This is a genomic window from Granulibacter bethesdensis, from assembly GCF_001889545.1.
Taxonomy (GTDB): domain Bacteria; phylum Pseudomonadota; class Alphaproteobacteria; order Acetobacterales; family Acetobacteraceae; genus Granulibacter; species Granulibacter bethesdensis_B.
This window is the reverse complement of record NZ_CP018194.1, coordinates 842,501-1,765,246: the sequence shown is the minus strand read 5'-3', so window position 1 is coordinate 1,765,246 and position 922,746 is coordinate 842,501. Positions and strand designations below refer to the sequence as shown.

The window sequence follows — 922,746 nt, the reverse complement described above, 5'->3', positions numbered from 1 at the left end:
CAGCACGTGCCGGACAGCGAGTCGGCGGGCATGAGACGCTCTGCTGAGGCTGCGCTGGAAGCAAAACTGGGTCGTGGAATCAGCATTTCTGATGCCCATGCAGCCCGAGTCGGGGAAGGGAAGGGGGGCGAATCGCAATGGTATATATGCGGTTCCGTGACCCGATCGGGGGATGGAGCGGTCGAATCGGCAGGGCACGACTCGGGCCGATTCGTGGCGGCTTCATCGGGTGCATTGCTGCTGGAAAGCGATCGACACGCCGATTTTGGGTGGACCTGGGCGCATGTCTGCTCCCCGGAAAACGCACCTCATAACCCTCCTTCTGCTGTTTCGCCTCCTGCTCTGCCCCCGGTTTCTGCTGGTGGAAAGAGAGCCGGGCAATGAGCAGGCGGAGGGCTTTTAACGTAAAATATGAAAGGATTTAGCATGGGCTACGATATCCTCCTGTCGAATGCGACTCGGGACGTTGTTTTGACCAATGGAGACCTGATTCTCTCCGATGGGTTGGCCAGAGTACGTCAGGAGATCGGAATCACCCTCCGGGCATGGCGTGGAGAGTGGTTTTTGGACCTCGATTTCGGAATACCTTACCTGCAAAATGTGCTGGTCAAGGAGCCTCAGCGGGTCGTTTTGCAGTCCATTTTTGCGGCGGCGATCACCTCCGTTCCGGATGTGGAGGCGATCGAAAGCCTGACCGCGACTCTGGATCGTCCGAGCCGAACCCTGTCCATCGTGTTCTCTGCCCGCACCCGGTTCGGGATGGTGTCGGACATCATCCCGCTCGGCATCGGGGGGGCATGAGAAGGGGGAGTGGGGGGGGAGAGTAAAGCTATTCCCCCCCCCTCTCTCTCCCAGGGATGCGTCGGGAGACAGGACGCGTTCATGGGGCTCGATCCGGGATTTCAGTGAAGAGGTTATGACGATGAAACATCAAAATCTTGCCGGTCTGGCGGTGATGCTATGCGTGGGCCTGACTTGTTTTCCTGCTTTGGCCGAAAAAATTTGTGTCGAGAGAAGCAGCCGCGTCATCGACATGGATAAAGATACACCCGGTGATATTCACAGATTTTGTGAAGTATACGGGGAATGTTTTTATCAAAACCAATACACCGATGTCACCAAGCGTTGTACTGAGATCCCTGAAACAAAATCAGAAAGAGAGCGAAGGCTGATCCAGAATGAAATCAATTATAGGCAATATCTGCGTGATGAAAAATATTTGGAAACGATTGAAAAAAATCGGACACCAGAAGAGCTTGAAGAGTTAAGAAAACAATGCGTCGTTCCACCTGGCCCCTATTATGAATACAGAGGGAAAGAAAAAGAAAAACTATTCAAAAAATTCGAGGATAAATTGGCTATCAGCTTTGAAGGTAATGATCTTATGAAGCCATCTGGTCACATCAGTATCAATGACAATGGGCAATGGTTTGTCTGTTATTCTGCCTGGCTCAACCTGAAGAATGGCTACCAACAGCGGCACGATTGGATTATGTCAAGCGAAGGATGGATGATTGATAATTTTCAGGTTGGAAGAAGCTTTTTCAACGAGATAGAGAAAAAGGCCTGTTATTCAAATGGCGAAATTGCTGAATAGTCAGTGTTAACTATCAAAAATCGTTGTGAGGAGTTTTGATTATGACTGTAGATATCAAACAAATTTTTAAAAACATGATTGCATTGCATTGCGATCGGATCAACACGACAATGCCTGGGACGATTGTTTCCTATAATCCGGCAACGCGACGGGCGGTGGTGCAGCTTTCCCTGTCCAAAACCTCGCCGGAGGGGATCGTTCTGAAAGCACCGCGCGTGGTGTCTGTGCCGGTGGTGTTTCCGACTGGGGGCGGCGTTGCGATCACCTGGCCGCTGCATCCGGGGGATGGAGTCATGCTGCATTTCTGTCAGCGATCTTTGGAAAACTGGCTGGATCGCGGTGATGATGTCGTTGATGATTTCCGGCAAAGCAACATCTCTGACGCTATTGCGGTGCCGGGTTTGAATCACGGGGCTGCGACAGATCCGGCGCATGCAGAGAATATGGTGATTGCGTTCGGCTCTGCCTCCATGGAAATTACGCCCTCCGGCGGCATTGTGCTGAATGCACCCGGTGGATTGAGCATCAAGGGAAAGGTGACGGGTGATCAGGATGCGGTGTTTAACAGCATTTCGACCAGCACCCATACCCATACCGGTGTTCAGCCTGGCTCCGGACGATCCGGGCCACCTTCTGCATAGTTTTTATCTGATTCTGTCAGGGCTTTTGTAAGCTGCCTCCGTCACCGGATGCGGCTTTTTTTGTGTCTTCGTTCGTCTCGATCCCGGAGCATAATCCTGCCATAAGAGGGTGCATAATCGGTATCGTAGGTCAAAAGATCAAAAGGAGTTTCAATGATGGTAAATGCTAAACATCTATGCACTGCGTTGCTAGTATTTTCTACATCGTGTGTCTCAATACCCGCGTTAGCGGATGTCGCGGATCAGAAAGATTTAGAAAGATATGAACGTGATTTTTTTATCCAAAAAGAAAAAGAAAGGCTTCATAATCAGGAAATAGAAAATAAGCAGACACCGGAAATGATTGAAAGGATGAAAAGGGAATATAGTGTCCCTGCAGGTCCATATCATAATTTTAGGGGAAAAATTGCAGAAAAAATAAATAATGATTTTTGGGAGGAGATCCAGAGAAAATATCCAGACTTCCATACAGTTCTATTTTATGCAACCATTAATGATAGTGGGGACTGGTTTTCTTGCATTAATATTGAAAAGATTCTAAAAAGCGGAGCAAAATATTGGATAAATGCAATAAAATCTAGTAATGGATGGATTTTATATTCAAATGAGGTTGGAGATAAAATTTATATGCCAATTATGCTGCAAGCTTGCCGTGCTGATGGGGAGATTATAGAATGAAATACTTACAAAAAATGAATTTATCAGAAAGAAAAATAATAGTAAAATTTTATTCTACAAATAATGATGTATTAATTATTGAAAAACTAAGAGTATTTTTTAATATAAAGAGAAAATATAGTAATAGTGGAAATAATATAGAATTAAATATTTGTAACATTGATAATTTGAGTTTAAATTTTATTTTAAAATCAAATAAGATGGAATTATATATAGGTTACGAAGAGAGAATTTTTCTTGCCTTTTTAGGGAGAGTTGATTCTCTAAAGACTTATCATATTAATGCTGATTATATAACTTCTATTGTAGCATTTGATGGAAATGATATTTTATCTCACTCACTATCTAGTTATACAGGGGAAAATGGGGTTTATGTGAGGGATATTATTGAGGCTGCTGCACGAGATGCACGTTTAAATCTGAAAATGGCCCCAGATATTGGACGGCGTGCTTGGAAACATGGATATAGTTTCTATGGTTCATCCAAAGATATGCTTGATGATGCCTGTAAGGCGGAAGGACTTCAATACTCTGTTCAGAATGGGGTTATTCAGATCAGTAAAAAAAACAACAGTTCTTCTACTGTGGATACGTTGTTAACAATGGAAAATGGTTTAATCCGCTATATTGACATGATTTATAAAACACCCAGAGCTTCTGTTTTTACGAGGGGAATTAATCCAACAAATAATCCTTATATAAAAAATATTGTTTCGGCCGATGCTCCGGAGCAAGGCTTAAAAATTTACTCATTAATGCGACCGGATCTAATGCCAGGCGATATGGTCAGGATCCAGAATCCCAACACCGGAACTAAACGATACCGTATTGATACGATTGAACATAATGGTGACAGCATGCCGGTAAAAGAAACAGAACTTGGAACATGGACATCAACGATCACTCTAGTTGAATAGCTCTCCTCCCCACCATCCACCGTCTTTCTTCGCAGCTGCCTCCGTCACCGGATGCGGCTTTTTTTGTGTCTGTTTTCCTGAAAGGAAAAAGTTTCATGACCAGCTATGGCATCACCCCGTCCGGTTTCATCAAGCGCCGCATGAGCGATATCGGGGCGGAGATCATCACCACCCTGCAAAATGCATTCGGGGCGGAGATCGCAACCCAGCCTGATACCGTCCTCGGTCAGATCGTCGCCACCTTTGCGGAGAGAGAGGCTGCGCTGTGGGAAATGGCCGAGGGCGTCTATAACGCCATGTATCCAGCCACCGCCAGCGGCAGCAATCTGGACAAGGCCGTTTCCTTCACCGGTGTCACCCGGCTTCAGGCCACGCGCTCGCAGGTATACTGCGTGTTGTACGGCGATGCAGGTACATTGGTGCCCGCCGGAACAGCAGCCCCTCAGCAGGCCGGGCTGACGCGTTTTCTGCTCGCCGCTGATACGGAAATCAGCCCTGATACTCTGGCCGATGTCTCCATCGGCGTCAGCAGCGCTGTGGCGGGGCAAAGCTACTCTATTGTGCTGAACTCTGTCAGTTTCAGCATCACCGCAGCCTCGGCCAATGCCCCGGCCATTCTGGCGCAGCTCGTGGCTGCTGTCTCTGCTGCCGGATACAATGCCAGTGTGCAGGGAAGTGGCGGCAGCGCAGTTCTGCGTATGGTTACCGATGGACGCAGGACAATCAGCGTTGCCACATCCTCCCTGTTGATCATGACGGAGATGGGAACCCCCGGTCTGTTTATTGCGCGTGATTACGGGCCTTATACCGCGCCTGCAAACTCCATCACCACGATCAGCAACACGATCTCCGGCCTCAAACGTCTTCTTAATCTTCAGGATGCCACGCCGGGCCGGCTTTATGAGACCGATTCAGCCTTGCGGGCACGTTATGCGCGCGGCGTCTATCGGTTGGGGGCAGGGACGTTGCCCTCTATCCGGGCCAGCCTGCTTCAGAATGTGCAAGGTGTCACCACGGCGATGGTGATCGAAAACGATACAGCCTCCGTCGATGCCGACGGACGCCCCCCGCACAGCGTTGAATGCATTGTCGAGGGCGGAGAAGACGCCGCCGTCGCTGCGCAGATTCAGGCCGTGAAGCCAGCCGGTATCACCGCATACGGCCTCAACAGCCAGATCGTGCAGATCAGCACCGGCGTACGCAACGGCGCGGAATGGTGCAACATAGGCTTCACCAGGCCGGTGCGGCGCTATATCTGGATCACCTGCAAGGTGACGACATTGAGCGAGGAAACATTTCCCGCTGATGGTCTGCTGCGTATCCAGCAATCCCTGAATGATACCGGGGCTACGCTCGATATTGCCGAGGATGTGATAGTGCAGCGTTTCCTTGGCCCGATTTACGAAACAGTCAGCGGCATTGCATCCCTCACGCTCAGCCTTGCCGTCAGCAACGACCCTGCAACAATGCCAGCCAGCGGAGCCTATACGCAGGCCAATATCTCCATCGGCGCCCGTGAGCGTGCAATCTTCGATACCACACGTATCTATGTTTCGTGATTCGAAATAGCAGAGATCGGAGGATCATAATTGTGCCACAGGATGATGCATACTCTGCATCATCCGTGGAACGATCAACAGGCGGAAGGGAGTGGAGGTGAGGCGTTCATATCTGTGCTGCACATTGTTGATCATGTGTGGAGCACTGGCCTCGACGCTTGATGATAGCAAAGGAGATGAGAGCAATAAAATGGAGTATATCAGACAATGAAATATAAAAATCTTGTTTTTGCTGCGGTTCTTTTAGGTAGCAGCTTATCGTGTGGCATCGCTGTTGCGGATGTGTGGGACCCGGCGCTACTGCACAGATTACAGAAGGGGCTGGCGGAGGAGATAGAGCGTCGGGAAAAAAAGAACGAGGCTATAGAAAGCAAGCTGACCCCGGAAATACTGGAAAAACTGCGCCAAAAATATTATGTGCCGCCCGGTCCATATCATCTTTATCGTGGAGAAAAAGAAAATCTTTTTACACAGTCTTTTTGGGATGAACTTAAGAGAAGAAATCCAAAGATTTATTGGTCAGAGTCGCATGTCACTATTAACGAACAAGGAGATTGGTTTGTATGCATGACAACGGAAGAAATATTAAATAATGATATACCAAGAAGAGCACTTTCTATCAAATCAAGTCAGGGATGGACTTTGTATGATGAAGAGTTTGGAGGTAAATTTTTGATGCAAATATTTGATAAAGCATGTGATTTGGACGGGGAGGTGGTAGAATGAATTCTTTACAAGATCGAAAATATGAATTTATTTTTGCGTCTGACGAAAGAGTGGTAAAATATAAAAATATAAAAGCAAAAATAAATATCAAAAGAATGTATAATAATTCAGGCAATAGTATCAAAATAGATTTATATAATATATCAGAAAAATCATTAGGTATAATAGAAAAATCTAAAGATATGGAAGTCTATTGTGGTTATGAATCCGGACCGTTTAGTCTGGCTTTCTCTGGTTCCCCATACACAATAAAAAGCTCCCACAGAAACGCCGACTATATTGTTACCGTTATAGGCTTCGATGGCTCTGACCTTTTATCCAGATCGCTGATAAGCTTTACAGGGGAAAAAGGAATTGCGGTCAGGGACATCATTGAAGCAGCGGCCAGAAACGCCAAAATGACATTGAACATGGCAGATGGCATTGGCGACAGACGTCTGAAAAGCGGCTTCAGCTTTTACGGATCGGCAAAAGATATGCTCGAAGGCATCTGCCACCATGTCGGCTTGCAATATTCCGTTCAGAACAAAACGATTGACACGATTATCATATAGAAAGCGCATTACACCGGATGGTGTGGTGCGCTTTCTGTATGATAGCAAAGGAGATGAGAGCAATAAAATGGAGTGTATCAGACAATGAAATACAAAAACCTTGTTTTTGCCGCGGTTCTTTTAGGTAGCAGCTTATCCTGTGGCATCGCTGTTGCGGATGTGTGGGACCCGAAGCTACTGAACAGATTACAGAAGGGCCTGCAGGAGGAAATAGAGCGTCGGGAAAAAAAGAACGAGGCTATAGAAAGCAAGCTGACCCCGGAAATACTGGGAAAACTGCGCCAAAAATATGACGTGCCGCCCGGTCCATATCATCTTTATCGTGGAGAAAAAGAAAATCTTTTTACACAGTCTTTTTGGGATGAACTTAAGAAAAGAAATCCAAAGATTTATTGGTCAGAGTCGCATGTCACTATTAACGAACAAGGAGATTGGTTTGTATGCATGACAACGGAAGAAATATTAAATAATGATATACCAAGAAGAGAATTTGCTATCAAATCAAGTCGAGGATGGACATTGTATGGCGAAGAGGTTGCAGGTACATTTTTGAAGGAAATATTTCATAAAACATGTCATTCAGATGGGGAAGTGGTAGAATGATTTCTCTAAACAATAGAAAATACGAAATTATTTTTACGTCTAAACAAGGAGTTGTGAAATACACAAACATAAAATCTAAAATAAATATCAAAAGAATGTATAATAATTCAGGAAATAGTATCAAAATAGATTTGTATAATTTATCACAACAATCATTGCGTATTATAGAAAATTCTCAAGATATGGAAGTATATTGTGGTTATGAATCCGGACCGTTTAGTCTGGCTTTCTCTGGTTCCCCATACACAATAAAAAGCTCCCACAGAAACGCCGACTATATTGTTACCGTTATAGGCTTCGATGGCTCTGACCTTTTATCCAGATCGCTGATAAGCTTTACAGGGGAAAAAGGAATTGCGGTCAGGGACATCATTGAAGCAGCGGCCAGAAACGCCAAAATGACATTGAACATGGCAGATGGCATTGGCGACAGACGTCTGAAAAGCGGCTTCAGCTTTTACGGATCGGCAAAAGATATGCTCGAGGGCATCTGCCATTCTGTCGGCTTGCAATATTCTGTTCAGAACAAAACGATTCAGGTGACCAGAAATGGGGAGACGACCACTCGTCCTCCTGTCCTTCTGAGCATGGAAACAGGGCTGATCCGTTATATAGAAAAAACCGTCCAGGGGCCACGGAGTTCTGCTATCATAAGAGATTTGAATCCCGCGGATAACCCGTACCTCAAGGAACTGGTCTCCGGTGTTGGGCCTGTGGAAGGTGTGCAGGTGTATTCGCTGATGCGGCCTGATCTCAACCCGGGTGATCGAGTATTGCTTCAGCAGGCTAAGGCTTACAAGGAATTCCGTGTCGATACTATCGAGCATAATGGCGATACAATGCCGGATCAGAATGCTGAGGTGGGAACATGGACATCGACGATCAACCTTGTCTCCCTCGAATTCTTTTCTGCAGCGGTGGGCAAGGAAGCGCAGGATGGCTTGTCTTCCCTGAAAAATGCCATTCAGGCCGAGAAAAAGCGTCAGGAAGAGATAAACAAGTTTGGCTACAAATATTACTGATATCGATGAAGGATTCTCACCATGTCTGATAACATCAAACAGATTCTGAAAAACCTGATTGCCTCACATTGTGATCGTATCAATACGACGATGCCGGGCACCATTGTGTCGTATGACACCACCACACGCCGCGCTGTGGTGCAGCTTTCCCTGTCCAAAACCTCGCCCGATGCGGAGATTATAAAAGCCCCGCGTATTGTCGATGTGCCTGTCGTGTTTCCCTCTGTCGGCACTGTCGGCATCACCTGGCCATTGCATCCCGGTGATGGTGTCATGCTGCATTTCTGCCAGCGTTCGCTGGAAAACTGGAAAGATGCCGGCAGTGATATTGTCGATAATTTCCGCCAGACCAACATCACGGACGCCATTGCCGTGCCGGGCCTCGCGCACAGTAAAGCCACAGCTCCGGCCCACGCCGAAAATATGGTGATTGCGTTCGGCTCTGCCTCTCTGGAACTCACCCCTTCCGGTGGCATCGTGCTGAATGCGCCGGGTGGCTTTACAATCAAAGGCGCGGTATCCGGTGATCAGGATGCGGTCTTTGGCGGTATTTCGGTCAAGACACATGCCCATACCGGTGTGCAGCCCGGTTCCGGACGCTCCGGCCCGCCTTCAGCCGGATAAGTACGACAGGCTGAATAAAACGGTAGACAAGGGGAAGATAATTTCTTATTGTCTGCCACACTGGATATATAAAAGCATTCCTCCTCAAACGATTCTGCGGGGATGCGTGCTTCAGGCTTTTTGAGAAAGCTGAAGCGTCTGCTACCATTTTCTCCTGATCTGCGGATGTTGTGATCCGGTATGTGTCATGCATGCCGGCTTTTGCGCGTCCGCAGCTTCGGACTGCTCCGGGCATTGTCATATGATCGCTGCAAATGAGTTGAATACCGCGTTCGGTACCAAGCGGGAAACCGCTGCCAGTTATATCACGGCCGATGGCAAACTTGTTATTGTCGGGCCGAATGTTCTGAGACCATCCTATGCCGATGATGGCAGCTATCTGGGGGCGTTGACCGAGGGAGCCTCCACCAACTATCTGCCTGATTCAATGCTGACACCGGATGGAAAAAGCTGGTCTGGCAACTTTCCTGCCATCACCATCAGTGGCCTGATGAAAGATGGCTTTTCCTGCCTCCAATCTGATTTTCCTGCGCTCAACACGTCTGCCTCCGCTCAGATGAGTTTAGGTGATCCGGTTTCGGCACAGGCGGGGGAGACATGGTGGCTCAGTGCATGGGGGCTGATGCTTGGCTCCTCGGCGACTGCACCGCTTGTCTCTCTGTGCCTTGCATCAGGTTCTGCAAAAGTGATGCAGGCATTTCCTTCCGGCACTGCTTCAGGCAGGCTGGTGAGGATCAGGATCAGTCTGCAGGTTCCGGCCGGACAGAATGCTGTTTCTGCCTCTCTGGTTGCGAACGGAGCAACTGGAAGCAGTGCTGTTTCGATGCTGTTCTCCGCCCCTCAACTGGAAAAAAAGCGTGTTACCAGCTTTATTCCAACCAGCACCGGTCCTGCCTCCCGCGTGTCTGATCGCGTTTTCTATATTCCCGATGCTGACCCCGGTAACGGGCAGGTGCCTGATGCCACCAATATGGTCTTCGGGCGTGATCACGGGGTCGTGGCGTGGGAGCATATGCTGGCCCAGTTTGCGGCCAGTTCTGATCTGCAGTCTCTGGTGCAGGCGCTTTATCCGGCCTGCACCACGCTGGATACGGCTTTGCAGGCGATGATGAATAATCGCGTGCTGGATCAGGCAACCGGGGATCAACTGGATGGCATTGGTGATATTCTCGGCCAGTCACGGATGGTTGGTCCGGCAAATGCGACAAAGCTGGAGGACGATCAGTATCGGCGGTTGTTGAAGCTGAAAATCCTGCTGAACAATGCGCATGGCACAACCGAGGATCTGAGAGCCGCTTTCTGTGCTTTGTTCAATGCAGACAGCACACTGATCCAGGATAACGGTGATGCCAGCCTGACCGCAGTGGTGGGGCGGTTTATCAGTGCCGATGATCTTGCTTTCGCACGTTCCATAAAGGGTTTTCCAAAACCCGCTGGTGTTGGTCTGATCCAGATGCAGTACGATCCGGCAAAACCATTCGGATTTCAGCAGCAGAGCTACATGGGGTTCGGATCGGGCTGCATGGCGCGCGCGCTCGATAACATCATTGCCTGACTTTTCTTTCCTCTGATCAAGAGGGTTTGCTTAACTGAACACTGACAGGAAAAAACATGTCGTTTTTTAACCGTTTCAGCAGTCTGTGGGCCTCAAAAGGAACGGTATCCCCGCCGAGCGATACACAGTCAGATCAGGGTTTTTCCTATCTGGGACAAATTCCACCCAGTGTGGAGCTCTTCAACGGGATGTTTCAGGAAAGAGACTGGAAAATAAAGTGGCTGTACCAGCAGATTTCCTCTGTCATAGGCCTCGATGGCAGCCAGCCGAGTGAGACAGAAACAGGCAAAGCTGGAGGGGTGCTGAAAAACTGGTTTCTGCCCATTCGCAATCCAACGATTCTTGGCACAACCACTATGCTGGGTTCTCTGGAGTTGGGATCCCAGTCAGTTTCATCCGTTGCATATATTGATTTTCATACCGATGGAACAAACACAGATTATAATGCCCGAATTATTGCTTTAGGTGGGTCGCCCGGACAGATCGGAAGTGCTGGTATCAGCTTTTATTGCTCTGATGTTTTCGTCCCGACGATTCAGTCAAACGTGGATAATGGTAACCGAGCTGCCACAACAGCTTTTGTACAATCGCGTGTATCTTCAGCTATATCTTCGGCTGTATCATCAGCAAATACATATACTGACGGCAAGCAGCCGGGTGGCCTTACTCGCGAATTGGTCCTGGGTGCCACAACGACCTGGTCCGTTCCTTCAGGTGTGACGCGGATCAAGGCCCGTGTATGGGGCGGCGGTGGAGGCAGCGGTGGTACTGGCCAAACCAATGATGCAGCACGCGGCGGCGGTGGCGGTGGCTATGTCGAATGCTATTTCTCGGTAGTGCCGGGCGACAGCCTTTCCATTGTTGTAGGTGGGGGCGGTAGCGGTGGAGCACCTGGCAATTACGGTGTTACCGGAGGTGACAGCGCAATCTCAAAAAATGGCACTACTTTCATCTATGTCCACGGTGGTGGAGGGGGACAGGGCGGGTCAGGGTCAGGAATTATGGTCGGTGGAGGTGCTGGCGGTGATGTGCCGGTAGCGCCCTCTGGCAGCCTGAGCAGAACCGGAGATTCCAGCGGGATTGCTATTCTCATGGGGCAGAGTGGATCGACCTACCTGCTGGTGTGCTCTGCTGGTGGTGGCGTTTTCTGGGGTGGATGGACACAGCGGATAGCATACGCAGGCACGCAATCTGTGGCGGGTCCGAGTGGCGTTTACCCAGGTGGTGGTGCTGGTGGCTCTGCTCACTCCCAACAATATGGCTCGCCCGGCGCAGCGGGTCTCGTCATTTTGGAGTATTAAACAATGGCTGATCAAACAGCAGTTTTCCTTGTTTTATGTGGTCCCGATGGATGCGCGGCACTGGATGGGTCGCATCATCCTTCTGATACAGTCATTAACAGGATTGTGTGTGATGTTGATCATGACGGTAATCCAGAGTTTCAATTTCTGGATGTGATCCTGAATGAAAACGGGGAACCGGAGCGCGATGAAAACGGCCACGTAAAAACGAAGCCGTCGACTCAATACATTCTGGTCCCCGATGACGGGCGGCCTCTGTATAGCGAAGCGCACGAATAGAACAGGGTAGGACAACATGAAACGTTTTTGTGTGGCGCTTCTGGCGCCTTTTTTTATGTCTCACGCACAGGCGCAGGCGTTGCGTCCTTCTTATTGTGCTGATGCTTCCTGCGCTGCGAGTATTGGAGCACAGGTCGTGGGTATGATTGATGCTGTGACCGGGCGTCCTGTTGCGCTGTCCTCTGCATCGCCTTTGCCTGTGGCTGGGGTGCCTGTCTCTGCAACAGGCTCTGCCGCCGCATCGTCATCAATCGCGGCGGGGTCTTATCAGACCGTGTTTGCCGCAGGCTCGATTACGCGCGGATGCAGTGTGCAGAACCCCGCCAGCAATACTGTGTCGCTTTGGGTAGACTTCACCGGAGCCACTGGCTCCTCCCGTGTGTCTACCTCGGTGGAGGTCACGCCGGGCGCATCGGTGCGCTGCGATTTCGTGCCGACCGGGGCCGTGACAGTGTTCTCCGCCAGCCCACTCAGCTTCAACGCGCTGAGGTGGTGAGATGATGCATCGTATTTTTTTGCTCGCGGCCTGTCTGCTGCCGGGTATCGCTTCGGCCCAGACAGTTACGCTTCCACCGATGCGCTCCAGCGTCTGTACCGTCATGACGGCAGGTGGCACATACACAGTGCCACCATGGGCCGTAACGTTGGATATTGATGCATGGGGCGGTGGCTCCTCTGGCGGTAATGGTACCGTCGCAGCCTCCGGCACGGCCACCAGTGGTGGGGCCGGCGGGTCGCCAGGGTATCATGCTCGTATGTCTGGTGTGCGTGTGGCCGGGCTAGGTGCTTCATCTTTCGCTGTCGTGGTGGGATCGGGTGGCGGTCAGCCATCCGGGGCCGGAGCTGTCGGTATCGGTGGTGGTGAGACCGATATCGTTGGTGGCGCGCTCAATGTTCGTGCCGGTGGTGGTGGTGCTTCGGCAGGTGGATCAACGGCTGCCTCTGCCAGCGGTGGCAGCGGTAGCTTTCTGATTAATGGCGGTCCCGCCTCAGGGGCTACACCGGGCAATGGGTACCCGTTTGGCATTGGCGGTATGACCAATGGTCAGTCAGGTCTGAATTTGACGATGCCTGGTTTCGGAGCATCCGGCGGCAGTGGTGCGCCGGGTGCGGCTGGTGGGGGGGCTGGTGTTACTGTGGCATCTACAGCCGGGGCCGGGGCTGGTGGCGGCGTGGACAGCAACGGGGCCGGGAAAGCCGGTGGCGCGTCAGGCATCACTGCTGACAGCTACCCGATGGGCAGTATTGTCGGTGGGACCGCTCCCGGCGGCAGTGGTGGCGTCATCACTGCCCGCACCCAGCCCGGGCAGGAATCGATCGGTGGCGCAGGTGGTGCGGGCGGTAATGCGAGCACTGATGGCGGCAATGGCAGTCCCGGCGCTGGTTTCGGTGCGGGCGGCGGCGGAGGCGGTTCCACGATCACGGGGCGGCAATATGGGCTGGGGGCGTCCGGTCAGGCAGGAGGTGTGGTGATATGCGCAAGGCCATAATGACAGCAGCCTCTCTCTTGCTCGGGGCAGCCGCTCCCGCTTCCTATGTGCAGATCTGCACCGCGCCATGTGTGGCGCAGGATGGGACCACACAGCCAGCCGGGACTGTGCTCAACCGTGCCGTCTGGATCAAGCCTCCCGCCCGAGACGCCACCACCGAATGGCAGCCGGATCAGGGGCAGGCCCTCTATCATCCGGTAAGGCCAACGCAGGAAGGTGCCTCATGATCCATCAACCGGAGATGCTGGCGGAACTGCTGCGCGATCTGCGGCAGGATGTCCAGCGCGGGCAGGAGCGGAGCGAGGAACGCTTCGATCAGTTGCGGGAGGAGTTGCACGTTCTGCGTGCCGGTTCCTCCCGCATTGTCGACCGGGTTTACGGCGTGGAGCGGCGGGTGGAGGCGCTGGAAGGTCCGGTGGCTGAGTTCCGCCATCTGCGCAGCCGTATTGGCGGGCTGGTGATCAGCGGCAGTCTTGCCGTAAGCGCTATCGGCACGGTCTGGACGCTATGCGGTGATTACGTCCGCGATCATCTGAGCTGGCGCTGATCACAGCTCGCGCAAAACGCAGGAAAAATCTCATGAGTTTGGAACAGGCCCTGGCTCTGGTCATGAGCCGGGGCGTGGAGGGCGGCTATACCAGCCTCGCCTCCGATGCGGGCAACTGGACGGGCGGCAGGGTCAACGCGGGTCGTCTGGTCGGGACGCAGTTCGGTATCAGCGCCCCGGTCCTTGGTGCGTGGCTGGGCAGAGAGGCCACCAGAGCCGACATGATCGGACTGAACCGCGATCAGGCAGCCGCGATTTATGAGCAGCGTTACTGGCGGCCTTTATGCTGTGACCATATGTCCGGCCCCGTCGGCGGACTGGTTTTCGATGCGGCAGTCAATCAGGGGCCAGCCATGACTGCCCTGATGGTGCAGCAGGCTGCGCAGGTCCGTCAGGATGGCGAGATCGGACCGGTGACGCTGGCGGCTCTGAACGATGCCGATCAGGCCGATCTGCATGCTGATATCGCAAGACTGCGTGCTGAACGTTACCGCGCCTCATCAGACTGGTCGCGCTTCGGCAAGGGCTGGATGCGGCGCCTGATGCGCGTGGTCGCGGCAACGGCCGCTTTTACCTGACACATCCCCCTTATCATAAATGGAGACAGATCCATGAACTGGTCCCCTTTGATTGATGCTGTGGCACAAGCCGGTGCCTATATCGCCACGACTGTTCTGGTGCCGGGTGTGTTGGCCTGGGCGGCTCGGCGCTGGAACATCAATGCCGAATGGAGTGGCACGATCCAGCAGGCTGCCGGAGCTGCCTATGCTGCGGCGGTTGCCAGTGGTCGACCTGTGACGGACCCTTCTGCCCGTGCGGCGGCCCTGTCGGCGGGGGTGGAGTATTTGCGCCAGCGTGCCAGACCGACGATGCTACATGCACAGGGCATCACAACGGAAGCCGCGGCCATGGCGGCGGTGGAGGCCGGTCTCGGTACTCTGCTGGCGCGTGATCCAACTGTTGGGGCAGTCAATGGCGGAGCCGCGCAACTCCATTGAATGGCATTGGCATCTGTTAAGAACAAAAAGGAATGGAGGACAGATTGCGCTGTCCTCCATCCCATCCATCTGTATTCAAGCCGGCAGAACGCTTCTGTCGGATCAGAAGCGTGTAATCACGGTTCCGTCTTGCCCATCCGAGAAAAAGGCGAAGGCCCGGCCCTTCAGAGAACCGGGGTCAAAATCCAGTGTTGCCTTTGCACCGTTTTGCGCGGTCAGCTGCAACAGGCCGGTGCTTGCGGAGTAATCAGATTTCAGATTCCATGCTGACAGCCCGTGAATATCAATGAATTCCATCCTGCCGAAATCTTGCAGCAGCGGGCCTGTATAGGATGCCGTACCGACATTGTTTCCGAAGGTTGATGCATTGTCGATCACGAGCTGTGAGGCGAAACCTTTGAAGTCTATTTTGGGTTGACCACTGACTGTCGATGAAAATTCAACTGTGGAAAGCATATTCAGCCTGAACGTGCCGGTGCTGGAGGCATCAACAGGCTGGGAGATCACCTTCGTGGCGAAGGTACCTATATTGATGGTGCCGTTGAATGGTGTACTGGGCGCTGTTTCGGTCGCAACCACGCTTGTGGTGGCCGAGGTGCTGGCACCCCCGGAATCCGTGACGGTCAGCGTCAATCCCGTGGTTTCCTGTGTATCAGTCGCTGCATGATGCGGGGTGGGGTTAAACACCAGCCCTTTCAGGGCCTGCGAGACCTGATTTGCTGTTCCAGCCACCTGATAGATGCCCTTCGTGGCATCATAGGTACCGCCAGACAGGTTGGAGAGAGAGCCATTGCTGGCGTTTGACAGTTTGACGACAGCGGTTTCGGTCTGCCCGACATCCGGCTCCGAGATGACAGTGCTGGCGAAGGGAGAAACATGGCCAACATCCAGTATTTTCAGGCTGGAGCTGGAAAGTCCTGTAATGATCGGCGCATTGTTGATAGCGGTGGTAATGACCGAGGTGGTGCTGTCGCTGGCGCTCACACCATCCTGATCGGTGACATTGATCCTGAAGCCGGTGGTGACAGTGCTGCCGGGTGTCACCTGATGCGCATTGGGTACAAACACCAGATTACGCAGCGCCGCATTCACACTGTCGACAGAGCCAGTCACTGTATAAATGCCTCTTGCGGCATTATAGCTGCCACTGCCCAGAGATGTCAGGTGTCCGTTCAGCGCGGATTGGGTGATTGTGACTGTTTCCGTCTCATTGATACCCGTATCTGCGATCTGCACGTTCGCAAACGGGTTCAGCGAGGCATTGTCATTGACTGCCTGATTGCCCACCGTACCAGAGATGGAGACGATATTCGTGATGGCTGCGGGAACGTAATGGCCGACATCAATCTCGACGATGCCCGCATTGGCGAGCTGGGACAATGGGATCGGGGCCGGATTGTTGAAGCCCCATGGATTGGCCAGATGCACGTAAGCCTCACCATTCACATAGGAAAGGCCGGTCAGCATATAGGCGTGGCTCCCCACAAGCCCGTAGCTGAGCGATGACGTGCCGGTATCCATCACGATCAGGCTTTTTGCCGCCATGAAGCCTGAAAGCGTGGCTGCATCCATATACGGATAGTAAGCCTGTGCCGTCTGCCCGGTCAGCATCATCAGCGTGGTGGTTGGATTGCCGCCATAAGCGATCGAGGAATATCCCCCACCCAGAGTGGCGATCGCTTTTTCCAGAACCTGCGGCCAGATTTCCTTGGTCCCATCGACGACATTCTGGTTGGAACCATTATTGACACCGGAGCTGAGAAAGGTATTGGTGACCGTGACTGTGGTCGCCACAAAGCTGGTTTCCCCATAAGCGGGAATGGTTCCACTGGCCGACATATAGAGTGTGACGGACTCGCTGCCATCGGCATTCCTGGTGATCATTCGTTCAATAGCGCCGGGATACCACATCGCCAGTTCGCCGATGGAGGAAAGGGCGTAGCAGTCACCGATCTGGCCCTGATGGATATCGGTATAGCTGATGGCTGTACTGTCTCCCGGCTCGGTCAGATACAGGGCCTGTTTGGAATAGGTGTAGGTTACCTGGCTCGATAGCGGATCGCTGTCACCGTACCGATAGCTGTATGTGAAAGGCTTCCAGCCCTGCCCTAAAGGACCTTGTGCGCCGGTATCTTTTTTGAGGCTCATGCGAGGGAAATCCCTTGGGATGGGGCTGATAAAAAGGCAGGAATAAAAAAGATGATACGGGTCTCGAACAGTTTTCGAGCGTTTCACGGAATGAACTAAAACGCAATAAAATTAAGAATTTAACAACTTTAAATTTATAAGGCAGCCGTCAGCCCAATGCATTTTCTCTGATGGAGGGGGATGCCCTGTCTTGAACAAGCGGATCAAGAAAGTTATGTTATAACATAACATTTATGCGCCTGTTTTTCCAAGGACCACCAGAATGGCTCAAACCGCTCCCCCCGCCCAGGACCGCCGCCTGCCTGTAACCGTTCTCTCCGGCTTTCTGGGGGCCGGTAAAACGACGCTGATGAACCATGTCCTGCATAACCGGGATGGACTGCGTGTCGCGGTGATCGTCAATGACATGAGCGAGGTGAATATTGATGCCGATCTGATCCGGGCCGATACCGCAAGTGACGGAACGGGCAGCGCTGTGGCCCGCACGCAGGAAACGCTGGTGGAGATGAGCAATGGCTGCATCTGCTGCACCTTGCGGGATGATCTGCTGATCGAGGTCCGCAGGCTGGCCGAAGTCGGGCGGTTCGACTACTTGCTGATTGAATCCACTGGCATTTCCGAGCCTCTGCCTGTGGCGGCAACGTTCGATTTTCGCGATGAAAACGGTGTCAGCCTGGGTGACATTGCCCGGCTGGATACGATGGTCACGGTTGTGGATGCCGCCAATCTGCTCAATGACTATTCCTCTGCCGATTTCCTGCGTGATCGTGGAGAATCCCTTGGGGAGGAGGATGAGCGCACGCTGGTCGACCTTCTGGTCCAGCAGATCGAGTTCGCCGATGTGGTGATCCTCAACAAAATCGACGCCGCGACGCCGCAGCAATTATCGGCGGCGCGCACTATCATCCGCTCCCTGAATCCGGAGGCTGATCTGGTCGAGGCCAGCATGAGCCGTGTCGATCTTCACCGTGTGCTGAAGACCGGGCGTTTCGATTACGAGAAGGCCCAGACTCATCCGCTGTGGTACAAGGAGCTGTACGGCTATACAGAGCACAAGCCGGAGACCGAGGAATATGGTATCCGCAGCTTCACCTACCGCGCGCGCCGCCCGTTTCATCCGGCGAAGTTCCATGCATTCCTGAACACGTCCTGGCCGGGCGTGGTGCGGGCGAAGGGGCATTTCTGGCTGGCGACCCGGCCTGACTGGGTGGGTGAAATGAGTCAGGCCGGGGCGCTGATGCGGCATCAGGCGATGGGATTATGGTGGGCCGCCATTCCCGAGGCACGCTGGCCGGATCATGCCGAATGGCGGCGCATGCTGAATGCGAACTGGAACGATGTTTTCGGTGACCGGCGGCAGGAACTGGTGTTCATCGGCGCGGAGATGGACGAGGCTGCGATCCGTGCCGCGCTCGATGCCTGCCTGGTGGGCGAAAGCGAGGCCGGGCCGTTCACGCCCTCCCTCTGGACGCGTCTTCCGGATCCGTTCCCGGCCTGGCGGCGGGAAGCGGCGTGATTCATGGCCTGTTTGCCAATAGTCAGGCGTGGGCAGGAAAAGCCTGTAACGCCGTTTGTACAATCTGGAGCAGGGCGGCATGGTCCACACCAGATGCCGCCTGCACTGACATTCCCTGTGCTACGGCCATCACGAAACGGGCCAGTGTGGCCGGGCAGGCGGAAGGCGGCAGATCGCCTTCCGCCTGTGCCCGTTCCAGTCGCTCACACAGGCGGTCTTCATCCATTTTGCGACGGCGGATCAGCTCCCGCCGGATAGGCTCAGCGGCTTCCGAGCAGACCAGAGCGCAATTGGTGTCCATGCAGCCGGGTGGATGGTCCAGCGGGGCCTGAAGATCGGCGAATCCTGTCAGCACCTGCGATACGACATCGCGTGCAGACCCTGCTTCCAGCGCACGGGTGAAAAACGAGAGATACAGCGCCTCGTACTTATCCAGCGCTTTGTGAAACAGCGCTTCCTTGTTACCGTATGTGGCATACAGGCTCGGCCGGGTGATCCCCATGGCCTCGGTGAGGTCAGACAGGGACGCGCCTTCGAACCCGTTGCGCCAGAAAACATGCAGCGCGGCGAGCAGGGCAGAGTCGGCATCAAAAGCGCGATGACGTCCCATATTGTGTTTACAATCCTTACCTCTGGTTGAAAACCGGTTTCCCGGATACCATACCTACCGATATAGTATCGTTCGGTATGATATTCTACGATCATTTGGGGATGATCTGCCGAATTTGGGGGGACGGAAGACGTGATGCAGCGGACAGGTGAGGCTCAGGGGATCAGCAGGCCGGCTTCAGGCGGCACGGGGCGGCGGGAAGCACGGACATGGCGCAATCTGGCGGTTCTGATCCTGCTGCTGGCCGGGGGAGGCTATGCCTGGAAGCAGGGGGCTCTGACGCCTCTTCTGGCGCGGTTTTCATCGGACAAAGCGTCCCATCCTGCTGCAATGCCCGCCCCGGAGGTCATCGTCAGCACGCCGCTGAAGCGGAATGTAGCGGGATATGCAGGGTTTCTCGGCCAGTTTTCCGCCCGGGACAAGGTGGAGTTACGGGCGCAGGTTGGCGGCCAGCTTCAGGAGATTCATTTCACCGATGGCCAGATCGTCCATAAGGGTGATCTGCTGTTCGTGATTGATCCACGTCCTTACGAGATCAAACTGGCGCAGGCCAACGCACAGTATCAAAGCGCCGAGGCCCGTGTGACGCTGGCAAAAGTCCAGCTCTGGCGTGCCCAGCAATTGCGGCACACTGATTTTGGTACTGCACAGACGGTGGATCAGCGCACCGCCGATGTGAATGCCGCCCTCGCGGATCTGGATCAGGCGAAAGCAGCTATCCGTGATGCGAAACTCGATCTGGAGTTCACCCATGTTGTCGCCCCCTTCACCGGGCGGATCGGCGCGCATCTGGTCTCTGTGGGCAGTCTGGTCAGCGGCAGCCGGGGCGGAGGGGCATCCTCCACCCTGATGGCCACGCTGGTGTCGCTCGATCCGGTCTATCTGGATTTCGATATGAGCGAGTCCGACTACCTCGCCTATGCGCGTGCCAGACAGCACCGGAGCAATGGCGCTGCTTCGACCGGAGAAGCGTCCTCGCTCGATCAGGTGGAGATCATGCTGGGTGATGAGGGGGCTGTCTCCCGACATGGCAGGCTCGATTTCATCGACAATGCAATGGATCGCGGCAGCGGCACCATGCATGCCCGTGCCACCGTACCAAATGCGGATCTGTTTCTGGTACCGGGCGCATTTGCGCGGCTGCGTTTGACAGTGACACCGCCTGCGCCCGTGCTGCTGGTGCCGGCTGCCTCAGTGATGCAGGACCAGACCCATCATATCGTCATGACCGTGACGGCGGATGGCACGGTGCGTCCCAAGCCTGTGGAGATCGGCCCGCTGGAGCAGGGGCTGCGTGTGATCCGCTCCGGTCTTTCTCCGCAGGATCGCGTGGTGATTGATGGGATCATGCGGGCGCAGCCGGGTGTGAAAGTCTCGGCGAAGCCGGGTGAGATACGCCTGGTTTCCAGCGTCCCGGCCAGCACGCACTGATCGGGGAAGCAGGGACATCATGCGCTTCTCCCATACTTTTATTGACCGGCCGATCCTTGCCTCGGTGGTCAGCATTTTTATCACGTTGATCGGCCTTGGTGCCCTGTTCGCGCTGCCGGTCGAGCAATATCCCGACATCGTGCCGCCCACGGTACAGATCTCCACCTCCTATCCCGGCGCCTCGGCGGAGGTGGTGGACCAGTCCGTCGCGACGCCGTTGCAGCAGCAGATCAACGGTGTGGAGAACATGCTGTATATGAGCAGCCAGTCCACCGGGGACGGCAAGCTCAGCCTGACGGTGACGTTCCGTCTTGGTACTGATCTGAACATGGCGCAGGTGCTGACGCAGAACCGTGTGACGCAGGCTCTGCCGCGTCTGCCGGATCAGGTGCAGCGTCTGGGCGTGACCGTGCAGAAAGTGACACCGAGCATCCTGCTGGTGGTGCATCTGGTCTCGCCGGATGAGTCACGGGATCAGCTTTATCTGTCCAACTATGCCACCTTGCATGTGAAGGATGTGCTGGCGCGTCTGCCGGGGGTGGGGAATGTACAGCTTTTCGGTGGCCGGGATTATGCGATGCGCATCTGGCTCGATCCCGACAAGGCGGCGGCGCATGATGTGACGGCAGAGGAAATCGTTTCTGCCTTGCGGGCGCAGAATATTCAGGTCTCGGCCGGTGTGCTGAACCAGCAGCCAACCCCCTCCGCGGCAGCGTATGAGCTGAACGTGCAGACGCTGGGGCGGCTGCATACCGCTGAGGAATTCGCCGACATCATCGTGAAGAATGACCGGCAGGGTCATATCGTCCGTATCCGCGATATTGGCCGGGCTGAAGTCGGCTCGCAGGATTACAGCTCGGCCGCTTATCTCGATCTCGGTGAAGCCATTCCGCTGGCAATCTACGCCCAGCCGGGCGCGAATTCACTGACCGTGGATGAGGAGGTGAAGGAGGCGATGAAAATCCTGTCGAAGGATTTTCCGCCCGGTATTGCCTACACCATCCAGTATGACCCCACCGAGTTCATCTCCAAATCCGTGCATGAGGTGGAGGATACGATCCTGATCGCCATTCTTCTGGTGGTCGGGGTGGTGATCCTGTTCCTTCAGACATGGCGCGCCTCGCTGGTGCCGGTGATTGCCATTCCGGTCTCTCTGATCGGTACGTTCACTGTGCTGGCATTGTTTGGCATCACGCTGAACAATCTGTCCCTGTTCGGCCTGGTGCTGGCGGTAGGCATTGTGGTCGATGACGCCATCGTGGTGGTGGAGAATGTGGAGCGGAACCTCCGGGCCGGCATGTCTCCCTCTGAAGCTGCGCATCGCACGATGGATGAGGTCGGCGGCGCATTGATCGCCATTGCGCTGACCTTATGCGCGGTGTTCGTACCGTCGGCATTCCTGTCCGGCATCACCGGAGCCTTCTTCCGTCAGTTCGCGGTGACCATTGCGGCTTCCACGGTGATTTCGGCGATTGTCTCGCTGACGCTCAGCCCGGCTTTATGCGCGGTGCTGTTCCGCCCTCATGATCATCACACGCCGCGGGGGACCATCTTCTCCCGGCTGGTGGGGCGGGGCTTCGCACTGTTCAACCGGGGCTTCGACTGGTTGTCGGATCGTTATGGCCGGCTGACGCGGGTGCTGTTGCGCGGGGTGGGGCTGGTCATGCTGGTCTATGCCGGGCTGATCGCGCTGACCGGCTTTCAGTTCTCCCGCGCGCCCACCGGCTTCATCCCGGATCAGGATAAAAGCTATCTGGTCACTTTGATCCAGCTTCCTCCCGGAGCTTCGCTGGATCGCACCAAGCAGGCGGTGAGGGAGGTCACCAAAATTATCCTGGAGACACCCGGTGTCTCTCATGCGGTGCCGTTCGCCGGGCTTGATATTGCCAGCAGCACCAATGCCTCCAACGCGGCGACGGTGTTTTCCACCCTGAGGGATTTCGACGAGCGCGAGAAAAAAGGTCTTTCGGCTCCGGTGATCCTGAAAGATATGCAGCGGCGGCTTTCCGTGGTGAAGGATGCCTTTGTGCTGACCGTTGCGCCGCCGCCGGTGGAAGGCATTGGCGAGGCGGGTGGTTTCAAGCTGATGGTGCAGGACCGCACCGGCGTCAGTGCGAAGGAGCTGGAGCAGGCGGCGCAGCAACTGGTTGCCGCAGCCCGGAAAGACCCCGCTCTGGCCGGGATTTTCATGCTGTTCAACACGGGTACACCCTCGGTTTACGCTGATATCGACCGTCAGAAGGCGGAAAAGGTCGGGATGACGCCGGGCGATGTGTTCGGAGCAATGCAGCTTTATCTTGGCTCGACCTATATCAATGACTTCAACTATCTGGGCCGCACCTATCAGGTTGTGGCGCAGGCGGATGGGCCGTTCCGCCGTACTTCCGACGATATCGGACGGCTGAAGGCGCGTAATGCCAGCGGTCATATGGTTCCCATCGGCACGGTGGCGCGTTTTGCCGATACCACGTCGCCTTATCGGATGCCGCGCTATAACCTGTATCCCTCGGCCGAGATCATGGGGGGTGCTGCCCCCGGCGTGTCTTCCGGCACCGCGCTGGCGCATATGGAGCGGCTGGCGGAGCAGGTTCTGCCGCATGGGTTTGGCGTGGAATGGACCGAGCTTGCCTATCAGCAGCAGATGAAGGGAACCCCGACCCTGCTGGTGTTCGGTGCGGCGGCGCTGTTCGTGTTTCTGGTGCTGGCGGCGCAGTATGAAAGCTGGAAACTGCCGCTGGCGGTGGTGCTGATCGTGCCGATGTGTCTGCTGGCGGCGGTGACCGGCCTGTTATGGCGTGGCATGGCCATCGATATTCTGGCGCAGATCGGCTTTGTGGTGCTGGTCGGTCTGGCTGCGAAGAACGCTATCCTGATCGTGGAGTTCGCCCGTCAGGCCGAGGATGAGGGGGCGAATCCTGCCGCCGCTGCCGAGCATGCCGCCCGTACCCGTCTGCGTCCCATTCTCATGACCTCTCTGGCCTTTATTCTGGGCGTGCTGCCACTGGTTGTCGCGACCGGGGCGGGGGCGGAGATGCGGCAGTCTCTTGGCACCACCGTGTTCGCGGGCATGCTGGGTGTTACCGGTTTCGGCCTGTTGCTGACCCCGTCTTTCTATACGCTGGTTGCCCGGATTGGCCGCCAGCGTGGCCGGCCGTCATGATCCGTGTAAAGTCTCACGGATCATGATGAAGCGGGGCTGACCAATGAGCTATCTGATCGTCTTTTTCGGTGCCGGGATTGGCGGTATGGCGCGGCATATGCTCAATCTGACCGCGATGCGCTGGGGGCTGACGGAATTTCCGTTCGGCACGCTGTTCATCAATATGCTTGGCTCGTTCCTGATCGGTGCGGTGGCGGAGACATTTGCCCTCAAGGCCGGGTTGCCGCAGCACTGGCGGCTGTTTCTGACCACCGGTATTCTCGGCGGGTTCACCACATTCTCAGCTTTTTCGCTGGAAACGGCGCTGCTTTATGAGCGCGGCAAGGTGTTTCTCGCCGCTTCCTATGTGGTGGCGTCAGTCACTTTGTCAGTGGGCGCACTGTTTCTCGCATTGCATCTGGTGAGAACATTCATACGGGGATAAGACCATCATAAAACTTCTGATTGATAAGAGAGCCTATAATAAACGCGCCGGTATTGATCGGCGCGTTTTTGTATTCAATGCTCACCATAAAAATACTCATTTTATCAAAACAACCATTTTCTTTGCCTGCGGCGATGCTGTATTTTTGAGATGAAAAAGTTAAGATTGAAAAATGGTGCGGTCAAACCAGTCAGGATAAAAAGAGTGTTTTTCGGCGACATGGTTGAAAAGATCAGTTGTTGTGACGGCTGAACACTGTTCATGCAACCGCAGGTTTATTTGATAGCTGATCTTTTATTCCGGAAAGAACCAGGCTGTTTTCTGTGATCTATGCAGGAACATCCATGATTTTGGGCATACAACACCGATGCTTCATGAGCTTCTTCATGGCAAGATTGACCAGGACTCTTCTGCTGCATTGCCATGTGTGCCGTGGAAAAAAACAGTTCCATCCTGGCTGTTTTTCGATGCTGACTGGTACACAGTCAAATATGGCAAGCAGGATGGCTGGCATCATTATCGGGATGAAGGCCATCAGTCAGGTTTTTGCCCCAATGCACTGTTTGACGAACAATGGTATGTGAATGCCAACCCTGATGTGCGGACTGCAATAGAGCAGGGTGTATTCACCTGTGGCTACGATCATTATTTCCTGGTCGGCCATAAAATCCGTTCTCCCAACTGGTTGTTCGATGAGGCGTGGTATCAGCGGACCTATCCCGATCTGTTCCGCTTTGACGGGCCGGTCGGCAGAGGGGATTTTGTCAACGGGTTTGATCACTATCTGCGCGAAGGGGCTGCGGAAGGGCGGCAGCCGAGTCTGTTTCTGGATCCTGATCTGTGGAACATGTTCAGGCCTGCCCATGTGCCGCCAAGAAAGGAAGACCGCAGCCTGATCGAGGATGTATTCGATCTGGCCGGGCAGGGGCTTTATCCGCGCTCGTCCTGGTATTTCGATGCCGAATGGTATCTGCAAAACTATCCGGCGGTGGCGGAAGAGGTGGCTGCCGGGCGATGGGCCAGTCCTCTGGCGCACTACCTTGGCAATGAAACGCCGCATTCTTTCAATCCCAATCCGTTTTTCGCGGAGGAGGAGTATCTGTCCGGTAATCCGGATCTGGCCGGCTTTCTGAAGGAAGGCCGCTTCCGCAACGGCTATATGCATTTTCTGGAATTCGGCATCAAAGAGAGGCGCCATCCGCGTCACGACTGGCAGCCTCCGTCAACAGATGCGCAGTCGACCCTGAATACGACCAGCAACATCATCCGTGATTCTTTTGCGCTGCACATTGCCCGTCAGATCGAGGGCTTTGTACAGGAAGAGGAGCCAACCCCGACTGAAAACCAGACGCGCGCCCTGTTTGCTCAGCAGGCACGCAATATACTGGCCTGTCTGATGCCGCACGGGCTTGATTTCTCCCGTGACAGCAGCGTGCCTCCGACGGTTTCCGTCATTATCGTGATGCATAACCAGTTTCATCTGACCATGCAGACACTGGCTTCGCTTGCGGCGCAGAAAGTCGATCTGGAGGTGATTCTGGTTGATTCAGGATCGCTGGATGAAACCACGGCCATTGAACGCTATGTGCATGGTGCGAAGGTTATCCATTTTCCTACCAACCGCGGCTATATCGCCGGTTGTAATGTCGGGCTGGAGCATGCCTGCGGCGTCTATACGCTGTATCTGAACAATGATGTGGTGCTGGGGCCGCTTGCGCTGGAGCGGGCGATCCAGCGTCTGGCGGCCAATCCGCAGGCAGGGGCTGTCGGTGGAAAGATCATCCGCACCAACGGCCTCTTGCAGGAAGCAGGCTGCATCGTGTGGCGGGACGGGCGCACCAATGGGTATGCCCGCGATTATCCGGTTGATGCGCCGGAAGCCAATTTCGTGCGGGAGGTGGATTTCTGCTCGGCTGCCTTTCTGTTGACCCGCACGGAGCAGGTCAAGGCGCTGGGTGGCTTTGATCCGGTCTATCGCCCGGCCTATTATGAGGATACCGATCTCTGCCTGCGTCTGAAAAAGCACGGCTATGTCACGTTGTACGATCCATCGGTGGTGATCCACCATTATGAATACGGATCATCCAGCGCAGGATGGGCGGCGCGCTCCATTGGGCGGGCGCGGGATATTTTCTGCCGTCAGCACCGGGATGTGCTGAGATTTCATCATGGTTTCAGCGAAACCAGCTTCCACCGTGCCCGCAGCGCCAGACGGCGTCAATTGCGTATCCTGGTGGTCGAGGATCGAATGCCGATGCGGTATCTGGGGTCCGGTTATGTCCGGTCCAATGATATTATCCGGGCCATGGATGCGCTTGGCCATGCCGTCACGGTGTTTCCGCTGCATCCTGACGCCACGCTGGCCCTCGATTGGCGGATGGATTTTCCTGACAGTGTCGAAGTGATGCATGATCATCGTTTCGACCGGTTTGCGGATTTTCTGGGCAGCAGACCGGGGATGTACGATATTCTCTGGATTGCCCGGACGCATAATCTGCGTCTGTTGGCACCTGTTCTGGACTCTGTTGCCTCCAGCGTTTCAGGCAGCACGATCGTGCTGGATACCGAGGCTGTGGTGGCGCCCCGTGAAATCGCCCATCGCCAGTTGACCGGGCGGAGTATCAAGGACGTTCCGACGGTGGAGATGGAGCTGGATTGCGCACGTTTCGCCCAGCGGATCATCGCCGTGAACGATATTGATGCCGAAATTATCCGCAATGCCGGATACTCGACCATTGATACGCTCGGGCATTATGTGCCACAGCGCGGTGAAACGCCGGGTTACGAGGATCGCAGGGATATCCTGTTCGTTGGCGCGCTGCATGGGACCATGTCACCGAATTATGACAGCCTGCTCTGGTTCCTGCATGCGATCATGCCGATTGTTCAGGACACGATGGGGCGGCATCTTAAAATCACCCTTGTCGGCCATGTGGCGCCTGGCACGGATACAGGGCCCATTGCCAGCCTGCCCAGCGTCAATTTTGTAGGGCCGGTCGACGATCTGGCGCCGCTTTATAACCGTCATCGTGTCTTCGTGGCCCCGACACGATTTGCTGCCGGTATACCCTACAAGGTTCATGAGGCTGCGTCTTACGGGATTCCGGTTGTGGCCAGCTCTCTGCTGTGTCGCCAGCTCGGCTGGTCAGACGGGGTGGAAATCGCGGATGGCGGAGATGATGACCGGCAGCGTTTCGCGGATCGTATCCTGGCCCTGTACCGGGATGAGACCTTGTGGAACAGCATCCGCAACGGAGCTTATGCACGTATTTTGCAGGATCATTCGCGCGAGGTCTATCAGCAGCGGCTGCAATCCATTCTGGAAGAAACCGTAAGTTGATTTGATCCTGAATGATTTAATCAAATCAATAAACAATAAGTTGAAAATAAATTGTCAAATAAACCGAAATTATTAATAATAAACAAAAAGTATTTATTGAAAAACTATATCATATTCATTACTAATATGTACGAAATTGCTCCTCGGCTAGATTATCAGGCTGCCCCATTCCCCCCGTTCATGCGTAGGTAAGTCCCATGACAGACTATACAACGAGTTCAGGCGTTGTTTATTCAGTTACCCCAGTTTATTTTCTTGGAGTGCTGACTTCCTACAAGGTTGTCATCAAGGATCCTGACGGGACGACGACAAATCTGAATAATGTGTCTCCCTCGAATCTTTTTACTACAAATGGATTTTCTTCCACCCTGGCATCTTTTCTGGCCGGTTCAAACTATGTGGTAGTGCCGGGCGCCTCTGGCACGCTCACGATTGCCGCCAGCGTGGCAACGCTGACCAATAACGCTTTCTATATTGGTGGTACAGTCAACCTTAACGTTCTTGCTTCAGCTCTGAGTGGGCTGACGCTGAATGTCAATGGCGGAACGGCAAGTCTGACGAATGGCAATGTGATCGGTCTTCTCAGTGGATCAACAATCAATATCTCGAATGGCGGCTTATTTTCCAATGGCAGTGCCCTGGCGTCTGCGTTGAACGGCAGTACGATCAATTTTGGAAATGGCGGTGGTACCCTGATTGTGAATGCTGGTGGAGCAGCAATCAATCTGTCCAGCACCTCCATCAACAATTATAACCCGTCAAAAGATACGATCGAATTCCAGAATATTACTACGCATGTCAGTTTCTATACGATTACCGCATCCGGGTCCGCCCGTACTGTTACTTTGTACGGTGATAATGGGGAGCAGATCGGTCATTATACGGCCAATATTGCCAGTGGCGTTACGCTCAATGCCGGAACGTATTCGACAAGCAGTGGCAGCAATCCGCTTGCCATTACCTATTCTGGCGGCAATATCTATGTTGGTGTTTGCTTCCTTGCTGGCTCCATGATTCGCACACCGGATGGGGAGCGCCCTGTGGAGGAGATCAGGCCTGGCGATCGCATCCTTGCTTTCACCAGCCATGATCCGCATGAGGTCAAGGTTTCCTGGGCCGGTCACACACACGCCACTGTGAGTGTTGGTCTGCCGGATGACATGGCCGGCTATCCGGTGCGGGTGCTGAAAGATGCGCTGGCAGATGGGGTACCGTATCGTGATCTGCTGATCACTCCGGAGCATTGCCTGTTTCTGGATGGGAAATTCATCCCCGTCCGCATGCTGGTGAATGGCACCTCCATTATCTATGACCGGTCGATCACGGATTACGAATATTATCACATCGAAACTGGCGATCACTCCGTCATTATGGCGGACGGTGCTCTGACGGAAAGTTATCTCGATACTGGTAACCGCATCCGTTTCGGAACGGTTGAAGGCAATGTCGTCTCCATTGGGCACCGCAATTTACGTAGCTGGCAGCATGATGCTGCCGCCCCGCTGGCTGTGAGCCGGGAGGTAGTCGAGCCTGTTTTCCGCGCTCTTACTGCACGGGCCGAGGCCATCATGCCGGGCAGCCATAATGTGGGACCAGAGCTGACCACGGATGCTGATCTTCATCTGATGAGCGAAGCAGGCCAGATCCTGCGTCAGGTGCGGGAAACCAACGGCAGGGTTGTGTTCATGATCCCGGCCGGAGTCGAAACCGTGCGGATCATGTCGCGCGCCAGCCGCCCCTGTGATGTGTTCGGCCCGTTTGTCGATGATCGTCGCACTCTGGGGGTTCTGGTTGGCGAGGTGGTGCTGTTTGATGCCGGTTTGGCACAGGAAATCAGCCTCAATCTGGCCAATGAGGGCTGGAATGCACGTGATGAGGCCGAAGCGGGCCGCTGGACTGCAGGCAATGCCGTGTTGAAGCTCGATCGCCGGTCGCAGGAGGGTATCGGTATGCTGGCGATCCAGATTCTCTCCGCTGGACCGTATGTCAGCTCCTCTGTCACGGTGGAGCCTGAGGCACAGTCCGCCTGATCAGCCTGAACCACTCACGGATAATGAAACAGGCGCCCCGGATATAAACCCCGGAGCGCCTGTTTTTGCGCCTCCTGCCAGGAGGAAGAGGAAGCCGGTCTTTTTCAGAACGGCGCGTCTATATCGACGACATCGATCAGCTTGTGGTTCACGAATTCCTTGATGCCCAGACCGATCAGCTCGCGGCCATAGCCGGAGTTCTTGACGCCGCCAAAGGGAAGGTCAGCCTTCACCATGGTCGGGTGATTGATGAATACCATCCCGGTCTCAATCCGGCGGGCAACGCGCTTGCCGCGCTCCTCATCAGCGGTAAAAACCGATCCGCCCAGACCATATGGGGTATCATTGGCGATGCGGACGGCATCGTCCTCATCTTTCGCCCGAAAGATCATGGAGACAGGACCGAAGAATTCCCAATGGCGTGCCGGATTGTCGCCATTAATGTCGGTCAGGATCGTCGGCTGCACGAAAGCACCCTGATTGGGAACCGGAGCCCCCACTTCGGTGGCTTTGGCCCCTTGCGCGACGGCATCACGAATCTGCTGCTTCAAACCATCCGCAGCGGCCTGGGAGGAGAGCGGGGCGAGCGTGGTTTCGGGATCAAACGGATTGCCTGCACGCAGCGCCGCGACTCCCTTCACATAGCCTTCCATGAACTGGTCATAAACCTTGTCCACGACGATCATGCGCTTGGAGGATACGCAGACCTGGCCGGCATTCCAGTGGCGGCCAAACACGGCCCAGTCGACGGTCTTTTTCAGATCGGCGTCTTCCAGCACAACGAAGGCATCCGCACCGCCCAGCTCCATCATGGATTTTTTCAGCGCTGCTCCGGCGGTGGCAGCCACGGCGGAGCCTGCGCGTTCCGACCCGGTCAGGGCCACGCCACAGACACGGGGATCATGCAGGATGGTGGTGATCTGATCGCGGGAGGCAAACAGGTTGAGGAAGGCCCCATACGGCAGGCCGGCCTTCAGCATCAGCGCTTCGAAGGCCTCGGCGCATTGCGGCACGTTCTGAGCATGTTTCAGCAGCACGGTGTTCCCGGCGGAAAGCTGCGGCGCGATGATGCGGGCAATCTGGTAGTAGGGGAAATTCCACGGTTCGATCGCCATAATGACGCCCAGCGGCTCATGCACGATCATCGCCTTGCCCTCGGCGGGATCGGCGACTGGCAGGATCTCAGGCTCCAGCAGGTGTTCGGCATTGTCAGCGTAGTATTCGAAAATTTTTGCCGACAACTCGACTTCCAGCTTGGCCTCGGTGAACAGCTTCCCCATTTCCAGGGTCAGCAGGCGGGCGTAGCCGTCCAGATCGCTCCGCAGGATTGCGGCGGCGCTGCGCATAACCTTGGCCCGCTCGGCAAAGGGTTCGTAACGCCAGGACTGAAACGCTGCATGCGCATCGGTGATCGCCCGGGCAATATCCGCATCCGTGGCTTCAGGGAATTGTTTGAGGACTTCCCCATTATAGGGATTGATCGTCGCGTAGCGCATGGACGTTTCGGCTCCTTGGATCGGGCTGCTGTTTTTGTCGGGTGAGGCAGGGGGGATGGAAAGAGCGCCTCGCTCGAAGCGGGAAAGTGCTGCCCCGCATGGTGCGCCACAATGGACAATGCGGTATATGAGTTGTAACTTAAATGAATAGATAGAAATTTGTTATCATTTTTGGGCCCTGCTGGCGGGGCCTGCTGGCGGGGAGCGTCTCAGCCGGCATCACACCGCTTACACCGTGACGGGCAAGGTGATAGAGTAACCCAACCCGTGGCTGCATGACGCTTGCGGGTCTCGAATTGGCCTGCATGAAGGTATATGTGCTTTGGATCATCGCGATTTTCTGACCCGTTTTCTGGATGCTTCCTGCAAGGCCATGGACGCCTTTGCGGCAGATGAAGCGGCTCGCGAGACCCTCATCCGCATGGGTGAGGATGTCTGCACCTCCATCCGCAATGGCGGAAAGCTGCTGATTGCGGGCAATGGCGGCAGTGCTGCGGATGCACAGCATATTGCCGCCGAGTTCGTTTCCCGCCTGATGTATGACCGTGCGCCGCTGCCTGCCCTGGCCTTGACGACGGATAGTTCAGCCCTGACCGCTATCGGCAACGATTACGGCTATGAGCATGTGTTTGAGCGTCAGGTGACCGGGCTGGGACAAAAGGGCGACGTGTTTCTGGGGATCAGCACTTCTGGTCGCTCACCGAACGTCATCCGGGCGTTGCAGGCTGCTCGGGAGAAGGGGATCATCACCTTTGGCTTCACAGGCGTCGCGGGTAACGCCATGACCGAGCTGTGTGACCGCCTGCTGCTGGCGCCATCACCCCAGACGGCCATTATCCAGCAGATTCATATCACCGCCGCACATATGCTCTGTGCGGTGGTGGAGCGGACGTTGTTTCCGGTCGAGGGGCGGTAAAGCAGTGTCAATAGCAACCTGCTTCCGACCGGAGTTCGGAAGCAGGTAATAGCCTGCTCGGGTAAGTGTTTTAGTGACGCCGGAACAGACGCCGGACCGCATATCTCAGGGGGGCGGTAACCTTCCAGGATGTCGAAGAACGAAGGCTGGATATCTCGTTTGTCAGCTGGCGTTGTGTTTCCAGGAAAGCCTCCCGCTCTTTTCTCCATTGCTCTTCGGCATTGGTCAGAGTGTGTTCAGTCTCCTGTCTCAATTGCCTTTCTGTATCGGCAATGGCTTGAAGATTGGCTGCTGTCTCGCTGTGATTGAGAGCTGTATGCTCCGCAGCAAGACGCCCCTCACGCTCGATCCGTGCTGACTGTTGCAGGATCGGGATTTCTCTTTCAAGTTCCTGTACCCTGAGTGATGCCTCCTTGTAATGCTCTGCCTCTGTTATGACGGCCTTGCGGAGGATGGAGACATCTCTCTCCAGTTCCTGAATTCTCAGTGAGGCTGCGGCTGCTTCTGCCTCACTTTTGTTGCGTTGATCCTCTTCTGCGCTGATGGCGTCCCGCAGCAGGGAGGCATCTCTCTCCAACTCCTGATTTTTGAGACGCAGCGCTGCCGCATCAGCCACGATGACCTGCTTTTCATCGCGTTCTGTCTGCAGAGACTGAGAAAGGAAAGCGACATCCCGCTCCAGCGCTTCCACATGCAAGGGGAGGGCGCTGTAATAGTCAAGCCATGCTGTGCCGCCAGTATGGGCGGCTGCGCAGGGCCGGAGAATCTCAACCGGATATTGTGGTTTATGCAGCATGGCCAGTGCGAGATCATCAGCGGTTTCAATCCGCAGGATCAGCTCTTTCTCATGCAGGACATAGGATTGAAGCGTACCGAGCAGGTCATCAGGGATGCCAATCAGAGCGACTTCACATGATCCGGAGAAGATATCATTGGGCGCACCAAAGAAATTCTCAGGATTAAAAGCCGGCACCACATGGGCAAATGTCTGATATCCATGTTTTTTCAGGAGATGAAGAGTTTTCAGCCCGCTGTCAGTGGCGTTGCACTCCGCATAAATGACGGGCTGCAGACGTGACAGAAGATCGGTGGCACCCTTCAGTACAATGTGCTCCATCCCTTCTGCGTCGATCTTGACCAGTCGGCATGTTGCCAAATGAAGGGAATCAAGCGTGATTTCCCGAACTTCTATCATGTTGGGCGCAGTATTGCCCGCAGATGAAAAATCTTCCAGCAGGGATGTGCTGCCAAAGCTGGCATCGTGCGAAATATCTATATCGTGGATAAGGCGAACCTGATTCTCTTCCCCGGCAATAGCATTTTCCAAGCGGACATTGGCGGCGTTATTATCAAGAACATTGTTGCAGAGCAGTTTGAAAGACTGTTCCTGCGCTTCAATGCCGATAACATGTCCATGGGTGCCTGCGGCGTGTGAAAATGCCAGCACATGCGTACCAATGAAGGCACCCACATCGATAACAGTATCGCCTTCTCTGATGAAGCTGTTCAGAAAGCGGATCTCATTTTCTGCCCATTCACCATATGTCTCAAGCGATGTTTTTAATGCCCCGGTGTCATGGGCAAAAAAGTGCATTCGCCCATAACGCGCCTGAACAGAGTCAGTCAGTGTATGATCCGGTTGCTCGTTCATGCGTAAATATCGCTCTTGAAAGCCGTCAAAGTTCAGAAACAATGAAGGTAAAATTTTTTAAACTTTGTTCATCAGTCATATTCAGCGCGTCAGCAGACGCCGCATCCAGCGTATGGGAGCGGTTATACGCCAGGAGGTCGATGTTACTACAGTATGGAGCTGAGTGGTTACATTTTCAATCTGGGAGGATAGGGTTGAATTTATTCTCTCAATTTCTGATTGAAGATAAGATGATTGCTCCTGAGACAGAGCCAGTTCCTGCGAAAGTAGGGTGGTTTGTTCATTCAGTTTCTGCACAAGATCAGGAGGGGCAGCACGATGATGCTGCAGCGCCTGCTGAAGATTGTGGGCATGATCACGCAGCCGGAGAATCTCATTATAAAGATAATGCGTATACATACGGCTGGCTTGAAGAACGCGAAATGCGCCTTCATCCTTGATGTGGCCGATATGCTGCAATTTGGTCAATGCGTTGATAGCTTCGCCCTCGTAGCCAAGTGAGAGAATATCTCGTACATCCTGAACGGCTGCACGTGTTTCGTTCAGGTAATGACGCCCGTAACGCCCATCCGGTTCCACATAGGTTCCTTCGCACCATTCATTCCATGAATGCAGGAAAACAATGCGCTCTTCTGGAACGTGGCGGCGATGCGTATCCAGCATGGCTTGTGTCAGCCAGGTCCGATAGGCATTGTTGCTGGTATTCACATGGACCATGGCGCGGGAGCCATAGCGCGGGGTATTGTCCCATGGCAGCATGACGGTACGATGCCGCCTATATTCCGGCATGGGGCGGCCCATGTGATAGCTGGCAAATTTATGATAATCGACAATTCGTCCCTCGAAATCATCGCCCAGATCAAGCCCGTCTGTTTCATCGCTCAGAACATTGCGTGGCACGACATTGGAGGGAATTTCATAGCTTGCATCAAACCCGCGCAGGCGCGGCTGGACTTCCTCATCGGTCCAGTCATCAACCATGACCAGGTAAAGGCCGGGGAAGCCGTGTTTGAGCGCTTCTTCCCGCCAGATTTCGGTAGTCTGGAAGATGTCAGGGAAAAGATGCGCCTTATATACCATCAGGATCGGCTTGCCGCTGATCTTGACGTAACGCTGATCCTGAAAAAGCGGCAGCAGTTCACGAATGAAGATCAGATCATCTTCTGAGGAATGATCCTGCGCGATAATGATTTCCTTGTCGCCTCCATCCCACCTCTTGCTCCAGTTCTCGTTGGCCCAGAGAAAGAAGAACGGAGCTGAGATATCGGAATTGATATAGTTTTCAATCGGCTTGTAGAGAAGCTTTTTACCGGCAAAATAATAGTAATAAAAACAGAATCCGGAAATGCCGTGTTGCAAGGCAAGATCGACCTGTTTCCGCATGACATCAACGGAACGAAGATCATAGTAGCCAAGTTCGCCTGGCTGGCGTGGCTGATAGTGGCCACGGAAAAGCGGTTCGGCTTTGATGACATTGGTCCACTCCGTAAAGCCCGGAGCGTGAGCAAAATTGTTTTCAGCAATTGGATGAAATTGTGGCAGATAGAATGCAAACAGGCGTGGAATATCAACCACTTCTTCAGATGATGATGTCTGTGGCAGAGAATTGGAGAAGAGGCGCAAAGCATCTTCTTCTGCTCTACGATCGGTATTGTCCCATGTTTTCAGCTCAGGCAGCACATCAGCAGATATGGCGCGCCCTTCTGCCTGACCGCAGTGCAGATAATGCAAAAGAGGATTAATCTGTTGTGCACCAATATCGGGATAGGTTGTCAGATAATGTTCGCAGTCAAAAGCCGGGCTTGGTTTGTAACCTTTATGACCACCAATGGCGATGAAATGATCAAGCGGATCATGAGCCTCTGATGGTATGTAATGCAGCTTGTACCAGGCAGCATCAAACAGGCCGGACTTGAGAATCAGGGCACGTTCAGTGGGATCAGCCGGAGCAATGCCAATGCTGGATAGGCTGGTATCAGAAGACGCTTCAAGTGGTGTGATGCGATGGACGGACGCGATATAGGCAATCGCCTCGGTGACTTCAGAGACTTCAATCTCCTGCACGGGGCCATTGAGATTTCGCACAAGCTTGATATCGCGCGCCTGTGTTCCATAGCGGCCGGAGAAGGGATTATAGTGTTTGAATATCCCCAGATGACCCAGCAAAACGACACCGGGTGTACCGCAGGCATTTGCCATATGAGACGGCCCGCTATCGATACCCACGAAGAAACGGGCGCGCCGGATGATTTCGGCTGTTTCCAGCAGGGATGTACGGTTAGTCAGATCAATGACGCTGGCCGGTGGCGCAGAGGGTCTGCTGCCCTTATAAGCACCCACTTCAACCACCGTCATGCCAAGGACGGATTGTATCCAGGTCATGACCTCGGCCCATTTCTCAGCGGACCAGTCTTTGACCGGCAGATTGGAATCCCGATGAATCACACAGTATTCATCGGGTAGAGCCAGTGCATCGACAGCTTCTCGGGCATCCTGATCAATATAGACCACAGGAGCAGCTGATAATTTTGGCAACCCGGCACCTATGGAAAAAGCTTCCAGAATGCTGCCGTAATCAAACCATTCATAGGTATTAACGAAGCCGTTTCCATGTTCCTTGATCAGGGGAACCCGGCAATGCTCGCATACTCTGTGATTGATATGCAGATCGATAATGCGATCGAAACGCTGATGTTTTGTTAATTTTATCCAGTCAGTCAGGCATTCAAGGATGATAGTTTCATCAATATACGGGTTTTGATCAATCAGTGAGCGATAAGGTTTGATGACAGCCCATGAAATATGGGCCTCAGGATACATAAACCGGACATAGCGGCTGACAGGCTCACAGGCAATAATATCACCAATGTGTTCAATCAGCCCGATAATGATCTTCATTGCTTGTGGGGCCTCAGCGGTCATAGATCTGATATCTTCAAGGTTGACGCAATAAAAACGCTCTTGGATCGTCTGAAATTAGCGGTATTGATCCTGCGGGATCAGATAAGTCTGCACATAATCCCGCACGCCTTCTTCCAGAGTGTAAAAATCCTGTGTGTAACCAGCCGCTCGAAGCTTGTGCATGGAGGCTTCTGTGAAATACTGATACTGATCGCGGATGGACGCTGGCATATCGACGAACTCGATGGATGTCGTTTTTCCCGCAGCCTGTCCGACGGCCAGCATCAGATCCCGGAAGGAGCGGGCTTTCCCGGTTCCAAGGTTGAACAATCCGCTGACATGGCGGTTCTGAAGCAGCCAGGTGACGACGGAGGCGCAGTCCTTGACATAGATGAAGTCGCGTAGCTGTTCTCCGTCCGCGAATTCGGGCCTGTGGGACTTGAACAGGCGGATCGTCTGACCATCCAGGATGAGCGGTGTATTTTTGGCCACCAGACTCATCATGTCTTTCTTGTGATATTCGTTGGGGCCGTAGACATTGAAAAATTTCAGGCCGACCCATTGCGGGGGGGCGTCATGGCGACGTGCCCTTTCCAAAGCCCATTTGTCGAAAGCATGTTTGGACCAGCCGTAGAGATTGAGCGGATGCAGGGCGTCGAGACCCGCATCGCTGTCGTCATCGACAAAGCCCATACGGCCATCGCCGTAGGTCGCGGCGGATGAAGCGTAGATGAAGGGCGTTCCGGTGGCAGCACACCAGTTCCACAGGCGACATGACAGGCGGAAATTGGAGCGGATGATCTCATCACCATCCGTGGCAGTGGTTGATGAATTGGCCCCCATATGCACAACGGCATCAGCGCCCTTCAAACCGTCCAGAAAGGTGTTGACTTCTTCCGGAAAGACAAAATCAGCGAAACGCCGCTTGGCAATATTATGCCATTTCCGTTCAGTGCCGAGCCAGTCAATGATAACGATATCGGTATGGCCTGCTCCATTCAGCTCGGCTGCGATGTTTGAACCGATAAAGCCTGCTCCGCCGGTCAGAATAATCAAGGCCGTCATTTCCTGGCATGATGATGGAAAAATAACAGGGAGGAGCGGGCTGGTCCGCCTGCATCGCTATGCCACCCTGTCGATGCGGGTCGTGTATCGCCCGCACGCTGGGGATGCGTATATTTCATCAAGCGTGTCCTGACATGATGCAGCCTTTCCGCTCTCCGGGCGTTAGTGGGGTTTCTTTAGCATTAATAGAATGTTTGCCACTATCCCTGCCTCCCTATAAGCCATCTTTAGTTGGGTGATGGTGAAGCTTCAGACGACATACTGTGATCACTTGACGAACAAATAGGGAACATTTAGCGTATTTACCATGGCCCGGATTACTTTGCAGGACAAGCTCGCCATTTTGTCGGATGCCGCGAAATATGATGCCTCCTGCGCATCCAGTGGCCGTGGCAGGCGCAACGGGGGCAGCGATGGGGCTGATCCTACGATCGGTCGCGGTATCTGTCATGCCTACACGCCGGATGGGCGCTGTATCTCCCTGCTCAAGATATTGCTGACCAATTTTTGTATTTTTGACTGCTCCTACTGCATCAACCGGGTCAGCTCGAATGTGGAGCGGGCGCGATTCTCGGTGGAAGAAGTGGTGACGCTGACGCTGGAATTCTTCCGCCGCAACTACATTGAGGGGTTGTTCCTGTCCTCCGGCATCATCCAGTCCCCGGACCATACGATGGCGGAGATGGTCCGGATTGCCCGTACCCTGCGGCTGGATCACGGATTTCGGGGGTATATCCATCTGAAAACCATCCCGGATGCCAATCCCGACCTGATCAGGGAGGCGGGATTATGGGCGGATCGGCTTTCGATCAATATCGAGCTTCCACAGGATGAAAGTGTTCGGGTCTTAGCGCCGGAAAAGCGGCCTGAGACCATTCGCAGCGCCATGGCGCTGGTGCGGCTGGAAGGAGAGGCCGCACAGGATAAAACCCTTTCCGGGCGGAAGGCGGCGCGTTTTGCGCCGGCCGGGCAGAGCACCCAGATGATCGTGGGTGCGGATGGGGCCGATGATACGGCCATTCTTGCCACCTCTTCGCGTCTTTACACGGGGTATCAGTTGCGCCGGGTCTATTATTCCGCCTTTTCTCCTATTCCCGATGCGTCTCCAGCTCTGCCTCTGGTGCGGCCGCCACTCTTGAGGGAACATCGTCTGTATCAGGCGGACTGGTTGTTACGCTTTTACGGGTTCAGCGTAGAGGAAATCGCTACCGGCACTCAGGGCGGCTATCTCGATCTGCAGTTGGACCCGAAACTGGCCTGGGCGCTGCGGAACCGCGCGGATTTTCCCCTCGATGTGAATCGTGCCAGCCGGGAGATGCTATTGCGCGTACCGGGATTCGGTGCGCGCACGGTGGACCGGATTCTGGCCGCGCGCAGCCTGCACCGGCTGCGTTTCGAGGATGTCGCCCGGCTGGGGGCGGTGATGAAAAAAGCGCAGCCCTTCATTGTGCTGCCTGGCTGGAACCCGCGTGGCCTGACTGACAGTGCTCTGCTGCGTGCCCGCTTCACGCCTGCTCCGAAGCAGCCGAAACTGCTGTGACCTACACGGTGCGCCTGCCTGATACGGCGTGTTTCGCTGCCTGGAGGCAGGCGGCGCAGCTTGCGATCAGCCATGATATACCGCCAGAGGATATCGACTGGTCCGGGGCGGAAACCCTGTTCGGTACCACCCCCTTGCCGGAGGAGAAGGGACCGCGCCGTATCGCCGTCCCGGCCGCCTTCCTCAGCCTCGCGGAAACGGTCATCTGGCACCGGGGAAAGGATCGTGGAGGGCTGCTGTATCAGGCTTTATGGAGGCTCAGCCGGGGTGATCTCGCGGCCTTGTCCCCAGGCGACGGGCTGGGGCGCACGCTGACGCTGATGGCATCGGCGGTAAGGCGTGACATTCACAAAATGCACGCTTTCGTGCGCTTCCGTGAGATAGCAGGAGAGAATACGCGACGCCGCTTCGTGGCGTGGTTCGAGCCGGAACACCATACCCTTGAGCCTGCCAGCCCGTTTTTTGCCCAGCGTTTTGCGGATATGGACTGGATGATCGCCACCCCTGATCTCTCGGCGCATTTCACGGAGGGGGTGTTGCAGTTTGGCTCTGGCATGCCTCGCCCGGATCTGCCGGAGGACGCATCGGCGGCCTTGTGGGACACATATTTCGCCAACATTTTTAATCCAGCGCGCATCAAGCTGTCTGCGATGAGGTCGGAGATGCCAAAGAAATACTGGCGCAACCTGCCGGAGACGAGGCTGATCCCGGATATGCTGGCCGATGCGGAGGCGCGGGTGCAGCGCATGCATGAGGCAGGCACGACGGCGCCACGCCCTGGTGCCGCCGCGATTTCGGCCCGTTACCGAGCCTCCATGCCGGTCGCCACGGAGGCGCCGCCGGAGACTCTGGATGAGGCGATGCAGGCGGCCCGGCAATGCCGTCGTTGCTCCCTGTGCGAGGCAGCGACCCAGACCGTCTGGGGCGAGGGGCAGGCGGATGCTTCATTGATGATCGTGGGGGAGCAGCCGGGGGACCGGGAGGATCTGGAGGGACGGCCTTTCGTCGGTCCGGCCGGGCAGATGTTGCGTGACCTGATGGACAAGGTCGGCATGGCGGAGGAGGAAGTCTGGCTGACCAATGCAGTCAAGCATTTCAAATTCCTATCCCGCGGTAAGCACCGTCTGCATCAGAGCCCGGACCGAAAAGAGATAGAGGCATGCCGCTGGTGGCTTGATCTGGAGCTATCGCTGGTTCGTCCCCGTTTGACGCTGGCCCTGGGTGCCTCGGCGGCTTTCGCATTGACCGGCAACCGGGCAGCCATGACAAGGCGGCGAGGCATGGTGGAGCGGGGGCTTCACGGCGGCCCCGTCCTGATCTCCTGGCATCCATCCTTCATTTTGCGCTTGCCCAACCCACGGGAGAGCGAAAAGGCCAGGCTGGAACTGGAGCAGGATCTCCGTACCGCATGGCAGATGAGGGAGGGTGAGGGGATCGCCCCTTCAGCCGGGCAGCTCTTGTGATGTGGTGTCCGCCCGACTGAAGTCAGATCAATCAGAGCGCACTTTTCAAGGCCGGCAGATCCAGCGGGCGAATAGCCGATGCGGTGCAACGGCATGGAAATCAACCGTCAGAAGATGCGGCGCCTCTATCTGGAGGAGGGTTTGACAGTAAGCCGTCGGCGGGCCACTCCGCGCGGCAGCCATTGGCGGCCAAGCGACTTGTCTGAAACGTGCACAATGGGCTTGGGAGCTTGGTGCCCACTTTTTGCGTACGTACGCCATCCTGCAACGCGTAGTGCATGTGGAGCGGTAAAAGCATATATTGAAATCATGGATAGGGCTTTATCATGCCCATGGAGAGCCGCATGTATAATCCGGTGAAAGCTGCGCAAGTGATTGCGTATCTTGCCTGCAAAGCGCAGAGCAAAACGCTGGATGTGCTCAAGGCGATTAAGCTGGTGTATCTGGCTGATCGGGAGAGTATTATGCGATTTGGTGCGCCGATCCTGGACGAGCGGCGTGTGTGGATGCCGCATGGTCCCGTTAATTCGCAAACCTATTCGCATATCAACGGCGAGCATGATCTCGATGCATGCGGGTGGTCTGATTATCTTGAGGACAGGGCAAATCATCAAATAGCCGTCAAAGAGGGCGTGAGCGATGATGATTTGGACGAATTGAGCGAAGCCGACATTCAATGCCTCGATGCAGTGTGGGACAAATTTGGCCACATGGGGAAATGGACACTTCGCGATTGGACGCATGAAAAGGTCAATGTGCCCGAGTGGGAGGATCCTCAGGGAAGCTCGACGCCCATTCCGCTGGAGCGCATTATGACCATGGTCGGAATTGAAAACGCTGCCGCTCAGGCCGCTCTCGTTGAGGAACATAATCAAATTTCACATCTTCTGCAGAAGCTCGCATAGTCTGGTGCAAGAGATGCAGAAGAAAGGGACGGTCCTGATTCTGTCTGGGCCTTACCTATGATCCCGGTAGAATGCACCTTCACATCGTCTGCACTGATCCCGATGATGGGTACCAACTGATTGTGTCGATCTGTACCAGGATCAACAATTTATGCGATCCGTCATGTATCTTGCAGCCGCATGAACATCCGTTCCTTACTAAGGAATCGTATGTTCTCTATCGAGAGGCGAAGCTTGTTCAGCACTCTGCATTGACGAAGGGTGTGGCTGAAAACCGCTTCATCCTCAAAGAAGATATGAACGGCCAAACCTTCCTCCGTATTACGAAGGGCATTTGCACGTCGATTCAAACGTCTCGACACATCAAAAAATATTTTGGATGCCAGAACCCTGTATCCACTGCGGCGGCGTAGTGTAAGGGCTATCGGAGAGCGGCTACTGGAACCGGGGCTCCAAGTTAAAAACATCAATAAAATCAAGATGTAACTGGCGGAGAGAGTGGGATTCGAACCCACGGTACGCTTTCACGCACACACGCTTTCCAAGCGTGCGCCTTAAGCCGCTCGGCCATCTCTCCGGATGCCAGGGTGGGGTGCTATTACCTACCCTGACGGGGGAATGCAAGGGGGGTCAGTTGTCCATTTTCAGGGCAGCGAGGAAGGCCGATTGCGGAATCTCCACCTTGCCGAACTGACGCATGCGTTTTTTGCCCTCTTTCTGCTTTTCCAGCAGCTTCCGCTTGCGGCTGATATCGCCGCCATAGCATTTGGCGGTCACGTCCTTGCTCAGCGCGCCCAGCGTCTCGCGGGCGATGATGCGGCTGCCGATGGCGGCCTGAATGGCGATCTTGAACAGCTGCCGGGGAATCAACTCCTTCAGCTTGGCGCAGATCTGCCGCCCCCGGTTTTCCGCCGCACTCCGATGCGCGATGAAGCTCAGCGCATCCACCGCTTCGGCATTCACCAGAATCGAGATGCGGACCAGATCGCTCTCCTCATACCCGTCCATCTGGTAATCGAAGCTGGCATAGCCGCGGCTGACTGATTTCAGGCGGTCGTAGAAATCGAACACCACCTCGTTCAAAGGCAGCCGATACACGGCCATCGCCCGGTTGCCGACATAAGTCAGGTCAACCTGCTGACCACGACGCTCGCTGCACAGGGTCAGGATCGCGCCCAGATAATCGTCCGGCACCATGATCGTGGCCTTGATCCATGGTTCCTCGATTTTCTCGATCACGCTGCCATCGGGCATGTCGGCCGGGTTGTGCAGCTCCAGATGCTCGCCATTGGTCTTGTGGAGCTTGTACACCACCGACGGAGCCGTTGCGATCAGGTCGAGGTCGAACTCGCGGCTCAACCGTTCCTGAATGATCTCCAGATGCAGCAGGCCGAGGAAGCCGCAGCGGAACCCGAAGCCCAGAGCGGCAGAGGTCTCGGCCTCGAAATGGAAGCTCGCATCGTTCAGGCGCAGCTTGCCGAGGCTGTCCCGCAGCTTTTCGAAATCATCAGCGTCGATCGGATACAGGCCGCACCACACCACCGGAATGGAGGGCTTGAAGCCCGGCAGAGGCTCGGTCGCCGGCACGCGGTCATCGGTGATGGTATCACCGACATTGGTATCGGCCACGGTCTTGATGGCGGCGTTGATATAGCCCATCTCGCCCGGATTAAGCGTCTCCACCGGCGTCATGCGGGGGCTGAACACGCCCACCTGATCCACCGTGTAGGTCGCGCCGGTGGACATCATGCGGATTTTCTGGCCGCGCCGCAGCACGCCATCCTTCACCCGCACCAGAATGATGACGCCCAGATAGGCGTCGTACCAGCTATCGACCAGCAGGGCCTTCAGTTCGCTATTGGCATTGCCTTTCGGCGCGGGCAGGCGGGTGACCAGCGCCTCCAGCACCGTATCCACGCCAAGGCCGGTCTTGGCCGAGATCATCAGCGCGTCGGAGGCATCGAGGCCGATTACATCCTCGATCTGTTTCTTCACCCGGTCCGGCTCGGCGGCAGGAAGATCGACCTTGTTCAGCACCGGCACGATTTCGTGGTTGGCATCGATCGCCTGATACACATTGGCGAGTGTCTGGGCTTCCACCCCCTGACTGGCATCCACCACCAGCAGGGAGCCTTCACAGGCTGCCAGAGACCGGCTGACCTCATAGGCGAAGTCGACATGGCCCGGCGTGTCCATCAGGTTCAGCGCATAGACCAGCCCGTCCTTGGCGCGGTAGGTCAGGCGCACGGTCTGCGCCTTGATGGTGATGCCGCGCTCCCGCTCCAGCTCCATGTTATCCAGGACCTGGTTGGTCATTTCGCGGTCCGACAACGCGCCGGTCAACTGGATCAGACGGTCGGCAAGGGTCGATTTCCCGTGGTCGATATGGGCGATGATCGAGAAATTGCGGATACGGTCGATGGGAATGTCGGTCATGGACGCCTGATACGCAAAAAAAACCGTCCCGCGAAGCCCTGATATGGCCTTTCCGCCCGGTGATTTTTGAGGGGGAGCATGCGTTGAGAACAAAAAAGCCTCGCCGGATCATCCGGCGAGGCTTTCTGGGAAACAAAGCTTGTCCCACCCATGCGGGCGGCTGGTTTTTAACGCAGCGTGGCGCCGGTTGCTTTTCCGGCGGCGGCGACGATTTTGGCGCTGATTGCCTCGATCTCCGCATCGGTCAGGGAGCGTTCCTGCGGTTGCAGGGTCACTTCCACCCCCAGCGAGATCATCCCCTCCGGCAGCTTGTCGCCGTCATAGACATCGAACAGCGACACTCGGGTGATCAGGCTGCGATCCGCCCCACGAATAGCCCGCAGCAGGGCATCGGCCGATGTGCCGCGCTGGGCCAGAAACGCGAAATCGCGCGTCAGAGGCTGGAAAGGCGGCAGGGTCGGTGCGGCCCGGCGGCGGCGTTTCGGTTCAGGCACCGCATCCAGAAACAGTTCGAAGGCGATGGTGGGGGAGGGCAGATCCATCGCCTCGATCAGCGCCGGATGCAATTCCCCGAACGTGCCGAGCACGGTTTTCGGCCCCTGCCGCACCACCCCGGAGCGGCCCGGATGGTACCAGCAAGGCGCTTCGGCGGTGACGGAAAGGCTGTCCATCGGCACGCCCAGCGCTGCCAGCAGGCTGAACAGATCGCCTTTCGCATCCATCGCATCCAGTGAGCGTGCCGGTTCCAGCCAGTGGCGAGGCGTCATACCGCCGCGGATGGCGGCCGCAACCTGACTTTGCCCGTTGGCGGAGAAGGCAGGCCCTACCTCGAACAGGGCTGCTTCCGGCAAGCCGCGTGCTGCGTTGCGAGCCAGCGCCAGCGCCAGCGTTGCCACCGGGGTCGGACGCAGTTGATCGAGATCGGAGGCGATAGGATTGAGCAGGCGCAGGCTCTCCTCCGTGCCACCGAAGCGGGCGGCGACCTCATGGGCCACGAAGCTGAACGTGACGCATTCCATCAGGCCGGATGCGGCCAGTTCGCGCCGGGCCAGCGCCGCGCGTGTCTGGCGCGGCGACAGCGAGGCTCCCGGTACGGCATGATCCACCGGCAGCGAGCAGGCCGGAATTGCATCCATACCGCGCAGGCGCAGCACTTCCTCGATCAGCTCGGCTTCCGGTTCGGCTTCGGCGGCGGCCTCTGCCAGCGTGGCAGCGCGTGCGGCATCAAGCGTCGCGGGCAGGTCGAGCGGTGAGCGGGCCGCCATATCATTGCGCCAGGACGGGACCGAGACCGTCACATGCTCCGCATTGCGGGACAGGATGCCGAAACCAAGACGTTCCAGAGCCGAGACGGCTTCATCCGGAGGCACCGCCAGACCGCCGAGCTCCTCCAGTCGCGCAAAACGCAGCGTGGCCTCGCGCTGCCAGGAGGGTTCCGCTCCGGCGCTGGTGATGGCGCTGGCCTCACCACCGCACAGGCTCAGGATCATGGCGGTGGCGGCTTCCAGAGCGGCTGGCAGCAGCGCCTGGTCGACACCACGCTCGAAACGCTGCCGCGCATCGGTACTGATCTGGTGGTGACGTCCGCTGCGGGCGATCCGCACCGGATCGAACAGGGCGCATTCGATAAAGACATCGGTAGTGGCCTCGGTGCAGCCGGTGCGCTCGCCCCCGGTGATGCCTGCCAGAGAATCGACGCCTGAAGCATCGGCGATCACGCAATCTTCCGCCGTGACGGTGATGTCCTTGCCATTCAGGGTGCGGAAGGTTTCGCCCGCCCCGCGTCGAACGGTGAGCATATCCCCCTGCACCTGTGCGACATCGAACACATGCAGCGGGCGACCCAGATCGAAGCTGAAGTAATTGGTGATGTCGACAAGCGTGTTGATAGGACGCAGCCCGATGGCTTTCAGCCGTGCTGCCAGCCAGTCCGGACTCGGCCCGTTGCGGACACCGCGTATCGTGCGGCCAAGGATGAACGGGCAGCCTTCACGATCCTCAATCGCCCAGTGAATGGCAGAGGGGGCAGAGGCTGTGACCGCAACCGGCTGAAACGGTTTCAGCGTGCCGAGGCCGGCAGCGGCCAGATCGCGGGCAATGCCGCGCACGCCCAGCGCATCGCCCCGGTTGGGTGTGACGCTGATCTCGATCACCGGATCATCCAGCCCGGCCAGCGCGGCATAGGGGGTGCCGAGCGGCAGATCGGGCGACAATTCGATGATGCCGTCATGATCCTCGCCGAGGCCAAGCTCCCGCGCCGAGCACATCATGCCCATGCTGGCCACGCTACGGATTTCACCTTCCTTGATGACCATGCCGTTGGTGGGGACCACCGCACCGGGGGTTGCCAGCACCACGCCGATACCGGCGCGGGCATTGGGCGCGCCGCAGACGACCTGAATCGTGCCACGCTCCGTGCCGGTCTCTACCTGACAGACGCGCAGCCGATCGGCATTGGGATGCTGCTCCGCGCTCACGATGCGGGCGACGTTGAACCCGGTCAGCGCGGCGGCACGATCCTCAATGCCTTCCAGTTCCAGCCCGATCGCCGTCAGAGTCTCGGCAATGCGCGACAGGGAGGCATCGGTATCCAGATGGTCCTTGAGCCAGGACAGGGTGAATTTCATGGCTCACACCCCTTCATGCAGGCTGACGGAGGCCAGCGGATTGAAACCGTAATGACGCAGCCAGCGGAGATCGCTGTCATAGAACGGGCGCAGATCGGCGATGCCATGCTTCAGCATTGTCACGCGCTCTACCCCCATGCCGAAGGCAAAGCCCTGCCACTCGCGCGGGTCGATCCCGCAATTCGCCAGCACTTTCGGCTGCACCATGCCGCTGCCGAGAATTTCCAGCCAGTCGCCGCCACCACCCAACTCGCCGGTCTTGCGGTTCCAGCCGATATCCACCTCCATGGAGGGCTCGGTGAAGGGGAAATAGCTGGCGCGGAACCGCACTGGCAGGTCAGGCACGCCGAAGAAAGCACGCAGGAAGTCGATCAGCGTGCCTTTCAGATGCCCCAGCGTGATGCCGCGACCAATGACCAGCCCCTCACACTGATGAAACATTGGGCTGTGCGTGGCATCATGATCGGCGCGATAGGTACGGCCCGGCGCGATGATGCGGATTGGCGGCTCGGCATTCAGCATGGTGCGGATCTGGACCGGGGAGGTATGGGTGCGCAGCACGCGGGGGGCGGCACCTTCTGTCTCCGGCGGCAGATAAAATGTGTCGTGATCGGCGCGGGCAGGATGATGCGCGGGAATGTTCAGAGCGCCGAAATTATGCCAGTCGCCTTCCACATCCGGGCCTTCGGCGACACTGAACCCCATCGCACCGAAAATCGCGGTCATTTCCTCGATGGTGCGGCTGATCGGATGGATCGCGCCGGTCATACGCGGACGGGGTGGGCGGGTGATGTCGATACGCTCTGCCGTCAGCCGGGCTTCCAGGGCGGCGGATTCCAGCTCCACCCGACGGGCTTCGATGGCTTCGCTCAGGGCTTCCTTCAGCCGGTTCAGCGCGGCACCCCGCTCTTTTCTTTCTTCCGGGGTCGCCTGCCCAAGCGTTTTGAGCAGCGCGGTGAGCTTCCCGCTTTTGCCCAGCACACCGACACGGATGGCATCCCAGGCGCGCAGATCGGCGGCGTCCCGCAAGGCGGCATCAGTTTCTTCTCGCAGGGCGGTCAGATCGTCCGACATGGCAACTCCACATACAAAAAATCCGGAGCCAGGGCCCCGGATTTCAGCGGGGCCGAAACCCCGTCGCTTTTTGGTATCAAAGCAGACCGGATGAGGATCATCCAGCCTGTTTCGATGACTTTATCAGGGCGATCAAGCGGCCAGGGCGCCCTGCACCTTCTTCACGATTTCCGCGAAAGCAGCGGCATCGTCGAAGGCAATGGCGGCCAGAACCTTACGGTCCATGTCGATCTCGGCCTTCTTCAGACCGTTGATGAACACACTGTAGGTCATGCCATGCTCACGCACGGCAGCGTTGATACGCTGGATCCAGAGAGCGCGGAAATCACGCTTCTTCACCCGGCGGTCGCGATACGCATATTGCAGCGACTTTTCCAGACGCTCCAGCGCAATGCGGTAGTTGGTGGAGGAACGGCCGAAGAACCCCTTGGAGGCCTTCAGAACCTTCTTGTGACGGGCGTGCGTGGTAACGCCGCGTTTGACACGTGCCATGGATGCGCTCTCCTCAGTTCAGGCCGTAGGGGGCCCACTGCTTGACGGTCAGACCGTCAGCATGGGTCAGCACCTGGCTGCCACGGTTCTGGCGCTTTGCCTTCTGGGATCGCGCGGAAAGATTGTGACGCTTTTTACCCGGGCCAGCCAGCACCTTGCCGGTGGCCGTGATCTTGAAGCGCTTCTTTACAGAAGACTTCGTCTTCAGCTTGGGCATTTGATTCTCCTTTACGTTATCCAGCCCGTTGGCCATCCTTAGGAATTCAGGATGAGCCACGGGTTGCTGCGGCCGGGCATGCCCATACAGGCCCAGGCGCGCAAACAGGGCGGGGACTTAGCGCGACAGAGTGGCGATGGCAAGGGGGTATGATAAAAGATTTTACAAACAGGTAGCGATCTTTGCGTGAGATAATAATCAATAATAAAATAAAAAAGCATATTTTTTTTATTTTTAATATAGTTGACAATGACACATAAAGAGCACTTATGATATAAATCAGAAGTAAAATCTAAAAATCATTTTGGAATATAATATGTCAAAATTAATTATTTATAATATTTATGAATATAAGAAAAGTATTATAAAATGAGTAAAAGAAAAATACAAATTGTTAAATGTATTATGATGCAAAAAGATGAGGATATAGTCCTTTGGCCTTGGATAGTTTATCATGGATACATGTTTGGATTTAACAATATCATTATCTTGGACAATGGTTCCGTCAAAACAAAAGTTAAAAACTCTTTGGAGCAACTAGAAAAACTTGGCGGAAAAGTTTATAGGCAGTTTGATACAAAAGTGGATTTTGAATTAAAGGGAGAAATTATTAGTAATGTTATTAAAATATTAAAAAGAACCGAAAAATTTGATTTTGTATTTGTATTAGATTGTGATGAATTTATTGGTTTATGGAAAAATGATAAAATTTCCGTTGATCGGTCTGAGATAAATAAATACTTATGTTCTCTTGATAAAAAAGAAGAGTGGTATCGTATCAATACATGTATGTATAATGATCCTTCAAGAAAAGGTTGGTATTGGCCACAAGAGGCAAAGAAAGGATTTGTCTCATCTTGTTTCGATGGATCAATAGACAGAGGATTTCATGAGTTTAAAACTCAAAAAGGGGGAAGAGAAAGCAATTTAACGCATTTCCATTACCATTTTAAGCCGTTTTTAAGATTTATTGAGCATTGCAAAGAGAAATTATCTCATAGGCTAAATATAGAAAATGATGAAGAGGTAAAAAATTATCAAGGTCCAGGAGTTCATCTTATTAGAAATATGCTTTATAATGAAGAAAATTATATTAAACAGTTTAATGTTTTTATTACTGTCTTTCTGCCTGATTTTTGTAATCTAATGTCTGTTTTGGGATGTGAATCAACTATTATAGGATTTGTTTCAGAATACAATGAGCCTAACCATATAAGGGTTCGCAAGCCAAGTGAAGTAATGGAATGTCCTGGGATAGAAATTATATTTGATAGTAATCAATATCTGGAGGATAATTTTGATGTGAATGCATCTGGTACGAAATCAATTGTACATTATCTTTATTGTGGGTATAATGAAAAAAATAGAAAAGTTAAAAATATTGATATTAGTTTTGTTGAATAAAATTTAACTCAAATTAAATTTTTAAAACTATCAAAAATTTCTTGAGTCTTTGCCAGGTATCTAAAAGCAATTAGATCTTCAATTTGATTTTGATCATAGATACTAAATTCCTCTATTTTGCGAGAATTGGCTGCGGAATTATATCCTCTTTTTACCTTCTTTTTCCAGTGTTCAAAAGATTTAGTGAAATAGTGATTTATGCGGGCACCTTTATAATCAGGCTCACTGGCACTGACACCTTTAAGCATGACGCCATGCTCATTTTTAAACCACTCGAGTGGTGCTCCTGATGCAGTGAAATAAGGAGCATCTAAGTTAAAAAAATGGGGATTCCCAGCAGAAACGATGCTTTCGGGGCGGACAAGTGATTTAATATGCCGATTCGGAAAAAAACTGCTCTCAGAGCGGCGAGTGAAATTTTTTATTATAAAACCATCTGGTGATTGTTGATGATTATTGGAACCATATAATGCCCAATTAACGGCAATTCCACCAGCATTTGGAAATGCCTGCAAGTATTTTTCGAGGGAAACAGGTAATTCAGGAATAAAAAATTCATCAGAATCAATAAAAGCCATCCATTCAAATTCTTTTCTGAATATCGAAGCGGCCGTTAAATAAGCATTTTCCTGATAAAGTGCACCTCTGTTTTGCCAAGGAATGACCCTTACATCCACAATTTTTGATATTGCCTGAAGCAGCCTAGGAGTCTCGTCAGTCGAACAATTGTCAAATATGATTTGAGTGTCAAAACCGACAGCGGAATGGAAAGCTACCCACTCCAGTATATCCTGGGCTTCATCCCGTACAACTAAACAGACTGCACTTTTAAACATATAATTTAAAAAACTTTTAATAGAATTATACCTGCTTTTTGTTATTTTAATGTCTGAGAAGAAAGATGCAAGAGGTATATGGCTTTTATGGGGTGCCTTCGTCTGATTAAACGTGTCATACGAGGGCGCTGAATTGGAATCCGGTAGGGCCATAGGAATTTTTGCCCCTTTCACGGCAGAAGGGGGCTTGGACGAGGATGGGTGGATAGCAAGAATCTTTAACCATCATTGAGCGTTGAAAATCGGTGAAAAATTCATGTATTTGGTATTGAAAGTACATTGTTTTGCTAATAATTAACCTAACGTAAATATTTTTGCTTGAAGAAATTTTTGTCTATCACTTCATGATGGTTGGGAGAGGATGATGACAAATTTTGTAAACACGTATTGATTGGTTGTTATAAAAAATATTAACGTAGCTTATATTTAAAAATAAACTGTAACAATATTTGGTTTGTGTGCGGAGCTTTAATGTCTTTTGTTAAATGTCCTTCTGTTGATGGGAGGGCGATTTTTGTAAAAAAAACGCCTGATATCAGGATTTATCATAACGTGGTGCTTGATGGATGGGCCTTATATGATTCTCAGCAAAGAGTTATTCCTGATAGCTCTTTTTTGAGGGGGGGGAATTTACAAAGCGTCCCTCAGCCTGCCTTTTTTACAAAGCTCAACCCCTTTTCAAGCCGCTCTAACGTGCCAAACGCAGACATGCTGTGGATTGGTCCAATTCATCTCCATTTTGGTCATTTTATTGTTAGCGTATTGGCTCGACTATGGCCTCTGCTGTCATCAATTCCCCCTACGTGGCAGTTGGCCTATGCAGGGGGGGACAAACATGATCTGTTTAAAATTGAGCATATTCGTGAGTGCTTTAATGCGCTTGGAATTTCTCCAGAAAGGCTTGTAAGAGTCGCTGAGCAAGGTACGCACATTCCTAGAATAGCTGTTGCGGAGCCGTCTTTTATAGAAAATCATTCAGTACATGAAGAATATTTTCTAACGCTCAAAATGATTGCCAATATGATTCAAGGTAACGTGCCAGATTATGAAATATCTGAGCAGCCGGTTTATTTTTCCAAAGAAAACCTGAAGTCTGGCGTTCGTAAAGTCATCAACGAGCATGATTTAACATCATATTTGAGCAATCATGGTATCAAAATAGTTTTCACTGAGTCGATGCCTTTTGCTGAGCAGATACGCTTGGTAACACAACACCGTAATATTATCGGATTTTCTGGTTCTGCAATGCACTTGACAGGATTTTCCGATAATAGAAGAATTTGTACATTATCGCATAGTATTAAAGCAAGTAGCAATCAGGCTTTGATTGATATGGTTACTGGAAATAGAAATTTGCATTTATTTCCCAAAGATGATTTGAGAAATTTAGGTAGAACAGAAAATTTTCACGAAATTTTGGAGATAAAAAACCCTTTGGAAATGGGCCAAAACTTGTTGAATATTTTGAATGGCTTTGTCCAAGGTTCACATCCAAAGGCTCAGTATTTTCCTGATCAACCAAGGTCTGTATCGCCTCTCGCTTTGAACGATGAGCCTTTCGGGGAAAACGTGGCCATCAAGGGAGTAGCAACCCAAAGCTCAATTTACACTGATAACGCGCATCACAACAACACGCCTGAAGGTGCTATAAGCGGCAAGCTGACAGGCATATATCAGTGCCAGACCACTCGACAGGACAAACCTTGGTGGCAGCTTGATCTGCAGAACACGCACCTCATTAATGAAATCAGAATTTACAATCGATGCGACGTAGCGAAGGAGAGACTAACGGATATGAGTTTGCTGCTGTCGATCGATGGACAGCAATGGGATGAAGTTGTGTCTCGTAAATTGGGGGATGCTGAAATAGGTGGTTTTGATGGAGAGCCGTTCAGATATCAGCCCACAGAGCAGATAGTAGCCCGCTTTATAAAAATTATGATCCCCAGGGAGGAATGGTTAGCTCTGGATCAGGTTGAAGTATTTGGAGAATCATTGCTGGAGAATGTGAATACTGAAGAGATGCCAGACGTGGAAGGGCAGTTGAAAGTGAAATATTTTTCTATGCTTTCGATTCCTATGTGGAATTTGGCCAATCATTGATTGGGTATGCTGAGGCTAAAATTGTTCTATTAACCGACGCCTACGCTTTATATAAGGGCGGCATGTTGACCGATTTCATCAAGATGCACGGGCTTGGGAACGATTTCGTTGTCTTTGACGCACGGAAAGGGCGCAAGCTCGCTCTTTCCGGCTCTCAGGCCGCAGCGATCGCTGATCGCCGTACCGGGGTGGGCTGTGACCAGTTGATCGTGCTGGAGCCATCCTCGGTGGCGGATGCCTTTATGCGCATCTACAATCCCGATGGTAGCGAGTCCGGTGCTTGCGGTAATGCTACGCGCTGTATAGCGGATCTGCTGCATCGGGATGGTATCGCCGCGCCCAGCATGGAAACCGTTGCCGGTCTCCTGCGGGCAGAAATCACCGGTGATGGCATCTGCATCGACATGGGGCAGCCAGGGCTGGGCTGGCGCGATGTGCCATTGGCGCGGGAGATGGATACGCTGTTCCTCCCGTTGGAAGCGCCTGGTTTGAAGATGCCGGCTGCCTGTTCCATGGGAAATCCCCATGCGACCTTCTTTGTAGCCGATCTGGCAGCGTTGGATATTCCGGCGACCGGACCAATGCTGGAGCATGATCCGTTGTTTCCGGAGCGGGCGAATATCGGCCATGCACAAATGCTATCCCGCTCTCATATCCGGTTACGGGTATGGGAACGCGGTGCCGGGCTTACTCTGGCATGCGGTACCGGAGCCTGCGCCACGTTGGTGAACGCAGTCCGGCGCGGTCTGGCGGAGCGGGAGGCTGTGGTGGAGCTGGATGGTGGCCAATTGCGGATCCACTGGCGGGAACAGGATGGGCACGTGCTGATGACTGGCCCGGCCGCGACAGTGTTTCATGGCCGCATTGCGCTGGAAAGCATCGCCGGATGAGCCATGATGCTGACGAAGTGGTGCAGGATATTTCCACGACTCCCGTGTCGGCCTCTGAGGCGGCAGGCGTCAATATCCTGACCTTCGGCTGTCGCCTCAACAGCTATGAGAGCGAGGTTATGCGGGGGCATGCGATTGCCCTCAGCGACACGATCATCGTCAATACCTGTGCCGTGACCGGTGAGGCAGAGCGTCAGGCGCGGCAGGCCATTCGCCGGGCGCATCGTGAACGTCCCGAGGCGCAGATTGTGGTAACCGGCTGTGCTGCGCAGCTCGATCCGGCACGCTGGGCTGCTCTGCCCGGTGTTACGAGAGTGCTGGGGAATGAGGACAAGCTGAAGCCGGAAAGCTGGGCACCGGATGCGCCTTCTGCCGTCTCCGACATCATGCAGGCCAAGGAAACAGCCGCGCATCTGGTGACGGAATTTGCAGGCCGTGCCCGTGCTTTCGTGCAGGTCCAGCAAGGGTGCGACCATCGTTGTACCTTTTGTATTATCCCGTTTGGTCGTGGCCCGAGCCGTTCCGTGCCGATCGGCGCCATTGTTGATCAGGTGCGCCTGTTGGTACAGCGCGGGTATCAGGAAGTCGTGCTGACCGGCGTGGACATCACCAGCTACGGCCCTGATCTTCCGGGGGCGCCGGGGCTGGGGCAGATGATGCGCCGCCTGTTGGCGCTGGTGCCGGAGCTGCCGAGGCTGCGGCTGTCCTCGCTGGATCCGGAGGAGATCGACGAGGATTTGTGGCAGCTGATTGCCGAGGAGCCACGCCTGATGCCGCATCTGCATCTCAGCCTTCAGGCCGGTTCCGACATGATCCTGAAGCGTATGAAGCGACGTCATTCCCGCGCTGGAGCGCTGGAGACCGTGGCCCGGGCGCGCCGTCTCCGGCCCGGCATTGCCATCGGTGCCGATGTCATCGCCGGGTTTCCGACTGAAACCGATGAATTGTTTGAGGAAACGCTGGCTTTTGTGAGGGAGGCGCAACTGCCTTTCCTGCATGTTTTCCCCTACAGCGAGCGCCCCGGCACGCCTGCAGCCCGCATGCCCGCGATCCCGGTGGCGGAGCGGCGTGCGCGTGCGGCCAGATTGCGGGAGGAAGCGGCGCGGCAGGCAGAGCCGTTTTTCAGTGTCCAGATTGGCCAGACCATCAGCCTGCTGACGGAGACTGAGCAGGCAGGGCATAGTGAGCATTTCATCCCGACCCGCCTGTCCCGTCCGACTGAGCCGGGGCGTCTGATGAAAGCCATTGTGGTTGGGGCCGACCAGCGTGGTCTGGTGGCCGATGAAGTGGGGACAGCCTGAATGGCGCTCGGTTTTTTCAGCAAGCTCAAGGAAGGGCTTGCACGCAGCACGCAGAAGCTGACCACCAATCTGACCTCGGTGATCAGCCGACGCCGTCTGGATGATGCGGCGCTGGAGGAACTGGAGGAGGCACTGATTGCTGCTGATCTCGGTACCTCGGTGGCGGCTCGTGTGATTGAGGCCTTCCGTCGCGCCCGCTTTGGCCGGGAAGTGACGGAGGAAGAGATCAAGACCGCTCTGGCCGAGGAGATCGCGCAGATCCTGCGTCCGGTGGCCATTCCGCTGGAGCCTGATCTGACGCGCAAGCCGCATGTGATTCTGATGGTGGGTGTAAACGGCACCGGCAAAACCACGACGATCGGCAAGCTGGCCCAGAGCTGGAAAGATCAGGGGCTACGCTCCATTCTGGTGGCGGGTGACACATTCCGTGCGGCCGCGGTGGAGCAGTTGCAGGTCTGGGGAGAGCGTGTCGGTGCCCCGGTGATCTCCGGCCCTCCCGGTGCGGATGCGGCTGGTCTGGCCTTTGATGCGCTGGCAAAGGCGCAGGCGGAGCAGGCCGATATTCTGCTGATCGACACGGCTGGCCGCCTGCACAATAAAGGCGCGCTGATGGAGGAACTGAGCAAGATCATCCGCGTGATGCGCAAGCATGATGAAACGGTGCCCCATTCGATCCTGCTGGTGCTGGATGCCACCACCGGCCAGAACGCGGTGGAGCAGGTGCGGGTGTTCAAGGACATGGTGAACATCACCGGTCTGATCGTCACCAAGCTGGATGGCAGCGCCCGGGGTGGTATTGTTGTGGCACTGGCCGAGGATTTCGGCCTGCCGGTCCATGCGGTGGGGGTTGGTGAGAAGGCGGGTGATCTGCGGCCGTTCGATGCAATGGAATTCGCACGTGGGCTGGTCGGAGCCGTATAGCCTTCAGGCGGATATTGTTTGCTTGGGGGTGGTTTTGCGGGGCATCACGTCCCTGACGTGATGCAGGGGGAGACGAACAGGGTGCCTCGCCATGCTCCGATGATGGTTCTGGCGCTGACCAGCAGCCACATCGCGGTGAGAATGGCAGCAAGGAAGGTGCCGATCAGGCTGAAGAACCCGGCTTCCAGCATGACTCCAAGCCTGAATGTCGCCACCGTGTAGACACCAAGCGGGAAGGTATACCCCCACCAGCCGAGATTGAACGGCACCCCGGCGCGCCAGTAACGGATGGTGATGAGGGTCGCCAGCATCATCCACCACAGCCCAAACCCCCAGAGCAGCAGGCCCGCCAGAACACCCAGCCCCTGTACCGTCACACCAATGGCAGCCATATGATGCTGTGCCAGAATGGCGGGCGCATCCGCTCCGATCAGCAGCATCCCGAGAGCGCCAGTGCCGATCGGCCCCAAAGCCAGCCAGGAGGAGGCCGCCATACTGTCATGCGGCAGCTTGTGCAGCGCCATTCTCAGTACCAGCAGGGTCAGGATACTGAACGCGATCGGCACTGAGCAGGCCCAGAGCACACAGGATGTCACCAGCATGGTGAACTGATCCCCGCTGTCCACCAGATGGGGGGCGAGCAGACCACCGCTGGCACCGGCGACTTCCGCGGCCACAACAGGCAGCAGCCAGACTGCTGTCATGCCATCCAGACTATGCTCATGGCGGGTGAACATCAGATACGGGATCGCCACACCACAGGCGAGCGACATGGCGACGTCGATCCACCACATCATCTCGGCCACGGATATGATGCCGGGGCCGAAGCGGTTGATACCGAACGCCACACAGCCATTGATGATGGTGGCCAGTCCCATCGGGATGGTGCCGATGAACATCGAGACGGTGTTATGGCCGAAAATACGGCGTGCTTCATATCCGAACAGACTCCAGCGTGCGGCGTAGAGCAGGGTGAACAGCATGAACAACGTGATGTTCAGGAACCACAATGCTTCACCAAAAGGTTGCAGCGCCGGACCGATGCCAGGCACCTGCGGCAGGGTAAGTGCCAGAATGCCGGTGCCCATGGTTGCGGCAAACCAGTTCGGGGTGAACTGACGAACGATTTCCCTTGGGTGATCGAGACGCTTGAAAGGTCTGAGACCTGAAATGACAGCCTGTAAGATGCTCATGATTTCAGTTCCCTGATCAGATCGGTGAAGGCATCGGCGGCGCGGCTGCGATAGCGTTCCTTGTGGCGCAGCGCGTGAAACGAGCGGTCGGGCAGAACAAGAGGCAGTTCGATGAGATCACCCTCCGTTAAGGCGCGCTCCACCACCAGCCGGGACAGCATGGCCACGCCGGCCCCGGCTTCAACCGCGCCGCGCACGGCCTCGTTGGAGGGTAGTGTCATGGCAATGGTGAGGCTGGTCGGATCAATCCCGTGTGCGTGTATGATCCCGTCGCAGGTGGATCGCGTCCCAGATCCCTTTTCCCGCATGATCCAGCGTGCGGTGCGCAGCCACTGCGTATCGACAGGACCGGTGCTTTCACGGCTGACCAGTACCATTGGATCGGTTGCCATCACCCAGCGGGCCAGTGAAGCTTCGTCGACCATGCCCTCGATAAAACCGAGATCGGCAGAACCGTTTAGAATCCGGGCGGCAACGCCTTCGGTATTGTCGATACCCAGTTCAAGCGTGATTTGCGGATAGCGCGTGCGGAAAGCGGCAAGGCGGGGTGGCAGCCAGTAACTGGCGATGGTCTGGCTGGCAACGATGCTCAGCGTGCCACGTGCCATGTCGGTGAACTCGGCCAGCATTTTTTCCGCATGAGCGGCCTGCCTTATGACGAGACGCGCTTCATCCAGAAAGGCGCGACCGGCTTCGGTCAGGGTGATCCCGCGTCCGACACGATGAAACAGTGCCACGCCATAGCGCGCCTCCAGCGCGGCAATGGCGCTGGAGGCTGCGGATTGTGTGATATTCAGCGCTTCGGCTGCCCGTGTGACATGCTCACGTTCTGCAACCCCGATGAATATACGTAATTGTTCCAGCGTCATGATCAGATCTCCTGCTGAAAAGATACGGAGATCTGATCAATCTTACTAACAGTTTAATTCGTTTATTTTAATCTGAAAATCAGAATGATTGAAGAGCGGTTTTAAGTGCCGGAGGCATGCAGCCTCCTGCTGCTCCGGCCCTTGTCCGATCAGGAGAGGTCAGAAATTGAAGGTAATATTGCCAAACACGGTACGCGGAGAGCCGGGCATGATGCGCAAGGCCCCGAGACTATTGGCGTAGTAGGTGGCATCCGTCAGGTTGGTGGCATTCACCGCCAGCCGCACATGTTGCGTCAGCGGATAGTAAGCCAGCGCATCCAGCGTGACATAGGAAGGCAGAATCACGCCGCCGTCATTGCTGGTGGCTGCCCTGTTACTGCGATAGATCACACCGGCCCCGACGCCGAGACCTTTCAGCGGGCCGGTCTGGACTTCATAGACATTCAGCAGGGACAGGGTGTGGCGTGGCACATTGATCAGCGGTGTGCCGTAGGCCAGTTGTACATCCTTGGTCACCATCGCATCGGTAAAGGCATAGCCGCCAATCACCTGCCAGCCCGGCAGGGGCGATCCGGCGACGGCAACGTCAAAACCGCGGCTGCGCGCTGCACCAGTGGCGATATTGAAATTGGCGTTGTTGGGATCGACTGTCAGCACATTGCTTTTGTCGATGGTAAACAGGGCTGCCTGAATGCTCAGCCGGTTGTCGATCAGATCGAGCTTGGTGCCGACTTCATAAGCCGTTCCCTGTTCCGGCGCGAAGGCCGTGCCGGAAGCACTGACGCCGCTATTCGGCTTGAAGGATTGCGCAACACTCGCATAGACCGATGCAGCATTGGACAGTTCGTAAATCAGCCCGGCACGCGGCGTCGGCACCAGATCTGACTGGCTGGTAGTGGTGTTCCTGTTCTGCAACACGATCTGCTGATTGAAATAATTCAGCCGCAGCCCGAGCAGGAATTTGAGCCGCCGGGTGAGATCCATCTGATCCTGCGCCACCAGCGCGCCACTATAGCTCAGTTCCTGCGTATCGTTCGTGATGCCCAGCGGCGGTGTCAGGCCAGTATAAACCGGATTGAGCACGTTAATGAGATCCGGAAATTGCTTGGCGTTGGAGCTCATGAACAATTCGCGCTCGGTATAGCGTTCGAATTCGGCCCCCAGCAGCAGCGTATGCCGTACCCGGCCGGTGGAGAGATGGCCGGTGGCGTAGCTCTGGGCGATCAGATCGTTCCAATGATAGTCACGATACCGGCGGGAGCGGGACATCAGAACAGAGTTGGCGGGCAGGCTTGCCCCCTCGGTCGCAAAGCCGGTGAGGGCACCGTCCATGACCTGAACCCCGCCACGCAGGCTCCAGTCCTGATTGAATTTATGATCCACCCTTAACTGGACGACAGCGCTTTTGTTGCGGATCAGCTTGTCATCCGGTTCACCGAGGAAAGTGGAGATTGGTACCGGGCCAAGCTGGTTATTGATGGGCACGACGCCGCGATCAAACGTCGCATCTGCCTGCATCAGCTGGGTTTCCAGCGTGACGGTGGTGTTGGGTGAGGCGCGCCAGCTGAGCACAGGGGAGACAACCTGACGATTGCTGTGAACTGTGTTGCGAAAGCTGCCGCTGCGTTCACCAGCCATATTCAGGCGATACAGCAGCGTGTGATCGGCGTTCAGCGCTCCGGTCGCATCGACGCTGCCGCGTGCGAGGGCGTAGCCACCGAATATGCTGTTCACGCTGACGGCGGATTGATCCAGTGGCTGCTTGGTTTCGATATTGAACGTGCCGCCCGGATCGCCACGCCCGAATACCAGTGCTGCCGGTCCGCGCAGCAGATCGACATTCTGGATGGTGGATGCATCTGGCATCGGCTGATAACCGCGCGCCCCGGCGGCAAAGCCGTTGCGGTAATATTCGGAGGTCGCAAAACCGCGCACCACGTAATTATCGAGCGACAATCCGCCAAATGTATTGCCGACATCAAAGCCGCCACCATAGCGCAGCGCGGTATCGACCCGGGTTGCGGCAAGGTCTTTCAGTACCTGATCCGGTACCACGGTCACGGACTGAGGCACATCGCGCACGGGCGTATCGGTTCTGGTGGCGCTGCGTGTCACCGGGATCAGAAAGTCCTGCGAAGGCGAGGTATGGACCTGTTTCCCCCCCTGACCGGATACGGACAGGGTCGGAAGTTCAGGACTCTCTGCTTCCAATTGCTGGGCGACGGCCAGGCCTGGCATGGCGACAATCCAGAGCAAGGACAGGCATGGAAGCCCGATTTGCCATGCAAGAGGCTGACGATCGTGAGGAAGGGAACGTAATAGGGATGGCATCGTGGTTTTCGCTCGAAAGGCTGCATCAGCATGGTGGCGCTCTGGCCAGTCACGCGGTGCATGCCGCAGGAAGCCGGGACAAAAAGCGGATCAGGTGATTGCCTGTATCCGCCGGATGAAAGGAGAATCACGATGTGGAAAAGGGAGGTCCCCGTGCGCGGGCTACGAACAGAACACGGGTTGACAGCGCATCATCTGATGCAGGCCATACGAGGCGGACGGAAGCCGTGTGGCTGAATGCGGCCAGCCCCGTTTCCGATGCAGGAAAAAGGACAGGCATGACGGCAAGGCGGCAGATCGGACAGCCGTCATGGCCATGACAATCCCCGGCAGGTCTGTCGGGGAAGGAATCCGGATCAGCAGGCGTATGGCCGGCAGGGATTTCTTCCCTGTCCGAACGTATTTCTGAGACGCCATGCGTGGTGTCTGCGCTTTGATGCGTGCAGGGTGGGCTCTGTGGCGTGAAGGTGTCACTTCTGGCCGCATGGAGTGCCCAAGTGTAGGGATGGGTGGAAGGCCAGGCTGCCCAGACAGGTAAGACAAGCTGGATTAGAATGACCAGGGCCGCAAGACCGGAAAAACGGTTTTCCGCCCGTAGGCGTCTTGCCCCGCACAGCATCAATGTGCTCGCCACCAGACGAAGCACCAGCCGGGCATGGCCTGCCACTGCATCAGCCTGTGGAAATGCGTGTGGTGCAGCCCAGGAAAGGGCCCCTTGTTTTTCATAGGGCGGGTTTAATCATTCGTCATCTTTTCGCCAATGAGAATTATTCAAATCAAGTCAATTATTTCAGTCTCGTACAGACAAAAGCCACTCTTTAAAATACGATTTAAAAATGTCATTTGTGACTTTTTCGCAACTATTTAGATCGTATTTTGATGTGAATATGGAATGAGATTGACATAATTTGAATAAAAAATATGACATCTCGCCGTCAGGTTTCGTTCACTCATATGGTTGAGCAAGGCAGTTGTTGAAATTTTATATCGCAATAATCTGTTGCGTTATAGAAACAATCTATGTGTGAGACCTGATGGTCTGGATCGGGCTTTATTGAAGTTTCCCTAGGCAGTGGCACTGATCGATCACTGCCGCTGGGCGGTAAAACAGGAATTACTTTGTCATGTCGAAGGTCTTCAGGACGCGCGGCGTCAGTCGTCTGCCCAGGATATCTGTGTCCGGATTGTTGTCGGTGGCTGGGCTCAGCGTGGCATCGTCATTATGCCCGGTGCAGGGATGGGCGGCTGATCAGCAGACAACAGGAAGCCGCGTCTCCTCAACCCTCGGCAGTGCGCCGGACATATCGACTGATCCTGAACTGGTGAAGCTGAAGAAGAACAAGCCGGGCCAGATCCCTACCGTGCATCAGGGGCCATGGGGCGTGTTCAATGCCGAGGCCGGGGTGGCTGCCGGTTTTGGTCCGGTGGCACGGTATGGTCAGGTTCGCTGGGCGGAGGACTGGAGCTATCTGCGTGATCCCTCCCTGCGCAAGGATTTCTTCGATCCGCTGAAATTCGTGAAACTGAACGATAGCGGCTCCATTTACGTGACGTTCAACGGCAGCGAACGTTTACGTAATTTCTTCGATCAGGCACCCTTTTATGGTTACCAGTCGAAGAAAAGCTCTGATCGTCTGCTGCTGCGCAGCCAGTATGGCGCCGATGTTCATCTGGGCGATCATTTGCGCATTTATACCGATGTCATCAGCGGCCAGGCATGGGGGCATAATTATTTTGGCTATAATGGCACCCAGCGCACCAATATGGACTTTCTGAACCTGTTTGCGGAAGTAAAGGGTAAGGTTCTGGGCGGTCAGGGTGGCATCATTGTTGGTCGGCAGCAGTTTCTGGATGTGCCGAACTATATGATTTTCGATCGCAGCAATCCGAATATCCCGCAGAGTTGGGAAGGCGTGCGTGCCTATAATGTGTGGTCACGCTTCCGCGTTGATGTGTTCGACTTTGTATCTGTCGATGAAAGCCGCTCCGGAGCGTTCAAATTCCGTGAATCCTGGGGAAACCGGCTGTGGGGTGCATATGGCAGCTACGCCCTGCCTAGTTTCAAATTCCTTGGCAAATCCAGTCAGATCTTCGCCGATCTGTTTTACATGGGCTATCTGGTTGGCGGCTCCAATGCTTCGATCGCGAACGCCAAGGTGGGCGGCACCACCCCCGGTACCACCCATCGTGACAATGTCGGCGTGCGGTTCTGGGGTAAGGCTGGTCCGATAGAATTCAGCCTTGGTGGTATCTATCAGGGTGGTGAGTTCCGACCCAAAGGAGGAGGAGCCGCCCGTCCTGTCGAGGCGTTTGCCCTGAATAACGTTATCGCATGGCGGTTCAGCAAAGTGTATGGTACGCCTTCCCTCGGGATACAGGCGGACTATTACTCCGGCGGTAATTACAACGACAAAACCGGGACAATCGGCACGTATATCACGCCTTTCTCCCCATCGACGAGCTATCTGGATTCTTCCACCTATCTGGCGCCGGGTAATCTGATTTCAGTAGGACCGAACCTGCTTTGGGTGCCGCTGAACGCAGTTGCCATTCGTGCCCGTCTGCCGCTCAATTGGCGTGCCAACACGGATGATGCGGTCCACGGCACCAACCGCATCTATCCGCCGCGTGGTAATTTGCAGGGTGGTTTCATAGGCTTCAATCCCCAGCTTTCCGTGGCGCTGCGGATCAACCAGCATCTGACATTCACCAACGATTTCGCCCACATGTTCCTGTCGGACGGTATGCACAAGGCCGGTGCCAAAGATGGATTCTTCTGGCTGAGCACGCTCGAATACCGTTTCTGAGCCAAAAATCATGGATATCAGGGCTCCGGTATCTATGCCGGAGCCTTTTTCATGTCGGGCATAAAGCCATAAGTTCCCTGTTCACTAACTGTTCATCATGATGCGATAGCCAGAACTAAGTGAAGCCTGTATACATTTAAAAAACGGCTTGGCGGCTACCTTCAAGAACGGTTATCCCCAGATGCCTCTGCGACAAGAGACGCTTCCCCTGACCGAATGTGATCGTGAACCGATCCACACGCCCGGTGCCATACAGCCCTATGGCTTCCTGATCGCAGTCTCACGTCTGTGGAACGTGACGCATGTATCCGAGAACATTGCCGACTATCTTCCGGCCTCGGCTTCTACGGTGTTGGGTTGCTCCCTGATCACGTTGTTGCCGCCGGAAACGGTTCATGCACTGCGGGGCGCCGTGCAGATTCTGGGCAGTGCCGCAATGACGGAGCGTCTGTTTGGTTTGAAGCTGCGCCATGATGAAGAGGCCGTGCTCTATGATTTTTCCATCCATATCATAGCCGATACCTATGTGATCGAGGTCGAGCCATCGGTATGCGGCAATGGCGGCCGGAATGATGTTTCCAGCACCGTCAGGATGATGTTCGGACGGTTGCAGCAGAGCCGGGGCATAGCACCGCTCTTTCAGGAGGCCACGCGACAGATTCGCGCCCTGACCGGTTATGACCGTGTCATGATCTATCGTTTCGCCGAGGATGGATCGGGGGAGGTTGTGGCGGAAAGTCTTCGTTCCGGCACGGAATCCTGTCTCGGCCTGCATTATCCGGCCACCGACATTCCACGCCAGGCGAGGACGCTCTACGAACGCAGTTGGCTCCGTCTGATTGGCGATACAGAGGACAAAACCTGCCCTCTTTTGTCTCTGTCGGAGCAGACAGCACCGCTGGATATGTCACTTTCCACTTTGCGGGCGGTCTCACCGGTACATGTGCAATATCTGCGCAATATGGGTGTGGTGGCTTCTGCCTCGATTTCGATCCTGCTCAGCGGGCAGTTATGGGGGCTGATTGCCTGTCATGCCATGCGTCCGCTGTGGCTTGCCGCAGACCGCCGGGCGGTCATGGAGATGTTTGGCCAGATGTTCTCCCTGCTGCTGGACAGCCGGAAGGGGGAAATCCAGCAGGAGCGTGATGACCGTCTTCGAGACTTGCTGGAAGATCTGTTGCCTGCGTTGCGGGAGCAGGGTGGAGGCGGATTGCGGCACTATCTGGCCGCGATCGCCGATATGGTCCCGTGTGACGGCGTGGCAGTCGTGCTGAGCGGCACCGTGTCAGCGTATCAACTGGTCCCTTCAGAGGCTGCGATCATGACGCTGGTCGGTTTGCTGGATCATGCACGGCGTGGCGAGCTTTATGCCTCTGCGCGGATAAGGGCAGTGTTTCCCGCCCTTGCGCAATATCCACATTTTCCGCCCGGTGTGCTGGCCGTCCCGCTTTCTCCTGAAGGGTCTGATTATCTGTTGTTTTTCCGGCAGGAAACCATCAGCACCGTTACATGGGCCGGTAATCCTCATGGCAGCAAATTGCAGGGTGAGGACGGCATCCTGTCTCCGCGCAGCAGCTTTGCCGCATGGACGGAGACAGTGGAAGATCAAAGCCTCGCCTGGACCACAACGGATGTCAGGATCGCTGCAAATCTGCGTGCCGGACTGATGGATATTCTGTTGCGGCGCCCCGCCAATGGTCAGCAGCGAGGTGAACAGGGCCTGTAAAAACTCTTCCTTCCGTGCCCGCTTTATTGAACAACGATTTTAGGGCCACTCTGTCGTTTCGAGGGGATTTTTGCCCAAATTCTCCGGGCCAGCTCGGAGAAAGCCTGCGCCGCCTGACTGGCGGGCGCTGCGGCAACCACAGGCGTTCCGGAATCCGCCGCTGCACGGATATCGAGCAGCAGGGGAATTTCACCGAGAAAATCGGTTCCCAGCCGTTCCGCTTCTTCCTTCACCCCGCCATGAGAGAAAACGTCGCTGCGATGGCCGCAATTGGGGCAGCAGAAATAGCTCATGTTTTCCACGATCCCCAGCACCGGCACATGAGTTTTGCCGAACATGGCAACCCCCCGCCGCGCATCTGCCAGCGCCAGATCCTGCGGGGTGGAGACGATAACCGCCCCCGCCAGTGCCACACGCTGCGCCATGGTGAGCTGTGCATCGCCGGTACCGGGGGGCATGTCGACAATCAGCACATCCAGATCACCCCATGCGACCTGTCCCATCATCTGTTCCAGGGCACCCATCACCATCGGGCCACGCCAGATCATTGCCTCGTTCTGATCGACCAGGAAACCGATCGACATCGCTTTCAGCCCCCATGTCTCGATCGGGATCAGCCTGCCATCCCGGGCTTCCGGCTTGCGGGTTTCTCCAAGCAGCAGGGGCAGGCTTGGCCCGTGAATATCGGCATCCAGCAGCCCCGCCTTCAGCCCCATCTGTGCCAGAGCCACGGCGAGATTAACCGCTACAGTGGATTTGCCGACCCCGCCTTTGCCGGAAGCCACCGCGATGACGGCTCCAACATCTGTCAGCAGTCGGGGGCGGGGTTGGGCACCTTGCCCATGGCCGGGCCCATGGCCGGGCGCTGCCTGTGCGGTGGTGGTAGGGGCGTCGTGATGCGCGGTCAGTACCACGGTGGCATTGCGAATACCGGGCTGGCGTGACAGCACGGTTTCAGCAGCCTTGCGAACGGTTTCCATCTCTGCCGCCCGCTCCCGCGTGGCGCGAAGGGCCACCTGTACCAACCCATCACGGCTTTGGATACTGTCGATCAACCCGGCACTGACGATATCTTTCCCGGTCGCGGGATCGGTGACTGCACGCAGAACCTCCCTCAATTGCGCGTCCGGCGGCGTTCCGTGGGAGGAGGGGGTGTCGTTCATGATTGACGTTCCTTTGCGCTCGGGCCTTTGCGCTCGGGCCTTTGTGCTTGGGCTGGCTCACTCAGGCTGTTTCCGGGGCGTTGCCGCGGGATAGGCGTGGCAGCCGCCCTTCGCAAGAGCAAGACTGCACAAGAGGGTGGCACGGGAGGCATGAACCATTTTTCTGTCTTGCTCCCTTTGTTTCCTGCAAGGCCTGTTTCTGCAACCCGCAGCAGGGAGTGCTACTTAATGAGCGGGAAGGTCAGGGAACAGTTTCATGTTTCCGTGACCCTTGCCCGTCTTTGGCGCCACGCGCAGAATTGGCATCAACAGGTCTTTGAATGACGGCGTAGCTGACGCCTGAACAGTCTACCGGAGGAATATCTGGTCCATGGCTTATCCTACCACCCTACAGACCGAATCGCACCCAGCCGACAAGGCATTGCAGCGTCGGAGCCGTCGCCTGCGGGCAGGGCTGGCTCTGGCGGCGATGATCCCGTTGGCAACAGGGCTGGTTCCGGGCGGTTTGCCGCTTTATCCGGCCATGGATGCACAGGCGCGCGAAGCACCGGCCAGCTTTGCCGATCTGGCTGAAAAACTGCTTCCGGGGGTGGTCAATATTTCCTCCACCACGACCATCGCCCGTGGGCCTGAAGGCCCGGGACCGGGACCGGATATGCCGCAATTCCCGCCGGGATCTCCGTTCGAGAAATTCTTCCGTGATTTCATGAATCGCCATCCCCTTCCGGGCCAGCCACATGGCGGAGAGGAAGGAGCCCCCCGTCGGGCACAAAGCCTCGGTTCCGGATTTATCGTCGATGCGAAGGAGGGAATCGTCGTCACGAATAATCATGTGATTGACGGGGCGGACGAAATCACCGTCATCCTGCAGGACAACACTCCGCTCAAGGCGAAGGTGCTGGGCCGGGATGAACGGCTTGATATTGCTGTCTTGCAGGTGACACCTCCCAAGGACAAGCCGCTGACCGCCGTACAGTTTGGTGATAGCGACAAGGAGCGCGTGGGGGACTGGGTGCTGGCAATCGGTAATCCGTTTGGTCTGGGGGGGTCCGTCACGGCTGGTATCGTCTCGGCGCGCGGGCGTGATATCCATCAAGGGCCGTATGATGATTTCCTCCAGACGGACGCCGCCATCAATCGCGGCAATTCCGGTGGACCGCTGTTCAATATGGATGGACAGGTGATCGGCATCAACACTGCCATTTATTCTCCCTCCGGCGGTTCCATTGGCATCGGTTTCGCCATTCCTTCCAGGCTGGCGCAGAACGTGGTGGATCAGATCCGTAAATTCGGTCGTGCCCGACGTGGTTGGCTGGGCGTGCGGATTCAGCAGGTCACGCCTGAAATCGCTGAAAGCCTCGGGTTGAAGGAAACCAACGGCGCCATGATCGCGGGCGTGAATGAGGGCGGTCCAGCGGACAAAGCCCATCTTCAGAATGGCGACATCATCCTGAAATTCAACAATCAGGATGTGAAGGATATGCATTCCCTGCCACGTGTGGTGGCGGAAACCCCGATCGACGAGACCGTACCGGTGGTGGTATGGCGCGGCGGCAAGCGGGTCACACTGGATGCCCGCGTCGGTGAAATGCCGGATGATGTCAAACAGGCCGCTTCGGAAAAGACCAAGCCCGGCAGCAATAACAGCGCCCAGCTTGTTATCAGGGAGCTCGGCCTGACGGTTGCAGCCCTATCGCCAGAGGTGCGGGAGCATTTCAATCTGCAGGGTGATCAGAAGGGCGTGGTGATCGCTAACATCGCTTCCGGTTCAGCAGCGGAGCAACGGGGCCTTAAACCGGGCGATGTCATTGTTGAGGTGCAGCAGGAACCGGTGGCTGCGCCGAAGGATATCACGCAGCGTCTGGAAGCCGTGCGTAAACAGGGCCGTAAATCCGTTCTTCTGTTGATTCAGGGACAGGACGGGCTTCGCTGGGTACCGCTGCCGCTCAGCTGAGGGCGGGATTGCCGTTGCCCTGTGTGGGATAGAGTGGGATAGGGCAGAGGAAGGCTATGGAGCCGGCTGGTCATCGCCAGCCGGTTTTTTTTGCACATAAAATACTATTTTTATTCGTTATATAATATTTTTACGAAAATTTTATAAATCCATATTGACGTAAATTCTTCGTGCATATAGCAGATTAAATATAACTAACATCAATGGTTGATTGATCAATGAACTACTTATGTAGGATGTAATTTTTACGCTTTGGCGTGTGATCAGCCATCCGACCCTTTCTTTCTGAAAAAGTGTGTATCCCCATGTCATTCCAACGGGTACGTGATCGCGTACGCGCCAGCTCCCGCCTTGCCGTAACGCTGCCACCGGTTGCTCTTGGGTGTGTGCTGATGGCGGGATCTGCCATGGCGCAGACCTCAGGGACCACCAGATTGCCCGGTTCCACCATCTCTGATGCGCCGAACCCGCGTGTGGTGGCGGGTCTGATCAAGCCGATCCAGACCAAGGAAATCAGGGATGACGAAGGTCCGCTGGGACCGCTGGCCCGCAATCTGCTGAAGCGTGGTATTTCGTTCCACGTCTCCCTGTTCGATTTCTTCAGCTCCAACCCGAGTGTTGGTCAGGATACCGGCAATACGGTCAATTCTACTTACCTGCTGACAGGTGCGGATTTCGATCTCGACAAAATTCTGGGCATCCATCATGCCAGGCTGCATTTCGAGGAAACATTTTTTGGCCTCCGTGCTAACAATATAGAAGCCACCAAGCAGTTTTCAGACAGCAGCGCAGGCTATCAGACCACCTATAATCTGCGTTCTGAACAGTTATCGACGCTGACTTATGAGCAGACGTTTTTCAATGACCGTCTGAACATTGAACTGGGGCGCACGCATCCGAACCGTTTCTTTGCCCTGCCGACCTGCCAGACACTGAACAGCTGCTATAACAATATTCTCTATCACAATGCCGGGTATATTTCGCCGCTTTATTCAATGTGGGGTGGTCGCGTCAGTTACGCACTGACACCCACCACCTATATCGAGGCTGGATCATTTGCGGCGCATCCGGATGCCAATGCCCATAGCGGATGGGATTGGGGGCAGGAGCCTAATCCGGGTGCGCTGACATTGGTCGAGATCGGCCACAAGACCGGATATGATACGCAATTATATCCCGGCCGATATTCTCTGACCGGTTTTTATAATTCCAGTTCCCATCCGGATAATGACACGACTGCCTATGGACGGTCTCGGGGTCTCAATCCGGGCGATCCGGTGCGTAACCGTCATGGCACGCAGGGAATTGTCATCAACACCGAACAGGTTGTGTGGCGTGCGGATGGTGGACATCCGGATGCTGGCAGTCTGCGTCCTTCAAAATCCAATCCCACGGCCATTTCGCTTTATAGTGGATTTGGATATTCCTTTGATTCAACAGTACCTTTTCAGTCTGATCTGTTTGTTGGCGCCAATCTGCACGCTCCTTTCGCATCACGTCCCTATGACCGTTTTGGCGTCAAGTTCCGTTGGGTGCGGATGAACGGAAGTTTTGCCCGCTATCTGGCGGAAGCAAATGCGGAGGCTGGCGGATCAGGAGCCGGCTTCTCCCGCGATAAGGCGATTTTCGAAATCAACGCTCATGTACAAGTGTTTTCGGCCATCGCGCTGGAGCCGGTGGTGCAATATGTGCTCAATCCTGACAGCTACTATAATCCTTATTCGGCCAGACGCCCGCGGGACGGGTGGTATGTCGGTGCTGCCCTGATCGTTCCGGTTGGTGCCATGCTTGGGTTGAAGCCACTATGAGCGCCGGAGAGCAAAATCATCCCATTCTTTCGCTGGAGGGGATTGGTCTCAGCTTTGGCCGGGCGGTGGTGTTGTCCGATCTGTCCTTCACAGTCGGGCAACAGGAAATCCGCGCCATTATCGGACCGAATGGTGCGGGCAAAAGCTCACTGATCAACATCATCAGCGGGTTGTATCAGCCTGATCATGGCACGATCCGCTATGATGGCGTGCCATACCGGCGCATGCGGCCGGAGCGTCTGGCGGCGCACGGTGTGGCGCGCACATTCCAGAATCTGGCCCTGTTCGGTGCGCTGAGTGTGCGGGAAAACGTGTTGCTCGGGCTGCGTGGGGTGACGCGGCCGGATGTGAAACCTGCCTCTGTTCTGGCGGAGTTTTTCAATCTCCCCCGTGCCCGGCGTATCCGCGACCGTGCCCTGGAGGAAACCGATGTCACGCTGCGCCAGCTCGGTCTGGGGGAGATCGCGGATCGCCCTGCGGCCTCTCTGCCTTACGGACTGCGCAAGCGGGTGGAGCTGGCGCGCGCTCTGGTGGCCCGTCCGCGTCTGCTGCTGCTCGATGAGCCGTTTGCAGGGATGGAAGCACAGGACCGGCATGACCTCGCTGCCCTGATCCGCAGCGCGCATCAGGAACGTGGCGGTGCCATCCTGTTGATCGAACACGATATCGGGTTGGTGCTGAGCCTCGCGGATCGGGCGGTGGTGCTGGATTACGGGCGGCTGATCGCTGATGGCACGCCTGCCGAGATCCGCGCTGATCCGGCTGTTCTGGCGGCCTATCTGGGACGACGCAGCAATGAGGCGGCCCAACAGGGGAGGGCGGCATGAGCTTTTTTCTGGCGGTTCTCACGGGGGGCCTGCTTTCCGGCGTGATGTATGCGCTGGTCGCTCTGGGCTTCGTGCTGATCTACAAGGCTTCGGGTGTGCTGAACTTCGCGCAGGGCAGCATGCTGCTGTTCGCGGCACTCACCTATGTCAGCCTGGTCGAGCGTGGTCTGCCGGTCTGGCTGGCCGTGCTGGTAACGCTGCTGGCCCTGATCCTGCTGGGCAGCGCCATTGAACGCTTCGTGCTGAGGCCGCTGATCGGGCGTCCTTCCATCGTGCTGTTCATGGCGACTCTGGGTGTCAGCTATTTCATCGAGGGGGCCTCCCAGCTTGTCTGGGGTTCGGATGTACACGCGCTGTCACTGGGAATTTCCGATAGCCCGGTTTCCCTTGGTGGTGTGCTGGTCAGCAGGCTCGATCTTGTGGCGGCGGCCGTGGCCGGTGTGCTGGTCACGGTGCTGGCCCTGTTTTTCCAGTACACGCCAGCCGGTCTGGCATTCCGCGCCGTAGCGGATGATCAGCGTGCGGCACTGGCAATCGGCCTGCGCCTGACACGCATCTGGGCATTGGTCTGGGCGGTGGCTGGTGGTGTCGCACTGGTGGCCGGTTTGCTGTGGGGCGCGCGTCTCGGCGTTCAGTTCTCGTTGTCGCTGGTGGTGCTGAGGGCGCTGCCGGTGCTGGTACTGGGCGGGTTCGGCTCCATTCCGGGGGCCATTGCCGGTGGCCTGCTGATCGGTGCCGCGGAGAAATTGGCGCAGGTCTATCTCGGCGATGTGCTGGGGAACGGTATCGAAAGCTGGTTCGCCTATGTGCTGGCGCTGGTGGTCCTGCTGATCCGCCCGAACGGGTTGTTCGGCGGTGGCGCGACGCAGCGCGTGTAAGACAGGGAAAAGCAGACAATGCTCTCATACATCTGTGATGCGGTGATCCTGCCGTTCCTGTCGCTCTCCGTTGCCGCGCTGGGGCTGACAGTGGTGACGGGGCGAGCCGGGCAGTTATCGCTGGGAACCGGTGCATTTATGGCCATCGGTGCGTTCTCAGCCTATGATCTGGATGCCTATGTGCCGGGTACACCGCAACTGGTCAGTCTGCTGTTCGGTGGTCTGGTGGCGGCTGCAGCCGGTCTGGTCGTTGGACTTCCCAGTCTGCGTCTGCGTGGTTTCTATCTGGCTGTCACCACGCTGGCCGCGCAGTTTCTGGTGCCATGGCTGCTGACCAATATTGGCTGGTTCTCGCTGGATGATCCGTCCGGCGTGCTGAGTGCACCGGTTCTGAGGATCGGGTCGTTTGTGTTCGATACGCCGGTGGCACGGGCAGGCTTTGCGGCTGCGGTGGTCGCTGTGTTGACGGCGGTGCTGCTGCGTCTGTCCCGCACAAAGGCCGGGCGTGACTGGATCGCCGTGCGCGACATGGAAACCGCGGCCACTGTGGTCGGGGTTCCCGTTCTCCGGACCAAGCTGACGGCATTTGCAATCAGCTCCTTCTTCTGCGGTGTGGCTGGTGTGCTGTGGGCTTTTGCCTATCTGCGCACTGTCGAGCCGGCCGGATTCGACCTCAACCTGTCTTTCCGCATTCTGTTCATCGTCATTATTGGCGGCGCAGGTTCTTTTGCCGGCGCGTTTCTCGGCACGGCTTTCATGGTGACGATGCCGCTGCTGCTCTCGCGCCTTGCGGATTACCTCGGTGGTGGGGCCATTGATTCCGGGCAACTCGCCAATATCGAAAAAATGCTGATTGGCGGCCTGATTGTTCTGATTCTGATCCGTGAGCCGGATGGCTTATCAGCCCTGCTGCGCCCACGTCAGGCTACGCGCAAGGTCAGCCTTTCAAAATCTCTCTCTCAGGAAACAGTGTAATGAAGAAAAGTTCTTTTGTGCGCTCTGCTGTTGCCATACTGGCGCTGGGGACTGGTTTGGCTTCATCCTTTCCCGCATGGGCGGACGAGCAGTATTTCCCGCTGCAAACCTATCGCGTCGGGCCTTATGCCGCGGGTGGCACTGGCGGGGCTGGTGGTTACATTGATTATCTGACGCTGATCAATGAGCGCGACGGTGGTGTGAACGGTGTCAAACTGACCTGGAGCGAATGCGAAACCGGATACATCGTGGAAAAAGGCATTGAGTGCTACGAACGCCTGAAAAATCATCAGCCCCCGCCGACGGCCTGGAATCCGATGAGTGTTGGTATCGCCTATGCGATGCTGGAGCGGGTGGCGAAGGACAAGGTGCCGATGCTGACCATCAATCATGGTCGTACCGACACGACTGATGGCGCGGTGTTTCCTTATGTATTTCCGTTGCAGCTCAATCCGTGGAGCGAGACTTCCGCGATCATCAACTATATTGGCCAGCGTCTGGGCGGTGCTGACAAATTGAAGGGCGCGAAGATTGCGGTGCTGTATCACGGTTCACCCTACGGCAAGGAGACAATCCCGATTTTTGCTCTGCTGGCCAAGAAATTCGGATTCAGCGTGACAGAGATCGAGGTTCCTGATCCGGGCAGCGAGCAGCAATCCCAGTGGTTGCAGATTCAGCGGCTGAAGCCCGATTTCGTGGTGCTTCGCGGTTGGGGTGTGATGAATCCGGTGGCCCTGCGCACCGCGGTGCAGACCGGATACCCTGTTGATCACGTCATCGGCAATGTATGGAGCAATTCCGAGGAAGATGTCCGCCCGGCAGGCGATGCCGCAAAAGGCTATATCGCGGTGACGACACATCCGGCAGGGGACCAGTTCCCTGTTCTGAAAGAAATCAGGGACATTGTTTACAAGAACGGAAAGGGCAATCTCCAGGATCAATCCCGTATCGGCAGCGTGTATCACAATCTTGGCATCATCAATGGCATTCTGACGGTTGAAGCCATTCGTACGGGCCAGGCCAAATTTGGCCACCGCAGCCTGACAGGTGAGGAAATGCAGTGGGCGCTGGAGCATCTCAAGCTTGACGATGCCCGCATTGCGCAACTGGGTGCAACAGGGCTGATCCAGCCGATTACCCTGTCCTGCGCTGATCATGAAGGGGGTGGCGCCGTGCGCTTCCAGCAATGGGACGGCACGAAATGGACGCCGATTACGGACTGGATTCATGCGGATCGCGCCCTGCTGCGGCCTCTGATCGAGAAATCAGCCAATCGTTACGCCCGTGCCCATAACATTACACCGCGTGACTGCAAGGCGCTGGATCAGCCTTCCTGAAGGAGGAACCGGGATCATGAGCCGGACACAGTTGTTACAGGCAGAGCATCTGCGTGTCGTCTATAACGATGCGATCCTCGCGCTGAAGGATGTTTCCTTCAGCGTCGAGGCGGGGCATGTCGTGCTGCTGCTGGGTGCCAATGGTGCGGGCAAAAGCACGGCGTTGAAGGCGGTGGGCGGCCTGCTTACCGCCGAGCGTGGCAAGCTCGAACGGGGTCGCATCCTGCTGGACGCTCAGGACATAGCCGGGCGTACGCCGTTTCAACTGGTGCGCTCCGGCCTGGCCCAGGTGCTGGAGGGGCGGCATTGTTTCCCTTCCCTGACGGTCGAGGAAAATCTGCGCACCGGCGCTTATGCGGCAGGAACGGGGTGGAGAGAACGGAAACGCAGACTGGAACTGGTCTACACGATCTTTCCCCGCCTGCGGGACAAGCGGCAGGTTGCTGCCGGACTGACATCCGGCGGGGAGCAGCAGATGACCGCAATCGGCCGGGCCCTGATGGCCTCGCCGCGCCTGCTGCTGCTGGACGAGCCGTCGATGGGGCTTGCTCCCTCGGTCAGCGATGAGGTGTTCAGCCGTTTGCAGGAGCTGAACCGGGAAGGGGTCACCATCCTGCTCGCTGAACAGGGGGCGGAGGCGGCGCTGGAGATCGCCCATGATGTCTACGTGCTGGAACACGGCCTCGTGGCGCTGCATGCCCCGCCGGAGGATGTCCGCCGCAGCGGTGCGCTTGCAGCGCTCTATCTGGGGGAGGAACTGGAACGGGCGGCATAAGTCACAACGCGTAACCTTGCGCGAACAGGGCAGCGCGCAGATTGCCATGGGTGATGCGGTTCGGAATGGCTTGTGCTACCGCTGGCCGGGCGTGAAAGGCGATGCCAAGGCCAGCCGCCCGCAGCATGGGCAGATCGTTTGCGCCATCGCCGATCGCAAGGCAATCGGCGGCGGTCAGGCCCAAAGCAGTGGCATGATCCAGCATGATCTGTTTTTTGCTGGCGGGATCAAGCACCGGCTCACGCAGCAGCCCGGTGAGGCAGCCATTTTCAATCAGCGCCTTATTGCCATGATGTGCGTCGAACCCGGCGATTGACGCTGCCTGTGATGTGCAGAGAGTCAGGCCGCCGGAGATCAAAACCGTGTATGCTCCATGCGCCTGCATGGTGCGGACCAACAGCGCAGCCCCTTCATTCAGAGTGATCGTGCGAAGAATGTCGCCGATTGTATCCACCGCCATACCCCGCAGAAGAAGAATGCGGCGGCGGAGGGAGGATGCGAAATTAATCTGCCCCTCTACGCTGGCCTCGCTCAGCGCGGTGACTTCGGTGCCACAGCCGTGCAGGGCGGCGATCCGGTCGAGCGTTTCTCCCTCTACGATCGTGCTGTCCATATCGGCCGCCAGCAGGCGTTTACGGCGCGGCAGGGCGGCGGATTGCGCCAGATGATCGATCCTCGCCTCCTCCAGCGCAGGGAGCGGCAATAACGGGCGCAGTGTTTCCGGTGACAGGGGAGAGGACCATTCGACGGCTTCCCCGGCCGCCAGGACACGCACAGCGCCTCCGTCAGTGGCGCGCTGTGCGGATTTTACCAGATCATCCGGCAGGCTCCCCGGTTGTGCCGCAATCAGCGTCACGATGCTTCCAGAGTTCGTCTCAGCTTCACCTTGCATGGCCGGGCGATCCTGACAGAAAAGCGGGTATGAAGGAAAAACGCGCTCTGTTTGTGGCTGGTCCGACCTGCAGCGGCAAATCCGCCCTTGCTCTGGCAGTGGCGGAGAGGCTTGGCGGCACGGTCATCAATGCCGATTCCATGCAAATCTACCGTGAATTGCGGATTCTGACTGCTCGTCCGGGCAGAGAAGAAGAGGCGAGGGTGCCACATCGTCTGTATGGTGTGCTCCCCGCGTCGCAGTCTGGCAGTGCGGCATGGTGGCGGGATCAGGCCGCGGCTGAGATGGAGGAAAGCTGGCAGCAGGGCCGTCTGCCGATTCTGTGCGGCGGGACGGGGTTGTATTTCCATGCTCTGATGTATGGTTTCGCAGACATCCCCGATCCGGGAGAGGAGGCAAGGAAGGAGGCACGCAGCCTGCTGGCAGAGCTTGGGCCGGAGTCACTGCATGCGCGTCTGCACGGGGTTGATCCAGCCACGGCCGTACGGCTGAAACCGCAGGACAGCCAGCGTATCGCCAGGGCATGGGAGGTCTGGCGCGGCACGGGGCTAGCTTTGTCGGCATGGCAGAATCAGCCCCCTCAACCTTTACCAGGCTGGCAATTCTCCGCCATTCGGATCGACCCGCCAAGGGAGGAATTGCGGCAGGCTATCACCGAGCGGTTGCACGTGATGCTGGACAGCGGTGCGCTGGCCGAGGTAGAGGCCCTCCGCGCTCAGGAACTGGATCCTTCCTTGCCAGCGATGCGGGCGCATGGGGTGCCTGAATTTCTGGCTTTCCTGCGCGGAGATATCTCCCTGCCGGAGGCCATGTTGCGGGCGGCTCAGGCGACGATCCGCTATACGAAGCGGCAGGCGACATGGTTCCGCAATCGTCCGTTCGTGAAACCCCCCTTTCTTTATACGATTGATGCGCGAATTGCGTCATTTCAGCAACTTTCAGAAAGAAGTATGGCTGATATGCTGAATTTTATTCGCGACATCCATTGACCCGGACACCCTGAAACGACTACCTCTCAGCCTTCGCGCGATTATACCGGGTATCTGTGCGCCGGTCCGCCGAGGGGTTAGTCGAACATGTCCGAAAGCATACCGGCGGCAACGCCGTCCGATCCTTCCCAGACCGAGGCTCTGCCCGGTGCGGAGCTTCTGCTCCGTGCACTGAAGGATCAGGGCGTAGAGGTTATCTTCGGCTATCCGGGCGGCGCGGTCCTGCCGATTTATGACGCGCTGTTCAAGCAGAACGACATCCGCCACATCCTTGTGCGGCATGAGCAGGCGGCGGTGCATGCCGCGGAAGGTTATGCCCGCAGCACGGGCAAGGTGGGCGTCGTTCTCGTCACCTCCGGTCCCGGTGCCACCAATGCGGTGACCGGGCTGGTCGATGCGCTGATGGACAGCATACCTCTGGTGTGCCTGACCGGTCAGGTGCCGACCCATCTGATCGGCAATGATGCGTTCCAGGAAGCCGATACCACCGGTATCACGCGCCCCGCGACGAAGCATAATTATCTGGTGCGCTCCTCCGCCGATCTGCCGCGCATCGTGCATGAAGCCTTCTATGTTGCCCGCTCCGGCCGTCCGGGCCCGGTGGTGATCGACCTGCCGAAGGATATCGTGATCGGCAAGGCAACCTACACCGAGAAATCCGAGGAACCGCACCGTTCCTACCGTCCGGTGACGGAGCCTGATCCGGCCCGCATCGCCGAGGCCGTGGCCATGATGAAGCGCGCCAAACGCCCTGTGTTCTATGTCGGCGGCGGCGTGATCAATGCCGGTCCGCAGGCGTCGAAGACATTGGGTGATCTGGTGCGCCGCACCGGCTTCCCCTGCACCACCACACTGATGGGGCTGGGGGCTTTTCCGGCCAATGATCCGCTCTCGATCGGTATGCTGGGCATGCATGGCGTGTACGAAGCCAATATGGCGGTGCATGGCTGTGATCTGCTGATCAATATCGGTGCGCGTTTCGATGACCGTGTGACCGGGCGTCTGGATGCGTTCAGCCCCTTTGCCCGCAAGATTCACGCCGATATCGATCCGTCGAGCATCAACAAGAACGTGCGGGTTGATCTGCCCATCGTCGGTGATGCAGGCCGCATCGTCGAGGCGCTGCTGGCGGGCTGGATGAAAGACGGCACCGAGCCTGAAAAGGAAGGTCTGGCGCAGTGGTGGCGGCAGATCGACGAATGGCGGGCGGTGGATAGCCTGAAATACACTCAGTCCGGCACCCGTGGCGCGATCATCAAGCCGCAGCACGCCATCCGTCGCCTGTATGAGATCACGCGTGAAACCGGGCGTGAGACGTTCATCTCCACCGAAGTCGGCCAGCATCAGATGTGGGCGGCCCAGCATTTCCGCTTCGATGCGCCGAATCGCTGGCTGACCTCAGGCGGTCTCGGGACCATGGGATATGGACTGCCTGCCGCGATGGGCGCACAGATCGGCAATCCCGACGCGCTGGTGATCGATGTGGCCGGTGAGGCCAGCATCCTGATGAATATCCAGGAAATGGGCACGCTGGCGCAATATCGCCTGCCGGTGAAGATTTTCATCCTCAATAACGAATATATGGGGATGGTGCGCCAGTGGCAGGATCTGTTACATGGCGGGCGCTATTCCGAAAGCTACAGCGCTGCCCTGCCGGACTTCGTGAAGCTGGCGGAAAGCTTCCATGCTGTCGGCCTGCGTGCCAAGACTATTGACGACCTCGACCGTGTCATTCACGAAATGCTCGCCACGGACAGGCCGGTGATTGCCGATATTCTCGTCGATCAGAAAGAAAACGTGTTCCCCATGATCCCCTCCGGCGCAGCCCATAACGAAATGCTGCTGGGCCCTGAGCATAACGACCGTGCCCGTAATGAGCAGAGCGGCGGGATCACCGATGAAGGCATGATGTTGGTCTGATCGAAATGTCCAGGAACATGCCCCTCCTTATGAAGGATCAGCTGCGCAACCAGTCTCAGGAAGGTAGCGCAGCACAGAAGCAGCACGATGCCGGTGCCTATCGCACCGCGCTGATCTCCGTGCTCGTCGACAATGAAAGTGGCGTGCTGGCACGGGTGATCGGCCTGTTCTCCGGCCGTGGCTATAACATTGACAGCCTGACTGTGGCCTCCGTCGAAAGTGATGACGGTGTTTATGCAGGTCGCAGCCGTATCAATATCCTGACCTCCGGCACCGAAATGGTGATCGAGCAGATCAAGGCGCAGCTCGACCGTCTGGTTCCGGTCCATCGCGTGATGGATCTGACCATGCAGGGGCCGTATCTGGCCCGCGAACTGGCCCTGATCAAGGTCGTGGCGCACGGGGAAAACAGGGTGGAGGCGCTCCGTCTGGCCGATGCCTTCCGTGCCAAGGTTATCGACGCCACGCTGGAAAGCTTTGTGTTCGAGATGACCGGTGATCCGGATAAGCTGGATGCGTTCCTGGAGCTGATGCGTCCGCTTGGTCTCGCGGAAGTATCCCGCACCGGCGTTGCGGCTATTCTCCGCGGCGCGGGAACGATCTAAAGAACCACCCGCCGCATCCCGCCGGTCGGGAGCGGCCCAAGTGAATTGCTGGCTGGCTTTCCGGGGGAAAGTCTGGCCCGCCCGCAACAAGTGGCCTTTCTGACAACCATGGCCGCCGAGAGAATGGAGTGAACCGATGCGCGTCTATTACGATCGTGACGCCGATCTGAACCTGATCAAGGGCAAGAAGGTTGCGGTCATTGGCTATGGCAGCCAGGGCCATGCTCATGTTCTGAACATGCGCGACAGCGGCGTGAAGGAACTGGTGGTTGGCCTGCGCAAGGGCTCTTCCGCCGTTGCCAAGGCCGAGGGTGAGGGCCTGAAGGTCATGGAACCCGCCGAAGCTGCCGCATGGGCCGATGTGGTGATGATCCTGACCCCGGATGAGAGCCAGGCCGATCTGTATCGCGAGCATCTGCATGCCAATCTTCGCCCGGGCGCAGCGCTGGCTTTCGCGCATGGCCTGAACATCCACTTCAACCTGATCGAGCCGCGTTCAGACATCGACGTGTTCATGATCGCGCCGAAAGGCCCTGGCCATACCGTGCGCGGCGAATATCAGAAGGGCGGAGGCGTGCCATGTCTGGTCGCGGTGGCGCAGGACGCTTCTGGTAACGCTCTGGAAATCGCGCTGTCCTACGCCTCTGCCGTTGGCGGCGGCCGTGCGGGCATTATCGAGACGACCTTCAAGGAAGAATGCGAAACCGACCTGTTCGGTGAGCAGGCCGTGCTGTGCGGCGGTCTGGTTGAGCTGATCCGCGCCGGGTTTGAAACACTGGTCGAGGCTGGCTATGCTCCGGAAATGGCATATTTCGAGTGCCTGCACGAAGTGAAGCTGATCGTTGATCTGATCTATGAAGGCGGTATCGCCAACATGAACTACTCGATCAGCAATACGGCGGAATATGGCGAATACGTGACCGGCCCGCGCATCGTGACGCCGGAAACCAAGGCCGAGATGAAGCGCGTGCTGGAAGATATCCAGAGCGGCCGTTTCGTGCGTGACTTCATGCTGGAAATGAAGGTCAACGGCGCCAGCTTCAAGTCCATCCGTCGCCGCAATAACGAGCATCAGATCGAGCAGGTCGGTGAGCGTCTGCGCGCCATGATGCCCTGGATTGCGAAGGGCAAGCTGGTCGACAAGGCCCGTAACTGATCTTTTCTTTTTATCGGACTGAACGAAAACACCCCCGTCCTGTGACGGGGGTGTTTTTTATTTGACTGCCTGAACTGCTCCGGAACGAGGAGAAACGGAACAGGGCAGTATCAAATGCTTTCTATAAGCATACCAGGCTCAATGGGCTGGTGTAGCAGGGTAATAGCCCGGCGGCGGCGGCACATAGGGAGTGACTGGTGGTGCGTAGTTGGGCGTGCCCGGCGGCGCGTAAGTGCCGGTTGCGGCAGGAGGATACGCGCCTGTGGCAGAGGGAATTGACGGGCTACCCACGGGGGCAGTACCGAGCGCCGGGCCATTGGTCGCGCGAATGCTCTGCAATTGCTGCGCATTCAACGCTTCGATTGCTTCATCGCCCGTGTCATTACCCTGATCGACATGACGATCGATATTATGGTGGGGATGGCGGGCATTGGCCGCGTTTGCATGACCTATGCCACCGAACAGCATTCCAGCAAGAGCCGCAGCACCAAACAGGCTGCGAAGGGAATGAACAGTTTTCATAAATGGGCCTCCTTCGTGGCGCATTATCATTCGATCACCTGTCAGCACGTCAGGATGATCGGCATGGAATGTGAACGCACCAACCGGCGTGGGTTTCCATGGCGTTTTCAGGGAGTGGAAGGGTATCTCACTTTTTTTACCGCGTTGCGTTGGTATTTCTGGTGAGGAGAATGCCGCCCTTATGTTCAGGGCAGCAATGGAGGGAGATGTAGCATGGCTTATGTCGAAACACGCGATGGAACACGGCTTTTTTATCATGACTGGGGGCAGGGGCACCCGGTTATCCTGATCCATGGTTGGCCCCTAAATGCCGATATGTGGGAATATCAGCAGGTCTTTCTCGCTGAGCAGGGGTTCCGGACCATTGCTTATGACAGGCGTGGCTTTGGGCGTTCGGATAAGCCCTGGACTGGCTATGATTATGATACGTTTGCCGATGATCTTGCGGACTTGATCAATGCGCTGGATCTGCACAATGCGACTCTGGTTGGATTTTCAATGGGGGGCGGCGAAGTGGCGCGTTATCTGTCACGCCATGGTTCCGCTCGCATCAGCAAGGCTGCGCTGATTGCAGCCGTGACACCGTTCCTGTTGCGGACAGATGATCATCCGGAAGGTATTGATGGGGCTGCTTTTGATCAAATGATCAATTCAATTCGCTCTGACCGCGCCAGTTTCATGGCTGGTTTCGGGCGTATCTTCTTTGGTGCTGGTCTTTTAAACTTCCAGGTGACTTCAGATGTTCTGCAATGGAGTTGGGGTTTGGCCATGCAGGCTTCTCCCAAAGCAACACTGGACTGTGTACGAGCCTTCAGTGCAACCGATTTCCGGGCAGATATGCACCATTTTACTATGCCCACTCTCATTGTACATGGCGACGCCGATGCAACGGTTCCGCCTGATATCACAGCCCATTCCGCCGCGAGCATAATTCCGAATGCCATGCTGAAGGAATATGAGGGAGAGCCACATGGCCTGTATTTCACTGCCCGAGACCGACTGAACAGTGATCTTTTGGCGTTTTTATCGGCTTAAGATTTGTACAGCGTATGGGTTCAAAATAAGACTGCTGAGTAGATCTCAGCAGTCTGTTAAAATTGTTATGCTATTAGCTGGAGTGCCTTATATATTTTATTTCTTAAATAAGTCATTCCATTTTATGGGAAATTAAACCAGATTAAAGCCAATAATATTAATTAAATAAATTAATTATGTTTTTTTCTCACAAATGATATAAATAGAAATTATAAATCAAATATTATCATAAATAATATGATTTTTATCTCTATTTTTATAAAAATATTATCAAAAAATATAAAATGAATATAAAAATAAAAAATAAACCATTTTTATAGAAATATTATCAATATTTTATTTTGAATTTATAAAAATAAAAATAATAAAAGAATTCATCTTTACTTATACAATATTTAAAAATTACAAAAATAAATGTATATATTCTTGCTTTGTTTGTGCTATAACTTGAATGTTGATTAAATTTTTTGCATTCATAATGGCGGTTGAATTATGACCACTCTTACCTCCACCAGCTCGGGTGTTACTCTTACAACCGCTTTTTCCAATCCGATTTTGATTTTGGCTGGAACGACGGTCGCAAATACATCAGGCATTGGGATTCAGAGTAGTCTGAGCACAGCCTGGTCGATTACAAACAGCGGTGCCATTACAGGCACTACGATGGGCGTCAGCCTTGCCGGTTCCAGCACGATTAACAATGCTGGTCTGATCTCCGGCGGGACGTATGGCATTGTCTTTGCCAATACAGGCACCCTTACCAATCTTTCCGGTGGAACAATCAGTGCTGGTACCATTGGAGTTCTGGCTACTGACGCGGCCTTTATTTCCAATGGCAGCGGCGGAACTATCATTGGCAGCGGCTATGCCGCCGTTTCCCTGAATAACGGAGGCACTGTCTACAACGCTGGTCTGATGAGGGGCCGCTATGCGGTCGAGGTCAGGAATGCGGCTGGCACCATTGTTAATACCGGTACGATCTCCGGTGATACCAATCCGACTTATAATGATGGAGTCTATCTCTATCAGGGTGGCTACGTTACCAACAATGGTACTGCATCCCTGATAAGAGGAGACAGATACGGCGTTTTTGCCAGTGGCAGCAGCTCGGGCACGGTCGTCAATCAGGGGACGATCGTCAGCGGTCAGTATGGTATCAATATCGGTGGCAATGCATCGATCACCAACTCAGGCACCATCAGCGCGACTTCTGCTTCTGGTAACGCCATCCTTCTGAACAGCACCGGGACTGTTACCAACCTTGCGAGTGGTGTGATCAGCGGAGTGACGGCTGGTATCGCTGCGGGCGGCTTGGTCACTGTTGATAATGCCGGGACCATTCAGGTTACGGGTTCAGGTGGTCAGGCAATTTTAGGAACTGCTGGTGGTATCGTCACCAACCGTTCTGGCGGGACGATCTCCGGCAGCTTCAATGCTGTCAGCGTTTATGCTGGTTCTATTGGCACGGTCATCAATGCGGGTCTGATTACGGATAATGGTGGGACGCTGGCGGCGGCCCATGGCGTTTATCTGGGCAATACCTCGTCTGATTATGTCAATAACAGCGGGACTATTCTGGAAACCGGCACGGGTGCCGGTGCTGGTGATCTGGCTGCCGTTCGTCTTGGTAATGGTGGCACTGTCGTCAACAGCGGTTCGATTGGTGTCAGCAATAGTCTGGCAACCGGGGTTCGCGTTGATGTTGGGGGGACTATTACCAACTACGGCACGATCTCTGCAGCCGGAACTGCCAATGTCAGTAATGGCGCCGGCGCCGCTGTCTATATGTCGGGCACAGGGGTCAATCTGCTGCGGATTGGTGTGACCTCGACGATCACCGGGACGGCGGTTGCGAACTCTGCCGGGGCCAATACGCTGGAGCTGCTGTCCGGTGCGACGGCAGGCACGGTGAACGGGTCCAACTTCGTCAACTTCCAGACAGGGACGGTTGATGCCGGTGCTGCCTGGACCCTCAGCGGCGTGAGCAGCTTTGCGAACCTTCGTGACAGCGGCACGCTGACGAATACCGGCACGATCAACGGTGCGAATGTCACACTGCTGAATGGCGGCCTGCTGACCAATGCGGCCGGCGCCACCATCATTGGCTCTGGTAACACCCTGATCGCTTCTGACACCGTCAATGCGACTGTGGTGAATGCGGGCAGCATCATTTCCAATGGGCCTAACCCCTATGCCATTCTGATCTCCGGCAATGTTACCAATTTGGCTGGTGGTTTGATCCAGGCACTGCCGAGTAACGGTTATGGTGCTCAGGTCACGAATGGAACCGTCAGCAATGCGGGCGTCATTACCGGTGGTACAGCAACCGGTGGTGCCGCTGTGGTTCTGGCCGGGACTTCCGGTGTCGTCAGCAATACCGGCACGCTCAGTTCCAGCGGTGGTTGGGGTATCTATGCCACGACCAGCACTGTTGCCACCATTACCAATAGTGGCCTGATCTCTGGCGGGACTTATGGCATTTCCCTTGGGAATACCGGGACCATAAGCAATCAGGCTGGGGGCACTATCAGTGCTGCCAACAACTATGCGATTTTTGTTGCCGGCACCGGTGCGGTTATCAGCAATGCGGGTTCCATCAATAATGGGACGGCTAGTGGTATCAACGCTGGCACGAACGGCACGTTCACGAATTCGGGTCGCCTGACCTCGGTAAATGACGCCGTCAACGGCACCAATGCTATCCTGATCAATACCGGAACCATTATCTCAAGTTCCACCAGTCTTAGTGGTGCCTATCTGGCCGCGACTGGGACGACAGGTTCTCTTGTCAGCACGATCACGAATAGTGGTCTGATACAGGGCGGTTTTGCCGGGGCTGCTGTTGCGAGTGGCACGATTACGAATACGGGGACACTGAGTGGTGCCGGGACAAATGGTAGAGGTGCGTGGATTGCTGGCACGGGTCTGGTCAGCAACAGCAGCATTATCAGCGGCAGCACCTACGGTGTCTTCATGGGTGCTGGCACCGTCAATAACACCGGGACGGGCGCCTCGATTGTTGGAAGTGCGATTGGCGGTATTGCTTTCTCCAATACTGCCTCCAGTGGGAACGTCAACAACAGTGGTCTGATCTCGGGTAGGTCATACGGTGTTTCTTTCACCAGCACTGGTACTGTTACGAACCTCGCGAGTGGTGTGATCAGCGGAGTGACGGCTGGTATCACTGCTTCTGGCTTGGTCACTGTTGATAATGCCGGGACCATTCAGGTTACGGGTTCAGGTGGTCAGGCAGTTTGGGGAACTGCTGGCGGTATTGTTACCAACCGTTCTGGCGGGACGATCTCCGGCAGCTTCAATGCTGTCAGCGTTTATGGCAACACGGCAGCAGCAGGCACCGTCATCAATGCGGGTCTGATTACGGATAATGGTGGGACGCTGGCGGCGGCCCATGGCGTTTATCTGGGCAATACCTCGTCTGATTATGTCAATAACAGCGGGACTATTCTGGAAACCGGCACGGGTGCCGGTGCTGGTGATCTGACTGCCGTTCGTCTTGGTAATGGTGGCACTGTCGTCAACAGCGGTTCGATTGGTGTCAGCAATAGTCTGGCAACTGGTGTCCGCGTTGATGTTGGGGGGACTATTACCAACTACGGCACGATCTCTGCAGCCGGAACTGCCAATGTCAGTAATGGCGGCGGCGCCGCTGTCTATATGTCGGGCACAGGGGTCAATCTGCTGCGGATTGGCGTAACCTCGACGATCACCGGGACAGCGGTTGCGAACTCTGCCGGGGCCAATACGCTGGAGCTGCTGTCCGGTGCGACGGCAGGCACGGTGAACGGGTCCAACTTCGTCAACTTCCAGACAGGGACGGTTGATGCCGGTGCTGCCTGGACCCTCAGCGGCGTGAGCAGCTTTGCGAACCTTCGTGACAGCGGCACGCTGACGAATACTGGCACGATCAACGGTGCGAATGTCACACTGCTGAATGGCGGCCTGCTGACCAATGCGGCCGGCGCCACCATCATTGGCTCCGGTAACACCCTGATCGCTTCTGACACCGTCAATGCGACTGTGGTGAATGCGGGCAGCATCATTTCCAATGGGCCTAACCCCTATGCCATTCTGATCTCTGGCAATGTTACCAATTTGGCTGGTGGTTTGATCCAGGCACTGCCGAGTAACGGTTATGGTGCTCAGGTCACGAATGGAACCGTCAGCAATGCGGGCGTCATTACCGGTGGTACAGCAACCGGTGGTGCCGCTGTGGTTCTGGCCGGGACTTCCGGTGTCGTCAGCAATACCGGCACGCTCAGTTCCAGCGGTGGTTGGGGTGTCTATGCCACGACCAACACTGTTGCCACCATTACCAATAGTGGCCTGATCTCTGGCGGGATTTATGGCATTTCCCTTGGGAATAGCGGGACTATTACCAACAATGCCAGCGGTATCATCAGCGGCGGCAGCTTTGCGATCTCCGTTACCGGAACTGGTGCGGTTATCAGCAATGCCGGGACGATCACCAGCAGCACCTATCGTGGTATTGCTGCTGGAGTGAGCGCGTCTGTTAACAACTCCGGTCAGATCCGCTCGGTTTCTGATGGTGTAGGGGGCGCCAGCAGTACTCTGGTGAACACCGGCACCATTGTGTCCACTGCGACAAACCAAAGCGGTGTGTTCCTGTTTGGTAGTGGAAACGTCATCACCAACAGTGCTGGTGGTCTGATCCAGGGTGGTGCTTATGGTGTCGGTGCCCAAAGCGGGTCGATCGTCAACGCAGGCACTATTATCGGTGCTGCACAGGGTGGTAATGCCGTTGGAATTAATAACGGTATAGGTACTGTCGTTAACAGTGGCACTATTCTTGCCAATGCAGCCAGTGTTCAGGGCGTGTTGCTGGTGTTGGGTGGCCAGGTTACCAACCAGGCCGGTGGCACTATTTCCGGCAGCTTCAATGCTGTCAGCGTTTACGGCAACACGACCGTAGCAGGCACTGTTATCAATGCGGGTCTGATTACGGATAATGGTGGGACGCTGGCGGCGGCCCATGGCGTCTATCTGGGCAATACCTCGTCTGATTATGTCAATAACAGCGGGACTATTCTGGAAACCGGCACGGGTGCCGGTGCTGGTGATCTGGCTGCCGTTCGTCTTGGTAATGGTGGCACTGTCGTCAACAGCGGTTCGATTGGTGTCAGCAATAGTCTGGCAACCGGGGTTCGCGTTGATGTTGGGGGGACTATTACCAACTACGGCACGATCTCTGCAGCCGGAACTGCCAATGTCAGTAATGGCGCCGGCGCCGCTGTCTATATGTCGGGCACAGGGGTCAATCTGCTGCGGATTGGTGTGACCTCGACGATCACCGGGACGGCGGTTGCGAACTCTGCCGGGGCCAATACGCTGGAGCTGCTGTCCGGTGCGACGGCAGGCACGGTGAACGGGTCCAACTTCGTCAACTTCCAGACAGGGACGGTTGATGCCGGTGCTGCCTGGACCCTCAGCGGCGTGAGCAGCTTTGCGAACCTTCGTGACAGCGGCACGCTGACGAATACCGGCACGATCAACGGTGCGAATGTCACACTGCTGAATGGCGGCCTGCTGACCAATGCGGCCGGCGCCACCATCATTGGCTCTGGTAACACCCTGATCGCTTCTGACACCGTCAATGCGACTGTGGTGAATGCGGGCAGCATCATTTCCAATGGGCCTAACCCCTATGCCATTCTGATCTCCGGCAATGTTACCAATTTGGCTGGTGGTTTGATCCAGGCACTGCCGAGTAACGGTTATGGTGCTCAGGTCACGAATGGAACCGTCAGCAATGCGGGCGTCATTACCGGTGGTACAGCAACCGGTGGTGCCGCTGTGGTTCTGGCCGGGACTTCCGGTGTCGTCAGCAATACCGGCACGCTCAGTTCCAGCGGTGGTTGGGGTATCTATGCCACGACCAGCACTGTTGCCACCATTACCAATAGTGGCCTGATCTCTGGCGGGACTTATGGCATTTCCCTTGGGAATACCGGGACCATAAGCAATCAGGCTGGGGGCACTATCAGTGCTGCCAACAACTATGCGATTTTTGTTGCCGGCACCGGTGCGGTTATCAGCAATGCGGGTTCCATCAATAATGGGACGGCTAGTGGTATCAACGCTGGCACGAACGGCACGTTCACGAATTCGGGTCGCCTGACCTCGGTAAATGACGCCGTCAACGGCACCAATGCTATCCTGATCAATACCGGAACCATTATCTCAAGTTCCACCAGTCTTAGTGGTGCCTATCTGGCCGCGACTGGGACGACAGGTTCTCTTGTCAGCACGATCACGAATAGTGGTCTGATACAGGGCGGTTTTGCCGGGGCTGCTGTTGCGAGTGGCACGATTACGAATACGGGGACACTGAGTGGTGCCGGGACAAATGGTAGAGGTGCGTGGATTGCTGGCACGGGTCTGGTCAGCAACAGCAGCATTATCAGCGGCAGCACCTACGGTGTCTTCATGGGTGCTGGCACCGTCAATAACACCGGGACGGCTGCCTCGATTGTTGGAAGTGCGATTGGCGGTATTGCTTTCTCCGGCACTGCTGCCGGTGGGATCGTTAACAATAGTGGTCTGATCTCGGGTAGGTCATACGGTGTTTCTTTCACCAGCACTGGTACTGTTACGAACCTCGCGAGTGGTGTGATCAGCGGAGTGACGGCTGGTATCACTGCTTCTGGCTTGGTCACTGTTGATAATGCCGGGACCATTCAGGTTACGGGTTCAGGTGGTCAGGCAGTTTGGGGAACTGCTGGCGGTATTGTTACCAACCGTTCTGGCGGGACGATCTCCGGCAGCTTCAATGCTGTCAGCGTTTATGGCAACACGGCAGCAGCAGGCACGGTCATCAATGCGGGTCTGATTACGGATAATGGTGGGACGCTGGCGGCGGCCCATGGCGTCTATCTGGGCAATACCTCGTCTGATTATGTCAATAACAGCGGGACTATTCTGGAAACCGGCACGGGTGCCGGTGCTGGTGATCTGACTGCCGTTCGTCTTGGTAATGGTGGCACTGTCGTCAACAGCGGTTCGATTGGTGTCAGCAATAGTCTGGCAACCGGGGTTCGTGTTGATGTTGGGGGGACTATTACCAACTACGGCACGATTTCTGCGCCCGGAACTGCCAATGCCAGTAATGGCGGCGGCGCCGCTGTCTATATGTCGGGCACAGGGGTCAATCTGCTTCAGCTTGGCGTGACCTCGACGATCACCGGGACGGCGGTTGCGAATTCTGCCGGGACCAACACACTGGAGCTGCTGTCCGGTGCGACGGCAGGAACGATCAGCGGACTTGGCGTCAATTATATCGGCTTCAAAAACGCCGTGATTGATACCGGTGCTACATGGGTGGCCACTGGAAATAATACTGTTGCTGTCGGTTCCTCACTCATCAACCAGGGAACGCTGACTGGAAGCGGCACGCTTACAATTGGCGGTGTTATGACCAATGCTGCCAATGCAGCTTTGAATGGAAATGTTGGTCTCTCAGTTGGCGGCACTATTACCAATACCGGTGCAATCTCGGGTATGGTCAATGGTGGTGGTACGAATGCACTGTTGAACAACCTTCGCACCATCACCGGGACCGGCGCGGTTGCAGTCAGCCTTGGCAATTCGGGGACCGTTAGCAATTTTGGCACCATCTCCAATGCAGGCAGCACCGCTGTTTATTTTGGTGGTGTCGGAACCAGCGTCCTGAATCTGAATGCAGGGCAGGTTATCATTGGCTCGATCATTGGTGCAGGAAGTGTAAACCGCATCAATCTGTTTGGTGGAGGTGCAACAAATACACCGACCCTGTCCGGTCTCGGATCTACTATTGTTGGCTTCAACCAGATTACAGCTGCCTCCGGCTCTAACTGGCAGATGACTGGCAACAATTCGATTGCCAACAGCCAGACATTCGTTGCAACCGGCGCCAGCCTGACTAACACCGGAAACTTCACCGGTAGGATGACCCTGAGCGCAGCCAGTACGCTCAACAACGTCGGTAGCTTGATAGCGAATTCTGACGGAACCGTTCTCTCCATGAGTGCGGACGCCAACCGGCTTATTCTGGTGCCCACGGCCGTTGTTAACGGAACGGTCTCTGGCGCCGGAACCCTCAATGTGCTTGAGTTGGCATCCGGGGCTACGCGTGGCACGATTAGCGGGATCGGCACGCAATATGTCGGCCTCAATGTTCAGATCGACCAAAATGCCTACTGGACAGTGAGTGGCAGCAACTCGCTTGCTAGCGGCTACACCTTGAGTGTTGCCGGCACACTTGAAAACCGGGGTGTGCTAAATAATAGCGGCACAATCCTGGATACTGGTCTGATTGACAACTATTCCACTATCAACGGTATGGTCAGCCTTGTTGCAGGTGGGCAATTCGTAAATAACAACGGTGCTGTCTTTAATGCTGGTGGTGCGGCTATTGCCGGTCAGCAGGTCACGATTACAAATGTTGGTACGCTTTCGGGTAGTGGCACAACTGGATATGGGGCTTCCATCACCTCTGGTGGTACGATCACCAATATCGGCCTGATCCAGGGTGGGTTCCGGGGCATTCAATTCGGTAGCAGCCCTGCCACCATTTATAATTCTGGTGTTATTACAGGCACTCTGGCGGATGGTATCCGCCTTCTCAATGGTGGCTATGTCAGTAATATCAGTGGTGCCATTATTCAGGGTGGCACAGTCGGTATCTATGCAACGGGCAGCAGCCCGGCCATCATCACCAATGATAATGGCGGTTTGATTCAGGCTACTTCTGCCTCGGGTATCGGTATTAGCCTAGACACTGCTGGTACGATCACCAATGGCGGCACGATTAACGGCCAGAGTGGCACCGCTGTTGTGATGGGTGGTGCTGGCCAAAATCTGCTGCAATTGCTTGCTGGTGTTCAGTTTGGTGGCTTGGTGACTGCCAATGCCGCAGGAACAAATACCCTCTCTCTTCTGTCTTCTTCGTCTATTGGAACGATTAGTGGTCTTGGCACCAGCTATGTCGGTTTCCAGACTGTCAACGTTGCCAGTAATGCAAACTGGAGCCTTATCGGCAGTAACAGCCTTGCCAGCGGATATGTACTGACCAATCGCGGCACACTTGGTAACACTGGTACATTGTCTGTCAGTGGCAGTGTGACCAATGTGACAGGCGCTACTTTGTCAGGGGATGTTACACTGACAAGTAATGCCAACCTGTCCAATAGCGGTCAGGAGAAAGGGAGCATTGTTGGCGTCGGTGTCGGGAACAGTATTGTTAACTATGGCACTATTGCTGGTACGGCAGCATCTGGAAACAACATTTCTTTTGCCGGAGCTGGTACTGTCACCAATTATGGTCAGATTGGCACCAATGGTGGCACTGCTATTGTATTTGGTGGCACAGGGTCCAATCTGCTGCGGATTGGCGTAACCTCGACGATCACCGGGACGGCGGTTGCGAACTCTGCCGGGGCCAATACGCTGGAGCTGCTGTCCGGTGCGACGGCAGGCACGGTGAACGGGTCCAACTTCGTCAACTTCCAGACAGGGACGGTTGATGCCGGTGCTGCCTGGACCCTCAGCGGTGTGAGCAGCTTTGCGAACCTTCGTGACAGCGGCACGCTGACGAATACTGGCACGATCAACGGTGCGAATGTCACACTGCTGAATGGCGGCCTGCTGACCAATGCGGCCGGCGCCACCATCATTGGCTCCGGTAACACCCTGATCGCTTCTGACACCGTCAATGCGACTGTGGTGAATGCGGGCAGCATCCTTTCCACTGGTACCAATCCCTGGGCCATTCTGATCTCCGGCAATGTTACCAATTTGGCTGGTGGTTTGATCCAGGCACTGCCGAGTAACGGTTATGGTGCTCAGGTCACGAATGGAACCGTCAGCAATGCGGGCGTCATTACCGGTGGTACAGCAACCGGTGGTGCCGCTGTGGTTCTGGCCGGGACTTCCGGTGTCGTCAGCAATACCGGCACGCTCAGTTCCAGCGGTGGTTGGGGTATCTATGCCACGACCAACACTGTTGCCACCATTACCAATAGTGGCCTGATCTCGGGTGGAAAGTATGGTATTTCCCTCGCGAATACCGGGACTATTACCAACAATGCCAGCGGCATCATCAGCGGAGTGACGGCTGGTATCACTGCTTCTGGCTTGGTCACTGTTGATAATGCCGGGACCATTCAGGTTACGGGTTCAGGTGGTCAGGCAGTTTGGGGGACTGCTGGCGGTATTGTTACCAACCGTTCTGGCGGGACGATCTCCGGCAGCTTCAATGCTGTCAGCGTTTATGGCAACACGGCAGCAGCAGGCACGGTCATCAATGCGGGTCTGATTACGGATAATGGTGGGACGCTGGCGGCGGCCCATGGCGTTTATCTGGGCAATACCTCGTCTGATTATGTCAATAACAGCGGGACTATTCTGGAAACCGGCACGGGTGCCGGTGCTGGTGATCTGGCTGCCGTTCGTCTTGGTAATGGTGGCACTGTCGTCAACAGCGGTTCGATTGGTGTCAGCAATAGTCTGGCAACCGGGGTTCGCGTTGATGTTGGGGGGACTATTACCAACTACGGCACGATCTCTGCAGCCGGAACTGCCAATGTCAGTAATGGCGCCGGCGCCGCTGTCTATATGTCGGGCACAGGGGTCAATCTGCTGCGGATTGGCGTAACCTCGACGATCACCGGGACGGCGGTTGCGAACTCTGCCGGGGCCAATACGCTGGAGCTGCTGTCCGGTGCGACGGCAGGCACGGTGAACGGGTCCAACTTCGTCAACTTCCAGACAGGGACGGTTGATGCCGGTGCTGCCTGGACCCTCAGCGGTGTGAGCAGCTTTGCGAACCTTCGTGACAGCGGCACGCTGACGAATACCGGCACGATCAACGGTGCAAATGTCACACTGCTGAATGGCGGCCTGCTGACCAATGCGGCCGGCGCCACCATCATTGGCTCCGGTAACACCCTGATCGCTTCTGACACCGTCAATGCGACTGTGGTGAATGCGGGCAGCATCATTTCCACTGGTAACAATCCCTGGGCCATTCTGATCTCTGGCAATGTTACCAATTTGGCTGGTGGTTTGATCCAGGCACTGCCGAGTAACGGTTATGGTGCTCAGGTCACGAATGGAACCGTCAGCAATGCGGGCGTCATTACCGGTGGCACAGCAACCGGTGGTGCCGCTGTGGTTCTGGCCGGGACTTCCGGTGTCGTCAGCAATACCGGCACGCTCAGTTCCAGCGGTGGTTGGGGTGTCTATGCCACGACCAGCACTGTTGCCACCATTACCAATAGTGGCCTGATCTCTGGCGGGACTTATGGCATTTCCCTTGCGAATAGCGGGACTATTACCAACAATGCCAGCGGTATCATCAGCGGCGGCAGCTTTGCGATCTCCGTTACCGGAACTGGTGCGGTTATCAGCAATGCCGGGACGATCACCAGCAGCACCTATCGTGGTATTGCTGCTGGAGTGAGCGCGTCTGTTAACAACTCCGGTCAGATCCGCTCGGTTTCTGATGGTGTAGGGGGCGCCAGCAGCACTCTGGTGAACACCGGCACCATTGTGTCCACTTCAACGACCCAAAGCGGTGTGTTCCTGTTTGGTAGTGGAAACGTCATCACCAACAGTGCTGGTGGTCTGATCCAGGGTGGTGCTTATGGTGTCGGTGCCCAAAGCGGGTCGATCGTCAACGCAGGCACCATTATCGGTGCTGCACAGGGTGGTGCTGCGGTCGGAATTAATAACGGTATAGGTACTGTCGTTAACAGTGGTACTATTCTTTCCAATGCCCCTACTGTTCAGGGCGTGTCGATGTCGGCTGGTGGCCAGGTTACCAACCAGGCCGGTGGTACTATTACCGGCAGCTTCAATGCTGTCAGCGTTTATAGTGGTTCGGTTGCAGGCACCGTCATCAATGCGGGTCTGATTACGGATAATGCTGGCACACTGGCGGGGGGGACCGGTGTTTATCTGGCTAATACCTCGTCTGATTATGTCAATAACAGCGGGACTATTCTGGAAACCGGCACGGGTGCGGGGGCTGGTTATCTGGCTGCCGTTCGTCTTGCCAATGGTGGCACTGTCGTCAACAGCGGTTCGATTGGTGTCAGCAATAGTCTGGCAACCGGGGTTCGTGTTGATGTTGGGGGAACTATTACCAACTACGGCACGATTTCTGCGCCCGGAACTGCCAATGCCAGTAATGGCGCCGGCGCCGCTGTCTATATGTCGGGCACAGGGGTCAATCTGCTTCAGCTTGGCGTGACCTCGACGATCACCGGGACGGCGGTTGCGAATTCTGCCGGGACCAACACACTGGAGATGCTGTCCGGTGCGACGGCAGGAACGATCAGCGGACTTGGTGTCAATTATATCGGCTTCAAAAATGCCGTGATTGATACCGGTGCTACATGGGTGGCCACTGGAAATAATACCATCACAACTGGTTCCTCACTGCTTAATAAAGGTACACTGACGAATACGGGCTCCTTCAATGGGGCTGTCACAATGGCTGCCAACGCTGCATTGTCTAATGCGGCGACCGCGGTTCTCTCCAATGGAAACCTGTCTTCGGTCATTTTTAGCAATGGCACCGGGGTAGCTATTACGAATGCCGGTACTATTCAGGGAAGTCAGGCCTCAACGGCACTCATTTCTCTGGCCAATGCAGCTACGCTTGTAAACAGTGGACTGATCAGGGATACAGGATCTGTCTCCACGGGTATTACCATGGGTGCGGCCGGCACTCTCTCCAATACCGGAACGATCTCGGTTGCTGGAGCGACTAATATCGCCCTTGCAATGGTATCTGGCACGCTTAACAATACCGGTCTGATCAGTGCTGATCAGGCCCAGTCTACGGGCATCAGTGTCAGCGGCAGCGCTATTATCACCAACTCGGGGACCATCAGTTCAACAGGTGCCTTGGGACAGGGTATTACCCTTGCTGGTGGTGGCACAGTTGTTAATACTGGAACGATCCAAGCCCAAAGTTCATTCAGAAGCGCGATTGCTTTCGGTGCTGGCAATAGCCGTCTGGCCATCAGCGGCAGCAGCGTCATTGTCGGTCAAGTCTCGGCTGCTGGATCTGGCAACGTGCTTGAACTGGATGGGACTGGTACCACTCTGAGCGGGTTTGGAACCAAATATACCGGCTTCCAGACGATCAACGTGAAGGGCGATGGCTGGGTTTTGGCCGATACGCTGACCAACACCAATATCCTGATGCAGACGACGGGCACGTTGACGGTCTCGCAGACGCTGGATGCATCGAACACGATTACGTTGGGCGGTACGAGTTCTGCGGGTGTTGGGTCTGGTAATATTATTATCAGCAATCCAGGTACTGCGCTGGCTGCTACTATCTCGGACTTCGGCAATGGTGAATCCATTACTTTGAATGGAGTAAACTGGGTTGCTTCTGATGAGGCACAGGTAGTGAGCAGCGGAGGAAATGTTTCTCTGGTGCTGTATCATGTGGCCAGTGACGGTACCAAAACGCAGTATTACTCGATCAAGCTTGATCCCAACGCGCATGATCAGAATTACAAATTACGTCAGGCACCAGGCACCCAAAACGTGCAGGTCTATGATGACGGCACACCCTGCTATGTGCATGGCACGCTGATTCTGACGGATCGTGGCGAAGTTCCGGTTGAAGATCTGCAGATCGGTGACAATGTAATCACGGCGGGGGGCGCGATTCGTCCGATCCGCTGGCTTGGACGCCGGAGCTACAATGGTCGCTTCATTCAGGGTCGTCGGGATGTGCTGCCGGTTCGTATCCGGCAGGGGGCTTTGGACGGGGTTCTGCCGAAGCGTGACCTGCTGGTGTCGCCGCTGCATGCGATGTTCATTGAGGGTGTTCTGGTTCCGGCGGGTCGTCTGGTGAACGGTGTCTCCATCATTCAGGAACAGCATGTGGAGACATTGAGCTACGTGCATATCGAGCTGGATACGCATGATGTGGTGTTGGCCGAGGGTGCTGCCTCCGAAACCTATGTGGAGGACAACAACCGGAACATGTTCCACAATGCTCATACTTACAGAAATATAAAGGTATCACTGAAGCTACAGGCAGGTGTTCGTAAACGGAACGGGATTGCTGCTGCTGGCTACTGTGCATCCCGTATTGTGGATGGGATAGTTTTAGAAAATATCCGGCAAAAAATTGAAGCGCGAATTTTGAAAATGAAAGCCTCATAACCAAAAATGGTATAATTAAATATAAAAAAACAAAAATAAAATTCAAAATTGAGAAAAATAAAACGAAATTATAATAATAATAATAATTTTTCGTTTTATTTTTCTACCTCTTGACTGCAGTAAATTTTTCTGTTTTACATAATTTTAAATTAATGATGGAAAATTTATTGAGATAATAAAATAAAAAATAAAAATTGTGCCTTAGTATAAGGATTTATTTTTATAATAAAATTTCAAATAAAATATAATGAGGTGGTGTAGTAATCTTTGAACTTTGGTAGCACATATGGAAAATATGTATTCAGATATTCATGCAACGAAAGACATTCTGTATCGGGATGATGATATGAATGCTGGAAGTAATTTTCTGCAGGTGCGAGAAAGATCCGATCGATTACGACAGATCATGAAAGAGCTTGGCGGTAATAATATACTGTCAAAGAAATCGGGTGTACCAGTTGGTAACCTTAATCGCTATATCGCTGGACAGGAGATGAAAGTCAGCGCCCTCGTGGCTTTGGCTCAAGCATGTGGTGTCAGTGTTGAATGGCTTGCGACAGGGAAAGGTAAAAAAAATACCTCTCCGGATGAAAGTCCGACTGCTGATCTTGCTTTAGGTGATGTTATTAGTCTTCCTTATTTTGATAAGGAAGTTGCAAGTAAATATGAATATTTAAACGATAATCAGAGAATTGCTCCTAAAAGCTATCTTTTTGAGCGGCAGTTTGTGGAGAGTTGTTTCAGGGGAACCAATGGGCTGGTCATATTTAATGTCCTGGCTGACAATATGACTCCCACAATTTATAAGGACGATAATCTGGTTATTGATACGAATGAGTCAGTGGTTTATGACGGTGTTTATGCTGTCGTTATTAATGAAATTATAAATATAAAGCGTATTAAATCAAAGCATAATAATAATTTTATACTGAGTAATGATAATATTTTATATAATTCTTCTGATATAGAGGTTAAAAATATAGGATATAATAGGAAAGAAAACTGCTTCATATTTGGAAGGGTTGTTTCTATTATTAGGGCATTCTAGATAAAGATTGAAAATCAGAATTTTATATGTGCTTCCGCCACATCGAATGATTGTGGCGGTTTTGCATTATTTGTAGTATTATCAGTGTATTCGAGTTTCCATACTACAGAATAGTACAAAATTCCAAATTCTGTTATAATAAAATGCTCTGGACATATAGTAATGTCTGCATTTAAAAATCTGATAATCTGTGCAAAAAGAACTTCAAAACTGATAGAAGTTATTCTTCTGGTGCTGATGAATATTATGCTACTGGTCCATATTGCATAGATTGAAAACAAATATTGAATAAAATAGTGACAGACAAATACATTTATTCGAACCAGTTCTGATTAAAATCAAAACCACAGAAAGTGTTCATTCCACCGCCACTGATGGAAGGCATTAGATGTTCGAAAAGCTGTTTTCAGAAGTTAATAAATTGTGATATTTCTGGATTTTATACGGTTCTGTATACGGGGATGGTGACACGCAGCCCTATCATCTGTCCTAAAACTTGCACTTGCAAAAGGATGCCTGACCGCTTTATGGATTCACAATGAACGATGGAGCAGCCATAGCGCCCGGCTACCGGTGCCTGATGAGCAGCAGGGGAGATAAGGCCTGCTGGGCTTCATCTATGTCTGCCTTCCGGCTTATCCTTCGACTTACGTTCCCCTGGGCATAAAGCCGGGCCTACGGTCGGCTGTGCTCAGGGGAAGCCTCTCCCTGCTGATGTTCCTTTTCACGGTGCGTTCTGCTGGGAGTGGTCAAGCGCAGATCCGCCATGCGGAAGCTGCCCGGTCCCAGGCGTAGTCTGGGTCGTCTAAAAGGGAATCAGCGATGACTGATCGCCAGGGACACAACGCATTATGACCATCAGCCACCCCAGTTTCGGTGATATTGACGATAGCCGGATCATTATTTTTGACACGACACTCCGCGACGGGGAGCAATCCCCCGGTTTCTCCATGAATCTGGATGAGAAACTGCGTATGGCCGACATGCTGGCGGAGCTGGGAGTGGACGTGATTGAAGCCGGTTTCCCGGTTGCTTCCCCCGGCGACTGGGAAAGCGTGAATGCCATTGCGGCAAAATTTGCCAAGGATGGTCCCGTTGTTGCCGGTCTGGCCCGCACAGGCGGCCGCGATGATATCGTACGGGCGGGAGAGGCGATTCGGCCTGCGGCCCGGCGTCGCATCCATAACTTTATCAGCACTTCACCCCTGCATATGAAATACAAGCTGCGGATGGAGCCAGAAACGGTTCTGGAGCTGATCGTTCAGGGTAATGAGCAGGCGCGTCGTTTTACAGACGATGTGGAATGGTCTGCCGAAGATGGCAGCCGGACAGAGCCCGAGTTCCTGTGCCGCTGTGTGGAGGCCGCCATCAAGGCTGGCGCCACCACCATCAATATTCCTGATACTGTCGGGTATGCCACGCCGGAGGATATGGAACGCATTTTCCGTATGCTGAAGGAGCGGGTTCCGGGGGCGGAGAAGGTGATTTTTTCGGCTCACAACCATGATGATCTGGGGTTGGCTGTGGCCAACACGATCGCTTCGATCAGGGGTGGGGCGCGTCAGGTGGAGTGCACCATCAACGGCATTGGCGAGCGTGCGGGCAATGCTGCGCTGGAAGAAATCGCCATGACCCTGCGTACCCGTCATGACGTGTTACCCTATTCCAGTGGCCTGGTGACGGAAAACATTCTGCGTACCTCTAAACTGCTGGCCACCATTACCGGTTTTGATGTGCAGCCGAACAAGGCGATTGTTGGTCGAAACGCTTTCGCGCATGAAAGCGGCATCCATCAGGATGGTGTGCTCAAAAATGCCGCGACCTATGAGATCATGACGCCGGAGAGCGTGGGCTGGACCAAATCCTCGCTGGTCATGGGCAAGCATTCTGGCCGTGCGGCCTTCCGCGACAAGCTGAAGGCGCTGGGCTATGGGGAGCTGGGTGAAAATGCCCTGAACGACGCTTTCCGACGCTTCAAGGAAGTCGCCGACCGTAAGAAAGTCATCTATGACGATGACATCGTTGCCCTGGTGGACGATGAGGTGAATCGCAGCCATGAGCGCATCGGTTTTGTCTCTGTCGAGGTGCGGGCAGGTTCCCGCGGTCCGGCTACAGCGGTGGTTGAGCTGGATGTGGATGGAGAAATAAAGCAGGCCGATGCGCAGGGTGATGGCCCTGTCGATGCGATTTTCAACGCAATCGGCATGATCTTTACGCATGATGTGGAGGTCAAGCTCTACTCCGTCGGTGCCGTGACTGACGGTGCCGATGCGCAGGCCCGCGTGACTGTGCGGCTGGAGGAAAATGGGAAGATGGTGGACGGGCAGGGGGCTGATACCGATACGATGGTAGCTTCCACACGTGCCTATGTTCATGCACTCAACAAGCTCCTGGTCAAGCGTGACCGGCGGGAGCCTGAGGCTTTGACGGCATGACCAAAGGGCGGCAGGCTCTGGAGCCTGCCGCCTTTCCTATCTGAGAGGTAGGTCTCCGAGGTTGGTTTCAGTAGCGGCGGCCCTGCGGCGTAGTGGCCGCGCCGACAGCAGCACCGCCTAACCCACCGATCAGCGCACCAACACCGGCATTGCCCCCAGTGGCCGCACCCATCAGGGCTCCCCCACCAGCACCAATGGCACCGCCGCTCAATGCGCGGGTCCCCATATCGCGGCCACATGCGGCTAATCCGCTTGCCAGCGCCATGAGAAGGGCAACGGTTGCAATCATACGCATCAGCTTATTCCTCTCCAGCGGGATATCGTTCTTATCTGGCTCCGCGCGGGGCATTTCCGACCGTGACAGTTTGAAGTTTCATCGGTGACCGAACTCCTTGCGTGCCGATAGCGCTGGATGAACGTTTGGAAGGGGGCTGGGATGCGTTCCAATGATGCGACGAGCGTAATTCTGGGATAATTTGTATTATGAAGGCATTATGAACCCTTGGGATCATATTCCGATAGTGGATCGATTGTTGCTGCCTCTTGCCCTGTGTGCTCAGCCCCGCTAAGCCCAGCCGGCCCCTTTCCATTCCGTTGCAGAGGCCTCCTCGGATGTTTTCTCGCCTCCTTGGCGTCATGTCAGCAGACATGGCCATTGATCTTGGGACTGCCAACACGCTGGTTTACGTCAAGGGCAGGGGCATTGTGCTTGCCGAGCCGAGTGTGGTCGCCATTGCCGAGGCCCGCGGGCGCAAGCAGGTGCTGGCAGTTGGTGAGGAGGCCAAGAACATGCTGGGCCGCACCCCCGGCAATATTCAGGCGATCCGTCCCCTGCGTGATGGCGTGATCGCCGATTTCGAGGTGGCGGAGGAAATGATCAAGCATTTCATTCGCAAGGTGCATAGCCGCAGCCGCTTTGCCTCTCCTCTGATCATTGTTTGCGTGCCATCGGGCTCCACCGCGGTGGAGCGTCGGGCTATTCAGGAAAGTGCCGAGAGCGCCGGGGCGCGTCGTGTGCTGCTGATCGAGGAGCCCATGGCGGCAGCCATCGGTGCCGGTCTACCGGTGACCGAGCCTTCCGGTAGCATGATCGTTGATATCGGTGGTGGCACGACCGAGGTTGCAGTGATCTCGTTGGGCGGGATCGTCTATGCGCGCTCGGTCCGGGTCGGTGGCGACAAGATGGATGAGGCGATCATCAATTACATCCGCCGGAATCATAACCTTCTGATTGGTGAAAGCTCGGCCGAGCGGATCAAGATGGATATCGGCGCCGCCAGTGTGCCATGGGACGATGATGACGGACCGTGGCGGCAGGTAAAGGGCCGCGATCTGATGAATGGTGTGCCGCGTGAAGTGGTGGTCAGCCAGCGCCAGATTGCTGAAAGCCTGATCGAGCCGGTGACGGCGATTGTGGAGGCAGTCAAGGTGGCGCTGGAAAACACGCCGCCGGAACTTGCGGCCGATATTGTCGATAAGGGTATTATGCTGACAGGCGGCGGCGCGCTGCTGAACCGCCTGGATCAGGTATTGAGAGATGCGACCGGGCTGCCAGTGGCGGTTGCTGAGGATCCTCTGCAATGTGTGGCGCTGGGAACAGGCCGGGCGCTGGAGGAGATGAAGCGGCTTCGCAATGTGCTGACAACGATGTATTAACTTTGAGGAGGGAGCAGAATGATGCTGATGGCTCCCTTTCTGTATCAGCCGAGGCACGGCTTATACCCGCGCGATTGTGAGGAGCGAGCGTAGGCTTGATCCGTTTATCCGTTCCCGTCCGGCAGGCTCTGGCGCGGCTGACTTTGCCGGTGTTGATGGCTGCCGCTTTTGCCCTGATGCTGCTTGGCAAGGTTGATGTCAGGCTGGCAGAGCAGGCCCGTACGACAGCGGCGGATCTTCTGGCTCCGATCTATGCCGCGCTTGATGCGCCGATCAGTGCTATCCGTACAGTTTTTGACAATGTGCGGCATGTGACCACCCTGTCCCAGGACAATGCCGTGCTGCGTGAGGAAAATCAGCGCTTGCGCCGGTGGCAGGCGGTAGCATTGGCGCTGGATGACGAAAACGCCATGCTCAAGGCACAGCTTCACTGGCTGCCGGATCCACCCGCCCCCTATGTGACGGCAAGGGTTGTCGCTGATGCCGGCGGTATTTACGCACGCTCCGTGCTTCTATCAACCGGACCGCATGCGTCTGGTGGCGGAGGATTCGTACGGAAAGGTGAAATTGCTCTGGATGATCGCGGTCTTGTCGGACGCGTGAATGAGGTTGGTAACAGAAGTGCGCGTATTCTGCTGATCACCGATATGAACAGCCGGATACCGGTTTCTCTGGATAAAAGTCAGGCCCGCGCTATTCTGGTTGGCACCAATGGTACAAGGCCACGTCTGCTCTATTATCCTGACAATGCACAGCCGATGGAGGGGGAGCGGGTGGTGACGAGCGCCGAAGCCAATGCTTTTCCGGCCAATCTGCCTGTCGGGATCGTTCACTACAATGCCAATCATGTGCCCGAAGTACAGCCCTTTGCCGACCTGTCGAGGCTGGAGGCGGTGCGTATTTTCGATTACGGCCTGCATGGTATCCTGCCACCGGATGCGAAGGTGACGCGGGTGGAGCCGCGCCAGAAATCCTCCGCCCGGGTGCATTAACCGGCTTGGGGCCATCATGCCCGTAGAAACGCCACTGGATCGTGTGGCCCGGCGGCTCAATCCCATTACGCCCAGGCAGACCATGTTCCGGCGTCTTGACCATGCGGCGCGAAGCAGTCTGCCGGTGGCTACAACGATCCTTCTGCTGGTGACGCTGAATGGGCCGCTCGGACTTCCCGCGCAGGCGGAACTGCCTCCTGCTACGATGCTGGCCTGTGTATTTTTCTGGTCCCTGTTCCGTCCCCGGGCTATGCCGCCTCTGGCCGTGTTTCTGATCGGGGTTCTGGCCGATCTGCTGGGACAGTTTTCGATCGGTGTTTCTGAACTCGCTCTGCTGGCGGCACAGGCAATGGCCCTGCGTCTGCGACGGGGACTGAGCCAGCAGGGCTTTATGATCGTCTGGCTGGCTTATGCTCTGGTCGCCAGCCTCTGCACTGCGGTAATCTGGTTTATGCAGTCACTTCTGACCCTCACCATGATGCCGCCCGGGCCCGCCCTGTTGCTCGCAACGCTTAGCATCGGGTTTTATCCCGCTCTGGCGGTTCTCTTTACCCGCGCCCATCGCGGTATCACGGACCCGGATCCGGTATGAAGCGGGAAATCAAACGCAGCGGCGTCTTTACGCGACGGGCTTTGGCCCTGGCCGGGCTGCAGGTCGGTGTGATCGGCACGCTTGCGGCCAAGCTGTATCAGGTGCAGGTCGTACAGGGGCAACGCTATGCGCTGCTGGCCAAAACCAACCACATCAGCGAGCGCCTGATCGCGCCTCCGCGTGGTCATATGCTGGATCGTTTCGGCAGGCCGGTTGCCACCAACAGGCTGCATTGGCTGGCGACGCTGGTGACGGAGGAAACCGAAGATCCGGATGCCACACTGGATAATTTCCACCGGCTGATCCCACTGGATGATCATGACCGCGCCCGCATAGCCCGCGATATACGTCGTCATCGCCGCTTTATCCCTGTTGTTATCAAGGACTACCTCAGCTGGGAAGAAATGGCGCTGATTGAGGTGAATGCGCCTGATCTGCCCGGGATTGCGATTGATGTCGGCACGACCCGCGTTTACCCCTACGGTGAGACGCTGGCGCATGTCGTCGGATATGTTGCCCCACCCAGCGAGCACGATATGGGTGATGATCCGATCCTCGCTTTGCCGGGGGTGCGGATTGGCCGGGCCGGGCTAGAGAAATTTCACGATCAGTCGCTTCGTGGTCGTGCCGGGGCGATGCAGTTGGAAGTCAGTGCCGTCGGACGTGTGATCCGGGAACTGGACCGGCAGGAAGGCATGCCCGGCAGCGAGATCGGCCTTACGATTGACGCTGAATTACAACGCTCTGTCATAGCGCGCCTGGGGGATGAAAGTGCCAGTGCCGTGGTGCTGGATGCGAAAAACGGGGAGGTGCTGGCCATGGCCACCAATCCTTCCTTTGATCCATCCCTCTTCGATCATGGCGTTTCTCAGGACCAATGGAAGGAATGGACCCGCAACCGCCGTGCGCCGTTGATCAACAAGGCGGTGGCCGGGATCTACTCGCCCGGATCGACCTTCAAGATGTGTGTGGCGATGGCGGGTATGGAGTCCCAGCTTATCGGGGCTGGAGACCGGGTATTCTGCCCCGGCTATATTGATGTCGGGACGGCACGCTTCCATTGCTGGTCCAAATATGGCCATGGCTCGGTCGATATGCATCAGGCACTGAAGTTTTCGTGTGATGTCTATTTTTATGAGGTCGCGCGTCGGGTCGGGATGGACCGTATTGCCAATGTGGCAAATCGGATGGGTTTGGGAGTTGAGCTGGGGATCGAGCTGCCAAATGCCAAGCGAGGACTGATTCCCACCCGTGCATGGCGGGCAGGAAAAGGACATCCCTGGAATGTCGGTGATACCATCGTGGCCGGGATCGGGCAGGGCTATATTCAGGTAACGCCTCTGCAACTGGCGACTTATACGGCTCGTCTCGCCACCGGTCGGGCTGTGCAGCCTCATCTGACCAGAAGTGTCGGTGGTACGATAGGAAGCGGCACCAGACCCGAGGATTGGCCGGCGCTCGATATTTCTCAGGCTGCCCTGAAAGCGGTGCGGGGGGGAATGTTCGCGGTCGTGAATGAGCAGCATGGTACCGCGCCACTGGCACGCCTTCCTCTGCCGGTGCAGATGGCTGGTAAAACTGGCTCTACGCAGGTCCGTCGCGTTTCCCGTGAATTGCGTGAGCGCGGGAATTTTAAATCAGAGAATCTGCCATGGGAATTCAGGCCGCATGCGCTGTTCGTCGCATATGCGCCTTATGATGATCCTCAGTATGCATTGGCGGTCGTGGTGGAGCATGGCAATGCAGGTGCCCAGGCTGCTGCTCCGGTGGCGAGGGATATCATGATGGATGTGCTTTCACGCGATCCGGCCAATAAAAAACCTGACCAGACAATCGCGGAGAAAGGATAATGGGGGTTTATGAGCGCCGCCTGCTGAATGACCGTTCAGCAGCGTTCGTCAATAAACTCTGGCGGATCAACTGGTTTTTTGTGTTGTTGCTCTGCCTGTTGGCCGGGGCGGGATATATCGCCCTTTATGCTGCGGGGGGCGGGGCTGGGCCTTATGCCGACAAGCATTTGATCCGTTTTGCAATAGGTATGGTGATGATGCTGGCCATTGCGATGACGGATATCCGTATTATCTGCCGTTTCGCGTGGCCTGCCTATTTTTTTGCTTTGGGATTGCTGGTACTGGTGGCCCGTATGGGGCATATCGGCAAAGGTGCCCAAAGATGGATCGAGTTGGGGCCATTGCAGCTTCAGCCCAGTGAGCTGATGAAGTTGTTTCTGGTCCTCGCCCTTGCTTCCTGGTTCCGCAAGGCGTCATGGGAGCAGGTGGGGCGGCCCATGTTTCTGATCGTCCCTACCCTTGCGGTGCTTGCTCCGGCAGCCCTCATCCTGAAGGAGCCGAATCTCGGGACCGCTGTGATCACGGCTATCGTGGGTGGCTCTGTTTTTATGACGGCAGGGGTGAGGCTGTGGAAATTTGCCCTGATTCTTGGGGCGGCGGCTGGTATCGCACCTTTTGCGTATCATCACCTGCATGAGTATCAGCGCCAGCGCATCATCACCTTCCTGAACCCCGAAAGCGATCCGTTGGGGGCTGGCTATAACATTATCCAGTCAAAAATCGGTCTTGGTTCAGGTGGTATGTGGGGACAAGGCATTCTGGATGGCACCAGGGGCAATCTTGCTCTGCTGCCGGAAAAGCAGACTGACTTTATCTTTACAGTATTTTCGGAACAGTTCGGCTTTATGGGTGGTGCCGCTCTGCTTGGTCTCCTGTGTCTGATCGTGTTGAGTGGCATGGCAACTGCTATCCGCTGCCGTCACCAGTTCGGGCGGTTGCTGGCTTTGGGATTATCGGTCAATTTTTTCATGTATATCGTGGTCAATGTCGCAATGGTCATGGGCGCGATCCCGGTCGGAGGGGTGCCGTTGCCACTGGTATCGCATGGCGGTTCCGCGATGCTGTGCGCGATGCTTGGGTTCGGACTGCTGATATCAGTCCATGTCCATCGTGATGTTGAGTTTGAAGATAACAGGGATGAATTTCTGCCTACTCCACGGTTTATGTAGCAGCATGACAGTAAGAAAAAGGCACTGCCCAAATTAATAGGCAGTGCCATTATAAAATGTAGAAAAGAACAGAATTAGAATTAAATTCAGGAATTGAAAACCTGACCTGAATTCAAATGGTTTACACCAACCAATGTGATAGTTGTATTGTCATTCAGTGTAAGGCGGGTGCTGGCAAGGCCACCAACATCTATTGAAGCCTGATTGGTGACAGCCGCGTTTTCAGCATCAACCCCCCAGCCATTCAATGACAGCAAGGAAGAGGAATTGAATTCCCAGATCGTGGCACCCTGCATACCCTTGGAGAGAACGAAAACGTCCTTTCCGCCACCGCCAAACATGGTGGACGCACCACCAGCGCCCGAGATGAAGGTGTCGTTGCCGGAACCGCTGAACAGCTGGTCATTTCCGCTACCGGCCTGCAGGATATTGTTACTGCTTGAGAATGCGGTTGAAAGCGTATTGTTGCCGCCAAGAGCGATCAACTGGTTGCCACCTGTATTGTTACCAATCAGGTTAATGAATGCATTATTGCTGAAATATGCATTTTGGGCTTCACCACCAAAAATAACTTGATTTCCTCCGGTTGCCATAAACTGTGTCTGGCCACTGCCGAGAACAAAAGTGTTGTTACCGGTCCCTGCAAACAACGTTGCCGTGCCAGACCCGCCGAACATTGTATTGCTTCCCGAGCCGCTGACAAAAGCCATTGACCCAGATTGGAATATATACGAGCCGTTGACGTTATTGGCATAAACAGTGCTGTTGCCAGCTGCACCAACATAGGTTGCATCGCCGCTGCCAGCACGCGAGTTGTTAGAGAATACGGTTTTTGTTCCTGCCTTACCACCAAAGAAAAGTGAACCGCCTGAAAATGCTGCCAAGGTGGCACTGCCCGTGCCACCAATATAGGTATCAGCACCAAGAGCATTCAGGACGACGTTGCTTGTCTGACCTTTGATATAGCTTCCGCCGATGGATGGGGTGCTGCCATCTGTCTGAATAGTCCAGTTACCACCCGTGCCCATAATGGTATTGGCGCCGAGAGAACCCAGAATAGTTCCCTGACCTGTGCCCGTCTCAAGATAGCCACCCGCAGTGCCGAAAATCACGGCCTGATTGGAAACTGTATTAGTATTATTAACAACAATATTACTGGTGACGCCGGGCTGGGAAGTTGCGCCAATAATCATACTGGAAAATCCAGTCGGCACAGACGACATACTCGAGGTAATAAGAGCAATAGCGTTGCTTGATTCGACTGTTGGTGATGCAGTCGGATTGTCTACTGCTTGAAGGGTATTATTTGCCTCAGCTGCATAGATAGAACTCAACAATTGCGTCGCAACAGGCGCAAGATTGCGGTTGTAATCCAGGCTCACTGTCGACAGAGGGGTATTGCCCCCGGGAACAGTTACATTTGAAGCCATTTTTAAAATTCCTGACTCTCTATCAATACATAACTATCTAAAAAAAAATCAAAAATCTAGCATTATTTGACTATATCATTTTTAATTATATAATTATTCATTAATACTATTAATTTACATTAATAATTAATTTTATTAATGTAACTGATCGCTTTTTAACCTGCCTCTCTTCCGACTGACCTTGCCTTGCTGTATGCCCTGGGTATGGTTGAACCTGCTCCCTTACTCTCAAACTCCTGTTCCGATCCAGTCAGACGAGATGGCGTTGAACTGACAGTCATCGTTCCCTGCTATAACGAGCTGGCAAACGTCGCACCCATGGTCGCAAAGCTGGATCAGGCCCTGAAGGATTGCCGGTGGGAGGTTTTGTTCGTCGATGATAACAGCCCTGATGGCACGGCAGATGCGGCCCGTGATCTGGCAAGGCATGACCAGCGTGTGCGCTGTATCAAACGGGTAGGTCGCCGGGGGCTGTCCTCAGCGGTTATTGAGGGCGTATTGGCGTGCTCTTCCCCGTTTGTGGCTGTGATGGATGGTGATCTGCAACATGATGAAACGGCCCTTCGTCCGATGCTGGGCCTGCTGAGGAGTGGTGCCTGCGATATAGCGGTCGGTAGCCGCCATGTTGAAGGGGGCGATGCATCCGGATTGGCGGGAGAATGGCGGCATCGTCTGTCACAGGGTGGAACAAGGCTGGCGCAGGCGATGCTGCCGGTCCCGCTCTCTGATCCAATGAGCGGTTTTTTTATGATGCGGCAAGACCGGTTTGAGGCTCTGGCCCCGCGTCTGACCGGGCAGGGTTTCAAGATTTTGCTCGATCTGCTGCTGGCCTCGCCGCAACCTCTGCGGGTAAGGGAGGTGCCATGCCGTTTTCGGGATCGTGTAGCAGGAGAGAGCAAGCTGAATGCGCTGGTTCTGATCCAGTTCATGGCCTTGCTGGTCGACAAGGCCCTGCACGGGGTGGTGCCGCTGCGTTTTCTTTCCTTTGCGGGGGTGGGAGCCATTGGGCTTGTGGTGCATCTGGCGGTACTGCTGACCGTCAGGCCGCTCATGCATTTTCATCTGGCCCAGCTTCTGGCCACGATTGTCGCCATGGCAGTGAATTTCGAGCTTAATAATCGCATCACCTATGCGGATCAACGCTTGAGGGGCAGGCGTCTGTGGGCTGGCCGCTTTATGTTTTTCCTGGTGTGCGGGTTGGGGGCAGCCGCCAATATCGGCATTGCCCAGATGATCTATGAAATGGATCGTGCCTGGAGCTTTGCCGGTGCGACAGGTGCCATGATCGGGCTGGTGTGGAATTATACCGTCTCTGCCACCCTGATCTGGCGTGCGCGCTGATGGAGCAGGCGAGGTGGCCGGCAGGAGTGCCATGGATCGCCGCTCTGACGGTCTTGACCCTGGTGAGGCTGGTGGTAGCGGCATGGATGCCGTTATCGCCGGATGAGGCCTATTACTGGATATGGTCGCGTGCCCTGGATCTGTCCTATCTGGACCATCCACCCATGGTGGCGTGGTGGATAAGGATTGGCACTACTCTGCTGCCTGATGGGGCGGCATGGCTTCCGTTGGGTGTACGACTGCTGGGGCCGGTATCGGCGGCGCTCGGGTCCATATTACTGGTCAAGGCCGGGACAGACCTGTTTGCCTCCCGCACGGCCGGGCTGAAAGCAGCGCTGCTGCTGAACGCCACGCTGTTTCTGGGGGCAGGTTCGGTGATCATGACACCGGATACCCCTCTGCTGTTTTTTTGTGTGTTGCTGCTGTTTGCTCTCGGGCGCATCGTGGCCTCCTCGCGAGAGGGGACGGGGCGGGGAGGATGGTGGCTGCTGGCAGGGCTGGCTGCAGGGTGCGGGTTGCTGAGCAAATATACGGCAGCCCTGCCGATCGCAGGGATGGGGCTATGGCTGCTGGATCAGAAAGCGTCGCTCCGTTGGATCAGACATTGGCAGCCATGGGCCGGGTTGATGGTGGCGGTGGTGCTGTTCTCCCCGGTGATCCTGTGGAATGCGCATCATGGCTGGGCCAGTTTCATCAAGCAGGGCGGCCGTAATGGAGCCTTTCACTGGACTTTCCGCTATCTGGGGGAACTGCTCGGGGGACAGGCCGGGCTGGCAACGCCGGGTGTTTTTCTGCTCTGCGCCGCTGGGGTCGGTCTGGCTTTTCGCATCTGGTTACGGCAGCGGAGACAGGTGGAGCCTGCTGAACTGGCGACGGCGGCGCTGCTGGCGGCGCTGACTCTGCCGGGAGCCATTTTTCTGGAACATGCGCTGGGTGACAGGGTGCAGGCCAACTGGCCAGCTCTGCTTTATCCTGCTGCCTGTCTGGCGGCGGCTGGATTGCTGCCGGGCTGGCGATGGTTTCGTGTTGCTGGCGTACTGGGGCTGGGGATCACCGCACTTATCTATATGCAGGCGACCCTGATGCTTCTGCCATTGCCGCCGAAACTGGACCCGGCAGCCTCTCGCATGGGCGGGTGGCAAGCCATGGCGCAGAAAGCGGCGGAACTGGCCAGAGCAAACGGCATAAAAGCAGTGGTCGCTGATAATTACGATCTTGCCTCTGAATTGGCTGTATATTTACCAATTGATGTGCAGGCATGGGGTATGGAACCTCGCTGGCGCCTGTTTCGTCTACCCCACGTCAAAGCGGATGGCGCATCGGTCCTGCTGATTGAGACAGCAAGGCGGAAGGAGCCTCCCGATCCGGGGGACTGGGCTGATCTTCAGAGTCTGGGGGATGTGGTGAGGCAGCACGATGGGCGGGTGATCGAGACTTATCATCTCTACCGTGCCCGACCGCTGGGGGCAGCGACCCTGTTGCCACGCCAGCCCTGAGCATCGCAGCGAGAGGGTATGATCCGCATGCTGTCAGCATTTTGTCTCAATCACATACCATCTCGGTTGGTGCAGGGCGCTCTCATGGCCGCATTCATTCTGCTGCCTCCATGTCGGGGATGGAGCGCGGAGCCTGATCCGTTACTGGGTACATGGCTTACACAGGATCGGGAAGCGGTGATCGAACTGGTGCAGTGCAAGCCCCATAACGACAGGTCGGGTCAAGCTGGGCTATGCGGTCGTATCGCGGGCATCACCCTTGATCATCCGGATGATCCGATGCCGGTGGATGTCTGGGGGCGCCCGCAATGTGGCGAGATCATCATCGAAACGGGTCCCCGCGATGCAGACGGGCGCTGGCCGGGCAAGATTCTCGATCCCCGCAAGGGAAGCTGGTACAGCGTATCCCTGTGGATCGGGCCGGATGGAAATTTGCGGGTGCGCGGCTATATCGGCATATCGCTGTTCGGAGAGACACAGAGCTGGACCCGCTATCATGGCAGTTTGCGCGCGGATTGCCTGATGCAACGCACGGCCAAAGCGGAGTAGATCTGCGAGGACTGGCAGAGGAAAGGTATCGTGACCCTCTCGTCAAAACTCATCACGATACCGATATCAGAACCCGGTGAAGGGTTGAGGGAGCAGACTGCGTGGCTGATCCATATGAGACGCTGGGTGTCAAGAAAGACGCATCCGCGAAGGACATTCGGGATGCATATCGTCGGCTTGCCAAGAAATACCATCCGGATGTGAATCCGGGTGATACGGTGGCAGAGGCGAAGTTCAAGGATATCTCTGCAGCCCATGCCCTGCTGTCGGATGCGGACAAGCGCGCCCGCTATGATCGTGGCGAGATTGATGCCACCGGACAGGAGCGTGGCCCTGCATATGGATACTCCCGTTCTGCTCAGGGCCAGCAGGGCAATCCGTTCGAGGGGCAGGATTTTGCCGATCTCTTCGGCGATCTGTTCAATGGTGGCCGTCCGCGTGGCCCTGCAAAGGGACAGTCGGCCCATTATCAGATGACGATCAGCTTTCTGGAAGCGGTCAATGGCGTGCCTAAAAAGCGCATCACGATGCCGGATGGTAAGGTGATTGACCTTCAGATTCCCCCCGGTGCGGAAAGCGGTCAGGTGCTGCGTCTGCGTGGACAGGGGGCACCCGGCCGTGCAGGCGGTCCGGCGGGAGATGTGCTGATTGAATTATCTGTCGCACCGCACCCCGTTTATCGGCGGGAGGAGCAGACCATCCATCTGGATGTACCGATTACCTATGCGGAGGCTGTGTTGGGCGCAAAAATCGAGGTGCCGACGCCGCGTGGGCCTGTAACAGTCACGGTTCCGCCGCATAGCGATAGCGGCACCAAGCTCCGCCTGCGGGGACGCGGTGTTCCGGCCCATGGCGGCAAGGCGGCCGGGGATGCGATCGTCACGCTGCGTCTGGTTCTCGGTACGGTTGATCCGGCGCTGGAGGCATTCCTGCGCGATCATCAGCCGGAAAAATCGGAGGCCAATCCGCGGCAGGCCCTGTTGCGTGATGCGGCCTGAGGCTTTGTCTGCACCATCAACGAGGCTGCGTTGCATCGCTGTCGCGACAAGAAGGCTTTTGTCCCTGCTGTCACGTGCCTAGTTTCATAAGCAGGCTTATGAAACTGGAGCAGCCAATGACTTCTCCTCGTGTGACTATTGCTGCTGCCCCAGGAAATGCCCGGCGGAACGCCCGAGGGAAGCCCGGAGGGCAGGCCATGATGACGGCATTGGCCGGTATGCTGGGTTTCATCCTGATCATGGGGTTTGGCCGGTTCGCTTATACCGCGATCCTGCCCCTGATGATCCGGGAGGGGAGCGTTACGGTCCATGGCGGCTCATTGCTGGCGACGGTCAACCTCGCCGGTTATCTGGTTGGTGCGCTCAGCGGTATGGCAGCGGGGGAACGTAGCCGTCCCATGCTGTTATGGGGGATGACGCTGACCGCGCTGGGTCTGATCGGCATGGGGATGACCGGATATCATCCGGCGTGGCAGGGGTTGCGTTTTCTGTCCGGTGTAGCCAGCGCATGGGGGCTGGTCGGTATCACGCATTGGAGTATGCGGCGTCTCGTAGCCTCCGGTCATGGTCACTGGCGTGGCATTGTTTTCAGCGGTCCCGGCTTTGGCATCATGGTCACCGGCCTGTTGGTGCCCATGATGGCCGGACAGGGAATGAGGGTCGCGGGGATCTGGTTCTGGCTGGGAATACTGGCTGCTTTTGGTGGTGCGCTGGTGCTGGCGGCGTCATGGCGGGAGAGTATGGCCGCTCATCCCCCTATTGCCACGCCGCTCCATGTTTTCACCCCCGTGAGTGGTCCGCAATTCCGGCTTCCGAAGGCGATGCTGGCGGTTGCCTATGGAATTTCAGGGGCCTGCTATATCGTGCCAGCGACCTTTCTGCCGCTGATCGCGCGGGAGGTTCTGCCGGGCGGCGGGCTGGATCAGTTGCTCTGGCCTGTCATGGGGTTGATGGCCGGGTTGTCCACCATCCTGTGCGGATTTGTGCCGCCCAGGCATCATGCGCGTACTCTGGTGGTGGTCTATCTGTGTGAGGCGGTCGGGATTGTGATTCCGGTTTTCCTGCCTTCTCTGGCCGGGCTGGCATTGAGCAGCGTGATGGTCGGATCAACCATGATGCTGGGCGTGATGCTGAGCATGGATGCAGCCAAAAACCGCTATCATGATCCGTCTCTGGTGGCGATGCTCACGGCTGGATATGCGGTGGGGCAGGTGGTTGGCCCTTATATGGCAGGGACGCTTTACCAGTACACGCATTCGTTTCTGCCCTCTCTGGCCGTGGCGGGGGCGTGGCTTGCGCTGTCGGCGCTGCTTTCGATGCTGGAGCCGATGATCTGGGAAAAGCGGCGTCTGGCGATGGATCAGGACAGCAGGGATGCTGCACAGAGCAACGCGGCCAGCAAGGAAGCCATACCAGCGGCCTGACGGGTTGCCACAGGACGATACGCCAGAATCAATGCCAGCGTGATGGCGGCCAATGTCAGTACGCCAAACCATGCAACCGGCCCCGCGGCCCAGCCAAACCCGGTGGCGCAGAGTATCAAGGCCACCACCAGTCCGATCCATCCGGCGAGTCTGCCAATCTGGTCACGCCAGTCCGGCCTCTCCTTTTTTTTCAAAGGGATCGAGGGTGCCATTTGCCGCTTATGCCGCTCCATGCTCCATGCGATGGCGGTAAAAGCAGCGAAAGTGATCAGAAAAGCGGCCAGCAGAGCAAGGGAAGGCATCATGGGTTCTTCAGGCTCCTGCCGTGACCGCCGAACGACCGGAACGAGTGACTTTTGGACGATGCACCGTGATTTTCCAGACGGCCCAGCTTGCGGCCAGCCCGAGCACGAAACCGGTCAGATCAACGCCTGCCCGTGCCCAATCCCGTCCCGCACCGTGATCAAGCAGGCTGTGTGTCAGGCCGGTTTGTGTCGTGGCCATGTTCAGAAAGGGCAGCAGCAGCAGCAGCGCCGCCAGCAGAGAAAGCTGCTCCAGCCAGGCCCGGCGAGGCGAACGGAACAGCGGATGCAACAGAGTCAGCAGCCAACTGCCGAAGAAGATTTTGATTTCCGCCTGATCATGTCCCGGTAGATCGGGTGGCAGCAGCCGGTTGGCCCATAAATAGGCCACGCAGGCGATGCTGATCCCGGCAACGAAGGTGACGTTCAATTTTTCAGCGGCCAGAAAAAGCGCATGGGCCACAGGATCAGTCTCATGTCGCTGCCGCCGCTTGATCGTGAACAGCACCAGCCCGCTGGCGATCATCCCGCAACTGGCCAGCCCGCTGAGGAAATACAGCCAGTGAACCGGCCGACCTCCGAACTGGGCATAATGCAGCCCCCAGAGAGTATGCGCCGTAGTGGAGACCCCACCCTGCATGATCACCTCATGCAGCATGTCTCCGGTGGTGCCGTCATAGGCGATGTGATCACGGCTCCATGCCACGCGGTCACCGTCATAGCGATAGATCTCGACCGTCTGCGCCCGGTCTCCCGGATTGAGGATCGCGATATAACCGGCGCTGCCCGACCCCATACGGGCTTCCGCCTTGCGAACGAAAACATCCAGCGGCAGCAGCGGGGCGGCCACGCCGGTTGCTGGTCGGACATAGGGAGCAATCCCTGCTTCCTCGGCAAAACGCGCCATCTGACCGGGATAGCGGGCGATGATTCCGCTGGGCATCAACTGGGTGAACAGGATGAACAGCCCGGTATAGGCGAACATGGTGTGGAAAGGCAGTGCCAGCACGGCCCCGGCGGCATGGGCATCCAGCCATGAACGCTGTGGGGAGGAAGCAGGGCGGAAGGTGAAAATATCCTTCAGCAACCGCTTGAAGTGGATGATCACGCCGCTGACAATGGCGGCGAGCATGGCCATGGCGGCAGCCCCCACGAACCATTCGCCGGTCCGGTCGGCGAACAGGGTGAAGTGGAAAAGGAAGAAGAACGCTCCTCCCTGACTTTGCCTGACATGAAGGGGCGCGCCGGTGACCTGATCAATCAGCGTGCCCTCGCGGCGAGGACCGGATGCTGCCACACGCAGTTCCGGCACGCGACGGGTGGGAAGAGTGATCAGCCAGCGGCGAACTCCATGCCGGTTGGTTCCGGTGCGTGGCTTTGCCGTATTGGCGGTGGTTGTCGGCGCGTGGCCAGTGACCTCCCGCATGGCCTGATCAAGCAGCCCCTGTGTCTGTAGATAGAGGGAGCTGGCTTTGGCTGCCGTTTCCGTATCCATGGCGATAGGGGGAAGCTCCGGCCGCATCCACTGGCTGATTTCCTTGTCGAAAATCGTCAGTGTGCCGCACAGAAACACCGCGAACAGCAGCCAGCCAAATACCAGCCCGCTCCAGCTATGCAGCCAGGTCATGGACTGCACGAACCCCTTTTTCATGGGTGTTGCCCTTTCGTGCCGCCGTCAGAATGCAGGGTGGAAGGAGGCGCGGGATGTGTTGCGGACCAGTAACCAAGTGCGGCGCAGGGCAGTGTTACCAGCACCAGGCCCGCCCAGGCGCGGCTGGCGCTGCGCGTCGCGAAAACCCAGATGATCACACCGGCAAAAACCGGAAAGGACAGCATGGCCGCAATAATGACGGCTTCGGCACGAGGCACGGGCAGCAGCACGGCCAGGGCGGCATTGATGGCGAGTGTCGCACAATATCCACCGATCATGGCCGCCATGATGCGGGAGAAAACCCCCCATCTGCGTCCCTGCATATCATCAACCTTCCCTGTCTGGCCGCATGATGGCGGCCGAGGTCAGTCGCTTAGTAAAGTTGCGAATATTTCGCAACATCTAAAGGTTATGAGGGCCTATCAGGCAGGGGCATAGCGATTGAGGAACATGCGAACCGTTTCCCTGACGACATAGTCCCGGAATGCCGGGTCAACATCATGGTCCAGACACAGACGCCGCCGCAGCCCGGTGCGGGTTTGAACAAGGGCAAGGAACTGCTCGGCGGCAAATTGCGGATCTTCCACCATCAGGCGGCCATCAGCGGCAGCCCCTGTCAGCCATAGTGTCAGGCGCTTGATCGCCTCGGCAGGGCCTGCCTGATAGAAGGTCTGCGCGACATTTGGAAATTTTGCCGCTTCCGCCATGACCACCCGGTAGATCACTATGCAGGCCGGGTCTGTCATCATGGTGAGCATGCGATCCGCGACCGAAAGAAGAACCTCCTCCGGCGCGCCATCTTCCTTCACGTTGGAAAAAACATGGCTGAGATAGGTGGAGCAGGCATTCTGCACATAGACGGAAAAAAGATCCGCCTTGTTCTGGAAATGGTTATAAAGCGTGCCCTTGGAGACGGAGGCTTCATGCGCGATGCGGGACATGCTGGCCCCCTCATAGCCTTCCTCGGCAAAGACCTTTGCCGCTCCGGCCAGGATCTGGCTGCGTTTCTCCGTCGACAGACACTCCAGAACACTCATGATAACAAGTCGTACCCCCACACAGGATCGTGCCGGGCAGCAGGGACGCTGACCATGCAATTGACGATTTGCCTGTCCTGATTAATTTGTCAAAAGAAAATGACCGAACCGGTCGGTCAACCTGGTGGTGTTGTCGCTATCCAGAATGATGTTTCGGCTTCCGGTGGCCTGCCTGATAAGGATTTTTCATGCCGTTCTGGTTGCAGAAGACAGCACGCCGGATTTCTTTCTCCGGTTCCACGCTCATTGTTCTGGCTCTGGCCGGCTGCAAGATGGGGCCAACCTTTGTACCGCCCCGGCAGGATGAAGCGGCAAAGCCATGGGTATCGCGTGCCGGGCATGTTGAGGCAAAGCCCATTGCTAGCCATGTCGTCCCTGAACCGACGGAAGCCAGTTGGTGGGCCAGTTTCAACGATCCCGTGCTGACCTCGCTGGAGCAGCGGGTCGCAGCCAATAATCTGGATGTGCAGACCGCAACCGTTCGTCTGGCTGAAAGCCGGGCGCAATTGGGTGGCACCCGTGCCGCCCTGTTTCCATCCTTCAACGGGGCTGCTTCCTATCAACGGCTCAAGCCGATCAGTGATCGTGCTGTGCAGGTAGGGTTGGGAAAGGCGGGACTGAACGGGCTGCTTGCGGAATCCGGACAGAAGATTGAAGTGCCTCCGATCGACTATTTCCGCTACGGTATTGATGCCAGTTGGGAAATTGATCTCTGGGGCCGTGTGCGGCGGCATGTCGAGGCCGGGGAAGCACAGCTTCAGCAGAATCAGGAAGCACGGCGTGCCACTTTGGTCAGCGCCATGGCGGAGGTCGCGCTGGATTATATGCGCTTGCGCAATGTGCAGGCGGATATCGACATTGTGCGCCGTAATGCCGATGTTGCGCGGCAGAACCTGCATCTGGCCCAGCAGCGCCAGGTTGGTGGGCTGGGATCTGATCTGGATGTGCAGAATGCCCGCGCCCAGCTGGCTCTGACGGAATCGGCCTTGCCGGCGCTGGAAACGCAGCAGACCGCCCTGATCAATGCGCTGAGCCTGTTGCTCGGGCAGGCTCCTCAGGCTTTGTCGGGGGAGCTGATCGTGCCGCGTCCGGTGCCACCCGTGCCACCACGCGTCCCGGTCGGGCTGCCATCTGATCTGGTCCGCCGCCGTCCCGATGTCCGGCAGGCCGAGGCAACCCTGCACGAGGCCACCGCCAATATCGGTGTGGCAGAGGCCAGTTTCCTGCCGCGTGTGATCATCAACGCCAATCTGATGATGAGCGCGCTCACCTTTGCCGATATGGGCAACTGGGGATCGAACACATATGGCATCGGCCCGATGATCACGTTGCCCATTTTTGAGGGTGGGCGTCTCAAGGCCAATCTGGATATGGCGACCCAGCAGCAGAAAGAGGCTGCCATTGCCTATCGCAAGACGGTGTTGCAGGCTTTCCACGATGTCAGCAATGCCATGGCCGCCTATGAGGACGAGCAGCGCCGCAACGAAGCCCTGCGCCAGAGTGTGGATGCCGATCGCCGTGCCGTAGGACTGGCACAGAATGCATATCGCAACGGGCTGGTCATGTTTCTGGATGTGCTGAATGCCGAGCGTCAGTTGCTGGCGGCGGAGCGTGATCTGGCCGATAGCGATGCCGCGATTTCCACCAATCTTGTGCAGCTTTACAAGGCGCTTGGCGGCGGATGGGAGAATGATGCGCCTGTCCCGGCACCGGCACCGGTTGTCAAAACATATTGGCCTGCAAAGGCGGAATAAACGGGCTTCCTGCTTACGTGGCGGGTCGGACAATCCGGTCAGCCAGTTGCAGCAGCATGCTGCGCATCAGCCGGGCAACATCATCATTGGTTTTGACTGGTCCTGAGCCGGTGATGACCGTCCTGTCCCGTTCCGGTGGACGCTTGCTGCCGATACGGGTGGTGGTCCAGCTTGCTTCCAGCAGGGCCTGACCATCCTCGCCGACATCGAAGCGTGTCACGGCGATCTGGATGCGGATATCCGGTGGCTGGCTTTGTGGTCCCTGCACGATCTGGGCATCCGGCCAGTTTGCTGCCAGACGGTCGCCGATGGCGGCGGTGATACCCAGCGACAATCTGGTCGCCCAGCGGCCATTGCTGCTGCGATGGAGTTCCTGGCCATGTCTCAGGATAATGTCCTGCGTGTCGAGATAATCGGGCACCTGTACCCGCGACAGTTCGATGATCTGCGTGGCAGGGACGGATGCAGCCGCCGGAGCACGGGATTCCTGCGCACTCAGCGTATAGATGCGCAGGGCTGGGGCCGCGCAGCCTGCGAACAGCAGCAGGGCGGAGAGAGCGAGAACTGAAGGATGTCTCATTGTTTCCGTCCGGTCAGCAGGAGTTGCGGATTGCGCTCCACATCGCTGGCAAAGCCACGCAGGGCGGCGGCGGCGGCGGCAATGTCACGGAGTGCATCATCCAGATTGAGGCGGCTTTCCGATCCTGCCGCGGTCATGGAGCGAAGATTATCGAGCGTGGAGGTGGCCCGCTGGGCAGTGCGGGCAATATTCAGCAAGGCGATATGCGCATCGGCGCTGCGGGCATCGAGCTGCCTGTTGCCGTTCACCAGAAGCGTATTCAGATTGGTGATCGTGGAGGACAGGTTTTTCTGAAGCTCCTTCATGGTCTCTGTAGCCACATCCAATGTTTTCTGTGAATGTTCGGAGGATATACGGATGCTGGCCAGCAACGGTGGCAGATCATCATCCAGACGTTGCGACAGGATGCGGATATTTTCCATCACAGCCCTGGCGCTTCCCGCAATTTCCTTGAGCGGCAGATCAGCCAGCATATCCTTCATTTTCTGAATAGCAGAGGGTTTGACAGGAATTTCCGTGAGGTGGGTAAGACGCGGATGCAGCAGTGCGGGAGAAGACGGGTTGAAATCCAGATTGACGTTGGACTGACCGGTCACAAAACTCTGTATGTTCAACTGCGCGCGCAGACCATGGGCGATCAGTCGTTTCAGATCGAGCTGGCTGTTTTTCTCATGCTGGCTTTCCACCACCGTCACCTGATCGGGATCAAGATCGATCACCACAGGAATGTAGGCGGCCTGATCTTCCTGGTCGAAGGTGATGGCAATGCTTTCCACGGCACCCACCCGCACACCGCGAAACGTCACCGGCGCACCGACGGCAAGACCGCTGATTGATCCCTGAAACACCACGGCGGCGCGGATATTCTGTGAGAAGAAACGGAAATGCCCGAATGTCATCAGCGCGGCGGCACCAAGAATAATTCCGCCTATGACGAAAGCACCAACGGCGGTTTGACGATTGACCATGCGGTCAGCTCTCCGTGTTCAGGGCATCGCGGTTCATGAAGGCACGCACGCGCGGATCGTCGCAATGATCCCGCAGGTCGCGTGGCGCACCATGGGCGATCGTGGTCCTGGTATGCGCATCCAGAAACACGCCGTCATCGGCGATGGCGAAAAGGCTCGGCAGTTCATGGCTGACGATGACGATCGTGGCCCCCAGACCATCCCGCAGCGTCATGATCAGATCATCCAGCCGGGCCGAAGTGATCGGATCCAGCCCGGCGGAGGGCTCATCGAAGAACAGGATATCGGGATCAAGCGCCAGAGCACGGGCCAGCCCTGCGCGCTTGCGCATGCCGCCGCTCAGTTCAGACGGCATCAGATCGATCGCGTGGGACATTCCGACCAGACCAAGCTTCAATTCCACCAGCGAACGGATTTGGCGGGGCGTCAGTTTCGTAAACATCTCCAGCGGCAGGGCGACATTTTCGCCGACGGTCATGGAACTCCATAACGCCGCGCTCTGGAACAGTACACCGAAACGGCGGCCGGTTGCGGTGCGGTCGGCGTCGGTGCCACCCCAGTAGTCATGCCCTTCCACATAGACCTGGCCTGCTTTGGGGCGCAGCAATCCGACCATGCTTTTCAGCACGGTGCTCTTGCCGCAGCCAGAGCCACCCATCACGGCGAAGATCGATCCTTTACGCACATCGAAAGACAGGTTGCGCTGAATGATCTTCGGGCCGAATCCCAGCGTGACGTCTCGCATGCCGAGCAGGGCGTTGTCAGAAGGATCCGCTGGTTCCAAAAATTTAAATCCCGATGATGGTGGCCAGCACGGCAAACATGGAATCCAGCGCGATGACGCCGACGATTCCGCTGACCACGGCGCGGGTTGCGGCCACACCCACATCGGCGGCGCTGCGTCCGGCCTTAAGACCGATCCGGCAACTGACCAGTCCGATCAGCATGGCAAAGGCGATGGTTTTGACAAAGCCGAATATGAACTGGTCGATATGGACTGAGCCGAACAAATGATTCCAGAAACCGACCATGGTCACATCCAGCATCCCCTGTGAGACGATGTAGCCTCCGACAAGGCTGATCAGGCAGGCATACAGATAGAGAATGGGCATGGTCAGTACCAGCGCCGCGATGGAGGGCAGCAGCAGATAGCGTGAGACCGGGATTCCGAACACGCGCAGCGCGTCGATTTCTTCATTTCCGGTCATGGTGGCAATGCGCGCGGCATAGGCTCCGCCGGTACGTCCCGCCATGATGATGGCTGTCATCACCGCCGACATTTCGCGGACCGAGGCGAGCCCTACCAGATTGGCGACGTAAATATCCGCGGCGAATTTGCGCAATTGCACCGCGCCGACAAAAGCGAGGATGGACCCCATCAGAAAATTCACGATGCCCACGATCAGCAAAGCGGAAGGTCCGGCATCGCTGACATCGCGCAGGAGATCGCGCCAACGCATGCCATGTCCGCCAAACAGGGTGGCCCCTGCATCGCACAGGGTTTCCACGCCCAGCTCTGTCACGGTGCCGCATTCTGTCAGCATGGAGAGGGTGGAGGCGCCGATGGCCTGAACCGGCGCAAAATGCCTCGCCGGTGCGGGGGCTGGTGGCTGTGGATGCTCCGGCAGCAAGGCGAGCAGGCCGCGGGCAGAATGCGGCAGCGTGCTGTTATCCAGCGCGATTCCGCTGGCGCTGCATCGCTGCTCCAGCGACCAAAGAAAGGAGATCAGCGCGGAATCCCAGCGCTGCAACGCGGAAACGTCGATCAGCAATCGTTCCGTGCCGCCTGGCACTGCCTCGACCGGCCGGGCGTTCAGTCCACCTGATGCGACAGTCCATTCACCCGACAGGCTCAGTGTTGCCACCATGCCTTTACTGGCCATGGTCCATGCAGGCGGCAGGATGGAGGAACTGGTCTGGTCGATTCCCATAAGGGCTAGGGGAAATGATCCACGGCCATGATGCAAGAGCGCCGCCAGTGAGACGTTTCACTGACGGCGCAAAAAATGACTCAACGATAAGAATAAAGCGCTTTTATTCCTGAAGCGTCCATCCGCTGCGCATCATGCAGGCCCGGATGACCGCTGTACGACCATCTTCATTGGCATCACGGGTTCCCCAGATCGGCGGATTGTAAACCTGCTTCTGCCTGCAATCATTGCCACCGCTGCTGGTTTTTTTGCAGTCAATGCCTGCACTTGAATAATACCCATTGGTAACCTGATACGGCACAGCATTGGCTGGCATATACGTGTAGCCCTCGGCCTTACACTGGGCCATTGTGTATTGGTATTCCTGCTGGCTTGCACCGGGCTTGATCCAGTGATCGGCACAGCCAGCCAGTGCACCGCCCATCAAAAGGCTTCCAGCAATAAGGCGGAGGCGGCCAGAAGATTGGCTCATGATGATCACATCCATCGTTGAAAATGCAACGGACTTCTCATCGCATAAAATAGTAAGCAAACGAAATGAATTAGCAGCAACACCTGTGTTATCTGACCGTATGACATGGGGGTGGCGTGCTGTCGGACTCTCAGACTTCCCGACTGTCCTGCGACAGTCTTATCCGGTTGCGCAGCCACATCACGCCCAGCGTATCCCTGATCCCGACCACCAGACGTCCGAAATTGGTATATTTGGACTGTCCGGCCAGCCTGGCACGATCATTGATGGTTTGCAGCACAACGGCATGGCCATAACTGCGGAACAGGGCAGGCATGAAGCGGTGCATACCCTCGAAAGCGGGCATGCGGAGGAAATCCTCCCGGCGGAACGCTTTCACGCCGCACCCTGTGTCGGGACAGTCATCCCGCAACAGACGGGCGCGGATGCCGTTCGCAAGCCGGGAGGCATGACGGCGGGATTGTGTATCGATGCGATTGCGGCGAATCCCTGCCACCAGAGGCGCTTTTCCTGTCCGGGAGCGATTGCCCTCACTGCGCAGTGCGGCGATCATTGCCGGCACGTCGCGAGGATCGTTCTGCCCGTCCCCGTCCATGGTGACGATCCATGATCCCTTGGCCGCTTCCACCCCGGTAAACAGGGCGGCGGTTTTGCCGCAACGTTGCGGATGCCGGATCACACGCAGGGCCGAATGTCGTGTGCGCAGCATGGACAGGCGTATAGGCGTCTGATCGGTGCTGCCATCATCCACCACTACCACCTCGAACGGGATGAACCCGTCAAGCGTGTCGATCAATTCGTCACAGACCTTGTCGATGGTGGCTTCCTCATTCAGCGCGGCAATAACGATCGAGACCAGCGGCGGCGACACACTCATGGCCTGGTTTCCGGAGCAGAATGGGTATCGCCAGCCAGAATGGCCTGGCAGGCGGCAGGGGGAGCCAGTGGAGGCCGGGGCGGTGCTGCCGGTGGAGCAGGATGAGGCTGGAACCACCATGCCAGCGTGGCATCACACCCATCCCCCGCAGGCGGCGGCGGGGCCTGCACACACAGCGTCTGACCTGCCGGACATTTGAAGCGAACATGCATATGGGCTTTGTGCCCCCACCACGGACGGATCAGTCGCAGCCAGCTTCGGTCGCCGCTGACCTGTTCGCATAGTGCGCGCTTGATCACCGGATTGACCAGCACCCGATCCACATCCGGCAGGGTTGCGGCCATATGAAGCAGCGTCACCGTATCCTGCGTCCAGGCCGGGCTGAGATTGTTGCCATCGGCTGAGACCATGGAGGGCGGTTCCAGAACGTTACGTTCGTCCGGACTCAGCGCAGGGCGAGGGGCGAGATCGAGATACAGATCGACATCCAGCCCGTTCTGATGGCTGCCATGGCCGCCTGGCAGCCTGCCGCCATGTGGCGCGGACATATCACCGACATACAGATCCGGCAGCCCCTGCGCATGCAGGCGCGCGGCCAGCGTCTCGACCCCGTTGATCGTCACCGGAGCGGACCAGAAGGAACTGCGGTCCCGGCGGATGGTCTGCCAGCCCGGCCCCTCATCGGGCAGCCGCTGAGCCCCTGCGATGCAGCCATTGCTGGCAGGCCCGATAATCTGCACCCGCTGGGCCAGAACCGGCCCTGACACGGCAATGCCGGAGCATGAAAGAAGCGCCAGGATGCCTGCCAGCAGCTTGCTTCCCGGCATCAGCGGAACACCACGCGACGGGAGAGTTCGTAATTCACGCCCAGTCCCATGATTGCTCCGGCGGCCAGCGGAACCACCGGATGCGCGGCACAAAACGGCACAATGGTGATCAGCAGCATATAGGTGCCCCGATTAAGCACCGCCCCCACCAGATTGGCGGCCAGAAATTTGACCCATTGCTTTCCGGCATGGGCATGCTTGCCATCAGTCGCGGCATGGTTTCGAAAAGTCCATATCCGGTTGACCAGCCAGTTGGCGCTGGCCGCCACGCAATAAGCGAGGATTCCAGCCCAATACAGTCCAAGCCAATGACGGGAGGCATAGACGGTCGCAGTATCGACCATAAACCCCATCACGCCCACCATGCCAAAACGCAGGAACTGCATTCTGGCCGGGGTCAGCAATGCTGCAATCGGGCCGGGCAAGGGGAGCCGCATGGGGGGTGGCGTGGAACCGGACAAAGCCCGTCAGCCTCTGGCCGTTTTTTGAGCGCCCGGGGGAGCAACGGTATCACGACGCAGGCGGTGCTCACCCAGCAGCAGCAGGATCGGTGCCGCGATGAAGATCGAGGAAGAGGTGCCAACCACGATCCCGAACAGCATCGTCCATGCAAAGCCGGACAGGGATTCTCCGCCGAACAGCGCCAGCGGCAGGCTGGCCAGAAACACCGTCATGGAGGTGCCGAGGGTGCGGTTCAGCGTCTCGTTGATGGAGAGGTCGATCAGCTCCCGTAAGGGCATGGTGCGGTATTTGCGGAGGTTTTCGCGCACGCGGTCATACACCACCACCTTGTCGTTGGTGGAGTAGCCGATAATGGTCAGGATCGCGGCGATGATGACGAAGTTGAACTCGATCCGGGTCAGCGCCAGAAACCCGACCGCCTTGGTCACGTCCAGCACCAGCGTGACCACCGCGCCGACTGCGAACTCCCATTCGAAGCGGACCCAGATATAGGCGAGGATCATCAGCAGGCTGACGCCCAGCGCCAGCATACCGTCACGGAACAGCTCCCGCGAGACACTGGCCCCCACGACATCCACCCGCATTACCTTGGTGCCGGGCAGTGCCTTGGCGAGGCTTTCGCGTACTGTGTTGGCGGCCTGCTGGGTGGCTGCCTCGTTCGGCTGGGAGTCCAGGCGGATCAGCACATCATCCTCGGCCCCGAAACGCTGCACCCCGGCGGCTTCCAGATGGGCGGCGGTGAGGGCCACGCGGATTTTGTCGAAGTCGGCTGGTCCCTGGGTGCGGGCCTCGATCACGATGCCACCGCGGAAGTCGATGCCCTCGTTCAGCCCGGGATGAAAGAACAGAACAATGGAGAGCAGGGACAGCACGGCAGAGGTCGCCAGACCAGCAAACCGGCCCTTCATGAAGCGGATGCGGGTGCCATCCGGCACCATGCGCAGCATCGGACGTATGAACATCTCTCTGTTTCCTTTCCGATCCGGCGCGTCAGACGGGCAGTTCAGCGGGACGGTTGCGGGCGAACCACTTCACCATCAACAGCCGTGCCAGCATGAAATTGGTGAACAGCGTGGTGGCAATGCCGACGGTGATCGTCACCGCAAAGCCACGCACCGGGCCGGTGCCGAATACGAACAGCATGACATGGGCCAGCAGCGCGGTCATGTTGCTGTCCAGCACGGTGGCCCAGGCCCGCTTGAACCCGGCTTCCATCGCTGCAACGGGTGGACGGCCTGCTTTGGTTTCCTCGCGGATACGCTCATTGATCAGGATATTGGCATCCACCGCCATACCCAGCGTCAGCAGGATACCCGCCATGCCGGGCAGGGTCAGGGTCGCCTCCAGCAGTGAGAGTGCCCCCAGCAGCATGATCAGGTTCATGAGCAGCGCGAGGTTCGCCATCCAGCCGAACAGGCCATAGAACATACCCATGAACAGGATCACCAGTACGAAGCCAGCCGCGAGGGAATAGGCTCCAGCGCGGATACTGTCGGCCCCCAGCTCCGGCCCGACACTGCGCTCCTCCACCACGGAAAGCGGGGCGGGCAGCGCGCCGGCGCGTAGCAGCACCGCCAGATCCTGCGCGGTTTTGGCCGTGAAATTGCCGGTGATCTCGCCGCGTCCATCCGGAATCACGGACTGAATGACCGGTGCGCTGATGATGCGGTTATCCAGCACGATGGCGAAACGCTCGCCCTGATGGGCTGCGGTGATGTCCGCTACCTTCCGTGCGCCTACACCATTGAAGGTGAAGCTGACCGACCATGCACCGGCACGCTGCTGGTTCGGCACAGGGCGGGCATCGGTCAGATCGGCACCATCCACATCCGCCCGCCGTTTGACGACCAGCTTCTGTGCGGTGCCTTCCTCCGGCAGTGCGATGTCATCCGGCGGTACCGCAGCAGGGGTGGCGGACGCATCGACCATATGGAAAGTCATTTTCGCGGTGGTGCCGAGCAGATCCTTGATCCGCTGCGGATCATCCACACCGGGAAGCTGCACGACGATCCGGTCCTCACCCTGACGGGCGATGTTGGGATCAACGACACCGGTCTGGTCGATACGGCGGCGGACGATTTCAATCGACTGCTGCACCGCAGCCGTCGCACGGTCATGCAGCGCGGCCTCGGGCAGGATCAGCGCGATCTGACCGGCTTGCGCGCCCTCCAGAGCCTTGACCTCGACCTCTCTGACCCCGCTGGCGGAGACCTCATTCTCGACCGCCTTGGCGAGAGCCGCGACGGCGGCGTTCAACTGGGCAGGATCACGGGGACTCAGGACGATGCGGTTGGCATCCGGTTCCGCCTTCAGACCGGTATAGAAAATATGGGCATTGCGCATCGCCTGCCGCGCCGTGTCGGACAGCGACTCCAGCCGCTCCCTGACCACGGCTTTCATGTCGATCTGCATCAGCAGATAGCTGCCTCCGCGCAGATCGAGGCCGAGATGGACAGTCCGCCAGGGCAGCCATGCAGCCGGGCGTGCCATCAGATTCGGCAGGCAGAGCAGCATGCCAAGCAGGCAGACAATATAGATCGTCGTGGTTTTCAGACGGCTGAAATACAGCACGGCAGAACGTTCCTCCGGCGGTGGGGCCGCGGTTTTATGCGGTTAGGAAACCATTTGGGGCGGCAGATGACACGGGCGAGGCTCCCATGGCAAGGCGGCATCTCTCTCCATCAGCGCAAGAGAGGCAGGAGAGAGGATGGCAAAGCGCGCAACCCCTGCTAAACCGGCATGCCATGAGCCAGACACACGACACGCTGCCTTCAGGATCGACCCTTCGCATCGGCCTTGCCGGTGCCGGTCATTTCGGGCGGTTTCATGCCCTGAAAATCGCCTCCAGCCGCCGGGCGGTGCTGGTCGGTATCTTTGATCCCGATGAGGCGCGGGCGCGCGTGCTGGCGAAGGAGACGAAAACTGTGGCGCTGGGCTTTGAGGCCCTGCTGGAGCAGAGTGATGCGATCGTGATTGCAGCCCCCGCCGAGGCGCATTTCTCGCTGGCCGAGCTTGCTCTGGAAGCCGGGCTGCATGTGCTGATCGAAAAGCCCATCGCCGCGACTCTGGAACAGGCAGACCGGTTGGCGGCTCTGGCCGAGGCAAAAAGGCGTGTGCTTCAGGTGGGACATCTGGTGCGCTATTCCGCAGAATACGCGGCAGTTGCGAACCGTATGGAGCGCCCGCTTTATATCGAGGCGACACGCATTGCGCCTTTCAAGCCACGGGGCACTGATGTTTCGGTGATTCTGGATCTGATGATCCATGATCTCGATCTGGTACTGGCGCTGGTGGACAGCCCGATCCTGTCTGTCGATGCGGTGGGTGCCCCCGTCGCCGGACCGCATGAGGATATCGCCAATGCAAGGCTGCGTTTCGAAAACGGCGCGGTGGCGACCATCACAGCAAGCCGGATTTCGCTCAAGACCGAGCGCAAAATGCGCCTGTTCGCGCAAAATGGGTACATGTCCGTGAATTTCATGGATCGCAAGCTGATGATGATCGGGCGTGATCGCGGCCTGCCCATTCCTGGCGGGCAGGGGGCCAGAATCGAGGAAACCGGGTGGAAGGACCATGATGCTCTGGCGGCGGAGCATGAGGCATTTGCGGCTTCGATCCTCGATGGTGCTCCGGTGCTGGTGAACGCTCATGCAGGCAGACGCGCTCTGGCCGCGGCTTTGGCGGTGGCGGAAAGCATGAATGACACGCGGGCCCGTCTGGAAGTCTCCGGGCTGATCCGTCACGAGGGATAACAGCAATTCAGGAAGAGGGGACTACCTTTTGCCCCTCTTCTTTTGGCCTGCTTTTACCTTTTACGCCATGAAGCTGTCGCTGTTCAGGGAGGTGATCCCTGCCAGAGTGATATGCGTATTGTCACTCAGTGTCATCGACAGGCCGGCTTCGCTTTGTGTCGCGTTGGCGAGAACAGTCTGCACCACGTTGTCGCCATATCCCTGCAACTGGATGAAATCTTTCCCGACCTGGAAATTGCTGATGGTGACGTTACCTCCGGCTTGTCCATTGGCGAACAGGAACAGATCGGTGGAGGAACTGGCCCATGCGGTGCTGGTACCGCTGCCAAATCCAACGGCGTAGGAACCTGTCTCGCCGATGATATTGGCATTGGCGCTGTTGGTGAAAATGGCGGCATTCTGCCCACCGAACAGGGTCGTGGCGCCCTGATCCATGACCACCAGATCATGGGTGCCATTGCTGAGGATTGTGCTGCCACCCGTGCCGCCAAAGACGGTGTTATTTGTTCCGGCTGTCACCAGCGTCGATGCGCCTGTATTGCTGCCATAAAGAACGCTGGAGCCGCTTTCACCAAACAGTGTCGAGCCGGAACCATTGGCAGCAAGCTGGTTGTTACCGCTGTTGCCGCCCAGAATGGTATCATTGCCGCCACTGCTGCCGAAGACAGTGACCTGTGCGCTGCCGCCACTGACCGACAATATGCCCGTTCCACCAACGATGGTGCTGGCCCCTCCCGTACCCACGAAATTCAGTTGGGCCGCATTGGAGAAGATTGTGGCATGACCGGAGGCGTTAACCGTAGCACTTCCCTGAAGTGCAGTGATGGTATCGTTACCGATAGACTGAACGATTCCTGTGCTGCCCCCCAGTAGGACACTGTTATTCCCACGCCCGGGAGCCAGAAGCTGTCCGGTGCCTCCAACCAGTGTATCGTTTCCATCGCCGCTGAAAAATGCGTCAATTGATGGCGTGAACCCGGGAGAAGGAACCGCATGGGTGGTTGAGACATATGTCTCAACCCCGTTGATGCTGATTTTGTTGTTTGGCAGATCGGCTGAAACGGAGCCAGTCACGGCCGAGGCATTCATGATAACGTCTGTATCGGCGCCAGGCACGATTGCATAGGCCCGATGAGGATCAGCCGTCACCTGATTTGCGTAGCTGTCAGTGTAGAGAAAGGATTTATAGCTGTATTGGCTGCCGCTGAGTCCAAGATTAGCGGAGTTAAATGAAATTGGTGTGCTGCCCTGATTGGTAATGGTGACATACCAGCGGCCCGTAATCTGGCCGGAACTGGACAGAATAGTCGAATCTTCACCCATGAAAGCAAAACTGCCAAGGCTGAAAGTTCCCGGCCATGCAACGTTGGCTGATTCCTTGGAGACATTCGGGGTTTGGTCAACAAGATTGACAGATGTTCCGTCAGGCGATTTGAGGGTAACTGTCAGCGCACTCGTATCCGGAGCATTGAGAGACAACAGGAGATCAATATGCTCCACACTTATCAAGCTTGTATAGCCAAGATAGAATGTATAGTTCTGCCCGGCTGCGATGGTGGCTGGACTGGAGGGAGCAAAATTGACATTTTGCTGGGTAACGTTGAGTTCGGATTTGCTGAAACCGTTCATGCCATAATCGGTCAGGACGCCATAACTTTCTGCGACCCGCACCGCGGCATGTGCATCGACCAGCCCAAATCCATAATCGCGACTGAAATGGAGACCTCCGCCATTGCTGCTTTGGGCTCCATTGTCCAGCCATGATGTGTCGGAGGCATCATTCTGCCGCGCTGTATAGGCCATGATCTGCTGAACATCACGATAGCCGAGTGAGGGGTTAGCCTGCAGCATGAGGGCAGCCACGCCACTGATAAAAGGCGCGGCGGCTGATGTGCCGTTAAATCCGTATGTATAATTACCCGCATTACCCGGCGTTTTGTTGTAACCGTCTGAACCTGTCCGGTCAGACGTTACGATCCCGCCTGCGGGCGTGGTTGTGCTTCCTCCCTCACTTCCGGGTGCAGAAATCAGAAGATTTGCGCCCGCAGAACTGTATGTCGAATAGTGTCCGTTTCCATCAATGGCAGCGACAGCAATGGCAAATCTTGAATTGGTGTTATTGTTCAGATTGGCGTCGTCATCATATTTACGGGCATTTCCGTTTGAAAAAACGATGACAGTGCCTTTTCCCTGTCGGCCATAAGTCGCGAGTGCGGAAATGGCGATGCCTTCCTGATTCTGGCCGCCAGACCAGTTATCACTGAAAACAGTTTTGGCATTTGGGCCCACTCTTGGATTGGTCGGTCCCCAGCTGTTATTGATGACATCGACATTTGCCAGAAGAGCTTTGGAAAATCCGATGGTTGTTGCCCGTTCCGTTGCGTCACTATCCCGGCTTTCATCCGTCTGATTGCCCAGAACACGCAATGATAGCAGTGTTACCCTTGGGGCGACGCCTGTCCCGCCGATAGCGTCGTTGATACCGGCACCGATAATGCCGGCGACCGCTGTACCATGATTGTCATTGGCAGTAACAGGGCTTCCGCCTGGTGTATCGCTGACGGCATTCCAGCTTTCTGCTGTATCAACACGCCCGGCAAAGTCGGGGTGGTCAAGCTGAAATCCGGTATCTGCGACGGCTACTTTTACCCCAGCGCCGGTATATTCTGACCATAGTGGAAGAACATTGATATCAATTCCGGCAATGTAACCGTTAAACTGACCTGTGTTCTGCAAACCCCACTGGTATTTGAAAAGAGGATCATTGGGCAGAGTGGTCATAATGCGGACTTTCCATGATCAAGATAATCCTGATTTAACAACAAAATTTTTAGGAAAGAAATGATTTTTCTATATCAGAACATTTCTCATTGTTCTGTAGCGGATTGTATCTTGTTCTGTCTTGTATTACGCATTGACCTGCATATTATGCTTGGTCATAGATTTGTTTGGAAGTGTCATTTCCGTGAAGCCCATACCAGCAAAGACTTTTAAATAAACAGGTCGTGGGCGGTCTGGATAAATACAGGGGATGAGATAGCACATCCCGGTACGGTCAATCAGGCTCCCTTGATGTGTGCAGGGTGAGATATCTGCAAAAAGGGGAAGCAGAAAGGGGATGCCCTCCCTTGTTTAACCCTTATGCGACTTCATAACGATATTCTTCCAGAATACGCCTGACAGTTACTGGGCGTGTATCGGAGCGACGTACAAAAATGGATAAATCGAGCTGGCGAGCAATAGGGCGCGCAACCGTTTCAACAATGTGGTAATGTTGACGCGTGGTGTAATCGTGCAGGGCGATGCATGCATCCGCGGGAGCATGCAGTAAAATCTGCATGAAACATGCAACACGGAACCGCCCATCCACCAGGTAGAAGTCGCCTTCCGAGTAGGCGGGATCACCCCAGCATTCCTCATGATAATTGGGCCAGATAGGGCGTTTACTTAAATCAGTTGGTACGCCCCATGCAGCAATCGGGCCTATATCAACAAATCGCGTGACAGGAAAAACGGGTGTGTTGGCGGAACGGCAGGTGTTTTCGACGTGCTGCAGCCAGTCAATGGAAGAATCAGTCGTATGAATGCTTTTGCTGACATGTTGGGCGGCAAGACATGTGCTGCCTCCGGCTCCGAATTCGACATAATTCTGTGTCGACTCAAGAAAAATAGTCAGTAACTCGATTTCTTTTTCATGCATGGCGAGCGGCATTAGCAGGGTCACAATCACTCAACCTTATGCAATCAGGAGTTAATAATACGCGCATGAATAACAGCCCTGGAGGCTGTTGTCGATTTGCTGACCGCAATCAGCCGGATGATGATTGGCCCAGCACATCCATGATGGAGGCCGCAGCGGCAGCCGAGGGCAGTCCATCCGGTGCGTGCTGATTGGGCGCATGCAGGGAAGCAACCACTGCCTTCAATGCCTGTTTCTGACGGTCGGCGGTACCCACGCCACTGGTATCAGGGTGGTTGTTCATCAGACTGGTTAAAACCGCAGCTATTTTTGTGGGGGTGCAGTTTTCCTGAAGAAGCTCCGGAACGATTTCACGGCCTGCCAGCAGATTAACCATGGCAACATACGGCACACGGATCAGCCTGCGTGCCATCATGGCGGTAATACGGTTGACACGATAGGTTACCGCCATTGGAACACCGCCCATGGCAAGTTCCAGCGTCGATGTGCCGGATTTGGTCAGTGCGGCCTCGGCGGCGGCAAAGGCGTCGTGTTTGTCGGCAATGTCGGTGATGAAAATCGGCCGCACAGGCCAGGAGGAGACAGCCCCCCGCACCGTATGTGCCGTGCTGGTGGCAAGCGGGATAACTGGTGTGATGGTTGGTATATCCCGCATCAGCAGACGCAGCGTCTCGCCATAGACGGGCAGCAACCTGCCTGCTTCATTGGCCCGGCTGCCGGGCATCAGCACGATCACGCGGGCATCTTCGGCCAGACCATGCCGGGCGCGGAAGCGGGCGGCATCCCCCTGATCAGCCCCGGATTCCAGCACCGGGTGACCCACAAACTGTCCCGGCACATTGCGCTCGGCAAACCATTTTTCCTCGAAGGGCAGCAGACAGAGCAGCCGCTCCCACAGACCCGGAAACCGTTTGACGCGATGTTCCCGCCATGCCCATACCTGCGGTGCGACGTAATGCACCCTTTTGATCCCGAAGGGCTGTATGGCGCGCAACAGGCGCAGGCAGAAGCCGGGACTGTCGATGGTCAGCACCAGATCAGGACGGCGGGTTTCAATATCCTGAACTGTCTGCTGCAACCGTCGTCGCAGCTTCAGCACCCGTGGCAGGATTTCCACCAGCCCCATGACGGCCAGTTCATGCATGGGGAACAGGCTTTGAAACCCGCATTCTTCCATGCGCGGCCCGCCAATCCCCGCAAAGCGGATCGACGGGTTGAGGGCTCGCAATGCATGGATCAGCCTGGCGCCGAGTACATCGCCACTATGCTCACCGGCGACGATGTAGATCAGCGGAGCTGTCACGGGTTGTCTCCGCTCACGCTGTTTCCAGTGCTCCACGTGGCAGGATGGCGCATGCGCCGACCGGTGCCGGCCAGTCACGGTGATTCAGCACGCCGCCATTGACCCGTACATCCTCAATTTTCGCCGGATCAAGCGTGGCGTAAATCCAGCCCGGCTCATCCAGCGCACCGCGAGCGATCATACCATCCTCGGGGAACCCGCGATCCACCGGGCCATACACGGCTGCGTAGCCGCGATTGGTGTCCAGAGCCCCTGACCATGCAGCATCGCCCACCGTCGGAGCCACAGCGACATAGCACTGGTTTTCCAGCGCCCGTGCCCGTGCAGAGAAGCCAACACGGTTATAGCCACGCAGCGTATCGGTGCAGCAGGGGGCCAGAATCAGCCAGGCTCCGGCCTCTACCTGCGCGCGGGCAAGGGCGGGGAATTCGGTATCATAACAGATGGTCAGTCCGATTTTGCCCCACGGGGTTTCAAAAATCCCCGGTGGCGCGCCCGGCGAGACAAACCAGTGTTCGTTCTCGAACCGTGTCATCACCCGCTTGTCCTGAAAGGCGACGCTGCCATCAGGGGCAAAGAGCGGAGCGCGGTTGATCGTAACGCCATCCGGCCCGCGCACCGGCACGGATCCGGGTGCCAGCCAGACGCCATATTTCATGGCAACATCCCGCTGGGCCGCCAGAATTCCGGCGGCACGTGCGCAGACCGCATTCAGTTCCGCATCGACATCGGGGCTGGAAACATAGCCACCGGCAACCTCGACACAGGCATATTCAGGCATCAGCAGCAATTCGGCTCCAGCGGCGGCGGCTTCAGCCACCAGCCGGTCGAGCTTTGCCGCATAGCCTTCCAGCGTAACACCTTCGATGGGATAGGCCAGTACACCGATCTTCAGGGTTTTGGCAGTGCTGTTCATACTGGGCTCTCTTCCGGCAGAGGGGCGCCGGACAGGGATTTGATCCAGAATGTCAGTTCCTTTTCGGTCTCCTCAGGCTCGCCGACATCCTTCCATGACATGCGGCAGGTCAGGGAGGGAAATGGCGTAAAGCCGCGACGGGTCCAGAATTCATGCAGTGGTACCCAGTCTGCCGGGCGGGACGGATGGTTCTCCGGCCGCTTCACCGAGCAGAACGTGGCGTAGTCACAGTTGGAGACGCGTTTCGCGTGGGCTTCACGCTCCCGGAAGAAGGCAACACCAACGCCGCCGCCGCGATATTCAGGCAGCAGAACGCTTTCGCCGAAATAGAAAAACCGGGCCGGATCCCATCCACGCTTCCTGAATGGCTCGGAGACGTTTTCTTCTTCCTCGACCATGGGCAGGCAGGTGGAGGCTCCGACTGCACGCTCTCCATCCCATGCCAGCACCACCCCCGCACCGGGGCTGCGCACATAGGTCTGGAGGTAGCGCTGTTCATAGGCCTGATCACCATCGTACAGATAGGGCCATGTGCGGAATACGCTCAGCCGCAGGCGGGCAAGCGCGGGCAGCACTGGAACGAGCGCTTCTCCCGACAGGGTTTCAATGCGCAAAGAAGGGGAGGAGGAAGATGTCTGGCTCATGATGCGTGCATATTGGGGTGATCTGCCGAAGGCAAGATGCCGTACCTGTTCCAAAGTGCAGCAGGAATATCACGGAAAGGCAGAAGTAAGAACGCAAATGCCAAGTCGCATCAGATGCTTGTAGCATTTTCATGATGTCATCTCTAGGATGCCGCGGCATCTTTCGGAAATCCGTGAAGGCGGATATGCAGGGTTTGGGGAACGAAATGCCCGAAAACGGGTCGCTCGGCCTTTTTGCGAGGCGCTTTGGCATGGTGGCGAGTCTCGGTGCCCTGTGCGCTTTGGCGGCCTGTGGGGGGCATTCCGGGCGGTCAGCCTCTTCCTATGGTGGCGTTCCCTATGACGGCAGTGGCGGAGAGGAATACGGATCAAGCGGTGAATATACACCCCCTGGTCCGCCCTCCGATCCGTGGGGTCCGTATATCAAGGAAGCATCACAACGCTTTTCTGTGCCCGAAAGCTGGATTCGTGCTGTGATGCGGCAGGAAAGTGCCGGACGCTCCACCGCCGTTTCTTCGGCCGGGGCTATGGGATTGTTGCAGTTGATGCCCGGTACATATTCCCTGATGCGGGACCGTTATCACCTCGGGGATGATCCGTATGACCCGCATAACAATGTGCTGGCGGGAACGGCTTATATCCGGGAAATGTATGATCAGTACGGCTCTCCCGGCTTTCTGGCGGCCTATAATGCAGGGCCGGGGCGGTTGGCTTCCTATCTGAACGGAACCGGTGGCTTGCCGGGTGAGACCGTCAACTATGTCTCGATCATTGCGCCTCGTCTGGGGGGCGGTTTCTCTCCCGCAACATCTGCGCCCGTGATGGTGGCACAGGCTGCCCCTCAGCGACGTTTTGCCACAACAGGCAGCAGCTCTGCCTGTGATCCTGATACGGCCTATGATCCGTCGCGTCCCTGCCAGCCGGGGGAGGGCAGTGGCATGACAGGAGGCGTTACACTTGCTTCTTACGGAGGTGCCGCACAACCGTTTGTGTCGCATGGACCGACCGCGGAGAATTGTGACAAGGATTCGGCATTCGACCCCTCCCGACCCTGCCGGGATATGGGGGCGCAGGTTGCAACAGCCCCAGAGGCAACAACCCAAGGGCCCATAACACAGGCGAGTGTGTCTGCATCAGCCTTGCCTCCACCTGTTCCACCCTATGGCAGCAGTGCCTATCCTTCCGGGCGGCAGAACAGCTATGGGGCGGCTTCATCTTATCCCACCGCAAGGGTCATGACACCGCCAACGGTTGTGTCACGTTACCGGCCGACAGCTCCGGTGGTGATACCGGCTACTGCCGCAACCGGAGGCAGCTGGTCCGTTCAGGTCGGTGCTTTCGCCAGCCGTTCGCTGGCACAGACCGTGGCCAGCGGAGCACGGAACGCGGCCCCCGCCGTGTTGCACAATGCACAGGTGGTGATACCGACAACAGCACCGTTTGGCGGAAACGTGCTTTATCGTGCACGGCTGACTCAACTGACCGCCGCACAGGCCAGTCAGGCCTGTAATGAACTCAGTCGCAGGCAGCTTTCCTGCATGGTGGTTCCGCCCGGCTCCTGATGGAGAAAAGCGCTTTAATCCTTGGCTGCTTCGGCCAGGATGTTGAGAACGTCGAGTGTCTCGGCCTCATCCTGTTCGGCGCCGTAATCACTCAGTTTGACGACGACGCTGCGTGAGACAGGATCGATATAGATATACTGGCCATACACCCCAATGGCGGAGATATCGTTGATGTCCGATTCCGTGTGCCACCATTGGGCGGAATATTCCAGCCCGTCGACCCGTGCAGGAGCGGGATGGTAAAGGCGCTCGATCCAGAATTCGGGGATGATCTGCCTGTTTCCGACACGACCGCGATCCATTACGAGTTGCCCGATTTTGGCAAAATCCCGTGCAGCCGCATTGATGCAGCAGAATGCCTTTTCGCGTCCACCCGGATGATCCAGATTCCAGTACGCGGCACGCTTGGCTCCGATCGGATCCCAGATGCCTTTCGACAGGATTTCGGAGAGTGTCAGATGCTCTACCCGCGACAGGATCAGGCCGAGGATCTCAGTATCCACACTGCGATAGACGCCCTTGCTGCCCGGCGTAAAGGCCAGAGAGTGATGGGCGCGGATATAGGCCCCCAGATCATGCGTCAGATACATCCCGGCAGTTCCCCGGAAAGGATGCCAGGGATTGTAGTTCTCGGGGATGGCCAGACCGCTGGTCATATCCAGCAGATTGCGCACAGTGATGCGGGGATCAATGCCTGCTTTCTGAAGGTTGGGCAGCAGGGCTTCCGGCCTGTCATCCTCATGCAGCAATCCCCGACCGATTGCCTGACCGACCATGAGTGAGACAATCGATTTGGCCAGAGACCACGATGGAAACAGTGTATTCGGCCCCATGCCATCCCGGTACCATTCCTGTTTAATGACCCCTTCATTGACCACGACAATTGCATTGGTTCTGGTCGCATCAAGGAATTGCTGAACAGAGACCTGCTGGCCTTTCCATGGAACGGTCTTGATCCAGGGGCGGAAATTTTCCTTGAATGGCAGAGGATGGGAAGAAGGCGGAATTTCCCGGCTCGCAAAAAGTGCTCCCCGCTGGGATGGCTCGACAAAAGCCAGCCGTGCCAGTGTCACCGGATCCGGCATGTTTTTGTAAGCCGTCAATCCCCATGCCAATCCACCAATTGCAATGGCACTTCCCGCTGCTCCCAGAAACGCCCAGTACCATAGTCGGGATAACGTATTTAGTCGGGGGGGTAATTGATCTGGGGTCATGGGAAATAAAATCTGCATCCTGAAATCGCGTGGCTAGCTTATACCATCGCTGAAATCGAGGCGGTGCGTAAGGGACGGAAAATGATAATTCATCGTCATGTGACCGTCATGCTGGGTAAACATTTGGGCCGGACAAAGCGTTGGTTGCCCTGGCATCACGCGCTGGGTGCTGGGATCGCGTGGCATGATTGATTGATATTTCGATCAAAAAACGAAATCTCCCTGCACGGTTCACCTTGTTTCCGTGATTCTCAATGGAAGGCTGAGTGTGGCTGATCATTCTTCAACGAATGATGAAACAGACCCCTTGCCATAAAATGTTCGTTGTACGTTCGCAATGTCTTGGAAGCTTCATTTTTATCGAACTGTGTCTGGTCGTAATGAGCCGGCCACCGAAACGATTATAGCGGGGAGCTCATGCGCAAGGCGCATTCAGCATTCAAGTGCAGCTTACTGGCAGCGACTGCAGTTGCAGCGGCCAGTTTCCAAACCGCCCATGCGGACAGCATGGACGACAAGGTCGTGGCAATAGAAAAGCAGATTCAGGCCTTGAAGGGCGAACTGCATCATGTGCGCTCCGAGCTTGCTCGTCGTGACAAGGATATTGTCGCGGCTCATCAGGAAGCGAAGCAGGCTCAGGAAACGGCTATCCGCAGTGAAGCTGCAGCGCGTCAGGTGACGCATGCGCTTGATATGCAGCCTGCCGGTAACCTGGGCAGCATCATCGGCATCACGCGCAGCAGCCCGGCCTATGACAGCGCAACCTCTGCACAGCTGGCGGATGGCGGCAAGACCCAGGGCGCGTTGCGCCTCGGCCCGGTGACGATCACGGTCGGTGGCTTCATCGAAGCTGCTAGCGTGTTCCGTACAGCCAGTGAAGGGGCTGATATTGCCTCCAGCTGGAACGGTATCCCGTTCCGCAATAACGTGGCTGGCAATCTCTCGGAATTCCGCGAGACAGCGCGTCAGAGCCGCGTGTCGCTGCTGGCGCAGTCTGATGTGGGCAAATATACCCATCTGGCCGCCTATCTGGAATCCGACTTCCTCGGCGCTGCCCCGACTGCGAACTCTACGGAGAGCAACAGTTATAACCCGCGTCTGCGTCATGGTTATCTGACGATCGACCGAACCGATATGGGTCTCCATCTGTTGGCTGGCCAGACCTGGTCGCTTCTGACGCAGTCCACTTCAGAGATCACGCCGCGTAAGGAACTGACACCATTTACCATCGATGCCCAGTACCTGCCGGGCTTCGTCTGGACCCGCCAGCCGCAGGTCCGTCTGTGGAAGACGCTGGATAACCACCGCGTCAACATCGCCATGGGCCTCGAAAACCCGCAGACCAGCATGTATGTCGGTCCTAATCAGGTCACGACGGCTGGTCAGTCGGCGACCGATGTAGCTCTGGGTGGTGCGACCGTTACCTATGCTCAGGCTGGTGGCTCCGGTTATGCCGGCACCAACAACTATTCACTTGATCCGGCGCCCGATATCACCGCGAAAGTGGCTTTCGATCCGGGCTATGGTCATTATGAACTGTTCGGTGTGGCGCGTTTCCTGCGCACGCATGTGACGTATAACGGCAGCGGCAGCAGCCAGATCGTTCCGGCAGGTGGTGGTGGCGCATCCTTCGTCATCCCGATGTTCAACAAGAAGGTTACTCTGCAGGGTAACTTCCTCGCCGGTGTTGGTATTGGTCGTTACGGCAGCTCCCAGCTTCCGGATGCGACACTGGGCCGCAATGGTGATCCGGTTCCGTTGCCGGAAGTCATGGCTATGGTGGGCGTGGTTGGCCATCCCCGGCCTTCACTCGACCTCTATGCCTATGTGGGCACGGAGCAGGAAGGTTCCCGTTCCTACAGCGTGAATGGTAAGGGGTACGGCTACGGCAGCCCGCTTTACAGCAATGTCGGATGCTCGATCGAAGGCGCTGCAGCTGGCACCTGTGTCGGTAATACGTCTGGTATCGTGCAGGGAACCGCCGGTTTCTGGTGGCGAGCTCTGAAGGGGCCCTACGGCACCGTTCAGACCGGCCTGCAGTATTCCTATACCGAGCGGACTGCGTTCAAAGGGCTGGGAGGTTCTCCGGTTGCCCATGCACATATTGCAATGTTCAGCATCCGTTACTATCCGTTCCAGTAATAATGAAGCAGGCCGGGGAAGATACCCCGGCCTGTGCTTATTCTGAATCCGAACACACTATACCGCGCCCCATGGAGATGAGGCGCGGTATATTCGTTTCAGGCTGTTGTCTTGCGCCGACGACGAGGCGCCGCGGGGACTTCAATCTCATCGGACTCATCGCGTGTTTTGCGGCCCAGACCATTCTGCTTCGCAAGACTGGAGCGTCGCTCTGCATAGTTTGGGGCGACCATGGGATAATCAGGCGGAAGGCTCCAGCGCTGACGATATTGCTCGGGAGTCATGGAATAGGCGGATTGAAGATGCCGCTTCAGCATTTTCAGTTTTTTGCCGTCTTCCAGACACACGATGTAATCCGGAAAGACCGAACGCTTGACGGGAACGGCCGGGGTCAATCGTTCCGGCTCGACAACAGGCGTCCCGATCGTGCTGAGTGTATGATGTATCTGCTGAATAAATGCAGGTACTGCTTCAGCTTGCACAGAATTATGGCTGATATGGGCGGCAACTATCTGGGCAGTTAATTCAAGAAGACGGGAAGGGGGGGTATCGTCCGACAAGTTGCCTCTCCTGATAAAAATAGGCTGACTATTATTAAGCAAATAAAATCTTCATGGCAATTTTTTAGTAAAAAATTTATTTCCCCTCCATATTGCGCATTGGACATAACGGGCTTTAAAAAATAACAATGAATTTCAATCTCTTAATAGGAGATTATATTATAAAATACAATTTAATCGTAACGGATTAGGGATACGGCTAAATAACTTCTCTTCTCCAAGAGACAGTAGAATTCATTTCGTGGTAAAAAAAATCTATATAAAATAAGCACGCAAAAGGCATTTATTGTTCAAATTCACTTTATCAGTAAACATTCCGTAAGCCTGTCACGGTCAAACGGTATATAATCAAAACTGCCTGACAGAGGGTTTTCCTCCATCAGGCAGTTCCCTCAGATCATATAATAGAAAAATGGTCCCGTAGATCAGCTCTTTTCGATACGGATCAGGGCTGGACGTTCCTGTACTGCATCGAGTTCCGAGATCATGGTCAGCGCATCCTGCATGGATGCTTCCGTTGTTTCATGCGTGACCAGAACGATCGGCACGGTTTCGCCCGGATTGCGTCCGTTCTGCAGCATGCTTTCGAGAGAAATACCGTGATCGCGCAGAATTGCGGTGACATCGGCCAGTACGCCGGGACGATCGACCACCATCAGACGCAGATAATAGGCTCCGTGATGTGCGTTGATCGGCACGGCCTGCGCCTGAGTCAGTGCGGAGGACTCAACCCCCCAGGCCGGTCCGGCACGTCCACGGGCGATATCCAGCAGATCGGCGATTACGGCACTGGCGGTTGGCCCGCTGCCGGCTCCGGGGCCTTCCATCTGGATTCGGCCTACGAAGTCGCCCTCTGCCAGCACGGCATTGAACACGCCGTCTACATGCGCAATGGAGGTGCCTTCCGGAACCATGCAGGGATGAACGCGTGCGGATACACCTTCTGCATTGTGCTGGGCGATACCCAGCAGCTTGATGCGGTAGCCGAGCGTCTGTGCAAATCCGATATCAAGTGCCGTGATGCCGCGAATACCTTCGATATGGACATCCTGGAACGAAACCGGGCGGCGGAAAGAGAGAGCAGCCAGAATGGCCAGCTTATGGGCTGCATCCACACCATCAATATCGAAGCTGGGATCGGCTTCGGCATAGCCGAGTGCCTGTGCTTCAGCGAGAACATCACCGAAGTCCCGGCCCTGCTCCCGCATCACGGTCAGGATGTAGTTGCAGGTGCCGTTCAGGATACCGGCGACACGGCGGATGCGATTGGCACTCAGGCCTTCGCGGATGGTTTTCAGGATCGGAATGCCACCCGCCACCGCTGCTTCGAAGGTAAGCGGCACACCATGCTTTTCAGCCAGTGCGGCGAGTCGTGCGCCATGCACGGCGATCAGCGCCTTATTGGCGGTAATGACCGGCTTGCCAGCCTCAAGCGCTGCCTCGACCAGAGTGGCGGCCGGACCGGAGGAGCCGCCAATCACCTCCACCACGACATCAACATCAGGATCAGAGGCCAGGGCAGTCGGGTCTTCATACCAGCGCACGCCTCCCAGATCGACGCCGCGATTGCGGGAGCGGTCACGCGCCGAAACTGCAACCAGATCCAGCCGCCGACCGGCCTGCGCCGCGAGCAGGGGAGCATTTTCCGTCAGGATGCGTACCACGCCGGCACCTACGGTGCCCAGTCCGGCAATACCGATACGTAGCGGAGAAGCAGAGGAAGAGAGGCGTGTATCAGGCATGTTCGGAAGCTTTCTCGTTGGTATCGGCACCGGGATCGCTATCCGGCTCGGCAACATTGGAATGGCCTTGCAGGAAGGCGCGGATATTGCGGGTCGCCTGACGCAGGCGCTGGGTATTTTCGACCAGCGCGATGCGGACATGGGAGTCGCCATACTCGCCGAAGCCAATACCTGGGGCCACGGCAACCTTGGCACGGGACAGGAGCAGTTTGGAGAATTCCACGCTGCCCAGATGCGCGTACTGTTCCGGAATCGGCGCCCAGGCAAACATGCTGGCTTCCGGGGAAGGCACATTCCACCCTGCGGCATGCAGGCCGCGGATCAGCACGTCACGGCGTTCCTTGTAGAGCTTGCGCATATCGGCGACGCAATCCTGCGGCCCGTTCAGGGCAGCGACGGCGGCGATCTGAATGGGGGTGAAGGCGCCATAATCCAGATAGGATTTGATGCGTGTCAGCGCATTGATCAGCCGCGGATTGCCTGCTGCAAAGCCCATGCGCCAGCCTGGCATGGAGTAGGTTTTGGAGAGAGAGGTAAATTCCACCGCAATATCCTTGGCCCCCTCGATCTGAAGGATGGAGGGCGGGACGCGATCCCCGAAGTAAATCTCGGCATAGGCGAGGTCGGAGAGGATGTAGATCTCGTGCTTGCGCGCAAACGCCACCAGCTCGCGATAGAAATCGAGATCAGCCACCCAGGCGGTGGGGTTGGAGGGGAAGTTGACGATCAGTGCGGTCGGCTTCGGCACGGAGTGCCGGACCGCGACATCCAGCGCCCGCAACATGGTCTCATCCGGTGTGGCCGGAATGCTGCGTACGGCGGCTCCGGCGATGATGAAGCCGAACTGGTGGATCGGATAGGACGGGTTGGGAACCAGAATCGTATCGCCCGGACTGGTGATGGCGGCCGCCAGATTGGCCAGCCCTTCCTTGGAGCCGAGCGTGGCGATGACTTCGTTTTCCGGATTCAGGGTGACGCCAAAGCGGCGCTCGTAATAATTCGCCAGCGCCTTGCGCAGCCCGGTAATGCCCTTGCTGACGGAATAACGATGGGTGCGGGGATCCTGCACGGCCTCGACCAGTTTGGCGACGATATGCGGCGGTGTTGGTCCATCGGGATTGCCCATGCCGAGGTCGATAATATCCTCTCCCGCTGCACGGGCACGGGCCTTGGCACCATTCACTTCCGCGAAGACATAGGGCGGCAGGCGGCGGATACGGTGAAACTCTTCGGGCATGGATGCAATCCGGTCAGAGACGCTGAAAGGTGAAGGGGAACTTCTATACAGAACTCCCTACAGAGAGGGAATTCACGCCTGATTCGCTTCAGGCGTGCATGGAAGGAGGATCAGTTGGTCAGGCGTATGGCCCCGCCTGTACCCAAAGGTTCGGCTTCCATCCGCACATGGCTGGCAGGAATACCGGCGCGTTCCAGTGCCAGGGTGATCGAGCGTGCCCGTTCAAGCGCCAGTTTCATGGCATCATTCTGTGCGGTGAGGCTGGTATTGACAGCTTCCCCGAAGCCGATTGCCACGATGTTCTGGCCCGCATGTTTCAGTGCATATGCATTGATCACCAGCGTCGCATCCCTGTTGATGACTGCGGACCCGGCAGAAAAAGCAACAGGGGTCAGTTGGAGGGCAGCCCCTTTCAGCAACACGGGCGGTCCGGGCGGAGGAACCGGAGGCGTGGGATGGGGTGTCGGGCCACGCAGTGGAATGGTGACGCCGGATAAAGTCGGGGGAGGGGGAGGCGCGTTCGGAATAGAAGGCGCAGGCCCGGTGCTGGTCAGTTTCGATTGATAGGGCTGGTCGGGCAGGCGCGTGATACCTGCATCAGCGGAAAAAAGAGGCTTGTCCGCGTCTTTCACGGCCTGCGCCAGCGAAACATTAGCCGGAGGGGGTGCTGCCGGCGTTGCGGGTGGCTTGGCCGTTGCCCCTTCCATATTGGCGGAAATGCCGCTGTCTTCTGCGGCGGGATCGGTCGCAGGCGGGCCCGCAGCAGCAGAAGGAGCAGGATTTGCCGTAGCCGTACCATGATCCGGTTTCCCGGTCGGAGCATCCGCTGATGCCGGAGCATTCGGGGGCGACGCTGAAGATGGTTGTTTGCCCTGATCGGAAGGCGCAGCACTGTCCTTGCCTGCGGGTGTCTTTTTATCTCCACCTTGGGGCGCTGGCTCCTTCGGAGAGGGCAGTGGATCAGTTTTCGCCTGATATTCGGCATTTCTCCTGGCGGCGGCCAGCAGGTTGGCGATTTTATCCCGCTCCGCCTGGGTCGGCATCACGGGACGAGGCGGCACAGAGGCGAAATTGCCGTATGGTTGATCCACGCCCGGCGGTGGCGGGCGCTGCCCGGCAATGGCCCCCCCTTTCAGATCATGCCACCATCCGATCGGATTGAAGCCACCACTATCCCGGCCGCATCCGCTCAGTGACAGGCCGCCCAGCAGGCTCCCCAGAATAGCCAGAGCCGGTTTCAGCCGTCCCTGACGGGGCGCACCTTGACGGGGCATGGCTCCGGAAAAGAAATGGTTTCGTTGCATCGTATGTTCCGCTTCAGCACCCACATCATCGGACGGAGGCGGCTTTTCCTCAAGACCCGCCATGCTTTATGACCGCGGAGCGGCGGTCATCATGCAAGGGCCGCTGCCCACAACGCCGTAGAGCGTTCTGAAACGGTCCTTGAATTTCGCCCGGGGGGCAAGGGCTGGCCTCTGAACCGGTGCGATGGGAAAGAAACGTCACATGCAGACAGGTCGGCACGGCCCTGATGCCAATGCGGGGCAGCAGCTCGGGGGGGAACGGTCTCATGAGGATATCAGGTCGGTACTGGCTTCGATAGCGGAGCGCTCCCGTCGCCTTGTCCTCGACTGGCTGGCACGGGTGGAGCAGGAAGGACCGGTTGAATCCCTGTTGGCCGGTCATGCTACCGATGGCCTGCCGCTGGCGGAGATGGCGCCGTATGTGATGAGGATCGGCGGTGCCTTTCTGGAAATGACAGCGCGTCTGGCCTATGATCCGGCCCGTCTGGCACAGGCCCAGCTTGGTTTCTGGCGGGATTGTCTGGTGCTGTGGCAGCAGGGCGCCCGTCGGATGATGGGCCTGCCCCTGCAGGAGGATCTGCCGGATGTGACTCCGGTCGGCTCCGCTGAGGAGGCCCGTAAACGGGATCGCCGGTTCCGTGATCCCCTCTGGCGGGAGAACGAGGTTTTCGATTTTATACGGCAATCGTATCTGCTGTGCGCGCGCTTCATTCAGGATCAGATCAGGCAGGTCGGCGGCATGTCGCCCGATGCCGCGCGCAAGGTGGATTTTTACACGCGCCAGTTCATTGACGCGATGAGTCCGGCCAATTTTCTGCTGACGAACCCGCAGGTGCTGAAGCGGACGATGGACACGCGCGGCGAAAATCTGCTGCGCGGGCTGAACAATCTGCTGGCCGATCTGGAACGCGGGAGAGGTCGTCTGCGCATCCGCATGACCGATATTGAGGCCTTCCGCACGGGGGAAACAATTGCCACCGCACCCGGCGTTGTCGTCTGTCGCAATACCATGATGGAGCTGATCCAGTATGAACCGCAGACTGACCAGGTTCTGCGTCGTCCGCTGCTGATTGTTCCGCCCTGGATCAACAAATTCTATATTCTCGATCTTCAGCCGCATAACAGCTTTATCCGCTGGGCTACGGCGCAGGGTCACACGGTGTTTGTCATCAGCTGGATCAATCCTGATGAAACACTCGCCGGGAAAAGTTTCGACGATTACATGACTGAGGGCGTCTTCACCGCGCTGGACGAGATCGCCCGTCTTACTGGAGAGCGGCAGGTCAACGGGATCGGTTATTGTCTGGGTGGGACGCTGCTTGGGTGCGCGGCGGGGGTGCTGGCGGCGCGGGGGGATAACCGTCTCGCCTCTACCTCATTTCTGGCCACCATGCTCGATTTCTGTGATCCCGGGGAAATTTCGGTGTTTATTGACGAGGAACAATTGCGGGATATGGAGGCCCGCATGAACCGGCGCGGTTATCTGGACGGTACGGAAATGTCGGAGACATTTAATCTGCTCCGGGCCAATGATCTGATCTGGTCTTTCGTGGTCAATCATTACCTGATGGGCGAGACGCCAGTGCCGTTCGATTTGCTGCACTGGAACAGCGACGGTACCCGTATGCCCGCCCGGATGCATATTTTTTATCTGCGCACGATGTATCGGGATAATCTGCTGGTCGTACCGGATGCGGTTGTGCTGGATGGTACGTCGATCGATCTGTCCCGCGTGACTGCACCTGCTTATTTTCTGGCGACACGCGAAGATCACATCGCACCATGGCGGACGATATACCGGGGGATGCAGGCTCTGGGTGGGGAGCGGCGCTTCGTGCTGTCAGGGGCAGGGCATGTCGCCGGCATCGTCAATCCGCCGGGCATCGGCAAATACGGGTACTGGATCAATGATTCCCTGGCGGATGAGCCGGAAGAATGGCTGGCCAATACGACCGAGATTGCAGGCAGTTGGTGGACGGACTGGAATCATTGGGTGACGGCTCTGGCGCCGGAAAAATGCGATGCCAGAAATGTCCATGACCATGGGCTGGGATATGCGCCCGGAACCTATGTCAATGACGGCTATATTGGGCAGGGGAGAGCCTGAAGCGGTCGCGCTGTCCAGTCTCATTTAGGCCGCAGGAATAAACTTGACGGTCGGGAAATATTCCATGATAGATGGTAAAATGATACATTATACGGTCAAAGATCGTTCAATGGACCATTCATCGTGGCCTGTATTGCACAGCAAGGTAACCGTACGCCGACGTGTGCGGCGCACGCTGGCAGGGGCGGGGCTGCTCATGGTTGCGACTGCTCTGGCGCATTGGGGTGGTATACCGATGTAGCGACGCGGTCCCGCCTGCTATGCTGATATAGCCTGAATGATTACTGCAAATCCTTGCTGCGTGGCTTTTCGACCGTAAAACCGTTTTGCGCCAGAAAATCATATAAACCGACAGCAAAATTCTGTGCAGTTGCCAGCGGCATCACCACGCGACCGACAACGGCGCGGTTGATGGTGGCACTTTCTTCGCCATGATCAACGCGAGGGGTCGCAAAAGTGATATGTACATTCCCCATATGAATGAAGAAACCATGGGCTTCGGCGACGAACATTTCCGGTGCCAGAGGGTTTTCCAGTGTCCGAATACTGGGGGAAGGAAGTGGATTGTTCGTGCCTTGCTCTCTGTGCGAATCAGGGGTCTGCATTGTATTGCCACGCTCCTGTTGCCGCATCTGTAGAGTGGAAACTGGTTTGGCCATGTCAGCGAAGTCCTGAAGATGATTGCAATGATGAATTCATCAGGAGGAGTGTAAGAGAAATTTCCGAATTTGGCTTGTTTATTTTTTAAAAATTGAAATATCAACCTGGGGTTTATTTTTGATATCTTCAATAAAACAATTATGGAGCGTGTGATGAAACGGATATCTGTGGAAGTAATGGTAGGGCTTCTTCCAATGATTTTTATTATGCTGCTGTCAGCGTGTTCGGCACCGATGATGCGAAGGGACGAGATCGTTGCCCGGTGCCGAAATCAGGCCATGAAGGATACGTCATCTGTTCCCGGACCTGCCCCCAATCTGGTGCGTGACCGTCTTTTTCAGGCCTGCATCAAGAAAAATAACCTTTGACCAAAACCTGACAGCCTGTTCCGTGTTGCTTTGTTCTGCTGACGAAAACGGTTTGAACAGAGGGAGAAGCACCGGTGATGATGGCAGATTGGGCAAAGCGTTGTACATATGCGGCCATGGTGATGATGCTCCTCAGCGCTTCCGGCAATGCGCGGGCGGCAGGGGAGACTGATAAGCAGGGTCGGCAACAGCAGCGCATGACAGTCTGTAACGCCGATGCCAAAAATCAGGGGCTGGGAGGAGATGAACAGCGTGCTTTCATGAGCGGCTGCCTCACCCAGTCAGGCATGAGCCCGCAGGAGCGTATGAAATTCTGTAACGCCAAGGCCAGTGAAAAAAAGCTCGATTCAAAGCTGCGTACAGTCTTCATGAGCGGATGTCTGCGGAAAAAATAGTCCGATTTTACGTCTGATGGGGGGCGCCCCCGGCTGCTATCCTTTTCTGTACTGACTGGTCTGTGATAGGGGTCACTTTCCGTGTCCCTCCTCTCCACAGGCTGACAGTGTTTTGATTGAGCTTGCTGCGACGTCCAGTATCGCTTTTTCTGCTTTCGGCGATATTACGATCGGGTGTGATCCAGGAACCGGCGCCCATATTTACTGGCAGCGCGGCGCCTGCCAGAGCGAAGCGGATGCACAGGGCGTAAGCTACGCGCCTTATGCGCATGCCTTGTTCGGATTTTTGATGCAGACAGATGCAGGTCTGACTGAGCCGGTGCTGATGATCGGCTGCGGTGGTGGTTCATTGGCGACGATGCTGCACCGGGCCGGACGGGCGGTCGAGATCGTTGATATTGATCCCGTCTCTTTCGAACTGGCACGCTCGCATTTTGGCTTGCCTTCCGGTATTCCCTGCCATGTTGCCGATGGCGTCTCGTTTTTACAGGCCATCAATCCGCAGCAACGCTATGGCGCGATCATGATCGATGCGTTTCATGGATCGGAAGTGCCACCCCATTTCCTGGATGTGTCATTTTTCCAGCTCTGTGCCGGACGGCTTCAAGGCGGTTTCACGGTGATGAACGTGTTGGAAACCACCGCGAACAGAGTGGCGCTGTCATGCCTGTTCCGGGCAGTCGATGCGTGGCTGCAACAGCAGGGACACAGCCTGCGTTTGTTCGAGGAAGGTATGTGCGGCGAGCAGAATCTTCTTCTGCTCGCTGGTGATGTCGGTGGTCTCAGCAAGCCGGAACTACTGATGCCGCCCCATGGCGCGGCAGAAGAAATACGCGAGGATCTGGCTCGCATGCGCTTCCGCCCTGATCTGGAGCTTCCTTCATGGGGTGTGGTTCCCTGACGGATCAGGGGCGGGCCTGTTCCAGAACCGACAGGAATGAATTGGATACGCCGTTCTTTTGCAATATGTCCGTGGTCAGGGGAACACTGACGGCACAGGCCGCCACCACATGAGGCAGACCGGAAGGCTGGATCATCAGTGCGTGCTGTTTCGCATCAGGCCATAGCATGAAGGGCACCTCATCAGTCAGCACGGAGGCCAGACATTCCTTCACGGCATCGGCATCAAGGTCGGCATTGCCTTTAAGGGGATAGGCGGCCCGGTAGAGCTTCATCAGCGCCGCAGACTGCACGACACCAAGCTGCGTTCCATCCTCCGCACTGTCCAGACTGGCCTTGCCGATCAGGGATGCGGGCAAGGTGCGGCCCCAGTTGACCGGAGAGCCGGTTTCCAGATTGTAGACAAGCGGGAAAAAACCATAATCCGGATGCGCGCCCCCACAGGATGCAAAATCCGAGACGAAATAGCTGAGATAGGTTGGCCCGTTCATGGTGACGCTGATTTTGCGCGACCAGCCATCAGCTTTGGTCAGGCTATCTTCGGATGCATTCCCTTTGCACCCCTTTGCCGCGCTCAGCACGCGCGCATCGGCTTTGTCGAGCGCCTTATTGATGCGCTGAAGGGCAGGTGTATTTCCCTCCGGGCGGGGAAAAGCAGCAATATCCGGGGCAATGGCTGTCTGCTGATGCAGAGTAACCCCTTCTGCATATGTGACAGCGGGAAAACAAGTTGCTGCCACCATCAACAGGGCAGCCGGAACAGAGGACCGGCATGACAGGGGAAAAATATTCATCGCTATGGCCACCCTCCATTGATGAAAAATATCTCTTCCTCATTATAGACGTGCCTCCGTATCACAGCCAGCCATGTACGGGCTCGCAATGGAGACAAGACTCCGTATGCCTCTATAAGCGATCCCCGCCTGGGCAGAAACGCAGGAAAGCAGAAGGAACAGCGTATGGCCTATGATTACGATCTGTTTGTCATCGGCGGCGGCTCTGGCGGTGTGCGTTGTGCCCGTATCGCGGCGGGTCATGGGGCCCGGGTGGGTGTGGCGGAGGATCGTTTCTGGGGTGGCACCTGCGTCAATGTCGGTTGCGTGCCCAAGAAAATCATGGTGCAGGCAGCGGAATATGGCGGGTTTGTGGAGGACAGCCACGGTTTCGGCTGGAACACGCAGCGAGGCGGGCATGACTGGGCCGCGCTGATTGCCGCCAAAGACCGGGAAATCGAGCGTCTGAACGGAGCCTACCGCCGGATTCTGAATAATGCCGGCGCCGAGGTCATTGATGCCCGCGCCACGCTGCTCGCTCCGCATCGTTTGCGCCTGACCAGCGGTGACGGCACGGCACGGGAAGTGACGGCGGAGCGCATTGTCATTGCGACGGGCGGCCACCCGCTGCGTCCTGATGTTCCGGGCGCGGAGTTTGGAATTGTCTCGGATGATGCATTTCATCTGCCCTCCCTGCCGCGTCGGATCGCTATTCTGGGGGGCGGATATATCGCGGTGGAATTTGCCGGATTGTTTCGCGGGCTGGGGGCGGAGGTTGATCTGATCTATCGCCAGTCTCTGCCGTTGCGGGGGTTTGATGGCGAAATGAGGACGGCTCTGGCTGATGCCTACGCGGCGGATGGTATTCGCCTTCATCCTGAAAGCACCATCACCGAGATTGAGAAACGTGACGGGCAGAGGGTTGTGACGCTCGATCATGCAAGCGAAACCCTGACGGTTGATCTAGTGTTTTTTGCAACCGGGCGCGCACCGGCAACGCAGGGGCTTGGCCTGGAGGAAGCCGGTATCAAGACCGGAAAGGATGGAGCCATTCCGGTTGATGATCGATGGGAAACCAATGTGGCTGGTCATTATGCGATCGGCGATGTCACCAACCGAATGAACCTGACCCCGGTGGCACTGGCAGAAGGGCACATACTGGCGAACCGACTGTTTTCTTCTGAGCATGCCAGTCAGGTATGGAATTTCAATCAGGTTCCGACGGCGGTTTTCTCGACCCCGCCCATCGCGACTGTCGGCATGACGGAGGAAGAAGCAGAGAAAAACGGCCCGACAGAGGTGTTCACCACCGGTTTTACGCCGATGCGGCACCAGATCAGTGGTCGCAAGCGCCGCAGTTTCATGAAGCTGCTGGTGGATCAGGCGAGCCAGAAAGTGATCGGTGCGCATATGTTTGGCGAAGACGCGCCGGAGATCATGCAGGGGTTGGCCGTAGCGATCACGACCGGAGCCACCAAGCAGGATTTCGACCGTACCATCGGCATCCATCCCACTGCGGCCGAGGAATTTGTCACCATGCGCAGTCGCACCAGAATAGTCGGGTGATCAGAGTTTTCAGGACAGGAAGTGCAGCGGTTTTGTAAACCGAAGGTCGTAAGCCAGTTGGTCACGGCTGGTTTTTGATCTGCTTCTGTGCAGGCTGAGCGGCTTCAGCACTTTGAGCGGCACGGGTGTGGAAAGCATTGGCCAAAGCGTTATCCCCTGCACGGATGGCTGCATCCTCCGCGAGCGTGAGCGCAGTGCGCATGCCGCGATAATCCAGCAATGCGCGCCGCTGATCAGCCAGGTCAGAGGCGGTTGTAATCGCTTCCTTCCAGGCACCGCGCTGCATGGCAAGGCGCGTGTCCAGCTCCTTTGCGTCGGCGGCTGCCACCGGAGACAGGGCAGGATCAATCTGCTGTCGGGATGATGACAGGGCGGAGATGTCTCTCTGCCGGTCGGCAATCAGCCCGGAGACGAAGGCGGCACGCTCATGCAGGGCCGGATCGGTGGTGTGCAGGGCGCGGGAAGCAGCCTGCCATGCCTCGGCATCACGATGGGCGCGATACAGGGCGCTTGCTTCCACCAGATCAAGCAAAGGCTTTCCGGCATGATCATTGCGCAGGATCAGTCCGTTGCGGGTGCGGGCAAGGGTGTCGAGGCTCTGTTGCAGCTTGCCATGCGCCAGCTGGGCAGTGGCCAGATCATATCCGGCATCGTGCAGAGCCGATGCATCATCCCTCAGCAGCGCCTGTTGATAGGCAGTCTCGAAATTCTGTTCCGCCTGATCGGTGGCGAGGAAGCGCATCGCCTGAAGGCCTGTATCGAAAGCATTGGACAGTTTCTGATCCTGAGGCAGTGGTGGCGTGCCATGTCCTCCGCAGCTACATAGCAGCAACGTGCTCATGAACAGGGCTGGTAAGGCGTTGGACCGGATCATGGCTGCACGGCCGAGGGAGGAAGTCGTCTCATATCGGCTGGTGGCGTGCCGCTGCCGCCCAGAATCCACAGGCCGCGCACCTGCTCGATCAGTTTCTGAAGATCGCGTGCCGTAGCGTGGGCCTGTAATACCAGCGGCGAAATATCCTTTGTGATACCGGATATGTTCTGCATGACGCCGGGAAAATCCTTCGATGCTATTGAAAGATTGCCGGTCGCAGACCGCATGTTGTTGAGAACGATATTGGTCGAGGCAAGCAGCCTGTCCGCGTGTTCGACAATTGGATCAAGTCGCGCCATGGCCTGTTGAAGGGAGGCAAGGCTGTTTTCCGCCTCTTTCACCAGCGTATCATCGGCCAGAAGCCTGCCCGCATTACCTTTTCCTTCGCGGATATTTTTCAGAATGGCATTGAGGTTTTCTGTAATCATCTGCGCATTATGCAGGATCGGAAGCGCCTGTTTACGGATGTCAGTGATGGTACTGGATAGCATATCCATCGGGTTCTGGTCGGTCGTGGCAGACAGCACAGCGTAATTCCAGTCCAGCGGTTGGCCGGTGCCGCGTGTCAGCGATACGAAAGCAGCACCCGCCACTGCGTAGCGCAGTTTGATGCTGGCCTTGCTGTCCCGGCGGATGAAGGGTTCCGCCTGCGGGTCTATTTCGGCCAGCGCGTACATCTCGCCATCGGCATTCAGTTTCATGCGGCGGATCATGCCGGCGTGAATCCCCATGACCTCCACATCCGCACCGGGGGAGAGGCCGCCAACGCCTGTCTGTGGCAGCAGGATGTGGAGTTCTCCGGGAGGTTTCAGCCAGTCGCGCAGAAACCCGGCCTCGATCACGGCACCGACAAACACGGCGATGCAGGCCAGCACCAGAAACCCGACCCATTCATCGGTATATCGCCGTCCATAGAGTGGACGGATGGTTGTGCCGGGAGGGCTGGAAGGATCGGAGTGCTGCATCATGATACCCGTAGCGGGATGAGGCCGTTATCGTTCAATAAAAACCGGTGTGAAAATGCATTCGCGAAGGTACGCCATTTATTGCGGCCCGTGTTGAAGCAGATGGCGGCAGCCCCCCGATCCAGAGCACGTGTCAGGGCGGACAGCAGCGGGGGCATGATCTCTGGAGCCGGGGGAGGATCCAGCAGCAGCAGGGCAGGCTGCCCCATGAAGGCCCGGACATAACCTGCACGAGCCAGATCAGTCTCTGACAGATGGGCGGGGGGCACGGTTGGCAGGCCGGGAAGGCCAAATTCAAGACAGAGTCTGACCGCCTCATCAATCAGATCGGGCAGCTTCTGTCTGGTGTGATGCAGGCGGGGCAGCAGGATATTGTGGTCTGTTCCGCTCAATGTATTCCACGCGCCGCGTTGATAGGTACGGCCGATCCTGCCGCGCAGGGCATATTGTTCCAGTGTGTTGATCTGCGTCCAGTCGAGCCCCTGAAACAGCACTGCTCCCGAGGAGGGATGCTGTATACCGCAGCACAGGCTGGCGAAGGCAGTGGCGGTGATCTGGGCGTGGGTGGTCAGCAGGGTGCATTCGCCCTGTTGCAGCCGCATGTCCATACGGCGTTGCGGCAGGCCGGTCAGGGCAAAATCCGGCTGGGCCTGACGAAGTTCCAGAATGGTGAGACCACGGGACATGGGGCTATACCGTGATGGTGAACAGGATGTTCACGATCATGACTGTCAGGATACCCCGCGCAAAGCCGCGGGACAGCAGAGCCTGCAGATCATGATCGGTCTGGGCTGACAGGCCGGTCAGGCAACTCGACAGTCCGACCAGAAAGCCGACTACCATCAGTTTCAGAGGGATGATGATATAATCCAGTTCGCTCATTGATCCGGTAATGTTGGTCAGGAATCCCCACAGGGACTGGGTGATCAGTCCTTCCTCGGTGGCGACGGCGAAACCGACGCACAGGGCCGCCACAGCGAACACCATCCCCAATGTAAAGGCGCTGACGGTAAAGGCGATGGTGCGTGGCACGATGATCAGAGTGAACGGATCGATCCCCTGAGCCTCCAGCGTTCTGATATGCCCGTTGGCGCTGAGCATGCCGAGTTCGGAGATCATCGGCATGCCGCTGCGACCCAGCAGGATGATCCCGACCAGAATCGGAGACAGTTCCCGCAGCAGGATGGTTGCCAGAATTGTGCCGGTACTCTCCACCATGCCGGCAAAACCAAGCCAGTAAATGGCCTGTGAAATCATGGCGATCCCGACCAGTGTCGCCGTGAACAGGGTGCTGATCACCCCGCCGCCTGCGGCCTGATGCAGGGTCTGACCGAAAGCGGCCCGTGTGGTTCGCCGCCAGCAGGAAGGTCGCCCGACCTCAAGAACAACGCCCGCGCTGGCAGCAACCATGATCAGCAGGAAGCGCAGAATGTTGCGTGTGCCACGTCCGATGACGCGCAGAAACAGCCGCACCCGTTCGAGACTCTGTGACGGCATCGTGGCCATCTGCATCATTGCCGCCCCGCCATGCTGTAGGCGCGGCTGATGCCGGTTTGCGGGGTGTAGAACGCACCACGGTTGCGGAACAGAAAATGGCTGCGCAACAGCTTGTATGCTGCTTCAGTGACCTGAATGGAGCCGGGCAGGGAATTGCCCTGCGTCATGGCCTCGGCCCCCTGCAAAGCCGGGCCCCATATGTTGAAGACGGCCGGGTCTTTCCCCAGCCATGCCCCCATGGCCGGGCCGACATCGATGCCGATGTGGAAATCGGGATCGATCTCTTCTCCGGCCAGCCGCGTGATGCAGGCATCACGGATCGCCAGCGCGGCATCCCCCATCTGAAGTGCTGCCTGAGGATCAGGCGTGCTGCTGCATCCGCTGACGGCGAACAGTCGGTGCCCGGCCAGTTTGAGGGAAAAAATATTATGTGTGCGGGCGATCTCCTGAAAATCGGAGGCCATGTCTCCGACAAGACGGATGATCGCTGCCTGGTCGGCCTGATTACTGATGGCGGCCGGTTGTACATCGAACGTGATGACCATCGCCACGATGGAAGGAAATACGCCGTTTTGCAGAAGATCCTGCCCAGATGGATTATATGATGGGTCATGCGACGCATCATGCGGGGAAAGCAGGCAGGACTCTGTTGCCACCGGTTGTGGCGGGGCAGACTGCGTGGCAATGGGCTGCGGCACGGAAAGGTCCGGCATGATTGCTGCGTCGGTCTGGCTGCGCAGACGGATACCGGCGATCCCGCTGAGAATGCTGACGATATGGCGGGATTCCACCAGCCGCCCGGCATCTTCCAGCATGATGGCACCGACAAAACCCTCCTGATCCGGGATGGGTTGTACCGAGAGAGAGCGTGTCTGGTTGTTTCTCATATGCAGCCTGTACAGCCGCTCGGTACGAGGATCGGCAGCAGCATCCTGAATCGTGAATGCTTCGCCGCTTTCAATGGCCTCCAGCAATGGGCCAGCTTCCGTCATGCCGAGGGAGAACCCGCCCATATGGCTGTCTCTGCGGCGGTCATAGACATCTTCACAATGGAGTGTTCGTTTGTTCCTGCCGATATGCCAGATGCTGGCACGCTGCGCCTGGCTGACCGAGGCGAGATGTTCGGTCAGGATCGGCGCTTCCTCGCTGCCGTCGAAAATGTCGGGATGACTCATCAGTTGTTGCAGGGATCGGCGCTCGTCCTCGGCCCGCTGGTTCTGATCGGTCAGAACATCCATGACGCGCTCGACCCGTCTGCCCTGACGGATCAGCAGAACGGCCAGCACCATGGCCAGCGCAACGGTCATGCCGGAGTAGAGCAGCATGCTGCGGCTGTCCTGCGTGCCGAAGGCCGCAAAATCCTTTGTCGGCAATACGATCAGCAGGACCCAGTCAGGTGCTCCGGCAGGAAGTCTGGCGGCGATGAAAACGTAATCCTCGCTGCGCTGCTGCCCGTGCGTAAGGGTAAAGCTGCCCGGTCCATATCCGCTGACATGGAAGATATTGAAAGCACGGGAGAGGGGGGTATCCTGCCCGGTTTTAGGATCAGCGGCGATGTGCGCCTTGACGGGATCAAGCGCGGCCTGTCCCAGCACATCACGGGATGCGACGATCTGCCCGTTTTTCTGCGCAATCACCGCATAGCCGTGCTCCCCGATCTTCAGCGAACCGAGAAAGGACGATAGCTGATCCAGCGAGATATTGACGGCAATGACGTGATCGCGGGTATCCGTATTATGATAGGCGGTGGACGTCGTGATGACCGGACGTCCGGTGGGTTTGAAAATATAGGGCGGGGACCAGTATGGCTGCTTGGTCCTGATGGGCTGTTGATAATAGTTACTGGTGCGTGGATCGTAGGGATCGGGGCTGGGCGTCTCTCTGGAGACCAGTTCACCATTGGCGTTATTACGGATAATGGAACGGAGCCTGACCCCGTCGGGGCCGGTGGACACCAGTACGATCTCTGTTCCGCCATTGCCGTCCCGCTGCACCAGTGCAAAATCACCATCCGAGTTGGCGAGATAGAAAGCCTGAATCTGTGGCACCTGCCGCAGCATGCCGCCCGCGTAGAAGTTGAACAGCTTGCCGTCATTGTCCAGCGCACCATGCTGAAGCAGGTCCTGCACCAGGCGGGAGCCCAGCTGGGCAGGTGAAAGATAGGTCGTGACTTCCTGAGCAATATAATTCTGTGTCGCGTTGAGCAGTTCGCTGGACAGTTTGAGCGTATTGTTCCGCACCAGAACATAGGAATGATACCCTATGGCAAACATCGACCCGAGAACCAGGGTAATACCAATGGTGGGCAACAGCACCCGGCGCAGCTTGCGGCGGGTACGTTCCTGTTGTTGCCCGGTTGGGTCGATGACTTCAGCGGGCTGCTCGGCGGGCTGCAAAAACGCGATCTCCTGACTGGCTCCATTCGGTCTCATTACCGGAGCGGTATAAACCCGTCTGTTTTCGGCTGGTTCCGGCATAGCAGCGGGATCAGGTGGCGGCGAGAGAGGGAGCCGATCATATTCTGGAGCGGTCCCCCGGCAGAGGCGGGGCCGGATCGCGCACCAGCCAGTAAACGATCCCCAGACACAGGATAGCGGCAGAGAGGGAGAGCATCTCCACCATGCCGGTATCCTTGATATCCATGATGATGAACTTGCGCACCGTGGTGAGCATACCGATCAGAATGACGGAGCGGATGCGGATGGCGGGCCGGTCCCGCCCGTCTCCGATCCGCAACAGGGAGTGCTTGAACTCCAGCGCGATCAGCACGGTAAAAATCATGCCGAAAATCCGTTGCAGCACCTGCGGGTCGGAGGGGTTCAGCCCATGCTCCGCCAGCATCACCACCAGCGATGCCACCAGCCGCCATAGCGACAGCGCAGCCAGCAGAACGATGACGATGGTCAGGATCAGCATCACCCCGTCCTCGAAAAGGTCAAACAGCCTTGTCACCCAACGGGAGGAAGAGAAGCGGGTCGATGGCAGGCGGGAACTGGTAGGCTGACCACTCATGAAGAAGGCTGTCCTTATGGAGTGCGATTCGGGAATCGCGATGCTGTGACGTTAGGGATAGCACCCCATATTGTGAATCCAGAGAGCCGCCTGTGGTGCAGCGTTGCCGGAGGCACACCCCTGACGTGAATCGGCGACGATTGGACGGGGCGCGGTGTGCAGGGTAGCTTGGAAGGATTGTCTGGCCGGCGCGATGGAGAGATGCTGTCTCCGGTTGTGACAGAACGGAATTTGCCGGAACGAGATACGCAATGGATACGATCATGACCGCCGGACCCTCTGCCCCGGGCACAGCCAAGGCCTGGACACCGCAAAGCTGGCGTGAACGCCCGATTTTGCAGGTGCCGGTCTATCCGGATCCGGTTGCGCTGGGTGAGGTCGAGCAGCGTCTGCATCGCTATCCGCCACTGGTTTTTGCGGGAGAGGCACGCCGTCTGAAGGCTCAGCTCGCCGAAGTGGCGCAGGGCCGGGCTTTTGTATTACAGGGCGGCGACTGCGCAGAGAGTTTCGGCGATTTCACCGCCAATATCATCCGTGACACGTTCCGTGTGCTGTTGCAGATGGCGGTGGTGCTGACATTCGGCGCTGGGGTGCCGGTGGTGAAGGTCGGGCGGATGGCCGGTCAGTTCGCCAAGCCGCGCTCCAGCGATACTGAAACGGTGAATGGAGAGACTCTGCCCAGCTATCGTGGCGATATCATCAATGGCCCGGCCTTCACGGCGGAGGATCGCGTGCCGGACCCGGCACGGATGGAGACCGCCTATTTTCAGTCCACAGGACGGATGAACCTGCTGCGGGCCTTTGCTTCCGGCGGCTATGCCGATTTGCATGAGGTTCATCGCTGGAATCTTGGTTTTGTGGAGCGGTCCCCGCTGGCCAGCCAGTACCGGGATATGGCGACCCGCATTGATGAAACGCTGCGCTTCATGGCCGCCTGTGGATTGAAAGACACCGCGCAGGTGCGGGAAACCGAATTCTACACCGGGCATGAGGCGCTGTTGCTGCCTTACGAAGAAGCCTTCACCCGGGTCGATTCCACCACGGGTGAGTATTATGGCTGCTCCGCGCATTTCATCTGGATCGGCGAGCGGACCCGTCAGCCGGACGGTGCGCATGTGGAATTCATGCGCGGCATCCATAATCCCATTGGCATCAAGCTCGGCCCGAATGCCGATCCTGATGAGGTGGTACGCCTGTGTGAATTGCTGAACCCGCGCGCCGAGCCGGGCCGCATCACCCTGATCAGCCGCATGGGCGCGGATAAGGTGCGGGATCGCCTGCCGCCTTTGCTACGGGCGGTCAAGCGCTCGGGCCTGCCGGTGGTGTGGGTGTGCGACCCGATGCATGGCAACACGATCTCGACCAACAGCAAGGTCAAGACCCGTAACTTCGACAGTATCCTTGGCGAGGTGCGTGGCTTCTTCGACGCGCATGCGCAGGAAGGAACCTGGGCGGGCGGTATCCATGTGGAGATGACAGGCCGCGATGTGACCGAATGCATCGGTGGCGCCCATCGCCTGACCGAGACCGATCTTGGCCGCGCCTATGAAACCTTCTGCGATCCGCGCCTGAATGCGGAACAGTCGCTGGAATTGGCGTTCCTGCTGGCGAGTGAGTTGAAGCAGCGCCTGCACCACGTCAGCAAATCCATCCCGTAACGACGCAGAGATCGACAGATGGATGGCTCTCATGAGGCACGCGATAGCGATGAGGATATAGCGAGCCGTACCGATGCGTATTTCAACCGTACGCGGGCCATCGTTTCCCGGTTTGGAGACGTATCGGTCACCTATGCTGTGTTTCTGCGGCGTCCGGTCCTGTCAGCCACCAGACTGGCGACAGAGTGGCTGCATGACGTGATGCGGCGGCGTGGCGAGCAGGTCCTGATCGAGGCGCTCCACAAGGAGGGAGAGTGGGTCGGGGCCGGGGAACCACTGTTGTATATATCCGGCAGTTTCCGGGCATTGGTCGATCTGGAGACGATCCTGCTCCAGAAACTCGGCCCGGCCTGTGTCGCGGCGCTGAATGCCAGCCAGATGTGCCTTGCCCTGCCGGAATCTGCGTTTCTGGCTATGGAAGCCCGCCATTGTGCGGGGGCGGAAATGGAAGACATCATGGCCTATGCCGCTTCTGTTGGCAGTACGGCAGCCCGGCGGGAGGGGGCAAAAGGCTTTATCGGCAATGCCAATGATGCCACCGCCCACTGGTTCGGGGCTGCCTCCGGTTTCGGTACCATGCCGCATGCATTGATTGGTTACGCAGGCTCGACCCTCCGTGCCTGCGAGATGTTCGCCGAAACATTTCCCGAGGAGAAAATGACGGTTCTGGCTGATTATTTCGGTCAGGAACTGACAGACACGCTGACTGTCTGCCGTCGTTTTCCGGAAAGGGCTGCTTCCGGCAATCTTGCCGTGCGGCTGGATACCCATGGCGGACGTTTCATGGAGGGTTTAAGCCCCTCCGCGAGTTACGCCGTCCTTGAAAAACACGCGCCGGAGGCAATCCGTCGCTACCGGTCGGAGGACGAACTGCGTTATCTGGTCGGCACCGGTGTTTCGGCGGCATCCATCTGGCATATGCGCGATACGCTGGACGAGGCGGGTTTCCCCAAAGTGGGAATCGTGGCGTCCTCCGGCTTCAGTGCTGAAAAATGCCGGGTCATGGCGGATGCGCATGCACCGATTGATGTGGTCGGCACGGGCAGCTTTATCCCCGAACGCTGGAGCGAAACCTATGCGACAGCGGACATCATTGCCTATGATGGGCAGCCCCGCGTGAAGGTGGGGCGAGAGTTTCTGTTCCGCAAGGATCGTTGATCCGATCTTCAGGGGTGTGGCGTGGAAACCCTGATGCTGGCTGGCGTTAAGGCCTGCAAATGCCGGACTGGATCATGCCATGAAGCTCTTCACCTGCGACCATTGCGGAAACCTGCTGTATTTCGAAAACCGGGAATGCGGCAAATGCGGGCACAGGCTGGGATATATTCCCCAGACGGCCTCGCTCAGCGCGTTGGAACCGATAGAAGCTGATGAGGACGGAACACCCGTGTTCCGCGCCATGGCGGATGGAGGCACCTACCGCTTCTGCGACAATGTGGTGAATGATGGTTGCAACTGGCTGGTCCCGACTGGGAGTGCCGACCGGTTCTGTCTGGCCTGCCGCCATAACCGGACCATTCCCGATCTGTCTATTCCCGGCAATCTGGAGAAATGGCAGAAGCTGGAGCTGGCCAAACATCGCCTGTTTTATACGCTGATCCAGCTCGGTCTGCCTCTGCCGACGGTGCAGGAGCATCCGGAGGGGCTGGTATTCGATTTCAAGGATGACACTCCGGAGGAGCCGGTGCTGACCGGTCACGATAACGGCGTTATCACCATCGCGCTGAAAGAGGCTGATGATGCCGAGCGTGCCAAGATGCAGCAGGAGATGGGCGAGCAATATCGCACCTTGATCGGCCATTTCCGTCATGAAGTCGGCCATTTCTTCTGGGATCGTCTGGTGCGGGATGGCGACCGTCTGGAAGAATGCCGTGCGGTGTTCGGCGATGAGCGGCTGGATTACCAGCAGGCCTTGCAGAACCGGTATGAGAACGGCCCCCCTGTGGGTTGGGAGGAGAATTTCATCAGCGCCTATGCCAGCGTGCATCCTTGGGAGGATTTCGCGGAAACATGGGCGCATTACCTGCATATCGTCGACACTCTGGAGACTGCCAACGCCTTTGGGCTTCAGGTGCGGGCAAAGGCCGATGCCAGTGGTGAAATGGCGACCAAAATCGATTTTGGCCCGCATGAGGTTGATCGTATCGAAGATCTGATCACCGCCTGGGTTCCGCTGACAGTGGCCGTGAACAGTCTCAACCGGAGCATGGGGGAGGCTGATCTTTATCCCTTTGTATTGAACAGCGCTGTGGAGGCGAAGCTGGGCTTTATCCATACGCTGATTCATGATCACCGCCATGCTGTGGTCCAGGCGGAGCCGCAGGCGGCATAAACAGGGTGTCTGCCTTTCCGTCGCCTTGCTTCTATCGGCGGAGCAACTGCACTATATGATAGGCTTTCAACCCGCCCGCCACCGAGCCGGGCGGGTTTCCTGTTTTGGTGCGCCGGGCGGTCAGAACGCCCAGATGAAAGGCAGACTGGTTTGAGTGATCTGTTTTCTCCCGATGGTGGATGGCGCGTGCGCATCCTCGATCTGTCGGCCCCCGAGGATGCGGCGCTGGAAGATCGCGTGGTGGAGGAAGTGTCAGGTTTTCTGACGCTGATGCACGCCAATGCCTTTGCCCGCCGCTATGTGCGCGACAGCCTCGAACGGTGCCGCGAGACCGGTATGGCTCCGGCTGACGTGCTGGCCGCATGGTCTGCTTTCGGGGAGGATGCTGAAGTGGTGGATGGTGGCGAGCATGGCTGGTCCAGCGCCGCGGAAGTCGGCGTCTTCGCCCGTGAACCTGCCAGGGGAGAAGACCGGGACTGGCGCCTGATCGATCCACGCCGGGATACGGATGATGATGCGGAGGAGGACGCGCCCTCCGGGACTGCATCGGCGGGGGCGGCTGATGATGATGACGGGCGGGAGGATTGATCCATGGTGCATGTTCGCTTCGCGCCCAGCCCGACGGGTTATCTGCATGTCGGTAATGCCCGGATTGCGGTGGCCAATGCGCTGTTTGCCCTGCGCTATTCCGGCAAGTTCACCCTGCGTCTGGACGATACCGATCTGGAACGCTCCCGCGATGAATATGCGGAGGCCATTGCGCAGGATCTCCGCTGGATGGGGATTGAATGGGCCGATACATTCCGCCAGCGCGACAACATGGATCGCTACACAGCGGCTGCGGACGCTTTGAAGGCATCGGGCCGTCTGTACCCATGCTTCGAGAGCGAGGAGGAACTCCGCTACAAACGGGAATTGCGTCTGAAGCAGGGACGTGCCCCGGTTTATGACCGTGCCATGCTGAAAATGACACCGGAGCAGCGTGCGCAGGCCGAAGCCAATGGCAAGCGGCCCTACTGGCGCTTTCTTCTGTCTGACCGCACCGTTGGCTGGCGCGATGGCGTGCTGGGGCCGCGCCAGGTGAAGTTGCAGGCGATCTCCGATCCGGTGGTGATCCGCGCCGATGGCACACCGCTTTATACGTTCACTTCGGTGGTGGATGATATTGCAACCGGTGTCACCCACATCATCCGTGGTGAGGATCATATCAGCAATAGCGGTGTGCAGACCGATCTGTTCGAGGCACTCGGCAAGGCGGCTCCCGCGCTTGCGCATCTGCCGCTGCTGACGGATGCGGATGGCGGCAAGCTCTCCAAGCGGATCGACAGCCTGACCCTGCGCAGTCTGGCACGGGATGGGATCGAACCGGTGGCGCTGGTCTCCTATCTGGCTCGGCTCGGCTCCTCCCGCGATCCGCAGCCATTGACGCTGGCGGAGCTGGCACAGGGGTTTGATCTTGATGCATTTTCTGCTTCCTCGGCCCGGTTCGATGGCAGTCAGCTTGCTGCGTTGAACCGTCGCACCTTGCAGAGCATGCCGTTCAGCGCGGTGCAGGACCGTCTGCCGCAAGGGGCCACCGAAGCGTTCTGGGAGGCGGTGCGCGGCAATCTGGATATGCTGGCGGAAGCTCGTCTGTGGTGGGATGTCGTTGCAGGCAGCATTGTGCCGCCGGTTCTGACGGATGAGGATACTGCTCTGCTGAAGCAGGCTCTGCCTTTGCTGCCGCAGGAGCCGTGGGATACCACCACATGGTCCGTCTGGACGCGCGCGGTGAAGGAGGCATCGGGTCGCTCGGGCCGCGCCTTGTTCCGCCCGCTCCGTCTGGCGCTGACCGGGGAGGAGCATGGGCCGGAACTGGCTGCGCTGTTGCCCCTGATGGGGGCTGAACGTGTGCGGACCCGCCTCATTCTGGCATCGGGAGCCATGGCGGAATGAGTCGTGCTTTTGTCTCCGAGGATGCGATGGCGGCTCAGGCTGCCGAAGTGCCGGAACGCCCGATCAGTGGTCGCCCCAATCTCGTGACTGCCAGCGGCCTGTCAGCGATTGAGGCGGAGATTGCCCGGCTGCAGACGGCTCTGGCGGAAGAAAAACAGTCCAATCCCGAGGAGAGCGAACGTCGCGCGGTGCTGGCCCGTGATCTGCGGTACTGGCTGGCGCGCCGGGCCTCGGCCCAACTGGTGCCACCTGCACCGGATGATCTGGAGGAGGTCGCGTTCGGGGATACCGTCCAGCTCAGTCTGGGTAATCGCACCGTGATCTACCGCATCGTCGGGGAAGATGAGGCCGATCCGAAACAGGGCCTGATCAGCTATGCTTCTCCCCTCGCAGAGGCCCTGCTTGGGGCAGGGCTGGAGGAGGAGGTCACATTCGGCGCAGGCCGCCCGCCAGCAACGGTTCTGAAAATCATCCGCTGACAGGGCTTCTGTCAGCGGATGGATCGGTGGAGAAAATCTGCCAAGTCGCGGGCAGGGAAATCACTCGCGCAGTCAGGGTGCTTCTTTGTGCGTTGGTCACGCCGGATAGCGTGATGACGGTGTGATCAGAAAGCGAAATCTGTAACGAGCCATTGGTGACGTTCTGGCTGATCTCGAAGGGTTGGTAGTCAAACAGTTCAATTTTTATTCTTGCTGGTGTCGAAATCATAAATCGTTGTCGTACCGCCACCCGCACCGGCGGTAACGGCGAAAACATCGCTGCCTGAGCCTGCGATGACCGTGGCGGTGGCACTCCCCAGCTCCACCTGTAAAGGTGCTTTTTCCCGAGCCTGCGATAAAGGTCAGGGCACCTCTGCCGGCGGAAAGGTTGCGAGACTGATCCACCACCTGAATGGTATCCGCACCCTGACCAAGTTGCAGCTTTCCGGCATTCAGGGCGTATCCGCTCCCCCAGTCTCAGTCTGGAATCGCCATTATTGAACGCCGCAATCGTCTAGCTGGAAGTGCCTGTGCCGGACAGCGTCAGTACCGAGGCAGCACCAAGTGAGACGGTGATACTGTCCAGCCTCCCGTCGATAACCCAGCCTGCTCCATCGGCGGGTGAAAGAGCACTGAAATTTACGAACTCTGTGCTGATGCCGATAAGTTTTCCGTTGGGGGGCGGCAGATGTCGCTGCCATCAATATCAGAGCGCTGGATGCCACTATGCTGCTGGTGGGGACGCCGCTATCAACGATTCCCTCAAACACGGCATCGGTACCGATCTGTACCTGATTTTTAAAGGATCCATGGAAACTGATGCGGCCAACTGAATGGAGATGCCATTCTGGCCGATGATTGTACCATCCGTAATGATGGTGCCACCCGTTGTTACCAAGGTGATGGAACTGTTTACCACCATGGCTACTTCGGCTTAGTAACCGGTGATGACTGCACCATGATTATTGGTCACCGTGTCACCGGATGCCACATCGACTCCGATATTATTGATACCGGTGATGGTTTTATAAAAGTGGTGATACCGTAAGAAACGGGATAGGTGTTGGCGGCCGGCACAACAAGCTTGATGCCAGTATCATCGCCTGAAATCACACCTTCTGTTTTGTTCATAAGGGCGGTGTTCGCAATACCATAAATGGCAACGCCATTTGTAATGCCATCTCCGGCACCGCCGAGAATGGTTCCCTGGTTGGTAATACTGGGGGGCAGGGATAAAGATGCTGCTTCAATATCCGGCCCATAATCCATACCCTGAATTACGGCCGCCTGATTATTGTCAATGTTGGTGGTGCTATCTACCACGATCCCGGTGTCATTCAATGAAACAACTGTTGTGGCGCTGGAGGCTTATAGAGAACAAGTCTAGTCTAAGTAAGGCCTGAAGTTTAAACATTATTATCCACGTGTATATTTTATATAAATATATAATATTTGTAATCAGGTAAAAATTATTTAGAAATACCATAATATTTTGTAAAAATTTCAAAACAGATCATATTTTATTAATTTTAAAAGTAAAATATCTGCAATTTCTAAAAATATCACTAAAAATCAATATTTAATCTTGATTAATTTTGTTTGTAGCAAATTTATTTTAAATTAATTAAAAAATTAAATTAAATTCTATAAGACTGTATTAATTTTCAGAAAAAAAATTGGTAATGATATTATTCTCTTTTATGTGATTCACTTTTGAGCTACTGTTTCGCAAAGTTGATATTCGATATGTAAAAAAAGAAGATTTTTGGGTTCAGTTTAGGCGGATTTATAATGAGCACTCTCAGTTCAACCACTTCAGGTGTTATTCTTACTAACGCTTATGCGAACCCTATTGATATCAATCCGGGTGTTACCGTCTCCAATACCAGCGGTGTGGGGATAGGAAGTTCTCTAACAACGCCCTGGACCATTAATAACAGCGGTGCTGTCTCAGGCACCACGACAGGCATTAGCCTGGCATCTGGTGGAACCATTACCAATCTGAGTGGGGCATCCATTGCTGGTGGTAACGGTAGCACTCTTTATTGGGGTATCCAGATAGGGAGTCAGGGAACCGTCAATAATAGTGGCTCCATTTCGGGGGCAGGTGGTATATATGCTGGCAATAGCTCCAGCATTACCAACAATGCTGGTGGTGTTATTCGTGGTTTAGACGTTAATTTTGGCATCACCGTAAACGGCAATGGTAATGTTGTTAATGCTGGTGGTATTACCGCAGCAACAGACGCTGTTAATTTTGGTGGGGACAATAATTTCCTCAATAATTCTGGCTCATTAGTTTCAAATAATACTGGAAACAGTGGCGCCTATCTGAATGGTGTTGGAAACTATGCAACCAACACTGGCTTTATTAAGGGCGGTAATTTTGGTCTTGGCATGTACTCAGGTACAATTGTCAATGCTGGTTCGATTAATGCTACTAATTCATCCGGCGCTCGTGGCGCAACTATTTTTAGCACCGATAGCAGAAATTCTCTGAACAACACTGGAAATATTACTAGCGCTGATACCGCTGTTTATATGGGTGGTGGCACTATTACTAACTCTGGCACCGATGCTCATATTAGTGGCGCCTCAATTGGTGTTCTTTTTACTGTTAGTGATACCGGGGCTGTTTTTGGTAACGGCACCATTACTAATAGTGGGACTGTGGTGGGGGGCAGTGTTGGTATCAGCTCGGCCGGGAGTCTGATTGTTACGAATCTGGCCGGTGGATATATATCTGGTTCTCTTCGTGCTATTGGTGGATCTGGTGGTGCTAGCATCGATAACAGTGGCACTATAGTAGGCGCTAATGGGATCAGTATTAGTGGTGCTTCTGTTAATATTACAAATCGGGCAGGGGGAACGATCCAGGCAACAGGCACCCGTTATGGTATTAATGTTTTTGGTACCGTAAGTAATATCATTAGTAATGATGGCAATATAACCGCGATTTATGATGGTCTTCATACTAATGGTATTGGTAGTGTAACTAATACTGGTATAATTATTTCGACAGGCAGTAATTTTGCTGGTGTCTATCTGAGTGGGAATACTGCCAATTATGCCTCCAATAGCTCTACAGGTCGGATCACAGGTGCTTGGGCTGGCCTTGGCATCGATACTGGCACAGTCGTCAACGATGGAACGATTATCGGGAACTCTACTGCTGCCGATGGTAGAGGCGTTATTTTCCAGAGCGCCAGTTCTGGCAATGTACTGACCAACACCGGGCAGATTACCAGCACCGCCACTGGCGTTTTGATGGCGGCGGGGACTATCAATAATACCGGGACTGCTGCGACCATTGTCGGTAATACATTTGGTGTTGTATTCAGCAGCGGTTCACTAGCGCAGAGTATCGTTAACAGTAGTAAAATCCAAGGCGGCGTTTTCGGTATCAGCGCGGCCGGAAATGCTAATGTTAGCAACCAGGTGGGTGGATATATCTCTGGTGGCAGCACCGGTATCGTCTCCGTTTTGGCCGGCACAGTTGCCAATTATGGCACTATCATAGGTTCTTCTGGCCCTGCCATTGCCCTGCAGGGTACCGGTTCCAACCTGCTGCAGTTGGGTGTCAGCTCCCAGATCACAGGAAGCGTCACTGCCAATAGCGCCGGGACTAACACACTCGAATTGCTTTCTGGAGCCTCTGCCGGCACCATTAGTGGTATCGGCACGCAATATGTTGGCTTCCAGACCGCTACTGTCGATAGCGGAGCCACATGGACAATCAATGGCGGTGGTAGCTTTACTTCATTTACTAATAGCGGCAATCTAACAAACACAGGCACATTATCTGTTACGAATGGTGTTGTCATTGCAGGAGCCGGTGTTCTTACTAACTCTACCGGAGCTTCTATCGCCAGCACAGGCACCCAATACGTGGTCTGGTCAACTGGGACCGGTGCTACCTTTATTAATGTCGGAACTGTTAGTGCGACTAACGCTGTTTCTTTGTCCGGTAATGCTGTTATTACCAATAATGCAGGTGGTCTGATCCAGGCAACTGGTACTAATTTCGGTATCACTTCTAATGGTTCTGGAAACATTGTTTCAAATAGTGGCAATATTAGAGCTATAAATGATGCAGTCAATCTGGGTGGGAGTAATAACTTCCTGTACAACAGTGGTAGTATTGTATCGTCTCAGTCTACCAACAGCGGTGTTTACCTGAATGGCACTCAAGCATATGCAACTAATAGTGCTGCTGGTTTTATTCAGGGTGGTGTTTTTGGTTTTGGTGCGTTTTCGGGTACCATTAATAATTCCGGATCAATTAATGCTACGAATACCCAATTTGGCATGGGTATCGGTATTTATACGGTAGATAATTTTAATGCACTAAATAATACCGGTCGTATCACAAGCGGTTCTACCGGTGTTAACATGGGCGGCGGTATTGTTAACAATACTGCTGCAACTGCTTATATTGGTGGATCTTATGCTGGTATCATATTTGGTGGAAACACTAATAGCACCACTGGTCAGGTTACTCTTGTTGGCAATGGTAGTGTAAATAATACCGGTACAATTTTCGGCGGTAATATAGGTATCACTTCTGTTGGTAGTATTTCCGTTACTAATAGTGGTAAGATTTCTGGTGCCAGTCAGGGCATTATGGCCGCTGGAGCAATTTTTGTTACAAACCAAGCTGGCGCAAGTATTGTAAGTAATAATAATGCCATCCGTGGTTCTACGGGTACAATTTCTAATTTTGGTACTATTCAAGGTAATGGTGTCACTCTGTTTAGTGGTGGCGCTGGCTTTGTTACCAACAGCTCCGGTGCTTTGATTGAGTCTAATAATGGTTGGGCTGTGCAAATAGACTACGGCAGCAACACGGTTAATAATGCGGGCAAAATAACAGGTGCTAATGATGGTGTGCATCTGGGTGCGAACAACGCTACAGCAGCTGCTAATAATACACTTATCAATACAGGATCTATTATAAGCACTGGCGTGGCAAATGCCGCTGCTTATCTTGAGGGTTCTGGAAACACTGCTTCGAACAGCGGTTACATCCAAGGTGGCGCTTACGGCATTGGTATGGATGGCGGTGGGATTAATAATGCTGGTACCATTACTGTGAGTAATGGTTTGGGCGTATTAATTCGAAGCGTGACTGCAACCAACAGCCTGGTTAACACGGGAACGATTTTAAGTGTTGGGACAGGTGCTCAGTTAGGCGCAGGCAGTGTTCAGAACAATGGTACAGCAGCAACGATCAGCGGTGCAGCTTACGGGATTCTCTTCACTGGCTCATCGATAGTAACAAGTGGTGTTACGAATATTGTAACTGGCACCGTCACTAATAGTGGTAGCATTCTCAGTGGTAACTACGGTATCAGTGCAGCTGGAGCTGTGCTTGTTACCAACCTCAGCACTGGTCTTATCTCGTCTGCTGGAAGTTATGGCATCCAGTCTGCGCTTTCCGCGACTGTTGTGAACAGCGGCACAATTCAAGCTAATAATTATGGTATCAGCGCTGTAGGTAGCCTGATTGTTACTAATCAGTCTGGCGGCACCATATCTGGCTCTTCACGCGCTATTTTCGGAAGTGCAGGGGCTAGTATTTATAATGCGGGCCTTATTGATGGTGGCGGCATCAGTCTCACCAGTGGGAATGGTACTTTTACTAACGCTGCCAGTGCTACTGTACAGGCAACCATTGCCGGTTCTGATCATGCTGTGAAATTTGATGGTGCTGGTAACACTGTCAGGAACGATGGCACTATCGTGGGCATTAGTGATGCCGTGAATTTGGCTTCTACCCTCGGTGCTTCTGCTATTGGCAATAATACACTTATTAACACAGGCTTGCTGAAAACTACGGGAACTTATACTAGCGGTGCCTTCCTGCACGGCACTGGTAATTACATTTCGAATGCAGCAGGTGGTATTGTGATCGGGGGTGGCTGGGGTCTGGGTATGGACTCTGGCACGATCGATAATGCGGGCCAAATTTCTGTAAGCCTTTCCTCTACAGGTAAAGGTCTTGCTGTTTTTGGTACAGCGGGAGTGATAAATAATACAGGGACTGTCAGCAGTAACAGCACAGCTGTTGTGATGGGTGGTGGTACTTTAAACAATACAGCGGCTACAGCGGTTATCAGTGGTAATTCCTACGGTATTCAATTTATTTCCTCCTCTGCATCAGGTGTTGTTCTTAACAGAGGCAATATTCAGGGTGGAGTTTTCGGCATCAGTGTGGCCGGAAACGCTATCATTACAAACCAGGCAGGGGGATATATTTCGGGTGGTAGCACAGGCATCGTCTCCTCGCTGCCCGGGACAATTGTAAATAATGGTACTATTATTGGTTCTTCTGGAACGGCTATTGCATTGCAAGGTTCTGGTGCTAACCTCGTTCAGTTGGGTGTCAGCTCCCAGATTACCGGCAGTGTCACTGCCAACAGTGCTGGCGTTAACATACTTGAACTGCTTTCTGGGGCTTCTACCGGAGTAGTCAGTGGTATTGGAAGCCAATATATTGGCTTCCAGACTGTTACTATTGATAGCGGTGCAAGTTGGGCAATTAATGGGAGTAATTCGATTGCCCAGTCTACTTCTCTGATAAACAGTGGCACTATCAGCATTGCAAGTAATTTGACAATTGCTGGAACTATGAGAAACACATCCACGGCCCAGTTGGCTGGTAATGTTTCGTTGGTTTCAAATGGCACCATCACAAATGCTGGCACCATTAATGGGCAGATCAACGGGGGTGGAACAAGTGCCGTTCTGCTCAATACTGGATCCGTGCTCCAGACTGGTGCAATTGCGGTCAATCTTGGTTCAGGAGGTACTGTTACAAATAGCGGTTTAATTTCCAATGCTGGTGGGACAGCCGTCTATTTAGGCGGGACTGGTACCAATATATTGAATGTTAATAACAGCCTGGGGATTGTTGGTTCCATTATTGCTACAGGCAATATCAATAGCCTGAATATAAGCGGTGGTCAGGGTGGTACTCTGTCTACCCTGTCTGGACTTGGAACAACAATTGTTGGATTTAACCAGATTAATGTCGCAACTGGGGCAAACTGGAATCTGACAGGATCTAATTCAATCAGCAGTAACGCAACATTTACTGCAAATTCGGCGACATTGACTAACACTGGTACATTGGCTGGTAAAGTTAATTTGGGATTTGCAAGCACGTTGACTAATACTGGGATTTTAAATCCTGATGGTGCTGGCAATGTCATATCAATGGATGCCAGCAATAATCGCCTGATTTTAGTCCCAACCGCTGTCTTGAATGGGACTGTGACTGCTCAAGGTATTCTCAATTATCTGGAACTTGCTTCTGGATCTACAACTGGCACGATCAGTAGCATAGGTACCCAATACGTTGGGCTTAACGCTCAAATTAACCAGAACGCTAACTGGGTAATGAGTGGTTCTAATACTTTTGCTTCAGGGTTGACCCTGAATGTTATGGGAACACTTATTAACCGCAGTACTCTCCAAAGCCTAGGTACCATTATTGACAGCGGTCTGATAATAAATTCTGCCGCTATTTATGGGGGCATTTCCTTTGTTGGTAATGGCGCTATTACCAATGCTATATCCAGTGCTATTATTAATTCGAACGGTGCTGCAATTAGTGGTCAGGCAAGTTCTGTTTCCAATGCAGGTACTTTGATTGGTCATCGTTCTGGAACCACTGCTGGATATGGTATCTCATTCCAGGCTGGCGGAACGATTATCAATACTGGCGGTGTCACTGGTGATGATGCCGGCATCATTATCGGTGGTGCTGCTGGTACAGTCACAAATGTTGGTGCTATTAACGGCGTATCTAGCTATGGTATCGCGCTGCTGAATGGCGGCTATATCTCTAACGTCAGCGGTGCGGTCCTTTCCGGTGGTCAGATTGGCATTTATGCAACTGGGGCTGCTGCAACCATTGTTAATGATGGTGCTGCCTCTATTTTGGGTAATTCTACATCTGGGGTCGCCGTCAATTTGCAGTCTGGTGGCACTATTACCAATGCAGGCAGCATAGGGGGAGCAGGGGGCACAGCTGCTATTTGGGGTGGAAGTGGGCAGAATTTACTCCAATTGTATGCAGGTGCTCAGTTCACAGGATTGGTGATAGGTGGTGCTACAGCGACTAATACCTTGTCCCTTCTGTCCTCTTCTACCAGCGGTGTGATCAGCGGTATTGGAACAAGCTTTATCAACTTCCAGAATATTACTGTTGCATCGGGGGCAAGCTGGTCCCTGTCAGGTAGCAATAGCATAGCTGCAAGCTATAATCTTATAAACAGTGGTCTGCTCATAAACGCAGGTACATTTAATAACAGTGGAACCATTAGTAATACTGCTATCGGTACTTTGTCAGGTGGGGTTACACTTTCCAATAATGGTCTTTTGATTAATTCTGGTTTGGTAAGTGGTACTGTTGTTGGGGCTGGCAGCAATAATACAATTACTAATTATGGGAATATTACTCCTGCTGGTTCTACTGCTATTGCGATGGGTGGAACAGGCATCAATCTCCTGCAGTTGGGAGTCAGCTCCCAGATTAATGGCATAGCTACCGCTAACAATGCTGGAACCAATACTCTTGAACTGTTTTCAGGAGCATCTGCAGGAACCATTAATGGATCTAACTTTATTGGATTCCAGACGGGTTCTGTTGATGCGGGTGCAGTCTGGACGATTTCCGGCAATGGCAATTTCACTTCACTTGTGAACAATGGTACGCTTATCAACCAAGGCACCCTGTCTGCAGCGCAGGGCATTATTTTAAATGTCAGCACGGCGTCTCTAACAAATGCTAATAGTGCTACAATAAGTAATATTGGGACTGCGCAATATGTTATTAGTGCTAGTAATAGCGGAGGTATTATTAATAATAGTGGCACCATTTCGGCCACAGGGAGTGGAGGGACTGTAGGTGCTATTACCCTGCTTTCCTATGGGACTATTACCAATAATGCTAGTGCTCAGATAGTTTCAAGTGGTAGTGCTTATACTGTTTTTATTAATGGCACAAATAACTATGTGCAGAATGCGGGCTTGATCAAGGGTGGATCTGATGCGGTCAATCTTGGTGCCAACAGTACGCTAATCAATACAGGTACATTGCAGACGACTGGAAGTTTTACCAGTGGTGCTTATCTGCATGGTAACGGAAATAGTATTTCGAATACTGGGCTTGTTTTAGGTGGAGGATTTGGCCTGGGCATGGATGCCGGCACCATCAATAATGCCGGAACAATTAGTGCAGGCAATTCAAGCGTTGGTAGGGGAGCAGTCTTCTCTTTTGCCAGTGCAGGTAATCTCCTGATCAATACAGGTGCTATCAGCAGCAATAGCACGGCTGTTCTAATGGGTGCAGGAACTGTTCAGAATACAGTTGTTTCAGCACTTATCAGCGGTGCAGCCTATGGTATCCTATTTACCTCATCTGCTGCTGCAGGCAGTGTTCTAAACACTGGGACTATTTTAGGTGGGACATATGGTATTAGCGCGGCTGGTTCCCTTAGCGTTACAAACCAACTGAGCGCGTATATCTCTGGTAGCATTGGTATCCTTGCCCAGCAGGCGGCAACTATTAACAGTAACGGGACTATTATAGGTTCGTCTGGCACAGCCATTGCCATGAACGGCAATGGTGCCAATCTGTTGCAGTTGGGGGTTGCTGCTCAGATATCTGGTGTTGCGACAGCTAATACAGCAGGAAGCAATACTCTTGAATTGCTGTCGGGATCCTCGGCGGGTACAATCAGCGGCTCTCAAATTGCAGGTTTTCAGACAGGTCTTGTGGATGCTAATGCAACATGGACAATGTCGGGCAATAATAGCACCTTCACTTCATTCACTAATAATGGCAACCTGAATAATAAGGGAACGCTTGCAGCTGCAAATGGAATTATTATCGCAGGCACAGGCGTTATTCAAAATGCCATAAGCTCGGTTATTACTAATACTGGCTCTCAATATGCTGCCATCCAATCAACTGGAACAGGCGCTACTGTTATTAACAGTGGAAATATTAATGCATATAAAGCTATCTCTCTTTCTGGCAATGCCCGCATCACCAACAATGCGGGTGGTGTAATCCAATCCAGTGTTAGCGCTGGTGGCACTTTTGGTATTACTGCTGCTGGAGGCGGGAATGTTCTCGTTAATTCCGGCAATATCATAGCTGTCACTGACGGTGCTAATCTAGGCGACTCTACTGGCGGCAATACACTGCAAAACTCTGGTAGCATCACTTCTACTGGTAGTACTTTTAGTGGTGTTTACCTTAATGGGACCGGTAATCAGGCTACTAATAACGCCGGAGGCTTTATTCAGGCCGGCAATTTCGGTATTGGAATGTATTCCGGTACCGTCGTGAATGCTGGTTCGATTAACGCCATTAGCACTGTATCTGGTATGGGCGTAAACATTGCTTCTACCGATAATTCTAATCTTCTTATCAATACTGGCCGTATTACTAGTGGTAATAGTGCCGTTTGGATGGGCGGTGGCAACGTTACGAATAACACCAGTGGTGCTGTTATCAGTGGTTCCAACGTTGGTATTGCGTTTGTTTCCGCAACTGGAACGGGTGCGGTTAGCAACAGCGGTACCATTCAGGGTGGTAATATAGGTATCAGCGCGGCCGGCAGTCTCATTGTTACGAACTTGGCCAGTGCAACAATCTCTGGTTCTATTCAGGCTATTACCGCCGCGGCTGGCGCCAATATTAATAATAGTGGCCTTATTGATGGTTTGGGCGTCTTTATTGATAATGGTGGTGTTAACATTGTCAATAATTCAGGGGGGATAATTCAGGCTGGTGGAACAAATTGGGCTATTATACTTAAAGGTACTACAAACGTTGTAACTAATGCCGGAAAATTGAGTGGTTATAGCGATGCCCTTCATACGTATAATCTTGGAACCATATACAATTCTGGTAATATTATTTCGACAAGTACTTCAAATGCTGGTGCCTTCCTTGATACTTCAGGGGCTGCCAACTATGTCTCGAACAGTGCAGGTGGTCTGATCCAGGGTGGCTGGGCTGGCCTTGGTATGAATACAGGCACTATCATCAATGTCGGCACACTTATCGCCACTAATGGTTCTGATGGTAAAGGCGCAACCTTCCAGGATGTTAATGCTTCCAATCTGTTGACTAACTCCGGGCGGATTAGTAGTGCCAGCACCGGCGTTGTGATGGGGGCAGGGTCTATCCAGAATAACGGGGCTTCTGCGAACATTATCGGTAGTACATTTGGTATTCAGTTCACTGGCACAACCCTTGTGCAGAGCGTTCTGAACAGCGGCGGCACCATCCAGGGTGGAGTTTTCGGTATCACTGCGGCCGGAAACGCTAATGTTACCAATCTGGCGGGTGGCTATATCTCTGGTGGCAGCATCGGTATCGTCTCTGCTTTGGCTGGTACTGTTTCTAATAATGGTACTATCATTGGTGCTGCCGGTACTGTTGCTGGCACCGCTATTGCTCTGCAGGGTAGTGGTGCCAACCTGCTGAAGCTCGGGGTCAGCTCCCAGATTACCGGCAGTGTTACTGCCAATAGTGCGGGGACCAACACACTCGAATTGCTGTCCGGCGCTTCTACCGGCACGATCAGTGGTATAAGCACGCAATATGTCGGTTTCCAGACCGCTATTGTCGATAGCGGAGCTACGTGGGCGTTTACAGGCAGCAATTCGATTGCCTCATCTGCTGTGCTTACTAACAGTGGTACTATTAATAACAAAGGAACATTGGCCGGTATTATTACGATGACTTCCGGCGCTGCTCTGACAAATGCTGCTGGCGCTAATATTGGTAATGGAACGTTATCGCCTGCTATTGTTTCTGCGGGGACTTCTGTAAATATTGTCAATAATGGAACAATATCGGGCGGTCAGTCGCAGAATGCGCTGATAGCATTGGGTGCTTCTTCTGCCCTCACCAATAATGGTCTGATTCAGGGTAGTGGGGTAAGTGCTAATGTTATTAATGCAGGATTAAATGCTTCTATAACAAATAATGGATCAATTATAGAAACTCAAACAAGTAATACAGCAATTCAGATTGCCTCTGGCACATTAAATAATACTGGATTGGTAAGGTCTGACTTTGCTTTTTCAAATGGTATTTCAGCAAGTGGTGTTGCCACTGTTCTGAATACTGGAACCATCAGCGCTGCAGGCGCGTTCGGTCAGGCTATTGTCCTTGCCGCCGGCGGAACGGTTATGAATTCGGGTTCGATTGCTGCTCAGGTTGTAGCAGGGGTGACCCGTACGGCGATTAACTTTGGTGCTGGTAACAGCCGGTTGGGGATCACGAGTGGGAGTTCCATTACTGGAAATGTTGTCGCCAATGGTTCAGGAAACGTCCTTGAGCTTGATGGTGCCGGTACCACATTGAGTGGGTTTGGGACGCAATATACCGGGTTCCAGACGATTAACGTGAAGGGTAATGGCTGGGTTCTAAGTGATACGCTGACCAACACCAATATCCTGATGCAGACGACCGGCACGTTGACGGTTTCGCAGACGCTGGATGCATCCAACACGATTACGTTGGGCGGCACGAGTTCTGCGGGTGTTGGGTCTGGTAATATTATTATCAGCAATCCGGGTACTGCGCTGGCTGCTGCTGTCTCCGACTTCGGCAATGGCGAATCCATTACTCTGACTGGCTTGGCCTATCAGGCCTCCGATGTGGTGGATGTGGTGAGCAGTGGCGGGAATGCCTCCCTGATACTCTCTCATGTAGCCAGTGACGGGACGAAGACCCAGTATTACTCGATCAAGCTTGACCCCAACGCGCATGATCAGAACTACAAGATGCGTCAGGCTTCAGGCGGGAACGGTGTGACGGTCTATGATGACGGCACACCCTGCTATGTGCATGGCACGCTGATCCTGACGGATCGTGGTGAAGTTCCTGTTGAGGATCTGGAGATCGGTGATCATGTGATCACTGCCAGTGGTGAGGCACGTCCAATCCGTTGGCTGGGCCGTCGCAGCTATAATGGTCGGTTCATCCAAGGCCGTAAGGATGTGCTGCCGGTTCGTATCCGGCAGGGGGCTTTGGACGGGGTTCTGCCGAAGCGTGACCTGCTGGTGTCCCCGCTGCATGCGATGTTCATCTACGGCCTTCTGGTTCCGGCCGGTCGTTTGGTAAACGGCGTTTCCATTATTCAGGAACAAAACGTCGATACGTTGAATTATGTGCATATCGAGCTTGATACGCATGATATTGTGATTGCCGAGGGTGCTGCATCCGAAACCTATGTAGAGGACAACAATCGGAACATGTTCCACAATGCTCATACTTATGTTGCTAAGCCAGCAGCGAAGGTAAAAGCACGTAGTCGCAAGCGGGATGGTGTTGAGGGTGCCCTGTACTGCGCACCGCGTGTGGTTGATGGTATGGCGTTGGAAACTATCCGCATGTGGCTGATGGAAAATGAGGCATATCAGGACATGCAGCCAATTATTTTGAGTGCTTGATGCTTCCTCTGATATAAGGCTACACAAAAGGACTAGTTTGATAATCTGTCCATCATTTTTGGTAAACCCGCCGATTTTTCGGCGGGTTTTCTTTTTGAATCAGTGTTTTATTATTTTCGTTAAGCTTAATTTAATAATTTTGTGTTTTCAGTAAGTGCGGCCGGAGTGTTTATGCGTTGTCAGATTGCTGGAAAGTCTAGTTGAATAAATTTTGTTTCCGTCTTTCACTCGATGGTTTGTTGATTGATGAAAACCTGTATGCCCCTGCCAAACTCTGCAGCGGAGATGAGCCGTCGGCGCCTCATTGTTGGGCTGACTACTTTTCGGTATCGATCTCATATGACGTGGGCTGTTTCTGGTTGGAAGAGCAGCGAAAATTTTGAACGGTTGTCGCTATGGCCTGATCAGCCGCCGGGGGGGCGCGGCCCTGCTGGTCCGATTAGGATTGATGATGCAGGGGCGGTCAGTCACATTGCCGTTCCATATGTTGAAGTTTATAGGCCAATCAATCCCGATGGGCGTGCTGTGCTGATTGCTGCAGGCGGCGGTTACAGACGTATCATGATACAAAAAGAAGCACGCCCAGCCGCACGCTGGTTAGTAGCGCAGGGTATGACGGCATTTGTATTGTATTATCGGCTTCCTGATGAAGGGTGGGATCAGGGGCCATTGGCTCCGTTTCAGGATGCACAGCGGGCTTTGCGGGTAATCCGTGCCCATGCTGCGCAATATATGATTGATCAGCGGCGGGTTAGCGTGCTGGGCTTTTCGGCGGGCGGCCATTTAATGGGGCTAACAGCATGCCGCTCGGCTTTTCTATCTTATCAACCTGTTGATGATTGGGATGCGCTTTCTGCTCGCCCTATGGGGGCGGCATTGGTTTATCCGATTGTCACGCTTATGCCGCCTTATGATCATACTTCTACGCGCATTGCTCTTGTGGGTGACCATCCTTCAATGGCTCAAAGGAAGATGTGGTCAATAGAGACTTATATTCGGGCGCGCTGTCCACCGTTTTTTTTGGTCCAGGCGCAGGATGATGCCATTTCAGATCCTGACAATACTACGATTCTGGAACAGGCTTGTTTGCATGGCGATGTTCCAGTTGAGCGTCATGTTCTGTCAGAAGGGGGGCATGGGTTTGGTATAGGAAAAGCAGGATCACAGACTGCAAAATGGCCTGGCTGGTATAAAAACTGGATGTTGAAGAATATTTGAGCCTTTTTAATTTCTTTAATTTATATTAATATTTAATATAAATGAATAATCTGAAAATATTTTCTATTTTTAATCTTTTGCTTTGTGCCATCACAGTAGAATAGCCAAGATAAGCCGGTTGGTAGATTTTATTAATTTTATGGGGCTTTCACGCTTTAAAACCTGAATAATACGGCCCATTCTGTTACGAAGTCAGCCCGAACGGGTTGAGCCATGACCTTGGAGTCTATGGTCAAAAAATATCTGGAGGACGTTGAATGTTAAAGCGTATTATTCTGCCGGCCGCTATCGCCTCCCTGATTGCAACCCCGGCTTTGGCCGTGGATGTTACCAAGTCGATCCATATTGCTGCTTCGCCCGCAAAAGTATGGAGCACGATTGGCAAATTCTGTGGCATCGCCACATGGCATCCGGCCGTGACCAAATGCGAACTGGTCGATGTGGCTGGTGCTGAGCAGCGCACCTTGTCGCTGAAAGGTGGTGGAACCATCGTGGAGCAGCAGGTTGATCGCAATGATGCGAAAAAATCCTACACTTACACGATCCAGGAAAGCCCTTTGCCGGTGGCCAATTACAAATCCACCATCAGCGTGACACCTGCCAGGGGTGGCTCGGAAGTGACATGGGTCGGGCATTTTGATGCCAAGGGTGCATCGGATGCGGAAGCAGCCAAGGTGATTGCCGGTATTTATGAAGGTGGTCTGGCCGGTATCGCCAAAAAGGCGAAATAACGCAGGCAGGGCGGTCCTGTCAGGGCCGCCCGCTTTCTTGGATGGAAAATGCTCAGGAAGGTTGGGGCTTTTTCTTTCGCAGGGAGCGGATGAAGCGGCGGAATCCGGCCATCTGCTGCTGGACATAGGTGCCTGTATGCAGTGCTTCTTCGCCTGATGGATCACCAGTGCGCACATAGACCCGGCTGAAATCCGCTGTGCCGAACAGCATGTCCCAGTAGGGAAAAACCGCGCCGTAATTGCAGCTTCTTTGCCCTGCGGCGAGAATCCCGTGATGAGCACGATGAAAGCGTGGTGAGATCAGCAGCCTGTCCCCGATGCGACCAAAGCTGACCCGTGCATTGGCATGCGCCAGACTCTCGATCAGGCGAAGCAGCAGCACCAGCAGCGGAAACTGAAGTGGTGGCACGCCGATCATCAGTGCGATGGCTCCGAACCAGAGTGCGGAAATGAAATCATCCAGCAGGTGATTACGGTCATCGGACCAGAAGGTCATCTGTCGCTGGGCGTGATGCAAAGAATGAAGCGCCCACCACCAGCGGAACTGATGGCTGAGCCGATGACGCCAGTAATCTGCGCAATCCAGAATCAGCGCATAGATCGCAAAGGTCACATAGGGGTGGCCGGTCAGGGATGGGATGAACCGCTCCAGCGTAGGTGGCACGTAACCATGATCGGTCAGCCAGCCATTGAGCAGCACCTGCACCTGATAAAACCCGACAAAGCTGACCAGTGGCAGCACACCGACGCGCGAGATGACAGTGTAGAGCACATCGGTCAGGACGGCGCGATTATTTTCCCACCGTTCGACCGGCCGCCATTTCTCCAGCGGGACGCAGATAGCATACATCAGGATGACCTGTGCCACCCCATACATGGCGATCAGCGCCCATCCATAGGAGACATCCTCCCACTCGATCAGATCGAGCTGCCAGAGCAGGGGGATCAGCAGATGTTCCTGCAGCCAGCCTGCAGCGCTGTCAAAGGGGTCGAACATCGGTAAACCTGTGATCGCCTTTTATGGTGCGCGGGTGGAGGCGGCTCGAACGGGAGCGGCCAGATGTGTGTTGAGCCATATCCCGTGCGGAGAGCGACCGGTCGGGATCGTGGTGAAGCTGCCGTCTTTCGGGTTGATGATTGCCACCGTATGTGCCCAGCGCCGTGTTGCCCAGATGGATCCATCGGGTGCGAAATCCAGATCATCCGGCCCCCCGGGGATGGAGAATTCCTTTTTCACTGTCAGGGTCGTGGGGTCGAGCAGGCTGATGGTGCCGCCCACGCGGTTGCAGACATACAGAACTTTGCCATCAGGGGAGAGGAACAGGTTATGAGCGCCCTTGCCTGTGCGGATCTTGCGCTCCAGCTTTCCGGTGACCGGGTCCATGACGGCAATAGTGTCCTCGCCCATATCACCGACCAGCAGCTTGCCGTTCAGATATAGCACACCGGCGGGGGTGCGTCCTGATTTCTGCTCCCACAGGATTTTACCCGTCTCAGGGTTGAAAGCCACGACCTTGCTGGTTTTCTGGAGGGAGACGAAGGCGACCTTGCTGTCCGGCGTGAAATTGATGTGGCTTGGCATGGAGGGCGCCTGAATACGGTGCAGCAGCTTGAAGCTGTGCCCGTCATAGATGTCGATCTGGTCACGGGCGAGCGCCGCAGACACCAGCCAACGCCCATCCGGGCTGAACTGGATCTGGTATGGATCGCTGAAGACGATACGCTTCTGCTCTGCCCCTGTCAGGGGATCGAGGAAGAACATCGTATTACCGGCCGTATCCCCGACCAGCAGCGATTTTTCATCCGGTGTGAGCGCCATATGATGCGGCTCCCGCAGCACGGGGATGCGCTTCACTTCCTGACGGCTGGTGATGTCGATCAGGCTGATGGTTGCGTCATTGCTGTTGATGACAAAAGCCAGTCCTTCGGCCTGTGCGGTTGAGGTATGACTGACCGCACCCGGCAGGGTCAGCCCGATGAGAAGAAAGAAGCGAGCCAACCGTGAGATCATAAACCCGTCCAGAAGTGCTTAAGTCACTGACAAGCGCCAGTAGATACAACGGCTTGCAGAAGAAAGTGTATCAGGTTTTTGAAGTTCTGCCCCGCATGCCCGCCATACCCGCAAGCGCCCGCGGCCTATATGGTTTTATGGCCTTGTGAGCATTGATGCAGGACAATCGATACACGCAACAGGAAATGTATGTCCGATCAGTAAGTCGCTTTTGATGGGCTGAGAGCGTAGCATGTCTTCATGCAGGCAAAGAGGAAAGACGCTGTCATGCCGGTCTTGCAGCAGTGGCGCAGAAGGGCGGTTCCTGTCACGCCGGTATTGGCTATGATATTGCCAGGGTTGCTGGTGGGCTGCACCTATGATCCATTCGGATATAGTGGTGTCTATGTGCCTATGCCGGGTGTGGTGCAAACCACGGGCCTGGAGGCAGGCAAAGGCGTTGTGACTGGGGCGGGGGGGCGTCCCTCTGCTCCTCAGCTTCAACCGGCCTCTGTCCCTGTATATGGCACGGCTTACCCGCCAGCCTATCCTCCGGCCTATGGTGGATATGCGGCTCCTTATCTGGCATCGACCATTGCCGCAGCCACCGTATTCGGAGCCACCTTTGGTGGGGGTTGGAGGGGGGCATATCCTTATTATGGCGGCTGGGGTTGGGGCGGGGCGCCATGGAGGTGGGGCTATCCCGGCTTTGGCTGGCAGCAATGGGGGTGGGGTGGCCCGTATTATCGTAGTTTTGGCTGGTAAGGTTCCTGTTGCCTGCAAGTGCGGTCTTCACCCTTCTGCCTGCCTTTCTGCCTCGAACATATAATCGCGTGTCAGAGGAAGGGCGGTCAGGGATTTCGAGACCTGCAATTGCCAGACGATATGCCCCATATTCCTGAAAGCGAGTTCGCATCCGGCCAGATAAAACTCGAACATCCGTGAGAAACGCTCGTCATACAGCGAGGTAATGGTCGGCCGAGCCTCCTGAAAACGCTGGCGCCAGTGCGAGAGGGTCAGCGCATAATGAAGTCTCAGGATCTCAATATCGGTCGTCCATAGTCCGGATTTTTCTACCGCAGGCAGCACTTCCGACAGGGCCGGAGAATATCCGCCGGGAAAAATGTATTTCGCGATCCATGGATTGGTGGCGCCCGGCCCATCGGCGCGACCGATTGCGTGAATCAGAGCGATACCATCCGGTCTGAGCCTGTCACGTACGGTCTCAAAAAATGTCTGGTAGTGGCCAATGCCGACATGCTCGAACATACCGACTGAAACGATGCGGTCGGCCGGCTGTCGCCATGCACGGTAATCCATGAGTTCGAAGCGGACACGATCACTCAACCCGGCTTCTGCCGCGCGCTGACGCGAAACGTCCAACTGTTCGGTAGAAAGGGTCAGTCCGGTCACGCGCGCACCATGGTGACGGGCCAGATACAGTGCCATACCGCCCCAGCCAGACCCGATTTCCAGAACATCCAGATCAGGGCGATCCAGCTTCAGCTTGGCAGCAATGTGCCGTTTCTTGAGGGACTGCGCCTCTTCCAGCGTTTCCTGCCCGGTCGGGAAATAGGCGCAGGAATATTGCCTGTCCTGATCCAGAAACTGCGCGTACAGCCGCCCGTCCAGATCGTAATGATGGGCGACATTGCGTCGCGAACGGCCAGCGGGGTTGAACTGATCCAACCGCTTTCGTGCCTGGCGCAGCATGTTAAGCTGCCGTATGATCAAAGGCTGTCCGATATCCAGACAGTCACGCGTCAGCACATTCAGCAGATCATAGATCGTGCATCCCTGTGTCTCCAATTCACCTTCCATGTAAAGCTCGCCCATAGCCAGCATGGGATTAAGGGTCAGACGCCTTTCCGCCTGGGGAGAACGGAGCACCATAGAGGCCGAGGGAGAAGAACCAGCCCCGTATTGACGGATTTCTCCGTCAGAAAAGCGGACTTCCAGATGTCCGGTCCGGACGATCCGGGTCAGGATACGATCCAGCAGCCAGTGAATACGTGGCACATGCATCAATGGATACTCCCTCCTCAGGCTCATCAGCTTTGGTATGCTTCAGCAGGGATATCATTTTTCGATAGAGAAATATTTCAAGCGTTTTTGTGATCAAACATCCGACATCAAAGTATTTTGTCTGAGCTGAATTTGTAATCAGAGAGAATTTTTCTTTAAAATTTGGCGATCAGGGCAATTCCGGAGACCATCAGGACTGCTCCCAGCATCCGCAGCGGTGACATTGTATGCGGAGTCACATGCAGCAGACCAAAATGGTCAATGGCAAGCGACATCAGGATATTGGCAGTGATGGTCAGGCCTGCAAAAGTGCCTGCCCCCACCTTGTCCACGAACATCAGCCCGGCCACGACGGCAAAGGCACCGATCAGGCCGCCCAAAGGTGCCCACCATGGCATGGCGGCGACGCCTTCCACGGTTGGCATGGGCCTCGGTATACACAGCCAAAGTACCAGAAGGGCTGCGAGAATCGGCAGGAAGGAGACAATGCTCGCCAGCCATGGATTGATGAGCGAAACCCGAAGGGCGCCATTCATCGGCGGCCCCCAGGCCTGCAACGCGCCGGCAATAACAATCAGAGGATAAAGCCAGGCTGAATTCATGGTATGTTGCCCTTGAAAGCGGAAAACGGAATTTTTCCACCAACGCATCAAACTACGGATGGTCAGACGGACCACAAAGTTTTTTTCATAATGTTTCCGGAATGTGGGCTGCCTGATCAGTCACGATGCGGTCCACTGCCTTAATCTTTTAATGAGCGGGCCCTTTATTGCCATCAGCATCTGGCGAAGTTACTCCGACAAGGGGCGGCAGCCGATCACTGCCCGGTCGTACGGCTTGCTATACACCTGCAACAGCAAGGTGTGGTTATTGCAAGTTTGAGCCAGATTATTTGCGGGAGGTAGCCAGCGTCTTGGCGTTCTGGATGGTCAGATGACCATCTACGCCATGTGCTGATAGCTCAAAATATCTCATGATTTGAATGGCGTCCCGTAGGGGATTCGAACCCCTGTTACCGCCGTGAAAGGGCGGTGTCCTAGGCCTCTAGACGAACGGGACACTGTCTCACCTGGCCGATGGTCTGGCCGGAAGCGGTGGCGTGGCGGGTGGTTACCCGAGGCTGAGCGGGCGGTCAAGCCAATGCAGCATCAGAAATGCAAAAGTTTGCGCTCGTCGTGCCGTTCCAGGTTTCGGCACGCAGGTAACCTGCCAGATGAAGTGGGCGTAATTCACCATTCAACAGGATATCGGCAATCGGCGCAGCCATATCCTCCGGCTTGGCGCGGAACAGCAGCGCCTTGATGGTGTGACCGGATTCGCTTTCCAGAAAAGCACGAATCGTTCCGCCATCCCGCCCGATCCGTTCAGCCCTGCGGCAGCGCAGCCGGGGCAGGACGAGCAGCGGTTCATCATTCCCGTTTCCGAACGGTGCCAGTTGGGCGAGTTCCTCGGCCATGGCCACAGTGACAGCCCCGGCCCCCAGGCTGGCATCCAGCGCCAGATCAGCGGCTTTGGGCAGCAAGGCGGCTGCTGCCAGACGCTCATTCATGAAGGAGCGGAAAGCGGGCAGACTTTCAGGGGGGAGTGCAAACCCGGCTGCCATGGCATGGCCGCCCCCGCTGCGCAGCAGGCCGTGCTGGTGGGCGGCGATAATGGCGGCCCCCAGATCGATTCCGGGGACGGAGCGTCCTGATCCCTTGAGCAGTCCGTCAGCCGAACCCGCCACGCAGGCCGGACGATTGAACCGCTCCCGGAGCCTGCCGGCAATGATGCCGACAACACCCGGATGCCAATCCTCCCCACCAATGACGATGGCGGCATCTCCTGCCTCGATCCGTGCTTCTGCGTCCCTGATCGCTGTATCAAGGATGGAGGATTCCACGGTCTGACGCCGCCCGTTCACGGAATCGAGCGCCTGGGCAATGTCTCTGGCAGCGATCGGGTCTGTCGCGGTCAGCAGCCGCACCCCCATATCCGCACTGTCGATCCGCCCGGCCGCGTTGATGCGCGGCCCCAGCACGAAGCCGCAGGTGCTGGCAGTCACTCGCCCGGTCATCTGCGCCACCTCCAGCAGGGCGGCAATCCCGATGCGGTTGCGGCGATCCATCACCTTCAGGCCCTGCGTGACGAAGGCACGGTTGATCCCGGTCAGTGGCATGACGTCACACACGGTGGCCAGCGCCACCAGATCCAGCATCTCCAGCAAGTCGGGAGGCGGCCCTTCATGCCCCTGCCAGCCATCGCGCCGAAGCTGGCGGAAAGTGGCCACGCAGGTCAGCAGCGCCACGCCGGTTGCGCATAGCATGGTCAGCCCGGAGTGATCATCAGGTCCGTTCGGATTGACGGTGGCCAGAGCTGCAGGGGGCAGCGTATCGCTTTTATGGTGGTCCAGCACAAGAATATCGGCTCGGCCGGAGACGGCTGACAGCGCGGTTTGTGCCGCGGTGCCGCAATCAACGCAGATGATCAGGCTCGCACCACGCCCGGCCAAAGACAGCAGGGCAGGGGCGTTCGGGCCATATCCCTCCGTCAGCCGATCCGGGATGTGATAGAGCACCGGGCAGCCGCAGGCGCGCAGCACGGTCAGCATCAGGGTTGTGCCGCAGGCGCCATCCACATCGTAATCGCCGAAAATGGCGACGGTCTCCTGTGCCATGATGGCGGCAGCAATACGGGCTGCCGTCTGATCCATGCCCGCCAGAACAGAAGGATCAGGCATCATGGCGCGCAGTGTTGGTTGCAGGAAGGTATCGGCCTGCTCGATCCCGATGCCGCGTGTCGCGATCAGACGACCCAGCAGATCGCTGACCCCGTGACGCTGTGCGATGGCCAGCCCAAGCCGCTCTACGGCTGCAATCTCGGCTCCTGCGGGCATGCGCCAGCGCCATGCACGACCGGTCAGGCTCCGCTCCACCCCCAGAACAGCGTCCGTAACAGTGGTGGAGGCTTCCGGGCACAGAACAGAGGGTGAGATCACGGTCAGAGTATTACCAGGTCTTGGTATTGAAGTTGTGATAGGCCTCGACATAGCGAATGGTGCCGGACTTGCTGCGCATCACCACGGAATGCGTATAGGCTCCGGCAGGGAACATGCGCACGCCGCGCAACATTGGGCCGCCAGTGACGCCGGTGGCGGCGAACATGACATCGCCCTTTGCCATTTCCTCGGCGCTGTATTTACGCCGCGGATCGGTGATGCCCATGGCGCGGGCGCGGTCTTCCTGCTCCTGCGACTCATACATCAGGCGCCCCTGCATCTGGCCGCCGATACAACGGAGCGCCGCTGCCGCCAGAACACCTTCCGGTGCACCTCCGGAGCCGAGATAAATGTCGATGCCGGTATCGGGCATGGCAGCGGCCATGGCGCCGAACACGTCGCCATCGCTGATCATCATGATGCGGCTGCCGACTTCACGCGCCTTGGCGACGATTTCGTTGTGCCGGTCACGATCCAGCACGCAAACGACCAGATCGGACAGCTCCATTTTCTTGGCTTTGGCCAGATTGCGCAGATTGCTTTCGACGGAGTTATCGAGATCAACCACCCCATCCGGCAGGCCCGGCCCGACCGCGATCTTGTCCATATAAATGTCGGGAGCATGCAGGAAATTGCCGGCCTCGGCCAGCGCCAGCACCGCCATGGCATTGGGGCCGCCTTTGGCGGTGAGCGTAGTGCCTTCCAGCGGATCGACCGCGATGTCCATGGCGGGGCCGCCAGCACCGACGGTCTCGCCAATATACAGCATCGGCGCTTCATCCATTTCGCCTTCGCCGATCACCACCGTGCCGTTGATCGCAACGGAGTCGAAAGCCTTGCGCATGCCCTCGACCGCTGCGCCATCGGCGGCGTTCTTGTCTCCTCTGCCCATCCAGCGGGAAGCGGCCAAAGCCGCGGCCTCCGTTACACGCACCAGTTCCAGTGCAAGGTTACGGTCACTATGTTTGGGTGTATCGGCCATGGCTTCGCTCCGCTTGTCGGAAATCGAGCTTAGGCGTAGCGCATCGGCCCTCGTCGGGGAAGCCGATCAACGCATAAAGCGCCGATATGGGATTGCTGGGCAGGGGCGTGACGTCATGCCCTGTGCTTGTTAAGCAGTCAGGAACGTAGAGCGTTCCGTGTTTATTGAGGCTATGTGTTCATGACGATCAAAATCGACTGGCGACGCGTGTTGCGTATTGCCGTTCCTCCTCTGGTAATTCTGGGCGCGGGATTTGCTTATGTGAAAATTCAGGAGCATCGGAACGCTCCTCCTCCGCCTTTATTGCTGAACAAAAAAGGCCCGGACGGAAAACCACTGCCGGTTGAACCGATTGGCCGCTGGAGTGGCACGACCGCCTGTACCGCCGTCTGCAAAACGCAGACCCTTGTGTTGACCCTGATGCGTCACACGGATGGCAGCCCGGCCTGGTATCGTCTGGAACAGATTTACAAAGGCGATGGGAGTGACAGGACCGTGGATCATGTCACCCATAGTCTGGGACCGTGGACGTTGGAAAACGGAGCGTATCAGCTTCATGCCGACAAGCTGGATGATGAATTTACCTTCATTCCGTCGGCAGATGGCGAAATTCTGAAGTTGCAGGATCCGGGTGATGCCAGCCTGCGCACGATGGTCATGAAGCGGACGGAGCTGCCGCCGGCCCCCGGCCTCAAGGTAAACCCGCCGAAACCAGCCCAGCCCTGAAACAACAGAAAACCGCCCGGCAGGAAACCTTGCCGGGCGGTTGTTGGATCAGCCTGTTTTGAGTCGTGAAAGCAGGTGATTATGACGCAAGCCATTCCGGGACCGGCAGGTTCTTTTCCGTCAGGAAAGCCGGGTTGAACAGTTTCGACTGATAGCGCGCGCCACCATCACAAAGAATCGTAACGATGGTGTGTCCCGGCCCGAGGCGCTTTGCAACTTCGATCGCGGCGGCGACATTCAGACCGGCCGAGCCGCCGATAGACAGCCCTTCCTCCCGCAGCAGATCATAAACCTGTCGCAGCGCATCGCTATCGCTGATGCGGACTGCATCGTCGATCTGCACGCCCTCCAGATTGGCGGTGACGCGAGACTGGCCGATTCCTTCAGTGACGGAACTGCCTTCGACCGAGAGATCGTTGGAGGTCACCCAGCCATAAAGCCCGCTGCCATGCGGATCAGCCAATGTGATGCGCACGGACGGGTTGAACGCCTTGAGCGCAAGGGCAACACCGGCCAGCGTTCCCCCTGTGCCGCAAGAGCAGGTGAAGGCATCCACCTTGCCACCCGTCTGTTCCCAGATCTCGCGGCCCGTGGTTTCACGATGGCCTTCCCGATTGGCCAGATTGTCGAACTGATTGGCCCAGACCCAACCGTTTTCTTCGGCCAGACGACGGGAAACATGCACGTAATTGCCGGGATCACGGAAAGGTTTGGCCGGAACCAGACGAAGATCGGCCCCGATCATGCGCAGATAGTCGATTTTCTCCTGACTCTGCGTTTCCGGCATCACGATCACACTACGATATCCGCGCGCCTGCCCGACCAGGGTCAGGCCAATGCCGGTATTGCCTGCCGTTCCCTCGACGATGATTCCATCCTGACCCGGGGTCAGCAGGCCGCGCTTTTCCGCATCCAGAATAATGGCCAGAGCGGCACGATCCTTGACAGAGCCGCCGGGATTCATGAACTCAGCCTTGCCAAGGATTTCACAGCCGGTTGCGTCCGATGCCCTGTTCAGACGGATCAGCGGTGTGTTGCCGATCGCCTGAAGCATCGATGCGGCAACGGGCGGGGCGGCAAAGGCAGAGCGTATGCTCATCAGCGAAACTCTCCTGAAGCGGGGTGTTCCTTCATAAGGCCCAATTTTATGGCCCCATGCCGGACATCTTTTACAACAGCGGATTCATACCTATAGAAAGAGCTGATAAAAAGCATCGTGATACAACGCATATCAGGTTAATTCCCGATGGTGATCTGGAATTAACGGCATGGAGGAGATAGTCATGGTGGATAACGTCCCGGTTGTGGATGCCTGGTCGGCCCTGAAAACCGATCCGGAAGCACGGCTGGTGGATGTGCGTACGGATGTGGAATGGGTGTTTGTCGGCATCCCCGATCTTTCCTCTGTCCAGCAGAAACCGGTCCTGATCAGCTGGCAGGTCCATCCGCAGATGCAGGTCAATCCACGTTTCGTCGATGAGCTGCGTCAGGCAGGATTAATGCCGAAGCATCACATTTATTTTCTGTGCCGCAGCGGCGCCCGCAGCATGGCGGCTGCCATTGCTGCACGGGAGGCCGGTTACGAGCATGTCTATAATATAGCGGAAGGATTTGAAGGCCCGGTCGATGCAAATGGCCATCGTGGCGTTGCCGCCGGATGGAAAGCGGAAGGTCTGCCCTGGCAGCAGCGTTAATGTGAAAACGGGCGGGGAGGGATCCCCCGCCCGCTGATCAGGCTTTATTGATCATAGGTCACGCGCAGTACGACGAACCATGGATAACGTGGGTCAACCGACTGCCCGTCCGGTGTGGCAATCATGCCGGAGGGTGTTGTCGGCACGTGTTTCATGGACACGGAATAGGCGACATTCCCGCCGATAACAGAGAGTTCTCCGGGACGGGAAGCGACAATGATGTCGCAATGGCTGGGGAAGCCGCCTGTCGGGAGAGAATCATAAGTCAGATGCTCTGCCTTACCGCGCCCTGTGCAGATCAGATCGCCGGGAACCGGTGCGTATTCTCCCGGCCGTTCGGCAATCACGGCGTAACCGCTTTGCGCGCCTGTCGCCATCTGTTTGGCGATATTGATATAGGTGGAATGAGAGGCAGAATACGGAAACCGTGCACCTGCCCCGGCAATACGCATGACATAGGAAATGAACGCCGCCGACCAGGGATGAATATCCTTGTCGGGCAGCGGCGTCCCTGTGCTGGTATAGGCCCCTGACCAAAGACTTTCGGTGGTATCGGCATCCTGCCCAAGCCACCAGAACAGTCCGACTTTCTCCCATAATCCGGGCTGCCGGTCCGGTCGCAGTATGGGCGGCATATCAGGATTCTCGCCTGGCGGTTCATCATGAACTTCACTGCCGAACGCACGCCATTCTGCTGAGGCCAGACCAATTGCATCGGCACGGTTGAACGGAGCGAAATGCATACGTGCGAAATCGGGTACATGCGCTTCATTGGTGGCCGTATATGCCCCTGTCCCCGATGAACCTGCTGCTCCGCCAGAGCCTGATCTGGAAGACGAGCAGGCTGTCAGCATCAGGAGACATGCGACAGCGGTGGCTCCGGCAGGGGCGCGCATCAGACCCGATATTCCGGATACAGGCCGAGCAACCCTTCTTCGGATGCCTCGCAGCGCCCGCGTTCAGTGATCAATCCGCTCAGCAGCCGGGCCGGAGTCACATCGAAAGCGGGGTTGGCGGCCGGGCTGTCTTTCGGCGTAATGCGTACGGTCATGACACTGCCATCCATGGCGCGACCACTCATGGTTGTGACCTCTGTAGCGGAACGTTCCTCGATCTCAATTTCCTTCACGCCATCGCGGATCGACCAGTCAAGCGTGGAGGAAGGCAATGCCACCCAGAAGGGTACGCCATTATCTTTTGCAGCCAGTGCTTTCAGATACGTGCCGATCTTGTTGGCGGCATCGCCGTTACGTGTGACGCGGTCAGCGCCGGTGATGCACAGATCAACCTTGCCATGCTGCATCAGATGGCCGCCGGCATTATCGCAGATCAGCGTGTAGGGAACACCGTGTTTGCCGAGTTCAAAAGCGGTCAGTAGCGCTCCCTGATTACGGGGACGGGTTTCATCGACCCATACATGCACGTCGATGCCTTCCTCATGCGCCATGTAGATGGGCGCGAGAGCGGTTCCCCAATCGACAGTGGCGAGCCAGCCGGCATTGCAGTGCGTCAGGATGTTGACGGGTTGTCCGGGACGGACACGATCGCGGATCAGTTCCAGACCATGCCTGCCGATAGCCTCGTTCTGGCTTGCATCTTCATCGGCAATGGCGGCAGCCTCATCATAGGCGATGGTGACGCGATCGGCTTCTGAGGTTGTGAGCAGCCGGGCCAGCATACGATCAATGGCCCAGCGCAGGTTAACGGCGGTGGGGCGTGTTTCCACCAGCAGGGCCGCAGCCCGCTCCATCCCGTCGGTGGTGGTATTGTCGCGCAGCGCAAGGCACAGTCCGTACGCAGCAACCGCTCCAATCAGCGGTGCGCCCCGCACCTGCATGGACCGGATCGCGTGAGTAACCTGATCCAGCCGCGACAGCCGCAGCAGATCAACGCTCCAGGGCAGTTTGGTCTGATCAATAATACGGACGCTCCATCCATCGTCATCGACCCACACGCTGCGGTAAGGCGTGCCATCAATCTTCATGTGCGGTTCCTCGAAATACAGTGCAGTGATCGGTGCAGCGTAGCGGGGCGTGCTGCGGGTTAACGCCTTACTCTATTCTTCAGATGCGCTGATGCAGCACGCATACCAATGTGAATAACCGGCGGGCCGTTTCAAAGTCGATCGAAACCTTGCCATTCAGGCGGTGGCGCATCAACTCGGCCCCCTCATTGTGCAGGCCGCGACGACCCATATCAATCGCCTGAATGCGCGCTTCCCTGGCTTCCTGCACAGCTTTTGCATAGCTGTCGACCAGCAGATGATAGTCCTTGATAAGCCTTCGGAACGGTCCCAGAGCAAGTGCCAGCACGGTCAGAAAGGTATCATCCTGTCGACGGATATCGAAGATCAGGCGTCCTTCCTGAATGGACAGATGAAGCATATAGGGGCCTTGTTCACTGACGGGCGCCATACCGGGCAGCGGGCGTTCAAGTGAAAACACGTTTTCGGCTTCCAGATCGGCGACAGCCTGAGCCCGGTCCATCTCCTGTAAAGGAGAGAGTCTGGTCAGGGCTTCTCCCTCCAGAATGACCTTCAGCAGTCGTTTGGAGGCGGCCTGTGTCGGTTGCGTGTCTTCCGGCTTTGCGCTCATGCGCTTCTTTTAGTCCAGATTGATATTGGATGAAATTGTGCATGAAAGGACAGAGCATACAACTGTCCGCATATCGGCTGTCAGGTTGCTGTTATCCTGGGGGTGTTACTGTATGGGCTGTTCATGAAAGGATTTTATCTGCCGGAAAAGGGCTGAATCGGATTTCCTTTTATAAAGACTGCAAAAAAGCAAAACGAAGAAAGAAAAGCCTTTTTGCACATTGCGGAACTGAACTGGCGGTGAGTTGTTTTTATTGACAGGATCGGCTCGAAAGAGCGAAGAGAAATGCTTGACGAGCGATTCATCCGAATCGCAACTCGCTGTCGAACCTGTCTTGCGTTGGTTCTGGCGGCTGCCGGGCCAGGGCAGGGCATTTCAAGAAGAAACATGTTATCTCAGGTGATACCGTCATTTTTGATGGATCCGTCATGAAAGCCGGTCAGCATGGGAAACGGTAAGAGGCAGAAAAGGCATGGCAGGTTAGAAAGGCGCTTCATGCACTGCGCCCAAGCCTGACACGCAACCGGAATGTAGCAGGCTTGGCTGACAGACAGGGGCTTGATCAGCACAGCTTCAATTTTCCGGCCTCCGGGTTCGATACGCGTATAAGACTACATGATCAGCATGATTTTTCCGGCCAATGGTCCGGCCGAAAGGGGAGTTCCTCAGGTGAGTAATGATAACGATCATAATGGAACGCCACGTGCCCAACCTATGGCCGTGCGCTCAACGACCCGCCGTAGTAGTGCGGCTGTAACGACGCGGCGCAGCACGACCGCACGCCGGGGCGCTGCGGTTACCACCCCCAAGAAGGGAGCTGCCAAAACAGCGACGCGGAGTACCGCTGCCAAAAAGACGGCGACAAAGACCGCGACCAAAGCCACCTCCAAAAAACCGTCTACGAGAGTAGCTGCCACCAAGACCCGGACTTCACCTGTCCGGAAAACGGCAACCCGTGCCACGCCGGTGAAGGCGACCCGTGCGGCGACCGGCAAGACAACGACACGTAAGCCTGCAACCCGGGCAACAACAGCCAGGACCACGACAAAGCGGGCCACAGCTACCAAGCGCACACCTGCCACCAAGCGCGTCACCGCCACCAGAACGACAGCAACCCGTGCCACCGCGCGTAAGCCTGCCGCCAAAACCGCAACGGCCAGCCGCCGTACAGTGGCGGGCACGAAGAAGACACGTGCTGTTACGCCACGCGCCACGTCAGCGCGTGCAAAAACAACGCGCACCAGGACAACCCGCGCTACCTCTGCCGTGAAAAAAGCCCCTGCTGCGAAGCGGGCGACGTCAACGCGTGCAGCCGCCACGCGGACGACTGTGCGTGCGGCGAAGGCAGCACCAGCGACCCGTGCAACCAAACCCCGTGCGACTGCCGCCCGCGCCACGGCAGCTACGCGCCGTGCTGCCACACCGGCCCGTACGACAAAGGCGGCAAGCGCCCGTACGGTGAAAGCAACTCCCACCCGCAAGCCGCGTACCGTAAAGGCACCGGCCGCAAAAACCCCGACCACGCGCACGCCGCGTGCGACCAAGGCTGCAACCGCGACGACCCGTACACCGCGCGTTACAGCCCGTAGTCTTACCACTGCGGTGAAGCCGCGCCGCACGCGTGCGGCTTCAGTTGTTGAGGGAACCCGGGACGAACTGCTGACTCCCGTGCGTCGCGCTCCGCGTAAGACCCGGCGCACGGAAGTTCCGGTAACGCAGGCCGAGGATACCTCACCGGCCAAGCCGCGTCGCGGTCGTAAGCCGTCCAGACCTGCCGAGGATTCGAAGAAGGACAGCGATCTGCTGGATGTTCTCGAAACCTCCGATCCCGAGACGCTGAACTGAGCGATCTCACCGATTCCGGTTAATCCGGATCGCAGATGAAAAGGGCGCCTTTTGCGGGCGCCCTTTTTACATTGAAAGGAATGGGTTCAATCAAAAGCCTGTCGGCGGCAGCGCATGGATAAAGGTCTGTGCCTGCATATCCCAGCCTGGCAGTCCGGCGCCGAAATTCCAGGCCGCTGTGGCGTAGGATTTTCTGAGTGAATCATCGAAGATCAGGCGCCGTAGCACTTTGGACAAAGTTTCATGATCACCAGGGGCGCAAAGGGCACCTGCATTCAGCGGCAGCCTCATTGCTGCTTCCTGCGAGGCTGTAATGGCCAGTGGAATGCCGCGCCGCAGAGATTGCAGGACTGCCGAAAGTGGTCCATCCCACCACGATGCCTGGGCGTAAAGATCAGCAGCATCCCATAATGTCTGCAAAGTCTCATGCCCGGGGCAGGAGAGCAGCGTCACGCGGGAGGAAAGGCCCGCCTGCTCCGCCTGTTCGCGGATCACCTCGACGTAGGCCGGATCGCGCTGTGTATTCCCTGTAATAGTCAGGTGCCAGGAGAGATCGGTCAGCCGAGCGAGGGCTTTCAGCAGGACATCATATCCTTTCCGTTTGACGAGCGTGCCGACAGAGAGAATTTCGCATGCGCTGCTGCTATCCCGGTTGCGTGTGCCGGGAGCCGGGGCATAGGCGGCAAAGCCGCTTTCCACGACGCTGATCTGCGCATCCGCCACCCCGTATTCCCTGATCAGGCGGTCGCGTGTCTGCTCAAGTGTCACCACGGCATGGGAGACGGCTGACAGAACCGTCTGTTCCGCTTGCTGCACATTTGCGTCGGGCCCCGGACAATCGCCGCGCTGACCAGCAGCGCCGGGATGATGGATCAGTGGCGTCAGGCAACGCAGGGCAGAGGGGGGCAGATGATGAAAAGCGGGCAGGGACATGCCATCAATCACGATGCGGCTGTTCCGGCCGGACGATGCCGTCAGGGTGGAAAAGACCTGTTTTGCTTCTTCTTCTGCCGCCCTGGCATCATGGACAAAGCGGGCCTTCAGGGTGATATCGGTCACTGAATGCCCTTGTTGTTGAAGGGCTTCTATCAGTTCGCGGTTGTAGCGATGTCCTCCGGCGGTTGGATCAGTGGCCGCAGGCTGGATAAAAAAGATATGCATCAAAACACTATATATCCCTCCCGGGTCTGCTTTCCAGCGACCGCATCTGTCAGTCGACGAGTCGCATAAGGCGGATACTCAATGGCGGATGGGGAGGGCGACGGCGGCGATATCCAGCTCAGAAAACCGGAATTCTCAGATTTTGGGAAACGGAGAAGCTCGCCGCCGTCTCAGGCGACTGATGAGTTGGTTCCGGGCGAAACACAATATCACCACCACAGCGACTCTGATATGGCAGCAATGTTTCCCAAGCGTGAATAAGGAGGGGCAATCGTGGTGCTCTTGTTGAGAGAGTAAACCCCCTGTATAAGCCCGCCGAATCGCCACGCAGGGATGCAGCGAAATGATGGTGACGCTTCCACCGGACTATCGGCCTTCCGAGGCCGAAGAATTCATGAACCCGCTTCATGTTGAGTATTTTCGACAGAAATTGTTACGTTGGCGGGCCGATCTGCTCCGGGAAGCCGACGATACACTGGCAAGCCTTTCCGAAGGCGGCATCCATGAGGCGGATATTACCGATCGTGCCAGTGTGGAGACGGATCGTGCCCTGGAGCTGCGCACCCGGGACCGGGCCAGAAAGCTGATCTCCAAGATTGATCAGGCGATGCAGCGGATCGAGAACGGTACCTACGGCTATTGCGAGGAAACCGGCGAGCCGATCGGGCTGAAACGTCTGGAAGCCCGTCCCATTGCCACCCTGTCGCTCGAAGCTCAGGAGCGGCATGAGCGCATGGAACGAGTTCACCGCGACGATTGATCATATTTTACCCGTCTTGACGGGTGATGTGCTGATCAGAAAAGGCCGCCCTTTCCGGGAGCGGCCTTTTCATCCTTTTCTGAGCTGCTCCGGGGGCGGATTTGTATCCTCCGCCCCCGGTATCGGAATCATCAGGCAGGAAGCTGCTCGGCAATGTAGGGCGGCAGATAGAAGCTGCCGACATGCACTTCCGGTGTCCAGTAGCGTGTGTTGGCAATCCCTGCCGCCTGGGCACGGGCACGCACTGTTTCCAGATCGGCCTGTGTAAAATCTGCATCCTTGGTGGCGAAGCCCAAAGTCATGAAACCGCCGACATAGGTCGGAACCGCGGCAACATAGGCACCGACGCGGGGGAAGAAGTTGCGGCGACGCAGGCTGGTTTCACGCAATTCATCAGCCTGCATGAAGGGGACGCCGCACTGGTTCACGATCAGACCGCGAGAGGTCAGAATACGGGCTGCATTCTGATAGAAATCATCCGTAAACAGCACTTCGCCCACCCCGATCGGATCGGTGCTGTCGACGATGATGACATCGAAGCTGCCGTCAGCGGCTTTTTTCACATAATCGATGCCGTCACCAACGATGACCTCGGCCCGTGGATCGTTCCACGCATTGCCGCTGATACCTGGCATGAACTCGCGGCTCAGACGGATGACTTCGCCGTCGATCTCGACCATGACGGCGCGTTCGACTGTCTTGTGCTCCAGCACGCGGCGCAGCACACCGCCATCTCCAGCGCCGATGATCAGCACGTTTTTGGCTGCGCCATGCGCGATCAGCGGCACATGGGTCAGCATTTCCTGATAGACGAATTCATCGGCTTCAGTGATTTGCACGACACCGTCCAGCAGCAGGACGCGGCCATGAGAATTGCTCTCGAACACCACGATGTCCTGAAAATCTGACTTGACGCGAGCCAGTTCCTTGCTGACGCGGAATTGCTGACCCCAATCAGGATAAAGCGTTTCTGCGATCCAGGTGTTGCCGGAGGAAGGGGTTTGGTCGGACATGAAGCGTTCTCCAAAAATCAGGCGATCCGGAAGTTGCCCTCCGGATCGCCTTTTTTCTCGTGCGGTGCGCTGGGTGAGATAGCGCGTAACGATGACGCTATAAAGGCGTCAGGTTACATTTCTCAGACGACCCGCCCGCGACGCTGCTCATCCAGATCGATACGCTCCGGCTGGAATGTTGCGCGCAGGACCGGGATGGATTTGTGCGGATCGCAGGCGCCACACATGAAGATGTCGACAGCTGCGAAGTTGCGCTCCGGCCATGTGTGGATGGAGATGTGGCTTTCCGCCAGCACCACAACGCCAGAAACGCCGCCATTCGGTGTGAAATGATGGAAATGGCTGTGCAGAATGGTTGCCCCGGCGGTCACTGCGGCTTCACGGAGGGTCACATCGATCATGCCGGGATCGTCGAGGTTGGTAGCGCCCCAAAGATCGGCCAACAGATGCGTGCCGGCAAACTTCATGCCGTCACGTTCTACGAAGTAATCCTTGCGCTCTTCCGTTTCGGCCGCAGAAATCTGCGTGTTGGCCTGGGCGGCGGCTTCAGTCACGTTCTGGTTTTCGCTCGGATTTTCCGAGACCATCCCCAGCGGGTTGAGTGCGTTCATCGCATTCTCCTTCCTACCAGTAGACGGCCGGTTGGACTAAAATCGTCCCCTTGGGCCAAGGCGGCGGTGAATAGAGCGCTATTCCCCCCACTGCAAGCAAAAACGGACCCCCTGACAGGGTGGCGGCCATGATATTTTTACGCGACGATGAAAAGAGTCCTGATCAGGGACTGCTTTGACATCATCGCGTACAGGGGTGGGGATACACCTTGCAATTGGAATCTGACTAGAACATATTATGAACATAAAGGGGAATAGCTGCGTCTTTCGATGCGCTTCCTGCAAGGGTAAACTGACTGAAGAAGCTGCGTGAATCGGCCGCGGGGCGCGGCTATGCATGAGGACATGTCCGCTATGGAAAAGAATAAAGCGCTGGATGCCGCGCTGGCGCAGATCGAACGGTCTTTCGGAAAAGGCTCGATCATGCGCATGGGGGCGCGCAATGTCGCCGAGCAGATTGAGGTGATTCCCAGTGGTTCGCTGGGGCTTGATCTCGCGCTTGGAATCGGGGGCATGCCGCGTGGACGGATCGTGGAGATTTATGGTCCCGAAAGCTCGGGCAAGACCACGCTCGCCCTGCATACAGTGGCGGAGGCGCAGAAACGTGGCGGTACGTGTGCTTTTGTTGATGCGGAACATGCGCTTGATCCGGTGTACGCACGCAAGCTGGGTGTTGACGTCGATAATCTCCTGATCAGCCAGCCGGATGCCGGGGAACAGGCACTGGAAATCGCCGATACGCTGGTGCGCTCCGGTGCGATCGACGTGCTGGTGGTGGATAGTGTCGCGGCTCTGGTTCCGCGGGCCGAGCTTGAAGGCGAAATGGGCGACAGTCATGTCGGTCTGCATGCCCGTCTGATGAGTCAGGCATTGCGCAAGCTGACTGGCTCCGTGAATCGCAGCAACACGACACTGATTTTCCTCAATCAGATCCGGATGAAAATCGGTGTGATGTTTGGCAGCCCGGAAACGACGACGGGTGGCAATGCACTGAAATTCTATGCGTCGGTGCGCTTCGACATTCGCCGTATCGGACAGTTGAAGGACAAGGAAGAAGTCATCGGCAACCAGACCCGCGTGAAAGTGGTGAAGAACAAACTGGCGCCGCCTTTCCGGCAGGTGGAGTTCGACATTATCTATGGTGAAGGTATCAGCAAGGTCGGTGAGTTGATTGATCTTGGCGTCAAGGTCAATGTGGTGGAGAAATCCGGTGCCTGGTACAGCTATGACAGCCAACGCATCGGGCAGGGGCGGGAAAACGCGAAACAGTTTCTGCGGGACCATCCGGAGATCGCCAATACGATCGAGAACCGGATCAGGGAGCAGTCTGGTACCGTGCAGAACGCCATGATCACCACACCGGACGCTGAGGAGGCGGAAGCGGCTGAGTAACAGACACGAGAAAACGCGGCAGGGATCGAGATTATGTCTTGATGCCGCAGCATCTCCGCTGGATCGGATAGATGAGGAACTGGTTGAGGTAGCGCGGGGGGTGATGCGGGAGCATTACCGCCCGTTATGGCATACGGTGGCGGCGGCGTTGCGGGATGCAAATGGCCGCATATGGACCGGCCTTCATCTTGGCGCGACGGTAGGACGCCTGCAGATTTGTGCCGAAGCCATCGCATTGGGGCGCGCCAAACTGGAAGGTGGCAGCGAGATCAAAACAGCCGTCGCGGTTCGTCATCCCAAACCGGATGAGATCGATCAGGACATTGACGTTGTCTCTCCCTGCGGCGCGTGTCGAGAGATGTTCGCGGATTTTACCCCTTCCACCATGATTATTGTTTCGGATGGGCAGGGACTGATCAAGGTGCCGCTTTCATTTCTCCTTCCTCTTCCTTACCGACGTTGAAAAAGGCGGCTTGCATTTTCCTCAAAATGTGAACAATTTGGATTGTTCTTTGAAATCAATAACATCAGGTCTAGAGGTTCCCCCGCGTGCGCGGGGATAGTCCCGCGCATTGACCGGCTCACGACAGCCGAGGTCGGGTTCCCCCGCGTGCGCGGGGATAGTCCTCGCCGATTTTGTTGCGACGCCTCAGCAGGCGGGGTTCCCCCGCGTGCGCGGGGATAGTCCCTAACAATCGCCGCAACAACCTCCGGCATGGTCGGTTCCCCCGCGTGCGCGGGGATAGTCCTTTTCGTCACGATGATTTCGCTATCTGTTTCCTGGTTCCCCCGCGTGCGCGGGGATAGTCCGCCCGGATTTTGTATCCCGCGTCGCCACATCCTGGTTCCCCCGCGTGCGCGGGGATAGTCCCTATAAGGGCCGCAATGACCGCGTTGCGCTCGAGGTTCCCCCGCGTGCGCGGGGATAGTCCTGACCCGTTTTTCAGGCCCGCAAGCTCCGGCGTTGAGGCCGGAGATAGGGCGGTTAGCTGTCTCAATCTGGTGTTCGCTGCTGCTCGATATACTGCCGGATGATAGAAAGCGGCGCGCCACCACAGGACGCTGCAAAATAGCTTGGAGACCAGAGCACGCCACGCCAGTAGCGGCGGACAAGCGCGGGATGCATCTGCCTCAACCTTCGGCTTGAAACACCCTTGAGGCTGTTCACGAGAACAGACAAAGCCACCTTGGGCGGATAGTGCACGAGGAGATGCACGTGATCATCCTCCCCGTCGAATTCCACCAGATGGGTTTCGAAGTCTGTGCAGACCTTCTCGAAGACAGTCTGCATATCTTTCAGGATCGCGGCAGTGAAGACATGGCGGCGATATTTTGTCACGAAGACCAAGTGGACATGAAGCGTAAAAACACAGTGCCTGCCTCGTCTGTAATCATTGTTATTCCCCATAGGCCAATGCTATACTTTCCAAATGATCCAGCGCAAGGCCAACATCTACCGGCTTTACCCGGATGCGAAGCAAAGGCTTACGCTGGCCGGGATCGCCGGTGCTTGCCGCTTCGTCTATAACCTCGCGCTGGAACAGAGGCGGGACTGGTGGCAGCGCCACAAGGACAGAACCGGCAAAGCCATTTCGTTTGCCGGGCAATGCCGCGAACTCACCGACTTGCGCCGGGATGTGGACTGGCTGCGCGAAGCGCCGATCCACCCGCTGCAACAGGCGCTGCGCGATCTCGACCGGGCCTATCAGAACTTCTTCTCCGGTCGCTCTGGCTATCCGTCACCCCGTCGCAAGGGCCTGCACGACGGTTTCCGTTTTCCCGATCCGGCCTCGCTGCGTGTAGAGCGGATCGGAAAGAAGACCGGGCGCATCAAGCTCCCCAAGCTCGGATGGGTCGCCTTCCGGGGTTGGTATGATCTGCCCGGTGCGATCCGCAACATCACGATCTCCCGGCGAGCAGGACAGTGGTTCGCTTCCGTCCAGTGGGAGCGCGAAGTTCCAGACCAGGCTCTATCCACTCTGCCTGCAGTTGGTTTGGATATGGGTGTGTCGGTTTTTACCGCCATGAGCAGCAGCACGACGATTGCTCCAGGCAATTTTGGCAAGAAGGCCCTGTGCGCTCTGAGGAAAGCACAGCGTTCTGTATCCCGCAAAAAGAAGGGCAGCGCCAACCGACGTAAGGCAGTCTGGCGTGTGCAGAAACTGCACGCCCGTGTCGCCAACACGCGAAAGGATTTCCTCCACAAACTCAGCACGACCATCGCCAAGAACCACGGCACGGTCGTTGTGGAGGCATTGCAGGTGCGGAACATGTCCGCATCGGCCAAAGGCACGGCAGAAGAGCCGGGTCGTAACGTTCGGCAGAAGGCCGGGCTAAACAGGAGTATTCTGGATCAGGGCTGGCGGATGTTTCGCACGTTTCTAGGCTACAAGCTGGCGGATAGAGGCGGGAAACTGGTTGAAGTGCCAGCCGCCTACACAAGCCAGACATGCTCTGTCTGTGGAGTAACAGACCCCGCAAGTCGGGTCAGCCAGGCCCGCTTTGTCTGCGCCACCTGCGGACACACTGAAAACGCGGATATCAACGCCGCGAAAAACATCCTACGGCGGGCGGACTGCCCGTTGAAGCCTGTGGAGGGACACCGCATCAGGCGGCCCGTTGAAGCAGGAAGCATCGGGAGGGCTGCTTAATGCAAGCTCAAACCAGAACCATCGGCCTTCAGGCCGGTGAGCAAGTCAGGCAAGACGTAGGCGCTGCTTTACCACTTTAACGTCGATGAAGAAGGATGCGGCGATCGTTTCCTCGGTCATGCCCTTGTCGCGCATCGTCTGAAACGCCCGAAACTGGTCGAGCGGATGTAGTGGCGCGCGGTCAATATTCTCGGCAAGCGACACCTCGTCGATCAGAATGCCGCTCGCCGCATCGCCAACGATGCATGGCACGGGCGCGGTCTTGGCAAGGCGCTTCTGCTTGGCCAATAGTTCGAGCGCACGATAACGGCGTCCGCCCGCAGGCACCTCGAACATGCCAGTCTCTTGACCATCGGCGTCGAGAACCGGCCGGACGTGCAAGGACTGGATGAGGCCGCGCCTGGCGATAGATTCGGCAAGATCCTCGATCGAGACGCCGACCTTGACACGCCGGACATTGGACTGGCTGAGCACCAGCTTGTTGAAGGGGATATCGCGCGACGACGACAAAGTGATTTTCTGATTGGCAGATGCCATGATCATTACTCCGCGACAGACGCCGAAAGACTTTCTCTCGACCTAAAATCCGTCACGAAGCGAAGCGCCGCCCTCTTCCTCTGAAAGGGCAGCGCCACGGACGTATGGGTTTAAACAGGTTCGAATCAGTGTTCTGTCTTGTTTATCCTAATGGGATTCCTCCCATGGATTGAGCAGTGGCACGCCCGTTGGCGCGAAATCAGCCAGATTGCGGGTCACAACCGTCATGCCATGAGCCAGAGCTGTCGCGGCAATGAACGCATCCCGCTCGGGGCGCGGGTCCGGCACATGAAGGGGTGCGCAACGCAATGCCACGGCGGTATCGACAGACAAGGTTCGATCCGCAAATTCGGGTAAGACATGGTGATCCATCCAGGCACGAAGCCTGGCCCCTTGGGGCGGATCGCGCCGTTCGATCCGAAGGATGCCGAGTTCGATTTCCATGAGAGTGACGGCGGAGAGATAGAAAGTCGTGGCATCCACGCTGGACAGCCAGGCGACGACATTGGCATCCGCTTTGCCGTCACCGGCCTTCCGAAGTTCGGAAATGACGTTGGTATCGAGCAGGAACATTATGAGAAATCCGCCCCGCGAGCGAGTTCCCGCGAGCGCGGCGGATCAAACTCGATGTCGGCAAGGCCGGGCATGGACAGGGCATCAACGATGCTCCGACGTTTGCCGGTGATGCGCTGGTATTCCTCAATGCTGAGCAGGACATGGGTGGGCTTGCCCCGGTCGGTAATGAAAACTGGCCCATCTGAGGCGACTTTCTTGGCCCGGCCGGTGTCCTGGTTGAATTCCCGGCTCGATAGGGTGGTGATGGTCATGGGCGGCACTCCTGTTTTCAAGGATAAATCAGTTTTTGTATAAAAGTTCCTACAAAACTTTTTTGTCAATGTTTTAGGCTGAATGTGAAAGCCGGAAACACGAAAAGCCGTATTCCCGGCTTTGTTGAGGTCAATTGGCGCGATCAAGCAACTTCTTCGCCTTGGCTTCCATATCGAGGCGAGCGTCCTGATGCGGCTTGTGGCGTGCGACCGCCGTGATGCCTTGCACAAAATCGAAGATGCTTTCGGGCGGATGGCCTTCCTCGGCCAACACTGTGTCGATGATCTTGACGGTCTCGGCTTTTGAGAAACCGCGTCGCCGCAGGAAGTCGTTGCGATCTTGGTCAGTATTAGCAACAATACGTTCGCGCGCCGCTTTGATGCCGTTGATGAAGGGCGTGGGCGACGAATTGGCAAAGTTGAGCAGCGCCGGGGCTGCCTCCTGGGCGAAGCGTGAAGCAGCGTATTTGCTGTGGCGGATGCTGACCTCCTCGAAATCCTCGACGCCCCACAGATTGCGATTCTGGCACACGGCGCGCAGATAGAAGCTCGCCATGCCAAGCGTCTTGGCACCGACCTCCGAGTTCCAGGCATAGAATCCTCGAAAGAACAGGTCGGGAGAGCCGTCTGGGAGGCGACCGGCTTCGATGGGGTTTAGGTCGTCGACCAGAAACACGAACACATCGCGGTCGCTGGCATAGAGAGTCGTCGTATCTTTCGAGATATCGACGTGCGGGTTATAGATACCCGTCGACCAATCGAGCACGCCCGGCACTTTCCAGCGGGTGTCTCCCGTGCCGTTGCCGGCAATACGCTGCACTGCCTCCACCAGCTCATGGTCGTAGATGCGCCCATAGTCGGGGCCGGTCACGGCGCGAAGCTCGACGCGGCCATTGTCGGTTTCCAGCGTCTTGATCTGTTCGATGCGGTTTGAGGCCAGGCCGTATTGCAGATTGATACCGGCGAGTGCTGCCGGAAGCTGACGCAGATAGGCTGCGGGTGCGCCGACCTGGCTCGCCAACTGACCGAAGCTCCAGTGTGTCAGGGCCACTGGAGCCTCGGCGTCGGGCAGGATCAGCGACAGCCGCTCGGGATCAGTACGGCTCGCCTCGACATGGATCAGCGCAGTTTCCACCACACGGGTCCGGCTGCGTACGGACCGATCGCGCACCGAGCGGTCCAGCTCACCAAGCGACAGGAACCGCTCGTCATCGGGCCGTGAAAACCACTCTGACGAAACTCGGCCGACGCGCTCGCCGCGCGTGACATCGACCTTATAGCCGCCGCTGAGATGGTGGCTGGCGTCAAGAACCTGCGTGTTCATCGGAACAACTCCATGACGGAAGCCAAAAGCCTCTCTCTCGGCACTCATCCGTCACGGAAATCCATTCCGCCCTCTTACTCTTCTCACCTCCTATCGCGGCCAGACGTTCCGGCCATCGGACAGAAACTCCAGGAATCCAGCCGCACGGCCTGTCCTTGCCTGCCAGTTGGTGAGCCCGAGGATCAAACACTGGCTTCCCATCACTATAGCGATTGCCAACAGTTCAATACTGGCCGGGGAAAAAACATCTCGCCCAAGAAAAAAAACAATACGGCACCACCATATCAAAACAAGCAGCATTAAAATCGCAAACAAACGGCAGAGCATAAGGGTACGTTTTTGCACAGAACTGAGTTCAGACGCGTCATTCCTATCCGCTGGCGCGGTTTCTGACGATGCTGCGGAAAAAGTATTGGAAGGCGTAATAACAGGTAGATCACGTAGCAGCCGCGTCCCCTCGCGAGCCGCACGTATACTCGGACGGAAGGCGTATTCGATCGGAAAAAGAAGCCATCCGACGGCTTTGGCCACACGTCCAGCGTAGCGTTGACGATTACTCATGGGGGGGCAGGCTCGCGAGGAACTGATTGATGTCATCTGGTACCCCGGCTTCCTTACGGGAAACACCAAGGCGATCCTTCCAAACAAAGGTCGGCGTTCCACGCATCTGGATCGCGTGGGCAGCAGCCAGGTTTAAGGTCAGCGCGGCTTGTGCCGTGTCGTTTGGTGTATGGTCAGGTTCGGCATGCCCGAGATTGCTGATCCGCCGCCAGGTATCGCCCATCTCGGCCGCTGAGGCTGAAAGCAGTTCCAAGGCTGCAAGCGTAGATGCTCCGCCATTTTCATGATCATTGATCGAAATCGGCACCAGGGCGAGCTGAATACGCCCCTCTTCTATGGCAGCCCGCAAGGTGCTGAAGGCGCGGGTGGAGAAAGGGCATAGTGGATCGATCACCATATAGACACGCGCTGCGCCCTGCCGGCCCACAAGCCCATAATGTGCTGATGCCAAGCGCAGCACCGGATCAACCATACTGACTTGCTCACCGGCCTTCAGGCCGGTGAGCAAGTCAGGATCTGCCCGGGTATCCGAGCAAGAGGTTCCCCCGCGTGCGCGGGGATAGTCCGTGTGCCAGAAAATGTGCCACTCTGGTCCCGGCGGTTCCCCCGCGTGCGCGGGGATAGTCCCGAGACGCCGATCACGCCGCGAGAGGTAGTCCAGGTTCCCCCGCGTGCGCGGGGATAGTCCCTGGCCCAGCACGTACACGTCAGAAAATGCGTTGGTTCCCCCGCGTGCGCGGGGATAGTCCACAGTGGACGAAAGTATCTTTATGTATCATCCGGGTTCCCCCGCATGCACGGGGATAGTCTGACGTAGGTGTTCTGAATTCAGAACACCCGGTGCCTGTAGCTTCCCCAGCATATACGTGAAGAGCGTAACCTCCCCCCTTTTACACGGGGATGGACCGATCTGCCTGCATGGGCTACTTGGCGCGTTCATCCTTTCATCCGGCTGATGCCACTATTGGCTGACGCCCTTCATGATCAGGTTCTCGATCGTCGCATGGCCACCAGCAACGATATCCGCGCCACGTTCCTTAACTACTTCGCCCGTAACGGGCATGAGGTGGTCGACAGCTCTCCGCTCGTGCCGCGTAACGATCCCACCCTGCTGTTCGTCAACAGCGGTATGGTGCAGTTCAAGAACGTGTTCACAGGGCAGGAAAGGCGGCCTTACAGCCGTGCCACGACCTCCCAGAAATGCGTCCGCGCCGGGGGGAAGCATAACGACCTCGATAATGTCGGCTACACCGCCCGGCATCATACCTTCTTTGAAATGCTGGGGAATTTCTCCTTCGGCGATTATTTCAAGGAACAGGCGATTACCCATGCCTGGAACGTCGTCACGCGCGAATTCGGTCTGCCGGCCGAAAAGCTGCTGGTCACGGTCTATCAGGATGATGACGATGCGGCCCGGCTATGGAAATCCATTGCCGGATTGCCGGAAGAGCGCATCATCCGCATTGCATCCGCTGATAATTTCTGGCGCATGGGTGATACCGGCCCGTGCGGACCCTGTTCCGAAATCTTCTATGATCATGGTCCTTCCATTCCGGGCGGGCCGCCGGGCAGCCCTGATGAGGATGGTGACCGGTTTATCGAGATCTGGAACCTTGTCTTCATGCAGTATGAGGAAGGGCCGCCCGGCACACGTGTGAGCCTGCCGCGCCCCTCCATCGATACCGGCATGGGGCTGGAGCGTCTGGCTGCCGTGCTGCAAGGCAAGCACGATAACTATGATACCGACACGCTGCGCGCCCTGATCGTCGCCAGTGCCGAAGCCACCGGGCAGGATCCGGATGGTCCCCACAAGACCAGCCACCGCGTGGTGGCCGACCATCTCCGCTCCACCAGCTTCCTGATGGCGGATGGTGTGCTGCCCTCGAACGAGGGACGTGGCTACGTGTTGCGTCGTATCATGCGTCGTGCCATGCGCCACGCTCATCTGATGGGCATGACCGAGCCGCTGCTGTACCGTCTGGTGCCCGCGCTGGTGCGGCAGATGGGCGCGGCCTATGGGGAGCTGCTGCAGGCCCAGCCCCTGATTACCGAGACGCTAAGGCTGGAGGAAACCCGCTTCAAGGCCATGCTTGATCGTGGTCTCGCCATGCTGTCCGACGAGGTCGGCAAGCTGGGTGAGGGCCAGACGCTCAGCGGTGATGTGGCGTTCAAGCTCTACGACACATATGGCTTCCCGCTCGATCTCACGCAGGATGCGCTGCGCGAACAGGGCCGTGCCGTCGATGTGGCCGGGTTTGATGCCGCCATGACGGAGCAGCGCCGTCGCGCCCGCGCCGCCTGGTCCGGCTCCGGTGATGCCGCTCAGGAAGGGGTGTGGTTCGAAATCCGTGATCGCGTCGGTGGCACTGAGTTCCTTGGTTACTCCACAGAGAAAGCCGAAGCCGAAATCAGGGCGCTGGTTGCCAATGGTGCGCTGACCGAGACGGCGCCTGCCGGAACCGAGGTCGCCGTGGTGCTCAACCAGACCCCGTTCTATGGTGAGAGTGGCGGTCAGGTTGGTGATACCGGTATTATCACTGGTCCCGACGGATTGCGCATTATCATTTCCGACACGCAGAAAAAACTCGGCGATGTGTTCGTGCATCTCGGTCGGGTGGAAAGTGGTCTGGCCCAGATCGGCCAGCCGGTGGAAGTGGTGGTTGATCACCAGCGCCGCAGCGCCATCCGCGCCCATCACAGTGCTACTCATCTGCTGCATGAAGCGCTCCGTCGGCGTCTTGGCACGCATGTGGCGCAGAAAGGCAGCTTGAATGCGCCGGATCGCCTGCGTTTCGATGTCAGCCAGCCCACCCCGATCACCCGTGACGATCTGGCTGTGGTGGAGGCAGAGGTCAACGCGTTGATCCGTCAGAACAGCCCGGTCAACACCCGCCTGATGACGCCGGAGCAGGCGGTGGCCGAGGGAGCCATGGCGCTGTTCGGTGAGAAATATGGCGACGAAGTGCGTGTCGTCTCCATGGGCGCACCGGTGGAGGAGGGCAGAACAGCCTACTCTATTGAATTGTGCGGTGGCACTCATGTCGGGCGTACCGGTGATATCGGACTGTTCCGCATTACGGGTGAGAGTGCCGTCAGCGCCGGGGTACGCCGGATTGAGGCGGTCACCGGAGAAGCCGCGCTGGCCCAGATTGCCGAGGCTGAGCGTCGCCTTCAGGAGACCGCATCCCTGCTGCGTGTAGCCCCCGGCGATGTCGCCACCCGCGTTGCGTCCCTGCTTGAGGAACGCAAGAAGCTGGAAGCCCAGCTGGCCGATGCCCAGCGCAAGCTGGCAACCGGTGGTGCTGCTGATAAGGTTGAGGAAATCGGCGGCGTCAAGCTTGCCGCCCGTAATCTGGGCGATGTTTCGCCCAAGGAACTCAAGGGTCTGGCCGAGGCTATCGCCCGTCAATTGGAAAGTGGTGTCGTTGCGCTGGTTTCCACGGCGGAGGGCAAGGCCAGCGTCGTGGTCGGTGTAACCGCCGACCTGACCAGCCGCTTTGATGCTGTGACGTTGGTGCGGGCTGCCAGTGCGGCAGTTGGTGGTAAAGGCGGTGGTGGCCGCCCGGATATGGCGCAGGCCGGTGGACCGGATGCCGCCCAGGCCGATGCGGCCTTGCAGGCCGTGCGGGATGCTATGGCGGCTTGATCGCTTGCGTGTTCAGGAACGACGGAAAAAGCCGCTCCGGTGACCGGGGCGGCTTTTTCCGTCTATCATCACATCCATACTCTGGAGATAGGACCATGCGTCTGCTGATTGCTCTGATTCTGCCCTGGTTGACCTTTTTTACCATCGGTCGACCCATTTCCGGTGTGGTCTGCCTGATTCTTCAGGTCACCCTGATCGGGTGGCTGCCTGCCACCATCTGGGCCGTTTATGCACTCAGCCAGTACAAGACGGATCAGAAAATTGAACAGGCTTTTGGCCGTCGACCGTAATCCGTATCGCAAGCCACGACGACACGACCTTCCGCGATCGCAGCCTCATCGGACGCCATGATCGCGGAGCCAGGCGAGGGTGCGGCCCCACGCATTTTTGGCGACCGCCTCGTTATAGGTCGGGCGGTAATCGGCATGGAAACCGTGATCGGCCATATAGTAATTGACGATTTCCACGCGCTTTCCGGCCGCTGTCGCTTTGTCGGCGGCTTTCTGAACATCGGCCGGGTCGATCATCTTGTCCTGACCGCCATACAGCCCGAGTAGCGGACATTTCAGCTGATCCGCCACGTCCAGCGGAGAATGCGGCTGGATCTCGGTATCCTCGGTTTTGACCGGGCCGTAATAGGCGACGGCTGCTTTCAGTTTGGGATTATGCGTGGCGTACAGCCATACGTCACGTCCGCCCCGGCAGAAACCAATCACGCCAAGCCTGTCGGCGCTGCCACCATGCGCGGCAGCCCAGGTGGCGGCATGGTCCAGATCATCGAACACAGTGGCATCAGGCGCCTTGCTGATGACGTCGCGCAGAATAGTCTGCACGTCACTCATTTTCGACAGATCGCCCAGCCGCGCATACAGCTCCGGCGCCACCGCCATGAACCCTTCATGCGCCAGACGGCGGCAGACATCGCGAATATATTCATGCACGCCAAAAATTTCTTCGATCACCAGCACGGTCGGGAACGGTCCCTTGCCCTGCGGAGACGCAACATAGGCCGGGATTTCTCCATCGCTTACTTTGATGTGCTTTTCACCGGCCATGATCCCATGCGTGCCGGTATGAATGGCGGCGGCATGGGCTGCGCCGGCCGCCGTGCTGAAGCCGCCTATCAGGGAGGTCATCAAAAAGCCGCGTCTTTGTATCATTTTCGTCCCTGTCTGTGAGGTTACCGGGAAGGTCAGGATCAGACCATGGCCTTCTTCAGCCGCTCATCAAGAATTTTCAGGAAGGATTCTGTCGTTTCCCAAGGATGAGTCTTGTCGATCAGCAAAGCCAGATCCTTGGTCATGATGCCTGATTCAACGGTTTCGATGCAGACACGCTCCAGCGTTTCGGCAAAGCCCGTCACATCCGGAGTCTGATCGAAGCGGCCTCGATAAGCCAACCCGCGTGTCCATGCGAAAATGGAGGCAATGGGGTTGGTGGAGGTGGGGCGGCCCTGCTGGTGTTCCCGGTAATGGCGTGTGACTGTTCCATGAGCAGCCTCGCTTTCCACTGTCTGGCCGTCCGGCGTCATCAATACGCTGGTCATCAGCCCGAGAGAACCGTAGCCCTGGGCCACGATATCGCTCTGTACATCGCCATCATAGTTCTTGCAGGCCCAGACATAACCGCCGGTCCATTTCAGGGCGCTGGCAACCATGTCGTCAATCAGCCGGTGCTCGTAATGCAGGTTCTGCTTTTCGAATTTTTCCCGGAATTCATCGATGTAAATGGTCTGGAAAATATCCTTGAACATCCCGTCATAGGATTTGAGGATAGTGTTTTTGGTCGAGAGATAGACCGGGTATCCACGAGCCAGACCGTAATTGAACGATGCGCGGGCAAAGCCTTCGATGGAGGCGCGGGTATTATGCATCCCCATGGCGACGCCTTCACCGGCAAAGCGATGCACCTCCAGTGTCTGGGCTGGTCCTCCATCGGCGGGTTGATAGACCAGAGAAACCTCTCCCGGCCCTGGCACGGTCAGTTCGGCAGCCCGGTATATGTCACCATAGGCATGGCGTCCGACCACGATCGGCTTGCTCCAGTGTGGAACCAGACGCGGGACATTGGCGCAGATAATCGGCTCACGGAAAATCGTGCCGTCGAGGATATTGCGGATGGTGCCGTTCGGGCTGCGCCACATTTTCTTGAGACCGAATTCCTTCACCCGCGCCTCATCAGGTGTGATGGTGGCACATTTCACGCCGACCCCCAGACGCTTGATCGCGTTGGCGGCGTCCACGGTGACGGCATCGTCTGTGGCATCACGGTTCTGGATGCTGAGATCATAGGATTCGAGCGTGATATCCAGATACGGCAAGATCAGCTTCTGCTTGATGAAGCCCCAGATGATCCGGGTCATCTCGTCGCCATCAAGGTCAACGAGGGGCGTTTTTACCGTAATCTTCGCCATGGCACGTTTCCTGTCGTTTCTTGGCCAGCCATATCGGGCCGACCTTTGGCCCCAGTGTGGCACCCGATCTTGTGCCTCGACAAGGAGCGGCCCTGAATTTGGCCGACATCTGACAGGAAAACAGCGATTGCCCCACTGCCGGAGCAGAAGGGCAATCGCTGTCAGAAAGACATGTCTTTTTCAATGAGGGAGAGTTTATTCCGCTTCTCTGGCCAGTTTCCCCAGCGCGTCGGCAATCCCCAGATCACCGGGAAGGGCGCCGCGCGGGAACAGCCGGTTGACATGTCCCATCTTGCGGCCCGGCCGGGCTTCGGCTTTCCCATAAAGATGCGGGATCAGTCCGGGCGTGGCGAGAATATCCGGCCACAGCGCAACATCCTCCGGCCCCACCAGATTGCGCATGACCGCATCGGAATGGCGGATTGCAGGGGGCAGGGGCAGGCCGGCCACGGCGCGGATATGCATCTCGAACTGGCTGACCGGGCAGGCATCCATGGTCCAGTGCCCGGAATTATGCGGCCGGGGCGCGATTTCGTTCACCAGAACGCGCCCCTGTGCATCCACGAACATTTCGACGGCCAGCAGCCCGATCAACCCCAGCGCCTCTGCCACTTTACGGGCGATGGTCTGGGCGGCCTGTGCTGTTTCCTCCGGCAGGCGGGCAGGGGCAAGCGTCAGGTCCAGAATGTGATGGCGATGGCGGTTTTCCACCGTATCGAATGCGGCAATAGTGCCGGAGGCACTGCGGGCCACAACGACACTGATTTCCATCGCGAAATCCACGAAGCCTTCCAGCACCAGCGGGTGTGGAGACAGAGTCTTCCACGCTTCATCCAGATCATCAGGCCCGTTCAGCCGTGCCTGGCCCTTGCCGTCATAGCCAAGCCGGGTGGTTTTCAGGATGGAGGGATAACCGAGCGCCGTAACGGCCTCATCCAGCTCGGCCCGGCTGGTGACGGCATGCCATGGCGCGGTGGGGATGCCGGCATTGTTCAGGAAGGTCTTTTCCGACAGACGATCCTGACTGATACGCAGAATGGTGGGGGAGGGATGGACCGGTTTCAGTGAAGCCAGCAGATCCAGCCCTTCGGCGCTGACATTTTCGAACTCGAACGTCACCACATCGACGGCATTGGCAAAAGCGCGAAGGGCCTGCGGATCGTCATAGGCCCCGATCGTATGTGCGGCAGAGACCTGAATGGCAGGCGAATCCGGCGCATCGCTCAGGATATGGCAGCGATAGCCAAGGCGAGCAGCCGCCAAGGCGGACATACGGCCAAGCTGGCCGCCGCCAATGATGCCGATGGTGGCATTGGGGGGAAGGGCAATTGTCATGGGGCAGGCTTATCGCGGAAGAGAGGCTGTTTCGTCTACTGTTTCAGCAACCGATGCGGTCTGGGCGGCCCTCCATTCATCGAGCCGCGTTGCCAGGGCAGGGTCGGACAGGGCGAGGATGGAGGCGGCCAGCAGAGCGGCGTTGATGGCGCCGGCCTTGCCGATGGCCAGGGTGCCGACCGGAATGCCGCCGGGCATCTGGACGATGGACATCAGGCTGTCCATGCCCTTCAGGGCGTGGGATTCCACCGGCACGCCCAGAACAGGCAGGCGCGTCCATGCCGCGCACATGCCGGGCAGATGGGCTGCTCCGCCCGCTCCGGCGATAACGACTTTCAGGCCCCGGCTGGACGCCGTACGCGCATAATCGGCCAGCCGATCCGGCGTCCGGTGCGCGGAGACGATGCGCTTTTCATGCGGGATACCGAGCTTGGTCAGGGTTTCGGCAGCATGCACCATGGTCGGCCAGTCGGACTGGCTGCCCATGATAATCCCGACCAGCGGGGAGGAGGAATGATGCACGGGGTTCATAAGATCAGGCGATATTGTCCGGGATGAGATTACTTTCCAGACGGCTTACTTCGTCCTTGATCAGCAGCTTACGCTTTTTCAGCCGCTGAAGCTGCAACTGATCCAGTGCACCCTGATCGGCCAGACGGCTGATGACGGTATCGAGGTCGCGATGCTCACTACGCAGTTCATGCAGCTGGCGAAGCAGGGCGTCACGGTCTTTCAGCATGGCTTGAAATGACACTCTCGGGCAAAGTGAAGAGAAAGCCTGTATCCCGCTTGGGCTGCCTTCGCAATGGGCCGATGCACTGTCAGGCGTAAAAAGCGGCAAAGGGGCTGACAGCGTCGACAGGCTGTGGCTAGGCTTGGTGGATAAGGCAGGAGGGGTTCGTTAGAATGCTGCTCAATCCCCGCCTGTCACAGTACAGATATGGAGGAAGCGGATGTCCCTGACTGGACGGATTGAGTCTCTGAAAGACCGTCATGCTGCCTTGGAAAACAAGATCGCCCAGGAAGAAATCCGCCCCAGACCCGATGAGGATACTCTGACACGTCTCAAGCTGGAAAAGCTGAAGCTGAAGGAGGAACTGGACAGGCTTCAGCAGGATCACGGAGAACAGGCCTAACCATCTGGAGATCATACACCGCACACAATGCGGGCCGGATCATGAATGATACGGTCCGCATTGTCGCCTTTTCCAGCAGGTTATCGATCAGACTGAGGTATCATCCTCATCTTCGATCGGAAGCGGCTGTGGTACTTCCTGTCCTTCCCGCATCAGGCGCTCGTTGGCCTGTTGAACCATGGCATTCAGGTCGGTCTGGCTGCACAGACCCAGAATCACCGGATCGCGCGGCTTGATATTGGCGCTGTTCCAATGCGTCCGGTCACGGATTTTCTGGATGGTATCCTTGGTGGTGCCGACCAGTTTGCCAATCTGCACGTCCGATAGCTGGGGATAATTGCGCAGCAGGAAAATGATCGCATCCGGGCGGTCATTGCGCTTTGCCACGGGGGTATAGCGTGCGCCCTTTGACCGCTTCTGCAAGGCAATGGCGGACGGCGCTAGTTTCAGATGACGGCTGGTATCAGCTTCGCACGCCTTGATGTCTGCGGCTGTCAGCTGGCCATTGGCGATGGGATCATATCCCACAATCCCCTGTGCCACCTCGCCATCGGCAATCGCCTGCACTTCCAGAGGGTGCATACCACAAAATTCGGCGATCTGCGTGAAGGTCAGACCCGTCTTTTCGATCAGCCAAACCGCGGTGGCTTTCGGCATCAATGGCAGAGTCATGCTGTTCCATCACCTCGCCTGGCCGCGCGGTGACCAGGCAGAAAAAGTTCATGAGTAGGGGATGACGGGCATATGGACCTGAGCGCCATGCCGGGTCAAGACTTGCCGTTGCAGGGCTGTGTCATAACCTGATCCCTCCACATGATTTCTCCCGGCGAGCGGTGCTTCGTTCAAACCTCAGGCTATTGGATAACCAGATGCAGGATGATGATCTTCCCCGCCCTCCCACCGGTTCATGGCCGTTGATACTCGATCCTCTCGGGATCGATGAATTACGGGACTATATCGCCCGCTTGAAAGCTGAGATTGTGCGGGTTGAACAGGCTATTGCACGCCGAGAAGCCCATCGTGGCGGTGTCGAGGCGATTTTCAAAGGGCTTGGACCGAACGGTTCATAGCTGACCGAGCGTCCCACCGGAAAGGCTTCTATCACTGAAATATGCTTGACCGGCTGCCATCCACCATGCAGAGCCGCTGCTTGCCTTGCGCCGATTCCACCGGAATGCGGCCTCGGAACGGGGGAGGCCCGGAAATGCATCTCCCGGTTATTCAGACGGAAAGGGTTGAGCGTGCGTTTTATCGAGACCTTTGATCCCCAATCCTATGCCGATACGGCGATCAGCCTGACAGCCGCCTTTCTGCTTGCGACATTGATCGGGGCAGAGCGGCAATACCGGCAGCGCACCGCCGGCCTGCGCACCAATGTGCTGGTTTCCATCGGTGCCGCCACCTTCGTCGATCTGGCCATGCGTATTGAAGGTTCCGAAGGCGCTGTGCGTGTCATCGCCTATGTCGTTTCCGGTATCGGCTTTCTGGGTGCTGGTGTCATCATGAAGGAGGGGATGAATGTTCGCGGCCTGAACACGGCTGCGACCCTCTGGTGTTCGGCGGCGGTTGGGAGTTGTGCGGGAGCGGATATGGTGGCCGAGGCTGCCCTGCTGACGCTGTTTGTCATGATCGGCAATACGCTGTTGCGGCCTTTGGCCAATGCTATCAATCGCACTCCATTCAATGAAATGGCGTCGGAAGCGCATTATGAAGTGAGGGTGATCTGCCCCGCTGCCGAGATTCCGCAAACGCGCGATCTGCTGGCTGACTTCCTTGAGAATCATAAATACAGTGCCGCATCGATTGACGAGCGGAAAGGGCAAAATAGCACCGGGGAACTGGTCGCACAGCTGGTCAGTACTGCGGTCAATCCTCAGGAAATGGATCAGATGATGGAAGAATTGCGGACCCGTTCTGGTGTGCTCCATGCCGGATGGGAAGTCAGCACACGGGACTGATATCCACCATGGGGCGATAAAAAAAGGGGCTGGTCATACCAGCCCCTTTCTGTCCGTGGCACTAAGGTGCTTTTACCCTGTCAGAACTGTTCTTCAGGCTGCCTGTTCATTCTGATTGTGTGTTGCATTATCCTGTGCAACGCTCTGGGTCAGCACCTGCTGCTCCGTAGAGGTTCCAATCTCGATTTTTCTGGGCTTTGCACTTTCCGGCACAATCCTTTTGAGGCCGATATGCAGCAATCCATTCTTCAGATCGGCAGAATCGACCACCATGTGATCAGCCAGCACAAACCGGCGCTCAAATGCGCGGCCGGCGATGCCGCGGTAAAGTACTTCGCTTTCCTTCTGCTCGTTTGAAAGATGACCTGATACAACCAGGGCGTTATCCTTCACGGTGACATCGAGATCTGTCGGTTCAAAGCCTGCAACCGCCATGGTGAGGCGATAGCTGTCCTCGCTTAATTTTTCGATATTGTAAGGCGGATAGGACGAAACATCGGCACTGCCTGAGACAGTATTGGCCAGACGCGCCAGCCTGTCGAAACCGATTGCACTGCGGAACAGCGGAGCAAAATCAAAACTATTCATAACAACCTCCTGCAAAGCAAGGTTACAGATCTGAACCGCCATAAGGCCGGTTCCTGAGTGGCATCGAGACCCCATCAAGGGCATCCCGATGCATTATGAGATAGCGAAACCGGAACCGGTTTCAAGAGGAAAAAACGTGTCTGCAAATCAGAATCTTTGTGTCAGCCCTGCCAGGATCGTTCGGCGCAGCCCGTATTGCGGTGCGCCAACCCCGACCCCGGTGCCATCACGCAGCATGTAGGTGCTGTCGAACAGATTGATAACATCCAGCCTTATCTGGGTGCTCTTGCCGAAACCCAGATCGAGTGTCTGTACGGCCGAGAAATTGAATGTTCCGTAAGGGGGAAGGGCGCTTCCGTTCGGCACTGCGCCATCGGAACGTAAACCGCTGCCGAACAGCATCGTGCCGGACATCCGTAGCGGATGATGCGTGCCATGAAAGAACGTATAGGCCGCTCCGGCCGAGGCCGTGATACGCTGGTCGTGATCCAGATGGATATAGCTGTTTTTGATTTGCTCCAGTTCCTCCGGATCGAAATTAAACTGGGCGGAGACGATGTCTTTGCCCATGGCCTTTGACCAGGCAACATTGGCGTAGACCGACCATGGCCCGCGGTCGAAGGTAGTATCGAACTGGACACCGCCAACATAGCCATGCGCATAGTTGAACGAGGTCAGGATGATCGGCGCCCCGAACTGACCCTCATCCAGCAGGTTGGTAGCCTGCTTGTAATAACCGTCAACGCCGCCACGCCAGCCGGGCAGGAATTGCTGGTCGATGCCGATATCGAAGTAGTTGGCGCGCTCGGCCTTGACCGTGTTGTTGAGCAGGCCGCCGGGAGCGGCCGCTGTTGTGTTCTGGAACGCGGCAATGGAGGTGGTGCTGAGCAACTCGAAAGTCGGTGGGGTGAAATAGCGGGAGTACCCAGCATGCACCGAGGTCCGGTCTGTCGGCATCCAGACGATGTTGACGCGGGGACTGAGCTGGTTTTCGTGCGTGTATTCGTCCACTACATCGAAACGGGCACCATAATTGATGGTGACGCGTGGCAGAATTTTCCACTCATCCTGTAAATAGATGCCATAAAGCCCGCCGGTCCTGCCGCCCCCCTGATAAATGGAGTAGGGAGAGGCCCCGGATGCAACCTGACCGCTGTCATCCGTTGCAAAAACCTGACTGCTGGTCTGGAACGTTGCGCGTTCGATCGTGGCCAGAAAGCCGCCGCGCACTGTGTGATGGTCCGAAACCTTCCAGCTTGCATCGGTCTGGGCACCGGTGGAGGTGACAGCGCGCGCCGCCGACTGGGAAAAACCATTGAACAGCAATTCACCGATCTGGTCAGGCGCGTAATAAAGGCTGCTGTAACGGGTGAAGACGGAGCTTTGTACGTCGACCGTATCATAGTGCTTTTGCAGCGAAAGAATGGCGAAATCGGTAATCTCGCGCTGTCGTTGATTGAGCGTTGCGCTGTCTTTCGTATCAATCCCGTTGACGCTGTATCCGCTGGAGGGCAACAGGCCGGGCCGGTTCGGGATCTGGAAGTGCTGTATGGATGATCCGACGATCGTGCTGATCCGGGTGGTATCGTTGATGATACCGGAAATCTGCGCCATGCCGTGCCATTGATTGGACTGGTCATGAATGGCATTGAAAGAGCCGGTCGGGTTTTCAATCCCCACCCGGTTCAGCAGATAATCGCCGGTCAGGAAGTAATCGACGGCTCCTTTACGGCCACCATAAGCGAAGCTGGGCTGGAAATAGTCGCGGGCTCCTCCATAGACGCTGATCTGCCCACCGGGATCAGTGGTGCCGTTTTTGGTCACGATGTCCACGACCCCGGCTTCCCGGAAGCCGTATTGCGCCGGCAGAGCGCCCATAATCAGGGACAGGCTGTGCGCAAAGCGTGTTTCCAGCACCTGCCCGAATACGGACAGACCTTCCGGCAACTGCACCCCGTTGAGACGATACTGGACATTCCCGTGATCGCCGCGGATATGGATCTGGCCGAAACTGTCCTGCGCTACGCCAGGGGCTTGCAGCAGCACCTGCTGCAACGGGGCATTATCACCCTGCGGGATGGTTTCCAGCGCGGTCCGGCTGAAATGGTAGGTTGTCGCGCCAAGAGAAGGCTGAATCTGGCTCCGCGCCTGATCCAGCGTATTGGACACCACGGAAAGCGGCGGCAGGGAGACATCGGGCAAGGACAGATCGGCCGCCTCGGTAAAGGGGACAAACCCGCATAAACCCGCCATCAGCACCGTACTGCCGAGCAATGCGGCAGACTGTCTTCGAAGCAGGGAGCCAGGCGGTATGGAGAAAAGAGGAGAGAGAGCAGGGCGGAGCATGGAAAGCAGAATCCTTCGACGGCTGCGCAAAGGCACATGATTGTTATGTTATAACATGACATGTTACGTTACAACATAACATCACTGAAATAAAAAAAGAGGAGCGATCCGCCCCTCTTTTTCCGCTTTCGAAAACCTTCGTCGCTTATTTGCGGCGCGTGCCGATACCGGCGAACTTCTTGTTGAACTTTGCAACCTGTCCCCCGGTGTCGAGCATACGCTGAACGCCGGTCCATGCCGGGTGGGATTTGGGATCAATGTCCAGACGCAGCGTTTCGCCGGGCTTGCCATAGCAGGAACGGGTCTTGAACTCCGTGCCATCGGTCATGATCACGTTGATCTCATGGTATTCCGGGTGGATACCGCTCTTCATCGGGTTATCTCCTTGCGAGGCAGCCCGATGCCGACCGGGCGCATTGAAGGCGGGCGTATAGCAAGCCCTTTCCCTTCAATGCAATCACCGTTCTGCGCGTGGCCGGTAATTGAGCCATGCAGCAAGGTTTTGTGGCCCTGAAGCAGGATCATTGATGAGCAGGGAAAGAGCGCATGGCAGCTTTGGTTCGCTGTTCAAACAACCGATCTGCTGTTTTTTGCTGGGCCGGGGAGAGTGCCTGATACAGTGCGGTAAAGACCGGCTCCAGCCGGCGCAGATTATCGGCCTGCACTGTCTGAACCTGTCTGTAGGCCTGAAAGCGTGTCAGAGCATTGGCTCCGGCCTCCGGTCTGGCGGCTTCCGCATAGGCCTGATCGGTGGCTGCGGCATTGCTGCGCAGGACACGGGTGAAATTTTCCCATGGCTGCTGTTGGGCTGGCGTAATGGCAAGAGCTTTATAGAGCCTCTGTATCTGACGTTCTACACGGCTGGAAGCATGAGTGACCGAAGATGGTGCCTGCGGTGTGGCCGGCTGGCTGGCCAGTGAAGGCGGTGTTTCATCGCGAGCATGAGAATCCTGCGCGGCAAGGGCCGGGGAGGCGCTCAACATCCCGAGAAAACCCCAGGCAGCGCGTGAGCGTCGGGTCATCAGAAGGTCCATGATGCTTGATCCTTACGGCTGGTCCTTTGGTGCGGGGATCGGAGCAGGCAGATGTGGCCGAAACAGGGCAGGGATGAGGCAATGCGTGCCATGATTGGGGCCATGATTGGGACCATGATCTGGCTGAACAAGGGCTGGGGCATGCAGGCTGACAATTCCCTGTGGTTACGTTTACAACCGGGAGCATGAATATTCTCTCGATCCAGTCCTGGGTTTGTTACGGTCATGTCGGCAATGCGAGTGCGGTTTTTCCGCTGCAATTGCTGGGTGCGGAGGTATGGGCCATGAACACGGTCCAGTTCTCCAATCACACCGGGTATGGTGACTGGACCGGACAGGTTTTCAGTGGTGACGATATTTCCGCTTTGATGAAGGGCATCGCCGATCGTGGCGTTCTGTCGCGCTGTGATGCCGTCCTGTCCGGTTATATGGGGTCCGATGCGATTGGCGGTGCCATTCTGGATGCAGTGGCATCTGTTCGTGCGGCCAATCTGAATTCCCTTTACTGTTGTGATCCGGTGATCGGCGATATGGGCCGGGGTATTTTCGTGCGTCCCGGTCTGCCGGAACTGTTTCGGGACAGGGCGGTCCCGGCCGCCAATATTCTGACCCCCAACCAGTTCGAACTGGAATGGCTGACCGGCCATCCCTGCCGCACATTGGCCGATGCGCGTGCGGCAGTGAAAACACTGGCGGAGAGTATGATCCGGCAGGGGCCACGCATCATTCTGGTCACCAGCCTGCATGTGGCGGAGACACCGTCAGGATCGCTGGATATGCTGGTCTATGAGGATGGTCGGTTTCATCTGCTGCGCACCCCGCTGCTGCCAGTCAGCATCAATGGTGCAGGAGATGCGATCGCGGCCTTGTTCCTGTTCCATCGTCTGGACACCGGGGACGCCCGGCAGGCTCTGGAGAAAGCAGCTTCCTCTGTTTACGGCTTGCTGAAGCGGACCGCAGAGGCTAGGAGCGCCGAGATACTGACTGTCGCGGCCCGTCAGGAGTTTCTGACACCGACCACGCACTTTTCCGCACAGAGAATTAATTAATGCAACATGAAAATATAAAAATATAATAGACAAAATTTTCAAACATCTTATATTAGAATTAGATATTAGAATTAGAAAAAATTTGTTTTGATGGTGGTCGATTTGATCAATAATATTTCAGATCCTGTATATCGTGCAAAACTCATTAACGTTTCTGATACAATAGAAAATTGGCTTTCAGAATTTGGGGGATTCCAGAAAAAATGTTCTTGAATTCGGGTGTGGGGAAGGAACGACGGCACTTGGTATTGCTCTCAGACACGCTCCGGACAGATTGGTTGCGATAGAAATACAGGCTCATGAACTGGCTCGCACCCTTCCTCTCGCACGTGAGCAGCTTGGGATTGAAAGCTTGCCGGCTAATCTTGAGTTCGTCGAAGTCACGCCAGGGCAGCGACTGAGAGAATTGGGTACATTTGATTTTGTTTATAGTTGGTCTGTATTTGAGCATGTACATCAAGACCTGATCCAACCATGTTTGGAGAATATTTTTGATGTTTTGCGGCCTGGCGGGCTGATGTTTCTACAGACAACGCCACTTTACTATTCTGCTTTTGGTTCCCATTTTGAACCTTGGATACCCACTCCGTGGGCTCATCTGAGTATGCAGGAGGATAAATTCCGCGAGAAGCTGCGCCTTGCTACGATTGATAATGAAGCATTACATAAAGAACTTACGGATGTCTATAACACACTCAATCGGGCCACTGATGCACAGTTACTTGAAGCAGCACGTGCTGTAGGGTTTGAGATAATTCGTGAGCATCGGACCTATGATGACTATCCTATTCCAGATGTATTAAAGAACATATATCAGGAGCAGGTTTTACGAACTCAACAGCTTGTCTTTATGGCCCGCAAACCTGAATAATAATCAGTTATTCGTAATCTCTGAACAAAATGAAGGGTTACAGACCGGCGGTCATCGAAAAAACACACTCTGTCAATGATCTTTTATGCGTCTGATACTTTGTAAAGATTGATACCCGGGATACCGGTTTTGACAGGTGAGGAACGACGCTATGGCGGCCAGAATAGTGCTGTGGGGTTTTGATGGTTCGACCTATGTGCGAACCGTCAAAATGCTTTTCGTTGAGAAAAACATCTCCGATTATGAGCAGGTGCCGGTGAACGTCTTGAAATGGGAACCGAGGCAGCCCGAGCATCTGGAGCGGCATCCGTTCGGCAAGGTTCCGGTGGTCGATGTTGATGGATTCCGGGTGATCGAGACCGAAGCCATAACACGCTATCTGAACGCCGTTCTGCCCGGTCCATCCCTGATACCGGAGGATCTGAAAGACCGTGCCCGTATGGACATGGTGATTAATATTATCGATTCTTATGGATATAATCCATTGGTCGGTGTGTCCGGTTATTATTTCTTCCCCGAACTGATCGGCGGAAAAAATGACGAGGCGCATCGTCAGGCCATCGCGAAGAGCCACATGGTTCTCTCCGTTTTGGCCGGGATCAAGGGTAGCAGCTCGTATCTGGCCGGTGAATCCATCAGTCTGGCTGACTTATTTCTGGCCCCGATTCTGGCCTATATCGAGAAATCACCACACCGGGAGGAATTTCTCAGCAGTGGCCCCATCGGGGAATGGTGGAGGCATATTTCCAGCCGGAAAAGCTTCATCGCCACCGCATCCTGATGGCGGACGACGCATTAAACGTTCCTCCTGTGATTTATATTTGCATTATTGTTTCATAATCTGCCATTATTTTTTAACAAGATTAGGTCTGAGGCGTCCCTCAGGTTCTGATCATGCAAGGATGGCAGTCAAGACAACACTTATGCAGCGGAGGGCGTTATCATGCTGATTGGGACTATTCTGAAAAATAAGGGGCATGCAGTCGAAACAGTCGGGGCAAAGGCGGAATTTGCTGCCATTGCTCGCCTGCTGAGCGACAAGAGGATCGGTGCCGTTCCCGTTCTGGATGCGGAGGGCGAGATACGCGGCATCGTCAGTGAGCGTGATCTGGTGAGGGCTATGGCCAATCACGGTGCCAAAGCACTGGAACTGACGGCGGATCAGATGATGACACGCGGTATTCGTACGGCTTCCTCGGACATGACTGTTGAGGCGGCCATGGAGACAATGACGACAGGTCGGTTCCGCCACCTTCCGGTTGTCGAAGAAGGTCGCCTTGTCGGCATTGTCAGCATCGGTGACGTTGTCGCGGCTCGCATCAACCAGCAGGAGCATGAAGTCGACAGTTTGCGCGCCTATGTCGCCGGATCGGTGTGAGATGACGAGAACATCGGAACGGAAAGCGATAGCGTTTTCGTGAGGATTGCTTTTCGCATCTCATGAACTCTTGCCTGACCGGTTCTGATCACTCCACCCTTCCTGGTACCGCAAATACAGAAATGAAGGGGTTTTACGCATGGCATCACCGCTCAATCTTCCATCCGGTCTGGCAAAAAAACCGGCCTGGGTTGAGGAGTTTCAGGCTTTCATCATGCGGGGGAACGTTGTCGATCTTGCGGTCGGTATCATTATTGGTGCCGCTTTCACAGGGATCGTCAACAGCCTTGTGAAAGACATGCTGATGCCTCTGATCGGCTTACTGGTCGGTGGAATCGACTTCAGTAATATTTTTATTACGCTGAAGGGCGAGCATGCGGCCACTCTGGCGGAGGCGCAGAAGCTGGGTGCCGTGACGTTGAATGTCGGCGTCTTCCTTAATTACTGCATCAATTTCCTTATCGTCAGTTTCGCAATTTTTTGGCTGGTAAAGGCTCTGTCCAGCTTCAAGGCGAAGCAGGCAGAAGAACCTGCCAAAGAAGTCGTGCCGACACCGACGGAGGCATTGCTGATTGAAATCCGTGATCTTCTGGCCCGGCGCCAGAATCCCTGATGTCACATTTTTTATTTGCCTGCCCTGATAATGGCGGAAGCGTTTTACAGCGTGACGCCACCGGACAGTTCCCGCCGTCTCTGATCGAGTTCCTCACTGTATCGCCGCAGGGCGTAGGCTTCTGTCAGCAGCCCCAGCACTATGCCGGGGCTGTTGCTGTCGGATGTCTCTGACCGTTCCACCACCGCCAGACTATCCGCTTCGGCTTGTTCAAAGGTTTCGATCGCCTTTTTCACCGTCATATCCGGCGTCAGAACAGTGTGTGTAAAATGCAGCAGGTCACCGGTGCAGGCAGCTTCTGTTTCACTGGCATGGGCTTCAGCCAGCAAAATCATACCAAGATAGCGGTTCTGCTCATCAACGACGATCATGCTATGTGATGACCCAAGCGGGTAGTCACGTCTGAATTTTTCGAGTGTCATGGTGGCGCAGACAGTGCGTATGTCCTTGCGCATCATCCGGCCTACGGTCAGATTGCGCATCCAGCCGATATCCACTGCACTGCGAATTGCCTCTCCGCGCAGATGAAAGCGCCAGGTGGTGAAGGAATATCCAAAAATCCGCCGCACGGTCAGGGAGGAAATCACTGTTCCAGCCAGCACCGCTACCGTTATCGGCAAGGAACCTGTGGTTTCCAGCACCAGGAAACTCATTGTCAGCGGTCCACCAACCACTGCGACGGCCAGCCCGCCCATACCGACCAGCGCAAAGACAGTGGATGGAAGTGTCGATGGTATGGAAACGGCAAGAAGGACACCGCCAAAAGCCTTGCCTAGCATCGCCCCCAGAAACAGGGAGGCAAAGAACAATCCGCCCCGGAAGCCGGAGCCGATGGAAATGGCGCTGGCAATGGCTTTCAGAACCAGCAGCATGAGGATTTTGGACAGCGTATAAGGTGCGTCAATGCCCATATGCAGGGCTGAATGGCCTGATGACAGCACTTGCGGTGTTATCAGGGCCATCAGTCCCAGCGCTATTCCACCAAAGGCTGGCCGTCCCCAGTATGGGATATGGCTGCGGGTAAATAACGCTTCCATCAGCGTTACCCCGCGCATCAGGGCAATACCTACCAGAGCCGCCAGAAGGCTGAGCGCCAGAATGGGGGGATAGTCTCCGGCAGGGATAGAGAGGGGAATTTGCAGATGATATCCGGGTGCTCCGCCCGTTAGAAGGCGATCTGTCAGCACAGCCATGATCGATGCTGTCACGACGGGGGCCAGCGTGGCGAGAGAGTAGATGCCAATGACGAGCTCGAACGCATAAAATGCACCGGCCAGCGGAGCATTGAAGGCTGCACCGATAGCACCGGCCGCGCCACATCCGACCAGAATGCGCAGATCGTTTCTGCGGAGCCGGAAGGAACGGCCAAGACGGGAAGCAATGGCCGAGCCAATCTGCGTATAGCCCGCTTCCAGACCGACAGACGCGCCGAATCCGTTGGATAAAATCGTCTGTAGCGTGACGTAAAGGCTGGTGGTCATCGACATACGACCCCCATGCAGTGCATTGGCCTCGATCGGGTCTACCGTCGCCTGCCGGGACACATGCCGCGCCATCAGCAAAGTCAGACCGACGACGACCCCGCCGCTGATTGGTCCCAGCATGGCACGGGAGGGTTCCAGAAAGGGCGCTGCGGAGAGTTTCCCACCTGCGGGCAGCGCGTAGATCACCTCATGCATCCATTGCGTCAGCCAGTAGATAAAGCTGACGCATCCTCCGGTCGCGCAACCGACGAAAGCGGCCAGAACGGTCAGCCAGATTTCATCGGCCCGCACCAGTGCTCGCAGCACATAAGGTGCGTGGAGCAGTTTTTCACTCAGGGGGCGGTGACGACTGGAATGGGATAAGAGAGTATGCATCCTTTCAGGGTGCGCTTAGCGGGATGACCTGTCGGTCGGTGCATGCATCAGATCGGCAGGCGGGGTGATCTGTCCGCTGGCATGACCACTGATATTCTCGGGTGTAACGCCACATGCGGCCATGGTCAGCAGCAGAAGGGCCAGCAGCCCGGTGCGGGACGATATCATGCATGATCTCCTGATCGGTTAGGCAATGAAGGCGGACAGCGATACCATGGGCTTCGACTGGGCCATAGAGACGCTTTCCTGATAGGGAAGGTGAATAGGGGCACGACACGGGATGAACAATATAACGCCGGGAACATGGAATCGATGACACTTCCCGACAGAATGGCGATGATTCGGGTTGATGGCGCAGGAGGCCCGGAGACATTACGGTATGAAAGCGCTCCCTTGCCGGTGTCGGCAGCGGGGCCGGCCGAGGGTGAGGTTCTGATTCATGTAAGAGCAGCAGGTATCAACCGCCCGGACCTTATGCAGCGCAGCGGGCTGTATCCGCCGCCGCCGGACGCCAGCCCGCATCTGGGGCTGGAGGTGGCGGGAGAGGTCGTGGCGCTTGGAGCAGGCGTTACAACCCTGCAACAAGGTGAAAAAGTCACCGCACTGACAAATGGCGGAGGCTACGCGGAATATTGCACCGTTCCCGCTACGCAGTGCCTGCCCTATCCGGAAGGCTTCGATGACATTCGCGCGGCAGCGTTACCTGAGACATTCTTCACCGTCTGGGCCAATGTATTCATGCTCGGCGGGTTGCGGAAAGGAGAGAGATTGCTGGTCCATGGTGGTTCGGGGGGGATCGGCAGTACGGCGATCCAGCTTGCATCCACGTTGGGGGCGACTGTGTATGCGACGGCAGGCGGAGCAGAGAAATGCGCGGCCTGCCGGGCATGGGGAGCCTCGGAAAGCATTGATTACAAGACAGAAAATTTTGCCGATGCAGTGGCGGAATTCACGGGTAAAAAGGGCGTGGATGTGATTCTGGATATGATCGGCGGGTCGTATCTGGCGGGTAATATCCGCTCGCTTGCTGTCGGTGGACGGCTGGTGACGATCGCGTTGCAGGGGGGCACGAAAGGGGAGGCTGATCTGGCCCGCGTTATGACCAGGCGTCTGACTCTGACAGGCTCGACCCTGCGTCCACGCAGTCGGGAGGAAAAGGCTGCCATAGCTCGGGCATTGAAGGAGCATGTCTGGCCGCTGCTGGCAGCAGGGCGGATCGGGCCGCATGTCCATGCGGTTTTTCCGCTTCATAAGGCAGCTGAGGCGCATCGCTTGATGGAGAGCGGGGCGCATACTGGTAAAATCATCCTCACGACGGATGGATGAGGCGGCAGCATGATCCTGAACGCCATTGAGCGTGCGCCTGATAATCCATCCGGCCCCCCCCTGGTTCTGCTGCATGGGCTGCTGGGGCAGGCGCGTAATTTCGGGCTGGTCCAACGGCACCTTGCCCATGATCGTCGCGTGCTGGCGCTGGATCTGCGCAATCATGGTGGCAGCCCGCATCAGGATGGTATGGAGTATGCCGCTCTGGCACGGGATGTGTTCGAGACCCTGACCAGGATGGAAGCTTCTCCCTGCATCCTGCTGGGGCATTCCATGGGCGGGAAGGTTGCGATGCGGCTGGCTCTGGACCATCCGGAGGCGGTTGCGGGGTTGATCATCGTAGATATTGCGCCGAGGCAATATTTGCCGCGTTTTCGCCCGGTTGCTCAGGCCATGCTGGAACTGGATTTGTCGGCTATAACCTCACGCATGCAGGCGGCCGATGCGTTGTCTGATGTTGAAACCGATCCTCGCGTTCGGGCTTTCCTGACACAGGGGCTGGAGGCGGTTGAGGATGAATCGGGTCGGCATTGGGTCTGGCGGATTGGTCTGTCGAACATTGCCCGGGGATTGCCGGACATAGAAGGCTGGGACAGTCTTCCGGGAACCCGTTTCAATGGGCCTGCCCTTTTTATGGCGGGGGCTTTATCACATTATATAAAGGCTGAAGATCACCGGCTGATAACGGATTTATGTCCTCAGGCACAATTGGTCACTCTTCCTGCGGCCGGGCATTGGGTGCATGCGGATCAGCCGGACCAGTTTGTTAACGCGATCAAAACATTTATTGCTGGCAGCGATTTTTCCCCGTAGGAAAAACCGCATAAATTTAAGGGCCCCAGCGTCATTCTCAAAAGTGTCACTAACCAGAACCAGCCTCAGATCGAAAATTCGTATGCGGATATGCCAGTTCCTTGGTGCCACCCACTTGAGTGTTTGATCCTGTTCAAGAACAGCTTGACGAGCCTGCGCTACCAAAAGGGCAGCTGAAAGTTCTTATGCGGATGGGTGCCCCATTCCTTTCGCCTGGTGATGATCAAGCGGAGATGGGGAGTGGTTTGTCAGCGTAATTTTTCTGTATCCATAGATATTGAACTATCTGCTTCTGCCATCGCTTTGCCATCCGCGCTGGTAAGCGACGCTGGTGGCGCTATTGCGGTTTGCCTGCTCCAGACTGCGCTGTGCGATCAGACATCCGTTCAGCCAGCCTGCTGACAGAGAGCCCCCTACCATATAGCAGGACTGGCTGCCGTTGGAGCCTTGCCGACTAAGCCAGTATTGGGCTCCCGATTGTTGTTCTGTACTTGCAGTGCGAAGCCAGGCCAGCATTCTGCGATGATCCTGGGCTCCGGCGCGGAATTCCGCTTCCTCCACCGTTGCCGGAGAGTCACGCAGTGCTTTTGATGGAGGGGAAAGGGGAGCAATTACGGCTATATTCTGGTTCTTTTCCTGCTCTTCTTCATCCAGAGTGACAGGGGAAAGCAGCGCGTATGCTGTCAGTACACCAGAAACGGCCAGGGCCGTGAAGATGCCTCCTACTACTCTGTCCCGCCACCGTGTTTCTCGTCTGGCATTGGCAGCCTGTATCTGAATGGAAAGCTGGACCCGCGCAGAGTCACGTTCCATGATGGCGCGGCTCAGTTGCTGTTCCAGCATGTCTTGTCGGGCGGAGTCTCTGTTGGGGACTTCAACATTCAGAAAGGCAGGTGGCTGACCGCGTAATTCATGCAGCAGGTTTTTGAGCAGCCCGCCGGTAACATTGTTTCTGGCTGCCCGGCGCTTCAGGGCGATCAGGGCTGCTTCGGATTGTCCCGGATTTTCGTCCAGTACAAGAGCGATGATATCGCCCAGAATTTTCCGCTCGGATGACTCGGGGCGTTCGTTCATGGTGACTGGTCTGGAGGATCGAATGTGCAGGCCACGCCTGCATTGGCGGAAAGTGCTGAGGCCATGCAGGTAATCTTTGCGTAGGGACGTGCCAGGATGCGGGGCTTGCCGATATCGGGGGCTTCATCCGTCCGATTGAGGCCGAGCGCCTCGTCGAAAAGGGCAGATTGTGGAGGCAGCCCGTCCTGCTTGTCCCAGACCTGTGCTGCGTTTTCCACCGCCGCGACGAAGTTGGCTTGATCGGTCGGCTCGGCACGGTCGCCCAGAATGCGTAATGTCTCGATACGACCATCATGGTTGAGTCTGGCTTCCAGACGCAGTTGCTGTGGAACTCGTCCCGGTGGCAGCTTGATGCGGCTGGTCGGTTCGATCGGCGGCGGCGGAGCATCGCCGTCGCGATTCCGGATCAGGCAACTGATGCCATTGGTTATATGTCTGCACCGCTTGAGTGAGCCGGATGGAGAGGCAGAAGCATGATCGGGCCGGTCGGCCTGTGCCTGATTGTTGAATGCGGTTTTGAATTCCGCAAAGGTTATGGCGAACGTGGGTAACGAAGACCTGTCGGTGGCGGGTTGGGCACGGGCAGGAGCGGCCGTCACCATCACACTAATGGCGGGCAGAGTGATGCATATCGCACGGGCAGCAGGAATGATGTATCGGAGAGACGGCATGACGGCAGCTCCGTGATAATGGCCGATGTCGGCGGATTTGGGCGATGCCTGCAGATGACCCTGCCTTATGGATGTGAAGTTTCTCTTGCCCGAGCTCCGGTTGCAAGCCATGCCGGATCGAAATAGCGGTCGGCCGGTCCGTCATAAGGCAGTCGGGTGATGTCCCAGTGCTGGATGAAGCGGGCATAAGCATTCCAGACCGGTATACCGCCGCCGATATATACGATGCGGCCCGGATAGCGACGCAACACCTCCTCGGGCTGCATGGAGGAGCGGAGTTCTAGTATGTCCCTTGCGGTAAAGGCCGTCGCTGGAATGGTACGATAGGTCGCCGGGCCGCATATCAGGACATGTCCGAGCGTGCGTTCCCAGAAGCGGCGGACATCCTCACGGAAGGCCGGACGCTGGTCACCCTGCCATGGCAGTTCCCCGTTCAGCCCGAGCTGTCCGCCAGACCCGATTGCGCACATGGAACGGATCTCGGCGGGCCATGGAGAGAGGGGCAAGGATTCGTTATGGCTTGGCACGGAAAAGCCTTTCTCTGGAGGCGGACGGGTCAGATGGCGGGGGACGGAGAATCTTTTTGGCCTCATCTGATGCCCGCCACAAATACCATGCTGCCAGACTGCGCCATGGAGACCATGATTGTCCGATCTCCGCCAGTGTTTTGGGCCTGGGCTGGCTCTCCAGCCCCTTGATGAGCCGCCAGCCCTCCCGGACTCCAAAATCATCCACCGGCAGGATATCGGTGCGGCCGAGCGTGAAAATCATCAGCATTTCCACGGTCCAGCGACCTATGCCGCGCAGGGTCGTCAGCCGCTGTATCAGTGTTTCATCATCCAGGGCGGCGCAGCCGGAGCGGTCAGGAATGATACTGGCTTGTGCCGCCTCACACACGCCGCGCAGGGCGATTATTTTTGTGCCGGAAAACCCGCATTGGCGCAGGGTCTCCGTATCCAGAGCCATAATTTCCAGCGGTGAAGGGAAGTTTGCGTTCAGTGGAAACAGAGCCAGAAATCGGGCGAGGATCGCTTCTGCCGCACGGGCATGAAGCTGCTGATGGGCAATGGCACGGATCAGGGCTTCAAAGGGGCTTTGTTCGGAAGAGATTGTCAGGCGGGGTGGGCCGACCCGGGTAATGAGGGCTGCCAGTGCCTTATCCTGTCGTGAAAGATGCGCGCATGCTTCCTCAATCTGTGTCGGACAGGAGAGCACTGTCCTCATATCCATCATTGTCCGGTAGGGCGCTGCATGGTCCGGTGTGAGCTGTTCCTTCATGGCAGCCGTGCCAGCCGATTGCCGAGCAGAGTGAAAAACCCTTCTGCATCCATCGTGTCCAGCATTGTGATCTGCCCTGAAGAGGTTTCTCCGGCATGGCTGATCATGGTCTGCCCCCGCCTTTCTCCGGCTTCGTGTATGACGGAGACATCCACAGGGCGCGTGGTGAACAGATGCGGTGCAACCAGCCATGCGATTGCGCAGGGGTCATGCAGCGGCTCTCCGCCCTGTTCGGTCAGGGGAACCCGGGACAGAATATCGCAGGCCGTGGCGAGGGCGCGCCCTGTTCCATATTCCCGCAGGCGCGTGATGCGCTCGGGTGTGATGCGGGCCTGCCGTGTCAGATCAAGCGTCACCAGCACGACTGATACACCGCTGGTGATCAGGATGGAGAGTGCTTCAGGATCGCTCCATGCATTGAACTCGGCATAAGGGGTGACATTCCCTCGCCCGGCACTGCCGGTCATCAGCACGATCTGGTCTATGTTGGCGCAGAGGGTAGGCTCTGTGGCCAGAGCCAGGGCCAGATTGGTTGCCGGCCCGATCCCCACCAGTGTGACCGGTTTTTCGCTGTCACGCAGAATGGCACGGATTGCGTCGGCGGCCAGAAGAGAGGAGGCCATACGAGGGGAGGAGAACAGGGATGGCTCTGGCATATCGACCCCGGCCAGCCCATCAACCCCATGAATGTCAGGTGCCCCTGTATAATGATGCCCCATCAAGGGCTGGTTTGCCCCGGGATGAACCGGGATGGAGGCACCTGCCAGCGCTGCCAGCGCCAGCGCATTACGGAGTGTATGCTCCAACCCGACATTGCCCCCGACGACGGTCAGCGCTTTCATCTCCAGCTCAGGGGAGGCAAGCGCCAACAGAATCGCCAGAGCATCATCTGTGCCGGGATCGGTGTCCAGAATCACGGGAACAGGATGGAAATTCTGATCAGCCATCTATAAAGCACTACCCCTTATCGCCCCTAAAAGGCGTCCATGAGATAAAACCGCCTCTGCCCTGCGGTTGCTCGATTGCAAAAATCGGCAGGGTGTCGCATATCACGGCGGAATCGGGTCGGGCAAAGAAGGCCGGGGGCAGCCCTCCCGTCGTTCCGGTGTCCGTTTCGTTGTTTGTATCACTGGTTTTGGTGTGATCTGCCGGACAACATGCCGGGGTTGCGCTGATACTCCCTGACTGGGGCCATTCCCCGCAGGGTTTTTCCCTACTGGGTTTTGGAGGTCTGCCTTGTCCACACCGTCGCTCGAAAAGATCCGTAATATCGGGATCACCGCGCATATCGACGCGGGCAAGACCACCACGACGGAGCGTATCCTGTACTATACTGGTGTGTCTCACAAAATTGGTGAGGTGCATGATGGCAACACCACCACCGACTACATGGAACAGGAGCGTGAGCGCGGTATCACCATCACCTCCGCTGCCGTGACCTGTGAGTGGAAAGACCACCGCATCAACATCATCGACACCCCTGGCCATATCGACTTCAATATCGAAGTGAACCGCTCCCTGCGCGTTCTGGACGGTGCGGTGTTCATCATTGAAGGCGTGGCCGGTGTGCAGCCGCAGTCCGAGACCAACTGGCGTCTTGCCGACCGCTATAACGTGCCGCGCGTCATCTTCATCAACAAGCTGGACCGCACCGGCGCTGATTTCTATCGCGCATTCGACACGCTGAAGGAAAAGCTCGACATCGTCGCGCTGCCGCTGCAGCTGCCGATCGGGGCCGAGGATCAGTTCCTGGGCGTGGTCGATCTGGTCGAGATGAAGGCCATTATCTGGGAAGGCGGCGAGCTGGGCGCGAAGTTCCACGACGAGCCGATCCCCGCCGATCTGGCTGAAAAGGCCGCTGAATATCGTCAGAACCTTCTTGATACCGCCCTGGCCGTCGATGACGCCGCCATGGAAGAGTATTTCGAGAAGGGCGATGTCGATGTTGCCACTCTGAAGCGCGCCATCAAGCGTGGCACGATCGACGGCACGTTCCGCCCCGTTCTGTGCGGCACCGCATTCAAGAACAAGGGCGTTCAGCCGCTGCTGGATTCCGTGATTGATTACCTGCCCGCGCCGACCGATCTGCCCGGTATCAAGGTGGCCGCAGAGGAAGGGGAAGACGAAGCCGCTGATCGTCGCCGCATCCCGGCGAAGGTCGATGCGCCATTCTCCGGCCTTGCTTTCAAGATCATCAACGACAAGTACGGCACACTGACCTTCGTGCGCGTCTATTCCGGCGTGCTGCGTTCTGGCGATTCCGTGCTGAACACCACCAAGGGCCATAAGGAACGTATCGGTCGTATCTTCCAGATGCACGCTGACAAGCGCGCGGAAATCAAGGAAGTGTTCGCGGGCGATATCGCGGCTTTCGTTGGTTTGAAGGACACAGGCACCGGTGATACGCTGGCCAGCCAGGATGATCCGGTGGTGCTGGAACGTATGGCATTCCCGGTTCCCGTGATCGACATCTCCGTTGAGCCGAAGACCAAGGAGGCGGTCGAAAAGATGACGCTCGGCCTGCAGAAGCTGGCTGGTGAAGATCCCTCCCTTCGTCTGCGCACTGATCAGGAAACCGGTCAGACCATTCTGTCCGGGATGGGCGAGCTGCATCTGGACATCATCATCGACCGTCTGCGCCGCGAATATAACGTCGATTGTAATATTGGCGCGCCGCAGGTGGCCTATCGTGAGACTATCAGCAAATCCCACACCGAAGTTTATACCCACAAGAAGCAGTCCGGTGGTTCCGGTCAGTTCGCCGAAGTGAAAATCGTCTTCGAGCCGCTGGAACGGAATGAAGGCATTGTCTTCGAAAACAAGGTCGTCGGTGGCGCCGTGCCGAAGGAATATATCCCGGCCGTTGACAAGGGTATCCGCGTGCAAGCCGAAACGGGTGTGCTGGCCGGGTTCCCGACCGTGGACTTCAAGTTCAGCCTGATTGACGGCAAGTACCATGATGTTGACTCCTCGGCTCTGGCCTTCGAAATCGCGGGCAAGGCGTGCTTCCGCGAAGGCATGAAGAAAGCCGGTCCGCAGATTCTGGAACCGATCATGGACGTGGAAGTCACCACACCTCAGGATCACGTCGGTGACGTCGTCGGTGACCTCAACCGTCGTCGCGGCATGATCCAGAACCAGGAAAGCTCGGGCTCCACCGTTCTGGTGCGGGCACAGGTGCCGCTGAAGGAAATGTTCGGCTATATTTCTCACCTGCGCAGCATGACGAAGGGCCGTGCATCCTTCACCATGCAGTTCCATCACTATGATCCGGTGCCGCGTAACGTTGCGGACGAAATCATGACCAAGAGCGCCTGAGATGACTTTTCCCTGCTTCGGCGGGGAGTCTTTCTGCTTTGCTCTATCTGGAAACGGCCCGTTTTCACGGGCCGTTTTTTGTTTCTCACTTCACAGGAGATTGTTCTGACATTTTTTCAGGGTGTGGCCAGAATTTTGCTTACTGTCATTCATCGTTTGCGGGGAACAGCTTCTGTTCCACAGGCGTTTCAAGGCCATTCGGAGCGCAGGCCTGTCGATGCGGTGGGGGAGGGAGGAGACTTTTCTCTTCCTGCACTTGCGGGTGCGCTTCCGGTTTCTGCTGTATGCCGAAAGGAGACAGGATTGCATATTCGTGCCGGATACAGGCTGACTTATCAGCATATTGATCACACTCCGATGCTGCTGATGGTGCATGTGCATCCATCCCGTGCTGGTGACCTGTTGGATCCAGGTATTGTTACGCTGGATCCGCCGACGGCCATGACAGTTTATACGGACGGCTTTGGAAACCGCTGCACCCGCCTGATTGCGCCTCCCGGTCTGATCACGATTTCGACGATGTTCACCATTCAGGATAGTGGTGAGCCGGATGTGGTGAACTGGTCAGCCCGACAGACCCCGGTGCCCATGCTGCCGGATGATGTGCTGGTCTATCTACTGGGCAGTCGCTATTGCGAGACGGATCGTCTTTCCACGCTTGCCTGGCAGCTATTCGGCCAGACGCCGGAAGGTTGGCCCCGCGTGCAGGCAATTGTTGATTACGTACACCAGCGTATCCGTTTTGACTATCAGATGGCACGCGCCACGAGAACCGCTTGGGAAGCCCATGAAGAGCAGGTCGGGGTGTGCCGTGACTTTGCGCATCTTGCTGTCACTTTGTGCCGTTGCATGAACATTCCTGCACGCTACTGCACCGGTTATCTCGGCGATATAGGCATTCCACCTGTGCCGGACCCGATGGATTTCAGCGCCTGGTTTGATGTCTATCTGGATGGTACCTGGTATACATTTGACGCCCGTCATAACAAGCCGCGTATCGGGCGTATCCTGATGGCGCGTGGACGGGATGCGACGGATGTAGCGATTTCAACCAGCTTCGGAAAAAGCGATCTGGTTGAATTCGGTGTTGTCACGGATGAAGTTTGAGAAAGTTTAATGTCCCGGGCATTCCTGTAGGGCGTTATTAGCCCTATGGTGGCAGGAACTTGAGCGGCTCGTCAGCCTTGTATGCAAGGAGGCCTCGATCAAGATGGACAAAATGCAGAAAAAGTCATCTCCCCCTGTGCTGGATATGACGCTGGATGGTGAGTTCCGCCGCCCGGTTCGCCCGCCTTTCAGTGCGCGCTTTGCTGTCTCTGCCATGGTGGCAGCCATGATCATGGCGGGTCTTGCGGCTGCTGCGTTGGCGATCTGGCTGGCCGTGCTTATGATTCCGGTGGCGGTCGTGGCCTTGGCGGTGGCCTATATCGCTGCCCGGGTGCTACGTGTTCGCAGTGCCGTGCACAGCAGTTTTTTCTGAAATAAAAAATCGGCCTGTTCAGCCGATCTGGTTGGAGATTAGCCGCAGCACTGCATAAAGCGCGCCGCCGACCACAAAGCCAACCAACGTTCCGTTTACGCGCACGAATTGCAGATCATGTCCGATCCGCAACTCAAGCCTGTCGGTAATTGTCTCCGTATCCCATCCCGCCACCACCGAGGCAATGAACTGGGACAGTGATTCCTGTAACGAGGGAAGGGCGTTCAGGATAATGGACTCCGCTCCGCGATTCACTTTGTCCTGCATATCCGCGCTTTGCCCGAGCATATTGCCAAGCTCACCAAGAAAACCCTGAATAATCAGCACGGTGCGGCCGTCACTTCTATTGGCATCGGCAACGATGGTACTGCGCAGGCGTTGCCATATGTCTTTTAACCAAGCCTGTGCGGCAGGTTCGGCCATCAATCTGGTGACGGCTTTTCCCATTTCTGCAGCATGGGCGGGATCGTTCTGTAACTTACCAATCTGAACCCGTACCCATTCATCGAAGGCAAGACGCAGGGCTGATTGATCAGGCCCCATTTTATCGAGTTCAACATTGATCGCAGTCAGAACCTTGCTGGCGATCTGAGCCCCGACGGCCCAGCCGACCAGCCGTCCGCCATGCTCGGAGACGCGCTGGGCAATCAGACCGTGTAGCTGTGATTCTTTCTGATGCAGCGTATCCCTCAGGGCGTGGAGCAGCAGGGTAAAAATATCCTGATGCTTGCCTCCATCGACCAGACCATTCAGGGCGCGTGCGATCACTGCGCTGGCAGCCTGCCCACCCATCAGGCGTGGCAGCAGCCGGATGACCAGTTTGCGTGCACGGCCGGCCTCCATACTGGACAACAGACGGGGCACCAGTCTCGACACCGCTTGTGATGCGGGCAGGGAGATGGAAGGATCATTGAGCAGCCGCTGAAAAATGCCAGCAATATCAATGGTCTTGACCGCGCGGGATATTTCCGCCGGCGTAAAGACATGCTGAGCGACAAAACGTCCCAGTGCCTGTCCCAGCCTGTGCTTCTGGGCTGGAATAATCGCAGTGTGCGGAACAGGCAGGCCCAGCGGATGACGGAACAGGGCAGTAACGGCAAACCAGTCAGCCAGTCCGCCGATCAGTCCGGCATTGGCGGCTGCCCCGATCATGCCTTTGACCCATCCTCCCCCGAGATTGGATGGAATGAACAGAGCCAGCAGGGAGAGGCCCAGCATAAGCAGAAGCAGAAAAAGGGCGAGGCGTTTTGCCTGACGCAGCCTTTGGCGGGCAGGCTCATCCTGCGCCGGGAGCATCATGCGAGGAGGCGGAAAAACAGGGGAGGGTTCCAACGGTCTGAACACCTGATCAGAGTATGGAAAAACAGCCTCCTTGGTAGTCATAAAAAAGGATGCCGCCGAAACGGCATCCTTCTTATGAACCGGCGCTGATTACTGCGCAGCCGGGGCCGGAGCCAGAGCCGCAGGCGCAGCGGACTGCACGACCGGCGGTATGGTTGCCGCTGCGGCGCCATGGCGCAGGCGGCGCGGCGTCTTGCCGGTTTTCAGAGCTTCCAGCTCTTTTGCATGCATCTGCACCACCGGCAGGGTATCACCCGCCAGTTTCTTCAGATCAGCATCGGAACCCTGGTTGATTTCCAGGGTCAGCACTGGCTCAAGCGCCTTGTGACCGTCCAGCTCAGAATCCACATAATCATTGTTGAATCGGCTGGCGCGTTCGCCCTGCAGCTTCTGATAGACAGCCTGCTGCTGTTCATTTGGCTGGGTCGGGACATCAATGCCCTTCGCTTTTGCCAGGGTGGCAAGCTTTTCATTGAGCTGGCCATGTTCATTGGACATCTGGCTGCCCAGTTTGCGGATGCTGGCTTTGTTCGAGGTTTTGGAGGCCAGATCGCCGGCCTGCACCTCTGCCAGATTGGCCTGGGTCAAAGCTGTCACGAAGCTACGATCCGTATCGCTGACGGTCGGGGCCGGCGGGGCCGGGGGCGGCGGAGGCGGGTTGGAGCAAGCGGCGACCGGAACCAGCAGTCCGAGAGCCCAGCCGAAGCGACGTGCCATAAGAATTCCTCTCCTGTGTCATGTTTTTAGGCAAGGTGGTAACAACATGGTTGCGCGAGGGTTCCGTAGCCTGTCCAGAGGCAAAAAGTTAAAATAATAGAGATTTATATCCTGTACGGATTCCCGCGCATAAAGATGACGGCCCAAAGGGTCTATAATTTTATTGCTATAGATACTCCAATATTTTATTATTAATTCCTATAATAGAGCAATCTTATCATAAGATTGCTTTTGCCTTATGTGATGACAGAACAGAGTTTTGAAAGGAAGACCATGCGAAAGGGGTTTGCGTTCTCTTTGAGCCTGTGCACACAATTCGGGTGATGGCAGACATGCACGACACGCAGACACCTGCGAACCTGGCCGCCGAATTGCTTTCGGTCACAGAACGCTCTGTTGAGCGCTCTACCGAAGATCCATTCGGCAATCCGATGCTTTCAGTGGCGCTCGCGATTGCGCGCCGAATCGAAAGCGGATCATTAAGTCACGCTTCTCTCGTGGCATTGGTGAAACATCTGAGAGATGCCGCCTATATCGACCGCGCGCGCAGGCTTGCCAATTATGTTGGCGGGATTGAAGGGGCTGACGAGGCGTTGGCTCACGTGGCCCAGCGGGTGGTCAGGCCTGATCCCAATGACAGCCCGATTTCTTTTCGCGATTTTCAGCCTGAGGTTGAGAGAACCCGCTTTGCCGCCGTCTTTACGGCTCACCCGACTTTCTCAATGCCGGCCGAGGTTGGCCACGCGCTGGCAGAAGCAGCCAGCGGTGCTGAAGTATCTTCTTTTGAATCGCATCGTCCCCCTTCTGTAACGCTGGAAGACGAGTTCGATCAGGCGGTTGCCGCCATCATCAATGGCCGTGATGCCATCGATAAGTTGAACCGCAACCTGCTGCTGGCCGCCCGTGATGTCTGGCCGGATCGCTGGAGCGATCTGACGCCAAGGCCGGTGATTCTTACCAGTTGGGTTGGCTACGATACGGATGGTCGTACCGATATTGGCTGGTGGGACACGTTACGCCTGCGCCTGCGCATGAAGCGTCTGCAACTGGAGCGCGTTCTGGCACAATTGGCTCCGCTTGCCGGAACCGATGCGCTTCAGCGCACAGTGAATCAGGCGATTGAGGCCGTTTCGGCCCAGATCGAAGCCTGCCCGATGACGCAGGATCCTGATGGTGTGCAGGCTTTCGCTCAGGCGCTGATCACACGTCGGCAGGAAGCGATCACTGATCCTGCTGCCATCCTGCCGCAATTTGATGCGGCGATCAGCACCGCAGATGAGGAGACGAGACTGGCACTGTGCGTGATCCGCGCAGGCCTAGTCTCGCATGCCATGTCTCTGGCTCATACGCATGTACGTCTGAATGCGACTCAGCTGCATAATGTTGCCCGGCAGCGTCTGGGCATTACCGATCCGCCGGAAGATCAGTCCCGCCGTCGTATCCTGCTGAGCAAGATCAACGAGGCGCTCGATACTGTTCAGCCCGTCAATATCGATTTCGGTACGCTGATTGCTGAGCAGGCTTCGGCGGCCCGGTTGATGATGACGGTGGCGCAGGTCGTCAAACACATCGATAGCGCAGCACCGGTCAGATTCCTGATCGCCGAGACCGAGAGCGGTTACACGCTGTTGACAGCGCTGTGGCTGGCAAGACTTCTGGGGATCGAGGACCGGATCGAGATTTCTCCGCTGTTCGAAACCGCCGATGCGTTGGAACAGGGCGCGCGCATCCTGCAGGAAGCGCTGCGCAGCCCGCATTACCGCGCCTATCTGCAAAAGACCGGTCGTCTTGCACTTCAGTTCGGTTATTCGGATTCCGGTCGTTATGTCGGACAGCTGGCCGCCAGCTATCTGATCGAACGCCTGCGTATGAAAATTGCCGAGCTGCTGGCCCGTTATGACGTCAAGGGTGTCGAAGTGATTCTGTTCGATACACATGGCGAAAGCATCGGACGTGGTGCGCATCCCGGCTCGCTCTATGATCGCCTGAAATATCTTTCTCCAACCAAAAGCCGCAAGGCCCTGCGCGCTGCAGGAGTTGTGGTGCGTGAGGAAAGTGCTTTTCAAGGTGGTGATGGCTATCTGTTGTTCGGCACACCAGCGCTGGCAACGGCCACTATTGCCCGGATTGCGGAACATGCTTTCCCACGTATGTCCGGCCCGAAAGATCCTGTTTATGAGGAGCAGGATTTTGCCTCGGATTACTTCACGACCATCCGCACGCATATGGAAGAGCTGGTGGAAGATCCGGGCTATGCCGCCCTATTGGGTGCGTTCGGTCCGGCTCTGATCGACAAGACCGGCTCCCGCCCGGCCGCCCGCCAGAGCGATGGGGCAGTGGGGCGCCCGCAGATCACCCATCCGCGCGAATTGCGGGCCATCCCCAATAATGCCATCCTTCAGCAGTTGGGCTGGTGTGCCAATTCCATTCACGGCATTGGTGCAGCCTTGATCCGCCACCCGGAAACGTTCGACGATCTTTATCAGAACAGCTTCCGTTTCCGCCGGGCCATGAATCTGGCCGAGCATGCTTTGCGCCATTCTGATCTGGACGTATTGCGTGCAGTGGTGGCGACATTTGACCCCACCACCTGGCTCGATCGTGCTGCGCATGAGCGGGAAACGGATCAGCGGAAGACAAAGGCGCTGATGCTGGTAGCCAAGGCGGTGGAGCGGCTGGGTCTGGCGGCGGTGACACAGGCGATGTTCCGACGCATTCAGGTGGATCACCTGCAACTGCGTGCTGGCTGGTCTGACGCACCGCGCATGACCATGCGTGAGCGTTTGCTGCATGCGCTGAGGCTGGCGCTGATTCATCGTATCTGGCTTCTGGAGACGGAAATTCCTGATTTCTCGCCTCGTCATGGGGTGACTCGTCAGGCTCTGGAAGCCCTGATTTTGCGGCTGGAAATTCCCCTTGCCCTCAATCTTCTGAGTCAGGTATTCCCGCCTGCGCCAGACCCTGCGGTGGAACGGGATTACTTTGAACCATCGACCGAACGTCAGGGCAGCAGCTATGCTCATGAGCATGCCACTATTTTCCAGCCGATGAGCGATATGTTTGATCTGGTGCGTGAGATCGGCACGGCTATCAGCCATGAGGTAGGCGCTTTTGGATGAATAGCGTTCCTCAAAACAGCCGATAAAACAGGAAAGCCGCGATCAGAGGGGATCGCGGCTTTTTCTTGATGGTGACTATGCGGGATCGCTATTCAGGTCTGCGAGCACCTGAAGCATACAAAAGCGTCTTTTATAGGCCACCAGAGCTGAATGGTGATCCGGCCTAGCCTGTATGAATATGCAGGCGAATATTAAGCTGCTTGAGAACCTTCACCAAGGGTGCCGGGCTTACGCAAAGTTCCCCCTGATAGGGTCGGTCAATAATAAACAGAAGCCCGCACATGATTCCCAGCCCGGCCATGAACAATGTCGGCAGCGGGTGAATGTAAATCCTGTTCGGACGTGCCAGAAAAGCCGAGCAGATCAGCAGAAGCAGCATCAACATGCCAAGCACCCACCACATGATCGAAGGAAGCCCGCCGCGCGCAACGGCTAACCGCTTGGCACGGTCTTCCTGCAAATCATCGAAGTTTTTATCAATATCATTGGCAATGCGCAGGGAGGGAGGCAGCTGATTGACCAAAGATTCAACCTGCTCCTGCAGGGCCTGCATTGTCTGCGACGCTACCAGAGCTACGGTTTTTCCTTCCCGCAATCCATTCCATTCCTCTGTTACGACAGACTGGATGTAGGCTCGCAGGGCAAGCCGGGCAGGATTTGCCTTATCACCCAGATCTGTTCCGGCCAGGGCGCGGTCAAGCTGATAGGCATCCGTGGCCTCAAGACTTATCTGGCGCTCGCTGGCACGATATTCGGCAATCCCCTGTACTAGGGAGAAGCTGATGAATACACCAGCCAGGGGACCAAGAACCCGAAACGTATCCAGAGCCGATACGTTGTGTTCGGCAAGTGTGGTGGCAGAGAAGATTCTTTTGGCAAGAAACTGCACCAAATATTGCGCAATAACCAGAACCCCACAAAAGATCCCGATAATGACAATATTGGGCCATTGAGCCAGGGTATTGGCTGAGAAATCTGCTGCTTCCATGAAAGAGTTTAACATTTCTTTTAGAAGCGGTCCAAATGATAACAGATGCGTTGTATCAGGCTGAGGCGTCGTTTTGACGTCGTGTGGTTGCTCATGATTCCTGCGTACGCTTTTGCCGCCGCCATGCACGGGCCGCAAGTGACAGCCAGGAGATAGCAGGCGGATCAATCACGGCAGACAGGGCACGGGCGTAATCCAGAACCAGTCCCGGCGTCCAGGCCATGGATTCAGCACGTTGACGCAGCAATCCGGCAACCCAGAGTTCAGGGCTGAGGAATATCCGCATCAGCCGTGACAGAGGCAGGCGTGCAGTCCGTGCGGTCAGTGCACCTTCCAGTGCGGCATCCAGAGCCTGTGCGACGACACTGGAACAGTTACGATTGGTCAGGTTGTAGGTATTGTCCTGCCGATAGATATTCCAGAAAGCCCTCAGGCGGCCCGCGTCGAACTGCTCAAAGCGGACATGGGCCGTGGCTTCGCACCATCCCGCGGCTTCTTCCTGATAGCTGGGCAGAAAACGACCCTCAACATCGTTGTCGTGAGTGGCCCGGAGAATGCGCCCGAATTCCCCCGGGTTCCGGTCGATCTCGTTTTTCGGATAATGGCTGATGTAAACATCTGGTGCCATTTCCAGTGCAGCATGCCCGGTTGAGACAGCCCCGTTCTGATCGACAGCTGCGATATAGCGCCCGATGAGCCTGCCGGACCGGATCTGGCTGGGTGACAGGCCGGTCGGGGTCCACACATGCACAATCAGTTCACCAATCTGTGCCGGTTGAGCGTTTTGATCTGTCTGGTTGGGAGGGGCAGGAATGAATGTCCATCCAGACAGGCCCTGCTGCAGGATGGGGGAAAGTGGCGCATCGTCAGGAAGCTGTTTTAACCGCAATCCCAGTCGCACAAGGCCCAGACCGGAGAGCAGCATCAATGCACCCATATTGACACCGACTGTTGCCTTGTACCAGGTCGGATATGGTTCGAGGACAAAAATAGCGAAAAAGATTTCGCCTATTCCGATGGCGCGTGCAGTACGCCAGCCGGGAAATCGTACAACCTGCGCGCTGCTGACCTTCATGATTCCATCAATGGCGATGAACAGCCCCAGCAGAATGGCCAGAATCAGATTGGCATGATGATGGTTCAGCGCGGCAAGCCCCCCGATCATGAACAGGGCAAGCGCCTTGAACCACCTCAACCGCTTCGCCGTGCCGGTGGCCGCGGATGCGGAGGAGGCTGTGGCCAGCCCTTCGATGACCATGACGTAACCGAGATAGCGCACCGGGATTACGTAATGTTCGTCCAGTGCATCAAACGCCAGAAACGCGCCGAAACCTGCCCATAAAACGCCCAGCATCAGCAGAAAACGCCAGCGCCGCTTGACGATACCCGCCCCAAGCAGAAGCAATACCAATCTGATCATTAATGTTCCTTATCATCCGACTGGCTTGCGATCCGGCAAATTCATAAAGCCAATCAGATATCGTCAACTATGGTCTCGGCCATGAAGGCTGGAGGCAAGATTGCCAGCTTGAAAAAGCAGGAACATCCGTTTTTTTAGCAATCTGTCTCAGTTTGCTCAATAACTGTCATTCTTGACCCGTTATAATAATATTTTTGTAATGAGGGATGGACAATTATGAGGCTGGGTCAAGAGTCTGATCGGTAAACATAGCGGCGTATGAATAAGGCAAAAATCAGGCAGCCGGCAGCGGTGACGACTGGAAGGCCATGGGCTGTCAGGATGTTGGCGGCTCCGACGGCAGATGGTCCCAGCAATGCCCCCACACCCCAGGCCAGCCCGGCTGCAGCGTACAGACCGACCAGATCGCTGCCGGAGAATCGGCTGCCGATCATGGTCAGGGTTACGGTGTAAATACCCACGAAAACTCCACCCCATACAAACAGGGCGATATAGGCGATTGCACCAAGACTGATTAACCACGGCCAGGCGAGGGCTCCGATGCCGGCGATCAGGGCAAGATGAAGAATCAGTTTCTCGCGTGGCATCCGGTCAGCAAGCCATCCGATCGGCAGTTGCAGCATGATCGCGCCGAGCATCAGTGTCGATAAAAGTTGGGTCGCGCCATTTTCGCCCCATCCGGCACTCATTGCATAGAGAGGAAGGAACGACATTCCAGCCGCCTCCACCCCTGCATTGAGGGCGGTGCTGAAAAGGGCAACAGGGGCAAGGCGGAGATAATGTAGAAAGCCACCATGCCCATTGTGTTGCGCGGGCGGTGGTGTCGTCGTGCCCAGCAGCAGGACCAGCGCAGCCAGCAGTGACAATGTTCCTCCAGCCAGCCATGGCGCAAAGCCGCCTGTCCCCGTAGCGGATAACAGCAGGGGACCGGCTGCGAAGCCGCCGGACATGGCAGTCATATAAAAAGCCATGACCTTTCCGCGGGAAGCATCGTCACAAAGCTGGTTGGCCCATGTTTCGGAGAGAACAAACAGAATCTCGGTCGCGACCCCCAGCCCTAATCGCAGAGGAAACCATGTCCAGCTCCATGGCATCAGCGGAAACAGGATCAGGATAATCGTCGTTGCCAGCAGGGAGAGCAGCAGCAGAAAGCGCATGCCGAACCGGGCACTGAGGCGGGGAAGAAACATGGCAATACCCAGCACACCGGCGGCATGCATGGCTGCATTCAGGCCAATTGTCAGATCGTTGGCTCCGGTGGCCTCCAGCCGGAGGGCAATCAGGGCTGCGCTCAGGCTGTATCCCAGCCCGAAAATGCTCGCTACCAGAATAACAGTGGCCTGAGATACGAGATTGTTTCTGACTACCAAGAATATAAGCTCTACAAACTGAAAATTATCTTAAAAATCAATAAGTTATCGTCACAACGACAGTGTCGGTATAAGACCCTGGTGGTATATTTTGGGAAGGTGGAATAACACCGTACATGGTAAAAGAATTATTGCAAGTAAAAAAGAAACAATTTCCATATTGCATCCCTGTTCCTTGGCTGTTGTCTCCCCATATGGTTGAGTAGGTATTTGAGGTATATATTTGATATCGAAGTCGGTACGAGTTGTATTGCATGGACCGATTGGAATATGATCCGCCTCCATACTGTCCTGCATTCAAGCCGACGCTATATGATCCAAATAGTATGGGGCATCTTGATACAGTAATATTGGCTGATGTAGTCGTCTGGGTGGTGGAGAACGGATTATACACTCCGAAATTCAGATTGTTGACTGATACTGCGCATTGAGCCATCGAATCTTTTGGAAACAGGGCAAGAACAACAAAAAAGATCAATGCGACAGTCTGGAGATATCGTAATTTTATCACTGTTGTATACATGGGATGGGCCCAATAGTAGGAATAGTAGCAGGTAAAAAAATATAATTAAAGGAAGCAGAGCACTGTCGGCCATTGGAAAGCAGAATTTTTACCTTGTTGATCCCAGGTTTTAGATCGGTCAAATAGGCACTCCCATCATAGCCGATGGGTGAGGGGGGCGTGGACTGTACTGAACTTCCCAGTGATAATGGCACACCATCTGCATTCACAAAATGGATAAGTGCCGCTTTGATTGTTTTGATGTTGAATGGTACCAACACGCCAGTATGATTCATTGGCCTGACTGTATGACTAATGCTGGTCAGATCTGCATCGAGAGGTACGTCAGTGGGATCAATAGAAATTTTATTCTCGGTAAAGGAGTGCAGATCAGGCAATAGCAACAGCCCATTATGGTCAGTTTGCCCCATCAGACGATTATTGCTGTAGACATGTACATTTGGAAGACCATTGGTATCCACAACAGCAAAGCTATCGAATATTTGATTTGATAGAAAAAAACCGCCATTAATATAAGAAATGGCACCTTGTACCTCTCCACGATAAGTTGTGGTGGTGCCAATATGATCTATACCTCCATAGATTGTCCCAATTCTGGATTTGTAGTTTACCGTGCCGTTCTGGATGTTCTGGCTGCCATGAGAGACGTTTAACTGGTAGCCAAAATCCCCTGGTACATTGACCATCCGGTTAAGCTGGAGCTGCTGATAAGGCCGTGACTGGCCTGTTCCACTGGTTACTGAAGCTGATGATCGATTGCCGAGGGGAATGGTTAAACCAAACAGAGCTCCAACTCCCCCTCCGCCCGAGATTGCATTGAAGGCTGTTGCATACAGCGAGACCTTCCCAATCTGCAAAGAATAATTGACCGACAGAATCTTGGTGTTTTGCGCTGGTTGTAATGTGACCAAACCACTATCAGCGGTTGTTATGGCGGTTCCAGGTATCGGCATGTTGCTGGTGTTGAACGTTCCCGGTGGCACATAATAACGCAGGGAAATCGGAATGCCGTAGAGATTTGTTTGATTATAACTAAAATTAATTGATCCAAATCGTTTAAATGAATAACCAATATAGGCGTTCATCTGCTTTTTCGGAACCGGACTGCCCGTCAGGCGGGCCAGATCCCGGAACGTTGAATCGCTGAGCAGTTCAGAAAAGCCGAAACTAAAATGCCGCCCATTTCTTTGAAATCCGATTGATTCCTGGGTGCCTGATCCACCACCAGCATTGCTGCCTGCCATTGTCACGTTGATAATACCAAGGTTAAAAAAATTCCATTCGGCACCAATCCCTGCCTCGATAATTTTTTGAGACCCTTCCGCATGTCCTTCCAATGTCAGGTGTGAGGACATGCCGTAGCGGTAGGTCAAAGATCCTGCAAAATTATCATACTCAGAATACAAAGTTCCCCAGTATTGCCTGAGGAAACCTGCTTCGGCTGATAGAAAGGACAGGTTTTTTTTCAGAAGCAGCTGGCTCGCATAAAAAGGTATCGTGGTGGTCGTCCGCTGGCCGTTTAAACCGGTTACGATACTGGTCAGTTCTGATGCGCCGGTCATGACTGGAAGACGAGAAATCTGAAAAGGTCCACTGGAAAGCTGCTGATTGAAGATTGGCAGACCATTCATCAATATGTTGACCGTGGATGGGCCATTTGCCATTCCATCCACCGACGGAACAGGAAATGGCAGATTTTCAGGTTGCATTGAGAAATCCGTAGCGATCTGGATCCCTCCCAGTTTAACAGGGCGTGTCCAAAGCAAACTTCCACCAAGGACGTCGCCAAAACGATATCGCCTTAACGTCTGTGGATTGGAATAAGTATAGGTGGTGTCTTGACGGATGACAGAAACTGATCCTGCTCCAGCCGGCCCAAGACCAGCATAAACGGTCTGAGATGATGAGAAGAGACCGTAATGCGAAAATCCACGCAGGGTGAAGGTTCCTGTTCCGTAAGGAACATTGTCGGTCATAGAGCCTTGAATATCATAAGACAGGTTGAAACCGGTACTCCCTTGATAAATCTTGGAGCCGGCTGCCGTAGCTGTCGGGGATGCTGTCAGCAAGGCTGGAAGCAGCGCCCGTTCTTCCGCGGTGATATGGATGGTCTGTGTAGATTGGTCGAGAGTGAATTTTATTCCATCCAGCTTTCCAAGTGCTAATAGATCACTGGCATGGGGGCATGGACGAATGTTCAACCCTAATTCAGTTAATTCCTTGCAGGAAGCATATAACGTGTTATCTTTCTCCAAGAATTCACCGATTTTTTGTATTTTATTCCCGTTGACGATAACATCCAGAAGCAGTTGAATGTCAGCAGCAAATGCCATTGTCTGGAACGTGAAAATTAGAAGCCATAGAAAGAGAAAAAATAAAACCATCATATTAGCCTAACACAATAGATAACTATATTTTTTCCTTAAAATCTCCTTCGCTTGACTTTCCTGAAATTGTAATTTGTTCATTATTTTCAACGATATTATCAGGAATTTTCCATTTTTGTGCTGTATGCGGCAGAATATAGGGACTTTTTTCTACTTTGATTTTTATATTTTTATGAGTATTGGATAGAGAAACATCATAAATTTTCTGATGTTTTTCCCCTGTATTGATCACAGTAAGAAAAGTGCCTGTCGTGGATCGTTCAATAGACCATTGCAGATGCGGGCTGATGGGTGATGGTGGGGCTGCAAAGAGTGGAATGGACAGGCGTATAGCGACCTTGACTGTGCCGATTGGGCCCGGTGGAGGGATTTGATCAATCAGAATCCGATAGCTGTTTTCAATGCTGGTTGCTGCTCGGCGTAACACAATCCGTACTGTCTGACTGCCATGCGGTGGAATAGTGCCAAGCGGTGGGCTGACCAAAAGCTGATCTGTCGGGGTGAGATTATAAGGCTCTTCCGGAGACGAACTCCATTCAAAGCTACGGACTTGAAATGCCAAGTTCGTATCCCCTGCATTCGTTAATGTCAGGAAAGAGGCCATTTGCCCTGCGGCTAATGATATGCTGACAGGTGAAATACTGATTCCCTGAGCATAAATTTTGCTGCTGCTTATCGATATAAAAAACAAAGCCAGAAATATGTGAAGGGCAGCCTCCCATTTCTTGAAATTAAATATTAGCATCAATACGCTCCGGAACTTCATTAACTTTAGAACACAAAAATCACCATAAATCCGGATGAGTCTCGGTAATAAAAATAATCTTTCCTAAAAATTAACAGTTACTGTGATTGTATCTGCATAGGACCCGGGATTGGGATAGTTCCCTGCCTGAATGCGGCCATAAATGGTCAAGCTTTGTGCGCTACCATTACCTGTTCCACTAACTGTATCCTGATTTGGGGTATTGCCCCAATTATTGGTGCGTGCCGAATCTGAATAAAGAAAATAGGGAAGTGTCGAGGTTGAGTTCAGTGTCATCTTACGATTGGATACCGATGCTCCAGAGCCCGTGCCGGCATTGAGTCCAATATTATAAGGTGTGGAATTCGTGCAGGTCACCTGTAACGTGGATGTCGCATCAGTTTGCGAACCACTGTAGTTACCAAACGAAAGATTTGCCGCTTGAATGACGCAGGAAGCTTGCACGGTTGCGGTGACCTGGAAGGTTGTTGTCGTGGTCGCAGCATGAATTGGCGTGAGAGGGCCCAGAGAAGCAATGGTTCCGAGCATAAAAACGGTTGCTATTCTGGTATTCTTGCGGGGAGAAATTTTAAAAGTCATAGCTTGCCTACAGTAATTCCCTTTTGCCGTTGCCTTAACGGTTCATAAAGAGAAATAAATTTTTTTTTGCGATATGTCAATGAAATATATTGTTTAATTGATTAACATGAATGATTGGATCACCAATTTTTAATTGATGATAGTTATCAATTAACTCTATGATATTTGAAATTGTTCTTATTAAGAAGGATTAAAATCCTCGAATTTTTGCTCTTGACCTTTTAATGGGTGTGGCCCATCTGTCCCAAAACAGGACTTATTTAGTCCGGTTAGGATGGAGCAGATGTTCAGGCTGTCGAAGCTGACTGATTATGCGGTGGTGGTGCTGATGCGTCTGGCCGGAGATGCCGGTGCGGCAGCGGGACAGGTCCAGACGGCCCCTTATATCGCCGCTGCCACCGGTGTTCCGGAACCCACCGTGGCCAAGGTGCTCAAGGCCTTGTCACTCGGCGCTTTGGTCGTGTCGCAGCGGGGGGCACATGGCGGCTACCGTCTGAACCGTGCTCTTGATCAGATTTCCATTGCCGATGTGATCCGGGTTCTGGAAGGACCGATTGCCCTGACCGCCTGTGTTGAAGGTGCATCGTTGGATTGTGAGGCCGCCTGCCTCTGCCCGATGCGGGGACGGTGGGATATGGTCAACCACGCGATTGCGACAGCTTTGTCCTCTATCAGCCTTGCCGATATGGCAAGGCAGCCAATGGGTGGTGCCCCTCTCGATACTGTTTTGCCCCCCCAGCCTACGCAATCCTCTTCAAGCGGTTATAAGACCCCGGCATGCCATGAGCATGTCGAGTTGTCCGTCGCGGAGTGACAGGAGCCTGCCATGCCAGCCGTTGCTGAAACCCTTGATACCGTCAAATCCGTCACGGAATCCGGCTATAAATGGGGTTGGGAAACCGAGATCGAAATGGACATGGCCCCGAAGGGCCTGACCGAGGATACGATCCGCCTGATTTCCAGCCGCAAGGAAGAGCCGGAATGGCTTCTGGAATGGCGTCTCAAGGCATTTGCCGCCTGGAAGACGATGGAGATGCCGGAATGGGCGCGGATCGCACATGAACCGATTGATTTTCAGGATCTGCATTACTACGCCGCGCCGAAGAAAAAGCCCGGCCCGAAAACTCTGGATGAGGTCGACCCCGAACTGCTGCGCACCTATGAGAAACTGGGTATTCCGCTGAAGGAGCAGGCGCTTCTGGCCGGTGTTGAGGGAGCGGAGGCGCTGCCAGCCTCGGCCTCCCCCGGTATCGCGGTGGATGCGGTGTTCGACAGTGTTTCCGTGGCCACCACTTTCCGGGAAAGCCTGGCCAAGGTCGGCGTGATCTTCTGCTCCATCAGCGAAGCGGTGCGGGAGCACCCGGAACTGGTAAGGCAGTATCTGGGCAGTGTGGTGCCGGCCTCCGACAATTTCTATGCAGCCCTGAACAGCGCTGTGTTTACCGATGGCAGCTTTGTCTACATCCCGAAAGGGGTGCGCTGCCCGATGGAACTGTCCACTTATTTCCGCATCAATGCGAAAAACACCGGTCAGTTTGAGCGCACGCTGATCATCGCGGAGGACGGGGCCTATGTCAGCTATCTGGAAGGCTGCACGGCACCTCAGCGTGATGAGAATCAGCTTCATGCCGCGGTGGTGGAACTGGTGGCGCTGGATGATGCGCAGATCAAATACAGCACCGTGCAGAACTGGTATCCGGGCGATGCCGAAGGCCGTGGCGGTATCTACAATTTTGTGACCAAGCGTGGTGCCTGCCGGGGTGCGCGCAGCAAGATCAGCTGGACACAGGTTGAAACCGGTTCGGCAATTACATGGAAATATCCATCCTGCCTGCTGCTGGGCGAGGGCAGCACCGGTGAGTTTTACTCTGTGGCCGTCACGACCAATCGTCAGCAGGCCGATACCGGAACCAAGATGATCCATATCGGCCCTAACACGACCAGTACAATCGTGTCGAAAGGCATCAGCGCCGGGCATTCGAACAATACCTATCGCGGCCTGGTCAAGATGATGCCGAAGGCGCAGAACGCCCGTAATTTCACGCAGTGTGACAGCCTTCTGATCGGGGATCTCTGCGGTGCGCATACGGTGCCGTATATCGAAAGCCGCAATCCGACGGCAAAGATCGAGCATGAAGCCACGACATCCAAAATCGCGGATGACCAGCTGTTCTACTGCCGCAGCCGGGGCCTGTCGGAAGAAGATGCGGTCAATCTGATCGTCAATGGCTTCTGCAAGGAAGTTTTGAAGGAATTGCCCATGGAGTTCGCTGTGGAGGCACAGAAACTCCTGGCCATCAGTCTGGAAGGTTCGGTGGGTTAAAACGATGCTCAAGATCGAGAATCTGCACGCGAAAATCGAGGACAAACCGATCCTCAAGGGCATCGACCTGCAAGTGCCGCAGGGGGAGATCCATGCGATCATGGGTCCGAACGGGTCGGGTAAAAGCACCCTGTCCTATGTTCTGGCCGGGCATGAAGGCTATGAAGTGACGGGCGGCTCCGCCCTGTTCGAGGGGCGTGAACTGCTGGAGATGGAGCCGGAGGAGCGTGCCGCCGCGGGTGTGTTCCTTGCTTTCCAGTCGCCGATCGAGTTGCCGGGCGTCAACAACATGAACTTCCTGCGCACTGCGCTGAATGCGGTGCGGCGTGCGCGTGGAGAGGAGGAGCTGGATGCCTCTGCCTTCCTGAAACTCGCCCGCGCTGAGGCAAAGCGTCTGTCGATGCCGGATGACATGCTGAAGCGGAACGTCAATGTCGGCTTCTCCGGCGGTGAGAAAAAGCGCAATGAGGTATTGCAGATGTCTATCCTGCGTCCGCGTCTCGCCATTCTCGACGAGACGGATAGCGGCCTGGATATTGACGCCCTGAAAATCGTTGGTGATGGCGTGAATGCGCTGCGGGGACCGAATTTCTCCGCGCTGATCATCACGCATCATCAGCGTCTGCTCGATCATATCGTACCTGATCATGTGCATGTGCTGTTCGCGGGCCGGGTCATCCGCTCCGGCGGGCCGGAGCTGGCGCGCCAACTGGAGCGCGAAGGCTATGCCGCCGTGATCAAGGAGGCCGCATGAACGCCGTTCAGCCTCCTGCTGTCGCGCTTCAACCCCTGCAAACGCTGGGTGTGTCGTTCCTGTCCCGGTTTCAGGGATTGCGCGATCGCCTGCCTGGTGATGGTGCCGTTCGCGTAGAGGCGGCCGGAGTATTCGATCAGGCGGGCCTTCCCACCCAGCGTGTGGAGGCGTGGAAATATACGTCCCTGCGCCCGCTGGCCGATATTCGTTTCCGGGAACCGCTGACGCAGACGGATGGCACTGCGAACAGTCAACTCGGTGATGTGCCGGATATGGGTGCGCCCCGCCTGGTTTTTCTGGATGGCCGTTTTCGTCCCGATCTGTCTGACTCCGCTCTGCTGGAGGGAAACAGCGACGGGATTCAGCTGGAGCATTTCAGCCATTCGGCCTCGTTTGGCGAATGCACAGGCAGCAATGGTGTGCCCCTGGTGGCATTGAACACGATGCTGGCCGAAGATGGCATGGTATTGACCATTGCCCCGGGCATTGCCGCCGGAACGATCGTACTGGTCAATCTGGCCTCTGATATATCAGGGGAGGCGGTTGATTTTCATCCGCGCCATACGATCCGCCTCGGCAGCGGGGCGAGCCTGACTCTGATAGAAATCTGTCGTGGTCGCGGCACCTATCTGCACAATGCGGTGACGCAGATCAGCGTGGCTGAGGATGCGGTGCTGGAGCATATCCGCTGGCAGAACGAGGATCAGCGCGCATTCCATATTACGACCGTTTTCGCTGATGTCGCGGCACGGGGACGATATGAGGCCTTTGTGTTGAATATGGGCGGTCGGGTGGCGCGTGCCGAATTCCATGCCAGGCTTGATGGCGAGGGCGGAGCGGTGCATGTGCATGGCGCCCAGTTGTTGCGGGATCAGCAGGTCGGTGACATCACCAGCATCGTGCGTCACACCGCGCCGGGATGTTCATCGCGGCAGGCCGTGCGCAATGTGCTGGCAGGCCGTTCACGCGGGGTTTTCCAGGGCAAGATCGAGGTTACGCGGGAAGCGCAGAAGACAGATGGCTATCAGATGAATGCCGCGCTGTTGCTGTCCGACGAGGCTGAGATTGACACCAAGCCGGAGCTGGAAATTTTCGCGGATGACGTGAAATGCAGCCACGGCGCGACGGTCGGCGAACTGGATGCGGACCAGATGTTCTACCTGCGCAGCCGCGGTGTTCCGGAAATACAGGCTCGTGCCATCCTTGTGCGGGCTTTTCTGGCGGAAGCCATCGATACCGTGTCACATGAAGGGGCCCGTGCCATTCTGGACGGCGCGATCAATGCATGGTGGGCGCATGAAGAAGCGTCGGAAACCGTATGAATACGACCGTCGATAGGGAGATCGCGCTGCGGGAGCCGCAACACAGTCCGGCCGGTTTCGATGTGGCCCGGATCAGGCAGGATTTTCCCATTCTGTCGCAGACGATCCGTGGCAAGAAGCTGGTGTTTCTGGATAGCGGTGCCTCGGCCCAGAAGCCGGCAAGCGTGATTGAAGCGATGGGCGAGGCGATGCGTACGCAATACGCCAATGTTCATCGCGGCCTGCACTGGATGAGTGAGCGGACGACGGAAGAATACGAATCAACCCGTGATGCGGTGGCCCGTTTACTGGGTGCGTCAGCGCGGGAGGAAATCGTTTTTACCCGTAATAGTACGGAAGCAATCAACCTCGTCGCTCACAGCTACGGGCGGGGCATTCTTGCGAAAAGTGACCGCCGTGCCGTGCTGATTTCCGAAATGGAACATCACGCCAATATCGTGCCGTGGCAGATGCTGCGGGATGAGACGGGTATCGAGTTGCGTATTGCGCCGGTGACTGATGCTGGCGAGCTGGATATGGCGGCTTTTGCGCATCTTCTGTCAGACGGAAAAGTCGGCCTTGTCGCGATCACGCATATGTCGAACGTGCTGGGAACCTATGTGCCGGCGGCGGAGGTGATTGCCCTTGCGCATAAGCATGGTGCGAAAGTTCTGCTGGATGGCTCGCAGGCTGTGGTGCATCGCCGGGTGGATGTGACGGCGCTGGATGCGGATTTCTACGTTTTTACCGGCCACAAGCTCTACGGCCCGACCGGGATCGGTGTTCTCTGGGCGAAACGTACATTGCTGGAAGCGATGCCACCTTTCATGGGTGGCGGCGACATGATCGGCTCCGTCACCTTCGAGCGTTCGACATGGGCGCAGGTACCTCATAAATTCGAGGCCGGCACCCCAGCCATTATCGAGGCAATCGGCCTGAAAGCCGCGATCGCTTATGTGGAGGCGATTGGCTACGAGGCGCTGGAAGCGCATGAGCAGGCTCTGACCCGCCATGCATTGGCGCGCCTGAGCGCTATAGAGGGCCTGCGCATTATCGGCCAGGCGGCTGATCGTGGTGGTGTGATCAGCTTCGTGCTCGATCATGGTCATCCGCATGATGTGGCGACGCTGCTGGATCGTCAGGGGATTGCGGTGCGGGCCGGGCATCATTGCGCGGAGCCATTGATGCGTCGCCTGTCTCTCTCCGGGACCGCCCGGGCGACATTCGGGGTGTACAATACCCGTGACGAAATCGACTTCTTTGCTGACACTCTCACGAAAGTGAGGGATTTTCTGGCATGACGGCAATGCAGCCTGGCATGGCTGATGATGACATCAGGGATCTGTATCACGACCTGATCCTGCGTCATGGCAAAAAGCCCCTGCACGGCCAGCGTCTGCCTGTTTTCTCGCTGTCGAGGGAGGCTGATAACCCGCTCTGCGGCGATCAGGTGACGGTGTTTATCGCCACCGGAACGCCGGATGATGGGAATGATATCGTTGAGGCTATCGGGTTTGAAGCCAAAGGCTGTGCGATCAGCATCGCCTCTGCGGATCTGATGGCAGAGACGGTGAGGGGTTTAAATCGTGCGCAGGCGCACGATGTGATGAAGGGCTTTCATGCTCTGGTCCGGAGCGGGCAGGTGCCTGATCTGGAGTGTCCGGTTTGCCGGGCGGCGCTGACCCGCCTGCAACCTCTGGGCGGGGTGCATGAGTACCCGTCCCGGATCAAATGCGCGACGCTGCCCTGGCGTGCTCTCTCGGCCGCGCTGGAGCTGGATGAAGGATAGAATACGCACCATGACTGATTCAAAGATCGACATGGCGCCGGCAGATGACACGGCCGTATCGGCGGCCACTCCAGCGACACATGGCAGCTGGACGCCGGATGGTGAGACGCGGCCCGCCGTGACCGAAGATGCCGTGATCGCTGCAGTGGCGAGTGTGCATGATCCGGAAATACCGGTGAATATCTACGAGCTTGGCCTGATCTACGCCATCGACATCCATGATGATGGCAAGGTGAAGGTCGAAATGACCTTGACCGCCCCGGCCTGCCCGAGCGCACAGGAACTGCCTGAACAGGTGCATCATGCTGTTGCGGCGGTTCCGGGCGTGACCTCCGTGCATGTCGAAACGGTGTGGGATCCGCCATGGGATCCAAGCCGGATGAGCGAAGATGCCAGGCTGCAACTGAATATGTTTTAGGCCAGCCTGAACGGTGGTCTGACACGGGGTATGATGCAATGACAGTCGATACAAATCAGACAACAGGAACGGCGCCTCGTCGTGCTTTGCCGCCTTTGATGTCCCTGACCGACGCAGCCGCAGAGCGGTTGCAGCAGCTTTATGCCACCGGCCAGCAGGGACGGCTGTTGAGGATTGCCGTATCCACCAAGGGATGCTCCGGCAAATCTTACGATATGAGCTGGGTCGAGGAAAAAGGCGATGGGGATGAGGTGGTGATCGACAAGGGCGTTACCGTCCTGATCGACCGCAAGGCGACCCTGTTTCTGATCGGCACGGTGATGGATTATCAGGTGAAGCAGCTTGAGGCAGGTTTCACCTTTATCAATCCGAATGAAAAAGGCCGTTGCGGCTGCGGGGAAAGCTTCCACGTCTGACCCTGTTGCCCAACTGGCATGCCAATGGGCAACCAGTGGTCTGGTCAGAGGCTGAACACTGCCACCGTTTCAATCTGCGTGGACCAGAGAAACTGGTCGATGACTGAAGCCGATACCAGCCTATATCCCGCTCCGGCGAGAAGTGCTGCATCCCGCCGCAGGGCATGCGGATTGCAGCTGACATAGATGATTCTGGGCACTTTGGCCTGTGCCAGTGTGGCGCATTGTGCCGCTGCACCGGCGTGGGGTGGATCGAGAATCACGACATCCACCCCGCGCAGCTCGGCGGCTTGTAACGGCTGGCGGAACAGGTCTCTGCGGGTGATCTGGCCAAATCCGGCCCGCTTTACGCCAGCGATGGCTGCTTCGTCGCCTTCATAGGCCATGCCGGGTTTCAGGCGCAGGGTGAAGGTACCAATACCCGCGAATAATTCGACGATCTTGCGCCGCTTTTTCGGCAGTCCCGCTTCGATGGCGGCCATAATAGCATCTTCAGCGGCGCGGCTGGCCTGAAGAAAGGCGCCGGGAGGGGCTGTGACGTTCTGCCCGCTAAATGAAATAACCGGGTCACGCAACTGGCACAGTACTTCGGAGCGTCCCCGCTCCCCCTCGGCCCAGGAAATGCGGGCCAGCCCGTGCTGATGCGCGAAAGCGGCCAGCAGAGTGCGATCCTCAACAGAAGGGAGGCGATCCGTGCGCAGCAGCAGATCAATCCCGTTTTCCGTCATATTGGCGACGGCGCTGCCTTCACGTTTCAGCAAAGCGAGAGTAGGCAGCACGATACGCAGCGCGGCGATCAGCTCCATCAGGGAGGGATCAATCACCGGGCAGTGCTGAATATCGACAATCTCGGCGGAACGGAAACGGTGCAGACCGACCAGAACAGTTCTGCCGTTACGGCGCAACGCGAAATCAATCCTGCGTCGGACAGCAGGTGGGCTTTGCCATGTGCTGAAAGCCGCGGGTAACACATTCGGATCCACTGCTTTGAGGGCAGAGGCAACCTGTCCAGCTTTCCAGCCAAGTCCGCCATCATCGGCATGCTGCATGGCGCATCCGCCGCAAACGCCGAAATGCTGACAGACCGGCTCCACACGATGCGGACTGGGTTCCAGAATGCGCTCAATCTGGCCAATCAGCGCATCACCGCGCCTGCCTGCTTCGGAAACCTCAACCAGTTCTCCGTCCAGGGCATAAGGAACGTAGACAGTCGGACGATCCCCTTCAGCCGGGCAAACTCCATCAGCCTCCGCGCCGAGACGGGCGACCCGCAATGCAATTGTCATGAATGCCTCATGCGGGGCAGCCGGACGGTCTCAGGAAAGACCGTCGGCAGCGTCCGCTGTGTCTTCGGTCCGGATGTCTTTGGCAACCCGGCGCGGCAGCAGCATGAATGCCGGAATATCATCGCCAAAGCCGCGCACGGAGGGGCCGAGATCATCATCACGACGCCGGTCACGACCGGATTGCTGACGACGATCCTCCGCAGCATTGGAGGAAGGCGATCCCTGTGCATGCGGCTGGTTCTGGCTACCCGAATGCTTCTGCCGGCCATGCTCGTCATTGCGGGAGCGATGGCGACGATCCTGCGACTGGGTTGGCTGGGCCGGTGCTGGCGCAGGCTGTGCGGTCGCAACCTCCGCTGCGGCAGCGGGTGCGATCTCAGCCTGTGACTTGGCCAGGGCTTCGCCGGAAGCGCGATCTTTTCCTGCGCTGTCGTGTCCCCGGTTGCCGTAGCGGTTATTTCCTTTGCTGCCTTTGCCATTTTTATGACGGCGACCACGGCCGCGATTGGGCTCTTCTGACCATTCGACGCGTTCCAGTCCCTCAATCTCGATACGGGGGATAGGGGCGTTGATCAGCTTCTCGATCGCATCGACGGCAAATTTGTCATCCGGTGAAGCCAGCGTGAATGCAGCGCCTTCCCGTCCGGCACGACCAGTGCGGCCGATACGATGCACGTAATCTTCCGCATGAATCGGCACATCGAAATTGAACACATGGCTCAACCCGCCAATATCGATGCCGCGTGCCGCGACGTCGGAGCAGACCAGAAGCTGCAAAGTGCCCGCCTTGAACTTCTCAAGCGTGGCGAAACGCAGGCTCTGTGCCAGATCACCATGTAGCGGACCGGCGGCAAACCCGTGTTTGATCAGGGATTTCGTCAGAATATCGACATCACGCTTTCGGTTACAGAAGATCAGCGCATTCTGCACTTTCTCCTGTCGCAGGAGATGGCGAAGCGCTTTCCGCTTGTCCATTTCGCTGACCAGAGCCAGCCCGGAGGTAATGGTGGTAGCGACGGAGGCAGGCTTGGCAACCGTGATTTCCTTCGGGTTTTGAAGGAATGCATCGGCCAGACGGCGGATTTCCGGCGCCATGGTGGCGCTGAAGAACAGCGTCTGCCGGTTATGCGGCAGCATGCTGACGATACGCTCCACATCCGGGATAAAGCCCATATCCAGCATGCGGTCGGCTTCGTCGATGACGAGAATGCGTGTATCGGTCAGCAACAGACCACCGCGGTCGAAAAGGTCGATCAGGCGGCCCGGCGTGGCGATCAGCACGTCCACGCCCTTGCTCAATACATCACGCTGATCGTTCATGCTTTCGCCGCCGATCAGCAGGGCATGGTTCAGCTTCAGATACTGGCCGTATTTGACGAAGTTCTCGGCCACCTGAAGGGCCAGTTCCCGGGTCGGTTCCAGAATCAGGCTGCGCGGCATCCGGGCGCGGGCACGGCGGTCGGACAGGATGTCCATCATCGGCAGGGTGAAGCTGGCAGTCTTGCCGGTGCCGGTCTGGGCGCAGCCAAGCACGTCACGGCCCATGAGCACCACCGGAATGGCCTGCGCCTGAATCGGGGTCGGGTGCAGATAGCCCATTTCAGTAATGGCGCGCTGTACTGGTTCCGACAGGCCGAGATCGGCAAAAAGCGGACGATCATCGACTTCTTCCGGCGCGGCCGTCTGGACAGTGTCTTCAGACGGAACTTGCTGGATGGTTCCCGTGGCCTCCTGCTCTAATGGAGCATCGGCCGGGGCCTCATTGCTGAGAGAGGCATTCGCCGTGGCAGAACGGGCAGTATTGCGGGCTGGACGACGTGCGCGGCGCACCCGGGCAGAAGGGGCGTCCTCCGTTACTGCTGCTGTCGTTTCAGAGGCGGGTTGCGCAACCGGGACGGGTGTGTCCTCAACTGGTTCAACAGCGGTTGATTCCTGAGCCGTCAAGGGAGTGGCCTTGCCACGGGAGACCCGGCGCTTGCCACGCGGTGCGGATTCTTCCACCGCTGTTTCCATGGCGGTTTCTGCGACAGCTTCCACCACAGAAACGGGATCAGCTTTTTTGACGGCCCTGGTACGGCGTGTCGGTGGCTTCGGTGTCTCGGGCTGTACATCATCAGCCGCAACGACTTTGGAAGCGGCGCGCTTGCGCGCTGGCTTTTCCGCCTTGGTATCGGCAGGGATGGCAGCCTTGCCGACGGCCGTTTTCCGGCGGGATGGACGCTTTTTGCTGACGTCCTGATCCGTCTGGTCGGCGGCGGGAAGGTGGGCCGGTTCAGCCTTGTCGGCTGCTTGCTCGTTCAACGTGGCGATCTCAATCACTGAATGCTGCTTCGCGCGCTCTCGGCCGCCGAAACCGGCCTTCGCCGGGATTTGTCTCGTTGATCGGGAACGCCATTACGCACAATGCGTATTGATGCGCTCATATCTGGAAAATGCCTCGGAAAGTCAAGGTTGCGATAGACCGCCCAGTATCCCGCTCTCTGGTGCGGGGCGTTGCCGTCAGAGGAAATATCGAGGCAGGCTAGGTGCTTCCTGCCGCAGACAGGGTGTCATAGCTCTGTTGGCCAGGACTGCATGAAAGAAGAAGGAGATAGAGATGCGTCTGATAAATACCCCCTTCATGCCGTTTTCAGCAGGTGGTGCGCTGTGACGCCCGATGATCTTCCCATGGCGATCGAGGATTATGGCCTGATCGGTGATTGCCGGACGGCGGCACTGGTCAGCCGTCATGGTTCCATTGACTGGCTCTGCTGGCCCAGATTCGACGGTGCAGCCTGTTTTGCCGCCCTGTTGGGGCAGGCACGTCACGGTCGCTGGGCCATTGCGCCGGAAGAATTGGGCAAAACTCCGGAAAAGGTAAGCATTACAAGGCGGTATCGTGACGATACGCTGGTATTGGAGACGGTTTTCACGACCGATACCGGTGAAGTCGCGTTGATTGACTTCATGCCCATGCACCCGGACCGGGAGGACGATGGTTCTTCCCTGATCCGTATCGTGGAGGGCAGAAAAGGCTCGGTAGAGATGCAGATGCATCTTGTGCTGCGGTTCGATTACGGGATTTCCGTTCCGTGGGTCATGCACCTGGATGATGAGGAAGGGATCACCGCCATTGCCGGCCCTGCCATGACGGTGCTGCGAACGCCGGTGGAGATTGAGGGAGAGAATCTGGCCAGCATCGCCCGGTTTACGGTGACAGAGGGCCGGAAAATTCCGTTCGTCCTGTCCTACGGGCCGTCTCATCTGTCTCCTCCGGTTCGGCTGGATGCCGAGGAGGAGCTTCAGCATACCGAGGCATGGTGGCATGAATGGAGCAGCCAGTGCACCTATGAGGGGCCATGGCGGGATGTCATGCAACGCTCGCTGATCACGTTGAAGGCGCTGACTTATGCGCCAACCGGTGGAATTGTTGCTGCTGCAACCACGTCACTGCCGGAAGAAATCGGTGGCAGCCGCAACTGGGATTACCGTTATTGCTGGTTGCGGGATTCTACGCTGACCCTGTTTGCCCTGATGCATGGCGGTCACAGGCAGGAAGCGCAGGAATGGCGTGACTGGTTGCATCGCAGCATTGCCGGGAAGGCCGAACAGATCCAGATCATGTACGGGCTGGCCGGTGAACGCCGTCTGGATGAATGGTCAGTGCCATGGCTGCCCGGGTATGAAAATTCCTCTCCGGTTCGCATTGGCAATGGGGCTGCCGGTCAGCTGCAGCTTGATGTCTACGGAGAAGTCATCGACACGCTGTACCAGGCACGGGAGAGAGGGCTGAAAGTGCCGGCTTCCTCCTGGAGTCTGGAAAAAGCACTGGTCAAATATCTCGAAACCATATGGCAGGAGCCGGATGAAGGGCTGTGGGAGGTCCGGGGAGGACGGCAGCATTTCACCTTCTCCAAGGCGATGGTCTGGCTGGCTTTCGATCGGATGGTTCTGAATGCCGAGCATTTCGGGCTGGAGGGGCCAGTCGATCACTGGCGCGCTCTGCGTGATGAAGTGCATGAGCGGGTCTGCCGCGAGGGCTTCAACAAGGAGATGAACAGCTTCGTGCAGTATTTCGGCGGCGATACGCTGGATGCGAGCCTGCTGGTGCTGCCTCTGATCGGATTCCTGCCGGCAACTGATCCGCGTATGGTGGGGACCGTGGCGGCGATAGAGCAGAATCTGCTCAAGGATGGCTTTGTATACCGCTATAATACGGAGGAGGGTACGGATGGCCTGCCCGGCGATGAAGGTGCTTTTCTGGTATGCACTTTCTGGCTGGCGGATAATTACGTCTTGCAGGGGCGGCATGATGAAGCGACCAGAATGCTTGAACGCCTGCTGGCAATCCAGAGTGATCTCGGATTGTTTGCCGAAGAATACGACCCCCATCGCAAACGGCAGGTCGGTAATTTCCCGCAGGCTTTCTCACATGTTGGTCTGATCGCGACGATCCTGAACATCGCTGATGGCGGTCCTGCCTATCAACGTCAGGAGCGCTCATAAATCCTTTAAGGAGAAACAAGGTTCAGGAAGGATCAATGGCCGGGCGCGGTCTGCCTCGTCTGGCCAGCTTTTCAAGTGCCAGATAGATGATCGGCGTGGTATAGAGCGTCAGTATCTGACTGGCTATCAGCCCGCCGATGATAGAAATGCCCAGCGGCTGCCGCAGCTCTGCGCCTGTGCCGAATGAAAATGCCAACGGCACTGCTCCGAGAAGCGCTGCAAGTGTTGTCATCAGGATCGGGCGGAACCGTTCGGCACAGGCTTCGCGGATGGCGCTGGCGGCATCCAGCCCGGCATCCCGTTGCTGCTCCAGTGCGAAATCTACCAGCATGATGCCGTTTTTCTTGACGATCCCCATCAGTAACACGATGCCGATAATGCTGATCAGGGAGAGATCAACCCCTGCGAGTAGCAGTGCGATCAGCGCACCCAGCCCCGCCGAAGGCAGTGTGGAGAGGATCGTCAGCGGCTGAATGAGGCTTTCATACAGAACACCCAGCACGATGTAGATGGCTGCCAGTGCGCCGATCAGCAGAAAAGGCATGGCCTGCCCGGCTTTTTTGAACAGTGCGAGATTGCCGCCGAACTCTCCGCGTATGCTGGCGGGCATCCCGAGCGAACGCACAGCTTCCAGAACGGCGTCCTGGGCAGTGCTGACCGGAATGCCGGGCTTGATGTTGAAGCTGAGCGATGCCGAGGGAAAACCGGCTTCATGATCAATGGAGAGTGGGGCGGTCGTGTATTGTGTATGGGCCAGCGCCATCAACGGCACCTGATTACCGCCGATTTGGGTGCCGCCGACTGCACTGCCCAGCGTAACCTGTCCCGTCGCGTTCTGAAGCGTGGCACGGCTGGCTGTGGCGGGGGCCGCGGTGCCATTGACGTTGGTGGCAGGAACATACAGCGTGTTCAGCCCAGCCGGGCTGCTCTGGAGCGAGGGCAGGGCCTGAAGCACCACCTGATACTGGTTACGATCAGTATAGATGCGTGAAATCTGTCGCTGTGAAAAAGCATTGTTCAGCGCGGAATCAATCCCGCTGACAGTGGTACCAAGACGGGAAGCGGTATCACGATCAATGATGATATCAATTTCTGGTCCGGCATGATCCTGATCAGAGGAGACATCGGCAATCTCGGGTACATTCTGCAGACGCTTCTGTAAACGCTGCGCCCAGCTGCGCAATTGCCTGATATCATCCGCCTGCAGGACATATTCAAACTGTCCGGAATCCTCTCTGCCACCCATACGCAGATCCTGTAATGAGTGCAGAAATGTCTCCAATCCAAGAATGGTGCCGAGTTTCGGCCTGAGTCTGGCGATCACCTGTTCTGACGAAACATGGCGTTTCTCCAGCGGCTTCAGCTGAATATACATCATGCCGCGATTGAGCGCGTTGAAGCCGTTCGAGACGCCGACGCGTCCATCCACATTCAGGACGGCCGGATCGGCGCGGATGATAGCCTCGGCCCTGTGCTGCAGATCGCGCATGGCAGCATAGGAAATATCCGGCCTGGCAATCGTGGTTCCCTGCAACAGGCCGGTATCCTGAATAGGCAGGAAGCTTTTGGGAATAGCACGGTACAGCGTGATGGTGACGGCAATCGTCAGCAGCATGCTGAGCAGCATCAGAACGGAATGTTTCAGCGCCCAGCCAAGCGTTCGAAGGTAAAGCCGCTCGATCCCGTTCAGCAGGTGTTCCACGCGCTCATCCCATCGCCGTAGCAGGGGATTTTCCAGCGCATGAACCTGTCGTCCAAACACACCCATCAGCATCGGGGTGAGGGTCAGAGATACGATGGCGGAAATGACAATGCTGACACTCAGCGTCATGACGAACTCGTGGAACAGCCTCCCCTGGATGCCCGGCATGAAGATGATCGGAATGAACACTGCCAGCAGGGACAGGGTGATGGAAACCACAGTGAAACCGATCTGGGAGGCGCCATCGATGGCGGCACGCAGGCGGCTTTTACCCATTTCCATGTGACGGACGATATTCTCGATCATGACGATGGCATCATCGACCACGAACCCGACCCCGATGGTAATGGCCATCAGCGAGAAATTATCGAGCGAGTAGTCCAGCAGCCACATGGCCCCCAGCGTCCCGGAAATGGAGAGTGGCACAGTCACGGCAGCGGCGATGGTCGGCATCAGACGGCGCATGAACACAAACACGACCATCAGAACCAGCACCACACTGATCAGTAATGTGAACTGTACATCATCGACGCTTGCACGGATCGTGCCGGTGCGATCAACCACGATCGACATGTTGATATCGCCGGGAAGCCAGGAGCGAAGCTGGGGCAGGATTTTCTTCACCCCATCAACGGTCTCGATGACGTTGGCGCCTGATTGTTTGGAAATCTGCAGCAGGATCGCAGGTTTTCCATTACTGGTGGCGGAAAGCCGCGTATTCGCCACGCCATCTACGATGTCGGTGACATCTCCCAGACGTAGAAAGCTGCCATTCGATGCCTTGAGCACGACTTTTCGGTATGATTCCGCATCATCGATCTGACCGTTGATCAGGATAGCCCGCCTTACATCGCCGTTTTCGATGACACCGGTTGGCTGGGTAACGTTGGTGTTGCGGACGACATTGTACAGATCCTGCCCGGACAGGCTGGCTGCCGCCAGACGCATCGGATCGGTGCTGATACGGACAGCGGGTTTTTCCGCACCATTGATCTGTACCTGACTGACGCCATTCACCTGAGCCAGTCTTTGTCCGAGCATGCTGTCGGCCAGATCGTACAGCTCGCGGATGGTATGGCTGTCAGAGGTCAGCGCGATCATCATCACCGGCGCCTCAGCAGGATTGAATTTGCGGATGAAGGGGCTGACCGGAAGATCGGATGGAAGATCAGCACGGGCGGCATTGATGGCGGCCTGCACATCCTGCGCGGCAGAATCGACGCTTCTGTCGAGATCGAAAATCACGACGATATTGCTGGCACCCACGGAGTTGGTGGAGATCAGCTCCATGACACCGGAAATCTCTCCCAGCCTGCGCTCCAGCGGCGCGGCGATGGAGCTTGCCATGGTTTCCGGATCGGCACCGGGCTGATTGACGAACACCACGATGGCGGGAAGATCGACACTGGGCAGCGCGGAAACCGGCAGAAAACGATAGGCGATAATCCCGGTCAGCAGAATACCGATGGAAAGCAGGATCGTTGCCACCGGACGCAGGATGAAGGGCAGGGAGACATTCATCGCTCAGTCTGCCGGCAGATCCAGCGGGCCGGGCTTGCGGCCATGGTTGAGGCGAATGCGCAGACGCTCCATCATCAGATAGATGACCGGTGTAGTATAAAGGGTCAGCAACTGGCTCAGCAGCAGGCCACCAATGATGGTGACGCCCAGTGGATAGCGTAATTCCGATCCGGCTCCATGCTGGAGCGCCAGCGGCAATGCCCCCAGCAAGGCGGCGGCTGTCGTCATGATGATGGGACGGAAGCGCAGCAGACAGGCTTCCTCAATCGCTGCCGCGGGGGAAAGCCCACGATCCCGCTCCGCCTCGATAGCGAAGTCGATCATCATGATCGCGTTTTTCTTGACGATCCCCATCAGCAGCACGATGCCGATCAGCGCCACCAGGGAAAGATCGGTTCCGGTCGCCATCAGGGCCAGAAGCGCGCCGATCCCCGCGGATGGCAGGGTGGAGAGGATGGTGACGGGGTGGATTGTGCTCTCATACAGCACGCCCAGCACGATGTAGATCACGATGATCGCTGCAAGGATAAGCCATGGCTCGCTGGCCAGACTGCGTTGGAACTCGGCGGCATCGCCGGAATAGGAACCGGCAATTGTTTCCGGCACCCCAATCTGGAGGCTGGCGTCAGAGATACCGCTCATGGCCTGTTCCAGGGATATACCGGGTGCCAGATTGAAGCTGAAAGTGATGGAGGGGAACTGCTCCTGATGAGTAATGGCAAGGGGGGCGCTGACCGGTGCAAGCGTTGCCACCGCTGCCAGCGGAACCTGCGTGTCGTTCTGCCCCGGAACCCGCAGCCGGCTCAGCACATCGGGCAAAGCCTGCCATGCGGGATCGGATTCCAGCACCACGCGATACTGGTTGGACTGCGCATAGATGGTGGAGATCTGCCGCTGCCCGAAGGCATCGTACAGAGTATCCTCAATTGCCTGCACGGTAATGCCAAGGCGCATGGCAGCGGCGCGATCGACAGTGATCATGATCGCGCTGCCCTGATCCTGCTGATCAGAAGCAACATCCTGCAACATGGGCAATGCTTTCAGCGTATGCAGCAGACGAGGTGCCCATTGCTGAAGCTCTCTCACATCCGTATCGATGATGGTGTACTGATACTGGGTACGGGTGATGCGGGTTCCTATCTGGATATCCTGTTGCGCCTGCATATACGCTGTCAGGCCGGGTTGATGTGCGAAGATGGTGCGAAACCGGTCGATCACTTCCAGCACCGGATCACGGAGGGCTGGCGGTTTCAGCACGACGGTCAAGCGGCCTGTATTGGGCGTGGCATTGGTCGTGCCGACCCCGACCAGAGACGTGATCGTTTCCACGGCCGGATCCATGGCCAGAAGGCGGGCGGCATCGTTTTGCAGGGTGCCCATCCGCTTGATGGAAACACTCTGGTCGGCCTCCGTGACGATCGTGATGATCCCGGTATCCTGGGCAGGCAGAAATCCTTTCGGAGTGATCACATACAGGATGATGGTGATGGCAAGGGAGGAGAAGGCAACCAGCAGTACCGCGCTCTGGTGTGCCAGAGCGATACGCAGCGTGCGGCGGTAGAGCTCCAGACAGGCGGCAAATCCACGCTCAAACAGACGTGGCAGCAGACCGGGCCGCTCCTCATGCAGTGGCCGCAATAATCTGCCGCACATCATCGGGGTCAGCGTCAGGGAAATCACCGCGGAAACGACCACCGCCACGGTGAGCGTAATGGCAAATTCCTTGAACAGTCGCCCTACCACACCGGACATGAACAGCAGCGGTATGAACACGGCCACCAGCGAGACGGTCAGCGATATGATGGTGAAGCCGATCTGCCGTGCCCCTTCATAAGCGGCCTGAAGTGGAGGCACCCCGCGCTCGATATACCGCACTACGTTTTCTATCATGACGATGGCATCATCGACCACAAACCCGGTCGCGATGGTCAGCGCCATCAGGGAAAGATTATCGAGACTGTATCCTGCCTCATACATCACCGCGAACGTGCCGATCAGGGAAAGCGGCAGCGCAATGCCGGGGATGATTGTCGCCCGCAGCGAACCCAGAAACAGATAGATCACCGCGACCACCAGAAAAATCGACAGAAGCAGTGTGATCTCGACCTCAGTGACGGAGGCGCGGATGGTATCGGTACGGTCGGCAATGATGGAAAGCTGCACGCCTGCCGGAAGAGCATTCTGTAATTCGGGCAGGGCTTCCCTGATTGCGCCGACGGTTGCGACGATATTGGCTCCGGGCTGGCGCTGGATATCCAGTACGACGGCTGACTGCTGTGTTCCGCTGCGAAGAACCCATGCCCCGACATGATCGTTTTCAAGTCCGTTGACGATGCTGGCAATATTTGACAGCCGGACGGGTGCGTTATTGCGCCATGCGATGACCAGAGAACGATAGGCATCAGGCGATACAAGCTGATCATTGGCTCCCAGCTGGATAGAGCGTTCAGCACCGTCGAAACCGCCTTTGGCCCCGTTCACATTCGCATTGGAAACCGCATTGCGTACATCTTCCAGAGACAGGCCATAAGCCGCCAATCGATCCGGCAACAGCCTGATCCGTACGGCCTTGCGCAGGCTGCCCTGAATGGTGGCCCGTCCGACGCCCGGGAGCTGGGAGAGTTTGGGTTGCAGAACAGTATCGGTAATATCTGCAATTGCATCCAGTGGTACAGTCCCGGATGTCAGGGCCAGAGACAGGATCGGTGCATCCGCCGGATTGATTTTTGAATATGTCGGCGGATAGGGCAGGTTTGCCGGCAGTGTTCCATTGGCAGCATTGATGGCAGCCTGAACATCCTGCGCCGCGCTGTCCATGTTGCGGGACAGATCGAATTGCAGCGTGATCTGGCTGATTCCATCGGCACTGGTGGAGATCATGCTTGTCAGACCAGGAATCTGTCCAAACTGGCGCTCCAGCGGCGCTGTCAGCAGAAGGGCGGAGCCGGTAGGGCTGAGACCGGGCAAACGGGTCATCACCTGTATGGTCGGAAAATCGACCTCCGGCAGAGAGGAAACCGGCAGCCATAGATAACCCAGCAATCCGCCGAGCATCACTGCAATCGCCAGCAGGGAGGTTGCGATCGGGCGCGCGATGAAGGGCGCGGATATATTCATCCGTGCGGCCTGTTCCCATGCGGATGGGTCTTTTGCGGGGGGTGTGTCTGTCCCGGCGGCTGATCGGTGGCAATACTGACAGTTGCGCCATCAGTCAGGCGGGACGCGCCATCCAGCACAACTGTTTCGCCTGGATGCACACCGTCCCTGATCACGACCGCATTCTGGTTTTCCTGGCCGGTTGTGACAGTGCGTCTTGAAACGGTTTTATCCTTGTTGACGATCCAGACAAAAGCGCTGTCCGGTCCGTGCTGAATCGCCAGAGGCGGTACTGTGATGGCACCATGCAAAGTTTCCACCAGCAGACGGGCATTCACAAAACCACCAGGCCAGAGAAGGTGATTTTTATTCGGAAACACGGCTTTCAGCTTTACCGTACCGGTGGTGCTGTCCACCTGGTTGTTCAGCACGGTCAGTGTTCCTGTATCCAGAACGTCCGGATCATCCGGGCGCTCGCCACCTGTTGCATTGCCTTGCGGCAGGGCGATAACTGAAAGGGGTTTGCCGTTTTCGTGCTGAATGGCGCGTATCAGTCTGGGCAGAATCTGCTGAGGCAATGTGAAGATAACGGCGATTGGCTCGATCTGCGTGATCACCACCAGACCGTTGGTGGAACTGCTGCTGATAAGATTGCCGACATCCACTTGTCGCAATCCGGTGCGGCCATCAATCGGGGCGCGGATTGTGGTCCATTCCAGATTGGTACGGGCGCCGTCGATCAGCGCCTGATCCTGCTTCACCAGTGCTTCATTCTGCGCCACCGTGGCCCGCTGGGTGGCCAGTGTCTGGGCCGAGGTGTAGTTGTTCCGCCCTAATTGCTCATAGCGCTTCAGATCGAGCTTCGCATTGGCGAGATTGGCCTCATCCTGTGCTTTCTTGGCGATATACTGGTCGAGCGTCGCCTGATAGGTCCGGGGATTGATCTGCGCCAGGATATCGCCACGATGGACATCCTGACCTTCGGTGAAGCGGACTTCCAGCAGCGGTCCACTGACCATCGGCTGAACCGTCACTGTGTAGAAGCCCTGTACGGTCCCCAGCCCGTCCAGAAAGACCGGAATATCCTGCGTTATGACTTCTGCGGCTCTTACGACCACGGCATGATTGCGGTCCCTCTGCATGGACCTTCCACCAGCGTGATGCTGCCGGGGTTGTTTCGTATGGCTGATCAGCCAGTAAACGCCGCCTCCCGCAGCGGCAACCAGAAGCAGCCAGATCGCGACAGTACGGAATTTCATATCTTTTGTCCGGGAGGGGGCAGGCGGGTCCAGCCGCCGCCAAGGGCCTTGTAGAGATTGATGACCGCTTCAAATCGCGAAAGCCTGACCTGCGCCAGGGTGGCCTGATTACTGAACAAGGTCTGCTGCGCCTGCAACAGGGCGGTGACATCAATCACTCCGGCCAGAAGCTGGGCGCGCGCCACGTCGGCGGCGCGTCGGGAGACTTCCACGGCCTTGCGCTGCATCGCTTCCTGTTCAGTGGCATAGCGATAGGAGGTGATGGCATTTTCCACATCTGTGAAAGCCTGTACCACGGCCTTACGATAGGTCGCGAGCAACTCTTCATAGCGGCCTTTGGCAATATCAAGATTACCGAACAGAACGCCGTTATCGAAAACTGTCTGGGCCACGCTGGTGCTGAGGCTGGCAATCTGCCCCTGGGGCGTAAACAGGTAGGCCATCGTCAAGGCCTGAAAGCCCCCGCTGGCCGTCAGGGTAAAGGAGGGAAAGAACTTTGCCCGGGCAACCTTGATATTGGCGTTGGCGGAGGCAAGCTGAGCTTCGGCGGCGGCAATATCCGGCCTCCGCGCCACCAGATCAACGGGCAGACCAGGGGCTGGTTGCGGAATGGTCGCCTGTTCCAGCGATCCTCCTTTGACGGAGACCATTTCCGGTGGCCGACCCACCAGCAGACCGAGGCTGATCACCTGCTGTTCCAGCTGGGAACGGAGTGCCGGGACGTTGGCGCGTAATCCCTCCACCAGCGCTTCCTGCTGTGAGACATCCAGCAGAGAGGCAGTCCCTGCCTCAAAACGGGCCCGGATGACCTTCAGTGTTTCCTCGCTCTGCCGCAGATTGTCCTCGGCAATGGCGACACGCGCCTGAAAGCCCAGAATATTGAAATAGGTGGTGGCGACAGCGGCTGTCGTCGTCAGCGCGACGGTGGCCTGATCGAAACGGCTGTATTGGGCGCTTTCTTTCGCGGCCTCGAAGGTCGCGCGATTTTTGCCCCAGAAATCCAGTTCATAACTGATCGTATCAGAAATATTATACTGCCGGACTTCATTGGTATGATTGCCAGGTGTCAGGATGGTGTTGCCCGCCCCGACAGAGACACCGGATGCCCCGTTTTTGGTCCGTGCCGTCTGATTCCATGAATGGCCTCCGGACAGGGATGAGGCGGGCAGCAGCGGCGCACCGGAGACGCGGGCCTGTGCATCAGCTTGACGGACACGGGCAATGGCAGCAGCGATGTCAAAATTGCGCGCCTTGGCTTCTTCCATCAGCTCCGTCAGTTCCGGCTGGTTGAAGTCACGCCACCACTCAGTAGACGGCCATGCTGCCTGTGCGCTGGCAGGGGTGGCACGAAAAGCGGCGGGAATATCGACATCTGGTGATTTCCAGCTGGGCCCGAGCGAGCAGGCCCCCAGAACAGCCGCCAGAAACGGGCCCGGAGCCCATGTTCTTACCGCCATACGTGATCTCGTGCTTCCGGCTGAATGACTAGGAACAGGAATGCCTGACGCCGAAGCATAGGGTAGTACCGTTCGGCTGATGGCGAGGGCGTAATACTCGGCACGCGTTTCCAGAGAATGGCCAATGAGAGACAGGGTGGAAGGGAACAGGAAATTGTAACGGAAATATGTCTATCCCGCCATGATCCCTTTCAACCGATATAGGTCCGGATTGTGCATGCAATGATGATCGTGATGAAACCCAGCCCGAAATTCACATGCACCAGTCGCCTGATCCGGTCAAAAGCGCTGGCAGGAGGGATCGCGCCGTTCTGAAGACTGCGCCATGGCCCACTCAGGATGGCACCGTAGACACAGGCCATGATCAGGCCGGTCAGTGTCATGGCATGCACCTGCCACGGGGCATGGGCGAAAGAGCCATACAGGCTGAAGCTCATGATAAAACCGCTGAGCAGAATTGCCGGGATGGCCAATCGCAGAAGGGCAAAAAAACGTCCCAGTACGGCCATATGAAAGGTGGTGCGTTCGGCAGGCTGAATGAGGATGAGGTGAGGCCGCAGCACGAACAGGGCGAAAATCATGCCGCCCACCCAAAGCACGGTTCCCAGCAGATGGACGGCCAGCAGAACAGAACTCAGCATGTAGCAACCCCGTTTGATATGCGCTGGCGCAGTGGACTGAAAACAGTGGAGGCGAGACCTAGCCGATTGCACTCTTCCCGGCGATGATTTCTTCAGAAAATAAGGAATAGCCGGTTTTTTTGACAGGATGATGGCAGCAGAATGCCGCTCTGTCAGTGTCCGTAAAGGTAATTTTGTTCAGGAAATCGCGATGTGAATGGTGTCAACGGTTTCTCCCCTCTGCCGGTCCATGCGCTGCTCACGCCTCATTCGATGGCATTGGCTGATCGGCAGGCGGCGGCTCTGGGTGCGACGCGGATGGATGTGCCGGGTTCCGGATTGATGGAGCATGCCGGTGCGGCGGTGGCACGGCTGGTGCGAAGATTGGCCTCTCCCTGCCGCGTGCTGGTAATGGCCGGGCCGGGCAATAATGGTGGCGATGGATATGTTGCCGCCCGGAAGCTTCAACAGGCTGGTTGGCCGGTCACGGTCGCGGCTCTTTTGCCTCCGCGGCCCGGCAGTGAGGCGGCTCTGGCAGCTTCACGATGGGATGGTCCGGTCATAACGATGGGCCCGGAAGTGATTCCGAAATGTGATCTCGTCATTGATGCCGTGTTCGGGGCCGGATTGTCGAAACCGCTCGATTCGTTCGTGTCGGAGAGTCTGGCCGCTGCAGCAGCGAAGGCAGAGGGGCGGGTGATTGCCGTTGATGTGCCCAGTGGTCTGGATGGGGCAACCGGACAGAAGATGGGCAAAGTCACTCAGGCTCAGGCGACCATAACCTTCGTCCGTTGCAAACCAGGGCATTATCTGATGCCGGGGAAGTCGCTGTGCGGAGAGGTCATTCTGGCCGATATCGGTATGCCGCAGGCTGCGTTGAACGGCATTTCTGCCGATGCCTGGCTGAATGGTCCCGCATTATGGCACCTGCCAGTTCTGACCGCGGAATCGCACAAATATTCACGTGGACATGTCACCGTCCTTGGTGGGGCGACAATGCCGGGGGCGGCTCGTCTTGCGGCGGCGGCGGCACGCAGGACCGGTGCCGGCCTGGTTTCCATCGCGACGGGGCGTGAAGCTGCATGGGGCTACCGCTTCGGTGAGCCGGGCCTGATCGTGACGGATGAGGAAATTGCCGTTCTGCTTCAGGATCGCCGCCGTCATGTCTGGGTCTGCGGGCCGGGGCTGGAGCCGGATTCTGCCGGGGTAGCCTTGCGCCAACTGGTGGATGCAGGCCGTCAGGTGGTGGCGGATGCGGGAGTGTTTTCCTGGGCCGCCGCTGACCCGCTGCGTCTGGGTGGCACGGCTGTGCTGACCCCACATGAAGGCGAGTTCACCCGTGTCTTCGGTGCTGTCGGTGGCGATAAACTGAAGGCAGCGCGCGAGGCGGCCGTGCAGACCGATGCGGTGATCATCCTGAAAGGCTCGGATACCGTCATTGCTGCGCCGGATGGGAGGACTGCCATTAATGCGTCTGCTCCGCCCTGGCTGGGTACGGCAGGCGCCGGGGATGCGTTATCCGGTATCGTGGCTGCTTTGCTGGCGCAGGGTATGGAGCGATGGGAAGCTGCCTGTGCCGCTGTTTTTCTGCATGGCCGGGCTGCCAGTCTGGCTGGGCCGGGTATGTGCGCAGAGGATCTGATTCCGTGTCTGGCCGCCGCTGAAACCGATGCAAGAAACGGGATAGAGCATCCCGTGCGTCGTTTTTGGTGAAAATCAAGGGGTAAAAACCCTTTCAGCGCGCTTTCGGCAACTCATGGCATTGCGGGTTGGCACGGCCTGCGCTAAAGCCCCCGCTTCTTGGCCCGCATGCTGCTTTGTGTACGGGCCACCCGGTGCACGGGTACGGCGCGGGCGTGGTGAAATTGGCAGACACGCCAGATTTAGGTTCTGGTGACGCAAGTCGTGGGGGTTCAAGTCCCTCCGCCCGCACCAGCCGATCACCGCTACGTAACGGTGCATACCGGGCTGGCGTCAATTTTTAGGGTAGGACTCCCGGTCGATGCAGGTTACCGAAACCCTTTCCGAGGGCTTGAAGCGCGGATTCACCGTTCAGGTGCCGGCCACTGATATCGAGGAGCGCCGGACGCGCCGTCTGGCCGAACTGGCCAAGACGCTGAAGCTGCCTGGCTTCCGCCCTGGCAAGGTGCCGATGACGCTGGTGCGTCAGCGCTATGGCCGTTCTGTCGAGACGGAAGTGCTGGAAGAAACCGTCAACGAAGCGACCCAGAACGTGGTCAGCGAGCGCGGCCTGCGCCCCGCCCTTCAGCCGAAGGTGGAGCTGGTGCGCGTCGATTTCGACCAGGATATCGAATTCAAGGTCGAGTTGGAACTGCTGCCTGACATCACATTGCCTGATCTGGGTTCCGTGTCCCTGACCCGCCTCAAGGCCGAACCCAGCGCTGAAGCGGTCGACAAGGCTCTGGAGGAGATCGCTCAGCGCCAGCGTAATCTGGAGCCGGTCGAGGAAGTGCGTCCGGCCCAGAAAGGCGACTTTCTGACCGTGGATTTCGTCGGCAAGACCGATGGTGTGGCGTTCCAGGGCGGCACCGGCACCGATATGGATGTCGAGATCGCAGGAACCGGCTTCATCCCCGGTTTTTCCGAGCAGATGGAAGGCCTGTCCGTGGGTGAAACCCGCGTGATCGACGTGACCTTCCCGGAAGAATATGGCGTGCCGGACCTGGCTGGTAAGCCGGCCCAGTTTGAAATTACCGCCAAGGCTCTGAAAAAGGCCGTTGCTCCGGTGATCGACGATGCCTTTGCCACAAAGCTCGGTCTGGATAGCCTGGAAAAGCTGCGTGAGATTGTCACCCAGCAGATCCAGAATGAATATGATCAGGTCAGCCGTCTGCGCGTGAAGCGCGCCCTGCTGGATGCTCTGGCCGATCAGGCCGCTTTCGAAGTGCCGCCGACTCTGGTGGAGAACGAATTCAACCAGATCTGGCAGCGTGTTGATGCCGACCGCAAGGCCGATCGTCTGGATGAGGACGACAAGGGCAAGGATGAGGACACGCTGCGCGCCGATTACCGCAAGATTGCGGAACGCCGCGTGCGTCTGGGCCTGCTGCTGGCCGAGATTGGTCGTGTGAACGGTGTTCAGGTCGGTAATGACGAGCTGATTCGCGCCATGCGTGCCGAAGCCAGCCGTTATCCCGGTCAGGAACAGGCAGTTCTGGACTTCTTCCGCCAGAACCCACAGGCAATCGATAGCCTGCGCGGCCCGATCTTCGAAGAAAAAGTCGTCGATTTCGTGCTGGAAACGGCCAAGGTCGAGGACAAGATCGTCAGCATCGAAGAACTGAATGACGATGAGGACGTCGCGATCGCCTGAGCACGATCCGGTAGCTCTTCCTCTACCCGATGGGAATGAGAATTAAAATGGCGTGACCGGTGGAATCCGGCCACGCCATTTTTCTTGGATAACAAGGTACCGTTCCTCAGAAAAGACCATTGCCATATCTGGTGATTGCGATTGAAAAGCGCCTTATCAATATGATTTTAAAGGAAAAAACTTTATTTTGATCTGAATGATGTGCCCCTGTCTTGGCGGCGGCATCAGAATCGGTTCAACTTGGCCAAAGCAGCGGTGTCGCTCAGTCATGGAGTCAGGTGTCTGAACCGGAATACGTCATCGGTGGATGCAGGCTCTGTCTATGCAAGGATACGGAACATGAGGGATCGCGATCCCGTCGAGGTCTACAGCAACACTCTGGTGCCGATGGTGGTCGAGCAGACCGCGCGGGGAGAGCGGTCTTTCGATATCTATTCCCGTCTGCTGAAGGAACGCATCATCTTCCTGACCGGGGCAGTGTATGATCAGGTCAGTGCCCTGATCTGCGCCCAGCTCCTGTTTCTGGAGAGCGAGAATCCTCAAAAAGAAATTTCCTTTTATATCAACAGTCCAGGTGGTGTTGTGAGTGCTGGTCTGGCGATCTACGACACCATGCAGTACATCCGCAGCCCGGTCAGCACCGTGTGCATCGGTCAGGCGGCGTCGATGGGATCGCTGCTGCTCTGCGCGGGTGAAAAGGACAAACGTTTCGCCCTGCCCAATGCACGCGTGATGGTGCATCAGCCCTCTGGTGGCGCTCAGGGCCAGGCAACGGACATTGAAATTCAGGCCCGTGAGATCCTGACGCTGCGCAAACGCCTGAACGAGATCTATAACCGCCATACAGGCCAGTCGATCGAGGCGATCGAACGCAAGCTGGAGCGTGATACCTATATGTCCGCCGAGGAAGCGCGTGATTTCGGGCTGGTCGATCAGGTGGTGGAACGTCGTCCGGTTCCCTCCAATCCTGAAAGCAGCAAAAGCTGAGTAAAAGCTGGGTCTGTCAAACTTTGTAAAAGAACTGTGATGGCGTGGTCTTGCACTTCGCCATTCGGTCTCTATTTAGCGACAGGAAAGCATGGCACTCCCTGAAATAAGACTATGCGCTGTGTAAAAGAGTAAAATTTTTTAATGTCGCTAAAGATTGCGGGCGTACCATATAGATGGTCAGACCCGTTAGAATGTTCCCTGCAGTGCTTGTTCCCGCTGAAATGCGCGGCTAGGCTAACAGGGTTAAGTCCCGTGTTGGGACAGGAGTGCTCATGACTAAGTCCGGCGATTCGAAAAATACCCTCTATTGTTCCTTCTGCGGCAAATCGCAGCATGAAGTGAGAAAGTTGATTGCCGGTCCGACCGTGTTCATCTGCGATGAATGCGTTGAACTCTGCATGGATATCATCCGCGAGGAACATAAGACCCATCTGGTCAAGTCCCGTGACGGCGTTCCGACCCCGAAGGAAATCTGCAAGGTTCTCGACGACTACGTCATTGGTCAGGCCCACGCCAAGAAGGTTCTCTCTGTCGCCGTGCACAACCATTACAAGCGGTTGGCACATGGCCAGAAGAACAATGATATCGAAATTGGCAAGTCCAACATCATGCTGATCGGTCCGACCGGGTCCGGGAAGACACTTCTGGCCCAGACTCTGGCCCGTATTCTGGACGTGCCGTTCACAATGGCTGATGCCACGACACTGACCGAGGCTGGCTATGTCGGGGAGGATGTCGAGAACATCATCCTGAAGCTTTTGCAGGCAGCCGATTATAACGTCGAACGTGCGCAGCGCGGCATCGTCTATATCGACGAAGTCGACAAGATCAGTCGCAAATCCGACAACCCTTCCATTACCCGGGATGTCAGCGGGGAAGGGGTTCAGCAGGCCCTGCTGAAGATCATGGAAGGCACCGTCGCCTCGGTTCCGCCACAGGGTGGTCGCAAGCATCCTCAGCAGGAATTCCTTCAGGTTGATACCACGAATATCCTGTTCATCTGTGGTGGTGCCTTTGCCGGGCTGGAAAAGATCATCGGTAGCCGTGGCAAGGGTGGCGGTATTGGCTATGGCGCCGAGGTCCGTGACCCGGATGAACGCCGCACGGGTGAAATTCTGCGGGAGGTCGAACCGGAGGATCTGCTGCGTTTCGGTCTGATTCCGGAATTCATCGGTCGTCTCCCGGTGGTGGCGACGCTGGAAGACCTGGATGAGGCCGCGCTGATTGAAATCCTCACCAAGCCGAAAAATGCTCTGGTGAAGCAATATGGTCGTCTGTTCGAGATGGAGGGGGTCACCCTTTCCTTCACCGATGATGCCCTGAAATCCGTGGCCAACCGCGCCATTGCCCGTAAAACCGGTGCGCGCGGCCTGCGGTCCATCCTGGAAGGTATTCTGCTCGGCACTATGTATGATCTGCCAGGGATGGAAAATGTCGAGGAAGTGGTCATCAACGGTGAAGTGGCCGAGGGTCGCGCCGCACCGCTGATGACATATGGGCCAGAAGAGCGCGCGGAGGAAAGCGCCTGAGTGCGCCGTTTTCATCTATGCTTCGGGATCAGGAATGAGCCCCTGATGACGCTGCCAACGCCTCTTTCCGAAGCAAACAATGCTGGCTTAAGTCTGCTTCTGCCCATTTCGGGGGAAGCCCCATGAACCGCCGGAAAAGCCTGATTGTCATGGTTTTTCCGGAAGGTGCCGTCGCTACTATGTGCCTAGAAGCGGGCATAGGGGCGGCAGGCTGTCGTTGAAAGGAAGTCCCCTATGACGGACGCCACACAGAACGAAACGCAAGGTTCCGGCACGGAGGGCGAGATGCTGCCCGTCCTTCCTCTGCGTGATATTGTCGTTTTCCCCCATATGATCGTGCCGCTTTTCGTCGGGCGGGAAAAATCTGTTCGCGCGTTGGAAGCCGTCATGAAGGACGACAAGCAGATTCTGCTGGTCGCCCAGAAGAACGCTTCGCAGGATGATCCGGGTATTGATGATATTTACCGGATCGGCACTGTTTCCACCATTTTGCAGTTGTTGAAGCTGCCTGACGGCACAGTCAAAGTCTTGGTGGAGGGCAGCCGGCGCGCCCGCATCACCGGTTTTGGCGAGACGGAGGCCTATTTCGAAGCCAAAACCGAGCTTCTGGCTGATACCGGTGAGGCTGATAAGGAGCTTGAGGCGCTTGGCCGCACGGTGGTCGGGCAGTTTGAGCAATATATCAAGCTCAACAAGAAAATTGCGCCGGAGGTTCTGGTCTCGGTCAACCAGATTGAGGAACCCAGCAAGCTGGCTGATACGGTGGCCAGTCATCTGAGCCTGAAAATCGCCGAGAAGCAGGAATTGCTGGAGATTGTTCCCATTTCCGAGCGGCTGGAACGTGTCTTCGCGCATATGGAAAGCGAGATCGGCGTTCTTCAGGTGGAAAAGCGCATCCGCAATCGCGTGAAGCGCCAGATGGAAAAGACCCAGCGCGAATATTACCTGAATGAGCAGATGAAGGCCATTCAGAAGGAACTCGGTGAGGGCGAGGACGGCAAGGACGAAATCGCCGAACTGGAAGAGCGCATCAAAAAGACCCGCCTGACCAAGGAAGCCACCGAGAAATGTCTGAGCGAGCTGAAAAAGCTCCGCAGCATGAGCCCGATGAGCGCCGAAGCGACCGTGGTCCGCAACTATCTGGACTGGATGCTGGGCATTCCGTGGAAGAAGCGCAGCAAGGTCCGTAACGATGTCGAGGAAGCCGAAAAGGTACTCGATGCCGACCATTACGGGCTGGAAAAGGTCAAGGAGCGTATCCTTGAGTATCTCGCGGTGCAGTCACGTTCCGACAAGCTGCGTGGTCCGATCCTCTGTCTGGTGGGGCCGCCCGGTGTCGGAAAAACCTCTCTCGGCAAGTCGATTGCCAAGGCGACGGGGCGTAATTTTGTCCGCATGTCACTGGGTGGCGTGAGAGACGAGGCCGAGGTGCGCGGTCATCGGCGGACCTATATCGGTTCCATGCCCGGTAAGGTCATTCAGGGCATGAAAAAGGCCAAGACCTCGAACCCGCTCTTCCTGCTGGATGAGATCGACAAGCTGGGATCCGACTGGCGTGGTGACCCGTCCTCCGCGCTGCTGGAAGTGCTGGACCCGGAGCAGAATGGAACCTTTGCCGATCATTACCTGGAGGTTGATTACGACCTGTCTGACGTGATGTTCGTCACAACGGCCAACAGCCTGCGTATGCCGCAGCCTTTGCTGGACCGCATGGAGATCATCCGCATCCCCGGTTATACCGAGGATGAGAAAGTAGAGATCGCCAAGCGCCATCTGCTTCAGAAGCAGACCGAGGCTCATAGCCTGAAGCCGGAGGAATGGTCGGTCACTGAGGATGCGATCCGCGACCTGATCCGCTACTACACGCGGGAAGCCGGGGTCCGTAATCTGGAACGTGAGATTGCCGGTCTTGCGCGTAAGGCCGTGAAGGAAATCGTCACCAAAAAAGCCAAGAAGGTGGCGATTACCCGGAAGAATCTCGAAAAATACGCGGGTGTGCAGAAATTCCGCTATGGCGAGATTGAAGCCGAGGACATGGTCGGTGTGGTCGCCGGTCTGGCCTGGACCGAGGTCGGTGGTGAGATTCTCACCATTGAGAGTGTTCTGCTGCCCGGTAAAGGCGCTATCAAGCATACCGGCAAGCTGGGTGATGTGATGCAGGAGAGCGTATCCGCAGCGCTCAGCTATGTCCGCAGCCGTTCCGCCAGCTTCGGCATCAAGCCGACTGTGTTCGAGAAGCGTGATATCCACGTCCATGTGCCTGAAGGGGCGACGCCCAAGGATGGCCCCTCGGCGGGGATTGCAATGGCGACCAGCCTCGTCAGCGTGCTGACTGGCATCCCGGTGCGTCGTGACATCGCCATGACCGGCGAGATCACCTTGCGTGGCCGTGTTTTGCCGATTGGCGGGTTGAAGGAGAAGCTTCTGGCGGCGCTGCGGGCCGGGTTGTCCACTGTCTTTATCCCGAAGGACAATGAGAAGGATTTGGCTGAAATCCCGGATAATGTGAAGAAAAACCTTCGGATCGTTCCGGTTTCCCATGTCGATGAGGTGATCGGTCAGGCTCTGGTCAGAAAGCCGGAGGCGATCACCTGGGATGAGAGCATGGAGGAATCCGTGACCAAAAAATCCGGTCAGGTCAGTGAAACCTCTCTGCCGCATTGATTGATCGCCTGTGCGTTTCGGAAAAGGGGAGTGGAAAACCGCTCCCCTTTTTTATGTCTGCGGGCCAGGAAGGGGGATGAATTTTCACTTTTTGCGCTTTGGCGAGTCTCTGTTACGTTGACGGCATAAAAGCTGATCCTTTAACTGCCGACCGGCTTTTATCGTCACGCGGGGCAGGGGACGGGCGTTGAACAAGATGGAATTGATCACGGCAGTTGCCGATGAGCTTGAGCTTCCCCGTAGTCGGGCGGCACAGGCAGTTGATGCGGTTCTGGGCAGCATCGAGTCTGCTTTGAAACGTCATGAGGAGGTGCGGCTGGTTGGGTTTGGCTCGTTTTCCGTAGCCTCCCGCAAGGCGTCTGTCGGGCGGAATCCGCGCACCGGGGAAGAAATAGCGATTCCTCCCGCCTTGTCAGTACGTTTCAAGGCTGGAAAAACGCTGAAAGATGCACTGAACGAGCAGGACTCTTCAGCGGAATAAGGATTTTACCTGGCCGTTTGTCCGTTTCCTGCTGTCGAAACAGTAGACCATGCGCGTGCATCGGTTTATAGGGCGCTCACCGAGGTCAGGGCGGTTAGCTCAGAGGTAGAGCGTCTCGTTTACACCGAGAGGGTCGGCGGTTCGATCCCGTCACCGCCCACCATAGGTTTACGGCGCTGTCTGCATCCGGATTATCTGGAGTTATCCCCAGAACTTTGATCTGGAAGGGTTTGACGGCAGCACCGACAGCCTGTAGGAACCGGCCTCGCTGTTGCGCGGGTGTAGCTCAGTTGGTTAGAGCGCCGGCCTGTCACGCCGGAGGTCGCGGGTTCGAGCCCCGTCACTCGCGCCAGTTTTCTTCATTTTTTCTTGATACGTCTGATGCCTGCCAGGATGGCCATGCCATCTTTGCGGGCTTTAGTGAATGATCCGTGCCGCGTGTTGCAGAGATTGAGCCTGCCCGCGCTCTACGGCAATCCCCCGGAAAAGCATTGCCTTTTCTCCAGCCATTACATGCCGATTCGGCGCCTTATGTGCAGGACACTGTTGGAAATTGGCTCAATGATGCCAGCAAGGACCAGCCTGACTGGGTCCGGTCCCTGTGTGCACAATGGAGCGCTGAAAATCCGGGTCGCGCTACGGCCCGAATCTGTCAGCGCGCCCTGCGGTCGATCAAACCCAAGCCATGAATTCTGGGGAAGGCTCCATTATAACTCTATTCATGGGTGAAAAGGAGGGCATCATCGCGCAGCGCATATTTTCTGTGTCCATGCGCTTGACGATGGGGCGATCAAAGCGTAGGAAGCGCGCCTCGCTGTTGCGCGGGTGTAGCTCAGTTGGTTAGAGCGCCGGCCTGTCACGCCGGAGGTCGCGGGTTCGAGCCCCGTCACTCGCGCCATTTTCCTTCGATGGCGAGCGTTCAGCAAAATTAAAAAATAACTTATAATCTTTTGCTCCCTCTCTTATCTGGACGGGGATGGTGTTAGTTAGGTTTGCTCCGTTGCGATGTGTGGCCGGGTGCGATAAACCTTTTCTATCGAGGCAGCGGTGTTTCCATATTGCCTCCAACACTGAGAAATCTCGATGGCCACGCCTCCACGGCCTTCGGAAGGGATGATGTCCTATGCAGCCTGTGCTGACAGAATATTTTCCAATTCTGGTTTTTATAGGGATTGCTACGGTCATTGCCTGCGCCATGGTTGGCGGTTCCTATCTGGCGGCGCGGCAGAAACCCTATGCTGAAAAGCTCGCGCCTTATGAGTGCGGGTTTGATGCCTTTGATGATGCACGCAGTCGCTTCGATGTGCGGTATTATCTGGTGGCTATTCTGTTCATCATTTTCGATCTGGAAGTGGCATTTCTGTTCCCATGGGCAGTCAGCCTTTCCCGGATCGGTATGTTCGGCTTTTTCTCGATGATGGGCTTTCTGGGCGTTCTGACTGTCGGCTTCATCTATGAATGGCGCAAAGGCGCGCTGGAGTGGGAGTAAAGCACCATGCAGAGCCAGTATCCTTCTGCTAACGCCCCGACAGCAGATGAGGCGATGCTCTGGAACAGGGAGGCTTTGCCGCCTGGGCCGGGGCAGGAGGCCGTGCTGCGTGGTATCACGGGAGAGATGGCAGATAAGGGCTTTGTGGTCGCCAATCTCGACAAGCTGGTGAATTGGGCCCGCACAGGCAGCCTCTGGCCGATGACCTTCGGTCTGGCTTGCTGTGCGGTGGAAATGATCCATGCCTACATGCCGCGTTATGATCTGGATCGCTTCGGCGTTATTCCTCGTGCTTCGCCCCGTCAGAGTGACGTGATGATTGTGGCAGGAACCCTGACGAATAAAATGGCCCCCGCCCTGCGTCGAGTCTATGATCAGATGCCGGAGCCGCGCTGGGTGATCAGCATGGGGTCCTGCGCCAATGGTGGCGGCTATTACCACTATTCCTACTCAGTGGTACGGGGTTGCGACCGGATCGTGCCTGTCGATGTCTATGTACCGGGCTGTCCGCCGACCGCAGAGGCGCTGGTGTATGGCATCATGCAGCTTCAGAAGAAAATTCGCCGGACGGGAACCATTCTCCGTGGCTGATCAATCACATTTACTGGAGGCCTTGTCCGCCATTCACGGTGTGACATGCGCGCGGCTGGAAAAAGATGAGTTGGTCGTCGAGGTCACACGCGATCAACTTGAGGCAGTGGCGCTGACCTTGCGGGACAATCCGCAGTTTCTGTGCCAGCAACTGATGGATATATGTGGGGTAGACTGGCCTTCACGGTCTCCACGCTTTGATGTTGTCTATAATCTGCTCTCAGTGTCTCTGAATCATCGTATCCGCATGATCGTTGGAACGGATGATGGCGTGCCGGTGCCTTCGGTCCACACAATCTGGCCCGTGGCGACCTGGTTCGAGCGTGAGACCTGGGATCTGTTCGGCGTCCTGTTCTCCGGCCAGCCCGACCACCGGCGTATCCTGACGGATTACGGATTTGAGGGGCACCCGCTGCGGAAAGATTTCCCGCTGACCGGTTATGTCGAACTTCGCTGGGATGAAGAACGGCGGCAGGTCGTGTATGAGCCGGTGAAGCTGACTCAGGATTTCCGCAATTTCGACTTCCTGTCTCCGTGGGAAGGAATGACGACCCTGCCCGGTGATGAGAAAGCATCCATCGCCAGCACCCAGCCGCAACCGGTCGTGACGGAGGAGGCAAAGCGATGAGCGAGACCGTCCAGAAACAGGGCCGTGTCGTTGAAATTGATAGCCACGCCATCAATTTCGGTCCCCAGCATCCCGCCGCCCATGGTGTGCTGCGTTTGGTGCTGGAACTGGATGGTGAGGTGGTGGAGCGTGCCGATCCGCATATCGGTCTGCTGCATCGCGGCACCGAGAAGCTGATCGAATATAAATCGTATCTTCAGGCTCTGCCTTATTTCGACCGGCTGGATTACGTCTCGCCAATGTGCGAGGAGCATGCCTTCGCTCTGGCGACAGAGAAGCTGTTGGGAATCACCGCGCCGGAGCGGGCACAGTGGATCCGCACGATGTTCGCGGAAATCACGCGCATCCTGAACCATTTGCTCAATCTCACCACCTATGCACTCGATGGCGGTGCGATGACGCCGGTGCTGTGGGGACACGAAGAGCGTGAAAAGCTGCTGGAATTCCATGAGGCCGTATCCGGCGCCCGATTCCATGCCAATTATTTCCGTCCCGGTGGGGTGGCAAAGGATCTGCCGGCGGGTCTGACCGACCGCATTGCCGACTGGACCGAGAAATTCCCGGCCTTCATTGATGATATGGCCGGTCTGTTGAGCGATAACCGCATCTGGAAGCAGCGCGTGGTTGATATAGGCCGTATGACTCCGGAACAGGCTCTGGCCTGGGGTTTCAGCGGTCCCTGTATCCGTGCCAGCGGCATTCCATGGGATCTGCGCAAATCCCAGCCCTACGATAAATATGCCGAGGTGGATTTCGAGGTTCCGGTTGGGCGTAATGGCGACTGCTATGACCGCTATCTGGTGCGGGTCGAGGAGATGCGACAAAGCGTGCGCATCGTGAAGCAGTGTCTCGAAAAAATCCGTCCCGGTCCGATCAAGGTGCAGGATCACAAGATCACGCCGCCTCCTCGCGCCGAGATGAAGCGGTCGATGGAGGCGCTGATCCATCACTTCAAACTCTACACGGAAGGCTATCACGTTCCGGAGGGTGCTACCTATACGGCGGTGGAAAGCCCGAAAGGGGAGTTCGGCGTATATCTGGTCGCGGATGGCAGCAATCGTCCGTATCGCTGTAAAATCCGCCCGACCGGTTTTGCTCATTTGCAGGCGATCGATGTCATGGCCCATCGTCATATGCTGGCGGATGCGGTGGTGATCATCGGTTCGCTTGATCTTGTGTTCGGTGAGGTAGACCGCTGATGGCGGACGTCAACGGAGGCAGTGATGTCGGGCGGGAGCCCTGGCAGCCTGTGGAATTCTCGTTCGATGCGCAGAGCGAGCAGCAGATAGAGAGCATTCTGGCGAAGTATCCGCCAGCTCGCAGGGCCAGCGCGGTGATGCCCCTGCTGGATCTGGCCCAACGCCAGATGGGACGTGAGACCGGCAGTGCCTGGATTCCACGTGCGGCGATGGATGAAATCGCACGCCGTCTTGGGATGGCACCGATCAGGGTCTATGAAGTGGCGACTTTCTACTTCATGTACAATACCCGGCCGGTGGGGCGTCATCATCTCCAGCTCTGCACGACCACACCGTGCTGGCTGCGTGGTTCTGATGAGGTTGTTGCGGCCTGCCGCTCGGCGACAGGTATCCAGGGCTGGGGCGAAACCAGTGCGGATGGCCTGTTCACCATGACGGAGGTCGAGTGTCTTGGCGCCTGCGTCAATGCACCGATTCTGCAGGTGGATGACGATTATTACGAGGATATGGATGGTCCCCGGACCCTTGCCCTGCTGGACGCCCTGCGCCGCGGGGAGCGTCCAACGCCTGGTTCCATGTCCGGTCGTCAGAACTCCGCGCCGGAGGGTGGCCCGACAACATTGCGTGATGTGCCTTCAGCCCAGACCCAGGGCAACTATATACCGCCCGCAGCAGGGGAGTGACCGCACGGAATGGAACACTGATCTGCCGCTTCGCGGCGAGTGAGGACCGACATTCTGTCCAGCCGGAAACTGGATTGCATGTCGTATGTAAAATGGAGCCGGTTCCACACCGCCGGCTTCTATCGGCTGAGGGCAGGCGATGCTGAACGATCGCGACCGCATCTTCACGAATTTGTACGGCGAGCATGATTGGGGGCTGAAGGGCGCTCTGGCGCGCGGGGACTGGGATGGCACAGCAGCCATTCTGGCACGGGGCCGGGACGCCATTATTGAGGACATCAAGACCAGCGGCTTGCGTGGTCGTGGTGGCGCGGGATTTCCCACCGGCATGAAGTGGAGCTTCATGCCGAAGGAATCCGATGGCCGCCCACATTACCTCGTCGTCAATGCCGATGAGAGTGAGCCGGGAACCTGTAAGGATCGCGACATCCTGCGGCATGATCCTCACAAACTGGTTGAAGGCTGTCTGATCGCCGCTTTCGCGATGGGGGCCCATACGGCGTATATTTATGTGCGCGGTGAATTTTACAATGAATCCCGTCACTTGCAGGCCGCTATTGATCAGGCTTATGAGGCTGGTCTGATCGGTAAAAACGCCTGCGGCAGCGGCTGGGATTTCGATCTGTATGTCCATCGCGGGGCGGGTGCTTATATCTGCGGTGAGGAAACCGCGCTGATCGAAAGCATCGAAGGCAAAAAGGGCATGCCGCGCCTGAAGCCGCCTTTTCCGGCAGGCGTGGGTCTGTATGGTTGTCCAACCACCGTGAATAATGTTGAAAGCATCGCGGTTTGTCCGACGATTCTTCGGCGCGGCGGAACCTGGTTCGCCTCTTTGGGGCGGCCGAAGAATAGCGGCACCAAGCTGTTTTCCATCTCCGGCCATGTGAACAAGCCCTGCAATGTCGAGGAAGAACTCGGTATTCCCCTGCGTGAGTTGCTGGAGCGTTATGCGGGCGGTGTGCGTGGCGGGTGGGATAATCTGCTGGCGGTTATTCCTGGTGGGTCATCGGTGCCGCTTCTGCCGAAGAGTATCTGCGATGATGTACTGATGGATTTCGACAGCCTGCGGGAGCAGCGCAGCGGGCTGGGTACTGCTGCTGTTATCGTGATGGATAAATCCACCGATGTGATCAAGGCGATCGCCCGGCTCAGCCATTTCTACAAGCATGAAAGCTGTGGTCAGTGTACCCCCTGTCGGGAAGGCACGGGCTGGATGATGCGGATCATGAACCGCATGGTTGAAGGCCGCGCTGATCTCGAGGAGATCGACATGCTGGAGCAGGTGACGCGACAGGTGGAGGGTCATACGATCTGTGCTCTGGGCGATGCGGCGGCATGGCCGGTTCAGGGTCTGATCCGTCATTTCCGTCCGGTGATCGAGGATCGCATCCGTGCTTATAAGCAACGCGTCCCCGGCCGTGCACCGGTTCCCAACCTTCCCGCGGCGGCGGAGTAATCAGCCATGGTGAAAGTCACCATTGACGGCACCGAGCTGGAGGTTCCAGCCGGGTTCAATGTGTTGCAGGCTTGTGAGATGGCCGGCAAGGAAATCCCGCGCTTCTGTTATCATGATCGGCTATCTGTGGCCGGTAACTGCCGGATGTGTCTGGTTGAAATCGAAAAAGGACCGCCGAAGCCGGTGGCGTCCTGTGCGATGCCGGTTGCTGATGGTATGGTGGTCAAAACTGACAGCGAGATGGTCCGTCGTGGCCGTCGCGGTGTGATGGAGTTTCTGCTTATCAATCATCCGCTGGACTGCCCGATCTGCGATCAGGGCGGTGAGTGTGATCTTCAGGATCAATCCGTGGCCTACGGACGGGATCATTCCCGTTTTGAGGAAAACAAGCGAGCGGTGAAGGATAAGTACCTTGGCCCGCTGGTGAAAACAGTGATGACGCGTTGCATCCAGTGTACGCGCTGTGTCCGTTTTGCGCAGGAAATCGCTGGCGTGCCGGAACTGGGCGCCACTTCACGTGGCGAGAATGTCGAAATCGGCACCTATGTTGAAAAGGCCCTGACCAGCGAATTGTCCGGTAATCTGATCGATATCTGCCCGGTCGGTGCACTGACCTCGAAACCCTATGCCTTTACCGCGCGTCCGTGGGAACTGAACCGGACTGACAGCATAGATGTCATGGATGCGGTCGGGTCGAATATTGTCTTGTGTGCCCGTGGTCCGGAAGTGATGCGGGTGCTGCCGCGCATCAATGAAGACGTGAATGAGGAATGGCTGGCCGACAAATCCCGCTTTGCGGTCGATGGCCTGCGTCGCCGTCGTCTGGATACGCCATGGGTGCGGGAGAACGGCACTCTGCGGCAGGCCAGCTGGCAGGAGGCTTTTCAGGCTATCGCCAGCCGCATGCAGGGGCTGGATGGAGCACGGATCGGCGCGCTGATCGGTGACATGGCTGATGCGGAAAGCATCGTGGCGTTGAAGGATCTGATGGCCGGCGCAGGCTCATCCCTGATCGAATGCCGGCAGGACGGGGCTGCGCTGGATACGTCGCGGCGTGATTTTTTCCTGTTCAATGCGACCATTGCCGGGATTGAGGAGGCCGATGCCATCCTCCTGATCGGCACTGATCCGCGCCATGAGGCTCCGGTTCTGAATGCACGCATCCGCAAGCGCTGGCTGTCGGCCCAGATTCCCGTTGCTTCGTTCGGGGTGCCGCATGATCTGACGTATCAGGTGAACTGGCTCGGGACCGATCTGTCGGCGCTGGCATCTGCGGATTTCGCCTTTGTCGAAACGCTGCGTACAGCTCAAAAGCCTATGATTATTGTCGGGCAGGGGGCTCTGGCCCGTCCTGATGGTGCTTCTGTTATGGCGGCAAGCTGGGCTCTGGCCGCACAGGTTGGGGCGCTGAATGCTGACTGGCACGGCTTCAATGTACTGCATACGGCCGCGTCACGCGTTGCTGGGTTGATGCTTGGCGCAGTGCCTCCGGGGGGAGAAAACGGATTGCCGCGTCTGCTGGATGGCGGGGTCGATCTGCTCTGGCTGCTGGGTGCCGACGAGTTCGACACAGCCCGGATCGGGGCGAATACATTTGTGATCTATCAGGGATCACATGGTGATAAAGGCGCGGCACGGGCTGATGTGATCCTGCCTGGCGCGGCCTACACTGAAAAAGACGGCACCTATGTGAACACAGAGGGCCGTGTGCAACAGGCAAACCGTGCCGTGCATCCGTTGAAGGATGCCAAGGATGACTGGCGCATCCTGAGGGCTTTCAGCGCCGTGATCGGCCGTCCGCTGCCCTACGATACGATCGAGGCCGTGCGGGCGCGATTGATCGAGGTCAATCCGGCCTTTGCCGTGATTGATGATCTGCCGGTTCGTGGTTGTACCGATCCGGCCGGACCTTCCGCTCATGGAACAATCAGCCCGGCCCCCGTCACCTATGCCATCAGCAGCTACTGGCAGACGGATCCTGTCAGCCGTGCCAGCCCGACCATGGCAGAATGCGTGCGCGTCTATGAGACCGCTCCGGCATCCCTGCCGAGCGCGGCGGAGTGAGCGGAATGCACGATTTTCTGTTCAATACCAATCTCGGCCTGTTGATCATCACGGTCTTGCAGGCATTGGCTATTCTGGTTCCGCTGATGCTGATGGTGGCCTATGCCACCGTGTTCGAGCGTAAGGTTCTGGCCGCGATCGGCCTGCGCAAAGGCCCCAACGTGGTTGGTCCATGGGGTATGTTGCAGGCCTTCGCGGATGCCGGAAAGATGCTTCTCAAAGAGACCATCATTCCGGATGGCGCCAACAAGGTGCTGTTCATTCTCGCGCCGTTGCTGACTTTCATTCTGGCGATGATCGCCTGGGCCGTTGTGCCGGTGAATGATGGCTGGGCCGTGGCCAACATCAATGTCGGCGTGCTGTATCTGTTTGCCATCAGTTCGCTCGGTGTTTACGGCGTGATCATCGCGGGCTGGGCCTCGAATTCCAAATATGCTTTTCTGGGCGCGCTGCGGGCTGCGGCGCAGATGGTCAGCTATGAAGTTTCGATTGGCTTCGTCATGGTTGCGATCCTGCTTTGTGTCGGATCGCTTAATCTGAATGATGTTGTGCTGGCACAGAAGCATGTCTGGTTCGTGCTGCCGATGCTGCCGATGGCCGTGATTTTCTTCATCTCCGGGCTGGCGGAAACCAACCGCTCTCCGTTCGATATCGTCGAAGGTGAAAGCGAGATCGTCGCCGGACACATGGTGGAATACAGCGCCATGGCCTATGCGCTGTTCTTCCTCGGCGAATACGCCAACATGTTCATGATCTGTGCGATGACCACCCTGCTCTTTTTGGGTGGGTGGCTGCCGCCTTTCGACATCGCACCGCTGAACTGGCTGCCGGGCCCGATCTGGTTCGTGCTTAAAGTCTGTGTGCTGATGTTCGTCTTTTTCTGGGTGCGCGGTACTGTGCCCCGCTACCGCTACGATCAGCTGATGCGCCTGGGCTGGAAAGTGTTCCTGCCGTTCTCTTTGGTCTGGCTGCTGCTGACCGCCTGCGTGCTGGAGCTGGCAGGCTGGCTGCCGACGGTGAATTGACGATGACCGTGTATGTGAATGATTGCGTGTTGAGTGAAAGGGGCTGACATGGCGTTGCTGGACCGCACCGCGCGCAGTTTTCTGCTGACAGAAATCGTTTCAGGCATGGCCTTGACGCTGAAGTATTTCTTCAAGCCGAAAGCGACCATCAACTATCCGTACGAGAAAAACCCGATCAGCCCGCGTTTCAAGGGTGAGCATGCGTTGCGGCGTTATGCGAACGGGGAGGAGCGCTGTATCGCCTGCAAACTGTGCGAGGCTGTCTGTCCCGCGCAGGCGATTACCATCGAGGCCGAGCCTCGCGCCGATGGTTCACGCCGGACTACGCGCTATGACATCGACATGACCAAATGCATCTATTGTGGTCTGTGCGAGGAAGCCTGCCCGGTGGACGCGATCGTGGAAGGGCCGAATTTGGAATTCGCCACCGAAACGCGCGAGGAACTGATGTACAACAAGGATCGTCTTCTGGCGAACGGCGACCGGTGGGAGCCGGAAATCGCCCGTCGCCTTGAACTCGACGCGCCGTACCGGTGAGACGATCATGATCGCCGCGATAGCATTCTATGTTTTCTCTGCCATCCTGATTGTATCAGGGGCAATGGTTGTCAGCGCTCGCAATCCTGTGCATGCGGTGCTGTTCCTGATTTTGGCGTTTTTTAACGCGGCGGGCCTGTTTCTGCTGACGGGGGCCGAGTTCCTGGCGATGATTCTGGTCATCGTCTATGTGGGCGCTGTCGCCGTGCTGTTCCTGTTCGTGGTGATGATGCTGAACATCAATTTCGCGGAAGTGCGGGATGGGTGGCAGCGTTATGCGCCGGTTGGTGCGGCGATTGGCGGTGTGCTGCTCGTGGAACTGGCGATGGTTCTGGGGGGATGGCAGGTTGCACCGGGAGCGAGTGCTCTGCGTTTTTCTCCACGTCCCGATCACGTACAAAATACTGTGGCGCTGGGGCAGATCGTTTATACGCATTATGTGATGCTGTTTCAGATGGCAGGGCTGATCCTGCTGGTCGCCATGATCGGTGCCATCGTGCTGACCTTGCGGGATCGCAAGACCTCACGGCATCAGAACATTGCCGAGCAGGTCAATCGCCGGATCGAAGATACGCTGAAGCTGGTGAATACGCCGGTCGGGCAGGGCATCCATCCGGAGGATTTCCTGCGTCCCCTTCCTCCGGCTTCATCAAAACCCGTGCCGAGTCATGGCCAGATTGGTCATGATGATCACGGTGCCGGCACTCATCTGCCGCAGAATGCCCATCACGCAGCGGAGGATCGCGTATGAATTCGCTCATGACTGTGGGGCTGGGCCATTATCTGGCCGTGGCCGCGGTTCTGCTGGTGCTGGGGATTTTCGGCATCTTTCTGAATCGTAAAAACGTCATCGTCATGCTGATGTCGATCGAGTTGATCCTGCTTGCCGTCAATCTGAACATGGTAGCCTTCTCTGCTTCGCTGGGCGATCTGGCCGGGCAGGTCTTTGCGATGTTCATCCTGACCGTGGCTGCCGCTGAGGCAGCGATCGGTCTTGCCATTCTGGTCATTTATTTCCGTAATCGCGGTTCGATCCAGGTCGAAGACGTGAATCTGATGAAGGGCTGAGCGATGATCTATGCCGTCGCAGTCTTTGCCCCCCTGCTGGGGTCCGTGATCGCCGGTCTGTTCGGACGGGTGATGGGGGATCGTGCCGCGCAGGTGGTGACAATCGCGCTGATGATTGCCGCAGCGATCTGTGGTTCGCTGTCTCTCTACACGCTGCTTTCCTCGCCGCCGGGAAGCCTGCCCGATGTGGTGCGGGTATCTGACTGGATTCAGGCCGGTGATCTGCATGTCAACTGGGCGCTTCGCTATGACACGCTGTCCGCTGTCATGGTTGCGATGGTGACGTTTGTCGCCACGCTGATCCATGTCTACAGCACCGGCTATATGGCGCATGACAGCCTGCCGAATTACCGGTTCTTCTCTTACCTCTCCCTGTTTACCTTCGCGATGTTGATGCTGGTGACAGCGGATAATCTGCTCCAGCTGTTTTTTGGGTGGGAAGGCGTTGGTCTGGCCAGCTATCTGCTGATCGGATACTGGTATTACAAGGACAGCGCGAATGCGGCGGCCATGAAGGCCTTCATCGTCAATCGCGTCGGCGACCTGTTTTTCGCTGTTGGCATCGCGCTGGTGTTCTGGACCTTCGGCTCCATCGAGTTCTCGGCGATTTTCGGGACTGTTTCCCAGCATGTGAATGACCATTATCACCTGTTCGGGACCGATCCGCGCACCTTCGAGGTGATCGGTTTCCTGTTGTTCATCGGTGCGATGGGCAAAAGCGCGCAGATCGGTCTGCATGTGTGGTTGCCGGATGCGATGGAAGGCCCGACCCCGGTTTCCGCGCTGATCCATGCCGCGACGATGGTGACGGCCGGTGTGTTCCTGATGGCACGTATGTCGCCGCTGCTGGAATTTGCGCCGGATGCAAAGACTTTTATCGTGCTGATCGGCGGTACCACGGCCCTGTTCGCGGCCACCATCGGTTGCGCCCAGAATGACATCAAGAAAGTGATCGCCTATTCCACCTGTTCGCAGCTTGGCTACATGTTCGTGGCGGCTGGCGTTGGGGCCTATGAAGTGTCGGTGTTTCATCTGATCACCCATGCTTTCTTCAAGGCGCTGCTGTTCCTTGGTGCGGGCAGCGTGATCCATGCCATGTCTGATGAGCAGGACATGCGCAAAATGGGCGGTATCTGGAAAATGATCCCGTTCACCTATGCGGTAATGTGGATCGGTAATCTGGCGCTGGCCGGTATTCCGCCTTTCGCTGGGTTCTATTCCAAGGATGCTATTCTGGAAGCTGCCTGGGCGCAGGGTGGTGTAGGGTTTTACGGTTATGTTTGTGGTACGCTCGCAGCTTTCCTGACCGCGTTCTATTCCTGGCGTCTGACGATCATGACGTTTCATGGCAAACCACGTGCTGATCATCATACCATGGAACATGTGCATGAAAGCCCGCTGGTGATGCTGGCGCCGCTCGCGCTGCTGTCCATCGGCGCGATTGCGGGTGGCATGCTGCTGGAACACTGGTTCATCGGCGAAGGTATGAGCGCCTTCTGGCGTGGGGCCGTGTTCAATGGGCCGGATAATCATGTGATGCATGAGATGCACCATATTCCGTTCCTTGCCTCGATCCTGCCGACCATTCTCGGTGTGCTCGGCATCGTGCTTGCCTACTGGATGTATATGTTCAACCCCGGCGCGCCTGCACGTCTTGCGGCGATGTTCCCGGCCATTTACCGCCTGTTCGCCAATAAATGGTATTTCGATGAGATCTACGCCGCGCTGATCGTGCGTCCGTATCAGTGCTTTGCCCGGCTGCTCTGGACGGTTGGTGATGCCACCATCATTGATGGCATTCCGAACGGTCTTGCCAGCCTGACTGTCGATGGCTCCTCCAGGGTTGTAAAACTCCAGACCGGGTCCATCGCGGTTTATGCCTTTGCCATGCTGATCGGTCTTGTGGCTCTGGTCTCCATTTTCCTCATCTTCAGGTGATGTCATGAATCAGGCGGGCTTTCCCGTACTGTCTCTGCTGACCTTCCTGCCGCTACTCGGGGTCGTCATTCTGATGACGATCCGCGGGGATGAGGAAGTTGTAGCAAACAACGCGCGCTGGACGGCGCTGTGGACCTCGCTGGTGGTGTTTGCCTTCAGCCTGGTCCTGTGGGTCCGGTTCGACCCGGCCCAGCCGGGTATGCAGTTTGTTGAATCCGTGCAGTGGCTGCCGGAGTTCGGTGTGCGCTACAGCGTTGGTGTCGATGGAATCAGCGTTCTGTTCGTGCTGCTTTCCACTTTTCTGACGCCCATTTGTATTCTGGCAAGCTGGGATGCGATCCATACCCGTGTGCGGGAGTTCATGATCGCCTTCCTGGTGCTGGAAACCATGATGGTGGGCATGTTCTCGGCCACCGATTTCCTGCTGTTCTATATTTTCTTCGAAGCTGTGCTGATTCCGATGTATCTGATCATCGGCATTTGGGGACACGCGCGCCGGGTTTATGCGGCGCTGAAATTCTTCCTCTACACGCTGGCCGGTTCGGTGCTGATGCTGCTGGCGCTGCTGACCATGTGGCACTATGCCGGGACGACGGATATTCCAACCCTGCTGCACACCCGCTTCCCGGTGCATATGCAGTTCTGGCTGTTCCTGGCTTTTCTGGCATCTTTTGCCGTGAAAGTACCGATGTGGCCCGTTCACACCTGGTTGCCTGATGCCCATGTGGAGGCACCGACCGCCGGGTCCGTTATTCTGGCCGGTGTGCTGCTGAAAATGGGGGGCTACGGCTTCCTGCGTTTCTCGGTACCCATGCTGCCTGATGCGGTGGAGTATTTCGCACCGCTGATGTTTGCCCTGTCGGTGATGGCGGTGATCTACACCTCCATCGTCGCCTTCGCGCAGGATAATATGAAAAAGCTGATTGCTTATTCATCCATTGCGCATATGGGCGTCGTGACCATCGGCATTTTTACCGTGAATCAGCAGGGATTAAGCGGTGCGCTGTTCCAGATGCTGTCTCATGGTGTGGTGTCCGCCGCGTTGTTTCTGTGCGTGGGTGTGGTGTATGACCGGTTGCACACGCTGGAGATCAACCGTTATGGCGGTCTGGTCGAGCGGATGCCGGCCTATGCGGCGGTCTTCCTTGTGTTCACCATGGCGACCATCGGCTTGCCGGGAACTGGCGGGTTTGTTGGTGAAATTCTGGTTCTGATCGGTGCTTTCAAGATCAGCATCTGGATTGCCCTGCTGGGCAGCACCGGCATGATCCTGGGAGCGGTCTATTCACTGTGGCTGTATCGCCGTGTGATCCTCGGCAGGATGACCATTGTCGAGCTACGCTCCATGTTTGATCTCAACACGCGGGAAATCGTCGTGTTCGTGCCGCTGGTGCTGCTGACCCTGTGGATGGGGGTCTATCCGTCCAGCTTCACGCATTTCTTTGATGCGACGGTGAACGATCTGGTGCAGCAGCATCAGGCGGCGATCAGCCAGATGCATCAGCTGGCGTCCGTCACTCCCTGACGCGAGAATAAAACTTTGCCCAACGGAATGGCCCTATACTCATGAACTGGACCCTGGCTTCTCCGGAGATCGTTCTGGCCCTGTGCGGGCTGGTCATTCTGCTGGTTGGTGTGGCACGGAACCGGCGCGAGGATACGTTTCTCTGCGCGATGCTGACACTTGGTGCGTTTCTTCTCACTGGGCTGCTGACTGTTTCCGGCGCGCTTGGGCTGGGGTTTCAGGGACAGTTCGTGGCCGATCCGTTTGCGGTCATGGTGAAGTTGCTGATCCTGTCCGGTGCATCGATCGCTGTTGTGCTGTCGCTGGATTATAACCGCCATCACGGGATGGAGAGATTCGAGTTCCCGGTTCTGACGCTGTTCTCCACCGTTGGCATGATGGTGATGGTGTCGGCTTCCAACTTCATGACCCTGTATATGGGGCTGGAGCTGATGTCTCTGGCCATCTACGTGCTGGCAGCGTTTGCGCGGGATGAACTGCGCTCTGCCGAAGCGGGGTTGAAATATTTCGTTCTTGGCTCGCTGGCATCAGGCTTGCTGCTGTACGGAATTTCACTGATCTACGGATTTGCGGGGACCATGGATTTCTCCTCCCTGCGTGCGGCATTGTCGGATCCGGCCGGAACGTCGCCCGGGCTGACAGTCGGCGTGGTGTTCGTGATCGCGGGTCTGGCGTTCAAGATTTCCGCCGCTCCGTTCCACATGTGGACGCCGGATGTTTATGAGGGGTCACCAACCCCGGTGACGGCCTTCATGGGTACGGCTCCCAAAGTCGCCGCGATTGCGATGATGCTGCGCACTCTGGTCACACCTTTCCATGGTGTGCTGGTGCAGTGGCAGCATGTTGTGGCACTGATCTCCGTGGTTTCCATGGTGTGGGGGGCGCTTGCTGCTATCGGCCAGACGAACATCAAGCGGCTGATGGCTTATTCCTCAATCGGCCATATGGGATATGCACTGGTGGGTCTGGCGGCTGGATCACAGGCTGGTATCCGCGGTCTGTTGATCTATCTGGTGACCTACGTGTTTATGAATACCGGTACTTTCGCCTGCATCCTCGCCATGCGTCGGCGAGGACGGCAGCTGGAGAAAGTCAGCGATCTGGCAGGTGCCGGAAAAACCGATCCGGCTCTGGCCCTGCTGCTGGCGATTTTCATGTTCAGCATGGCCGGCATCCCGCCGATGTCGGGTTTCTTTGGCAAGCTCTATGTATTTCTGGCCGCTGTGCAGGCGGGCCAGCCGCTGCTGTGGGGGCTCGCCGTGATCGGTGTGCTGACCAGCGTGATTGGTGCTTATTACTATCTGCGTGTCGTCAAGGTGATGTATTTTGACGAGGCGTCGGAAGGCCCGTTCGAAGCGTGGACCACATCGGTTTCCGTTGTCGCTGTGGGTAGCGCAGTATTCACAGCCCTGTTCTTCCTGTTCCCGGCTCCGATCCTTGCGGCGGCTGATCTGGCGGCCAAGGCTTTGCTGCGGTGAGTGTGACAGGCGGGGAGGGGAGAACCCTTCCCTATCCCTGGCGTCTGGAGGTTCACACTTCGCTTCCTTCCACATCAGATTATCTGGTGGCGAAAGCATCGCAGGGAGAGCCGGATGGTCTGGCTGTGCTGGCCTTGCGCCAGACCTCACCGAGAGCGACGAGGGGACGCGCCTGGACAGAGCCGGAAGGCAATCTTGCGCTTTCTCTGCTGATCAGGCCCGGACAGGGGCCGGTTTTTCTCAGCGCACGGGAAGTCGGGCACTGGGCGTTCGTGGCCGGTCTGGCTGTGTTCGATGCGATCGTGCCGTATGTTGCCGATCCTCGGGCAGTGTTCCTGAAATGGCCGAATGACATCATGGCCGGTGACCGCAAGCTGGGTGGCATCCTGATTGATGCAGCGATGGGTGCCGCAGAGCCGGAATGGCTCGTGATCGGAATCGGGGTGAATATTGCCTCTGCTCCTGCGGTTCCTGGACGGATGACGGCTTGCCTTGCCGATATCAGCGACAGGATTCCTGCGCCGCAGGCTCTGGCACAGAAAATTGTTACACGGCTTTCAGCCTGGCGGCATGCGGCCCCGCTTGAAATCAGGGATGCCTGGCGACGGGCCGCACATCCGCCCGGAACAAGGCTTACTGTGCGTTGTCAGGGGGAGGTGCTGGATGGTTTTTTCACCGGGATTGGTGAAGATGGCGCACTTCTGCTCGATTGCGGCGGAGAATGCCGGGAGGTGCATACCGGTGAGGTCCTGCTCTCTCCCGCTCATGGCCAGACCGGATAAAGATGACCGGACTGTGAAACAGGAGGTCGTGCTTCGCATCGCTTCCTGCTAAGGGATGGCGCATGCTTCTGGTAATAGACGCCGGTAACACAAATATCGTTTTTGCGGTCCATGATGAAAAAGGCTGGCGCGGGACCTGGCGCATTGCCACCGATCATCAGCGGACCAGCGATGAATATGCCGTCTGGTTGCTGACGCTGCTGACCCATGCGCGGCTGACTCCTGCTGATGTACATGCAGCCGTCATCGGCACTGTTGTGCCAGCCGCCCTGTATCATCTGCGGCGCCTGTGCCGGGACTGGTTTGAGGTTGAGCCGCTGGTGGCCAGGGCTTCACTGGACTGGGGATTCGACATTCAGGTTGATCACCCGGAAGAAGTCGGTGCGGACCGTCTGCTCAATGCATTGGCAGCGCATCAGACCTATGGCGGCCCGCTGGTGGTGATCGACTTCGGCACGGCAACGACTTTTGATGTGGTCGACAAAAGGGGCGCCTATTGCGGCGGCGTGATCGCACCCGGGATCAATCTGTCGCTTGAAGCGTTGCATCAGGCAGCGGCGCGTCTGCCGCGTATTGGTATCGGGCGGCCGCAATCGGTGATCGGCAAGGGGACGGTCGCCGCCATGCAGTCGGGCATATACTGGGGCTATATTGGCATGATCGAGGGCATGACAGCCCGCATCGAGTCCGAATTTGGCGCGCCGCTGAAAGTGGTCGCGACAGGCGGGCTGGCGCCGCTGTTCTCGGAAGGCACCCAGGTCATCAGCCGGATTGATCCTGATCTGACATTGGAGGGGCTGCGACTTCTGGCTCTTCGCAACCCCACACCTTTTTTAAACCGAGACAGAGCGAGAATGGTGGATGGTGACTGAAGGGGGGCATTGTCCCCGCCCGGGCATCCATCCGCGATACTGAAAGGATAAGATGACCGACACACATACGGAGATTGCTTTCCTGCCCCTGGGGGGGACGGGCGAGATCGGCATGAACCTGAATCTTTACCGGTCGCGCAGCCCGGCGGGGGAGCATTGGCTGGCGATTGACTGCGGCATCGGCTTTGGCGGCACTGAACTGCCGGAAGTTGATGTGATGATGGCCGATCCATCTTTCATTGCGGAGCGGCGGGATCGGCTGACCGGGCTGGTGATCACGCATGCGCATGAGGACCATATCGGTGCGGTGGCATGGTTGTGGCCGCAACTGCGTTGCCCTGTCTATGCGTCCCCGTTTGCCGCGATGGTGCTGCGGCGCAAGCTGTCCGAAGCGCAATTACAGAATGAAGTGCGAATTCTCCCTCTGCCACTCGGCGGAGCGCTGAGCATCGGCCCGTTCTCCCTGCGTACATTCCGCATGGCGCATTCCACACCGGAATCTCTGGCGATTGCCATCGACACACCGCATGGCGCGATCCTGCATACCGGTGACTGGAAACTCGATCCCGATCCTCTGGTCGGTCCGCCAACCGATGAGGAAGGTTTGCGCGCGCTGGGTGATGAAGGCGTGCTGGCGATCGTTTGCGATTCCACCAATGCAATGGTGGAGGGACATAGCGGCTCCGAATCCGATGTGCGCCGTGGCTTGCGGGATGTGATTGCCGATTTGAGCGGCCGTGTGGCGGTGACCTGCTTTGCCAGCAATGTCGCGCGGGTGGAAAGCATCGCCATGGCGGCGGAGGAAGCCGGACGCAGCGTGGCTCTGGTAGGCCGTTCACTGCGCAATCTGAATACGGCCGCGCGTGATTGCGGTTATCTGCGGGATGTTCAGGAGTTCCTGTCCGAGGATGATGCTCTGTCGGTTCCTGATGATAATCTGCTGATGATCGTCACCGGCAGTCAGGGCGAACCTCGGTCTGCACTTGCCCGGATCGCCGCGGATACGCATCCGAATATTGCCCTTGGGGAAGGGGATACGGTGGTGTTTTCCAGCCGTGTCATTCCCGGTAATGAGCGCGCGGTGAATACCGTGCAGGATAATCTGGTGCGCCGTGGTGTGCACCTGATCACTGATTCCGAAGCGACCGTGCATGTCTCCGGCCATCCGGCGCGCGAGGAATTGCGGCGCCTGTATCAACTGGTACGTCCCCGTTACGCCGTCCCGGTACATGGCGAATGGCGTCATCTGGCGGCACAGGCCGATCTGGCGGCAGAAATGCAGGCGGAGCCGGTAATGCTGGAAGATGGCGATATTCTCAGCTTCGGCTCCGGGCGTCCTGAAATCGTGGACAGTGCTCCGGTGGGCCGTCTGGTGCTGGATGGTGGAAGGCTTTTGCCGCTCAATGGTGGTGTGCTCTCGGCACGGCGGCGGATGCTTTATAATGGTGTCGTGCTGGCGAGTATTGCGGTCGATGAGGATGGCCATCTGATGGGTCGTCCCAAGCTCAGCGCACCGGGTCTGTTTGATTCTCAGGAAGCGGAGGCAGCCAGGGTGATCAACGAGTTTGCAGCCTCCATGGATAGTCTGCCGGCTTCCCTGCGGCATGATGATGCATTGCTGACGGAGGCCGCCCGCAGTGCTTTGCGTCGCGCTTTGGGACGCAAATTGCAAAAGCGTCCGCTGGTAGACGTGCATTTGCTGCGTATCTGAAAAAAGGCAGGGGCATCAGATGTTTCGTCATATCGGCTGGTTCACCGCGATCGTGCTGTATGCGTTGATCTGGTGGACCCTGCTTTTTGCCATTCTGCCGCTGGGTACCCGCACCAGACAGGAGGCTGATGATGTCAGCGGGTGGCGCGGGACGCCTGAAAATCCGCAAATTCTGAAAAAAGCTTTGCTGACGACCCTGATCTCCATCGTGGTGTGGGGCATTTTCATGGTTGTCATCAACAGCGATTACCTCAGTTTCCGAAATGGCTGGCTTGCTCTGCCCAAAGATTAATCAATTGACTTAAATTTGCGTTTAAGAAATCAAAAAATAGGCTCTTTCTGTTTTAAACGCTCATTTTTCAGTCAAAAAATAGAGAAAATTGCTGGTCATCCCTGCGCAATGCACCGATAATGGGCCCCAGAGAGAGGGTGTTCCTCTTTCTGCCGTGTGACTGGCGTTTCCTCCCTAAACTTTGGCCCGCTGCGCTGATGCGCGCGGGCCCTTTTTTTATGTGCAGCCTCTACGAAGACTGGCGGCAGGAACGAGGGAATTGTAGGGTCCGCAGGCTTTTTGTGACGGATGAACCCATGCGCCTTTCCCGTGCCCTGATTCCCACCCTTAAGGAAACACCCGCCGAGGCCCAGATTGCCTCGCACCGGTTGATGTTGCGTGCTGGTCTGATCCAGCAGGAAGCAGCCGGTATTTACGCCTGGCTGCCGGCCGGGCTGCGCGTGCTGAACGCCATTGCCAATATCGTGCGCGATGAGCAGGCCGGGATCGGCGCTCAGGAAGTGCTGATGCCGACTATCCAGTCAGCTGATCTGTGGCGGGAAAGCGGTCGCTATGATGCGTATGGGCCGGAAATGCTGCGGCTGAAGGACCGGCATGAGCGCGACCTGCTCTACGGGCCGACCAATGAGGAAGTGATCACCGATATCTACCGCCATTCGGTCAAAAGCTATCGTGAACTGCCGCAGATGGCCTACCAGATTCAGTGGAAATTCCGTGACGAAATTCGCCCCCGCTTCGGCGTGATGCGTGGCCGTGAATTTCTGATGAAGGACGGGTACAGCTTTGATCTCGATTATGCCGGGGCGGTGCGCAGCTATCGCCGTATCATGCTGTCTTATATGCGCACATTCCAGCGTCTGGGCGTGAAGGCGATTCCGATGCTGGCCGATACCGGCCCGATCGGTGGCGATCTGAGCCATGAATTCATTATTCTTGCTCCCACCGGTGAGAGCGAGGTCTTTTACGACGCAGCCTTCGAGGAAATCGACTGGTCCGGGGCGTCTTTCGATGTCGATTCCGACGCTGATCTGGAGCGTTTTTTCCAGACGATCACAGGCCATTACGCTGCTACTGACGAGAAGCACGATACGGCAGCCTATGAAGCGTTGCCGGAAGACCGTCGCCGCACCGGGCGGGGGATCGAGGTCGGGCATATTTTCTATTTCGGCACCAAATACTCCAAAGCCCTGAACATGACGGTTGCTGGCCGTGACGGGCAGAAGCTGCATCCTGAAATGGGCAGCTACGGGATTGGTGTCAGCCGCATGGTCGCGGCGGTGATCGAGGCCAGTCATGATGAGGCAGGCATCATCTGGCCGGACAGCATCGCTCCTTTCCGTGCGGCAGTGCTGAACCTGAAAAATGGTGATGCAGCCTGCGATGCCATGGCCGAGGATGTGTATCGCCGGATCGGTGTGCGCCATGCCCTGTATGATGACCGTGACGAGCGTGCGGGTGTGAAATTCGCCGATGCTGATCTGATGGGGCATCCGTGGCAGGTGGTCATTGGCCCGCGCGGGGCGGCTGCCGGGCGTGTCGAACTGAAGCGTCGCCGTACCGGTGAGCGGATGGAGCTGACGGTCGAGGATGCTCTGGCGCGTATTCAGGAGTCTGTCTGATCTTGTTCAACGCTTTTGAACGGGCTGTTGCCGCACGGTATCTGCGTGCCCGCAAGGGAGAGCGCTTCGTATCGGTGATTGCGCTGTTCTCGCTGATCGGCATCGCATTGGGGGTGGCGACGCTGATCGTCGTGTCCAGCGTGATGAGTGGCTTTCGTCAGGATATCGTGAACCGCATGCTTGGCGTGAACGGGCATGCGGAGATCGAGGCTTATGCGGGCGAGCAATTGCATGATTATCAGGCGATTGTCTCCCGGTTGAAGGCGCTGCCGCAGGTGGCTTCAGCCATGCCGATGATTCAGGGGCAGGTTCTGCTGAGCACGGATGCGGGCGGTTCCACCGGCGTGCTGGTGCGGGGGATGGAGCCGAAAGACATTGCCGCCATGCCCGCGATTGGCGACCATATCATCATGGGATCGCTGGATGATCTGAAAGGCGATGACACCATTGCGATAGGGGCAGGGCTGGCGCAGAAATTCAGGCTGCGTCCCGGCGATCCGGTTACCTTGCTTGCAAAAGAAGGGGCGGCGACGGCCATCGGAGTCATTCCACGGGTTGCGACCTACCGGGTGGCGGCAGTGTTCTCGGCCGGGCTGAGCCAGTACGACAGCGGCGTCGTATTTTTGCCTTTGCGGGCGGCACAGATTTTCTTCCAGAAGCCGGATGGTGCGACCGGGATCGAAATCCGTGTGCATCAGCCTGATCAGGTGGATGCGATCGTGCCTGACCTGCGTCAGGCCCTGAACGGCCAGAAAGCGTTCGCTCGGGACTGGCGGCACAGCAATGATCTGCTGCTTGGTGTGTTGAGGGTGCAGCAGGACACGATGTTCATCGTGCTGGGGCTGATCATTCTGGTGGCTGCCTTCAACGTGATTTCCTCCCTGATCATGCTGGTGAAGGACAAGCGCCGCGACATCGCCATTCTGCGCACCATGGGGGCATCAAGCGGTGCTGTGATGCGTATTTTCCTGATGTGCGGCGCCTTTATCGGTATCAGCGGTACGGTGATCGGTACCGTCATCGGCATTGCGATCTGCCGGAACATTGTGGCCATCCAGCACTGGATTGAAGACATCAGTGGCGGCCAGGTGTTTGATTCATCGGTTTTCATGCTGACGGCCCTGCCGGATACGGTGGACTGGGCAGAGGTGATTAAAACCGTGCTGCTCGCCCTGATCCTTTCGGTAATGGCCACACTCTATCCAAGTTGGCGTGCGGCCCGTACCGATCCTGTCGAGGCTTTGCGTCATGAGTGACCGCTCTTCCTGCGCCCTGCGGCTGGAGCAGGTCACACGCCGTTATCGCAGTGGTGACCAGGATCTTGTGGTACTCAATCATGCCGATCTGGAGCTGCGACCGGGTGAAATCGTGGCGCTGGTAGCGCCTTCAGGTACGGGCAAGTCGACCTTGCTGCATCTGGCTGGTTTGCTTGAAAAACCGGATGAGGGCAGGGTCTGGATTGGCAGCCATGATGCTGGCGGCCTGTCCGATACGGCCAGAACAGCGCTGCGGCGCGATCATCTGGGTTTCGTGTATCAATTCCATCATTTGCTCGGGGAGTTTTCCGCACTGGAAAATGTCGTTCTGCCGCAAATGATTGCGGGCAGAACACGCAGGCAGGCGGAGCAAACTGCGTTGGCCCTGCTCAGTGCATTTGGCTTGCAGCATCGGGCGTCCCATCTGCCGGGTATGCTGTCAGGGGGGGAGCAACAGCGTGTCGCCATCGCCCGGGCGCTGGCGAACGGCCCAGCCGTGCTGCTGGCGGATGAGCCGACGGGGAATCTTGATGTTCATACTGCCGAGACCGTGTTTTCGGCTTTGCTGAATGCCGTCCGGCATCAGAATGTAGCGGCCCTGATTGCCACTCATAATCCTGATCTTGCAGGCCGGATGGACCGTCAGGTCACCATCCGGGAGGGGCGGATCGTTCCCGCCTGAACAGACGAGTTTTGATAAGGCATAAAAAAAACCGGCTCATGAGCCGGTTTTTTGTTGGTTGGTCTATAAATCCGGTTCAGCCGCCGAACAGACCACGCAGCAGGCGACGGAAGAAGCCTTCCTTTGGCGCCGGTGTCGCCGGACGATGCGGCGTCGCGCGGGACGGAGCAGCATGGGAAGCAGCGGCCTGAGCAACTGGTTTCCCGGCCGAATTGGCCTTGCCTTCTGCCAGATTCAGGAAACGCTGGGCATCAAGGCCCTTGGGATCAATCCGGAGCGCAGTCCTGAATGCGTTGGCGGCTTCCGCCTTCTGGCCGAGCGCATGCAGCAGATTGCCCAGACGGACATAGCCGCCAGCATAATCCGGCGACGCCTTGATCGCATTGCGGGCAAACAGCAGACCTTCATGCACGCTGCTGAAATCGGCCCCGAGCAGGCTTTCCGCCCTGCCAAGAGCTGTAGAAGCAGCGGAATGGTCGCCAAGAGACGCCAGCAGATTGCCAAGCTGAAGGTAATGGCCGCCATAGGAAGGGGTGGCTTCAATGGCGTTAAGCGCGAACAACAGCCCCTCATGATGTCCATGAGCGGCTAGAACGCGGTTACGATCAAGGGTAGTGTCCATCAGCGGGCTCCGCATGGCAGGTCTGTCACGCGACGCATCGCGCCGCACTGGCGATGAATCGTCAGCGGCGGGACTGTAAACGACTGGCTGTTTCACTCCAAGACGGTGAAACGGATGATTTTATCAAAACCGTCGATTTTCTGGTTATTTTCCGACCTTGTTGGGTCATGCCGGTTTGTTGCGATGGTTCAAGAGGTTTGATCGGGGCACATGGCGCACAATAATTTCGTCCATTTGCGGGTTCATTCTGCCTATTCTCTGAGCGAAGGCGCGATCAAGACCGATAAAATCCCGGCTTTGGCGCGGCAAATGGCCATGCCTGCTGTCGCAATGACGGATAGCGGCAATCTGTTCGGGATTCTGGAGTTCAGTCAGGCCTGCGCCGGGAAGGGGGTACAGCCGATCATTGGCTGTCAGATCGGTCTGGCCCGGCCGGAGCAGCAACAGCGCCTGCCACCTGATCAACTGGTTTTGCTGGCGCGGGATGAGGCGGGATTGGCGAATATCCAGCGTTTATCCTCGCTGGGCTTTCTGCAGGGAGAGCCGGGCGCAAAGCCGCAACTCCCGCTGGAGACGATTCTGGCGCATGCGGAGGGGGTGATGCTGCTGACCGGTGGCACCACTGGACCGCTGGCCCGTCTGCTGGCGGAAGGGCAGAAAGGGGAGGCCGAACGGTTACTGGCCATGATCAGGGAGGCTTTTCCTGATCGCACGGTGATCGAGCTGCATCGGCATGGTCTGAGACTCGAAAAAGCGATCGAGCCGGGTCTGATTGCTCTGGCGGATGCAGCTGGTTTGCCGTTGGTGGCCACCAATGACTGCTATTTCGCGCAGCCGGAGATGTATGAGGCGCATGATGCGCTGCTCTGTATCGCGGAAGGGCGGGTGCTTTCAGAGACGGATCGCCGTCGCGTCACCCCGGAACACTGGTTCAAACCGCCGGAAATGATGCGCGCCCTGTTTTCCGATCTGCCGGAGGCTTGCGACAACACAATCGCCATTGCCCGTTGCTGTGCGGTGATGGCGGAGACTCGTAAACCCCTGCTGCCGGTCTGCCCGAAAGTGCATGAAGGGCAGACAGAGGATGAGACCGTCCGCGCCATGGCCATTGAAGGTCTGGAGCGGCGAATGAACGATGTCGGGGCGGGGCCTGAGGATCGTGCCCGCTATCGTGAAAGGTTGGATTACGAGCTGGATGTCATCGCTCGCATGGGTTTCCCCGGTTACTTCCTGATCGTGGCCGATTTCATCCAGTGGGCCAAGGCGAACGATATTCCGGTAGGGCCGGGGCGTGGATCGGGTGCCGGTTCGGTGGTGGCATGGGCGTTGACGATCACCGATCTCGACCCGCTGCAGTTCAATCTGCTGTTCGAGCGGTTCCTGAATCCGGATCGTATCTCCATGCCGGATTTCGATATCGATTTCTGTCAGGATCGGCGTGACGAAGTCATCAGCTATGTGCGCAGAGAATATGGTGGTGACCGCGTGGCGCAGATCATCACCTTCGGTAAGTTGCAGGCGAAAGCCGCCGTGCGCGATGTCGGTCGTGTGCTGGGGATGCCTTTCGGCCAGGTGAACAAGGTCGCGGAGCTGATCCCGAACAATCCCGCCAAGCCGCCAACCTTGCAGGAAGCCATCGACGGAGAACCTCGTCTGCAGCAGATGCGCGAGAGCGATGAGGCGGTCAAACGCCTGCTGGAAATCGCTTTGCAGATCGAGGGGCTGTACCGCCATGCCAGCACCCATGCCGCCGGTGTGGTGATCGGCGACCGGCCCCTGGTGGAGCTGGTGCCGCTTTATCGCGATCCGAAATCCGATTTCCTCGTCACACAGTTCTCGATGAAGCATGTCGAGAATGCCGGGCTGGTGAAATTCGACTTTCTCGGCTTGACGACGCTGACCATTCTGCAACGGGCGGTGAAGTTTCTGGCCGGTCTGGGGGTAAGCATCGATCTGGCGCATGTGCGGCTGGATGACGAACGTACCTATCAGATGCTCCAGCGTGGCGATGCCGGCGGCGTGTTCCAGTTTGAAAGTCAGGGCATGCGGGACGTGCTCCGACAGATGCGCCCTGACCGTTTCGAGGATCTGATTGCGGCTGTGGCGCTGTACCGTCCTGGCCCGATGGCGAATATCCCCGCCTACTGCCAGCGTAAACACGGTGAAGCCTGGGAGCCGCCGCACGAGGATATCCGCGATATTCTCGACGAGACCTACGGCATCATGGTCTATCAGGAACAGGTGATGCAGATCGCCCAGAAGCTGGCAGGCTATTCGCTGGGGGCGGCGGACAGCTTGCGGCGCGCCATGGGCAAGAAAATCCGGGCGGAGATGGAAACCCATCGTTCCATCTTTGCCGAGGGAGCCTCCAAACGCGGTATTCCGGATGCCAAATCAGGCGAAATTTTCGACCTGATGGTCAAGTTCGCCGATTACGGCTTCAACAAATCCCATGCTGCTGCTTACGCACTGGTCGCCTACCAGACGGCCTATATGAAGGCCAACTATCCGGAGCCGTTTCTGGCCGCCTGTATGAGTCTGGCGATCAATAACACGGACAAGCTCGCAGCCTTGCGGCAGGAAGCGACCAGGCTGGGTATTGCGGTGTTGCCCCCGGATATCAACCGCTCGGCAGCGGATTTTACGGTCGAGCAGAGGGAGGATGGCAAGCTTGCCATCCGCTATGCGCTGGCTGCCATCAAGAAAGTCGGTCTGGCGGCGATGGAGGCGGTGGTCACTGCGCGTGGAGAACAGGCCTTTACCGACCTTGCGGATTTCGCGGCACGGGTCGATCCGCGGCAGCTCAATCGCATGCAGATTGAAAATCTGGCGCGGGCAGGTGCTTTTGACTCATTGGTGCCCAACCGGGCTGCGGTGCATGGCGCGGCGGACATGATCCTGCGCCGGGCACAGGCTGCGTCGGAGGAAAAAAGCTCCGGCCAGATCGGGCTGTTTGCAGGGGCAGGCACGCCGGAGCCGTTGCGCCTGCCATCCTGCCCCGACTGGCCGGATATGGAGCGGCTGAGCTTCGAGGCCGAGGCCATTGGTTTTCATCTCACCGCCCATCCGCTGGATGTCTATACGGTGACGTTGCAGAAGCTGAGGGTGCTGCCGAGCAACCGGATCGAGGAACATGCGGCGCGCCATGGCGATCAGCGTGTTCGTCTGGCCGGCTGCGTGGTGAATGCGAAAGAGCGTACCACCCGCACCGGCAGCCGCATGGCCTGGGTGCGTCTGTCCGATGCGGCTGGCAGCTATGAAATCACGGTGTTCAGTGAGGTTCTCTCCCGTTCCCGTGATGCTCTGCGGATCGGCGCCTGTGTGTTGGCCATTGCCGATATCAAGGCCGAAGGAGAGGATTCGATCCGCATTACGGCTCAGGACATCATGCCTCTGGATGATGCGGCGGGGGGCACAGCCGGAATGATGCGCGTCTGGTTGAAAGACAATGCCGATATCGGACAGATCCGTGCGGTGCTGTCCCGCCCGGATACGAAGGGGAAGGGGCATGTTGTCCTGATTCCCCGCCTGAATGAGGATCAGGAGGTGGAAATCGAGCTTCCGGGTGGTTTCAACGTCACCCCTCGGCTGGGGCAGGCCCTGAAACTCATCCCGGGCGTAGAGCGGGTAGAGGAAGTCTGAACATCGCAGCCCTGCAAGGAGGCGCTTGCAAGCGACCGCATCTTCCGCCATATCCGCCCGGTCCGGCGGGTGACTCTGTCCCCTGCATGGGCAAATTCGCACGCGGGGCGCTTCTGGTGCCAAAGCCTTGAGCCCCGCGGAGGTGTAACCAGAAGACGAAAGGAGCACGCTTATGGCGATGCCCGAATTCACCCTGCGCCAGCTGCTGGAAGCCGGCGTCCATTTCGGCCACCACACCCGTCGGTGGAACCCCCGTATGGCGCCGTTCATTTTCGGCGTGCGCAATCAGGTTCATATTCTCGACCTGCAGCAGACCGTCCCCCTGCTTGACCGTTCCCTTCGCGCCATTCGTGACGTGGTTGCGGGCGGCGGACGCGTTCTGTTCGTCGGCACCAAGCGCGCCGCGGCCGAATACGTCGCTGAATCCGCGCAGCGTTGCGGTCAGTATTACGTCAACCATCGCTGGCTGGGCGGCATGCTCACCAACTGGAAGACGATCACGGGCAGCATCAAGCGTCTGCGTCAGATCGATGAGATGCTGGCGGGTGACACGACCGGCCTGACCAAGAAAGAAGTGCTGGACATCACGCGCGACCGCGAAAAGCTGGAACGCGCGCTGGGCGGCATCAAGGATATGGGTGGCCTGCCGGACATCCTGTTTATCATCGACACCAATAAGGAAAAGCTGGCGGTCGAGGAAGCCAACAAGCTGGGCATTCCGGTTGTGGCGGTTCTGGACAGCAACTCCGATCCGTCCGGCGTGACCTATCCGATCCCGGGCAATGACGATGCCATCCGCGCGATCACCATGTATTGCGATCTCGTTTCCAGCGCAGTGCTGGATGGTATCAGCGCCGAGATGATCGCCTCCGGCCGTGATCTGGGCGCCGCCGAGGAACTGGTGCCGGAAATCCTGCCTGAGCCGGCAGCGGAACAGGCCACCGCCTGACGCTTGACGTCAAGGCAATCTCCGCCCGGAAGCACCCTGTGAAAGGTTGTTTCCGGGCGGGACTATCTTTACCCCGGCGTTCCTCTTCATTCCTTGTCCGCTGAATGATCAGCGTGGCTCCCTGCATTGGCGACACGATAATGTCATGCAGGAATGACTGGACGAACGGGTTGTAAGGGGGCATCGCCCCCCTGATTCATTTCTGCTTGAGGAGTTTCCCATGGCCGAGATTACCGCCGCCCTCGTCAAGGAGCTGCGCGAGACGACCGGCGCTGGCATGATGGACTGCAAGAAGGCGCTGTCAGAAACCAATGGCGATCTGGAAGCAGCCATTGACTGGCTGCGCAAGAAGGGCCTGTCTGCCGCCGCCAAAAAATCCGGTCGCGTTGCGGCTGAAGGTCTGGTCGGTGTTGCGAGCGCTCCCCAGAAGGCCGCTATGGTCGAAATCAATGCCGAGACCGACTTCGTGGCCCGTAACGAGCTGTTCCAGGCATTCGTGACCGAAGCCGCCAAGGTTGCGCTGACGGTTGGTGAAGATGTGGAAGCCATCAAGGCTGCGCCCTATCCTGGCACCGAGCGTACCGTGGCCGAGCAGCTGACGCATCTGGTGGCGACGATCGGCGAGAACATGAACATCCGTCGTGCCCGCGTCCTGTCGGTGCCGCAGGGTGTTGTCGCCTCCTATATCCACAGCCCGGTGAAGCCTGGGCTTGGCAAGATCGGCGTGCTGGTGGCCGTGGAAAGCGCTTCGGAGATTTCCGCTCTGGAAACGCTGGGCCGTCAGGTCGGCATGCAGGTTGCGGCTGCCAATCCGCATTCTCTGGATACGGACAGTGTCGACCCTGCCGCGCTGGAGCGTGAGAAGGCCGTGTTAACCGAGCAGGCCCGTGCCTCCGGTAAGCCGGAAGCCATTATCGAGAAGATGGTCGAAGGCCGTATCCGCAAGTATTACGAGGAAGTGGTACTGCTGGAGCAGGTCTGGGTGCATGACGGTGAAAGCCGTGTGAAGGCCATCGTGAAGAATGCCGGGGCCAAACTGACCGGCTTCGCCCGCTTCCAGCTCGGCGAAGGCGTTGAAAAGGGTCCGGAAAGCGATTTCGCTGCCGAAGTCGCCGCTGCGGCCGGACTGGCCTGATCGACCGAAGACCTGCCTGCCCAACCCTGGGAAGCTGATTTTTCAGCCTCTCCTGGTATCTATCATGGCCCGTCCCGCAAAAGTGGGGCGGGCTTTTGTATGTTATCTGCCTGACACAGGGAGGAGGTTACTCTGAAGCTGCAGGAAGGATAAGAATATAATGGGCGAGTTATCGGGAGATGGTTTAAATGAGGGCCGATGACGGCAATGATCTGACGAGACAGGCCCCGCAATGACGATCGTGCAGGCGGAAAAAATGGCTTGTCTGCCTTCTGTGTCTACGTCAGGAAGGATCGTGTTTGCATGCCCTGTGACAAATTGTCCGAGTTGACGAACGAGGGGGAAATGCCGATGGACGAGGTCTATGTCCACCTGTCTGCCCTCGCCATTAATGAGATTATGGGCCGTGGCGCGTCAGTTCCGGAAAAATGACGCACATGGCCTGAAAATGTCGTGCCGTTCATGATAGAGTGGTTTCAGCTGTCGCTGCGCCGGCGCGGTTGCGCATGCAGAAGAGTAAGAGAGTGCCAATGAGCCGAAGAAGGTCTTCGCGTATCTCAGCCTGTATCGGCTTGCTTCCCGCCCTTCTGTTGATGGGATGCAAGCTGGATCTGATGGATCCGGCCGGTGCTATCGGGCGGGCCGAAAAGAATCTGATCCTGGTTTCGACCGCGCTGATGCTGCTGGTCGTGGTTCCCGTCATTTTTATGACATTCCTGTTTGCCTGGAAATATCGCGCCTCTAACAGGAACGCGATCTACCGTCCGAACTGGCACCATTCGACGGTGCTGGAAGTCATCGTCTGGTCGGTTCCCTGTGCAATCATCATCGTGCTGGCAGCCATCACCTGGCGTACAACGCATGAGCTTGATCCCTACAAGCCGCTTGATGTCGCCGGAAAGCCGCTGAAGATCGAGGTCGTCGCCCTTAACTGGAAGTGGCTGTTCATTTATCCCGAACAGGGGATTGCGACGGTCAATCAGATGGCAATGCCGCTGAACACCCCGGTTGCATTCTCCATTACATCTGATTCAGTCATGAATGACTTCTTCATTCCGCAACTTGGCAGCCAAATCTATGCCATGACCGGAATGGAAACCAAGCTTCACCTGATTGCCGATCGTGCAGGCACCTATGACGGGCTGGCGGCGAATTTCAACGGCGATGGTTTCTCCGACATGCGCTTCAAGGTGATCGCCACGGATCAGAAGGGCTTTGACGACTGGGTGCAGAAGGCGCGTCAGTCCGGCAGCACACTCGACCTGAAGACCTATTCCGAGCTTGCCAAGCCGAGCGAGAAAAATCCTGTCGCTTACTACTCCAAGGTGGAGCCCGGTCTCTTCAGCCATATCATTCATGGCTATCAGTCCCACATGAGCATGTCCCACGAGGGTATGTGACGGGCTAGCGAGGACAAACAATGCTTGGCAAATTAACGTTATCGGCCATCCCGTTCGATGTGCCGATCGTCATGGGCGCTGTGAGTGGCATGATTCTGGCTGCTCTCGCAGTGCTGGGGGCCATTACCTATTTCGGGAAATGGAAATACCTCTGGACTGAATGGCTGACATCCGTCGATCACAAGCGTATCGGCGTGATGTACCTCGTGCTGGCCCATATCATGCTGCTGCGCGGCTTTGCCGATGCGATCATGATGCGCTCCCAGCTTGCTCTGGCATCGGGCGACAAGCCCGGCTATCTGCCGCCGGAACATTATGACCAGATTTTCTCCGCCCATGGCACGATCATGATTTTCTTCATGGCGATGCCTTTCGTGATCGGGCTGATGAATGTGGTCGTCCCATTGCAGATCGGCGCACGGGACGTGGCCTTTCCGTTCCTGAACTCATTAAGCTTCTGGCTGACTGCTGTGTCTGCCGTGCTGATCAATGTATCTCTCGCGATCGGCGAATTTTCCCGAGCCGGCTGGCTGGCCTATCCGCCGCTATCCGAGCTTCAGTACAGCCCGGATGTCGGCGTCGATTATTATATCTGGGCGCTGCAGATTTCCGGCATCGGCACCTTGCTGAGCGGTGTAAACTTCTTCGTCACCATCCTGCGTATGCGTGGGCCGGGCATGACGTTCATGAAGATGCCGATTTTCAGCTGGACCAGCCTTTGTGCCAACGTGCTGATCATGGCAGCTTTCCCGATCCTGACGGTGACGCTGGCTCTGCTCAGTCTCGACCGTTATCTGGGCATGCATTTCTTCACCACCGATGGTGGCGGTAACCAGATGATGTACGTCAATCTCATCTGGGCCTGGGGTCATCCCGAGGTGTACATTCTTGTGCTGCCGGCGTTCGGTATTTTCTCTGAAATCACCGCAACGTTCTCCAGCAAGAAGCTGTTCGGCTATACCTCGATGGTTTACGCCACTGTGGCGATTACCATTCTTTCCTTCATTGTCTGGCTGCATCACTTCTTCACTATGGGTGCAGGCCCTGACGTGAATGCTTTCTTCGGCATCACCACCATGATCATTTCCATCCCGACCGGGGTGAAAGTGTTCAACTGGGTGTTCACCATGTATGGCGGCCGGGTGCGTTTTACGGCTCCGATGCTGTGGACGATCGGCTTTATCTGCACCTTCGTCATCGGTGGTATGACGGGCGTGTTGATGGCAGTGCCCGGTGCAGACTTCCTGCTGCATAACAGCCTGTTCCTGATCGCACACTTCCACAATGTGATCATCGGTGGCGTGCTGTTTGGCTATGTGGCCGGATATAATTACTGGTTCCCGAAAATGTTCGGCTTCAAGCTGGATGAAACCTGGGGCAAGCGCGCTTTCTGGTGCTGGCTGGTCGGCTTCTATCTGGCCTTTATGCCGCTTTACGTGCTGGGCTTCATGGGTGCTACCCGCCGCATGAACCACTACGACAATCCGGCCTGGACGCCCTGGATGATCATCGCTTTCATCGGTGCGGTGGTTATTTTTGCCGGTATCGGATGTCAGCTGATGCAGTTCGTCGTCAGCCTGCGTGACCGCAAGCGTAACGCCGATCTGACTGGCGATCCGTGGAAAGGTCCGACCCTGGAATGGGCGACTGCTTCTCCGCCCCCGTTCTACAACTTTGCCATTGTTCCGGAAGTGGATGATGCAGAGCCGCTGTGGAGCGAAACCTTCCAGGCTCAGCGTCGTCTGGCGCGGCCGCATTATGAAGACATTCATATGCCGCGGAATACGCCTGCTGGCTTCATCATCGGCATGTTTGCTTTCGTCTTCGGCTTTGCGATGGTGTGGCAGATCTGGTGGATGGCCATTCTGGGCGTGATCGGTGGTCTGCTGACCCTGATTATCAGAACCTGTAACGACGATATCGACTATTACGTGCCGGCTGCAGATGTCGCCCGGATTGAGGACGCCAATCTCCGCAAATCGGTGCAGGGAGACCTTCAGCATGCTGACTGAACCGCTGGCCATTCAGGATCCTCCGGCCAGTCCTGAGCACGCGCATCACGATGAGCACGGAAAGACCGTTTTCGGCTTCTGGCTCTACCTGATGACGGACTGCATCCTGTTCTCCGGTCTGTTCGCAGCCTTTGCCGTCGCCCGCTCGCAGTTTGCAGGCGGTCCGACTGGCCAGGAGATTTTCGATCTCAAGGACGTCGCGATCGAAACCGCCCTGCTGCTGTTCAGCAGTATTACCTATGGTTTCGCGATGCTTCAGGCGCACAAGCATCGGCTGGGCGGAACGCTGCAATGGCTGGGAGTCACTTTTCTGTTCGGCCTTGGCTTCCTTCTGATGGAAGTCAAGGAGTTCTCTCATCTGATCGCCGAAGGGGCAGGTCCGGACCGCAGTGCCTTTCTGTCCGCATTCTTCACCCTGGTTGGAACGCACGGGCTGCACGTAACCTGTGGCTTGTTGTGGATGGCGGTGCTCGTTTTTCAGCTCGGTGTGCTGAAAAAAGGACTGACGCCGGCTTATATGAGCCGTCTGACCTGCCTCAGCCTGTTCTGGCACTTTCTGGACATTGTCTGGATCTGTGTCTTCAGCTTCGTCTATCTGGCGGGAGTTCTGTAAATGGCCACCGCACATGCGCATGGTGCGTCTGACCATGGTTCAAGCCATGGCAGCGTCGGCTCTTATATCACCGGCTTCATTCTGTCGGTGATCCTGACGGCAGCGGCATTTCTGATTGTCGCTTACAAACTGGTGCCAGAGCATCTGATCCTTCCGGGCGTTGCCGCCCTGGCGGTTATTCAGATTCTGGTTCATCTGGTTTTCTTCCTGCACATGAACGCTTCCTCCGAACAGCGCTGGAACGTGACGGCGTTCGTGTTTTCCGTGGTCGTGCTGCTGATCCTCGTTTCCGGCTCGATCTGGATCATGTACAACCTGACCAGTCGGATGGATCATGGACCGGCTACGCCGTCTCTGGTAACCCAGCCTGAGGCGCATTGATCAATCCATTGATTATTCAGAAAAACCCCGCTTTCCGGCGGGGTTTTTTATTGCCCTGTTTCCCTGATACGTATTTCAGATGATGTCGACGAACAGGCAGAACAGCTCACTGGCAGCGTGTATTATTCCTCTCACGCTGATCCCTTCATGTTGATGTTGCGCTGCACACAATATATACTCAAAGGTGGAAAACCTGATTCAGACTATTCAGAGCAACGCGCATTGCTGTTTAAAACCTCTGCGATCATACATGATGGACTGGCCGGAAATTTCTATGGCCATATTAAAATATGCAGGAGCAATACTGCGTGACATTCCGGTCCTGTTCATCCTACTGTTCATTTTATTTTATATCCGGCTGGTCAAGAAAGTCTTTATTTCTTGTCATGCTGCTGCCATTACTTCTTCTGGGTGCCACTCTTTACGCTGCAGAGAGTGATCTGAAACCCATTCTTCTTAAACTTGATAAGAAGGAGATTCAGGCGGCGGGTATCGAAGTCGCGAAAGTCATTCCCGAAACGGGGATGACAGAGGCAACCCTTCAGGGCGTCGTGCAGGCTCCTCCTCGTCAGGTAAGAGTGGTCGCAGCCCCTGCCGGTGGTCTGGTAGAAGCAGTTCTGGTCGACCCCGATGAAATGGTTCAGCAAGGTCAGCCAATCGCCATTCTCCGCAGTACCGAGCTGGTGGAGGCACAGCGCCTTTATCTTGAAGCCGAGGCCGGTGCCACATTGGCTGAGGAACGGTTGACGCGTGATGAATCCATGTTCAGGGAGCATATTATTCCCGAACGACGCCTGTTGACGACCCGCGCTGAAGCATCTTTTGCTCGCTCCCGCCTTGATGAGCGGTTACAGATGTTGCCTTTGCTGGGGATGGATGCGGCCAATATTGCGGTCCTGAAAAAAACCCGCAAAATTTCGCCGACCCTGACCATCCTCGCACCGGTTTCCGGCACCGTTTTACAGCGGCAGAGTATGGCTGGCGAAAGAGTGGCGCAGGCGGCACCTCTTTTCACCATTGCCCATCTTAACCCTCTGTGGGTGCATCTGCAGGTTCCGCTGGCCCGCGCTGCTTCTCTGGCGCCAGGGAACAAGGTGTCCGTATCGACTTTTGGTGGGCAGGGACAGGTTATTCGTGTCGGACGCAGTGTTGATCCAACCACCCAGGCGACATCGGCGACGGCGGAAATAACCGAAGGCACAGAAGGGCTGCGTCCTGGTCAGGCTGTCACGGTGTCCGTCCAGCTTGAGCAATCGGGAATGCCGCAATGGCGGGTACCGGTCGGGGCCGTAATCAGGCATCACAATCACAACTGGGTATTCGTGCAGACTGAGGGCGGTTTTCGTGCCCAGCCAGTCATAGTTATAGGCGAAACATCTACTTACACATCGATCCGCGGTCATCTGTCAGTGCAGGATAACGTCGCTGTCGAGGGCATGTTGCCCTTGTTGGCGGAGCTGACCAAAGCGGACGGTAGCTGATCCGATGCTCGCTCGGCTGGTTGAAGTTGCGCTGAAACAGCGCCTGATTGTTCTGCTTCTGGCGGTGGCTCTGGCCGTATGGGGGGCCAATGCCTACCAGAACCTGCCCATTGATGCATTTCCGGATGTCTCACCGACACAGGTGATCGTGTCAATGAAAGCCTCCGGTTTGACGCCGGAGGAGCTGGAGCAGCGCGTCACCGTTCCGATCGAGTTAGGAATCAAGGGGATTCCTTATCTGGTGATGATGCGTTCGACCACGCGTTACTCGGTCGCATTGCTGACTTTTGAGTTTGCCGATGGCGTGGATGTCTACTGGGCGCGGCAGCAAGTAGCTGAGAGACTATCGGATATAAAATCGCAATTGCCGCCAGGCGTGTCAGGCGGACTGGCGCCGATTGTCACGCCGCTGGGCGAAATGCTGATGTTCACGATCACGGGTGGGGGTCTTAATCTTCAGCAGCAGCGTCATCTGATCGATTGGGTAATCCGCCCTCGTATTCGTGGTTTGCCGGGTGTGGCAGATCTGAACTCCATGGGTGGCCTCTCACGCACTTATGAGGTCGTGCCAAACACAGCGGCATTGGCTGCGCATGGCATCACCGTCAAGCAACTGCTCGACACGATCGAAGCCAATAACGGAAATGACGGTGCAGGGCGGATCGAGGATGGCGAAGAAGCCCTGCTGGTCAGTGTTTCCGGCCGGATTGAGACATTGAATGATCTGCGATCCATCGTTCTGGCTTCCCGCCCCAATGGCATTATCCGGGTCGAGGATGTAGCAGAGGTCCGATACGGCTCCCTGCCTCGCAATGGTGTTGTAGTGGCAAATGGGAAGGGAGAAGCGGTATGGGCAACCGTTCTTGGTCTCGCGGGTGCCAATGCCCGTACAGTCGTTGACGGTGTGAAAGCCAAGCTGGAGGAAATTAAACCTCTGTTGCCCAAAGGCGCGCATATCGACATTTACTATGACCGTAGCGAGCTGATCGGCAAGGCTGTCTGGACGGTGCAGCGTGTTCTGCTGGAAGCGGTAACGCTGGTTGTCGTACTGCTGCTGCTGTTTCTGGGTGGTCTGCGCCCGGCTTTGGTCGTGTCGGTTATTCTTCCGCTGGCCGTGCTGGTGACGTTTGGGATTATGCGGCTTTGGGGTCTGTCCGCCAACATCATGTCGCTGGGTGGCCTTGCAATCGCCATTGGCCTGCTGGTGGATTGTGCTGTGGTGGTGGTGGAAAACGCATCGCATCGTTTCACGGAAGCTGCCAGGCCGCCTACTTTTCCGCAGCGTCTGCGATTGGTGGCGGAATCCACGCGCGAAGTGGTCGTGCCGCTGGTATCTGGCGTCATTATCATCGTGACCGTCTTCATGCCGTTGCTGGCTTTGCAGGGTTTGGAAGGCAAGATGTTCTCGCCGGTGGCACTCACCATCACTTTTGCGTTGTGTGCTGCATTGCTGCTGTCGCTGACAGTGGTTCCGGTGCTGTCTGCTATAGTTCTGCGAGGCGGAGGCAAAAAAGATGCGCATGGTCATCCGGTGGATCCCTTGCTGGTGCGCTTGCTGCACCGGTTTTATGATCCGTTTCTGGAATGGATCATTGACCGTCCGCTCTATGTTGTGGGTGTGGTTGGCTGCGGGGTGGTAGCGGCTTTTCTGGCATTTGGCGGGATCGGTTCCACTTTTGTACCGAGTATGGATGAAGGTAATCCGGTTCTGAGTGTGCGCACGCACCCATCCATTTCTGTCATGGAGGCGGCAGAACTGGATAACCGGATTGAAAAAATCTTGATGGCGCAGGTGCCGGAGGTGGTTGGTATTCATGCCCGTACTGGTGCGGATGAGCTGGGTATTGATCCGGTCGGGTTGAACGATACCGATATGTTTCTGACGCTGGCTCCTCGGGACAAATGGCGCAAGCCGGATCCTGACTGGCTGATTGAGCAGATACGCGGGGTGATGGAGCAAATCCCCGGTATCTCCTATCAAATTGCACAGCCGATCGAGATGCGCGTGCAGGAAATGGTGATCGGCGCCCGTGGTGACGTGGTGGTCAAGATTTTCGGCTCCGATCTGAATGAGTTGAACCGGATCGGCAAGGATATTGCCTCCGTCATCAACAATATTCCCGGTGCATCGGATGTGTACGCGCTGCGTAATGAGGGCATGAAATATCTGTCTGTGACTGTGGACCGGTTGGCAGCAGGTCGCTTCGGGCTTGATCTGAAAGACGTACAGCGTGCCCTGAGGGTATGGGTGGATGGTACCGATGTCGGTGAGGTCCTGGAGCCTGGAGAGGTCAGGATTCCGCTTGTTGTGCGGGGTGAGCAGAGCCTGCGGCAATCGGTGGCTGATTTTGGACGGGTCCAGATCGCTCTGCCGGGCCGGGCAGGGAGTACTGTGCAGCTTTCACAGGTAGCGCAGATCAAGGAAACGGAGGGCCCCGTTCAGGTCGTCCGCGAACAGGCCCAGCGTTTCCAGACGGTGCTTGCCAATGTTCATGGGCGTGATCTGGTCGGGTTTGTGGCAGAAGCGCAGGAGGCTGTCGAAAAGAAAGTATCCATTCCTCCAGCCTACCGACTTGAATGGGGTGGCCAGTTTGAAAATCAGCAACGTGCATCAGCAAGGCTGGCTATGGTGGTGCCGATTGCCCTTGGACTGATTTTCCTGTTGCTCTATCTGACATTCGGTTCTGTGCGGCAGGCAACGCTTGTCTTCTGCAACGTGCCTTTTGCCGCGATTGGCGGTATTATCGGGCTCTGGATTTCTGGGGAGTTTCTCTCGGTTCCTGCATCGGTCGGGTTTATTGCTTTGATCGGCATTGCGGTTCTGAATGGTGTCGTGCTGATCAGCTATATCAACCGGCTGCAATATGAGTTGAGGTTGCCTCTGCGCACTGCCGTGCTTGAGGGAACGAAACGTCGTATGACACCGGTTTCCCTGACGGCGACCATTGCTGCATTTGGTCTGGTGCCTTTCCTCTATGCAGAAGGGCCGGGATCGGAAATTCAGCGTCCGCTTGCTGTGGTGGTCATTGGGGGCCTGGTGACGGCCACGACATTGACTCTGGTGCTGCTGCCCATTCTTTATGACCGCTTTGCCTTGCCCAAAGCTATACGGACTGCGGCAGTGGAGGCTGACGTGCAGAAAGGTGCCTCGGAGAGTCCCGAATGATATTCAGGAAGTGCTCATCCCCGGTCAGCCCGCTGGCTGTTGCCCTTGTCTCGGCTGCCACATTGATTGGTGCGGCGGGACTTGATCTGAATGGCATCTCTGAAACGGCGCAGGCGGCAGAAGATCAGACTGGACAATCTGACTCGGAAACCTCTCATCGGCGAGGCACTGTTCAAAAACCGGTTCTGAAATCAGCATCAGACAGTCAACCTGCCATCATTTCCGAAACCGTATTTGCGCGCCATCTGCTGCGTGCGCTGTCGCTTGATCCTGAATATATCTCCTTACAGGCGGAGGTACTGGCGGTTGATGCCAGGCATGCAACCACCAGCATCCCAATTGCGGGATCTCCATCCGTCGGCATTGGCGGCCGTATGGATACGAGAGGCCCTCGCAAGGTATGGCAGACGGATGTGGAATTCGGCGCTCCGCTCTGGTTGCCGGGGCAGCGTCAGGCGTTCGGTCAACAGGTCGATGCTGATCTGTTGCAGGCCGAACGCCGCGCGACGGAGCGTGCCCTGCAGCTGGCGGGGGAGCTGCGTGAAGCATGGTGGGATGCTGTCCTGGCCATGCTGAATGTGCATGTTGCGGAACAGCGTCTGGAAACTGCGCAGGCTATTCAGAAAGATGTCGAGCGCCGCGCCCATTTCGGTGATCTGTCGGCACAGGATACATTGTTCGGCGAGAATGAGACTCTTGCAGCTGACCTGGACCTGTCCCGCGCGCGGATGGAAGCGGAAAGGCTCCGTTCTGTTTACAGCACCATCACGGGCGGTGATGAGCCACTGGTCGCTTCAGAGCCGGTTGCAACCGGCAGGAAGCTGGATGATCACCCGCTGATCCAGCTTGCTCTGGCAGGTATCGAGGCAGCGCGTGCCCAGATACGCTATGTGAATACGACTTTGCGCGAAAATCCTGAGGTGAGCCTGTATTCATCGCAGCAGGGCGGTACGATGTCAGAGGAAGGAACCTCATTCGGTTTCCGGCTGAGGGTTCCGCTGGCCACCGAAGCCCGCAACATACCACGCCGGGCGGCGGCCCAGGCGGGGTTGACCCGGGCAACGGTGGAATGGACACAGCACCGCCGTGTTCTCGGCCTGACCATTCGCAGGGCGGAGAACGTGTTGGAACGGGCTAAAATCTCCGCAGGGATTGCACGGGACCGTCTGGATGTCGCCAGAAAGCAACTCGCCAGTGCGCGTCTGTCATTTGAGGCTGGTGAGACCACGCTCTATAATCTTTATCAGGTCAGGCGGCTTCTGTCCGACGCGCTGGAGGCCGATGCGCGGGCGGAGGTCGAGCTTGGCCGTGCCCGTGCGCGTCTCAATCAGGCTATGGGTGTACTGCCCGGCCTGTCTGCGGCTATGGTGACACCCGTGGTAGCCCATCAAAAGTTGCCTGAGCCTTCTCCATCGTCCCGATAGAGAGGCACACGGGCAAGGACGGTTACCAGGACCGCTCCATCCCCAGCAATCCGAGAATTTCTTTTCTGAGCGAAACCAGTTGTGCATCATCCCGATGGCGGGGATAGGGTCGATCCACCGCCAGATCGGCCACCACTGTTGCTGGCCGATCACTGAACACGATCACGCGCTCTGACAACAGCAGGGCTTCTTCAATGTCGTGGGTGACGAGCAGGACGGTGAACCCTGCATTCTGCCACAGACGCTGGATTTCCCCCTGCATGGTCAGGCGTGTCAGGCTGTCCAGTTTGCCAAGCGGTTCATCCAGGATCAGCAGGCGCGGATCGTTGACCAGCGCCCTTGCCAGTGCCGCACGCTGTGCCATGCCGCCGGAAAGTTGATGCGGATAGGAATCGGCAAATTCCGCCAGCCCCACCCGTTGCAGTGCATCGCGGATACGGTGCCGATCCTGATGCAGGGTTCCGCGCGCCTCCGGACCCAGTCCGACATTGGCCTCGACGGTTCGCCATGGGTAGAGTGTGGGGTCCTGAAACACGACTACCCGGCTGGGATCAGGCCCGGTTATCGGGGTGCCATCAGCCAGGATACGACCCTGTAGCGGCGGTTCCAGCCCGGCGACGAGACGCAGCAAGGTAGATTTTCCGCATCCGCTGGGACCGAGCAGGGCGACGAAACTGCCCGGTTCCAGATGCAACTGCACACCCTGCAGAACCGGCAGCGGACCGGTCTTGCCGGGGAAAGAATGTGAGATGGCCTGAATCCGTAAATCCAGGCCGGCTGAAGCGGATTTCAGGGCGGGATTTACCATTTCACCAATCCTTTCTGCCAGCTGAGTACTCTGTCACGCAGCCGGAACAGCAGGGCGATCAACCCGGAGCACATCAGAGCCATCAGCAGCAGCGCCGCATACATGTTGGCATAGGCTGCCCAGCCTTGCGCCCAGGTCAGATACCAGCCAAGCCCTGCCTTGACCCCCATCATTTCAGCGACGACCAGTACCGAGAAGGAGGCGCCAAGCCCCATAAACAAACCGACGAATACGGAGGGCATTGCTGCTGGTATGGCTACTTTCAGCACCAGAAAACGCGGTTTCGCGCCGAGTGTGCGGGCGATATCGTAATAGGCGGCAGCGACGCTGGAAACACCGGACCAGGTAAGCACGGCCACCGGGAAGCCTGAGGCAAGGGCAATCAGAAAAATGCTGGCGCTGAAGCTGGATGGAAAAAAGAAAAATGCCAGTGGCAGCCATGCTGTGGCAGGCAATGGGCCGAGCAGGCGCAGCACCGGATGCGCCCAGTATCCCACGGCCCGTGACCAGCCGATGGCGACCCCGGTCACGAAACCGGTTGCAGCTCCAAGTCCATAGCCAAGGCCGAGCAGGATAAGGGAGTGCCCGACGCTGTTGGCCAGCCGGGGCCAATCATCGGTGTAGACTTCCAGAATGGATTGGGGGGCGGCAAAAAACGGGCGTGGCAGCAGGTTGAGCTTTGCCGTAATGACCTCCCAGGCGCCAAGCAGCAGTGCCAACACCACCAGCCATGGGCCAATATAGCGCAGTCTGGCTGGAACCCTGTTGCTCAGGGACAGAAGCAGCAGCAAGGCTGCTATCCCCGTGGCACCGGCCGCCAGCCAGTCGCTCCGGCCAAGATCATCCGCATCTGGCCAGAACTGGATCAGGGCACCATCGATCCCCCACACCAAGGCGGCGATCAAGCCAATGACCCAGAATGCAGCATTGCTGCGACCCAAAAGAATGCCGGGCCGGCTGGAAAAGGCGGAAGCGGAGCCTGTCATGACAGAACATCTACTGTAATCTGTTTTGCAAAACGCACTGGATCGGTACGGCTGCGAATCACGCCGATATCACGCAGTGCAGTGGCATAGGTGATGATTTCCTGCTCCAGCGCCTGTCCGCTCGGCATATGATGCTGGGTGTGAGAGCGCAGCATGGTCTCGACCTGCTCTGCTTTCACCTTGCCGGAATGCGCGGCGTAAATAGTGGCGGCTTCTGCAGGATGAGAAGCGGCCCATTCCTGACTTTCACGCAGGGCAGCGGTCAGTGCTCTTGCTGCTGCCCTGTCATCACGCACCATGCTGCCACGGATACCCAGAATGCAGCAGACGCTGTGTTGATAGGGGGAGGTCAGGTTGGTAGCGATCTCCACCAGGCCCTCCCGCTCCTTGATCAGCCAGGCCAGCGGATCGTTGAGGGAAATGGCCTTCACTTCACCTTTCTTGAGCGCCACGCTGAGCAGATCGGCGGGATAGGCGCGCCAGTCGATGGAATCAGCGGGAACACCCTGTTGATAGGCCAGAATAGTGAAAAAGTTTTTGTCAGGGGCGGCCAGATCACTGGTGCCGATTGTCTGCCCGCGCAGATCGGCCACGCTGCGGATGGTTGAATCCTTCGGCGCCAGCAGACGCATGCAGCCGCCATGAATACCGCTGGTAATCCGCACATCGAATCCCTGCTCCAGCGGCTTCAGCCAGCGTAGGGTCATGCCCACACCGGCATCGGCTTTTCCGGTAGCAATCGCCTCCAGGAGTTGGTCTGTCGAGCCACCGAAATTAATCAGTTCCACATCAAGATTATATTTTTTGAAAATACCCCGCTCTGCTGCGGCCGGAACACTGACTGTGCATACTGAATTCGCATTCCAGGTCACACGCAGTTTTTTCGGCTCTGGCAATGCAAATGCTGGAGAGCCGGCAGTATTGTGCTGGTGTGCTCCATGGTCAGGAGTCGCCTGCTCAGGAGCGGCCCAACCAGTTCTGCCCAGCAGCCCGACAGGCAGCGCCATACCGGCGGCCTGAAGAAGGCTTCTGCGCTTGATGGGCTTCAGGTAATGCATTTTTCTGGCATCCATTTTTGTGGAATTGATATTTTACTCGGAATAAATAGTAAATTTCTCTGAATGGACGCGGTTAACGGTATTTCTCCGTTTGTGCAACGTTTTCTGTTGCAATGCGTCTCAGCGCTGGTCGCAGGACCGGGTGTGGGCCGTATGGGCGTGCTCCATCCTGATCGCATAGAGCGTCAAGCCCAGAGCCAGTACGGCAATAGCGGCTCCCAGAGGGGGCAGGGTCCGGTACCCGAATCCCCATGACAGCATCAACCCTCCAAGCCACGCCCCGGTTGCATTGCCCAGATTGAATGCTCCCTGATTGAGGGTGGAGGCCAGATTACGGGCGTCCACAGCCTGATCAACCACTCTCAGTTGCAGGGGAGAGACCAAAGCGAATGCGATGGCACCCCATAAGATCATGGTTGCAATGGCCAGGGCAGGGTCGAGGACGGTCCCGGTAAACAGAAGCAACACCATGATCAGGGCGATAAGTAGTCCGACGATTGAAGGCATCAATCTCCAGTCCGCCAGCCGGCCACCAATATAATTCCCCCCTGTCAACCCGACACCGAACAGGAGCAGGGCGATAGTGACGGTACGTTCTGAAAAGCCGGTGACCTGCTCAAGCAGAGGGGTAATGTAGGTATAGACCGTGAACAGGCTGACGGAGCAGATGACACTGATCAGCATGGTCAGCAGCACCTGTGGTCGCCGGAGGGTCCTGAACTCTGCCAGCATATTGACGCCGCGCTCTGCCGGAACGGCGGGAACCCATATAGCCAGAGCCGTAAAGGCCATGACGCCAATGGCTGAGACGACCCAGAAAGTGGCGCGCCATCCCGCCCATTGTCCCAGCAGGGTACCAAGCGGCACGCCCAGCACATTGGCCAGCGTCAGGCCGGAAAACATCATGGCGACAGCTTGTGCCCGCTGATGACGCGGCACGATCTGGGAAGCAACGACAGAGCCGATGCCAAAAAACGCCCCATGGGCCAGCGCCGTGAAAATCCGTGCCAGCATCAGCAGGGTGTAGTTGCCGGCAAGGCCGCACAAAATGTTGCCGAGGATGAATATCCCCATCAGGCCCATCAGCGTTGAGCGCCTTGGCAGACGCGCTGTCGCAATTGCCAGCAACGGCGAACCAAAGGTGACGGCAAGGGCATATCCCGTCACCAGCAGGCCTGCCTTTGGGATGCTGACATCCAGGCTTTTTGCCACATCGGGCAACAGCCCCATGATGACAAACTCGGTTGTTCCAATTCCGAACGAGGCAACAGCCAGAGCCAGCAAAGAAAAACGCACGTCGATCAGATCCCTATATCCGTCCTGATAGTAATGCAGCGCAAATTTGTGCGCTGCACAATCCGGAGGATCAGGAAGCACTCATGCCGCGCTCGATGTCCTCCAGCGTTTGCCCGGTCGTTTCCGGCACGAAGCGGATCGTGAAGAAAATGGAGACCACCGACATGAAGGCAAAACTCAGAAAGGTAGGGATGATCCCCAAACTGTTGAGCATTGGCAGGAAAGTATACGCGACAATGGCGTTGGAACCCCAGTTGGCAACTGTTGCCACCGCCATGCCACGTCCTCGCGCATGGAGGGGGAATATCTCGCTGATGATCAGCCAGAAAACCGGCCCCATCCCGATGGCGAAAGCGGCAATGTAGATCGACAGGGCGGCAATGGCGATCCAGGCGGAGGCTCCTCCTGGTCCGGATGTGCCGATCCAGAAGCCGAAAGCAAGCAGCAGCAGGCCGATCGTCATGCCAAGCAGGCCATTGATGAGCAGGGAGCGGCGTCCGGCCCGGTCCATCAGGCGCATGGCAACGATTGTCATGCCGACATTGACGACACCGATCAGCACATTGGCGAGAATTGAGGCGGAATGATCGCCAATACCCGCTGTACTGAAAATCTGTGGCCCGAAATAGATGACTGTGTTGATGCCGGTGACCTGTTGCAGCACGGCCAGGCCAACCCCGATCACCAGAGGCAGGCGATAACGTCGATCATTGAAAATGGAAACTTGGTTGGCAGTTCTCTCGGACGTCAGCTCTGTCTGCATGAAATGATCCAGACTTTCGAACTCTCCTTCTGCCTGCTCCTTCCCCATCAACTGCCGCAATGCATTGGCAGCCTGATCAACCTGACCGTTTTTCAGCAGCCAGCGCGGGCTTTCCGGCAAAGCGAGCATCCCCAGAAACAGGATCACACCCGGTACAGCGCCAAGCCCCAGCATCCAGGGCCATGCACGGGAAAAGGAGAAGGCGTAATCCACCAGAAACGCCACCAGAATACCAAGCGTGATGAAAAACTGGTTCATCGACACCATTGCGCCTCTCCGTGAGGCAGGGGCAATTTCCGAGAGATAAAGCGGCGTGATGAGCGATGACACGCCAATGGCAAGTCCGACGATCAGGCGGCCAGTCGTCAGAACCAGAACACTCCCGGCAAAGGCCGAGAGGACAGCACCGATAATAAACAGCACGGAGGTAATTAAAATCATCAGGCGCCGCCCGAACCGGTCGGCAAGATTCCCCCCCGCCATAGCCCCCAGAGTAGCACCTGCAAGAGTGACGGCGGCGACCAGGCTTTCGCTCCAGGCGCCAAGGTTGAAATCTTCCCGCAGGAAAGGCAGCGCTCCGGAAATGACACCGGTGTCATAGCCGAACAAAAGGCCGCCAAGAGCTGCCACGACCGCCATGAATGTAAAGTTCATATACGCTTCCCCACTCTGCCTGACAGCTTGTTGAGAGGCATCCCGATTGGCCGGGTCGCTGATCAGGTCATTGTTCAGTCAGCAGGGTTGTGGCGGCTTGCAGATGAAAGCTCAAGGCTCGAATGATACTGTCACTGGAATGTGGTCGGATGGCTGGGGACGATCACGCTCAGCCCGGTCCGGAATCGCTTCGAGCAGCCGCTCTGCCATGCGGCTTGATAACAGGACGTGGTCGATACGCAGCCCCCGGTCACGGGGCCATGCGCCGGCCTGATAATCCCAGAACGTATAAAGCTGTCCCGATGGCCGCAGTGCCCGCACGGCATCGGTCAGGCCCAGCCAGAGCAATGACCGGAACCGGGCCCTTGTTTCTGGGCGCAGCAAAGCGTCATCCGGGGGCAGGGCGCCGGGCGCATAATCCTCATCGGTCGGGCAGACATTGTAATCCCCCGCGAGAATGAGGTCTTCCCCCGCGGCCAGCAATCCGGCTGCATGCTGTGCAAGATGCTCCATCCAGCCGAGCTTGTAGGCGTATCCGGCTTCCCCCCCGCTATTGCCGTTCGGCAGGTAGAGATTACCGATGATGGTGTTCAGCGCCCTGATCTCGATATAGCGCGCCTGTGCATCGTCGGGGGGAAGGCCCGGCAGGGCGCGCTGGGTGACGTCAAACGGCACGCGGGACAGCACAGCCACCCCATTATAGGCTTTTTGTCCGACTGCTTCGGCCTGATATCCCAGTTCGGCAAAAGCCCGTGCCGGAAAGGCAGCGGTTTCGCATTTGATTTCCTGCAACAACAGGATGTCCGGCTGATTCCGCTCCAGCCAGGACAGCACATGCGCCTCCCGTTGCCTGATGGAGTTCACATTCCAGGTGGCGATTTTCACGGGCAATGCTGCTTTTTTGAAATACGATGTCGATCTGGCTATCGGGTGATCAGTCAACCGAGAAACTGGTGCCGCAGCCGCAGGAAGCGGTCGCATTCGGGTTGCGGATGGTGAAATGGCTGCCCATCAGCGCATCCTTGTAATCAAGTTCGGCCCCGGCCAGAAATTCCAGACTCGCCGGATCGACCAGAACAACCGCCCCGTCGCGCTCAATGACGATATCATCGTCGGCACGTTGTCCATCCAGCGCAAACTGATACTGGAAACCGCTGCATCCCCCTGCGAGCACGGAAACGCGCAAGGCTTGTCCCTGGGCAACCTCGGCAATACGTGCGGCGGCGGAGGCCGATACGCCAAACCCCGCTGTGGAGCCGGAGGCAGAAAGATCGGGAGAGGTTTCGAATGCGTCCATACTATGAAAATAAGCGAAGAAACCCTGACTGCAAGACGCTTTCCATCTTCTCTGCATTGATCAGGTGCTGGTGCGGCGGCTGGTGGCAGTGCTAATCCCTTGACGTATGAACGAAACCGGACCGGATTTCCCCTCAGCGGCGATGCAATCCCGCGCAGCGGACTGGCTCTATCCGCCAGAGAGCGGTGCTTTCCAGCGTAGCGGTCTTGCGCCATGGGCGGTACGGCTGGAAACCGCCCGCGGCAGGCTCTACCCCGAGCCGGAAAGCCAGATGCGCAGCCCATGGCAACGTGATCGGGACCGGATCATCCACAGCGCCGCCTTTCGTAAGCTGCAATACAAGACGCAGGTTTTCGTCAATCACGAGGGTGATTTCTTTCGTACCCGGCTGACCCACAGTCTGGAGGTGGCGCAGATTGCCCGCTCCATGGCCCGTGCTCTGGATGTCGATGAGGATCTGGCGGAGACGCTGGCTCTGGCCCATGATCTCGGCCATCCCCCGTTCGGCCATGCGGGCGAGGATGCGTTGCAGGCAGGCATGAAGCCGTTTGGCGGCTTTGATCACAATGCGCAGTCGCTGCGGGTCGTGACGAGGCTGGAAAACCGTTACGCCCCGTTCGATGGGTTGAACCTGACATGGGAAACGCTGGAAGGTCTGGCCAAGCATAACGGTCCGCTGCATCGGCCTCCGCCTTATGTCGCGGAATATAACGCGCTGTATGATCTTGAGCTGGATAGCTATGCCTCGGTCGAGGCTCAGATTGCCGCCATGTCGGATGATATAGCCTACCACTCCCACGATCTGGATGATGGTATCCGCGCGCAGTTATTCGGGTTCGAGGACATCGCCCATCTGCCGGTGGTGGGGGAGGCCTTGGAGGCCGCCAGAAAGACCAGCCTGGATGTGCCGCCGCCCCGTCTGCGGCATGAGACGATCCGGCGTGTGATCGATACGCTGGTGCGGGACATGATCACGGAAACACGCAGCCGGATTGCTCAGCTCGACCCATCCAGCGCCAGTGATATCCGCCACGCCAGCCATCCAGTCGTTGCTTTCAGCCCCCGCATGGCGGAGGCTAACAGGGTCATCAAGGAATTTTTGTTCGCCCGTATGTATCGCCACTGGCGAGTCAATCGCATGACCGTCAAGGCGCGCAGGGTCACGGCTGATCTGTTCCGAATCCTGCATGACGACCCGACCCTGTTACCCGGCGAATGGCGGGTGCGGGGAGGCGGCTCGACCGGCTCCGAGCGGGCGGCCCGCACGGTCTGTGATTACATCGCTGGTATGACCGATCGTTTCGCCGCTGAAGAACATCGGCGCTTGACGGATCTGTCTGTTCCCGGCTGAGACAGCCCTCACACCAATATTGCCTGCCCAAACGTACACTGATCGAGATACCCAATTCCATGGCCGATGATATCTATGCCCTGATCCGCACCCATGTTCTGGAAGCGCTGGCCCGCATTGTGCCCGAGCTTCCCGCGGAGCTGACGGCACGGGTGGAGGTCACGCCCACCCGCGATCCTCTGCATGGCGACATGGCGACCAATGCGGCGATGATCGCGGCAAAGCCTGCCGGAAAGCCGCCCCGTGTTCTGGCGGAGGCTTTGTCGGCTGAATTGGCCGGGGTTACGGAAATCGAGCGTGCCGAACCGGCGGGGCCGGGTTTTGTCAACATGCATCTGCGTGCCGAAGCATGGCGGATGCGGATTCCGGCCATTCTGGAGGCGGGTATCCGTTATGGTGACGGCAGCGCCGGATACGGAAAGCGTGTGAACATCGAATATGTATCCGCCAACCCGACCGGCCCCATGCATATCGGTCATTGCCGAGGCGCCGTGGTGGGGGATGCTCTTGCCAATCTGATGGGTAAGGCGGGCTACACGGTCACCAAGGAATATTACATCAACGATGCAGGCGCCCAGGTAATCGCACTGGCATGGGCAGCTTACTGGCGTTACCTGCAAGCGCTCGGCACGACCCTGACCGAGGATGAGTTTGCGGAACAGGTTCCGTGCGGGCTGCAATATCGCGGTGATTATCTGGTTCCGGTCGGGGAGGAACTCGCCAGGCTTCATGGCGATACGCTGGCCGATCCCGGCACCACCGTGGCTGACCCTGCATTGTGGCTGAATACCGTGCGGGAATTCACCGTGGCGCAGATGATGGCGTCGATCCGCGAGGATCTGGATCTGCTCGGCGTTCATCCGGATGTATTTTCCTCTGAACTCGCTTTGTTGCAGTCTGGTGCTGCGGATGCCGCGATCGAGCGGTTGCAGCAGGACGGGCTGATCTATGAGGGCGTGCTGGAGCCGCCGAAAGGCAAGACTCCGGATGACTGGGAGCCGCGTGAACAAACCTTGTTCCGCTCGACCTCCTTCGGTGATGACGTGGATCGTCCGCTGAGAAAATCAGATGGTACCAACACGTATTTTGCGAACGACATCGCCTATCATGCCGACAAGGCCGCCCGTGCGGATATCGTGGTGGACGTGCTGGGGGCCGATCATGGCGGCTATGTGCCGCGTGTGAAGGCGGCCATGCGCGCCATTGCCCCGCAGGCGGTGTACGAGGCCGTGCTGTGTCAGATCGTCCATGTGGTTCGTGACGGACAGCCGGTGCGGATGAGTAAACGCGCCGGAACCTATGTTACGCTGCGTGATCTGCTGGAGGAAGTGGGCCGTGATGCCGTACGCTTCACCATGCTGACCCGCAAAAGCGATGCGCAGATGGAGTTCGATCTGGATCAGGCTCTGGCCCAGACGCGGGAAAACCCGGTTTTCTATGTACAATACGCCCATGCACGCTGCTGCTCGGTTCTGCGCATGGCGGCGGAGCAGGGGCTGACCACGGAACCGGAGGCATTGCGTCATGCCGCGCTCGACAGTCTGACCTCCGATGCCGAACTGACCCTGATCCGCCGTCTGGCCGGGTGGCCACGGATTGTTGAGGCCGCTGCACAGGCCAGAGAGCCTCATAGAATTGCGTTTTTTCTCTATGAGTTGGCGGGTGATTTTCATATGCTCTGGAACAAGGGCCGGGACGATGCAACCTTGCGCTTTATCCAGCAGGACCGTACGGCGGAGACAACGGCACGGCTTGCTCTGGTGGAGGCTGCCGCCATCGTCATCCGGTCGGGGCTGGCCGTCATGGGCGTGGCGCCGGTGAATGAAATGCGCTGAGGGGAGTTTTCTCCGCAGCCTGCTGCGAATGAACGGAACAGGCGACGATGCCGGATCATACTCCTAACGAAAGTCCCGATCCTCGCGGTCTGGCGTCTGATCGGCCCAGAGTTCGACAAGCGCCGCGTTTTGATCCAAACCGCGTCTATGCCGATGAGGGTGAGGCAATGGGCGGTCCAGAGGGTTTCCGTATGCCCCGGATCGACCTTCAGCGTGAGGATCTGCGCACCCGCCCGACTGATGATCTGTTGCCAGGAGTAGAGGAGGAAGCCGCTTATCGCTCCAGCCGTCGTGCGACCGGAGGCGGAGGGCTTGATCCCGCCACGCGCAAGTTGGCGATGGCGGCGGGCGCTATCGGTGTGGCGCTGGTCGGTTTCATCGGCCTGTGGTCACTGCTGCAAGGGACAGGGGGCCCGGTTCCGGTGATCGAGGCCGATAACCGTCCATTGCGCGTGAAGCCAGCCAATCCCGGTGGTATGCAGATATCCGGTGCCGATGACGCCATTTTGTCCGGCGCGAGTGATGATGCGCCGGAATCTCTGGCTCCCAAGCCGGAAGCCCCCATGCCAGGCCGTCTGGCTCCCCCTTCTGTACCGCAGCCTTTACCCCCTGTCAGTGGTTCCGAAACGACTGAGGAACCCGTCATGCAGGGGGGTGCGTCCTCCACCCCCAAAGCAACGGCAGACTCGCCTGCCGTATCAGGCAGGGCCACGGAACAAAAGGCGCCAGCTTCCGTCAAACCGCCGGTCACCACAGAAGATGCGGATGATGAAACACCGTCTGCTCCGACACCAAAGACGGCCTCGCAGGGCGCGGCAAAACCTGCTCCTTCCGTCGCGCCTGCTTCGAACGGTCATGTGACGGTGCAGCTTGCCGCGCTGAACAGCGAGGATGCGGCCCATAGTGAATGGAACCGCCTGTCCCGCCGTATGCCGGACCTGCTGGGACATCGCCAGCCGAGCATCAGCAAGACCGAGCATGATGGCAAAACCTACTGGCGACTCCGTACCGGAGGCTTTGCTGACGTTGCAGCAGCCAAATCATTCTGTGCTGAAGTCAGGGCCAAAGGTGGCGGCTGCTCGGTCGCCACTTTCTGAGGCGGGGATATGAAAGCTGCGATCATCGGCCTGTCCGGCCTGGCTCTCACGCCGGCCGAGGAAGTCATGCTGCACACGCAGCATCCCGCCGGTGTCATCCTGTTTCGTCGCAATATCAGCGATCCTGCCCAGTTGAAGGCCCTGACGGCAAGGCTGCGTTCCATTCTGCCTTCTGAGGCAGCCTTGCTGGTGGATCAGGAAGGTGGTCGCGTCGCACGGCTGAGGCCTCCTCACTGGCGATCCCATCCGCCTGCTGCTGTCATTGGCCGTCTGTATGAGGCTGATAAGGAGGGCGGGCTGCGGGCTGCCTGGTTGACCGGGGCCCTGATCGGGCTGGACTGTGTTGGGGCGGGGTTTGATGTGGTCTGTGCTCCGGTGCTCGATCTGCTGGTGCCAGGAGCCCATGACATTGTGGGTGATCGTGCTTACGGCACTGATCCCGACACGGTCACGCTGCTGGGCGGTGCGGTGATGGAAGGATTGCTGGCTGCTGGCGTGCGGCCGGTGATGAAGCATGTGCCGGGTCATGGCCGGGCGTATGCGGATAGTCATCTGGAATTGCCGGTCGTTCCTGATGAACTTCCTGCTGAACTGGAACCTTTTGTCCGCAATGCCGCACGTTTTGCGGGTCTCCCCGTCTGGGCGATGACAGCGCATATTCTCTACGAAGCGTGGGACCGGCTCCGCCCGGCCACATTATCACCCGTGGTGATCGGGCAGATCATCCGGCAACGCATCGGCTTTAACGGTCTGCTGGTCTCCGACGATATCGCCATGAAGGCACTGAGTGGTGATCCTGTTTCTCTCACCCGTCAGACGCTGGCAGCCGGATGCGATGCGGTGCTGCACTGTACCGGCGTGACGGCGGAGACACAGGCGGTTCTGGAAGGCTGCCCGTCCCTGACGGAGCAGGCTCATGCCTTGCTGGAGTCCCGGCCTGTTGCCTCCATCAGCATCGCGGATGGGGAGTCTCTGGCGCAGGAAAGAGAGCGACTGGGCTTGCTGGAAGATGGTATCCGCGCCAAAGACCCGACTGAAGGCCATCACCCGGCCTGATTTCAGCCGGACGGATTACACCCTATGCTATCGCATCTGCTGCTTTCGCTGATCCCGGCGGTTTTTGCCATCACACTGCACGAGGCAGCGCACGGGTTCGCAGCCTTTGCGCTGGGTGATCCCACGGCGCGGGAGCAGGGCAGGTTATCGCTCAACCCACTGCGGCATATTGATCCGATGGGCAGTATTATTGTTCCTGGTCTCATGGTGCTTGGGCAGTTGGTTGCCACCGGTCATCCGGGGTTCATCTTCGGCTGGGCAAAGCCGGTGCCTGTGAATGTGATGCGGTTCCGCCACCCCTTGCAGGGGATGGGGGTGGTTGCAGCAGCAGGGCCAGCGATGAATTTTCTGCTGGCATGGCTGGGCGCGCTGGCGCTGCACCTGCTGCCGTTTATGCCTGTGCAGACCAGTCAGTGGGTGATGGACGGGCTGTTCGATTTCATCCTGTTTAATCTCGCGCTTGGCCTGTTCAACCTGATCCCGATCCCCCCACTGGATGGCAGCCGGATCATCGCCGCCGTGTTGCCGGCGCGGGTGGCGATGCACTGGGTCAGGCTTGATCGCTACGGCGTTTTGCCGGTCCTTATGATCGTGATGCTGCTGCCATGGCTTGGGCATCAAATGGGAATGAACCTGGATCCGGTCCGGTGGCTGATGGACCGGATGCTGCGGCCTGCGGTTGGCCTTGTCCTGCGTCTGGCGGGGCACGATGGTGGCTGAGATGCCCGAGCCGCAGGATGGCGCGCTGCTGCTGCGGCTGGAGGGGTTCGAGGGACCGCTCGATCTGCTGCTGGAACTGGCCCGCGGGCAGAAAGTCGATCTGGCGACGATCTCGATCCTCTCTCTGGTCGAGCAGTTTCTGGCGGTAGTCGAGGGTGTGCGGGCGGTCCGGCTGGAACTGGCGGCTGATTGGCTGGTCATGGCGGCCTGGCTGACCTGGCTGAAATCCCGCCTTCTGCTTCCGGCGTCTCCTGCTGAGGCGGAGGAAGGCGAACTGGCGGGGGAGGCTCTGGCCGAGCGTCTCGCCCATCTGCAAGCCATGCAGCGTCTGGCGGCCTGGCTGGCCGATCGTCCGCAGGTCGGGCAGGAGGTGTTCATCCGTGGCATGCCGGAGAATTTTACGGACTATGATCGCTCCCGGCTGAAACTGGATGTGGCCGGGTTGGTGGGGGCCTATCTCTCGGCAAGGCGTCGTGGCGGCAGGCGGCGCATTTACCGGCCCAAGCCGGTATCTTTCTGGAGTGTCAAGGATGCTCTGGGCCGTTTGGAAAAACTGGTGGGAAGCCTGCCGGACTGGACCAGTCTGGAGCAATTTATTCCGCAGGATCTGTTGAGTCCGCTGGAACGGAAGGCTGCTCTGGCCAGCACCTTGATTGCCGGGCTGGAAATGGCGCGCCATGGCGCAGTCCGCCTGCGACAGGAGGCGCCATTCGGGCCGATCCTCTTGCGTGGCGAAGGGCAAATGGCTGAAGACACTCCGGAAGAGACGGAAAGCAACCAGTCATGAACGATGAGTTGGAGCATTATCTCAGGCTTGCGGAAGCCGTGATCTTCGCCAGTGCCAGCCCGGTTTCCGTCACCGCGCTGTCCCATGCCTTGCCGGTCGGGGCGGACCCTGAGATGATCCTGCCATTACTGCGCCAGCGTTATGCAGGACGAGGGATCGAACTGCACGAAATTGCCGGGGGATGGCAGTTCCGCACGGCTCCGGACCTTGCCAACGCCCTGCGTCGGGTGGTGGAGGTGCCAAGGCGGTTGCCCCGTGTTGCGATGGAAACGCTGGCCGTCATTGCCTATCATCAGCCTGTCACACGGGGTGAGGTCGAGGAAATCCGAGGCGCCACGCTCAGCCAGTCCACGCTGGATACATTGCTGGAAGCCGGGCTGATCACCCCGCGCGGGCGTAAGGAAGTGCCGGGACGGCCAAGCCTGTGGGGCACCACGGCCCGTTTTCTGGAGCAGTTCGGCCTGACATCCCTGACCGATCTGCCGAAGCGGGAGGAATTGCTGACCGATGGTGCAGGACAGGAAAGAGTGTCGCCTCGTCCAGGCATTTTCACCGACACTGATTCCGAAGCTGTTCCAGAGGATGAAGAAACCCCTGTAGAGATCATGCCCGCAGAAATCAGGGCGGAAGGATAACCGGGCGATGTTTGATTTTGCATGGTCCGAGATCGCTGTCATTGGTGTCGTTGCGCTGGTGGTTATTGGCCCGAAGGATATTCCGGGTGCCATGCGCGGTGTCGCACGCATGGTTCGCAAGGCGCGTTCCATGGCCGCCGATTTTCAGGGGCAGATGGATCAGATGATGAAGGAGGCCGATCTCGGTGAGGTGCGGGAGACCTTCAACGATCTGCGCGGCGTTAATCTCCGCCACCAGTTGAGCCGGACGCTGGACCCGGATGGATCGATGCGCTCCACCTTCAACAGTAACCCGATGGCACCATCGCCTGCGCCGATGATTATGGGTGGCGATGAGGCCCATACGGTCGCAGAACGGCCATTTCATTCCCTGCCGGTCATGGATGAGAGAAACATGGCTCCGGAATGGACGATGGAGAACACGGTTTCTTCGGAAACCGCCCGTCGTGCGGCGACGGCGCCGGCTTTCATTCCGCCGGAGGAGGCATTCCGCTCCGCCCGCCGTGCTCCGGCCTTCATCCCGCCTGCCGATCAGGGGTAAGGGTTGAACAACGTATGGCTCCGCAGACTGGCTCCGGTTATGTCCGTGGGTGTGATGGTATTCTGTAGTGAAAGTTGAAGTCTGGTGGCAGCGCACACACAGGACGACATGATCGATGACAAGCCGATGCCGTTACTGGAGCATCTGCTGGAGCTGCGCCGCAGGCTGCTCTGGTCTCTTGCGGCGTTCGGACTGTGTTTTGCGCTGTGCTACTGGTTTTCCGACACGATCTATTTCTGGCTGGCCAAGCCGCTGGCCGATGCGCTGAAGGATCGGGGGGTAGCCAATCCGCGCTTTATCTATACCGCCCTGACCGAGGGTTTTTTCACCTATATGAAGGTCGGCATTTTCGGTGCCGCCTTCCTGTCTTTTCCGATCATCGCGTCACAGGTCTGGATGTTCGTCGCACCCGGCCTGTATCGCAGTGAGAAACGGGCTTTTCTGCCTTTCCTGATCGCGACACCGGTACTGTTCCTCATGGGGGCGTCACTGGCCTATTTCGCCATTTTCCCTGCAGCATGGCGGTTTTTCCTGCATTTCTCCACACCCGATGGTGGAGGCGGCATCCCGATCGAGTTGCAGCCGAAAATCGGTGAATATCTGGCGCTGGTGATGAAGCTAATCCTCGCTTTTGGCATAGCGTTCCAGTTGCCGGTCGGGCTGTCTCTGCTGGCAAGGGTCGGGCTGGTCAGCGCGCAGTCTCTGGCCGCCAAGCGCCGTTATGCAATTGTTGCCATGTTCGCCATTGCGGCAGTGCTGGCACCGCCCGATGCCATCACTATGATTGGCCTCGCCTTGCCTCTGGTGGCACTCTATGAGGTGTCGATTATTGCCGCGCGCATCGTCGCCCCGAAACCAGCCACGCCGGAGAATGATGAAGGCGGGGATTAACGGCGGGACAGGCTCTCCGCTATAAGCACGGATACCCGGATTTCATTCAGTGATGCCGGGCCGGGAGCAGGCCACGAGGCCGACCGGACCGGGACGATCATTTTGGAGGCAACATGCACGATATTCGCGCTTTACGCGCCGATCCCGCCGCTTTCGATGCGGCGCTGGGCCGCCGTGGCCTGCCTGCCTCCGCATCCAGCCTGCTGGCGCTGGATGCCGATCGCCGCGTAGCGCAGACCCGGTTGCAGGAATATCAGGCGCGCCGCAATGCATTGGCCAAAGAAATCGGACAGGGCAAGCGCCAGGGAATTGACACTTCCATGCTGGAGGCTACCGCTGTTGCCCTGCGTGATGAGATGGAGGCGCTGGAGGCACGTAGCGCATCGCTGGATGCGGAGCAGAAAAGCCTGCTGGAGCGTCTTCCCAATAGTCTGGATGCCGAAGTTCCCAATGGCCCCGATGAGAATGCCAACGTCATTCTGAAACAGGTCGGTGAACCGATTTCCTTTCCGTTCCCCGCCCGCCAGCATTTCGAACTGGGTGAGGCGCTGGGCATGATGCTGTTCGATGCCGCAGCAAAACTCGCAGGCGCACGTTTTGTCGTGCTGCGTGGCGCTCTGGCGCGGCTGGAGCGGGCGCTGGGCCAGTATATGCTCGATCTGCACAGCATGGAGCATGGCTTTACTGAAATGCAGGTACCGTCTCTGGTGAATGATGCGACGGTATATGGCACTGGCCAGCTGCCTAAATTTACCGAGGATCTGTTCCGCACTACTGATGGACGCTGGCTGATCCCGACCGCCGAGGTGCCGCTGACCAATCTGGTGGCAGACAGTGTAGTCGATGAAGCCAGCCTGCCAATGCGCATGACCGCACTGACCGACTGTTTCCGCAGCGAGGCGGGCAGCGCGGGACGGGACACACGCGGCATGCTGCGTCAGCACCAGTTCCACAAGGTGGAGATGGTCTGCATCACCCGGCCGGAGGACAGCGATGCCGAGCATGAGCGTATGACGCGCTGTGCCGAGACGGTTTTGGAAAATCTCGGTCTTGCATACCGGCGTGTCTTTTTATGCTCGGGCGATACCGGTTTCTCGGCGGCACGGACCTACGATCTGGAGGTCTGGTTGCCGGGGCAGGAAGCATGGCGGGAAATCAGCTCCTGCTCCAACTGCCGCGATTTTCAGGCGCGCCGGATGAATGCCCGTTATCGTGGTGCAGATGGTAAGGTGGCGGGCGTGCCGCATACGCTCAATGGCTCAGGCGTTGCCGTCGGACGGGCGCTGATCGCTGTGATGGAGACCTATCAGCGCGAGGATGGCAGCATTGAGGTGCCTGCCGTTCTGCGTCCCTATATGGGTGGGCTGGAGCGTATTTCCGCGTGAGGGTACCGTCATGAGCAGTGTGGTACGGTCAGGACGTATCAGCGTTCCGGCACTGCAGGCCCGTAAGGGAGGCGCGCCGATTGTGGCCCTGACGGCCTATACTGCGCCCATGGCCGGGCATCTCGATCCGCATGTCGATGTGCTGCTGGTGGGCGACAGTCTTGGCATGGTGATTTACGGGTTCGAGACGACCTTGCCGGTGACGCTGGAGATGATGATTGCCCATGCTGCGGCGGTCGTGCGCGGGTCCAGCCGGGCCTGCGTGGTCGTCGATCTTCCATGGGGGACATATCGGGAAAGTCCTGAGCAGGCTTACCGGAACGCCGCACGGCTTCTGGCCGAAACCGGGGCCGGGGCCGTCAAGCTGGAAGGGGGGCAGGAGATGGCGGAGACCATTGCTTTCCTGACGGCGCGCGGCATTCCGGTTTGCGGGCATGTCGGGTTGATGCCGCAGGATACCCTGATGGAAGGCGGTTATCGCGCCACCGGTCGCACAGAGGACAGTGCGGCGCGTGTTCTGGCCGATGGCATGGCCGTGGCGGAAGCAGGGGCATTCATGATCGTTCTGGAAGGCACGCTGGAACCGGTTGCCGCCGGCATGACCCGTTCGGTTGCGGTTCCCATCATCGGAATTGGGGCCTCGCCACAGTGCGACGGTCAGGTTCTGGTAACGGATGATATGCTGGGGTTATACGGCACTTTCCAGCCTCGTTTTGTGAAACGCTATGCCGAGTTGGCGCTGACGGTTGCTGATGCCGCTTCCCGTTATGCGGAGGACGTACGCACACGGCGCTTTCCGGAGATGAGGCATTGTTACACTTTATCGCGATAATGCTTCTGTGTAAGAGTAAGGAAAGGTAATTGCATGGTCATGCTGAATGGCCTTTTTGATTCTCATAATGAAGCGTTTATATTTTTCTTGCAGTATAATAACTGTGAAATGGTAATAATATTGCCTCAGTAACTTTTTTATTCCACACTGCTTAACCGGTCAGATATGGCAAGGAGAGAGTGTGTGGTGAACGAAAGTTCTACGTACTATCAGGCCCAACTATCAGAACAACCAAGACCTTTTTTCCAGTATGACGGAAAAATTGGCGGCCTTTATAAAATTTTTCTGATCAATCTTCTTTTGAGTATCGTGACACTCGGCATCTACCGATTCTGGGCTATTTCCAGAATGCGGCGTTATCTATGGTCGAGTTGCCGTTTTCAGGATACCCGCTTTACCTATACCGGAACGGGTGGTGAGTTATTTCTCGGTTTTCTGAAGGTGTTGGGTCTGCTCCTCTTGTTGATTGCAGCGACTGTTGCTGCCGCTTATGGCCTTGCCAGGCTCAGCCCTTCTCTTGTTCCTGTTCCAAGTATGTGCTGGCGGTTATGTTCGGGGCTGATCCTTGGGAATTGACCGATAATGGGCGTTCATTAGTGACGCTTTTCAAAACTCTTCCAAATTCCGAACCGGAAATTGCGAAAAATGTATGGGCCATTACTGCTCTTGCCGGCGTAGTGGCGCTGTTTGCTTATCTTATTCTGGCAACACTTGTTTCATGCTGGTACATGGCTCTTTTTATTCGCCATGTGATTGGTCACACAACGTACGCGTCGTTTCGCTTTTTCAGCAGTGTTACAGGACTGAAACTGCTGGGACTACTGGCCGGAAATTTTCTGATCACCTTGTTCACGCTCGGACTGGGATTGCCGCTGGTTATCCAGCGGAATATGCGGTTTCTGGAGCGTCATATTTTGTTAACCGGTAACCCGCTTCAGGCCGAGTGGCTGCACCAGAATACGCAGTCGCGACCCACTACTGGCGAGGGTCTTCTGAACGTCTTGGATGGAGGCAGTGGATTCTGAGTATGGTCCCATCAGACGATGGTATCGTGCCAAACTTCTATCCGGCGCGATACCACGATGGCAGCACGGCGGAGACGCATTGTGTTGCCATCCACGTGCACGGATCACATCTGATGATAGAGCGGCCGGATTATCCGGCAGTTATCTGGAAATTACGGACCATCAGACATGGCGAACAAACGCCTGAAAACGACGTCATTCTGTATCGGCGGGGGCATGCTGACCGGCTGATTCTCAGCGATCCTGACGGCCTCGGCCGTTTGGGAATACGCTTCAAAAGCACGAAGCTTGTATGGTTCTATATTACCGCGGGGATTGTTGCCTGCGTTCTCAGTGTATTCATTCTGATCGACCGTGCACCCGAATGGGCTGCCCTCTTGATTCCAGACCATACCGAGCAATGGCTCGGTCAGCAGGTTGCGAAGAGCCTCATAGCTAAAAAACAAGTCTGCACGGGTGAAACCGGGCTGCATGCACTGCGGGTACTGGAACAGAAAATTGCTCATGCAGCGGGGATTAATGGTTCTGTTCACCTGGATGTTATTGATGCCCCCCAAGTCAACGCCTTTACGATGCCGGGGCGACGCATTGTGTTATTGCGTGGTCTGATTGACGCCAGCCGGGATTCCGATGAAGTGGCCGGTGTCATGGCGCACGAAACCGGTCATATATTTTATCATGATCCCATGCAGCTTCTGGTGCGGCTTTTTGGTTTAGGTGTGCTGGAGACAGTCATAACGGGCGGAAACTGGTCCCTGTCCGCGGATTTTGCCACGCAGGCGCTGGGGCTTCATTATAACCGCAGGCAGGAAGAGCGGGCTGATCAAGCAGCAATCCGGTTTCTTCAGAAAGCCGGATTGCGCTCCGATGGTCTCGCTCATTTCTTTGAAACTTTGGAGAAACGGGAAGAACATTCTCTGTCCGTTGAATTCCTCTCCGACCATCCGACGACGATTGCACGACATCATGCCAATCCGGGCAGTTCTTCAGGTGCATCGGCCATGAGTGATAAGGACTGGCAGGCAGTGCGGCGGGTCTGCGATGAAAAGACGTCGTCCAGAACAAACACCGATACCGATGAAGAATAATAATTCTGTATCCCTTATCGCAGTGCATCCGGGCTGATGACCATGCCCAGCCGTCCGGCCAGATCCTGAATGAACTGCCAGGCAACACGACCTGAGCGCGCGCCCCGGGTGACTGACCATTCCAGTGCATCTTCATGCAGTGCCTGCGTCTCTATCGGCAGCCCCAGCCTGGCGGCATACTGATCCACCATGCTCAGGAACGTATCCTGATCCGCATTATGAAAGCCCAGCCATAATCCAAAACGATCGGAGAGTGATACTTTCTCTTCCGTTGCCTCGGAGGCGTGGATGGCGGTTGACCGCTCATTCTCGATCATGTCGCGGGGCATGAGATGACGGCGATTGCTGGTGGCATAGAACAGGACATTGGCCGGCCTTCCTTCGATGCCGCCATCCAGAACCGATTTCAATGCCTTGTAATCGGCATCTTCTTTTTCAAACGAAAGGTCATCACAGAAAATCAGGCACTGTCTCGGGTTACCGATAGCGGGATGACGCAGCAGACGCAGAAGGGTTGGCAGGGTCGCAATGTCCTCCCGGGCGATTTCGATCAGGGCGAGACTGCCAGGGCGCTGGTGATTTGCTTCGGCATGAGCTGCTTTGATGAGGGAGGATTTTCCCATCCCGCGCGCGCCCCACAGCATCGCGTTATTGGCGGGCAGCCCTCTGGAGAAACGCAGCGTATTATCCAGCAGGATCTGTTGCTGTCGTTCGACGCCCTGCAGTAGGCTGATGGACACATATGCTACGGCTGGAACCGGCAGAAGATGATTTTGCGCGGGCTCCCACACGAAAGCATCCGCATCCCGTAAGGAAGGGAGCGGAGGCGGGGGAGGAGCCATACGCTCCAGAGCTTCGGCAATGCGGTGCAGGTTGGCGGAATCCTGTGGGCTGAACGATGTCATCATCAATCCCTCTGAAGACAGGGGTTGTATATCACCGGATTTCGGATATGCGGAGAAGCCTGCGAAGCAACCGGGCATAGCGGTGCTGTGAGAAAGCGGCCTTGAAGCGAGCGGGAGCAGAATTTATGGTGCGGCACCGGCCCGTTGCGGTTCAGGCCGTGTCTTTCCCTGCCTCTGCCACATCATCAAGGTGCATACGATGTTTCCAAACTTGATCACCCCGGCCTTCGCCCAGTCTGCCGGAGGCGTGGGTACCACCGAGATGATGCAGTATCTGCCGCTGCTGCTGGTGTTTGGTGTGTTCTATTTTCTGCTGATTCGTCCTCAGCAGCAGCAGGCGAAGAAGTTGAAAGCCACTCTTGCCGGCCTCAAGCGCGGCGATCAGATTGTGACGTCTGGCGGTATTGTCGGCCGTGTGGTGAAGGCCACCGACGGTACTCCTGAAATCGAGGTTGAGATTGCGCCGAATGTTAAAGTGATCGTGCTGCGCGATACCATCGCCAGCGTCATCAATCCGCAGGCGGCCAATGACACGAAGGCGGCTGCCAAGGCTGGCTGATCGCTTACAGACAGATAATGCCGTCACTATCAGTCTCGGATCAAATGAGACGGTCACGCCCGGCAACCCGGGTGTAACCGTCTTTTCTGTTTTCAGGCTGTGGTGCTGGGCACGCCCGGCACTGGATCAGCCGGAAGTGGGGCTGTGGGCAAGGGCGCTTCATAGGCCATGCGGTTCCAGGCATCCAGCGCAGCGATCTTGTAGGCTTCTGCAAGGGTCGGATAATTGAATGTGTTGTCGATGAAGTAATCCAGCGTGCCATGCAGGTTCAGCACGGCCTGCCCGATATGGATCAGCTCCGTCGCACCTTCTCCTACGATATGTACGCCCAGCAGGCGGCGGGTTTTGAGGGAGAAGATCATCTTCATGAGTCCATTCGACAGGCCCATGATATGCCCGCGTGAGGTTTCCCTGAAGCGGGCAATCCCGCATTCATAAGGAATATGCCGTTCCTTGACCTGTTCCTCGGTCAACCCGACCGTCGACATTTCCGGCACGGAATAGATACCGTAGGGAAAATAATCCGGTGCAGGTGGTGAGGGCGCATCGAAAGCATGACAGGCGGCAATGCGCCCCTGTTCCATGGAGGTGGAGGCAAGGCTGGGGAAGCCGATAATGTCACCGGCTGCATAAATACCGGGAACCGATGTTTCCATGGTCTGGGGATTGACGCTCAGGCGTCCACGCTTGTCCGGGACCAGTCCGATGGTTTCCAGTCCCAGCCCCTCGACGGCGCCGCTTCGTCCGGCTGCATAGAGCACCATGTCAGAGGGGAGACGCCTGCCGCCTTCGAGAAGTGTGACCGGATGGTCGTTTTCGAAAACGATGCCTTCGACTGCCGAGCCGAGGCGGATCGTCATGCCGGAATCACGAAGTTGATGCAGAAAGTCATCCACCAACTCGCTGTCGATGAAATCCAGCAATGTCTTGCGAGGCTCGACCAGCGTGACCTTGATATCAAGGGCATGGAAAATCGTTGCGTATTCAACGCCGATCACACCCGCTCCGATAACCGTCAGACTGCGAGGCAGGGTAGGAATAGAGATAATTTCGTCGCTATCGAGAACCGTCCTGCCGTCGAACGGAATATTGGCAGGCCGGTGCGGTACAGTGCCTACTGCAATAAGAATGCGGGCCGCCTGGGCTACAAAGCTTATTTCCGGAGCGGTCGTGATCTCGACATGCTCCCGGTCCAGAAAGCGTGCCACGCCATGGATGGTACGGACGCGGTTGCGAGAGAATTGGTGTTCCAGCACATCCACCTCATGTGACAGTGTGATGTGCAGACGGTTCATCAGATCATTGGCCTCGATATCCTTTTTGACCCGATAGGAACGGCCGTAAAATCCCCGTTCCCGCCAGCCTGACAGGTTGAGAACCGTCTCCCGCAGGGTTTTGGAGGGGATTGTGCCGGTATGGACCGAAACGCCGCCTACTTTTTGCCCTCGCTCTACTACCAGCACGGTATGGCCGAGCTTGGCAGCCTGAATGGCCGCCCTGCGCCCGGCAGGGCCGCTGCCAATGACGATCAGATCGTAAATCTGCTCGGTGGAAGGGATCGCTGAACTATCGAGGCTCACCATACGAAGAATGTCCCGCCTTGTTGATAAAGTGTCGCCTGAGCCTGAGTATAGTCTTCCCAGTTTTGTCCGCGCAGGGGAACCGCCTGAGACACAGTTTAAAAAATTATTCAGAATCAACCTTGTGGAGCCGATTCTCTCACTTTAGTGATGGTGCCCGTTTTTTAGACACGGGCGTTTCGCGATGATGGCTGGCTCCCACGTGGCGCTTGGCGCGGCAGCGTGGCTGATCGTTGCGCCGAAGCTGGGCCTTCCGCCTGCCGATGCGGCAGGGCTGGCGCTTGCCGTGGCTGGTGCGCTGTTGCCGGATGTGGATCACCCGAAATCATGGGTCGGCCAGCGTCTGGGTAGTTTGTCGATCGGGTTGAGCAAGGCTTTCGGCCATCGGGGCGTGACCCATTCCCTGCTGGCAATCATTGCCTGCGGCTGGGCAATGCAGCATTCCCGGCTGCCACGAACCATCATTGATCCCCTGGTAACTGGGTATCTGTCGCATCTGGCGGCTGATCTTCTGACGCCGGCCGGGTTGAGGCTGGGTTGGCCACTGAAAGGCACCTGGGCCTTGCCGCTGTGTCGCACCGGGTCGGCATTTGAGCCGCTGATCGTGGCGCTTGCGCTCTGGGGGGCTGGATCGGCCACCGGGGTCAGCCCGGCCAGCAGTCTGGTCGGGTTGAGGCAGACGGCCTGTATTGTGCTGCCGAAAGATTTCTTTCCTTTCTGTGCATCCGGGCATGCTCATGGTGGTCGGTCTGTGACGGCGGACCGGGTGCATCACGGCTCAGCAGGCCGGGAGAGTATCTGAGATTTTTGTTCGTCAAGGGTGGTGCATGCTTTCGACCCAGCGTGTCATGGCGGATCGCTCTTCCTCGGTCATATGCGTGGCATTACCCAGCGGCATGGTTTTCAGCACAGAGGCTTGCTGCTGAATGCGCAATGCATTGGCCATGATGGAGGTGGCCGTATCAAGCGCCAGACCAGCCGGAGCACTTTCCATCAATGTGGGATGAGCAGAATGGCATGGCGTGCAGCGGTTCTGCACGATGGTCGCGATCCGGGAAAAGGAGGGGGCTGCGGCCCTGTTTTTTTCGGTCTCAGGCAGAGGATATGGTGCTCTCCATACAATCACTGCTGCCATGATAATCGAGGCGGAGACAGGCAACGCCCAGACGCGCCGGCCTTCGTGCCAGGCGACGAAAAACTGTCTTGTCAGCGCCCCGGCCAGCATGATCGCACAGAGCATGACCCATCGATCATGATCCGCGAAGGTGAAGGCGTAGTGATTGCTGATCATCGTAAAGACGACCGGCAAGGTGAAATAGGTATTGTGAACCGATCTTTGCCGCCCTCTGCGTCCCGGTTCGGGATCGGGTGTTTCTCCGCGCATCATGGCGGCAACCATGGTTTTCTGGCCGGGGATAATCACCATCAGCACATTGGCCGCCATAATCGTGGCGAGCATTGCTCCGACGATCAGGAAAGCGGCGCGGCCCGAGAACAGATGGGTTCCTGCCCAGGAGGCTCCGATGACGAACAGCCCCACTGCCACGGAAAGAGCGAGATCACGTGTACCAAGCAAGCGGCATAAACCATCGTAGATGACCCATCCCGCGATCAGAAATCCGACCGCTAGCACTGATGCACCATAAGGGGGCAGCGCCATGACGTCAGGATCAACCAGATATAATCCCGGCTGGGCCAGATAGAGCGCGCTGAGCAGCGCGAAACCACTTAGCCAGGTGGCGTAGGCTTTCCATTTCGACCAGTGCAGCTCATGCGGCAGATCAGGCGGTGCGATGCGATAGCGTTGCATATGGTAGAATCCGCCACCATGCACGGCCCATTGCTCTCCAGCCACGCCACGGGATGCCGCATCAGGGGGAGGGGACCGTAAACCGCGATCCAGCATCACGAAATAGAACGATTCACCGATCCACGCGATGCCGGCCACTACATGGAACCAGCGGAAAAGCAGTTCCAGCCAACTGCCGAGATAAGGAACAAGCAGGTTCATCGCTCAACTGCCCCGATAGGTGGTGTAACCCCATGGGGAGACCAGCAGCGGTACATGATAATGCGCGGACGGGTCAGAAAGCCCGACCGCCAGACGCACTGTCTCCAGAAATGGCGGATCCGGCAGGGAGGAATCCCGGGCGGCGAAATAGGCTCCTACATCGAAAGCAAGTTCATAGCGTCCGGCAATCAGCGCTGCTCCATGCAACAATGGCGTATCACAGCGACCATCCTTGTTGGTGATTGTCGTGATGAGGGGTTCAGGCTCCCCCTGGCGATAAAGCCGCACCGGAATGCCTGCGGCCGGCACGCCCCGTGCCGTATCGAGAACATGCGTGGTAAGTTGTCCCATTCAGATGCCTTTGTCTGCTGATGATGGACGGCTTTAATGATGTCTCGTCAGGGGCTGCCAGCATCGCAGGCTGGCGGATGCTCTGCCAAGAGAGGGAATGGTGCATCATGGATGGAAACCGTCAGCCCTGCTGGCCGTTCAGCCGGAATATGCCACGGGAAGAATTTATGGCGATGCTGGAAGGAATTTACGAACGCTCGCCATGGGTTGCCGAACATGCTTGGCGGGCAGAGCCTTTTGGGGATATCCATAGCCTGCATGCAGCGTTGACACAGGCAGTGCACAGCGCTGACCCGCCCTTACAGCTTTCCCTGATCAACGCCCATCCGGAATTGGCGCCGGACAGGGCAATGCAGTTGACCCCTGAATCACGTTCCGAACAGCATGGGGCAGGACTTGATGCGTGCGACGATGCACGCCGGCATAGTCTGGTAACGCTCAACCGCGCCTATCGTGAACGCTTCGGTTATCCCTTTATCATCGCGGTGAGGGGGCATGATCCTGACAGCATTATCGCAGCGATGAAAGCGCGCCTGCGCAGAACCGAAAGGGAGGAAAGGCAGGAGGCTCTGGATCAGATCAATCGGATTGCGTGGTTCAGGCTGAATGACAGATTCAGCGATTCCGACAGCCTGGATCAACCGATGGAATGATTTCGCACGATTGTAACAGCGTGCGGTTCATTCTTGTGTTTTAAGGATTTTGGCCATACTGTGTCTGGTAAAGGATGGTGGGCGCGACAGGGATTGAACCTGTGACCCCCGCCGTGTGAAGGCGATGCTCTCCCGCTGAGCTACGCGCCCATCCGATGGGCGCGTTCTATGACGGAATGCGGATGGTGGCAAGCCCTCCTTTCGGGAGATTTGACGGACAGAGGTGTTTTTTCGGGCGGTATCTTTCAGTTCAGGGTCGCTGAAATTGTGGCAGCCGTATTTTCACAGATCATGGAGAATGGGGCGTAATCATGGAACCGGTTCATAAATCAGGTACTGCCGTAAACAGGGTATGCCTCGCCACAGCGATCATTGCGGGATATTGCGTTCTGGCAGGCCATGGGATGGCCCAGACGACGGCCACTCAGGGAGGATCACAGGAAGGATCCCATAGCCTATCACCCGATATATCTCCCCCGATATCTCCCTCTGGGGTCCAGTTGGCTCATATGCCGGTTCGCCTGCCCGACCGTATCGAGGCCGACGAGCCATCTGCCAATACAGCCATTATTGCCACCTACCACGCCTATGCCAGAGGATTGCATGTTGCGGATGTGATCGTGCGGGTGGTCTGGAACGACATGCATTATCACGTATTGCTGGAATCCCGGACGGCGGGAATCCTGCAATGGATACGCTCCACCTGGTCAATCACCGAGGCTGCTGGAGACTGGCAGGATGGCTCCCCCGTGCCATCCCTGTTTCTCAGCACCGGTTCCGTTAACGGACGACAGAGTGTGACAGAGGTTCTCTATCGCAAGGGACAGCCAAGCGGGATCAGGCTGGGGCCGGAAGATGCAGTGCACAAGATTTCCACTTTTCCGTTCAAGCATATCGCACTGGACAGTCTGAGTGCGATGGTTGCCCTCACGCATCAGGCAGCCTTGTCGGGTGGCTGTGCGGGAGCCACAACCACCTTTGACGGGCGGCGTATTGCAACGATTCATTCCACGCTGAGCGGGACCGATCAGTTGCTTTCACCAGTCAGTGATGAACCAAGACCGGTTCAGACGATGCGTTGCGATATTGTCGGGCAGAAGCAGGCAGTCGAAAGTGCCGGTATTCCCGCATCCAGACCATGGCATGCAACGGCGTGGCTGGGACCGGCAGGACCAGCCCAGGTATTCCCCATCCGCATGCGCTTTGATGATGTAAAGTCGCGCTGGATGGGGAGCATTACCTTCTATCTGGATAGCATCAGCGCCCCGCAGGGTTAGGCTTTAAGGCGATCCAGAAGGTCTGGCAGGTCGGAAAATCGTTCGGCAATCGCCGTAGCGTCTGTACCCATTGCATCGGTGCCGTATCCCCATCGCGCCCAGACGGAGGGGATGGGAATTGAACCTGCGGCATCAATATCGTTGCTGTGATCGCCCACCATGATCGCCCCTTCCGGCGTCATTCCCGCGAGCGCAAGGGTGGAGAGCAGATGGCCCGGATCAGGTTTGCGAACCGGAAAACTGTCTCCCGCGCCCACCGCTGCAAAAAAAGACGCTATTTCAAAATTTTCCAGAATGACCTGCGCCGGAACGGCAGGTTTGTTCGTGCAAACCAGCAAGGTCCAGCCCCGTTTTTTCAGCTCGGCCAACGTATCCGGAACATCGGGATACAAACGGGAATGGCTGGTCGCATGGTCGGCATAGGCTGCCATGAAATCCTGCATCATTGCTTCGGTCAGGGTCGCTCCCCGTCCATTGGCCGCCCGGGTCAGCAAAGCACGGGCGCCATCCCCGACCATCGGCCCGACCTCCGCCTGCGTGTAGGACGGCAGCCCGGCACGCTGCAGCGTGCCATTCAGGACATGGGTGATGTCAGGCAGCGAATCGACCAGTGTTCCATCAAGATCCAGCAGTACCGTGCGCATGTCGCATTCCGTAATCTGAAGTGATCTTTCAGGCTTTGACAGGAACCGGCTGGCAGCGCTAGCGGATTCCGCATGGATCATACCCCGTCTTACTCCCAGCCAGCCGGCACCGCCGTGATTCTTGCGGCCGGGCTCGGCACGAGAATGAAGTCCGCCCGCCCCAAGGTTCTGCACCAGATTGCAGGGCGCTCCATGCTGCGGCATCTGATTGCAGCCTGCGAGCAGGTGTTCAGCCATATCGTGGTGGTCATCGGCCCGGATATGGAGAGTGTTGCCCGGGAAGCGGCCCCCCATCCCACCGTGGTGCAACAGGAAAGGCTTGGCACCGCACATGCCGCCCTGCAGGCGATGGCGCTGGTGAAGCAGGGAGAGGTTGCGATCCTGTATGGGGATAACCCCCTGATCTCGACCGCAACCCTGCACGCCCTTGTGCAGCGCCGCCGGCAGGGCGATGCGGTGCTGGCCATGCTCGCCATGCGCCCGCCCGAGCCGGGACGCTATGGCAGGGTGATAACGGAGAAGCTCCATAACGGAGCCTATGTTTCCCGCATCGTCGAATATGCGGAGGCAAATGAGCAGGAAAGAGCTGTAACGCTCTGTAATGCAGGTGTGTTCTGTGCCGATGCCGCGTCAATGGCAGCCTGGCTGGGTGGTGTCGATAACGCCAACAGCAAGGGTGAGTATTATCTGGGAGATATCATTCCGCTCGCGATTGCGGCGGGGGGGCATGTCGCGGCTGTTGAAGCCCCTTATGAAGAGTTGCGCGGCATCAACAGCAAAGTGGAACTCGCCGAGGCTGAAGCGACGGTCCAGATCGCATTGCGCCGCCAGGCTCTGGAAAACGGCGTTACCATGACCGCGCCGGACACGGTTTTTCTTTCGGCTGACACAAGGCTTGCGCCGGATGTGCTGGTCGGTCCCCATGTGGTGTTCGGCCCCGGCGTCACGGTGGAGGAAGGGGCGGAAATCCGTGCTTTCAGCCATCTGGAAGGATGTCATGTCGGTCAGCATACGCTGGTCGGCCCTTATGCACGTCTGCGTCCGGGCAGTGTTCTGGGGGCAGGGGCTCATGTCGGTAATTTCGTTGAACTGAAACAGGCAACGCTGGGCGAGGGCGCGAAAGCAAATCACCTGACTTATCTGGGGGATGTCGAGGTCGGTGCGCGTGCCAATATCGGCGCTGGCACCATCACCTGTAATTACGACGGCGTGCACAAACACCGTACAGAGATCGGGGACGATGTGTTTATCGGCTCCGATACAGCGCTGGTTGCCCCGGTGAGGATTGGAAATGGGGCGATTACGGGGGCTGGAAGCGTTATTGTCGATGACGTACCAGCGGATGCCTTGGCGCTTGCCCGCGGGCGGCAGGTAAACAAGCCAGAGCGTGCGGCGGAGATTCGCCGTCAACTGAAGGGCAGCGTCTGATGTGCGGCATTGTGGGTGTCATCGGGGCGCGGGATGCCGCCCCTTTACTGTTGGACGGCCTTCGTCGGCTGGAATATCGCGGCTATGACAGTGCCGGGGTCGCCACGCTGGTGGATGGGATCATCGACCGCCGCCGGGCAGAGGGAAAGCTCGCCAATTTGACTGCCCTGCTGGATCGCGCCCCTCTGCCGGGACTGACCGGCATTGGCCATACGCGCTGGGCCACGCATGGCGCTCCGACCGAGAGCAATGCCCATCCGCATGGCACCTCCCGTGTGGCCATCGTCCATAACGGGATCATCGAGAATCATGCCGAATTGAGGACCGAGCTGGAGGCGGAGGGACAGGTTTTTCAAACAGAAACCGATACGGAAACCGTTGCCCAATTGGTCGATCTGCATCTGAGGCAGGGTATGGGGCCGGTCGCCGCGGCGCAGGCCGCCCTGAGTCGTCTGGAGGGAGCTTATGCGCTGGCCATGCTGTTCGCCGGGCATCCTGATCTGATCATCGGCGCACAGCAGGGCGCACCTCTGGCGGTCGGCTATGGGGATCAGGAAATGTTTCTTGGCTCTGATGCTCTGGCTCTGGCGCCCCTGACCCGGCGGATCGCCTATCTGAAGGATGGCGATTACGTGCTGGTGACACGGGAAGGTGCCCGTTTCTTTACGGAGGATGGCACAGAAGCCGCGCGGGAGGTCAAGCTCACCGCCTATAGTGGTGCTGCGATCGGCAAGGGCGAATACCGGCATTTCATGGAGAAGGAGCTCCATGAACACCCGGCGGTGATCGGTGATACGCTGCACCAGATGGTCAATCCGGCGACCCGTCAGGTGGCGCTGCCGGAATTGCCTTTTGACTGGTCGGATATTTCACGCATTACCATGACAGCCTGTGGCTCAGCCTATTATGCCGGCCTGGTGGGCGCCCGCTGGTTCGAGACATTGGCGCGCCTGCCGGTTGACAGCGATGTTGCCAGCGAATTCCGTTATCGTGAACCGCCCTTGCCAGAGCGTGGACTGGGCCTGCTGGTCAGCCAGTCCGGCGAAACGGCCGATACTCTGGCGGCTCTGCGGTGTCTGAAAGCAGGTGGGCAGACACTTCTCTCCATCGTCAACGTTGCCGAGAGCACCATTGCCCGTGAAAGTGACTCCGTCCTGCAAACCATTGCCGGGCCGGAGATCGGCGTTGCCAGCACCAAGGCGTTCACAGCCCAGTTATCTGTGCTGGCCTGCCTCGCCATTGCCGCCGGGCGTCACCGTGGTCTGCTGGATCATGCCGAAGAAGCGCGCCTGACCGCTGCTCTGCTGGAAGTGCCCGGCGCGGCTGCCGAGGTTCTGGAAAGGCATGACGCCATCAAGCGCGTGGCAGCACGGGTCGCAGAAGCCCGGGATGTGCTGTATCTGGGGCGGGGAAATTGCTATCCTATCGCTCATGAGGGTGCGTTAAAGCTGAAGGAAATCAGCTATATCCATGCCGAAGCCTATGCGGCAGGCGAGATGAAGCATGGTCCCATCGCCCTGATCGACCATAGCGTGCCGATCATCGCCATTACCCCCAGCGGCCCGCTTTTTGATAAAACAGCCTCCAATCTTCAGGAAGCCGCAGCAAGAGGCGGCCAGATCATGGTGTTCAGCGATGAACGGGGGGCAGAGCGTTTGAAGGGTATCGCAGCTGAGACGGTCATCCTTCCAGAGGTTGACCCGTTTGTGGCCCCGTTGCTTTACGCCATTCCTGTTCAGCTTCTGGCCTATCACGTCGCGGTCATGAAGGGTACCGATGTCGATCAGCCTCGTAACCTCGCTAAAAGTGTCACGGTCGAGTAACTGGACCACGCTGCCCAATTCTGGAACGAAGGCCTCTTTCGTTCAAAACCAATATCATTTTCGAGGAATACTGCTCATGAACAAGGCCCTGTTCAACGGAACCGCTGCTTTCATTCTTTCTTTCTGCATTGGCCTGCCGGCTCTGGCGCGGGCAACCGAGATTCAGTCGGGTCTGTGGACGATTGATATCACCGCCCAGAAGGATGAAAAAACGGTCAAGCGTCAGAAGACCCAGTGCATCACCCCGGAAGAGGCAAAAAACCCGGAAGCCGGTTTCAACTTCAGCAAATCCATGCCGCAATGTGACAATACGCATCACTGGGACGGCACCACCCTGTCCTGGATGGTGGAATGCAAGAACGAAAAGAAAATTGCCAGCAGTGGAAAGTTCGTGTTTGACAGCGCAACACACCTGACCGGCGTGATCGACAATACGCAGGATGGCAAACCGCTGGCCCATATCACGATTGATGGCCGCCGCACTGGTGAGTGCCCAAAAGCGCCCTGATCATGCCATTTTTCGGCATTATGAGGCCGTGCAGAGGGTAAAGGTGATGAAGCGGCTTGGACTGTTTCTGCTTCTGACAGGCGTTGGGCTGCATTGTGTTCAACCCGGTCTGGCAGCCGCCCCTTCGTCCCGCCCCGGCATCATTCCGGGGCTGAATCTTCCCTCTGCATCTTCCTCTGACACATCCGGGAACGCGGACCCTGATATTGATGGGTTGGTGAAAATTCTTGAGGATGACAAGGCACGTGCACGCCTGATCGAACGTTTAAAAAAAACGGCGACAGACGATAAAAAAAGGGATGCATCACCTCCAGAGCCGGTAGCGGTTCATCTGGCTAATTTTTCCGCTCTGCTGTTTCAGCATCTCCGCTCCTTTCTGTCGGTATGGCAGATGGCGTTCAGAGAGCTGCTGGAGGTGTTGCACGGGACATCCCGGTTGTTCAGCTGGCATGTCCTGATGATCTTCCGCAACATGGCGGGCGTTGCAGCCGGGACATTCGCGGCGTTCTATGCAGTCCGATGGATAACTGCACGTCTCTCAACTCCTGTCTGGCTGCATCGGCCGGGCAGTTTTGCAGGGAAAGTGCTGCGATTGCTGACGATTGTGCTGCTTGATGTCGGCACGGTTGTCATTGCGTGGCTGGCCGGAGAGGAATTGGCGCGGCTGATTGAAGACGGAGCCAACGTCACCGCCGGACAGGACATGTTCCTGCGCTCTTTCCTGCTGGTTGAATCCTTCAGGGTGGCTTTACGGGCAATTTTTACACCGCATCTGCCGCATTTACGCTTCCTGAAAATGGGCACGCTTTCTGAAGCCAATCACAGGGCCAGACTCTGGTACAGCTGGCTGGCATGGTCGGCGTCGGTGTTTGGCTACAGTTTCCTGATGGTCATTCCCCTGATGGAAACAGTCTCCATTGATGGCGGTCATGCGCTGGAAACGCTGACAGTTCTGTCCGCACTGATCGTTGCCATCTGGTTCTGCATCGTGCAACGCCGGGAGGGTCGTATGGCCCTGACCAGATTGACCAATCATGGTTCTTTAGAGGGTGCATCTGATATCTTTGCCCGGCTCGGTGCCGTTATCGCGGCAATCTGGCATGCGATTGTGACGCTGTGGCTGACGGCGCTGTTCATATGCTGGCTGAGTATGCCATGGCTGCTGCCTTTCGTGCTGCGGGCCTCGGTATATTCCGTTGTCATTCTGCTGGTGGGTGGCTTCGCCTTGAGCAAGCTGGCGATGCTACACAATGACGTCTCCGTTGCAGATCGACTGAAACGTGCAATCCCCTTATTGAATATCTGGCTGGGAAGGCTGATCAATCCGCTGCGTCGCATTCTGCGGCTGACGGTTTTCGTGGTGACCGTGCTGGGATTGTTGCAAGTCTGGGCAGTGGTCGATGTTATCGGCTGGTTAAAGACTGATGCCGGAAAATTTACACTGTCAGCCGGAATATCGGTGCTGATCGTTCTGGGATGCAGCGCAGCGATTTATATGCTGGTGATTTCCTGGATTGAGAAACGGCTGTTGCAGGGGGAGGAGCACGGCATTTCCTCCCGCGAGAGGACTCTGCTCTCCCTGTTCAGGAACGCGTTTTCCATCACCATGGCGGTTATCGTTGTGCTGGCGATCCTGTCACAGCTGGGCGTCAATACCGCGCCCTTGCTGGCTGGTGCGGGGGTATTCGGGTTGGCTATCGGTTTTGGCTCCCAGAAGCTGGTGCAGGACATCATCAACGGCATGTTCATTCAGTTCGAAAATGCAATGAATGAGGGCGACGTGGTGGAAGCCGCGGGTATTCAGGGGACGGTCGAAAAACTGACGATCCGGTCGGTTGCTATTCGCAGCGTGGACGGTATTTACCATCTGATTCCGTTTTCATCGGTTGATCGTGTCTCAAATCACAACCGTATCTTCTCCATGCATGCTGCTGTAGTGCGCGTTGGTCACCGCGCCAGTATCCCGGATACCAAGGCGGCCATGTTCGAGGCATTTGACCGGTTGATGCAGACTGAACATGCCGGCGCCATCATTGGAACACTCGATATGCAGGGTGTGATCGACCTTTCTCCGGCGATCATCAGCATCCGCGCCCGCATCAAGACGCTGCCCGGCGAGCAGTGGGTCATTGGCCGAGCCTATAACGAGATCGTCAAGAACGTGCTGGAAGAGCACGGAATTGAAATCGCCGTTCCCGGTATGCGGCTGTTTCTGGATGAAGTTCAGCCCGGAACCGGCCAGCAGCCTGCATAAAAACACGTGAACCATTCCGGAATGCCGGGCATGAAAGTTGCCAGATCTGCCATGCCTACGACCAGTTTGCTGCACTTCTGCTGGATAGGGTCGAGGTTGCCCTGGGCTTATGGTATTGCCCTGCTGTCCGCTGCTGCCCATGGCGAGGCGGATGAAGTCATCCTGCACCACACTGATGAGTTGGAAAGCAGTCAGGTGCTTGAAGCATTGCGGGCGGTGTCATCCATCCGCCTGTCCCGGATCAACCCGCAGGCTTTATTGCAGTCAGTCGGAGCGGAGTTGGGCCTGGATGACAAAGTGTGGGTTTTATATAGCCATGTTTCCAGTCCTGCTATTTTGTCAGACATATTACGGGCGGCGATTTTATATCGTGATGGTGGCATCTATCTGGATGTCGATACTGTAACAATCGCGTCATTTTCATCGCTGTTTCAATTACAGCAGTTCATTGGCGTTGAAAGGATCGTCTGGCCTTATTGGGTCAAATTGTCCCGATCTCCGTTCGTATGGGGGTGGGTGCTGACTTTGGATGTGATGCGCAAGGCTATGAGGGTGCTGCCCGAAGGTTGGCGTTTTTACCGTTATGTTGAGGGAGCCTATTTCCGAGGCATCAACGGCGCCATCATGGGCGGCGCACCGAAAGCGCCTTTATTTGAGATTTATTTGCGGCATATGGTCGCAATGTCTGCTGACAAACAGGTAAAGCCCAATGCGTTGGGGCCTGATTTATTGCAGGAACTGATCGGCAAAGGGCTTATTCCGGATCTTGTCGTCCATGATCCGGAATATTTTTATCCTCTTGCACCGGAAATCTCTGAACACTGGTTTCGGCCATGCGGTCATGCACCAGAGGCCCTCAAAAAGGCACTTATGCCGCAAACCATCGTTGTTCATTGGTACGGGTCAGTGCGGACCAAATCCTATGTGGGAAAAATAGATCCTCTGTATATTCAGGCACATCAGCAAACCCAGCTTTACAGTGCGCTCGTAGCGCAGGTGTTGCCGGAGCTTCTGCATCGTGATGACAATTGATGAAGATGAGCACTATGAGATCGTGACAACAATTTGATAATTATGTGGATAATTCGCATTATGCGGTAACTGGCGGGGCTCAGCGGTGGTAGCGTACTAACGACGGTGACATCAGGTGAACGGCGGGTATTCTTTCTCTTTTGGGCTAGGCAGGTGGTGTAAAGGTTGTCTTGGCGGCGGCCACCTGTTCCCGAACAATGCATCCCTCCGCATGATCGTTGATGAGGCCCATGGCCTGCATAAAGGCATAAACGGTGGTCGGACCGACGAAGGACCAGCCACGTTTCTTCAGGTCTTTCGATAGCGCGATGGAAGCAGTTGAAGTCGATGCGGTTTGAGGCCTGGCCAATTCATCCGCTGTTGGCTCGAAGCGCCAGACGTAGGCGGCGATTGAGCCTTCCCGCCTCACCAGGTCCTGCGCGCGTTTCGCATTGTTGATGACGGCGGCGATCTTGCCGCGATGACGCACTATGCTGCTATCCTTCAGCAGACGTTCCTCATCCGCGTCGGAGAAACCGGCGATCCGTTCGAAATCGAACCCATGGAAGGCGGCGCGGAAATTCTCGCGTTTTGCGAGTATCGTCCGCCAACTCAGGCCCGACTGAAACCCTTCGAGGCACAACTTCTCGAACAGCCGGCGATCGTCGTCTACCGGGAAGCCCCATTCCGTGTCGTGATAGGCGAGGAATTCAGGTGCGCCCATGCACCAGCGGCAGCGCGGGCGTCCATCCGGACCGGCGATCGTTGTGCTCATCTCTCACGCTTTCAGGAAGGCGAGCCGTTCATCGGTCCGGGTCGGCGAAATCGCGAGGATCTCGGCCTCCACTACGCCCTCAATGACGAAGGGGTCATCCTGCACACGTGCCTCGATCTCCGCCGCTGGCGCATTATGTGCGACGATCGTGCCGCCGGCATTCGGTTGGAGGCTGCCAACCAGCAGGAACACGCCATCGTCGAAGCCGCGTTTGATCCAGGCATTGTGCCCGTCCATGAACTTCGGAGCTTTGGTTTTGTCGGCGAAGCGAAGGTTTATGACGAACATGATTGCTCCATCAGGAGGGGTGGAGGGAATGAGATGATGATGATGCGACAGGGGCTTGCGCGTGCAGCCATGCCTCCATGTCAGCGACCTCTCGGCGAATGAAATCATCGTCGCGGAAGGCAGTTGCGAGCGTTGCGACGCCTTGGCTACGCATCAGTATGTGTAGCGCCAGCGCTTCCGCATCGGATTCACATCCGAGCGCGGCAAACTGCCGGGCGAGCCAATTGTGGAACAGGGTGAACAGCCGGGTGGCATCGTCTTTCGCCGCATGGTCGAGTTTCGCCAGTTCGTTGCAGAGCGTACCGACCGGGCAGCCGTGAGCCATGATCTTCGTCCGGTTCGCGATGAGTATGCCGATGAAACTGCGGATACGGTCTGCGGGCGCTTCCACGTTTTTCTCCCAAGCATTCAGCATGGCGCGTGTGTTTGCCAAGCGCTGGTCGATCACCGCATAAAGAATCTCGTCCTTGGCCTTGAAGTGATAATAGAAATTACCTCGCGATAGCCCGGCATCCTTAGCAATGTCTGCAAAGGAGGTCGCTTCATATCCGCGTTCGTAGAAAAGCCGGTCGGCAACATCCAGGATGTGCTGGCGGGTTTCGCTTGCGCTCATTGTCGACCTTCATGATCATGGCGCGGCAAGCAAGAGCTTCAAATCACGCGTAGGACATCTGACCAAAAATTATTAGGTCAGATGTCCTACGAAGGCAAGGACAGAACGCACGAAACTTTTTGCCTCAGTCCAAGACGGCAAGGCAGAAAGGCGTAATACGACGGGAAATTGGCGACGTTCTGCGGCAAATCATTTGCCGCAAATGCTATTCTGGTGAAGCTGGCGGGCAGCGCCCGACGAAGATGAGCACTACGAGATCGTGATAAACATCTGACAACTATGCACATATTCGGCGTTATGCGGCCATCGGCGGGTTTCGGCGGCATTTGGGTGCTAACGGCGGCTATTTCGGATGTTTGACGGAGGCATTTTCCACCTCACCCGTTGACTGCCGCCATTTGGTCCGCTCCCTGGATCTGCCTGTTCATCCATACTGCCTTGCTGCTCTTGCTCACTGATTTGGAAAGCCGTTCCTATCGGAGGGCATTTGCCAGCCGCATCAGCATGGTTACGACAACCTCAGGACCGAGCGGCGCTGCGGCATCGACAAGGCGCTGTTCAGCTTCGGCAACGATTTCAGAGGCTGCCGCCAGGGCCTGATCACCCGAGGGAGTCAACTCGGTCTTCTGAACGCGCCCGTGCTCCGGATGAGGAGTCCGCTTGATGAAGCCAGACTTCTCGAGGGTGACGAGAATCGCCTGCATCGTCTGCGGCGTGATGAAGGCCTGGCGCGCAAGCGCAACGTTAGAAGCTCCTGGTTCGACCTTCAAGTAGGCGAGCACCGCATATTGCGGCGTGGTCAGACCGATCTCGCGCAATTCTGCATCCATTGAGGAAAGGATTGGATCATGACGTTCTGGATGGGTGTCGCATCGGCTGAACACGCGCGCGGAGGCCGTGACGGCGGCTTTGCCCAACTCGGGCATGGCAAGCACATAGCCGTGAAGGCTCTCAGGAAGGGTGACTGGATCGTCTATTACTCTCCGCGCGAGGGCATGGGCGCGGGCACGACGGTGCAGGCATTCACGACAATCGGTCGTGTCACCTCGGACGCGCCATACCGCTTTGAACAGGCGATGGATTTCAATCCGTACCGCGTCGATGTGGACTATCTGAAGACCGCCAGGGCAGCCCCGATCAGACCGCTTCTGGGCGAGCTGCGGCTAACACGCGATCATGGTGCCAATTGGGGCATCGTAATGCGCGACCCGAAGCGGATGCTTCAAGAAGAGGACATGCGCCGCATCGCAGAGGCGATGGGTGTTCTGGCTGAATTCGAAGCCAGCCGAAGCTAACCCCGCCCATAGTGGCAACAGATCGAAGGCGGTGTGATCGATCGCTTCAATGCTCAACATGGAACTCGATAGGACCGAATAGCGTGGGCGACCTTCACCATCGGCGTTGGGCATGTGTAATGTGCAGCGACTACTAGCGCGTCGAATCCTGCCGCGCTCCCATTCTAGACGCTGATCGGACAATAGAGTGAAAACGGCGGTTCGCTATACCGCATGGTGGTGTGCGGTGATCGGCGGCAATATCGGGCCATCGAGGGCAATTGGCGGGGCTGGCGGAGGGGATGGGATTCGAACCCACGATAGGACTTGACATCCTATAACGGTTTAGCAAACCGCCGCCTTCAGCCTCTCGGCCACCCCTCCGCCGGGCGTCTGCTGGATTTTCATCCGGCACACGGCGTTTGCAGGGCTGCTTCTAGAGCGTGGGAGAGGGTGCGTCAATTGTGCAACTGGCCATGATCATGAAAAATGATCTTTCCGTGTCGACTGAGGCTGACATCGTACAGGTAATGCTGTTCCAACCCGTGTGTTGTGCTTGAATGATGGCTCAGGCCGCCCTAGTGCTGTAAGAACAGAAGCGAGGAGATGGCTTAATGAGCAGCTCGTATATGCTGCAGGCGGTGTGGCGTGGGATGCGCAATACGTGTCCCGGCTGCGGCGAAACCCGTTTGCGCAAAGGCTATCTGGCCATTGAGCCTCGTTGCAGCGTCTGCGGTACCGAGAATGGAGCCTATCCCGCCGATGACCTGCCCCCCTACATAACCCTGTTTATCGTCGGCCATATCGTCATCCCGGCCTTCATCTGGTCTGACTACCGTTATGAACCCGCCATGTGGGTACAGTTCGCAATCTGGCTGCCGGTGATGGTCATTATGACGCTGGCGCTGCTGCCCATTGTCAAAGGCGGTACCATCGGCCTGTGTCATGCGCTTGGAATGCGGCGGGAAGCTCTTGCCCGCAGCGAGGCCGAAAAAGCACCGGATGCCGCAAAAACCGTCAGTCCTGCCGGCTCCTCAGGCCACTGAGGATAATCCCGAACAAGGCGGCGGCGGCTGTGGCGACAACAACCAACAGCCGCATCCGCCGTGCGACTGCCTGCGTTTCACCCAGCGCGTGGCTGCGTATTGCATCCCGTTCCTGCAGCAATGCCTCTGCCGCTTCCTGGGGAGGCGCGCTTATGATGGCATCCGCCTTTTTACCCAATATGGAGCGAAGCGCGGAATCGTGCAGGATCTGCTCCGTCAGGGGTTGATTGCCTGACGTCAGGCCGGCTGCCGCATGCTCCAGCACTGTTTCCTTCTCCACGGCCGCTTCAAAAGGGACAGGGAGAGCGTAGGTGGCCATCAGGCCGGTCAGGCCGGTGACGGCAAAGCATGCGATCAGAAAGGCGGATTGGGTGCTGTTTATACGATGTGCCATGATATATAAGGCGTATCAGGGCAGGGCGTGATTGCGTCAACCGCCAAAATATCTCGGCGAATCCTGCTTTGTTCTTGACAGAACCATGTCGGGGCCTTACCCAGCGGCCTCCATATTGTTAGATGACCCGAAAGCCTGGATCATGAAGATTCGTAACAGCCTGAAGTCGGCCAAGGTGCGCGACAAAAATTGCCGCGTCGTGCGCCGCCATGGCCGCGTTTATGTCATCAACAAGAAGAACCCCCGCATGAAAGCCCGTCAGGGCTGATTACGGGCGGCGCTTCTGATGGCGTCGACGTAAATATGGACTATCTGGAAAGCCGGAGCATAGGGTGAGAAATCACCTTATCTCCGGCTTTTCCGCTATGATCTATCAAGCACGGAGGCATTCATGGCCAAGATGATCCATTCCATGATCCGCGTTCTGAATGAAGAGCGCTCGCTGGCGTTTTATCGCACTGCCTTCGGGCTGGAAGTTGCGGACAGGCTGGGTTTTGACAGCTTTACCCTGATCTATCTGAGCAATCCGGAAAGCGGCTTTGAACTGGAGCTCACCGTTAATCATGGTCGGGAAGAAGCCTATGATCTCGGCAATGGCTACGGGCATCTGGCTGTTTCTGTTCCTGATGTGCAGGCTGAGCACGACCGGATGAGCAAGGCAGGTCTTGAGCCTTTGCAGGTCAAGGAGCTTCGTCTTCATGATCATCTGGTCGGGAAGTTCTTTTTCATCAAAGACCCGGACGGGTATCTGATCGAGGTTCTGGAGCGTGGCGGACGGTTCCAGTAACCGTCTCCCGCTGAAGCAAGCGGCGGCAGAATAAGAGGGCGTGCGATGATCGAATTACCGGAACCGAAAGCGGATGTTCTGGCGAAGCGCGATATCATCGTGGCCGGTCTGAGACACTTGCTGCCTGATGATGCGGTGATCGCTGACCCGTTGCGTCTGAAGCCGTATGAGACGGATGCCCTGACCGCATATCGGCAAACTCCGATGGCGGTCGTCCTGCCCGGAACGACTGAGGAAGTCGCGTCGGTCCTGGCTTTCTGCCACCAGCATGGCGTTCGGGTGATCCCTCGCGGCGCCGGGACCAGCCTGTCCGGAGGCGCGTTGCCGCTCAGTGACTCTGTTGTGGTCGGGATGATGCGGATGAACCGTATTGTCGAGATCAATTATGAGGATCGCTATGCGGTGGTGCAGGCTGGCGTCACTAATATCGCCATTACTCAGGCCGTGCAGGGGGCAGGGTTTTTCTATGCTCCCGATCCGTCGAGCCAACTGGCCTGTATGATCGGCGGCAATGTGAATATGAACTCGGGCGGAGCGCACTGCCTGAAATACGGGGTGACAGCCAATAACCTGCTCGGGCTCCGCGCTGTGACGATCAATGGTGATATTATCGAGATTGGCGGCAACTACCCTGACGCGGCTGGCTATGACTGGCTGGGCCTGCTGACCGGCAGTGAGGGCCAACTGGTGATCGTTACCGACGTCACGGTGCGGATTCTCCATAGCCCGGAAGGGGCGAGGGCCATGCTGGCGGCGTTTGCCTCCAACGAGGTTGCCGGGCAATGCGTCGATGCCATCATCAGCTCCGGCATTATTCCGGTGGCACTTGAATTCATGGACCGCCCGGCGATCCATGCCGCGGAGGCTTTCGCGAAAGCCGGCTACCCGTTGAATGCGGAAGCCTTGCTGATCATCGAGGTCGAGGGCGCGCTCCAGGAACAGGATCATCTGCTGGGCATGATCGAGCAGATCTGTCAGCGCTTTGATCCGGTCAGCCTGCGCGTTTCGGCCTCGATGGAAGAAAGCATGGCTATCTGGAAAGGGCGGAAGGGCGCGTTCGGCGCCATCGGCCGCATCAGCCCGGATTATCTGTGTATGGATGGAACGATCCCGACCAGCCAGCTTCCCTACACCCTGCATCGCATCCGTGAGATGAGTGAGTCTTATGGTCTGGGAGTAGCCAATATTTTCCATGCCGGAGACGGCAATCTCCATCCCCTGATCCTGTATGATGCGAACGATCCGGAAAGCGTCAGAAAAGCGGAGGCGCTGGGGGCGGATATTCTCTGTCTCTGTGTCGAGGTCGGGGGCTGCCTGACCGGAGAACACGGGGTCGGGGTCGAAAAGCGCGATCTGATGCCGGTGCAGTTCAATGAGACCGAACTGACCCAGCAGCGTATGGTCAAATCAGTGTTTGATCCGGACTGGTTGCTCAATCCGGCCAAGGTTTTTCCTTTGCTGCCCGCCATGAAGCAGAATGCCGGGACTGCGGAAGCAGCATGAACGTTTTTCATACCCAGGATGCTCCTGAGAGTGAGCAGGGCGTTGTCGATACCGTTCAGGCGGCTGTTGCCAGACGGGAGACGCTCTGTATCGAGGGCAATGCAACCAAAGCCGCCATGCTGCGTCCGGTCCGGGCTGATCGTGTCCTGTCCACCCGTCATCTGGCAGGGATCACGCTTTATTCCCCGCATGAGATGATCATTTCCGCACGGCCCGGCACGCCGATTGATGTGCTGGAAGCAGCACTGGCAGAGCATCGTCAGATCCTGATCGCGGAACCGCCTGATCTGCGACATATGCTGTGCGCCGGGGAGGCGCAGACCAGACCCCAGACTTTGGGGGGCTTGGTTGGCGCCAATCTGGCCGGGCCGAGACGCATTCAATATGGCTCCTTTCGGGATCACGTTCTGGGGGTGCGGGCCGTGAACGGGCGCGGAGAATTGATCCGTTCCGGCGGGCGGGTGCTGAAAAACGTCACCGGGCTTGATTTCAGCAAGCTGCTGACCGGTAGTTTCGGCACACTGGCGGTGCTGACCGAGATTACCCTGAAGGTTCTGCCGGCTGATGAAACGGTTGGAACACTGGTTCTGCCCTGTTCTTCGCCGGAACAGGCAGTGAGTCTGTTGTCAGCCGGGCTGGGCTCGCCTTTCGGTGTCACCGGGGCTGCCTGGGTAGCGCATCTGGCGGCTGCCAATGGCCCGGCTGCCTTGTTGCGGATTGAGGCTTTCACTCCCAGCGCCCATTATCGGCTGGAAAAATTACAGGCGATGCTGGGTGGCCATCTGCTCGGCCATGAGGAAAGTGTGACTTTGTGGCGCGATGTGCGGGATGTCCGCTTTCTGACTCAGGCTCCCACGGATGCTATCTGGCGGGTCAGCGTGGCCCCTTCCGCCGGGCCGGCCATCGTCAGCGCAGCACGACAGAGCGGGGGAGCGGCACAGATGGATTGGGGCGGCGGTCTGGTCTGGATATCGGCTCCGGCCAATGTGGAAACGCATCATGCCCTTACAAGGGCTGTGGCCTCGGTTAAAGGGAGCTGGACCCTGATGCGCGCCCCGGATGTCATGCGGCAGGCAGTGGACGTTATCCCGCCGGAACCGGCTGCCCTGGCGCGTCTCGGGGCAGGGGTACGGGATGCGTTTGATCCTCATGCCCTGTTCAATCCGGGGCGGATGCGTGCCGTTTCCTGACCCATTCCTGCCCGGACGATAAAAAGTGAAGCGGCTAGGGCTTTCTTCCGTGGCAAGATGGATTGCAATACGATGGCATGGCGGCTAGTTTGCCCAAATCATGGGCAATGTAGACGTTATCTCCTCGCTTCCGGAGGCAGGGAGCGGCAGCAAAAGCCGTATGACCGGGCGGGCGGGGACACTTCCCGCTCTTGCGCTTGGTGGTGGCGTCACGATCGAGACCCCCGTCATTCTGGCTCCGATGTCAGGTGTGACCGACCTGCCTTTCCGCGTACTGGCACGGGAAATGGGCACCGGCATGGTGGTGTCCGAAATGATCGCCTCCTGGGCTATGGTGCGGGAGAACAAAACCACGCTGCGCATGGCGGAACCGGCTGGGCCGCCTTCACCGGGCAGCCCGAACGCCTTGCAACTGGCCGGATGCGATCCGGATGCGATGGCGGAAGCCGCCAGAATTGCCGTCGATAAAGGCGCGGAGCTGATCGATATCAATTTCGGCTGCCCGGTCAAAAAAGTAGCGGTTGGACAATCAGCTGGCTCCGCGTTGATGCGTGATGAGGTTGCGGCTGCAAAAATCCTTGAAGCGACCGTGAAAGCTGTCTCTGTTCCGGTCACGCTGAAAATGCGTATGGGCTGGGATCACCAGAGCCTCAATGCGCCGTCACTGGCAAAAATCGCCGAGGCATCGGGTATCCGCATGATCACCGTGCATGGACGTACCCGCCAGCAGTTTTACGAAGGCAAAGCGGATTGGGCCTTTGTGGCGCGGGTCAAGCAGGCGACATCCCTCCCTGTCATCGTCAATGGAGACATTCAGACGGTCGAGCAGGCGGCAGAGGCACGGGCCATGTCGGGCGCTGATGGGGTGATGGTCGGGCGTGGCTGCTACGGCCGACCCTGGTTTCCCCGGCAGGTAGCGGCCTATCTGCGGGATGGAGTTTATTTGCCTGATCCTTCGCTGGGCGAGCGCAAGCAGATCCTGCTGCGTCATTATGATGCGATGCTGCATTGCTTCGGTACGGATGCCGGTATGCGTCTGGCGCGCAAGCATGTGTCATGGTACACCACCGGCCTGCATGGATCGGCGGCTTTTCGCGCCACCGTCAACCGGTTGGCTGATCCGTCACAGGTGCTGGATCTGATCGACGCATTCTTTGATCCGTTGATCGAGGCCGAGGTCACATCGCCCACTCATTGTGCGGCGGCGGAGTGACCATGGCAGGACGTGGCCAGACAAGCAATCAAACCGCTGTTGCTCATGATCGCCTGACCGTAAAGGCTCATTCTGCAGCAGGGCAGGGCCATATTCCTGTGATTGATCCGGGCTCATTGCCGGGCATCCTGCCGATGCCGCTGCTGATTCTGACGGAAACAAATCGGATTATCTACGCCAATCATGCGGCGGAGCAGTTTCTCGGCCTGTCCGTTCAGCAATTGCTGAACCTGACCCTTGCCGATGTGGTGGCGTCCGACAGCCCGGTTTTTATCCTGATTGATCAAGTACGGCGCGAGGGCGCCACTGTGGCCGACCATGACATGTCTCTGGAAGGTCCGCGCTTTCAGCGGGAAGGCATTGCGGTGCAGGGCACGCCACTGACCGAGTATCCCGGCTGCATCATGCTGACCATGCAGGATTCCTCGGCGGCGCGTCATCTGGACCGCCAGCTCGCCTTCCGCAATGCGGCCCGCAGCGTGACCGGCATGGCCGCCATTCTGGCGCATGAGGTTAAAAACCCGCTTTCCGGTATTCGCGGGGCCGCACAGCTTCTGGAATCATCCGTGGCGGAAGCAGACAAGGAATTGACTGTGCTGATCAGGGAAGAAGCGGATCGTATCCGCGCTCTGGTCGACCGCATGGAGGCATTTGGCGAAAAACCCATCCAGCGCGGAGCCGTGAACATCCATCGCGTACTGGAGCATGTGCGCCGCCTGGCACAGACCGGCTTTGCCTCCGGCATTCGTTTCGTGGAGCATTATGATCCATCGCTGCCACCGGTTTTCGGCAATCGGGATCAACTGATTCAGGTTTTGCTCAATCTGGTGAAGAATGCGTCCGAGGCCATCAACGATAGCGGCATGTCCAGCGGAGAAATCATTCTCTCCACCTCCTATCGCCATGGTGTCCGTATGGCCGTGCCAGGATCGACCAGAAAAACCCATCTGCCGCTGATTATTGCCGTGCGCGATAATGGGCCGGGGATTACGGAAGATATGACCCATCATCTGTTCGATCCTTTTGTGACCTCCAAGGCCTCAGGAAGCGGTCTCGGGCTGGCCCTTGTTGCAAAGGTGATCGGTGATCATGGTGGTTTGATCGAAGTCGATAGCAGGCCCGGTCGTACCGAATTCAGCCTGCATATGCCGATGCTGGTCGAGGAATCAAACCATGGCGACTGACTGGCCTGTCTTCCTCCTCCGGCCTTGCTGCCCGGTTTCTGAATTATCCTTCGCTTTGACCCGTGCGCGGAAAGCATCCTGATGTCTACTCCCACAATCCTGATCGCAGATGATGATCGTTCGATCCGCACAGTGCTGACTCAGGCCCTGGGGCGCTCCGGCTATCAGGTGCGCAGCACCTCCACCGCGTCCACGCTGTGGCGCTGGGTGGAAGATGGGGAAGGGGATCTGGTCATCACCGATGTCGTGATGCCGGATGAAAACGGGCTTGATCTGATCCCGCGTATTAAACGGATCCGTCCTGATCTTCGTGTCGTGGTGATGAGCGCACAATCCACGCTCAGCACAGCGGTGAAGGCAACCCAGCATGGGGCGTTTGAATATCTGCCGAAACCGTTTGATCTGAAAGAATTGCTGTCGGTTGTCGGACGTGCGCTGGAAGCAGCGCCTCCGCAACCGGAAGCCCCCGTCAGGGAACCTGCCGATCAGGATGAGCGGCTGCCGCTGATCGGACGTTCCCCGGCGATGCAGGAAATATACCGCACCATTGCGCGCCTGACGACGGCTGATCTGACCGTGATGATCAATGGTGAAAGCGGCACCGGCAAGGAACTGGTGGCGCGGGCGCTGCATGATTATGGCAAGCGCCGCAATGGTCCTTTCGTGGCGATCAACATGGCCGCCATTCCGCGTGAGCTGATCGAAAGCGAATTATTCGGTCATGAACGCGGGGCCTTTACCGGCGCGGTTGGGCGTGGCCAGGGGCGGTTCGAGCAGGCGAATGGCGGCACGCTGTTTCTTGATGAAATCGGCGATATGCCACCGGAAGCGCAGACACGTCTGCTGCGTGTGTTGCAGGAGGGCGAGTTCACGGCTGTCGGTGGTCGGCAGCCTATCCGGGCCAATGTACGGATTGTTGCAGCTACGCACAGGGATTTGCGGCAGGCGATCCGCCAGGGACTGTTCCGCGAGGATCTGTTTTATCGTCTGAACGTGGTGCCCATTCGCCTGCCTGCCCTGCGGGAGAGGGTCGAGGATATTGCCCTGCTGGCCCGCCATTTTCTGGATCGTGCGCGTGAATCAGGCCTCCCTGCCAAAAGCCTTGATCAGGGCGCGATTGAGGCTCTGCGTGCTCATCGCTGGCCAGGCAATGTGCGCGAGCTGGAAAATTTGATGCGTCGTCTGGCCGCCCTGTGTCCGCAGGAGGTTATCTCTGCCAGTGTTGTTGAGGCTGAACTGCTGGATGTGGCGCAGAATGATGGCGACTGGCGCGGCGCTGAAGCCGGGATGGGTGGAGAGGAACGCTCAGTCGGCAATGCCTCCCACGAGCCACTGTCTCAGGCTGTCGAGCGTCATATCCGCACTTTTCTGGCGGCGCATCATGATGGGCTTGCGCCATCAGATATTTATGATCGTGTTCTGGCAGAGGTGGAGCGTCCACTGATTCAGATGACGCTGGCGGCAACACGTGGAAACCAGATCAAGGCTGCGGCGATGCTGGGACTGAACCGGAATACCCTCCGGAAGAAAATCCGCGATCTGGATATTCCCGTGGTCAGGGGGATCGCCTGAAACCGCCCTTACATATGATCGGAAAGGCTCTCCGTAACGGAGCGCAACCATGATCCACACATCTTCCAGTTCCGGTCACGCAACTAATCCGGCTTTGCACTCGACGCGCCGTCTTGGCAACATGCTGCGCCGTATCTCCAATGTGATGCTGGGGCGTGTGGTGACGCTTGTTCTGGCCATCAGCGCATTGGCCCTCGGTGTCGGTACATTTGCCGTGCTGGCGGGCGGCATTCCGCTGAGCGGGCGCCCAAATCTCGTGTTTGGTCTGGTTCTGGCCAATCTGATCGTGCTGCTGCTGCTCGGTGCGGTGCTGGCCGGACGCCTGACCCGTGTCTGGACGGAACGGCGGCGCGGATCAGCCGGATCGCGCTTGCATGTACGGCTGGTGCTGCTGTTCAGCGTTGTTGCCGTTGTCCCCAGTATTCTGGTGGCAGGATTTGCCACCTCATTTTTCAATTTCGGCATCCAGTCCTGGTTCAACGACCGTGTCCGCACCGCGTTGGAAGAAAGTCTGGAGACGGCACGCGGTTATCTGGACGAACACCGCAATAATATCCGCGGCGATGCCTCCGGTATGGCCAATGACCTTTCCCAGGCTGGTAAAATCTCGATCACTGATCCCAATGCATTTTTTCGTACGCTGGATCAGCAGACCGTTCTGCGTGGCCTGACCGAGGCTGTCGTGTTCGAACCGGTGACAAAGCAGGTGATTGCCTCTGCCGGTCTGGTGGCCGGCCTGGCGACGGAGATTCCGCCGAGCTGGGCCATCGACATGGCCCGCACCGGAGATGTTGCCGTGCTGAGCGCGGAAAACGGCACAGCCGTGCGGGCGGTCGTGCAGCTCAATTCAACCCCTCCGCTGATGCTGGTGATCGGTCGTCCGGTTGATCCCACTATTCTTGATCACATGCATCATGTGGAAGAAGCAGTGGCCGAGTATGAAAGGCTGGATCAGAATCGCTCCGGTCTGCAGATTACCTTTGTGCTGATTTTTGCGCTGGTTGCGCTGCTGGTCCTGTCTGCGGCTGTGTTGATCGGTCTGGTGCTGGCCAACCAGATTGCCCGCCCGATTGGGCGCCTGATTCTGGCGGCAGAGCGTGTACGCGCAGGAGACCTTTCGGTACGCGTTCCCGAAGCCGCTACGGGTGATGAAATTGCCGGGTTAAGCCGGGCCTTCAACCGGATGACCGGCCAGCTTTCCGCCCAGCGTGCAGAGTTGTTCAACGCCTACGCCCAGATCGATGAACGCCGCCGCTTTACCGAGGCCGTGTTGTCCGGTGTTTCTGCCGGTGTGGTGGGATTGAATGCTGCAGGATTGATCGAACTACCGAACCGCGCGGCCGGAGAATTGCTTGGTCAGGATCTCATGTCTGCGGTAGGCTCAGAGCTTGCCGAGATTGCACAGGAATTCTCTCCTCTGATCGAGGCAGCGCGTCAGCAGCCGGACCGGGCTCAGGTGGCAGAAATTCATCTGACCCGCTCCAGCGGCCGCAGAACTCTTCTGGCGCGGATCGGTGCAGAGCGGCACATTTCAGATAATAGGGGCGGAGAAGCATCTCCCGTGGATGCACCTGGCTTTGTCGTTACCTTCGATGACATCACCGAGCTTCAATCCGCCCAGCGGAAAGCGGCATGGGCGGATGTAGCACGCCGGATCGCGCATGAGATCAAAAATCCTCTGACGCCCATTCAGCTGGCGGCGGAACGGTTGAAACGCCGCTTTGCCAGAGAGATCAGCTCTGATCCCGAGACGTTTACACAATGTGTTGATACGATTGTCCGGCATGTCGGTGACATAGGCCGCATGGTGGACGAATTTTCCGCTTTTGCCCGTATGCCGCAGCCAGTGATCAAGCTGGAGGATGTCGGCCGCGTTGCCCGTGATGCTTTGATTTTGCAACGCAGTGCCCGGCCTGAACTCGGTTGGACCACCGATATTCCAGAGCGTGGTCCCTCCGCCCTGTGTGATCGCCGGCTGTTGGGACAGGCACTGACGAATCTGCTTCAAAACGCTGCCGATGCGGTTGTCACCCGCTTCGGCAATAGCGGCAGCGTTGTCGCAAATGCTCTGGAAACGCCCCACCGCCAGGATGGCCGTATTATGCTTCGCGTGGCGACAGAGGGCGAAGAAATACGGCTCTCCGTCATCGATAATGGTGTCGGGCTGCCTGATGTCGACAGGGCACATCTGACAGAGCCGTATGTGACGCATAAACCCAAAGGGACCGGGCTTGGCCTCGCTATCGTCAAAAAGATCATGGAAGACCATGGTGGACGGGTGGTGCTGGCAGACAATGAGGATGGGCAGGGAACTGTGGCGTCACTGTTCCTTCCATTACAGAACAATGCTTCAAATCCTGATGGAATCACGGCTGTATAAAGCGGGACTCCACACGGCTCTGAAGACGAAGAGGATGAAAGGTTAGCATGGTGCACGAAATCCTGATCGTTGATGACGAACCGGATATCCGTCTGCTGATCGACGGGATTCTGCGTGATGAAGGATATGAAACCCGTCAGGCAGCCGATTCTGATTCTGCTATCGCGGCTTTCCGTGCCCGGCGTCCATCCATGGTGCTGCTGGATGTCTGGCTGCAGGGATCGCGCCTGGACGGGTTGGGCATTCTTCAGGTGCTGCATGCGGAAGAACCGCATGTACCAGTCGTCATGATCTCGGGGCACGGTAATATCGAAACCGCCGTCAATGCGATCCATGCCGGAGCGTACGATTTTATTGAAAAGCCCTTCAATTCAGACCGTTTGCTGCTGGTGGTGCGCCATGCACTGAATGCGGCTCGGCTGGCGCGGGAAAATGCGGAACTACGGCTACGCGCCGGGCCGGAAAGCGATCTGATCGGTGACAGCAATGTCATCAACGGCATTCGCAACAGCGTCGACAAAGTCGCTCCTACCGGCTCTCGCGTATTGATCACCGGTCCCGCTGGCAGCGGTAAGGAAATCGTTGCCCGCCTGTTGCACAGCCGTTCCAGACGGTCGGACGGCCCGTTTGTCGCGCTTAATTGCGCCACCCTGAACCCCGCCCGTTTTGAGGAGGAACTGTTCGGGGTTGAGGCAACCGCAGAGACACCAAGACGCGCCGGTGTGCTGGAACGCGCCCATGGAGGGACGCTGCTGCTGGATGAAGTCAGCGATATGCCTCTGGAAACGCAGGGCAAGATTGTCCGGGCGCTTCAGGATCAGACATTCGAACGTCTGGGCGGCTCAGCCCGGGTCAAGGTGGATGTGCGTGTGATCGCGACCACCAATCGCGATTTGCAGGCCGAGATTACATTGGGGCGGTTCCGTGAGGATTTCTACTATCGCCTTGCGGTCGTGCCGTTACGGGTTCCGGCACTGAAGGAGCGGCGGGAGGATATTCCTGCTTTGGCCCGGCATTTTCTGGCGCGTTCAGCATCCTCATCCGGCATGCCGCTGCGCGATCTGTCCACCGATACACTCACTGCGTTGCAGGCGTATGACTGGCCTGGCAATGTCCGCCAGCTGCGCAATGTCATGGACTGGCTGGTTATCATGGCACCCGGTTCAGCCACTGATCCGATCAGGGCGGATATGCTGCCACCTGAGATCAGCTCGAATGCACCCGCCTTGCTGCATGTTGATAGCGGGGCGGATGTCATGGCCCTCCCGCTGCGGGAGGCCCGTGATCTGTTCGAAACCCAGTATCTACAGGCGCAGTTGCTGCGGTTCGGCGGCAATATCAGCCGCACGGCCGGATTTGTCGGCATGGAGCGCAGTGCACTGCATCGCAAGCTGAAACAGCTGGGTGTTAATAGCGATGATCGCATTCCCGGCTGAAAGCCAGGACCAGGCATAGCAAAACCGGCTACGGAGCTTTCCGTAGCCGGTTGATATTGAGATAAATTGAAAAGCTTTGGTTATTGTCTGACGACAGGGGCGCTCAGCAGGCGTCCATGACGATAAAGCTGACTTGCCAGGCGTTTTGCATCGGCCAAAGTCGGCCATATGCTGCCATCCAGTTGCTCAACGCGCAGATCGATGGCAACGAAACGGAAACCGCTTTCATTGCGGACCGCTGCGCCCAGAAAAGCGCCATCGACCTCGATCACATGAGATTGCAACATCGTTTTCTCCTCACGGGGGGGGACCCGTTTTTCTTCCATGATGTCTCAAAGATTGGCTTTTGCAGGAACCGGCTGCTCAGTGGTCGCAACAGCACATTCGAAATGCACAGGAAGAAAATGGCCTGCGGCCGGGACCGCAGGCAGTTTGAGGAAGGAACGAATACCCGGGAAGGGCCAGCAGAACGTGCATCATCATCTCCGGCAGCCCGGCTGATGATCTCCCCGAGCGGCATCGTGAATAAACCACGATCAGCCCCTTAAATCAACAAACAAAAAACGTTCTTTGATAAATTTTACTTAATACGATGATTTAAAGTATTATTCAGCAGCCCGCTTGCGTGTGCCCCGGCGCGTTGATGCGGTTGGTTTCGCAAGCAGGGGAGCCAGAAAACGCCCGGTATGGCTGTCAGGAGAAGCCGCAATCTGTTCAGGCGTGCCCTCTGCTACAATCATTCCACCGCCATCACCGCCTTCCGGACCGAGATCCAGAATCCAGTCCGCTGTTTTGATGACTTCCAGATTGTGTTCGATCACGATGACAGTATTGCCCTGATCAACCAGCGCATGCAGCACATCCAGCAGCTTGCGGACATCCTCGAAATGCAGCCCGGTGGTGGGTTCGTCGAGAATATACAAAGTCCGCCCGGTCGCACGGCGGGCGAGTTCCTTGGACAATTTCACACGCTGCGCCTCGCCGCCGGAGAGCGTGGTGGCCTGCTGACCCAGCTTCACATAACCAAGCCCGACCTGTTGCAGGATTTTCAACCGATCATGGATGCGATTGGCGGCGCTGAAATAGGGCACAGCCTCATCGACCGACATATCCAGCACGTCGGCAATGGATTTGTCGCGGAATTTTACTTCCAGAGTCTCACGATTGTACCGCTTGCCCTTGCAGGTATCGCAGGTGACGAACATGTCCGGCAGGAAGTGCATCTCGATTTTCAGCACTCCGTCACCCTGACAGGCCTCACAGCGACCGCCTTTGACGTTGAAGCTGAATCGGCCCGCCTTGTAGCCTCGTGCCCGGCTTTCCGGCAGTTCTGCAAACCATTCCCGGATCGGGGCGAACAGATCGGTATAGGTGGCCGGGTTGGAACGTGGTGTACGACCGATAGGGGACTGGTCGATGTCGATGATCTTGTCGAGCAGTTCCAGCCCCTCAATCCGATCATACGGCGCAGGCACCTGAGCCGCCCCCATCAACCGTCTGGCGGTCAGCTTGTAGAGTGTATCAATGACCAGCGTGGATTTTCCACCACCGGACACGCCGGTCACGCAGGTAAAAGTCCCCAGCGGAAAATGTGCCGTGACATTTTTGAGGTTATTGCCCCTTGCTCCCACCAGAGTCAGCATCCGTTTCTTCTGAATTGGACGACGCTGCCGGGGAACGGCGATCGCGGCACGGCCTGACAGATAGGCGCCTGTCAGGCTATCGGGATGTTTCGCGACCTCCTGCGGGGTGCCGCAGGCGATCACATGCCCCCCATTGACGCCCGCACCCGGCCCCATATCAATCAGATGGTCGGCCGCGCGGATCGCATCTTCGTCATGCTCGACCACCAGCACGGTGTTGCCGAGCGATTTCAGGCGTCGGAGCGTACCAAGCAGCCGGTCATTATCACGCTGATGTAACCCGATTGACGGTTCGTCGAGTACATAGAGCACCCCTGTCAGGCCGGAGCCGATCTGGCTGGCCAGCCGGATACGCTGGCTTTCTCCCCCGGACAGCGTCGCAGAGGATCGCGCAAGGGTCAGATAATCAAGGCCGACATCCAGCAGAAACTGAAGCCGGTCCTCGATTTCACGCAGGATGCGCCGGGCGATCTCGGCCCGTTGCGGGGTCAGGCTGGCCAGCACGGACTGAAACCAGGGCAGCGCATCACGGATCGATAATTCCGAGGCTGCCGCAATGTCCTTGCCATTGATTTTTACGGCCAGCGCTTCCGGCTTGAGCCGGGCGCCATCACAGACATGGCAGGGTTTTTCAGCCTGATACCGGGACAGTTCCTCCCGCACCCATACACTGTCGGTTTCGCGCAGGCGGCGCTCCAGATTGCGAATCACCCCCTCGAATGGCCGCTTCACCGTATAGCTGCGCACCCCGTCTTTATAGGTGATGGAGACATCCTCTTCGGTGCCGAACAGGATGCCGTTGCGGCATGCATCGGCCAGTTCCTCCCATGGCGTGCGAGGATCGACATGATAATGCGCGGCCAGAGCCATCAATGTCTGATCGTAATAGGGGCTGGCCGCGCCGGACCATGCCGCAATGGCACCGTCCTTGAGACTGAGCCGTTCATTCGGCACGACCAGATCGGGATCAAAGAAATTTTCGACCCCCAGCCCGTCACAGGCCGGGCAGGCGCCGTGCGGGGAGTTGAAGCTGAACAGGCGTGGCTCGATTTCCTCAATGGTAAAGCCACTGACCGGGCAGGCAAAGCGGGAGGAAAAAACCGTGCGTTCTCCGCTGGTCGCATCTTCAGCGTAGACAATGCCGTCAGACAGACCCAGCGCGGTTTCAAAACTGTCAGCCAGACGCTGTTGCAGCCCTTCCTTGACCACCACGCGATCCACCACCGCTTCCAGCGTATGCTTGAGCTTCCGGTTCAGGGCAGGGACATCACCGATATCGTATAATTCGCCGTCCACCTTGACGCGGGTAAAGCCGCGCCGCTGCAACTCGGCGAGTTCCTTGCGGTATTCTCCCTTGCGGCCGCGCACCACCGGAGCCAGCAGCAGCAGCCTTGTGCCGGATGGCATGTCCAGCACCCGATCCACCATCTGGCTGATGGTCTGGGCCTCGATCGGCAGCCCGGTCGCGGGAGAGTAGGGAACGCCCGCGCGCGCCCAGAGCAGACGCATATAGTCGTGGATCTCCGTTACCGTACCAACAGTGGAGCGGGGATTGCGGCTGGTGGTTTTCTGCTCGATCGAGATAGCGGGAGAGAGACCTTCGATACTGTCCACATCCGGCTTGCCCGCCAGTTCCAGAAACTGTCTCGCATAGGCGGACAGGCTTTCGACGTAACGCCGCTGCCCCTCGGCATAGATCGTATCGAAGGCCAGTGATGATTTGCCTGAGCCAGACAGGCCGGTAATGACCGTCAGGCTGTCCCTTGGAATATCAATATCGATGTTTTTCAGGTTGTGCTCGCGGGCACCACGCACACGAATGGAACCGGCCATACGATCAATCCGACACGAGAGGAGGGAGCAGGAATAGCAACGACAAGGAAGATGTTCTGGAAAAGTTCCGCGTGGATAGCAACAGCAAATCACCCATGCTATAGAGGTTACCCACTTGCCGGACATCTTTATTGCCTGTCCGGCCTGAACGAAAAGCGGATAGATATATGGCTGGCAGTGTCAATAAGGTTATTCTGATCGGTAATCTCGGGCGCGACCCCGAGGTTCGCAATACCCAGGATGGCGGCAAGGTGGTGAATTTTACGCTCGCGACCAGCGAAACGTGGAATGATCGTGCTTCCGGTGAGCGGAAAGAACGCACCGAATGGCATCGTGTGGTGGTCTTTAATGACCGGTTGGCGGATATCGCCGAACGCTATCTGCGCAAGGGCACCAAGGTCTATGTCGAAGGGGCGCTTCAGACCCGGAAATGGACCGACCAGTCCGGCCAGGAAAAATACACCACTGAGGTCGTGATCAGCCGATTCCGTGGTGAGATCACCATGCTGGACAGCCGCTCCGGCGGGGAAGGGGCTGGTGAAGGCGGTGGTTATCGGGCTGCTCCTGCCCAGCGTGCGCCATCCGGCGGCAGCGGATTTGGGGGGGGCAGCAGCCGCCCAGCATCCGGTGGGGGTGGCTGGGAGCCGTCTCATGGTGGCGATCTGGACGACGAAATTCCGTTCTGATCGGATGACATCATCACGAAGGGATCTTGGCTGCGTCCCTTCATCATTCAGGTCTGCCGATGCAACCGTCTATGTTGGATGACGGAGGCATGGTATGGATCGGGAGGACGGGTCATGGTTCCTGACCCGTATTGCCGTTTACTACTGATCTCGTGAGAGTGCATTGAGCGATCATACCAATCCCCCGTCTGCACCGCCGGATGACGATCCGAACGGTAGCTCCCTGCTGATGCCGGTCACGCTTGAGGAGGAGATGAGCCGCTCCTACCTCGATTACGCAATGTCCGTCATTGTCAGCCGTGCGCTGCCCGATGCGCGGGATGGTCTGAAGCCGGTGCATCGCCGCATCCTCTACGGGATGCAGGAAAGCGGCTATACGGCGGATAAACCGTATCGCAAATCCGCCCGCATCATCGGTGACGTGATGGGTAAATACCATCCGCATGGTGATGCCGCGATTTATGATGCGCTTGTGCGTCTGGCCCAGCCTTTCTCCCTGCGCGTACCGCTGATCGACGGGCAGGGCAATTTCGGCTCCATGGATGGCGATCCTGCTGCCGCGCCGCGCTATACCGAGGCGCGTCTGGCCCGATCCGCCAGTTTCCTGCTGAACGATATTGACCGCGATACAGTCGATTTTCAGCCGAATTACGATGAAAGCGAGGTGGAGCCCCGCGTTCTGCCCGCCGCCTATCCCAATCTGCTGGTCAACGGCGCTGACGGTATTGCCGTCGGCATGGCAACCAAGATCCCGACGCACAATCCGACCGAAGTGATCGACGCCACTCTGGCGATGATCAATAATCCGGACATCACTCTGGATGAATTGATGACCGTGATTCCCGGCCCGGATTTTCCGACGGGCGGTTTGATTCTTGGGCGCTCCGGCATTCGTTCGGCTTTTGAGACCGGACGGGGCAGCATCACCGTCCGCGCCCGTACCGATTTCGAGGAAATGCGCGGCGGCCGTCAGGCCATCGTGATCTCCGAAATTCCCTATCAGGTGAACAAGGCCACCTTGCAGGAGCGGATGGCCGAACTGGTGCGTGCCAAGCAGATCGAGGGCATCAGCGACATTCGCGACGAGAGCGATCGCTCCGGCGTGCGCGTCGTGATCGAACTGAAGCGTGATGCCACGCCGGATGTGGTGCTGAACCACCTGTTCCGCTTTACGCAGCTTCAGATCAGCTATGGCATCAACATGCTGGCTCTGGATGGCGGGCAACCGCGCCTGATGGGGCTGCGGGATGTGCTGTCTACATTTATTCGCTTCCGGGAGGATGTCATCCTCCGCCGGGCGCGGTTCGAATTGAACAAGGCGCGTGATCGGGCGCATCTGCTGGTCGGTCTGGCCATTGCCGTTGCCAATATCGACGAGGTGATCCGCCTGATCCGCCAGAGTCCGGACAGCACCAGCGCCCGCATCGCCTTGATGGAGCGCGACTGGCCAGCGGCTGATGTGGCGCCGCTGCTTACGCTGATTGATGATGGCGGCAATGTGCTGACCGAAGCACAGACAGTGCGTCTGACGGAAGTGCAGGCACGCGGCATTCTGGAACTGCGTCTGCAACGCCTGACCGGGCTTGAGCGCGACAAGATCCATAATGAGATGCAGGAAGTCGCCGCCCGTATTGGCGAGCTTCTGGAAATCATCGGCAGCCATATCCGGCGCATGGAGGTCATGCGGGAAGAGCTGGTGGCGATCCGGGCCGAGCTGAATTCTCCACGCCGCAGTGAAATCAATGACAGCCTTGCCGATCAGGATGATGAAAGTCTGATCGAACCGGGTCAGATGGTGGTGACCATCACCCGTGACGGGTTCATCAAGCGTACGCCGCTGGATGTGTTCCGTCAGCAGCATCGCGGCGGACGGGGCCGTGCGGCTGCCAGCATGCGTGGCGATGATATCGTGACCCGCAGCTTTAACGCACATACGCATCAATGGGTGCTGTTCTTCTCCTCTGGCGGCAAGGCGTATCGCCAGAAAGTCTGGCGCCTGCCGGAAGCCGGCCCAACAGCGAAGGGTAGGGCGCTGGTCAACCTGCTGCCGGAACTGGGCAGTGACGGGATTACTGCCGTGCTTCCGCTGCCGCAGGATGAGTCGCTGTGGGAGGGACTGCATCTGGTGTTCGCCACTGCTTCCGGCGGTATCCGGCGCAATCGGCTTTCCGACTTCAAAAATGTGCGGGCTTCCGGTCTGATCGCGATGAAGCTGGATGAAGGTGACCGCCTGATCGGCGTCGCTACCTGTCGGGAGGGGGATGACATCATGCTGGCCTCCCGCCTGGGCCGCTGCATCCGTTTCCAGGCGAATGAGGACACGTTGCGCGTTTTTGCCGGACGCGAAAGCTCTGGTGTCCGCGGTATGAAGCTGGCGCAGGGAGACGAGGTCATCAGCCTGTCCGTGCTGCGGCATGTGGAGGCAACGCCGGAAGAGCGGACAGCCTATTTACGCTATGCCTCCGCTCGCCGCCGCAGTGCTGGCGGAGAAGAGGAGCAGATCGATGCCGAGGTCATGGAAGCGGATGATTCCGAGGTCACGACCGATGATACGGCACTTTCGCCAGAGCGGACTGCCGAATTGGAAGAATCCGAGGAATTCCTGCTCACTGTGACGATCGCCGGATTTGGTAAACGTTCCTCCGCCTATGATTACCGTGTTTCGGGTCGTGGCGGACAGGGAATCGCGAATATCAACCTGGCCCCGCGTAATGGACGGGCCGTTGCGGCGACTTTTCCGGTCCGGCCGGGTGATGATGTGATGCTGGTCACTGATGCGGGTCGGTTGATTCGTGTTCCTGCTGATCAGGTGCGCATTACCGGACGCTCTACCATGGGCGTCACCCTGTTCCGGGTTGATAAGGATGAGGTCGTCACCAGCGTTTTCCCGGTGCTGGAGACAGAGTCTGTCGATGATGACGGGGATGATGACGCTTCAGTCGCTCCGGCAGCACCTGATGGACAGGTGACGGATTCAGATGACTGAGTCGGCACAGGGCAAGATGCTGCGCACCGGCGTCTATCCCGGTACGTTCGATCCAGTGACGAACGGCCACCTGGACGTCATTACCCGTGCCGCCCGGATGTTCGACCGTCTGGTGATCGGTGTGGCTGCCAATATCGGCAAAAATCCGGTTTTTCCGCTGGAGGAGCGGGTGGATCTGGTTCGTGCCGAAACGGTTACGCTGGGGGAAAAAACTGGAACCACCATTGAGGTGGTGCCGTTTTCCTCGCTACTGATTGACTTCGCCCGCCAGCATGGTGCCAGTATCATCGTCCGTGGTCTGCGTGCGGTGTCGGATTTCGATTACGAGGTACAGATGGCAGGCACTAATTATCGCCTGGCACCAGATATCGAGACAGTGTTTCTGATGGCGAGTGAACGTCACCAGTTCATTTCCTCCCGCTTCGTGAAGGAAATCGCGCGGCTGGGGGGGGATATTTCCACTTTTGTGCCCCCCCTGACATTGCAGCGTACGCTTGCGCGTGTCAGGACGTCTTCGGTCCCTGACCCGGAAAGGCCCGTCTGAAAAGGCCCCTTACCTGACAGAGAGGATACGACTATGCGCCGACGCACTCTGCTCGCCGCAGCCACAACAGCAATGATCGGAGGGATCGCGATGAGCGAGACCGAAGCCCAAGCGGCTGACCCTAACAATCTGGTTTACCTCGACCTGCCTTATGGTCGCGTGGTCATCGAACTGCGCCCCGACCTGGCGCCGAAGCATGTCGAACGCGTCAAGGAACTGTGTCGCGAGCATTTTTATGACAACACCCCCTTCCATCGTGTGATCGAAGGCTTCATGGCGCAGGGTGGCGACCCGACCGGAACCGGTTCGGGTGGCAGCAAGCTGCCTGATCTGCCTGCCGAATTCACTGATGACGCGCATTTCCTGCGCGGCACAGTCGGTGCAGCCCGGACCCAGAACCCGAACAGTGCGAACAGCCAGTTCTTTATCATGTTCGCTCCGGCCCCCAGCCTGGATGGCCAGTATACCATCTGGGGCAAGGTCATTCAGGGCATGGAATTCGTGGACAAGATCAAGCGCGGCTCTGGTGCCAGCGGCATGGTCCAGAATCCCGACCGTATCGTAAAGATGCGCCTGGCTAGCGATCCGCAGTAACTTTCTTTTTCTGTGGAATCACAGCGCTGCAAAAAAGGGGTATTCGCCCGGACTGGTGCGGATATCCCTTGTTTTGAAAGATAAATCGGCTTCAGGGTCTTGACCCGGAGCCGCGTCTCGGCCAATTAGCCGGGCACGCAATGAGGGGGCATTTGATTGCCACGCATTGCTTTCTATGGGAGCCCGTAGCTCAGCTGGTAGAGCAACGGACTTTTAATCTGTAGGTCGTGGGTTCGAGTCCCACCGGGCTCACCATATATCTATCTTATTCTGTCTGATCTTTTTCGGCCTGTTCATTCTGGCAGGTTTCAATCCTGCGCCGTGCCATTAACAGTACCGGATGCAGTCGTTCTTTTGAGATGTGCACAGTGCGGGTACGGGCGGATGTGAGGGCGGAGAATGCCTCTGTTCTGTCCAGACCTGCCAGAGCCAGCAGACGCAGCAATTGCAATCTGCCGATCGTAACGCGCTCTTCTCCGGTAGAAGATTCCAGCCTGATGATCAGGGCGAGGTCGGTTGCGAGTGACCTATGACCACCTGCCATCACACTATAACTCCGGGACGTGGAAGCCGTCAGGCTAATCAGACCTGAGGTGCTGCTTGCGCCACGGAGTATGCAATAAATGCATTTCTTCTTGCAATAAGAGCGAAATGGCTGACCTGGTCAGTTGGCCTGCCAGGCCCGATACAGGTTGATGCAGATCATCAATGCCATACCGATCACGACGATGCGCCCAGCCCACCGACGGATAGCAATATCGTATGAGTCCATTGAATTCTGCCTGTTCCCAACGGTTGCAAGGATTGTTCGGAGTGTTGTCGGCACCATATCAGCACACAGCATGTTTCGGACAGGATAGGGTAGAATATGCCAATTATCGTTCGACCAGACTGGGCTATATCCGAAGCGCGTGTATCGCCAGAGAAAAACCGCCTCGGTCGTCGCACTCTTTTGCAGACGGCTCTGGTGGCGCCTGCGCTGGGGACTGCCATGTATGGCACCCAGTCTCATGCAGCCGGATCTTCTCCTGCTTTAAAAACCGGTATTCCATCAGCAGGCCGCCCGCTTTCGGCTGAAAAGGACGTTCTCAGCTATAATAATTTTTATGAATTCGGTTCTACCAAAGACATTGTAAGCGCTGCCCAGGCCATGAAACTGCATCCATGGTCTTTGGCCATTGATGGCATGGTAGCAAAACCCCGCACCATCGCCTTTGAAGAGCTGCTGGGGAAAATGAAGGTGGAGGAACGTATCTACCGCCATCGCTGCGTTGAGGCGTGGAGCATGACAGTGCCATGGACGGGATTTCCGCTTGCCGATCTCGTCGCACTGGCAGAACCGCTTTCCGGGGCGCGCTATGTCGTGTTCAAAACCAGAATGGAGCCGGACCAGATGCCCGGCCTGGCCCAGATATGGTACCCATGGCCCTATACGGAAGGACTGGCGATGGATGAGGCCACTCATCCACTGGCTTTCATTGCAACAGGGCTGTACGGAAAGCCGCTCTCTCCCCAGAATGGTGCTCCGTTGCGCCTGGTCGTGCCGTGGAAATATGGTTTCAAATCTGCCAAATCCCTGGCCAGCATCAGCTTTACTGATCAGCGTCCCAAGACTTTCTGGGAACAGACCGGCCCTCGGGAATACGGGTTCTGGGCCAACGTCAATCCGGATGTGCCGCATCCGCGCTGGAGTCAGGCATCAGAACGGCTGATTGGCAGCGATGAACGCGTGCCGACCCTGCTCTATAATGGTTATGCGGAACAGGTCGCGTCTCTTTATACGGGGCGGAGCCGTGAGAAGCTTTTCATGTAGCCCCTTTCATGCGGCGGCAGGGGCAGTTTCCCAGCCGAGTTCGACCATTGTGAGAATTCGCAGGCCAGACCGGTCATTACGCAGCACCAGGAGGTTCTTCTCCTCCATATAGCCCAGCAGCCGTCTGGCCCGCCCGAGCGAGCGTGTCCCATAGGCCCGGGCAATGTCTTCATCAGAGGGGCACGGTGATCTTTCAAGAGCCGCTCGGGCCAGCATCAGGAAAACGCCGCGCATGTCGTCAGGCAGCATCAGGCTGCGTTCCACGGCCGATTGCCATGGACCACCGGCCTCGGTTTCCGCATCTATTCCGGCGCGGGCCGTTGCCAGCATAGCGCGGAACTGGGGCAGCGCAGGAGCATCCCCGGTGACCGCATGGATACGGCAGCGTACCAGAAAATCCTGATACAGCACGCTGAGCGGCCTGAATCCTGCCTCTGGATCATCCAGAATATCGCGCAGAATATCCCGTACCTTACGATCACGCTCCTCCTGCTCCTGCTCCGTCAGGGGAAGCGGTAGCGTATTCTGGGCTGGCTGGAAGCGGGCCAGTTGCTCGGCAACATCCAATGGTGGCGGGGCGGTCGGCCGACGAGGCGGCAGTGGCCTTGCCTCCGGCTCTGGTCCTGACAAAACCAGATCCCGCACCTCTTCAGCCGCAACCGGGGGCAGAGGGGTAAGAGTGGGCAGGGCTGCTCTGGCGCCTGTCTGTACGCTGCCAATCTGGATTTGCAAGGGACGGCGTGACAGGGCTGGCCCCAGAGAAATGAATTGTCCGCGCTGAAGGTCACGGAACATTTCCGCCTGACGGCGCTCCAGCCCCAGCAGATCGGCAGCACGGGCCATGTCGATATCCAGAAAAGTGCGGCCCATCAGAAAATTGGAGGCTTCTGCCGCAACGTTTTTGGCCAGCTTCGCCAGTCGCTGCGTGGCGATAATCCCGGCCAGACCGCGCTTGCGCCCCCGTGCCATCAGGTTCGTCATGGCCCCGAGTGAAGCGCGGCGTGCTTCATCAGAAACCTCGCCTGCCGCCGCCGGAGCGAAAAGCTGGGCCTCATCGACCACCACCAGCATGGGAAACCAGTGATCCCGGTCGGCATCAAACAAGCCTCCCAGAAAAGCTGCGGCAGCCCGCATCTGAATATCGGCATCCAGCCCTTCCAGACTGAGTACGACAGAAGCGCGATGCTGCCTCACCCGTTCTGCCGTTCTCTGAAGCCATGCCTCGCTGCGGCCTTCTGCCTGAATAATCAGATGGTTATAGGACTCAGCGAGGGTGACGAACTCCCCTTCGGGGTCGATAATGGCCTGTTGCACCCAGTTTGCGCTTTGCTCCAGCATACGGCGCAGTAAATGCGATTTACCGGAACCGGAATTTCCCTGTACCAGCAAACGGGTTGCCAGAAGTTCTTCAAGATCAAGCCGGGCAGTCGTACCGTCCCGCGTGGTTCCCAAGTCGATCCCGAACGTCATCACCGTATCCATCAGCCCTGAAGCGGTCGGACCCTAGCGGATCATGAGGATGGAGGGTAGCCTGCCAGTTAAAGGCTAAAAATATCAGCAATTTTTAACAATTACTCTCATTGGCAATACATTCTAAAAAGTCTAGCAAGCGAAACGTTTTCTGACCGCTCATGATGAGACCGTATGTGGCAAATCTTTTAAACTGGCGGTCAGTGGCGCTCTCTGCCACGATCTGGTGTGGCTTTGCTACATCGTCCCATGCCCAGTCCATTCTCGGTTTTGGCGATCTTTCTGACAGCTTCAGCCTGATCCCGCCACCGACTTTCGCCGCCCCTGAAGCCAACCAGCAGATGCCATTGGCGGTTGCACCACCGCTTGCCGAAAACGAAACCTATGACGGACCGCTATGGGATCGTGATTACCTGATCGGTGATCCGTTCCATATGCGCACCTATCTCAACGAGAAAGGTGTCAACATTTCGATGATGGAGCAGAGCGAAGTGCTCGGCAACCTGACCGGTGGTTTGCATACGGGGGCTGTCTATGATGGCCTGACTTCCATCGCTCTGACTACAAATCTCGAAAAACTGGCCGGTATTCCTGGTCTTCAGTTCAACGTCAGCGCGTTTCACTTCCATGGGCGCAGTATTACGCAGGATAATTTGTCAGACCTGAATACTGCAAGTGGACTGGAAGCGGATCGCGGCTTCAGACTCAATGAATTATGGCTGGATCAATCACTTTGGGATGGGCTGTTTTCTCTGCGCCTGGGTCAGCAATCTGTCGATAATGAGTTCATGATCAGCTATTACTCCATGCTGTTCATCAATGGTGGTTTTGGCTGGCCGACACTGCCCTCGGTCGATCTGCCCAATGGCGGCAACGCCTTTCCCCTGCCGACGCCAGGTATCCGACTGCGTTTCCAGCCCCGCCCGGAATATACCCTGCTGATCGGGGCATACAGTGGTAATCCCGGCAATTACGTCACAAACCCCTCCGGCACGGCTTTTCCTATCAATGACGGCCTGTTTGCGATCGTCGAGTTTCAATACGATCTGCATCATGACGGAAAAGACGGGCTCCCAGGATTTTATCATCTGGGAAGCTATTATAACTCGGCTTCTTTCAATAATGCCGCTTCAACGGTTGGCCTTTCGCCAGCCTTAAATGGCAGTGCGATCCTGGCTTATCGTAACGACTGGGCCGTGTATTTCAGCGCCGATCAGATGCTTTATCGTGAAAAAGATACTGAAGATCAGGGCTTGGGCACTTTTATTGAAATTATTTCAGCCCCTTCCGACCGCAACCTCGTCTCATTCAACGTCAATGCGGGATTTACCTATAAAGGACTGATTCCAAAAAGAAACCTCGATACAATCGGTATTTCTGTTGCCTATTCCCGTGTTTCTGACGGTAAGGAAAACGGATTTATTCCGTTACAGAATAGCGTGGTTCAGAAAGGGTCTGAAACGGTTTTCGAATTGACCTATCAGGCAAGCGTAACGCATTGGTGGCTGGTTCAGCCGGATTTGCAGTATGTTTTCAATCCCAGCGCGGGGCTGGCTCTTCCCACCAATCCATCCACTCGTATCAGGAATGAGTTGATAATGGGGCTGAGAACGACCATCACCTTCTGACGGGGCTGCCCTGATCGAGGCTCCCTGTTACAAAGGGATTGTCTACGGGAGAATGCAGCGTGCCGATGAGCGAAAAAGCAGTCGCGGAAGCACTGGCAGCCGCCGATGCCATCTGTCTGCGTGCAGGCAGCCGCTTCACCCGGCAAAGGCGGACAGTTCTGGCAGTTCTGCTGGAGGCAGGCATGCCTTTATCAGCCTATGATCTGCTTGACCGGCTGCGACCGCTTGATCCCATGGTCAAGCCGGTTACCGTTTACCGGGCGCTGGATTTTCTGCTGGCAGAAGGGCTGGTGCATCGTCTGGAAACAACCCGATCCTATGTGGCCTGTGCCCATCCGGACCATCCACATGCGGTGCAGTTTCTGATCTGCCGATCCTGTGGCAAGGTTGTGGAAGCACATGATCGGACCATCGCCAAAGCCACTGCCGAGCTGGGGCGATCAAGAGGCTTTGTACTGGATCAGCCGACTGTGGAGTTGACAGGGCAGTGTAGTGACTGTGTCGAAGGCCACAGACATGATCGTGGCGAGCAAGATGAAGATGCCCATGATCAGGGTGGTGAACATTCCGGTTGCCCCATATGCCAGCCCGTGTAACCAAAGGGGCCTCCCCAGGACGAAGCAGGAAAAGCCGGTTTATGCAGGCCCCTTCCTGGCACGCTGATACGGCAGCAGCACCCCCCGATTCCATTACAACGCGGCACATCATCCCATGGCGGTGGCAGCGCCATGTGATTGGTATTGCTACTGAAACAATCGGGGAGGGGCATCCTGTTCTGATGCTGCCAGCCTTCAGTACGATCTCGACGATGGATGAAATGCGGCCACTGGCTCGCAGGCTGGCGGCGGATGGCTATGCCTGCACATTGATTGACTGGCCGGGGTTCGGGGCCTCCAGCCGGGCCAGACTACATTATTCTCCGGCCTTCTATCATGCCTGTCTGGCTTTTCTGGCCGATCGACTGCTCCCTGTCGACGGAGAATGCTCCATTCTGGCGGCAGGACATGCTGCAGGATATGCCCTGGCCTGTGCTGCCGATCGCCCATGGGTGAAGCGGCTGGTGCTGCTGGCACCGACATGGCAAGGCCCCTTGAAGGTGATGGGCATGCGGCCAGCCTTCCGGGCGGCAATCCGCACCCTGATCCGCGCACCCGGTATCGGTCAGATCCTGTATCATCTGAACACACATCATCGCGTGATCGGCGCCATGATGCGCAGGCACGTTTATGATGAGACGATCACCAATGCCCGTATATCGGCGAAGCAGGCTGTCGCCCGGCAACCCGGTGCACGCTATGCATCGGCCTCCTTCGTGACTGGCGGGCTGGACCCCGTAGCAACGCGGGATGCATTCCGGGCCATGCTCGACCGGTTTGGCGGCAGGGCGCTTATTTTGTGTGGAGATGCCACGCCACCGCGTTCACGCTCCGACATGCAGGCGGTCGAACCGACGCCGTCCAGGATGGTGCTATGGAGCAAGGGAGCCCTGGCCATGCATGAAGAACATGCAGCCACTCTGTCCCCCCATATTGTGGCCTTTTTGGGGTAACGGGTCTGAATTTGTCCGGCGGCGCATTGCGTAAAAAGCGGTGTCAGGATTATATGTTATAACATAACAAAATATCACTCCTATGTTCCGCTTCCTGTCGTTCCGCCAATCTTGTGTGACCTCCCTGCTGGCATGCTCGGTCCCTGTACGCATGCTGGGGGCCGTCATTGTTCTGGGGTGCCTGTGGCTAGGAATTCTCTGGGCTGTCGCACTTCCATGAGCATGCCCAAAAACGAACATTCTCCAGGGGCACGTTCTCATGGGATCGGCGGCAGATGCTCTGTTTCCCTGCAGAATGTGCGTGTGACATTTGGCCGCCATGTCGCAGTCGATGGCGTGACCGGCCTGTTTGACCCAGGCAGCCTGACGGCGGTAGCAGGACCGAACGGAGCAGGAAAATCGACCTTGCTACGTAGCATTGCCGGGATTGCGTCTCTGTCAGGAGGCAAGGTTGATCTGGGCGGCGCGGGGCGCTCTGCCATCGGGTACCTGCCGCAGGTTGCAGATATTGATCGCTCTTTTCCCATGACGGTCTCCGACGCCGTGCTGATGGGGGCGTGGCGTCGTCTTGGACTGGTACGGGGTGTCTGCGAGACCCTCCATTCAGAAATGAGATATGCCCTCGCTGCGGTCGGAATGCAGGGGCATATGGACACCACGATCGGCTCCCTGTCTTCCGGGCAATTGCAAAGGGTGCTGTTTGCGCGGCTGCTGATGCAGAATGCCAGCCTTCTTCTGCTGGATGAGCCATTCAATGCCGTTGATGCGGGAACAACGGCGGATCTGCTCCAGTTGATCAATGCATGGCATCAGGAAGGGCGCACTGTCATCGCCGTTCTGCATGATGTGGAACAGATACGCCGGTATTTTCCGCAAACCTTGCTGCTGGCGCGCCAACCCATCGCGTGGGGGAAAACGCAGGATGTCCTGTCCGACGCTAATATCCAGCATGCACGGGTGCTGGTGAATGGCCAGCCCTCTCCTGATTCGGCCGAGCTGCTGTAGGGCCATGCCATGACTGTCTATCAGGCAATCATCGAGCCATTCGTCACGTTCGGATTTATGAGGCGCGCCTTGCTGGCCAGCATTGCGCTCAGTCTGGGAGCTGGGCCGGTTGGCGTCCTGCTGCTGCTACGGCGTATGAGTCTGGTTGGTGATGCCATGAGCCATGCCGTGCTGCCCGGCGCGGCGCTGGGCTTTCTGGCATTCGGTCTTTCCCTGCCTGCCATGGGACTGGGCGGGTTGATTGCGGGGCTTGCCGTCTCGCTGTTATCCGGCTCGGTCAGCCGCGTCACCGTGCTGAAAGAGGATGCCGCCTTTGCCAGTTTCTACCTGACCTCACTGGCAGCAGGGGTCATGATCGTCTCCTTGAGGGGATCAGGCATTGATCTGTTGCATGTGCTGTTCGGCACGATTCTGGCGATTGATTCTTCCTCCCTGTTCCTGATCGGCACCATTGCCTCCGTCACACTTATCACTCTGGCGATCATCTACCGCCCGCTGGTGATGGAGTGTTTTGATCCGGGTTTTCTGTTCATGGTCAGCGGGCGAGGGCCGGTGATTCACTTCATTTTCCTGTTTCTGGTGGTTATCAATCTGGTTGCCGGGTTTCAGACGCTAGGGACGCTGATGGCGGTGGGACTGATGATGCTTCCCTCTGCAACCGCACGGCTATGGACAGAAGCTCTGCCGCCGATGATGGCGCTGGCCAGCGCCATTGCCTGTCTGTCCGGGCTGACCGGACTGATTGTTTCTTTCCATCTCGGTGTAGCCTCCGGACCGTCCATCGTCCTGAGTGCCGCCGTTTTCTACCTGTTTTCGTTGTTTTTCAGCCGCCATGGTCTGCTGTTAAGAGGACGCGACGCATGATTGCCCGCATACTGGCTACACTGCTGGTCATGCTGACTACAGTCGGAGCATCCCATGCGGAGGCAGGCAGGCTGCATGTGGTAGCGAGTTTCTCGATACTGGCCGACATGGCAAGGCAGATCGGCGGCAATGATGTGGAGGTCACCAGCCTCGTGCCTCCGGGCGGTGATCCGCACACTTATGAACCGACACCGGATGATGCACGCCGTCTGCACGAAGCGGATCTTGTTCTGATCAATGGCCTCGGCCTTGAAGGATGGATGGAGCGTCTGGTTGCCGCCTCCGGCCCGCGCGGTCAGATCGTCACCGCCAGTGCGGGTCTGACACCGTTGACCATGCAGGAAGATGGTCATTCGGTGGTTGATCCCCACGCCTGGAACAGTGCTGCAAATGGCATTCTGTATGCTCGTAATATCGAGGCGGCGCTGATAAAAACCGACCCCGGCAAGGCTGAGGCTTTTCACCAGCGCGCTGCGGCGCTGATCGCCGTTCTGACCCGTCTGGATGAGGAAGCCCGCCGTGATTTTCAGTCGGTTCCGATGCAACAACGGAAAGTGCTGACCACCCATGATGCGCTGGGCTATTTCGGCCATGCATACGGCCTGACTTTTCTCTCACCGCTTGGGCTGACGACGGATAATGAGCCATCCGCCAAAACCGTAGCGGCCATGATTAAGCAAATCCGCCTTGAGCATGTCACGCGGTATTTCCTTGAAAACTCTGTTGATTCCCGGCTGGCAAAACAGATCGCCGCGGCCACCGGTGCGAAGCCGGGAGGAACCCTGTTCGTGGAATCCCTCTCGCCTCCGGGCGGTCCTGCCGCCACCTATCCGGATATGTTCCGCCACAACATGACGGTGCTGCTGGCTGCGGTCCGCGGACAATAACCAGGTCGGGTGAAATAATCCCATCCTGAAATCATGACGATAGTTTAGCTTTTCTTTCCGTCAGTTTCGCTCTTTGCTGGAGCAGCAACCATCCTGCGTCTCGGGCTGGGAACGATAAAGACGGAGAGGAATGACTGATGGAAACGGTTCAAAGATATTCAAGAACGGCCATTTTTTTTCACTGGGTGGTGGCGGCCCTGATCCTGACAAATATCGGTCTGGCGCTCAGTGCGGATTATTGGCCGGAATCCTCATTAGGACAGGTGTTCGGCGTCCATAAATCGATCGGTATCACCGTGTTGGGGCTGGTCCTGCTACGTATTTTATGGCGTCTGGGTCATAAGCCGCCGGCCTTTCCGGCCCACTATCCGGCTTGGGAAAAATACGCTGCTCATACGGTGCACGGCCTGCTTTACCTCGTCATGCTGACATTGCCTTTGTCAGGATGGCTCCATGAATCGGCATGGAAAGGTGATGCACCGCATCCTTTTTACTGGTTCAATACGGTGCATCTGCCGTTGATTCCTCCGGTTGATACGCTGGAGACCAATCTCCGGCTATCCCTGCGGGCTGTGTTCGGCTCAGTGCATCTATGGGCCGGGTATGTGCTGTATGGCCTGCTGGCGCTGCATTTCGGCGCGGTCCTCAAGCATCATCTCATCGACAAGGAAGCCGAGCTTCAGCGTATGCTGCCGTAAACCTGTTGCAGGCGGAGGCTTAATGCCTCCGCCGCTCCAGATCAGGCAGAAACACCGCAAGGATGCCGAAAGCAGGCAGCCAGGCGCAGAGACCATAGACAGTTTCGATGCTTGTTTTGTCCGCCAGCCACCCCAGCAGAGCGGCGCCAATTCCGCCCATGCCGAAAGCCAGACCGAAAAACAGCCCGGCAACCGCGCCAACATTTCCCGGTAACAATTCCTGACCATAGACCACGATGGCGGCGAAGGCCGACGACAGGATCAGGCCGATTGCAACACTCAGGATAGCAGTCCAGGCCAGGCTGGCATGCGGTAGAATGAGTGTGAACGGCAACACGCCGAGGATGGAGAACCAGATCACATATTTCCGCCCGATCCTGTCACCGATTGGCCCACCTGCGAATGTTCCTGCGGCCACCGCTCCCAGAAACAGGAACAGGTAAAGCTGAGCCGACTGCACCGAAACGCCGAAATGATGGATCAGGTAGAAGGTGTAATAGCTGGTGAAGCTGGCCATGTAGAAATATTTCGAGAAGACCAGCGCACAGAGCACCGTCATCGCCAGAGCGATTTTGGCCCGGGGGAGAGCCTGCACAGCGTGCCTGACGGCATGTTTTTTCTGACGGTGTGTTGCTCCGTACCAGCGCCCGACAGCGGTCAGGATGATAACGCCAAGCAGCGCTGCGGCACAGAACCAGCCGATGGCGTAGCGGCCGTGCGGCAGCACAATAAAGGCAGCCAGCAGGGGACCAATGGCAGCCCCCGCATTCCCGCCAACCTGAAACAGGGACTGCGCAAAGCCATGGCGTCCACCGGAAGCCAGCCGTGCCACACGGGAGCTTTCAGGATGAAAAATCGACGAGCCAAGACCGATAATCGCAGCCCCCAACAGCAATCCGGTAAACCCGCTGGCAATGGACAGACAATAGAGCCCGATCAGTGTGCATCCCATTCCGAAAGCCAGCGAAAACGGCTTTGGCTTGCGATCCGTATAAAGCCCGATCAGGGGCTGAAGAATGGAGCCTGTCATCTGATAGGTCAGGGTCAGCAAGCCAATATCGCGGAATTGCAGGCTGAATTCGGTTTTGAGGATCGGATAGACAGCGGGCAGCAGCGATTGCAGCATGTCGTTCAGCATATGGCTGATGCTGATTGCAATCAGGATGGCAAAGACGGTTCCTTCGCTGCGGTTTTCAGTCGTGTTGCCACCGGGCAGCGTTGTTGCCTGTGCTGTTATCTGTCCACTCACGGGCCATACTCCATGCCCCGCAGACGATGATGGGGCGCGTTCAACCTTAATTATTACAGCGCGTAATGTGAGCGTTCAGTTCTTATCCCGCTACCACGAGAGGTGGGTAGCAGCCCTGCGGTTGAGTTTCAGGTCAGCGCCTGACGCGCCAGGCCGATGACATGTCGGGTGTCGGCACAGACACCCAGACGATCAAATGCTTCCGGCATCACCCAGTCTGCCGCAACCACGTCTCCATCCGGGAAAACATTTCCCCCCGGATGGAGACCTGCAAAATCAAGGATCGTGTAGTGATAGGCGATCAGCCCGGCCTCATCCCGCGTGATGCTGTCCACATGCGCAACCAGAGACAGTTCCCCCACCACAAGACCGGTTTCTTCCTGTAACTCCCGGCGGGCAGCATCCTCGGCGCGTTCGCCCAGACGCTGTGCACCCCCGGGCAGGGTCCAGCATCCCTCAGCAGGCGGCTTGCCCCGCCTGATCAGCAGCACGGCCCCATCCGGACGCAGGATTGCAACCCCGACACCAACCAGCGGTCTCGCCGGATAGAGGCGGGGACAGTCCTCTGTCATGGTCCGCCAGAAACAGGGGGGACTGCACGGGGGCCGGCATTCGGCATTGGCATACCTGCCGGCATCTCTGACTCGCCGCCAGAGCCAGACGGAATATGCTCCACCGATTTCAGCAGTTGCAGCGTGGGAAACAGGGCTCGTTCCTTATAATCCTGCACCTGGAAAGCCCATGGACCGACCGCCTTGTTCATGGCGTTGGCGATGGCCTCGCTGCCCGGCGCTGCCTTGGCCGAGAATGTCAGCCATGTCTCGTCATCAACCTTGATCTGATTGACGATGACGGTCAGCCCATCCTGTGTTTCGAATATGGATTGAGCCTCCGGCGTTCCGCTGATTGCAGCAGCCGGTTTGACGTGGGTGAATTCGAGATCACTCAACGCCTGAAGCGTATCGGCCACCGCGTGGCTGTCGGTACGCGGTGCATCCGCCGGTTCCGTCAGCCTGAACATGTCACCTTTCCGGCTGAGGGTCAGCGCCGGTTCATGCGCCGAGTCCGGTCGCGTGATATGCACCCGATCCAGCCTCGCCGCATTGATGCTGATAATCACCGGATCGATCCAGTCCTGCGGATCGTTGCTGAACTCCAGTGCATCTCTGGTCAGCCATGCATAGGCATCACCATGACGGCGGATATAGGTGCCACGGGTAGTGGCGGGTGCATTCGTGCTGTCCGTCTGCTGGACAACGCCCTCGATATCCCCGGCGCTCTGGCGATGGCCGATGATCAGTTCTCCGACCAGACCGCCTTTGCCATCCTGCAAGCGAATGACCGTCGCATCGGATTTGACCGGTTTGGACGGATCGGGCGTCGCCACACCCAGAAGCGGATATTCCGCGGGATGATTGGTCCTCGGCTCATTCAGCCGCAGACTGACCAGCGTATTCAGCAATCCCCTGATTTTCGCAGGCCGGGCGACATAGCCGCCCAGTTGAGGCACGGTCCAGCCATGATCTGGCGTTTTGACCAGCGTCACGCTCTGACCAAACTGGGAAATGGTGATGGTCTGGATGCTGTCCAGACGGTTTTTATCCATCAGGGCCGGAAAGGCAGCTTCCCCCTGATGCACCGCGACAGCCGTCAGACTGACGGCATGCGGGCCGAAATACCATCCGCCCGCCAGAGCAAGCACAGCAGCACCGGCCAGAAGAAGGGATGAGCGCGGCGTCATGGCGCGTTCCTCCGAATAAACGGTCGTTTCAGGAGAAGGCAGGGCAGGGACATGAAAGAGTTTGTCCTCATCTCCGTGCCCTCTGACGCCTGATGCGGCGGATGGTGGCAATCCCCAGCGCAATGACAATCAGCGCCAGCGGCACGGCACCGATATCCAGCAGGCGCAGGCGCGTCTCCAGCGTGCTGATATCCTTGCTCAGATCATGCTCGACCAGACGCAGCTTCTTTCTGCTCTCCTGAATTTCCTGCTGGGCCGCCTGGATTTCCTTTTCCTGTGCAGCGGAGATGGCGTCGTCATCCATGGCAGCACCGTCGCCGGACTGGCCCTGACGCAGGGCTATCAGCTTGTCCTGAGCCGCCTGCAAGCGGGTTTGCAGGGCCAGCGAAGCCTGCCGGAACCGCCCCTGAGCGTTGCGGTTCATGGTTTCCACCACCGTGAAAGGCCGCACGGTAATGGTGCTGCCTCCGATGCCGCCCAGCGCCTTGTTTCCGGTCAGGGCACTGACGATACGGGACAGGAAAATCCCGTTATCGCTGAAGGGCTGAAGCGTTTCCTTGCCAAAGAAATCCGAGCCATGCACCCAGAAACGGTCGGCAAAGATGTCGCTATCGGACAGGATGACGATATCAGCATCCCCTTTCGTCTCCGGCACGTAGTCCGGCAGATCCTTCAGGGATGCCACGGAATCAGGTTTGCCGGAGAAAGCTGATTTCAGATGCCCCTTGATCCGGGCCGCCAGCACGCGCGGGCCACCGGAAGGATGGAACTCCGCTGCAATACGCTGCGGATCGGGATCATGAGAGGTACGGATGGACGGGATCGATCCGCTTTCCGGGCTGGAGGAGAGCAGCGGTTCGAAGCTGATTTTTGCATCCGGCGCTTTGCGAAGCGCACCGGCCGCAGCCACTGTTACCTGTGTCAGATCCGCGGTGATCGGGTCATTGCGGTTCAGCCCGTCACGGTCATTAAACCAGGCCAGATAATTGGTGGAGCCTGTTTTCATATCCTCCGTACGGACGCGCCATGCGCCGTTTGGATCCAGCACCACTGTATCGGGGTCATACAGCACGCCCCAACTGGAAAGCAGCTTGGGCAGGTTGCTCGCATAGCTCGGCAGGCCTTCCTGATTTTTCTGCGCAGGGTCAGGCGGCAGCAAAGCCTGTGTTTCACTGTCGGGATCAATCGCCAGCAGCAATTTGCCGCCGCGCATAATGAACTGGTCGATCGCATATTGCATCGCTTCGGACAAATGCTGCGGATGCACCACGATCAGCGTCTTGATCGCCGGATCAATCCATTGGGCCGAAACGGGGACAGGCCTTAGATCAGCAACTTCTTTCAGTGTATTGATGATGGCCCATGGCTTCATCGGCCCCATGCGCCGGGTCGAGACCAGAGATTGACCGCTGCCCATGATCGGCAAATCGGTCAGAAGTCCGACGACAGGCTTCTGCGGGTCAGTCAGATCATAGATCAGACGGGTCAGATCATATTCCAGAAACCGCTCCCGGTCCGGCTGGAAGAACGGGATGATCTTGCGACCATCCAGCCGGTTCAAACCAACCAGACCGAAATAGACCTGCTCTCCACTCTGATCGAGCGGCACGCCCTGCAAGCCATTGCCGATGGCGCGATCCTCGGTTTCGCTGAATGGCTCCGGATTATAGAACTCGATGGAGAGCATCCCGTGCGAAAGCCGCTTGTATTGCTCCAGCATCTCCCGCACGCGATCGGCATATGAACCGTATTTCGGCACCCGTGCGCCCAGAGGTGGAGAATAGAAAAACTTCAGCGTAATCGGTGACTGCAGATGGGAAAGCACAGAAACAGTGCTGTCCGACAGGGTATAGATGCGGTTGCTGGTTACATCCCATTGCGCCTGCGGCAATCTGGCATCGACCAGCATATTGGCCCCGATCAGCAGACCGGCGACCGATACCACTCCCAGCACGGAGGGCCAGATACGCTGTCTGCCCTGCGGGGCATGACTTTGGGTGCCGCCCGGCATCCGGGCGGCTGTCTTCAGGTCGCTCATCTCATGCCGCCTTCTTGTGCTCAAGAATGACCGTATTCAGGAACAGGAAAAATCCAATGAACGAGGCAAAAAACACCAGATCGCGCACGGAGATGACACCCCGTGAGAAATCCAGAAACCTGTCCACGACACTGAAACGGCGGATCAGCGGCACGATGGAGGGCACCGTCTGGCTGAGGAAATCATTGACGGCGGAATAGGAAGCGAGCGCAAACAGCAGGCACACCGCGACCCCCAGCACAAAGGCAATCACCTGATTTTTGGTCACGGCTGAGACGGAAGCCCCGATCGACAGGAATGCCCCCGCCACCAGCATGGCGCCCAGATAGCCGGAAGCAATGACGCCATTATCCGGCTCCCCCAGATAATTCACGGTGATGACGAAGGGAAAGGTCAGCGCAAGCGCGATCCCGCAAAACGCCCAGGCGGCCAGAAACTTGCCGATGACGGCCTCTGACTGCCGGATTGGCAGGGTCAGCAGCAGCTCAATGGTGCCAAGACGCCTTTCTTCCGCCCAGAGACGCATGGTGATTGCCGGGACCAGCAGCAGAAACACCCACGGGATGAACTGGAAGAAAACGACCAGATCAGCCTGGTTGCGGTTGAAAAAATCACCCAGATTGAAGGTCAGAATGCCCTGCAACAGCAGAAAAATGACGATGAACACCACAGCGACCGGCGTGGCAAAGTAACCGGCCAGTTCCCGCCGGGCGATGGTCAGGATGGTTCTCATATCATGCGCTCCCTGTCCGGAGTTTGGGTCAGGGTCCGGAAGACATCGTCGAGTTTGCGCGATGGATGGCGTTCTGCCAGAGCCGCAGGCGTTTCATCCGCGATGATGCGTCCATGGGCGATGACAATCGCCCTTGTGCAGATCGCCTCGACCTCTTCCAGAATATGAGTGCTGATGATGATGGCCTTGCGAGGTGCCATTTCCGCAATCAGAGAGCGGATTTCATGCTTCTGGTTTGGATCAAGGCCGTCCGTCGGCTCGTCGAGCACAAGGGCAGGAGGATCAACCAGCAGAGTCTGCGCCAGACCGACACGCCGTCGAAACCCTTTTGACAAAGTTTCGATAGGTTGCAGCCGCACCCCCTGAAGCTGTGTGCGCTCCATGGCTTCGGCAATACGATTGAGCGCCTCCGCGCCGTCCAGTCCACGTATCGTGGCAATGAAGCGCAGAAAAGCCTGAACCGTCATTTCCGGGTAGCTGGGGGCGCCTTCCGGCAGAAACCCCAGAAGTTTCTGTGCAGCGATCGTATCATGGCGAACATCGTGACCACCGATTCTGGCGGTGCCGATATCCGGGGTCATAAACCCCGATACCATCTTCATGGTCGTAGATTTTCCGGCCCCGTTCGGTCCCAGAAAACCCAGAACTTCGCCTTTTTTGACCGTAAATGAGACATCATCGACGGCTGTGAAGGTTCCGAACCGCTTTGTCAGCCGCTCGATTTCTATTAACGCGCCCAATGCCGATTATCTCCCCGGCGTTTTTCTCCCTGAGTGGAATTTGATTGGGGAAACTCCGCAGGGACGCAAGAGGGGGGAAGGGCTGTTTATGGCAGGCAGACGCCATTCGAGATAATGGGTAAAACACTTATGCTTTTTATGATTTTTTATATGCATAAAAGGCAATCAAAATCACGCTTTATGCAATATATTGCTGTTTGGGCAACAGAGGCGCTTCCTGACAAGACAAACTCCATGCTAACGAAAAGACGTGCAAAATCGTCATCGTGCCCGCCTCCTTGCTTCAGCCCTTTTCAGCCACGAAGCGGCTGCCGGTGTTATGCTGATGGCAGCCTCAGCCATCGGCATGCTGTGCGCCAATAGCGGCTGGCAGACTTCCTATGAACACTGGCTGAATATCGAAACCGGCCCGCTGACTGTGCGGGACTGGATCAATGATGCACTGATGGCGCTGTTTTTCCTGCTTGCCGGGCTGGAGATAAAGCGGGAAATCCTGTCCGGGCATCTTTCGCACTGGTCACAACGTCTTCTTCCCGGCGTTGCAGCCCTTGGTGGCATGGTGGTTCCAGCAACCATCTACGTTGCCTTCAATCATCATGGGGAAGCCTTGCGCGGATGGGCCATTCCGACAGCCACCGATATTGCTTTTGCCCTTGGTGTGCTGGCGCTGGCAGGATCGCGCGTGCCGGGCGTTCTGAAAGTCTTTCTGACAGCCCTGGCGATTGTTGATGATCTGGGGGCCGTGATCGTGATCGCCCTGTTTTATACAGGGACTCTGTCCTTGCTGCCGGGGGCAGGGGCCATGGCGATTATCGCACTGTTAGTGATGCTGAACCGGCAGGGGGGCCAGACGCTGTTTCCCTATCTGCTGGCTGGAATACCGCTCTGGTGGCTAACTCTGAAAAGCGGCATTCACCCTACTGTTGCGGGTGTGGTGCTGGCGCTGCTGATCCCGGCCGGACATGACGGGGCATCGCCACTGATGCGTCTGGAACATATGCTGTCATGGCCTGTCCGGTTTATGATTTTACCTCTGTTTGGTTTCGCCAATGCCGGGATCAGCCTTCATGGCGTCACAGTGGGACAAATGTTGTCGCCGCTGACATTGGGGGTAGGGGTAGCGTTGCTGCTGGGGAAGCCATTGGGAGTGCTGGGCGCTATCAGCATTCTCAAATTATCCGGCAGCACCAGTTTCCCGCCTTCTGTCACGTGGAGGCACAAAATCGGGATCGCTTTTCTCTGCGGCATCGGCTTTACCATGAGCCTGTTCATTGCCATTCTGGCGTTTCCCGGCACCGCGGCTGTGAACCAGATTAAGCTTGGAATCCTGTCGGATTCCGTGCTGGCGGGATTATGCGGCTACATACTGCTGCGTGGGCCTGCTGTTACAGAGAGATAAGCCAGGGCAGGCTATTTGGAAACCGTATCAGGCAGTGGCCCTTCCCGCCGTAAACCATGCCATGCCAGCATCGTATCCGCAAAAAACGACATCAGTGCCAGAATCACACAGATCAGTGCTGCCCCGAAAGACAGTTCCAGCCATAACGCAATGACACTGTCATGCAGGCTGCCCAGAAACAGAATAAAGGCAGTGCTGCAGGTCGCTGCCCCTGCACTGGCCGTCAGGGCAATCGCCGCATCCAGTGCACGCAGCCGCCAGCGAAGGCGATGACGGTGGATTTCAAGGATTGTCTTGTCAATCGGACAGGCTGGATCACGCCTCATCTCCGACAGACGTTGATTATGGTCTGAGACACGGGCCAAACGCGTGTTGAAAACATTCAGAAGCGTGCCGACACCGTTCAGAAGAAAAATCGGCGTCAGCGCAATCTGGACCATATGGGCAGTACTGTCGACGGGCTCACTGGGAAGAAAAGGGATCGGCATAATTTTGGATGCTTATGGCTTCAACTGTTCGTAGAAGAATTCCCACCATGGACTATATGTGGCCATATCGGATCATTCTTGTGGATGGCAAAAATATTCATATGTTCTTTTAAGCATATATAATCAATTTGATTAAAAAAACCGATAATCTGTTCAATATCTGATTTAATAATTTCAATAAATAGAATCGGACGATGAGCCTGAATGGTCTTCTGGGCTCCTTTCAGAGCTTCAAATTCCATCCCTTCAATATCCAGCTTGATAAAGTCAACACGCTGAAGATTTAGAGAATCAATGCTTACCAGAGGAACAGACACGCCTGTGGACGGGTCGTATGAAATCGGCTGTCCAATATATTCATGTAATTGCTGGGGCTTGATTTCAAGACTTCCAAAAGTCGAAGGCTTGAAATAATCAGGTCTAGGTATCGTTAATTCACCTACCTCTTCACCAAGTGCCGCAAGTTTTGCATGAGCATTCAGGCAATTATTGATAATAATATTACCTGCCAGCGCATAATAAACAACTTCCTGTGCTTCAAAGCTTAAAACATGCCCCCATCCAGTCATATGTCTGGCCCATTCGATGGTATGCACGCCAATATTGGCTCCCCCATCAATCGCGACCACACCATCGCCAAACTGCTGGCGCCGCAAAGTAAACATCTGCAGGAGGGAATTGATTTCCTGAGAAGTAAAGCTTGAAAATTGCAGCAGTTCGTATCCTACGCCAAAAGTCTTACCAGTAGCATCAGTATGATAATCATTTCGATTAACGATCATCGTCCCGTGATCTGTTGAAGAAAGAATAAATGCGACAGGACGGAAAGGGGCCAACACAAAATATCCTTCGGATAAGGGAAATTATGGCAGAACTTCAGCATTGCTCAATGCTCGGACACTTGATTAGCATTATGGCTTACGTGAGGCCATACTGGATCATCTTTATGAAGAGCGAAAAGATTTATTTTATCCACAAAATAATTATAATTGTTATCATCAAGAAATTTGTAAATTTCAGCACTATCGGATTTGGCCATTTCGAGGAACAGAATTGGATGACACCTTTCGATGGTTTTTTGGGCTCCCCGTAGGGCTTCAATCTCCATCCCCTCGATATCAAGCTTGATAAAGTCGAGACGATCAAATTCAAGAAAATCAATACTCAGCACAGGTATTTTTACACCATCAGTAGGTGCATAAGAAATAGGCTGGCCAATAAATTCTCCATTTGGCCGTTGCTTGATTTCAAAGCTGCCAAAGCTGCCAGCAGTAAAATAATCAGGCTGGGGAATGATCAATTCACCCACGTTTTCACCAATAGCTGCAAGCTTTGCGCGGGCATTCAGGCAGTTATTGATGACAATATTGCCAGCCAGGGCATAATAGACAACTTCCTGAGCCTCAAAGCTCAGAACACGGCCCCAACCAGTCATGTGTCTGGCCCATTCCACAGTGTGCACACCTATATTCGCACCACCATCAATGGCAAAAACACCATCTCCAAAATAATGTCTGCGCAATGTCAGCAGTTGCAACAACAATTCGACTTCATCAATATTAAAGCTCGAATCCCGCAATATATCATAACCAACGCCATAACTATTTTCAGGATCTATGATATGATGATCATTTCGATTAAGGATCATTGTCCCATGGTCGGTCGATGTCAGTATAAATGCGATAGGGCGGATAGGACGTGACATAAAATAGGCCCTTTAATTCAAAGTTAAACGTTAATTGTAAGTGATTATAATTATTTTATAAATACCATGCACAATAAATACCAGAAAGTCGTATAAGATATATTATGGAAACTCAATCAGCAGAAGACATACATATCACCCTTTTTCCCGCATCAACCTGGCCTTGTCCCGCTGCCAGTCACGGGAGGCAATGGCAGCGCGTTTGTCGGCCTTGTTACGTCCTTCGGCAACGCCCAGCAGCACCTTGGCCATGCCGCGCTCGTTGAAATGAATCTGGAGCGGCACGACTGTCTGACCCTGTTTCTGAACAGCCCCGAGCAGATGGTTGATCTGCTTGCGCTTGAGCAGCAGCTTGCGTGGAGAACGCGGTTCGAACCGTGACAGCACACCGCCCTGATATTCCGGGATATAGGCGTTGAACAGGAACATCTCGCCGTCCCGTTCTCCCGCCCAGGCTTCGCTTAACGTTGCGCGCCCATGCCGGAGGGATTTGACCTCCGGCCCCTTGAGCACAAGCCCGGCCTCGACCGTTTCCTTGATGGTGTAGTCGAAACGTGCCTTACGGTTCTGGGCAGCGATGCCATGGCTGATCAGCCCGGATTTGCCGCTTTTTTTCTCCGCCATATGATCGATTATCCGACTGATTGAGGCAGCAGGCCGACTTCAGTCATTGCTTCGCGAACCCGTTCAGCAGCAGCCGGGCTGATCGGCGCCATTGGCAGACGGCAGCGTGCAGCTGTCAGGCCGAGCAGAGAAGCCCCATACTTCACCGGTACGGGATTGCTTTCCACGAACATGGCTTCATGCAGCGGATACAGACGTTGCTGAATGGCCTGAGCATCCTTGAGACGGCCCTCGGCCCATGCCGTCTGCATCTGGCTGCACAGTCTCGGAGCGATGTTGCCCGTCACACTGATACAACCCGCGCCACCGGCGGCCAGATACGCCACGGCTGTCGGGTCTTCACCCGAGAGCTGGATGAAGTCATCACCGCACAGGCGACGTGTCTGAAGCGGCTTGACCAGGTTGGCTGTGGCATCCTTGACGCCAACAATGTTCGGATGACGGGCCAGACGGGCCATGGTTTCGATCGACATCTCGACCACGCTGCGACCGGGGATATTGTAGATGTAGATCGGCAGCTCCACGGCATCGGCAATAGCCATGTAATGCAAGTACAGGCCTTCCTGGGTCGGCTTATTGTAATAAGGCGTGACCACCAGCGCGGCATCGGCACCCGCCTGTTTGGCATGACGAACCAGATCGATGGCTTCCGTCGTGCTGTTTGATCCGGCTCCAGCCATCACAGGGACGCGGCCTTTGGCGACTTCTACCGTAATTTCGACGACGCGCTTATGTTCATTGTGCGTCAGGGTCGCTGATTCGCCGGTCGTTCCTACCGGAACCAGACCGTGCGTCCCTTCGGTAATCTGCCAGTCGACGAAGCGGGCCAGCGCTTCCTCATCCACCGATCCGTCCTCGCGCATGGGCGTGATCAGCGCGACAAGCGACCCCTTGAACATGGAAAGCTCCCTGAGACGAACCGGGCCAGGCCTCCCGGCCCGGGTAACGCGGTGTGTTGCGAAAACGCGGAAGCTAAGCGCGAGGGGGATGCGCCGCAAGATCGCTGCTTGCTACACTCCCCTGCAATGCTTTCCACCCTCATCTCCAGCGCATGATTGTGAACGCGATGATCCCTTCCCTGTTGCGTATCCGCCAGGGGGTCACCCTTTGGGCAACCCTTCTGGCCGCCATTGCCCAGGCGGGATGCTCGACCCAGCCACGTGATAGCAGCATTACTCCACAACAAGCTGATTCTGATGCAAAAAAAACTTTATCACAAACATCATCCAGCACAATCGGCGCCCTGATCCGTGCCGATCAATGGGACCAGGCCATGGCCGAAGCATCGGCACTGCCTGATCCGGTCGCGGCCAAGCTGGTCACATTTTATCGGGCGATGGCGCCCGGAGCGATGTCAGCCCAAGATATCGCCGCTTTCATGGCAGCCAATCCGGGCTGGCCGATGCAATCGACTCTGGCGCGCCGCCGCGATCAGGCCATTGTGGCAGAACAGGATAATGCCAAAGCGGCTTCTCTTTGCGACTCGCTGCATCCTGCTCTGGTTGATGCGCAGATTCGCTGTGCCGAGGCCTGGAGCGCAACCGGAGCAACCAGTACCGCTCTGGACCAGATCAGAACGCTATGGGCCGAGGGCAAAGGCAATCAGAAGCAGGAGACTTTGATCCGGCAGAAATGGAGTCAGGCCTTAACGGCGGATACCCAGAAAGCCCGCTATCAGTCCCTTCTGTTGACCAATATGGAGGCGGCTTTCCGTCAGATTCCATATTTGCCCTCCTCTGATCGTGCCAGTGCTACGGCCCTCGCTGCGCTGTGGCGCAAGGAACCGGCTGCTCTATCGTTGTTCAATGCCCTGCCGGGAGAGGCGAAATCCTCACCCGTGATGGTGCTGGCCAGAGCGCGCTATCTGCGCCTGACCGATCATGATCAGGATGCGGCGTCAGTCTGGAAACAGGATGGAGACACCGCGGAACAGGCGGAGTTTGCCACTCATAACGCTGTCTTCCGGCAGGAGCGCACGATCCTCGCCCGTGCCTTGCTGAAAGATGGCGGTGAAGACAATGCCCGGCTGGCTTTCGAAATCATCACCGGCGGCAGCCCTTCAACCCCTGTACAAAAGGCAGACAGCGAGTTTCTGGCCGGTTTTATTGCGCTCCGTTTCCTGCATGATCCTGCTGTCGCGGAAAATCGTTTTCGTTCATTACTTTCGGCAGGTAACGCCGTCCTGACCTTGTCCAGGGCGCATTACTGGCTCGGTCAGGCCGCACAGGCCCGTGGTGATGAGACAACGGCAAAGGCTGAGTGGCTTCAGGCGGCAGCATGGCCTGTCACATTCTATGGGCAGCTTGCTGCCTTGCAGAGCGGAGAATCGCCAGCCAGTCTGGGGCGGCGCATCCGCTCTCTAAACGATCCGGGCTGGAGCAGCGCACAGCTGGAGTCCTATTCCGGACAGGAACTGGTCAGAGCTGCCCTGCTGCTGATTTCATGGGAGGAGAGCCGCCGGGCGCGCGTTTTCCTGTTGCAGGCAGATGAGGCCGAGGCAGGTCGTCAACTGCCTGTCGGAACAGTCCACGCGCTGACGGCACATCTGGCGGTACAGGCTGGTTTGCCGGATGTCGCAGTCTTTGTTGCCCGCCGGATGGGCCGTGATGGGGCTATGCTTCCCGTTACCGGCTGGCCGCTGGATGCACCCGTCGAACAAAGTGCAACCCCGGTGCCGCTGACACTGGGGATTATTCGTCAGGAAAGCAGCTTCGACCCGCAGGCGGAAAGCCCAGCCGGAGCACGTGGCTTGATGCAGTTGATGCCTGCCACGGCCAGTCAGGTTGCCAGAACGCTGGGCAGCACCGTCTCGTCCGCTCAGCTTCTCAGTGATCCAGCGCTGAATGTCCGGCTGGGCAGCACCTATCTGCAAGGGCTGCTGGATCGTTTCGGGCAGGACGTGCCACTGGCCGTCGCCGGATATAATGCCGGTCCGCATCGGGTTGATGCATGGCGCACAGAGTACGCCAGCATCCGGAACCCGATCGACTGGATTGAGCTGATCCCGTTCAACGAAACGCGTAACTACGTCCAAAGAGTAATTGAAAATACGATGGTTTATCGTGCGAAACGCAATGATTCATTGATAGAGCCGCCATTACTGTCCGCTCCTGCGTCGGCACATTGAAGGTTTCCATGAACATTCCCCGTTTCATTGCCAGCGGTTTCGGTTCCGGGCTTATCATCATGCAAGGTGCCGGAACTGTTGGTACGGCCTTCGCTCTGGTTGCTGGTGCTTTCCTCTGGTGGTTCTCCCCCCTGTTGCTGGGTCTTGCCGCTCTGGCGGCCTGTGTCGGGGGGTGGTGGGCTGTGCGGGCCTGCGGGGCCCTCAATGATCCCGGCTGGGTCGTCATCGATGAATTTGCCGGTATGTGGATTACAATGCTGGCCCTGCCCCTTCATCCTACAACCACAGCCCTTGCTCTGGCGTTTCTGATTTTCAGGGTTCTGGACATTACGAAGCTTGGCCCAATCGGCTGGGCGGACCGGAAGAAAGATGCGATGGGCGTGATGGGGGATGATATTCTGGCCGGGATTGCAGGGGCGCTGATCCTTGTTTTCATACGGTTGGCTGCACCGCATCTGCTTGGATAATATTTTTTATTATCAAAGGAATAAAATGCCATGATCGAGGATTCTATCATCCGCGAGGCGATCGCGCTGGTCGAGGATTTCGCCCGGCGTGGCAAGGTTGTAGCCACGGCGGAAAGCTGCACAGGCGGCCTGATCGCCGCAACCCTGACAGCCATATCCGGGGCCAGCGCAATGTTTGATCGCGGCTTCGTGACCTACTCCAACGCGTCGAAAAGCGAAATGCTCGGCGTGCCGTTGTCCCTGATCGAGGAAGTGGGGGCCGTGAGTGAAGAAGTTGCTCTGGCGATGGCCCAAGGGGCATTGAATGCATCCCACGCCGAGTTTGCGCTGTCTGTCACAGGCATTGCCGGTCCTACCGGAGAGAGCGAAGGCAAGCCGGTCGGGCTGGTCTGGTTTGGCCTGTCCCGTCGCCTGCATGGCTCAATCACGGAATCGCGGATTTTCCCTGGCAACCGCACAGAGGTCAGGGCTGCCACAGTCGCGCATGCCCTGCATATGCTGCGGGAAGCTGCCAGGGATTGAGACCTAACGGCTGGAACGGTCCAGCCGCAACGTCATGCAGTAAGCGCCGCCACCGGACATGATATACGGCGTCAGATCCGTCTCCCGGACCACATAGCCACGCTCTGACAGCCTTGCCCGCAATCGTTCCGCCGCCTGTGCCATGACGACATTATGGCCGATATTCACCGCGTTCACACAAAAACGGTCGGCATCTTCCTTATCAGCCACCAGGCGATGCTCAGGTGCGACATGGGCCTCGATCGCAGACAGGGAAGCAGAAGTAAAGGCGGGAGGATAATAGATTACATCTCCGCCGCTCAGCGGACAGAAGCATGTGTCCAGATGATAGAATTGCGGTGTTGCCAGCTCCAGCGTAACAACATCCTGCCCGAAATAGCGGGCGACGGCTTCCACCCCTTCCCGGTTGCTGCGCTGGCCAAAACCGGTCCAGAAAAATCCGCGTCGTCGATCCCAGATCGCATCCCCGGCCCCTTCCTGCACGGCACCTTCAGGAAGAAAAGCGATATCCTGCAAAATGCCCCGTTCTTTCAGGCTTTCGAACGCGGCCAGAAAATATGCCTCCTCCCCCTGACGCTGTGGATGGAGAAAGCGGGCCAACAGCATGCGTCCATCCAGCACCGTTCCGGCATTGGCGGGAAACACCATATCCGGCAGGCCGGGCGCGCCGGGAATGATCTCAAGACCGGCACCGCAGGCCCGCAAATGCTCTGCCAGTCTGTCAGCGGATTTTTTTGCAGCAGCGGCATTGGTCTCCGCGTCTGCCGCCCAGCTATCCGGATCCATCCATGGATTAATAGCGTAGGAGACAGTGTAATGCGCAGGATCCGTCAACAGGATCAGTGGCGTCTCGCCGGCCTGACCGTTCAGCTGCTGAATCATAATCGCTCCTTGTTTTCAAAATTGGCCAGCGATCAGAACACCTTGCCACGGTCAGGCCGTTATCGTCATGCGATGACAATTCAGTGTGCTGCGGGAGCAGCCGGTGTAGTTGTAGCGGTTGGAGCAGCCTTGGCAGCGGCTTCAGCAGCTTTCTTTGCCTTCCGCTCGGCACGGCGTTCCTTCTGATAGGCATGGATGTCGTCAAGCGTCACATAGCCTTTGGCGGTCTTGTCGATCTTCGCAAAATTGCGCGCAACAAAAGGCATGCCTTTTTGTGCCTGTTCGGGTGTCAACTTGCCATCATGGGTAGTGTTGGCATCCTCGAAACGCTGCGCCAGCGTGCGATGACGGCGATCCTTCGGCTTTTCCGTAGCCGACGAGGAAGGAGCAGAAGCAACCGGTGCAGAGGTGGCAACAGGCGCATTTCCGGTCTGATCAGCCGCCACGGACGGTTGAGAAACCGTCAGGCCAGCCAGTAACAGGCTCAGCGCCAGAGAGGAAGGCAGCAGCGATACAAATCGCATAGTTTTCAATCCTTGTTCGGTTCGGCCAGATTGACCTCATCCACCAAGCATTGATTTATTCCCGCATCATGTCGATAGCGAGGCGACTTTATGGCACGATTAGGAAAAAATCAGCCCCCAGGGCGCGTCAGCCGCTGACGGGCGCGGTGCTTCCGGTTTCTGTGGCGACCCTGCCCTGATCAGGCGTCATGCCGTACAGATTTTCCGCCCGTTTCAGGAAAGCATTGACCATGCGCCGCACCGTTTCAGTAAACACGGTACCGATGGCTGCCTGAAGAAGCCGGTTGCGGAATTCAAAATCGACAAAAAAATCAATGGTGCAGCCATTGGCATGCGGGATGAATGTCCAGCGATTGTTCAGATAGCGGAACGGGCCGTTTTCATAGCGCACGTCGATCCGCTCCGGCCGGTGCAGCCCGACGCGGCTGGTGAAGGTTTCCCGGAACGGGCCGAAACCGATCGTCAGATCAGCGATCATCAGGGTTTCAGTCCGGCTTCTGACCCGTGCCCCGACGCACCATGGCAGGAATTCGGGATAGCGACCGACATCCGCCACCAGATCAAACATCTGTGCAGCCTGATAGGGGACGGATTTGCGTTCGGCGTGTTTGGGCATCAGGCAATCCGCTGTTGCTGTTCCATCCGGGCCGCGCGCAGGGCCGCAAAATCGGCATCAGCATGATAGGAGCTGCGGGTCAACGGCGAGGATGAAACCATCAGGAAGCCTTTCGATCGAGCCATGGAGGCATAATCCGAAAACTCATCCGGTGTCACGAACCGATCTACAGCCGCGTGTTTGGGCGTTGGTTGCAGATACTGCCCCAGCGTGATGAAATCGACCTCGGCAATGCGCAGATCATCCATGACCTGCCCGATTTCAGCCCGATCTTCTCCCAACCCGACCATCAACCCGGATTTGGTGAAAATAGACGGATTCAGCCGCTTGACCTGATCCAGCAGGCGCAGGGACTGGAAATACCGCGCCCCCGGCCGGATGGTGGGGTAAAGCCGGGGAACGGTTTCCAGATTATGGTTGAAAACGTCCGGACGGGCTTCCACCACACTCTCGGCAGCACCCGGTTTGCGCAGGAAATCCGGGGTCAACACCTCAATCGTGGTCTCGGGTGCTGCCAGTCTGACAGCCTTTATCACCGCCGCGATATGTGCAGCACCACCATCACGCAGATCGTCCCGATCTACCGACGTAATCACCACATGGCGCAGCCCCAGCCGCGCCACTGCATCCGCCACCCGGACCGGTTCATCGCCATCCAGAGCCTCCGGCAGGCCGGTTTTGACGTTACAGAAGCTGCATGCCCGCGTACAGGTATCACCCATGATCATCATGGTGGCGTGACGCTGGCTCCAGCATTCACCGATATTGGGGCAGGCTGCTTCCTCACACACCGTGGTGAGGCGGTTTTCCCGCATCAGCGCCTGCGTCTGGTGATAGACGGGATGGTTCGGAGCCTTCACCCTGATCCATGATGGTTTCGGCTGCGACGGATTATCCGGACGGTGCTGTTTCTCCGGGTGCCGGATGCCAGCCTCATGCCGGCCACCCTGTCCCCCCCCTTGCCGGTGATCAATCAGAACGCGCGTGACCATGGCACGGCTCCGTAAACGCAAAACGGGAGATGGGACGCGCGTGATGTCCCGTCAACCCGCCTGGCAGTGTGATCAGAAATGAAGCGCACGACCATACGCATCCAGTACGGCCTCATGCATGGTTTCGCTGACAGTGGGATGCGGGAACACCGTGTGCATCAGCTCGGCTTCCGTGGTTTCGAGAGTGCGGGCGATGGTAAAGCCCTGAATCATTTCCGTCACCTCCGGCCCGACCATATGCGCGCCGAGCAATTCTCCGGTTTTGGCATCGAAAATGGTTTTGGTCAGCCCCTCCGCCTCCCCCATGGCAATCGCCTTGCCATTGCCTATAAAGGGGAAACGTCCCACCCTGACTTCATAACCGCGTTCCCGCGCCTTTGCCTCCGTCAGGCCGACCGAAGCAATCTGCGGGCGACAATAGGTGCAGCCGGGAATATTGGTGATATCGAGCGGATGCACATCCAGCCCGGCAATCGCCTCAACACACAGCACGGCCTCGTGACTGGCCTTGTGCGCCAGCCATGGTGGTCCGGTCAGATCGCCGATGGCATACACACCATCCTCTCCGGTGCGGCCAAGCCCGTCTGTGGCGATATGGGTCTTTTCGATCGTAACGGCTGTGCCTTCCAGCCCCAGATTTTCGACATTGCCGACAATCCCGACCGCGGCAATGATCCGATCCACAGTGGCACTGTGTTTTTTAGCGCCTGCCTCGAAGGAGATCGTGACCTCATCGCGGCCCTTCTCCACCGCGCCGATTTTCACGCCGGTATGGATGGTCATGCCCTGCGCCTCAAAGGATTTGCGGGCGAAGGCGGCTATTTCCTCGTCCTCGACCGGAAGGATGCGATCCACCGCTTCCAGCACCGTCACCTCGGAGCCAAGCGAGCGGTAAAAACTGGCGAATTCGATACCGATTGCGCCTGACCCTACTACCAGAAGGCGTTTCGGCAGGGCTTTCGGCACCATCGCCTCACGATAGCTCCAGATCAGTGTGCCATCCGCCTCCAGCCCCGGCAATTGCCTTGCCCGTGCGCCGGTCGCCAGCACGATATGCGGCGCTTCCAGCGTGGCGACAGGCTGCCCGTCTTTCGATACATCCAGCCGATGCCGCCCGGACAGTTTGGCATGCCCGTCAAACACCGTGACCTTGTTCTTTTTCAGCAGGTGTTTGACCCCTGCCGAAAGCTGCCCGGCCACAGCACGGGAGCGTTTGACCACCGCATCGAGATCGTACCGGATATTGTCGGCCGCAAAACCGAACTCGGACAGATGATGCAGCAAGTGGTTGATTTCTGCTGCCCGCAGCAATGCCTTGGTGGGGATACAGCCCCAGTTGAGGCAGATCCCGCCCAGATGCGCCCGCTCCACCAGGGCGGTTTTCATCCCCAACTGGGCCGCGCGGATGGCCGCGACATAGCCGCCCGGACCACCCCCGACGACGATCAGATCGAATACCGTGTCCGCCATATCCTAATCCTCCGCGAGACGCTCCAGCGCCTCCCCCGTCACGCGCTGGACTGTCCATTCCTCCATGCCGACAGCACCCATGCGGCGATAGAAGGTGATGGCATCCTCATTCCAGTCCAGCACGGCCCATTCAAACCGTCGCAACCCTTCCTGCACTGCAATCCGGGCCAGAGACGTGAAAAAACCCTGTGCGATGCCACGCCGCCGGAACGGCGGATCGACATACAGATCCTCCAGATAAATCCCGTGCCGCCCGGTGAAGGTGCTGAATGTGTAATACCAGACAGCAACCCCGACCGGTTTTCCCTCCACACAGGCAAGCAGCGCGAACACGCGGGGAAACGGGCCAAAAAATGCCTGTTCGAAATCCTCTTCGGTCGCGACGACTTCATGGGATAACTGCTCGAACGCCGCCAGATCACGGATGAAGCGCACGAGATGCGGAACGTCGCCCCGGTTTGCCTCACGAATCAGAAAACGTTCTTTTGTCAGGATCACCCGGCTCACAGCAGCAGACTCAGTGGATCTTCAACGATCTGCCGGAAAGCGCCCAGCCATTGCGCCCCGAGCGCACCATCCACCACGCGATGATCCACCGACAGGGTGCAACTCATCACCGTAGAGACGGCCAGAGCTCCATCCCTGACCACCGGGCGCTGTTCACCAGCCCCTACCGCCAGAATGGCGGCCTGCGGCGGATTGATGATCGCCGCGAAATCCCGCACACCATACATGCCGAGATTGGAAATGGAGAAGCCACCCCCCTGATAGTCTGAGGGTTGCAGCCCGCCTTTGCGTGCTCTCGCAGCCAGCGCCTTCATTTCCGTACTGATGGAAACTACGCCTTTGCGGTCCGCCTGACGGATAATCGGGGTGATCAACCCGTCAGGAATGGACACGGCGACGCTGATATCCACATCCTCGAACAGCAGGATTCCGTCCTCGCTCCACGCAGCATTGACCCCCGGCACGCGGCGAAGGGCGAGTCCCGCCGCCTTGATGATCAGATCGTTCACCGAAAGCTTGAACGCACCTTCCTGGCCCTCCGCCGGAGAACGGGCATTCAAATCAGCACGCAGCTTCAGCAGTGCATCCAGTTCGACATCCATCGTCACATAGAAATGCGGGATGGTTTGCTTGGCCTCGGTCAGACGACGGGCAATGGTGCGGCGCATGCCGGAATGCGGCACCAGCTTATGAGCTGCGCCCGTTTCTGTCAGAGTAGCGGCAGATGTCGGAGCCTGTTTCCCACCAGCCCCTTTCGCTTTTTCGACATCAGCCCGCAGGATACGGCCTGACGGTCCGCTGCCGGTCAGTGAAGCCAGATCAATCCCGGCCTCTTTCGCGATACGCCGTGCAAGAGGAGAGGCAAAAATCCGGTTTTCTGTTCTGTCCGGTTCCTGAGAGGGGACAGCTGTCTTCGCTTCCGGTTTTGCCGGGGCAGATTTGTCAGGAAGAGGACCGGCAGAAGCCTGAGCAGGAACCGGAATATCCCCCTGATCGGGTACAGCCTCTCCTTCCTCGACCAGAATGGCGATAGGGGCGTTGACGGCCACACCCTCGGTTCCGTCCGGCACCAGAATACGACCGAGCACGCCCTCATCGACGGCTTCGACCTCCATGGTGGCCTTATCGGTCTCGATTTCAGCAATCACGTCACCAGCGGTGATCGTGTCGCCTTCTTTCTTGAGCCAGCGCGCCAGCGTGCCTTCCGTCATGGTCGGGCTGAGCGCGGGCATCAGAATAGTGGTCGCCATGGCTCAGCGTGCTCCCTGCAAGGAGCGATTAACCGCATCCACAACCCATTCAGGCTGCGGCAAGGCCAGCTTTTCCAGATTGGCGGCATAAGGCAGCGGCACATCAAGCCCGTGTACCCGGATCGGCGGAGCATCCAGCCAGTCGAAACAGTGCTCCATGATCTGCATGGCGATTTCCGCGCCAATGCCAGCAAACGGCCAGCCTTCCTCCACCGTGACCAGACGGCTGGTCTTTTTCACGCTGCGCACGATGGTGTCGGTATCCAGCGGTCGCAAGCTGCGCAGATTGATCACCTCGGCCGAGATGCCGTGCTGCGCCAGATTTTCCGCTGCTTTCAGCGCTGTCCCGACCGCAATGCTGAAGGCGACGATGGTCACATCCGTTCCGGCACGCTCTATTTTCGCGCGGCCAATAGGCAGGACGAAATCCTCATCCACCGGGCAATCGAAGCTCTGACCGTAGAGTATTTCATTCTCCAGCACGATCACCGGGTTGGGATCACGAATGGCGGCGCGCAACAGCCCCTTGGCATCCGCCGAGGACCATGGCGCCACCACTTTCAAACCGGGCACATGGGCGTACCAGCTTGCATAACACTGGCTATGCTGGGCCGCGACCCGGCTGGCCGCGCCGTTCGGTCCGCGGAACACAATGGGACAGCTCATCTGACCGCCTGACATATACCGTGTCTTTGCGGCGGAATTGATGATCTGGTCGATGGCCTGCATGGCGAAGTTGAAGGTCATGAACTCGCAGATCGGTCGCAGCCCGGCCATGGCGGCGCCCACGGCAAAACCGGCAAATCCATGTTCGGTAATCGGTGTGTCCATCACACGCTTCTCACCGAATTCGTCCAGCAATCCCTGACTGACCTTGTAAGCACCCTGATACTGCGCGACTTCCTCCCCCAGCAGGAAAACGCGATCATCAGACCTCATCTCTGCTGCCATCGCATCCCGCAGGGCTTCCCGCACCGTGACTGGCTTCGTCGGACCCCAATCTTTTTCTTCGGCAGCGGATATGACGGTGGCTGGAGCAGTAGGGGGAGCTTTGAGCGGCTCCTTCTGAGCGCTTTTGTCCTGCTGAGGTGCAGGGGGCGCTGATGACGTGGCCGGAGCCGCGCTTTCGCCTTCCTCTGCCAGCTCGGCAATCGGCGTATTCACGGCTACGCCTTCTGCGCCTTCCTCCACCAGCAGACGGCTGATGCGCCCCTCATCGACAGCCTCGACTTCCATGGTGGCTTTGTCGGTTTCGATTTCAGCCACGACATCACCGGCACTAATCGTATCCCCGGCCTTGACCAGCCAGCGTGCCAGACGCCCCTCCGTCATGGTCGGGCTGAGCGCCGGCATTAAAATCTGCGTCGCCATCTTTATGCTTTCATCCCATCTTCGGCCAGAATATCAGTCCACAGTTCCGACTCATCCGGCTCCGGGCTTTCCTGAGCGAAAGCGGCGGCTTCAGCCACGCGCTTCTTGATGGCGTCCTCGATCTCCTTCAGCACTGCTTCATCCGTGCCAAGGGCGAGCAACTCCTGACGGGCATGGTCGAGGCAGTCACGCTCGGCCCGCATTTTCTGGATTTCCTCGCGTGTCCGGTATTTGCCGGGATCAGACATGGAATGACCCCGATAGCGGTAGGTCTGCATTTCCAGCAGATACGGCCCCTGGCCGGAGCGACAATGCTCAACGGCCTCCTGGGCAGCCTCATAGACGGCCTGCACATCCATTCCGTCCACCTGACGGCCCGGAATATTCCATGGCGTGCCGTTTTTCGACAGATCATGAGACGCCGTAGCGCGATCGACGCTGGTACCCATACCGTATTTATTGTTCTCGATCACGAACAGAACCGGCAGTTTCAGCAACGCGGCAAGATTATACGTCTCATACACCTGCCCCTGACTGGAAGCGCCATCGCCATAGTAAACGACACTGACCTTGCCGTTACCCCGATATTGATTGGCATAGGCGATACCTGCCGCAATCGGCACCTGCGCTCCGACGATGCCATGGCCACCGTAGAAATTCTTCTCCCGGCTGAACATGTGCATAGAGCCGCCTTTTCCCCGGGAGTAACCATCCCGGCGTCCGGTCAGCTCAGCCATCACACCTTTCGGGTCCATTCCCGTTGCGAGCATATGTCCATGATCGCGGTAGGAAGTGACGACCTGATCACCGTCCTCCAGTGCGGCCTGAATGCCCACAACAACGGCTTCCTGACCGATATACAGATGGCAGAAACCACCGATCAGCCCCATGCCGTATAATTGTCCCGCCTTTTCCTCAAAGCGGCGGATCAGCATCATATCCTGAAAAGCAGTCAGTAGTGCTTTCTGATCAAGCGGTCGCTGATCAGATATTTTTTGATCCCTGTTATCGGGTATCCTGTTGCCTTTTGTGGCCTGCGTCATACGCGCCATCTCGGTCATTTCCTCCGGCACTCCGTCCCCAAGACGTAGCCGTAAGAAAATTGCGCGACAAGCGATGAAAGCCCCCAAAAGGCTTATAAGTCAGTTGTTTAGAGAAGAAAGACCCGAGATTGCGCAACGATGCATTTTACGGTTCAGAAGGTGCTGCAAAAGGCGGTGCTGACGCATCAAGCTTTCGTGGAGCCGTGGGGAAAACAGGTCAGAACAGTTTATCCCCCTTGGGATACATCACCACGATATCGGAGGGATCAGCCAGATTGAGCATGGCCCGGGACCTCTCATCCAATGAATCGGTATCGAGACGCGATGAACCGAGGCCCTTGATGCGCCGCTCCCAGGAGGCAAGTTCGGCTTTGGCAGCCGCAAGATCCTTTGCTGCCTGCATCATATCCACCTGACGTTCGTGATAGGATTGCAGGCCCAGATTACCGCGAGTGACATTCCAACTGAAATATCCAAGCAATGCCAGAAACACAGTGGGGGCCACTGCGCTTTTCAGCTTCCGCCTGACTGTCCGCATGAATGCCATTGCCTGCTCTCCTGCCCCGATCAAATGCAAGGCTGACATAAAGATAACGGGCAGCCCATTACCTGACTGCCCGTTAAATCATTTTCTATCCAGAAAAGCCGCCCCTGTTGCAAAAACGCGGCGGCTTTATCCTTTTTCGTTTCAGCCGCGTAGGATACTGCGCCCCGCATACCGGCCGGACGTATCCAGATCCTGCTCAATGCGGATCAGTTGATTGTATTTCGCGGTACGATCACTGCGAGACAGGCTGCCGGTCTTGATCTGACCGCAATTGGTGGCAACCGCGAGGTCGGCAATGGTCGAGTCCTCGGTTTCACCCGAACGGTGACTCATCACTGCCGCATAACCGGCGCGATGCGCGGTTTCCACGGCTTCCAGCGTCTCAGAAAGAGTACCAATCTGGTTGACCTTCACCAGAATCGCGTTGGCGGTTCCCAGAGCGATGCCATGACGCAGACGATCCGGGTTGGTGACGAACAGATCGTCGCCTACCAACTGAACCTTACGGCCGAGCGTATCGGTCAGCAGCTTCCAGCCTTCCCAGTCATCTTCAGCCAGACCATCCTCAATAGAGACGATCGGGAATTTTGCAGCCAGATCTTCCAGATAGCGGACCATCCCGGCGGCATCGAATTTCTTGCCCTCGCCTTCCAGATCGTAGACCCCGTCCTTGAAGAACTCGGTCGCAGCACAATCCAGAGCAAAAGTCACATCCTCACCGGGGCGATAGCCAGCCTTCTCACAGGCTTTCGTGATAAAGGAGAGGGCTTCTTCCGCCGATTTAAGGCCGGGTGCAAAGCCACCTTCATCACCGACATTGGTGTTGTGACCAGCCGCGCTCAGCTCCTTCTTGAGGGCGGCGAAGATTTCAGCCCCTACCCGCACCGCATCCGCAATTGTCGGTGCGGCAATCGGCTGGATCATGAATTCCTGAATGTCGATGGGGTTATCGGCATGCTTGCCGCCATTGACGATGTTCATCATCGGCACCGGCAGGGTACGCGCATACACACCGCCAAGATAGCGATACAGCGGAACGCCCTGATGATTCGCAGCAGCCTTGGCGGTTGCCAGCGAAACAGCCAGCATCGCATTGGCGCCCAGACGGGATTTGTTGGGTGTGCCGTCAACGGCTATCAGGGTTTCATCGATGCGAAGCTGCTCGGAGGCATCCATGCCGCCAATGGCTTCAAAGATCTCGCCCTCAACAAAGCTGACGGCATGAAGCACGCCCTTGCCGCCATAGCGGCTTTTATCCCCGTCGCGAAGCTCGACAGCTTCATGCGCACCGGTGGAAGCACCGGACGGTACAGCGGCACGGCCCTGAGCGCCGCTTTCAAGGGTGACATCGACCTCAACCGTGGGATTACCCCGGCTGTCGAGAATTTCGCGGGCGATGATATCTGCGATTGCGGCCATTGCGGTATCCCGTGCTTTGTCTCTCGGCGTTTAAAGCCGGGCGAATGGTGCTGTTGCAGGGATTTGAACCCTGGACCTCTCCCTTACCAAGGGAGTGCTCTACCCCTGAGCTACAACAGCGCCAGCACGCAGCATTCCGCCGCGGCGCGGTTCCTACCCCCTCTCCGCACACAGCGCAACCCCCGAAATGCAGGCTTTTGCGTGGTCGGGCCGGAAAGCACTCGGCCTGGGAGGTTCAGGGCTGAAAAAGCCGGTTTGATGGTCACTCTCGTGATCTCTACCCCCGGCAATGGCCGCCTCTTCATCTGAGGTAGGTTGACCGCTGATCGTAGGTCGTACGAGCTGCTGCCAATTGGGTAGGCGAACAGACTCAGGCTTCTACGAGGGCAGTATTTGGCTATGGCTGCGATGCAGCTCCAAGCGAGTGGAAATGCATCGACAGGCATTGAAGGATCCGAGCATGTTTTGATGCGATGGCAATCCCACTAACGCATCCAGCCTGCCACAGATTAATCAGATCAGATGTGGATAAAACCTTTTTTGCAGAGGCTTATCCTTAGGTTTCCTGCCACACGATGCCAGCCTGTGTCAGGCACCAAATCATTCCCACTCAATGGTCAATGGGTTTGATTTCGCATTGTAGTTGTTGAACTTTTCGCCCGCACCCCAACTCCATACCAACTACGATACCACCAAGGTAAGGGCGCTGGATTCGTGGATTTTATATGGCGATCCTTCCCGCCATAAACGTGCGCGCACTATAAACAAGCGCCGCGAGAATGCAGGCCAGAGAGCCCATCCGGTAACGGGGCCACAGCTTGGCCATCAGGTATCAACCCACTTTTCACAAACCACGTTCGCCTGCTCCATCACCAGGTCGATGGCCATCTGTTGCAAGTCTGGCGGATAGCCATATCGGCGCAACAGGCGTCGGACCTCCACACGCAGTTTCGCCCGTATATTTTCCTTAACCGCCCAATCAACGGTCACCAGAGGCTTCATCCGCCGCACAAGTTCTTGGGCTAGCTCGCGCAGACCCTTGCTGCCCAGCACGTCGATGGCCGACTGGTTTTCAGCAAGCGCATCGTAGAACGCGATTTCATCGGCATCTAGGCCAAGGTCGTCTCCGCGGTTGAGTGATGCCCGCATCTCCTTGGCGAGATCGATTAGCTCTTGGATGACTTGAACGCTATCGATTGCCCTATTGTGGTATCGGGCAATGGCTTCCTCCAGTCGCTCGGAGAAGCGTCGCGCCTCCACCACGTTCTGTTTCTCGCGAGAGAGAATCTCGCCATTGACGAGACGGCGCAGCGCTTCAATTGCTAGGTTCTTCTGCTCCATTGAGCGGACTTCATCGAGGAATTCGTCTGAAAGGACCGCGATGTTGGGCTGTTCAAACCCGGCTTCCCGAAAGACGTCCAAAAGACCGTCCGCAACCACGGCACGGGACAGCAGTTGGGAAAGCTCTAGCTCGATTTCACGGCGATCACGGGCGCGGCCACCTGTGTACTTCACGAGGTTGGCTCTCACGGCGAGCATGAAGGCCACCTCCTCGCGCAACCGAGCGGCTTCTGGAGTGCCCGCCGCAAGCGCAAAGGCACTGGCCAAAGCCGTCGCGAGATCGAGATAGCTTTTCCGCCCGTTCTGTACCGAAAGGATATACTCGACGGTCTGCTTCAGTATGGTCAGTCGCCGACCCGCATCACCTTCGAAAAAGGCTCGCCAGTTGACGCCGCTCAGGAAGTCAATGACAGCTTCATGGCGAGCAACAAGTTGTTGGATCGCCAGTTCCTGATCTCGCGCCGTCTGTTCTCGGTCGGTCTGGCTATAGGCCGCGAGTGCCTGTCGCAGTTCGGCGCCGAGGCCCATGTAGTCAACAATCAGCCCACCGGGTTTCTCACCAAACACGCGATTAACTCGCGCAATGGCCTGCATAAGCCCATGACCGCGCATCGGCTTGTCCACGTAGAGCGTGTGCAGACACGGTGCGTCGAAACCCGTAAGCCACATATCGCGAACGATGACCAGATTGAACGGATCGGCGGGGTCTTTGAAGCGGTTGGCGAGCTTCTTATTCTCACTCTTCTTGCGGATATGGGGCTTGAATTCAGCCGGGTCGGATGCGTTGCCGGTCATGACGACATTCATCCGGCCACCTTCCGCCCATTCCGGCCGTAACTTTGCAATCTCGTGGTACAACGCAACCGCAATTCGGCGGCTCATGGCGACAACCATACCCTTGCCGCCACCCATCGCATCCTGACGGCTTTCGAAGTGAGAGACGATATCGCCCGCGACAATCTTGATCCGCTCAGGCGCTCCGGCGACAGCTTCCAGTCGCGACCACTTCGACTTGTGCCGCTCGCGCTCGGTTTCCTCTTCACCTTCAAGTAGCTCGTCGGAGCCCTCGTCCAGAACCGCCCGCGCATCGATATCGAGATGCAGCCGCGCAAGCCGGGCTGTGTAGTAGATAGGTACCGTCGCGCCGTCCTCGACCGACTGCGCGATGTCGTAGGTATCGATGACGTCTCCGAACACCTGATAGGTATCGCGTCCGACTAGTTCGATGGGCGTGCCGGTAAAACCGATGAACGTTGCCTTCGGCAGCATGTCCCGAAGATGGACTGCTAAGCCGTACCGCGTCTGGCCGGTCCTTTTATCAATCCGCGCGCCCAATCCGTATTGCGTTCGGTGGGCTTCGTCCGCGATGACGATTATATTCTCGCGGTCGCTGATGACGTCGTTGCGTGCGTTACCTTCCGGAGCGAACTTCTGCATCGTTGTGAAGAGGATGCCACCGGAGGCCCGGTTGAGTTTCTGCCGCAAATCTTCGCGATCCTCCGCGTTTTCCGGCGTCACGCGAAAGAGATCGGGATGATTCACAAAGGTGCCGAAAAGCTGATCGTCGAGGTCGTTACGGTCGGTCACGACAACGACCGTCGGATTCTTGAGCCGTTCGCTGCGCTCCAGCTTCGAGGCGTAGAATGCCATGGTCAGGCTCTTGCCGGAGCCTTGCGTATGCCAGATGACGCCGGCCCTGTGGGAACTAGACACCGTTGCGCTCTCGGTCGCCCGGACAGCTTTGTTGACGGCATGAAACTGATGGTAGCCGGCAAGCTTCTTTGCCCGTGCCGCGCCATCCCGTACCTCGTAAGCGCCGAAGTTGATTACGAGATCGAGAAAACGGTCGGGGTGAAACACACCCTTGATGATGGTTTCGAGTTCCGCTTCGCCTTTGTCGGCAATGTCGCGGCCGTCGACAGTCCGCCACGGAGCAAATCGGTCGAAGCCCGCCGTCAGCGAGCCAATCCGCGCCTCCATTCCATCGGAGATGACAATTGCGCCGTTGTAGCGGAAGAAAGTCGGGATAGAAGCTTTGTATGTCTGTATCTGATTGAAGGCCCTGAGCAGCGTCGCGTCAGAATTGACCGCATCCTTGAGTTCGACAATCGCGAGCGGCAGACCATTGACGAAACAGACGACGTCGAGGCGACGATGGTCCTTACCCTCGACCACCGTAAACTGGTTCGCCGCAAAAAAGTCGTTACGCTCCGGCTTTTCTAGATCGAATATGCGAACTTTCCGAGTTATTACACCATGCTCCGGGTGGTTTGTTTCGACATCCACGCCGTCCCGCAGCAGCCGCATCATCCGTCGGTTCTGGTCCAGCAGGTCTTGACTTTCGACGTCCTGGATTTTGCGCAGTGCTGCCGTTATGCCATCCGAGCCGATCTCCGGGTTGATTTTGAAAAGCGCATCTTCAAGGCGCGAGAGGAGCACAACGTCCGAATATGAGCCGCGTGGGGCACCGGGACCATCAGGAGCGAGGTAGGTTCCATTGAGTGTCCGCCAGCCAACAACCTCCAGCCACGCCATGGCGGCGCTTTCGACCTCGGCCTCGCGGAACCCAAGCGAGGATCGCGGCGCTGATTGTTGATATTCTACCACTATACTACCTCGGCATCGTTTGGATTCGCCTCGGATGCCTCCTGCTGCCATGCTTGTAAGGTTTCATCATAACGGGATCGGTTCAGTGTCCAGAGAATTTCACTGGGTCTGAACGGCACGCCGACCACGACGATTTCACCGCGTTCGCCGATGTGGCTTTCGTCAAGCTCGACGTTGAACTCTGCTTCGTCCTCATAAGCACGCATTGGTTCGCGCCGCACGGTGCGACGGTGGGCTTCGTAGAGAAAGGCGCATAGCGCATCGCTCAGGCTCAGAAGCATAGCGCCATGATGGAAGGCAAGAGTTTCCCAATTGGCCGATCCTCCGTGGCGCAACCCTTCGATGTTGTTTAATTGCGCAAGTGCGCCAATAGAGGCGTTCACGGAACGCGTCAGCTTAGTGAGCGCATCTTCGATGCTCTTTTCATCCGGATGGTTGAGACCGGCGAACGGAATTTGCTTGATCAAATCGGAGACGAGATCGTTGAGATCTGCCTTAGCGCGTGGAAGGCCGCGCTCCTCGGCGATCGTCTTGCAGCAGATTTCCAGAAGCGCTTTGGCCCGCTCGGCAGAAGTAAAGGGGGCCTTCTCCGCCGCATCCTCGACCGCCTGAAGGTGTGGGACAAAACCGGCTGTCCCATCAGCGAACTCGGCGCATACCCGCCTCATCTGCTGCATGAGGAACGCCATTGCTTAGCCTCCCGCTTCGTCGACAAGCTTTTCCGCATCTCTGATGCGGACATCGCCGGACATAAGTTTTGGGAGCAGTACGTTACGGAGAGCGGCTAGGGTTTCACTCTCCATTTTTCCGGCAACTTGCCGTGCCTCCAATGCCTGCATGATTTGATCGAACTTAACCAATATGAATTCGGGCGGATAAATCAATTCTATTGCTCTCAGGCTTGTAGAGGGGCGGCCAATAGCTGGCACCCCCGTAGTAGTGGTGTTTGATAAGAGAGCATTCAAACCCGCCACAGACCGAAGAAACTCGAAAATATAGTGCAGGCTTAGGTATCCGTTGTTTGATCCCAGCAGCATCTGACTTTGAGAAACAATGTATTTGTCGAATCTTGATCTAGAGGGAATTTTTCCAACTTGACCAAGCGTGCCGCGATGGGTGATGACAATGTCACCAGGAAATGCGGCAGCGCTACGCAACTCCTCCGCCTTTTCAGGCGTCACATAGACAAAATTATCATCGACAAATCCGTCCGTTAGATTACCACCCCGGATCACGGGCACGCCGACTGCAGTAAAATTCTCTGTTTTAATTCTCGATCCGAATGGACCCATAGCTATCCGGACCGGCAGCTCGCCAATTTTCCTGGTCTCCCACCCTTCCGGCAAACCGCTATCACCAAAGCGCTCCGGGAACAGCGCGGCGACATCGGCCGCAAGCCCGGTCTCGCGTCCTTCCATTTTGGCGCGGACGGGATCGAAATCGACGAACCAGCTTCTGAAGATCGCTCGCGCCATTCGCTCAAGCGTATCGCTCATCCGCCGGTTCAGATCGATTTTGTCGTCAAGAGCGCCCATGAATTCGGCTATTGCCGTCTCCGCTTTTGAGCCGAAGCGGGGAACCTTTAAGGCCAAAAGTTGGTCTGTCGGTAACCGACCCGTGCCGTGGCCGGCAGCCTCTACAAGCCTCAAAAGCTCGGGTTTCTTGCTGACCAGAACTTGGAACAGATACTCGGGCTGAATCCCGGCGCGTGGAACAACCGCCTTGATGTCCTGATTAAATGCAATTGGGGCCTGGGCGCGCACAATTCTGATCTCATTGTGCAGAGACATCCCGCGCACGGCAATAAAGGATGCTTCTGGCGGCGCAAGTCGGGTGCCATTTCCGATTGCTGAATCGCTAACGGCTTCTTCGGTGGCTCCCGTCCAGTTCCCCATGTCCTTTGGCGTCAGCCAAGGTATGTTGCCGCTCCAGAATTCCGGCGCTGATTTGCTAGGCGTTCCTCCCGAAAGCAGGTCGGCGACATCACCAAGCGGTTGAACCTTTTCAGCCGGCATCAGAGACAATCCTAGAAAGACCGGACATCATGAGGGCGTTCAGACGTTCGCTTTCTAGGATGTGCCCCTCCAGCCGCTCTTTTAGTTCAGCAAAATGTTCTGCAAATGGTATGTCTTCCTCTTCAACTACCGCCGCACCGACGTAGCGCCCCGGTGTCAGCACGAAGCCTTGCGCTTCGATCTCCTCATTTTTGACTGCTCTGCAGAAGCCCGGCACATTCGCATAGTCCTGCCGACCCTCGCGCCAAGCGTGATAGGCTTCCACGATCTTTCCGATGTCACTTGCCTCGCCTCCCTCGACCTCAGCTGGGCTGGATAGCGCCCGCAAGGTACGTGTCTCCATTTGGCCGAGCGCGCGCGCGTCGATGAACAGCGTCTCGCCACGCCGGTCGCGGAGCCGCTTATCGCGGAGCAGGCCGTTCGACTTATCGCGCGCAAGGAACCACATGCAGACGGGGATCTGCGTCGTGTAGAAGAGTTGGCTCGGCAGTGAGACAATACAGTCCACGATGTCATGGCGGATCATCTCAGTGCGGATTTCACCCTCGCCCGACTGATTCGACGACAGCGACCCGTTGGCGAGTATGAAACCGGCCAGTCCATGGGGAGCGAGATGATGCACTATATGCTGCACCCACGCGAAGTTCGCATTGGAGACCGGCGGCGCACCGAATTTCCATCGGACGTCCGAGCGCCGCCGTTCACCTCCCCAGTCCGAGATATTGAATGGCGGGTTGGCGAGGATGAAATCGGCCTTGAGGTCTTTGTGCAGATCGTCGTGGAACGAGTCCGCCGCGCGCGGGCCGAGATTGGCTGTGATCCCACGGATGGCGAGGTTCATTTTCGCGAGGCGCCACGTCTGCGGATTGGATTCCTGTCCATAGACCGACAGGTCATCACGCCCCCCTCCATGGGCTTCGACGAATTTTTCCGATTGCACGAACATGCCGCCGGACCCGCAACAGGGGTCATAAACGCGCCCTTTGTAGGGCTCAATCATACGGACAAGTAGCTCGACGACGCGCGCCGGAGTGTAGAACTGGCCACCTCTCTTGCCTTCGGCCGCTGCGAACTGACCGATAAAATATTCATAGGTCCGGCCGAGCAGGTCGTTGCCTTGATGGTGCGCCTCTTTGGCGACCAACTCGATCTTGCCCACGAGATTGATGACTTCACCCAGAAGCCGCTTGTCTAAATCGGCTCGAGCATAGTTTTTCGGCAGCACCCCTTCCAAAGTTGGGTTCTCGGCTTCGATGGAGCGCATGGCGTCATCGACAATTTGGCCGATCTCCGCCGTCGTCGCGCGATCCTGGATATCTTGCCAACGAGCACCCTTTGGCACCCAGAAGACATTTTCCGCGACATACTCATCGCGCTCTTCCGGGTCCGTGAAATCGGTTTTCTGCCTCGCCTTCAGGTCTTCGTATTTCGCGTTGAATTTGTCCGAGATAAATTTCAGAAAAATAAGGCCAAGAACGACGTGCTTATATTCCGCAGCGTCCATATTGGAGCGCAGCTTATCAGCCATCGACCATAGTCGGGATTCAAAGCCGAGGGCTGTTGATTTGTCAGGGCCATCCGATTTCCCGTTATTTTTCACTTTGCCCCTAGCCATATCTCACCCCAATCACTTCGTTCGTCATGCTCCCCTGCCGCCCCCTTGTTGCTCTTCTACCTTGCGCTTGATCCAGTTTGCGATTTCCTGGCGCTGGAACCGCCACGAACCGCCAACCTTGAAGCCCGGAATCTCCCGCGCGAGAGCGAGCTTGTAGGCGGTCTTCTCATTGATCTTGAGAAGTTCCGCCACCTCCCGGATCGTCAGGATTTCGTCGGCCATGCGTCCATCACGAGTCGTGCCTAACGAAGCATACGGAGAATGAGAGAAAATTCGAGAAGATTGTGCTGATCGCGGCGCTCCATAGCAGAATGTGGTGGTGGGAGCCAGGACCCTCACAGCGCTGCGCTACTCGGAAGACATCGACCTCGTGCGGACGAGCGCCGGCCCGATTGGGCTGGTCCTCGACGGTGTTCGTGCCGTGCTGAAGTCGTGGCTTGGCAAGGTCCGATCCAATGGCCCCGGAAATAGCCTGCCGAACGCTCTCGCCCCTTTGTTCCAGTCGAGATCTGAAGGTTCGGCGTCGCCGTTCCGCAGAAACTGAAATCTGCTCTCTTCGTTTTCCTCGCCCATCTACTTTTCTTTCCCAGCGCCCTTGGCTCGCGCTTCAATGTCGGCACATCGCTCGATCAGCGCTTCGAAGGGCTCGGCATCCTCCAGAAGCAGACCGTCGTCGACCATTTGGCCGTAGTCCTTATTCAGCGCCGCAAGCGCTTCGCCTGCCGGCACGAGGCGCAGGCCGCCGTGTACGGCCCTATCGTAGTCGACCGGCGTGCCGTCTGCTGCCTTCTCGGCGAAGAACATGCTTTTGTGGCGGGCGACGGCGCTGGCAAGCTGACGATCAGCCAAGGCCGCAGTGACGATCTTGGCCTCGTCGAGCCGAACGACATCGTGCCAGTGTCGCGCGAAACGCTCGCCGCGAAGCCTCTCTTGCAGGCAGAAGACGTGGATCGCCGTGGCCTTTTCCCAGAACGTCCGCTCGGCGTGCATCACGCGGGGCCGGGCCGACGGGAAGTCAACGCCGTCGATCAATCCGGCGGCGTCGCAGGTCACGTCGCGAAGGCTAGCCGGCTCTCCCGTCGACCGAGCGCCAAATTCCAGCATCACACTGGGAGCCACGTAACCGGAGCCCGCAGAGGTGGCCTCGTAGTCGATGTAGAGCCGATCGCCTTCTGCTCTGAGGGTTGCCGCAAGCGACTGCGCGTCAGTCGCGCCGGCGATGACAGGCTGGACCTTTTCGACGATCCATTCGGGGAGGCGATGGCGTACCGCCTTTGACCACCGCTTCTCCTCGCTGCGGTTTTTGGGCAGGGCTTCGCCGTCCTCGCCAACGAGGTCGGGCGCGATGGCCCTAATGTCATAGGTCAGGTCCACGTCCTCGGAAAAGCGCCGGATGACGCCGTAAGCCTTGGACAGGGAAGTGCCGCCCTTGAACACCAAGTGCGCGCCGATGTCGGATCCGAACAAGGTCGCCAGCGCCCAGACGACCCACACATCCTTTTCGAGAAGATGCGCCGGGCGGCCGGATTGATCGGCGGCGATGCGCAGAGCCTCACGGCGGTCCTCGACCGGCAGGGAGAGAAAGGCGTCAGCCATAGGCGGCCTTTCCCACGCTCCGCGCGAGCCACGTCGGAAGCTGCGGCGCGGCCGCCACCAGCTCGCCGAAGACGCCTGGCGGCATCTTCCGCTTCAGCGTCATGAGCGCTTCCTCGGCTTTGTCGGGGCCGAGCCACGCGAGTGCGCGCACCGCTTCCCCCGCCGGCCGGCTTCCCAAGGTCAACTGCCAGCGTGGCGCGTGGCGCAGCTCTACGACCTGCTTGCCGAGGCTCATCTTCCGGCTGCGACCCGAAGTCAGATAGACCGACCGAACCGGCACCTGCGTCGTCAGGCCAAGGGCGTTGGCCGCAGCCGCCCCGTTTGAGACAATGACCTCGCCTCGCTGGGCGGCAAGCGCCTCCACAGCCTGTTCGACGGAAGGCGCTCGCGTGCCGAAGCGGGACGTGATGGGGCGAAGGTAGACCCCCCGCCCGGCGCGGATGAGCTGCCCGCGCTCGGCCAGACGCGACAAGGCCTGGTCCACCGCAGCGCGATTGCCGAGGTGGAGCAAGCTCTTGGCGGATATGGGCGCCCCTTCGGACTGCCTCTCCGCATATGCCAGAATCTGTTCGCTCAGACGCAACATGGCCATTCTCCTGTTAGAAATGTAAGCGGTTTTCTGACAGTTTGCAACCTGACATCCGGGACGCCGAAGGCCCGGAAATTGGGGAGTCACGGGGACCAGCCGCACCCCGGGGGCCCGGGCAGCTTGGACGAAGCTGTCTCAAATCGAGGATTGCACTAAGGTTGCGGGCCTTCCTCGCCCAGTCTGGCGGCGAGGAACGAGACAGGTGGAGGCCCTGACATGCCGACGATCACCCTCTCCGCCACGCCCAAAGGCAATGGCTTCCAAGCGACGGTGACATTCCCGGACGACGGCGTTTCAATCAGCTCGGCCGAGACCTATCCGACGATTGCTGAAGCCTTGACCGCTGCGGCGCTCAAACTGCTCGACATGCCCGAACGCCTGGAGGCGATGGATCGCCCGGAGCCCCTGACCACTCGGTAAGCGAGGTCGGTCGCTCACCCGAAAGCTGGAACTACGCCGATACGGCACGACAGGTCACGCTGGGGGAAGGCTTCCTCGGAGCAGGCGAAGAATGTGGGCAATGGCGTCATCGTCGGTGAGCCCTTCGTCACCGGTGACCGCCAGGGCCGCGCGGATCTCAAGCTGACCGTCGAGCCAGAACTGTACCAGCGCACCGCCCATGATCGCGGCGAGGCCGGGCGGCAAGTCGTCTCGGATCGAGCCGGCATCCTGGGCGCGTTGCATCAGGGCGACGACCGGTTTCGACATTTGCTCCGAGCGGGTCACGCGCTCATCCTGCAGGCCGTCCAATCGCCGCCACAGATTGAAGCGGAATGATAGGGGCCGGGCCTTCCAGAACGCCAGGTAGGCTCTGAGCATCGCCTCGACGGCGTCGCCCGGCGGAAGAGCCAGGTCCACCGCGTCGGTCATGAAGGCCATGAAATCCGCAGTAATTTGCTCCCCAACCACGCGCCATAAGGCGTCCTTGCCCCCGAAGTGATGATTCAGCAGCGGCTGGGAAACGCCTGCCGCCTGGGCGATCTGCCGTGTTCCGGCGCCATGGAAGCCCTTGGCCGCGAACACGTCGAGCGCGGCTTCAACAATGGCGTTGCGGGCGTCCCCTTGTGGAAAGGCGGGGCGCAATTCCGGCATGGCGGGTCTCCTGTCCAATCCTCCGGCCTGATCGCACGATCAGCGTTGACTGATCAAATGATCAGCGATAGATCTTGGCGCCCTTCGGAGGTGCGCGTGTCCAGTCTGCCTCAACCCTTCAAAACCTTCGTTCTCATCCACGGTGCAAGCCATGGCGGCTGGTGCTACGACCGGGTCGCCGCGATCCTGCGATCCCAGGGGCATCGGGTGTTCGCGCCGACGCTGGCCGGGCTGGCGGAGCGTGCATCGATGGATGCTCGCCGGATCAACCTGACCACCCACATCAACGAAATCGTCGAGCTGTTCGACCGGGAAAACCTTAGCGACGTGGTTCTGTGCGGCCATTCTTATGGCGGTATGGTCATCGCCGGCGTCGCCGATCGGATTCCGGACCGCATCAGCAATCTCGTTTTCCTGGACGCCGTCGTGCCCGAGAACGGCAAATCCATGAACGATTACTTCTTTCCGGGATGGCGGCTGTTGCCGATCGTGATCTCGGTCTGGCTGTTCGGGGGCGGCTACAAACTGACACCACCGCCACCGGCCTGGTTCTTCAAGGTGAACAAGGCGGACCAAGCCATGGTGAACCGGCAGCTCACGGGGCACCCCTATAAGACCCTCACCGAGAAGATCCACATCGGGACCAACGCCGACCGCATCCAAACCACACCTACATTCACGCGACGAAGTGGGGGAATCCGCAGATCGCCAAGCAGTACGAGCTTGCGAAGAAGCATAAGGGCTGGAAGGTGTTCGAGGTCGCGTCGGGCCACGACATCATGATCGACGCCCCGGATGAGCTGGCCAGGATCCTCGTTTCCGCCAGCTAGGCCACTTCCACTCTCCATCTCGAACGAATTCAGAATGTCGGCTTGCTAATCCGCTTTGCGGAAGGCGCGGCTCGATACCTGGATGTTATTTCCGCAAGGGTCTTTGGCGTTCGCGTAGGAATATCCGTCTGCCGCATGAGGGGAGTTAAAAACAAGCCCATCGCGGGCACTCTTCTCGCAGAAGCCAGCGACGTCTTCGACGTCAAATACTAGTTTTACGGTGACCTGTCCGATCTTAACCCCCTTTGCGGCAGGATGGATCATGATATTTGCCCCGCCATTCTGTGCCACCAACTCGACGATCCTATCGCCGGGGAGGCGAAGCACTTTGAAGCCAAAGTGCTTTTCGTAGAAGGCAACCGTCCCCTCGACGTCGCGGGCATAAAGAATCAGCCTGTTTAGTGCCAAAGACATCCTGTCCTTTCCCTTCCTTCCGGCATCTCTCAAAACCGAACCTCGAACTCCACGTAAATCCGGAAATCCGCAGACCAGTATAGCCGAGGCGGCGGCGAGGAATGCTTTCCCCCTGGCCGACGCCGCGGTCGCCGGCACACCCCCATCTGCGGGAGGACCCGCAACGCCCCTCTAGAGTGAGAGGACGGACCGGCTTCGCCGCGACGGGTTGAAGGCTGGAGGAGAGGCCTCCGGCGCCCGTCATGGAGACTAGCCATGACCCATGTCGAGATTCTGGACGCCGCTCGCGACCGCACTGGCGGCTACAAGGTGGATGTGAGCCGCGGCCAGCGGATCGGCCGGGTATCGTCGGAATGGTTCTCGCGACCGGCTGACGAGCGCTACCTGTCCCTGTCGGACCTCTATGCCGCCGTGCATGGACGGACCGAGCGGAGCCGCACCCGAACCGTTGAGAGCGCGGCGATCCGGGTCGAGGCGAGCCGCGATGATGCCGAGCGCCTGTCGCTGATGCTACCCGGCACGGATGCGCCGATCGCGCCGACTCACTGGAGCTTCGGCCAGCTCGCCGCCCTCGTCGGAGCGCCCGCGGCCTATCTGCGCCAGCTTCCAGCGCCGCTCGCCGGGATCAACCTGCAATACGGGCTGACCTCCCATCTCGCCGAGCAGGTGAAGACGCTCGAGATCGAAGATGGCCGCGTCGAGCTGCGCGCCGTCACCGGGCCCGACTACGGCCGCATCTTCGACCACGAGCTGGTCTCGGCCGTGCAGCGCATCGCCGGCAATGGCACGGGCGACACGCGCTGGAAGGTGCCGGTCGTTCTCGACTGGTCGACCGGCATCTACAACCCGCGCGTCGACATCACCCAGGACACCACGACGCTGTACGCGTCCGATCGCGACGTCTTCCTCTTCCTGGTCGACGACCTCAATCCGATCGAGGCCGGCCGGCTGCCCGACGGTTCGCCCGACCTCTATTTCCGCGGCTTCTACTGCTGGAATTCCGAAGTAGGCGCGAAGACACTCGGCATGGCGAGCTTCTATCTCCGTGCCGTTTGCCAGAACCGGAATTTGTGGGGCGTCGAGGATTTCGAGGAGATCACCATCCGCCACTCGAAATACGCCGCCTCGCGTTTCGCGCATGAGGCGGCGCCGGCGCTGACTCGCTTCGCCAATTCCTCGCCGCTTCCCTTCGTCAACGGCATCAAGGCGGCGCGGGAGAAAATCGTGGCGCGTAGCGACGAGGATCGTAGCGACTTTCTGCGCAAGCGCGGGTTCTCGAAGACCGAGACGGCGAAGATCATCGAGACGGTGCTCGCCGAGGAGGGGCGCAAACCCGAAAGCGTGTTCGACTTCGTGCAGGGCATCACCGCGGTCGCGCGCGACAAGACCCAGCAGGACGCGCGGCTCGACTTGGAGGCGCGGGCCAAGAAGCTGCTCGACCGGGCGGCCTGACTACCGGAAAGCCGGAGATGCGGCTTTACGCTTTTCCGGCTGCGGCGCTGCCCTCCAGAGTGAGAGGGCGGCGCTGCGCTTCGTGACGAGTTGATGCCGAGAGAGAGGCTTTCGGCGCTCGTCGCGGAGTATATCCCGATGGCTACCACTGTTCAGAAGATCACCCTCTCGCCCTCGCGCGACATCCCCTTCAACAAGCTCTTGCTCTCGCAGTCGAACGTCCGGCGCGTGAAGGCCGGCGTCTCGGTCGAAGAGTTGGCCGACGATATCGCCCGCCGCGGCCTCTTGCAGGGCCTCAGCGTGCGCGCTGTCGTCGACCAGGCCGGCGCCCCGACCGGCATGTTCGAGATCCCGGCCGGTGGTCGGCGCTATCGGGCGCTGGAACTGCTCGTGAAACAGAAGCGCCTCGCCAAAACGGCGCCCGTGCCATGCGTCGTCCGCGACGGCGGCATCGCGGAGGAGGACTCGCTCGCCGAGAACGTCCAGCGCGCGCCGTTGCACCCGCTCGACCAGTTCCGGGCCTTCCTTGCGTTGCGCGAGAAGGGTCAATCCGAGGAGGAGATCGCCGCCGCCTTCTTCGTCTCGGTCAACGTGGTGAAGCAGCGGCTGAAGCTTGCGTCGGTCTCGCCGGGGCTGCTCGATGTCTATGCCGAGGACGGCATGACGCTCGACCAGCTTATGGCCTTCACCGTCTCGGGGGATCATGAGCGCCAGGAGCAGGTCTTCGAGCGCCTGAAGGCTTCCTACGATAAGCAGCCCTACGTCATCCGCCGCATGCTGACCGAGGGTGCGGTCCGCGCCTCCGACAAGCGGGCGCAGTTCATCGGCCTCGACGCCTATGTGGCGGCTGGCGGCACGGTACTGCGCGACCTGTTCCAGGGCGATGATGGCGGCTGGCTGCAGGATGTCCCGCTGGTCGACCAGATGGTAGCCGATAAGCTGAACGCGGATGCCGAGGCGATCGCCGCCGAAGGCTGGAAGTGGATCGAGGTCGCGCCCGACTTCGCCTATGGCCATACCTTCGGCCTGCGCCAGCTTCGCGGCGAGGCCGTGCCACTGTCGGCCGAGGAGGAAGCGAGCCGCGATGCGCTCCAGGCCGAGTTCGACCGGCTGTCCGAGAAATACCAGGACACCGACGAGCTTCCGGATGAAGTGGATGAGCGCCTGTCGGAACTGGAAACGCTGATCGAGGGCTTCGACAACCGTCCCGTGGTGTTCGACGCCGCCGAGATCGCGCGCGCCGGCGCCTTCGCCAGCATCGGCGCCGACGGCCAGCTTCGCGTCGAGCGCAGCTATGTCCGGCCGGAAGATGAGTGGCCGGCTGAGCCTGCGTCGGAGACGGACGCGGACGGTGACGACGAACGGGCTATGGCCGCCAGCTACGAGGGCGACGATGCAGTCGCGACGGCGGAGCCCGACGCCGAGCCGGAGGAGGACGAGGGTCTCTCGCCCATCTCCGACCGCCTGATGACCGAACTGACCTCGCACCGGACGCTTGGCCTGCGCAACGCACTCGGCGAGCGACCGGACGTCGCCTTCGTCGCGGCGCTGCACGTCCTGACGCTGAAGACCTTCTACCACTATGGCTCGGATAGCTGCCTCGAGCTGGACCTGAAGAGCGTCAGCTTCGGGACGCAGGCGCCGGGACTGAACGACAGCGCCTCGGCGGAGGCCATCCGCATGCGGCACGAAAGCTGGTCGAAAGCGCTTCCCAAGGAATCGGCCGATCTCTGGGACGCGCTGCAGGAATGGGACGGCGACACCCAGGCGGGCCTGTTCGCCCACATCGTCAGCCTCTCGATCAACGCGGTTTACGAGCCCTGGAACCGGCGGCCCCGTGCCGCCGCCCACGCCGACCGGCTGGCGCAGGCGGTCGATCTCGACATGGCGGCGGCCGGGTGGAAGCCGACCGTGGACAACTTCCTCGGCCGGGTGACGCAGGCTCGCATCCTTCAGGCGGTTTCCCAGGCGAAGGGGCAGCGCGCCGCCGAACGGATCGAGCATCTGAAGAAGGGCGACATGGCGGCCGAGGCGGAGACGCTCCTGGCCGACACCGCCTGGCTGCCCGAGCCACTCCGCACGCCGGGCCGCGCCGTTCAGGCCGAAGCCGCGCCGGAATCTACGACCGAGGAAACCGTAGAGCAGTCCAGCGAAAAACTGCCGGAGGACGACGAGCCGCCATTACCTTTCCGCCGGCCGTCGTGAAGGCGGCTACTGGCTTGTCGGCGACGCCCGCAATGTCGCTGGCCGTTCAATGTTCGTGCGGCTCAAGGACACTGCGAAAGGGCCGGCGGGCAAATGGACCGATGCCGCCACCGGCGAGCATGGCGACTTGTTGGACGTCATCCGCGAAAGCTGTGGTCTGATCGATTTCAAGGACGTCGCCGATGAGGCGCGTTCGTTCCTCAGGCTCCCGCATCCTGAGCCGGAGCCCGATCGCCCCCGATCACGCGGACCCAGTGCCCCGACCGGATCGCTGGAAGCGTCACGGCGTCTGTTCGGCATGTCGCAGCCGATTTCCCGGACTCTCGTAGAAACGTATCTTCGTAGTCGCGGCATTACCGCTTTGCACGGAACCGAAAGCCTCCGCTTCCACCCGCGATGCTACTACCGGCCCGACGACGACAGCCCGACCGAGACTTGGCCGGCGATGATCGCCAGCGTGACCGACCTCGGAGGCCATCTGACCGGGGCGCACCGCACCTGACTCGATCCACGCGGCTTCACCGAGGCGACGCTCGGCAAGGCTCCGATCGACACACCGCGGCGGGCGATGGGCGACCTCCTCGAAAATGCCGTTCGATTTGGCGTGGCGGGCGAAGTCATGGCGGCCGGCGAAGGCATCGAAACGATGCTGTCGCTCAGATTCGTCTTGCCGACCATGCCGATGGTTGCGGCGCTCTCGGCGGCGCATCTCTCCGCCATCCTGTTCCCAGACACGCTACGGCGGCTCTATATCGCCCGTGATGACGATCCCGCCGGGGACAGCGCGATGGCGACGTTGATCGACCGGGCGCAGGAGGCCGGGATCGAGGCCATCGTGATCTCGCCACGGCTCGGCGACTTCAACGAAGATCTCCGACTGCTCGGCGCGGATGCACTTCGGGCGGCAAGCCGGGTGCAGATCGCGGCGCAGGACGTCGCCCGCTTCATGGAGCTGGCGGCATAGCCGGAATGGGATGAAGAGGCGCGTCCGCGCCGTCACGGCAAGGCTGGTGGTCATGCTTCCACCAGAGTCGGAGAGGACCGCCCCCACGGCCTTCTGAGAGGGCGATCGGGCGGCAAACGGCCCGGACCGGCAATGGCTGCGGCCAACGATTTTCCGGCGCGGCCCAGAGGGCCACTTTCCATCGCGAAGCAAAATCGCCGGCCTTCGCCATCCTTCGCTGCCGCTTCGGCCCTCCGCTGCGCTGCGGGTGCAGGTCCGGTCCGCCCGCCGCCTTCGTCGCCATGAAGGCCGCGATGGGCGCGGTCGATCCGACGAAGGAAGCCTGCGATGACCACCGACCACGACGACGATTTCGAGCCGCACCACAGCTCATCCCCGACCGACCAGGTCCTCCACGAACTCCAGCTCTACGGCTACCGTCCCTTCCACGACGAGCCCGATCCCAGACCGCTTCCCGAAGCGAACATTCTCGCCGGCAGCATCTCCGACATCTTCGACGCCTTGGTGGTGGCGCTTACCGACACCCGCCTCGAACCCGACCTTGAGGACCTGCTTTGGTCGACGGTGAACGTCTTCCACCGAGCCATCGACCGGATCGAACGCGAACTCGACGGTAATGAACTGGCGCAGCAGCGGTCACAAAGGGAACAGGACGGCAGCGAGGTGAAGTCCGTCGAGCTGGAACGACTGACGGCAGAAGGCCAGACGCTCATCGAACGGCGCAACGCCTTCGAGCTGATGCGTGACCAAGCCGCCGACCAATTCGAGCAACACACCCATTCAGCCTGGCGGCCGCGCAACGGGTCGAAGGTCAACCATCGCAATCTGACCTCGGCGATGATCGATAGCCGCGACTTCCTGGCGGCGAAGAAGCGTGCCGACAACCAGGTGCTCCTGCCCGCAGGCCCGAAGGTGGCGCTGACCGGCGGGCTCGACTTCAACGATCACCGGCTTATCTGGGCCAAGCTCGACCAGGTCCACGCCAAGCATCCATCGTGGCTTGCGAGAGCGCGGCATCGAACGCGCGGCTGCGAGCTATGTGCTGGCCGGCGAAAGCCTGGACGTGCCCGTCATCGGTCGGTTGGTGGATCGCGGCCTCGACGACGAGCTGAAGGGCACGGCCTACGCCGTCGTCGACGGCGTGGACGGTCGTACCCACCACATCAAATTCCCCGACATCGACGCGACCGGCGATAGTGCGCCGGGCTCCGTCGTCGAGCTGCGCAAGTTCGACGACGCACAGGGCCGCCGCCGCGTGGCGCTGGCGGTGCGGTCGGACCTCGCCATCGAGGATCAGGTGACGGCCAGCGGCGCGACCTGGCTCGACCGACAGGCGATCGCCCGCGATCCCGTGGCGCTGGGCCAGTCGGGCTTCGGCGCCGAGGTTCGCGAAGCGCTCGACCGGCGTGCCGAGCAGCTCATCGAGCAAGGCCTCGCCGAGCGCCAGGCGCGCGGCGTCACCTTCTCCCACGGCCTGATCGGCACGCTGCGGCGCCGCGAGGTTGAGGCCCTGGGCGAACGACTCGCCGCCGAGACGGGTCAGACCTTCAACCAGGCCGCCGCAGGCGAGTACGTCGCCGGGTCATATCGTCAGCGCTTCGCGCTCGCCTCCGGGCGCTTCGCCATGATCGACGACGGTCTCGGCTTCCAGCTCGTGCCCTGGACCCCGTCGCTGGAAAAGCAGCTCGGCCGCCACGTCTCCGGCGTCGCGCGCGATGACGGCGGCGTCGACTGGGGTTTCGGTCGCAACAGAGGGATCGGGATGTGAGTGACCCTTCGAACCAAAGATCCCAGGACAGGCTCGTCGGCATGTCCGCGACCAAGATTCTCTGGGGTCAGATCATCACCGTCTTCGCCATCGTGCTGCTGGCGATCTGGACGGCGACGGAGTGGACCGCCTGGCGCCTCGGCTTCCAGCCCGAACTCGGTCGTCCCTGGTTCGAGGTGCTGCACTTCCCGTTCTACCTCCCGCCAGCGTTCTTCTGGTGGTGGTTCGCCTACGATGCCTATGCGCCGTCGATCTTCATCGAGGGTGCCTACATCGCGGCGTCGGGCGGGATCATCGCCGCCGCAGTCGCGATCGGCATGTCGGTCTGGCGTGCCCGCGAGGCGAAGAACATCGAAACCTATGGCTCTGCGCGTTGGGCGGAGCCGAAGGAGATCGAGCAGGCCGGCTTGCTCGGACCCGACGGCGTGGTGCTGGGCCGTCATCAGCGCACCTATCTCCGCCATGATGGTCCCGAGCATGTCCTGTGCTTCGCCCCAACCCGCAGCGGCAAGGGCGTGGGCCTCGTCATCCCGACGCTCTTGACCTGGCCGGGCTCGGCGATCGTTCACGACATCAAGGGCGAGAACTGGCAGCTCACCGCCGGCTTCCGGGCCCAGCACGGGCGCGTGCTGCTGTTCGACCCGACCAACGCGAAGTCGTCGGCCTACAATCCGCTGCTCGAGGTCCGCCGCGGCGAATGGGAGGTGCGCGACGTCCAGAACATTGCCGACATCCTGGTCGATCCCGAGGGCAGCCTAGAGAAGCGGAACCACTGGGAGAAGACCAGCCACGCGCTGTTGGTCGGTGCGATCCTCCATGTCCTCTACGCCGAGGAGGACAAGACGCTCGCCGGTGTCGCATCCTTCCTCTCAGACCCCAAGCGCCCCATCGAGTCGACGCTCTCGGCGATGATGCGGACGCCGCACCTCGGCGAGGCTGGCGTCCACCCCGTGGTCGCCTCCGCCGCGCGCGAGCTGCTGAACAAATCCGCCAACGAACGGTCCGGCGTGCTCAGCACGGCGATGTCGTTCCTCGGCCTCTACCGCGATCCCGTGGTCGCAGAGGTGACGCGGCGCTGCGACTGGCGGATCGGCGACATCGTGGCTGGTGAACGGCCAACCACGCTCTACCTCGTCGTCCCGCCCTCCGACATCAACCGGACCAAGCCTCTCATCCGCCTGATCCTCAACCAGGTCGGCCGCCGGCTGACCGAGGACCTGCAGGCCAAGGCTGACCGTCGCCGGCTCCTCTTGATGCTGGACGAGTTCCCGGCGCTCGGCCGCCTCGACTTCTTCGAGTCCGCGCTCGCCTTCATGGCCGGCTACGGCATCAAGAGCTTCCTGATTGCCCAGTCGCTGAATCAGATCGAGAAGGCCTACGGGCCGAACAATTCGATACTCGACAACTGCCATGTGCGGGTCAGCTTCGCGACCAACGACGAGCGCACGGCCAAGCGGGTAAGCGACGCGCTCGGCACCGCGACCGAGATGAAGGCGATGAAGAACTACGCCGGCAGCCGGCTGTCGCCCTGGCTCGGGCATCTGATGGTCTCGCGCTCGGAGACGGCCCGCCCGCTGCTGAAACCAGGCGAGGTCATGCAGCTCCCGCCCACGGAAGAAATTGTCATGGTGTCGGGCATCCACCCGATCCGCGCGAAGAAGGCGCGCTACTACGAGGACGAACGCTTTCAGGAGCGCATCGTGGCGCCGCCCGTGCCGGCGCGGCCGAAGGAGGGGCGGCCAGATGATTGGAGTTCGCGCCCGCTGCCGCCTCGACCACCGGCGTCGGCTGGGGTCGATGGCGAGGCCACCGACGACGGAGACCCGAAGAACACCGACCGCCGCAAGCAACCCGAACTCAGCCAAGGCACGGTCGAGAAGCAAGCTCCGATCGAGAACGAGTTCGCGCTCGACCAGGTCGACGAGATGGAGGAGGACGCACCGCGCATCGGCCGCATGAACGATCTGATGCAGGGCCTCGCCCAGCAAGCCTCGCTCGATCCCGGCGACGAGCTCGGCATGTGAGGCGCTGATGGTCACGCCGAAGAAGAAGGCCCAGCTCTCTGTCTATCTCGACCCGGACGTCATGCAGGCCTTGTCCGCCTATGCCGCACGCCGGGACCAATCGATGTCGCTGATCGCCGAAGCCGCGATCGCGTCATTCCTGTCGCCGGATGCGGACGAGCGCCGCGAGGCCGCCATTGCGAAGCGGCTCGACCAGCAGGACCTGCGCCTCGCGCGGCTCGAACGCGATGTCGGGATCGGGGTCGAAACGCTGGCGCTGTTCATCCGCTTCTGGCTCAACACGACACCGCCGCTGCCGGAGCCAGCGGCCAAGGCCGCTCGTGCGCAGGCTGGGGCGCGCTACGACAATTTCGTCGCCACGCTTGGCCGGCGTCTGAACGAAGGGCCGAAGCTAAGGCAGGAGATCCCGGAGGACGCTGGCGAGCGGACTGGCGGTGAATAAACTCGAGTGTTGAGGCTGCATTTGCCAGTTTATGAGAGCGGTCATAGCGATTGCCTTAACTAAGTTGAAACCGGACCCCCATCCCCCGTCTCGCCCGATTGTCAGTGGATCGGCGTCTTTATCTGGGACGGCGGCTGACGGGCGCCTGGAATCCGCCAGACGCAGACCATCCTGGCCGCACTGTCCCCCGCCGCTTGTATGCGTTCCACCCAACAATTGTCCGCCAGGGTCAGCGGCCATCCCCTCTGTGAAACCAAGTCCAAAACGACCAGGAAGCCGATGCGAGGCCCCGTCAGCTCATACGTGGCGGCCTGCCCAAGGTATTTCCGTATTCCATCTCGCGAGGCGTCTTCGAGTTCTCGTTTGATCTCGACCACCATTCGCCAACCAGGGCGGACTACGGCGATATCCGCGCGGCCCGCGGCGATGTCCCGTACTTCCTCTAAGATCTGATGCTGCGGGAAGCCGTTCGCCTGCAGCCGGAGTGTGTGCCAACAGGCCCGTTGGAGTTCGATCTCAAGCGGCTTGGCACCACCAGTTTCGAAGAGGAAATCGAAGTATCCTTTGGCCATATTGGGCGCGACGTCCAGGCAATGACTCAGGAACAGGATCAATTGGCCAACGAGGCTGCGCACGTCATCGCACACAGGCCCGGAATAGTCGGGGTGTCCCTGTAGGGCTTCGTCCATCGCCAAAAAGGCGCGCTCCGTCGGCGCGTTGAATCCGGAAAGGCTTGCGATCGCGGTCAGCCCGTGAAGACGCAAGTCGCTGATCGCAGACAGCTCTTTCGATGCATCGTGCTCAGACGACGCACCGTTAGAAGGGTCACGGGCCTCTGCTATCGCAGAGACGGCCTCGAGAAGTGCAGATGCTTCTGCCCGGTCGGCTTCGGTCGTGTGACTGTCGTCGCGCCATGCCAGCAAATGACTGCGCAACCCTTCCTCGCGAAGAAAGCTGTCGGCGATCCGCTCGGTGATTGTCGTACGAAGTTGGTCTCCGTGCTTTGTCGCGAGCGGTACGAGTGCACGTCTCAACCGCGCAATTTGTTCGAGCACTGGAACGGCGCGGAGCCAACTCCTTTTCGTAAGGTCGTCGGACAGCCCGCGCAATGCGGAAGCCAGCTGCCACCAAGCGGCCTCCGCGTCGATCCGCGGTCGCAGCCACGCCCGTAAGGAACTTCGGTCGAGTTCCAGTCGTCGTGACCCCGCCAGATTGCAAGCCTCCGTCAGCAGCTTTTCGAGATCGCCCTCATCATCGGAACAGAACATCCCGACTGCAGCGAGGGCTCGCGAAAGGACGGCTGCTTCCACGAATTCGGGGGCCGCCTGAAGAGCGGCATCGAAGTGGTGCCGCGACACCTCCAAGCCCGCCAAGAGGGCCGCGCAGTCCTGTGCCGCCAACGCGCGGTCCAGAGCGATCAGCGCCAATTCAAAATGCGCTTGGCCGCCCGCGTCAAGATTGGTGCTCAGACGTCGAAGTAGGGCTTCGACATCGGGTGAGCGCGCCCAGAGCCAAGCGATACCCGCCAGTAGCGCACCGCGCCGAAGGATGACATCCGGATCGCCCACATCGAGATCATCCAAGGCCGCCACGACGGCCGGGCGCGAGGCCCCTGGCAGGTCCGCAAGCAGCAGACTTCCCGCGAGACATTCGGAAGCCATCAGAGCCTCAGATGGCGAGTGATAATGTTTTGCTCGGTCGAGCAGCCGACGCTGCAGTCGGCGCTGATCGCGTGGATCGAGGGAAAGCTCGAGCACAGATTGCGCGGCCGCCGCGACTATTAATGGGTGGCCGTTCTCGCCCAGGATGGCATCGACCAGGCCTACAGCGCGTGGAGACAAGATTACGCCAGCCATTGCAAACGCGCGGACAACACGGTCGGCGTAGAGACTTTGCGCGAGCGCATTCGATGCCCCCAGAACGGAATCCAAGCCCCCCAGGTCATCCAGAGTAGGATCCTCGAAGGCTTCGAGGCGCCGCTGCACTTCGGCGGGCGATACAGCAGTCAGAACATGGCTCCGAAAGTCTCGGGCCCTTTGATGTGCTGCGGTAATACAGCCGGCCCTAGAATGTCGCTTCGGGCTGACGCCAGGAAAATTTGCAGATTTCGGGTCTCGCCGGAGACTTGGCCGATCTCCTTCATCATCGCGAAGAGGTCTTCGTCGCTCAATTCCTCGCTGCCCGGGGAGTCGATGAACAGCACCCCGGGGTGATTGCCATAACCGCTGCGGTCAGCCATGCGCATCATGGCGATGACTAGGGCTATGCGCAGGCGAAGTCGTTGGCCGGCTGTCTGCTTGGAGTACCCACTCGTGACGTCGGAGACGGTGACCATGATCCCGTTGCCACGAATGACGATGCTCTGCAGTCCCCTGAAACCAAACCTCTGGGCGACGGAGACCATCTCGGTCTCTAGATCCAAGAGGAGCTCGGCGCTGGCGGTCTTCATCCGCGCCTCGGCGATCGCCTCGGCGATCTTGAGAATCCGAAGCCTTTCCTCGCTCGGCTGCGGGACCGGGCTCTGCGCCATGAGCACGCGCAATTGTTCAATGGCCCCTGACATTTTTAGCAACTGACCTTCCAGTTCGCGTCGGGTGTGCAGGACTGCCGCCTGTTCATCGATAGCTTTCAACCTGGTGGCCGCCACGCTTCGCTGACGCTCGACCTCGGTGGCAGCCCGAGTGGCATCGTCGTTCGCCTTACGCGCCGCGGCCTCAGCCTCCGACAGCGTTCTCACTCGCTCTGCCGCCGCCTCCTGCGCATCGTTAAACGCCTCCTGGTCGTCCTTCAGCGTGTCACGATCACAGACAGCACATCGCCCGTCGGCTTCTTCCGTCCGCGCCCGTGCGTCCGGGATCGCCTCGGCGCAGCGCGGGCAGCAGACAGGCTTGAGGCCAGCGAACACCCGTTTGGACGCCACGCCCTCGTTCAGCCGGCGCTGGCTCGCCTTGGCCTCATCCGTTTCTTGCTTGAGTGCCACCGCAGCTCGCCCGGCCTCGGCGGCTCGCGCTAGTAGCTCGCTGCCTTCACGCGAGAGGCGCGCATGTTCGATCGACAGAGCGTCGATTTCTTCCAGCTTGAGGGCCCCAGCACTTAAGGTTTTCAGGCGATCCTCAAGACGCTTTCGCTCCGCCTCTACGCGACGAAGCTCCGCCGACAATGCATCCTGGCGGGACTTTCCTTGGACCGCACCGTCGCGCTGGGCCTGCTCAAGCGTCACGGCATTTCGCAACGCCATGTGGGTTGCGGCGTAAGGCATGCCTACAAACAGATGGATCATTCGCCACCACAAAGCGCCGACGGTGACGTCACCAAGGATCGCCGGATGCGAGCCTTCGATGAACATCGATGCCGCATAAGCCGACCAACTGTGAAAGTATTGGGATGCGTCGTCGTCGGTATGCCGGACGTTTGGAATGGGCTGGAGCGCGAAGCGACGCATCATCAAGTCGCCCATCACGGTCTCGAAGTCGCCTTCCCCCTCGAACGCCTTGAGGATCCGCGCCGGGCCAGGTGAGACGAGCACCAGCTTGCCGCGGGGCACTGCATCAAAGTCTGTGAAATCGACCTTGTAGTGGTCAGCGCCAATCGTGAATTCGAGCTCGACCGTGTTGATCCAGGACCGCACTTCGGGCTTAAGGGACCGCGTCGTGCCTCGCAACGCCCAAAGCATCACTTCCAAGATTGTGCTCTTACCGACCTGATTGACGCCATTACTGAACGCGGCAAAGAGGCCAGCTCCAAGGTCCTTCCATTCGAACGTGAACGGGCCATCGGTATAGCCGGTCGCCCGCTTTTCGCCGCTGAAGAGGAGGCGGCGGAGCGTTAGATGATCCGCCCGCCGCGTTGAGGTCTCGTCCCGGACGCTCAACTCGTCCATCAGCAGATCGACAACGGCGAGGGTAACCTTGGCCTTCTCCGCCACTGCCTCGCGAAATGGGGCGATCGGATCGCCCTTGGCCTCGTCGTCTGGCGTCTCGGCTGTCGTCAAGAGTGACCCTCGAGGTTTGCCAACCGCGCACGAACCTGGGCGGCGATGGAAGCGATCGTCTCGCCGTTGGGCGCGTTGGCGTATTCTGGTTGCTGGTACTGCATACGGGCGAGATCTTCACCCGAACGCCCACGGCAGAGTTCGGCGACCAGACGGGCGCGTCCGGAGTACCAATGTGCTTCAGGTAGCTCAGCCTGCATCTTGGAGGCGACCTGCTCCCCGCGGTCGAGCAGGAAGAATCGAAGCCTACGGGTCTGCGGATGGCGAAGGGTTTGGGCCAACCCGTAGCTGATTAGGGGCGCTAGTCCCGTGTCGATTGGTTCGAAGGCACCATAGAGATATTTCGCCATTGCATCTCGCCGCACCTCCGGCTCTTCCGTGCCGAGGATCGCTTGGGCGTATCGCAACCATTTCGATTCGTTGGTCTCGCCATAAACATCCAGCAAGGCGTGGGCGAGGTGATCGGGATTCCGAACCCAAAAATCCATCTTTTGTAGGCTTTTTTGCGAGCTTATGACCCGCAAAGCGTTGGGAACGGGCGGTGGCGTGCCAGCAGGGTCTCCGCACTCCGTAAGGATGAAAAGCAAGCGCATGGCGTCCCGAAACTGGCGCGTCGGTTCGTCGATATATGCGCTAGAAAACGCCAAAGGCCCTGAGTCCCCCCAACCTTATACCTGCGCAACATTACCCCTACAACGTAGAGGCGTAAACATAACTGGTAGCGCTTGGGCATTGGCAGCTTCCGGAAGCGGCTCTTCGCAACGTCAGAGAAGAGCCAGCCTGCGCCGTTAAGGTCGGTCGGTAAATGCGCGGATTCGCCGTCCGGCACGTCGAAAGCGGACGGCTGGGCAAATTGCAATCTGCGCTACTGCCGAACAATGGCCACCCGCACGCAGCAAGTATTTTTTCTCTGATTTACGCCAAGTCGCTACGCCGTCTGAATACTTGTTGAATTGCCCCATTTCCTGCCTTTTCTAATCATCCCCGTCGCCAATCGCGCGTTGCGATTGGCCAACGACGGGGACGATCGTGGCGGCAGCTCCGCTCCATTCCGAGGCCTTCTCACGCGGCACGCGCATGCTGCGCACCGCGCTCGGCCCGGCGATCGCAGCTTTCCTCGAAGACCCCTCGATCGTCGAGGTGATGCTCAATCCCGATGGCCGGCTTTGGATCGACCGGCTATCGGGTGGCCTCGAAGATAGCGGTCGCACTCTATCGCCAGCCGATGGCGAGCGGATCGTGCGCCTGGTCGCGCACCATGTCGGCGCCGAGGTCCACGCTGATAGGCCGCGCGTCTCGGCCGAGCTGCCCGAGACGGGGGAGCGGTTCGAGGGGCTGCTGCCTCCCGTCGTCACGGCGCCGGCCTTCGCTATCCGCAAGCCCGCCGTCGCGGTCTTCACCCTCGACGACTACGTCGCCGCCGGCACCATGACCGCCGGACAGGCGGCGTCGCTGCGCGCGGCCGTCGCGTCGCGCAAGAACATCCTCGTCGCCGGTGGGACCGGCACCGGCAAGACCACGCTCACCAACGCACTGCTGGCCGAGATCGCCGGCACGAGCGACCGCGTGGTGCTGATCGAGGACACGCGCGAGCTGCAATGCCGCGCACCCAATCTGGTCGCGATGCGCACCAAGGACGGTGTCGCCTCGCTGTCCGATCTCGTCCGCTCCTCCCTACGTCTGCGTCCCGACCGCATTCCGATCGGTGAGGGGCGCGGCGCCGAGGCGCTCGATCTCCTGAAGGCTTGGGGCACGGGCCATCCGGGCGGGATCGGGACGATCCATGCCGGCACCGCGCTCGGCGCGATCCGCCGCCTCGAACAGCTCATCCAGGAAGCCGTCGTCACCGTCCCCAAGGCGCTCATCGCCGAGACCATCGACCTCGTCGCGGTGCTGCGCGGTCGCGGTAGTGAACGGCGCCTCTCCGAACTTGCCCTCATCGCCGGTCTCGATCCCGCCACCGGCGATTACCGCGTCCAGTCCGCCGGGGCGGGCGGCGATCTCGGAGACCACCCATGATCCGCGTTCTCGCCACCGCCCGCCGGATGCACCGGCGCGCCCTCGACGTCGCCACCTTCGCCGCGCTTTCGCTGGCGTTCGCACCGGCGGCCTACGCTTCCGGCTCCTCCATGCCCTGGGAGACGCCGCTCAACTCCATCCTGGAGTCGGTGCAGGGTCCCGTCGCCAAGATCATCTCGGTGATCATCATCACGGTGACCGGCCTGACGCTCGCCTTCGGCGACACGTCGGGCGGCTTTCGTCGGTTGATCCAGATCGTCTTCGGCCTGTCGATCGCCTTCGCGGCGTCGAGCTTCTTCCTGACCTTCTTCAGCTTTTCCGGCGGGGCGCTGGTCTGATGGCCGCGATCGTCGATCCCGATGTGCCCGGCTTCTTCGCCCCGGTTCACCGCGCGCTCACCGATCCCATCCTGATGGGCGGTGCGCCGCGGACGGTGGCGATCGCCAACGGCACGATCGCGGCGGCGATCGCACTCGGCCTTCGCTTGTGGATCCCCGGCGCGCTGCTCTGGGCGGTCGGCCACATGGCGGCGGTCTGGGCCGCCAAGCGCGACCCACTGTTCGTCGACGTGGTCCGTCGGCACCTCCGTTATCCCGCACATCTGGGCGTGTGAGGCGGCGATGCTGAACCTCGCCGAATACCGCAACCGCCCCGCCGGTCTCGCCGACTTCCTACCCTGGGCCGCCCTGGTCGAAGAAGGCGTCGTTCTCAACAAGGACGGCTCCTTCCAGCGCACGGCCCGCTTCCGTGGGCCGGACCTCGATAGCGCTACGCCAGCCGAGCTGGTCGGCGTCACCGCCCGCCTCAACAATGCGTTGCGCCGTCTTGGCTCGGGCTGGGCGATCTTCGTCGAGGCGCAGCGGATCGCCGCCCAGACCTATCCGCACTCGCTTTTTCCCGATCCGGCCTCGGCGCTGGTCGATCTCGAACGGCAGGACGCTTTCGAGGAGGCCGGCGCGCATTTCGAGAGCCGCTATTTCCTCACCTTCGTGTGGCTGCCGCCGGCCGAGGACGCGTCCCGGATCGAGGGCTTCCTTTACGAAGGCCGCTCGCAGAGCGGGGTCGACCCCTGGGAGCTGCTGCGCGGCTTCGTCGATCGCACCAACCGCGTCCTGTAACTGGTCGAGGGCTTCATGCCCGAGGTCGCGTGGCTCGATGACGGCGACACGCTGACCTACCTGCACTCGACCATCTCGACCCGCCAGCAGCGCGTCCGCGTCCCCGAGACGCCGATGCACCTCGATGCGCTCCTCGCCGACGAGCCGCTTGCCGGCGGCCTGGAGCCCAGGCTTGGCGCCCATCATCTGCGGACCCTGACCGTAGTCGGATTTCCGACCGCGACCCATCCCGGCATCCTCGACGAGCTGAACCGGCTCGCCTTCCCGTATCGCTGGTCCACCCGCGCGATCCTCCTGGACAAGACCGAGGCGGTGAAGCTGCTGACCAAGATCCGGCGGCAGTGGTTCGCCAAGCGCAAATCCATCGCCGCCATCGTCAAGGAGGTGATGACCAACGAGGCGTCGACGCTGGTCGATAGCGACGCCGCCAATAAGGCCGCCGACGCCGACATGGCGCTGCAGGAACTCGGCACCGACGATGTCGGGCAGGCCTATGTCACCGCCACGGTGACGGTCTGGGATGAGGACCCCGGCCTCGCCTCCGAGAAGCTCCGCCTTGTCGAGAAGGTGATCCAGGGCCGCGACTTCACCTGCATGCCGGAAGGGGTGAATGCGCTGGAGGCGTGGCTCGGCTCGATCCCCGGCCACGCCTACGCCAACGTCCGCCAGCCGCCGGTCTCCACGCTGAACCTCGCGCACATGATCCCGCTCTCGGCGGTCTGGGCCGGCCCCGCGCGCGATGAGCATTTCCAGGCGCCGGCAAGTCGGTCCTCCTGTCTCTGATGGCGATGCAGTTCCGCCGCTACCGCGACAACCAGATCTTCGCCTTCGATTTCGGCGGCTCGATCCGCACCGCCGCCCTCGCGATGGGCGGAGACTGGCACGATCTCGGCGGCAGCCTCTCGGCGGGATCGGAGCATTCCGTCTCCCTTCAGCCGCTCGCTCGGATCGATGATCAGGCAGAGCGCGCGTGGGCGGCGGAATGGGTGACGGCGATCCTTGCCAAGGAAGGCGTCACCATCGACCCGACCGCCAAGGAACACGTCTGGTCGGCGCTGACGTCGCTCGCGTCCTCACCGGTCGGCGAGCGCACCATCACCGGCCTTGCGGTCCTTCTACAATCCACCGCGCTGAAGCAGGCGCTCCAGCCTTATTGCGTCGGGGGACCATCGGGCCGGCTGCTCGACGCCGAGGCCGAGCAGCTCGGCTCCGCCTCGGTCCAGGCGTTTGAGACCGAGGGCCTGATCGGCGCCGGCGCGGCGCCCGCCGTGCTGACCTATCTGTTTCACCGCATCGAGGGCCGGCTCGATGGCCGCCCTACCTTGCTCATCATCGACGAGGGCTGGCTGGTCCTCGATGATCCCGCGTTCGCGCAGCAACTGCGCGAATGGCTGAAGACGCTGCGCAAAAAGAACGCGTCCGTCGTCTTCGCCACACAATCGCTCTCCGACATCGACGGCAGCAACATCGCGCCCGCGATCGTCGAGAGCTGCCCGACACGCATTTTCCTGCCGAACGAGCGGGCGATCGAGCCGCAGATCACGGCGATCTATCGGCGCTTCGGTCTCAACGATCGCCAGATCGAGATCCTCGCCCGGGCGACGCCCAAGCGCGACTACTACTGCCAGTCCCGTCGCGGCAACCGGCTGTTCGAGCTGGGCCTTGGACCCGTCGCGCTGGCCTTCTGCGCCGCATCTTCCAAGCAGGACCACGCCGCGATCGAGCGCGTCCTCGCCGAGCACGGCCGCGAGGCCTTCACGCCAACCTGGCTCGCCGATCGCGAGCTTCTGTGGGCGGCCGATCTCATTCCCGACCTGACCAACCTGGAGACGCCATCATGATCAAGCTGCGCCATTTGGCGGCGGCAAGCGCCGTCGCATTGTCGTTGGGCATCGCCGCGCCGCCGGCTTCGGCGCAGTGGATCGTCTACGACCCCACAAACTTCAGCCAGAACGTGCTGACGGCGGCGCGCGAGCTACAGCAGATCACCAACCAGATCACCATGTTGAACAATCAGGCGACGAGCCTGATCAATCAGGCCCGCAATCTGGCCAACCTGCCGATATCGATGCTGACCCAACTTCAGTCGTCGATCGCCCAGACCCAGTCGCTGCTCAGCCAGGCGCAGAACATTTCGTTCAATGTCCAGCGCATCCAGACGGCCTATTCGACCAGCTATGGAAGTGCGGCCGGCACCGGCTCGACCACGACGATGGTCGCCAACGCACAGCAGCGCTGGCAGAACTCCGTCGGGGCCTTCGAGGACAGCCTGAAGGTCCAGGCCGGCGTCGTCGGAAACATTCCGACCAACTCCAGCACCATGACCTCGCTGGTCACGGCCAGCCAGAGCGCGACGGGCGCGCTGCAAGCGGCGCAGGCCGGCAACCAGCTCCTGGCGCTACAATCGCAGCAGCTCTCCGACGTGGTCGCCGTGCTGTCGGCCAAGAGCCGGGCCGACGCGCTGGAGCAGGCGCGCGTGGCCGCCGCCGAGGCGCAGGGGCAACAGAACTACAAGACCTTCTCGACGCGCACCGGCTACCAGCCCGGCAACGTCACGATGTTTAGCGGCAATTGAGGCGCGGCGATGCTGGGCCGGTTGGACACCTTCCGCATCGTTGCGATCATCCTGTTGATCGCCGTCGTGGTGGTGAGCCTGGTCGCGATCCATCTGCGGCCGACGCCGCCGGTCATCGAGACGCCCCCGCCCATCCCAAGCCCAGCATCCGACGACCTCTCGGCCGAGCTGCGTCGCTGCAGCGCGCTCGGACCGCAGGACGCCGAAGACGCGCGCTGCGTGGCGGTCTGGGAGGAGAACCGCCGGCGCTTCTTCGGCCGGCCGGCGCGGCTATTGCCGCCACAAACGCACCCGGGCGCGGCTGCGCCGGCCACCAATGCGGCGGGAGGTGCGCGATGAACAACGTCGGCGTCATCGACACCTTCCTCAACACCTTCACAACCTACATCGATTCCGGCTTCGGCCTGATCAAGGGCGAGGTCGGATACCTCTCGTCGACCTTGATCGTCATCGACATCACGCTGGCTGGGCTATTCTGGGCCTGGGGCGCCGACGAGGACATTCTCCAGCGCTTGGTCAAGAAGACCCTCTACATCGGCTTCTTCGCCTTCATCATCACCAACTTCAACAATCTCTCGGCCATCGTCTTCAACAGCTTCGCCGGTATCGGCCTGAAGGCCGGCGGCGGCTCCATCTCGACGGCCGATTTCTTGCGGCCAGGACGGCTCGCTCAAACTGGATTGGATGCCGCCCAGCCGCTGCTCGACGCGGCGAGCCAGATGATGGGCTTCACCAGCTTCTTCGCGAACTTCGTCCAAATCGCGGTGCTGATGGTGTCCTGGCTGCTGGTGCTGATCGCCTTCTTCATCCTGGCGGTGCAGCTCTTCGTCACGCTGATCGAGTTCAAGCTGACGACGCTCGCCGGCTTCGTCCTCATTCCCTTCGCGCTCTTCAACAAGACTGCCTTCCTGGCTGAAAAGGTGCTCGGCAACATCGTGGCCTCCGGCGTCAAGGTGATGGTGCTCGCCGTCATCGTCGGCATCGGGTCGGGCCTGTTCTCACAGTTCACCCAGACCTACGCTGGCGGCCAGCCGACGGTCGAACAAGCGCTCTCCGTCGTGCTTGCCGCCCTCGCGCTTCTCGGCCTCGGTATCTTCGGTCCGGGCATCGCCACCGGCCTGGTCTCGGGGGCGCCGCAGCTCGGCGCCGGCGCGGCCGTGGGCACCGGCCTTGCCGTCGCCGGCACGGCGATGGCCGGCGCTGGCGCGCTTGGCCTGGCCGGTAGGGGAGCGATGGCCGCGGCCTCCGGCTCGGCCGCCGCGGTGCGCGGCGGCGCGGCAATGGCGGGCGGTGCATCCTCGGCCTACAGCCTCGCATCGGCCGGCAGGTCCGGAGCGTCGGGCGTCGCCGCCGGTCTTGGCGGCGTTGGGCGAGCCGCCGGCGCCGGCGCGGCCGCCCCCTTCCGCCGCGCCGCCAGCCAGGCCGCCGGGTCGGTGAAGCAGAGCTTCGCGGCCGGTGCCAAATCAAGCTTCGCCGCGACAGGCGGCTCCTCCACCCCAGGGACGGTCGGCGGCGGCCAGGCCGCCGGCGCCAGTTCCTCTGGAGCGGGCGCGACCGAATCCGGTCCGCCGGCCTGGGCCCAGCGCATGCGCCGCAACCAGGCGCTCCATCACGGCGCGACGGCGGCTGCAAACGCCCTCAGATCCGGCGATAGCCATGGCGACGGCCATTCCGTCGATCTCTCGGGAGGAGAATGAGCATGGCGATCTTCCGCCGCGCGTCGGTCCGCTATGGCCGCACACCAGAACCGGAAACCCCTTATCAGCGCGCCGCCCAGGCTTGGGACGAGCGTATCGGCTCCGCCCGGGTGCAGGCCAAGAACTGGCGGCTGATGGCCTTCGGCTCGCTCGCGCTCTCCATGAGCCTCGCCGGCGGCCTCGTCTGGCAATCGACCCATGGCAGCATCGTCCCTTGGGTGGTCCAGGTCGACAAGCTTGGCCAGGCGCAGGCTGCGGCTGCGGCTGCGGCTGCGCCCGACTACACGCCGAGCGATCCGCAAATCGCCTGGTATCTCGCGCACTTCGTGTCGCTGGTTCGCTCGTTGCCAGCCGATCCCATCATCGTGCGGCAGAACTGGCTCGACGCCTACGACTTCACCAGCACCTCCGGTTCCCAGGCGCTCAACGACTATGCCCGCGCCAACGACCCGTTCGCCAAACTCGGCAAGCAGCAGATCGCCATCGACGTCTCCAGCGTGATCCGCGCGTCGCCGTCGAGCTTCCGCGTCGAGTGGGTCGAGCACCGCTACCAGGACGGTGCGCTCGCCGACACATCACGCTGGACCGCGATCCTCACCGTCGCGATCCAGACGCCAACCACCGCCGACGTGCTCCGCAAGAACCCGCTCGGCATCTACGTCACCGCAATCAACTGGTCGAAGGAGCTGGGACAATGACCCTGCCGATTTCTTTGGAAGCCGGCAGTCCGGCTTCACGCCTGTCAGTCTCGCAGCAGAACTGGGAAAGAGGGATTACGTCTTTCCGTAAAGCCGGGCTTCTGGCTTTGCTGATGTCGGTCAGCGCGCTCGGCGGCTGCGCGCATAAATTCATTCCGCCGGACATCAACTACGACAGCGCTTTGCCGGCAAAGCTGACCGTTGATCCGCCGCCGCCGGTGAAGATCGTCGAGCTGCCGAAGCCTCTGCCGCTACCCGGCCAGTTGAAGCCCCTCGATACGGGCAAGCCCGTCCCCGAAGCGCCCGATCCTGCCGTGCGGGTCAATCAGGCCAATGCGGCTGCCCGCATCCAGCCGGTGCGGAACGGCTTCATCAACGCCGTGCAGGTCTACCCCTATTCGGCCGGCGCGCTCTACCAAGCCTACACCGCTCCCGGCGAGATCACCGACATCGCCCTGCAAGAGGGCGAGCAGCTCGCGGGTACGGGCCCCGTTGCAGCCGGCGATACCGTGCGATGGATCATCGGCGACACCGAGAGCGGCGCGGGGCCGACCAAGAAGGTCCATATCCTCGTGAAGCCCACGCGGCACGAACTGGTCACGAACCTGATCATCAACACCGACCGGCGGACTTACCTGCTTGAGCTGCGCTCGACCGAGAAGACCTACATGGCCTCGGTCTCGTGGCAGTATCCGGAGGATCAGCTCATCGCGCTGCGCCAGCAGAACCAGGCCGCCGAGGCGGCGGCGCCGATCGCCTCCGGCGTCGATCTCGCCGCCATCAACTTCCGCTATGCAATTCAGGGCGACAACCCGGCCTGGCGGCCGCTGCGCGCCTTCGATGACGGGCAGAAGGTCTACATCGAATTCCCTTCGGGGATTCGGCAGGGCGAAATGCCGCCGCTCTTCGTGATCGGTCCGGCGGGCGGGTCCGAGCTGGTGAACTATCGCGCTAAGGGCAACTACTACGTCGTCGACCGCCTCTTTGCCGCCGCGGAGCTTCGGCTCGGCGACAAGGACAGCGAGCGCCGCGTCCGCATCGTCCGCACCGATGGAAGGCCGCGGTCATGACGGACGAGCCGGAAGGCCAACAGCCGGCCCCGACGCCGGTTGTGTCGCCGGACCTGCGGCTCAGGGGCGAACGGCCCCGCGTCACGCGTCTCTCTCGCAAGGTGCTGATCACACTCGGCGCGGTATCCGCGCTCGCCATCGCCGGCGCGCTTGGCTACGCGCTTCAGACCCACAACAAGGGCCAGTCGGGGCAGGAACTGCTCAGCACCCAGAACCGCCCCTCGGCCGAGGGGCTCGCTGGCCTGCCGAAGGACTATACCGGACTGCCGCGACAAGCGCCTCCGCTTGGGCCGCCGCTGCCCGGCGATCTCGGCAAGCCGATTCTCAATGCTGGCGCAGCGCCGAACACCGTGACCCCCGGCGCAACGCCTGACCCGGAGGCGCAGCGCAGAGCCCAGGAGCTTGAGGCGGCGCGGGTAAGCCGGTTCTTCACGCAGACAAGTCAGCAGTCACCGGCCGTCGGCCAGGTGCTTCCGAACCCGTCCGGCACCTCAGGGGCTCCCGCGGCCACGCCCCCCGTCGACGCCGGCTCCGCTCAGAACATGCAGGACCGCAAAACCGCCTTCCTCAATGCTTCGACCGACAAGCGCACGATCAGCCCGGACCGGCTGGAGACCGCAGCCTCGCCTTACGTCGTGCAGGCCGGCACGGTCATCCCTGCCGCTCTGATCACAGGCATTCGTTCGGATCTTCCCGGCCAGATCACCGCTCAGGTAACCGAGGCGGTCTACGACAGCCCATCCGGCAAATACCTGCTGATCCCGCAGGGCGCGAAGCTGATCGGCCAATACGACAGCTCCGTCGCCTTCGGTCAGAGCCGTGTATTGCTGGTGTGGACGCGGATCATCATGCCGGACGGAAGCTCGATCGTGCTCGAGCGTCAGCCTGGGGCAGACACCGAGGGTTACGCCGGCTTTGAGGACGAGGTCGACAACCATTGGGGCATGCTGTTCAAGGCGGCTGTCCTCTCGACTCTGCTCAGCGTTGGCGCCGAGGCGGGCATGAGCCAGGACGAGAACGATCTAGTGCAGGCTATCCGGAGCGGAGCCTCGAACAGCATCAGCCAGACGGGCCAGCAGATCGTTCAGCGCCAGCTCAATATCCAGCCGACGCTGACGATCCGCCCAGGGTTCCCGGTTCGGGTCATCGTCACACGCGACTTGGTGCTCACCCCGTATGCGCAAGGAACCGATCCATGACGAAGCTCAAGCTTGGTGCGCTCGCAGACGACAAGCCGGTCAAGGTCACAGTCGAACTCCCCGCCAGTGTTCATCGCGATCTCATCGCCTACGCCGAAGTGCTCGGTCGATCTACCGGGCAAGCGGCGCCAGAACCGGCAAAGCTGATCGTGCCTATGATCGAGCGATTCATGGCTTCAGATCGTGGGTTCACCAAAGCGCGCAAGAGCCATGATGGGATCGTTTCTTACGTAGCCCCCGAAAGATCCGGGTAGCGTTGGTAGAGTAAATCGAGAAACCTCTTCAGCGATGGATTGCCGCTCTCCTTCCGCCAATGCGCCCGGAAACCAACGCGTGCCGGCCCACCGGCATCATAGATTTCACGAAATATCACTCCAGGATAGCTCACGCTAGTCGCACCCTCGAGCGCGAGCAGAGCACCGCAGCCTGCGCCAACGAGGGTCAATAGTCGATCAAGCGCCACGTCATGACGCGTCATGTTACAGCGTTCCGCAAACCCTAGCTTGGCAAGGAGTAACTCAGCCAGTTCGACGCCCGGTCCGCGCTGCGGCAACAGCAGCTTGGCGTCCATCAAGTCTTTCCATTCGATCGGATCGCGTTCGACCAGAACGTGCTGCTCAGGAAGCGCGACGACGACGCGCTCGCTCCACACGTTAAGCGACCTTTCGGACCACTTGGCATGTCCCTCTACCAAAAATGCGATGTCGATCTCACAGTTCGCTAGACCTGAAATCAAGTGATCACTCGATCCGTCCACCAAATGCATTACGACGTCGGGGAAGCGTTGATGATGCTCGATCAGCGTGGCACGAAGATTCCCGACTGAAAGTGACGCATGGACTCCGATAGTTAGTCGCCCACTTTCACCGCGAGACTGGGTCTTTAGCCGAATTGTGATCTCTTCAATGTCGGAGACGATTCTCCGAGCTGAGTCGAGGAACTCTTGTCCCTGTGGGGTGGGATGCGTGCCGCCGTTTGTGCGTTCAAAGAGAACAACCCCAAGCCGGTCCTCGAGACTTCGCAGCATCCGGCTGAGTGTCGACTGACGAACGTGCAACGCTTCGGCCGCCTGCCGAAGACTTCTATGCCGGGAAGCGGTGATAGCCCAGCGCAACTCTCTGAGATCGACACTCACTTCCCCTCCCGACCCCTGAACTTAGATCGCGTCCTTCTGCCGAACCCCATGAAGTTGCTGGTGAACTACGTCAGGCCCTGCCCGAGAGACGTGCCTCGGCCGCACTCTCATCGGTTGGTCCCTAATGCTTTCACAAGTTTGATGGCGCGCTCCGGGCACGCCTTCACGCACAAACCACAGGCGCGGCATTGGTCCGCGTTGGGCGTATAGGCGACCATCCCGCCGTGAACGCGATTTTTGAACTTCGCCACGAAAGAGAGGTTCCTATAATCGGATCGATCAATCTTACGAACGTCGAAGACATCAAAGGGACAAACCTCTACACAGGCATCTTTTCCTTCGCACCGATTGAAATCGACGACGGGGATCACTAGCCCGGCGGGATTATCGAAGCACTTACTTTCGCTCATTCCGCATCTCCGTTCTCGAAGAGACTCATCGTGTCATGACGACTTCACAAGGCGGCGACGAGAGCTGGATCATCATGGGTTCGCCGCGCGCTGCCGGAGCCCCTTCGAGAACATTTCAAGGGTTGTTGTCGGCTTGCCCAGGTTTTGCCAGGTCTCTCCTGCGTAGAAGGGATCCTCGTGGCTCCCGAAATACGCGAATAGATGGCCTACAAACTTCATTCTTGGATTGAAGAGGCCGATAAACCGGATCACCCATAAAGGCGCGACCCGAGTTTTTAGCGTCGGATCGTAGTTCTTGATGAATTCCTTCATTGCCTGCCTGACCCATATGGCTTCAGGCCCCTGGATTGGACAATGCTCCGGCATCATCTCAGGACTCTGAAAGGCTTTAGCAACTTGGTGCGCATAGTCGACAACGCTGATCCAATAGATCTTCACCTTGGTGTTTCCGATCCACTGCAGCGCATGCTTGTCGATCATGTTCGGCAGCAGCTCCATGAAGTGCGTCGGCGCGAAGAAGGTGTGGGGGATGCCGGAGGCGGCGATGATCTTGTGCCCCTCCATCCGAATGAGGTTCGGAACCATGTTGTTCTTGATTGTCTTGAGGGCCGGAGGATAAGCGCCGAGCGCCCCGATCTTCGCGATATACTGGATGTCGAGCCCCTGGGTGGCGGCAATCAGGTTCGCGATGCCCTCCCGCTCTTCGTAGAAGGCGAGGTTTAGTTCTGCCGTCTCAGTCGCAAGATTGATGTAAATGGCGTCCATCCCGTCGAGAGCAGCACGTAGGCTGGGGACGTCTCGGAGATCCCCTTGCAGGATCTCGACATTCGCAGGAAGCATCGTCCTGGCCTTGTCCGGCGAACGGACAATCGCTCGGACCTGGAAGGTCTTTGCCAGCTCCACCGCGACCGGCGCGCCAAGGCGGCCTGTTGCTCCAACGACGGCTATCTTTCTTATTGGCCTCATGCTCAGTCCTGACCCATTCGCGCAAGGATGTTCTTGAGTTCTTGGGGATCGTAATGCCGCTCTATGGCCTCGCTCTTCAGGCCTAGTCCGCGCAGTAGAAAGCGGACCGCACTTTCGATCAGTTCATCCCTCGAAAGGCCGTAATCGACGACTTCATCTTCAGGGAGGCTAATCAGATGAAGCGTATTTGCCAGGTGGTGAACGAACCAGATTTCGGCCTTGCCCGTGGAAATACCTTGTTCGGCATCGCCGGCCGCCTTTGCAGACTGAAGAGACTGTTCAAACAGGCCCACCCAAGGCTGCACATGCCGATCGAGGAACGCCTTCGCAAACCGGCCGTCGCTGAGCAGGCTGGAGGTAACGAGGCGCTTTGTATCTTCATGGGATTGCCGGGCGCCGATCCCGGGGAACACGGCTTGCACCAGCACCGCGACGCCCATGACGAGCGTCGCCGTTGACGGCGTCGCGCTGTCCAGCAGCCGACCGCCGACCGCATTTGCCTCGACGCAATGATGCTCCAGCTCTGAGTAGAGCGCGTCCTTTCCCGGGAAATGCTTGTAGAGAAGGGCTTCGGAAATACCTGCCGCGTTCGCGATGTCTTTTGTCGTGGCACCAGCTCGCCCAAGCCGGGCAAACACCGGCGCCGCAGCCGTCAAAATTGCCTGTTTGCGGTCAGCCGCAGCAAGCTTGGTGGGACGCATGATCAACGACTCTCCTTGCAAATCAAGGTAAGTGAACATTCACTTATTGTCAATTGGGCATCTGCCTCACGCGGCGCGTAACAGAAAATTGCGCAATGCGCACAATTGCGTGATACGCAATTTTCGGCTAGACTCAGCCCATGTCGTCGATGCAACAAGCGAAGAGCAGTGGATTGCGGGAGCGCAAAAAGCTGGAGACCCGCGACGCATTGGCAGATGCGGCCATGCGGCTAGCACTCAAGCACGGTCTTGACGGCCTTCGGGTCGAGGACATCGCGGCCGAGGCGAATGTCTCAATGCGAACCTTCAACAACTACTTTTCAACCAAGCAGGAGGCGTTAGTCGCCCGATACACCAACCGCATGATCTATGCGGCGGAGGCGCTTCGCGCTCGACCGGCTGCGGAGCCTATCTGGGAGGCGATTACTGAGGCGATGATCGCTCCATGGAAGGACACGACTCGCGGCCAGGCGATTCCCAGTCGCGCCGCCGTTTCCGAACTCCGCCTCATATTTGGTGCTTCGAGTACGCAGGCCGAAATTCTTCGAGGGGCACTGATTTCGGATCATCCGTTCGTATTGGCGGTCGCGGACCGCACCGGGACGGACCCGCAGCGAGACCTCTATCCACGCCTTGTCGCCGCGGTCGTTACGACCGCGGCCCAGGTCGCGATCAACGCATTTCTTCACGGCGATCAGCCCACGGCTCTCGTGCCGCTACTACGCGACACTCTCGCGCTGCTCTGCGCAGGATTGCCGCCCCCTTCCGGGACGCAGCCAATCTTCCCACGAGGAATATAATGACGTGATCATTTTCGTCGCTCTGGCATTCGCAGCGATCGTCACCGCGACCATCGTCGTCAACTTCAAATCCAGCTTCATCCTTCGCGCCCTGATGTTGGGTTTGCGTATGTCACGCCATAGAGGTCGTCTGGCGGCGATGTGCTCTGCGCCGCCCGAGATATAGCCGGACCTAGCTGCGACCTATCCGATCCATGTGACGACGTGGGGCTCGACCGGTCCGAAGGTTCTGCTCATTCATGGCGGCGTGCAAGGTGGACTCGGGGGCGGGCCTGCAACGTTCCGCGAGCAAGAGGAACTGGCGCGGGAAGGCTTCCGTTTGCTGGTGGCGGACAGACCGGGCTTCGGTCAAAGCCCTTCCCGGGGGGCCGAAGACATGGAGGCGGATGCGATCTGGGTGTCGGCCCAGTTGGGCGACGGCGCTCATTTGATCGGTCACTCCTTCGGCGGAGCGGTTGCGCTACTAGCTGCCGCCCGCCGGCCCTCTGCCGTCCGCTCGCTGGTCCTGATTGAGCCCGCGCTGATTCCCTTACTGCCAGGAAGCCGGGCCCTGAGAACGAATAAGGCGGCGCGCTCCGATTTTCTGCGCATGGGGGAGGCATGGCTTATGGCGCGAACCCCGGCGGAATACGGGGTCACCCTTGCCCACGACCTCGGCGTCCTCTCCGGAGCAGCATCCGATGGAGGGACAAGAGATCTCGATCCCCAAACCGCGCAAAAGCTCGGTTGCGCCCTATTGCAGGCGCGTCTCGCCTCTGCGGGTGCGATGCGGAGAGCTGCCCAAGCTGTGGCCAAGGCCGACATTCCCGTCTTGGTTGTCACGGGCGGTTGGAGCCCGACCTTTGATGCTGTTGGAGAGGTGAGCGCTGAAATGACTCATGGCCAGCACGTCGTGGTCAACTCGCCAAATCATTTCGTCCAGCTTATGAATGGCAAGGGCTTCAACGAGGCAGCCGCGAAGTTCATGCAAATGGCTGAGCGTCCCAGGCCTTGAAGGCGCGTGCTGGCTAACGCTCACGCTTGAATAGGAAAGCGTTGTCTGGCTGCGGCATGCCAATTGAGCGGTAGAACGGCATTGAGTCTGGAGCGGAAAGCAGGAGACACATTGCTTCGGGTCCTGCAAGGCGGCGGGTTTCTGACACTAAGATCTTTCCTATTCCACGGCCTTGCAGCGCCTTGTCGACCGCAAGGTCCGAGAGATAACAGCAATAGCTGAAATCCGTCAGAGCGCGGGAAACACCCACCAAGCGGCCCTTTCCGTCACGCGCAGTCACGATGAGGTTGGCATTTTTAAGCATTCGCTCGATGCGGCCACGGTCCGCAATCGGTCGCCGCTCCGCCAGGCCCGACGCGGTCAGCACCGCTATGAACTCATCAGGGCTAAGCCCTTGTTCTTGACCATACTTGATGTCGCTCATGATAGCCTTCGACTGTTGACCGCCGGTTCCCTACGATCTGCGCGCCTAAAACAGATCGACAACCTTGGATGTCCACTACAAGGCGACAGACCCGTTGGCCAGTTGCTCCGAATCCACTTCGGCCACCTACCTGCTTCGAAGCAACTTCGGCCGGGGTGCGAAGCCCTTCAGTGTTGATGACCTTGGGTGGATTTTCCGGCTCCGGTTTTCAGCAAGGGCGAGTAGTCAGTCATGCTCATGAAGACCGAGTCGACCTTCTCGACGGTGTCACGCGCCCGAGACGATTCGAACGTGTGGCCTCCACCTTCGGCGGGTGGCGCTCTATCCAAATGAGCTACGGGTGCATCGCTCCTTCCGGCCGCCGCGCTGAGCGCTTCGTGGAACGCTGGCGCGGACTTAGCCAAGCCAACCAGCGCTAGTATCAGGCGGGCAACTTGTCCGGCTGCAGTCCACGCGGTCGGCGATGCGCGATTTGCCAAGCGACCTAAACCCGTCCCGCTGTTGAATCTCTGGTCGGAGGCCGCTGGCAAGACTTCGGTGTCGATAGCTAGTTGGGTCGCAGTCTTTGGTCCAGAATTCGCGTTAAGCTACGCACCGACCCCGGCATTTTTTACCTCCTCCACGCCCCATTACTACGACCATCAAATACCTGTTGCACAACAACAAATCATCGCCCTGTCTGGTCTCTGCAATGTCAAAAGCATCCAGCAGGAGGCAGCATGACCATGCTCGTCGCAAGCCGTATCGTCCGTCTAAAAACCGTTCTCGCCCGCACCGGCCTGAGCCGCTCCACCATCTACCGCAAGATCGCCGAGGGCACCTTCCCAGCCCAGTTGAAGATCAGCATGAACGGATCCGGTTGGCACGAATCCGATATCGATTGTTGGATCGCCGACCCCGCCGGCTGGCGGCCGCCAGAGGCGTTGACGGAGAGAAGGCGCGCAAGCCACGCGTAGTTCAGAGATCGTCGTCCAACTCGTCGTCGTGAATCTCGGCGGCGCGCTGCTTCGCGTCGGCGATCAGTTCTTTGCCAGACTCGCCCTTCACCCAGGCATCGAGCATGTCAGCCCAGCATTGAAGCATGATCTTGCGCTCTGCCAAGTAGCGGTTCACGTTGTAGACAGCCGCGATCCGGTTCCGAGGCGCGTGAGCCATGCTCATCTCGATCCAGCGATCATCAAACTTGGCTCGGTTCAGGCCTGTCGAAAAGGTGCGGCGCAGGTCGTGAACGCCAAGGCTTTCGAAGTCCGGGTCATCCTTGCGGATACGCTCCACGGCCGCATCGATCACGCGATTGAGCGTGGCGTTGCTTATGGGCGTATCGCCGTCGTACCGACCAGGATGCAGGTATCGGCTGACGCCGAACATGGTCCGGAACGCCGTAAGAATGTCGAGCGCCTGATCACTCAGCGGGACAACATGCGGCTTGCCAGCCTTCATACGCTCGGCCGGGATCGTCCAGCGCGCGGCGGCAAAGTCGATTTCCTTCCATGTGGCGTCAATGAACTCCGACTTGCGGACTCCGGTAAGCAGAACAAACTTCACCGCTGAACGCAGCGTTGGAGCCGCCGCCACCTGATCCAACGCCGTCAGGACGGCGCGAACTTCAGACGGCGATAGGGCGCGCTCGCGCGGCTCGAACGTGGCGATAGCGCTGGTGCGTATCGACTCGGCTGGATTGCTCACATCCAGCCCACATGCCTGGGCGTGGCGGAACACCAGCAACACGACCTCGCGGACATGCACGGCGACGGCCGGCCCGCGTTTCTCTTTGGCCTCGTCGCAGAGGCGCTTGAGACGCTGTGGCGTCACCTCCCCTAGCTTGAGCTTCGACAAGTTTCCCGCGATGGCGCGATCATAGACAGAGCGGCGCATCGCTAGCGTGCTGTCGGCCAGCCTTTCTGCCCTCGACTTGGGATCGGCCTTGTGCTTGAAATACGCTTCCGCCCAACCGCCGAAGGTGAACGCTTCGGCTGACGCAGTGCGCTTCTCCACCTTGGCTTTCGACGGCGACTCACCCCGCTCAACCTGGCGCCTGGCGCGCGCCAAGAGCGTCCTCGCCTCCGCAAGCGACACATCCATTCCGTATTCCAGCGCGTCGGGCGCCCGTGTCAGCGTGCGCGCCGCCTCGGCGCTATAGCGGCCGATGGTCAATATCTCCTGCCGCCCGTTTACCCGGTACTGATACCGGAATGAAATGACCCCGCTCGGCGTGACAGCGGCGTGCATCCCGTCGCGGTCCGTCACCTTGTAGAGCTTGGCCTTTGGCTTGAGGTTTTTCAGTTCTTTATCAGTGAGATCGCCCATAAATCCGCATCCGGTCGGGGGGGCGAACGGATACCAACAAAGGGTGTGTTGGTAGCGAAAGCCCGTTTCTTGACCATTCTGCGCCATACCAACATCGCTACCAACAAAGTGGCCGGGCTGGGGTGACATGCAGTGATACGGGGTAGGAAGAAAAGTCCTTGTTAGTCAGAAGGTTCAGGCGATTTTTGGCACGGCGCGAGATGGTCTGAAACGACCTTAGATCACTCCCACTCGATTGTTCCCGGTGGCTTAGATGTAATATCGTAGGCTACACGATTGATGCCGCGTACTTCGTTGACGATGCGGTTAGCCACTCTCGCGATGAACTTGATATCGAACGGATAAACATCCGCTGTCATGCCATCGGTACTGGTGACGGCGCGCAGGGCGCAGGCGAAGTCGTAGGTTCGGCCATCGCCCATGACACCCACGGTGCGGACTGGCAGCAGAACAGCGAAAGCCTGCCAGATCTCGTCATAAAGACCAGCATTGCGGATTTCCTCCAGATAGATGGCATCCGCACGGCGCAGGATTTCAAGGCGGTCCTTGCTGATCGCTCCGGGAATACGGATGGCAAGGCCCGGGCCGGGAAATGGGTGGCGGCCAACCATATCTTTCGGCAGACCAAGTTCCAGACCCAGTGCACGGACCTCGTCCTTGAATAATTCGCGGAGCGGTTCGACCAGTTTCATCCGCATCCGCTCTGGCAGGCCACCGACATTGTGGTGGGATTTGATCGTCACCGAAGGACCGCCAGTAAAGCTGATACTCTCAATCACATCCGGATACAGCGTACCTTGCGCCAGGAAGTCAGCGCCGCCGATTTTGGCGGCTTCTTCCTCGAATACATCAATGAACAACTTACCGATTGTCTTGCGCTTTATCTCAGGGTCGCTAACCCCTTCCAGCGCTCCAAGGAACAGATCGGAAGCGTCACGATGCACCAGTTTAATGTTAAACCGGTCACGGAACATGGCGAGTACCTGTTCTGCCTCGCCCTGACGCAACAAACCATGGTCCACAAAAATACAGGTGAGCTGGTCGCCAATCGCCTCATGGATCAGCACCGCTGCCACGGTTGAATCAACTCCGCCGGACAGGCCGCAGATAACGCGCCCTTCACCGACAATCTCCCGGATTCGCTTGATTTCAGCGGGGCGGAATGCCGCCATGCTCCAGCCACCGGTGCAGCCGCAAACCGCGTGTGTGAAGTTACGCAGCAACTGCGCGCCATGCGGGGTATGGACCACCTCCGGATGGAACTGCACACCGTAAAAGCGGCGATCATCATCGGCAATCATCGCGAAAGGCGCGCCCTCACTGACAGCCACCGCGCGGAAACCGGGTGGTAAAGCGGTCACCCGGTCACCATGACTCATCCAGACCTGCTCACGCGCACCTTTTTCCCACAGCCCGTCGGTAATCCGGCAATTCTCTACCACATCGACATGGGCGCGGCCGAATTCCTGATGGTCATTGCCCTCAACCGAGCCGCCAAGCTGCACGCACATCGTCTGCTGGCCGTAGCAGATGCCCAGCACAGGGACACCCATCGAGAACACAACCTCCGGCGCGCGCGGAGATCCTGCCTGCGCCACGCTGGATGGCCCCCCTGACAGGATAATGCCCTGCGGTGCATAGGCACGGATACGCTCGGCATCCGCGGTAAATGGCCAAATTTCGCAGTAAACCCCTGATTCGCGGACTCTGCGGGCAATAAGCTGAGTGACCTGACTGCCAAAATCCAGAATCAGAACCCGATCAACGATCTGTTCGAGAATGTCGCTCATCAGGCTCTCTCTCCTTCAACGCACCCCGCGAGAAGGGGGGCAAATGCAGGCCCTATGTGGCCAGTGGGGGCAATGCCGGAAGCCGCGTCGGACCGCAACGGCAAAACAGTGGAAAACTGGCATAACAGGGCGACATTCCACTCTGTATGCCGGAGATCAGGTGTCATCCCGGTCCTCTTTTCGTAATTCTCCTGGGCGCAGCAGCATTTCAATTGGTTCCCACAAAAAAGCCTCCTGCTCCAGCGTTACACCCGCCAGAGAGATATGGCCCTGGGCTACGGCAACGCCACCAAGGCGGGTATGAAACCAGCGTGCCGGACTGTCCCTCAACACCCATGTATAAGCAGAGCGGCAGCCAAGCATTCTTAAATGCGAGGCCGCAGCACGTATCAGGCGGCGTCCCAATCCACGTTCCCGGTAATCGTCCAGAATACAGAGCGCACCGATTTCCCCTTCCCCCGGTGCACCGGATGCGGCTCTTGCCGCCGTGGAGAAGCCGATCACGCGCGGCCGCTTTGTTATGGAAGACGCCTGCTTTCCGCTTTCCCCAACAGGAGCAAGCGGTATGTCCTCACCCGATGCACACAGGACAAACACGCCCTGCCCGGCCATGATGGCGGCATCATAATCGGCTGCCAGTCTGGTTACGGACATCTGGCTGAGATGATGATCCGGCACGATCCCCGGACAGGCGCTGCGCCACACCGCGACATGCACAGCGCCGATCAAAGGCGCGTCAGCCGGGCGGGCGCGGCGGATGGCGATCATGCGGGGACCGGTTTCTCAAGCACAGCGGCGAAGAAGCCGTCTGTGCCGAAGCTGCGTGGCGTCAGGCTGAGCATATCCCCTGTCAGCGCCGCCGGAGCATCCGGCCAGGCCTGCCGCAGCGGCATCAGCCGGAATTCGGGCCGTCTGGCCAAGAAGGCCTCAATCTGGCCGGTATTTTCCTCTGCCAGCACGGAACAGGTTGCATAGACCAGCCTGCCACCCGGACGCAGCAAGGTGGCGGCTCGATCAAGGATTTCCGCCTGCTTTGGCACCAGTTCGAGCAGATCAGTCTCGGTCAGCCTCAGCCGCCCATCCGGATTGCGCCGCCATGTGCCGGTTCCGGTGCAGGGGGCATCCACCAGAACGCGGTCGAAGCCTCCGGCCCGGCGCTTGACCCATTTATCGCCCGGCGTCAGCAGATGGCGCTCGACATTATGCACCCCGGCCCGACGCAGCCGGCGTACCGCTCCTTCCAGCCGAGGCTCGGAGGTATCACAAGCCACGATATGGCCGCGATTGAGCATCGTCATTGCCATGGCCAGAGTCTTGCCACCAGCGCCGGCGCAATAATCCACCACGCGCATATCGGGACCAGCCCCGACCAGCGCCGCGATCAACTGGCTGCCTTCATCCTGAATTTCAATCAGCCCCTGCCGGAACGCTGCTCCAGTCGTGACCGGACGGCGACCATGCACACGCAGACCCCATGGAGACAGAGTGGTGAATTCCGCCTCGATCCCCTCAGCCCGCAAGGCGCTGCGAGCTGCATCACGATCCGATTTGAGCAGATTGACCCGCAGATCGAGCGGGGCCTCACTCTCCATCTCCGCCAGTTCAGCAGCCAGAGCCGGGCCGAAGCGATCCCTGAAGCGGGGCAGGATCCAGTCCGGCAGTTCCAGACGTACCGCATCCGGCATCTCCGGATGATCGAGTGTATGCCCCTCCAGACGGCGCAGAGCAGTCTGCTCTGTCTCTGTTAACCGTGCAGGCGCATACTGGCCGCCGGAGAATGCTTTTGTCACAGCCTCCAGAGTCCACCCGGTCAGCAGCATATAACCGGCCACCAGCAGGCGCGGTGGAGCCTCCGGCAACCACCACCCCATTCGGCGACGGGCACGCAGCACCTGCCAGGCTTGAGCAGAGACGGCCCGGCGGTCACTGCCGCCGATATAGCGACGGGCGCGGAAGAAATCGTTGGCCACCGCATCCGCCGGACGGCGGTGAGCAGCCTCGATTTCCTCCAGCAGCGTAATTGCTGCTGCAAGCCTCGCCGAGGGCGTCATAAAACGCCCGCCGGATCAGAAGGGAATATGCGCATCAATCAACCCGGTAGTTCGGAGCTTCACGGTCAATAGCCACGTCATGAACATGGCTTTCCCGCAATCCGGCACCGGTGATCCGACGGAAACGTGCATTACGCTGAAGATCGGTGATGGAAGCACTGCCCGTATAGCCCATCCCGGCCCGCAGACCGCCGGTCATCTGATGCAGCACCGCAGCCACCGGGCCTTTATAGCCGACGCGGCCCTCAATACCTTCCGGAACCAGCTTGAGCTGATCCTTGATGTCCTGCTGGAAATACCGGTCCGCCGACCCACGCGCCATTGCGCCGAGGCTGCCCATACCGCGATAGGATTTGTAGCTGCGTCCCTGATACAGAAACACCTCACCCGGTGCTTCGTCAGTGCCGGCCAGCATGCTGCCGACCATCACGCAATCCGCGCCCGCGCCAATTGCCTTCACCACGTCCCCGGAGGTACGGATACCACCATCGGCGATGGCCGGAACGCCCGCCGCACGGCATACGGCAGCGGTTTCCATGACAGCGGTAAACTGAGGCACCCCCACACCTGCCACGACGCGCGTGGTGCAGATACTGCCCGGACCGATACCGATCTTGACCGCATCCGCCCCCGCGTCGATCAGCGCCTGAGCACCTTCCGGTGTCGCGACATTGCCAGCGATCACCTGCACGCTGCTGCTGACCTTCTTGATTCGTGCGACGGCAGCCAGAACGCCCTCGGAATGACCATGGGCGGTATCGACCACCACGACGTCCACTTCTGCGTCAATCAAGGCCTGTGCGCGATGGAAACCGTCCTCGCCGACACCCGTGGCGGCAGCGACCCGCAAACGGCCCAGCGCATCCTTGTTGGCAAGCGGAAAGGCCTGCGCCTTGTCCATATCCTTCACGGTGATCAGGCCGACGCAGCAATAATTCTCATCGACGACCAGCAGTTTTTCGATCCGGTGGCGATGCAGCAATGTGCGTGCTTCCTCGGGATTGGTGCCGGGAGAAACCGTCACCAGATTTTCCCGCGTCATCAGCTCATACACCCGCACCGAAGGATCTGTGGCGAAGCGCACGTCACGATTGGTCAGAATGCCCACCAGACGGCCCGATTCGCGCTCCACCACCGGCACGCCGCTGATATGGTTGCTGCTCATCAAAGCGCGGGCATCGGCCAGCGTCTGGTCCGGATGGATAGTGAGCGGGTTCACCACCATACCGCTTTCATATTTCTTGACGCGACGCACCTGCTGCGCCTGCTCCTCAATGGTCAGATTCTTATGGATGACCCCAATGCCGCCATGCTGCGCCATGGCGATCGCCATATTCGCTTCTGTCACCGTATCCATCGCCGATGATACCAGCGGAATATTGAGGGAAATCTCCCTCGTCAGGCGAGTGGTGGTCACTACGCTGGAGGGCAGAATCTGCGAATAGGATGGAATGACGAGCACGTCGTCAAACGCCAGGGCTTCCTCAATCCGGGACACCGGAGAGACAGCAACCTGAGGGCTGGAGTTGCGATCAGAAACGTCATCGGAAGCCATGGCCTGGACCTTTCATCCTGTCGGACGGGCGGGTGCGCCTTGGCGCGCTCCCTTAACGCCCCGGCCCGTATCTGGGCAAGCCATTCCGTATTCTGCCTGCCCCGCGTCTGGGGCACGGCGGGTTGCCTGCCTGTATCAGTCCTGCAACCCATTGGCACGAAACCCTTTTGCAACGACATAAAGTTCGCTGCTTTCCTTCCGGCTGGAAGCGGGTTTGGCATGCCGGACGGAGGAGAATCGCTGCTTCATCGGTTCAAGCAGTTGTTTCTCCGATCCACCCTGAAACACTTTCGCCACGAAGGCTCCGCCGGGGGCCAACGCATCAAAAGCGAAATGCAGCGCCAGTTCGGTCAACGCGATGATACGCATATGATCGGTCGCCGCATGGCCGGTCGTATTGGGGGCCATGTCGGACATCACCAGATCGGCCTTGCCACCCATCAGGGAGGAAAGCCTCGCCGGCATATCATCATCGTTGAAATCGCCCTGGATCAGCGTCGCGCCGGGCACCGGATCGACCGGCAAAAGATCCACGCCGACCACCATGGCAGCACCGCGCTTCATGGCGACCTGCGTCCAGCCTCCCGGTGCCGCGCCCAGATCAATCACCCGGCTGCCCTTGCTGATCAGCCCGAATTTGTCATCCAGCTCGATCAGCTTGAAAGCCGCGCGGGAGCGCCAGCCCTGCGCCTTCGCCGCTGCCACATAAGGATCATTCAACTGCCGGGTCAGCCAGCGCTGGGAGGCCACGCTCCGCTTGCGGGCCGTTTTCAGCATCACAACCTTGCCGCGCGGCCCCGTGGGGGGCTGCGTCTTTCCACCGCTCATTGTCTATCCCGTCTCAAACCGGCTGCGTTGTGGCCGATATGCCAGAAGCCTGCCTATCCAATCCAGAGCACACCGAAGAAGAGGTTTTCTTCCGCCTTCTTCCAGCATGCCCCTGACTATGGCGGGCTTCCTGCATCATCCTGAGCAGCATTCCTTCCCGTAGGCCTCGATCGGCAACGATAACGGAGGAAGTCGGCCAGAGCGACCGAATAGCCTGAAAAATTGCACATCCCGGCAGCACGAAATCGGCACGCTGCGGACCGATACAGGGGTGCTTGCGTAAACCTTCTCCGTGCAGTCCTTCTTCACCCAACATCCGCAGTGTCTGCACCGCGTGATCGGCCTGGGGCATGGTCAGAACCGCACCATCGACCAGTGGCCGGCGATAGCGGTTGAGATCGAAACTGATGCTCGCCATCGTGGTCGCGGTACCGGAGGTGCCGAGCAAGGCAACCCCGCCATGAAGAATTTCATGACGGATACGGTGTACTGCCTCGAATGTCTCCATACGCTGGCGGACATCCTGCACCATTTCCTCGAACGCTGCGGTGCTGAAGCGGGCAGCGCCGTATTGCTCGGCAAAGCGGACAACACCAACCGGCAGGGAAACAGTTCCAATCAGCACCGGGCGATCTGCATCGATCCGTATCCAGGCCAACTCGGTAGAACCACCGCCAATATCGAACAGAAGAACACGCCTTGCCCCGCTACGACGCAGCAGAGGGGTACAGCTTTCCAGCGCGAGTTCAATTTCTTCCCGCGTGGAGATTACATCGAAATCAAGGCCGATTTCCGCCCGCACGCGACTGAGAAAGTCACTGCCATTTACCGCCCGGCGACACGCTTCAGTTGCCACGGCACGTACGCCGGACAGGCTTCTTCGCTGCATCCGGGCGGCACAGGCACGCAGGGCTGCAAGAGTACGCTCCATGGCCTGCTGACTGAGCCTGTCGGTGGTTTGCAGCCCCTCTCCTAACCTGACGATGCGGCTGAAACTGTCCAGCACGCGGAAACTGCCACCTGCCGGGGTTCCAATAAGCAAACGGCAATTATTGGTTCCCAGATCAAGTGCAGCATACGCGGCAACCATCGCCTGCCGATTTGACCGGGGGCAAGACAGGCGCATAGAGAACTGCTGAGAAACGGCCATCGGAAGAGTATAAACGGTTTACGGCCGAATGTGTCATTTTCCTTGCAAAATTTGGTGATCGTTCAGCCATCCCATCAAGACAGCCGCACTGACCTTGATTGGGAATATGCAAAAAGCATTACGGCAGGGACTTGCCCTGCCGTAAAACCGATGCTAATAGCCCGCCATCAGCCGCTTGGGGGATAGTTTAGCGGTAGAACTACCGGCTCTGACCCGGTCAGCCCTGGTTCGAATCCAGGTCCCCCAGCCACTCCCATATTTTGATTTTTGACGATCACACTGGACTGCTCATTCGCAGGTGCCCAGTGTGATCGTATTGACTGGCGTTAATCCACTTATTGAGCAAAGCTGCCGGTGCAGACCTTTTCCATTTCCGGCCGCTTTGACGGGCCCCACATTTCCTTTTCCTGACATCCGCCCTGCCGATACATTCCCGCAACCGCCAGTGAGACAGAGTGAATATTGGTCCGGGTTTGATATCCGCTCCGGCTCATAGCCGATGCTCCAGCAGCATGGGACACAGCGGGCATGCCGATCATCGCAGCACCGGCAATGGCGCAGATTGCAGCGAAACGTTGAATATTCATGACCTGGTTCATAGCTTATCTCCTCATATTATTTGTTGTTATGAACGAAAGCTTATTCCCTTTGTTCCTGATTTCCAGAGGGTTTTTTTTAAAATCGCGTTAAGGTAACAGCCATTTATTCATAGCATGGCACCCAAGACATCTGATTATGGCTAGCAGTATGAGAGCATTTGGAGTTAACTGAGAAAAAGAATTCAAACACAATGCCGGTTCAGGGAACGGCTTCGCATATAATAGAAATACTCCCAAAAATCACGGAGGCGTCCTAATGAATGTCATAAATGGATCAGAAACGGTTCAAACATTTCTTGGGGCTTGTCCCCATGACTGTCCAGATACTTGTGCAATGCTGTTCGATGTCAAGGATGGTCAATTGCAATCAGTGCGAGGCAATCCTGATCATCCAATGACCAGAGGCGGACTCTGCGTCAAAGTGAAAGATTACGAGAAAAGGCACACCCACCCTGACCGTGTGCTGTATCCCATGCGCCGTATCGGACCGAAAGGATCAGGGCAGTTCGCCCGGATCAGCTGGGATGAGGCACTGGACGAGATCGTCAGCCGCTGGCAGGCAATCATTGCTGAATATGGGCCGCAGGCAATCATGCCCTACAGCTATCTCGGGCATCAGGGGCTTTTGCAGGGCCTGAATGGCGGGGATGCTTTTTTCAATCGTCTTGGTGCCACAGTCTGCGAGCGGACCTTTTGCGGCGAAGGATCATCGACTGCATGGCTCATGGCGGTCGGGCCAACAGCAGGCGTCGATCCGGAAAGCTATATTCATTCAAAATACATCGTCATCTGGGCCTGTAACAGCATCAGCACCAATCTTCATCACTGGGCAATCATCCGTGATGCGCAGAAAAACGGCGCCACGGTCGTCGTGATCGACTCCTATGCCTCCCGCACCGCCAAAAGTGCGGACTGGCATATAGCCCCCCGCCCCGGCACCGATGGCGCGCTGGCCATGGCGCTGATCAACACGCTGATCGAACAGGATCTGGTTGATCATGACTATGTCGCCAACCATACGGTCGGATTTGACGAACTGAAAGCACGCGCTGCTGACCGCACCCCGGAATGGGCAGAAACCATTACCGGTGTTGCCGCTGCCGATATCCGCAAGCTCGCCCGCAGCCTCGCGACAGAGCAACCAGCCGCCATTCGCATCGGTGTGGCGCTGGAACGTCATTATGGCGGCGGCCAGGCCGTGCGTGCCATTGCCTGCATTCCGGCGCTGACCGGAGCATGGCGGCATGTCGGCGGTGGCATGACGCAGTTCTCAGTATGGGAGCATCCTTACAAATTTGATGTCATCTGCCGGCCTGATCTGATCCCGGAAGGAACGCGGGTGGTCAGTGCGCTGGAACTCGGCAAGGCGCTGACAGGTGACATACCGCTCGATCCGCCGATCATGTCGATGATGTGCTGGAATGCCAATCCGGTCACACAGGCACCGGAGACGGACAGGATCGTTCAAGGCCTGAAGCGGGATGATCTGTTTCTGGTGTCGGCAGAGCATTTCATTTCCGACACCGCCTCCTATGCCGATATACTTCTGCCTGCCGCAATGGGGGCAGAAATGGAGGATATCATCCTTTCCTGGGGGCATCTGTATCTGACCTACACGACCAAATGTGCTCATGCGCCTGGTGAAGCCCTGCCGAATAACGAAATCTTCCGCCGTCTGGCAGCAAAGTTCGGCTTTACTGACGCCAATTTCCTGTGGTCTGATGAAGAATGTCTGCAAAATTTTGTCGACTGGTCATCACCCGCCTGCGAAGGCATTGATCTGGCCTATCTGAAACAGCACGGCTATGCACGGCTGAATGTCGGCACGGCTGATAACAGGGCACCCCATAAAGACGGGAACTTCCCGACGGCGACCGGGAAATGCCATTTCATGCTGGATGGAGCACGCAATTTTGTACCGGCCCCATTCCGTCAGATGTACGAAGCATTCCAGCCAAACGAGGCAGTCGACCCTCTACCAGACTATCTCGGTGCACGGGAAAATCCCCTGACTGCGACCGAGTTGGCAAGACAATACCCGCTTTCGATTGTTTCACCGAAAAGCCACGGTTTTCTTAATTCATGCTATGCCAACATGGAACAGAAGATCCGTGGTCAGGGGGAGCAATTCGTGCTGATCAATGCCTCCGATGCGCAGGCACGCGGTATCGAGGATGGTGATCGCGTCAAGGTCATGAATAACCGGGGCGCCTTCCGCGCCATGGCCCGTATTACCAGCGACGTAAATCCCGGCATTGTCGTCACGACGCTGGGATACTGGCGGCAGTTGAATGATGGCACCGTCAACAGCATCAGCAGTGCTGCTTTCTCCGATCTCGGTCACGCGCCCAGCTTCTCCGACAATCTTGTGGATGTGATGCGCGCCAATTGAGGTGGGAGGCAGGCTCGTGCTCGCTGACGAGCCTGCCCACCTGTTGTTGCAGGGCACAGCAGCATGAGGCCAGAGAAGGATCAGATTATCGGCCAATTATCTGATTCAACGGGACGATTTGAAATTTCCTCAACATTCTACTCATCGTTGCAGCACATTCGTTGTTAACGCTATAACTGCGCTCAATTAAAGATATGACGGGCGGGGAAAATGACGGTCGATCTCTATACGGTCTGCTGGAACGAAGCAGATATGCTTGGATTTTTCTTCCGACATTTTGATTCCTGGGTTGATCGTTATGTTATTTACGATGACGGCTCAACCGATGGCTCACTGGAGATTCTGGCAGCCCATCCCAAGGTCGATTTGAGGCGCTTCGAACGGGTTCATGCTGACTCTTTTGTCCTGTCTCACAAGGCGATGCATGAAAACGCATGGAAGGAAAGCAGAGGCAAGGCAGACTGGGTCGTCATCACCGCCATTGACGAACATCTCTGGGTCAAGGATCAGCCTATGACGCGCTATCTTCAGACACGCAAGGCTGAAGGCGTTACCTGCATTCCCGCCCTTGGTTTCGATATGAACAGCGAAACCTTTCCATCAGATGATGGGCTGCTGATCGAGAAAATCACTTCAGGACGCGCCCGGCGGTTTTTCAACAAGCTCGGCATTTTCAATCCCGATGCCATTGTAGAAACCGGCCTTGCGGAAGGTCGCCATTCGGCTCAGCCACAAGGCAATATTCGCCTTCCCGCACGTGATGAACTGATGCTGTGGCATTTCAAGCATCTTGGCTATGACCGGAATGCTGAACGGCAGAAAGAACAAAGCGCCCGTCTTGGCTCCGTCGATGTGCAGAATGACTGGGGGCATCGCTATCGCTGGAATCAAGAAAAGCGGCGTAAGGAATGGGACTATATGGTCGCAACCTCGGACGATCTGTCCGGGCCGGATTTCGTGGGCGCGCGCTCCGGCGAACGTCCTTTGTGGTGGGAGGGGCTGGAACGAGTTTCAGCGCCGACAATATATGCAAGTCCACAGACAGCACCACGTGTGTCGGTGGTGATCAAAAGCTATAATCACGAACGTTATGTCGCCCAATCTCTGCAAAGCGTATTCGATCAAAGCTTTCAGGATTTCGAAATCATCCTGACTGATGACGCATCAAGCGATGGTACGTTACCGGCAATCCACCAGTTTTCCGATCCTCGTCTGCATGTCGACGCGCTTACGAGCAATGTTGGCATTTCCTCCGCGATGAATCACTGCCTGAAAAGGGCGCAGGGCGATTATATTGCCATTCTCAATTCCGATGACTGGGCCTTGCCAGAGCGGCTGGCGCGGCAGGTGGCGTTTCTTGACCACCATGCTCACATATCCGCGGTTTTCGGCCTGCCGCGCGCAGTTGATGAGCATGGGCAGAAAACCGAAAGCTTTCTTGATTTTGCAGCCCCCATGCAGATGCCAGATTTTTCTTCCACCAGCTGGCTCCGGCGTTTCGCGCTGCATGGAAACTGTCTGTGTGCCCCAACCGCAATGATCAGGCGGAGCGTGTTTGACAATCTGGGCTACTACGATCCACGGCTGACCAATTCACAGGATTTCGATATGTGGACCCGCATGCTGGTCAGCGGCCATGATATTGCTTTCCTTAATGAGGAATTCACAGCTTTCAGGATACGGGAGGGTGCGCGCAACATGAGCGCACCCAGCCGGAGCACGATATTACGCACGGAATGGGAAACGCCCCTCGTTCTGCGTCATCTCAAAACACTGGACCGATCCTGGCAGAGGCAGATTTTCCGGCCCACGCTGGGCATTGATCATGGGCCTGATCATCGTGGCCTACTGGCTGATTTCGTTGATATGGCGGTCAGGTCTCAGAATGCAGGGCGTCGCCTGTTTGCCATGGAAATGGCCCATGCATACGTGCAGACACAGGACGGTTACGAAGTTCTGAAATGGCTGACCGGTGAAGTGGATGTCTTCCGCCATTTTGCGACTGAAAATTCCACGCCCGTATCAACAGACTCTTCACAGGAAAAACTGGACTTACTCGAAGAACAGCTACATGCGCTGACCCGGCAGCATCAGGCTATGCTTGATTCCACAATGTGGCGTTACACAGCCCCGCTGCGTCATTTGCTGCATAAGCTGCGGCGATAAATCTGCTTACCCTGCGCGTGTTCGCAGCAGAACACGCGCATCGGGGGCTGCTACCAAAGCACCGGGAGGCACATCCTTGCGAACCACAGCCCCGGCACCGATCCGGGCACGTGCGCCAATCCTCACCGTAGGCAGAATAATGGCGCCTGCCCCGATCATCACCTCTTCCTCAACAGTCACCTCACCGGCCAGAACCGCCCCCGGCCCGATTGAGGAAAAAGCTCCGAGCGACAGGTGATGCCCGACCGAACAACCCCGGTTGATCAATGAAAATCGGCCAAGCCGGGAACATGCCCCGATCGTGCAGCCGGAGTTGACATAAACCCCCTCCTCCACGCTCAGGCGGGAAGGGTACACGGATGAAGCATCCAGCAGGGAGGCAAAGCTGTTCAATCCCAGCGACGTCGCATGCTGCCATGCTTTTTTGCGGTTGCCCGGGGTAAAAAGCGGGATCAGCCACTCCGTCCCGACGAGATCCTCCGTGATTTCCTCAAGAGTAACGGAGGGTGCTTCCACATCCGGATGCGCCGTGTGTTCGGTGTTACGGACGACGACCCGTAGATTGATACCATTTCGGCGGCAGCTTTCCTCGACATCCACAGCCAAGGCAGAGCCTGCACCGAAAAGAGCCAGAGAGCGCATCATTCAATCATCCTGCCGAATCAGATGAGAAAATTTCCTGAGCATGGCACAGACATGCTCAACCTGTCCGCTTTCCAGCTCCGGAAACATCGGCAGGCTGAGAATGGTATCAGCCGCTTTAACCGTCTCCGCGCAGCGGGCAGGCCCGAGGGCTATCCTGTTCAAATAAGCAGGCTGGCTGTGAGCGGGATATGGGTAATGAATCGCGGTCTGAACGCCTTCCTGCTTCAGCTCATCTCTCAGACGGTTCCGATCCCGCACCCGGATGACATACTGATGGTAGACATGCGTATTCTCAGGGCGAATAAGTGGAGGCTGGCCGCCAATATCGCGCAGGGTGGCATCATAGGTCCCAGCAATTATCTGCCGCTGGCTGTTTCTTTGATCCAGACAATCGAGCCCAATTCTGAGGATGGATGCCTGAATATCATCCATGCGGGAATTGACGCCTTTTAACTCTGATTGTCTTTGCTGTCCCCACCCGTACTGGCGCAGGCGCCGCAGGGTGTCTGCAATATCCGGATCGTCGGTGCTGACAATTCCCGCATCACCAAGAGCACAAAGATTTTTGGTCGGATACAGGCTGAAAACGGACAGGGTGCTATAAGTGCCCACCATTTTGCCATGATGGCAGGCGCCATGTGCCTGGCTGCAATCCTCGATAACCGGAATCCCGGCCTGATTTGCCGCCAGCATGAGCGCTGTCATATCCACTGGCTGGCCATAGAGATGAACCGGGATAACAGCCCGCACGGGGGCAGCCCCATCCAATGGTTCACGAAGAGTCTTCGTCAGCTCATCCACGTTCATGCAGTAATCGGCTGGATTGATATCGAGCAGCACAGGCTGTGCCCCCGCCATCTCAATCGCCGCAATCACCGCCACGGCGGTATGAGAAACCGTGGCGACTGAACACCCTTCCCCGACCCCCAGAGCACGCAGCGCAAGGACCAGCCCATCGGTCGCACTGCCGCAGGCTATCGCATGGGAACGCCCAAGCCAGGTGGCAAATTCCCTTTCAAAAGCAGAAACCTGCTCCCCGAGAATATAACTGCCAGACGCCAGAACACCTGAAAGAGCGTCATCAATCTCCGCCCGGTGCGCCAGATAGAAGGCGCGCGGATCAGCCTGCGGCACGATCACAGGGTCAGACATAATCCTGCATTCTCGGCTGATACCATTCCAATGACTGCCTCAACCCGTCCGCCAGAGAAATCCCGGGTTTCCAGCCAGTGGCCTCCCGAAAAGCACGATCATCGGCACAATAGGCGCCGATATCTATTCTGGCCCGTTCTTCCGGCAATTCCTTGATCGTATACCGCACCGGGAAAGGCGCGACCTTAACCAGCAGATCAGCCAATGTCAGCAAGGAGGCACTTTCATATCCCCCGATATTGAACAGACGCCCAAAACACTCCGGCGTAGTTGCCGCGGCCATAAAGGCCGCTGTTACATCGTCAACATAGGTGAAATCCCGCACCTGCTGCCCACCCCAGACCTCGAATGGCTGGCTCAGAAGCGCATGACGCAGCCATGTTCCCAGAAAGGTCTGCCGTCCATCCTGAAGGCGCAGTCTGGGGCCGTAGCAGTTGGTCAGACGCAGCACCGTCACCTTGCGCCCATGCACGCGGCTTTCCGCCATCCAGTACTGCTCACCCGCGAGTTTGGAGACACCGTTGAAATCCTGCGGTGCGGAAACATGGCTCTCATCGACCGCTGCACCACCGGTGCGACCGTAGCACTGCCTGGTCGAAGCATGAACAATAACCGCCTCCGGTGCTACATCCCTCACCGCCGCAATCAGGCGTAGCTGGGCCATGGCGTTGATAGCCAGATCAGCAAACGGATCAAGCTGCGCCGCCAGATGGCCCGTCTGGCCAGCAAGATTGAAAATGAAATCTGTTCCCTCACACAGAGTATGCAGGTCGGCCTCTTCCAGAGAAGCACGGACAAGAGTGATGTCCAGAGACGAGAGATTGGCCATGTTGGCACCACTCCCCGGCAGGAAACTATCCAGAACCGTTACTTCTCCACCCTGGCCGGCCAAAGCCGCACAAAGGCTGGAACCAAGAAATCCGGCACCGCCTGTGACAAGGATTTTCTTACCACAAAAGCAGGAATCATAATGGTGAAACAAGGAAAGCATTACTTCCTGAAATCTATGTAACCTTGAACAATATTTGATTATGAGTCTTTATTCAATCACAAACCCTTTGAAAGATCATTCAGAAAATCTGATTTTATCAAATCCTAAATTTTTATCTTCAAAAATCTCAGCATTTTTTGCCGATTTTTTGTCACAATTGGCATGACCATAAAATGCTTTTAACGCCCGCGCCCATGAGAAAGCTCATGAACAACGCCATGCAGGGTTCTCAGCTCCTGCTCCGTCACCTCTCCTCTCAGGAATAAATGCCTGATATTGCGAATCATGCCGGCGCGTTTCTGTTCATTTCTCAGAAATCCGCACTCATCAAGCTCCCTGACCAGATGACGCAGGAAATTGTTTAACTCACCTTTGGTAGCCACATGGGATTCGTTGGTCATCAACTGGCGTGATGGCGTGGCATCCTGCGCCATCCACCATTCATACCCCATGACCATCACCGCCTGAGATACATTCAGCGACATGAAATCCGGATTGAGCGGATAGCGAACCAGCGTATCCGCACAAGCCATATCATCATTATCCAGCCCGGCCCTTTCCGGCCCGAACAGAATACCGGTTTTCAGCCCACGCTCACAGGCAAGCGTTATATCCGTGGCTGCTCCCCGGGCGGTCATGATGGTCTTGACGATATGACGCGGTCTCGGGCAGGTGGCAAAGACGCGGTGCAGATCCTCAACTGCATCCTCAACTGTCTCATGAACAGTCAGGGAGTTGAGGATTTTGTCAGCTCCTGATGCAGTGCGCCATGCCCTCTCTTGCGGCCACCCATCCCGCGGTGAGACCAGACGCAGGTGGAACAGGCCGCAATTCGCCATGGCCCGCGCCGTGGAGCCGATATTCTCCGCCAGTTGCGGCCGCACAAGGATAATAACCGGGCTTGGGTCACGCGGTTGAAGCGGTGCCCCGCCGTCTCGTCCAGTCATAATCTCAATGTGCCTTAATACTGTACAGAGGGAAAAATCAGCTGGCCCGCCGCCATGTGGTTCCTGATGGCCCATCCTCCAGCAGGATACCTGCTGCAGCCAGTTCATTGCGGATACGATCGGCCTCGGCAAAATTCCGGTCCTTGCGCGCCTGAAGACGATCCGCAATCCGCTGGGCAATCTCGTCAGGATTGATCCCACGCTGGAACCATGCCTCGGCCTCACGCGCGAATAGTCCCATCAGCATACCACCCTGCTTCAACTGTGCTGCCGCAAGCACATCCCCTCCCAACGCCGCATGAGCCAGCCCATGCATCAGGGAGAGAGCCTGCGGCGTGTTCAGATCATCCCGCAACGCATCCAGCACTGGATTTTCGGAGGTCTCGTCCAGATCAGGCAGGGCGGGATGTGCCTGCAAGGCACGGTAGAAGCGATCAAGCTCCTTACCGGCCTCCTTCAACGCCTCATAGCGGAAATCCAGTACGCCCCGGTAATGGGTTTTCAGGAACAGCAACCGGATCGCCTCACCATCCGCCTGCGCCAGCAGATCGCGCACAGTCAGCACGTTGCCCAGACTTTTGGACATTTTCTCCCCATCCAGCAGCAGCATCGCGCTGTGCATCCAGTAATGGGCGAAATGGCTGCCTGGGAAAGCGCAGCGGCTCTGGGCGCATTCATTCTCGTGGTGGGGGAAAATCAGGTCTCCACCACCGCCATGAATATCAAAGTCCTCGCCCAGATAGCGCCAGGACATGGCACTGCATTCAATATGCCAGCCTGGGCGGCCACGTCCCCACGGGCTGTCCCATCCGGGCTGATCGTCGGCTGATGGCTTCCAGAGCACAAAATCGCCGGGGTCTTTCTTGTAAGGGGCTGGATCAACCCGCGCACCCGCCAGCAGTTCGTCCGGTGATCGGTTCGACAAAGACCCATAGGAAGGATCGCTGGCTACGGAGAACAGTACATGCCCCTCCCCCTCACCATGTGTCGCGTAAGCATGCCCCTGAACGATCAGCTTCTCGATCAGAAGAATCATTTCAGCGATATGGCCGGTTGCCCTCGGCTCTATGTCCGGTGGCAGATTGCCGAGACTGGCCATATCGGCATGGAAATCAGCCGTCGTCCGGGCAGTAATCTCATCAATGGAAACCCCGCTTTCACGAGCGCGGGCATTGATCTTGTCATCTACATCCGTGATGTTTCGTGCATAGGTAACGCGAGGATAAAGCCTGCGAAGAACCCGGGCCAGCACATCAAACACCACCATGCTGCGGGCATTACCGATATGGGCCAAATCATAAACGGTCGGTCCACACACGTATATTTTAACGTGATTCGGGTCGATAGGCCTGAATGGCTCCCGCCCGTGGGTGGCTGAGTTATAAAGGAAAAAGGCTGCCTGATTCATATCGGCTTTTTGCGCCGGTATGCCTACGAAATCAACGGGTAGTGGCTGGATGAGACCTCTTCAGAATTTTTGATGAAGGTAACGTTAACCGCGCCACCCCTATGCTGAAGTTAGGGGCGGCAGACCGATCCATCTCTCATTAAAAATACAAAAATACATTTTATAAAAAAAAATTATTACAAGTATCTATTTTGAACTTAATTATACTGTAATCAATAAATACAAATTCAATTTTAAAAAGAATCATTATAATTTTACTACACACCCTATTGTTTTCTTGCTATGCAAATAACTACTCATAAAAAATTAACATTTCAGGCTCAGTCAGGCGGATCGAATGACAACTCTTACATCCACCACATCCGGTATTACTCTTGTCACCCCCGCCTACACGAACCCGATTTTAATTCAGGCGGGCACTGCTGTTGGCAATACGGCCGGCATCGGAATTCAAAGCAGCCTTACAACAATAGCGTGGTCAATCACCAATAGCGGTACTGTTACTGGCACAAGTTTCGGTATCAGCCTTGCAGGAACCGGCATTGTTATTAACAGTGGGACCATCAGCTCCACAGCGCCGGGCGGTCAGGGAATTGCCACGAATAATGGTGGCTCTGTCACCAATCTAAGCGATGGAACAATCGCCGGTGGTCAGTTCGGCGTTGTGCTTTACAGCACCCTGGGAACGGCTGCGACCGTTATCAATGCGGGCCTCATTAAAGGTTCCACAGGCACTTCATTCGGCCACGCCGTCCTGTTGGGCGGCAGTTCCTCAGATTTTCTAAACAATTCGGGAACTATCCAGCAAACTGGGACAGGCATAAGCACCGGCGACCTTGCTGCCGTTCGCCTTTTAAGAGGCGGGACGATTACCAACACTGGACTAATCAGTGTTTCAAATACCACAGGGATGGGCATTGTTCTCAATGTCGGCGGGACAATCACCAACTTTGGCACCGTCTCTGCCGCCTCCACGGCCGCCAATCTTACCAATGGAACAGGCCTTGCCATCAACATGGCTGGCACAGGTACAAACCTGCTTCAACTGGGTGTTGCATCTACGATTATTGGTACTGTTAGCGCCAATTCTACCGGCGTAAATACGCTGGAGCTGTTGTCCGGAACATCAGCCGGAACGGTCAATGCCACAAACTTCCTCGGTTTCCAGACCGGAACAGTGGATGCAGGGGCAAACTGGACCATTTCCGGTACCCCTACCTTAACCAACCTGCTTAATAGCGGCACCCTGACAAATACGGGAATCATCAGCGGCACACAGGTCTCTCTGATCAATGGAGGCGTGCTCAGCAACGCAGCAGGCGCAACCATTTCAGGTGCTGCCAATACCCTGATTGGGGGTAATGCAGCCACCGCCACTGTAGTCAACTCCGGCAGAATTAATGCCACCGGCACAAATCCCTGGGCGATCAGCCTCGCGGGCAATGTGACCAATAATGCTGGCGGCGTGATTCAGGCTCTGGCAAGCAATGGGTATGGCGTCCAGATCATCAATGGAACCGTCTTAAATGACGGTACTATCACAGGCGGAACAGCAACTGGCGGTGCGGCCATTGCTCTCGCTGGCGCAGCCACCACTACTTCAGGCACAGCAGTCGTTAACAATACCGGAACCCTGCTATCCAGCGGAGGATTTGGTATCAGTGCTGCGCAAGCTATCAACGCTACCATCACCAATAGTGGCCTGATTCAGGGCGCGAGATATGGTGCCTTTTTAAGTGGAACTGGCACTCTCACCAACAATAGCGGCGGCACTATTTCCTCTGCAACCGGCCTTCTGATTTCGGGTGCAGGAACGGTTACAAATGCCAGCAGCGCTGCCATTACTGGCTCTTCAGTCGGCGTATCATTTGCTGGGGGAGGAACTGTCACCAATAGCGGGCAGATTCAGGGCGGCTTGGTTGGTGTTTCCTTTAGTAATGGAGGTTCTGTCACCAACAATGCCAGCGGCAGTATTTTAGCCACTGGTCCTACCGGTGCCACCGGCGTTCTGATTTCAGGCGCAGGCACGGTTGTCAATAATGCCGGTGCCACTATCAGTGCTGCCTCTGTCGCTGTCTCGCTTGTCAATGGGGGAACCCTCACCAATAGCGGGCAGATTCAGGGAAACTGGGGTGTTATTGGTTCCCTTGCTGCCATTGGTGTTACGAATAGCGCGACCATCAATGGTCAGACAGATGGCGTTTTTCTTTATAACGGTGGCACCGTTACCAATACCGGCACGGCGGCCCTGATTCAGGGAACAAGGTATGGCATTTATGGTAGTGCCAGCAGTGGTACCACAGTATCCGTTGTTAATTCCGGCAGAATTAGTGCCACCAGTGCTTCTGGTATTGCCGTTAACATCGTCAATTCAGGGTATGTCAGCAATCAGGCCGGTGGTACCATCTCTGGAACTGCCTATGGTGTTATTACTAGCGGCTCCCTGAGCCTTATCAATGGCGGGATTATATCCGGTGGCACTGCAAGTACAGCAGCCATTTCAGCCGCTGCGGGTGGTACCATCACCAATCAGGCCGGCGGGACCATTAGCGGTGGGCAGTTCGGCGTCATCCTTTTCGGCACCAGCTTAGCTGCTCCAGTTACCCTTCTCAATCAAGGCAATATCACCGCTTCAACCAATAATAATACATTTGGTCAAGCCGTGGTAATGTCAGGAAATTCTTCAGATTTCCTGAACAACTCAGGCACCATTTTGCAAACAGGCACGGGTGCAAGCGTCGGAGATATCGTTGCTGTCCGCCTTATACGTGGTGGATCAATCCAGAACACCGGGCTTATTTCCGCAACAGGCACGCAGGGAATCGGCATTGTCCTGAACGGGGGCGGCACGATTACCAACCTCGGCACGATCTCTGCAGCTGCTACAGCCGCCAACACAACGAATGGCGTCGGTGCAGCCATCTATATGACTGGGACAGGCGCAAACACTCTGCAACTGGGCATTACATCCGGCATTACAGGAACGGCTATCGCCAATGCCGCCGGCACCAATACGCTGGAACTGTTGTCCGGAACATCCGTCGGGACCATCACCGGGCTTAGTACAAATTACATCGGTTTCCAGAATGCTGTTGTCGATACCGGGGCTAACTGGCTCCTTTCGGGCAATAATACAATTATTGCCGGAAGCAATTTTACTAACAAAGGAACGCTAACATTAAATACACAGTTATTGACTTCTGGCATCCTGAATAATCAGACAAATGCAGTAATTAATGGAAGTATTGCAATCAATCCAGGCGGAAGTATTTTAAACAGTGGTGCTATCACAGGTGCAATAGGTGGTTTTAACAGTGCCATCCTAACAAATTACGGTACCATTACTGGGACCGGGCCAATTGTCGTCTCTATGATTGATCAGAATGGTACACTTGGTAATACCGTTAATAATTTTGGTACTATTAGCGTCAGTAGCGGAGGCACAGCTATTCGTCTTGGGGAGATCGGAGCTGGATCTAATGTACTTAATCTGAATGCTGGCCAGACAATTATCGGTTCCGTAGTTGCCCTTGGCACCGTCAACATCAATCGTTTGAATCTTATAGGCACTGCTACTGGCACCAACGCGCCCCCCACCCTTTCAGGTCTTGGCTCGACAATAACCGGATTTAACCAGATTACAGCAACATCTGGTTCAAATTGGCAGCTGACAGGCAATAACTCGGTTTCCAATACACAAACCTTTTCTTTAGTTGGAGCCAGCCTCACAAACGCAAACAGCGCGACCTTCACCGGTGCATTGACTCTTGGATCAGCCAGTACGCTTACCAATTCTGGTAGCCTGATTGCGAATTCCAACGGTACCGCCGTTCTCATGAATTCAGGCGCTAATACTCTAATCCTTTACCCCACAGCAGCAATAACAGGCACAGTTTCCGGTATCGGAACGCTGAACTGGGTGTCGTTGGCCAGCGCTTCATCCAACGGTACAATTAGTGGAATCGGTACCCAGTATACCGGCGTCAATGTTCAGGTTGATAACGGCGCCTATTGGACCGCGTCCGGGGCCAATTCTATTGTATCCGGCCTGACCCTTAGGGTTGTTGGCACGCTCGAAAATCAGGGAACCCTGGATAACAGTGGCATCATTTCGAATAGTGGGTCGATTATTAACGCCGGCAGGATCAATGGATCGATCAGTCTGGTTGCACAGGGACAGTTCACCAATCGAGACGGTGCGGTGTTTAACGACAATGGTGCAGCAATCGCTGGCCAACAGGTTACAATTACCAACAAGGGTACTCTGACAGGTCAGGGCACCAATGGATACGGCGCCTCTATCTCAGGTGGCGGCACAGTTACTAATCTAGGTTCCATTTCCGGTGATTTCCGTGGCATTCAGTTTGGCGCGAACCCAGCAATCGTCTTTAATAGCGGTATTATTACCGGTTCGCTTGCAGACGGTATTCGTCTGCTTAATGGTGGCAGCGTAACAAATAATACCGGTGCAGTAATCCAAGGCGGCACTGTTGGTGTTTATGCCACTGGCAGCACGACTGGCACGAGCGCTACTGATGCCGTAACTATCAGCAACGGTTCTGATGGCAAAATCTCAGGAACCAGCGCCTCTGGTATTGGTATTAATCTGGCGTATAATGGGACAATCACTAATAGTGGCTTTATCCAGGGTGGAACAGGCACCAATGCAGCCGGTATTATTTTAAGCAGCGCTACTGCAACCATCATTAATACTAAGTCTATCACAGCTGGCGGGTGGGGAATCTCTGCCGCTTCAACAAACAATGTTAATATTAACAATAGCAATCTAATTTCAGGCGGAATATATGGCGCGGTTCTTGGGGTAGGTACCGTTTTAAATACATCTACTGGTACCATTACTGGTTCCTCTGCAGGTATTTCTGCCTCAGGATTTATAACGGTTACTAACTCCGGACAGATAACAGGCAACAGTGCAGTTGCATCCGTTAATGGCGGTAGTGTCAACAATGAGGTCGGCGGAACAATTTCCGGGGTTCGGTTTGGCATTGTTCTCTTCGGCACCAACGTTGCAAATACGGTCGTTAACTCGGGTATCATTCTTGGTAACAGTGACACCACATTTGGCCAAGCGGTTGTTCTAAGTGGAAATGCGTCCGACAATCTGACTAATTCCGGCACCATAAAGCAAACAGGCACAGGGACAGCCATTGGCGACCTTGCTGCCGTCCGCCTCATAACCGGTGGAACTATTAATAATACCGGTTTCATTGGTGTTACGAATTCTCTGGCAACTGCAATTGTTCTCAATAACGGCGGAACAATCACCAACCGTGGCACCATCTCTGCCGCCTCCACTGCCGCCAATCTTACCAATGGAGCGGGCCTTGCCATCAACATGACTGGCACAGGTACAAACTTGCTGCAGCTGGGTGTTGGATCCACGATTATTGGTACTGCTAACGCCAATTCTGCCGGCGCAAACACGCTGGAGCTATTGTCTGGAACATCAGCCGGAACTGTCAATGCCACAAACTTCTTCGGTTTCCAGACCGGAACAATTGATGCGGGGGCAAACTGGACTCTACAAGGAACTGCAACCACTTTCAGGCAATTGTTAAATAGCGGCAGCCTGACCAACACCGGATTTATCGGGGGTGCCTCTATCTCCTTGATCAATGGAGCCTTCCTCAGCAACGCAGCAGGCGCAACTATTTCAGGGGCTGCCAATACCCTGATTGGGGGTAGTGCAGGCACTGCAACTGTCATCAATTCCGGCAGCATTAATGCTACCGGTACAAATCCATGGGCGATCAGCCTCGCGGGGAATGTGACCAATAATGCTGGCGGCGTGATCCAGGCCCTGTCAAGCAATGGTTTTGGTGCCCAGATCATCAATGGAACCGTCTTAAATAACGGTACTATCACAGGCGGAACAGCAACTGGCGGCGCGGCCGTTGCTCTTGCTGGCGCAGTTGTCGCTACAGTAGGCACAGCAGTCGTCAACAATACCGGCACACTGCAATCCAGCGGAGGATTTGGTATCAATGCTTGGCCAGCGATCACCGCTACCGTCACCAATAGCGGTTTGATTCAGGGTGGCAGGTATGGTGTCTTCTTAGGTGGAACAGGCTCTATCGCCTCCACTATTACCAACAATAACGGCGGCACTATTCAATCTTTATCCACCTCCAGCACAGACGCCGCCGGCGTTATGCTTGGAGGTGCAGGCACGGTTGTTAACAATGCTGGCGCCACAATCACTGCTGCCTCTGTCGCAGTCTCGCTTGTCAATGGGGGAACCCTCACAAATAGCGGCCAGATTCAGGGGAACTCGGGTGTTGTTGGTTCACTCGCTGCAATTGTTGTTACGAATAGCGGTAATATCAGTGGTCAGACAGACGGCGTTTATCTGTATAACGGCGGCACCGTTAACAACACCGGCACGGCGGCCCTGATTCAGGGGTCAAGGTATGGCATTTATGGTAGTGCCAGCAGTGGCGCTGTAGTATCAGTGACTAATGCTGGCAGAATTAATGCAACCAGCGCTTCCGGCATTGCAGTCGCCTTTGCAAATGCAGGATATGTCAGCAATCAGGCCGGTGGCACCATATCTGGAACAGCCTATGGTATTACGGCTGGCAGCTTCCTGAGCCTTATTAATGCCGGCATTATATCCGGTGGCAGTGCAAGTACAGGGGCGATTTCAGGCGGTGCGGGTGGTACAATCACCAATCAGGCCGGCGGCACTATTAGCGGTAGTCAGTTCGGCGTCATCCTTACCAGCACCAGCTCCACTGCTCCAGCTACACTCGTCAATCAAGGCAATATCACCGCGTCAACCACCAATACATTTGGCCATGCCGTTATATTGTCAGGAAATTCTTCAGATTTACTGAACAACTCCGGCACCATTCTGCAAGCAGGCACGGGCGCAAGCTCCGGAGATATCGCTGCTGTCCGCCTTGCACGCGGTGGATCAATCCAGAACACCGGGCTTATTTCCGCAACAGGCACGCAGGGCATCGGTATTGTCCTGAACGTGGGCGGCACGATTACCAATTTCGGCACCATCTCGGCAGCCGCCACAGCCGCCAACACAGTGAATGGCGTCGGTGCAGCCATCTATATGGCTGGGACAGGCGCAAACACTCTGCAGCTGGGCATTACATCCCGCATTACAGGAACGGCTGTTGCCAATGCCGCCGGAACCAATACGCTGGAGCTGTTGTCCGCAACAGCAGCCGGGACCATCACCGGAATTGGTACAAATTACGTTGGTTTCCAGAATGCCGTTGTGGATGGCGGGGCTAACTGGATCCTCTCGGGCACCAATACAATTATTGCCGGAAACAATTTTACTAACAGAGGAACAGTAATCAACGCTGGCACTTTCTCCGGTGCCATGACCTTGGCTGCCAACTCGGTAATGACCAATACGGCAACAGCCGTTTTATCCAATGCCGCGCTATCGTCCGCTATTTTCGGCACAGGAACATCTGCCGCCATTATCAACAACGGCACCATTCAAGGTGGACAATCCGGTACGGCACTCATTTCTCTTTCTGCCAGCTCTACACTCACAAATATCGGACAAATTATACAGACAGGTTCTGCAGCCACCGGCCTTACCATGGGTAATGGTGGAACAATTTTGAATTCCGGAACTATCTCTGTTGCAGGGGGAAACAATACCGGCATTTCAATGGCAGCCGGCACAATTACTAACTCTTCACTGATCCGAGTGGGGAGTGGTCAGTCAACCGGTATCAGCATGAGTGGGGCTGGTAGTATCAATAATACTGGTACAATCAGTGCAGTTGGCGCTCTCAGTCAAGCTATCATTCTGGGGGGTGGCGGCACCATTACCAATTCCGGATCCATTCTGACCCAGGGCACAGCCAGAACTGCGATCAACTTCGGTGCTGGCAACAGCCGTCTGGTAATCGGCAGTGGCAGCACGATCGTTGGCCAGGTGACGGCTGCCGGCACTGGCAACGTGCTTGAGTTGGACGGTGCTGGCACCACGCTGAGTGGGTTTGGAACACAATATACCGGCTTCCAGACCATCAACGTGCAGGGTAATGGATGGGTGTTGGCCGATACGCTGACCAACACCAATATCCTGATGCAGGCGACCGGGACACTGACGATCTCGCAGGCACTTGCTGCCTCCAACACCATCACTATGGCTGGAACCAGCTCTGGCGGTGTTGGGTCCGGGAATATCATCATCAGCACGCCGGGCACGGCATTGGCTGCAACCGTTTCCGATTTTGGCAACGGTGAATCCATCACCCTGACCGGATTGGCCTATCAGGCTTCCGATGTGGTGGATGTGGTGAGTAGTGGCGGGAATGTCCTCCTGATACTGTCTCATGTGGCTAGTGACGGGACGAAGACCCAGTATTACTCGATCAAGCTTGATCCCAACGCGCATGATCAGAACTACAAGATGCGTCAGGCGTCCAGCGGCAACGGCGTGACGATCTATGATGACGGCACGCCCTGCTATGTGCATGGCACGCTGATCCTGACCGATCGTGGTGAGGTTCCTGTTGAGGATCTGGAAATCGGGGATAACGTGATCACGGCGGCTGGGGAGGTTCGTCCGATCCGCTGGCTTGGGCGCCGGAGCTACAACGGTCGCTTCATTCAGGATCGTCGTGATGTGCTGCCGGTTCGTATCCGTCAGGGGGCTCTGGATGGGGTTCTGCCGAAGCGTGATCTGCTGGTATCCCCGCTGCATGCAATGTTCATTGATGGTGTTCTGGTTCCGGCCGGTCGTCTGGTGAATGGTGTTTCCATCATTCAGGAACAGCATGTGGAGACATTGAGCTACGTGCATATCGAGCTGGATACGCATGATGTGGTGTTGGCCGAGGGTGCTGCCTCCGAAACCTATGTGGAGGACAACAACCGGAACATGTTCCACAATGCATACAGCTATACTTGTGAGAGAACATTCCAAACCCAAAAGCATGTCAGGAAACGGAATGGCGTTATCGCTGCCAGCTACTGTGCAACCCGTGTGGTCGATGGCATTAAGTTGGAAAGCATCCGCAAGAGACTGATGGAGGATGTCGTCCATCAGAATCCGTCAGCATTCATGAAGAAGCATTCAGCTTGAGTGCTTCACTTCTGAACTGAAAATTTCTTGAGAAAAGCAGGATAAAAACAATCCTGCTTTTCAAAAAAACCTTTTTTCTGAAGCACTGTCTTTGAAATCAACTGTATTTTGTATAAAAGATTTTTTCTGTTGGAAGAGGTAACAGGTTATCCTCTCCCCTTGCCTTTTCAGGCGTTATCCAGCTGTATTGGTTCCTATTCCACTATACGCCGAATAATGTGACACAGCTCATCCAGGGCACATGGCTTTGGAAAAATCGCAGCCTCTGGATAGCGTTGACGAAGGATGTCCTCATCCGCATGAGCAGAATGAAAAAGTAGCGGCACACCCGCTTGATGCAACCAGTCGGCCGCAGGAAATATATCCTTATCTGCGAGCCGGACATCCAGAAGCGCAGCAGTCAGTTTTGTGCCTTTCAAATCATCCAGCGCACTGAGCGTTTCATCCAGTGTCGCCAGAGGTCCGATGATAGTGCAACCTGCTTCTTCAAGGATTATCTGAAGATCGAGAGCAATAAACAACTCGTCTTCTGCCAGAAGAACGAGCTTAGCCATTGCTTAATACGCCATTAGGAAGTTGAAGGGTAATGAACAGATTACTCTCATTCATGGACCTCTCTATCTGCCCACGCAACTGACGCACACTGGTCTCCACCAACAGGGATCCAAACCCTCTTTTTTCAGGTTCGATAACCGGTTTTACCTGCTGTTCATTCCATATAAGTTGCAGACCATCTTCAGACCGTTTCCATGTAACGACTAGGGATGCGCCATCCTTTCCGTCCAAAGCGCCGTATTTCACAGCATTCGTAGCCCATTCATGTAATATAAGGGCAAAGGAAGAGAGAGCAGATCGATCAATCTGCGTGGAAGGGCCGTGGATATCTATTTTTGTGTCATGACGATAAGGCGCAAGCGTCACCTCCACCAATTCCTGAAGGTCAATCGCTTTTGGCTCCCCTCCTGATGCAGCCAGTGAATGGGCGTTGCCCAGGGATGCGATACGATCACGTATATCACGCGCAAAGGTCTGAACGTTGTCGTGACCGCGCGAAACAGCCGTTACAATTCCAGCTATAACGGCAAACAGGTTTTTGACACGATGATTCATCTCGCGCAGCATGAGGTGGCGCGTTTCAGCAAGCGTGTACTCAGGTGTTACATCAATAGAAACACCCACCAGACGCGTGGGAGAACTGCCGGTGACAATGCGGCCAAATCCCTTGATCCAGCGTTCAGTATCATCTTTGGTCCTGATACGGAAACTTGCTTCATAATCACAGTTGCCGGCAGAAGCTCTTCGCAACGCTGTTTCAACGCCTCTGATATCATCTGGATGGATACGCTCCAGCAAGGAACTGATTTGTCTGCCCTCTTCCTCATCGATATCGAACAGCTTCTGCTCAACCTCATCGATCACGGTTTCACCCGTTTCCGGGCAATATTCCCATATACCGATCCCTGCTGCCTTGATGGCGATATCCAGGCGCTCGCGCTCTGCAGCCAGCTGCCGTTCCATCACAAGGGCGTCGGTGATGTCAGTCAGCACCAGAGTAGCACCATCCACAGTGCCTTTATGGGTGTTATATGGCAGAACACGCATGGAATAAATGCGCTTTCCATCCTGCGTCGTCACCCGGCGCTGCACAGATTCAGCGCCACAGGCCACAGCCCGCGCATCTTCGAAATATTCGATTGTCGCAAGCCTGCTGGTTACATCCGTCAAAGGGCGGCCACGGTCGGAAGGCTTCAAAGGAAAAATCCTGGTGGCTGCCTCGGTATAGCTGCGCACTTTAAGGTCTGCATCCAGCACAACCACGGCAAGGTCAGTAGATTCAAAGAAGTTACGAAGATCAGAATTTGCGACAGTCAGCTGATGAACCTTGCTTTTTAACTCATCATTAACGGTTGCAAGTTCCTCGTTGGTTGACTGAAGCTCCTCATTCATTGACATCATTTCTTCGTTGGAGCTTTTAAGCTCCTCATTTGCGGTCTCCAGCTCCTCCACTACAGAGCGCAGACGATACCGGGTCAGGCGGAGTTCATCTTCAAGTGCTTCACGATGATCGTCGGCCACCTGAATTTCATAAACTTCGGAATCTTCGAGGGGTTTGAACGGTCCACTATCACGGATAACGAACAGCAGACATCCATCGCTTAAAGGATCGCAGGTTACTTCGACAGGCTGCGTACCAAAATCAGTTTCTACAGCAACGTCACGAACGACAACGTTCCGCTTTTGGTCACGTCCCTGACGCAAAAGCGCACCCATGACATCCCGCAACCCGGGACGGGCCAGATTGAGTGCACTGCTCCCGCCTGTTCTGGTCACCGGAAATTCGAAATACCGGCTCAGCTTACCATAAGCTGCCAGAATGCCTCCATCGGGATCCACCACAAGGCTTGGTGGCGCATAGCGTTCCACCAGGCGTCTTATCGCTGCACTTTCGTTTCCGAGTGCGCTGGTATTTCCCTTACCTCCTCTTTCCCTCATGGAAGAACGCTGACGCAGGTTGACAGGCAGATCAATCGGATAATTCGGTGCCCCGGGGGGACGAGTAAAAATATGCGCATGCTGGTCAATGGTCGGGAACAGATGTTCAAAGCGTCCGACACTTTCTGATGGGCCAAGAAAAAGATATCCACCTGCGCGGATGGCATAATGCAGGAGTGGAATGACAGTCTGCTGCAATCGGTCAGCAAAATAAATCAGCAAATTGCGACAGGAAACCAGATCAATTCTTGAAAAAGGTGGATCTTTTATGAGGCTGTGATTGGAAAAACGGATCATGTCCCTGATCGGGGAGATAATTGAAAACCGCTCGGCATGGGGAACTGTATAACGTTCTCTCAGGTCCACCGGAATATCTATCAAGGCCGAAGCCGGATATGAGCCTTCCCTAGCGATGGACAACATTTGTTCATCTATGTCCGTGGCAAAAATCTGCACGGCCAGTGGCTGACCAGTGGTTCGGGCTGCCTCTGCGCACAGGATCGCAATCGTGTAGGCTTCTTCTCCGCTCGAGCAGCCGGGAATCCATATCCGTATATCCTCATCAGCTGCACGTTCACGCAGCAATGGTTCGATCACTTTGCTGCGCAGTGCCAGAAATGCTTCCGGATCACGAAAGAAACGGGTCACATTAATCAGAAGATCACGGAACAATGCCTCGCGTTCTACGGAATCATCCCTGATCCGATTGACATAAGCACGGCCACTGTTGATCCCCAGAACGTGCATACGCCGCTCAACACGGCGAATCAGAGTTGAACGCTTGTAACCTGCAAAATCATGCCCCGTATTGGCACGCAGCACACGACATAATTCATCGACGTGATCAGCCACGATCGCAGTCTCAACATCCAACTGATCAGTCATACGTCGCTTGAAGAAAGATTTTATACAGTTCAGGATTTCGCAGGCGGGGCATATGAAATCGACAAGGCCCGTTCCGACTGCTGAAAGGGGCATACCATCATAGCGGGCGGTCTCAGGCTGCTGCACAACGCAGATTCCGCCATTTTCCTTGATTGCCCGCAACCCGGTGGTACCATCTCCTCCCGTGCCGGACAGGATGACACAGACAGCATTTGCCTGCTGATCACTGGCAAGAGACAGGAAAAAATCATCGATTGGACGACGCAATCCACGCGGCTGCTGAAATTGGATCAGTTCCAGAACACCGCTACGGATGACAAGCCCATGACCTGGAGGAATGATATAGACAATATCCGTCTCTATTTTCTCTCCGCCTTCACACTGGATCACCTTCAGGGCAGTGTTGCGATCCAGAAGCTGAGCCAACATGCTTTCGTGGTTGGGGTCCAGATGCTGGATGACAACATAGGACATCCCAGTAGGAAGCGTGGCAGTGGAAAGCATGTCACGCAGGGCTTCCAGCCCCCCTGCTGATGCGCCTATTCCGACCACTGGAAAAGAGGCAGCCTGATTTTTGTTCTCTTTTCTGTCGGCCGCCAGAGAATTGTCATGCATCTGGTACGTTTTCCAGCTCCGCTAGCGTCATCCTGGCCTGAGCAACGAGCGCCGAGGTATTGGCGATCGTCAGCACTGTCCCTTGAACCACGATGCCTCCATCTTTTGCAATGGAGCGTAAACCACCAAGTGTGGCTGCCAGTTCCCTGTCATAGTTGATAAGAAGATCAGGGTAAGAACGACTGACATCAAACTGGGATGCAAAAATGTATTTAGTTATTCCGTCCGCCCCTTGAAGGCGGGATAGATAGAGCAGATTAACGAACGGAACCTTGTCCTTGCGGAAGTTAATGACTGGCGTTCTTACGCTGGTCTGACCCTGGTTCTGCAGAAACTGTCTTATTTTTGTTCTTGCAGCTTCATTGTCAGCATCACCCTGCAAAAAGCGGCAATTCTTGCCAATTACTTCGGTCGAAGAATACCCCGTTAATGCTCTGAACGGCCCGTTGACCCACAGAAGGTCATGATTCCCGTCAGGGGCCGCCAAAGCCAGCGCCACACGGGAGTGCTGAAAATAATCTATCAGATAGGCAGGGAGTGACTGTTTCACGTAAAATCCTTCTGCCACTGGTTTAATAAGCTACCGTCTTTCTGCACAAGATGAGAAAGATATTCATGACTTATATTAATTAAGATTCAAAATATTTATCATAGGATAATTTAGGTTTATTTTCCTTATAACAACCAGGTTTAGTTTCCTGCATAAGAATAAAATTTCTCATGCAACTTTTCAGATTATGAACTGTTTTGGCCGGTTCTGGCCCATTCACCATCAGGGCGGCATTCATCCATGAAGCAGATAAGCTGTGACTTCTGGACTGTGAGGGGCAGCTTCAAACTGGCTGGTTTATACGATGTAGGCACCCATATGTCGGTGATCCGCAGAAAGAGCGGACGCTTCCTCCTGATCGACAGCTACACTATCACCGGTGAGGATCATGCAGCTCTGTCCGGGATGACAGATAATGGGCAAGCTATTGATGCCATCATCAATGTTCATCCTTTCCACACACTCCATTGTGCTTCCATCCATCGGCTTTTTCCCCATGCCCGCCTGTATGGGACAAGGCGGCACCGGGAAATCTGGCCAGATCTTAACTGGGAAACCGGGTTGATTGAAGACAGGGAAGTACAGAACCTTTTTGCCGATGATCTCGAATTCTCAGTGCCGGAAGGAATCGATTTTATTTCATCCAACCCAAGGGTCCATACGGCTTCTGTGCTGGTACGGCATGGCGCCAGCGGCATCGTGCATGTTGATGATACTCTGAATGTTCTGAAAATCCCTTCTATCGTCAGGCCGTTTCTGCCATCCCCCCACCTGACTTTTCATCCTTTGCTGGGGAAAGCCCTGCAGAAAAACGCCGATGCCGCTGACCACTATACACGCTGGGCCTCCGGTCTCGCACGGCAGTGGCGGGATACACCTGTTGTCTGTGCTGCGCATAGCGACATCCACCATTTTCAGGAGACTGATTTTCAGGAGGAAGTCTTACAGGCCCTTGAACGGGTCAGAAAAACGCTGGAGCGTCATCGCCAGCGATATGCGGCCCATTGACCTGATCATTCCGGCCTGAACCCAGCCCGTCATCACGGCGATTCCGACATTTGATATAAATCGGTCACCCTGCTATAAAGATGTACATACTTTGCACTAAAAATATTCACTTTTGCAGGGTGTTCTAAGGCATGCGTCGTTTTCTCATTCGTCATCAACCCTCCCAGCCTGCCCGCACCGCGATTCTGGCGGGCCTTGGAGGATTGCTTGGAGTCGGCTCAATAGGAGCAGCCGCAGCCTATTCCGAACTACCGATGCTGATCGCACCCTTCGGAGCCAGCAGCGTTTTACTGTTTTCGGTACCCCACAGTCCGTTATCCCAGCCTGTCAACGTCATCGGTGGTCATCTTGTGTCCACAGTGGCTGGTCTGGCGCTTCTGACTATTCTACCGAATACATGGTGGGCCGCGGCCCTTGGGGTCGGTCTGGCCATCGCCCTGATGACCGTTCTGCGTATTACCCACCCGCCAGCCGGGGCCAATCCGCTTGTTATCTTCGCTCTCAATCCGGATATGAGCTTTGCATTTGTACCCGTTCTGACCGGCTCGTGCGCCCTTGTGGCCATTGCAGCCTGCTTTCACAAGCTCAGCGGTACCCCTTATCCCGTGCTGCACAGCGGGCCCCCTGATCTGACAACTAAAAGCAAGGCTGCGGTGCAGTAGCTGGTTGCATTTGTCCCCTGATCTGGCACACAGTCAGGCGACGATAGATCAGGGAATTGACATGGATAGCGATGATAAAAACGTGACGGCCGCGCTGCTGACCGTTGCTGCGACGATCGGGCAGGCCAGTGAAGAACTGGTGATAGAGCGTTATCTGCGCTTTGCCCAACGTGTCACAGGACACGATCCAGATACCGGCCCGATGAAAGCATTCTGGGAACGCGCAGAGCGCACACACGACAAATAGAACGAGCGATCATTTTTACATATTAAAAATAAATTCAACCTTATTTAGTTGCAGTTCCGGTATCTGTTGTCCATTTTGCAAAGAACAAAACAGCAAAAAAGGTGCCGCCATGACTCCACAGACAAACGATCTGATCGCTGCCTTGCTGGCAACAGCCGCAGCCGTCAGCGGCACCAGTGAAGATGTGGTGATGGAACGCTATTATCGCTTTCTGCTGCGTCTGGAAGGTAAAGACCCCAACCAGCGCGACGCCGGAAAGGCACAGGGGCTGGATTGAGCAGTCATTCGCCGTTTGATCCGGAACTGTCACATGAAGCATACTTGATTGATGACCTGTTACAGGTCCACAATAATATGTGCTGCTCTGTGACAGTACCGGATTTCACTGCGTGCCAGCCATCATGTCGCCTTCAGACTCTGTAATGCTTTTTCCGGCTGCCCCCCCGGTCTCCGCTTCCTTCGGGCTGACAGTAACGGGCGATATTATCGCCTTGCGTCTTGTCGACGTCGCCTATGAAATGGATCTGAAAGAGGCAGAACGACTCTGGCTTCAACGACAGTCAGATGAAAGGGCACGCCCTGCCCGCGCCAGTCTCAGCACGACATCTCCCAAAGCGGTATCTTTCGGCAATCCTCCGCTGACCATTGATCTTGGCACACGACATCTGATTCTCGGTCTGTCAACGCATGAAGTTGCAGTCGCCGTCCGGTTGTATGACTTTGGCGCTGTCGCCATTGAAATACGGCGACCTGTCACGGATATGCTCTGGCAGGATTTCGTGACGCTCCATGACGGCATATTTACGGTTCTAGATAATGAGGAAACAGCGACGGTCTGGCGCGATATCCTGTCTACCCTGCGCCAAACCCTTCTGCCGTGCTGGAAAAAACCTACTGATGGCTCTTTACAGGAAGATTACCAGATCGCTTTTGTCCGCCATTTCAATGAACCGATCAGTATTGAAGCGCTGGATACAAAAATTGACATCGCCGCCCTGCTTTCCGGCGAAACCCGACCTCTATCGCAACAGGCGCGGCGTGATCTGCTGCGCCAGCGTTTTTCCTATTATGAAGATGATCTGGTTATCCTGACCTGGGACCGCGCCTTCATTATCGATGCCCGGGGCGACAGCGATATTCTGGATGTGCTGGAAGTCGCCAATGCCCAGCTTCTGGAGATGCGGTTCTATGACGAACTGCTCGATGCCGAACTTCCCCGTATGTACAATATGGTGGAAGCGGCCCGGAAGCGGTTCGATATCTACGCGCCCCGCCGTTTTGCAACACTGGCCCGGCGCTTCCATACGCTGGTGGCAGAGGTGACGGAGCTGACCGAGCGGGTCGATAATGCGCTTCAGGTGACGGAAGATGTCTATCTGGCTCGTATTTATGGGGCGGCCCTTGATCTTTTCCGCGTCAAGGCTGTCAGTGCTGCCGTGGATCGCAAGCTGGACATCGTGCGGGATACATATTCGGCCCTGTATGAAGAAGCCGCCGGCAGCCGTGGACAAATGCTGGAAGTTGCCGTCATCCTGCTGATCATGATCGAAGTTTTTCTGGCGTTATTACGTGTCGAACACTGATCCGGCTGTCGCGATTCTCTCCCTTTTAAACGTCATGCGTCGCCTCCGCGATCCTGATGGCGGCTGTCCATGGGATATCCAGCAGAGCTTCGCTACCATCGCACCTTACACGATTGAGGAAGCCTATGAGGTGGCAGATGCCATCAGCCGTGGTGACCGCGCTGCACTTCAGGATGAGCTGGGGGATCTGCTGCTTCAGGTTGTCTACCATGCCCAGATCGCATCCGAGGAAGGCAGTTTTGACTTCGCTTCTGTCACTCAGGGCATCACTGACAAGATGATCCGCCGCCACCCTCATGTGTTCGCACCGGAGGATTGCGACCCTGCCACATCCGCCCACGGAACGGCAGCATGGGAAGCCCGAAAGCAGGCGGAACGCGTGGCCAAAGCGGAAACAGGTGTCCTGGCGGGTGTATCGACCACCTTGCCCGCCCTCAGCCGAGCCGCAAAGCTCACGGCAAGGGCGGCACGGGTCGGCTTTGACTGGCCTGATGCCAATGCCGTGCTGGAAAAACTGGCCGAGGAAACGGCGGAATTGCGTGCCGAATTACCCTCGGCCGATCCTGAACGGCTGGCGGATGAGCTGGGTGACATGATGTTCGTCATGGCCAATCTCGCCCGCAAGCTGCGCCTGGACCCTGAAAGCGTCCTGCGGGCTGCCAATACAAAATTCGAGCGTCGCTTCAACGCAGTGGAAGCATCTCTTGCCGAAAAAGGGTTGGCTCCCGCCGATGCCGGGCTGGATGCCATGGAGGCAGAGTGGCAGGCAGTCAAAAGCCGGGAACGCGAAACGTCTCAGCCCTGACCCAGCAATGCCTGCGCCAGAAGATGCCAGCTTTCGGCATCAGGAGTACAAAGCAACCCGCCCCCATGCCGTAGCGGGCTGTAAGGCCGACCATCGAACTGCGCGGAATATCCACCGGCTTCCTGATGCAGCAAGACACCAGGGGCATGATCCCACGGCATCAGGCGGTTGAACAATAAAAAATGGCAGTAGCCACCTGCCAGCATCCGGTATTCATGCGCTGCACAACGAAAATCGAAGCTTTGCGCAACCTGCGCCATGCCCTCACAGACGGAACTGCGCAGTGGTTCAGCCAGAAAGCGCCATGATGCTGCACCGGTCATGGCGGCAACCGGCACCGAAGCCGCAACCCGAAGATCCTGACGCATGCCATCCGGAAAGCTGATCCAGGCCCCCTCTCCACGAAGAGCAAAGGCGGTATCACAGCCAACAGGGTCATGAATGATCGTGGCGATGATCTCACCCCGGCTCAGCACCGCCGCCATGCATCCGAACAGCGTCAGACCCGCCGCAAAATTTGAAGTGCCGTCTACAGGATCCACCACGAAAGCCAGATCAGCATCCCCCAGCGCATCCAGCAGGGATGGCGTTTTGGTGGCGGCTTCTTCCCCGACCACAAGGGCGGATGGAAACTGTTGCAGAAGTGCCTGCGTAATCCATTGCTCCGCTGCCTCATCCGCATCAGTCACGAGATCGAGTGGGCCGGTTTTCATCCGCACTGACTCTTCTGACAGCCGACGGAACCGGGGCATAATCTCCCGAACTGAAGCCTCGGCCAGAATACCGGCGACAGTTTCGATCTGCGCGACGGTCAGGCGGGTCATTGGCTTGAAGCATCCTGCTTGTCGGCTACGGGATGCGCTTTATGAAGACGTTCAAAACGGGCCTGATCAGCCGGGCGCAAACGGACGGTAATTGCGATCACGCCATTCTCCGCACCATCCTGACGGTCCAGAACTTCTCCATGCTCATGCAGCCATGCCATGGCCGCGCCATCCGCGGCCGGGACAGAGTAATGCACAATCGTAAGGCTGGCGGCGATTCTGGCATCAATCGCGGCCTGCAACTCATCCAGCCCGGCACCGGTTATGGCAGAGACAGCTACACTACCCGGTGCCACGCTGACATGCTCGACGCCGCCGAGCAGATCAGCCTTGTTCAACACCTCGATCATCCGGCCACGCCAGTCGGCATCCAGATCATGATCACGCACCATTCCATCAAGAACCAGCTGGACATCATGACGCTGTGCAGCCGTATCCGGGTGTGAAACGTCCCTGACATGCAGGATGACATCAGCCTCCGCCACTTCTTCCAATGTGGCACGGAAGGCGGCAATCAGTTCGGTGGGCAGCTCGCTGATGAAACCGACCGTATCCGACAGGATCACCCGACGTCCCGAACGCAGGCGCAATCCGCGCATGGTAGGATCAAGCGTGGCAAAAAGCTGATCTTTTGCCAGCACAGTGGAACCGGTCATGGCGTTGAACAACGTAGATTTACCGGCATTGGTGTAGCCAACCAGTGCCACCACAGGAAATGGCACGCGCTGACGGGCCGTGCGATGCAGGCCACGGGTCCGGCGCACCTGTTCCAGTTCGCGTTTCAGCTTCACGATCCGGTCGGTAATCAGACGACGGTCGGCCTCGATCTGGGTTTCACCGGGCCCGCCGAGGAAGCCAAATCCACCGCGCTGCCGCTCCAGATGGGTCCATGAGCGCACCAGACGGGAGCGTTGATACTCCAGATGTGCCAGTTCGACCTGCAACGTGCCTTCGCGTGTAGCGGCACGCTCACCGAAAATATCCAGAATAAGACCGGTCCGATCGATGACCTTGGTGTTCCACGCCCGTTCCAGATTGCGCTGCTGCACCGGGGTCAGCGCTGCATCCACGATAACAACTGTAATATTCTGACCTGCCAGCGCCTGCCCGGTCAGTTGTACCTGTCCCTCGCCCAGCAGAGTCGAAGGCCGACGGGTACGCAACGGCAGAACACCGCTATGCACCACTACAAGGCCGATAGAGGCTGCAAGCCCCACCGCCTCGGCCAACCGCGCCTCGGCGGCCCGACCGGCATCAAGCCGTTCTACCTTATCCCCGCGCTCGGGCTTTTCCCATGGCAGGATGACCGCTGCCCTTGCCGGACCGGAAGAGACGGAACTGGGGGAACGGTCAGTCGAAGAAAAATCCTGAATCGCCATATCCTCTGGCGCGACATTCTATTCGTCGGAATAGGCAGCCGTATCACGGCCCACACCACCTTCCGGCTTGGTCGCGTCGAACAACTGAATGGGTGCACCAGGCATCACGGTGCTGATTGCGTGTTTATAGACAAGCTGGGTGTGCCCGTCACGGCGTAAGAGAACAGAGAAATTGTCAAACCAGGTAATAATACCCTGAAGCTTGACCCCATTGACCAGAAACACCGTGACCGGTGTCTTGCTCTTGCGAACGTGGTTGAGAAAGACATCCTGGACGTTCTGGGACTTCTCACTGGCCATGGCTATGTTTTCCCTTCTTTTTTTGTTGTTTTAAGGCGCCCGTGGAACGATCCGGCTTCGCACCGGCCGGGAAAGATTATGCGGGGCATCCGGAGTGCTGGCAAGCTGGGTCAGGGCCTGCCGTGTAACACATTGAGCATGGCAGCCAATGCATGCCCATCCTGAATATGATGATCAAACGCAGCCCGGGCAATTCCCCCGTCATGGGCGGCATCGCCCAGCAGAATGGCGGTGCATCCGGCAGCACGTGCTGCCTGCATATCCAACGCAGTATCCCCGATATACCAGACCTTGCTGCGTTCCCCGTCATAGCGCATGCGCTCCAGCGCCAGCAGAATGGGGGCCGCAGCAGGCTTGTCCGCCGCTGCATCTCCGGCACCGATCACGGCACCGAAAAAAGGCTCCCATCCGATATAGGCTACTTCCCGCCGTAGAAAATCGCCCGCCTTGTTTGATACCACCGCCTGCGGCCAGAGGGAGGCTGCACGCAGCATGGCCTCGGCCCCCGGCATGGGCTTCAGATGATCGAGGTGACTGGCCGACAGTGTACCATAGAAAATATCCCGCGCCTCCTCCCATCGCACTCCGAACATAGTGGGGAAGGTATCACGGGCTGAACCACGCACTTGCGCTTTCGTCTCCATCACTGTCCAGACGGGACGTCCGAAGTGACGGAACACAGCGTTCAGGGCAGCGGTGATCGCAGCCCAGCCGTCGATCAGAGTGTTGTCCCAGTCCCACAGGATGGCATCCGGTCGATCGTCGGTCATGGTACCTGTTTGTCAAAATGAAGCGACAGATGATGCAGCAGATGGCGTGCAACAGGGCCTGGCGTTCCATCGCCGACCGCCAAACCATCCAGCCGCAGCACCGGTTTCACGAAGCTCGTCGCGCTGGTTAGAAAAATCTCCCGCGCGGTTTTCAGCGCATCAAGCGCAATAGGCTCTTCCCGCACGGAAAACCCGCCGAGAGCCGGGAGAATCTCTGTTGTCAGAACCTCCCGCGTGCAGCCGGGAAGCACGGAATAGTCCAGATTTCGTGTCCTCAGCACGCCATCCACACCAACTGCCCATACGGTGGTGGCGGCTCCCTCGGTCACGTTTCCTTCCCTGTCATAGAGAATCGCTTCTCCAGCGTCTTGTTCCCTCGCCTTCTGCCGCGCCAGAACATTCGGAAGGAGATTGGTGGTCTTGATATCACACCGCGCCCAGCGATCATCCGGCAGAGTGATGGCGGAAATACCCCAGCCTTCAGCATTGACCGGACAGGGTACCACTGATCGGGCCGTCACGATCACCGTGGGCCGTGTCACGTTGTCAGGAAACGCATGCGCCCTTGGTGCATGTCCCCGGGTAACCTGGATATAGAGCAATCCGAAACGCAGCCGGTTACGCCTGACAACTTCAGTCAGCACTGCGATCAGGGCTGTTTCATAAAAAGCAAACGGCAGGCGCAACGCCTGAAGGGAACGGCGCAGACGCGCCAGGTGCGGCGCCACATCCATCAGCCGCCCATGGGCGACGTAGATAACCTCATATACCGAATCGCCGAATTGCAGGCCGCGATCCTCAACAGCGACCGCCGCCTGCCGAAGCGGCTGATAGCAACCATTCACATAGACAATACGGGCCATAAACCGCTCAGCACCGGTCAAACGATCATTGCGATGACAGCAAAAAAAAGAAACGGACACGGCACGCCAAACAACGTTACAATCCAGATGGGGCCACCCAGAGAAGCCGTTATGATCGAGATCGCAGCACAGACGGCAACAATGGCCAGAATAATGGCCTGTGGCAGATGGATACGATCCATGAAAAAGCGCATGTCGCTGATAAAATGCCGCATGCTGTAGGCTCCCTGCCATGCTGGAAGGTTTTGGTCGGGATATTGGTGCGAGAGGGGGGATTCGAACCCCCATGCCTTGCGGCGGTCGATTTTGAGTCGACTGCGTCTACCGTTCCGCCACTCTCGCCCCTGCCGCGATCTGCCTGTCCGGACCATCGATCCGAAACCACAGACTTGATCACCTGAACCATACGGGCAGGCGGACAATACCGGTATTGCTTCCTTTTCGCCAGCCCGTCCCCGTCAAAACCGGAATGTCATATTTTTTCCGGAAAGGGCTTTGCAAGCCGGATCGACCCGGCTATATGACCGCCACGCTGTTCCCGGATAGCTCAGTTGGTAGAGCAAGCGGCTGTTAACCGCTGGGTCGTAGGTTCGAGTCCTACTCCGGGAGCCAGTATTTTAATCCCCCTGAAAATTGGTCTGCACGCTGATAAATCCTTACGATGGACGAGGATTTATTATTTCCCGTGATTCTTGATCTTGGCGGATACAGGGATTCTGGTGCACCTATGATGGATGCATTCCCTTGTGCTGACCAATGCCCGGATCGTGCTCCCTGATCACGTCGTGGAGACCTCCATCACCATTGCAGATGGTCTCATTTCTTCCATCGGCTCCGATTCCTCCTTCGGAAAAGAAGGAGAAGATATGGGAGGCGATCTGCTGATTCCCGGCCTGATCGACCTGCATACCGATAATCTGGAACGGCAGGTTCTGCCGCGGCAAAATGCCCGTTTTCCATCCCTGTCGGCGTTTCTGGCTCATGATGCGCAATGTATCGCCGCCGGTATCACCACCGTGTTCGATAGTCTTTGCCTTGGAAATCTGGGCTTCGAGGAAGACAGGATGCGCACCTGTCAGGATGGTGTGAAGGATCTCGATACCCTTGCCGCCGGTAACATGCTCAAGGCGGAGCATTTTCTTCATCTGCGCTGTGAGATGCCTGCTCCCGATACGCTGGATATGCTGAGGCCACTGGCTGATCATCCCAGGCTGAAGCTGGCCAGCCTGATGGATCATGTTCCCGGTCATGGCCAATATTCTGACCTGACCCGCTACCGGGCACTCCTGCATAGCGATGGATATTCCGTCGAGGAAACTGAAAACCAGATCGAACGGGCACAGGCCAGACGCAGCACATTGCGGAGGCCGAATCGTGATGCGATTCTCGATCTGCTGCGGCCACGGGGGGTAGCCCTCGCCAGCCATGACGACCGCACCGAAGAGGAAATTGCTGAAAACGCGGCCGATGGTGTCAAAATCAGCGAGTTCCCGGTCAGTCTGGTGGCGGCACAGGCCGCCCGTGCCGCCGGGATGACGATTATCGGCGGCGCCCCCAATGTCGTGCGGGGCGGATCGCATTCCGGTAACGTCTCCGTCGCCACACTGCTTCAGAACGGGCTGATCGACGCACTGGCCTCCGATTACGTGCCTTTTGCGATGCTGGAAGCAGCCTTTATGGCGGCATCCATTGCATCCCTTGATCTTCCCGCCGCCATCCGGCTTGTCACCGAAGCCCCTGCCATCATGACAGGACTGCACGATCGTGGAAGAATCGCCCCGGGGCTTCGGGCCGATCTGGTGAGGGTCCACGTACATCTGGGGATACCGGTGGTGCGGGCCGTATGGCGTCAGGGCAAACGCGTCGCGTGATAACCACCCTCCCTGCTGCCAGCGTAGCGCGATACGCGATTTACTACGCTCCAGATCCCGCCGATCCGCTATGGCAGGCAGGATGCGGCTGGCTGGGTCGTGATCCGCTCACAGATGAGACTCTGCTTCAGCCTGCCCTGCCCGGCTGGTCATCCGCGGAATGGGCCGCCCTGACGGCCTCCCCGCGTCGTTATGGTTTCCATGCGACCTTGAAGCCTCCTGTCAGGCTGAATGCCGGATATGATGAAAAGGAGTTTCTGGCAGCGGTAGAAGCACTTGCAGGCATGATTCCTGTTTTCCCGATGCCAGCGCTAAGCGTTACCACATTGCAGGGTTTTCTGGCCCTGACCGAACAGAGTGCATCATCCGCATTACGGGCGCTGTGCGATCGCTGTGTCATCGCGCTCGATCCATTCCGGGCGCCACCAACAGATGAAGAACTTGCCAGACGCAGGCAATTGCCGCTCTCACCAGCCAGAGAAGCCATGCTCCGGCAATGGGGCTATCCTGATGTGCTGGATGAGTGGCGTTTTCACATGACACTCAGTGAAAAACTGCCTGCGTCTGCCATTCCGGCGATCCAGTCTGCGGCAGAGAAGCATTTCTCCGCCGCATTGGCCGACATACGTCTGGTCGATGCGCTTTGTGTTTATCGGCAGGAGGCTCCGGACCGGAATTTTTCGGTGCTGGCAAGGTTTCCGCTGGCGAAAGCCACTCAGTAGCCCATCGCCAACCCATCCTTGCGTGGGTCTGATCCACCCAGCAGAACACCGCGCTGTCTGTCGATCCAGATGCCCTGTCCGCCACCATGCGGAAACTCGATTTCCTCCAGATCGTGACCCAGTGCGGTCAGAGCTGCGCGTGCCTCGACCGGAATACCGCGTTCGATTTCCAGCTTGCCCCGGAACGGAAACAAACGGGGGCAATCCAGCGCCTGCTGCACATCCATCCCGAATTCCAGCATATTGGTCAGAAACAGGGTCTGCCCCATCGGCTGGAAATGGCCGCCCATCACGCCATAGGGCATGACAGCCTGACCATCTTTCATCAGCATCCCCGGAATGATCGTGTGCATGGGTCGTTTGCGCGGACCGACACAGTTCGGATGTCCTCGCTCCAGCCGGAATCCAAGCCCACGATTTTGTAGCAATACACCACTCTGCCCGGCCAGAATGCCGGAGCCAAAATCGTTGAACAAAGAGTTTATCAGGCTGCACGCATTGCCGTAGCGGTCAACCACGGACAGATACACCGTGTCCCGATGACGCGGCAGCAGTGTTTCACCTGCGGCCGGCAGGGTTGTCGTTGCCTTCCGGTCATCAATCAGGTCACGGAGCGCAGCAAGATAAGAATCGCTCAACAGCCGCTCCACCGGCACGGCAACCTGCGCGGGATCAGCCAGAAACGCATCCCGGTCGCGATAGACCATCCGCGCTGCCTCGGCATGCCGGTGTAACCGTAACGCGCTCAATGGGCCTTCTGGCGGATGCTCAAACCCCTCCAGAATTCCCAGCATCATCAGCACCAGCAGGCCCGATCCGTTCGGCGGACATTGCCAGACCTCATAGTTTTTCCACGCCCGATGGATCGGGGTTACGAATTCCGGTGCGGTCAGCCCAGCCGCGAAATCCTCCTCGGTATGCAGGCCGCCTTTGGCCCGCAAGGTGGTCACCATATCGGCAGCAACCGCACCTTCATAAAATCCGCGCGCGCCCTGCTTTGCGATCACCCGCAGCGTTTCTGCCAGAGCGGGCTGACGGAACAGATCGCCCATGGACGGTGCATGGCCGTCCGGCAGGAAGGCACTGGCCCCTGTATGACGCAGCTTGTCCTCGTTCCGGCTCCAGTCGAGCGCTACACGGGCATGAACCCGCATGCCCTGCTCAGCCAACGCGATAGCGGGCTGCAACAGCGTATCCAGCCCTTTCGTGCCAAATCTTGTGAGCAGAGCCTCCCACGCTGCCACGGCACCAGGAATGGTCACGGCATGTGCGGAGGTTGGCTCCAGCGCGGTGATGCCCTGTTTTTCCAGCACCTCCAGCGTCAGGGCGGCCGGGGAGCGACCGGAGCCGTTCAGCGCATGCACCCCACCACTGGCAGGTGCATACAGGCAGAAGCAGTCTCCACCGATTCCAGTGGCCTGCGGCTCTATCACGCTTAAAACGGCGACCGCTGCAATCGCGGCATCCATTGCGTTCCCGCCGCTTTTCAGCACGTCCAGCGCCGCAAGAGTCGCAGCGGGCATGGAGGTTGCGGCCATTCCTTCGCCGCCAATGGCCGGACTGCGGCCTGGAAAATGAAAATCGCGCATGCCGGAATTGTGCCGCCCTGTATAATGGATGGCAATGCTCCCGGCAGGCAGGTTCGTTCAGGGCTTGTCTGCATCTGTGGGCACCGCCAAAATCGCTCAGCCCGGACAGAACCGTGGCATTTGAAACACGGATCATCTGATGGCCGAACGCTACTACACAGTTACATGGGACCAGCTTCACCGGGATGCCAAGGCACTGGCCTGGCGGCTGATCGAGCAGCCATGGCAGGGGATCGTCGCCGTCACACGCGGCGGCCTGATCCCGGCTGCCATCATTGCCCGGGAACTGGAATGCCGCCTGGTCGAAAGTGTGTCGGTGATGACCTATGAAGACGAGGCGCGCGGTCTGCCGGTGGTGACCAAGATGCCTGACGCAGCCGGTGATGGGACCGGTTTTCTGGTGATCGATGATCTGGTGGACACCGGCACCACATTGCGGGCAGTCCGGACATTGTTGCCAAAGGCACATTTCGCCTGTCTTTATGCCAAGCCTGACGGTAAAGACGACATTGATACATTCGTGACTGAAGTGTCCCAGGATACATGGATCCTGTTTCCGTGGGACACGGAGCCTCAATTCGTCGCCCCGATCAAAAAGCAGACAGTGTAATGGTCCTTTTAAAATCTTCCCTTGCAGCCATCAGCCTTCTGACACTGGTTTCCAGCATGGCCAGGGCGGCGGATAGCATTCAGGATCCGGTGGCATACTGCAAATCCATCGGCACCAATGATACAGTACGTCCGATCCCACCTTCGCTCCATAACAAGGGGGATGTCCTGTTCAATCTGAAACCGCAAGCCTCTTCCATGCTGCAATGGCGCTGCATGGATCATGCCGTATGGATATGCAGCCCGGGGGCCAATCTGCCCTGCGGAAAGGCGGATGTCAGCCTCGGCACACCCGGTCCTATTACGGAATGGTGCCAGGGACATCCGGATACGGATTTCGTCCCTATGTATGTCATTGGCCACAATTCTCCCTTCACCTGGTCCTGCAAAGGAAAAGAGCCGCTGCGTTCTCCGCATGAGGCCAAGCTGGACAGCAGAGGATTTTTCAAATCCTACTGGAAACAACTTCCGGCGCAGTGACAAAATCTGATCGACCCACGCCTGTTCCTGACACATGAAACTGGTTCGATCATGGCTGCGGACAGCGCGTCATACAGCTGAACTCTTACAAAAGGCAGTTCCTTCTCCACTCATCCAGCAAGCAGCCTGGCTGGAAAAGAAGCCAGTCAGGATCGATCATTTCGGTCCTGACCCGGGCCGACTCAACATGCTGGTCTATCCCCCGTCCTCTCGACAGGATAAGACGCCCTGCCCGCTTCTGATTCTGCTGCATGGATGCGGGCAGAATGCCGAGGCATTTGCCGCCGCATCCGGCTGGATCGCGCTGGCAGAACGGCTCAATGCGCCCCTTATTTTACCTGTCCAGTCCAGAGCCAATCATCCGGCCGGATGCTTCCACTGGTTCCGGCCTGAAGATATTGGCAGCAACGGCAGGGAAGCCATCTCGATCCTCTCCATGATACATCACGCCTGCACAACGTATCCGGTTGATCCACGCCGGATATATATCGCAGGATTATCTGCAGGCGCGGCCATGGCTGCTTCCATGCTGGCAACATATCCGGATGTGTTTGCACGCGGGATGCTGTTTGCCGGACTGCCCACCAATGTCGTGAACACACCTGCTGGCGCTCTGGCGCTGATGAAAAAAGGGCTGCCTAGTTGCACTCATGAGTATCTTGAAGTCTGCGCACGGGCACTTGCGCCATCCTCAGTGACGCGCTGGCCACGTGTCAGCATCTGGCACGGACTTGCTGACAGGGCAGTCTCACCGTTGAATGCCGGATTGCTGGCAAGGCAGTTTCTCAGTCTGCATCGTCTTTCGCACGATATGCAGGCAGAGATGTTACCTCAGCAGGCTGCAAGGCCAGAGGGAATCAGTTGGCAACGAGACGGTGAAACGCTGGTATCACTGCATCTTGTTCCCGGTCTTGGACATGCATTACCGGTTGACCAGCCATTGTTGGCAGCAAGCGATCCATATGTGCAGAGCGTGACCGGGGTTCATGCTGCCGACCATGCTGCCGCTTTCTGGAACGTTTAAAGGGGCCGGATTCTCAATTCCAGCGTGTCAGGCGATTGACAGTAATGGCATGGTTCAACGGACCGTGGCCGCCACCAAAACCGGGTGCCCTGATCATGGCCGCCCGGACATAGCTGATCGCGCGGGTCACGGCATCTTCCAGCGTCATATCCTGTGCCAGCCCGGTTGCGATCGCGCTGGCCAGCGTGCAGCCGGTTCCATGCGTATGCCTCGTATCAATTCTGGGGGCCTCATAGCGTTTGGCGCCATCCCGGGTCATCAGCAGATCAATGATTCTCGGGCCCTGCAAATGACCACCTTTTATCAGTACCGCACGGGCCCCTTTTTCAAGCAAAATCTGACCGGCCTGTTTCATGCTGGCTTCATCAGTCACGGATAATCCCGTCAGGACTGATGCTTCCGGCAGATTAGGGGTCAGCACAGAAGCCGCAGGTACCAGCCTGTCGCGTACCAGCGCAACTGCCTCAGAATCAAGCAGTGATGCTCCCCCCTTTGCGATCATCACAGGGTCGACCACCAAAGGCAGCCCGCCAGTAATTACTCTGGCAGCGTTCCTGATCTCATCCAGTACCGCCTGCACAGTCTCCGCATTTGTCAGCATTCCGGTTTTAATAACATCGACACCCGGATCAGCCAGAGCAAAACGGATCTGCAAAGCCACAAAATCAGGAGGCACCGGAAGCGCGGCATGGACATTCTGAGTGTCCTGCGCTGTCAATGCCGTTAACGCCGTCAAAGCGTAACCATTCAACGCGGTAATGGTCTTGATGTCAGCCTGAATACCGGCCCCTCCGCCAGAATCCGAGCCTGCAATTGAGAGAACCCGTCCCCTCATCAAATTTGCACCTGTGTTTCAGACTCTGCTGACTCAGCAATAACATCACACAATTCGTCGACGATACGGATAACGGTGGTTTCATCTTCCGCTTCCGCCATCACCCTGATCAGCGGCTCCGTTCCACTGCGTCGGATCAGCAGCCGCCCGTGCCCGTTCAAGCCGCTTTCAGCATCAGCAATCGCCTGCTTCACTCTGGGATGAAGAAGCGGATTATCCCGATGATAGCGCACGTTTTTCAGTTTCTGTGGCAAAGGAGTAAACACTCGGCACGTCTCAGAGGCCGGTCTTCCCTCCTCAACCAGAACGGACAGAATCTGTAACGCAGCAATCAGCCCGTCGCCGGTAGTCGCGTAATCGGACAGGATGACATGACCAGACTGCTCACCACCAATATTGCGACCCGTTGCCCTCATCTGCTCGGCCACGTAGCGGTCACCGACACGGGTCCGGTCCAGGATCAGCCCGTTTGCCTTCAGAAAGCGCTCAAGACCCAGATTGGACATGACGGTCGTCACAACGCCGCCACCGCGCAGACGACCGCTGGCAGACCAGCTTCTGGCAATCAATGCGATGATCTGATCACCATCCACCAGATGCCCGCGTTCGTCGGAGACCAGCAGACGATCCGCATCGCCATCAAGCGCAATACCCAGATCAGCGCCGTGCTTCACCACCTGAGCACAGAGATAATCCGGCGCCGTTGAACCGCAGCCGGAATTGATATTGAACCCGTCCGGACTGACACCGAGCGGGATCACTGTTGCGCCCAGCTCCCACAGCACCGTCGGCGCAACGCGATAGGCCGCGCCATTGGCACAGTCGAGCACGATTTTCAGACCATCCAGACGCTGTGACTTCGGAAAAGTCGACTTGGCGCTTTCGATGTACCGCCCTGCCGCATCCTCAAGACGGGCAGCCCGGCCCAGGGCGGCAGGGGCAGCAAGCTGGCCGGACAGATCAGCATGCAGCAGCCGCTCGATTTCCATCTCGGTTGCGTCGGACAGTTTTTCACCATCCGGCCCGAACAACTTGATACCGTTATCCTCATAAGGATTATGCGATGCTGAGATCATAACGCCGAGATCAGCCCGAAGGGAGCGGGTGAGCATCGCAATAGCCGGTGTCGGCAATGGTCCAACCAGCGTCACATCCATGCCCGCACCGATGAAGCCGGCCGTCAGCGCTGGTTCGATCATATATCCTGACAGTCTGGTATCCTTGCCAATGATCACCCGGTGCCGGTGATCACCACGCGTAAACAGCAGCCCTGCCGCCTGTCCAACCCGCAGGGCGATTTCCGCCGTCATGGGGGCGGTATTCGCCGTCCCGCGAATGCCATCGGTCCCGAAAAGACGTTTCTGTGTCATGTCGGATCAAAACCGAAGCCATCAGCCCATACACGGGTTGCGCTATTCATCGCTTCAACCAGCCTCCAATCCCATCCAGATTTTAACGGCCTGCACCGTCTCGGCCACATCATGGACCCGCAAAATATCGGCCCCTCGCGACAGGGCATGCAAGGCAACTGCCACCGAACCGGGCATACGCTGTTTCGGGAGAATAGTCCCGTCACCGGCCAGTGCCGCAATCATACCTTTACGCGATACGCCAATCAGCAGGCGACAACCCAGTGTGGCAAGCAAAGGCAGCCGATCCAGCAAAGCCACGCTGTGACGGTTCAGCTTGGCAAAGCCGATCCCGGGATCGATGGCGATATTGTCACGGCGGATGCCTGCTTTTTCAGCCTGGTTCAGCAGATGCTGCAATTCATAAAAGACATCCTCGGCCACATTTTCATAGGCGATGTTGGCGCCATCCATCATCGTCGCCGGCGTACCACGCATATGCATCAGCACCACGGGACACTGGGCCTCCGCCGCAAGACGGAGCGAGGCAGGATCATGTGTCAGGCCGGAGACATCATTGAAAATACGCCCCCCCGCATCAAGCGCCTTCCGCATGGTGGAGGCATTGCGTGTATCGACAGAAATCACCGCCCCTCTGGCTGCCAAAGCGCTGATGACCGGCAGAATGCGCCGCTGTTCTTCTTCCGGCGGCACGGGAACACTGCCTGGACGGGTGCTTTCCCCCCCGATATCCAGAATATCCGCGCCCTGAGCGAGCATCTCTTCTGCATCGGCAACAGCCCGGCCGACATCGAAACGATCACCGGAATCGCTGAAACTGTCTGGCGTGACATTGATGATGCCCATAATTGCCGGTCGCGCAAAACCGGCCCAGTGGGGACGGAGGGCTGTCAATCTCTCCCGTTCCGGCTCTTCCAGCCGGCTCGCAGGAAAAACGGAATCACCTTCCCTGTACAGGGAAAATGCCAATGGACCGCCAAGAAAGGGCACCGCCATGCCTGACGACACAGCCAGACGCGCTGCTTCTGCATTCAACAGCCCAAGCGGTTCGACGGGGGCAAGAATATCTGTTTGCGCCCCCTCCTCCTGATGTCGCGTCATCTCAGCCGGTTAGCCCGGCTGAGGGGCTGCCCCAAACCCTTCACCGGGTGGAGGCGTCGCCGGACGGCTTGTCGTAGGAACAGAAGACCGGCGTGTTTCCGGCATCGGCTCATCCACGACCTTCTTTTCAATCTTCTCCCCGCGCATCACCATGCGGCTTTCTTCACCGGACAGGGTCTCATATTCCAGCAAACCCTGCGCCAGCAGATGAAGTTCATCGATATGCTGGGTCAGGATTTCCCTTGCGCGCGCATAGGCACGGTCAATCATCTGTTTGACCTCGCCCTCGATTTCACGGGCCGTATGCTCGGAAATGTTCTTGGACTGGGTCACCGAATGACCCAGGAAAACTTCCTGACTGTTATCACCGTAAGCAATCATCCCGAGTTTGTCGCTCATGCCCCATTCAGTGATCATGCGGCGGGAGATGTCCGTAGCCTGCTTGATGTCACCGGAAGCCCCGTTCGACACCTGATTGGGGCCGAAAATCAGCTCCTCCGCGACACGGCCACCCATCGTCAGCACAAGTTTCGCCAGCAAATAGGATTTGGAGTAGCTCAGACGGTCGCCTTCCGGCAGGTTCATAGTCAGACCCAGCGCGCGGCCGCGAGGAATAATAGTGACCTTGTGCAGGGGATCACTGTCCGGCTCATAGATACCGCACAGCGCATGGCCTGCCTCATGATAGGCCGTCATACGCTTCTCGGCATCGGACATGACCATGGAGCGGCGTTCAGCCCCCATCATGACCTTGTCCTTGGCATCCTCGAACTCGGCCATGGAGACAGTACGGCGGGACAGACGGGCCGCCAGCAACGCAGCCTCGTTCACCAGATTGGCGAGATCGGCACCAGAGAAACCGGGGGTGCCGCGTGCAATCACCTTGGGATCGACATCGCTTGCCAGCGGAACCTTGCGCATATGCACGCGAAGAATTTTCTCCCGCCCGGCCACGTCCGGATTAGGCACGACCACCTGACGATCGAAGCGACCCGGACGCAGCAGCGCCGGATCAAGCACGTCGGGACGGTTGGTCGCCGCGATCAGAATGACGCCTTCATTGGACTCGAAGCCGTCCATCTCCACCAGCATCTGGTTGAGGGTCTGCTCACGTTCATCATTGCCACCGCCGAGCCCGGCACCGCGATGACGTCCAACCGCGTCAATTTCGTCGATGAAAATAATGCAGGGCGCGTTTTTCTTCCCCTGCTCGAACATGTCACGCACACGGCTGGCACCGACACCGACAAACATTTCCACGAAGTCGGAACCGGAAATTGTAAAGAAAGGAACGTTCGCCTCACCCGCAATCGCACGCGCCAGCAACGTCTTGCCAGTGCCTGGGGGGCCAACCAGCAGCACACCCTTGGGGATCTTGCCGCCAAGACGCTGGAATTTCTGCGGGTCTTTCAGAAATTCGACGATTTCCTGCAATTCGCCTTTGGCTTCATCGATGCCTGCAACATCCTCGAAGGTCACCCGGCCCTGCTTTTCGGTCAGCATACGTGCCCGGGATTTACCAAAACCCATAGCCCGCCCGCCGCCGGACTGCATCTGGCGCATGAAGAAGACCCATACCCCGATCAGCAGGAGGAACGGAAACCATGACAGCAGGTAATGCAGGAACGGCGAAACATCCCCATCTTCCGGCTTGGCCACCACCCTGACGCCCTTGTCGGTCAGATGCTGCACCAGACTCTGGTCATCGGGGGTGTAGGTCTGGAATGCTTTGCCATCTGTCATCGAACCGGACACGTTATGTCCCTGGATCGTGACGCTCCGTACCCGACCGCCATTAACCTCGCCAATGAAGTCCGAGTAGGCGATCTGCGCTTCCTGCGGCTTTCCGCCACCCGGCTGGAACTGGTTGAACAGCACAACCAGAAGCAGAGCGATGACCACCCATAAGGCCAGGTTACGGCCGAAATTACCCATCATCAGTGCGTCCCGGGGCCGAAAGCGGGCCCTAAAATGAAATCATCTGCTGATTGCATCCGGTCAGGGATTTCGTCAGCTGTGTCAACATAAGCACTCTTTTTGTCCAGCGCACCCCCTTGCCGCCAATAACTGGCGGAATGACGGACCCATCAGCCCATCACGGCAGGCTGAAACAAGGCTCCGGTGGCTGGCTGCGCCGGGCTGAGACACAGTGTCGCGCCCGGATCGCTTCTCACGATACCAAGATGCGGCACCGCTATCAGGTTCTCTCCCTGCCGCCAGCTGGGCAGTGTCTGCAAAATGACCGAAGGCAGTCCATCGCGTGAGCGGAACAGCTTTGCATCCTTGCCAAGCGCACCGAGAGACAAGCCTTTTGCTTCTGCTTCTCCCGACGGGTCACGGATACGGAAACGCTGATCCCAAAGCCCTCCATCCCTGGCAGAAATGGGGGGCTGTTGCGCGGCATGCTCTCGCACAATCAACCAGTCCCCCGGCAGACGGCCAGCAGGCATCACTCGTACGCCCTCCAACGTCATGGATCGCAAGCCATTCTGGAAAGGCGTCAGCCTGGCATGACGTGGGCGGTAGTCCCTTCCGCTGACTGCCGCCAGAACAGCCGCAAGGGAGGGACATGACAGAGTGTTTCCACTGACAAGTGCATATCCCTCGGGCAGGAAAGACACGGTTGCAGCCAGTTCCTGCGCAATCGCCTGCTCCTGCACCCGTCTGGCCATGGCTGCGTGATGGGCCACTGCGAGCAGATCATCCCGCTGCTGGCCATCCCGCTCCACGACTTCCCGCGCCTGTGTGCGGCCGGCAGCAGGAGCGTGATTGGACGGATCTTCTACCCAGCCCAGACCATGGTCACGTACCACATTCCTCAGACAGGTTTTGTCGAAAGCCAACAGCGGGCGTAACAGACGAATATCAGACGCTTCACGGACCACAGCCATCCCTGCAAGGCCTGTTACGGCACTGGCTGCCTGTTGCCTGATCCATATCGTTTCAGCCTGATCCTGCCGATGGTGACCCAGCAAAAGATCAAGGATACCTTCGTTCCGGCAAGCGGCAATCAACGCATCATAACGGGCGGCTCTGGCTCGGCTTGCGATCGCGCTGCCCCTGTGAAGAGTGGTCAGCCGGATTAAACGGGCTTCAATTTTTTGTGTTTTCAGTCGATCCAGCGTGACCTGTGCTTCAAAAGCCGATTCCGGGCGGAGTCCATGATCAACCACCAGTGCCAGAACCGAACCACCGCGTGACCGCTGCCACCTGGCTGTCAACAGGGCGAGGGCCAGACTGTCAGATCCACCGGACACCGCAACCGCAACCCGCTGCGAGGCCGGCGGCACAATCCGGGCCATTGCCTCCGCGAAGGCGGATGGCGTGACCCGATCATGATCACGACTGCCTGTCTCCAGGCCAGATCGCTGCTTTTCAGGAACAGCCATAGCGGAGCCTGGCCGCCTTCACATTGGTACCGGCTGCAGCAGAGGGAAACTCTCTCTGAAGTTTGGCAATCGTCGCGCAAGCGGCTGGTTTCTCATTGATAGCCCCCAGAGCATTGGCCAGCCCAAGCAGGGACTCCGCCGCATGAGACCCAGTCTTGTTGCGCTTATAGACCGTATCATATGTCAGGGCGGCCTGTTGCCAATCCCTTCGTCCGGCCAAAGCCTGAGCCAACAAATACTGAGCATCATACGCATGGGGATGGCGAGGATTACTCAGAATCTGCTGCGCAGCTGCCTCGGCAGCCGCATAGTCACGACGTGCCAGTGCGGAATATCCTGCCTGCAACGAAAGCTGGGGCGTGGGCGCCGGCGCCGTCATCTGTGACGGTGGAGTGGGTGCCGTCCTGCCTTCAGCACTCTGCGCCCCGCTAACGCGGGGTGCGGCTAAAGGGGCATTGTTACCATTCGCCCCCCCCATCTGATATTTCAGATCGTCCATCTGCTTGGCCAGATTATCGGACTGCGTTTTCATACGGTTATCAAGATCGTCGATACGACCCTGCACAGTGCGAACCTGCTCTTCCAGAGTCTGAACCCGCTGAAGAAGCTGCGCCAGCAGATCGCCGTTCACATTCCCCTGTGACTGAACAGGAGCAGTCGTAACGATATTCCCCCTGCCCTGACTGCCCAGTTCCTGCAATTGCTGCCGAAGCTCCAGAATCTGGTTTTGCAGGGCAATACCTTCGCGGCTTTCTATCTGTGCAGACGCAGTATCAGGGGCGGCCAGAAAAGCTGGCCCCGCCACCAGGATCGCGGCCAGCAACGGCCTAGCCATACGCTTCATGGAATTCCTCCGGGAAACAAAAAAGGTCAGGAAGCATTGCTTCCTGACCTGATCCTGTCTGTCGCCAGAAGGCAAGAGGGAGAAGAGCCCTGCTGCCTTCCCAACGACACGATCCTGCTATCAGCGAACCGAGGTGATGGCGTTACGGTTCTGCGCCCATGCCTGTTCGTCATCGCCAACAGCGGTCGGGCGATCCTTGCCGTAGCTGATGGTGGTGATACGGGAAGAGGCAACGCCTTTAGCCACCAGGAAGTCACGGGCGGCATTGGCGCGACGCTGACCAAGGGCAAGGTTGTATTCTTCGGTGCCGCGATCATCGCAGTTACCGGCAACCTGCACGCTCACCTGCGGGTATTTCTGCAGCCATGCAGACTGACGATCCAGAGTACCCTGGGCATCGGTGCTCAGGGAAGACTGGTTGAACGCATAGAACACGCGGTCACCAACGTTCTGGACCAGATCTTCCTGGCTGCCAGGAACAACACCGGTAGCAGTGGTGGAAGCACCGGCACCCGCCTGATTGGCAGACTGATCGCTACCGGAGCACGCCGCCAGAAGGGCGACAACGGCCATAGCGCCGAAAAGCTTGTAGTTCATTGCTTTTTGTATCCCTACACAAATTGACAGGCTGTTTACGTGCGTTCCCGGTTTTTTAACGAACGGGATTGATCCCGCCACGTCTTACCGGGCGGATTATCGAATCATTACGCGATCGGTCAATATCCTCACCAGCACCTAAACCACTTCTCTCCAGATTTTAATCTTATCCGGCCAAAGGTGACCAGGCAGGATCGCTGGCATCGGTCGGTGTTGGAACAGGGCGTTCATTAAAGCCTGTAATATCAACAGAAACGAGCTTCTGCCGACCACCGGAAGCAGACCAGAACATCAGCACACGACCATTGGGGCAGAAAGTCGGCCCTTCGACATCGTATCCCTGTGCAAGAATACGTTCGCCTGAGCCATCGGGTTTCATGACACCGATGTTCCAGGCCGAGGAGCCAAGCCGTGTAAACGCGATCAGATCACCGCGCGGCGACCAGACAGGTGTCGCATAACGCCCGCTGCCAAAGCTGATGCGCCGCACACCGGATCCGTCCGCCCCCATGACATAAAGTTGCTGATCGCCCCCACGGTCGGAGTTGAACACGATCTGGCTGCCATCCGGGCTGAAACACGGGCTGGTATCAATCGAGCCGGAATTGGTGAGCTGGCGATGACCACCGCCACCAAGGCCCACAACGTAAATATCCGATCCGCCCCCGCGTGTCATCGACATCACGACACTGGAACCATCCGGCGAGAAACGCGGCGCAAAGGTCATGCCTGGCCACTCGCCCAGCATCCGCTGGCCGCCCGTGGCAAGGTTGAAAGTGTAAACCCGCGGGCGGTTATTGGCATAGCTCATGAAGACGATCTCATCCCGCGTGGGATGAAAACGTGGAGTCAGCACCATCCAGCTACCATCGGTCAGATAGCGGTTATTGGCACTATCCTGATCCATGACCGCCAGCCGCTTCGTTCGGTTGGTGCGTGGTCCGGTATTGGAAACATAGACGATCCGGGTATCGAAATAGCCTTTTTCGCCCAGCATACGCTCATAGATCACATCAGCGATGATGTGGCTGATCCGGCGCCAGTTACCGGACGTCGTGGTGTAAGCTGTGCCTTGAATCTGCTGCTGCGGAAGTACGTCCCACAGACGGAATTCAACGCGCACGCTGCCACCACTGCCGGAAACATTGCCCGTCACCAGCGCCTGGGCGCCGATGGCGCCCCAGCTCTGGAAATTCGGCACATCCCCGCTCTGCTGAGGATAGGCACCCGGCGCCACGATGCGGAACAGTCCGCTGCGTTCCAGATCGGCAGCGATGACACCGGCCATATCCTGTGCAAGCTGGGAACCGCCCCCAAAAGACGGAATGGCGATCGGGATCGGAGCAGTCCGGGCGCGATCCACATCGATGACGGCAGACTGGCCCGCCGCCTGCTGGGCCATAGCGGGACCGGCAAAACCCAGCGGTGCGGCAAGCGCCGCAGCGGAGAAGCCCAGCATATCACGCCGCCGCAGCCCCATCAGCTGCTCGGCTATGCGGTCCGGGATACGGTCTTCATGCGTCATTGCGATTCCTCCTGGAAGGATCTTGCCCTGTTCGGCAGGCATTTGTGTGGCAGAGCGTCAAGCCTGTCACGTTCCAAGTCTGTCACGTTCCAAGCCCGGCAGGTTCATGGTCTGAAACGGAATTTGAAGGATGACGGTTTGCCGGCCAGCTCCGGCGGCAAAGGCAGAGTTGCACAGCGGCTGTCCAGCACCGCACGTCTGGCCCGTTCTGCGAAGGCCCGGAACACCGGATTACTCATTTTACCCGCTTCTGCCGGATCGATCATGGCGCGATAGGCAATACCACCCGGACGCGTATCGACATCCAGAATAACAGAGAAATCCTTCACGTTCTCAGCCCCGGCATCGATGGTCCAGCATTCGCGCACCCGATCACCCACCGCGCCACGCTGCACGGCACTAAGCGACGCAGTGTCGTCAGAGGTCGGGGATCCTCCGCCATTTCGCCTTGCCCCTGATGCAGGATTGGGGCGGGCGGTCGGCGGCCTGGTCTGCTTCTGAAGCTTGGCCAGCGCCTTCTCCAGCGTATTTTCATTTGCCGGGCTGTCAGCAGCCGGATTTTTGGTCTCGTTCGGCTGATGCGTCTTGCTCGGCGGCGACTCCACCGGCTTCGGCGGCGGCGGAATCGGCGATGGAGGCACAGGCTGGGCTTGCTGCACCGGCCGCGGGGGCGCGGGCGGCGGAGGCGGTGCGACAGGCGACGGCTCCGGGCTTTCCTCACGCGGAGGCTGCGGCTCCGGCTGCACCGGAGAGGGCGCAGCAGGCGCTGAGGTCGGCGGAGGCGGCGGAGGGGGTGGTGGCGGGGGCGGAGGTTCCGTCGGCTGCGGCTTTGGCGGCTGCGTCGCCGTTTCCTTTTCGTCGTTATCCTCCCGGTCAGCCGGCGCAGCAACCTGACCGGACTGCTCGGCTTTCCGGGCCGTTTGCGCCGGTCCCTCGAACTCCATTTCGACCGGCTTGTCTTCCGGCGGTGGTGGGGGGGGCGTAATCGGAATCCCGATCAGGATAATGGCAAGCACAAGCACGTGGACGGCGAAGGAAATCGCGGCCCCACGGCTCAGCGAGCGGTTCATGCGCCGCATGGCGCCCTCCCCACCGCTCCGGCCATGACCATATCCCGCAGGAACACCGTCATTGTGTGTTTGCCACCGCGTTCAGAGAATCAGCGCTTGCCGGGTTTGGCAGAGGCGGCAGGCGCAGTTTTTGCGTCTGAACCAGCCACTGCCGGGCCCGGCTGTTCAGCCAGCAGCGCCACCTTGGTGAAACCGCCCTGCGTGATGGTGCCCATCACCTGCATCACGGTCCCGTAGTTCACGTCCTTGTCACCACGGACGAAAATGCGGCGATCCTTGTTATCCTGCGCCACGGCCTGAAGCTTGGCGACCAGTTCAGGCAGCTGAACCTGATCGTTCTGGAAATAGACGCTGCCATCAGGCTTGATCGACACGGTCAGCGGAGTGTTGTCCTGATTGACCGGTGCGGCATTGGTCTTGGGCAAATCAACATTGACGCCGGAAGTCAGCATCGGTGCCGTCACCATGAACACGATCAGCAGCACCAGCATGACATCGACCAGCGGCGTCACATTGATTTCGGCCATGGGGCGGTAACGCCCTTTTCCGCGTCCGTTACCGCCGCCCACTGACATCGCCATGATAAAATTCCTTGCTGACGTTCGACGTGATGCTGAGCAAAGCCATGCTCAGGTCACGGGCGCTCTTCAGATTGACGGGAGAGGATCGCGCCGAATTCCGCCGCAAACGCTTCCAGCCTCGCTGCGAAACGCGCCATGTCGGTGCTCAGCTTGTTGTAGATCAGCACCGCAGGAATAGCGGCAACCAGCCCCATCGCGGTTGCGAACAGCGCTTCGGCGATGCCCGGTGCCACCACGGAAAGATTGGTGTTGTGCATGGCGGCGATGGAGGAGAAGGAGTTCATGATGCCCCACACCGTCCCGAACAGACCGATGAACGGCGCTGTAGAGCCGACGGAAGCCAGAAACACCATCCAGCGTTCCAGCCGGTCCATTTCCCGCCCGATGGTCACAGCCATGGCGCGATCGGTGCGCTCCCGCACGCCGGAACGGCTGAGATCGGTCCCGGCAACCCGTGCCGTCCGTCGCCATTCACCCATGGCGGCACCGAACACGGCGGCAATCGGATTGGTCGGCTTGGCGCCTTCATTTTCATAAAGCTCGTCCAGACTGCCACCAGACCAGAAACGATCCTCGAACGCATCGGCGGCCCGATTGGCCCGACGCAGGCTGACAAATTTGTCGATCGCCACGGCCCAGACCCAGATGCTGGCAAACAAAAGCAGCAGCATCACGATCTTTACGATGGCATCAGCTTGCAGGAACAAGCCGAGCAAGGACAGGTCGCCGCCAGCGGCGGCGTTACCTGCCAGATTGGTCGCTTCCACAGCGCGGTCCACTATTGCTCTCCCAAGGTCGGAACCGGGCTGGTACCCGATCTCGACAATTCATCCAATGCCTCTTTCCAGCGATCCGGCACGCGGGCCGGTTTCTGGTCGTCAATTTTTACACAGGCCAGCCCGATACGCAGCAACGCCCGCAGCTCGCCCTCCGGCCCCTCCACCCTTTGCTCCAGTTCAGCCGACGCCGCACCCATCGATTCGACGCGCGTTACCACCGTCAGAAGATCATCGAGAAGCGCAGGTCTGCGATAGTCGATCCTCACGCGGCGCACTACAAACATCAGGCCATGATCGCCCGTCAATTCCGCATGGGGCACGCCGCAATCCCGCAGCATTTCGGTCCGCGCCCGTTCCGCAAAGCGGAGATAATTGGCGTGATAGACGATGCCACCGGCATCCGTGTCCTCATAATAGATGCGGACAGGATAGTGATGGCGGCCTTCCATGATCATGGATATTTTCCTACGGCTTATTCATCTGCACTGCCATCGCGATGCAACAGGGTCAGCATATCCGGCTGGCCGCCCGCTGCCGATGGGGGCGGCGCCAGCCCCAGATGCCGCCAACCCGCTTCACCCAGCATACGCCCACGGCTGGTGCGCAAAATCAGCCCTTCCTGAATCAAATAAGGTTCGATGACATCTTCCAGCGTATCACGCGCCTCGGCCAGAGCAGCCGCCAGGGTCTCGACCCCGACCGGCCCACCGGCATGATGCTCCGCGATCCGGCGCAGATAGCGCCGATCCATCGCATCCAGTCCCAGCGAATCCACCTCCAGCCGCTGAAGGGCCGCATCGGCGGTGGCACGGTCGACAGGGGAAACACCCTGAACCATCGCGAAATCCCGTACCCGGCGCAGCAACCGCCCTGCAATACGCGGCGTCCCGCGGGAGCGCCGGGCAATTTCCGCCGCCCCTTCCCGGCTCAGATCAAAACCAAGCTTTTCTGCGCCTCGCGACACGATCAGTTCCAGCTCGGAGGCTGTATAGAAAATCAGGCGCAGCGGGATGCCGAACCGGTCCCGCAAAGGTGTTGCCAGCAGCCCGGCCCGCGTCGTCGCCGCCACCAGCGTAAAGGGCGCCAGATCAATCCGCACCGAGCGCGCCGCCGGTCCCTCACCGATGATCAGATCGAGCTGAAAATCCTCCATGGCCGGATAGAGCACTTCCTCGATCGCCGGCTGCAGGCGATGAATTTCATCAATGAACAGAACGTCTCTCGGCTGAAGATTGGTCAGAATCGCCGCAAGATCCCCTGCCCGCTGGATAACGGGACCGGAGGTAGCACGAAACCCGACCCCCAGCTCCCGCGAGACAATCTGCGCCAGCGTGGTCTTGCCCAGTCCCGGCGGGCCATGCAGCAGGACATGGTCCATCGCCTCTCCACGGGCTTTTGCGGCCTGGATGAAAATAGAGAGATTTTCCCGGCTGGCCCGCTGACCGATGAATTCGGACAGCATCTGCGGCCGCAGGGAGGCTTCCGCCGCATCATCCTCCAACCGGACACTGCTGACCGTCCGGTTCTCCTGATAAGGATCGTGTTCAGGCATAAGGCAGATCGTTTCCCGGATGATCAGCGGAGTGGTTAAAACAACAAATTGTCAGTGTTATACGGTTTTATGGATGATCTATGGCAGCTACAGTGTGCTCGACGAATCCTTACCTCCGCAATCTGGGCAGGGATACGGCGCAAAAACAAGAACGAACAGGGGGCAAGCCCTTTTTTCAGGGAGGTTGGTATATAGATGACCGATCAGGTCTCTTTCGATTCCGCCTTCAGGCAGGAATTGCATCGTCTTTTGCGCTGGCGTCGCGATGTGCGCCATTTCCGCCGCGAGCCTTTGCCCGTGGATACTCTGCCTCGGCTGCTGGCCGAAGCATGTCTTGCTCCTTCCGTCGGGTTGAGCGAACCATGGCGCTTCGTACTGGTCGATGATGCAGCCCGCCGGGCTGCGATCCGCGCCAATTTCGAAACCAGCAATGCCGATGCCCTGTCAGCCCTGCAGAACAATGGTCAACAATCGCGCGCCCAGCTTTACGCACGGCTCAAACTGGCCGGGCTGGACGATGCACCGGTTCATCTCGCGGTGTTCTGCGAGCCTGATCCTGAACAGGGGCATGGTCTGGGGCGAAAGACCATGCCGGAAACCCTCGCCTATTCCACCGTGATGGCCATTCACACATTCTGGCTGGCGGCCAGGGCGGAAGGGGTGGGCGTCGGCTGGGTGTCCATTCTCGACCCCGAGCCGATCAACGCCATGCTGGATGTCCCTGCCCATTGGCAGCTGATTGGTTATCTGTGTGTCGGCTATCCGGTAAAGGAGAGTGAGACGCCGGAACTGGAAGAGGTCGGCTGGGATCACGCAAGGCGCGATGCAGGGCTGCTGCATCGCTGATCCCCTTCAACCAGGCGCAAGCTCCCGCAGGCATTGGCGAAGGATGGCATCAAGCCCTGCCTCCTCGCCCAACGCCTCCCGCACCCGGCGGATCGTCGCCAGTGCTTCCGGCCTGCGGTAGCCGAGATTGAGCAGCGCCGATAATGTATCCTGCTCCACACCGCCAGCGGGACCACTGATCGCCCCCATGCCGCCGATCGTCACCGGGCCAGCGGGCATGGCACCCACCTTGTCTTTCAATTCCGAGACAATCCGGGCCGCCAGTCTTGGTCCCACACCGCTGGCGCGGGTCAGGGCACGCTGATCACCAGCCATCAGCGCTGAAATCAGATCACCCGCAGACAAGGCGGACAGGATGTTCAGCCCCACTTTGGCCCCGACCCCCTGCACAGTGGTCAGCAGGCGGAACCAGTCTCGCTCTGCCGTATCGACAAAGCCGAACAGAGTGATCGCATCTTCCCGCACCTGCGTTTCGATCAGCACCCGAGCCACCTCCGGCGCACGGGGCAGCGCCGCCAGTGTGCGGGAGGATGCATGGACCACATAACCCACGCCATTGACGTCGATCAGGCAGCGATCCTCCTCCAGCCCGTCCACCAGCCCGGTGAGACGACCGATCATAAGTCCTGCTTCCTTCCCGTCCTCATGCCATCACAGCACCGCGCGCCCATGCGGAACGGCTGGCCCGGTGATGAGCATGGCAGATTGCCACCGCCAGAGCATCCGCCGCATCGGCCCGTTTCAGGGTGGCGCCAGGCAGCAGACGCTGCACCATCATCTGCACCTGATCTTTGGTGGCCCCACCTGTCCCGACCACGGCAAGTTTCACAGCCTTGGCACCATATTCCGCAACGGGCACATTTCTCAGGGCCGGAGCCAGCAGCGCCACACCCCGCGCATAACCCAGCTTCAGCGTCGCCGTGCCGTTGCGGTTGACATAGGTTTCCTCGACCGCCGCCTCATGCGGATGATACGTCACCAGCAGGCTGGTCAAGGTATCATGCAGAACACGCAGCCGGGCTGGAACACTCTCGGTGCTGTCCGTCGCAATCACGCCATCAGCGATATGGCGCAAGCGGTTTCCCGTCGCCTCGATCACCCCCCAGCCGGTAAAGCGCAGGCCCGGATCAATACCGAGCATCCGGACCGTTGCCTGAGCGGGAGGAGAAGCTGACAGCATCAGGCCGACAGAGCCTGCATCACATCATCAGGAATGTCGAAATTGGCATAGACTGCCTGAACGTCATCATTGTCCTCCAGCACGTCCAGCAGCTTCAGCACGCTGGAGGCCTTGTCCTGATCCAGCGTCACCGTGGTACCGGGACGCCAGTCCAGCTTTGCGGCTTCCGGCGCGCCAAAGCGGCTTTCCAGCGCATCGCGCACGGCAAAGAAATCCTCCACGGAGGTGGTGATCTCATGCGTTTCCGCCGTGCTCTCCACATTGTCGGCCCCGGCCTCGATCGCGGCCTCCAGCATGTCATCAGCACTGCCTGCCGAAGCAGGGAAACGGATGACGCCAACGCGGCTGAACATAAAGGAGACAGAGTTCGTTTCCCCCAGCGCGCCGCCATATTTGCTGAATGCCGAACGGACATCAGCCGCAGTGCGGTTGCGGTTATCGGTCAGGGCCTCGACAATCACTGCCACACCGGCAGGGCCGTAGCCTTCATAGCGCACTTCCGCGTAATCATCGCCCTGCCCGGCCCCGGTCGCCTTCTTGATGGCGCGGTCAACCGTATCCTTGGGCATGTTAACCTCACGCGCCCAGCTGATCGCGGCACGAAGGCGCGGATTGGAGGCCGGATCAGGCAGGCCCGAACGGGCTGAAACCGTGATTTCCCGGATGACCTTGGCAAACTCCCGCGCCCGGCGCGCATCCTGCGCGCCCTTGCGGTGCATGATATTTTTGAACTGACTATGGCCGGCCATCGCCGCGATCCTGCATTTCTGTCACTGTGTCATAAAAGCTGTGGGCCGGGTCTACAGCAGATTATCCCGCCCGGTAAACCGCCACCCGTTTCTGCTGTTATAATCAAGGCCTATACAGAGAGGGCCGGTATCATCTGTGAAAGACGTCCACCGATCCGGATGGGTTCTACCCTGACCGCATGACCGGTCGCATCATCGCTCTCCACGAAAACACCGCATACCGTCGCATCTCCCTCGGACGGCGACAGACGCTCGCCGGGTGTCTTGCGCCAGAACCGGGTGGCCGCAGCTTCCTTTCCCATGCCGATCACACTGTCATAATCACCGCACATGCCGGCATCAGTCTGGTAGGCCGTGCCCCCCGGAAGGATTTGGTGATCAGCAGTAGGAACATGTGTATGTGTACCGACGATTAACGTCGCCTGCCCGTCAAAACTATGGCCGAACGCCATTTTTTCGCTGGTCGCTTCTCCATGCACGTCGATCACGACCGCCTGAATACTGCCGCCCCCTGCTACGCCACCCAGCTTGTAGCGCGACAACTCCTGCGCCGTCAGCCGAAACGGGCAATCCAGCGGATCCATGAACAGGCGGCCCATCACATTGATGATCAGCGCCCGCCGTCCCCCTGACAGCTCCACCACCACGGCCCCCTGCCCGGGCGTACCGGGAGGAAAGTTCAGCGGGCGCACCACCCGTTTTTCCTGACTGAGAAAAGGAATCAACTCCTTCCTGTCCCATGCATGGTTGCCGAGCGTGATTACATCCGCGCCTGCATTGAGAAAATCACGGGCCATATCCGGCGCCAGACCGAAACCGTGGGAGGCATTCTCGCCATTCACCACGATCAGATCAGTCTGCAACCGGGTGCGGAGATCAGGCAGGGCACGCAGCACTGCTTCCCGCCCTGAACGCCCAACCACATCGCCTAAAAATACAATTCGCATGGGTGTCGTCCTTCAGTCAGGGCTAGAATACCGGATTGAACCGGCAATGGTGCTGGATAAATGATTGATTTGGTGGGAAAATTTTGCGGCTTGGCTTGGCATTCCAAAAAATTCTCAAAGCGTTCTCAGGCTGCTCTATGACACGCCGCGCAGGGAATGCCACTGATGGTTTTCCCTCTCCTGCCATGTCCTGATGATGATAATGCACAGGATAAAAAAGAACGGTAAAATGGGTCGGATAACCCCGTCTCAAAAACTCTTCAAACAGTGTGTACCGAGGTATCAGACAAGCCCTGATTACCGTCAAAAAATGCCCTAAAAAGGTGCTGTACTGAGTAGGCGGCTATGCGATGCAATGGGCCGGTGGATACAATAACGTCGCTTCGTGTGATCCGCTCATATCGTTTCGCACCATGGTTGCGCACCGGCTATGCCAAACTGGGAAGAACTACGGGATTATTCCGAGTTGATCGCGCTGGCAGTAGATCATCGCAGCCAGTTTGAAGATCTTGTTGCTGAGTTCAGCACCGATGCGGATTTTTCACCAAAACGAAGTTGGTGACACAACGCTGGCCGGACGGTGCGCCAACGGGACATAATGCCTTCCTCTTCCCGCCCATGGCCGGAGCTTACATGTGACAGGCAAGCATTACTGAATCAAAGACGCGGCTTTAATGGGCTCCGCCTGCCACGCCGCCCCCTGATTGTCCAACGATACTTGTGCAGCAGGGGAAATGACCGGTAAGCGTGCATCCCATGATCGTCAAACAGCCCAATCGCATCCTGATGCTGTTCACCCTGCGGGGGTCGGTGCTGCCGGTCATCCTGCCCAAGGTTTCGCTGATCATGGCGATCTCCGCCGCACTGGCCATTGTTCTGCATGCCCATCCGGGTGCCTATCCCGAATTCAGCAGCGTCCCCTTCACCCTGTTCGGACTGGCCCTGTCTATCTTCCTCGGCTTCCGCAACAACGCCTGTTACGATCGCTGGTGGGAAGGACGTAAACTGTGGGGTGCGCTCGTCATCGAGATGCGGGCACTGGCACGGGATGTAACCGCCTTTCTTCCCACCGATCATCCGGGCCGGACACATATCCTGCATCAATGCATCGCTTATGCTTACCTGTTGAAAGCAAGGCTGCGGGATGAAACTGGTCTTGATGAAGCAGGGCATTATCTGTCGGTGGAAGAGCATGCTGCTCTGCTCGCTGTGCACAACAGACCAGAAGCAATCCTGCGCAGCATAATGGAAAAAATCGCCGATTGGGGCCGGCATGGCCTGCTGTCAGACATCATCATGATGACACTGGAGACACGCCTCCATGCCATTGGGGCCGCGCAGGGAGGATGCGAGCGGATTGTCTCAGCGAATACGCCTTTTGCCTACACGCTGTTACTGCACCGGACGGCGTGGATTTTTTGCCTGTTGCTGCCATTCGGCTTCGTGTCCACGCTCGGTTTTGCAACTCCACTGCTGACCGGTGTGCTCGCCTACACGTTTTTCGGACTGGATGCGTTGAGCGACGAGCTGGAACAGCCTTTCGGCCTTCATCAGAACGATCTGCCACTGAATGCGATCGTGCGCGGAATCGAGATCGACTTGCTCGAAACTCTGGGGGTGGATGCGCTTCCGGCGCCTCTTGCCCCCATCAAGGGCGTGCTGACCTAATTCGGCTGGCGATCAGGGCAGAGGATCGTCTCCTGCTCCGTCACAACAGCACGGAGGGGAAAATCCGTTGCTTCCACCGGCACGTTATCCACTTCAAACGCCGCGAAAGCACAACCGATTGCTTGCACCGAAGGCAGTGCGGCAAGAGTCCGGTCGTAATAGCCGCCACCATAGCCAAGTCGGTTTCCGGTGCGGTCGAAGGCCAGCAGAGGCACCAGCACCGTTTGCGGAATAATCTCCGGCCCGTCGGGGTGAAGGGTGCGGAAACGACCCTCGATCATGGCCGCGCCCGGCATCCATTCACGGAAGATCAGCTTTTCGCCTTTCTTCGTCGTCACCGGCAGGGCGATCCGATGCCCACGCGCATACAGCGCTGCCATCAGAGGCCGCAGGTCAAGTTCACCGGGAAGAGGCCAGAAAACCGACACAACATGGCCCGTAGCAGGCGGAAGATCGCGCAGCAGATTTTCACCCAGCTTTATCCCGGCCGATGGATCAAGTGATTCGCGCAAGGCATAGGCGCGCTGACGCAGGGCCTGTTTGCGCCCGGCAAGGGACATGTCCTGATCAGCCAGCACCATCATGACCGCGCCATAGTATGAGAAAGGAAAAGGGGAGCCACCCTGGCCGTTGGCGTATCATCCTCCTCAGACCTGCTAGAGCAGGTGGGCACCGGATATCATGACCACGGCCATGACAGCGCCAGTTCCCGAGGGAATGCTTATCGGCCCGGGGGATTAATGTGCCTGACGCACCGGGCAGCTCCGCGTTCCTATTTAGGGATGGTTGAGAAAAGCTGCAATCTCTTCCGCACGCTCGGCCAGACGTCGCAGCCTTTCGATGAAGGCGGGATCATCCTGCACGGCAGGCCGGCCGTCATCATGCGCCGCCCTGTGAGCATCGCCGTAGGTGGCATGGCTCGGATCCTGACTCAGTTGCCGGACTTCCCGGCGCAGATCGTGAATTTCGTCCGCCATGAGCAAAGACGCCAGCACCAGCAAGCGTGCCTCCCCGCTCTGACCGCCTTGCGACTTGATATTGTCGATCCGGTCCTCGACCTGCTGCGCCATGGCCTGGAGATGATGCTCCTGACCATCCTCGCAACCCACCGTGTAGGCGTATCCATTGATGCGCACCGTCACTTGCGCCATTCGCCTGTCCCTCCCAGAGACTGGCAGCTATCAGCCACTGCCATGGAGTCTGGTGCCTTGTTAGTCTGGCCCCGACCTGAACTGTCCCGGCTTACTGCCATGAATTATAATGAGGCGGCGTGAAGTTAGCCCCCTCTTCCGTGGGCGTCCCATAGCTGACTGAATGGTATGAACCATCATAAGTCTGAGGGGGCGATGCGGATTCCGGTGATGGTGGGGCCGCCATGTTTCCTTCTTCCGCTGAGTCCGGGAACTCATTCGGCCCCTCATGAGGGGCTGCCTCACCCGGAAGCAGGGTTTTTTCCAGATCAGGCAGTGCTGCTGACCTGTCCTCGGCCAGTACCTCACGCAACTGTGTCACCAGATAGTCGATCCGCGCGGCGAGATCCTCCAGCCTTGGATCCGGCCCCGGCGGAGGGGATGACTGCACCCTGGTCGCGTTGGCGAGGCGGTCCAGAGCAGCCTCGATCCGCGCAGTGGCTTCCACCGCATCAATCTTTCCGGCCATTGATCCTCCGCCGCCCACTTATTCCAATCTTGCGTTGAAACCAGCCAACCGCTTGAAGGTCAAGCATGATTCGGTTCAGCGCAGTGATTGTCCATGGGATGGAGGATGTCCGAAGGACGCTTCGACATGCCTCTGTGGCTCAAACCGGCGTGGCCCTGCTCTCTGCGCCTGGGATTCTTGCGTCCGGTGGCTGCGGCTGGTGGCTGGCCATGATGCAGGCCGCCAGCAGGGAGTTTCCTGATATTCCCTTTCAGTCGCTCGCGGATTGTGGAGATGCGCCGGGGCTGGCCGCCGCCCTTTTGCGGGCAGCGTGGCCCATTGACGAAACCGTGACATGGCACATGACAGGACAAACGGGCGAGTCCCCGCCTCTGATGCTCATTCTTGCTCCTTCCCCCGCCAGCCCGGCCATCGGTTTCATGGCGGAGTCGGCATGCATTCCCCTGCTTTCTGCACCGCCACCGGCCTTTCATCTGCCATTGAAGGGCCGGAGAAACGGCGCAACTCTCGAAACTTTGCTAACATGGCTCAAGACCCCGGCGTGACAGACGCGCCCCACTGGGCTACGAGCGCGACAAAGCCCAAGCAGGAGAACGGCCCGATGCGTATCACCCCTGTCGTCAAATCAATCCTCGATAATTACGAGAGTGACAATCCGGGAACCAAAGCCAACCTCGCCCGCATCCTGATGGAAGGGCGTCTGGGAGGAACCGGCAAGCTGGTCATTCTGCCGGTGGATCAAGGGTTCGAGCATGGCCCGGCCCGCAGCTTCGCCCCCAATCCGCCCGCCTATGACCCGCATTATCATTTCGACCTCGCCATCGAAGCCGGGCTGAGCGCTTATGCCGCCCCGCTGGGCATGATCGAGGCCGGTGCAGGCACCTATGCAGGCTCCATTCCGCTGATCCTGAAGGTCAATTCCTCCAACAGCCTTGCTGTTACCAAGGACCAGGCCGTTACCGGCACTGTGGCCGACGCGCTGCGTCTGGGATGTTCCGCCATCGGCTTCACCATCTATCCAGGCAGCGAGTACGCGTTCGACCAGATGGAAGAGCTGCGTGAACTGGCCGAAGAAGCCAAATCCGCCGGTCTTGCCGTGGTGGTATGGAGCTATCCGCGTGGTCCGGAACTCGACAAGAAGGCCGAGACCGCACTGGATATCTGCGCCTATGCTGCGCATATGGCTGCCCTGCTCGGCGCGCACATCATCAAAGTGAAGCCGCCCACTGATGCGGTCAGCCTGCCCGCCGCCCAGAAAACCTACGAGACCCAGAATATCGACCGTTCGACGCTGGCCAAGCGCGTTGAGCATGTGATGCAGGCTTCCTTCGCGGGCCGTCGCATCGTCGTGTTCTCCGGCGGCGAAACCACCGGCACCGACCAGTTGCTGGATACCATCCGCGGTCTGCGTGATGGCGGCGCCAACGGTTCCATCATCGGCCGCAACACCTTCCAGCGCCCGCGTGCGGAAGCTCTGGAACTGCTCGGGAAGATCATCGATATCTTCCAGAACAAGGCCTGATGAGCCATGAACGAGCGCTGCAGGCTCTATCTGATCACGCCTCCGGCGCTCGATCCTGACAGCTTCGTCGATACGCTCGCCCGCGCACTGGACGCGGGCGATGTCGGCGCGCTTCAGATCCGGCTGAAAAACCTTGATGACGATGCATTGCGCCGTGCCATCGACCGGCTGCGTCCGGTTGCCCATGATCGCGGCGTTGCCGTCATTCTGAACGACCGTCCCGATCTGGTGACGGAAAGCGGCTGTGACGGGGCGCATATCGGTCAGGAAGATGGCAACGTGATCGCCGCACGCGCTCTGCTCGGTGATCTGACTCTGGGCGTCTCCTGCCATGGCAGCCGCGATCTGGCGATGAGCGCGGGCGAAGCCGGTGCGGATTACGTCGCTTTCGGCGCATTCTACCCCTCCACCTCAAAAGAGGTCGTGCCTGAGGCAACCCCTGACCTGCTGGCCTGGTGGTCAGAGATGATGGAACTGCCGAGCGTTGCCATTGGCGGCATCGATCCGACCAATGCCGCCCCGCTGGTCAAGGCAGGAGCCGATTTTCTGGCCGTGATCGGCGCAGTCTGGAACCATCCGGATGGACCTGCTGCCGGGGTCAAGGCGCTGAATACCGCTATTCAAGCTGCTCTGACCGACGATCTGTAACGTCCCGATCTATTCCTCGGGCAACCACTGCACCTGCTGGATGCGCTCTGCGCCGGAGGCCAGCATCGCCAGACGGTCAAAACCCATCGCAATCCCCGCCGCCTGAGGCATTCCAAAAGCGAGCGCGGCCAGAAAATCCTCGTCCAGCGGCCAGCTCTGTCCGCCCAGCGCCTGCCGCCTGTTACGGTCGATCAGGAAGCGACGCCTCTGCTCCTCCGCATCAGTCAGCTCTACAAAGGCATTGGCCAGTTCAATGCCGCAGACGAACAACTCGAACCGTTCGGCAACACGGGGATCATTGGGGCAGGGTCGGGCCAGCGCTGCCTGCGCCACCGGCCAGTGGGTGAGGAAAGTCGGGCGTTCGCGCCCCAGATGCGGCTCGACCCGGTCCAGCAGCAGGCGGAAGAACAGATCCTCCCAATTCTCTTCCTCACGCAGCCTCACGCCGGCAGCTTCAGCAAGAGCCGGCGCGTCATCAGCCGTGGCAAGCACATCGGCACCGGTGTAGCGGGCAAAGGCCTCGGCCACGGTCAGGATTTCCGGCTCCTCGATCCGGGTGGTTACATCGCCGTTCGATACGACAGGCGGGAGGACCGAATGCAGTAATTGCATCGTCTCGGCGATCAGATCAGTCATGGAACTGCCGGGACGATACCATTCCAGCATGGTGAATTCCGCTGCATGACGGGCGCTGCCTTCACCGTTGCGCCAGACCCTGGCCAACTGAAAAATCGGCCCTGCCCCGGCCACCAGTAGGCGCTTCATGGCAAATTCCGGACTGGTATGCAGCCAGAGCGGCGTCACCACCCCATCCACCCCGATCCGCTCCGTCCGGAAAGCCTGAAGATGGACTTCCTCACCAGGAGCCGTGACGGCACAGGGCGTCTCAACCTCCAGATAGGCGCGCGCATCAAAAAACGCCCGCACGGCACGCGTCAGCGCGGCACGGCGGTGCAGAAAGGGAAGACGGTCCGCAAAGCGGTCCGGATGCCAGGAAGGTCTTGCCATGATCTGCTCTTTGCCAGCCTCTGTGCATTGCCGGAAGAGGTTTGAGAGCCTAGATGCTCTTTATGCCCGATGGTTCATATCATGATCCGGAAAATGCCGATGAATGCCGTCATCCGCACCCGCCACGCAGCCTGCGCAGTCTGGCTGATCTGCGACGGGCCGGGCTGATTGATGACGAGGCACCGTTACAGGCGGTCGCCGCGCAATATGCCATCGCTATCCCCCCCGCGATGCAGGCGCTGATCACAGACCGTCACGATCCGATCGGCCTGCAAGTAATTCCTGATCCGGCGGAAATAATCACCGCCCCCTATGAAAGCGTCGATCCCATTGGCGATGATGCCCTGTCGCCCGTTCCCGGCATCGTCCATCGCTATCCTGACCGTGCCCTGTTGAAGCCGCTGCTCATCTGCCCGGTCTATTGCCGGTTCTGCTTCCGACGGGAGCATGTCGGACCGGATGGAGGGGTGCTTTCCGAGGAACAGTTAAGGGTTGCCCTCGACTGGCTGGCTGGCCATCCCCAGATAAGGGAAGTCATTCTGACCGGCGGTGATCCGCTGATGCTATCTCCAAGAAGATTATCTTTTATTATCAATGAATTAAATAATATTCCTCATATTGATATCATTCGCATTCACAGTCGCGTGCCGGTGGCTGAACCAGCTATTGTCACGCAAGCCATGCTCAATGCGCTTGAAACAGAAAAAGCTCTTTTCCTCGTTCTTCACACGAACAATGTTCGTGAACTCACTGATAATGCGGCTTTATGTATCCAGTCTTTCCAGCATCAAGGCATCCCTGTGCTAAGCCAGACAGTCCTGCTGCGAGGGGTCAATGATTCCGCAGATGCGCTGGAGACGCTTTATCGTCGTCTGCTGCGTCTTCGGGTGAAGCCCTATTATCTGCACCAGCTGGATGCCGCCCCCGGTACAGCAAGGTTTCGCGTGCCGGTCGAGGAAGGGCGTGCCATCCTTCGTGCCTTGCGTAGCCGTATCAGCGGCCTTGCATGGCCCACTTACGTCATCGATATTCCCGGCGGATATGGGAAAGTACCGGTCGATCCGGATTATCTGGAGTCGGATGGCTCCATCCGCGACATCCATGGCCACCGCCACATTTTGTCTGGAGAGGCTTTGCCGTGACTGCATCCAAATATCCTGCCCTGCGCAGCCTCTCTGTTTTGCTGCTGCCTTGCGCTCTGGGCATCCTGCTGACCGGCTGCGCCACTCAGGAGGAGATCATCAGCGATCAGGAAACCCTTCTGTCTGCGGCAGGATTTGTCATCAAACCTGTCAATACGCCGGAACGCCAGACCAGCCTTGCCACCCTGCCCCCCAACCGCATCGTCATGCAGCCATCCGGCGACAGGATGACGTTCCTGTATGCCGATCCAGTGGTGTGCAAATGCCTGTTCGTCGGTGATCAGCCTTCGTTCAGCCGCTATCAGCAGATGACGTTCCAGCAACGTCTGGCCAATCAGGCACAATCAACCGCCCTCGCCTATCAAAGCGCCTCCTTCGGCTGGGGGCCGTGGGGCGGAGGACCATGGGGCTGGGGTTGGGGCGGCGGTATGTGGGGACCGGGCTGGTGGTGGTAACATTGCCCGGCCTGAAATCCCCCAATCTTCATGATCCCATATGCATTGGCGGCCCTACACCGTCATAACAGGTTGCCGGTTCTGGCGGTTCGGTCTAGACAGCCGCCCGTCCGGGATATTTCCGTCCCGGACACTCGTCTACATCCACCCGAGAGTTTAATGCCATGAAGCAGCAGGCAAACCTGATTCGTGCCGGTCAGGTGATCGAGCATGACGGACGCCGCTGGACCGTCCTGAAGCAGCAGATCATCACCCCCGGCAAAGGTGGTGCCTTCATTCAGGTGGAAATGCGCGATCTGAAAACCGGCAACAAGACCAACGAACGCTGGCGCACCGCCGATACGGTCGAACGTCTGATGACCGAGGAAAAGGATTACACCTATTCCTATACCGATGGTGACAATCTGGTTCTGATGGACCCTGAAACCTTTGAACAGGCGCTGATCCCCACCGAGATTCTGGGTGACGCAGTGGCCTTCCTGCAGGACAACATGCAGGTAACGGTTGATCTCGTCGAAGGCGATCCGGTGGCCATCCACCTGCCTGCCCAGGTTACGCTGGAAATCGTGGAAGCCGATCCGGTGGTAAAGGGTCAGACCGCGTCTTCTTCCTACAAGCCCGCCAAGCTGTCGAACGGTGTGCGCGTCATGGTCCCGCCCTTTATCGAGGCCGGCGAGCGCATCGTGGTCCGTACTGAAGACTCCACCTATGTGGAACGTGCGAAGTAATATCCGCACTGCATGACTGCGTGATGATGCCGGTCCCGCCGCGCCGACGCTTTCCAGGCACGGCGCGGTGGCGTATCGAGTCATCCTGAGTTTGTTTTTTCCTCCGCCCGGAGCGCCAACGCATCATGGCCCTACGCCTGTCCCCTCATATGACCGTCATGCAGAATGCGGCCCAGCGTGCTGCCAAGCGGCTGCTGCGCGATTTCAACGAGGTGGAGCAGTTACAGGTCAGCGTGAAGGGCCCGTCGGACTTCGTCTCCCAGGCTGATCTGCGCTCGGAACAGTCGATCCGGGACGATCTGACCAAGGCACGCCCCGGTTACGCCCTGTTGATGGAAGAAAGCGGTGCGTCCGGTGGCGATAACTGGACATGGCGCTGGGTGGTCGATCCGCTGGACGGAACCACGAATTTCCTGCACGGCATTCCGCACTGGGCCATCAGCATCGGGCTGGAACGGCGTCTTCCCGATGGAAACACCGAACTGGCCGCCGCTGTGGTGTATTCTCCCGCAGTCGATGAAATGTTCTGGGCTGAAAAAGGCTCTGGCGCCTTTCTGAACGAACGTCGCCTGCGGGTCTCCGCACGCCGTGAACTGCACGATGCAGTGTTTGCCACCGGCATTCCTTTTGCGGCCGTCAGCGCCCCGCGTCGTCTGGCTTTTGCCCGCACACTCGGCACATTGATGCCGCAGGTGGCCGGGATCCGCCGCTTCGGCTCGGCCGCACTTGATCTCGCCTGGGTTGCGGCAGGGCGCTATGATGGATTCTGGGAGCTGGGGTTGAAACCTTGGGATGTAGCCGCCGGACTGCTGCTGGTACGTGAGGCGGGTGGCTATGCCGTCGATCCATCCGGTGCCGATCCGCTCCAGACCGGGGATGTCGTGGCCAGCAACGGCCATCTGCATTCCAAACTGCTTGATATCGTCCAGGATGGGGTCGCCGCATCCCGCACAAGTTGATTCATCTCTGTTCCATGGATTGAGTCTGGTCTGGAGGGCAGGATATGAATACCGCCATGAAGCGCATGATGCCGTATTCCTTTTTCTCCAGTGCCTGCCGGACCATGCTGACGGTCATGCTCGGAATGGGTGTGGCGGCACCTTTGCATGAAGCGCACGCTGAAGCGCAGGTCGATACGCGTGCTCTGGATCAGTTGGACGGCAAGCCCGTGACGCAGCAGCAGACCGGTAAAGCAGCCCCCAGGCATTCGTCACACGCCAACAACAGCAAGAAACACAAGGCCACATCCGGCAAAAAGGCTTCTCCAAAAGAAGAAGAGGCTAAAAAACCGGCAACACCCCCGGCGCCCCCGGTGAAAATGCCCGCAACGCCCCCTGTTGCACCCGTTATTGCCCCGCCCCTGCCTTCCGCGCCCGACCACACCTCTCCCCCCGTGCCACCACCTGTCGTGACTGCAAATGCACCGGGGGGACTGTCCACGACCGGTGAAGGATTGAGGGTCATGTTTGGTACAGGGCGTTCCGATATCAGCCCGGCCACCAATGACGCCTTGCGGGAAGCTGCCCGGGACGTCAGCAAGTTGTCGAACGAAAGCGTTACTATCCTCGCTTATGCGCCCGGCACCACTGACGACCCTTCAACCGCACGCCGCCTGTCCCTGTCCCGCGCCCTGACCATCAGAAGTGCCCTGATTGCGGCCGGTATGCCCTCAACCAAGATTTTTGTTCGCGCTCTCGGCAGCAATATCGGCAACGGACCTGCGGACAGAGCCGATATTATCCGAACACAGGCGAGCAAGGCGCCCTCTCAATCCGACGCCAAACCTGAAATCAAGCCGTCAGAGCAAACTCCCCAGGCGCAAGGACACCCATAATGAGCCTCGCGACCAGCTCGACACGTGCTTCCAATATGGTCAGGCCGGTTGCGTATCTTCTCCGGATGCTTGCGTTTCTTGCGGCTGTCGGCGGAATTGCCGTTGCGCTGGAACCGGCGCTGAAGCCGATCTTTCTGCATAATCCGTATCTGAACGGGCTGATCCTGCTGATCCTTCTGCTCGGCATTATCTGGAACATCCGGCAGGTGACCCGGCTGGAACCGGAAGTACGCTGGCTGATCTCCTTCCGGCGGGATCAGGCACCGGACAGCGCCAGCCAGCCCCGTCTGCTCGCCCCCATGGCCAGCATGCTGGTGACCCGGGCCGCCAGCACCACACGCCCGGGAGAAAAACGCTTTACCCTCTCGGCCTCAGCGATGCGATCGGTGCTCGATACGATTGCCAGCCGTCTGGATGAAAGCCGGGAACTGTCCCGCTATATGACCGGATTGCTGATTTTCCTCGGGTTGCTGGGCACGTTCTGGGGACTGTTACGCACCATTGGCGGGGTCAGTGACGTTATCTCCGGGATGTCCGTCAATGGATCCGGTGATGTGAACATGATGTTCGAGCAACTGAAATCCGGACTGGCCCGCCCGATCGCCGGAATGGGCACCGCATTCTCCGCCAGCATGTTCGGCCTGTCCGGCGCACTGGTGCTGGGCTTTCTGGATCTGACCGCCGGACAGGCCCAGAATCGCTTCTTCAATGAGCTGGAAGAATGGCTGGCCGGGTTGACCCGCCTTTCCTCCGGCGCGCTGGGGACGGATGGTGAAGGCAGCGTGCCGGTCTATGTACAGGCCCTGCTGGAACAGACCGCCGAAAACATGGAACGGCTTCAACAGATTCTTGCACGCGGAGAGGAAAATCGTCAGGCTTCTCATCAGGCACTGCTTGCTTTGACCGAGCGGATCGGATCACTCTCCGACACAGTGCGAACCGGCCAGCAGGTGATGGTCAAAATTGCAGAAGCCCAGACTCAGCTTACCCCGGTCCTGCGCACTCTGAACGAGCGATACGATGAAGAGCGCAGCCTGTCTGAACTGCTGCAAACTCATATGCGTGCTGTCGAAACACTGTTGCAGCGTCAGATTACCGAGGCCGAACAGGGCCGCATTCAATCCACCGCCGAACTCCGCAACGATCTGCGCATCCTGACCCGCACAGTCGGCGCGCTGGCAGACGACGCGCAGGGCTGAGATGGCGCTTTCCCGGCGGCGCAACACCAGTGGTGAAAACCTGCATGTCTGGCCTGGCTATGTAGATGCCCTGTCTACCCTGCTGATGGTCATCATCTTTGTGCTGCTGGTCTTTGTGCTGGCACAGGCTTTTCTGTCCTACACGCTGGCCGGCAAGGAACACAGGCTGGATGAGCTGAACAGGCAACTGGCAATCATTTCTCGTCAATTCGCGCTGGAGCAGCAACACAGCACGCAGCTTGCGCAATCTCTTGAACAGTTACGCAATGAAGTAGCCGGAAAGGAAGCCGATATTGCCCGTCTGAGGACACAGACCGGCGTACTGGCCGAACAGAAATCCCGTCTGGAAAGCCAGCTTGCCGGTCGTGATCAGGATGTAAAACGCGCCGAGGCAAAGCTTGCTGAACTGGACCAGACCATCCACAGCAAGGATACCGCGCTGGACAGGCTGCGTGACGATCTGGAAGCCATTCGCCACCAACTTGCCGCCGTGCAGTCGGCACTGGATGCATCGGAGAAAGAGTCCCAATCCAAAGACCGCACCATCGCCGATCTTGGTATGCGCCTGAATGTCGCGTTGGCCGAGAAAGTCGAGGAGCTGAAAAAATACCGCAGTGAGTTCTTCGGCAAGTTGCGGGAGGTCCTCGCCGGACGGCCTGGGATTCAGGTGGTGGGCGACCGTTTCGTGTTTCAGAGTGATGTCCTGTTTCCATCCGGCAGTGCCGATCTGACTGAGCAAGGGCGCCAGCAGGTGAAGGATATCGCCGCCGCGCTGATCCAACTGTCAAAAAAATTTCCGTCCAACGTCAACTGGCTGCTGCGGGTAGATGGGCATGCTGATCGGCAGAAAATGGTCAATGGCAAATTCGCTTCCAATTGGGAGCTATCCGCTCAACGCGCTATCAATGTAGCCCGGCTGCTGATCGAACAGGGTGTCCCCGGCAACCATGTCTCGGCTGACGCCTTCGCGGATTATCAACCTGTCTCCCAGGGAAATAGCGAAGCGGATCTGGCAAAAAACCGGCGAATCGAATTGCGTCTGACGGATCGCTGATCCGATCAGGCAAAAAACGCGGCGCGACATACTTTGTTACCTGAGCGCCATTCTTTCTTCAGGCGTTACCCGTATATCCCGGCCGTTCAATGGCAGGAAGACTGTCTGAAACCACGGATTAACGCCTTTCGGAGCCATTTTTATGCCATTCGCTCTTACGCCACGCGTCGTACGCATCATGCGTGCCACAGTCGGTTTTATACTTGTCTTCAGCCTCTCCATGCTCGCTGGCATGACGGATGCCATCGGCTTTCTGTCGGTCGATGAATTCATGTCGTTCATGAGCGGCAATACCACCCGGATGGGGGTGGCGCTCAGTCTGGAAAATATTGAGCGGTTCGAGCGTCTTGCTCTGGTCATCGCCATGTTTGTGGTCGGTAATGCCCTCGGTATGATGCTGAGCTACTCCACGCGCCGCCTGCGGATTCCAGTACTAATGCTGTTCATCAGCACCCTGCTGTGCATCGCGGCAGGCTGGCCGGGTGATGAGATGGGCACACCTTCTCTGGTTTGCGCGGTCATCGCTATGGGCGCGCTCAACAATGTGGTTGATAATGTCGAAGGAGTTGCTCTGGCGCTGACTTACGTCAGCGGCGCATTGTCAAAATTCGGGCGCGGGCTGGGACGCTTCATGATGGGCGATCGGAATCTGGACTGGCTGGCCCAGATCGTCCCATGGGGCGGTCTGGTGGTCGGGGCCACCATCGGCGCGGCACTTCAGGAACATTATGGGCGCCATGGTCTTTGGGCGTGCTTCGCTGTATCCCTCATCCTGACCACGACAACGGTGCTGATTCCCCGCGCCTGGCAGCGCCGCTTCGGTTAAATCCCTGCCGACAGGGTTCAGGAGGCGGGATGGATCTCCATCCCGTCGAAACCTGGTTCAAGACCCGGGGGCAGATTGGCCTGCATCCATCCCCAGTCGAGATCATAGCCCATATGGGTCAGCACGGTACGCCTGACCCCGATCCGCGCCGCCCATTGAGCGACCAGAGCGATATGGGCATGCGTTGCATGCTTCTGCCGCTGAAAACAGCCGACGACCCAGGTGTCGATGCCTTGCAACCGGTCCAGAACCTCCGGTTCCATGGCCACGACATCGGTCGAGTATGCGAACCGGCCTACCCGAATCCCCAGAGAACGCGCATAGCCGTGATCCTGATCGAGCAGGGTCACAGGAAACCCGGCAATAGTGAGATCCTGTCCGGCCTCCACCTGATGTGGCACCAGTACGGGGCGATAAAATCCCGGTGGCTTCCACGGGCGAAATGCATAATCGAAGCGAAGCGCCAGTTCCTCCATCGTTTTTGTGCTGGCGTAAGCGTCGATGGGCTTCCCGGTCAGGCGGTTCAGGATGCGGACATCATCCAGCCCGGTAATGTGGTCGGCATGGGCATGGGTAAACAGCACCGCATCAATGCTCGCGATACCGGTTGCCAGCAATTGTGCCCGCAGATCGGGGCCGGTATCGATCAGCAGGCGTCGACCATCCTGCTCAATGATGATGGACGAGCGTGTACGCCGGTTTCTGGGTTCGGCCGGGTCGCAGGCTCCCCAATCCCCCCTGCCATCCTCACCACCGAGCTGGGGAACACCGGCAGAACCTCCACAGCCGAGCATGACGACGCGCATCATGTCGTTCTTTTAAACAGACGGCGGAAATTGGCCGTGGTCAGCGCTGCGATCTCCTCCACAGACACTGACCGCACCGAAGCCAGTGTTTCCGCCGTGCGGGCCATATAAGCAGGCTCATTGCGCTTGCCCCGATGGGGTGCCGGAGCAAGGTAGGGTGAGTCTGTTTCCAGCAGCAGCCGATCAGAGGGCAGATCGGCCACGATGGCACGCAGTTCGGTCGATTTGGGAAAAGTCAGGATACCCGACAGGCTGAAATAGCCACCGATCGCAGCCGCCCGTTCCGCCAGCCCACGCCCGGAACTGAAACAATGCAGCAGAAAAGGGAACGCCCCGTTCCGGTGTTCTTCCTCCAGCAAGCTGGCAATATCATCATCCGCATCCCGCGCATGGATACAGAGCGGCAGGCCGGTTTCCCTCGCCGCATGGATATGCCGACGGAAACTTTCCTTCTGCACATCCACGGGAGCCCGGTCATAGAAGTAATCAAGGCCGGATTCACCGATCCCCACCACTTTCGGATGGCGGGTCAGGGCCACCAGATCGGCGACCTCCGGCATAGCCTCCTCATGAGCATGCTGGGGATGAACGCCGATGGTGCACCAGACCCCAGGATGCGCTTCCGCACAGGCGATCAGCCATGGCGTCTGCGACAGGCGCACGGAAATTGTCACCATCTCCCCGACCCCGGCAGCTTGGGCACGGCTCAGCAGATCGGGCAGCTCGGCCTCGAAGTAATCCAGATGACAATGGCTATCGATCAGCATAATGGCTCAAGCAGCCTCATCAACAAAACGGGGGAAGATACCCTGAGGGGCAGGCAGGGCAGTACCCTCCGCCAGATGCGTCTTCAGCGCAGCAAACGGAACCTGCTCACCGGCAGCTTCCGGCACACCAAGCTGCACCAGCATGCGGGCGGCGCTGTCAGGCATGAAAGGCTGCATGACGGTGGCGATGATCCGCAGCGCATCGGCCAGAACGCGCAACACATCCCGCATCCGGTCCGGATCGGTTTTTTTCAGCGCCCAGGGCGCCTGACGGTCGATATAGCCATTGGCGGCCCGGATGACCTTCCATGCCTCCTCCAACGCCTCATGAAACGCCTGACGGTCGATCTGCGCGCCCATTTTCGTGGGCAGGGAAGCCGCATCACGCAGCAGGGTGGCGTCATCCTCGGTCTCTTTCCCCCGCGCCGGCAAAGCGCCATCGCAGTTCCGGGCGATCAGGGACAGGGTTCGCTGCGCCAGATTACCGAGATCATTGGCCAGTTCGGTATTCATCCGCCCGATCATGGCGCGACGGCTGAAATCGCCATCATTGCCGAACGGCACTTCCCGCAGCAGGAAAAACCGGACCGGATCGAGGCCGAACTCCTCCACCAGTGCACCCGGCTCGATCGTATTGCCGAGGGATTTGCTCATTTTCTCGCCTTCGACCGTCCACCAGCCATGGGCGAACACCCGTCGCGGCAGAGGCAGACCGGCAGCCATCAGGAAGGCTGGCCAGAAAATCGCGTGGAAACGCAGGATGTCCTTGCCGACCATATGAAGATCGGCCGGCCAGAACGGCCAGGCGGGTGAGGTTTCATCAGGATAGCCAATAGCGGTCAGATAATTGGTCAGCGCATCCAGCCAGACATAGACGACATGCTTTGCATCGCCCGGCACCGGCACGCCCCAGGAGAAGCTGGTGCGGCTGATGGAAAGATCGGTCAGTCCCTGTTTGACGAAGCTGATCACCTCGTTCCGGCGGGCCTGCGGCGCAATGAAATCGGGCTGATCCTCATACAGCCTGAGCAGCGCATCCCCCCAGTGGGAAAGACGGAAGAAATAGCTCGGCTCCGTCACCCGCTCCACCGGCGCACCGGTCGGCGCATAGCGTTTGCCGTCGGGCTTCAGTGTGAGTTCGTCCTCGCCATAGAAAGCCTCGTCACGGACCGCGTACCAACCTTCATAGCTGCCGAGATAAATTTCTCCCCGTTCCTCCAGCCGGGACCACAGGGCGGCAACCGCCTTCTTGTGGTCAGGCTCGGTGGTGCGGATAAACCGGTCATGGGATGTGTTCATTTTCTCCGCCATAGCGCGGAAACCATCGGCCATACCGTCGATGAAAGTCTGGGGATCGACCCCGGCATCGGCAGCCGCTTTCTCGACCTTCTGGCCGTGCTCGTCCGTGCCGGTCAGAAAGAACACCTCCCTGCCCTCCAGCCGCTTCCAACGGGCCAGAACGTCAGTCGCGACACAGGTATAGGCGTGCCCGATATGCGGGGCACCATTCACGTAGTAGATCGGGGTCGTGCAATAGTAACGGGTGTTCATGACGGGTCCAGAAGGCTGAGGCCGGCGAATATCGCCTGCCTTTTATCCAGGTGGAAACGCTCGGTCTCATCCTGAAGACGTCCCAGCGCGTGCCACACGTCGCTCCATGCATCAAGTGGGCGACGGCAAAGGAATTCATCCGTCCCACTGCCGGAGCGCCCCGCATGCCGCACCATTCTGGCCAATATGGCGCGCAGCAGCAGCATGAAGGTTGAAAAAGCCATGTCCCCTTTTGTCAGCATATCGGCCAGATCATGCCGATGGCTGAGTGAGGGAGGCGTGCGCAGAATATCCTCGGCCAGACGGGACAGGGCCAGCCCGTCCTGCTTGGCCAGTTGCAGTGCCCGGCCCGGCGCACCCTCCGACAGCCCGGCCAGCAGATCGCGCTCAGCCGCCGCCAGATCAGGCAGCAGGGCGGCCAGAACATCCTGCATAGGAGCCGCTTCCAGCGCCTGAAGCCGCAACATGCGGCAGCGGGAGCGGATCGTCGGCAACAGCCTGCCGGGAGAAGAACAACTCAGCAACAGGATCGCCCTTGGTGGAGGCTCCTCCAGCACTTTCAGCAGGGCATTGGCGGCATTACGGTTCAGCGTATCGGCTCCATCGACGATCACGACCCGCCAGCCGCCTTCCGCCGGTGTCAGATGCAGAAAGGATGCGATCTCCCGCACGTCATCAACGACGATTTCGGTGCGCTGGCGCTTGCGGCGCTCATCCCAGCCAGCCTCAATGCTCAACAGATCGGCATGGGTGTCGGCAGCCACACGCCTGAAAACAGGGTGATCCGGCGACAGCCATAACGGGCTATCCGCGTTCCTCTCCTGCTGTGAGCTTCCCCCCTCTGGTGCTCCGGCCAACAGCCAGCGGGCAAATCGGTAGGCCAGCGTCGCCTTGCCAATCCCGGCGGGACCGGTCAGCAGCCAGGCATGATGCAGCCGCCCTGAACGGACACTGGCAGCAAGCGTCGCTTCTGCCGACTCATGGCCATACAGCCGCGATGTCTGACGAGGCGTTTGCTCCGTCATGCAGCACCCCCCGCAGAGGCCAGACGTGGATCACCCAGCTTTTCCGCCAATGCGGCCAGTGCCATACGGGTAACCTCGGCAGGGGGACGCATCCCGTTCAGTACGACGCAACGCTGCGGGCTGGACGCGGCGATATCCAGAAAAGCCGCGCGGACCTGCTCAAAAAACGGCCTCCCGAGACGCTCGTAACGGTCAGCCACGGTCAAGGTGCCGGAGCGTGTAGCCAGCCGCTGTACCGATGCCTCGACCGGCGCATCGAGCACCAGTGTTACCTCCGGGTCCAGTCCCAGCCATGCCGACAATGCTGCAATCCGCTGCCTGTCCGCACCCTGGCAATATCCCTGATAAGCCATGGTCGAATCATAATACCGGTCGCACAGAACCCAGATACCCTGTTCCAGCGCAGGCCGGATGGTTCTGGCGACATGCTGGGCACGGGCCGCAAAATGCAGCAGGGTCTCGGCCAGACCATCCCAGTCCGGGCCATACAGCAGCAGGGAGCGAAGCTGCTCCGCCCCCTCCGTACCGCCCGGTTCTCTGGTGACAAGGGTTCTGATGCCCAGACTCTCCAGCGCCTCCGCAATGGCGCGGGTCTGGGTGGATTTGCCCGCCCCCTCACCGCCCTCCAGAGTGATGAAACGGCCGGAAGAGGATGAAAATCGATTCAGGGCGTCTGTACTCGGCATGGTCCTGATATGCACTGGCAACCCCCGGCAGGAAAGCACAAATCAGAACGGGCGGCCCTGCAGAGGGCCGCCCGTTTGCCGTTTACCCATCAGATCAGGAACAGATCATGGCGCAGGCGGATGTTCAATGACGTCTGCTGACTGTGTTTCGTCGCCCTGAGCAGGGCTCGTTTGACGGCGGTTACGCTGCTCGGCCATGAACTGGTCAAATTCCTGCTTGTCCCGAGCCTGACGCAGGCGGTGCAGATAGTCCTGAAATTCGCGCTGTTCTTCTTCCAGCCTGCGGAGTGTTTCCGCCCGATAGGCATCGAACGCTTCATTGCCGCTGCTGTCAGTCTGACGGGCACTCCCTCGGCCCGAACCCCTTTGCCGGCCCGAACCCCTTTGCGTCCACGCACGGGAGAAAAATTCTTTCACGCCTTCTCCGGTTGTCTGGCTGGCACAGCCATATGCGAATGGGCCACTCCAACCGCATCCGCCACCTTCAGCGTGGCCCGTTTTCCAGGCATGGAGACGACCGCTCGCGCTCAGGAACCCCAACGCCAATAATCCGAACGGCCACCACAGCATGAACCCCAGAATTATCACGGCAAGCCAGCCTGCCTTGCCGAAAACGTCAATCCGTTCCGCCCACATGGACATGGCCCTCATCTGACAGTCTCTATGTGAATGTTAGTCACATTTACATAAATAGGCAAGAAAAACCGCATTTCAAGAGGCTCCCCCACCATTCTGCAAACCCAGCGACTGGAGATAGATCAGCAACCCCGCTTCAAGAAGCTCTTCCGCGGTCATCGGCAGCTTACGGCGCGTATGGTCCTGTCTGCCGACAAAAAGCGACGCAATGCCATGCGCCATCGACCAGATATGCAGCGCCACCATCAAAGCCGGAGGCCGCTTTTCACGTGGCAATGTGGTGCAGGCATGCTCTGTCGCCATGCGGATCACGCCGAAAGCTCTTTCGGCCGCCGTCAGCAGGGCCGGCACTTCTTCCAGCGCAAAACCCGGCTCAAACATAGCGGTATAGTAAGCCCGGTGTTCACGGGCGAAAGACAGATAAGCCCGCCCGCACTGTTCTATGGCGCTGACCGGGTCCGGTCGACCGCCATTCCAGGCTGTGAGCAACGCTTCCTCGAACAGAGCATAACCACGGCGGCCGATTTCGGCGATCAGCTCATTCCGGTCCCGGAAATGGCGATAGGGTGCCGCCGGGCTGACCCCAACGGCACGAGCGATCTCGGCATTGGTAAAGCCGGTATTGCCTCGCTCGGCGATCAACTCCAGCCCGACGCTGACCAGCGCCTCCCGCAGGTTACCGTGATGATACGCTCTCATCGCGGCCCGACACGCTCGAACACCGGCGTGCCTGCGGAAAAATCAGCTTCCGGTGACATAATGGGTCAGCACCGCCATCGCACGGGACGGAAGACCCAGACGCGGCACATCCGCACCTGCCAGCAGAGGTACGGTCAGATTTGGCACACCGTCTCCACTGATGGTCAGGGTTCCGAGTTCAGCCCCCTTTGTCACCGGTGCACGCACCGGAGCATCATAGGAAATGGAGATTTTTGCCTTTTTCTGCCACTGGCGCGGCATCGTCACCACCAGATCCTTGCCCCCCACCAGCGGCACGGTCTTGCTGGTGCCAAGATAAACCGGTGCGCTGTCGATGGTGTCCCCTACGGTGAACAGCGTCACATTCTCGAACTGGCTGAAGGCCCATTCAAGCAGGCGTTCGCTTTCCGATGCCCGCTGATGCGAGGTTGTCAGACCATTCACCACCAGAATCACGCGGCGTTTGTTGCGCTCCGCACTGGCGCACACCCCATAGCCGCCCGCATCGGTATGGCCGGTTTTCAACCCGTCAGCGATGCCTTTCTGAACCAGCGGATTGCGGTTCTGCTGCTCGATATTGTTGTATTTAAAGGTCTTTTCTGAATCAAAGTGATAATATTCAGGGAAATCCTGAATGATACGCCGCGCCAGCGTCGCAATATCACGCACCGACATATGGTGGTTGGCGGAAGGCATGCCGGTACAGTTTTCGAAATTGCTGTTCGTCAGCCCCAGCAGCTTGGCTTTCTGGTTCATCAGATCAACGAATTGCTGCTCCGATCCGGCGATCCCCTCTGCCAGCACGATGCAGGCATCATTACCGGAATCCACGATCATACCGCGGATCAAATCCTCGACCTTCACGCTGCCCGGATAGGGCACGAACATTTTCGAGCCTTGCAGACGCCATGCTTTCTCGCTGACCGGCAGCATCTGATCCAGTTGCAGCTTCCCGGCCTTCAGCTCGCCATAGACGATATAGGCGGTCATCAGCTTGGTCATGGAGGAGGGCGGCATCTGCACATCCGCCTCCTTGTCCAACAAGGTTGCGCCCGTATTGAAATCGACCACAATTGCCCATTTCGCCACCGTGTCATAAGGACCGAACGGCGTGTTCGCAGGTGATCCCTGCGGTTCCGCCGCAGCCTCTGCCACCTTGGCCGCGTCTTTTTTACGATGAGTCGTGCCAGCCTTGCCGCGTGCCCATCCCTCGGCTACGCTCCCTGCCATCACGGCGGCACCGGCAAAACCACCCAATATCGCGCGGCGGGACAGATCAGGATAGCTGGACACGTCTGGCAAACTCCTAGTCGATCAACTGACGGCTATCGGTGGCAACGACAATGCGGGCATCAGGCACGCCTGCCGCCAGAGCACGCTCCAGCGCTGCGTCCGCCTCGGCAATGGTGGCGAACGGCCCCATCAGAACCGTATCACGTTCCTGCCCGTTCACCCTGGCACGTTCAACCCGCGCCCCCATCGCTCCCAGACGGGAAGCCTGAATCGAGGCAGCCCGCACACCACCAAAAACCCCTGCCTTGATATACAGATTACCGGGGCTTGGAACCCCCTGCTCCACCTGTTCCGGCAGCGGACCAATATCGGCAGCGCTGTTCTCTGCCTGATCAGGGATGGTCCGGGCAGGCGTGGACTGAATACCGGCAGAGCCGGATACCCCGGACGGAGGGGCCAAGCTTTCCTGCGCAACCTCCTGCCGCGGCGCGGCCTGCATCTTCACCCCATCCGCCGGGGGGCGGAAATGATCAAGCAACTGGGTTGATGCTGCTTCATCAACATCCAGCCGAATTTTCGTCGGTCCCTGAATGCCCAGCAATGCAGCGGCCCGCGGCGTCAACGATACCAGACGTGATGGCGAGGCCGGTCCCCGATCATTGACACGCAGACGCAGGCTCCGCCCGTTTTCCAGATTGGTGATCCGCACGATGGCAGGCAGTTGCAACGTCTGATGCGCTGCCGCCAGAGCCTGCGGATCATAGCGCTCACCATCGGCTGTCAGACGTGAGGAGGTATCTGTATCCACCGTCGCCAGACCGGTTTGGGTCAGCCTGACTTGCTCGGCCGGATAATACCAGACATCCCCGACCTGATAGGGTGCACCAACTGTCAGATGCGGCATCGGCAGCGGGGCATGACCACGCATACAACCGGCAAGGCCCGCAACACTCCCGAACACGCACAGCTTCCGCCAGAGTGCAGCCTTGCCTACCTTTTCCAGATCCGACCGTATCGTCACGCCATCACCATATCCCCGATCATGCCCACGGCAATGGCATAGAAGTCGGAAGGATTATAGCGCCGAATCACGTTAAAATTCGGATAAGCAAGAAAAGCCTCGCCCCCCGGCCCATCCGGCAGAATCAGGGAGGCCGGGAGGGGAGACGGCGGAAGCCTCTGCCCATTACCAAGCGTCACGCCAAGCCGCGCCCATTCCGCAAGGCTCAGCCTGTTTTGCCGCCCGGTCAGAGAAGGATCGATCGTCGCCGGGGCAATCGCCTGCGTCCCCCAGGGTTGTCCCTGATGCCAGCCGGATTTGAGCAGATAATTGGCGATCGAGGCCAACACATCCGGCACGCTGTCCCAGATATTGCGTCGACCATCGCCATCGAAATCAACCGCATACCGGTTGAAGGAGGTCGGCATGAATTGCGGCTGTCCCATGGCCCCGGCATAGCTTCCCTGCATGCGTGGCATCGTGATGTCGCCATGATTCAGGATTTTCAGCGCCGCCATCAGCTCCGACCGGAAAAAAGAAGCGCGGCGGCCTTCCCATGCGAGCGTGGCTGTTGCCTCAATGACGTTGAAGCCACCCTGAAACCCGCCGTAATTGGTCTCCAGCCCCCAGATGCCGAGGATAACGCCGCGATCCACACCGTATGCGTTCTCCACCTGCATCAACAACTGTGCATTCCGGGCAGCCTGCTCGCGCCCGGCAGCAATGCGTTTTTCCGACAGGCGCGTGCTGCGATAGCGCTCCCAGGTCATGGTGAATTCGGGCTGTTTGCGGTCCAGCTCGATCACCCGCGTATTGGGGGAAAGGCCGTTCAGCGCCTGTGCCAGAATCGCATCGGAGATGCCTGCCCGCCTGCCCTCTGCCCTTACACCAGCAATAAAAGCCCGGAAATCCTGTGCTTCAGCCCGATTCGAGGGAAAAACCTCACTGGCTGCGCCGAGACACGCGGCAGCCGGGAGAGCAGACAGAAAAGAGCGGCGGGGAATAGACATCATACTGGCCCTATCACAGGACGGAGGCAGCGCATCGCCTCTGCCTCGCCACCAGAGTGGGGAAGCAAAGGTCAAGGACTAAAAATCAGACGTCAGAACCGCGTTGAGAGATTGAACACACCGAACTGGAACAGCCCACCATGCTGCCCATGGAATTCCTGCGTCTGAACGACATGGGTGTAGCTGACCTTCATGCCGTAGGCGATGATCGCCAGCCCGGCTTCCAGCTCCCCGACGAAAGGCTGACGGGAGACATGACGGCTGTCGCGCCAGGTATTGCCATCCAGCGTCATGTCATGAGCCACAGCCTGCCCGTCCCCACCGGCAAAGATGTACCAGGCGAAGCGTCCGGTCGGGGTGTAAGCATCCCCACCCGTCAGGCCCGGTCTGATCCGGTTGGGACCGAAATCGCTCTGAAGCCCCTGCCCGATGCGGAACAGCACGCCGGTCTGACCGTATACACGCAGATTGCCGACACCAAAGGTCAGGGATGGCAGGGCATCCGTCTCCAGCCCCCAGAATTTATACATCCGCAGACGATAGGTCCGCTCGGAGGTAAACTGGATAATCGGCTCATCATGAATCTGATAGCCCCAGCCCTTGTTCTCGGTATCACCGATCAGGTCATGGAAGCCGTTCTGCACCTGCCGCCCCAATGCCGAAGGCCCAGCCACACCCAGCGCGAGGCCAAGGATGCTGCGATTGTTATCCTTGTCCTGAATCAGATTGAAATTGGCGGTCAGCGTCGCAGCATAAGGCCGGTCATGCGGGTCCGGATTGGTTACCTGCGTGTTGGACGGGGTGAAGATCGACTGGTCAATGCCCACGGCAATCCGCTGCATGCCGTCACCCCACAGGGCGCGACCAACACGGGATGCCCATTTGGGGGTCAGGTCACTTGGCATGACCACGCTGACCCGCTGACCGGCGGTATAGTAACGATCAGTCCCGGCAACGGCATCGTTTTCGATGTCGACATTGACGATCCAGCTATTATCCGGCTTCGGAGTAGCCTGAGCGGCGGAAGCACTGAACAAGGCGGGCATTGCCAAAGCACCTGCCACAGCCACTGTCGCCCACACGCTTCTGGTGCAACCGGTCATTCCATCTTCCTTAAACTACTCAGGCCCAGACGCCCTGACCGCCTGCCTTTCGACGGCTGAAAGGGGATGACGGGTTCAGGCCATGACATCACGCAGATAACAGTCCGAAGCGTATTCTGCCCATCCTTCGTTGCATGGGAAAGAGACGGAATGACGGTTTCAACCGACATGATGCAATTCAGCATCGTTCCCACCCTTTGCCACAGCCCAACCCTGTGATAGGAGAGCCTTCAACGGAGAGGTGGCCGAGCGGTTTAAGGCAGCGGTCTTGAAAACCGCCGTACGTGCAAGCGTACCGTGGGTTCGAATCCCACCCTCTCCGCCAATTGCCACACCCATTTTCCATTCAATCTTCACCATTGATGAATCAGCCCCCCTGATCCAGACCCTTGTACCGATCCGCAGCAAATCTGCGCGGGTTCAGCCGATGCGCATTAAGCCTTTCTGTCCGTTATACGGCTGAAGATATCTGCCTTCTCAACCGGGAATATCGCTTTTCTCAAAAGCTCTTCCAGCCAATCCGCAAAAACCTTCACACGCCGCGAAAGATGCTGGCGATGCGGATAAAGCAGGGTCATCGGCAGCGGTTCGGCGCGATAATCAGGCAGAATTTCCACCAGTTCACCCGCCTCCAAATGCTGCCGCACGTCATAAGCCGGGATCTGGATCATCCCCAATCCGGCAAGGCAGCAGGCAATGGAGGCTTCGGCACTGTTGACGGTCACGCGCCCTCGCATGGGGAAGGTGCGTGACACGTCACCTTCGAGCCATTCCCATGGCTCTACTCTGCCGCTTGAAGGTGAGGCATAGTTCACCATCCAATGATTGCCAAGATCGCCCAGCCCCTCCGGTATACCATGGCGCTCCAGATAGGCGGGGCTGGCGACATTGAGCAGCGGCAGGCTGCCGATCGTCCGTGCGATCAGGCTGGAATCACTCAACGGGCCCACGCGCAGCACGCAGTCGACGCTTTCTTCGATGAGATCAACGGCCCGATCCGTAACACCAAGCATTATATCAATAACGGGATAAGCCTCCAGAAATGCAGGCAGCGCAGGTGCCACAATCAGACGGCCTATTCTTCCCGGAACATCGACACGCAACTTGCCGGAAGGTCTGGCGCTGCCTTGTCGGAACAGGGCTTCGGTTTCCTCGACATCAGCAACAACGCGCAGGCATCGCTCGTAGAAAACCGTCCCATCCTGGGTGGGAACGACCTTGCGGGTTGTGCGATGAAGCAACCTCGCCCCTACCCGCTTTTCCAGCTCTGCCACCGCCACCGATACCGATGAACGGGGCATACCGAGACTGTCTGCGGCGCGTGTAAAACTCGCTGCCTCCACAACCCGCGCAAAAATATGAAAAAGATCAATACGGTCCAGAAGAGCGCCTCATTGTTCGTTTAATCTGACAGGTTCTGTCAGATTGAACGGCTTTATCCGGAATATCCAGACGATAATGTCAGCCAACAGAACGTAACGGCATTGTCCCGTTGCTCTATCGCAGGAGGCTCGTTCCATGACTGATCATTCTATCAAAGGTAAAACCGCTCTGATCACCGGGGGCGCCAAAAACCTTGGCGGTCTGGTCGCGCGTGATCTTGCTGCGCAAGGGGCGAAGGCGATCGCCATTCATTACAACAGCACCAGCACGAAGACAGAGGCTGATGCAACCATCGCGGCCATTCAGGCAGCAGGTGCACAGGCGGTTGCCTTTCAGGCGGACCTGACCTCTGCCTCTGCAATGGAAAAGCTGTTTGCCGACACCGTCGCCGCAATCGGACGCCCTGATATCGCCATCAATACAGTTGGCAAGGTGCTGAAAAAGCCAATCTTCGAGATCAATGAAGCGGAGTATGACGAGATGGCAGCCGTCAATTCCAAAACAGCTTTTTTCTTCCTTCAGCAGGCTGGCCGCCACGTTCACGATAACGGCAAGGTCCTGACGATTGTGACCTCCCTTCTTGGTGCCTACACGCCGTTTTATGCGAGCTATGCCGGCATGAAAGCGCCTGTCGAGCATTTCACCCGCGCCGCATCCAAGGAATTTGGTGATCGCGGTATCTCGGTCAACGCAATTGGGCCTGGGCCGATGGACACGCCGTTCTTTTATCCGGCGGAAGGAGCGGATGCCGTCGCCTATCACAAAACCGCAGCCGCTCTCTCAAAATTTTCCAAGACTGGGCTGACCGACCTTGAGGATATCATACCATGGGTGCGGCTGATGGTTTCGGATGGCTGGTGGATGACCGGCCAGACCATTCTGGTCAATGGCGGCTATACGACGAAGTAGGATTATTCAGGGCATAGGCATGCTCCGGACAAAACAAATCCCGTTTGTCCGGAGCAGCCATATCAGATATTGTCGATATTCAGAACAGAAGCCGTCGCAGCCCGGCTGGCGCGGCAGGCTTCAGCATCCTCACGCAGATCAATCCCGTAGGTCGGGATAATCCGCTTGAGGGTTGGCAGCCACGCATCATCGGTCAGACGATCCGCAAAGCAGGCTTCCAGAACTTCCAGAGCAATAGCCGCCGCCGTGGAAGCACCAGGAGACGCTCCCAGCAAAGCCACCAGTGAATGATCCGCCGCAGGCACGATTTCGGTGCCGAACTCCAGAAAACCACCGCCATCCGGATAAGGCTTGATCACCTGCACACGCTGGCCGGCGACTGCCTCTTTCCAGTCCTCCCGTTTTGCATTCGGGAAGAAGGCCTTGAGCATTTCGAACTGATGATGATGCGTCTGCAGAACCTGCCCGATCAAATACTCGGTCAGTTCTATGTTATGACGGCCGACATCAAGCAATGGTCCGATATTATGAAGGGTAATCGAGCCGAACAGATCAGTCAGCGATCCATGCTTCAGGAACTTTGTCGAGAAACCGGCATAGGGTCCGAACAGCAGTGACGTCTTGCCATCAATGACGCGCGTATCCAGATGCGGCACCGACATGGGCGGAGAACCGCTGGATGCTTTGCCGTACACTTTTGCATGATGACGCTGCGTGACCGCATCCACATCGCAACGCAGCCAGATACCGCTGACCGGGAAGCCGCCATACCCCTTCCCTTCGGGAATATTCGACTTTTGCAGCAGGTCGATCGAAGCGCCGCCTGCACCGATAAAGACGAAACCGGCGGAAACAGAGTGACGTTCCCCGCTATTGACGTCCTTGAAGGTGACGCGCCAGCGACCATCCGGCTCCCGATCCAGTCCCTCTACCTCGGTGTTGTAATGGAGGTCGAAATCAGGCTGCGCCTTGAGATGAGCAACAAGCAGATGAGTCAGGGAGCCGTAATCCACATCGGTGCCAGTAATCATACGCGTTGCCGCGACAGGTTCGGCCGGATCACGCCCCTCCATGGTCAAAGGGGCCCATTTTTCGATCTGCGCCCCATCCTCCGTATACTCCATGCCATGATAGCAATGGTGGGCAGACATCGCCTGAAAACGCGCCTTGAGAAAAGCGACGTTTTCAGCGCCCCACACCATGCTCATATGCGGGCAGGGATGGATAAAGGCCTGAGGATCAGGAATAGCTCCCTTCGTCACCAGATAGGACCAAAGCTGGCGTGACAGATCGAACTCTGTATTGACCTTGAGCGCCTGGGTAATTTCCACCGTACCGTCAGGGCGCTGGGGCGTATAATTCAGCTCGCAATTGGCGGCATGCCCTGTGCCTGCATTGTTCCATGATTGCGAGCTTTCCTGTCCGCAATCACTGAGGCGCTCGAACATCATCATGCTGTAGGACGGGTTCAGTTCCTTCAGCAGGGTGCCGAAGGTTGCACCCATGATACCGGCGCCGATCAGGACGATATCAGGGCGGGAGTTCGCGGGGATCGTCATGCAGCCGGTTCCTTGTGAGACACGGGAGTAAAGCGGAGATCTTCTGACTCTTCATAAACCACATAGGCCCGGCGCCAGGGATCATCCCCGATCAGCCGCCATTTATGGCCTGAGCCGCTGTTATCCTGCGCCAGCAGAATATCGCCCGGGCGAATGGTGAAGGTCGCACCGGATTTGGTTTCAAATTCAAGCGTACCGGAAAGAGTGATCACAAAACGAGGCACCGGATCCTGATGCCATTCATAGGATCCACCGGACTTTGTCTCCTGAAAAGAGATATATTTAGCCTTGATCGGGAGCCCCACAAAATCGCCGCGCGCGCCCTCGGTGAGAGTGACGACACCTTCCTCGAAGAGTGAATTGCCATCCGGGCCGGTCCACATTCTGACGCATCGGATCATATCGCTGCCTCACTTAACTGCTTATAAAATAATAAAAATCAAAGTCGCATGACACGACATTTGAACAAAAAACGCAGTCCGTCATCTCGCCCTGCGCCGTGCCCGGTATGCGTCATAGGTGTGCTTCGGCACCACGATTGCAACGGTCATCGCAGCAACCACCAGAAACGCCGTCAATCCATCCGTGAGTGTTCCCTCCAGCAGAGTGGTTATGTCTGCGGAAGAAGCATGCTGCAAAGCCAGAAGCCCGGCAAACATGCGGAACACAAAAACACCGGGCATTAGTGACACCAACGATGCAAAACCAATTCCAGCAAACGGAATATGATGGCGTCTGGTAACCGGCATCAACACAATGGCGGCAACAAACCCCGCAACGCTGGCGCCGATGACTGGCCCTGCCCCTAACAGGGCCATTGCGATCCAACGGGCAGTGTCTGCCGCAATCGCTGTGATGACGGGCCAGCCCAGCAGACGAAGAGGCATTGAGAAAAATACACTGTAGCAGGCCGCTGCGACTCCTCCGGCCAAAGCGGTTACCCACAGGGCAACTTCGCGACCGGCAGGCATAGGCGGCAAGGTGACGCCACACAGGAACAATCCGGTCAGCAGCCCGGCACTGATGGCCAGCAGAATCATCGCGGCAAAACTCAGCCTCGCAATGCCCAGCGGCATCCGGTCACCCAGCAGGTCGAGTGTTCCATTCAGAAGAAACGGTCCGGGAACCAGCACCATACACGGACATACCGCGATCAGACGCAATTCCGAGCTCAGATTGAGTCGTGTTGCAACAGCACCGATCACGCCTGCCAGCAAGGCCGCGCAAAAGCTCTGCACCAGACCATTTCCCCCCGTCCGGGCAATAAAACGGCGCAGATAAGCACCTGTTCCTGCGCTGAAGCCTGTCAGGGTGACAGAAAGGAAATGAGATATACCGAATGTAACAGAAAGCGCGACTGCCCCAATGGCACAGGCGAGCGCAAAAAAATGATCCGGAGAAACCGGCAACTCTCTGGCTCTGGCAAGCTGTTTCCGGGCGATTTCAGGATCAAGCCGCCCCTCAATCAGGGCCTCCGCCACCTGAGTGGCTGCAGCAACCCTGTCGATAATAACGGCATCAGGCGTAGCAGGCAGAATGTGCGGATGAAAATTGTTCATCGCGGATGAATTGCGCAGAAACAGAAATCCCCATTGAGGGATGACTGACATCGCCTGACCGAGACTGGCGCCAAGGCGGGTTACCAACTGGATTGTCTCTTCGCTTTCCTGACCATTCGTATGCACGATCGTCGCGATATCAGCGACCAATCCTGTGGCATCCGCGTTTCCATCGTCCAGAATGTTATTCTTTCTCCAGACAGAGTGAGCAGCCAAAGCGTATCCTGTAAGTTTTTGTTAACAATAATTTGGAGCGTGACTTTACCTATAATGCCACACAGAAAGCCTGTACGACGATACAGGAGTGCTTCATTTTATAAATTTTTTCTTTTCTGAAAGCAGTGAATATGCAGCAATTTACGCTAATATAATTCCTAGGCATCCTCCATAGGCCGCTCATTTCAAGTGGGAAAAGATACCGAAATGACCAATCCCCCCTCTTCACCTGATACTGACCAAACTCCTGTCTATAAAGATGTTCCGATCGGCCTGGATGTTGCCGGCGAGCGGCAGGAATTTGATTCCATGGGTACCGTGATGGTCCCGGCAAATCGCTACTGGGGTGCGCAAACACAGAGGTCGCTGAAGCACTTCTCCATCGGCAACGATAAAATGCCGAAAGAAGTTTATCACGCTTACGGTTACGTCAAGAAAGCAGCCGCCATCGTGAATACCAGGGCTGGACGGCTTGCAGACTGGCGCGCCAAGGTCATCATTCAGGCGGCCGAGGAAACCATTGCCGGCAAGCTGGATGACAATTTTCCGCTTTATGTCTGGCAGACGGGCTCCGGCACACAGTCAAACATGAACGTCAATGAAGTCCTGTCCAACCGTGCGATCCAGCTTCTGGGAGGGACGCTGGGTGCGCAGGCTCCGGTTCACCCTAATGATCATGTGAATATGGGCCAGTCATCCAATGACACGTTCCCGACCGCGATGCATATCGCGACCGTGCTGGAACTGGATACCGTCCTGCTGCCGCAGGCTGAAGCCTTCGCGGCATCGCTTGAAGCCAAGGCGAGCCAGTGGATGAACGTAGTCAAGACAGGTCGCACCCACCTTCAGGATGCCGTACCGCTGACCGTTGGTCAGGAATGGTCCGGCTACGCCCAGCAGGTGCGGGATGCCATTGCCAATGTCATCGCTTCCAAAGCGGGTCTGTACAAGTTGGCCGCCGGCGGCACCGCCGTGGGAACCGGCCTGAATGCGCCGAAGGGCTTCGGGCATGATATTGCCCAGACGATTGCCGAACTGACGGGCAAACCCTTCATCACCGCGCCGAACAAGTTCTCGGCTCAGGGCTCGCTTGACGCGATGGTGGCCACCTCGGCTGCCCTGCGTGGACTGGCTGTCGTGCTGATGAAAATCGCCAACGATATTCGCTGGCTTGCCTCCGGCCCGCGCTGCGGGTTGGGTGAATTGCTGTTGCCGCAGAACGAGCCGGGTTCCTCCATCATGCCCGGCAAGGTCAATCCGACCCAGTGTGAAGCCATGGTCATGGTCTGCATCCAGGTGATCGGCGAAGACAATGCGGTGGCGTTCGCAGGCAGTCAGGGTAATTTCGAACTGAACGCCATGCGGCCGATCATTATCAATAATGTGCTGCATTCCGCACGTATCCTCGGCGATATGTGCGAAAAGATGCGCGTGTACTCCATTGAGGGCACGGAGCTGAACCGCGCACGCATCGACGCGAGCGTTGATCAGTCCCTGATGCTGGTCACTGCCTTGTCTCCGGTCATCGGCTATGACAATGCAGCCCATATCGCCGAAGCGGCGAATGCTGATGGTTCAACGCTCCGGGAAGCAGCACTCAAATCCGGCAAAGTGGACGAGGCAACGTTCAATCGGGTGGTCGACCCGCAGAAACTGGTCGGTGAAGGTGTTGCAGGCGCCTGAATCTGATATCCTTCATTCAGCCGGGTGCGTATGATTGCGCACCCGGTCGAAACAGGGGAAACCCTCAACTTTTCGCAGAAAATACCTCTGTCGTTCTGACAGTTCTGCAGAAGGGAACTATATGTTTCCCTTTGTTCCAAGGATTGGCTGGAGACTCTTGCCGACAACATCCGCCCGGAGATGGCCATACGTCGATGTGATACTGTCGAACTGGCAGAAACCGGGCCATGTCTTTGTCACAGCCCGGGATTTGCCAGGCTCATCATGGCCGCCTTACCCATGAGCGAATGATGACAGCCGATATCGGCCACAGTACACCCATAGAAACGGAGGAAGCGCACAGAACCCTGTTGCGAAGCTTCACCAGCATATGGCGGCATGACGTCAAATTATGATCCGCTTGATGTCAGCCAGTACACCCAACCCGAATTCAGGGCTGCCGTTGCCTGCGCGGAGGACTGGAATACCTATGTAACCGTCCATGCCTGCACCTCCCGCGCGATCAAGACCGCAGTCTCTGCCTGCAGGCTTTCCTCGACAAACAATTTGCCAATCCTCACCCGGAAGGATCAAAAACCTGTTCAATCCGACCATGACCAAAAATCAGGGTGCCATTCTGACCACGCTGACGCGCTGGTACGACAATGCAAACATCCTGCGCATCGGCAACCGGTACCAATGGCACATTGCTGCAATGATGCGACCCGCTCAGCCCCTATTCGGGTAAAAATCGGCGTGCTGAAAAAAGGAGCCTATGCCGATCTTCTGCTCGTGGATGGCAATCCGCTTACAGACATTACGCTGATTGCCGATCCGGGCAGGAATTTCAAAATTATCATGAAAGATGGTCGTTTTTACAAGAATACGCTCGCAGCATAAACCTGTCTGCATTGACCGTCAGCGTGTTCCGGCGCGCAGATTATGCGCCAGACCCAGCATCGCTACACCACCAATCAGCAGATCGATCCCGATCAGCGTGCCGACCAGTGCAATACCGGTTGTCGCACTACTGAAAGCAATCATCAGAGCCAGCACCCAGTCGACAATACCGGAGATAACCAGCCACCACCAACGTCCGGCGTTGATCTGACGCGCGGTCGTGGCGATCATGATCGAGGATACACCATCCATCATCAGCCATGCTGCGATCAGCCACGACAGGGCTACCGCCATTCCGGCGGGAAACAGCACCACGATCAATCCGACCAGAATCGCAGCCAGTGAGGACAGAAGCCCCCCTGCCAGATGCAGATGCGGACGGCTGGCGAGAGTGCTGATCAGTCCCATCACGCCGATGATGAACAGAAGCCATCCGATCATGCCGGCTGTGAATATCCCGGCCAGAACCGGCACCAGCAAGGCACCGATGCCGAGAATGAGCAGCAGGATACCTTCCAGAGTCAGAATGCCCGATCCGGCACGCGACAACCCTGAAAAAACCGGGCCGGAAGAAGGTGAAGGAGGAAAGGAACCGCTCATCAACAGAATGCTCCAGAATGTTTTGTGCAGGATGGCATTAATCCTCCGACAACGGCACAGTTTTATTCTGTATAGTCCCCTTTCCCCCCTGGACGGCCCATGCCTGACGTGAAGCAGCCTGCCAACACCTGACATATTTTAACAAAATATATTTTTATGGTTTTACGCTCCTTTAATTGGCAACGTTGTTGTCACAGTCCTATTTAAGACTCAGACACAGCTAGACACTCCCCGGAGGCCCCTCATGGTGGCACATCGTTTTCCCATCGCGCTGGCAGCCCTGACCTTTCTGGCCTGTGGCGTTTCCACAGCGCCGGATGCACAGGCCCGCGCAAAACACAGCACGTCCATTTCAGCAGATGGAAAAGGACAAGGGATGAACATTCCCTCCACCCAGCAGAGCCCCGTTACAGATGATGATGAACCAGATTTCAGCATCTTTGGGGTGCCCGTGCGCATTTCCTCCCCCGTGGCCAAGCCATATCAGAACACCTCGTTCCAGACTTATCAGGGGAGTGCCATGACATCACAGGATGCCCTGCTCTCCGACACCATCCCGAATATCGACGACTGGACTCCTTGATTTCTGTCAGAACGCTGCGCAAAAAGCCCGCTATGACCGAGCGTGAGCATCACCCGGATTACCGTGAGGGCAATTCCGCACGTCCACCCGAACCTTCTGCCGAAAGACGAGCGAGGGAGGCCGAGGCGCTTCGCGCCAATCTTCTGCGCCGCAAGGCCCAGCAGCGAGCCCGTCAGGCTCCTTCCCCCTCCCCCACAACTGCCGTGACGGAGCCAAACGAGACGACCGGGGAAAGCCCCCTGTTGTCCCCGCAACGCGGGTGAGATAGACCCCGACAATGCGTGCGGGGAGTTCATCGCCATGTCCATAATGCCCGATCATTGGATTCGTCAGATGGCGACCGGTCACGGCATGATCGAGCCATTCGTCGAAACGCAGAAGCGGGACGGCGTGATCAGCTATGGCCTGTCCAGCTACGGCTATGATGCCCGCGTCGCAGATGAGTTCAAAATCTTCACCAATGTGGATTCTGCGGTCGTTGATCCCAAGGCGTTCAGCCCGGCCAGCTTCGTGGATCGGAAAGGCCCGGTCTGCATCATCCCCCCCAACAGCTTCGCGCTGGCCCATACCGTCGAATATTTCCGGATTCCACGAGACGTTCTGGTTATTTGCCTGGGTAAATCCACCTATGCACGTTGTGGTATCATCGTGAATGTTACCCCTCTGGAACCGGAATGGGAGGGTCAGGTCACGATTGAGATCAGCAACACCACTCCCCTGCCCGCCCGTATTTACGCAGGCGAAGGCATCTGCCAGTTCCTGTTCCTGCGCGGCGACAGCGACTGCGAGACCAGCTATGCCGACAAGGCAGGCAAATATATGGGGCAACGAGGCGTCTCCCTTCCCCGTATGTAAGGGGCTCTGCCCGCGCCCGGCACTCTCATCTGCCATCCCAGCAGGAATGATCGCGTTATGAACGGAGCTGACTGAAGAATATGGATCGGATCAGGATTCGCGGTGGGCATCCGCTGGCCGGGGAAATCGCTATTGGCGGAGCGAAAAATGCCGCTCTTCCGGTCATGGCGTGCGGTCTGCTGACGGATGACAGGCTGGTCCTGAGCAATGTTCCGCGCCTTGCCGATATCGGCACCATGAAAGCATTGATCGAGCAACACGGCATCGCTGTGGAGCGGCTCGATCCGCTGGGTCGCATCCTCTCCCTTGGCGGCCAGATCACCAATACAGAGGCACCCTACGACATCGTGCGGAAAATGCGGGCCTCCGTACTGGTGCTGGGCCCGTTGCTGGCCCGTTGTGGAGAAGCCCGCGTCTCCCTGCCGGGCGGCTGCGCCATCGGCACGCGCCCGGTGGATATGCACCTCAAGGGGCTGGAGCAGATGGGGGCCGTCATCACACTGGAAAGCGGCTATATCGACGCCCGCGTTCAGGGCCGCCTGCGCGGGGCGGATATCGTACTGCCGATGCCCTCGGTCGGGGCTACGGAAAACCTGCTGATGGCGGCAAGCCTCGCGGACGGCATCACCACCCTGCGCAATGCGGCACGGGAGCCTGAAATCGAGGATCTGGCCCACTGCCTGATCGCCATGGGCGCCACAATCGAGGGGATCGGCACCGGCGAATTGCGGATTGAGGGCGTGGAGCGCCTGCATGGCGCTGAACACAGCATCATCCCCGACCGGATTGAAACCGGCAGCTATGCCTGCGCTGCAGCCATTACCGGTGGCCGCCTGCTGCTGCGCAATGCCCGGCTGGATCATCTGGGCGCGGTCACTCGTACCCTGCGGGAGGCCGGGGTCGAGATCGAGGAACAGGAATCCGGCCTGCTGGTCAGCCGCCGCAACGGTCTGCATGGCGTCGATGTGATGACCGAACCTTATCCAGGCTTTCCGACCGATATGCAGGCTCAGTACATGGTGCTGATGTCGGTTGCGGAAGGGGCCTCCATGGTTACCGAAACCATTTTCGAAAACCGCTTCATGCATGTGCCGGAGTTGAACCGGATGGGGGCCCGCATCAACGTCCACGGCGCCTCTGCCATCGTGCGCGGTGTGTCGCAGCTTTCGGGTGCCCCGGTCATGGCCACCGATCTCCGCGCCTCCCTGTCCCTGATCCTCGCCGGGCTGGCCGCCGAGGGGGAAACCATCGTCAATCGCGTCTATCACCTCGACCGCGGATACGAGAGCGTGGCCGAAAAACTCTCGGCCTGCGGCGCGGATATCGAGCGGATCAGCGGGTAGGCAGCTGTCGACTGCCCCCTTTCTGGAGACAATGATGCAGATCGAACAGCTGATCGAAAATATACGGGATCCCCTGTATCGTACCAAGTTTGTCACTTTGTCACGGTGACGGGCATCATTTCAGGCGGGCTGACAGAAACCTGCAAATCAACCGGCTGTACTATTCGCCGAATGGCTCTCACATGATGCCATGGGTGGGGGAACCCTGGGCGCATCTTTCGCTTCAGTCTGATGAATTCCGCCGCCGCCTTTTCAATGCCCCAGACACATCGGCAAAAGTCCGAAACGAATGGGCCGTCTACATTCCTCCGGAAGCAGATACCGCGACCGAACGAGCCGCCCTGTGGGAGACATTCGAGACCCTCAACCGTGTAACGGCTCCGCAACTGTGCAGTATTGCTGAAGCAACGGGGTTTGAGGTGATTAGCGACTATCGCACAACGACCGGTCTGGAAGTACCGCCTCATTTGCTGGAGGCTTATCATCGGGACGCACTGATCACCGATCAGATCGTCATGCTTCTGCGCAAGCCCGCCGCCGCCTGACAATCTTTGGGCCAGCAGGATTTTGCTGCTGCCTTTCCTGTAACATTCCGCTAAAGAACCGTTCGCGACGGTCCCGCGCGAGCGGGCGAGAAAGGGAATGCCGTGCGCTGCCTTCGGGCGGCAAGTCGGCAGCTGCCCCCGCAACTGTCAGCGATGAGGTGTCCTCCGCGCTCTTCTTCGGTTTCCAGCCGGGATGGGCTGCCACTGGATCGGAATGATCCGGGAAGGCTGGAGGCATACCGTTTCCACATCGCGAGCCAGGAGACCTGCCGTCGTCAATGGATCACAACCATCCGGGCGGGGTGTCCCGGAGATGGGGGACATGATGACGAAAGACCAGTTCCGGCGCGCAGAGCGTCACGGAGCGGCAGGGTACGCCCATGCCAGCCACAAAATCACCAGAACCAGATTTTCCAGCCTGTGGCCGCTTGCTTTTGCAACACCGTGCCTGCTGCCATCGCCTGCGGCTTTTGCGGCAGAGGAGGGTAGCTCCCTGCCTGCCCTGTCGGTGCAGGGACAGGCCGCAACGAGTGAAGCCGCCGGCACACTCTCTCTGAACCAGACCAACACGACCGGGAGCCGTCTGGGTCTCACGCCCATGGAGACCCCGGCCAGTGTCGATACGCTGGAGGGCGACACAATCCGCGCCCGCGGCGATCTGCGTGTCGATGCCGCCGTCAGCCGGGAGGCTGGCATCACCATGATCGGCACACCTGGCAATGGCGGCACCGCGCTGAGCGCACGCGGCTTCACCGGTCAGGCTGCGGTCATGCAGCTTTTTGACGGCGTCAGGCTGTATCCCGGTGCCGGCACCGTCACCTTTCCCTTCGATACATGGAGCACCGAGCGGCTGGAAGTGCTGCACGGCCCGGCCTCCGTCATCTATGGCGAGGGCGCAGTCGGAGCAGTGGTCAATGTCGTCTCCCGCCAGCCTTTCGAGGGGAAAATCCGCAACGAAGTCGCAGCGCTGGTGGATACCAATCTCACCCGCCGTCTGGCACTGGATAGTGGTGGATCGCTGAGTCGCACCCTCAGCTATCGGCTGGATATCGCCGGGCAGATGTCCAGCGGCTATGTCCAGCGCGGCAATTCGGACAGTCTGGATCTCAAGGGCGCACTCCGCTACCGGCCCAGTCAGGATTTCACTGTGACGGTCTCTCATGATCACGCCATGCAGGACCCGATGCGGTATTACGGCATTCCGCTGGTACGTGGATCACTGGACCGTTCCCTGCGCGACCAGAATTATAACGTCCAGAACAGCATCCTGCATTATGAGGATGACTGGACCAATCTCCATGCCGAATGGACGCCAAACGCCAGCCTGACCCTGCGCAACATCGCCTATCGCCTTACCACCAACCGGCACTGGGTAAATGCAGAGAATTATCGCTATCTGCCCGCCAGCAACATGATACAGCGGGACGGTTACCTCGACCTGACGCACCAGCAGGAACAATATGGCGACCGGCTGGATGGCACCTGGCACCATACGCTGTTCGGGCTTGGCAATACGTTCGGGGCCGGGATCGAGGCGAATTACATCACCTTCAGCCGGTTCAGCAATGCGCCGTTCGGAGGCATGTCTCTGGTTCCGCTCGACAATATCAATCCCGGTTTCTTCATCAATCTGGCCGGAAACCGGAAGGATATTCAGACCACCACATGGCAGGTCGCTCCGTTTCTGGAAGACAGGCTCCAGATTACGCGCCAGATCTCAATTCTGGCCGGGGTGCGGTTCGATCATCTGGACCTCCACAATGCAATGCCCACCACTGGCAAACCATTCGATAAAACCTATGACGCCCCGACATGGCGTGTCGGCGTTGTCTATCAGCCAGTGCAGACGCTGTCTCTCTACGGGCAGTATTCGACCAGCGTTCTGCCCCCTGCCAGCACACTGATCACGACCAACCTCGCCAATGCCGCCTTTGCCCTGTCGCATGGCCGTCAGGGAGAAATCGGGATCAAGCAGGATCTGGCCGATGGCAGGCTGCAATGGACTCTCGCAGCCTATGACATCACGCGGGATAATCTTCTTTCGGCCGATCCGAATAATCCCGGCATCACCCAGCAGATCGGACAGCAATCCTCGCGCGGGCTGGAGCTGAATGTCAGCGCCTCCATCACACCCCGCTGGAGCGTCAATGCCAATGGCAGCATCCTTCAGGCGCGGTTTGATGATTTTACTGAAACATCCGGCGGTGTTCCGGTCTCACGCAATGGCAACACGCCGCCCAATGTCCCCTTGCAAACCGCCAATCTCTGGACGGAATGGGCTTTCGCACCACGCTGGCAGGCGCAGGCGGGACTGCGCTTTGTCGGGCGGGCATTTGCCGACAACGCCAATGCCAATGCACGCCCGGCCTATACCGTGGTTGATCTGGGTCTGAACTGGCAGCCGGTCGATCAGTTGAGTCTTGCAGCGCGGGTCTCCAACCTGTTCGATACCGCCTATGCCGTGACCACCTATGGCAGCCAGCAATGGATATTGGGGCTGCCACGCACGATCACATTCGCGGCCAATGTAAAGTTCTGATCCCTCAGAGTAACCCGGAAACCGCTTTTTCCAGCTTTTCCGGCTTGCAGGACGGGGCATAACGGGCCACCGCTACCCCATCCCGCCCGATCAGGAATTTGGTGAAATTCCACTTGATGCGCCGTGTTCCCAGCAGGCCACGGCGCTGACGGGTCAGATAGTCGAACAACGGATGGGCGTTGGTGCCATTGACCTCCACCCGCGCAAACATCGGGAAACTGACGCCGTACTGCGTACCACAAAAAGTCCTGATCTCCTCACTATTCCCCGGCTCCTGCGCACCGAACTGGTTGCACGGGAAACCCAGCACCACGAAGCCGGAAGCAGCAAAGCGCTGATAAAGCGCTTCCAGCCCCTGATATTGCGGGGTGAAGCCACAACGGCTGGCCGTATTGACGACCAGCGCCACCTGCCCATGCCAGCGCGACAGTGGCACAACCTGCCCATCCAGCATGGTGGCCTGAAAATCATAAAGACTGGTCATTGCTGTCTCCACCCTGATCCAGGACGGGATAAACCCGCTCTCTCCATCAGGCCAGAGGCGACCGGATGGCTGTATTGCGCCTGATAGCCCGCAATCAGGTGTCATGCGGCCTTTTCCCGCCGCGCCTGCCGGTGTAGACGGCGCGCATGACCGTTCCGCTGACAGCCGGTGACGCTCCCGGCACCTCTTTTCATTCTTCGGGTACCGCCGCGTCGGCAGGGGACGGGGATAGCACCGCCATGCTGGATGCACCTCTGGTACTGGCCCTGCCGAAAGGCCGTATTCTCGCCGAGTGCCAGCCTCTGCTGGATAAGGTCGGGATTCATCCCGCCGCCGATTATGCGGATGAAAGCAGCCGCCGCCTGCGCTTTCCAACCCATGATCCGGCGCTGGACGTGGTGCGGGTGCGTCCGTTCGATGTAGCCACTTTCGTCGCTTTCGGCGGTGCGCAGATTGGCATCTGCGGCGCGGATGTGCTGATGGAATTCGACTATCCGGAAATCTACGCGCCCCTCGATCTGAAAATCGGTGCCTGCCGCATCAGCGTGGCAGAGCCGGTGACAACAGCCGGGCACGACAATCCGCGCACATGGTCGCGGGTGCGGGTTGCCTCCAAATACCCCAACATTGCACGCAGGCACTTTGCCGCCAGCGGTGTGCAGGCTGAAATCGTTCACCTCAATGGTGCGATGGAGCTGGCTCCGAGCCTCGGCCTGTCACGGGTGATTGTGGATCTGGTCCAGACAGGCTCCACCCTGAAAGCCAACGGATTGGTGGAAACACAGGTCATCGCCGATGTCACCAGCCGGCTGATCGTCAACCGCACCGCCCTGAAAACCCGCCCGGAGGCAATCGGCAACTGGATTGCCCGCTTCCGCGCCGCCCTGAACGCCTGAGCGGAGAGCCAGAATGCAGCGTTTTGACACGCGCGCCCCGGATTTTGAGACCCGCTTTGCCGCGTTTCTGAACTCCCCCCGGGAAAGCGGCGCCACTGTCGATCAGGCGGTGGCGGCAATTCTGGCCGATGTCGCCGCACGCGGTGATGAAGCCGTACTGGACTACACCGCCCGCTTCGACCGTCTTACCCTGACGAAAGAGACCATGCGGGTGCAGGAGGCAGAGATCGACGCCGCCATTGCCCGCGTTCCCTCTGACCAGACCGAGGCGCTGGCGCTGGCGGCAAAGCGTATCGAGCGGTTTCATCGCGCCCAGATGCCGCGTGATCTGCTGCTGGATGATGAGGATGGCATCACGCTCGGCATGCGCTGGAACGCGCTGGATGCGGTCGGGCTGTATGTGCCGGGTGGCAAGGCGGCCTATCCGTCCTCCGTGCTGATGAACGCAATTCCGGCCCGGGTGGCGGGGGTGGAGCGCATCGCCATGTGCGTTCCCGCGCCGGACGGGGTGCTGAATCCGCTGGTACTGGCAGCGGCACGGCTGGCCGGTGTCTCTGAAATCTACCGGATCGGCGGCGCGCAGGCAGTGGGAGCCTTTGCCTACGGTACTGCTACGATCGGGCGGGTGGATCGCGTTGTCGGTCCCGGCAATGCCTATGTTGCCGAAGCCAAGCGCCAGGTATTCGGCCGGGTGGGAATCGACAGTATCGCCGGTCCGTCAGAAGTCGTGGTGCTGGCCGATGCGGCCCAGTCTCCACGCCGGGTTGCCGTCGACCTGCTGGCACAGGCGGAGCATGACGAAGCCGCGCAATCCATTCTGATCACCATCGACCCGGCCTTTGCTGACGCCGTGGCCGCAGCGGTGGAACAGGAAATTCCCTCCCTGCCCCGCGCCGCCATTGCCGGGGCCAGCTGGCGTGATCACGGCGCGATCATTCTGGCGCGGGACTGGGATGAAGCGGCCCGCCTGACTGATCGTCTGGCCCCGGAGCATCTTCAGATCATGACAGATGATCCTGCCGGTCTGTTTGCCCGTATCCGCCATGCCGGTGCAGCCTTCCTCGGCAGTTTCTGCCCGGAAGCGCTGGGGGATTATGTCGCAGGCCCCAATCACGTTCTGCCGACCAACCGGACAGCCCGCTTTGCCTCCGGCCTGTCAGTGTTTGATTTCCTGAAGCGGACCACCTGGATCGCCGCCGAGGAAAGCGGATTGCAGCGCATCGGTCCCGCCGCCGTGACTCTGGCCGAGGCCGAGGGTTTGCAGGCCCATGCCAGAAGCATCGCCCTGCGACTGGGGCAGTAAACCCCTGCCACACGCTTTCTTGCTGTTGCTTTTCTGCCATCAGGCATCCAGCGCGGGCCTGCCCCCCGCATGGTTTCCTTGACGTGGCGGCCGCCGCGCCCCATGTTCCGCCCGCAATCGACACAATTGAAGAGTTCTGATGTCTAAAGAGGACATGATCGAGTTCAGCGGCACCGTCATGGAGCTGCTCCCCAACGCGATGTTTCGCGTCAAGCTGGACAATGAGCATTCTATTCTGGCTCATACCAGCGGCAAGATGCGGAAGAACCGTATCCGCGTGCTGGCAGGTGACCGGGTCAACGTCGAAATGACGCCCTATGACCTGACCAAGGGCCGCATCACCTTCCGCTTCAAATAAGCGGGCGGGCTCTGACGTGATGCCGGATCAACCGGCCACCGCGTACCCGCTTGTACTGGCCTCCGCCAGCCCTCGCCGGGCGGCCCTGCTGGCCCAGATCGGGGTCATACCGGCCCTGACCCTCGCCACCGACATCGATGAAACACCTGTGAAAGGGGAGGTTCCACGCCTTCTCTCCCGCCGTCTTGCCCAGGGCAAGGCGGACGCGGCCATGCGCGCGCTCAAGGAACACTCTGACGCCCCCCTGGCGGCGCCGTTTATCCTCGCGGCGGATACCGTTGTTGCGGTTGGTCGCCGCGCGCTCCCGAAAGCCGAAACAGAGGCCGAGGCAAGACAATGCCTCACACTGCTCTCCGGTCGACGTCATCACGTCTGGACCACGGTGGTCGTGATCGCCCCCGACGGCAAACGGGCCGAGCGAATTGTTGAAAGCGCCGTCACCTTCAACCGGATGACTGATTTCCAACAGGAAGCCTACATCGCCTCCGGCGAATGGCGCGGCAAGGCCGGCGGTTACGCCATTCAGGGTCTGGCGGCCGCCTATATCCGTTTCCTGTCCGGCAGCTACAGCAATGTCGTCGGGCTGCCCCTGTTCGAGACTGCCCAGCTGCTGCGCGGGCTGGGCTTCCGTTCGCTCTGAGATGAGCGGCTTATCCAAATCCCCGCTTTCACTTTTCCTTCGAGTCTTCTGCTCGCCCGGTGAGCGTCAGGTTGCCCTGACCCGGAATGACCAGTTGCTTGATTTCATGATCGACCGGCCCGGTCGGCCCGATGGATTCGGGGATGTGTATCGTGGCCGGGTCATAGCTCGGGTTTCCGCCATGGCGGGCGCATTCGTGGCTCTGCCTGATGGTGAGGAAGGGTTTCTGCCTGACAGCGCATGCCATGCCTCTCTGCCCAAGCCTGGGGAACCTGTTTTTGTTCGTGTGACCCGATCCGCATCAGGTGGCAAAGGACCGAGATTGGCCGCCGTACCGGCCCCGGCGCAGGACATGCCGGAGGGGGCCTCCCCCCTGCTGCTCCATCGCGGCCCGTCCGGGCTGGATGATCTGGCCGCTGCCTGCCCTGATGCCACGATCCTCGTCGATAACCGGGCTGTGTTCGCCTCCCTGCGTCCGATCTATGGGGAACGTGTGCAAATGGCCGTAGAACCCGTCCGGGATGAGGGGCTGGAAGCCGATATTGCAGCCCTTGCTACTCCTCACGCCCTGCTTCCGGGAGGGGCTATTCTTCATGTCGAGCCGACAGCGGCTCTGGTAGCGCTGGATGTCGATGCAGGTGCAGCGAGTGCCGCACGAGACTCCAAAAATCGTGCCCAGATGCAGATCAATCACGCGATTCTGCCCTCTATTGCCCGGCAGATACGGTTGCGAAACCTGTCAGGTGCCATTCTGCTGGACCTGGCCGGCGTTCAGGCCCGCAAAAGGCAGAGTTTTGCCGCCCCTCTGACGGAAGCGCTGGCCGAAGACCCGCTTCACCCCCGTCTGCACGGATTCACCGCGCTCGGTTTCGCGGAAATCTCACGTCAGCGTCGCCGTCCACCTTTGCATGAAATGCTGCAAGGCCCGCACGCGGCAGCTCTGGCCGTTTTACGACAGGCATGGCGCTGGAGCATCAAAAATCCCGGCAGGCAGCCAACCCTGCGCCTTTCCCCCGCTGTTCATGAGGCATTGAGCAGGGATAGCGTCGCGCTGGAGGAGTTCCGGCACGAGACCGGTCTGTTGCCGATTCTGATCTCTGATCCCGCTTTGCGAGGGGATCGGGCTATCTGTCCGGAAACGGACTAACCGTTTTTTTGATCCCATACGCTGTTCACTCGGCTTTTCCCACTCGACTCTGAGGATCATGGTGCAATGAGTGCCTCCCGTTGTCCGATCTGCAACAAACCCGGCTCCGATTCTACTTTCGATCGCAGCTATACGCCTTTTTGCAGCCGTCGCTGCGCAGATGTGGATCTCGGTCGCTGGTTACAGGAAGATTATCGAATTCCCGGTCCCCCCGCAGAGCAGCCCGGACCATCCGACGACGAATAAAAGCGTCATATTGTCGTCACCCATCTTGATCCCGGCTTCGCGCTGCGCTAACTCCTGCCCCGCCGGTAGAGGCCGTGCCCAAGTAGCTCAGTTGGTAGAGCATGCGACTGAAAATCGCAGTGTCGGTGGTTCGATTCCGCCCTTGGGCACCATTTTCCCCCTTCCTGCCCCCCATTTTATTGTTCATCACTTTGTCGTCCTGCAACGTGGCTTCGTCTGCCATGATAGCTGACGGACAATGATGACGATAAAGATGCGCTCCTGCCTGATTGCCACTGTCTTTCTGATGATTTCAGCAAGCCAGACTGCTCTTGCCGGCAAAACGGAAGAGGCTTTTGCAGGACGCTATGTGTTACGCGGTGTTCCCCAGGCACACTCTGATCTGATGCTGCATCCGGATGGGCGATTCCAGTGGGATTTGTCTTATGGCCCCTATCATCGCTCCAATATGGGTGACTGGCATGCTGAAGGGCAGTCGATCACCCTGGACTCTGATCCCGCTGATACTCCGGATGAACAGACGCCGTTTGATACGATCAATCTCAGTGCGGATTCCACCGGGGCGCTCCACATCAAGGAATTTCCACAAGCTGCCTATTATAAAAAATAGCGGCACGGCTTTATGCTTGAAGCCAGCCATGGACTGACTTCATGATGAACCGCTCTATCGTCGGCCACCATTCAGGGGGTCCCTTGAGTCAGGTCATCAGTATTACGCGTAGCCGGGATGATACGCTCTGGGCTGTCATCGCCTCCGTCGGGCGACGCAGAAGGGTTGCGGAGATCTTCCCCAGCCGCGAGGCCGCCCTTCAGGACCGGGACTGGAGGATGCAGCAGGTGCGATCCTATACCGGTTTCCTGCAATCCTGCCGCCAACCCCTGCCGAGCTATACCGTTGCCCCTATACGCCGTGCTGATCTGCCGAAAGCATGGCGCCCGGTGCCTGCATTGGGCTTCCTGCGCGGGGAATTCATTTAAGAACGCCTCCATTCTGTGGATAGCAGGGCTGCACGAACAGATTCCGCGCAAATTCCTCTTGTCGTAATAGAGAGGGATGGCTACTTGCCGTCCTTTCCTGCACGGTACAGTATTTGCGAACGATTCGCATCTTACTGTGTCACCAGTGCAAAGATGCCATTGGCTGCTCTCTCTCTGTTCAGGGAGGGAGAGAAAGACTGATATGAACAGGGAGGCCCCATGAACGCTGTGACCGATGTGATCGACGCTGCCCGGCCGCCGGCTCTGATCGACCCGGCGTCGATTCCTGCGAGCCTCGCCGCCCAGAAAGTTCTGAGCGTGCATCACTGGACGGATCGGCTGTTCAGCTTCACCCTCAGCCGTGACATGAGCTTCCGGTTCGAGAACGGCCAGTTCGTGATGATCGGGCTGATGACCGAGGACGAAAAGCCGAAACCCCTGCTGCGCGCCTACAGCGTCGCCAGTGCGAATTACGAGGAACATCTGGAATTCCTCAGCATCAAGGTGCCGAATGGTCCGCTGACCTCCCGCCTGCAACATATTCAGGTCGGGGACGAGGTTCTGGTCGGTCGCAAGCCCACCGGCACTCTGCTGCTGGACAATCTGCGCCCCGGACGCAACCTGTATCTGCTCTCGACCGGAACCGGTCTGGCGCCGTTCCTCAGCCTGGTGCGTGATCCGGAAACCTATGAGCGTTTCGAGAAGGTGATCATCACCCACGGCACCCGCTTCGCCGACGAGCACGCCTATGCCCAGCTGCTGGAAAACGATCTGAAAGAACACGAATTCATCGGCGAACTGGCGCGGGAAAAGCTGCTGTACTATCCCACCGTCACACGGGAGCCGTTCCGCAATCAGGGCCGCCTGACCACACTGATGGAAAACGGCAAGCTGTATCAGGATCTCGGCCTGCCCCATCTGGACCCGGAGCATGATCGCGCCATGATCTGCGGCAGTGAGGCCATGCTGGCCGATATCAAGGATTTGCTGGAAAAGGCGGGGCTGGATGAGGGTAATAACTCCTCCCCCGGTGCGTTCGTCTACGAAAAAGCTTTCGCCGAGAAATAAGCCGGCTTTCCGCGAAAAAAGCGCCCGGAATGTATCCGGGCGCTTTTTTCGTTTCTGGCGCTCAGTTGGAAGCTCCGCGCGGCGGATCGCCCTGCGCTTCCAGAATACGCCATTCATCATCGGTAAAGACCCGGCTTCTGGTCAGAAAGCGGACCCCTTCCGGAGCCTCCAGTGAAAAACCCGAGCCTCGTCCAGACACCACATCGATAATCAGCTGGGTATGACGCCAGTAATCAAACTGGGCGGCCCCCATATAAAAATCGCACCCATGGATATTCCCCAGCAGAACATCCTGCTGACCGACCCTGAAATCGCCGCGCGGGTAGCACATGGGGGCACTCCCATCACAACAGCCACCGGATTGATGGAAAATCAAATCCCCGTGCATGCCTCTCAAGCGATCAATCACCTCGGCAGCAGCCGGGGTGACCGTGACGCGATCAACCATTGGCGTTGCCTTTCCTCCCTCCGATTATCCGGGCCGGATACTGCTCCGGCCCGGAGCCTGTTCGGACAGGATCAGAAGAAGCCGAGCTTCTTGGGGCTATAACTGACCAGCAGGTTCTTGGTCTGCTGGTAGTGATCAAGCATCATCTTGTGGGTTTCACGCCCGATGCCGGATTGCTTGTAGCCACCGAAGGCCGCATGCGCCGGATAGAGGTGATAGCAGTTGGTCCAGACTCGCCCGGCCTGAATGCCACGACCCATGCGATAGGCACGGTTGCCATCACGGCTCCACACGCCTGCGCCAAGGCCGTACAGCGTGTCATTGGCGATGGAAAGCGCCTCCGCTTCATCCTTGAAGCGGGTGACAGCCACGACCGGACCGAAGATTTCTTCCTGGAACACGCGCATCTTGTTGTGGCCTTCCAGAATGGTCGGCGCGACATAGAAACCGTTATCCAGATCGCCACCCGGCCTCACGCGCTGACCGCCAGTGCGGAGCTTTGCACCTTCCTGCTGCCCGATATCGATGTAGGACAGGATTTTCTCCAACTGATCGTTCGAGGCCTGCGCACCGATCATGGTGCTGGAATCGAGCGGGTTACCCTGCTTGATCGCCTGCACACGCCTTGTCGCAGCGTCCATGAAGCGATCATAGATCTTTTCATGAATCAGGGCGCGGCTAGGGCAGGTACAGACCTCACCCTGATTGAGCGCGAACAAGGCAAAGCCTTCGAGCGCCTTGTCGAAGAAATCATCATCCTCGGCGGCCACATCCTCGAAGAAGATGTTCGGGCTTTTACCACCCAGTTCCAGCGTCACCGGGATCAGGTTTTCGGAGGCATACTGCATGATCAGGCGACCGGTGGTGGTCTCACCGGTGAATGCGATCTTGGCGATACGCTTGTTCTGGGCCAGCGGCTTGCCAGCCTCGACACCGAAGCCGTTGACGATGTTCAGCACGCCTTCCGGCAGAAGATCACCGATGATCTCCATCAGCACCATGATGCTCATGGGGGTCTGCTCGGCAGGCTTCATCACCACACAGTTACCGCCTGCCAGAGCCGGAGCCAGCTTCCAGCAAGCCATCAGCAACGGGAAGTTCCACGGGATGATCTGCCCGACCACACCCAGCGGCTCATGGAAATGATAGGCGACGGTATCGTGGTCGATCTCACTGATCGCGCCTTCCTGAGACCGCAGCACGCCTGCAAAGTAGCGGAAATGGTCAATTGCCAGCGGAATATCAGCGGCTGTGGTTTCCCGGATCGGCTTGCCATTATCGATGGTTTCCGCCAGCGCCAGGCGCTCCAGCTTTTCTTCCATACGGTCGGCAATACGCAGCAGGACACGCGCGCGCTCGGCAGGGGCTGTACGACCCCAGCGCTCCCGCACCTTGTGGGCGGCGTCCAGGGCCAGTTCGATATCTTCAGCCGATGAGCGGGCGATCTTGCAGATCACCTGACCATTGATGGGGGAAATATTGTCGAAATACTGGCCTTTGACCGGTGCAACCCAACGCCCACCGATGAAATTTTCGTATTGCGGCCGGATCGCGATATGATGTGCGACCTCATTCAATGGACTGTCTGCCATGGTACGGTCCCCTATTGGCACAGAGTGCTCTGTTTGTATTGTGACGTTTATCCCGCGCCGAACATCCATGCCCGGCAATGACGCGGAGCAGCATGCAACGAGAAAGACATTCTGTCACCCCATAGAGGCAGGCAATGATCGGGGTTCATCATGTTGTCTTGCCACGCAACCTGCCCACAGGCCCGGCGTTGCCAGAGCAGAAGGCGGCCAGGGTGACAGCACCAGCCCCTCAGGACAGAGAGAGAACAAGGCAAATGTCTCACGCTGAAGAATTTGAAGGCAAGGCAGAAGAACTGGCTGGCAAGGTACAGGAGGGGATCGGCCGTCTGACCGGGGATACTGAAACCGAGATCCACGGCAAGGCCCGGCAGCGATATGGCGAGGCACAAAGCGCATTGGCTGAAACCTGCGATACTGTCAAAAGCTTTACGGCTGATTACCCTTTGACAGCACTCGGGATTGCAGCAGGCATCGGCTTTCTGGTGGGTGTCATAACGGGCCGCCGCTGAGGGTATCCGCTACGGCTAAGGGGAATAACGCCTGATCCGGAACGTTATTGCTGCTGACTCCCCATTTGCCACGATCTGATCCTGTCCTCCAGTTGTGAAAGCCTGAATGGCTTGCGGAGGATGGGGACAGGCTCTGGCACACCATCGGTATAACCTGAAATCAGAATGAAATACGTGTCCGGATAAAGCGCCATGACCTTCTTGCGCAGTTCAAAGCCCGACATGCCCGGCATACAGATGTCACTGATCACCACATCAAAGCCACCATGTCCTCTGAGCAGTTCCAGAGCGGACTCGCCGCTTTCAGCGGCTGCCACAACAAAACCGCGGCCCAACAGCCCTGCAAGGATGACATCACGTACGCTCCCGTCATCATCAACAAGCAACACAGAAGTGGCAGACTTCAAAATAATTAAATAATCCTTATACAACACGTCAGCAAAACGGCCAAAATGCCGCAAGCAAGACAATGACAGGATACTTTATGTTAGATATTTTCCGGCCACAGGCAACAAAAACTATCGTGATAAATCTTTCCAAAAATCAATCATCTCTGTAATGCCAGAGCTGACATATCATTCTTATACTCATTATTTCAGTAGCGCGAATACTTCTCTGTTCATCTTCATCCATGCAGCCTCTTTCCAACTGATCGTCAGAGATACGCATCACTGGTTGACAGAAACTCTCCACGGGAACACACCCCGCGGATGCGTATTGCAGCGATTCTTGTGGCTGGCGGCAATGGTTCGCGCTTCGGCAGCGACATTCCCAAACAATTCCTGCCGGTGGGCGGAAAGCCGCTGATCAGGCATGGAGCCGAGCGGCTGTCAGCAAGGGTTGATCTGCTGCAACCAGTCGGACGCTCTGACGATATCGCGCCCCTCCTGCATGGTCTGAACCATCTACCGATTGTTAATGGCGGAAAAGAACGGCAGGACAGTGTCCGCGCCGGTTTGGAAGCCCTGGTGCCGCATGCACCCGATATCGTTCTGATCCACGATGCGGCACGTCCCTATTTTCCTGATCAGACCATTGATGATCTGATCGAGGCTCTGCAAATCCATGACGGCGCCATTCCTGCCGTCCCAGTCGCCGATACGTTAAAGCGTGCGGCAGGCAATATTATCGACTCAACCGTCCCCCGCGAGGGTCTGTATCGCGCCCAGACACCGCAGGCGTTCAAATTTTCCGTTCTGCTGGCACTGCACCGGGAGCATCCCGGGGGTGCAACCGACGACGCCGCCCTGCTGGATCAGGCTGGGCATTCCGTGGCTCTGATCCCCGGCGCAGAAGACAATATCAAAGTCACCTATCCGGCCGATCTGGCCCGAGTGGAGCGTAGCATGTCCATCTCCATGATCCCGCGCATCGGCACCGGTTACGATGTGCATGCCTTCGAAACAGGCCGGAAGCTGATTCTGTGCGGTATTGACGTTCCGCATCATAAGGGTCTGGCCGGACATTCGGATGCTGATGTCGGCATTCATGCGCTGTGCGATGCTATTTACGGTGCGCTGGCTGAGGGAGATATTGGGCGGCATTTCCCACCGACCGAAGCAAGCTGGAAAGATGCGGACAGCGCCCGCTTCCTGCGTCATGCGGCCGAGCGCATTGTGGCGCGAGGTGGTTTTCTGGCCAATGCCGATCTCACGCTGATCTGCGAAAAGCCGAAAATTACGCCTCACGCGCCGGCCATGATCGCCCGTCTGGCAGACCTGCTGGGAGTCTCCATCGACAAGATTTCAGTCAAGGCAACAACCAGCGAGAAACTTGGCTTCACAGGTCGTGAGGAGGGTATCGCCGCCCAGGCAGCCGTGATCATCATGATACCGGCATAAGACTGCCCCCCTCACCTCTGGCCACCTGCATTGTCGTATATCCATTGCAGATAGGCGGGATCTCCTCCCGCCACGTGCAGACAGAGAATGCCCGGCAGTTCATAGCTGTGCATCTGCCTGATCAAAGCCATGGTGGCATCCTGCTGTGAGGCGGTCGTCTTGATCAGAAGACCAAATTCAGCCCCCTCCTCAATCTGGTCGTTCCAGCGATAAATCGCTGTATGGGGCCGCATGTTGATGCAGGCGGCCAGACCAGCCTCAATCAGGGCCCGTCCGATACGGCGCGCCTCTTCCTCATCAGCGCAGGTGGCATAAACCACAACCGGCTTTTCTTCTGTCATGGCTTTCCCTTCGTGATGCCGTTGCCGCCTTTCCTCCACCGAGGTAATGAAACAACAAGATCGGTCAGAATCATGGCTCTGCTGCCGGATACTGCCGCCTATCTGCCCGTCAGCCGAGGACAGACTGCCATGAACAAGCCAGCCGCCATTACAATCCTTCTGATCGGGCTATCCGCCTGTTCCCACCCCGATCCTGATTTACGGGCCGGAAAGCCGGTTTATTACCCGCTCAGCCTCCATGATGCCAGTTACAAGGCCCATGCCCGTATCATCGCCGGTAACTCACCAGACTGCACGGCACCGCATGCAGGCATATTCACCGTTGGCGATCATTCCATTACCTATGCCTATTCGTCCGGCCTGGTTTTTACGCCTCTGATCAATGAAAACGGGTTTTTCAAGGAGACAATCGGCAGCAATGTCTTTCAGGGGCAATTCACGGGTAATCGCCTGCTTGCCACACTGACAATGCCCACCTGCACCATCGAGTATCGTGGGCGCGAGGTCTGGAATCACTCTGCCACTTCCCCCATTCCGGTCAGCTGGCATCGTGACTGAGGCATAATCCAATGAAAAAGGCCGGTTCCTGAAGGAACCGGCCTTTTTCATATCGGGCAGGCGGGATTCGAACCCACGACCCCCAGTCCCCCAGACTGATGCGCTACCAGGCTGCGCTACTGCCCGTCAATGTGGGTGCCGTGTAGCAGGGGGACGTCCCTTTCGCAAGAGAGCGAACCCAAGAAACATACATGGGGAGAATGCTCAGAGGACTTCAGTCCTCACCGGACACCACACAGCTCAGTAAAAAATCGTGCAGATTATTGCTTATGGTAAAACCTGACGAATATCACCCAGCTCATCGATTAATGCTTCCAGCAATGAACGGAGATGATCAGCCCTGCTGCGTTCTTCGAGCAACGCGGCATGAGTTTGCTGAAGAGCAGCATGGAGGCGTTTTACTTCTGCCTCCATGGCCGCTTCAGATGCAGAGGACGCCTGAGAAAGCGCGGCAGAAGAAGTCGAGGAAGCTTCCACCTGCACCGGGCGCCCGGAGGAAACAGAAGAGGATGATCCCCCCTGCCCGGCCCCAGTATCGACATCCGCGCGTTCATCAGCACGCGGGGGCGGAATATTATCCGACAGCCGGCCGCCGCCTTCCCTGAGCAACCGTTGCACACCTTTGATTGTATAGCCTTGAATATACAGCAAATCAGAGATACGGCGCAGAAGGGCAATATCATCCGGGCGATAGTAACGGCGTCCCCCACCACGCTTCAGCGGCTTGACCTGGGGAAATTTGGTTTCCCAGAAACGCAGCACATGCTGAGGAATATGAAGCTCATCCGCCACCTCGCTGATCGTACGAAAAGCAGTAGGAGACTTGCGTAGCCTTGACGCTCTGGAAGCTTCATCCGCCGGATTATAATCCGGCCCTGTCTCATTATCCCTCTGCTCCGGGAAGCCGTCCACAGCAGTGGTCATTCGTCATCCCCAGTATCAGCAATGGCCGGCGGTGTCAGTCCGTTTGCCAGTGCTTTCAGAACCTGACTGGGCCGGAAGACCAGAACACGGCGCGGCATGATCGGTACTTCAATCCCTGTCTTGGGATTACGACCGATCCGGCGACCTTTCTGCCGGACAGAAAATGTCCCGAACCCACTGATTTTTACGGATTCTCCAGCCTCAAGCGCGGATGACATGCGCTCAAGCACTGTCTCAAGCAGGAGTGCCGAGTCATTTCTCGACAAACCGACCTGCGTATAGATCGTCTCAGCCAGATGCGCGCGGGTCACGGTATGCATGCAGACACGCTACGGAGGTCGATGCAAACAGTCAACAAATCTCGGAGGATCAAACACTTGCATGACCACTTACCTGTTGCATCTCAGCAACAGATAAGCAGATGGCACAGGCATTATGATTACATGCGCAGAATCGCGGAACCCCAGGTAAGGCCACCACCCAGCGCTTCCATCAGCACGACAGAGCCGGGCTGGATACGCCCATCCTGGACCGCCTCATTCAATGCCAGCGGAATAGAGGCTGCCGATGTGTTGGCATGCCGGTTGACAGTCACAATCACCTTTTCCGGGGGCAGATCCAGCTTTTTGCCCATCGCCTCAATGATGCGCAAATTGGCCTGATGCGGCACCAGCCAATCAATATCGGCCGGGGTCAGACCATTGGCAGCCATTGCTTCCTCAACCGCCTGCGCCATTTTACCGACAGCATGGCGGAAAACTTCCCTGCCATTCATGACAATGGTACCGGGATGACCGGCAACACCATTAGCCCCGTCAATGAACAGGATATCGCCTAATTCTCCTTCCGAATGGAGATGTGTCGACAAAATGCCTCGTGCCGGATCATCACTATCCGTGGATGCGCGCAGAAAAACCGCCCCCGCCCCATCCCCGAACAGCACATTGGTACGCCGGTCATCCCAATCCAGCAGACGGGAAAAAACCTCCGCCCCGATCACCAGCACGCCTTTGGCCTGACCACTGCGGATCAGCGCATCTCCCATGGAAAGGCCATACACGAAGCCGCTGCATGCGGCGGAAAGGTCGAAACCAAATCCTTTTTTAGCCCCCAGCAAAGCCTGCACCCGTACAGCAACAGCCGGAAAGACCTGATCAGGGGTGCTGGTTGCCACCAGAATCGCGTCTACGTCATCCGCCGTCATTCCGGCATGGGCAAGGGCAAGCTCAGCGGCACGGGCCGCCATAAAGGCACAGCTTTCATCGGCCGTTGCCAGATAACGCTGCTCTATTCCGGTCCGCTCGCGGATCCAGGCATCAGACGTGTCCACACGCTTTGCCAGTTCATCGTTGCTGACCACAGTGCTGGGCAAATACGCGCCGACGCCGGCGATTATGGAACGCTTCATCGTCGCGTTTCTCTTTTCCGTTTCCTACCCGCAAAATCTAGCGGGCTTCAGCCAGTTGAGCTGTTCCATCCTTATCCCGGACAGGATGAGCTGCTCCGGAAAGCTCGACCAGTTTCGCGATTCCTTCACGGATGCGATCACTGGAACGATTGGATACCATATCCATGCCCACATCGACCGCATGTGCAAACCCCTGCGCGTCGGTGCCGCCATGCGATTTGACCACGACACCATTCAGGCCGACGAGAACCGCACCATTATAACGCCGCGGATCGAGCCATTCCCGCAAACGCTCCAACCCGCCGCGGGCCAGCAGATAGCCCAGACGCGCCAGAATTGTACTGGTAAATATCTGCTTCAGAAGGCCACCCAGCATCTTTGCTGTGCCTTCAGCGGTCTTAAGCGCGATATTGCCGGAAAATCCGTCCGCTACCACGACGTCGGTCGTCCCGGCTGCAATATCATGCCCTTCGACAAAGCCATGGAATTGCTGCGCCAGATGGCTCGTGCGCAACATCTCGGCGGCAGTCCGAATGCGGTCATCGCCTTTCTGCTCCTCGGATCCCACATTGAGAAGTCCGATACGCGGCGCCGTCAGGCCCAGCACACTGCGCGCAAAGACATCACCCATAATCGCGAATTCGACCAGATTACGAGGATCACACAGCACATTCGCGCCGAGATCGAGCATCAGAATATCCCCCCGCGCCGATGGCATGATAGCCGCCAGCGCCGGACGATCAATTCCGGGCAAAGTCTTGAGAATGATTTTGGCCAGTGCCAGCAGGGCGCCCGAATTGCCCGCAGAGACGACACCGGATGCTTCGCCATGTGCCACCGCGTCGATCGCGATCCGCATGGACGAGTCGCGGAGCCGCAACGCGGCTGCCGCCTTCATTTCGCCCGTTACCTTTCCGGGCGCATGCCGAACCGTACAAACGGAGGCGGCCCTCGGCCAGCGTGCCAGCAGAGGGGTCAGCAGGGTTTCATCCCCGACCAGCAGAAAGCGCGCATCCGGGTGGCGCTCGGCGGCGATGGCCATGCCTTCGACCACGATCTCTGGTGCCTGATCCCCCCCCATCGCATCAATTGCGAGAACGAAAGAATCACGATTGAAATGGTCTGCCGCCGTTTTGGAGGCCACGTCTGATGCCCTTATACTGCCTGACTGACTGTAACCGGATATCCGAATGGCCGGATGCAGGCGGGTCTGATCAGACCCGCACCACGCCCTTCAGGCCACGGCCGGAATTTCCGGCGGCGGCAACTTCACGGCCATCATAATGGCCGCAATGGCCGCAGACATGATGGGGGCGCTTCAGCTCACCACAATTTGAGCATTCGGTGTATGCTTCACCCGTCAGCGCCTGATGGCTGCGACGCATGCCACGCCGTGAGGGCGAGGTTTTCTTCTTCGGAACAGCCATGGAACAGGCCCTTCTTATTATCAAACGGGGTGTGACCGCCCCATTGGCGGCGAAACCCCTTGAGAGTTCGGCAAAGTCGTGAGGCGCGGCGTCTAGCAGAGACCGGCGGACACCGCAAGAAAAACACTCAGCGTCCGGAACCGGGCTGCCATGACCGGTCATAGACACTGTATGAAGCGCTCTGTAGCGGAGATCGCCGTTCGATTCAAATATGTGAAGGGATCAAATACGCGAATGCACAGAATCCATACTTATCGGCCCCTTTAAAGATCATTGACCGGCTTTTTCAGCGCAGCGAGACGCAAAAAAGGATTCTCCCGGGATGAGTCCGCCTGCTCTGCGGATTCATCTTCCGCTTCTTCATCTTCTCCTGATTCAAACGTGACGCCTGGCTTGCGCGGGTAAGGGTCGAGGGTGAGGGCCAGCTGCTCCACCGCCACTTCACCGAGATCGATCTGATCCCCCGTGTAAGGAACCTCGTCTTCCTCCTCCTCGATATCGAAATCAGGATTAAGCTTGTGCTCCGGCGTCAGGCGCAGGGTAAAATTCTCTTTGATCTTGGCCCTGAAAGCCTCAAGGCTGACCACGCATATCTGGGTAACAGCAGCCTCCATCCGGCCATGGGCACGAATCACGCCGCCGCGCTGCGGTTCCAGAACGAAGGCGCAGGAGAACCCGGCCACCGCCTCCAGCCCCAGTCGGCTGGCAACAGCCGCGCATTCCTCGGCACTCGCCTTGATATCGACCGTCCTGCCACCCGCAGGAATGGTATCAGGCTGGATCAGTCTGGAAAATTCGGGCTGCATCACGATTCGTCTTCCTAAGCTAAAGCCCTGTCAGAATAACCGGAAGCTGGCGACAAAGCAGGCCCTGCCGCTATTTTTTCATAGCCCTTTCCACACGGGCTGAATGCCGGGGGCGTCTCATTGGCAGGATCGCTGGCGCAACAGTGTGATTGACAGAAACGGCCAAGCATGACACCCCGAAGGGGCAGGCCATCATGTGTCTGTAGACCCTGCTGAACGCCGATTCCGATTGAGGATACGTCTTGCGCCGCACAGCCACCATATCCCGCGCTCTTGCCGCGCTGACGCTGTCCGCCACGCTGTTGGGCGGATGCAGCTTCTTCGCCCCGGACAGGGTCGTTCGCGGTAATAAGGTTGATGTCGACCTGCTGAAGGAGCTGACTCCCGGAACCTCGACCCAGGCGGATGTCGCCTCTCTGCTCGGCTCTCCGACGACAAAAGCCACGTTCGATAATAATCAGTGGGTCTACATTACCCAGACCACTGAAATGCAGATTGCCGGGACCAATGATATTCTTCAGCAGAACGTGGTCACAATTTCGTTCGATCAGAACGGTGTGCTGAAGAACATCAAGCTCTACGGCAAGGATGATGCGGCGCCTGTCAGTGTGGTGCGGCGTGCCACCCCTTCCCCGGGCAGCGAGGCATCCTGGATGCAGCAATTGTTTGGCAATGTCGGTCGTTTCAATGCAGGCGGCATGGGCGGCGGTGCCGGCAATGCGCCGGGCGGACGGTTCGGCGGCGATCGCTGATTATTCCGCTCTGCTTTTTCTGTAGACTATTCCAACATCAGAAAGGCCGGTTTTCACCGGCCTTTCCCTTTTTACATCAGCCCATCTCATTCATGGCCGCCTGACGCGCCAGCAAGCTCCTTTTCCGGCTGTAGCCGAAAAACACTGCCAGTCCGATGATCAGCCATACGATCAGACGAACCCATGTCCAGATATCCAGCGACAGCATCATCGCGCTGCAGAACAGGATTCCGACCAACGGCACAAGCGGGACAAAAGGGGTCCTGAACCGACGTGGACGGTCCGGATCAGTCCTGCGCAATACCATCACGCCGATGCAGACCAGAATGAACGCCAGCAGCGTGCCGATGGAGGTCGCCTCTCCCAGCCACGAACCGGGCACAAAAGCAGCCATCAAACCCGCGAAAACCATGAACAGCAGATTGGTGAGCCATGGTGTACGCCATTGCGGATGAACGCGGGCGAAAATAGCAGGCAACAATCCGTCCGATGCCATGGAATAGAAAACCCGGCTCTGTCCCATCAGCAGAACCAGCACCACCGTCGTGTAGCCGCAGAGAATGCCGATATAGATGGCGGATTTCAGCCAGTCATAAGGCGTTCTGGAAATGGCGGTTGAAATAGGGGCCATTTTGTCCACCATGCCGCCGAGTTCCTGATAATTAACGATACCCGTCAACACCAGGCCGAAGCCGACATAGAGAATCGCACAGATCACCAAAGAACCGAGAATGCCCAGCGGCACGTCACGCTGGGGATTATAAGCCTCCTGCGCCGCGGTTGAAACGGCATCAAAGCCGACATAGGAGAAGAAGATCACCGCCGCGCCCCGCATCACACCGGACAACCCGAAATGGCCGAACTCCCCCGTATTCTCCGGGATGAAAGGCACGTAATTCGCGGTATTCACGTAGGCTGCACCCAGTACGATCACCAGTACGACGATGGCGAGTTTCAGCATGACGATGACGGCATTAAACCTTGCCGACCCGGTCACGCCGCGCATCAGTACCACTGACACTGCCGCGACAACGATGAAAGCAGGAAGGTTGATCAGCCCATGCACATGGGAATGATCCGCCAGTTCCACGATGCTGAAGGGCGATGCGGTCAGGCGTGGTGGCAGGGCAAGCCCGAACTGGGCAAGCAACACCTTGAAATAGCTGGTCCAGCTGGAAGCAACGGTGGCGGCGCCCACAGCATATTCCAGCACCAGATCCCAGCCGATAATCCACCCGACCAGTTCACCCAGTGTGGCATAAGCATATGTGTAGGCACTTCCTGCCACCGGGATCATGCTGGCCAGTTCGGAGTAACAGCATCCAGCCAGCCCGCATCCGATGGCAGCGATGATGAAACTGATCACCACTGCCGGGCCGGCATAATCACCCGCTGCAAGCCCGGTCAGTGAAAACAGCCCTGCGCCGATGATGACACCGATTCCCAATGCAATCATGTGCCAGGCATTCAGGGCGCGCTTCAGCTCACTATTATGCTCATCAATTCCGGTAATCGGCTTGCGTGAAAACAGGCTATGAGCAGGCCTGCCCGTCATTGAAGCATCAGGAGAGGACATATATAGAGGACTCCTCAGCAAAATAAGCCGTATGGATGCGGAACCGCCTTTCCATGTCGGGAATGTCTGAGCAGCCTGTCCAGGGAATTTTTATCATCTTCTTCCTGTGATCGACAGCGCCTATCGTGCACAAGAATAGTCGGTGTTTCCAAACACGTCCCGATTGTGTTAGCTGACGCAATCAAGTTGCTTCCATGACCGTCCAAGGATGAATACAATGTCCGCATCCACCCTTGATGCCTTTTTCGGCGCACGTCTCGCCGATACTGATCCCGACCTGTTCGCGGCCCTTGAAAAGGAATTCCACCGTCAGGAAGACGGTATCGAACTGATCGCCAGCGAGAACATCGTTTCTGCGGCGGTTCTGGAAGCTCAGGGTTCCGTCCTGACCAATAAATATGCCGAGGGTTATCCCGGCAAGCGCTACTACGGTGGTTGCGCGGCGGTCGACATTGCCGAGCAGCTCGCTATTGATCGCGCCAAACAGCTGTTCGGCTGCGAATTTGCCAATGTGCAGCCGCATTCCGGCGCACAGGCCAATGGCGCAGTGTTCTTCGCACTGGCCAAGCCGGGCGACACCATTCTGGGCATGAGCCTCGCCGCTGGCGGCCATCTGACCCATGGTGCGGCCCCCACTGTCAGCGGCAAGTGGTTCAACGCAGTTCAGTACGGCGTCCGCAAGGAAGACGGCCTGCTGGATTATGAGGAGCTGGAAGCCCTCGCCCGTGAGCACAAGCCGAAGATCATCATCGCCGGTGGTTCCGCCTATCCGCGTTTCATCGACTTCCCCCGCATCCGTAAGGTCGCTGATGAAGTCGGCGCGTATTTCATGGTCGACATGGCGCATTTCGCCGGTCTGGTGGCAGCCGGCATCTACCCGTCCCCGCTGCCGCATGCGCATGTGGTCACCACCACCACCCATAAGACCCTGCGCGGCCCGCGTGGCGGCATGATCCTCACCAATGACCTTGAACTCGGCAAGAAGTTCAACACCGCCGTGTTCCCCGGTCTGCAGGGTGGCCCGCTGATGCATGTCATCGCTGCCAAGGCCGTTGCCTTCGGTGAAGCCCTGAAGCCGGATTTCAAGACCTATCAGCAGTCCGTTGCCAACAATGCGAAGGTTCTGGCCTCCACGCTGGTGGAGCGCGGTCTGGCCATCGTGTCCGGCGGCACCGATACGCATCTGATGCTGGTTGATCTGCGTCCGAAGAACGTGACTGGCAAGGCCACCGATGAGAGCCTCGGCCGCGCCCATATCACCACCAACAAGAACGCCATTCCGTTCGATCCGCAGAAGCCGGCCGTGACCTCCGGTATTCGTCTTGGCACGCCGGCCGGCACGTCCCGCGGCTTTGGCGAGGCTGAATTCCGTGAGATCGGCCTGATGATCGACCGCGTGGTGGAAGGCCTGTCCAAGGCTGGCGAAAACGGCTCCAACGAAGCCGTCGAGCAGGAAGTCGGCGCCGAGGTCAAGGCACTCTGCAAGCGCTTCCCGCTCTATCGCAATCACTGAGAGCCTGCTTCGAGACCCCGCTTCCCTGCCATCTGCCTCCGTCATGACGGAGGCAGGTGATCGATACGGCAGGCTGCGATAGATTATACGCCGTCCTGTTCCCTGATCCTGCGGGCCGATTCTCCTGCAGCCGGTGGAATGGGGCGGCGTTTTTTTTAAGGAATATCGCATCCCATGCGCTGCCCGTTCTGTGGACACGAGGATACCCAGGTCAAGGACAGCCGGCCCACCGATGACGGCACCGCGATACGGCGCAGGCGGTCCTGTGCAGCCTGCATGCAGCGCTTTACCACCGTAGAGCGGGTGCAGTTGCGTGAACTGATCGTGGTCAAGACGGATCAGCGACGCGTGGCCTTCGACCGGGACAAGCTGACCCGTTCGGTGCAGATCGCCCTGCGTAAGCGCCCCATCGATTCCGAGCGGATCGAGAAAATGATCACCGGAATTGTCCGGCAGCTTGAAAGCAGCGGAGAAACCGAAATCCCCAGCAAACTGATCGGCGAGCTGGTGATGCAAACGCTGAAGGAGGTAGATGACGTGGCCTATGTCCGCTTCGCCAGCGTGTACCGGAATTTCAGTGATGCAGGCGATTTCCAGACTTTCCTTGGCGGAGAGGCCGAGTCAAAACAATCCGATGAGCCATCCTGACGATCCCGATCTGCCGCCGATGCGTGCCGCGTTGGCATTGGCAGCACGACACAGAGGGGAAACCTGGCCAAACCCATCCGTAGGGTGCGTCATCCTGCATAATGGCCGGGTGGTCGGTCGGGGCGTCACCGCGCATGGTGGCAGACCCCATGCTGAGCCGCAGGCGCTGGCTCAGGCCGGAACTCTGGCGCAGGGGGCCACTGCCTATGTCACTCTTGAACCCTGTTGCCATCACGGACGCACGCCCCCCTGCTCCGATGCGCTGATGAAGGCCGGAATAGCGCGAGTCGTCGTAGCACTGCGTGATCCTGATCCGCGCGTGGATGGTGGCGGCATCACCCGGTTGCGTGAAGCCGGGATTGAAGTACGCACTGGCGTTCTGGAAGAAGAAGCCGCGCGGGTGACGGCAGGGTTTCTGCATCGTGTGCGTTATGGGCGTCCCCGCGTCACACTGAAACTCGCGTCTACACTGGATGGACGCATCGCCACCGCCAGTGGAGAAAGTCAATGGATCACCGGACCACAGGCCCGGCATCACGTTCAGGCTGTACGGGCCCGCCATGATGCGATCCTGACCGGTATTGGAACGGTTCTGGCTGATGATCCCAGCCTGACCTGCCGTCTCACCGGGGGTCGGCAGACTCCGCTGCTGCGGCTGGTTGCCGATTCCCGGCTGCGGATGCCCCTGAATGCCCGCATGCTGCACGATGGAGCGGGACCAGTGTGGATTCTCTGTGCCGATGACGCCGATCCGGCTCGGCGTGCCGCGCTGGAACAATCGGGGGCGAGAATTCTGCCGGTCCCTGTTGCACCTGAAACAGGACGGCTGATCATACGCACCGCGCTGGAGCAATTGGGGGAAGCCGGGCTGACATGGATTCTGGTAGAAGGAGGGGGAGAAATCGCTGCGGCATTGCTACGCGGGGAGCATGTGGACGATATCGTCTGGTATCATGCCCCTGCCATCATGGGCGCAGACGGATACCCCGCGACCGGAGCGCTCGGACTTTCCACCCTTTCGCTCATGCCGCGTTTCCACACCGTATCGACCCGGGCCGTCGGCACAGATATCGTGACAGAATTGAGGAGAGAAGAGACATGTTCACCGGCATTGTAACCGGTCTCGGCTCAGTTGCCACGATCAGCCCGCTGGAAGGCGGCTCCGATATGCGGCTGACCATCACCACGCCGGAAGGATTTCTGACGGGGGCAGTGACCGGTGCCTCCATTGCCTGTTCCGGCTGCTGCCTGACGGTGGTTGAGTTTGCCGGTGATACCACATTCGTAGCCGATGTATCGGCAGAAACGCTCTCCAAAACAACGCTGGGAAGCTGGCGGCAGAACAGCATGATCAACCTCGAACGCGCCCTGAAAGTCGGGGATGAACTGGGCGGCCATATCGTCTCCGGCCATGTGGACGGGGTAGCGGAGGTCGTCTTCGTTCTGCCGGAACACGGCTCCACCAGAATGCGCTTCCGTGCCCCATCCCATCTTGCGCGCTATATCGCGCAGAAAGGCAGCATTGCGGTCGACGGGGTTTCCCTCACCGTGAACGAGGTTGAGAATGAAGTCTTCGGCGTCAATGTCATTCCTCATACATGCTCCGTCACGACCATCGGAACCCTGGTGGCAGGAAGCCGCGTGAATATCGAAATCGACATGCTTGCACGCTATGTTGCCCGCCTGAGCGTTACCCATGACCTCGGGACGGAAGGAAGATGAACTGAAAGCCGCCTCATGACCGACATACAGCAGGCCAGCCAAGTGGCCACCGCCTCCATCGCCCGTGCCAGCCTGACTGACTATATCAGTCCGGCCAGCGAAATCATCGAAGAGGCCCGCGCAGGCCGGATGTTCATCCTGGTGGATGACGAAGACCGGGAAAATGAAGGCGATCTGGTCATTCCGGCCCAGTTCGCAACACCCGACGCCATCAATTTCATGGCGCGTTACGCACGCGGCCTGATCTGCCTCGCCTTGACCAGACGCCGTGTGGAACAGCTCGGTCTGCCACTGATGAGCCAGTCCAATGGCACACGGCATCAGACGGCCTTCACCGTCTCTATCGAGGCAAGGGATGGCGTCAGCACCGGTATCTCCGCCCATGACCGCGCCCATACCGTGGCCACGGCGATCAACCCGGAAACGACCCGGGACGATATCGTGACTCCGGGCCATGTGTTTCCGCTGATGGCCCGCGAAGGCGGCACGCTGATGCGGGCGGGCCATACCGAAGCCGCAGTGGATATCGCCCGGCTGGCCGGTCTCTACCCGTCTGGCGTCATCTGCGAAATCATGAACGATGACGGCACCATGGCCCGGTTGCCGGATCTGGTCTCCTTCTCACAGCATCATAATCTGAAACTCGGTACGATCGCCGATCTCATTTCCTATCGCCACCACACCGAAAAACTCGTGCGGCAGGTGTCGGAAAATACGCTCCATCATGAAATTGGCGGCACGTGGCGGATCATCGTCTATGCCAATACAGTGGAGTATGAGGAACATCTGGTGCTGGTCAAAGGCTCGCCGGAGCCTGGTCGCCCGTTCCCTGTGCGCATGCATGCGGTCGATCTGGTGGATGATGTGCTGGGCGGACCGCATAGCTCCTCCCTGCACAGCGCCATGCAGATGATCACTGATATCGGCGAGGGCGCGGTTGTTCTGTTGCGAAACACCAGCTCCACAGGTTTGTCGGCCCGTGTCGCCGGACTTGCCTCCTCCGGACGTCCCACCGCTTCCCTGCGCAGCTACGGAATCGGCGCGCAGATTCTGAGTGATCTGGGTGTCAGGGACATGATTCTGCTATCCAATACCCATCTGAACATCGTCGCGCTGGAAGGATATGGTTTGAATATCGTCGAACAGCGCCATCTGAAGGATCATCACGGCGGATGAGCACCCAGGACGCCCCTTTTCCCACCGCACCCGTCATCGACGGAGCACCTCCGCATGTACTGATCGTACGTGCGCCTTACTATACCAATGTCGTGGATGGGCTGACCGCAGGCGCGGCACGTATTCTTACCGAAGCGGGAGCCACCTACGAAATCGCCGATGTGGCCGGAGCCTATGAACTGCCGCAGGCAGTCGCGATCGTTCAGCGTTCCGCCAATAACCGCTACGATGGCTATATTTCGCTCGGCTGCGTAGTGAAAGGCGATACGGACCATTACGACCATATCTGCCGTGAAGCGATGGCCGGACTGATGCGCGTGGCCCTGGATGAGGTTCTGGCGCTGGGCAATGGTCTGCTTACTGTCTCGACCATGCAGCAGGCTCTGGACCGTTCCGCACCTCCCTCTGACAGCGCCATGCACAGCCATAACAAGGGTGCCGAAGCCGCCGTTGCGGTCCTGAAGCAGATTTCCCTGCGCCGTCGCGTGGAGAAGTCTTTATGAACCGACGGACCCGCCCGCGCACGGCCTCTCGCGTTGCAGCTGTTCAGGCCCTGTTTCAGGGCGAACAGGCTCAGGAAAGCCTTGAAACCGTGATCGAGCAGTTTGTTCGTTTCCGCCTGGGCGTGCTGCCGGGGCAGGATGGTTTCGAGGATGGCCGTATTCCGGATGCCGAGGTACCACTGTTTTCACGCATTGTCCGTGCGGTCACCAAAGAACAGGATGTGATCGATCCGCTTCTGATCACCGCCCTGCCTGACGATTGGCCGCTGGCGCGGCTCGATCCGGTACTGCGTGCCCTGCTGCGCGCCGGTGTCTGCGAATTACGGATGAAAGACGGTCCGCCGCCGCGTGTTGTCATCAACGAATATCTGGACATCGCCCACGGCTTTTTTCAGGGGGAGGAGCCGCGGATGGTCAACGGCATCCTCAACGCACTGGCCCGCCAGTTGCGCCCGGAGGAGTTTGCCGGAGAGCATCAGCAAGGCTGAACGGTGACAGCCCCTCCCCCATCCTTCTGCGGCACCACTCCGGATAACGGCGAATTTGGCATGATCGCCCGTTATCTGGCACCGCTTGCTACAGCGGGGGGGCTGAACCTCACTGATGATGCAGCGCTGCTGCAACCACCCCCCGGCCTCTCCCTTGTGCTTGCTGCCGATGCGATGGTGGAGGGGGTGCATTATCTGCCGGGAACCGACCCTGCCCTGCTCGCCCGCAAGCTGTTGCGCGTCAATCTGTCTGATCTGGCAGCGATGGGAGCAACGCCGCTGCACTATCTGATGACGCTGGCGCTGCAGCACGATATCGATCCGGCCCCATGGTTCGCATCGTTTACCGCCGGGTTAGCCGAAGATCAGGCAAGGTTTGGAATTACATTACTGGGCGGGGACACCACTTCCATCAAGGGCTCCGCCTGTCTGTCCCTGACCGTGATCGGTACGGTTGAACCGGGTAAGGCAGTCAGGCGTCAGGGGGCCTGCCCGGATGATGAGATATGGGTCACCGGTACTATCGGCGATGGCGCACTCGGGCTGCTGGCACTGACAGAGGGGCTGGCTGACCCGGATAAATTTCTGGCCGGGCGTTATCACCTGCCAAGCCCCAGGCTGGGGTTGATCAACCAGAGTCTGGTGCAGGCCGCCGCCGATATTTCGGACGGGTTATTGCAGGATCTTGGCCATCTCTGCACGGCATCGGGTCTTGATGCGCTGATCGGGGCCGAAACCATTCCCCTTTCCGATGCGGCGCGTCAGCATATGCCGGCCTATCTGCCGCTTTGCCTCTCTGGCGGGGATGATTATGAACTCGTTATGGCCGTTTCACCTTCCTGCACGGTTCCGCTTCGGCAACGCGCAGAGTCTCTCGGTATTCCGGTACAGAAGATTGGACGGTTCCGTACCCGCTCCGGTCAAAAACCCGGCGTGCATGTTCTTGCATCTGATGGAAGCGTCATGCCATTCGAACAGAAAGGATGGCAGCATTTCTAGTTCTGTTATCCCGGTCTGCCCTGTCATTGGAGGCTAGCGTGACCTTCGGTTCTTTTCCGACCACAAGACTGCGACGCAACCGGGTTGATGACTGGACCAGGCGTCTGGTGGCCGAGCACACGCTGAGCGTCAATGATCTGATCTGGCCGATCTTCATTCAGGATGGCAACAACGCCATCACTGAAATCACCTCCATGCCCGGCGTGCAGCGGGTTTCTCTCGACCGGCTGGTGGATCATGTTGGGCCCACCGCAGAGCTGGGCATCCCGGCCATTGCCCTGTTTCCCGCCACTCCACCGGGATTGAAGAATGCGGAGGGTACGGAATCCGCCAATCCCGATAATTTGATCTGTCAGGCCACACGCCTGCTGAAGCAGCATTTTCCCCAGCTTGGGCTGATCGGCGATGTGGCGCTCGACCCCTATACAGACCACGGTCAGGATGGCGTGCTGAGGGCACAGAAAACCCTGCCCGGCGAGATCCTGTATGTCGATAATGACGACAGCGTTCAGGCGCTGGTGCAGCAGGCGCTGAACCAGGCACAGGCCGGGATCGACATTCTGGCCCCTTCCGACATGATGGACGGGCGCATCGGCACAATCCGACAGGCGCTGGATGAAGAAGGTTTTATTCATACGCGGCTGATGAGCTATGCCGCCAAATATGCCAGCGCCTTTTATGGTCCCTTCCGCGATGCGGTCGGCTCAGGCGGCGCATTGCGGGGAGATAAAAAAACCTACCAGATGAATCCGGCCAATAGCGATGAGGCACTCCGCGAAGTCGCACTGGATATTCAGGAAGGCGCCGATATGGTGATGGTGAAACCGGGCATGCCCTATCTGGACATCATCCGGCGGATCAAGGACCGGTTCGGCATGCCGACCTTCGCCTATCAGGTCTCGGGCGAATACGCGATGATCATGGCCGCGATCCAGAATGGCTGGCTCGACCGGGAAAAAGTGGTGCTGGAAAGCCTGCTTTCCTTCCGCCGTGCCGGAGCGGACGGCATTCTGACCTATTTCGCTCCTGAAGCTGCCAGACGGCTGAAGGAAGGCTGACATGCCGGCAGGCGCATGGCTCCTTCTGGCTATTCTGTCAGAAGTGATTGGCACAGTCGGGCTGAAACAATCCGAAGGCTTCAGCAAACCCGGCTGGATTGCAGTGATCGCCCTCGCTTACGGCGCCGCCTTCTTCATGCTGGCGCAGGCCCTGCGCACGATGCCGGTAGGAACCGCCTATGCGGTCTGGTCCGGCATCGGCACGGCAGCCATCGCCCTGATCGGCGTGGTGTTTCTGGGCCAGAAGCTTGATGCCGCCGCGTTGGCCGGAATCGGGCTGATTATTGCCGGGGTGCTGACCATCAATCTGCTGTCCGGCTCAGGTCATTAAAGACGTAGCCGGCTGATCACATCTGCCGGTCAGGCATATGCACGACAATGCCTGACAGACTGTCATTCATCACGATCTGACAGGCCAGCCTGCTGTTCTCCCGCCGTGGCTCAGCTGTGCTGTCAAGCATGGAATCCTCATCCACCGAACGCGGCGGCAGGCGATCCAGAAAAGGGTCTTCCACGAACACATGACAGGTCGCACATTGCAGATACCCCCCGCAAATCGCTGCCAGTTCCTGCACGCCCTTATCAATCGCCGCCTCAACCAGATTGACACCATTCGGGACGTCCACCTCCCGACGAGTCCCGGCAGCATTGACGAAAATAGCGACAGGCATTGCGTTCTCTCTCCCGTATCCGCAGGGTCCGGCCTTTCTTATTCCGTGATGAACGCGGAAACACTGGCTCCTGACGTCACAAATCAAGTGTCATTCACGGATGCCCTCTAAAGCAGATCACCGCACTGCGGAAGCGCAGGCAGGAGGGTTTTCTCTCCTAATCAGGATCCCAGCAAAAACCGCCTGATCGCCTGAATACTGGGCCGGTCCATCAGGGCGGGTGCATGACCACATCCTGGCACCTCCAGACTGGTGGCACCGCCGCGCACCATACGCTCGACAGTATCCGGCAGCAGCACATCGCTGCTTTCTCCCCGCACCACCATGACTGGCACCCTGATCTTCTCCCAGACCTGCCAGAGATTCGTGTCGATCGCCAGCATGGAGCGCATTGGCCGAGCGATGCCCGGATCATAATGCAGGGCGACACGGCCATCCGCCAAAGCCCGGGCACTGTGACGGGCCAGACGTTCCCACTGGCGATCGGTCAGAGGACCAAAGCCTGCATGTACCTGTCGTAAATAGGCCTCCAGACCGCACATATCCGGGAATTCCGGACGTGCGCGCAGCATGTAATCCCGGATGCGCGACAAAGAGCGTCCCGGAATAAGGGGCCCGATATCGTTCAGCACCAGTTTTTCAATCGGATGACCCAGCGAACTGGCCAGCAGCATCCCGCATAAACCGCCCAGAGAAGTCCCCAGAAACGAGACCGGCTGTTCTATCACACCCAGCAGATGCGCAAGCGCAGTCACATAATTCTGAGGCTCATACAACGAGGCATCCGGCAACCAGTCCGAGGCGCCACGCCCCGGCAGATCAGGGCAGATGACATGGAAACGATCTGACATGGTGCGGGCAAGCACATCGAAATCATGCGCATTCCGGGTCAGCGCATGCACACATATCAGAGGTGGCAGATCGGGCTTCCCCCACGCACGATAGGATAGCCGGTAAAAGGCACCTTTCAGCAGATAGCGGACAAACCGTGTTTGCGGCTGGTTCATGAAGGAATCACGCAGTACGGAATCCTTATCCGAAAGGGATTGCTTGCCCATAAGACGATGCGCGGTCCATCCTTGCGCGGAACGTCTTATAAGAGGGGCGCTGCACCATGGGAAATGCTTCCGTGCGTGTCTGGACAAAAACAGCGCCGGGAACAGAGCTTTGATGCGGATGATACGCCGCACTCTGGCCATTTCGGGCGTGACGGTCGCGCTGGCCGCCGGTCTTGTGACGGGCGTGGTCTGGCTGACCCTGCCTGCACAGGATCATACGGCCAGAGGCAGCCTTCTGCGAAAAGAAGCCCTGATCCGGTTTGATTCACACGGTATTCCATGGATCAAGGCCGGATCGGATGAGGATGCCGCCTTCGCCCTCGGCTATGTGCATGCACGCGACCGGGGATTTCAGATGGATCTGATGCGCCGGGCTGCCTCCGGCAGGCTTTCAGAACTGGCCGGGACGGACACGCTTCCGCTGGACAGGCTGATGCGCACGCTGGGGCTGCGCCATCGCGCCGAGGCAGACTTCCAGAGTCTGCCGCCTGCCACAAAGGCTTTACTGGTTGCCTATGCAAACGGGGTTAACAGCCGGTTTCAGGAAAAAGGGCGTTTTCTCAGTCCCGAGTTCCTGCTGAGTGGCGCACCCGAGCCATGGTCTCCGGTGGACAGCCTGCTCTGGGGCAAAAGCATGATGCTCTATCTGTCCGGCAATTACCGGACAGAGCTGGCCCGTGCAGAGTTGACTGCTATTCTGCCGAGAGACCGCATCATGGAGCTCTGGGCGGCAGGGAGCACGGAAAAGCCTGTTGATGCCTCGGTCTTTAACCCCCGCTTTGCAGAGTCTGCCCGCCGCCTGCTGGCCATGCTGCCGGCAGAAGGCGCGCGCTTCACCCTGCCCTCTACCGCATCCAACGAATGGGCCCTGGACGGCGCCCACAGCGCGACCGGAGCACCGTTGCTGGCGGGCGATCCCCATTTATCCTTCGGTTTACCAGGCGTGTGGTATCTGGCCCGGGTCGAGACACCGGATCACGTTCTGGTCGGTGCAACCGCACCGGGAACACCATTTCTGGTCATTGGCCATAATGGCCGGATTGCCTGGACCTTCACCACCAGCGTCGCAGATACACAGGATCTGTTCATCGAAACCGAACTCGATCCCGGACATTACGCCAGCCCGGACGGAAAACTGGCTTATGAGACGCGACAGGAAGTCATCCATGTGCGCGGTGCCTCCGATGTTACCCTCATTGTACGGGAAACACGGCACGGGCCGGTTATCAGCGATCTGGTCGGCCGGTCAGGACCGATCATGGCACTCGCCGCAACCGGATTACTGCGGGGAGATACCGCCTCTGCCGGATTGGCTCTGCTCAACAGGGCGCAGACAGTGCAGGAAGCATCGCTCGCTGCCCCCCTGATCTCCAGCCCGATACAAAATCTGCTGATTGCCGATCATGAAACGATCGGAATCTTTACAACAGGACGCCTGCCCCTGCGCAAGGAAGGAGATGGCAGCTGGCCCGTCCCCGGTGCGGATGGCGCGCATGACTGGGCCGGGACCATCAGCGGGGATGCTCTGCCACACAGTCTCACCCCTTCCTCAGGCCGGCTGGTCAATGCGAATGAGCGATTGAGAATCTCCGATCCAGCCGGCAATCAGGTTTTTCTGGGCCGTGACGGGTTGGGAGAATGGCGGGCCAACCGAATCCGGCAAATGCTGGATGGAGCGGGAAAAGCCGGTCTTGCCGATTTTGTCGCAATGCAGACTGATCAGCGGAGCCTGTTCGCGCAGGCGCTGCTGCCCCGCCTGCGGCTTATCCGTGCCGAAGGCGATGCCGAAACAGCCCTGTCATTGCTGACCGGATGGGATGGCACCATGGCCGAGTCCAGCCCTGCCCCGCTGATTTTCAATGCCTGGATGGATCGTTTCCGCAACGCCGTGCTGGCAAAAGCCAACGTTCCGGTACCGGATGCTGCTGTTCCGCCGCTGGAATTCAGCGCATGGCTTTTATCGGATGCAGGCGCGCACTGGTGCGACGGATCAGACTGCACCCAACAGCTTGCCCGGACACTTGATGAAACGGTGCAGCAGTTAAAGGCACTTTATGGCCCGCGCCCGGCAGAATGGCGATGGGGCAATGCGCATCCCGTCATGTTCCGCCACCCCCTGTTGAGCCGCATTCCGGTGTTGAAGCTGGCAGGCCAGGCATCAGCCTCCGTCGGCGGTGATGACAGCACAGTCGGACGGGCCGGCACCTCCCATGCCATCAGCGCTGATCATGCTCTGGCGGATGGTGATTTCGAGGATATGCATGGTGCATCCTATCGCGGGGTTTACGATCTGGCCGATTTGACGCGCAGCCGCTTCATCGCCGCCCCCGGACAATCGGGAAACGTGTTCAGCGCCCATGCACGGGACTTCATTCCACTCTGGCGGGATGGGCAGACCCTCCCGCTTGGGCAGGAGCCATCCCATATAGAAGCCATTCTGCATCTGATCCCGGCCAATGCCCCATGAATGACAGCAAACCACTCTATCGGCCGCAGTTTTTCTATACGACCGGCGCCTCACCATGCCCCTATCTCGACGGGCGCATGGAGCGGAAAGTCGTCACCGAAATCACCGGCCCGGATGCGGAAAATCTGCATAACCGGCTATCGCGTGCAGGATTCCGGCGCAGCCACAACATCGCCTATGCCCCGGTATGTCAGGGCTGTAATGCCTGCGTTCCGATCCGGATCGAGGTCAATGATTTCCGTCTGACCCGCACAAGGCGACGCATCAACCGCACCAATGCCGGGGTCGAGATGTTCGATGTTCCCGCACAGGCGACGCACGAGCAGTTCATGCTGTTCCAGCGTTACCAGAAAAGCCGCCACAGGGATGGCGACATGGCGGCGATGGGTTTTACCGATTACCGCGCCATGGTCGAGGATACGCCGATCCAGACCAGCATTCTGGAATTCAGGGATCAGGATGATGTCCTGCTCTGCGCCTGTCTGACCGATCGGCTGAATGACGGGCTGTCCGCAGTCTACAGCTTCTACGATCCCGATCTGCCGCATCGCTCGCTGGGCAGTTACGCCATCCTGTCCATGGTCGCGCATACGAAAGCGGAAGGGCTGCCCTATCTCTATCTGGGTTACTGGGTCGCAAACAGCCGTAAGATGGCTTACAAATCAGCCTATCAACCTGCGGAAATCCTGTCCCGTGGTGCATGGCGACCGCTCACACAGGCTGATATCGAGGAACAGGAAGAACAGACCCGGCCATTGTTCAGACCGTCCGCCACCGGGTTTTCCGCCAGTCAGGAATAAAACTCAGTTCCTGAACCGGCCCGATTTCGGGAATCCGTTGGGCGGCACCTTGCCAGACTGTCCCCGTGCCCCGAGCCAGTAGGAAAGATCGCGCTCCACCCGCTGTTTTTCCCCGGACATCCAGCTCAGCCCTTGAGCCAGCGTAAGCACCATGATGTCGCGCGGCGCACCGCCCTTGTTCAGGATCACGCCAGCCCCACGGGCCATTTCCGGCACCTGTTCCAGCGGGAAAACCAGCAGTTTCCGGCTCTCGCTGATCACCGCGACATGATCACCCTCTGCCGGCACACAGAAAGCGGCTTCCTCACCCGGCTTGACGTTCAGCGCCTGACGCCCGGTGCGCTTCTCCGCCAGCAGATCGGCGCCACGGATCACGAAACCACGCCCCGCTGAGGAAACCAGCAGGTAGCGCGCCTCCTCCTTCGGAACCAGCAGGGCAATGACGTCATCCTCATTCCCGAAGCCAGCCAGCAGACGCACGGGCTGGCCGTCACCACGCCCGCGCGGCAAATCGGCAGCTTTCAGCGTGTAGGCCTTGCCATTGGTGGCCACCAGACAGAGCCGGTCCGTGGTCTCGCAAGGCAGAGCGAAGCGGAGGGCATCTCCCTCCTTGAAACGAAGCTCGGCGGTATCCGCAATATGGCCTTTCAATGCCCGCATCCAGCCTTTTTCGGACAGGATGACGGTGATCGGCTCCCTCTCCACAAAGGCTTCGGCCGCAACCTCGACCGTGGCGGGTGGGCCTGCAATATCCGTGCGGCGATCCCCCAGCCTGCCACTGCCGAACTGATCCCGGACCGCTGCCACTTCATGGGCAATGCGTTTCCAGCGGAGGGGTTCACTCTTCAGCAGCGCATCCAGATCCTTGCGTTCCTTGCTGAGTTTGGCGTGTTCACGCCTGATCTCCATTTCCTCCAGCTTGCGCAGGGAGCGCAGGCGCATGTTCAGCACGCTTTCCGCCTGCATATCGGTCAGGGAGAAGGTTGCGATCAAGGCGGCTTTCGGCTCGTCCTCCTCCCGCACGATGCGAATGACCTCATCGAGGTTGAGGTAGACCAGCAGAAAGCCATCCAGAATTTCCAGACGCCGGTCGATCGCCGCCAGACGGTGGGTGGAGCGGCGGATCAGTACCTCATGCCGATGATCCAGCCATTGCCGCAGAACCTCCTTCACCCCCATCACACGGGGGGTGCGGGTGGCATCCAGCACGTTCATGTTCAGCGGGAAACGGCTTTCCAGCGCGGTGGCGCGGAACATCGTCTCCATCAGCACATCAGGGGAGATGGTGCGGGATTTCGGCTCCAGCACGATGCGGACGGTTTCGGTGCTTTCATCGCGAATATCAGCCAGCAGAGGAAGTTTTTTCTCCTCCATCAGCGCCGCCACCTGCTCGATCAGCCGGGCCTTCTGCACCTGATAGGGAATTTCGGTGATGATGATACGCCAACTGCCGAGACGACCATCCTCCTTGTGCCAGCGTGCCCGGACACGGAAGCCACCCCGCCCGGTCTCGTAGGCCTGAAGCATCGAGGCACGATCTTCCACCAGAATGCCGCCGGTCGGAAAATCCGGTCCTTTCAGATGGTCCAGCAGCGTCGCCGTATCAGCCTGCGGATTCTCGATCAGCGCCAGAGCGGCATCACAAACCTGCCCGGCATTATGGGGGGGGATCGACGTTGCCATGCCAACCGCAATCCCTGCCGCCCCATTGGCAAGCAGATTGGGAAAAGCGGCCGGCAGCACGGCCGGTTCGACTTCTTCAGCATTGTAGGTCGGGCGGAGATCAACCGCATCGTCATCAATGCCTTCCAGCATCGTGCGGGCGACTTCGGTCAGCCTGGCCTCGGTATAACGATAGGCTGCCGCCCCATCGCCATCGATATTGCCGAAATTACCCTGCCCATCGACCAGCGGATAGCGAGAGGCAAAATCCTGGGCCAGACGCACCAGCGCCTCATAAGCCGCAGAATCGCCATGAGGATGATATTTACCGATCACGTCGCCGACGATACGGGCGCATTTCTTGAATCCGGCATCAGGATCAAGCCGGAGCTGATGCATCGCGTAAATCAGCCGCCGATGCACGGGCTTCAGCCCGTCACGGACATCCGGCAGGGACCGCGCCATAATGGTGGACAGCGCATAAGCCAGATATCGCTCCGACAAGGCATCCGCCAGCCTGGTATCCTCGACCCGGCCTATCATGTCGTCAGGCATGTTCACGTTCCGTTTCCGTCAGCGCCGAGATACGGTCGTATAGCGACATGCGCGCCGGGGGAAGAGGCCGATGCCGGGTTCCGAACACATCCCGCGATAAAAAATACCCGGTCAGCCTCAATCCATCCCTCCAGGCGACCGGATCACAATCGGTTTCCGCCTGATGCAACAGAAAGCCCGGCAAAGGCAAAAGCCTGTCCAGCCATGGCTCTGCCGCGTCTGATGAGACAGCGCGGCCAGTACGCGGAGAGACGTAACGCAGACCGCTCACCTGCCCCGTTACGGCGCAACGCTGAAGATCAAGGCCGTAGCCAAGCTCCTGCAGCAAGATCGCTTCCCATCGTATGGCATCCTCAACCACCTGCCGACCACCCAGCGAGAGGCGTGTCAGCAGACCGGGCAACGGTGTAAAAGCGGCGGAATGGGCCTCACGGTCCGGCAATGCGCCTTCCGCAACAGCGCAGAGGGACCGCAGCACGGCCAGATTCAGGGGATCATCCATGGCCAGCGCAGCAGCCGGATGAATCAGCTCCGCCGTCAGAGAGCCAAGCTGATCGGCCAGTCTTGCCGCCCAACGTGCCATGACAAGGTTGCCCGGCTGCCAGATACCGCCGCGCTGCCGCGATGTACCGCCCCGGACCAGTCCCCGGTAAAGTCCTTGATCCTCGGAGAAGACCGCGGCCAGACAGTCAGCCTCACCATAAGGCTGGGCACTCAGCACGATACAGGGCGCCGTCCATTCCATCAGGCCATCCCCCCATCAAGCCATCCCTCTGTCACCGGTCTGCAACCGGAGAGACACTCAGCCCGGATCTTCGAGACCAATGGCCCGCAGCCGGGCGGTTTCCTCATCCCAGCCCGCCCGTTCCTTCACATTGAGGAACAGATGCACCGGCCGATCCAGCAGAGATGACAATTCCTGCCGCGCCCGTGCGCCAATCTGCTTGATGCGGCTGCCACCCGCGCCGATCAGGATTGCCTTATGACCGGGCCGCGCCACATAAACTGTCGCCTCGATCCGGGCGGAACCGTCGGGACGCTCCTGAAACGCCTCCGTCTCGACCGTGGCGGAATACGGGATTTCCTCATGGGTTTGCAGGAAAATCTGCTCACGCACGATCTCGGCGGCCAGCAGACGGTCCGGCAGATCGGTCAGATCATCATCCGGATATAGATGTGGGCCAGGCGGCATGGCCTGCGCCAGCGCTGTCAGCAGCATGTCCAGCCCATCCCGCTTGGCCGCGCTGATGAAAAAGGTTTCCTCGAATTTGGCCAGACCGCTCAACGCCTGCGCCAGCGGAAGCAGGCTCGGCGCGGGAACCAGATCGACCTTGTTCAGCACCAGCCAGATGCGCCGGTTACCCAGACGCTCGATAATCGCCCGCACATCCTCAGTCAGACCGGCACGGGCATCGACCATCAACAGGCCCAGATCGGCATCCTGAACCCCGGTCCAGGCGGCAGCGACCATGGCCCGATCCAGACGACGCCGCGGCGTGAAAATACCAGGCGTATCCACCATCAGAATCTGTGAGGTTTCTCCGGCTGCCGTCTGATGCATGGCAATGCCGAGCACGCGAAAACGGGTGGTCTGCGCCTTGGGCGAGACAATCGACACCTTGGCACCGGTCAATGCATTGACCAGGGTCGATTTACCCGCATTCGGCGCACCCAGCAGGGCAGCATAGCCGCATCGTGTCTTGCCGGAACCGCCCAGCCTGCTTCCACCTGCCGAAGATGCTCCCTCAGAACTTTCCGAGCGGGAGGGATCAGGATGGCTCATATCGTCTATGTTCTCTTTACCGCCGCTCATCCGTTCTGACCCCGATCCGGTGCCGTCCTGTCTTGTATCCTGCCCAGCAGATCCTGCGCCGCCAGTTGCTCGGCAGCGCGTTTGCTGCCTGCCTGCCCCTGCCCGACATGATCGCCCACCAGAACTTCTACCCAGAATACCGGGCTGTGAGGAGGTCCCTCGCGACGTGCCAGACGATAGATGGGCAGATGAAGACCGAGACCCTGCGCCCATTCCTGTAAAGCTGTTTTGGCATCTTTCGGCGGCTCTGTCTGCCGCTGCATCACAGGTTCCCAGCTGCGCCGGATAAACTGCCGCACAGGGTCCAGCCCCGCATCCAGATAGAGCGCACCGATCAGTGCCTCCATCGCATCCGACAGAACGGTTGCCAGCTTGCGGACACCGGCCTTTGCCTCACCGGGCGCCACGGACAGGATTTGCGGCAGCCCGGATTGTTCGGCGATCCCGGCCAGAACCGGCTGGGATACCAGATGCGCCAAACGGCGCCCCAATTCGCCTTCCTGCTCCAGCGGAAAACGCTCCACCAGCCATTCGGCCACTACCAGTCCCAGGACCCGGTCGCCAACGAATTCCAGCCGCTCATTGGACCCAGCCCCACGCGGCAAGCTCTGCCCTGTTTGGCCATGCATTATTTTGACGGCGGAGCGATGTGTCAGCGCCTCAGCCAACAGATCACGGCGGGTGAAGCGATGACTCAGCAGAGCCTCGGCAGCCTCCAGAGAACGGTCCGCGATCCCGGCATATTTCGACTGACTGGCTGATGTCGCGGTCATGGACGCCTCATCTGAACCAAGCGGACGGCGTTCAGTGGATGCTCCTGAACAAGCGGTTCCAGCGGATTTCCAACGGCCATTCCCACACCTGATACCAGGGAGCGGTTGCATGCACGGAGAAGAAAATAAACTCCGCACGGCCAATCAGGTTTTCGACAGGCACAAATCCGACCACCGACATGACCCGACTGTCCTGACTGTTATCCCGATTATCCCCCATCGCAAAGAAATGCCCGGCCGGGACTTTGAATTCCGGCGTATTGTCGAGCATTTCATGATCCGAGCGCTTCAGGATCAAATGATCCACCCCGCTCTGCCCGCTCGCACCGGGTAAATCCTCGACATATAACTTGTCTTCCTCCGGTACCGGAGCGCTGCCCTCACCCTCAATGGTGTAAACCCCACGTTCCTTACGAGGAACCTCTGTGCCATTGATGAACAGGTGGCCATCGCGCATCTGCACCGTATCACCCGGCAGCCCTATCACGCGCTTGATATAGCTGGTCGACGTATCGGTCGGCAGGCGGAACACCACAACATCCCCGCGATGCGGCAGGCTGCCGAATATCCGCCCGGAAAAGAGATCCGGCGAAAATGGCAGCGAGAAATGCGAGTACCCGTAAGCATATTTGGAAACGAACAGATAATCACCGACCTGTAATGTCGGGATCATCGATCCGGAGGGAATATTAAAAGGCTCGAAAAGGAAAGTCCGGAAACCAATGGCAATGAGAGCTGCGTAGACGATCACGACTACATTGCTCCAGAAACCGGATTTGCGTTCTGACATCGTTATGGTTGTCCGGATATTATTTTAAGCCGTATGGATAGGGCGCAAGGGATGCCGGGCGCTTCCCCGCCTGTCAAGGCAACCCCCGGCCACCAGTGAGAGAGGTCGGAAGAGGCACAGCCGAAATCACCACCTGCGCATAGGCGTACGGGTATTCATCCGTCATCGTCAGCAGGACCTGTGCCCCCATACCGGACGGCGTAATAGCACTCAGCCTTGCCGCCGCCCCGCCTGTCAGACGCAGTGTCGGCTGGCCGGAGGACAGGTTGACGACCCCAAGATCAGACATGAACACGCCCCCGGCAAAACCGGTGCCAAGCGCCTTGGCGCAGGCTTCCTTGGCCGCGAAACGCTTGGCGTAAGTTCCCATGCGCATGCGGCCATTGCGGCGCTCGGCCTTCGCCCTCTCCGCCGTGGTAAAAACCCGGCTCAGAAACCGCTCGCCATGGCGCTCCAGCACGGTTTCGATGCGCCGGATGTCACAGATATCCGAGCCAATGCCGATGATCATGCCACCATCATCCGTGTATTCAACTCCGTGCACGCTCGACCTGGGTGATGCTCGACGCAGCACGCAGACCCGCAATCACATGAGAGAGATGGCGTACATCACGCACATTCACATCAATCAGAATTTCAAAGAAATCCTGCTGGCGATTAACGATTTTTAAATTCATCACCGCCCCGTCCTGCTTGGCGATGGCGTTGGTGATATTGGCCAGCGCATTTCCCTCATTGGAGGCGATCACACTGATACGTCCCGTATAAAGATCGCCGCGCTTACCCTCATTGCTGCGTTCCATCATGGCATTGTCCCAGTCCACATCGATGAAACGCTCAGGCGTAGACGCAAAGCTTTCCAGCGTCGGACAGTCCCGCGTATGGATGGTCACACCCTTGCCAGTAGCGACGATGCCAACAATGCGATCCCCCGGCAGAGGATGACAGCATCCGGCATAATGAACCGCCATGCCGGAGACGAGCCCCGTAATAGCCATACCGCTCTCGGCACGACCAGCCGGACGGGAGGACGGACGCGGCGGCAGGCCATGCAGCATACGCGGCGCACGCGCAGTGGGCCGCAATTCCGGATAGGCGGCATGCACCACCTCCTTCGGCCCGATATTGCCGTTGCCAACGGCGGTATAAAGATCATCCAGAGTAGGCTGTTTCAGCGTTTTCAGGGCAGTCTCAAGCACCTTCTCGCTGCCATCCAGCCCTTCCTGCCGGAAGGCCTTCGCCAACATGGCACGGCCTTCATCCACATGCTGTTGTTTCTGTTGCTGATGCACATAGCGGCGGATGCGTGCCCGGGCCTTTCCGGTGACGCAGAAGCGTTCCCATTGCGGGCTGGGTGTACCGCCACGCGCAGTCAGAATTTCGACCTGATCACCATTCTGCAACTCATGACGCAACGGCAGCAGACGGCCATTTACACGCGCGCCTACGCAGGTATCACCGATCTGACTATGTACAGCATAGGCAAAATCAACCGGGGTCGCCCCCCGCGGCAACTGGATCAACTGACCTTTCGGGGTAAAGCAGAAAACCTGATCCTGATATAATTCGAGCTTGGTATTCTCCAGAAACTCATCAGGAGCTGCGGAATTGTCGAGAATTTCGAGCAGATCCTGCACCCAGCGGAAACGCTGCACTTCGCTGGGAAGCATCTCCTGCCCGTCTTTATAGGCCCAGTGCGCGGCCACGCCGTTATCCGCGACGTCATCCATATCACGGGTGCGTATCTGCACCTCGATCTTCTGGTTGCGCGGCTCCCGCAGGGTGACGCCCGTGTGCAGGCTTTGATAGCCATTTGCCTTGGGGGTGGAGATATAATCCTTGAACCGTCCGGCAATCACCGGATAGGTCGCGTGCACCGCCCCGAGCGCGGCGTAACAATCCGCCCGCGTCGGCACAACGATGCGGAACGCCATGATGTCGGATAGCTGCTCGAACGCCACACTGCGGCGCTGCATTTTTTCCCAGATCGAGAACGGGGATTTTTCCCGTCCCGTGACCTCGATCACCGTGACGCCATGATCCTCACATACCCGGCGAAGCTCGGCCTTCACTTCCTCGATCACATCAGCCCCACGGCCGCGCAGGAAGTTCAGCCGCGCCATGATGGTGTCGTAGGCCTCGGTCTCCAGCTGTGCGAAGGCCAGAGTCTGAAGCTCGGTCTTTACCTCCTCCATACCGATGCGGTCGGCGAGAGGGGCATAAATTTCCATCGTCTCGCGGCTGATACGCTGACGGCGCGCGTCGGAGCGCACAAAATGCAGGGTCCGCATATTGTGCAGCCGGTCCGCGAGCTTGACCAGCAGCACGCGGATATCCTTGCTCATGGCCAGAACGAGCTTACGGAAATTTTCCGCCTGCTTGGTGCGGTCGGACTGGAGTTCCAGCCTGGTCAGCTTGGTCACGCCATCGACCAGACCGGCGATTTCAGCCCCGAAACGCTCCTCGATCTGGGAAAGGCTTAGCTGTGTATCCTCGATCGTGTCATGCAGCAGCCCGGTGATGATACTGCCGACATCCAGCCGATATCCGGCCAGAATATCGGCCACTGCCAGCGGATGCGTGATATAGGGATCACCATTGTCACGCACCTGCTGCCCATGCGCACGCATCGCCAGCACATAGGCGGCGTCGATCAGATCCGTATCAGCATTGGGGGCGTAACTGAGGACTTTTTCGGTCAGTTCGAACTGCCGCACGATACGCGGACGGGCCGGCTGCCCAACCTCACCCGCCACGCCGTCAGGAAGGCGCGTCAGGCGGCTGAAAAAGCCGGCTCCCATGCTCTGCGTCATTCTGTGGCCCCGCTCTGGCCCAGGCCGGACGAGACTCCGTACGACTCAGGACACCCGTTGAACATTTATTATAAGGGTGTCCCTTGCACGCGGTGCAATGATTTCAGCGAAATCAGGCGTCAATATTGCCCGCCATCATCCCATCAATCAGCGACGACGACCGCCAAGTTCGGCCTCGATCGCAGCTTCCATCTCATCGGATGAGAGATCGACCGTGCCAGAATGAGCTTCTTCCTCGGCCGAAACATCCTGCAGGCCGAAGATATTCTGCTCGGTCGGGATCAGGTCGAGCACTTCCTCATCCGCGGGTTCCAGCTCCGGCGCGCGGGAAAGTGACTTCATCAGATCCTGATGCAATCCGGTGGTGGTCACCGTCTCATCAGCAATTTCACGGAGTGCGACCACCGGGTTCTTGTCGTTGTCACGATCAATGGTCAGTTCCTCGCCACGGCTGATGCAGCGGGCACGATGGGCGGCCAGCAGAACCAGCTCGAACCGGTTGGGCACCTTTTCGACGCAATCTTCAACGGTGACGCGCGCCATGCGGCGACCTCCCAAAACACAAACTTACTGAAGCGAAGGAGTATCTATAAAGCAGCCTCCTTCCCCAGGCAACCGGAGCAGGCATCTGCTGACGCGGATCAGCCTTTCCGCTGAAACGGATCAGTCCGAATCAGCCGGTCGTATTCCCTGTGGCGGCAACGCATCCAGCAGAGCATCAACCGTTTTACCACTGACGGGATCAATCCAGTCCGGACACACATCACGCAGCGGCGTCAGGACAAAAGCACGCTCTGTCGCCCTTGGATGCGGCAGAACAGGATCAGGGGCGGACCTGATTACGCCATCCATATCAATAATATCCAGATCAAGCGTACGAGGGGCATTAGGAACCGTACGGACACGGCCATTGCGCGCCTCAATCTCCTGCAACCAGACCAGAAGACGCTCAGGATCGATTTCACCGGACAGGCGGGCGACACCATTTACATAATCAGGCTGACCGGAAGGCGGCATTGGCGCTGTCAGATACCAACGGGAACAGGCTTCCAGAGTCAGACCGGGCAACTCACCCAGCCGCGCCACCGCCTGACGACAGGTTTCGATGGCAGGCATACCATCTGAATTCGGCAGATTTGCCCCGACTGCTATTAAAATCATTTTTATATACTCATCAAATCGCCGTAAGCTGCAGGCTTGTGCATTGTATGTGTCCTTCATTTTCGTTTAAAGGTCAGCATACCGCCGATATATGGTAAAGATTGCGCCACGCGGCTGAGCTTCGTCATGCCGTTTGAAAAGCCAAGGATATTCAAGAGTATGCATTTCCTACCGACCGAGAGAATAGCGCTCTTTATAGATGGCGCTAACCTCTACTCGGCATCCCGGAACCTAGGCTTTGAGGTCGACTATCGCAATTTGCTGTCAACTTTCCGCAGCCGCTCTCAACTTGTGCGTGCATATTATTACTCGGCTGTTCTTGAAACGGAAGAATATTCTCCTCTCAAGCCGCTGACAGACTGGCTTGCCTATAACGGTTATAATCTGGTTACCAAGCCGGCCAGAGAATTCACGGATGCCTCGGGCCGCCGCCGAATCAAAGGCAATATGGATATCGAGCTGGCCGTCGATATGATGGAAATCGCTGACCGGATTGATCATGCGGTCCTGTTTAGTGGCGACGCTGATTTCCGACGCGTGGTCGAAGCCGTACAACGGAAAGGCGTGCGGGTGTCCGTTGTTTCTTCCATCCGCACCTCTCCCCCCATGATCGCCGACGATCTGCGCCGCCAGGCTGATGAGTTTCTGGAGCTTGCCGATATCGCCACCTTTTTCACACGGCGACAGATGGAGCCGCGCGCCAGGGCGGCGACTCGTAGCAGCAGCAACGGAAATGAAGAACGCAGCTGAGGCTGACACCACTGCCCGAACTCAGGCTCCGCCTGAGTCAGGGTCTGATGCCGCGTCTGATGCCGCTTCTTCCTGTTTCGCGCAGGACCATGTTATCTCACTGACTGGTCGATAATATCTGTCGAAAGGAGGATTCGTGCAGCGTCGTGCCCTGATGAAAGGCTCTGCCTCTCTTACAATGATTGCCGCCCTCGGCAGCCCTTCCAATCCCGCCGCAGCAGAATCCGCTCCCCAGAAGGCCGCTTCCACCCCGTTCGATGCATCAACTGTGCGGCGGATTGCAGAGGAACTGAGCCGGAAGCCCTACCAGCCCCCCGACACCAATCTGCCAACTCCCATCAGCAAGCTGAACTGGGATCAGTGGCGTGGCATTCGCTTTCAGAAAGACCGCGCGCTATGGCGTAACGACAATCTGCCGTTCCGTGTGGAACTGATCCATCGCGGATATCTGTTCGAGCAAAAGGTCGAGATCAATGAGGTCTCGGATGGGCAGTCGCGCCCTGTCGCGTTCACCCCAGACCTGTTCGAGTATGAAGACCAGAAACTGCGCGTAACCGGTAATCTGGGTTTTGCCGGGTTCCGTCTTCACGCCCCGATCAACCGCCCGGATTATTATGATGAATTCGTGGTGTTTCTGGGGGCAAGCTATTTCCGGGCCGTCGCGAAAGGCCAGGTGTACGGCCTTTCAGCCCGCGGCCTGGCGATCGGCACCGGCAATCCCAAAGGCGAGGAATTCGCCGTCTTCCGCACTTTCTGGCTGGAAAAGCCGCGCCCGGACAGCCACAGCATCGTTGTTCATGCGCTGCTGGACACACGCAGTACCACGGGGGCTTACCGCTTTACCATCCATCCGGGTGATACAACGGTGTTTGATGTGGAAAGCACCCTTTATCCCAGGGTTGATATCACCGAACCCGGTCTGGCGACCATGACCAGCATGTTCGATTTCGACTTTGACGACCGCGAAGGCATCGATGACTGGCGGCCCGCGGCGCATGACAGCGAAGGTCTGTCGATCTGGGTCGGCAATGGGGACCAGATCTGGCGTCCTTTGGTGAACCCGCGTGACCTTCAGTTCAGCGCCTTTGCCGATGGCAATACACGCGGTTTCGGGTTGATGCAGCGTAAGCGTGCCTTTGCCGATTATCAGGATCTCGCCCTGCGCTATGAAAAGCGCCCCAGCCTGTGGATCGAAACCATCGGTGACTGGGGACAGGGATCGATCGATCTGGTCGAAATCCCTACCCCGAACGAAGTAAACGACAATATCGTCAGCTTCTGGCGGCCTAAGGAAAAACTGGCTGCCAAGCGCGAGTACAACTTCACCTATCGCATGCACTGGGGCTGGGATACGCCCTGGCCTACCAAGCTGGCGCGGGTTGCCGATACACGTTCCGGCCTGGCCGATGACAAGCAGGGTCGTGAATATGTGATCGACTTCACCGGCGATGCGGTCAAATCCCTCACCACAGCCCAGCCGCCGAATGTGGAGGTGCATGCCTCTGCCGGACAAATCCGCAATATCTTCTCCGAACCCAATCCGGATATTGGCGGTTGGCGGATCGGTTTTGAACTGGCCCCCGGTGGTGAAAAACTGGTCGAGATCACCGCCAGATTATCCAGGGATAATCAGCCCCTGACAGAAAGCTGGATGTTCCGTTGGACGCCGTGATCACATCAGCAACCGGCTTGCCCGCCTTCCTCCCGGCAGAATCCCCCATGGATATGCCGGTACAACGGCTGGACGCGCCCGCAACCGGACCTCTGGTCGGGCAAAGGCCACTGACCGCACCGCGTGGTCTGGCGCTGCGACGTCTGTTCGTTTTTCTCGGCACACTGCTGCTGACCATCGGCGCGGCCTATGAGATGAACCGCGTGCTGAATGCCAGCGTCACAACCACACTCGGCGTCGTGCTGGTCGTGCTGTTCGTGATTCTGTTCGCCTGGATCGCATTGTCCTTCATGAGCGCACTGGGTGGTTTCGCCTCCATGCTGGGCCGTGACAGCGGGCTGGGGCTGGGTGTGAATCGTGATGGACCTTTGCCGGAGCTGCACCATCGCACCGCCATTCTGATGCCCTGCTATAATGAAAGCCCGGCTCGTGTAACCGCTGGCTTGCAGGGAATTTACGAAAGCCTTCAGGCCACCGGGCGCATGGCGGCTTTCGATGTCTTCATCCTCAGTGACACGACCGATCCTGATGTGTGGATCGAGGAGGAACAGGCTTTTCTGGCCCTGCGCCAGCGTGTGGGCGGAGGAGACAATATCTACTACCGTCGTCGGGCCAAAAATATCGAGCGCAAGGCCGGCAATATCAGCGAATGGGTGCGCCGCTGGGGTGGTGCATACCGCCAGATGCTGGTGCTGGATGCTGATAGTGTGATGGAAGGCGACACCATTGTCCGCATGACCGCCGCCATGGAACAGCATGATCGCATCGGGCTGATCCAGACCCTGCCGGTGATCGTCAATGGCCGCACCCTTTTCGCCCGCATGCAGCAATTTGCAGGCCGGGTTTATGGTCCGCTGATCGCGCATGGCATTGCCTGGTGGCATGGCTCGGAAGGTAATTACTGGGGCCATAACGCGGTGATCCGTACCGAGGCCTTTGCCGAACAGGCCGGGCTGCCGCATCTGAGCGGTCGCAAACCCTTTGGCGGCCATGTGCTGAGCCATGATTTTGTCGAAGCGGCGCTGATGCGGCGCGGCGGCTGGGCCATTCACATGCTGCCCGCTCTGGCCGGAAGCTATGAGGAAAGCCCTCCTTCTCTCACTGACATCGCCATTCGTGACCGTCGCTGGTGTCAGGGAAATCTCCAGCATGCCAAGATTCTGCCTGCCCGTGGTCTGCACTGGATCAGCCGGGTGCATATGGCAATGGGGATCGGCTCCTATGTCACGGCGCCTTTATGGTTGCTGTTTCTGGTGCTGGGCATCCTGATCTCCCTTGAGAGCATTTTCGTGCGGCCCGAGTATTTCCCGCATCAGGGACGGGCGCTGTTCCCGCACTGGCCTTCCGTCGATCCCGTGCTCGCCATGTATGTGTTCATCGGCACGATGGGATTGCTGCTGGCGCCGAAATTTCTGGGCTGCATCGTCACCATGCTGCATGGCTCCGACCGACGCGGCTCCGGCGGGGTCATCCGCCTGATCCTGAGTATGCTGATCGAGACAGTCATTGGCGGCCTGATCGCCCCGATTGCCATGCTGATCCAGTCCATGGGCGTTGCCTCCATTCTCGCCGGACGGGATAGCGGCTGGAACGCACAGCGACGGGACGATGGCAGCATTCCGCTGCGCGCTGTCATGGAGACATACTGGCAGCACACCGTCTTCGGTCTGGTGCTGGGTGGTGCGGCCATGCTCGTCTCCTTCCCGCTGTTTCTGTGGATGACGCCGGTTGTGGTAGGCATGACGCTGGCCATTCCCCTTGTCAGCCTGACCGGAAGCCGTGCTGCCGGGCTGGCTCTGCGTCGGCTGGGCCTCCTGCTGATCCCCGAGGAGCGCAATCCTCCCCGTGCTCTGGTTCGCGCCGGAGAGATCTATCATTCCCTTGCCGATGCTCCGGAGATGGAAGCTGTCCTCCGTCTCCGTACCGACCAGACCCTGCTGGCCGCACATCGGGCGATGCTGCCACCCCCGCGCCGACCGCGTATTGATCCGGTCGACGCCAACATCCTGGTAGCCCGCGTCAAAATTGCGGAGGCCGATACACTGATGCACGCTCTCTCCTGCCTGAGTCGGGCAGAGAAAAGCGCTGCTCTGGCTGATGCTGAGGCTCTGGATGGTCTGGTTTCCCTGCCGGACTGCCAGCCCTGAACCATATCCGTCTTTGAAGAAGTGAATTTTACGATGTCCGATCAGAACGACGACTATATCTATGACGAGGCCAGCGGCGAATGGATCAGTGCCGCAGAAGCCGCCCAGAAAGCTGCTGCCTCCGCGCAGGATGAAACGGTTCAGGTGAAAGATGCAGTCGGCAATATTCTCGCCGATGGTGACAGCGTGACGCTCGTCAAGGATCTGAAAGTCAAGGGAGCCAACCAGACCCTGCCGCGCGGCACTGTAATCAGATCCATCCGTCTGACCGGAGACCCTCAGGAAATCGACTGCAAACACGATACGATCAAAGGACTGGTACTGCGCGCCGAGTTTGTCAGAAAGCGCTGAGGCGCACCTTGTTCTGCATCCACAATTGACAAAAATGGCGGCGGGATCATTGCATAGTCCCATGCCGCCATTCTTTCTTCATCTTCGAACCATCCCGACCAGCATTATCCTGCTCCATACTGCTTTGATCGCTGTGAACGGAGTGGTCTGGCTGATCGCCTGGCAGGCTTTTGCCGACACACCGATGTTGCTGGGAACAGCGTTGCTGGCCTGGATTTTCGGGCTGCGGCACGCGCTGGATACCGATCATATTGCCGCCATCGACAATACTGTACGGCGTCTGATGCAGGCTGGCATTCAGCCTCACTCCACAGGATTATGGTTCTCGCTCGGACACTCCACCATTGTGGTGCTGGCCTGTGCACTTATTACAGTTTCGGCACAGCAATTTCAGACTTTGCTGGAGAATATTCGCTTTTTCGGCGGCACTGTCGGCACACTGACCTCCGCCATCTTTCTGCTGTGTATTGCTGTTGCCAATCTGCTGATCCTGCGCACATTGTGGCGGCAGTTTCGTACCGCTCGCCGGCAAACAATTAATCAGGCCGCATTGCATGACACTCTGGCCAAGGGCGGCCTTCTGACCCGCCTCTGCCATCCGGTGTTCGAGCGGATCAGCCAGCCATGGCACCTCTATCCGTTAGGAGTACTGTTCGGGCTGGGGTTTGATACCGCCACCGAAATCGGGTTGCTCGGCATCACCGCCACACAGCGTGCGGGAGGTATCCCGGCCTGGGAAATCATGATCTTTCCAGCCCTGTTTACCGCCGGAATGACGCTGATCGATACGCTCGACAGCAGCTTGATGGCTGGTGCTTACGGATGGGCTTTCAGCAATCCGCAGCGGAAACTATGGTACAACATTACCATGACGGCCATCTCCATTACGGTGGCCCTGCTCATTGGATCGGTTGAAGCACTTGGCCTGATCGGCGAGCACCTGCATCTCAGCGGCACGATCTGGGAAGGCATAGCATTCCTGAACGATGATCTGGCCGATTTCGGCTTTCTCATCGTTGGCGTCTTTGTTGTTGTCTGGCTTCTTTCTGCCATCACCTACCGGCTTGCCGGGCTTGATAACTCCGCCCATGGGCAGGAAAAATCGCCAAGCCGCTAGTCGCAGGAGGAAGGGTTCAAGCTTTCTCTCTTACAATCCAATGCCGAACAGCAGATAGAGAGCTGCCCATACCGGCGTCTGAATTGCAAAAACAAACAGCAAAGCCTGCTTCAACGCATCTTTCTGCTCGGGAGAAGACGCTGTCACGCTGCTGCGCACAGGGCTGTGCATAAAACCGGAGGCGTAAGAAGAAAGCTGCATGGCCATTGAATGGCACTCCCTTGCTGGAACTTCATCCGTTTGCCCGGTGGCGGCTGGGGAAGGAATGACCCTTCCCCTGTTCCGTCACTGCTTGGGACGAAGCGACAGGCAGAGCATGAGCCTATTTACGGAAGGCATTCAATATCAAAAAATCATGAATGCATTGCGTTTCATTTATCATTGAGTTTCCGCATAGGCCATGCGTCCGGGCCCAATATCACGCAATAAAATTACCCGACACCCCGACTCCCTCTGAAACGAGTCTCTGATTTCAGCGCCGGCGCCACGCCGACGCCCCCAGAAGGCCTGTGTTGGAGCGCATCACCTGGATGATCGGTACATCATTCAGCAGGGCACGAAACCGCCCTTTTTCCAGGAATGCCTCAATCAGTACATCGAAATCCATCATAGCGCGCAGACTTTTGCTGACATTGCCGATCAGATACACCCCGCCAATGGCCACCAAATTCAGCACTGCATCTGCCGCGACCGAACCGAGCACGGCAGAAAAAACACGGATTGCCTCCCGGCAGACGGGACAGGCTTCCTGCTCGGCCAACCTTGTCACATCGGCCGGCTTTTCAAGCGCCAGGGAAAGTCCGGCACGCTGCGCCAGTGCTCTGGCCATTGCCAGTAATCCCGGACCGGACAGCAGGCGCTCCGACGAGACATGGCCATATTCGCGCGCCAGTTGATCGCGAATGAAGGTCTGGGTTTCATCACGCGGGCTGAACGTACAGTGGCCGCCTTCGCTGGCGAGAATCTCTTCTCCATCCTTGTGGCGCAGGATGAAGGCCATACCGAGACCGGTCCCCGGCCCAATCACCACTGCGGGATGATTGTCCATGACCTCGCCTGATTTGATGATCGCCATTTCTTCATCGGGCGTTACCCGGATGGAAGCCGCCTGGGCTACGAAATCATTAATGATTTCCAGTCTCTTCAGCCCCAGCGCCGCTTCAGTCGAACGGATCGAGAAGCGCCAGGGATTGTTGGTAAAGGCGATTTCATCGCCTCGCACCGGCGTCGCAACGGCGAATACCGCTTCCGCCACATCCTGAATAAGCGAACCACGCGCCTGCAGATAGGTTCTGGCTGCCAGTTCCAGATTGTCGAATTCCGCGACAGGCAGCTTGTGTTCATGCACAATAACGCCTTCCCCCAGGGCCAGGGCAAAGCGGACATTCGTACCCCCGATATCGCCAATCAGGCGAGGCTGACATTCCGTCATGATGTGATCAATCCTGCTAGAAGAATGTCCTGTATCGGACTGCTTTGCCGCCTGCACAACAAGCACGGGGTTATTAAAAAATGTTATAGAAAACAATCTTCTGAGAGCATTATATCTTTTGAGCAGACTGGAGAATGCGCTACACTCCTCCTGTGAATATGCTCGCCCCCCCTCGCGCACTGCTGGCGATCGCCGTCGTGTTCGATCTGATATGCCCCTGGAGCTATCTGGGTGTCAGGCGACTTCGTGAATGCCTTGCCAGACGAACAGATATCAGCCCGGTGATCGAGTGGAGGCCTTTCCTGCTCAATCCGGGCATGGAGCGCGGCAGCGCAGGACAAGCCGACCATATCATCCATAGATTTGGCACAGAAGACCGCACGCAACGGCTGCACCGCTCCATTACCGAGTTGGGGCGTCGGGAAGGGATCAGTTTTCGCTTCGACCTGATCAAGACCCTGCCCCCCAGCTTTGACGCCCATCGGCTGGTGCGATGGGTCGCGGAGCAGGCCCCCGCTTTTCAGCTCTCCCATTGCAGCGCTGGTGGGGGTGGTTTCAACACATCCCTTCCCGCCTGTCCTGACGATGCCGCCGGAGGCATGGTGGAACGCCTGTTTGCCGCCTGCTTCACGGAGGGGCGGAATATTGGGGATCTGGATGAACTGGCCCGTATTGCTGCCGAGGCCGGATTCAGCCGGACCGATGCCCTGACCTATCTGCTCGGCCCCGAAGGGCGCAGCGAAATCCAGCTTGCCACGACACAGGCTCATCGGATCGGCATCACCGGTGTTCCCTGTTTTGTGTTCGATCATCATCATGCCATTGCAGGCGCACAGGAACCGCATGTGATCGATCGGCTTCTGGATGTCACAATAGCAGCATTGGAAACCGCTTCAGCCTGTTGACACCGTGAAGCCGCTGGATTTGCTTCCTGAAAGCACGAACTCAGATGCTGACGTAAAGCGCCGTGCAACCCGGATGGCCCTGCGGCGTGCCATTTCGGCTTGATGAAACAGCAGGGATGCCTGTCCTCAACAGAGCTGGCAGCGTCATCCCTCCGCAAGCGTATCGCGGCTTGCCCGTAGCCGGGCGACCCGGCGGCCATCCATTTCCAGCACCTCGAACGTCCAGCCCGCGAAAGCGATCCGATCCCCTGTTTTGGGCACCCGTCGCAAGATCGCCAGCACCAGCCCGGCTGCCGTGTGATAGCTGCCCTCGGCAGGCAGTTCCGGCAGGGAGAGACGGGATTTCAGCTCGTCCGCCGCCATCATCCCGTCCAGAACCATCGTGCCTGGCAGCGCATCAGGAGTCTGGGAGGATGTTCTGGTGCTGTCTCCGGCCTCACCGACAATGGCTTTCAGCACATCAGCGGCCGTGACCACCCCCTCGAAACTGCCATACTCATCCATGACCAGCGCCAGACCCAGAGTATCGCTCTTCAGCCTTTCCAGCGCGCCCAGCGCTGTCACCGTATCAGGCACCACCATCGGCTGACGCAGCGAGGCACCGATGGACAAAGGCTGTCCGTCCAGAAGGCGATCCAGAATATGCTTGGCCTGTACCACGCCCACCACATTGTCGATCGACCCCTCACAGACCACCAGGCGGGAATGAGGTGCTTCTTTCACTGCGGCGATGATATCTTCCTCCGTATCACTCCGGTCAATCCAGGCAATTTCGTTGCGCGGCGTCATCAGGGCGCGGACAGGTTTGTCAGCGAGGCGCAACACACGCTCGATCATGGCCCGCTCTTCGGTTTCCAGCACACCGGCCTGCGTACCTTCCGCCAGCAGGGCTTTCAGCTCCTCTTCTGTCACTTGCGGCTGGGAAGAACGGGTCAGGCCGAACAGGCTCAGTACTACAGAGGATGAATAACCCAGCAGCCACACCGCAGGCCCCGTCACCTTCGCCAGCCACGCCACCGGCCTTGCCACCCTGACTGCAACCTCCTCCGGCCCCAGCAGGGCAAGCTGTTTCGGTACCAGCTCCCCCAGCACCATGGTCAGATAGGTGATGACAACCACCACGATCAGCAGGGCAATATCGTTGGAAAAACGCGCCAGCATCGGAATCATGTCCAGATATCTGGCCAGATGATCCGCAATCCGTGCCCCGCCAAACGTGCCGGACAGGATCGCGACCAGCGTGATCCCCACCTGTACGGTCGGCAGAAAACGGTGGGGGTCTTCCGCCAGTTCCCTTGCCAGTGTCGCGGTGGGAATTCCTTTCTGCTCCATCACCGACAGCCGGGCGCGACGGGCGGACACCAGCGCCAGCTCCGCCATCGCAAACAATCCGTTCAGCAGGATCAGCAACAGAACAATCAGAAACTCAACCAGAATGGTCATCAAGAGAGGAAAGGTCCTTACCAGGCAGGTAGCATTCTAATCGCGCCGTATTGTAACGCTTCATCCGATTTTGGCGATGCTGCCAATAACAGGAAGAAACAGAACTTCTCAAAACTATCACCAAAACAAGACATCATCCGCACCTCTTTCTGGCCCGATGCAAGGAGCATCCTTTATCTTTCTCCCGCCACAATTGTTCTGTAGGAACAATAAATTGCCTGATTCGGAGAAAGCCTATCAGGCCTGTTTTAGTCAGAAACTGGTTATTTCAATGGCACAAACTCCCCATCGTGAAGGTAGCAAGGTCGTCCGCACCCACTCCTTCGCCTTTGCCGGGGTCACTGCCATTCCTGTGGAAATTCAGGTACAAATTTCTCCCGGCCTTCCTGCTTTTCAGGTGGTTGGTCTGCCCGATAAAGCAGTGGGAGAAGCACGGGAGCGGGTACGAGCAGCCCTGGCCTCCATGGGGCTGGCTCTGCCGCCACGGCGTATTCTGGTCAATCTGGCGCCTGCCGATCTGCTCAAGGAAGGCAGTCATTTCGACCTGCCAATCGCATTGGGGGTGCTGGCGGCAATGGATATCCTGCCAGCCTCTGATAGTGCCGGATATACCAGCCTCGGCGAGCTTTCACTGGATGGAGCCTTGCAGCCGGTGAACGGTGTGCTGCCAGCCGCCATCGGCGCGCATGCATGCGGCCTCGGCCTGATATGCCCGGAACGGCAGGGCGGAGAAGCCGCATGGTCCGGGGTAGAACGCATCCTTGCCGCACCCAATCTGCTGGCCATCATCAATCATTTTCGTGGCACACAGACCCTGCCCCGACCGGAACCGGCCGGACAGGCGGAGGGATCAGCACTCCCTGACCTTGCCGATGTCAAAGGCATGGAGACAGCCAGACGGGCACTGGAAATCGCCGCCGCCGGACAGCATAATCTTCTGCTGATCGGGCCGCCTGGGGCGGGCAAATCGATGCTCGCCGCCCGTCTACCCGGCCTGCTGCCACCCCTGACGCCATCGCAGATTCTGGATGTCAGCACGATCCATAGTATTGCAGGCATGCTGCGGGATGGCAGGCTGATCACCCGTCCCCCTTTCCGTGAACCGCATCATGGCGCCAGCCAGGCGGCCATTGCCGGGGGTGGGCCGCGGGCCAGGCCGGGGGAAATCTCCCTCGCCCATCATGGCGTCCTGTTCATGGACGAATTCCCTGAATTTTCCCGTCAGGTGCTGGAAGCCTTACGAACACCCATGGAAACCGGACAGGCAACGGTGGCTCGGGCTGCGGCACATATTACCTATCCCGCGCGGTTCCAACTCATTGCCGCCATGAATCCATGCCGCTGCGGCTATCTCGGCACTCCGGATCGGGAATGCGTGCGCGCACCTGCCTGCGGCGATGGCTATCAGGCCCGGATCAGCGGCCCACTGCTGGATCGTATGGATATTGTGGTCACGGTCCAGCCTGCTACTCCGACAGAGTTGATGCGGGCTCCTCCCGGTGAAAACAGCGCCTCGGTGGCGGCACGAGTCGAGGCAGCACGGCAGTTTCGGGAAGCACGCCGCCAGTCCGGCGAGCGTCAGAATGGCGCAGAACCTTCCCTCTCCCCTGAGGTCGCCGCTTTCGCAGAACAGGCCAGCCTGCGCCTGAAATTATCGGCGCGTGGTTTGACGCGCATGATCCGCGTCGCCCGCACCATCGCCGATCTGGCACAGGAAGCGGATATTTCCCGCCTGCATCTGGCCGAAGCCCTGAATTTCCGTGTCCGGCAATGGCGTGGCTAAAGCTACGCCTCCTCATCCAGCCTGAACGCATCGGCAATCCTGCGTACCTGTCCGGCCATATCAACAACAAGGACGTCGAATCTCACGCCTTCGGTACCGTAGTCCGGATTTTGTGCCAGCACATACGAGGCCGCCGCGATCAGGCGTTTGCGCTGGCGCGGACCCAGCGCATGGGCTGCCTCGCTCAGGGTAGGCCGGTATTTCACCTCGACAATCGCCAGCAATCCGTCCAGATCAGCAAGAATATCAATCTCGCCTGCGGGTGTACGCAGCCGCCGGCCCAAAATCTGCCAGCCATCTGCTTCCAGTGCCTGCGCGGCAATACGCTCTGCCTCTATCCCGTCACGGCTGGCCTTACCGCCACGCCAAGCCTTTTTATCATGCTGCCAGAGGCTGTCGTTTTCATGTAAACTGCAAAACCTTCTGTCAGACGGTAATGACAGACCATCACGATCATGTTTCTTTTTGTTCATTGGCAGTACTCAATCATGACAGTCACACGGGAACGGCGGCAGGCATGGCACAGGCTGCTGTTCACAAGACAAAGCCTGGCACGGCTCGCGTTATGCGCGACTGTCATAATGCCTTTTTCCCTCGCCGCTGAAACGCCCGCACATCAGCCCTCCACTTCTCATCCGTTTCCGCCGCTGGCCCGGGATGTGACCGCCGCCCATATGATGGTGGTGACAGCCAACCCGTTCGCCAGCCGCGCAGCACTGGATGTGCTGAAAGCAGGTGGCAATGCCATTGATGCCGCTGTTACCGCACAGGCGATGCTGTCACTGGTGGAGCCTCAGTCCTCCGGTCTGGGTGGAGGCGCCTTTCTACTGTACTATGATGCAGCGACCCGGCAGGTTACCAGTTGGGACGGACGGGAGACCGCACCCGCCGCTATCCCCTCCACCATTTTTCAGGATGCGACCGGCAGACCGCTCCCGCTTAACAGCGCCGGAATCGGAGGACGCGCCGTCGGGGTGCCCGGTGCGCTGAGAATGCTCGAAGCCGTGCACAGGCTGCATGGGCATCTGCCCTGGAAAGACCTGTTTACCAGCACCATCGCCCAGGCGGAGAGCGGTTTTCCGGTTTCTGCCCTGATGAGTCGGGAAATCCGGGAAGAACAGAACAGCTTGATGGTGCAGGAGGCCGCAAGAACCTATTTCCTGCCAAATGGCACAGTGCCTGAGCCGGGATACATGTTAAAAAACCCCGCTCTTGCAGAAACGATGCGGAGCATTGCCGCCAAAGGGGCAGATGCTTTGCTGACCGGTCAGATCGCCACCGACATTGTGGCAGCGATCCGGCAAAGCCCGGCCGCCGGGACCATGACGATGGATGATCTGGCCTCCTATCAACCCCGTCAGCGCCCGGCCCTGTGCATGACTGTCAAAATGCGGACAGTGTGCAGCATGGGACCACCTTCCTCAGGGGGTGTCGCCGTCCTGCAGATACTCTCCATGCTGGAGGGGTTTGATCTGCGGCATCTGCGCCCTGACAGCGCCGAAGCAGCCGATCTGATCATTCAGGCCGAACAACTGGCCTTTGCTGATCGCAACCTGTTTCTGGCTGATCCGGATTTCGTGCGGATACCGCTGCGCGGTCTGCTCGACCCGGCCTATCTCCGACAAAGAGCCAGGATGATTCATCCCCGCCATGCCGCTTCCACAGTAGAAGCCGGCAACCCATCCTGGTCCATGCCCGACCTGCCCCCTGTGCGGGGTGCACAACCACCCAAACCGGAGCATGGCACCAGTCATATCAGCATCGTGGATTCGCAGGGCAATGCAGTGTCCATGACGACCACAGTGCAGGACGTATTTGGCTCCAAGCTCCTGGTCGACGGATTTATTCTGAACGATGAGCTGACCGATTTCGCCTTTGTAGCTGAAGAGGCAGGCAAGGCTGTTGCCAACCGGATTCAGCCAGGCAAAAGACCACGCAGCAGCATGGCTCCGATCATTGTACTGGATCAGAATGGAAAGCTCGACATGATTGCCGGATCGCCCGGAGGCGGCCACATTATCAGCTATGTCAGTCAGGCCATGCTGCTGTCCATGCGCTGGAACCTGTCTCCTGCCCAGGCCGTATCGGCACCACATATCGGCACCACAGGCCTTAAAGCCGATCTGGAATCAGGAACTGAAGCTGCCTTACTGGCTGATCGCCTGCTCCAGTATGGCCATCATCCTGCGATCATGAGGCTCAATTCAGGTCTCTCCATGATTGTCAAAAAAACAGACGGGCGCCTTACAGGAGCAGCCGATCCTCGGCGAGATGGTATTCCGGCCGGAGAATAATACGGCAGCCGACTCACATATAGTTATAGAAATCAGTCTTCTGGCCAAACCGAGATAACATCGGTCTGTCACAGATGCTTGACCACTGACCATATCATCTGAATTTGATAATTTGATTTGGATTCAAAGAAAAATTCGTTGATGATCCATATCAAAATGCTGGTACGGTGTTACTGACATGCTGTCTCTCTGCGCCAATCTTTCTTTTCTGTTTACTGAATTTGATTTTCTGGAGCGCTTTCAGCAGGCGGCTTCAGCCAATTTTTCGGCCGTGGAATGTCTTTTTCCTTACGCTGTACCCGCAGATCATATCGACTCCGTATTGAAAAAAACCGGGTTGAAGATGGTGCTTATTAACGCCCCGGCAGGAAACTGGGATAAGGGTGAAAGGGGTCTTGCTGCTCTTCCTGATAGACAGGATGAGTTCAGGGCAGGTTTTTTGCAGGCTCTGCACTATGCCAGAACGCTGAACTGTTCATTTATTCATTGCATGGCGGGCTTGTCTGAAACCGGTCACGACACGCCCGCTATGGAACAGTGCTATGTCTCAAACCTGATATGGGCTGCCCGCCTTGCGGGTGAGGCAAACATAACGATAACAATCGAACCTATCAGCCTGCAAACTATTAACCACTACTATCTAAAAACAGCAGAACAGGCTTCAAAAATAATTTCATTAACTAAAATGCCTAATATTGGTCTTCAGCTTGATCTATATCATTTATCTTTAACAGAAGAAAATATGCTGGAACAATCACTGCAAAAATGGCTTCCACAAACACGGCATATCCAGATCGCTGATAGTCCCGGCCGCCATGAACCTGGAACCGGAAATATCTTATGGAAAGAGATATTCTCTATCATCAGAAATGAAAATTATCACGGCTGGATTAGTTGTGAATATAATCCATTAAAATCTACAATAAATGGTCTTATATGGCGGGATAATTATAAAGTTTAAGCTTCAAAGGTAGGTTTTTAAGAAGTGTATTCTTTGTAGAGACACTTAAACAAATAAGTATTTTATCTTATTTTTTGTACCATTTTGGTTTTTAAATCTCTTTTTTCATATCGTATTTTGATATACTTTTAAAATCTTTACGGCTGCCCTATTTAGCTCTTTATATCCTTATTCTTTCAAAGCGTGGCAGGACACCCGACATTGATTATGCGTTTCGCGGAAATTGGTCAGCGCCTGCGTGCCTATCGCCTGGAGTCTGGATTACGCGCAGAGGAGATAGCAGCACGGCTTGGTGTCTCAAGGGCCGCCCTGTACCGCTATGAAAAAGGCGAGGTCATCAAACTGGATACCGTGCAGAGACTGGCTGAACTTCTGCAGGTTTCCCCTCTGTCCTTGCTGGGTGTCAGCATTGAGTATCAGAGCCGTCCTGTCGGATATTTCGAACGTGCCCGCCAGATTGAGGAAAATGCTGCCCAGCTTCAGTTTGTCGGAGATGCCTTGTGCCATCTGACAATGCTGGATGAAACAGAAGCGTTTCTCATCGAATCCATTCTGTCGCGCCATGCCGGGCGATCGAAAGCAGACCGCCTTTACGTCGAGCAGCTTGTAACGACTCTGAAAGAAAGGCGTGCCTCCTACGCAGCACGACGACCCAACCTCATTGCGATGTTATCCCCAGCTGCCATTTCCGTTATGCTGCAACAGGGTATTGGCGGCCCGGATCTATCGGAAGAACTGAAAGCAGCCGGCCTTGCCGTGGCAAGACGGGAGGTTGAGCACATAGCCAACCTGCTGGAAACGGAGCCAATGGGGCTGCAGTTCGGACTGCTGTCACCGGGGGAAATCAACAGCCGCATGGTGATCGCACGGTCTCATTCAACAATACAGCTTGTCCTCAATCCGTTTCACACCGATGGCGCACCCGATCTTCAGCAAGGCGTAGCGATCATCTCTTCTGCCGAGGAGATTGTAACGTCCCATCAGAAAATGGCCGAAATGTGCTGGAAAAGCTCAATCAAGGGTCATGAGGGAGCCAAAATCCTTCGCGGCATGCTGCGGTCATCCTGAGCAGAGTTCATCATGCGAAAGCTGTATGTGGAAATAGTCCATCCGCTATGACGAGAGAATCACCATTGCCGTTCAGGCGATTCTCTGGTCAGGAAACGCATGTCAGACGATTTTCTTCCCCTGCCCTCGCATGCGGATATAAAGATTAAGTCCCGCCATATCGCCTGGAAAGGGCGCTATGCTGTGGAACTGATCTCATTCCGCAACCGACGCTTCGATGGTGCATGGTCCGGCCTGCAGCGCTGGGAAATCTGGCGACGTGGCAAGGCATCCGCAGTTCTGCCATATGATCCGGCAAGCGATACCGTCATTTTGATCGAACAGATACGGATTGCCGCCCTGGCCGCCGGTCTTGAGCCGGTCATGACCGAAATTCCTGCCGGCATGCGCGATTCCGGCGAGGATCCGGCGGAAACAGCCCATCGTGAATGTCTGGAGGAGACCGGCCTCACCCTGAAAAGGCTGATTCATGCCGGAAATTATCTTCTGACACCGGGCGGATCAGATGAAACACTGTCACTGTATATCGGTGAAGCCAATTCTCCTGCGCTCTATCACGGGGACTATGCGGGGACAGGAGGTCTGAGAGCTGAAAACGAGGATATCCGAATCCGCGTCGTTCCTGCCCGGCAGGCGATCGAGGCCGCCATCGCCGGTCAGTTCAGCAATGTGGTAACAACGGTTGCCCTGCTCTGGCTGGCAGCACAACGTGACCGGATTAAACGCGACTGGCTCGGAAGGGACGAGTAATGGCGACACTGCCTGTTTTGGTCGACGCTGCGTGGCTGCGAGAGTCAATGGGTGCGGCTGATCTGATCATTTTCGACGCAACGAAATTTTTACCCAATCAGGGCCGCAACGGTCATGATGACTACGTGCGCAGCCATATTCCCGGGGCTGTTTATTTCGATATTGATGCCATAGCCGATCAGCAGACCGATCTGCCGCATATGGTTCCCCCACCCGGCCAGTTCGCGGCCCAGCTTGGTGCGCTTGGCGTGTCCAACAACAGCAGGGTCGTTTTCTATGATCAGAACAGCATGATGTGGGCTGCCCGCGGCTGGTGGCTGTTCCGGCTGTTTGGTCTGGAAGCTGCCGTACTGGATGGGGGGCTTGATGCGTGGGTTCGGGCCGGCGGCCCGACCGAAAGTGGCGAGATTGCCCCCTCACCCGCTCCATCTGCCTTGTTGACCGACTGGCGCCCGAAATACGTACGGGGCATCGGCGACATCAAGGATAATCTGATATCCCGGGCAGAACTGGTATTGGATGCCCGCAGCGCGGAGCGTTTTGCCGGCACTGCGGCGGAACCGCGTCCCGGCGTTGAATCCGGCCGGATTCCCGGCAGTCTCAATCTTCCTTTCAATCAGGTTCTGGCAGCCGATGGCACCCTGTTGCCGCCCGAGACTTTGCGTCAGCGTTTTGCTGCTGCCGGTATTGATGGCAGCAAACCAGTGATTGCAAGTTGCGGAAGCGGCGTTTCCGCCTCCCTGCTCAGCTTTGCTATGGCGGTGGCAGGCCTGGAGGCGGCCGCCATTTATGACGGCTCATGGTCGGAATGGGGCAGCCGCCCCGATACTCAGAAGCAGCGTGATGCAGTATAATCGTCCGGGACCGCGCACCCCATCTGATGCGCCTAATGAACATCCCGATACCAGACTGGTGCGGGCTGGCCGACCGGTGGAAAAATACACCGGTGTCGTGAACCCGCCCCTCATCCGCGGATCGACCGTGCTGCAACCAGATACAGCGACCCGACGTCGTGAGGGAAAGCGCTGGCTGGAACAAGCCCTGACCTACGGGCTGAATGGATCGGAAACCCATTTTGCGCTGGAAAATGCCATCGCCGAAATAGAAGGCGGCACGCATTGCCAGATCGTATCCTCCGGTCTGGCAGCGTGTACGGTACCTTTACTCGGTTATCTGAGCGCAGGCGATCACCTGCTGGTTCCGGATATGGTTTATGGCCCGACACGCGATTTCTGCGAAGGTCTGCTCAAACAGTTCGGGATAGAAACAACTTTCTACACCGCTACAGCGACTGCGCATGAACTTGCGCCCCTGTTCAGGCCGGAAACCAAAGTGCTGTTTCTGGAAAGCCCCGGCAGCCATACGTTCGAGGTGCAGGATGTCGCAGCGCTTTGCGCCCTGGCGCATGAGCACGGGGCGGTGACAATGCTCGATAATACCTGGGGCATTCGTCACTTTCAGCCATTCCGGCACGGAATTGATCTCTCGCTTCAGGCGCTGACGAAATATGTCGGTGGGCACAGCGATCTTCTGCTCGGCTCCATCACCGTCAATGACGAAGCTCATTGGCGCCGGGTGCGCAGCACAGCCGGCCTGCTGGGACAATATGCAAGCCCCGACGATTGCTGGCTGGCCCTGCGCGGCCTGCGCACCATGGCGGTACGGATGAACCACCAGATGCAGAGCGCACTGCATATCGCTACCTTCCTGAGCGAACGGCCCGAGATTCAGCGCGTACTCTACCCTGCCCTGCCGGGCGATCCCGGTTATGAGATGTGGAAGCGGGATTTCACCGGTGCACCCAGCCTGTTCGGTGTGGAGTTCAAGAGTTCTTTCACGACAGAGCAGAGCGATCGTTTCATCGATTCTCTCTCGATTTTCGGTTTGGGTGCCTCCTGGGGTGGCTATGAAAGCCTGATCATGCCGACTTATGGTACGATCCACCGCAGCCATGGCATCAAGCTCGAAGGGCCGACCGTGCGTATCCATATCGGTCTGGAAGACCCTCAGGATCTGATCGCCGACCTGCTACAGGCTCTGGAAGCCATGCAGCGATGAGCAACGTGTTCGATATTATCCGCTTCAATGATCAGGGCCTTGTCACTGCCATTGCCCAGCAGCATGACACTGGCGAGGTGCTGATGCTGGCCTGGATGAACCGGGAGGCCGTGGAGGAAACGCTGGCCACCGGGAGGGTCTGCTATTTCAGCCGCAGCCGAAACGGGCTGTGGCGCAAAGGCGAGACCTCGGGACAAGTGCAGACGCTGATCGAGTTACGGGTCGATTGTGACGGTGATGCCCTGCTGGTGCTGGTCGATCAGCCCGGTGTTGCCTGCCATACCGGACGCCGGAGCTGTTTCTACCGGGCTGCCGACAAGGATGGCGCCGTCACCACCCTGACAGAACCACTGATCGATCCTCGCACACTTTACAGAAGCTGACAGAAGACCGCTCTTATTCCTCGTCGAGGCGTTTCGCGGTTCTGGCGTGACGCCTCGACAGGTCGAGGTAATGCGGCACAGTATCGGCGAACATGGCCTTGTCCTGCTCGCTGAGGCAGCGCTGGAGTTTCGCGGGGGAACCAATCCACAGCTCTTCCTCCCCAGTGACCTTGCCCGGCGTCAGCATGGCCCGTGCGCCCAGCACGCTGCCACGACCCAGCACGGCTCCGTCCATCACCGTGGCCCCCATGCCGACGAAGCTGCCATCATGCAGTTCACAGGCATGCACGATGGCGGCATGGCCAATGGTAACGTCATCGCCAATCAGAGTGGGATAGCAGACATGGTTCACATGAACGATGGTGCCATCCTGAATATTGGTGCGCGCACCAATCCTGATCCGGTTCGTGTCGCCGCGCAGGACACAGCCATACCAGACGGAGCTGTCCGGCCCGATCTCAACATCGCCAATGATCACAGCCCCCGGCGCAATCCAGGCGGAGGGATGAATGATCGGTGTTTTGCCTTCAAACGCGATAATCACGCGATACCTACTCCAGCCCCAGCATCAGGCGTGCATTCTGGATCGCCGAACCGGAGGCACCTTTGCCCAGATTATCCAGCTTGGCCACCAGCACGGCCTGACGCCTGTTTTCATTGCCGAAAACCCGCAGCTCCAGATGATCCGAGCCGGAGGAATCTTCTGCGCGCAGGGTTGATACAGTGTCCAGCACCCGAACCTGCCTCGCCGCGCTGTAATGGGTACGCAAGGCGGCTTCAAGATCACTCGCGGAGGGCCGTCCCGGCAGATCATCAAGATGGAGCGGCACGGAAACCAGCATGCCCTGCGGAAAATGCCCGACAGACGGCACGAAAATCGGTCGCCGTGTCAGCCCTGCATAAGCCATGATCTCCGGCAGATGCTTATGCTCCAGCCCCAGCGCATAAAGCTCGAAAGCGGGACCGCCTTCCTTCTCATGCGCCTCAATCATGTTTTTGCCGCCGCCGCTATAGCCACTGATCGCGTTGATGCTGAGCGGCTGATCCGGCGCAATCAGTCCGGCATTGACCAGAGGACGCAGCAGGGAAATGCTGCCGACTGCGTAACAGCCGACATTGGCGACTTTCCCGGCGCTGCGAATCTGCGCCGCCTGATCCGCATGCAGCTCGGCAAAACCGTATACCCAGCCCTCCGCCACACGATGGGCCGTGCTGGCATCCAGCAGTTTCGGTGCGTTTTCTCCAAGAGAATCAGCCAGCGCAACCGTTTCCTTCGCCGCTTCATCAGGCAGGCACAGGATGGCAAGATCGACTTCAGCCAGAATAGCGCGCTTGGCCTCCGGATCCTTACGATGCTCTGCGGGCAGACTGCGCAGGGAAGCACCGGGCAGATCGCCCAGCCTTTCGCGGATACCAAGGCCAGTGGTGCCGCTTTCGCCGTCGATAAAAATGCTGTGCGTCATCTCGATCATGCCCTTCCATCCGCCGCCGCAGGATAGGCACCCGCCCCGCAAAGAAAAGAGGCAAGATAAAGAAAAGGCCGGACATTGCTGCCCGGCCTTTTTTCCACCAACCAGTGGAACTCAGCGCTTGCTGAACTGGAAGCTACGGCGGGCCTTGGCCTTACCGTATTTCTTGCGTTCAACGACGCGCGGGTCGCGGGTCAGGAAGCCAGCAACCTTGAGAATGCTGCGCAGCTCCGGCTCATAATTGACCAGAGCGCGGCTGATGCCATGACGAACCGCACCGGCCTGACCGGACAGACCGCCGCCAGTCACCGTGCAATACACGTCGAACTGGTTGTAGCGATCGGTGACCAGGAAAGGCTGGGTGATCAGCATGCGCAGCACAGGGCGCGCAAAATAGGTGCCGACCTTCTTGCCATTGACCTGAATGTCGCCCTTGCCGGGCTTCACCCACACGCGGGCAACGGCATCCTTGCGGCGACCAGTGCCGTAGGAACGGCCCTGCGCATCGCGCTTCGGCTCACGGGAAGCGGCGGGGGCTTCACCACCAGCAACGGTTGAACCCTGTGCGACCGCGAGATCCTTCAGATCGGCCAGGGTACGGGTCTGTGTATCGGACATAGAGGTCAGACCCTCCGGTTCTTGCTGTTGAGCGCGCCGACATCCAGCGCCTTCGGCTGCTGGCCGTCATGCGGGTGGGATGCACCGGCATACACGTACAGATGCTTCATCTGCTGGCGCTGCAACGGACCGCGCGTAATCATGCGCTCCACGGCCTTTTCGACCACGGATTCGGGATGCTTGCCTTCAAGGCGCTGGCGGATGGTGCGGCCCTTGATGCCACCGGCATAGCCGGTGTGGTAGTAAAAGACCGACTGATCGGCTTTATTGCCGGTCACGCGGATCTTGTCAGCGTTGATCACGACAACGTTGTCGCCGCAATCGACATGGGGGGTGAACTGCGGCTTGTGCTTGCCACGCAGACGGTTGGCGATGATGACGGCAAGACGGCCGAGCACCAGCCCTTCCGCGTCGATCAATACCCAGTCTTTGTTCACCTCCGCGGGTTTCAGCGAGAGGGTGGTCTTCATCTAGGATGTCCTCGAGAATGGCAGTGGCGGACAAAACCGCATGCGTTCGGGTGGCGGCTTATGGCCTGCAATCCCCCGAAGGTCAAGCATTCCTTTGTGTGGTATTATGATACCACACACCCTGAACCCCGGTCTGGTGGCCGTGATCGGCGCCACCGGTCGCACCGGTCTGGCGCTTTGCCGCGCTTTGTCAGAAGCCGGTATCCCATTCCGTCCGGTCGTGCGGAACCCCGATAAATGGCGTGCCTGCGGTATCACGCAACCCGTCCATGCAGAAAATGACGCGCAGGTCAGAGGCGCTGACGTCACCCGGCCGGATCAGCTTCGCCATGCACTGGATGGTGTCAGCGCGATCGTCGCTACCAGCCATGCCAGCCATAGCGCCACCATCATCGAAGCAGCCCCTGAACAGGCCAGCCTGATCCTGATGGGCAGCACAAGGAAATTCTCTGCCTTCACAGACCCACATAGCGAGGGGGTACTTGCGGGGGAGCAGGCTTTTCTCAGCTCCGGGCGGCACGGCGTCATGCTGCATCCCACCATGATCTATGGCGATCCGGAGGAACAGACGCTGCGTCGCCTTGCCAGGCTGATCCGCAAAACCCACGTTCTGCCGATACCGGATGGCGGGCGCGCCCTGATCCAGCCGATTCATCAGGATGACGTCACACGCTGCCTGATCGCTGCCCTGTCGCGCCCATGGAACGATGCCTCCACACTCGTCATTGCGGGGCCGGAGCCGGTCTCCTACGCGGACTGTATCCGCATTATCGCCCGGATATCCGGAGTGCGCGCTCCCCTGATCCTGCCGCTGCCTGCATCGCTGATGCTGCATGGGCTTGCGCTGGGGCAGCGCATTCCAGCCCTCGCCCGCCGCCCTTTCATGAGCAAGCTGGAAGGAGAAATTCAGCGTCTGACCGAAAATCGCGCTTTCGATATCACACCGATGCGCCACATTCTGGGGATCGAGCCGATCAGCCTGAAAGATGGGTTGACGCGCAGCTTCAGCCCGGCTCAAGCCTGATCCACCGCCCGGCCACGGAGAGACACCCATGCCGATCAAAGACCGTATCGCCGCTTTTCAGGATGAGATGACGCAGTGGCGGCATCATCTCCACCGTCATCCGGAGCTGTCGCTGGAAGAAACCGCAACCAGCGCCTTCGTGCAGCAGAAGCTGCGGGAATTCGGCGTGGACGAGATCATCACCGGGATCGCCGAAACCGGGGTTGTCGCCGTGATCCATGGTCGTGCGGCGGGCGGGACCATCGGCCTGCGCGCCGATATGGATGCTCTGCCCATCATGGAAGAAAGCGGCAAACCCTATGCCTCTGCCAATCCCGGTGTGATGCATGCCTGCGGTCATGACGGCCACACCACCATGCTGCTGGGGGCCGCACGTGATCTGGCCGCGACAAGGAATTTTGCAGGGACGGCCTATCTGATTTTCCAGCCTGCCGAGGAACAGATCGGCGGCGGCCGCATCATGGTCGAGGAAGGGCTGTTCGACCGCTTCCCCATGGAGCGTATCTACGGCCTGCATAACTGGCCGAGTTCTCCGGAAGGTGTATTCCAGATGGCCCCCGGTCCGGTCATGGCAGCGGTCGCCAATATCGACATCATCGTCACCGGTAAAGGCGCGCATGGCGCTCAGCCCCAGCGTGGCATAGATTCGGTGGTTGTGGCCGCCCATATCGTGACGGGGCTGCAATCCGTCGTCTCCCGGATCGTCGATCCGACCGACAAGGCCGTGCTGTCGATCACCCAGATCGCAGGCGGCAACGCCTATAACGTCATCCCGGAACGTGTGGAGTTAAAAGGCACTGCCCGCTGGTTCACGCCGGGACTGGGCCAGGCGATGGAAGCCGCGGCACGCGGCATTGTGAACGGTATCGCCTCAGCCTTCGGTGCGCAGGTCTCCTTTACCTTCGACGTGCTCTATCCGGCGACCATCAACGATGCTGATGCAACAGAGCGCGCCTGGAAAGCCGCCAGTGCCGTTGCCCCGACCGAGACACTGCCTGCTCCCTCCATGGGGGGAGAGGATTTCTCCTTCATGTTGAACGTCAAACCCGGCAGCTACATCATGCTGGGCAGTGGAAAGACCGCGACCGATCCCGGTCTGCATCACCCCGCCTATGATTTCAACGATGCGATCCTGCCGCTGGGGGCATCCTACTGGGTAACGCTGGTGGAGCAGGAACTGCCGCTGTCCAACCAGCCTCCTCATTCACCCTGAGCGGCACTGCCACGGATGCGGAATGATGCGCAACGCTCGGTCGCCTGATGCGTCTGGTAACAGGCGGCTTCGATCATAGCCGTCTGTCATCAACGAGCTGATAGAAGTTTTGATCTTATCAATGCTGAGCGTCCCTTATCGGGCTTTCTGTCTGGCCCTTTTAGTGTTGTCAGGCGGGTGCTCCCTGTCTGATTCCCACACCGCACAACGGGCCAGAACAAGATTTGTCGGTCTGTCAGCGGTCGATTTGCAGACCTGTCTCGGTGTACCGGATCAAAAAAATACCGCAGGCGACACCACGATTTTGACATACTATGCCAACTCTACCGGCAGTGGCGGCATCAATATCACGCTGCCGATTATCGGGGGTGGCATGAGCGTCTCTGGCGGTGGATACTGCCATGCGACCTTCCGGCTGGATCATGACCGGGTGACACAAATTCACTACAGTGGTGAGAAAGATGCCCGCGGAGCACCGGATGCGTATTGCGCACCGATCGTGCGGCAATGTCTGCGTGATCTGGATGCATCCCAACCGGATGCACAGGCGGAGCAGCATTTACCTGCCGCATGGCGTCGCTACTGAATGGTTCCTGGCAATGCACTGCCGCGCCGTATCTGCCGGATCAGCCCCGCATGGTCCAGATCCCCATCCCCCGCTTCGCAAAGAGCACGATAGAGAGCGGCCACCGCTTCCGTCATCGGCAGTGACAGCCCGAGCGTTTTCGCCTCTTCCAGAATCATGCGCAGATCCTTGAGCTGGATCACGGATCTTCCACCCGGAACAAAATTCTCATCCAGCATGCGTTGCCCGTGCTCGCGCAGGATACGGCTATCGGCAAAACCGCCCGCTACAGCCTCCCTGAACCGTGCGGCGGAAGCGCCACCTGCTTCGGCCAGCACGAAGGCCTCCGACACCGCACCGATCGTCACACCGACGATCAACTGGTTGGCCAGTTTCGCAAGCTGACCGGCACCGATATCGCCGATTCTGGTCATACGACCCAGCACGGCAAAAACCGGAGCCAGACGGTTCAGCACCGCCTCCTCTCCCCCCGCCATGATCGCGAGGGTACCATTCCGCGCACCGCCCTCTCCGCCGGAAACAGGTGCATCAACGTAAAACCGGGGCGATACTTTCTTTGCCTGGGCGCGGGCGCGCCATGGCTCAATGGAGCTCATCACCAGCACGATGCCATTCTGCGCCATACTATCGGCAAACCCGGTCTCCAGCACCGCATCGCAGGCAGGACCGTCAGACACCATCAGCAACGCGACATCGGCCCCACGTGCCGCATCAGGGGCTGATGCCGCCACGGGCAGCCCGAGTTCAGCGGCTCGGACAGGATTACGATTCCAGACTGTTACTTCATGCCCGGCATCAGCAAGCCGGCCCGCCATCCACCGCCCCATGATCCCGGTGCCCAGCACAGCGATACGCATCGGTAAGGCCTCACGCATCCATCAATGATGACATTGCAGGGATTATGCCGCTGATGCAGCATGAAAGGGCACTGGGGCGAGCGACGGGACTCGAACCCGCGACATCCAAGACCACAACCTGGCGCTCTACCATCTGAGCTACACCCGCCATGACCCAGTGCTGACCGCCCGGTTTATAACCACAACCGGATGGGGCGGGGCGTATTTGACTGATCACACCGCCCGCGTCAACGCCCCCTGCGCATAAGAGGATCGATTTATGTCCGGAATGCCCGGCTTCAGCGACTGAAAAAGGCGCGCATCCGGGCAATTCCCTCATCCAGCACCTCATTCCGCTTGCAAAAAGCGAAACGCACAAATCCCTGGGGAGCATCCCTGTCATAGAAAGCCGCAACAGGGATCGCGGCGACCCCAGCCTTTTCCACGAGCAAACGGCAGAATGCCATGTCATCGGCCTCAAATCCCAGACCACGATAATCGGCGATCAGGAAATAGCTGCCCTGTATGGGCATGACGTCAAATCCGATTGCGGTCAGACCAGCATGCAGCCGGTCCCGCTTCTGTCTCAGACTGTCTGACAGTTCGGCAAAATAGCTGTCAGGCGCATTCAGCCCCACTGCCACGGCACGCTGAAGATTGGGGGCGATCGCGAATACCAGATTCTGGTGCACCCGCATCACGACCGACACCAGCGATTTCGGCCCGGTCACATAACCAACCCTCCAGCCGGTCAGGCTGAAGGTCTTGCCAGCACTGCCGATGCGAAGGCAGCGGTCGGACATGCCCGGCAGGGTGCGCAAGGGAATATGACGCGATGGCGCATACACCAGATGCTCATACACCTCGTCACAGATCGCATAGGCATCATGAGCCTCCACGAGTTCCGCAATCAGTGCCAACTCATCGGGCCCGAAAACCTTGCCGCACGGATTCATCGGCGTATTCAGCAGGATCGCCTTGGTTTTAGGACCGAATGCCTCCCGCAACGCCTGCTCCGGCAGTGACCAGTCCGGGGCCTCCAGCCTGACGATGCGGGGGACCGCGCCAATCATGCGAATGATCGGCAGATATGTATCGAACAGCGGCTCGAACAGGATGATCTCATCTCCCTGATCGAGCAGCGCCATCAGGCTGACAGCCAGAGCCTCGCTGGCGCCCGCCGTCACCAGCACCTCCGAATCGGGATCAACGGTGATGCCGTAATGTCGCGACTCCGATGCAGCAACAGCATGCCTCAATTCAGGCACGCCAGGCATGGGCGCATACTGATTGCGTCCGTCCAGCAATGCCTCTGCCGCAGCACGGACGATAAAATCCGGCCCTTCCGTATCGGGAAAGCCCTGCCCGAGATTGACTGCATTATGCCTGGCCGCCAGTGCCGACATAACGGTGAATACAGTGGTTTCAAGGGAGGACATCAAGGCATTCAATGGCTTCACGGCACGGCTCCTGTCTGTGCGCAGACTATGCGCGGCAGGCGAATGGTCGGCAATCACCCGCAACTGACTGGTAAAGAGACAGGTCACATATCGTCAGAGACCATCATATGCCTTGCAAACAGGCAGCTACCGCCCAATGATCAGGCGTCATAGACTGCACAATAATAAAGCATCTCGATATATCACGCCAAAATCGTGCCGAGTTGCCGGTTGGCATGATGCATGCAAATCTGTTTCCCGAAGCATGCCTTCCGATTTCGGCAAGGCGGATAAATGTGGTAGAATAAGGCCGGCCGGAAGTGGGTCGGCACGAAGCCGTGTGGAAACGCGAATGAAAAAAATCGAAGCCGTTATCAAACCTTTCAAGCTGGACGAAGTGAAGGAAGCCCTTCATGAAGTCGGCCTGCAGGGTATCACGGTAATGGAAGCGAAAGGCTTCGGGCGGCAGAAAGGCCATACCGAGCTGTATCGCGGCGCTGAATACGTCGTCGATTTCCTGCCAAAGGTGAAAATCGAGGTGGTCTGCGAAGATGATCAGGTTGAACGCGCGGTGGAGGCAATCGTCAATGCTGCCCGCACCGGCCGTATCGGCGATGGCAAGATTTTCGTGACCCCTGTTGAGGATGTCATCCGGATCAGAACCGGTGAGCGTGGCGCGGCAGCGGTCTGATCCCGGCCACGTTGCCTGCCGGTTAATTTTTCACCATAGCCTGGCGTTTTACAGAGGTTTGTGACGTGTTTGCCCGCGTCAAACCCGCAAAACCCGGTTATGGCTGTCTCAAGCATGCGTTCGGCCCTATGGCCGGGGCATGTAATTCAGAAGCCTAATCTAACAGAGGAACAGGGCGAGTATGTCGGAAAAAGACTCGACGCCGGACAGCGTCTCTCGCGTGATGGACATGATCAGGGAAAACGCGGTCGAATATGTCGACCTGCGTTTCACCGATCCCCGCGGCAAGTGGCAGCACACTGCTCAGCATATCTCCACCGTGAACGAAGATTCGTTCCGCGACGGTTTCATGTTCGACGGCTCCTCCATTGCCGGCTGGAAAGCCATCAATGAAAGCGACATGGTGCTGATGCCGGACCCGGAAACGGCCGTCATGGACCCGTTCGCCGCCAAACCGTCCCTGATCCTGTTCTGCGACATCATCGAGCCGAGCACCGGCCAGTTCTACGCCCGTGACCCTCGCGCCACCGCGAAGCTGGCTGAACAGTATGTCCGTACCTCCGGCGTGGCCGACACGGTCTCAATCGGTGCGGAAGCCGAATTCTTCATCTTCGACAGCGTGCGCTTCGGCACCGGCGGCAATTTCGGCACCTTCCAGCTGGACAGCGTTGAAGGCCCCGGCTCCAGCATGAAGGACTATCCGGAAGGCAATATGGGCCACCGTCCGGGCGTCAAGGGCGGCTATTTCCCGGTTCCGCCGGTCGATGGTGAAAGCGATCTGCGCGCCGAGATGCTGTCCGCCATGGGCGAGATGGGTCTGGTGATCGAAAAGCACCACCACGAAGTGGCGCAGTCCCAGCATGAGCTTGGCACCAAGTTCAACACGCTGACCCGCATGGCCGACGACATGCAGATCTATAAATACTGCGTGCACAATACGGCCCATAGCTACGGCAAGACGGCAACCTTCATGCCGAAGCCGATCTATGGCGATAACGGCTCCGGCATGCACACCCACCTGTCGCTGTGGAAAGCAGGCAAGCCGCTCTTCGCCGGCAATGGTTATGCCGACCTGTCCGAGTTGTGTTTGTACTTCATCGGCGGAATCATCAAGCATGCCAAGGCATGCAATGCCTTCACCAACCCGTCGACGAACAGCTACAAGCGCCTGATTCCGGGCTTCGAGGCTCCGGTGCTGCTGGCCTATTCGTCCCGCAACCGCTCGGCCTCCTGCCGTATTCCGTACACCACCAGCCCGAAGGCGAAGCGCGTCGAAGTCCGGTTCCCGGATCCGGTCGCCAACCCCTACCTCGCCTACTCCGCGCTGCTGATGGCAGGCATGGACGGCATCAAGAACAAGATCCACCCGGGCGACCCGATGGACAAGGATCTGTACGATCTGCCGCCGGAAGAACTGAAAGACATCCCGACCGTCTGCGGCTCGCTGCGTGAAGCGCTGCAGGCTCTGGAAGCCGATCACGAATTCCTGCTCCAGGGCGACGTGTTCTCCAAGGATCAGATCGAGAGCTATATCGAACTGAAATGGAAGGAAGTGTACCGCTTCGAACACACGCCGCACCCGGTCGAGTTCGAAATGTACTACTCCGCCTGATCGCCTGCGCGATTGGAACGAACGGGAAAAGGGAGCCAAAAGGCTCCCTTTTTTCATTATACAGCTTCATGCTGCACCACATTTCAGATGCACAGGAATTGATGACCATGACTCATCAGGACGATCAAGAACAGCGTTATCAGCGCGGGCGAAACATGCTGCACACCCTGCACGGGCAGCACGGGCTGGATACCGTCGATGGGCTTGGTGCCTTTGCCCCCGACTTTGCGCGCATGATCTACGAATTTCCGTTTGCAGATGTGTACAGCCGTCCCGGACTTGATCTGCGTTCACGCCAGATTGCGACGATCTCCGCCCTCGCGGCGATGGGCAATGCATTGCCACAACTGGAATCTCATATCGCTGCTGGCCTCCATATCGGACTGACGCGGCAGGAAATCATCGAAATCATCATGCAAATGGCTGTCTATGCAGGCTTTCCAGCCGCCATGAACGGCCTGGCAACAGCCCGGGCCGTCTTTGCGCGGCTGGATGAAGAAGCTGCTGCGGTTTAAATCCTGCCAGTCAATGCAGCCATCATCACCGCCAGACGGTCGCCAAGGCCGCGCTGCAATGGGTTGATGCTGCCGAAAACAGGCCGGCCCAGATCGCGTCTGGCCAGCACTGCGGGTAAAGCTGCCGCCATCCAGCCTCTTTCGACCCGGCCACGGCAGAGGCGCAATCTCCGCTGCCCTTCTGTTGCCAGCGCCCTCAAAGGTCCGGCAGCAAGGGTACCTGCCTCCTGCGGTGCACTGGTCAATATCTCCGGCTCCAGCCCTACCGCCTGCAATTCTGCCACAGGCACCAGAACCCGTCCCTGCGCGGCATGGGCGCAGACCCCATGCACAACCCCGGCCAGCCCATATATGGCTCCCAGACGGCGCAGGCGCACCTGTTCCTCCTTGCCTGCCCCCAGGATCTGCCCGGCCAGTACCGCCACCTGCCCGGCTGTCTGCTCCAGGTAATGCCATAGCGTCAGGGAATCAGGGAAAGTGTCCTCCGTATCGGCTTCCCGCGCCTCGATCAGGGCCAGCAGCCCTTCCCGGTCGAGTTGCCCCGCCTTCAGCGCTGCCCCCAGCGGAGTCGCCAGTTCGTGGCGTTTCTCCGCGCCCTCGACCACCTCCCGCCACCATTGCAGACGGATCAGCGCGACAATCGGCGTGCTGGCCACCTCCCTTGCCCGAACCAGTTCATGGTTCAAAGCGTATAGAAGCATGAGGCTTTCACGCCTGTCCGGTGCGGCGAACAAGGACGCGAAAAAACGATCCGGATCATGCCGCCTGACAATATGGGCAGCAGGGCTCAGAACGGGTTCGTTCAGTGACGGGGACATGAAAGACCTGTCTTTCTGTCGCCTGTGTCCTTGACGGCGGAAAGCGGCAACAATAGCTCTGGCTCGACCATCAGAGACACAAAACGGAGACTCTGGACATGGCTTTTGAACTTCCCTCCCTGCCTTATTCGCTGAATGCCCTCGCGGCCAACGGCATGTCGCAGGAAACACTCGAACTGCACCATGGCAAGCATCATCAGGCCTATGTGACCGCCCTGAACGGTTTCGTCGAGAAAAACCCGGAGTTGCAGGGCAAATCTCTCGAAGAGATCATCAAGGCCACCTATAACAGGGCCGATGTCGCTCCGGTGTTCAACAATGCCGGCCAGCATTGGAACCATATCGTATTCTGGCAGAATCTGAGCCCGAATGGTGGTCGGATTCCCACTCGACTCGAACAGAAGATCGCCGCGGATTTCGGCAGCGTGGACACCTTCAAGGAACAGTTCAAGACCGCCGCCACCACCCAGTTCGGCTCCGGCTGGGCCTGGCTGGTGCTGGGGTCCGACGGCAAGCTGAAAGTGACCAAAAGCCCGAACGGCGTGAACCCTGTCGCCACCGATGAGGGCAAGGTTCTGCTGGCGCTGGATGTGTGGGAGCACAGCTACTACGTCGATTTCCGCAACCGCCGCCCGGACTACGTCCAGAACTATCTGGACAAGCTGGCCAATTACGAATTCGCCGAAGCCCAGCTGGGCTGAGCGCGATCAGGCATCGCCAGACGGAAAAGGGCCGGTCTCACGACCGGCCCTTTTTGTATCCGGACCCTGACGCCCAGGCTCAGCCGAGCGCCTTTTTCAGCGCCTCGTTGACCAGAGCGGGATTCCCCTTGCCCTGCATGGCCTTCATCACCTGACCGACGAAGAAGCCGAACAGCTTGTCCTTGCCGGAGCGATATTCCGCCAGCTTGTCAGGATTGGCCGCCAGAACCTGCGCCACCGCCGTATCAATGGCCCCTGTATCAGTCACCTGACGCAGACCACGGGCTTCGACGATATCGGCTGGGTGCTCGCCGGTTTCGGCCATGGCCTCGAACACTTCCTTGGCGATACGGCCATTGATGGTGTTATCGGCCAGCAGATCGAGCAGACCGCCCAGCGCCTCCGCTGAAATCGGGCTGTCGGTGATACTGCGCCCGGTGCGATTCAACACAGCGAACAGATCGCCGGTGATGTAATTCGCCGCCAGACGGGCATCACGCCCCTTTGCCACTGTCTCGAAGAAACTGGCGCTGGCCTGCTCCGCCACCAACACGCCCGCATCATACGGGGTCAGCCCGTATTCAGAGATGAATCGCGCCCGCTTTTCATCCGGCAGCTCCGGGAGGGAGGCTTTCAGCCCCTCGATCCAGTCCTCATCCAGAACCAGCGGCAGCAAATCAGGATCGGGGAAATAGCGGTAATCATGCGCGTCTTCCTTGCTGCGCATGGACCGGGTCTCGCCGCGTGACGGATCGAACAGGCGGGTTTCCTGATCGACCTCTCCCCCTTCTTCCCAGAGCGCGATCTGACGCTTCGCCTCGGCCTCGATCGCCTGCATCACATAGCGGATCGAGTTGACGTTCTTGATTTCGCAGCGGGTGCGGAACGGCTCCCCGGCGCGGCGCACCGACACATTCACGTCAGCGCGCATGGAGCCTTCCTCCATATTGCCGTCACAGGTGCCAAGGTAACGCAGAATCGTCCGCAATTTGCGCAGATAGGCACCCGCCTCTTCCGGGCTGCGCATATCCGGCTCACTGACGATCTCCATCAGCGCAACGCCCGAACGGTTCAGGTCGATAAAGCTGCGGGTCGGGTCCTGATCATGCAGGGATTTCCCGGCATCCTGCTCCAGATGCAGCCGTGTCACGCCGATCTGGCGTGTGGAGCCATCCTGCAACTCGATCTCGATCGTGCCGGAGCCGACAATCGGATGCGCGAACTGGCTGATCTGATAACCCTGCGGCAGATCAGCGTAGAAATAGTTTTTCCGGTCGAAACGGCTGACCGGATTGATATGCGCCTTCAGGCCCAGCCCGGTGCGGACCGCCTGAGCGACACATTCCCTGTTCAGCACAGGCAGCATACCAGGCAGAGCGGCATCCACCAGACTGACCTGCGAGTTCGGCTCCGCACCGAACGCCGTTGCCGCACCGCTGAACAGCTTGGACTGGCTGATGACCTGGGCATGGACCTCCAGCCCGATCACCAGTTCCCATGCGCCGGTTGCGCCCTCAATCGTGTAGCTCATCTCGTTTCAGGCTCCAGCATTCAGGGTATCAGCGCGCAAAGCGGGGCGATGAGTGAAGGCAGCCGCCTGCTCCAGCGCGGCCGAGACGGCAAAGACCGTTTCCTCATCGAAAGCCCGGCCGATGATCTGCAAACCGAGCGGCAGACCGGTTGCGCTCAACCCGGCAGGAATGGACATGGCGGGCAGTCCGGCCAGATTGATCGGCACAGTGAACACGTCGTTCAGATACATCGCCACCGGATCGTCGATGGTCTCACCCTGCGCGAAAGCGGCACTCGGCGCGGTCGGGGTCAGCAGCGCATCGACCGAGCGGAAAGCCTCCGCAAAATCCCGGGCGATCAGAGCACGCACCTTCTGCGCCTTCAGATAATAGGCATCGTAATACCCGGCCGAGAGCACATACGTGCCGACCATGATGCGGCGCTTCACCTCGGCACCGAATCCTTCAGCCCGGCTGCGCTCATAGAGATCATTCAGATCCCTGTTATCGCTGGAGCGATGGCCGAACCGCACACCGTCATAACGCGCGAGATTCGAGGACGCCTCCGCCGGCGCAATGATGTAGTAGGCTGCCAGAGCATGCTTTGTATGCGGCAGGCTGACATCCACCACTTCGGCCCCGGCGGCACGGAGCATGGCGGCGCCGTTCTGCCAGAGCGTGCGGATTTCCTCGCTCATGCCATCGGCGACATATTCGCGCGGCAGGCCGATCCGCAACCCTTTGACACCGCGCTGACAGGCGGCCTCGAAATCCGGCACCTCGCGCATGGCGCTGGTGCTGTCACGCGGATCATGTCCGGCCATGGAGCGCAGCAGGATCGCATTATCCCGCACCGTACGCGCAAACGGACCAGCCTGATCCAGCGAGGATGCGTAGGCCACAATCCCCCAACGGCTGCACCGCCCGTAGGTCGGCTTGATCCCGGCAATGCCGCAATAGCTGGCAGGCTGACGGATCGAGCCACCCGTATCTGTTCCGGTCGCCCCCAGCGCCAGATGCGCGGCCACTGCCGCGGCAGAACCGCCGGAAGAACCACCCGGCACCAGCACCGCATCGTCGCCATGGCGCTTCCACGGATTTTCCACCGGACCATAGGCGGAGGTCAGGTTGGCCGACCCCATCGCGAATTCATCCAGATTGGCCTTGCCGAGGATCACAGCCCCGTCACGCAGCATCCGCTCCGTCACCGCGCTTTCGTAAGGCGGCACGAAATTGTCCAGAATGCGGCTGCCTGCCGTCGTGCGAATACCCTCGGAGCAGAACATATCCTTGCTGGCAACCGGAATACCTGCCAGCGCCCCGGCCTCACCGGAGGCAAGGGCGCGGTCGGCAGCATCAGCCTGCGCACGCGCCTGATCCGGCGTCACGGTGATATAGGCGTTGAGACGAGGATTGAGGGCCTCGATCGCGCCGAGATGCGCGTCGGTCAGCTCCCGCGCCGAAAAACGTTTTGCGCGCAGCCCGTCCCGGGCCTCCGCAATGGTCAGATCGGTCAGCGCGCTCATTATTCCACCACCTTCGGCACGGCAAAAAACGGTCCGGCACGGTCCGGCGCATTGGCCAGAACCTTTTCCGACAGATCGCCTTCCGTCACCACATCATCCCTCATCGGCGCGACGGCCAGGCTGGTCTCGCCATCCGCCTGTATATCCGCCGGGCCTGTCATCGGCGCGATTCCATCCACCGCGCTGACATCCACCGCTTCCAGTTGGTCGACCCAACCAAGAATTGCGTTCAATTCGCCTTGCAGCGCACCCAGATCAGCCTCATCCACATGAATGCGTGCCAGCCGGGCGATGCGCCGGACGACGCCGGTGTCCAATGCCATTTGATCGAAACCCTGTTCTTCCCAGAAGCAGCGGACCATAACGGTGCGCATGTCCCTGTTCAACGTGCCCGATCTGCAAAGCCGACTCTCCCGCAATCAAAGGCTGCTCGGAATCGACCCCGGCAGCCGGATTATCGGCATCGCGCTGTCCGATGTCCTGCTGGGGATCGCCAGCCCGTACGGTTCGATCAGACGCGGCAGGCTCCGCATCAATGCAGAGGAAATCGCCGCGATCGCCCGCAAGGAAGAAGCAGGCGGAATGATCATCGGCCTGCCTTTGTCGATGGATGGCAGTTTCGGGCCGGCGGCTCAGGCAGCACGGGACTGGGCCATTGCGCTTTCCAACGCCACCGGCCTGCCGGCGGCCCTGTGGGATGAGCGCGAAACCAGCAGCAGGGTGCATCAGCTTCTGATCGGTTCCGCCGATCTCGGCCGTAAAAGAAGGGCGGCCGTAGTGGACAAAATGGCCGCCGCCGTGATGCTGCAATCGGCGCTGGACGCGTTGCCGCCTATTTCTCACGCTGCGTCGGATCACACGCAGCCGCCGTAACCCGCGCCAGAACCAGCATACGCCGGGCTGCGACTCCGGCGCCGGCCACATCGCCCGCAACGTGGCGCAACAATGGATGGGTTCCCAGCGCCTGCAAGGCCGCATTCAGCGCCACATCCGTCGTCACGACCGCCGCCGCCGAAAGCGTCACCCGCCGTAATAAGGCCAGCGTGCCAAGCAGGCCAGGCCGCATCCCGTGCAGTGCCGCCACCTGCCGCACCAGCCGCACGCCGCGCCATGCCACAAAAAAACCGTCCAGCGCAGGTGACGGAATCGCGGCCGTCGCGCTGAACACCTGCACCGCCGCAGCGCGGGCCAGCGCATCGCTCTCCTCTCGCAACGCCGCGACTGGGCCCGCCCGCAGCAGGGAGGCAATGGCGGCAGAAGAATTTGCTTCCTCGATGGCAGGCAGAACCTCCGCCCCATGACGCGCATGGCGCGACCAACGGCGTGCCGCTTGCCGTGCTGCATCGACATCCTTGCCCAAAATCGCCGCCCGCTCCTGATCAACCGCCTTCAGGGCCAATAAGCCGCGCGCCTCCCGCCAGAACCCTGTCCCCAGCAGACCGAAACCGGCGAGCGAAACCGCCAGACTGACCCCGCCCAGCCACGTGCTGCGTGCGAACTGATCCATCACGAAACCGATCGCCAGCAGGGCCGCAAACCCCACTCCAAGCAGCCCCGCTCCGGACGCCATCAGCGTCAGTGTGCCGAGACCACGTCCGGGATTGAGCGGAATGGATGGCAATGCCTGTTCCAGACGCTCGGCGGGAAGGTGATCTGTCTCCACACGCGGTGCGATGAAGGGTGGAGTCTCGGGCTCCACGAAAACAGATTCCTTCAATCGCGCAGAGGAGGAACCAGAGGCAGGAGGCTCCCCCTCTGTTTCCACACGTGGCGCAATGATGGGCGCAATAATGGGACGGGGCGTGACAGGATCACTCACAGCACATCCTCCAGCAGCCATGCGAGGAGCGTATCGAGACCAAGATGTGGAATGCCAGCCCGCCCACCGGCAGGCAGGCGCATCGGCTCAAAATCCGGCGGGGCCAGAAAACGGTGCGCCCAGAATGAAGGCTCCGGCGGCCGGTCAGGCACCTCACCCGGATAGGAGCGGGTGAGGCGATCACTGCCGGTCAGCCGACCGCGCACAGCGGAGACAGGATGGCCATCCAGCGTCCACACGAAATCCTCCGTGCAGCGGACCGAGGCCATGGCGAAGGCACGGGTGCGCCCCTCACGTGCCGTTTCCTGTCGGAACCGCTCCGGAACACTATCCGTCAGCAAGCCCATCAGCGCCGCCAGATTGCCGCGTTGCCGCTCCGCGACGTGATCCGCCTTGCTGGCGACAAACGCTGCACGCGTGATCGCACCGGGCAGCAGGGCCGAGCGCAGCCATTCCGGCAGAACCCGTCCGGCCTCACGCAGCAGCGGGATGGAATCGGTCCAGCCTCCGCGCCACCGCAACGCCGAAGCCACCGCTCCCAGCGCAGAAGCCGCATCCGCATAAGCATCCGGTCCGGCATGAAGCGCCGATAGCAGATCAGCCATCACCACAAGCCGATCCACACGACCAAAGGAAGGAGCCATCAGCTCATCCCTGATCGCCTGACGATAGCGGTCATAACGCCCGTTCAGCAGTCCCCCCAGCCCGCCACGGGCAAGGCTGGGGAAAAATCCCATCCATGGCGGCTCCAATCCCGGCGGAGGCATCAACATCCGTCCCGGCTGAAGAAAGGACAGGCCCTGCGCCCGCAGGCGATGGAGCATGGTGCGATACAGGCGCGCACCCTCCTCCGCAATCGCCTCATCTGCGGGGGCGGAAGCCGGAAGCGCCTTGACGAAACCCAGAAATCCGGCGGCCTCCGCCTGCCCTTCCAGACGCGCCAGCACCGCGTTGGACCATTCCGCATAGTCCTGCCCCAGCATCGGCAGATCCAGCAGCCACTCGCCGGGATAATCAAGACATTCGAGGCGGATACGACGCTCCGGCAGCACCGAGGCCAGACCGGAGCGACTGATCGTCAGATCAAGCGCGAGCATGGAAACAGTATCGGTCCGCTCCGGCCATGCAGGCGGGTCCGCTGCAAGAGATGCCATGTGCGCGGCATAATCAAATCTGGGGATGCTCTCCGTCCCGGATGGGGCGATGGCCACACTCAGGGCACGGTCTTGCAGCGCAGTCTGCAAGGCGGGCAGCGTCACAAGCCCGGCCCCCTGCGCCAGAAGATTGGCCGCCACAGATGTCAGAAAGGCGGTCTTGCCGGAACGGGCCAGTCCAGTGACGCCGATCCGCACCACGGACCTGCCACCCAGAGCCGGACCGGCAATATCATCCCAGCCCGGAAGCCTGAAACCGGACAGCGCCATACCGATTATTCCGGCTCAGGGCCGCTCGATCAGTTCGATTTTATAGCCGTCCGGATCCTCGACAAACGCAATCACAGTCGTACCACCTTTCACCGGACCGGCCTCCCGCGTGACACGACCACCGCCCTGCCGGATCGCCTCACATGCAGCCGCGACATCAGGAACGCCGATGGCGATGTGGCCATATCCTGTTCCGAGATCATAGCCTTCATCCTGACCCCAATTATAGGTCAGCTCCAGACTGCCATCATCCGGCGTTGCTCCATACCCTACGAAAACCAGCGTGTAGCGTCCGGTTTCGTTCTCACTACGGCGCAGAACCTTCATCCCCAGCAATTCCGTGTAAAAACGAACGCTGGCATCGAGATTGCGGACACGGACCATCGTATGAAGCATGCGGCCCTTCAGCATGAGCGTCTCCTGTTCAGGCAATGTCCGGTTTAAACGCAGCAGGATCGATTCCGATCAGAAAAAGACCACCTTCATCCGCCAGACGCACCATCTCCGCCTGGGCCGTCAGGATCGTGCCTCCCGCCTCGAACGCAATGCCGCGCAGCCCGGCCTCAATGGCTGCCCGTACCGTGCGCGGGCCGAGGGTCGGCAGATCGGCCCTGCGATCCTGACCGGGTTTCACCAGCTTGACCAGAACACCACCCGGTCCCGGCCGGGCAACCGTCGCACTGCGGGCCAACATCGCATCGGTGCCTTCAATGGCCTCGACCGCCAGAGCAATCCCCTGCTGCACCACGCAGCCCTGTCCGACATCCACCGCCCCAAGCGCCTGCACCACCGCGATTCCACGGGCAATATCCCCACGGGCCGCCTCATCAGGCACTGCGCTGGTCATCACACCGGCCGGCCCGACAATATCGGTCAGCACATCATGAGCACCAATGACCTGAAAGCCTTCCTCGGCCAGCACCCGCACCACCGCCGCCAGCAATCCATCATCCCCGGCAAAGGCAGCCTTGCCGATCCGCGCCAGAATGCGTGCCCCTTCCGCATCGGGGCGCAATTGCAGGATAGAGGGACGCTTGACTGGCCCGACCAGCACCAGATCGCGGCATCCAGCCTGTTTCAACAGGGACAGAATACGTCCGGCCGCTCCGACACGAACAAAAGCATGAGGATAAGGACCAACGACAGCAGGCTCGGCATAGCCTTCCACGGCGATGATGAAAACATCTCGACCGGCCCGCATCGCAGCAGCAGCGACACGTCCCGGCAGATCACCACTTCCTGCAATAATGCCGAGCGCAGGCGGCGCATCCAGCGCCACCTTCATATTCGGCATAGAAGAACCAGCCATGAGACCTCCTTCAAGACCAGCCTCAGTGACATGGGACATACTGGATCAGGCTGGTTCAGCCCCGTCATCACGCACGCCATTACGGATCAGGCCGCGATGGCTGGGAGCCGCGATGAATGCCAGCATCTCCGTGATCAGACGATCCTCGCCATATTCCGCGGCAACGCGCTGCACGCGCTCCTGAAACACCCCGTCATCGGCCGAGGTATCACGATAAAGGATGCGGAACGCTGCGCGCAGACGGTGAATTTCGGAGCGATCATAGCCCCGGCGCTTCAGGCCGACGATATTCAGCCCGGCCAGCCATGCGCGATTACCCATCACCATGCCGAACGGGATCACATCACGCTCAACACCAGAAACACCGCCCACCCAGGCACAACGACCGATGCGGACGAACTGATGGATCGCCGCGGCCCCCATAATGCCGGCATGGTCACCAATGGTCACATGCCCGCCCATCACCACATTATTGGCGATGATGACGTTGTTACCAACTTCGCAATCATGCGCGACATGCGCCACTGCCATCAGCAGGCAGTCAGAACCGACTTTGGTAAGACCGGTGCCCGTAACCGTGCCACGGTGAATAGTGCAATGTTCACGAATCTGGGTGCGGGCACCGATTTCGGTACGGGTCGGCTCTCCACGGTATTTCAGATCCTGAGGAGCCAGACCGACAGAGCAGAACGGCCAGAGCGTTGCACCCTCCCCGATCACCGTATGACCATCCACAACCACATGGGATACGAGGGTCACACCATCTGCCAGCTCTACATCCGGTCCCACGGTGCAGAATGGCCCGATACTGACCCCTGCCCCGATTTTGGCCGAGGGGGATATGATCGCAGTGGGGTGAATCGTGGAATGGATCACTGGGGGCTTCAACTCGGTCACTGGCTTCATCACGCCCCGGCCTGCTGGGCCGGAGAAGGCCGCAGGATCATGGCTGCAAAACTGGCCTCCGCAACGATCTGCCCATCCACACGGGCTGTGCCACGGAATTTCCAGACATTGCCACGATGCTGCAAGCGCTCGCACTCAATCCGCAACTGGTCCCCCGGTACTACCGGGCGGCGGAATTTCGCGCCCTCGATAGACATGAAATAAACAACGCGCCCTTCAGCATCCGTCCCCAGCGCATCGACCACCAGCACCGCTGCCGTCTGCGCCATGCTCTCGATGATCAGCACCCCAGGCATCACCGGATGATTGGGGAAATGTCCGGCAAAATGGCTTTCGCTGGCCGTGACATTCTTGATGCCGACGCCACGCTCGCCACGGACAATGTCGATCACCCGATCAACCAGAAGGAAAGGGTAGCGGTGCGGGATCATCTTCATGATACCCGCAATGTCGATAATAGTCCGGCCTTCGCCGGTTTCCGGCTGGTTCTCGGAAGTTACGCTCTGGTCCATCAGCCTCAATTCCCTGGCACGTCTTGTGCCTTATCTGCGGGCAAGCCGCCGTAACGTCGCAATCTGGCGAAAGAAATCCTTTACCGGCTGAGCCGGAGACCCCATGATCTCGGCCCCAGCCGGGACATCAGCCATCACCCCCGCCTGCGCACCGATACGCGCACCGGAGCCGATCTTCAAATGTCCGATCAGTCCAGCCTGCCCTGCCAGAACCACATGATCACCCAATGTCGTCGAGCCGGAGATGCCAACCTGGGCTACGATCACACAGGCCCGTCCCATCCGGACGTTATGGGCGATCATCACCAGATTATCGAGGCGTGACCCAGCACCGATCACCGTGTCATGCATGGAACCACGGTCGATGGTGCTGTTCGCCCCAACCTCGACATCGTTTTCAAGTATGACGCGGCCAAGCTGCGGCACGGTCACGAACCCTTGCGGAGACGGCGCAAAGCCAAACCCGTCCTGCCCGATCCGCACGCCGGGATAGACATAGACCCGATCGCCCAGAATGGCATGGCTCAGACTGGCATGGGAGCCGATGCGGCAACCACGTCCCATCCTGACGCCTGCCCCGATCACCGCATGCGCGGCAATACGGCAATCCGGGCCGATCTCCACCCCTGCTTCAATCACCGCGAGCGGCCCGATCTGGGCAGAGGGATCAATGCACGCAGTTTCATCCACCACGGCGGAGGGATGAACACCTGGCTGCGCCGGCGGCAGAGGATAAAACAATGCTGCAACCCGGGCCCATGCCAGATAAGGCTCCGGCACCACCAGAGCAATCACACCGGCAGGCACCCGATCAAGCATATCCGCCTTAATGATCACGGCCCCGGCACGAGTCTGCTCCAGCGCATCGGCATAGCGCCGGTTATCCAGAAAGCTGACCTCGGAAGGCCCGGCGATCTGAAGCGGAGCCACCCCCGTCAGGGACAACGTGCAGCCAGAGGGGATAGAGGCGCCTACTGCCTCGGCCACCGCTGCGATGTCATACGGACCGCTCCGCGTAAAAAACCGCGGATCACCGACGACTGCCTGCACGCTCATGATATCCTTACTTCTTTGCCGGAGGCTTGGCTGAGGGCTGGGCCGAAGCAGGCGGAGCCTGATTGGTCTTCTTCGCTGGTTCAGACGGATCGGCTGCATTCACCTTCACGGCTGCATCCAGAACACTCTTTGGCAACTTCGCGTCTTCTTCAGTCGGCACCTTGCCCGGCGGCGGAATGATCACTTCCGGCAGAATCTTGTTCAGCTGGTCGATCACTTCCTTGGTGATATCGAACTCATTCACGTTCAACGCGACCTGCGCACGGTGCAGAACCAGATTCATGTTCCGGCTTTCTGCCACCTGACGGATAACCGCGATCAGGGTACGCTCGATCTGGCCAAGCGAAACCTGTGCGGCCAACTGGATGGTGCGGTTGCGGTCACGGAATTTCCGCTGGGCTTCCTGCACACGTTCCTGCAACGCACGCTCACGGTTGCGTAGCTGATCGACTGACAGCTTGCCACGATCCGCCTGGATCTGCTGCTGCATCTGTCGCCAAACCTGCTGTTCCTTCTGCGCATCAGCCGCCAGTTCGTTGCGGCGCCCCCCGATCACCCGCTCCACCTGCTGGGCAGCGGTCGAGCCACGCATGACTTCCGGCACACCCAGAACACCGACAATTGCAGCGGGGGGCTGAGTGCCCTTGGTCAGCTTGGGAAGCTCCGGCACCGGTGGCAGCGGAATCTGCGGCAGAGGCGGTTCACCCTGCTCCTGCGGCTGCCCGGCCATCTCGTCAGAGGACGGGGGAGCCTGCACAGGAGGGGCAGCAGGACGGGCACGCGGCCCGGGTCCGGCTGCAGCGCCTTTCTGCTGTCCCGGTATAAAGTAGCCCTGCGCCCAAAGAGGAGCGGAAGGCAGGATAATCGCCGCAGCCAGCAGGGCGGAAGCGAACGTCTGACGTTTTGTTTGCACTAGAACCTCGTGCCGAAACCGAAGCGGAAAATCTGGGTCTGATCGTAGGGTCCCTTAGACACTGGGGCCGCCACGTCAAGATTGATAAGGCCGAAAGGCGTTTGCCAGGACACGCCGACACCGGCACCCACACGGATGATGCCATCATCGTTTAACTGGCCGGGACTGCCGCCCATGGAGGCCAACGCAGCAGCAGTGCGCTTATTGGCCGCCTGTGTCAGACTGCCGATATCCACGAAAGCGCGACCGGACAGGCCGAGATCGGCAGAAATCGGGAGCGGGAACCGTAGCTCCGTAGACTGGGTCACCAGCAAACGACCACCAAGGCTATCGCGGGAGACCGAGTCATGCGGACCAGCGCCACCCGACATGAAGCCGCGGAGATTGGCGCCGCCCATGAAGAAGTGGTCGATGATGCGTTCATTATCATCCGGAGAATAGAGATATCCCGCCCCGGCCGTCAGAGCGATCCCCCAAAGGTGATTGCCGGAGAAATAATCCAGCGGGATGTAATAGCTGCCGTCCAGTTTGCCACGGACATAATTCACGCCACCGCCGATACCGGCGTAATCAAGACCAAACCGGACGACAAAGCCGGTATGGGGGTTCACCACGCTGTCACGATAATCAATCGTAAAAGTCTGTCCAATCTGCGACAGCAGGGATGATCCGACCTGATCGCGAATAAAGATACTCGCATTGGTCGCCACATTATAAACAGAACGGGTGGTGATCGAGTAATCCCAGCTCTGGCGCAGATGTTCGTTGAACGCATATCCCATCCGGGCCGAAGCACCCGTCCTGCGCTCGCTATACAACGCGATACCGGTGTACCGGTTATCAAGAGAGGTGTGATACAGATCAACACCTGCGACCAGATTCCGATCCAGGAAGTAAGGATCGGTCACGTTCAAATTGGCCTGGCTCTGTGCCTGGGCGATGACGCCGCTGATACCGGCGTCAATACCTGAACCGATAAAGTTGCGTTCACGCAGACCAACGTTCAGCAATGCACCAGCCGTGGTCGAGAAACCGCCGCCAAGGGTCAGTTCACCCGTGGATTTTTCCGAGACACGCCCGTTCAGAACCACCCGGTCCGCCGTGCTGCCCGGAGACTGGGAGATATCAACCGAGTTGAAATAACCCAGATTTTCAAGCCGGGCACGGCTGCGGCGCACATTGGCGGCATTGTAGGCATCGCCTTCCGCAAGGCGGAATTCGCGACGGATGACCTTGTCCTTGGTGCGGGTATTACCGCTGATGTCGATCCGCTCGACATAGACACGCGGCCCCTCAGTCACGTCAAACACCAGATCAACGATATGAGTCTCGGGATGACGCAGGATACGAGGCTTGACCTGAACGAAGGCATATCCACGGTTCTGCACATCATCGCTGATGGCCTGAACCGATTGCTCCACCGCATCACCGTCATACCAGTGACCACTGCGCAAAGTGATATCACCCAGCAGCGTATCGCCCTTCACATGGCGCAGCTTCGATTCAACCGTAATCTTGCCGACCTTGTAGCGCTCCCCTTCATCCACGACATAGGTGATGAAAAAGGATTTGCGATCCTGCGACAGTTCCGCATGGGCGTCGCGGACCTTGAAATCGACATAGCCGTTCTGAAGGTAGAAGCGGCGAAGCAGTTCCTTGTCGTAGTTGATCCGTTCAGGATTATACGTGTCGGAACTGGACAGGAACCGCCACCAGCGCGTTTCACGGCTATCCACCACTTCCCGCAGGCGGCCTTCACTGAAGGCCTTGTTGCCGACAAAGGCGATACGGCTGATCAGCGTGGCGTCACCTTCCGTGATTTCATAAATCACATCCACACGATTATCAGGCAGACGCACAATCTTCGGCTCGACAGAAGCGGCGAACCGCCCGCTGCCCGCATAGGCGGCCAGAATGGCCTGACGGTCAGCCTGAGCCTGAAGAGGCGTGAACACAGCACGCTGGCGAAGCTGCACGATCTTGCGCAGTTGTTCATCGGTCAGCTTGTGGTTCCCCTCGAAGGCAACCCGGTTGATAATCGGGTTCTCAACGAGCTTCACGACAAGAGTATTCCCCTGGCGGTCCAGCTTCACGTCGGAAAACAGACCGGTCGCATACAGGGTCTTGAGGCTGTGATCGATTCGCTCCGGATCAAACGGGTCACCGGGCTGCACAGCCATATATGACAAAATCGTGCCGGTTTCGATCCGGTGATTACCCTCGATCTGGATTGTTTCGATCAAACCGGAACGGGAGGCAGCCTTGACCGGATAAGCCTGCCGCTTTCCTCCTGCATGGGGCGGCACAGCTCCTGATGAATTACGCCCTGTCTGCGCCATCGCGACGCGATCCAGCGCCATCGGCAACAGGCAGGTCGTGGCGAGCAACGCAGCACGATTCAATCTCAAGGCGTACCCCCTCGAACGAGTTGCCGCAGACAGGGCAACCATACAGATCATTGAGCATGGTCGGAGCACAGGCCGCCGGACCATCAGCTGGCCTAGCTACCCCAGTGCAGCGCAACACGCTATAGCGACTTGCATCACACTGTGCACATTCGGAATATTCAGCACGGACTGCGTCTTTGAGAGAACGCTCCCCATAGCTTTAGCCGATCAGATGGGAAAACCAGTGAAACAAACCCATCCGCGCCAGATCATTCCATGTCACAAAGATGAACAAGGTCGCCAGAAGCAAAAATCCCGCTTTCAGGCCATATTCCTGTGCATGGGGTGGCATCGGCCGTCCCCGGATCGCCTCGATCAGGAAAAACACGAGGTGTCCTCCATCCAGAATGGGGATCGGGAAGAGATTGATCAGGCCAAGATTAATCGACAGCAATGCCATCAGGGAAATAAGGCTTGGGACACCCAACTGCGCCACCTGCCCGGAAATCCGTGCGATAGCCAGCGGGCCACCCAACTCTTTCGCGCTGCGCTGACCGGTGATCATCTGCCAGACGCCGGAGAGGATATTCCCGGTTTCCGTCCATGTCTGTACCACACCCTGAACAATGGCCTGCCCCGGCGCCATACGCTCCACAGTCACGGCACCGGCACCGATCCCCAGAACACCGATCGTGAGGCCGTCCGTCACCTTGGCATGGGGCGTCACCGGGATGGTGATTTCCTTCCCGCCCCGCTCGACGCTCAGAACCAGACGCTGGTTCGGGTGCTCCACCACAGAATGCTGGATATCCTCGAACCGGCTGACCTGCATACCGTCAATAGCAACGATACGGTCATCATGCTGAAGTCCTGCCTCAGCTGCAGCGGATTGAGGCAGCACCTCTCCGACCACCGGCAAAGGAATCTGCCGCCCTGCCGTCATGAACAGCGCCGCAAACAGCACAATCGCCAGAAGAGCATTGGCCAGCGGTCCAGCAGCTACTACAAATGCCCGCGAACCAACTGATTTTTCAAAAAAAGCCATCCCAGGCCGAGGCGGATGCACAGGCGGGGAGCCGGCATGACCTGACTGATCTGCACCCGGATTTTCACCCGGACGCTCCATGCCGTACATCTTCACGTATCCGCCCAGCGGCAGCCAGCACAGCCGCCACTCACAGCCCCGCCGATCCCGCCATTTCACCAATGGCTTACCGAAGCCAATCGAGAAGGCTTCGATATAAATACCGCTGATCCGGGCGGCCAGATAATGGCCCATCTCGTGGACGAATACGAGCACGCCCAGAACGACAACGAAAGACAGGACAGTGCGGATGGTTTCAGACAGCATAAAAGCCTCTTTTTCGTCTCAGGCGGCGCAGGACTGCGTCAGGGATGCCGCAACCCGGCGGGCTTCTGCATCAACCGCGAACACTGCTTCCAGCGTTTCCACGGCAGGGGCGCCCAGATGCTGAAGTGTTTTATCCACTGTCTCAGCAATATCCAGGAAGCCAATGCGTTTATTCAAAAATGCATCCACTGCGATCTCATTGGCAGCCGAGTAGATCGCCGGAGCGCCTCCCCCGGCACGCAGAACTTCGCGGGCCAGACGCAGAGCGGGAAATCTGACCACATCAGGCTCCTCGAAATCGAGCCGCGACACAGCTGCCAGATCAAGGCGCCGCGCCTGTGTTTCTACCCGCCCTGGCCATGCGAGCGTATGGGCGATCGGAATCCGCATATCCGGTGATCCAAGCTGCGCCAGAACACTGCCATCCTGATAATAAACCAGCCCATGCACCACCGATTGCGGATGGACCAACACACCGATACGATCTTCAGTCAGAGAAAATAATCTTGCAGCCTCAATGATTTCCAGACCTTTATTCATCATGGTCGCGCTGTCGATGGAGATTTTGGCCCCCATCGACCAGACCGGATGTTTCAAGGCCCGTTCCGGTGTCGCTGCTTTCATCTCCTCAAGGCTCGCGGTCCGGAAAGGCCCGCCGGATGCCGTCAAGACGATCTTGTCCAGTCGTGTGATGTTGCCATCAGCCAGCGCCTGAAAAATTGCATTATGCTCGGAATCAACCGGCAGCAAGGTTGCTCCAGCCTGCTCGACCGCACGCAACATTACATCGCCCGCACAGACCAGCGCCTCCTTATTGGCCAGAGCAACGCTCCGGCCGCGCCTGATGGCTTCCAGTGTCGGTGGCAATCCGGCAGCACCTGTGATCGCCGCCATGGTCCAGTCAGCCTCCAGCGCAGCGGCCTCGACCACCGCATCAGGACCGCAGCCACTGGCAATACCACTGCCTGCCAGACGCTCCTTCAACACCGGATAGGAATCCTGATCGGCAATCACGGCCAGCTCCGCCCCCAGCGCCAGCGCCTGATCCGCCAGCAAAGCGGCATTTTTTCCGCCCACCAACGCTTTCACCTGATAGCGACGGCGATCCCCCAGCAACTCAATGGTTTGTGTTCCAATGCTGCCGGTACTACCAAGAATGGTGATCGAGCGCGGACCTGCCGCCTCATCGACCTGATCTTTCAGACCCGGAACCACTGCCCGTCTGGTTATTGCCACACTGCCACTCCTCGCCCCAACAACGCCGCCAGCACAGCCACCACTGGCGCCGCCGTCAGCAACCCATCCAGACGGTCCAGAAGACCACCATGACCCGGAATCAGTGTTCCGGAATCTTTGACTCCAAAACGGCGTTTCAAGCCGCTCTCCAGAAGATCGCCACCCTGTGACACCACCGCGATCAGACAGGCAACCCAGAGCGCGCCGATAGCAGGCCCGGAATGCAGCACCGGCGCAATGGCCAGCCCCGTCCCCATCGCAGCCACAACGCCACCAACAGCACCGCTCCATGTCTTGCCGGGTGATATGGAGGGAGCGAGCTTTGCTCCCCCGATCAGACGTCCCGCAAGATAGGCTCCAATATCGCTGGCCCAGACGCTGATGACCAGAAACAGAACATTGGCCCTGCCCACCACCGGGTCGTAGCGCAGCCAGATCAGCGTCAACAGGCATGCCCCCAGATAAGGCACCCCCGCACCAAGCGTCAGCGGATGCCGTGCCGCCCTGCCCAGCCACACGATCAAAGCCCCGCCTATCAGCAGGACGATCAGACCGGTAACGACGTGATGAGCAACAGCAATTCCTCCACCCAGCAGGATGAAGAGGGGAACACCACTGCCCGGCCAGGCTCGCTCCTTCGCCCCGCAGAGCCGGACCCACTCAAGGGAGATGCCAAGAGCGGCAATACCCATCAGCACTGCCCAGAACAGCCTGCCTTCATACAGACAGGCCAAGGCAAGCGGGGCCATAACTGCCGCCGACAGCAAACGCAGGCGCAAATCACGCCATTTTCCAGACGACGATGAGGCCGCATTCGTCGCCTGCCCGGTCATCTTGTCCCCTCATAGCTCATAAGGTGCTGGTGCTCATAGCGGACGGGCACCGAAGCGCCTTTCGCGTCGACCAAACTCGGCCAGGGCCTCCTGAAAATGCACGGACGCAAAATCCGGCCACAGCACATCCATAAATACCAGCTCGGCATAGGCTGCCTGCCAGAGCAGGAAATTGGACAACCGCCTTTCCCCGCTGGTCCGGATGATCAGATCAGGATCGGGCATACCTGCCGTGGAGAGAAAGGAGGAAAACAATGCCTCATCAAGCGCTTCCGGCACCATATGACCTGCCGCCAGAGCCTCTGCCGCGCTGCGTACGGCATTGATAATCTCTGCCCGGGCACCATAAGACAGCGCAATCACCAGATTAAGGACGGTATTATCGGCCGTCCGTCTTTCTGCCTGCGCCAGATCGTTCTGAATATCCTGCGAAAACCGGCAGCGGTCCCCAATAATGTGCAGGCGAACTCCGTTTTCCGCCAGTTCGTTAATTTCGCTGCGAATATAATGACGCAATAGCCCGGTCAGGTCAGTGACCTCCCCCGCTGGACGCCGCCAGTTCTCACTGGAAAACGCATAGAGCGTCAGCCAGCCGATGCGGGCCTCAATCGCGGCCTGCACCACCCGGCGCACAGCCTGCGCACCCGCCCGATGGCCGGCAATGCGCGGCAGTCCACGGGCAGCAGCCCAACGGCCATTTCCGTCCATGATGATGCCAATATGCACCGGTAAAGGCGCAGCACCATCCGCCAGCACGCTTGCCTCCATCGTCGAGGCAGGCGCGAGATCAGGCGCATGAACGGTTTTTTTCTGGAAGATCAATGAAGGATGCCCTGAAACAGACCCGTCAGACCTGACGGATATCTTTTTCTTTTTCGACCAACGCGTCATCCACACGCTTGATGTACTGATCGGTCAGCTTCTGAACCTCATCAGACCAGGTTTTGGCCTCATCCTCGCCGATCTCGCTCTTTTTCTCATGCCCCTTGATCTGATCCATGCCATCCCGACGCACGGCGCGGATCGCGACACGGGTGCTCTCGGCATAGCGCCCGGCCGCTTTTGCCAACTCGTTACGACGCTCTTCCGTCAGCATGGGCAGTGGCACGCGGATCAGCTGACCCTCCGTCTGGGGATTGAGGCCCAACCCACAATCGCGGATCGCCTTTTCAACCGAGCTGACCAGAGATCGATCCCAGACCTGTACTGTCAGCATCCGGCTTTCCGGCACGCCGATATTGCCGACCTGTGTCAGCGGAACCTCGCTGCCATAAGCATCGACCCGCACCGGCTCCAGCAGGGCCGGGCTGGCGCGACCGGCGCGAAGCCCGGCAAATTCACGGCGCAATGTTTCCAGTGCCCCATCCATACGACGGGTCAGATCCTGCTTCAGCGTATTGAGATCGGCGGCCATGGTCGCTTCCTCTTTCATTCTGGGCCTTTTTCTGACCGGTATGACCGGCCAAAAGTCAGGCGATGGAGCCGGTAGGTGGTTTTACTGAGTTTCCACGATCCGCGTGAAACGGCCTTCACCACGGATGACGCGTCCGAAAGCCCCGGTTTCGTGGATATTGAACACGATGATCGGAAGATGATTTTCGCGACTGAGGCTGATCGCCGCTGCATCCATCACTGACAGGTCACGGCTCAGTACATCCAGATAGGTCAGTTCGCTGTACCGCTCCGCATCCGGGTTTTTACGCGGATCAGCAGCATAGACACCATCGACCTGCGTTCCTTTCAGCAGGGCGTTACAGCCCATCTCGGCAGCCCGCAAAGCCGCTGCCGTATCGGTGGTGAAAAACGGATTGCCGGTTCCGGCAGCGAAAATGACCACCCGGCCTTTTTCCATGTGTCGCTGGGCACGGCGGCGGACATAAGGCTCACAAACGCTGGACATTGGAATGGCCGACTGAACCCGGGTCGGCACGTTCAGCTTTTCCAGCGCTGCCTGCATGGCCAGCGCATTCATGACCGTTGCCAGCATGCCGATATAATCACCCTGGGCACGATCCATGCCGCTGGCTGCGGCAGAGACGCCGCGGAAAATATTGCCACCGCCAATCACCAGACAGACTTCAACACCGAATGCCACGACATCGGCAATGTCGTTGGCAATGGTCTGCACCATCGTCTTGTCCAGCCCGTATTCGCGGCTGCCCATCAGCGCCTCCCCCGACACTTTCAGGAGGACGCGTTTATAAACTGGCTGTTCCGTCATGTCTGTTCCATCCACCGGCGGGGCGAACCTAAAGCGTGGCAGCCCGACGTGAAAGCATCATCACAGGCAAATTCGGCTTTTTCTGGCCGAACTTCATTTCTTTCCGGTCGCCTGCCTGTCCACTTTGCCAACAGACAGGCAGATAAAGGCACGAAAGAGGCTTCTAAAGCCGTTCCAGCGCCGCACCGAGACGGGCGATATCGGCCTCCAGCGCTGCCAGCCGGTCACGGTTTTCTTCCACGACCTCCGGCTTCGCGCGGGCGACGAAATCAGCATTCTCAAGCTTGCGGACTACTTTTGCGGCCTCATCCCGCGCCTTGTCGCGCTCCCGCGTCAGACGTGTCCGCTCGGCGTCCAGATCGATCACCCCCTCCAGAGGAATGACGATAATGGCTTCATCCAGCACAGCCTGGGCACTGCCTTTCGGCAGGGCTCCCTCCAGCGATGTCACGGATGAAGCACGGGCCAGCCGGGCAATCTGATCGCGCCAGCGCTCCGCCCGCGCCACGGTCTCCGCTGCCGCATCTTTCAGCAGGATCGGGGTCAGGGTTGAAGGCGGCACGTTCATCTCATTACGGACGGTGCGGACCTCCCCGATCAGGCGCACCAGCCAGTCGATCTCCTGACGCGCTGCCTCCCGCGCCGGATCGCTGACGCCAACCTCCGGCCATGGCGCACGGATCAGGCTGAATTCCGGCCCGTAGCCAAAATGATCCCACAGCGTTTCCGTCACATAGGGCATGGCGGGATGCAACAGGCGCAGCACCACACCCAGCACATGGGCGGCAACAGCCTTGATCTCGGCAGCTTCCGGGGTATCGGCGGCCAGCAGAATTGGCTTCGCCAGCTCGACGAACCAGTCACAGAAAGTGTTCCAGACAAAGCGATAACAGGTGGCGGCATAGTCGTCGAAACGATACGCTTCCAGAGCCTGCGTCGCTGCCCGGACGGCATCATCCGCGCTGGCCAGAATCCACCGCGACAGAGGTAACGTAACGGTCGCGGGATCAAAGTCCGGCTCTGGCTTCACGCCGTTCCGTTCACAGAACACGGATGCATTCCAAAGCTTCGTGACGAAGCGGCTGGCATCTTCCACCCGCTTCGGACCAAGCTTGATATCGCGCCCCGGCCCGGCCAGCAGGCAGATGGCAAAACGCATCGGGTCGGCACCATGCGCTTCGATCAATGCCAGAGGATCAATCACGTTCCCCTTGGATTTACTCATTTTCTGGCCACGCTCATCACGGACCAGACCATGAATATAGACGTCGCGGAACGGCACCTGTTTCTGCATGTGCAGCCCCATCATCATCATCCGGGCAACCCAGAAGAAAATGATGTCAAAGCCGGTGATCAGCACATCGGTGGGATAATAGCGGGAGAGGATCGAGTCATCCTCAGGCCATCCCAGCGTGCTGAACGGCCACAGAGCAGAGGAGAACCACGTGTCCAGCACGTCCTCATCCTGCGTCAGGGTCTCGCTGCCACCATAGGCAGCCTGCGCTTCCTCAGCCGTCGCGGCCACATAGACGCTTCCATCAGGCGCATACCAGGCAGGTATCCGGTGCCCCCACCACAGCTGACGGCTGATGCACCAGGGCTGAATATCCCGCAGCCAGGCGAAGAATGTGTTTTCCCACTGCTTGGGGACGAAACGCGTATCACCAGACTCCACCGCGGCCACGGCCGGTTTCGCCAGCTCGGCTGCATTGCAGAACCATTGTGTGGTCAGCAGCGGCTCAATCGGCACGCCAGAGCGGTCGCCATGGGGAACCTGATGGGTATGCGGCTCGATCGTTTCGAGGAAACCCATTTCCTCCAGACGCGCCACAATCGCCTTGCGGGCGGCAAACCGCTCCTGCCCCTCAAGCCCGGTGACAAAAGCCGGATCGGCGATATCTGCCGCTTCGGCACAGGTAATCTCGGCCAGCGTGATCCGTCCTTCGCGATCCATGATGGACGGCATCGGCAGATCGTGACGGCGACCAACGGCAAAGTCGTTGAAGTCATGCGCCGGGGTGATTTTCACCGCGCCGGTGCCCTTTTCCGGATCAGAATACGTATCCGCAACAATCGGAATACGACGACCGGTCAGCGGCAGGATCACACATTTCCCGATCAGGGCCGTGTAACGCTCATCCTCCGGATGGACGGCAACGGCGCTGTCACCCAGCATCGTTTCCGGACGGGTCGTGGCAACGATGATGCTGCCCTCCCCGTCCTCCAGCGGATAGCGGATATGCCAGAGATTCCCACGCACCTCCCGGCTTTCCACTTCCAGATCGGAAATGGCGGTCTGAAGCTGGGGATCCCAGTTCACCAGCCGCCGGTCACGATAGATCAGGCCCTGCCGGTACAGCGTCACGAAGACATCCCGCACGGCGGCGGAAAGCCCGTCATCCATGGTGAAACGCTCCCGCCCCCAGTCGAGCGAAGCACCAAGACGACGAAGCTGATTGGTGATATGACCGCCGCTTTCCGCTTTCCAGCGCCAGACGCGCTCCAGAAAAGCATCGCGGCCCATCTCACGCCGGCCCGGCGAACCTTCGGACGCCAGCAGACGCTCTACCACCATCTGGGTTGCAATGCCCGCGTGATCAGTGCCGGGCTGCCACAACACGTCCCGCCCCTGCATACGCCGCCAGCGGACCAGAGAATCCTGCAACGTAAACGTCAGCGCATGCCCCATATGAAGGCTGCCCGTCACGTTGGGCGGGGGAATCATGATGGTAAAAGGTGTGGCAGAGGACTCGGGATTGGCAGCAAAAGCGCCGCCATGTTCCCAGCCCGCATAAATACGCTGCTCATTGGCAGCATGATCGAAATTCTTGCTCAGCATGCGGCGTTCATACACGATGAAATCAGGCTGGGAAACCGGTCCACATGCTCAACTGATGGCCCGTGCCATCATCGCAGGACAATGGTGATCAGTCCTCCCATACAGATCGGGCGGAACGGCATGATCCTTTGCCCTTCCGCCCGTCGAACATAGTGACAGAAAGAATGTGCTGCTTTTACCGACCCGGCTGGTGAACCGCCTCATCACCCGCACCGAACCAGCGATTTCTGACGGCCCTGTAATAGGCCGTCTCATCATAGAGCGGCACCGGCAGATTGAGATCCCTGGCATTCAGTTGCCCGACCGCCTGCGCCACGCCGTAGGATGCATTGATCAGCGAGGCGAGGCTGTTCACCAGATTGGTTCTGGATTGCAGCAGGTTCTGCTGTTGCAGCAGAACGTCATAGGTGGTGCGGCTGCCGACCAGCGCTTCCCGTTCGACACCTTCCACCGCGATCTCATTGGCACGAACCTGAGCATGCTGGCTCTGAATCGCAGCGCGGGCCGCGATCAGGGTCTGCCAGGCCGAGGTAGCCTGCTGCACGGCTGTGCGACGTGCATCATCGACCTGCTTGCGGGATTGCTGCTCCGCCTGTCTTGCCTGACGAATGGACGCATATTCCGAACCGCCCTGATAGATCGGGATCTGCGCTGCCAGAGCAACGGTGCCACCAGTGGACTCATAGCCTTTCTGGGATGAGCCAACCATCTGGAACCCGGTGGTCTGCAAGGTCAGAGTCGGCATCAGGGCTGCGTACTGGACATCGATATTATCCTTGGCCGTTGCATTATCATATAGCGCAGCAATGACCTTTGGATTGTTCACGGCCGCAAGCTTCGTCGCCGCATCCTGATCCTTCGCAGGCAGTTTCAACGGCTGCGGTGCATCAAGTGCTTCCGGCAATGCGCCCACCTGTTGGCGATAGGTCGCCCGCGCCGTCTGGAGATTGCCTTCAGACGTCTGGCGCAGGGCGCGGGCCTGAGCCAGTGCCGCCTCGGCCTGCGCCACGTCGGTACGGGTGATTTCACCCACTCTGAAGCGATCATTCGTCGCCTGCAACTGCCGGGCCAGAACCGATTCATTATTGATATTAATGGCCAGCAACTGCTGCTGCTGGACCACGGAAGTAAAGGCATTGATCGTGTTCATGAACACGGTCTGTTCGGTATCGATCAGCCTTGCGCGCTCCGCCATGACCGTATCCTCGGCCTGATGGGTGCGCGCCGTCACCTTGCCGCCCTGATAGATCGGCTGGCTGAAAGTACCCTGCACAGTATAAAATGGGCGTTCCTGCCTGCGGAGCTGATCCAGGGACCCGCCAAACGCGCCAAAAGCAAGCTGACCGAACCCATATCCCGGCTGTGCCGCCACCGTTATCGTCGGCCGCCAGCCGGACAGGGCGGCAGGCACGTTTTCATCGGTCGAACGCAGCTTCGCCCGTTCCGCCAGCAGCGTTGGATTGGTAGAGTAAGCCGCCGCAAGGGCCTCCCTGAGCGTCACCGGCGGGCGAGCTTGAGCGGAGCCTGCAAAAACGGCCAACCCCTCAAAAACTACCACTCCGAGCATCAAAGCACTACGCAACGTCATCTCTAGACCCTTGTTCTTACAGACCGCCCGTTATGCGGCTGCTTTCCTCTGCATCCGATACCGGACGCAGCAGATACCCCGGCTGTCAAAACGAAAAAGCAGGGACAGCCCGAAATTGCGGTAACAAGCGCGTCATACAGTCGAATGATTCGACCCAGACCGGCCCGGAGGTTCCCTGCTCAACCACCACCGCCTTGCCTGGCCCACCTTCCGGACGCAGCACGGTGACCAGACGGCCATCTTTCCGAAGCTGCGATACGACAGCCTCCGGAATGGAGGCTACGGCACCTTCGATCAGAATCAGATTCCATGGCGCATGCTCCGGGCATCCGGCCTCCAGCTTCCCTGAAACCAGATTGACCGCCGAAGCATGGCGCCCAAGCGCAGTCCGGGCCACGGCGCGCAGCGTATCATCCTCTTCCAGCGCTACCACAGAGACATCACAGGACGCCAGAATGGCAGCGCCGTAACCGGTCCCCGCCCCGATCACCAGACAACGCTCCCCTGCGACCGGAGCCGCCAGTTGCAGCAGGCGGGCCGTGATCAGCGGTTTCAGCATCACCCTGTCATCGGATAGGGGAATGTCATCATCAATATAGGCGAACTCGGCCAGATGTTCGGGCAGAAAATGCTCCCGCGGCAGATGGCGCATGGCCGCCAGAATACGAGGATCAGTCACCCGGTTCGGACGTATCTGCCCGTCAACCATCAAGGCCCGCGCATCTGTCGGAGGCGGCTGAAACTCCTTAGGAGCGGCGGAATAAACAGGGGCTGCGTTATCCATTGGCGACGATCCATGACCGTTATTGCGTCCTCATGATAGCCGCCCGGGCGTAGAAGCGCCATGGCCTGCATGCCACACCTTCGGGATGGTTTCACATCATGACACGCCGGGTTTTACAGAAACCCCTCTTGACCATGCCAGGAGCACAGGACATAAGCCAGCCCCTGCCCTGAATGCTTGATGGTCCGGTGGCAGAGTGGTGATGCAGCGGACTGCAAATCCGTGAATGTGGGTTCGATTCCCGCCCGGACCTCCACCCCGCCCAGGTAGCGGTCATTTTTCCATATGATATTCAACTGTTCCGGCGTTATCCGCTCAGCCGATCACCCGTACGCAATGCAGGTGCCATAGCAACATGAGCCAGAATTTCCCTTCCCCTCCGCCCGGGCTGCGCCTGATGGTCATTCCGGTAACCCCTTTCGAGCAGAACTGCACATTGCTCTGGGATGAGGAAACCAATCGGGGTGTCGTGATTGATCCCGGTGGAGACGCCGCCTCCATCATGGCGGCCATCGACCATCACGGCGTTCTGGTTGAAGGTATCTGGCTGACTCACGGACATCTGGATCACGCAGGCGGGGTGGAGGATCTGAAAACAGCTCTTCAGAACCGCTCCAGTCTGACTGTGCCAGTTTCCGGACCAGACCGGCGTGATCAGTTCCTGATGGAGAACATCGCCCGCCAATCCGCTGCCTACGGGATTCCGGGCATGAAAAATGCCACATCTGACCGCTGGCTGGAGGAAGGGGATACACTCTCCATTGGCAGACATGTGTTTCAGGTTCTGCACTGCCCCGGTCATACGCCAGGCCATATCGTCCTGATCCATCCCGCGCATTTCGCCATTGTCGGCGACGTGCTGTTTCAAGGTTCTGTCGGGCGGACCGATTTTCCCTATGGCAACCCTGATGAGCTTCTGAACTCCATTCACACGAAGCTGCTTCCGTTAGGAGATGAAGTGGCCTTTCTCTGCGGCCATGGACCAGGCTCCACCTTCGGTGCAGAACGGAAAAGCAATCCATTTCTGCAATAAGCACTACGCCACCGGCCTACTGCCCCCTGCACGCCAGACAACCGGACCACTGACCTTATGTCACCCATTGCCCTGCTGCTGATCCAGAGTCTGATCATTGTGGCAGGGCCGGTCCTGGTATGGCACGGCCTGAGATTGCAACGCATCGTGCCGCTGGCGGTCTTGCAGATCCTGTCCGGTATCGTCCTCGGCCCAAGCCTGTTCGGGCGTTTTTTTCCTCACGCCTCTGCATGGCTGTTCAACAGCACCAGCCTTGGCGCACTCAGCGGTCTGGCGACAATCGCCGTACTTCTGTTCGGTTTCGTGGCCGGTCTGCATCTGACCCCCGGCAGCATGCGCGGCGACAATTCAGGCGACCGGCCGGGGCTGCTGATCAGACTGATCACAGGCAGCATTCTGGTGCCAACCATACTGGGGAGCGCTGCCGGGCTGGCATGCGGGTTTTCCTTTCCGCTGGCTGCTGCCACAGGAATTTCCGCCGGCGTAACCGCTTTGCCGGTTCTGGCAGCAATCCTGCGGGAAAATGGCCTCTCCTCCTCTCGCCTTGGTCAAAGCGCGCTGCGGATTGCAGCCGCCAATGATGCCGGATTGTGGATTCTGCTCGCGCTGTTACTTGCAGCCGGAAGCGATCACCGGTTTCTGCTGATCCTGCTGGTCGGTCCGATCTGGTTTCTCGGGCTGCCGAAACTGATGCGCCGTGCCTCTCCATGGCTGCTGGGGCATGAAGACCGTCTTATGGCCGTGGCCGGAACCTATGCGCTCGCATCTGGATTACTGACCGAGTGGCTGGGGCTTCAATATATTCTCGGTGCTTTTATGGCGGGTGCGACGATTCCCCTCTCAATGCGGGGAGAGCTGCTGGTCAGGCTGGAATCCACCTGTATCACTCTGCTGATGCCGTTTTTCTTCATGCTGACAGGGCTTCGCACCTCCATCGACCCACATTCCAGCGAGTTCTGGATCGTGCTGGCGGTCGCCATGCTGTCTGCCGTGATCGGAAAAATGACAGGCGTTGCCATGATGGGCCGTATCGGCGGAGAGTCGTGGCGCTTTGGTCTGGCCCTTGGGGCGTTGCTCCAGACCAAAGGGCTGATGGAGGTCATCGTCGTCAACATGCTGCGCACGGCCCATCTGATCGACGATGACGCTTTCTCCGCCCTGATTGTCATGGCACTGATCTGCACCGCCATCGCCATGCCGTTGGCAAAGAGAGTGCTGCGCGACCGATCAGTTATGGTTGAAGCTACCAGCTTCCTCCAGCGTCATCGGTCTTGAAACCGGGTGTTTCGCAAAGAAATCCACCGCGCGGCTGATATCCTCGATCAGCAGGGTCGCCAGATCAAAGCTGACCCCATGCCGCACCAGAATACGCTGGATCACCAGATCCTCACGATTGGCAGGCATGGAATAGGCCGGCACCTGCCAGCCGCGGCTGCGCAGCCGATCCGCCAGATCATAGAGCGTGTAACCACCGATCCCGGCCCCGTCCTTTAAGGTCCAGCACAAGGCCGGAATACCGGTGGCCGGGTCTCCATCATACAGGATGTGGAACGGCCCCATCTGCGCGATCTGCTTCGCCAGATATTGCGCGGTGGCGTAACAGGCGGATTGGATTTTCGTGTATCCCTCCCGCCCCAGCCGGAGGAAATTATAATACTGCGAGACAACCTGTCCGCCCGGACGGGAAAAATTCAGCGCGAAATTGGGCATATCGCCGCCGAGGTAATTGACGTTGAAAACCAGCTCCTCCGGCAGATCGGCGGCCTCCCGCCAGATGATCCAACCCACGCCCAGCGGGGCGAGGCCGAATTTATGCCCGGATGTGTTAATCGACTTCACACGCGGCAGACGGAAATCCCACACAAGGTCGGAGGCACAGAAAGGAGCCAGAAAACCACCACTGGCGCCGTCCACATGAATGGGGATATCGAGGCCGGTTTCAGCCTGCAATCGATCCAGCGCATCGCTGACCTCCCTGACCGGCTCATACTGGCAGGTAAAGGTCACACCGAGAGTAGGCACCACGCCGATGGTATTTTCATCGACGCGTTTCAGCACTTCCTCCACATTCATCAATAACCGGTCGCCCTCAAGCGGAATTTCGCGCAGCTCGACATCGAAATAACGGGCGAATTTATGCCAGCATATCTGCACCGGGCCGCAGATGAGGTTGGGCCTGTCCACAGGAAGCCCCGCCGCCTGCCGCGCCTTGCGCCAGCGCCATTTCATGGCCAGACCGCCCAGCATCGCGGCTTCTGACGACCCAACTGTCGAGCATCCCATCGTACCACGGGGATCAGGCGCATGCCACAGATCGGCCAGCATCGCGACACACCGGTTCTCGATCTCGGCAGTCTGCGGGTACTCATCCTTGTCGATCATGTTCTTGTCGATCGACAGGTTCATCAGCTCATGGATTTCGTCATCCACCCAGGTCTGGCAGAACGTGGCCAGATTCTGCCGCGAATTGCCATCCAGCATCAGTTCATCACGGATTGACGCAAAAACATGGCGCGGTGCGTGTTCCTGCTGAGGAAATTCATATTTGGGCAACGCCACCGCCAGGTCGCCCGACGCATAAAAATCGTCGAGCAGTTCGCTGCGCATGTTGTTTTCAGGACTATCCGCTTGCAAGACCATGCTCCCCGACTGGTAAAAATGAATGATGGCCTGAGCCTATCACATCCCAGGAGACCAGGTTGCGATGAAACGCTGTCTGAAAACAGCAAATCATGAACGCGTCTTGTCAACGATGCCCGCAAGACGGTGCATCTACGCCAGCAAAGGCGAACAGCCCAAGAGGTCGCCTACCGGTTCATGCACGCGATCGCGGGCGATCTGCCGGGCTTTGGAGAAGGCGAGGCGCGCCTTGCTCACGGATGACCGGTCCGCGCTTGAACAGAGGATCGCCACACGGGCGCAGGGCCATCCATTCATCCGGATCAAGACAAAACGAGAGGTCAAAAATACCAACTATACCGAGCCGGTGCAGAAAGGGTGCTCTTCATAAAGCCGCCAGTCAATCGGCGGCTTTTTATTCCTGCTGGGATTGGCCTTGATCTGGGCGGTAGCGCCAATGGCATCGACGGTTGCATGCAACCTGGTCATCAGCCCTCCCTTTTTGCGCCACTCGCCCAGTTACAGCTTCAGCGTCCTGCCTTGATGCGCCAGACCGAGCGGATCAACGCATCGATATCCTCATGCGTGTTGTAGACCGCAAAAGACGGCCGCACCGAGCTCTCAATCCCAAAGCGCCTCAGAATCGGCTGGGCACAATGATGTCCGGAGCGCACGGCGATACCATCACGCGACAGAGCCTTGCCAACGTCCTCGGTCTTCATGCCATCAACAATGAAGGAAACAACGCCAGCACGCTCCTTCGGATTGCCGATGATCCTGACGTCCGAAATTGTCTTCAGCTGCCGCACACAATCCTCAATGAGGGCATGTTCGTGCGCTGCCACAGCCGGAAGGCCGAGACGAGAGAGATATGCCAGCGCCGCGCCCAGACCCACGGCATCCGCGATATTGCCGGTGCCCGCCTCGAACAGAAACGGCGGCGGCTGATAGCGGATCTCTTCGAAGGTCACATCCGCGATCATGTTGCCGCCGCTCTGATAGGGCGGCATGGAATCGAGGATTGCCTTCTTGCCGTACAGCGCGCCGATGCCCGTCGGGCCGAACACCTTATGTCCGGAGAGAACGAACCAATCGGCATCAAGCGCCAGCACATCAGTCGGCATATGGGAAACCGACTGCGCGCCATCGACGAGCACTTTCGCCCCCGCCGCATGCGCCATCGCCACCAGAAGCGCCGCCGGCGTCACGGTGCCAAGTGCATTCGACACCTGCGTCAGCGACACGAGCTTTGTACGTGGCGTCAGCAGGCTCGCGAAAGCCTCAACAATGATATCGCCATTGTCATCGACGGGTGCGACCTTGAGCTTGGCTCCAACCGACTTTGCCAGACGATGCCACGGCACGATATTGGCGTGGTGTTCCAGCCAGGTGATCAGGATTTCGTCGCCGGGCCCGATATTGGCGCGCCCCCAAGTCTCGGCGACAAGGTTGATACCTTCGGTGGTGCCACGCACGAAGACGATTTCATCCGTCGAGCCGGCATTGATGAATTGGCGCACTTCCTCGCGCGCTGCCTCATAGGCATCCGTCGCCCGCGCCGCCAATGTGTGGGCGGCGCGATGGATATTGGAGTTCTCGTGCTCGTAGAAATAGCTTAGCCGGTCGATGACCGCGCGCGGCTTTTGTGTCGTCGCGGCATTATCGAGCCAAATGAGCGGCTTTCCATTAACGCGCTCATTGAGGATCGGAAAATCCTGACGCACCAGATAAGGGTTGAAGCCTGCACCAGAGCTGGCGGCACCTTCCCCATGCGTCGAAGGCTGGTTCAGCGGCACCTTGACCGCCGGAGCCACCGCTGGTGGCTGCGGCAGGGGCTTCAGGAAATAGGGGTCACCCGACGACTGCCCGATGCTCGGAGCAGTTCCACCGCCTGCCGGTTGCTGGATGGCCAGCCCCGATGCCGGACGATGATCATGTCCGGCAAGCAGTTCCTTCAACTCGGACTCGTTCGGCAATGTCTGATCGAGCGACGGGATAGGCCGCAACGCAGCCTCCGGACGCTGTGCAGCAAAGCCTGTTATATAGAGCCCCGGCTCGGAGCTGCGGTTCTGGTTGGCAATCGAGCCGAGATTGGGATCCGCCGAGACCGGAAGGGTCGCGAACGGGCTCGGTCCCGGCACGGTCGGAACGACGCGAGCGGCAGCCGGAATCGGCGGTGCAGGCATAGATGGCGGGGCAAAGCCTGCCCCCGCCACTGCCGGCGCAGTCGGTTGTTGTTGGGCGGGCGATGCCGGACCAAAGGCCCCAGCACTTCCCGGCAATGCCCGGAAGAAGGCATTTGCCATTTCCGCCAGCGCAGCCGTATCCGGCATCCCTGGCGGGCTGGTCAGATCTGCAGGTGCGTTGGGATCAGGCATAGGTGTGGAACTGCGTGATATCGATGTTTTCGAGAACTGCCGCCGCATCGTCGGTCAGAATCACAAGCGAGCAATAGAGCGACACGAGATAGGAGGCGATCGCCTTATCATTGATACCCATGAAGCGAACCGACAGGCCCATCGACTGTTCACCCGGCAAGTTCGGCTGGAACAGACCGACTACGCCCTGCCGCTGCTGGCCGACACGCAGCAGGATGATCGATGACTTGCCATTGACGACCGGCACCTTGTCGGACGGAACAATCGGAATGCCACGCCAGCTGAGGAACGGCGAGCCAAACATGGTGATGGTTGCCGGCGGCACGCCGCGGCGGGTGCACTCACGACCGAATGCGGCAATTGTGTCGGGGTGCGCGAGGAAAAATCCAGGCTCCTTCCAGCACTTGGCGATAAGGCTGTCCATCGCATCAGGTGTCGGCAAACCGGTGGGGCTTTCGATCCGCTGCGACTTGGCCACATTCGCCAGCAGACCATATTCCTCGGAATTGATGAGCTGGCTTTCCTGCTGTTCCTTGATGACCTCGATCGACAGGCGAAGCTGCTCCGAGATCTGGTTGTGCGGCGAAGAATAGAGGTCCGAGATCCGCGTGTGGACATCCACCACCGTATTGACCGCGCACAACATGTACTCACGCGGGTTAGGTTCATAATCGACGAAGGTCTGCGGCAATTCGCGTTCATCGCGTCCGGAGCAGCCGACAATGACGTTTTCCTCGTTCTTGACCCGGTTAACGCGGAGAATACCTGCCTCAACCGGCATCCACTCCAGGCAATGCACCAGCCAGCGCGGACTGATCGACACCATCTGCGGCACAGTCTTGGTCGCATTGGCAAGCTGGCGGGCGGCTTCATCGCCGAGGGACGTCAGATGAGGCGTATCAGACATGATCGAGAACCTTCACGTAAATCATTTGCCCTAATCCGCTTGCGGCGGGCTCACATCATCTTTGTATAGGAGATCAATTGTATCTACAATGAAATATTTCCTACAAAATTGGCATGTTTTAGTAATAGATCAAACTGACCTTGCGCGGGACAGGCAAACACAACAATATAATCAGGATCATGGCCTGGGCGCTCGCTGATTACGGCCTTGCCGAATCTATGCTAATAGCCCTGCTTTAAATGCAGTCTGCATCCATTGGCGCATGAGAGATCAAGCTGTTTGCCGGTTCCGGCCTGAGGCACCAGCACTGCCGCACCATCGAAGCAGCCTGCGCGCAGATCGGAGAGCGCCCGATTGGCATCTCTCAATGGATACGTCGTGATTTGTGTCTTGACGCCGATTTGCAAGGCGAGAGACAGAAACTCCAGAGCATCCTTGCGTGTCAGATTGGCGACGGAAACAACCTTCCGTTCTTCCCACAACAGGGAATAAGGAAAACTCGGAATATCGCTCATGTGAATTCCGGCACAGACGACTTGCCCTCCCTTGCGAACCGCCCTGAGTGCCTGAGGCACAAGGGCGCCAACGGGGGCGAACAGGATCGCGGCGTCAAGGAATTCCGGCGGTGTCTCGTCGGAGCCGCCAGCCCAATGCGCGCCCAGATCGAGTGCAAAACGTTGCGAGGCAAGATTGCCCGGCCTGGTAAATGCGTAGATGTCGCGACCTTGCCATCGGGCAATCTGGGCGATGATATGCGCCGCCGCGCCAAAGCCATAAAGACCGAGACGCTTGCCATCGCCCGCCATGACGAGGGAGCGCCAGCCAATAAGCCCGGCGCAGAGAAGTGGCGCGAGATCGACGTCGTTGCCTGGTCCGCCGAGTGGAAAGGTGAATTGTGCTTCGGCAGTCACCATCGTCGCATAGCCACCGTCACGTGTGTAGCCCGTGAACTCGGGCGCATCGCAAAGGTTCTCATGCCCTGACCGGCAATATGGACACGCCCCGCAAGTATGACCGAGCCAGGGAATGCCAACTCGCTCACCGATATGGAACCCGGAAACCCCCTCGCCGAGAGCATCGACGTAACCGACGATTTCGTGACCCGGAATGATCGGCAGGCGCGGATTGGGCAACTCGCCATCCGTTACATGCAGATCGGTCCGGCACACGCCGCACGCTGCCACACGGACACGGAGCTCACCGGGACCGGGAACAGGATCCGGCCGCTCGATCCATTCGAGCGGCGAGCCGTTAACTGTCAGGACCATGGCTTGCATGGTGTCTATTTCTCAAAGTCGATGACGACACGGCCCTGGATATCACCCTCGTGCATGCGGGCGAAGATGTCGTTGATATTCTCCAATCGCTCGGTCGAGATCGTCGCCTTGACCTTGCCGTCGCCAGCGAAGTCGAGGGCTTCCTGGAGATCGAGCCGTGTGCCGACGATCGAGCCGCGCACAGTTGTTCCGTTCAGAACAGTGTCGAAGATCGACAGGGGGAAGTCGCCCGGCGGCAGACCGTTGAGCGAGACCGTGCCGCCACGATCGACCATATGAAGTGCCTGTTCGAACGCCTTCGGCGAAACAGCGGTGACGAGCACGCCCTGGACTCCACGGGCCTCCTTCTTGACGAAGGCGACCGGATCGGCCTTTTTGGCATTGACGGCGAGCGATGCGCCCAACCTTTTGGCAAGGTCGAGCTTGGCATCGTCGATATCGACGGCGATGACATTCAGGCCCATGGCCTTCGCATATTGCACAGCGAGATGGCCAAGCCCGCCGATCCCCGAAATCACCACCCAGTCGCCAGGCTTGGTGTCGGTCACTTTGAGCCCCTTGTAGACAGTGACGCCTGCGCAAAGGATGGGCGCGATATCGACGAAGGAGACGTTCTCCGGCAGATGTCCGACAAAGTTCGGGTCCGCGACGACATATTCAGCAAAGCTGCCGTTGACGGAATACCCCGTATTCTGCTGTTCCTCACAGAGCGTTTCCCAGCCCCCGAGGCAGTGCTTGCAATGGCCACAGGCGGTGTAAAGCCAGGGAACGCCAACGCGGTCGCCTTCCTTGACATGCCTGACGCCGGAACCAACCGCCACGACGTGCCCCACGCCCTCATGACCGGGAATAAAGGGTGGTTTCGGCTTGACCGGCCAATCGCCGTCGGCGGCATGCAGATCGGTGTGGCAGACACCAGTCGCTGCGATCTTGACGAGAATTTGTCCCGCACCCGGCCTGGGCACCGGAACTTCTTCCAAAACGAGCGGTTTTCCGAATTCGCGGACGACTGCCGCCTTCATGCTCTTGTCCATGACAGCCTCTTCAGAACCGGGCGTCGATATCGACGATGTCAATGAGTTTGTGATTGACGAACTCCTTGAGGCCGAGGCCCAGAAGCTCACGTCCGTAGCCCGAGCGCCGGACCCCACCGAATGGCAGGTCCGCCTCGACCTTGGTCGGGTGGTTGATGAACACCATGCCGGTCGAGATCTTCCTGGCGACCTCCGCACCGTGTTTCGTGTCCGACGTGAACACCGAACCGCCCAAGCCGAATGGCGAGTCATTGGCAATACGGATCGCATCCTCCTCGTCCTTCGCCCGGAACAACATCGATACCGGGCCGAAGAACTCCCAGTAACGGGCCGGATTATCCTCTCCGACGTCGGTCAGAATGGTCGGCTGCACGAACGCGCCCTGATTGGGGACGGGAGGGCCGACCTCCTCGGCCTTCGCGCCATGAGCGACGGCCTGCTTGATCTTGTCCCTGATGTCGTCAGCGGCGCCCTGCGAGGATAGCGGAGCGAGCGTGGTTTCGGGGGCGAAGGGATCACCCGCCTTCAGGCTCGCGACGCCTTGACGGTATCGCGCCAGAAACTCGTCATAGACCTTGTCGACAATGATCATGCGTTTGGACGAGACGCAGACCTGGCCGCCGTTCCAGTGCCGGCCGAAGACAGCCCATCTGACAGTCTTTTCCAGATCGGCGTCGGCCAGAACGACAAAAGCGTCGGCCCCGCCAAGCTCCATGGTCGATTTCTTCAACGCTCTGCCTGCCTGCGCCGCGACGACCGCGCCGGCATCCTCCGACCCCGTCAGCGCCACGCCATGAACGCGCGGGTCGTTGATGATCATCTCCACCTGCGAGCGAGTGGCATAGAGATTGGTGAAGGCGCCGGCGGGCAGACCTGCTTCATGCATCAGCCGTTCGAAAGCCGCCGCGCTCTGCGGCACGTTGGAGGCGTGCTTGAGAAGCATCGTGTTACCGGCCGAGAGCTGCGGCGCGATGATCCGGGCGATTTGGTAATAGGGGAAATTCCACGGCTCGATGGCGAGCAGAACGCCGAGCGGCTCGCAGACGATCACGGCCTCGCCTTCGGCCGGATCTGCGACTTTCAAGAGTTCAGGCCGCAACAGGGATTCGGCGTTCCTGACATAATATTCGAAGATCTTCGCAGACAGTTCGACCTCGGCCTTTGCCTCGGTGAAAAGCTTGCCCATTTCCAGCGTCAGAAGCTTGGCGTAGGCATCGGCATCCTTGCGCAGAAGGTTCGCCGCCTTCTGGAGCACGGCGCCACGTTCCGCGAACGACGTGTCGCGCCAGGCGAGAAAGGCTGCGTGGGCAGCATCTATGGCATGGCCGACCTCCGTGTCCGTGGCGTTCGGAAAGGTCTTGAGAATTTCACCCGTGTACGGGTAGGTGGTCGCGTAGGTCATGTCCGTTTCTTTCGTTGAACAGGAAGATAACCGTCGACTTCAGGCGGCGGCCGGCTCCTTTGTTGCCAGTTCCTTGATGGATTGAACCATTTGGGTCAGCACGGCCTGGGCATCGCCGTAAACCATGTTGCAGTTGTCAGCGTAAAAAAGCAGGTTCTCGACCCCGGCATAGCCGCGTCCCTGTCCACGCTTGACGACGTAGACCTGATGGGCCTTGTCGACGTTGAGGATCGGCATACCGTAGATCGGCGATGTCTTGTCGGTGCGGGCAGCCGGGTTCACGACGTCGTTGGCGCCGATGACCAATGCGACATCCGTCGAGGCGAAAGCATCGTTGATGTCTTCCATGTCGAAGATGATGTCGTAGGGAACGCCAGCCTCGGCGAGAAGAACGTTCATGTGCCCCGGCATGCGTCCGGCAACCGGATGGATGGCAAATTTGACATCGACGCCGGCGGCCTGCAGCAGTTTGACGAATTCATAGAGCTTCTGCTGCGCCTGGGCGACAGCCAGGCCGTAACCCGGTACAATGATGACCGAAGAGGCGTAGCGCATGGCGATCGCCGCATCGTCCGCATTGACCGGCTTCAGACTGCCCGCAACCTCGCTGCTTCCCGTCGCGACGGTGTCGCCGAAATTGCTGAACAGCACATTGGAGAGCGACCGGTTCATCGCCTTCGCCATGAGGACGGTCAGCAGCGTGCCGGCAGAGCCGACCACCATGCCTGCAATCATCAAGGCGGGATTGGCGAGCGCATAGCCTTCAAGCCCGACGGCGAGACCGGTGAAGGCGTTATAGAGCGAGATCACCACGGGCATGTCCGCACCGCCGATCGGCAACGTCATCAGCACGCCGAAAGCCAGCGCCACCAGGAAGAAGGCCGGCGCAAGCGCTCCTGCCAGGCCGCCCCCACCATATGTAACCGTCAGTCCGGCAAGCATGAGAGCGAGCAGAAAGATGCCGCCATTGAGAACCTGCTGGCCCTGGAAGCGCCACGGCTTGTTAATCCGGCCGTCCAGCTTCGCCCAGGCGATGATGGAACCGGTCAGCGAAACCGAACCGATCAAGGCGCCGGCAAGCGTCACGCCGGTCAGTAAAAGGCTCGTGGAAGGGCCCCGAACGACCTCGGCTGCCGCAATCGCCGCCGCCGCTCCGCCGCCCATACCATTATAGAGCGCGACCATCTGCGGCATGCCGGTCATGGCCACCCTGCGGCCGCTCCACAGCGCCCAGCCGCCGCCAATCAGAAGCGCAGCCGCGGCAAGCCCGAGATTCTGCGGGAGTTTGGTCTGTGCTTCCGGGGAAAGGTGCACAAGGACGAGGAAGGCAGCCATGACGGCCACCAGCATGCCGAGCCCGGCGATCTTGATACCGGCCAGTGCCGTGACCGGCGACGACATGCGTTTCAGGCCGAAGATGAAGAGACCGGCGGCGGCCAGACCACTTACACCCTCCAGAGACGTGAGAAGAAGAGTGTATGACATGGTCAACCTCCCTTCGGGCCGCTGGCGCGGAACATGGCCAACATGCGGTCGGTGACGACGTAGCCGCCGGTCGCGTTTGCTGCGCCCAGCAGGACACCGATGAAGCCGATGCCCTGCGCCGCAGGGCCGGTAGCAGTCAGCAGGGTGTGTAGCGCGCCGACGACGACGATACCGTGGATGAAGTTCGATCCCGACATCAGCGGCGTGTGCAAGATTGATGGCACACGGCTTATCACTTCATAGCCAGTGAAGGCCGCGAGCATGAAGATATAGAGGGCAACGAGCCATGTGAGTGTGACGTCGCTGGTCATGCTGCCGTCTCCTTGAGCCTGACGGCCGCGAGCGCGGCCTGAACGGCCGGATTGCGGATGGCTCCGTCATGGGTGAGCACGGTTCCGGCGATGACCGCGTCGTCGAAATCGGGATGGATGGTCCCGTCCTTGACGATCAGTTCGACAAGGTTGGCGACGTTCTTGGCGTAAAGTTCGCTCGCATGCTGAGCGAGCATGGAGGGCGCGTTCACAAGCCCGAGGATGGTGACCGGACCGACCGCCACCGTTTCACCGGGTCGCGTGCCTTCGCAGTTGCCGCCGCCTTCCGCGCCGAGATCGACGATGACGGAACCCGGCTTCATGGCGGCGATCTGCCTGGCCGAGATCAGCTTCGGTGCCGGACGACCCGGAACCGAGGCCGTGGTAATGATCAGGTCAGCCTCAGCGATATGCCTGTCGAGCACGGACCGGACCTTCGCCTGTTCCTCGGCCGTCAGTTCGCGGGCATAGCCGCCTTCGCCACGCGCATCGACGCCCGTGTCGACGAATTTGGCGCCGAGCGACAGGGCCTGCTCCTTCGTTTCCGGGCGGACGTCGTATCCCTCGGTCACGGCACCGAGGCGATGGGCTGTGGCAAGCGCCTGCAATCCGGCGACACCGAGCCCCATGACCAGAACCCGTGCCGCACGCAGCGATCCGACCGCCGTCGTCATCATGGGCAGGATACGCGGCATATGCACGGCCCCGATGAGCGGGGCGTAGTAACCGGCAAGCGCCGCCTGGCTCGACAAGGCGTCCATCGCCTGGGCGCGGCTGATACGCGGGATCTGTTCCATCGCAAAGCTTGTGATCTTGCCATCGCGGAGCGCTTTGACGAGATCAGGAGAGGCTGCCCCATAGACGAACGAGATCAGGGCCGCGCCCGCCTTCATCATCCGGACCGTTTCAACGGGGGGCGGTTGTACGGCGAGCACGATATCCGCCTCACTCAGGAGCTTCCGCCGGTCCAGCTCGATCCGGCAACCGACATAAGCCGTATCGGTGAATGTGGCGCTCAGCCCTGCGCCGGATTCGATCCTGATGTCCGCGCCCAGACGCGTCAGGCGGGATGCGACCGCCGGTATTAACGCCACACGCTTTTCTTCCGCATGGGCCTCTTTGAGAAGGCCAAGCACGAAAGCCATGGAAAGCCTGCCTTTCTGCCGGTTCGCTTCATGCATCCGGCTTTGATTGTCAGGCGTAAGCTGCGCTTCGGCGGCGGCACGCGCATTGATCGGAATCAACGTGCGAACTGAAACTTTCCCTATGCTTCGAGCGCATCAAGCATCGTGCGTGTCTTCAACGCCGTCGGCCCATTCCTTGGAACAGCAGGGGGGTCACGCCAATCACCTCCCGGATTTCGACTTCCCGTGGCTGAAATCGGAGCGGATGATGCCGTCGAGCGCCTCGAATTGGCGCTGAGTGCCGGCCCAGACATCCTACCACTTTGGTTCTGGCCACTTTGGTTCTGGCCACTTTGGTTCTGGAAGGACGCCGATTATCCGAGACCGGGCACTATTTAAACTTTGTGGCCGTCAAAAGCCGCCGCCCCCTTTGTCGCGTACATATCATTGCACGCTCTGCGAAGAATTCAGCGTTCGGCGGCTATAGTGTATCTTGGAAGGCAATCGGCAGAATTTGGCGCACCCGAGGTGAAAGCGATGGGCACTCAGATCATTGGGAAATTCGAGTGGCGAGGGCGGCTTAACAGCTGTTAGGCGTCGCCGTTGCCGGCCATCAACCTGTAAATTGGGATACTACGGTTCGCTTTCTGCAGGCTGAGCTTGCATCAACGGCGTGCTGCAGACGACGCGCTGCCGCAGACGCTGATCGTCAACGACGATGCGCTGCTACGGCGCGCGGTGTGCGATGGCGCGGGTATCGCGTTCGTGATCGAGAGCATCATGGCCGACGATCTGGCGGCGGGGCGACTGGTCGAACTGTTCCCCGAACATTGTCCGCCCTTTCCCGGCTTCTTCATCTATCATGCCAGCCGGCGGCAGATGCGTCCGGCGGTGCGCGCGACGATCGATTTCTTCGTGGCCGCTAATCGGGTCGAGCCTTTTCGTTCGCCGCGCCTGCACGATAGCCTCGTTTAGGATTGCTATCGCGATCGTGGATTCATTCTCATCGGGATCGAGAAATGGGAATGTCGCCATTCCCTGACCCTTGCCATCGCGATCGGCCAAGGCGAAACAGGGGGAGCATGATCTACGAAGCTGAAATCGCGCGAGCAGAGGAGGCGTTACGGGCGGCGATGCTCGCTGGTGACGTGACCGCATTGTCGGCGCTGATCGATGACCGTCTCGTGTTTACCGGCCCTGATGGAACGGTCGTAGGTAAGGACCAAGACCTTTCGGCGCACGCATCGGGTGTCCTCAAGCTGACTGAAATATCTCTGACGGAAGGGCAGTTTCATCCCGTCGACGATATGATGCTTGCGACCACGAAGGCCACGCTTGCCGGCACGTTTGGCGACATGACGATCGACGGAACCTACGCATACACACGCCTATGGTCGCGAACTTCCGGGCAATGGCGTGTGATAGCTGGTCAAGCTGGGCGGATCGGCTGACCTTTCGCGATTGGGAGGGCGGCGAGTCCGCCGAGGCATTCCCATTGGGATGGCATTATGGGGATTGTGCCAAGCCTAAGCGTTCGCAGAGCACAGGCGATATCAATCAAGGTATTTGCCGGTTTTTGCACCGTCGCGATGGCGAACGCGAACGGAAGTGATTCGATCGGCGGGCATGAGGTTGGCGTTGACGCCACGCATTTTGCGCGATCGTCGGCGCGGCACCCAGTGGGTGACACACCCGCAGCAACGGCAACGGTGAAAATCGACGTTGCGACCATTCCACGTATACGTATCGGTCTCGACCCCATCAGGTATCGCGACGCTGGCCTCGTCGTAATACGCCCAGACGACGCCATAGCTGCGGCAGAGCGAGCAATTGCATCGCGTCAGCTCGGTCGGAAGCTCCGACAGCGTAATTGCGACGGCACCACAATGGCAGGTGGCGGTGAGGGGCATGGTCACCCCAGGCTTTCTGCCACTGTCGGCGAAAACGCATCACCGTTAGTCATCGCGGTTTGCCGACGATGGCGACGAATCGCTCGATCAGCTGGGCGACCTCATCGGGTTTCTCCTCTGCCACCCAGTGGCCGGCCCCCTCGATCGTCGCCGAGCGTACCTCCGACACGCCGTGGTCACGTAGCGCCTGTGCCAGCACTTGTACGCCCGCACCCAAGCTCCGGTCTGCGCCAGCCACCAGCATTGGCACAGCCAACGGCTCGCGCTGTCCGTCGTTGAACAGCTTGTCCTGCGGGAATGTCCGGTAGAACCCGAAACCTGCAGATAGCTGGTTTGCCGATTCATAGGCGGCCGCGTAACCGGCCACATCCACATCACTGATCGCCTTGGGATTGCCGGCGTTGCTGTCGATGAAGTAGCGGAAGTAGCTCGCTTGCCGGCCCGCGACGAGTTGCTCGGTAAGCGGCGCTTGCGCGTTGAACTGGAAGTGCCAAGCCTGCTGGATCGTTTCGATTTTGTCCCACGGCGCCAAACCGGGAAGCGGCACGTCGAGGATTGCCACGCCCTGCACATCGCCGGGAAACTGGCGCGCATAGGCATATGCCACCATGCCGCCTATGTCGTGGCCAACTAGCACAACGCGCCTAGCTCCAAGACCCTGAACGAACCCGTGCAGATCTCGCGCCACCGCGGCCTTAGAGAAATCGCGTGACGGCGATGTCAAGCCTCCGACACCCGGCAAGTCCACCGCGACTACGCGATAGCGCGTTGCAAGCCGGGGCATGATCTTGTGCCACTCGTCGGCATCCTGCGGCCAGCCGTGCAGCAAGACGATCAACGTATCTCCTGCCCCCGCTTCCAGGTAACGGAAGCGCTGGACACCAACCCAGGCCCGTCGATCGGCGATGGAAGCGATTGGGGCCACCGCCGGAAGCGCTGGTAGAGCAGCAAGCCCGACGGGCATACCCGCGAACAGAAGGGCAAGAACGAGGCGTGAGACGAACATGCGCGTTCTCCGCTCAGCTATCGAAAATGAGCGACTGGCTAACCATCGCACCGGCCAGCGATCCATCGGCAACAGCACGCGCCACCATCGACGGAAATGCCGCAATGTCGCCGGCGGCATAGACGCCTGGAACCGACGTCATCATCCGCTCGTCGACGGCCAGAATGGAGCCCGCCAAAGTTTCCCGCATGGTACAGCCCAGCGCGCTGGCGACATGGCCACGCGGTTCGATCCCCGGCGCGACATAGAGAGCATCCAGAGGGATGGACCGCGCAGGCGTCGTTTCGACATGGCTTAGCCTGCCCTCAGGGCCACGCAGCGCTGTGATCGGCGCGGTTTCAAGCGCGATCCCATACGCGGCGAGCGTATCGCTTTCTTCGATCTCGACGCCATGGGTGAACAGCGTCGTCGGCCCCCAGTTCGCGATCAGGCGCGCGTGATGCAAGGAAGCGGGGCCGGCATAAAGGACGCCAAGCCGATGATCGGCATATTCATAGCCATGGCAATAGGGGCAGTGCAGGACGCTTGTTCCCCACCGCTCGGCAAGACCGTCGATCGGCGGCAGGATGTCGCGAACGCCGCTGGCGAGAATCAGACGGCGTCCCTCGAGTACCCCACCCGCGGCGAGCATGACGGAGAAGCCATCTTGTGCGCCAGCCGCGCTGATCGCCTCGCCATTGCCCAAGCAAACCGTCTGATAGGGCTTCAACTGGTCTCGCGCCGTCGCGAGCATCGCGGCGGGCGTCGATCCATCATGGTTGAAAAACGCGTGCGATCGCGGTGAGAAGCGGTTGCGGGGTGTCCCGGTGTCGAGAACGACGACATCGTGTCGGCCACGCGCCAGATACATGGCCGCGGACAGCCCCGCGAAGCTGCCGCCGATAATGATTGCATCATGCATGTCGGATATCCGATCGCTTCATTCCGATTGCGGCCAGCCGCTTATCGAAATCTTTGGACAGGGAGGCCAAGGTCACGGCTTCCATACGGCTGAGCAGGACCGCCTCCGCCTGTTGCCGGGCGTCATCCAGCTCGGCGTTCACGGCCTGCTCAACTAGACAGGACGAATGATCGCTACGGTTTCCAAAAGCGAAAAGCCGAGGCCGGCCGATGGCATCGTAGAGCATTCGCAATGTCACCTCCTTGGGGCGACGCGCCAGCGTCCATCCGCCGCCCGGCCCTTTTGTCGATCGCACGATCCCCGCCTCACGCAGCCCTGCAAATGTCCGGCGGGCGACCACGGGATTGCTCCCCATCGCCTTGGCCATCGCATCGGATGTCATCGGCGCAGATGCATCGGCCATGTGAAGCAGCAGGTGCAGAATACTGGACAGGCGAACGTCGTCAGACATGTAACTCTACATGTTACATTCTTGGGAGGGCGTCAAGGGGAGCGACTGTCGGCTGATCCCTGCCGACAGTCGCATTGGATTGGAACATCGCCTGACAGCATGGGAGTTCCTCGAACACCTGCTGACAGCCCCCCACTTACCGCATCCACACCATCCTGACCGACAAGGGCAATCAGTTCGCCGACCAGTCTCGTAACCGCAACACCGCCTGGTCCCGCCAGATGCGCTTCGACATGATCTGCGAGGCAAACGACATCGGGCACCGTCTGACGAAGCCGAACCATCCCTGGACCAACGGACAGGTCGAAAGGATGAACCGAACCATCAAGGAGGCAACAGTCAATCGCTTCCACTACAAGAGCCACGACCAGCTGCGGACGCCCCTCGCCGACTTCATGGCCGCCTATGACTTTGCCCGCCGGCTCAAGACGCTCGGCGGCCTCACGCCCTACGAATACATCGCCAGAATCTGGACGTCAGACCCAGATCGGTTCATCATCAATCCGATCTACCATATACCGGGACTAAACACCTAGCGCATGAGATCGTCGGCAAAGCGGCGGAGCAGCTTGCGCAATTCGTCCAATTCCGCGTCCGTCCAGGACGCCAGGATGCGATTGGCGAGCCGTTCGCGGGCCGCATTCAGTGCAACGATCATGTCGAGCCCCTTGGCGCTGACTATCGCCTCCCGCACACGCTTGTCCGTCGCCGATGGCCGGCGTTCGACAAGGCCCAGATCCTCCAGTTTCGCCATCTGACGGCTGACCGTCGTATGATCCCGACCGGTGCGATCAGCCAGGTCGACGACCCCAATCGGTCCATATCGCCAGATCCGCCCAAGCAAGGGGAACAGCGCCCGGTCGAGCGCGATGCCTGCCTCCTCGATCAGCCGGTCATCGCGGCGGGGGCGGTTCATCTCGTCAACCAGATCGATGACGGCGCTGTGCAGGTCGCGCAGAATCTCGCTGTCGTGTGTATTATTCACGCTTTTAGTTGCTTCGTTGGTTGTGTCCATATATGTGCATATTACACATTTACTCGAGGAGAGGGCAATGTCCTACGACACCGACGTCCTGATCATCGGCGCAGGAGCCGCAGGCCTCACCCTGGCCGTCGATCTCGCGCGTCGCAGCGTGGCCTTCATGCTCGTCGAGCAAAACGAGCAGCCATTCGGCGGCTCCCGGGGCAAAGGGATCCAGCCTAGGACGCTGGAGGTGTTCGAGGATCTCGGCTTTGTTGATCGGCTTGCTGCAATGGGGGCGCCCTATCCCCCGGTGCGGGAATATCGTCCAGACGGAAGCACGCATGACACGTCGCTGACCGGAGGCGCCATGCCGACCCCCGCCGAACCCTACGCCGCGCCCTTGATGGTGCCCCAGTTCGCAACCGAAGCCGTTATGCGGGAGAGGCTGGCCGAACTCGGGCACAGGCCCGCGTTCGGCCGGAAACTGTTAGAGTTCGACCAGGATGCCGATGGCGTCACCGCGCGAGTCACGGATGCTGCTGGCGACCATGTCATTCGCGCCCGTTATATGGTCGGCACGGACGGCGGTCGCAGCGTCGTGCGCCATGCACTCGGCATCGGGTTTTCCGGAGAGACGCTCGGCATCCGCGCATTCGTCGCCGATGTGCAATTGGAGGGGCTCGATCGGACCGCATGGCATCGGTTTCAGCGCGGCAACGGCGCGACGCAGGTGATGATCTGCCCGCTCGCCGGGACGGACCTCTTCCAGCTTCAGGGTCCGGTAGCTCTGGAGGGAGAGGTCGACCTGTCGCCCGCTGGCCTGACCGCACTGGTCGCGGCGCGGAGCGGCTTGCCGGGGATTGTCATCCGTTCGGTCCACTGGTCGTCGATCTATGCGATGAACGCGCGCTTGGCGGACCAGTATCGGAGCGGGCGTGTCTTCCTCGCCGGTGACGCTGCGCACATCCATCCCCCCACCGGCGGCCAGGGTCTCAACACCAGCGTACAGGACGCCTATAATCTCGGCTGGAAGCTGGGGGCAGTTCTTGCACACGCGCCGGTGGCTTTGCTCGACAGCTATGAAGAGGAACGCCGCCCGATCGCGGCGAACATGCTCGGGCTGTCGACCCGCCTGCTCGGCGAAATGCAGCAGGGGCCGATGCGCCGCAACCGCGAGGTCAGGCAGCTCGATCTCGGCTATCGTGGCGCGTCGCTGTCTGTCACGGGATCACTGACCGGCACGAGGCTCCAACCCGGCGATCGTGCGCCGGACGCACCGTGCCGCGGCCGCGCTGGCCAGCCGACACGGCTATTCACCGTGTTTCAGGGGCCGCAATGGACGCTGCTCGGCTTTGACGCCGGGGCGCGGCCAGTAGCTCGTCCGGGCCTTCGTATGGCGCTGATCGGTGATCGAGGCGACCTCTTGGACGATGGCGGTCATATCGCCGACGCCTATGGATTGCGCGCCGACGAATGGGCGCTCATCCGGCCGGATGGCTATTTGGCTGGGGTGTTTGGCACCCACGAACGCCAAAACGGGCTCGAACGCTATCTGGAAGGCGTTCTCCCCGCCAAATTGCCATGACGCGCATCATCGCCATCTGCCATTGCTCGCTATCCCACCGATACGGCGGTTTCGAGAGCCATTATGATGAAGCGGGCATCACGACTGGCGCATGGATATGACCGATCCTACGAACTCTGCGATAGACTCCACCACGACCGCCGTTGCCTCGATCTGCGGGAAATGACCCGCCTGTGGCACCAGCTTGAAGCGGGCGTTCGGCATCAGCTGCGCGAACTGGTAGCCGTAAGCGGGAGTGACGATCCGGTCGCTTTCACCCCAAATGACGAGGGAGGGCACTGGCATCTTGGGTAATCGACGGCGTAACGTTGGATCATTCATGAACGGCTCGCCGGCATAGGTCAGGAGGACCTGCTGGTTGCGCCGGATGCGCTCTGCCGCTGCTTCATCGGGCGGTGTGCCGAAGCGCTGCGGATCATGGAACGCATATGCGCCCACTGCAGGGCCGAGCTTGAGCGGATCGAGCACTGCCCCGCCCTCCGGCGAAGGATCGAGCCCGATCGCATCGAGCAGCACAATACCTGACACCCTGGGCGATTTGCGGAGTGCCATCTCTGCGGCGATCCAGCCGCCAACGGAGTTTCCGATGATCGTGACGTCGGTGGCTCTCATCTGTTCGAGCAGGGAAAGATACAATGTGGCAACGTCGCCGATCGTCACTATCCCGGCCTGCCGCGGCTGATCGTCGAAGCCAGGCATAGTCGGGAGGATTACATGAGACCGGGCCTCAAGAGCGCTCGCCAGCGGCATCATTGAACCGGGTCCTGCACCACTGTGCAGGAGCAGCACCGGCTTGCCATGGCCTAGCGTCTGGACGTTGAGGCTCGCGGCTCTCGCAATCAAGCTAAACTCATGATGTTCAATGGACACGAGGGCCATCCCACGATATACATAACAACCTATTTATATAAGTATGTTTATATGTCAAGCCTGATCGAAGATACTGCCCATCGCATCAAGACCGTGCAGCACCGTCACCATCGTGCCCTCGATGGTGCCCTGGCGGAGCTTGGTATCACGCTGGTACAGTGGAACGCGCTGCGGGAGATCGAGCGGCACCCCGGCGCTTCGATGCACGCGCTGGCCGAAGCCACGTTCAATTCCGATCAGGCTTTCGGAACACTGGCCAAGAGGCTGCTCGAAGCGGGCCTGATCGATCGCCGGCGGGGCAGCGGTCGTGTGCTTACTCACGAACTGACCACGAAGGGTCAGGATCTTTTGGATCAAGGATATGCGAAATATATAGCCGTGATGACGGCCGCATTTCATGGCCTGTCTTCTGGACAGATCCTTGAGCTTCAGGAGCTGCTGGGGAGGATCGGGTGAAAGCCTTGTGCCTGACCGTTACCACCGCCATGCTATCTGCTTTACCCGCTCGCCCGTGCTCTCGTCTTGAAATTCGATCCCATTGGGAATGGCCCGGCCGTCTCGGAGGCCGTTCGCGATAGGCCTGGGTTACGGCAGCGTGAGCGGCTTCATTGCCCCTTCTGGCCATAATCAGTGAGTCCTGGCTCTGCACATGTCGTTGCCGGTGCTATATGTCTTGAAGACACGGGTCTAGGTCGGTAGTTGGGAATTGTCGTCACCGTACGACCGTAAGCGTTTGCGTCAGCCAACGCGCAATCCCGTGGCCCCGCTTTTGCGGCGTGTCCACCGATGCGCAGGTGACATGAATGCTTTTCAACGTACCTCGGTGGCCTGTTATGCGGCCTACATATCTGGGCTTTGTCCTGTATCTCTGTGCAGGCTTTGCCGATGGCATGGTCGTCCCGTTTTTTCCGCTTTGGGCGCAGAGCGAGGCGAACATAGCAGTCGGCTTCATCGGACTGTTGTTCGGCTGCTACGCAGGGGGCGAACTAATCGCTACCCCCCTGGTTGGCGGAATAGCCGATAGGATCGGCCGCCGTCCCGTCCTGATAGCGTCATCTTTCGGGGTCGGCCTCGGCTTCATAGCCTTGTACTTCACCCATGGCGTGATCGAGGTAGCTTGCGTGCTGGTCGGCATCGGCATGTGCGAGTCCGTCCTGCACCCGACGATTGCGTCTGTGATCGTCGATACCACGCCGGTAACGGAACATAGGCGTCAGTTCAGTCTGGCCCGAGTGAGTTCGAGCATCGGCAGTGTGGCAGGTCCCGCAGCCGGAGCAATGCTGGTCTCGATGTCGCTCGGCAGTGTATTCATCGCGGCAGGCATTGCTCTGCTGGCAGGAAGCATGCTCACGCTGCTGTCGTTTTCGGAAACGCGTAGTGTCGTCACCGTCGCGGATGACGACGATGACGAAGGCCTTTCGGCTCTGCTGCCAGCTTTCCGGGATCGTCGTCTGTCGGCGCTTCTCCTCTGGTTCATGCTGCTCGAAATCTCGGCGAGTTGGATCGAGGCGGTCCTTCCCCTGTATGCTCATGATACAGCAGCCCTGACGGCATCGGAGATCGGGTTCCTGTTCACCTATGGCGCCGCTCTGATCGCACTTGCCCAGCTTCCGCTCACCCGGCTTGTCGCGCAACGATCGGCGCTTTCCCTGATCCTCATGGCTGGCGGTGTCATGGTCTTGGCCTTTGTCATCCTGATCGGCTCGTCTACCCTCACGGCGATGATTGCTGCGATGTCCTTGTTTTCAATCTCGCAGATGCTGACAGGTCCCTTGGTCCCCACGGCCGTGAACGAGCTGGCTCTACCCAATCTTCGTGCGACGTACATGGCAGCAACGTCGGTTGCGAGCGATTTTCGGGACTCGATCGGACCGGCAACGGGTACAGCGCTCTATGCCGCGTCGTCCCTTCTGCCATGGATGCTCGGTATTCCTTTTGCTGTCATCGCTGCGGCTGGATTGGGGGGGACGATCGCTCGTCAGCAGCGTCCTCCCAAACAGCCAAGCGATCGCAAAGATGAAGCCAAGAAGCGCGCCGAGTCTGTCCGCATCTGCGGGCTGAGATAGCCCGTGACCCGGCCAGTGACGTCACTGCCGATTGCGGCACCGATGTTCTGCCCCTGACAGTCCCCCGGTTTCTCATTCGGGCGTGATGCGAGTTTCCAACCTGCATCCACCGGGGTTGACCCCGGCGGATGCAGCATATTCGGCTGGCATCAGCCAGCAAAGCGCCGTGTGAGGACGGCTCCCGTTGCAGTCCCGCCGCCACGCCTCGATCTTGGCTCGGGCGTCCGCCAGCGACAGGAACCCAGTGGCTGTTCAGGCACTCGTCGCGCAGGCGTCCGTTGAAGCTCTCCACGAAGGCGCTGTCCGTTGGCTTGCCCGGCCGCGAGAAGTCGAGCGTGACGCCGTTCTCGTACCCCTCCACAGCCTTTCCAACGATGCTGCGCATCGCCTGAACCTTGGGCTGCTCTGCCCATCGGTCCAGCGCCTTCGAGATGAACTCCGGTCCGTAGCACATTGGGAAGCGCTGGTTCGGGAGCCGCTATGGCCCTGACGAAGACAAGGCCGCGTAGTGGCCGCAGGCTTCATCAGGGCAAGTCATGGCCGGTCAGCAGGTATCTAAAGTGAGGTTGTCGAGACAACACTTTGGAGGCCGACCGACCATGACCGTCCAATATGCCTTGACCGAAGAGGGCACGCGTCTTGAACCAGTCGTCGAGGTCATGCGCACCTTTGGCCTCTGGCTGAAGGAACGAGGCCATTGCCCGGAGCAAGCACCCACTGCGGAATAGCGACACTTGCTGTTCCCACTTGGGAACCGCGAGCGAAACGGTTGGGGCGTTCCCGGCGGGATGCTCAATTGAGGACGTCGCCACACCGCAACGTGCGTAGCCAATCACGAACCTTCGACACTTCGGGTCGTAAGGGCACATTCCCTGCCGTCACGATATGATACTGCCCCCCCTCGATCACAGGACCGAACGGGTTCACGAGCAAGCCTGACCGTAATTCTGGCGCTGCCAGGACAAGGCTACTCACCACCGCGCCCTGTCCCGCGATCGCCGCCTGGAGTGCATGGCTGTCGTCGGTCAGCCGGACGCCCGCCGCGACCGGTAAGTCGGATATGCCGGCCAGTCTCGCCCAGCTCGCCCAATCCGGTGCCGCCATCGGCCCGGTCCAGTCGGAATGCAGCAATGGCACACCAAGGAGGTCGGACGGATCCACGATGCCGAGGGCCGGGCTGGCGAGCACGCCGACGCGTTCTGGCATCAACGGCTCTGCCACAAGGCTGGGAAACGGCCCGTTCCCGTAACGGACGGCGATATCCGCATCGCCTGCGCCCAGATCCACCACCGCGTCGCTGGCATGGAGGTGCAGGTCGATTCCCGGATGCTCCGTGGCAAAGGCGCCCAGCGCTGGCACGAGACGTCGAGCGGTGAACAGCCGCGTCGCCGAGAGCACGACGCGAGGACGCGAGCGCTGCCGTTCGAGGTGTGCGATCGCCAGGGCGAAGGAGTCGAACCCGTCGCGCAATACGGGAAACAGCGCCATTCCCGCTGGCGTCAGTGCCACCCGGCGGACGTGGCGGACGAACAATGGCTGTTCGAGAATGTCCTCCAGTAAACGGATCTGGTGGCTGATCGCGGTCGGCGTCACGCCCAACTCGTCGGCCGCCTTGCGGAAGCTGAGACGACGGGCGGCGCATTCGAACGCACGCAGCGCGTTGAGTGGCGGGAGGCGGCGGAAAGCGCCGGTAGATGAATTAGGTTCAGCCATCGAATGAGAAAGCATCGTTCGTCACGGTTCGCAGGAGAGGCCTATTCACGCTGCATGACAGATGAGGACGATGCCGTCATGCCCCAATCCACCTCTCACCCGTTGCGCCTGCTGCACATCGATTCCAGCGCCCGGTTCGGACGTTCCGGTCGCGACGCACGAGGATCGCACAGCCGACGCCTCTCGCACCGCTTCGTCGCGCGCTGGATCTCCAAAAGGCCGGGTGACGTGGTTATCCGTCGCGATGTTGCGCAGATACCGCCCACACCGGTCGACGCGGACTGGATCGACGCCAGCTTCACCGCGCGCGAATGTCGCTCCCCCACGCAGTCGGCGCGGCTTGCGGAGAGCGACCAACTGGTGGCCGAACTGCTCGCGGCCGATTTGCTGGTGATCGGCGCCCCGATGTACAATTTTGGCCTGCCATCGCAGTTGAAAGCCTGGATCGACAATATCGTCCGGGTCGGCGTGACCTTCGGGTTCGATCGGTCGCGCGATGGCGAGCCATATTGGCCGATGCTGCCGCCCGGCAAGCGGCTTGTCATCCTGTCTGCGCGCGGGGATTACGGCTATGATCCGGGTGGGCGCCTGGCGGCGATGAACCTCGTGGAGTCGAGCTTGCAGGTTCCGCTCGGCTATATCGGGCTGACCGACAGCCACGCCATTGCGATTGAATATGACGAGTTCGCCGACGAAAGGCTGGCAGCTTCGATCGCAACGGCCGAACAGGCGACGGATGAATTGGTCGACGAACTGGCCCTGAGCTATTCCTGATCGGGAACAGAGACCGTCCGAAAACGCAATCCTGATTCCCGAGCGCATCCGGGCGGTGTAATCTGCATGCATGGCGTACATTGAGGGTCATGCTCGTGACCAGGCGCTGTTGCTGCCAGCGTCGGTCGAGGACTATGTGGCAGCGGACAATCCGGTACGGTTCATCGACGCGTTCGTCGATGATCTTGATCTGGGCCGTGCCGGCTTCGTGCGGTCGCGACCGAAGGCGACGGGGCGGCCCGGGTACGATCCAGCCGATATGCTCAAGCTGTACCTGTACGGCTATTTCAACCGGGTGCGGTCGAGCCGGCGTCTGGCGGTGGAGGCGGGCCGCAATCTCGAACTGATCTGGCTGCTGCGCGGGGTGCGTCCGGACTTCCGGACCATCGCCGACTTCCGTCGCGAAAACCGGGCTGCGTTCAAGGCGGTGTTCCGCGCCTTCGTCCTGCTGTGCCGCAAGCTCGACCTGTTCGGGCGCGAGTTGCTGGCGGTGGACGGCACGCGGCTGAAGGCGGTGAACAGTCGGGCGCGCAACTTCAGCCGCGAGCGACTGGCCGCGTATCTGGCATCGACCGATGCGCGACTGGAGCGCTATCTGACCGAGTTGGACGAGATCGACCGTGGCGAGGATGGTGCCGGCATCGGTCGCGGCGATGCGCTGGCGACCAAGATCGCCCGGCTGCGTGAGCAGCGCCAGGCTAGTGCAGCGCTGCTGGGCCAGTTGCAGGACAGCGGCGAAGGGCAGATCTCGCTCACCGATCCCGACGCGCGCCTCATGGTCGCGCATTCGAAAGTCACGGTCGGCTACAATGCCCAGGTGGCGGTCGATGCGAAACACAGCCTGATCGTCGAACAGCACGTCACCAATGCCTGCAACGACATGGGCCTGCTGGCGCCCACCGCCGGTGCGGCGATGGAGACACTCGGGGTCGAGCGGATCGATGCGGTGGCCGACATGGGGTATCACGCGGGCGACGATATCGTCGCGTGTGAGGCGGCCGGCATCACGCCGTACATTCCCCGCCCGCACCGGGGCACCGCGGTCGGCAACGGCCTCTTCCCCAAGGAGCGGTTCCGCTACGATCCCGAGGCCGACGTCTATCACTGCCCCGGCGGACAGGTGCTGGACACGCGCTACGCCTCGGTGACGCGCGGGCATCTGTCGGTCCAGTATTCCAGCCCTACCGCGTGTGCCGGCTGCCAGATCAAGGCACGTTGCACCAAGGGGCGCTGGCGGCGCGTCAATCGCGGCGAGCACGAGGCGGTCATCGAGCGCATGGCGGCACGCCTCGCGGAACGGTCCGGCATCCTCACCATCCGCAAATCCACGGTCGAACATCCGTTCGGCTCGATCAAGCAGTGGATGAACCAGGGCGCGTTCCTCATGCGCGGGCTGGACAAGGTCCGCGCCGAGTTCAGTCTGACGGCGCTCGCCTACAATCTCAGGCGCGCTATCACCCTTATCGGCATGCCGGGACTGATCCGGGCGGTCCAGGTGTGAGCCACATCGCTGAACACGCCATCGTCATGTCCTGGACAGCGGGTTGGATGCATATCCCGGCCGCACGGTGCACATAGAGGCAAAATCTCGGTCCTTGCGCCAGTTCGCCAACAGGAACCCCTGCAACTCCCACCACCAGCGAGTTTTCGGACGGTCTCGAGCGCATTCAGGAAAGCGAGGGCATCGCCTCCTTCATCCTCAAACCAGCCGATGGCCGCCCTGTACTGCGCCATCGTCCCGGTCAGTATCTGACGTTCAACTTCGATGCGGCCGGACCGATGGGTCTAAAGCGCAACTTCTCGATCTCGTGCGGCCCCAAGGCGATCATTACCGCATCACGGTGAAGCGGCAGGCGGACGGGGGCGCATCCGCCTTCCTGTATGACGAAGCATTCCCAGGCGTATGCGTGGATTGCACCCCGCCCGCCGGCGATTTCTTCCTTGCCGACGTGCCAGAGCGCCCGATCGTGTTGCTGTCAGGCGGCGTTGGGTTGACGCCGATGGTCAGCATGATGGAGATGATCGCCGAGGCGCATCCGACCGCGCGCGTTTGGTATGTCCACGGCACTGCAAGCCGCGAAAGCCACGTCCTTGATGCTCATATTCGCGAGTTGGCCGGGATCCACGGTGGGACCAAGGTCCACACCTTCTATGAACGCCGTGACGAGGCAGACGACGCTGAGGCCGGTTTCATCACGATCGATTGGCTCAAGGCCAACACTCCGTTTGAGGCCGCTGACTTCTATCTATGCGGGCCTCGCCCGTTCCTGCGTTCCTTTGTCCCCGGCCTGATCGCCGCGGGCGTGCCGACCGAGCAAGTCCACTACGAGATGTTCGGCCCGATGGACGAAGCGTTGGCGGCATAAGGAGGCGGACATGCTCAATAGGCTCAATATGACGCTGCCGATCGTCCAGGCACCAATGGCAGGTGTCTCGACGCCGACACTGGCGGCGGCCGTTACCAACGCCGGCGGCCTAGGATCGATCGGCGTCGGTGCAACCGACGCCAAGGGCGCCCGCGCCATGATCGAGGAGACGCGGGCGCGCATCGCTCATTCCGATGGCGCCTTTAACGTCAACCTGTTCGTCCATGGCAACGCCACAGCCGATCCCGAGCGAGAACGGGCATGGCTGGAATGGCTGGCACCGTTGTTTGCGGAGTTCGAGGCGGAGCCGCCTAAGGCGCTGCGCACGATCTACCAGAGCTTTGCCAACGACGCTGACATGCTGGAGACGTTGCTGGCGTTACAGCCTCCCGTCGTCAGCTTTCATTTCGGCCTGCCATCTGCCGACGCCCTGTCGGCTCTACGTGTACGCGGCATCTATATGCTGGCGACTGCGACCAGCCTCGAAGAGGCTCGGGCGATCGAGGCAGCCGGGATCGACGGGATCGTAGCGCAGGGTATCGAAGCAGGCGGGCATCGGGGCGTGTTCGATCCAACGAAGCCCGACGATGGTCTGGGTACGATGGCACTGACCCGCCTGCTGGTCCGCGAGACGTCGATACCGGTCGTCGCTGCTGGCGGGATCATGGATGGTGCGGGTATCGCAGCCGCCCTCGATCTCGGTGCGGTCGCAGCACAACTGGGTACAGCCTTCGTGGCCTGTCCTGAATCCGCTGCCGATGATGCCTATCGCGACGCGCTGACCGGTCCCGGAGGCTATCACACGACGCTGACACCGCTGATTTCGGGTCGACCGGCCCGGGCGATCGCAAACCGCTTCACGGCTCTGGCTGAGCAGCTCGCAGGCCGTCTGCCGCCCGACTATCCCATCGCCTACGACGCCGGCAAAGCTCTGCATGCAGCCGCCAAGGCGCGCGGCGAACACGGCTTCGGGGCGCAATGGGCGGGGCAAGGCGCGCCACTTAGCCGCGCAATGCCTGCCGCCACTCTCATCGAAACACTCAAGGGCGAGCTGAACGCCGTCCGCAATCAGAAGGTTACTGATGCCGCTGCTCAACATCCACATCGTGGAGGGCCGTCGCCCGGAGGACGTCGCCGAATTGCAGCAGGTCATCCATGAAGCGATGGTCGAGGCGTTCCAGGTGCCGGTTCGTGATCGCTACCAGATCGTTACCGAGCATGTGTCGTCACACCTTGTTATGGAAGATACCGGGCTGGGCTTCGAACGCACCGAACAGCGCGTCCTGATCCACATGACGACGCGCCCGCGGTCGCAGGAGATGAAGCAGGCATTCTACCAGCTCGTGACGCGCGGCCTTGCCGAACGCTGCGGCGTGCCGCCGCAGGATGTCATGTTCTCCGTGATCGAGAACAGCGACGCCGACTGGAGCTTTGGTTTCGGTAAAGCGCAATTTGTAACCGGCGACCTGTAAGCAAAAAGGCGCGGTAACACCTTCCCGGAAATGAACGGCCAGCAAGACAGCCGCGCGGGTATCACGTTTTGGGAAGCGCATGGCTTCCCAAAACCACAACAACAGCGTCGAAGGCGAATATAACCGCTGCCGGTTATTCGCACACAATGCGATGCCGATCAGTCGTTTCGATCTTTTATTTTGCGGCTTCTCCTCAAGCGCGCCTCACGGTCTGTTGAACGAGGGTCCTGAAGTTTTTGGTGATCACACTTCGATCGTCGATCCGCGTCGCCAGGGCGATCCGCGCGACTGGAGCTATGCCCTTGATCGGCAGATAGGACACGCCTGCCACCGCCGCAGCAGCCACACGTTCCGGGACGATCGATACACCGATCTCTGCGGCCACGAGATTGGCAATCGAGAGTATCTGAGGAGCAACCTGCTCGATCCTAGGCTCGAAGCCGGCCTCCCGGCAGCTTTGGATGATCTCGTCGTAAAAAGCCGATCCCAGCGCCCGTGAGAACAGGACCATCGGCTCACCTTCGAGTTCGCTGAGCTCGACGGCGTAGCGACCCGCAAGCCGATGCTCGCTCGACACGGCGACCATCATGCTTTCGGAAGGAAGCGGCAGGACGTTGACGTTCGCGGGAGGTTCCTTGCCCGGACGGATGAATGCCGCATCGAGCCGCTGATGAAGAAGACGGTCGATCAGGACGACGCTATTCAGCTCGTCCAGCGCGAGCTCGACGTCAGGGAATGCGCGACGAAACTTACGAAGCGATTCCGGCACGATCTCATTGAAGGTGGTCGATCCGGTGTAGCCGACCCTGAGCCGTCCGACTTCGCCACGGCCCCCACGCTGAGCCATACCTACGGCGCGCTCGACCTGCTCGAACACAGCGGGCACTTCGGCAAGGAAAGCGACACCAGCCTCCGTCAACTCTGCGCCTTTTGGCACTCGCCGAAACAACGAGACGCCAATCTCACGCTCAAGGTCATGGATCTGAGAGCTAAGCGGCGGCTGAGCCATGTTCAGACGCTCAGCTGCACGGCGAAAATTCAGCTCTTCGGCAACGGCCAAAAAGTATCGAAAGTGACGTAGATCCATGCCGGAGCGATACCTAAAACATATCACGTTTGATAGTCGATATATTGGATATGTTACGCTGGCAGGCCTATCCGAACCTCTGCAAGGTTAAAGCGGAGACGATCAATGGCATCCTCACCAATAGGGTCAGTCGTCGGCATGTGGGTGACGGCGGATGGCTATATTCGCCAAGAACTCCTTCCGAATGGGCGATACGACGAGGCCAGAGGCAACCAAAAGAGTGCTTACCAAGGGCGCTATGAAGTTGATGGTGCACATATCAACTATTGGGATGACACCGGGTTTGAAGCCGATGGTGAATTCATCGACGGTGTTCTTCATCACGTTGGCATGAAGTTTTTCCGAGAGACAATCACGAGCTGATCGTCTTCGAAATTCAAAAAATCTTTTCCATCCATGACAAACCAGAAAGAGGCATATCATGATCACCGTCTATAATCCGGCTAACGGTTCGATCGTCGGCGAAGCTCCCGAAATGTCCTTGGATGAGGTCAAGGCAGCCATCAACCGCACCTGCGATGCGTTCCCGGCATGGTCGCGCCGGCTGGCCAAAGAGCGCAGCGAACTGCTTCGCGCCTGGTTCGAACTCGTCCGGGCGGACAAGCGCGCATTCGCCGAGGTAATGGTGCAGGAGAATGGCAAGTGCATCTCCGAAGCCATGGGCGAGATCGACTACGGTCTGGGTTTCATCGAGTGGTACGCCGAGGAAGCCAAGCGCGTCTATGGCGATACCATCCCGACCCACGCTGCTGGTGCGTCCGTGCTGGTCATTAAGCAGGCGGTAGGACCGACTGCGGCAATCACGCCGTGGAATTTCCCGTTCATGATGATTTGCCGCAAGATCGCCACGGCACTCGCGGCCGGCTGCACCATGATCATCAAGCCGTCCGAAGTGACGCCGCTCACTGCCTACAAGCTCCTCGAATATGCCCGGAAGGCCGGCATTCCCGAAGGCGTATTCGAGATGGTCACTGGCAATCCGAAGGAAATTGGCGAGCAGTTCACCGGCGATGAACGCATCCGTAAAATCTCGTTCACAGGATCGACCGGGGTGGGCAAGCTGCTGGCGAGCGCCAGCGGGGCAACGCTCACCAAGATGACGCTCGAGCTGGGCGGCAACGCGCCCTTCATCGTCTTCGACGATGCCGATTTCGATGAGGCCGTGGCCGGCGCTGTCGCCGCGAAGCTGCGCAACTCGGGTCAGGTCTGTATCTCGCCGAACCGCTTTTACGTGCATGACTCGATCTATGATCGGTTCGTTGAGGCATTCGCAGAGCGGGTGGCCAAGATCGAGGTCGGCGACGGCATGCGCGAAGACTTCGTGGTCGGCCCGCTGATCAACCAAGCCGGCTTTGACAAGGTCGCGTCGCTGATCGACGACGCTCGCAGCCACGGCGCCCGTGTCGTTCTCGGTGGCAAGCAGCACAAGCTCGGCGGCCTGTTCTACGAGCCTACGATCTTGGCCGACATCGGCGACGATGCGGCGGTGGCTCAGACTGAGATTTTCGGCCCGGTCATGCCGATCTATCGCTTCCACACCGAGGAGGAGGTGATCGCGCGGGCAAACAACTCCGAGTACGGGTTGGTCGCCTACGCCTTTACCCGTGACCTCGGTCGGGCTTTCCGCCTGTCACAGGAGATTGAGTCCGGCATGGTTATCCTCAACTCGGGCTCGGTTGGTACAGCGTCGGTGCCGTTCGGTGGCATGAAGCACTCCGGCTACGGCCGGGAAGGCAGCTACTACGGGATCGAGGAATACGTCGAGGTCAAGTACGTCCTGATGGCCGGCCTCACGCGCAAGGCCTGACGAACAGCGCCTTCGGTCCTCCGACCATTCCTCTCCCCCGCTGGGGGCCGAAGGCGCCCACCTCTTTCCAAACTCAAGTCGATGCCTTCGGCCACGTCCGTGCAGCCTGGGCATGCGGCTGCACGACCATGGTAGCTCATGGCCACGACCTCACTCTCCCGCGCGCAACTGCTGGTCATGGCGGTGACCACCGGCACCACGATCGCGAACATCTACTATGCGCAGCCTATTCTCACCCAGATCGGCACATCATTCGGAGCCTCGGCCGCCGGCGTGGGCTTCCTCCCCGCACTCAGCCAATGGAGTATGGCGCTCGGCATCCTCGCCGTCGTGCCGCTGGGCGACATGCTCGACCGCAAACGGCTCATCGTGGTGTTGGAGCTCACTCTGGGCGCCGTCCTGATCGCCATGACCGCGACCCGGGACGTCTGGACTGCGGGGCTCATCAGCCTGCTGATCGGCGTCTGCACGGCCGCGGTCCAGGTTGTTGTACCGATGGCGGCCTCACTCGCCGCGCCGAACGAGCGCGGAAAGGTCGTCGGGCTGGTCTTCACCGGGACGCTGATCGGCATCCTGAGTTCGCGGATCGTCAGCGGCCTCATCGCAGACTGGATCGGCTGGCGCCTCGTCTATGCGATGTCCGGCATAGCGGCGATCGCCACCGCGATCTTGGTCCAACTTACGCTTCCATCGCAGCGCGGCGGGCATCGTGACGGATATGCGTCGCTGCTCTTTTCGACAGGCCGCCAACTGGCACGGTTCCCCGAACTACGCCGTCTGTCCCTCATTGGCGGTCTCGCTTTCGCGGCGTTCTGCTGCTTCTGGACGATCCTTACCTTCCAGCTGAGCGGGCCTGCCTTTCGGTTCGACAGCGACCGCATCGGACTGTTCGGCATCGTCGCGATTGGCGGTGCACTCGCCGCGCCGTGGTTCGGCCGACAGGCCGACAGAAGCAGTCCTCAGCGAGCGCAGTTGCTCACGACAGGATTGCTTTTTGTCGGATGCTTGGTCGCCGCCTTGCTACCAAGCTCGATCGCCGCGTTGATCGTTGCGACCTTCGTTATCGACGTCGGTGTCCAGGGTACGCAGGTCAACAACCTCGCACAGCTCTACGGGCTTGATGAGAAGGCTCACAGCCGGATCAACGCCGCATTCATGATCGTCTTCTTCGTCGGGGGTGCCATCGGAACCGCTTCCGGCGCAATAGGGTGGCAAGCTGGCGGATGGCGGGGGGCGGCGTTGGCGCTTTGCACCTGGTCGTTGGCGGCCTTCATGATCACTCTGTACCACGAGAGATCGTCGCGCCGCTCATCCGTGCGGATCAAGGCAATGCCGTGAGGTTGCTCCCCGTCGAACTTGAATTGGCTAAACCACCTTGAGCGGGAACGGCCAGCGAGACGGCATCGGCCGTCTCGTTTGGGATCGAGAAATGGGAACGGACGCACACGACTCATCTGGCAACGTGTTGCTACGACCATGCTGCCCGGCCATGAAGTGGCATGACTGCTGTTCCGCTCGGCCCGATCGTTCCCGAAGCCATCCGCCCTCTGCCGGCGTTCGAGCATCACGCCGGCAAAGCCGTTACGCTTGAACCACTGTCTGCCCGCCATGTCGATGATCTGTGGGAGGCGGCGCAAGCGGCGGACGTGTCGTGGGCTTATTTGAAGTATGGGCCATTCCCGACCAAGGACGACATGGCCGCGCACGTCACGCGGATCACTGGCCTCGAACAGCAGCCCTTTTTCGTTGTCATTCCGGCATCCAGCGGCAAGGCCGAAGGGTGGGCGTCGTTCTGCGATATCTCACCTGCCGACGCTGCGATCGAGATCGGAAGCATCTGGCTATCGCCTCGGCTTCAACGCACCCGTGCTGCCACAGAAGCCATTTTCCTGATGATGCGGCACGCGTTCGCGCTCGGTTATCATCGGGTTGTCTGGCGCTGCAATGCGCTGAACGCAGCATCCATGCGCGCTGCACGCCGATTTGGCTTCACCTATGAAGGAATGTGGCGCGGTGACGGCATCGTGAAGGGACGCCGGCGCGATACGGCCTGGTTCTCGATCGTTGAACCCGAATGGCCGGCACAACGCGCACTGTTCGAGGCGTGGCTGGATGATAGCAATTTCGACGCAGAAGGCGGTGCTCTCAAGCGCTTGTCGCTGAGCATCTGAGCAAGGCGGCGCTTTCCCACTAGGATGGTGTTTCGAGAAAGCAGCTGGCCTAGCAGGTCCGGTTCTCGCGAGTTCGACCACAAGATGCGGGAGGCCAGCGATCTTCGACCGTGGCAAGATCACACCGGGTCACGAAGAGGAACGCCATGAGCCTTGAAGCCGCCATCCTGACATGCGCCTGTCGGCACGCCGCGGAGTATCTGGAAGGGCTGGACAGTCGCCCGGTCGCGACGACGAGCTGCGTCGCCGGCTGAACGTCGAGCTGGGCGCATCCGGTACGCTGGCGGAAACCGTCATAGATGAACTGGTGGCAGCGACGGCGGGGGGGACAACTCGGCTCGGCCAGCGGACGCTTCTTCGCCTGGGTGATCGGTGGCGCGTTACCTTCGGCACTCGCGGCCGACTGGCTTGCGTCCACGTGGGACGTGAACGCCACGATGTATGCCTGCGGTTCCGCCGCGGCCGTCACGGAAGAGATTGCTGGCGAATGGGTAAAGGACGTGCTCGACCTGCCACGCGACGCCTCCTTCGCGTTCACCACAGGATGCCAGCTTGCCCATGTGACCTGTCTGGCCGCCGCCCGGAACGCGGTCCTTGCCAGCGTTGGCTGGGATGTGGAGCGGGACTGACTGATCGGCGCGCCAGCCATCCGCGTTCTGGCGACCGAGCAGCGGCACGGCTCGATCGAACGTGCGCTGCGTCTCCTCGGGCTTGGCACGCGGTCGCTCACCCCACTGGCAACGGGCAATGACGGCCGCCTTGGCGCTGATGCGCTGGCGGACGCCCTTTTCGCCGGAAGCGGCCCGACGATCGTCATCCTCGATGCCGGCGACCTCAATGTCGGCGCGTGCGACCCGTTCGGCGAGTTGATCCCGATCGCGCGGGCGGCCAGCGCATGGGTCCATATCGACGGCGCGTTCGGCCTATGGGCGCGCGCGAGCCGCGAGCATCGACACCTGGTCGAAGGCGTGGAGCTTGCCGATAGCTGGGCCACGGACGCCCACAAATGGCTGAATACGCCGCAAGACAACGGCATCGCGATCGTTCGCGACCGCACCGCGCATCGCGCCGCCATGACGCTCACCGCGCACTATCTCGTGCCCGGCGGCGACGCGCGTGACGCGATCGACTGGACGCCCGACTGAACCCGCCGTGCTCGGGGATACGCCGTTTATGCCGCGCTGCGCGAATTGGGTCGCGACGGGCCGGCGGCGCTGATCGACGGTTGCTGTCGCCATGCCGTCGCGTTGGCCCGCGGCATCGGCGCACTGGACGGGGCCGAGCTGGTAGCGATGTGGCCAACGCCGTCAACGGCTTCTGGAATGGCCAGACGCCGCCGATCGGCTTTCGCACCTACGCCGTGTCGCAGGCGCGCGGCAAGGATCGCAAGAAGCTGGAGCACGATCCCGAGACGGTCGACATGGTCCGCTACATCTTCAAGACGTACCTTGAGGGCACGGCCGATGGCCCGATCGGCGTCACGGCCTTGGCTCAACATCTGAACAAACGTGGCTACCGCATAAGGGGCAAGCGGTTCAGCAACGGGACGCTGCACAACATCCTGACCAATACCGCCCACATCGGCTATGTGATCTACAACCGTCAGGACTCGCGCACCGGTGAGACGCGGCCGGACGGCGAGTGGGTACCGATCCCGGTGCCGCCAGTCATTGATGAAGAGACGTTCTACGCGGTTCGCCAGCAGATGGCTGATCGCGACCCGCGAATGGGCGAAGCGGCCGCGAAGACGAATACGAATCTGCTGACCAACCGCGCCGTCTGCGGTTGCGGCGGAGACGGCTGCGGCGCCGGGATGATGACCAGCACCGGCAAATCCGGTCGGTATCGCTATTACGGCTGCTCGGCGCGGATCAAGCGCGGGCCGGATGCGTGTACGGGACGCCGCGTCCCAATGGGGCAGCTGGACGATTTGGTTGTCGGCGCCGTGACCCGCCATCTCGTTCAGCCGGAACGGCTGACCGCGCTCCTCCAGACGTGGCTGGACCGGTCGGCCACCGCCGTCGCCGAGCGCGCGGCCGAACTGAAGCGGCTCCGCGCGCGACTGACCAAGCTCGATGGCGAGAGCGCCCGCGTGATCAAGCTGGTCCGGAACGAGACGCTGAGCCCGGACGATCCGCAAGTCGCCAGTGAACTGGGCAACATCCGTGCGCAAAAAGCCAGCACGCAGGCCGACATCGCCGTCCTCGAACGGCAACTCGATGCCGGCGATCGGCGGATCACGCCTTCGATCATCGCCAGGTTCGGCGATCTGCTTCGCCGCAAGCTGGACGAGTCGGACGGCAGGACGCGCAAGGAATACATCCACTTGCTCGTCGACCGCGTCGAGGTTGGCGACCGCGAGGTGCGGATCACAGGGCGCAACGCGATGCTGGAACGGGCCATCATGGCGTCCCAGACACCCGGAGCCGCAGTGCCCAAAGCTGAACGGAAATGGCGCGCCCTGCTGGATTCGAACCAGCGACCCCTCGCTTAGAAGGCGAGTGCTCTATCCAACTGAGCTAAGGGCGCGCAGACGGAGCGGAAACGGGATGCCCACGGATACTCAGTGAGTCCAGTTATAAATGCGCCCGAACCTGAAATTATCCGAGTACTGCTTCGGCCTGACCTTACGGCCATGCGCGGTTTCAACCTCATAGTCGATACCGTTGGCATCGGCATAGGCAATGGCTGCATCCCGCGTAGGAAAGCGCAGACGCACCTGAGTCTGGGTTTCGGTACCCCCAATCCAGCCCATCAGGGCGTCGGGCGTGCGCTTCTGCTCCGGGGTGTAGACCAGCATCCACACATGGCTCCGGGCGCGGCCAGACTGCATGGCGGATTTCGGAGTCTGATAGATACGCGCGCGCATTGGCGTCGATTCCTCATTCCCAGTGCCATGATCCAGAATCGGGGCGGCGGGACTCGAACCCACGACCTCCTGTACCCAAAACAGGCGCGCTACCAGGCTGCGCCACGCCCCGCTGATTCCATGGCCGTCATGAACAATGTCCGGTCGGGGCGGACCGTATTGTCAGCCGCGCAATAACGCAAGGCTTATAGCATCATGTGGCTGCTGATACCGTCCAGTTGACCAGATCATCCGGCGTGTCGATGTCGATCAGACAGGCTCCATCCTCCATGGGAACGCCGCAAAGCCTATGCTGCCAGCGATCCAGCAGGGAGGCAGCGCCCCGGTCACCGCTCAAAGCCCTTAACTCTCTGTAAAATCTGGCACTCCACAGGACCGGATTACCACGTTGTCCTTCCCACACCGGTGCCACGATCGGGGCATGGACAGGATCGAAAGCCGCCATCAGCCGGTCCATCACCCCATGCGACACGAAAGGCATATCGCCAAGACAGACCAGAACTGCATCCGCCGATTCCTCAATCGCAGCTATTCCGGCCCGCAAACTGGCGGACAGACCCTGCGCGTAATCGGCAGCCTCCACGATTGTCAGATCGCGGGTCGCCAAAGCGGACCGCATCTCCTCCGCATGATCGCCGAGCACGACAACGACCTCCGAAGCCCGGCTTTGCAGCGCCTGATCGATGACATGGGTAATCATGGCTCTGCCATCCGGTCCGGGCTGCAACAGTTTATGCCGACTGCCCATCCTTCGCGATAAACCAGCTGCCAGAATGACCACTGCAATCCGGGGGGTGACAGCAGAAGACATCCGCATGGGATGATGCTCTTCCGGGGTTACCTCATCCAGATCAGGGATGGACGAGGCTGTCCCCACCAGGCCACCGACACCCATAGCCATGATATGCTCCGGGCCAGTTTCGAGACCGGCAAAAATCCGATGCAGGATATGATCCACCCCGTTCATATCCCGTTTGCGGGCGCAACCGGGCATGACCACCACCGGCATTGACCCGATCCGGCACAGACACAGCAGATTACCGGGATCAACCGGCATCCCGAAATGCACCACCTCCCCGCCCGCCAACACCACCGCAGCAGGGACAACATCCTCACGATCCACCACCGCAGAAGCACCAGCCACGAGCAGCACATCAACCGCTTCTTCATCAGTCAGCCGCCCTACAGCGCGGGCAATCTCCGCTTCTTCATGCGGCACATGCACGGGCGGCAGCAGGCATCCCCCGAGGCTTTCAATCCTGTGCACGGTTGCGGTCTCTACCAGACTGTAAAATGTCTCCGGCGTGCCGGGCATGGTCGTCAAGATCAGGCCAACCCGGCGCATCCGGAACGGATGGAGCTGTAATGGCCATCTGCCTTGCAGAAGGGTTTCCGCCTGCCGCAAGGCAACGTCCGGTACAGCAAAAGGGATGATCTTGATGGTAGCGGCAATATCCCGCGGTCGCAGCACATGACGCTCTGGCACAGTCGCAACTGTCATACCGGGATGCAGGCGGTTGAGCCGGTTGATCAAAGTCGGCTCAATATCGATCAGACCATATGCGGTTGCACGCAGATTGACGCGGCCGGTCGCTGCCCTGCCCGCTTTCAGACCATTCCCTTCCAGCAGCACACCAAGACGGCAAGCAACCTCATTCTCTGGAATATCGCCGACTTCCAGCCGCGCGCAGACAATCTCTGACACACCATGGCGGCACAGCAGAGCAATATGATCCCGCGTCAGTACGGTGCCTTTCCGTAATACCGCATCCGGCAGGCGATGCGTATGCGCCAACACCGCGCCGGTTGCCTCCAACGGAGGCAAACGTCCGAATTTCATGCCGCATCCTGCCGTATCGCCAGCGCCGCCCCATGACGGACAGCCGAAATTTCAGCCAGAATGGAGAGGGCAATATCGGTAACCCCCCGGCCACCCAATTGCAGTCCGGCAGGTCCACGAACCCTGCCCAGCGCGGATTCACTCACTCCCTGATCCCGCAATCGGGCCAATCGTGCCGCATGCGTGCGTGCTGATCCCAGCGCGCCGATATAAAATGCCTGCGTGTGTAAAGCCGCCAGCAGCGCGGGATCATCCAGTTTGGGATCATGGCTGAGAACGATCACGGCCGTGCGAATATCGGGTTTCAACTCCTTTATCATTTCATCCGGCCATCCCACACACAGCCTGGCATCAGGAAACCGCTCCGCCGTCAGCAAGGCCGCGCGCGGGTCAATGACCGTGCAGGCAAAACCGGCTTTCGTCGCCAGCCCCGACAAGGTCTGCGCAACATGCACTGCCCCAACCATCAGAATACGTGCCGGGGGATGAAATGACTGGGTCAATTGCTGCTCCTCCAACAGGACAGACGATCCAGCCTGCCAGTCCAGGGGGGACAGAGCCCACCCTCCCGTCTTCAGAGACCGGATCAGACCAATTCCCTTGCCCCCCGGTGCACACGCCTCACGAATGCCATGAAGCAGAGGCATGTAGTTCCGTTGCACAGGCTCCACCAGAATCCGGACCTTACCACCGCAGGCCAGTCCCACTTCCCATGCCCTCTCCTGTGTGACGCCATATTCCACGACCCGCAGGCAGCCGGTTGCCAATGCGGCCATGGCCTCTTCCATCACCGCAGCTTCAACACAGCCGCCACTGACAGAGCCTGCGATACGACCGTCATCCGCCACCGCCATCAGGCTTCCTGGCGGCCTCGGTGAGCTGCCCCAGCTGTGTATTACAGTGGCCAATGCCACGTCAGCACCACCCTCCATCCACTCCAGAGCCGTTCTGATGACGTGCAGTTCATCTTCGTTATGCATCTACCCTCTTTTCAGTGCTGCACCGCTTCCGTGGCCAGAGAGATGGCCCCGCCCTCACGGAGCCGCAATATCCGCCCCATGACCAGCAGCCCCATGACCACCAGCCCCATGACCACCAGAATGACAATTCCGGGGCTAAGGAGATTGGCGTGAAACGTCTGACAGAATAGAACCGTCACAGATTATGCCGTTATCGGAGAACCCGGATCGTGAAGCGTCGTTTCCTGCTCAGTGTGCTGGCTGCCAGCCCGCTGATTATCTTTGCTCCTCAAGCTCATGCTCTGGATGATACAAAGCCGCAGCAGGAGATAAAGCGGGAGCCTCTCATCGTGCATACGCATGATGGACGGTCCCTGCTGTTTCAGGTCGAGGTCGCCCGGACGATGGATCAGCAGACCATCGGTCTGATGTGGCGCAAATCAGTCCCGGCAGATGGCGGCATGCTGTTCGACTGGAACGCGCCACGGAACAGCCAGATGTGGATGCGCAATACGCTGGTTCCCCTTGATATGGTGTTCATCAACGAGGATGGCACGATCCGCGCCATTGCCGAGAATACGGTTCCCCGCAGCCTGTCGGTGATCGACAGCAACGGCCCGGTGCGTGCGACACTGGAACTGGCTGCCGGAACGACCGAGAAAAACGACATCCGTGTCGGTGACAGGATCACCACCCCGGCCATTGCCTCAATGGCCGAAGCAGCGTCTGCTCCCGCCCGTGCTCCTGCCAAAAAAACGGACTGAAACCTGGTGTATGCAGGATGAAAGATCGCCGCATCCACGTTCGGGAAGATAAGTCGGGCACACATTATTACGCGACCGACCGCACGCCTCCTTCCCTGCCTCCGGTTCCAGTGCGCGATCTGGCCAATGCCTGGGACGCGGCACGCGATGCGGCAGCTGCTCAGCATTGGGGGCCTCCCCGGCTTTTCCGCTTTGCCGGGACAGATGACAGGCCAGTGGAAATGGCCCTGACCGATGGTGATGCCCGGTGCTGGGCCTCCGCAATCGACGCAACCACCGGGCTGGATACCACACGGGGGATGTCCCTGCTGGTCCGCCTGCTTGCCCTGATCGACCTGATGAGCCGTGCTCCGGCTCTGCGGCCCTATTTCTCGATTCAAAAAGGTGAGGTCAACCTGCACCCGAGCCTGCTGCATCTGGCTGCCACCGAGACATTAAACGACACTGCCGGCTTTGATGCCCCCCTGTTCCAGTCAAGGCTGGCGGCGCTACCTACTTTCTGACCGCACTCCTGTCATCGGGAGTTTGGCCGAGACAGCAGCCATGACCCGGTTTACAACGCCGCGGCAGCGGTCATACGTCCGCGTCAGGGAAACAGGAGACGAACACATGACCGCAAAGCCGCCCGCGCTGAAACGCCTGATCCTGCTTGCTGCAGGCGGGCTGATGATCAGCGGTTGCGCCGCGAAGATGGATGCCAGGCAAAACCAGGTGGCGGCGGCCTGCGCCAAACAGGCCGATGAAATCTTTACAGCCCAGAACCCCGATGCGGTCTACAGCGCCGATCGTTATCATGGCGGCGTCATGGATGCTCCCTATGCCGGGATCGGTGCGCCTGGCGTCATCACGTCCGGACTGTCCGACAGCTACGGCCATAACCGGAATGTCATCAACTGCATCCGCCGCAATGGCGGCAGTGGTCAGCAACCTGTCGGCAGCCTTCTGCCCAGCACCAACATGCAGTCCAATTCCATGTGAACCGCCAGGGTCGGGACGCGGCCCATGCCGCGCCTGACCGCGCGACTTTCAGTTTGATCCAAGGAAACATCGCCATGAGCAAAATCATTCGCACGGAGCCGAACAGCATTCTCTCCGCCGCTGTTGAATATCACGGTTTCGTTTATCTTCAGGGCGTTGTCGCGGAAGACAGCACTCAGGACATTACAGGTCAGACACGCCAGGTTCTGGACCGCATCGACGCCCTGCTGGAACAGCACGGCACCGATGCCACCAGACTGCTTCAGGCTCAGGTGTGGCTGAAAAACCTCGCTGACCGTCCAGGCTTCAATGCCGTGTGGGAGGAATGGATCGCCCGTCATGGTGGTCACCCCCCGGTACGCGCCTGTGTGCAGGCCGAACTGGTAGACCCCAAAGGTCTGGTCGAGGTGATGGTCACAGCCTGCCGGTAACGAGTCGAAAATTCACAGGAAAGGCAGGCCTGAAATATGTGTCAGGCCTGCCTTTTTTCGTTTCATGACAATTATATCCCCCCTGCAGTCTGATCATGACCGCCGAATGGAGGATTCATGAAGAAGATTGTCATCTTTAGTGATTTACAGGGTTGTCAGCGACGCATCTCTGTTGCTAACCCATTGAATAGGTAATGGGGTGAACGGGGGTAGCATATGCTGGCATGGGCAACCGGCAAAAAGGTCTTGGGTTATGGAACAGCGATCGCGCTGTCCCTTCCACTTATGACCGGCACCGCTGAGGCACGTAGCAAACATGTTGCGGGTCGGCAAGCAGGGGTGTCACATAATCACCATGCATCGTTGCATATAAAACACAGTCTGCAATACGCCTCCCGTCACCGAACTTTTTCCGCCCTTCAATGCGTTCCCTACGCCCGCTCCGTCTCAGGGATTGAACTCAAGGGGAATGCTGCAAACTGGTGGGATGCCGCTGAAGGCGTCTATGCCAGAGGAAACACCCCGGAACCCGGCAGCATCCTCAATTTCCGCGCCAACGGTCATATGCGTCTCGGCCATGTCGCCGTCGTTGAGCAAGTGATCAACAGCCGCGAAGTTCTGATTGACCATGCCAACTGGCGCGGTCCCGGTGCCCGTGGAGGGGTCAGCAAAGGCATCTCCGTCGTCGACGTATCACCAAACAATGACTGGACCTCGGTTCGTGTGGCTCTGGGTCATTCGGACACGTATGGCAGCGTCTATCCCACCTACGGCTTTATTTACGATCGTCCAGAGGGACAGCCTGGATCAGTCACAAGGATGGCCTCGGCCTCCATTCCCGACATGAATCCGCCTCCGCGTAATCTGTCTCCTGCCCGCGGTCGTGTTGCAGCCGTGGTCGGTGGCTCTGACCAGCCAGTTTATCAGGAAGTTGCTCAGGCTCCCTCCTCCTCCCGCAAGCGGGGCATTGATCTCTCCGTTGGCAGACAGATAACTGCTGATCAGGTGGCGGGTTCCATGAATTTCGGTGCCGATCTCGCAACCGATTCGATCAATCATAATCTGCGCTAAATTATTCCCGACACCGCCAAAAACTGGCGCTGCCGTCGCTGTATGTGCTGATTGTAAAAAGGGCCTCGTATTCTTCAAAAACGAGGCCCTTTTTTCTGGCCTGATGACATGCCAGAAACCATGCCATGAAACTGTTTTCTGTCCTGCGCCATCCCAGGCTGGCCTGCTTGTGGAGCGGTCTTTCATTCTCAGCGATTGGTGACCAGCTCTACCTTGTTGCCCTCTCATGGGCAGCCGTGCAGGCATTCGGGGCCAATGCAGGATATCTGACCGCCTTTCAGGGGTTCTGTATTTTACTGGCCGCTTTTTTTGTTGGCCCATGGGCAGACCGAAAGCCACAATTTCGGGTGATGATCGGCGCTGATCTGATCCGCATGGTTTCCCTTGCTGCGCTGATCGGAGCATGGTTCATCCAGGGCGGCGTTTCTGCATCCTTTCTGCTTCAGGCGATTATTCTGATTGCACTGGGGCAGGCATTGTTCAGGCCGGCCCTTCAGGTTGTACTACCGCATCTGGTGCAGGATCAGAGCGAACTGCCTGCCGCCAATGCCCTGATGGATATGACAGACCGTGTTGCCAGACTGCTCGGACCGGTCATGATCAGCGTACTCGCGGGCCTGCTGCCACTGGTGCATTTTTTCACTGTCGATGCCATCACCTTCGTCATTTCAGCGATCGCGGTCTGGCTGACCGGTCGCAATCAGGTTCGCCAGGATGCCGCACCATCCCGCAACATACCGACGCCATGGCATGCCATTACTGCCAATCGCGGACACCCTTTGCTCTGGTATTCATTTCTTATCGGCCCGGTCGTCTGCGGTGCCTGGTATGCGATTGTTTATCTGGCCCTGCCATTGCTGATTACCCGGTTGCAGCCAGGAGCCTCCGGCCTGTCATCCTACGGCGCGGTGATTGCTGCCTACGGTGTCGGCAACGTGCTTGGCATGATGATCGTGGGCAACCGTCCCATTCCCGCCCTTCCTGCCTGCATGATGTTCGGAGGCACGGCACTGGTCGGAGCCGGTCTCGCCTGCATGACATTGGTGGCTTTACTGGCACCCCCTCACTGGATAGCTCCAGGTCTGATGATCTGTGCCGCCATAGCCGGTACGGGAGGGCCGTTCGAGGATATTCCCATTGCCATCCTGCGTCAGACCACACTGAACGCTCAGGACGTTCCCGCTTCGGCCCGTGGTTTTCTGATCAGCTATAATGGCGGCATGCTGGCCGGGTTGGCGATTGCGCCTTCCATGCTCGCTCTGACAGGGCCAATCGGATTGATCGCGGGAGGCGGGTTAAGCATTGTCGCCATCGGTCTGGCCGGCATTGTGCTCTATTTGCACACACCGGCCATGCAACCGTATCAGCTTCTGCAATGCTCGAACACAAGCACCGAACGCCCGGTCACCTGATACTGATCGCCCATCCGGAACAACGCACCGCCATCATCATCCGGGATATTCGTGTCAATCAGTAGTCTCCATTCCTCTCCCCCGGGGCAGTCCGGCAGCGTGAAGGAAACAACATCGTGCCATCCATTCAGGATGATCAACAGGCTGGCATCCTGACCCGGCTCTTTCACCCCGGTCGGCTGGGCACGGCCATCCAGCAGCATGGAGAAGGTGCGGGTATTACCGTTCTCCCATTCCTCCTGCGTCATGTCCTGACCGCTTGCAGATATCCAGCGCAGGCCTGTGATACCCGATTCATCATTACGATTTTCGCCGGGAAACCGGGCTCGCCACAGGATCGGGTGCTGTTGACGTAACGCGATCAGTTTCTGCGTAAACCGGATCAGGGAATGCCCCTTCTCCTGAATATCCCAGTCAACCCAACTGATCTCGTTATCCTGACAGTAGGCATTGTTATTGCCCTGCTGAGTGCGCCCGAATTCATCCCCTGCCAATATCATCGGGGTGCCGAGCGACAATAGCAGCGTACCCAGCATGTTTCTGATCTGGCGATGGCGTAACGTTTCAATGCCCTGATCATCAGTCGGCCCTTCGGCACCGCCATTCCATGAACGGTCATGGTCACTGCCGTCTTTATTATCCTCGCCATTCGCCTCGTTATGCTTGTCGTTATAGCTGACCAGATCATTGAGGGTGAAACCGTCATGGGCCGTCACGAAATTTACGCTGGCCCATGGCTTGCGGCCACGATGATCGAACTTATCAGGGGACCCTAACAGCCGTGGCGCCAGCGCCGCGGCACTTGCCTCGCCCCGCCAGAAATCGCGCGTCGTATCGCGGAACTGGTCATTCCACTCCGCCCAACCGGGTGGGAAACCGCCCACCTGATATCCGCCCGGTCCACAATCCCATGGCTCGGCGATCAGTTTCACACCTGCCAGCACAGGATCCTGCCCCACGGCACGCAGGAAGCCACTTTGAGTATCAAAGCCATCCGGCTCACGCGCCAGAATTGTGCCCAGATCGAAGCGGAAACCATCGACATGCATCTCCGTCACCCAATAACGGAGGCTGTCGGTCACCATCTGAATGACACGCGGATGGGACAGATTGAGCGTGTTCCCGGTGCCGGTATCATTGATGTAAAACCGCTTCTGATCAGGCAGAAGACGATAGTAGGTCGCGTTATCGATGCCCTTGAAAGACAGGGTCGCGCCTTTTTCATTGCCCTCGGCAGTGTGGTTGTAGACAACATCCAGAATCACCTCGAGCCCTGCATCGTGGAAGCGTGCCACCATTTCCTTGAATTCGGCCAGCACACGGTTGCGGTCGGCGGCGTAAAGCGGGTCCGGCGCAAAAAAGCCGATCGTGTTGTAGCCCCAGAAATTCGTCAGCCCTTTTTCAAGCAGGTGGCTGTCACGCACAAAGCTGTGAACAGGCAGCAATTCCACACTCGTCACGCCAAGAGCGCGGATATGATCCAGCACCGGCTTACTGGCCAACCCGGCATAGGTACCGCGTAAATGCGCTGGAATCTCCGGGTGACGCATGGTGTAGCCGCGTACATGGGTTTCATAGGTGATCGTGCGACCCCACGGAATGCCGGGACGGATCGCTTGCCCATGCCAGTCGAAATTCTGGTCTACCACCACACATTTCGGCATAAATGCCGCGCTGTCACGCTCATCGAAAGAAAGATCCTCCTGCTCCGAGCCGATCGTGTAGCCGAAACAGGCGGGATTCCAGTTCAGCTCTCCGATATGCACCCGTGCATAGGGATCGAGCAGAAGCTTATGAGGGTTGAAACGATGCCCGGCTTCCGGCTCATAGGGGCCATGGACACGGAAACCATAGACCGTACCCGGGCCGAGACCAGAGACATAGCCATGAAAGATTTCATCCGTATATTCCGGCAGAGTGATACGCTCTTTTTCCTTGGTGCCGCTTTCATCGAAGAGACACAGCTCCACCTTCGTGGCATGGGCGGAGAATAACGCGACATTAATGCCTTCTCCGTCCCAGATCGCTCCGCGCGGATGGGGCACGCCTTCACGAAGCCGACGCGAAACGATAGATGCCATGATACAATGTTCCCTGCTAAGCTCACGAATTCTGCGATTCAAAATTCCGGCCCGCGCATTCAAACGACCGCATGGCATCGTGAGTTGCAGCCATTCCTCTTGCACTCAGCCTTTCAGAAGCAATCCTTAACCATGACATCGTTGACCGTGCAGTATTATAGCCCTCTCCCTCTGTCTGCCGGGCCTGTCTCATCCGCCCCGGCCTCATCGGCGCTGGGGATTATTGGTCTCAACTGCCTCCCTTCCCTGCCGGAAAGCAGGGAGGAAACCGGGCCAGTGAGACTGATGGCTGATCTTCCACTCCTCTGGCCTGAGCGGGATGGTGCGGAACTGTGGCTTGCCTCTGACGCAACGCCGCGATGGGGCAGCCACCAGATTGGTCCTGACCAGGTAGTCAACGGAGAAAACAGTACGCTGTTTTTTGGCGCGGTCCGTATCAGCAATGATGTGCCGCTGCGGGAGGCCAGCTTCCGGGCCTATCAGGCGCTGTTCTCGGTCATTGATGAAAAAGGCTTTCCCCATCTGCTCAAGACCGCAAACTATATGCCGCGGATTCATGATATGGATGATGGGACGGAACGGTACCACCTGTTCAATCAGGGCCGGTTCGATGCATTCTCCGCCCGTGGACGGGAAGAAACCAGCGCCCCGGCCGCCTGTGCGCTTGGCACCGGAAGCGGAGGATTACTGATCTATGTTCTGGCAGGGCGTCAGGCGGGCATACCGGTGGAAAATCCTCGCCAGATCAGCGCCTATCGCTATCCTGAACAGTATGGGCCGCGCAGCCCGACCTTTTCCCGCGCCACCATTGCCGTCACTGGGGAACAGGATCGTTGTCTGTTCATTTCAGGTACCGCCGCCATCACCGGACATCAGAGCCTGCACCCGGACAATGTCATCGCCCAGACATGGGAGACTGTGGCCAATATCCGTGCCGTCCTGCAAGCAGCACAGCACAAAGGATTTCAGGGAGATGCGCAGGCACTCAGACTGAAGGCCTATATCCGGCATCCGACTGATCTGCCTGCTGTTCAGAGCATTCTGAACGATGCTTTCGGGCCAGATGCCACAGAATGCATTCTGCGCGCGGATATATGCCGTGCTGAGCTGCTGGTCGAAGTTGAAGGGTACTGTCCGGAACGTTAATCAGGGGAAAAACCGTTCCTGTCGACAGGAACGGTTTTCCACAGATGATTTTTGATCAATCAGGAACAGCTATCTTATAGCGGATCAGTATCCAGCGCATATCCGGCAGCCCGTACCGTACGCACCAGATCAACCTCGCCCTCGCCATTCACGGCCTTGCGCAGGCGACGAATATGTACATCCACCGTACGGGGCTCCACATGAATATCGGTACCCCAGACTGAATCCAGCAACTCCTCACGCGAGAAAACCCGCCGCGGATGTTGCAGGAAGAATTCCATCAGCCGGAATTCGGTCGGGCCGAGATGGATCGGACGGTTGTTCCGATGCACGCGATGGGTTGCCAGATCCATCGTAATGTCATGGAAGGTCAGCATGCCCTTCGCCGTTACCGGGCTGGCCCGACGCAACAACGCGCGAATACGGGCCTGAAGGGCCTGCATGTTGAACGGTTTGGTGATGTAATCATCCGCGCCTGTATTCAAGGCCCGAACCGCATCCTGATCCTCGACACGGGCAGTCACCATAATGATCGGCAGATCACGGGTGCCGGGTTTCCGACGTATCTGACGGCATACCTCGATACCCGACAGCCCAGGCAGCATCCAGTCCAGCAGAACCAAATCCGGCTGGACTTCCGACAGGCGGTGCAGGGCTTCCTGACCATCTGAAGCTTCCTCGACACGGAAGCCCTGCTTTTCCAGATTATAGCGCAGCATTGTCGCCAATGCCGCCTCATCCTCGACAATCAGCACTGTCGGACGCGTCTGCCCTGCCGGAGTTTCCGCAGGACGGGAACGGGTTTCTTCCTGTGCAAAGCGCATAATGATACAGTCTCCTCGCACCCGACGATTTCACATGCCCGTCAGGATGTCACATCCGGAGACGGGCGCGCCACCATGTAGGACGTGTTGTCGCTTTTGGGCCGTTCATCCGGCAAAGAATGGCCGGAGACGGTATAGAACACCGTCTCCGCGATATTAGTGGCGTGATCACCGATCCGTTCGAGATTTTTGGCAATAAACAGAAGGTGGGTGCAAGGCGTAATGTCGCGCGGATCTTCCATCATATAAGTAATCAGTTCACGGAAAATCGCATTGTACATATCGTCAATTGCTGTGTCGGAGCGCCAGACTTCTTCAGCACGGCTGGTATCATTCTCACCAACCGCATCAATGATCGTCTTCATATTCTGCTGAACAAGCTGGCCCATATGCGCCAGACCGGTCAGACTGAAAGGCAGCGAAAACTGGTTCAGCACGATACCGCGCTTGGCAACATTTTTGGAATAATCGCCAATGCGCTCCAGATCACTGGTAATTTTCAGCGAGGAAAGCACCATCCGCAGATCGATCGCCACCGGCTGGCGCAGCGCCAGAAGACGCACGATGAATTGCTGGATCTCGGTTTCCAGCGCATCAATCGCAGGGTCGACATCAATTGCGCGATTGGCAGCATCCATATCCTTGTTGATGATGGACGTCACTGCCAGAGCAAGCTGGTTTTCCACCATCCCGCCCATGCGCGTGATCATATCACTGAGCTGTTGAAGATCCTGCTCATAGCTTGAAACAATATGGGGTGAACCCAGTTGGTTGGTCATGGCATCAATTCCCGCGGGGTCAGCCGAAGCGGCCGGTGATATATTCCTGCGTGCGCTGCTCACGCGGGTTGGTGAACATGTCGAGCGCCGTGCCGACTTCAATCAGTTCGCCCATGTAGAAAAATGCGACACGATCCGCACAGCGCGCAGCCTGCTGCATGTTGTGTGTCACGATGGCGATGGTGAAATCGCGTTTCAGCTCATCCACCAGTTCCTCGATCTTCAAAGTGCTGATCGGATCAAGCGCGCTGGTCGGTTCATCAAGCAGAATGACTTCAGGTTTCACGGCGATGGTGCGCGCAATGCACAGACGCTGCTGCTGACCACCGGACATTCCGGCGGCAGCTGTATGAAGGCGATCCTTAACCTCGCTCCACAACGCAGCACGGGTCAGGGACCATTCGATCCGTTCATCCATCTCCGCCTTGGATAGTTTTTCGTGCAGGCGGATGCCAAACGCAATGTTCTCATAGATCGACATCGGGAATGGTGTCGGCTTCTGGAACACCATGCCGACACGGCTGCGCAGCACGTTCACATCGACATCTTTGCCGAGAACGTTCTCGCCATCCAACAGCACCTCACCCTCAGCACGCTGGCCGGGATAAAGCGCATACATCTTGTTCAGGATACGCAGCAACGTGGATTTACCGCAGCCGGACGGCCCGATCATACCCAGAACCTGACGCTCATGCACATCAAGTGAAATGGATTTCAGGGCCTTGTGCGAACCATAATAGAAATCGAGATTGCGCACGGCAATTTTCGGCTGGCTTTCAACCACGACACGGGATGCGGCCATTGCGGCCAGACCGGCAGCAGCGCTTCCGCCCGCATCATGGGAAACCGTCCGGGAAACCTGGGAAATAGTACTTACCATTGTCTCACTGCCTTCTGCCCAGAATGGCGCGGGCCAGTATGTTGAGGCCAAGGACGCCAAGTGTAATCAGCAGGGCGCCTGCCCATGAAAGAAGCTGCCAGTCCGAATAGGCAGAACCGGCAAATTTATAGATGGTCACTGGCAGGCTTCCCATTGGCTCTGCCAGATTCACCGACAGGTTGGGATTACCGAGGCTGGTGAACAACAGAGGTGCGGTTTCACCGGCGATACGGCTGATGCCCAGCAATACACCGGTTGCTATGCCATCAATGGCAGCCCGATAGCAGATGAAGGTAATCACCCGCCAGCGCGGCGCACCAAGAGCGACCGCGGCCTCCCGCAACTGGGCAGGCAGCAGGCGCAGCATATCCTCGGTCGAACGTACGACAATGGGAATGACCAGCACCGCCAAAGCCAGACAGCCTGCAATTCCGGAGAATGCCCCCGTCGGCCGCACGATCAGCTGATACATGAACAGACCGACCAGAATGGACGGTGCCGACAGCAGAATATCGGACACAAACCTGACCGCGCTGCTCAAGACAGAGCCACGCCCGTATTCCGCCAGATAGGTTCCGACCAGCAGCCCCAGCGGCGTACCGATCAACGTACCCAGTGCGGTCTGGATCAATGTCCCGACAATAGCGTTGCGCAGACCACCATTGGAACCGGGGGCACCTTCATCGTGAGTGAAGACCGACAGGGAAAGACCCGCCAGACCGTTTTTAAGCAGGGTGAACAGAATCAGCGCCAGCGCAGCCAGACCGAGCAATGTCGCGAAACTGCACAGGCCAACGATAAGACGGTTTATCAACTGCCGTCTGCTGTTGAGACGAAGCGCTGCCTGGCTTTTTGTGACAGGGCCATTCCGGGGCATTTTTGCACCCGCCGAGGCCATATTGGAAAGCACAGTTGTCATGCCCTGGCTGCCCCTGCTGAGCGTGACCGCATCAGAAAGCGGGATGTTGCCAGCACGATAAAGGAGATGACAAACAAAATGAAACCCAACGCGAAAAGAGAGGAAAACTGAAGGCCGCCCGGATTGCTTTCCGGAAACTGGAGCGCGACCAACGATGCAATCGTATTACCGGGACCGAAAATACTGGTGGCGATCCGGTTGGTGTTACCGATCACGAAGGTTACCGCCATGGTTTCACCAAGGGCGCGTCCAAGGCCGAGCATGATACCGCCTACAACCGATACCCGCGTGTAGGGCACCACGACGGAGCGAACGACTTCCCAGATCGTGCAACCAAGGCCATAGGCGCTTTCCTTGAAAATGCCGGGCACAGTGGCAAACACATCGCGCATCGTTGCGGCAATGAACGGTACGATCATCAACGCCAGGATCAACGAGGCCGTGAGAATACCATTCCCGTAGGCAGGACCGGCAAAGCGATCTGCCAACCAGCCTGTCACCGGGCCAAGAACCGGCACGTTTTCCTCGGCATCAGCCAGCGAACCAAAAAACGAAATAATGGAAGGCTGAATTTTCGTCATGAAAGGAACAATAATGAAAAAGCCCCACATACCGTAAATGATGGAAGGCACAGCTGCGAGCAGCTCAATTGCGATCCCAACCGGACGGCGAACCCATTGCGGAGCCAGTTCGGTTAGATAAACGGCAATTCCGAATGCAATCGGGACAGCAATTATCAGTGCAATCACCGATGTGATAATGGTTCCGTAAATAGCGACCAGTGCACCGTACACGTTATGTGGTGGGTTCCAGGCCGATGACACCAGGAATTCAAGGCCAAATGCCCGGAACGCCGGCAAGCCGCCGATGAACAGCATCAGGATGATCGCGCCTAACAAAGTCAGTACGAACAATCCGGCCACTCTTACCAGAGCGCCAAAAATCCTGTCACCGGTCTGGGATGGCGGCTTCCTTTTTCCGCTACCCTGTCCGGGGGGAAGTGAAAAGGCCGCTTTCTTATCTATCTGCTGAACTGAGGCCATTCTGCCGCGGGCCGATTAAGGCGCGCCCCGTTTGTCATGATCCAAAAATAGCGTAGGCCCCCTGCATTCAGTCAGGTAAGCCTGCCGCCTCGGTGCGGCACCTACAGCACCGCACCGAAACGGGGAGAGCGTCCCGGTTTGATCAGAAAACCGGCTTGCCGTCCGGACCCTTGATACCATCGTGCCAGGCGGCGCGAATGGTGTCCTTCACGGATGCGGGCAGCGGGATGTATTGCAGATCGGAAGCCAGAGCGTCGCCATTTTTAAAGCCCCAGTCAAACAGCTTCAGCACGGCAGAGGCTTTTTCGGCGCTGGTCGGGTCAGTCGGAACCAGTACGAAAGTGGCGCTTTCGATTGGCCAGGAAGTATCGCCTGCCTGATCATTCAGATCGATGGCGAAGTTCTGCGCCTTGGTCCAGTCAGCTGCCGCAGCGGTGGCTGCGAAATTGGCGGGAGTCGGAGCCACAAACTTACCGGCCTTGTTCTGCAGCTGGACAGTCACCAGATGGCTCTGGGTAGCATAAGCGGCCTCGACATAGCCGATGCTGCCTGGAATCTGCTGCACGGTGCCAGCCACACCGGCGCTGCCCTTGGCACCCGAACCGGCGGGCCAGCTGATGGAGGTCGCACGACCGATCTTGGAAGCCCAATCGCTGTCAACCAGAGACAGATAATCGGTGAACACGAAGGTCGTGCCAGAGCCATCAGCGCGATAAACCGGTGCGATCGCGAGACGTGGCAGCTTGATACCCTTGTTGATTTCCTGGATCTTCGGGTCATTCCATTTGGTGATCGTGCCTGCATAGATTGCAGCGATGATCGGACCAGTGAGCTTCAGCTCGTTGCTCTTGATGCCCGGGATATTGACGATGACATCCACTGCCCCCATCGCGCTGGGGAATTGCAGCAGTTTATGGGCACGCAGTTTATCGGCGGACACCGGGGCATCAGAGGCGCCAAAATCCACGGTCCGGTTGAAAATCTGGGTCTGCCCGGCGCCTGACCCGATCGCCTGATAGTTCAGCGACACGCCCGTGGAGGGTTTTGCCTGCTCCGACCACTTGTCATAAAGCGGCGCTGCGAAAGAAGAGCCAGCGCCGACAACCTGCTGCGCCTGCGCGCAAGCCGGAGCGATCAAGCCAGCGCCAATCAGCACGGCAGCAATTGCCGAGGGAGCGAATTTCATGCGTCCTCCTGGATAATACCACTTCGAAACGGATCAGACCTGATGGCTGCCATAGCCCCTCAGGTCATCCCGCTTCCAATACCCCAAAACCGTGCATATTCCTGCGAATCAAGCCGGCTGAAGCGAGGCGGACCCTACGGGATATCCAAGACGCAACAATGACAAACAGATGACAGTTATATGACAAACACAGAATGTCACATTCACAGAACACAGCCGCAAATGTGACATTCAGGTCGTATTCAGGCATGCCCCGCCGGCAGAAGTTGCAGCAATGCCTCGGCACCAACACGGGTGCAGAAATCACCGAACCCTTCTTCAGCCTGCCGGTCGCGGGCAAAGGCTGCGAACAGCCTGTCCAGTGTTGGCTCGATCTGTTCTTCCTTGATCCTGTCAAGCAGGCGGAAGGACAGTCGCGTGCCTTCGAAATCGCCACCAACATAGATCGCGTAATGGCCAGGCATACGCCCAACCAGCCCGATATCGCCCGCATAAGTGCGTGCGCACCCGTTGGGGCAACCTGTAATCCGCAACGAAATACGTTCGTTTTTCAGCCCGTGACGGTCCAGCACCTGCTCCAGCCCGGCCACCATCGGGTCTCTCACCCGCTCCGCCTCCGTCAGGGCGAGACCGCATGTCGGCAGGGCCGGACAGGCCAGTGTCCAGCGTGCCAGCGGAGTCAGATCTTCGGTAAGGGTCACACCCGCATCACGCAGATGGGCCTCGATCGCGTTCCGGTGTGCCGGATCGACATCCACCAGGAACAGATCCTGCTGCCCCGTCATCGTGACATTGACCTGATATGTCTGAACAATCTCCCTGATTGCCCGGCGCAGATGCACAGCGTCCGTATCGGCGATACGCCCGGACGGAACGGGGATACCCAGCCATAGCCGCCCATCTCCCTGCTCGTGCCAGCCCAGCAGTTCCGGCATCCGGAACGGCTCCATCGGTAGCGGTTCAGCGAAGGGTTTGCCGAAATAGGTGACCAGTTCGGCTTTCACCCAATCCACCCCACGGTCATCAACCACATATTTCAGGCGTGCCCGACGGCGATTGAAGCGGTCACCATAGTCACGCTGAAGCCTGATGACAGCCTCAACGCCTGCCAGCAATTCATCGGGTCCAACAGAGCCGATGACCGTTCCCAGACGTGGATAGGTCTCCGGCTTGTTATGGGTCATGCCAAGCCCGCCACCGACCGCCATGTTATAGCCCAGCAGTGTATCACCTTCGAAAATCGGAATGATCCCGAGATCATTGGTCAACACGTCGATCGTATTATCGGAGGGAGTGGCGATGCCTATCTTGAATTTACGCGGCAGGTAGGTCTCACCGTATAACGGCTCCTCCTCTGCCTCCGTGCCCAGATCAGCGCGGGCGGCCTCATCCAGAAAGATTTCGTGGTAGGCATGAGTCTTGGGTAGCAAAGCACGGGACAGGAAACTTGCATCCGCTTCCAGCCGTGCATGCACGGCATCACGGATCGGGGCCGGTGTGGTTGTCACGTTGCGCACCACATCCCCGCAAGCCGCCTGGGTCGTCAACAGTGTCCTGTTGATAGCGGCAATGGTGGGCTTCAGATTACCCTTGATAATACCGTGAAACTGGATCGCCTGACGCGTCGTGATACGCAGCGTGCCATTGGAGTATTCATCAGCCAGCCCATCCAGGGCCAGATATTGCGCGGCGGTCATACGCCCGCCCGGCATACGGACGCGCAACATGAAGGAGTATTCCTTCTCCAGCTTCTGCTGTTTGCGCGCAGTCGCAGTGTCACGGTCGAACTGCTCGTAAGAGCCATGGAATTTCAGAAGATTGTAGCCATCCTCACTGACCTGAAGGCCACCCTCCGCCAGCTCCTCCGCCAGACGACCGCGCAGGCCATGGCTGGTTTCCTTAAGAAGCTCCACGCCACTGCGCTTGGGAGAAACGGTTCCGTCCATGGCTTACGCCCCAATCATATCAAATTCCGGCGGCCCGGATCCCACAATCCGCTCCGCAATATCACGAGGGGGGAAAGCCGGTCATTACCCGCCTTCCCCCATATAGTCAGTATACCGCTTCAGAGCCAGCGTTACCGGCAGCTCTACCTGTTACGGCGCGTGATCATGCCTCTTCAGGCAGTTTTACAACGCGCAGATAAGGCTTCAGCGTCTTCCAACCCTGCGGGAACTGTTCCTTCGCAGCATCATCGGAGGTGCTGGGCGGGATGATGGCTTCTCCCCCCTTCTCCCAGTTCACAGGCGTTGCCACCTTGAATTTGTCAGATGTCTGAAGGCTGTCCACAACGCGCAGGATTTCCTTGAAGTTGCGGCCTGTGCTGGGCGGATAGGTCAGGGTCAGGCGGACCTTCTTGTTCGGATCAATAATGAACACGGCACGCACGGTAACGTTGGGGTCCGCTTCGGGATGGATCATGCCGTAAAGGGTACTGACCTTTCGATCCGCATCGGCGAGGATCGGGAATTTCACTGTCTGGCCCTGGGTTTCAGAAATATCAGCTTCCCAGCCCTTGTGGTTTTCGCCCGTGTCGACTGACAGACCAATCACTTTAACATTACGCTTTTCCCATTCCGGGGCCAGGCGGGCGGCTTCTCCCAGTTCCGTCGTGCAGACGGGGGTGAAGTCTTTGGGATGGCTGAACAAAATGCCCCATGACTGACCCAGCCATTCATGAAAGCGAATCTTTCCCTGATTACTGTCCTGCTCGAAATCAGGAGCCGTCTGACCAAGCTGAATGCTCATTTATAGTCCTCCTGGAGTATCCGTGCCCAAATCACGTTTTTGCATCGGCTTCCACACATATCACAAAGGACAAATGTGGTTAACGCTTGCAGCCCCATGCCGCATATGCATATGGAACATGACACACTGCATGCGGACAGAACCGTGACCAGCAAGCGATCAGATAACGAAAGTAATTGGCTCGGCCGCCGGCCGACGCAAGCCTGCCGCAGCCGCTCTTTTCAGCAGATCGTCCAGCGTGATGGCGGCCAGCTGGGCACGGAGGGTCTCTTCCAGCTCTGCCCAAAGCCGGTCAACCACCGCGACCTGCAACCGGCCGGTAGGACCTTCATGCCCCTCCCCGTCATCAGCCACAGCGACGGCCACGATATCGGACACCCTGATATCACGTTTGGGGCGGCCCAGACGGTAACCACCGCGTGGTCCACGGACACTTTCCAGAAGGCCGGCCCGCGACAGGGATTGAAGCAGCGGCTCCATTCCCCTGCGTGCAAGGCCTATACGTTCCGCGATATCCGCGGCACTGACAGTATTGGTACGACTGCCATGGAAACCGACATCCAGCATAACGGAAATCGCCACCATGGCCCGATCACGACGCAGCAGCATGACGAGTCCTTAAATCACCGTTGCAAAGGGTGATATAGAGTTATGACGATAAGTGAAAGCACGAACAGATATGGATCACCCAGTATGACCAATGAATCCGTCTCTCTGGGCACCGCGCCCGATCAGAATGGCCCCGATCCCCAGGACATAAATCATGAAGGCACGGCATCACAGGACGGAAAGCCGAACGACGCCAAAGCCAGATCACGCGGCAATCGCAACAGGGTAGCCTCCTTGTCCGCCACCGATTCTCTTTCTGAAGACGGGCTTCGTCGCCCCCAACCGCGCGGCAAAATCTACGACAGTATTCTCGATATTGTGGGTGGCACGCCCCTGATCCGCCTGCCTCGTCTGACTGTCGAGGACCGGCTGTTGGCCGATATCACTGCCAAGCTCGAATTTTTCAATCCACTCGGCTCGGTCAAGGATCGAATCGGACTGGCAATGATCGAGAAGGCGGAGGCCGCAGGCCTGATCCATCCCAGTACCAGCGTGCTGGTTGAGCCGACCTCCGGCAATACCGGGATTGCGCTTGCATTTGTCGCGGCTTCAAAAGGATACCGGCTGGTCGTGACCATGCCGGAAGGCGCATCGATTGAACGTCGGAAAATGCTCCGCCTGCTCGGTGTGGATGTTCAGCTGACCCCTGCCCGGCAGGGCATGGCCGGGGCCATTGCACGGGCAGAGGCCATTATTGCCGCCACACCCGGCGCATGGATGCCGCGCCAGTTCGACAACCCCGCCAATCCTGAAGCCCATGCTGCCACCACCGCCGAGGAAATATGGGCCGATACGGATGGCAAGGTTGACATCATCGTCGGCGGTGCGGGTACTGGCGGAACACTGACCGGAATTGCCCATGCCCTGAAACCCCGCAAACCCGATCTGCGCATTATCGCCGTGGAACCATCGGAAAGCGCTGTCCTGTCCGGAGACGAACCGGGGCCGCATGGTATACAGGGAATCGGACCGGGCTTCCGCCCCACGATTCTCGACATAACCCAGATCGATGGCATCATGCGGGTCGCGGAGCGTGATGCTCTGGCCGTGGCCCGGCGCGTGGCACGGGTGGAGGGGCTGCCGGTCGGTATTTCCTCCGGTGCAGCCCTGCATGCGGCACTCGAACTGGCCCGTAATCCTGCCAATGAGGGCTTGCTGATCGTCACGATCATCCCCTCCTTTGCCGAGCGGTATCTCTCCACGGCGCTGTTTAACGGACTGTAACCGCAAAACCGTGAAAAGTGACGCGGACGTGCAAATGATGGGCTCCAGGGGCTTGCACGTCCGCCAGATGCCAGATAGAAGGCCCGCACCGCACAAGCAGGATGGGCGCGTAGCTCAGCGGTAGAGCATCGCCTTGACATGGCGGGGGTCACAGGTTCAATCCCTGTCGCGCCCACCATCCTGTCCCCGTTAAAATCAATAATTGCCATTTAGCACGGTCAAGCAGCCTAAGGCTTTATCCGCGCGTCACACTGTGTCGGTCCCCCTTCCACGTGCTTTTGCGGAAACCCGTCATGCGCAAGCTATGATTGCACGTACTGTCATCAGGACGTAATCGAGGGTATGGATTATCGGGTTCTGGATGTCAGCCAGGAAGGCCCCCTCAGCATCGTCCGGCCGGCATGCCAGACGGTGCCGATGGTTATTGCTTCCGGTCATTCCGGAAATCTCTACAGCCCTGATTTTCTGTCCATTTCCCGCCTTGATTACGACACCCTGCGCAAAAGCGAGGATTGCTTCGTCGATGAGCTTTTCGGTGCAGCGCCCGAATTAGGAGCCCCGATCCTGCGCGCCCATTTTCCCCGTGCGTGGTGTGATCCCAATCGGGAAGCATGGGAACTGGATCCGACCATGTTCGAGGAAGCCCTGCCTGACTGGGTCAATACCGGCAGTGCAAGGGTCGAGGCCGGTCTCGGTACCCTGGCCCGGATCGTCGCTTCTGGTGAGCCGATCTATCGCCGCAAGCTGTTGTTTTCAGAAGCCGCGGCCAGAATCCATGATTGCTGGCAGCCTTACCATACCGCGCTGTCACAACTGATTGAGGAAACCCGCAACCGGTTCGGTATGTGTTTGCTGGTCGATTGTCATTCCATGCCCTCCCCCGTCGGACTGCATGGTAACCGGATCCCGCGCCGTCAGAACGATGCCGACATGGTTTTAGGTGATTTGCACGGAACCTCCTGCGCCAATACCATCACCATGGCTGCGGAAGCCACTCTCCAGCGCCTTGGTTATGCCGTACGGCGGAATAATCCTTATGCGGGAGGCTATGTCACACAGCATTACGGACGCCCGGGAAAGGGCGTACACGTCCTGCAAATCGAAATTGCCCGAGTCCTGTATATGGATGAGGAGCGTTATCTGAAGAACGCTCATTTCTCAATGATTCGTCAGGCCATGACATCCTTGATGAACGGCCTGGGCGCCACCGCCGCCCTTCTCTCCCACGCTGTCTGAATTGATAGAATAAAGACAAAAAAATTGGCGGTGCCACGCAGACACCGCCAAGTTTAGGGAGGAAACGTCCAAGAAAAGCAGCGCTGCGACATAACGCTACGCTACATGAGCGTAGATACGGTGTTGACCCGATTCACACAAGCATTTTTTTGCAGTGCAGCATCTCCAAAATCACAGAACCTGCCTTAATTTCCACACAATCCGATCCCTGATTATAATCGACCGATCAGAATTTTTACGAATGCATGCCCGCAGAGGTTTTTCCGTTACGGAGGCAGTTCCCTCTCTTCAGGTGAGCATGCTCTCCAGGGTCTCCAGCCGGTCAGCCTCTGCCGCGGGTTTATCGAGCCGCAGACGCGCTATTCTGGGAAAGCGCATGGCAATACCGCTTTTGTGGCGGGACGATCTTTGCACTGCATCAAAAGCGATTTCCAGCACGAAAGATTTCTCGACCTCCCGCACCGGGCCGAACCGGGCGATGGTGTGATTGCGCACCCAGCGATCCAACAAAACCAGCTCCTGATCCGTAAAGCCGTGATAGGCCTTGCCGACAGGCACCAACTCCTCATGCCCATTACCATCATCACGCCATAAGCCGAACGTGTAATCGGAATAGAAACTGCTGCGCCTGCCATGACCACGCTGCGCATACATGATCACCGCATCAACCGTCAGCGGATTGCGTTTCCACTTCCACCACAAGCCTCTGGGCCGTCCGGGCACATAGGGACTGTCTCCACGCTTGAGCATCAGCCCTTCGATCGAAGCCGCACGTGCGCCCTCCCGCAAGGCAATGAGGGCCTCTGCATTCTCCACCGTGATCAGACCGGACAGATCCATGCGGAGCGGGGCCGCAACGGCAAACCAGCGCTCCAGATGCTGCCTGCGCTCATCGAAGGACAGGGCCCTCAGATCACGCTCCTGTTCATCGAACAGAATGTCGTAGAGCCTGACATGGGCCGGATGCTGCTTCAGCAAAGCCGGACCGGGCGATTTCCGGTTGAGTCGCTGCTGAAGGTCCGAGAACGGAGCCACCTCTCCTGCCCGTGCAACCAGCAATTCGCCATCCAGCACGCCGTCGAAATTCATGGTCTCCAGCACATCAGGAAAGGAGGCGGAGACATCATCGCCGGTGCGGGAGAAAATGCGCTTTCCCCCCGGTACGGAAACGAGTTGCACACGGATGCCGTCCCATTTCCACTCCACCCGGTATTCGGAGAGGGAAAGCGCCTCCAGATCAGGCTGCTCCAGCGGATGCGCCAGCATGGGAGGACGAAACACTGGCGCACCAGCCGGGTCCGGGCGAGCACCCTGTCCTTCGATCCATGCAAACAGCGTTCGATAGGGGGGTGTCAGGCCGTGCCACACCTCCTCTATTTCATCCGGGTCGATCCGTCCCTGGGACAGCCCGGCCAACGCCACCTTGGCCAGCCTTGCAGAGACCCCGACCCGCAGATTTCCTGTTACCAGCTTCAGAATCGCGAACCTTACCGATTCATCCGACGAGTCCAGCCATGCGGATAATATCTGCGGCAGATCGATTCTGGTGGTGCTCTGAAGGGTCGTCACGACCTCTGCCAATCCGGGAGGGGCTGTCGGCATAGTATCGGCAGATGTCGGCCAGATCAGGGAGGTCGTCTCGGCCAGATCGCCGACATAATCATAGGACAGGGCAAATAATTCGGGATCGACACGCTGCCCTGCCAATGCACGAATCAGGCCCGGTTTCGCCGTGGCAAAAGACAGGTTCCCCGTCAGCGCCGCCAACCCGTATCCGCGATCGGGATCAGGTTCGGTTTCGAAAAAACGTTGCAGCAGGGCCAGCCTGGCATTGCGCGATGGCGTATAGATCAAACGCTCCAGCAGGGCGGCAAAAGCAATCATACGGACTTTCCGTCCGTTGTAACCGCACCTGCCGTCTCACCACCTGTCATCCCGCCCCCCGCCACCGCGGTATCGTCATCTTCCTCGCCATAGCCGATCAGACGCAGGGCGCGGCCTCTCACCCCCATCAACCCCGCCGCATGGATCAGGGCTTCCTCCCGCCCATGGGTCACCCAGATTTCAGGGGCCTGCACGTCCCGGATTGTGGCCAGCAAGGCGTCCCAGTCGGCATGGTCGCTGATGACCAATGGCAGTTCGACCCCTTTGGCGCGGGCACGTTGCCTGACCTGCATCCAGCCGCTGGCGAGAACTGGCACAGGATCATGCAATCGGCGCGACCAGCGATCAGCCAGCGCAGAGGGAGGCGCCAGCACGATCCCGCCACGCAGGGCCTCCTTCGGCACGGAGGTCACTGGTCGAAGATCGCCCAACCCCACCCCAAGCGCCTCATAGGTGCGGCAGACATTCATCAACGCTCCATGAAGATAGATCGGTGCAACCCACCCCGCCTGCCGCAGCAGCATGATCAGGCGCTGGCATTTTCCCAGCGCGTAACAGCCGACCAGATGGGTTCGCTCCGGAAAAACCGTGAGATTGTCGAACAGCTTGCGTATTTCCTGCTCTGCCGGAGGGTGGCGGAAGACCGGCAGGGCAAACGTAGCCTCCGTGACAAATACATCGCAGGGAACCGGCTGAAAAATGGCACAGCTCGGGTCGGACGCACGCTTGTAGTCACCGCTGATCACCACGCGGCTGCCGCGCCATTCCAGCACGATCTGCGCACTGCCCAGCACATGGCCAGCCGGTTCCATGCGCAGCCCCACATCATTGATCGTGATCTGTTCCCCATAAGACAGTGGCTGCGGAGCACGGGCCGCACGCTCTACCCCCATGCGGGTTTTCATGATGGCGAGCGTTTCCGGCGTGGCCAGCACCGCGCCATGCCCGGGGCGGGCATGATCCGCATGGGCATGGGTAATGGCCGCACGCTCCACCGGCACCACCGGATCGATGAACAGATCAGCCGGTTCACAGTAAAGCCCCTGCGGCAGCGACCGAAGCCATGTCTCGGGATGGGGGGCGGTCAGGCGCATGAGATGATCAGGAACATGGGCCGGTCCCCTGGCTGTGCATGACGTCCGGCAAGACTGGAAGGCAGGGCCATATGACGCAGCATAACCGGGAAAGTTCAGGGGCTGTGAAACGTTCTGTTTTAACCTCTTATCCTGCGACCATAAGAACCCCATTCTTTCAGCCATGCTTCAGACCATGCTCCCCCCTCGTTTCGCCGCGTGGTTCGAACGGCGCGGCTGGACGTTGCGGCGGCATCAGGCCGCCATGCTGGACGCAGCCGAAGCAGATCGCAGCGCCCTGCTGATTGCCCCGACCGGGGGCGGAAAAACGCTGGCCGGTTTTCTGCCCAGCCTGATCGCTCTGGCCAGACAGGCCGAACCGCCATACGGGCTGCATACCCTCTATGTCAGCCCGCTCAAGGCTCTGGCGACCGACATCGCCCGCAACCTGACCTCTCCGGTCCAGGAAATGGGACTGCCAATCCGGATCGAGACACGCACTGGCGACACGCCATCAGCCAGCCGCGCCCGCCAGCGGGAGACACCGCCGCATATCCTGCTGACGACACCGGAAAGCCTGAGCCTGCTGCTGTCGCTGGAAAGCGCCCCCATGTTTTTCCATGGCCTGCGAACGGTGATCATCGACGAAGTGCATGCGCTGGCCGGCACCAAAAGAGGCGATCAACTGGCCCTCTGTCTGGCCCGGCTGCGCCGTCTGGTTCCGGGACTGCGCGTCTCAGGCCTGTCCGCCACTGCCGCCCATCCGCAGGCGCTGCGGGATTATATTGGCGGCGATGCAATCGTCATCGAGGAAACGGGTGGGGCTCCCCCACGGCTGGAGATGATGTTGCCATCCGGGCGACTGCCATGGTCCGGGCATATGGGGCTGGCATCAGCCCCCGCCATTCTGGAGCGGATCAAAGCGGCCGCCATGACGATCGTATTCGTCAACACCCGCGCGCAGGCCGAGCTTCTGTTTCAGGCATTGTGGCGGCTGAATGAGGATACGCTCCCCATTGCCCTGCATCATGGCAGTCTGGAGTTGGAACAGCGCGAACGTGTTGAGCAGGCCATGGCCTCGGGGCTGTTGCGGGCAGTGGTGGCGACCTCCTCGCTTGATCTCGGCATCGACTGGGGCGGGGTGGATCAGGTTCTTCAGGTAGGCGCGCCCAAAGGCGTCTCCCGCCTGTTGCAGCGGGTCGGACGCGCCAGCCACCGCATGGATGAAGCCAGCAACGCCATTCTGGTGCCTGCCAACAGGTTCGAGGTACTGGAATGCGAGGCCGCCATCATGGGGGTTTCCGCACGGGAGCTGGATGGAGACCCGCCCGGCCCCGGCGGGCTGGATGTGCTGGCACAGCATCTGCTCGGGATGGCATGCTCCGCCCCGTTTCACCCGGATGCAATGTTCGAGGAAGTGCGGCAGGCCGCGCCCTATCGCATGCTCGACCGCAAGGATTTCGACGATACGCTCGGCTTCGTTGAAAACGGCGGGTACACGCTGTCACATTATGAACAATGGCACAGGCTGTTTCGGGACAGCGAAGGCCTTCTGCACGTGCGTTCCGACCGTGTGGCACGGCAATGGCGGATGAATATCGGCACCATCGTGCAATCCCCGATGATCAAGGTGCGCCTGCGCGGAAGCCGGGGAAAACGCGGGGAAGGACGCGGTACAACACTCGGCGAGGTCGAGGAATATTTCGCCAGCCAGCTTCGTCCCGGTGACACATTCATGTTCAGCGGCCGCCTGCTGCGCTTCGTTCAACTGCATGATACTGTGCTGGAGGCCGAGGAAGGTGGCGATGGCGATCCGATGGTCCCGGCCTATGCCGGGGCCAGATTGCCGCTCACGACCAGCCTCGCCAATCGGGTCCGCGCCATGTTGCAGGACCGCTCCGGATGGCAACACCTGCCTGAGCCGGTCAGGGAATGGCTGGAGATGCAGCGCATCCGCTCCCGCCTGCCGGGCCGTGACGACCTGCTGATCGAGACATTTCCGCGCCGTGACCGATGGTACATGGTGGCGTACTGCTTCGAAGGACGAAACGCCCACCAGACCCTCGGTATGCTGGTGACGAAGCGGATGGAGCGGCTCGGGATGATTCCGCTCGGCTTCGTCGCCACCGATTACGTGATGGCAACATGGAGCGCGCGGCAGCCAACCGGTCTCGACCGGTTGTTCGAGGAAGACATACTGGGGGATGATCTGGAAGCATGGATGGCGGAAAGCTCCATGCTCCGGCGTATTTTCCGTCATGTCGCCGTGGTGTCCGGGCTGATCGAACGACAACAGCCGGGGCTGAAGCGCAGCCGCCGCCAGGTCACCATCAATACGGATCTGATCTATGACGTGCTGCGCCGCCACCAGCCTGATCATATCCTGCTGCGGGCGACCCGGGCCGATGCTGCATCGGGACTGACCGATATTGGCCGTCTGGCACTTCTGCTGCGCCGGGCACAGGGGCACATCCGGCATATGGCGCTGTCGCGCGTCTCTCCGCTTGCCGTGCCGGTTCTGCTGGAAATCGGTCGTGAAAGCGTTCTCTCCGCCGGGTCTGAGGAAATGTTGCTGGCGGAGGCTGAAGCGCTGGTCGAGGAAGCCATGACGGACGATGATACGGCCCTCAACAGAAGGGTTTCTCCTCGCCGATATTCCAGCGGGTCATTGTCTGATGGACAAATCATGCAGGATGATCTGTTTGTCACCCTCCCTCCGGATATTCGGCCCCGTCGCTGACCATGCAGTCTCGTCCAGTCCGCTCCATCCCCACCCCCGTCTTCGCCGGTGGAGAAACGCTCCTGCTGGATCCGTCAGGTGCGGTATGGTGGCCTGCCGAGCGGATACTGATGGTGGCCGATCTGCATCTTGAAAAAGGCTCGGCCGCTGCCATGCGTGGCTCCCTGCTGCCGCCATGGGACAGTGCCGCAACACTGGACGCGCTCGAAAACCTGATTCTGCATTACCGACCGGAGCAGGTCATCGCGCTGGGGGACAGTTTTCACGACCGCTACGGTCTGGAACGCATGCAGCCGCAGGATGCCGCACGCCTGCATGGGATCAGCCGATCAACGACTTTCCGTTGGGTGCTGGGCAATCATGATCCGGTGGCCAGCGAGGGACTGAGCGGCACCTTTTATGCCGAGCATGGCCTGAAACGGTTCATTTTCAGGCATGAAGCCGCATCAGTGCCAGACGGAGCCATGGAGTTCTGCGGCCACCACCATCCGAAAGCGAGCGTGTCCGTAAGAGGTACATGGCTGACCCGTCCCTGTTTCGTGTTCTCGGCGGAGAGGCTGATGCTGCCTGCGTTTGGTACCTATGCTGGCGGACTGGATGTATCCTCGCCGGAGATCGCGCAGCTGTTTCCACAAGGGGGCCGGATTTTTCTGCGCGGCCATGGGCGGTTGTTCAGTTTTTCAATGCCTGCCACCACCCCCACGCAGCCTGCAAACAGCCGTGCCATGCGAAAAAGCTGAGACCAAAGCGCGATCGATACGAAATGGCTGCACAACCGCTGGCCGGGATGGTGTTTCTGTTCATCGATCGTCATACTGGCAGATCGCTGACGACGATGCAGGATGGGCATGGGAGAGAAATTTATTACCGTGACGGACAGACCAGCCCCGGACTCCGTCATTACTTTTCCGCGGCATCCCCCCGCCGGCGTTCCAATCCGCGTCATCGGCGATGTGCATGGCGATGCACGCGCCTTTACCCATGCCGTCACCACCGACCGTTTCATTATCCAGTTGGGTGACCTGACAGATGGCGGACCCGAAAACGGCGAAGTTCTGCGGATCATGCTCAACCTGCTTCATCAGGGGCGCGGGCTGTTCCTGCTCGGTAACCACGATCTGAGGCTGGCAAGGCGGCTGGCCGGACGATCCGTCCGACCTGATCCGACGCTTGAAGAAACCTGCGCACAGATCGATACCCTCCATATCCCGCAGATCATTAACGCGATCGCCCATGCACCAGCCTGGATTGTAAGCGGGAACCGCATCTTTCTGCATGGCGGTTTTCATACCGACATGCTGCATACAGCCCCCCCTTTTCCCGTTCCCATTCAGGATGGACGCGTACATGGCGTGCTGGCCCGTGCGCTGTATGGGGAACCAACCGGTCAGCTTCAGCCTGATGGTTATCCGGAGCGCAGCCTGCGCTGGGTTGACCGTATTCCGAAAAATCTGATCGTTTACTGCGGCCATGACAATCGCAGCCCGGACGGTCGTCCCCTGACGATGTATGGGCAACGTGGTGGAACAGCGATTTTTCTGGATACAGGGGCCGGGAAAGGGGGCCATCTTTCCTGGATAGACCTCGACTCCTGATTGTTCATACGGTCGTTTCCAGGAGTCTATTTTATGGTAAAAAGAGCAAAAATTCCTTTTTACCATACGGCGGAACAGGTCATGCTCCGTCATGAAGGCCATATCCAACCTGCGCCAGATGGCGCTGCGACGAAACGGGATCAATCCGCAAGCCGATGCGCCAGCTCCTCCTCCTCCGTCACGCCAAATCAGCATGGGACGACCCCAAACTTCCGGACCATGCCCGCCCCCTGAATGATCGCGGTCGGCGTGCAGCCGCAGCCATGCACAAAGCGATCAACGCGCTTGATCTGCGGCCGGATCTGATTCTGGTTTCCTCCGCCCGTCGCACCATACAGACGCTGGAGGCGCTGGAGCCTTGGCCGCATACTCCCCGTACAGAACGGATGGATGCGCTCTATCTTGCCTCATCCGAGCAGATGATCCAGGTTCTGAACAGCGTGCCGGAAACGATCGGCTGCGTGATGTTGATCGGTCATAATCCCGGTATGCATGATCTGGCCCTGACGCTTGGAAATCCGGCAAGGGACGAGCGCACTGCACGAGTGCGCCTGAACGAGGGGTATCCGACAGGCGCGCTGGCACAATTCGAACTGAACAAGCCCTGGTGGGGGCTGTTGCCCGGTGTGGCACGACTGACACGCTTCCTTACCCCCTCTGAACTGCCTGATATGGGCCAACATGACTGACACATCTGCATTGCCTCCAGTCGTGATGGATACCGTGGCTGAAGCACCTGCTGCTGAAACACTGTGCCTTGGGCCGGATGTAGAACAAGGTTCTGTCCCCGTGACGATAACAATGGCCTTCGATCCGGCCGTGGCAGAACGACTGCCACGCCTTGCACCGCTGTCACGGCAGCGTAAAGGCCGGATGAAAACGCGTTCCTTCCGGCGGATTTATCACGACACGCCGGATGCGGCCTTTTTTGCCGATCATCAGGCTCTGGTCGTCGATGGAGGAATGTGGCGCGTGGAAAGTCTTGCCCCTCCCCCTTTGCTGCCCGGTTCGCAACTGGATGATAAGACTTTGATTGCGCCGATCGAAACCTTGCTTGCGTCGTACGGTATCGAGGGCGGCGTCATGCCGATTGCCTCCGTAGAGGGACGCCAGCGCAGTATCGTACTGAGCGATCAGACACAAATGAACAGTGAAGACCTGACTGTCTTCATTGAAGATGGCACGATCCGCAATCTGACCGATACGCTTCCCTTTGGCCGTATACATATCCAGGGCGATGCAAGGGCCATCGCTGGACTGGCATCAGAGCTTCAGGAGAATGAGGAAGCCCGGTTCCGGATTCCGGAAACGCCGCTTTCCATGCTGGCCGTTTCCCACGGGCGGGGACTGGCCGCCCGCCCCGCCTCCGGCCTTGGTGCACCGGAGATTGATCCCGGCATCAGCACGGAAGATGCCGCACGACATATCATCGGTCATCTAACGTTGGCATTGCTTTACTGGGCACCACGTATCCGCCTGCTGAAATCAGGCGAAACCGACAAAACCGCGCTGGAGCCTGTGCATCAGATCCGTGTGACGCTGCGCCGCCTGCGTTCAGCCCTATCGATTTTCTCCGCCGTTCTGGCCTGCCCGGAACTGGATAACGTCAAGGCGCATCTGAAAACAATCAGTACTCTGCTGGGGCCGGCACGCGACTGGGATGTCTTTATCAGCCAGACTGGCCAGACCCTGCTGGACACCTTCCCTGATCATGCCGGCCTGAAACGCCTGATGGAGCGGGCTGCTAAACAGAGAGAACAGCATTACCACACCTTGCTGGCCAGTCTGAAAACGCCCGGTTTCGACAGGCTGGGGCTGTCCCTCGCCCTGCTATGCCAGGTGCGGCCATGGCGGCAGGCGCTCCATACGCTGCATGACGAAGTGCGCCATCATCGTGAAGAATGCCTGAACCAGCCAATCGAAATCTTCGCGGCAGGGGTACTGAAAAAACGCCTGAGAAAACTGCCCGCCAGCGCCCCGATCGCTGAACTGCCTGCCACCGCCCTGCATGAATTACGCCTGCATGCAAAGCGTTTGCGCTATGCCTGTGAATTCTTTGCCGCCTGTTTCCCCCAGAAACAGGGACGCCGGATGATCCGCCGGCTGTCAGAACTTCAGGAAGAACTCGGCATCCTCAATGACGGAGCCGTAGCAGCCGGGTTGATGCAGGAAATTGACGGGAAGGACGGCGTGCAGGGCGCACAGGCCCGCGGCATTGTGCTGGGCTTCTCCGCCGCCCATGGGGCCAGCGCCAGACAGCAGATTATCGCCGCCTGGAAACATTTCCATACTGCAAAGCCGTTCTGGAACTGACCGACTTTAATTCCGCTTCAACGCGACCTTAACTTGGCAACGGCACCAGGATAGGCGTTAATACGCCCGCCCTTTCGTAAGATAGGGCCGTTACCTGCCATGCAGCACCTCATCTGCGCATTCGGATATCGTAGGTCCGACCGATGTACCTGAAACACAAAAGACGCATTTTCACCTCCTCAACCGCCCATAAACGCAGACCGTGGCGGCGATGGGTTATGCTCGGCAGCGTGCTGTCACTGGGCGGGATCGGGGGTCTTGCGGTATTTGCGCCATCCCTCCCCTCGGTTTCTCTGATCCCGCTTCAGAATATGCTCGACCAGATCAGAGGCAGCAGAACGGGGACAGAAACCCAGCGTGATATATCTTTGACCGCTTCACCCGCACAGGTAGCCGTCGTCGATGGAGAGACATTACGGGTTGCCGATACGGTTGTACGGCTGGCAGGAGTTTCCGCCCCCAATCGCGGCCAGCAATGCAGAACGCCCGATGGAAGCGGTTTCGACTGCGGTGCAGCCTCTGCAGAGGCTCTGGCGGAAATCATCAAGAATCGTCCAGTCGAATGTGAAATATTAGGGCACGATACCAACCACCATTCGCTGGCCATCTGTGAAACCCAGACAGAAGGCCAGGGAGCAAATCAGGGGACCATCATCAATCGTGCTGTGGTTCAGGCAGGATGGGCCAGAGCAGAGACGCATGCGGAAGCACGGGCAGAAACGCGCTCTGCTCCCCTGAAAACATTGGGCCTGACCTCTGATGAGGAACAGGCGCGGGCAGCTCATCGCGGATTGTGGCGCACGTATATGCCGCAGTTTTAAACTTTCGCTGAAGATTGCTCGGCAGGGCTTGCCGTTTTTTTTCGCAAGTGCGAAGATTGCTCCAATAACGTCTCCCATGGAATGATCTTGCTTCTAATGGCATCATTCATCCCATTCGTTACGCAGAATCTGAGTCAGGCGGTTTCCAGCCGCTTCTGTCATGAGGTGTTTGAATGAGCGGCTCCCCTACGCGCAGCGTCACCGTCCAGTTGAACGGCACGGACAAGTCGGCAACCTACCCGTTGCTTGACGGCACGCTTGGCCCTTCTGTCTTCGATATCAGGAAGATGCAGGGCGATCTGGGTGTCTTCACCTATGATCCAGGCTATGGCGGAACTGCCGCCTGCGAAAGCAAGATTACCTTCATTGACGGTGATGAAGGCGTTCTTCTGCACCGAGGCTACCCGATTGATCAGCTGGCCGAGAAGTCAAGCTTTCTGGAAGTGGCCTATCTGCTGCTGAACGGTGAACTGCCGAAGCCGGATGCCCTGACGGAATTCAACACCGAAGTCATGCGCCGTACCATGCTGCACGAACAACTGCGCAGCGTGTTCCAGGGCTTCCGCCGGGATGCTCACCCGATGGCCATGCTCTGTGGCGTCGTCGGTGCTCTCAGCGCGTTTTATCACGACAGCCTGGACATCACGAACCCCGAACATCGCAAAATCTGCGCCCTGCGCCTGATCGCCAAAGTGCCGACCATTGCGGCATGGGCGTATAAATACTCGATCGGCCATCCTTTCGTGTATCCGCGCTATGACATGGGCTATGCGGAAAACTTTCTCTACATGGTCAACGGGCGCCCGTCCGAGGATTACAAGGGAAATAAGGTTCTGGAACGGGCCATGGACCGTATCCTGATCCTGCATGCCGATCATGAGCAGAACGCTTCCACCTCCACGGTGCGTCTGGCCGGTTCCACCGGCGCCAACCCGTTTGCCTGTATCGCCGCGGGTATTGCCAGCCTGTGGGGGCCGGCCCATGGTGGCGCCAACGAAGCGGTGCTGAAGATGCTGGCCGAGATCGGCCATGTCTCCAACATCCCGGCCTTCATCGAAAAGGTAAAGGACAAGAACAGCAATGTCCGCCTGATGGGCTTCGGTCATCGCGTCTACAAGAACTATGATCCGCGCGCGAAAATCATGCAGCAGACCTGTCACGAGGTGTTGACTGAGCTCGGCATCAAGGACGATCCGATGCTGGATATGGCGGTCGAGCTGGAGCGGATCGCTCTGAGCGATGAATATTTCATCAGCAAGAAGCTGTATCCGAATGTCGACTTCTATTCAGGGATCATTCTGAAGGCGATGGGCTTCCCAACCAGCATGTTCACGGTGCTGTTTGCTGTGGCTCGCACCGTCGGCTGGATCAGCCAGTGGCAGGAACTGATCGAGGATCCGGCCCAGCGTATCGGGCGTCCCCGGCAGATCTACACCGGCTATGGACCGCGCGATTACGTATCGGCCGATCGCCGCTGATCAAGGTGACGTGGCCTGGATGGCCGGCGGTCTTTTCGTGAAGATGCAAGCAAAAGCGTCGGGCAACCGGCGCTTTTCGTCTTTCTGATGCCGTCTTTGTGACAACACGAATTATTTTGTCCAAAAACCGTATCCCTATGCTGACCTAAATCGCCCGACAAAGTATGTCAGGTGAGATAGGCCTGTATTGGCACTTCAGTTTTTTTGACCGTAAGGAATTTACTATGTGCGTTGTCTGGAAAGCCGGTGCTGTTCTGATCCTGACCACGCTGGCCGCTTGCAGTTCCAGCAGTGGCGGGGGATCCTCGCCCCGCAATGAACGCGTCATCATTATTCCGGCGGGGCAGAGCGCCGTGTGCTCCGATGGTCGTCTGCCGCCCTGCTGATAATCACTGCCGGGGGCTGATCGGATGGGCACTGGATCGCCGCATGATTCAGCCGTCTGATCAGTTGCCCGCTCAACACGACACCGGCCGGTTCCAACGGCACCCCTGCGCTGTGCAGCAGATCCGCTGACCAGCGATTGCATGTATGGAGCATCGAATACCGGTCACGTGCCACATAAAATGCACCACGTTTCCCCTCCTCGAAACCGACCAGCCTCGGCTGCCCTTGCGGGTCGTCAGCCAGATCATCCGCCACCCATGAGACCGCAGCTTCTATATCCTGACGTGGCAGCCTTAACCGGCTGACATGCTCCTGGCCGTAAGCAAACTCCGGCGAGACGGTCAGACCGACCACCTCGATCACCGCCGGTCCCGGCACTGGTCCCATGATATATTCGGATATGGTTTGCGGCCGGGCCGTCATGAAAGTTCGCTTGCCATATCCAAACACCACTGCCCTTGCATGTGGGAAGATGGTTTTGAAAATGGCAAGGCCACCAGTCAGGTCAACAGCATCGAAACCGATCGCAGTGTGCCAGCCACTGTCGATAACATAGAGAAAACCGGCATCTACCGTCATACGACATGTCAGGTCGCGCTCGGGAGTCAGCCGGGAACGACAGGCGACCAGCAGCGGAACACACAACAGAGCGATATAAAGAGGCCGATACCGCCGATCCCTTAATCGCACTCGCAACCTGGCGTCGGGCCATTGGCACTGCGCACGATGTGATGATCGATCCACTCCGCCACCAGGCGCCGCGCTTCACTGAGCGGAGCCTCCGGATGATGAATGCGATAGAGCGTTGTGCAGGCTTGAAATGCTACCATGTCAGCACTGCCGCATGCACGCAGTTCACGATAGGCGGTAATGACCGCGCGTTCACACCGGCGTGTGATGTTGCTGACGTCGTTGCTCAAGGCCACATTTCCCGAAGTCGTTGCGATTCATTCGCAATGACTTTCATTCTATCCTGCTCCCCTCCCCGGCGCAAGCAAACAGCACAGGTTTTTCCCGTGTTCTCCTCAATTCGTCATGCTGTTCCGACCAGACATGGCGGTATGAGCATGGACGGAGCAATCATCAGACGCTAACAGCATGCAGGATCACATGATAACGGCAAGGACGAGAACACATGACCGCGTCGCATCTGACCAGTGAATGGGATCGTGACGCTGCCCTGACCACTGCGCGTCTGCTGCTGGAGATCAAGGCCGTCAATTTCCGCCCGGATGAACCTTATACGCTGACATCCGGCTGGAAATCCCCCGTCTATATCGACTGTCGCCGGATCATCTATTTCCCCCGGGCCCGGCAGAAAATCACCCAGCTGGCCATTGAAAAGCTCAGCCGCCATATCGGCTATGAGACCATTCAGGCTGTTGCGGGTGGCGAGACAGCCGGTATTCCCTTTGCCGCCTGGATTGCGGATGGCATGAACCTGCCGATGGCCTATGTCCGCAAGAAGCCGAAAGGCTTCGGCCGTAACGCTCTGATCGAGGGCGATACTCCGGAAGGGCTGAACACTCTGCTGGTCGAGGATCTGACCACCGATGGCGGTTCCAAGATCCAGTTCGCCCGCGCGCTGCGCGATGCCGGGGCACTGTGCAACCATGCCTTCGTGGTGTTTTTCTACGGTGTCTTCCCAGGCAGCTTTGAAACCCTGTCGGCCATGGATCTGACGCTGCATCACCTCTGCACCTGGTGGGATGTGCTGGAAGCCTGCAAGGACAAAAGCTATTTCAACAGTGATGTACTGGCCGGCGTGCGGCGCTTTCTCGACGATCCGATGGGCTGGTCCGCCGCCCATGGCGGTGTTGCCAGCGCCGAGGAAGCTGCTGCACGCAAAGCTGCCTCCGCCCAAAAGGGTTAAAATTCTGAAGGCCTGAATCACGAAACGGCATCAGGCATGGCCGGTTATGCAACCTGCCTGATGCCGCAAACGTCTTCCCGATCACGGCATCGTGGCAGGACAGAACCGTATCGAGACACCACCCTGCCCTTGCAAAAGGGGATCAGTATGCGACTCGATGATCAGCGTGAAAGTAACAATATTCAGGATGATCGGGGTACTGGCGGCCCCTCTATTCCGGGCGGGATCAAAATTGGTGGTCTCGGCACAATCGCCATTGTGCTGGTCGGGCTTTATTTCGGCATTGACCCGCGCCTCCTGCTCAGCCTGACCGGAAATGGCGGCCCGGTTTCATCCCCTGCCCCCTCCTCCCTTTCCCCACCCCGGCAAACACAGGGCGATCCATCCGGATCGGATCCACAGCGTCGGTTCGTCAGTCGTATACTGGCCTCGACAGAAGACGTGTGGAGCAGCATTTTCAAAGCGCACGGAAAAATCTATCAGCCGCCGATTCTGGTGCTGTTTGACGGCGCAACACGCTCGGCCTGCGGCACGGCACAGTCGGCGATGGGACCATTTTATTGCCCGGTAGACCAAAAAGTTTACCTCGACACATCCTTCTTTCGTGAATTGCAGGAACGGCTGGGAGCAGGGGGAGATTTCGCCCGTGCCTACGTCATTGCACACGAGGTCGGACATCATGTGCAAAACCAGCTGGGCATTCTGGGAAAAATCACCCGCAGACGAGAGGAAGCCGATCAGGGCACGGCCAATGCATTGTCCGTGCGGCTGGAATTACAGGCTGACTGCTTCGCCGGGGTCTGGGCAAAGCAGGCCAACGATGCCCGGGCTATCCTGGAAAAAGGCGATATCGAACAGGGCCTGAACGCTGCTGACGCGATCGGCGATGACCGGCTGCAAAAGCGTGCACGCGGCTATGTCGTGCCGGATTCCTTCACGCATGGAAGCTCGGCCCAGCGCGTAGCCTGGTTCCGCAAAGGGCTACAAACCGGAGAGGTGGAAGCCTGCAACACTTTCACCAGCCCGGCGCTCTGACGCCGTCTGACAGTTTTACCGCGCACGCCAGACCGTATAATCCGCCACTGCACACAGGCTGCGACGAAGCGGAGTATCCGGAAAAATATCCAGTGCCCGCTTGGCTTTCTCCGCCATCAGACTGGCCCGTTCGAGGGTAAGGCCAATAGTGTCATGTCTGGCGATAAGGCGCAGAGCTTCCTCCAGATCATCCTCGGTCTGGTCGCTCTCGCCAATGGTGCGCTGCCAGAAGCGCTTTTCCTCCGCATCACCCGCATGGAAAGCCGCAAGCACGGGCAGCGTGATCTTGCCCTCACGAAAATCATCACCGACGGTCTTGCCCAGTTTACGCTGATCCGCCGCATAATCGAGCGCATCGTCAGTCAACTGGAACGCAATTCCCAGGCTCATACCGTAATCATACAGCGCCTGCTCCACTTCGGTCGGACGCCCGGCGACCACGGCACCAACCTGACAGGCCGCTGCGAACAGGGAAGCCGTCTTGCCCTCAATCACTTCCAGATAGCGTGATTCCGGCGTCTCCAGATCATTCTGCGTGGCGAGCTGGAGGACTTCGCCCTCCGCAATGGTTGCCGCAGCCTTGGAAAGGATCGCCAGAACCTGAAGCGATCCGTCCTCCACCATCAACTGAAACGCACGCGCGAAGAGGAAATCGCCGACCAGCACGGAAGCATTATTGCCGAAAACCGCATTGGCACTGGCCATACCGCGCCGCATGCGGCTTTCATCGACAACATCATCATGCAGCAGCGTCGCGGTATGGATGAACTCCACGCAGGCTGCCAGATGGACATGCCGCGGCACCCCACCCGCCAAGGCGGGATCAAATCCACAGAGCCTGGCACTGGCCAGCGTCAACAGGGGCCGAAGACGTTTCCCCCCCGCTGCTACGATATGGGCCGCCAGTTGCGGGATCAGCGGCACCTGACTGTCCATACGATCAATAATAGCCTGATTGCACAGGGTCAGGTCGTCCTGCACCAGTGCGATCAGGCCTGACAGGGCATCTTCTACCCCTTCTGCATCACGCGGCGGCAGGATCATATCTGTATCCGGTGAACTGGCGACGACGCCCAAAGCTGTCTCCTGGACTTGATAAAGCGGTAATCTGATCAGCAACAGCCTGATAACCCCAAAGATTACCTCAGCTTGGCATCTCCCCGGGATCGCTCACGCACTCTGCTGGATAGGATGTCATAAAAGCTTTTGCGCAGCCACGCACCCTATCGACAGGGATAAAACAGGGTCAAGGCATCATGATCGACCGATCCAGTCAGGAAACAAGCCTTGCCAAGCTACCCCACAGGCTCAAAAACCTCATCTTATGACCGAAAACAGCGATGTCACCGAAGGCAGTCTGCTCAACGGTGCGATTGCCTACCGCCAGTTGCGGACGGGTTTCCGCACCGGACTTGAACCGGTTCTGCTGGCAGCCACGATTCCCGCCCGGGCCGGAGAGCACGTTCTGGAAGCCGGCACTGGTCCGGGAGCCGGGCTTTTATGCCTTGCCCATCGTGTGCCTGGCATTCAGGGCACGGGAGTGGAGAAATCCAGCGAAATTGCGACGCTGGCCCGTCAGAATATCCGGATCAACCATCTGGAAGACCACCTGTCGATTATCGCGCAGGATATTCTGGCCTTTGCACCGGAGATACCAGGGGCCCCACCAAATTGTGATCACGTCTTTGCCAATCCGCCATGGCATGAGGAAGCATCTTCCCCTTCCCCCCTGCCGCTTCGCGATCAGGCCAAACGTCGCCACGCCGGGCTCGTCAGTCAGTGGGTGCAGGCGCTGGGTCGCATGGTCCGGCCACGCGGCTCGATCAGCCTGATCCTGCCTGCTTCACTCATCAGTGAGGCCATGAGCAGCCTGCGTGAGGCCAAGGCCGGAGAGATCACCCTCTATCCGCTATGGCCAAAAGCGGGACGGCGCGCCAAAATCATTATCATACGGGGCATCAAGGCTGCCCGTGGACCTGACAGGGTGGAACCCGGTCTGATCCTGCATCAGGAGGATGGCAGCTTTACCCCTCAGGCTCATGACATCCTGCGATTTGGAAAAGCGCTGGATTTTTAACAGCCACAACAGGAGGGATCGAGAAAAGCCACTCTCAGAACTGCTTCCCGCCCGGATGACGGAGATGCCAAAGCCGCTCATGGGCAGCAACAAGAGCCTCGATCGAGCGGCGGCGCGTTACATCCATTCTGGAGGCGCGGCGGCTCATCATCATCTCCAGCACCTTGAGAAGACGATCTGCCACATCCAGCTCATTCTGATCACAGGCCTGATGAAAAGCTGACAGGATCTTGTCGGCAAGCCGCCGACTGAAACGCGGCCCACCCGGCACCTCGATCTGCGGAGAAGAAGACAGGAACTCGCTCATGGATGAGGAGCTTCTGACAGAAGGGGACGCAATGCGGCAGCCAAATCATTCGGGCTCATTCCTCCAGGGAACAACCGATCAAACGATCCATCGGGACGCATTAGATAAAGATAGGAAGAATGATCCATGCTGTAGTCTTTTCCCTCACCTTTCCTAGCATAATATACATGATATTTTCTCGCAAAAGTTGAAATTTGCGCTTCTGTTCCGGTCAGGCCGGTAATGGCAGGGTCAAAATGCGCCAGATAGGCCGCAAGTTCTGCCGGTCTGTCCCGGGCAGGGTCAATCGTAACGAAAACCGGTGCCAACCGACCTGAAAGCGCTCCCAGAGCCTTGATAGTTGCAGACATGGTCTGCAGCTCGGTAGGGCATATATCCGGGCAAAAGGTATAACCGAAATAGACCAGCATCCAGCGACCCCTGAGAGTCTGGTCTGTCACTGTCCGGCCATTCTGATCGGTCAATGAGAAAGAACCGCCGATACCTGCATGGCCATCAACCTCCTGACCGCGTGAGAAATTGGCCTCCTGACCGGTTCCGCTCCCTTCCCCGAACAGGCCGGCATGCCATGCTCCGATCACCGCCACGGCCGCAATCACCAGAATAAGTGCACCACGGCGGAAAAAGCGGCTGGCATACAGATTGGTCTTCATAAGGTGCTCTTCCAGAAAGAATGACAGCGATGTACTGATTTTCAGGACATTGTTGCGGCAAATAAATAAAGAGGGGCCTTAAACAAGGCCCCTCTTTATTTTATTTCGTTCATTAGATGCTATTGCGTTATAATATTCTGGTTTTGTTTGCAAAATGAGCCTTATGCAAAGGCCTCTTCCCACGTCCCGACGGTCGAGGCACGGCTGTATTCTGTGGCACGATTTTCGAAGAAATTCGCATGCTCTACCGCATTGAGCATATCGTCGATCCATGGCAACGGATTACGCTCGACATGGAACAGCGGCTCCAGCCCCAGCTGAACCAGCCTGCGATCAGCGATATACCGAATATAGGATTTCACCTGAGCAGCATCCAGCCCCTCGACCGAGCCGAGTTCGAAGGCCAGATCGATAAAGGCATCCTCATGCTCGACGATGGTGGCGCATATCTGACGGATCTCCTGCCGTAGATCCTCAGTCCAGATTTCCCTGTTTTCGTCGATAAAAACGTGAAACAGCTTGATGATCGACAGGCAGTGCAAGGTTTCATCACGCACCGACCAACTGACAATCTGACCCATGCCCTTCAGCTTGCCGAAGCGGGGGAAATTCAACAAAATTGCGAAAGAGGCAAAAAGCTGAAGCCCTTCCGTGAACGCCCCGAATGCCGCCAGCGTCTTCGCGATCTCACGCTTGCTGTCGACTGAGAAGCTATGCATGTAATCGTACTTGTCCTTCATCTCCTTGTATTTGAGGAAGGCTGAGTATTCGACTTCAGGCATGCCGATCGTGTCCAGCAGGTGGCTGTACGCGGCAATGTGAATTGTTTCGATATTCGAAAATGCCGAGAGCATCATCAGCACTTCAGTCGGTTTGAACACCTGACTGTAATGCTTCATATAACAGTTATTCACTTCGACATCGGACTGGGTGAAGAAGCGGAAAATCTGGGTGACCAGATGCTGCTCCACCTCATTCAGATTGCGGTGCCAGTCCTTCACGTCATCGGCCAGCGGCACTTCTTCCGGCAGCCAGTGCACCTGTTGCTGCACCAGCCAGGCCTCATACGCCCATGGGTAGCGGAACGGCTTGTAAACTGGATTTTCGGTCAGCAGATCAAAGTGGACAGGCACATCCTGTTCCGCCCGGGGCGCCGCCCCCTGAATAGTCTCATCCGTCATGCCGAAAGCCTTTTATTTTTCGCCGTCATGAAGCGATCACACCCTCATGCCATTTTTACTGGCAGGACAGGCATTCCTCATAATTCGTGGTGCTGGCCGCCACCGCCGGATTGTCCCTGGTCTGATGATCCAGACTGACCGCCTTTTCACTCACGGCATCAGCCCGCTGGATGGACAGGCTGCGGCAGTAATACAGGGATTTCAGACCACGCTTCCAGGCCAGCATATGCACCTGATGCAGATCCCGCTTATGCACATTGGCCGGCAGGAACAGGTTCACCGACTGGCTCTGGCAGATATAGGGCGTGCGGTCGGCTGCATGTTCAATGATCCAGCGCTGATCCAGTTCAAACGCGGTCTTGAACACGGCTTTTTCCGCATCGGTCAGGAAGTCCAGATGCTGCACGCTGCCCTTGTTGAGGGTAATGCTGCTCCAGACATCCTCGTTATCCTGTCCACGCTCGGCCAGCAGTTGCTGGAGATGGCGATTACGGACCGTGAAGCTGCCAGACAGGGTTTTCTGCAGAAACACATTGGCGGCAATCGGCTCGATCCCCGGGCTGGCATTGCCTGCGATGATGGAGATCGAGGCCGTGGGCGCAATCGCCATCTTGTTGGAGAAGCGCTCGTTCAACCCGTAATCCGCCGCATCCGGGCAAGCCCCACGCTCGGCAGCCAGCCTGCGGGAGGCTTTGTCCGCCTGCGCACGGATATGCTTGAACATGCGCAGGTTCCAAACCTTGGCGACCACGCTTTCAAACGGTACCCGCTCGGCCTGCAGGAAGGAGTGAAAACCCATGACGCCCAGCCCGACCGAGCGTTCACGCATAGCGGAATATCGCGCCCGCTCCATCGTATCCGGCGCACGGTCGATGAAGTCCTGCAATACATTGTCCAGAAAGAGCATCACGTCCTCGATAAAGGTCGGATGATCCTTCCAGGCATGCCAGGTTTCCAGATTCAGGCTGGAAAGGCAGCAGACCGCCGTGCGCTGCTTGCCATGCTGATCGATTCCGGTCGGCAGGGTAATCTCACTGCACAGATTGGAGGTCTTGACCTCCAGACCGGCCAGTTTCTGATGCTCCGGCAAAGCGCGGTTCACATGGTCGGAGAAGACAATATACGGCTCGCCCTGTTCCATGCGGGCGGTCAGGATACGAATCCAGAGCGCCCGGGCCGAGATCTTGCGGATGACGCTCTTGTCCTTGGGGGAGAGCAGCGCCCATTCCTCATCGTGATCAACCGCACGCATGAAGGCATCGGATAGCAGCACACCGTGGTGCAGGTTCAACGCCTTGCGGTTGGGATCACCACCGGTGGGGCGGCGCAATTCCACGAATTCCTCGATTTCCGGGTGCCAGACCGGCAGATACACCGCCGCCGAGCCGCGACGCAGAGACCCCTGGCTGATGGCCAGGGTCAGGCTGTCCATCACGCGAATAAACGGGATCACACCAGAGGTCTTGCCGTTCTGGCCGACTTTCTCACCAATCGAGCGCAGATTGCCCCAGTAGGAGCCGATGCCGCCGCCCTTGGAAGCCAGCCAGACATTCTCGTTCCAGAGGCCGACAATACCCTCAAGACTATCGGAGGCCTCGTTGAGGAAGCAGGAGATTGGCAGGCCGCGCTTGGTACCGCCATTGGACAGGACAGGCGTCGCAGGCATGAACCACAGGCGGCTCATATAATCGTAGATACGCTGCGCATGCTCCGCATTGTCACCGTAATAGCTGGACACACGGGCGAACAGATCCTGATACGATTCGCCGGGCAGCAGGTAACGGTCGTTCAGCGTTGCTTTGCCGAAATCGGTCAGCAGAGCATCACGGCTGTCATCCTTGATGATCTGGCCACGGTCTTTCATCTGAACACCGGCATCGATCAGGGCAGGTGCGGGCGCGTCCGTGCTGACCGGGAGAAGGCCGCCGGAAAGACTGCCATCAGCTGCCATAGCCAGCATCGTCGTGGCATGCCTGAATGGTGCCATGCGGCAACTCCCTGAGCTCATTCAATCGCGGATAACGGATCATGGCGTGGCATGTCTCAAGCCCGCGCCGGAACAGGTATGGATGCTCTACATTTGATCCCTTGCCGTCAACTCATTTTCCCGGCCTACCCCCACATATATTGGCAAGCGAGACCTCCAACACACCATATAGAGTGTTATATCAGCCCTTAATCTCCTCTTGTTTCAACGATTCGCGGCACAAATTCCCGTCCTGTCACAAGCAGGGACAGACACCTGAATGACACGGTTGCGCAAAAACATCCTCCCTCGAAACTCCACCTGAAGTCATGGAGAAACAGGGGGCAGAGTCGGTGCGATTCTGTTGATTGGGAGAGAGTGAGCCGCTCAGCTTGCTGTAGCGGATGCAGCGCGCCGGGCCCGCATGCTCCGGACCACCTCCGGCTCCGGCCCTCCCGCACGCCAGTCGAGCAGTTCCACCGTATGCAGGACCGGCAGGGAGTCACCACCGATCTGCTTGATGCAGCCGATATTGCCTGCCGCGACCAGATCCGGCTGAAGCGCCCGTAGATTGTCGCGCTTGCGGTCCCGCAGCCGGGTCGCGATCTCGGGCTGCATGATATTATATGTTCCGGCTGATCCGCAGCAGAGATGAGGCTCTGCCGGTTCCACCACCCGAAACCCGGCCTGACCCAGCAGGTTTTTAGGCTCGGCACGAATCTGCTGGCCATGCTGAAGACTGCATGCGGCATGATAGGCTACGGTCAGGGGTTCCTCCCCTTCCGGCAACGGAGCAGGAGTGTAACCGATACGGCCGAGATATTCAGAGATATCCAGCGCCAGAGACGCCACTTGCTCCGCCTGAGCCGCCTCCGCCTCATTCCGGAACATGAAGCCGTAATCCTTCACGGTGGTGCCGCAGCCGGATGTGTTCACGATGATTGCATCCAGCCCTTCTCCCTCAATTTCCCGGCTCCAGGCGAGGATGTTGGCCCGAGCCGCCGCCATGGCACGGTCATGCTGGCCCATATGCTGGGTCAACGCGCCGCAGCACCCCTGCTCCGCGGTCACGACCACCTCAACCCCCAACCGGTTCAACAGACGGATGGTCGCCTCATTGATGGAGGGAGATAACACCTGCTGCGCGCAGCCGGTCAGCAGGACAACGCGCCGCTTCACAGTCTGCGTTCCGGCCTGCCCTCGGTACAGACCCGGCGCAATGGCATGACCGGACGGGCGCACCTTCGGAGCCAGATACAGCAAGGCGCGCAGACGCTGACCCAGCACATGGCCTTTCGGCAGAAGGGCCGGAATCACGCCCGCCAACGGGCGGGTGATCCGTGCCATGGCCAGAGCGCCCCGCAGCAGAGAAACACTGGGCAGAACCCGTGCCAGCACCGCCCTCAGCAGCCGGTCATGCCATGGCCGGTGATAGGTTTTCTCCACATGGCTCCGCGCATGGTCGATCAGATGCATATAATTCACGCCAGAAGGACACGTGCTCATGCAGGAGAGGCAGGAAAGGCAACGATCGAGATGTTTCACCACCTCCTGCGTGGCTGCACGGCCATTTTCCAGCATGTCCTTGATCAGATAGATCCGCCCGCGCGGGCTATCCAGCTCGTCACCCAGCAGCACGAAGGTGGGACAGGTGGCGGTGCAGAAGCCACAATGCACGCAGGTGCGCAGAACCTGATTGGAGGCTGCCATATCAGGATCGCGCAGTTGCTCCGGCGTAAAACTGGTTTGCATGATTCTGCTTTTCTCCGCGCCTCACACTGCCGCCAGCCCGATGACCATCGAAGATGACGGCCCTTTCTTGCCGAGGATTCCCCCCTCCTGTCTATGACCTTGTTCCAGCCCCCGAAAGCCGGATTACAAAGCTGTCAGGCCGTCACTCTCCCTTGCGAAGGGCCGCACAATGGTTCAACCCTGTCCGCCATGACAGAGCGCCCGCACTCCCCCTCCACCAGAATCAAGGTCAGCCCCCAGGCCATTGATGCCGAGATAATACGACTGACCACAGAACGCGGTTCTACTTCCTCCATCTGTCCCACCGAAGTGGCACGGGCACTGGCCCCGACGGAGGAATGGCGACGCCTGCTAAGCCAGGTCCGACGGCAGGCAGCCAGACTGGCCAATGCCGGGCTGATCGACGTGTTGCGCAAGGGGAAACCTCTGCCACAACCGGTTACGCCCGATACCATGCGTGGGGTGCTGCGCCTGCGCGTCCGTCCGAATCTCCCGGCTGAACCGGACTCTTTGACGGATTATTCAACGCAGGATCAGGAACCGGCTCAGGATCACTGACCGCACCGAGGGTCAGAGCACCATGGTTACAATATTGATAACCATGGTCCAGTATCACGCCATTCCGGCAAGCCCATGATGAGATGCTCCCCCTTTCTAATACTCCATCTGCTTTCCGACCATCCGCTTTCAGGGCAGGTTTCAACGCATGCATGATTTCGGCAAAATTCTACGGGGCGCCTGGCGGCTGACCGTTCCCTATTTCCTGTCAGAGGAAAAATGGGTTGCGCTGGGCCTGTTGGCGACTGTGTTATCCCTCAATCTGGCCCAGAACGGGCTGGATCTGGTCATGAATTACTGGCATGGCGCTTTTTTTAACGCCCTGCAGGAAAAAGACGCCTCCGCCTTCGTGCAGCTTTTCCTGTTCTGGTACAAGGGACAGGCCGGTTTCATTACACTGGCGATCCCTTCGATCATCTTTGGCGTAGCTTCTATCTATCTCCAGCAGAGCCTGCAGATTCGCTGGCGGCGCTGGCTGACCAAGCGCATGATTGATGAGTGGATCGATGACCGGATCTATTACCGGCTGGGTCTTCTGCATCAGGAAAACGATACCGCGACCGACAACCCCGATCAGCGTATCAGCGACGATATCCGCGACTTTACCTCCGACACATTGTCGATCGGCTTCAGCTTCATCTCCAACGCGGTCACGCTGGTCATGTTTCTGGGGGTGCTGTGGTCACTCTCCGGCGCAATGACGATCTTCGGCTTCCATATTCCGGGTTATATGCTGTGGGGAGCCCTTATCTACTCCATCGTCGGCACGGTGCTGACGCATCTGATCGGGCGGAAGCTGATCTATCTGCGCTTCGTGCAGCAACGTTACGAAGCCAATCTGCGTTTCGCACTGGTGCGTGTGCGGGAAAACAGCGAAGGCATCGCCCTGTATCACGGTGAGGCGGAAGAGCGGGCCACCGCGAAATCACGTTTCGGAGATATCGTCACCAACTGGTATGCGATGCTGCGGCGCTATCTGGGGCTGAATTCCTTTTCCAGCGGCTATGATCTGATCGCGTCGGTTTTTCCTTATGTCATGGCGGCCCCGCATTATTTCAGCGGCCAGATTACGCTTGGTGGGCTGCAGCGTACGTCGCAAGCTTTTTCGCGCGTGCAGGGGTCGCTCTCCTGGTTCGTCAGCAGCTATACAATGCTGGCAAGCTGGGCAGCGGTTGTCAGTCGTCTTGCCACTTTCCAGGACGCCCTCAATCAGGCACGCGCTGCGGAACGCAACCGTATGGCCACCTTGTCGGGCGCGTCAGATACCACAGTATCCAGCCCTGTTTCCGCCCATCCGAACGATGTCGTCGTCAAAGGACTGAACCTTTCCCTGCCAACTGGCGAGGTTCTGTTGCATCAGGATGAGCTTGTTCTGTCAGCGGGCCAGAATATCCGCATCAAAGGCCGGTCCGGTTCAGGGAAATCGACCCTGTTCCGTGCCCTGGCAGGCATCTGGCCGTTCGGCTCCGTGCAGTCCATCCATATTCCTGGACGCTTCCTGTTTTTGCCACAGCGCCCCTACCTGCCGCTTGGCTCCCTGCGCAGGGCAGTGACCTATCCACTCAACCCGTCTTCAGTGTCGGATGAGCAGATTGCCGATGCCATGCATGCCATGAGACTGGATCATCTGATTCCCCGTCTGGACCAGACCGATCAATGGTCGCATCGCCTGTCCGGCGGTGAGCAACAACGTATCGCTCTGGCCCGCGCCCTGCTGGTGCGACCGGACTGGCTGTTCATGGACGAAGCCACCGCCAATCTTGATTCCGAATCCGAACAGGAAGCCTATCAGGCGCTGCGGCAGAAACTGCCAGAGACCACTATCGTCTCCATTGCCCATGGTGAAGCGACCTCCGCTTACCACGACCGGACCGTGATTCTGTATCGACCGGAACCCGATCAGGCAGGGATGCTGCGCCCGGCCTGAAACAGCATCGCCTAGAGTCTCCCTGTCCATCATGACCAGCGGACAGGGAGGACCGGCTCTGCTATGATACCGGCATGAATGCCGAAATTCCCCGGCCCATCCGGCCTGTCCTGTCCGGAATCCCGGAAACGACGCTCTGGACCCTGCATGACCGTGCTGCCGAAGCAGCGCGGCCTGATGGCATTCTGCGTGATCCTCACGCAATCCGGATGCGCAATGCCCTGATGATCGACTGGATGGCCCGTTTCGGAGCGGCTGACGGATCTTTTGCCGGACGCAGTCGGGCGATCGACATTCTGCTGACCGACTGGCTGGGCAGGCATCCTGATGGCATGATCATCTCCATCGGAGAAGGGCTGGAAACCCAGTCACGCCGGGTCGACAACGGCACCTGCACCTGGCTTTCAATCGATCTGCCCGAGGTCATCACGCTGCGTCGACAGATGCTGCCGGATACAGAACGGTTCCGCAGCCTTGGCGTGGATGCTCTGGATACGGGCTGGCTGGAGGCCGTTGATCCTTCTCGCCCCTGCCTGTTCCTGATGCAGGGGCTGCTGATGTATTTCCCGCCGGATCGTGTCGCCCCCTTGCTGCGGCATATGACGAAGCGTTTTCCTGCCTCCATGTTGATATTCGATACTGTGCCGGTCTGGTTTGCCACGCTGACCGCCCATGGGCTTCATAAAACGCCCCTCTTCACCGTGCCGCGCATGCGCTGGGGTATTGATCGCGACCGGATTGGTCCTACGCTCGCCTGCTGGTCCCTGAGCAGACCGCTTCGCCTGCTTCCCTATGGCGCTGCCCGGGGACGGTCATGGATGGCATCGCTCGCACTCTCTCCTCAGAACAGACTGATCCCATCGCAGGGGCGCCGTTTTCCTCGGGATCGGCTGCCGGTGATTGTCACACTGCCGCCCGCCTGATCATTGCAACCTGCCGGATAATCCGGCCAGCCGATAAAGTGATCTGTACCTATGCTTTCTCATTCCCGCTTCATGGCCGTGCTGGCTGCCTCTCTCCTTCTGGCCGGATGCCAGCCTTCCTCGGACAAAACCGCTTCTGTGACGCCTGCCTACACGCTGGACCAGTTGACCGCCGATCTCGCAGCGGAACCCAGTGCCACAAAAGTGTTGCAGCGCTGGTGCATCGGACGCGGGCTGATGCCACTGGCCAGCCATGTGACGGCCCAGAAACAACCAGCCGGAAAAGTTCCGTCAGAAACGCTCGACTATCTGCATCCCTCAGCAGGATACGATATCGTCGTCCGCCATGTTCATCTGATGTGCGGGCCGCATGTGGTCTCGATTGCGACACTCGCCTACCTGCCGGAGAAACTGACGCCTGATATGAACCGGCAGTTGCTGCTGACCGATCAACCTTTTGGTAAAATCGTTTTGCCGCTGCACTTTGAACGCCGACGTCTGGCAGGTGACTCCAAAATTCCTCAATCAAAAATGGGTGAAACACCCATTGAGGCTGACAGCCCTCCCAAACAGGCCATTCTGATCAATCGCGCTCTGCTGACCACCCATGGCGGTCAACCCTTCGCCTATGTCGAGGAACAGTATCAGCGTGTCCTGCTGAATGACCCGCTTCAATCATTCAGCCACGGCACAGGTGACCGCACTCAAAATTGAAGGTGAAATCCCCGCATACTCTAGGCATAGTAATGCTTTGTACGGCCACGCAACAGGGATGGAGATTCCCATGTTTTCTCGTTACCGTGCCGTTCCGTGCTTTTTCACTGTGTGCGCCACTGCACTGCTTTGCCTGACTGCCCCATGCCCGGCCCATGCCACACCGGATACGTGCAGGCAGACCATCAAGGATATCGATATCGGCGATTCCAGACAGGCGCTGAAAAACGTCGACAATGCGCTGATGGAGGCTGACAACCGCGTTCTATGGGATGGGGGAGCGCCTTTTTATTCCAATCTCGACCATGTCTCGAAGCAGGTATTGCAGGACGAGGTGATTTCTCTTTGCCGCCGCTATCCTTATCTTACTCTGGAGAAAGCAGCTGATCGGGGAATCTCCCACAAGACACGCAGCAAGGGATATGGGCAGCCACCAGGCACACCGCTTTAAATTTTCTATTCCTGATTTCACCTTTTTAAAGAAAGCCGATCATGAAAAAGCATATGTTTTCTTCATTCCATTCTCTCCGTTTCGTATGGGCGGTCGGTCTGTTTTCCCTACCGGTTGCGGCCCTCCTCAACCCTGCTCAGGCAGCGGAGACCGATCAGTCATTCTGGCCGTCAGGAGCCAGACCATACATCATCAGCCCGGCCAATGGTGCAGTGGTCTCAAGCCCCTTTACAGTCGTCACCGGGCTGAAAGGACTTGGAATTGCACCAGCCGGTGACGATCAACCGCACACCGGCCATCATCATCTGCTGATCGACACACCTGCCCCCCAGGGTGCGGCATTGGAGGAATCCATCCCGAAAGATGCCCACCATGTTCACCTTGGCGGCGGACAGACGCAGGTCGATATCAAACTGCCGCCAGGTAAACATACGCTGCAACTGATTATGGGCGATGCCGGACATGTGCCGCACAGCCATCCCCTGCTGTCGGACCCCGTGACCATTACGGTCAAATAACCGATTACGGTCAAATAACCGGGACCCAGCTTCCTCGCTCAAACTCCGGCCAGGACAGCAAGAACGTGCCGTCCATAGCGGTCCAGCTTTGATGCCCCCACTCCCTTGATACGACCAAGCGTTTCAAGATCAGTGGGGGCAGAAGTGGCAATGTCGCGCAGCACGCTGTCGTGGAAAATCACATAAGGGGGCACACCCTGCTCCTTTGCCTCCTTCATGCGCCAGGCCCTCAGCGCATCGAACTCAGCACGGATCGCGTCCGGAATATTGTCAGAAACCGGATTGTTGGCTCTTCTCTCCTCACGCGTACGACGTGTCGGCAGGCGGGAAGCGGTCTCCTGTCGCAGAAAGACTTTCTCCGTACCGCGCAGGACAGTTCGGGCGCGATCCGGCACCAGCTGTAATCCACCATGGCCTTCCACATCCATATCCAGCATGCCTCTGGCAATCAGCTGCCGGATCACACTGCGCCAGAAGGTGGCGGGGCGATCCTGGCCGACACCGTAAGTCGGCAAACGGTCATGCTGATGGCGCTGGATTCCCTCCGTCAATTCCCCCCGCAACAAGGCAACAATATGCAAGGCGCCGAATGCCATGCCGGGACGCGTATCTCCGGGCCTTGGCTGGCTGGTACGATAAACCGCAGACAGAACTTTCTGCGCTTCCACCGTACCATCAAAAGTTTCCGGCGGTGCCGCGCATAAATCGCAATGACCACATGGCTGCTCCATAATCTCACCAAAACAGGAGAGCAGCGCCCGCGTTCTGCAATCGGCAGCTTCCGCCAGGCCAATCATCGCATCCAGACGTTGCCGCATCACCCGCTTTTGACTGTCAGGTGCCACCGAAACGGACAGGAAATGTCGGGCACGGGCAATATCCTCGCCCCCATACAGCAGAAGTGTCTCACTCTCCTCACCATCGCGACCTGCACGACCAATCTGCTGATAGTAGCTTTCCGGACTGTCCGGCATATCCAGATGCACCACAAACCGCACATCAGGACGATCAATGCCCATGCCGAAGGCGATGGTCGCCACCATCACCACCGGCTCCCCGCCCCGGAAACGGGCCAGGGCCGCCTGTTTTTCCGCTGGCGGCAATCCGGCGTGATAGGCGATCGCATCAATCCCTTTTTCGCGCAGACGCTGCGCAGCACGCTCGGTCTTGGCACGGCTCCCGCAATAAATGATTCCCGCCTGGTGACGATGCCTGGCCAGAAACCCCATCATCTGCGATGTTTCAGCGATCTTCTCGGCTGCCGCGATGCGCAGATTAGGGCGGTGGAACGACGCAGCATAAACGCGCGCATGCTCCATCCCGAGCGCACGCAGAATATCGTCACGCGTGCGGGCATCGGCCGTTGCCGTCAGAGCGATACGCGGAACACCGGGGAATCGCTCCGGCAGACGGGCCAGAGCGCGATATTCGGGGCGGAACTCATGCCCCCATTGAGAGACGCAATGGGCTTCATCAATCGCAATCAGGGCGATACGCGATTCCGGCAACCGATCCATCAAACCGTTCAGCAACCGTTCCGGCGAGACATACAGCAGATCAAGTCTGGCATCCATCGCCGCCCGGAACACGGCCCGGCCCTGATCGGCTTCCAGCTCTGAATGGAGGGCAGCAGCATTGATGCCCAGCTGACGCAAAGCCGCCACCTGATCGTCCATCAGCGCGATCAGCGGAGACACCACAATCGCCATACCATCCCGACAGAGCGCCGGAACCTGATAACACAGGCTCTTGCCGCCACCGGTCGGCATCAGAACCAAGGCATCGCCACCCTCAATCACATGAGCGATGGCGTCTTCCTGTAATCCTCGAAAAGCCGGATAGCCGAAAACCCGGCGCAAAACATCCAGCGCCGGGTTTTCCTGTGAGCGACCCGCAAAGGGGTGGAGCAGCCTGTCAAGCAAAGCCAATACCGAATATACCGGTCATCGGATTACTTGCTGCTGACATCTCCAATATCAATATCCACGCGACGCTCCGCCACGGCCAGATTGGATGCATCAACCGTGTGCACCGAGCGTTCGATCCTGCTTTTGGCAATCCCATCCGCCACCAGCTGATCCCGCACCGCGTTGGCGCGCAGCTTGGCCAGCGGTGTTTCCGTGACCATGGAAGCCTGATCAGAGGCTTTACCGCCATAACCGGACACGGTCACATTGAGCCCCGGATACTCCTTTGCCAGCTCCGCCGCATAGCTGACCACCTGAGTGGCCGCCGGATCGAGCACAGCAGAATCCTGCAGGAAGTAAACATTATAGGAACGCTGAAGCGCGGCTGGCTGAGAGCATGCAGCGGCGATCAGGGGCAAGCAAAGCAGGCTTAGGCGGCGCATGGCCGACTCCCTTGTTAAAAAGCTGTACCGTCTTACGACAAGGTGTGCCTCCGAAGGCGGTAAGCGTCAACCGGGCTGATGAAAACCGTTGCGTTTCTGTCTACGGTCAGCGTTGCGGCCTGCGGCCTGTGTGAAGCCTTTCCTCGGTCCAGCGGGCCAGACGCACGAAAGGCAGACCGATCAGAAGATAGGCCGCTCCGATCATCAGACCGGTACCAAAATAATCATAATAAGTGGTGGAAAGACGCACATAGGTCTGACTGAGTTCAGACAGGGTGATGACAGACAGCAACGACGAATCCTTCAGCGCCGAGATGAAATCATTGGTCATCACCGGAATCACCAACCGGAATGCCTGCGGAATCACCACATGACGCAGGGCCTGGGAGGACGTCATATTCAGGGCAATGGCAGCCTCGTACTGACCATGCGGGATCGCACCCAGACCGGCGCGGTAATTTTCCGCCTCATACGCCGCGTAGTTCAGGCCCAGCGCCAGTACACCAGCAAAAAACGGATCCAGCCTGACCCCCAGATTCGGCAGCCCGTAAAATACGAACAGTATCTGGATCAGCAACGGCGTGCCGCGCATGATTTCGATATACACCACTGACAGCATACGCAGCGGAGCCGGGCCGTACAATCGTGAGACAGCCAGCAACAATCCCATCGCCACCGCCAGAATCATGGCCAGAAGGGAGACTTCCAGTGTTGTGATGGCTGCATGAACGATCAGCGGGATAAAACCGATATAGCGTTTGAACTTGATCCGCCATCCCGTGGCCGGTGAGTGTGCCTTTACAAATTCATCATAATAAATCGCCGGCTGGGTCACAGAGGTGTGATCCCCGGTGAATGCCGCCATATCTGGCGTCCAGAGGTTCCACCGCTCCAGAATACGGCGGAGCGTCCCATCGGCGCGCATCTGGTCAAGAGCAGTATTGATCTGATCAAGCAACGCCTGATTGCCCTTGCGCACGGCAATGCCATATTCCAGATGACCGATTGGTTCACCAACCAGTTTCAGACTGGGATCCGTCGCTGAATAATACAGCGCAATCGGCCAATCGAGCAGAACTGCATCGGTCCGCCCATTATGGAGATCGTTATAGGCGTCGATCTCCTCCTCATACACACGCAGCTTGATATCGGGGTGTTTCTCCAGAATCCGCTCGCCCACGCTGGCCTTGAGTGTGCCGACCGCATGGCCGTGGAGTGCCTCCAGCCTCTCCAATCCCTTGCTGTCCTTACGAACGACAAGTTGTTCCGACGTTACATAATAGGGCTTTGAAAAATCAACGACCTCACGATGGGCAGGCGTAATTTCCAGACCGTCGATCGAGAAATCATACAGCCCCCGATCCAGACCGGGGATAAGACTGTCCCAGCCATTCTGTACGAAGATCAGATTGCGATTCAAATGACGTCCGATCTCGTCCACAATGTCTTTTTCATAACCGATCAGACGATCCTCATTATCCGGATCATGAAAAATATAAGGTGCATCAGACTGTGCGTCAGCACCCCAGCGGAGATCATCCCCAGCCCGCACCGCTCCGGAATGCAGACTGAGCAACAGGACCATCAGGACAGCCAGCATAAAACGCATCATGAGAAACGCTTCAGGAAGCGGCGCGTCCGGGGATCACGCGGGTTTTCAAAGATCTCATCCTCGTCCGACACTTCGACGATTTCGCCACCTTCCATAAATACGATGTAATCGGAGGCATCACGCGCGAAGCGCATCTCATGCGTCACAATCAGCTGGGTCATGCCATCCGCATCCAGATCGCGCATGACCTGAAGCACCTCATCAACCAGTTCGGGATCAAGTGCGGAGGTCGGCTCATCATACAGCATCACTTTCGGTGACATGGCCAGGGCGCGCGCAATGGCAGCACGCTGCTGCTGGCCGCCAGACAGCGTGCCGGGATAGCGATTGGCGAATTTGGCCAGACCGACACGGGAGAGCTGGTGCATGGCCAGATCGCGCGCCGCAGCCTTTTTCAGACCTTTCACGATCATTGGTGCCATCATCACATTTTCCGCCACTGTACGATGCGCAAACAGATGAAAGCCCTGGAACACCATGCCGACCTGCTCGCGCAGCGCATGGGCACGCTCCTCCATCGCAGTGGTCCAGCGCTCATTGGCACCGGACCGTTCCAGCGCGATCCCGTCAACGGAAATTCGTCCCGAATCAGGGATTTCCAGAAAGTTGATACATCTCAGGAATGTTGATTTACCGCAGCCTGACGGCCCAATGATCGACACAAGATCTCCCTGCTCTATCTGCAAGGAGACGCCCCTGAGAATCTCGGTGCCGTCGAAACTCTTGCACAGACTTTCGATCTGGACGATCGCATCTTCAACAGGAGAATCCGTCACGCTTTCATGCCTTTTCAACCCATAAGGTCAGAAAAGCGGGCCAGCTCCCTCATGTCACGCAAGAAATGATGACGCTCTGTTAATTATTTCAGCGCTTCAGCTCATTGCCGGAACTGCCTGACCGCCAGACAGTCTATAGATACGGTCCAGCTTCTCCACCCCTGTCAGACGATGGGCGATCAGCAGAACGGTGCGATCGCCGGCTACTTCGTTCAGGGTCAGGAACAGTTCACGCTCGGTCTGTGCATCAAGACCGGCCGCCGGCTCATCCAGAATCAGGATCGGAGCACGGGATAACAGCGCCCGCGCCAGAGCCAGACGCCGTCCCTGCCCTCCGGACAGGCGGAATCCGCCCTCACCGACCCAGCTTTCCAGGCCATCTGGCAGGCCGCGAACCACATCGCCCAACTGCGCCGCATCCAGCGCCGCCCAGAGGTCGACCTCCTGCGCATCCGGCCGACCCAGCAGCAGATTAGCCCGGATCGTGTCGTCAAACAGATGCGTTGTCTGGGACAGCCATGCAAAATGGCCCCGCACCATATCGACCGGCAAGGTCGCCATATCGGTACCTGACAGAAAAATATGTCCTGCCTCCGGCACAGCGAGCCGCATCGCAAGAGCGGCAATGGTCGACTTTCCGGCTCCTGAAGGGCCGAGCAGCGCAACCCGCGCACCCGCCGGCAAATCAAGAGTAAGGTCATCCAGCACCAGCGGCCCATCCTGCCGCCAGCGGAACGAGACATGTCTGAAAGACAGAGCCGCCGTTTTGCCGCGTCCCGGCCGAAGCATTTCCTCAGCTTCCGCCACAGCATGAGGCACATTGCTTTCGGGTCCGGAGGCCGCTTCCAGCACGCGCTCCGCGGCGGCAGAGGCGTGTCCGGCGAGTACACCGGCACGCGGCAGGCCCCCAATCGCCTCAAACGCAGCAATCGTCAGAAATGCACATCCGATCAAGGCTGCCGGACCAGTCGTCACGACATTCAGCGCAACCGCAAACAGCACCGCCGCCACGCCTGCCTGCCCAAACAGAAACGATGCCGCCGATGCCCATGCGGCACGGGCCGCCCCCTCACGCTGGGCGGTCAGCAGCAATGCCTGACGGGCCTGAATATCCGCCAGCATGCGGTCTTCCGCACCACAGGCCCGTACCTCCCTGAGACCCGTCAGGGTATCGAGGGTTGCAATCCGCAACCGGCTCATGGAAGTGGTCAGCCTTGCACCCTGTCCCGCTGCATTGCGGGCAGAGATGACCGGCAGCACAAAAGCAGCCAGCACGAACAACACACCAACCACCGCCGCCAGCACCACATCCAGCCGGCCCAGCGCGTAGAGCAGCACCGGCAACAGCACCACCGCCCCGGCAACAGGAACGACAATACGCAGATAAAGCCCGTCCAGCGCCTCCACATCATTGACCAGACGGGACAGCACATCCCCGGCACGGCGGAAGCCCAGCCCACCTGCGGCATTACGGGCAACACCACGGAAAAACCAGACCCGCAGATCAGCCAATGCCCGGAACATGGCATCATGTGTGACGACGCGCTCCAGATAGCGCAACACCACCCGGGCCACACCGGTCCAGCGCAGCAGCATGGGGGCGGCCAGCACACCGAGCATCATGGCAACCGCCACGGTCCTGCCTGCCAGCATCATCAGGAGCGCCGCAGACAAGACGGCCAGAACCGAAACCACGACCCCGGCCAGCAACCAGGACACACGGCTGCCCCACAGCGCGGCAATACCCAGCAGCGGGCGAAGAAGCGCGGTCATGCCATCACCTTTCCATACATGGTCGGGAATGGTGCGGAAACGACACTGCCATCCCGCAGGTCAATCCGGTGACCCGGAAAAGCATGAGCTGCCGCGCTATGGCTGGCCAGCAACACGGTGCGGCCAGCCGCCAGACGTTTCAGGCTGTCCAGAATATCGGCCTCGGTGACCGGATCGAGATGGGAAGTCGGCTCATCCAGCAGCAGCAGGGGGGCATTGCGAAGATAGGCACGCGCAATCGCCACGCGCTGCGCCTGACCACCAGACAGGCCATAACCTCCCTCGCCTATCATCGTCTCCAGCCCGTCCGGCAGGGCACGGGCAAAATCGTCCACATGGGCATGACGGATGGCGTCCAGCAGATCCTGCTCCGATGCTTCCGGACGGGCGAACAGGATATTGTCGCGGATGGTCCCGGCAAACAGCATTGGCTTCTGCCCGACCCAGGCCGTCAGCCGGGAGAGAGCGGCCGGAACAATATCCGTGATGTCCATGCCGTTCAGGGCTACACGTCCGCTTGTCGGACGGGCAAAGCCCAGCAAAATCTCCATGATGCTCGACTTGCCCGATCCGGAAGGACCGGCCAGCACCACTGTCTCTCCCGCGGGAATACGGAAACTGACATCATGCAGGGCCGGACCACGTGTCTCATCCCACACCAGCGAGACATGATCGAACGTGACCGTGACACCACGCGCTTCAATGGTACGAACCTGAAGCACAGGCCTTTCCGGCGGCTCAGGCAGGGCTGCGATGGCTTCGGCAGCGCCGGTTGCGTGCATCTTGTCCTGATAGGCCAGTGAAAAGGCCCGCAGCGGCGCAAAAAACTCCGGCACCAGCAGCAGCACGAACAGCGCACGCGCCGGATGGCCTGCCTGACCGGACAGGATCGCCTGCCCGTAATGCAGCGCCAGACCGACCAGAGCTGCCGCCATCGCCAGATCCAGCACGGCGGAGGACAGGAACGCCACCCGCAGCACCCGCATGGTACGTCGTCTCAGCTCATCAGCGGCACGTCCCAGAGCAATGGCTTCATCTTCGGTCCGTCCGCTCAGAACGATGGTGGCGATGCCGCGCACCCGGTCCAGAAAACGGGCCTGCAGGCGGCTCATCGCCACAAACTGACGGCGGGAGGCTACGGCCGCGCCGATCCCGGAAAGCGCCATACCGAACGGCACCAGCAGACCCGCAGCCAGCAAGGCCAGAGCCGCCCGCCAGTCCAGTGGCAGGACGGCCAGCAGGATAATGGCCGGCGACAGGATCGCCAGAGAAGCGGCAGGAACCCAGCGGGAGAAAAATCCGTCCAGCGCTTCGATCCGATCCACGGCAATCGCCGCCAGCTCGGCAGAATGATATCCGCGCAACAGAGAGGGACCAATCGCCAGCAGCCTTGCCATCACCTGATCCCGCAACCGCCGCCGAGCCGCCGCACCTGCCGCCGCCGCATAACGTTCAGTCATGGCCCCCAGAAAGGCGCGGATTGCGGCAATCCCCAGAAAAGCCGTGGCGTAAGGCAATCCCCCGACCATGGCATGGCCGAGAGTGCCACCGAAAACCGCTGCCAGACACCATGCCTGCCCCACGGCCAGAATAGTGCCGGTCAGGCTCAACAGGATGACATGGCGCGCATTCCGGCGGGCCAGCCCCCCTTGCTGCTTCAGCCACGCACGGGCAGGAGAATGACGCCTGCCCCCTGCACGCGCAGAGGAAGCGTCTGTCGTCGGAGCGGAACCGGGGGAAGAACGGGTTTTGTCACGCATTGTGGGCCGCTTCTTAACCTCTCGGCTCTGTCTTTGACAGGGGAATTCCTTAAATCCGACTTTATGCTCGCGACACACTTATCGACCGGATCGAACGGGTTCCCGTTCAGAGCGTTTGAAAAGAGGATTTGCCGCATCAGGCGGGAAACCGGCATTGGGCTTTTTGTCCCCCTTCCCATAGCAGGGAAAAGGACACAGCCTGATGAACAAAAGCTTTTCTCTGGTCGTTAAGGGACACCATGATCACTCTGGAAGATGCTGTCAGGATCGCCACCGCCGCCGAAAAACACGCTCAGAAAATCGGGCAGCCGATGAACATAGCCATCGTTGATGGAGGCGGAAATCTGAAGCTGCACCATCGGATGGATGATGCCTGGCTTGGCAGCATCGATATCAGCATCAACAAGGCGTTCACCGCGCGCGCTTTCGATATTTCGACCAAGGATCTGGCGGGCAATGCCCAGCCTGGCCAGCAGTTCTATGGTATCCAGCAATCCAATCACGGGCGTGTCATGATTTTCGCAGGTGGCGTCCCGTTGCGGCGGGATGGCAAAGTGGTCGGGGCAGTCGGGATCAGCGGAGGCTCCGGCGAGCAGGATCAGAGTGTTGCCGAAGCCGCAGCAGCCGCCTTCGAACAGACAGTCACCAAAGCTTCGGCTGCCAAAACGAAAGCCTGATCATGTGGCTCAGGCGGAGGCGATATCCAGAGGCTGCCACTTCGGAAATCCCTCCGCCGCCCATGATTGCCGTGTGCCCTCATCGGGGGCAGCACCAGTCATAAAGACTGTCTGTGCCCAGCAGGGCACAGGCCGGGGCAGACTGTCAGGCGCGGCAGTAGCCCCGGTTGTGATGGCTATTCTGGCCGTCTGCCGCGCCACCGCCTCGGCCGGATCGAGCCAGGCGACCGAACGCGACATGGCCTGCCGCAGCCATGGAAGCAACCGTCCATAATGCGTGCATCCCAGCGCCACCGCATCAATGTCAGGAGTCGTGGCAAGAATACCAAGCTCGGCCCTGACGGCCTCAACCAGCACCGTTTCGCCCCGGAACACGGCCTCCGCATAACCGGCCAGATGACGTGCACCATGGGCATGAAGCGTACAGCCCTGCCCGTGTTCCTGCATCAGGGCAGTCAGATAGGGGCGGTCAACCGTCGCCGGAGTTGCCAGCAGACCGATCTGGCGGGTGGCACTGACCGAAGCTGCCCATTTCAGGGGCGGCACACAGCCAATAAATGGCAGATCATGCCGCGACCGCAGCGCAGACAATGCCAGCGTGCTGGCGGTGTTGCAGGCGATCACGACCATATCGGGCCTCAACCGGCCAATTGCATGCTCCAGCACCGTCAGCACGCGGGTGACCAGAGCCTCGTCACTCATCGCGCCATAGGGAAATCCCGCGGTATCAGCGACATAGCCAAGTGTCGCCGCAGGCAGCATGCGCCGGATACAATCGGCAACACCCAGGCCGCCAATGCCGGAGTCGAAAACCAGAATATGTGCGTCCGTCTTTCTCACCCGGGTGGGGTGCCTCCTTCATGATCGCCGGTCAAGAGCATATGCCGGGAACTGCCCGGGGATGCTTGCCAGAGCCTCCGGTTTCCGCCACTCAATCGGAAAGGATGACCGGTTTAGGATGGAACCCATGAACGCGATCCAGGCCATCGCCATTGCTATCCTGCAAGGCGCAACCGAGCTTTTCCCGGTCAGTTCACTGGGGCATGCCGTCGTCCTTCCGGCGCTGCTGGGCTGGAGCCTGCCGCAACATAGCCAGACCTTCCTGCCATTTCTGGTGTTTCTGCATCTGGGCACCGCCGCGGCACTGCTGCTGTATTTCTGGCGTGACTGGTGGGCACTCTTCAGTGGCGTCATCGGCTTTGCCCCGGCCCATCATGTGCCGCAGGCGAGACGGATTTTCATGCTGCTGGTGGTCGCAACGCTGCCAGCAATCGTGGTCGGAGGATTGCTGGAACACATGTTGCGGGCGCTGTTCGAATCGGCTCCGATTGCCGCGTTTTTTCTGGTGGTGAATGGCGGACTTCTTCTGTTCGGGGAGAAATTGCGGGGGGCCGCCAGCCCTTATCCCCAGACCAGTGATCACGAGGTTACAGAACGCCGCGCTCTGTCTACCCTCACTGTCATGGATGCATTCACCATCGGCTGCTGGCAGTGCGCCGCGCTGATCCCCGGTATTTCCCGCTCTGGTACGACCATCGTCGGCGGCTTACTGCGCGGAATCGATCATGAAGCATCCGCGCATTTCTCGTTTCTGATCGCACTGCCGATCATTCTGGGCGCTACCGTGCTGGAAGTGCCAAAACTACTGCATGCCGATATTGCACCGGGCGTATTCCAGACCGCCGCGCTGGCTGCCGTGGCAGCCGGCATCACTGCGTGGCTCAGCACGGCCTTTCTGATGCGCTATTTCCGGGATCATGACAGTTGGGCGCTCAAGCCTTTCGCTTTTTACTGCATCGTCGCGGGCCTTGGTGCGCTGGCGTGGCTGCATTTCGCCTGACACAAGACCGAATACTCGACAAGGACGTTTTGGATGAACGCTTCTTCTGCATGGACAAGGCGGACGATGCTGTCTGCAGCCCTTGGCTCCGGTCTGGCCATGTCGCTGCCGCCCCGCATGGGCCTTGCCCATAACAGCAAACCGCTGGCAGCAACCCCGCTTTCCCGTCTTGATCTGCCCTGGTGGAAACATCGCTGGGAAGAAAAACAACATGAACTGCGCCAAAAGCCAGTCGATCTGGTGTTCTATGGCGACAGCATCACCCAGAACTGGGAGAAAACCGGGCCCGAGCCCTGGCAGAATTTTGCTCCGGTCTGGAACCACTATTACGGCCATCGCCACGCCATCAATCTGGGCTACAAAGGTGATACCACTGCCCATCTGCTCTGGCGGGCTGAAAACGGGGAAGCCAGCGGGATCAATCCCCGGGCCGCCGTGGTGCTGATTGGTGCCAATAATTTCGGCAAGCTCCGCTGGCCTGCCGAACCGACCCTGCAAGGGATCGACGCCATCATAGAGTCCCTGCATCGCCGCCTGCCAAAGATGCAGATTCTGCTGCTGGGTGTGCTGCCCTCCATTCGTAATGAATGGGTCGACGCGCAGACCGCGGCCCTCAACCGAGCCCTGCCCGGCCGCTATGACCAGCGTGTGACCTTTCTTGATCTCCGCGCCCTGTTCATGAGCGGGGGAAAGGTGGATCGCACCCGCTTTCTGGACATCCATCTGACGCCGCCGGACCCGCCCCTTCATCCGAATGCAGCCACACAGGCCGCCATGGCACAGGCGATGGAGCCATATATAGCACGTATGCTCGGGGATACGCCGGTGCGCTGAGCAGCGTGGTGGTTCAGCGTTTCATGATGGATCCGAGAATACCACGCAGAACTTCGCCGCCAACTTTGGTGCCGACCTGACTCCCGAGGCTGCGGATGACGGATTTGGCAAACGCCTCGCCCAGCCCCTGACGCCCGCCATGGCCGCCGAGCACATCGCCAAGCCACCCACCGCCTTCCTCTTTCCGGGACGGGGTCCGGGCTTCACGAGGCGCGGGACGGGAAACCGGCTTTTGCTGAGGATAAGGAGCTGAATCGGCCAGCCCACCCTGCCAGCCATCGCTGTTCCAGACCGATCCCTGTCCGGATGATGGCGGCAATGGCGGTGCCCCTCTCGGCATGCCCCACGGATCGCTCCCCGGCTCGACCGGCGCAGGCGAAACAGGGCCAGTCTCTTGCTGGCCGGAAGTCGCGCGCCCGGAAAGGCGTTCATAAGCACTGATCCGGTCAATCAATGTATCGTATTTCGTACCGACCGGACTTTTGCGGATGATCTCCGCCCGTTCCTCCGCCGTAATGGCCCCTATACGGGAGCGGGGTGGCACGATCTGAACCTTCTGCACGACAGAGGGTGATCCGCTCTCATCAAGGAAAGAAACCAGCGCTTCACCAACTGCAAGCGATCCGATCGCCTCCTCGGTATTCAGCCTCGGATTCTGGCGGAATGTGTCCGCCGCCGCCCGGACTGCTTTCTGGTCCGCCGGCGTAAAGGCACGCAGCGCATGCTGCACACGATTACCAAGCTGCCCCAGCACAGACGCAGGAATATCCAGCGGATTTTGCGTCACAAAATAAACGCCGACCCCTTTGGAGCGGATCAGACGCGCCACCTGGGTCACCTTGTCCACCAGAGCCTTTGGCGCATCATCAAACAGCAGATGTGCCTCATCGAAGAAAAACACCAGTTTGGGGCGCTCCAGATCACCCACTTCCGGCAAGGTCTCGTATAAAGTGGACAACAGCCAGAGCAGCACAGTCGCATACAGGCGCGGACTGTGAATCAGCCGGTCCGCCGCCAGAATGTTCACTGCCCCTCGTCCATCCGGCGTGATCAGCAGTAAATCAGCCAGTTCCAGTGCCGGTTCACCGAAAAAAGCTTCTCCGCCTTCCTGTTCCAGCCTCAGCAGGCGGCGCTGGATCGTACCGATCGTAGCCTTGCTGACATTGCCGTAGTCCGTGCCCAGCTCTCCAGCCCGCTCGGCCACGTGGGAGAGGACAGCCCGCAGATCCTTGTAATCAAGCAGCAGGAGACCTTCATCGTCCGCGACCGCAAAGGCGATGGAGAGAACACCTTCCTGTGTGTCATTCAGCTCCAGCATGCGGGAGAGCAGGATCGGCCCCATCTCCGCCACCGTAGCCCGCACCTTGTGACCGGAAACCCCGAATACGTCCCAAAATATGACAGGCGCAGCACGATAGCTGTAATCATGAACGCCCAGCCGCGCCGCCCGTTGTTCCAGTTTCGGATTAGGAGCGCCCGGCTGCGATAGTCCCGCGAGATCACCTTTTACATCCGCACACAAAACCGGCACCCCGGCGGCAGACAGGGATTCCGCCAGCACCTGAAGGGTGATGGTCTTGCCGGTACCGGTCGCCCCTGCAATCAGCCCATGCCGGTTGGCAAAACCGGGCAGCAGACATACTTCGTGCTCACCAGCGCCGACCAGAATGGGGGTTCCTGTCATGAGTTCTGCTCCGTACCGTTTTAAAAACCGGTCGTCGGAATCCTAGGATGGCACCTGCGCTGTGTCACCCACTCAACACATCACAATCAGGTAAGCGTTTTCCAGAGCATATAAGCAGCAACAACAAAAATCAGACCGGCAAACACTGTTCCCAGCATGCCGCTGCGCCCGGCAAGATAGCGGCCAACTGCAATCCCGACCATGGATCCTGCAATACCACCGAGAATGAACATAATAGCCAACGGCCAGTCCACCAGCCCGCTGAACGCGTAACTTGCTGCTGTCGTCAGCCCAAAAGCCGTGACCGCAACCAGCGATGATCCCACCGCATTCAGCAGCGGCATGCCGGTGGAGGCCACAAGGCCGGGCACAATCAGAAAACCACCACCGATCCCGAAAAAGCCGGAAAACAGGCCGGTTCCCAATCCGTATGCAAGCACTTTAGGAGCTTTTTCGCGGTTGCATTCCGCACCCGGATTACCTTCCCGCTTACGGCCCCTGAGCATCTGTACGGCAATGGCAATCATCAGCAGGGCGAACAGAAACAGTAATTTCTGTCCGTTCATCATTTTACCAAGCACAGATCCACCCAGCGCACCAAGAACGCCAGAAGCCGCATACATGCCACCACAGCGCCATTTTACGGTATGCGCGCACGCATGGCCGACCAATCCTGAAAAAGCATTGGCTGCAACAGCAAGAGCGCTGGTGCCTATCGCCATATGCGGCGACGGCACCCCCACCAGATACACCATCAGCGGGACAGCCAGTATCGAACCGCCACCGCCCACGACACCAAGTGTCAGCCCGACCAGACTGCCGGACATCGCACCGAGCAGATATTGGGTGGTGCTCAGGATCATCCGACCCGCCCGCTCTATGCGATCAGGCGTCGTTACGTCGGGCAGGCTTCGCAAAAACCTCTTTGCCCTTCAGCATACCGTTCCAGTAAAGTGAAGGCAGGACACGTGCTTTCAGAAACCATGCCAGACGTGTCGGGCGGAGACCGTCCAGCAACCATTTCGGGAAAGTCGGCAGCAGCTTGCCGCCATAGCCGAATTCCGCCAGCACGATACGGCCACGCTCGACCGTCAGCGGGCAGGAACCATAGCCGTCATAGACATAATCCGGCTCCTTGTCCTGCAACGTCGCCAGCACGTTGCCTGCCACGACCGGCGCCTGTTTGCGCGCAGCGGCGGCGGTTTTTGCGTTGGATGTGCCAGCGACATCACCCAGCGCATAGATATTTGAAAACCGCACATGACGCATGGTGGCCGGGTCGACCTCCACGAAACCATCTTTTCCGGCCAGTTCGCTGCAGGCTACGACATCCGGCGCGACCTGTGGCGGCACGACATGCAGCATATCGAAACTCTGCTCGATACGCTCGCCATCTTTCTCGAAGGTTGCGGTGCGGGCAGGGCCATCAACTGCCACCAGCCTTGATCCGAACTGAAGAGAAATTCCGTAGCGTTCAACATATTTCATCAGCGCAGGCACATAAGCCGCCACACCGAACAGAACACCGCCCGCATTGTGGAACTGGACATTTATATTACGGAGTACACCCGCGCTCTGCCAGATATCGCAGGACAGGTACATTGCTTTCTGTGGCGCACCGGCACATTTGATCGGCATTGGCGGCTGGGTAAAAAGTGCACGGCCGCCACGCAATTCTTTTGCCAGACGATAGGTATAGGGTGCCAGATCGTAGCGATAGTTGGAGGTGACACCGTTTTTGCCGAGCGTTTCCGTCAGGCCCGGAATGGCATCCCAGTCAAGCTTGATCCCAGCGGCGACGATCAGCACGCTGTATTCAACCACCGTACCATCCACCAGAACAACCTCGTTACTGGCAGGCGAAAAAGAATGCACGAAAGAGCGCACCCATTGCGCACCGGCAGGAATGACTGACGATTCCGTGCGACGTGTAAAATCGGCACTGAAAATACCCGCACCGACCATCGTCCAGCCGGGCTGGTAATAATGCTCGGTGGCGCCATCAATAATCGCGACGGACAAATTTTTCTGACGCTTCAACAAGCTGGCCGCCACCGAAATTCCGGCAGCGCCACCACCGACAATCACCACGCTGAAGGTTTTGCGTCCACCGACCGGCGCAAGCGGCAGAAACTGGGGGCGCAGCGGTTCAACATTGAAACCTCCACTCTGCGCCAGAGCAACGATTTCATCAGGATCCAGAATGCCTGACTGCGACAGGGCCCAGATCGAAACCGCGCGTTGTCCGGTGCGGCAATATCCGAGAACAGGATGAGGCATCCTGCCGAACGCTTCCGCCATTCTGGCCACCGTCGCACTATCTGCCACCTGCCCTGCGGCCACCGGGAAAGAGGCGAACTCCATGCCATGACGTGCAGCGGCTTCGGCGATCAGAGTGGATGAAGGCTGGCCTGCTTCCTCACTATCCGGGCGCATACAGAAAATGCTCCGATATCCCTCGGCCGCCGCCTTTGCCACCGCCTCTTCCGTCAGTTGCGGAGCAGCCGAAAAACTGGAAGTGATTTTATGGAAGGACATCGTGCCATTTCCTGCTGATACAGACTTCTGAAGACAAACACACAATCATACGCCAGATCAGCCATTACAGCAGATTGACCGGCACTTTCAGGTAGCGAACCCCGTTCTTTTCAGGCTCGGGCAGACGTCCCCCCCGCATATTCACCTGCACGGAGGGAATAATGAGATCCGGCAAATCAAGCGTCGCATCACGGGCTTCCCTCATGGCGACGAAACTGTCCTCATCAACGCCGTCATGAACATGGATATTATGCGCCCGCTGCGCGGCCACCGTCGTTTCCCAGGCGAAGTGATCGCGATCTGACGGCTTGTAGTCGTGACACAGAAACAGGCGTGACTCTGCCGGCAGGGAAAGCAGACGGCGAATGGAGCGGTAGAGCGTCCGTGCATCGCCACCCGGAAAATCTGCCCGTGCCGTGCCGTAATCCGGCATGAACAGCGTATCCCCGATAAAGACTGTATTGCCAATGATGAACGCCATATCCGCAGGTGTGTGTCCCGGCACATGGAGCGCCATGGCAGGAATGCGACCCAGCGCAAAGCCTTCGCCATCCCTGATCAAACAACCGAACTGCGATCCATCTCGGGCAAAGCTGTCGCCTTCATTGAAAATATCGCCGAACGTGTTCTGCACCGTCCGGATATGCTCGCCAATCATCAGCGTACCGCCAAGCTGGCCATGCACCCATGGCGCTGCCGAAAGGTGATCGGCATGCACATGCGTTTCGATCAGCCACTGCACGCTCAGCCCGTTCTGCCGGACCCATTCCACCATCATGGCGGCATGACCGGTGGAGGTACGCCCTGACGCTGCATCATAATCCAGCACGCTGTCGATAATGGCGGCCTGCTTGCTGTCAGGATCGAACGCCACATGGCTGACAGTATGCGTCTGAGGATCGAAAAAACTCTGCACCACAGGACAAAGCCCATCCTGAGCAGCCTGCACCACCTGCCTGCATGCAGCCCCAATCACCGGGTCAGGCGGGGCTGTCGGCATAGAGGAATGAGAAATCTCCATCACGGCATCGGCATCCTGTGCTGAGGCAGCATCTGACAGCGCCACCGCATTGATATAGGACAAACATACATTCTTTCAGAAAGAATGAAAGTTTAAATTGACCTTCTCTGCCTGCTGCGTGCATGAAAGACCATCCTGTTCATGAAAGACAGCTCCGGCCGGATGACATCCATCGTTTCCCCTGCGACACCGATCGAGGAAAAATCTACGGGCGCTGCCTCCCCACCCAGACTGGGCGACATCGTTCCCGGCTTCTATGCCCGCACAACTCACGGGCAGGTCTCACTGGCTGATTATCGTGGGCAATGGCTGATTTTCTTTTCCCATCCTGCCGATTTTACGCCCGTCTGCACCAGTGAATTCCTGGCCATCGCCCGCTCTGCTGATCGCTTCGCGGAACGCCATTGCGCTCTACTGGGCCTGTCCGTTGACAGCCTGCATGCACATCTTGCCTGGATTCGTGTCATCAAGGCGCAGTTCGGCATCACCATTCCGTTTCCGATTGTCGAAGATCCCTCCATGGTGATCGGCCGCGCCTACGGCATGATCGATCCATCCGCACCCGATTCTTCTGCTGTCCGAGGCACGTTCTTCATTGATCCGCATGGCGTGCTGCGCGCTGCAATCTACTACCCGATGCAGGTGGGACGTTCGGTCGAGGAGATGCTGCGTCTGTTGATCGCTTTGCAGGAGACCAGCCGGACCGGCACCCTGACCCCCGAAGGCTGGCAACCAGGTGAGGAGACGTTGCTGCCCGCCCCCGTCACGCAGGCCGAAATAGCGGACGATACGGATCGCTGGCTCTGCCGCTTTCAATCCTCGACGCCCTGATGGACATGTTCACTCTTTCCCCTGAACAAGCCATCCATGCTGCCGGGCAGATGCGGCTTTATGCACAGCCGCAACGCCTGCTGATCCTGTCGATGCTGCTGCAGGGTGAGCACAATGTGGGAGAGATCGAAACCGCAACCGCTATCGCCCAGCCCGGGCTGAGCCAGCAGCTGAGCGCCCTGCGGCAGGCCGGTATCGTCTCCACAAGGCGGGAGGCAAGGCAGGTTTTCTATCGCCTGACCGACGAAACCTGTGCAGCACGGGTACGCGCGGCCCTCACCCTGTTCGGCGAGGCAACGCTGCCCGACATCGTGACATCCGCCCCCGCATCCCCCCGTGCGGCGTCTGCGCCTGCATCCGGGGGCGCGATATTCGCCCGGATTGTGTGAGACAATCCTCTATCGACTGACAAGAGACGCAGAAAGATCCCGCAGCATACGCGGAAACAGCGTGGCATCATCCAGCGCCCGTGCGGCAACAAGAGCGCCCTGAATCAAGGCCACCATTTCTTCCGCCCGTTTACGAGCGATATGCTCCGCCATGCCGCCCCGCATCAGGGCATCCGCCAGCGCATCCCGCCACGCGCTGAAATAGGTCATGATCTGCGTCCGGAACCTGTCGCGCGTATCCGACAACGCCCAAGCCCCCACCAGACAGACCCGGCCACCCCCACGGAAATAGGCAATGCAGGCCTCGATCATGGCGGTTAGGGCAGCCTTCGTATCGGCCTGTTCCCGCAAGGGGCGGAATACCTCCTCCTCGAACCAGCGGGTTACATCCGCCAGCACTTCCTCCGCCATATCCTGCTTACCACCGGGGAAGAGATGATACAGGCTGCTCTTTCCAAGGCCGGTCCGTGCAGTGATCAGACTGAGACTGGCCCCTTCATAGCCATGCTCCCTGAACACCTCGCCCAGCGCGGCAATCACCGCCGCACGATCCTGCTGTTCCATAGGGGGGTTACAGCCCCAATTCGGTCAGGCCGGGATGATCCAGCGGGCGCGGTCCCGAACGGTCCCAGAAAAACAGGCGTTGCTCCTCCGTAATCGGAACATCATTGATGCTCGCATGACGCGCCTGCATCAGGCCGTTCGCCGCAAATTCCCAGTTCTCGTTGCCATGCGAACGAAACCACTGGCCGTGTTCATTCCGCCATTCATAGACGAAGCGCACGGCAATGCGGTTATCGCCATGGGCCCAAATCTCCTTGATCAGGCGATATTCGTGCTCCCTCTCCCATTTCCGGGTCAGAAATGCCTCGATCTCCTCCCGTCCGTGCAGAAACTCGGAGCGGTTGCGCCAGACGCTGCCCGATGTGTAGGCCAGAGCGATGCGTGCCGGATTGCGCCCGTTCCACGCATCCTCCGCAGCACGCACCTTCTTCACCGCTTCTTCCCACGAAAAAGGCGGCAAGGGAGGACGGGGCTGATCCTGAACCGAAGCAGACATGATGGATTCCTTTGTACCGATCGGTACAAAGGAATCACGCCAGACAGAACATTGCAAGCAGCCTCGCCGTCAGGAATGACGCCCGAGTACGATTACCAGCGTGCCGGCCAGTATCAGGCCCGCTCCCGCCCAGTCTCTGCTATCCGGCATGACGTGCTCGACCATCGCCATCCAGGCAAGGGCGATGAGCACGTAAATCCCACCATAGACGGCATAAATCCGCCCGGCGGCCGCGCTATCTGGTATTGTCAGGAGGTATGCGAAGAGACTCAAGAATACCAGACCGGTCGGCAGCATCCAAAGAGCCCGACTGAGCCTCATCCAGGCCCAGAAGCAGTAACATCCGGCTATTTCAGACACTGCCGCCAACACAAAAATCAGCCCTGTCGGCATTGACTTATTCCATAAGCAATCCGGCCACAGCCCCACTCATGCAGGTCGCCAAGGTTCCGGACAGCACGGATCTCAGTCCAAGTGCTGCGATCTCGGCACGCCGCTCCGGCACCATGGCCCCCATACCGCCAATCAGAATGCCGGCAGAGCCAAGATTGGCAAAACCACACAGCGCATAGGTTACGATCAGCCGCGCATGCGCATCCAGCGTTCCAGCAGGCAGATGGGCCAGCCCATTATAGGCCACAAACTCATTGATGATGGTTTTCTGTCCCATAAGCCCCGCCGCCGGCCCGACCTGATCGGATGGAATCCCCGCCAACCACATCAACGGGCGAAAAGGCCACGCAGCCAGTTCCTGCAAACTGGGCGAGCCCGGCATGAGGAACAGGGCGTCGTTGACCAGATGCACCAGAGCCACCGCAACGATCAGCACGGTCAGAATACCGATCAGGGGCGCGATACCATCCCGCGTTCCCTTGACCAGCGCATCGAGTGCACCAGCGGGCGCCTGCTCAACAGAGAGTGCCGCCCCCAACCCTTTTTCCCTGCCACGATCATCAGCCGCATCGAAGGGAACCATCAGCGCGGCCATCCCCAGAGCAGCCGGCGTGCTGATCACCGACGCCACGAGAATATGTCCCAGCGCGCCCGGCAGAACAGGCCCGATCAGGCTGGCATACAGCACCATCATTGTGCCGGCGATTCCTGCCATGCCGCAGGTCATCACGGCGAACAGCTCTCCACGCTGCATTCCGGCCAGATAAGGGCGGATCAGCAACGGAGCCTCGATCATTCCGACATAGATATGGGTCGCCGCCGCCAACGCCAGCGCACCTGAAATCCCCATCACCCGGCGCAGCAGCAGAGCCAGCACACGGGCAACAAGCTGCAACACGCCCCAGTAATACAGCAGAGCGGACAGAGCGCTGATCACCAGCACCAGCGGCAGCACCTTGAAAGCCAGAATGAAGCTGGCTCCTGGCGTTGTTTCCGCAAACGGCAACGGACCACCACCCAGATAACCGAACATGAAACCGGTTCCGGCGTCAGTCGCCTCCTGCAAGGTCAGGGCCACCCTGTTCAATCCCAGCAGCAGGGTCGCACTACCGGGAATACGCAGCAGAAGCAGCGCAAACACCCCCTGTAGTACAAATGCCGATACCACGATACGCCATGGTACACGCATGTGCCGATGTTCTCCCAGCAACCATGCAATCAGAGGAAATGCCGCCAGACCCAGCAGCCCCTGCCATGTCGCCATCAGCATCACCCTTGTCTAATGGTGATCTTTGGCGTGCTGATCATGGGCACCATTACCACCGGTCGCGACGACAGCATCGACCGTCTGCTCGCCTGCGTGCTGGAATGTCAGGGTCAGCGGAAAATGGTCACCGACTTTCAACCCCTGTTTCAGCCCCATCAGCATGATGTGATTGCCACCGGGTGCCAGACGCACCGTGCCACTGGCGGGAATATCGAGGCCGGAAACCTGGTCCATATGCATGATGCCATGCTCCATCGTGGTCCGGTGCAACTCCGCCGAACTCGCCACGGGAGTGGAGAAAGACACCACCCTGTCCCCCTCTCCGCGCCCTCTGATGGTCAGATAGGCAACACCCGGACGTCCAGCCCCCATGGAAGGACGCGCCCATACTTCACTGACGAGAGGAGGCTCGGCCTGCGCCGACACAGCCCCCAGCCCGCAGGCCCCGATAGCCAGCAATGACAACACGCAATACTGTCGGTGCTTCATAAGCCCCCCTCCTTCATGGATCCGTTTAAATATCCAATGTGTCAGAACAGGTTTAACGACTCTGCGGGGCAACATCGCCCCCGCCCTTCTGTTACAGCCGGCGTATGATCTCCGCCACAACGGCTTCAGGAGCCTGACCGGCATCCACCGTCAGCGCATGCTCCGTGTCGGCCGGTTCCTCCAGTGTCGCAAGCTGGCTGTCCAACAGGCTCGCGGGCATGAAATGTCCGGACCGATGCTCCAGACGCGCCCTCACAATATCCGGTTTCACCCGCAGATAGATGAGTCGTTGATCCGGCACGCCTGACAGAACCTGCTCGCGATAGGACCGACGCAGCAGGGAGCAGGCCAGCACACCCCCTTGCCCGGATTCAGCCTGATTCCTGGCCCAGGCAGCGATAGCGGCAAGCCATGGCGCACGATCAGCCTCTGTCAGGGCAATGCCCGCTTTCATGCGGGCAATGTTGGCTGCAGAATGGAAAGCGTCAGCATCCTGAAACACCAGACCGAGCCGGCCTGCCAGCACCTGCGCAATAGTGGTTTTGCCAGAGCCGGAAACACCCATCACCGCCAGCAGCATGGATCGACAGACTGCCATGAAAATTCAGGCCGAACGCTGCCAGCGTGTGACGCCCCCTTCACCGGCGATAATGACGGTTTCCGCACGGTGGATGAAAAATCCGGTCTCGACGACGCCGACAATCTCCCGCAACGCCGCATCCAGTGCCTCTGGTGTACGGGAGGGGTCGGAACCGCCCATCACTCCGAAATCCACATCAAGGATGTAGTTGTGATTATCCGTGACATAAGGAGTGCCATCCGCACCACCCCGCAATACGGTACGGCCACCGAGCGCCTGAATACGCAGATCAGTCGCCTGCCAGCCGAACGGAACCACCTCAACCGGAACCGGCAGCGACAGGTTTTCGGATAATTTGCGGTCATCAACAATAATGACCAGCCGATCACTGGCAGCAGCCACCAGCTTTTCCCTTAACAGGGCGCCACCCATACCCTTGATGAGATTCAAGGTACCACGCTCTACCTGATCCGCTCCGTCAATCGTGAGGTCGATCCGCGGATGCGCCCCCAGATCGGTCAAAGGAATGCCCCCAGCCTGCGCCTGCTCCGCCGTGCGGATCGAGGTCGGAACTCCCACGATCTTCAGCCCCTGCGCCACGCGCCGGATCAGAGCATCCACCATGCAGGCAGCGGTCGATCCGGTTCCAAGCCCGACCACCATGCCATCCTGAACAAGAGCTGCCGCCTCTTCTCCCGCCAGGCGCTTCAGCGCATCCGTATCCATCGTTCAGGCTCCCTCGACCGTTTTACCAGATGCAACGCCTTTGATGCTCAGCCGCTGCCAATGCACAGAATAAACAAGGTTTTATAAACAAGGTTTTAAGGCAAAACCCCCGATTCAGGGGATGCATGATCTGTCTGATGCCCCAATATCGCGGTGGTGTCATCAGTATGGTTGCCCTGATCATAGGCCCGAATCGAGCTCTATCCGAATGAGATCTCACGCCATGAAAGAATCACGGAATTCAACATCACAGCTTTGTTGTCAGGAGGGCGGTTACAGATGGCGTATCAGGTGATAGTCTCAAGCCTCGGAGACTGGAGGGCATCAATAACATGGTTTTCAACTAGCGGATAATGGTCCTGGCTGACACGCTCCCAGACACACGACATGCCCTGCATGAAAGCCTCCCGGCGATCATGGGCCGGGAGGGCAAACTTCCATGCGCCTGACCGTTTACAGAGATATCCGCCAGACCATCCCGGAGCCAAGGATCGATAACCTGCGACCTTCCCGGTCGCATTACTCTGCTCTATTGGCCTGACATCTCTATTGGCCTGACATCGACATATCACGCGGAAGAGGATTGCCTTGATGGACACGCACCACCCCGACGATCGCGATACGGTTGCAATCAATACCATCCGCACTTTGGCGATGGACGCGGTGCAAAAAGCCAATTCCGGGCATCCGGGGACGCCAATGTCCATGGCTCCCGTCGCCTACACGCTGTGGCAGAATCACCTGAATTTTGATCCGGCGGACCCGATCTGGCCGAATCGCGACCGTTTTGTACTGTCCATCGGTCATGCATCGATGCTGCTGTATGCGCTGCTGCACCTCACTGGCACCGAGGCTGTTGATAATAAATACAATAAATCCGGTCAGAAAGCGGTGACGCTCCAGGATATCGAGCAGTTCCGTCAGATGAGCAGCAAGACACCGGGTCACCCCGAATATCACCATACCAGCGGCGTGGAGACCACCACCGGCCCGCTGGGTCAGGGTGTCGCCAACAGCGTCGGCATGGCCATTGCCGAGAAATATCTCGCCGCCCGCTATAATCGCCCCGGCTATACCCTGTTCGACTACAACATCTATGCCCTGTGCGGCGATGGCGACATGATGGAGGGTGTCTCGGGCGAGGCAGCTTCACTGGCCGGTCATCTCAAGCTCGACAATCTGGTGTGGATTTATGACAGCAACCACATCACGATCGAGGGACGCACCAATCTGGCTTTCGGTGAAGATGTCGCCGCCCGGTTCGCCGCTTACGGATGGGATGTCCACACTCTGGACGATGCCAATGACACCGCGAAACTTGATGCGCTGCTCAGCCATATCCGGAACGCCAAAACCGGCAAGCCGGCCTTTATTCTGGTTCACAGCATCATTGGCTGGGGCGCGCCGCACAAGCAGGATACGCATGAGGCTCACGGCTCCCCGCTTGGTGATGAAGAAATCAAGCTGACAAAGAAATTTTACGGCTGGCCGGAAGATGCCAAATTCCTGGTGCCGGACGGCGTTTACGAAACCTTCGCCAAGGGAATCGGTGCACGCTCCGCCCGTCTGAACAAGGAATGGCAGGCTCTGTTTGCCCGCTACCGCTCCGAATATCCCGACCTCGCCACCGAAATCGACCAGATCGAGAAACGCACCCTGCCGGAAGGATGGGATAAGGACATCCCCGTTTTCGAAGCCGACGCAAAAGGCATCGCCACCCGTCAGTCCAGCGGCAAGGTGCTGAATGCCGTTGCCAAACATATTCCGTGGCTGCTGGGTGGTTCGGCGGACCTCGCCCCTTCCACCAACACGCTGCTGACTTTTGCGGATACAGCCGGTGATAATGCGGGAGGAAGCTTCTCGGCTGAAAATCGCCTCGGTCGTAACTTCCACTGGGGTATCCGCGAGCACGCGATGGGTTCCGCGATCAATGGCATGGCGCTGTCCAAGCTGCGACCTTACGGCTCCGGCTTCCTGATCTTCAGTGACTATATGCGTGCGCCGATCCGCCTGGCATCACTGATGGAAATCCCGGCGATCTGGATTTTCACCCATGACAGCATCGGCGTGGGCGAAGATGGCCCGACCCATCAGCCGGTTGAGCAACTGATCAGCCTGCGCTCCATTCCTGGCAACATCGTGATCCGCCCCGCCGATGCGAATGAAGTCGCAGAAGCATGGCGCACTCTGATCCCGTTCCAGCATCAGCCCGTCTGTCTGATCCTGTCACGTCAGGCCCTGCCGACTGTGGATCGCAGCAAATATGCGCCTGCCAGCGGCGTGGCCCGTGGCGGCTATATTCTGGCAGACACGGATGGCACCCCCGACGTGATCCTGATCGGGACCGGCAGCGAGGTCCAGCACTGCATCGCCGCGCATGAAACGCTGGCTCAGGAAGGCATCAAAGCCCGCGTCGTCTCCCTGCCAAGCTGGGAACTGTTTGAGCGTCAGGATCAGTCTTATCGCGACAGTGTCCTGCCTCCCTCAATCAAGGCCCGCGTTACCATCGAACAGGGTGCCACATTCGGATGGGAGCGCTACGCCGGTTCCGAAGGTACGGTGATCGGCATGCACACGTTCGGGGCTTCTGCCCCGCTGGCAGAGCTGCTGAAACATTTCGGCTTCACCCCGCACGCCGTGGCCGAAGCCGCACGCGAGCAGGTCAAAAAACACGCGAAAGCACGGTGATATCATGAGCGAAACCAAGAATCCCCTCGCACAGCTCAACGATCACGGGCAATCGCCATGGCTGGATTTCGTCAGCCGCTCCCTGCTGGAAAGCGGGGAGCTGGTGAAGCTGATCGAGCGTGACGGTGTACGTGGCGTCACTTCCAACCCCAGCATTTTCGAAAAAGCCATCGGCCAGAGCAAGGAATACGATCCTCAATTGAAGGAAACGCTTGAGCGCGGCGATCTGGAAATTTCCACACTTTATGAAACGCTGGCGATCACCGATATCAGCCATGCCGCCGATCAGCTGTATCCGGTGTGGGAGCAGACGAAAGGCCAGGACGGCTATATCAGCCTCGAAGTATCACCCTATCTGGCCCTGCGGACCCAGGATACGATCGATGAGGCCCGCCGCCTGTGGCAGACCGTCGACAAGCCGAATCTGATGATCAAGGTGCCGGGCACGGAGGCAGGCGTACCCGCCATTGAAACGCTGATCGCCGATGGCATTAATATCAATGTCACGCTGCTATTCTCACTACAGGCTTATGATGCGGTCGCATGGGCCTACATCAAGGGTCTGGAAGCACGCGCCGCAAAGGGAAAAGACATCTCTCACATTGCCAGCGTCGCCAGCTTCTTCGTCAGCCGCATCGACGCATCTGTCGACAAAGAAGTCGAGCGCAAGCTGAAAGCCGGAGAAGGCGATGCCGATGTGCTGCGCAGCCTGCAAGGCAAGGTGGCCATTGCCAACGCAAAAATGGCTTATCAGCACTATAAGAAACTGATCGCCGATCCGCGCTGGAAGGCACTGGAAGCCAAAGGTGCCAACCCTCAGCGTCTGCTCTGGGCCTCCACCGGCGTCAAGAGCAAGGATCTGCCGGATACGCTCTATGTCGAGACCCTGATCGGGGCCAACACGGTGAATACCATGCCGCCGGCGACCATGGACGCCACCCGCGATCACGGCAAAATTGCAACCACGATCGAGGACAATCTGGAAGCTGCGCAGAAAACCCTGCATGACCTTGCCGCACAGGGTATTTCCCTCGATCAGATCACCACTGATCTGGTGGTCGATGGCGTGCAGCGTTTCGCCGATGATGCCGACAAGCTCTACGGTGCCGTGGCCCAGCGTCGCGCCCAGTTTTTCGATGGTGAGGCAACACGCAGCGTCATCTCTTTCGGCTCTGACACGCTGAAAAAGGATGTCGAGACCGAAACCGAAACCTGGCGTCACGATGGTCTGATCCGCGCCCTGTGGCGTGGTGAAAAGACCTTGTGGACCAATGCTGATGAAGACAAATGGGTCGGCTGGCTGCACATCGTCGAACAGGAACTGGCTGATGCCGATACGCTGACCCGCTTTGCCCAGCATGTTCAGGAAGGTGGCTATACCGATGTCGTGCTGCTTGGCATGGGCGGTTCAAGCCTTGGTCCGGAAGTGCTGAGCAAGACTTTCGGGCAGCGCAGTGGCTGGCCGACCTTCCATATGCTGGACAGCACCGATCCGGCACAGGTGAAGGCAATCCGCGATGCGGTGACATTGCCGACGACACTGTTCATCGTCTCCAGCAAATCCGGCAGCACGCTGGAGCCGAATATCTTCAAGCAGTATTTCTATGAAGCGGCCGGTAAGAACGGCAGCCATTTCGTCGCAGTGACCGATCCCGGCTCCCATATGGAAGAGGTTGCCCGTCAGGATGGGTTTGCCCATATTTTCCATGGTGTGAAGAGCATTGGCGGACGCTACTCCGTACTCTCGAAGTTCGGTCTGGTTCCGGCGGCAGCGATCGGCATCGACATTCCGGCGTTCCTGTCGACGACGCTTCAGATGGTCCATGCCTGCGGGCCCTATGCTCCGCCGGCGCAAAATCCCGGCCTGCAACTCGGCATTGCTCTCGGCGTCGCAGCGACCAAACACAAGCGGGACAAGGTGACGCTGATCGCCTCCCCCGGCATTGCCGATATCGGCGCATGGCTGGAACAGCTTCTGGCGGAATCGACCGGCAAGCAGGGCAAGGGGCTGATCCCCGTTGCCGACGAACCGCGGATCGACCCCGGCGCTTACAGCAATGATCGCTTCTTCGCCTATATCGCACTGAAAGACGGTGAAGATGCTGAACAGGCTGCCTTCGTGGCGGCTCTGGAAAAAGCCGGGCATCCGGTGGCGCGTCTGACCGTTCCCAGCACGCTTCATATCGGGCAGGAATTCTTCCGCTGGGAAATTGCAACAGCCGTTGCCGGAGCCATCCTCGACATCAACCCGTTCGATCAGCCAGATGTCGAAGCCAGCAAGATCAAGACCCGCGAACTGACCGCCTCGGTTGAAAAAACTGGCTCTTTGCCTGAAGAAAAGCCGTTCTTCACCGGTGATGGCGTTGCACTCTATGCTGATCCGCGCAATGCGGCAGCATTCGGCACTCCTGCCAACCTGGCAGAAGCGCTGAAGATCCATTTCGACCGGATCAGCAGCGGTGATTATGCCGCCCTGCTTGCTTATATCGAGCATACCGAGGCCCATGAAGCCGCAATGCAGGCTATCCGGGCGCAGATCCTGAACGCGAAGCATGTGGCAACCTGCCTCGGCTTCGGTCCGCGTTTCCTGCACTCTACCGGACAGGCTTATAAAGGCGGCCCTAACAGCGGTGTGTTCCTGCAAATCACCACCGAAGATGCGCAGGATCAGCCTGTTCCCGGCCAGAGCTACGGATTCAGCATTGTCAAAGCAGCGCAAGCGCGTGGGGATTTTGATGTGCTGGCCGAACGTGGACGCCGCGCCTTGCGGGTTCATTTCACCAGCGGGGTCGAAAACGGTCTCAAAACATTGGCGAAGGCGGTTGCTCAGGCTCTGTCCTGATCTCCGCCCGCACTCAAACGACTGCTCAGGCCAAGCCTTATTGATCCTCTGTCCCGGCCATCATCTGCCGGGACAGACCAAAGCCAGAAGGACTGATGAACCATGCAGATCGGCGTTATCGGACTGGGCCGCATGGGCGGCAATATCGTGCGTCGCCTGATGCGGGACGGGCATAGCACTGTCGTCTATGATCGTGCCGCAGATGTCGTGTCAAAATTGTCGGGTGAAGGTGCAACCGGAGCATCCTCCCTGTCCGATCTCGTCTCCAAGCTGGAGGCACCTCGTACAGTGTGGGTCATGCTGCCGGCGGGGGAGATTACGGAAGCCACCATCACCGAACTCTCCTCCCTGCTCCGCAGTGATGATGTCATCATTGATGGCGGCAACACTTTCTATAAAGACGATATCCGCCGCGCCAAATCCCTGCGTGCAAAAGGCATTCACTATGTCGATGTCGGCACATCCGGCGGCGTTTGGGGACTGGAGCGCGGCTACTGCATGATGATCGGCGGCGATAAGCCTGTTGTCGATCGGATTGATCCTATTCTGAAAACGCTGGCCCCCGGCATCGGAACGATCGAACGCACACCGCATCGTGAAGGATTCGATGCCCGTGCCGAGGAAGGCTATCTGCATTGCGGCCCGGCCGGGGCAGGCCATTTCGTCAAGATGGTGCATAATGGTATCGAATACGGAATTATGCAGGCCTATGCAGAAGGATTCGATATTCTGCATAACAAGAATTCCTCCGAACTGCCGGAAGATGAGCGGTTCGACCTTAATACCACCGATATTGCCGAGGTCTGGCGGCGGGGCAGCGTGATTTCCTCCTGGCTGCTGGACCTGACCGCCATGTCACTGGCCCAGCATCCGGCGCTGGATAACTTCTCCGGTGCTGTCTCCGATTCCGGCGAAGGTCGTTGGACCATCAATGCCGCCATCGAGGAAGCCGTTCCGGCTCCCGTGCTCAGTGCCGCGCTGTATACCCGCTTCCGCTCCCGCGAGGAGCATAGCTTTGCGGAGAAGATGCTCTCCGCCATGCGCTTTGGCTTCGGGGGACATGTCGAGCAGAAAGGCTGATCTTCATGTCCTCCATTCCAAAACTGGGCTGCACGCGTGAACAGGCAGAAACCAACAGCACGGTGTTCCAGACCGCCCCTGCCTGCGACATGGTTATTTTCGGGGCTGGTGGTGATCTGACGAAACGTCTGGTCACCCCTTCCCTCTACAGTCTGGCGGCATCAAAAATGTTGCCGGATGATTTTAGGGTCGTTGGCGTCGATATCGCCGATCTGGATACGGAAAGCTGGCGCAAACAGCTGACCGACATGATCCATTCCTTTATCGGCAAAAAAGGTGTCGAGTTCGAAACAGACTCTATCGACGAAGATGCCTGGAAATGGCTGATGGATCGCTTCACCTATGTCAAAGGTGATTTTTCCGACAGTCAGACATTTAAAAATTTGGGCCAGTCACTGCGTGATGGCAACCGTCTGTTCTACCTTGCTGTCGCAGACAGATTTTTTGCGCAGGTCATCGAACAACTTGGCTCCGCCGGACTGACAGAACAGAAAGAGGAAGGCCCGTGGCGTCGGGTCATCGTAGAGAAGCCTTTCGGCCATGATCTTGAATCAGCGCAGGATCTGAATAAGAAAATCCTTGGTATTCTGAAGGAAAATCAGGTTTACCGGATCGATCATTTTCTGGGCAAGGAAACTGTCCAGAACATCATGATGATACGCTTCGGAAATGGCGTGTTTGAAAATCTGTGGAACAACCATTTCATTGAACATGTCCAAATCACCGCCGCGGAAACCGTCGGCGTGGAAAAACGCGGCGGTTTCTACGACCATGCCGGTGCCTTACGGGATATGGTGCCCAACCATCTGTTCCAGCTTCTGGCCGTGACGGCGATGGAGCCTCCCGTTTCATTCGATGCGGATGCAGTGCGGTCCGAAAAAGCCAAAGTCTTGCAGGCTGTTCGTCTGATGACCGAGGAAGATGTGGCCGACAATGCCGTGCGAGGGCAGTACGGTCCCGGCACGGTGAAAGGCACAGACGTTCAGGGCTATCGTTCCGAACTGAATGTCGATCCGCAGTCAGCCACTGAAACATTCGTCGCCATCAAGTTGATGATCGACAACTGGCGCTGGGGCAAGACGCCTTTCTATCTGCGCACCGGAAAGCATATGAGCCAACGCTGCACTGAAATTGTGCTGCAATTGCGGCGTCCTCCCTTCACGCTGTTTCGTGACACCGGCATTGAAAATCTGCCACCCAACCAGATTGTCATTCGCATCAGCCCGAATGATGGCATGTCGATTGATTTCAACGCCAAGGTTCCCGGACCGACCGTGCGGGTGAAACAGGTATCGAGTGATTTCCGGTATTCTGATTACTTCGAGCGTCGCCCGACCACCGGCTATGAAACGCTGATCTATGACTGCATGATCGGCGATGCCACGCTGTTCCAGCGCGCTGATTTCGTCGAGGCTGGCTGGAAGATCGTGCAGCCCATTCTGGATGCATGGGCCAGGCAGACACCTGATTTCCCGAATTACGCATCCGGCAGCAATGGCCCTGAAGAAGCCGATGAATTGCTGGCAAAAGACGGGTTCCAGTGGAGGGATCTCAATTCATGAGCCAGAATATCCGGCTTGTCCTGAGCGACGTCGATAATACCCTCGTCACCAAACAGAAAGTCCTGACACCGCGAGCAGTCAAGGCGGTGCAGGCTTTGCGGGACAAGGGGATCAAATTCGCCGTGACCAGTGGCCGTCCCCCGGTCGGGATGCGGATGCTGTTTGAGCCCCTCGCCCTTGATACGCCGATTTCAGGCTTCAATGGCGGCGTCATCACCGATACCGCGCTTCATCCCATTCTGGCCCGCACCCTCAACCCGAATGCTGCGAAGCAGGCCGTCGAGATGCTGGAAGAGGCCGGTCTGGATATCTGGGTGTATACGGAAAAGCAGTGGTATCTGCGCAATCCCGACGCCCCGCATGTGGAACGGGAAGCCTGGACCATAAAATCCGATCCAGCCGTGACCGATGATCTGTTTTCACTTCTGAACGACACTGTGAAAATCGTGGGTGTCAGCGATGATGGCGAGCGCGTCAAAAGCGCCGAACGCCATATCAAGGCGACACTGGGCGATCAGGCCTCAGTCAATCGGTCTCAACCCTATTACCTCGATATCACGCATCCCGATGCCAACAAGGGGGGCGTGGTGCGTTATCTCGCTGACTTTTATGGCATGGAGCCTGAGCATATTGCGGTGATTGGCGATTCCGCCAATGACGTCGAAATGTTCCGGGTCGCCGGATTCAGCATTGCCATGGGTCAGGCAGATGACGAGGTCAAGGCGGAGGCCAGCGCCGTTAGCAGTTCCGTCGAGGATGAAGGGTTCGCGAAAGCGATAGAGGAGCATTTTCTCTCATGACCAATCCCGATGCGGCTGCATTGCCAGGACAACTCGTCATTCTGGATACGGCACAGGCTCTTGCTGACCATGTTGCCGCATGGCTGGCCGAGCGCATTCAGAAAGCTCAGGCCCCGGTGCGTATCGCGCTGTCTGGCGGATCAACCCCGAAGAAACTGTATCAGACTCTTGCACAGGCCCCGTGGAACAGCCAGATCGACTGGAGCAGGGTGCATCTTTATTGGGGCGATGAGCGCTTCGTTCCGCATGATGATCCTGACAGCAATTTCCACATGACGAACGAAGCTTTGCTGGCCCATATCGACATTCCGCCCAGCAATGTTTTTCCAATTCCGGGAGAAGGCGATCCTGTCACCGTCGCTCAGCGCTATGAAGCGAGGATGAAGGCGGATTACGGGACCAACACTCTCGACCCGGAAAAGCCATTCTTTGATGTGGTTTTTCTAGGCCTTGGCGAGGATGGCCATACGGCCTCTCTCATTCCCGGTCAGCCTATTTTGAAAGAGCGCGAAAAATGGGTTGCCGCCGTCTCGGAAGGCCGCCCGGAAGTCAGGATCAGCCTCACTTATCCCGCTTTGGAAAGTGCATCCGTGATCGCTTTTCTGGTGACGGGCAAGGGGAAAGCGGAGATTGTCAAAGCCGTTCGTGAAGGCACCGCCGACGTCCCCGCCGCGCATCTACACCCGCATGGTCAGGTGATCTGGTTTACCGCTGACGGAGCTGCCAGTCCCGAATAGGGGCTGGTTTCTTCTTCGTCTTTGAAAAGAAGCCCAACATCCATGCGAGGCATTTTTAGATGGTCAAACCACCATCTAAGCCATGTGTGGACAACTCAAAATATTCAATGATTTCAATGGCGTCCCATAGGGGATTCGAACCCCTGTTGCCGCCGTGAGAGGGCGGTGTCCTGGGCCTCTAGACGAATGGGACGAGGCATTGGAGGGGCGCTCTATACATGCGGCCTCCTGCCGACGCAAGAGGCCGCCGCCCTTTATCTGGCTGTCTCAGGAATCTGTGGGGCCAGAACGACCTGCGCACGCACGGCGCCGGTCGCTATATCGACGATCACCACGCGATCAGGACCACCCCCTTGCAGATGGAGCGCCAGCGCCTTGTCACTCAGCCCGACACTGGCAATGCGGGAACCGGACGGGGCCGGAACGGAGATGGACTGCGCGCCCTGATGAAACCAGCCAGCACCGCCCATACGCTGCGGAATCAGGATGGCCAGAGCGACCACACCCGCCACGATCAGAACACCCATCAGAATAACGGCGGCCTTCAGAAGCTGCTGCATGAATGTCCTTGTCTTTCCTAACCGAGCAAAATTGCGCTATCCGCGCCCCATGCCTGCCACTCCGCCCGATCCAAGCCAAGCAGAAATAACGGTCTCCGCCGCCCCCGACGCGGTACCGGAGCGGATCGACCGTTTTCTGGCCACCCATCTGCCGGATATGAGCCGCTCCCGGCTGAAATCACTGATCGAGAGCGGCGCGGTCCATCGTGATGGGCACAGTGTCCGTGAACCGGCGGAGATGGTTCGTCCCGGCAGCCTATACCGGCTGCGTCTGCCCGTCCCTGCTCCGGCCGTCCCTGTTGCTCAGCACATCGCCTTCCCAATCCTGTTCGAGGATGACGATCTGATCGTGCTCGATAAACCGGCTGGCATGGTCGTACATCCGGCCCCCGGCAGTCCAGACGGCACGCTGGTCAATGCGCTGCTGGCCTATTGCGGGGAGAACCTGCCCGGAATCGGTGGAGAAAAGCGCCCCGGCATTGTGCATCGTCTGGATAAGGATACGTCAGGCGTCATGGTCGTTGCCAAGACGGAGTTTGCTCTGGCAGCCCTTTCCGCGCTGTTTGCGGCGCGTGATCTGGAACGGCTGTATACCGCGCTCGCATGGGGTGTCCCTTCGCCCCGAGAAGGCGATATTGAAGGCGCCATCGGACGCGACCCCAGAGATCGCAAACGCATGGCCATTGTCCGTCATGGCGGCAAACCCGCACTGACCCATTACCGCACCATGGCGACATGGCATGGCGCTGTCACACGGCTGGAATGCAAGCTGGCAACCGGGCGCACGCATCAAATCCGCGTACATCTCTCGGCGAACGGATATCCAATCATCGGTGATCCGGTCTATCTGCGCCGCATTCCAGCCGCTGCGAAGGGGCTGGATCAGGATATCAAAACCGCCCTGCTCGACTTTCCCCGCCAGGCTCTCCATGCCGGCGTACTGGGGTTCAGGCACCCACGAACCAGTGAAAACCTGCGTTTCGAGACGCCTTTGCCGGAAGATATGATGAGTCTTATCGATTTACTCGATCATAATTCATAGTTTATCATAATTTTAATGTTGACCGGACCAGATTGGTCCTTTATCTTTTTTGCATAGACACGGTGCTATGGGGTGCCCCACCGTGTCGGCCTGTCGTCTTTATCATTGCCTCATGCAGGGATGGCGAAGCGACCATAAGGTCTTCTGGACACCCTTTCCGGCTTATCCTCCGGAACCGATGTGCCTTCTGCGCCTTATCATGGGCAGGACACAGCACATCGCCAGACGAAAGGAGCCTGTCCGTGGCCTCTGCCGTCATTAAAATCGCGCCTGAGGGCAACCTTTCCCGTTACCTTCAGGAAATTCGTAAATATCCCATGCTCACCGCAGAGGAGGAGCTGGACCTGTCCCGCCGTTGGCGCGACACGGAAGATATGGGTGCGGCCCATCGGCTTGTCACCTCCCATCTTCGTCTCGTCGCGAAAATTGCCATGGGTTATCGCGGCTATGGCCTTCCTGTTGGTGAACTCATCAGCGAAGGCAATGTCGGGATGATGCAGGCGGTCCGCCGGTTCGATCCGGATCGCGGCTTCCGTCTGGCAACCTATGCCATGTGGTGGATCAGAGCCGCCATTCAGGAATATATCCTGCATAGCTGGTCTCTGGTGAAAATGGGCACAACTGCGGCTCAGAAAAAACTGTTCTTCAACCTTCGTCGTCTGAAGGGCCAGATGCAGGCCATTGATGATGGCGATCTGAAGCCGGAGCAGGTGTCCAAAATCGCTACCTCGCTGAATGTGCCGGAGCAGGATGTGGTGCAGATGAACCGCCGCATGTCCGCCCCGGATCACAGCCTGAATGCACCCCTGCGTCAGGAAGGCGAAGGAGAGTGGCAGGACTGGCTGGTTGATGATGCCGAGACACAGGAAACCGTGCTCGCGGATACCGAGGAGCTGGGCGGCCGCAGAACCCTGCTGGCCAATGCCCTGAAAACCCTGAACGATCGCGAACGCCATATCCTGACCGAACGGCGTCTGAAAGATGAGCCGACCACGCTCGAAGATCTGTCGCAGCACTACAATATCTCGCGCGAGCGGGTGCGCCAGATTGAAGTGCGCGCTTTCGAGAAGCTTCAGAAGGCGATGAAGGCTGAAGTCATCGAACAGCGTCGCATAGCGGATCAGAAGGTCGAGGACTATCAACGCGCCAGCGCGGCCTGATCATCTTTCTTCTGCTTTCCACCTGAACAGACAAACGGCCCGGTTTTGCAACCGGGCCGTTTTTACAGGCGCTCAGCCCTCGAACGGGTCCTTTACCAGAATGGTGTCATCCCGATCCGGGCTGGTGGAAAGCAGTGTGACCGGAACCTCGGTCAGTTCCTCAATCCGGCGAACATATTTGATGGCCTGTGCGGGAAGATCGGCCCAGGAACGCGCGCCCTGCGTGGAGCCGGACCAGCCTTCCATCGACTCATAAACCGGCTTGGCTGCCGCCTGAGCCGCCGGAGAAGCAGGCAGACGACGGAACATCTCACCATTGATCTGATAGCCGGTGCAGATTTTCAGCTCCGGCAGACCGTCCAGAACATCCAGCTTGGTCAGGGCCAGACCCTGAATACCGCCAACCTTCACCGCCTGCCGTACCAGCACCGCATCGAACCAGCCGCAGCGGCGGCGACGTCCGGTGACAGTGCCGAATTCATGACCGCGATCACCGAGCAGTTCACCGGTTTCATCGAACAATTCGGTCGGGAACGGGCCGGAGCCAACACGGGTGGAATAGGCCTTGGCAATGCCGAGCACAAAATCAACCGCACTCGGCCCCATGCCAGAACCACCTGCCGCTGTCGCCGCAATGGTGTTGCTGCTGGTCACGAAGGGATAGGTGCCGTGATCGACATCCAGCATGACCGCCTGCGCCCCTTCGAACAGGATGCGCTGTCCGGCCCGCTTGATTTCATCCAGACGTTCCCAGACCGGTTCCGCATAAGGCAGAATTTTCGGCGCCAGCGCCAGAAGCTGATCGAGCAGCAGCTGCTTCTCGAAAGTGTCAGCGCCCAACCCGGCCAGCAGGGTGTTGTGATGCAGCAGCAGCTCGTCCAGCTTGGCGGACAGGGTTTCCGGCTCGGCCAGATCGGCGATACGGATCGCGCGGCGGGCAACCTTGTCCTCATAAGCAGGACCAATGCCGCGGCCAGTGGTGCCGATCTTGCTGTCACCCCTCGCATGCTCCCGCGCACGGTCAATAGCACCGTGCAAAGGCAGGATCAGCGTCGCATTATCGGCGATCCGCAGAGTCTCCGGCCCTACGGCCAGCCCCTGAGCGGAAACGCGCGCGATTTCAGACAGCAGTGCCTCCGGATCGACCACCACGCCATTGCCAATGATGCCGAGCTTGCCGCGCACCAGCCCGCTGGGCAGCAGGGACAGCTTGTAAGTCTGATCACCGACCACCAGCGTATGGCCCGCATTATGGCCGCCCTGGAAACGAACCACGACATCGGCGCGGCTGGCTAGCCAGTCCACGACCTTGCCTTTTCCTTCGTCACCCCACTGGGCGCCGATCACGGCAACATTGGCCATGTGCGTTACTCCATGAAATCAGGCGGGCTTGCTCTATAACCTGCCATCCACAATGCGCTTGCGCGCAGAAAACACCACTCCGGCACGATCCTGACATATCATCGGGAATCAGACCGGCAGGCAAAGAAGCAAAATCAGCTATCCCCTGCATCCGGCACAGCCACCAACGCACTGTCAGCAAGGACATGCACACAGCCCTGCTGCCGTGCCGCTACGAAGTGATCCGATGCATGAGCGCCGGCAACACCATCCAGCGCCGCCACCGTCACAAAGCCCTGACGCCGCAATGCCGCAGCGCGATCCGCATTGGCACCAACCGGAACATATACACGGACAGGGCGATGCTTGGAGGCGACTGCCATCAGAATGGCTTCCGGATACAGGGTCAGGCCTGATGCAGATTCCGGACCGGCTTCCCCCTGACACATATAGCGGCCACCGCCACCCAGCTCCTGACCCACACCGGGTGCACCGCCTCCGGGGGCATAAACCGTCATGCAGATACCTGTGTGATAGCGGAAACCACGGAATTCGACAGGATCGACCGTAAGGCGGAGATCAGGTGCGCTGGCGCGGATTTCGCCCACCGTTGCCGCCAGACGTTCGGCCAGAGCCTGTGCCTCATCCGGCAACGCGGCCCGTTGCAGGGCGGCGAGCGCACCGTCTACGGGACCGGCAGATAACAGCAGATCACCCAGAATATCGGCGATAGCAGGCCCGACAATGCGATCGGCCTGTTTCTTCACCTCGGCCGCATCCTTGCGATCCAACGCATGCAGCAGGGGTTTCAGGCTGCTATCTTCCTGCCCGGCCTGACCCAGCAGCACCGGCACCAGAGCAGGCAGCGTCAGATCGAAACTGACCCGCGTAAGGCCAGTTGCCGCCAGAGCCTCCCGCGCGACCAGAATAAGCTCCGCATCGGCAGAGGGAGTATCAACCCCGATCAATTCTATCCCGGCCTGAGAAACCTGACGGTCGGCGGAAAGGGAACCGGGGCTGACCCGCACACATTCCCCGGCATAGCACAGCCGCAACGGGCGAGCAGCCTCGGCCAGCCTTGTGGTAGCGATGCGCGCAATCTGGGGTGTGATATCGGGTCTGACAGCCATCATCCGGTGGCTGTCCGGATCCATCAGCCGGAAAGACTGATCTGATACAGCCCCCCCCGCTCCGGCGAACAGGGTTTCTTCGAACTCTATCAGGGGCGGTTTGACCCGGCGATAACCATGCGCCGAGAAAACCCCCATCAGGGATTCTACGCAAACGGCCTCTGCCTCCGCCTCGGGAGGCAGCAGATCGCGCAGTCCCGACGGGAGCAGCGCCTTATTGGATGTGATGTCGCTCATGCCGCCCGGGGCTATAGCATCCGTCCAGCACCATCAGGAAGGCAGGAGTTTGGCAATTCTCCCCTGTCAGGCAGAATTATATGGTCCAACAGATCGCTTCACGCCCGGTGACAGCCCTCACCACGCCCGTTGCCACAGCCATTGACCCTGACACCTGACAGCCCGACGCAGCAACCTGCTGGTTCCAGAACCGTTTCAGACTATGGAACCCCTTTCCGGTCTCGTTACGACCCTTCACAGAAAGACCCGTTTTCATCGTGTCGCCATCGTCAGCCACGTCACCGCCATCTGGGCCTTCATCTGGGCCGCCATCCCGTCAGAGCAATCTCGTGAAAAACCTCTATGGCATCGTTGATGGCAGTGCCGATCCCGCCAGCAGCCGGATCGGGCTGGGCGCCCTGTCCGATCATGCGGGCAGCAGCGGGCCGGGGCTGATCCTGTTGCTGCTCGGGCTGGCCATGCTGATACCGGGGCCAGCACCCGTTTTCGGGGCCGCTACCTGTATCATCTCCATCAGCCTGATTATACGCGGCGATCATCTCTGGATGCCGGATTTTCTCCGTCGCAGAAGCATGGCAAGACACGATATCAATGCCGTCCTTAAACGCCTGGAGCGGCCTTTGAACTGGCTGGGCCGTCACAGCAGACCGGGCTGGCTCTGGGCCATGGACGGGATATGGCAGAAGCTGACCGGGCTGGCCTGCCTGAGCAATGCAATTCTGATTATCCTGCCCATTCCACTGGGCAATATGCTCCCCGCGGCCGCCATGCTGGTCTCTGCTACCGGTGTCTTCGTCCAGGATGGGCGTTGGATCGCAGTAGGCTGGTTCATGACTCTGGTAGCGCTGGTGGCCGATATTGCGCTGGTGATGCTCGGCTACACCGCCATCCTCCATCTGATCGGACTGGCATCATGAGTGATAAGGCCGCGTTTTCACCACCACGGCGCGCCGCCCTGTTCATCAATCAGAAAAGCCGCAAGGGGCGAAATGCTGCTGATCGCGTGATCACCGCACTGGAAACCCACGGGATACAGGTCGAAATACCGTCCTGGCATGATCCCGACGACATCCACCACACACTGCGCAGGCTGCACGGTTCCATCGATTGTGCCGTGATCGGCGGTGGCGATGGCACACTGAATGCCGCCGCCCCCGCTCTGATGGAGACACAGCTCCCTTTCGGCATTATCCCTCTGGGCACTGCGAATGATCTGGCCCGCACGCTGGACATCCCTGCCAATCCGGAGCAGGCGGCCCGCATCATAGCGCAGGGCAAACGGCGTCTGATCGATCTGGGCGAAGTCAATGGAGTACCATTTTTCAATGTTGCCAGTATCGGGTTCGGCGTTGCCCTGACCCGTGCGCTGACCAGCGACTCGAAAAAACGGTTTGGAATATTCGGCTATCCGATCGCGGCCCTGCGTGTCGCACGGCGTCTGCGTCCTTTCCACGCTGAAATCCGGCATGGTGGAACGACGACAGTCACTAAAACACTTCATCTGGCTATCGGTAATGGGCGCCATTATGGCGGAGGAATGACGGTCAGCGCAGATGCCTCCATCGATGACGGCAAGCTGGATGTCTGGAGTCTGGAAGTTGACAGCGCATGGGGGCTGATCCGCCTGTTACCGGCCCTGTGGCGTGGAACACAGGGGCGCTGGCGTGAAGTCATCACCCTGTCAGAAGAGGCGCTGGAGGTACACACCAGACATCCTCGCAGCATCAATACGGATGGTGAGATCACGACACGCACGCCCGCTGATTTTATTGTCAGGCGTCAGGCAGTGTGCGTGTTCGTCCCGTAAATAGCATGGACCGGCATTAAGACCGGGCCGGTCCTGCTGCTATCCTGAAAAAGATTACTTTTTTGTCTTGCTTTCGGCTTCCTTGAAAGCCGCATTGTATTTGCTGAAGTTGTCCCAGATGCCTTTCTGAATGGCGCTGGCGGATTTGCTGATGGCATCCATTTCCGTCTTCGCCTCATTGCGGACGCAGGTATTATAGGCCTGCGCATCCTTCTGGTACTGGTTCACCTTTTTCACGCTCTCGCCGTATTTGGCATAGTTGCTGAGGTCGATGGTCGGGGCCGACGGCTCTGCCCCGCATTTCGACGGTTTCCAGCCGGTATCGGCAGCCTGCGCCATAGCAGGCAGAACGGAGGCAGTGAGCAGAGCAAAAACGAATAGACGCATCATAACCTTACCTTTTCATGCCAGTAACGTTCCCGGCCGGGGGAAACGCCGTCCACAGAGAATGCAAGCCGCAAACCGGGCGTCATAGATAAAACGCGAAAGAGGTTTTAGCGCCAGCCCTTACCCCGCATTCAAAGCCGGTATCTTCAAGGCAATTTCCGTTCCCAACCGGCGGAAACCTTCCTCAATTCCATGTGAGAAGCCAGCAGAATACGTCTTGTCATGGTCAGGGCCCCTGCTCCGCTCAGCAGGCAGGCGGCACCCCAGTATCCTCCATTATCCGGCACGCCCCATCCGCCGGGAAATCCAACCAACATGAAAAAGACCCCTGATACCACCAGGAGGGCAGCCTTCGCCTTCACTCCGGAGCGCAGAGCCAGAACGCCGAGAACAACAAAAACAAAATACAGGGCAATCGCTAATGCCCGTATCAGATTCTCCAGCCGGACCCCCAGCATAGCCAACAGATCCATGATGCGGGATTGAACATTCTCCACCAGTTCCGCCAGCATCACGAACAAGTTGCCAGGATCAAGCACGTAAATCGTCAGGGCAATCAAAGCCCCGACAAACCACACGATCATCAAAGAACGGTTATCCATCGTCCAATCTACCCGCTTGTGAGCCAGCTTCATCAGGCATTGCCACCGGACCGGACCAGGCCATTCCCTAAAGGCGGGGATCATAGCCGTCATCACGCCCCCATGTGAACCGTCAGTGTTCCCTGACCTGTTCCTCATGTCCTGAGGGGTGAGACTGCCATTGCTGCAAGGCATTCAGGGTATTGGAAACATGTTTCTCCGGATTATCATCCGTGTAGACATAGATGATCCGCCCGGGCTGGCCAGCAGCAGCCGGCACGATCACATATGATGTGCGGGTAGCATGCGTGCTGAGCGCATCGGGAAGCACCCGGTACTGCCTCAGCACAGTACGATCCGGGTCCGCTGCCACTGCAAACTTCCCCCCACACGCGGAGTCAGAGAATTTTTCCAGGGTCGTCATCGTATCCCCTGATACCCCGATGACCGTGGCATGCTGAGACTTGAAACGGGGCATGGCCTCCGCGAAGTCATGGGCCTCCCGCGTACAGCCGGAGGTAAAGGCAGCCGGGTAGAAATAAACCACCACCGGCCCGCTCCTGAGTGCCTCGGCCAGAGAAAAGCGGAAGGTCTTTCCGGCCAGCGCAGCCTCCAGAGAAAAATCGGGGGCCTGCTGTCCTTCCGCCAGTTCCGCCTGTGCCGAGCCGGGCAAAAAGCCGGTTGCCAACCCCGTCAGAGCAACCCATCCCGCGAGAAAACCGGGAGCCAACCAGGCTGGAAGCTTCATACTGCCCTCACTCCTCAATCACGTGGCTCCACGGGAACGCAGCAGGAAGCGGGCCGGATGCATACCCGCACAGAGTTACATCCGGCCCATTTGTTCAGATCCCTGAACCGGCTGCGATCACGCAGCCTTTTGCACGTATTCAGACTGCACCTGAGCATAGGCCCAGTCGATCCAGCCCAGCAGACATTCGATATCAGCCGTTTCAACTGTGGCGCCACCCCAGATGCGGAACCCGGCAGGGGCATCACGATAATTGGCGAAGTCGAACCCGGCCCCTTCCGCCTCGATCAACGACACCATCTGCTTTGTCGCCGCAGCCTGTTCCGCTGCATCCAGCGCGGTAAACCATGGTGACACAGGACGAAGGGTAATGGAGGTCGTGGCGCGTGTGGCCGGGTTTTTCGCAAGGAAATCAATCCACGGAGTGCGGGCAACCCAGCGTTCCACCGCCGCGAAATTCGCCCGGCTGCGTGCGATCAGTGCCTTCACGCCACCAAGTTGCTCCGCCCATGCGATGGCTGACATCGCATCCTCGACGCAAAGCATGGAGGGGGTATTAATGGTCTCACCCTGGAAAATACTATCAATCAAGCGGGGTTTACCATCCGGACCGGGCTCGGTCAGACGGAAAATCTTCGGCAGGGGGCGCGGAGCATGGAAGGTCAGCAAACGCTCGACCGCGCGAGGCGACAGCGCGATCATGCCATGCGCAGCTTCTCCACCCAGCACTTTCTGCCAGGACCATGTGACGACATCGAGCTTGTCCCATGGCAATTCCATCGCAAATGCAGCCGAGGTCGCATCGCAGATCGTCAGGCCCTTGCGGTCAGCCGGGATCCAGTTCGCATTGGGCATTTTTACCCCGGCAGCAGTGCCGTTCCAGGCGAAGACGATATCACGGTTAAGGGCATCGACTGCCGACAGATCAGGCAATTCACCCCATGGAGCGCGGAACAGCCGATAATCGGTCAGATTAAGCTGTGTGGCGACATCCACAGCCCACATTTCGGTAAAGGTTTCCCAGGCCAGCACATCCACACCACGCGTCCCGAGCATCGACCAGAGCGCCATTTCCACCGCCCCGGTATCGGAGGCAGGAACCAACCCGACGATCCAGTCGGCGGGAAGCTCAAGCAGGGCGTGGCTGCGGCGGATTACCTCGTTCAGACGGGCCTTCGGCGCGACCATACGGTGGTTACGACCCAATAGGGATACATCCAGCGCCGCGAGCGACCAACCCGGATGCTTGGTGCATGGGCCGGAGGAAAATTGCGGATTGGCCGGACGCTGGACCGGCTTCGCTGAGAGAACCATGAGAGGAAACGCTCCTTGTTACCGTACCGGGTCACCATGCCAGCGCTTTTTGACCATAGCGGTCATTGGCATTGAACACAGGCGACCTGCACGAAACAGGCTCTACTCTTCGTCACAAAGGCATGGTTATGCCAAAACCGAACGGCTGGGCTGCCGGAGCAAGGGTGCTGTATGACCCCTGCCCGGATTTCTCAGTGATCAATGCTCAGACATCGGTCGGGGCAACCGCCGAAAAGCCGAGGCTTGGAGATGCCTCGTCGGGGTTTTCATCGTGCCGGACCTCAACCGTTTCAGCCCTGTTCAGCATGGCGAGCGCAATTTCACGTTCCCCCATCACCACAAAATCAGCACCGTATTCCTGCAGATGGCGGACTTCATCATCGAAATGCGCCCGGCAGACGATCTCCAGATTCGGATTTCGCTGGCGGGCCTGCTCGACGATCTGCCCAGCCTCGAATGCGTTGGGGATCGCAATCAGCAGCAGCCTCGCTTCAGTCACATTGGCGAGATCAAGAACATTCCCACTGGCGGCATTGCCGAGGAACACATCCGCCCCATGATCGCGCAGGTTACGGGCAAGTTCGTTATTTTCCTCAATGACAACCAGCGGCTTGCCACCTTCCAGCAGGGCGGCGGCAATCAGGCCACCGACACGGCCTGCCCCAACCAGAACAGCATGCTGCCGGAGCGTGGTCGGAACCGGTGTATCGTCCGGCTCTTCACTCTCGGGCTGGGCGGGGATCCTGTCTTCTGTGGGCGTGGTCAACGCGCTCACTGTCTCCTGCTGAGCGGCTGCCAAGGCCTGACGCCTCCGCTCATAGAAGGAAAACAGCAGGGGATTGAGGAAAATCGAGATGATGGAGGCACCCAGGATCATATCCTGTCCCTCCTTTGGCATCAGCCCGAGAGAAACACCAAGCGACGCCAGAATGAAGGAGAATTCGCCAATCTGTCCCAACCCGGCAGCAATCATCATCGATGCGCTCATGGACTGGCGGAGGGCGCGCAGGATCATAAATGTCACCAGCGGCGTACCGATCACCACCACCGCAACCGTCACCATCACCTGCACCGGCTGACGGATCAGAATCGACGGATTGACCAACATGCCGACGGAAACAAAAAACAGCACTGCAAACGCATCACGCAGCGGCAGGCTTTCCTCGGCCGCTCGCTGGCTGAGTTGGCTCTCACTCAGCACTACGCCTGCAAAAAATGCTCCCAGCGCAAAAGAAACGCCGAACAGTTCAGAAGCCGTGAACGCAACGGTCAAGGCAATCGCCAGCACCGCCAGACGGAAAATCTCGCGTGAACCGGTATGCGCGGCATAGTGCAGCACCATGGGGATCACGCGCTTGCCGATCACCATCATCAGCACGATGAAAGCGATGACTTTGCCAAGTGTCAGACCAATGGTTTCCAGCAATGGAAAAACATCAATCTGCCCACCCTTCAGCACTCCGGTCAGCGCAGGCAGCAGCACCAGAATAAGGACAGTGACCAGATCCTGGATAATCAGCCAGCCAATGGCATGACGCCCCTTGGCTGTTTCCATCAGGTGACGGTCCTGCAGAGCACGCATCAGCACGACGGTGCTGGCAACAGAAAGGCAGAAGCCAAAGACGATCGCCGCCCCCAACGACCAGCCGAACAACAATGCGGCACCAAACCCCAGCAGGCTGGTACAGGAAACCTGTAACAAGGCGCCTGGCACAGCGATATTTTTGACGGCCTGCAAATCCTTGACGGAAAAATGCAGGCCCGTGCCGAACATCAACAGAATCACACCGATCTCTGCCAGCTGCGAACTGAGTGTCTGATCCGCGACGAAGCCCGGCGTAAAAGGCCCCAGCGCCACCCCAGCCAACAGATACCCGACCAGCGGAGGCAGACGCAGCCGATGCGCCGCCGTTCCAAACAGAAAGGCCAGACCGAAGCCGATCACGATCATGGCAATCAGATTATTATCATGTGCCATGATACGGCCCCCTGTTCTCGTTGCATCCGGAGTGTAACGTGCCAGATCGCAATGGGGCGAGATTTTACTTTGTCTTTTTTCCTTAACGGCCGTGATGAAAAATATGATCCGAACCGAACATCCGCCAGAAAGCATGACAGGACAGGATATGCAGCCTTCCGCTTCGGCCAGCACCCGTCAGACCGTATTTTCTCCGGCTACGGAGGCCGCCCAGAAACGATTCGGCTCCTACCAGGCGCTCAGCCAGAAAACATTCCGATCCAGCATTGACCAGCCTCTTGCCGATTTCATTGCCGAACGGGACAGCTTTTACCTCGCGACCTCCAGCGCCAGTGGGCAGCCTTACATACAGCACCGTGGGGGAGCAGTCGGTTTTCTGCGGGTTCTGGACAGTTCAACTTTGGGTTTTGCCGATCTGAAAGGAAACCGGCAGTACATCACCACCGGCAATCTGTCGGAAAATCCAAAATGCTGCCTGTTTCTGATGGATTACGAGGAACGCCACAGAGTCAAGATATGGGGTGAGGCCCGTATGGTGGATAACGACCCGGCTTTGCTGGACAGGCTGCGCGTCGATTCCTATGCCGGGCAGCCGCTTCAGGCCTTTATCATGCATATCACCGCCTGGGATTCAAACTGCGCGGCGCATATCCCGATCAAAATTCCCGTGCAGGCAATGGCCGCCCGTATTGCAGCGCTGGAAGCAAGAATCGCCGGGCTGGAGAAGGAAAATTTCGATCTCTACGCGCGATGCCGCGCGCTTGAAAACGGAGGCTGAGGATAAACCCTTCATCCATTCAGGCGGGATGACCAGTCCTCAACCGCCCCGACTTCCAGACGGCGCAGCACGGCGCGCCGCCAGCCTTCCGGCAGATGCGGCAGCGCGGCCATTTCGGACAATTCATCCCGGTTCAGCGAATCGACATACAGCACGTTCCATACGCGCCGCAGCGTCCATGCGGGAGAGCGGCGTTCAAGAAGCTGGAACTGATCCCCGGCACGGATCACCCCTTCTTCCAACACCCGATAATACCAGCCGGTACGCCCGGTTTCCTGCACACGCAGCGCCATTTTTCTGAGGCCGAAGCGCGCATTCAGCTTCCAGCACGGCTGACGCGACTGCGAGACTTCAAGCACAGCGTCGCCAAGGCGAAACACATCCCCCAGCGCCACATTCTCCTCCATGATACCGAGGGAGGATAAGTTCTCGCCGAAGCCGCCGGGACGCAGCAGAGGATGCTCCCCCTCCTCCTGCCGCCAGAGTGCATAATGCTCGACCGGATAGTGATGCAGCGCCTTGTCCGGGCCGCCATGAACGCGACGATCCGCCTGCTCGTCCTCGGCGAACCCGTTCCGATATGCATGCAGGGCACCGGCAACCGGGCGCTTGTCGATCGCGCTCGGCATCTGCCGCTCACCAAGTGGCGCGGACTTGCCGACCAGAACATGCAGCAGGGAGCCGAGCGGTTGTTTCATATTTTGATCATGCCGCCTGCGCCTGTTGCGTCAAGCGAACAAGATTGCCCAGCAGGGTTTTCGCAACCTGCACACGCTCTGCCACAGTCATGTCATAGACCAGCGCCAGCTTGTGATCAGGCCGCAATTTGAGACCCTGCCCCGACACGCCCCCGGTCCCCTGAACACTGGCAAGCCAGGCAATCAGACCGGCCGGGTTGGCAAAATGATTGCCCCGGAACTGTACCACCATACCTTTCGGCCCGGCTTCCAGCTTCTCCACCCCGGCGAGGCGGCACTGCCGTTTAAGCGACACCACCTGAAGCAGGTTTTCGACCTCTTCCGGCATGGGGCCGAACCGGTCCACCAGTTCCGCCGCCATGGCTTCGGTCTCCGCATCAGAGGCCAGAGCACCAATGCGACGATACAGGCCAAGACGGACCGGCAGATCACGCACATAAGTCTCCGGGATCAGCACCGGCAGACCCAGACCGATATTCGGTGTCCAGTCGCGCGCCGACTCCCGATGGCTGGCATGGCGCATATCGGCCACCGCATCTTCCAGCATCTGCTGATAAAGCTCGATCCCGACCTCGCGGATATGGCCGGATTGTTCGTCACCCAGCAGATTACCCGCGCCGCGAATATCCAGATCGTGACTGGCAAGCGTAAAGCCCGCCCCCAGCGTATCCAGCGTCTGCATGACCTCCAGCCGCTTTTCCGCCGCGACCGACAGACGATGCGCCTGCGGCCAGGTCAGATAGGCATAGCCGCGCTGTTTGCCGCGCCCGACCCGTCCACGCAGCTGATAAAGCTGTCCCAGACCGAACATATCGGCGCGATGGATGATGATCGTGTTCACCGCCGGCATATCCAGCCCGCTTTCGACGATATTCGTCGCCAGCAGAATATCGTGCTTGCCGTCACCAAATTCGGTCATCACCCGCTCAAGCTCGGTGGGGGCCAACTGGCCATGCGCGGTGATCAGCTTCGCCTCCGGCACGATCTCGGCCAGACGTTCCGCCATGCGGCCCAGATCTTCCAGACGCGGGCAGACACAGAAAACCTGACCACCCCGGAAACGCTCGCGCTGGATCGCCTCCCTGATTACCACACTGTCGAACGGCATGATGAAGGTGCGCACCGCCAGCCGATCCACGGGAGGGGTGGCGATCAGGCTCATCTCCCGCACCCCGGACAGGCTGAGCTGAAGCGTGCGCGGGATCGGCGTTGCCGTCAGCGTCAGCACATGCACATCGGCCCGCAACGCCTTCAGCTTCTCCTTGTGGGAGACCCCGAAATGCTGCTCCTCATCCACGATCACCAGGCCGAGATCGGCAAACTGCACCGTCTTGGCCAGCAGCGCATGCGTGCCAACCACAATATTCACCGAGCCATCCGCCAACCCCGCCCGCACCCGGCTGGCTTCCTTGGCCGTGACCATGCGGGAAAGCTGGGCAACCGTCACCGGCAGCCCTTCGAACCGTTTGGCGAAGGTGCGATAATGCTGCCGCGCCAGCAGGGTCGTGGGCACCACCACCGCCACCTGCGCGCCGGTCATCGCCGCCACGAAAGCGGCCCGCAAGGCGACCTCGGTCTTGCCGAACCCGACATCGCCGCAGATCAGGCGATCCATCGGGCGACCGGAGGCCATGTCCTCCAGTACATCGGCAATGGCACGTGCCTGATCCTCCGTCTCCGCGAAGGGGAAACGGGCGCAGAACTCGTCCCACGCGCCTTCCTGCGGGGTCAGCATCGGCGCTTCACGCACCTTGCGCTCCGCGGCGATCCTGATCAGTTCACCCGCCATGTCGCGGATGCGCTGCTTCATCTTCGCCTTGCGGCTCTGCCAACTGACGCCACCGAGCTTGTCCAGCGCCACACCCGCCGTTTCCGCACCGAAGCGGGACAGCATCTCGATATTCTCGACCGGCAGGAACAGCTTGTCATTGCCGTCATACAGCAGGCGCAGACAGTCATGCGGCGCACCACTGACCGTCAGCGTCACCAGCCCGTCATAGCGACCAATGCCGTGATCCTGATGCACCACCAGATCGCCCTCAGCGATTTCAGTGGCCTCGGCGATGAACTGGTCGGCTCTTTTGCGCTTGCGCGGCGGACGGGCGATACGCTCGCCCAACAGATCCTGTTCGCTGACAACACCGATTTTCTCGGCGAGAAATCCACGCTCCAGCCCCAGCACCACCGTCGCCGCCGTATCGAAGGGCAGGTTGCGCGCTCCCTCGAAAGTTCCGGCAGTCTCGGCCTTTATGCCGTTCTCACGCAGCAGATGCATCAACCGCTCGCGCGAGCCGCGCGACCATGCCGCCACGATCAGCCTCCGGCCATCCTTGGCCCATTGCTGAGAAGCATCCCGCAATTGTTGAAAGGAGTTGCCCCCTTCCGTCGCCGCAGTTTTCGCGAACAACGCACCGGGGCGACCGCCGCCATCCACACCCTGCGCTCCATCCGGGCGGTCGAACGGAGAGAAAATCACCGGCTGGCGTGGGGTGATCGCTGCATCCCACTCCGTTCGGGTCAGATAAAGACGCTCCGGCGACAGGGCGCGGTAGGGGGTTTCCCCTTCCCGCACCGGGGCGCGCCGTGCCTGATAATGATCCTCGATCATCTCCAGACGGGATTGCAGAACGTCCTCGCCCTGATGGTCCAGACCCACCACCGCGTTAGGCACGTAGTCCAGCAGGGTTTCCATGCTCTCCTGAAACAGGGGTGCCCAATGCTCCATCCCGGCATGGCGCCGCCCGTCGGAAATACTCAGATAGATCGGATCCTGCGCTGCGTCCTGACCGAATACCTCCCGCCAGGCGGTACGAAAACGGGTGATGCTGTCCTTGTCGAGCGGAATTTCGCTGACAGGGCGTAACACCAGCCGCTCCACCGCCTCACCGCTGCGCTGGGTGGTTGGGTCAAAGCGGCGGATGCTTTCAATCTGATCACCGAACAGGTCAAGCCTGATCGGCTCCGCCTCACCGGAGGGGAAAATATCGACGATCCCGCCCCGCAGCGCGTATTCCCCGGCCTCCATCACCGTGCCGGCGCGCACATAGCCGTGCTGATCAAGAAACCTGGCCATATCGTCCGGGTCAGCCAGATCGCCCACCCCGAGATCAAGCCCGGTGCCGCGAAACTGGGTCCGTGGCGGCACACGCTGCACCAGCGCATTGAATGTCGTCAGCACGATTCGCGGAGAATCAGGTGTCTCCGCCAGCCGCGCCAACGTGGCCACACGTTCACTGACCAACTCCGGATTGGGGGAAACCCGGTCATACGGCAGACAATCCCAGGCGGGAAAAGTCAGCACCTCAATCTTGGGCGCAAAAAACCGCAGAGCCTCGGCCAGACGCGCCACACGGGCATCGTCCCGCGCCACATGCACGATCGTGCCGCCCGTCTCCTGACGACGACGATTGATCAGAACCGCATCCCAACCCTCGGGAGCACCGTAAACTGTCAGCATCGCGGGTCTCCGTTCAACGTCCGGCGGCGTCCTTCATCGCACGGAGCAAGGGGGTGTCATGATCCGGCGGGATCGGCCTGCGCCCGGTCAGCCAGTCCGCGAGGTCGGGATCGGGCAGATCCATGATCGCCTCCAGCGCCTCCAGCTCCACTTCGGAAAACTGTTCCAGACGGGCCGCGACATAGCCGCCAATCAGGATGTCATTCTCATGCGTGCCACGATGCGTGGCCCGGAACAGCAAACGACGGCGTCGTGATTCCAGAGCGGGATCAGGAACAGGGGAAAGATCAGAAGGGGGGGTTTCATGGACCATCAGGCCGGTTCATATAGCCGCATGGGCCGTTTTGTCAGCCCGCCATATCCACGATCCGGTCACGATCTGCGATTCAGCTCAAAATACCGGTTCACATCAGGGAGATCACGCACCGGTGGAGAGCGATCCTTTTTCCACCCTGTTCGCTCCACTGACCTCCCTGCCCGGCATCGGCCCGGCTCTTGCCCCGTTGCTGGAGAAAGCCTGCGGTGGCACGCGGGTGCTGGATCTGCTGTTTCACCTGCCGGACGGCTTTACCCGCCGCACGGCCATCAGCGCTCTGCGGGAAGCTCAGCCCGGCACGGTGGTGACAATCGCGCTGGAAGTCATGGCGCATCATGCTCCGACCACCAGACGCCAGCCATGGCGTGTAAAAGTAATGGACCGGGAGGGACATGAGGCAGATATCGTGTTCTTCAGCCGCGCCCGGCTGGATCGCCTGCCGATCGGTACCCAGGTCGCGGTTTCCGGAAAGACCGACAGGTTCGGTGAAAAAATTACCTTTCCCCATCCTGACCATATCGTCCCCATCACCCAGATGGACACCATTCCGGCCATCGAGCCGATCTGGCCACTCACCGCCGGACTGTTTCCGGGCCAGATCCGTCGTGCGCTGAAAGAAGCACTAGGCTGCCTGCCCGATTTTCCGGAATGGATTGATCCGCATCTGCTGGCGAAGAAATCCTGGCCCTGTTTCGGTGCCGCGCTGCATGCGCTGCATCAGCCGGAGCAAATACCGGATCAATCCCCGCATGAACGGCTGGCCTATGACGAGCTGTTCGCCCATCAACTGGCCATGGCATGGATGAAACGCCGCGAACGGCAGCGTCCGGGCCGGTCTCTCTCCGGCGACAATACCTTGCGGGAGGAAGCTCTGGCCCGGTTCGGCAAGCCGATGACCGGCTCCCAGCTTCAGGCCCTGTCCGAAATAGATGGGGATATGGCGGCCCCAAGGCGCATGCTGCGGCTGTTGCAGGGCGATGTCGGGGCCGGCAAAACGCTGGTGGCGCTGATGGCAATGCTGCGTGCGGTGGAGGCGGGTACGCAGGCGGCCCTGATGGCCCCCACGGAATTACTGGCGCAACAGCATTACCGCACCCTGTCGAAACTTTCCCCGGTGCAGGTCGGGTTGCTGACCGGCTCGGTCAAAGGGGTGGCGAGACGCAATCTGTTGCTGGGTATTCAGGCCGGGCGGATCAGGATCATCGTCGGCACCCATGCGCTGTTTCAGGACAGTGTGCAGTATCGTGATCTCGGCCTCGCGGTGATTGACGAGCAACATCGCTTCGGAGTCGAGCAACGCGGCATGCTGGGCAGCAAAGGCAGCCGGACCGATGTGCTGGTCATGACCGCCACCCCGATCCCCCGCACCTTGCTGCTGACGCAATGGGGCGAGATGGATGTCAGCCGCCTGACCGAAAAACCGGCTGGACGCCAACCCATCCGCACCACCTTGCACCCTCTGGGCAAGCTGGACGCCGTGATCGATGGTATCGGCCGGGCGCTGGACAAGGGTGATCGTGTCTACTGGGTCTGTCCACTGGTCAGCGAAAGCGCCGTCAGCGATCTGGCAGCGGCAGAGGAGCGTTTTGCCGCGCTGCGTGCCCGGTTCGGTGATAAGGTCGGGCTGGCACATGGTCAGCAGGACAGCGCCGAACGCGAGGCCGCCCTTGCCGAGTTCGCCGCGGGCCGCACCAGCCTGCTGGTGGCAACGACCGTGGTGGAAGTCGGCGTCGACGTGCCGGAAGCCAGTATCATGGTGGTGGAGCATGCCGAGCGATTCGGACTGGCCCAGTTGCATCAGTTGCGCGGGCGGGTCGGCCGTGGTGCTGCGGCCAGTTTCTGCCTGCTGTTGCATGAAGACGGCATGAACGAAACCGCGCGTCGCCGTCTGACATTACTGCGGGATACGGAAGATGGCTTCCTGATCGCCGATGAGGATTTCCGGCTGCGGGGAGGTGGCGATCTGCTCGGGAAGCGACAATCGGGCCTGCCCTCCTGGCGACTGGCGGATACGGACCGGCATGCGGGGCTCCTGCGCATCGCCAGCCGGGATGCCGCCTATCTGCTGGATCAGGATCCCGGCCTGACAGGCCCCCGTGGACTGGCAGCACGCTCCCTGCTGCGGCTGTTCGGTCGGGGAGATGCCCTGCGCAATCTGGATGCCGGTTGAACCGTTCTTTTCATGGCCCATGTGAAATAGCCCATGTAAAACAGGGAGGCAGGTTATGAGCAGACTGAAACAGCATCCCCGCTGTCGGCGGATCAGCACCGACCTGTTTATTTTCATTTCGGCTTTCCTGGCAGGCAGCCTTCTGTCCTTCCCCTGTCCGGCCCAGACCTCATCCCCCCAAGCCTCATCCCCCCAGACTGCAGCACAAACCACTGTGCAGCAGAGCAGCCCGACCACTGAAACAGCCAGCCGCCCCGCCACCGGCGCCGTCAATCGCGCCACCGACGATACCGCTGCACGGCCGGCAGAAGGCAGCGCCGTGCTGACGAATACAAACCCGGCCGCCTATCCTGCCTCCATGAATAATGGCGGCAGCACGGCAAACAGCCAGTCTGCCATGCTCCCCTCTTCTTCAGTCGCATCGGCCGGAGGCAATTCCTCAGCCTCGATCAACTCTGGAAAAAGCAATGCCACGACCGGTTGCAGATCACAGAGCAACGGACTTGGCCCCGTCGTCATAGGGGCAGGCATAGAAGACTGTGAAAGCGCCCCTTAGCCGGATGGCGTATTCCGTTCCCGCAAAAGCCGCACCGCCAGACCAGACGCACCTGCCGATACATCGGTCCAGGTCATCTCGAAATCTTTCAAGTCGCCATAATAAGGGTCGGCGACAGACTGGCCCTCTCTTCCAGACACTTCATCCAGAAGCAGACTGAGGGAAGCCCTGGAATCTTTCGGACGCAAACGGCGCAAGGCAGCCAGATTATCGCGGTCCAGTGCAATGATATGGGTAAAACGACTAAAGTCATCCGCGCTGAGCTGTCTCGCCCGATAGCCTGAAATATCCACTCCATGACGCCGCGCTATGGTCTGGGCACGAGGATCAGGGGGCTCGCCTGCGTGCCAGCCTCCAGTCCCGGCAGAATCAATCTCCACAGTCAGGCCGGCACGCTGAGCCTCCCTCCGAAAAGCAGCCTCTGCCAATGGAGAACGGCATATATTACCCAGACAGACAAACAGAACCGCACCGGGAGACGGCTGCATAATCCCGTCTCCTGATCAGGGGTGCTCGAATCTGATCTCGACCCGGCGGCTTTCCTGATTGTTCCATTCCGGCTGGGTCTGTCCATGACCCCGCGCCGTGATCCGGGCCTGCGGAATGCCGGCCTTGATCAGATCCTTGCGAATAGTGTCGGCACGCTCTTCTGACAGATCATGATTATCCTTGGCCGAGCCGACAGGGTCCGTATAGCCGACCACAATAATATTCTGATCGGGATGATCCTTGGCGTAGGTCACCGCCACTTTCAAAATTGGCAGGCTGTCAGCTTTCGGTTGAGACGCATCCGGGGCAAAGAATATGAAGTAATTCTGCGCCGGATGATGAAAACAGGCTGTCAGCAACAGCAATCCCGCCACACTCAGAATGCCTGCCATGCGCTGGCCGAAGCTCCTGAATCGGCCCGTCCTATCGAAGCCGTTCCTGTCAACCCGCGTCATCGTCTGCATCCTGTCCTGATGGTGTCGCCCCGGTAAGGCCGATCCGGGTTACAACATCCTGTCCCGGATTTCGTTTCACTGCCGTTTTACAAGCGATGAATCAATCGCTTCCTGCAACCGGGCCAGATCGAATTTTTCAATCTCATGCAGCAGGCTGACAAACTGGCTGGCCAGATGCTCGGCCAGAATACGCCCCTTCTCTGGACTGGCCGCTCTGGCATCCCCGCATGCTCCGCCGGGATTCAGATCCTGTGCTGTCCACGCATAGGGAATCCGTCCTGTCGCCGACAGATGCCGATGAGAATCATCCCGATGCGCCGGCACGAAATCATCAATCCGTGACAGACGCAATTGATCGGGCCGCAGATGCATCATCAGGGATGTTTCCAGCGCCCCCCCATGAATGCCCGTCGACCGTTCCAGCGGCGAGAACAGGCCGTCCGGCACCCCGAGCCTGGTCCAGCCACACACCGTGACGAACATGCCAAAACGGATACGAAGCTCCCGCGCCACGATATCGAGAATCTGCGGCTGCCCGCCATGGGAATTCAGAAACACCAGACGCCGGAACCCGGCACGCGCCACACTGGCCCCCAGATCCCGCAGTACAGCCAAAAGCGTATCCGCAGAGAGGGTCAGCGTACCGGGAAAGGCGATATGCTCCTCGCTCCATCCCACTGCCTGCATCGGCAGTGCGAGCACCTGCATATCATCGGGCACACGATCGAGAGCAAGCTTCAGAAGCCCCTCATTAATGGCTGCATCGACCCATAATGGCAGATGCGGTCCGTGCTGTTCCACCGCCGCAACAGGCAGAACAGCAATGGCGGCCTCCTTATCAAGGGCGGCGATCTCGGGCCAGCTCATATCCTGCCAGTAACGGAGGGGTTTATCGGCTGTCATGCTGTTTCCCCTCCCGTGACGTGATCATGCGCTCTGACGTCAGCCAGCCTTACCGAGCACATCGAACTGCTTCAACCGGCGGAGGGTTTCCTCCATCTGGTCGAGCGGAATCATATTCGGACCATCGCTCGGTGCCCGATCCGGATCGGGATGGCATTCGATGAACACGGAGGCAACGCCGACGGCCAAGGCCGCGCGTGCCAGAATCGGGGCAAAGGTACGGTCTCCCCCCGATGCCGTGCCCTGACCACCCGGCTGCTGCACCGAATGCGTGGCGTCGAACACCACCGGATAGCCGGTCTGCGCCATGATCGGCAGCGCCCGAAAATCCGTGACCAGCGTGTTATAGCCGAAACTGGCACCACGCTCCGTCAACAGCAGATTGTGATTGCCGGTCGAAGCAATTTTCGCGGCCACGTTCCGCATGTCCCAGGGGGCCAGAAACTGCCCTTTCTTGACATTGATCGTGCGACCGGTTTCCCCGGCTGCCAGCAGAAGATCAGTCTGGCGACACAGAAAAGCCGGGATTTGCAGAATATCGACGGCTTCTGCCGCCGGTTTGCACTGCCCGATATCATGAATATCGGTCAGCACCGGAATGTCGAACCGTTCCCTGATCCCGGCCAGAATATCAAGGCCGCGCTCCATCCCGACCCCGCGCGCACCACCGACACTGGTTCGGTTGGCCTTGTCGTAGCTGGCCTTGAACACCAGCGGGATGTCCAGCCGCGCACAGATCGCATGCAGTTCCGCCGCCACATCTTCCGCATGCGCGCGGCTTTCAATCTGGCATGGCCCCGCGATCAGGACGAAAGGCAGATCATTGCCGAAACGCACATTGCCAACCGTGACAATCCGCGCCTGCCCGCTATCCTCGCGATCAGACAAGACGCGCCTGCCGGACCGCAGCGGCCACAAAACCGGAGAATAACGGATGCGGATCAAACGGCTTGGATTTCAGTTCCGGATGATACTGCACGCCAATGAACCATGGATGATCGGCATATTCCACGATCTCCGGCAGCACCCCATCCGGAGAGAGGCCGGAGAAGCGCAGACCGGCAGCTTCCAGTTGCTCCCGGTAATGGATGTTCACCTCATAGCGATGGCGATGACGCTCCTGCACCACCGGCACGCCACCATAGGTTTCGCGAGCCAGCGATCCCTCGATCAGCGCCGCCGGATAGGAACCCAGCCGCATTGTGCCACCCAGATCACCGGAGGCCGAGCGACGCTCAAGGTCATTCCCACGCGCCCATTCGGTCATCAGCCCGACAATTGGCACCTCACACGGTCCAAATTCGGTGGAGGACGCATCGGGCAATCCGGCGAGATTTCGCGCCGCCTCGATCACCGCCATCTGCATGCCGAAACAGATTCCCAGGAACGGAACCTTGTGTTCACGGGCAAAGCGCACCGCCTCAATCTTGCCTTCGGCTCCACGCTCACCGAAGCCGCCCGGCACCAGAATACCGTGCACTCCTTCCAGACGCTGCACAGAGTCGGATTGCTCGAAAATCTGGCTGTCCACCCAGTCAATCTCGACCTTCACACGATTGGCGATACCGCCATGGACCAGCGCCTCGGCCAGGCTCTTATAGCTGTCAAGCAGGGTGATGTATTTACCGACGATTGCGATCTTCACCACGCCATCAGGGGCGCGTACCACATCGGCAATCTGACGCCAGCGGGTCAGATCCGGCTCTCTCTCAATCGGGAGATTGAAGTGCCGCAGAACCTCCCGGTCCATGCCTTCCTCGTGGTAGCGGATCGGCACGGAGTAGATAGTATCGACATCCAGCGCCGAGACGACCGCTTCCTGACGCACATTACAGAAATTGGCGATCTTGCGACGCTCGTTTTCCGGGATCAGACGGTCACAGCGGCACAGCAGCATGTTCGGCTGGATACCGACATTCTGAAGTTCCTTCACCGAATGCTGCGTCGGCTTCGTCTTCAGTTCCCCCGCGGAAGGAATGTAGGGCACCAGCGTCAGATGCACGAACATGGTGCGTGACGGGCCAAGCTCGTTGCCCAGCTGGCGGATCGCCTCAAGAAAAGGAAGGCTTTCGATGTCGCCGACAGTTCCACCGATTTCGATCAGGGCGAAATCGAGGTCCGGGTTCAGATCACGTGTCACCGCATCCTTGATCGCGTCGGTGATGTGCGGGATCACCTGTACCGTGGCGCCCAGATAATCGCCGCGCCGCTCCCGCGCGATCACGTCGGAATAGATGCGGCCGGTGGTCGCATTATCGGATTTGCGGGCATGCACACCGGTAAAACGCTCGTAATGGCCGAGATCAAGGTCGGTTTCCGCCCCGTCATCGGTCACAAACACCTCACCATGCTGATACGGGCTCATCGTGCCCGGATCGACATTGAGATAAGGATCAAGCTTCCGCAGACGGACGGAATAACCACGCGCCTGCAACAGCGCACCGAGGGCCGCCGAAGCGATTCCTTTCCCGAGGGAAGAAACCACGCCGCCGGTGATAAATACGAACCGCGTCATGAGATCTCAATCTTCCGTGGCAAAGGAACAGGACAAATACAGTGCGTGAGGAGACGCGCTCATCATTAATTGGCCGGCACCTGCGGCGCCGAAGGCGTTTGGGGAGCAGCTGTTTTTGTATCAGGCGCGGCAGGCTGGCTGCCGGCCGCCGGATGCGCAGGCGGGGCAGCGGGCAATGACGGGCTGGAAGGTGCAGCAGGCGTGCCCTGACCAAACAGCACGGAATGGCCGACACCCGCCGTACCGCGATTGAGCAGCGCAAGCGCCAGGGAAAGCAGCATGAACAGCGTCGCCAGAATCGCCGTGGTGCGCGTCAGCAGATTGGCGGTGCCGCGACCGCTCATGAACGATCCCATTCCCTGAGAGCCGCCAATGCCCAGACCGCCCCCTTCGCTGCGCTGGATCAGAACCACGCCAATCAGCGCCAGAGTCACGAACAGGTGGATTATCAGCAGCACGGTATTCATAAGCAGCCTTTCGCGGCCGGAGGCCGGTTATTCCAGATGATCGTTCCAACCATATAGCACGGTCAGAGCCGAGGATCGTCTTTCAAAGCCATCATGCCGACATGACAAAGGCCCTGTGACCGTAATGGGGTGACCATAACGGGGTGACCGCAGCGGGTAACCGGCGCGGTTTCTACAGATATGCCCGGACTCTGCAAAGCATTCCGTTACGCAAAATGCGGACATCCCCCATGCCGGTATGCCCGGCCCTCCCTGCATGCCGGCTTCCGGTCAGGCAGAAGCCGCGGCAATGGCCAGAAAATCCTGTGCCGACAGGCTCGCGCCACCGACCAGCGCACCACCAACCTCCGGCACGCGCAGCAGGCTGGCCGCATTCTCCGGCTTGACCGAGCCGCCATATAAAATCCGGATGCCCCGCCCGGCTTCTCCGAACTGACGGACCAGCTCCTCGCGGATAAAGGCATGCATCATGGCCACATCCTCTACCGTCGCCGTGCGCCCGGTACCGATGGCCCAGACCGGCTCGTAAGCAATAACACTGTTCGACTCCGCTGCAAAACCGTCCGGCAGGCTGCCCTTGATCTGCCAGCCAACAATCTCCGTCTCCCGGCCGGAGGCGCGCTCATCCTCTGTTTCGCCGACGCAGACGATCGGGGTCAGACCGAACTGGCGGGCTGCCAGCACTTTCTCACGCACTGTTTCACTCAATTCACCATGATCGCGGCGGCGCTCCGAATGCCCCAGAATCACCCAGCGCGCCCCTGCCTCGACCAGCATTTCCGCAGACAGATCGCCCGTATGCGCGCCGGAACAGGCCATATGACAATCCTGTGCCCCGACCTCAATCCCGCTACCGGCCAGAACCGACGCCGCATGCGCAATCAGTGTCGCAGGCGGGCAGATCAGCATGTCGCAACTTTGGAGAGCCTGAGGAGCCGCATCACGCAGGGCCTGCAACAACGGCTCCGACGTACTGCGCAGTCCGTTCATTTTCCAGTTTCCGGCAATCAGCTGGCGCATGGCGTATCGGGACCCTTCCGAAATCTAAAAACCGCCTTTCTGCGGCATGGACGGTCTCTCAGTAAGGCGGTTCCGGGCAAGACGCAAAATACAGCCCGGCTCTATCAGCACCAGCGAGACCATTTCCCTGACGGTCAAGCCGCATTATGGTGCCCGCCCTTATACGCTCCATGGATATCTGCCCCATGCTCGCTGTCTTTCGAAACTCTCTCAATGCGTGGCCAGTGCGCCTGTTGTTCGGCCTTCTGGTGCTGGCCTTCGTGGGATGGGGATTCTCTGACGTCTGGACCCAGGCCACCGGGGGCGGCGCACTCGCCACCGTCAATGGCAGCCGGATCGAACCTCAGGCTTTTCAGGCCACCTATCAGAGAGAGCTGAATCGCGTGCGCCAGCAGATGGGCGGGGGAAGGCAGGATGTGCCACCCGACATGCGCAAAATGGTGGCTCAGCAGGCGTTGCAGCAGATGGTGACGGAAACAGTGCTGGATGACCTGACCAGAAAAATGGGGCTGACCACACCGGATGCCGATATCCGGCAGGCGACCTACGCTATTCCTGCCTTTAAAAACGATCAGGGCCAGTTTGATCAGGCACGCTTTAATGCCGTTCTGAACAGTGTTGGTCTGACGGAAGACAGCTATGTCGCCTATTTGCGGCGTACTATGACGGAACGCCAGCTTCTGGACGCGATCCGCGCCGGAGCCAGCGCCCCCAAAATTCTGGTGGCTCCGCTCTTCGCCTGGCAGAAGGAGCAACGCAGCGGTGACATGATCGAAATTCCGGTCTCCGCAGCACCTGCCCCGCCCCAGCCGACTGACAAGCAACTGGAGCGTTACTGGGCCAACCATCCCGCACGCTATACCGCCCCGGAATACCGCCGGATCAAGGCCATCGTCCTGACCCCGGAAACGGTCGCCAAAGCCATAGAGGTACCGGAAAAAGACCTCCATGCCTGGTACGACACGAATGGCAGCCATTTCGACACACCGGAAAAGCGGGATGTCAGCATCGTTCTGGTGCCGGATGAAGCAAAGGCCAAAGCGCTGGCCGAGCAATGGAAAAATGGGGCTGACTGGACAAAAATCAGCGCTCTGGCCAATGCCGATGGCGGCAGCGCGGTGGAACTGGCCGGCATCACAAGACAACAGCTGCCGCTTCCTGATCTTATGCCTCTGGCTTTCGAGACCACGAAAACCGATCAGATTGCCGGGCCGGTTCACGATTCGCTCGGCTGGCATATCGTGCGTGTCGGCAAAATCCAGCCTGCCACCCATCGTAGCTTTGAGGAGATGAAGGAGGAGATCAGACAGATCCTCTCCACCCAGCGCGCCATGGAGCAGATTTATGACCGCTCCGCACATCTGGATGAAGCGTTCGCTCAGGGATCGACCCTTGATGACAAGCTTCCGGACGCGGACGCAGTGGCAGCGATTTCAGGGCAGCTGGACATGCAGGGCAATACCCGTGAAGGCACCCCGGCCCCCATCCCCGGCTCTGACCAGTTGAAGCAGGCGCTCATCACCGCTGCGTTCTCCATGAAAAAAGGCGATGCGCCGCATCTGGTGCCCGTGACGCCGCAGAGCCAGCCGGGTGCGCCCGCCGGACCAACCACCTATTTCGCCGTGCAGGTGGAGGACATTATTCCCGGCGCCCTGCGCCCCTTCTCCGAAGTCAAGGCCGAAGTGACCGCGGACTGGATACAGGACAAACGCCACCACAGCCAGGAAGAGGCCGCCACCCGCGCCATGCTCGCCCTGCAGGAAGGAAAGTCCGTGGCTGATGCCGTCACCCTCTCCGGCGGCACGCTGAAGCAGATTCCCCTGCTGACACGTCAAGGCAAAACCGGCGATGTCAGCGCCGATATAAGACGCGCGTTGTTTGCCCTGAAGCTCAATGACAGCACCATGGTGAACACGCCGGATGGCTTCGCTGTCATCCGCCTGACCCGTATTCTCAGCCCGACCGAAAAGGACGACCCGGCTGCCTTCTCACAGGCGCAGGAACAGATCACGCAAGGGCTGGCCGAGGATCTGGAAAATACATTCCTCGCATCGCTGCGGTCCAAAGCCGATGCGCGGGTCAACAACGCTCTGCTGCAACGGATACTGCAACAATGACGCCCCCGCCTTTTTTCCCGGATTTCGAAACAGTCAACGCCGCCTATGAGCGGGGTGAGGGCGTGCTGGTCTGGGCACAGGCGGTGGCTGATCTGGAAACGCCGGTCTCCGCCTATCTGAAGCTGGCCAACGGGGAGCCGAACTCCTTCCTGCTGGAAAGTGTCGAGGGAGGCGCCACACGCGGGCGGTATTCCATTATCGGCCTTCGCCCCGATCTGCTGTGGCGGTGCCGGAATGGTCAGGCTGAAATCAACCGGGCCGCCCTGACCGACGCCAGAGCATTCACGCCCGAACCCGGCACACCGCTGGACAGTCTGCGCCGCCTGATCGCCGAGACCAGGCTGGATATCCCGGATGGTCTGCCCGCTATGGCAGCCGGGCTGGTCGGCTATCTCGGCTATGACATGGTGCGGCAGATGGAAGTGCTGCCCACCAAAAATCAGACCGTGCTGGACGTGCCGGAAGCCATTCTGGGCCGCCCTTCCCTGATGGCGATTTTCGATACGGTCAAGGATGGCCTGACCCTCGCGGCACCTCTCTTCCCGCGCTCCGATATCAGCGCCAGGGATGCTTATGAGCGGGCCTGCGCAACAATTACGGCTGCCCTCACCCGTCTGGCTGGTCCCCTGCCCGCCTGTGCCATGGTGACGGGCCTGCCCCAGGATGGCGGCAGCGATGGCGTCGGCACGATCGAGCCTTCATCCAATATCAGCCGCGAGGATTTCGAGGCCGGTGTCGTGCGGGCTATCGACTACATCCGTGCCGGAGACGTGTTTCAGGTGGTGCCGAGCCAGCGCTTCTCTGCACCGTTCTCCCTGCCACCCCTCGCCCTGTATCGGGCACTGCGCCGGATCAACCCCGCTCCGTTCCTGTATCATCTGGCTTTCGACGGCTTTGCCGTGGTGGGCAGCAGCCCGGAAATCATGGTCCGTCTGCGCGATGGAGAAGTCACGATCCGTCCCCTCGCCGGCACCAGACGGCGCGGAGCGACCCCGCAGGAAGATCAGGCGCTGGAGCAGGAGCTCCTTGCCGACCCCAAGGAACGGGCCGAGCATCTGATGCTGATTGATCTCGGTCGCAATGATGTGGGCCGCGTGTCCGAACTCGGCAGCGTACGGGTGACGGAGAGCTTCGTGATCGAGCGGTTCAGCCATGTGATGCACATTTCCTCCGAAGTGCGCGGCACGCTGAAAGCGGGTCTGGATGCGGTAGATGCGCTCTGTGCCGGATTCCCGGCCGGCACGCTGAGCGGGGCACCAAAAGTCCGGGCGATGGAAATCATCGAGGAACTGGAACCAGACCGGCGCGGGATATACGCTGGCTGCATCGGTTATTTCGCGGCTGATGGCACCATGGATACCTGCATTGGCCTGCGCACCGCGGTGGTAAAGGATGGCATGATGCATGTGCAGGCGGGCTGCGGGGTGGTGGCCGACAGCGATCCCGCTGCCGAATACGAGGAAACCCGGCAGAAAGCCCGCGCCCTGTTCCGTGCCGCGGAAGAAGCCATCCGCTTTGCCGCTGCGACCCGAGACGCACAGGAATAACCACGTCATGTCCCCTGCGCCACTTTATACCATTGGCTATGAGAAAACGGCTCAGCGGGACGTCATTGAGGCTCTGCTTCAGGCCGGGGTCAAAACACTGATTGATGTCCGGGATCGCCCGTTATCCAGACGGGCTGGATTTTCAAAAACCGTCCTTGCCAACAGTCTGGCGGAGCACGGAATTTCTTATGTCCATCTCCGCCCGCTTGGCACCCCACCTGAAGGACGGGAAGCTAACAAGAGACGTGACTGGCCTCGCTTCTGGTCCATCGTGGACGAAAAACTGACCACACCGGAAGCAGAGATGGCCCTTCAGCAAGCTGCAACACTGGCTGGTCAGGCACCGTGCTGCCTGCTTTGTTACGAAACCGATCCTCATATCTGTCACCGGCTGCGCGTTGGTGAAGTCCTGCAAAAGCGGCATGGTTTTCAGATGCATCACCTTTTCGCCACCGGGGTTGTTTCGTGAGCATGTTTGAACAGTCCTGGTTCGAACGCGCCCGCGCTGCCCACCGGGAGGACAGGCTCGAAGACGCCGAAAATGCATACCGACAGGCATGGCGGGAAAATCAGTCTGATCCTGCGCCTGCCCATCTTCTGGGCTTGCTGCTGATCAAACGGCAGGACTACAGCGCTGCCGCTGCCATTCTGCGGCAGGCGGCAAAACTGGCCCCTCAGGATGGCCAGATCCAGAATACGCTGGCTCATGCCTGTCTGCAGGACTCGCGGCATGAAGAGGCGGAAACCGCGTTCCGCAACGCCCTGCATCTGGAGCCGAACCGCCCGGACTATGCGGTTGGTCTGGCCTCCCTGCTGCACGATCTGGGACGCAGTGAGGAAGCCGTCACCCTGATGCGCGGCGTGGTGGCCGCCAGCCCGGACAATGAAGCGGCAGAGGAAGCACTTGGCACACTCTGCGCCGCGACGGGCGCACTCGAAGAAGCCGTTCCCTATCTGACCCGAGCCGTCTTAAGGCAGCCTGACAACCCCGATCTGCTGCTGTCTCTGGCCGGCGCCTGCAAGGATCTTGGCCGACCGGAGGAAGCAGAACCGCTGCTGCGCCGGGCACTGGCGCTCAGGCCCGGTCATCCGGCAACGGAATTCAATCTTGGCTATGTGCTGATGCTGCTCAGCACGATGCAGGAAGGGTACGCGCTTTATGAGGCGCGATGGCACCGTGACGGGCGGCAACCACGTCCTTTCCCCTGCCCCCGCTGGGAAGGACAGGACACACAGGGCCAGACCATCCTGCTATGGGCCGAACAGGGTATGGGGGATACGCTGCAATTCGCTCGCTACCTGCCTGTTCTGGCCAGGCAGCACAGGATCGTAGTGGAGGTGGATCAACCTCTGGTCAGGCTGATCAGGCATATTCCCGGCATTATGTCAGTCGTGCCGCGCGGTGCGACCCTGCCGCATTACGATCTGCATTGCCCGCTGCTCAGCCTGCCGCATGTGATGAATGATCCCTATATTCGCAATGCAGAGCCGGTCCCTTATCTGTCTGCATCCTCAGCGTATGAAGCGCAGTGGAAAAGCACATTCCGGCAAATACTTGGCCCCCGGCCAGGCGATGCCCTGATCGGCCTCTGCTGGGCTGGCAGCATCCGGGATGATGATGCCGGGCACAAGCATTGGAATGCCCAGCGCTCCCTGCCTTTGTCTGCTTTCGCGGCATTTTCCCAACTTCCCGGCGCTCATTTCGTCTCGCTCCAGAAAGGGCCACCGGCACAGGAAGCCAAATACCCTCCCGCCGGGATGAACCTGCTTGATCCAACCATGCATCTTTCCGACTTTGAGGACACGGCAGCACTGATTATGGCGCTGGATCTGGTGATTACGGTGGATACATCCGTTGCCCATCTGGCCGGTGCTCTTGGTAAACCTGTGCTGATGCTGAACCGTTTCACCACGGACTGGCGCTGGCGCATGCATGGCACCCGCACCGCATGGTATCCTTCCATGCGGATCGTCCGGCAGCCAACACCCGGTGACTGGGAGACGGCACTGGGAGAAGCTCGTTCCATCCTCACCCGTTTTCTGTGCGCTTTCCGGAATGGAGATGCTGATCCCCTTCATGGCTCAATGGAAAGCGGCTCAGCGCCAGAAACATTTCCGGCATGACAACAACGGTCTGGGCGCGGGGATTGAAACGCGCCACGATGAGAACAACAAAGGCAGAGATGCAGAGGATAAACACTCTGTGTTCAGAGCAGACAACCAAGCGGAACGCCGGGTGCGGTGACGATGATCCTTCTGATCGACAATTACGACAGCTTTACCTTCAACCTGGTACAGTTTCTGGGCGATCTGGGCGTGACCTGCGATGTGCGGCGCAACGATCACATTACCGTGGAACAGGCCATCGCCCTGCGCCCGGAGGCGATCGTGTTGTCCCCCGGCCCCCGCGCACCGGAGCAGGCAGGAATTTGTCTGCCGCTGGTGCAGGCCGCGGCTGAACACACCATCCCGCTATTCGGGGTATGCCTTGGTCATCAGACGATCGGTCAGGCCTTTGGTGGCGTTGTCTGCCGTGCGCCCTATCCGCTTCATGGCAAGACCTCCCCCATTCATCATAGGGGGCAGGATGTATTCTCCGGCCTTCCTGACCCGTTTGAAGCCACCCGCTATCACAGCCTGATCGTCGAGCGGGAGACCCTGCCGGACGTGCTGGAAATTACCGCCGAGACGGAAGATGGTCTCATCATGGGGCTGCGCCATCGCTCCCTGCCGATTTGCGGCGTGCAGTTCCATCCGGAGAGCATCGCCAGCCGCCATGGCCATGCCATTCTGGCCAATTTTCTTGCCGCCGCTCGGGGGGAAGCTGTTCCAGCCATCCTGCCGCCGCGTCTTGCCGCCTGATTTTTCTGATGACCCCCTCCCCTGTTCCGGCGCAGACCGATCTGCGCCCCGTTCTGTCACGCCTCGCCAAAGGTGAGCATCTGAACGAAGAAGATGCCTTCGCAGCCTTTGATCTGATCATGCGTGGTCAGGCTACATCCTCCCAGATTGCCGCGCTGGTTATGGCCTTACGTCTCCGTGGAGAAACAGAAGCTGAAATGGGCGGAGCCGTGCGGGCATTGCGGTCACATATGATCCCCATCAAAGCGCCGGATGGCACCATTGATGTCTGTGGCACGGGCGGTGACGGTGCGGGAACACTCAACATATCCACTGCCGTCACCTTCGTAGTGGCCGGATGCGGCGTTCCAATCGCCAAGCACGGCAACCGCGCCCTCAGCTCCCGCTCCGGTGCCGCCGACGTCCTGACAGCGCTGGGCGTGAAGATCGACCTGAGCACGGAGCGTCAGGAAGCCATCCTTCATGATGAGCACTGTGCATTTCTGTTCGCACCCCATTTTCATCCAGCCCTGCGTCATGCCGCGGAAGCACGTTCACAGCTTGGCATCCGCACCCTGTTCAACCTGATCGGGCCGATGGGGAACCCTGCTGGCGTCAAGCGCCAGTTGACCGGTGTTTTCGATCCGATCTGGGCCGTGCCAATGGCCCGGGTCCTGGGAGAGCTTGGCACGGAGACATGCTGGATAGTCCATGGTCTCGGCCTGGATGAACTGACGCTGGCAGGCGAAAGCCAGGTCACTGCGCTGGAAAACGGCATCTTGCGCCAGTTCAGTGTGACCCCGGAAGAGGCCGGCCTGCCCCGCGCACCACTGGATGCCATTCAGGGTGGGGATGCGGACCATAATGCCCGCGTCCTGCAGGCCTTGCTTGATGGAGCCGACGGACCATATCGTGATACTGTCTGTCTGAACGCGGCGGCTGCCCTGATCGTCGCCGGACAGACCGACACGCTGAAAGAAGGGGTGACCCTTGCCCGCCGATCCATTGATGATGGATCAGCATTATCGGCCCTGAACAGGCTTCGGGCAGCAACAAATGCAACCCCTTGATCCCTTTGACTTTATCGGGACACTGAAGAAGCCCGTTTTTGCCATCGCCATGACGGTGGTATAGGCCTGTTGCTTCTTCATTCGTGCCTGTGACTGCTTTCGGAGCCATGATGACAACACTTCCCGCCTCACAGCCGGATCAGACCACGCCAACCGAAACCGGGGCCGCCACGTCCACCGGTTACGATGTGCTGGCGCGTATCTGCGCCGATACCCGCAAGGAAGTGACGCAACGCAAAGCGTTGCTTTCCAAAGAAACGTTGATCAACCGTATTCGTGATCTGCCGGCCCCCCGTGGCTTTGGGCAGGCGCTGAAAGATGCCGTACTTCAGGGTGGCTATGGTCTGATCACCGAGATCAAGAAAGCATCGCCGTCCGGCGGGTTAATCCGCCCTCATTTCAATCCGGCCGAGCTGGCAAAAGCCTATCAGGCCGGGGGCGCGACCTGTCTGTCCGTGCTGACCGATGAGCCATATTTCCAGGGTGACCCGGAGCATCTGGTCTCTGCGCGTGCCGCGGTATCCCTGCCGGTGCTGCGCAAGGATTTCATTCTCGATCCTTGGCAGGTCTATGAAAGCCGCGCCATGGGGGCAGACTGCATCCTGCTGATCATGGCCGCCCTGACCGATGACGAAGCACGGGAACTGGAAGAGACCGCCCGTCATCTTGATCTGGACGTGCTGGCTGAAGTCCATGACGAAGGCGAACTCGATCGTGCACTGGCCCTTCAGACGGGACTGATCGGCATCAATAATCGCAATCTGAAAACCCTGAAAACAGATCTCTCTACTACCCTGAACATCGCGCCATTGCTTCCGCCCGACCGGTTTCTGGTCGCGGAAAGCGGCATCCGCACGCATGAAGACATACAGCGTCTGGCAGCAACGGGCGTACGCAGCTTTCTGATCGGCGAAAGCCTGATGAGGCAGCATGATGTCACCAAGGCCGTGCGTGAGTTGATAGGCATCGATTCTTTACCTCCTGTCCCACCCATTGCCTGACATGCAGGACACGCCTTCTCCCCGCCTGACCCATTTCAATGCCGCCGGGGAAGCAGCCATGGTGGATATTGCCGGCAAACCGGTCACGGACCGGCTGGGTGTCGCCCGTGGACGGATCACGATGCAGCCATCCACATGGGCGATGATTCAGGAAGGCAGTGCCAAAAAAGGCGATGTGCTGGGCGTTGCACGTCTGGCAGGGATTATGGCGGTCAAGCGGACGGCTGATCTGATCCCGCTTTGCCATCCGTTGCCAGTCACGGCAATCACGGTTGATTTCCGCAATGATAGACCGGGAGAAGTCGAGATTGAGGTGCGGGTGCGGACGTCCGGGCGCACAGGCGTTGAAATGGAGGCCCTGACCGGGGTTAGCATCGCCGCCCTGACCATCTATGATATGTGCAAAGCCGTTGATCGCGGCATGATTATCAGCGACATCCGTGTGGTTGAAAAATCCGGCGGCAAGTCAGGTGATTTCCGGCAGGACTGAACAAAGAATCATGATCCCGGTCGAAGAAGCCCGCGCCCGTATTCTGGCCTCCGTCTCCCCCACCATGGCCGAGACGGTCTCAATCGCTGAGGCTCATGGTCGGGTACTGGCTGTCAATGTGCAGGCGCGGGTGACCCAGCCTCCTCATGATGTTTCAGCCATGGATGGCTATGCGGTGCGGTGCGCCGATGCAATTGCGGATGCCAGACTGACCGTCATCGGCGCGGCCCCAGCCGGACATCCGTTCAGCGGCAAAGTGGAAACCGGTCAGGCAGTTCGCCTTTTCACCGGCAGCGTCGTTCCACAAGGCGCAGATACCATCCTGTTGCAGGAAGAAGCGCAGCGACAGGATGACATCGTTATTCCTGCCGAGACCGTGCGGCCTGATCGCCACATCAGACGGCAGGGACAGGATTTCACCGTCGATCAAACCGTGCTGGAATCAGGCCGTATCCTGACAGCGCGGGATATCGGTCTTGCCGCTGCCGCCAATATTCCCTGGCTGGCGGTTCATCGCCGCCCTCGCGTTGCGGTACTGGCAACCGGCGATGAAATCGCACTGCCCGGGGAGCCATTACCGCCGGGTGGGATTGTCAGCTCCAATTCCCACATGCTGGCCGCCATGATCCGTGCGGCTGGCGGCGACCCAATCCTGCTTCCGCTCAGCGGTGATGACAGCGATACCATCCGTGTCCGTGCGGAAGCCGCCACAAAATCCGATCTTCTGATCACCATCGGCGGCGCCAGCGTGGGCGATCATGACCTGGTACGCTCTGCGCTGGGAGAGCACGGGGGGCTGACGCTGGATTTCTGGAAAATTGCCATGCGACCGGGCAAACCGCTGATGCACGGACAGCTGGCCGGAACACCTTTGATTGGACTGCCGGGCAACCCTGTCTCGGCCTATGTCTGCGCCCTGCTGTTCGTGCTGCCTGCATTGGAGGTGTTACGCGGTCTGCCTGCCTCTTCCTTGCGGACACAGCCGGCACGACTGGCGGCCCCCTTGCGGGCCAATGATCATCGCACCGACTTCATGCGCGGAATCGTAACGCAGACGGAGTCCGGTCCGGTTGTCGAAGCCTTTCCTGTGCAGGATTCTTCAATGCTGAGCACACTGGCACGGGCCAACGCATTGATCATGCGTCCGCCCCATGCGCCACAGGCCGCAACGGGAGAGATCGTGTCAGTCCTGCCCCTTGATAGTGCCGGATTATAAAGGACGCTTGACGCGACAGAACGAACTTATGTAGAACATATTTGTTGCTTGTTTGTTCTTTTGTGCGCTTTTTCCTTCCGGGACGGTCTTGAAAGGCCTTCTGCATGCTGACACGCAAACAGTATGAGCTGTTACTACTCATTGACGGCCATCTGCGTAAAACAGGCTTTTCCCCCAGTTTTGAGGAAATGAAGGCGGCCTTGAACCTGAAATCCAAATCAGGGATTCACCGCCTTATTTCAGCACTGGAAGAACGCGGCTTTCTGCGCCGCCGCCATCATCGCGCCCGGGCGCTGGAGGTGATCCGCATGCCGGAAGCCGCCAGCATGCCGATACCGAAAACAGCGCCACCCTCTATACCTCCCGCCTCCCCTCCTCCCGCTTTTACCCCGAATGTCATTCAGGGGGGATTTTCCAATCGGATTGCAGGGGTATGGGCGGCTCAGGATGCTTCTGCGGTGCAGCTTCCTCTTTATGGGCGGATTGCCGCCGGTATGCCGATTGAAGCATTGCGGGACACCAGCGCCTATCTCAGCGTGCCGATCGATATGCTTGGCAACGGGGAACACTACGCACTGGAAGTTGCTGGCGATTCCATGATCGATGCCGGTATTTTCGATGGCGATACAGTGATTATCCAGCAATCGGATCTTGCCGAAAACGGGCAGATTGTCGTCGCCCTGATCGATGACGCCGAAGTCACACTCAAGCGCCTGCGGCGACGCGGCAAGTCGGTGGCACTGGAACCAGCGAATGAACGCCATGAAACCAGAATTTTCCCTGCTGATCGCGTACGGGTGCAGGGAAGGCTGATCGGCTTGCTTCGCCGTTACTGAGGGATTGTCTCATCCGTCCGGGCCAGCGGCGCTTTCCACTGGCCCGGGCTGGTATCAGGTGGTGACGGCACCCATGGTCGGTCCCCACGCCATGCCCGGTCTGTCAGCACGGAAATCCTTCCGGGCCTGAACCATACCGCAATGCTGCCCTCATCGCGTATCTGCGACAGGGATATCACGGGCTGATTCCGACACTGGCTGCTCCAGCCATCCAGAATGACGGCAAGCGCTCCGGGCTGACATATCTCCCCGCCCTCCCCCGTTTTCAGAAAGACCGCCGGGGCACCTGACAGCGGCGTGACGAGACAGCCGCTCTCACCACATCGCGCCATGTGCGGGGCGAGACGCCCGGCCACGGAAAGCGGCGTAAAATCTCTAACACCCCAATAAGCCTGCCATGCCTCCGTCAGCAGGGGCGAACTTCCCTTGTCGAAAGCAAAAACACGTGGACCGGCTCTGACCGCGACCATACGTGCATCCGCTGATATCAGAAGGTCGGCAGGCACAGTCAGCCAGACAGACGCCATCCCCGCCACCATGACCGGCACACCGCACAGCCGGACACGACCACGCCAGAGGCAAAGCCAGATCAGGCCGGCACTGATCATGAACAGTCCCCAGCCTGGCATTGGCGGCACAGCAAGGACGGCAGCCGGCAAGGCTGCGACCAGTTTCGCAACGGTCAGGATCAGCCTGATCCCGATTCCCATAACAGCAAAAACGGGTTGATCAAGGCCAAGGGGCAACAGGGTCATAGCCAGCAGACCGGCCGGCATGACCCAGAATGCCATCAGCGGCACCGCGATCATATTGGTCACCACGAAATAAAGCTGGAGCTGCCCGAAATGATAAATTCCGTACGGTGCCGATGCAGTGCCCGCCAGCAGGCTGGTCAACGCCACCGCCGCCAGATGATGGAGCATACGCCGCCCGGCCAGACCGGCCAGCCATGGTCCCAGCGCCTCATATCCGGCGGCCAGAGCCATCACGGCAGCAAAACTCATCTGGAAGCTGACACCGGTGACTTCATACGGCCAGATCAGGACAATCAGAGCTGCAGCAATCGCCAGCCCTCGCATGGACAATGCCCTGCGCCCCAGAAACAGGGCGAGACAGGCAATCATCGCCATGACTGCGCTGCGTATGATTGGCACATGTAACCCGGTCATTACCGCATAGGCGATTCCTGACAGCAATGCAGTCACGGCGGCAATCTGTCGGCACGGCCAGAACAGCGCCATATATTCGCTCCGGGTCAGCAGCCAGCGCGTCACGGCAAAGATGGTCCCCATGACAATCGCGATATGCAGACCCGCAATGGCCAGCAGATGAGCCAACCCCGTATCCCGAAACAGAAGACGGATAGATTGCGGAATGGAAGCAGTATCTCCGGTCAACAAAGCCGTTGCCACCGCTCCCTCACTCCCGGGCAAGGCTGTGCGAACGTGATCGGCGATCATTTCCCGCATTCTGGCCAAACGGATCGAGGCCGCATCCTGCCGCGATGTGAGATGCGAAACCGGGGCCAGGGCAAAACCGAAAGCTCCAATCCCGGAGAAGAATGCGTCTCTCTGCCGATCCAGCGCCCCCGGATAAGCAGGCCATGGCGGCGGTCTGATCAGCGCCCGCACCGATATCCTGTCACCTGATTGAAGGTGTGCATGGTCTCCATCCCGCACTCTCAGCCGTACCGAACGCTGCCAATGTGTCACCCCATCCAGCAAGGGAGCGGCAACAACAATTCTGCGCCAGTCTGGTCCGGTCTCAACCGCGGTCACAATCCCTTCCACGATCACGGCCCTGTTTGGAACAGGCTCCAGCGGCAGAGCGGTCAGAACGGCGTATTGCCCTGCGCTCCATCCCACCGCCACCGCCACCCCCATACCAGTCACTGCACGCAGGATCGGGCTTAACCAGCCTGCCACGAGCAGGCAGATCATCAGCCCGAGAGCAGATAACCCCACCCATATCGGCGGCTCCGTTGGAGCCAGAAAATACAGATAATCCCCGGCCACCATGCCGACCGGCAGCCACAGGGAAAAGCGCCCGAACTGCTGACCGGCCAACGCCCCGGCAGCATCCCGCGCACTCTGACTGGCCCGGCGGAGATAGATCAGTGGCTGCACTGCAATCGGCTATGAAATATACGAATGGAAAGGCTACGCGGGTTTGTACTCCCTGACCACGCACAAGCATGTTAGAGGCGGTGGCATGACCATTCGCACCCGTTTCGCGCCCAGCCCGACCGGCCTTCTGCACGTCGGCGGCGCCCGCACCGCTCTGTTCAACTATCTGTTCGCCCGCCACCATGGCGGTGAATACCTGCTGCGGATCGAGGATACTGATCGCGCCCGCTCCACTCCGGAAGCGGTGCAGGTGATTCTGGACGGGCTGGCCTGGCTTGGTCTGTCACCGGATCAGGAACCGGTTTTCCAGTCCACCCGTGAGGCACGCCATACCGAAGTCGCTCACAGCCTGCTGGAACGCGGGATGGCCTATCGCTGCTTTCTCTCACCAGAGGAATTGCAGGCTCAGCGTGACCAGGCCACCGCCGAAAAGCGCCCACTGCGGATCGTCAGCCCATGGCGCAACCGCGACCTGTCCGAAGCCCCGTCAGGGATTGCGCCGGTTATTCGTCTCCGCGTGCCGCAGGAAGGCGAAACCGTGGTCGATGATCTGGTGCAGGGACCGGTTCGTGTCGCCAATGCCGAGCTGGATGACATGATCATCCTGCGCAGTGACGGCACGCCCACCTATCTGCATGCGGTCGTTGTTGATGATCACGATATGGCCATCACGCATGTCATCCGTGGTGACGACCATTTGACCAATACATTCCGGCAGGTGCAGATTTTCAAGGCCCTCGGCTGGGATCTGCCGCGTTTCGCCCATATCCCCCTGATCCATGGTGCCGACGGAGCCAAACTGTCGAAGCGCCACGGCGCCGTCAGCGTGCTGGAATTCGAGCGCGAAGGTTTCCTGCCGGAAGCCCTGTGCAATTATCTGCTGCGTCTGGGCTGGGGACACGGAGATGCGGAAATCCTCTCCCGCGATGAACAGATTGCCCTGTTCGATCTGGACGGGGTTGGCCGTGCCGCCAGCCGGATGGATTATGCCAAGCTGACCCATCTGAACGGCGTTTATCTGCGGGAAGCCGATGACCAGCGTCTGACCACCGATCTCTGCCGCCGTCTGGAACTCTCACCTGACAGCGATGCCGCCAACCGGATTATGCGGCTGATGCCGAAGCTCAAGGAGCGGGCGAGGACATTGGTGGATCTCGCGGAAAGCGCCCGCTTTGTCATCGAACGCCCCTCCGGCCCCAAAGACGCGAAAGCAGCGGCTCTGCTCTCCGATGAAGCACGGGGCTGGCTGCGCGCCCTGTTGCCGCAATTGCAGGCCACTGATTTTTCAGCCGCCGCTGTGGATCAGGCCCTGCGCATGTTCGCCGAGGAGCATGGGCTGAAGCTCGGCCAGATCGCCCAGCCGCTGCGAGTTGCCCTGACCGGTGGCACCACCAGCCCGCCCATCGATGCAACGCTGGAAGCTCTTGGCGCCAGTGAAGTCACGTCCCGGATAGAAGCCGTATAACAAGCCAGACGACAGGCTCATCAAAACAAAAACCGCTTTCACCCGATCAAGGTGGAAGCGGTTTTTTTTGTAGTGATAAGCAGAGAATTTCTTATTCTGCCGCCACAGCCATCACGTGTGTCTGCACGGAAGCCAACTCAGGATTGGGGCGGTCATCCCATTCCCCATTCCATGCCTCGAATACCACCGGGACAGATTTCGATGTGGGTGTGTTACTGCGCAAAGCACGACGCTTTGCGGGGATCAGCGGGTTGGTCTCCGGATAGTAAGCCGCACAGCATCCGGCCGGAATATCGTAATCTACCAGACGAAAACCGCCGACACGCCGTTCCAGCCCGTCTTCGCTGACGGTGCGCATCGCAACGATGGCCCCTTCCTCGAAACCCAGCCGCTCACGATCGACCGCATTGATGAACACCACCATGCGCTGGCCGAATACACCGCGATAACGATCATCCAGACCATAAACCGTGGTGTTATACTGATCGTGGCTGCGGATCGTCGCCAGTTCCAGCACATCCGCCCGATCCTGCGGCATCTCGTTTTCATCGATGCCTTCATGCACCAGGAAATTCGCCTTGCCGTTCGGCGTATTCCACTGACGGTAATCGACCGGAGAATACAGACGGAAACCGCCCGGTTGACGGATCTTCTGGTTAAACCCGGTGAACAGCTCCGGCATCACCGCCTCGATCGCATCACGAATACGGTCGTAATCCTCACTGTAGGATTGCCACGGAATATTGTAACGCCCCTTCAGCGTTGCCTGTGCAATGCCGCAGATAATAGCAACTTCCGAGCGCAGATGCTCCGAGGCCGGCATGTTCAGGCCACCCGAAGCGTGGACGTTGGACATCGAATCCTCCACCGTCACCATCTGCGGACCTGAACTCTGGAAATCGATTTCGGTACGGCCAAGGCAAGGCAGCAGCAGCGACGTATCGCAAACCACCAGATGGCCGCGATTGAGTTTTGTGGCGATCTGCACGTTCAGATCAAGGCGACGCATCGCCTCCGCCACACGCTCCGTGTCTGGAACAGCGAGGCTGAAATTGCCGCCAAGGCCGATGAAGGCCCGTGCATGGCCCTCGAACATCGCGTCGATCGCCTCTCCGACATCGTGGCCATGCTCACGCGGCGGGTTAAAGCCGAATGCGCGCTGCAACCCATCCAGAAAAGCGGGTTTGGGTTTTTCGTAGATTCCAACCGTGCGATCACCTTGCACGTTGGAATGGCCCCGCACCGGGCAGGCACCCGCTCCGGGCCGCCCCATATTCCCGCGCATCAGCAGCAGATTGATGATCTGCTGAATATTGGCGACGCCGGTGCGATGTTGGGTGATGCCCATCCCCCACACGGCAATGCAGCTTTTCGCCTGAATATAAATGGAAGCGGCTTCTTCGATCTGCGCCCGGCTCAGACCGCTGGCGCGCTCGATCTCTTTCCAGTCTGTCGCACGGATATCAGCCTCGACCGCTTCAAAACCATGCGTGTGGGTCTCAATGAACTCTACATCCAGCACACGTGGCTGACCCGCGGCGCGGGCGGCATCATCGGCCTCCAGCACCACTTTCATCATGCCCTTGACGGCGGCCATGTCACCGCCGATGCGCACCTGATAATAATGCGAGCTGATCGACACCGGTTTGATCAGATCACCCAGATGCTGCGGAGACGCAAAACGCTCCAGCGACCGCTCCCGGATGGGGTTGAAGGAGACAATCTTCGCCCCTCTCTTCGCGGCGGCCCGCAGATCATTCAGCATGCGCGGGCTGTTGGTGCCGGGATTCTGGCCGAAGATAAAAATTGCCTCGGCTTTTTCAAAATCGTCGAGCTGCACAGTGCCTTTTGCTACGCCGATACTGTCTGGCAGCGCCACGCTGGTGCTTTCGTGGCACATATTGGAGCAATCGGGGAAGTTATTGGTGCCGTATGCCCGCACGAAAAGCTGAAACAGGAACGCGGCTTCGTTGGAAGCCCGGCCCGACGTGTAAAACTCGGCCTGATTGGGGTCGGGCAGACGGTTCAGAGCATCCCCGATGGTCCGGAATGCATCATCCCAGGAGATCGGCGTATATTTATCAGTGGCCCGGTCATAGATCATCGGGTGGGTGAGACGACCGGCATCTTCCAGCTCGTAATCGCTCCAGCCGAGCAATTCCGTCACAGTATGCCGTGCAAAGAAATCCAGCGTCACACGCTTTTTGGTGGCTTCCCAGGCAACCGCCTTGGCGCCGTTCTCACAATATTCGAAGGAGCTGGTATGCTTCGGATCCGGCCAGCCACAACCGGGGCAGTCGAAGCCTTCCGGCTTGTTCATCGACAGCAGCGCCTTGTTGCCGCTGAGGAAAATCTTCTGGCGGCAGAGATGCTTCTCGACCGCCTCCAGCGCGCCAATGCCTCCGGCTGGGCCGTGATACGGTTTGATCTTTGGCTTGGCGGCCATGCTCAATTCTCCTCACGATGCCGCAGCGGACGAATGATGGCGGCTTTTAAGGCCAGACAGGATGTGGCGAGGCGCATGCTGCACTGCACCAATGCTGATCTAATCCTGCTGACCATTGAGAAGTAGACAGCAATCAGGCATATGATTTTTGCGGATTATGCAACAATCCCGGACAAAATAGCCTAAACTCCGGAGAGGCCCCGCCATGGATATGCTGGCAACCATGCAGATGTTCGTCCGGGTCGTGGAATTCGGCAGCTTCTCCCGCGCTGCTGGTGTCACGGGTGTACGCACCTCTGCCATTTCACGCGGGATTGCGTCACTGGAGGAAAATCTCGGGATCGATCTGTTTCATCGCAGCACCAGACGGGTTCATCTGACCGAGCCTGGGCGTATTTTCTACCAGCATGCCCGCAGCGTGCTGCGGGAGGTGGAGGAAGCCCGCGCTGCCGCCTCGGCCCAGCAGGGACATCCGCAGGGCCTGCTGCGTCTCGCGCTGCCCGATGCGTTTGCCCGGCTGCATATCATGCCTCATATCCCTGAGTTTCTGGCTACCTACCCGGATATAAGGCTGGACATGTCCTTCAGCGATGTGCGGGTTGATCTGATCGCGACCGGTGCCGATGCGGCCATCCGGATCGGGCCATTGCTGGACTCCTCTTTGATTGCCCGCAAACTGGCACCGCACCGACGGGTTATCTGTGCCTCCCCGGATTATCTCGACAACCGCCCTCCGATCCGCCACCCCGAAGATCTGGTGCAGCACAACTGCCTGATCTACTCGCTCCAACCTTCCGGGAACTGGTTTTTCCATCATCCGATCAGCGGGGAAGAAGTCGCCGTTCCGGTGCGTGGCTCCATCCGTGCGGATGATTCCGAGCCTCTACGCGGCTGTGCTCTGGCCGGGCTGGGTGTTGTTCTGCTGCCGACATGGCTGGTTAGCAGTGATCTGCGCTCCGGGCGGCTAGCACCCGTGCTGCCGGACTGGAATGCCATGATCGCGACCCAGCCCAGCGGAATTTTCGGCCTTTATCCTCCGCATCGGCAGGTGCCCCCGAAAATCCGGGCGTTTCTGGATTTTCTGCAAACCCGTTTCGGGCGGCCACCCTACTGGGAACAGGAACTGGACGAACCTGACATCTATGCACCTTCCTGAGCAGCCCTGGCTCCCCCCACTAGCCCCGCTGCGCTGTGGGAGATAATCTGCGCCGTTCTCAACCGACCGGATTCCCGGAATTGGATTTCGCCAGACCTCATCTCCTCGCTATCGAGGGACTGCACCCGCCCGAGATTCATGCTTTGCTGGATCTGGCGGAGAGCTATGCGCTGCTCAACCGGTCCGGCAAGACGCAGCGGGATCTGCTGCGTGGCCGCACATTGATCAACCTGTTCTTCGAGGACAGCACCCGCACCCGAACCAGTTTCGAACTGGCCGGCAAGCGGCTGGGGGCGGACGTCATCAACATGACGGTCTCCACCAGCAGCGTGAACAAGGGGGAGACGCTGCTCGATACGGCCTCCACCCTGAATGCGATGCACTGCGATCTTCTGGTCGTGCGACACAGCCAGTCCGGCGCGCCTAACCTGCTGGCGCAGAAAGTGGATGCCGCCGTGATCAATGCCGGGGACGGCACGCATGAGCATCCAACGCAAGCCTTGCTGGATGCACTGACCATCCGCCGTCACAAGAGCCGCCTGGAAGGACTGACCGTGGCGATCTGCGGCGATGTGCTGCATTCCCGTGTGGCGCGCTCCAACATCTATCTGCTGGCATCGCTGGGCAGCCAGGTGCGTCTGATCGGACCCCCTACCCTGATACCGGGTGCCGCTGATCGTCTGGGGGTCGAGGTCTTTCACGATATGGATCGCGGACTGGATGGCGCGGATGTAGTCATGATGCTGCGGCTGCAGCGGGAGCGCATGAAAAGCGGGCTGGTGCCCAGCGAGCGGGAGTATTTCCGCTTCTTCGGCCTCAACGAAGCCCGGCTGGCGAAAGCAAAGCCGGATGCCATCATCATGCATCCCGGCCCGATGAATCGCGGTGTCGAAATCGAAAGCCGCGTTGCCGATGATCCGGTGCGGAGCGTCATCAAGGAACAGGTGGAAATGGGCGTCGCCGTGCGCATGGCCGTGCTGGACGCACTGGCACGGCAGAGGAGCCGCCTGCCTTCCTCCCGCCCGGTCTGATGTCCACCTCGCCCTGGTCCCTGCCCGGCCTGCCGCCATTGCCGGATGATGGCGCGTGCGATCATCTGCCCGGTCGCATTCTGCCACCGTTACAACTGCCCGCCCATGACGGAACGATGCTCGATCTGGCCGGTCTGCGCGGCCTGACGATTCTGTTCGTGCATACGCTGATTGGCCGCCCCGACCGCCCCAACCCGCCGGACTGGGATCAGATTCCCGGTGCTCATGGCTCCACACCACAGGCGCTGGGCTACCGTAATCTGCATGGAACATTTCAGCGGGAAGGGATCGCTATTCTCGGCCTCAGCGCACAGGATAGCGAGGCCCAGCTTGAAGCCGCCACCCGGCTTGATCTGCCATTTCCACTGCTCAGCGATACAGAGAGGTCGTTTGGCAATGCGCTGGGACTGCCCCGCTTTACCTCCGCCGGAAAATCCCTGACGCAGCGCGCCACCCTGATCCTGCGCGATACGCTTATTCTCACCGTGCTATATCCCGTGCCCGATCCGGCAGAAGATGCTGGCACGGCGCTTTCCTGGCTGCGGAGCCATCGCTCATGACCAACCTGCCCTCCTCCGATCTTCTTTTGACCCATGTCCGGCTGCTGGATCCGCAAAGCGGGCTCGATCAGCCCGGTTCCCTGCTGGTGCGGGATGGCCTGATTGCCGATTTCGGCCCGTCCCTCGGCCGTCCGGATGGGGTAGAAGAAATCGAGGGCGATGACTGCGTGCTGTGTCCCGGACTGGTCGATATCCGCGTCGGTCTCGGCGAGCCGGGATATGAATATCGGGAGACCATCGCCAGCACCGCACAAGCCGCAGCGGCAGGCGGCATCACCACCATCATCACCCTTCCGGATACCAGACCCTCGATCGACGATCCGGCGCTGGTCCATCTGCTGCGCAGCCGGGGTGAAGAAACCGGTAGCCTGAGCATTCTGCCCTACGGCGCGGTCACCCGTGGCTGCCGGGGGGAGGAACTGGCCGAGCTGGGCCTGTTGCACGAGGCCGGAGCCGTGGCCTTTACCGACGGCACCTCCGCCATTGCCTCCGCCCGGATGATGCGGCTGGCCCTGTCCTACGCACGCGGTTTCGGCGCCAGGATCGTGCAGCACCCGGAAGACCCCAGCCTCGCCGCGGGCGGGGCTGCAACCGAAGGAGAACTGGCCACCCGTCTCGGCCTGCCCGGCATCTCTCCGGCAGCCGAAGCGATCATGATTGCCCGTGATATCAGGCTGGCGGCACTGACGGGCGGCAGTATCCATTTCGCCCATGTCTCGACCGCAGAGGCCGTCTCCCTGATCCGGCGGGCCAGGGATGAGGGCATCAATGTCACCTGCGACACTGCGCCGCCCTATTTCGATCTCAACGAGACGGCCATCGGCGAGTGGCGCAGCTATGCCAAGCTGTCACCGCCGCTGCGGTCCGAGCAGGACCGGCTGGCCATCGCGGCAGCGCTGAAAGACGGCACCATCGACGCGATCGCCTCCGATCACCAACCGCGTGATGCCGATGACAAGCGGGTGCCCTTCGCGCAGGCCTCCCCCGGCGGAGTGGGACTGGTCACGTTGCTCGGCATCACGCTGGCGCAGGTTCACGGTAACGGATTGCCGCTGTCGCAGGCCATTGCCATGCTGACCAGCCGCCCGGCCAGCCTGTTCGGGCTGGAAGCAGGAATGCTGCGGCGCGGTGCTGCGGCTGATCTGTGCCTGTTCCACCCGGAGAGGGCATGGCAGGTCGAAGCCGGAAAAATGCCCGGCAAAGCACAGAATACCCCCTTCGACGGCAGACCGCTGGAAGGCCGGGTCATCGGCACCTGGAAAGCAGGCAGACGGGTCTTCGGATGAACGGCATGATGACCAGCCATTTTTTTGCCCTGCTGGGTGGTTATCTGCTCGGCAGCATCCCGTTCGGGCTGATCCTGACCAGACTGAGCGGGGCTGGAGACATCCGAAAGATCGGGTCCGGCAATATCGGAGCCACCAATGTTCTGCGTACCGGTCGCAAGGGGCTGGCGGCCGCGACCCTGCTGCTGGATGGCGGCAAAGGCGCTGCGGCAGCGCTGCTGGCTGCGTATCTGGGTGGCTGGGCGCTGGCTCTGCCAGCCGGGATCGCTGCCGTGATCGGGCATCTCTTTCCCGTATGGCTCGGGTTTCGCGGTGGGAAAGGGGTCGCAACCGGGCTTGGCGTGCTGCTGGCAACTGCGTGGCCGGTTGGCCTCATCTGCTGTGCTTTATGGTTTGCGGTGGCACGGACGATCAAAATATCCTCTGCCGCTGCGCTCTGCGCCTTTGCCTTCGCGCCGCTGCTGGCGCTGGCCGTCGGCGGGATGGGCCTGGGACCGCCGCCTCTTGCCCAATCCCATTGGCAGGCAGCCGCTGCTTTCATGCTGATCGCCGTTCTGGTCTTTATCCGGCATGCCGACAATATCGCACGTCTGCGAGCTGGTACGGAATCCAGAATCGGAACCAGATCCTGAACCCTCCATCATGATGCCCCACGATGCCCTCGACCGTCTGCGCCTTGCCCGCACCGAGGGAATCGGCCCAACCGCCTATGGCAGGTTGATCACCCGTTTCCACTCTGCCGGAGCAGCTTTGCGCGCCCTGCCCGGCCTGCCCCGTGCGGCCTCCCTGATCATCCCGTCGGAAGAGGCCATCCGGGCGGAAATGGAGGCTCTGCAACGCTTTGGTGGCCAGATGATCTTCCTGGGCACACCTGATTACCCCGCTGCACTGGCCGCAACGGCGGACCCTCCACCCGTCTTGTCGGTGCTGGGGGATCGTGGCCTGCTATCGCGGCGGTGCATTGCTATGGTGGGTGGGCGCAATGCCTCCATCAATGGCCGAACCATTGCGGGTGATCTGTCACGGACATTGGCCTCCGCCGGGCTGGTCATCGTCTCCGGCCTGGCACGGGGAATCGATACCGCCGCCCATATCGGAGCCATGGAAACCGGTTTGACCATCGCGGTCGTCGCGGGCGGACTCGATTGTCCGTATCCACGCGAAAACATCCGCCTGCAATCGGTCATCGCCAAACAAGGGGCCGTCATCAGTGAACTACCACTCGGCACAGCCCCGATTGCCCGGCATTTTCCGCGCCGCAACCGGATTATCGCCGGGCTGTCGGAAGGCGTCATTCTGATAGAGGCAGCCCTTCAATCCGGCAGCCTGATCACGGCACGCTGCGCACTGGAAGCCGGGCGGGAAATTTTTGCTGTTCCCGGCTCCCCGCTCGATCCTCGGTGCCGGGGATCGAATGACCTGCTGCGTCAGGGCGCATGGGTGACGGAAACTGCCGAGGACGTGCTGAACAACCTGCCCGTCACCCCAGCAACCACCAGAGCCGCAACACCGACACCGGATCTGTTTCTTTCTTCCCCTGCGCCCGCCCCGTCTGCGAAACAAAACCCGGCCGGTGCGTTTAGCGTGTCAGAAACGAACGGGGTGAAAGAAAAAATCCTTTTGCTGCTTGGACCTGAACCTGTCGCAGTTGACGATCTGATACGCCGCTGCCAGTTGTCTCCATCCGAGGTCGTGGCAGCGTTGCTCGAAATGGAACTTTCTGCTCACGTCGTATCGCTCCCGGGGAACCGCGTCGCCCGCTTGGCCGGTGCCTCATGACGTTGCCATAATTGGGATACTCATGACGGACGTTGTTGTCGTCGAATCGCCTGCCAAGGCCAAAACGATCAATAAGTATCTGGGTGGGAACTATACTGTTCTGGCCAGTTTCGGTCACGTGCGCGATCTGCCGCCAAAAGATGGCAGCGTGCGCCCGGATCAGGACTTCGCCATGGACTGGGAGGCCGATGAACGCGGCCGCAAACAGGTCGCGGCCATTGCCAAAGCCCTGAAAGGAGCGGAGACGCTCTATCTCGCCACTGACCCGGATCGTGAGGGAGAGGCGATTTCATGGCATGTCCGCGCCATGCTGGAGGAAGCCCGCGCCCTGAAAGGCGTCGAGGTGCGCCGCATCACCTTCAACGAGATCACCCGCAACGCGATCCGCCATGCCATCGAGCATCCGCGTGATCTGGATCAGCCGCTGATCGAAGCCTATCTGGCGCGCCGGGCGCTGGATTATCTGGTGGGCTTCACCCTGTCTCCGGTGTTGTGGCGGAAACTGCCGGGCAGCCGCAGTGCCGGGCGGGTGCAATCGGTGGCGCTGCGCCTGATCTGTGAGCGGGAAGCCGAGATCGAGGTTTTCCGTCCGCGCGAATACTGGACCGTCGAGACCCATTTCTTCACCCCCGCCGGCGCGCCTTTCACGGCGCGGCTGACCCATCTGGACGGCAAGAAGCTCGATCAGTTCGATCTGAACACCGAAGCTCTGGCCATGCGCGCCCGCGCCCTGGTGGAACAGGGGCAGTTCCATGTCGGCACGATCGAGCGCAAGAAGGTCAAGCGCAACCCGCCGCCGCCCTTCACCACCTCCACCCTCCAGCAGGAAAGCAGCCGCAAGCTCGGCTTTGGCGCACAGGCGACGATGCGGCTGGCGCAGCAGCTTTACGAAGGGGTGGAGATCGGTGGCGAGACGGTCGGCCTGATCACATATATGCGAACTGACGGCGTGCAGATGGCGCGGGAGGCGATGTTCTCGATCCGCGACCATGTGAAGGAGTCGTATGGCCTCGACTACCTGCCCGCCGCGCCGCGTGAATATTCCAGCAAGGCGAAAAACGCTCAGGAAGCGCATGAAGCCATCCGCCCCACCGATGTCGAGCGCACACCGGACAGTGTCGCCCGCTATCTGAACCCCGAACAGCGCCGACTCTACGAGCTGGTGTGGAAGCGGGCCGTCGCCAGCCAGATGCAATCGGCAGAACTTGATCAGGTGACGGTCGATATCTTCCCCCAGACCGGTGACGCGAAATCAGTGCAGTTGCGCGCCACTGGCTCCATCATCGCCTTTGACGGCTTCCTGAAACTGTATCGGGAGGGTCAGGACGATACCGAGGAAGAAGAAGGCCGCATGCTGCCCCCGATGGCGGAGCGTGATCCGCTGCGTCAGGATCGGGTTGATGCCAGCCAGCATTTCACCCAGCCGCCGCCGCGCTACAGCGAAGCCTCGCTGGTCAAGCGTATGGAGGAGCTGGGGATTGGCCGCCCCTCCACCTATGCCTCGATCCTGTCCGTGTTGCAGGACCGGAATTACGTCCGGCTCGACAAGCGGCGCTTCCATCCGGAGGATCGCGGGCGGCTGGTGACGGCGTTCCTGACCAGCTTCTTCGAACGCTATGTAGACACCAACTTCACCGCCTCGCTGGAGACTCAGCTTGACGAGATTTCCGACGGCCGCGCCGACTGGCGTCAGGTCATGCAGGCATTCTGGCAGGATTTTTATCAGGCCGTCGAACAGACCAAAGACCTCAAGATCAGCGATGTGATCGATGCGCTTGATCGTGATCTCGGACCGCATTTCTTCCCGACGCGGGAGGACGGCACCGATCCCCGCACCTGCCCGGCCTGCGGTGACGGGCGGCTGGGGCTGCGGCTGGGACGGCATGGCAGCTTTATCGGCTGCTCCAACTATCCCGGCTGCTCCTATACGCGGCGTCTGGGCATCGATGGGGCGGAAGGCGAGGCCGAGACCCTCAAGGAAGGCATGCGGGTGCTGGGGCAACACCCGGAAACCGGAGAGGACATCACCGTCAAGCGCGGCCCATACGGCCTGTATGTGCAACAGGGAGAGGCCGAGGAAGGCTCCAAAAAGAAACCGCGCCGTGCCTCCCTGCCGCGTGGGGTGGATGGCGAGACCATCCTGCTGGATCAGGCGCTTGGCCTGCTCTCCCTGCCCCGTCTGGTTGGTATCCACCCGGAAACCGGGGAGCCCATTGAGGCCAATCTCGGCCGGTTCGGCCCCTATGTGAAAATGGGCGGGATCTACGGCAATCTGGACAAGGATGATGACGTGCTGACGGTGGGGCTGAACCGTGCCGTCGATGTGCTGGCCAAAAAGATGGCCAGTATCCGCACGCTCGGCACCCACCCGAAAGACAAGGAACCGGTGGTGGTGCGCAAGGGCCGTTTCGGCCCCTATGTCCAGCATGGGCAGGTGGTCGCCAATGTGCCGCGTGAAATCGAGATGGATGATGTCACGCTGGATGACGCGCTGGGCTGGCTCACTGAAAAAGGCAAACCCCTCAAGGCGAAAGGCGGTCGCAAGGTCGCGGCCAAATCTTCCGGGAAAAAAGCTGCCTCTGCTGATGGCAATGAGGCGCAGCCACTGAAAAAAGCCACGGCGAAAAAAACGACCAGGGCAGCAGGTACGGGCAAGGCAGCGGCCAAAAAAACAGCCACGCGCAGCGTTACGGCCAAAACGGCGAAAGCGGAGCGCTAGGTGGCGCGGCGTCTGAAACCGGCCAAAGGGTCATCCGCCAAGGGACCAGCCGGGGGAAAGGCGGCCAGGAAGTCCTCCCGCCCGTCCTCGCAGGTGGTCCGACCAGTCCCTGGCCATGAACCCGGCACAATGCCGAGCCGGGAGGCCATTCGCCGCTTCGTGGCGGAAGCCTCCGGCCGGGTTGGCAAGCGGGAGATTGCCAAGGCATTCGGGCTGGGAGCCGCCGATAAGCTGCAACTGCGTGATCTGCTGAAAGACATGGCATCAGAGGGCAATCTCGCCCCTGCCGGGCATAAGCGCTTCATGCCTGCCGGGGGCAGTGTGCTTCCTCATGCCAAAGGACATGCTCATCTGCCGGAAGTCGCCGTGATCCTTATCACCGGCACTGATCGGGATGGCGATGCAGTGGGCCGTCCGGCAGAGTGGCCTCGGGAAGCCGGACCTCCTCCCTCCATCCTGATGAACCCGGAGCCTCGGGGCCGTCCGGCGCTCGCACCTGGGGAAAAAGTGCTGGCCCGGCTGCGCCCGATCGGCCATGGCCGCTATGAAGGCCGTACCATCAAGCGGCTGGGCGGCGAGACCCCGCGCCCCATTCTGGGAGTCTACCGGTTGTCGGAGCCGGCCAAGCTGATCCCGCGTCAGGCCCGGACCTCCCATGCCGCAAGACAGATGCTGGCGCGTCAGAATGCCTCCCCCTCACAGCCTGAAGGCAGGGTGGTGCCGACAGATCGCCGCTCCAAGGCCGAATGGCTGGTTCCGACCGGAGAGGAAGGTGGTGCGGAACCGGGCGACATTGTGCGCGCCATGCCTCTGCCGCATACCGGTTACGGGCTGAAACCCGCACGTATCATAGAGAGACTGGGCAAGATCGGAGATGCCCGCTCGGTCAGCCTGATCTGCATCGAAACCCACGATATTCCCCAGATTTTCCCCGACGAGGCTTTGTCCGAAGCCCAAAAGGCCCGTGCCGTTCCCCTGGGAAAGCGGGAGGATTTGCGGGACATTCCTCTCATCACTATCGATGGCGAGGACGCACGGGATTTTGACGATGCCGTTTTTGCCGAACCGGCAGAGAATGGCGGATTCCGTCTGATCGTGGCCATTGCCGATGTGGCGCATTATGTACGCCCCGGCTCGGCACTGGATCGGGAAGCGTTCAAACGCGGCAATTCCTGTTACTTCCCGGATCGCGTCGTACCGATGCTGCCGGAAGCCCTCTCCAATGGCTGGTGCAGCCTGCGCCCCAATGAGGATCGCGGCTGCCTGTTCGTGGAGATGATGATTGACGCCGGAGGGGGCAAGATCCGCCACCGCTTCGGACGCGGACTGATGCGCAGTGCCGCTCGCCGCACCTATGAGGAGGTGCAGCAGGCCCATGAGGCAGGCGATGAGACACTGGATGCGCTGTACGGCGCCTACCGTGCCCTGATCAGCGCCCGCATTGCGCGCGGCACGCTCGACCTCGATCTGCCAGAGCGCAAGGTGATCCTCAACGAGGCCGGATCGGTGGAGGCCATCATTCCGCGCCCCCGTCTCGACAGCCACCGGCTGATCGAGGAATTCATGGTGCTGGCCAATGTCGCCGCGGCGGAGGAGCTGGAGCGGCTGCACCGCCCCTGCATGTATCGCGTCCATGCACCGCCAAGCGATGAAAAGACCGAGGCGCTGCGCGGCTTTCTGGACAGTTTCAGCATTTCCCTGCCCCCCGCCGGGCAGATTCACCCTCGCGATCTGGACCATATCCTGAAGCAGGTGGCCGGGACAGAACATGCCGCACTGATCAACGAGACCATGCTGCGCAGCCAGTCTCAGGCGGAATACAATCCTGACAATATCGGCCATTTCGGGCTGGCCCTCAGCCGCTATGCCCATTTCACCAGCCCGATCCGCCGCTATGCCGATCTTCTGGTGCACCGTGCCCTGATCGCGGGGTTGAAGCTGGGTGTTGGCAGTCTGGAGGCCGATGAAGCCAGCCGCTTCGTCGACATTGCCGAGCATATCACCGCCACCGAACGCCGTGCAGCCATGGCGGAGCGCGATGCCATCGACCGGTACCTGGCCGCCTTCATGGCCGACAGGGTGGGCGCCCGCTTTGCCGCCCGTATTTCCGGTGTCACCCGCTTCGGCCTGTTCATCACGGTCGAAGAAAACGGTGCCAGCGGGATTGTTCCGATTTCATCCCTGCCCGACGATTTCTGGATTCATGACGAGCGTGAACAGGCCTTGATCGGACGCAACAGCCGTACCGTGTGGCGTCTGGCGCAGAGCGTCACGGTACGCCTTGCGGAAGCCACGCCGATTACCGGGGGGCTGGTGTTCAACCTGCTGCCGGGTGCTTCATCTTCTGCATCCTCCCACCCAAACAGCACAGACCGGGCAAACACTCAGGACCGATCAAACAGCCGCAAGCGCGGCAGTCCGGGACGGTCGCGACGGTGAAGAAAGCAGGCAGCATCAGAACTGATCTGCGACGCAGGCTGGCCCTGAGGCTGGCACTGGCCATGCTGTTGATGTGGCCTGCCATGGCACAGGCCCAGATGGATGCCGCCCCGCCCCAGGCTGCCGCTGCCGCCAGGGATCAGGAAACCGAGTTCGCCCGAACACTGGCTGCCGATGTTTTCAGCAGCGCCTTCACTTTCATGGCCCCCCGTACTCTGGAGACAGTGCCAGCCCCCACGCTTGCTTTATGGGGACTGCGTGGCCTGACCGCGATTGATCCATCCCTGTCCGCATCGATGGATGAACACAACGTGATTCTGACACAGAGCAGCAGAATCGTGACAGGGATCGAACGCCCCCCCTTTACCAACTATGCGGCCTGGGGAAAGCTGGTCGCCCGTATGGCGGCCTCTGCCTGGACCGTTTCGTCCCCGGTGCGTCATGCACAGACCCAGGGCATCATCAACAGCGTGTTCGATGAGGTGTTCAATCACCTTGACCCTTACTCCCGCTATGAACCACCGCGCGATGACGATACATCTGTGACGGCTCAGGCCGGGATCGGCGTGACATTGGCACGACGGGGGCATAGCTTCATCATCCGTACCGTGGCCACCGGAACCGCCGCCGAAGCAATCGGACTTAAGCCGGGGCAGAGCATCATCGGGCTCAACGGACATCCTCTGGAGGCTGAAACCGTCTCCGCCGCCGAAGCGCAGTTGCAGGGGCCGGAAGGATCAACGGTCCGGCTGACCGTATCAGGCGGCCCGAGCCATCAACTGGCCCGCGACATCGAGTTGCGCCGGGCGGAGCCACAGCAGAATACGGTTACAGCCAGCCAGTCCGGCAATCTGCTTGTACTGCACATTACCAGTTTCAGTCATTCCACCGGACAGGACATCGCCAACGTGCTGAGCCAGTTTCTGGTCCAGCGAAAAAGCAGGCACAGTATACGGGGCATCATCCTGGATCTGCGCGGCAATCGCGGCGGTCTGGTCAAGGAGGCCGCCGCCGCCGCCAGTGCCTTTCTGGGTGATGATTCGCTGATCGCCACAATGAGCGGCCGCGATCCTCAGGCCAACCGAATCTGGCAGGCAACCGGGGATGATCTGACCGGCACGCTCCCCGTCATCATCATTGTGGATGGGCGCTCGGCCAGCGCCTCGGAAATTCTGGCGGCTGCTCTCGCCGATGACCGCAGGGGCGTCGTCATCGGCAGCACGACCCTCGGCAAGGGTCTGGTCCAGACGGTCTCCCCCCTGCCGGATGGCGGCACGCTGTTCATTACATGGAGCCGGGTTCTGGCGCCGCTCGGCTGGCCCATCCAGGGGCTGGGAGTCATGCCGCAGGTCTGTACCAGCACTGGCCATGTCGCGCTGGAGGCTCAATTAATGGCCCTTCAAAATGGTCAATTGCCGATGATGACGGCCCTGACACGCAACCGGATGGCCCGCGCGCCGATGCCCGCCGCGGAAATGATGGATATCCGCAACAGTTGCCCGGCCTCCGAGGGCAACGATTCCGATATGGAAGCGGCCCGTTTCCTGATGGATCATCCGGCCGCCTATGCCGCCGCGCTGATTCCGGCCACGCTGGGGCTGAATCTGCCCCGATAATCGGCTGTCAAGGCAGCTATTACCTGTGCTCGGACCTGAATTATCATGGAAACGATGCGAAAAGCTTGACCTGAGGCCCCGGTATGAGCATCTTCCGGCGCTTCGAGAGGTAGCGAGTCATGGCCAAAAGCAACACTGTTCAGATCAAACTGGTTTCCACTGCCGATACCGGCTTCTTCTATGTGACCAAGAAGAATGCCCGCGCTCAGACCGGCAAGCTTGAGTTCCGCAAATACGACCCGGTCGTGCGGAAGCATGTGACCTTCAAGGAAGCCAAAATCAAATAATTCCGGTCGCAGTTTTCTGCGGCACTCCGGGACCTCCCGGGCTGACCTCTGATCAGTCCGCGTCGTTCTGTTAGCCTGACCTGCCTTTACCCCGCGTGCCCATGGTACGCGGGGTTTTGCGCGTTCATCTCCTCTTCATGACGATGTAACGGTTTTTTATCAGACACTCTGATCGGCAAACCTATTTCATCTCTTTGCGACAAGAATTTTATGGAGTATTCACTAATAGTCTGCCAACAAAGCGGAAATATTGCAGTATTATGACAGTAAAAGTCGAGGCTACTGCCACAAATCTGAAACAATCAACTGAGAGAAAATCCAGCAATGTTTCAAACACCGCGCTTTTCCTGAAACGTTGGCTGGCCAATCCCTTGCAAATGGGATCGGTTATTCCTTCATCTCCGGCACTTTGTCGCAGGGTAGCCGCTCAGGTTCGCCGTAACCATGACCAGATTGTGCTGGAACTTGGCGCCGGAACAGGCGTGATTTCCAAGGCCCTGCTGGAAAGCGGTATCCCTCCGGAGCGGCTGTTTGTGGTCGAGATCGTGCCGGACATGGCCGTTCATCTGCGCAAAGCGCTGCCAGGTGTTCAGGTGATCGAAGGGGACGCACGGGAACTGCCAGCCCTGCTGCCTGCGCAATGGCACGGTCGGGTTGGCAGCATCGTATGCGGTATTCCGCTGGTTCTGCTGCCACTGGCGGCCCAGAAACGGTTCATAGATGCGATGGAAGCCGTCGCGCCGGGGATAGGGTTCCTGCATTACAGCTACTGCGCGACCTCCCCCCTGCCAGCCCGCAAACACGGACTGACGGGAAAGCGGGAAGCTTGGACACCCCTGAACTTCCCCCCGGCCAGCGTCTGGCGTTACCGGCCGCAAAAAGGCTGATCCGATGCCTGACCATCGGGCCGCCATAGGCTGATGATCAGGCAAGAGGCGCAGCAACGGGCGGATCAGGCTCCGGGCAGTGTCGTCTGGCTGGAGCCGAACAACACTTCACGTTCAGCATCAGTGATCGGCGTGGTCTGGCGGCGATCCTGAAGAACGGACATCCCCCGTTGCACGGCATCACGCGATGCGATGCAGTCGTGCCATCGCCGCACCGCAGGATAATCATCCAGAACAGGCAGTTTCGCGGTTAAGGCCGTGATCCATGGAAAGGTCGCGATATCAGCGATGGAATACTCCGTCCCGGCCAGATAATCAGCCTCCTTCAATCGTGTCTCCAGAACGCGATGCAGCCGCAAAACCTCGTTCTGATAGCGTTCCACGGCATAAGGGATAGTCTCCGGCGCGTAGGCCGAAAAATGGTTCCACTGGCCGAACATCGGTCCAACACCGCCCATCTGAAACATCAGCCACTGGATCGCCTTCAGCCGCCCAACCGGATCAGCAGGCAGCAGACGCCCGGTTTTCTCCGCCAGATAAATCAGGATCGCACCGGATTCCCATAAGGTCAGCGCCTGTCCACCCGGCCCATCAGGATCAATGATCGCCGGAATTCGATGGTTCGGCGTGATGCCCAGAAATTCGGGAGAAAACTGTTCACCCTTCCGTATATCGACAGGAATGACGCGATAGGGCAAACCCAGCTCCTCAAGAGCAATATGAATTTTCTGACCGTTCGGCGTAGGCCATGTCCATAATTTGATCATGCTTGGCAGCCTTGCACTGTCTGTAGCAGATTGCTTGTCTGACATGGTTCATCCTCTTCGAGATGGTAACGCATCCGCGTCCAGCAGCGGACAGCACGCGCCATCAACGATAAGATGCCAAACTGATCACGATGCAACACTTTGACCCGACAGATCCGAAAGAAGGCTTCGATGGCCCAGATCATTCCTGTCAGTACTTTTGATGGTGTCGTATTCGGCGCCACAGGCGATCTCACCCTTCGCAAACTGATGCCGGCGTTGTATCGGCGGCTGCGTGACGGGCAAATTCCACCTGACAGCCGCCTGATTGGAGCTGCACGCTCCGATCTCAGCAGCGAAGACTATGCTAATATGGTGCTGGAACATCTGCGCAAACACATCAAGGCGGATGAATGGCAGGAGGAAACGGTCAACCAGTTTCGCTCGATGCTGCATTACCGGCATGTGGATGGCAAAAGCGGTGACGGATTCGATACTCTGGCGACATTGCTGGATGAGCAACCCGATCGTATCCGTGTCTATTATATGGCCACCGCCCCCGCCCTGTATGGCGACACATGCGAAAATCTTGAGAAAGCCGGACTGGTCAGCGAGCAATCACGCGTTGTTCTGGAAAAGCCGATCGGGCAGGATCTGGACTCATCCCGCGCGATCAACGACGCCGTTGGCAAGATCTTTGCCGAGCGGCAGATTTATCGCATTGACCATTTTCTTGGTAAGGAAACAGTTCAGAACCTGATCGCGCTCCGCTTTGCCAATTCGATTTTTGAGCGGTTGTGGAACGCCGATAATATTGATCACGTTCAGATTACGGTCTCGGAAACGGTCGGTGTGGAAGAGCGCGCCGGATATTATGACAGCTCCGGCGCCATGCGGGACATGATCCAGAATCACCTGCTGCAGCTTCTCTGTGTGCTGGCGATGGAACCACCGGTTTCTCTGGAAGCAGACGGGCTGCGTGATGAAAAGCTGAAGGTTCTGCGTGCCCTGAAACCACTGGCTGAGCATGAGGTCGCGTTGTCTACCGTGCGTGGCCAGTACGGAAAAGGGGCGATTCAGGGTCGCGCGGTCAACAGCTATGTCGATGAGGTTGGACATCCAACGGTAACCGAAACCTTTGTAGCCCTGAAAGCGGAAGTCAGATCATGGCGCTGGGCGGGCGTGCCGTTCTACATGCGCACCGGCAAACGCCTGCCGCAGAAAGTCAGCGAAGTCGTCATCCAGTTCAAACATGTCCCGTACTCGATTTTCCCTTCAGACAGCACGGAGTTACAGGCGAACCGGCTGGTCATCCGTCTGCAGCCGGATGAAGGCATGCGACTGGTGACAATGCAGAAAGATCCCGGTCCGGGTGGGCTGAGGCTGCGGCCGGCACGGCTGAACATCAGTTTTGAGGAAGCGTTCGGCATGCGCTACCCGGATGCGTATGAGCGCCTGCTGATGGATACGGTGCGCGGCAACCCCTCCCTGTTCATGCGGCGGGATGAAGTGGAAGCCGCCTGGATATGGAGCGATCCAATTCTGGAAGCCTGGCGCAACAGTACCGAAGGCCCACGCATGTATCCGGCCGGAAGCTGGGGGCCGACTGCCTCCATTGCCCTGATAGAACGTGATGGGCGCACATGGCATGAGGATTGGCAGGATCCCTGATAAAAAGCAGGGTTTCCTGCCTTCTTTCCTGCTGGCGCAACCCGGCGTTTATCCCGCCGTTAGCAAAGGATGGCACCCTCCGCACGCAAGAAAAAATGGTTGATCAGCACAGCTTTTGTGGGCGGAGGTATAGTTGCGCTGATCCTGTTATGGGACTGGAACTGGTTCAGGCCCCTTGTGGCATCGCAACTCAGTCAGGTGCTGGGTCGGAACGTCAGCCTGACACATTTCAATCTCCATCCCGGGCGGATCACCAGCGTTGAATTGGAGGGGGTGCATATCGCCCAGCCTGATGGATTTCCTGTTCCTCCCTCTTCCGATGGAAAACAGTCAGGCCAACAGGACGGCAAAAACGAGTTTGCCCATATAGAACGACTGGAAATAGAGGTTGATGTCCTGCGCTATGTGCGGGAGCACCTCATTGCCATTCCTCGCATCGCCCTGACGAAACCAGCGCTTCACCTGATCAGGACGGAAGACAATCGCAATAACTGGACATTTCCATCAGGCAAAAGCGAAGACAAGTCAGAAGCTGCCGCCGATAAGCGTGATAGCCCTGAAATCGGAACCTTGCAGATAGAGGGCGGCACCATCCTGTTTCAGGATGCACCGTTAAAAGCCGATGTTTCGATCACCCTGGCAACAGGCCCTGACAGCACCGGCAAAAATGCCCTGATCGCAGATGCCAAAGGCAGCTATGCCGGACAGCCGATGACGGGTGGGCTGGTCGCCGGAGACGTACTGACCTTGCGGCAGGATCATACAGTCTATCCTTTGTCACTCCATCTGGAGAATGGCCCGACCAAAGGCTCCTTGCGTGGCACTATTGCCGATCCGCTGCATTTCGCCGGGGCCGATCTGACATTGACGCTGAAAGGGGCCGATATGGCGGCCCTGTATCCGCTGACCGGAATCCCCATTCCCCAGACTCCGCCTTACGATATTAAAGGGCATATGACCTATGCAGAGCACCGGGTCAAAGTCGAGAATTTTACCGGCCATGTAGGGTCCAGCGACCTGAACGGCTCCATCATAGTCGACCCTTCCAGCACCCGGCCTGTTGTAACAGCCGATCTTTACAGCCGTAAGGTTGATCTTGATGATCTGGGCGGTTTTATCGGTTCCACACCCGGAAAAACAACTACACCGGGACAAACCGCCGAACAAAAAAAAGCAGTCGCCAAAGCAGAAGCCAGCCCTCAATTTTTTCCGACCCGCCCGATCAGTATTCCAAAGCTCAAAGCGGCCGATATTCACCTGCGTTATAAAAGCCAATCGATCCTGGGCCGATCCATGCCATTGGATAATGTGGCGGTGGTGATGGATATCGTTGATGGTCATATCCAGCTTCATCCCCTTTCCTTCGGGATTGGCAAGGGTGATGTCAGCAGCACCATCGATTTGGCACCGGATGGCAACACCATTCTTGCAGATGCCAGCATTTCTTTTCACAAAATTGAATTACAGCGCCTGCTGAAATCTGTTTCCGGCTTCACAGGAGGCGGCCTGATTGGTGGAGAGGCCAGCATCAAGACAAAGGGGAACTCTGTTGCCCAGATGCTTGGTCATGGCGATGGATATCTGCGCCTGACCATGGGCCACGGAGGTAATATCAGTGCGCTTCTGGTCAGCCTGTCTGGACTTCAGTTCGGCAACGCGGTTCTGTCCGCGCTGGGTATCCCCTCCAAAGCACAGATCCGCTGTATGATCGCCGATTATACGCTGAAGCAAGGCGTGATGAATACACAGCTATTTGCCATCGATACAACGGAATCCGACATACGTGGCACAGGGATAATCAACCTTCGTACAGAAACACTGGATTATGCCATCCGTACGGAGGCAAACCATTTTACGATTGGCTCCCTTCCGACGCCAATCAATATCGGCGGGACATTCAAAAATCCTTCCATTACGCCGGGGGCAGAACTGGGGATCAGGGCGGGAGCTGCAATTGGTCTTGGGATTCTGTTCCCTCCGCTCGCCTTATTACCGACCATCCAGACGGGAATTGGTTCCGTGGATGACTGCAAAGGGCTTGTCGCACGCCATACAAAGCGGAAATAATCGCCTCGTTACAAAAAGGCGATATCAATGGAGCACTTCCCTTTCGGGAACACAGCAGACGGCCAGAAAGCCTCCCTTTTCCGGGCCAGTAATGAGCATCTGCAGGTTGCTTTTACCGATGACGGTGCGCGGATGGTCTCCATCATGAGCAGAGACCGTGATGGAGCATGGGGCCATGTGTTGCTTGGTCATGACAGTGCTGAAGCGTACGCGGCGGAAGGTGGATCGCTGGGTGTCGTGCTAGGCCGCTATGCCAACCGGATAGCAGGAGGGGATTTACGGATTGATGGTGCTCGCCATCGTCTGGCCACCAACGAAAATGGCAATACACGCCATGGCGGGCCGAATGGTTTTGGCAAAAGACTCTGGGGCGTTGTGCGGCACGACGCGGAAAGTATTACCTTCGGTCTGAACAGTCCTGATGGCGATCAGGGCTTCCCCGGAGAAGTCTATGCAGAAGCAGAGTACAGGCTGGTGGGGGATACACTCTGGCTGACATTGACCGCACAGACTGACAAACCGACTGCGATCAATCTCAGCGCACATCCGTATTTCAATCTGGGGGCTGCGGGCACAATCCACGATCATGTAATCCAGATTGCTGCCACACAGTATCTGGCGACGGATTCTGCCCAGATTCCGTTTTCTCCGCCCCGTTTCGTCGCAAATACCCCATTTGATTGCCAGCAGCCTGCCATGCTGGGCACAATCCTGTTATCAGATCATCCGCAACTGAAAATCGCAGGCGGGCTTGATCACTGTTTCTGCCTTGAAGGTCGGGTGACCGAGCATCCGCGTAACGTGGCGGGGCTGTATCATCCCGATAATGGTCGCCTTTTGCGCGTCATGACAACTCAGGCAGGTTTGCAGGTCTATACAGGCAATAATCTGACCGGCCAGTTTAAAGGGCTGAACGGTCTGCTTCATCAGCGCTATGCGGGGGTTGCACTGGAAGCGCAGAATTATCCGGATGCCCCGCATCACAGCAGCTTTCCCTACTCGATAATCAAGCCAGGTGAACTCTACCGTCATCAAATCGGGTTTCAGTTTACCACCGTCTGAACCACCTCATTGTGCAGTGCGTGCATCCTTCACCTGATCTGCCGTGACAGTTCCACGCACGCCACTGAAATGGCCAAGCACATAGTTGGAGAGCACGGCCAGTTCCGCATCGGTATGTGACAGGCCAAAGGAAGGCATGAACGCATGCACGGTAGGGAGGCCGTTTTTCTCTATATCAAGCACCGAACCATCAAGCAGAATGCGAACGAGATTAGTACCCTCCGGATCGGAGACGGTGGCTGCTCCGGCAATGCCGGCATAGATCGTCTGCCTCCCGGCTCCGCTGAGTGTGTGACAGCCTTTGCATGCACCGGCAAAGAGGCGGCCACCCTCGCTGTTTGCGGAAGTAGCGGAATCTGACGTCTTCGCCTGCTCTGGAGCAGGTGCAACACCGACACCATCTGCAATCGGTGGCACGGCTTTCAGATAAACCGCCATAGCGTGAATATCATCATGGGTCAGACGGCTCAGGCTGTAACTGACCGCTTCTGCCATGGGTCCGGAGGCGCTGCCCCGACCATCGCTATGACCTGTAGCCAGATAGGCTTCAAGCTCACTCTCGGACCAGTCACCAATTCCCTGCTTGGGATCACTGGTAATATTGTAGGCTTTCCAACCCTGCATCGTCTCACCTGACAGGGCACGGCTGTTTTTCATGCCATAGGTCCATCCGCGCGGCGTGTGACATTCACCGCAATGGCCAAGCGCCTCCACCAGATAGGCGCCGCGGTTCCATTCCGCAGACCTGGAAGAATCAGGTTCAAACCGTCTGTTCGGATTGTTCAGCATGTTCCATCCCACCATCAGCCAACGCTGGCTGAAAGGAAAACTCATGCTGTTTGAAGGAGAGACGGCATGAACAGGCTTGAGACTGAACAGATACGCCTTGATTGCCAGCACATCATCCCGTGACAGTTTCGTATACGACGTATAAGGAAAAGCCGGATATAAATGTCGACCGCCGCGCCCTATTCCATCCCACATGGCTGAAACAAATTCGTCATCCGTATAGTCGCCGATTCCTGTCTCCTTATCCGGCGTGATATTCGGCGCATATAAAACGCCCATCGGCAGCTTGAACTCCCGACCGCCGGCGAAAGGAACACCCCCTTTTGCGGTATGGCATGATTCACAATCCGCTGCCGTCGTCAGATATTTTCCTTTTTCAACCAGTGCATCATGAGCACTCTCCCCGGCATGGGCCATATCACTGCCCGCCACACAGGTCGCTATTGCAAAAGTTGCCAATCCCGTCGTGATGGCGCGTCCAAGCCCTGACAGTGTACCAGAGGAAAATGTGGAACAGGAATCCTGATGAGCAATTTCTGTAAGATCAGACATTGAAATGCATCCCTTCCTGCCACGCTCACGCATCTGCCAGCTGTCCCAGACCAAGCGGTAAACGCCGGATACGCTTTCCAGTCGCCGCAAAAACAGCATTCGCAATGGCAGGGAATGCTGCCGCAGTACCGGTTTCTCCCAAACCACCTGGATCTTCGGTACTATCGATCAGCACAATATCGATCGGAGGAACCTCATTCATCCGCAGCATACGGTAATCATTGAAATTTGATTGCTGAACACGGCCTTTTTCAAGCGTGATCTCGCCATAAAGCGCAGCCGTCAAGCCGAATACCAGCCCACCCTCGATTTGCGCCCGAACAGAATCCGGATTGATTGCTCGTCCACAATCCATCGCTGCAACCAGCCTGTGCAGACGGACCGTCCCATCCGGCTTTACTTCGGCATCGCACACGACTGAGAGATAACTACCGAAGGCGTTTTGTACCATGATGCCACGCCCGTGGCGCGGCGGAAGGGACGTTCCCCAGCCTGCCTTTTCAGCGGCTGCGTTCAGCACACCCAATGCGCGGGGGTTTTTATGCAACAATGTGCGGCGGAAGGTCAGCGGATCCTGTCTGGCTGCAGCGGCAAGCTCATCCACAAAGCTTTCCACCACAAAAATATTATGTGCCGGCCCAACACCCCGCCACCATGCAACAACGACACCGGGCGGCTCGTGACGCACCCATGAATTACGCATGTTTGGAATGTCATAGGGTGTTTCAGCACATTCTATCAGATCGGGATCAATGCCTGTTTTCGGCATTGCCACCGGTGCCCAGCGAGCCAACACACTGGCACCCGTGGTTTTGTGCGTCCATGCGATAACCTTGCCATCCGCATCCAACCCACCGGACAAGGTATCATAATAGTAAGGCCGAAGCCGATCGTGACGAATATCGGTCTCCCGCGTCCAGATCAGCTTTAACGGGTAAGAAACCTGACGACCGAAAGCAGCAGCCTGACGGACATATTCAGACTCCAGCCGACGCCCGAACCCACCCCCGATCATATGATTATGGACCTGAACCCTGTCTTTGGGCAGACCGGTCACCTGCACGACCTCATCCTGCGCACGCGCCGGAACCTGAGTGCCACACCAGACTTCGGCACTGTCCTTACGCACATGTACTGTGCAATTGATCGGCTCCATGGGCGCATGAGCCAGAAAAGGCAATTGGTACACCGCCTCAATCCTGCTGGCTGCCCTGGACAATGCGCCTTCCGGATCACCCACCTTGCGCGCCGTCAGGCCATCCGTTCGGGAGGCAGCCTTATGGCCCTCCACGATCCCGGCCTGTGAGACCTGCGCATTTGGTCCCTCGTCCCAGACGATATGGAGTGCTTCCACACCCTGCTTTGCAGCCCAGAAATGGTCGCCCACCACAGCCACAGCGTGATCCAGCTTAAGAACATCCCGCACGCCGGGAATGGCCCGCGCAGCCTTCTCATCCATCGAAACCAGCTTCCCGCCGAGGACGGGGCATGTCTCGACTGTCGCGACCTTCAAACCGGGCAGTTTAACGTCAATCCCATATATGGCCGTGCCATTAACCTTTGGGGGGGTGTCCAGACGCCGTTGCGAATGACCGATCAATGTCCAGTCTTTCGGATCCTTGAGCGGTACGTCTTTCGGCACCGGCAATGTCACGGCAACAGCCACAAAATCCTTGTATGGTGCACTGCGGCCAGAAGCCTGGTGGCTGACAACGCCACGCTTCACGACGCATTCATTGGGCGACACGCCCCACTCGCGGGCGGCAGCCTGCACCAGCACGCTGCGTGCCGTAGCAGCGGCCATACGAAATTCCTTGTAGTCGCCGCGGATAGACGTCGAACCACCAGTGGCCTGAATCTGAAGAATGGGAGAAGCATATAATTCGTCATTCGGCGGCGCAAATTGAGGGGTGATCTGATCGAGCCCAACCTCCAGTTCCTCAGCCAGCAGCATGGACGCTCCGGTCCAGATGCCCTGCCCCATTTCTACATCACGCATGATCAACGTGATGCCGCCATCCTGTGCCACACGAATAAAGGCATTGGGCGCAAATGAGCGGTCGGTCTGTTCTGTAGCCCCTTCTGCCTTTGCGTAGCGGCTGCGCGGCAGCCATGTGCCGATAACCAGAGCGGCCCCTCCGGCCAGAAGGCCGCGACGGGAAAGAGTGGTATGGTTCATGGCTTCCCCCTTATGCCTGCGCTGCCTGCTTGATGGCGCGCCTGATGCGGGGATAAGTGCCGCAACGGCAGATATTGCCGCTCATGGCCGCATCGATATCGTCATCTGTTGGGTGGGGATGTGCATTCAACAGGGCGGTTGCCGCCATGATCTGCCCCGACTGGCAGTACCCGCACTGGACGACCTCGATATCAAGCCAGGCTTTCTGAACTTTCGCCCCTGCCGGGGTATCCCCGACCGCCTCAATAGTCACGATCTTGTGACCGGCGGCTTCTCCCAACGGAAGGGTGCAGGAGCGAACTGCTTCCCCGTCCATATGAACAGTGCACGCCCCGCACAGGGCAATACCGCAACCGAATTTCGTACCGGTAAGCCCGGCCACATCCCTTAATGCCCACAACAGAGGCATGTCCTCCGGCAGATCGAACTGGTGATCGGCGCCGTTGATATTCAACGTAATCATGAGGAACTCCTCCCCGCAGGCATAAAGGTCACGCGCGACAAACGGCCTGTCATGAGCCTGACAGGTGTAGAATCGCAGATTATCCTTATAGAACGTCCGTTATGATAAGGGGACTGTTTTATAAGGATACAAATCAATCGGACAGGCCAAAAAAGACCTGCCCTCATGATACGCCTCAAACGCAGAGGATTTGAGGAGGTTCCAGGGGGGGAGAGGGAAAGCCCAGTCAGAGGAGCTTCAAGAGGACAAAGCCGCCAACCACTGCCAGCGCGAACAAAGTCGTCACCAGTGTCAGCCTCTTTTCCACAAAATGACTGACCGGGGCACCGAAGCGGCGCAGTAACGCCGCTTCCAGAAAAAAACGCAGCCCACGGGTCGCCAGACTGGCGAGCATGAAGATACCAAAATTGAAATGCGCTGCGCCGGAGCCGATCGTAACGATCTTATAAGGGATTGGGGTCAGCCCCTTCAGAAGGATCACCCACAGCCCGTACTGCGCATAGGTTTCCTGAAAACGCGTAATGGCGTGTTCATAATGATACAGTTCCAGAATAGGTCTTGCCACGGCATCGAGCAGGGCAAAGCCAATCCAGTATCCCAACGCTCCCCCAGCAACACTGGCCAACGTACAGATCAGGCCGAAACGCCAGGCGCGTTCCGGTCGTGCCACGCACATGGGAATCAGCAATGCATCGGGAGGGATGGGGAAAAAGCTGCTTTCGGCGAATGCAATCAGCCCAAGCCACCATAGTGCGCGCGGGGAAGAGGCCAGAGACAGGATACGATCATACAGACGGCGCAGCATTCGTCAGGGCCAGTTCCACGGTTCAAAGGCTGCCAATGCCACGCGATCCCCCTCTCCCTCAAGAGGACGATCAATTATAAAGCCAAATAGATATATTTTGTTTGAAAATTTCTTCTTATCCTGTCATAAAAGCATAAAATTTCGCCCCCGCAACACTTAACAAGCTGTCGGGGGTTTTGTAGAAAGAAAATCAATGTGGGGATGAGTTTCCCGCAATGTTAGGGAGCCTAAGCATTATGAGTGGAACCGCCCTCCAGCCACCGGGATCCCGTTGGCTGCAGCTGGCGCTTGGCGTCGTCTGCATGGTGATGATTGCGAACCTGCAGTACGGCTGGACCCTGTTCGTCCTGCCGATCGACAAGGCGCATCATTGGGGACGCGCCGCCATCCAGGTGGCCTTTACGGTTTTCGTTCTGACCGAAACATGGCTGGTGCCGATCGAAGGCTGGCTGGTTGACCGTTATGGTCCCAGACTGGCCGTTCTGGCGGGTGGGGTGCTGATCGCTGCCTCCTGGACCATCGACAGCATGGCCGATTCGTTGATCGTGCTCTACACCGCTGCCGCCGTCGGTGGTGTCGGGTGCGGTCTGGTCTATGGTGCCACCGTCGGCAATGCGCTGAAATGGTTCCCGGACAAGCGCGGTCTCGCCTCCGGCATCACCGCAGCAGGGTTCGGCGCTGGCTCGGCCGTTACCATCGTGCCGATTTCATCCTGGATTGCCTCTCACGGTTATGAATCAGCCTTCCTGACCTTTGGTCTCGGGCAGGGTGTGATCGTGATGATTGCCTCCATGTTCCTGGTTGCCCCGAAAAAGGCACCCTCCGCCATCGATTCCAGTAGCGCCACAGGAGAGCTGGAAGGCAAGACGCCGGCCCAGACCCTGCGTCATCCGGTTTTCTGGCTGCTGTATCTGATGTTCGTTCTGGTCTGCACCGGCGGGCTGATGGCAACGGCGCAGATCGCGGTCATCGCCAGAGATTATGGTGTCGATCAGATGCCGGTAACCCTGCTGGGCCTGACACTACCTGCGCTGACTTTCGCCCTGTCCCTTGATCGTGTTCTGAATGGTCTGACACGCCCGTTCTTCGGCTGGGTCTCTGACCGTATCGGTCGTGAACTGACCATGTTCATCGCGTTCGGGATCGAGGCACTGGGTATTTTCGCCCTGCTGCACTATGCGCACAGCCCGGTTGCCTTCGTGATCGTCACCGGCCTGGTGTTTTTCGCCTGGGGTGAAATCTACAGCCTGTTCCCGGCCACCTGCACCGATACATTTGGCCGCCGATATGCCACTACCAATTACGGTATGCTGTATACGGCGAAGGGCACCTCCGCCCTGCTGGTTCCGGTCAGCTCCATCATCACGGCCCATACCGGAAGCTGGGAGGCCGTGTTCTATGTCGCCGCCGCCAGCAATGCTCTGGCCGCCATTCTGGCCCTGTTCGTGCTGAAGCCACTGCGGCACGCCAATATCCGGGCCATGGAAGAAAACGGACTTTCTCTGTCTCCGGTGTCTTACGACTGAGACGGACCTGTCAGGGCCGGGCGGCCATCATTGCGTCCGGCCCTGATAACAACCTTACGAAGATTTCCTGCCTTGCGCCTGCTCCGGCGCACGATCCGCCTCTACCGGGGTGGCAGAGCCTGCGGATCGTCCCACGCATAACCGCTCATGACATCGAGGGGATACGATGACCGAGTATTTCGCTGACACGATTCAGGGCCTGCTGACACGCGGCGCCGCCGATGCGCCCGCCATCGGCGCGCCCGGTCGCACCGCACTGACCTATGCAGGGCTGCGCGCCCTGGCCGCCCGTACGGCCGAAACGCTGGGTAAGGCCGGGATTGGCCGCGGTGACCGCGTGGCCATCGTGCTGCCCAACGGACCTGAAATGGCTGCCAGCTTCATCGCCGTTGCCCATGCCGCCACGACCGCACCACTGAATCCCGCCTACAAGGAAGAAGAATTCGACTTCTACCTGTCCGATCTCAACGCCAAGGCGCTGGTGATCCAGCGCGGCATGGAAAGCCCGGCCCGCATCGTCGCGGCACGCCGCTCCATCCCGGTGATCGAGCTGGACCCGATCGAAACCTCCGGCGCGGGAGATTTCTCACTGGCGCTGCCGGAAGGGCTGAGCGGTCAGCCGCGCGAGGCGGGCACTCCGCAGGCCGAGGATATCGCGCTGGTCCTGCATACATCCGGCACCACCTCCCGCCCGAAGATCGTGCCGCTGCGTCAGATCAATGTCTCTGCTTCCGCGATTCATATTGCTGAAACGCTGGCGCTGACCCCGATCGATGTGTGCCTGAACATCATGCCGCTGTTCCACATTCACGGGCTGATCGCCGCCACCCTGTCTTCTCTGGCGGCGGGTGCATCCGTGGTGGCAACGCCTGGCTTCAATGCGTTCAAATTCTTCTCCTGGTTCTCTGAAGCGAACCCGAGCTGGTATACGGCAGTGCCGACCATGCATCAGGCCATTCTTGGTCTGGCCGGACGCAATAAGGACACCATCGCCAAAAGCCGACTGCGCTTTATCCGTTCCTCCTCCTCCTCCCTGCCGCCGCAGGTGATGAAGGATCTGGAGGATGCGTTCTCCGTACCCGTGCTGGAAGCCTACGGCATGACGGAAGCCGCCCATCAGATGTGCTCCAATCCGCTGCCCCCGCGTCCGCATTATGCCGGCAGCGTCGGCATTGCGGCCGGTCCTGAAGTCGGAATCATGGATGACGATGGTACCATTCTCGGCCCGAACCAGCTGGGTGAGGTCGTGATCCGTGGCCGTAACGTGACGGCAGGGTATGAGAACAACCCGGATGCCAATCTGAAGGGTTTCCATGATGGCTGGTTCCGCACCGGCGATCAGGGCAAGATCGACGAGGCCGGGTATCTGTGGCTGACCGGGCGTATCAAGGAAATCATCAATCGTGGCGGGGAAAAATTCAGCCCGCTTGAAGTCGATAACGTCGTGATGGAACACCCGGCGGTACAGCAATGCCTGACCTTCGCCATTCCGCATGACAAGCTGGGGGAAGAAGCCGGCCTCGCCATTGTGCTGCATGAGGGCCAGACCGCCGACGAGCACCAGATTCGTGACTATCTCAGCCAGCGTCTGGCAGCCTTCAAGGTGCCCCGCAAGATTGTGTTCCTGACGGAAATTCCGAAAGGCGCCACCGGCAAGCTGCAGCGCATCGGTCTGGCGGAAAAGCTGGGACTGACAGCGTAAGCGCCGTCTTTTCCAACGCATGAAACAAGGCGGTGCAGATGGTTTTCCTGCTGCGTCGCCTGACCCGCCATGATGAACACGGCCAGCTATACAAGGCCGTCCTACGCAAGGATCGAGACGATGAAAGTCGCCATTTTCGGCGCCGGTGCCATCGGTGGATTGCTTGGCTTCAAGCTTGCGAAAGCCGGGGTGGATGTCACCCTCGTGGCACGCGGGCCACAACTTGCCGCCCTGCAACAGAATGGGCTGACCCTGATCAGGGATGGTGAGCGTGACACCGTCGCCGTGCGCGCTGTCGGCAGTGCGGCAGAGGCCGGCATTCAGGATTATGTGTTCGTGACGCTGAAGGCGCATTCCCTGCCCGGCGCCGCCCCGTCCATCGCACAGATGATGGGACCGGACAGCGCACTCGTCACCGGTATCAATGGCGTGCCCTACTGGTATTTTTACGGTCTGGAAGGCGAACACGCCAACCGTCGGGTGGAAAGCGTCGATCCGGGTGGAAAATTGTGGGACATCATCCCTCCCAGCCAGGCCATCGGCTGCGTGGTCTATCCGGCCTCCGAAGTGGTGGAGCCGGGGGTGATTGAACACACTTATGGCGATCGCTTCTCACTCGGCGAACCCGATGGCAGCCGTTCTCCGCGTATCGACGCGCTGAGCAAGGCCATGATCGCTGCCGGTCTGAAAGCGCCGGTGCGTCCGCGCATCCGTGATGAAATCTGGGTCAAGCTTTGGGGCAATCTCTGCTTCAACCCGATCAGCGCCCTGACCGGTGCCACGCTCGACATCATCACCACCCGTCCCGACCTGCGCCAGACCTGCCGGGGCATGATGGGCGAGGCCCAGATCGTGGCCGAAAAGCTCGGCGTGCGCTTCGGCATCGATCTGGAAAAGCGCATCGATGGCGCGGCCGAGGTCGGCGTGCACAAGACGTCCATGTTGCAGGATCTGGAACGTGGCCGCCCGATGGAAATCGACGCACTGCTGGGTGCGGTGGTGGAACTGGGTCATGTCACCGGGACACCGATGCCGTCCTGCGAGCTGGTGCTGGCTCTGGTGCGGGAACGCGCCCGCCAGTCCGGCTGCTACGAAGACCCGCAGCCTGCCGCCTGAGTCAAACGCGATCCAATCAGTAACGAACAAGGGGGCAGTCAGCCCCCTTGTTCTGTTTCACGGCCCCGGAAAGGCAACATAAGCGGCCAGCATCAGCACGCCCCCCATTGCCAGCGTCGCATGCAGCCCGGCCAGCAGAATGGGCGGCCTCCGCCCGACCGAGCGGAACACCAGCATCCCCATAGCGATCATAACAGCCGCCGCAATCAGCCAGAATGCCATGAGACCGAATTGCGCCACGCCAAACGAGGCTCCCCTCACCGGCTCATTCTGCCCACGCCACAGCAGGAACAGGCTGTACGTTCCCGCAATAGCATGCATGCAGGCAGGCGTAACACGCAGCCAAAGCGATTTGACCGGACGCGCCAGCATCCAGGCGGCCACAATTCCGAGTGCGCCCGTCAAGACGAGCATCTGGAAAGCCGCTATCATCTCGCCGTCATGTCCTGCACGAATCCTGTCCTGCCACGTTGTCTGCTGCGGCCTGCCCTCCGATGAGCGGTATCGCGATCATCGGTGCGGGGCCAGCCGGATTATTCGCCGCCGAGCATCTTTCTGCCCTCGGCCATACAGTCCATGTCTATGAGAAAATGCCGTCCCCCGCCCGCCGCCTTCTGATGGCCGGACGCGGTGGCCTCAATCTGACCCATTCCGAACCGCTGACCGATTTTTTGACACGCTATGGCTCCGCGCGTCCGTCACTGGAAGCAGCGCTCCGCGCTTTTCCACCTGATGCCCTGCGTCACTGGGCCGAGGGGCTGGGCCAATCCCTGTTCGTGGGCAGCAGCGGGCGCGTGTTTCCGCGGGCGATGAAAGCCTCTCCCCTGCTTCGCGCCTGGCTGGAGCGGCTGACCGCACAGGGCGTCACCATCCATACCAGACATGAATGGCACGGATGGCAGCCGGATGGCTCCCTCCTGCTCAGCGGCCCGGATGGCGGCACTCTCCAGCCTCCTCCTGTTGCGGCCACTCTGCTGGCCCTCGGAGGAGCCTCCTGGCCCCGGCTGGGCAGCAATGGTGACTGGGTGACGCCTCTGACAAAGGCCGGGCTGCCGGTCGCACCGCTGAAACCCGCGAATTGCGGATTTTCCAGACCATGGACACCGTTTTTCCTCATGCGGCATGAAGGAACGGCCCTCAAAAACATCGCCCTGTCCATTGCCGGAGAACCCGATCAGACTGCGCGAGGCGATCTGATCATCACCACTTACGGGCTGGAAGGTGGCCCGATTTATGCCCTTTCCGCCCGCCTGCGCGACCTGATCGAACGGAACGGCCATGCCGATCTCTGTCTCGATCTGCGCCCGGATATGGCGGAAGACATTATGGCAGCCAAACTCGCACGCGCCCGCAGCAGGGAATCTCTCTCGAACACGTTGCGCAAAGCCCTGACCCTGTCCTCTGCCGCAAGCCATCTGTTGAGGGAAAGCACGGTCTCTCCACCAGCCGATCCGGGACGCCTCGCCGCTCTGATCAAGTCCGTGCCCCTGCGTCTGACGGGGATACAGCCTCTGGAACGTGCCATCTCCACCGCTGGTGGTGTGAAATGGGAAGCCGTGGATAAGCAATTTATGATCCGCAGCAGACCCGGCCTGTTCGTGGCGGGTGAAATGCTGGACTGGGAGGCTCCAACCGGCGGATATCTGCTTCAGGCATGCTTTGCCACCGGACGAGCAGCCGCCGCCGGTATGGCTCACTGGCTGGAAAAACCGCCATCGCTTTGACAAAAACCTGTCAGAAAGGAGACTTCCCAATGGCCTCCATCGCGTCATCGCAGGTTCCGCTGCTGTCCCTGAATGATGGGCATGCCATTCCCCAGATCGGGCTTGGCGTCTACAAAATAACCGGCAATCAGGTTGAACCGGCCATTCATACCGCGATTGAAGCCGGATACCGGCTGATTGATACCGCCTCTTTCTATGGCAATGAGGAGCAGGTAGGAGCTGCCATTGCTTCAGCCGCCGTTCCTCGCAGCGAACTGTTCATCACTACCAAGCTCTGGAATGACGATCAGGGCTATGACCAGACCCTGCGCGCCTTCGATCTTAGCATGGGAAGGCTGAGGCTTGAATATCTGGATCTCTATCTGATCCATTGGCCTGTACCTGCGCGTGATCGTTATGTAGACACATGGCGTGCGTTGATCCGCCTACAAAGAGAAGGCCGGGTAAGGTCGATTGGCGTTTCCAATTTTCAGCCAGCCCATCTGCGCCGGCTGATTGATGAAACGGGTGTGATCCCCTGTCTCAATCAGGTGGAGTTGCATCCGGCTCTGCCTCAACCCGCCTTGCGTGCCTTTCATGCCTCACTAGGCATCGTGACGCAGGCCTGGAGCCCTTTGGCACGCGGAAGCATGCTGCATGACGAAAAGCTTGCGACTATTGCAGCCAGACATCAACGCAGTCCCGCGCAGATCGTATTGCGATGGCATCTTCAGAATGGCAGCGCGGTCATTCCGAAATCAGCCACGTCAGCCCGCATCAAAGACAATATCGCTCTGTTCGATTTCAGTCTGGATGCCACAGACATGCGGATGATCGATGCCTTGCGCACAGATTGCCGGACCGGAGCTGACCCGGATGCAACGCACTGAACCAGTCTCTGTCCAAATTCTCTCCTGCCAGAGACTGAATGGCCCTTGTCCTGTACCAGAAATACCATGATACCGAAATTCGGTTTTTTTCCGTGCCGTTCCACACGCAACCCATCCACTGAAGCCCATCCTTCAGCACAGGACCGGACAATTCCTTATCATGTTTCAGCAAATTCTCAGACCCATTGCGGATAGCCTGCCATTGTCTTTTCTGGGGGCGATCCTCCCCATTGCCACCGTTCTCATCCTGCTTGGTATCGTGCGGCGGCCAGCCTGGCAGGCTTCTCTGGCGGGACTGGTGGTGGGCCTGCTCTGCGCCGTTCTGATATGGCAATGCCCGCCTGCCATCGCGTTCAACAGCATTGCCGCCGGCGTAACATTCGCGCTCTGGCCGGTCATGTGGATCGTGTTCAACGCGCTGGTACTCTACAATGTCGCTGTTCAATCACGACGCTTCGACGCATTCCGCGACTGGGTGATCGACCATCTGCCGGATGATCGGCGGGTGGTTCTGATCGTGATCGGTTTCTGCTTCGGGGCGCTGATGGAAGGGGTTTCCGGTTTCGGCACCCCCATCGCCATTACCAGCGCCCTGCTGGTGCTGGTCGGCTTCCCGCCGATCGAAGCGCTGACCTACACCCTGATCTTCAATACCGCACCCGTCGCTTTCGGTGCGCTGGGGGCACCGGTGACCGTATTGGGGCAAGTCACCAGCCTGCCTGACACCGTGCTGGCTTCCATGGTCGGGCGGCAGCTGCCACTGCTGGCCCTGCTGCTGCCTTTCTATGTAATGGCCGTTTATGGCGGCCTGCGCTCGGTTCGTGCGCTCTGGCCGGTTTTGCTTGTATCCGGCAGCAGCTTTGCGCTGGGACAGTTCATTTCTTCCAACTTCATCGACTACAAGCTGACCGACGTTCTTTCATCTTTGTCCGCTCTTGCCGCCACTATCGGCTTCCTGCGGATATGGCAGCCTGAACCTGATCCTGCTTTCCGTATTGATCGCAGCCAGACCGCGGCAAAACTGCAATCCGATCGTGCGCCAATACCATCATGGCAGGGCTGGCTGCCCTGGCTCACGGTCTCCGCCGTGGTGATCATCTGGACGTCATTACGCGTCTTCGAGATCGGGGCCCATAAAATTCCCTGGCCAGGACTGGATCATGCCGTGTTCATAACCCTGTATGGCAAACCTTATGCCGCCAGCTGGGTGTTCCAGCCGCTGGCCAGTGGTACGGCCATTCTGCTGGCCGCCATCCTGACCTCGCTGATGGTTGGCATCGGACCACGCGGCTTCCTCGGTGCCATGGTGGCAACATGGCGGCAGACACGCATTGCCATTCTGACCGTCGCGCTGATCATCGGCCTCGCCTATCTGATGAATTACTCAGGCATGACCTATACACTTGGTCTGGCCGTTGCGTCGGTAGGACCGGCCTTTCCAATCCTTTCCGCCTTTCTGGGCTGGATCGCCGTGTTTTTGTCCGGAAGCGATACATCCGGCAATGCCCTGTTCGGGAATTTACAGGTCGTGGCCGCCAATCAGCTTCATCTGAATCCGGTTCTGTTCGCTGCGACCAATTCTTCCGGGGGTGTGATGGGAAAGATGATCTCCCCACAGAATATCGCCACCGGTATTGCCACCACCAATCTGAAAGGTCAGGAAGGCGCGGTTCTGGCCCGCACTTTCTGGCACAGCATCATCCTGACTCTGGTGCTCGGCATACTCGTTGTCGTCATGCAGTATGTGACGCCCTGGATCATTCCGGAATAATACCATCACCGTTATCATGGTCAGTGGCATCATCAATGGCGAGAAACAGCCTTGTGATGCCGCTGCCCGCGACAGGCGGAGACCGATGCAGCAAGGCTGGTTTCTGCGCCGTTTCCGCCCGGCGGCCCCGCATGATGGTCACAGTACCAGTCTGTGCCTGACGAATAGCAGAAGCAGGCCATGCCTTACCCTGCTCCCATTCTGTGGCCATATCCGGCTGAATCCACTGTGTGCCCGGACCACGATACGTACAGGTCAGGCGATGGTGGACATGATCTGCATGAAAGCGGCGGCAGGCATCGGTGCGGATGGCTTCCAGCCGCACCAGAAGTTCCTTTGCGCCAGTAATGGCCTGAAACAGACGCCCGAGCGCCATTATATCCTGCGCCAGCCAGACACGCAGCCAGGCCGGACCAAAAGCAGCCTCCCGACCAACCTCCTCCACCGCAGCTGCCATTCCTGACGAAGGCCCGATCACACGCATCTCCGGCAGGCTGCCATCAGGTGTGCATTCCAGCGCATGCGCCACCACCTTATCCAGTTGGCGAGGGAAAAAACCAGCCGCCCCCTTCTCTAACCCGGCAGCTATGATGCGATGCGCTGTTTTCTCACAGAACGGGCTGATGTCCGGCACTGGCTCATCACAAAGGAAACGCGGGTAGGCGAGAGACGTGGAAGAAAGGCACAAACTTGTCATGGGCAAACCCTCACACCAGCCACGAATCCCGACGGCAATAAAGTTATGTTATAACATAACAATAACGCCATCAATCCGGTCCGCGCCAAAATTTACATAAAGATATATTTATATCCGCATTGACTGATGAGATTCTTTTTTCTATGTACGCCTGGTCGTGGTTCTGCGGGTCCGTCAAAGACGAACGCCGGAGCCAAGAGGGAATCCGGTGCGCATCAGCAAGGCCGGAGCTGCCCCCGCAACTGTAAGCGGCGAGCCTGCATCCACCCACGTCACTGAGGCTTTCCCCTCGGGAAGACAGGATCGCAGGCGATGACCCGTGAGCCAGGAGACCTGCCACGACACCATAGTCGTCCCTGGGCGGGGTGTCCCGGTGGTGCGCCTGCACGCCCGTTTCCTGCATTGCGGTGGTTCTGCATTGCGGTGGCGGGTGTTCCTGCATGCGTCCGCTCGGCCTTTGCTTCCATTCTCTGGAGTAAGCCGATGTCTTTTTCTTCTCTGCCAGTCAGTACGCTCGGCGTGCCGCGGATCGGTCCGCGTCGTGAACTGAAATCTGCGCTGGAATCCTACTGGTCAGGCGTATCCGATGCCGATGCGCTTCAAAAAACCGCCGCTGCTTTACGGGCGGCAAACTGGGCCCGACAATACGGTCTGGGCGTAACCGTTATACCGTCGAACGATTTTTCGCTTTATGATCATGTGCTCGATACCACCGTGATGGTCGGAGCCATCCCAGAGCATTATGGATGGACCGGCGGCAAGGTCTCGCTCGACACTTACTTTGCCATGGCGCGTGGAAATGCTTCTGTCCCCGCGCTGGAAATGACCAAATGGTTCGACACCAACTATCATTTCATGGTGCCGGAACTGCATCATGATCAGCAATTTTCCCTGAGTTCCTCCAAACCACTTGATGAATATCTGGAGGCAAAAGCACTCGGTCTCGAAACACGCCCCGTGCTGTTGGGACCGGTTACGTTTCTGACACTCAGCAAAAGCAGGGATGGCAATTTCGATCCGATCTCGCTGATCGACAGACTGCTTCCCGTCTATATCGAGATTTTGTCACAGCTTCACGATGCCGGTGCGGAATGGGTTCAGATAGATGAACCATGCCTCGTACTCGATCTGGACACCGTGGCCAAAGCCGCGCTGCGTCATGCGTATTATACGCTGCATCAGGCGCTGCCCTCGCTCAACATCATGCTCACCACCTATTTCGGCAGCATTGTTGATGCGCTGGATACGGTTCGCATGCTGCCTGTCGCGGGTCTGCATCTCGACCTGGTGCGCGCACCGGAACAGCTTGATCATGTTCTGGCCACAATGCCGCGGCATCAGGTGCTTTCGCTGGGCGTCATCGACGGAAGGAATGTCTGGCGCACTGATCTGACGGCAAAGCTCGATCAGCTGGAACCCGTGATAGCAAAACTCGGCCAGGATCGGGTGCAGATCGCTCCATCCTGCTCGATGCTGCATGTGCCGGTTGATTTACAGGCTGAAACCGGTCTTGATCCGGAGATCAGACAGTGGCTCGCTTTCTCAGTGCAGAAAATGGAGGAGCTGACCACGCTCGGTCTGGCGCTTGCCAATGGGCGCGATGCCGTTTCCCACGCCCTGGCAGCATCATCAGAGGCAGCATCACATCGCAGATCATCCAGCAAGGTTCACGATCAATCCGTTCGGAGCCGAATTGCATCCCTTTCACCTGAGATGGCGAAACGGCAGGCTCCGTTCTCCATACGGGCACAGGAACAGCGCGAAGCGTTGAAACTCAACCTGTTTCCGACAACAACGATCGGCTCCTTTCCACAAACGGATACTGTGCGCAAGGCACGAGCTGATCATGCGAAAAAGCGTATCAGCACAGAGGAATACACCGCTTTCCTGCGTCAGGAAACTGAACAGGCGATACGGTGGCAGGAAGAAACCGGCATTGACGTGCTGGTGCATGGAGAATTCGAACGCAATGACATGGTGCAGTATTTCGGTGAACAACTGAACGGCTATGCCTTTACCACACATGGCTGGGTGCAGAGCTATGGATCACGCTATGTGCGGCCGCCGATCATCTTCGGTGATGTCTCCCGTCCCCATGCCATGACGGTTGACTGGGCCTGCTACGCGCAGTCCCTGACAGAGCGGCCCGTCAAAGGCATGCTGACCGGACCGGTGACAATGCTGCAATGGTCGTTCGTGCGTGACGACATTCCGCGTAAGGAGGTCTGCCAGCAGATTGCCCTGGCGCTTCGGGATGAGGTGTCTGATCTGGAAGCAGCAGGAATCAACATCATCCAGATTGATGAGCCTGCTTTTCGGGAAGGATTGCCGCTCAAAAATTCCGACTGGCAGCATTATCTGGAGTGGGCTGTTTCCTGCTTCCGCCTGTCATCTGGCAGTGTCCGCAACACGACGCAGATCCATACCCATATGTGCTACTCTGAATTCAATGATATCATCGATGCCATTGCCGCGATGGATGCCGATGTGATCTCTATTGAAACATCCCGCTCCAAAATGGAACTGCTCGATGTATTCACGGATTTTCGCTATCCAAACGAAATCGGGCCGGGTGTCTATGATATCCACTCACCCCGTGTCCCGAGTGTCACTGAAATGACAGACCTTCTGCAAAAGGCGCTCCATCATCTCTCGCCGGAACAGATATGGGTTAATCCGGATTGCGGACTGAAAACCCGCCATTGGAAAGAGGTCAGGCCGGCACTGATCAATATGGTTTCTGCCGCACAGATGCTCCGTAATACTCTTACGCAGCCGGCAGAATAAGATAAAAGCGGACGACCAACTCATGGCCGTCCGCTTTTTCGCTTAGACGCTGTGGAAATAACGCTGGTATTCAAACCCGGTCACATGTGCCATCAGCCACTGTTCGAAGGCTTTGACTTCCGCATGCCCTCTTGCCGCGATATGTGTGCGGAATTCAGTTCCAAACCAGCGTGTTACGCGCTCTGATTCTTCCCATGCAGTCAAAGATTCCCTGATCGTAGCCGGCAGCCCACCCACATCATCAGACAACACGGCCGCGGTCTGAATGCCATCCAGCCCGGCAGCCAACATGGCGGCGATCGTCAGATAAGGATTGACGTCAGCACCCGGCACACGGTGTTCCAGCCTCATCATCCCGGAAGTGGCGCCGGGGATGACACGCACAGCGCTCATGCGGCTTTCGATGCCCCAATCGGCCCGATCAGGTGACCATGCCTCCCGATCCATGCGTCGATAGGCATTGATCGTCGGGCGGAACAGCAGATGCGCATCCCGCATGCCCGCCAGTAATCCCGCCAGATAGGAGCGGCCCAGTGCGGACAGATCACCTCCATCCGCGAACACATTCTGTCCGTCCTGCCACAGGCTTTGATGATGATGCAAACCGCATCCGCTTTCAGAGCCCGGCGGACGGGAGCGCGCCATGAACGTCACCAGCAATCCGTTCTCCGCACAGAGCTGGCGCAGCAGCGATTTCATCCGCATGGCATTATCCGCCGCCAGCAATGGTGTTTCAGCACCAAGCGCGATCTCGTAAATGCCCTGCCCGTATTCACTGACGATGCTGGCCACACGGATGCCCAATACATCGAGCCGCGCCATCAAGGCCGCAGCAAGACCAGGAAAAAGCCTGTCCCGGTGCAGATCATAATTGACAGCCCCACCGCCGTACGGAGTCAGGGCATCAAACCGGCCTGCCTGAACCAGCGCATCATCCGCATGGAAAAGCGTACATTCATATTCCAGCCCAAACCGCGCCTCGAACCCCATTTCCTCTGCTCTCCGTTGCTGGGAGCGCAGCAGGTAACGTGGATCGACCGGACATGGAGAGCCATCAGGCAGATAGGTATTCAGAAAAACCGAGGCGAAATCCTGATCCCACCGGTGCCATCGCACCGTATCAGGATCAGGAAGCGCCAGAATATTGGCGAAGCCATCCTCCCGCCGCCCCACAACCCCGTCATAAAGCGGCTCATGGACAGGGGCGCCGTCCGCCGGGCTGGAGGCATACAACATCGCGTTGAATGCCTCCCCCTCGGTCGAGAAGCGGAGCGGCGTGATCTTGGTACGCAGGCTGCCATTGATATCAGGCGCCTGCACCAGCAACGCAACAACCCCTTCATCCCGCAATGCCTGTTCCGCTGTCAGCAGAGCCTGACGCCGGTCAGACGCGTCGCGGGATAAAGATGTTTCTGTCACGCTTCGAGCAGGAACAGCTCACCCCGGCCGATCACGGCACCATCGCCGGCATAGCGGGATGCCGCACGACTGGTCAGACGAGCCGCTTTCCGGCTGACGGGATCAAGCGTGCGCCCCAGCAGACGGGTGAATACCAGATCCGGCGCATGCACCGGGATGAAGGTTGGCAGAACGTCTGCCGTCGTCCCCAGCACCAGCGTGCCACGACGCATCAGATAGCCGGGCAGACCATAAGCCTCGCCACAGACAACAATCGTGCCAGCGGCCATGCGGCTGCCAACGGCTTCCCCGGCATCGCCCTCGATCACGATCACACCGCGCCGCAGCCGATCCCCGGCACGCGGCCCGGCATCACCCCGGACGACAACCATGCCGCCTGCCATGCCATACTGTTCGCCCGCCGCCGGAGCGCCGAGGCGTTCCGCCACATCGCCGGAAATCTCGATCAGACCATTTTTCAGCCCGGAGGCAGCATAAGAACCGGCGCTGCCGAGAATCTGCAACACCCCGCCCTTCATGCCGCGACCGGCATAGGCCCCTGCATCACCATCCAGCAGCACGGACCCGCTGGCCATGCCTGCGCCGACGTAATCCAGCCGGTCGGAACCACCCTCGATCACGATCTGCTCACTACCGGTTCCACGCAGTTTAAATGCGTCACCGACAGTCACCACATCACGGGTGGTGTTGATGGCCAGTTTTTCGATGGCGGCCTTGTTGAGGCCATCCAGCTTTTCCGGCGTCAGGGCGGACAGATCGAGGCGCTGCTCCGGGTCCGCCTTCAGAGTGAGACGAATGGTCACCGCAGCAACTCCCGCAGCTTGAAATGATGCCTGCCCAGCTTGCCGCCGTAATTACCGGCGGAAATACGTGAGGCCCCTTTATCAGGCCCCAGCTTCATGATCGCTTCCATACCGGCCCGCATGGCATCCGCCACCGCCTCCGCCGTCAGACCATCGATCACGATTTCCAGCACGCTGCGGGTATCGTCATCCAGATCGGTCTCCACCTGGCCATGCAGGGTCGGGCAGAAACGATGATTGGTGGAAGCCGGAAGCATCTTGTATTTCGATCCGACCTTGGAGCCGGAACGGACGATCCCGCCAGGGAAAGGCATGATCACATCCGGCACCGCCTTCATGGCCTCAACGGCGGTTTCCGCCGCCAGCAGCGTCGCGGCAGGGGAGCGACCAAGCAGGATCAGGTTGCCGCCGCCCACTGCGCTTTTCGTATATCCGGTCGTGCCTTCGCACACGAATTCGCCATCCATCACCGGAATACGCCAGAAGCGCCGTCCATCCAGCTTCTTCGCGATCTGCCAGCCATCGCCGAAATAGCGCAGCAGGCTGCCGATCTTCATCTTCTCCGGCCCCGGAATGCCGACATCATAGCAGGCCGCGCCGGGACAGGTCAGAACGCACTGGCCGACACGATTTTGCAGTTGCTTCTGCATTTCGTTCCAGCCCATGCCGAACATCAGCACCCGCACGCCGGGGCGTCCATCCGGCGTCTCATCCGGGCGGAGTTCGCGGTCGATCCCTGCCTCGATACCGCAGGCGATCACCGAGGTTGCGAAGCCGGTCATCGTCTCCGCCGCCTGACGTGCCCATTTGCGGTTGGGACCGGTCACGATCACGCCGGTCGCGCGCATGTCGAACGCTTCTGCGAAGGTATCGTCCACCACCACTTTTGCAACGCGCGCAACACGCGTTGCCTTGACCGCCGCCGCCTTTGCTGATGCGACCGGAGTTTTTGCCTTTGCAGCCTGTTCTACACGCTTTGGCCGTGCAGTACGGCCAGCATTGGGCGCTTTGGTAAGCGCCTTGCTCCCTTTGCCCGGGCTTTTACTCATTGGGCGCATTCCACTGTTTCAAAGCTCTTGAGATGACCCGGCACATCGAACAGCGTATGCGGCACGCCATACACCTGCTCGTAGTACCCTTTCAGACGCCGGTCGACACCCCTGTCGAATTCCGGCTGCAATGTGAAGCAGGTACCAAACACCGTGCGCTGTGTCCTGCCATCCCTCACCACCAGTTCTCCGTTACGGAAAACATAGGCTGCCTCACGGAACATGGCGGCCTTGTCTTCCTGCGGACGATACACCGAGACATCCGCCTTCGATCCGATGGAGAGGTTACCGCGATCAGACAGGCCCAGCAAACGCGCCGGAGCCGCGCGGGTCATGATCGCGATCTCACGCCAGTCATATTCACGGTTCAGAGAGGGCAGCGTGGTGGCGTCCAGCGCGTCTTTCGGCAGTGTCTCCATCCACTGCGCACGCAGATCGCGGCTCATCAGCAGGGCCATGAGATCCGGGTAAGCCGTGAACGGTGCACCGTTCGGATGATCAGTCGTGAAGAACAAACGCCACGGATCATTGACCAGCAGGAACAACTCCAGCCCTGCCGCCCATTGCAGCGCATTGACGAAGCTGGTGCGCTTGTAGCGATAAGGCACCACGCCGCCGCCATTGCCGTCCCCGTCCAGGATCGACCATTTACGCGGGAAAGCGGCCACACGGCCATCGAACTGACGCAGCACGTCGGAAGAAATGGTCACTGTCTGACCGAACATGACCTGCCCGACATCGGCGGTGACGTTCGGGCGGCTGTTCATTTCCTCCGCCAGCCGAGCCGCAGCCGAGGAGAATTTGCGCGGACCTTCGGTGCCATAGGAATAGAACTGGAGATGCGCGAAATGGACCGGCAGCCCCTCCGCCGCATCCATCGTTGCGATCGCGGTTTCCACATTCCCGGCCATGCCGAGATTGTTGCAGTGCAGATGCACCGGATGCGGAATACCAAGTACGTCCCGCGCCCGTTGCGCTGCCTTGAAAATCTGGCGGGAGGAAACGCCGTAGCTCGGCACTTCATCATCCAGCGAGAAGCTGCGCAGGTTTTCCTTGAACGCCGCCGCACCGCCCGGATTGATGACCTTCAGACCCAGCCCGCGGGCAGCCGTGATGTTGCGGGCAACATAATCGGCCAGCGCCGCATCACTCTCCCCGTCACGCACCAGCCGCAGGAAGTAGTCATCATTCCCCAGCACCGTCAGCGTCGCGGTATCAATGAAGGGAATGCGTGACAGCTCGGCATGGGCCTGCACCGCCACATGCGGGGAAATGGCCGGTTCCACCACGGTGGTGAAGCCCATCTGCACATACAGACGCCCGACCTCATGCGGGATTGGCGTGCCATCGAAGCCGCCTTCCTGTCCGATCAGCTCGGGCAGGAGCAACTTGGCCGTATTCACATTGGTGCCGGCGATGTGGGAGTGGATATCGATACCCCCCGCCATCACCACGCAGCCGCTGACATCCACCACCTCATCGGCCCGACCATTGGCCGGAGCATCGACAATCCGGCCATCCTGAAGCCACAGATCGGCCACTTCATCACGATCACGCGCCGGATCGACGATCCGTCCGCCTTTCAGAACTGTCAGCATCAGCCTGCCTCATATGCCGCGCGCAGGCGGCCCAGAATAGTGGCTACATCCGGACGCGCGCTCCGCGTTGCAGCGGAAGAAGCCGGATGGTCGATCTGCCCGCCCACAGCCCCGGCGAACAGGATCGCATCATGATCCACACCGGGCCGTCCGACGGCAAAGGCAACCGCCGCCTGTTCCGGCGCTTCGTCACCGCTGGTGAGGGCGATGACCGGAACGGGGGTATCGGGCGGCAATTCATAATCGAGCGCGTCGATCCAGAGGAGGCAATCCGTCTCATCCTCGTCGATCAGCCGCAGCAGGTCGAAGCGCCATGGATCATGCTCAGGCCGCCCGCGACCGAAACCGAGACGCGGCGGCAGTCCGGTGATCCCGGCCACGGTCTGGATGGCGCCCTGCACATTACCGGGGCCCGCCACCGGCAGAGCGGCAAAACGCGTCGCAGCATTCAGATCGTTGACAAGGCCACCCAGCATCTCCACCGACAGCGCATCGAGTGTCTCGGAAGACCACAGGATCACACCATAGGACGACCCCTTCAGCGTTTCCGCCAGCGCCTGCACGGCTTTCAGCCGCGCTGCCGGCAGACGCACGGTCCGTCCCGCCACTGCGGCACGCAGCGCGCCGAGAATGACGGGAAGCTCTTCCTCATCCACTTTCAGGTCGCTGCCGGAAGCTGCCCCGATACGGATGATCTGGCGCTCCCCGCGATGAGTGGCGATGGTTGGCACCTTGTCCAGAGCCAGATCAGCGGCGAAATTCGGCCAGATGGCCTCCACCCCGTCCCCGACCAGCACCACAGTCTGCGCCTGAGCGCGGACCTGCAACGGCGTGACCGTCACCAGCCCGGTTTCCCGCAGCAGGTCGAGATCCCTCAAAGCGGCTTCCGACGCAGCATGGTCAAGCGTGCCGCCGACAGCCTCCGCCAGCGCCACCGCAGCTTCCAGCCCTTTCAGGTCGGTCGCCAGCCCTCCAATCGCCGGGCTGCGCCCTTCGCGCAGCAATTCGACGGCAGCGTCCACCGCGTCATCCAAACTGGCCTCGCGGCCGTCAATCCAGGCCAGGGCGCCCGCAGCGTCCCCCGTGTCACGTATCGCCATCGCGCTCACAACGGTTCAGGTATCGTATTTCACATAAGCAAAACGCTGGTCACCGGATGGTGTCCCTTCCAGCGGGCCGCCATCCTTGCCCGGCTGCCATTGCACAACCTGTTCGATCATGCGAGCCAGAGCGAAGTCTTTTTCAGTGATGCCCTTTGCAGTGTGGGTCTGCAAGCGCACCTCGACCCAGGCGTAGGATGCCGTGATATCAGGATGATGCCACGCCGCTTCCGCCAGATGGCCGACCGTGTTGATAACCATCAGGGTCGCTTTCCAGCTTGCCGTCCGGTAGGTCCTGCGAATCCAGCCATTCTCGTATCGCCAGTGGGAGAGGCCATCCTGCAGGCGCTGCTGTATTTCGGCCTCTGTCAAGGCGGTTTCACGCGCCGTCATCGGCATCTCCTTCCGGTTAGCCTCCCCGCCCCATCAGACAGGCGCAGGAAAAGCGGGCGTGGTCTTGCCCCCCGCCCGGTGAAAGTGGAACATGCGTCATGCACGCTGTTCCGTCCATCCCATCCGATCCACGTCTTCGCTGCAAGACCGGTTTTACTAATTCCGATTATCACTCTTACGCCACTGCGAAACGATGACACGTTCAGTACGCGTTCGATGCGCGGCCAGACTGCATCTCGGTTTTCTCGATCTGCACGGCGGTCTTGGCAGACAGTTCGGCAGTATTGGACTGGCGCTGGATTCGCCCATAACAACGCTCAGCATTCAACATGCCGATACAATGCATGTCGAAGGTCCGGAGCGGGATCGCATCATTCGATATCTCGATCGGATGAATGTCAAAACCTCTTATACCATCAGGATCGAAAGCGCGATTCCATCCCATTCGGGTCTCGGCTCCGGCACGCAGCTTGCGCTTGCCCTGAGTGCAGCCCTGCGCAAAATCGAAAACCGTCCCGCCAATCCACGGGAAGATGCAGCGCTGCTGGATCGTGGTGCACGCTCCGGCATTGGCGTGGCCCTGTTCGAACAGGGCGGTTTCGTCATGGATGGTGGACGTGGTTCCACTACCGATGTGCCGCCAATGCTGTTGCGCATGCCAGTACCGGATGATTGGCGCTTCATCCTGATTCTGGATGACGATCAGTCCGGCCTCGCCGGATCGGCTGAACTGGCGGCGTTTGCCGACCTGCCCCCGATGACAGAAGAAATCTCCGGACAGATATGCCGCCAGGTCGCCATGGGGGTGCTGCCCGCGCTGGCGGAAGGCGCCATCACACCCTTCGGAGCCGCCATCACTCAGGTACAGCGCCTGATCGGCGATTATTTCGCCCCCGCGCAGGGAGGACGCTTTGCGAGCCCGCACGTGGCCAAGGCGCTTGATCTGTTGCAGGGCTGGGGGGCTGCCGGGGTCGGGCAAAGCTCCTGGGGGCCTGCCGGTTTCGGCATCATGCCGAATGCACAGGAAGCAGAGCGTCTGGCCAGCCTGCTGCGCCAGCGGATGCCGTCGCTGAAAGTCTCGGTGCAACGGGCGCTCAATCAGGGCGCTCAAGTGGAAGCCGGGTGACGCACTGCCACGGAAATGTCTCTGAATCGGAGACACCAATCTGCATTATTGACCATACCGATTTGCAGGACGATGCGGATCGGATAGAGAAACAACACCATCATCATCGCGCGCGGCTGGATAGGTCTGTCCTCTGGTCCGTCACCATGATGCCGATCATGGTCCGCGCGATCCGGGCGGATTGATCAAGACCCACGACACAGGAGAGCAGCTCTCATGGCTGACAAGACCATCCTGCACATGCTCACGCCACTGAAGCAGATGAGCCCGTTCGACGTGAACATGGCGCTGGATGCGGGATTTGACGCCGTCATCCCGTATGTGGACGTCACCAACGATCAGGTGAACGGTCTGGTTCAGGATGCAATTTTTTCCCGCCCGCCGCGGCTCGGCCCGAAAACCGGGATTTTCATCGCCGGGCGCAATGCCGGTCAGGCGCTGGACTGGATCGACGAAGCCCAAAAGGCATTGGTGCCCCCCTTCGGCTGTTCGGTTTATGCCGATCCGGCCGGTTCCTTCACCACCGCCGCCGCGATGGTCGCCCATGTGGACACCATGCTGCGCAAGGAGTTCAACCAGAGTCTGAAGGGGCTGAAAGTTGCCGTGTTCGGTGCGACGGGGGTGGTTGGCTATGCATCCGGCGTCATCGCCGCACTGGAAGGCGCGCATGTGATTCTCGCCGGGCATAACGGCGCCAAGCAGGTCAGCGAATCGGCCAGGGAAATGCAGGAACGCTTCGGCGTCACCGTCGAGGCCGTGGATGCCAGCACCGAGGAGCTGAAAGGCGATCTGCTGAAGCGGGTCGATGTCGCGATGACCGCCGCCAAGGCTGGTGTGCAGGTCATCAGCTCCCTGCTGCTGAAAGACGCGCCGCATCTGCTGGTCGTGGCGGACGTCAATGCCGTGCCGCCGCTGGGCGTGGCCGGGCTGGATGTGAATTCCGGCCGGGTCCAGCTGGGCGGAAAAACCATCGGCATCGGCGCACTGGCCATCGGTCATACCAAGTATCGGGCACAGTTCGAACTGTTCAAAAAAATGCTGGAGAGCGACAAGCTCGTCTCCTTCGACTTCCGCGACGCGTTCCATCTGGCGCGTGAGATCACTTCAGCCGGCTGAGCCACACAGAACAGGGACTGACCGGCATCGCTGATCATGGCGGCAGAAGCAGTAAAGCCGGGCAGTCCCATTCTGATTGTCGCCCTGTCCGGGCGCGCGCTCGCCTCTGCCGCCCGGCGGGAGGGATTTGTGCCGCTGGTGTGCGATCTGTTCGGTGACAGCGACACCATCGCTCTTGCCGAACGGCACAGCTTGCTCCCTTGCCGTCCGGATCACGGTATCGATGCGCAGACACTGCATTGCGTGCTCAATACACTTTGTGCCGGAAAGCGCCCTCCACTGATCTGGGGAAGCGGGTTCGAGGATCAGACCGACATTCTGGCGCGTTTGCAAAAGCACCATGCCTTGCAGGGGACGCCTCCCCACCGCATCACGGATCTGAAAAATCCGCTTTTTCTGGCCACTCTATGCCGGGAATGCGCCATTCCATTCCCTGCCATCAGCCTGTCTCCGCCACCGCGAGAAGCATTTGTCGACCAGCCCTGGCTGACCAGGCGAATCGGTGGTTCCGGCGGCAGCCATATCCACCCGGTGCGCGGCCCCGGCTCTGCAAAGCCCGGTCGCTACTACCAGCAACGCATCGAGGGCATATCCATCTCGGCTCTGGTGCTGGGGCGTCCCTTGCAGACGCCTCTGCTGATCGGGTGGAGCCGGCAATGGACCGCACCCTCTCCCTGTACACCGTTCCGTTTCGGCGGCGCTGCACGTCTGACGGAACGGGAGAATGGCCTCCTCTCTCCTGCTCTCCAGCACGCGGCGCTCGATCTGACGCGGGCCAGTGGCCTGGTCGGGCTGGGGAGTCTGGACTTTCTGGTTCAGGAGGACGGTTTTCACCTGCTGGAAATCAATCCCCGCCCCGGAGCCACGCTGGACGTGTTTCCGGAGCAGCCACTCATTACCCTGCACCTGCAGACAAGTGGTGAGGCGGTCGCGGAGCCGGTCGAGCCAGTCATTCCGCTCGCTCCGATGGCCGGATCAAGGGCCTGTGCGGTGGTCTATGCCCCGCATCCGATCAAAATTCCCGAGGATTTTGTCTGGCCGGACTGGACGGCGGATCGCTCGTGGACGCATACCCTTATTCCACGCGGCGCGCCTGTCTGCACGGTCCTGACCGAAGCGGCAGATGCCACCTCCGCCAAAGCACTGGCAGAGGATCGCACAAACGAGATTCTTCAGCGCCTGGAGACGTCATCATGAGCAACGCTTCCCCCGTCAGCGTCAATGCCCGCGCATGGGCCTTGCTGCAGGACATGATCAACAATGCCGAGGAACTGAAAATCGGCGTGTCCACCGGTTCTCTGGGCGAGACGCTGATTGACGCCGGCTCTGCCGTGCCGGGCAGCATCGCCGCCGGCCTGCAACTGGCCCGCATCTGCATGGGCGGTCTCGGCACCGTCACGCTGCTGCCGGATCAGACTCTGGAGAACTGGCCGTTCAGCGTCTCCGTCGCGTCCTCCAACCCGGTCACCTCCTGCCTTGCCAGCCAGTATGCAGGCTGGAGCCTGCACCATAAGGACGAGAACGGCTCCTTCTTCGCGCTCGGCTCCGGCCCGGCCCGTGCGCTGGCACGGGGTGAAAAGCTGTTCGAGGAATTGACCTACCGCGATGAAAGCACCCATGCCGTGCTGGTGCTGGAAGCCGCCAAACCGCCGCCGGCCGCCATTGTCGAGCGCGTGGCGCGGGAATGCCGCGTCGTCCCGGAAAATCTCGGCATCATCTATGCCCCGACCCAGAGCCTGGCCGGATCCGTGCAGGTGGTGGGACGCGTGCTGGAAGTCGCCCTGCACAAGACGCATGAGCTGCATTTCCCGCTGGAAAACGTCGTGGACGGCATTGCCTCCGCCCCGCTGCCGCCACCGCACCCGGATTTCGTGACCGCCATGGGCCGCACCAACGACGCCATCATCTTCGCGGGCCGGGTGCATCTGTTCGTCAAAGGCTCCGCCGAGGAAGCCCGCAAGCTGGCCGAACAGCTGCCTGCCTCGACCTCCCGCGATTACGGCAAGCCGTTCAAGGATATCTTCGCAGCGGTGAAAGGCGATTTCTACAAAATCGATCCGTCCCTGTTCAGCCCGGCGGAAGTGCTGGTGACGGCCATCGAGACCGGCGAGACCTTCCGCGCCGGCAAGCGCGATCAGGCCCTGCTGGACGCATCCTTCAACTGACCCCGAGCCTGCGACCGTGTCCCGGCCCGTGAACGGCTCCTCCCCCCTGATCGTCGTGTTCATCGACGATCAGGACTGGCATCTGCGTATGCTCCGCGCGGCTTTTTCCGTCGCGGGAGCCACGCTGCTGCCAGTGCGTCTGAGCGATTGCGGGCTGGACACCACCCGGCCTCACGGGCTGCTGATCCCCGGGCTGGACGGCAGATTGCCGGATGGCGTGCTGGTGCGCGCCGTCGCAGGGGGCAGCTTCGAATCCGTGACCATCCGGCTGGGTGTGCTGCATGCTCTGCACGCGATGGGGGTGCCGGTCTGGAATTCTGTCGGCGCGATCGAACGCTGCGTCGATAAATCCATGACCAGTTTCCTGCTGCACCATTCAGGGCTTCCGACTCCGTCAAGCTGGACCGTTCCCGGTCGCGATGCCGCCCTTGCCATTGCCCGTCGTGAGCTCGCTCAGGAAAGGCTGGTGCTGAAGCCCCTGTTCGGTTCTCAGGGCAAGGGCCTGACCATGATCACCCGGGCGGAGGATCTGCCACCGCCGGAGGAGGTCAACGACGTCTATTACCTGCAACGCTTTATCCCCGCGCATGGGCGAGGTTACGAGGATTACCGGCTGTTCGTCTGCGACGGCGAAGTGATTGCCGCCATGATCCGCCGGGCTGAGGACTGGATCACCAATATCCGTCAGGGGGCCGTCCCCTCTGCCCTCAACCCTGATGCGGAAATGTGCGATCTGGCCCGGCGTGCTGCTCAGGCTGTCGGGGCCGCTTATGCCGGGGTTGATCTGATCCGCGACCCGGACGGGCAATATCTGGTGCTGGAAGTCAACAGCATGCCCGGCTGGCGCGGTTTGCAGCAGGTTGTTTCCTATCCCATCGCCGAGCAACTGGTCTCCCGCATGCTGGCCAGCCTGCGCCGCTGACGGTTTTGACGCCATGAACGCCGCTTTTGCCGCCGAAGCCTTTATTGATGCCTGTCTGGCAGAGCTGGAAGCCCCCAAACCGGGCAATATCCATGCTTATGCGGATGGTCATGGCGCCACCATGGATGATTTCATCCGCAGCGCCCGTGCCGCCGCCCCTGCCCTTTGTCGCAGCGGCACCAGCCTCGGCCCCCGCATCCGCGATGCTGCTCAGGCGACGTGGGATGCGGTTCAGCGGAACACCAATATCGGCATCCTGCTGCTCTGCGCCCCTCTCGCCATGGCGTTCGAGTCAGGGGAGGTTTCGTCCTCCGCCCTGCACGACATCATCGCGCAGACCGGTCTGGAGGATACCAGCGCCATATTTCATGGAATCGTCATCCTCTCTCCCGGCGGGCTGGGGGAAGCCGCCGAGCACGATGTACGCGCCCCCGCAACCGTGCCAATCTTGACCGCCATGCAAGCCGCCGCCGGGCATGACATGATCGCCCGGCAATGGAGCAGCGGATTTCAGGACATCCTGGGGCAGGCCCTGCCAATCTATACCGAGGCCAGAAAACGCTGGCCGGACCGCCAGTGGGCGGCTCTGGCAGTGTTCCTGCATTTCCTTTCGACCGGGCCTGACAGCCATATCGTCCGCAATTTTGATGCGAAAACCGCCGAGACGACCCGCCAGCAGGCAGAGGCGCTGAGCAATCGAATCGCCACAGCCGGACATCCACAGGCGCTGTTGACCGAAATTCTGGCCTTCGATTCCGCACTGAAAGCCGCCGGGATCAACCCAGGCACCAGCGCAGACCTCACTGTGGCGACAATATTCGCCTATTCACTCTCTGCGCACCTTGCAGGATCGCGCCGATAATGGTTGATATTCGCGCGCTTGCCGTGGTCCTCAAGGCCTCGGCGTTGCGGGTTTTCCTGATACTGCACCCGCTGCGGTAATAGGAAAAGCCTATCCTGCCATTTTTTCGGAGGAACACACCATGGCGGTCATCACGAAGACCCTGGTTGGCGAGTCACTGGTTGGCGACGGTAACGAAGTCGCTCACATCGACCTGATCATTGGCCCGCGCGGCAGCGCTGCCGAAACCGCGTTTGCCAACGCCCTCACCAACAACAAGGACGGCTTCTCCACCCTGCTCGCGGTGGTTGCCCCGAACCTGATGGTGAAGCCGAACACAATCCTGTTCAACAAGGTCACCATCAAGGGCGCCAAGCAGGCCGTCCAGATGTTCGGCCCGGCCCAGCACGGCGTGGCTCTGGCAGTTGCCGAAGCCGTTGCCGAAGGCATCATCCCGGAAGCCGAAGCCGATGACCTGTTCATCTCCGTTGGCGTCTTCATCCACTGGCTGGCCGAAGACGACAAGAAGATCCAGGAATACAACTACAAGGCCACCAAGGAAGCCCTCGTCCGCGCCGTTCGCGGTGAGCCGAAGGCCTCTGAGGTCGTCTCTCAGTACAAGAGCGTGAAGCATCCGTTCGCCGCCAACTAATTGGCGCGCGCACTTTTGCGCACAGGGAAACGCCCGGCCTCTGGCCGGGCGTTTTTCGTTTCAGCCGTTCACCAGCACCCTCAGAAACCTCGCAGATCATCCTTCGTGATGGTTCCGCCATGCAAGGCAGTTGCAACCAGTACCCCGCTGGCCCCAGCCTGTTTCAGCCGCTCCAGATCGGCGATATTGCGTACTCCGCCCGCTGCATAGACCCGCCGCGCACGGCCCGCACGCGCCACGATCCCTTCCACACGGCTCAAATCCGGCCCCGTTTCCGATCCAACCCGCGCCAAGGTCATGGCAACCAGTCTGGTCGGCCAGAAAGCCACATCTTCCCACAACAGGTGCGGTCCCTGAAACGTATCCCCCCTGAAATCCAGCGACAGGCAGACACGCGACTCTCCGGTCAGGGACAACATGGCTTCCGCATCATTCTGCGACTCACTGCCCAGCACCAGACGGTCATGCGTATGACGATCCAGCCAGTCGCGCGCATCCTCAGCCCGCATGCCGGCATCAACCCAGACATCGAGATCCGGAAAATCCTGTCGCAGCGCCCGCAGGATCGGGGCAGCACTGCCCTGACCCTCGATTGCATCGAGATCAGCAATATAAAGAGAGCGGAACGGGTGCAGCTTCAGCAGCCCAGCCACCACATCTCGCGGCGCGCTGCCCGCGCAAAGTGGGGTCTGGATAGGCCGGTACAGGTCGCGCTGGCCGTGCCGGGCATGCACCACCTGTCCCTGCTTCAGATCAATGACGGGTATAATGTCCACACCCCGATTATAAAGGAATTTCTGTCGATGCACACACGGGATATGAATACCCAGACATGATGGAGAGCAACATGACGGTCATCGGGTGGGACATTGGCGGTGCCCATGTAAAGGCGGTGCTGCGTCAACAGGGGCAAATCGTGGCCGCCCATCAATATCCCTGTCCGCTCTGGCGTGGGCTGGAGCATCTGGATGCAGCCATTGCACAGGCTCTGGCCGATCTCGGCGATGCGCCCTGCCATGCCGCCACCATGACAGGGGAGCTGGCGGATATTTTTTCATCCCGTGCCGATGGTGTGACCACCCTGTCAGCCCGCCTGGCGCAGTCTCTGCCCCGTCTGAAACTGTATGGCGGGCGGGCGGGATGGGTTCTGCCGGAACATGCAGGGCAGCACACGGACGACATCGCCTCCGCCAACTGGCATGCAAGCGCAAGCCTTGCCGCACGCCATGTGCGGGACGGGCTGCTGGTCGATATGGGGTCTACCACCACCGATCTGATCCTGCTGCGTGATGGAAAGATCGCCGATATCGGCTACGCCGATGCGGGACGGCTGGAGAGCGGGGAGCTCGTCTATACTGGCATGGTGCGCACGCCGGTCATGGCCATCGCCACTCATGCTCCGTTGAATGGCCGAATCACTGCTCTGACTGCCGAATATTTCGCCACGGCCGCCGACATCTACCGCATTCTCGGATGGCTCGACGAGACCGCGGATCAATATCCCTCGGCGGATGGCGGAGCGAAAAACCGGGAAGGCTCGCATCGGCGGCTGGCACGAATGGCCGGGGCGGATGCCGGGGATTTTTCCGATACCGCCATACGTGGCTTTGCCGAATGGCTGCATGAATTACAACTGCGGCGGATTCAGGATGCAGCCATGCTGCTGTTATCCAACGGCCCCTTGCCTGAGGATGCTCCGGTCATAGGGGCCGGTATCGGGATCAGACCGCTGGAAAAGCTGGCGGCGCGGCTCGGGCGGCCTTTTCAGCGTTTCGGCAGCCTGCCCGGACTGGGCGGCGATGGCAGCTTCGCACCCGCCATTGCTGTTGCCATGCTGCTGCCCTGACGCAGAAACAGGAAAGCCGGACCATCATGCGCACCATCCTTCTCGCCAGTTGCCTGACGGGCCTGCTTGTTGTGTTCTGCCGGCCAGGTTTTGCCGCGGACTGCACCGATGGCAACCAGATGCAGCTTTCTCAATGCGCTGCACAAGCGGCTTCCAGCGCAGACAGGACGATGAATACGCTGTATCAGCAGCTTCTGAAAAAAATCGATCCGGACAGTCAGCAAAGGCTGCGAGCAGCGCAAAGAGCGTGGATTGCATATCGCGACCGGGAATGCTTGTTCCGCACTGGTGGAGGCCCCGATCAGGGAGGCAGCATCTGGCCGATGATCAATGCGCAATGCCTCCAGACCCTGACGGACAGCCGCAATCACGATCTGGCTGCACAATTGAAATGCCAGAGCTGGGATCTCAGTTGTCCCGCAAACTGACAGCGGGTTTGGAGACGCCGATGTCCGGGTGAACGACGCGTATTTTCTCCAGCAGCCATTCCCATGCTTCCTGCTCCCTCGGGCCAGCGGTCTTGATGATGGCGATGGTGAGGTAATCGACCTCCGCCCTCACCTTGTCCGCTGGCAGCATATGCAGGCGACTGGCGAGAATGGCAGCCTCGATCACCGCGGACTGAGCACGGTTGAAGCCCAGAAACGGCGCATGCGTTTGCACCGTCTTCACGCGGCAGCGAAAACGGGGGCGCAGATCGTCCTCCTCCACCGCGATCACCTCCAACTCCTCATGAGCCAGAGCCGATGCGAGACGGGGCGGTGCGACAGAGACGGACGGCGCCAGTTGCCAATCCCGTCGGCCGGTGAGACAGCCTGCGAAAACACGCACATCATCGGTATGGCTGGCCGTTGCCTGTCCCCGCGCGCGCAGATTGGCAAGTGTCGTGGATGGATGAAACGGCGCCACGATCCAGTCATTGCCATCACGGATCAGCCCGAGCGGAGCCAGATGCGGCACGCCATCCGCTGACAGAGTCGTCACAATCGTTTCACGAATCATGGAGTGTCATCCTGCGCGGTCGGCGGAGAGGCATCTGGTGTCGTGTCGGATGCACGTTTTCTCTCTTCCCGCTCCTGCTTCGATTTCAGCGTATGCCCGGCATCCGCAAGACGGGTGCGATCCGTCGCTGCCCCCGGACGCACGGCGCAGCCCCAATCCAGTGGCTCGTCCTGCGTATAGCGTTTGCCTAAAGCATAGGCGATTTCCGCCTTCATCAATTCCGCACCGAGATAAAATCCATGCGCCCCGTCCTGCTCCACCCCCAGATGCGGGAAGAACGGAAAGGCCGTGTCTGAAACCTGATGCAGTGAGCCGTTAAAAACGTGAATACCGTCTTCCGCCACGGCAATCCGAAAATTGGAATCGCGTATTTCGCTGGCAAGACCGGCAATGTCTTCCGATGACTGCGCATAAGGCCAACGATCATGAACATGCAGCAGCGCACTGGTATAATTGCGTGGCAGCTCCGCATGGGCACGGGCTGCGAACATCATACGGCGCGCGACATCATGTTCCGCCACCGTGCGACGCGTATGCGGACTGACATGCACGATCAGCACATTGCGGATACGCAGTTCGGTGCAGATACCGACCAGAGTGGCCGTGATGCCGGATGTATCGGCATCGGTCAGCTCGGTCAGATTGCCAGTGCCCATCATGATTTCAGCTTCCGGCAGCATTTCCCTGATCCGCACATAGCGCATCAGCGATTCTGTAAAGCCGAAATTGATCGGATCGAGCACCGGATCAAGCATATAGTCGATGCCCTTGGCATCCGCTTTTCTGGCCGCCCGCACCAGACTGTCCAGATCGCCATGTGGTTTGGACAGCAGCACCGGCACCGCCGCCGTGCCATCGACCACATCGAGCGTATCTTCATTCAGACTCAGCAGAAAATCCGCTCCCGCCAACGCGCCACGCCGCAATTCCTCCGGATCGCCACTATCCACGCTGACCTTGAAACCAGCCTGTTTCAAGGCACGGATCTGATCTTCCAGATGCGCAAAATGACGGCCCGGCTTGCAGCCGACATCAATGACATCCGCCCCATCCGCGGCAAGCCAGCGCGCACGCTCGACAATCGCATCGGGGGAAAGATCAATCGCTGTGACGATCTCTGCGAAAATTCTCAGATCATGCTTTGATAAATCAGGAGCACCACCTTTCCGCCCCAGGAAACGCGGAAGATCGGCCAACTCCTCCGGCCCGCGTTCGAAACGCACCCCGAAATGGGCCTGCATTTCATCCGGATCAATCCCGGCCCGACCAGGGAAGATAACCCGATCTGCCTTCACCGGTGTTTTCAGACGGCGCTGCACGATGGCTCCGGTCATCAACGCCGCAACCTTCACGCCGACATTGGCCACCTCCCAGGTAAAGGAGGTCTGTCCCAATCCTTGCAGTACATCGCGCAGTCTGGTTTCTGCCAGATGGCCGGTCAGAAAAACGATGTGTTCAGCAGAGGCATCGGCCATGGCGCTGATTTACCGGGCTTGAGCGAACGCGCTGCGGCGACCGTCAATCGCGGCCTGCAAATCCTCATATGTTTCGACAACGGTTGTCGCTTCGAAATCACGCAAACGCTCGGTGTTCTGAAGATCGATCCGCCGCGGATAGACTTTCACCATGCCGGACGGAGCCTCCGTATCCATTTCCGGTGCGGTATCACAGGCAAACACGATGGTTGGCACACGGCATTTTCCGGCCTGCGCAAACACGTTGGTGGCCAGATTATCCGAGATTCCAACCACGCATTTTGCAACCGTATTGGATGTTGCCGGCGCGACGACCAGCGTGTGATAAACGCCGAAATAGAAATTACCGACCGGCGCCGCACTGGCAGTCGTATCACGGAAAATGCGGATATTATCCGGCAGTTTCAGATCCTTGTGGTACATCCTGACCACTTCCGCCGCCGCTTTGCTGACGAACAGATCGACATGATCCAGACTGCGGATCAAATCCAGACATTCGGTGAAGTAATGCCCCGATCCGGTCAGGGCCCAACCCCAGCGCGGTTTGACGATATGGCGGCTTTCCTCGGCTAACGCGTCCATTTCTTCCTTGAGCGATCCGCTCATACCACGACCCTTTCATGTCCCGGCGGATGGGCTGCATCCAGTCCGGATACGGGAATATCCTCCGGCCCGGCGATCAGCACCCGCCCCTGGTAGCGCGCCCGCATGGCCTGAAAAGCGGCATCCACGCTCCCGGCTGAATCCCGCTTGATAATCAGCGCCGCCTCCGCCCCCAGCCGGTTTGCCAGCCAGATGGCAAGACTGTCCGAGGTCACATCCCATGTTTCCTCAATATCCGGAGCGCCCCGCAACATCGCCAACGGCATCCAGACTGGCACCAGAGCATCACCAAGCGCCGTTTCAATCTCCGCCACGGAAGCCGCCGGAACAAGGCGGGCTTCACGCCCGGCCTCGGTGCCACACAGGGCAAGACCGAACTGGGCCATCGCCAGCAGCGCCATTTCATGCGCCGCCGCATCGTGGAAGCCGATCACAGGTTGCATCACCCGCACAGTATCCGCAAAAGGCCCACCCCCGGGCACCAGCACAATCCGCCCGGCACCACGGCCAATCGCCAGCAACCAGTCCCGTAGCAAAGGCGTATCCGCATGGCTGCCGCCGAATTTGACGACCAGCGTCATCCGGCGGCACCACCATAGGCGAACAGCGTATCAGCCGCGGCGCTGTAAGCGGTTTCACGCGTGCGCTCAATGGTCACGCCAACGATGCCGGTCCCGACTTCCAGTTTTTCGACCGTGACGGTAGCCTTCATCACACGCGGGTGCACAATCACGAAAGCAGCGATACGCTCGGCCAGCGTTTCCACCAGCCCGACATGGCCGTGCTCCACCAGCATGGCGATGCCATCGGTGATGACGTCATAAGAAAACACATTCTGCATATCGTCGGTCTGGTAACGCGGATGCGCCACCAGAACCTCCACTGTGAAGCGGACTTTCTGCGGTTTCTCCCGCTCCCGCTCATAGGTACCAATCCGCACCGGCAGCACCAGATCGCGCACGAAAATACGATCCGCCAGCGACATGTCCCCTTGTGGATCAGGCGTGTAACCACGGGTCGCCAGCACGCGGTAATCGACCACTCCGGCCCCATTCGGCTCGGCCACGCGCGGGATCAGCGCCCGCACCGTACGCACACGCTCCAGCGTCACCGCACCGGCGCGCACGCCCTCCGTCAAGGCCCGGCGGAAACCGAGAAAAGCAGGGGCCAACAGCAGCAGGCGTGGCACATCCGGTTCTTCCAGCGATCCGGCCAGCCCCGGCTCCAGCCCGAGCCGGCGGCAGGCACGGGTGAAATCCAGCAAGGCCGGCGCCTTCATATGGCCGAGCAAGCCCCCCGCGCCCTTATCGGCGGTATCGAGCATTGCGCCATAAAAACCGGCGTCTTTCAGGGCGGGCAGAATGGCCAGATCGGGCTTCCGGTCAGCAAACAGCACCGCGACCAGCCTCACACGGCTGGAGAGAGGAAGCAGCGCGTCCAGCACCTTCCGGGCATCGCCCTCGAAAAAGCCGATTTTGACATAGTGAACACCCGTCTCCACCATGGCTTCAACAGCCTGAACGATCAGGGCCGGATCCATCGGCAGATCGCCGGTCACGGCGCTGACCTTGTGACCAGAATGGTTATGCGCAGCATCCCAACGTGCCACGGCATCGACCGTACGCCGCACCACCTCCGGCGCAACAGCACCCAGCGCCCCGAAGGACGGGTCTTTCAGATCGATAATATCAGCACCGCCGGCAAGCGCGATTTCCGCCTCTTCTGGCCCGGTGACGCTGGTCAGCATGCGTGTCATCCGCGCCTCCCGCTCAATTCATGCATCGGTAAAGGAGGTCCGTATCGAAGGGAAGCTCCGTCGCCAAGAGGCTTTCACCGTTTCCATCCATTATGGAGGCCGCCATCGTGCATCCCAGACTGTTCACGATCAGCAGCCGGGACGCATGGCGAAGCGTCTCCACGGACACGATTTCCTCCCGTGCTTTCAGCAGCGGGATCAAACGGGCGCGAGTCAGACCGGGAAGGATTCCGCATTCCAGCGCGGGCGTGACCCATGCGCCATTCGCAAGCCCGATGAACACGTTCCCGGCCGAAGCACAGGCCACGTCTCCTCTGGTATTCAGCAGCACGGCATCCTGAGCGCCCCGACGCTCCGCTTCCTGCCGGGCCAGAATGGCATCACCATATGCAAGCGATTTGATGCGGGAGAGCGGTGAATCAGCGTTACGCCGGGTTGTGGCACACACCGCCACCCGGACGGAGGGCAGCACAAGCGTATCAGCAGCTTTGGCGGCAATGGTGGCATAGAGAACCGGACGAACCGGCTCCCCCGGCGGCCAGATGCCACGCTTTGCGGCCTCGCCCCGTGTCAGAGTCAGACGCAACGCGGCATCTGTCAGCCCGGCTGCTCCGGCCAGAGCGATCAGACCGGAGCGCATCACCTTCTCCTCCATCGGCACCGGGATGGACAGCACCTGCGCCCCTTCCCTCAGGCGGCGCAGGTGATCGCCGGCCCAGATCAGACGTCCATGCCTCATCAGAATGGTCTCGAACACGCCATCGCCCAGCATCGCGCCACGATCCATCGGCGAAAGTCTGGCTTCGGAGAGTGGCAGAACCTGCCCGTTGATCCAGCAGACGGGCTGTGTCATGGCATGCGCTCTTCCAGAATACAGCGTTCCTCGCTCCACCCGCCGGTTGCAGCAGTGACGATGGCCCGCATCGGGGCCTGCGCCTTCAGCAACATCTCCGCATATTCCCGCGCCGGCACGGATTGCGCGACGATCCCGCCCCCCACGCCAATAGACAGATGATCCCCCTGCATCACGATGGTACGGATGACGATGCTGAGATCAGCCGCTCCGTCATCGCCGATCCACCCCAGGGCACCGGAGTAAATCCCGCGCGGACGTTGCTCCAGACGGTCGATCAGGTCGAGCGTGCGATGTTTCGGACAACCGGTCATCGACCCGCCGGGGAAAGTCGCCCGGATCAGCCCGGCAATCCCTTCTCCCGGTCGCAGACGTCCCCGCACCGTACTGACCAGTTGATGCACCGTGGCATAAGTCTCGATCGCGCACAGCGCCGGTACCGTCACACTGCCCGGCAGACAGACGCGGGAAAGGTCGTTGCGCAGCAAATCCACGATCATGGTGTTTTCAGCGCGTTCCTTCACATTGTCACGCAATGCCTCGGCCAGCGCCGCATCATGGGCCGGGTTGGTGCCGCGGGGTGCCGTTCCCTTGATCGGTTTGGTCTCGACGCCACCATGACGGTCCACTTGCAGAAACCGCTCGGGGGAAGCACTGAGCACCGCGCCACCGGGCCATTTCAGATAGGCCGCATAAGGGGCCGCATTCTGCCGCCGCACGATCCGATACAGGGTCAGCGGATCAAGCTGAAGCTGGCAGCTGATCTCATTGGTCAGACAGACCTGATAGGTCTCGCCCTGCCTGATCCATTCCAGACACTGCGCCACATCCGCAAGATAAGTGGCACGTCCGCGATCCGCCGTGAAAACAACAGAAGACGCCTCCCCTGTCTCTGGCGGAGGCGGAGTGGGCAACTGCACCAGAGCCTGTCGGGTTTGTTCGATCCAGTCCTCCTCTCCGGCAGGGGCGATCAGCCAGGTCTGGCCAGTCTGGTGATCCACCGCGATCAGCCGCTCCGCCCGCATCAGCAGCGCGTCCGGTGTCGGAGAAGCACGATGCACCGGGCCTCCGACTGCCTGCGCGAATTCATAACCGAACCAGCCGACATAACCGCCGCCGAATGGCACCGGAGGCTCTGTTCCTCCCGTTCCCTCCGGAACCGAACGCGCCAGAGTGTAGAGAATATGCTCCGCATGATCGGGATGATGGAACGCATCGGAGGTGAGCGCATTTTCTGCTTCCCCCAGATAGGACCAGCGCGAACGGCTGCGCTCGCTCAAGGCTCCGTCAAGCCAGAAGGCATGGGGGGCAGCACCGAACAAGGTCAGAAATGCGGCCTCAGTATCGATTTCTACCGGCAGGCACTGGCTGATGATGCGCCGGTTATGGCTGGAGTCCAGTACCGGAGAAGCCACGCATTCCGGCCCCGCCGCCACAGGCGGCTGAAACACCGGACGAGACGACCGCGCCGCCAACGCAAGATCCCTGAAATTCGCGATCAGCCTCTCCCCATCCGGGGTCAGGATAGATTCAGGGTGAAACTGAACGCCCCAGACAGGCGCAGAGCGGGCGGCAAGCCCCATCACCAGATGATCCTGATCTGTCCAGGCGGTTTCCTCCAGCCCCTGCGGCAACGGGCGGCGCGCAACCAGAGAATGGTAGCGCCCGACCGGAAACGGGTTGGGCAGACCGGCAAACAGGCCACTCCCTGTATGATGAACCAGCGAGACTTTGCCATGCACCGGCTCCGGCCCGGCTGCCACCTGCGCCCCGGCAAGGGCGGCGATGCCCTGATGGCCCAGGCAGATACCCAGCAGAGGCCATTCCCCGCTGCGGATCACATCAGCGGAAACGCCGAAATCACCATCCCGGCCCGGATGGCCCGGCCCCGGCCCGATGACCACCGCATCGAAACCCTGCTGGCGCAGATCACGCCACAGCGCACCATCCCATGCGCCAGCATCGTTGCGTACGATCACGGGTTCCTGCCCGGTCACACGGGCAAACAGATGGAGAATATTATGGGTAAATGAGTCGTAATTATCGACGATGAGCGTCCTCATCGCGGGCCGCTCCAGTGCCAGACGGTCGCTTTGCGTGAAACTCAACCCTTCCGCGCGTCTCAGGCACTGCAGGGTCGGGTTGTCCCTATCATGACAGAATGCCGCCGTCACCCCGGAAGATAAGGCCGGTGATGAACTCCATCCCCGCGTCCCACGCCACCCTGCCCTGCCCCGATCCGGACGTAAGCCTGCCCCGCGTCATCCGGTCTGGCATTTCCCTCGGCGATCCGTAGCTTCAGGTTTCGGGTTTTCCGGATACCCCACACCGGAAACAGCAGGAGGGCCGAATGTACGCACACCAACAGGTCGGCACACTTCCGCGTCAGGTGAGCGTGGAAGCAGCCCATAATTTTCGTGATCTGGGAGGATGGTCGACCCGCCTGGGCGGGAAAGTCCGTTTCGGACGCGTCTTCCGCTCAGCCGCCATTCCCGCCGATCGGGACAATGTTGCCCCCCAGATCGCGGCGCTGAACCTGAAAGCTGTCTGCGACTTCCGCAGCGAGAAAGAAAGCGCGGTCTCCGATTCGGTTTTTACACACCTGCCAGGTGTTACCGTGCATCGCCTGCCCATCGAACCGGCCGTCGGAGGGTCGATTATCGAGCTTCTGACGCGCGGGGCACAGACAGGCGAGGATATCAGCCACCTTCTGCGCCGGGCCTATATCGCCTACGCGCTGGAATGGGGCCCCAGCTATCGCGGCATGTTCGACCTGCTGTTGCAGAATGATATTCCCCTGCTGCTTCATTGCAGCATCGGCAAGGACCGCACCGGCTTTGGCGCCGCGCTGATCCTCCGCGCTGTCGGGGTCCGCTGGGACGATATTCTGGAAGATTACCTCGCCACCAACCAGCTATGGGAGCCTGACCAGCAATTACTGGACCGTGTTCCACGTCATGCCCGCGCCACCCTTCTCAACGCCCATGAAGAGATGCTGCACGCCGCTTTCGAGGCCATTCGTCTGGAATATGGCTCTATCGAGCGATATTTCGAGCGTGCGCTGGGCCTGACCGCCCTCAGCCGCGAAAAACTCTGCGATCTTCTGGTTTCCTGACCGATCATAAGCACATGCATCTTGCCCGCACCCTGCCCGCCTTGCAGCAGGCTGTCCATGAGTTGCGCCATGCCGGAAAACGCATCGCTTTCGTGCCAACCATGGGGGCGCTCCATGAAGGCCATCAATCACTGGTCCGGGCCGCAATCGCGCAGAATTATGCGGTTGTCACCTCCGTCTTTGTAAATCCGACACAGTTCGGACCATCAGAGGATCTGGCACGCTATCCCCGCGATGAGGAAGGCGATGTGGCCATACTGGAGCGCACGGGCTGCTCGGTCGCATGGCTGCCGGATGTGGACACCATGTACCCGCCCGGAGATGCGACCGGTTTTGTCATGAGCGGCCCTGCTTTGGGATGGGAAGGTGCCAGACGCCCCGGCCATTTCAACGGGGTCGCGCAAGTTGTCACGAAGCTGTTCGGTCAGGTGCGCCCGGACGCCGCTTTTTTCGGCGAAAAAGACTGGCAGCAATTACAGGTGATCCGTCGCCTGACCGCTGATCTTCTGCTGCCGGTTGCGATCCATGGCGTACCGACACAGCGGGAAGATGATGGGCTGGCCATGTCATCGCGCAACCGCTTTCTTTCTCCTGCACAACGCGCACTTGCCCCCTTGCTGTTCAGGACATTGTTGCAGGCAGGCCATGACTTATCCTCCTTCCCTGAAGCAGAGAAAATCTGCCAGAAGGCCATTACGGCGCTGAACGGACAGGGCTTCGAGGTCGATTATTTTGCCCTGATTGAGGGAAGCACCCTCTCTTCCATCGCCACTTTGCCGGAGGGACATGACTGGCGGCTGATCACCGCTGCGCGTCTTGGCTCCGTCCGGCTGCTGGACAATCTCGGTCAGGCTGAACTGGAGCGCTTCAGGGCTTAGCCTTGGCTCTCATCATCCTCTACCGACAGATCAGCCTCTTCCGAGGCAGAGGGCCTGCGCCCGTGATTGCGTAGCCTGACCCGCAACTCGTAGCGTGTGCCGTTGTCTGCCGAGACATCCAGAGCAGCACCAAGCTGACGGGAAAAACCCTTTATCAACTGTCGTCCCAGCCCATCGCGCATGTCTGCCTCCGCTTTGATGGGTGCAGTGTTGAGGCCAACCCCATCATCCTGAATGACCAGACAGACATCGTCATTCTCGACTGTCAGACGCACCATCACGCTCCCTTTCCGCTGGTCAGGAAAAGCATATTTGACCGCATTGCTGACAACTTCAGTGACAATCAGGGCCAGAGGCACAGCCTGATCACTGGTCATACGCACTTCCGGCGCCTCGATATGCAGGATGATGCGCTCACCCGGCACTTCCCCGAATGCCTGAAACAGCTGCTCGCACAGCTCATTCAGGAAGCTGCGCATATTGATCGCCTGTAATTCTCCCTGCGTATAAAGATGCCGGTGTAATGTCGCGAGCGCCCTTACGCGATCACGCGCCGATTGAAACTCCGCCTTCGCCTGTGGCAGGCGAATGCGGGATGACTGGAGATTAAGCAGGGAGGCAATGATTTGCAGGTTATTTTTGACCCGATGATGAATTTCCATCATCAGCAATTCCTGCTGTTTATGAACTGTGGTCAGCTCATTTTCCCTTTGTCTGACGGCGATCACCGCCTGATCAAATGTGTCCGACAAGGCACGGAGCTCAGAAGGAAGCGAAACATCTTTGCTGGCATCCTCGATAGCCATGGTGCGCCATTGCATCACGCGATGTGTGAACCGTCGCAGGGGCCTGGTAACGCTCAGATCGGTGGCAATCCAGACAGCCAGCAGACCACACAGCACCAGCAGCAGAAATTCTCCTACTCGTGACATGAAAGCCCGATAGGCGGCCAATTCATTTTTTTCCTCTGACAGACCGAGCAGAAAACCGGTTTGATCTGCCAACGGAACATACCCGTATGCGAAATGTTCCCCGCTCCATGACACATCGGAAAAGACAGTGTTCTGTCTGTCATGCAACGATAGCAGCGGCACAGATCGGGGAAGACCATTTTCAGGGTCCCCCGCTGCCCATTTGCCTTTGTGGATCAACCAGACATGGGCATCTGCAAATCTGGGAGCAATGTGCAAATGCATATTGCTCAAAAGCCATGGACCACCATTCTGGCCGGCAAGAGCATATCGGATGATGACATGCCATTGGCGTGCATTCTGGGGGGAATTTTTTTCCTCATAAGCCGGCACAAACTCATTTTTGATCATGCCATCAAGCAGGCTCTGTGACGGAGGGGGCTGATCTTCTGTGACACTGTCACACAAATTACCCCGACCCGGCTGAAAAACAGCCAGCCAGAGAATGCTTCCTTTTTTCAGAGCTCTGACGGTCTCAAGTAAAGTAGAGCAGGCAATATCATGCTGCACGAACTCCAGCACGGCCGGAGACAAGGTTTTCAGAACCTCCTGCGTACCGTTTATCTGGCGAAGAAAAGAGTGCTGATATTCGGTGACATCATCCAGGGCAGCCAATTCCGCATGATAAGAAGAATGCCGGTAATTCGACCATTCAATAGAGACCGCACGCAAAAAAACAGGAGCAACCGCAAGCAGAACAAGCCCTATGAGACGGATTCTGAAAGAACCCCTCATTGACAGCCATAATCTTCGAAAAGAAAACAGATGAAGCTGGCCGTCTGCCGAACATGCCTTATTTTGCACGATCCTTCTCAATCAGACGCAGCAACTCCTCCGGTATTGGCTCTTTTGCGATATCGTCAAAAATCTGATGCAGACTACGCTGGAGCCAAAGATCAAAGGCACCATCGGTCTTCGCGGAACCGGATTCTGATGCAGGCCTGTCATCCTTCCGCTTTTTCATCGACACAATATTTCTTAGTTTATGCGGCTGGCAAATGATCACCGACCAGCCTATCGGCTGGGATGAGCATACTGCACCGACATGGACTTAGCCAATGGGCATCAACCTACAGGTTGATGCCCGGCCGTTCATTGTGCCTGTAAACCACGCAAATCATGTTGTGCCGCGGCCGTCTTTTTCGTCGCGATACGGGATACTTTCCCGTCGCGGGCGGCTTCGATGCGGTCTTCACCCATCAGCCAGGCTTCCAGCTGGCGGCGAGCCCGGAAAACGCGACTTTTAGCGGTGCCCACAGCGCAGCCGGTTGCCTCGGCGAGGTCTTCATAGCTCATGCCATGGATGACAACCATGACAAGCGCCTCCCGCTGATCAACCGGAAGGCGTTCCATTGCCTTACCAAGCTCCTTCAGCGCCAGACGGTCCTCATGGGCTGCGTCTGTTGCAAAAAATGACGCCGGCACATCATCAATATCAGTGATATCGCGGCGTTTGCGTAGATTGGAAATAAACCGGTTGCGCAGGATCCGGTGCATCCAGGCTGCAAAATTGGTTCCTGGAACGAAGCTCTCGCTGGCGGACAGTGCATTACAAACCGCATCCTGCACCAGATCCTCAGCCACTGCCCGATTCCTGGTCAGAAACAATGCCTGAACCCGCAGTTTCGGCAGAATAGCTATCACCTGATCGTGGAAGCTCTCGGTCGCCATAGGGTTTTTCCTTCTGTCTTCATAAGGACAATGAAGCAGGAGAAAAAAGGTTACATCGGCAGGTACAAAAAAATCCCGACCCTCCCTTTTTTATTTTTAAAGTATATTTTTCAAAGACTTAATTATCCTCACTACCCTCATATTCTGCCGCCTGGCTCAAAATCCGCCTAGCACGAGAGACACGCACCTTCATGGTCCCGGCCGAAACTCCACAGATTCTGGCGGCTTCCTCATACTCCATTCCATGGGCCCCGATCAGCATCAATGCTTCCCGCAGCAGTGGGGATAACGACCAGATCAGCTTTTCGATATCTTTCAGATCCTGACGCTGATCCTGTTCCGTTATATTAAAGGCATCTCCCATGCCCTCTCCAGCCTGCCCGACATCTTCCAGCACCCTGCGCTCTGTCCTGAGGTGGCGCGCCTGCTCGTAAAAAACATTCCGCAGAATAGTGAAAATCCATGCTCTCAGGCTGGTATCAGGCTGAAACTGATCAAGCGCACCCAGCGCCCGCAGGACAGCATCCTGCACCAGATCATCCGCGGCATGACGGTCCCTGGCCAGAAAACGCGCATAGCCACGCAGCTCCGGCAATAAGGTTGCGATTTGCACGCGGAGTTCAGCCGCGCCATGCTGTTGGCCAGCATCCGACAGCGACGCCTGATTCTCCTCCTCCCCCGGTTCTGGAGCAGGTTTCAAGGCAGGCGAATCAGAAGCGGATGATAAAGGAGAACCCGCGTGACGCGGTTGTCGTGTCATGGGGGCACAGTAACAGCGGCGCGCGCATGCGCAAGCGCAGAGCCAAGGAATGACACGGATGCAGAGCCTGTCCCGCGATGAACTGCTTCAAGCCCTGCCCTATGCACGCCGTTACGCCAGAGCACTGGCTGGAAATCAGGAAAAAGGCGATGCCCTGGTTGCCTCCAGCCTGCGGCAGGCACTGACCGCTACAGAGTCGCGTTATCCACAGGATAGTGCCCGTTTCGCGCTGTATCATTGGGTCACACAGCAGTTTTCTGTTGAAGCCCCATCAGATCATGGACCTCTTTCGATCCAGCAGCGGCAGAGTCTTCTTCTTTCCCATCTGGAAGAAGTCCCGGCGGAGGCGATCGGACCCATTATGGGCCTGAGCAAGGATCAGGCGGCCTCCCTGTTGGCGGATGCGCGCAGCAATCTACGTAATGCTGCTTCGGCCAATGTTCTGATTATCGAGGATGAGCCGATTATCGCGATGGATATTGAGGAGCTGGTGCAAAGCTGCGGCCATCATGTCGTCGGGCTGGCAGCCTCGGAGCAGGAAGCCGTGGAGATGGCCCTGAAACACCGCCCCGGCCTGATTCTGGCCGATATCAATCTTGGCAAGGGAGGAGACGGCATGCAGGCTGTCTCCCGTATTCTGGCGCACCATCAGGCACCGGTGATTTTCGTGACGGCCTATCCGGAGCGTCTGTTGACCGGAGAGCATACGGAACCGGCTTTTGTCATCACCAAGCCTTTCGAACCGATGACACTCGCCATTACGACCTATCAGGCGGTGACAGGTGGTGTATCATTGGGTTGAAGGCGTACCTCGGTCAATAAGCACGGCGCCTTCCCCCACACTGAGCTTCCGGTGAGGAACCCATTCCGCTGCGAGGCGCTTTCTGGGGAGAAGTGTCGACAGGATCGACGTCCCTCTTTTCGGAGCAGACACCGTATCCATGCAAGTTCTGGATCAGATCGCCAAGCCAGCCAGTCAATATATGACAGGGACAAAAGCCGTCACTCTTGCTCGCCTCCCAGCTCTGCCCGCGCTGGAGCGGGAGGAGGACTGGCAGACCATCCTGCACCGGATGACCCAATTCAGGCAGGATGGATTGACCCATGTCGTAGTGACCGCCCGCTTTGCGGCAGATGCGGGCGGGATCAGTGCTCCCCTGCTCAGTAGTCTGATACGACAGGCGCGTGCGGTGGAAATCGGCGTCATCCTTGGGATCGAGACTGTTGATCTGGATACTCTGCCATCCCTTGCTCCCATTCTGGACACGCTGGACGGCCTCCTGATTGGCGGATTGCAGAACACCTCACCGGCAGCAATCCGTCATTTCACCGACATGGCATCCCGGGAAGGCATCCTTCTGATCGGGGATATGGCCGGAACACCCATCCATCGTCTGCCGGATTTCGAGCAGACAGGCCTGACCCATGTTCTTTCATCCTATCCCTGGTGGGATGGAGCCGGGATATGGTTCTGGCGGGAACTGGCTGCCCTGCAACGGATTGCCGCGGTCATTCATCCGCTGCCGGAGCATGGCGATGACGCCCACTTTATTTTTCAGGCTGAACTGGCGGCCATCCTGGGCACCGGCCTGTCGGTTACGGCTTCATGGGGGCAGGCGGATCATCAGGCTTCTGCCCGAGCGACCGCCCTCCGTCATGCCAATGATCGGGCGCATTTTCTGGCCAGCTTCAGTCGCAGCGCCGTTCTGATGAATGCTCCCGGTGCGGAATTGATCGCGTGCCTGCGCATTGGAACCGATGGGTCGGGCCGTCTCATGCTGGCGAATACGAGCACAACATCCAGTGTCGCCCCTCCGGCTGATCTGCTGGCCGCATCCCGCACAGCGCTTTCCCTGCGCAATCCGGTTCCGATCATCATCAGCCCGCTCGGCACGGTGGAAATTGAGGTTTCGCCCGCTCCTCCAATTATCGAGGGTGCATCTCTTTCCATCACCGATTCAGCACTGAATGCCAGCCATTGGGCACGGATTGCCATTGAGAATGTCAGCCCGGCTGTGGATGACGGAGACTTTCCCGCCCGACGCATCGTCGGCGAAATCGTCACGGTGGAAGCGGATATTCTCTGCGAAGGCCATGACGTTCAGGCAGTCAGCGTATTGTGGCGCGCAAAGGACGAAACCGGCTGGCATGAAAGCCGGATGCAGCCGCTGGGCAATGACCGGTGGCAGGGTTCCTTTCCCCTGACCAGGCTGGGAGACCACGTCTTCTGTATCGAGGCATGGCGGGATGAATTCGGCACCTATCGCGAGGAACTGCGCAAAAAATACGAGGCCGGAAACGACATCACGCTGGAGCTTCAGGAAGGAAGATTGCTGGTCGAGCGTCTGATCAAGGGGCAGGATAATGTGCCGGATGGCCTGAAAGCCCTGACCTCTGCCGATGATCAAGCCACACGGGCTGCGCTGCTGGCGCCGGGAACAGCAGAACACCTGGCCTCCCTTGATCCTCGTCCATTCCGGACACGCTCAGCTTTTTATCCTGTCGAAGCAGAACGACAGGCGGCACGTTTTGCGAGCTGGTACGAAATATTCCCACGCTCCATGAGCGATGATCCGGAGCGCCATGGCACCTTCCGGGATGTAGAAAAACATCTGCCCCGTATCCGCGACATGGGCTTCGATGTGCTGTATTTCCCTCCGATCCATCCTATTGGTCGGCAAAATCGCAAAGGGCGCAACAATACCCTGACGCCTTCCGATACCGATCCGGGCAGCCCCTATGCCATCGGATCAGAGGTGGGCGGCCATGATGCCCTTCATCCCGAACTGGGAACGCTGGAGGATTTCCGGCATCTGCGCGACGAGGCCACACGGCACGGGCTGGAATTGGCGTTGGATTTCGCGGTGCAGTGCTCCCCCGATCATCCATGGCTGAAACAGCACCCCGGCTGGTTTGCATGGCGCCCGGATGGCACGATCAAATATGCTGAAAATCCACCCAAAAAATATCAGGACATCGTCAATGTCGATTTTTACAGCGACAAGGCGGTACCTGATTTATGGGTTGCCCTCTATAATGTGGTGATGATGTGGGTCACGGAGGGTGTGCGGATCTTCCGTGTGGATAATCCACACACGAAACCGTTCCCGTTCTGGCAATGGTTGATTGCCGAAATACGCAAGACCCACCCCGACACGCTGTTTCTGGCCGAGGCATTTACCCGGCCCAAAATCATGTATCGTCTGGCGAAAATCGGTTTCTCCCAGTCCTACACTTACTTTACCTGGCGCAATGGAAAAGCAGAGCTGACAGAGTATCTGCAGGAACTGACCGGCACATCAGCACGGGAATTTTTGAGGCCCAATTTTTTCGTCAATACGCCGGACATCAACCCCATTTTTCTCCAGACATCTGGGCGTCCGGGTTTTCGTATCCGCGCTGCACTGGCGGCAACATTGTCGGGATTGTGGGGCGTCTATAGTGGATTTGAACTCTGCGAGGGCCGTGCCCTGCCCGGCAAGGAAGAATATGCCGATTCCGAAAAATATGAGATCAAGGCATGGGACTGGGATCGCCCCGGCAATATCGTCGAGGATATTCGCCTGCTCAACCGTCTGCGACGCGACAATCCGGCCCTTCAATCCCATTTGACGGTGCGGTTTCTGACTGCATGGAATGATGCTGTCCTGTTCTACGAAAAGGCCACTCCCGACCGGAAAAACGTTCTGCTGATTGCGGTGACCGTTGATCCTTTCAATGCTCAGGAGACAGACATCGAATTACCCCTTTGGCTCTGGAATCTGCCAGATCACGGTTCACTTGCGATGGAGGATCTCATCTCCGGCGATGATTTCCTCTGGACCGGAAAAATCCAGCATATCCGGCTTGATCCATGGACACGCCCCTATGCCATCTGGCGTGCCAGACCCGCCACCTGACGACGCTGCTGGCGGATAAGCATGACCAGATTTTTTCTTGTGCTTTGACTGGCCTGAAGACCAAGTTGATTGGAGTTCACATGAGCAAAAACACGGCACTGTCACCGATTGAAGATCCGCTCTGGTATAAAGATGCCATTATCTACCAGCTGCATGTCAAATCATTCTTCGATGGTGACAATGACGGAATTGGTGACTTTAAAGGACTGCTCTCGAAACTCGACTATATTGCCGAGCTTGGTGTCACGGCCATATGGCTGCTGCCTTTCTACCCTTCCCCCCGGCGCGATGACGGATATGATATTGCTGATTATCGGGGCGTTCATAAAGATTACGGATCACTGGCGGATTTCCGCCGCTTTGTAGCCGAAGCCCATGCACGCGGGCTGAGGGTCATTACAGAGCTGGTGGTCAATCATACGTCCGACCAGCACCCATGGTTCAGGAAAGCCCGCGAAAGCAAGCCCGGATCAGCGGCACGCAATTTTTATGTCTGGTCTGATGACGACAAAAAATATAGCGGAACCAGAATTATCTTTCTGGATACCGAGAAATCCAACTGGACATGGGATGAAACGGCCAAAGCCTATTTCTGGCACCGTTTCTACTCCCACCAGCCGGACCTGAATTTCGACAATCCCCGCGTCTTGCAGGAAGTTCTGTCGGTGATGCGGTTCTGGCTGGATATCGGTGTTGATGGATTGCGCCTTGATGCCGTGCCTTATCTGGTGGAACGCGAGGGCACCAATAATGAAAACCTTCCTGAAACGCATGATATTCTGAAGCGCATTCGCGCTGAACTTGATGCGCATGCGCCAGGCAGAATGCTGCTGGCAGAGGCTAATCAATGGCCGGAAGACGCTCAGCAATATTTCGGCGATGGCGATGAATGCCACATGTCGTTCCATTTTCCGCTGATGCCACGGATGTATATGGCCATTGCCCGGGAAGACCGCTTCCCGGTCACCGACATCATGCGGCAGACACCTGAAATTCCAGCCATCTGCCAGTGGGCGGTGTTTCTCCGCAACCATGACGAGCTGACGCTGGAAATGGTCACGGATAGCGAACGAGATTATCTATGGAGCACTTACGCCGCTGATCGCAGGGCGCGCATCAATCTGGGCATTCGCCGCCGTCTGGCACCGCTGCTGGAACATGACCGCCGCCGTATCGAATTGATGAACGGGCTGCTGCTCTCCATGCCGGGAACACCGGTTATTTATTACGGCGATGAAATCGGCATGGGGGATAATATTCATCTCGGTGACCGTGACGGGGTACGCACACCGATGCAATGGTCCAGTGACCGGAATGGCGGTTTTTCCCGTGCCAATCCGGCAGCACTGGTTCTGCCGACGATCATGGACCCGGTTTATGGATTTCAGGCCGTCAATGTGGAAGCACAGGCAGCAGACCAGCATTCCCTGCTGAACTGGATGCGCCGCATGCTGGCAGTACGCAGGCAGTTCACGGCTTTTGGGCGCGGAACGCTGCGTTTCCTGTATCCGGAGAACCGTAAAGTTCTTGCCTATCTGCGTGAATATGAGGATGGCGGCAATGAGCAGACCATTCTCTGTATCTGCAATCTGTCGCGCTCGGCACAGGCAGTCGAGCTGGACATCAGCGCCTTCAGTGGGCGCGTCCCGGTGGACATGGTTGGTGGCTCTGCTTTCCCACCGGTCGGACAATTGCCGTATCTGTTGACGCTGCCCCCTTATGGTTTCTTCTGGTTCGTGCTGGCCCAGAGTGAGCATCTGCCACACTGGTATACGCCCCCTTCCGAATCCCTGCCGGATTATGCAACGGTGGTGATCCGTTCCGACATCAGCGAGGTTCTGGAAGCGCAGAACCGCAAGATGCTGGAAACTGAAAGCCTTCCCGCCTATCTGCCAAAACGGCGCTGGTTCGGCGCGAAAGGCGAAATGGTCAAAGCCGCACGCTTTGCCTACATGGCCCGTCTCGGAGGCCATGAGGGTGATCCGGTGCTGCTGGGTGAAGTCGAAGTTCAACTCGGCTCACGCACCGAACGTTATACGCTTCCACTCGGCATTGTGTGGGAGGATGACATCAGCAGTCCGCTGGTCGCACAGCTTGCACTGGCCCGTGTACGACGGGGGCGAAGGGTCGGCTATCTGACCGACGCATTCGCGGTGGACAGCCTGACGGCTGCGCTGATGACCAGCCTGCGCCGCGCCGCCAATAATCACAGCTCATTGAGGGTTGAGGATGGCACGATAGAATTCCGTCCGACCGCCCTTCTGGCGGAGGTTACATTGCCGCCAGAGCCGGAAATCCGACGGCTGTCAGCCGAACAGTCGAATTCTTCGCTGATCTTGGGTGAAACGATCGTATTTAAGCTGATCCGTCGTGTCAGCAGTGGCATCCATCCAGAAGGTGAGATGACACGTGTGCTGACTGAACGCGGCTTTGCCAACACAGCACCGCTTTATGGCGAGATGGTGCGGATCAGCCCCGATGGCACACCTCATACGCTGGCGCTGGCACAGGGCTTTGTGCGTAATCAGGGGGATGCGTGGCAATGGACACTGGATTTCCTCAGCCGCGCGGTGGAGGAATATGCTGTCACCGGCCGCAATGGCACCACGGAAAGCGATCTCTTCGGCGGCTATAACGTGCTGGCCGCTGCGATCGGGCGTCGTCTTGCGGAAATGCATGCGATCCTGACATGGCCTGACGATAACCCTGATTTCAGCCCTGTTCCCGCCAATGTCCATGACTTACAGGGCTGGGCCGAAAGCGCGCGTGAACAGTTGCGCGATGCGTTCCGTCTTCTGCATGACATGACGGAGTTCGCTTCTACTGAAACAGCTAATCAGGTCAGAGCACTCCTGGATCAGGAGGCCGAGATACTGGAACGCCTCAATGCCCTCGCGACAAAAGGAGCAGGCGCAATACAGACAAGGATTCACGGGGATTTCCATCTTGGACAAGTGCTGGTCGTGCAGGATGATGCCTATCTGATCGATTTCGAGGGCGAGCCTGCCCGTCCGCTGGAACAGCGTCGCGCCAAAGGCAATGGTTTACGGGACGTTGCAGGATTGCTGCGCAGTTTTGACTATGCAGCTTCTTCGGGCGGCATGTCCCTGACCATCGCCGGCGCTGCACAGATGACAGAACGGCGGGATCATTTGTTGCAACAGTTCCGGCAGAGCGCAACACGCAGTTTCCTTGATGCCTATCTGGAAGTTCTGCGTTCAGCGGATACGCCTTGGGTTCAGCCGGAAGGGATCGAACCGCTGCTGACGCTGTTCCTGATTGAAAAAGCTGCCTACGAAATACGCTACGAAGCTGCCAACAGGCCGGGCTGGATCGGCATTCCGGTGGCGGGGCTCTACCATCTCGTTTTCGGTGCATCCGCCTCCTCTCCTGCCACCGATGAAGGACATTCCTGAATGAACGCGCTGGACCCAGATACCCTCATCCATCCCGATGTAGCCGCCGCAATCATGCATGGCCGGCATGGTGATCCGTTCAGCGTACTGGGCGTCCATGCCACCCGTGACGGTGTAGTCCTGCGCAGTTTCCAACCTCACGCCACCAGCGTGGTGGCGATAAGCCCGGACAGTGGACAGGAGATCGCTACACTGAAACGTGTGCATGGCGACGGGCTTTTCGCCGCCCGTCTGCCAGGCAGGACAGGTTATCGCCTGAAAATCGTGACCGCGACCGGGACGGATATCATAGATGATCCCTATGTTTTTCCCAATCTTCTCGGCGATCTCGATGTCTATCTTCTGGCTGAAGGACGGCATGAAGATCTGGGACGCATTCTGGGGGCCCATGTCACCACCATGCGCAGTCCGGACGGGCGGGAGGTTGAAGGTGTCCGTTTCGCGGTATGGGCACCAAACGCCACCCGTGCCTCTGTAATTGGCAACTTCAACCATTGGGACGGCCGCTGCCACCCCATGCGCAAACGTGTGGAGGCAGGAGTGTGGGAATTGTTCATTCCCGGTCTGACAGCAGGAACACTTTATAAATACGAATTACTCGGCCCCAACGGGGAGCTTTTACCTTTGAAAGCCGATCCAGTGGCATGGTATGCGGAAATTCCTCCTGCCACGGCTTCGATCGTTGCCTCCCCTGCTCCGTTTCAGTGGACAGACGAACAGTGGATGCAGCAGCGCGGCAAATTACAGGCGGCTGACCAGCCGATTTCGATTTATGAAGTCCATCCAACCTCCTGGATGCCGGCGGAATGTGGGGACTGGAGCACTCTTGCCGATCGGCTGATCCCCTATGTGCAGTCGCTGGGCTTTACCCATGTCGAATTTCTGCCGGTCATGGAGCATCCGTTCGGCGGTTCATGGGGCTATCAACCGCTCGGGCAGTTTGCGCCGATGGCACGTCTCGGCACACCGGAATCCTTCGCTTCTCTGGTCAACCGACTGCATGAGGCGGGTATCGGCGTTATTCTTGATTGGGTGCCAGCCCATTTTCCCACCGATGAGCATGGCCTTGCCCGCTTTGACGGTACCGCGCTTTATGAACATGAAGACCCGCGCGAGGGATATCACTACGACTGGAATACCTACATCTATAATCTGGGCCGCAATGAAGTACGGGCCTTCCTGATTTCAAGCGCGGTTCACTGGCTCACTTATTTTCATGCCGATGCGCTGCGCGTCGATGCCGTCGCCTCCATGCTGTATCGGGATTACAGCCGCAAGCATGGTGAATGGATACCGAATATGCATGGTGGTCGGGAAAATCTGGAATCCGTCAGTTTTCTTCAACATCTCAGCACTGTTGTGAAATCCCGTGCACCGGGTGCCGTCCTGATCGCCGAGGAAAGTACTGCATGGCCTGGTGTCACCAGACCAGCCCATGAAGGTGGGTTGGGCTTTGACTATAAATGGAACATGGGGTGGATGCATGACACGCTGCATTACATGCAGGAAGACCCCGTCAATCGCAGCTGGCATCATGATCAGATGACGTTCGGGCTGGTCTATGCCTTCAGCGAAAAATTCATCCTTCCGCTTTCACATGATGAAGTCGTGCATGGGAAACGTTCCTTGCTTGGGCGTATGCCGGGCGATGAATGGCAGCGTTTTGCCAATCTGCGTGCCTATTACGGCTTCATGTGGACACATCCCGGCAAAAAGCTGCTGTTTATGGGCGGCGAGATCGCCCAGGAACAGGAATGGAGCGAAGGCCATGGTACCGACTGGTATCTTCTGGACCGCCCGAACCATCAGGGTGTTCAACGTCTGGTGGCCGATCTGAACACGCTGTATCGCGCGGAACCGGCGCTGTATCGCAAGGATTGCGTGTGGGATGGTTTTTCATGGGTCGTGATCGACGACAGGGCGCAGAGCGTTTTCGCCTATCTGCGGTACGGAACAGATTCCGATGCTCCGGTTCTGGTGGTCTGCAATCTGACGCCTGTACCACGTCATGATTACCGGATTGGCGTGCCACATGGTGGATATTGGCGGGAAATTCTTAACACGGATGCAGGGATTTATGGCGGCTCCAATACCGGGAATGGCGGTGGACGCATGGCGGATGCAACGCCCAGCCATCACCATCCCGTCTCACTGCAACTGACGCTGCCACCACTGGCAACCATCATTCTGAAACCGGAAAGCTGATTGCAATGGCGCTGTATGAATGGGCTACCAGACATGGCGTGACGCGAAAGGACAACATCACCCGTTTCCGCATCTGGGCACCGGATATCGCCCTCATGTCGCTCCAGATTCAGGGTGATGATCCTGTACCGATGCAGGCCCTTGATGGCGGCTGGCATGAACATGAGCAGAGTGTACCTGCCGGAACCCGATACAAATTCATCCTGCCTGATGGCCTGGCCGTTCCCGACCCTGCCTCTCGCTGTCAGGATGGAGATGTGCATGGCTGGAGCATCGTCACCGATCCCGGCACCTATGTCTGGAAGCATACCGAATGGAAAGGCCGGCCATGGCATGAAGCCATTCTCTACGAGCTTCATCCGGGCGCTTTCGGTGGATTCAAGGGCATCGTCGATTATCTGCCTTCCCTTAAAGCTATCGGGATCACCGCTGTTGAACTCATGCCGTTGGCTGATTTTCCGGGAGCAAGAAACTGGGGATATGACGGCGTTCTACCCTATGCACCCGATACGGCGTATGGCAGCCCGGACGATCTGAAAGCTTTGATCGATACTGCGCACGGGCTTGGCCTGATGGTCTATCTGGATGTGGTCTACAATCATTTCGGGCCTGATGGTGCCTATGCTCATGTTTATGCCAGAGATTTTTTTGACGAAAGCAAACATACACCTTGGGGCGCGGCCATCGATTTTACGCGGTCGGAGGTTCAGGATTATTTCGTCGACAATGCGCTTTACTGGCTGAACGAATTCCGTTTCGACGGACTTCGCTTCGATGCCACCCATGCCATAGAACCACAATCTTTTCTGCCGGATATGGCGCGCCTGATTCGGGAACAAATCACGCCATCAGACCGTCATGTGCATCTGATGCTGGAACATGAGGGCAATGTTTCCCCCCTGCTCCGCCCGGCCAGGAACGGCGCATATTACGACGCGCAATGGACTGACGATTTCCATCACTGTCTCCATGTGCTGCTGACCGGAGAAACCGAAGGATATTATGAAGATTTTGAGGATGCCACCAACCTGCTGGCACGTTGTCTGAGTGACGGCTTCGCCTATCAGGGAGAAGTATCACGCCACAGCGGCAAGCATCGTGGCCATCCCGCCGATGGGCTGCCTACCACCGCTTTCATCATCTGCCTGCAAAATCATGACCAGATCGGCAATCGTGCCATGGGGGAACGTCTGATCACCCTGACGGATCATGACGCCTTACGGGCGGCAACTGCGTTGCAGATTCTCATGCCGCAGATACCTCTGCTTTACATGGGCGAAGAATGGGAATCACGCACACCATTCCTGTTTTTTACTGACCATCACAACGAACTTGCCGACGCTGTCAGAGAAGGACGGCGGGCCGAGTTCAAACATTTCTCCGCCTTTCAGGATCCGGAAAAACGGGACCATATTCCCGACCCCAATGCCGAGACTACCTTTACCCGCTCGATCCCCGATTTTACCGCTGCTCAGACAGATCAAGGGCAGGATGCGCTGGCATTCCGTCAGATGCTGCTGTCGCTGCGTCATACGCTGTTGCTGCCCCGTCTGGTTGGAACACGCAGCGCAGGGGTGGATATTCTCGGTCAGGGCGCCCTGCTGGCACGCTGGACGCTGGGAGATGGTGCGCTGATGAGTATCGGCCTCAATCTCGGCACCGAACCGGTTCCCCTGCCTCCGATAGCCGGAAAAGCCGTTTTCAGTACGCGCGACCCATCCTCCAATCATACCCTGTTGCCGGTCGCCACCACCGCGCTATGGTTCAAGGAAGCCAGCACCGAGGATGTTCCGTGATCGATGAAGACCTCCATCGCCTTGCCGACCGTGCCGGAGTATCTACATGGTACAGAGATGCTTTTGGGCACGACAATGCTGTCTCCCTGGATACATTGCGGGCCGTATTGCGGGCAATCGGGCTGCCGGGCGACAGTCCAGCCCAGATTGCGGACAGCCTTGCCATTCTTCAGGCCCGGGAAGACGGATGGCATCTTCCTCCCCTGATCACCGCCGATGCGGGGCAGCCCATTTCGCTCGGGCGGCAGGAAGGGGCGTGGGAACTGACGCTGGAGAACGGCACACGCCGCAGCGGGACACTCAATCCTGGCGAAAGCCTGCCACCGATTGAAGAACCCGGTTATCACAGCCTGGAAATAGCCGGGCAGCGCATCACCATTGCCAATGCTCCAGCCGAGTGCAAACACCCCCGTCATGGAAGCTGGGGTGTGGCGGCACAGCTTTATGCACTGCGCCGCGAAGGAGATGGCGGCATTGGTGATTTTGCCGCTCTTGCCCGCTTTGCTCCTGCCGCCGCCCGGCATGGCGCGCAAGCGATCGGCATAAGCCCGGTTCATGCCCAGTTCAGCGCCGATCCGGACCGGTTCAGCCCGTATTCTCCCTCCAGCCGCATTGCGCTCAATGTGCTGCATGGCGACGATGCCGGCCTTCTGGACGGGTTTTCTTTCCCGGAAGGAGAAGCCGAGCGCCAGCATCTGGAAAGCCTCAGCCTGATCGACTGGGCCGCCGCCACGCGCCTGCGCCTGCGCCGCTATCGCGCTTTGTTCAATGCGCTGGGCGGCACACATCCCGACTTCACCGCATGGCGGGCCGGTCCGGGCAGGGTGGTAGAGGATCATGCCCGTTTTGAAGCCCTGCACGGGCATTTCTTCGGAACCGCCCCGTCCCGCTGGAACTGGCGGAGCTGGCCGGAGGAGTATCGGCATCCTGACTCCGTCAGCGTGCAGCGTTTTGCAGCCGAGCATGCCAAAGAAGTCGATTTCCATGCCTTCCTGCAATTTCTGGCCGAGCGCGGGCTGGCCCATGCCCAGCGCGCTGCGCTGGAAAGCGGGATGGAGATCGGCCTGATCACCGATCTTGCCGTCGGCACGGATGGAGGGGGCAGCCATTGCTGGAGCCGGCAGAAAGAAACGCTGATTGGCCTGTCTGTAGGCGCACCGCCCGATCTGCTCAGCCCGCAGGGGCAGGATTGGGGGCTGACGGCTTTCTCCCCCGTCGGTCTGATGGAGCATGGATTCAGCGCTTTCATTGAAATGTTGCGCGCCGCCCTGCGCCATGCAGGTGGGGTGCGGATCGATCATGTGATGGGCATCGCCCGGCTCTGGGTGTTGCCGGAAGGCGCGCGCGCGACCGAAGGCGCTTATCTGCGCTTTCCGTTGCAGGATATGCTGCGCCTGATCGCACTGGAAAGCCATGCGCATCAGGCACTGATCCTGGGCGAGGATCTGGGGACCGTGCCGGAAGGATTCGGCGATGCGCTTCAGGCCCGTGCCTTGCATGGACTGCGCGTTTTATACTTCGAACGCGGAGAACACAGCTTCAAAGCGCCCGGACATTACTCCCGCACCGCCGTCGCCATGACCAGCACGCACGACCTCGCCCCTGTCGCGGGATGGTGGAGCGGCCATGATCTGGAAACCAGGAAATCACTCGGGTTGCTGGGTGACGATACAGCTATCTGGCTCAGCTATGAAGAACGCGAGCGTGACAGGCAACGCCTGTGGGGCGCCATGCAGGCATCAGGAGCGGCACAGGGCGATGCGCCGGAGGCACATAATACCGGCCCTGCCGTAGATGCAGCGATCCGTCATATCGGCCGTGCGAACTCGACCCTCGTGCTGTTACCAATGGAAGATGCGCTCGGATTACGTGAACAGCCAAATCTTCCGGGGACTTACAGGGAACATCCGAACTGGCGCCGTCGTTTCAATGGAGCAGCGGAAGCATTGTTCGACTCCCCGGACGTGTCGCACCGCCTGCAGGAATTGGAAAAAAGCCGCCCCTCATGAGCATCAGCGCCACGGCCAGACTGCAATTCCACAAGAATTTCACCCTCGCCGATGGCACAAAACTGGTCCCCTATCTGGCCAGTCTGGGTATCAGCCATCTCTATGCCTCCCCTTTGCTGAAAGCCCGTCCCGGGTCAACTCACGGCTACGACATTGTCGATCACACTCAGCTAAACCCCGAAATCGGGGATGAGGCAGCGTTGCAAACGCTGGTCGCTGCCTTGCGACAACACGATATGGGTTTGATCCTCGATATCGTGCCCAACCATATGGGGGTCGGCGGCAGCGATAATCTCTGGTGGCTCGACGTGCTTGAATGGGGACGCTCCAGCCCCTACGCCGAGTTTTTCGACATTGACTGGGATCCACCGGATTCATCCCTGCGCGGTCGTATACTGGCACCGTTTCTCGGCAGCCCCTACGGCGATGCTCTCGATCAGGGCGACATTACTCTCCATTTCGATGATCAGGACGGGCGGCTGTTCATCAGTTGCTATGGATCGCACCGCTTTCCCGTGGCCCCGCGGGAATACGTCACGATTTTATCCGCCGAAGGTGGCCGGCTGGAGGAAATCACCCGCGACATCGCGGAGCTTCCTGCAGGCCGCGACAGCACCAGACGGCAGGTTGAAGCCTTGCGGCAGCAATTGTGCGAGCCTTCCGTGCGGGCCGGAATCGATCATGCCCTGAGCGCCTTCGATCCTCGTCAGCCGGAGGGGCGGGAACGCCTGCACCGCTTGCTGGAACGGCAGCATTACCGGCTGAGCTTCTGGCGGGCAGCCTCCGACGAGATCAATTGGAGGCGATTTTTTGATATCAACGGTCTTGCCGGTGTTCGCGTCGAAGTACCTCATGTGTTCGATGCGACCCATGCGTATACGCTTTCTCTTTACGCACGCGGGCTGATCGATGGGCTCCGGATCGACCATGTAGACGGGCTGGCAGATCCTCGCGGCTATTGCCGGAAGCTGCGCCGCAGGCTTGAAGCCGCAACAGGAAGCAGGCCGGTGGAGTTACGGCATATCAGGCCGGTAATCTGGGTTGAGAAAATCCTTGCCCCCCATGAGAGATTGCCTGTCGACTGGCTGACCGATGGTACCACCGGCTATGATTTCATGAGTCAGGTCTCTGCCCTGCTGCATGATCCGTCCGGAGAAGCGCCGCTGACGCATTTCTGGACCAGCTTTACCCATCGGCCCGGCGATTTCGAGGATGAGGCCAAGGCAGCCAGGCGGCAGATTCTGCGCGAAAGTCTGTCCAGCGAGACTTTTGCCACGGCTGCCGCCCTGCATCGCCTCGCCCGCCGTGACCCGCATACACGGGATTATACGCTGACCGCCATCAGACGGGTGCTGGTCGAAATTCTGGTCCATTTCCACGTTTATCGTATCTATGCCGGGCTTGGAGGAATGGCGGAACCTGATGAGCGGGAGTTGGACTGGGCGATTGCCGGGGCCCGGAAAACCGTACGCTCTGCCGATCTCGGCCTGCTTGATCTGGTCGGGAGATGGCTTGCAGGCAATGGGCTGCGACAGGTACCGGCAGGGGCGAGGCGTCAGGAATGGTTGCGCGCCATGGTACGATTCCAGCAGCTTTCCGCCCCGACCAATGCCAAATCAGTCGAGGATACGGCATTCTATCGTTATGGACGCCTGCTGTCGCGCAATGAAGTCGGGGCCGAACCCCAGCAATTCGCGCTGACGCCGGCCGCATTCCATGGCGCCAATACCGAGCGTCGTAAACGCTGGCCCCGCGGCCTGCTGGCCACCGCTACCCATGATCACAAACGCGGCGAGGATACCCGTGCCCGCATCGCGGTCCTGTCCGAACTTCCAGAACTCTGGGAGAATGCCGTCACGCGATGGAGCCGCCTGAACGCGCCCTTGCGACGGGAAATCGAGCATCATCCGGCACCTGACGCAGCCGATGAGGTCATGCTGTATCAGATGCTGATCGGCGCATGGCCCTTTGGCCTGTCACCTGACGACAAGGAAGGCATGGCCGTTTTCATCGAGCGTATCGCGGCATGGCAGGAAAAGGCATTGCGGGAGGCCAAGCGTCACTCCGAATGGGCTGCACCCAATGAGGCGTATGAATCCGCCTGCCACAGTTTTCTGTCTGATCTGCTCAATCCGGACCGCCCCGCGAAAGTAGCGCAGGACATGGCCGCTTTCGCATCCGGTATCATGGCGGCAGGTGCCTGCAACAGCCTGTCGCAGACTCTGCTGAAAGCAACATCCCCCGGCATCCCCGATCTTTATCAGGGGGCAGAATTCTGGGATCTCAGTCTGGTCGATCCGGATAACCGCCGACCGGTTGATTTTCCATCCCGCATTGCCGCCTTGCAGGAGGGAAATGAGGCAGAGGCAGCAAATCTGGCCAGGCACTGGCATGATGGACATATCAAGCAGGCCATTCTGGCGGCTGCTTTACGCTTGCGCCACCGGGCGCCGGGCCTGTTCGAAGAAGGAACCTATCTGCCGCTAAAGGTGGAAGGACCTCAATCCAGCCATATTCTTGCCTTTGTTCGGGCGCATGAGGGCCGTGCTGCTCTGACAGCCGTGACAAGGCTGACGGTGCGGCTGCGAAATGAAGATGATTTTTCCGTTTCCCTGGCTCAGCTTTCCTCTGACAGCAGCGCTCCCCTGCCCCTTGCGGCGCAGGCAGCGCCGGCACTGGCGGAATTGTGGACCGTTCCGGCAACGTCATGGAAAGGAACTTTCATCCACGTACCGCGTCAGTTTCAGGGCCGGAAGGTCAAAAATCTGCTGGATGGGATGGTAATGAACGCTTTGCCTGCCCGGATCAGGGCAGAGGATCTGTTCAATATCCTCCCTGTCGCTTTGCTGGAGGCAGGATGAGTCGTCTGGTCGTCATATCCAACCGCGTCCCGCTGCCAGGCAACGATTCGCATGCCGGTGGGCTTGCTGTCGCCTTGTCGGGCCTGCTGCAAAGCCGGGGAGGATTATGGTTCGGCTGGAGTGGCCGGATCAGTGACGATAGGGACGATATCATCCACCATCAGACTGACGGGCAGGTGGATTACGCGACCATCGACCTGCGCCGTCATGAGCATGACGGATTCTATAATCGCTTCGCTAACGGCACTCTCTGGCCGTTGCTGCACGGCATGCCCGATCTGGTTCGCTTCCGTCAGCAGGATGCAGCCACTTACCGGGCGGTCAACCAGCGTTTCGCCGACCTTGTATCCACACTTCTGAAACCCGACGATTTCATCTGGATTCACGATTATCATTTCCTGCCACTGGCCAGCATGCTGCGTCAGAAAGGGTTGCGTAATCCGATCGGCTTTTTCCTGCATATTCCGTTCTGCATGCATGAGACCCTTCAGACCGTGCCTGGCATGGACGGGCTGGTACAAGAGATGCTGCAAGCCGATCTGATCGGTTTCCAGAGCACCTCCGATATGGAACATTTCAGCCAGGCTGCCCATCAGGCCGGTCTTGTAAAAGGTTTGCCCCCCACCCTTGAAACCATGCAGGGGCACCGCATCAGACTGGGTGTCTTTCCTGCAGCCATTGATGCTCGCGGCTTTGCACAGACCGCCAGCATAGCGATGGAAGGGCCGGAATATCGCGCCCTTCAGGAAAGTCTGGGCACACAATCCCTGCTTCTGGGTGTTGACCGGCTCGATCCCACCAAAGGCCTGCGTCAGAAAATCGGGGCCTATCGCCAGTTTCTGCTCCGCCATCCGGAATGGCACGAACAGACCAGCCTGTTACAGATCGCCGCTGCCTCCCGTCAGGAAGTCGAGGCCTATCGTCGGCTGAAAGAAGATGTAACGCGGGAAGCGGGGGCCATTAATGCCGAGATGGGCACACCCCACTGGCAGCCTCTGCGCCTTGTCACGCAGGCTGGTCGGAGGGATGTCATCGCGGGTTATATGCGGCTGGCCAAGGTTGCGCTGGTGACGCCGGTGCGGGACGGCATGAATCTGGTTGCCAAGGAGTTTATCGCCGCCCAGCGTCCGGAAGACCCCGGCGTGCTGATTCTTTCCCGCTTCGCCGGTGCCGCGGATCATCTGGAGGAAGCACTCATCGTCAATCCTCACGATCATGATTCACTTGCCGAGACGATCGAACGGGCTCTCTCCATGCCCTTGCCCGAGCGCCGGGAGCGATGGGAGGCATTATGGCATAGATTGCAGCAGGAAGATCCCGTCAAATGGGGGCGGTCTTTCCTTGCCTCCCTCATGCGCTCTACGCACTATCCTGCCCCGCCTATATCAATGAATAGACTGCCCCATTCCCATGCCCCCATCATCCGGGCCGGATCCCGGTCAGCTGGCGTCCAGGAGCATGGTGCTTCCAAAAACATCTCCCATCATTAAATGACTGAATACGGTTGGCGGCCCCCTCTCGCCAACCGGCTGATACAGGGCGTAAAAGCGGGGCCATGGCCCCTCCCCTTCTTCTTCTGAGTGATATTCATCTGTCTCTGGGCAGCGCACCGCTGCTGACCGGGGCGGAACTCAATGTTTCTGCCGGCGACCGGTTGTGTCTGGTCGGGCGCAACGGCTCTGGCAAATCCACATTTCTGAAGGTCGCCGCCGGATTGCTGAAGCCGGATAGCGGAACCTGTTTCGTTCAGCCGGGCACGACTGTGCGCTATCTGCCGCAGGAACCCGACCTGAGCGGCCATGCTACGCTGCTGGATTATGTGACAGCCGGGCAAGGCCCTTCCGACGATCCGTATCGCGCCGCCTATCTGCTGGAGCAGCTGGGGCTGGATGGTGAGCGCGCGCCCGTCAACCTCTCCGGTGGGGAGGTACGCCGAGCCGCGTTGGCACGGGCGCTTGCCCCTGATCCCGACATTCTGCTGCTGGATGAGCCGACCAACCATCTTGATCTCCCCGCTATCGAATGGCTGGAAGCCGAGCTGAAATCCATGCGGGGTGCATTGGTATTGATCAGCCATGACCGGAAGCTGCTCACCGATCTCTCCCGTTCCATCGTCTGGATTGATGGCGGCATCACCCGCCGGCTGGATCAGGGCTTTTCCCATTTCGAGGAATGGCGTGATCAGGTGCTGGAGCAGGAAGAGCGCGATCACCACAAGCTCGGCCGCAAGATCGCCATGGAAGAAGACTGGCTTCGCTACGGTGTAACGGCCCGGCGCAAACGAAACCAGAAACGGCTGGGTGATCTGCACTCCCTGCGAGCGCGGTTCAGGGAGACCAGGCCTGGTCACTCCGCCCTCAAGATGAACGCCGCGGATGCTCAGCTTTCGGGGAAGATCGTGATCGATGCCGAGACAATCTCCAAAAGCTTCTCCGGCAAGCCTGTCATCGACCATCTGACCCTGCGCGTGCTGCGTGGGGACCGAATCGGCATCGTCGGGCGCAACGGGGCCGGCAAAACCACTCTCCTTTCCCTGCTGACCGGTACGCTCGAACCCGATACCGGCACGATCAAGCTGGGCACCAATCTGGTGGTCGAAACGCTCGACCAGCGCCGCGCCAGTCTGGATGATAGCCGCACCCTCGCCGATACGCTCACGGAAGGGCGCGGCGATCAGGTCATCGTCAACGGTCAAAACCGCCATGTCATCGGCTATATGAAGGATTTCCTGTTCAAACCGGAACAGGCCCGCACACCGGTCGGGGTGCTGTCAGGCGGAGAACGCGGGCGGCTCATGCTGGCCAGGGCGCTGGCAAAGCCCTGCAATTTGCTGGTGCTGGATGAACCCACCAACGATCTCGACCTGGAAACGCTGGAACTGCTGCAGGAGATCATCGCCGATCATCCCGGCACCGTCATCATCGTCAGCCATGACCGTGATTTTCTGGATCGTACCGTCGGCAGCGTCGTGGTCGCCGAAGGCAACGGCGTCTGGACAGAATATGCCGGTGGCTACAGCGATATGGTGGCGCAGCGCGGTCAGGGCGTTGGCGATGCCCCTATATCCGGCACGACCGGAAAACCGGCTGCTCCCCGCACCAAACCAGCGCAGGCTGCCGCCAGAGCGCCGTCACCAAAGGGCAGGCTATCCTATAAAGATCAGCATGCCTTCGATACGCTGCCCGCCAAAATTGCCGCGCTGGAGGAGGAGATCGCCCGGCTGCGAGGCAGGCTGGAGGATGCTGATCTGTTCCGGAAAGACCCGGCCACCTTCTCGAAAACATCTGAAGCACTGGCCACCGCCGAGGCAGCGCTGGCTGAGACGGAAGAGCGCTGGCTGAACATTGCCCTGCTCAAGGAACAGCTTGAGCAGGGCTGAGCCTCGCTTATTTGTAGCGATGCCAGGGCTTACGGATCCGGGGCGGATAAGACAGCGTGAACTCCGTCTGTAATGACAGATTGGGGTTGTAGGCGGGATCCTGCCCCAGCACATGCTCCCACTGCCGCAGCATATAGAGATACTCCCGATGCGCACGCTCGGCGTTGGATTGCTGTGTGTCCTCGCCACGGCTGATGGATTCCAGATGATCCAGCACCGCATAAGGGGTCCACAGGATACGCCAGCCAGCCTGTTTCACACGCAGGCAGAAATCTACGTCATTGTAGGAAACAGGCAGGTTCTTCTCATCCAGCCCGCCCACAGTTTCGAACACATCGCGCCTGATGAGCATGCAGGCCGCCGTTACGCAGGACATATCCTGCACACGGACAAGCCGGCGATCATAGCCTTCGGCATCGGGGGGGCTTTGCCGGAAGACATGGGATGCCACACCGCCATGCAGGCCAGTGATCACGCCAGCATGCTGCACCGTGCCATTGCCATAGAGCAGCTTGGCCCCCACCACACCGACATTCGGTCGCAGCAGTTGTGACACCATCTCCCGCAGCCAGCCCGGCTCCCTCACCACGATGTCGTTATTGACCAGAGCGATTATCTCGCCTTTCGTCAGCCTGGCTGCCTTGTTGTTGAGGGCTGAATAATTGAAGGGGCCATCATCACGCAGAACCGAGACGCGATCATCATCGCTCTGAAGATCTTTCAGAACACGGGCCGTCGCAGGCTCAACACTGCCGTTATCGACGATGATCACCTCGATCGCAGGATAGTCCGTCCTGTAAAGCAGCCCTTCGACGCATTGTCGCACCAGTGCCGCCTGATCCTTGGTAGGAATAATGATACTCACCAGTGGCGGCTGAGCGGGCAGCGGATAGACAATACGCGGCCCATGCGGTGCGTCGACAATGTGTGCACCATCCGGGCATTGCGCCTGCAGGGTTTCGAGCCATTCCACCCGGTCAGGTGTCGCCCGAACCCTTCTCTGGATGGCGATATAGGCTATGTGGCGCACATCCGCCGGTTCAGAACCAGCCACAGCCTGTGTCCACACACGATGCCGCCACAGTGCCCCCGTCAGCAAATCGCCATCAGGAAGAAGATCACTTCTGATGGCCACCAGACCATCCAGCGCGCAGGGATCACGCAGGCTTTCCTCGGACCATTCCGGATAGAAATGCGGTTGAACCTCTGCCCCGGCAATCTCATCATCCGTGTAGAGCATGACGGCGCCCGGCGCCTGATCCGCTTCAGCCGCCAGCAGATACAGGGCGTGGGAGCGTAACTGGTCCCCCGGCTCCAGCAGCACCGTGTAAAAACGCCGCCTTATTTTTCCGGTGGGCAGCAATGACGAGAATCGACTGTCTTCCTGTGCCAGCGCCTGCCACCAGTCAGGGAGTGGAGAAGCTCCGGATGCTGGCAACAGCGTCATCGTCCAGCGTTGATATGACTGCTCCTGCAGTGACGTAACGCAAGCCCGCAGCGCAGCCTCATCACCATCCCAGCGTATACGCACATCGAAGGTCGGGCGCTCCACCAACTTGTCCATATGCCGATGGATGGCCGCAATATCCTTGTCATCCAGCGTATCGTAAAACTGGCTCCAGAGGCTGAAGTTACGCTTCCCGGCGCGTTTCAGAATCTCAAGCCACACCCGCTGGATCGTTTTCGACAGGCCATGACGCGCCGCATACTGCCTGGCCCCCCTTACAAGCCTCAGAACACGATGCACCTGATAACGGGCGACTGCCATTCGGCTTGGCGCTTGCCTGCCATCCGCAGCCACCGTGCTGACCAGTGCAGAGGAAGCCGTCACAGGCCATGCATCCGGCACATGCCGCTGGGCATGGCTCTCTATGGCAGTGGACATGATCTCCGCCACCCGGTTTCTGAAGAAATCCGGGCTGTATTCCTGCTCAACACGCTTCATTGCGGCCTGACGAAGCCGCTCCCACAGAGCCTGATCCCGATACAGACGAGCGCAGGCTTCTGCAAATTCCTCCGCATTATCGGCAACCAGCAACTCTGTCTCATGCGTCCAGCCGAGCTGGCGGGCCAGAAGGCCTGTGGCCACCACAGGAACCCCGCGTGCCGCTGCTTCACAGACTTTTAAGGGAATACCGGCCGCATAGCGGGTGGGCGCAATAAAAACCCTGGCCGTCTCGTACAGCGCGTCCAGATCCTCGACTCTGCCCAATATGACAATATGGGGCCCCTGAAGCGCCTTGGCACGGCGTGCGCCTGCCCTGCCAGCCACCTGCAGGGTCCAGCTCTCCGGCATCGCTCTGACCAATAACGGCATGACATCGCTGGCAAACCACAACAGGCTGTCCAGATTTGGGGATGGATCGTCATCAAGCGCACCGACGAACAGATAACCCGATCTCTGATTGAAGCCGTTCCTGGTAGGGGCCGGTGCCTGTGCATGGCCCAGCACATGGACATCTGCACAGCCTCCCTGCGCGAACAGAATTTTTTCATGCGGAGAGACGGTGACAATACGGTCCGCCAGACGGGCCATGCTCATTTCCGCCTCCAGCATCTCCTTTCGTCTGGCGGCACTGGGAGGATTACCTTCCAGCATCATCTGGAGGATGCTGCGCTGCGCGAAAACTGCCTCCGCATCATAAATCAGGCGGGCAGACGGGCGGGCGGAAATATGGTCCAGAAACAGCCGCATATTATGCGGGCGGCTGACGAAAATCGTGTCGTAATAGCCATCCCTTGCATCAATCAGACGGTGCAGCCCATCCACCCCTTCATTCAGGACAACCTCCACCTCCCTTGGAAACAGAGTGTAGATCTCGTCCCAGGAATCGTTGGGGGTCAGAAGCGGATAATAGGTAACCGACCAGCCCTCCGCGACCAGAGCCAGAGTCAGTTCTGCCGCACGGGGATAACCTGCGCCGAGGGACGGAAACGGAACCCGATCGTCAATAACCAGCACACGGCCCTTTCCACTGTTCCGCGCGCGGGCAAACAGGGGATCAGTTCCGGGCGCATGATGCTCGCGCTTCAATGTCTCCTTATGGCGGGTTCTGAAACGTTCGTAGTTCGTTGCCTGCAATGCCAGTGCCGAGGCGGAAGAGGTCGCACTGGCAAACTCAAAGTGATCAATCGCGGCATCAGGCTCATAGACGATTCTGTATCCGGCTGCCCGCAACCGCATGCAGAAATCAGTTTCCTCGTAATAAGCAGGTACAAAGGCCGTATCCAGCCTGCCCAGCGCCTCGAACGCCTTTCTCCGCACCAGCAGGAAAGCACCGGAGCAATAATCCACGTCCCGCCTGAACTGGAACTCCGCCTCCAGAGGGCTCCGCCCCCTTCCATAGCCAAGGCAGGTGCCATCGCTCCAGATAATGCTGCCGGCCTCCTGCAAGGTACCATCCGGCAGAATGATGGGCCCGCCAACCGCACCGATATCCGGCGCGGCGTTCAGCGCATTCCATGCCGCCTGCAACGTGCCCGGCCGCAGCATGGCATCATTGTTGAGCAACAGCAGCCCCGGGCCCGCCGCATGGTCCGCGGCCAGATTGACCCCGCGCAGGAAATGGAGGTTATCCTTGTTCCTGAGGATCACCGCCCCATCAATACGGTCCAGCAGACGCGATGTCTCATCAGACGACGCATTATCTGCAATGACGACTCGCACCTGTAGAGGGGCAGCGTACTGCATGATCGAACGCAGGCATCGGTAGGTCAGGGGGGCCTGGTTATAAAGCACCAGCAAAATCGAGATGTCCGGAGTCTCGCCGCCATAGAAAATCAGACGCTCATCCGAATCCAGAAAACTTTCCAGTTCCTGCCGCGCCTGTTCGCGGAAAGTGTCTTTGTCGATCCGAAGAATGGGCACATCAGGCCCTGTCGACGATGGAGAGGGCGATTTGCCCAGTAGCCTGCTGACTGAACGCTTTAAATCCCTTGATATTTTTCTGTGCAGTCGCCCCCAATCCGGCCTGCTATCCTGCTGACGGGCCAGCCCTGATATCCGGGCCATATCCAGTTGGGCCGTCAGGACGGCCACCTGCCCCCTTAACTCAGCCTCTGAAAGCCTGGCCTGAGCCAGCTCTTCGCGTAAAAGGTCAAGTTCTGCTTCAGTCGATCGCTGGCCAGACAAAATGTAAAAGCCCTTAATGTTTATATCCGCCAACAAACAGGATGGTCAGAGGAACTGCACTTGCACATGATCGCATGTCACGGCAGGAATATACAGGTTTGCAGGCCTGGATATTTAATAACAAAGCATCTTTAAGAGGAGAAAACGGTTGGGAGAAATCTTCCGCCAGGAACGAGCCAGCGATGGTCTCGAATTTACCGGTGAGCGCTTTACCTCAACCGTATCTGGCCGCATCGAGATTGAACATTTGCACCGCTATTATCTGGCCCGGCATTTCTGCCGTGGGTTGGATGTGCTCGATATTGCCTCTGGCGAAGGATATGGGGCGGCTATTCTGGCTCAGGTGGCACGCTCCGTCACCGGGGTAGACATCGCTCAGGATGCAATTGCCCATGCTCGTTTGCACTACCATCGCCCCAACCTCACTTTCGTAGAAGGCAGCGGAACTGCCATTCCATTACCTGACCATTCAGTTGATAGAATAGTTTCTTTTGAAACCATAGAGCATTTATACGACCATCAATCTTTTATGGCCGAACTGCGCAGGGTGCTCCGCCCGGGCGGTCTGTTGATTATGTCCAGCCCCGAACGCGATATTTATTCCCCCCCTGACCAAGGCTCCAATCCGCACCATGTACACGAACTGACGCGGCTTGAATTTCACTCCCTGCTGTTATCGAACTTCAGCCATGTCCGCTCCATGGGACAACGCGCCTTCATTGGCAGCGCGATTGCAGCCGAACAGATTCCGGCTTTGCCGGGGCTGGCCATGCCCGCCAGTTCGCTGCCGCTGGTGATCGAGCATCGTGGCGACATGCATGCTGAAGCATCCAACGGCCTGCCGCGGGCGACCTACCTGCTGGCCATTGCTTCGGATGCGCCGCTCCCCGAAACGCCCGAAAGTCTTTTTATCCATACCAGCGATCTGGACAGGAAAATCTATGCCCAGCTTGACGAGTTGAAGGCGCTCAAGGAACATCGGGAAGCAGAGGTCGCGAATATTCAGGCCGGCTTCGCCAAAGATCATCAGATTATTGCCGAACAGTATCGGCGTCTGAAATGGGTTGAACAGGAACGGGGCACCACACGGGCTGCCCTGATCAATACCCGGCAGACACTTGCCGTGGTGGAGCATGAGCTTCGTCAGACCTGGAATGCCCTGCAGAATGCCGGCCAGCAATCCGAGAATATCCGTCAGCAGTTGGATAACGCCCACCACCAGATTGCCCATGCTCATCTACAGCTTGCCGATGCCGTCAACCATACACAGGCATTGCAGCGCGAACGGGATCTGCATCTGGAGGAAGCCGGCCTGCTGCGGATGCGCCTGGCCATCGCCCAGCAACAGCCTCAGCGCTCGTTATTCTCAACTGTTGTGCAAAAAATCGTACCTTCCTCATTAGCGGTCCGATATCGCAACAGAAAACGGATCAAACGTGCCTATCGCATCATCAAGGATAGTCCTCTGTTCGATGCGCGCTGGTATCTGGATACGTATCAGGATCTGGATAGCAGTAAAATTGATCCGGTTATCCATTATATTCTGTACGGAACCCAGGAAGAACGGGATCCCGGACCAGATTTCTCTACCACATTCTATATCCGGCGGTATCCGGATTCGATCAGTGCCGGTTTGACGGCGCTGGAGCATTATGAGCTGCATGGCAGAAGCGAACAGCGCCAGATCGCGCCCTCCTCTCATGCCGAAGCGCCGGTCACAGAGCCGGAACCAGTCCTCACGGACTACGACACAGACGCAGACAGCCCCCCCGAAGCGGACGAAGTCATTCAGCCGCCAGTCTTGACTGCAGACGACAAACGTAAGCCCTACGTTCTGTGTATCTCCGGTGAGCCACATACGGCGGGGCATTTCTATCGCGTCGTTTACTTTGCCGAAGCTATTCGTGCTGCGGGCGGCAGGGCTACCATTTGCACCATTCCCGAAGCCAGAGACGGCCACGAAATGGCCGAAGCTGATATTATCTATATCTGGCGTAGCCAATGGACGCCTGATACGGAAATTATTTTCCATCGTGCCAATGGTCGCAAGCTGCCGATCGTATTCGACTGTGACGATCTGATGTTTGAGCCTGCTTTTGCGGAAAAGACCATTATCGACGGAATCCGCTCACAGAATTACGCTGAAAAAGACGTCAAGCGGCTTTTCTCCCGCGTGCAGCAGATGATGCGCATTGCCGATTTCTGCACCGCACCCACCCTGCCAATGGCCGCCAGAATGCACCGTCGCCAGAAGGCCACCTTCCTGATCCCGAATGGCTTTGTGGAATCGACGTGGAGCACATCCCGCAATGCCGTTCGTACGCGTCATATACACGGGCGGACGCCGATGGTCCGCATCGGCTATGCAGGGGGAAGCCGCACTCACCAGAAAGATTTTGCCCAGATTGCCCCCATCGTTGCGGCAGCCCTGAAGGCTGATCCGGATCGCCGTCTGGTTCTGTTCCGGCGAGGTCCGTGGCCTGCCATGGATATTGAGGAATTCCCCGATCTGCATGCCATGGAGCATCAGATTGAATGGCGCGAGCTGGTGCCGCTTGAAAACCTCCCCACAGAAATAGCGCGCTTCGACATCAATCTGGCCCCCTTGGAAGTCGGAAATGTTTTTTGTGAGGCCAAAAGCGAGCTGAAGTATTTCGAAGCGGCTCTTGTCGGGGTGCCAACCATTGCCTCCCCGACTGTTCCATATCGTGACGCCATCCGTCATGGAGTCACCGGTATGCTGGCAGACAGCCCACAGGAATGGGCTGATGCGCTGGATCATCTGCTCAACAATCCCGAAGCGCGTCGGGATATGGCCCGGGCGGCATATCATGATGTGCTCTGGCGCTATGGCCCTGATGGGCGCACCGAACTTGTCGCGGGCTGGCTTGACCAGATGCTGCGTCCAGGCCGTGCGGCAGCATGGGCCTTTGAGCGCGAAATAAAACATCGGCAGGCATCGCCGCATCCGCTTCCTGAAATTCCTGAAACAGAAACTGTCTTCTTCCATGACAGCCTGCGGGATGCGGAAATGACGGTTATCATTCCCGTCTACAATTACCGTCAGTACGTACTGGAAGCACTCGAATCTGTGCGCGACCAGACGGTCGAGCAGTTGCATCTGGTTGTCATTGATGACTGTTCAACCGATGATTCTCTTGAAGTCGTGCGTTACTGGATGGAAACCAATGCCGCCCGGTTCGGTCGGGCAGTGCTCCTGAAAAACAGGACGAATCAAGGCCTGAGCCTGACGCGCAATGCCGGCTTTAACGCAGCGGAAACGCTGTTCGTGCTGCCATTGGATGCCGACAACAAGCTGATGCCGGAAGCCGCGGTACGACTTTATGAGGCTATCAAGGATACGGATGCAGCCTATGTCTATCCATCCCTGCAGGAATTCGATGATAGTGACGGGATCTTCAGTACGCGGGATTATAATCCCGCCATCTTCCGACCCGGCAATTTCATTGATGCAACAGCCCTGATCAGGCTGTCCGCATGGGCCCATATCGGTGGCTATAAGCGCATGCCACTGGGCTGGGAAGATTATGATCTATGGTGCCGGATGGCTGAATATGGCTGGTATGGGAAGCATCTGGATAAAATTCTTGGGTTTTATCGGGTGCATGGCGAATCCATGCTTCGTACGACGACGAACAAAAGCCGGAATCAGGAAGATCTGATCAACGACATGCGTACGCGCCATCCTTGGATTCTGGACGGTATTTCTGCTGACAGTGATGAACCGGGTGGGCTGATTTTGCCATTGCCGGCTGAACCATAAGAGAATGTCCCAAGTATCGGCTACCTCCGCATATGGTCATGCGGGAGGCTATCATACACGCTGTGCAGGTCTGGATATTTTCCGGGCCTGCGCCATTTTATGCGTCCTGTTCATCCATTACCTGAGTACATTTTCTCACTGGTTCGGCATACCGGTAAAGAACTGGTTGTTTAATTTCGGCCTTCTGGGGGTCGACCTTTTTTTTGCCCTCAGTGGTTTTCTTGTGGGCGGGCTGATACTCGACATCATTGACAAAGGCCCGAGTATCGCCAATTGGCGCATTTTTTTATTGCGACGCTGGATGCGGACACTTCCGCTGTACTATGCAGTAATGCTGGTGCTGGCGGTCATTTATCCGCCGACCGATCATCCAGTGAGGACGCTGCTGCAATATGCGACATTCACCCAGAATCTCCTGACGCCGCTGCCATCCCAGAACTGGTATGCCGTCACATGGTCTCTGGCGATCGAAGAGTGGTTTTATGTTATCTTTGGCAGCATTGCCATTTTAGGAAGTCTTCTGATCCGTAAAGGCTGGGCGGTTGGTCTTGCCCTTTGTATGATGATCATCGCCCCTCATTTGGCGCGCTGGTTTTTTCTGACGCCTGAGTTATTTGCTCAGGCATCCGGCACCATTGTCATTCATCGCCTGGATGGCATCGCGTTGGGTGTTTTGCTTGCTGTCCTGTCCCGGCATAACAGTCTGCTCTTCAGATACCCTAATCTGTTTTTTCTGATGGGGCTGGGGCTGATCATTCATCTGCTCCTGTTTCCAACGCCTCTGCCAGGCCGCTATTTTCGGACCTATATCCTGACTTTGTATCAGATCGGTGCCTGCCTATGCCTTCCCGCCATGCTTCAGATCCGCCATCTGCCCGGCCTGCTGGGTAAGCCTGTCAAAGCACTCAGCAATCAGGCTTACGGGCTATATCTTTTCCATCTTCCCATTCTGGAACTTGTTAATATCTGGGTTCTGGAGGACAAAATCGGTCGCTGGACCGGCACAATCATCATCATGACCCTGCCTCTTGTTTTATCATGGGCTTCTTTCCGATATTTCGAGATGCCTTTGCTGTCATTGAGACCAAAACAAAGATTTGCAAATGCCCCCTGAGCATACGGACCAGCATTCCTCCTCCGATTTCCTTTCTCCCATTCTGTGGAAACACCAACAGTTTTATTGGCTTGTATTTTCCGCCTGCTGTTTGGTGACGCTGGCTGTCCGTTATCCGCTTGGTCTGCATCATGCCACTTTGTGGGCTGAAGATGGCATCTGGTATCAGAACGCTTACCAGTACGGATGGTCGAGCTTATTGCTGCCTCATGTAGGCTATCTGCAAACCGCGTCACGGATTGGGGCCTTGCTGGCTCAACCCCTGCCACTGGGAAATGTGCCGTTTTTCTTTGCCGTGATTGCTCTGCTGATACAGGCAGCCCCCGCAATATATGTAGCCTCATCCCGTTTTGCGCCGCTTGTGCCTGACTGGCGAATTCGCTTTCTGCTGGGCGGCTTCCTGATCACGATGCCTTACGGGTTTGAGGAATTCGTCATTCTCACAAACACCCAATGGCATCTTGCACTGCTGAGCTTTCTGATCGTCATCGCCCCCCCCACCGTGACGACCAGCGGAGGCCTTGTGGAATCCTGCTGTCTGGCCATTGCAGGATTGAGCGGCCCCTTTTCAATCCTGCTGACACCATTTGCCGCTTATGAGCGGTGGCAAAGAAAAGACACAGCGGCGCGAAGGCGTCTCATCATCATAGGGGCATCCGCACTGATCCAGTTCGGGTTCCTGATGGTGTTTCACCATACGCGCACGCTCCCCGCACCACTCGGGGCTTCCATTTCCGGTTTTTTCAAAATTGTCTCGGTGCAGATTTTTATTGGTGGGCTTGCCGGTTTTCACGGGGCTGTATGGATATCCAGACAGGCATGGTGGGCAGATAGCTCTCTGCTACCCTTTATCGTGACAGTCTCTGGCCTGTTTTTGCTTGCAATCGCGGCCAAGGCAGGGAGTCCCACTTTCAGAAAGCTTCTGGCATTTGCCATTCTCATGCTGACAGTGGCGATAATATCCCCTCTGGCGGCAAAGGTGGAACCGCAGTGGCAGGCACTGGCCCGGCCGGGGATAGGAGGCAGATATTATATGATGCCGATTCTGGCCTGGTTTGCGGCTCTTCTTGTGGTTGCCTTGCAAGCCAGACAGCGGTTGATCCGTCTGGTTGGCATGCTGCTGCTCAGTACAAGCCTGATCGGTATTGTCCTGGATTGGCGTTATCCAGATATGCTGATCGTTTCTCCCGCGGGTTTTTCCGACAGTGTTGCCCGTTTTCAAAATGCGGCGCCGGGTAAGGTGATCTCCTTTCCGATAAGACCGCCCGGATGGAATATGTGGCTTCAGAAAAAATAGCTTGGCCCATTGATAAAAAAAAGCCGCCAGATTTCTCTGGCGGCTTTTTTTCAGCATCTTCAAAAATCAGGTCGTCGCGATCTGATTCTGGTTCAGCTGATTAACCCCGACCAGCGTGATTGTGGTCGAGTCAGACAAGGTAATCTGCAGGCTGGATGCCCCGCCGACAACGGTGGACTGAGCAGCATTGAGAACATCCTGAGCGGTCTGACCGTATCCGAGGATGGCCAGGTCAGAGTTCGCTTCGAACCCATAGATGCTGAGGTTTCCACCAGCCTGACCATTGACCACGGCAAAGACATCCTGGCCACCACCGCCAAAGATCGTGGAAGTACCAGCACCACCAAAGAAGGTGTCGTTCCCGGAACCGCCGAAGATCGACTGACGCCCTGTTCCGCCTACAAACAGATTATCTCCGGAAGAGAAAGCGCTGGACAGGGTTACATTACCAGCGCCTGCAAAGAAGGTATTGCTGGCGCTGGATCCGATAACGTCAATTTCACCGCCTGTACCGCTATAGTAAACGCCGCTGACAGAGCTACCGAAGACATGTTGCGTGCCGCCACCATTGGTGAGCGAGAACGAACCACTGCCCTGCATATAGAGACCATTACCACTGCCACTAAACAGCGTTTCCGAACCGGAACCACCAAACAGGGTGGGGCTACCTGTATCATTGACGAAAGTAAGGTTACCGGACCCACCCTGGTAAAAACCACCGCTGCTTTCGGCAAATACCGTATCAGAGCCAGCACCGCCCATATACGTATCAATACCGTCAGAATGGCTGGTGAAGCTGAGGGAGGAACCACTTTGTCCACCCCAGATTTCAGAACCATTACCATAGGTTGCAACGGTCGCAGCTCCAGTGCCGCCTACAAAAGTGTCCGTTCCCAGAGAGGAAACCTGCATGGAAGAACCGTTGCCGAAAACCAGACTTCCAGGAGTACCGGAAGTACTGGCCGCGCCATCAGTCATGACAGACCATGCACCCGTTGTTCCACCAGCGATTGTATTATCGCCCAGAGCCCCCACAACCGTGCCAGACCCTTGTGCAAGCTGCAGAAAGTTACCTGCTTGCCCAAAGAAGATAAGCTGATTGTCGAGAGTATTCTGATTGAAATAAACTGTATTGGAGACACTTCCGCTTGCTAATGGTGCAAGGACTGAGACCTCGTATCCTTGCGGGATACTGACGCTTGCATTGGAGCCTGGCTCAAAGATAGCCACACTATACGGCATATTTGTCGAAGATAGCGGATTAATAGAAGTATTCGGCGCATTGGCTGAATAATTCTGCGGCAGAACGCTATCCAGAAGCTGCTTCGAAAGCAACCCAAGGTTGGAATAATAATTAATCGTGAAGTTTGTATTATAGGCGTCGGTACCACTGGCACCTGGAACAGTGACAACGCTGGACATGGAATAAACCTCCGCTTCCCAACGTTCTGTTAGACGATCAAATAGATTTCTTTCAAGCAATTTCCCTGTTTTTATAAATAAATATTCAATCAAATATAATTTATATACTTATTATTTATTTTAAAAACTATAAATCAACCTTTAGTTGTGTTTATTATTATTTTGATTGAAACATTTATTATGATTTTCAATCAACGATAAAAACCGATGATTTCATTTTTGTCTTGCTTTTCCACTCATCATGCTTGAGTGCCCCGCCAATGCTGCACGGCAGCATGGCGGCTATCTCTGAACATTTAAGCTGTGCATCACGGCACCATCGCCTTACATATGGGGCAGATCGCTTGGTCGTTGTACTGAGAGGTTTCTTGATCGGTGGCGGCTATACCTGCCTACCGTGCTGATTCGGCCCTACTGCCCAGGAGTCTCCGGCTAATGTCTTTTCCGGTCACACGAACGACATCTCCGAAACAGCGTCCTCATGATGATGATTTACGCTTCGGTCGGACGTTCTCGGACCACATGTTCATTATGAACTATGATGAGGGGCAAGGTTGGCACGACCCGCGTATTGTACCGTACGCTCCGTTCACCTTCGATCCGGCCTGCTGTGTCCTGCACTATGCCCAATCCGTTTTCGATGGGCTGAAGGCCTTCCGGGGCGCAGATGGCGCCATTCGTATTTTCAGGCCCTCCCGCCATGCCGAGCGCCTGAACCAGTCCTGTGAAAAGCTGTGTATCCCCCAGCTGGACCCGGCCCTGATTGAAGAGTCAATCGCGGCGCTGGTGCAGGTGGATCAGGTTTGGGTTCCCGGCAAGCCCGGAACCTCTCTCTACATTCGCCCGACCGTCATTGCATCAGAAACGTTCCTGGGGGTGCATCCCTCTCATAGCTATATCTATTTCGTTATTCTTTCCCCTGTCGGCGCATATTATGCGGAGGGATTGAACCCGGTGAAAATTCTGGCCACCGATACGCATGTCCGCGCCGTCCAGGGGGGACTGGGTGCCGCCAAAACAGCCGGAAACTATGCAGCCAGCTTGCAGGCTGCCCGCGATGCCCAGGCCGAGGGGTATACGCAGGTTCTGTGGCTGGATGGCGTTCATCGTGAATATCTCGATGAAGTCGGCACAATGAACATCATGCTGCGCATCGGAAATGAAGTGATCACCCCTCCCCTCAGTTCCGGGACAATCCTGGCCGGAGTTACGCGGGATTCTGTCCTGACCCTGATGCGTGAATGGGGCATGACGGTCAATGAGCGCCCCATTTCCATCCATGAGGTCATGGCAGCGGCAGAGCGTGGCGATCTTGCCGAAATGTGGGGGACAGGCACGGCCGCTGTGATTTCTCCGATCGGAGAGCTTGGCTATCGCGGACAGAAGATCATTATCAATGGGGGAAAGATTGGTGATCTGACCCAGCGACTCTATGACACCATCATTGGTATCCAGTATGGCACCGTGGCTGACACCCATGGATGGACCCGTATCGTCGTCAAGGAGCCTGCTTCCGCAGCTGCATAAAGTTCCGTTCTGTCTCTTCTCCTCGGTCACGCCTCCTTAGGCAGGCAAGGTGACCGAGGCACAGGCTCCTCCCTCCCGGCGATTGCTGAGCACAACATCACCGCCATGGGCGCGTAGAATATTGCGGGCAATAGGCAGCCCCAGACCAAAACCACCGGTTTCCCTGTTACGACTGGCTTCCAGCCTTTGATAAGGGTCAAAAACCCTGTCCATATCCTCAGGCGGAATACCCGGTCCCTCATCTTCAATATCCAACCTGACCATTCCATTCACAGGCAGGCTGATCCGTATGGTCGCGCTGCCCCCATAGGCGAGCGCATTATTTAGCAGATTCGTAATCGCACGCTTCAGTGGCAACGTTCTTCCACGCACAGGCAAATGGTCTGGCCCTGCATAATGAAGCCGCTCGGTATATTCCGGACGCGCATCGGCAGCTTCATCAAGGATCGTCTTTGCCAGTTCCGGTAAATCAAGCAGCACCATCGGCTCCTGCATATCGGCATCTCGCCCGAATGCCAGAGTGGCACTGACCATTTCTTCAAGCTCATCCAGATCGGCGATAATGCGGCGGCGCAGTTCCTCATCATCAATAAATTCCGCCCGTAATTTAAGACGCGTGATTGGCGTCCGCAGATCATGACCGATGGCGGACAGAATGAAAGTCCGGTCCTGCACGAAACGACGGAGACGGGCTGCCATAACATTAAAGATCTGCGCCGCCTGAACAATTTCACGAGGCCCCTTTTCCTCCAGCGGTGGTGCATTCACATCCCGCCCCAATGCCTCCGCAGCATGAGACAGGGTACGCACAGGGGCAATCAGACGACGAGTTGCCCAGATGCTCAGACATGCAGCGGTTAACGTCATCAGGATAAAAGCTGCCAGAAATGTTGGTGAATGCCATGGCTCAACAGGTGGGAGAGGAATGTGCAGCGTCAGCCAATTTTTCCCCGTTTCTCCAACCAAAGAATGCCAGGAAAGAGACCTCCCTGCAGGCTCACCGGATAGATGATCATGCATCTTACTATCTGTTTCATGGGTACCCGGCGGCATCTCCAGACTAACCAGCAGCATCCGCCTGGCCCTGTCCAACCTGACAATGACACTGACCGGATGCATATCCTGCATTGGCGGCCCGAAACTTATCCCAGCCCGCAGCAACTGCATCCAGGTCTGTGGAACGGGCTGGGAATCACCCAGAGGAGGCGCTTCGCTCAGAGCCAGACGATAACCTGGCGGCAGATCCATACGCCTGATCAACTCCGGGCGCTCTTCCGGAGGAACCGACATAACGCTGCGATAAATCAGCGATATGCGACTTCCTGCATACCTTGCCTGAGCCAGTTGCTGAAGATCAATGCGATCCAAAGCATGAATGGCCAACCCCGCTAACTGAACAATGACCAGAACACTGGTCAAAACCAGCGCCGTGCGATTTGCGAGGCTACGTGGCCATAATCGGAACCTCATCATGACTGAAGCTCCGCGATGGGGGCCATCAAATCACTTCAACTGTAGCAGCCAGCACGTATCCACCACCCCGAACCGTCTTGATCAGTTGCGACTGGCGACCATCATCTTCCAGCTTACGGCGCAGGCGGCTGATTGCCACATCAATGGCCCGATCAAACGGGCCAGCCTGACGCCCCCGCAACAGATCAAGCAGCATATCACGGGTCAAAACACGATTGGGACGATCCACCAGCGCGCTCAGCAAATCATACTCTCCTCCGGTCAACGGAACTTCCGCCCCTTCCGGATTGATCAGGCGCCTGCGGGCTGGCTCCAATATCCATCCGGCAAAACGCCTGCTCTTCTGATTGGCTGTCTCAACGGTTCTCAATTCCCCTTCCGTCCGCCTGAGAACTGCACGGATACGGGCAAGCAATTCCCGGGGATTAAAAGGTTTGGCCACATAATCATCAGCCCCGATCTCAAGGCCAACAATGCGATCCGTCTCTTCACCCATAGCTGTCAGCATAACGATTGGAACCACAGATTGGGATCTGACCCAGCGAGCCAGATCAAGACCACCTTCCCCTGGCAACATCAGGTCAAGAACAAGCAACTGAAAATGCCCGTTGACCCAGGCCCGACGCGCCTCGCGGCTATCGCGGACTGCGGTCACGCGAAAACGGTTCTTCTCCAGAAATCTGGCCAGGAGCTCCCTGATTTCCCGGTCATCGTCAACGATCAGAATATGCGGCACTATTTCCATGCCACGACTGTAATCATCTTGTTTTAGGATGGGGAGTAGTCGTTGCAATACGTCACATTTCAGCGCGTATATGCGCTGCGTGGTGGCTTCTTATATTGAATCATGGTTGACGCAAAAAAGCCGCCTGATTGAGGCGGCTTTATACATTGGTATATGGTTGCGGGGGCAGGATTTGAACCTGCGGCCTTCAGGTTATGAGCCTGACGAGCTACCGGGCTGCTCCACCCCGCGGTGGTAATAGCAAAAGGTGGGTTGGAAGACCTGGCGGCGACCTACTCTCCCGCATCTTGAGATGCAGTACCATGGGCGCTGGGGCATTTCACGTCCGAGTTCGGGATGGGATCGGGTGTAGTTTCCCCGCCATAGCCACCAGGTCGTCCAACCCACCTTTTGGGGTGTGTTGTGATGGGATGTTCTGGTGTTTTTTTTATGATGTGCTGTGTGTCATGTGTGGATGACTTCTGTGCATGATGGAAGTTCTTGAGCCTATCGGGCTATTAGGACCAGTTAGCTGAGTGCGTTACCGCACGTATACACCTGGCCTATCGACGTGATGGTCTTTCACGGCCCTCAGGGAGACCTGGTTTTGAGGTGGGTTTCCCGCTTAGATGCTTTCAGCGGTTATCCCGTCCGCACATAGCTACCCGGCTGTGCCGCTGGCGCGACAACCGGTGCACCAGAGGTGCGTCCATCCCGGTCCTCTCGTACTAGGGACAGATCCTCTCAAGTCTCCAACACCCACGGCAGATAGGGACCGAACTGTCTCACGACGTTCTAAACCCAGCTCACGTACCACTTTAATCGGCGAACAGCCGAACCCTTGGGACCTGCTCCAGCCCCAGGATGTGATGAGCCGACATCGAGGTGCCAAACCTCCCCGTCGATGTGGACTCTTGGGGGAGATCAGCCTGTTATCCCTAGAGTACCTTTTATCCGTTGAGCGATGGCCCTTCCACGCGGGACCACCGGATCACTATGGCCGACTTTCGTCTCTGCTCGAACTGTCGCTCTCGCAGTCAGGCGGGCTTATGCCATTGCACTCAACAGCCGATGTCCGACCGGCTTGAGCCCACCATCGCGCGCCTCCGTTACCATTTGGGAGGCGACCGCCCCAGTCAAACTGCCCGCCATGCAGGGTCCCGGACCGGGCTTACCGGTCTCGGTTAGACACCAGAAAAACGCAGGGTGGTATTTCAAGGTTGGCTCCACACAAGCTAGCGCCCATGCTTCAAAGCCTCCCACCTATCCTACACAGCATTTTCCTGGTGCCACTGCAAAGCTGCAGTAAAGGTTCATAGGGTCTTTCCGTCTGACCGCGGGTACCCCGCATCTTCACGGGGAATTCAATTTCGCTGAGCCGATGCCGGAGACAGTGGGGAAGTCGTTACGCCATTCGTGCAGGTCGGAACTTACCCGACAAGGAATTTCGCTACCTTAGGACCGTTATAGTTACGGCCGCCGTTTACCGGGGCTTCAATTCGGTGCTTGCACACCTCCTCTTAACCTTCCGGCACCGGGCAGGCGTCAGACCCTATACGTCGTCTCTCGACTTCGCAGAGCCCTGTGTTTTTACTAAACAGTCGCTACCCCCTGGTCTGTGCCACCCACACCCGGTTGCCCGGACATGGGTCTTGCTTATCCCGAAGTTACGCAAGCAATTTGCCTAGTTCCTTCGACATCGTTCTCTCAAGCGCCTTGGTATGCTCTACCAGTCCACCTGTGTCGGTTTCGGGTACGGTCTATTCGCTGGAGCTATTTCCTGGAACGATCCGGCTGCAGGGGCAATCCAGTAAGTCCCCACAACGCTTCACATTCGTCACTTCCAGCAGGCTCAGGAATATTCACCTGATTCCCATCGACTACGGCTTTCGCCCTCGCCTTAGGGGCCGGCTCACCCTGCGTGGATTAACCTTGCGCAGGAACCCTTGGACTTTCGGCGACAGTGTTTCTCGCACTGTTTGTCGCTACTCATGTCAGCATTCGCACTTCCGATACCTCCAGGAGGGGTCACCCCATCTCCCTTCACAGGCCTACGGAACGCTCCGCTACCGCGTAGATCACTCTACACCCGCAGCTTCGGTGTGTGGCTTGAGCCCCGTTACATTTTCGGCGCAGGATTTCTATTAGACCAGTGAGCTATTACGCTTTCTTTAAAGGATGGCTGCTTCTAAGCCAACCTCCTGGTTGTTTTGGAATTCCCACATCCTTTCCCACTTAGCCACAACTTGGGGACCTTAGCTGGCGGTCTGGGCTGTTTCCCTCTCGTCCACGGACCTTAGCACCCATGGACTGTCTGCCGCGCTATACTTCCCGGTATTCGGAGTTTGGTTAGGTTTGGTAAGCCTTTGGAGCCCCCTAGCCCATCCAGTGCTCTACCCCCGGGGGTAAACACGCGACGATCTACCTCAATAGATTTCGCGGAGAACCAGCTATCTCCGAGTTTGATTGGCCTTTCACCCCTAGCCACAGCTCATCCCCGACTTTTTCAACAGGCGTGGGTTCGGCCCTCCAGTGCGTGTTACCGCACCTTCAGCCTGGCCATGGCTAGATCACTCGGTTTCGGGTCTTCTACCTGCAACTTGACGCCCTATTCAGACTCGCTTTCGCTGCGCCTACACCTATCGGCTTAAGCTTGCTGCAAACAGAAACTCGCTGACCCATTATACAAAAGGTACGCCGTCACCGCAGATGCGGCTCCGACTGCTTGTAGGCATTCGGTTTCAGGTCTATTTCACTCCCCTCGTCGGGGTGCTTTTCACCTTTCCCTCACGGTACTTGTTCACTATCGGTCACTAGGGAGTATTTAGGCTTGGAGGGTGGTCCCCCCATGTTCAGACAGGATTTCACGTGTCCCGCCTTACTCATGTCCCTAATATCGCTATCGCATACGGGGCTATCACCCTTTGTCGCCGGACTTTCCAGACCGTTCCGCTACACAATACTAAGGCACTGGCCTCTTCCGCTTTCGCTCGCCACTACTGACGGAATCTCTGTTGATGTCTTTTCCTCCAGGTACTGAGATGTTTCAGTTCCCCGGGTTCGCCTCACGACCCTATGTATTCAGATCGTGATCTCCTTGCGGAGGGGTTGCCCCATTCGGATATCCACGGATCAAAGCCTGCTCGCGGCTCCCCATGGCTTTTCGCAGCGTGCCACGTCCTTCATCGCCTCCTAGTGCCAAGGCATCCACCGAATGCCCTTATCGCGCTCAAGAGCTAACACAGATCGGTCAACCAATCTGTGCTCATCATGCACAGAAGACATCCACACCTCGCGGCGCAACGCTTCTGCGTGATTTTACTCAGCACATCTTAAACGCCTCTGATCATGATACCCTTTACCGTGGACGACAGGTCTCCCCGTCAATCCGGTCAGACAACCGGTAAAGGCATGCGCAGAGGCGCACCAGAACATATTCACCATAACAAAGAACAAATAGCAGAGCCTTCCAGAAGAAGGCCCATCCCGCATGACATCCAGACCCAACCGGGTCCAGACAATCACCGGAAACTTTTAACCCATGCGACGATAGGGAAGAGATCGGCAAACCGCCAACCACCACACACATCATGTGCTCCACGCAATGGTGGAGGTGATCGGGTTCGAACCGACGACCCCCTGCTTGCAAAGCAGGTGCTCTCCCAGCTG

General features: G+C 58.2%; 822 protein-coding genes, 25 tRNA genes, 2 rRNA genes, 1 other RNA gene, 6 pseudogenes, 2 CRISPR repeat arrays and 2 riboswitches (2 of these 860 only partly in view). Of the genes and pseudogenes, 445 read left to right on the top strand and 411 right to left on the bottom strand.

What is annotated here, in order from left to right:
* The 21 genes from GbCGDNIH8_RS08015 to GbCGDNIH8_RS07920 form a co-directional block, all read left to right on the top strand.
* Positions 1–384 carry the 3' portion of a hypothetical protein gene (locus GbCGDNIH8_RS08015; RefSeq protein WP_157692594.1) on the top strand. Its footprint begins 309 nt before the window's first position, so 384 of the gene's 693 nt are visible here — the last part of the coding sequence; its start codon lies beyond the left edge, outside the window; the stop codon is at positions 382–384.
* A 42-nt stretch (positions 385–426) separates the two neighbouring features.
* Positions 427–801, top strand: coding sequence for a contractile injection system sheath initiator (locus GbCGDNIH8_RS08010; RefSeq protein WP_072572797.1), 375 nt, complete (start codon positions 427–429; stop codon positions 799–801).
* Between the two features lie 121 nt (positions 802–922).
* Positions 923–1,597 carry a hypothetical protein gene (locus GbCGDNIH8_RS08005; protein WP_172822929.1) on the top strand — a complete coding sequence of 225 codons (675 nt, stop codon included), beginning with the start codon at positions 923–925 and terminating at the stop codon, positions 1,595–1,597.
* A 110-nt stretch (positions 1,598–1,707) separates the two neighbouring features.
* The gene (locus GbCGDNIH8_RS08000) at positions 1,708–2,238 is read left to right on the top strand and encodes a Gp138 family membrane-puncturing spike protein (protein ID WP_253735988.1); all 531 of its coding nucleotides are present in this window, start codon (positions 1,708–1,710) and stop codon (positions 2,236–2,238) included.
* Positions 2,239–2,391: 153 nt separating this feature from the next.
* Positions 2,392–2,916, top strand: coding sequence for a hypothetical protein (locus GbCGDNIH8_RS12905; RefSeq protein ID WP_157692593.1), 525 nt, complete (start codon positions 2,392–2,394; stop codon positions 2,914–2,916).
* Entirely contained in the window at positions 2,913–3,833 is a 921-nt protein-coding gene (locus GbCGDNIH8_RS12900) for a hypothetical protein (RefSeq protein ID WP_157692592.1), read from the top strand. The genes GbCGDNIH8_RS12905 and GbCGDNIH8_RS12900 overlap by 4 nt, the downstream gene beginning before the upstream one ends.
* Before the next feature lie 95 nt (positions 3,834–3,928).
* Positions 3,929–5,392 carry a baseplate J/gp47 family protein gene (locus GbCGDNIH8_RS07990; protein WP_072572793.1) on the top strand — a complete coding sequence of 488 codons (1,464 nt, stop codon included), beginning with the start codon at positions 3,929–3,931 and terminating at the stop codon, positions 5,390–5,392.
* Between the two features lie 207 nt (positions 5,393–5,599).
* Positions 5,600–6,118: a hypothetical protein gene (locus GbCGDNIH8_RS07985; RefSeq protein ID WP_072572792.1), complete on the top strand. Its 519-nt coding sequence runs from the start codon at positions 5,600–5,602 to the stop codon at positions 6,116–6,118.
* Complete coding sequence (locus GbCGDNIH8_RS07980) at positions 6,115–6,672, top strand: hypothetical protein (protein ID WP_157692591.1); 558 nt, start codon at positions 6,115–6,117, stop codon at positions 6,670–6,672. Before GbCGDNIH8_RS07985 ends, GbCGDNIH8_RS07980 begins: the two co-directional genes overlap by 4 nt.
* 84 nt (positions 6,673–6,756) lie before the next feature.
* Positions 6,757–7,275 carry a hypothetical protein gene (locus GbCGDNIH8_RS07975; RefSeq protein ID WP_253735987.1) on the top strand — a complete coding sequence of 173 codons (519 nt, stop codon included), beginning with the start codon at positions 6,757–6,759 and terminating at the stop codon, positions 7,273–7,275.
* On the top strand, positions 7,272–8,297 hold the full coding sequence (locus tag GbCGDNIH8_RS12895) for a hypothetical protein (RefSeq protein ID WP_157692590.1): 1,026 nt from the start codon (positions 7,272–7,274) through the stop codon (positions 8,295–8,297). The genes GbCGDNIH8_RS07975 and GbCGDNIH8_RS12895 overlap by 4 nt, the downstream gene beginning before the upstream one ends.
* 21 nt (positions 8,298–8,318) lie before the next feature.
* Positions 8,319–8,921, top strand: a complete 603-nt coding sequence (locus GbCGDNIH8_RS07965; RefSeq protein ID WP_072572788.1) for a Gp138 family membrane-puncturing spike protein — start codon at positions 8,319–8,321, stop codon at positions 8,919–8,921.
* 241 nt (positions 8,922–9,162) lie between these two features.
* On the top strand, positions 9,163–10,476 hold the full coding sequence (locus tag GbCGDNIH8_RS07960; RefSeq protein ID WP_072572787.1) for a baseplate wedge 1 family protein: 1,314 nt from the start codon (positions 9,163–9,165) through the stop codon (positions 10,474–10,476).
* Between the two features lie 56 nt (positions 10,477–10,532).
* Positions 10,533–11,777 (top strand): glycine-rich domain-containing protein, encoded by a 1,245-nt coding sequence (locus GbCGDNIH8_RS13065; RefSeq protein ID WP_072572786.1) that lies wholly within the window; start codon positions 10,533–10,535, stop codon positions 11,775–11,777.
* Between the two features lie 3 nt (positions 11,778–11,780).
* On the top strand, positions 11,781–12,056 hold the full coding sequence (locus tag GbCGDNIH8_RS12885; RefSeq protein ID WP_157692588.1) for a hypothetical protein: 276 nt from the start codon (positions 11,781–11,783) through the stop codon (positions 12,054–12,056).
* A gap of 16 nt (positions 12,057–12,072) precedes the next feature.
* Positions 12,073–12,552: a hypothetical protein gene (locus GbCGDNIH8_RS07945; RefSeq protein ID WP_072572784.1), complete on the top strand. Its 480-nt coding sequence runs from the start codon at positions 12,073–12,075 to the stop codon at positions 12,550–12,552.
* A gap of 1 nt (position 12,553) precedes the next feature.
* A complete protein-coding gene (locus GbCGDNIH8_RS12880) occupies positions 12,554–13,546 on the top strand; it encodes a hypothetical protein (RefSeq protein WP_072572783.1) in 993 nt (330 codons plus the stop codon).
* Positions 13,531–13,773, top strand: coding sequence for a hypothetical protein (locus tag GbCGDNIH8_RS07935; RefSeq protein ID WP_095413459.1), 243 nt, complete (start codon positions 13,531–13,533; stop codon positions 13,771–13,773). Before GbCGDNIH8_RS12880 ends, GbCGDNIH8_RS07935 begins: the two co-directional genes overlap by 16 nt.
* Positions 13,770–14,093, top strand: a complete 324-nt coding sequence (locus GbCGDNIH8_RS07930) for a hypothetical protein (protein ID WP_072572781.1) — start codon at positions 13,770–13,772, stop codon at positions 14,091–14,093. The genes GbCGDNIH8_RS07935 and GbCGDNIH8_RS07930 overlap by 4 nt, the downstream gene beginning before the upstream one ends.
* 32 nt (positions 14,094–14,125) lie before the next feature.
* Positions 14,126–14,671, top strand: coding sequence for a glycoside hydrolase family 108 protein (locus GbCGDNIH8_RS07925; RefSeq protein ID WP_072572780.1), 546 nt, complete (start codon positions 14,126–14,128; stop codon positions 14,669–14,671).
* Positions 14,672–14,704: 33 nt separating this feature from the next.
* The gene (locus GbCGDNIH8_RS07920) at positions 14,705–15,091 is read left to right on the top strand and encodes a hypothetical protein (protein ID WP_072572779.1); all 387 of its coding nucleotides are present in this window, start codon (positions 14,705–14,707) and stop codon (positions 15,089–15,091) included.
* Between the two features lie 102 nt (positions 15,092–15,193).
* Here the strand turns inward: GbCGDNIH8_RS07920 and GbCGDNIH8_RS07915 are convergent, their stop codons facing one another.
* Positions 15,194–17,239 (bottom strand): C2 family cysteine protease, encoded by a 2,046-nt coding sequence (locus tag GbCGDNIH8_RS07915; RefSeq protein ID WP_072572778.1) that lies wholly within the window; start codon positions 17,237–17,239, stop codon positions 15,194–15,196.
* Positions 17,240–17,501: 262 nt separating this feature from the next.
* Here GbCGDNIH8_RS07915 and zigA point away from each other — a divergent pair, with 262 nt between their 5' ends.
* Positions 17,502–18,755, top strand: coding sequence for a zinc metallochaperone GTPase ZigA (gene zigA / locus GbCGDNIH8_RS07910; RefSeq protein WP_072572777.1), 1,254 nt, complete (start codon positions 17,502–17,504; stop codon positions 18,753–18,755).
* A 22-nt stretch (positions 18,756–18,777) separates the two neighbouring features.
* Here zigA and GbCGDNIH8_RS07905 read toward each other — a convergent pair whose 3' ends face one another.
* Positions 18,778–19,365 carry a TetR/AcrR family transcriptional regulator gene (locus GbCGDNIH8_RS07905; protein WP_072572776.1) on the bottom strand — a complete coding sequence of 196 codons (588 nt, stop codon included), beginning with the start codon at positions 19,363–19,365 and terminating at the stop codon, positions 18,778–18,780.
* 135 nt (positions 19,366–19,500) lie between these two features.
* On the opposite strand from GbCGDNIH8_RS07905, the gene GbCGDNIH8_RS07900 reads away from it, so the two are divergent.
* From GbCGDNIH8_RS07900 to GbCGDNIH8_RS07880, 5 genes are all read left to right on the top strand, one after another.
* Complete coding sequence (locus GbCGDNIH8_RS07900) at positions 19,501–20,796, top strand: efflux RND transporter periplasmic adaptor subunit (RefSeq protein ID WP_081368910.1); 1,296 nt, start codon at positions 19,501–19,503, stop codon at positions 20,794–20,796.
* Between the two features lie 19 nt (positions 20,797–20,815).
* A complete protein-coding gene (locus GbCGDNIH8_RS07895) occupies positions 20,816–23,956 on the top strand; it encodes an efflux RND transporter permease subunit (RefSeq protein WP_072572775.1) in 3,141 nt (1,046 codons plus the stop codon).
* A gap of 43 nt (positions 23,957–23,999) precedes the next feature.
* Entirely contained in the window at positions 24,000–24,380 is a 381-nt protein-coding gene (gene crcB, locus GbCGDNIH8_RS07890) for a fluoride efflux transporter CrcB (RefSeq protein WP_072572774.1), read from the top strand.
* Between the two features lie 367 nt (positions 24,381–24,747).
* On the top strand, positions 24,748–27,720 hold the full coding sequence (locus GbCGDNIH8_RS07885; protein WP_081368909.1) for a glycosyltransferase: 2,973 nt from the start codon (positions 24,748–24,750) through the stop codon (positions 27,718–27,720).
* Between the two features lie 197 nt (positions 27,721–27,917).
* Entirely contained in the window at positions 27,918–29,750 is a 1,833-nt protein-coding gene (locus tag GbCGDNIH8_RS07880) for a Hint domain-containing protein (RefSeq protein ID WP_072572773.1), read from the top strand.
* Between the two features lie 104 nt (positions 29,751–29,854).
* On the opposite strand, the gene GbCGDNIH8_RS07875 is transcribed toward GbCGDNIH8_RS07880, so the two are convergent.
* On the bottom strand, positions 29,855–31,246 hold the full coding sequence (locus tag GbCGDNIH8_RS07875) for an NAD-dependent succinate-semialdehyde dehydrogenase (RefSeq protein WP_072572772.1): 1,392 nt from the start codon (positions 31,244–31,246) through the stop codon (positions 29,855–29,857).
* Positions 31,247–31,568: 322 nt separating this feature from the next.
* Here GbCGDNIH8_RS07875 and GbCGDNIH8_RS07865 point away from each other — a divergent pair, with 322 nt between their 5' ends.
* The gene (locus GbCGDNIH8_RS07865) at positions 31,569–32,162 is read left to right on the top strand and encodes a D-sedoheptulose 7-phosphate isomerase (protein WP_072572770.1); all 594 of its coding nucleotides are present in this window, start codon (positions 31,569–31,571) and stop codon (positions 32,160–32,162) included.
* Between the two features lie 70 nt (positions 32,163–32,232).
* Here the strand turns inward: GbCGDNIH8_RS07865 and GbCGDNIH8_RS07860 are convergent, their stop codons facing one another.
* The 3 genes from GbCGDNIH8_RS07860 to rfaD form a co-directional block, all read right to left on the bottom strand.
* Positions 32,233–33,813, bottom strand: a complete 1,581-nt coding sequence (locus GbCGDNIH8_RS07860; RefSeq protein ID WP_072572769.1) for an FkbM family methyltransferase — start codon at positions 33,811–33,813, stop codon at positions 32,233–32,235.
* An 81-nt stretch (positions 33,814–33,894) separates the two neighbouring features.
* Entirely contained in the window at positions 33,895–36,711 is a 2,817-nt protein-coding gene (locus GbCGDNIH8_RS07855; RefSeq protein ID WP_253735986.1) for a glycoside hydrolase family 99-like domain-containing protein, read from the bottom strand.
* Positions 36,712–36,789: 78 nt separating this feature from the next.
* Positions 36,790–37,770 (bottom strand): ADP-glyceromanno-heptose 6-epimerase, encoded by a 981-nt coding sequence (gene rfaD, locus GbCGDNIH8_RS07850; protein ID WP_072573739.1) that lies wholly within the window; start codon positions 37,768–37,770, stop codon positions 36,790–36,792.
* Positions 37,771–38,086: 316 nt separating this feature from the next.
* On the opposite strand from rfaD, the gene GbCGDNIH8_RS07845 reads away from it, so the two are divergent.
* From GbCGDNIH8_RS07845 to GbCGDNIH8_RS07835, 3 genes are all read left to right on the top strand, one after another.
* Entirely contained in the window at positions 38,087–39,319 is a 1,233-nt protein-coding gene (locus GbCGDNIH8_RS07845) for a putative DNA modification/repair radical SAM protein (protein ID WP_095206439.1), read from the top strand.
* Complete coding sequence (locus GbCGDNIH8_RS07840; RefSeq protein WP_072572767.1) at positions 39,316–40,782, top strand: UdgX family uracil-DNA binding protein; 1,467 nt, start codon at positions 39,316–39,318, stop codon at positions 40,780–40,782. The genes GbCGDNIH8_RS07845 and GbCGDNIH8_RS07840 overlap by 4 nt, the downstream gene beginning before the upstream one ends.
* 326 nt (positions 40,783–41,108) lie before the next feature.
* Positions 41,109–41,687 (top strand): Panacea domain-containing protein, encoded by a 579-nt coding sequence (locus GbCGDNIH8_RS07835; protein ID WP_253735985.1) that lies wholly within the window; start codon positions 41,109–41,111, stop codon positions 41,685–41,687.
* Between the two features lie 487 nt (positions 41,688–42,174).
* On the opposite strand, the gene GbCGDNIH8_RS07825 is transcribed toward GbCGDNIH8_RS07835, so the two are convergent.
* The 6 genes from GbCGDNIH8_RS07825 to rpmI all read right to left on the bottom strand — a co-directional run bounded on the left by GbCGDNIH8_RS07825 (position 42,175) and on the right by rpmI (position 48,533).
* A tRNA-Ser gene (locus GbCGDNIH8_RS07825) sits at positions 42,175–42,264 on the bottom strand.
* A gap of 53 nt (positions 42,265–42,317) precedes the next feature.
* Complete coding sequence (gene lepA, locus GbCGDNIH8_RS07820) at positions 42,318–44,123, bottom strand: translation elongation factor 4 (protein ID WP_072572765.1); 1,806 nt, start codon at positions 44,121–44,123, stop codon at positions 42,318–42,320.
* A gap of 167 nt (positions 44,124–44,290) precedes the next feature.
* The gene (pheT, locus tag GbCGDNIH8_RS07815) at positions 44,291–46,750 is read right to left on the bottom strand and encodes a phenylalanine--tRNA ligase subunit beta (protein ID WP_072572764.1); all 2,460 of its coding nucleotides are present in this window, start codon (positions 46,748–46,750) and stop codon (positions 44,291–44,293) included.
* 3 nt (positions 46,751–46,753) lie between these two features.
* Positions 46,754–47,824 carry a phenylalanine--tRNA ligase subunit alpha gene (pheS, locus tag GbCGDNIH8_RS07810; protein ID WP_072572763.1) on the bottom strand — a complete coding sequence of 357 codons (1,071 nt, stop codon included), beginning with the start codon at positions 47,822–47,824 and terminating at the stop codon, positions 46,754–46,756.
* A 132-nt stretch (positions 47,825–47,956) separates the two neighbouring features.
* Positions 47,957–48,316, bottom strand: a complete 360-nt coding sequence (gene rplT / locus GbCGDNIH8_RS07805; RefSeq protein WP_011632206.1) for a 50S ribosomal protein L20 — start codon at positions 48,314–48,316, stop codon at positions 47,957–47,959.
* A gap of 13 nt (positions 48,317–48,329) precedes the next feature.
* Positions 48,330–48,533 (bottom strand): 50S ribosomal protein L35, encoded by a 204-nt coding sequence (gene rpmI, locus GbCGDNIH8_RS07800; RefSeq protein ID WP_011632205.1) that lies wholly within the window; start codon positions 48,531–48,533, stop codon positions 48,330–48,332.
* A gap of 369 nt (positions 48,534–48,902) precedes the next feature.
* On the opposite strand from rpmI, the gene GbCGDNIH8_RS12875 reads away from it, so the two are divergent.
* Positions 48,903–49,937 (top strand): glycosyltransferase family protein, encoded by a 1,035-nt coding sequence (locus GbCGDNIH8_RS12875; RefSeq protein WP_157692587.1) that lies wholly within the window; start codon positions 48,903–48,905, stop codon positions 49,935–49,937.
* A gap of 8 nt (positions 49,938–49,945) precedes the next feature.
* Here GbCGDNIH8_RS12875 and GbCGDNIH8_RS07795 read toward each other — a convergent pair whose 3' ends face one another.
* Positions 49,946–50,926 (bottom strand): glycosyltransferase family 92 protein, encoded by a 981-nt coding sequence (locus GbCGDNIH8_RS07795; protein WP_081368908.1) that lies wholly within the window; start codon positions 50,924–50,926, stop codon positions 49,946–49,948.
* A gap of 318 nt (positions 50,927–51,244) precedes the next feature.
* On the opposite strand from GbCGDNIH8_RS07795, the gene GbCGDNIH8_RS07790 reads away from it, so the two are divergent.
* The 4 genes from GbCGDNIH8_RS07790 (at position 51,245) to ftsY (ending at position 55,988) form a co-directional block, all read left to right on the top strand.
* Positions 51,245–52,876, top strand: a complete 1,632-nt coding sequence (locus GbCGDNIH8_RS07790; protein ID WP_081368907.1) for a glycosyltransferase 61 family protein — start codon at positions 51,245–51,247, stop codon at positions 52,874–52,876.
* 62 nt (positions 52,877–52,938) lie between these two features.
* On the top strand, positions 52,939–53,766 hold the full coding sequence (gene dapF, locus GbCGDNIH8_RS07785; protein ID WP_072572760.1) for a diaminopimelate epimerase: 828 nt from the start codon (positions 52,939–52,941) through the stop codon (positions 53,764–53,766).
* 119 nt (positions 53,767–53,885) lie between these two features.
* A complete protein-coding gene (gene mtaB, locus GbCGDNIH8_RS07780; RefSeq protein WP_253736161.1) occupies positions 53,886–55,067 on the top strand; it encodes a tRNA (N(6)-L-threonylcarbamoyladenosine(37)-C(2))-methylthiotransferase MtaB in 1,182 nt (393 codons plus the stop codon).
* Entirely contained in the window at positions 55,068–55,988 is a 921-nt protein-coding gene (ftsY, locus tag GbCGDNIH8_RS07775) for a signal recognition particle-docking protein FtsY (RefSeq protein ID WP_072572759.1), read from the top strand. It begins immediately after the preceding gene.
* A gap of 44 nt (positions 55,989–56,032) precedes the next feature.
* On the opposite strand, the gene GbCGDNIH8_RS07770 is transcribed toward ftsY, so the two are convergent.
* From GbCGDNIH8_RS07770 to GbCGDNIH8_RS07760, 3 genes are all read right to left on the bottom strand, one after another.
* Positions 56,033–57,181, bottom strand: a complete 1,149-nt coding sequence (locus GbCGDNIH8_RS07770; protein WP_072572758.1) for a TDT family transporter — start codon at positions 57,179–57,181, stop codon at positions 56,033–56,035.
* Complete coding sequence (locus GbCGDNIH8_RS07765) at positions 57,178–58,050, bottom strand: LysR family transcriptional regulator (RefSeq protein WP_072572757.1); 873 nt, start codon at positions 58,048–58,050, stop codon at positions 57,178–57,180. The genes GbCGDNIH8_RS07770 and GbCGDNIH8_RS07765 overlap by 4 nt, the downstream gene beginning before the upstream one ends.
* Before the next feature lie 159 nt (positions 58,051–58,209).
* Entirely contained in the window at positions 58,210–60,288 is a 2,079-nt protein-coding gene (locus GbCGDNIH8_RS07760) for a TonB-dependent siderophore receptor (RefSeq protein ID WP_157692586.1), read from the bottom strand.
* A gap of 1,286 nt (positions 60,289–61,574) precedes the next feature.
* Between GbCGDNIH8_RS07760 and GbCGDNIH8_RS07750 the strand changes: the two genes are divergently transcribed.
* Positions 61,575–63,188 carry an alginate export family protein gene (locus tag GbCGDNIH8_RS07750; RefSeq protein ID WP_157692585.1) on the top strand — a complete coding sequence of 538 codons (1,614 nt, stop codon included), beginning with the start codon at positions 61,575–61,577 and terminating at the stop codon, positions 63,186–63,188.
* 181 nt (positions 63,189–63,369) lie between these two features.
* On the top strand, positions 63,370–64,914 hold the full coding sequence (locus GbCGDNIH8_RS07745; RefSeq protein ID WP_072572755.1) for a GAF domain-containing protein: 1,545 nt from the start codon (positions 63,370–63,372) through the stop codon (positions 64,912–64,914).
* 23 nt (positions 64,915–64,937) lie between these two features.
* Here GbCGDNIH8_RS07745 and GbCGDNIH8_RS07740 read toward each other — a convergent pair whose 3' ends face one another.
* Entirely contained in the window at positions 64,938–66,077 is a 1,140-nt protein-coding gene (locus tag GbCGDNIH8_RS07740; protein WP_072572754.1) for an Mrp/NBP35 family ATP-binding protein, read from the bottom strand.
* Positions 66,078–66,447: 370 nt separating this feature from the next.
* Here GbCGDNIH8_RS07740 and GbCGDNIH8_RS07735 point away from each other — a divergent pair, with 370 nt between their 5' ends.
* The 7 genes from GbCGDNIH8_RS07735 to GbCGDNIH8_RS07705 all read left to right on the top strand — a co-directional run bounded on the left by GbCGDNIH8_RS07735 (position 66,448) and on the right by GbCGDNIH8_RS07705 (position 74,631).
* Positions 66,448–68,031, top strand: coding sequence for a DegQ family serine endoprotease (locus GbCGDNIH8_RS07735; protein WP_072572753.1), 1,584 nt, complete (start codon positions 66,448–66,450; stop codon positions 68,029–68,031).
* Positions 68,032–68,336: 305 nt separating this feature from the next.
* On the top strand, positions 68,337–69,839 hold the full coding sequence (locus tag GbCGDNIH8_RS07730; protein WP_253735984.1) for a carbohydrate porin: 1,503 nt from the start codon (positions 68,337–68,339) through the stop codon (positions 69,837–69,839).
* Complete coding sequence (locus GbCGDNIH8_RS07725) at positions 69,836–70,666, top strand: ABC transporter ATP-binding protein (protein ID WP_072572751.1); 831 nt, start codon at positions 69,836–69,838, stop codon at positions 70,664–70,666. Before GbCGDNIH8_RS07730 ends, GbCGDNIH8_RS07725 begins: the two co-directional genes overlap by 4 nt.
* Positions 70,663–71,544, top strand: a complete 882-nt coding sequence (locus GbCGDNIH8_RS07720) for a branched-chain amino acid ABC transporter permease (protein ID WP_011632189.1) — start codon at positions 70,663–70,665, stop codon at positions 71,542–71,544. The genes GbCGDNIH8_RS07725 and GbCGDNIH8_RS07720 overlap by 4 nt, the downstream gene beginning before the upstream one ends.
* An 18-nt stretch (positions 71,545–71,562) precedes the next feature.
* Complete coding sequence (locus GbCGDNIH8_RS07715) at positions 71,563–72,519, top strand: branched-chain amino acid ABC transporter permease (protein ID WP_072572750.1); 957 nt, start codon at positions 71,563–71,565, stop codon at positions 72,517–72,519.
* Entirely contained in the window at positions 72,519–73,856 is a 1,338-nt protein-coding gene (locus GbCGDNIH8_RS07710; protein ID WP_095206438.1) for an ABC transporter substrate-binding protein, read from the top strand. The genes GbCGDNIH8_RS07715 and GbCGDNIH8_RS07710 overlap by 1 nt, the downstream gene beginning before the upstream one ends.
* Before the next feature lie 16 nt (positions 73,857–73,872).
* The gene (locus GbCGDNIH8_RS07705) at positions 73,873–74,631 is read left to right on the top strand and encodes an ABC transporter ATP-binding protein (RefSeq protein WP_072572748.1); all 759 of its coding nucleotides are present in this window, start codon (positions 73,873–73,875) and stop codon (positions 74,629–74,631) included.
* 1 nt (position 74,632) lies between these two features.
* Here GbCGDNIH8_RS07705 and serB read toward each other — a convergent pair whose 3' ends face one another.
* The gene (gene serB, locus GbCGDNIH8_RS07700; protein ID WP_072572747.1) at positions 74,633–75,523 is read right to left on the bottom strand and encodes a phosphoserine phosphatase SerB; all 891 of its coding nucleotides are present in this window, start codon (positions 75,521–75,523) and stop codon (positions 74,633–74,635) included.
* 29 nt (positions 75,524–75,552) lie between these two features.
* On the opposite strand from serB, the gene miaA reads away from it, so the two are divergent.
* The 4 genes from miaA (at position 75,553) to ilvC (ending at position 80,193) form a co-directional block, all read left to right on the top strand.
* The gene (miaA, locus tag GbCGDNIH8_RS07695; protein ID WP_072572746.1) at positions 75,553–76,512 is read left to right on the top strand and encodes a tRNA (adenosine(37)-N6)-dimethylallyltransferase MiaA; all 960 of its coding nucleotides are present in this window, start codon (positions 75,553–75,555) and stop codon (positions 76,510–76,512) included.
* A gap of 87 nt (positions 76,513–76,599) precedes the next feature.
* Positions 76,600–78,432, top strand: coding sequence for an acetolactate synthase 3 large subunit (locus GbCGDNIH8_RS07690; protein WP_072572745.1), 1,833 nt, complete (start codon positions 76,600–76,602; stop codon positions 78,430–78,432).
* Positions 78,433–78,461: 29 nt separating this feature from the next.
* A complete protein-coding gene (gene ilvN, locus GbCGDNIH8_RS07685) occupies positions 78,462–79,037 on the top strand; it encodes an acetolactate synthase small subunit (RefSeq protein ID WP_232449751.1) in 576 nt (191 codons plus the stop codon).
* A 136-nt stretch (positions 79,038–79,173) separates the two neighbouring features.
* Positions 79,174–80,193 carry a ketol-acid reductoisomerase gene (gene ilvC / locus GbCGDNIH8_RS07680; protein ID WP_072572744.1) on the top strand — a complete coding sequence of 340 codons (1,020 nt, stop codon included), beginning with the start codon at positions 79,174–79,176 and terminating at the stop codon, positions 80,191–80,193.
* 138 nt (positions 80,194–80,331) lie between these two features.
* On the opposite strand, the gene GbCGDNIH8_RS12870 is transcribed toward ilvC, so the two are convergent.
* On the bottom strand, positions 80,332–80,715 hold the full coding sequence (locus GbCGDNIH8_RS12870) for a hypothetical protein (RefSeq protein WP_157692584.1): 384 nt from the start codon (positions 80,713–80,715) through the stop codon (positions 80,332–80,334).
* Here GbCGDNIH8_RS12870 and GbCGDNIH8_RS12865 point away from each other — a divergent pair.
* The 5 genes from GbCGDNIH8_RS12865 (at position 80,701) to GbCGDNIH8_RS07655 (ending at position 99,441) form a co-directional block, all read left to right on the top strand.
* Positions 80,701–80,880 (top strand): hypothetical protein, encoded by a 180-nt coding sequence (locus GbCGDNIH8_RS12865; protein ID WP_157692583.1) that lies wholly within the window; start codon positions 80,701–80,703, stop codon positions 80,878–80,880. The two genes, GbCGDNIH8_RS12870 and GbCGDNIH8_RS12865, sit on opposite strands and share 15 nt — an antisense overlap.
* A 48-nt stretch (positions 80,881–80,928) precedes the next feature.
* On the top strand, positions 80,929–81,750 hold the full coding sequence (locus tag GbCGDNIH8_RS07670) for an alpha/beta fold hydrolase (RefSeq protein ID WP_072572742.1): 822 nt from the start codon (positions 80,929–80,931) through the stop codon (positions 81,748–81,750).
* 492 nt (positions 81,751–82,242) lie between these two features.
* The gene (locus tag GbCGDNIH8_RS07665) at positions 82,243–95,958 is read left to right on the top strand and encodes a Hint domain-containing protein (protein ID WP_157692582.1); all 13,716 of its coding nucleotides are present in this window, start codon (positions 82,243–82,245) and stop codon (positions 95,956–95,958) included.
* Between the two features lie 286 nt (positions 95,959–96,244).
* Positions 96,245–97,006: a LexA family transcriptional regulator gene (locus GbCGDNIH8_RS07660; RefSeq protein WP_072612685.1), complete on the top strand. Its 762-nt coding sequence runs from the start codon at positions 96,245–96,247 to the stop codon at positions 97,004–97,006.
* A gap of 851 nt (positions 97,007–97,857) precedes the next feature.
* Positions 97,858–99,441: a 2-isopropylmalate synthase gene (locus tag GbCGDNIH8_RS07655; RefSeq protein ID WP_072572739.1), complete on the top strand. Its 1,584-nt coding sequence runs from the start codon at positions 97,858–97,860 to the stop codon at positions 99,439–99,441.
* A 67-nt stretch (positions 99,442–99,508) separates the two neighbouring features.
* On the opposite strand, the gene GbCGDNIH8_RS07650 is transcribed toward GbCGDNIH8_RS07655, so the two are convergent.
* On the bottom strand, positions 99,509–99,736 hold the full coding sequence (locus GbCGDNIH8_RS07650; protein WP_072572738.1) for a cell envelope biogenesis protein OmpA: 228 nt from the start codon (positions 99,734–99,736) through the stop codon (positions 99,509–99,511).
* A gap of 317 nt (positions 99,737–100,053) precedes the next feature.
* On the opposite strand from GbCGDNIH8_RS07650, the gene GbCGDNIH8_RS07645 reads away from it, so the two are divergent.
* The 5 genes from GbCGDNIH8_RS07645 to rodA all read left to right on the top strand — a co-directional run bounded on the left by GbCGDNIH8_RS07645 (position 100,054) and on the right by rodA (position 105,700).
* Entirely contained in the window at positions 100,054–101,097 is a 1,044-nt protein-coding gene (locus tag GbCGDNIH8_RS07645; RefSeq protein ID WP_072572737.1) for a rod shape-determining protein, read from the top strand.
* A 95-nt stretch (positions 101,098–101,192) separates the two neighbouring features.
* Complete coding sequence (gene mreC / locus GbCGDNIH8_RS07640; RefSeq protein ID WP_081368903.1) at positions 101,193–102,089, top strand: rod shape-determining protein MreC; 897 nt, start codon at positions 101,193–101,195, stop codon at positions 102,087–102,089.
* A gap of 16 nt (positions 102,090–102,105) precedes the next feature.
* The gene (locus GbCGDNIH8_RS07635) at positions 102,106–102,681 is read left to right on the top strand and encodes a hypothetical protein (protein WP_081368902.1); all 576 of its coding nucleotides are present in this window, start codon (positions 102,106–102,108) and stop codon (positions 102,679–102,681) included.
* On the top strand, positions 102,678–104,531 hold the full coding sequence (mrdA, locus tag GbCGDNIH8_RS07630; protein ID WP_072572736.1) for a penicillin-binding protein 2: 1,854 nt from the start codon (positions 102,678–102,680) through the stop codon (positions 104,529–104,531). Before GbCGDNIH8_RS07635 ends, mrdA begins: the two co-directional genes overlap by 4 nt.
* Positions 104,531–105,700, top strand: a complete 1,170-nt coding sequence (rodA, locus tag GbCGDNIH8_RS07625; protein WP_072572735.1) for a rod shape-determining protein RodA — start codon at positions 104,531–104,533, stop codon at positions 105,698–105,700. Before mrdA ends, rodA begins: the two co-directional genes overlap by 1 nt.
* Before the next feature lie 86 nt (positions 105,701–105,786).
* Here rodA and GbCGDNIH8_RS07620 read toward each other — a convergent pair whose 3' ends face one another.
* Positions 105,787–107,130: a beta strand repeat-containing protein gene (locus GbCGDNIH8_RS07620; RefSeq protein WP_157692580.1), complete on the bottom strand. Its 1,344-nt coding sequence runs from the start codon at positions 107,128–107,130 to the stop codon at positions 105,787–105,789.
* A gap of 204 nt (positions 107,131–107,334) precedes the next feature.
* On the opposite strand from GbCGDNIH8_RS07620, the gene GbCGDNIH8_RS07615 reads away from it, so the two are divergent.
* From GbCGDNIH8_RS07615 to GbCGDNIH8_RS07595, 5 genes are all read left to right on the top strand, one after another.
* Positions 107,335–108,471 carry a glycosyltransferase gene (locus GbCGDNIH8_RS07615; protein ID WP_072573732.1) on the top strand — a complete coding sequence of 379 codons (1,137 nt, stop codon included), beginning with the start codon at positions 107,335–107,337 and terminating at the stop codon, positions 108,469–108,471.
* On the top strand, positions 108,426–109,967 hold the full coding sequence (locus GbCGDNIH8_RS07610) for an ArnT family glycosyltransferase (protein ID WP_157692579.1): 1,542 nt from the start codon (positions 108,426–108,428) through the stop codon (positions 109,965–109,967). The genes GbCGDNIH8_RS07615 and GbCGDNIH8_RS07610 overlap by 46 nt, the downstream gene beginning before the upstream one ends.
* Before the next feature lie 84 nt (positions 109,968–110,051).
* Positions 110,052–110,516, top strand: coding sequence for a DUF2147 domain-containing protein (locus GbCGDNIH8_RS07605; RefSeq protein ID WP_072572732.1), 465 nt, complete (start codon positions 110,052–110,054; stop codon positions 110,514–110,516).
* Positions 110,517–110,617: 101 nt separating this feature from the next.
* Positions 110,618–111,514: a DnaJ C-terminal domain-containing protein gene (locus GbCGDNIH8_RS07600; protein WP_072572731.1), complete on the top strand. Its 897-nt coding sequence runs from the start codon at positions 110,618–110,620 to the stop codon at positions 111,512–111,514.
* A 197-nt stretch (positions 111,515–111,711) separates the two neighbouring features.
* Complete coding sequence (locus tag GbCGDNIH8_RS07595; protein WP_072572730.1) at positions 111,712–112,938, top strand: YbfB/YjiJ family MFS transporter; 1,227 nt, start codon at positions 111,712–111,714, stop codon at positions 112,936–112,938.
* On the opposite strand, the gene GbCGDNIH8_RS07590 is transcribed toward GbCGDNIH8_RS07595, so the two are convergent.
* The 4 genes from GbCGDNIH8_RS07590 to GbCGDNIH8_RS07575 all read right to left on the bottom strand — a co-directional run bounded on the left by GbCGDNIH8_RS07590 (position 112,875) and on the right by GbCGDNIH8_RS07575 (position 115,928).
* On the bottom strand, positions 112,875–113,243 hold the full coding sequence (locus GbCGDNIH8_RS07590; protein WP_072572729.1) for a DUF3325 domain-containing protein: 369 nt from the start codon (positions 113,241–113,243) through the stop codon (positions 112,875–112,877). The two genes, GbCGDNIH8_RS07595 and GbCGDNIH8_RS07590, sit on opposite strands and share 64 nt — an antisense overlap.
* A 7-nt stretch (positions 113,244–113,250) precedes the next feature.
* On the bottom strand, positions 113,251–114,891 hold the full coding sequence (locus GbCGDNIH8_RS07585) for a PepSY-associated TM helix domain-containing protein (protein WP_072572728.1): 1,641 nt from the start codon (positions 114,889–114,891) through the stop codon (positions 113,251–113,253).
* Positions 114,888–115,214, bottom strand: coding sequence for a DUF3649 domain-containing protein (locus GbCGDNIH8_RS07580; RefSeq protein WP_072572727.1), 327 nt, complete (start codon positions 115,212–115,214; stop codon positions 114,888–114,890). The genes GbCGDNIH8_RS07585 and GbCGDNIH8_RS07580 overlap by 4 nt, the downstream gene beginning before the upstream one ends.
* 99 nt (positions 115,215–115,313) lie before the next feature.
* Positions 115,314–115,928 carry a TetR/AcrR family transcriptional regulator gene (locus tag GbCGDNIH8_RS07575; RefSeq protein ID WP_072572726.1) on the bottom strand — a complete coding sequence of 205 codons (615 nt, stop codon included), beginning with the start codon at positions 115,926–115,928 and terminating at the stop codon, positions 115,314–115,316.
* Between the two features lie 188 nt (positions 115,929–116,116).
* Between GbCGDNIH8_RS07575 and GbCGDNIH8_RS07570 the strand changes: the two genes are divergently transcribed.
* Positions 116,117–117,682, top strand: a complete 1,566-nt coding sequence (locus GbCGDNIH8_RS07570; protein ID WP_072572725.1) for an efflux transporter outer membrane subunit — start codon at positions 116,117–116,119, stop codon at positions 117,680–117,682.
* Between the two features lie 13 nt (positions 117,683–117,695).
* On the opposite strand, the gene GbCGDNIH8_RS07565 is transcribed toward GbCGDNIH8_RS07570, so the two are convergent.
* The 10 genes from GbCGDNIH8_RS07565 to secD all read right to left on the bottom strand — a co-directional run bounded on the left by GbCGDNIH8_RS07565 (position 117,696) and on the right by secD (position 126,313).
* Complete coding sequence (locus GbCGDNIH8_RS07565) at positions 117,696–118,262, bottom strand: PqiC family protein (protein WP_072572724.1); 567 nt, start codon at positions 118,260–118,262, stop codon at positions 117,696–117,698.
* Positions 118,259–119,230: an MlaD family protein gene (locus GbCGDNIH8_RS07560; protein WP_072572723.1), complete on the bottom strand. Its 972-nt coding sequence runs from the start codon at positions 119,228–119,230 to the stop codon at positions 118,259–118,261. Before GbCGDNIH8_RS07560 ends, GbCGDNIH8_RS07565 begins: the two co-directional genes overlap by 4 nt.
* Before the next feature lie 4 nt (positions 119,231–119,234).
* Positions 119,235–119,975, bottom strand: coding sequence for an ABC transporter ATP-binding protein (locus GbCGDNIH8_RS07555; RefSeq protein ID WP_072572722.1), 741 nt, complete (start codon positions 119,973–119,975; stop codon positions 119,235–119,237).
* Between the two features lie 43 nt (positions 119,976–120,018).
* Positions 120,019–121,161, bottom strand: a complete 1,143-nt coding sequence (locus GbCGDNIH8_RS07550) for an ABC transporter permease (RefSeq protein WP_072572721.1) — start codon at positions 121,159–121,161, stop codon at positions 120,019–120,021.
* Positions 121,162–121,264: 103 nt separating this feature from the next.
* Positions 121,265–121,633 (bottom strand): hypothetical protein, encoded by a 369-nt coding sequence (locus tag GbCGDNIH8_RS07545; protein ID WP_157692578.1) that lies wholly within the window; start codon positions 121,631–121,633, stop codon positions 121,265–121,267.
* A 130-nt stretch (positions 121,634–121,763) separates the two neighbouring features.
* On the bottom strand, positions 121,764–122,510 hold the full coding sequence (locus GbCGDNIH8_RS07540) for a glycosyltransferase family 2 protein (protein WP_072572719.1): 747 nt from the start codon (positions 122,508–122,510) through the stop codon (positions 121,764–121,766).
* Positions 122,507–123,337 (bottom strand): penicillin-insensitive murein endopeptidase, encoded by an 831-nt coding sequence (gene mepA / locus GbCGDNIH8_RS07535; RefSeq protein ID WP_072572718.1) that lies wholly within the window; start codon positions 123,335–123,337, stop codon positions 122,507–122,509. Before mepA ends, GbCGDNIH8_RS07540 begins: the two co-directional genes overlap by 4 nt.
* A complete protein-coding gene (locus tag GbCGDNIH8_RS07530; RefSeq protein WP_253735983.1) occupies positions 123,337–123,798 on the bottom strand; it encodes a GtrA family protein in 462 nt (153 codons plus the stop codon). Before GbCGDNIH8_RS07530 ends, mepA begins: the two co-directional genes overlap by 1 nt.
* A gap of 6 nt (positions 123,799–123,804) precedes the next feature.
* Positions 123,805–124,761 carry a protein translocase subunit SecF gene (gene secF / locus GbCGDNIH8_RS07525; RefSeq protein WP_072572716.1) on the bottom strand — a complete coding sequence of 319 codons (957 nt, stop codon included), beginning with the start codon at positions 124,759–124,761 and terminating at the stop codon, positions 123,805–123,807.
* 28 nt (positions 124,762–124,789) lie between these two features.
* Positions 124,790–126,313, bottom strand: coding sequence for a protein translocase subunit SecD (gene secD, locus GbCGDNIH8_RS07520; RefSeq protein WP_072573731.1), 1,524 nt, complete (start codon positions 126,311–126,313; stop codon positions 124,790–124,792).
* 230 nt (positions 126,314–126,543) lie between these two features.
* On the opposite strand from secD, the gene GbCGDNIH8_RS07515 reads away from it, so the two are divergent.
* Entirely contained in the window at positions 126,544–127,551 is a 1,008-nt protein-coding gene (locus GbCGDNIH8_RS07515) for a Gfo/Idh/MocA family protein (RefSeq protein WP_072572715.1), read from the top strand.
* Positions 127,552–127,611: 60 nt separating this feature from the next.
* Here the strand turns inward: GbCGDNIH8_RS07515 and GbCGDNIH8_RS07510 are convergent, their stop codons facing one another.
* From GbCGDNIH8_RS07510 to GbCGDNIH8_RS07490, 5 genes are all read right to left on the bottom strand, one after another.
* Positions 127,612–130,332, bottom strand: coding sequence for a S8 family serine peptidase (locus GbCGDNIH8_RS07510; protein ID WP_072572714.1), 2,721 nt, complete (start codon positions 130,330–130,332; stop codon positions 127,612–127,614).
* A 358-nt stretch (positions 130,333–130,690) separates the two neighbouring features.
* Positions 130,691–131,275 carry a hypothetical protein gene (locus GbCGDNIH8_RS07505; RefSeq protein ID WP_157692577.1) on the bottom strand — a complete coding sequence of 195 codons (585 nt, stop codon included), beginning with the start codon at positions 131,273–131,275 and terminating at the stop codon, positions 130,691–130,693.
* A gap of 85 nt (positions 131,276–131,360) precedes the next feature.
* A complete protein-coding gene (gene lpxB / locus GbCGDNIH8_RS07500; protein WP_081368899.1) occupies positions 131,361–132,554 on the bottom strand; it encodes a lipid-A-disaccharide synthase in 1,194 nt (397 codons plus the stop codon).
* A gap of 13 nt (positions 132,555–132,567) precedes the next feature.
* Positions 132,568–133,470 (bottom strand): carbon-nitrogen hydrolase family protein, encoded by a 903-nt coding sequence (locus GbCGDNIH8_RS07495; RefSeq protein WP_072572711.1) that lies wholly within the window; start codon positions 133,468–133,470, stop codon positions 132,568–132,570.
* Positions 133,467–134,114 carry a GNAT family N-acetyltransferase gene (locus GbCGDNIH8_RS07490; protein WP_072573730.1) on the bottom strand — a complete coding sequence of 216 codons (648 nt, stop codon included), beginning with the start codon at positions 134,112–134,114 and terminating at the stop codon, positions 133,467–133,469. The genes GbCGDNIH8_RS07495 and GbCGDNIH8_RS07490 overlap by 4 nt, the downstream gene beginning before the upstream one ends.
* Before the next feature lie 194 nt (positions 134,115–134,308).
* Here GbCGDNIH8_RS07490 and GbCGDNIH8_RS07485 point away from each other — a divergent pair, with 194 nt between their 5' ends.
* Positions 134,309–135,676 (top strand): lytic transglycosylase domain-containing protein, encoded by a 1,368-nt coding sequence (locus GbCGDNIH8_RS07485; RefSeq protein WP_172822995.1) that lies wholly within the window; start codon positions 134,309–134,311, stop codon positions 135,674–135,676.
* A gap of 14 nt (positions 135,677–135,690) precedes the next feature.
* Here the strand turns inward: GbCGDNIH8_RS07485 and GbCGDNIH8_RS07480 are convergent, their stop codons facing one another.
* A complete protein-coding gene (locus GbCGDNIH8_RS07480; RefSeq protein WP_081368898.1) occupies positions 135,691–136,890 on the bottom strand; it encodes a serine hydrolase domain-containing protein in 1,200 nt (399 codons plus the stop codon).
* Positions 136,891–137,397: 507 nt separating this feature from the next.
* Between GbCGDNIH8_RS07480 and GbCGDNIH8_RS07475 the strand changes: the two genes are divergently transcribed.
* Positions 137,398–139,032: a hypothetical protein gene (locus GbCGDNIH8_RS07475; RefSeq protein WP_157692576.1), complete on the top strand. Its 1,635-nt coding sequence runs from the start codon at positions 137,398–137,400 to the stop codon at positions 139,030–139,032.
* 98 nt (positions 139,033–139,130) lie between these two features.
* Here the strand turns inward: GbCGDNIH8_RS07475 and GbCGDNIH8_RS07470 are convergent, their stop codons facing one another.
* The 4 genes from GbCGDNIH8_RS07470 to GbCGDNIH8_RS07455 form a co-directional block, all read right to left on the bottom strand.
* On the bottom strand, positions 139,131–139,592 hold the full coding sequence (locus GbCGDNIH8_RS07470) for a Ros/MucR family transcriptional regulator (protein WP_072572708.1): 462 nt from the start codon (positions 139,590–139,592) through the stop codon (positions 139,131–139,133).
* Positions 139,593–140,017: 425 nt separating this feature from the next.
* On the bottom strand, positions 140,018–141,334 hold the full coding sequence (locus GbCGDNIH8_RS07465; RefSeq protein WP_072572707.1) for a homoserine dehydrogenase: 1,317 nt from the start codon (positions 141,332–141,334) through the stop codon (positions 140,018–140,020).
* Positions 141,327–142,571, bottom strand: a complete 1,245-nt coding sequence (locus GbCGDNIH8_RS07460; RefSeq protein WP_072572706.1) for an LL-diaminopimelate aminotransferase — start codon at positions 142,569–142,571, stop codon at positions 141,327–141,329. The genes GbCGDNIH8_RS07465 and GbCGDNIH8_RS07460 overlap by 8 nt, the downstream gene beginning before the upstream one ends.
* A gap of 110 nt (positions 142,572–142,681) precedes the next feature.
* Positions 142,682–143,938, bottom strand: a complete 1,257-nt coding sequence (locus GbCGDNIH8_RS07455) for an OmpA family protein (RefSeq protein WP_072572705.1) — start codon at positions 143,936–143,938, stop codon at positions 142,682–142,684.
* Between the two features lie 139 nt (positions 143,939–144,077).
* On the opposite strand from GbCGDNIH8_RS07455, the gene GbCGDNIH8_RS07450 reads away from it, so the two are divergent.
* A complete protein-coding gene (locus tag GbCGDNIH8_RS07450) occupies positions 144,078–145,982 on the top strand; it encodes a PHA/PHB synthase family protein (protein ID WP_095206437.1) in 1,905 nt (634 codons plus the stop codon).
* 109 nt (positions 145,983–146,091) lie between these two features.
* Positions 146,092–146,223, top strand: coding sequence for a hypothetical protein (locus GbCGDNIH8_RS13265; protein ID WP_301335561.1), 132 nt, complete (start codon positions 146,092–146,094; stop codon positions 146,221–146,223).
* Between the two features lie 40 nt (positions 146,224–146,263).
* Here the strand turns inward: GbCGDNIH8_RS13265 and GbCGDNIH8_RS07445 are convergent, their stop codons facing one another.
* Complete coding sequence (locus GbCGDNIH8_RS07445) at positions 146,264–146,641, bottom strand: hypothetical protein (protein WP_072572703.1); 378 nt, start codon at positions 146,639–146,641, stop codon at positions 146,264–146,266.
* A 153-nt stretch (positions 146,642–146,794) separates the two neighbouring features.
* Here GbCGDNIH8_RS07445 and GbCGDNIH8_RS12860 point away from each other — a divergent pair, with 153 nt between their 5' ends.
* From GbCGDNIH8_RS12860 to GbCGDNIH8_RS07435, 3 genes are all read left to right on the top strand, one after another.
* Complete coding sequence (locus tag GbCGDNIH8_RS12860; protein WP_157692575.1) at positions 146,795–147,010, top strand: hypothetical protein; 216 nt, start codon at positions 146,795–146,797, stop codon at positions 147,008–147,010.
* A gap of 77 nt (positions 147,011–147,087) precedes the next feature.
* Positions 147,088–147,405: a PsiF family protein gene (locus GbCGDNIH8_RS07440; RefSeq protein ID WP_253736160.1), complete on the top strand. Its 318-nt coding sequence runs from the start codon at positions 147,088–147,090 to the stop codon at positions 147,403–147,405.
* A 112-nt stretch (positions 147,406–147,517) separates the two neighbouring features.
* Positions 147,518–148,306, top strand: coding sequence for a spermidine synthase (locus GbCGDNIH8_RS07435; RefSeq protein ID WP_072572702.1), 789 nt, complete (start codon positions 147,518–147,520; stop codon positions 148,304–148,306).
* A gap of 4 nt (positions 148,307–148,310) precedes the next feature.
* On the opposite strand, the gene GbCGDNIH8_RS07430 is transcribed toward GbCGDNIH8_RS07435, so the two are convergent.
* Positions 148,311–149,099, bottom strand: a complete 789-nt coding sequence (locus GbCGDNIH8_RS07430) for a polysaccharide deacetylase family protein (RefSeq protein ID WP_072572701.1) — start codon at positions 149,097–149,099, stop codon at positions 148,311–148,313.
* 165 nt (positions 149,100–149,264) lie between these two features.
* On the opposite strand from GbCGDNIH8_RS07430, the gene gorA reads away from it, so the two are divergent.
* Positions 149,265–150,644, top strand: a complete 1,380-nt coding sequence (gene gorA / locus GbCGDNIH8_RS07425; RefSeq protein WP_072572700.1) for a glutathione-disulfide reductase — start codon at positions 149,265–149,267, stop codon at positions 150,642–150,644.
* A gap of 61 nt (positions 150,645–150,705) precedes the next feature.
* Here the strand turns inward: gorA and GbCGDNIH8_RS07420 are convergent, their stop codons facing one another.
* From GbCGDNIH8_RS07420 to GbCGDNIH8_RS07395, 6 genes are all read right to left on the bottom strand, one after another.
* Positions 150,706–151,518 (bottom strand): hypothetical protein, encoded by an 813-nt coding sequence (locus GbCGDNIH8_RS07420; protein ID WP_157692574.1) that lies wholly within the window; start codon positions 151,516–151,518, stop codon positions 150,706–150,708.
* Positions 151,515–152,486 (bottom strand): MlaD family protein, encoded by a 972-nt coding sequence (locus tag GbCGDNIH8_RS07415; protein ID WP_081368897.1) that lies wholly within the window; start codon positions 152,484–152,486, stop codon positions 151,515–151,517. Before GbCGDNIH8_RS07415 ends, GbCGDNIH8_RS07420 begins: the two co-directional genes overlap by 4 nt.
* Positions 152,483–153,169: a hypothetical protein gene (locus GbCGDNIH8_RS07410; protein WP_072572697.1), complete on the bottom strand. Its 687-nt coding sequence runs from the start codon at positions 153,167–153,169 to the stop codon at positions 152,483–152,485. The genes GbCGDNIH8_RS07415 and GbCGDNIH8_RS07410 overlap by 4 nt, the downstream gene beginning before the upstream one ends.
* 4 nt (positions 153,170–153,173) lie before the next feature.
* A complete protein-coding gene (locus GbCGDNIH8_RS07405; protein ID WP_253735982.1) occupies positions 153,174–153,998 on the bottom strand; it encodes an MlaE family ABC transporter permease in 825 nt (274 codons plus the stop codon).
* The gene (locus tag GbCGDNIH8_RS07400) at positions 153,995–156,376 is read right to left on the bottom strand and encodes a cache domain-containing protein (protein ID WP_172822923.1); all 2,382 of its coding nucleotides are present in this window, start codon (positions 156,374–156,376) and stop codon (positions 153,995–153,997) included. The genes GbCGDNIH8_RS07405 and GbCGDNIH8_RS07400 overlap by 4 nt, the downstream gene beginning before the upstream one ends.
* A 118-nt stretch (positions 156,377–156,494) precedes the next feature.
* Positions 156,495–156,992, bottom strand: a complete 498-nt coding sequence (locus GbCGDNIH8_RS07395) for a phosphate-starvation-inducible PsiE family protein (protein WP_072572696.1) — start codon at positions 156,990–156,992, stop codon at positions 156,495–156,497.
* 263 nt (positions 156,993–157,255) lie between these two features.
* On the opposite strand from GbCGDNIH8_RS07395, the gene GbCGDNIH8_RS07390 reads away from it, so the two are divergent.
* From GbCGDNIH8_RS07390 to GbCGDNIH8_RS07365, 6 genes are all read left to right on the top strand, one after another.
* Positions 157,256–158,650, top strand: coding sequence for a class II 3-deoxy-7-phosphoheptulonate synthase (locus GbCGDNIH8_RS07390; protein WP_072573725.1), 1,395 nt, complete (start codon positions 157,256–157,258; stop codon positions 158,648–158,650).
* 18 nt (positions 158,651–158,668) lie between these two features.
* Positions 158,669–159,808 carry a beta/alpha barrel domain-containing protein gene (locus GbCGDNIH8_RS07385; RefSeq protein WP_072572695.1) on the top strand — a complete coding sequence of 380 codons (1,140 nt, stop codon included), beginning with the start codon at positions 158,669–158,671 and terminating at the stop codon, positions 159,806–159,808.
* 79 nt (positions 159,809–159,887) lie between these two features.
* A complete protein-coding gene (locus GbCGDNIH8_RS07380) occupies positions 159,888–160,982 on the top strand; it encodes a zinc-binding metallopeptidase family protein (RefSeq protein ID WP_072572694.1) in 1,095 nt (364 codons plus the stop codon).
* Between the two features lie 150 nt (positions 160,983–161,132).
* On the top strand, positions 161,133–161,570 hold the full coding sequence (locus tag GbCGDNIH8_RS07375; RefSeq protein ID WP_072572693.1) for a hypothetical protein: 438 nt from the start codon (positions 161,133–161,135) through the stop codon (positions 161,568–161,570).
* 3 nt (positions 161,571–161,573) lie between these two features.
* Entirely contained in the window at positions 161,574–162,917 is a 1,344-nt protein-coding gene (gene gltX / locus GbCGDNIH8_RS07370) for a glutamate--tRNA ligase (RefSeq protein WP_172822921.1), read from the top strand.
* The gene (locus GbCGDNIH8_RS07365) at positions 162,914–163,396 is read left to right on the top strand and encodes a GreA/GreB family elongation factor (RefSeq protein WP_072572692.1); all 483 of its coding nucleotides are present in this window, start codon (positions 162,914–162,916) and stop codon (positions 163,394–163,396) included. The genes gltX (GbCGDNIH8_RS07370) and GbCGDNIH8_RS07365 overlap by 4 nt, the downstream gene beginning before the upstream one ends.
* On the opposite strand, the gene GbCGDNIH8_RS12855 is transcribed toward GbCGDNIH8_RS07365, so the two are convergent.
* Positions 163,386–163,625 carry a hypothetical protein gene (locus GbCGDNIH8_RS12855; RefSeq protein WP_172822919.1) on the bottom strand — a complete coding sequence of 80 codons (240 nt, stop codon included), beginning with the start codon at positions 163,623–163,625 and terminating at the stop codon, positions 163,386–163,388. The genes GbCGDNIH8_RS07365 and GbCGDNIH8_RS12855 overlap by 11 nt on opposite strands.
* 65 nt (positions 163,626–163,690) lie before the next feature.
* Here GbCGDNIH8_RS12855 and GbCGDNIH8_RS13060 point away from each other — a divergent pair, with 65 nt between their 5' ends.
* Positions 163,691–163,897, top strand: a complete 207-nt coding sequence (locus tag GbCGDNIH8_RS13060) for a hypothetical protein (RefSeq protein WP_172822918.1) — start codon at positions 163,691–163,693, stop codon at positions 163,895–163,897.
* A gap of 468 nt (positions 163,898–164,365) precedes the next feature.
* On the opposite strand, the gene GbCGDNIH8_RS07360 is transcribed toward GbCGDNIH8_RS13060, so the two are convergent.
* The gene (locus GbCGDNIH8_RS07360; RefSeq protein ID WP_072612683.1) at positions 164,366–164,719 is read right to left on the bottom strand and encodes a hypothetical protein; all 354 of its coding nucleotides are present in this window, start codon (positions 164,717–164,719) and stop codon (positions 164,366–164,368) included.
* 468 nt (positions 164,720–165,187) lie between these two features.
* On the opposite strand from GbCGDNIH8_RS07360, the gene GbCGDNIH8_RS12615 reads away from it, so the two are divergent.
* The 3 genes from GbCGDNIH8_RS12615 to GbCGDNIH8_RS07345 all read left to right on the top strand — a co-directional run bounded on the left by GbCGDNIH8_RS12615 (position 165,188) and on the right by GbCGDNIH8_RS07345 (position 178,830).
* Positions 165,188–176,881 carry a Hint domain-containing protein gene (locus GbCGDNIH8_RS12615; protein ID WP_157692572.1) on the top strand — a complete coding sequence of 3,898 codons (11,694 nt, stop codon included), beginning with the start codon at positions 165,188–165,190 and terminating at the stop codon, positions 176,879–176,881.
* Positions 176,882–177,220: 339 nt separating this feature from the next.
* On the top strand, positions 177,221–178,099 hold the full coding sequence (locus tag GbCGDNIH8_RS07350; protein ID WP_216634431.1) for an alpha/beta hydrolase: 879 nt from the start codon (positions 177,221–177,223) through the stop codon (positions 178,097–178,099).
* Between the two features lie 257 nt (positions 178,100–178,356).
* A complete protein-coding gene (locus tag GbCGDNIH8_RS07345) occupies positions 178,357–178,830 on the top strand; it encodes an SRPBCC family protein (RefSeq protein WP_072572689.1) in 474 nt (157 codons plus the stop codon).
* 52 nt (positions 178,831–178,882) lie between these two features.
* Here the strand turns inward: GbCGDNIH8_RS07345 and GbCGDNIH8_RS07340 are convergent, their stop codons facing one another.
* Positions 178,883–179,827, bottom strand: coding sequence for a sterol desaturase family protein (locus GbCGDNIH8_RS07340; protein ID WP_072572688.1), 945 nt, complete (start codon positions 179,825–179,827; stop codon positions 178,883–178,885).
* A 21-nt stretch (positions 179,828–179,848) separates the two neighbouring features.
* Positions 179,849–180,841 (bottom strand): YncE family protein, encoded by a 993-nt coding sequence (locus GbCGDNIH8_RS07335; RefSeq protein WP_081368894.1) that lies wholly within the window; start codon positions 180,839–180,841, stop codon positions 179,849–179,851.
* A gap of 267 nt (positions 180,842–181,108) precedes the next feature.
* Here GbCGDNIH8_RS07335 and GbCGDNIH8_RS07330 point away from each other — a divergent pair, with 267 nt between their 5' ends.
* Entirely contained in the window at positions 181,109–181,585 is a 477-nt protein-coding gene (locus GbCGDNIH8_RS07330; protein WP_072572687.1) for a hypothetical protein, read from the top strand.
* Positions 181,586–181,612: 27 nt separating this feature from the next.
* On the opposite strand, the gene GbCGDNIH8_RS07325 is transcribed toward GbCGDNIH8_RS07330, so the two are convergent.
* The 5 genes from GbCGDNIH8_RS07325 to glpX form a co-directional block, all read right to left on the bottom strand.
* Positions 181,613–182,830 carry an SAM-dependent methyltransferase gene (locus tag GbCGDNIH8_RS07325; protein WP_095206483.1) on the bottom strand — a complete coding sequence of 406 codons (1,218 nt, stop codon included), beginning with the start codon at positions 182,828–182,830 and terminating at the stop codon, positions 181,613–181,615.
* A 170-nt stretch (positions 182,831–183,000) separates the two neighbouring features.
* Positions 183,001–183,447 carry a DMT family transporter gene (locus tag GbCGDNIH8_RS07320; protein WP_072573721.1) on the bottom strand — a complete coding sequence of 149 codons (447 nt, stop codon included), beginning with the start codon at positions 183,445–183,447 and terminating at the stop codon, positions 183,001–183,003.
* A gap of 381 nt (positions 183,448–183,828) precedes the next feature.
* Positions 183,829–183,904, bottom strand: a tRNA-Glu gene (locus GbCGDNIH8_RS07315).
* A gap of 73 nt (positions 183,905–183,977) precedes the next feature.
* Positions 183,978–185,828: a single-stranded-DNA-specific exonuclease RecJ gene (gene recJ / locus GbCGDNIH8_RS07310; RefSeq protein WP_072573720.1), complete on the bottom strand. Its 1,851-nt coding sequence runs from the start codon at positions 185,826–185,828 to the stop codon at positions 183,978–183,980.
* Between the two features lie 4 nt (positions 185,829–185,832).
* A complete protein-coding gene (gene glpX / locus GbCGDNIH8_RS07305; RefSeq protein ID WP_072572685.1) occupies positions 185,833–186,804 on the bottom strand; it encodes a class II fructose-bisphosphatase in 972 nt (323 codons plus the stop codon).
* 180 nt (positions 186,805–186,984) lie between these two features.
* Here glpX and GbCGDNIH8_RS07300 point away from each other — a divergent pair, with 180 nt between their 5' ends.
* Entirely contained in the window at positions 186,985–187,530 is a 546-nt protein-coding gene (locus GbCGDNIH8_RS07300; protein WP_157692571.1) for a hypothetical protein, read from the top strand.
* Between the two features lie 79 nt (positions 187,531–187,609).
* Here GbCGDNIH8_RS07300 and GbCGDNIH8_RS07295 read toward each other — a convergent pair whose 3' ends face one another.
* Positions 187,610–188,629 carry a cysteine synthase A gene (locus GbCGDNIH8_RS07295; protein WP_072572683.1) on the bottom strand — a complete coding sequence of 340 codons (1,020 nt, stop codon included), beginning with the start codon at positions 188,627–188,629 and terminating at the stop codon, positions 187,610–187,612.
* 184 nt (positions 188,630–188,813) lie between these two features.
* On the opposite strand from GbCGDNIH8_RS07295, the gene GbCGDNIH8_RS07290 reads away from it, so the two are divergent.
* Positions 188,814–189,224 carry a rhodanese-like domain-containing protein gene (locus GbCGDNIH8_RS07290; protein ID WP_072572682.1) on the top strand — a complete coding sequence of 137 codons (411 nt, stop codon included), beginning with the start codon at positions 188,814–188,816 and terminating at the stop codon, positions 189,222–189,224.
* 44 nt (positions 189,225–189,268) lie between these two features.
* On the opposite strand, the gene GbCGDNIH8_RS07285 is transcribed toward GbCGDNIH8_RS07290, so the two are convergent.
* From GbCGDNIH8_RS07285 to GbCGDNIH8_RS12850, 4 genes are all read right to left on the bottom strand, one after another.
* Entirely contained in the window at positions 189,269–190,120 is an 852-nt protein-coding gene (locus tag GbCGDNIH8_RS07285) for a DUF2272 domain-containing protein (protein ID WP_072572681.1), read from the bottom strand.
* Complete coding sequence (mtnA, locus tag GbCGDNIH8_RS07280; protein ID WP_072572680.1) at positions 190,120–191,208, bottom strand: S-methyl-5-thioribose-1-phosphate isomerase; 1,089 nt, start codon at positions 191,206–191,208, stop codon at positions 190,120–190,122. Before mtnA ends, GbCGDNIH8_RS07285 begins: the two co-directional genes overlap by 1 nt.
* Before the next feature lie 79 nt (positions 191,209–191,287).
* Positions 191,288–191,818 carry a UPF0262 family protein gene (locus GbCGDNIH8_RS07275; protein ID WP_072572679.1) on the bottom strand — a complete coding sequence of 177 codons (531 nt, stop codon included), beginning with the start codon at positions 191,816–191,818 and terminating at the stop codon, positions 191,288–191,290.
* A gap of 686 nt (positions 191,819–192,504) precedes the next feature.
* Positions 192,505–193,437 (bottom strand): hypothetical protein, encoded by a 933-nt coding sequence (locus GbCGDNIH8_RS12850; RefSeq protein WP_157692570.1) that lies wholly within the window; start codon positions 193,435–193,437, stop codon positions 192,505–192,507.
* A 49-nt stretch (positions 193,438–193,486) separates the two neighbouring features.
* Here GbCGDNIH8_RS12850 and GbCGDNIH8_RS12845 point away from each other — a divergent pair, with 49 nt between their 5' ends.
* On the top strand, positions 193,487–193,663 hold the full coding sequence (locus GbCGDNIH8_RS12845) for a hypothetical protein (RefSeq protein ID WP_157692569.1): 177 nt from the start codon (positions 193,487–193,489) through the stop codon (positions 193,661–193,663).
* A 90-nt stretch (positions 193,664–193,753) separates the two neighbouring features.
* Here the strand turns inward: GbCGDNIH8_RS12845 and GbCGDNIH8_RS07265 are convergent, their stop codons facing one another.
* On the bottom strand, positions 193,754–194,824 hold the full coding sequence (locus GbCGDNIH8_RS07265) for a glycosyltransferase family 4 protein (RefSeq protein WP_072572676.1): 1,071 nt from the start codon (positions 194,822–194,824) through the stop codon (positions 193,754–193,756).
* 81 nt (positions 194,825–194,905) lie between these two features.
* Between GbCGDNIH8_RS07265 and GbCGDNIH8_RS07260 the strand changes: the two genes are divergently transcribed.
* Entirely contained in the window at positions 194,906–195,085 is a 180-nt protein-coding gene (locus GbCGDNIH8_RS07260; RefSeq protein WP_072572674.1) for a hypothetical protein, read from the top strand.
* A gap of 85 nt (positions 195,086–195,170) precedes the next feature.
* Positions 195,171–195,584 (top strand): RNA polymerase-binding protein DksA, encoded by a 414-nt coding sequence (dksA, locus tag GbCGDNIH8_RS07255; protein WP_072573719.1) that lies wholly within the window; start codon positions 195,171–195,173, stop codon positions 195,582–195,584.
* A 131-nt stretch (positions 195,585–195,715) separates the two neighbouring features.
* Here dksA and speE read toward each other — a convergent pair whose 3' ends face one another.
* Both speE and speD read right to left on the bottom strand, forming a co-directional pair.
* Positions 195,716–196,597 (bottom strand): polyamine aminopropyltransferase, encoded by an 882-nt coding sequence (speE, locus tag GbCGDNIH8_RS07250; RefSeq protein WP_072572673.1) that lies wholly within the window; start codon positions 196,595–196,597, stop codon positions 195,716–195,718.
* Positions 196,598–196,719: 122 nt separating this feature from the next.
* Entirely contained in the window at positions 196,720–197,208 is a 489-nt protein-coding gene (gene speD / locus GbCGDNIH8_RS07245; protein ID WP_072572672.1) for an adenosylmethionine decarboxylase, read from the bottom strand.
* Between the two features lie 354 nt (positions 197,209–197,562).
* Here speD and recA point away from each other — a divergent pair, with 354 nt between their 5' ends.
* Both recA and GbCGDNIH8_RS07235 read left to right on the top strand, forming a co-directional pair.
* Complete coding sequence (recA, locus tag GbCGDNIH8_RS07240; RefSeq protein WP_072572670.1) at positions 197,563–198,600, top strand: recombinase RecA; 1,038 nt, start codon at positions 197,563–197,565, stop codon at positions 198,598–198,600.
* Entirely contained in the window at positions 198,575–199,063 is a 489-nt protein-coding gene (locus GbCGDNIH8_RS07235; protein ID WP_367593397.1) for a cytidine deaminase, read from the top strand. The genes recA and GbCGDNIH8_RS07235 overlap by 26 nt, the downstream gene beginning before the upstream one ends.
* Before the next feature lie 75 nt (positions 199,064–199,138).
* Positions 199,139–199,532: a CRISPR direct-repeat array (repeat unit 28 nt; unit sequence GGTTCCCCCGCGTGCGCGGGGATAGTCC).
* 62 nt (positions 199,533–199,594) lie between these two features.
* Here the strand turns inward: GbCGDNIH8_RS07235 and tnpA are convergent.
* Positions 199,595–200,008: an IS200/IS605 family transposase gene (tnpA, locus tag GbCGDNIH8_RS07230; protein ID WP_072572667.1), complete on the bottom strand. Its 414-nt coding sequence runs from the start codon at positions 200,006–200,008 to the stop codon at positions 199,595–199,597.
* 22 nt (positions 200,009–200,030) lie between these two features.
* Here tnpA and GbCGDNIH8_RS07225 point away from each other — a divergent pair, with 22 nt between their 5' ends.
* A complete protein-coding gene (locus GbCGDNIH8_RS07225; protein ID WP_072572665.1) occupies positions 200,031–201,251 on the top strand; it encodes an RNA-guided endonuclease InsQ/TnpB family protein in 1,221 nt (406 codons plus the stop codon).
* Between the two features lie 51 nt (positions 201,252–201,302).
* Here the strand turns inward: GbCGDNIH8_RS07225 and GbCGDNIH8_RS07220 are convergent.
* The 6 genes and pseudogenes from GbCGDNIH8_RS07220 to GbCGDNIH8_RS07195 form a co-directional block, all read right to left on the bottom strand.
* Positions 201,303–201,788: pseudogene (locus GbCGDNIH8_RS07220) on the bottom strand (ParB/RepB/Spo0J family partition protein); the annotation flags it as partial.
* Between the two features lie 147 nt (positions 201,789–201,935).
* Entirely contained in the window at positions 201,936–202,361 is a 426-nt protein-coding gene (locus GbCGDNIH8_RS07215) for a type II toxin-antitoxin system VapC family toxin (protein WP_072572664.1), read from the bottom strand.
* On the bottom strand, positions 202,361–202,615 hold the full coding sequence (locus GbCGDNIH8_RS07210) for a type II toxin-antitoxin system Phd/YefM family antitoxin (protein ID WP_072572662.1): 255 nt from the start codon (positions 202,613–202,615) through the stop codon (positions 202,361–202,363). Before GbCGDNIH8_RS07210 ends, GbCGDNIH8_RS07215 begins: the two co-directional genes overlap by 1 nt.
* A 130-nt stretch (positions 202,616–202,745) precedes the next feature.
* Entirely contained in the window at positions 202,746–203,939 is a 1,194-nt protein-coding gene (locus GbCGDNIH8_RS07205; protein ID WP_072572661.1) for a DUF932 domain-containing protein, read from the bottom strand.
* Between the two features lie 90 nt (positions 203,940–204,029).
* Positions 204,030–204,500, bottom strand: coding sequence for a hypothetical protein (locus GbCGDNIH8_RS13055; protein ID WP_072572660.1), 471 nt, complete (start codon positions 204,498–204,500; stop codon positions 204,030–204,032).
* Positions 204,493–205,008, bottom strand: a complete 516-nt coding sequence (locus GbCGDNIH8_RS07195; RefSeq protein WP_072572659.1) for a DsbA family protein — start codon at positions 205,006–205,008, stop codon at positions 204,493–204,495. The genes GbCGDNIH8_RS13055 and GbCGDNIH8_RS07195 overlap by 8 nt, the downstream gene beginning before the upstream one ends.
* 30 nt (positions 205,009–205,038) lie before the next feature.
* Positions 205,039–205,310: a CRISPR direct-repeat array (repeat unit 28 nt; unit sequence GGTTCCCCCGCGTGCGCGGGGATAGTCC).
* Between the two features lie 193 nt (positions 205,311–205,503).
* Between GbCGDNIH8_RS07195 and alaS the strand changes: the two genes are divergently transcribed.
* Both alaS and GbCGDNIH8_RS07185 read left to right on the top strand, forming a co-directional pair.
* Complete coding sequence (alaS, locus tag GbCGDNIH8_RS07190) at positions 205,504–208,146, top strand: alanine--tRNA ligase (protein ID WP_072572657.1); 2,643 nt, start codon at positions 205,504–205,506, stop codon at positions 208,144–208,146.
* Between the two features lie 95 nt (positions 208,147–208,241).
* Positions 208,242–208,436, top strand: coding sequence for a YqaE/Pmp3 family membrane protein (locus tag GbCGDNIH8_RS07185; protein WP_072572656.1), 195 nt, complete (start codon positions 208,242–208,244; stop codon positions 208,434–208,436).
* Between the two features lie 45 nt (positions 208,437–208,481).
* Here GbCGDNIH8_RS07185 and GbCGDNIH8_RS07180 read toward each other — a convergent pair whose 3' ends face one another.
* The 5 genes from GbCGDNIH8_RS07180 to GbCGDNIH8_RS07160 form a co-directional block, all read right to left on the bottom strand.
* Positions 208,482–209,282: a dienelactone hydrolase family protein gene (locus GbCGDNIH8_RS07180; RefSeq protein ID WP_253735980.1), complete on the bottom strand. Its 801-nt coding sequence runs from the start codon at positions 209,280–209,282 to the stop codon at positions 208,482–208,484.
* Positions 209,283–209,344: 62 nt separating this feature from the next.
* Complete coding sequence (locus GbCGDNIH8_RS07175) at positions 209,345–210,559, bottom strand: NADP-dependent isocitrate dehydrogenase (RefSeq protein ID WP_072572654.1); 1,215 nt, start codon at positions 210,557–210,559, stop codon at positions 209,345–209,347.
* Between the two features lie 195 nt (positions 210,560–210,754).
* Positions 210,755–211,894, bottom strand: a complete 1,140-nt coding sequence (locus GbCGDNIH8_RS07170) for a 5-(carboxyamino)imidazole ribonucleotide synthase (RefSeq protein WP_072572652.1) — start codon at positions 211,892–211,894, stop codon at positions 210,755–210,757.
* 9 nt (positions 211,895–211,903) lie between these two features.
* Positions 211,904–212,425: a 5-(carboxyamino)imidazole ribonucleotide mutase gene (gene purE / locus GbCGDNIH8_RS07165; protein WP_072572651.1), complete on the bottom strand. Its 522-nt coding sequence runs from the start codon at positions 212,423–212,425 to the stop codon at positions 211,904–211,906.
* Between the two features lie 4 nt (positions 212,426–212,429).
* On the bottom strand, positions 212,430–212,633 hold the full coding sequence (locus tag GbCGDNIH8_RS07160) for a YdcH family protein (RefSeq protein ID WP_025286760.1): 204 nt from the start codon (positions 212,631–212,633) through the stop codon (positions 212,430–212,432).
* Positions 212,634–212,847: 214 nt separating this feature from the next.
* Here GbCGDNIH8_RS07160 and GbCGDNIH8_RS07155 point away from each other — a divergent pair, with 214 nt between their 5' ends.
* A complete protein-coding gene (locus GbCGDNIH8_RS07155; protein ID WP_072572649.1) occupies positions 212,848–213,030 on the top strand; it encodes a DUF465 domain-containing protein in 183 nt (60 codons plus the stop codon).
* An 87-nt stretch (positions 213,031–213,117) separates the two neighbouring features.
* Here the strand turns inward: GbCGDNIH8_RS07155 and GbCGDNIH8_RS07150 are convergent, their stop codons facing one another.
* Positions 213,118–213,702 (bottom strand): DUF1013 domain-containing protein, encoded by a 585-nt coding sequence (locus GbCGDNIH8_RS07150; RefSeq protein WP_072572648.1) that lies wholly within the window; start codon positions 213,700–213,702, stop codon positions 213,118–213,120.
* Positions 213,703–213,899: 197 nt separating this feature from the next.
* Here GbCGDNIH8_RS07150 and GbCGDNIH8_RS07145 point away from each other — a divergent pair, with 197 nt between their 5' ends.
* Positions 213,900–214,100, top strand: coding sequence for a DUF1192 domain-containing protein (locus GbCGDNIH8_RS07145; RefSeq protein WP_072572646.1), 201 nt, complete (start codon positions 213,900–213,902; stop codon positions 214,098–214,100).
* A gap of 171 nt (positions 214,101–214,271) precedes the next feature.
* Positions 214,272–214,988, top strand: coding sequence for an MgtC/SapB family protein (locus tag GbCGDNIH8_RS07140; RefSeq protein ID WP_072572645.1), 717 nt, complete (start codon positions 214,272–214,274; stop codon positions 214,986–214,988).
* A gap of 93 nt (positions 214,989–215,081) precedes the next feature.
* Here GbCGDNIH8_RS07140 and GbCGDNIH8_RS07135 read toward each other — a convergent pair whose 3' ends face one another.
* From GbCGDNIH8_RS07135 to GbCGDNIH8_RS07120, 4 genes are all read right to left on the bottom strand, one after another.
* On the bottom strand, positions 215,082–215,576 hold the full coding sequence (locus GbCGDNIH8_RS07135) for an Hsp20 family protein (protein ID WP_072573718.1): 495 nt from the start codon (positions 215,574–215,576) through the stop codon (positions 215,082–215,084).
* Positions 215,577–215,723: 147 nt separating this feature from the next.
* Complete coding sequence (locus GbCGDNIH8_RS07130) at positions 215,724–217,922, bottom strand: TonB-dependent receptor (protein WP_072572644.1); 2,199 nt, start codon at positions 217,920–217,922, stop codon at positions 215,724–215,726.
* Between the two features lie 145 nt (positions 217,923–218,067).
* Positions 218,068–218,295, bottom strand: coding sequence for a 50S ribosomal protein L31 (rpmE, locus tag GbCGDNIH8_RS07125; RefSeq protein ID WP_072572642.1), 228 nt, complete (start codon positions 218,293–218,295; stop codon positions 218,068–218,070).
* A 148-nt stretch (positions 218,296–218,443) separates the two neighbouring features.
* Positions 218,444–218,956, bottom strand: coding sequence for a Spy/CpxP family protein refolding chaperone (locus GbCGDNIH8_RS07120; protein WP_072572641.1), 513 nt, complete (start codon positions 218,954–218,956; stop codon positions 218,444–218,446).
* A 185-nt stretch (positions 218,957–219,141) separates the two neighbouring features.
* Between GbCGDNIH8_RS07120 and pdxY the strand changes: the two genes are divergently transcribed.
* The 5 genes from pdxY (at position 219,142) to mscL (ending at position 222,867) form a co-directional block, all read left to right on the top strand.
* Positions 219,142–220,005 (top strand): pyridoxal kinase PdxY, encoded by an 864-nt coding sequence (pdxY, locus tag GbCGDNIH8_RS07115; protein WP_072572640.1) that lies wholly within the window; start codon positions 219,142–219,144, stop codon positions 220,003–220,005.
* 184 nt (positions 220,006–220,189) lie between these two features.
* Positions 220,190–220,876 carry a class I SAM-dependent methyltransferase gene (locus GbCGDNIH8_RS07110; protein WP_072572639.1) on the top strand — a complete coding sequence of 229 codons (687 nt, stop codon included), beginning with the start codon at positions 220,190–220,192 and terminating at the stop codon, positions 220,874–220,876.
* A gap of 151 nt (positions 220,877–221,027) precedes the next feature.
* The gene (locus GbCGDNIH8_RS07105) at positions 221,028–221,657 is read left to right on the top strand and encodes a glutathione S-transferase family protein (protein WP_072572637.1); all 630 of its coding nucleotides are present in this window, start codon (positions 221,028–221,030) and stop codon (positions 221,655–221,657) included.
* Between the two features lie 162 nt (positions 221,658–221,819).
* Complete coding sequence (locus GbCGDNIH8_RS07100; RefSeq protein WP_072572636.1) at positions 221,820–222,254, top strand: CBS domain-containing protein; 435 nt, start codon at positions 221,820–221,822, stop codon at positions 222,252–222,254.
* A gap of 139 nt (positions 222,255–222,393) precedes the next feature.
* Positions 222,394–222,867: a large conductance mechanosensitive channel protein MscL gene (gene mscL / locus GbCGDNIH8_RS07095; protein ID WP_072572635.1), complete on the top strand. Its 474-nt coding sequence runs from the start codon at positions 222,394–222,396 to the stop codon at positions 222,865–222,867.
* Between the two features lie 44 nt (positions 222,868–222,911).
* Here the strand turns inward: mscL and GbCGDNIH8_RS07090 are convergent, their stop codons facing one another.
* Together GbCGDNIH8_RS07090 and GbCGDNIH8_RS12840 are read right to left on the bottom strand one after the other, a co-directional pair.
* Positions 222,912–224,726 (bottom strand): chloride channel protein, encoded by a 1,815-nt coding sequence (locus tag GbCGDNIH8_RS07090; RefSeq protein WP_072572634.1) that lies wholly within the window; start codon positions 224,724–224,726, stop codon positions 222,912–222,914.
* A 15-nt stretch (positions 224,727–224,741) separates the two neighbouring features.
* A complete protein-coding gene (locus GbCGDNIH8_RS12840) occupies positions 224,742–224,894 on the bottom strand; it encodes a hypothetical protein (protein WP_157692568.1) in 153 nt (50 codons plus the stop codon).
* 135 nt (positions 224,895–225,029) lie between these two features.
* On the opposite strand from GbCGDNIH8_RS12840, the gene GbCGDNIH8_RS07085 reads away from it, so the two are divergent.
* On the top strand, positions 225,030–226,052 hold the full coding sequence (locus GbCGDNIH8_RS07085; protein WP_095206436.1) for an NAD(P)H-quinone oxidoreductase: 1,023 nt from the start codon (positions 225,030–225,032) through the stop codon (positions 226,050–226,052).
* A gap of 9 nt (positions 226,053–226,061) precedes the next feature.
* Positions 226,062–226,865, top strand: coding sequence for an alpha/beta fold hydrolase (locus GbCGDNIH8_RS07080; RefSeq protein WP_072572632.1), 804 nt, complete (start codon positions 226,062–226,064; stop codon positions 226,863–226,865).
* Positions 226,866–227,147: 282 nt separating this feature from the next.
* Here the strand turns inward: GbCGDNIH8_RS07080 and GbCGDNIH8_RS07075 are convergent, their stop codons facing one another.
* The 5 genes from GbCGDNIH8_RS07075 to GbCGDNIH8_RS07055 form a co-directional block, all read right to left on the bottom strand.
* Complete coding sequence (locus tag GbCGDNIH8_RS07075) at positions 227,148–227,939, bottom strand: hypothetical protein (protein ID WP_072572631.1); 792 nt, start codon at positions 227,937–227,939, stop codon at positions 227,148–227,150.
* Entirely contained in the window at positions 227,936–228,610 is a 675-nt protein-coding gene (locus GbCGDNIH8_RS07070; RefSeq protein WP_072612682.1) for a hypothetical protein, read from the bottom strand. Before GbCGDNIH8_RS07070 ends, GbCGDNIH8_RS07075 begins: the two co-directional genes overlap by 4 nt.
* A gap of 65 nt (positions 228,611–228,675) precedes the next feature.
* Complete coding sequence (locus GbCGDNIH8_RS07065) at positions 228,676–229,080, bottom strand: dihydrofolate reductase family protein (protein WP_072572629.1); 405 nt, start codon at positions 229,078–229,080, stop codon at positions 228,676–228,678.
* A gap of 43 nt (positions 229,081–229,123) precedes the next feature.
* On the bottom strand, positions 229,124–229,888 hold the full coding sequence (locus GbCGDNIH8_RS07060; RefSeq protein ID WP_072572628.1) for a DNA-3-methyladenine glycosylase family protein: 765 nt from the start codon (positions 229,886–229,888) through the stop codon (positions 229,124–229,126).
* Complete coding sequence (locus tag GbCGDNIH8_RS07055) at positions 229,885–230,835, bottom strand: nucleoside hydrolase (RefSeq protein WP_072572627.1); 951 nt, start codon at positions 230,833–230,835, stop codon at positions 229,885–229,887. Before GbCGDNIH8_RS07055 ends, GbCGDNIH8_RS07060 begins: the two co-directional genes overlap by 4 nt.
* Before the next feature lie 289 nt (positions 230,836–231,124).
* On the opposite strand from GbCGDNIH8_RS07055, the gene fusA reads away from it, so the two are divergent.
* The 3 genes from fusA (at position 231,125) to GbCGDNIH8_RS07040 (ending at position 234,686) form a co-directional block, all read left to right on the top strand.
* A complete protein-coding gene (gene fusA / locus GbCGDNIH8_RS07050; protein ID WP_072572626.1) occupies positions 231,125–233,206 on the top strand; it encodes an elongation factor G in 2,082 nt (693 codons plus the stop codon).
* A gap of 303 nt (positions 233,207–233,509) precedes the next feature.
* Positions 233,510–234,313 (top strand): transglutaminase-like domain-containing protein, encoded by an 804-nt coding sequence (locus tag GbCGDNIH8_RS07045; protein ID WP_072573717.1) that lies wholly within the window; start codon positions 233,510–233,512, stop codon positions 234,311–234,313.
* A 112-nt stretch (positions 234,314–234,425) separates the two neighbouring features.
* Positions 234,426–234,686, top strand: coding sequence for a hypothetical protein (locus GbCGDNIH8_RS07040; protein WP_072572625.1), 261 nt, complete (start codon positions 234,426–234,428; stop codon positions 234,684–234,686).
* 18 nt (positions 234,687–234,704) lie between these two features.
* Here the strand turns inward: GbCGDNIH8_RS07040 and GbCGDNIH8_RS07035 are convergent, their stop codons facing one another.
* Together GbCGDNIH8_RS07035 and GbCGDNIH8_RS07030 are read right to left on the bottom strand one after the other, a co-directional pair.
* Positions 234,705–236,069 (bottom strand): DUF445 domain-containing protein, encoded by a 1,365-nt coding sequence (locus tag GbCGDNIH8_RS07035; protein WP_081368890.1) that lies wholly within the window; start codon positions 236,067–236,069, stop codon positions 234,705–234,707.
* Between the two features lie 48 nt (positions 236,070–236,117).
* Entirely contained in the window at positions 236,118–236,744 is a 627-nt protein-coding gene (locus GbCGDNIH8_RS07030) for a DUF4142 domain-containing protein (RefSeq protein WP_072572624.1), read from the bottom strand.
* Between the two features lie 332 nt (positions 236,745–237,076).
* Between GbCGDNIH8_RS07030 and GbCGDNIH8_RS07025 the strand changes: the two genes are divergently transcribed.
* The gene (locus tag GbCGDNIH8_RS07025) at positions 237,077–239,863 is read left to right on the top strand and encodes a phosphoenolpyruvate carboxylase (RefSeq protein WP_072572623.1); all 2,787 of its coding nucleotides are present in this window, start codon (positions 237,077–237,079) and stop codon (positions 239,861–239,863) included.
* Between the two features lie 163 nt (positions 239,864–240,026).
* Here the strand turns inward: GbCGDNIH8_RS07025 and GbCGDNIH8_RS07020 are convergent, their stop codons facing one another.
* The 7 genes from GbCGDNIH8_RS07020 to GbCGDNIH8_RS06990 form a co-directional block, all read right to left on the bottom strand.
* Positions 240,027–240,851 (bottom strand): bestrophin-like domain, encoded by an 825-nt coding sequence (locus GbCGDNIH8_RS07020; protein ID WP_072572622.1) that lies wholly within the window; start codon positions 240,849–240,851, stop codon positions 240,027–240,029.
* A gap of 91 nt (positions 240,852–240,942) precedes the next feature.
* A complete protein-coding gene (locus tag GbCGDNIH8_RS07015; RefSeq protein WP_072572621.1) occupies positions 240,943–242,271 on the bottom strand; it encodes a protease in 1,329 nt (442 codons plus the stop codon).
* 227 nt (positions 242,272–242,498) lie between these two features.
* Complete coding sequence (locus GbCGDNIH8_RS07010; protein WP_072572620.1) at positions 242,499–243,641, bottom strand: MFS transporter; 1,143 nt, start codon at positions 243,639–243,641, stop codon at positions 242,499–242,501.
* A 37-nt stretch (positions 243,642–243,678) separates the two neighbouring features.
* A complete protein-coding gene (locus GbCGDNIH8_RS13305; protein WP_072573715.1) occupies positions 243,679–244,077 on the bottom strand; it encodes a Csu type fimbrial protein in 399 nt (132 codons plus the stop codon).
* A 71-nt stretch (positions 244,078–244,148) separates the two neighbouring features.
* Positions 244,149–246,551: a fimbria/pilus outer membrane usher protein gene (locus GbCGDNIH8_RS07000; protein ID WP_072572619.1), complete on the bottom strand. Its 2,403-nt coding sequence runs from the start codon at positions 246,549–246,551 to the stop codon at positions 244,149–244,151.
* Positions 246,552–246,573: 22 nt separating this feature from the next.
* Positions 246,574–247,296, bottom strand: a complete 723-nt coding sequence (locus GbCGDNIH8_RS06995; protein WP_072572618.1) for a fimbrial biogenesis chaperone — start codon at positions 247,294–247,296, stop codon at positions 246,574–246,576.
* 84 nt (positions 247,297–247,380) lie between these two features.
* Positions 247,381–247,896 (bottom strand): Csu type fimbrial protein, encoded by a 516-nt coding sequence (locus GbCGDNIH8_RS06990; RefSeq protein ID WP_072572617.1) that lies wholly within the window; start codon positions 247,894–247,896, stop codon positions 247,381–247,383.
* Between the two features lie 283 nt (positions 247,897–248,179).
* Here GbCGDNIH8_RS06990 and GbCGDNIH8_RS06985 point away from each other — a divergent pair, with 283 nt between their 5' ends.
* From GbCGDNIH8_RS06985 to GbCGDNIH8_RS06950, 8 genes are read left to right on the top strand one after another with little or no spacing between them, the layout of a single operon-like run.
* Entirely contained in the window at positions 248,180–248,710 is a 531-nt protein-coding gene (locus tag GbCGDNIH8_RS06985) for an SUF system Fe-S cluster assembly regulator (protein ID WP_081369051.1), read from the top strand.
* A gap of 12 nt (positions 248,711–248,722) precedes the next feature.
* Positions 248,723–250,219 carry a Fe-S cluster assembly protein SufB gene (sufB, locus tag GbCGDNIH8_RS06980; RefSeq protein ID WP_072572615.1) on the top strand — a complete coding sequence of 499 codons (1,497 nt, stop codon included), beginning with the start codon at positions 248,723–248,725 and terminating at the stop codon, positions 250,217–250,219.
* Positions 250,220–250,223: 4 nt separating this feature from the next.
* Positions 250,224–250,973 carry a Fe-S cluster assembly ATPase SufC gene (sufC, locus tag GbCGDNIH8_RS06975; RefSeq protein ID WP_072572614.1) on the top strand — a complete coding sequence of 250 codons (750 nt, stop codon included), beginning with the start codon at positions 250,224–250,226 and terminating at the stop codon, positions 250,971–250,973.
* Entirely contained in the window at positions 250,970–252,295 is a 1,326-nt protein-coding gene (gene sufD, locus GbCGDNIH8_RS06970) for a Fe-S cluster assembly protein SufD (RefSeq protein WP_072572613.1), read from the top strand. The genes sufC and sufD overlap by 4 nt, the downstream gene beginning before the upstream one ends.
* Positions 252,292–253,575: an aminotransferase class V-fold PLP-dependent enzyme gene (locus GbCGDNIH8_RS06965; RefSeq protein ID WP_172822913.1), complete on the top strand. Its 1,284-nt coding sequence runs from the start codon at positions 252,292–252,294 to the stop codon at positions 253,573–253,575. The genes sufD and GbCGDNIH8_RS06965 overlap by 4 nt, the downstream gene beginning before the upstream one ends.
* The gene (sufU, locus tag GbCGDNIH8_RS06960; RefSeq protein WP_253805625.1) at positions 253,572–254,063 is read left to right on the top strand and encodes a Fe-S cluster assembly sulfur transfer protein SufU; all 492 of its coding nucleotides are present in this window, start codon (positions 253,572–253,574) and stop codon (positions 254,061–254,063) included. Before GbCGDNIH8_RS06965 ends, sufU begins: the two co-directional genes overlap by 4 nt.
* 10 nt (positions 254,064–254,073) lie before the next feature.
* On the top strand, positions 254,074–254,481 hold the full coding sequence (locus tag GbCGDNIH8_RS06955; protein WP_408874677.1) for an SUF system Fe-S cluster assembly protein: 408 nt from the start codon (positions 254,074–254,076) through the stop codon (positions 254,479–254,481).
* A 38-nt stretch (positions 254,482–254,519) separates the two neighbouring features.
* Entirely contained in the window at positions 254,520–254,897 is a 378-nt protein-coding gene (locus GbCGDNIH8_RS06950) for a HesB/IscA family protein (RefSeq protein ID WP_072572611.1), read from the top strand.
* A gap of 44 nt (positions 254,898–254,941) precedes the next feature.
* Here the strand turns inward: GbCGDNIH8_RS06950 and GbCGDNIH8_RS06945 are convergent, their stop codons facing one another.
* Both GbCGDNIH8_RS06945 and GbCGDNIH8_RS06940 read right to left on the bottom strand, forming a co-directional pair.
* Positions 254,942–256,183 (bottom strand): class I SAM-dependent RNA methyltransferase, encoded by a 1,242-nt coding sequence (locus GbCGDNIH8_RS06945; RefSeq protein ID WP_072572610.1) that lies wholly within the window; start codon positions 256,181–256,183, stop codon positions 254,942–254,944.
* Between the two features lie 30 nt (positions 256,184–256,213).
* Positions 256,214–258,502 carry a DEAD/DEAH box helicase gene (locus GbCGDNIH8_RS06940; RefSeq protein WP_072572609.1) on the bottom strand — a complete coding sequence of 763 codons (2,289 nt, stop codon included), beginning with the start codon at positions 258,500–258,502 and terminating at the stop codon, positions 256,214–256,216.
* A gap of 327 nt (positions 258,503–258,829) precedes the next feature.
* Between GbCGDNIH8_RS06940 and GbCGDNIH8_RS06935 the strand changes: the two genes are divergently transcribed.
* Positions 258,830–260,668, top strand: a complete 1,839-nt coding sequence (locus tag GbCGDNIH8_RS06935) for a glycoside hydrolase family 15 protein (protein WP_367593382.1) — start codon at positions 258,830–258,832, stop codon at positions 260,666–260,668.
* 22 nt (positions 260,669–260,690) lie between these two features.
* On the opposite strand, the gene GbCGDNIH8_RS06930 is transcribed toward GbCGDNIH8_RS06935, so the two are convergent.
* The 5 genes from GbCGDNIH8_RS06930 to GbCGDNIH8_RS06910 form a co-directional block, all read right to left on the bottom strand.
* Positions 260,691–263,891 carry an efflux RND transporter permease subunit gene (locus GbCGDNIH8_RS06930; protein ID WP_072572608.1) on the bottom strand — a complete coding sequence of 1,067 codons (3,201 nt, stop codon included), beginning with the start codon at positions 263,889–263,891 and terminating at the stop codon, positions 260,691–260,693.
* A gap of 3 nt (positions 263,892–263,894) precedes the next feature.
* Positions 263,895–267,008: an efflux RND transporter permease subunit gene (locus tag GbCGDNIH8_RS06925; protein ID WP_072572607.1), complete on the bottom strand. Its 3,114-nt coding sequence runs from the start codon at positions 267,006–267,008 to the stop codon at positions 263,895–263,897.
* On the bottom strand, positions 267,005–268,246 hold the full coding sequence (locus GbCGDNIH8_RS06920; RefSeq protein ID WP_072572606.1) for an efflux RND transporter periplasmic adaptor subunit: 1,242 nt from the start codon (positions 268,244–268,246) through the stop codon (positions 267,005–267,007). Before GbCGDNIH8_RS06920 ends, GbCGDNIH8_RS06925 begins: the two co-directional genes overlap by 4 nt.
* A complete protein-coding gene (locus GbCGDNIH8_RS06915; protein WP_072572605.1) occupies positions 268,243–269,703 on the bottom strand; it encodes an efflux transporter outer membrane subunit in 1,461 nt (486 codons plus the stop codon). Before GbCGDNIH8_RS06915 ends, GbCGDNIH8_RS06920 begins: the two co-directional genes overlap by 4 nt.
* A 191-nt stretch (positions 269,704–269,894) precedes the next feature.
* Positions 269,895–270,344: a CopD family protein gene (locus GbCGDNIH8_RS06910; RefSeq protein ID WP_072572604.1), complete on the bottom strand. Its 450-nt coding sequence runs from the start codon at positions 270,342–270,344 to the stop codon at positions 269,895–269,897.
* Positions 270,345–270,536: 192 nt separating this feature from the next.
* Here GbCGDNIH8_RS06910 and GbCGDNIH8_RS06905 point away from each other — a divergent pair, with 192 nt between their 5' ends.
* From GbCGDNIH8_RS06905 to GbCGDNIH8_RS06855, 10 genes are all read left to right on the top strand, one after another.
* Complete coding sequence (locus tag GbCGDNIH8_RS06905) at positions 270,537–272,036, top strand: NAD(P)H-hydrate dehydratase (protein ID WP_072572603.1); 1,500 nt, start codon at positions 270,537–270,539, stop codon at positions 272,034–272,036.
* A 137-nt stretch (positions 272,037–272,173) separates the two neighbouring features.
* Positions 272,174–272,258: transfer RNA gene (locus GbCGDNIH8_RS06900), tRNA-Leu, on the top strand.
* 67 nt (positions 272,259–272,325) lie between these two features.
* A complete protein-coding gene (gene tig, locus GbCGDNIH8_RS06895; RefSeq protein ID WP_072572602.1) occupies positions 272,326–273,657 on the top strand; it encodes a trigger factor in 1,332 nt (443 codons plus the stop codon).
* A gap of 339 nt (positions 273,658–273,996) precedes the next feature.
* Positions 273,997–274,644: an ATP-dependent Clp endopeptidase proteolytic subunit ClpP gene (clpP, locus tag GbCGDNIH8_RS06890; protein ID WP_072572601.1), complete on the top strand. Its 648-nt coding sequence runs from the start codon at positions 273,997–273,999 to the stop codon at positions 274,642–274,644.
* 275 nt (positions 274,645–274,919) lie between these two features.
* Positions 274,920–276,176 carry an ATP-dependent Clp protease ATP-binding subunit ClpX gene (gene clpX / locus GbCGDNIH8_RS06885; protein WP_072563302.1) on the top strand — a complete coding sequence of 419 codons (1,257 nt, stop codon included), beginning with the start codon at positions 274,920–274,922 and terminating at the stop codon, positions 276,174–276,176.
* Positions 276,177–276,410: 234 nt separating this feature from the next.
* Positions 276,411–278,840, top strand: coding sequence for an endopeptidase La (gene lon / locus GbCGDNIH8_RS06880; RefSeq protein WP_072572600.1), 2,430 nt, complete (start codon positions 276,411–276,413; stop codon positions 278,838–278,840).
* A 196-nt stretch (positions 278,841–279,036) separates the two neighbouring features.
* Positions 279,037–279,321: an HU family DNA-binding protein gene (locus tag GbCGDNIH8_RS06875; protein ID WP_072563299.1), complete on the top strand. Its 285-nt coding sequence runs from the start codon at positions 279,037–279,039 to the stop codon at positions 279,319–279,321.
* Positions 279,322–279,409: 88 nt separating this feature from the next.
* A tRNA-Val gene (locus tag GbCGDNIH8_RS06870) sits at positions 279,410–279,484 on the top strand.
* 112 nt (positions 279,485–279,596) lie between these two features.
* Positions 279,597–279,673 (top strand) — tRNA-Asp (locus GbCGDNIH8_RS06865).
* A gap of 469 nt (positions 279,674–280,142) precedes the next feature.
* Positions 280,143–280,219 (top strand) — tRNA-Asp (locus GbCGDNIH8_RS06855).
* Between the two features lie 88 nt (positions 280,220–280,307).
* Here GbCGDNIH8_RS06855 and GbCGDNIH8_RS13300 read toward each other — a convergent pair.
* Entirely contained in the window at positions 280,308–280,412 is a 105-nt protein-coding gene (locus GbCGDNIH8_RS13300) for a tail protein X (RefSeq protein WP_072572599.1), read from the bottom strand.
* 32 nt (positions 280,413–280,444) lie between these two features.
* On the opposite strand from GbCGDNIH8_RS13300, the gene GbCGDNIH8_RS06845 reads away from it, so the two are divergent.
* The 21 genes from GbCGDNIH8_RS06845 (at position 280,445) to GbCGDNIH8_RS06745 (ending at position 302,216) form a co-directional block, all read left to right on the top strand.
* The gene (locus GbCGDNIH8_RS06845) at positions 280,445–280,810 is read left to right on the top strand and encodes an NADH-quinone oxidoreductase subunit A (RefSeq protein WP_011632009.1); all 366 of its coding nucleotides are present in this window, start codon (positions 280,445–280,447) and stop codon (positions 280,808–280,810) included.
* 6 nt (positions 280,811–280,816) lie between these two features.
* The gene (locus GbCGDNIH8_RS06840) at positions 280,817–281,401 is read left to right on the top strand and encodes a NuoB/complex I 20 kDa subunit family protein (protein ID WP_072572598.1); all 585 of its coding nucleotides are present in this window, start codon (positions 280,817–280,819) and stop codon (positions 281,399–281,401) included.
* A 13-nt stretch (positions 281,402–281,414) separates the two neighbouring features.
* Entirely contained in the window at positions 281,415–282,029 is a 615-nt protein-coding gene (locus GbCGDNIH8_RS06835; protein WP_408874707.1) for an NADH-quinone oxidoreductase subunit C, read from the top strand.
* Positions 282,026–283,228 (top strand): NADH-quinone oxidoreductase subunit D, encoded by a 1,203-nt coding sequence (locus tag GbCGDNIH8_RS06830; protein ID WP_072563295.1) that lies wholly within the window; start codon positions 282,026–282,028, stop codon positions 283,226–283,228. Before GbCGDNIH8_RS06835 ends, GbCGDNIH8_RS06830 begins: the two co-directional genes overlap by 4 nt.
* On the top strand, positions 283,228–283,911 hold the full coding sequence (locus tag GbCGDNIH8_RS06825; RefSeq protein ID WP_072572596.1) for a complex I 24 kDa subunit family protein: 684 nt from the start codon (positions 283,228–283,230) through the stop codon (positions 283,909–283,911). Before GbCGDNIH8_RS06830 ends, GbCGDNIH8_RS06825 begins: the two co-directional genes overlap by 1 nt.
* A gap of 139 nt (positions 283,912–284,050) precedes the next feature.
* Positions 284,051–285,367 (top strand): NADH-quinone oxidoreductase subunit NuoF, encoded by a 1,317-nt coding sequence (gene nuoF / locus GbCGDNIH8_RS06820; protein ID WP_072572595.1) that lies wholly within the window; start codon positions 284,051–284,053, stop codon positions 285,365–285,367.
* A 6-nt stretch (positions 285,368–285,373) separates the two neighbouring features.
* Complete coding sequence (gene nuoG, locus GbCGDNIH8_RS06815) at positions 285,374–287,431, top strand: NADH-quinone oxidoreductase subunit NuoG (protein WP_072572594.1); 2,058 nt, start codon at positions 285,374–285,376, stop codon at positions 287,429–287,431.
* Positions 287,432–287,436: 5 nt separating this feature from the next.
* Positions 287,437–288,456: an NADH-quinone oxidoreductase subunit NuoH gene (gene nuoH / locus GbCGDNIH8_RS06810; protein WP_072572593.1), complete on the top strand. Its 1,020-nt coding sequence runs from the start codon at positions 287,437–287,439 to the stop codon at positions 288,454–288,456.
* A 48-nt stretch (positions 288,457–288,504) separates the two neighbouring features.
* A complete protein-coding gene (gene nuoI, locus GbCGDNIH8_RS06805; RefSeq protein ID WP_072572592.1) occupies positions 288,505–288,993 on the top strand; it encodes an NADH-quinone oxidoreductase subunit NuoI in 489 nt (162 codons plus the stop codon).
* Between the two features lie 7 nt (positions 288,994–289,000).
* Positions 289,001–289,744, top strand: coding sequence for an NADH-quinone oxidoreductase subunit J (locus tag GbCGDNIH8_RS06800; RefSeq protein ID WP_072573711.1), 744 nt, complete (start codon positions 289,001–289,003; stop codon positions 289,742–289,744).
* Positions 289,741–290,061: an NADH-quinone oxidoreductase subunit NuoK gene (nuoK, locus tag GbCGDNIH8_RS06795; protein ID WP_232449729.1), complete on the top strand. Its 321-nt coding sequence runs from the start codon at positions 289,741–289,743 to the stop codon at positions 290,059–290,061. Before GbCGDNIH8_RS06800 ends, nuoK begins: the two co-directional genes overlap by 4 nt.
* A gap of 3 nt (positions 290,062–290,064) precedes the next feature.
* Positions 290,065–291,999: an NADH-quinone oxidoreductase subunit L gene (nuoL, locus tag GbCGDNIH8_RS06790; protein ID WP_072572591.1), complete on the top strand. Its 1,935-nt coding sequence runs from the start codon at positions 290,065–290,067 to the stop codon at positions 291,997–291,999.
* Positions 292,000–292,003: 4 nt separating this feature from the next.
* Positions 292,004–293,524 carry an NADH-quinone oxidoreductase subunit M gene (locus tag GbCGDNIH8_RS06785; RefSeq protein WP_072572590.1) on the top strand — a complete coding sequence of 507 codons (1,521 nt, stop codon included), beginning with the start codon at positions 292,004–292,006 and terminating at the stop codon, positions 293,522–293,524.
* Positions 293,525–293,565: 41 nt separating this feature from the next.
* Positions 293,566–295,002 (top strand): NADH-quinone oxidoreductase subunit NuoN, encoded by a 1,437-nt coding sequence (gene nuoN / locus GbCGDNIH8_RS06780; protein WP_072572589.1) that lies wholly within the window; start codon positions 293,566–293,568, stop codon positions 295,000–295,002.
* Complete coding sequence (locus tag GbCGDNIH8_RS06775; RefSeq protein WP_072572588.1) at positions 294,999–295,784, top strand: biotin--[acetyl-CoA-carboxylase] ligase; 786 nt, start codon at positions 294,999–295,001, stop codon at positions 295,782–295,784. The genes nuoN and GbCGDNIH8_RS06775 overlap by 4 nt, the downstream gene beginning before the upstream one ends.
* A 62-nt stretch (positions 295,785–295,846) precedes the next feature.
* Positions 295,847–296,656: a type III pantothenate kinase gene (locus GbCGDNIH8_RS06770; RefSeq protein ID WP_072572587.1), complete on the top strand. Its 810-nt coding sequence runs from the start codon at positions 295,847–295,849 to the stop codon at positions 296,654–296,656.
* 52 nt (positions 296,657–296,708) lie between these two features.
* Positions 296,709–298,367, top strand: a complete 1,659-nt coding sequence (locus GbCGDNIH8_RS06765; RefSeq protein WP_072572586.1) for a ribonuclease J — start codon at positions 296,709–296,711, stop codon at positions 298,365–298,367.
* A 19-nt stretch (positions 298,368–298,386) separates the two neighbouring features.
* The gene (locus tag GbCGDNIH8_RS06760; RefSeq protein WP_081368885.1) at positions 298,387–298,659 is read left to right on the top strand and encodes a DUF1467 family protein; all 273 of its coding nucleotides are present in this window, start codon (positions 298,387–298,389) and stop codon (positions 298,657–298,659) included.
* Positions 298,660–298,955: 296 nt separating this feature from the next.
* Positions 298,956–300,278, top strand: a complete 1,323-nt coding sequence (proS, locus tag GbCGDNIH8_RS06755; protein ID WP_072573709.1) for a proline--tRNA ligase — start codon at positions 298,956–298,958, stop codon at positions 300,276–300,278.
* A 2-nt stretch (positions 300,279–300,280) separates the two neighbouring features.
* The gene (locus GbCGDNIH8_RS06750) at positions 300,281–301,534 is read left to right on the top strand and encodes a lipoprotein-releasing ABC transporter permease subunit (protein ID WP_072572585.1); all 1,254 of its coding nucleotides are present in this window, start codon (positions 300,281–300,283) and stop codon (positions 301,532–301,534) included.
* Complete coding sequence (locus GbCGDNIH8_RS06745) at positions 301,527–302,216, top strand: ABC transporter ATP-binding protein (protein ID WP_072572584.1); 690 nt, start codon at positions 301,527–301,529, stop codon at positions 302,214–302,216. Before GbCGDNIH8_RS06750 ends, GbCGDNIH8_RS06745 begins: the two co-directional genes overlap by 8 nt.
* A gap of 76 nt (positions 302,217–302,292) precedes the next feature.
* On the opposite strand, the gene GbCGDNIH8_RS06740 is transcribed toward GbCGDNIH8_RS06745, so the two are convergent.
* Positions 302,293–302,838 carry a tetratricopeptide repeat protein gene (locus tag GbCGDNIH8_RS06740; protein ID WP_072612680.1) on the bottom strand — a complete coding sequence of 182 codons (546 nt, stop codon included), beginning with the start codon at positions 302,836–302,838 and terminating at the stop codon, positions 302,293–302,295.
* A 210-nt stretch (positions 302,839–303,048) separates the two neighbouring features.
* Between GbCGDNIH8_RS06740 and dnaE the strand changes: the two genes are divergently transcribed.
* The 11 genes from dnaE to GbCGDNIH8_RS06690 all read left to right on the top strand — a co-directional run bounded on the left by dnaE (position 303,049) and on the right by GbCGDNIH8_RS06690 (position 319,041).
* Positions 303,049–306,480, top strand: a complete 3,432-nt coding sequence (gene dnaE / locus GbCGDNIH8_RS06735) for a DNA polymerase III subunit alpha (protein WP_072572582.1) — start codon at positions 303,049–303,051, stop codon at positions 306,478–306,480.
* A 172-nt stretch (positions 306,481–306,652) separates the two neighbouring features.
* Complete coding sequence (gene rpsB / locus GbCGDNIH8_RS06730) at positions 306,653–307,429, top strand: 30S ribosomal protein S2 (RefSeq protein ID WP_072572581.1); 777 nt, start codon at positions 306,653–306,655, stop codon at positions 307,427–307,429.
* A 220-nt stretch (positions 307,430–307,649) separates the two neighbouring features.
* The gene (gene tsf, locus GbCGDNIH8_RS06725; RefSeq protein WP_072572580.1) at positions 307,650–308,564 is read left to right on the top strand and encodes a translation elongation factor Ts; all 915 of its coding nucleotides are present in this window, start codon (positions 307,650–307,652) and stop codon (positions 308,562–308,564) included.
* Positions 308,565–308,867: 303 nt separating this feature from the next.
* Positions 308,868–308,996: a hypothetical protein gene (locus tag GbCGDNIH8_RS13260; protein WP_301335560.1), complete on the top strand. Its 129-nt coding sequence runs from the start codon at positions 308,868–308,870 to the stop codon at positions 308,994–308,996.
* Between the two features lie 98 nt (positions 308,997–309,094).
* Positions 309,095–309,964: a ubiquinol oxidase subunit II gene (cyoA, locus tag GbCGDNIH8_RS06720; RefSeq protein ID WP_072572579.1), complete on the top strand. Its 870-nt coding sequence runs from the start codon at positions 309,095–309,097 to the stop codon at positions 309,962–309,964.
* A gap of 20 nt (positions 309,965–309,984) precedes the next feature.
* On the top strand, positions 309,985–311,976 hold the full coding sequence (cyoB, locus tag GbCGDNIH8_RS06715) for a cytochrome o ubiquinol oxidase subunit I (protein WP_072572578.1): 1,992 nt from the start codon (positions 309,985–309,987) through the stop codon (positions 311,974–311,976).
* On the top strand, positions 311,966–312,589 hold the full coding sequence (cyoC, locus tag GbCGDNIH8_RS06710) for a cytochrome o ubiquinol oxidase subunit III (RefSeq protein ID WP_011631981.1): 624 nt from the start codon (positions 311,966–311,968) through the stop codon (positions 312,587–312,589). The genes cyoB and cyoC overlap by 11 nt, the downstream gene beginning before the upstream one ends.
* A complete protein-coding gene (gene cyoD / locus GbCGDNIH8_RS06705) occupies positions 312,590–312,970 on the top strand; it encodes a cytochrome o ubiquinol oxidase subunit IV (protein ID WP_072572577.1) in 381 nt (126 codons plus the stop codon). It abuts the gene before it with no gap.
* A 386-nt stretch (positions 312,971–313,356) separates the two neighbouring features.
* A complete protein-coding gene (locus GbCGDNIH8_RS06700; protein WP_072572576.1) occupies positions 313,357–314,451 on the top strand; it encodes an efflux RND transporter periplasmic adaptor subunit in 1,095 nt (364 codons plus the stop codon).
* 4 nt (positions 314,452–314,455) lie between these two features.
* Positions 314,456–317,617: an efflux RND transporter permease subunit gene (locus tag GbCGDNIH8_RS06695; protein ID WP_072572575.1), complete on the top strand. Its 3,162-nt coding sequence runs from the start codon at positions 314,456–314,458 to the stop codon at positions 317,615–317,617.
* Positions 317,614–319,041 carry a TolC family protein gene (locus GbCGDNIH8_RS06690; protein ID WP_072572574.1) on the top strand — a complete coding sequence of 476 codons (1,428 nt, stop codon included), beginning with the start codon at positions 317,614–317,616 and terminating at the stop codon, positions 319,039–319,041. Before GbCGDNIH8_RS06695 ends, GbCGDNIH8_RS06690 begins: the two co-directional genes overlap by 4 nt.
* Before the next feature lie 22 nt (positions 319,042–319,063).
* Here GbCGDNIH8_RS06690 and GbCGDNIH8_RS06685 read toward each other — a convergent pair whose 3' ends face one another.
* From GbCGDNIH8_RS06685 to erpA, 7 genes are all read right to left on the bottom strand, one after another.
* Complete coding sequence (locus GbCGDNIH8_RS06685; RefSeq protein ID WP_072572573.1) at positions 319,064–319,849, bottom strand: ABC transporter ATP-binding protein; 786 nt, start codon at positions 319,847–319,849, stop codon at positions 319,064–319,066.
* Positions 319,843–320,835: an ABC transporter permease gene (locus GbCGDNIH8_RS06680; RefSeq protein ID WP_072572572.1), complete on the bottom strand. Its 993-nt coding sequence runs from the start codon at positions 320,833–320,835 to the stop codon at positions 319,843–319,845. Before GbCGDNIH8_RS06680 ends, GbCGDNIH8_RS06685 begins: the two co-directional genes overlap by 7 nt.
* Positions 320,832–321,893: an ABC transporter substrate-binding protein gene (locus GbCGDNIH8_RS06675; RefSeq protein ID WP_253735978.1), complete on the bottom strand. Its 1,062-nt coding sequence runs from the start codon at positions 321,891–321,893 to the stop codon at positions 320,832–320,834. Before GbCGDNIH8_RS06675 ends, GbCGDNIH8_RS06680 begins: the two co-directional genes overlap by 4 nt.
* A gap of 120 nt (positions 321,894–322,013) precedes the next feature.
* Positions 322,014–323,189, bottom strand: coding sequence for an MFS transporter (locus GbCGDNIH8_RS06670; RefSeq protein ID WP_072573708.1), 1,176 nt, complete (start codon positions 323,187–323,189; stop codon positions 322,014–322,016).
* 70 nt (positions 323,190–323,259) lie between these two features.
* On the bottom strand, positions 323,260–324,669 hold the full coding sequence (locus GbCGDNIH8_RS06665) for a sugar porter family MFS transporter (protein WP_072572570.1): 1,410 nt from the start codon (positions 324,667–324,669) through the stop codon (positions 323,260–323,262).
* Between the two features lie 48 nt (positions 324,670–324,717).
* On the bottom strand, positions 324,718–325,491 hold the full coding sequence (locus tag GbCGDNIH8_RS06660; RefSeq protein ID WP_072572569.1) for an exodeoxyribonuclease III: 774 nt from the start codon (positions 325,489–325,491) through the stop codon (positions 324,718–324,720).
* A 49-nt stretch (positions 325,492–325,540) separates the two neighbouring features.
* Entirely contained in the window at positions 325,541–325,903 is a 363-nt protein-coding gene (gene erpA / locus GbCGDNIH8_RS06655) for an iron-sulfur cluster insertion protein ErpA (protein ID WP_072572568.1), read from the bottom strand.
* Between the two features lie 106 nt (positions 325,904–326,009).
* Here erpA and GbCGDNIH8_RS06650 point away from each other — a divergent pair, with 106 nt between their 5' ends.
* From GbCGDNIH8_RS06650 to GbCGDNIH8_RS06585, 14 genes are all read left to right on the top strand, one after another.
* Positions 326,010–327,254, top strand: coding sequence for a deoxyguanosinetriphosphate triphosphohydrolase (locus GbCGDNIH8_RS06650; protein WP_095206433.1), 1,245 nt, complete (start codon positions 326,010–326,012; stop codon positions 327,252–327,254).
* Between the two features lie 59 nt (positions 327,255–327,313).
* On the top strand, positions 327,314–329,089 hold the full coding sequence (gene argS, locus GbCGDNIH8_RS06645) for an arginine--tRNA ligase (RefSeq protein ID WP_072572567.1): 1,776 nt from the start codon (positions 327,314–327,316) through the stop codon (positions 329,087–329,089).
* Between the two features lie 47 nt (positions 329,090–329,136).
* A complete protein-coding gene (locus GbCGDNIH8_RS06640; protein ID WP_072572566.1) occupies positions 329,137–330,186 on the top strand; it encodes an SPOR domain-containing protein in 1,050 nt (349 codons plus the stop codon).
* 9 nt (positions 330,187–330,195) lie between these two features.
* Complete coding sequence (nagZ, locus tag GbCGDNIH8_RS06635) at positions 330,196–331,242, top strand: beta-N-acetylhexosaminidase (RefSeq protein ID WP_072572565.1); 1,047 nt, start codon at positions 330,196–330,198, stop codon at positions 331,240–331,242.
* A gap of 24 nt (positions 331,243–331,266) precedes the next feature.
* Positions 331,267–331,962, top strand: coding sequence for a site-2 protease family protein (locus GbCGDNIH8_RS06630; protein ID WP_072572564.1), 696 nt, complete (start codon positions 331,267–331,269; stop codon positions 331,960–331,962).
* Positions 331,952–332,749, top strand: a complete 798-nt coding sequence (locus GbCGDNIH8_RS06625; RefSeq protein ID WP_072572563.1) for a segregation and condensation protein A — start codon at positions 331,952–331,954, stop codon at positions 332,747–332,749. The genes GbCGDNIH8_RS06630 and GbCGDNIH8_RS06625 overlap by 11 nt, the downstream gene beginning before the upstream one ends.
* The gene (gene scpB, locus GbCGDNIH8_RS06620; protein WP_072572562.1) at positions 332,746–333,384 is read left to right on the top strand and encodes an SMC-Scp complex subunit ScpB; all 639 of its coding nucleotides are present in this window, start codon (positions 332,746–332,748) and stop codon (positions 333,382–333,384) included. Before GbCGDNIH8_RS06625 ends, scpB begins: the two co-directional genes overlap by 4 nt.
* 7 nt (positions 333,385–333,391) lie before the next feature.
* Entirely contained in the window at positions 333,392–333,925 is a 534-nt protein-coding gene (tatB, locus tag GbCGDNIH8_RS06615; protein WP_072572561.1) for a Sec-independent protein translocase protein TatB, read from the top strand.
* A 108-nt stretch (positions 333,926–334,033) separates the two neighbouring features.
* Positions 334,034–334,816 carry a twin-arginine translocase subunit TatC gene (tatC, locus tag GbCGDNIH8_RS06610; RefSeq protein WP_172822976.1) on the top strand — a complete coding sequence of 261 codons (783 nt, stop codon included), beginning with the start codon at positions 334,034–334,036 and terminating at the stop codon, positions 334,814–334,816.
* Between the two features lie 113 nt (positions 334,817–334,929).
* The gene (gene serS, locus GbCGDNIH8_RS06605; RefSeq protein WP_072572560.1) at positions 334,930–336,201 is read left to right on the top strand and encodes a serine--tRNA ligase; all 1,272 of its coding nucleotides are present in this window, start codon (positions 334,930–334,932) and stop codon (positions 336,199–336,201) included.
* A gap of 10 nt (positions 336,202–336,211) precedes the next feature.
* Positions 336,212–337,033, top strand: coding sequence for a 3-methyl-2-oxobutanoate hydroxymethyltransferase (gene panB, locus GbCGDNIH8_RS06600; protein ID WP_072572559.1), 822 nt, complete (start codon positions 336,212–336,214; stop codon positions 337,031–337,033).
* A gap of 186 nt (positions 337,034–337,219) precedes the next feature.
* A complete protein-coding gene (locus GbCGDNIH8_RS06595; RefSeq protein WP_216634427.1) occupies positions 337,220–337,609 on the top strand; it encodes a DUF898 family protein in 390 nt (129 codons plus the stop codon).
* Positions 337,582–338,058 (top strand): DUF898 family protein, encoded by a 477-nt coding sequence (locus tag GbCGDNIH8_RS06590; protein ID WP_072572557.1) that lies wholly within the window; start codon positions 337,582–337,584, stop codon positions 338,056–338,058. Before GbCGDNIH8_RS06595 ends, GbCGDNIH8_RS06590 begins: the two co-directional genes overlap by 28 nt.
* A gap of 2 nt (positions 338,059–338,060) precedes the next feature.
* Positions 338,061–339,146: a M48 family metallopeptidase gene (locus GbCGDNIH8_RS06585; protein WP_072572556.1), complete on the top strand. Its 1,086-nt coding sequence runs from the start codon at positions 338,061–338,063 to the stop codon at positions 339,144–339,146.
* A gap of 14 nt (positions 339,147–339,160) precedes the next feature.
* Here GbCGDNIH8_RS06585 and GbCGDNIH8_RS06580 read toward each other — a convergent pair whose 3' ends face one another.
* Positions 339,161–340,054 (bottom strand): ATP-binding protein, encoded by an 894-nt coding sequence (locus tag GbCGDNIH8_RS06580; RefSeq protein WP_253735977.1) that lies wholly within the window; start codon positions 340,052–340,054, stop codon positions 339,161–339,163.
* A gap of 196 nt (positions 340,055–340,250) precedes the next feature.
* On the opposite strand from GbCGDNIH8_RS06580, the gene yajC reads away from it, so the two are divergent.
* Positions 340,251–340,610, top strand: a complete 360-nt coding sequence (yajC, locus tag GbCGDNIH8_RS06575) for a preprotein translocase subunit YajC (protein ID WP_072572555.1) — start codon at positions 340,251–340,253, stop codon at positions 340,608–340,610.
* 92 nt (positions 340,611–340,702) lie between these two features.
* Here the strand turns inward: yajC and sthA are convergent, their stop codons facing one another.
* Positions 340,703–342,193, bottom strand: coding sequence for a Si-specific NAD(P)(+) transhydrogenase (sthA, locus tag GbCGDNIH8_RS06570; protein WP_072572554.1), 1,491 nt, complete (start codon positions 342,191–342,193; stop codon positions 340,703–340,705).
* A 184-nt stretch (positions 342,194–342,377) separates the two neighbouring features.
* Here sthA and GbCGDNIH8_RS06565 point away from each other — a divergent pair, with 184 nt between their 5' ends.
* Positions 342,378–342,992 (top strand): metal-dependent hydrolase, encoded by a 615-nt coding sequence (locus GbCGDNIH8_RS06565; RefSeq protein WP_253805624.1) that lies wholly within the window; start codon positions 342,378–342,380, stop codon positions 342,990–342,992.
* 12 nt (positions 342,993–343,004) lie between these two features.
* On the opposite strand, the gene GbCGDNIH8_RS06560 is transcribed toward GbCGDNIH8_RS06565, so the two are convergent.
* Both GbCGDNIH8_RS06560 and uraH read right to left on the bottom strand, forming a co-directional pair.
* Positions 343,005–344,201: a urate hydroxylase PuuD gene (locus tag GbCGDNIH8_RS06560; RefSeq protein WP_072572552.1), complete on the bottom strand. Its 1,197-nt coding sequence runs from the start codon at positions 344,199–344,201 to the stop codon at positions 343,005–343,007.
* 3 nt (positions 344,202–344,204) lie between these two features.
* Entirely contained in the window at positions 344,205–344,552 is a 348-nt protein-coding gene (gene uraH / locus GbCGDNIH8_RS06555; protein ID WP_072572551.1) for a hydroxyisourate hydrolase, read from the bottom strand.
* Positions 344,553–344,659: 107 nt separating this feature from the next.
* Here uraH and uraD point away from each other — a divergent pair, with 107 nt between their 5' ends.
* Positions 344,660–345,205, top strand: a complete 546-nt coding sequence (gene uraD / locus GbCGDNIH8_RS06550) for a 2-oxo-4-hydroxy-4-carboxy-5-ureidoimidazoline decarboxylase (protein WP_095206432.1) — start codon at positions 344,660–344,662, stop codon at positions 345,203–345,205.
* Positions 345,206–345,280: 75 nt separating this feature from the next.
* On the opposite strand, the gene GbCGDNIH8_RS06545 is transcribed toward uraD, so the two are convergent.
* A tRNA-Val gene (locus GbCGDNIH8_RS06545) sits at positions 345,281–345,355 on the bottom strand.
* A gap of 359 nt (positions 345,356–345,714) precedes the next feature.
* Between GbCGDNIH8_RS06545 and GbCGDNIH8_RS06540 the strand changes: the two genes are divergently transcribed.
* Positions 345,715–346,482: a DUF3108 domain-containing protein gene (locus GbCGDNIH8_RS06540; RefSeq protein WP_072572550.1), complete on the top strand. Its 768-nt coding sequence runs from the start codon at positions 345,715–345,717 to the stop codon at positions 346,480–346,482.
* Here GbCGDNIH8_RS06540 and GbCGDNIH8_RS06535 read toward each other — a convergent pair.
* The gene (locus tag GbCGDNIH8_RS06535) at positions 346,479–347,126 is read right to left on the bottom strand and encodes an HAD-IA family hydrolase (RefSeq protein WP_072573703.1); all 648 of its coding nucleotides are present in this window, start codon (positions 347,124–347,126) and stop codon (positions 346,479–346,481) included. The genes GbCGDNIH8_RS06540 and GbCGDNIH8_RS06535 overlap by 4 nt on opposite strands.
* Positions 347,127–347,198: 72 nt before the next feature.
* Between GbCGDNIH8_RS06535 and glmU the strand changes: the two genes are divergently transcribed.
* The 5 genes from glmU to GbCGDNIH8_RS06510 all read left to right on the top strand — a co-directional run bounded on the left by glmU (position 347,199) and on the right by GbCGDNIH8_RS06510 (position 354,171).
* Complete coding sequence (gene glmU, locus GbCGDNIH8_RS06530) at positions 347,199–348,554, top strand: bifunctional UDP-N-acetylglucosamine diphosphorylase/glucosamine-1-phosphate N-acetyltransferase GlmU (protein ID WP_072572549.1); 1,356 nt, start codon at positions 347,199–347,201, stop codon at positions 348,552–348,554.
* On the top strand, positions 348,554–350,377 hold the full coding sequence (gene glmS, locus GbCGDNIH8_RS06525) for a glutamine--fructose-6-phosphate transaminase (isomerizing) (RefSeq protein WP_072572548.1): 1,824 nt from the start codon (positions 348,554–348,556) through the stop codon (positions 350,375–350,377). The genes glmU and glmS overlap by 1 nt, the downstream gene beginning before the upstream one ends.
* Positions 350,378–350,453: 76 nt before the next feature.
* On the top strand, positions 350,454–350,885 hold the full coding sequence (locus tag GbCGDNIH8_RS06520; protein WP_072572547.1) for a DUF3617 domain-containing protein: 432 nt from the start codon (positions 350,454–350,456) through the stop codon (positions 350,883–350,885).
* 46 nt (positions 350,886–350,931) lie between these two features.
* A complete protein-coding gene (locus GbCGDNIH8_RS06515; RefSeq protein ID WP_157692566.1) occupies positions 350,932–353,139 on the top strand; it encodes a mechanosensitive ion channel domain-containing protein in 2,208 nt (735 codons plus the stop codon).
* A gap of 51 nt (positions 353,140–353,190) precedes the next feature.
* Positions 353,191–354,171, top strand: a complete 981-nt coding sequence (locus GbCGDNIH8_RS06510) for a glycosyltransferase (RefSeq protein ID WP_253735976.1) — start codon at positions 353,191–353,193, stop codon at positions 354,169–354,171.
* 145 nt (positions 354,172–354,316) lie between these two features.
* Here GbCGDNIH8_RS06510 and GbCGDNIH8_RS06505 read toward each other — a convergent pair whose 3' ends face one another.
* The 4 genes from GbCGDNIH8_RS06505 to GbCGDNIH8_RS06490 form a co-directional block, all read right to left on the bottom strand.
* Positions 354,317–354,925, bottom strand: a complete 609-nt coding sequence (locus GbCGDNIH8_RS06505) for a DNA-3-methyladenine glycosylase I (RefSeq protein WP_072572544.1) — start codon at positions 354,923–354,925, stop codon at positions 354,317–354,319.
* 3 nt (positions 354,926–354,928) lie between these two features.
* Complete coding sequence (locus tag GbCGDNIH8_RS06500; protein WP_072572543.1) at positions 354,929–355,213, bottom strand: YciI family protein; 285 nt, start codon at positions 355,211–355,213, stop codon at positions 354,929–354,931.
* Between the two features lie 10 nt (positions 355,214–355,223).
* Entirely contained in the window at positions 355,224–355,826 is a 603-nt protein-coding gene (locus GbCGDNIH8_RS13255; protein WP_072572542.1) for a TetR/AcrR family transcriptional regulator, read from the bottom strand.
* 473 nt (positions 355,827–356,299) lie between these two features.
* Positions 356,300–356,644 carry a MarR family winged helix-turn-helix transcriptional regulator gene (locus tag GbCGDNIH8_RS06490; protein WP_216634426.1) on the bottom strand — a complete coding sequence of 115 codons (345 nt, stop codon included), beginning with the start codon at positions 356,642–356,644 and terminating at the stop codon, positions 356,300–356,302.
* Positions 356,645–356,674: 30 nt separating this feature from the next.
* Here GbCGDNIH8_RS06490 and GbCGDNIH8_RS06485 point away from each other — a divergent pair, with 30 nt between their 5' ends.
* Positions 356,675–357,121 carry an EVE domain-containing protein gene (locus GbCGDNIH8_RS06485; protein WP_072572541.1) on the top strand — a complete coding sequence of 149 codons (447 nt, stop codon included), beginning with the start codon at positions 356,675–356,677 and terminating at the stop codon, positions 357,119–357,121.
* A gap of 270 nt (positions 357,122–357,391) precedes the next feature.
* Here GbCGDNIH8_RS06485 and GbCGDNIH8_RS06480 read toward each other — a convergent pair.
* Positions 357,392–357,484: transfer RNA gene (locus tag GbCGDNIH8_RS06480), tRNA-Ser, on the bottom strand.
* Positions 357,485–357,714: 230 nt separating this feature from the next.
* On the opposite strand from GbCGDNIH8_RS06480, the gene GbCGDNIH8_RS06475 reads away from it, so the two are divergent.
* Positions 357,715–358,146 carry a DUF983 domain-containing protein gene (locus GbCGDNIH8_RS06475; RefSeq protein ID WP_072572540.1) on the top strand — a complete coding sequence of 144 codons (432 nt, stop codon included), beginning with the start codon at positions 357,715–357,717 and terminating at the stop codon, positions 358,144–358,146.
* On the opposite strand, the gene GbCGDNIH8_RS06470 is transcribed toward GbCGDNIH8_RS06475, so the two are convergent.
* Positions 358,118–358,540 (bottom strand): hypothetical protein, encoded by a 423-nt coding sequence (locus GbCGDNIH8_RS06470; protein WP_072572539.1) that lies wholly within the window; start codon positions 358,538–358,540, stop codon positions 358,118–358,120. The genes GbCGDNIH8_RS06475 and GbCGDNIH8_RS06470 overlap by 29 nt on opposite strands.
* A gap of 142 nt (positions 358,541–358,682) precedes the next feature.
* On the opposite strand from GbCGDNIH8_RS06470, the gene ykgO reads away from it, so the two are divergent.
* From ykgO to ntrX, 9 genes are all read left to right on the top strand, one after another.
* Entirely contained in the window at positions 358,683–358,808 is a 126-nt protein-coding gene (gene ykgO, locus GbCGDNIH8_RS06465) for a type B 50S ribosomal protein L36 (protein WP_025286647.1), read from the top strand.
* A 123-nt stretch (positions 358,809–358,931) separates the two neighbouring features.
* Positions 358,932–359,327, top strand: a complete 396-nt coding sequence (locus tag GbCGDNIH8_RS06460; protein ID WP_072572538.1) for a VOC family protein — start codon at positions 358,932–358,934, stop codon at positions 359,325–359,327.
* Positions 359,328–359,372: 45 nt separating this feature from the next.
* Positions 359,373–360,830, top strand: a complete 1,458-nt coding sequence (locus GbCGDNIH8_RS06455; protein ID WP_072572537.1) for an FAD-linked oxidase C-terminal domain-containing protein — start codon at positions 359,373–359,375, stop codon at positions 360,828–360,830.
* Positions 360,827–362,020 carry an FAD-binding protein gene (locus tag GbCGDNIH8_RS06450; protein WP_072572536.1) on the top strand — a complete coding sequence of 398 codons (1,194 nt, stop codon included), beginning with the start codon at positions 360,827–360,829 and terminating at the stop codon, positions 362,018–362,020. The genes GbCGDNIH8_RS06455 and GbCGDNIH8_RS06450 overlap by 4 nt, the downstream gene beginning before the upstream one ends.
* A gap of 160 nt (positions 362,021–362,180) precedes the next feature.
* Positions 362,181–363,233 carry a tRNA dihydrouridine synthase DusB gene (gene dusB / locus GbCGDNIH8_RS06445; RefSeq protein ID WP_072573701.1) on the top strand — a complete coding sequence of 351 codons (1,053 nt, stop codon included), beginning with the start codon at positions 362,181–362,183 and terminating at the stop codon, positions 363,231–363,233.
* 2 nt (positions 363,234–363,235) lie between these two features.
* Entirely contained in the window at positions 363,236–364,417 is a 1,182-nt protein-coding gene (locus GbCGDNIH8_RS06440; protein ID WP_408874676.1) for a two-component system sensor histidine kinase NtrB, read from the top strand.
* Between the two features lie 81 nt (positions 364,418–364,498).
* Positions 364,499–365,989, top strand: a complete 1,491-nt coding sequence (gene ntrC, locus GbCGDNIH8_RS06435) for a nitrogen regulation protein NR(I) (RefSeq protein ID WP_072572535.1) — start codon at positions 364,499–364,501, stop codon at positions 365,987–365,989.
* 49 nt (positions 365,990–366,038) lie between these two features.
* The gene (locus GbCGDNIH8_RS06430) at positions 366,039–368,369 is read left to right on the top strand and encodes a sensor histidine kinase NtrY-like (RefSeq protein WP_172822909.1); all 2,331 of its coding nucleotides are present in this window, start codon (positions 366,039–366,041) and stop codon (positions 368,367–368,369) included.
* A 47-nt stretch (positions 368,370–368,416) separates the two neighbouring features.
* Positions 368,417–369,805 carry a nitrogen assimilation response regulator NtrX gene (ntrX, locus tag GbCGDNIH8_RS06425; RefSeq protein WP_072572533.1) on the top strand — a complete coding sequence of 463 codons (1,389 nt, stop codon included), beginning with the start codon at positions 368,417–368,419 and terminating at the stop codon, positions 369,803–369,805.
* Positions 369,806–369,885: 80 nt separating this feature from the next.
* On the opposite strand, the gene GbCGDNIH8_RS06420 is transcribed toward ntrX, so the two are convergent.
* Both GbCGDNIH8_RS06420 and uvrA read right to left on the bottom strand, forming a co-directional pair.
* Complete coding sequence (locus GbCGDNIH8_RS06420) at positions 369,886–370,092, bottom strand: hypothetical protein (protein ID WP_072572532.1); 207 nt, start codon at positions 370,090–370,092, stop codon at positions 369,886–369,888.
* A gap of 318 nt (positions 370,093–370,410) precedes the next feature.
* Positions 370,411–373,281: an excinuclease ABC subunit UvrA gene (gene uvrA / locus GbCGDNIH8_RS06415; RefSeq protein ID WP_072572531.1), complete on the bottom strand. Its 2,871-nt coding sequence runs from the start codon at positions 373,279–373,281 to the stop codon at positions 370,411–370,413.
* Positions 373,282–373,448: 167 nt separating this feature from the next.
* Here uvrA and ssb point away from each other — a divergent pair, with 167 nt between their 5' ends.
* From ssb to GbCGDNIH8_RS06390, 5 genes are all read left to right on the top strand, one after another.
* Positions 373,449–373,967, top strand: coding sequence for a single-stranded DNA-binding protein (gene ssb, locus GbCGDNIH8_RS06410; RefSeq protein WP_072572530.1), 519 nt, complete (start codon positions 373,449–373,451; stop codon positions 373,965–373,967).
* Between the two features lie 229 nt (positions 373,968–374,196).
* On the top strand, positions 374,197–376,953 hold the full coding sequence (gene gyrA / locus GbCGDNIH8_RS06405; protein ID WP_072573699.1) for a DNA gyrase subunit A: 2,757 nt from the start codon (positions 374,197–374,199) through the stop codon (positions 376,951–376,953).
* Positions 376,946–377,497 (top strand): pantetheine-phosphate adenylyltransferase, encoded by a 552-nt coding sequence (coaD, locus tag GbCGDNIH8_RS06400; protein WP_072572529.1) that lies wholly within the window; start codon positions 376,946–376,948, stop codon positions 377,495–377,497. The genes gyrA and coaD overlap by 8 nt, the downstream gene beginning before the upstream one ends.
* A 90-nt stretch (positions 377,498–377,587) precedes the next feature.
* Entirely contained in the window at positions 377,588–378,091 is a 504-nt protein-coding gene (locus GbCGDNIH8_RS06395) for a peptidylprolyl isomerase (RefSeq protein ID WP_072573698.1), read from the top strand.
* A 179-nt stretch (positions 378,092–378,270) separates the two neighbouring features.
* Positions 378,271–378,346 (top strand) — tRNA-Lys (locus GbCGDNIH8_RS06390).
* A 10-nt stretch (positions 378,347–378,356) separates the two neighbouring features.
* On the opposite strand, the gene GbCGDNIH8_RS06385 is transcribed toward GbCGDNIH8_RS06390, so the two are convergent.
* Positions 378,357–378,635 carry a hypothetical protein gene (locus GbCGDNIH8_RS06385; protein ID WP_072572528.1) on the bottom strand — a complete coding sequence of 93 codons (279 nt, stop codon included), beginning with the start codon at positions 378,633–378,635 and terminating at the stop codon, positions 378,357–378,359.
* 324 nt (positions 378,636–378,959) lie between these two features.
* Here GbCGDNIH8_RS06385 and msrP point away from each other — a divergent pair, with 324 nt between their 5' ends.
* Positions 378,960–379,904 carry a protein-methionine-sulfoxide reductase catalytic subunit MsrP gene (gene msrP / locus GbCGDNIH8_RS06380; protein ID WP_072572527.1) on the top strand — a complete coding sequence of 315 codons (945 nt, stop codon included), beginning with the start codon at positions 378,960–378,962 and terminating at the stop codon, positions 379,902–379,904.
* 6 nt (positions 379,905–379,910) lie between these two features.
* Here msrP and GbCGDNIH8_RS06375 read toward each other — a convergent pair whose 3' ends face one another.
* Positions 379,911–381,386 carry a helicase HerA domain-containing protein gene (locus GbCGDNIH8_RS06375; protein ID WP_475690365.1) on the bottom strand — a complete coding sequence of 492 codons (1,476 nt, stop codon included), beginning with the start codon at positions 381,384–381,386 and terminating at the stop codon, positions 379,911–379,913.
* Between the two features lie 149 nt (positions 381,387–381,535).
* Here GbCGDNIH8_RS06375 and GbCGDNIH8_RS06370 point away from each other — a divergent pair, with 149 nt between their 5' ends.
* The 7 genes from GbCGDNIH8_RS06370 to GbCGDNIH8_RS06340 all read left to right on the top strand — a co-directional run bounded on the left by GbCGDNIH8_RS06370 (position 381,536) and on the right by GbCGDNIH8_RS06340 (position 388,005).
* A complete protein-coding gene (locus GbCGDNIH8_RS06370; protein WP_081368877.1) occupies positions 381,536–383,002 on the top strand; it encodes a carbohydrate porin in 1,467 nt (488 codons plus the stop codon).
* A gap of 65 nt (positions 383,003–383,067) precedes the next feature.
* Positions 383,068–383,598 (top strand): Fur family transcriptional regulator, encoded by a 531-nt coding sequence (locus GbCGDNIH8_RS06365; RefSeq protein ID WP_253735975.1) that lies wholly within the window; start codon positions 383,068–383,070, stop codon positions 383,596–383,598.
* A gap of 41 nt (positions 383,599–383,639) precedes the next feature.
* Positions 383,640–384,551: an alpha/beta fold hydrolase gene (locus GbCGDNIH8_RS06360; RefSeq protein ID WP_157692565.1), complete on the top strand. Its 912-nt coding sequence runs from the start codon at positions 383,640–383,642 to the stop codon at positions 384,549–384,551.
* Between the two features lie 216 nt (positions 384,552–384,767).
* On the top strand, positions 384,768–385,556 hold the full coding sequence (locus GbCGDNIH8_RS06355) for a metal ABC transporter ATP-binding protein (protein WP_367593381.1): 789 nt from the start codon (positions 384,768–384,770) through the stop codon (positions 385,554–385,556).
* 9 nt (positions 385,557–385,565) lie between these two features.
* Complete coding sequence (locus GbCGDNIH8_RS06350) at positions 385,566–386,420, top strand: metal ABC transporter permease (RefSeq protein WP_072572523.1); 855 nt, start codon at positions 385,566–385,568, stop codon at positions 386,418–386,420.
* Complete coding sequence (locus GbCGDNIH8_RS06345; protein WP_072572522.1) at positions 386,417–387,307, top strand: metal ABC transporter substrate-binding protein; 891 nt, start codon at positions 386,417–386,419, stop codon at positions 387,305–387,307. Before GbCGDNIH8_RS06350 ends, GbCGDNIH8_RS06345 begins: the two co-directional genes overlap by 4 nt.
* A 137-nt stretch (positions 387,308–387,444) precedes the next feature.
* Positions 387,445–388,005: a cytochrome b gene (locus tag GbCGDNIH8_RS06340; RefSeq protein ID WP_072572521.1), complete on the top strand. Its 561-nt coding sequence runs from the start codon at positions 387,445–387,447 to the stop codon at positions 388,003–388,005.
* A gap of 19 nt (positions 388,006–388,024) precedes the next feature.
* Here GbCGDNIH8_RS06340 and GbCGDNIH8_RS06335 read toward each other — a convergent pair whose 3' ends face one another.
* The 6 genes from GbCGDNIH8_RS06335 to GbCGDNIH8_RS06310 form a co-directional block, all read right to left on the bottom strand.
* Entirely contained in the window at positions 388,025–389,254 is a 1,230-nt protein-coding gene (locus tag GbCGDNIH8_RS06335; RefSeq protein WP_081368875.1) for an MFS transporter, read from the bottom strand.
* A gap of 128 nt (positions 389,255–389,382) precedes the next feature.
* Entirely contained in the window at positions 389,383–389,826 is a 444-nt protein-coding gene (locus tag GbCGDNIH8_RS06330; protein WP_072572520.1) for an NUDIX hydrolase, read from the bottom strand.
* A complete protein-coding gene (locus GbCGDNIH8_RS06325) occupies positions 389,823–390,995 on the bottom strand; it encodes a DUF4340 domain-containing protein (RefSeq protein WP_072572519.1) in 1,173 nt (390 codons plus the stop codon). Before GbCGDNIH8_RS06325 ends, GbCGDNIH8_RS06330 begins: the two co-directional genes overlap by 4 nt.
* Before the next feature lie 67 nt (positions 390,996–391,062).
* Positions 391,063–393,033 (bottom strand): Gldg family protein, encoded by a 1,971-nt coding sequence (locus tag GbCGDNIH8_RS06320; RefSeq protein ID WP_072572518.1) that lies wholly within the window; start codon positions 393,031–393,033, stop codon positions 391,063–391,065.
* A gap of 1 nt (position 393,034) precedes the next feature.
* On the bottom strand, positions 393,035–393,766 hold the full coding sequence (locus tag GbCGDNIH8_RS06315; RefSeq protein WP_072572517.1) for an ABC transporter permease subunit: 732 nt from the start codon (positions 393,764–393,766) through the stop codon (positions 393,035–393,037).
* Positions 393,763–394,506, bottom strand: a complete 744-nt coding sequence (locus GbCGDNIH8_RS06310; protein ID WP_072572516.1) for an ABC transporter ATP-binding protein — start codon at positions 394,504–394,506, stop codon at positions 393,763–393,765. Before GbCGDNIH8_RS06310 ends, GbCGDNIH8_RS06315 begins: the two co-directional genes overlap by 4 nt.
* A gap of 250 nt (positions 394,507–394,756) precedes the next feature.
* On the opposite strand from GbCGDNIH8_RS06310, the gene nhaA reads away from it, so the two are divergent.
* Positions 394,757–395,905, top strand: coding sequence for a Na+/H+ antiporter NhaA (nhaA, locus tag GbCGDNIH8_RS06305; RefSeq protein ID WP_072572515.1), 1,149 nt, complete (start codon positions 394,757–394,759; stop codon positions 395,903–395,905).
* An 11-nt stretch (positions 395,906–395,916) separates the two neighbouring features.
* On the opposite strand, the gene GbCGDNIH8_RS06300 is transcribed toward nhaA, so the two are convergent.
* The 5 genes from GbCGDNIH8_RS06300 to dapA form a co-directional block, all read right to left on the bottom strand.
* Positions 395,917–396,393 (bottom strand): DUF2721 domain-containing protein, encoded by a 477-nt coding sequence (locus GbCGDNIH8_RS06300; protein ID WP_072572514.1) that lies wholly within the window; start codon positions 396,391–396,393, stop codon positions 395,917–395,919.
* Between the two features lie 20 nt (positions 396,394–396,413).
* Positions 396,414–397,232: an FkbM family methyltransferase gene (locus GbCGDNIH8_RS06295; RefSeq protein ID WP_095206430.1), complete on the bottom strand. Its 819-nt coding sequence runs from the start codon at positions 397,230–397,232 to the stop codon at positions 396,414–396,416.
* Positions 397,233–397,279: 47 nt separating this feature from the next.
* Entirely contained in the window at positions 397,280–398,098 is an 819-nt protein-coding gene (locus tag GbCGDNIH8_RS06290) for an FkbM family methyltransferase (protein ID WP_072572513.1), read from the bottom strand.
* Between the two features lie 135 nt (positions 398,099–398,233).
* Complete coding sequence (smpB, locus tag GbCGDNIH8_RS06285) at positions 398,234–398,722, bottom strand: SsrA-binding protein SmpB (protein ID WP_072572512.1); 489 nt, start codon at positions 398,720–398,722, stop codon at positions 398,234–398,236.
* 8 nt (positions 398,723–398,730) lie between these two features.
* Positions 398,731–399,621 (bottom strand): 4-hydroxy-tetrahydrodipicolinate synthase, encoded by an 891-nt coding sequence (gene dapA / locus GbCGDNIH8_RS06280; RefSeq protein WP_072572511.1) that lies wholly within the window; start codon positions 399,619–399,621, stop codon positions 398,731–398,733.
* Between the two features lie 167 nt (positions 399,622–399,788).
* On the opposite strand from dapA, the gene GbCGDNIH8_RS06275 reads away from it, so the two are divergent.
* Genes GbCGDNIH8_RS06275 through GbCGDNIH8_RS06265 form a run of 3 tightly spaced genes read left to right on the top strand, consistent with a single transcriptional unit; the run spans position 399,789 to position 402,838 of the window.
* The gene (locus GbCGDNIH8_RS06275; protein ID WP_072572510.1) at positions 399,789–401,849 is read left to right on the top strand and encodes a lytic transglycosylase domain-containing protein; all 2,061 of its coding nucleotides are present in this window, start codon (positions 399,789–399,791) and stop codon (positions 401,847–401,849) included.
* 8 nt (positions 401,850–401,857) lie between these two features.
* Positions 401,858–402,316: a phosphatidylglycerophosphatase A family protein gene (locus GbCGDNIH8_RS06270; RefSeq protein ID WP_072572509.1), complete on the top strand. Its 459-nt coding sequence runs from the start codon at positions 401,858–401,860 to the stop codon at positions 402,314–402,316.
* Positions 402,317–402,346: 30 nt separating this feature from the next.
* Positions 402,347–402,838, top strand: a complete 492-nt coding sequence (locus GbCGDNIH8_RS06265; protein WP_072572508.1) for a CinA family protein — start codon at positions 402,347–402,349, stop codon at positions 402,836–402,838.
* Positions 402,839–402,841: 3 nt separating this feature from the next.
* Here GbCGDNIH8_RS06265 and GbCGDNIH8_RS06260 read toward each other — a convergent pair whose 3' ends face one another.
* The 19 genes from GbCGDNIH8_RS06260 to GbCGDNIH8_RS06165 form a co-directional block, all read right to left on the bottom strand.
* Positions 402,842–403,720, bottom strand: a complete 879-nt coding sequence (locus GbCGDNIH8_RS06260) for a dimethylarginine dimethylaminohydrolase family protein (RefSeq protein WP_072572507.1) — start codon at positions 403,718–403,720, stop codon at positions 402,842–402,844.
* 80 nt (positions 403,721–403,800) lie between these two features.
* Positions 403,801–404,244 carry a hypothetical protein gene (locus GbCGDNIH8_RS06255; RefSeq protein WP_072572506.1) on the bottom strand — a complete coding sequence of 148 codons (444 nt, stop codon included), beginning with the start codon at positions 404,242–404,244 and terminating at the stop codon, positions 403,801–403,803.
* A gap of 127 nt (positions 404,245–404,371) precedes the next feature.
* Positions 404,372–404,860: a type II toxin-antitoxin system RatA family toxin gene (locus tag GbCGDNIH8_RS06250; protein WP_072572505.1), complete on the bottom strand. Its 489-nt coding sequence runs from the start codon at positions 404,858–404,860 to the stop codon at positions 404,372–404,374.
* Complete coding sequence (gene lipA / locus GbCGDNIH8_RS06245; RefSeq protein ID WP_072572504.1) at positions 404,860–405,852, bottom strand: lipoyl synthase; 993 nt, start codon at positions 405,850–405,852, stop codon at positions 404,860–404,862. The genes GbCGDNIH8_RS06250 and lipA overlap by 1 nt, the downstream gene beginning before the upstream one ends.
* A 72-nt stretch (positions 405,853–405,924) precedes the next feature.
* Positions 405,925–407,322: a dihydrolipoyl dehydrogenase gene (lpdA, locus tag GbCGDNIH8_RS06240; RefSeq protein ID WP_072572503.1), complete on the bottom strand. Its 1,398-nt coding sequence runs from the start codon at positions 407,320–407,322 to the stop codon at positions 405,925–405,927.
* A 3-nt stretch (positions 407,323–407,325) separates the two neighbouring features.
* The gene (locus tag GbCGDNIH8_RS06235) at positions 407,326–407,829 is read right to left on the bottom strand and encodes a GNAT family N-acetyltransferase (protein WP_216634492.1); all 504 of its coding nucleotides are present in this window, start codon (positions 407,827–407,829) and stop codon (positions 407,326–407,328) included.
* The gene (locus GbCGDNIH8_RS06230) at positions 407,826–409,079 is read right to left on the bottom strand and encodes a pyruvate dehydrogenase complex dihydrolipoamide acetyltransferase (protein ID WP_072572502.1); all 1,254 of its coding nucleotides are present in this window, start codon (positions 409,077–409,079) and stop codon (positions 407,826–407,828) included. Before GbCGDNIH8_RS06230 ends, GbCGDNIH8_RS06235 begins: the two co-directional genes overlap by 4 nt.
* Before the next feature lie 3 nt (positions 409,080–409,082).
* On the bottom strand, positions 409,083–410,450 hold the full coding sequence (locus tag GbCGDNIH8_RS06225) for a pyruvate dehydrogenase complex E1 component subunit beta (protein ID WP_072572501.1): 1,368 nt from the start codon (positions 410,448–410,450) through the stop codon (positions 409,083–409,085).
* Positions 410,451–410,452: 2 nt separating this feature from the next.
* On the bottom strand, positions 410,453–411,502 hold the full coding sequence (pdhA, locus tag GbCGDNIH8_RS06220; protein ID WP_072573692.1) for a pyruvate dehydrogenase (acetyl-transferring) E1 component subunit alpha: 1,050 nt from the start codon (positions 411,500–411,502) through the stop codon (positions 410,453–410,455).
* Positions 411,503–411,710: 208 nt separating this feature from the next.
* On the bottom strand, positions 411,711–412,040 hold the full coding sequence (locus GbCGDNIH8_RS06215) for an FtsB family cell division protein (RefSeq protein ID WP_072572500.1): 330 nt from the start codon (positions 412,038–412,040) through the stop codon (positions 411,711–411,713).
* A 141-nt stretch (positions 412,041–412,181) separates the two neighbouring features.
* A complete protein-coding gene (gene eno / locus GbCGDNIH8_RS06210; protein ID WP_072572499.1) occupies positions 412,182–413,459 on the bottom strand; it encodes a phosphopyruvate hydratase in 1,278 nt (425 codons plus the stop codon).
* Between the two features lie 45 nt (positions 413,460–413,504).
* A tRNA-Thr gene (locus GbCGDNIH8_RS06205) sits at positions 413,505–413,579 on the bottom strand.
* 705 nt (positions 413,580–414,284) lie between these two features.
* Complete coding sequence (locus GbCGDNIH8_RS06200; RefSeq protein WP_081368873.1) at positions 414,285–417,458, bottom strand: type I restriction endonuclease subunit R; 3,174 nt, start codon at positions 417,456–417,458, stop codon at positions 414,285–414,287.
* Complete coding sequence (locus tag GbCGDNIH8_RS06195) at positions 417,407–418,096, bottom strand: abortive infection family protein (RefSeq protein ID WP_072572497.1); 690 nt, start codon at positions 418,094–418,096, stop codon at positions 417,407–417,409. The genes GbCGDNIH8_RS06200 and GbCGDNIH8_RS06195 overlap by 52 nt, the downstream gene beginning before the upstream one ends.
* Positions 418,097–418,099: 3 nt before the next feature.
* Complete coding sequence (locus GbCGDNIH8_RS06190; RefSeq protein ID WP_072572496.1) at positions 418,100–419,422, bottom strand: restriction endonuclease subunit S; 1,323 nt, start codon at positions 419,420–419,422, stop codon at positions 418,100–418,102.
* Positions 419,412–421,037, bottom strand: coding sequence for a type I restriction-modification system subunit M (locus GbCGDNIH8_RS06185; protein ID WP_072572495.1), 1,626 nt, complete (start codon positions 421,035–421,037; stop codon positions 419,412–419,414). The genes GbCGDNIH8_RS06190 and GbCGDNIH8_RS06185 overlap by 11 nt, the downstream gene beginning before the upstream one ends.
* Before the next feature lie 24 nt (positions 421,038–421,061).
* Entirely contained in the window at positions 421,062–421,259 is a 198-nt protein-coding gene (locus tag GbCGDNIH8_RS06180) for a helix-turn-helix domain-containing protein (RefSeq protein WP_072572494.1), read from the bottom strand.
* A gap of 351 nt (positions 421,260–421,610) precedes the next feature.
* The gene (locus tag GbCGDNIH8_RS06170) at positions 421,611–422,633 is read right to left on the bottom strand and encodes a nucleotidyl transferase AbiEii/AbiGii toxin family protein (protein WP_072572492.1); all 1,023 of its coding nucleotides are present in this window, start codon (positions 422,631–422,633) and stop codon (positions 421,611–421,613) included.
* The gene (locus tag GbCGDNIH8_RS06165) at positions 422,626–423,219 is read right to left on the bottom strand and encodes a DUF6088 family protein (RefSeq protein WP_072572491.1); all 594 of its coding nucleotides are present in this window, start codon (positions 423,217–423,219) and stop codon (positions 422,626–422,628) included. The genes GbCGDNIH8_RS06170 and GbCGDNIH8_RS06165 overlap by 8 nt, the downstream gene beginning before the upstream one ends.
* 219 nt (positions 423,220–423,438) lie before the next feature.
* On the opposite strand from GbCGDNIH8_RS06165, the gene GbCGDNIH8_RS06160 reads away from it, so the two are divergent.
* Positions 423,439–423,642, top strand: coding sequence for a hypothetical protein (locus tag GbCGDNIH8_RS06160; RefSeq protein ID WP_072572490.1), 204 nt, complete (start codon positions 423,439–423,441; stop codon positions 423,640–423,642).
* A 54-nt stretch (positions 423,643–423,696) separates the two neighbouring features.
* Here the strand turns inward: GbCGDNIH8_RS06160 and GbCGDNIH8_RS06155 are convergent, their stop codons facing one another.
* Positions 423,697–424,314 carry a TetR/AcrR family transcriptional regulator gene (locus GbCGDNIH8_RS06155; RefSeq protein WP_072572489.1) on the bottom strand — a complete coding sequence of 206 codons (618 nt, stop codon included), beginning with the start codon at positions 424,312–424,314 and terminating at the stop codon, positions 423,697–423,699.
* 96 nt (positions 424,315–424,410) lie between these two features.
* Between GbCGDNIH8_RS06155 and GbCGDNIH8_RS06150 the strand changes: the two genes are divergently transcribed.
* Positions 424,411–425,097 (top strand): alpha/beta fold hydrolase, encoded by a 687-nt coding sequence (locus GbCGDNIH8_RS06150; protein WP_157692564.1) that lies wholly within the window; start codon positions 424,411–424,413, stop codon positions 425,095–425,097.
* A 92-nt stretch (positions 425,098–425,189) separates the two neighbouring features.
* Here GbCGDNIH8_RS06150 and GbCGDNIH8_RS06145 read toward each other — a convergent pair whose 3' ends face one another.
* The gene (locus GbCGDNIH8_RS06145) at positions 425,190–425,558 is read right to left on the bottom strand and encodes a VOC family protein (protein WP_216634491.1); all 369 of its coding nucleotides are present in this window, start codon (positions 425,556–425,558) and stop codon (positions 425,190–425,192) included.
* Between the two features lie 255 nt (positions 425,559–425,813).
* Here GbCGDNIH8_RS06145 and GbCGDNIH8_RS06140 point away from each other — a divergent pair, with 255 nt between their 5' ends.
* The 7 genes and pseudogenes from GbCGDNIH8_RS06140 (at position 425,814) to GbCGDNIH8_RS06105 (ending at position 434,413) form a co-directional block, all read left to right on the top strand.
* Positions 425,814–427,010 (top strand): DUF932 domain-containing protein, encoded by a 1,197-nt coding sequence (locus tag GbCGDNIH8_RS06140; protein ID WP_072572488.1) that lies wholly within the window; start codon positions 425,814–425,816, stop codon positions 427,008–427,010.
* Positions 427,011–427,148: 138 nt separating this feature from the next.
* A complete protein-coding gene (locus GbCGDNIH8_RS06135; RefSeq protein ID WP_072573690.1) occupies positions 427,149–429,215 on the top strand; it encodes a ParB/RepB/Spo0J family partition protein in 2,067 nt (688 codons plus the stop codon).
* Positions 429,187–430,179: pseudogene (locus tag GbCGDNIH8_RS06130) on the top strand (DUF7146 domain-containing protein); the annotation flags it as partial. The gene GbCGDNIH8_RS06135 and the pseudogene GbCGDNIH8_RS06130, both read left to right, overlap by 29 nt.
* 327 nt (positions 430,180–430,506) lie before the next feature.
* Positions 430,507–431,262 (top strand): annotated as a pseudogene (locus tag GbCGDNIH8_RS06120) (SLOG family protein); the annotation flags it as partial.
* A complete protein-coding gene (locus GbCGDNIH8_RS06115; protein WP_253736132.1) occupies positions 431,219–431,947 on the top strand; it encodes a DUF3363 domain-containing protein in 729 nt (242 codons plus the stop codon). The pseudogene GbCGDNIH8_RS06120 and the gene GbCGDNIH8_RS06115, both read left to right, overlap by 44 nt.
* A 41-nt stretch (positions 431,948–431,988) precedes the next feature.
* Positions 431,989–433,971, top strand: coding sequence for a conjugal transfer protein TraG (locus GbCGDNIH8_RS06110; RefSeq protein WP_072572486.1), 1,983 nt, complete (start codon positions 431,989–431,991; stop codon positions 433,969–433,971).
* Between the two features lie 7 nt (positions 433,972–433,978).
* Positions 433,979–434,413 (top strand): CopG family transcriptional regulator, encoded by a 435-nt coding sequence (locus GbCGDNIH8_RS06105; protein WP_072572485.1) that lies wholly within the window; start codon positions 433,979–433,981, stop codon positions 434,411–434,413.
* A gap of 101 nt (positions 434,414–434,514) precedes the next feature.
* Here the strand turns inward: GbCGDNIH8_RS06105 and GbCGDNIH8_RS06100 are convergent, their stop codons facing one another.
* The 3 genes from GbCGDNIH8_RS06100 to GbCGDNIH8_RS06090 form a co-directional block, all read right to left on the bottom strand.
* Positions 434,515–436,344: a hypothetical protein gene (locus tag GbCGDNIH8_RS06100; RefSeq protein WP_157692563.1), complete on the bottom strand. Its 1,830-nt coding sequence runs from the start codon at positions 436,342–436,344 to the stop codon at positions 434,515–434,517.
* A gap of 74 nt (positions 436,345–436,418) precedes the next feature.
* Complete coding sequence (locus tag GbCGDNIH8_RS06095) at positions 436,419–438,404, bottom strand: SMC family protein (RefSeq protein WP_072572483.1); 1,986 nt, start codon at positions 438,402–438,404, stop codon at positions 436,419–436,421.
* Entirely contained in the window at positions 438,401–439,051 is a 651-nt protein-coding gene (locus GbCGDNIH8_RS06090) for a hypothetical protein (RefSeq protein WP_081368872.1), read from the bottom strand. Before GbCGDNIH8_RS06090 ends, GbCGDNIH8_RS06095 begins: the two co-directional genes overlap by 4 nt.
* 430 nt (positions 439,052–439,481) lie before the next feature.
* On the opposite strand from GbCGDNIH8_RS06090, the gene trbB reads away from it, so the two are divergent.
* The 11 genes and pseudogenes from trbB to GbCGDNIH8_RS06035 all read left to right on the top strand — a co-directional run bounded on the left by trbB (position 439,482) and on the right by GbCGDNIH8_RS06035 (position 449,034).
* Positions 439,482–440,423: a P-type conjugative transfer ATPase TrbB gene (trbB, locus tag GbCGDNIH8_RS06085; RefSeq protein WP_408874697.1), complete on the top strand. Its 942-nt coding sequence runs from the start codon at positions 439,482–439,484 to the stop codon at positions 440,421–440,423.
* Entirely contained in the window at positions 440,420–440,761 is a 342-nt protein-coding gene (locus GbCGDNIH8_RS06080) for a TrbC/VirB2 family type IV secretion system protein (protein ID WP_072572481.1), read from the top strand. Before trbB ends, GbCGDNIH8_RS06080 begins: the two co-directional genes overlap by 4 nt.
* Entirely contained in the window at positions 440,761–441,036 is a 276-nt protein-coding gene (locus tag GbCGDNIH8_RS06075) for a VirB3 family type IV secretion system protein (RefSeq protein ID WP_072572480.1), read from the top strand. Before GbCGDNIH8_RS06080 ends, GbCGDNIH8_RS06075 begins: the two co-directional genes overlap by 1 nt.
* A 7-nt stretch (positions 441,037–441,043) precedes the next feature.
* Positions 441,044–443,382, top strand: a pseudogene (locus tag GbCGDNIH8_RS06070) (conjugal transfer protein TrbE).
* A complete protein-coding gene (gene trbJ / locus GbCGDNIH8_RS06065; protein ID WP_072572479.1) occupies positions 443,379–444,116 on the top strand; it encodes a P-type conjugative transfer protein TrbJ in 738 nt (245 codons plus the stop codon). The pseudogene GbCGDNIH8_RS06070 and the gene trbJ overlap by 4 nt, the downstream one beginning before the upstream one ends.
* A 9-nt stretch (positions 444,117–444,125) precedes the next feature.
* Entirely contained in the window at positions 444,126–444,455 is a 330-nt protein-coding gene (trbK-alt, locus tag GbCGDNIH8_RS06060) for a putative entry exclusion protein TrbK-alt (RefSeq protein WP_072572478.1), read from the top strand.
* A complete protein-coding gene (gene trbL / locus GbCGDNIH8_RS06055) occupies positions 444,452–445,813 on the top strand; it encodes a P-type conjugative transfer protein TrbL (RefSeq protein WP_072572477.1) in 1,362 nt (453 codons plus the stop codon). The genes trbK-alt and trbL overlap by 4 nt, the downstream gene beginning before the upstream one ends.
* Positions 445,814–445,821: 8 nt before the next feature.
* Positions 445,822–446,511, top strand: coding sequence for a conjugal transfer protein TrbF (trbF, locus tag GbCGDNIH8_RS06050; RefSeq protein ID WP_216634506.1), 690 nt, complete (start codon positions 445,822–445,824; stop codon positions 446,509–446,511).
* 113 nt (positions 446,512–446,624) lie between these two features.
* Positions 446,625–447,581: a P-type conjugative transfer protein TrbG gene (gene trbG / locus GbCGDNIH8_RS06045; protein ID WP_475690358.1), complete on the top strand. Its 957-nt coding sequence runs from the start codon at positions 446,625–446,627 to the stop codon at positions 447,579–447,581.
* On the top strand, positions 447,578–448,780 hold the full coding sequence (locus tag GbCGDNIH8_RS06040; protein ID WP_072572474.1) for a TraB/TrbI/VirB10 family type IV secretion system protein: 1,203 nt from the start codon (positions 447,578–447,580) through the stop codon (positions 448,778–448,780). Before trbG ends, GbCGDNIH8_RS06040 begins: the two co-directional genes overlap by 4 nt.
* The gene (locus GbCGDNIH8_RS06035) at positions 448,777–449,034 is read left to right on the top strand and encodes a DUF2274 domain-containing protein (RefSeq protein ID WP_072572473.1); all 258 of its coding nucleotides are present in this window, start codon (positions 448,777–448,779) and stop codon (positions 449,032–449,034) included. The genes GbCGDNIH8_RS06040 and GbCGDNIH8_RS06035 overlap by 4 nt, the downstream gene beginning before the upstream one ends.
* Here GbCGDNIH8_RS06035 and GbCGDNIH8_RS06030 read toward each other — a convergent pair.
* The 4 genes from GbCGDNIH8_RS06030 to GbCGDNIH8_RS06015 form a co-directional block, all read right to left on the bottom strand.
* Positions 449,007–449,915, bottom strand: a complete 909-nt coding sequence (locus GbCGDNIH8_RS06030) for a LysR family transcriptional regulator (protein WP_072572472.1) — start codon at positions 449,913–449,915, stop codon at positions 449,007–449,009. The two genes, GbCGDNIH8_RS06035 and GbCGDNIH8_RS06030, sit on opposite strands and share 28 nt — an antisense overlap.
* A gap of 107 nt (positions 449,916–450,022) precedes the next feature.
* Complete coding sequence (locus GbCGDNIH8_RS06025; protein WP_072572471.1) at positions 450,023–450,325, bottom strand: 4Fe-4S dicluster domain-containing protein; 303 nt, start codon at positions 450,323–450,325, stop codon at positions 450,023–450,025.
* Between the two features lie 72 nt (positions 450,326–450,397).
* Entirely contained in the window at positions 450,398–451,291 is an 894-nt protein-coding gene (locus tag GbCGDNIH8_RS06020) for an SDR family oxidoreductase (RefSeq protein ID WP_072572470.1), read from the bottom strand.
* 2 nt (positions 451,292–451,293) lie between these two features.
* Positions 451,294–451,992: a TetR/AcrR family transcriptional regulator gene (locus tag GbCGDNIH8_RS06015; RefSeq protein WP_072573688.1), complete on the bottom strand. Its 699-nt coding sequence runs from the start codon at positions 451,990–451,992 to the stop codon at positions 451,294–451,296.
* A gap of 140 nt (positions 451,993–452,132) precedes the next feature.
* On the opposite strand from GbCGDNIH8_RS06015, the gene GbCGDNIH8_RS06010 reads away from it, so the two are divergent.
* From GbCGDNIH8_RS06010 to GbCGDNIH8_RS06005, 3 genes are read left to right on the top strand one after another with little or no spacing between them, the layout of a single operon-like run.
* Positions 452,133–452,792, top strand: a complete 660-nt coding sequence (locus GbCGDNIH8_RS06010) for a TetR/AcrR family transcriptional regulator (RefSeq protein ID WP_216634490.1) — start codon at positions 452,133–452,135, stop codon at positions 452,790–452,792.
* A 4-nt stretch (positions 452,793–452,796) separates the two neighbouring features.
* Positions 452,797–452,958 (top strand): hypothetical protein, encoded by a 162-nt coding sequence (locus GbCGDNIH8_RS12835; protein WP_157692562.1) that lies wholly within the window; start codon positions 452,797–452,799, stop codon positions 452,956–452,958.
* A gap of 30 nt (positions 452,959–452,988) precedes the next feature.
* Complete coding sequence (locus GbCGDNIH8_RS06005) at positions 452,989–453,786, top strand: alpha/beta fold hydrolase (protein ID WP_157692561.1); 798 nt, start codon at positions 452,989–452,991, stop codon at positions 453,784–453,786.
* 13 nt (positions 453,787–453,799) lie between these two features.
* Here the strand turns inward: GbCGDNIH8_RS06005 and GbCGDNIH8_RS06000 are convergent, their stop codons facing one another.
* Positions 453,800–454,210, bottom strand: coding sequence for a GNAT family N-acetyltransferase (locus GbCGDNIH8_RS06000; RefSeq protein ID WP_072572467.1), 411 nt, complete (start codon positions 454,208–454,210; stop codon positions 453,800–453,802).
* Between the two features lie 270 nt (positions 454,211–454,480).
* Positions 454,481–454,554, bottom strand: a tRNA-Arg gene (locus GbCGDNIH8_RS05995).
* Between the two features lie 375 nt (positions 454,555–454,929).
* Here GbCGDNIH8_RS05995 and GbCGDNIH8_RS05990 point away from each other — a divergent pair.
* Positions 454,930–455,166: a helix-turn-helix transcriptional regulator gene (locus GbCGDNIH8_RS05990; protein ID WP_253736131.1), complete on the top strand. Its 237-nt coding sequence runs from the start codon at positions 454,930–454,932 to the stop codon at positions 455,164–455,166.
* Between the two features lies 1 nt (position 455,167).
* On the opposite strand, the gene GbCGDNIH8_RS05985 is transcribed toward GbCGDNIH8_RS05990, so the two are convergent.
* From GbCGDNIH8_RS05985 to GbCGDNIH8_RS05955, 7 genes are all read right to left on the bottom strand, one after another.
* The gene (locus tag GbCGDNIH8_RS05985; RefSeq protein WP_072572466.1) at positions 455,168–456,517 is read right to left on the bottom strand and encodes a tyrosine-type recombinase/integrase; all 1,350 of its coding nucleotides are present in this window, start codon (positions 456,515–456,517) and stop codon (positions 455,168–455,170) included.
* Positions 456,518–456,738: 221 nt separating this feature from the next.
* Positions 456,739–458,307: a glutamine-hydrolyzing GMP synthase gene (guaA, locus tag GbCGDNIH8_RS05980; RefSeq protein WP_072572465.1), complete on the bottom strand. Its 1,569-nt coding sequence runs from the start codon at positions 458,305–458,307 to the stop codon at positions 456,739–456,741.
* A 156-nt stretch (positions 458,308–458,463) separates the two neighbouring features.
* The gene (locus GbCGDNIH8_RS05975) at positions 458,464–459,075 is read right to left on the bottom strand and encodes a GNAT family N-acetyltransferase (RefSeq protein ID WP_072572464.1); all 612 of its coding nucleotides are present in this window, start codon (positions 459,073–459,075) and stop codon (positions 458,464–458,466) included.
* Positions 459,072–460,358, bottom strand: a complete 1,287-nt coding sequence (locus GbCGDNIH8_RS05970; protein ID WP_072572463.1) for an RsmB/NOP family class I SAM-dependent RNA methyltransferase — start codon at positions 460,356–460,358, stop codon at positions 459,072–459,074. The genes GbCGDNIH8_RS05975 and GbCGDNIH8_RS05970 overlap by 4 nt, the downstream gene beginning before the upstream one ends.
* A gap of 34 nt (positions 460,359–460,392) precedes the next feature.
* On the bottom strand, positions 460,393–461,913 hold the full coding sequence (guaB, locus tag GbCGDNIH8_RS05965; RefSeq protein WP_216634489.1) for an IMP dehydrogenase: 1,521 nt from the start codon (positions 461,911–461,913) through the stop codon (positions 460,393–460,395).
* A gap of 135 nt (positions 461,914–462,048) precedes the next feature.
* Positions 462,049–462,741 carry an RlmE family RNA methyltransferase gene (locus tag GbCGDNIH8_RS05960; RefSeq protein WP_072572462.1) on the bottom strand — a complete coding sequence of 231 codons (693 nt, stop codon included), beginning with the start codon at positions 462,739–462,741 and terminating at the stop codon, positions 462,049–462,051.
* Positions 462,742–462,754: 13 nt separating this feature from the next.
* Positions 462,755–463,891 (bottom strand): Ppx/GppA phosphatase family protein, encoded by a 1,137-nt coding sequence (locus GbCGDNIH8_RS05955; protein WP_095206427.1) that lies wholly within the window; start codon positions 463,889–463,891, stop codon positions 462,755–462,757.
* Between the two features lie 176 nt (positions 463,892–464,067).
* Here GbCGDNIH8_RS05955 and GbCGDNIH8_RS05950 point away from each other — a divergent pair.
* Positions 464,068–464,141: transfer RNA gene (locus GbCGDNIH8_RS05950), tRNA-Gln, on the top strand.
* Positions 464,142–464,226: 85 nt separating this feature from the next.
* On the opposite strand, the gene GbCGDNIH8_RS05945 is transcribed toward GbCGDNIH8_RS05950, so the two are convergent.
* Complete coding sequence (locus GbCGDNIH8_RS05945; protein WP_157692560.1) at positions 464,227–464,478, bottom strand: hypothetical protein; 252 nt, start codon at positions 464,476–464,478, stop codon at positions 464,227–464,229.
* 268 nt (positions 464,479–464,746) lie between these two features.
* Here GbCGDNIH8_RS05945 and GbCGDNIH8_RS05940 point away from each other — a divergent pair, with 268 nt between their 5' ends.
* Both GbCGDNIH8_RS05940 and GbCGDNIH8_RS05935 read left to right on the top strand, forming a co-directional pair.
* Positions 464,747–466,882 (top strand): molybdopterin-containing oxidoreductase family protein, encoded by a 2,136-nt coding sequence (locus GbCGDNIH8_RS05940; protein WP_072572460.1) that lies wholly within the window; start codon positions 464,747–464,749, stop codon positions 466,880–466,882.
* Positions 466,883–467,092: 210 nt separating this feature from the next.
* Positions 467,093–469,048 (top strand): glycosyltransferase family 2 protein, encoded by a 1,956-nt coding sequence (locus GbCGDNIH8_RS05935; RefSeq protein ID WP_072572459.1) that lies wholly within the window; start codon positions 467,093–467,095, stop codon positions 469,046–469,048.
* Positions 469,049–469,054: 6 nt separating this feature from the next.
* On the opposite strand, the gene GbCGDNIH8_RS13250 is transcribed toward GbCGDNIH8_RS05935, so the two are convergent.
* From GbCGDNIH8_RS13250 to cysS, 5 genes are all read right to left on the bottom strand, one after another.
* Entirely contained in the window at positions 469,055–469,693 is a 639-nt protein-coding gene (locus GbCGDNIH8_RS13250) for an LbetaH domain-containing protein (protein ID WP_081368870.1), read from the bottom strand.
* A complete protein-coding gene (locus GbCGDNIH8_RS05925) occupies positions 469,694–470,845 on the bottom strand; it encodes a DegT/DnrJ/EryC1/StrS family aminotransferase (protein WP_072572458.1) in 1,152 nt (383 codons plus the stop codon).
* Positions 470,838–471,836, bottom strand: coding sequence for an NAD-dependent epimerase/dehydratase family protein (locus GbCGDNIH8_RS05920; RefSeq protein WP_072572457.1), 999 nt, complete (start codon positions 471,834–471,836; stop codon positions 470,838–470,840). The genes GbCGDNIH8_RS05925 and GbCGDNIH8_RS05920 overlap by 8 nt, the downstream gene beginning before the upstream one ends.
* A 179-nt stretch (positions 471,837–472,015) precedes the next feature.
* Positions 472,016–472,783: an RNA methyltransferase gene (locus GbCGDNIH8_RS05915; protein WP_072572456.1), complete on the bottom strand. Its 768-nt coding sequence runs from the start codon at positions 472,781–472,783 to the stop codon at positions 472,016–472,018.
* A gap of 37 nt (positions 472,784–472,820) precedes the next feature.
* Positions 472,821–474,191, bottom strand: a complete 1,371-nt coding sequence (gene cysS, locus GbCGDNIH8_RS05910) for a cysteine--tRNA ligase (RefSeq protein WP_072572455.1) — start codon at positions 474,189–474,191, stop codon at positions 472,821–472,823.
* 337 nt (positions 474,192–474,528) lie between these two features.
* On the opposite strand from cysS, the gene GbCGDNIH8_RS05905 reads away from it, so the two are divergent.
* Complete coding sequence (locus tag GbCGDNIH8_RS05905) at positions 474,529–483,279, top strand: Hint domain-containing protein (RefSeq protein WP_072572454.1); 8,751 nt, start codon at positions 474,529–474,531, stop codon at positions 483,277–483,279.
* A gap of 194 nt (positions 483,280–483,473) precedes the next feature.
* Here GbCGDNIH8_RS05905 and GbCGDNIH8_RS05900 read toward each other — a convergent pair whose 3' ends face one another.
* From GbCGDNIH8_RS05900 to GbCGDNIH8_RS05890, 3 genes are read right to left on the bottom strand one after another with little or no spacing between them, the layout of a single operon-like run.
* Positions 483,474–483,833 (bottom strand): response regulator, encoded by a 360-nt coding sequence (locus GbCGDNIH8_RS05900; RefSeq protein WP_072572453.1) that lies wholly within the window; start codon positions 483,831–483,833, stop codon positions 483,474–483,476.
* Positions 483,826–487,272, bottom strand: coding sequence for a chemotaxis protein CheB (locus tag GbCGDNIH8_RS05895; RefSeq protein WP_072572452.1), 3,447 nt, complete (start codon positions 487,270–487,272; stop codon positions 483,826–483,828). The genes GbCGDNIH8_RS05900 and GbCGDNIH8_RS05895 overlap by 8 nt, the downstream gene beginning before the upstream one ends.
* Positions 487,265–487,822, bottom strand: a complete 558-nt coding sequence (locus GbCGDNIH8_RS05890; protein ID WP_072572451.1) for a PAS domain-containing protein — start codon at positions 487,820–487,822, stop codon at positions 487,265–487,267. The genes GbCGDNIH8_RS05895 and GbCGDNIH8_RS05890 overlap by 8 nt, the downstream gene beginning before the upstream one ends.
* A 240-nt stretch (positions 487,823–488,062) precedes the next feature.
* Here GbCGDNIH8_RS05890 and GbCGDNIH8_RS05885 point away from each other — a divergent pair, with 240 nt between their 5' ends.
* The 6 genes from GbCGDNIH8_RS05885 (at position 488,063) to mazG (ending at position 492,127) form a co-directional block, all read left to right on the top strand.
* Positions 488,063–488,830, top strand: coding sequence for a hypothetical protein (locus GbCGDNIH8_RS05885; protein ID WP_072572450.1), 768 nt, complete (start codon positions 488,063–488,065; stop codon positions 488,828–488,830).
* A 131-nt stretch (positions 488,831–488,961) separates the two neighbouring features.
* Complete coding sequence (locus tag GbCGDNIH8_RS05880; RefSeq protein WP_072572449.1) at positions 488,962–489,492, top strand: HPP family protein; 531 nt, start codon at positions 488,962–488,964, stop codon at positions 489,490–489,492.
* A gap of 61 nt (positions 489,493–489,553) precedes the next feature.
* The gene (locus GbCGDNIH8_RS05875) at positions 489,554–489,739 is read left to right on the top strand and encodes a hypothetical protein (protein ID WP_025286587.1); all 186 of its coding nucleotides are present in this window, start codon (positions 489,554–489,556) and stop codon (positions 489,737–489,739) included.
* A gap of 109 nt (positions 489,740–489,848) precedes the next feature.
* Positions 489,849–490,016 carry a hypothetical protein gene (locus GbCGDNIH8_RS12830; protein ID WP_157692559.1) on the top strand — a complete coding sequence of 56 codons (168 nt, stop codon included), beginning with the start codon at positions 489,849–489,851 and terminating at the stop codon, positions 490,014–490,016.
* Between the two features lie 112 nt (positions 490,017–490,128).
* Entirely contained in the window at positions 490,129–491,322 is a 1,194-nt protein-coding gene (locus GbCGDNIH8_RS05870; protein ID WP_253736128.1) for an RMD1 family protein, read from the top strand.
* Entirely contained in the window at positions 491,309–492,127 is an 819-nt protein-coding gene (gene mazG, locus GbCGDNIH8_RS05865; protein ID WP_072572447.1) for a nucleoside triphosphate pyrophosphohydrolase, read from the top strand. The genes GbCGDNIH8_RS05870 and mazG overlap by 14 nt, the downstream gene beginning before the upstream one ends.
* Here the strand turns inward: mazG and GbCGDNIH8_RS05860 are convergent.
* From GbCGDNIH8_RS05860 to GbCGDNIH8_RS05830, 7 genes are all read right to left on the bottom strand, one after another.
* Positions 492,118–492,951: an inositol monophosphatase family protein gene (locus GbCGDNIH8_RS05860; protein ID WP_072572446.1), complete on the bottom strand. Its 834-nt coding sequence runs from the start codon at positions 492,949–492,951 to the stop codon at positions 492,118–492,120. The two genes, mazG and GbCGDNIH8_RS05860, sit on opposite strands and share 10 nt — an antisense overlap.
* Positions 492,948–494,330 carry a GTPase HflX gene (hflX, locus tag GbCGDNIH8_RS05855; protein WP_072572445.1) on the bottom strand — a complete coding sequence of 461 codons (1,383 nt, stop codon included), beginning with the start codon at positions 494,328–494,330 and terminating at the stop codon, positions 492,948–492,950. Before hflX ends, GbCGDNIH8_RS05860 begins: the two co-directional genes overlap by 4 nt.
* A gap of 18 nt (positions 494,331–494,348) precedes the next feature.
* On the bottom strand, positions 494,349–494,630 hold the full coding sequence (hfq, locus tag GbCGDNIH8_RS05850) for an RNA chaperone Hfq (protein WP_072572444.1): 282 nt from the start codon (positions 494,628–494,630) through the stop codon (positions 494,349–494,351).
* A gap of 110 nt (positions 494,631–494,740) precedes the next feature.
* Positions 494,741–495,400 carry an HAD family hydrolase gene (locus tag GbCGDNIH8_RS05845; RefSeq protein ID WP_072572443.1) on the bottom strand — a complete coding sequence of 220 codons (660 nt, stop codon included), beginning with the start codon at positions 495,398–495,400 and terminating at the stop codon, positions 494,741–494,743.
* The gene (locus GbCGDNIH8_RS05840) at positions 495,397–496,263 is read right to left on the bottom strand and encodes an aminotransferase class IV (RefSeq protein WP_072572442.1); all 867 of its coding nucleotides are present in this window, start codon (positions 496,261–496,263) and stop codon (positions 495,397–495,399) included. Before GbCGDNIH8_RS05840 ends, GbCGDNIH8_RS05845 begins: the two co-directional genes overlap by 4 nt.
* 17 nt (positions 496,264–496,280) lie before the next feature.
* Entirely contained in the window at positions 496,281–496,478 is a 198-nt protein-coding gene (locus tag GbCGDNIH8_RS05835; RefSeq protein ID WP_072572441.1) for a hypothetical protein, read from the bottom strand.
* Positions 496,479–496,521: 43 nt separating this feature from the next.
* Positions 496,522–496,605 (bottom strand) — tRNA-Leu (locus GbCGDNIH8_RS05830).
* Positions 496,606–496,799: 194 nt separating this feature from the next.
* Between GbCGDNIH8_RS05830 and GbCGDNIH8_RS05825 the strand changes: the two genes are divergently transcribed.
* The 3 genes from GbCGDNIH8_RS05825 to GbCGDNIH8_RS05815 all read left to right on the top strand — a co-directional run bounded on the left by GbCGDNIH8_RS05825 (position 496,800) and on the right by GbCGDNIH8_RS05815 (position 498,856).
* Positions 496,800–496,875: transfer RNA gene (locus tag GbCGDNIH8_RS05825), tRNA-Asn, on the top strand.
* 122 nt (positions 496,876–496,997) lie between these two features.
* The gene (locus GbCGDNIH8_RS05820; RefSeq protein ID WP_072572440.1) at positions 496,998–498,134 is read left to right on the top strand and encodes an alpha-D-ribose 1-methylphosphonate 5-triphosphate diphosphatase; all 1,137 of its coding nucleotides are present in this window, start codon (positions 496,998–497,000) and stop codon (positions 498,132–498,134) included.
* Positions 498,131–498,856 carry a DUF1045 domain-containing protein gene (locus GbCGDNIH8_RS05815; RefSeq protein WP_157692558.1) on the top strand — a complete coding sequence of 242 codons (726 nt, stop codon included), beginning with the start codon at positions 498,131–498,133 and terminating at the stop codon, positions 498,854–498,856. Before GbCGDNIH8_RS05820 ends, GbCGDNIH8_RS05815 begins: the two co-directional genes overlap by 4 nt.
* On the opposite strand, the gene GbCGDNIH8_RS05810 is transcribed toward GbCGDNIH8_RS05815, so the two are convergent.
* Complete coding sequence (locus GbCGDNIH8_RS05810) at positions 498,850–500,445, bottom strand: gamma-glutamyltransferase family protein (protein WP_072572438.1); 1,596 nt, start codon at positions 500,443–500,445, stop codon at positions 498,850–498,852. The genes GbCGDNIH8_RS05815 and GbCGDNIH8_RS05810 overlap by 7 nt on opposite strands.
* Before the next feature lie 139 nt (positions 500,446–500,584).
* Here GbCGDNIH8_RS05810 and gpt point away from each other — a divergent pair, with 139 nt between their 5' ends.
* Genes gpt through GbCGDNIH8_RS05795 form a run of 3 tightly spaced genes read left to right on the top strand, consistent with a single transcriptional unit; the run spans position 500,585 to position 502,558 of the window.
* On the top strand, positions 500,585–501,055 hold the full coding sequence (gpt, locus tag GbCGDNIH8_RS05805) for a xanthine phosphoribosyltransferase (RefSeq protein WP_025286575.1): 471 nt from the start codon (positions 500,585–500,587) through the stop codon (positions 501,053–501,055).
* The gene (locus GbCGDNIH8_RS05800; protein ID WP_072572437.1) at positions 501,055–501,534 is read left to right on the top strand and encodes a hypothetical protein; all 480 of its coding nucleotides are present in this window, start codon (positions 501,055–501,057) and stop codon (positions 501,532–501,534) included. The genes gpt and GbCGDNIH8_RS05800 overlap by 1 nt, the downstream gene beginning before the upstream one ends.
* Before the next feature lie 34 nt (positions 501,535–501,568).
* Positions 501,569–502,558, top strand: coding sequence for an extracellular catalytic domain type 1 short-chain-length polyhydroxyalkanoate depolymerase (locus GbCGDNIH8_RS05795; protein WP_081368869.1), 990 nt, complete (start codon positions 501,569–501,571; stop codon positions 502,556–502,558).
* A gap of 13 nt (positions 502,559–502,571) precedes the next feature.
* Here GbCGDNIH8_RS05795 and thiD read toward each other — a convergent pair whose 3' ends face one another.
* The 13 genes from thiD to ruvB form a co-directional block, all read right to left on the bottom strand.
* Positions 502,572–503,393, bottom strand: coding sequence for a bifunctional hydroxymethylpyrimidine kinase/phosphomethylpyrimidine kinase (thiD, locus tag GbCGDNIH8_RS05790; RefSeq protein WP_072572436.1), 822 nt, complete (start codon positions 503,391–503,393; stop codon positions 502,572–502,574).
* Positions 503,393–504,763, bottom strand: coding sequence for a phosphoglucosamine mutase (gene glmM / locus GbCGDNIH8_RS05785; protein ID WP_072572435.1), 1,371 nt, complete (start codon positions 504,761–504,763; stop codon positions 503,393–503,395). The genes thiD and glmM overlap by 1 nt, the downstream gene beginning before the upstream one ends.
* Positions 504,764–504,817: 54 nt before the next feature.
* Positions 504,818–505,864 carry a dihydropteroate synthase gene (gene folP / locus GbCGDNIH8_RS05780; RefSeq protein ID WP_072572434.1) on the bottom strand — a complete coding sequence of 349 codons (1,047 nt, stop codon included), beginning with the start codon at positions 505,862–505,864 and terminating at the stop codon, positions 504,818–504,820.
* 9 nt (positions 505,865–505,873) lie between these two features.
* Positions 505,874–507,799: an ATP-dependent zinc metalloprotease FtsH gene (ftsH, locus tag GbCGDNIH8_RS05775; RefSeq protein ID WP_072573682.1), complete on the bottom strand. Its 1,926-nt coding sequence runs from the start codon at positions 507,797–507,799 to the stop codon at positions 505,874–505,876.
* Between the two features lie 152 nt (positions 507,800–507,951).
* The gene (gene tilS, locus GbCGDNIH8_RS05770) at positions 507,952–509,253 is read right to left on the bottom strand and encodes a tRNA lysidine(34) synthetase TilS (RefSeq protein WP_081368868.1); all 1,302 of its coding nucleotides are present in this window, start codon (positions 509,251–509,253) and stop codon (positions 507,952–507,954) included.
* Entirely contained in the window at positions 509,240–510,097 is an 858-nt protein-coding gene (locus tag GbCGDNIH8_RS05765) for a tetratricopeptide repeat protein (RefSeq protein ID WP_081368867.1), read from the bottom strand. The genes tilS and GbCGDNIH8_RS05765 overlap by 14 nt, the downstream gene beginning before the upstream one ends.
* Before the next feature lie 120 nt (positions 510,098–510,217).
* Positions 510,218–510,694 (bottom strand): peptidoglycan-associated lipoprotein Pal, encoded by a 477-nt coding sequence (pal, locus tag GbCGDNIH8_RS05760; RefSeq protein ID WP_072572433.1) that lies wholly within the window; start codon positions 510,692–510,694, stop codon positions 510,218–510,220.
* Between the two features lie 166 nt (positions 510,695–510,860).
* The gene (tolB, locus tag GbCGDNIH8_RS05755) at positions 510,861–512,219 is read right to left on the bottom strand and encodes a Tol-Pal system beta propeller repeat protein TolB (RefSeq protein ID WP_011631813.1); all 1,359 of its coding nucleotides are present in this window, start codon (positions 512,217–512,219) and stop codon (positions 510,861–510,863) included.
* A gap of 104 nt (positions 512,220–512,323) precedes the next feature.
* Complete coding sequence (locus GbCGDNIH8_RS05750) at positions 512,324–513,298, bottom strand: hypothetical protein (RefSeq protein WP_081368866.1); 975 nt, start codon at positions 513,296–513,298, stop codon at positions 512,324–512,326.
* An 80-nt stretch (positions 513,299–513,378) separates the two neighbouring features.
* A complete protein-coding gene (gene tolR, locus GbCGDNIH8_RS05745; RefSeq protein ID WP_072572432.1) occupies positions 513,379–513,870 on the bottom strand; it encodes a protein TolR in 492 nt (163 codons plus the stop codon).
* 53 nt (positions 513,871–513,923) lie between these two features.
* Positions 513,924–514,649 carry a protein TolQ gene (tolQ, locus tag GbCGDNIH8_RS05740; protein ID WP_072572431.1) on the bottom strand — a complete coding sequence of 242 codons (726 nt, stop codon included), beginning with the start codon at positions 514,647–514,649 and terminating at the stop codon, positions 513,924–513,926.
* Positions 514,649–515,104 carry a tol-pal system-associated acyl-CoA thioesterase gene (gene ybgC, locus GbCGDNIH8_RS05735; RefSeq protein ID WP_072572430.1) on the bottom strand — a complete coding sequence of 152 codons (456 nt, stop codon included), beginning with the start codon at positions 515,102–515,104 and terminating at the stop codon, positions 514,649–514,651. Before ybgC ends, tolQ begins: the two co-directional genes overlap by 1 nt.
* 17 nt (positions 515,105–515,121) lie before the next feature.
* The gene (ruvB, locus tag GbCGDNIH8_RS05730) at positions 515,122–516,201 is read right to left on the bottom strand and encodes a Holliday junction branch migration DNA helicase RuvB (RefSeq protein WP_072572429.1); all 1,080 of its coding nucleotides are present in this window, start codon (positions 516,199–516,201) and stop codon (positions 515,122–515,124) included.
* Between the two features lie 195 nt (positions 516,202–516,396).
* Between ruvB and bluB the strand changes: the two genes are divergently transcribed.
* Entirely contained in the window at positions 516,397–517,047 is a 651-nt protein-coding gene (gene bluB, locus GbCGDNIH8_RS05725; protein ID WP_072572428.1) for a 5,6-dimethylbenzimidazole synthase, read from the top strand.
* Between the two features lie 6 nt (positions 517,048–517,053).
* On the opposite strand, the gene ruvA is transcribed toward bluB, so the two are convergent.
* The 4 genes from ruvA to GbCGDNIH8_RS05705 form a co-directional block, all read right to left on the bottom strand.
* Positions 517,054–517,668, bottom strand: a complete 615-nt coding sequence (gene ruvA / locus GbCGDNIH8_RS05720) for a Holliday junction branch migration protein RuvA (RefSeq protein WP_072572427.1) — start codon at positions 517,666–517,668, stop codon at positions 517,054–517,056.
* Between the two features lie 22 nt (positions 517,669–517,690).
* On the bottom strand, positions 517,691–518,227 hold the full coding sequence (gene ruvC, locus GbCGDNIH8_RS05715) for a crossover junction endodeoxyribonuclease RuvC (protein ID WP_072572426.1): 537 nt from the start codon (positions 518,225–518,227) through the stop codon (positions 517,691–517,693).
* Positions 518,227–518,976 (bottom strand): YebC/PmpR family DNA-binding transcriptional regulator, encoded by a 750-nt coding sequence (locus GbCGDNIH8_RS05710; RefSeq protein ID WP_025320708.1) that lies wholly within the window; start codon positions 518,974–518,976, stop codon positions 518,227–518,229. The genes ruvC and GbCGDNIH8_RS05710 overlap by 1 nt, the downstream gene beginning before the upstream one ends.
* 110 nt (positions 518,977–519,086) lie before the next feature.
* Positions 519,087–519,923: a TIGR00282 family metallophosphoesterase gene (locus GbCGDNIH8_RS05705; protein ID WP_072572425.1), complete on the bottom strand. Its 837-nt coding sequence runs from the start codon at positions 519,921–519,923 to the stop codon at positions 519,087–519,089.
* 756 nt (positions 519,924–520,679) lie between these two features.
* Here GbCGDNIH8_RS05705 and GbCGDNIH8_RS05700 point away from each other — a divergent pair.
* Positions 520,680–521,591: a bestrophin family protein gene (locus GbCGDNIH8_RS05700; RefSeq protein WP_072572424.1), complete on the top strand. Its 912-nt coding sequence runs from the start codon at positions 520,680–520,682 to the stop codon at positions 521,589–521,591.
* On the opposite strand, the gene GbCGDNIH8_RS05695 is transcribed toward GbCGDNIH8_RS05700, so the two are convergent.
* The 4 genes from GbCGDNIH8_RS05695 to GbCGDNIH8_RS05680 form a co-directional block, all read right to left on the bottom strand.
* Positions 521,588–522,175, bottom strand: coding sequence for a 5-formyltetrahydrofolate cyclo-ligase (locus tag GbCGDNIH8_RS05695; RefSeq protein WP_081369042.1), 588 nt, complete (start codon positions 522,173–522,175; stop codon positions 521,588–521,590). The genes GbCGDNIH8_RS05700 and GbCGDNIH8_RS05695 overlap by 4 nt on opposite strands.
* A 27-nt stretch (positions 522,176–522,202) precedes the next feature.
* A non-coding RNA gene (gene ssrS, locus GbCGDNIH8_RS05690) (6S RNA) lies at positions 522,203–522,359 on the bottom strand.
* An 8-nt stretch (positions 522,360–522,367) separates the two neighbouring features.
* Positions 522,368–522,742 carry a cell division protein ZapA gene (locus GbCGDNIH8_RS05685; RefSeq protein ID WP_072572423.1) on the bottom strand — a complete coding sequence of 125 codons (375 nt, stop codon included), beginning with the start codon at positions 522,740–522,742 and terminating at the stop codon, positions 522,368–522,370.
* 91 nt (positions 522,743–522,833) lie between these two features.
* Entirely contained in the window at positions 522,834–523,250 is a 417-nt protein-coding gene (locus GbCGDNIH8_RS05680) for a hypothetical protein (protein WP_072572422.1), read from the bottom strand.
* Between the two features lie 65 nt (positions 523,251–523,315).
* On the opposite strand from GbCGDNIH8_RS05680, the gene GbCGDNIH8_RS05675 reads away from it, so the two are divergent.
* From GbCGDNIH8_RS05675 to thiE, 3 genes are read left to right on the top strand one after another with little or no spacing between them, the layout of a single operon-like run.
* Complete coding sequence (locus GbCGDNIH8_RS05675; protein ID WP_072572421.1) at positions 523,316–523,795, top strand: hypothetical protein; 480 nt, start codon at positions 523,316–523,318, stop codon at positions 523,793–523,795.
* Positions 523,796–523,851: 56 nt separating this feature from the next.
* On the top strand, positions 523,852–524,772 hold the full coding sequence (locus GbCGDNIH8_RS05670) for a class I fructose-bisphosphate aldolase (RefSeq protein ID WP_072572420.1): 921 nt from the start codon (positions 523,852–523,854) through the stop codon (positions 524,770–524,772).
* A 6-nt stretch (positions 524,773–524,778) separates the two neighbouring features.
* A complete protein-coding gene (gene thiE, locus GbCGDNIH8_RS05665) occupies positions 524,779–525,420 on the top strand; it encodes a thiamine phosphate synthase (RefSeq protein ID WP_072572419.1) in 642 nt (213 codons plus the stop codon).
* Positions 525,421–525,429: 9 nt separating this feature from the next.
* On the opposite strand, the gene epmA is transcribed toward thiE, so the two are convergent.
* A complete protein-coding gene (gene epmA / locus GbCGDNIH8_RS05660; RefSeq protein ID WP_072572418.1) occupies positions 525,430–526,428 on the bottom strand; it encodes an EF-P lysine aminoacylase EpmA in 999 nt (332 codons plus the stop codon).
* A gap of 53 nt (positions 526,429–526,481) precedes the next feature.
* On the opposite strand from epmA, the gene GbCGDNIH8_RS05655 reads away from it, so the two are divergent.
* From GbCGDNIH8_RS05655 to GbCGDNIH8_RS05620, 8 genes are all read left to right on the top strand, one after another.
* Entirely contained in the window at positions 526,482–527,570 is a 1,089-nt protein-coding gene (locus tag GbCGDNIH8_RS05655) for a lysine-2,3-aminomutase-like protein (RefSeq protein WP_253736126.1), read from the top strand.
* Positions 527,567–528,025, top strand: a complete 459-nt coding sequence (locus tag GbCGDNIH8_RS05650; protein WP_253736125.1) for a hypothetical protein — start codon at positions 527,567–527,569, stop codon at positions 528,023–528,025. The genes GbCGDNIH8_RS05655 and GbCGDNIH8_RS05650 overlap by 4 nt, the downstream gene beginning before the upstream one ends.
* Positions 528,026–528,189: 164 nt before the next feature.
* Positions 528,190–528,753, top strand: coding sequence for an elongation factor P (efp, locus tag GbCGDNIH8_RS05645; protein WP_072572417.1), 564 nt, complete (start codon positions 528,190–528,192; stop codon positions 528,751–528,753).
* Positions 528,754–528,878: 125 nt separating this feature from the next.
* Positions 528,879–529,712, top strand: a complete 834-nt coding sequence (locus GbCGDNIH8_RS05640) for an inositol monophosphatase family protein (RefSeq protein WP_072572416.1) — start codon at positions 528,879–528,881, stop codon at positions 529,710–529,712.
* 44 nt (positions 529,713–529,756) lie between these two features.
* Complete coding sequence (locus tag GbCGDNIH8_RS05635; protein ID WP_072572415.1) at positions 529,757–530,587, top strand: OmpA family protein; 831 nt, start codon at positions 529,757–529,759, stop codon at positions 530,585–530,587.
* 35 nt (positions 530,588–530,622) lie between these two features.
* Positions 530,623–531,786 carry a flagellar motor protein MotA gene (locus tag GbCGDNIH8_RS05630; RefSeq protein WP_072573675.1) on the top strand — a complete coding sequence of 388 codons (1,164 nt, stop codon included), beginning with the start codon at positions 530,623–530,625 and terminating at the stop codon, positions 531,784–531,786.
* Between the two features lies 1 nt (position 531,787).
* Positions 531,788–532,840: a peptidoglycan -binding protein gene (locus GbCGDNIH8_RS05625; RefSeq protein WP_072572414.1), complete on the top strand. Its 1,053-nt coding sequence runs from the start codon at positions 531,788–531,790 to the stop codon at positions 532,838–532,840.
* A 142-nt stretch (positions 532,841–532,982) separates the two neighbouring features.
* Positions 532,983–533,666 (top strand): YoaK family protein, encoded by a 684-nt coding sequence (locus GbCGDNIH8_RS05620; RefSeq protein ID WP_011631787.1) that lies wholly within the window; start codon positions 532,983–532,985, stop codon positions 533,664–533,666.
* Positions 533,667–533,683: 17 nt separating this feature from the next.
* On the opposite strand, the gene GbCGDNIH8_RS05615 is transcribed toward GbCGDNIH8_RS05620, so the two are convergent.
* The 11 genes from GbCGDNIH8_RS05615 to GbCGDNIH8_RS05565 form a co-directional block, all read right to left on the bottom strand.
* Positions 533,684–534,472, bottom strand: a complete 789-nt coding sequence (locus GbCGDNIH8_RS05615) for an MBL fold metallo-hydrolase (RefSeq protein WP_072572413.1) — start codon at positions 534,470–534,472, stop codon at positions 533,684–533,686.
* The gene (locus GbCGDNIH8_RS05610) at positions 534,472–535,239 is read right to left on the bottom strand and encodes a TatD family hydrolase (protein ID WP_072572412.1); all 768 of its coding nucleotides are present in this window, start codon (positions 535,237–535,239) and stop codon (positions 534,472–534,474) included. Before GbCGDNIH8_RS05610 ends, GbCGDNIH8_RS05615 begins: the two co-directional genes overlap by 1 nt.
* 6 nt (positions 535,240–535,245) lie before the next feature.
* Positions 535,246–536,790 (bottom strand): methionine--tRNA ligase, encoded by a 1,545-nt coding sequence (metG, locus tag GbCGDNIH8_RS05605; protein WP_072572411.1) that lies wholly within the window; start codon positions 536,788–536,790, stop codon positions 535,246–535,248.
* Positions 536,787–537,815: a DNA polymerase III subunit delta' gene (locus GbCGDNIH8_RS05600; RefSeq protein ID WP_072572410.1), complete on the bottom strand. Its 1,029-nt coding sequence runs from the start codon at positions 537,813–537,815 to the stop codon at positions 536,787–536,789. The genes metG and GbCGDNIH8_RS05600 overlap by 4 nt, the downstream gene beginning before the upstream one ends.
* On the bottom strand, positions 537,812–538,501 hold the full coding sequence (gene tmk, locus GbCGDNIH8_RS05595) for a dTMP kinase (RefSeq protein ID WP_072572409.1): 690 nt from the start codon (positions 538,499–538,501) through the stop codon (positions 537,812–537,814). The genes GbCGDNIH8_RS05600 and tmk overlap by 4 nt, the downstream gene beginning before the upstream one ends.
* 105 nt (positions 538,502–538,606) lie before the next feature.
* The gene (locus tag GbCGDNIH8_RS05590; protein WP_072572408.1) at positions 538,607–539,143 is read right to left on the bottom strand and encodes a DUF2852 domain-containing protein; all 537 of its coding nucleotides are present in this window, start codon (positions 539,141–539,143) and stop codon (positions 538,607–538,609) included.
* 69 nt (positions 539,144–539,212) lie between these two features.
* On the bottom strand, positions 539,213–539,836 hold the full coding sequence (locus tag GbCGDNIH8_RS05585; RefSeq protein ID WP_072572407.1) for a TetR/AcrR family transcriptional regulator: 624 nt from the start codon (positions 539,834–539,836) through the stop codon (positions 539,213–539,215).
* 42 nt (positions 539,837–539,878) lie between these two features.
* Positions 539,879–541,138: a D-alanyl-D-alanine carboxypeptidase family protein gene (locus GbCGDNIH8_RS05580; protein WP_072572406.1), complete on the bottom strand. Its 1,260-nt coding sequence runs from the start codon at positions 541,136–541,138 to the stop codon at positions 539,879–539,881.
* Between the two features lie 4 nt (positions 541,139–541,142).
* On the bottom strand, positions 541,143–542,090 hold the full coding sequence (locus tag GbCGDNIH8_RS05575) for an SPOR domain-containing protein (protein ID WP_081368865.1): 948 nt from the start codon (positions 542,088–542,090) through the stop codon (positions 541,143–541,145).
* A complete protein-coding gene (locus tag GbCGDNIH8_RS05570) occupies positions 542,087–543,082 on the bottom strand; it encodes a lytic murein transglycosylase (RefSeq protein ID WP_072572405.1) in 996 nt (331 codons plus the stop codon). Before GbCGDNIH8_RS05570 ends, GbCGDNIH8_RS05575 begins: the two co-directional genes overlap by 4 nt.
* 89 nt (positions 543,083–543,171) lie before the next feature.
* Positions 543,172–544,182: a lipid A deacylase LpxR family protein gene (locus tag GbCGDNIH8_RS05565; RefSeq protein ID WP_072572404.1), complete on the bottom strand. Its 1,011-nt coding sequence runs from the start codon at positions 544,180–544,182 to the stop codon at positions 543,172–543,174.
* A gap of 235 nt (positions 544,183–544,417) precedes the next feature.
* Between GbCGDNIH8_RS05565 and GbCGDNIH8_RS05560 the strand changes: the two genes are divergently transcribed.
* Positions 544,418–544,507, top strand: a tRNA-Ser gene (locus GbCGDNIH8_RS05560).
* Positions 544,508–544,616: 109 nt separating this feature from the next.
* Here GbCGDNIH8_RS05560 and GbCGDNIH8_RS05555 read toward each other — a convergent pair.
* Complete coding sequence (locus GbCGDNIH8_RS05555; RefSeq protein WP_072572403.1) at positions 544,617–545,564, bottom strand: LysR family transcriptional regulator; 948 nt, start codon at positions 545,562–545,564, stop codon at positions 544,617–544,619.
* Positions 545,565–545,700: 136 nt separating this feature from the next.
* On the opposite strand from GbCGDNIH8_RS05555, the gene GbCGDNIH8_RS05550 reads away from it, so the two are divergent.
* On the top strand, positions 545,701–546,474 hold the full coding sequence (locus tag GbCGDNIH8_RS05550; protein ID WP_072572402.1) for an SDR family oxidoreductase: 774 nt from the start codon (positions 545,701–545,703) through the stop codon (positions 546,472–546,474).
* Between the two features lie 62 nt (positions 546,475–546,536).
* On the opposite strand, the gene mqo is transcribed toward GbCGDNIH8_RS05550, so the two are convergent.
* From mqo to GbCGDNIH8_RS05535, 3 genes are all read right to left on the bottom strand, one after another.
* A complete protein-coding gene (gene mqo, locus GbCGDNIH8_RS05545; protein ID WP_072572401.1) occupies positions 546,537–548,033 on the bottom strand; it encodes a malate dehydrogenase (quinone) in 1,497 nt (498 codons plus the stop codon).
* On the bottom strand, positions 548,030–548,434 hold the full coding sequence (locus GbCGDNIH8_RS05540; RefSeq protein WP_081368864.1) for a cupin domain-containing protein: 405 nt from the start codon (positions 548,432–548,434) through the stop codon (positions 548,030–548,032). The genes mqo and GbCGDNIH8_RS05540 overlap by 4 nt, the downstream gene beginning before the upstream one ends.
* Positions 548,435–548,515: 81 nt before the next feature.
* Positions 548,516–549,808: a threonine/serine exporter family protein gene (locus GbCGDNIH8_RS05535; protein WP_081368863.1), complete on the bottom strand. Its 1,293-nt coding sequence runs from the start codon at positions 549,806–549,808 to the stop codon at positions 548,516–548,518.
* A gap of 207 nt (positions 549,809–550,015) precedes the next feature.
* Between GbCGDNIH8_RS05535 and fumC the strand changes: the two genes are divergently transcribed.
* Together fumC and GbCGDNIH8_RS13050 are read left to right on the top strand one after the other, a co-directional pair.
* Complete coding sequence (fumC, locus tag GbCGDNIH8_RS05530; protein ID WP_072572399.1) at positions 550,016–551,491, top strand: class II fumarate hydratase; 1,476 nt, start codon at positions 550,016–550,018, stop codon at positions 551,489–551,491.
* 678 nt (positions 551,492–552,169) lie between these two features.
* A complete protein-coding gene (locus tag GbCGDNIH8_RS13050; protein WP_072572398.1) occupies positions 552,170–552,370 on the top strand; it encodes a hypothetical protein in 201 nt (66 codons plus the stop codon).
* Between the two features lie 18 nt (positions 552,371–552,388).
* Here GbCGDNIH8_RS13050 and GbCGDNIH8_RS05520 read toward each other — a convergent pair whose 3' ends face one another.
* A complete protein-coding gene (locus GbCGDNIH8_RS05520) occupies positions 552,389–552,970 on the bottom strand; it encodes an HdeD family acid-resistance protein (protein WP_025320742.1) in 582 nt (193 codons plus the stop codon).
* A gap of 244 nt (positions 552,971–553,214) precedes the next feature.
* Here GbCGDNIH8_RS05520 and GbCGDNIH8_RS05515 point away from each other — a divergent pair, with 244 nt between their 5' ends.
* From GbCGDNIH8_RS05515 to GbCGDNIH8_RS05495, 6 genes are all read left to right on the top strand, one after another.
* Entirely contained in the window at positions 553,215–553,553 is a 339-nt protein-coding gene (locus tag GbCGDNIH8_RS05515; protein WP_072572397.1) for a hypothetical protein, read from the top strand.
* A 32-nt stretch (positions 553,554–553,585) separates the two neighbouring features.
* Positions 553,586–553,816 (top strand): hypothetical protein, encoded by a 231-nt coding sequence (locus tag GbCGDNIH8_RS12825; RefSeq protein ID WP_157692555.1) that lies wholly within the window; start codon positions 553,586–553,588, stop codon positions 553,814–553,816.
* Positions 553,817–553,853: 37 nt separating this feature from the next.
* Positions 553,854–554,408 (top strand): dCTP deaminase, encoded by a 555-nt coding sequence (gene dcd / locus GbCGDNIH8_RS05510; RefSeq protein WP_072563114.1) that lies wholly within the window; start codon positions 553,854–553,856, stop codon positions 554,406–554,408.
* A gap of 80 nt (positions 554,409–554,488) precedes the next feature.
* Positions 554,489–555,751, top strand: coding sequence for a UDP-N-acetylglucosamine 1-carboxyvinyltransferase (murA, locus tag GbCGDNIH8_RS05505; RefSeq protein ID WP_072572396.1), 1,263 nt, complete (start codon positions 554,489–554,491; stop codon positions 555,749–555,751).
* 182 nt (positions 555,752–555,933) lie between these two features.
* The gene (locus GbCGDNIH8_RS05500; RefSeq protein ID WP_072572395.1) at positions 555,934–556,296 is read left to right on the top strand and encodes a hypothetical protein; all 363 of its coding nucleotides are present in this window, start codon (positions 555,934–555,936) and stop codon (positions 556,294–556,296) included.
* Positions 556,297–556,347: 51 nt separating this feature from the next.
* Positions 556,348–556,584, top strand: a riboswitch (cobalamin riboswitch).
* Between the two features lie 34 nt (positions 556,585–556,618).
* Positions 556,619–558,835: a TonB-dependent receptor gene (locus GbCGDNIH8_RS05495; RefSeq protein WP_157692554.1), complete on the top strand. Its 2,217-nt coding sequence runs from the start codon at positions 556,619–556,621 to the stop codon at positions 558,833–558,835.
* Positions 558,836–558,839: 4 nt separating this feature from the next.
* Here GbCGDNIH8_RS05495 and GbCGDNIH8_RS05490 read toward each other — a convergent pair whose 3' ends face one another.
* Positions 558,840–559,319, bottom strand: a complete 480-nt coding sequence (locus tag GbCGDNIH8_RS05490; RefSeq protein ID WP_072572394.1) for a glutathione peroxidase — start codon at positions 559,317–559,319, stop codon at positions 558,840–558,842.
* A 239-nt stretch (positions 559,320–559,558) separates the two neighbouring features.
* Here GbCGDNIH8_RS05490 and hisG point away from each other — a divergent pair, with 239 nt between their 5' ends.
* The 10 genes from hisG to GbCGDNIH8_RS05440 all read left to right on the top strand — a co-directional run bounded on the left by hisG (position 559,559) and on the right by GbCGDNIH8_RS05440 (position 565,955).
* Complete coding sequence (gene hisG, locus GbCGDNIH8_RS05485) at positions 559,559–560,215, top strand: ATP phosphoribosyltransferase (RefSeq protein WP_072573671.1); 657 nt, start codon at positions 559,559–559,561, stop codon at positions 560,213–560,215.
* 13 nt (positions 560,216–560,228) lie between these two features.
* On the top strand, positions 560,229–561,518 hold the full coding sequence (hisD, locus tag GbCGDNIH8_RS05480; protein WP_072572393.1) for a histidinol dehydrogenase: 1,290 nt from the start codon (positions 560,229–560,231) through the stop codon (positions 561,516–561,518).
* A 139-nt stretch (positions 561,519–561,657) separates the two neighbouring features.
* Entirely contained in the window at positions 561,658–561,876 is a 219-nt protein-coding gene (gene infA, locus GbCGDNIH8_RS05475) for a translation initiation factor IF-1 (protein ID WP_011631737.1), read from the top strand.
* Positions 561,877–561,895: 19 nt separating this feature from the next.
* On the top strand, positions 561,896–562,516 hold the full coding sequence (locus tag GbCGDNIH8_RS05470) for a Maf family nucleotide pyrophosphatase (RefSeq protein ID WP_072572392.1): 621 nt from the start codon (positions 561,896–561,898) through the stop codon (positions 562,514–562,516).
* A 1-nt stretch (position 562,517) separates the two neighbouring features.
* The gene (locus tag GbCGDNIH8_RS05465) at positions 562,518–563,663 is read left to right on the top strand and encodes a ribonuclease E/G (RefSeq protein WP_072572391.1); all 1,146 of its coding nucleotides are present in this window, start codon (positions 562,518–562,520) and stop codon (positions 563,661–563,663) included.
* Positions 563,664–563,729: 66 nt separating this feature from the next.
* Entirely contained in the window at positions 563,730–563,909 is a 180-nt protein-coding gene (locus GbCGDNIH8_RS05460; protein WP_072572390.1) for a DNA gyrase inhibitor YacG, read from the top strand.
* Between the two features lie 76 nt (positions 563,910–563,985).
* Positions 563,986–564,061, top strand: a tRNA-Phe gene (locus tag GbCGDNIH8_RS05455).
* An 86-nt stretch (positions 564,062–564,147) separates the two neighbouring features.
* Positions 564,148–564,519 (top strand): hypothetical protein, encoded by a 372-nt coding sequence (locus tag GbCGDNIH8_RS05450; RefSeq protein WP_072612676.1) that lies wholly within the window; start codon positions 564,148–564,150, stop codon positions 564,517–564,519.
* A gap of 41 nt (positions 564,520–564,560) precedes the next feature.
* Positions 564,561–564,887 carry a hypothetical protein gene (locus GbCGDNIH8_RS05445; RefSeq protein WP_367593394.1) on the top strand — a complete coding sequence of 109 codons (327 nt, stop codon included), beginning with the start codon at positions 564,561–564,563 and terminating at the stop codon, positions 564,885–564,887.
* 219 nt (positions 564,888–565,106) lie between these two features.
* A complete protein-coding gene (locus tag GbCGDNIH8_RS05440) occupies positions 565,107–565,955 on the top strand; it encodes a ferredoxin--NADP reductase (RefSeq protein WP_172822905.1) in 849 nt (282 codons plus the stop codon).
* 61 nt (positions 565,956–566,016) lie between these two features.
* On the opposite strand, the gene GbCGDNIH8_RS05435 is transcribed toward GbCGDNIH8_RS05440, so the two are convergent.
* Together GbCGDNIH8_RS05435 and adh are read right to left on the bottom strand one after the other, a co-directional pair.
* The gene (locus tag GbCGDNIH8_RS05435; RefSeq protein ID WP_072572387.1) at positions 566,017–566,403 is read right to left on the bottom strand and encodes a DUF779 domain-containing protein; all 387 of its coding nucleotides are present in this window, start codon (positions 566,401–566,403) and stop codon (positions 566,017–566,019) included.
* A 71-nt stretch (positions 566,404–566,474) separates the two neighbouring features.
* Positions 566,475–567,995 carry an aldehyde dehydrogenase gene (gene adh, locus GbCGDNIH8_RS05430; RefSeq protein ID WP_072572386.1) on the bottom strand — a complete coding sequence of 507 codons (1,521 nt, stop codon included), beginning with the start codon at positions 567,993–567,995 and terminating at the stop codon, positions 566,475–566,477.
* A gap of 254 nt (positions 567,996–568,249) precedes the next feature.
* Here adh and GbCGDNIH8_RS05425 point away from each other — a divergent pair, with 254 nt between their 5' ends.
* A complete protein-coding gene (locus GbCGDNIH8_RS05425; RefSeq protein WP_072572385.1) occupies positions 568,250–568,504 on the top strand; it encodes a CsbD family protein in 255 nt (84 codons plus the stop codon).
* Between the two features lie 44 nt (positions 568,505–568,548).
* Here GbCGDNIH8_RS05425 and GbCGDNIH8_RS05420 read toward each other — a convergent pair whose 3' ends face one another.
* Positions 568,549–568,965 (bottom strand): response regulator, encoded by a 417-nt coding sequence (locus GbCGDNIH8_RS05420; RefSeq protein WP_157692552.1) that lies wholly within the window; start codon positions 568,963–568,965, stop codon positions 568,549–568,551.
* A gap of 249 nt (positions 568,966–569,214) precedes the next feature.
* Here GbCGDNIH8_RS05420 and GbCGDNIH8_RS05415 point away from each other — a divergent pair, with 249 nt between their 5' ends.
* Entirely contained in the window at positions 569,215–570,345 is a 1,131-nt protein-coding gene (locus tag GbCGDNIH8_RS05415; RefSeq protein ID WP_072572384.1) for a bifunctional 2-C-methyl-D-erythritol 4-phosphate cytidylyltransferase/2-C-methyl-D-erythritol 2,4-cyclodiphosphate synthase, read from the top strand.
* An 11-nt stretch (positions 570,346–570,356) separates the two neighbouring features.
* Here the strand turns inward: GbCGDNIH8_RS05415 and cutA are convergent, their stop codons facing one another.
* Positions 570,357–570,686 (bottom strand): divalent-cation tolerance protein CutA, encoded by a 330-nt coding sequence (gene cutA, locus GbCGDNIH8_RS05410; protein WP_072572383.1) that lies wholly within the window; start codon positions 570,684–570,686, stop codon positions 570,357–570,359.
* A gap of 72 nt (positions 570,687–570,758) precedes the next feature.
* On the opposite strand from cutA, the gene GbCGDNIH8_RS05405 reads away from it, so the two are divergent.
* On the top strand, positions 570,759–571,244 hold the full coding sequence (locus GbCGDNIH8_RS05405; protein WP_072572382.1) for a hypothetical protein: 486 nt from the start codon (positions 570,759–570,761) through the stop codon (positions 571,242–571,244).
* A 52-nt stretch (positions 571,245–571,296) separates the two neighbouring features.
* Here GbCGDNIH8_RS05405 and GbCGDNIH8_RS05400 read toward each other — a convergent pair.
* From GbCGDNIH8_RS05400 to GbCGDNIH8_RS05370, 7 genes are all read right to left on the bottom strand, one after another.
* Positions 571,297–571,370 (bottom strand) — tRNA-Pro (locus GbCGDNIH8_RS05400).
* Positions 571,371–571,511: 141 nt separating this feature from the next.
* Positions 571,512–572,168 carry a MerR family transcriptional regulator gene (locus GbCGDNIH8_RS12605; protein ID WP_081368857.1) on the bottom strand — a complete coding sequence of 219 codons (657 nt, stop codon included), beginning with the start codon at positions 572,166–572,168 and terminating at the stop codon, positions 571,512–571,514.
* Complete coding sequence (locus GbCGDNIH8_RS05390; protein WP_011631722.1) at positions 572,165–572,488, bottom strand: integration host factor subunit alpha; 324 nt, start codon at positions 572,486–572,488, stop codon at positions 572,165–572,167. Before GbCGDNIH8_RS05390 ends, GbCGDNIH8_RS12605 begins: the two co-directional genes overlap by 4 nt.
* A gap of 119 nt (positions 572,489–572,607) precedes the next feature.
* Positions 572,608–573,576 carry a beta-ketoacyl-ACP synthase III gene (locus GbCGDNIH8_RS05385; RefSeq protein ID WP_072572381.1) on the bottom strand — a complete coding sequence of 323 codons (969 nt, stop codon included), beginning with the start codon at positions 573,574–573,576 and terminating at the stop codon, positions 572,608–572,610.
* 37 nt (positions 573,577–573,613) lie between these two features.
* Positions 573,614–574,720, bottom strand: coding sequence for a phosphate acyltransferase PlsX (gene plsX / locus GbCGDNIH8_RS05380; protein ID WP_072572380.1), 1,107 nt, complete (start codon positions 574,718–574,720; stop codon positions 573,614–573,616).
* A gap of 70 nt (positions 574,721–574,790) precedes the next feature.
* A complete protein-coding gene (gene rpmF / locus GbCGDNIH8_RS05375) occupies positions 574,791–575,003 on the bottom strand; it encodes a 50S ribosomal protein L32 (RefSeq protein WP_011631719.1) in 213 nt (70 codons plus the stop codon).
* Between the two features lie 263 nt (positions 575,004–575,266).
* The gene (locus tag GbCGDNIH8_RS05370) at positions 575,267–575,809 is read right to left on the bottom strand and encodes a DUF177 domain-containing protein (protein ID WP_072572379.1); all 543 of its coding nucleotides are present in this window, start codon (positions 575,807–575,809) and stop codon (positions 575,267–575,269) included.
* Positions 575,810–576,051: 242 nt separating this feature from the next.
* Here GbCGDNIH8_RS05370 and GbCGDNIH8_RS05365 point away from each other — a divergent pair, with 242 nt between their 5' ends.
* A complete protein-coding gene (locus GbCGDNIH8_RS05365; protein WP_072572378.1) occupies positions 576,052–576,561 on the top strand; it encodes an outer membrane protein assembly factor BamE in 510 nt (169 codons plus the stop codon).
* Between the two features lie 76 nt (positions 576,562–576,637).
* On the opposite strand, the gene GbCGDNIH8_RS05360 is transcribed toward GbCGDNIH8_RS05365, so the two are convergent.
* Positions 576,638–578,137, bottom strand: a complete 1,500-nt coding sequence (locus tag GbCGDNIH8_RS05360) for an amino acid permease (protein WP_081368856.1) — start codon at positions 578,135–578,137, stop codon at positions 576,638–576,640.
* A 217-nt stretch (positions 578,138–578,354) separates the two neighbouring features.
* On the opposite strand from GbCGDNIH8_RS05360, the gene glyA reads away from it, so the two are divergent.
* The 10 genes from glyA (at position 578,355) to GbCGDNIH8_RS05310 (ending at position 586,575) form a co-directional block, all read left to right on the top strand.
* Positions 578,355–579,650 carry a serine hydroxymethyltransferase gene (glyA, locus tag GbCGDNIH8_RS05355; protein WP_095206425.1) on the top strand — a complete coding sequence of 432 codons (1,296 nt, stop codon included), beginning with the start codon at positions 578,355–578,357 and terminating at the stop codon, positions 579,648–579,650.
* Positions 579,651–579,824: 174 nt separating this feature from the next.
* Positions 579,825–580,298, top strand: a complete 474-nt coding sequence (nrdR, locus tag GbCGDNIH8_RS05350) for a transcriptional regulator NrdR (RefSeq protein WP_072572376.1) — start codon at positions 579,825–579,827, stop codon at positions 580,296–580,298.
* Positions 580,285–581,415, top strand: a complete 1,131-nt coding sequence (gene ribD, locus GbCGDNIH8_RS05345) for a bifunctional diaminohydroxyphosphoribosylaminopyrimidine deaminase/5-amino-6-(5-phosphoribosylamino)uracil reductase RibD (RefSeq protein WP_072572375.1) — start codon at positions 580,285–580,287, stop codon at positions 581,413–581,415. The genes nrdR and ribD overlap by 14 nt, the downstream gene beginning before the upstream one ends.
* Complete coding sequence (locus GbCGDNIH8_RS05340) at positions 581,397–582,020, top strand: riboflavin synthase (protein ID WP_072572374.1); 624 nt, start codon at positions 581,397–581,399, stop codon at positions 582,018–582,020. The genes ribD and GbCGDNIH8_RS05340 overlap by 19 nt, the downstream gene beginning before the upstream one ends.
* A gap of 15 nt (positions 582,021–582,035) precedes the next feature.
* Positions 582,036–583,196, top strand: coding sequence for a 3,4-dihydroxy-2-butanone-4-phosphate synthase (gene ribB / locus GbCGDNIH8_RS05335; protein WP_072572373.1), 1,161 nt, complete (start codon positions 582,036–582,038; stop codon positions 583,194–583,196).
* On the top strand, positions 583,193–583,699 hold the full coding sequence (gene ribH, locus GbCGDNIH8_RS05330; protein WP_072572372.1) for a 6,7-dimethyl-8-ribityllumazine synthase: 507 nt from the start codon (positions 583,193–583,195) through the stop codon (positions 583,697–583,699). Before ribB ends, ribH begins: the two co-directional genes overlap by 4 nt.
* Positions 583,696–584,187 carry a transcription antitermination factor NusB gene (gene nusB / locus GbCGDNIH8_RS05325; RefSeq protein WP_072572371.1) on the top strand — a complete coding sequence of 164 codons (492 nt, stop codon included), beginning with the start codon at positions 583,696–583,698 and terminating at the stop codon, positions 584,185–584,187. Before ribH ends, nusB begins: the two co-directional genes overlap by 4 nt.
* 3 nt (positions 584,188–584,190) lie before the next feature.
* Positions 584,191–585,186: a thiamine-phosphate kinase gene (gene thiL, locus GbCGDNIH8_RS05320; protein ID WP_172822904.1), complete on the top strand. Its 996-nt coding sequence runs from the start codon at positions 584,191–584,193 to the stop codon at positions 585,184–585,186.
* Between the two features lie 38 nt (positions 585,187–585,224).
* Complete coding sequence (gene hemB / locus GbCGDNIH8_RS05315) at positions 585,225–586,244, top strand: porphobilinogen synthase (protein ID WP_072573667.1); 1,020 nt, start codon at positions 585,225–585,227, stop codon at positions 586,242–586,244.
* Between the two features lies 1 nt (position 586,245).
* Positions 586,246–586,575: a DMT family transporter gene (locus GbCGDNIH8_RS05310; RefSeq protein ID WP_072572369.1), complete on the top strand. Its 330-nt coding sequence runs from the start codon at positions 586,246–586,248 to the stop codon at positions 586,573–586,575.
* A gap of 16 nt (positions 586,576–586,591) precedes the next feature.
* Here the strand turns inward: GbCGDNIH8_RS05310 and GbCGDNIH8_RS05305 are convergent, their stop codons facing one another.
* Both GbCGDNIH8_RS05305 and GbCGDNIH8_RS05300 read right to left on the bottom strand, forming a co-directional pair.
* Complete coding sequence (locus tag GbCGDNIH8_RS05305; RefSeq protein WP_072572368.1) at positions 586,592–586,915, bottom strand: 2Fe-2S iron-sulfur cluster-binding protein; 324 nt, start codon at positions 586,913–586,915, stop codon at positions 586,592–586,594.
* Positions 586,916–587,076: 161 nt separating this feature from the next.
* Positions 587,077–587,922 carry an alpha/beta fold hydrolase gene (locus tag GbCGDNIH8_RS05300; protein WP_072573666.1) on the bottom strand — a complete coding sequence of 282 codons (846 nt, stop codon included), beginning with the start codon at positions 587,920–587,922 and terminating at the stop codon, positions 587,077–587,079.
* Between the two features lie 163 nt (positions 587,923–588,085).
* On the opposite strand from GbCGDNIH8_RS05300, the gene GbCGDNIH8_RS05295 reads away from it, so the two are divergent.
* Together GbCGDNIH8_RS05295 and GbCGDNIH8_RS05290 are read left to right on the top strand one after the other, a co-directional pair.
* On the top strand, positions 588,086–590,440 hold the full coding sequence (locus GbCGDNIH8_RS05295) for a penicillin acylase family protein (protein ID WP_072572367.1): 2,355 nt from the start codon (positions 588,086–588,088) through the stop codon (positions 590,438–590,440).
* Entirely contained in the window at positions 590,437–591,240 is an 804-nt protein-coding gene (locus GbCGDNIH8_RS05290) for an arginyltransferase (protein ID WP_072572366.1), read from the top strand. Before GbCGDNIH8_RS05295 ends, GbCGDNIH8_RS05290 begins: the two co-directional genes overlap by 4 nt.
* A 3-nt stretch (positions 591,241–591,243) precedes the next feature.
* On the opposite strand, the gene parC is transcribed toward GbCGDNIH8_RS05290, so the two are convergent.
* The 9 genes from parC to folK form a co-directional block, all read right to left on the bottom strand.
* Positions 591,244–593,457: a DNA topoisomerase IV subunit A gene (gene parC / locus GbCGDNIH8_RS05285; RefSeq protein ID WP_072572365.1), complete on the bottom strand. Its 2,214-nt coding sequence runs from the start codon at positions 593,455–593,457 to the stop codon at positions 591,244–591,246.
* Positions 593,450–594,202 carry a DNA repair protein RecO gene (gene recO, locus GbCGDNIH8_RS05280; protein ID WP_072572364.1) on the bottom strand — a complete coding sequence of 251 codons (753 nt, stop codon included), beginning with the start codon at positions 594,200–594,202 and terminating at the stop codon, positions 593,450–593,452. Before recO ends, parC begins: the two co-directional genes overlap by 8 nt.
* A gap of 57 nt (positions 594,203–594,259) precedes the next feature.
* Positions 594,260–595,240, bottom strand: a complete 981-nt coding sequence (gene era, locus GbCGDNIH8_RS05275) for a GTPase Era (protein ID WP_253805635.1) — start codon at positions 595,238–595,240, stop codon at positions 594,260–594,262.
* A 26-nt stretch (positions 595,241–595,266) separates the two neighbouring features.
* On the bottom strand, positions 595,267–596,043 hold the full coding sequence (gene rnc / locus GbCGDNIH8_RS05270; RefSeq protein ID WP_072572363.1) for a ribonuclease III: 777 nt from the start codon (positions 596,041–596,043) through the stop codon (positions 595,267–595,269).
* 31 nt (positions 596,044–596,074) lie between these two features.
* A complete protein-coding gene (gene lepB, locus GbCGDNIH8_RS05265) occupies positions 596,075–596,833 on the bottom strand; it encodes a signal peptidase I (RefSeq protein WP_072572362.1) in 759 nt (252 codons plus the stop codon).
* Positions 596,834–596,906: 73 nt separating this feature from the next.
* Positions 596,907–597,344: a holo-ACP synthase gene (gene acpS, locus GbCGDNIH8_RS05260; RefSeq protein ID WP_072572361.1), complete on the bottom strand. Its 438-nt coding sequence runs from the start codon at positions 597,342–597,344 to the stop codon at positions 596,907–596,909.
* A 19-nt stretch (positions 597,345–597,363) separates the two neighbouring features.
* Positions 597,364–599,646: a RelA/SpoT family protein gene (locus tag GbCGDNIH8_RS05255; RefSeq protein WP_095206424.1), complete on the bottom strand. Its 2,283-nt coding sequence runs from the start codon at positions 599,644–599,646 to the stop codon at positions 597,364–597,366.
* Positions 599,647–599,793: 147 nt separating this feature from the next.
* Positions 599,794–600,189 (bottom strand): DNA-directed RNA polymerase subunit omega, encoded by a 396-nt coding sequence (gene rpoZ / locus GbCGDNIH8_RS05250; RefSeq protein ID WP_072572360.1) that lies wholly within the window; start codon positions 600,187–600,189, stop codon positions 599,794–599,796.
* A 120-nt stretch (positions 600,190–600,309) separates the two neighbouring features.
* On the bottom strand, positions 600,310–600,807 hold the full coding sequence (gene folK, locus GbCGDNIH8_RS05245; RefSeq protein ID WP_072572359.1) for a 2-amino-4-hydroxy-6-hydroxymethyldihydropteridine diphosphokinase: 498 nt from the start codon (positions 600,805–600,807) through the stop codon (positions 600,310–600,312).
* Between the two features lie 159 nt (positions 600,808–600,966).
* Here folK and GbCGDNIH8_RS05240 point away from each other — a divergent pair, with 159 nt between their 5' ends.
* From GbCGDNIH8_RS05240 to GbCGDNIH8_RS05220, 5 genes are all read left to right on the top strand, one after another.
* Entirely contained in the window at positions 600,967–601,557 is a 591-nt protein-coding gene (locus GbCGDNIH8_RS05240; RefSeq protein WP_072572358.1) for a LabA-like NYN domain-containing protein, read from the top strand.
* A gap of 154 nt (positions 601,558–601,711) precedes the next feature.
* Positions 601,712–603,229 carry an OpgD/OpgG family glucan biosynthesis protein gene (locus GbCGDNIH8_RS05235; RefSeq protein ID WP_072573663.1) on the top strand — a complete coding sequence of 506 codons (1,518 nt, stop codon included), beginning with the start codon at positions 601,712–601,714 and terminating at the stop codon, positions 603,227–603,229.
* Positions 603,217–605,376, top strand: coding sequence for a glucans biosynthesis glucosyltransferase MdoH (gene mdoH, locus GbCGDNIH8_RS05230; RefSeq protein ID WP_081368854.1), 2,160 nt, complete (start codon positions 603,217–603,219; stop codon positions 605,374–605,376). The genes GbCGDNIH8_RS05235 and mdoH overlap by 13 nt, the downstream gene beginning before the upstream one ends.
* 33 nt (positions 605,377–605,409) lie before the next feature.
* Positions 605,410–605,727: an alkylphosphonate utilization protein gene (locus GbCGDNIH8_RS05225; protein ID WP_072572356.1), complete on the top strand. Its 318-nt coding sequence runs from the start codon at positions 605,410–605,412 to the stop codon at positions 605,725–605,727.
* 61 nt (positions 605,728–605,788) lie between these two features.
* Positions 605,789–606,844, top strand: coding sequence for a HoxN/HupN/NixA family nickel/cobalt transporter (locus GbCGDNIH8_RS05220; RefSeq protein ID WP_072572355.1), 1,056 nt, complete (start codon positions 605,789–605,791; stop codon positions 606,842–606,844).
* 30 nt (positions 606,845–606,874) lie between these two features.
* Here GbCGDNIH8_RS05220 and GbCGDNIH8_RS12820 read toward each other — a convergent pair whose 3' ends face one another.
* Both GbCGDNIH8_RS12820 and glk read right to left on the bottom strand, forming a co-directional pair.
* Positions 606,875–607,051, bottom strand: coding sequence for a hypothetical protein (locus tag GbCGDNIH8_RS12820; RefSeq protein WP_157692550.1), 177 nt, complete (start codon positions 607,049–607,051; stop codon positions 606,875–606,877).
* A 265-nt stretch (positions 607,052–607,316) separates the two neighbouring features.
* Complete coding sequence (gene glk / locus GbCGDNIH8_RS05215; RefSeq protein ID WP_072572354.1) at positions 607,317–608,276, bottom strand: glucokinase; 960 nt, start codon at positions 608,274–608,276, stop codon at positions 607,317–607,319.
* 134 nt (positions 608,277–608,410) lie between these two features.
* On the opposite strand from glk, the gene GbCGDNIH8_RS05210 reads away from it, so the two are divergent.
* Positions 608,411–609,181, top strand: coding sequence for a DsbA family oxidoreductase (locus GbCGDNIH8_RS05210; protein ID WP_253736122.1), 771 nt, complete (start codon positions 608,411–608,413; stop codon positions 609,179–609,181).
* Positions 609,182–609,325: 144 nt separating this feature from the next.
* On the opposite strand, the gene GbCGDNIH8_RS05205 is transcribed toward GbCGDNIH8_RS05210, so the two are convergent.
* Complete coding sequence (locus GbCGDNIH8_RS05205) at positions 609,326–610,624, bottom strand: hemolysin family protein (protein ID WP_081368853.1); 1,299 nt, start codon at positions 610,622–610,624, stop codon at positions 609,326–609,328.
* A 271-nt stretch (positions 610,625–610,895) separates the two neighbouring features.
* Between GbCGDNIH8_RS05205 and GbCGDNIH8_RS05200 the strand changes: the two genes are divergently transcribed.
* Positions 610,896–612,407, top strand: coding sequence for a YifB family Mg chelatase-like AAA ATPase (locus GbCGDNIH8_RS05200; RefSeq protein ID WP_072572353.1), 1,512 nt, complete (start codon positions 610,896–610,898; stop codon positions 612,405–612,407).
* Positions 612,408–612,409: 2 nt separating this feature from the next.
* On the opposite strand, the gene GbCGDNIH8_RS05195 is transcribed toward GbCGDNIH8_RS05200, so the two are convergent.
* The gene (locus tag GbCGDNIH8_RS05195; RefSeq protein ID WP_081368852.1) at positions 612,410–612,880 is read right to left on the bottom strand and encodes a YraN family protein; all 471 of its coding nucleotides are present in this window, start codon (positions 612,878–612,880) and stop codon (positions 612,410–612,412) included.
* 15 nt (positions 612,881–612,895) lie between these two features.
* Here GbCGDNIH8_RS05195 and ggt point away from each other — a divergent pair, with 15 nt between their 5' ends.
* The 7 genes from ggt (at position 612,896) to hisI (ending at position 619,921) form a co-directional block, all read left to right on the top strand.
* Positions 612,896–614,701, top strand: coding sequence for a gamma-glutamyltransferase (gene ggt, locus GbCGDNIH8_RS05190; RefSeq protein ID WP_253736121.1), 1,806 nt, complete (start codon positions 612,896–612,898; stop codon positions 614,699–614,701).
* Positions 614,702–614,879: 178 nt separating this feature from the next.
* Positions 614,880–615,662, top strand: coding sequence for a hydroxypyruvate isomerase family protein (locus GbCGDNIH8_RS05185; protein WP_072572352.1), 783 nt, complete (start codon positions 614,880–614,882; stop codon positions 615,660–615,662).
* Positions 615,663–615,869: 207 nt separating this feature from the next.
* Complete coding sequence (locus GbCGDNIH8_RS05180; protein WP_072572351.1) at positions 615,870–616,730, top strand: helix-turn-helix domain-containing protein; 861 nt, start codon at positions 615,870–615,872, stop codon at positions 616,728–616,730.
* Positions 616,731–616,829: 99 nt separating this feature from the next.
* Positions 616,830–617,480 (top strand): NUDIX domain-containing protein, encoded by a 651-nt coding sequence (locus GbCGDNIH8_RS05175; RefSeq protein ID WP_072572350.1) that lies wholly within the window; start codon positions 616,830–616,832, stop codon positions 617,478–617,480.
* Entirely contained in the window at positions 617,480–618,334 is an 855-nt protein-coding gene (locus GbCGDNIH8_RS05170) for a sulfurtransferase (protein ID WP_072572349.1), read from the top strand. Before GbCGDNIH8_RS05175 ends, GbCGDNIH8_RS05170 begins: the two co-directional genes overlap by 1 nt.
* A complete protein-coding gene (gene metC / locus GbCGDNIH8_RS05165; protein ID WP_072572348.1) occupies positions 618,324–619,538 on the top strand; it encodes a cystathionine beta-lyase in 1,215 nt (404 codons plus the stop codon). Before GbCGDNIH8_RS05170 ends, metC begins: the two co-directional genes overlap by 11 nt.
* Positions 619,535–619,921, top strand: a complete 387-nt coding sequence (gene hisI, locus GbCGDNIH8_RS05160; protein WP_072572347.1) for a phosphoribosyl-AMP cyclohydrolase — start codon at positions 619,535–619,537, stop codon at positions 619,919–619,921. Before metC ends, hisI begins: the two co-directional genes overlap by 4 nt.
* 13 nt (positions 619,922–619,934) lie before the next feature.
* Here hisI and GbCGDNIH8_RS05155 read toward each other — a convergent pair whose 3' ends face one another.
* The 4 genes from GbCGDNIH8_RS05155 to rplM form a co-directional block, all read right to left on the bottom strand.
* The gene (locus GbCGDNIH8_RS05155; RefSeq protein ID WP_072572346.1) at positions 619,935–620,465 is read right to left on the bottom strand and encodes a gamma carbonic anhydrase family protein; all 531 of its coding nucleotides are present in this window, start codon (positions 620,463–620,465) and stop codon (positions 619,935–619,937) included.
* Positions 620,466–620,472: 7 nt separating this feature from the next.
* Positions 620,473–621,384: an N-acetyl-gamma-glutamyl-phosphate reductase gene (gene argC, locus GbCGDNIH8_RS05150; RefSeq protein ID WP_072573658.1), complete on the bottom strand. Its 912-nt coding sequence runs from the start codon at positions 621,382–621,384 to the stop codon at positions 620,473–620,475.
* 120 nt (positions 621,385–621,504) lie between these two features.
* Positions 621,505–622,008, bottom strand: coding sequence for a 30S ribosomal protein S9 (gene rpsI / locus GbCGDNIH8_RS05145; RefSeq protein WP_072572345.1), 504 nt, complete (start codon positions 622,006–622,008; stop codon positions 621,505–621,507).
* A 5-nt stretch (positions 622,009–622,013) separates the two neighbouring features.
* Complete coding sequence (rplM, locus tag GbCGDNIH8_RS05140) at positions 622,014–622,478, bottom strand: 50S ribosomal protein L13 (RefSeq protein ID WP_072572344.1); 465 nt, start codon at positions 622,476–622,478, stop codon at positions 622,014–622,016.
* Positions 622,479–622,584: 106 nt separating this feature from the next.
* On the opposite strand from rplM, the gene GbCGDNIH8_RS05135 reads away from it, so the two are divergent.
* From GbCGDNIH8_RS05135 to GbCGDNIH8_RS12815, 3 genes are all read left to right on the top strand, one after another.
* On the top strand, positions 622,585–623,502 hold the full coding sequence (locus GbCGDNIH8_RS05135; protein WP_072572343.1) for an SDR family oxidoreductase: 918 nt from the start codon (positions 622,585–622,587) through the stop codon (positions 623,500–623,502).
* A gap of 28 nt (positions 623,503–623,530) precedes the next feature.
* Positions 623,531–624,715, top strand: coding sequence for a M20 aminoacylase family protein (locus GbCGDNIH8_RS05130; protein ID WP_072572342.1), 1,185 nt, complete (start codon positions 623,531–623,533; stop codon positions 624,713–624,715).
* A 304-nt stretch (positions 624,716–625,019) separates the two neighbouring features.
* Positions 625,020–625,301: a hypothetical protein gene (locus tag GbCGDNIH8_RS12815; protein ID WP_157692549.1), complete on the top strand. Its 282-nt coding sequence runs from the start codon at positions 625,020–625,022 to the stop codon at positions 625,299–625,301.
* Here the strand turns inward: GbCGDNIH8_RS12815 and GbCGDNIH8_RS05120 are convergent.
* From GbCGDNIH8_RS05120 to GbCGDNIH8_RS05110, 3 genes are all read right to left on the bottom strand, one after another.
* Positions 625,295–626,158, bottom strand: a complete 864-nt coding sequence (locus GbCGDNIH8_RS05120; RefSeq protein WP_253736120.1) for an NAD(P)-dependent oxidoreductase — start codon at positions 626,156–626,158, stop codon at positions 625,295–625,297. The two genes, GbCGDNIH8_RS12815 and GbCGDNIH8_RS05120, sit on opposite strands and share 7 nt — an antisense overlap.
* A 72-nt stretch (positions 626,159–626,230) precedes the next feature.
* A tRNA-His gene (locus GbCGDNIH8_RS05115) sits at positions 626,231–626,306 on the bottom strand.
* A 130-nt stretch (positions 626,307–626,436) separates the two neighbouring features.
* On the bottom strand, positions 626,437–627,597 hold the full coding sequence (locus tag GbCGDNIH8_RS05110) for an aminotransferase (RefSeq protein WP_072572339.1): 1,161 nt from the start codon (positions 627,595–627,597) through the stop codon (positions 626,437–626,439).
* Positions 627,598–627,928: 331 nt separating this feature from the next.
* Between GbCGDNIH8_RS05110 and GbCGDNIH8_RS05105 the strand changes: the two genes are divergently transcribed.
* From GbCGDNIH8_RS05105 to GbCGDNIH8_RS05095, 3 genes are all read left to right on the top strand, one after another.
* The gene (locus tag GbCGDNIH8_RS05105; protein WP_025286451.1) at positions 627,929–628,267 is read left to right on the top strand and encodes a P-II family nitrogen regulator; all 339 of its coding nucleotides are present in this window, start codon (positions 627,929–627,931) and stop codon (positions 628,265–628,267) included.
* A 181-nt stretch (positions 628,268–628,448) separates the two neighbouring features.
* Positions 628,449–629,879, top strand: a complete 1,431-nt coding sequence (gene glnA / locus GbCGDNIH8_RS05100) for a type I glutamate--ammonia ligase (protein ID WP_072563055.1) — start codon at positions 628,449–628,451, stop codon at positions 629,877–629,879.
* Between the two features lie 107 nt (positions 629,880–629,986).
* On the top strand, positions 629,987–630,394 hold the full coding sequence (locus GbCGDNIH8_RS05095) for a carboxymuconolactone decarboxylase family protein (RefSeq protein WP_072573657.1): 408 nt from the start codon (positions 629,987–629,989) through the stop codon (positions 630,392–630,394).
* Here the strand turns inward: GbCGDNIH8_RS05095 and GbCGDNIH8_RS05090 are convergent.
* Positions 630,391–631,212, bottom strand: coding sequence for a squalene/phytoene synthase family protein (locus tag GbCGDNIH8_RS05090; protein WP_072572338.1), 822 nt, complete (start codon positions 631,210–631,212; stop codon positions 630,391–630,393). The genes GbCGDNIH8_RS05095 and GbCGDNIH8_RS05090 overlap by 4 nt on opposite strands.
* 98 nt (positions 631,213–631,310) lie before the next feature.
* Here GbCGDNIH8_RS05090 and GbCGDNIH8_RS05085 point away from each other — a divergent pair, with 98 nt between their 5' ends.
* Positions 631,311–631,913: a superoxide dismutase gene (locus GbCGDNIH8_RS05085; protein ID WP_072572337.1), complete on the top strand. Its 603-nt coding sequence runs from the start codon at positions 631,311–631,313 to the stop codon at positions 631,911–631,913.
* Between the two features lie 79 nt (positions 631,914–631,992).
* Here the strand turns inward: GbCGDNIH8_RS05085 and gatB are convergent, their stop codons facing one another.
* The 3 genes from gatB to gatC are packed head-to-tail and all read right to left on the bottom strand — an operon-like array spanning position 631,993 to position 635,273.
* Complete coding sequence (gatB, locus tag GbCGDNIH8_RS05080) at positions 631,993–633,444, bottom strand: Asp-tRNA(Asn)/Glu-tRNA(Gln) amidotransferase subunit GatB (RefSeq protein ID WP_072572336.1); 1,452 nt, start codon at positions 633,442–633,444, stop codon at positions 631,993–631,995.
* Between the two features lie 6 nt (positions 633,445–633,450).
* Complete coding sequence (gatA, locus tag GbCGDNIH8_RS05075) at positions 633,451–634,950, bottom strand: Asp-tRNA(Asn)/Glu-tRNA(Gln) amidotransferase subunit GatA (protein WP_072572335.1); 1,500 nt, start codon at positions 634,948–634,950, stop codon at positions 633,451–633,453.
* Positions 634,950–635,273 carry an Asp-tRNA(Asn)/Glu-tRNA(Gln) amidotransferase subunit GatC gene (gene gatC, locus GbCGDNIH8_RS05070; protein ID WP_072573656.1) on the bottom strand — a complete coding sequence of 108 codons (324 nt, stop codon included), beginning with the start codon at positions 635,271–635,273 and terminating at the stop codon, positions 634,950–634,952. The genes gatA and gatC overlap by 1 nt, the downstream gene beginning before the upstream one ends.
* Before the next feature lie 49 nt (positions 635,274–635,322).
* Between gatC and ruvX the strand changes: the two genes are divergently transcribed.
* Entirely contained in the window at positions 635,323–635,823 is a 501-nt protein-coding gene (gene ruvX / locus GbCGDNIH8_RS05065; protein WP_072572334.1) for a Holliday junction resolvase RuvX, read from the top strand.
* Here ruvX and GbCGDNIH8_RS05060 read toward each other — a convergent pair.
* From GbCGDNIH8_RS05060 to GbCGDNIH8_RS04975, 18 genes are all read right to left on the bottom strand, one after another.
* A complete protein-coding gene (locus tag GbCGDNIH8_RS05060; RefSeq protein ID WP_072572333.1) occupies positions 635,783–636,769 on the bottom strand; it encodes a DUF697 domain-containing protein in 987 nt (328 codons plus the stop codon). The genes ruvX and GbCGDNIH8_RS05060 overlap by 41 nt on opposite strands.
* Positions 636,766–638,193, bottom strand: coding sequence for a YcjX family GTP-binding protein (locus GbCGDNIH8_RS05055; RefSeq protein ID WP_072572332.1), 1,428 nt, complete (start codon positions 638,191–638,193; stop codon positions 636,766–636,768). Before GbCGDNIH8_RS05055 ends, GbCGDNIH8_RS05060 begins: the two co-directional genes overlap by 4 nt.
* A 15-nt stretch (positions 638,194–638,208) precedes the next feature.
* Positions 638,209–638,604, bottom strand: coding sequence for a lactoylglutathione lyase (gene gloA / locus GbCGDNIH8_RS05050; protein ID WP_072572331.1), 396 nt, complete (start codon positions 638,602–638,604; stop codon positions 638,209–638,211).
* A gap of 13 nt (positions 638,605–638,617) precedes the next feature.
* Positions 638,618–639,502, bottom strand: coding sequence for an LpxI family protein (locus GbCGDNIH8_RS05045; protein WP_172822899.1), 885 nt, complete (start codon positions 639,500–639,502; stop codon positions 638,618–638,620).
* A gap of 45 nt (positions 639,503–639,547) precedes the next feature.
* Positions 639,548–640,408: an acyl-ACP--UDP-N-acetylglucosamine O-acyltransferase gene (gene lpxA, locus GbCGDNIH8_RS05040; protein ID WP_072572330.1), complete on the bottom strand. Its 861-nt coding sequence runs from the start codon at positions 640,406–640,408 to the stop codon at positions 639,548–639,550.
* Positions 640,408–640,920, bottom strand: coding sequence for a 3-hydroxyacyl-ACP dehydratase FabZ (gene fabZ, locus GbCGDNIH8_RS05035; protein WP_072572329.1), 513 nt, complete (start codon positions 640,918–640,920; stop codon positions 640,408–640,410). The genes lpxA and fabZ overlap by 1 nt, the downstream gene beginning before the upstream one ends.
* Before the next feature lie 30 nt (positions 640,921–640,950).
* Entirely contained in the window at positions 640,951–641,976 is a 1,026-nt protein-coding gene (gene lpxD, locus GbCGDNIH8_RS05030; protein WP_072572328.1) for a UDP-3-O-(3-hydroxymyristoyl)glucosamine N-acyltransferase, read from the bottom strand.
* A 7-nt stretch (positions 641,977–641,983) separates the two neighbouring features.
* Entirely contained in the window at positions 641,984–642,889 is a 906-nt protein-coding gene (locus GbCGDNIH8_RS05025; RefSeq protein WP_072572327.1) for an OmpH/Skp family outer membrane protein, read from the bottom strand.
* Positions 642,889–645,297, bottom strand: coding sequence for an outer membrane protein assembly factor BamA (bamA, locus tag GbCGDNIH8_RS05020; protein ID WP_367593393.1), 2,409 nt, complete (start codon positions 645,295–645,297; stop codon positions 642,889–642,891). Before bamA ends, GbCGDNIH8_RS05025 begins: the two co-directional genes overlap by 1 nt.
* Before the next feature lie 199 nt (positions 645,298–645,496).
* Positions 645,497–646,627, bottom strand: coding sequence for an RIP metalloprotease RseP (rseP, locus tag GbCGDNIH8_RS05015; protein WP_172822898.1), 1,131 nt, complete (start codon positions 646,625–646,627; stop codon positions 645,497–645,499).
* An 18-nt stretch (positions 646,628–646,645) separates the two neighbouring features.
* A complete protein-coding gene (gene dxr, locus GbCGDNIH8_RS05010) occupies positions 646,646–647,857 on the bottom strand; it encodes a 1-deoxy-D-xylulose-5-phosphate reductoisomerase (protein WP_253736156.1) in 1,212 nt (403 codons plus the stop codon).
* Entirely contained in the window at positions 647,854–648,696 is an 843-nt protein-coding gene (locus tag GbCGDNIH8_RS05005; protein WP_072572326.1) for a phosphatidate cytidylyltransferase, read from the bottom strand. Before GbCGDNIH8_RS05005 ends, dxr begins: the two co-directional genes overlap by 4 nt.
* Positions 648,697–648,729: 33 nt before the next feature.
* On the bottom strand, positions 648,730–649,464 hold the full coding sequence (uppS, locus tag GbCGDNIH8_RS05000; protein WP_072573651.1) for a polyprenyl diphosphate synthase: 735 nt from the start codon (positions 649,462–649,464) through the stop codon (positions 648,730–648,732).
* Between the two features lie 79 nt (positions 649,465–649,543).
* Positions 649,544–650,110 (bottom strand): ribosome recycling factor, encoded by a 567-nt coding sequence (frr, locus tag GbCGDNIH8_RS04995; RefSeq protein ID WP_072573650.1) that lies wholly within the window; start codon positions 650,108–650,110, stop codon positions 649,544–649,546.
* Positions 650,111–650,191: 81 nt separating this feature from the next.
* Entirely contained in the window at positions 650,192–650,917 is a 726-nt protein-coding gene (gene pyrH / locus GbCGDNIH8_RS04990) for a UMP kinase (protein WP_072572325.1), read from the bottom strand.
* A 163-nt stretch (positions 650,918–651,080) separates the two neighbouring features.
* Entirely contained in the window at positions 651,081–653,756 is a 2,676-nt protein-coding gene (locus GbCGDNIH8_RS04985) for a valine--tRNA ligase (RefSeq protein ID WP_072572324.1), read from the bottom strand.
* A 175-nt stretch (positions 653,757–653,931) separates the two neighbouring features.
* The gene (locus tag GbCGDNIH8_RS04980) at positions 653,932–655,344 is read right to left on the bottom strand and encodes a TolC family outer membrane protein (protein WP_072572323.1); all 1,413 of its coding nucleotides are present in this window, start codon (positions 655,342–655,344) and stop codon (positions 653,932–653,934) included.
* A gap of 85 nt (positions 655,345–655,429) precedes the next feature.
* Positions 655,430–656,128 carry a protein-L-isoaspartate O-methyltransferase family protein gene (locus tag GbCGDNIH8_RS04975; RefSeq protein WP_081368849.1) on the bottom strand — a complete coding sequence of 233 codons (699 nt, stop codon included), beginning with the start codon at positions 656,126–656,128 and terminating at the stop codon, positions 655,430–655,432.
* A 182-nt stretch (positions 656,129–656,310) separates the two neighbouring features.
* On the opposite strand from GbCGDNIH8_RS04975, the gene GbCGDNIH8_RS04970 reads away from it, so the two are divergent.
* The 3 genes from GbCGDNIH8_RS04970 to GbCGDNIH8_RS04960 all read left to right on the top strand — a co-directional run bounded on the left by GbCGDNIH8_RS04970 (position 656,311) and on the right by GbCGDNIH8_RS04960 (position 658,436).
* A tRNA-Cys gene (locus GbCGDNIH8_RS04970) sits at positions 656,311–656,384 on the top strand.
* A 99-nt stretch (positions 656,385–656,483) separates the two neighbouring features.
* Positions 656,484–657,161: an MBL fold metallo-hydrolase gene (locus tag GbCGDNIH8_RS04965; protein ID WP_072572322.1), complete on the top strand. Its 678-nt coding sequence runs from the start codon at positions 656,484–656,486 to the stop codon at positions 657,159–657,161.
* 57 nt (positions 657,162–657,218) lie between these two features.
* Positions 657,219–658,436 carry a cation:proton antiporter gene (locus GbCGDNIH8_RS04960; protein WP_072572321.1) on the top strand — a complete coding sequence of 406 codons (1,218 nt, stop codon included), beginning with the start codon at positions 657,219–657,221 and terminating at the stop codon, positions 658,434–658,436.
* On the opposite strand, the gene gad is transcribed toward GbCGDNIH8_RS04960, so the two are convergent.
* A complete protein-coding gene (gene gad, locus GbCGDNIH8_RS04955) occupies positions 658,389–659,768 on the bottom strand; it encodes a glutamate decarboxylase (protein WP_072572320.1) in 1,380 nt (459 codons plus the stop codon). The genes GbCGDNIH8_RS04960 and gad overlap by 48 nt on opposite strands.
* A gap of 159 nt (positions 659,769–659,927) precedes the next feature.
* On the opposite strand from gad, the gene GbCGDNIH8_RS13180 reads away from it, so the two are divergent.
* On the top strand, positions 659,928–660,044 hold the full coding sequence (locus GbCGDNIH8_RS13180) for a DUF2239 family protein (RefSeq protein ID WP_253736118.1): 117 nt from the start codon (positions 659,928–659,930) through the stop codon (positions 660,042–660,044).
* 90 nt (positions 660,045–660,134) lie between these two features.
* Here GbCGDNIH8_RS13180 and GbCGDNIH8_RS13245 read toward each other — a convergent pair whose 3' ends face one another.
* The 9 genes from GbCGDNIH8_RS13245 to GbCGDNIH8_RS04910 all read right to left on the bottom strand — a co-directional run bounded on the left by GbCGDNIH8_RS13245 (position 660,135) and on the right by GbCGDNIH8_RS04910 (position 669,719).
* A complete protein-coding gene (locus GbCGDNIH8_RS13245; RefSeq protein WP_301335570.1) occupies positions 660,135–660,269 on the bottom strand; it encodes a hypothetical protein in 135 nt (44 codons plus the stop codon).
* 38 nt (positions 660,270–660,307) lie between these two features.
* Positions 660,308–662,158 (bottom strand): SufS family cysteine desulfurase, encoded by a 1,851-nt coding sequence (locus GbCGDNIH8_RS04945; RefSeq protein WP_172822897.1) that lies wholly within the window; start codon positions 662,156–662,158, stop codon positions 660,308–660,310.
* Entirely contained in the window at positions 662,151–663,065 is a 915-nt protein-coding gene (locus tag GbCGDNIH8_RS04940; protein WP_072572319.1) for a family 2A encapsulin nanocompartment shell protein, read from the bottom strand. The genes GbCGDNIH8_RS04945 and GbCGDNIH8_RS04940 overlap by 8 nt, the downstream gene beginning before the upstream one ends.
* A 221-nt stretch (positions 663,066–663,286) precedes the next feature.
* Entirely contained in the window at positions 663,287–664,342 is a 1,056-nt protein-coding gene (locus GbCGDNIH8_RS04935; RefSeq protein ID WP_081368848.1) for a zinc-dependent alcohol dehydrogenase family protein, read from the bottom strand.
* 5 nt (positions 664,343–664,347) lie between these two features.
* A complete protein-coding gene (gene adhP / locus GbCGDNIH8_RS04930; protein WP_072572318.1) occupies positions 664,348–665,376 on the bottom strand; it encodes an alcohol dehydrogenase AdhP in 1,029 nt (342 codons plus the stop codon).
* A gap of 10 nt (positions 665,377–665,386) precedes the next feature.
* Positions 665,387–666,778 carry an NAD-dependent succinate-semialdehyde dehydrogenase gene (locus GbCGDNIH8_RS04925; protein ID WP_072572317.1) on the bottom strand — a complete coding sequence of 464 codons (1,392 nt, stop codon included), beginning with the start codon at positions 666,776–666,778 and terminating at the stop codon, positions 665,387–665,389.
* Between the two features lie 39 nt (positions 666,779–666,817).
* The gene (locus GbCGDNIH8_RS04920; protein ID WP_072572316.1) at positions 666,818–668,263 is read right to left on the bottom strand and encodes an NAD(P)(+) transhydrogenase (Re/Si-specific) subunit beta; all 1,446 of its coding nucleotides are present in this window, start codon (positions 668,261–668,263) and stop codon (positions 666,818–666,820) included.
* Positions 668,264–668,265: 2 nt separating this feature from the next.
* Positions 668,266–668,574, bottom strand: a complete 309-nt coding sequence (locus GbCGDNIH8_RS04915) for an NAD(P) transhydrogenase subunit alpha part 2 (RefSeq protein ID WP_072572315.1) — start codon at positions 668,572–668,574, stop codon at positions 668,266–668,268.
* Positions 668,571–669,719, bottom strand: a complete 1,149-nt coding sequence (locus GbCGDNIH8_RS04910; protein ID WP_072573647.1) for an NAD(P) transhydrogenase subunit alpha — start codon at positions 669,717–669,719, stop codon at positions 668,571–668,573. The genes GbCGDNIH8_RS04915 and GbCGDNIH8_RS04910 overlap by 4 nt, the downstream gene beginning before the upstream one ends.
* Positions 669,720–670,358: 639 nt before the next feature.
* On the opposite strand from GbCGDNIH8_RS04910, the gene GbCGDNIH8_RS04905 reads away from it, so the two are divergent.
* On the top strand, positions 670,359–670,673 hold the full coding sequence (locus GbCGDNIH8_RS04905) for a LysR substrate-binding domain-containing protein (RefSeq protein WP_072572314.1): 315 nt from the start codon (positions 670,359–670,361) through the stop codon (positions 670,671–670,673).
* 107 nt (positions 670,674–670,780) lie between these two features.
* A complete protein-coding gene (locus GbCGDNIH8_RS04900; protein WP_072572313.1) occupies positions 670,781–671,149 on the top strand; it encodes a nuclear transport factor 2 family protein in 369 nt (122 codons plus the stop codon).
* Between the two features lie 102 nt (positions 671,150–671,251).
* On the opposite strand, the gene GbCGDNIH8_RS04895 is transcribed toward GbCGDNIH8_RS04900, so the two are convergent.
* From GbCGDNIH8_RS04895 to GbCGDNIH8_RS04880, 4 genes are read right to left on the bottom strand one after another with little or no spacing between them, the layout of a single operon-like run.
* Positions 671,252–671,608, bottom strand: a complete 357-nt coding sequence (locus GbCGDNIH8_RS04895) for a GFA family protein (protein WP_072572312.1) — start codon at positions 671,606–671,608, stop codon at positions 671,252–671,254.
* Positions 671,609–671,657: 49 nt separating this feature from the next.
* The gene (locus GbCGDNIH8_RS04890) at positions 671,658–672,614 is read right to left on the bottom strand and encodes an alpha/beta fold hydrolase (protein ID WP_072572311.1); all 957 of its coding nucleotides are present in this window, start codon (positions 672,612–672,614) and stop codon (positions 671,658–671,660) included.
* A gap of 13 nt (positions 672,615–672,627) precedes the next feature.
* On the bottom strand, positions 672,628–673,515 hold the full coding sequence (locus GbCGDNIH8_RS04885) for an NAD(P)/FAD-dependent oxidoreductase (RefSeq protein WP_072572310.1): 888 nt from the start codon (positions 673,513–673,515) through the stop codon (positions 672,628–672,630).
* A complete protein-coding gene (locus GbCGDNIH8_RS04880; RefSeq protein WP_072572309.1) occupies positions 673,508–673,966 on the bottom strand; it encodes an RrF2 family transcriptional regulator in 459 nt (152 codons plus the stop codon). Before GbCGDNIH8_RS04880 ends, GbCGDNIH8_RS04885 begins: the two co-directional genes overlap by 8 nt.
* A gap of 245 nt (positions 673,967–674,211) precedes the next feature.
* Between GbCGDNIH8_RS04880 and GbCGDNIH8_RS04875 the strand changes: the two are divergent.
* Positions 674,212–674,502 (top strand): annotated as a pseudogene (locus GbCGDNIH8_RS04875) (integrase core domain-containing protein); the annotation flags it as partial.
* Here the strand turns inward: GbCGDNIH8_RS04875 and GbCGDNIH8_RS04870 are convergent.
* Positions 674,499–674,951 carry a MarR family winged helix-turn-helix transcriptional regulator gene (locus GbCGDNIH8_RS04870; protein WP_198353716.1) on the bottom strand — a complete coding sequence of 151 codons (453 nt, stop codon included), beginning with the start codon at positions 674,949–674,951 and terminating at the stop codon, positions 674,499–674,501. The pseudogene GbCGDNIH8_RS04875 and the gene GbCGDNIH8_RS04870 sit on opposite strands and share 4 nt — an antisense overlap.
* Before the next feature lie 67 nt (positions 674,952–675,018).
* On the opposite strand from GbCGDNIH8_RS04870, the gene GbCGDNIH8_RS04865 reads away from it, so the two are divergent.
* Positions 675,019–676,515 (top strand): FAD-dependent oxidoreductase, encoded by a 1,497-nt coding sequence (locus GbCGDNIH8_RS04865; RefSeq protein WP_072572307.1) that lies wholly within the window; start codon positions 675,019–675,021, stop codon positions 676,513–676,515.
* A gap of 78 nt (positions 676,516–676,593) precedes the next feature.
* Here GbCGDNIH8_RS04865 and GbCGDNIH8_RS04860 read toward each other — a convergent pair whose 3' ends face one another.
* The gene (locus tag GbCGDNIH8_RS04860) at positions 676,594–677,385 is read right to left on the bottom strand and encodes an alpha/beta fold hydrolase (RefSeq protein WP_157692548.1); all 792 of its coding nucleotides are present in this window, start codon (positions 677,383–677,385) and stop codon (positions 676,594–676,596) included.
* A 51-nt stretch (positions 677,386–677,436) separates the two neighbouring features.
* Between GbCGDNIH8_RS04860 and GbCGDNIH8_RS04855 the strand changes: the two genes are divergently transcribed.
* Both GbCGDNIH8_RS04855 and GbCGDNIH8_RS04850 read left to right on the top strand, forming a co-directional pair.
* Positions 677,437–677,841, top strand: coding sequence for a MarR family winged helix-turn-helix transcriptional regulator (locus GbCGDNIH8_RS04855; RefSeq protein ID WP_072572306.1), 405 nt, complete (start codon positions 677,437–677,439; stop codon positions 677,839–677,841).
* 377 nt (positions 677,842–678,218) lie between these two features.
* Complete coding sequence (locus tag GbCGDNIH8_RS04850) at positions 678,219–679,451, top strand: MFS transporter (protein ID WP_072572305.1); 1,233 nt, start codon at positions 678,219–678,221, stop codon at positions 679,449–679,451.
* 72 nt (positions 679,452–679,523) lie between these two features.
* Here GbCGDNIH8_RS04850 and GbCGDNIH8_RS04845 read toward each other — a convergent pair.
* Positions 679,524–679,896, bottom strand: a pseudogene (locus tag GbCGDNIH8_RS04845) (integrase core domain-containing protein); the annotation flags it as partial.
* 347 nt (positions 679,897–680,243) lie between these two features.
* On the bottom strand, positions 680,244–681,164 hold the full coding sequence (locus tag GbCGDNIH8_RS04840) for a LysR substrate-binding domain-containing protein (protein ID WP_072572304.1): 921 nt from the start codon (positions 681,162–681,164) through the stop codon (positions 680,244–680,246).
* Positions 681,165–681,218: 54 nt separating this feature from the next.
* Here GbCGDNIH8_RS04840 and GbCGDNIH8_RS04835 point away from each other — a divergent pair, with 54 nt between their 5' ends.
* The 5 genes from GbCGDNIH8_RS04835 to GbCGDNIH8_RS04815 all read left to right on the top strand — a co-directional run bounded on the left by GbCGDNIH8_RS04835 (position 681,219) and on the right by GbCGDNIH8_RS04815 (position 685,776).
* Positions 681,219–681,938, top strand: coding sequence for an FMN-dependent NADH-azoreductase (locus GbCGDNIH8_RS04835; RefSeq protein ID WP_253736117.1), 720 nt, complete (start codon positions 681,219–681,221; stop codon positions 681,936–681,938).
* Positions 681,939–682,008: 70 nt separating this feature from the next.
* A complete protein-coding gene (locus GbCGDNIH8_RS04830; protein WP_072572303.1) occupies positions 682,009–683,439 on the top strand; it encodes an IS1182 family transposase in 1,431 nt (476 codons plus the stop codon).
* 307 nt (positions 683,440–683,746) lie between these two features.
* Positions 683,747–684,304 (top strand): NO-inducible flavohemoprotein, encoded by a 558-nt coding sequence (locus GbCGDNIH8_RS04825; protein ID WP_216634486.1) that lies wholly within the window; start codon positions 683,747–683,749, stop codon positions 684,302–684,304.
* Positions 684,305–684,314: 10 nt separating this feature from the next.
* Positions 684,315–685,463, top strand: coding sequence for an NAD(P)H-dependent flavin oxidoreductase (locus tag GbCGDNIH8_RS04820; protein ID WP_081368842.1), 1,149 nt, complete (start codon positions 684,315–684,317; stop codon positions 685,461–685,463).
* Positions 685,387–685,776, top strand: a complete 390-nt coding sequence (locus GbCGDNIH8_RS04815; RefSeq protein ID WP_072572302.1) for a tautomerase family protein — start codon at positions 685,387–685,389, stop codon at positions 685,774–685,776. Before GbCGDNIH8_RS04820 ends, GbCGDNIH8_RS04815 begins: the two co-directional genes overlap by 77 nt.
* Positions 685,777–685,969: 193 nt before the next feature.
* Here the strand turns inward: GbCGDNIH8_RS04815 and GbCGDNIH8_RS04810 are convergent, their stop codons facing one another.
* A complete protein-coding gene (locus GbCGDNIH8_RS04810; RefSeq protein ID WP_072572301.1) occupies positions 685,970–686,863 on the bottom strand; it encodes a LysR family transcriptional regulator in 894 nt (297 codons plus the stop codon).
* Between the two features lie 105 nt (positions 686,864–686,968).
* Between GbCGDNIH8_RS04810 and GbCGDNIH8_RS04805 the strand changes: the two genes are divergently transcribed.
* From GbCGDNIH8_RS04805 to GbCGDNIH8_RS13295, 7 genes are all read left to right on the top strand, one after another.
* Positions 686,969–687,226 carry an Atu4866 domain-containing protein gene (locus tag GbCGDNIH8_RS04805; protein ID WP_072572300.1) on the top strand — a complete coding sequence of 86 codons (258 nt, stop codon included), beginning with the start codon at positions 686,969–686,971 and terminating at the stop codon, positions 687,224–687,226.
* Between the two features lie 58 nt (positions 687,227–687,284).
* Complete coding sequence (locus GbCGDNIH8_RS04800; protein WP_072572299.1) at positions 687,285–688,670, top strand: NAD-dependent succinate-semialdehyde dehydrogenase; 1,386 nt, start codon at positions 687,285–687,287, stop codon at positions 688,668–688,670.
* Between the two features lie 138 nt (positions 688,671–688,808).
* A complete protein-coding gene (locus GbCGDNIH8_RS04795) occupies positions 688,809–690,008 on the top strand; it encodes an MFS transporter (RefSeq protein WP_072572298.1) in 1,200 nt (399 codons plus the stop codon).
* 161 nt (positions 690,009–690,169) lie between these two features.
* Positions 690,170–690,841, top strand: a complete 672-nt coding sequence (locus GbCGDNIH8_RS04790; protein ID WP_072572297.1) for a GNAT family N-acetyltransferase — start codon at positions 690,170–690,172, stop codon at positions 690,839–690,841.
* 299 nt (positions 690,842–691,140) lie between these two features.
* Positions 691,141–691,470, top strand: coding sequence for a hypothetical protein (locus tag GbCGDNIH8_RS13110; protein ID WP_072572296.1), 330 nt, complete (start codon positions 691,141–691,143; stop codon positions 691,468–691,470).
* Positions 691,471–691,986, top strand: a complete 516-nt coding sequence (locus tag GbCGDNIH8_RS13105) for a pyridoxal-dependent decarboxylase (RefSeq protein ID WP_081368841.1) — start codon at positions 691,471–691,473, stop codon at positions 691,984–691,986.
* A gap of 275 nt (positions 691,987–692,261) precedes the next feature.
* Positions 692,262–693,335 carry a recombinase family protein gene (locus tag GbCGDNIH8_RS13295; protein WP_367593396.1) on the top strand — a complete coding sequence of 358 codons (1,074 nt, stop codon included), beginning with the start codon at positions 692,262–692,264 and terminating at the stop codon, positions 693,333–693,335.
* Here GbCGDNIH8_RS13295 and GbCGDNIH8_RS04765 read toward each other — a convergent pair.
* The 6 genes from GbCGDNIH8_RS04765 to GbCGDNIH8_RS12805 form a co-directional block, all read right to left on the bottom strand.
* Positions 693,294–693,370: transfer RNA gene (locus GbCGDNIH8_RS04765), tRNA-Arg, on the bottom strand. The two genes, GbCGDNIH8_RS13295 and GbCGDNIH8_RS04765, sit on opposite strands and share 42 nt — an antisense overlap.
* Positions 693,371–693,404: 34 nt before the next feature.
* Positions 693,405–693,773, bottom strand: a complete 369-nt coding sequence (locus tag GbCGDNIH8_RS04760) for an ETC complex I subunit (protein ID WP_072572294.1) — start codon at positions 693,771–693,773, stop codon at positions 693,405–693,407.
* Positions 693,749–693,822 (bottom strand) — tRNA-Pro (locus GbCGDNIH8_RS04755). The genes GbCGDNIH8_RS04760 and GbCGDNIH8_RS04755 overlap by 25 nt, the downstream gene beginning before the upstream one ends.
* Positions 693,823–693,903: 81 nt before the next feature.
* On the bottom strand, positions 693,904–695,550 hold the full coding sequence (locus GbCGDNIH8_RS04750) for an NTP transferase domain-containing protein (RefSeq protein ID WP_072572293.1): 1,647 nt from the start codon (positions 695,548–695,550) through the stop codon (positions 693,904–693,906).
* Positions 695,547–696,530, bottom strand: coding sequence for an XdhC family protein (locus GbCGDNIH8_RS04745; RefSeq protein ID WP_072572292.1), 984 nt, complete (start codon positions 696,528–696,530; stop codon positions 695,547–695,549). Before GbCGDNIH8_RS04745 ends, GbCGDNIH8_RS04750 begins: the two co-directional genes overlap by 4 nt.
* An 11-nt stretch (positions 696,531–696,541) precedes the next feature.
* Positions 696,542–696,709 carry a hypothetical protein gene (locus GbCGDNIH8_RS12805; RefSeq protein ID WP_157692547.1) on the bottom strand — a complete coding sequence of 56 codons (168 nt, stop codon included), beginning with the start codon at positions 696,707–696,709 and terminating at the stop codon, positions 696,542–696,544.
* A gap of 30 nt (positions 696,710–696,739) precedes the next feature.
* Between GbCGDNIH8_RS12805 and GbCGDNIH8_RS04740 the strand changes: the two genes are divergently transcribed.
* The 6 genes from GbCGDNIH8_RS04740 (at position 696,740) to GbCGDNIH8_RS04715 (ending at position 701,165) form a co-directional block, all read left to right on the top strand.
* Positions 696,740–697,273, top strand: a complete 534-nt coding sequence (locus GbCGDNIH8_RS04740; protein WP_072572291.1) for a DUF192 domain-containing protein — start codon at positions 696,740–696,742, stop codon at positions 697,271–697,273.
* A gap of 17 nt (positions 697,274–697,290) precedes the next feature.
* Positions 697,291–697,776 carry a hypothetical protein gene (locus GbCGDNIH8_RS04735; RefSeq protein ID WP_072572290.1) on the top strand — a complete coding sequence of 162 codons (486 nt, stop codon included), beginning with the start codon at positions 697,291–697,293 and terminating at the stop codon, positions 697,774–697,776.
* A 106-nt stretch (positions 697,777–697,882) separates the two neighbouring features.
* Positions 697,883–698,251: a hypothetical protein gene (locus tag GbCGDNIH8_RS04730; protein WP_072572289.1), complete on the top strand. Its 369-nt coding sequence runs from the start codon at positions 697,883–697,885 to the stop codon at positions 698,249–698,251.
* Between the two features lie 74 nt (positions 698,252–698,325).
* Positions 698,326–698,682 (top strand): RidA family protein, encoded by a 357-nt coding sequence (locus GbCGDNIH8_RS04725; RefSeq protein ID WP_072573644.1) that lies wholly within the window; start codon positions 698,326–698,328, stop codon positions 698,680–698,682.
* A 363-nt stretch (positions 698,683–699,045) separates the two neighbouring features.
* A complete protein-coding gene (locus GbCGDNIH8_RS04720) occupies positions 699,046–699,753 on the top strand; it encodes a CHAP domain-containing protein (protein WP_253736115.1) in 708 nt (235 codons plus the stop codon).
* A 125-nt stretch (positions 699,754–699,878) separates the two neighbouring features.
* The gene (locus GbCGDNIH8_RS04715) at positions 699,879–701,165 is read left to right on the top strand and encodes an MFS transporter (RefSeq protein ID WP_072572287.1); all 1,287 of its coding nucleotides are present in this window, start codon (positions 699,879–699,881) and stop codon (positions 701,163–701,165) included.
* On the opposite strand, the gene glgX is transcribed toward GbCGDNIH8_RS04715, so the two are convergent.
* A complete protein-coding gene (gene glgX, locus GbCGDNIH8_RS04710) occupies positions 701,117–703,246 on the bottom strand; it encodes a glycogen debranching protein GlgX (RefSeq protein WP_072572286.1) in 2,130 nt (709 codons plus the stop codon). The two genes, GbCGDNIH8_RS04715 and glgX, sit on opposite strands and share 49 nt — an antisense overlap.
* 132 nt (positions 703,247–703,378) lie before the next feature.
* Between glgX and GbCGDNIH8_RS04705 the strand changes: the two genes are divergently transcribed.
* Complete coding sequence (locus GbCGDNIH8_RS04705) at positions 703,379–704,392, top strand: chorismate transformation FkbO/Hyg5 family protein (RefSeq protein ID WP_157692546.1); 1,014 nt, start codon at positions 703,379–703,381, stop codon at positions 704,390–704,392.
* A 74-nt stretch (positions 704,393–704,466) separates the two neighbouring features.
* Here GbCGDNIH8_RS04705 and phoB read toward each other — a convergent pair whose 3' ends face one another.
* From phoB to GbCGDNIH8_RS04660, 9 genes are all read right to left on the bottom strand, one after another.
* A complete protein-coding gene (gene phoB / locus GbCGDNIH8_RS04700) occupies positions 704,467–705,216 on the bottom strand; it encodes a phosphate regulon transcriptional regulator PhoB (protein WP_072572284.1) in 750 nt (249 codons plus the stop codon).
* Positions 705,217–705,257: 41 nt separating this feature from the next.
* Positions 705,258–705,995: a phosphate signaling complex protein PhoU gene (gene phoU / locus GbCGDNIH8_RS04695; RefSeq protein ID WP_072572283.1), complete on the bottom strand. Its 738-nt coding sequence runs from the start codon at positions 705,993–705,995 to the stop codon at positions 705,258–705,260.
* A gap of 19 nt (positions 705,996–706,014) precedes the next feature.
* Positions 706,015–706,797 carry a phosphate ABC transporter ATP-binding protein PstB gene (gene pstB, locus GbCGDNIH8_RS04690; protein ID WP_072573643.1) on the bottom strand — a complete coding sequence of 261 codons (783 nt, stop codon included), beginning with the start codon at positions 706,795–706,797 and terminating at the stop codon, positions 706,015–706,017.
* Between the two features lie 82 nt (positions 706,798–706,879).
* On the bottom strand, positions 706,880–707,752 hold the full coding sequence (pstA, locus tag GbCGDNIH8_RS04685; RefSeq protein ID WP_072573642.1) for a phosphate ABC transporter permease PstA: 873 nt from the start codon (positions 707,750–707,752) through the stop codon (positions 706,880–706,882).
* A 38-nt stretch (positions 707,753–707,790) separates the two neighbouring features.
* Positions 707,791–708,837 (bottom strand): phosphate ABC transporter permease subunit PstC, encoded by a 1,047-nt coding sequence (gene pstC, locus GbCGDNIH8_RS04680; RefSeq protein ID WP_216635439.1) that lies wholly within the window; start codon positions 708,835–708,837, stop codon positions 707,791–707,793.
* 142 nt (positions 708,838–708,979) lie between these two features.
* Positions 708,980–710,023: a phosphate ABC transporter substrate-binding protein PstS gene (gene pstS / locus GbCGDNIH8_RS04675; RefSeq protein ID WP_072572282.1), complete on the bottom strand. Its 1,044-nt coding sequence runs from the start codon at positions 710,021–710,023 to the stop codon at positions 708,980–708,982.
* 242 nt (positions 710,024–710,265) lie between these two features.
* A complete protein-coding gene (locus GbCGDNIH8_RS04670) occupies positions 710,266–711,969 on the bottom strand; it encodes an NADPH-dependent assimilatory sulfite reductase hemoprotein subunit (protein ID WP_072572281.1) in 1,704 nt (567 codons plus the stop codon).
* Between the two features lie 163 nt (positions 711,970–712,132).
* Positions 712,133–712,771 carry a peroxiredoxin gene (locus GbCGDNIH8_RS04665; RefSeq protein ID WP_072572280.1) on the bottom strand — a complete coding sequence of 213 codons (639 nt, stop codon included), beginning with the start codon at positions 712,769–712,771 and terminating at the stop codon, positions 712,133–712,135.
* Positions 712,772–712,930: 159 nt separating this feature from the next.
* Positions 712,931–713,380, bottom strand: a complete 450-nt coding sequence (locus GbCGDNIH8_RS04660) for an RrF2 family transcriptional regulator (RefSeq protein ID WP_072572279.1) — start codon at positions 713,378–713,380, stop codon at positions 712,931–712,933.
* Between the two features lie 84 nt (positions 713,381–713,464).
* Between GbCGDNIH8_RS04660 and cysK the strand changes: the two genes are divergently transcribed.
* The 3 genes from cysK (at position 713,465) to GbCGDNIH8_RS04645 (ending at position 715,840) form a co-directional block, all read left to right on the top strand.
* Positions 713,465–714,604, top strand: a complete 1,140-nt coding sequence (gene cysK, locus GbCGDNIH8_RS04655) for a cysteine synthase A (RefSeq protein ID WP_253736114.1) — start codon at positions 713,465–713,467, stop codon at positions 714,602–714,604.
* A gap of 103 nt (positions 714,605–714,707) precedes the next feature.
* Positions 714,708–714,782: transfer RNA gene (locus GbCGDNIH8_RS04650), tRNA-Val, on the top strand.
* Positions 714,783–714,946: 164 nt separating this feature from the next.
* Positions 714,947–715,840, top strand: coding sequence for an N-formylglutamate amidohydrolase (locus tag GbCGDNIH8_RS04645; RefSeq protein WP_072572278.1), 894 nt, complete (start codon positions 714,947–714,949; stop codon positions 715,838–715,840).
* 288 nt (positions 715,841–716,128) lie between these two features.
* On the opposite strand, the gene GbCGDNIH8_RS04640 is transcribed toward GbCGDNIH8_RS04645, so the two are convergent.
* On the bottom strand, positions 716,129–717,724 hold the full coding sequence (locus tag GbCGDNIH8_RS04640) for a cisplatin damage response ATP-dependent DNA ligase (protein WP_072572277.1): 1,596 nt from the start codon (positions 717,722–717,724) through the stop codon (positions 716,129–716,131).
* Positions 717,721–718,818 carry a ligase-associated DNA damage response exonuclease gene (locus tag GbCGDNIH8_RS04635; protein ID WP_072572276.1) on the bottom strand — a complete coding sequence of 366 codons (1,098 nt, stop codon included), beginning with the start codon at positions 718,816–718,818 and terminating at the stop codon, positions 717,721–717,723. The genes GbCGDNIH8_RS04640 and GbCGDNIH8_RS04635 overlap by 4 nt, the downstream gene beginning before the upstream one ends.
* A gap of 175 nt (positions 718,819–718,993) precedes the next feature.
* Between GbCGDNIH8_RS04635 and GbCGDNIH8_RS04630 the strand changes: the two genes are divergently transcribed.
* The 7 genes from GbCGDNIH8_RS04630 to gltA all read left to right on the top strand — a co-directional run bounded on the left by GbCGDNIH8_RS04630 (position 718,994) and on the right by gltA (position 727,744).
* On the top strand, positions 718,994–721,537 hold the full coding sequence (locus tag GbCGDNIH8_RS04630; protein WP_253736113.1) for a ligase-associated DNA damage response DEXH box helicase: 2,544 nt from the start codon (positions 718,994–718,996) through the stop codon (positions 721,535–721,537).
* A gap of 2 nt (positions 721,538–721,539) precedes the next feature.
* A complete protein-coding gene (gene pdeM, locus GbCGDNIH8_RS04625; protein WP_081368840.1) occupies positions 721,540–722,277 on the top strand; it encodes a ligase-associated DNA damage response endonuclease PdeM in 738 nt (245 codons plus the stop codon).
* A 102-nt stretch (positions 722,278–722,379) separates the two neighbouring features.
* Positions 722,380–723,132: a metallophosphoesterase gene (locus GbCGDNIH8_RS04620; protein WP_408874692.1), complete on the top strand. Its 753-nt coding sequence runs from the start codon at positions 722,380–722,382 to the stop codon at positions 723,130–723,132.
* A 155-nt stretch (positions 723,133–723,287) separates the two neighbouring features.
* Positions 723,288–723,821 carry a SixA phosphatase family protein gene (locus tag GbCGDNIH8_RS04615; protein ID WP_072572274.1) on the top strand — a complete coding sequence of 178 codons (534 nt, stop codon included), beginning with the start codon at positions 723,288–723,290 and terminating at the stop codon, positions 723,819–723,821.
* On the top strand, positions 723,814–725,445 hold the full coding sequence (locus GbCGDNIH8_RS04610) for a CHAD domain-containing protein (protein ID WP_081368839.1): 1,632 nt from the start codon (positions 723,814–723,816) through the stop codon (positions 725,443–725,445). Before GbCGDNIH8_RS04615 ends, GbCGDNIH8_RS04610 begins: the two co-directional genes overlap by 8 nt.
* A gap of 218 nt (positions 725,446–725,663) precedes the next feature.
* Positions 725,664–726,266, top strand: coding sequence for a thermonuclease family protein (locus tag GbCGDNIH8_RS04605; protein WP_072572272.1), 603 nt, complete (start codon positions 725,664–725,666; stop codon positions 726,264–726,266).
* A gap of 173 nt (positions 726,267–726,439) precedes the next feature.
* Entirely contained in the window at positions 726,440–727,744 is a 1,305-nt protein-coding gene (gene gltA / locus GbCGDNIH8_RS04600; protein WP_072572271.1) for a citrate synthase, read from the top strand.
* A gap of 330 nt (positions 727,745–728,074) precedes the next feature.
* On the opposite strand, the gene GbCGDNIH8_RS04595 is transcribed toward gltA, so the two are convergent.
* Complete coding sequence (locus tag GbCGDNIH8_RS04595; RefSeq protein WP_072572270.1) at positions 728,075–728,710, bottom strand: DUF2459 domain-containing protein; 636 nt, start codon at positions 728,708–728,710, stop codon at positions 728,075–728,077.
* Between the two features lie 101 nt (positions 728,711–728,811).
* On the bottom strand, positions 728,812–729,051 hold the full coding sequence (locus GbCGDNIH8_RS04590) for a hypothetical protein (protein ID WP_072572269.1): 240 nt from the start codon (positions 729,049–729,051) through the stop codon (positions 728,812–728,814).
* 215 nt (positions 729,052–729,266) lie between these two features.
* Here GbCGDNIH8_RS04590 and GbCGDNIH8_RS04585 point away from each other — a divergent pair, with 215 nt between their 5' ends.
* Both GbCGDNIH8_RS04585 and ypfJ read left to right on the top strand, forming a co-directional pair.
* Positions 729,267–730,004 carry an orotate phosphoribosyltransferase gene (locus GbCGDNIH8_RS04585; RefSeq protein WP_072572268.1) on the top strand — a complete coding sequence of 246 codons (738 nt, stop codon included), beginning with the start codon at positions 729,267–729,269 and terminating at the stop codon, positions 730,002–730,004.
* Between the two features lie 147 nt (positions 730,005–730,151).
* Positions 730,152–731,039 carry a KPN_02809 family neutral zinc metallopeptidase gene (ypfJ, locus tag GbCGDNIH8_RS04580; protein WP_072572267.1) on the top strand — a complete coding sequence of 296 codons (888 nt, stop codon included), beginning with the start codon at positions 730,152–730,154 and terminating at the stop codon, positions 731,037–731,039.
* Positions 731,040–731,054: 15 nt separating this feature from the next.
* On the opposite strand, the gene GbCGDNIH8_RS04575 is transcribed toward ypfJ, so the two are convergent.
* On the bottom strand, positions 731,055–732,083 hold the full coding sequence (locus GbCGDNIH8_RS04575) for a polyprenyl synthetase family protein (RefSeq protein ID WP_072572266.1): 1,029 nt from the start codon (positions 732,081–732,083) through the stop codon (positions 731,055–731,057).
* 280 nt (positions 732,084–732,363) lie between these two features.
* On the opposite strand from GbCGDNIH8_RS04575, the gene GbCGDNIH8_RS04570 reads away from it, so the two are divergent.
* Positions 732,364–733,116 (top strand): tRNA1(Val) (adenine(37)-N6)-methyltransferase, encoded by a 753-nt coding sequence (locus GbCGDNIH8_RS04570; protein WP_072572265.1) that lies wholly within the window; start codon positions 732,364–732,366, stop codon positions 733,114–733,116.
* A gap of 34 nt (positions 733,117–733,150) precedes the next feature.
* Here GbCGDNIH8_RS04570 and GbCGDNIH8_RS04565 read toward each other — a convergent pair whose 3' ends face one another.
* The 5 genes from GbCGDNIH8_RS04565 to glcF all read right to left on the bottom strand — a co-directional run bounded on the left by GbCGDNIH8_RS04565 (position 733,151) and on the right by glcF (position 738,975).
* Positions 733,151–733,423, bottom strand: a complete 273-nt coding sequence (locus GbCGDNIH8_RS04565) for a hypothetical protein (protein ID WP_072572264.1) — start codon at positions 733,421–733,423, stop codon at positions 733,151–733,153.
* Positions 733,420–734,076 (bottom strand): SCO family protein, encoded by a 657-nt coding sequence (locus GbCGDNIH8_RS04560; protein ID WP_081368837.1) that lies wholly within the window; start codon positions 734,074–734,076, stop codon positions 733,420–733,422. Before GbCGDNIH8_RS04560 ends, GbCGDNIH8_RS04565 begins: the two co-directional genes overlap by 4 nt.
* A 161-nt stretch (positions 734,077–734,237) precedes the next feature.
* Positions 734,238–735,257 (bottom strand): ribonucleotide-diphosphate reductase subunit beta, encoded by a 1,020-nt coding sequence (locus GbCGDNIH8_RS04555; RefSeq protein WP_072572263.1) that lies wholly within the window; start codon positions 735,255–735,257, stop codon positions 734,238–734,240.
* Positions 735,258–735,312: 55 nt separating this feature from the next.
* Entirely contained in the window at positions 735,313–737,208 is a 1,896-nt protein-coding gene (locus GbCGDNIH8_RS04550; protein WP_072573636.1) for a ribonucleoside-diphosphate reductase subunit alpha, read from the bottom strand.
* Positions 737,209–737,610: 402 nt separating this feature from the next.
* Positions 737,611–738,975, bottom strand: coding sequence for a glycolate oxidase subunit GlcF (glcF, locus tag GbCGDNIH8_RS04545; RefSeq protein WP_072572262.1), 1,365 nt, complete (start codon positions 738,973–738,975; stop codon positions 737,611–737,613).
* Positions 738,976–739,164: 189 nt separating this feature from the next.
* Here glcF and GbCGDNIH8_RS04540 point away from each other — a divergent pair, with 189 nt between their 5' ends.
* From GbCGDNIH8_RS04540 to GbCGDNIH8_RS04515, 6 genes are all read left to right on the top strand, one after another.
* Complete coding sequence (locus GbCGDNIH8_RS04540) at positions 739,165–739,533, top strand: DUF3253 domain-containing protein (RefSeq protein ID WP_072572261.1); 369 nt, start codon at positions 739,165–739,167, stop codon at positions 739,531–739,533.
* A gap of 148 nt (positions 739,534–739,681) precedes the next feature.
* A complete protein-coding gene (locus tag GbCGDNIH8_RS04535; protein WP_072572260.1) occupies positions 739,682–741,460 on the top strand; it encodes an ABC transporter ATP-binding protein/permease in 1,779 nt (592 codons plus the stop codon).
* A gap of 74 nt (positions 741,461–741,534) precedes the next feature.
* The gene (locus tag GbCGDNIH8_RS04530; RefSeq protein WP_072572259.1) at positions 741,535–742,383 is read left to right on the top strand and encodes a class I SAM-dependent methyltransferase; all 849 of its coding nucleotides are present in this window, start codon (positions 741,535–741,537) and stop codon (positions 742,381–742,383) included.
* A 51-nt stretch (positions 742,384–742,434) separates the two neighbouring features.
* Positions 742,435–743,097, top strand: coding sequence for a hypothetical protein (locus GbCGDNIH8_RS04525; protein WP_072572258.1), 663 nt, complete (start codon positions 742,435–742,437; stop codon positions 743,095–743,097).
* Between the two features lie 70 nt (positions 743,098–743,167).
* Entirely contained in the window at positions 743,168–743,548 is a 381-nt protein-coding gene (locus GbCGDNIH8_RS04520; RefSeq protein WP_157692545.1) for a hypothetical protein, read from the top strand.
* Between the two features lie 53 nt (positions 743,549–743,601).
* Positions 743,602–744,066: a DUF4399 domain-containing protein gene (locus GbCGDNIH8_RS04515; protein WP_072573635.1), complete on the top strand. Its 465-nt coding sequence runs from the start codon at positions 743,602–743,604 to the stop codon at positions 744,064–744,066.
* A 38-nt stretch (positions 744,067–744,104) separates the two neighbouring features.
* On the opposite strand, the gene recQ is transcribed toward GbCGDNIH8_RS04515, so the two are convergent.
* The 6 genes from recQ to cydD form a co-directional block, all read right to left on the bottom strand.
* On the bottom strand, positions 744,105–745,994 hold the full coding sequence (gene recQ / locus GbCGDNIH8_RS04510) for a DNA helicase RecQ (RefSeq protein ID WP_072572256.1): 1,890 nt from the start codon (positions 745,992–745,994) through the stop codon (positions 744,105–744,107).
* 23 nt (positions 745,995–746,017) lie between these two features.
* Complete coding sequence (locus GbCGDNIH8_RS04505) at positions 746,018–746,416, bottom strand: OmpA family protein (RefSeq protein ID WP_072572255.1); 399 nt, start codon at positions 746,414–746,416, stop codon at positions 746,018–746,020.
* A 106-nt stretch (positions 746,417–746,522) separates the two neighbouring features.
* On the bottom strand, positions 746,523–748,028 hold the full coding sequence (locus GbCGDNIH8_RS04500; protein ID WP_408874691.1) for an ABC transporter substrate-binding protein/permease: 1,506 nt from the start codon (positions 748,026–748,028) through the stop codon (positions 746,523–746,525).
* Positions 748,025–748,804, bottom strand: a complete 780-nt coding sequence (locus tag GbCGDNIH8_RS04495) for an amino acid ABC transporter ATP-binding protein (protein ID WP_301335569.1) — start codon at positions 748,802–748,804, stop codon at positions 748,025–748,027. Before GbCGDNIH8_RS04495 ends, GbCGDNIH8_RS04500 begins: the two co-directional genes overlap by 4 nt.
* Before the next feature lie 96 nt (positions 748,805–748,900).
* The gene (cydC, locus tag GbCGDNIH8_RS04490) at positions 748,901–750,577 is read right to left on the bottom strand and encodes a thiol reductant ABC exporter subunit CydC (RefSeq protein WP_072572254.1); all 1,677 of its coding nucleotides are present in this window, start codon (positions 750,575–750,577) and stop codon (positions 748,901–748,903) included.
* Entirely contained in the window at positions 750,574–752,337 is a 1,764-nt protein-coding gene (gene cydD, locus GbCGDNIH8_RS04485) for a thiol reductant ABC exporter subunit CydD (RefSeq protein ID WP_081368835.1), read from the bottom strand. Before cydD ends, cydC begins: the two co-directional genes overlap by 4 nt.
* A gap of 239 nt (positions 752,338–752,576) precedes the next feature.
* Here cydD and GbCGDNIH8_RS04480 point away from each other — a divergent pair, with 239 nt between their 5' ends.
* Positions 752,577–753,014, top strand: coding sequence for a GlcG/HbpS family heme-binding protein (locus GbCGDNIH8_RS04480; protein ID WP_072572253.1), 438 nt, complete (start codon positions 752,577–752,579; stop codon positions 753,012–753,014).
* Between the two features lie 9 nt (positions 753,015–753,023).
* Here the strand turns inward: GbCGDNIH8_RS04480 and murI are convergent, their stop codons facing one another.
* A complete protein-coding gene (murI, locus tag GbCGDNIH8_RS04475; protein WP_072572252.1) occupies positions 753,024–753,854 on the bottom strand; it encodes a glutamate racemase in 831 nt (276 codons plus the stop codon).
* Between the two features lie 127 nt (positions 753,855–753,981).
* Here murI and GbCGDNIH8_RS04470 point away from each other — a divergent pair, with 127 nt between their 5' ends.
* Together GbCGDNIH8_RS04470 and GbCGDNIH8_RS04465 are read left to right on the top strand one after the other, a co-directional pair.
* Complete coding sequence (locus GbCGDNIH8_RS04470) at positions 753,982–754,854, top strand: undecaprenyl-diphosphate phosphatase (RefSeq protein ID WP_072573631.1); 873 nt, start codon at positions 753,982–753,984, stop codon at positions 754,852–754,854.
* Positions 754,855–754,887: 33 nt separating this feature from the next.
* Positions 754,888–755,688, top strand: coding sequence for a GDSL-type esterase/lipase family protein (locus GbCGDNIH8_RS04465; RefSeq protein ID WP_081368834.1), 801 nt, complete (start codon positions 754,888–754,890; stop codon positions 755,686–755,688).
* 13 nt (positions 755,689–755,701) lie between these two features.
* Here the strand turns inward: GbCGDNIH8_RS04465 and GbCGDNIH8_RS04460 are convergent, their stop codons facing one another.
* The 4 genes from GbCGDNIH8_RS04460 to GbCGDNIH8_RS04445 all read right to left on the bottom strand — a co-directional run bounded on the left by GbCGDNIH8_RS04460 (position 755,702) and on the right by GbCGDNIH8_RS04445 (position 760,910).
* On the bottom strand, positions 755,702–757,372 hold the full coding sequence (locus GbCGDNIH8_RS04460) for a helicase HerA-like domain-containing protein (RefSeq protein WP_072572251.1): 1,671 nt from the start codon (positions 757,370–757,372) through the stop codon (positions 755,702–755,704).
* 86 nt (positions 757,373–757,458) lie between these two features.
* Complete coding sequence (locus GbCGDNIH8_RS04455; protein WP_172822895.1) at positions 757,459–758,235, bottom strand: sulfite exporter TauE/SafE family protein; 777 nt, start codon at positions 758,233–758,235, stop codon at positions 757,459–757,461.
* Between the two features lie 22 nt (positions 758,236–758,257).
* Positions 758,258–759,910, bottom strand: a complete 1,653-nt coding sequence (locus GbCGDNIH8_RS04450) for a bifunctional protein tyrosine phosphatase family protein/NAD(P)/FAD-dependent oxidoreductase (protein WP_072572250.1) — start codon at positions 759,908–759,910, stop codon at positions 758,258–758,260.
* A gap of 64 nt (positions 759,911–759,974) precedes the next feature.
* A complete protein-coding gene (locus GbCGDNIH8_RS04445; protein ID WP_095206473.1) occupies positions 759,975–760,910 on the bottom strand; it encodes an MBL fold metallo-hydrolase in 936 nt (311 codons plus the stop codon).
* 162 nt (positions 760,911–761,072) lie between these two features.
* Between GbCGDNIH8_RS04445 and GbCGDNIH8_RS04440 the strand changes: the two genes are divergently transcribed.
* Positions 761,073–761,762 (top strand): peroxiredoxin, encoded by a 690-nt coding sequence (locus GbCGDNIH8_RS04440; protein ID WP_253736110.1) that lies wholly within the window; start codon positions 761,073–761,075, stop codon positions 761,760–761,762.
* Between the two features lie 5 nt (positions 761,763–761,767).
* Complete coding sequence (locus GbCGDNIH8_RS04435) at positions 761,768–762,151, top strand: ArsR/SmtB family transcription factor (protein ID WP_172822971.1); 384 nt, start codon at positions 761,768–761,770, stop codon at positions 762,149–762,151.
* 9 nt (positions 762,152–762,160) lie between these two features.
* On the opposite strand, the gene GbCGDNIH8_RS04430 is transcribed toward GbCGDNIH8_RS04435, so the two are convergent.
* The 7 genes from GbCGDNIH8_RS04430 to rpiA form a co-directional block, all read right to left on the bottom strand.
* The gene (locus GbCGDNIH8_RS04430) at positions 762,161–762,715 is read right to left on the bottom strand and encodes a TetR/AcrR family transcriptional regulator (protein ID WP_072572248.1); all 555 of its coding nucleotides are present in this window, start codon (positions 762,713–762,715) and stop codon (positions 762,161–762,163) included.
* 7 nt (positions 762,716–762,722) lie between these two features.
* On the bottom strand, positions 762,723–763,211 hold the full coding sequence (locus GbCGDNIH8_RS04425; protein ID WP_072572247.1) for a nuclear transport factor 2 family protein: 489 nt from the start codon (positions 763,209–763,211) through the stop codon (positions 762,723–762,725).
* A gap of 69 nt (positions 763,212–763,280) precedes the next feature.
* Entirely contained in the window at positions 763,281–763,604 is a 324-nt protein-coding gene (locus GbCGDNIH8_RS04420; RefSeq protein WP_072572246.1) for a YnfA family protein, read from the bottom strand.
* 4 nt (positions 763,605–763,608) lie between these two features.
* On the bottom strand, positions 763,609–764,868 hold the full coding sequence (locus GbCGDNIH8_RS04415; RefSeq protein ID WP_072573626.1) for a NupC/NupG family nucleoside CNT transporter: 1,260 nt from the start codon (positions 764,866–764,868) through the stop codon (positions 763,609–763,611).
* Between the two features lie 15 nt (positions 764,869–764,883).
* Positions 764,884–765,360, bottom strand: coding sequence for a copper chaperone PCu(A)C (locus GbCGDNIH8_RS04410; RefSeq protein ID WP_072572245.1), 477 nt, complete (start codon positions 765,358–765,360; stop codon positions 764,884–764,886).
* A 91-nt stretch (positions 765,361–765,451) separates the two neighbouring features.
* Positions 765,452–765,958, bottom strand: a complete 507-nt coding sequence (locus GbCGDNIH8_RS04405; protein WP_081368832.1) for a gluconokinase — start codon at positions 765,956–765,958, stop codon at positions 765,452–765,454.
* A 6-nt stretch (positions 765,959–765,964) separates the two neighbouring features.
* Positions 765,965–766,666, bottom strand: coding sequence for a ribose-5-phosphate isomerase RpiA (rpiA, locus tag GbCGDNIH8_RS04400; RefSeq protein ID WP_072572243.1), 702 nt, complete (start codon positions 766,664–766,666; stop codon positions 765,965–765,967).
* Between the two features lie 591 nt (positions 766,667–767,257).
* Between rpiA and tkt the strand changes: the two genes are divergently transcribed.
* From tkt to pgl, 6 genes are all read left to right on the top strand, one after another.
* Entirely contained in the window at positions 767,258–769,354 is a 2,097-nt protein-coding gene (tkt, locus tag GbCGDNIH8_RS04395; RefSeq protein WP_072572242.1) for a transketolase, read from the top strand.
* Positions 769,355–769,358: 4 nt separating this feature from the next.
* A complete protein-coding gene (locus GbCGDNIH8_RS04390; RefSeq protein ID WP_072572241.1) occupies positions 769,359–772,196 on the top strand; it encodes a bifunctional transaldolase/phosoglucose isomerase in 2,838 nt (945 codons plus the stop codon).
* A gap of 102 nt (positions 772,197–772,298) precedes the next feature.
* A complete protein-coding gene (gnd, locus tag GbCGDNIH8_RS04385; protein WP_072572240.1) occupies positions 772,299–773,276 on the top strand; it encodes a phosphogluconate dehydrogenase (NAD(+)-dependent, decarboxylating) in 978 nt (325 codons plus the stop codon).
* A 5-nt stretch (positions 773,277–773,281) separates the two neighbouring features.
* Positions 773,282–774,838: a glucose-6-phosphate dehydrogenase gene (zwf, locus tag GbCGDNIH8_RS04380; RefSeq protein WP_081368831.1), complete on the top strand. Its 1,557-nt coding sequence runs from the start codon at positions 773,282–773,284 to the stop codon at positions 774,836–774,838.
* On the top strand, positions 774,835–775,638 hold the full coding sequence (locus tag GbCGDNIH8_RS04375; RefSeq protein WP_072572239.1) for a Cof-type HAD-IIB family hydrolase: 804 nt from the start codon (positions 774,835–774,837) through the stop codon (positions 775,636–775,638). The genes zwf (GbCGDNIH8_RS04380) and GbCGDNIH8_RS04375 overlap by 4 nt, the downstream gene beginning before the upstream one ends.
* Positions 775,635–776,375: a 6-phosphogluconolactonase gene (pgl, locus tag GbCGDNIH8_RS04370; RefSeq protein WP_072572238.1), complete on the top strand. Its 741-nt coding sequence runs from the start codon at positions 775,635–775,637 to the stop codon at positions 776,373–776,375. The genes GbCGDNIH8_RS04375 and pgl overlap by 4 nt, the downstream gene beginning before the upstream one ends.
* 117 nt (positions 776,376–776,492) lie before the next feature.
* On the opposite strand, the gene GbCGDNIH8_RS04365 is transcribed toward pgl, so the two are convergent.
* Positions 776,493–776,568: transfer RNA gene (locus GbCGDNIH8_RS04365), tRNA-Glu, on the bottom strand.
* A gap of 61 nt (positions 776,569–776,629) precedes the next feature.
* Positions 776,630–776,935 (bottom strand): hypothetical protein, encoded by a 306-nt coding sequence (locus GbCGDNIH8_RS04360; RefSeq protein ID WP_072572237.1) that lies wholly within the window; start codon positions 776,933–776,935, stop codon positions 776,630–776,632.
* Positions 776,936–776,984: 49 nt separating this feature from the next.
* Here GbCGDNIH8_RS04360 and GbCGDNIH8_RS04355 point away from each other — a divergent pair, with 49 nt between their 5' ends.
* Together GbCGDNIH8_RS04355 and rpoH are read left to right on the top strand one after the other, a co-directional pair.
* Positions 776,985–777,977: an RluA family pseudouridine synthase gene (locus GbCGDNIH8_RS04355; protein ID WP_072573624.1), complete on the top strand. Its 993-nt coding sequence runs from the start codon at positions 776,985–776,987 to the stop codon at positions 777,975–777,977.
* A 236-nt stretch (positions 777,978–778,213) separates the two neighbouring features.
* Positions 778,214–779,137 (top strand): RNA polymerase sigma factor RpoH, encoded by a 924-nt coding sequence (gene rpoH / locus GbCGDNIH8_RS04350; RefSeq protein WP_408874706.1) that lies wholly within the window; start codon positions 778,214–778,216, stop codon positions 779,135–779,137.
* Between the two features lie 72 nt (positions 779,138–779,209).
* On the opposite strand, the gene GbCGDNIH8_RS04345 is transcribed toward rpoH, so the two are convergent.
* Both GbCGDNIH8_RS04345 and GbCGDNIH8_RS04340 read right to left on the bottom strand, forming a co-directional pair.
* Positions 779,210–780,499 (bottom strand): adenylosuccinate synthase, encoded by a 1,290-nt coding sequence (locus tag GbCGDNIH8_RS04345; RefSeq protein ID WP_072572236.1) that lies wholly within the window; start codon positions 780,497–780,499, stop codon positions 779,210–779,212.
* A 134-nt stretch (positions 780,500–780,633) separates the two neighbouring features.
* Positions 780,634–781,845, bottom strand: coding sequence for an ATP phosphoribosyltransferase regulatory subunit (locus GbCGDNIH8_RS04340; protein WP_072572235.1), 1,212 nt, complete (start codon positions 781,843–781,845; stop codon positions 780,634–780,636).
* A gap of 329 nt (positions 781,846–782,174) precedes the next feature.
* On the opposite strand from GbCGDNIH8_RS04340, the gene GbCGDNIH8_RS04335 reads away from it, so the two are divergent.
* Together GbCGDNIH8_RS04335 and GbCGDNIH8_RS04330 are read left to right on the top strand one after the other, a co-directional pair.
* Positions 782,175–782,762: an exopolysaccharide biosynthesis protein gene (locus GbCGDNIH8_RS04335; RefSeq protein ID WP_072572234.1), complete on the top strand. Its 588-nt coding sequence runs from the start codon at positions 782,175–782,177 to the stop codon at positions 782,760–782,762.
* Complete coding sequence (locus tag GbCGDNIH8_RS04330; protein ID WP_072572233.1) at positions 782,759–783,652, top strand: lipid kinase; 894 nt, start codon at positions 782,759–782,761, stop codon at positions 783,650–783,652. Before GbCGDNIH8_RS04335 ends, GbCGDNIH8_RS04330 begins: the two co-directional genes overlap by 4 nt.
* Before the next feature lie 54 nt (positions 783,653–783,706).
* Here GbCGDNIH8_RS04330 and GbCGDNIH8_RS04325 read toward each other — a convergent pair whose 3' ends face one another.
* The 5 genes from GbCGDNIH8_RS04325 to GbCGDNIH8_RS04305 form a co-directional block, all read right to left on the bottom strand.
* Complete coding sequence (locus GbCGDNIH8_RS04325; protein WP_072572232.1) at positions 783,707–784,042, bottom strand: hypothetical protein; 336 nt, start codon at positions 784,040–784,042, stop codon at positions 783,707–783,709.
* A gap of 143 nt (positions 784,043–784,185) precedes the next feature.
* Complete coding sequence (locus GbCGDNIH8_RS04320; RefSeq protein ID WP_072572231.1) at positions 784,186–784,641, bottom strand: hypothetical protein; 456 nt, start codon at positions 784,639–784,641, stop codon at positions 784,186–784,188.
* A gap of 112 nt (positions 784,642–784,753) precedes the next feature.
* The gene (locus GbCGDNIH8_RS04315; RefSeq protein ID WP_072572230.1) at positions 784,754–785,368 is read right to left on the bottom strand and encodes a peroxiredoxin; all 615 of its coding nucleotides are present in this window, start codon (positions 785,366–785,368) and stop codon (positions 784,754–784,756) included.
* A 117-nt stretch (positions 785,369–785,485) separates the two neighbouring features.
* Entirely contained in the window at positions 785,486–786,682 is a 1,197-nt protein-coding gene (locus tag GbCGDNIH8_RS04310; protein WP_072572229.1) for a phosphoserine transaminase, read from the bottom strand.
* A gap of 205 nt (positions 786,683–786,887) precedes the next feature.
* The gene (locus GbCGDNIH8_RS04305) at positions 786,888–788,660 is read right to left on the bottom strand and encodes a cation:proton antiporter domain-containing protein (RefSeq protein WP_072572228.1); all 1,773 of its coding nucleotides are present in this window, start codon (positions 788,658–788,660) and stop codon (positions 786,888–786,890) included.
* Positions 788,661–788,793: 133 nt separating this feature from the next.
* Between GbCGDNIH8_RS04305 and GbCGDNIH8_RS04300 the strand changes: the two genes are divergently transcribed.
* Positions 788,794–789,438, top strand: a complete 645-nt coding sequence (locus GbCGDNIH8_RS04300) for a pyridoxamine 5'-phosphate oxidase family protein (RefSeq protein WP_216634483.1) — start codon at positions 788,794–788,796, stop codon at positions 789,436–789,438.
* Between the two features lie 11 nt (positions 789,439–789,449).
* Here GbCGDNIH8_RS04300 and GbCGDNIH8_RS04295 read toward each other — a convergent pair whose 3' ends face one another.
* The 3 genes from GbCGDNIH8_RS04295 to GbCGDNIH8_RS04285 are packed head-to-tail and all read right to left on the bottom strand — an operon-like array spanning position 789,450 to position 793,906.
* Positions 789,450–790,136 carry an MOSC domain-containing protein gene (locus GbCGDNIH8_RS04295; RefSeq protein ID WP_072572227.1) on the bottom strand — a complete coding sequence of 229 codons (687 nt, stop codon included), beginning with the start codon at positions 790,134–790,136 and terminating at the stop codon, positions 789,450–789,452.
* A gap of 7 nt (positions 790,137–790,143) precedes the next feature.
* Positions 790,144–793,593, bottom strand: coding sequence for a transcription-repair coupling factor (gene mfd, locus GbCGDNIH8_RS04290; RefSeq protein ID WP_072572226.1), 3,450 nt, complete (start codon positions 793,591–793,593; stop codon positions 790,144–790,146).
* A 13-nt stretch (positions 793,594–793,606) separates the two neighbouring features.
* Complete coding sequence (locus tag GbCGDNIH8_RS04285; protein ID WP_072572225.1) at positions 793,607–793,906, bottom strand: FAD assembly factor SdhE; 300 nt, start codon at positions 793,904–793,906, stop codon at positions 793,607–793,609.
* A 115-nt stretch (positions 793,907–794,021) separates the two neighbouring features.
* Here GbCGDNIH8_RS04285 and recG point away from each other — a divergent pair, with 115 nt between their 5' ends.
* Both recG and GbCGDNIH8_RS04275 read left to right on the top strand, forming a co-directional pair.
* A complete protein-coding gene (recG, locus tag GbCGDNIH8_RS04280) occupies positions 794,022–796,079 on the top strand; it encodes an ATP-dependent DNA helicase RecG (protein ID WP_072573621.1) in 2,058 nt (685 codons plus the stop codon).
* A 55-nt stretch (positions 796,080–796,134) separates the two neighbouring features.
* On the top strand, positions 796,135–796,635 hold the full coding sequence (locus tag GbCGDNIH8_RS04275; RefSeq protein ID WP_072572224.1) for a hypothetical protein: 501 nt from the start codon (positions 796,135–796,137) through the stop codon (positions 796,633–796,635).
* Here GbCGDNIH8_RS04275 and GbCGDNIH8_RS04270 read toward each other — a convergent pair.
* The 7 genes from GbCGDNIH8_RS04270 to tpiA all read right to left on the bottom strand — a co-directional run bounded on the left by GbCGDNIH8_RS04270 (position 796,632) and on the right by tpiA (position 802,484).
* Entirely contained in the window at positions 796,632–797,123 is a 492-nt protein-coding gene (locus GbCGDNIH8_RS04270) for a low molecular weight protein-tyrosine-phosphatase (RefSeq protein WP_072572223.1), read from the bottom strand. The two genes, GbCGDNIH8_RS04275 and GbCGDNIH8_RS04270, sit on opposite strands and share 4 nt — an antisense overlap.
* A gap of 15 nt (positions 797,124–797,138) precedes the next feature.
* Positions 797,139–797,516, bottom strand: a complete 378-nt coding sequence (locus tag GbCGDNIH8_RS04265) for an OmpA family protein (protein ID WP_072572222.1) — start codon at positions 797,514–797,516, stop codon at positions 797,139–797,141.
* A gap of 138 nt (positions 797,517–797,654) precedes the next feature.
* Positions 797,655–798,482, bottom strand: coding sequence for a creatininase family protein (locus GbCGDNIH8_RS04260; RefSeq protein WP_072572221.1), 828 nt, complete (start codon positions 798,480–798,482; stop codon positions 797,655–797,657).
* A gap of 39 nt (positions 798,483–798,521) precedes the next feature.
* Positions 798,522–799,370 (bottom strand): 3-deoxy-8-phosphooctulonate synthase, encoded by an 849-nt coding sequence (kdsA, locus tag GbCGDNIH8_RS04255; protein WP_072572220.1) that lies wholly within the window; start codon positions 799,368–799,370, stop codon positions 798,522–798,524.
* On the bottom strand, positions 799,363–800,997 hold the full coding sequence (locus tag GbCGDNIH8_RS04250; protein WP_072572219.1) for a CTP synthase: 1,635 nt from the start codon (positions 800,995–800,997) through the stop codon (positions 799,363–799,365). Before GbCGDNIH8_RS04250 ends, kdsA begins: the two co-directional genes overlap by 8 nt.
* A 65-nt stretch (positions 800,998–801,062) precedes the next feature.
* Positions 801,063–801,464 (bottom strand): preprotein translocase subunit SecG, encoded by a 402-nt coding sequence (gene secG, locus GbCGDNIH8_RS04245; RefSeq protein ID WP_072572218.1) that lies wholly within the window; start codon positions 801,462–801,464, stop codon positions 801,063–801,065.
* A gap of 270 nt (positions 801,465–801,734) precedes the next feature.
* Positions 801,735–802,484 carry a triose-phosphate isomerase gene (gene tpiA / locus GbCGDNIH8_RS04240; protein ID WP_072572217.1) on the bottom strand — a complete coding sequence of 250 codons (750 nt, stop codon included), beginning with the start codon at positions 802,482–802,484 and terminating at the stop codon, positions 801,735–801,737.
* A gap of 185 nt (positions 802,485–802,669) precedes the next feature.
* Here tpiA and GbCGDNIH8_RS04235 point away from each other — a divergent pair, with 185 nt between their 5' ends.
* The 10 genes from GbCGDNIH8_RS04235 (at position 802,670) to lexA (ending at position 813,602) form a co-directional block, all read left to right on the top strand.
* Positions 802,670–804,601: a peptidyl-prolyl cis-trans isomerase gene (locus tag GbCGDNIH8_RS04235; protein WP_172822893.1), complete on the top strand. Its 1,932-nt coding sequence runs from the start codon at positions 802,670–802,672 to the stop codon at positions 804,599–804,601.
* Positions 804,598–806,148 (top strand): anthranilate synthase component I, encoded by a 1,551-nt coding sequence (gene trpE / locus GbCGDNIH8_RS04230; protein ID WP_072572215.1) that lies wholly within the window; start codon positions 804,598–804,600, stop codon positions 806,146–806,148. Before GbCGDNIH8_RS04235 ends, trpE begins: the two co-directional genes overlap by 4 nt.
* 7 nt (positions 806,149–806,155) lie before the next feature.
* Positions 806,156–806,617, top strand: a complete 462-nt coding sequence (locus GbCGDNIH8_RS04225) for a DUF488 domain-containing protein (protein ID WP_072572214.1) — start codon at positions 806,156–806,158, stop codon at positions 806,615–806,617.
* Positions 806,618–806,619: 2 nt separating this feature from the next.
* Entirely contained in the window at positions 806,620–808,272 is a 1,653-nt protein-coding gene (locus GbCGDNIH8_RS04220; RefSeq protein WP_072572213.1) for a tetratricopeptide repeat protein, read from the top strand.
* Between the two features lie 123 nt (positions 808,273–808,395).
* Positions 808,396–809,010 (top strand): anthranilate synthase component II, encoded by a 615-nt coding sequence (locus GbCGDNIH8_RS04215; RefSeq protein ID WP_072572212.1) that lies wholly within the window; start codon positions 808,396–808,398, stop codon positions 809,008–809,010.
* A gap of 8 nt (positions 809,011–809,018) precedes the next feature.
* On the top strand, positions 809,019–810,059 hold the full coding sequence (gene trpD, locus GbCGDNIH8_RS04210) for an anthranilate phosphoribosyltransferase (RefSeq protein ID WP_072572211.1): 1,041 nt from the start codon (positions 809,019–809,021) through the stop codon (positions 810,057–810,059).
* A 107-nt stretch (positions 810,060–810,166) separates the two neighbouring features.
* Positions 810,167–811,060: an indole-3-glycerol phosphate synthase TrpC gene (gene trpC, locus GbCGDNIH8_RS04205; RefSeq protein WP_408874690.1), complete on the top strand. Its 894-nt coding sequence runs from the start codon at positions 810,167–810,169 to the stop codon at positions 811,058–811,060.
* A 1-nt stretch (position 811,061) separates the two neighbouring features.
* The gene (gene moaC / locus GbCGDNIH8_RS04200; protein WP_072572210.1) at positions 811,062–811,550 is read left to right on the top strand and encodes a cyclic pyranopterin monophosphate synthase MoaC; all 489 of its coding nucleotides are present in this window, start codon (positions 811,062–811,064) and stop codon (positions 811,548–811,550) included.
* 10 nt (positions 811,551–811,560) lie between these two features.
* Positions 811,561–812,766: a molybdopterin molybdotransferase MoeA gene (locus GbCGDNIH8_RS04195; RefSeq protein WP_072572209.1), complete on the top strand. Its 1,206-nt coding sequence runs from the start codon at positions 811,561–811,563 to the stop codon at positions 812,764–812,766.
* A gap of 104 nt (positions 812,767–812,870) precedes the next feature.
* Positions 812,871–813,602 carry a transcriptional repressor LexA gene (lexA, locus tag GbCGDNIH8_RS04190; RefSeq protein ID WP_072572208.1) on the top strand — a complete coding sequence of 244 codons (732 nt, stop codon included), beginning with the start codon at positions 812,871–812,873 and terminating at the stop codon, positions 813,600–813,602.
* Here lexA and GbCGDNIH8_RS04185 read toward each other — a convergent pair.
* Positions 813,596–815,728, bottom strand: coding sequence for a ComEC/Rec2 family competence protein (locus GbCGDNIH8_RS04185; RefSeq protein ID WP_081368828.1), 2,133 nt, complete (start codon positions 815,726–815,728; stop codon positions 813,596–813,598). The genes lexA and GbCGDNIH8_RS04185 overlap by 7 nt on opposite strands.
* 85 nt (positions 815,729–815,813) lie before the next feature.
* On the opposite strand from GbCGDNIH8_RS04185, the gene gltX (GbCGDNIH8_RS04180) reads away from it, so the two are divergent.
* Positions 815,814–817,193, top strand: a complete 1,380-nt coding sequence (gltX, locus tag GbCGDNIH8_RS04180) for a glutamate--tRNA ligase (RefSeq protein WP_072572207.1) — start codon at positions 815,814–815,816, stop codon at positions 817,191–817,193.
* 91 nt (positions 817,194–817,284) lie between these two features.
* Here the strand turns inward: gltX (GbCGDNIH8_RS04180) and GbCGDNIH8_RS04175 are convergent, their stop codons facing one another.
* On the bottom strand, positions 817,285–819,639 hold the full coding sequence (locus tag GbCGDNIH8_RS04175) for an FdhF/YdeP family oxidoreductase (RefSeq protein WP_072572206.1): 2,355 nt from the start codon (positions 819,637–819,639) through the stop codon (positions 817,285–817,287).
* 205 nt (positions 819,640–819,844) lie between these two features.
* Here GbCGDNIH8_RS04175 and GbCGDNIH8_RS04170 point away from each other — a divergent pair, with 205 nt between their 5' ends.
* The 11 genes from GbCGDNIH8_RS04170 to GbCGDNIH8_RS04120 all read left to right on the top strand — a co-directional run bounded on the left by GbCGDNIH8_RS04170 (position 819,845) and on the right by GbCGDNIH8_RS04120 (position 833,399).
* Positions 819,845–820,795 (top strand): LysR family transcriptional regulator, encoded by a 951-nt coding sequence (locus GbCGDNIH8_RS04170; RefSeq protein WP_072572205.1) that lies wholly within the window; start codon positions 819,845–819,847, stop codon positions 820,793–820,795.
* 80 nt (positions 820,796–820,875) lie between these two features.
* Positions 820,876–821,826, top strand: a complete 951-nt coding sequence (locus GbCGDNIH8_RS04165) for an aspartate carbamoyltransferase catalytic subunit (protein ID WP_072572204.1) — start codon at positions 820,876–820,878, stop codon at positions 821,824–821,826.
* Positions 821,826–822,386 carry a peroxiredoxin gene (locus GbCGDNIH8_RS04160; protein WP_072572203.1) on the top strand — a complete coding sequence of 187 codons (561 nt, stop codon included), beginning with the start codon at positions 821,826–821,828 and terminating at the stop codon, positions 822,384–822,386. The genes GbCGDNIH8_RS04165 and GbCGDNIH8_RS04160 overlap by 1 nt, the downstream gene beginning before the upstream one ends.
* Positions 822,383–823,672 (top strand): dihydroorotase, encoded by a 1,290-nt coding sequence (locus tag GbCGDNIH8_RS04155; RefSeq protein ID WP_072572202.1) that lies wholly within the window; start codon positions 822,383–822,385, stop codon positions 823,670–823,672. Before GbCGDNIH8_RS04160 ends, GbCGDNIH8_RS04155 begins: the two co-directional genes overlap by 4 nt.
* Positions 823,669–824,304, top strand: coding sequence for a glycerol-3-phosphate 1-O-acyltransferase PlsY (plsY, locus tag GbCGDNIH8_RS04150; RefSeq protein WP_095206417.1), 636 nt, complete (start codon positions 823,669–823,671; stop codon positions 824,302–824,304). Before GbCGDNIH8_RS04155 ends, plsY begins: the two co-directional genes overlap by 4 nt.
* A gap of 10 nt (positions 824,305–824,314) precedes the next feature.
* Positions 824,315–825,451: a DNA-processing protein DprA gene (gene dprA, locus GbCGDNIH8_RS04145; RefSeq protein ID WP_072572201.1), complete on the top strand. Its 1,137-nt coding sequence runs from the start codon at positions 824,315–824,317 to the stop codon at positions 825,449–825,451.
* 22 nt (positions 825,452–825,473) lie between these two features.
* Positions 825,474–828,170 carry a type I DNA topoisomerase gene (topA, locus tag GbCGDNIH8_RS04140; RefSeq protein WP_072572200.1) on the top strand — a complete coding sequence of 899 codons (2,697 nt, stop codon included), beginning with the start codon at positions 825,474–825,476 and terminating at the stop codon, positions 828,168–828,170.
* 129 nt (positions 828,171–828,299) lie between these two features.
* Positions 828,300–830,609: a ribonuclease R gene (gene rnr / locus GbCGDNIH8_RS04135; RefSeq protein WP_072572199.1), complete on the top strand. Its 2,310-nt coding sequence runs from the start codon at positions 828,300–828,302 to the stop codon at positions 830,607–830,609.
* On the top strand, positions 830,606–832,225 hold the full coding sequence (locus GbCGDNIH8_RS04130; protein WP_072572198.1) for a S41 family peptidase: 1,620 nt from the start codon (positions 830,606–830,608) through the stop codon (positions 832,223–832,225). Before rnr ends, GbCGDNIH8_RS04130 begins: the two co-directional genes overlap by 4 nt.
* Before the next feature lie 119 nt (positions 832,226–832,344).
* Entirely contained in the window at positions 832,345–832,512 is a 168-nt protein-coding gene (rpmG, locus tag GbCGDNIH8_RS04125) for a 50S ribosomal protein L33 (protein ID WP_011631508.1), read from the top strand.
* A gap of 260 nt (positions 832,513–832,772) precedes the next feature.
* Entirely contained in the window at positions 832,773–833,399 is a 627-nt protein-coding gene (locus tag GbCGDNIH8_RS04120; RefSeq protein WP_253736108.1) for a class I SAM-dependent methyltransferase, read from the top strand.
* Positions 833,400–833,464: 65 nt separating this feature from the next.
* On the opposite strand, the gene GbCGDNIH8_RS04115 is transcribed toward GbCGDNIH8_RS04120, so the two are convergent.
* The gene (locus GbCGDNIH8_RS04115) at positions 833,465–834,211 is read right to left on the bottom strand and encodes a glutathione S-transferase family protein (protein ID WP_253736107.1); all 747 of its coding nucleotides are present in this window, start codon (positions 834,209–834,211) and stop codon (positions 833,465–833,467) included.
* Between the two features lie 126 nt (positions 834,212–834,337).
* On the opposite strand from GbCGDNIH8_RS04115, the gene zwf (GbCGDNIH8_RS04110) reads away from it, so the two are divergent.
* The 3 genes from zwf (GbCGDNIH8_RS04110) (at position 834,338) to GbCGDNIH8_RS04100 (ending at position 838,945) form a co-directional block, all read left to right on the top strand.
* Positions 834,338–835,816: a glucose-6-phosphate dehydrogenase gene (zwf, locus tag GbCGDNIH8_RS04110; RefSeq protein ID WP_072572196.1), complete on the top strand. Its 1,479-nt coding sequence runs from the start codon at positions 834,338–834,340 to the stop codon at positions 835,814–835,816.
* A gap of 69 nt (positions 835,817–835,885) precedes the next feature.
* Entirely contained in the window at positions 835,886–837,883 is a 1,998-nt protein-coding gene (locus GbCGDNIH8_RS04105) for an AsmA family protein (RefSeq protein WP_072572195.1), read from the top strand.
* A 27-nt stretch (positions 837,884–837,910) separates the two neighbouring features.
* Positions 837,911–838,945: an aldose epimerase family protein gene (locus GbCGDNIH8_RS04100; RefSeq protein ID WP_072572194.1), complete on the top strand. Its 1,035-nt coding sequence runs from the start codon at positions 837,911–837,913 to the stop codon at positions 838,943–838,945.
* A 6-nt stretch (positions 838,946–838,951) separates the two neighbouring features.
* On the opposite strand, the gene GbCGDNIH8_RS04095 is transcribed toward GbCGDNIH8_RS04100, so the two are convergent.
* From GbCGDNIH8_RS04095 to GbCGDNIH8_RS04080, 4 genes are all read right to left on the bottom strand, one after another.
* Positions 838,952–840,286, bottom strand: a complete 1,335-nt coding sequence (locus tag GbCGDNIH8_RS04095; protein WP_081368826.1) for a cytochrome c — start codon at positions 840,284–840,286, stop codon at positions 838,952–838,954.
* Positions 840,287–840,311: 25 nt separating this feature from the next.
* Entirely contained in the window at positions 840,312–842,465 is a 2,154-nt protein-coding gene (locus GbCGDNIH8_RS04090; protein WP_072572193.1) for a xanthine dehydrogenase family protein molybdopterin-binding subunit, read from the bottom strand.
* Positions 842,466–842,475: 10 nt separating this feature from the next.
* Positions 842,476–842,928, bottom strand: coding sequence for a (2Fe-2S)-binding protein (locus GbCGDNIH8_RS04085; protein ID WP_072572192.1), 453 nt, complete (start codon positions 842,926–842,928; stop codon positions 842,476–842,478).
* 226 nt (positions 842,929–843,154) lie between these two features.
* Positions 843,155–843,733 carry a YqaA family protein gene (locus tag GbCGDNIH8_RS04080; protein WP_072572191.1) on the bottom strand — a complete coding sequence of 193 codons (579 nt, stop codon included), beginning with the start codon at positions 843,731–843,733 and terminating at the stop codon, positions 843,155–843,157.
* A 236-nt stretch (positions 843,734–843,969) separates the two neighbouring features.
* On the opposite strand from GbCGDNIH8_RS04080, the gene oxlT reads away from it, so the two are divergent.
* The 3 genes from oxlT (at position 843,970) to GbCGDNIH8_RS04065 (ending at position 848,077) form a co-directional block, all read left to right on the top strand.
* Positions 843,970–845,259 carry an oxalate/formate MFS antiporter gene (gene oxlT / locus GbCGDNIH8_RS04075; protein ID WP_253736106.1) on the top strand — a complete coding sequence of 430 codons (1,290 nt, stop codon included), beginning with the start codon at positions 843,970–843,972 and terminating at the stop codon, positions 845,257–845,259.
* Positions 845,260–845,425: 166 nt separating this feature from the next.
* On the top strand, positions 845,426–846,961 hold the full coding sequence (locus GbCGDNIH8_RS04070; protein ID WP_072572189.1) for an acyl--CoA ligase: 1,536 nt from the start codon (positions 845,426–845,428) through the stop codon (positions 846,959–846,961).
* A gap of 69 nt (positions 846,962–847,030) precedes the next feature.
* A complete protein-coding gene (locus tag GbCGDNIH8_RS04065; protein WP_253736105.1) occupies positions 847,031–848,077 on the top strand; it encodes a 2-dehydropantoate 2-reductase in 1,047 nt (348 codons plus the stop codon).
* Between the two features lie 57 nt (positions 848,078–848,134).
* On the opposite strand, the gene GbCGDNIH8_RS04060 is transcribed toward GbCGDNIH8_RS04065, so the two are convergent.
* Positions 848,135–848,509 (bottom strand): hypothetical protein, encoded by a 375-nt coding sequence (locus GbCGDNIH8_RS04060; RefSeq protein ID WP_072572188.1) that lies wholly within the window; start codon positions 848,507–848,509, stop codon positions 848,135–848,137.
* Between the two features lie 62 nt (positions 848,510–848,571).
* On the opposite strand from GbCGDNIH8_RS04060, the gene GbCGDNIH8_RS04055 reads away from it, so the two are divergent.
* The 3 genes from GbCGDNIH8_RS04055 to GbCGDNIH8_RS04045 all read left to right on the top strand — a co-directional run bounded on the left by GbCGDNIH8_RS04055 (position 848,572) and on the right by GbCGDNIH8_RS04045 (position 852,441).
* The gene (locus GbCGDNIH8_RS04055) at positions 848,572–849,801 is read left to right on the top strand and encodes a BaiN/RdsA family NAD(P)/FAD-dependent oxidoreductase (RefSeq protein ID WP_072572187.1); all 1,230 of its coding nucleotides are present in this window, start codon (positions 848,572–848,574) and stop codon (positions 849,799–849,801) included.
* 29 nt (positions 849,802–849,830) lie between these two features.
* Positions 849,831–850,670, top strand: coding sequence for an aldo/keto reductase (locus GbCGDNIH8_RS04050; protein ID WP_072572186.1), 840 nt, complete (start codon positions 849,831–849,833; stop codon positions 850,668–850,670).
* Positions 850,671–850,830: 160 nt separating this feature from the next.
* The gene (locus tag GbCGDNIH8_RS04045) at positions 850,831–852,441 is read left to right on the top strand and encodes an L-lactate permease (protein ID WP_072572185.1); all 1,611 of its coding nucleotides are present in this window, start codon (positions 850,831–850,833) and stop codon (positions 852,439–852,441) included.
* On the opposite strand, the gene GbCGDNIH8_RS04040 is transcribed toward GbCGDNIH8_RS04045, so the two are convergent.
* The gene (locus tag GbCGDNIH8_RS04040; RefSeq protein ID WP_081368825.1) at positions 852,428–853,138 is read right to left on the bottom strand and encodes a DUF1826 domain-containing protein; all 711 of its coding nucleotides are present in this window, start codon (positions 853,136–853,138) and stop codon (positions 852,428–852,430) included. The genes GbCGDNIH8_RS04045 and GbCGDNIH8_RS04040 overlap by 14 nt on opposite strands.
* Positions 853,139–853,279: 141 nt before the next feature.
* A riboswitch (cobalamin riboswitch) is annotated at positions 853,280–853,493 on the top strand.
* A 128-nt stretch (positions 853,494–853,621) separates the two neighbouring features.
* On the opposite strand from GbCGDNIH8_RS04040, the gene metE reads away from it, so the two are divergent.
* The gene (metE, locus tag GbCGDNIH8_RS04035) at positions 853,622–855,925 is read left to right on the top strand and encodes a 5-methyltetrahydropteroyltriglutamate--homocysteine S-methyltransferase (protein WP_072572183.1); all 2,304 of its coding nucleotides are present in this window, start codon (positions 853,622–853,624) and stop codon (positions 855,923–855,925) included.
* A gap of 42 nt (positions 855,926–855,967) precedes the next feature.
* Here metE and GbCGDNIH8_RS04030 read toward each other — a convergent pair whose 3' ends face one another.
* The 6 genes from GbCGDNIH8_RS04030 to GbCGDNIH8_RS04005 are packed head-to-tail and all read right to left on the bottom strand — an operon-like array spanning position 855,968 to position 862,287.
* On the bottom strand, positions 855,968–857,344 hold the full coding sequence (locus GbCGDNIH8_RS04030) for a glutamine synthetase family protein (protein WP_072572182.1): 1,377 nt from the start codon (positions 857,342–857,344) through the stop codon (positions 855,968–855,970).
* The gene (locus GbCGDNIH8_RS04025; RefSeq protein ID WP_072572181.1) at positions 857,341–858,147 is read right to left on the bottom strand and encodes a formylmethanofuran dehydrogenase subunit C; all 807 of its coding nucleotides are present in this window, start codon (positions 858,145–858,147) and stop codon (positions 857,341–857,343) included. Before GbCGDNIH8_RS04025 ends, GbCGDNIH8_RS04030 begins: the two co-directional genes overlap by 4 nt.
* Complete coding sequence (fhcD, locus tag GbCGDNIH8_RS04020; protein ID WP_253736104.1) at positions 858,144–859,196, bottom strand: formylmethanofuran--tetrahydromethanopterin N-formyltransferase; 1,053 nt, start codon at positions 859,194–859,196, stop codon at positions 858,144–858,146. Before fhcD ends, GbCGDNIH8_RS04025 begins: the two co-directional genes overlap by 4 nt.
* Positions 859,193–860,794, bottom strand: a complete 1,602-nt coding sequence (locus GbCGDNIH8_RS04015; RefSeq protein WP_081368824.1) for a formylmethanofuran dehydrogenase subunit A — start codon at positions 860,792–860,794, stop codon at positions 859,193–859,195. Before GbCGDNIH8_RS04015 ends, fhcD begins: the two co-directional genes overlap by 4 nt.
* Positions 860,794–861,894 carry a molybdopterin-binding domain-containing protein gene (locus GbCGDNIH8_RS04010; protein WP_072572178.1) on the bottom strand — a complete coding sequence of 367 codons (1,101 nt, stop codon included), beginning with the start codon at positions 861,892–861,894 and terminating at the stop codon, positions 860,794–860,796. Before GbCGDNIH8_RS04010 ends, GbCGDNIH8_RS04015 begins: the two co-directional genes overlap by 1 nt.
* A gap of 15 nt (positions 861,895–861,909) precedes the next feature.
* Positions 861,910–862,287, bottom strand: a complete 378-nt coding sequence (locus tag GbCGDNIH8_RS04005) for a 4a-hydroxytetrahydrobiopterin dehydratase (protein WP_072572177.1) — start codon at positions 862,285–862,287, stop codon at positions 861,910–861,912.
* 193 nt (positions 862,288–862,480) lie between these two features.
* Here GbCGDNIH8_RS04005 and GbCGDNIH8_RS04000 point away from each other — a divergent pair, with 193 nt between their 5' ends.
* From GbCGDNIH8_RS04000 to fae, 7 genes are all read left to right on the top strand, one after another.
* Positions 862,481–863,413, top strand: a complete 933-nt coding sequence (locus tag GbCGDNIH8_RS04000) for a beta-ribofuranosylaminobenzene 5'-phosphate synthase family protein (protein ID WP_072572176.1) — start codon at positions 862,481–862,483, stop codon at positions 863,411–863,413.
* Positions 863,414–863,629: 216 nt separating this feature from the next.
* On the top strand, positions 863,630–864,529 hold the full coding sequence (locus GbCGDNIH8_RS03995) for an NAD(P)-dependent methylenetetrahydromethanopterin dehydrogenase (protein ID WP_072572175.1): 900 nt from the start codon (positions 863,630–863,632) through the stop codon (positions 864,527–864,529).
* Between the two features lie 36 nt (positions 864,530–864,565).
* A complete protein-coding gene (locus GbCGDNIH8_RS03990) occupies positions 864,566–865,726 on the top strand; it encodes an ATP-grasp domain-containing protein (RefSeq protein WP_072572174.1) in 1,161 nt (386 codons plus the stop codon).
* On the top strand, positions 865,723–866,694 hold the full coding sequence (gene mch / locus GbCGDNIH8_RS03985; RefSeq protein ID WP_072572173.1) for a methenyltetrahydromethanopterin cyclohydrolase: 972 nt from the start codon (positions 865,723–865,725) through the stop codon (positions 866,692–866,694). The genes GbCGDNIH8_RS03990 and mch overlap by 4 nt, the downstream gene beginning before the upstream one ends.
* Positions 866,695–866,710: 16 nt before the next feature.
* The gene (locus GbCGDNIH8_RS03980; protein ID WP_072572172.1) at positions 866,711–867,616 is read left to right on the top strand and encodes an ATP-grasp domain-containing protein; all 906 of its coding nucleotides are present in this window, start codon (positions 866,711–866,713) and stop codon (positions 867,614–867,616) included.
* A gap of 13 nt (positions 867,617–867,629) precedes the next feature.
* The gene (locus tag GbCGDNIH8_RS03975; protein ID WP_072572171.1) at positions 867,630–868,478 is read left to right on the top strand and encodes a triphosphoribosyl-dephospho-CoA synthase; all 849 of its coding nucleotides are present in this window, start codon (positions 867,630–867,632) and stop codon (positions 868,476–868,478) included.
* Positions 868,479–868,599: 121 nt separating this feature from the next.
* Positions 868,600–869,109 (top strand): formaldehyde-activating enzyme, encoded by a 510-nt coding sequence (gene fae, locus GbCGDNIH8_RS03970; protein WP_011631477.1) that lies wholly within the window; start codon positions 868,600–868,602, stop codon positions 869,107–869,109.
* 80 nt (positions 869,110–869,189) lie between these two features.
* Here the strand turns inward: fae and GbCGDNIH8_RS03965 are convergent, their stop codons facing one another.
* Positions 869,190–869,885: a HisA/HisF-related TIM barrel protein gene (locus GbCGDNIH8_RS03965; RefSeq protein ID WP_072572170.1), complete on the bottom strand. Its 696-nt coding sequence runs from the start codon at positions 869,883–869,885 to the stop codon at positions 869,190–869,192.
* A gap of 71 nt (positions 869,886–869,956) precedes the next feature.
* Between GbCGDNIH8_RS03965 and GbCGDNIH8_RS03960 the strand changes: the two genes are divergently transcribed.
* Both GbCGDNIH8_RS03960 and GbCGDNIH8_RS13290 read left to right on the top strand, forming a co-directional pair.
* On the top strand, positions 869,957–870,955 hold the full coding sequence (locus tag GbCGDNIH8_RS03960; RefSeq protein ID WP_081368823.1) for a hydantoinase/oxoprolinase family protein: 999 nt from the start codon (positions 869,957–869,959) through the stop codon (positions 870,953–870,955).
* A gap of 26 nt (positions 870,956–870,981) precedes the next feature.
* A complete protein-coding gene (locus GbCGDNIH8_RS13290) occupies positions 870,982–871,383 on the top strand; it encodes a lysozyme inhibitor LprI family protein (RefSeq protein ID WP_081368822.1) in 402 nt (133 codons plus the stop codon).
* Here the strand turns inward: GbCGDNIH8_RS13290 and GbCGDNIH8_RS03950 are convergent.
* From GbCGDNIH8_RS03950 to pabB, 7 genes are read right to left on the bottom strand one after another with little or no spacing between them, the layout of a single operon-like run.
* The gene (locus GbCGDNIH8_RS03950) at positions 871,364–871,957 is read right to left on the bottom strand and encodes a DUF447 domain-containing protein (protein ID WP_072572168.1); all 594 of its coding nucleotides are present in this window, start codon (positions 871,955–871,957) and stop codon (positions 871,364–871,366) included. The two genes, GbCGDNIH8_RS13290 and GbCGDNIH8_RS03950, sit on opposite strands and share 20 nt — an antisense overlap.
* Positions 871,954–873,432, bottom strand: coding sequence for a DUF6513 domain-containing protein (locus tag GbCGDNIH8_RS03945; protein ID WP_072572167.1), 1,479 nt, complete (start codon positions 873,430–873,432; stop codon positions 871,954–871,956). Before GbCGDNIH8_RS03945 ends, GbCGDNIH8_RS03950 begins: the two co-directional genes overlap by 4 nt.
* A 9-nt stretch (positions 873,433–873,441) precedes the next feature.
* Positions 873,442–874,038, bottom strand: a complete 597-nt coding sequence (locus GbCGDNIH8_RS03940; protein ID WP_216634482.1) for a flavoprotein — start codon at positions 874,036–874,038, stop codon at positions 873,442–873,444.
* The gene (locus GbCGDNIH8_RS03935) at positions 874,035–874,616 is read right to left on the bottom strand and encodes an amino acid kinase family protein (RefSeq protein WP_072572166.1); all 582 of its coding nucleotides are present in this window, start codon (positions 874,614–874,616) and stop codon (positions 874,035–874,037) included. Before GbCGDNIH8_RS03935 ends, GbCGDNIH8_RS03940 begins: the two co-directional genes overlap by 4 nt.
* Positions 874,613–875,791: a (5-formylfuran-3-yl)methyl phosphate synthase gene (locus GbCGDNIH8_RS03930; RefSeq protein ID WP_072572165.1), complete on the bottom strand. Its 1,179-nt coding sequence runs from the start codon at positions 875,789–875,791 to the stop codon at positions 874,613–874,615. The genes GbCGDNIH8_RS03935 and GbCGDNIH8_RS03930 overlap by 4 nt, the downstream gene beginning before the upstream one ends.
* Positions 875,792–875,804: 13 nt before the next feature.
* Complete coding sequence (locus GbCGDNIH8_RS03925) at positions 875,805–876,644, bottom strand: aminotransferase class IV (protein WP_072572164.1); 840 nt, start codon at positions 876,642–876,644, stop codon at positions 875,805–875,807.
* Entirely contained in the window at positions 876,641–878,707 is a 2,067-nt protein-coding gene (gene pabB, locus GbCGDNIH8_RS03920; protein ID WP_072573612.1) for an aminodeoxychorismate synthase component I, read from the bottom strand. Before pabB ends, GbCGDNIH8_RS03925 begins: the two co-directional genes overlap by 4 nt.
* A gap of 287 nt (positions 878,708–878,994) precedes the next feature.
* Between pabB and GbCGDNIH8_RS03915 the strand changes: the two genes are divergently transcribed.
* Entirely contained in the window at positions 878,995–879,759 is a 765-nt protein-coding gene (locus GbCGDNIH8_RS03915) for a tyrosine-protein phosphatase (RefSeq protein WP_072572163.1), read from the top strand.
* Between the two features lie 14 nt (positions 879,760–879,773).
* Positions 879,774–880,637 carry a pantoate--beta-alanine ligase gene (gene panC / locus GbCGDNIH8_RS03910; protein WP_072572162.1) on the top strand — a complete coding sequence of 288 codons (864 nt, stop codon included), beginning with the start codon at positions 879,774–879,776 and terminating at the stop codon, positions 880,635–880,637.
* Here the strand turns inward: panC and GbCGDNIH8_RS13045 are convergent.
* Complete coding sequence (locus GbCGDNIH8_RS13045) at positions 880,634–881,641, bottom strand: sensor histidine kinase (protein ID WP_172822890.1); 1,008 nt, start codon at positions 881,639–881,641, stop codon at positions 880,634–880,636. The two genes, panC and GbCGDNIH8_RS13045, sit on opposite strands and share 4 nt — an antisense overlap.
* A 468-nt stretch (positions 881,642–882,109) precedes the next feature.
* Here GbCGDNIH8_RS13045 and GbCGDNIH8_RS13040 point away from each other — a divergent pair, with 468 nt between their 5' ends.
* On the top strand, positions 882,110–882,346 hold the full coding sequence (locus GbCGDNIH8_RS13040; RefSeq protein ID WP_172822889.1) for a hypothetical protein: 237 nt from the start codon (positions 882,110–882,112) through the stop codon (positions 882,344–882,346).
* 354 nt (positions 882,347–882,700) lie between these two features.
* On the opposite strand, the gene GbCGDNIH8_RS03900 is transcribed toward GbCGDNIH8_RS13040, so the two are convergent.
* Entirely contained in the window at positions 882,701–883,279 is a 579-nt protein-coding gene (locus GbCGDNIH8_RS03900; protein WP_072572160.1) for a sigma-70 family RNA polymerase sigma factor, read from the bottom strand.
* Between the two features lie 118 nt (positions 883,280–883,397).
* Positions 883,398–883,979 (bottom strand): sigma-70 family RNA polymerase sigma factor, encoded by a 582-nt coding sequence (locus GbCGDNIH8_RS03895; RefSeq protein WP_367593392.1) that lies wholly within the window; start codon positions 883,977–883,979, stop codon positions 883,398–883,400.
* A gap of 109 nt (positions 883,980–884,088) precedes the next feature.
* On the opposite strand from GbCGDNIH8_RS03895, the gene GbCGDNIH8_RS03890 reads away from it, so the two are divergent.
* From GbCGDNIH8_RS03890 to GbCGDNIH8_RS03850, 9 genes are all read left to right on the top strand, one after another.
* A complete protein-coding gene (locus tag GbCGDNIH8_RS03890) occupies positions 884,089–884,841 on the top strand; it encodes a response regulator (RefSeq protein WP_408874689.1) in 753 nt (250 codons plus the stop codon).
* 139 nt (positions 884,842–884,980) lie between these two features.
* Positions 884,981–887,938, top strand: a complete 2,958-nt coding sequence (locus GbCGDNIH8_RS03885) for an alpha-1,4-glucan--maltose-1-phosphate maltosyltransferase (RefSeq protein WP_072572158.1) — start codon at positions 884,981–884,983, stop codon at positions 887,936–887,938.
* A gap of 80 nt (positions 887,939–888,018) precedes the next feature.
* A complete protein-coding gene (gene treS, locus GbCGDNIH8_RS03880; RefSeq protein ID WP_072573610.1) occupies positions 888,019–891,354 on the top strand; it encodes a maltose alpha-D-glucosyltransferase in 3,336 nt (1,111 codons plus the stop codon).
* On the top strand, positions 891,355–893,559 hold the full coding sequence (glgB, locus tag GbCGDNIH8_RS03875) for a 1,4-alpha-glucan branching protein GlgB (RefSeq protein ID WP_072572157.1): 2,205 nt from the start codon (positions 891,355–891,357) through the stop codon (positions 893,557–893,559).
* Positions 893,560–893,564: 5 nt separating this feature from the next.
* Entirely contained in the window at positions 893,565–895,355 is a 1,791-nt protein-coding gene (gene treZ / locus GbCGDNIH8_RS03870) for a malto-oligosyltrehalose trehalohydrolase (protein WP_072572156.1), read from the top strand.
* On the top strand, positions 895,352–897,364 hold the full coding sequence (gene malQ / locus GbCGDNIH8_RS03865) for a 4-alpha-glucanotransferase (protein ID WP_072572155.1): 2,013 nt from the start codon (positions 895,352–895,354) through the stop codon (positions 897,362–897,364). Before treZ ends, malQ begins: the two co-directional genes overlap by 4 nt.
* Positions 897,361–900,225 (top strand): malto-oligosyltrehalose synthase, encoded by a 2,865-nt coding sequence (gene treY, locus GbCGDNIH8_RS03860; protein ID WP_072572154.1) that lies wholly within the window; start codon positions 897,361–897,363, stop codon positions 900,223–900,225. Before malQ ends, treY begins: the two co-directional genes overlap by 4 nt.
* The gene (locus tag GbCGDNIH8_RS03855; RefSeq protein ID WP_072572153.1) at positions 900,222–901,715 is read left to right on the top strand and encodes an alpha,alpha-trehalose-phosphate synthase (UDP-forming); all 1,494 of its coding nucleotides are present in this window, start codon (positions 900,222–900,224) and stop codon (positions 901,713–901,715) included. Before treY ends, GbCGDNIH8_RS03855 begins: the two co-directional genes overlap by 4 nt.
* A gap of 65 nt (positions 901,716–901,780) precedes the next feature.
* Complete coding sequence (locus GbCGDNIH8_RS03850) at positions 901,781–903,604, top strand: ABC-F family ATP-binding cassette domain-containing protein (protein WP_072572152.1); 1,824 nt, start codon at positions 901,781–901,783, stop codon at positions 903,602–903,604.
* A 7-nt stretch (positions 903,605–903,611) separates the two neighbouring features.
* On the opposite strand, the gene GbCGDNIH8_RS03845 is transcribed toward GbCGDNIH8_RS03850, so the two are convergent.
* Positions 903,612–907,472 carry a glycosyltransferase gene (locus tag GbCGDNIH8_RS03845; RefSeq protein ID WP_072572151.1) on the bottom strand — a complete coding sequence of 1,287 codons (3,861 nt, stop codon included), beginning with the start codon at positions 907,470–907,472 and terminating at the stop codon, positions 903,612–903,614.
* A gap of 412 nt (positions 907,473–907,884) precedes the next feature.
* Here GbCGDNIH8_RS03845 and GbCGDNIH8_RS03840 point away from each other — a divergent pair, with 412 nt between their 5' ends.
* From GbCGDNIH8_RS03840 to GbCGDNIH8_RS03830, 3 genes are all read left to right on the top strand, one after another.
* Complete coding sequence (locus GbCGDNIH8_RS03840; protein WP_072572150.1) at positions 907,885–911,520, top strand: glycosyltransferase; 3,636 nt, start codon at positions 907,885–907,887, stop codon at positions 911,518–911,520.
* 4 nt (positions 911,521–911,524) lie between these two features.
* Positions 911,525–912,634, top strand: coding sequence for an acyltransferase family protein (locus GbCGDNIH8_RS03835; protein ID WP_072572149.1), 1,110 nt, complete (start codon positions 911,525–911,527; stop codon positions 912,632–912,634).
* 94 nt (positions 912,635–912,728) lie between these two features.
* Positions 912,729–913,931 carry a hypothetical protein gene (locus GbCGDNIH8_RS03830; protein WP_157692542.1) on the top strand — a complete coding sequence of 401 codons (1,203 nt, stop codon included), beginning with the start codon at positions 912,729–912,731 and terminating at the stop codon, positions 913,929–913,931.
* 66 nt (positions 913,932–913,997) lie between these two features.
* Here the strand turns inward: GbCGDNIH8_RS03830 and GbCGDNIH8_RS03825 are convergent, their stop codons facing one another.
* The gene (locus GbCGDNIH8_RS03825) at positions 913,998–915,353 is read right to left on the bottom strand and encodes a calcium-binding protein (protein WP_072572147.1); all 1,356 of its coding nucleotides are present in this window, start codon (positions 915,351–915,353) and stop codon (positions 913,998–914,000) included.
* Between the two features lie 435 nt (positions 915,354–915,788).
* On the opposite strand from GbCGDNIH8_RS03825, the gene GbCGDNIH8_RS03820 reads away from it, so the two are divergent.
* Positions 915,789–916,880, top strand: coding sequence for a branched-chain amino acid aminotransferase (locus tag GbCGDNIH8_RS03820; protein WP_072572146.1), 1,092 nt, complete (start codon positions 915,789–915,791; stop codon positions 916,878–916,880).
* A 36-nt stretch (positions 916,881–916,916) separates the two neighbouring features.
* Here the strand turns inward: GbCGDNIH8_RS03820 and GbCGDNIH8_RS03815 are convergent, their stop codons facing one another.
* The 6 genes from GbCGDNIH8_RS03815 to GbCGDNIH8_RS03790 all read right to left on the bottom strand — a co-directional run.
* Positions 916,917–918,353 (bottom strand): ATP-binding protein, encoded by a 1,437-nt coding sequence (locus tag GbCGDNIH8_RS03815; RefSeq protein WP_081368819.1) that lies wholly within the window; start codon positions 918,351–918,353, stop codon positions 916,917–916,919.
* A gap of 25 nt (positions 918,354–918,378) precedes the next feature.
* Positions 918,379–919,098, bottom strand: a complete 720-nt coding sequence (locus tag GbCGDNIH8_RS03810; RefSeq protein WP_072572145.1) for a response regulator — start codon at positions 919,096–919,098, stop codon at positions 918,379–918,381.
* 154 nt (positions 919,099–919,252) lie between these two features.
* A tRNA-Met gene (locus tag GbCGDNIH8_RS03805) sits at positions 919,253–919,329 on the bottom strand.
* A 28-nt stretch (positions 919,330–919,357) separates the two neighbouring features.
* Positions 919,358–919,472: ribosomal RNA gene (gene rrf / locus GbCGDNIH8_RS03800) — 5S ribosomal RNA — on the bottom strand.
* A 102-nt stretch (positions 919,473–919,574) separates the two neighbouring features.
* Positions 919,575–922,312: ribosomal RNA gene (locus tag GbCGDNIH8_RS03795) — 23S ribosomal RNA — on the bottom strand.
* 370 nt (positions 922,313–922,682) lie between these two features.
* Positions 922,683–922,746, bottom strand: a tRNA-Ala gene (locus GbCGDNIH8_RS03790) (it continues 12 nt past the right edge of the window).

Coding starts and splice junctions, on each gene's coding strand:
- GbCGDNIH8_RS08010 (WP_072572797.1), top strand. CDS start 427: ATGGGCTACGATATCCTCCTGTCGAATGCGACTCGGGACGTTGTTTTG.
- GbCGDNIH8_RS08005 (WP_172822929.1), top strand. CDS start 923: ATGAAACATCAAAATCTTGCCGGTCTGGCGGTGATGCTATGCGTGGGC.
- GbCGDNIH8_RS08000 (WP_253735988.1), top strand. CDS start 1,708: ATGCCTGGGACGATTGTTTCCTATAATCCGGCAACGCGACGGGCGGTG.
- GbCGDNIH8_RS12905 (WP_157692593.1), top strand. CDS start 2,392: ATGATGGTAAATGCTAAACATCTATGCACTGCGTTGCTAGTATTTTCT.
- GbCGDNIH8_RS12900 (WP_157692592.1), top strand. CDS start 2,913: ATGAAATACTTACAAAAAATGAATTTATCAGAAAGAAAAATAATAGTA.
- GbCGDNIH8_RS07990 (WP_072572793.1), top strand. CDS start 3,929: ATGACCAGCTATGGCATCACCCCGTCCGGTTTCATCAAGCGCCGCATG.
- GbCGDNIH8_RS07985 (WP_072572792.1), top strand. CDS start 5,600: ATGAAATATAAAAATCTTGTTTTTGCTGCGGTTCTTTTAGGTAGCAGC.
- GbCGDNIH8_RS07980 (WP_157692591.1), top strand. CDS start 6,115: ATGAATTCTTTACAAGATCGAAAATATGAATTTATTTTTGCGTCTGAC.
- GbCGDNIH8_RS07975 (WP_253735987.1), top strand. CDS start 6,757: ATGAAATACAAAAACCTTGTTTTTGCCGCGGTTCTTTTAGGTAGCAGC.
- GbCGDNIH8_RS12895 (WP_157692590.1), top strand. CDS start 7,272: ATGATTTCTCTAAACAATAGAAAATACGAAATTATTTTTACGTCTAAA.
- GbCGDNIH8_RS07965 (WP_072572788.1), top strand. CDS start 8,319: ATGTCTGATAACATCAAACAGATTCTGAAAAACCTGATTGCCTCACAT.
- GbCGDNIH8_RS07960 (WP_072572787.1), top strand. CDS start 9,163: ATGATCGCTGCAAATGAGTTGAATACCGCGTTCGGTACCAAGCGGGAA.
- GbCGDNIH8_RS13065 (WP_072572786.1), top strand. CDS start 10,533: ATGTCGTTTTTTAACCGTTTCAGCAGTCTGTGGGCCTCAAAAGGAACG.
- GbCGDNIH8_RS12885 (WP_157692588.1), top strand. CDS start 11,781: ATGGCTGATCAAACAGCAGTTTTCCTTGTTTTATGTGGTCCCGATGGA.
- GbCGDNIH8_RS07945 (WP_072572784.1), top strand. CDS start 12,073: ATGAAACGTTTTTGTGTGGCGCTTCTGGCGCCTTTTTTTATGTCTCAC.
- GbCGDNIH8_RS12880 (WP_072572783.1), top strand. CDS start 12,554: ATGATGCATCGTATTTTTTTGCTCGCGGCCTGTCTGCTGCCGGGTATC.
- GbCGDNIH8_RS07935 (WP_095413459.1), top strand. CDS start 13,531: ATGCGCAAGGCCATAATGACAGCAGCCTCTCTCTTGCTCGGGGCAGCC.
- GbCGDNIH8_RS07930 (WP_072572781.1), top strand. CDS start 13,770: ATGATCCATCAACCGGAGATGCTGGCGGAACTGCTGCGCGATCTGCGG.
- GbCGDNIH8_RS07925 (WP_072572780.1), top strand. CDS start 14,126: ATGAGTTTGGAACAGGCCCTGGCTCTGGTCATGAGCCGGGGCGTGGAG.
- GbCGDNIH8_RS07920 (WP_072572779.1), top strand. CDS start 14,705: ATGAACTGGTCCCCTTTGATTGATGCTGTGGCACAAGCCGGTGCCTAT.
- GbCGDNIH8_RS07915 (WP_072572778.1), bottom strand. CDS start 17,239: ATGAGCCTCAAAAAAGATACCGGCGCACAAGGTCCTTTAGGGCAGGGC.
- zigA (WP_072572777.1), top strand. CDS start 17,502: ATGGCTCAAACCGCTCCCCCCGCCCAGGACCGCCGCCTGCCTGTAACC.
- GbCGDNIH8_RS07905 (WP_072572776.1), bottom strand. CDS start 19,365: ATGGGACGTCATCGCGCTTTTGATGCCGACTCTGCCCTGCTCGCCGCG.
- GbCGDNIH8_RS07900 (WP_081368910.1), top strand. CDS start 19,501: ATGCAGCGGACAGGTGAGGCTCAGGGGATCAGCAGGCCGGCTTCAGGC.
- GbCGDNIH8_RS07895 (WP_072572775.1), top strand. CDS start 20,816: ATGCGCTTCTCCCATACTTTTATTGACCGGCCGATCCTTGCCTCGGTG.
- crcB (WP_072572774.1), top strand. CDS start 24,000: ATGAGCTATCTGATCGTCTTTTTCGGTGCCGGGATTGGCGGTATGGCG.
- GbCGDNIH8_RS07885 (WP_081368909.1), top strand. CDS start 24,748: ATGCTTCATGAGCTTCTTCATGGCAAGATTGACCAGGACTCTTCTGCT.
- GbCGDNIH8_RS07880 (WP_072572773.1), top strand. CDS start 27,918: ATGACAGACTATACAACGAGTTCAGGCGTTGTTTATTCAGTTACCCCA.
- GbCGDNIH8_RS07875 (WP_072572772.1), bottom strand. CDS start 31,246: ATGCGCTACGCGACGATCAATCCCTATAATGGGGAAGTCCTCAAACAA.
- GbCGDNIH8_RS07860 (WP_072572769.1), bottom strand. CDS start 33,813: ATGAACGAGCAACCGGATCATACACTGACTGACTCTGTTCAGGCGCGT.
- GbCGDNIH8_RS07855 (WP_253735986.1), bottom strand. CDS start 36,711: ATGAAGATCATTATCGGGCTGATTGAACACATTGGTGATATTATTGCC.
- GbCGDNIH8_RS07845 (WP_095206439.1), top strand. CDS start 38,087: ATGGCCCGGATTACTTTGCAGGACAAGCTCGCCATTTTGTCGGATGCC.
- GbCGDNIH8_RS07835 (WP_253735985.1), top strand. CDS start 41,109: ATGCCCATGGAGAGCCGCATGTATAATCCGGTGAAAGCTGCGCAAGTG.
- lepA (WP_072572765.1), bottom strand. CDS start 44,123: ATGACCGACATTCCCATCGACCGTATCCGCAATTTCTCGATCATCGCC.
- pheT (WP_072572764.1), bottom strand. CDS start 46,750: ATGAAATTCACCCTGTCCTGGCTCAAGGACCATCTGGATACCGATGCC.
- pheS (WP_072572763.1), bottom strand. CDS start 47,824: ATGTCGGACGATCTGACCGCCCTGCGAGAAGAAACTGATGCCGCCTTG.
- rplT (WP_011632206.1), bottom strand. CDS start 48,316: ATGGCACGTGTCAAACGCGGCGTTACCACGCACGCCCGTCACAAGAAG.
- rpmI (WP_011632205.1), bottom strand. CDS start 48,533: ATGCCCAAGCTGAAGACGAAGTCTTCTGTAAAGAAGCGCTTCAAGATC.
- GbCGDNIH8_RS12875 (WP_157692587.1), top strand. CDS start 48,903: ATGAGTAAAAGAAAAATACAAATTGTTAAATGTATTATGATGCAAAAA.
- GbCGDNIH8_RS07795 (WP_081368908.1), bottom strand. CDS start 50,926: ATGGCCCTACCGGATTCCAATTCAGCGCCCTCGTATGACACGTTTAAT.
- GbCGDNIH8_RS07790 (WP_081368907.1), top strand. CDS start 51,245: ATGTCTTTTGTTAAATGTCCTTCTGTTGATGGGAGGGCGATTTTTGTA.
- dapF (WP_072572760.1), top strand. CDS start 52,939: ATGTTGACCGATTTCATCAAGATGCACGGGCTTGGGAACGATTTCGTT.
- mtaB (WP_253736161.1), top strand. CDS start 53,886: ATGCGGGGGCATGCGATTGCCCTCAGCGACACGATCATCGTCAATACC.
- ftsY (WP_072572759.1), top strand. CDS start 55,068: ATGGCGCTCGGTTTTTTCAGCAAGCTCAAGGAAGGGCTTGCACGCAGC.
- GbCGDNIH8_RS07770 (WP_072572758.1), bottom strand. CDS start 57,181: ATGAGCATCTTACAGGCTGTCATTTCAGGTCTCAGACCTTTCAAGCGT.
- GbCGDNIH8_RS07765 (WP_072572757.1), bottom strand. CDS start 58,050: ATGACGCTGGAACAATTACGTATATTCATCGGGGTTGCAGAACGTGAG.
- GbCGDNIH8_RS07760 (WP_157692586.1), bottom strand. CDS start 60,288: ATGCCAGGCCTGGCCGTCGCCCAGCAATTGGAAGCAGAGAGTCCTGAA.
- GbCGDNIH8_RS07745 (WP_072572755.1), top strand. CDS start 63,370: ATGCCTCTGCGACAAGAGACGCTTCCCCTGACCGAATGTGATCGTGAA.
- GbCGDNIH8_RS07740 (WP_072572754.1), bottom strand. CDS start 66,077: ATGAACGACACCCCCTCCTCCCACGGAACGCCGCCGGACGCGCAATTG.
- GbCGDNIH8_RS07735 (WP_072572753.1), top strand. CDS start 66,448: ATGGCTTATCCTACCACCCTACAGACCGAATCGCACCCAGCCGACAAG.
- GbCGDNIH8_RS07730 (WP_253735984.1), top strand. CDS start 68,337: ATGTCATTCCAACGGGTACGTGATCGCGTACGCGCCAGCTCCCGCCTT.
- GbCGDNIH8_RS07725 (WP_072572751.1), top strand. CDS start 69,836: ATGAGCGCCGGAGAGCAAAATCATCCCATTCTTTCGCTGGAGGGGATT.
- GbCGDNIH8_RS07720 (WP_011632189.1), top strand. CDS start 70,663: ATGAGCTTTTTTCTGGCGGTTCTCACGGGGGGCCTGCTTTCCGGCGTG.
- GbCGDNIH8_RS07715 (WP_072572750.1), top strand. CDS start 71,563: ATGCTCTCATACATCTGTGATGCGGTGATCCTGCCGTTCCTGTCGCTC.
- GbCGDNIH8_RS07710 (WP_095206438.1), top strand. CDS start 72,519: ATGAAGAAAAGTTCTTTTGTGCGCTCTGCTGTTGCCATACTGGCGCTG.
- GbCGDNIH8_RS07705 (WP_072572748.1), top strand. CDS start 73,873: ATGAGCCGGACACAGTTGTTACAGGCAGAGCATCTGCGTGTCGTCTAT.
- serB (WP_072572747.1), bottom strand. CDS start 75,523: ATGCAAGGTGAAGCTGAGACGAACTCTGGAAGCATCGTGACGCTGATT.
- miaA (WP_072572746.1), top strand. CDS start 75,553: ATGAAGGAAAAACGCGCTCTGTTTGTGGCTGGTCCGACCTGCAGCGGC.
- GbCGDNIH8_RS07690 (WP_072572745.1), top strand. CDS start 76,600: ATGTCCGAAAGCATACCGGCGGCAACGCCGTCCGATCCTTCCCAGACC.
- ilvN (WP_232449751.1), top strand. CDS start 78,462: ATGAAGGATCAGCTGCGCAACCAGTCTCAGGAAGGTAGCGCAGCACAG.
- ilvC (WP_072572744.1), top strand. CDS start 79,174: ATGCGCGTCTATTACGATCGTGACGCCGATCTGAACCTGATCAAGGGC.
- GbCGDNIH8_RS12865 (WP_157692583.1), top strand. CDS start 80,701: ATGAACAGTTTTCATAAATGGGCCTCCTTCGTGGCGCATTATCATTCG.
- GbCGDNIH8_RS12870 (WP_157692584.1), bottom strand. CDS start 80,715: ATGAAAACTGTTCATTCCCTTCGCAGCCTGTTTGGTGCTGCGGCTCTT.
- GbCGDNIH8_RS07670 (WP_072572742.1), top strand. CDS start 80,929: ATGGCTTATGTCGAAACACGCGATGGAACACGGCTTTTTTATCATGAC.
- GbCGDNIH8_RS07665 (WP_157692582.1), top strand. CDS start 82,243: ATGACCACTCTTACCTCCACCAGCTCGGGTGTTACTCTTACAACCGCT.
- GbCGDNIH8_RS07660 (WP_072612685.1), top strand. CDS start 96,245: ATGGAAAATATGTATTCAGATATTCATGCAACGAAAGACATTCTGTAT.
- GbCGDNIH8_RS07655 (WP_072572739.1), top strand. CDS start 97,858: ATGACCATCAGCCACCCCAGTTTCGGTGATATTGACGATAGCCGGATC.
- GbCGDNIH8_RS07650 (WP_072572738.1), bottom strand. CDS start 99,736: ATGCGTATGATTGCAACCGTTGCCCTTCTCATGGCGCTGGCAAGCGGA.
- GbCGDNIH8_RS07645 (WP_072572737.1), top strand. CDS start 100,054: ATGTTTTCTCGCCTCCTTGGCGTCATGTCAGCAGACATGGCCATTGAT.
- GbCGDNIH8_RS07635 (WP_081368902.1), top strand. CDS start 102,106: ATGCCCGTAGAAACGCCACTGGATCGTGTGGCCCGGCGGCTCAATCCC.
- mrdA (WP_072572736.1), top strand. CDS start 102,678: ATGAAGCGGGAAATCAAACGCAGCGGCGTCTTTACGCGACGGGCTTTG.
- rodA (WP_072572735.1), top strand. CDS start 104,531: ATGGGGGTTTATGAGCGCCGCCTGCTGAATGACCGTTCAGCAGCGTTC.
- GbCGDNIH8_RS07620 (WP_157692580.1), bottom strand. CDS start 107,130: ATGGCTTCAAATGTAACTGTTCCCGGGGGCAATACCCCTCTGTCGACA.
- GbCGDNIH8_RS07615 (WP_072573732.1), top strand. CDS start 107,335: ATGGTTGAACCTGCTCCCTTACTCTCAAACTCCTGTTCCGATCCAGTC.
- GbCGDNIH8_RS07605 (WP_072572732.1), top strand. CDS start 110,052: ATGGCCGCATTCATTCTGCTGCCTCCATGTCGGGGATGGAGCGCGGAG.
- GbCGDNIH8_RS07595 (WP_072572730.1), top strand. CDS start 111,712: ATGATGACGGCATTGGCCGGTATGCTGGGTTTCATCCTGATCATGGGG.
- GbCGDNIH8_RS07590 (WP_072572729.1), bottom strand. CDS start 113,243: ATGATGCCTTCCCTTGCTCTGCTGGCCGCTTTTCTGATCACTTTCGCT.
- GbCGDNIH8_RS07585 (WP_072572728.1), bottom strand. CDS start 114,891: ATGAAAAAGGGGTTCGTGCAGTCCATGACCTGGCTGCATAGCTGGAGC.
- GbCGDNIH8_RS07580 (WP_072572727.1), bottom strand. CDS start 115,214: ATGCAGGGACGCAGATGGGGGGTTTTCTCCCGCATCATGGCGGCCATG.
- GbCGDNIH8_RS07575 (WP_072572726.1), bottom strand. CDS start 115,928: ATGAGTGTTCTGGAGTGTCTGTCGACGGAGAAACGCAGCCAGATCCTG.
- GbCGDNIH8_RS07570 (WP_072572725.1), top strand. CDS start 116,117: ATGCCGTTCTGGTTGCAGAAGACAGCACGCCGGATTTCTTTCTCCGGT.
- GbCGDNIH8_RS07565 (WP_072572724.1), bottom strand. CDS start 118,262: ATGAGACATCCTTCAGTTCTCGCTCTCTCCGCCCTGCTGCTGTTCGCA.
- GbCGDNIH8_RS07560 (WP_072572723.1), bottom strand. CDS start 119,230: ATGGTCAATCGTCAAACCGCCGTTGGTGCTTTCGTCATAGGCGGAATT.
- GbCGDNIH8_RS07555 (WP_072572722.1), bottom strand. CDS start 119,975: ATGCGAGACGTCACGCTGGGATTCGGCCCGAAGATCATTCAGCGCAAC.
- GbCGDNIH8_RS07550 (WP_072572721.1), bottom strand. CDS start 121,161: ATGGGAATCGACCAGACCAGTTCCTCCATCCTGCCGCCTGCATGGACC.
- GbCGDNIH8_RS07545 (WP_157692578.1), bottom strand. CDS start 121,633: ATGAGCCAATCTTCTGGCCGCCTCCGCCTTATTGCTGGAAGCCTTTTG.
- GbCGDNIH8_RS07540 (WP_072572719.1), bottom strand. CDS start 122,510: ATGAGTGTGTCGCCGCCGCTGGTCTCGATCGTTATTGCCGCGCTGAAT.
- mepA (WP_072572718.1), bottom strand. CDS start 123,337: ATGCCGGGAAGCAAGCTGCTGGCAGGCATCCTGGCGCTTCTTTCATGC.
- secF (WP_072572716.1), bottom strand. CDS start 124,761: ATGTTCATACGTCCGATGCTGCGCATGGTGCCGGATGGCACCCGCATC.
- secD (WP_072573731.1), bottom strand. CDS start 126,313: ATGCTGCTCTGCCTGCCGAATCTGATGGCACGCCCGGCTGCATGGCTG.
- GbCGDNIH8_RS07515 (WP_072572715.1), top strand. CDS start 126,544: ATGAGCCAGACACACGACACGCTGCCTTCAGGATCGACCCTTCGCATC.
- GbCGDNIH8_RS07510 (WP_072572714.1), bottom strand. CDS start 130,332: ATGACCACTCTGCCCAATGATCCTCTTTTCAAATACCAGTGGGGTTTG.
- GbCGDNIH8_RS07495 (WP_072572711.1), bottom strand. CDS start 133,470: ATGAACAGCACTGCCAAAACCCTGAAGATCGGTGTACTGGCCTATCCC.
- GbCGDNIH8_RS07490 (WP_072573730.1), bottom strand. CDS start 134,114: ATGAGCCAGACATCTTCCTCCTCCCCTTCTTTGCGCATTGAAACCCTG.
- GbCGDNIH8_RS07480 (WP_081368898.1), bottom strand. CDS start 136,890: ATGACCCCAGATCAATTACCCCCCCGACTAAATACGTTATCCCGACTA.
- GbCGDNIH8_RS07475 (WP_157692576.1), top strand. CDS start 137,398: ATGGACGACAAGGTCGTGGCAATAGAAAAGCAGATTCAGGCCTTGAAG.
- GbCGDNIH8_RS07465 (WP_072572707.1), bottom strand. CDS start 141,334: ATGCCTGATACACGCCTCTCTTCCTCTGCTTCTCCGCTACGTATCGGT.
- GbCGDNIH8_RS07460 (WP_072572706.1), bottom strand. CDS start 142,571: ATGCCCGAAGAGTTTCACCGTATCCGCCGCCTGCCGCCCTATGTCTTC.
- GbCGDNIH8_RS07455 (WP_072572705.1), bottom strand. CDS start 143,938: ATGGCGGGTCTTGAGGAAAAGCCGCCTCCGTCCGATGATGTGGGTGCT.
- GbCGDNIH8_RS07450 (WP_095206437.1), top strand. CDS start 144,078: ATGCAGACAGGTCGGCACGGCCCTGATGCCAATGCGGGGCAGCAGCTC.
- GbCGDNIH8_RS13265 (WP_301335561.1), top strand. CDS start 146,092: ATGGACCATTCATCGTGGCCTGTATTGCACAGCAAGGTAACCGTACGC.
- GbCGDNIH8_RS07445 (WP_072572703.1), bottom strand. CDS start 146,641: ATGGCCAAACCAGTTTCCACTCTACAGATGCGGCAACAGGAGCGTGGC.
- GbCGDNIH8_RS12860 (WP_157692575.1), top strand. CDS start 146,795: ATGAAACGGATATCTGTGGAAGTAATGGTAGGGCTTCTTCCAATGATT.
- GbCGDNIH8_RS07440 (WP_253736160.1), top strand. CDS start 147,088: ATGATGGCAGATTGGGCAAAGCGTTGTACATATGCGGCCATGGTGATG.
- GbCGDNIH8_RS07430 (WP_072572701.1), bottom strand. CDS start 149,099: ATGAATATTTTTCCCCTGTCATGCCGGTCCTCTGTTCCGGCTGCCCTG.
- gorA (WP_072572700.1), top strand. CDS start 149,265: ATGGCCTATGATTACGATCTGTTTGTCATCGGCGGCGGCTCTGGCGGT.
- GbCGDNIH8_RS07420 (WP_157692574.1), bottom strand. CDS start 151,518: ATGATCCGGTCCAACGCCTTACCAGCCCTGTTCATGAGCACGTTGCTG.
- GbCGDNIH8_RS07415 (WP_081368897.1), bottom strand. CDS start 152,486: ATGATGCAGCACTCCGATCCTTCCAGCCCTCCCGGCACAACCATCCGT.
- GbCGDNIH8_RS07410 (WP_072572697.1), bottom strand. CDS start 153,169: ATGTCCCGTGGTCTCACCATTCTGGAACTTCGTCAGGCCCAGCCGGAT.
- GbCGDNIH8_RS07405 (WP_253735982.1), bottom strand. CDS start 153,998: ATGATGCAGATGGCCACGATGCCGTCACAGAGTCTCGAACGGGTGCGG.
- GbCGDNIH8_RS07395 (WP_072572696.1), bottom strand. CDS start 156,992: ATGAGTGGTCAGCCTACCAGTTCCCGCCTGCCATCGACCCGCTTCTCT.
- GbCGDNIH8_RS07390 (WP_072573725.1), top strand. CDS start 157,256: ATGACCGCCGGACCCTCTGCCCCGGGCACAGCCAAGGCCTGGACACCG.
- GbCGDNIH8_RS07385 (WP_072572695.1), top strand. CDS start 158,669: ATGGATGGCTCTCATGAGGCACGCGATAGCGATGAGGATATAGCGAGC.
- GbCGDNIH8_RS07380 (WP_072572694.1), top strand. CDS start 159,888: ATGAAGCTCTTCACCTGCGACCATTGCGGAAACCTGCTGTATTTCGAA.
- gltX (WP_172822921.1), top strand. CDS start 161,574: ATGGTGCATGTTCGCTTCGCGCCCAGCCCGACGGGTTATCTGCATGTC.
- GbCGDNIH8_RS07365 (WP_072572692.1), top strand. CDS start 162,914: ATGAGTCGTGCTTTTGTCTCCGAGGATGCGATGGCGGCTCAGGCTGCC.
- GbCGDNIH8_RS12855 (WP_172822919.1), bottom strand. CDS start 163,625: ATGATTTCGACACCAGCAAGAATAAAAATTGAACTGTTTGACTACCAA.
- GbCGDNIH8_RS13060 (WP_172822918.1), top strand. CDS start 163,691: ATGACCGTGGCGGTGGCACTCCCCAGCTCCACCTGTAAAGGTGCTTTT.
- GbCGDNIH8_RS12615 (WP_157692572.1), top strand. CDS start 165,188: ATGAGCACTCTCAGTTCAACCACTTCAGGTGTTATTCTTACTAACGCT.
- GbCGDNIH8_RS07350 (WP_216634431.1), top strand. CDS start 177,221: ATGACGTGGGCTGTTTCTGGTTGGAAGAGCAGCGAAAATTTTGAACGG.
- GbCGDNIH8_RS07345 (WP_072572689.1), top strand. CDS start 178,357: ATGTTAAAGCGTATTATTCTGCCGGCCGCTATCGCCTCCCTGATTGCA.
- GbCGDNIH8_RS07340 (WP_072572688.1), bottom strand. CDS start 179,827: ATGTTCGACCCCTTTGACAGCGCTGCAGGCTGGCTGCAGGAACATCTG.
- GbCGDNIH8_RS07335 (WP_081368894.1), bottom strand. CDS start 180,841: ATGATCTCACGGTTGGCTCGCTTCTTTCTTCTCATCGGGCTGACCCTG.
- GbCGDNIH8_RS07330 (WP_072572687.1), top strand. CDS start 181,109: ATGCCGGTCTTGCAGCAGTGGCGCAGAAGGGCGGTTCCTGTCACGCCG.
- GbCGDNIH8_RS07320 (WP_072573721.1), bottom strand. CDS start 183,447: ATGAATTCAGCCTGGCTTTATCCTCTGATTGTTATTGCCGGCGCGTTG.
- glpX (WP_072572685.1), bottom strand. CDS start 186,804: ATGGCCGATACACCCAAACATAGTGACCGTAACCTTGCACTGGAACTG.
- GbCGDNIH8_RS07300 (WP_157692571.1), top strand. CDS start 186,985: ATGACGATCAAAATCGACTGGCGACGCGTGTTGCGTATTGCCGTTCCT.
- GbCGDNIH8_RS07295 (WP_072572683.1), bottom strand. CDS start 188,629: ATGAGCATACGCTCTGCCTTTGCCGCCCCGCCCGTTGCCGCATCGATG.
- GbCGDNIH8_RS07290 (WP_072572682.1), top strand. CDS start 188,814: ATGGTGGATAACGTCCCGGTTGTGGATGCCTGGTCGGCCCTGAAAACC.
- GbCGDNIH8_RS07285 (WP_072572681.1), bottom strand. CDS start 190,120: ATGCGCGCCCCTGCCGGAGCCACCGCTGTCGCATGTCTCCTGATGCTG.
- mtnA (WP_072572680.1), bottom strand. CDS start 191,208: ATGAAGATTGATGGCACGCCTTACCGCAGCGTGTGGGTCGATGACGAT.
- GbCGDNIH8_RS07275 (WP_072572679.1), bottom strand. CDS start 191,818: ATGAGCGCAAAGCCGGAAGACACGCAACCGACACAGGCCGCCTCCAAA.
- GbCGDNIH8_RS07265 (WP_072572676.1), bottom strand. CDS start 194,824: ATGCATATCTTTTTTATCCAGCCTGCGGCCACTGATCCAACCGCCGGA.
- GbCGDNIH8_RS07260 (WP_072572674.1), top strand. CDS start 194,906: ATGGCGGATGGGGAGGGCGACGGCGGCGATATCCAGCTCAGAAAACCG.
- dksA (WP_072573719.1), top strand. CDS start 195,171: ATGGTGACGCTTCCACCGGACTATCGGCCTTCCGAGGCCGAAGAATTC.
- speE (WP_072572673.1), bottom strand. CDS start 196,597: ATGTCCGACCAAACCCCTTCCTCCGGCAACACCTGGATCGCAGAAACG.
- speD (WP_072572672.1), bottom strand. CDS start 197,208: ATGAACGCACTCAACCCGCTGGGGATGGTCTCGGAAAATCCGAGCGAA.
- recA (WP_072572670.1), top strand. CDS start 197,563: ATGGAAAAGAATAAAGCGCTGGATGCCGCGCTGGCGCAGATCGAACGG.
- tnpA (WP_072572667.1), bottom strand. CDS start 200,008: ATGGGGAATAACAATGATTACAGACGAGGCAGGCACTGTGTTTTTACG.
- GbCGDNIH8_RS07225 (WP_072572665.1), top strand. CDS start 200,031: ATGATCCAGCGCAAGGCCAACATCTACCGGCTTTACCCGGATGCGAAG.
- GbCGDNIH8_RS07215 (WP_072572664.1), bottom strand. CDS start 202,361: ATGTTCCTGCTCGATACCAACGTCATTTCCGAACTTCGGAAGGCCGGT.
- GbCGDNIH8_RS07210 (WP_072572662.1), bottom strand. CDS start 202,615: ATGACCATCACCACCCTATCGAGCCGGGAATTCAACCAGGACACCGGC.
- GbCGDNIH8_RS07205 (WP_072572661.1), bottom strand. CDS start 203,939: ATGAACACGCAGGTTCTTGACGCCAGCCACCATCTCAGCGGCGGCTAT.
- GbCGDNIH8_RS13055 (WP_072572660.1), bottom strand. CDS start 204,500: ATGAGTAATCGTCAACGCTACGCTGGACGTGTGGCCAAAGCCGTCGGA.
- alaS (WP_072572657.1), top strand. CDS start 205,504: ATGGCCACCAGCAACGATATCCGCGCCACGTTCCTTAACTACTTCGCC.
- GbCGDNIH8_RS07185 (WP_072572656.1), top strand. CDS start 208,242: ATGCGTCTGCTGATTGCTCTGATTCTGCCCTGGTTGACCTTTTTTACC.
- GbCGDNIH8_RS07180 (WP_253735980.1), bottom strand. CDS start 209,282: ATGACCTCCCTGATAGGCGGCTTCAGCACGGCGGCCGGCGCAGCCCAT.
- GbCGDNIH8_RS07175 (WP_072572654.1), bottom strand. CDS start 210,559: ATGGCGAAGATTACGGTAAAAACGCCCCTCGTTGACCTTGATGGCGAC.
- GbCGDNIH8_RS07170 (WP_072572652.1), bottom strand. CDS start 211,894: ATGACAATTGCCCTTCCCCCCAATGCCACCATCGGCATCATTGGCGGC.
- purE (WP_072572651.1), bottom strand. CDS start 212,425: ATGAACCCCGTGCATCATTCCTCCTCCCCGCTGGTCGGGATTATCATG.
- GbCGDNIH8_RS07160 (WP_025286760.1), bottom strand. CDS start 212,633: ATGCTGAAAGACCGTGACGCCCTGCTTCGCCAGCTGCATGAACTGCGT.
- GbCGDNIH8_RS07155 (WP_072572649.1), top strand. CDS start 212,848: ATGTCCCTGACTGGACGGATTGAGTCTCTGAAAGACCGTCATGCTGCC.
- GbCGDNIH8_RS07150 (WP_072572648.1), bottom strand. CDS start 213,702: ATGACTCTGCCATTGATGCCGAAAGCCACCGCGGTTTGGCTGATCGAA.
- GbCGDNIH8_RS07145 (WP_072572646.1), top strand. CDS start 213,900: ATGCAGGATGATGATCTTCCCCGCCCTCCCACCGGTTCATGGCCGTTG.
- GbCGDNIH8_RS07135 (WP_072573718.1), bottom strand. CDS start 215,576: ATGAATAGTTTTGATTTTGCTCCGCTGTTCCGCAGTGCAATCGGTTTC.
- GbCGDNIH8_RS07130 (WP_072572644.1), bottom strand. CDS start 217,922: ATGCTCCGCCCTGCTCTCTCTCCTCTTTTCTCCATACCGCCTGGCTCC.
- rpmE (WP_072572642.1), bottom strand. CDS start 218,295: ATGAAGAGCGGTATCCACCCGGAATACCATGAGATCAACGTGATCATG.
- GbCGDNIH8_RS07120 (WP_072572641.1), bottom strand. CDS start 218,956: ATGGACCTTCTGATGACCCGACGCTCACGCGCTGCCTGGGGTTTTCTC.
- pdxY (WP_072572640.1), top strand. CDS start 219,142: ATGAATATTCTCTCGATCCAGTCCTGGGTTTGTTACGGTCATGTCGGC.
- GbCGDNIH8_RS07105 (WP_072572637.1), top strand. CDS start 221,028: ATGGCGGCCAGAATAGTGCTGTGGGGTTTTGATGGTTCGACCTATGTG.
- GbCGDNIH8_RS07100 (WP_072572636.1), top strand. CDS start 221,820: ATGCTGATTGGGACTATTCTGAAAAATAAGGGGCATGCAGTCGAAACA.
- mscL (WP_072572635.1), top strand. CDS start 222,394: ATGGCATCACCGCTCAATCTTCCATCCGGTCTGGCAAAAAAACCGGCC.
- GbCGDNIH8_RS07090 (WP_072572634.1), bottom strand. CDS start 224,726: ATGCATACTCTCTTATCCCATTCCAGTCGTCACCGCCCCCTGAGTGAA.
- GbCGDNIH8_RS12840 (WP_157692568.1), bottom strand. CDS start 224,894: ATGATATCGTCCCGCACCGGGCTGCTGGCCCTTCTGCTGCTGACCATG.
- GbCGDNIH8_RS07085 (WP_095206436.1), top strand. CDS start 225,030: ATGGAATCGATGACACTTCCCGACAGAATGGCGATGATTCGGGTTGAT.
- GbCGDNIH8_RS07080 (WP_072572632.1), top strand. CDS start 226,062: ATGATCCTGAACGCCATTGAGCGTGCGCCTGATAATCCATCCGGCCCC.
- GbCGDNIH8_RS07075 (WP_072572631.1), bottom strand. CDS start 227,939: ATGAACGAACGCCCCGAGTCATCCGAGCGGAAAATTCTGGGCGATATC.
- GbCGDNIH8_RS07070 (WP_072612682.1), bottom strand. CDS start 228,610: ATGCCGTCTCTCCGATACATCATTCCTGCTGCCCGTGCGATATGCATC.
- GbCGDNIH8_RS07065 (WP_072572629.1), bottom strand. CDS start 229,080: ATGTGCGCAATCGGGTCTGGCGGACAGCTCGGGCTGAACGGGGAACTG.
- GbCGDNIH8_RS07060 (WP_072572628.1), bottom strand. CDS start 229,888: ATGAAGGAACAGCTCACACCGGACCATGCAGCGCCCTACCGGACAATG.
- GbCGDNIH8_RS07055 (WP_072572627.1), bottom strand. CDS start 230,835: ATGGCTGATCAGAATTTCCATCCTGTTCCCGTGATTCTGGACACCGAT.
- GbCGDNIH8_RS07040 (WP_072572625.1), top strand. CDS start 234,426: ATGCAGAAAAAGTCATCTCCCCCTGTGCTGGATATGACGCTGGATGGT.
- GbCGDNIH8_RS07035 (WP_081368890.1), bottom strand. CDS start 236,069: ATGACTACCAAGGAGGCTGTTTTTCCATACTCTGATCAGGTGTTCAGA.
- GbCGDNIH8_RS07030 (WP_072572624.1), bottom strand. CDS start 236,744: ATGGCACGTCGCTTCGGCTGGGCTCTCGGACTGCTGGTTCCGGTCGCC.
- GbCGDNIH8_RS07025 (WP_072572623.1), top strand. CDS start 237,077: ATGCACGACACGCAGACACCTGCGAACCTGGCCGCCGAATTGCTTTCG.
- GbCGDNIH8_RS07020 (WP_072572622.1), bottom strand. CDS start 240,851: ATGGAAGCAGCAGATTTCTCAGCCAATACCCTGGCTCAATGGCCCAAT.
- GbCGDNIH8_RS07015 (WP_072572621.1), bottom strand. CDS start 242,271: ATGATCAGATTGGTATTGCTTCTGCTTGGGGCGGGTATCGTCAAGCGG.
- GbCGDNIH8_RS13305 (WP_072573715.1), bottom strand. CDS start 244,077: ATGGCTCAATGCGCAGTATCAGTCAACAATCTGAATTTCGGAGTGTAT.
- GbCGDNIH8_RS07000 (WP_072572619.1), bottom strand. CDS start 246,551: ATGATGGTTTTATTTTTTCTCTTTCTATGGCTTCTAATTTTCACGTTC.
- GbCGDNIH8_RS06995 (WP_072572618.1), bottom strand. CDS start 247,296: ATGCTAATATTTAATTTCAAGAAATGGGAGGCTGCCCTTCACATATTT.
- GbCGDNIH8_RS06990 (WP_072572617.1), bottom strand. CDS start 247,896: ATGACTTTTAAAATTTCTCCCCGCAAGAATACCAGAATAGCAACCGTT.
- GbCGDNIH8_RS06985 (WP_081369051.1), top strand. CDS start 248,180: ATGTTCAGGCTGTCGAAGCTGACTGATTATGCGGTGGTGGTGCTGATG.
- sufB (WP_072572615.1), top strand. CDS start 248,723: ATGCCAGCCGTTGCTGAAACCCTTGATACCGTCAAATCCGTCACGGAA.
- sufC (WP_072572614.1), top strand. CDS start 250,224: ATGCTCAAGATCGAGAATCTGCACGCGAAAATCGAGGACAAACCGATC.
- sufD (WP_072572613.1), top strand. CDS start 250,970: ATGAACGCCGTTCAGCCTCCTGCTGTCGCGCTTCAACCCCTGCAAACG.
- GbCGDNIH8_RS06965 (WP_172822913.1), top strand. CDS start 252,292: ATGAATACGACCGTCGATAGGGAGATCGCGCTGCGGGAGCCGCAACAC.
- sufU (WP_253805625.1), top strand. CDS start 253,572: ATGACGGCAATGCAGCCTGGCATGGCTGATGATGACATCAGGGATCTG.
- GbCGDNIH8_RS06955 (WP_408874677.1), top strand. CDS start 254,074: ATGACTGATTCAAAGATCGACATGGCGCCGGCAGATGACACGGCCGTA.
- GbCGDNIH8_RS06950 (WP_072572611.1), top strand. CDS start 254,520: ATGACAGTCGATACAAATCAGACAACAGGAACGGCGCCTCGTCGTGCT.
- GbCGDNIH8_RS06945 (WP_072572610.1), bottom strand. CDS start 256,183: ATGACAATTGCATTGCGGGTCGCCCGTCTCGGCGCGGAGGCTGATGGA.
- GbCGDNIH8_RS06930 (WP_072572608.1), bottom strand. CDS start 263,891: ATGAATGTCTCCCTGCCCTTCATCCTGCGTCCGGTGGCAACGATCCTG.
- GbCGDNIH8_RS06925 (WP_072572607.1), bottom strand. CDS start 267,008: ATGAATATATCCGCGCCCTTCATCGCGCGCCCGATCGCAACCTCCCTG.
- GbCGDNIH8_RS06920 (WP_072572606.1), bottom strand. CDS start 268,246: ATGAAATTCCGTACTGTCGCGATCTGGCTGCTTCTGGTTGCCGCTGCG.
- GbCGDNIH8_RS06915 (WP_072572605.1), bottom strand. CDS start 269,703: ATGGCGGTAAGAACATGGGCTCCGGGCCCGTTTCTGGCGGCTGTTCTG.
- GbCGDNIH8_RS06910 (WP_072572604.1), bottom strand. CDS start 270,344: ATGCTGAGTTCTGTTCTGCTGGCCGTCCATCTGCTGGGAACCGTGCTT.
- tig (WP_072572602.1), top strand. CDS start 272,326: ATGCAGGTTACCGAAACCCTTTCCGAGGGCTTGAAGCGCGGATTCACC.
- clpP (WP_072572601.1), top strand. CDS start 273,997: ATGAGGGATCGCGATCCCGTCGAGGTCTACAGCAACACTCTGGTGCCG.
- clpX (WP_072563302.1), top strand. CDS start 274,920: ATGACTAAGTCCGGCGATTCGAAAAATACCCTCTATTGTTCCTTCTGC.
- lon (WP_072572600.1), top strand. CDS start 276,411: ATGACGGACGCCACACAGAACGAAACGCAAGGTTCCGGCACGGAGGGC.
- GbCGDNIH8_RS06875 (WP_072563299.1), top strand. CDS start 279,037: ATGGAATTGATCACGGCAGTTGCCGATGAGCTTGAGCTTCCCCGTAGT.
- GbCGDNIH8_RS06845 (WP_011632009.1), top strand. CDS start 280,445: ATGCAGCCTGTGCTGACAGAATATTTTCCAATTCTGGTTTTTATAGGG.
- GbCGDNIH8_RS06840 (WP_072572598.1), top strand. CDS start 280,817: ATGCAGAGCCAGTATCCTTCTGCTAACGCCCCGACAGCAGATGAGGCG.
- GbCGDNIH8_RS06830 (WP_072563295.1), top strand. CDS start 282,026: ATGAGCGAGACCGTCCAGAAACAGGGCCGTGTCGTTGAAATTGATAGC.
- GbCGDNIH8_RS06825 (WP_072572596.1), top strand. CDS start 283,228: ATGGCGGACGTCAACGGAGGCAGTGATGTCGGGCGGGAGCCCTGGCAG.
- nuoF (WP_072572595.1), top strand. CDS start 284,051: ATGCTGAACGATCGCGACCGCATCTTCACGAATTTGTACGGCGAGCAT.
- nuoG (WP_072572594.1), top strand. CDS start 285,374: ATGGTGAAAGTCACCATTGACGGCACCGAGCTGGAGGTTCCAGCCGGG.
- nuoH (WP_072572593.1), top strand. CDS start 287,437: ATGCACGATTTTCTGTTCAATACCAATCTCGGCCTGTTGATCATCACG.
- nuoI (WP_072572592.1), top strand. CDS start 288,505: ATGGCGTTGCTGGACCGCACCGCGCGCAGTTTTCTGCTGACAGAAATC.
- GbCGDNIH8_RS06800 (WP_072573711.1), top strand. CDS start 289,001: ATGATCGCCGCGATAGCATTCTATGTTTTCTCTGCCATCCTGATTGTA.
- nuoK (WP_232449729.1), top strand. CDS start 289,741: ATGAATTCGCTCATGACTGTGGGGCTGGGCCATTATCTGGCCGTGGCC.
- nuoL (WP_072572591.1), top strand. CDS start 290,065: ATGATCTATGCCGTCGCAGTCTTTGCCCCCCTGCTGGGGTCCGTGATC.
- GbCGDNIH8_RS06785 (WP_072572590.1), top strand. CDS start 292,004: ATGAATCAGGCGGGCTTTCCCGTACTGTCTCTGCTGACCTTCCTGCCG.
- nuoN (WP_072572589.1), top strand. CDS start 293,566: ATGAACTGGACCCTGGCTTCTCCGGAGATCGTTCTGGCCCTGTGCGGG.
- GbCGDNIH8_RS06770 (WP_072572587.1), top strand. CDS start 295,847: ATGCTTCTGGTAATAGACGCCGGTAACACAAATATCGTTTTTGCGGTC.
- GbCGDNIH8_RS06765 (WP_072572586.1), top strand. CDS start 296,709: ATGACCGACACACATACGGAGATTGCTTTCCTGCCCCTGGGGGGGACG.
- GbCGDNIH8_RS06760 (WP_081368885.1), top strand. CDS start 298,387: ATGTTTCGTCATATCGGCTGGTTCACCGCGATCGTGCTGTATGCGTTG.
- proS (WP_072573709.1), top strand. CDS start 298,956: ATGCGCCTTTCCCGTGCCCTGATTCCCACCCTTAAGGAAACACCCGCC.
- GbCGDNIH8_RS06745 (WP_072572584.1), top strand. CDS start 301,527: ATGAGTGACCGCTCTTCCTGCGCCCTGCGGCTGGAGCAGGTCACACGC.
- GbCGDNIH8_RS06740 (WP_072612680.1), bottom strand. CDS start 302,838: ATGGACACTACCCTTGATCGTAACCGCGTTCTAGCCGCTCATGGACAT.
- dnaE (WP_072572582.1), top strand. CDS start 303,049: ATGGCGCACAATAATTTCGTCCATTTGCGGGTTCATTCTGCCTATTCT.
- rpsB (WP_072572581.1), top strand. CDS start 306,653: ATGGCGATGCCCGAATTCACCCTGCGCCAGCTGCTGGAAGCCGGCGTC.
- tsf (WP_072572580.1), top strand. CDS start 307,650: ATGGCCGAGATTACCGCCGCCCTCGTCAAGGAGCTGCGCGAGACGACC.
- GbCGDNIH8_RS13260 (WP_301335560.1), top strand. CDS start 308,868: ATGCCCTGTGACAAATTGTCCGAGTTGACGAACGAGGGGGAAATGCCG.
- cyoA (WP_072572579.1), top strand. CDS start 309,095: ATGAGCCGAAGAAGGTCTTCGCGTATCTCAGCCTGTATCGGCTTGCTT.
- cyoB (WP_072572578.1), top strand. CDS start 309,985: ATGCTTGGCAAATTAACGTTATCGGCCATCCCGTTCGATGTGCCGATC.
- cyoC (WP_011631981.1), top strand. CDS start 311,966: ATGCTGACTGAACCGCTGGCCATTCAGGATCCTCCGGCCAGTCCTGAG.
- cyoD (WP_072572577.1), top strand. CDS start 312,590: ATGGCCACCGCACATGCGCATGGTGCGTCTGACCATGGTTCAAGCCAT.
- GbCGDNIH8_RS06700 (WP_072572576.1), top strand. CDS start 313,357: ATGCTGCTGCCATTACTTCTTCTGGGTGCCACTCTTTACGCTGCAGAG.
- GbCGDNIH8_RS06695 (WP_072572575.1), top strand. CDS start 314,456: ATGCTCGCTCGGCTGGTTGAAGTTGCGCTGAAACAGCGCCTGATTGTT.
- GbCGDNIH8_RS06690 (WP_072572574.1), top strand. CDS start 317,614: ATGATATTCAGGAAGTGCTCATCCCCGGTCAGCCCGCTGGCTGTTGCC.
- GbCGDNIH8_RS06685 (WP_072572573.1), bottom strand. CDS start 319,849: ATGGTAAATCCCGCCCTGAAATCCGCTTCAGCCGGCCTGGATTTACGG.
- GbCGDNIH8_RS06680 (WP_072572572.1), bottom strand. CDS start 320,835: ATGACAGGCTCCGCTTCCGCCTTTTCCAGCCGGCCCGGCATTCTTTTG.
- GbCGDNIH8_RS06675 (WP_253735978.1), bottom strand. CDS start 321,893: ATGCATTACCTGAAGCCCATCAAGCGCAGAAGCCTTCTTCAGGCCGCC.
- erpA (WP_072572568.1), bottom strand. CDS start 325,903: ATGGACGCATTCGAAACCTCTCCCGATCTTTCTGCCTCCGGCTCCACA.
- GbCGDNIH8_RS06650 (WP_095206433.1), top strand. CDS start 326,010: ATGAACGAAACCGGACCGGATTTCCCCTCAGCGGCGATGCAATCCCGC.
- argS (WP_072572567.1), top strand. CDS start 327,314: ATGGCCGATGATATCTATGCCCTGATCCGCACCCATGTTCTGGAAGCG.
- GbCGDNIH8_RS06640 (WP_072572566.1), top strand. CDS start 329,137: ATGCCGGATCATACTCCTAACGAAAGTCCCGATCCTCGCGGTCTGGCG.
- nagZ (WP_072572565.1), top strand. CDS start 330,196: ATGAAAGCTGCGATCATCGGCCTGTCCGGCCTGGCTCTCACGCCGGCC.
- GbCGDNIH8_RS06630 (WP_072572564.1), top strand. CDS start 331,267: ATGCTATCGCATCTGCTGCTTTCGCTGATCCCGGCGGTTTTTGCCATC.
- GbCGDNIH8_RS06625 (WP_072572563.1), top strand. CDS start 331,952: ATGGTGGCTGAGATGCCCGAGCCGCAGGATGGCGCGCTGCTGCTGCGG.
- scpB (WP_072572562.1), top strand. CDS start 332,746: ATGAACGATGAGTTGGAGCATTATCTCAGGCTTGCGGAAGCCGTGATC.
- tatB (WP_072572561.1), top strand. CDS start 333,392: ATGTTTGATTTTGCATGGTCCGAGATCGCTGTCATTGGTGTCGTTGCG.
- tatC (WP_172822976.1), top strand. CDS start 334,034: ATGATCGATGACAAGCCGATGCCGTTACTGGAGCATCTGCTGGAGCTG.
- serS (WP_072572560.1), top strand. CDS start 334,930: ATGCACGATATTCGCGCTTTACGCGCCGATCCCGCCGCTTTCGATGCG.
- panB (WP_072572559.1), top strand. CDS start 336,212: ATGAGCAGTGTGGTACGGTCAGGACGTATCAGCGTTCCGGCACTGCAG.
- GbCGDNIH8_RS06590 (WP_072572557.1), top strand. CDS start 337,582: ATGTTCGGGGCTGATCCTTGGGAATTGACCGATAATGGGCGTTCATTA.
- GbCGDNIH8_RS06585 (WP_072572556.1), top strand. CDS start 338,061: ATGGTCCCATCAGACGATGGTATCGTGCCAAACTTCTATCCGGCGCGA.
- GbCGDNIH8_RS06580 (WP_253735977.1), bottom strand. CDS start 340,054: ATGATGACATCGTTCAGCCCACAGGATTCCGCCAACCTGCACCGCATT.
- yajC (WP_072572555.1), top strand. CDS start 340,251: ATGTTTCCAAACTTGATCACCCCGGCCTTCGCCCAGTCTGCCGGAGGC.
- sthA (WP_072572554.1), bottom strand. CDS start 342,193: ATGGTGAGCCTCGATAGTTCAGCGATCCCTTCCACCGAGCAGATTTAC.
- GbCGDNIH8_RS06565 (WP_253805624.1), top strand. CDS start 342,378: ATGGCTGGCTCCCACGTGGCGCTTGGCGCGGCAGCGTGGCTGATCGTT.
- GbCGDNIH8_RS06560 (WP_072572552.1), bottom strand. CDS start 344,201: ATGAACCTGCTTGTTCCTTATCTCGGCAGTTGGCTGGAACTGCTTTTC.
- uraH (WP_072572551.1), bottom strand. CDS start 344,552: ATGGGACAACTTACCACGCATGTTCTCGATACGGCACGGGGCGTGCCG.
- uraD (WP_095206432.1), top strand. CDS start 344,660: ATGGATGGAAACCGTCAGCCCTGCTGGCCGTTCAGCCGGAATATGCCA.
- GbCGDNIH8_RS06540 (WP_072572550.1), top strand. CDS start 345,715: ATGCCGGTTCGCCTGCCCGACCGTATCGAGGCCGACGAGCCATCTGCC.
- GbCGDNIH8_RS06535 (WP_072573703.1), bottom strand. CDS start 347,126: ATGCGCACGGTACTGCTGGATCTTGATGGAACACTGGTCGATTCGCTG.
- glmU (WP_072572549.1), top strand. CDS start 347,199: ATGGATCATACCCCGTCTTACTCCCAGCCAGCCGGCACCGCCGTGATT.
- glmS (WP_072572548.1), top strand. CDS start 348,554: ATGTGCGGCATTGTGGGTGTCATCGGGGCGCGGGATGCCGCCCCTTTA.
- GbCGDNIH8_RS06520 (WP_072572547.1), top strand. CDS start 350,454: ATGAACAAGGCCCTGTTCAACGGAACCGCTGCTTTCATTCTTTCTTTC.
- GbCGDNIH8_RS06515 (WP_157692566.1), top strand. CDS start 350,932: ATGAAGCGGCTTGGACTGTTTCTGCTTCTGACAGGCGTTGGGCTGCAT.
- GbCGDNIH8_RS06510 (WP_253735976.1), top strand. CDS start 353,191: ATGCCTACGACCAGTTTGCTGCACTTCTGCTGGATAGGGTCGAGGTTG.
- GbCGDNIH8_RS06505 (WP_072572544.1), bottom strand. CDS start 354,925: ATGAGCACAACGATCGCCGGTCCGGATGGACGCCCGCGCTGCCGCTGG.
- GbCGDNIH8_RS06500 (WP_072572543.1), bottom strand. CDS start 355,213: ATGTTCGTCATAAACCTTCGCTTCGCCGACAAAACCAAAGCTCCGAAG.
- GbCGDNIH8_RS13255 (WP_072572542.1), bottom strand. CDS start 355,826: ATGAGCGCAAGCGAAACCCGCCAGCACATCCTGGATGTTGCCGACCGG.
- GbCGDNIH8_RS06485 (WP_072572541.1), top strand. CDS start 356,675: ATGACGTTCTGGATGGGTGTCGCATCGGCTGAACACGCGCGCGGAGGC.
- GbCGDNIH8_RS06475 (WP_072572540.1), top strand. CDS start 357,715: ATGAGCAGCTCGTATATGCTGCAGGCGGTGTGGCGTGGGATGCGCAAT.
- GbCGDNIH8_RS06470 (WP_072572539.1), bottom strand. CDS start 358,540: ATGGCACATCGTATAAACAGCACCCAATCCGCCTTTCTGATCGCATGC.
- ykgO (WP_025286647.1), top strand. CDS start 358,683: ATGAAGATTCGTAACAGCCTGAAGTCGGCCAAGGTGCGCGACAAAAAT.
- GbCGDNIH8_RS06460 (WP_072572538.1), top strand. CDS start 358,932: ATGGCCAAGATGATCCATTCCATGATCCGCGTTCTGAATGAAGAGCGC.
- GbCGDNIH8_RS06455 (WP_072572537.1), top strand. CDS start 359,373: ATGATCGAATTACCGGAACCGAAAGCGGATGTTCTGGCGAAGCGCGAT.
- GbCGDNIH8_RS06450 (WP_072572536.1), top strand. CDS start 360,827: ATGAACGTTTTTCATACCCAGGATGCTCCTGAGAGTGAGCAGGGCGTT.
- dusB (WP_072573701.1), top strand. CDS start 362,181: ATGACCGGGCGGGCGGGGACACTTCCCGCTCTTGCGCTTGGTGGTGGC.
- GbCGDNIH8_RS06440 (WP_408874676.1), top strand. CDS start 363,236: ATGGCAGGACGTGGCCAGACAAGCAATCAAACCGCTGTTGCTCATGAT.
- ntrC (WP_072572535.1), top strand. CDS start 364,499: ATGTCTACTCCCACAATCCTGATCGCAGATGATGATCGTTCGATCCGC.
- GbCGDNIH8_RS06430 (WP_172822909.1), top strand. CDS start 366,039: ATGATCCACACATCTTCCAGTTCCGGTCACGCAACTAATCCGGCTTTG.
- ntrX (WP_072572533.1), top strand. CDS start 368,417: ATGGTGCACGAAATCCTGATCGTTGATGACGAACCGGATATCCGTCTG.
- GbCGDNIH8_RS06420 (WP_072572532.1), bottom strand. CDS start 370,092: ATGTTGCAATCTCATGTGATCGAGGTCGATGGCGCTTTTCTGGGCGCA.
- uvrA (WP_072572531.1), bottom strand. CDS start 373,281: ATGGCCGGTTCCATTCGTGTGCGTGGTGCCCGCGAGCACAACCTGAAA.
- ssb (WP_072572530.1), top strand. CDS start 373,449: ATGGCTGGCAGTGTCAATAAGGTTATTCTGATCGGTAATCTCGGGCGC.
- gyrA (WP_072573699.1), top strand. CDS start 374,197: ATGCCGGTCACGCTTGAGGAGGAGATGAGCCGCTCCTACCTCGATTAC.
- coaD (WP_072572529.1), top strand. CDS start 376,946: ATGACTGAGTCGGCACAGGGCAAGATGCTGCGCACCGGCGTCTATCCC.
- GbCGDNIH8_RS06395 (WP_072573698.1), top strand. CDS start 377,588: ATGAGCGAGACCGAAGCCCAAGCGGCTGACCCTAACAATCTGGTTTAC.
- GbCGDNIH8_RS06385 (WP_072572528.1), bottom strand. CDS start 378,635: ATGGCAGGTGGTCATAGGTCACTCGCAACCGACCTCGCCCTGATCATC.
- msrP (WP_072572527.1), top strand. CDS start 378,960: ATGCCAATTATCGTTCGACCAGACTGGGCTATATCCGAAGCGCGTGTA.
- GbCGDNIH8_RS06375 (WP_475690365.1), bottom strand. CDS start 381,386: ATGGATACGGTGATGACGTTCGGGATCGACTTGGGAACCACGCGGGAC.
- GbCGDNIH8_RS06370 (WP_081368877.1), top strand. CDS start 381,536: ATGATGAGACCGTATGTGGCAAATCTTTTAAACTGGCGGTCAGTGGCG.
- GbCGDNIH8_RS06365 (WP_253735975.1), top strand. CDS start 383,068: ATGAGCGAAAAAGCAGTCGCGGAAGCACTGGCAGCCGCCGATGCCATC.
- GbCGDNIH8_RS06360 (WP_157692565.1), top strand. CDS start 383,640: ATGCAGGCCCCTTCCTGGCACGCTGATACGGCAGCAGCACCCCCCGAT.
- GbCGDNIH8_RS06355 (WP_367593381.1), top strand. CDS start 384,768: ATGAGCATGCCCAAAAACGAACATTCTCCAGGGGCACGTTCTCATGGG.
- GbCGDNIH8_RS06350 (WP_072572523.1), top strand. CDS start 385,566: ATGACTGTCTATCAGGCAATCATCGAGCCATTCGTCACGTTCGGATTT.
- GbCGDNIH8_RS06345 (WP_072572522.1), top strand. CDS start 386,417: ATGATTGCCCGCATACTGGCTACACTGCTGGTCATGCTGACTACAGTC.
- GbCGDNIH8_RS06340 (WP_072572521.1), top strand. CDS start 387,445: ATGGAAACGGTTCAAAGATATTCAAGAACGGCCATTTTTTTTCACTGG.
- GbCGDNIH8_RS06330 (WP_072572520.1), bottom strand. CDS start 389,826: ATGACAGAGGACTGTCCCCGCCTCTATCCGGCGAGACCGCTGGTTGGT.
- GbCGDNIH8_RS06325 (WP_072572519.1), bottom strand. CDS start 390,995: ATGACGCCGCGCTCATCCCTTCTTCTGGCCGGTGCTGCTGTGCTTGCT.
- GbCGDNIH8_RS06320 (WP_072572518.1), bottom strand. CDS start 393,033: ATGAGCGACCTGAAGACAGCCGCCCGGATGCCGGGCGGCACCCAAAGT.
- GbCGDNIH8_RS06315 (WP_072572517.1), bottom strand. CDS start 393,766: ATGAGAACCATCCTGACCATCGCCCGGCGGGAACTGGCCGGTTACTTT.
- GbCGDNIH8_RS06300 (WP_072572514.1), bottom strand. CDS start 396,393: ATGCCGATCCCTTTTCTTCCCAGTGAGCCCGTCGACAGTACTGCCCAT.
- GbCGDNIH8_RS06290 (WP_072572513.1), bottom strand. CDS start 398,098: ATGTCACGTCCTATCCGCCCTATCGCATTTATACTGACATCGACCGAC.
- smpB (WP_072572512.1), bottom strand. CDS start 398,722: ATGGCGGAGAAAAAAAGCGGCAAATCCGGGCTGATCAGCCATGGCATC.
- dapA (WP_072572511.1), bottom strand. CDS start 399,621: ATGTTCAAGGGGTCGCTTGTCGCGCTGATCACGCCCATGCGCGAGGAC.
- GbCGDNIH8_RS06275 (WP_072572510.1), top strand. CDS start 399,789: ATGATCCCTTCCCTGTTGCGTATCCGCCAGGGGGTCACCCTTTGGGCA.
- GbCGDNIH8_RS06270 (WP_072572509.1), top strand. CDS start 401,858: ATGAACATTCCCCGTTTCATTGCCAGCGGTTTCGGTTCCGGGCTTATC.
- GbCGDNIH8_RS06265 (WP_072572508.1), top strand. CDS start 402,347: ATGATCGAGGATTCTATCATCCGCGAGGCGATCGCGCTGGTCGAGGAT.
- GbCGDNIH8_RS06260 (WP_072572507.1), bottom strand. CDS start 403,720: ATGATTCAGCAGCTGAACGGTCAGGCCGGCGAGACGCCACTGATCCTG.
- GbCGDNIH8_RS06255 (WP_072572506.1), bottom strand. CDS start 404,244: ATGCGATTTGTATCGCTGCTGCCTTCCTCTCTGGCGCTGAGCCTGTTA.
- GbCGDNIH8_RS06250 (WP_072572505.1), bottom strand. CDS start 404,860: ATGCCCAAACACGCCGAACGCAAATCCGTCCCCTATCAGGCTGCACAG.
- lipA (WP_072572504.1), bottom strand. CDS start 405,852: ATGGTCACGCGCGTTCTGATTGATCACCGGCAAGGGGGGGGACAGGGT.
- lpdA (WP_072572503.1), bottom strand. CDS start 407,322: ATGGCGGACACGGTATTCGATCTGATCGTCGTCGGGGGTGGTCCGGGC.
- GbCGDNIH8_RS06230 (WP_072572502.1), bottom strand. CDS start 409,079: ATGGCGACCACTATTCTGATGCCCGCGCTCAGCCCGACCATGACGGAA.
- GbCGDNIH8_RS06225 (WP_072572501.1), bottom strand. CDS start 410,450: ATGGCGACGCAGATTTTAATGCCGGCGCTCAGCCCGACCATGACGGAG.
- pdhA (WP_072573692.1), bottom strand. CDS start 411,502: ATGGCGCGTATGACGCAGGCCACAAAAGGCAACAGGATACCCGATAAC.
- GbCGDNIH8_RS06215 (WP_072572500.1), bottom strand. CDS start 412,040: ATGGCATTCATGCGGACAGTCAGGCGGAAGCTGAAAAGCGCAGTGGCC.
- eno (WP_072572499.1), bottom strand. CDS start 413,459: ATGGCCGCAATCGCAGATATCATCGCCCGCGAAATTCTCGACAGCCGG.
- GbCGDNIH8_RS06200 (WP_081368873.1), bottom strand. CDS start 417,458: ATGGCAGCAGGAGGCATCCGAGGCGAATCCAAACGATGCCGAGGTAGT.
- GbCGDNIH8_RS06195 (WP_072572497.1), bottom strand. CDS start 418,096: ATGGCGTTCCTCATGCAGCAGATGAGGCGGGTATGCGCCGAGTTCGCT.
- GbCGDNIH8_RS06190 (WP_072572496.1), bottom strand. CDS start 419,422: ATGCCGGCTGAAAAGGTTCAACCGCTTGGTGATGTCGCCGACCTGCTT.
- GbCGDNIH8_RS06185 (WP_072572495.1), bottom strand. CDS start 421,037: ATGGCTAGGGGCAAAGTGAAAAATAACGGGAAATCGGATGGCCCTGAC.
- GbCGDNIH8_RS06180 (WP_072572494.1), bottom strand. CDS start 421,259: ATGGCCGACGAAATCCTGACGATCCGGGAGGTGGCGGAACTTCTCAAG.
- GbCGDNIH8_RS06170 (WP_072572492.1), bottom strand. CDS start 422,633: ATGGCTGACGCCTTTCTCTCCCTGCCGGTCGAGGACCGCCGTGAGGCT.
- GbCGDNIH8_RS06165 (WP_072572491.1), bottom strand. CDS start 423,219: ATGTTGCGTCTGAGCGAACAGATTCTGGCATATGCGGAGAGGCAGTCC.
- GbCGDNIH8_RS06160 (WP_072572490.1), top strand. CDS start 423,439: ATGCCGACGATCACCCTCTCCGCCACGCCCAAAGGCAATGGCTTCCAA.
- GbCGDNIH8_RS06155 (WP_072572489.1), bottom strand. CDS start 424,314: ATGCCGGAATTGCGCCCCGCCTTTCCACAAGGGGACGCCCGCAACGCC.
- GbCGDNIH8_RS06145 (WP_216634491.1), bottom strand. CDS start 425,558: ATGTCTTTGGCACTAAACAGGCTGATTCTTTATGCCCGCGACGTCGAG.
- GbCGDNIH8_RS06140 (WP_072572488.1), top strand. CDS start 425,814: ATGACCCATGTCGAGATTCTGGACGCCGCTCGCGACCGCACTGGCGGC.
- GbCGDNIH8_RS06135 (WP_072573690.1), top strand. CDS start 427,149: ATGGCTACCACTGTTCAGAAGATCACCCTCTCGCCCTCGCGCGACATC.
- GbCGDNIH8_RS06110 (WP_072572486.1), top strand. CDS start 431,989: ATGTCCGCGACCAAGATTCTCTGGGGTCAGATCATCACCGTCTTCGCC.
- GbCGDNIH8_RS06105 (WP_072572485.1), top strand. CDS start 433,979: ATGGTCACGCCGAAGAAGAAGGCCCAGCTCTCTGTCTATCTCGACCCG.
- trbB (WP_408874697.1), top strand. CDS start 439,482: ATGCTGCGCACCGCGCTCGGCCCGGCGATCGCAGCTTTCCTCGAAGAC.
- GbCGDNIH8_RS06080 (WP_072572481.1), top strand. CDS start 440,420: ATGATCCGCGTTCTCGCCACCGCCCGCCGGATGCACCGGCGCGCCCTC.
- GbCGDNIH8_RS06075 (WP_072572480.1), top strand. CDS start 440,761: ATGGCCGCGATCGTCGATCCCGATGTGCCCGGCTTCTTCGCCCCGGTT.
- trbJ (WP_072572479.1), top strand. CDS start 443,379: ATGATCAAGCTGCGCCATTTGGCGGCGGCAAGCGCCGTCGCATTGTCG.
- trbK-alt (WP_072572478.1), top strand. CDS start 444,126: ATGCTGGGCCGGTTGGACACCTTCCGCATCGTTGCGATCATCCTGTTG.
- trbL (WP_072572477.1), top strand. CDS start 444,452: ATGAACAACGTCGGCGTCATCGACACCTTCCTCAACACCTTCACAACC.
- trbG (WP_475690358.1), top strand. CDS start 446,625: ATGTCGGTCAGCGCGCTCGGCGGCTGCGCGCATAAATTCATTCCGCCG.
- GbCGDNIH8_RS06040 (WP_072572474.1), top strand. CDS start 447,578: ATGACGGACGAGCCGGAAGGCCAACAGCCGGCCCCGACGCCGGTTGTG.
- GbCGDNIH8_RS06035 (WP_072572473.1), top strand. CDS start 448,777: ATGACGAAGCTCAAGCTTGGTGCGCTCGCAGACGACAAGCCGGTCAAG.
- GbCGDNIH8_RS06025 (WP_072572471.1), bottom strand. CDS start 450,325: ATGAGCGAAAGTAAGTGCTTCGATAATCCCGCCGGGCTAGTGATCCCC.
- GbCGDNIH8_RS06020 (WP_072572470.1), bottom strand. CDS start 451,291: ATGAGGCCAATAAGAAAGATAGCCGTCGTTGGAGCAACAGGCCGCCTT.
- GbCGDNIH8_RS06015 (WP_072573688.1), bottom strand. CDS start 451,992: ATGCGTCCCACCAAGCTTGCTGCGGCTGACCGCAAACAGGCAATTTTG.
- GbCGDNIH8_RS06010 (WP_216634490.1), top strand. CDS start 452,133: ATGTCGTCGATGCAACAAGCGAAGAGCAGTGGATTGCGGGAGCGCAAA.
- GbCGDNIH8_RS06000 (WP_072572467.1), bottom strand. CDS start 454,210: ATGAGCGACATCAAGTATGGTCAAGAACAAGGGCTTAGCCCTGATGAG.
- GbCGDNIH8_RS05990 (WP_253736131.1), top strand. CDS start 454,930: ATGACCATGCTCGTCGCAAGCCGTATCGTCCGTCTAAAAACCGTTCTC.
- GbCGDNIH8_RS05985 (WP_072572466.1), bottom strand. CDS start 456,517: ATGGGCGATCTCACTGATAAAGAACTGAAAAACCTCAAGCCAAAGGCC.
- guaA (WP_072572465.1), bottom strand. CDS start 458,307: ATGAGCGACATTCTCGAACAGATCGTTGATCGGGTTCTGATTCTGGAT.
- GbCGDNIH8_RS05975 (WP_072572464.1), bottom strand. CDS start 459,075: ATGATCGCCATCCGCCGCGCCCGCCCGGCTGACGCGCCTTTGATCGGC.
- GbCGDNIH8_RS05970 (WP_072572463.1), bottom strand. CDS start 460,358: ATGACGCCCTCGGCGAGGCTTGCAGCAGCAATTACGCTGCTGGAGGAA.
- guaB (WP_216634489.1), bottom strand. CDS start 461,913: ATGGCTTCCGATGACGTTTCTGATCGCAACTCCAGCCCTCAGGTTGCT.
- GbCGDNIH8_RS05960 (WP_072572462.1), bottom strand. CDS start 462,741: ATGAGCGGTGGAAAGACGCAGCCCCCCACGGGGCCGCGCGGCAAGGTT.
- GbCGDNIH8_RS05955 (WP_095206427.1), bottom strand. CDS start 463,891: ATGGCCGTTTCTCAGCAGTTCTCTATGCGCCTGTCTTGCCCCCGGTCA.
- GbCGDNIH8_RS05945 (WP_157692560.1), bottom strand. CDS start 464,478: ATGAATATTCAACGTTTCGCTGCAATCTGCGCCATTGCCGGTGCTGCG.
- GbCGDNIH8_RS05940 (WP_072572460.1), top strand. CDS start 464,747: ATGAATGTCATAAATGGATCAGAAACGGTTCAAACATTTCTTGGGGCT.
- GbCGDNIH8_RS05935 (WP_072572459.1), top strand. CDS start 467,093: ATGACGGTCGATCTCTATACGGTCTGCTGGAACGAAGCAGATATGCTT.
- GbCGDNIH8_RS13250 (WP_081368870.1), bottom strand. CDS start 469,693: ATGATGCGCTCTCTGGCTCTTTTCGGTGCAGGCTCTGCCTTGGCTGTG.
- GbCGDNIH8_RS05925 (WP_072572458.1), bottom strand. CDS start 470,845: ATGTCTGACCCTGTGATCGTGCCGCAGGCTGATCCGCGCGCCTTCTAT.
- GbCGDNIH8_RS05920 (WP_072572457.1), bottom strand. CDS start 471,836: ATGCTTTCCTTGTTTCACCATTATGATTCCTGCTTTTGTGGTAAGAAA.
- GbCGDNIH8_RS05915 (WP_072572456.1), bottom strand. CDS start 472,783: ATGACTGGACGAGACGGCGGGGCACCGCTTCAACCGCGTGACCCAAGC.
- cysS (WP_072572455.1), bottom strand. CDS start 474,191: ATGAATCAGGCAGCCTTTTTCCTTTATAACTCAGCCACCCACGGGCGG.
- GbCGDNIH8_RS05905 (WP_072572454.1), top strand. CDS start 474,529: ATGACAACTCTTACATCCACCACATCCGGTATTACTCTTGTCACCCCC.
- GbCGDNIH8_RS05900 (WP_072572453.1), bottom strand. CDS start 483,833: ATGGCTAAGCTCGTTCTTCTGGCAGAAGACGAGTTGTTTATTGCTCTC.
- GbCGDNIH8_RS05895 (WP_072572452.1), bottom strand. CDS start 487,272: ATGCATGACAATTCTCTGGCGGCCGACAGAAAAGAGAACAAAAATCAG.
- GbCGDNIH8_RS05885 (WP_072572450.1), top strand. CDS start 488,063: ATGAAGCAGATAAGCTGTGACTTCTGGACTGTGAGGGGCAGCTTCAAA.
- GbCGDNIH8_RS05880 (WP_072572449.1), top strand. CDS start 488,962: ATGCGTCGTTTTCTCATTCGTCATCAACCCTCCCAGCCTGCCCGCACC.
- GbCGDNIH8_RS05875 (WP_025286587.1), top strand. CDS start 489,554: ATGGATAGCGATGATAAAAACGTGACGGCCGCGCTGCTGACCGTTGCT.
- GbCGDNIH8_RS12830 (WP_157692559.1), top strand. CDS start 489,849: ATGACTCCACAGACAAACGATCTGATCGCTGCCTTGCTGGCAACAGCC.
- GbCGDNIH8_RS05860 (WP_072572446.1), bottom strand. CDS start 492,951: ATGACCCGCCTGACCGTCGCGCAGATCGAAACTGTCGCCGGTATTCTG.
- hflX (WP_072572445.1), bottom strand. CDS start 494,330: ATGGCGATTCAGGATTTTTCTTCGACTGACCGTTCCCCCAGTTCCGTC.
- hfq (WP_072572444.1), bottom strand. CDS start 494,630: ATGGCCAGTGAGAAGTCCCAGAACGTCCAGGATGTCTTTCTCAACCAC.
- GbCGDNIH8_RS05845 (WP_072572443.1), bottom strand. CDS start 495,400: ATGACCGACGATCGACCGGATGCCATCCTGTGGGACTGGGACAACACT.
- GbCGDNIH8_RS05840 (WP_072572442.1), bottom strand. CDS start 496,263: ATGGCCCGTATTGTCTATGTGAATGGTTGCTATCAGCCGCTTCGGCAG.
- GbCGDNIH8_RS05835 (WP_072572441.1), bottom strand. CDS start 496,478: ATGCGGCATTTTATCAGCGACATGCGCTTTTTCATGGATCGTATCCAT.
- GbCGDNIH8_RS05820 (WP_072572440.1), top strand. CDS start 496,998: ATGCATTCCCTTGTGCTGACCAATGCCCGGATCGTGCTCCCTGATCAC.
- GbCGDNIH8_RS05810 (WP_072572438.1), bottom strand. CDS start 500,445: ATGCGCGATTTTCATTTTCCAGGCCGCAGTCCGGCCATTGGCGGCGAA.
- gpt (WP_025286575.1), top strand. CDS start 500,585: ATGGCCGAACGCTACTACACAGTTACATGGGACCAGCTTCACCGGGAT.
- GbCGDNIH8_RS05800 (WP_072572437.1), top strand. CDS start 501,055: ATGGTCCTTTTAAAATCTTCCCTTGCAGCCATCAGCCTTCTGACACTG.
- GbCGDNIH8_RS05795 (WP_081368869.1), top strand. CDS start 501,569: ATGAAACTGGTTCGATCATGGCTGCGGACAGCGCGTCATACAGCTGAA.
- thiD (WP_072572436.1), bottom strand. CDS start 503,393: ATGAGGGGACGGGTTCTCTCAATTGCAGGCTCGGATTCTGGCGGAGGG.
- glmM (WP_072572435.1), bottom strand. CDS start 504,763: ATGACACAGAAACGTCTTTTCGGGACCGATGGCATTCGCGGGACGGCG.
- folP (WP_072572434.1), bottom strand. CDS start 505,864: ATGACGCGACATCAGGAGGAGGGGGCGCAAACAGATATTCTTGCCCCC.
- ftsH (WP_072573682.1), bottom strand. CDS start 507,799: ATGGGTAATTTCGGCCGTAACCTGGCCTTATGGGTGGTCATCGCTCTG.
- tilS (WP_081368868.1), bottom strand. CDS start 509,253: ATGGCTGTTCCTGAAAAGCAGCGATCTGGCCTGGAGACAGGCAGTCGT.
- GbCGDNIH8_RS05765 (WP_081368867.1), bottom strand. CDS start 510,097: ATGAAGCGTATGGCTAGGCCGTTGCTGGCCGCGATCCTGGTGGCGGGG.
- pal (WP_072572433.1), bottom strand. CDS start 510,694: ATGAACTACAAGCTTTTCGGCGCTATGGCCGTTGTCGCCCTTCTGGCG.
- tolB (WP_011631813.1), bottom strand. CDS start 512,219: ATGACGCATGAAGACCGTATCCCGGACCGCATAGCCGAGCAGCTGATG.
- GbCGDNIH8_RS05750 (WP_081368866.1), bottom strand. CDS start 513,298: ATGCGGCGCATGAACCGCTCGCTGAGCCGTGGGGCCGCGATTTCCTTC.
- tolR (WP_072572432.1), bottom strand. CDS start 513,870: ATGGCGATGTCAGTGGGCGGCGGTAACGGACGCGGAAAAGGGCGTTAC.
- ybgC (WP_072572430.1), bottom strand. CDS start 515,104: ATGATCATGGAAGGCCGCCATCACTATCCTGTCCGCATCTATTATGAG.
- ruvB (WP_072572429.1), bottom strand. CDS start 516,201: ATGCCTGAACACGATCCTTATCAGGAGAACCGGACGGTCAGCAGTGTC.
- bluB (WP_072572428.1), top strand. CDS start 516,397: ATGACCGATCAGGTCTCTTTCGATTCCGCCTTCAGGCAGGAATTGCAT.
- ruvA (WP_072572427.1), bottom strand. CDS start 517,668: ATGATCGGTCGTCTCACCGGGCTGGTGGACGGGCTGGAGGAGGATCGC.
- ruvC (WP_072572426.1), bottom strand. CDS start 518,227: ATGCTGTCAGCTTCTCCTCCCGCTCAGGCAACGGTCCGGATGCTCGGT.
- GbCGDNIH8_RS05710 (WP_025320708.1), bottom strand. CDS start 518,976: ATGGCCGGCCATAGTCAGTTCAAAAATATCATGCACCGCAAGGGCGCG.
- GbCGDNIH8_RS05705 (WP_072572425.1), bottom strand. CDS start 519,923: ATGCGAATTGTATTTTTAGGCGATGTGGTTGGGCGTTCAGGGCGGGAA.
- GbCGDNIH8_RS05700 (WP_072572424.1), top strand. CDS start 520,680: ATGATCGTCAAACAGCCCAATCGCATCCTGATGCTGTTCACCCTGCGG.
- GbCGDNIH8_RS05695 (WP_081369042.1), bottom strand. CDS start 522,175: ATGATGGTGCTGGCTGATCAGGACATGTCCCTTGCCGGGCGCAAACAG.
- GbCGDNIH8_RS05685 (WP_072572423.1), bottom strand. CDS start 522,742: ATGGCGCAAGTGACGGTGCGCATCAATGGATACGCCTACACGGTGGGT.
- GbCGDNIH8_RS05680 (WP_072572422.1), bottom strand. CDS start 523,250: ATGGCCGGAAAGATTGATGCGGTGGAAGCCACTGCGCGGATCGAGGCT.
- GbCGDNIH8_RS05675 (WP_072572421.1), top strand. CDS start 523,316: ATGATTCGGTTCAGCGCAGTGATTGTCCATGGGATGGAGGATGTCCGA.
- GbCGDNIH8_RS05670 (WP_072572420.1), top strand. CDS start 523,852: ATGCGTATCACCCCTGTCGTCAAATCAATCCTCGATAATTACGAGAGT.
- thiE (WP_072572419.1), top strand. CDS start 524,779: ATGAACGAGCGCTGCAGGCTCTATCTGATCACGCCTCCGGCGCTCGAT.
- epmA (WP_072572418.1), bottom strand. CDS start 526,428: ATGGCAAGACCTTCCTGGCATCCGGACCGCTTTGCGGACCGTCTTCCC.
- GbCGDNIH8_RS05655 (WP_253736126.1), top strand. CDS start 526,482: ATGCTCTTTATGCCCGATGGTTCATATCATGATCCGGAAAATGCCGAT.
- efp (WP_072572417.1), top strand. CDS start 528,190: ATGAAGCAGCAGGCAAACCTGATTCGTGCCGGTCAGGTGATCGAGCAT.
- GbCGDNIH8_RS05640 (WP_072572416.1), top strand. CDS start 528,879: ATGGCCCTACGCCTGTCCCCTCATATGACCGTCATGCAGAATGCGGCC.
- GbCGDNIH8_RS05635 (WP_072572415.1), top strand. CDS start 529,757: ATGAATACCGCCATGAAGCGCATGATGCCGTATTCCTTTTTCTCCAGT.
- GbCGDNIH8_RS05630 (WP_072573675.1), top strand. CDS start 530,623: ATGGTCAGGCCGGTTGCGTATCTTCTCCGGATGCTTGCGTTTCTTGCG.
- GbCGDNIH8_RS05625 (WP_072572414.1), top strand. CDS start 531,788: ATGGCGCTTTCCCGGCGGCGCAACACCAGTGGTGAAAACCTGCATGTC.
- GbCGDNIH8_RS05620 (WP_011631787.1), top strand. CDS start 532,983: ATGCCATTCGCTCTTACGCCACGCGTCGTACGCATCATGCGTGCCACA.
- GbCGDNIH8_RS05615 (WP_072572413.1), bottom strand. CDS start 534,472: ATGCGCGTCGTCATGCTCGGCTGTGGAGGTTCTGCCGGTGTTCCCCAG.
- GbCGDNIH8_RS05610 (WP_072572412.1), bottom strand. CDS start 535,239: ATGCTGATCGATAGCCATTGTCATCTGGATTACTTCGAGGCCGAGCTG.
- metG (WP_072572411.1), bottom strand. CDS start 536,790: ATGAACACCCGTTACTATTGCACGACCCCGATCTACTACGTGAATGGT.
- GbCGDNIH8_RS05600 (WP_072572410.1), bottom strand. CDS start 537,815: ATGACGGAGCAAACGCCTCGTCAGACATCGCGGCTGTATGGCCATGAG.
- tmk (WP_072572409.1), bottom strand. CDS start 538,501: ATGCCGAGTACAGACGCCCTGAATCGATTTTCATCCTCTTCCGGCCGT.
- GbCGDNIH8_RS05590 (WP_072572408.1), bottom strand. CDS start 539,143: ATGTCCATGTGGGCGGAACGGATTGACGTTTTCGGCAAGGCAGGCTGG.
- GbCGDNIH8_RS05585 (WP_072572407.1), bottom strand. CDS start 539,836: ATGAGAGCGTATCATCACGGTAACCTGCGGGAGGCGCTGGTCAGCGTC.
- GbCGDNIH8_RS05570 (WP_072572405.1), bottom strand. CDS start 543,082: ATGATGTCTATTCCCCGCCGCTCTTTTCTGTCTGCTCTCCCGGCTGCC.
- GbCGDNIH8_RS05565 (WP_072572404.1), bottom strand. CDS start 544,182: ATGACCGGTTGCACCAGAAGCGTGTGGGCGACAGTGGCTGTGGCAGGT.
- GbCGDNIH8_RS05550 (WP_072572402.1), top strand. CDS start 545,701: ATGACTGATCATTCTATCAAAGGTAAAACCGCTCTGATCACCGGGGGC.
- mqo (WP_072572401.1), bottom strand. CDS start 548,033: ATGACGATCCCCGCGAACTCCCGCCCTGATATCGTCCTGATCGGCGCC.
- GbCGDNIH8_RS05540 (WP_081368864.1), bottom strand. CDS start 548,434: ATGATCCGATGCGTCAGAATGTGGACCGGCCCGGATGGCAATTCACTC.
- fumC (WP_072572399.1), top strand. CDS start 550,016: ATGACCAATCCCCCCTCTTCACCTGATACTGACCAAACTCCTGTCTAT.
- GbCGDNIH8_RS13050 (WP_072572398.1), top strand. CDS start 552,170: ATGGCACATTGCTGCAATGATGCGACCCGCTCAGCCCCTATTCGGGTA.
- GbCGDNIH8_RS05520 (WP_025320742.1), bottom strand. CDS start 552,970: ATGAGCGGTTCCTTTCCTCCTTCACCTTCTTCCGGCCCGGTTTTTTCA.
- GbCGDNIH8_RS05515 (WP_072572397.1), top strand. CDS start 553,215: ATGGTGGCACATCGTTTTCCCATCGCGCTGGCAGCCCTGACCTTTCTG.
- GbCGDNIH8_RS12825 (WP_157692555.1), top strand. CDS start 553,586: ATGACCGAGCGTGAGCATCACCCGGATTACCGTGAGGGCAATTCCGCA.
- dcd (WP_072563114.1), top strand. CDS start 553,854: ATGTCCATAATGCCCGATCATTGGATTCGTCAGATGGCGACCGGTCAC.
- murA (WP_072572396.1), top strand. CDS start 554,489: ATGGATCGGATCAGGATTCGCGGTGGGCATCCGCTGGCCGGGGAAATC.
- GbCGDNIH8_RS05500 (WP_072572395.1), top strand. CDS start 555,934: ATGATGCCATGGGTGGGGGAACCCTGGGCGCATCTTTCGCTTCAGTCT.
- GbCGDNIH8_RS05495 (WP_157692554.1), top strand. CDS start 556,619: ATGATGACGAAAGACCAGTTCCGGCGCGCAGAGCGTCACGGAGCGGCA.
- GbCGDNIH8_RS05490 (WP_072572394.1), bottom strand. CDS start 559,319: ATGACCAGTCTTTATGATTTTCAGGCCACCATGCTGGATGGGCAGGTT.
- hisG (WP_072573671.1), top strand. CDS start 559,559: ATGCTGGATGCACCTCTGGTACTGGCCCTGCCGAAAGGCCGTATTCTC.
- hisD (WP_072572393.1), top strand. CDS start 560,229: ATGCAGCGTTTTGACACGCGCGCCCCGGATTTTGAGACCCGCTTTGCC.
- infA (WP_011631737.1), top strand. CDS start 561,658: ATGTCTAAAGAGGACATGATCGAGTTCAGCGGCACCGTCATGGAGCTG.
- GbCGDNIH8_RS05470 (WP_072572392.1), top strand. CDS start 561,896: ATGCCGGATCAACCGGCCACCGCGTACCCGCTTGTACTGGCCTCCGCC.
- GbCGDNIH8_RS05465 (WP_072572391.1), top strand. CDS start 562,518: ATGAGCGGCTTATCCAAATCCCCGCTTTCACTTTTCCTTCGAGTCTTC.
- GbCGDNIH8_RS05460 (WP_072572390.1), top strand. CDS start 563,730: ATGAGTGCCTCCCGTTGTCCGATCTGCAACAAACCCGGCTCCGATTCT.
- GbCGDNIH8_RS05450 (WP_072612676.1), top strand. CDS start 564,148: ATGATGACGATAAAGATGCGCTCCTGCCTGATTGCCACTGTCTTTCTG.
- GbCGDNIH8_RS05445 (WP_367593394.1), top strand. CDS start 564,561: ATGATGAACCGCTCTATCGTCGGCCACCATTCAGGGGGTCCCTTGAGT.
- GbCGDNIH8_RS05440 (WP_172822905.1), top strand. CDS start 565,107: ATGAACGCTGTGACCGATGTGATCGACGCTGCCCGGCCGCCGGCTCTG.
- GbCGDNIH8_RS05435 (WP_072572387.1), bottom strand. CDS start 566,403: ATGGTTGATCGCGTCACGGTCACCCCGGCTGCTGCCGAGGTGATTGAT.
- adh (WP_072572386.1), bottom strand. CDS start 567,995: ATGGCAGACAGTCCATTGAATGAGGTCGCACATCATATCGCGATCCGG.
- GbCGDNIH8_RS05425 (WP_072572385.1), top strand. CDS start 568,250: ATGTCTCACGCTGAAGAATTTGAAGGCAAGGCAGAAGAACTGGCTGGC.
- GbCGDNIH8_RS05415 (WP_072572384.1), top strand. CDS start 569,215: ATGCGTATTGCAGCGATTCTTGTGGCTGGCGGCAATGGTTCGCGCTTC.
- cutA (WP_072572383.1), bottom strand. CDS start 570,686: ATGACAGAAGAAAAGCCGGTTGTGGTTTATGCCACCTGCGCTGATGAG.
- GbCGDNIH8_RS05405 (WP_072572382.1), top strand. CDS start 570,759: ATGGCTCTGCTGCCGGATACTGCCGCCTATCTGCCCGTCAGCCGAGGA.
- GbCGDNIH8_RS12605 (WP_081368857.1), bottom strand. CDS start 572,168: ATGACCACTGCTGTGGACGGCTTCCCGGAGCAGAGGGATAATGAGACA.
- GbCGDNIH8_RS05390 (WP_011631722.1), bottom strand. CDS start 572,488: ATGCATACCGTGACCCGCGCGCATCTGGCTGAGACGATCTATACGCAG.
- GbCGDNIH8_RS05385 (WP_072572381.1), bottom strand. CDS start 573,576: ATGAAGCGTTCCATAATCGCCGGCGTCGGCGCGTATTTGCCCAGCACT.
- rpmF (WP_011631719.1), bottom strand. CDS start 575,003: ATGGCTGTTCCGAAGAAGAAAACCTCGCCCTCACGGCGTGGCATGCGT.
- GbCGDNIH8_RS05370 (WP_072572379.1), bottom strand. CDS start 575,809: ATGCAGCCCGAATTTTCCAGACTGATCCAGCCTGATACCATTCCTGCG.
- GbCGDNIH8_RS05360 (WP_081368856.1), bottom strand. CDS start 578,137: ATGTCCTCTCCTGATGCTTCAATGACGGGCAGGCCTGCTCATAGCCTG.
- glyA (WP_095206425.1), top strand. CDS start 578,355: ATGTCCGCATCCACCCTTGATGCCTTTTTCGGCGCACGTCTCGCCGAT.
- nrdR (WP_072572376.1), top strand. CDS start 579,825: ATGCGCTGCCCGTTCTGTGGACACGAGGATACCCAGGTCAAGGACAGC.
- ribD (WP_072572375.1), top strand. CDS start 580,285: ATGAGCCATCCTGACGATCCCGATCTGCCGCCGATGCGTGCCGCGTTG.
- GbCGDNIH8_RS05340 (WP_072572374.1), top strand. CDS start 581,397: ATGTTCACCGGCATTGTAACCGGTCTCGGCTCAGTTGCCACGATCAGC.
- ribB (WP_072572373.1), top strand. CDS start 582,036: ATGACCGACATACAGCAGGCCAGCCAAGTGGCCACCGCCTCCATCGCC.
- ribH (WP_072572372.1), top strand. CDS start 583,193: ATGAGCACCCAGGACGCCCCTTTTCCCACCGCACCCGTCATCGACGGA.
- nusB (WP_072572371.1), top strand. CDS start 583,696: ATGAACCGACGGACCCGCCCGCGCACGGCCTCTCGCGTTGCAGCTGTT.
- GbCGDNIH8_RS05310 (WP_072572369.1), top strand. CDS start 586,246: ATGCCGGCAGGCGCATGGCTCCTTCTGGCTATTCTGTCAGAAGTGATT.
- GbCGDNIH8_RS05305 (WP_072572368.1), bottom strand. CDS start 586,915: ATGCCTGTCGCTATTTTCGTCAATGCTGCCGGGACTCGTCGGGAGGTG.
- GbCGDNIH8_RS05300 (WP_072573666.1), bottom strand. CDS start 587,922: ATGAACCAGCCGCAAACACGGTTTGTCCGCTATCTGCTGAAAGGTGCC.
- GbCGDNIH8_RS05295 (WP_072572367.1), top strand. CDS start 588,086: ATGCGGATGATACGCCGCACTCTGGCCATTTCGGGCGTGACGGTCGCG.
- GbCGDNIH8_RS05290 (WP_072572366.1), top strand. CDS start 590,437: ATGAATGACAGCAAACCACTCTATCGGCCGCAGTTTTTCTATACGACC.
- parC (WP_072572365.1), bottom strand. CDS start 593,457: ATGCCTGACGACATGATAGGCCGGGTCGAGGATACCAGGCTGGCGGAT.
- recO (WP_072572364.1), bottom strand. CDS start 594,202: ATGGAATGGACGGCGCCCTGTATCGTGCTGAGTGCCCAGCCTTATGGT.
- era (WP_253805635.1), bottom strand. CDS start 595,240: ATGAGCCATCCTGATCCCTCCCGCTCGGAAAGTTCTGAGGGAGCATCT.
- rnc (WP_072572363.1), bottom strand. CDS start 596,043: ATGACCGCGACATCAGCCAGTCAGTCGAAATATGCCGGGATCGCGGAC.
- lepB (WP_072572362.1), bottom strand. CDS start 596,833: ATGTCAGAACGCAAATCCGGTTTCTGGAGCAATGTAGTCGTGATCGTC.
- acpS (WP_072572361.1), bottom strand. CDS start 597,344: ATGATCATCGGCATTGGCTCGGATATCTGTGACATCCGGCGCATCGAA.
- GbCGDNIH8_RS05255 (WP_095206424.1), bottom strand. CDS start 599,646: ATGACGCAGAGCATGGGAGCCGGCTTTTTCAGCCGCCTGACGCGCCTT.
- rpoZ (WP_072572360.1), bottom strand. CDS start 600,189: ATGGCGCGCGTCACCGTTGAAGATTGCGTCGAAAAGGTGCCCAACCGG.
- folK (WP_072572359.1), bottom strand. CDS start 600,807: ATGATTTTAATAGCAGTCGGGGCAAATCTGCCGAATTCAGATGGTATG.
- GbCGDNIH8_RS05240 (WP_072572358.1), top strand. CDS start 600,967: ATGCATTTCCTACCGACCGAGAGAATAGCGCTCTTTATAGATGGCGCT.
- GbCGDNIH8_RS05235 (WP_072573663.1), top strand. CDS start 601,712: ATGAAAGGCTCTGCCTCTCTTACAATGATTGCCGCCCTCGGCAGCCCT.
- GbCGDNIH8_RS05225 (WP_072572356.1), top strand. CDS start 605,410: ATGTCCGATCAGAACGACGACTATATCTATGACGAGGCCAGCGGCGAA.
- GbCGDNIH8_RS05220 (WP_072572355.1), top strand. CDS start 605,789: ATGCCGCCATTCTTTCTTCATCTTCGAACCATCCCGACCAGCATTATC.
- GbCGDNIH8_RS12820 (WP_157692550.1), bottom strand. CDS start 607,051: ATGGCCATGCAGCTTTCTTCTTACGCCTCCGGTTTTATGCACAGCCCT.
- glk (WP_072572354.1), bottom strand. CDS start 608,276: ATGACGGAATGTCAGCCTCGCCTGATTGGCGATATCGGGGGTACGAAT.
- GbCGDNIH8_RS05210 (WP_253736122.1), top strand. CDS start 608,411: ATGCGCTACACTCCTCCTGTGAATATGCTCGCCCCCCCTCGCGCACTG.
- GbCGDNIH8_RS05205 (WP_081368853.1), bottom strand. CDS start 610,624: ATGACCATTCTGGTTGAGTTTCTGATTGTTCTGTTGCTGATCCTGCTG.
- GbCGDNIH8_RS05200 (WP_072572353.1), top strand. CDS start 610,896: ATGGCACAAACTCCCCATCGTGAAGGTAGCAAGGTCGTCCGCACCCAC.
- GbCGDNIH8_RS05195 (WP_081368852.1), bottom strand. CDS start 612,880: ATGAACAAAAAGAAACATGATCGTGATGGTCTGTCATTACCGTCTGAC.
- ggt (WP_253736121.1), top strand. CDS start 612,896: ATGACAGTCACACGGGAACGGCGGCAGGCATGGCACAGGCTGCTGTTC.
- GbCGDNIH8_RS05185 (WP_072572352.1), top strand. CDS start 614,880: ATGCTGTCTCTCTGCGCCAATCTTTCTTTTCTGTTTACTGAATTTGAT.
- GbCGDNIH8_RS05180 (WP_072572351.1), top strand. CDS start 615,870: ATGCGTTTCGCGGAAATTGGTCAGCGCCTGCGTGCCTATCGCCTGGAG.
- GbCGDNIH8_RS05175 (WP_072572350.1), top strand. CDS start 616,830: ATGTCAGACGATTTTCTTCCCCTGCCCTCGCATGCGGATATAAAGATT.
- GbCGDNIH8_RS05170 (WP_072572349.1), top strand. CDS start 617,480: ATGGCGACACTGCCTGTTTTGGTCGACGCTGCGTGGCTGCGAGAGTCA.
- metC (WP_072572348.1), top strand. CDS start 618,324: ATGCAGTATAATCGTCCGGGACCGCGCACCCCATCTGATGCGCCTAAT.
- hisI (WP_072572347.1), top strand. CDS start 619,535: ATGAGCAACGTGTTCGATATTATCCGCTTCAATGATCAGGGCCTTGTC.
- argC (WP_072573658.1), bottom strand. CDS start 621,384: ATGACGCACAGCATTTTTATCGACGGCGAAAGCGGCACCACTGGCCTT.
- rpsI (WP_072572345.1), bottom strand. CDS start 622,008: ATGTCCGATACACAGACCCGTACCCTGGCCGATCTGAAGGATCTCGCG.
- rplM (WP_072572344.1), bottom strand. CDS start 622,478: ATGAAGACCACCCTCTCGCTGAAACCCGCGGAGGTGAACAAAGACTGG.
- GbCGDNIH8_RS05135 (WP_072572343.1), top strand. CDS start 622,585: ATGATACCACACACCCTGAACCCCGGTCTGGTGGCCGTGATCGGCGCC.
- GbCGDNIH8_RS05130 (WP_072572342.1), top strand. CDS start 623,531: ATGCCGATCAAAGACCGTATCGCCGCTTTTCAGGATGAGATGACGCAG.
- GbCGDNIH8_RS05120 (WP_253736120.1), bottom strand. CDS start 626,158: ATGCGTATCGCTGTGCTGGGCACCGGGATCATGGGGCGGTGGATGGCG.
- GbCGDNIH8_RS05105 (WP_025286451.1), top strand. CDS start 627,929: ATGAAAAAAATCGAAGCCGTTATCAAACCTTTCAAGCTGGACGAAGTG.
- glnA (WP_072563055.1), top strand. CDS start 628,449: ATGTCGGAAAAAGACTCGACGCCGGACAGCGTCTCTCGCGTGATGGAC.
- GbCGDNIH8_RS05095 (WP_072573657.1), top strand. CDS start 629,987: ATGACTCATCAGGACGATCAAGAACAGCGTTATCAGCGCGGGCGAAAC.
- GbCGDNIH8_RS05090 (WP_072572338.1), bottom strand. CDS start 631,212: ATGTCCCCGTCACTGAACGAACCCGTTCTGAGCCCTGCTGCCCATATT.
- GbCGDNIH8_RS05085 (WP_072572337.1), top strand. CDS start 631,311: ATGGCTTTTGAACTTCCCTCCCTGCCTTATTCGCTGAATGCCCTCGCG.
- gatB (WP_072572336.1), bottom strand. CDS start 633,444: ATGAGCTACACGATTGAGGGCGCAACCGGCGCATGGGAACTGGTGATC.
- gatA (WP_072572335.1), bottom strand. CDS start 634,950: ATGAGCGCGCTGACCGATCTGACCATTGCGGAGGCCCGGGACGGGCTG.
- gatC (WP_072573656.1), bottom strand. CDS start 635,273: ATGGCATTGGACACCGGCGTCGTCCGGCGCATCGCCCGGCTGGCACGC.
- ruvX (WP_072572334.1), top strand. CDS start 635,323: ATGTCCCTGTTCAACGTGCCCGATCTGCAAAGCCGACTCTCCCGCAAT.
- GbCGDNIH8_RS05055 (WP_072572332.1), bottom strand. CDS start 638,193: ATGGCGCTGTCCGGTTTCAGGCTTCCGGGCTGGGATGATATTGCCGGT.
- gloA (WP_072572331.1), bottom strand. CDS start 638,604: ATGCTGAAGGGCCGCATGCTTCATACGATGGTCCGTGTCCGCAATCTC.
- GbCGDNIH8_RS05045 (WP_172822899.1), bottom strand. CDS start 639,502: ATGGCTGGTTCTTCTATGCCGAATATGAAGGTGGCGCTGGATGCGCCG.
- lpxA (WP_072572330.1), bottom strand. CDS start 640,408: ATGAAGCCAGTGACCGAGTTGAAGCCCCCAGTGATCCATTCCACGATT.
- fabZ (WP_072572329.1), bottom strand. CDS start 640,920: ATGGACCAGAGCGTAACTTCCGAGAACCAGCCGGAAACCGGCGAAGGC.
- lpxD (WP_072572328.1), bottom strand. CDS start 641,976: ATGAGCGTGCAGGCAGTCGTCGGTGATCCGCGGTTTTTTACGCGGAGC.
- rseP (WP_172822898.1), bottom strand. CDS start 646,627: ATGCTGTCTGAAACCATCCGCACTGTCCTGTCTTTCGTTGTCGTTCTG.
- GbCGDNIH8_RS05005 (WP_072572326.1), bottom strand. CDS start 648,696: ATGACCGGGCAGGCGACGAATGCGGCCTCATCGTCGTCTGGAAAATGG.
- uppS (WP_072573651.1), bottom strand. CDS start 649,464: ATGGAGGCAAGCGTGCTGGCGGATGGTGCTGCGCCTTTACCGGTGCAT.
- frr (WP_072573650.1), bottom strand. CDS start 650,110: ATGGCCGCCGATCTCAATACGCTGAAGCAGGATCTGACCCGTCGTATG.
- pyrH (WP_072572325.1), bottom strand. CDS start 650,917: ATGACGGAACAGCCAGTTTATAAACGCGTCCTCCTGAAAGTGTCGGGG.
- GbCGDNIH8_RS04985 (WP_072572324.1), bottom strand. CDS start 653,756: ATGCTGAGCAAGAATTTCGATCATGCTGCCAATGAGCAGCGTATTTAT.
- GbCGDNIH8_RS04980 (WP_072572323.1), bottom strand. CDS start 655,344: ATGACGTTGCGTAGTGCTTTGATGCTCGGAGTGGTAGTTTTTGAGGGG.
- GbCGDNIH8_RS04975 (WP_081368849.1), bottom strand. CDS start 656,128: ATGGATAACGCAGCCCCTGTTTATTCCGCCGCTCCTAAGGAGTTTCAG.
- GbCGDNIH8_RS04965 (WP_072572322.1), top strand. CDS start 656,484: ATGAGCCAGAATTTCCCTTCCCCTCCGCCCGGGCTGCGCCTGATGGTC.
- GbCGDNIH8_RS04960 (WP_072572321.1), top strand. CDS start 657,219: ATGTCACCCATTGCCCTGCTGCTGATCCAGAGTCTGATCATTGTGGCA.
- gad (WP_072572320.1), bottom strand. CDS start 659,768: ATGCGCAGCGAACTGCTCGACGATTTTTATGCGTCGGGCGACCTGGCG.
- GbCGDNIH8_RS13245 (WP_301335570.1), bottom strand. CDS start 660,269: ATGACCAGGTTGCATGCAACCGTCGATGCCATTGGCGCTACCGCCCAG.
- GbCGDNIH8_RS04945 (WP_172822897.1), bottom strand. CDS start 662,158: ATGCCTGATCCCAACGCACCTGCAGATCTGACCAGCCCGCCAGGGATG.
- GbCGDNIH8_RS04940 (WP_072572319.1), bottom strand. CDS start 663,065: ATGTCTGATACGCCTCATCTGACGTCCCTCGGCGATGAAGCCGCCCGC.
- GbCGDNIH8_RS04935 (WP_081368848.1), bottom strand. CDS start 664,342: ATGCAAGCCATGGTCCTGACAGTTAACGGCTCGCCGCTCGAATGGATC.
- adhP (WP_072572318.1), bottom strand. CDS start 665,376: ATGGACAAGAGCATGAAGGCGGCAGTCGTCCGCGAATTCGGAAAACCG.
- GbCGDNIH8_RS04925 (WP_072572317.1), bottom strand. CDS start 666,778: ATGACCTACGCGACCACCTACCCGTACACGGGTGAAATTCTCAAGACC.
- GbCGDNIH8_RS04920 (WP_072572316.1), bottom strand. CDS start 668,263: ATGTCATACACTCTTCTTCTCACGTCTCTGGAGGGTGTAAGTGGTCTG.
- GbCGDNIH8_RS04915 (WP_072572315.1), bottom strand. CDS start 668,574: ATGACCAGCGACGTCACACTCACATGGCTCGTTGCCCTCTATATCTTC.
- GbCGDNIH8_RS04910 (WP_072573647.1), bottom strand. CDS start 669,719: ATGGCTTTCGTGCTTGGCCTTCTCAAAGAGGCCCATGCGGAAGAAAAG.
- GbCGDNIH8_RS04900 (WP_072572313.1), top strand. CDS start 670,781: ATGATCTACGAAGCTGAAATCGCGCGAGCAGAGGAGGCGTTACGGGCG.
- GbCGDNIH8_RS04895 (WP_072572312.1), bottom strand. CDS start 671,608: ATGCCCCTCACCGCCACCTGCCATTGTGGTGCCGTCGCAATTACGCTG.
- GbCGDNIH8_RS04890 (WP_072572311.1), bottom strand. CDS start 672,614: ATGTTCGTCTCACGCCTCGTTCTTGCCCTTCTGTTCGCGGGTATGCCC.
- GbCGDNIH8_RS04885 (WP_072572310.1), bottom strand. CDS start 673,515: ATGCATGATGCAATCATTATCGGCGGCAGCTTCGCGGGGCTGTCCGCG.
- GbCGDNIH8_RS04880 (WP_072572309.1), bottom strand. CDS start 673,966: ATGTCTGACGACGTTCGCCTGTCCAGTATTCTGCACCTGCTGCTTCAC.
- GbCGDNIH8_RS04865 (WP_072572307.1), top strand. CDS start 675,019: ATGTCCTACGACACCGACGTCCTGATCATCGGCGCAGGAGCCGCAGGC.
- GbCGDNIH8_RS04855 (WP_072572306.1), top strand. CDS start 677,437: ATGTCAAGCCTGATCGAAGATACTGCCCATCGCATCAAGACCGTGCAG.
- GbCGDNIH8_RS04850 (WP_072572305.1), top strand. CDS start 678,219: ATGCGGCCTACATATCTGGGCTTTGTCCTGTATCTCTGTGCAGGCTTT.
- GbCGDNIH8_RS04840 (WP_072572304.1), bottom strand. CDS start 681,164: ATGGCTGAACCTAATTCATCTACCGGCGCTTTCCGCCGCCTCCCGCCA.
- GbCGDNIH8_RS04835 (WP_253736117.1), top strand. CDS start 681,219: ATGACAGATGAGGACGATGCCGTCATGCCCCAATCCACCTCTCACCCG.
- GbCGDNIH8_RS04830 (WP_072572303.1), top strand. CDS start 682,009: ATGGCGTACATTGAGGGTCATGCTCGTGACCAGGCGCTGTTGCTGCCA.
- GbCGDNIH8_RS04820 (WP_081368842.1), top strand. CDS start 684,315: ATGCTCAATAGGCTCAATATGACGCTGCCGATCGTCCAGGCACCAATG.
- GbCGDNIH8_RS04815 (WP_072572302.1), top strand. CDS start 685,387: ATGCCGCTGCTCAACATCCACATCGTGGAGGGCCGTCGCCCGGAGGAC.
- GbCGDNIH8_RS04810 (WP_072572301.1), bottom strand. CDS start 686,863: ATGGATCTACGTCACTTTCGATACTTTTTGGCCGTTGCCGAAGAGCTG.
- GbCGDNIH8_RS04805 (WP_072572300.1), top strand. CDS start 686,969: ATGGCATCCTCACCAATAGGGTCAGTCGTCGGCATGTGGGTGACGGCG.
- GbCGDNIH8_RS04800 (WP_072572299.1), top strand. CDS start 687,285: ATGATCACCGTCTATAATCCGGCTAACGGTTCGATCGTCGGCGAAGCT.
- GbCGDNIH8_RS04795 (WP_072572298.1), top strand. CDS start 688,809: ATGGCCACGACCTCACTCTCCCGCGCGCAACTGCTGGTCATGGCGGTG.
- GbCGDNIH8_RS04790 (WP_072572297.1), top strand. CDS start 690,170: ATGACTGCTGTTCCGCTCGGCCCGATCGTTCCCGAAGCCATCCGCCCT.
- GbCGDNIH8_RS13110 (WP_072572296.1), top strand. CDS start 691,141: ATGAACTGGTGGCAGCGACGGCGGGGGGGACAACTCGGCTCGGCCAGC.
- GbCGDNIH8_RS13295 (WP_367593396.1), top strand. CDS start 692,262: ATGGTCCGCTACATCTTCAAGACGTACCTTGAGGGCACGGCCGATGGC.
- GbCGDNIH8_RS04750 (WP_072572293.1), bottom strand. CDS start 695,550: ATGAAATTCGGACGTTTGCCTCCGTTGGAGGCAACCGGCGCGGTGTTG.
- GbCGDNIH8_RS04745 (WP_072572292.1), bottom strand. CDS start 696,530: ATGCATAACGAAGATGAACTGCACGTCATCAGAACGGCTCTGGAGTGG.
- GbCGDNIH8_RS04735 (WP_072572290.1), top strand. CDS start 697,291: ATGAAAGATCGCCGCATCCACGTTCGGGAAGATAAGTCGGGCACACAT.
- GbCGDNIH8_RS04730 (WP_072572289.1), top strand. CDS start 697,883: ATGACCGCAAAGCCGCCCGCGCTGAAACGCCTGATCCTGCTTGCTGCA.
- GbCGDNIH8_RS04725 (WP_072573644.1), top strand. CDS start 698,326: ATGAGCAAAATCATTCGCACGGAGCCGAACAGCATTCTCTCCGCCGCT.
- GbCGDNIH8_RS04715 (WP_072572287.1), top strand. CDS start 699,879: ATGAAACTGTTTTCTGTCCTGCGCCATCCCAGGCTGGCCTGCTTGTGG.
- glgX (WP_072572286.1), bottom strand. CDS start 703,246: ATGGCATCTATCGTTTCGCGTCGGCTTCGTGAAGGCGTGCCCCATCCG.
- GbCGDNIH8_RS04705 (WP_157692546.1), top strand. CDS start 703,379: ATGACATCGTTGACCGTGCAGTATTATAGCCCTCTCCCTCTGTCTGCC.
- phoB (WP_072572284.1), bottom strand. CDS start 705,216: ATGCGCTTTGCACAGGAAGAAACCCGTTCCCGTCCTGCGGAAACTCCG.
- phoU (WP_072572283.1), bottom strand. CDS start 705,995: ATGACCAACCAACTGGGTTCACCCCATATTGTTTCAAGCTATGAGCAG.
- pstB (WP_072573643.1), bottom strand. CDS start 706,797: ATGGCCGCATCCCGTGTCGTGGTTGAAAGCCAGCCGAAAATTGCCGTG.
- pstA (WP_072573642.1), bottom strand. CDS start 707,752: ATGCCCCGGAATGGCCCTGTCACAAAAAGCCAGGCAGCGCTTCGTCTC.
- pstC (WP_216635439.1), bottom strand. CDS start 708,837: ATGGCCTCAGTTCAGCAGATAGATAAGAAAGCGGCCTTTTCACTTCCC.
- pstS (WP_072572282.1), bottom strand. CDS start 710,023: ATGAAATTCGCTCCCTCGGCAATTGCTGCCGTGCTGATTGGCGCTGGC.
- GbCGDNIH8_RS04670 (WP_072572281.1), bottom strand. CDS start 711,969: ATGGACGGAACCGTTTCTCCCAAGCGCAGTGGCGTGGAGCTTCTTAAG.
- GbCGDNIH8_RS04665 (WP_072572280.1), bottom strand. CDS start 712,771: ATGAGCATTCAGCTTGGTCAGACGGCTCCTGATTTCGAGCAGGACAGT.
- GbCGDNIH8_RS04660 (WP_072572279.1), bottom strand. CDS start 713,380: ATGCTGCTGCGTCGTGATCGGGCCATGGTGGCGATTTCCGTTATGCTG.
- cysK (WP_253736114.1), top strand. CDS start 713,465: ATGACCAATGAATCCGTCTCTCTGGGCACCGCGCCCGATCAGAATGGC.
- GbCGDNIH8_RS04645 (WP_072572278.1), top strand. CDS start 714,947: ATGGATTATCGGGTTCTGGATGTCAGCCAGGAAGGCCCCCTCAGCATC.
- GbCGDNIH8_RS04640 (WP_072572277.1), bottom strand. CDS start 717,724: ATGATTGCTTTTGCCGCCCTGCTGGAGCGTTTGATCTATACGCCATCG.
- GbCGDNIH8_RS04635 (WP_072572276.1), bottom strand. CDS start 718,818: ATGCGCCTGACCGCCCCCCATCCCGAGACATGGCTTCGGTCGCTGCCG.
- GbCGDNIH8_RS04630 (WP_253736113.1), top strand. CDS start 718,994: ATGCTCCCCCCTCGTTTCGCCGCGTGGTTCGAACGGCGCGGCTGGACG.
- pdeM (WP_081368840.1), top strand. CDS start 721,540: ATGCAGTCTCGTCCAGTCCGCTCCATCCCCACCCCCGTCTTCGCCGGT.
- GbCGDNIH8_RS04620 (WP_408874692.1), top strand. CDS start 722,380: ATGGGCATGGGAGAGAAATTTATTACCGTGACGGACAGACCAGCCCCG.
- GbCGDNIH8_RS04615 (WP_072572274.1), top strand. CDS start 723,288: ATGCGCCAGCTCCTCCTCCTCCGTCACGCCAAATCAGCATGGGACGAC.
- GbCGDNIH8_RS04610 (WP_081368839.1), top strand. CDS start 723,814: ATGACTGACACATCTGCATTGCCTCCAGTCGTGATGGATACCGTGGCT.
- GbCGDNIH8_RS04605 (WP_072572272.1), top strand. CDS start 725,664: ATGCTCGGCAGCGTGCTGTCACTGGGCGGGATCGGGGGTCTTGCGGTA.
- gltA (WP_072572271.1), top strand. CDS start 726,440: ATGAGCGGCTCCCCTACGCGCAGCGTCACCGTCCAGTTGAACGGCACG.
- GbCGDNIH8_RS04595 (WP_072572270.1), bottom strand. CDS start 728,710: ATGACGGTAGATGCCGGTTTTCTCTATGTTATCGACAGTGGCTGGCAC.
- GbCGDNIH8_RS04585 (WP_072572268.1), top strand. CDS start 729,267: ATGACCGCGTCGCATCTGACCAGTGAATGGGATCGTGACGCTGCCCTG.
- ypfJ (WP_072572267.1), top strand. CDS start 730,152: ATGCGACTCGATGATCAGCGTGAAAGTAACAATATTCAGGATGATCGG.
- GbCGDNIH8_RS04575 (WP_072572266.1), bottom strand. CDS start 732,083: ATGATCCTGCCGCCGCGTGATGCAGAAGGGGTAGAAGATGCCCTGTCA.
- GbCGDNIH8_RS04570 (WP_072572265.1), top strand. CDS start 732,364: ATGACCGAAAACAGCGATGTCACCGAAGGCAGTCTGCTCAACGGTGCG.
- GbCGDNIH8_RS04565 (WP_072572264.1), bottom strand. CDS start 733,423: ATGAGCGAGTTCCTGTCTTCTTCTCCGCAGATCGAGGTGCCGGGTGGG.
- GbCGDNIH8_RS04560 (WP_081368837.1), bottom strand. CDS start 734,076: ATGAAGACCAATCTGTATGCCAGCCGCTTTTTCCGCCGTGGTGCACTT.
- GbCGDNIH8_RS04555 (WP_072572263.1), bottom strand. CDS start 735,257: ATGACGGATGAGACTATTCAGGGGGCGGCGCCCCGGGCGGAACAGGAT.
- GbCGDNIH8_RS04550 (WP_072573636.1), bottom strand. CDS start 737,208: ATGGCAGCTGATGGCAGTCTTTCCGGCGGCCTTCTCCCGGTCAGCACG.
- glcF (WP_072572262.1), bottom strand. CDS start 738,975: ATGCAAACCAGTTTTACGCCGGAGCAACTGCGCGATCCTGATATGGCA.
- GbCGDNIH8_RS04540 (WP_072572261.1), top strand. CDS start 739,165: ATGACAGAGCGCCCGCACTCCCCCTCCACCAGAATCAAGGTCAGCCCC.
- GbCGDNIH8_RS04535 (WP_072572260.1), top strand. CDS start 739,682: ATGCATGATTTCGGCAAAATTCTACGGGGCGCCTGGCGGCTGACCGTT.
- GbCGDNIH8_RS04530 (WP_072572259.1), top strand. CDS start 741,535: ATGAATGCCGAAATTCCCCGGCCCATCCGGCCTGTCCTGTCCGGAATC.
- GbCGDNIH8_RS04525 (WP_072572258.1), top strand. CDS start 742,435: ATGCTTTCTCATTCCCGCTTCATGGCCGTGCTGGCTGCCTCTCTCCTT.
- GbCGDNIH8_RS04520 (WP_157692545.1), top strand. CDS start 743,168: ATGTTTTCTCGTTACCGTGCCGTTCCGTGCTTTTTCACTGTGTGCGCC.
- GbCGDNIH8_RS04515 (WP_072573635.1), top strand. CDS start 743,602: ATGTTTTCTTCATTCCATTCTCTCCGTTTCGTATGGGCGGTCGGTCTG.
- GbCGDNIH8_RS04505 (WP_072572255.1), bottom strand. CDS start 746,416: ATGCGCCGCCTAAGCCTGCTTTGCTTGCCCCTGATCGCCGCTGCATGC.
- GbCGDNIH8_RS04500 (WP_408874691.1), bottom strand. CDS start 748,028: ATGATGCGTTTTATGCTGGCTGTCCTGATGGTCCTGTTGCTCAGTCTG.
- cydC (WP_072572254.1), bottom strand. CDS start 750,577: ATGACCGCGCTTCTTCGCCCGCTGCTGGGTATTGCCGCGCTGTGGGGC.
- cydD (WP_081368835.1), bottom strand. CDS start 752,337: ATGCGTGACAAAACCCGTTCTTCCCCCGGTTCCGCTCCGACGACAGAC.
- GbCGDNIH8_RS04480 (WP_072572253.1), top strand. CDS start 752,577: ATGATCACTCTGGAAGATGCTGTCAGGATCGCCACCGCCGCCGAAAAA.
- GbCGDNIH8_RS04470 (WP_072573631.1), top strand. CDS start 753,982: ATGAACGCGATCCAGGCCATCGCCATTGCTATCCTGCAAGGCGCAACC.
- GbCGDNIH8_RS04465 (WP_081368834.1), top strand. CDS start 754,888: ATGAACGCTTCTTCTGCATGGACAAGGCGGACGATGCTGTCTGCAGCC.
- GbCGDNIH8_RS04460 (WP_072572251.1), bottom strand. CDS start 757,372: ATGACAGGAACCCCCATTCTGGTCGGCGCTGGTGAGCACGAAGTATGT.
- GbCGDNIH8_RS04455 (WP_172822895.1), bottom strand. CDS start 758,235: ATGATCCTGAGCACCACCCAATATCTGCTCGGTGCGATGTCCGGCAGT.
- GbCGDNIH8_RS04450 (WP_072572250.1), bottom strand. CDS start 759,910: ATGTCCTTCCATAAAATCACTTCCAGTTTTTCGGCTGCTCCGCAACTG.
- GbCGDNIH8_RS04445 (WP_095206473.1), bottom strand. CDS start 760,910: ATGCCGACAGCCCCGCCTGACCCGGTGATTGGGGCTGCATGCAGGCAG.
- GbCGDNIH8_RS04440 (WP_253736110.1), top strand. CDS start 761,073: ATGAAAGACAGCTCCGGCCGGATGACATCCATCGTTTCCCCTGCGACA.
- GbCGDNIH8_RS04435 (WP_172822971.1), top strand. CDS start 761,768: ATGTTCACTCTTTCCCCTGAACAAGCCATCCATGCTGCCGGGCAGATG.
- GbCGDNIH8_RS04430 (WP_072572248.1), bottom strand. CDS start 762,715: ATGGAACAGCAGGATCGTGCGGCGGTGATTGCCGCGCTGGGCGAGGTG.
- GbCGDNIH8_RS04425 (WP_072572247.1), bottom strand. CDS start 763,211: ATGTCTGCTTCGGTTCAGGATCAGCCCCGTCCTCCCTTGCCGCCTTTT.
- GbCGDNIH8_RS04420 (WP_072572246.1), bottom strand. CDS start 763,604: ATGCCGACAGGGCTGATTTTTGTGTTGGCGGCAGTGTCTGAAATAGCC.
- GbCGDNIH8_RS04415 (WP_072573626.1), bottom strand. CDS start 764,868: ATGGCGACATGGCAGGGGCTGCTGGGTCTGGCGGCATTTCCTCTGATT.
- GbCGDNIH8_RS04410 (WP_072572245.1), bottom strand. CDS start 765,360: ATGAAGCACCGACAGTATTGCGTGTTGTCATTGCTGGCTATCGGGGCC.
- GbCGDNIH8_RS04405 (WP_081368832.1), bottom strand. CDS start 765,958: ATGGCAGTCTGTCGATCCATGCTGCTGGCGGTGATGGGTGTTTCCGGC.
- rpiA (WP_072572243.1), bottom strand. CDS start 766,666: ATGGATACGGATGCGCTGAAGCGCCTGGCGGGAGAAGAGGCGGCAGCT.
- tkt (WP_072572242.1), top strand. CDS start 767,258: ATGGACACGCACCACCCCGACGATCGCGATACGGTTGCAATCAATACC.
- GbCGDNIH8_RS04390 (WP_072572241.1), top strand. CDS start 769,359: ATGAGCGAAACCAAGAATCCCCTCGCACAGCTCAACGATCACGGGCAA.
- gnd (WP_072572240.1), top strand. CDS start 772,299: ATGCAGATCGGCGTTATCGGACTGGGCCGCATGGGCGGCAATATCGTG.
- zwf (WP_081368831.1), top strand. CDS start 773,282: ATGTCCTCCATTCCAAAACTGGGCTGCACGCGTGAACAGGCAGAAACC.
- GbCGDNIH8_RS04375 (WP_072572239.1), top strand. CDS start 774,835: ATGAGCCAGAATATCCGGCTTGTCCTGAGCGACGTCGATAATACCCTC.
- pgl (WP_072572238.1), top strand. CDS start 775,635: ATGACCAATCCCGATGCGGCTGCATTGCCAGGACAACTCGTCATTCTG.
- GbCGDNIH8_RS04360 (WP_072572237.1), bottom strand. CDS start 776,935: ATGCAGCAGCTTCTGAAGGCCGCCGTTATTCTGATGGGTGTTCTGATC.
- GbCGDNIH8_RS04355 (WP_072573624.1), top strand. CDS start 776,985: ATGCCTGCCACTCCGCCCGATCCAAGCCAAGCAGAAATAACGGTCTCC.
- GbCGDNIH8_RS04345 (WP_072572236.1), bottom strand. CDS start 780,499: ATGGCCAATGTTGCCGTGATCGGCGCCCAGTGGGGTGACGAAGGAAAA.
- GbCGDNIH8_RS04340 (WP_072572235.1), bottom strand. CDS start 781,845: ATGAGCGACATCACATCCAATAAGGCGCTGCTCCCGTCGGGACTGCGC.
- GbCGDNIH8_RS04330 (WP_072572233.1), top strand. CDS start 782,759: ATGAGTGATAAGGCCGCGTTTTCACCACCACGGCGCGCCGCCCTGTTC.
- GbCGDNIH8_RS04325 (WP_072572232.1), bottom strand. CDS start 784,042: ATGATGCGTCTATTCGTTTTTGCTCTGCTCACTGCCTCCGTTCTGCCT.
- GbCGDNIH8_RS04320 (WP_072572231.1), bottom strand. CDS start 784,641: ATGGATAACCGTTCTTTGATGATCGTGTGGTTTGTCGGGGCTTTGATT.
- GbCGDNIH8_RS04315 (WP_072572230.1), bottom strand. CDS start 785,368: ATGAAGCTTCCAGCCTGGTTGGCTCCCGGTTTTCTCGCGGGATGGGTT.
- GbCGDNIH8_RS04310 (WP_072572229.1), bottom strand. CDS start 786,682: ATGGTTCTCTCAGCGAAGCCGGTCCAGCGTCCGGCCAATCCGCAATTT.
- GbCGDNIH8_RS04305 (WP_072572228.1), bottom strand. CDS start 788,660: ATGGCACATGATAATAATCTGATTGCCATGATCGTGATCGGCTTCGGT.
- GbCGDNIH8_RS04300 (WP_216634483.1), top strand. CDS start 788,794: ATGACAGGACAGGATATGCAGCCTTCCGCTTCGGCCAGCACCCGTCAG.
- GbCGDNIH8_RS04295 (WP_072572227.1), bottom strand. CDS start 790,136: ATGAAACAACCGCTCGGCTCCCTGCTGCATGTTCTGGTCGGCAAGTCC.
- mfd (WP_072572226.1), bottom strand. CDS start 793,593: ATGCTGACAGTTTACGGTGCTCCCGAGGGTTGGGATGCGGTTCTGATC.
- GbCGDNIH8_RS04285 (WP_072572225.1), bottom strand. CDS start 793,906: ATGGTCCATGAAACCCCCCCTTCTGATCTTTCCCCTGTTCCTGATCCC.
- GbCGDNIH8_RS04275 (WP_072572224.1), top strand. CDS start 796,135: ATGAGCAGACTGAAACAGCATCCCCGCTGTCGGCGGATCAGCACCGAC.
- GbCGDNIH8_RS04270 (WP_072572223.1), bottom strand. CDS start 797,123: ATGCAGCCGTCTCCCGGTGCGGTTCTGTTTGTCTGTCTGGGTAATATA.
- GbCGDNIH8_RS04265 (WP_072572222.1), bottom strand. CDS start 797,516: ATGGCAGGCATTCTGAGTGTGGCGGGATTGCTGTTGCTGACAGCCTGT.
- GbCGDNIH8_RS04260 (WP_072572221.1), bottom strand. CDS start 798,482: ATGACAGCCGATAAACCCCTCCGTTACTGGCAGGATATGAGCTGGCCC.
- GbCGDNIH8_RS04250 (WP_072572219.1), bottom strand. CDS start 800,997: ATGACGCGGTTCGTATTTATCACCGGCGGCGTGGTTTCTTCCCTCGGG.
- secG (WP_072572218.1), bottom strand. CDS start 801,464: ATGAATACCGTGCTGCTGATAATCCACCTGTTCGTGACTCTGGCGCTG.
- tpiA (WP_072572217.1), bottom strand. CDS start 802,484: ATGCGCCAGCTGATTGCCGGAAACTGGAAAATGAACGGACTGCGCAGT.
- GbCGDNIH8_RS04235 (WP_172822893.1), top strand. CDS start 802,670: ATGCTCGCTGTCTTTCGAAACTCTCTCAATGCGTGGCCAGTGCGCCTG.
- trpE (WP_072572215.1), top strand. CDS start 804,598: ATGACGCCCCCGCCTTTTTTCCCGGATTTCGAAACAGTCAACGCCGCC.
- GbCGDNIH8_RS04225 (WP_072572214.1), top strand. CDS start 806,156: ATGTCCCCTGCGCCACTTTATACCATTGGCTATGAGAAAACGGCTCAG.
- GbCGDNIH8_RS04220 (WP_072572213.1), top strand. CDS start 806,620: ATGTTTGAACAGTCCTGGTTCGAACGCGCCCGCGCTGCCCACCGGGAG.
- GbCGDNIH8_RS04215 (WP_072572212.1), top strand. CDS start 808,396: ATGATCCTTCTGATCGACAATTACGACAGCTTTACCTTCAACCTGGTA.
- trpD (WP_072572211.1), top strand. CDS start 809,019: ATGACCCCCTCCCCTGTTCCGGCGCAGACCGATCTGCGCCCCGTTCTG.
- trpC (WP_408874690.1), top strand. CDS start 810,167: ATGATGACAACACTTCCCGCCTCACAGCCGGATCAGACCACGCCAACC.
- moaC (WP_072572210.1), top strand. CDS start 811,062: ATGCAGGACACGCCTTCTCCCCGCCTGACCCATTTCAATGCCGCCGGG.
- GbCGDNIH8_RS04195 (WP_072572209.1), top strand. CDS start 811,561: ATGATCCCGGTCGAAGAAGCCCGCGCCCGTATTCTGGCCTCCGTCTCC.
- lexA (WP_072572208.1), top strand. CDS start 812,871: ATGCTGACACGCAAACAGTATGAGCTGTTACTACTCATTGACGGCCAT.
- gltX (WP_072572207.1), top strand. CDS start 815,814: ATGACCATTCGCACCCGTTTCGCGCCCAGCCCGACCGGCCTTCTGCAC.
- GbCGDNIH8_RS04175 (WP_072572206.1), bottom strand. CDS start 819,639: ATGGCCGCCAAGCCAAAGATCAAACCGTATCACGGCCCAGCCGGAGGC.
- GbCGDNIH8_RS04170 (WP_072572205.1), top strand. CDS start 819,845: ATGGATATGCTGGCAACCATGCAGATGTTCGTCCGGGTCGTGGAATTC.
- GbCGDNIH8_RS04160 (WP_072572203.1), top strand. CDS start 821,826: ATGTCCACCTCGCCCTGGTCCCTGCCCGGCCTGCCGCCATTGCCGGAT.
- GbCGDNIH8_RS04155 (WP_072572202.1), top strand. CDS start 822,383: ATGACCAACCTGCCCTCCTCCGATCTTCTTTTGACCCATGTCCGGCTG.
- plsY (WP_095206417.1), top strand. CDS start 823,669: ATGAACGGCATGATGACCAGCCATTTTTTTGCCCTGCTGGGTGGTTAT.
- dprA (WP_072572201.1), top strand. CDS start 824,315: ATGATGCCCCACGATGCCCTCGACCGTCTGCGCCTTGCCCGCACCGAG.
- topA (WP_072572200.1), top strand. CDS start 825,474: ATGACGGACGTTGTTGTCGTCGAATCGCCTGCCAAGGCCAAAACGATC.
- rnr (WP_072572199.1), top strand. CDS start 828,300: ATGCCGAGCCGGGAGGCCATTCGCCGCTTCGTGGCGGAAGCCTCCGGC.
- rpmG (WP_011631508.1), top strand. CDS start 832,345: ATGGCCAAAAGCAACACTGTTCAGATCAAACTGGTTTCCACTGCCGAT.
- GbCGDNIH8_RS04120 (WP_253736108.1), top strand. CDS start 832,773: ATGACAGTAAAAGTCGAGGCTACTGCCACAAATCTGAAACAATCAACT.
- GbCGDNIH8_RS04115 (WP_253736107.1), bottom strand. CDS start 834,211: ATGTCAGACAAGCAATCTGCTACAGACAGTGCAAGGCTGCCAAGCATG.
- zwf (WP_072572196.1), top strand. CDS start 834,338: ATGGCCCAGATCATTCCTGTCAGTACTTTTGATGGTGTCGTATTCGGC.
- GbCGDNIH8_RS04105 (WP_072572195.1), top strand. CDS start 835,886: ATGGCACCCTCCGCACGCAAGAAAAAATGGTTGATCAGCACAGCTTTT.
- GbCGDNIH8_RS04100 (WP_072572194.1), top strand. CDS start 837,911: ATGGAGCACTTCCCTTTCGGGAACACAGCAGACGGCCAGAAAGCCTCC.
- GbCGDNIH8_RS04095 (WP_081368826.1), bottom strand. CDS start 840,286: ATGTCTGATCTTACAGAAATTGCTCATCAGGATTCCTGTTCCACATTT.
- GbCGDNIH8_RS04090 (WP_072572193.1), bottom strand. CDS start 842,465: ATGAACCATACCACTCTTTCCCGTCGCGGCCTTCTGGCCGGAGGGGCC.
- GbCGDNIH8_RS04085 (WP_072572192.1), bottom strand. CDS start 842,928: ATGATTACGTTGAATATCAACGGCGCCGATCACCAGTTCGATCTGCCG.
- GbCGDNIH8_RS04080 (WP_072572191.1), bottom strand. CDS start 843,733: ATGCTGCGCCGTCTGTATGATCGTATCCTGTCTCTGGCCTCTTCCCCG.
- oxlT (WP_253736106.1), top strand. CDS start 843,970: ATGAGTGGAACCGCCCTCCAGCCACCGGGATCCCGTTGGCTGCAGCTG.
- GbCGDNIH8_RS04070 (WP_072572189.1), top strand. CDS start 845,426: ATGACCGAGTATTTCGCTGACACGATTCAGGGCCTGCTGACACGCGGC.
- GbCGDNIH8_RS04065 (WP_253736105.1), top strand. CDS start 847,031: ATGATGAACACGGCCAGCTATACAAGGCCGTCCTACGCAAGGATCGAG.
- GbCGDNIH8_RS04060 (WP_072572188.1), bottom strand. CDS start 848,509: ATGATAGCGGCTTTCCAGATGCTCGTCTTGACGGGCGCACTCGGAATT.
- GbCGDNIH8_RS04055 (WP_072572187.1), top strand. CDS start 848,572: ATGAGCGGTATCGCGATCATCGGTGCGGGGCCAGCCGGATTATTCGCC.
- GbCGDNIH8_RS04050 (WP_072572186.1), top strand. CDS start 849,831: ATGGCCTCCATCGCGTCATCGCAGGTTCCGCTGCTGTCCCTGAATGAT.
- GbCGDNIH8_RS04045 (WP_072572185.1), top strand. CDS start 850,831: ATGTTTCAGCAAATTCTCAGACCCATTGCGGATAGCCTGCCATTGTCT.
- GbCGDNIH8_RS04040 (WP_081368825.1), bottom strand. CDS start 853,138: ATGACAAGTTTGTGCCTTTCTTCCACGTCTCTCGCCTACCCGCGTTTC.
- metE (WP_072572183.1), top strand. CDS start 853,622: ATGTCTTTTTCTTCTCTGCCAGTCAGTACGCTCGGCGTGCCGCGGATC.
- fhcD (WP_253736104.1), bottom strand. CDS start 859,196: ATGAGTAAAAGCCCGGGCAAAGGGAGCAAGGCGCTTACCAAAGCGCCC.
- GbCGDNIH8_RS04015 (WP_081368824.1), bottom strand. CDS start 860,794: ATGCTGACAGTTCTGAAAGGCGGACGGATCGTCGATCCGGCGCGTGAT.
- GbCGDNIH8_RS04010 (WP_072572178.1), bottom strand. CDS start 861,894: ATGGCGATACGTGACACGGGGGACGCTGCGGGCGCCCTGGCCTGGATT.
- GbCGDNIH8_RS04005 (WP_072572177.1), bottom strand. CDS start 862,287: ATGACGGCGCGTGAAACCGCCTTGACAGAGGCCGAAATACAGCAGCGC.
- GbCGDNIH8_RS04000 (WP_072572176.1), top strand. CDS start 862,481: ATGACACGTTCAGTACGCGTTCGATGCGCGGCCAGACTGCATCTCGGT.
- GbCGDNIH8_RS03995 (WP_072572175.1), top strand. CDS start 863,630: ATGGCTGACAAGACCATCCTGCACATGCTCACGCCACTGAAGCAGATG.
- GbCGDNIH8_RS03990 (WP_072572174.1), top strand. CDS start 864,566: ATGGCGGCAGAAGCAGTAAAGCCGGGCAGTCCCATTCTGATTGTCGCC.
- mch (WP_072572173.1), top strand. CDS start 865,723: ATGAGCAACGCTTCCCCCGTCAGCGTCAATGCCCGCGCATGGGCCTTG.
- GbCGDNIH8_RS03975 (WP_072572171.1), top strand. CDS start 867,630: ATGAACGCCGCTTTTGCCGCCGAAGCCTTTATTGATGCCTGTCTGGCA.
- fae (WP_011631477.1), top strand. CDS start 868,600: ATGGCGGTCATCACGAAGACCCTGGTTGGCGAGTCACTGGTTGGCGAC.
- GbCGDNIH8_RS03960 (WP_081368823.1), top strand. CDS start 869,957: ATGACGGTCATCGGGTGGGACATTGGCGGTGCCCATGTAAAGGCGGTG.
- GbCGDNIH8_RS13290 (WP_081368822.1), top strand. CDS start 870,982: ATGCGCACCATCCTTCTCGCCAGTTGCCTGACGGGCCTGCTTGTTGTG.
- GbCGDNIH8_RS03950 (WP_072572168.1), bottom strand. CDS start 871,957: ATGATTCGTGAAACGATTGTGACGACTCTGTCAGCGGATGGCGTGCCG.
- GbCGDNIH8_RS03945 (WP_072572167.1), bottom strand. CDS start 873,432: ATGGCCGATGCCTCTGCTGAACACATCGTTTTTCTGACCGGCCATCTG.
- GbCGDNIH8_RS03940 (WP_216634482.1), bottom strand. CDS start 874,038: ATGAGCGGATCGCTCAAGGAAGAAATGGACGCGTTAGCCGAGGAAAGC.
- GbCGDNIH8_RS03935 (WP_072572166.1), bottom strand. CDS start 874,616: ATGACGCTGGTCGTCAAATTCGGCGGCAGCCATGCGGATACGCCTTTG.
- GbCGDNIH8_RS03930 (WP_072572165.1), bottom strand. CDS start 875,791: ATGACACGCATGCTGACCAGCGTCACCGGGCCAGAAGAGGCGGAAATC.
- GbCGDNIH8_RS03925 (WP_072572164.1), bottom strand. CDS start 876,644: ATGACACAGCCCGTCTGCTGGATCAACGGGCAGGTTCTGCCACTCTCC.
- pabB (WP_072573612.1), bottom strand. CDS start 878,707: ATGAGGACGCTCATCGTCGATAATTACGACTCATTTACCCATAATATT.
- GbCGDNIH8_RS03915 (WP_072572163.1), top strand. CDS start 878,995: ATGTACGCACACCAACAGGTCGGCACACTTCCGCGTCAGGTGAGCGTG.
- panC (WP_072572162.1), top strand. CDS start 879,774: ATGCATCTTGCCCGCACCCTGCCCGCCTTGCAGCAGGCTGTCCATGAG.
- GbCGDNIH8_RS13040 (WP_172822889.1), top strand. CDS start 882,110: ATGCTGCACGAACTCCAGCACGGCCGGAGACAAGGTTTTCAGAACCTC.
- GbCGDNIH8_RS03900 (WP_072572160.1), bottom strand. CDS start 883,279: ATGGCGACCGAGAGCTTCCACGATCAGGTGATAGCTATTCTGCCGAAA.
- GbCGDNIH8_RS03890 (WP_408874689.1), top strand. CDS start 884,089: ATGACACGGATGCAGAGCCTGTCCCGCGATGAACTGCTTCAAGCCCTG.
- GbCGDNIH8_RS03885 (WP_072572158.1), top strand. CDS start 884,981: ATGCAAGTTCTGGATCAGATCGCCAAGCCAGCCAGTCAATATATGACA.
- treS (WP_072573610.1), top strand. CDS start 888,019: ATGAGCAAAAACACGGCACTGTCACCGATTGAAGATCCGCTCTGGTAT.
- glgB (WP_072572157.1), top strand. CDS start 891,355: ATGAACGCGCTGGACCCAGATACCCTCATCCATCCCGATGTAGCCGCC.
- treZ (WP_072572156.1), top strand. CDS start 893,565: ATGGCGCTGTATGAATGGGCTACCAGACATGGCGTGACGCGAAAGGAC.
- treY (WP_072572154.1), top strand. CDS start 897,361: ATGAGCATCAGCGCCACGGCCAGACTGCAATTCCACAAGAATTTCACC.
- GbCGDNIH8_RS03855 (WP_072572153.1), top strand. CDS start 900,222: ATGAGTCGTCTGGTCGTCATATCCAACCGCGTCCCGCTGCCAGGCAAC.
- GbCGDNIH8_RS03850 (WP_072572152.1), top strand. CDS start 901,781: ATGGCCCCTCCCCTTCTTCTTCTGAGTGATATTCATCTGTCTCTGGGC.
- GbCGDNIH8_RS03835 (WP_072572149.1), top strand. CDS start 911,525: ATGTCCCAAGTATCGGCTACCTCCGCATATGGTCATGCGGGAGGCTAT.
- GbCGDNIH8_RS03825 (WP_072572147.1), bottom strand. CDS start 915,353: ATGTCCAGCGTTGTCACTGTTCCAGGTGCCAGTGGTACCGACGCCTAT.
- GbCGDNIH8_RS03820 (WP_072572146.1), top strand. CDS start 915,789: ATGTCTTTTCCGGTCACACGAACGACATCTCCGAAACAGCGTCCTCAT.
- GbCGDNIH8_RS03815 (WP_081368819.1), bottom strand. CDS start 918,353: ATGATGAGGTTCCGATTATGGCCACGTAGCCTCGCAAATCGCACGGCG.
- GbCGDNIH8_RS03810 (WP_072572145.1), bottom strand. CDS start 919,098: ATGGAAATAGTGCCGCATATTCTGATCGTTGACGATGACCGGGAAATC.